This window comes from Aminobacter sp. MDW-2 (assembly GCF_014250155.1).
GTDB lineage: Bacteria > Pseudomonadota > Alphaproteobacteria > Rhizobiales > Rhizobiaceae > Aminobacter > Aminobacter ciceronei.
This window is the reverse complement of the sequence record NZ_CP060197.1, coordinates 3,418,080-4,314,052: the sequence shown is the minus strand read 5'-3', so window position 1 is coordinate 4,314,052 and position 895,973 is coordinate 3,418,080. Positions and strand designations below refer to the sequence as shown.

898 protein-coding genes, 15 tRNA genes, 6 pseudogenes and 1 riboswitch (2 of these 920 cut by a window edge) are annotated in these 895,973 nt (G+C 63.0%); of the genes and pseudogenes, 480 read left to right on the top strand and 439 right to left on the bottom strand.

Annotated elements, in window-relative coordinates; translation table 11 throughout:
* From H5P29_RS21330 to H5P29_RS21315, 4 genes are all read left to right on the top strand, one after another.
* On the top strand, positions 1-336 hold the 3' portion of the coding sequence (locus tag H5P29_RS21330) for an ABC transporter permease (RefSeq protein WP_067963092.1). 729 nt of this gene lie to the left of the window's left edge; 336 of the gene's 1,065 nt are visible here — the last part of the coding sequence; its start codon lies beyond the left edge, outside the window; it ends in the stop codon at positions 334-336.
* Positions 333-1,265, top strand: coding sequence for an ABC transporter permease (locus tag H5P29_RS21325; protein WP_154385600.1), 933 nt, complete (start codon positions 333-335; stop codon positions 1,263-1,265). Before H5P29_RS21330 ends, H5P29_RS21325 begins: the two co-directional genes overlap by 4 nt.
* A 171-nt stretch (positions 1,266-1,436) precedes the next feature.
* A complete protein-coding gene (locus H5P29_RS21320) occupies positions 1,437-2,312 on the top strand; it encodes a methylenetetrahydrofolate reductase (protein ID WP_154385599.1) in 876 nt (291 codons plus the stop codon).
* Between the two features lie 35 nt (positions 2,313-2,347).
* Positions 2,348-3,370, top strand: a complete 1,023-nt coding sequence (locus H5P29_RS21315) for a GlxA family transcriptional regulator (protein WP_067963086.1) — start codon at positions 2,348-2,350, stop codon at positions 3,368-3,370.
* A gap of 193 nt (positions 3,371-3,563) precedes the next feature.
* On the opposite strand, the gene H5P29_RS21310 is transcribed toward H5P29_RS21315, so the two are convergent.
* The gene (locus H5P29_RS21310; protein ID WP_067963084.1) at positions 3,564-4,496 is read right to left on the bottom strand and encodes a helix-turn-helix domain-containing protein; all 933 of its coding nucleotides are present in this window, start codon (positions 4,494-4,496) and stop codon (positions 3,564-3,566) included.
* 211 nt (positions 4,497-4,707) lie between these two features.
* Here H5P29_RS21310 and H5P29_RS21305 point away from each other — a divergent pair, with 211 nt between their 5' ends.
* From H5P29_RS21305 to H5P29_RS21275, 7 genes are all read left to right on the top strand, one after another.
* A complete protein-coding gene (locus H5P29_RS21305) occupies positions 4,708-5,763 on the top strand; it encodes an aromatic ring-hydroxylating dioxygenase subunit alpha (RefSeq protein WP_067963080.1) in 1,056 nt (351 codons plus the stop codon).
* Between the two features lie 147 nt (positions 5,764-5,910).
* Positions 5,911-6,903, top strand: coding sequence for a PDR/VanB family oxidoreductase (locus H5P29_RS21300; protein WP_067963077.1), 993 nt, complete (start codon positions 5,911-5,913; stop codon positions 6,901-6,903).
* Positions 6,904-6,997: 94 nt separating this feature from the next.
* Positions 6,998-8,047, top strand: a complete 1,050-nt coding sequence (gene add, locus H5P29_RS21295; protein WP_083948611.1) for an adenosine deaminase — start codon at positions 6,998-7,000, stop codon at positions 8,045-8,047.
* A 92-nt stretch (positions 8,048-8,139) separates the two neighbouring features.
* Entirely contained in the window at positions 8,140-9,171 is a 1,032-nt protein-coding gene (locus H5P29_RS21290; protein ID WP_154385597.1) for a BMP family protein, read from the top strand.
* 75 nt (positions 9,172-9,246) lie between these two features.
* Complete coding sequence (locus H5P29_RS21285) at positions 9,247-10,782, top strand: ABC transporter ATP-binding protein (protein ID WP_067963069.1); 1,536 nt, start codon at positions 9,247-9,249, stop codon at positions 10,780-10,782.
* The gene (locus tag H5P29_RS21280; RefSeq protein ID WP_154385596.1) at positions 10,779-11,849 is read left to right on the top strand and encodes an ABC transporter permease; all 1,071 of its coding nucleotides are present in this window, start codon (positions 10,779-10,781) and stop codon (positions 11,847-11,849) included. Before H5P29_RS21285 ends, H5P29_RS21280 begins: the two co-directional genes overlap by 4 nt.
* Entirely contained in the window at positions 11,846-12,778 is a 933-nt protein-coding gene (locus tag H5P29_RS21275; protein ID WP_067963064.1) for an ABC transporter permease, read from the top strand. The genes H5P29_RS21280 and H5P29_RS21275 overlap by 4 nt, the downstream gene beginning before the upstream one ends.
* 76 nt (positions 12,779-12,854) lie before the next feature.
* On the opposite strand, the gene H5P29_RS21270 is transcribed toward H5P29_RS21275, so the two are convergent.
* Positions 12,855-13,688, bottom strand: a complete 834-nt coding sequence (locus H5P29_RS21270; protein ID WP_067963062.1) for a helix-turn-helix domain-containing protein — start codon at positions 13,686-13,688, stop codon at positions 12,855-12,857.
* A gap of 163 nt (positions 13,689-13,851) precedes the next feature.
* Here H5P29_RS21270 and H5P29_RS21265 point away from each other — a divergent pair, with 163 nt between their 5' ends.
* Complete coding sequence (locus H5P29_RS21265) at positions 13,852-15,090, top strand: aminomethyltransferase family protein (protein WP_185910156.1); 1,239 nt, start codon at positions 13,852-13,854, stop codon at positions 15,088-15,090.
* Positions 15,091-15,124: 34 nt separating this feature from the next.
* Positions 15,125-16,171 (top strand): GlxA family transcriptional regulator, encoded by a 1,047-nt coding sequence (locus tag H5P29_RS21260; RefSeq protein WP_154385594.1) that lies wholly within the window; start codon positions 15,125-15,127, stop codon positions 16,169-16,171.
* Between the two features lie 151 nt (positions 16,172-16,322).
* On the opposite strand, the gene H5P29_RS21255 is transcribed toward H5P29_RS21260, so the two are convergent.
* The 3 genes from H5P29_RS21255 to H5P29_RS21245 form a co-directional block, all read right to left on the bottom strand.
* Positions 16,323-16,844: a hypothetical protein gene (locus H5P29_RS21255; RefSeq protein ID WP_154385593.1), complete on the bottom strand. Its 522-nt coding sequence runs from the start codon at positions 16,842-16,844 to the stop codon at positions 16,323-16,325.
* A 517-nt stretch (positions 16,845-17,361) separates the two neighbouring features.
* Positions 17,362-17,435 (bottom strand) — tRNA-Gln (locus H5P29_RS21250).
* A gap of 109 nt (positions 17,436-17,544) precedes the next feature.
* Positions 17,545-18,489, bottom strand: a complete 945-nt coding sequence (locus H5P29_RS21245; protein WP_154385592.1) for a YbhN family protein — start codon at positions 18,487-18,489, stop codon at positions 17,545-17,547.
* Positions 18,490-18,782: 293 nt separating this feature from the next.
* Between H5P29_RS21245 and H5P29_RS21240 the strand changes: the two genes are divergently transcribed.
* A complete protein-coding gene (locus H5P29_RS21240; protein WP_067963050.1) occupies positions 18,783-20,141 on the top strand; it encodes a Ppx/GppA phosphatase family protein in 1,359 nt (452 codons plus the stop codon).
* The gene (locus H5P29_RS21235) at positions 20,138-20,860 is read left to right on the top strand and encodes an RlmE family RNA methyltransferase (protein ID WP_154385590.1); all 723 of its coding nucleotides are present in this window, start codon (positions 20,138-20,140) and stop codon (positions 20,858-20,860) included. Before H5P29_RS21240 ends, H5P29_RS21235 begins: the two co-directional genes overlap by 4 nt.
* On the opposite strand, the gene H5P29_RS21230 is transcribed toward H5P29_RS21235, so the two are convergent.
* Positions 20,855-22,264: an MFS transporter gene (locus H5P29_RS21230; RefSeq protein ID WP_185910155.1), complete on the bottom strand. Its 1,410-nt coding sequence runs from the start codon at positions 22,262-22,264 to the stop codon at positions 20,855-20,857. The genes H5P29_RS21235 and H5P29_RS21230 overlap by 6 nt on opposite strands.
* Positions 22,265-22,667: 403 nt before the next feature.
* Between H5P29_RS21230 and guaB the strand changes: the two genes are divergently transcribed.
* The 3 genes from guaB (at position 22,668) to H5P29_RS21215 (ending at position 25,496) form a co-directional block, all read left to right on the top strand.
* The gene (gene guaB / locus H5P29_RS21225) at positions 22,668-24,170 is read left to right on the top strand and encodes an IMP dehydrogenase (protein ID WP_067963042.1); all 1,503 of its coding nucleotides are present in this window, start codon (positions 22,668-22,670) and stop codon (positions 24,168-24,170) included.
* A gap of 4 nt (positions 24,171-24,174) precedes the next feature.
* Complete coding sequence (locus H5P29_RS21220) at positions 24,175-24,750, top strand: hypothetical protein (protein WP_067966717.1); 576 nt, start codon at positions 24,175-24,177, stop codon at positions 24,748-24,750.
* A gap of 326 nt (positions 24,751-25,076) precedes the next feature.
* Positions 25,077-25,496, top strand: a complete 420-nt coding sequence (locus tag H5P29_RS21215; RefSeq protein ID WP_154385588.1) for an MAPEG family protein — start codon at positions 25,077-25,079, stop codon at positions 25,494-25,496.
* A gap of 18 nt (positions 25,497-25,514) precedes the next feature.
* On the opposite strand, the gene rnd is transcribed toward H5P29_RS21215, so the two are convergent.
* Together rnd and H5P29_RS21205 are read right to left on the bottom strand one after the other, a co-directional pair.
* On the bottom strand, positions 25,515-26,672 hold the full coding sequence (rnd, locus tag H5P29_RS21210) for a ribonuclease D (RefSeq protein WP_067963036.1): 1,158 nt from the start codon (positions 26,670-26,672) through the stop codon (positions 25,515-25,517).
* An 84-nt stretch (positions 26,673-26,756) separates the two neighbouring features.
* Positions 26,757-28,001 carry an MFS transporter gene (locus H5P29_RS21205; protein ID WP_067963033.1) on the bottom strand — a complete coding sequence of 415 codons (1,245 nt, stop codon included), beginning with the start codon at positions 27,999-28,001 and terminating at the stop codon, positions 26,757-26,759.
* A 191-nt stretch (positions 28,002-28,192) separates the two neighbouring features.
* On the opposite strand from H5P29_RS21205, the gene H5P29_RS21200 reads away from it, so the two are divergent.
* Both H5P29_RS21200 and aspS read left to right on the top strand, forming a co-directional pair.
* Positions 28,193-28,609, top strand: a complete 417-nt coding sequence (locus tag H5P29_RS21200) for an N-acetyltransferase (protein WP_067963030.1) — start codon at positions 28,193-28,195, stop codon at positions 28,607-28,609.
* Positions 28,610-28,747: 138 nt separating this feature from the next.
* Positions 28,748-30,538 (top strand): aspartate--tRNA ligase, encoded by a 1,791-nt coding sequence (gene aspS / locus H5P29_RS21195; RefSeq protein ID WP_154385587.1) that lies wholly within the window; start codon positions 28,748-28,750, stop codon positions 30,536-30,538.
* A gap of 212 nt (positions 30,539-30,750) precedes the next feature.
* Here the strand turns inward: aspS and H5P29_RS21190 are convergent, their stop codons facing one another.
* Positions 30,751-31,944 (bottom strand): hypothetical protein, encoded by a 1,194-nt coding sequence (locus H5P29_RS21190; RefSeq protein ID WP_067966715.1) that lies wholly within the window; start codon positions 31,942-31,944, stop codon positions 30,751-30,753.
* A gap of 262 nt (positions 31,945-32,206) precedes the next feature.
* Between H5P29_RS21190 and parC the strand changes: the two genes are divergently transcribed.
* Together parC and H5P29_RS21180 are read left to right on the top strand one after the other, a co-directional pair.
* A complete protein-coding gene (gene parC / locus H5P29_RS21185; RefSeq protein WP_154385585.1) occupies positions 32,207-34,513 on the top strand; it encodes a DNA topoisomerase IV subunit A in 2,307 nt (768 codons plus the stop codon).
* Positions 34,514-34,789: 276 nt separating this feature from the next.
* Complete coding sequence (locus H5P29_RS21180) at positions 34,790-35,950, top strand: AI-2E family transporter (protein WP_154385618.1); 1,161 nt, start codon at positions 34,790-34,792, stop codon at positions 35,948-35,950.
* Positions 35,951-35,993: 43 nt separating this feature from the next.
* Here H5P29_RS21180 and H5P29_RS21175 read toward each other — a convergent pair whose 3' ends face one another.
* The 4 genes from H5P29_RS21175 to hemB all read right to left on the bottom strand — a co-directional run bounded on the left by H5P29_RS21175 (position 35,994) and on the right by hemB (position 39,457).
* Entirely contained in the window at positions 35,994-36,890 is an 897-nt protein-coding gene (locus tag H5P29_RS21175; RefSeq protein ID WP_083948608.1) for a DMT family transporter, read from the bottom strand.
* 52 nt (positions 36,891-36,942) lie between these two features.
* On the bottom strand, positions 36,943-37,698 hold the full coding sequence (locus H5P29_RS21170; protein ID WP_067963014.1) for an arginyltransferase: 756 nt from the start codon (positions 37,696-37,698) through the stop codon (positions 36,943-36,945).
* A 140-nt stretch (positions 37,699-37,838) separates the two neighbouring features.
* Complete coding sequence (locus tag H5P29_RS21165; RefSeq protein ID WP_154385584.1) at positions 37,839-38,309, bottom strand: RDD family protein; 471 nt, start codon at positions 38,307-38,309, stop codon at positions 37,839-37,841.
* Positions 38,310-38,425: 116 nt separating this feature from the next.
* Positions 38,426-39,457 carry a porphobilinogen synthase gene (hemB, locus tag H5P29_RS21160; protein ID WP_154385583.1) on the bottom strand — a complete coding sequence of 344 codons (1,032 nt, stop codon included), beginning with the start codon at positions 39,455-39,457 and terminating at the stop codon, positions 38,426-38,428.
* 143 nt (positions 39,458-39,600) lie between these two features.
* On the opposite strand from hemB, the gene H5P29_RS21155 reads away from it, so the two are divergent.
* From H5P29_RS21155 to H5P29_RS21140, 4 genes are all read left to right on the top strand, one after another.
* Positions 39,601-40,638, top strand: coding sequence for an enoyl-CoA hydratase/isomerase family protein (locus H5P29_RS21155; protein ID WP_154385582.1), 1,038 nt, complete (start codon positions 39,601-39,603; stop codon positions 40,636-40,638).
* Positions 40,639-40,664: 26 nt separating this feature from the next.
* On the top strand, positions 40,665-41,057 hold the full coding sequence (locus H5P29_RS21150) for a DUF6163 family protein (RefSeq protein WP_154385617.1): 393 nt from the start codon (positions 40,665-40,667) through the stop codon (positions 41,055-41,057).
* Between the two features lie 318 nt (positions 41,058-41,375).
* Complete coding sequence (gene ldtR / locus H5P29_RS21145) at positions 41,376-41,891, top strand: transcriptional regulator LdtR (RefSeq protein WP_154385581.1); 516 nt, start codon at positions 41,376-41,378, stop codon at positions 41,889-41,891.
* Between the two features lie 313 nt (positions 41,892-42,204).
* A complete protein-coding gene (locus H5P29_RS21140; RefSeq protein ID WP_067962998.1) occupies positions 42,205-43,458 on the top strand; it encodes a murein L,D-transpeptidase in 1,254 nt (417 codons plus the stop codon).
* Here the strand turns inward: H5P29_RS21140 and H5P29_RS21135 are convergent.
* A complete protein-coding gene (locus H5P29_RS21135; RefSeq protein ID WP_154385580.1) occupies positions 43,442-44,041 on the bottom strand; it encodes a hypothetical protein in 600 nt (199 codons plus the stop codon). The genes H5P29_RS21140 and H5P29_RS21135 overlap by 17 nt on opposite strands.
* Positions 44,042-44,279: 238 nt before the next feature.
* Here H5P29_RS21135 and glyA point away from each other — a divergent pair, with 238 nt between their 5' ends.
* The 11 genes from glyA to H5P29_RS21080 all read left to right on the top strand — a co-directional run bounded on the left by glyA (position 44,280) and on the right by H5P29_RS21080 (position 54,285).
* Entirely contained in the window at positions 44,280-45,581 is a 1,302-nt protein-coding gene (glyA, locus tag H5P29_RS21130; RefSeq protein ID WP_067962994.1) for a serine hydroxymethyltransferase, read from the top strand.
* 126 nt (positions 45,582-45,707) lie between these two features.
* Entirely contained in the window at positions 45,708-46,172 is a 465-nt protein-coding gene (gene nrdR, locus H5P29_RS21125) for a transcriptional regulator NrdR (protein ID WP_067962991.1), read from the top strand.
* Between the two features lie 51 nt (positions 46,173-46,223).
* Positions 46,224-47,300 carry a bifunctional diaminohydroxyphosphoribosylaminopyrimidine deaminase/5-amino-6-(5-phosphoribosylamino)uracil reductase RibD gene (gene ribD, locus H5P29_RS21120; RefSeq protein WP_246670791.1) on the top strand — a complete coding sequence of 359 codons (1,077 nt, stop codon included), beginning with the start codon at positions 46,224-46,226 and terminating at the stop codon, positions 47,298-47,300.
* Entirely contained in the window at positions 47,300-47,917 is a 618-nt protein-coding gene (locus H5P29_RS21115; protein WP_067962983.1) for a riboflavin synthase, read from the top strand. The genes ribD and H5P29_RS21115 overlap by 1 nt, the downstream gene beginning before the upstream one ends.
* A 116-nt stretch (positions 47,918-48,033) precedes the next feature.
* Entirely contained in the window at positions 48,034-48,498 is a 465-nt protein-coding gene (gene ribH / locus H5P29_RS21110; RefSeq protein ID WP_067962980.1) for a 6,7-dimethyl-8-ribityllumazine synthase, read from the top strand.
* Positions 48,499-48,587: 89 nt separating this feature from the next.
* Positions 48,588-48,995: a transcription antitermination factor NusB gene (nusB, locus tag H5P29_RS21105; protein ID WP_331461944.1), complete on the top strand. Its 408-nt coding sequence runs from the start codon at positions 48,588-48,590 to the stop codon at positions 48,993-48,995.
* Entirely contained in the window at positions 48,992-50,194 is a 1,203-nt protein-coding gene (locus H5P29_RS21100) for an MFS transporter (protein WP_067962975.1), read from the top strand. The genes nusB and H5P29_RS21100 overlap by 4 nt, the downstream gene beginning before the upstream one ends.
* 173 nt (positions 50,195-50,367) lie before the next feature.
* Positions 50,368-51,276 (top strand): ABC transporter substrate-binding protein, encoded by a 909-nt coding sequence (locus H5P29_RS21095; protein ID WP_154385577.1) that lies wholly within the window; start codon positions 50,368-50,370, stop codon positions 51,274-51,276.
* A 116-nt stretch (positions 51,277-51,392) separates the two neighbouring features.
* A complete protein-coding gene (locus H5P29_RS21090) occupies positions 51,393-52,607 on the top strand; it encodes an ABC transporter permease (protein ID WP_154385576.1) in 1,215 nt (404 codons plus the stop codon).
* Positions 52,604-53,542 (top strand): ABC transporter ATP-binding protein, encoded by a 939-nt coding sequence (locus H5P29_RS21085; RefSeq protein WP_154385575.1) that lies wholly within the window; start codon positions 52,604-52,606, stop codon positions 53,540-53,542. Before H5P29_RS21090 ends, H5P29_RS21085 begins: the two co-directional genes overlap by 4 nt.
* On the top strand, positions 53,539-54,285 hold the full coding sequence (locus H5P29_RS21080; protein ID WP_154385574.1) for an ABC transporter permease: 747 nt from the start codon (positions 53,539-53,541) through the stop codon (positions 54,283-54,285). The genes H5P29_RS21085 and H5P29_RS21080 overlap by 4 nt, the downstream gene beginning before the upstream one ends.
* A gap of 5 nt (positions 54,286-54,290) precedes the next feature.
* On the opposite strand, the gene H5P29_RS32615 is transcribed toward H5P29_RS21080, so the two are convergent.
* Positions 54,291-54,512 carry a hypothetical protein gene (locus H5P29_RS32615; protein ID WP_246670790.1) on the bottom strand — a complete coding sequence of 74 codons (222 nt, stop codon included), beginning with the start codon at positions 54,510-54,512 and terminating at the stop codon, positions 54,291-54,293.
* Positions 54,513-54,600: 88 nt separating this feature from the next.
* Here H5P29_RS32615 and H5P29_RS21070 point away from each other — a divergent pair, with 88 nt between their 5' ends.
* Positions 54,601-55,095 carry a DUF2165 family protein gene (locus H5P29_RS21070; RefSeq protein ID WP_154385572.1) on the top strand — a complete coding sequence of 165 codons (495 nt, stop codon included), beginning with the start codon at positions 54,601-54,603 and terminating at the stop codon, positions 55,093-55,095.
* A 278-nt stretch (positions 55,096-55,373) separates the two neighbouring features.
* Positions 55,374-57,521: a sodium-translocating pyrophosphatase gene (locus H5P29_RS21065; protein WP_067962958.1), complete on the top strand. Its 2,148-nt coding sequence runs from the start codon at positions 55,374-55,376 to the stop codon at positions 57,519-57,521.
* Positions 57,522-57,680: 159 nt separating this feature from the next.
* Here H5P29_RS21065 and H5P29_RS21060 read toward each other — a convergent pair whose 3' ends face one another.
* Positions 57,681-58,211: an outer membrane protein assembly factor BamE gene (locus H5P29_RS21060; RefSeq protein WP_185910153.1), complete on the bottom strand. Its 531-nt coding sequence runs from the start codon at positions 58,209-58,211 to the stop codon at positions 57,681-57,683.
* 113 nt (positions 58,212-58,324) lie between these two features.
* Here H5P29_RS21060 and H5P29_RS21055 point away from each other — a divergent pair, with 113 nt between their 5' ends.
* The 7 genes from H5P29_RS21055 to H5P29_RS21025 all read left to right on the top strand — a co-directional run bounded on the left by H5P29_RS21055 (position 58,325) and on the right by H5P29_RS21025 (position 62,886).
* Positions 58,325-58,867 carry a ubiquinol-cytochrome C chaperone family protein gene (locus H5P29_RS21055; protein WP_067962955.1) on the top strand — a complete coding sequence of 181 codons (543 nt, stop codon included), beginning with the start codon at positions 58,325-58,327 and terminating at the stop codon, positions 58,865-58,867.
* A 13-nt stretch (positions 58,868-58,880) separates the two neighbouring features.
* Positions 58,881-59,435: a DUF177 domain-containing protein gene (locus H5P29_RS21050; protein ID WP_067962952.1), complete on the top strand. Its 555-nt coding sequence runs from the start codon at positions 58,881-58,883 to the stop codon at positions 59,433-59,435.
* Positions 59,436-59,540: 105 nt separating this feature from the next.
* Positions 59,541-60,608, top strand: coding sequence for a phosphate acyltransferase PlsX (gene plsX / locus H5P29_RS21045; protein WP_182575607.1), 1,068 nt, complete (start codon positions 59,541-59,543; stop codon positions 60,606-60,608).
* 11 nt (positions 60,609-60,619) lie between these two features.
* The gene (locus H5P29_RS21040) at positions 60,620-61,591 is read left to right on the top strand and encodes a beta-ketoacyl-ACP synthase III (protein WP_182575608.1); all 972 of its coding nucleotides are present in this window, start codon (positions 60,620-60,622) and stop codon (positions 61,589-61,591) included.
* 128 nt (positions 61,592-61,719) lie between these two features.
* On the top strand, positions 61,720-62,043 hold the full coding sequence (locus H5P29_RS21035; RefSeq protein WP_067962942.1) for an integration host factor subunit alpha: 324 nt from the start codon (positions 61,720-61,722) through the stop codon (positions 62,041-62,043).
* A gap of 117 nt (positions 62,044-62,160) precedes the next feature.
* Positions 62,161-62,700, top strand: a complete 540-nt coding sequence (locus H5P29_RS21030; RefSeq protein ID WP_067966704.1) for a MerR family transcriptional regulator — start codon at positions 62,161-62,163, stop codon at positions 62,698-62,700.
* 109 nt (positions 62,701-62,809) lie between these two features.
* Positions 62,810-62,886: transfer RNA gene (locus H5P29_RS21025), tRNA-Pro, on the top strand.
* Between the two features lie 185 nt (positions 62,887-63,071).
* Here H5P29_RS21025 and H5P29_RS21020 read toward each other — a convergent pair.
* The 9 genes from H5P29_RS21020 to H5P29_RS20980 all read right to left on the bottom strand — a co-directional run bounded on the left by H5P29_RS21020 (position 63,072) and on the right by H5P29_RS20980 (position 70,613).
* On the bottom strand, positions 63,072-63,503 hold the full coding sequence (locus H5P29_RS21020) for an HD domain-containing protein (protein ID WP_067962940.1): 432 nt from the start codon (positions 63,501-63,503) through the stop codon (positions 63,072-63,074).
* Positions 63,504-63,719: 216 nt separating this feature from the next.
* Positions 63,720-63,971, bottom strand: a complete 252-nt coding sequence (locus tag H5P29_RS21015; protein ID WP_067962937.1) for a hypothetical protein — start codon at positions 63,969-63,971, stop codon at positions 63,720-63,722.
* Positions 63,972-64,269: 298 nt separating this feature from the next.
* Positions 64,270-64,521, bottom strand: a complete 252-nt coding sequence (locus H5P29_RS21010; protein ID WP_067962934.1) for a DUF1344 domain-containing protein — start codon at positions 64,519-64,521, stop codon at positions 64,270-64,272.
* 317 nt (positions 64,522-64,838) lie between these two features.
* Positions 64,839-65,075, bottom strand: coding sequence for a DUF1344 domain-containing protein (locus H5P29_RS21005; RefSeq protein ID WP_067962929.1), 237 nt, complete (start codon positions 65,073-65,075; stop codon positions 64,839-64,841).
* 475 nt (positions 65,076-65,550) lie between these two features.
* Positions 65,551-65,787 carry a DUF1344 domain-containing protein gene (locus H5P29_RS21000; protein WP_154385570.1) on the bottom strand — a complete coding sequence of 79 codons (237 nt, stop codon included), beginning with the start codon at positions 65,785-65,787 and terminating at the stop codon, positions 65,551-65,553.
* Positions 65,788-66,020: 233 nt separating this feature from the next.
* Positions 66,021-67,259 carry an O-antigen ligase gene (locus H5P29_RS20995; RefSeq protein WP_154385569.1) on the bottom strand — a complete coding sequence of 413 codons (1,239 nt, stop codon included), beginning with the start codon at positions 67,257-67,259 and terminating at the stop codon, positions 66,021-66,023.
* A complete protein-coding gene (locus H5P29_RS20990; protein WP_067962920.1) occupies positions 67,256-68,791 on the bottom strand; it encodes an undecaprenyl-phosphate glucose phosphotransferase in 1,536 nt (511 codons plus the stop codon). Before H5P29_RS20990 ends, H5P29_RS20995 begins: the two co-directional genes overlap by 4 nt.
* Before the next feature lie 97 nt (positions 68,792-68,888).
* Positions 68,889-70,040 (bottom strand): glycosyltransferase family 4 protein, encoded by a 1,152-nt coding sequence (locus H5P29_RS20985; RefSeq protein ID WP_067962917.1) that lies wholly within the window; start codon positions 70,038-70,040, stop codon positions 68,889-68,891.
* Between the two features lie 6 nt (positions 70,041-70,046).
* On the bottom strand, positions 70,047-70,613 hold the full coding sequence (locus H5P29_RS20980) for a polysaccharide biosynthesis/export family protein (RefSeq protein ID WP_067962914.1): 567 nt from the start codon (positions 70,611-70,613) through the stop codon (positions 70,047-70,049).
* Positions 70,614-70,815: 202 nt separating this feature from the next.
* On the opposite strand from H5P29_RS20980, the gene H5P29_RS20975 reads away from it, so the two are divergent.
* The gene (locus H5P29_RS20975) at positions 70,816-73,032 is read left to right on the top strand and encodes an exopolysaccharide transport family protein (RefSeq protein WP_154385568.1); all 2,217 of its coding nucleotides are present in this window, start codon (positions 70,816-70,818) and stop codon (positions 73,030-73,032) included.
* 1 nt (position 73,033) lies between these two features.
* Here H5P29_RS20975 and H5P29_RS20970 read toward each other — a convergent pair whose 3' ends face one another.
* On the bottom strand, positions 73,034-74,245 hold the full coding sequence (locus tag H5P29_RS20970) for a GNAT family N-acetyltransferase (protein WP_154385567.1): 1,212 nt from the start codon (positions 74,243-74,245) through the stop codon (positions 73,034-73,036).
* Positions 74,246-74,335: 90 nt separating this feature from the next.
* Here H5P29_RS20970 and H5P29_RS20965 point away from each other — a divergent pair, with 90 nt between their 5' ends.
* Positions 74,336-75,385: a polysaccharide deacetylase family protein gene (locus H5P29_RS20965; protein WP_154385566.1), complete on the top strand. Its 1,050-nt coding sequence runs from the start codon at positions 74,336-74,338 to the stop codon at positions 75,383-75,385.
* 2 nt (positions 75,386-75,387) lie between these two features.
* Here the strand turns inward: H5P29_RS20965 and H5P29_RS20960 are convergent, their stop codons facing one another.
* Entirely contained in the window at positions 75,388-75,606 is a 219-nt protein-coding gene (locus H5P29_RS20960) for a DUF2842 domain-containing protein (protein WP_067962901.1), read from the bottom strand.
* Between the two features lie 184 nt (positions 75,607-75,790).
* Between H5P29_RS20960 and H5P29_RS20955 the strand changes: the two genes are divergently transcribed.
* The gene (locus tag H5P29_RS20955) at positions 75,791-76,885 is read left to right on the top strand and encodes a COX15/CtaA family protein (protein WP_154385565.1); all 1,095 of its coding nucleotides are present in this window, start codon (positions 75,791-75,793) and stop codon (positions 76,883-76,885) included.
* Here the strand turns inward: H5P29_RS20955 and H5P29_RS20950 are convergent.
* The 3 genes from H5P29_RS20950 to speB form a co-directional block, all read right to left on the bottom strand.
* Positions 76,875-77,741 (bottom strand): aminoglycoside phosphotransferase family protein, encoded by an 867-nt coding sequence (locus H5P29_RS20950; protein ID WP_154385564.1) that lies wholly within the window; start codon positions 77,739-77,741, stop codon positions 76,875-76,877. The genes H5P29_RS20955 and H5P29_RS20950 overlap by 11 nt on opposite strands.
* A gap of 2 nt (positions 77,742-77,743) precedes the next feature.
* Positions 77,744-78,682, bottom strand: coding sequence for an N-acetyl-gamma-glutamyl-phosphate reductase (argC, locus tag H5P29_RS20945; RefSeq protein WP_067962895.1), 939 nt, complete (start codon positions 78,680-78,682; stop codon positions 77,744-77,746).
* 85 nt (positions 78,683-78,767) lie between these two features.
* On the bottom strand, positions 78,768-79,724 hold the full coding sequence (gene speB / locus H5P29_RS20940) for an agmatinase (RefSeq protein WP_154385563.1): 957 nt from the start codon (positions 79,722-79,724) through the stop codon (positions 78,768-78,770).
* 204 nt (positions 79,725-79,928) lie between these two features.
* Here speB and H5P29_RS20935 point away from each other — a divergent pair, with 204 nt between their 5' ends.
* The gene (locus H5P29_RS20935) at positions 79,929-81,002 is read left to right on the top strand and encodes a glycerophosphodiester phosphodiesterase family protein (protein WP_067962889.1); all 1,074 of its coding nucleotides are present in this window, start codon (positions 79,929-79,931) and stop codon (positions 81,000-81,002) included.
* Between the two features lie 15 nt (positions 81,003-81,017).
* Here H5P29_RS20935 and H5P29_RS20930 read toward each other — a convergent pair whose 3' ends face one another.
* The 4 genes from H5P29_RS20930 to H5P29_RS20915 form a co-directional block, all read right to left on the bottom strand.
* A complete protein-coding gene (locus H5P29_RS20930; RefSeq protein WP_067962885.1) occupies positions 81,018-81,293 on the bottom strand; it encodes a hypothetical protein in 276 nt (91 codons plus the stop codon).
* Positions 81,294-81,416: 123 nt separating this feature from the next.
* Positions 81,417-81,893, bottom strand: coding sequence for a 30S ribosomal protein S9 (rpsI, locus tag H5P29_RS20925; RefSeq protein ID WP_067962883.1), 477 nt, complete (start codon positions 81,891-81,893; stop codon positions 81,417-81,419).
* A gap of 2 nt (positions 81,894-81,895) precedes the next feature.
* Complete coding sequence (gene rplM, locus H5P29_RS20920) at positions 81,896-82,360, bottom strand: 50S ribosomal protein L13 (RefSeq protein ID WP_067962880.1); 465 nt, start codon at positions 82,358-82,360, stop codon at positions 81,896-81,898.
* A 220-nt stretch (positions 82,361-82,580) separates the two neighbouring features.
* On the bottom strand, positions 82,581-83,039 hold the full coding sequence (locus H5P29_RS20915) for a PaaI family thioesterase (protein ID WP_067962876.1): 459 nt from the start codon (positions 83,037-83,039) through the stop codon (positions 82,581-82,583).
* Positions 83,040-83,220: 181 nt separating this feature from the next.
* Between H5P29_RS20915 and H5P29_RS20910 the strand changes: the two genes are divergently transcribed.
* The 5 genes from H5P29_RS20910 (at position 83,221) to H5P29_RS20890 (ending at position 86,922) form a co-directional block, all read left to right on the top strand.
* Entirely contained in the window at positions 83,221-84,042 is an 822-nt protein-coding gene (locus tag H5P29_RS20910) for an enoyl-CoA hydratase (RefSeq protein WP_154385562.1), read from the top strand.
* Between the two features lie 2 nt (positions 84,043-84,044).
* Positions 84,045-84,467 (top strand): VOC family protein, encoded by a 423-nt coding sequence (locus tag H5P29_RS20905; RefSeq protein WP_067962870.1) that lies wholly within the window; start codon positions 84,045-84,047, stop codon positions 84,465-84,467.
* 71 nt (positions 84,468-84,538) lie between these two features.
* On the top strand, positions 84,539-85,060 hold the full coding sequence (locus H5P29_RS20900) for a CoA-binding protein (protein ID WP_067962867.1): 522 nt from the start codon (positions 84,539-84,541) through the stop codon (positions 85,058-85,060).
* 145 nt (positions 85,061-85,205) lie between these two features.
* Positions 85,206-86,489 (top strand): O-acetylhomoserine aminocarboxypropyltransferase, encoded by a 1,284-nt coding sequence (locus H5P29_RS20895; protein WP_067962865.1) that lies wholly within the window; start codon positions 85,206-85,208, stop codon positions 86,487-86,489.
* Positions 86,490-86,577: 88 nt separating this feature from the next.
* Positions 86,578-86,922, top strand: a complete 345-nt coding sequence (locus tag H5P29_RS20890; RefSeq protein WP_154385561.1) for a cupin domain-containing protein — start codon at positions 86,578-86,580, stop codon at positions 86,920-86,922.
* A 3-nt stretch (positions 86,923-86,925) separates the two neighbouring features.
* Here the strand turns inward: H5P29_RS20890 and H5P29_RS20885 are convergent, their stop codons facing one another.
* Positions 86,926-87,573: a CatB-related O-acetyltransferase gene (locus H5P29_RS20885; protein ID WP_154385560.1), complete on the bottom strand. Its 648-nt coding sequence runs from the start codon at positions 87,571-87,573 to the stop codon at positions 86,926-86,928.
* Between the two features lie 32 nt (positions 87,574-87,605).
* Positions 87,606-88,256 (bottom strand): bifunctional 2-polyprenyl-6-hydroxyphenol methylase/3-demethylubiquinol 3-O-methyltransferase UbiG, encoded by a 651-nt coding sequence (locus H5P29_RS20880; RefSeq protein WP_246670793.1) that lies wholly within the window; start codon positions 88,254-88,256, stop codon positions 87,606-87,608.
* A 247-nt stretch (positions 88,257-88,503) separates the two neighbouring features.
* Between H5P29_RS20880 and H5P29_RS20875 the strand changes: the two genes are divergently transcribed.
* The 4 genes from H5P29_RS20875 to H5P29_RS20860 all read left to right on the top strand — a co-directional run bounded on the left by H5P29_RS20875 (position 88,504) and on the right by H5P29_RS20860 (position 93,918).
* Positions 88,504-89,136: an ATP-dependent Clp protease proteolytic subunit gene (locus H5P29_RS20875; RefSeq protein WP_067962859.1), complete on the top strand. Its 633-nt coding sequence runs from the start codon at positions 88,504-88,506 to the stop codon at positions 89,134-89,136.
* 300 nt (positions 89,137-89,436) lie between these two features.
* On the top strand, positions 89,437-90,711 hold the full coding sequence (clpX, locus tag H5P29_RS20870; protein WP_067966693.1) for an ATP-dependent Clp protease ATP-binding subunit ClpX: 1,275 nt from the start codon (positions 89,437-89,439) through the stop codon (positions 90,709-90,711).
* Positions 90,712-91,047: 336 nt separating this feature from the next.
* Positions 91,048-93,462, top strand: coding sequence for an endopeptidase La (gene lon / locus H5P29_RS20865; RefSeq protein ID WP_067962855.1), 2,415 nt, complete (start codon positions 91,048-91,050; stop codon positions 93,460-93,462).
* Between the two features lie 183 nt (positions 93,463-93,645).
* Complete coding sequence (locus tag H5P29_RS20860; RefSeq protein ID WP_018427423.1) at positions 93,646-93,918, top strand: HU family DNA-binding protein; 273 nt, start codon at positions 93,646-93,648, stop codon at positions 93,916-93,918.
* 91 nt (positions 93,919-94,009) lie between these two features.
* Here the strand turns inward: H5P29_RS20860 and H5P29_RS20855 are convergent, their stop codons facing one another.
* The 4 genes from H5P29_RS20855 to H5P29_RS20840 all read right to left on the bottom strand — a co-directional run bounded on the left by H5P29_RS20855 (position 94,010) and on the right by H5P29_RS20840 (position 98,011).
* Entirely contained in the window at positions 94,010-94,429 is a 420-nt protein-coding gene (locus H5P29_RS20855; RefSeq protein WP_154385559.1) for a DUF6636 domain-containing protein, read from the bottom strand.
* Between the two features lie 149 nt (positions 94,430-94,578).
* Positions 94,579-95,673 carry a Xaa-Pro peptidase family protein gene (locus H5P29_RS20850; RefSeq protein WP_154385558.1) on the bottom strand — a complete coding sequence of 365 codons (1,095 nt, stop codon included), beginning with the start codon at positions 95,671-95,673 and terminating at the stop codon, positions 94,579-94,581.
* Between the two features lie 92 nt (positions 95,674-95,765).
* Positions 95,766-97,358, bottom strand: coding sequence for an ABC transporter substrate-binding protein (locus tag H5P29_RS20845; RefSeq protein ID WP_067962847.1), 1,593 nt, complete (start codon positions 97,356-97,358; stop codon positions 95,766-95,768).
* On the bottom strand, positions 97,358-98,011 hold the full coding sequence (locus H5P29_RS20840) for a helix-turn-helix domain-containing protein (protein ID WP_067962845.1): 654 nt from the start codon (positions 98,009-98,011) through the stop codon (positions 97,358-97,360). Before H5P29_RS20840 ends, H5P29_RS20845 begins: the two co-directional genes overlap by 1 nt.
* Before the next feature lie 227 nt (positions 98,012-98,238).
* On the opposite strand from H5P29_RS20840, the gene H5P29_RS20835 reads away from it, so the two are divergent.
* The 5 genes from H5P29_RS20835 to H5P29_RS20815 are packed head-to-tail and all read left to right on the top strand — an operon-like array spanning position 98,239 to position 102,224.
* On the top strand, positions 98,239-99,231 hold the full coding sequence (locus tag H5P29_RS20835; protein WP_067966690.1) for an ABC transporter permease: 993 nt from the start codon (positions 98,239-98,241) through the stop codon (positions 99,229-99,231).
* Complete coding sequence (locus H5P29_RS20830; RefSeq protein ID WP_067962843.1) at positions 99,231-100,136, top strand: ABC transporter permease; 906 nt, start codon at positions 99,231-99,233, stop codon at positions 100,134-100,136. Before H5P29_RS20835 ends, H5P29_RS20830 begins: the two co-directional genes overlap by 1 nt.
* Positions 100,133-100,963 carry an ABC transporter ATP-binding protein gene (locus tag H5P29_RS20825; RefSeq protein ID WP_067962840.1) on the top strand — a complete coding sequence of 277 codons (831 nt, stop codon included), beginning with the start codon at positions 100,133-100,135 and terminating at the stop codon, positions 100,961-100,963. The genes H5P29_RS20830 and H5P29_RS20825 overlap by 4 nt, the downstream gene beginning before the upstream one ends.
* Positions 100,960-101,703: an ABC transporter ATP-binding protein gene (locus tag H5P29_RS20820; protein WP_067962836.1), complete on the top strand. Its 744-nt coding sequence runs from the start codon at positions 100,960-100,962 to the stop codon at positions 101,701-101,703. The genes H5P29_RS20825 and H5P29_RS20820 overlap by 4 nt, the downstream gene beginning before the upstream one ends.
* Before the next feature lie 14 nt (positions 101,704-101,717).
* The gene (locus H5P29_RS20815) at positions 101,718-102,224 is read left to right on the top strand and encodes a GAF domain-containing protein (protein WP_154385557.1); all 507 of its coding nucleotides are present in this window, start codon (positions 101,718-101,720) and stop codon (positions 102,222-102,224) included.
* 135 nt (positions 102,225-102,359) lie between these two features.
* On the opposite strand, the gene panD is transcribed toward H5P29_RS20815, so the two are convergent.
* The 12 genes from panD to H5P29_RS20755 form a co-directional block, all read right to left on the bottom strand.
* On the bottom strand, positions 102,360-102,812 hold the full coding sequence (gene panD, locus H5P29_RS20810) for an aspartate 1-decarboxylase (RefSeq protein WP_067962830.1): 453 nt from the start codon (positions 102,810-102,812) through the stop codon (positions 102,360-102,362).
* 32 nt (positions 102,813-102,844) lie between these two features.
* Positions 102,845-103,828: a beta-ketoacyl-ACP synthase III gene (locus H5P29_RS20805; RefSeq protein ID WP_067962826.1), complete on the bottom strand. Its 984-nt coding sequence runs from the start codon at positions 103,826-103,828 to the stop codon at positions 102,845-102,847.
* A complete protein-coding gene (locus tag H5P29_RS20800; protein WP_067962824.1) occupies positions 103,825-105,087 on the bottom strand; it encodes an adenosylmethionine--8-amino-7-oxononanoate transaminase in 1,263 nt (420 codons plus the stop codon). Before H5P29_RS20800 ends, H5P29_RS20805 begins: the two co-directional genes overlap by 4 nt.
* Positions 105,084-105,743, bottom strand: coding sequence for a dethiobiotin synthase (bioD, locus tag H5P29_RS20795; RefSeq protein ID WP_067962821.1), 660 nt, complete (start codon positions 105,741-105,743; stop codon positions 105,084-105,086). The genes H5P29_RS20800 and bioD overlap by 4 nt, the downstream gene beginning before the upstream one ends.
* Positions 105,740-106,876 carry an 8-amino-7-oxononanoate synthase gene (locus H5P29_RS20790; RefSeq protein WP_185910152.1) on the bottom strand — a complete coding sequence of 379 codons (1,137 nt, stop codon included), beginning with the start codon at positions 106,874-106,876 and terminating at the stop codon, positions 105,740-105,742. The genes bioD and H5P29_RS20790 overlap by 4 nt, the downstream gene beginning before the upstream one ends.
* Positions 106,873-107,871, bottom strand: coding sequence for a biotin synthase BioB (bioB, locus tag H5P29_RS20785; RefSeq protein ID WP_067962815.1), 999 nt, complete (start codon positions 107,869-107,871; stop codon positions 106,873-106,875). The genes H5P29_RS20790 and bioB overlap by 4 nt, the downstream gene beginning before the upstream one ends.
* Positions 107,872-107,933: 62 nt before the next feature.
* On the bottom strand, positions 107,934-108,785 hold the full coding sequence (gene nadC / locus H5P29_RS20780) for a carboxylating nicotinate-nucleotide diphosphorylase (protein ID WP_067962812.1): 852 nt from the start codon (positions 108,783-108,785) through the stop codon (positions 107,934-107,936).
* A 2-nt stretch (positions 108,786-108,787) separates the two neighbouring features.
* Positions 108,788-110,326 carry an L-aspartate oxidase gene (locus H5P29_RS20775; protein WP_067962809.1) on the bottom strand — a complete coding sequence of 513 codons (1,539 nt, stop codon included), beginning with the start codon at positions 110,324-110,326 and terminating at the stop codon, positions 108,788-108,790.
* Entirely contained in the window at positions 110,323-111,297 is a 975-nt protein-coding gene (nadA, locus tag H5P29_RS20770; RefSeq protein ID WP_067962805.1) for a quinolinate synthase NadA, read from the bottom strand. Before nadA ends, H5P29_RS20775 begins: the two co-directional genes overlap by 4 nt.
* Before the next feature lie 82 nt (positions 111,298-111,379).
* Positions 111,380-112,324 carry a hypothetical protein gene (locus H5P29_RS20765; RefSeq protein WP_067966686.1) on the bottom strand — a complete coding sequence of 315 codons (945 nt, stop codon included), beginning with the start codon at positions 112,322-112,324 and terminating at the stop codon, positions 111,380-111,382.
* Between the two features lie 427 nt (positions 112,325-112,751).
* Entirely contained in the window at positions 112,752-113,924 is a 1,173-nt protein-coding gene (locus H5P29_RS20760) for an ABC transporter substrate-binding protein (protein ID WP_067962802.1), read from the bottom strand.
* 299 nt (positions 113,925-114,223) lie between these two features.
* The gene (locus H5P29_RS20755; protein WP_067962799.1) at positions 114,224-115,159 is read right to left on the bottom strand and encodes a LysR family transcriptional regulator; all 936 of its coding nucleotides are present in this window, start codon (positions 115,157-115,159) and stop codon (positions 114,224-114,226) included.
* 228 nt (positions 115,160-115,387) lie between these two features.
* Between H5P29_RS20755 and H5P29_RS20750 the strand changes: the two genes are divergently transcribed.
* From H5P29_RS20750 to H5P29_RS20740, 3 genes are read left to right on the top strand one after another with little or no spacing between them, the layout of a single operon-like run.
* Complete coding sequence (locus H5P29_RS20750) at positions 115,388-116,545, top strand: NAD(P)/FAD-dependent oxidoreductase (RefSeq protein ID WP_154385556.1); 1,158 nt, start codon at positions 115,388-115,390, stop codon at positions 116,543-116,545.
* 46 nt (positions 116,546-116,591) lie between these two features.
* Positions 116,592-117,380 (top strand): alpha/beta fold hydrolase, encoded by a 789-nt coding sequence (locus H5P29_RS20745; RefSeq protein ID WP_154385555.1) that lies wholly within the window; start codon positions 116,592-116,594, stop codon positions 117,378-117,380.
* Positions 117,381-117,392: 12 nt separating this feature from the next.
* Complete coding sequence (locus H5P29_RS20740) at positions 117,393-118,262, top strand: alpha/beta hydrolase (RefSeq protein ID WP_154385554.1); 870 nt, start codon at positions 117,393-117,395, stop codon at positions 118,260-118,262.
* A 3-nt stretch (positions 118,263-118,265) separates the two neighbouring features.
* Here H5P29_RS20740 and H5P29_RS20735 read toward each other — a convergent pair whose 3' ends face one another.
* On the bottom strand, positions 118,266-119,177 hold the full coding sequence (locus H5P29_RS20735; RefSeq protein WP_067962785.1) for a LysR family transcriptional regulator: 912 nt from the start codon (positions 119,175-119,177) through the stop codon (positions 118,266-118,268).
* A gap of 186 nt (positions 119,178-119,363) precedes the next feature.
* Between H5P29_RS20735 and H5P29_RS20730 the strand changes: the two genes are divergently transcribed.
* From H5P29_RS20730 to H5P29_RS20680, 11 genes are all read left to right on the top strand, one after another.
* On the top strand, positions 119,364-120,797 hold the full coding sequence (locus tag H5P29_RS20730) for an NAD-dependent succinate-semialdehyde dehydrogenase (protein WP_154385553.1): 1,434 nt from the start codon (positions 119,364-119,366) through the stop codon (positions 120,795-120,797).
* Between the two features lie 37 nt (positions 120,798-120,834).
* Positions 120,835-121,794, top strand: a complete 960-nt coding sequence (locus H5P29_RS20725) for a dihydrodipicolinate synthase family protein (RefSeq protein WP_154385552.1) — start codon at positions 120,835-120,837, stop codon at positions 121,792-121,794.
* Positions 121,795-121,839: 45 nt separating this feature from the next.
* Positions 121,840-122,385 carry a 3-hydroxyanthranilate 3,4-dioxygenase gene (locus H5P29_RS20720; protein ID WP_067962779.1) on the top strand — a complete coding sequence of 182 codons (546 nt, stop codon included), beginning with the start codon at positions 121,840-121,842 and terminating at the stop codon, positions 122,383-122,385.
* A gap of 61 nt (positions 122,386-122,446) precedes the next feature.
* Complete coding sequence (locus H5P29_RS20715; protein WP_067962776.1) at positions 122,447-123,616, top strand: ABC transporter substrate-binding protein; 1,170 nt, start codon at positions 122,447-122,449, stop codon at positions 123,614-123,616.
* Positions 123,582-124,604 (top strand): MBL fold metallo-hydrolase, encoded by a 1,023-nt coding sequence (locus tag H5P29_RS20710; RefSeq protein ID WP_154385551.1) that lies wholly within the window; start codon positions 123,582-123,584, stop codon positions 124,602-124,604. The genes H5P29_RS20715 and H5P29_RS20710 overlap by 35 nt, the downstream gene beginning before the upstream one ends.
* 27 nt (positions 124,605-124,631) lie before the next feature.
* Complete coding sequence (locus H5P29_RS20705) at positions 124,632-125,795, top strand: ABC transporter substrate-binding protein (RefSeq protein WP_154385550.1); 1,164 nt, start codon at positions 124,632-124,634, stop codon at positions 125,793-125,795.
* A gap of 78 nt (positions 125,796-125,873) precedes the next feature.
* Positions 125,874-126,788, top strand: coding sequence for a branched-chain amino acid ABC transporter permease (locus H5P29_RS20700; RefSeq protein WP_067962766.1), 915 nt, complete (start codon positions 125,874-125,876; stop codon positions 126,786-126,788).
* 19 nt (positions 126,789-126,807) lie between these two features.
* Complete coding sequence (locus tag H5P29_RS20695) at positions 126,808-127,791, top strand: branched-chain amino acid ABC transporter permease (RefSeq protein WP_154385549.1); 984 nt, start codon at positions 126,808-126,810, stop codon at positions 127,789-127,791.
* A complete protein-coding gene (locus tag H5P29_RS20690) occupies positions 127,788-128,543 on the top strand; it encodes an ABC transporter ATP-binding protein (protein ID WP_154385548.1) in 756 nt (251 codons plus the stop codon). Before H5P29_RS20695 ends, H5P29_RS20690 begins: the two co-directional genes overlap by 4 nt.
* Positions 128,537-129,238: an ABC transporter ATP-binding protein gene (locus H5P29_RS20685; RefSeq protein ID WP_154385547.1), complete on the top strand. Its 702-nt coding sequence runs from the start codon at positions 128,537-128,539 to the stop codon at positions 129,236-129,238. Before H5P29_RS20690 ends, H5P29_RS20685 begins: the two co-directional genes overlap by 7 nt.
* On the top strand, positions 129,225-130,046 hold the full coding sequence (locus H5P29_RS20680; RefSeq protein ID WP_154385546.1) for an aspartate dehydrogenase: 822 nt from the start codon (positions 129,225-129,227) through the stop codon (positions 130,044-130,046). Before H5P29_RS20685 ends, H5P29_RS20680 begins: the two co-directional genes overlap by 14 nt.
* A gap of 59 nt (positions 130,047-130,105) precedes the next feature.
* Here the strand turns inward: H5P29_RS20680 and H5P29_RS20675 are convergent, their stop codons facing one another.
* The 5 genes from H5P29_RS20675 to H5P29_RS20655 all read right to left on the bottom strand — a co-directional run bounded on the left by H5P29_RS20675 (position 130,106) and on the right by H5P29_RS20655 (position 132,952).
* Entirely contained in the window at positions 130,106-130,987 is an 882-nt protein-coding gene (locus H5P29_RS20675) for a M23 family metallopeptidase (protein WP_185910150.1), read from the bottom strand.
* Positions 130,988-131,126: 139 nt separating this feature from the next.
* Positions 131,127-131,336 (bottom strand): alpha/beta fold hydrolase, encoded by a 210-nt coding sequence (locus H5P29_RS20670; protein ID WP_154385544.1) that lies wholly within the window; start codon positions 131,334-131,336, stop codon positions 131,127-131,129.
* A 196-nt stretch (positions 131,337-131,532) separates the two neighbouring features.
* Positions 131,533-132,018, bottom strand: a complete 486-nt coding sequence (locus H5P29_RS20665; protein WP_185910149.1) for an alpha/beta fold hydrolase — start codon at positions 132,016-132,018, stop codon at positions 131,533-131,535.
* Between the two features lie 335 nt (positions 132,019-132,353).
* The gene (locus H5P29_RS20660; RefSeq protein WP_154385542.1) at positions 132,354-132,725 is read right to left on the bottom strand and encodes a DUF3592 domain-containing protein; all 372 of its coding nucleotides are present in this window, start codon (positions 132,723-132,725) and stop codon (positions 132,354-132,356) included.
* Between the two features lie 151 nt (positions 132,726-132,876).
* Positions 132,877-132,952 (bottom strand) — tRNA-Val (locus tag H5P29_RS20655).
* Positions 132,953-133,165: 213 nt separating this feature from the next.
* Between H5P29_RS20655 and H5P29_RS20650 the strand changes: the two genes are divergently transcribed.
* A tRNA-Asp gene (locus H5P29_RS20650) sits at positions 133,166-133,242 on the top strand.
* 335 nt (positions 133,243-133,577) lie between these two features.
* Here the strand turns inward: H5P29_RS20650 and H5P29_RS20645 are convergent.
* Together H5P29_RS20645 and bcp are read right to left on the bottom strand one after the other, a co-directional pair.
* Positions 133,578-134,873, bottom strand: a complete 1,296-nt coding sequence (locus H5P29_RS20645) for a M23 family metallopeptidase (protein ID WP_185910148.1) — start codon at positions 134,871-134,873, stop codon at positions 133,578-133,580.
* 396 nt (positions 134,874-135,269) lie between these two features.
* The gene (gene bcp / locus H5P29_RS20640) at positions 135,270-135,737 is read right to left on the bottom strand and encodes a thioredoxin-dependent thiol peroxidase (protein ID WP_154385541.1); all 468 of its coding nucleotides are present in this window, start codon (positions 135,735-135,737) and stop codon (positions 135,270-135,272) included.
* A gap of 103 nt (positions 135,738-135,840) precedes the next feature.
* Between bcp and H5P29_RS20635 the strand changes: the two genes are divergently transcribed.
* Complete coding sequence (locus H5P29_RS20635; protein WP_185910147.1) at positions 135,841-139,245, top strand: DUF3971 domain-containing protein; 3,405 nt, start codon at positions 135,841-135,843, stop codon at positions 139,243-139,245.
* Positions 139,246-139,351: 106 nt separating this feature from the next.
* On the opposite strand, the gene tyrS is transcribed toward H5P29_RS20635, so the two are convergent.
* Positions 139,352-140,605, bottom strand: a complete 1,254-nt coding sequence (gene tyrS, locus H5P29_RS20630) for a tyrosine--tRNA ligase (protein WP_154385539.1) — start codon at positions 140,603-140,605, stop codon at positions 139,352-139,354.
* A 159-nt stretch (positions 140,606-140,764) separates the two neighbouring features.
* Between tyrS and H5P29_RS20625 the strand changes: the two genes are divergently transcribed.
* Together H5P29_RS20625 and H5P29_RS20620 are read left to right on the top strand one after the other, a co-directional pair.
* On the top strand, positions 140,765-141,295 hold the full coding sequence (locus H5P29_RS20625) for a GNAT family N-acetyltransferase (RefSeq protein WP_154385538.1): 531 nt from the start codon (positions 140,765-140,767) through the stop codon (positions 141,293-141,295).
* 113 nt (positions 141,296-141,408) lie between these two features.
* Complete coding sequence (locus H5P29_RS20620) at positions 141,409-142,767, top strand: esterase-like activity of phytase family protein (protein ID WP_154385537.1); 1,359 nt, start codon at positions 141,409-141,411, stop codon at positions 142,765-142,767.
* Positions 142,768-142,804: 37 nt separating this feature from the next.
* Here the strand turns inward: H5P29_RS20620 and H5P29_RS20615 are convergent, their stop codons facing one another.
* From H5P29_RS20615 to H5P29_RS20600, 4 genes are read right to left on the bottom strand one after another with little or no spacing between them, the layout of a single operon-like run.
* Positions 142,805-143,263 carry a GNAT family N-acetyltransferase gene (locus tag H5P29_RS20615; RefSeq protein WP_067962701.1) on the bottom strand — a complete coding sequence of 153 codons (459 nt, stop codon included), beginning with the start codon at positions 143,261-143,263 and terminating at the stop codon, positions 142,805-142,807.
* A 3-nt stretch (positions 143,264-143,266) separates the two neighbouring features.
* A complete protein-coding gene (locus H5P29_RS20610; protein ID WP_067966674.1) occupies positions 143,267-143,704 on the bottom strand; it encodes an acetyltransferase in 438 nt (145 codons plus the stop codon).
* 22 nt (positions 143,705-143,726) lie between these two features.
* Positions 143,727-144,377, bottom strand: coding sequence for an FMN-binding negative transcriptional regulator (locus tag H5P29_RS20605; RefSeq protein ID WP_067962699.1), 651 nt, complete (start codon positions 144,375-144,377; stop codon positions 143,727-143,729).
* Positions 144,378-144,391: 14 nt separating this feature from the next.
* Positions 144,392-145,066 (bottom strand): alpha/beta hydrolase, encoded by a 675-nt coding sequence (locus H5P29_RS20600; RefSeq protein WP_067962698.1) that lies wholly within the window; start codon positions 145,064-145,066, stop codon positions 144,392-144,394.
* A 215-nt stretch (positions 145,067-145,281) separates the two neighbouring features.
* On the opposite strand from H5P29_RS20600, the gene H5P29_RS20595 reads away from it, so the two are divergent.
* The 7 genes from H5P29_RS20595 (at position 145,282) to H5P29_RS20565 (ending at position 152,125) form a co-directional block, all read left to right on the top strand.
* Positions 145,282-146,445 carry a cysteine desulfurase family protein gene (locus tag H5P29_RS20595; protein WP_154385536.1) on the top strand — a complete coding sequence of 388 codons (1,164 nt, stop codon included), beginning with the start codon at positions 145,282-145,284 and terminating at the stop codon, positions 146,443-146,445.
* Positions 146,446-146,615: 170 nt separating this feature from the next.
* Positions 146,616-148,145, top strand: coding sequence for a Fe-S cluster assembly protein SufB (gene sufB / locus H5P29_RS20590; protein WP_154385535.1), 1,530 nt, complete (start codon positions 146,616-146,618; stop codon positions 148,143-148,145).
* Positions 148,145-148,306, top strand: coding sequence for a hypothetical protein (locus tag H5P29_RS20585; protein ID WP_154385534.1), 162 nt, complete (start codon positions 148,145-148,147; stop codon positions 148,304-148,306). The genes sufB and H5P29_RS20585 overlap by 1 nt, the downstream gene beginning before the upstream one ends.
* A 74-nt stretch (positions 148,307-148,380) precedes the next feature.
* Positions 148,381-149,136: a Fe-S cluster assembly ATPase SufC gene (sufC, locus tag H5P29_RS20580; protein ID WP_154385533.1), complete on the top strand. Its 756-nt coding sequence runs from the start codon at positions 148,381-148,383 to the stop codon at positions 149,134-149,136.
* Between the two features lie 10 nt (positions 149,137-149,146).
* Positions 149,147-150,412 carry a Fe-S cluster assembly protein SufD gene (sufD, locus tag H5P29_RS20575; protein WP_154385532.1) on the top strand — a complete coding sequence of 422 codons (1,266 nt, stop codon included), beginning with the start codon at positions 149,147-149,149 and terminating at the stop codon, positions 150,410-150,412.
* A 67-nt stretch (positions 150,413-150,479) separates the two neighbouring features.
* The gene (locus H5P29_RS20570; protein WP_154385531.1) at positions 150,480-151,721 is read left to right on the top strand and encodes a cysteine desulfurase; all 1,242 of its coding nucleotides are present in this window, start codon (positions 150,480-150,482) and stop codon (positions 151,719-151,721) included.
* A 5-nt stretch (positions 151,722-151,726) separates the two neighbouring features.
* Positions 151,727-152,125: an SUF system Fe-S cluster assembly protein gene (locus H5P29_RS20565; protein WP_154385609.1), complete on the top strand. Its 399-nt coding sequence runs from the start codon at positions 151,727-151,729 to the stop codon at positions 152,123-152,125.
* A 2-nt stretch (positions 152,126-152,127) separates the two neighbouring features.
* Here H5P29_RS20565 and H5P29_RS32965 read toward each other — a convergent pair whose 3' ends face one another.
* On the bottom strand, positions 152,128-152,664 hold the full coding sequence (locus H5P29_RS32965; protein ID WP_371818576.1) for an STM3941 family protein: 537 nt from the start codon (positions 152,662-152,664) through the stop codon (positions 152,128-152,130).
* Between the two features lie 148 nt (positions 152,665-152,812).
* Between H5P29_RS32965 and sufA the strand changes: the two genes are divergently transcribed.
* Positions 152,813-153,193: a Fe-S cluster assembly scaffold SufA gene (sufA, locus tag H5P29_RS20560; protein WP_154385530.1), complete on the top strand. Its 381-nt coding sequence runs from the start codon at positions 152,813-152,815 to the stop codon at positions 153,191-153,193.
* A gap of 56 nt (positions 153,194-153,249) precedes the next feature.
* Positions 153,250-153,564, top strand: a complete 315-nt coding sequence (locus H5P29_RS20555) for a TfoX/Sxy family protein (RefSeq protein WP_154385529.1) — start codon at positions 153,250-153,252, stop codon at positions 153,562-153,564.
* A 2-nt stretch (positions 153,565-153,566) separates the two neighbouring features.
* Here H5P29_RS20555 and H5P29_RS20550 read toward each other — a convergent pair whose 3' ends face one another.
* From H5P29_RS20550 to H5P29_RS20540, 3 genes are all read right to left on the bottom strand, one after another.
* Entirely contained in the window at positions 153,567-153,866 is a 300-nt protein-coding gene (locus tag H5P29_RS20550) for a hypothetical protein (protein WP_154385528.1), read from the bottom strand.
* Positions 153,867-154,080: 214 nt separating this feature from the next.
* Positions 154,081-155,007, bottom strand: coding sequence for a pseudouridine-5'-phosphate glycosidase (locus H5P29_RS20545; protein ID WP_154385608.1), 927 nt, complete (start codon positions 155,005-155,007; stop codon positions 154,081-154,083).
* Between the two features lie 20 nt (positions 155,008-155,027).
* Positions 155,028-155,966 carry a carbohydrate kinase family protein gene (locus tag H5P29_RS20540; protein WP_154385527.1) on the bottom strand — a complete coding sequence of 313 codons (939 nt, stop codon included), beginning with the start codon at positions 155,964-155,966 and terminating at the stop codon, positions 155,028-155,030.
* 276 nt (positions 155,967-156,242) lie between these two features.
* Here H5P29_RS20540 and recA point away from each other — a divergent pair, with 276 nt between their 5' ends.
* Both recA and alaS read left to right on the top strand, forming a co-directional pair.
* Entirely contained in the window at positions 156,243-157,331 is a 1,089-nt protein-coding gene (gene recA, locus H5P29_RS20535) for a recombinase RecA (protein ID WP_067962672.1), read from the top strand.
* Positions 157,332-157,578: 247 nt separating this feature from the next.
* Positions 157,579-160,239 (top strand): alanine--tRNA ligase, encoded by a 2,661-nt coding sequence (gene alaS / locus H5P29_RS20530; RefSeq protein ID WP_067966656.1) that lies wholly within the window; start codon positions 157,579-157,581, stop codon positions 160,237-160,239.
* Between the two features lie 108 nt (positions 160,240-160,347).
* Here alaS and H5P29_RS20525 read toward each other — a convergent pair whose 3' ends face one another.
* Positions 160,348-160,746: a VOC family protein gene (locus tag H5P29_RS20525; protein ID WP_067962669.1), complete on the bottom strand. Its 399-nt coding sequence runs from the start codon at positions 160,744-160,746 to the stop codon at positions 160,348-160,350.
* 187 nt (positions 160,747-160,933) lie between these two features.
* On the opposite strand from H5P29_RS20525, the gene H5P29_RS20520 reads away from it, so the two are divergent.
* Complete coding sequence (locus H5P29_RS20520; protein ID WP_154385526.1) at positions 160,934-161,782, top strand: GyrI-like domain-containing protein; 849 nt, start codon at positions 160,934-160,936, stop codon at positions 161,780-161,782.
* A 29-nt stretch (positions 161,783-161,811) separates the two neighbouring features.
* Here H5P29_RS20520 and H5P29_RS20515 read toward each other — a convergent pair whose 3' ends face one another.
* From H5P29_RS20515 to H5P29_RS20505, 3 genes are all read right to left on the bottom strand, one after another.
* Positions 161,812-162,579, bottom strand: coding sequence for a hypothetical protein (locus tag H5P29_RS20515; protein ID WP_169808337.1), 768 nt, complete (start codon positions 162,577-162,579; stop codon positions 161,812-161,814).
* A 41-nt stretch (positions 162,580-162,620) separates the two neighbouring features.
* Positions 162,621-163,832 carry an NADP-dependent isocitrate dehydrogenase gene (locus tag H5P29_RS20510; RefSeq protein ID WP_067962660.1) on the bottom strand — a complete coding sequence of 404 codons (1,212 nt, stop codon included), beginning with the start codon at positions 163,830-163,832 and terminating at the stop codon, positions 162,621-162,623.
* A gap of 179 nt (positions 163,833-164,011) precedes the next feature.
* Positions 164,012-164,356 (bottom strand): TfoX/Sxy family protein, encoded by a 345-nt coding sequence (locus tag H5P29_RS20505; RefSeq protein WP_154385525.1) that lies wholly within the window; start codon positions 164,354-164,356, stop codon positions 164,012-164,014.
* Positions 164,357-164,455: 99 nt separating this feature from the next.
* On the opposite strand from H5P29_RS20505, the gene H5P29_RS20500 reads away from it, so the two are divergent.
* The 3 genes from H5P29_RS20500 (at position 164,456) to H5P29_RS20490 (ending at position 166,370) form a co-directional block, all read left to right on the top strand.
* The gene (locus tag H5P29_RS20500) at positions 164,456-165,316 is read left to right on the top strand and encodes an RNA methyltransferase (RefSeq protein WP_246340630.1); all 861 of its coding nucleotides are present in this window, start codon (positions 164,456-164,458) and stop codon (positions 165,314-165,316) included.
* A complete protein-coding gene (gene murI / locus H5P29_RS20495) occupies positions 165,309-166,103 on the top strand; it encodes a glutamate racemase (protein WP_067962648.1) in 795 nt (264 codons plus the stop codon). The genes H5P29_RS20500 and murI overlap by 8 nt, the downstream gene beginning before the upstream one ends.
* Before the next feature lie 78 nt (positions 166,104-166,181).
* Positions 166,182-166,370, top strand: a complete 189-nt coding sequence (locus H5P29_RS20490; protein WP_067962645.1) for a DUF3008 family protein — start codon at positions 166,182-166,184, stop codon at positions 166,368-166,370.
* Between the two features lie 41 nt (positions 166,371-166,411).
* On the opposite strand, the gene H5P29_RS20485 is transcribed toward H5P29_RS20490, so the two are convergent.
* Positions 166,412-167,047, bottom strand: a complete 636-nt coding sequence (locus H5P29_RS20485; protein WP_154385523.1) for an NAD(P)-dependent oxidoreductase — start codon at positions 167,045-167,047, stop codon at positions 166,412-166,414.
* 147 nt (positions 167,048-167,194) lie between these two features.
* On the opposite strand from H5P29_RS20485, the gene H5P29_RS20480 reads away from it, so the two are divergent.
* The 3 genes from H5P29_RS20480 to rpsD all read left to right on the top strand — a co-directional run bounded on the left by H5P29_RS20480 (position 167,195) and on the right by rpsD (position 169,227).
* Positions 167,195-167,605 (top strand): helix-turn-helix domain-containing protein, encoded by a 411-nt coding sequence (locus H5P29_RS20480; protein WP_154385522.1) that lies wholly within the window; start codon positions 167,195-167,197, stop codon positions 167,603-167,605.
* Positions 167,606-167,679: 74 nt separating this feature from the next.
* The gene (locus H5P29_RS20475) at positions 167,680-168,387 is read left to right on the top strand and encodes a 2OG-Fe(II) oxygenase (protein WP_154385521.1); all 708 of its coding nucleotides are present in this window, start codon (positions 167,680-167,682) and stop codon (positions 168,385-168,387) included.
* Between the two features lie 222 nt (positions 168,388-168,609).
* Entirely contained in the window at positions 168,610-169,227 is a 618-nt protein-coding gene (gene rpsD, locus H5P29_RS20470; RefSeq protein WP_067962637.1) for a 30S ribosomal protein S4, read from the top strand.
* 224 nt (positions 169,228-169,451) lie between these two features.
* Here rpsD and H5P29_RS20465 read toward each other — a convergent pair whose 3' ends face one another.
* Entirely contained in the window at positions 169,452-170,822 is a 1,371-nt protein-coding gene (locus tag H5P29_RS20465) for an IS1182 family transposase (RefSeq protein ID WP_185910146.1), read from the bottom strand.
* 176 nt (positions 170,823-170,998) lie between these two features.
* On the opposite strand from H5P29_RS20465, the gene ttcA reads away from it, so the two are divergent.
* Positions 170,999-171,847 carry a tRNA 2-thiocytidine(32) synthetase TtcA gene (gene ttcA, locus H5P29_RS20460; protein ID WP_154386084.1) on the top strand — a complete coding sequence of 283 codons (849 nt, stop codon included), beginning with the start codon at positions 170,999-171,001 and terminating at the stop codon, positions 171,845-171,847.
* A gap of 88 nt (positions 171,848-171,935) precedes the next feature.
* On the opposite strand, the gene H5P29_RS20455 is transcribed toward ttcA, so the two are convergent.
* The 7 genes from H5P29_RS20455 to H5P29_RS20425 form a co-directional block, all read right to left on the bottom strand.
* Positions 171,936-173,201 carry a multidrug effflux MFS transporter gene (locus tag H5P29_RS20455; protein WP_154386083.1) on the bottom strand — a complete coding sequence of 422 codons (1,266 nt, stop codon included), beginning with the start codon at positions 173,199-173,201 and terminating at the stop codon, positions 171,936-171,938.
* A 93-nt stretch (positions 173,202-173,294) separates the two neighbouring features.
* The gene (grxD, locus tag H5P29_RS20450) at positions 173,295-173,630 is read right to left on the bottom strand and encodes a Grx4 family monothiol glutaredoxin (RefSeq protein ID WP_067962632.1); all 336 of its coding nucleotides are present in this window, start codon (positions 173,628-173,630) and stop codon (positions 173,295-173,297) included.
* 164 nt (positions 173,631-173,794) lie between these two features.
* Positions 173,795-174,019 carry a hypothetical protein gene (locus tag H5P29_RS20445; RefSeq protein ID WP_067962630.1) on the bottom strand — a complete coding sequence of 75 codons (225 nt, stop codon included), beginning with the start codon at positions 174,017-174,019 and terminating at the stop codon, positions 173,795-173,797.
* A gap of 77 nt (positions 174,020-174,096) precedes the next feature.
* Positions 174,097-174,834, bottom strand: coding sequence for a class I SAM-dependent methyltransferase (locus tag H5P29_RS20440; RefSeq protein WP_067962627.1), 738 nt, complete (start codon positions 174,832-174,834; stop codon positions 174,097-174,099).
* A gap of 14 nt (positions 174,835-174,848) precedes the next feature.
* A complete protein-coding gene (locus H5P29_RS20435) occupies positions 174,849-175,082 on the bottom strand; it encodes a BolA family protein (protein ID WP_067962623.1) in 234 nt (77 codons plus the stop codon).
* Positions 175,083-175,096: 14 nt separating this feature from the next.
* Complete coding sequence (gene purL / locus H5P29_RS20430; protein ID WP_154386082.1) at positions 175,097-177,322, bottom strand: phosphoribosylformylglycinamidine synthase subunit PurL; 2,226 nt, start codon at positions 177,320-177,322, stop codon at positions 175,097-175,099.
* Between the two features lie 131 nt (positions 177,323-177,453).
* Positions 177,454-178,869, bottom strand: a complete 1,416-nt coding sequence (locus H5P29_RS20425; RefSeq protein ID WP_067962618.1) for a PLP-dependent aminotransferase family protein — start codon at positions 178,867-178,869, stop codon at positions 177,454-177,456.
* Between the two features lie 83 nt (positions 178,870-178,952).
* Between H5P29_RS20425 and H5P29_RS20420 the strand changes: the two genes are divergently transcribed.
* Positions 178,953-179,168: a DUF1127 domain-containing protein gene (locus H5P29_RS20420; RefSeq protein ID WP_067962615.1), complete on the top strand. Its 216-nt coding sequence runs from the start codon at positions 178,953-178,955 to the stop codon at positions 179,166-179,168.
* Between the two features lie 233 nt (positions 179,169-179,401).
* Here H5P29_RS20420 and H5P29_RS20415 read toward each other — a convergent pair whose 3' ends face one another.
* From H5P29_RS20415 to purC, 4 genes are all read right to left on the bottom strand, one after another.
* The gene (locus H5P29_RS20415; RefSeq protein ID WP_154386080.1) at positions 179,402-179,809 is read right to left on the bottom strand and encodes a hypothetical protein; all 408 of its coding nucleotides are present in this window, start codon (positions 179,807-179,809) and stop codon (positions 179,402-179,404) included.
* 44 nt (positions 179,810-179,853) lie between these two features.
* Positions 179,854-180,528 carry a phosphoribosylformylglycinamidine synthase subunit PurQ gene (purQ, locus tag H5P29_RS20410; RefSeq protein WP_185910145.1) on the bottom strand — a complete coding sequence of 225 codons (675 nt, stop codon included), beginning with the start codon at positions 180,526-180,528 and terminating at the stop codon, positions 179,854-179,856.
* 1 nt (position 180,529) lies between these two features.
* Positions 180,530-180,772: a phosphoribosylformylglycinamidine synthase subunit PurS gene (purS, locus tag H5P29_RS20405; protein ID WP_067966646.1), complete on the bottom strand. Its 243-nt coding sequence runs from the start codon at positions 180,770-180,772 to the stop codon at positions 180,530-180,532.
* Between the two features lie 71 nt (positions 180,773-180,843).
* Positions 180,844-181,611, bottom strand: coding sequence for a phosphoribosylaminoimidazolesuccinocarboxamide synthase (gene purC / locus H5P29_RS20400; protein ID WP_067962607.1), 768 nt, complete (start codon positions 181,609-181,611; stop codon positions 180,844-180,846).
* A gap of 286 nt (positions 181,612-181,897) precedes the next feature.
* On the opposite strand from purC, the gene H5P29_RS20395 reads away from it, so the two are divergent.
* Positions 181,898-182,218 carry a DUF1476 domain-containing protein gene (locus tag H5P29_RS20395; protein ID WP_067962605.1) on the top strand — a complete coding sequence of 107 codons (321 nt, stop codon included), beginning with the start codon at positions 181,898-181,900 and terminating at the stop codon, positions 182,216-182,218.
* Between the two features lie 135 nt (positions 182,219-182,353).
* Positions 182,354-183,124, top strand: coding sequence for an HpcH/HpaI aldolase/citrate lyase family protein (locus H5P29_RS20390; protein WP_154386077.1), 771 nt, complete (start codon positions 182,354-182,356; stop codon positions 183,122-183,124).
* On the opposite strand, the gene H5P29_RS20385 is transcribed toward H5P29_RS20390, so the two are convergent.
* Together H5P29_RS20385 and H5P29_RS20380 are read right to left on the bottom strand one after the other, a co-directional pair.
* A complete protein-coding gene (locus tag H5P29_RS20385; RefSeq protein ID WP_067962599.1) occupies positions 183,121-183,675 on the bottom strand; it encodes an alpha/beta hydrolase in 555 nt (184 codons plus the stop codon). The genes H5P29_RS20390 and H5P29_RS20385 overlap by 4 nt on opposite strands.
* Positions 183,676-183,721: 46 nt before the next feature.
* Positions 183,722-184,129, bottom strand: a complete 408-nt coding sequence (locus H5P29_RS20380; protein ID WP_348640623.1) for a GNAT family N-acetyltransferase — start codon at positions 184,127-184,129, stop codon at positions 183,722-183,724.
* A gap of 128 nt (positions 184,130-184,257) precedes the next feature.
* On the opposite strand from H5P29_RS20380, the gene H5P29_RS20375 reads away from it, so the two are divergent.
* From H5P29_RS20375 to H5P29_RS20360, 4 genes are all read left to right on the top strand, one after another.
* Positions 184,258-184,647 (top strand): GFA family protein, encoded by a 390-nt coding sequence (locus tag H5P29_RS20375; RefSeq protein ID WP_246670813.1) that lies wholly within the window; start codon positions 184,258-184,260, stop codon positions 184,645-184,647.
* Between the two features lie 105 nt (positions 184,648-184,752).
* The gene (locus H5P29_RS20370; protein WP_067962593.1) at positions 184,753-185,550 is read left to right on the top strand and encodes a class III extradiol ring-cleavage dioxygenase; all 798 of its coding nucleotides are present in this window, start codon (positions 184,753-184,755) and stop codon (positions 185,548-185,550) included.
* A 50-nt stretch (positions 185,551-185,600) separates the two neighbouring features.
* Positions 185,601-185,960: a diacylglycerol kinase gene (locus H5P29_RS20365; protein ID WP_067962590.1), complete on the top strand. Its 360-nt coding sequence runs from the start codon at positions 185,601-185,603 to the stop codon at positions 185,958-185,960.
* Positions 185,961-186,000: 40 nt separating this feature from the next.
* Entirely contained in the window at positions 186,001-186,594 is a 594-nt protein-coding gene (locus H5P29_RS20360) for a hemerythrin domain-containing protein (protein ID WP_067962587.1), read from the top strand.
* Here the strand turns inward: H5P29_RS20360 and H5P29_RS20355 are convergent.
* Both H5P29_RS20355 and H5P29_RS20350 read right to left on the bottom strand, forming a co-directional pair.
* Positions 186,591-187,172 carry a DedA family protein gene (locus tag H5P29_RS20355; protein ID WP_067962584.1) on the bottom strand — a complete coding sequence of 194 codons (582 nt, stop codon included), beginning with the start codon at positions 187,170-187,172 and terminating at the stop codon, positions 186,591-186,593. The genes H5P29_RS20360 and H5P29_RS20355 overlap by 4 nt on opposite strands.
* A complete protein-coding gene (locus H5P29_RS20350; RefSeq protein ID WP_067962582.1) occupies positions 187,169-187,732 on the bottom strand; it encodes a DUF1003 domain-containing protein in 564 nt (187 codons plus the stop codon). Before H5P29_RS20350 ends, H5P29_RS20355 begins: the two co-directional genes overlap by 4 nt.
* 98 nt (positions 187,733-187,830) lie before the next feature.
* On the opposite strand from H5P29_RS20350, the gene H5P29_RS20345 reads away from it, so the two are divergent.
* The 4 genes from H5P29_RS20345 to H5P29_RS20330 are packed head-to-tail and all read left to right on the top strand — an operon-like array spanning position 187,831 to position 191,992.
* Complete coding sequence (locus H5P29_RS20345) at positions 187,831-188,544, top strand: DNA-3-methyladenine glycosylase I (protein ID WP_183194893.1); 714 nt, start codon at positions 187,831-187,833, stop codon at positions 188,542-188,544.
* 53 nt (positions 188,545-188,597) lie between these two features.
* A complete protein-coding gene (locus H5P29_RS20340; RefSeq protein WP_067962580.1) occupies positions 188,598-190,277 on the top strand; it encodes an NAD+ synthase in 1,680 nt (559 codons plus the stop codon).
* A gap of 44 nt (positions 190,278-190,321) precedes the next feature.
* Positions 190,322-190,741, top strand: coding sequence for a GNAT family N-acetyltransferase (locus H5P29_RS20335; RefSeq protein ID WP_067962577.1), 420 nt, complete (start codon positions 190,322-190,324; stop codon positions 190,739-190,741).
* A 9-nt stretch (positions 190,742-190,750) separates the two neighbouring features.
* Positions 190,751-191,992 carry an MFS transporter gene (locus H5P29_RS20330; RefSeq protein ID WP_067962573.1) on the top strand — a complete coding sequence of 414 codons (1,242 nt, stop codon included), beginning with the start codon at positions 190,751-190,753 and terminating at the stop codon, positions 191,990-191,992.
* Positions 191,993-191,996: 4 nt separating this feature from the next.
* On the opposite strand, the gene H5P29_RS20325 is transcribed toward H5P29_RS20330, so the two are convergent.
* Genes H5P29_RS20325 through H5P29_RS20315 form a run of 3 tightly spaced genes read right to left on the bottom strand, consistent with a single transcriptional unit; the run spans position 191,997 to position 193,349 of the window.
* The gene (locus H5P29_RS20325; protein ID WP_067962570.1) at positions 191,997-192,617 is read right to left on the bottom strand and encodes an ATP-dependent Clp protease proteolytic subunit; all 621 of its coding nucleotides are present in this window, start codon (positions 192,615-192,617) and stop codon (positions 191,997-191,999) included.
* 37 nt (positions 192,618-192,654) lie between these two features.
* Positions 192,655-193,038 carry an SRPBCC domain-containing protein gene (locus tag H5P29_RS20320; RefSeq protein ID WP_067962567.1) on the bottom strand — a complete coding sequence of 128 codons (384 nt, stop codon included), beginning with the start codon at positions 193,036-193,038 and terminating at the stop codon, positions 192,655-192,657.
* A complete protein-coding gene (locus tag H5P29_RS20315) occupies positions 193,035-193,349 on the bottom strand; it encodes a helix-turn-helix transcriptional regulator (protein WP_067962565.1) in 315 nt (104 codons plus the stop codon). Before H5P29_RS20315 ends, H5P29_RS20320 begins: the two co-directional genes overlap by 4 nt.
* Before the next feature lie 342 nt (positions 193,350-193,691).
* Between H5P29_RS20315 and H5P29_RS20310 the strand changes: the two genes are divergently transcribed.
* Together H5P29_RS20310 and gltX (H5P29_RS20305) are read left to right on the top strand one after the other, a co-directional pair.
* Positions 193,692-195,494 carry an ABC transporter ATP-binding protein gene (locus H5P29_RS20310; RefSeq protein ID WP_067962561.1) on the top strand — a complete coding sequence of 601 codons (1,803 nt, stop codon included), beginning with the start codon at positions 193,692-193,694 and terminating at the stop codon, positions 195,492-195,494.
* Between the two features lie 171 nt (positions 195,495-195,665).
* Positions 195,666-197,039, top strand: coding sequence for a glutamate--tRNA ligase (gene gltX / locus H5P29_RS20305; RefSeq protein WP_154386075.1), 1,374 nt, complete (start codon positions 195,666-195,668; stop codon positions 197,037-197,039).
* On the opposite strand, the gene H5P29_RS20300 is transcribed toward gltX (H5P29_RS20305), so the two are convergent.
* From H5P29_RS20300 to H5P29_RS20290, 3 genes are all read right to left on the bottom strand, one after another.
* A complete protein-coding gene (locus tag H5P29_RS20300; RefSeq protein ID WP_185910144.1) occupies positions 196,957-198,027 on the bottom strand; it encodes a DUF2865 domain-containing protein in 1,071 nt (356 codons plus the stop codon). The genes gltX (H5P29_RS20305) and H5P29_RS20300 overlap by 83 nt on opposite strands.
* Before the next feature lie 106 nt (positions 198,028-198,133).
* Positions 198,134-200,452: an NADP-dependent malic enzyme gene (locus H5P29_RS20295; protein WP_154386073.1), complete on the bottom strand. Its 2,319-nt coding sequence runs from the start codon at positions 200,450-200,452 to the stop codon at positions 198,134-198,136.
* A gap of 240 nt (positions 200,453-200,692) precedes the next feature.
* Positions 200,693-201,472 (bottom strand): SDR family oxidoreductase, encoded by a 780-nt coding sequence (locus H5P29_RS20290; protein WP_067962544.1) that lies wholly within the window; start codon positions 201,470-201,472, stop codon positions 200,693-200,695.
* A gap of 117 nt (positions 201,473-201,589) precedes the next feature.
* Between H5P29_RS20290 and H5P29_RS20285 the strand changes: the two genes are divergently transcribed.
* Together H5P29_RS20285 and H5P29_RS20280 are read left to right on the top strand one after the other, a co-directional pair.
* Positions 201,590-202,411, top strand: coding sequence for a UDP-2,3-diacylglucosamine diphosphatase (locus H5P29_RS20285; RefSeq protein ID WP_185910143.1), 822 nt, complete (start codon positions 201,590-201,592; stop codon positions 202,409-202,411).
* A gap of 315 nt (positions 202,412-202,726) precedes the next feature.
* Positions 202,727-203,947 (top strand): MFS transporter, encoded by a 1,221-nt coding sequence (locus H5P29_RS20280; protein ID WP_154386072.1) that lies wholly within the window; start codon positions 202,727-202,729, stop codon positions 203,945-203,947.
* On the opposite strand, the gene dgcA is transcribed toward H5P29_RS20280, so the two are convergent.
* Positions 203,909-204,892 carry an N-acetyl-D-Glu racemase DgcA gene (gene dgcA, locus H5P29_RS20275; RefSeq protein WP_154386071.1) on the bottom strand — a complete coding sequence of 328 codons (984 nt, stop codon included), beginning with the start codon at positions 204,890-204,892 and terminating at the stop codon, positions 203,909-203,911. The genes H5P29_RS20280 and dgcA overlap by 39 nt on opposite strands.
* 77 nt (positions 204,893-204,969) lie before the next feature.
* On the opposite strand from dgcA, the gene H5P29_RS20270 reads away from it, so the two are divergent.
* From H5P29_RS20270 to H5P29_RS20255, 4 genes are all read left to right on the top strand, one after another.
* Positions 204,970-206,157: an ABC transporter permease gene (locus tag H5P29_RS20270; RefSeq protein WP_154386070.1), complete on the top strand. Its 1,188-nt coding sequence runs from the start codon at positions 204,970-204,972 to the stop codon at positions 206,155-206,157.
* A gap of 1 nt (position 206,158) precedes the next feature.
* Complete coding sequence (locus tag H5P29_RS20265) at positions 206,159-206,980, top strand: ABC transporter ATP-binding protein (protein ID WP_154386069.1); 822 nt, start codon at positions 206,159-206,161, stop codon at positions 206,978-206,980.
* 14 nt (positions 206,981-206,994) lie between these two features.
* The gene (locus H5P29_RS20260) at positions 206,995-208,368 is read left to right on the top strand and encodes an MlaD family protein (RefSeq protein ID WP_154386068.1); all 1,374 of its coding nucleotides are present in this window, start codon (positions 206,995-206,997) and stop codon (positions 208,366-208,368) included.
* A gap of 101 nt (positions 208,369-208,469) precedes the next feature.
* Positions 208,470-209,048 carry an ABC-type transport auxiliary lipoprotein family protein gene (locus tag H5P29_RS20255; RefSeq protein WP_246670812.1) on the top strand — a complete coding sequence of 193 codons (579 nt, stop codon included), beginning with the start codon at positions 208,470-208,472 and terminating at the stop codon, positions 209,046-209,048.
* Between the two features lie 248 nt (positions 209,049-209,296).
* Here the strand turns inward: H5P29_RS20255 and H5P29_RS20250 are convergent, their stop codons facing one another.
* Positions 209,297-215,941, bottom strand: coding sequence for a kinesin (locus H5P29_RS20250; RefSeq protein WP_154386066.1), 6,645 nt, complete (start codon positions 215,939-215,941; stop codon positions 209,297-209,299).
* A 303-nt stretch (positions 215,942-216,244) separates the two neighbouring features.
* Here H5P29_RS20250 and H5P29_RS20245 point away from each other — a divergent pair, with 303 nt between their 5' ends.
* The 3 genes from H5P29_RS20245 (at position 216,245) to H5P29_RS20235 (ending at position 218,176) form a co-directional block, all read left to right on the top strand.
* On the top strand, positions 216,245-216,595 hold the full coding sequence (locus tag H5P29_RS20245; protein WP_246670811.1) for a histidine kinase: 351 nt from the start codon (positions 216,245-216,247) through the stop codon (positions 216,593-216,595).
* 150 nt (positions 216,596-216,745) lie between these two features.
* Positions 216,746-217,066, top strand: a complete 321-nt coding sequence (locus H5P29_RS20240) for a 2Fe-2S iron-sulfur cluster-binding protein (protein WP_067962523.1) — start codon at positions 216,746-216,748, stop codon at positions 217,064-217,066.
* Between the two features lie 81 nt (positions 217,067-217,147).
* Positions 217,148-218,176, top strand: coding sequence for an NAD(P)/FAD-dependent oxidoreductase (locus H5P29_RS20235; RefSeq protein ID WP_154386064.1), 1,029 nt, complete (start codon positions 217,148-217,150; stop codon positions 218,174-218,176).
* A gap of 19 nt (positions 218,177-218,195) precedes the next feature.
* Here the strand turns inward: H5P29_RS20235 and H5P29_RS20230 are convergent, their stop codons facing one another.
* On the bottom strand, positions 218,196-218,810 hold the full coding sequence (locus tag H5P29_RS20230) for a DUF922 domain-containing Zn-dependent protease (protein ID WP_154386063.1): 615 nt from the start codon (positions 218,808-218,810) through the stop codon (positions 218,196-218,198).
* Between the two features lie 152 nt (positions 218,811-218,962).
* On the opposite strand from H5P29_RS20230, the gene folP reads away from it, so the two are divergent.
* Genes folP through folK form a run of 3 tightly spaced genes read left to right on the top strand, consistent with a single transcriptional unit; the run spans position 218,963 to position 220,684 of the window.
* The gene (gene folP / locus H5P29_RS20225) at positions 218,963-219,811 is read left to right on the top strand and encodes a dihydropteroate synthase (RefSeq protein WP_154386062.1); all 849 of its coding nucleotides are present in this window, start codon (positions 218,963-218,965) and stop codon (positions 219,809-219,811) included.
* A gap of 5 nt (positions 219,812-219,816) precedes the next feature.
* Positions 219,817-220,176, top strand: coding sequence for a dihydroneopterin aldolase (gene folB, locus H5P29_RS20220; protein ID WP_154386061.1), 360 nt, complete (start codon positions 219,817-219,819; stop codon positions 220,174-220,176).
* Positions 220,160-220,684, top strand: a complete 525-nt coding sequence (gene folK, locus H5P29_RS20215) for a 2-amino-4-hydroxy-6-hydroxymethyldihydropteridine diphosphokinase (protein WP_154386060.1) — start codon at positions 220,160-220,162, stop codon at positions 220,682-220,684. The genes folB and folK overlap by 17 nt, the downstream gene beginning before the upstream one ends.
* A 9-nt stretch (positions 220,685-220,693) precedes the next feature.
* Here folK and H5P29_RS20210 read toward each other — a convergent pair whose 3' ends face one another.
* Positions 220,694-221,347 carry a hypothetical protein gene (locus H5P29_RS20210; RefSeq protein WP_154386059.1) on the bottom strand — a complete coding sequence of 218 codons (654 nt, stop codon included), beginning with the start codon at positions 221,345-221,347 and terminating at the stop codon, positions 220,694-220,696.
* Positions 221,344-221,643: a DUF3572 domain-containing protein gene (locus tag H5P29_RS20205; RefSeq protein WP_154386058.1), complete on the bottom strand. Its 300-nt coding sequence runs from the start codon at positions 221,641-221,643 to the stop codon at positions 221,344-221,346. The genes H5P29_RS20210 and H5P29_RS20205 overlap by 4 nt, the downstream gene beginning before the upstream one ends.
* A gap of 213 nt (positions 221,644-221,856) precedes the next feature.
* Here H5P29_RS20205 and H5P29_RS20200 point away from each other — a divergent pair, with 213 nt between their 5' ends.
* Positions 221,857-222,228, top strand: coding sequence for a response regulator (locus H5P29_RS20200; protein WP_067962504.1), 372 nt, complete (start codon positions 221,857-221,859; stop codon positions 222,226-222,228).
* 30 nt (positions 222,229-222,258) lie between these two features.
* Positions 222,259-223,632: a PleD family two-component system response regulator gene (locus H5P29_RS20195; RefSeq protein WP_154386057.1), complete on the top strand. Its 1,374-nt coding sequence runs from the start codon at positions 222,259-222,261 to the stop codon at positions 223,630-223,632.
* A 436-nt stretch (positions 223,633-224,068) separates the two neighbouring features.
* Here H5P29_RS20195 and rpmG read toward each other — a convergent pair whose 3' ends face one another.
* The 10 genes from rpmG to H5P29_RS20145 all read right to left on the bottom strand — a co-directional run bounded on the left by rpmG (position 224,069) and on the right by H5P29_RS20145 (position 236,191).
* Entirely contained in the window at positions 224,069-224,236 is a 168-nt protein-coding gene (rpmG, locus tag H5P29_RS20190; RefSeq protein WP_019173400.1) for a 50S ribosomal protein L33, read from the bottom strand.
* 117 nt (positions 224,237-224,353) lie between these two features.
* Positions 224,354-225,496 carry an MFS transporter gene (locus tag H5P29_RS20185; RefSeq protein ID WP_182573884.1) on the bottom strand — a complete coding sequence of 381 codons (1,143 nt, stop codon included), beginning with the start codon at positions 225,494-225,496 and terminating at the stop codon, positions 224,354-224,356.
* A 47-nt stretch (positions 225,497-225,543) separates the two neighbouring features.
* Positions 225,544-226,284 (bottom strand): NUDIX hydrolase, encoded by a 741-nt coding sequence (locus H5P29_RS20180; protein WP_154386056.1) that lies wholly within the window; start codon positions 226,282-226,284, stop codon positions 225,544-225,546.
* 73 nt (positions 226,285-226,357) lie between these two features.
* Positions 226,358-226,792 carry a DUF983 domain-containing protein gene (locus tag H5P29_RS20175; protein WP_154386055.1) on the bottom strand — a complete coding sequence of 145 codons (435 nt, stop codon included), beginning with the start codon at positions 226,790-226,792 and terminating at the stop codon, positions 226,358-226,360.
* A 2-nt stretch (positions 226,793-226,794) separates the two neighbouring features.
* A complete protein-coding gene (rnr, locus tag H5P29_RS20170; RefSeq protein WP_185910142.1) occupies positions 226,795-229,110 on the bottom strand; it encodes a ribonuclease R in 2,316 nt (771 codons plus the stop codon).
* A 6-nt stretch (positions 229,111-229,116) separates the two neighbouring features.
* Positions 229,117-231,729: a type I DNA topoisomerase gene (topA, locus tag H5P29_RS20165; protein WP_067962489.1), complete on the bottom strand. Its 2,613-nt coding sequence runs from the start codon at positions 231,727-231,729 to the stop codon at positions 229,117-229,119.
* Between the two features lie 443 nt (positions 231,730-232,172).
* Entirely contained in the window at positions 232,173-233,306 is a 1,134-nt protein-coding gene (gene dprA, locus H5P29_RS20160; RefSeq protein WP_154386054.1) for a DNA-processing protein DprA, read from the bottom strand.
* Positions 233,303-233,914: a glycerol-3-phosphate 1-O-acyltransferase PlsY gene (plsY, locus tag H5P29_RS20155; RefSeq protein WP_185910141.1), complete on the bottom strand. Its 612-nt coding sequence runs from the start codon at positions 233,912-233,914 to the stop codon at positions 233,303-233,305. Before plsY ends, dprA begins: the two co-directional genes overlap by 4 nt.
* A gap of 28 nt (positions 233,915-233,942) precedes the next feature.
* A complete protein-coding gene (locus H5P29_RS20150) occupies positions 233,943-235,229 on the bottom strand; it encodes a dihydroorotase (RefSeq protein WP_154386053.1) in 1,287 nt (428 codons plus the stop codon).
* Complete coding sequence (locus H5P29_RS20145) at positions 235,226-236,191, bottom strand: aspartate carbamoyltransferase catalytic subunit (protein ID WP_067962480.1); 966 nt, start codon at positions 236,189-236,191, stop codon at positions 235,226-235,228. The genes H5P29_RS20150 and H5P29_RS20145 overlap by 4 nt, the downstream gene beginning before the upstream one ends.
* A 184-nt stretch (positions 236,192-236,375) precedes the next feature.
* Between H5P29_RS20145 and H5P29_RS20140 the strand changes: the two genes are divergently transcribed.
* The gene (locus H5P29_RS20140) at positions 236,376-238,004 is read left to right on the top strand and encodes an acyl-CoA dehydrogenase family protein (protein ID WP_182573865.1); all 1,629 of its coding nucleotides are present in this window, start codon (positions 236,376-236,378) and stop codon (positions 238,002-238,004) included.
* A gap of 193 nt (positions 238,005-238,197) precedes the next feature.
* A complete protein-coding gene (locus tag H5P29_RS20135; RefSeq protein WP_154386052.1) occupies positions 238,198-238,533 on the top strand; it encodes a DUF6105 family protein in 336 nt (111 codons plus the stop codon).
* Here H5P29_RS20135 and ruvX read toward each other — a convergent pair.
* Positions 238,472-238,957, bottom strand: a complete 486-nt coding sequence (gene ruvX / locus H5P29_RS20130; RefSeq protein ID WP_154386051.1) for a Holliday junction resolvase RuvX — start codon at positions 238,955-238,957, stop codon at positions 238,472-238,474. The genes H5P29_RS20135 and ruvX overlap by 62 nt on opposite strands.
* A gap of 146 nt (positions 238,958-239,103) precedes the next feature.
* On the opposite strand from ruvX, the gene H5P29_RS20125 reads away from it, so the two are divergent.
* The 5 genes from H5P29_RS20125 to H5P29_RS20105 all read left to right on the top strand — a co-directional run bounded on the left by H5P29_RS20125 (position 239,104) and on the right by H5P29_RS20105 (position 243,196).
* A complete protein-coding gene (locus tag H5P29_RS20125) occupies positions 239,104-239,811 on the top strand; it encodes a metal-dependent hydrolase (RefSeq protein WP_154386050.1) in 708 nt (235 codons plus the stop codon).
* A gap of 32 nt (positions 239,812-239,843) precedes the next feature.
* On the top strand, positions 239,844-240,260 hold the full coding sequence (locus H5P29_RS20120) for a hypothetical protein (RefSeq protein WP_154386049.1): 417 nt from the start codon (positions 239,844-239,846) through the stop codon (positions 240,258-240,260).
* Between the two features lie 83 nt (positions 240,261-240,343).
* A complete protein-coding gene (gene gatC, locus H5P29_RS20115) occupies positions 240,344-240,631 on the top strand; it encodes an Asp-tRNA(Asn)/Glu-tRNA(Gln) amidotransferase subunit GatC (protein ID WP_067962472.1) in 288 nt (95 codons plus the stop codon).
* Between the two features lie 69 nt (positions 240,632-240,700).
* Positions 240,701-242,266, top strand: a complete 1,566-nt coding sequence (locus H5P29_RS20110; protein WP_067962469.1) for an amidase — start codon at positions 240,701-240,703, stop codon at positions 242,264-242,266.
* A 132-nt stretch (positions 242,267-242,398) separates the two neighbouring features.
* Positions 242,399-243,196, top strand: a complete 798-nt coding sequence (locus tag H5P29_RS20105) for a YdcF family protein (RefSeq protein WP_154386048.1) — start codon at positions 242,399-242,401, stop codon at positions 243,194-243,196.
* On the opposite strand, the gene H5P29_RS20100 is transcribed toward H5P29_RS20105, so the two are convergent.
* Positions 243,145-243,882, bottom strand: a complete 738-nt coding sequence (locus tag H5P29_RS20100; RefSeq protein ID WP_067966626.1) for a DUF599 domain-containing protein — start codon at positions 243,880-243,882, stop codon at positions 243,145-243,147. The two genes, H5P29_RS20105 and H5P29_RS20100, sit on opposite strands and share 52 nt — an antisense overlap.
* 305 nt (positions 243,883-244,187) lie before the next feature.
* On the opposite strand from H5P29_RS20100, the gene H5P29_RS32820 reads away from it, so the two are divergent.
* From H5P29_RS32820 to H5P29_RS20080, 5 genes are all read left to right on the top strand, one after another.
* Positions 244,188-244,316, top strand: coding sequence for a hypothetical protein (locus tag H5P29_RS32820; protein WP_256438414.1), 129 nt, complete (start codon positions 244,188-244,190; stop codon positions 244,314-244,316).
* 196 nt (positions 244,317-244,512) lie between these two features.
* Complete coding sequence (locus tag H5P29_RS20095; protein WP_154386047.1) at positions 244,513-245,916, top strand: L-serine ammonia-lyase; 1,404 nt, start codon at positions 244,513-244,515, stop codon at positions 245,914-245,916.
* 90 nt (positions 245,917-246,006) lie between these two features.
* Complete coding sequence (locus tag H5P29_RS20090) at positions 246,007-246,444, top strand: DUF1489 family protein (protein WP_154386046.1); 438 nt, start codon at positions 246,007-246,009, stop codon at positions 246,442-246,444.
* 153 nt (positions 246,445-246,597) lie between these two features.
* Positions 246,598-247,242, top strand: coding sequence for a VWA domain-containing protein (locus H5P29_RS20085; RefSeq protein WP_371818575.1), 645 nt, complete (start codon positions 246,598-246,600; stop codon positions 247,240-247,242).
* Positions 247,239-247,934 carry a DnaJ domain-containing protein gene (locus tag H5P29_RS20080; RefSeq protein WP_067962454.1) on the top strand — a complete coding sequence of 232 codons (696 nt, stop codon included), beginning with the start codon at positions 247,239-247,241 and terminating at the stop codon, positions 247,932-247,934. Before H5P29_RS20085 ends, H5P29_RS20080 begins: the two co-directional genes overlap by 4 nt.
* A gap of 41 nt (positions 247,935-247,975) precedes the next feature.
* On the opposite strand, the gene H5P29_RS20075 is transcribed toward H5P29_RS20080, so the two are convergent.
* Positions 247,976-249,472, bottom strand: coding sequence for a D-alanyl-D-alanine carboxypeptidase (locus H5P29_RS20075; RefSeq protein WP_185910140.1), 1,497 nt, complete (start codon positions 249,470-249,472; stop codon positions 247,976-247,978).
* Positions 249,473-249,744: 272 nt separating this feature from the next.
* On the opposite strand from H5P29_RS20075, the gene H5P29_RS20070 reads away from it, so the two are divergent.
* The 3 genes from H5P29_RS20070 to clpA all read left to right on the top strand — a co-directional run bounded on the left by H5P29_RS20070 (position 249,745) and on the right by clpA (position 253,157).
* The gene (locus H5P29_RS20070; RefSeq protein WP_067962446.1) at positions 249,745-250,074 is read left to right on the top strand and encodes a phasin family protein; all 330 of its coding nucleotides are present in this window, start codon (positions 249,745-249,747) and stop codon (positions 250,072-250,074) included.
* Positions 250,075-250,347: 273 nt separating this feature from the next.
* Positions 250,348-250,677 (top strand): ATP-dependent Clp protease adapter ClpS, encoded by a 330-nt coding sequence (gene clpS, locus H5P29_RS20065; RefSeq protein WP_067966623.1) that lies wholly within the window; start codon positions 250,348-250,350, stop codon positions 250,675-250,677.
* An 8-nt stretch (positions 250,678-250,685) separates the two neighbouring features.
* Positions 250,686-253,157, top strand: coding sequence for an ATP-dependent Clp protease ATP-binding subunit ClpA (gene clpA / locus H5P29_RS20060; protein WP_067962443.1), 2,472 nt, complete (start codon positions 250,686-250,688; stop codon positions 253,155-253,157).
* A gap of 70 nt (positions 253,158-253,227) precedes the next feature.
* Here the strand turns inward: clpA and H5P29_RS20055 are convergent, their stop codons facing one another.
* On the bottom strand, positions 253,228-254,478 hold the full coding sequence (locus tag H5P29_RS20055) for a diguanylate cyclase (protein WP_154386044.1): 1,251 nt from the start codon (positions 254,476-254,478) through the stop codon (positions 253,228-253,230).
* Between the two features lie 193 nt (positions 254,479-254,671).
* Between H5P29_RS20055 and H5P29_RS20050 the strand changes: the two genes are divergently transcribed.
* The 4 genes from H5P29_RS20050 (at position 254,672) to H5P29_RS20035 (ending at position 256,835) form a co-directional block, all read left to right on the top strand.
* Complete coding sequence (locus tag H5P29_RS20050) at positions 254,672-255,418, top strand: AzlC family ABC transporter permease (RefSeq protein ID WP_067962437.1); 747 nt, start codon at positions 254,672-254,674, stop codon at positions 255,416-255,418.
* Positions 255,415-255,762 (top strand): AzlD domain-containing protein, encoded by a 348-nt coding sequence (locus H5P29_RS20045; RefSeq protein WP_067966621.1) that lies wholly within the window; start codon positions 255,415-255,417, stop codon positions 255,760-255,762. The genes H5P29_RS20050 and H5P29_RS20045 overlap by 4 nt, the downstream gene beginning before the upstream one ends.
* Before the next feature lie 117 nt (positions 255,763-255,879).
* Positions 255,880-256,197 (top strand): hypothetical protein, encoded by a 318-nt coding sequence (locus tag H5P29_RS20040; protein WP_154386043.1) that lies wholly within the window; start codon positions 255,880-255,882, stop codon positions 256,195-256,197.
* Positions 256,188-256,835 carry a phosphatase PAP2 family protein gene (locus H5P29_RS20035; RefSeq protein ID WP_154386042.1) on the top strand — a complete coding sequence of 216 codons (648 nt, stop codon included), beginning with the start codon at positions 256,188-256,190 and terminating at the stop codon, positions 256,833-256,835. The genes H5P29_RS20040 and H5P29_RS20035 overlap by 10 nt, the downstream gene beginning before the upstream one ends.
* Before the next feature lie 100 nt (positions 256,836-256,935).
* Here the strand turns inward: H5P29_RS20035 and H5P29_RS20030 are convergent, their stop codons facing one another.
* A complete protein-coding gene (locus H5P29_RS20030; RefSeq protein ID WP_154386041.1) occupies positions 256,936-257,370 on the bottom strand; it encodes an HIT family protein in 435 nt (144 codons plus the stop codon).
* 88 nt (positions 257,371-257,458) lie between these two features.
* Here H5P29_RS20030 and H5P29_RS20025 point away from each other — a divergent pair, with 88 nt between their 5' ends.
* Positions 257,459-257,788 carry a multidrug efflux SMR transporter gene (locus tag H5P29_RS20025; RefSeq protein WP_067966619.1) on the top strand — a complete coding sequence of 110 codons (330 nt, stop codon included), beginning with the start codon at positions 257,459-257,461 and terminating at the stop codon, positions 257,786-257,788.
* A 3-nt stretch (positions 257,789-257,791) separates the two neighbouring features.
* On the opposite strand, the gene H5P29_RS20020 is transcribed toward H5P29_RS20025, so the two are convergent.
* The 3 genes from H5P29_RS20020 to H5P29_RS20010 are packed head-to-tail and all read right to left on the bottom strand — an operon-like array spanning position 257,792 to position 260,234.
* Positions 257,792-258,994, bottom strand: coding sequence for a GNAT family N-acetyltransferase (locus tag H5P29_RS20020; RefSeq protein ID WP_067962422.1), 1,203 nt, complete (start codon positions 258,992-258,994; stop codon positions 257,792-257,794).
* Between the two features lie 38 nt (positions 258,995-259,032).
* A complete protein-coding gene (locus H5P29_RS20015; RefSeq protein ID WP_067966615.1) occupies positions 259,033-259,761 on the bottom strand; it encodes a glycerophosphodiester phosphodiesterase in 729 nt (242 codons plus the stop codon).
* A gap of 8 nt (positions 259,762-259,769) precedes the next feature.
* The gene (locus H5P29_RS20010) at positions 259,770-260,234 is read right to left on the bottom strand and encodes a RidA family protein (RefSeq protein ID WP_067962419.1); all 465 of its coding nucleotides are present in this window, start codon (positions 260,232-260,234) and stop codon (positions 259,770-259,772) included.
* A 143-nt stretch (positions 260,235-260,377) separates the two neighbouring features.
* On the opposite strand from H5P29_RS20010, the gene H5P29_RS20005 reads away from it, so the two are divergent.
* The 15 genes and pseudogenes from H5P29_RS20005 to lpxB all read left to right on the top strand — a co-directional run bounded on the left by H5P29_RS20005 (position 260,378) and on the right by lpxB (position 274,976).
* Positions 260,378-261,205, top strand: a complete 828-nt coding sequence (locus tag H5P29_RS20005) for a cell envelope integrity EipB family protein (RefSeq protein ID WP_067962414.1) — start codon at positions 260,378-260,380, stop codon at positions 261,203-261,205.
* A gap of 9 nt (positions 261,206-261,214) precedes the next feature.
* Positions 261,215-261,487, top strand: a pseudogene (locus tag H5P29_RS20000) (DUF4031 domain-containing protein); the annotation flags it as partial.
* Positions 261,488-261,850: 363 nt separating this feature from the next.
* Positions 261,851-262,633, top strand: a complete 783-nt coding sequence (rpsB, locus tag H5P29_RS19995; protein ID WP_067962398.1) for a 30S ribosomal protein S2 — start codon at positions 261,851-261,853, stop codon at positions 262,631-262,633.
* 118 nt (positions 262,634-262,751) lie between these two features.
* Positions 262,752-263,672, top strand: a complete 921-nt coding sequence (gene tsf / locus H5P29_RS19990; protein ID WP_154386040.1) for a translation elongation factor Ts — start codon at positions 262,752-262,754, stop codon at positions 263,670-263,672.
* 107 nt (positions 263,673-263,779) lie between these two features.
* Positions 263,780-264,502: a UMP kinase gene (pyrH, locus tag H5P29_RS19985; protein ID WP_067962395.1), complete on the top strand. Its 723-nt coding sequence runs from the start codon at positions 263,780-263,782 to the stop codon at positions 264,500-264,502.
* Between the two features lie 43 nt (positions 264,503-264,545).
* Positions 264,546-265,100, top strand: coding sequence for a ribosome recycling factor (frr, locus tag H5P29_RS19980; protein WP_067962393.1), 555 nt, complete (start codon positions 264,546-264,548; stop codon positions 265,098-265,100).
* Positions 265,101-265,132: 32 nt separating this feature from the next.
* Positions 265,133-265,852 (top strand): isoprenyl transferase, encoded by a 720-nt coding sequence (locus H5P29_RS19975; protein ID WP_083948597.1) that lies wholly within the window; start codon positions 265,133-265,135, stop codon positions 265,850-265,852.
* Between the two features lie 7 nt (positions 265,853-265,859).
* On the top strand, positions 265,860-266,690 hold the full coding sequence (locus tag H5P29_RS19970) for a phosphatidate cytidylyltransferase (RefSeq protein ID WP_154386039.1): 831 nt from the start codon (positions 265,860-265,862) through the stop codon (positions 266,688-266,690).
* Between the two features lie 82 nt (positions 266,691-266,772).
* Positions 266,773-267,912 carry an RIP metalloprotease RseP gene (gene rseP / locus H5P29_RS19965; RefSeq protein ID WP_154386038.1) on the top strand — a complete coding sequence of 380 codons (1,140 nt, stop codon included), beginning with the start codon at positions 266,773-266,775 and terminating at the stop codon, positions 267,910-267,912.
* A gap of 221 nt (positions 267,913-268,133) precedes the next feature.
* Positions 268,134-270,503 carry an outer membrane protein assembly factor BamA gene (gene bamA / locus H5P29_RS19960; RefSeq protein WP_154386037.1) on the top strand — a complete coding sequence of 790 codons (2,370 nt, stop codon included), beginning with the start codon at positions 268,134-268,136 and terminating at the stop codon, positions 270,501-270,503.
* Positions 270,504-270,575: 72 nt separating this feature from the next.
* Positions 270,576-271,634 carry a UDP-3-O-(3-hydroxymyristoyl)glucosamine N-acyltransferase gene (gene lpxD / locus H5P29_RS19955; protein ID WP_154386036.1) on the top strand — a complete coding sequence of 353 codons (1,059 nt, stop codon included), beginning with the start codon at positions 270,576-270,578 and terminating at the stop codon, positions 271,632-271,634.
* Entirely contained in the window at positions 271,627-272,091 is a 465-nt protein-coding gene (gene fabZ / locus H5P29_RS19950) for a 3-hydroxyacyl-ACP dehydratase FabZ (protein ID WP_067962382.1), read from the top strand. The genes lpxD and fabZ overlap by 8 nt, the downstream gene beginning before the upstream one ends.
* Before the next feature lie 11 nt (positions 272,092-272,102).
* On the top strand, positions 272,103-272,936 hold the full coding sequence (gene lpxA / locus H5P29_RS19945) for an acyl-ACP--UDP-N-acetylglucosamine O-acyltransferase (protein ID WP_154386035.1): 834 nt from the start codon (positions 272,103-272,105) through the stop codon (positions 272,934-272,936).
* Positions 272,923-273,816, top strand: coding sequence for an LpxI family protein (locus H5P29_RS19940; protein WP_154386034.1), 894 nt, complete (start codon positions 272,923-272,925; stop codon positions 273,814-273,816). The genes lpxA and H5P29_RS19940 overlap by 14 nt, the downstream gene beginning before the upstream one ends.
* Positions 273,813-274,976, top strand: coding sequence for a lipid-A-disaccharide synthase (gene lpxB / locus H5P29_RS19935; RefSeq protein WP_154386033.1), 1,164 nt, complete (start codon positions 273,813-273,815; stop codon positions 274,974-274,976). The genes H5P29_RS19940 and lpxB overlap by 4 nt, the downstream gene beginning before the upstream one ends.
* Positions 274,977-275,079: 103 nt before the next feature.
* On the opposite strand, the gene gltA is transcribed toward lpxB, so the two are convergent.
* Complete coding sequence (gene gltA, locus H5P29_RS19930) at positions 275,080-276,369, bottom strand: citrate synthase (RefSeq protein ID WP_067962369.1); 1,290 nt, start codon at positions 276,367-276,369, stop codon at positions 275,080-275,082.
* 184 nt (positions 276,370-276,553) lie between these two features.
* Positions 276,554-277,981, bottom strand: a complete 1,428-nt coding sequence (gene gltX / locus H5P29_RS19925) for a glutamate--tRNA ligase (protein WP_185910412.1) — start codon at positions 277,979-277,981, stop codon at positions 276,554-276,556.
* Positions 277,982-278,279: 298 nt separating this feature from the next.
* Here gltX (H5P29_RS19925) and H5P29_RS19920 point away from each other — a divergent pair, with 298 nt between their 5' ends.
* Positions 278,280-280,643, top strand: a complete 2,364-nt coding sequence (locus H5P29_RS19920) for a ComEC/Rec2 family competence protein (protein WP_348640622.1) — start codon at positions 278,280-278,282, stop codon at positions 280,641-280,643.
* A 126-nt stretch (positions 280,644-280,769) separates the two neighbouring features.
* On the opposite strand, the gene lexA is transcribed toward H5P29_RS19920, so the two are convergent.
* The 6 genes from lexA to H5P29_RS19890 form a co-directional block, all read right to left on the bottom strand.
* Positions 280,770-281,486 carry a transcriptional repressor LexA gene (lexA, locus tag H5P29_RS19915; RefSeq protein WP_067962367.1) on the bottom strand — a complete coding sequence of 239 codons (717 nt, stop codon included), beginning with the start codon at positions 281,484-281,486 and terminating at the stop codon, positions 280,770-280,772.
* A gap of 105 nt (positions 281,487-281,591) precedes the next feature.
* Positions 281,592-282,797: a gephyrin-like molybdotransferase Glp gene (gene glp, locus H5P29_RS19910; RefSeq protein ID WP_154386030.1), complete on the bottom strand. Its 1,206-nt coding sequence runs from the start codon at positions 282,795-282,797 to the stop codon at positions 281,592-281,594.
* Complete coding sequence (gene moaC / locus H5P29_RS19905; RefSeq protein WP_154386029.1) at positions 282,798-283,280, bottom strand: cyclic pyranopterin monophosphate synthase MoaC; 483 nt, start codon at positions 283,278-283,280, stop codon at positions 282,798-282,800.
* Position 283,281: 1 nt separating this feature from the next.
* Positions 283,282-284,091: an indole-3-glycerol phosphate synthase TrpC gene (trpC, locus tag H5P29_RS19900; protein ID WP_154386028.1), complete on the bottom strand. Its 810-nt coding sequence runs from the start codon at positions 284,089-284,091 to the stop codon at positions 283,282-283,284.
* A gap of 4 nt (positions 284,092-284,095) precedes the next feature.
* Positions 284,096-285,106, bottom strand: a complete 1,011-nt coding sequence (gene trpD, locus H5P29_RS19895) for an anthranilate phosphoribosyltransferase (protein WP_154386027.1) — start codon at positions 285,104-285,106, stop codon at positions 284,096-284,098.
* On the bottom strand, positions 285,103-286,998 hold the full coding sequence (locus H5P29_RS19890) for a SurA N-terminal domain-containing protein (RefSeq protein WP_154386026.1): 1,896 nt from the start codon (positions 286,996-286,998) through the stop codon (positions 285,103-285,105). Before H5P29_RS19890 ends, trpD begins: the two co-directional genes overlap by 4 nt.
* Before the next feature lie 147 nt (positions 286,999-287,145).
* Between H5P29_RS19890 and tpiA the strand changes: the two genes are divergently transcribed.
* From tpiA to H5P29_RS19785, 21 genes are all read left to right on the top strand, one after another.
* Positions 287,146-287,910, top strand: coding sequence for a triose-phosphate isomerase (gene tpiA, locus H5P29_RS19885; protein ID WP_067962354.1), 765 nt, complete (start codon positions 287,146-287,148; stop codon positions 287,908-287,910).
* A gap of 155 nt (positions 287,911-288,065) precedes the next feature.
* The gene (gene secG / locus H5P29_RS19880) at positions 288,066-288,515 is read left to right on the top strand and encodes a preprotein translocase subunit SecG (RefSeq protein ID WP_154386025.1); all 450 of its coding nucleotides are present in this window, start codon (positions 288,066-288,068) and stop codon (positions 288,513-288,515) included.
* Between the two features lie 262 nt (positions 288,516-288,777).
* A complete protein-coding gene (locus H5P29_RS19875) occupies positions 288,778-289,827 on the top strand; it encodes a L,D-transpeptidase (RefSeq protein WP_312870920.1) in 1,050 nt (349 codons plus the stop codon).
* A gap of 149 nt (positions 289,828-289,976) precedes the next feature.
* The gene (locus H5P29_RS19870) at positions 289,977-291,614 is read left to right on the top strand and encodes a CTP synthase (RefSeq protein ID WP_154386024.1); all 1,638 of its coding nucleotides are present in this window, start codon (positions 289,977-289,979) and stop codon (positions 291,612-291,614) included.
* A 61-nt stretch (positions 291,615-291,675) separates the two neighbouring features.
* Positions 291,676-292,218 (top strand): DUF1697 domain-containing protein, encoded by a 543-nt coding sequence (locus H5P29_RS19865; protein ID WP_154386023.1) that lies wholly within the window; start codon positions 291,676-291,678, stop codon positions 292,216-292,218.
* Positions 292,219-292,268: 50 nt separating this feature from the next.
* Positions 292,269-293,114, top strand: coding sequence for a VOC family protein (locus H5P29_RS19860; RefSeq protein ID WP_154386022.1), 846 nt, complete (start codon positions 292,269-292,271; stop codon positions 293,112-293,114).
* The gene (gene kdsA / locus H5P29_RS19855) at positions 293,111-293,944 is read left to right on the top strand and encodes a 3-deoxy-8-phosphooctulonate synthase (protein WP_067962342.1); all 834 of its coding nucleotides are present in this window, start codon (positions 293,111-293,113) and stop codon (positions 293,942-293,944) included. The genes H5P29_RS19860 and kdsA overlap by 4 nt, the downstream gene beginning before the upstream one ends.
* A gap of 89 nt (positions 293,945-294,033) precedes the next feature.
* Positions 294,034-294,237, top strand: a complete 204-nt coding sequence (locus H5P29_RS19850; protein ID WP_067962338.1) for a dodecin family protein — start codon at positions 294,034-294,036, stop codon at positions 294,235-294,237.
* A 92-nt stretch (positions 294,238-294,329) separates the two neighbouring features.
* A complete protein-coding gene (locus H5P29_RS19845; protein WP_067962336.1) occupies positions 294,330-294,695 on the top strand; it encodes a PRC-barrel domain-containing protein in 366 nt (121 codons plus the stop codon).
* Positions 294,696-294,800: 105 nt separating this feature from the next.
* A complete protein-coding gene (locus H5P29_RS19840; protein ID WP_185910139.1) occupies positions 294,801-296,171 on the top strand; it encodes an IS1182 family transposase in 1,371 nt (456 codons plus the stop codon).
* A 504-nt stretch (positions 296,172-296,675) separates the two neighbouring features.
* Positions 296,676-297,950, top strand: coding sequence for a phosphopyruvate hydratase (gene eno / locus H5P29_RS19835; protein WP_067966597.1), 1,275 nt, complete (start codon positions 296,676-296,678; stop codon positions 297,948-297,950).
* A 133-nt stretch (positions 297,951-298,083) separates the two neighbouring features.
* Complete coding sequence (locus H5P29_RS19830; RefSeq protein ID WP_154387072.1) at positions 298,084-298,413, top strand: septum formation initiator family protein; 330 nt, start codon at positions 298,084-298,086, stop codon at positions 298,411-298,413.
* Between the two features lie 173 nt (positions 298,414-298,586).
* Positions 298,587-299,630, top strand: a complete 1,044-nt coding sequence (pdhA, locus tag H5P29_RS19825) for a pyruvate dehydrogenase (acetyl-transferring) E1 component subunit alpha (RefSeq protein ID WP_067962334.1) — start codon at positions 298,587-298,589, stop codon at positions 299,628-299,630.
* 14 nt (positions 299,631-299,644) lie between these two features.
* The gene (locus H5P29_RS19820) at positions 299,645-301,033 is read left to right on the top strand and encodes a pyruvate dehydrogenase complex E1 component subunit beta (RefSeq protein ID WP_154387071.1); all 1,389 of its coding nucleotides are present in this window, start codon (positions 299,645-299,647) and stop codon (positions 301,031-301,033) included.
* An 18-nt stretch (positions 301,034-301,051) separates the two neighbouring features.
* The gene (locus H5P29_RS19815) at positions 301,052-302,428 is read left to right on the top strand and encodes a pyruvate dehydrogenase complex dihydrolipoamide acetyltransferase (RefSeq protein WP_154387070.1); all 1,377 of its coding nucleotides are present in this window, start codon (positions 301,052-301,054) and stop codon (positions 302,426-302,428) included.
* Positions 302,429-302,478: 50 nt separating this feature from the next.
* On the top strand, positions 302,479-303,117 hold the full coding sequence (locus H5P29_RS19810; RefSeq protein ID WP_154387069.1) for an SGNH/GDSL hydrolase family protein: 639 nt from the start codon (positions 302,479-302,481) through the stop codon (positions 303,115-303,117).
* A 3-nt stretch (positions 303,118-303,120) separates the two neighbouring features.
* Positions 303,121-303,702 carry a GNAT family N-acetyltransferase gene (locus tag H5P29_RS19805; RefSeq protein ID WP_067962329.1) on the top strand — a complete coding sequence of 194 codons (582 nt, stop codon included), beginning with the start codon at positions 303,121-303,123 and terminating at the stop codon, positions 303,700-303,702.
* A 15-nt stretch (positions 303,703-303,717) separates the two neighbouring features.
* Positions 303,718-305,163, top strand: coding sequence for a dihydrolipoyl dehydrogenase (lpdA, locus tag H5P29_RS19800; RefSeq protein ID WP_067962327.1), 1,446 nt, complete (start codon positions 303,718-303,720; stop codon positions 305,161-305,163).
* A gap of 82 nt (positions 305,164-305,245) precedes the next feature.
* A complete protein-coding gene (locus H5P29_RS19795; RefSeq protein ID WP_067962325.1) occupies positions 305,246-305,527 on the top strand; it encodes a GlsB/YeaQ/YmgE family stress response membrane protein in 282 nt (93 codons plus the stop codon).
* A gap of 12 nt (positions 305,528-305,539) precedes the next feature.
* Positions 305,540-306,502 (top strand): lipoyl synthase, encoded by a 963-nt coding sequence (lipA, locus tag H5P29_RS19790; protein ID WP_067962324.1) that lies wholly within the window; start codon positions 305,540-305,542, stop codon positions 306,500-306,502.
* 10 nt (positions 306,503-306,512) lie between these two features.
* Positions 306,513-306,974: a type II toxin-antitoxin system RatA family toxin gene (locus tag H5P29_RS19785; RefSeq protein WP_067962323.1), complete on the top strand. Its 462-nt coding sequence runs from the start codon at positions 306,513-306,515 to the stop codon at positions 306,972-306,974.
* Here the strand turns inward: H5P29_RS19785 and H5P29_RS19780 are convergent.
* Together H5P29_RS19780 and H5P29_RS19775 are read right to left on the bottom strand one after the other, a co-directional pair.
* On the bottom strand, positions 306,950-307,456 hold the full coding sequence (locus H5P29_RS19780; protein ID WP_067962320.1) for a CinA family protein: 507 nt from the start codon (positions 307,454-307,456) through the stop codon (positions 306,950-306,952). The two genes, H5P29_RS19785 and H5P29_RS19780, sit on opposite strands and share 25 nt — an antisense overlap.
* A complete protein-coding gene (locus H5P29_RS19775; protein ID WP_067962318.1) occupies positions 307,453-308,676 on the bottom strand; it encodes a bifunctional 2-C-methyl-D-erythritol 4-phosphate cytidylyltransferase/2-C-methyl-D-erythritol 2,4-cyclodiphosphate synthase in 1,224 nt (407 codons plus the stop codon). The genes H5P29_RS19780 and H5P29_RS19775 overlap by 4 nt, the downstream gene beginning before the upstream one ends.
* Before the next feature lie 140 nt (positions 308,677-308,816).
* Here H5P29_RS19775 and dusB point away from each other — a divergent pair, with 140 nt between their 5' ends.
* The 9 genes from dusB (at position 308,817) to hflX (ending at position 320,359) form a co-directional block, all read left to right on the top strand.
* On the top strand, positions 308,817-309,845 hold the full coding sequence (dusB, locus tag H5P29_RS19770; RefSeq protein ID WP_154387068.1) for a tRNA dihydrouridine synthase DusB: 1,029 nt from the start codon (positions 308,817-308,819) through the stop codon (positions 309,843-309,845).
* Positions 309,842-310,978: a nitrogen regulation protein NR(II) gene (locus H5P29_RS19765; RefSeq protein WP_067962316.1), complete on the top strand. Its 1,137-nt coding sequence runs from the start codon at positions 309,842-309,844 to the stop codon at positions 310,976-310,978. Before dusB ends, H5P29_RS19765 begins: the two co-directional genes overlap by 4 nt.
* A complete protein-coding gene (ntrC, locus tag H5P29_RS19760) occupies positions 310,975-312,432 on the top strand; it encodes a nitrogen regulation protein NR(I) (RefSeq protein WP_067962314.1) in 1,458 nt (485 codons plus the stop codon). Before H5P29_RS19765 ends, ntrC begins: the two co-directional genes overlap by 4 nt.
* A 139-nt stretch (positions 312,433-312,571) precedes the next feature.
* Complete coding sequence (locus H5P29_RS19755) at positions 312,572-314,860, top strand: PAS domain-containing sensor histidine kinase (RefSeq protein ID WP_067962313.1); 2,289 nt, start codon at positions 312,572-312,574, stop codon at positions 314,858-314,860.
* Positions 314,850-316,211 (top strand): sigma-54 dependent transcriptional regulator, encoded by a 1,362-nt coding sequence (locus H5P29_RS19750; RefSeq protein WP_067962312.1) that lies wholly within the window; start codon positions 314,850-314,852, stop codon positions 316,209-316,211. Before H5P29_RS19755 ends, H5P29_RS19750 begins: the two co-directional genes overlap by 11 nt.
* Before the next feature lie 54 nt (positions 316,212-316,265).
* Positions 316,266-317,642 (top strand): Trk system potassium transporter TrkA, encoded by a 1,377-nt coding sequence (trkA, locus tag H5P29_RS19745; protein ID WP_067962310.1) that lies wholly within the window; start codon positions 316,266-316,268, stop codon positions 317,640-317,642.
* Between the two features lie 79 nt (positions 317,643-317,721).
* Positions 317,722-318,585, top strand: a complete 864-nt coding sequence (locus H5P29_RS19740; RefSeq protein WP_067962309.1) for a D-amino-acid transaminase — start codon at positions 317,722-317,724, stop codon at positions 318,583-318,585.
* A gap of 139 nt (positions 318,586-318,724) precedes the next feature.
* Entirely contained in the window at positions 318,725-318,970 is a 246-nt protein-coding gene (hfq, locus tag H5P29_RS19735) for an RNA chaperone Hfq (RefSeq protein ID WP_018428055.1), read from the top strand.
* The gene (gene hflX, locus H5P29_RS19730; RefSeq protein ID WP_067962308.1) at positions 318,971-320,359 is read left to right on the top strand and encodes a GTPase HflX; all 1,389 of its coding nucleotides are present in this window, start codon (positions 318,971-318,973) and stop codon (positions 320,357-320,359) included.
* 110 nt (positions 320,360-320,469) lie between these two features.
* On the opposite strand, the gene mazG is transcribed toward hflX, so the two are convergent.
* Entirely contained in the window at positions 320,470-321,294 is an 825-nt protein-coding gene (gene mazG / locus H5P29_RS19725; protein WP_067962306.1) for a nucleoside triphosphate pyrophosphohydrolase, read from the bottom strand.
* Between the two features lie 157 nt (positions 321,295-321,451).
* On the opposite strand from mazG, the gene crcB reads away from it, so the two are divergent.
* From crcB to H5P29_RS19695, 6 genes are all read left to right on the top strand, one after another.
* Positions 321,452-321,829 (top strand): fluoride efflux transporter CrcB, encoded by a 378-nt coding sequence (gene crcB / locus H5P29_RS19720; RefSeq protein WP_067962305.1) that lies wholly within the window; start codon positions 321,452-321,454, stop codon positions 321,827-321,829.
* 35 nt (positions 321,830-321,864) lie between these two features.
* Positions 321,865-322,848, top strand: a complete 984-nt coding sequence (locus tag H5P29_RS19715; RefSeq protein WP_067962303.1) for an RluA family pseudouridine synthase — start codon at positions 321,865-321,867, stop codon at positions 322,846-322,848.
* A gap of 35 nt (positions 322,849-322,883) precedes the next feature.
* Positions 322,884-323,534, top strand: a complete 651-nt coding sequence (locus H5P29_RS19710) for an HAD family hydrolase (RefSeq protein WP_067966594.1) — start codon at positions 322,884-322,886, stop codon at positions 323,532-323,534.
* Positions 323,535-323,680: 146 nt separating this feature from the next.
* Entirely contained in the window at positions 323,681-324,607 is a 927-nt protein-coding gene (locus H5P29_RS19705) for a DMT family transporter (protein ID WP_067962302.1), read from the top strand.
* Between the two features lie 2 nt (positions 324,608-324,609).
* Positions 324,610-325,404: an ATP12 family chaperone protein gene (locus H5P29_RS19700; RefSeq protein ID WP_067962301.1), complete on the top strand. Its 795-nt coding sequence runs from the start codon at positions 324,610-324,612 to the stop codon at positions 325,402-325,404.
* Positions 325,405-325,610: 206 nt separating this feature from the next.
* On the top strand, positions 325,611-326,651 hold the full coding sequence (locus tag H5P29_RS19695; RefSeq protein WP_067962299.1) for a glutamine synthetase beta-grasp domain-containing protein: 1,041 nt from the start codon (positions 325,611-325,613) through the stop codon (positions 326,649-326,651).
* Between the two features lie 95 nt (positions 326,652-326,746).
* On the opposite strand, the gene H5P29_RS19690 is transcribed toward H5P29_RS19695, so the two are convergent.
* Complete coding sequence (locus H5P29_RS19690) at positions 326,747-327,052, bottom strand: ribbon-helix-helix domain-containing protein (protein ID WP_067962295.1); 306 nt, start codon at positions 327,050-327,052, stop codon at positions 326,747-326,749.
* A 201-nt stretch (positions 327,053-327,253) separates the two neighbouring features.
* Between H5P29_RS19690 and H5P29_RS19685 the strand changes: the two genes are divergently transcribed.
* The 3 genes from H5P29_RS19685 (at position 327,254) to H5P29_RS19675 (ending at position 329,872) form a co-directional block, all read left to right on the top strand.
* A complete protein-coding gene (locus tag H5P29_RS19685) occupies positions 327,254-327,649 on the top strand; it encodes a VOC family protein (protein ID WP_067962290.1) in 396 nt (131 codons plus the stop codon).
* A 68-nt stretch (positions 327,650-327,717) separates the two neighbouring features.
* Positions 327,718-328,251, top strand: a complete 534-nt coding sequence (locus H5P29_RS19680) for a Twin-arginine translocation pathway signal (protein WP_067962289.1) — start codon at positions 327,718-327,720, stop codon at positions 328,249-328,251.
* Between the two features lie 49 nt (positions 328,252-328,300).
* A complete protein-coding gene (locus tag H5P29_RS19675; protein ID WP_154387066.1) occupies positions 328,301-329,872 on the top strand; it encodes a GMC family oxidoreductase in 1,572 nt (523 codons plus the stop codon).
* 108 nt (positions 329,873-329,980) lie between these two features.
* Here H5P29_RS19675 and glnA read toward each other — a convergent pair whose 3' ends face one another.
* Together glnA and H5P29_RS19665 are read right to left on the bottom strand one after the other, a co-directional pair.
* Entirely contained in the window at positions 329,981-331,390 is a 1,410-nt protein-coding gene (glnA, locus tag H5P29_RS19670) for a type I glutamate--ammonia ligase (RefSeq protein ID WP_154387065.1), read from the bottom strand.
* A 49-nt stretch (positions 331,391-331,439) separates the two neighbouring features.
* Complete coding sequence (locus H5P29_RS19665) at positions 331,440-331,778, bottom strand: P-II family nitrogen regulator (protein ID WP_055976860.1); 339 nt, start codon at positions 331,776-331,778, stop codon at positions 331,440-331,442.
* Positions 331,779-332,099: 321 nt separating this feature from the next.
* On the opposite strand from H5P29_RS19665, the gene H5P29_RS19660 reads away from it, so the two are divergent.
* Positions 332,100-333,599, top strand: coding sequence for an NAD(P)H-hydrate dehydratase (locus H5P29_RS19660; protein ID WP_154387064.1), 1,500 nt, complete (start codon positions 332,100-332,102; stop codon positions 333,597-333,599).
* 370 nt (positions 333,600-333,969) lie between these two features.
* Here the strand turns inward: H5P29_RS19660 and H5P29_RS19655 are convergent, their stop codons facing one another.
* Positions 333,970-334,716 carry an SDR family NAD(P)-dependent oxidoreductase gene (locus H5P29_RS19655; RefSeq protein ID WP_067966585.1) on the bottom strand — a complete coding sequence of 249 codons (747 nt, stop codon included), beginning with the start codon at positions 334,714-334,716 and terminating at the stop codon, positions 333,970-333,972.
* A gap of 138 nt (positions 334,717-334,854) precedes the next feature.
* On the opposite strand from H5P29_RS19655, the gene H5P29_RS19650 reads away from it, so the two are divergent.
* A complete protein-coding gene (locus H5P29_RS19650) occupies positions 334,855-335,481 on the top strand; it encodes a TetR/AcrR family transcriptional regulator (protein ID WP_154387073.1) in 627 nt (208 codons plus the stop codon).
* Between the two features lie 43 nt (positions 335,482-335,524).
* Here H5P29_RS19650 and H5P29_RS19645 read toward each other — a convergent pair whose 3' ends face one another.
* Positions 335,525-336,325 carry a DUF72 domain-containing protein gene (locus H5P29_RS19645; RefSeq protein ID WP_154387063.1) on the bottom strand — a complete coding sequence of 267 codons (801 nt, stop codon included), beginning with the start codon at positions 336,323-336,325 and terminating at the stop codon, positions 335,525-335,527.
* Between the two features lie 268 nt (positions 336,326-336,593).
* Here H5P29_RS19645 and H5P29_RS19640 point away from each other — a divergent pair, with 268 nt between their 5' ends.
* Entirely contained in the window at positions 336,594-337,088 is a 495-nt protein-coding gene (locus tag H5P29_RS19640; protein ID WP_154387062.1) for a hypothetical protein, read from the top strand.
* A gap of 298 nt (positions 337,089-337,386) precedes the next feature.
* A complete protein-coding gene (locus tag H5P29_RS19635) occupies positions 337,387-338,016 on the top strand; it encodes an MBL fold metallo-hydrolase (RefSeq protein WP_154387061.1) in 630 nt (209 codons plus the stop codon).
* 71 nt (positions 338,017-338,087) lie between these two features.
* Here H5P29_RS19635 and uvrA read toward each other — a convergent pair whose 3' ends face one another.
* The gene (uvrA, locus tag H5P29_RS19630) at positions 338,088-341,009 is read right to left on the bottom strand and encodes an excinuclease ABC subunit UvrA (RefSeq protein ID WP_067962280.1); all 2,922 of its coding nucleotides are present in this window, start codon (positions 341,007-341,009) and stop codon (positions 338,088-338,090) included.
* Positions 341,010-341,862: 853 nt separating this feature from the next.
* Between uvrA and H5P29_RS19625 the strand changes: the two genes are divergently transcribed.
* Positions 341,863-342,573, top strand: coding sequence for an aspartate/glutamate racemase family protein (locus H5P29_RS19625; RefSeq protein WP_246765287.1), 711 nt, complete (start codon positions 341,863-341,865; stop codon positions 342,571-342,573).
* 183 nt (positions 342,574-342,756) lie between these two features.
* Here H5P29_RS19625 and H5P29_RS19620 read toward each other — a convergent pair whose 3' ends face one another.
* The 3 genes from H5P29_RS19620 to H5P29_RS19610 form a co-directional block, all read right to left on the bottom strand.
* Positions 342,757-342,966 carry a hypothetical protein gene (locus H5P29_RS19620; protein WP_154387060.1) on the bottom strand — a complete coding sequence of 70 codons (210 nt, stop codon included), beginning with the start codon at positions 342,964-342,966 and terminating at the stop codon, positions 342,757-342,759.
* A 147-nt stretch (positions 342,967-343,113) separates the two neighbouring features.
* Positions 343,114-343,293 (bottom strand): hypothetical protein, encoded by a 180-nt coding sequence (locus H5P29_RS19615; protein WP_067962273.1) that lies wholly within the window; start codon positions 343,291-343,293, stop codon positions 343,114-343,116.
* 10 nt (positions 343,294-343,303) lie between these two features.
* Positions 343,304-343,498 (bottom strand): hypothetical protein, encoded by a 195-nt coding sequence (locus H5P29_RS19610; RefSeq protein ID WP_154387059.1) that lies wholly within the window; start codon positions 343,496-343,498, stop codon positions 343,304-343,306.
* A gap of 227 nt (positions 343,499-343,725) precedes the next feature.
* Here H5P29_RS19610 and H5P29_RS19605 point away from each other — a divergent pair, with 227 nt between their 5' ends.
* The 8 genes from H5P29_RS19605 (at position 343,726) to H5P29_RS19570 (ending at position 351,381) form a co-directional block, all read left to right on the top strand.
* Positions 343,726-345,012, top strand: a complete 1,287-nt coding sequence (locus H5P29_RS19605; RefSeq protein WP_154387058.1) for an extracellular solute-binding protein — start codon at positions 343,726-343,728, stop codon at positions 345,010-345,012.
* A 185-nt stretch (positions 345,013-345,197) separates the two neighbouring features.
* On the top strand, positions 345,198-346,088 hold the full coding sequence (locus H5P29_RS19600; protein ID WP_154387057.1) for a carbohydrate ABC transporter permease: 891 nt from the start codon (positions 345,198-345,200) through the stop codon (positions 346,086-346,088).
* Positions 346,085-346,966, top strand: a complete 882-nt coding sequence (locus tag H5P29_RS19595) for a carbohydrate ABC transporter permease (RefSeq protein WP_154387056.1) — start codon at positions 346,085-346,087, stop codon at positions 346,964-346,966. Before H5P29_RS19600 ends, H5P29_RS19595 begins: the two co-directional genes overlap by 4 nt.
* A complete protein-coding gene (locus H5P29_RS19590) occupies positions 346,963-347,838 on the top strand; it encodes an ROK family protein (RefSeq protein WP_067962261.1) in 876 nt (291 codons plus the stop codon). Before H5P29_RS19595 ends, H5P29_RS19590 begins: the two co-directional genes overlap by 4 nt.
* Entirely contained in the window at positions 347,835-348,575 is a 741-nt protein-coding gene (locus H5P29_RS19585) for a GntR family transcriptional regulator (RefSeq protein WP_154387055.1), read from the top strand. The genes H5P29_RS19590 and H5P29_RS19585 overlap by 4 nt, the downstream gene beginning before the upstream one ends.
* Positions 348,576-348,596: 21 nt before the next feature.
* Complete coding sequence (locus tag H5P29_RS19580) at positions 348,597-349,391, top strand: sugar isomerase domain-containing protein (RefSeq protein ID WP_154387054.1); 795 nt, start codon at positions 348,597-348,599, stop codon at positions 349,389-349,391.
* A 237-nt stretch (positions 349,392-349,628) separates the two neighbouring features.
* The gene (ssb, locus tag H5P29_RS19575; protein WP_154387053.1) at positions 349,629-350,219 is read left to right on the top strand and encodes a single-stranded DNA-binding protein; all 591 of its coding nucleotides are present in this window, start codon (positions 349,629-349,631) and stop codon (positions 350,217-350,219) included.
* Between the two features lie 262 nt (positions 350,220-350,481).
* Complete coding sequence (locus H5P29_RS19570) at positions 350,482-351,381, top strand: HNH endonuclease (protein ID WP_154387052.1); 900 nt, start codon at positions 350,482-350,484, stop codon at positions 351,379-351,381.
* Positions 351,382-351,418: 37 nt separating this feature from the next.
* Here H5P29_RS19570 and H5P29_RS19565 read toward each other — a convergent pair whose 3' ends face one another.
* Both H5P29_RS19565 and H5P29_RS19560 read right to left on the bottom strand, forming a co-directional pair.
* Positions 351,419-352,024, bottom strand: a complete 606-nt coding sequence (locus tag H5P29_RS19565) for a nucleotidyltransferase domain-containing protein (protein ID WP_154387051.1) — start codon at positions 352,022-352,024, stop codon at positions 351,419-351,421.
* Between the two features lie 163 nt (positions 352,025-352,187).
* Positions 352,188-352,817, bottom strand: coding sequence for a MarC family protein (locus tag H5P29_RS19560; protein WP_154387050.1), 630 nt, complete (start codon positions 352,815-352,817; stop codon positions 352,188-352,190).
* A 295-nt stretch (positions 352,818-353,112) separates the two neighbouring features.
* Here H5P29_RS19560 and gyrA point away from each other — a divergent pair, with 295 nt between their 5' ends.
* Positions 353,113-355,923 (top strand): DNA gyrase subunit A, encoded by a 2,811-nt coding sequence (gene gyrA / locus H5P29_RS19555; RefSeq protein ID WP_154387049.1) that lies wholly within the window; start codon positions 353,113-353,115, stop codon positions 355,921-355,923.
* A 111-nt stretch (positions 355,924-356,034) separates the two neighbouring features.
* On the opposite strand, the gene H5P29_RS19550 is transcribed toward gyrA, so the two are convergent.
* Positions 356,035-356,187, bottom strand: coding sequence for a hypothetical protein (locus H5P29_RS19550; protein WP_165915867.1), 153 nt, complete (start codon positions 356,185-356,187; stop codon positions 356,035-356,037).
* A 207-nt stretch (positions 356,188-356,394) separates the two neighbouring features.
* Between H5P29_RS19550 and coaD the strand changes: the two genes are divergently transcribed.
* The 6 genes from coaD to tgt all read left to right on the top strand — a co-directional run bounded on the left by coaD (position 356,395) and on the right by tgt (position 360,711).
* On the top strand, positions 356,395-356,895 hold the full coding sequence (gene coaD / locus H5P29_RS19545) for a pantetheine-phosphate adenylyltransferase (RefSeq protein ID WP_067962246.1): 501 nt from the start codon (positions 356,395-356,397) through the stop codon (positions 356,893-356,895).
* A gap of 113 nt (positions 356,896-357,008) precedes the next feature.
* Positions 357,009-357,503 carry a peptidylprolyl isomerase gene (locus H5P29_RS19540; RefSeq protein ID WP_246341036.1) on the top strand — a complete coding sequence of 165 codons (495 nt, stop codon included), beginning with the start codon at positions 357,009-357,011 and terminating at the stop codon, positions 357,501-357,503.
* A gap of 27 nt (positions 357,504-357,530) precedes the next feature.
* Complete coding sequence (locus H5P29_RS19535) at positions 357,531-358,046, top strand: peptidylprolyl isomerase (protein ID WP_067962242.1); 516 nt, start codon at positions 357,531-357,533, stop codon at positions 358,044-358,046.
* Positions 358,047-358,052: 6 nt separating this feature from the next.
* Entirely contained in the window at positions 358,053-358,502 is a 450-nt protein-coding gene (locus tag H5P29_RS19530) for a DMT family transporter (RefSeq protein ID WP_067962240.1), read from the top strand.
* Entirely contained in the window at positions 358,502-359,578 is a 1,077-nt protein-coding gene (gene queA, locus H5P29_RS19525; protein WP_067962238.1) for a tRNA preQ1(34) S-adenosylmethionine ribosyltransferase-isomerase QueA, read from the top strand. Before H5P29_RS19530 ends, queA begins: the two co-directional genes overlap by 1 nt.
* Positions 359,575-360,711, top strand: a complete 1,137-nt coding sequence (gene tgt, locus H5P29_RS19520; RefSeq protein WP_154387048.1) for a tRNA guanosine(34) transglycosylase Tgt — start codon at positions 359,575-359,577, stop codon at positions 360,709-360,711. The genes queA and tgt overlap by 4 nt, the downstream gene beginning before the upstream one ends.
* Positions 360,712-360,721: 10 nt before the next feature.
* Here tgt and dinB read toward each other — a convergent pair whose 3' ends face one another.
* Positions 360,722-361,969, bottom strand: coding sequence for a DNA polymerase IV (gene dinB, locus H5P29_RS19515; RefSeq protein ID WP_154387047.1), 1,248 nt, complete (start codon positions 361,967-361,969; stop codon positions 360,722-360,724).
* 144 nt (positions 361,970-362,113) lie between these two features.
* On the opposite strand from dinB, the gene H5P29_RS19510 reads away from it, so the two are divergent.
* The 3 genes from H5P29_RS19510 (at position 362,114) to H5P29_RS19500 (ending at position 365,791) form a co-directional block, all read left to right on the top strand.
* Entirely contained in the window at positions 362,114-363,088 is a 975-nt protein-coding gene (locus H5P29_RS19510; RefSeq protein ID WP_154387046.1) for a threo-3-hydroxy-L-aspartate ammonia-lyase, read from the top strand.
* A 191-nt stretch (positions 363,089-363,279) separates the two neighbouring features.
* A complete protein-coding gene (locus H5P29_RS19505; RefSeq protein ID WP_154387045.1) occupies positions 363,280-364,041 on the top strand; it encodes a bifunctional 2-polyprenyl-6-hydroxyphenol methylase/3-demethylubiquinol 3-O-methyltransferase UbiG in 762 nt (253 codons plus the stop codon).
* Positions 364,042-364,168: 127 nt separating this feature from the next.
* A complete protein-coding gene (locus tag H5P29_RS19500) occupies positions 364,169-365,791 on the top strand; it encodes an ABC-F family ATP-binding cassette domain-containing protein (RefSeq protein ID WP_154387044.1) in 1,623 nt (540 codons plus the stop codon).
* Here the strand turns inward: H5P29_RS19500 and H5P29_RS19495 are convergent, their stop codons facing one another.
* The gene (locus H5P29_RS19495; protein ID WP_154387043.1) at positions 365,792-366,202 is read right to left on the bottom strand and encodes a DUF4864 domain-containing protein; all 411 of its coding nucleotides are present in this window, start codon (positions 366,200-366,202) and stop codon (positions 365,792-365,794) included.
* Positions 366,203-366,470: 268 nt separating this feature from the next.
* Here H5P29_RS19495 and H5P29_RS19490 point away from each other — a divergent pair, with 268 nt between their 5' ends.
* The 6 genes from H5P29_RS19490 (at position 366,471) to H5P29_RS19465 (ending at position 372,264) form a co-directional block, all read left to right on the top strand.
* The gene (locus H5P29_RS19490) at positions 366,471-366,707 is read left to right on the top strand and encodes an Lrp/AsnC family transcriptional regulator (RefSeq protein ID WP_067966581.1); all 237 of its coding nucleotides are present in this window, start codon (positions 366,471-366,473) and stop codon (positions 366,705-366,707) included.
* A gap of 153 nt (positions 366,708-366,860) precedes the next feature.
* On the top strand, positions 366,861-368,273 hold the full coding sequence (locus H5P29_RS19485; RefSeq protein ID WP_182575833.1) for a circularly permuted type 2 ATP-grasp protein: 1,413 nt from the start codon (positions 366,861-366,863) through the stop codon (positions 368,271-368,273).
* Positions 368,274-368,290: 17 nt separating this feature from the next.
* Complete coding sequence (locus H5P29_RS19480; RefSeq protein ID WP_067962227.1) at positions 368,291-369,232, top strand: alpha-E domain-containing protein; 942 nt, start codon at positions 368,291-368,293, stop codon at positions 369,230-369,232.
* A 12-nt stretch (positions 369,233-369,244) separates the two neighbouring features.
* Positions 369,245-370,039: a transglutaminase family protein gene (locus H5P29_RS19475; RefSeq protein ID WP_067966579.1), complete on the top strand. Its 795-nt coding sequence runs from the start codon at positions 369,245-369,247 to the stop codon at positions 370,037-370,039.
* A gap of 34 nt (positions 370,040-370,073) precedes the next feature.
* Complete coding sequence (locus H5P29_RS19470; protein WP_067962223.1) at positions 370,074-370,805, top strand: proteasome-type protease; 732 nt, start codon at positions 370,074-370,076, stop codon at positions 370,803-370,805.
* A gap of 46 nt (positions 370,806-370,851) precedes the next feature.
* Complete coding sequence (locus tag H5P29_RS19465) at positions 370,852-372,264, top strand: pyridoxal-dependent decarboxylase (RefSeq protein WP_154387041.1); 1,413 nt, start codon at positions 370,852-370,854, stop codon at positions 372,262-372,264.
* 67 nt (positions 372,265-372,331) lie between these two features.
* Here the strand turns inward: H5P29_RS19465 and H5P29_RS19460 are convergent, their stop codons facing one another.
* Positions 372,332-372,988, bottom strand: coding sequence for a TerC family protein (locus H5P29_RS19460; protein WP_154387040.1), 657 nt, complete (start codon positions 372,986-372,988; stop codon positions 372,332-372,334).
* Between the two features lie 362 nt (positions 372,989-373,350).
* On the opposite strand from H5P29_RS19460, the gene H5P29_RS19455 reads away from it, so the two are divergent.
* Positions 373,351-374,124 carry a DeoR/GlpR family DNA-binding transcription regulator gene (locus H5P29_RS19455; RefSeq protein ID WP_067962218.1) on the top strand — a complete coding sequence of 258 codons (774 nt, stop codon included), beginning with the start codon at positions 373,351-373,353 and terminating at the stop codon, positions 374,122-374,124.
* Positions 374,125-374,163: 39 nt separating this feature from the next.
* Here the strand turns inward: H5P29_RS19455 and H5P29_RS19450 are convergent, their stop codons facing one another.
* A complete protein-coding gene (locus H5P29_RS19450) occupies positions 374,164-374,670 on the bottom strand; it encodes a BA14K family protein (protein ID WP_067966576.1) in 507 nt (168 codons plus the stop codon).
* A 186-nt stretch (positions 374,671-374,856) separates the two neighbouring features.
* On the opposite strand from H5P29_RS19450, the gene H5P29_RS19445 reads away from it, so the two are divergent.
* Together H5P29_RS19445 and H5P29_RS19440 are read left to right on the top strand one after the other, a co-directional pair.
* Complete coding sequence (locus H5P29_RS19445) at positions 374,857-375,249, top strand: hypothetical protein (RefSeq protein WP_154387039.1); 393 nt, start codon at positions 374,857-374,859, stop codon at positions 375,247-375,249.
* A gap of 189 nt (positions 375,250-375,438) precedes the next feature.
* Positions 375,439-376,626, top strand: a complete 1,188-nt coding sequence (locus tag H5P29_RS19440; RefSeq protein ID WP_185910138.1) for an integrase core domain-containing protein — start codon at positions 375,439-375,441, stop codon at positions 376,624-376,626.
* A 45-nt stretch (positions 376,627-376,671) separates the two neighbouring features.
* Here H5P29_RS19440 and H5P29_RS19435 read toward each other — a convergent pair.
* Positions 376,672-376,747 (bottom strand) — tRNA-Lys (locus tag H5P29_RS19435).
* A 261-nt stretch (positions 376,748-377,008) separates the two neighbouring features.
* Here H5P29_RS19435 and H5P29_RS19430 point away from each other — a divergent pair.
* From H5P29_RS19430 to H5P29_RS19410, 5 genes are all read left to right on the top strand, one after another.
* Entirely contained in the window at positions 377,009-377,347 is a 339-nt protein-coding gene (locus tag H5P29_RS19430; RefSeq protein ID WP_067962214.1) for a hypothetical protein, read from the top strand.
* Between the two features lie 221 nt (positions 377,348-377,568).
* Positions 377,569-378,315 carry a cytochrome c biogenesis CcdA family protein gene (locus tag H5P29_RS19425; RefSeq protein ID WP_067962212.1) on the top strand — a complete coding sequence of 249 codons (747 nt, stop codon included), beginning with the start codon at positions 377,569-377,571 and terminating at the stop codon, positions 378,313-378,315.
* A gap of 99 nt (positions 378,316-378,414) precedes the next feature.
* Positions 378,415-379,782 carry a bifunctional UDP-N-acetylglucosamine diphosphorylase/glucosamine-1-phosphate N-acetyltransferase GlmU gene (gene glmU / locus H5P29_RS19420; RefSeq protein ID WP_154387376.1) on the top strand — a complete coding sequence of 456 codons (1,368 nt, stop codon included), beginning with the start codon at positions 378,415-378,417 and terminating at the stop codon, positions 379,780-379,782.
* 146 nt (positions 379,783-379,928) lie between these two features.
* Complete coding sequence (gene glmS / locus H5P29_RS19415; protein ID WP_067962207.1) at positions 379,929-381,752, top strand: glutamine--fructose-6-phosphate transaminase (isomerizing); 1,824 nt, start codon at positions 379,929-379,931, stop codon at positions 381,750-381,752.
* An 83-nt stretch (positions 381,753-381,835) separates the two neighbouring features.
* The gene (locus H5P29_RS19410; RefSeq protein WP_067962205.1) at positions 381,836-382,591 is read left to right on the top strand and encodes a DUF502 domain-containing protein; all 756 of its coding nucleotides are present in this window, start codon (positions 381,836-381,838) and stop codon (positions 382,589-382,591) included.
* On the opposite strand, the gene recG is transcribed toward H5P29_RS19410, so the two are convergent.
* Complete coding sequence (gene recG, locus H5P29_RS19405; protein WP_154387377.1) at positions 382,543-384,651, bottom strand: ATP-dependent DNA helicase RecG; 2,109 nt, start codon at positions 384,649-384,651, stop codon at positions 382,543-382,545. The two genes, H5P29_RS19410 and recG, sit on opposite strands and share 49 nt — an antisense overlap.
* A gap of 92 nt (positions 384,652-384,743) precedes the next feature.
* On the opposite strand from recG, the gene H5P29_RS19400 reads away from it, so the two are divergent.
* Both H5P29_RS19400 and mfd read left to right on the top strand, forming a co-directional pair.
* Positions 384,744-385,031, top strand: coding sequence for a succinate dehydrogenase assembly factor 2 (locus H5P29_RS19400; RefSeq protein ID WP_067962202.1), 288 nt, complete (start codon positions 384,744-384,746; stop codon positions 385,029-385,031).
* 8 nt (positions 385,032-385,039) lie between these two features.
* Entirely contained in the window at positions 385,040-388,540 is a 3,501-nt protein-coding gene (mfd, locus tag H5P29_RS19395) for a transcription-repair coupling factor (RefSeq protein WP_067962201.1), read from the top strand.
* A 69-nt stretch (positions 388,541-388,609) separates the two neighbouring features.
* On the opposite strand, the gene H5P29_RS19390 is transcribed toward mfd, so the two are convergent.
* The 3 genes from H5P29_RS19390 to H5P29_RS19380 all read right to left on the bottom strand — a co-directional run bounded on the left by H5P29_RS19390 (position 388,610) and on the right by H5P29_RS19380 (position 391,907).
* Entirely contained in the window at positions 388,610-389,077 is a 468-nt protein-coding gene (locus H5P29_RS19390) for a GNAT family N-acetyltransferase (protein ID WP_067962200.1), read from the bottom strand.
* Positions 389,078-389,380: 303 nt separating this feature from the next.
* Entirely contained in the window at positions 389,381-390,058 is a 678-nt protein-coding gene (locus H5P29_RS19385; RefSeq protein ID WP_067962198.1) for a DsbA family oxidoreductase, read from the bottom strand.
* Between the two features lie 28 nt (positions 390,059-390,086).
* The gene (locus H5P29_RS19380) at positions 390,087-391,907 is read right to left on the bottom strand and encodes an extracellular solute-binding protein (protein WP_371818574.1); all 1,821 of its coding nucleotides are present in this window, start codon (positions 391,905-391,907) and stop codon (positions 390,087-390,089) included.
* Positions 391,908-392,141: 234 nt separating this feature from the next.
* Here H5P29_RS19380 and H5P29_RS19375 point away from each other — a divergent pair, with 234 nt between their 5' ends.
* A complete protein-coding gene (locus H5P29_RS19375) occupies positions 392,142-392,768 on the top strand; it encodes an invasion associated locus B family protein (RefSeq protein ID WP_067966575.1) in 627 nt (208 codons plus the stop codon).
* Positions 392,769-392,842: 74 nt separating this feature from the next.
* Here the strand turns inward: H5P29_RS19375 and hspQ are convergent, their stop codons facing one another.
* Positions 392,843-393,166 (bottom strand): heat shock protein HspQ, encoded by a 324-nt coding sequence (gene hspQ, locus H5P29_RS19370; RefSeq protein WP_067962194.1) that lies wholly within the window; start codon positions 393,164-393,166, stop codon positions 392,843-392,845.
* A gap of 266 nt (positions 393,167-393,432) precedes the next feature.
* On the opposite strand from hspQ, the gene H5P29_RS19365 reads away from it, so the two are divergent.
* Positions 393,433-394,395, top strand: coding sequence for an AEC family transporter (locus H5P29_RS19365; RefSeq protein ID WP_067962193.1), 963 nt, complete (start codon positions 393,433-393,435; stop codon positions 394,393-394,395).
* Between the two features lie 2 nt (positions 394,396-394,397).
* Here H5P29_RS19365 and H5P29_RS19360 read toward each other — a convergent pair whose 3' ends face one another.
* Positions 394,398-395,621 (bottom strand): UbiH/UbiF family hydroxylase, encoded by a 1,224-nt coding sequence (locus H5P29_RS19360; RefSeq protein WP_067962192.1) that lies wholly within the window; start codon positions 395,619-395,621, stop codon positions 394,398-394,400.
* A gap of 392 nt (positions 395,622-396,013) precedes the next feature.
* Here H5P29_RS19360 and pcsA point away from each other — a divergent pair, with 392 nt between their 5' ends.
* The 19 genes from pcsA to H5P29_RS19265 all read left to right on the top strand — a co-directional run bounded on the left by pcsA (position 396,014) and on the right by H5P29_RS19265 (position 416,371).
* Positions 396,014-396,754, top strand: coding sequence for a phosphatidylcholine synthase (gene pcsA, locus H5P29_RS19355; protein WP_067962191.1), 741 nt, complete (start codon positions 396,014-396,016; stop codon positions 396,752-396,754).
* Positions 396,755-396,758: 4 nt separating this feature from the next.
* On the top strand, positions 396,759-397,736 hold the full coding sequence (locus H5P29_RS19350; RefSeq protein WP_067962189.1) for a quinone oxidoreductase: 978 nt from the start codon (positions 396,759-396,761) through the stop codon (positions 397,734-397,736).
* Positions 397,737-397,837: 101 nt separating this feature from the next.
* Positions 397,838-399,415 carry an ABC transporter ATP-binding protein gene (locus H5P29_RS19345; RefSeq protein WP_067962188.1) on the top strand — a complete coding sequence of 526 codons (1,578 nt, stop codon included), beginning with the start codon at positions 397,838-397,840 and terminating at the stop codon, positions 399,413-399,415.
* Positions 399,415-400,515: an ABC transporter permease gene (locus tag H5P29_RS19340; protein ID WP_067962187.1), complete on the top strand. Its 1,101-nt coding sequence runs from the start codon at positions 399,415-399,417 to the stop codon at positions 400,513-400,515. Before H5P29_RS19345 ends, H5P29_RS19340 begins: the two co-directional genes overlap by 1 nt.
* A complete protein-coding gene (locus H5P29_RS19335) occupies positions 400,508-401,422 on the top strand; it encodes an ABC transporter permease (RefSeq protein WP_154387379.1) in 915 nt (304 codons plus the stop codon). Before H5P29_RS19340 ends, H5P29_RS19335 begins: the two co-directional genes overlap by 8 nt.
* A gap of 110 nt (positions 401,423-401,532) precedes the next feature.
* The gene (locus H5P29_RS19330; protein WP_067962182.1) at positions 401,533-402,603 is read left to right on the top strand and encodes a BMP family ABC transporter substrate-binding protein; all 1,071 of its coding nucleotides are present in this window, start codon (positions 401,533-401,535) and stop codon (positions 402,601-402,603) included.
* A 170-nt stretch (positions 402,604-402,773) separates the two neighbouring features.
* Complete coding sequence (locus H5P29_RS19325) at positions 402,774-403,610, top strand: sugar phosphate isomerase/epimerase (RefSeq protein ID WP_154387380.1); 837 nt, start codon at positions 402,774-402,776, stop codon at positions 403,608-403,610.
* Positions 403,611-403,864: 254 nt separating this feature from the next.
* Entirely contained in the window at positions 403,865-404,743 is an 879-nt protein-coding gene (locus H5P29_RS19320; RefSeq protein ID WP_067962179.1) for a branched-chain amino acid ABC transporter permease, read from the top strand.
* A gap of 41 nt (positions 404,744-404,784) precedes the next feature.
* A complete protein-coding gene (locus H5P29_RS19315) occupies positions 404,785-406,548 on the top strand; it encodes an ATP-binding cassette domain-containing protein (RefSeq protein WP_154387381.1) in 1,764 nt (587 codons plus the stop codon).
* Complete coding sequence (locus H5P29_RS19310) at positions 406,541-407,245, top strand: ABC transporter ATP-binding protein (protein WP_154387382.1); 705 nt, start codon at positions 406,541-406,543, stop codon at positions 407,243-407,245. Before H5P29_RS19315 ends, H5P29_RS19310 begins: the two co-directional genes overlap by 8 nt.
* Positions 407,246-407,251: 6 nt before the next feature.
* On the top strand, positions 407,252-407,794 hold the full coding sequence (locus H5P29_RS19305; RefSeq protein ID WP_154387383.1) for a thioesterase family protein: 543 nt from the start codon (positions 407,252-407,254) through the stop codon (positions 407,792-407,794).
* Positions 407,791-409,404: a GMC family oxidoreductase gene (locus H5P29_RS19300; RefSeq protein WP_185910137.1), complete on the top strand. Its 1,614-nt coding sequence runs from the start codon at positions 407,791-407,793 to the stop codon at positions 409,402-409,404. The genes H5P29_RS19305 and H5P29_RS19300 overlap by 4 nt, the downstream gene beginning before the upstream one ends.
* Positions 409,405-409,459: 55 nt before the next feature.
* Positions 409,460-410,404: an aldo/keto reductase gene (locus tag H5P29_RS19295; RefSeq protein WP_154387384.1), complete on the top strand. Its 945-nt coding sequence runs from the start codon at positions 409,460-409,462 to the stop codon at positions 410,402-410,404.
* A gap of 130 nt (positions 410,405-410,534) precedes the next feature.
* A complete protein-coding gene (locus H5P29_RS19290; RefSeq protein ID WP_154387385.1) occupies positions 410,535-411,431 on the top strand; it encodes an enoyl-CoA hydratase in 897 nt (298 codons plus the stop codon).
* 31 nt (positions 411,432-411,462) lie between these two features.
* The gene (locus H5P29_RS19285) at positions 411,463-412,626 is read left to right on the top strand and encodes an acyl-CoA dehydrogenase family protein (RefSeq protein WP_182574180.1); all 1,164 of its coding nucleotides are present in this window, start codon (positions 411,463-411,465) and stop codon (positions 412,624-412,626) included.
* Positions 412,627-412,640: 14 nt separating this feature from the next.
* Positions 412,641-413,696, top strand: a complete 1,056-nt coding sequence (locus H5P29_RS19280; RefSeq protein ID WP_154387386.1) for an acyl-CoA dehydrogenase family protein — start codon at positions 412,641-412,643, stop codon at positions 413,694-413,696.
* 1 nt (position 413,697) lies between these two features.
* A complete protein-coding gene (locus H5P29_RS19275) occupies positions 413,698-414,849 on the top strand; it encodes an acetyl-CoA C-acetyltransferase (RefSeq protein ID WP_154387387.1) in 1,152 nt (383 codons plus the stop codon).
* A gap of 2 nt (positions 414,850-414,851) precedes the next feature.
* The gene (locus H5P29_RS19270; RefSeq protein ID WP_154387388.1) at positions 414,852-415,454 is read left to right on the top strand and encodes a gamma carbonic anhydrase family protein; all 603 of its coding nucleotides are present in this window, start codon (positions 414,852-414,854) and stop codon (positions 415,452-415,454) included.
* Between the two features lie 11 nt (positions 415,455-415,465).
* Positions 415,466-416,371, top strand: a complete 906-nt coding sequence (locus tag H5P29_RS19265) for an SDR family oxidoreductase (protein WP_067962164.1) — start codon at positions 415,466-415,468, stop codon at positions 416,369-416,371.
* Between the two features lie 212 nt (positions 416,372-416,583).
* Here the strand turns inward: H5P29_RS19265 and H5P29_RS19260 are convergent, their stop codons facing one another.
* Positions 416,584-418,170, bottom strand: coding sequence for a FadD3 family acyl-CoA ligase (locus H5P29_RS19260; RefSeq protein ID WP_185910136.1), 1,587 nt, complete (start codon positions 418,168-418,170; stop codon positions 416,584-416,586).
* Positions 418,171-418,365: 195 nt separating this feature from the next.
* Between H5P29_RS19260 and H5P29_RS19255 the strand changes: the two genes are divergently transcribed.
* The 3 genes from H5P29_RS19255 to H5P29_RS19245 all read left to right on the top strand — a co-directional run bounded on the left by H5P29_RS19255 (position 418,366) and on the right by H5P29_RS19245 (position 420,904).
* Positions 418,366-419,169: an SDR family oxidoreductase gene (locus H5P29_RS19255; protein WP_154386537.1), complete on the top strand. Its 804-nt coding sequence runs from the start codon at positions 418,366-418,368 to the stop codon at positions 419,167-419,169.
* Positions 419,170-419,171: 2 nt separating this feature from the next.
* Entirely contained in the window at positions 419,172-420,305 is a 1,134-nt protein-coding gene (locus H5P29_RS19250) for a helix-turn-helix transcriptional regulator (protein ID WP_154386536.1), read from the top strand.
* Between the two features lie 101 nt (positions 420,306-420,406).
* Positions 420,407-420,904 (top strand): flavin reductase family protein, encoded by a 498-nt coding sequence (locus tag H5P29_RS19245; protein ID WP_154386535.1) that lies wholly within the window; start codon positions 420,407-420,409, stop codon positions 420,902-420,904.
* Positions 420,905-421,005: 101 nt separating this feature from the next.
* On the opposite strand, the gene H5P29_RS19240 is transcribed toward H5P29_RS19245, so the two are convergent.
* Entirely contained in the window at positions 421,006-422,154 is a 1,149-nt protein-coding gene (locus tag H5P29_RS19240) for an LLM class flavin-dependent oxidoreductase (protein ID WP_185910135.1), read from the bottom strand.
* A gap of 222 nt (positions 422,155-422,376) precedes the next feature.
* Here H5P29_RS19240 and H5P29_RS19235 point away from each other — a divergent pair, with 222 nt between their 5' ends.
* The 3 genes from H5P29_RS19235 to H5P29_RS19225 are packed head-to-tail and all read left to right on the top strand — an operon-like array spanning position 422,377 to position 425,123.
* Positions 422,377-423,585 (top strand): ABC transporter substrate-binding protein, encoded by a 1,209-nt coding sequence (locus H5P29_RS19235; RefSeq protein ID WP_154386534.1) that lies wholly within the window; start codon positions 422,377-422,379, stop codon positions 423,583-423,585.
* The gene (locus H5P29_RS19230) at positions 423,566-424,666 is read left to right on the top strand and encodes an alpha/beta hydrolase (RefSeq protein ID WP_154386533.1); all 1,101 of its coding nucleotides are present in this window, start codon (positions 423,566-423,568) and stop codon (positions 424,664-424,666) included. The genes H5P29_RS19235 and H5P29_RS19230 overlap by 20 nt, the downstream gene beginning before the upstream one ends.
* 1 nt (position 424,667) lies before the next feature.
* On the top strand, positions 424,668-425,123 hold the full coding sequence (locus H5P29_RS19225; RefSeq protein ID WP_182574175.1) for a nuclear transport factor 2 family protein: 456 nt from the start codon (positions 424,668-424,670) through the stop codon (positions 425,121-425,123).
* Positions 425,124-425,127: 4 nt separating this feature from the next.
* Here H5P29_RS19225 and H5P29_RS19220 read toward each other — a convergent pair whose 3' ends face one another.
* Entirely contained in the window at positions 425,128-426,732 is a 1,605-nt protein-coding gene (locus H5P29_RS19220) for a GMC family oxidoreductase (protein ID WP_067962144.1), read from the bottom strand.
* 242 nt (positions 426,733-426,974) lie between these two features.
* Here H5P29_RS19220 and H5P29_RS19215 point away from each other — a divergent pair, with 242 nt between their 5' ends.
* The 8 genes and pseudogenes from H5P29_RS19215 to H5P29_RS19185 all read left to right on the top strand — a co-directional run bounded on the left by H5P29_RS19215 (position 426,975) and on the right by H5P29_RS19185 (position 433,518).
* Positions 426,975-428,171, top strand: a complete 1,197-nt coding sequence (locus H5P29_RS19215) for an ABC transporter substrate-binding protein (protein WP_154386531.1) — start codon at positions 426,975-426,977, stop codon at positions 428,169-428,171.
* A 60-nt stretch (positions 428,172-428,231) separates the two neighbouring features.
* Positions 428,232-428,516 (top strand): DUF1330 domain-containing protein, encoded by a 285-nt coding sequence (locus tag H5P29_RS19210; protein ID WP_067962140.1) that lies wholly within the window; start codon positions 428,232-428,234, stop codon positions 428,514-428,516.
* 45 nt (positions 428,517-428,561) lie between these two features.
* Positions 428,562-429,329, top strand: coding sequence for an ABC transporter ATP-binding protein (locus tag H5P29_RS19205; RefSeq protein WP_067966563.1), 768 nt, complete (start codon positions 428,562-428,564; stop codon positions 429,327-429,329).
* Positions 429,322-430,035, top strand: coding sequence for an ABC transporter ATP-binding protein (locus H5P29_RS19200; RefSeq protein ID WP_067962138.1), 714 nt, complete (start codon positions 429,322-429,324; stop codon positions 430,033-430,035). The genes H5P29_RS19205 and H5P29_RS19200 overlap by 8 nt, the downstream gene beginning before the upstream one ends.
* A 5-nt stretch (positions 430,036-430,040) precedes the next feature.
* A pseudogene (locus H5P29_RS32960) lies at positions 430,041-430,949 on the top strand (branched-chain amino acid ABC transporter permease); the annotation flags it as partial.
* A gap of 126 nt (positions 430,950-431,075) precedes the next feature.
* The gene (locus tag H5P29_RS32955) at positions 431,076-431,984 is read left to right on the top strand and encodes a branched-chain amino acid ABC transporter permease (protein WP_348640627.1); all 909 of its coding nucleotides are present in this window, start codon (positions 431,076-431,078) and stop codon (positions 431,982-431,984) included.
* Entirely contained in the window at positions 431,981-432,736 is a 756-nt protein-coding gene (locus tag H5P29_RS19190; protein WP_246670851.1) for an SDR family oxidoreductase, read from the top strand. The genes H5P29_RS32955 and H5P29_RS19190 overlap by 4 nt, the downstream gene beginning before the upstream one ends.
* Positions 432,733-433,518, top strand: a complete 786-nt coding sequence (locus H5P29_RS19185) for an SDR family NAD(P)-dependent oxidoreductase (RefSeq protein ID WP_154386529.1) — start codon at positions 432,733-432,735, stop codon at positions 433,516-433,518. The genes H5P29_RS19190 and H5P29_RS19185 overlap by 4 nt, the downstream gene beginning before the upstream one ends.
* A 77-nt stretch (positions 433,519-433,595) precedes the next feature.
* Here H5P29_RS19185 and H5P29_RS19180 read toward each other — a convergent pair whose 3' ends face one another.
* Together H5P29_RS19180 and H5P29_RS19175 are read right to left on the bottom strand one after the other, a co-directional pair.
* On the bottom strand, positions 433,596-435,134 hold the full coding sequence (locus tag H5P29_RS19180; protein WP_067962133.1) for a class I adenylate-forming enzyme family protein: 1,539 nt from the start codon (positions 435,132-435,134) through the stop codon (positions 433,596-433,598).
* A gap of 104 nt (positions 435,135-435,238) precedes the next feature.
* Complete coding sequence (locus H5P29_RS19175; RefSeq protein WP_154386528.1) at positions 435,239-435,994, bottom strand: SDR family NAD(P)-dependent oxidoreductase; 756 nt, start codon at positions 435,992-435,994, stop codon at positions 435,239-435,241.
* Between the two features lie 226 nt (positions 435,995-436,220).
* Between H5P29_RS19175 and H5P29_RS19170 the strand changes: the two genes are divergently transcribed.
* The 9 genes from H5P29_RS19170 (at position 436,221) to H5P29_RS19130 (ending at position 446,302) form a co-directional block, all read left to right on the top strand.
* Entirely contained in the window at positions 436,221-437,231 is a 1,011-nt protein-coding gene (locus H5P29_RS19170) for an NADPH:quinone oxidoreductase family protein (RefSeq protein ID WP_154386527.1), read from the top strand.
* Complete coding sequence (locus H5P29_RS19165) at positions 437,228-439,321, top strand: 3-hydroxyacyl-CoA dehydrogenase NAD-binding domain-containing protein (RefSeq protein WP_154386526.1); 2,094 nt, start codon at positions 437,228-437,230, stop codon at positions 439,319-439,321. The genes H5P29_RS19170 and H5P29_RS19165 overlap by 4 nt, the downstream gene beginning before the upstream one ends.
* A gap of 61 nt (positions 439,322-439,382) precedes the next feature.
* On the top strand, positions 439,383-440,249 hold the full coding sequence (locus H5P29_RS19160) for a CoA transferase subunit A (RefSeq protein WP_246670850.1): 867 nt from the start codon (positions 439,383-439,385) through the stop codon (positions 440,247-440,249).
* An 11-nt stretch (positions 440,250-440,260) separates the two neighbouring features.
* Positions 440,261-441,061, top strand: coding sequence for a CoA-transferase subunit beta (locus H5P29_RS19155; RefSeq protein WP_067962124.1), 801 nt, complete (start codon positions 440,261-440,263; stop codon positions 441,059-441,061).
* 62 nt (positions 441,062-441,123) lie between these two features.
* The gene (locus H5P29_RS19150) at positions 441,124-442,326 is read left to right on the top strand and encodes an acyl-CoA dehydrogenase family protein (RefSeq protein WP_067962122.1); all 1,203 of its coding nucleotides are present in this window, start codon (positions 441,124-441,126) and stop codon (positions 442,324-442,326) included.
* 14 nt (positions 442,327-442,340) lie between these two features.
* Positions 442,341-443,411: a phosphotransferase family protein gene (locus tag H5P29_RS19145; protein WP_067962120.1), complete on the top strand. Its 1,071-nt coding sequence runs from the start codon at positions 442,341-442,343 to the stop codon at positions 443,409-443,411.
* Positions 443,412-443,423: 12 nt separating this feature from the next.
* A complete protein-coding gene (locus H5P29_RS19140) occupies positions 443,424-444,194 on the top strand; it encodes an SDR family NAD(P)-dependent oxidoreductase (protein ID WP_067962117.1) in 771 nt (256 codons plus the stop codon).
* A 232-nt stretch (positions 444,195-444,426) separates the two neighbouring features.
* Positions 444,427-445,632, top strand: coding sequence for an acetyl-CoA C-acyltransferase (locus H5P29_RS19135; protein ID WP_067962115.1), 1,206 nt, complete (start codon positions 444,427-444,429; stop codon positions 445,630-445,632).
* A gap of 70 nt (positions 445,633-445,702) precedes the next feature.
* Positions 445,703-446,302: a VOC family protein gene (locus tag H5P29_RS19130; RefSeq protein ID WP_067962113.1), complete on the top strand. Its 600-nt coding sequence runs from the start codon at positions 445,703-445,705 to the stop codon at positions 446,300-446,302.
* Positions 446,303-446,355: 53 nt separating this feature from the next.
* Here the strand turns inward: H5P29_RS19130 and H5P29_RS19125 are convergent, their stop codons facing one another.
* The 4 genes from H5P29_RS19125 to H5P29_RS19110 form a co-directional block, all read right to left on the bottom strand.
* Positions 446,356-447,093: a TetR/AcrR family transcriptional regulator gene (locus H5P29_RS19125; RefSeq protein WP_246340694.1), complete on the bottom strand. Its 738-nt coding sequence runs from the start codon at positions 447,091-447,093 to the stop codon at positions 446,356-446,358.
* Positions 447,094-447,265: 172 nt separating this feature from the next.
* On the bottom strand, positions 447,266-448,147 hold the full coding sequence (locus H5P29_RS19120) for an SDR family NAD(P)-dependent oxidoreductase (protein WP_067962109.1): 882 nt from the start codon (positions 448,145-448,147) through the stop codon (positions 447,266-447,268).
* A gap of 5 nt (positions 448,148-448,152) precedes the next feature.
* Entirely contained in the window at positions 448,153-449,031 is an 879-nt protein-coding gene (locus H5P29_RS19115; RefSeq protein ID WP_067962107.1) for an SDR family NAD(P)-dependent oxidoreductase, read from the bottom strand.
* Between the two features lie 116 nt (positions 449,032-449,147).
* Positions 449,148-449,630: a nuclear transport factor 2 family protein gene (locus H5P29_RS19110; protein ID WP_083948589.1), complete on the bottom strand. Its 483-nt coding sequence runs from the start codon at positions 449,628-449,630 to the stop codon at positions 449,148-449,150.
* A 126-nt stretch (positions 449,631-449,756) separates the two neighbouring features.
* On the opposite strand from H5P29_RS19110, the gene H5P29_RS19105 reads away from it, so the two are divergent.
* Both H5P29_RS19105 and H5P29_RS19100 read left to right on the top strand, forming a co-directional pair.
* Positions 449,757-450,170: a nuclear transport factor 2 family protein gene (locus H5P29_RS19105; protein ID WP_067962104.1), complete on the top strand. Its 414-nt coding sequence runs from the start codon at positions 449,757-449,759 to the stop codon at positions 450,168-450,170.
* Positions 450,171-450,207: 37 nt separating this feature from the next.
* Positions 450,208-451,068: an SDR family NAD(P)-dependent oxidoreductase gene (locus tag H5P29_RS19100; protein ID WP_246670849.1), complete on the top strand. Its 861-nt coding sequence runs from the start codon at positions 450,208-450,210 to the stop codon at positions 451,066-451,068.
* A gap of 41 nt (positions 451,069-451,109) precedes the next feature.
* On the opposite strand, the gene H5P29_RS19095 is transcribed toward H5P29_RS19100, so the two are convergent.
* On the bottom strand, positions 451,110-451,877 hold the full coding sequence (locus H5P29_RS19095; RefSeq protein ID WP_067962102.1) for an SDR family NAD(P)-dependent oxidoreductase: 768 nt from the start codon (positions 451,875-451,877) through the stop codon (positions 451,110-451,112).
* Between the two features lie 187 nt (positions 451,878-452,064).
* Here H5P29_RS19095 and H5P29_RS19090 point away from each other — a divergent pair, with 187 nt between their 5' ends.
* From H5P29_RS19090 to H5P29_RS19045, 10 genes are all read left to right on the top strand, one after another.
* A complete protein-coding gene (locus H5P29_RS19090) occupies positions 452,065-453,201 on the top strand; it encodes an acyl-CoA dehydrogenase family protein (RefSeq protein WP_083948771.1) in 1,137 nt (378 codons plus the stop codon).
* Complete coding sequence (locus H5P29_RS19085; RefSeq protein ID WP_067962098.1) at positions 453,198-454,373, top strand: acyl-CoA dehydrogenase family protein; 1,176 nt, start codon at positions 453,198-453,200, stop codon at positions 454,371-454,373. The genes H5P29_RS19090 and H5P29_RS19085 overlap by 4 nt, the downstream gene beginning before the upstream one ends.
* A gap of 38 nt (positions 454,374-454,411) precedes the next feature.
* Positions 454,412-454,945 (top strand): nuclear transport factor 2 family protein, encoded by a 534-nt coding sequence (locus H5P29_RS19080; RefSeq protein WP_067962096.1) that lies wholly within the window; start codon positions 454,412-454,414, stop codon positions 454,943-454,945.
* Between the two features lie 46 nt (positions 454,946-454,991).
* Positions 454,992-455,756, top strand: a complete 765-nt coding sequence (locus H5P29_RS19075; protein WP_067962093.1) for an SDR family NAD(P)-dependent oxidoreductase — start codon at positions 454,992-454,994, stop codon at positions 455,754-455,756.
* Positions 455,757-455,886: 130 nt separating this feature from the next.
* Entirely contained in the window at positions 455,887-456,954 is a 1,068-nt protein-coding gene (locus tag H5P29_RS19070; RefSeq protein WP_154386525.1) for a nitronate monooxygenase family protein, read from the top strand.
* Positions 456,955-456,968: 14 nt separating this feature from the next.
* Positions 456,969-457,727: an enoyl-CoA hydratase family protein gene (locus H5P29_RS19065; protein WP_067962089.1), complete on the top strand. Its 759-nt coding sequence runs from the start codon at positions 456,969-456,971 to the stop codon at positions 457,725-457,727.
* Positions 457,728-457,747: 20 nt separating this feature from the next.
* Complete coding sequence (locus H5P29_RS19060) at positions 457,748-458,548, top strand: SDR family oxidoreductase (RefSeq protein ID WP_067962087.1); 801 nt, start codon at positions 457,748-457,750, stop codon at positions 458,546-458,548.
* A 2-nt stretch (positions 458,549-458,550) separates the two neighbouring features.
* A complete protein-coding gene (locus H5P29_RS19055; protein WP_067962085.1) occupies positions 458,551-459,009 on the top strand; it encodes a MaoC family dehydratase in 459 nt (152 codons plus the stop codon).
* Between the two features lie 32 nt (positions 459,010-459,041).
* Positions 459,042-459,677, top strand: coding sequence for a nuclear transport factor 2 family protein (locus H5P29_RS19050; RefSeq protein ID WP_067962083.1), 636 nt, complete (start codon positions 459,042-459,044; stop codon positions 459,675-459,677).
* Positions 459,649-460,788 carry an NADH:flavin oxidoreductase gene (locus H5P29_RS19045; protein WP_067962082.1) on the top strand — a complete coding sequence of 380 codons (1,140 nt, stop codon included), beginning with the start codon at positions 459,649-459,651 and terminating at the stop codon, positions 460,786-460,788. The genes H5P29_RS19050 and H5P29_RS19045 overlap by 29 nt, the downstream gene beginning before the upstream one ends.
* Positions 460,789-460,925: 137 nt before the next feature.
* Here the strand turns inward: H5P29_RS19045 and H5P29_RS19040 are convergent, their stop codons facing one another.
* From H5P29_RS19040 to tagH (H5P29_RS18985), 12 genes are all read right to left on the bottom strand, one after another.
* Positions 460,926-461,993 carry a helix-turn-helix transcriptional regulator gene (locus H5P29_RS19040; protein ID WP_154386524.1) on the bottom strand — a complete coding sequence of 356 codons (1,068 nt, stop codon included), beginning with the start codon at positions 461,991-461,993 and terminating at the stop codon, positions 460,926-460,928.
* Between the two features lie 406 nt (positions 461,994-462,399).
* The gene (locus H5P29_RS19035; protein ID WP_246340692.1) at positions 462,400-463,617 is read right to left on the bottom strand and encodes an ABC transporter substrate-binding protein; all 1,218 of its coding nucleotides are present in this window, start codon (positions 463,615-463,617) and stop codon (positions 462,400-462,402) included.
* A gap of 128 nt (positions 463,618-463,745) precedes the next feature.
* On the bottom strand, positions 463,746-464,996 hold the full coding sequence (locus tag H5P29_RS19030) for a multidrug effflux MFS transporter (protein ID WP_067962075.1): 1,251 nt from the start codon (positions 464,994-464,996) through the stop codon (positions 463,746-463,748).
* A gap of 169 nt (positions 464,997-465,165) precedes the next feature.
* Positions 465,166-466,482 (bottom strand): 30S ribosomal protein S12 methylthiotransferase RimO, encoded by a 1,317-nt coding sequence (gene rimO, locus H5P29_RS19025; protein ID WP_154386523.1) that lies wholly within the window; start codon positions 466,480-466,482, stop codon positions 465,166-465,168.
* Between the two features lie 199 nt (positions 466,483-466,681).
* Positions 466,682-467,377 carry a TerC family protein gene (locus H5P29_RS19020; RefSeq protein WP_067962072.1) on the bottom strand — a complete coding sequence of 232 codons (696 nt, stop codon included), beginning with the start codon at positions 467,375-467,377 and terminating at the stop codon, positions 466,682-466,684.
* Positions 467,378-467,572: 195 nt separating this feature from the next.
* On the bottom strand, positions 467,573-467,911 hold the full coding sequence (locus H5P29_RS19015; RefSeq protein ID WP_154386522.1) for a hypothetical protein: 339 nt from the start codon (positions 467,909-467,911) through the stop codon (positions 467,573-467,575).
* Between the two features lie 136 nt (positions 467,912-468,047).
* Positions 468,048-470,423 (bottom strand): M23 family metallopeptidase, encoded by a 2,376-nt coding sequence (locus H5P29_RS19010; protein ID WP_154386521.1) that lies wholly within the window; start codon positions 470,421-470,423, stop codon positions 468,048-468,050.
* Positions 470,420-470,812, bottom strand: a complete 393-nt coding sequence (locus H5P29_RS19005; protein WP_154386540.1) for a DUF1036 domain-containing protein — start codon at positions 470,810-470,812, stop codon at positions 470,420-470,422. Before H5P29_RS19005 ends, H5P29_RS19010 begins: the two co-directional genes overlap by 4 nt.
* A 64-nt stretch (positions 470,813-470,876) precedes the next feature.
* Positions 470,877-471,644: a PP2C family serine/threonine-protein phosphatase gene (locus H5P29_RS19000; protein WP_154386520.1), complete on the bottom strand. Its 768-nt coding sequence runs from the start codon at positions 471,642-471,644 to the stop codon at positions 470,877-470,879.
* Positions 471,645-471,773: 129 nt separating this feature from the next.
* Positions 471,774-475,286, bottom strand: a complete 3,513-nt coding sequence (gene tssM / locus H5P29_RS18995; protein ID WP_154386519.1) for a type VI secretion system membrane subunit TssM — start codon at positions 475,284-475,286, stop codon at positions 471,774-471,776.
* Positions 475,287-475,317: 31 nt separating this feature from the next.
* Complete coding sequence (gene tssL / locus H5P29_RS18990) at positions 475,318-476,859, bottom strand: type VI secretion system protein TssL, long form (RefSeq protein WP_154386518.1); 1,542 nt, start codon at positions 476,857-476,859, stop codon at positions 475,318-475,320.
* Between the two features lie 171 nt (positions 476,860-477,030).
* Complete coding sequence (gene tagH / locus H5P29_RS18985) at positions 477,031-478,125, bottom strand: type VI secretion system-associated FHA domain protein TagH (protein ID WP_154386517.1); 1,095 nt, start codon at positions 478,123-478,125, stop codon at positions 477,031-477,033.
* Between the two features lie 202 nt (positions 478,126-478,327).
* On the opposite strand from tagH (H5P29_RS18985), the gene tssI reads away from it, so the two are divergent.
* From tssI to H5P29_RS18970, 3 genes are read left to right on the top strand one after another with little or no spacing between them, the layout of a single operon-like run.
* A complete protein-coding gene (gene tssI / locus H5P29_RS18980) occupies positions 478,328-480,652 on the top strand; it encodes a type VI secretion system tip protein TssI/VgrG (RefSeq protein WP_154386516.1) in 2,325 nt (774 codons plus the stop codon).
* Between the two features lie 11 nt (positions 480,653-480,663).
* A complete protein-coding gene (locus H5P29_RS18975; protein WP_067962059.1) occupies positions 480,664-481,089 on the top strand; it encodes a DUF6484 domain-containing protein in 426 nt (141 codons plus the stop codon).
* Positions 481,089-481,424, top strand: coding sequence for a hypothetical protein (locus H5P29_RS18970; RefSeq protein ID WP_154386515.1), 336 nt, complete (start codon positions 481,089-481,091; stop codon positions 481,422-481,424). The genes H5P29_RS18975 and H5P29_RS18970 overlap by 1 nt, the downstream gene beginning before the upstream one ends.
* 30 nt (positions 481,425-481,454) lie before the next feature.
* Here H5P29_RS18970 and H5P29_RS18965 read toward each other — a convergent pair whose 3' ends face one another.
* The 17 genes and pseudogenes from H5P29_RS18965 to tssA form a co-directional block, all read right to left on the bottom strand.
* Complete coding sequence (locus H5P29_RS18965) at positions 481,455-482,375, bottom strand: hypothetical protein (RefSeq protein WP_154386514.1); 921 nt, start codon at positions 482,373-482,375, stop codon at positions 481,455-481,457.
* A gap of 39 nt (positions 482,376-482,414) precedes the next feature.
* On the bottom strand, positions 482,415-483,497 hold the full coding sequence (locus tag H5P29_RS32610) for a PAAR-like domain-containing protein (protein WP_083948587.1): 1,083 nt from the start codon (positions 483,495-483,497) through the stop codon (positions 482,415-482,417).
* The gene (locus tag H5P29_RS18955) at positions 483,494-484,519 is read right to left on the bottom strand and encodes a beta-ketoacyl synthase N-terminal-like domain-containing protein (RefSeq protein ID WP_154386513.1); all 1,026 of its coding nucleotides are present in this window, start codon (positions 484,517-484,519) and stop codon (positions 483,494-483,496) included. Before H5P29_RS18955 ends, H5P29_RS32610 begins: the two co-directional genes overlap by 4 nt.
* Positions 484,516-485,613 carry a DUF2169 domain-containing protein gene (locus H5P29_RS18950; RefSeq protein ID WP_067962052.1) on the bottom strand — a complete coding sequence of 366 codons (1,098 nt, stop codon included), beginning with the start codon at positions 485,611-485,613 and terminating at the stop codon, positions 484,516-484,518. The genes H5P29_RS18955 and H5P29_RS18950 overlap by 4 nt, the downstream gene beginning before the upstream one ends.
* Positions 485,613-486,155, bottom strand: coding sequence for a type VI secretion system-associated protein TagF (tagF, locus tag H5P29_RS18945; RefSeq protein ID WP_067962050.1), 543 nt, complete (start codon positions 486,153-486,155; stop codon positions 485,613-485,615). The genes H5P29_RS18950 and tagF overlap by 1 nt, the downstream gene beginning before the upstream one ends.
* Positions 486,137-489,676 (bottom strand): type VI secretion system membrane subunit TssM, encoded by a 3,540-nt coding sequence (gene tssM / locus H5P29_RS18940; RefSeq protein WP_154386512.1) that lies wholly within the window; start codon positions 489,674-489,676, stop codon positions 486,137-486,139. Before tssM (H5P29_RS18940) ends, tagF begins: the two co-directional genes overlap by 19 nt.
* A 3-nt stretch (positions 489,677-489,679) precedes the next feature.
* Positions 489,680-490,999, bottom strand: coding sequence for a type IVB secretion system protein IcmH/DotU (gene icmH / locus H5P29_RS18935; RefSeq protein WP_154386511.1), 1,320 nt, complete (start codon positions 490,997-490,999; stop codon positions 489,680-489,682).
* 4 nt (positions 491,000-491,003) lie between these two features.
* A complete protein-coding gene (gene tssK, locus H5P29_RS18930; protein ID WP_154386510.1) occupies positions 491,004-492,338 on the bottom strand; it encodes a type VI secretion system baseplate subunit TssK in 1,335 nt (444 codons plus the stop codon).
* A 40-nt stretch (positions 492,339-492,378) separates the two neighbouring features.
* A complete protein-coding gene (gene tssJ / locus H5P29_RS18925; protein WP_067962042.1) occupies positions 492,379-492,831 on the bottom strand; it encodes a type VI secretion system lipoprotein TssJ in 453 nt (150 codons plus the stop codon).
* 3 nt (positions 492,832-492,834) lie between these two features.
* Positions 492,835-494,388 carry a type VI secretion system-associated FHA domain protein TagH gene (gene tagH / locus H5P29_RS18920; protein ID WP_154386509.1) on the bottom strand — a complete coding sequence of 518 codons (1,554 nt, stop codon included), beginning with the start codon at positions 494,386-494,388 and terminating at the stop codon, positions 492,835-492,837.
* Complete coding sequence (gene tssG, locus H5P29_RS18915) at positions 494,385-495,449, bottom strand: type VI secretion system baseplate subunit TssG (protein ID WP_067962038.1); 1,065 nt, start codon at positions 495,447-495,449, stop codon at positions 494,385-494,387. The genes tagH (H5P29_RS18920) and tssG overlap by 4 nt, the downstream gene beginning before the upstream one ends.
* Entirely contained in the window at positions 495,413-497,287 is a 1,875-nt protein-coding gene (gene tssF / locus H5P29_RS18910) for a type VI secretion system baseplate subunit TssF (RefSeq protein WP_154386508.1), read from the bottom strand. The genes tssG and tssF overlap by 37 nt, the downstream gene beginning before the upstream one ends.
* 1 nt (position 497,288) lies before the next feature.
* Positions 497,289-498,034 (bottom strand): annotated as a pseudogene (gene tssE / locus H5P29_RS18905) (type VI secretion system baseplate subunit TssE).
* Between the two features lies 1 nt (position 498,035).
* On the bottom strand, positions 498,036-498,515 hold the full coding sequence (locus H5P29_RS18900; protein ID WP_067962033.1) for a type VI secretion system tube protein Hcp: 480 nt from the start codon (positions 498,513-498,515) through the stop codon (positions 498,036-498,038).
* Positions 498,516-498,539: 24 nt separating this feature from the next.
* Entirely contained in the window at positions 498,540-500,042 is a 1,503-nt protein-coding gene (gene tssC, locus H5P29_RS18895) for a type VI secretion system contractile sheath large subunit (RefSeq protein WP_154386506.1), read from the bottom strand.
* Positions 500,043-500,046: 4 nt separating this feature from the next.
* A complete protein-coding gene (gene tssB / locus H5P29_RS18890) occupies positions 500,047-500,586 on the bottom strand; it encodes a type VI secretion system contractile sheath small subunit (protein WP_067962030.1) in 540 nt (179 codons plus the stop codon).
* 6 nt (positions 500,587-500,592) lie between these two features.
* On the bottom strand, positions 500,593-501,759 hold the full coding sequence (tssA, locus tag H5P29_RS18885) for a type VI secretion system protein TssA (RefSeq protein ID WP_182574157.1): 1,167 nt from the start codon (positions 501,757-501,759) through the stop codon (positions 500,593-500,595).
* Between the two features lie 270 nt (positions 501,760-502,029).
* Here tssA and tssH point away from each other — a divergent pair, with 270 nt between their 5' ends.
* Positions 502,030-504,825: a type VI secretion system ATPase TssH gene (gene tssH, locus H5P29_RS18880; RefSeq protein ID WP_154386539.1), complete on the top strand. Its 2,796-nt coding sequence runs from the start codon at positions 502,030-502,032 to the stop codon at positions 504,823-504,825.
* 29 nt (positions 504,826-504,854) lie between these two features.
* Here tssH and H5P29_RS18875 read toward each other — a convergent pair whose 3' ends face one another.
* The gene (locus H5P29_RS18875; protein WP_154386504.1) at positions 504,855-505,115 is read right to left on the bottom strand and encodes a hypothetical protein; all 261 of its coding nucleotides are present in this window, start codon (positions 505,113-505,115) and stop codon (positions 504,855-504,857) included.
* 14 nt (positions 505,116-505,129) lie between these two features.
* Positions 505,130-507,916 (bottom strand): caspase family protein, encoded by a 2,787-nt coding sequence (locus H5P29_RS18870; RefSeq protein WP_185910132.1) that lies wholly within the window; start codon positions 507,914-507,916, stop codon positions 505,130-505,132.
* Between the two features lie 275 nt (positions 507,917-508,191).
* Between H5P29_RS18870 and H5P29_RS18865 the strand changes: the two genes are divergently transcribed.
* The gene (locus H5P29_RS18865) at positions 508,192-510,228 is read left to right on the top strand and encodes a serine/threonine-protein kinase (protein ID WP_154386502.1); all 2,037 of its coding nucleotides are present in this window, start codon (positions 508,192-508,194) and stop codon (positions 510,226-510,228) included.
* Positions 510,229-510,235: 7 nt separating this feature from the next.
* Here H5P29_RS18865 and H5P29_RS18860 read toward each other — a convergent pair whose 3' ends face one another.
* From H5P29_RS18860 to H5P29_RS18830, 7 genes are all read right to left on the bottom strand, one after another.
* Positions 510,236-510,904, bottom strand: a complete 669-nt coding sequence (locus tag H5P29_RS18860; protein WP_154386501.1) for a DUF2161 domain-containing phosphodiesterase — start codon at positions 510,902-510,904, stop codon at positions 510,236-510,238.
* Positions 510,905-511,177: 273 nt separating this feature from the next.
* Complete coding sequence (locus H5P29_RS18855) at positions 511,178-513,115, bottom strand: CocE/NonD family hydrolase (RefSeq protein ID WP_154386500.1); 1,938 nt, start codon at positions 513,113-513,115, stop codon at positions 511,178-511,180.
* A gap of 7 nt (positions 513,116-513,122) precedes the next feature.
* A complete protein-coding gene (locus tag H5P29_RS18850) occupies positions 513,123-514,643 on the bottom strand; it encodes an ABC transporter substrate-binding protein (protein ID WP_246670847.1) in 1,521 nt (506 codons plus the stop codon).
* A 74-nt stretch (positions 514,644-514,717) separates the two neighbouring features.
* Entirely contained in the window at positions 514,718-515,755 is a 1,038-nt protein-coding gene (locus H5P29_RS18845; RefSeq protein ID WP_154386498.1) for an ABC transporter ATP-binding protein, read from the bottom strand.
* Positions 515,752-516,720: an ABC transporter ATP-binding protein gene (locus tag H5P29_RS18840; protein ID WP_067962012.1), complete on the bottom strand. Its 969-nt coding sequence runs from the start codon at positions 516,718-516,720 to the stop codon at positions 515,752-515,754. The genes H5P29_RS18845 and H5P29_RS18840 overlap by 4 nt, the downstream gene beginning before the upstream one ends.
* Before the next feature lies 1 nt (position 516,721).
* A complete protein-coding gene (locus tag H5P29_RS18835) occupies positions 516,722-517,627 on the bottom strand; it encodes an ABC transporter permease (protein ID WP_067962011.1) in 906 nt (301 codons plus the stop codon).
* Positions 517,624-518,598 carry an ABC transporter permease gene (locus tag H5P29_RS18830; protein ID WP_154386497.1) on the bottom strand — a complete coding sequence of 325 codons (975 nt, stop codon included), beginning with the start codon at positions 518,596-518,598 and terminating at the stop codon, positions 517,624-517,626. Before H5P29_RS18830 ends, H5P29_RS18835 begins: the two co-directional genes overlap by 4 nt.
* 199 nt (positions 518,599-518,797) lie before the next feature.
* Here H5P29_RS18830 and H5P29_RS18825 point away from each other — a divergent pair, with 199 nt between their 5' ends.
* The 7 genes from H5P29_RS18825 (at position 518,798) to xth (H5P29_RS18795) (ending at position 525,932) form a co-directional block, all read left to right on the top strand.
* Positions 518,798-519,709 carry a LysR family transcriptional regulator gene (locus H5P29_RS18825; RefSeq protein ID WP_154386496.1) on the top strand — a complete coding sequence of 304 codons (912 nt, stop codon included), beginning with the start codon at positions 518,798-518,800 and terminating at the stop codon, positions 519,707-519,709.
* A 105-nt stretch (positions 519,710-519,814) separates the two neighbouring features.
* Positions 519,815-520,051, top strand: a complete 237-nt coding sequence (locus H5P29_RS18820) for a hypothetical protein (RefSeq protein WP_154386495.1) — start codon at positions 519,815-519,817, stop codon at positions 520,049-520,051.
* Positions 520,052-520,057: 6 nt separating this feature from the next.
* On the top strand, positions 520,058-522,520 hold the full coding sequence (ligD, locus tag H5P29_RS18815; protein ID WP_154386494.1) for a DNA ligase D: 2,463 nt from the start codon (positions 520,058-520,060) through the stop codon (positions 522,518-522,520).
* Between the two features lie 40 nt (positions 522,521-522,560).
* Positions 522,561-523,433 carry a Ku protein gene (locus H5P29_RS18810; protein WP_154386493.1) on the top strand — a complete coding sequence of 291 codons (873 nt, stop codon included), beginning with the start codon at positions 522,561-522,563 and terminating at the stop codon, positions 523,431-523,433.
* Positions 523,430-524,518, top strand: a complete 1,089-nt coding sequence (locus H5P29_RS18805; protein ID WP_185910131.1) for a tetratricopeptide repeat protein — start codon at positions 523,430-523,432, stop codon at positions 524,516-524,518. Before H5P29_RS18810 ends, H5P29_RS18805 begins: the two co-directional genes overlap by 4 nt.
* Entirely contained in the window at positions 524,519-525,157 is a 639-nt protein-coding gene (locus tag H5P29_RS18800; protein WP_154386492.1) for an alpha/beta family hydrolase, read from the top strand.
* 4 nt (positions 525,158-525,161) lie between these two features.
* On the top strand, positions 525,162-525,932 hold the full coding sequence (gene xth / locus H5P29_RS18795) for an exodeoxyribonuclease III (protein WP_154386491.1): 771 nt from the start codon (positions 525,162-525,164) through the stop codon (positions 525,930-525,932).
* A 46-nt stretch (positions 525,933-525,978) separates the two neighbouring features.
* Here xth (H5P29_RS18795) and H5P29_RS18790 read toward each other — a convergent pair whose 3' ends face one another.
* Both H5P29_RS18790 and H5P29_RS18785 read right to left on the bottom strand, forming a co-directional pair.
* Complete coding sequence (locus H5P29_RS18790; RefSeq protein WP_154386490.1) at positions 525,979-526,257, bottom strand: DUF2218 domain-containing protein; 279 nt, start codon at positions 526,255-526,257, stop codon at positions 525,979-525,981.
* Between the two features lie 224 nt (positions 526,258-526,481).
* Positions 526,482-527,273, bottom strand: coding sequence for a GGDEF domain-containing protein (locus H5P29_RS18785; RefSeq protein WP_154386489.1), 792 nt, complete (start codon positions 527,271-527,273; stop codon positions 526,482-526,484).
* A 372-nt stretch (positions 527,274-527,645) separates the two neighbouring features.
* On the opposite strand from H5P29_RS18785, the gene H5P29_RS18780 reads away from it, so the two are divergent.
* From H5P29_RS18780 to H5P29_RS18770, 3 genes are all read left to right on the top strand, one after another.
* Positions 527,646-527,978 carry a helix-turn-helix transcriptional regulator gene (locus H5P29_RS18780; RefSeq protein ID WP_246786992.1) on the top strand — a complete coding sequence of 111 codons (333 nt, stop codon included), beginning with the start codon at positions 527,646-527,648 and terminating at the stop codon, positions 527,976-527,978.
* Positions 527,971-528,453 (top strand): SRPBCC domain-containing protein, encoded by a 483-nt coding sequence (locus H5P29_RS18775; protein ID WP_182574142.1) that lies wholly within the window; start codon positions 527,971-527,973, stop codon positions 528,451-528,453. Before H5P29_RS18780 ends, H5P29_RS18775 begins: the two co-directional genes overlap by 8 nt.
* A gap of 305 nt (positions 528,454-528,758) precedes the next feature.
* Positions 528,759-529,946 (top strand): IS481 family transposase, encoded by a 1,188-nt coding sequence (locus H5P29_RS18770; protein WP_067956582.1) that lies wholly within the window; start codon positions 528,759-528,761, stop codon positions 529,944-529,946.
* A gap of 43 nt (positions 529,947-529,989) precedes the next feature.
* Here H5P29_RS18770 and H5P29_RS18765 read toward each other — a convergent pair.
* A tRNA-Ser gene (locus H5P29_RS18765) sits at positions 529,990-530,079 on the bottom strand.
* 635 nt (positions 530,080-530,714) lie between these two features.
* Between H5P29_RS18765 and H5P29_RS18760 the strand changes: the two genes are divergently transcribed.
* The 8 genes and pseudogenes from H5P29_RS18760 to H5P29_RS18725 all read left to right on the top strand — a co-directional run bounded on the left by H5P29_RS18760 (position 530,715) and on the right by H5P29_RS18725 (position 539,582).
* Positions 530,715-532,010, top strand: a complete 1,296-nt coding sequence (locus H5P29_RS18760; RefSeq protein WP_154384204.1) for a septal ring lytic transglycosylase RlpA family protein — start codon at positions 530,715-530,717, stop codon at positions 532,008-532,010.
* 150 nt (positions 532,011-532,160) lie between these two features.
* A complete protein-coding gene (locus tag H5P29_RS18755; protein ID WP_154384266.1) occupies positions 532,161-533,294 on the top strand; it encodes a D-alanyl-D-alanine carboxypeptidase family protein in 1,134 nt (377 codons plus the stop codon).
* A gap of 113 nt (positions 533,295-533,407) precedes the next feature.
* A complete protein-coding gene (gene tmk / locus H5P29_RS18750; protein ID WP_067961936.1) occupies positions 533,408-534,079 on the top strand; it encodes a dTMP kinase in 672 nt (223 codons plus the stop codon).
* Positions 534,076-535,131, top strand: coding sequence for a DNA polymerase III subunit delta' (locus H5P29_RS18745; protein ID WP_154384203.1), 1,056 nt, complete (start codon positions 534,076-534,078; stop codon positions 535,129-535,131). Before tmk ends, H5P29_RS18745 begins: the two co-directional genes overlap by 4 nt.
* Positions 535,132-535,217: 86 nt before the next feature.
* The gene (gene metG, locus H5P29_RS18740) at positions 535,218-536,759 is read left to right on the top strand and encodes a methionine--tRNA ligase (protein WP_154384202.1); all 1,542 of its coding nucleotides are present in this window, start codon (positions 535,218-535,220) and stop codon (positions 536,757-536,759) included.
* A gap of 11 nt (positions 536,760-536,770) precedes the next feature.
* A complete protein-coding gene (locus H5P29_RS18735; protein WP_154384201.1) occupies positions 536,771-537,553 on the top strand; it encodes a TatD family hydrolase in 783 nt (260 codons plus the stop codon).
* Positions 537,554-537,557: 4 nt separating this feature from the next.
* Positions 537,558-538,373 carry an MBL fold metallo-hydrolase gene (locus H5P29_RS18730; RefSeq protein ID WP_067961930.1) on the top strand — a complete coding sequence of 272 codons (816 nt, stop codon included), beginning with the start codon at positions 537,558-537,560 and terminating at the stop codon, positions 538,371-538,373.
* A 261-nt stretch (positions 538,374-538,634) separates the two neighbouring features.
* Positions 538,635-539,582 (top strand): annotated as a pseudogene (locus tag H5P29_RS18725) (IS30 family transposase).
* 64 nt (positions 539,583-539,646) lie between these two features.
* Here H5P29_RS18725 and H5P29_RS18720 read toward each other — a convergent pair.
* Positions 539,647-539,880, bottom strand: a complete 234-nt coding sequence (locus H5P29_RS18720; RefSeq protein ID WP_067961928.1) for a hypothetical protein — start codon at positions 539,878-539,880, stop codon at positions 539,647-539,649.
* Between the two features lie 81 nt (positions 539,881-539,961).
* Here H5P29_RS18720 and H5P29_RS18715 point away from each other — a divergent pair, with 81 nt between their 5' ends.
* Entirely contained in the window at positions 539,962-540,588 is a 627-nt protein-coding gene (locus tag H5P29_RS18715; RefSeq protein WP_185910129.1) for a trans-aconitate 2-methyltransferase, read from the top strand.
* A 66-nt stretch (positions 540,589-540,654) separates the two neighbouring features.
* Here the strand turns inward: H5P29_RS18715 and H5P29_RS18710 are convergent, their stop codons facing one another.
* From H5P29_RS18710 to rpsL, 36 genes are all read right to left on the bottom strand, one after another.
* The gene (locus H5P29_RS18710; RefSeq protein WP_067961924.1) at positions 540,655-541,083 is read right to left on the bottom strand and encodes a DUF6691 family protein; all 429 of its coding nucleotides are present in this window, start codon (positions 541,081-541,083) and stop codon (positions 540,655-540,657) included.
* Positions 541,084-541,085: 2 nt separating this feature from the next.
* Positions 541,086-541,514, bottom strand: coding sequence for a YeeE/YedE family protein (locus H5P29_RS18705; protein WP_154384200.1), 429 nt, complete (start codon positions 541,512-541,514; stop codon positions 541,086-541,088).
* The gene (locus H5P29_RS18700; RefSeq protein ID WP_246786991.1) at positions 541,511-541,861 is read right to left on the bottom strand and encodes a helix-turn-helix transcriptional regulator; all 351 of its coding nucleotides are present in this window, start codon (positions 541,859-541,861) and stop codon (positions 541,511-541,513) included. Before H5P29_RS18700 ends, H5P29_RS18705 begins: the two co-directional genes overlap by 4 nt.
* 233 nt (positions 541,862-542,094) lie before the next feature.
* Positions 542,095-543,405, bottom strand: coding sequence for a replication-associated recombination protein A (locus H5P29_RS18695; protein ID WP_067961917.1), 1,311 nt, complete (start codon positions 543,403-543,405; stop codon positions 542,095-542,097).
* 60 nt (positions 543,406-543,465) lie between these two features.
* Entirely contained in the window at positions 543,466-544,947 is a 1,482-nt protein-coding gene (locus tag H5P29_RS18690; RefSeq protein WP_154384199.1) for a DegQ family serine endoprotease, read from the bottom strand.
* A 197-nt stretch (positions 544,948-545,144) separates the two neighbouring features.
* Complete coding sequence (gene rplQ, locus H5P29_RS18685) at positions 545,145-545,573, bottom strand: 50S ribosomal protein L17 (RefSeq protein WP_067961913.1); 429 nt, start codon at positions 545,571-545,573, stop codon at positions 545,145-545,147.
* Between the two features lie 109 nt (positions 545,574-545,682).
* Positions 545,683-546,693, bottom strand: coding sequence for a DNA-directed RNA polymerase subunit alpha (locus H5P29_RS18680; protein ID WP_055976463.1), 1,011 nt, complete (start codon positions 546,691-546,693; stop codon positions 545,683-545,685).
* Between the two features lie 94 nt (positions 546,694-546,787).
* Positions 546,788-547,177, bottom strand: a complete 390-nt coding sequence (rpsK, locus tag H5P29_RS18675; RefSeq protein WP_055976460.1) for a 30S ribosomal protein S11 — start codon at positions 547,175-547,177, stop codon at positions 546,788-546,790.
* 130 nt (positions 547,178-547,307) lie between these two features.
* Entirely contained in the window at positions 547,308-547,676 is a 369-nt protein-coding gene (gene rpsM, locus H5P29_RS18670) for a 30S ribosomal protein S13 (RefSeq protein WP_055976458.1), read from the bottom strand.
* Between the two features lie 188 nt (positions 547,677-547,864).
* The gene (locus H5P29_RS18665; protein ID WP_154384198.1) at positions 547,865-548,455 is read right to left on the bottom strand and encodes an adenylate kinase; all 591 of its coding nucleotides are present in this window, start codon (positions 548,453-548,455) and stop codon (positions 547,865-547,867) included.
* Positions 548,452-549,792 carry a preprotein translocase subunit SecY gene (secY, locus tag H5P29_RS18660; RefSeq protein WP_067961908.1) on the bottom strand — a complete coding sequence of 447 codons (1,341 nt, stop codon included), beginning with the start codon at positions 549,790-549,792 and terminating at the stop codon, positions 548,452-548,454. Before secY ends, H5P29_RS18665 begins: the two co-directional genes overlap by 4 nt.
* 133 nt (positions 549,793-549,925) lie before the next feature.
* The gene (gene rplO, locus H5P29_RS18655; protein WP_067961906.1) at positions 549,926-550,399 is read right to left on the bottom strand and encodes a 50S ribosomal protein L15; all 474 of its coding nucleotides are present in this window, start codon (positions 550,397-550,399) and stop codon (positions 549,926-549,928) included.
* Between the two features lie 21 nt (positions 550,400-550,420).
* Complete coding sequence (rpmD, locus tag H5P29_RS18650) at positions 550,421-550,618, bottom strand: 50S ribosomal protein L30 (protein WP_067961904.1); 198 nt, start codon at positions 550,616-550,618, stop codon at positions 550,421-550,423.
* Positions 550,619-550,646: 28 nt separating this feature from the next.
* Positions 550,647-551,216: a 30S ribosomal protein S5 gene (gene rpsE / locus H5P29_RS18645; protein WP_067961902.1), complete on the bottom strand. Its 570-nt coding sequence runs from the start codon at positions 551,214-551,216 to the stop codon at positions 550,647-550,649.
* Positions 551,217-551,344: 128 nt separating this feature from the next.
* Complete coding sequence (rplR, locus tag H5P29_RS18640) at positions 551,345-551,704, bottom strand: 50S ribosomal protein L18 (protein ID WP_067961899.1); 360 nt, start codon at positions 551,702-551,704, stop codon at positions 551,345-551,347.
* Between the two features lie 87 nt (positions 551,705-551,791).
* The gene (rplF, locus tag H5P29_RS18635) at positions 551,792-552,325 is read right to left on the bottom strand and encodes a 50S ribosomal protein L6 (protein ID WP_067961897.1); all 534 of its coding nucleotides are present in this window, start codon (positions 552,323-552,325) and stop codon (positions 551,792-551,794) included.
* A 35-nt stretch (positions 552,326-552,360) separates the two neighbouring features.
* Positions 552,361-552,759, bottom strand: a complete 399-nt coding sequence (gene rpsH, locus H5P29_RS18630; protein WP_067961896.1) for a 30S ribosomal protein S8 — start codon at positions 552,757-552,759, stop codon at positions 552,361-552,363.
* 12 nt (positions 552,760-552,771) lie between these two features.
* Entirely contained in the window at positions 552,772-553,077 is a 306-nt protein-coding gene (gene rpsN, locus H5P29_RS18625; protein WP_067961894.1) for a 30S ribosomal protein S14, read from the bottom strand.
* 27 nt (positions 553,078-553,104) lie between these two features.
* Positions 553,105-553,662, bottom strand: coding sequence for a 50S ribosomal protein L5 (gene rplE, locus H5P29_RS18620; protein ID WP_067961892.1), 558 nt, complete (start codon positions 553,660-553,662; stop codon positions 553,105-553,107).
* Positions 553,655-553,969 carry a 50S ribosomal protein L24 gene (rplX, locus tag H5P29_RS18615; RefSeq protein WP_154384197.1) on the bottom strand — a complete coding sequence of 105 codons (315 nt, stop codon included), beginning with the start codon at positions 553,967-553,969 and terminating at the stop codon, positions 553,655-553,657. Before rplX ends, rplE begins: the two co-directional genes overlap by 8 nt.
* 12 nt (positions 553,970-553,981) lie before the next feature.
* On the bottom strand, positions 553,982-554,350 hold the full coding sequence (gene rplN, locus H5P29_RS18610) for a 50S ribosomal protein L14 (RefSeq protein WP_006205457.1): 369 nt from the start codon (positions 554,348-554,350) through the stop codon (positions 553,982-553,984).
* A 68-nt stretch (positions 554,351-554,418) separates the two neighbouring features.
* Positions 554,419-554,658: a 30S ribosomal protein S17 gene (gene rpsQ / locus H5P29_RS18605; protein ID WP_055976426.1), complete on the bottom strand. Its 240-nt coding sequence runs from the start codon at positions 554,656-554,658 to the stop codon at positions 554,419-554,421.
* 11 nt (positions 554,659-554,669) lie between these two features.
* Entirely contained in the window at positions 554,670-554,870 is a 201-nt protein-coding gene (gene rpmC / locus H5P29_RS18600) for a 50S ribosomal protein L29 (protein WP_018427849.1), read from the bottom strand.
* 13 nt (positions 554,871-554,883) lie between these two features.
* Positions 554,884-555,297 carry a 50S ribosomal protein L16 gene (gene rplP / locus H5P29_RS18595; protein WP_055976423.1) on the bottom strand — a complete coding sequence of 138 codons (414 nt, stop codon included), beginning with the start codon at positions 555,295-555,297 and terminating at the stop codon, positions 554,884-554,886.
* Positions 555,298-555,324: 27 nt separating this feature from the next.
* Positions 555,325-556,044: a 30S ribosomal protein S3 gene (rpsC, locus tag H5P29_RS18590; RefSeq protein WP_067961888.1), complete on the bottom strand. Its 720-nt coding sequence runs from the start codon at positions 556,042-556,044 to the stop codon at positions 555,325-555,327.
* Positions 556,044-556,433, bottom strand: a complete 390-nt coding sequence (gene rplV, locus H5P29_RS18585; RefSeq protein ID WP_055976417.1) for a 50S ribosomal protein L22 — start codon at positions 556,431-556,433, stop codon at positions 556,044-556,046. Before rplV ends, rpsC begins: the two co-directional genes overlap by 1 nt.
* A gap of 1 nt (position 556,434) precedes the next feature.
* Positions 556,435-556,713 (bottom strand): 30S ribosomal protein S19, encoded by a 279-nt coding sequence (rpsS, locus tag H5P29_RS18580; RefSeq protein WP_055976414.1) that lies wholly within the window; start codon positions 556,711-556,713, stop codon positions 556,435-556,437.
* A gap of 15 nt (positions 556,714-556,728) precedes the next feature.
* Positions 556,729-557,562 carry a 50S ribosomal protein L2 gene (rplB, locus tag H5P29_RS18575; RefSeq protein WP_055976411.1) on the bottom strand — a complete coding sequence of 278 codons (834 nt, stop codon included), beginning with the start codon at positions 557,560-557,562 and terminating at the stop codon, positions 556,729-556,731.
* A gap of 22 nt (positions 557,563-557,584) precedes the next feature.
* Positions 557,585-557,878: a 50S ribosomal protein L23 gene (locus H5P29_RS18570; RefSeq protein WP_067961884.1), complete on the bottom strand. Its 294-nt coding sequence runs from the start codon at positions 557,876-557,878 to the stop codon at positions 557,585-557,587.
* Positions 557,875-558,495, bottom strand: a complete 621-nt coding sequence (gene rplD, locus H5P29_RS18565) for a 50S ribosomal protein L4 (RefSeq protein ID WP_055976408.1) — start codon at positions 558,493-558,495, stop codon at positions 557,875-557,877. Before rplD ends, H5P29_RS18570 begins: the two co-directional genes overlap by 4 nt.
* A complete protein-coding gene (gene rplC / locus H5P29_RS18560) occupies positions 558,495-559,205 on the bottom strand; it encodes a 50S ribosomal protein L3 (protein WP_067961881.1) in 711 nt (236 codons plus the stop codon). The genes rplD and rplC overlap by 1 nt, the downstream gene beginning before the upstream one ends.
* 58 nt (positions 559,206-559,263) lie before the next feature.
* Entirely contained in the window at positions 559,264-559,572 is a 309-nt protein-coding gene (rpsJ, locus tag H5P29_RS18555) for a 30S ribosomal protein S10 (RefSeq protein ID WP_006205468.1), read from the bottom strand.
* A gap of 64 nt (positions 559,573-559,636) precedes the next feature.
* Complete coding sequence (gene tuf, locus H5P29_RS18550; protein ID WP_067961853.1) at positions 559,637-560,812, bottom strand: elongation factor Tu; 1,176 nt, start codon at positions 560,810-560,812, stop codon at positions 559,637-559,639.
* Between the two features lie 67 nt (positions 560,813-560,879).
* Complete coding sequence (gene fusA, locus H5P29_RS18545) at positions 560,880-562,970, bottom strand: elongation factor G (protein WP_067961879.1); 2,091 nt, start codon at positions 562,968-562,970, stop codon at positions 560,880-560,882.
* A gap of 32 nt (positions 562,971-563,002) precedes the next feature.
* Positions 563,003-563,473 carry a 30S ribosomal protein S7 gene (gene rpsG, locus H5P29_RS18540; RefSeq protein WP_067961877.1) on the bottom strand — a complete coding sequence of 157 codons (471 nt, stop codon included), beginning with the start codon at positions 563,471-563,473 and terminating at the stop codon, positions 563,003-563,005.
* 76 nt (positions 563,474-563,549) lie between these two features.
* Positions 563,550-563,921, bottom strand: coding sequence for a 30S ribosomal protein S12 (rpsL, locus tag H5P29_RS18535; RefSeq protein WP_008837709.1), 372 nt, complete (start codon positions 563,919-563,921; stop codon positions 563,550-563,552).
* Positions 563,922-564,395: 474 nt separating this feature from the next.
* Between rpsL and H5P29_RS18530 the strand changes: the two genes are divergently transcribed.
* The gene (locus H5P29_RS18530; RefSeq protein ID WP_115732109.1) at positions 564,396-564,677 is read left to right on the top strand and encodes a transcriptional regulator; all 282 of its coding nucleotides are present in this window, start codon (positions 564,396-564,398) and stop codon (positions 564,675-564,677) included.
* Between the two features lie 25 nt (positions 564,678-564,702).
* On the opposite strand, the gene H5P29_RS18525 is transcribed toward H5P29_RS18530, so the two are convergent.
* The 17 genes from H5P29_RS18525 to H5P29_RS18445 form a co-directional block, all read right to left on the bottom strand.
* The gene (locus H5P29_RS18525; protein ID WP_154384196.1) at positions 564,703-566,118 is read right to left on the bottom strand and encodes an APC family permease; all 1,416 of its coding nucleotides are present in this window, start codon (positions 566,116-566,118) and stop codon (positions 564,703-564,705) included.
* Between the two features lie 199 nt (positions 566,119-566,317).
* The gene (locus tag H5P29_RS18520) at positions 566,318-567,412 is read right to left on the bottom strand and encodes an esterase-like activity of phytase family protein (RefSeq protein ID WP_246670691.1); all 1,095 of its coding nucleotides are present in this window, start codon (positions 567,410-567,412) and stop codon (positions 566,318-566,320) included.
* A gap of 135 nt (positions 567,413-567,547) precedes the next feature.
* On the bottom strand, positions 567,548-571,744 hold the full coding sequence (gene rpoC, locus H5P29_RS18515) for a DNA-directed RNA polymerase subunit beta' (protein WP_067966519.1): 4,197 nt from the start codon (positions 571,742-571,744) through the stop codon (positions 567,548-567,550).
* Positions 571,745-571,922: 178 nt separating this feature from the next.
* The gene (rpoB, locus tag H5P29_RS18510; RefSeq protein ID WP_067961871.1) at positions 571,923-576,056 is read right to left on the bottom strand and encodes a DNA-directed RNA polymerase subunit beta; all 4,134 of its coding nucleotides are present in this window, start codon (positions 576,054-576,056) and stop codon (positions 571,923-571,925) included.
* Between the two features lie 202 nt (positions 576,057-576,258).
* Positions 576,259-576,633, bottom strand: coding sequence for a 50S ribosomal protein L7/L12 (rplL, locus tag H5P29_RS18505; RefSeq protein ID WP_067961869.1), 375 nt, complete (start codon positions 576,631-576,633; stop codon positions 576,259-576,261).
* Positions 576,634-576,687: 54 nt separating this feature from the next.
* On the bottom strand, positions 576,688-577,206 hold the full coding sequence (gene rplJ / locus H5P29_RS18500; RefSeq protein WP_067961867.1) for a 50S ribosomal protein L10: 519 nt from the start codon (positions 577,204-577,206) through the stop codon (positions 576,688-576,690).
* Positions 577,207-577,594: 388 nt separating this feature from the next.
* Positions 577,595-578,293, bottom strand: coding sequence for a 50S ribosomal protein L1 (gene rplA / locus H5P29_RS18495; protein WP_067961865.1), 699 nt, complete (start codon positions 578,291-578,293; stop codon positions 577,595-577,597).
* Positions 578,294-578,297: 4 nt separating this feature from the next.
* Positions 578,298-578,726 carry a 50S ribosomal protein L11 gene (gene rplK, locus H5P29_RS18490; RefSeq protein ID WP_067961864.1) on the bottom strand — a complete coding sequence of 143 codons (429 nt, stop codon included), beginning with the start codon at positions 578,724-578,726 and terminating at the stop codon, positions 578,298-578,300.
* A 155-nt stretch (positions 578,727-578,881) separates the two neighbouring features.
* The gene (gene nusG / locus H5P29_RS18485; protein WP_067961861.1) at positions 578,882-579,409 is read right to left on the bottom strand and encodes a transcription termination/antitermination protein NusG; all 528 of its coding nucleotides are present in this window, start codon (positions 579,407-579,409) and stop codon (positions 578,882-578,884) included.
* A 26-nt stretch (positions 579,410-579,435) separates the two neighbouring features.
* Positions 579,436-579,636, bottom strand: a complete 201-nt coding sequence (gene secE / locus H5P29_RS18480; protein WP_067966516.1) for a preprotein translocase subunit SecE — start codon at positions 579,634-579,636, stop codon at positions 579,436-579,438.
* A 303-nt stretch (positions 579,637-579,939) separates the two neighbouring features.
* A tRNA-Trp gene (locus H5P29_RS18475) sits at positions 579,940-580,015 on the bottom strand.
* Positions 580,016-580,208: 193 nt separating this feature from the next.
* A complete protein-coding gene (locus H5P29_RS18470) occupies positions 580,209-580,715 on the bottom strand; it encodes a metal-dependent hydrolase (protein ID WP_154384194.1) in 507 nt (168 codons plus the stop codon).
* An 87-nt stretch (positions 580,716-580,802) separates the two neighbouring features.
* On the bottom strand, positions 580,803-581,282 hold the full coding sequence (locus H5P29_RS18465) for a group II truncated hemoglobin (RefSeq protein WP_154384193.1): 480 nt from the start codon (positions 581,280-581,282) through the stop codon (positions 580,803-580,805).
* Positions 581,283-581,450: 168 nt separating this feature from the next.
* Positions 581,451-583,049 (bottom strand): hypothetical protein, encoded by a 1,599-nt coding sequence (locus H5P29_RS18460; protein ID WP_185910128.1) that lies wholly within the window; start codon positions 583,047-583,049, stop codon positions 581,451-581,453.
* A gap of 125 nt (positions 583,050-583,174) precedes the next feature.
* On the bottom strand, positions 583,175-584,350 hold the full coding sequence (gene tuf, locus H5P29_RS18455; protein ID WP_154384191.1) for an elongation factor Tu: 1,176 nt from the start codon (positions 584,348-584,350) through the stop codon (positions 583,175-583,177).
* A gap of 195 nt (positions 584,351-584,545) precedes the next feature.
* Positions 584,546-584,619, bottom strand: a tRNA-Gly gene (locus H5P29_RS18450).
* Positions 584,620-584,738: 119 nt separating this feature from the next.
* Positions 584,739-584,823, bottom strand: a tRNA-Tyr gene (locus H5P29_RS18445).
* A gap of 198 nt (positions 584,824-585,021) precedes the next feature.
* Between H5P29_RS18445 and H5P29_RS18440 the strand changes: the two genes are divergently transcribed.
* Entirely contained in the window at positions 585,022-585,870 is an 849-nt protein-coding gene (locus H5P29_RS18440; protein WP_154384190.1) for an RNA methyltransferase, read from the top strand.
* A gap of 106 nt (positions 585,871-585,976) precedes the next feature.
* Entirely contained in the window at positions 585,977-586,852 is an 876-nt protein-coding gene (locus tag H5P29_RS18435; RefSeq protein WP_154384189.1) for a F510_1955 family glycosylhydrolase, read from the top strand.
* Between the two features lie 106 nt (positions 586,853-586,958).
* On the opposite strand, the gene H5P29_RS18430 is transcribed toward H5P29_RS18435, so the two are convergent.
* The 3 genes from H5P29_RS18430 to gcl are packed head-to-tail and all read right to left on the bottom strand — an operon-like array spanning position 586,959 to position 590,502.
* Positions 586,959-587,876, bottom strand: coding sequence for a 2-hydroxy-3-oxopropionate reductase (locus H5P29_RS18430; protein WP_154384188.1), 918 nt, complete (start codon positions 587,874-587,876; stop codon positions 586,959-586,961).
* Positions 587,877-587,906: 30 nt separating this feature from the next.
* Complete coding sequence (gene otnI, locus H5P29_RS18425) at positions 587,907-588,704, bottom strand: 2-oxo-tetronate isomerase (protein WP_154384187.1); 798 nt, start codon at positions 588,702-588,704, stop codon at positions 587,907-587,909.
* Positions 588,705-588,720: 16 nt separating this feature from the next.
* Positions 588,721-590,502 (bottom strand): glyoxylate carboligase, encoded by a 1,782-nt coding sequence (gene gcl / locus H5P29_RS18420; protein ID WP_154384186.1) that lies wholly within the window; start codon positions 590,500-590,502, stop codon positions 588,721-588,723.
* 193 nt (positions 590,503-590,695) lie between these two features.
* On the opposite strand from gcl, the gene bhcR reads away from it, so the two are divergent.
* A complete protein-coding gene (gene bhcR, locus H5P29_RS18415) occupies positions 590,696-591,532 on the top strand; it encodes an HTH-type transcriptional regulator BhcR (RefSeq protein WP_067961840.1) in 837 nt (278 codons plus the stop codon).
* A gap of 54 nt (positions 591,533-591,586) precedes the next feature.
* Here bhcR and H5P29_RS18410 read toward each other — a convergent pair whose 3' ends face one another.
* Positions 591,587-591,910: a BA14K family protein gene (locus H5P29_RS18410; RefSeq protein WP_067961838.1), complete on the bottom strand. Its 324-nt coding sequence runs from the start codon at positions 591,908-591,910 to the stop codon at positions 591,587-591,589.
* Between the two features lie 205 nt (positions 591,911-592,115).
* Between H5P29_RS18410 and H5P29_RS18405 the strand changes: the two genes are divergently transcribed.
* On the top strand, positions 592,116-592,610 hold the full coding sequence (locus H5P29_RS18405; RefSeq protein ID WP_067961836.1) for a YbaK/EbsC family protein: 495 nt from the start codon (positions 592,116-592,118) through the stop codon (positions 592,608-592,610).
* A gap of 7 nt (positions 592,611-592,617) precedes the next feature.
* On the opposite strand, the gene H5P29_RS18400 is transcribed toward H5P29_RS18405, so the two are convergent.
* A tRNA-Thr gene (locus H5P29_RS18400) sits at positions 592,618-592,693 on the bottom strand.
* A gap of 161 nt (positions 592,694-592,854) precedes the next feature.
* Here H5P29_RS18400 and H5P29_RS18395 point away from each other — a divergent pair.
* Positions 592,855-593,022, top strand: a complete 168-nt coding sequence (locus H5P29_RS18395) for a hypothetical protein (protein ID WP_165915959.1) — start codon at positions 592,855-592,857, stop codon at positions 593,020-593,022.
* 22 nt (positions 593,023-593,044) lie between these two features.
* On the opposite strand, the gene H5P29_RS18390 is transcribed toward H5P29_RS18395, so the two are convergent.
* On the bottom strand, positions 593,045-593,785 hold the full coding sequence (locus H5P29_RS18390; protein ID WP_185910127.1) for a GGDEF domain-containing protein: 741 nt from the start codon (positions 593,783-593,785) through the stop codon (positions 593,045-593,047).
* Positions 593,786-594,022: 237 nt separating this feature from the next.
* Between H5P29_RS18390 and H5P29_RS18385 the strand changes: the two genes are divergently transcribed.
* The 3 genes from H5P29_RS18385 (at position 594,023) to H5P29_RS18375 (ending at position 597,034) form a co-directional block, all read left to right on the top strand.
* Positions 594,023-594,439, top strand: a complete 417-nt coding sequence (locus H5P29_RS18385) for a hypothetical protein (RefSeq protein ID WP_067961833.1) — start codon at positions 594,023-594,025, stop codon at positions 594,437-594,439.
* A gap of 112 nt (positions 594,440-594,551) precedes the next feature.
* Positions 594,552-595,325 (top strand): NAD kinase, encoded by a 774-nt coding sequence (locus tag H5P29_RS18380; RefSeq protein ID WP_154384185.1) that lies wholly within the window; start codon positions 594,552-594,554, stop codon positions 595,323-595,325.
* 167 nt (positions 595,326-595,492) lie between these two features.
* Positions 595,493-597,034: a DEAD/DEAH box helicase gene (locus tag H5P29_RS18375; RefSeq protein WP_185910126.1), complete on the top strand. Its 1,542-nt coding sequence runs from the start codon at positions 595,493-595,495 to the stop codon at positions 597,032-597,034.
* A 177-nt stretch (positions 597,035-597,211) separates the two neighbouring features.
* Here the strand turns inward: H5P29_RS18375 and H5P29_RS18370 are convergent, their stop codons facing one another.
* The 7 genes from H5P29_RS18370 to H5P29_RS18340 form a co-directional block, all read right to left on the bottom strand.
* The gene (locus H5P29_RS18370; protein ID WP_067961829.1) at positions 597,212-597,859 is read right to left on the bottom strand and encodes an OmpA family protein; all 648 of its coding nucleotides are present in this window, start codon (positions 597,857-597,859) and stop codon (positions 597,212-597,214) included.
* Positions 597,860-598,009: 150 nt separating this feature from the next.
* Positions 598,010-598,378 (bottom strand): GFA family protein, encoded by a 369-nt coding sequence (locus tag H5P29_RS18365; RefSeq protein ID WP_154384184.1) that lies wholly within the window; start codon positions 598,376-598,378, stop codon positions 598,010-598,012.
* A gap of 103 nt (positions 598,379-598,481) precedes the next feature.
* Entirely contained in the window at positions 598,482-598,817 is a 336-nt protein-coding gene (locus H5P29_RS18360; RefSeq protein WP_246670690.1) for a hypothetical protein, read from the bottom strand.
* 133 nt (positions 598,818-598,950) lie between these two features.
* Positions 598,951-600,082, bottom strand: a protein-coding gene (gene prfB, locus H5P29_RS18355) for a peptide chain release factor 2 (protein WP_154384183.1) whose coding sequence is annotated in 2 segments (ribosomal slippage) — positions 598,951-600,015 and positions 600,017-600,082 — 1,131 coding nt in all. Because the reading frame shifts where the segments join, the coding sequence is not laid out codon by codon here.
* 143 nt (positions 600,083-600,225) lie between these two features.
* Positions 600,226-600,696, bottom strand: coding sequence for a VOC family protein (locus tag H5P29_RS18350; protein ID WP_067966506.1), 471 nt, complete (start codon positions 600,694-600,696; stop codon positions 600,226-600,228).
* A gap of 263 nt (positions 600,697-600,959) precedes the next feature.
* Positions 600,960-603,410 (bottom strand): penicillin-binding protein 1A, encoded by a 2,451-nt coding sequence (locus tag H5P29_RS18345; protein WP_067961823.1) that lies wholly within the window; start codon positions 603,408-603,410, stop codon positions 600,960-600,962.
* Between the two features lie 217 nt (positions 603,411-603,627).
* Positions 603,628-604,893 (bottom strand): N-acetylmuramoyl-L-alanine amidase, encoded by a 1,266-nt coding sequence (locus tag H5P29_RS18340; protein ID WP_154384182.1) that lies wholly within the window; start codon positions 604,891-604,893, stop codon positions 603,628-603,630.
* A 649-nt stretch (positions 604,894-605,542) separates the two neighbouring features.
* On the opposite strand from H5P29_RS18340, the gene H5P29_RS18335 reads away from it, so the two are divergent.
* Both H5P29_RS18335 and H5P29_RS18330 read left to right on the top strand, forming a co-directional pair.
* On the top strand, positions 605,543-608,413 hold the full coding sequence (locus H5P29_RS18335; protein WP_067961821.1) for a ribonuclease E/G: 2,871 nt from the start codon (positions 605,543-605,545) through the stop codon (positions 608,411-608,413).
* A 165-nt stretch (positions 608,414-608,578) separates the two neighbouring features.
* Entirely contained in the window at positions 608,579-609,040 is a 462-nt protein-coding gene (locus tag H5P29_RS18330; RefSeq protein WP_067961820.1) for a MucR family transcriptional regulator, read from the top strand.
* A 61-nt stretch (positions 609,041-609,101) separates the two neighbouring features.
* On the opposite strand, the gene H5P29_RS18325 is transcribed toward H5P29_RS18330, so the two are convergent.
* On the bottom strand, positions 609,102-609,389 hold the full coding sequence (locus tag H5P29_RS18325) for a Dabb family protein (RefSeq protein ID WP_154384181.1): 288 nt from the start codon (positions 609,387-609,389) through the stop codon (positions 609,102-609,104).
* 602 nt (positions 609,390-609,991) lie between these two features.
* Between H5P29_RS18325 and H5P29_RS18320 the strand changes: the two genes are divergently transcribed.
* Together H5P29_RS18320 and H5P29_RS18315 are read left to right on the top strand one after the other, a co-directional pair.
* A complete protein-coding gene (locus tag H5P29_RS18320) occupies positions 609,992-611,248 on the top strand; it encodes a cyclopropane-fatty-acyl-phospholipid synthase family protein (protein WP_067961817.1) in 1,257 nt (418 codons plus the stop codon).
* A gap of 257 nt (positions 611,249-611,505) precedes the next feature.
* A complete protein-coding gene (locus H5P29_RS18315) occupies positions 611,506-612,486 on the top strand; it encodes a glycerophosphodiester phosphodiesterase family protein (protein WP_154384180.1) in 981 nt (326 codons plus the stop codon).
* 68 nt (positions 612,487-612,554) lie between these two features.
* Here the strand turns inward: H5P29_RS18315 and H5P29_RS18310 are convergent, their stop codons facing one another.
* Together H5P29_RS18310 and H5P29_RS18305 are read right to left on the bottom strand one after the other, a co-directional pair.
* On the bottom strand, positions 612,555-614,531 hold the full coding sequence (locus H5P29_RS18310) for a bifunctional 2',3'-cyclic-nucleotide 2'-phosphodiesterase/3'-nucleotidase (protein WP_154384179.1): 1,977 nt from the start codon (positions 614,529-614,531) through the stop codon (positions 612,555-612,557).
* 170 nt (positions 614,532-614,701) lie between these two features.
* A complete protein-coding gene (locus H5P29_RS18305; protein WP_067961812.1) occupies positions 614,702-615,175 on the bottom strand; it encodes an Lrp/AsnC family transcriptional regulator in 474 nt (157 codons plus the stop codon).
* Positions 615,176-615,329: 154 nt separating this feature from the next.
* On the opposite strand from H5P29_RS18305, the gene ald reads away from it, so the two are divergent.
* Together ald and H5P29_RS18295 are read left to right on the top strand one after the other, a co-directional pair.
* Positions 615,330-616,445 carry an alanine dehydrogenase gene (gene ald / locus H5P29_RS18300; protein WP_067961809.1) on the top strand — a complete coding sequence of 372 codons (1,116 nt, stop codon included), beginning with the start codon at positions 615,330-615,332 and terminating at the stop codon, positions 616,443-616,445.
* A gap of 445 nt (positions 616,446-616,890) precedes the next feature.
* Positions 616,891-618,204, top strand: coding sequence for an outer membrane protein (locus tag H5P29_RS18295; RefSeq protein ID WP_154384178.1), 1,314 nt, complete (start codon positions 616,891-616,893; stop codon positions 618,202-618,204).
* Positions 618,205-618,271: 67 nt separating this feature from the next.
* On the opposite strand, the gene H5P29_RS18290 is transcribed toward H5P29_RS18295, so the two are convergent.
* From H5P29_RS18290 to H5P29_RS18260, 7 genes are all read right to left on the bottom strand, one after another.
* On the bottom strand, positions 618,272-618,772 hold the full coding sequence (locus H5P29_RS18290) for a DUF1203 domain-containing protein (protein WP_154384177.1): 501 nt from the start codon (positions 618,770-618,772) through the stop codon (positions 618,272-618,274).
* Positions 618,773-618,855: 83 nt separating this feature from the next.
* Positions 618,856-619,677 (bottom strand): 4-hydroxy-tetrahydrodipicolinate reductase, encoded by an 822-nt coding sequence (dapB, locus tag H5P29_RS18285; protein WP_067961805.1) that lies wholly within the window; start codon positions 619,675-619,677, stop codon positions 618,856-618,858.
* Between the two features lie 100 nt (positions 619,678-619,777).
* The gene (locus tag H5P29_RS18280; RefSeq protein ID WP_067961803.1) at positions 619,778-620,335 is read right to left on the bottom strand and encodes an OmpA family protein; all 558 of its coding nucleotides are present in this window, start codon (positions 620,333-620,335) and stop codon (positions 619,778-619,780) included.
* A 91-nt stretch (positions 620,336-620,426) separates the two neighbouring features.
* Entirely contained in the window at positions 620,427-620,990 is a 564-nt protein-coding gene (locus H5P29_RS18275) for a GNAT family N-acetyltransferase (protein WP_067961801.1), read from the bottom strand.
* Between the two features lie 2 nt (positions 620,991-620,992).
* On the bottom strand, positions 620,993-621,844 hold the full coding sequence (sseA, locus tag H5P29_RS18270) for a 3-mercaptopyruvate sulfurtransferase (RefSeq protein ID WP_067961799.1): 852 nt from the start codon (positions 621,842-621,844) through the stop codon (positions 620,993-620,995).
* Between the two features lie 16 nt (positions 621,845-621,860).
* Positions 621,861-622,604 (bottom strand): alanyl-tRNA editing protein, encoded by a 744-nt coding sequence (locus tag H5P29_RS18265; protein ID WP_067961797.1) that lies wholly within the window; start codon positions 622,602-622,604, stop codon positions 621,861-621,863.
* A complete protein-coding gene (locus H5P29_RS18260) occupies positions 622,604-623,635 on the bottom strand; it encodes a cysteine synthase A (RefSeq protein WP_154384176.1) in 1,032 nt (343 codons plus the stop codon). The genes H5P29_RS18265 and H5P29_RS18260 overlap by 1 nt, the downstream gene beginning before the upstream one ends.
* Positions 623,636-623,852: 217 nt before the next feature.
* On the opposite strand from H5P29_RS18260, the gene H5P29_RS18255 reads away from it, so the two are divergent.
* Positions 623,853-624,674 (top strand): SDR family NAD(P)-dependent oxidoreductase, encoded by an 822-nt coding sequence (locus H5P29_RS18255; protein WP_067961793.1) that lies wholly within the window; start codon positions 623,853-623,855, stop codon positions 624,672-624,674.
* Here H5P29_RS18255 and H5P29_RS18250 read toward each other — a convergent pair.
* The 5 genes from H5P29_RS18250 to cckA form a co-directional block, all read right to left on the bottom strand.
* Complete coding sequence (locus H5P29_RS18250) at positions 624,647-625,876, bottom strand: MFS transporter (protein ID WP_067961791.1); 1,230 nt, start codon at positions 625,874-625,876, stop codon at positions 624,647-624,649. The two genes, H5P29_RS18255 and H5P29_RS18250, sit on opposite strands and share 28 nt — an antisense overlap.
* 104 nt (positions 625,877-625,980) lie before the next feature.
* Positions 625,981-627,369, bottom strand: a complete 1,389-nt coding sequence (locus H5P29_RS18245; RefSeq protein ID WP_067961789.1) for a DEAD/DEAH box helicase — start codon at positions 627,367-627,369, stop codon at positions 625,981-625,983.
* Positions 627,370-627,705: 336 nt separating this feature from the next.
* Positions 627,706-627,858 carry a hypothetical protein gene (locus H5P29_RS18240; RefSeq protein WP_169808280.1) on the bottom strand — a complete coding sequence of 51 codons (153 nt, stop codon included), beginning with the start codon at positions 627,856-627,858 and terminating at the stop codon, positions 627,706-627,708.
* Between the two features lie 212 nt (positions 627,859-628,070).
* Positions 628,071-628,817, bottom strand: a complete 747-nt coding sequence (gene deoD, locus H5P29_RS18235; RefSeq protein ID WP_067961787.1) for a purine-nucleoside phosphorylase — start codon at positions 628,815-628,817, stop codon at positions 628,071-628,073.
* A 101-nt stretch (positions 628,818-628,918) separates the two neighbouring features.
* Entirely contained in the window at positions 628,919-631,519 is a 2,601-nt protein-coding gene (gene cckA / locus H5P29_RS18230) for a cell cycle histidine kinase CckA (RefSeq protein WP_067961785.1), read from the bottom strand.
* A gap of 207 nt (positions 631,520-631,726) precedes the next feature.
* On the opposite strand from cckA, the gene H5P29_RS18225 reads away from it, so the two are divergent.
* Positions 631,727-632,464 carry a flagellar biosynthetic protein FliO gene (locus H5P29_RS18225; protein ID WP_154384175.1) on the top strand — a complete coding sequence of 246 codons (738 nt, stop codon included), beginning with the start codon at positions 631,727-631,729 and terminating at the stop codon, positions 632,462-632,464.
* A gap of 77 nt (positions 632,465-632,541) precedes the next feature.
* On the opposite strand, the gene dksA is transcribed toward H5P29_RS18225, so the two are convergent.
* The gene (gene dksA / locus H5P29_RS18220) at positions 632,542-632,958 is read right to left on the bottom strand and encodes an RNA polymerase-binding protein DksA (protein ID WP_067961780.1); all 417 of its coding nucleotides are present in this window, start codon (positions 632,956-632,958) and stop codon (positions 632,542-632,544) included.
* A gap of 244 nt (positions 632,959-633,202) precedes the next feature.
* On the opposite strand from dksA, the gene H5P29_RS18215 reads away from it, so the two are divergent.
* The 4 genes from H5P29_RS18215 (at position 633,203) to H5P29_RS18200 (ending at position 636,949) form a co-directional block, all read left to right on the top strand.
* Positions 633,203-633,706, top strand: coding sequence for a histidine phosphatase family protein (locus H5P29_RS18215; RefSeq protein WP_067961778.1), 504 nt, complete (start codon positions 633,203-633,205; stop codon positions 633,704-633,706).
* A 67-nt stretch (positions 633,707-633,773) separates the two neighbouring features.
* Positions 633,774-635,246: a YcjX family protein gene (locus H5P29_RS18210; protein WP_154384173.1), complete on the top strand. Its 1,473-nt coding sequence runs from the start codon at positions 633,774-633,776 to the stop codon at positions 635,244-635,246.
* Positions 635,243-636,322 carry a YcjF family protein gene (locus H5P29_RS18205; protein WP_067961774.1) on the top strand — a complete coding sequence of 360 codons (1,080 nt, stop codon included), beginning with the start codon at positions 635,243-635,245 and terminating at the stop codon, positions 636,320-636,322. Before H5P29_RS18210 ends, H5P29_RS18205 begins: the two co-directional genes overlap by 4 nt.
* 114 nt (positions 636,323-636,436) lie before the next feature.
* Positions 636,437-636,949 carry a hypothetical protein gene (locus H5P29_RS18200; protein ID WP_246341006.1) on the top strand — a complete coding sequence of 171 codons (513 nt, stop codon included), beginning with the start codon at positions 636,437-636,439 and terminating at the stop codon, positions 636,947-636,949.
* Between the two features lie 66 nt (positions 636,950-637,015).
* On the opposite strand, the gene H5P29_RS18195 is transcribed toward H5P29_RS18200, so the two are convergent.
* Positions 637,016-637,282 carry a hypothetical protein gene (locus H5P29_RS18195; protein ID WP_067961769.1) on the bottom strand — a complete coding sequence of 89 codons (267 nt, stop codon included), beginning with the start codon at positions 637,280-637,282 and terminating at the stop codon, positions 637,016-637,018.
* Positions 637,283-637,546: 264 nt separating this feature from the next.
* On the opposite strand from H5P29_RS18195, the gene H5P29_RS18190 reads away from it, so the two are divergent.
* Together H5P29_RS18190 and H5P29_RS18185 are read left to right on the top strand one after the other, a co-directional pair.
* On the top strand, positions 637,547-639,391 hold the full coding sequence (locus tag H5P29_RS18190; RefSeq protein WP_067961768.1) for a monovalent cation:proton antiporter-2 (CPA2) family protein: 1,845 nt from the start codon (positions 637,547-637,549) through the stop codon (positions 639,389-639,391).
* 66 nt (positions 639,392-639,457) lie between these two features.
* Positions 639,458-640,003, top strand: coding sequence for a DUF924 family protein (locus H5P29_RS18185; RefSeq protein ID WP_067966504.1), 546 nt, complete (start codon positions 639,458-639,460; stop codon positions 640,001-640,003).
* 23 nt (positions 640,004-640,026) lie between these two features.
* Here the strand turns inward: H5P29_RS18185 and H5P29_RS18180 are convergent, their stop codons facing one another.
* Complete coding sequence (locus H5P29_RS18180; protein WP_067961766.1) at positions 640,027-640,602, bottom strand: GNAT family N-acetyltransferase; 576 nt, start codon at positions 640,600-640,602, stop codon at positions 640,027-640,029.
* A 67-nt stretch (positions 640,603-640,669) separates the two neighbouring features.
* Between H5P29_RS18180 and H5P29_RS18175 the strand changes: the two genes are divergently transcribed.
* The gene (locus H5P29_RS18175) at positions 640,670-641,998 is read left to right on the top strand and encodes a DNA polymerase IV (RefSeq protein ID WP_154384172.1); all 1,329 of its coding nucleotides are present in this window, start codon (positions 640,670-640,672) and stop codon (positions 641,996-641,998) included.
* Positions 641,999-642,038: 40 nt separating this feature from the next.
* Here H5P29_RS18175 and H5P29_RS18170 read toward each other — a convergent pair whose 3' ends face one another.
* On the bottom strand, positions 642,039-642,194 hold the full coding sequence (locus H5P29_RS18170) for a YadA-like family protein (RefSeq protein WP_185910125.1): 156 nt from the start codon (positions 642,192-642,194) through the stop codon (positions 642,039-642,041).
* Here H5P29_RS18170 and H5P29_RS18165 point away from each other — a divergent pair.
* Entirely contained in the window at positions 642,184-642,609 is a 426-nt protein-coding gene (locus H5P29_RS18165) for a hypothetical protein (protein ID WP_185910124.1), read from the top strand. The genes H5P29_RS18170 and H5P29_RS18165 overlap by 11 nt on opposite strands.
* Here the strand turns inward: H5P29_RS18165 and H5P29_RS18160 are convergent.
* Positions 642,581-643,553: pseudogene (locus H5P29_RS18160) on the bottom strand (methyltransferase). The gene H5P29_RS18165 and the pseudogene H5P29_RS18160 overlap by 29 nt on opposite strands.
* A gap of 218 nt (positions 643,554-643,771) precedes the next feature.
* On the opposite strand from H5P29_RS18160, the gene H5P29_RS18155 reads away from it, so the two are divergent.
* Both H5P29_RS18155 and H5P29_RS18150 read left to right on the top strand, forming a co-directional pair.
* Complete coding sequence (locus H5P29_RS18155; RefSeq protein WP_154384170.1) at positions 643,772-644,185, top strand: YciI family protein; 414 nt, start codon at positions 643,772-643,774, stop codon at positions 644,183-644,185.
* Positions 644,186-645,511 carry an RNA polymerase sigma factor gene (locus H5P29_RS18150; protein WP_246670688.1) on the top strand — a complete coding sequence of 442 codons (1,326 nt, stop codon included), beginning with the start codon at positions 644,186-644,188 and terminating at the stop codon, positions 645,509-645,511. It abuts the gene before it with no gap.
* 24 nt (positions 645,512-645,535) lie between these two features.
* Here the strand turns inward: H5P29_RS18150 and dnaE are convergent, their stop codons facing one another.
* A complete protein-coding gene (gene dnaE, locus H5P29_RS18145) occupies positions 645,536-648,985 on the bottom strand; it encodes a DNA polymerase III subunit alpha (RefSeq protein WP_185910123.1) in 3,450 nt (1,149 codons plus the stop codon).
* A 302-nt stretch (positions 648,986-649,287) separates the two neighbouring features.
* Here dnaE and H5P29_RS18140 point away from each other — a divergent pair, with 302 nt between their 5' ends.
* Together H5P29_RS18140 and H5P29_RS18135 are read left to right on the top strand one after the other, a co-directional pair.
* Complete coding sequence (locus tag H5P29_RS18140; protein ID WP_067957500.1) at positions 649,288-650,415, top strand: S-(hydroxymethyl)glutathione dehydrogenase/class III alcohol dehydrogenase; 1,128 nt, start codon at positions 649,288-649,290, stop codon at positions 650,413-650,415.
* Entirely contained in the window at positions 650,415-650,888 is a 474-nt protein-coding gene (locus H5P29_RS18135) for a GNAT family N-acetyltransferase (protein WP_154384169.1), read from the top strand. Before H5P29_RS18140 ends, H5P29_RS18135 begins: the two co-directional genes overlap by 1 nt.
* Before the next feature lie 6 nt (positions 650,889-650,894).
* Here H5P29_RS18135 and H5P29_RS18130 read toward each other — a convergent pair whose 3' ends face one another.
* Positions 650,895-651,239: a cupin domain-containing protein gene (locus H5P29_RS18130; RefSeq protein ID WP_154384168.1), complete on the bottom strand. Its 345-nt coding sequence runs from the start codon at positions 651,237-651,239 to the stop codon at positions 650,895-650,897.
* Between the two features lie 65 nt (positions 651,240-651,304).
* Between H5P29_RS18130 and H5P29_RS18125 the strand changes: the two genes are divergently transcribed.
* The 8 genes from H5P29_RS18125 (at position 651,305) to gcvP (ending at position 659,412) form a co-directional block, all read left to right on the top strand.
* A complete protein-coding gene (locus H5P29_RS18125; RefSeq protein ID WP_067961755.1) occupies positions 651,305-651,778 on the top strand; it encodes a YaiI/YqxD family protein in 474 nt (157 codons plus the stop codon).
* The gene (locus tag H5P29_RS18120; RefSeq protein WP_067961752.1) at positions 651,775-652,431 is read left to right on the top strand and encodes a DUF1345 domain-containing protein; all 657 of its coding nucleotides are present in this window, start codon (positions 651,775-651,777) and stop codon (positions 652,429-652,431) included. The genes H5P29_RS18125 and H5P29_RS18120 overlap by 4 nt, the downstream gene beginning before the upstream one ends.
* Before the next feature lie 117 nt (positions 652,432-652,548).
* Entirely contained in the window at positions 652,549-653,424 is an 876-nt protein-coding gene (locus tag H5P29_RS18115; protein WP_083948573.1) for a cytochrome b/b6 domain-containing protein, read from the top strand.
* A 1-nt stretch (position 653,425) separates the two neighbouring features.
* Positions 653,426-654,217, top strand: coding sequence for a molybdopterin-binding protein (locus H5P29_RS18110; protein WP_154384167.1), 792 nt, complete (start codon positions 653,426-653,428; stop codon positions 654,215-654,217).
* Between the two features lie 159 nt (positions 654,218-654,376).
* Positions 654,377-654,757 (top strand): helix-turn-helix domain-containing protein, encoded by a 381-nt coding sequence (locus H5P29_RS18105; RefSeq protein WP_185910122.1) that lies wholly within the window; start codon positions 654,377-654,379, stop codon positions 654,755-654,757.
* Positions 654,758-654,876: 119 nt separating this feature from the next.
* Positions 654,877-654,963, top strand: a riboswitch (glycine riboswitch).
* A gap of 149 nt (positions 654,964-655,112) precedes the next feature.
* Positions 655,113-656,213, top strand: a complete 1,101-nt coding sequence (gene gcvT, locus H5P29_RS18100; protein WP_154384165.1) for a glycine cleavage system aminomethyltransferase GcvT — start codon at positions 655,113-655,115, stop codon at positions 656,211-656,213.
* 5 nt (positions 656,214-656,218) lie between these two features.
* Positions 656,219-656,587: a glycine cleavage system protein GcvH gene (gene gcvH, locus H5P29_RS18095; protein WP_154384164.1), complete on the top strand. Its 369-nt coding sequence runs from the start codon at positions 656,219-656,221 to the stop codon at positions 656,585-656,587.
* Between the two features lie 14 nt (positions 656,588-656,601).
* Complete coding sequence (gene gcvP, locus H5P29_RS18090) at positions 656,602-659,412, top strand: aminomethyl-transferring glycine dehydrogenase (protein ID WP_154384163.1); 2,811 nt, start codon at positions 656,602-656,604, stop codon at positions 659,410-659,412.
* Positions 659,413-659,916: 504 nt separating this feature from the next.
* Here gcvP and H5P29_RS18085 read toward each other — a convergent pair.
* Positions 659,917-661,092 carry a diguanylate cyclase gene (locus H5P29_RS18085; RefSeq protein WP_185910121.1) on the bottom strand — a complete coding sequence of 392 codons (1,176 nt, stop codon included), beginning with the start codon at positions 661,090-661,092 and terminating at the stop codon, positions 659,917-659,919.
* Positions 661,093-661,348: 256 nt separating this feature from the next.
* Here H5P29_RS18085 and parE point away from each other — a divergent pair, with 256 nt between their 5' ends.
* Positions 661,349-663,409 carry a DNA topoisomerase IV subunit B gene (parE, locus tag H5P29_RS18080; RefSeq protein WP_067961737.1) on the top strand — a complete coding sequence of 687 codons (2,061 nt, stop codon included), beginning with the start codon at positions 661,349-661,351 and terminating at the stop codon, positions 663,407-663,409.
* A 31-nt stretch (positions 663,410-663,440) separates the two neighbouring features.
* On the opposite strand, the gene H5P29_RS18075 is transcribed toward parE, so the two are convergent.
* Positions 663,441-664,562: a DUF2336 domain-containing protein gene (locus tag H5P29_RS18075; RefSeq protein WP_154384161.1), complete on the bottom strand. Its 1,122-nt coding sequence runs from the start codon at positions 664,560-664,562 to the stop codon at positions 663,441-663,443.
* A 147-nt stretch (positions 664,563-664,709) separates the two neighbouring features.
* On the opposite strand from H5P29_RS18075, the gene H5P29_RS18070 reads away from it, so the two are divergent.
* Both H5P29_RS18070 and H5P29_RS18065 read left to right on the top strand, forming a co-directional pair.
* Complete coding sequence (locus H5P29_RS18070) at positions 664,710-665,165, top strand: MaoC family dehydratase (protein WP_067961733.1); 456 nt, start codon at positions 664,710-664,712, stop codon at positions 665,163-665,165.
* Positions 665,165-666,046, top strand: coding sequence for a CoA ester lyase (locus H5P29_RS18065; protein WP_154384160.1), 882 nt, complete (start codon positions 665,165-665,167; stop codon positions 666,044-666,046). Before H5P29_RS18070 ends, H5P29_RS18065 begins: the two co-directional genes overlap by 1 nt.
* Before the next feature lie 3 nt (positions 666,047-666,049).
* On the opposite strand, the gene H5P29_RS18060 is transcribed toward H5P29_RS18065, so the two are convergent.
* Complete coding sequence (locus tag H5P29_RS18060; RefSeq protein WP_067961731.1) at positions 666,050-666,655, bottom strand: flavin reductase family protein; 606 nt, start codon at positions 666,653-666,655, stop codon at positions 666,050-666,052.
* 5 nt (positions 666,656-666,660) lie between these two features.
* Positions 666,661-667,245: a nitroreductase gene (locus tag H5P29_RS18055; protein ID WP_067961729.1), complete on the bottom strand. Its 585-nt coding sequence runs from the start codon at positions 667,243-667,245 to the stop codon at positions 666,661-666,663.
* A gap of 139 nt (positions 667,246-667,384) precedes the next feature.
* On the opposite strand from H5P29_RS18055, the gene H5P29_RS18050 reads away from it, so the two are divergent.
* Entirely contained in the window at positions 667,385-668,353 is a 969-nt protein-coding gene (locus H5P29_RS18050) for a hypothetical protein (protein WP_067961726.1), read from the top strand.
* A 94-nt stretch (positions 668,354-668,447) separates the two neighbouring features.
* Here H5P29_RS18050 and thrS read toward each other — a convergent pair whose 3' ends face one another.
* The 4 genes from thrS to H5P29_RS18030 form a co-directional block, all read right to left on the bottom strand.
* Positions 668,448-670,424 carry a threonine--tRNA ligase gene (gene thrS / locus H5P29_RS18045; protein WP_067961724.1) on the bottom strand — a complete coding sequence of 659 codons (1,977 nt, stop codon included), beginning with the start codon at positions 670,422-670,424 and terminating at the stop codon, positions 668,448-668,450.
* 155 nt (positions 670,425-670,579) lie between these two features.
* Positions 670,580-671,365 carry a class D beta-lactamase gene (gene blaOXA, locus H5P29_RS18040; RefSeq protein WP_185910410.1) on the bottom strand — a complete coding sequence of 262 codons (786 nt, stop codon included), beginning with the start codon at positions 671,363-671,365 and terminating at the stop codon, positions 670,580-670,582.
* Positions 671,366-671,578: 213 nt separating this feature from the next.
* The gene (gene yidD, locus H5P29_RS18035; protein WP_154384158.1) at positions 671,579-671,941 is read right to left on the bottom strand and encodes a membrane protein insertion efficiency factor YidD; all 363 of its coding nucleotides are present in this window, start codon (positions 671,939-671,941) and stop codon (positions 671,579-671,581) included.
* A gap of 96 nt (positions 671,942-672,037) precedes the next feature.
* Complete coding sequence (locus H5P29_RS18030; RefSeq protein WP_154384157.1) at positions 672,038-672,202, bottom strand: hypothetical protein; 165 nt, start codon at positions 672,200-672,202, stop codon at positions 672,038-672,040.
* A 94-nt stretch (positions 672,203-672,296) separates the two neighbouring features.
* On the opposite strand from H5P29_RS18030, the gene H5P29_RS18025 reads away from it, so the two are divergent.
* The gene (locus H5P29_RS18025) at positions 672,297-673,238 is read left to right on the top strand and encodes a LysR substrate-binding domain-containing protein (RefSeq protein ID WP_154384156.1); all 942 of its coding nucleotides are present in this window, start codon (positions 672,297-672,299) and stop codon (positions 673,236-673,238) included.
* On the opposite strand, the gene H5P29_RS18020 is transcribed toward H5P29_RS18025, so the two are convergent.
* Positions 673,220-673,648 carry an iron-sulfur cluster assembly scaffold protein gene (locus H5P29_RS18020; RefSeq protein ID WP_067961718.1) on the bottom strand — a complete coding sequence of 143 codons (429 nt, stop codon included), beginning with the start codon at positions 673,646-673,648 and terminating at the stop codon, positions 673,220-673,222. The genes H5P29_RS18025 and H5P29_RS18020 overlap by 19 nt on opposite strands.
* 235 nt (positions 673,649-673,883) lie before the next feature.
* Here H5P29_RS18020 and folE point away from each other — a divergent pair, with 235 nt between their 5' ends.
* From folE to H5P29_RS18005, 3 genes are all read left to right on the top strand, one after another.
* A complete protein-coding gene (gene folE, locus H5P29_RS18015) occupies positions 673,884-674,525 on the top strand; it encodes a GTP cyclohydrolase I FolE (RefSeq protein WP_067961716.1) in 642 nt (213 codons plus the stop codon).
* Between the two features lie 37 nt (positions 674,526-674,562).
* Entirely contained in the window at positions 674,563-675,018 is a 456-nt protein-coding gene (hisI, locus tag H5P29_RS18010) for a phosphoribosyl-AMP cyclohydrolase (protein ID WP_154384155.1), read from the top strand.
* A gap of 84 nt (positions 675,019-675,102) precedes the next feature.
* Entirely contained in the window at positions 675,103-676,068 is a 966-nt protein-coding gene (locus H5P29_RS18005) for a patatin family protein (protein ID WP_154384154.1), read from the top strand.
* Positions 676,069-676,081: 13 nt separating this feature from the next.
* Here H5P29_RS18005 and recJ read toward each other — a convergent pair whose 3' ends face one another.
* From recJ to H5P29_RS17980, 5 genes are all read right to left on the bottom strand, one after another.
* The gene (gene recJ / locus H5P29_RS18000) at positions 676,082-677,872 is read right to left on the bottom strand and encodes a single-stranded-DNA-specific exonuclease RecJ (protein WP_067961710.1); all 1,791 of its coding nucleotides are present in this window, start codon (positions 677,870-677,872) and stop codon (positions 676,082-676,084) included.
* 56 nt (positions 677,873-677,928) lie between these two features.
* Entirely contained in the window at positions 677,929-678,903 is a 975-nt protein-coding gene (glpX, locus tag H5P29_RS17995) for a class II fructose-bisphosphatase (protein ID WP_067961708.1), read from the bottom strand.
* Between the two features lie 192 nt (positions 678,904-679,095).
* Complete coding sequence (locus tag H5P29_RS17990) at positions 679,096-680,412, bottom strand: homoserine dehydrogenase (RefSeq protein ID WP_154384153.1); 1,317 nt, start codon at positions 680,410-680,412, stop codon at positions 679,096-679,098.
* A 52-nt stretch (positions 680,413-680,464) separates the two neighbouring features.
* Entirely contained in the window at positions 680,465-681,682 is a 1,218-nt protein-coding gene (locus H5P29_RS17985) for an LL-diaminopimelate aminotransferase (RefSeq protein WP_067961704.1), read from the bottom strand.
* A 48-nt stretch (positions 681,683-681,730) separates the two neighbouring features.
* A complete protein-coding gene (locus H5P29_RS17980) occupies positions 681,731-682,075 on the bottom strand; it encodes a hypothetical protein (protein WP_246670701.1) in 345 nt (114 codons plus the stop codon).
* Between the two features lie 144 nt (positions 682,076-682,219).
* On the opposite strand from H5P29_RS17980, the gene H5P29_RS17975 reads away from it, so the two are divergent.
* The 3 genes from H5P29_RS17975 (at position 682,220) to H5P29_RS17965 (ending at position 685,623) form a co-directional block, all read left to right on the top strand.
* Positions 682,220-684,049, top strand: a complete 1,830-nt coding sequence (locus H5P29_RS17975) for an alpha/beta hydrolase (protein ID WP_154384151.1) — start codon at positions 682,220-682,222, stop codon at positions 684,047-684,049.
* Positions 684,050-684,335: 286 nt separating this feature from the next.
* Positions 684,336-685,469 (top strand): YcbK family protein, encoded by a 1,134-nt coding sequence (locus tag H5P29_RS17970; RefSeq protein ID WP_154384150.1) that lies wholly within the window; start codon positions 684,336-684,338, stop codon positions 685,467-685,469.
* A gap of 79 nt (positions 685,470-685,548) precedes the next feature.
* Positions 685,549-685,623: transfer RNA gene (locus tag H5P29_RS17965), tRNA-Glu, on the top strand.
* Positions 685,624-685,876: 253 nt separating this feature from the next.
* On the opposite strand, the gene H5P29_RS17960 is transcribed toward H5P29_RS17965, so the two are convergent.
* The 3 genes from H5P29_RS17960 to H5P29_RS17950 form a co-directional block, all read right to left on the bottom strand.
* Entirely contained in the window at positions 685,877-687,394 is a 1,518-nt protein-coding gene (locus tag H5P29_RS17960; RefSeq protein ID WP_154384149.1) for a tripartite tricarboxylate transporter permease, read from the bottom strand.
* A 21-nt stretch (positions 687,395-687,415) separates the two neighbouring features.
* Positions 687,416-687,871: a tripartite tricarboxylate transporter TctB family protein gene (locus H5P29_RS17955; RefSeq protein ID WP_154384148.1), complete on the bottom strand. Its 456-nt coding sequence runs from the start codon at positions 687,869-687,871 to the stop codon at positions 687,416-687,418.
* Positions 687,872-687,980: 109 nt separating this feature from the next.
* Positions 687,981-688,952: a tripartite tricarboxylate transporter substrate binding protein gene (locus H5P29_RS17950; RefSeq protein WP_246786990.1), complete on the bottom strand. Its 972-nt coding sequence runs from the start codon at positions 688,950-688,952 to the stop codon at positions 687,981-687,983.
* 263 nt (positions 688,953-689,215) lie between these two features.
* Between H5P29_RS17950 and H5P29_RS17945 the strand changes: the two genes are divergently transcribed.
* Genes H5P29_RS17945 through H5P29_RS17935 form a run of 3 tightly spaced genes read left to right on the top strand, consistent with a single transcriptional unit; the run spans position 689,216 to position 692,344 of the window.
* The gene (locus tag H5P29_RS17945) at positions 689,216-689,893 is read left to right on the top strand and encodes a response regulator transcription factor (RefSeq protein WP_154384147.1); all 678 of its coding nucleotides are present in this window, start codon (positions 689,216-689,218) and stop codon (positions 689,891-689,893) included.
* Positions 689,859-691,265 (top strand): sensor histidine kinase, encoded by a 1,407-nt coding sequence (locus H5P29_RS17940; RefSeq protein WP_246670687.1) that lies wholly within the window; start codon positions 689,859-689,861, stop codon positions 691,263-691,265. The genes H5P29_RS17945 and H5P29_RS17940 overlap by 35 nt, the downstream gene beginning before the upstream one ends.
* Positions 691,262-692,344: an ABC transporter substrate-binding protein gene (locus H5P29_RS17935; RefSeq protein ID WP_154384146.1), complete on the top strand. Its 1,083-nt coding sequence runs from the start codon at positions 691,262-691,264 to the stop codon at positions 692,342-692,344. The genes H5P29_RS17940 and H5P29_RS17935 overlap by 4 nt, the downstream gene beginning before the upstream one ends.
* 137 nt (positions 692,345-692,481) lie before the next feature.
* On the opposite strand, the gene H5P29_RS17930 is transcribed toward H5P29_RS17935, so the two are convergent.
* From H5P29_RS17930 to H5P29_RS32605, 4 genes are all read right to left on the bottom strand, one after another.
* Positions 692,482-693,294 (bottom strand): ABC transporter substrate-binding protein, encoded by an 813-nt coding sequence (locus H5P29_RS17930; RefSeq protein WP_210252498.1) that lies wholly within the window; start codon positions 693,292-693,294, stop codon positions 692,482-692,484.
* A 146-nt stretch (positions 693,295-693,440) separates the two neighbouring features.
* Complete coding sequence (locus H5P29_RS17925; protein WP_154384144.1) at positions 693,441-693,860, bottom strand: hypothetical protein; 420 nt, start codon at positions 693,858-693,860, stop codon at positions 693,441-693,443.
* Positions 693,861-693,916: 56 nt separating this feature from the next.
* Positions 693,917-694,216 carry a DUF982 domain-containing protein gene (locus tag H5P29_RS32950; protein ID WP_154384143.1) on the bottom strand — a complete coding sequence of 100 codons (300 nt, stop codon included), beginning with the start codon at positions 694,214-694,216 and terminating at the stop codon, positions 693,917-693,919.
* A gap of 21 nt (positions 694,217-694,237) precedes the next feature.
* On the bottom strand, positions 694,238-695,140 hold the full coding sequence (locus H5P29_RS32605; protein ID WP_154384142.1) for an MEDS domain-containing protein: 903 nt from the start codon (positions 695,138-695,140) through the stop codon (positions 694,238-694,240).
* A 330-nt stretch (positions 695,141-695,470) separates the two neighbouring features.
* Between H5P29_RS32605 and H5P29_RS17910 the strand changes: the two genes are divergently transcribed.
* On the top strand, positions 695,471-695,662 hold the full coding sequence (locus tag H5P29_RS17910; RefSeq protein WP_154384141.1) for a hypothetical protein: 192 nt from the start codon (positions 695,471-695,473) through the stop codon (positions 695,660-695,662).
* 108 nt (positions 695,663-695,770) lie between these two features.
* Here the strand turns inward: H5P29_RS17910 and H5P29_RS17905 are convergent, their stop codons facing one another.
* The 13 genes from H5P29_RS17905 to H5P29_RS17845 all read right to left on the bottom strand — a co-directional run bounded on the left by H5P29_RS17905 (position 695,771) and on the right by H5P29_RS17845 (position 708,813).
* A complete protein-coding gene (locus H5P29_RS17905; RefSeq protein ID WP_154384140.1) occupies positions 695,771-696,934 on the bottom strand; it encodes an ABC transporter substrate-binding protein in 1,164 nt (387 codons plus the stop codon).
* A 72-nt stretch (positions 696,935-697,006) separates the two neighbouring features.
* Positions 697,007-697,840, bottom strand: a complete 834-nt coding sequence (locus H5P29_RS17900; RefSeq protein WP_154384139.1) for an ABC transporter permease — start codon at positions 697,838-697,840, stop codon at positions 697,007-697,009.
* Between the two features lie 2 nt (positions 697,841-697,842).
* Positions 697,843-698,640, bottom strand: coding sequence for an ABC transporter ATP-binding protein (locus H5P29_RS17895; RefSeq protein WP_154384138.1), 798 nt, complete (start codon positions 698,638-698,640; stop codon positions 697,843-697,845).
* An 81-nt stretch (positions 698,641-698,721) separates the two neighbouring features.
* Positions 698,722-699,771, bottom strand: a complete 1,050-nt coding sequence (locus H5P29_RS17890) for an alpha/beta fold hydrolase (protein WP_154384137.1) — start codon at positions 699,769-699,771, stop codon at positions 698,722-698,724.
* Between the two features lie 10 nt (positions 699,772-699,781).
* The gene (locus tag H5P29_RS17885; RefSeq protein WP_210252497.1) at positions 699,782-700,291 is read right to left on the bottom strand and encodes a heme-binding protein; all 510 of its coding nucleotides are present in this window, start codon (positions 700,289-700,291) and stop codon (positions 699,782-699,784) included.
* Between the two features lie 219 nt (positions 700,292-700,510).
* Positions 700,511-701,407 carry a helix-turn-helix transcriptional regulator gene (locus tag H5P29_RS17880; RefSeq protein WP_154384136.1) on the bottom strand — a complete coding sequence of 299 codons (897 nt, stop codon included), beginning with the start codon at positions 701,405-701,407 and terminating at the stop codon, positions 700,511-700,513.
* 172 nt (positions 701,408-701,579) lie between these two features.
* Complete coding sequence (locus H5P29_RS17875; protein WP_154384135.1) at positions 701,580-703,199, bottom strand: dihydroxyacetone kinase subunit DhaK; 1,620 nt, start codon at positions 703,197-703,199, stop codon at positions 701,580-701,582.
* Positions 703,200-703,212: 13 nt separating this feature from the next.
* Positions 703,213-704,208 (bottom strand): ABC transporter ATP-binding protein, encoded by a 996-nt coding sequence (locus H5P29_RS17870; protein ID WP_154384134.1) that lies wholly within the window; start codon positions 704,206-704,208, stop codon positions 703,213-703,215.
* Positions 704,201-705,298 (bottom strand): ABC transporter ATP-binding protein, encoded by a 1,098-nt coding sequence (locus tag H5P29_RS17865; protein ID WP_182574075.1) that lies wholly within the window; start codon positions 705,296-705,298, stop codon positions 704,201-704,203. The genes H5P29_RS17870 and H5P29_RS17865 overlap by 8 nt, the downstream gene beginning before the upstream one ends.
* A 4-nt stretch (positions 705,299-705,302) precedes the next feature.
* Positions 705,303-705,491: a hypothetical protein gene (locus tag H5P29_RS17860; protein WP_067961671.1), complete on the bottom strand. Its 189-nt coding sequence runs from the start codon at positions 705,489-705,491 to the stop codon at positions 705,303-705,305.
* The gene (locus H5P29_RS17855; RefSeq protein WP_067961669.1) at positions 705,488-706,429 is read right to left on the bottom strand and encodes a carbohydrate ABC transporter permease; all 942 of its coding nucleotides are present in this window, start codon (positions 706,427-706,429) and stop codon (positions 705,488-705,490) included. Before H5P29_RS17855 ends, H5P29_RS17860 begins: the two co-directional genes overlap by 4 nt.
* Positions 706,426-707,373, bottom strand: coding sequence for a carbohydrate ABC transporter permease (locus H5P29_RS17850; RefSeq protein ID WP_067961667.1), 948 nt, complete (start codon positions 707,371-707,373; stop codon positions 706,426-706,428). The genes H5P29_RS17855 and H5P29_RS17850 overlap by 4 nt, the downstream gene beginning before the upstream one ends.
* Before the next feature lie 105 nt (positions 707,374-707,478).
* Positions 707,479-708,813 (bottom strand): ABC transporter substrate-binding protein, encoded by a 1,335-nt coding sequence (locus H5P29_RS17845; protein ID WP_154384133.1) that lies wholly within the window; start codon positions 708,811-708,813, stop codon positions 707,479-707,481.
* A gap of 275 nt (positions 708,814-709,088) precedes the next feature.
* On the opposite strand from H5P29_RS17845, the gene H5P29_RS17840 reads away from it, so the two are divergent.
* The 5 genes from H5P29_RS17840 (at position 709,089) to radC (ending at position 713,411) form a co-directional block, all read left to right on the top strand.
* Positions 709,089-710,120 carry a LacI family DNA-binding transcriptional regulator gene (locus tag H5P29_RS17840; protein WP_154384132.1) on the top strand — a complete coding sequence of 344 codons (1,032 nt, stop codon included), beginning with the start codon at positions 709,089-709,091 and terminating at the stop codon, positions 710,118-710,120.
* Between the two features lie 458 nt (positions 710,121-710,578).
* Positions 710,579-710,800: an alkylphosphonate utilization protein gene (locus tag H5P29_RS17835; RefSeq protein ID WP_067961661.1), complete on the top strand. Its 222-nt coding sequence runs from the start codon at positions 710,579-710,581 to the stop codon at positions 710,798-710,800.
* Positions 710,801-710,872: 72 nt separating this feature from the next.
* Positions 710,873-711,568, top strand: a complete 696-nt coding sequence (locus H5P29_RS17830; RefSeq protein WP_154384131.1) for an SH3 domain-containing protein — start codon at positions 710,873-710,875, stop codon at positions 711,566-711,568.
* Between the two features lie 140 nt (positions 711,569-711,708).
* Positions 711,709-712,536: a type I methionyl aminopeptidase gene (map, locus tag H5P29_RS17825; protein WP_067961656.1), complete on the top strand. Its 828-nt coding sequence runs from the start codon at positions 711,709-711,711 to the stop codon at positions 712,534-712,536.
* 122 nt (positions 712,537-712,658) lie between these two features.
* Positions 712,659-713,411, top strand: coding sequence for a DNA repair protein RadC (gene radC / locus H5P29_RS17820; RefSeq protein WP_182574079.1), 753 nt, complete (start codon positions 712,659-712,661; stop codon positions 713,409-713,411).
* A 106-nt stretch (positions 713,412-713,517) separates the two neighbouring features.
* On the opposite strand, the gene tig is transcribed toward radC, so the two are convergent.
* A complete protein-coding gene (gene tig, locus H5P29_RS17815; protein ID WP_154384251.1) occupies positions 713,518-714,987 on the bottom strand; it encodes a trigger factor in 1,470 nt (489 codons plus the stop codon).
* A 341-nt stretch (positions 714,988-715,328) separates the two neighbouring features.
* Between tig and H5P29_RS17810 the strand changes: the two genes are divergently transcribed.
* Positions 715,329-715,413 (top strand) — tRNA-Leu (locus tag H5P29_RS17810).
* Between the two features lie 872 nt (positions 715,414-716,285).
* On the opposite strand, the gene H5P29_RS17805 is transcribed toward H5P29_RS17810, so the two are convergent.
* Genes H5P29_RS17805 through H5P29_RS17770 form a run of 8 tightly spaced genes read right to left on the bottom strand, consistent with a single transcriptional unit; the run spans position 716,286 to position 720,739 of the window.
* Positions 716,286-717,308 carry a metallophosphoesterase gene (locus tag H5P29_RS17805; RefSeq protein ID WP_185910118.1) on the bottom strand — a complete coding sequence of 341 codons (1,023 nt, stop codon included), beginning with the start codon at positions 717,306-717,308 and terminating at the stop codon, positions 716,286-716,288.
* Between the two features lie 2 nt (positions 717,309-717,310).
* A complete protein-coding gene (locus H5P29_RS17800; protein WP_154384128.1) occupies positions 717,311-717,955 on the bottom strand; it encodes a S1C family serine protease in 645 nt (214 codons plus the stop codon).
* Positions 717,956-717,964: 9 nt separating this feature from the next.
* Positions 717,965-718,207: a hypothetical protein gene (locus H5P29_RS17795; protein ID WP_154384127.1), complete on the bottom strand. Its 243-nt coding sequence runs from the start codon at positions 718,205-718,207 to the stop codon at positions 717,965-717,967.
* A complete protein-coding gene (locus tag H5P29_RS17790; protein ID WP_154384126.1) occupies positions 718,204-718,395 on the bottom strand; it encodes a hypothetical protein in 192 nt (63 codons plus the stop codon). Before H5P29_RS17790 ends, H5P29_RS17795 begins: the two co-directional genes overlap by 4 nt.
* Entirely contained in the window at positions 718,380-718,619 is a 240-nt protein-coding gene (locus H5P29_RS17785; protein ID WP_185910117.1) for a hypothetical protein, read from the bottom strand. The genes H5P29_RS17790 and H5P29_RS17785 overlap by 16 nt, the downstream gene beginning before the upstream one ends.
* Positions 718,616-718,807 (bottom strand): hypothetical protein, encoded by a 192-nt coding sequence (locus H5P29_RS17780; RefSeq protein ID WP_154384125.1) that lies wholly within the window; start codon positions 718,805-718,807, stop codon positions 718,616-718,618. The genes H5P29_RS17785 and H5P29_RS17780 overlap by 4 nt, the downstream gene beginning before the upstream one ends.
* 4 nt (positions 718,808-718,811) lie before the next feature.
* The gene (locus H5P29_RS17775; RefSeq protein ID WP_154384124.1) at positions 718,812-719,474 is read right to left on the bottom strand and encodes a hypothetical protein; all 663 of its coding nucleotides are present in this window, start codon (positions 719,472-719,474) and stop codon (positions 718,812-718,814) included.
* Positions 719,475-719,497: 23 nt separating this feature from the next.
* Positions 719,498-720,739, bottom strand: a complete 1,242-nt coding sequence (locus H5P29_RS17770; RefSeq protein WP_154384123.1) for a hypothetical protein — start codon at positions 720,737-720,739, stop codon at positions 719,498-719,500.
* A 376-nt stretch (positions 720,740-721,115) separates the two neighbouring features.
* Here H5P29_RS17770 and H5P29_RS17765 point away from each other — a divergent pair, with 376 nt between their 5' ends.
* Positions 721,116-721,481, top strand: coding sequence for a hypothetical protein (locus tag H5P29_RS17765; protein WP_154384122.1), 366 nt, complete (start codon positions 721,116-721,118; stop codon positions 721,479-721,481).
* On the opposite strand, the gene H5P29_RS17760 is transcribed toward H5P29_RS17765, so the two are convergent.
* Genes H5P29_RS17760 through H5P29_RS17750 form a run of 3 tightly spaced genes read right to left on the bottom strand, consistent with a single transcriptional unit; the run spans position 721,478 to position 725,552 of the window.
* Positions 721,478-722,182, bottom strand: coding sequence for a hypothetical protein (locus H5P29_RS17760; protein ID WP_154384121.1), 705 nt, complete (start codon positions 722,180-722,182; stop codon positions 721,478-721,480). The two genes, H5P29_RS17765 and H5P29_RS17760, sit on opposite strands and share 4 nt — an antisense overlap.
* A complete protein-coding gene (locus H5P29_RS17755) occupies positions 722,182-723,117 on the bottom strand; it encodes a hypothetical protein (protein WP_154384120.1) in 936 nt (311 codons plus the stop codon). The genes H5P29_RS17760 and H5P29_RS17755 overlap by 1 nt, the downstream gene beginning before the upstream one ends.
* Positions 723,118-723,131: 14 nt before the next feature.
* On the bottom strand, positions 723,132-725,552 hold the full coding sequence (locus H5P29_RS17750) for a cell wall hydrolase (protein ID WP_154384119.1): 2,421 nt from the start codon (positions 725,550-725,552) through the stop codon (positions 723,132-723,134).
* Positions 725,553-725,583: 31 nt separating this feature from the next.
* Here H5P29_RS17750 and H5P29_RS17745 point away from each other — a divergent pair, with 31 nt between their 5' ends.
* Positions 725,584-725,823 (top strand): hypothetical protein, encoded by a 240-nt coding sequence (locus H5P29_RS17745; protein ID WP_154384118.1) that lies wholly within the window; start codon positions 725,584-725,586, stop codon positions 725,821-725,823.
* On the opposite strand, the gene H5P29_RS17740 is transcribed toward H5P29_RS17745, so the two are convergent.
* The 30 genes from H5P29_RS17740 to H5P29_RS17595 form a co-directional block, all read right to left on the bottom strand.
* On the bottom strand, positions 725,794-727,533 hold the full coding sequence (locus H5P29_RS17740) for a hypothetical protein (protein ID WP_154384117.1): 1,740 nt from the start codon (positions 727,531-727,533) through the stop codon (positions 725,794-725,796). The two genes, H5P29_RS17745 and H5P29_RS17740, sit on opposite strands and share 30 nt — an antisense overlap.
* Positions 727,533-728,711 (bottom strand): hypothetical protein, encoded by a 1,179-nt coding sequence (locus H5P29_RS17735; protein ID WP_185910116.1) that lies wholly within the window; start codon positions 728,709-728,711, stop codon positions 727,533-727,535. The genes H5P29_RS17740 and H5P29_RS17735 overlap by 1 nt, the downstream gene beginning before the upstream one ends.
* Positions 728,711-729,028, bottom strand: coding sequence for a hypothetical protein (locus H5P29_RS17730; RefSeq protein ID WP_154384116.1), 318 nt, complete (start codon positions 729,026-729,028; stop codon positions 728,711-728,713). The genes H5P29_RS17735 and H5P29_RS17730 overlap by 1 nt, the downstream gene beginning before the upstream one ends.
* Positions 729,028-729,885 carry a hypothetical protein gene (locus H5P29_RS17725; RefSeq protein WP_154384115.1) on the bottom strand — a complete coding sequence of 286 codons (858 nt, stop codon included), beginning with the start codon at positions 729,883-729,885 and terminating at the stop codon, positions 729,028-729,030. Before H5P29_RS17725 ends, H5P29_RS17730 begins: the two co-directional genes overlap by 1 nt.
* Positions 729,872-730,288, bottom strand: a complete 417-nt coding sequence (locus H5P29_RS32350; RefSeq protein WP_210328469.1) for a hypothetical protein — start codon at positions 730,286-730,288, stop codon at positions 729,872-729,874. The genes H5P29_RS17725 and H5P29_RS32350 overlap by 14 nt, the downstream gene beginning before the upstream one ends.
* The gene (locus H5P29_RS17715) at positions 730,285-731,643 is read right to left on the bottom strand and encodes a hypothetical protein (protein ID WP_154384113.1); all 1,359 of its coding nucleotides are present in this window, start codon (positions 731,641-731,643) and stop codon (positions 730,285-730,287) included. The genes H5P29_RS32350 and H5P29_RS17715 overlap by 4 nt, the downstream gene beginning before the upstream one ends.
* 98 nt (positions 731,644-731,741) lie before the next feature.
* A complete protein-coding gene (locus H5P29_RS17710; protein WP_154384112.1) occupies positions 731,742-732,389 on the bottom strand; it encodes a hypothetical protein in 648 nt (215 codons plus the stop codon).
* Positions 732,376-733,026 (bottom strand): hypothetical protein, encoded by a 651-nt coding sequence (locus H5P29_RS17705; RefSeq protein ID WP_154384111.1) that lies wholly within the window; start codon positions 733,024-733,026, stop codon positions 732,376-732,378. Before H5P29_RS17705 ends, H5P29_RS17710 begins: the two co-directional genes overlap by 14 nt.
* A complete protein-coding gene (locus tag H5P29_RS17700) occupies positions 733,023-733,316 on the bottom strand; it encodes a hypothetical protein (protein WP_154384110.1) in 294 nt (97 codons plus the stop codon). The genes H5P29_RS17705 and H5P29_RS17700 overlap by 4 nt, the downstream gene beginning before the upstream one ends.
* 57 nt (positions 733,317-733,373) lie before the next feature.
* The gene (locus tag H5P29_RS17695; protein WP_154384109.1) at positions 733,374-734,615 is read right to left on the bottom strand and encodes a P22 phage major capsid protein family protein; all 1,242 of its coding nucleotides are present in this window, start codon (positions 734,613-734,615) and stop codon (positions 733,374-733,376) included.
* A 74-nt stretch (positions 734,616-734,689) separates the two neighbouring features.
* Positions 734,690-735,553: a hypothetical protein gene (locus H5P29_RS17690; RefSeq protein ID WP_154384108.1), complete on the bottom strand. Its 864-nt coding sequence runs from the start codon at positions 735,551-735,553 to the stop codon at positions 734,690-734,692.
* 56 nt (positions 735,554-735,609) lie between these two features.
* Positions 735,610-737,655 (bottom strand): portal protein, encoded by a 2,046-nt coding sequence (locus tag H5P29_RS17685; RefSeq protein WP_154384107.1) that lies wholly within the window; start codon positions 737,653-737,655, stop codon positions 735,610-735,612.
* On the bottom strand, positions 737,655-739,199 hold the full coding sequence (locus H5P29_RS17680) for a hypothetical protein (RefSeq protein ID WP_154384106.1): 1,545 nt from the start codon (positions 739,197-739,199) through the stop codon (positions 737,655-737,657). The genes H5P29_RS17685 and H5P29_RS17680 overlap by 1 nt, the downstream gene beginning before the upstream one ends.
* Positions 739,183-739,656, bottom strand: coding sequence for a hypothetical protein (locus tag H5P29_RS17675; protein WP_154384105.1), 474 nt, complete (start codon positions 739,654-739,656; stop codon positions 739,183-739,185). Before H5P29_RS17675 ends, H5P29_RS17680 begins: the two co-directional genes overlap by 17 nt.
* Positions 739,657-739,683: 27 nt before the next feature.
* Positions 739,684-739,920 carry a hypothetical protein gene (locus tag H5P29_RS17670; RefSeq protein WP_154384104.1) on the bottom strand — a complete coding sequence of 79 codons (237 nt, stop codon included), beginning with the start codon at positions 739,918-739,920 and terminating at the stop codon, positions 739,684-739,686.
* Positions 739,920-740,096: a hypothetical protein gene (locus tag H5P29_RS17665; RefSeq protein WP_154384103.1), complete on the bottom strand. Its 177-nt coding sequence runs from the start codon at positions 740,094-740,096 to the stop codon at positions 739,920-739,922. The genes H5P29_RS17670 and H5P29_RS17665 overlap by 1 nt, the downstream gene beginning before the upstream one ends.
* A 2-nt stretch (positions 740,097-740,098) precedes the next feature.
* On the bottom strand, positions 740,099-740,335 hold the full coding sequence (locus H5P29_RS17660) for a hypothetical protein (protein ID WP_154384102.1): 237 nt from the start codon (positions 740,333-740,335) through the stop codon (positions 740,099-740,101).
* A 315-nt stretch (positions 740,336-740,650) separates the two neighbouring features.
* Positions 740,651-741,166: a hypothetical protein gene (locus tag H5P29_RS17655; protein ID WP_154384101.1), complete on the bottom strand. Its 516-nt coding sequence runs from the start codon at positions 741,164-741,166 to the stop codon at positions 740,651-740,653.
* A 122-nt stretch (positions 741,167-741,288) separates the two neighbouring features.
* Complete coding sequence (locus H5P29_RS17650) at positions 741,289-741,705, bottom strand: hypothetical protein (protein WP_154384100.1); 417 nt, start codon at positions 741,703-741,705, stop codon at positions 741,289-741,291.
* Positions 741,706-741,979: 274 nt separating this feature from the next.
* Positions 741,980-742,468, bottom strand: coding sequence for a hypothetical protein (locus tag H5P29_RS17645; RefSeq protein ID WP_210252496.1), 489 nt, complete (start codon positions 742,466-742,468; stop codon positions 741,980-741,982).
* The gene (locus tag H5P29_RS17640; protein ID WP_185910115.1) at positions 742,465-743,076 is read right to left on the bottom strand and encodes a helix-turn-helix domain-containing protein; all 612 of its coding nucleotides are present in this window, start codon (positions 743,074-743,076) and stop codon (positions 742,465-742,467) included. The genes H5P29_RS17645 and H5P29_RS17640 overlap by 4 nt, the downstream gene beginning before the upstream one ends.
* A 2-nt stretch (positions 743,077-743,078) precedes the next feature.
* Positions 743,079-743,492, bottom strand: coding sequence for a hypothetical protein (locus H5P29_RS17635; protein WP_185910114.1), 414 nt, complete (start codon positions 743,490-743,492; stop codon positions 743,079-743,081).
* Complete coding sequence (locus tag H5P29_RS17630) at positions 743,489-743,785, bottom strand: hypothetical protein (protein WP_154384098.1); 297 nt, start codon at positions 743,783-743,785, stop codon at positions 743,489-743,491. The genes H5P29_RS17635 and H5P29_RS17630 overlap by 4 nt, the downstream gene beginning before the upstream one ends.
* Positions 743,782-744,402, bottom strand: coding sequence for a hypothetical protein (locus H5P29_RS17625; RefSeq protein WP_246670686.1), 621 nt, complete (start codon positions 744,400-744,402; stop codon positions 743,782-743,784). Before H5P29_RS17625 ends, H5P29_RS17630 begins: the two co-directional genes overlap by 4 nt.
* 68 nt (positions 744,403-744,470) lie before the next feature.
* The gene (locus H5P29_RS17620) at positions 744,471-744,725 is read right to left on the bottom strand and encodes a hypothetical protein (protein ID WP_154384096.1); all 255 of its coding nucleotides are present in this window, start codon (positions 744,723-744,725) and stop codon (positions 744,471-744,473) included.
* 217 nt (positions 744,726-744,942) lie between these two features.
* A complete protein-coding gene (locus H5P29_RS17615) occupies positions 744,943-745,302 on the bottom strand; it encodes a hypothetical protein (protein WP_154384095.1) in 360 nt (119 codons plus the stop codon).
* Positions 745,299-745,499: a hypothetical protein gene (locus H5P29_RS17610; protein ID WP_154384094.1), complete on the bottom strand. Its 201-nt coding sequence runs from the start codon at positions 745,497-745,499 to the stop codon at positions 745,299-745,301. Before H5P29_RS17610 ends, H5P29_RS17615 begins: the two co-directional genes overlap by 4 nt.
* A gap of 18 nt (positions 745,500-745,517) precedes the next feature.
* Positions 745,518-745,904 carry a hypothetical protein gene (locus H5P29_RS17605; RefSeq protein ID WP_154384093.1) on the bottom strand — a complete coding sequence of 129 codons (387 nt, stop codon included), beginning with the start codon at positions 745,902-745,904 and terminating at the stop codon, positions 745,518-745,520.
* Between the two features lie 474 nt (positions 745,905-746,378).
* Positions 746,379-746,540, bottom strand: coding sequence for a hypothetical protein (locus H5P29_RS17600; RefSeq protein ID WP_154384092.1), 162 nt, complete (start codon positions 746,538-746,540; stop codon positions 746,379-746,381).
* The gene (locus H5P29_RS17595; RefSeq protein ID WP_154384091.1) at positions 746,541-746,876 is read right to left on the bottom strand and encodes a hypothetical protein; all 336 of its coding nucleotides are present in this window, start codon (positions 746,874-746,876) and stop codon (positions 746,541-746,543) included.
* 65 nt (positions 746,877-746,941) lie between these two features.
* Between H5P29_RS17595 and H5P29_RS17590 the strand changes: the two genes are divergently transcribed.
* Positions 746,942-747,241: a hypothetical protein gene (locus H5P29_RS17590; protein ID WP_154384090.1), complete on the top strand. Its 300-nt coding sequence runs from the start codon at positions 746,942-746,944 to the stop codon at positions 747,239-747,241.
* 187 nt (positions 747,242-747,428) lie between these two features.
* Here H5P29_RS17590 and H5P29_RS32945 read toward each other — a convergent pair whose 3' ends face one another.
* Positions 747,429-747,656, bottom strand: a complete 228-nt coding sequence (locus tag H5P29_RS32945; RefSeq protein WP_154384089.1) for a helix-turn-helix domain-containing protein — start codon at positions 747,654-747,656, stop codon at positions 747,429-747,431.
* Positions 747,657-747,747: 91 nt separating this feature from the next.
* On the opposite strand from H5P29_RS32945, the gene H5P29_RS17580 reads away from it, so the two are divergent.
* The 26 genes from H5P29_RS17580 (at position 747,748) to H5P29_RS17455 (ending at position 758,516) form a co-directional block, all read left to right on the top strand.
* On the top strand, positions 747,748-748,362 hold the full coding sequence (locus H5P29_RS17580; RefSeq protein WP_246670685.1) for an XRE family transcriptional regulator: 615 nt from the start codon (positions 747,748-747,750) through the stop codon (positions 748,360-748,362).
* Between the two features lie 854 nt (positions 748,363-749,216).
* Positions 749,217-749,402: a hypothetical protein gene (locus H5P29_RS17575; RefSeq protein WP_154384088.1), complete on the top strand. Its 186-nt coding sequence runs from the start codon at positions 749,217-749,219 to the stop codon at positions 749,400-749,402.
* Between the two features lie 25 nt (positions 749,403-749,427).
* The gene (locus H5P29_RS17570; protein WP_154384087.1) at positions 749,428-749,607 is read left to right on the top strand and encodes a hypothetical protein; all 180 of its coding nucleotides are present in this window, start codon (positions 749,428-749,430) and stop codon (positions 749,605-749,607) included.
* Between the two features lies 1 nt (position 749,608).
* A complete protein-coding gene (locus H5P29_RS17565) occupies positions 749,609-749,818 on the top strand; it encodes a hypothetical protein (protein WP_154384086.1) in 210 nt (69 codons plus the stop codon).
* Positions 749,819-749,829: 11 nt separating this feature from the next.
* Positions 749,830-750,150, top strand: a complete 321-nt coding sequence (locus H5P29_RS17560) for a hypothetical protein (RefSeq protein ID WP_154384085.1) — start codon at positions 749,830-749,832, stop codon at positions 750,148-750,150.
* Complete coding sequence (locus tag H5P29_RS17555) at positions 750,147-750,368, top strand: hypothetical protein (RefSeq protein ID WP_154384084.1); 222 nt, start codon at positions 750,147-750,149, stop codon at positions 750,366-750,368. The genes H5P29_RS17560 and H5P29_RS17555 overlap by 4 nt, the downstream gene beginning before the upstream one ends.
* 90 nt (positions 750,369-750,458) lie before the next feature.
* Entirely contained in the window at positions 750,459-750,689 is a 231-nt protein-coding gene (locus H5P29_RS17550) for a hypothetical protein (protein ID WP_154384083.1), read from the top strand.
* Positions 750,686-750,889, top strand: coding sequence for a hypothetical protein (locus tag H5P29_RS17545; RefSeq protein ID WP_154384082.1), 204 nt, complete (start codon positions 750,686-750,688; stop codon positions 750,887-750,889). The genes H5P29_RS17550 and H5P29_RS17545 overlap by 4 nt, the downstream gene beginning before the upstream one ends.
* Positions 750,886-751,095 carry a hypothetical protein gene (locus tag H5P29_RS17540; RefSeq protein WP_154384081.1) on the top strand — a complete coding sequence of 70 codons (210 nt, stop codon included), beginning with the start codon at positions 750,886-750,888 and terminating at the stop codon, positions 751,093-751,095. The genes H5P29_RS17545 and H5P29_RS17540 overlap by 4 nt, the downstream gene beginning before the upstream one ends.
* Before the next feature lie 210 nt (positions 751,096-751,305).
* Positions 751,306-751,977: a Rad52/Rad22 family DNA repair protein gene (locus H5P29_RS17535; protein WP_154384080.1), complete on the top strand. Its 672-nt coding sequence runs from the start codon at positions 751,306-751,308 to the stop codon at positions 751,975-751,977.
* A 2-nt stretch (positions 751,978-751,979) separates the two neighbouring features.
* A complete protein-coding gene (locus H5P29_RS17530) occupies positions 751,980-752,399 on the top strand; it encodes a single-stranded DNA-binding protein (protein ID WP_154384079.1) in 420 nt (139 codons plus the stop codon).
* Positions 752,399-752,797: a recombination protein NinB gene (locus H5P29_RS17525; RefSeq protein WP_154384247.1), complete on the top strand. Its 399-nt coding sequence runs from the start codon at positions 752,399-752,401 to the stop codon at positions 752,795-752,797. The genes H5P29_RS17530 and H5P29_RS17525 overlap by 1 nt, the downstream gene beginning before the upstream one ends.
* A complete protein-coding gene (locus tag H5P29_RS17520; protein WP_154384078.1) occupies positions 752,794-752,994 on the top strand; it encodes a hypothetical protein in 201 nt (66 codons plus the stop codon). Before H5P29_RS17525 ends, H5P29_RS17520 begins: the two co-directional genes overlap by 4 nt.
* Positions 752,994-753,398 (top strand): HNH endonuclease, encoded by a 405-nt coding sequence (locus H5P29_RS17515; protein ID WP_154384077.1) that lies wholly within the window; start codon positions 752,994-752,996, stop codon positions 753,396-753,398. Before H5P29_RS17520 ends, H5P29_RS17515 begins: the two co-directional genes overlap by 1 nt.
* Positions 753,395-753,952 carry a hypothetical protein gene (locus tag H5P29_RS17510; protein ID WP_185910113.1) on the top strand — a complete coding sequence of 186 codons (558 nt, stop codon included), beginning with the start codon at positions 753,395-753,397 and terminating at the stop codon, positions 753,950-753,952. The genes H5P29_RS17515 and H5P29_RS17510 overlap by 4 nt, the downstream gene beginning before the upstream one ends.
* Positions 753,953-753,954: 2 nt before the next feature.
* The gene (locus H5P29_RS17505; protein WP_154384076.1) at positions 753,955-754,308 is read left to right on the top strand and encodes a hypothetical protein; all 354 of its coding nucleotides are present in this window, start codon (positions 753,955-753,957) and stop codon (positions 754,306-754,308) included.
* The gene (locus H5P29_RS17500; protein WP_154384075.1) at positions 754,301-754,480 is read left to right on the top strand and encodes a hypothetical protein; all 180 of its coding nucleotides are present in this window, start codon (positions 754,301-754,303) and stop codon (positions 754,478-754,480) included. The genes H5P29_RS17505 and H5P29_RS17500 overlap by 8 nt, the downstream gene beginning before the upstream one ends.
* Positions 754,477-754,710, top strand: coding sequence for a hypothetical protein (locus H5P29_RS17495; RefSeq protein ID WP_154384074.1), 234 nt, complete (start codon positions 754,477-754,479; stop codon positions 754,708-754,710). Before H5P29_RS17500 ends, H5P29_RS17495 begins: the two co-directional genes overlap by 4 nt.
* Positions 754,710-755,978: a hypothetical protein gene (locus H5P29_RS17490; RefSeq protein WP_154384073.1), complete on the top strand. Its 1,269-nt coding sequence runs from the start codon at positions 754,710-754,712 to the stop codon at positions 755,976-755,978. Before H5P29_RS17495 ends, H5P29_RS17490 begins: the two co-directional genes overlap by 1 nt.
* Complete coding sequence (locus H5P29_RS17485; RefSeq protein WP_154384072.1) at positions 755,979-756,251, top strand: hypothetical protein; 273 nt, start codon at positions 755,979-755,981, stop codon at positions 756,249-756,251.
* Between the two features lie 213 nt (positions 756,252-756,464).
* Positions 756,465-756,644 carry a hypothetical protein gene (locus tag H5P29_RS17480; RefSeq protein ID WP_154384071.1) on the top strand — a complete coding sequence of 60 codons (180 nt, stop codon included), beginning with the start codon at positions 756,465-756,467 and terminating at the stop codon, positions 756,642-756,644.
* Complete coding sequence (locus tag H5P29_RS17475) at positions 756,641-757,051, top strand: hypothetical protein (RefSeq protein WP_154384070.1); 411 nt, start codon at positions 756,641-756,643, stop codon at positions 757,049-757,051. The genes H5P29_RS17480 and H5P29_RS17475 overlap by 4 nt, the downstream gene beginning before the upstream one ends.
* Positions 757,044-757,448 (top strand): hypothetical protein, encoded by a 405-nt coding sequence (locus H5P29_RS17470; protein ID WP_154384069.1) that lies wholly within the window; start codon positions 757,044-757,046, stop codon positions 757,446-757,448. Before H5P29_RS17475 ends, H5P29_RS17470 begins: the two co-directional genes overlap by 8 nt.
* Complete coding sequence (locus tag H5P29_RS17465; RefSeq protein WP_154384068.1) at positions 757,441-757,797, top strand: MazG-like family protein; 357 nt, start codon at positions 757,441-757,443, stop codon at positions 757,795-757,797. The genes H5P29_RS17470 and H5P29_RS17465 overlap by 8 nt, the downstream gene beginning before the upstream one ends.
* A gap of 52 nt (positions 757,798-757,849) precedes the next feature.
* A complete protein-coding gene (locus tag H5P29_RS17460; protein ID WP_246670684.1) occupies positions 757,850-758,227 on the top strand; it encodes a DUF4326 domain-containing protein in 378 nt (125 codons plus the stop codon).
* Entirely contained in the window at positions 758,220-758,516 is a 297-nt protein-coding gene (locus tag H5P29_RS17455; protein ID WP_154384066.1) for a hypothetical protein, read from the top strand. The genes H5P29_RS17460 and H5P29_RS17455 overlap by 8 nt, the downstream gene beginning before the upstream one ends.
* Positions 758,517-758,648: 132 nt before the next feature.
* Here the strand turns inward: H5P29_RS17455 and H5P29_RS17450 are convergent, their stop codons facing one another.
* Positions 758,649-760,073, bottom strand: a complete 1,425-nt coding sequence (locus H5P29_RS17450) for a DUF6538 domain-containing protein (RefSeq protein WP_154384065.1) — start codon at positions 760,071-760,073, stop codon at positions 758,649-758,651.
* 210 nt (positions 760,074-760,283) lie between these two features.
* Between H5P29_RS17450 and H5P29_RS17445 the strand changes: the two genes are divergently transcribed.
* Positions 760,284-761,528 (top strand): glycosyltransferase family 4 protein, encoded by a 1,245-nt coding sequence (locus tag H5P29_RS17445; RefSeq protein ID WP_154384064.1) that lies wholly within the window; start codon positions 760,284-760,286, stop codon positions 761,526-761,528.
* 93 nt (positions 761,529-761,621) lie between these two features.
* Positions 761,622-763,193: a glycosyltransferase gene (locus tag H5P29_RS17440; protein WP_154384063.1), complete on the top strand. Its 1,572-nt coding sequence runs from the start codon at positions 761,622-761,624 to the stop codon at positions 763,191-763,193.
* Between the two features lie 30 nt (positions 763,194-763,223).
* Here the strand turns inward: H5P29_RS17440 and H5P29_RS17435 are convergent, their stop codons facing one another.
* Together H5P29_RS17435 and H5P29_RS17430 are read right to left on the bottom strand one after the other, a co-directional pair.
* The gene (locus H5P29_RS17435) at positions 763,224-763,835 is read right to left on the bottom strand and encodes a GDYXXLXY domain-containing protein (RefSeq protein ID WP_182574082.1); all 612 of its coding nucleotides are present in this window, start codon (positions 763,833-763,835) and stop codon (positions 763,224-763,226) included.
* Positions 763,832-764,935, bottom strand: coding sequence for a DUF2157 domain-containing protein (locus H5P29_RS17430; protein WP_067966482.1), 1,104 nt, complete (start codon positions 764,933-764,935; stop codon positions 763,832-763,834). The genes H5P29_RS17435 and H5P29_RS17430 overlap by 4 nt, the downstream gene beginning before the upstream one ends.
* Positions 764,936-765,157: 222 nt before the next feature.
* On the opposite strand from H5P29_RS17430, the gene H5P29_RS17425 reads away from it, so the two are divergent.
* Both H5P29_RS17425 and H5P29_RS17420 read left to right on the top strand, forming a co-directional pair.
* Positions 765,158-765,298: a DUF1127 domain-containing protein gene (locus H5P29_RS17425; RefSeq protein ID WP_082496386.1), complete on the top strand. Its 141-nt coding sequence runs from the start codon at positions 765,158-765,160 to the stop codon at positions 765,296-765,298.
* Positions 765,299-765,348: 50 nt separating this feature from the next.
* Positions 765,349-765,489, top strand: a complete 141-nt coding sequence (locus H5P29_RS17420) for a DUF1127 domain-containing protein (RefSeq protein WP_018427695.1) — start codon at positions 765,349-765,351, stop codon at positions 765,487-765,489.
* A 570-nt stretch (positions 765,490-766,059) separates the two neighbouring features.
* Here the strand turns inward: H5P29_RS17420 and H5P29_RS17415 are convergent.
* A complete protein-coding gene (locus tag H5P29_RS17415; protein ID WP_154384061.1) occupies positions 766,060-766,653 on the bottom strand; it encodes a hypothetical protein in 594 nt (197 codons plus the stop codon).
* Positions 766,654-766,743: 90 nt separating this feature from the next.
* Here H5P29_RS17415 and trmFO point away from each other — a divergent pair, with 90 nt between their 5' ends.
* Positions 766,744-768,153 carry a methylenetetrahydrofolate--tRNA-(uracil(54)-C(5))-methyltransferase (FADH(2)-oxidizing) TrmFO gene (gene trmFO, locus H5P29_RS17410; RefSeq protein WP_154384060.1) on the top strand — a complete coding sequence of 470 codons (1,410 nt, stop codon included), beginning with the start codon at positions 766,744-766,746 and terminating at the stop codon, positions 768,151-768,153.
* 10 nt (positions 768,154-768,163) lie between these two features.
* Positions 768,164-768,682 (top strand): GNAT family N-acetyltransferase, encoded by a 519-nt coding sequence (locus H5P29_RS17405; RefSeq protein WP_154384059.1) that lies wholly within the window; start codon positions 768,164-768,166, stop codon positions 768,680-768,682.
* Between the two features lie 17 nt (positions 768,683-768,699).
* On the opposite strand, the gene H5P29_RS17400 is transcribed toward H5P29_RS17405, so the two are convergent.
* From H5P29_RS17400 to yajC, 6 genes are all read right to left on the bottom strand, one after another.
* A complete protein-coding gene (locus H5P29_RS17400; RefSeq protein ID WP_154384058.1) occupies positions 768,700-769,650 on the bottom strand; it encodes a sterol desaturase family protein in 951 nt (316 codons plus the stop codon).
* Positions 769,650-770,087 carry a hypothetical protein gene (locus H5P29_RS17395; protein WP_067961640.1) on the bottom strand — a complete coding sequence of 146 codons (438 nt, stop codon included), beginning with the start codon at positions 770,085-770,087 and terminating at the stop codon, positions 769,650-769,652. Before H5P29_RS17395 ends, H5P29_RS17400 begins: the two co-directional genes overlap by 1 nt.
* Before the next feature lie 82 nt (positions 770,088-770,169).
* Positions 770,170-770,970 (bottom strand): phytoene/squalene synthase family protein, encoded by an 801-nt coding sequence (locus H5P29_RS17390; RefSeq protein ID WP_067966476.1) that lies wholly within the window; start codon positions 770,968-770,970, stop codon positions 770,170-770,172.
* A 34-nt stretch (positions 770,971-771,004) separates the two neighbouring features.
* A complete protein-coding gene (locus H5P29_RS17385) occupies positions 771,005-771,391 on the bottom strand; it encodes an Mth938-like domain-containing protein (RefSeq protein WP_154384057.1) in 387 nt (128 codons plus the stop codon).
* Positions 771,392-771,394: 3 nt separating this feature from the next.
* On the bottom strand, positions 771,395-773,950 hold the full coding sequence (gene secDF, locus H5P29_RS17380; RefSeq protein WP_067961636.1) for a protein translocase subunit SecDF: 2,556 nt from the start codon (positions 773,948-773,950) through the stop codon (positions 771,395-771,397).
* A gap of 50 nt (positions 773,951-774,000) precedes the next feature.
* Positions 774,001-774,342, bottom strand: coding sequence for a preprotein translocase subunit YajC (yajC, locus tag H5P29_RS17375; protein ID WP_067961635.1), 342 nt, complete (start codon positions 774,340-774,342; stop codon positions 774,001-774,003).
* 181 nt (positions 774,343-774,523) lie between these two features.
* Here yajC and H5P29_RS17370 point away from each other — a divergent pair, with 181 nt between their 5' ends.
* Positions 774,524-775,396 (top strand): ATP-binding protein, encoded by an 873-nt coding sequence (locus H5P29_RS17370; protein ID WP_154384056.1) that lies wholly within the window; start codon positions 774,524-774,526, stop codon positions 775,394-775,396.
* Between the two features lie 136 nt (positions 775,397-775,532).
* Here the strand turns inward: H5P29_RS17370 and H5P29_RS17365 are convergent, their stop codons facing one another.
* From H5P29_RS17365 to H5P29_RS17300, 14 genes are all read right to left on the bottom strand, one after another.
* A complete protein-coding gene (locus H5P29_RS17365; protein ID WP_154384055.1) occupies positions 775,533-776,834 on the bottom strand; it encodes a M23 family metallopeptidase in 1,302 nt (433 codons plus the stop codon).
* Between the two features lie 178 nt (positions 776,835-777,012).
* Complete coding sequence (locus H5P29_RS17360) at positions 777,013-777,666, bottom strand: protein-L-isoaspartate(D-aspartate) O-methyltransferase (RefSeq protein ID WP_154384054.1); 654 nt, start codon at positions 777,664-777,666, stop codon at positions 777,013-777,015.
* Positions 777,663-778,421 (bottom strand): 5'/3'-nucleotidase SurE, encoded by a 759-nt coding sequence (gene surE, locus H5P29_RS17355; protein ID WP_154384053.1) that lies wholly within the window; start codon positions 778,419-778,421, stop codon positions 777,663-777,665. The genes H5P29_RS17360 and surE overlap by 4 nt, the downstream gene beginning before the upstream one ends.
* A gap of 1 nt (position 778,422) precedes the next feature.
* Complete coding sequence (gene serS / locus H5P29_RS17350; RefSeq protein WP_154384052.1) at positions 778,423-779,727, bottom strand: serine--tRNA ligase; 1,305 nt, start codon at positions 779,725-779,727, stop codon at positions 778,423-778,425.
* A gap of 55 nt (positions 779,728-779,782) precedes the next feature.
* Positions 779,783-780,673: a twin-arginine translocase subunit TatC gene (tatC, locus tag H5P29_RS17345; RefSeq protein WP_182574084.1), complete on the bottom strand. Its 891-nt coding sequence runs from the start codon at positions 780,671-780,673 to the stop codon at positions 779,783-779,785.
* Positions 780,670-781,374, bottom strand: a complete 705-nt coding sequence (tatB, locus tag H5P29_RS17340) for a Sec-independent protein translocase protein TatB (protein ID WP_154384051.1) — start codon at positions 781,372-781,374, stop codon at positions 780,670-780,672. Before tatB ends, tatC begins: the two co-directional genes overlap by 4 nt.
* A 32-nt stretch (positions 781,375-781,406) precedes the next feature.
* On the bottom strand, positions 781,407-781,625 hold the full coding sequence (locus tag H5P29_RS17335; RefSeq protein WP_115732237.1) for a twin-arginine translocase TatA/TatE family subunit: 219 nt from the start codon (positions 781,623-781,625) through the stop codon (positions 781,407-781,409).
* Between the two features lie 35 nt (positions 781,626-781,660).
* Positions 781,661-782,764 (bottom strand): ABC transporter ATP-binding protein, encoded by a 1,104-nt coding sequence (locus H5P29_RS17330; RefSeq protein WP_182574085.1) that lies wholly within the window; start codon positions 782,762-782,764, stop codon positions 781,661-781,663.
* 39 nt (positions 782,765-782,803) lie between these two features.
* Complete coding sequence (gene scpB / locus H5P29_RS17325; protein ID WP_067961618.1) at positions 782,804-783,538, bottom strand: SMC-Scp complex subunit ScpB; 735 nt, start codon at positions 783,536-783,538, stop codon at positions 782,804-782,806.
* Positions 783,535-784,335 carry a ScpA family protein gene (locus H5P29_RS17320; protein WP_067961616.1) on the bottom strand — a complete coding sequence of 267 codons (801 nt, stop codon included), beginning with the start codon at positions 784,333-784,335 and terminating at the stop codon, positions 783,535-783,537. The genes scpB and H5P29_RS17320 overlap by 4 nt, the downstream gene beginning before the upstream one ends.
* 65 nt (positions 784,336-784,400) lie before the next feature.
* Entirely contained in the window at positions 784,401-784,586 is a 186-nt protein-coding gene (locus H5P29_RS17315) for a hypothetical protein (protein WP_067961615.1), read from the bottom strand.
* Positions 784,587-784,698: 112 nt separating this feature from the next.
* Positions 784,699-787,944: an SPOR domain-containing protein gene (locus H5P29_RS17310; RefSeq protein ID WP_154384050.1), complete on the bottom strand. Its 3,246-nt coding sequence runs from the start codon at positions 787,942-787,944 to the stop codon at positions 784,699-784,701.
* A 106-nt stretch (positions 787,945-788,050) separates the two neighbouring features.
* Entirely contained in the window at positions 788,051-789,808 is a 1,758-nt protein-coding gene (gene argS / locus H5P29_RS17305) for an arginine--tRNA ligase (protein WP_154384049.1), read from the bottom strand.
* A 72-nt stretch (positions 789,809-789,880) separates the two neighbouring features.
* The gene (locus tag H5P29_RS17300; protein WP_154384048.1) at positions 789,881-791,101 is read right to left on the bottom strand and encodes a deoxyguanosinetriphosphate triphosphohydrolase; all 1,221 of its coding nucleotides are present in this window, start codon (positions 791,099-791,101) and stop codon (positions 789,881-789,883) included.
* 71 nt (positions 791,102-791,172) lie between these two features.
* Between H5P29_RS17300 and erpA the strand changes: the two genes are divergently transcribed.
* The 3 genes from erpA (at position 791,173) to H5P29_RS17285 (ending at position 792,473) form a co-directional block, all read left to right on the top strand.
* Positions 791,173-791,520 (top strand): iron-sulfur cluster insertion protein ErpA, encoded by a 348-nt coding sequence (erpA, locus tag H5P29_RS17295; RefSeq protein WP_115732244.1) that lies wholly within the window; start codon positions 791,173-791,175, stop codon positions 791,518-791,520.
* Between the two features lie 2 nt (positions 791,521-791,522).
* The gene (locus tag H5P29_RS17290; RefSeq protein WP_154384047.1) at positions 791,523-791,900 is read left to right on the top strand and encodes a VOC family protein; all 378 of its coding nucleotides are present in this window, start codon (positions 791,523-791,525) and stop codon (positions 791,898-791,900) included.
* An 87-nt stretch (positions 791,901-791,987) separates the two neighbouring features.
* Positions 791,988-792,473 carry a GNAT family N-acetyltransferase gene (locus H5P29_RS17285; protein ID WP_154384046.1) on the top strand — a complete coding sequence of 162 codons (486 nt, stop codon included), beginning with the start codon at positions 791,988-791,990 and terminating at the stop codon, positions 792,471-792,473.
* A gap of 51 nt (positions 792,474-792,524) precedes the next feature.
* On the opposite strand, the gene H5P29_RS17280 is transcribed toward H5P29_RS17285, so the two are convergent.
* Positions 792,525-794,009: a nucleobase:cation symporter-2 family protein gene (locus H5P29_RS17280; RefSeq protein WP_154384045.1), complete on the bottom strand. Its 1,485-nt coding sequence runs from the start codon at positions 794,007-794,009 to the stop codon at positions 792,525-792,527.
* Between the two features lie 138 nt (positions 794,010-794,147).
* On the opposite strand from H5P29_RS17280, the gene xth (H5P29_RS17270) reads away from it, so the two are divergent.
* Positions 794,148-794,939, top strand: coding sequence for an exodeoxyribonuclease III (xth, locus tag H5P29_RS17270; protein WP_154384244.1), 792 nt, complete (start codon positions 794,148-794,150; stop codon positions 794,937-794,939).
* A 125-nt stretch (positions 794,940-795,064) separates the two neighbouring features.
* On the opposite strand, the gene H5P29_RS17265 is transcribed toward xth (H5P29_RS17270), so the two are convergent.
* The 9 genes from H5P29_RS17265 to H5P29_RS17225 form a co-directional block, all read right to left on the bottom strand.
* The gene (locus H5P29_RS17265; RefSeq protein ID WP_154384044.1) at positions 795,065-795,883 is read right to left on the bottom strand and encodes a tetratricopeptide repeat protein; all 819 of its coding nucleotides are present in this window, start codon (positions 795,881-795,883) and stop codon (positions 795,065-795,067) included.
* Entirely contained in the window at positions 795,870-796,301 is a 432-nt protein-coding gene (locus H5P29_RS17260) for a hypothetical protein (protein ID WP_154384043.1), read from the bottom strand. Before H5P29_RS17260 ends, H5P29_RS17265 begins: the two co-directional genes overlap by 14 nt.
* 292 nt (positions 796,302-796,593) lie before the next feature.
* Positions 796,594-797,769, bottom strand: a complete 1,176-nt coding sequence (locus H5P29_RS17255) for an OmpP1/FadL family transporter (RefSeq protein ID WP_154384042.1) — start codon at positions 797,767-797,769, stop codon at positions 796,594-796,596.
* Between the two features lie 367 nt (positions 797,770-798,136).
* Positions 798,137-800,920, bottom strand: a complete 2,784-nt coding sequence (locus H5P29_RS17250) for a valine--tRNA ligase (protein ID WP_154384041.1) — start codon at positions 800,918-800,920, stop codon at positions 798,137-798,139.
* A gap of 140 nt (positions 800,921-801,060) precedes the next feature.
* The gene (locus tag H5P29_RS17245; protein ID WP_154384040.1) at positions 801,061-801,849 is read right to left on the bottom strand and encodes a PopZ family protein; all 789 of its coding nucleotides are present in this window, start codon (positions 801,847-801,849) and stop codon (positions 801,061-801,063) included.
* A gap of 228 nt (positions 801,850-802,077) precedes the next feature.
* Entirely contained in the window at positions 802,078-803,457 is a 1,380-nt protein-coding gene (locus H5P29_RS17240; RefSeq protein ID WP_185910112.1) for a TolC family outer membrane protein, read from the bottom strand.
* A gap of 167 nt (positions 803,458-803,624) precedes the next feature.
* Positions 803,625-804,299: a protein-L-isoaspartate O-methyltransferase gene (locus H5P29_RS17235; protein ID WP_154384242.1), complete on the bottom strand. Its 675-nt coding sequence runs from the start codon at positions 804,297-804,299 to the stop codon at positions 803,625-803,627.
* A gap of 80 nt (positions 804,300-804,379) precedes the next feature.
* Positions 804,380-804,453, bottom strand: a tRNA-Cys gene (locus H5P29_RS17230).
* Positions 804,454-804,717: 264 nt separating this feature from the next.
* The gene (locus H5P29_RS17225) at positions 804,718-804,981 is read right to left on the bottom strand and encodes a hypothetical protein (RefSeq protein ID WP_067961585.1); all 264 of its coding nucleotides are present in this window, start codon (positions 804,979-804,981) and stop codon (positions 804,718-804,720) included.
* Positions 804,982-805,183: 202 nt separating this feature from the next.
* Here H5P29_RS17225 and H5P29_RS17220 point away from each other — a divergent pair.
* The 5 genes from H5P29_RS17220 (at position 805,184) to H5P29_RS32340 (ending at position 808,115) form a co-directional block, all read left to right on the top strand.
* A tRNA-Asn gene (locus H5P29_RS17220) sits at positions 805,184-805,258 on the top strand.
* Positions 805,259-805,557: 299 nt separating this feature from the next.
* Complete coding sequence (locus tag H5P29_RS17215) at positions 805,558-806,595, top strand: hypothetical protein (protein ID WP_154384039.1); 1,038 nt, start codon at positions 805,558-805,560, stop codon at positions 806,593-806,595.
* Positions 806,592-807,353: a hypothetical protein gene (locus H5P29_RS17210; protein WP_185910111.1), complete on the top strand. Its 762-nt coding sequence runs from the start codon at positions 806,592-806,594 to the stop codon at positions 807,351-807,353. Before H5P29_RS17215 ends, H5P29_RS17210 begins: the two co-directional genes overlap by 4 nt.
* A 168-nt stretch (positions 807,354-807,521) precedes the next feature.
* Positions 807,522-807,977 (top strand): hypothetical protein, encoded by a 456-nt coding sequence (locus tag H5P29_RS32345; protein WP_210252495.1) that lies wholly within the window; start codon positions 807,522-807,524, stop codon positions 807,975-807,977.
* Positions 807,978-808,115 carry a hypothetical protein gene (locus tag H5P29_RS32340; RefSeq protein ID WP_210252494.1) on the top strand — a complete coding sequence of 46 codons (138 nt, stop codon included), beginning with the start codon at positions 807,978-807,980 and terminating at the stop codon, positions 808,113-808,115.
* Between the two features lie 39 nt (positions 808,116-808,154).
* Here H5P29_RS32340 and H5P29_RS17200 read toward each other — a convergent pair whose 3' ends face one another.
* Positions 808,155-809,087, bottom strand: a complete 933-nt coding sequence (locus H5P29_RS17200; RefSeq protein ID WP_154384037.1) for a glutaminase — start codon at positions 809,085-809,087, stop codon at positions 808,155-808,157.
* A gap of 258 nt (positions 809,088-809,345) precedes the next feature.
* On the opposite strand from H5P29_RS17200, the gene H5P29_RS17195 reads away from it, so the two are divergent.
* The 4 genes from H5P29_RS17195 (at position 809,346) to H5P29_RS17180 (ending at position 814,414) form a co-directional block, all read left to right on the top strand.
* Positions 809,346-809,540 (top strand): hypothetical protein, encoded by a 195-nt coding sequence (locus tag H5P29_RS17195; protein WP_067961573.1) that lies wholly within the window; start codon positions 809,346-809,348, stop codon positions 809,538-809,540.
* A gap of 386 nt (positions 809,541-809,926) precedes the next feature.
* Positions 809,927-811,714 carry an SARP family transcriptional regulator gene (locus H5P29_RS17190; protein ID WP_154384036.1) on the top strand — a complete coding sequence of 596 codons (1,788 nt, stop codon included), beginning with the start codon at positions 809,927-809,929 and terminating at the stop codon, positions 811,712-811,714.
* A gap of 48 nt (positions 811,715-811,762) precedes the next feature.
* Complete coding sequence (locus H5P29_RS17185; RefSeq protein ID WP_371818569.1) at positions 811,763-812,728, top strand: phospholipid phosphatase; 966 nt, start codon at positions 811,763-811,765, stop codon at positions 812,726-812,728.
* A 9-nt stretch (positions 812,729-812,737) separates the two neighbouring features.
* Positions 812,738-814,414 carry a S8 family serine peptidase gene (locus tag H5P29_RS17180; RefSeq protein ID WP_154384034.1) on the top strand — a complete coding sequence of 559 codons (1,677 nt, stop codon included), beginning with the start codon at positions 812,738-812,740 and terminating at the stop codon, positions 814,412-814,414.
* 128 nt (positions 814,415-814,542) lie between these two features.
* Here the strand turns inward: H5P29_RS17180 and H5P29_RS17175 are convergent, their stop codons facing one another.
* Complete coding sequence (locus tag H5P29_RS17175) at positions 814,543-815,691, bottom strand: pyridoxal phosphate-dependent aminotransferase (protein WP_154384033.1); 1,149 nt, start codon at positions 815,689-815,691, stop codon at positions 814,543-814,545.
* A 136-nt stretch (positions 815,692-815,827) separates the two neighbouring features.
* Between H5P29_RS17175 and H5P29_RS17170 the strand changes: the two genes are divergently transcribed.
* From H5P29_RS17170 to aat, 6 genes are all read left to right on the top strand, one after another.
* Positions 815,828-817,228 (top strand): M48 family metalloprotease, encoded by a 1,401-nt coding sequence (locus H5P29_RS17170; protein ID WP_067961565.1) that lies wholly within the window; start codon positions 815,828-815,830, stop codon positions 817,226-817,228.
* 156 nt (positions 817,229-817,384) lie between these two features.
* On the top strand, positions 817,385-818,179 hold the full coding sequence (locus H5P29_RS17165; RefSeq protein WP_067961563.1) for a DsbA family protein: 795 nt from the start codon (positions 817,385-817,387) through the stop codon (positions 818,177-818,179).
* 131 nt (positions 818,180-818,310) lie between these two features.
* The gene (gene aroQ / locus H5P29_RS17160) at positions 818,311-818,745 is read left to right on the top strand and encodes a type II 3-dehydroquinate dehydratase (RefSeq protein ID WP_067961561.1); all 435 of its coding nucleotides are present in this window, start codon (positions 818,311-818,313) and stop codon (positions 818,743-818,745) included.
* A 29-nt stretch (positions 818,746-818,774) separates the two neighbouring features.
* On the top strand, positions 818,775-819,248 hold the full coding sequence (accB, locus tag H5P29_RS17155; protein WP_067961559.1) for an acetyl-CoA carboxylase biotin carboxyl carrier protein: 474 nt from the start codon (positions 818,775-818,777) through the stop codon (positions 819,246-819,248).
* An 18-nt stretch (positions 819,249-819,266) separates the two neighbouring features.
* A complete protein-coding gene (gene accC / locus H5P29_RS17150) occupies positions 819,267-820,610 on the top strand; it encodes an acetyl-CoA carboxylase biotin carboxylase subunit (RefSeq protein ID WP_067961557.1) in 1,344 nt (447 codons plus the stop codon).
* A gap of 12 nt (positions 820,611-820,622) precedes the next feature.
* Positions 820,623-821,240, top strand: a complete 618-nt coding sequence (aat, locus tag H5P29_RS17145) for a leucyl/phenylalanyl-tRNA--protein transferase (RefSeq protein ID WP_067961555.1) — start codon at positions 820,623-820,625, stop codon at positions 821,238-821,240.
* A 7-nt stretch (positions 821,241-821,247) separates the two neighbouring features.
* Here the strand turns inward: aat and H5P29_RS17140 are convergent, their stop codons facing one another.
* The 3 genes from H5P29_RS17140 to H5P29_RS17130 form a co-directional block, all read right to left on the bottom strand.
* Positions 821,248-821,622, bottom strand: coding sequence for a hypothetical protein (locus H5P29_RS17140; RefSeq protein WP_067961552.1), 375 nt, complete (start codon positions 821,620-821,622; stop codon positions 821,248-821,250).
* A 69-nt stretch (positions 821,623-821,691) separates the two neighbouring features.
* The gene (locus H5P29_RS17135) at positions 821,692-822,123 is read right to left on the bottom strand and encodes a DUF2155 domain-containing protein (protein ID WP_154384240.1); all 432 of its coding nucleotides are present in this window, start codon (positions 822,121-822,123) and stop codon (positions 821,692-821,694) included.
* Between the two features lie 316 nt (positions 822,124-822,439).
* Positions 822,440-822,838 carry an NADH:ubiquinone oxidoreductase subunit NDUFA12 gene (locus H5P29_RS17130; RefSeq protein ID WP_067961550.1) on the bottom strand — a complete coding sequence of 133 codons (399 nt, stop codon included), beginning with the start codon at positions 822,836-822,838 and terminating at the stop codon, positions 822,440-822,442.
* A gap of 157 nt (positions 822,839-822,995) precedes the next feature.
* Between H5P29_RS17130 and H5P29_RS17125 the strand changes: the two genes are divergently transcribed.
* The 3 genes from H5P29_RS17125 to panC all read left to right on the top strand — a co-directional run bounded on the left by H5P29_RS17125 (position 822,996) and on the right by panC (position 825,291).
* Positions 822,996-823,478: a hypothetical protein gene (locus tag H5P29_RS17125; RefSeq protein ID WP_067961548.1), complete on the top strand. Its 483-nt coding sequence runs from the start codon at positions 822,996-822,998 to the stop codon at positions 823,476-823,478.
* 134 nt (positions 823,479-823,612) lie between these two features.
* Entirely contained in the window at positions 823,613-824,449 is an 837-nt protein-coding gene (gene panB / locus H5P29_RS17120) for a 3-methyl-2-oxobutanoate hydroxymethyltransferase (protein ID WP_067961546.1), read from the top strand.
* Positions 824,446-825,291 carry a pantoate--beta-alanine ligase gene (gene panC, locus H5P29_RS17115; RefSeq protein ID WP_154384032.1) on the top strand — a complete coding sequence of 282 codons (846 nt, stop codon included), beginning with the start codon at positions 824,446-824,448 and terminating at the stop codon, positions 825,289-825,291. Before panB ends, panC begins: the two co-directional genes overlap by 4 nt.
* A 12-nt stretch (positions 825,292-825,303) precedes the next feature.
* Here the strand turns inward: panC and H5P29_RS17110 are convergent, their stop codons facing one another.
* The 3 genes from H5P29_RS17110 to H5P29_RS17100 all read right to left on the bottom strand — a co-directional run bounded on the left by H5P29_RS17110 (position 825,304) and on the right by H5P29_RS17100 (position 827,723).
* Complete coding sequence (locus H5P29_RS17110) at positions 825,304-825,795, bottom strand: GNAT family N-acetyltransferase (RefSeq protein ID WP_067961543.1); 492 nt, start codon at positions 825,793-825,795, stop codon at positions 825,304-825,306.
* 2 nt (positions 825,796-825,797) lie between these two features.
* Positions 825,798-827,300, bottom strand: a complete 1,503-nt coding sequence (gene gatB, locus H5P29_RS17105) for an Asp-tRNA(Asn)/Glu-tRNA(Gln) amidotransferase subunit GatB (protein WP_067966460.1) — start codon at positions 827,298-827,300, stop codon at positions 825,798-825,800.
* A 144-nt stretch (positions 827,301-827,444) separates the two neighbouring features.
* Positions 827,445-827,723 carry a sensor histidine kinase KdpD gene (locus H5P29_RS17100; RefSeq protein ID WP_246786989.1) on the bottom strand — a complete coding sequence of 93 codons (279 nt, stop codon included), beginning with the start codon at positions 827,721-827,723 and terminating at the stop codon, positions 827,445-827,447.
* 539 nt (positions 827,724-828,262) lie between these two features.
* Here H5P29_RS17100 and H5P29_RS17095 point away from each other — a divergent pair.
* Positions 828,263-828,520 (top strand): YjhX family toxin, encoded by a 258-nt coding sequence (locus H5P29_RS17095; RefSeq protein ID WP_067961539.1) that lies wholly within the window; start codon positions 828,263-828,265, stop codon positions 828,518-828,520.
* Positions 828,521-828,580: 60 nt separating this feature from the next.
* On the opposite strand, the gene H5P29_RS17090 is transcribed toward H5P29_RS17095, so the two are convergent.
* Both H5P29_RS17090 and H5P29_RS17085 read right to left on the bottom strand, forming a co-directional pair.
* A complete protein-coding gene (locus tag H5P29_RS17090) occupies positions 828,581-829,012 on the bottom strand; it encodes a CBS domain-containing protein (RefSeq protein WP_067961538.1) in 432 nt (143 codons plus the stop codon).
* 102 nt (positions 829,013-829,114) lie between these two features.
* The gene (locus tag H5P29_RS17085) at positions 829,115-829,846 is read right to left on the bottom strand and encodes a rhomboid family intramembrane serine protease (protein ID WP_154384031.1); all 732 of its coding nucleotides are present in this window, start codon (positions 829,844-829,846) and stop codon (positions 829,115-829,117) included.
* A 381-nt stretch (positions 829,847-830,227) separates the two neighbouring features.
* Between H5P29_RS17085 and H5P29_RS17080 the strand changes: the two genes are divergently transcribed.
* The 3 genes from H5P29_RS17080 (at position 830,228) to H5P29_RS17070 (ending at position 832,721) form a co-directional block, all read left to right on the top strand.
* Complete coding sequence (locus H5P29_RS17080) at positions 830,228-830,866, top strand: PAS domain-containing protein (RefSeq protein WP_067961534.1); 639 nt, start codon at positions 830,228-830,230, stop codon at positions 830,864-830,866.
* 117 nt (positions 830,867-830,983) lie between these two features.
* Positions 830,984-831,601, top strand: coding sequence for a PilZ domain-containing protein (locus H5P29_RS17075; protein ID WP_067961533.1), 618 nt, complete (start codon positions 830,984-830,986; stop codon positions 831,599-831,601).
* 514 nt (positions 831,602-832,115) lie between these two features.
* Positions 832,116-832,721: a transglutaminase-like cysteine peptidase gene (locus H5P29_RS17070; RefSeq protein WP_067961531.1), complete on the top strand. Its 606-nt coding sequence runs from the start codon at positions 832,116-832,118 to the stop codon at positions 832,719-832,721.
* A gap of 376 nt (positions 832,722-833,097) precedes the next feature.
* Here H5P29_RS17070 and H5P29_RS17065 read toward each other — a convergent pair whose 3' ends face one another.
* A complete protein-coding gene (locus tag H5P29_RS17065; protein ID WP_067961529.1) occupies positions 833,098-833,631 on the bottom strand; it encodes a gamma carbonic anhydrase family protein in 534 nt (177 codons plus the stop codon).
* Positions 833,632-833,839: 208 nt separating this feature from the next.
* Here H5P29_RS17065 and H5P29_RS17060 point away from each other — a divergent pair, with 208 nt between their 5' ends.
* Positions 833,840-834,565 (top strand): hypothetical protein, encoded by a 726-nt coding sequence (locus tag H5P29_RS17060; RefSeq protein WP_154384030.1) that lies wholly within the window; start codon positions 833,840-833,842, stop codon positions 834,563-834,565.
* A 45-nt stretch (positions 834,566-834,610) separates the two neighbouring features.
* Here H5P29_RS17060 and H5P29_RS17055 read toward each other — a convergent pair whose 3' ends face one another.
* Both H5P29_RS17055 and cysE read right to left on the bottom strand, forming a co-directional pair.
* Positions 834,611-834,814: a DUF3126 family protein gene (locus H5P29_RS17055; protein ID WP_067961526.1), complete on the bottom strand. Its 204-nt coding sequence runs from the start codon at positions 834,812-834,814 to the stop codon at positions 834,611-834,613.
* A 127-nt stretch (positions 834,815-834,941) separates the two neighbouring features.
* Positions 834,942-835,790: a serine O-acetyltransferase gene (gene cysE, locus H5P29_RS17050; RefSeq protein WP_154384029.1), complete on the bottom strand. Its 849-nt coding sequence runs from the start codon at positions 835,788-835,790 to the stop codon at positions 834,942-834,944.
* A 130-nt stretch (positions 835,791-835,920) separates the two neighbouring features.
* Between cysE and H5P29_RS17045 the strand changes: the two genes are divergently transcribed.
* Complete coding sequence (locus H5P29_RS17045; RefSeq protein WP_154384028.1) at positions 835,921-836,703, top strand: enoyl-CoA hydratase-related protein; 783 nt, start codon at positions 835,921-835,923, stop codon at positions 836,701-836,703.
* A 1-nt stretch (position 836,704) separates the two neighbouring features.
* On the top strand, positions 836,705-837,295 hold the full coding sequence (locus tag H5P29_RS17040; protein WP_067961522.1) for a hypothetical protein: 591 nt from the start codon (positions 836,705-836,707) through the stop codon (positions 837,293-837,295).
* A 3-nt stretch (positions 837,296-837,298) separates the two neighbouring features.
* On the opposite strand, the gene H5P29_RS17035 is transcribed toward H5P29_RS17040, so the two are convergent.
* From H5P29_RS17035 to H5P29_RS17025, 3 genes are all read right to left on the bottom strand, one after another.
* A complete protein-coding gene (locus H5P29_RS17035) occupies positions 837,299-838,075 on the bottom strand; it encodes an alpha/beta fold hydrolase (protein WP_154384027.1) in 777 nt (258 codons plus the stop codon).
* Positions 838,076-838,110: 35 nt separating this feature from the next.
* Positions 838,111-838,629, bottom strand: a complete 519-nt coding sequence (locus H5P29_RS17030; protein ID WP_067966458.1) for a DUF192 domain-containing protein — start codon at positions 838,627-838,629, stop codon at positions 838,111-838,113.
* A 147-nt stretch (positions 838,630-838,776) separates the two neighbouring features.
* Positions 838,777-839,373 carry a cold-shock protein gene (locus H5P29_RS17025; protein ID WP_067961518.1) on the bottom strand — a complete coding sequence of 199 codons (597 nt, stop codon included), beginning with the start codon at positions 839,371-839,373 and terminating at the stop codon, positions 838,777-838,779.
* A gap of 219 nt (positions 839,374-839,592) precedes the next feature.
* Between H5P29_RS17025 and gloA the strand changes: the two genes are divergently transcribed.
* The gene (gloA, locus tag H5P29_RS17020; RefSeq protein WP_154384026.1) at positions 839,593-840,033 is read left to right on the top strand and encodes a lactoylglutathione lyase; all 441 of its coding nucleotides are present in this window, start codon (positions 839,593-839,595) and stop codon (positions 840,031-840,033) included.
* 51 nt (positions 840,034-840,084) lie between these two features.
* On the opposite strand, the gene H5P29_RS17015 is transcribed toward gloA, so the two are convergent.
* Entirely contained in the window at positions 840,085-840,624 is a 540-nt protein-coding gene (locus tag H5P29_RS17015) for a DUF1697 domain-containing protein (protein ID WP_067961514.1), read from the bottom strand.
* Positions 840,621-841,877: a threonine ammonia-lyase IlvA gene (gene ilvA, locus H5P29_RS17010; protein WP_154384025.1), complete on the bottom strand. Its 1,257-nt coding sequence runs from the start codon at positions 841,875-841,877 to the stop codon at positions 840,621-840,623. The genes H5P29_RS17015 and ilvA overlap by 4 nt, the downstream gene beginning before the upstream one ends.
* A 153-nt stretch (positions 841,878-842,030) precedes the next feature.
* Between ilvA and H5P29_RS17005 the strand changes: the two genes are divergently transcribed.
* On the top strand, positions 842,031-843,488 hold the full coding sequence (locus H5P29_RS17005; protein ID WP_067961509.1) for a TrkH family potassium uptake protein: 1,458 nt from the start codon (positions 842,031-842,033) through the stop codon (positions 843,486-843,488).
* Between the two features lie 144 nt (positions 843,489-843,632).
* Positions 843,633-844,745, top strand: coding sequence for an alpha/beta hydrolase (locus H5P29_RS17000; protein WP_067961506.1), 1,113 nt, complete (start codon positions 843,633-843,635; stop codon positions 844,743-844,745).
* 83 nt (positions 844,746-844,828) lie between these two features.
* Here H5P29_RS17000 and ade read toward each other — a convergent pair whose 3' ends face one another.
* The gene (ade, locus tag H5P29_RS16995) at positions 844,829-846,640 is read right to left on the bottom strand and encodes an adenine deaminase (protein WP_067961502.1); all 1,812 of its coding nucleotides are present in this window, start codon (positions 846,638-846,640) and stop codon (positions 844,829-844,831) included.
* Positions 846,641-846,762: 122 nt separating this feature from the next.
* Between ade and H5P29_RS16990 the strand changes: the two genes are divergently transcribed.
* The 10 genes from H5P29_RS16990 (at position 846,763) to H5P29_RS32600 (ending at position 856,309) form a co-directional block, all read left to right on the top strand.
* Complete coding sequence (locus tag H5P29_RS16990) at positions 846,763-848,604, top strand: sensor histidine kinase (protein WP_246670682.1); 1,842 nt, start codon at positions 846,763-846,765, stop codon at positions 848,602-848,604.
* On the top strand, positions 848,601-849,956 hold the full coding sequence (locus H5P29_RS16985; protein ID WP_067961500.1) for a sigma-54 dependent transcriptional regulator: 1,356 nt from the start codon (positions 848,601-848,603) through the stop codon (positions 849,954-849,956). Before H5P29_RS16990 ends, H5P29_RS16985 begins: the two co-directional genes overlap by 4 nt.
* A gap of 212 nt (positions 849,957-850,168) precedes the next feature.
* The gene (locus H5P29_RS16980) at positions 850,169-851,146 is read left to right on the top strand and encodes a tripartite tricarboxylate transporter substrate-binding protein (RefSeq protein ID WP_067961498.1); all 978 of its coding nucleotides are present in this window, start codon (positions 850,169-850,171) and stop codon (positions 851,144-851,146) included.
* Positions 851,147-851,367: 221 nt separating this feature from the next.
* Positions 851,368-851,829 carry a tripartite tricarboxylate transporter TctB family protein gene (locus H5P29_RS16975; RefSeq protein ID WP_067961496.1) on the top strand — a complete coding sequence of 154 codons (462 nt, stop codon included), beginning with the start codon at positions 851,368-851,370 and terminating at the stop codon, positions 851,827-851,829.
* 10 nt (positions 851,830-851,839) lie between these two features.
* The gene (locus H5P29_RS16970; protein ID WP_067961494.1) at positions 851,840-853,351 is read left to right on the top strand and encodes a tripartite tricarboxylate transporter permease; all 1,512 of its coding nucleotides are present in this window, start codon (positions 851,840-851,842) and stop codon (positions 853,349-853,351) included.
* 105 nt (positions 853,352-853,456) lie between these two features.
* On the top strand, positions 853,457-854,308 hold the full coding sequence (locus tag H5P29_RS16965) for an alpha/beta fold hydrolase (protein WP_067961492.1): 852 nt from the start codon (positions 853,457-853,459) through the stop codon (positions 854,306-854,308).
* Positions 854,309-854,491: 183 nt separating this feature from the next.
* Positions 854,492-854,701, top strand: coding sequence for a hypothetical protein (locus H5P29_RS16960; RefSeq protein WP_067961490.1), 210 nt, complete (start codon positions 854,492-854,494; stop codon positions 854,699-854,701).
* A 198-nt stretch (positions 854,702-854,899) separates the two neighbouring features.
* Positions 854,900-854,984 (top strand) — tRNA-Leu (locus H5P29_RS16955).
* A gap of 638 nt (positions 854,985-855,622) precedes the next feature.
* Complete coding sequence (locus H5P29_RS16950) at positions 855,623-855,862, top strand: DUF2188 domain-containing protein (RefSeq protein ID WP_067961488.1); 240 nt, start codon at positions 855,623-855,625, stop codon at positions 855,860-855,862.
* 315 nt (positions 855,863-856,177) lie between these two features.
* Positions 856,178-856,309 carry an SH3 domain-containing protein gene (locus H5P29_RS32600; RefSeq protein WP_246670681.1) on the top strand — a complete coding sequence of 44 codons (132 nt, stop codon included), beginning with the start codon at positions 856,178-856,180 and terminating at the stop codon, positions 856,307-856,309.
* Here H5P29_RS32600 and H5P29_RS16940 read toward each other — a convergent pair.
* Together H5P29_RS16940 and wrbA are read right to left on the bottom strand one after the other, a co-directional pair.
* Complete coding sequence (locus tag H5P29_RS16940) at positions 856,303-857,286, bottom strand: alpha/beta fold hydrolase (RefSeq protein ID WP_067961487.1); 984 nt, start codon at positions 857,284-857,286, stop codon at positions 856,303-856,305. The genes H5P29_RS32600 and H5P29_RS16940 overlap by 7 nt on opposite strands.
* A gap of 153 nt (positions 857,287-857,439) precedes the next feature.
* A complete protein-coding gene (gene wrbA, locus H5P29_RS16935; RefSeq protein WP_067961485.1) occupies positions 857,440-858,069 on the bottom strand; it encodes an NAD(P)H:quinone oxidoreductase type IV in 630 nt (209 codons plus the stop codon).
* Between the two features lie 182 nt (positions 858,070-858,251).
* On the opposite strand from wrbA, the gene H5P29_RS16930 reads away from it, so the two are divergent.
* The 5 genes from H5P29_RS16930 (at position 858,252) to H5P29_RS16910 (ending at position 865,707) form a co-directional block, all read left to right on the top strand.
* Positions 858,252-859,010, top strand: coding sequence for a competence/damage-inducible protein A (locus tag H5P29_RS16930; protein WP_067961483.1), 759 nt, complete (start codon positions 858,252-858,254; stop codon positions 859,008-859,010).
* A gap of 92 nt (positions 859,011-859,102) precedes the next feature.
* Positions 859,103-859,942 (top strand): universal stress protein, encoded by an 840-nt coding sequence (locus H5P29_RS16925; protein ID WP_067961480.1) that lies wholly within the window; start codon positions 859,103-859,105, stop codon positions 859,940-859,942.
* Positions 859,943-860,059: 117 nt separating this feature from the next.
* A complete protein-coding gene (gene gpt / locus H5P29_RS16920; RefSeq protein WP_055970685.1) occupies positions 860,060-860,557 on the top strand; it encodes a xanthine phosphoribosyltransferase in 498 nt (165 codons plus the stop codon).
* A 245-nt stretch (positions 860,558-860,802) separates the two neighbouring features.
* Complete coding sequence (locus tag H5P29_RS16915; protein ID WP_067966450.1) at positions 860,803-861,294, top strand: NUDIX hydrolase; 492 nt, start codon at positions 860,803-860,805, stop codon at positions 861,292-861,294.
* Between the two features lie 633 nt (positions 861,295-861,927).
* Positions 861,928-865,707, top strand: coding sequence for a vitamin B12-dependent ribonucleotide reductase (locus H5P29_RS16910; protein ID WP_067961478.1), 3,780 nt, complete (start codon positions 861,928-861,930; stop codon positions 865,705-865,707).
* Between the two features lie 467 nt (positions 865,708-866,174).
* Here H5P29_RS16910 and H5P29_RS16905 read toward each other — a convergent pair whose 3' ends face one another.
* Positions 866,175-866,633: a host attachment protein gene (locus H5P29_RS16905; RefSeq protein WP_185910110.1), complete on the bottom strand. Its 459-nt coding sequence runs from the start codon at positions 866,631-866,633 to the stop codon at positions 866,175-866,177.
* 182 nt (positions 866,634-866,815) lie between these two features.
* On the opposite strand from H5P29_RS16905, the gene H5P29_RS16900 reads away from it, so the two are divergent.
* The 7 genes and pseudogenes from H5P29_RS16900 (at position 866,816) to H5P29_RS16870 (ending at position 874,062) form a co-directional block, all read left to right on the top strand.
* Entirely contained in the window at positions 866,816-867,823 is a 1,008-nt protein-coding gene (locus H5P29_RS16900; RefSeq protein WP_185910109.1) for an efflux RND transporter periplasmic adaptor subunit, read from the top strand.
* A 3-nt stretch (positions 867,824-867,826) separates the two neighbouring features.
* Positions 867,827-868,975, top strand: a complete 1,149-nt coding sequence (locus H5P29_RS16895; protein WP_154384023.1) for an ABC transporter permease — start codon at positions 867,827-867,829, stop codon at positions 868,973-868,975.
* Positions 868,963-869,577: pseudogene (locus H5P29_RS16890) on the top strand (ABC transporter ATP-binding protein); the annotation flags it as partial. The gene H5P29_RS16895 and the pseudogene H5P29_RS16890, both read left to right, overlap by 13 nt.
* Positions 869,578-869,634: 57 nt before the next feature.
* Positions 869,635-870,093, top strand: a complete 459-nt coding sequence (locus tag H5P29_RS16885; protein ID WP_154384021.1) for a diacylglycerol kinase — start codon at positions 869,635-869,637, stop codon at positions 870,091-870,093.
* Between the two features lie 52 nt (positions 870,094-870,145).
* On the top strand, positions 870,146-872,539 hold the full coding sequence (locus H5P29_RS16880; RefSeq protein ID WP_154384020.1) for a phosphoketolase: 2,394 nt from the start codon (positions 870,146-870,148) through the stop codon (positions 872,537-872,539).
* A 15-nt stretch (positions 872,540-872,554) separates the two neighbouring features.
* On the top strand, positions 872,555-873,712 hold the full coding sequence (locus H5P29_RS16875; protein WP_154384019.1) for an acetate/propionate family kinase: 1,158 nt from the start codon (positions 872,555-872,557) through the stop codon (positions 873,710-873,712).
* A 140-nt stretch (positions 873,713-873,852) separates the two neighbouring features.
* The gene (locus H5P29_RS16870; protein WP_154384018.1) at positions 873,853-874,062 is read left to right on the top strand and encodes a hypothetical protein; all 210 of its coding nucleotides are present in this window, start codon (positions 873,853-873,855) and stop codon (positions 874,060-874,062) included.
* Between the two features lie 151 nt (positions 874,063-874,213).
* Here H5P29_RS16870 and H5P29_RS16865 read toward each other — a convergent pair whose 3' ends face one another.
* From H5P29_RS16865 to H5P29_RS16825, 9 genes are all read right to left on the bottom strand, one after another.
* Complete coding sequence (locus H5P29_RS16865; RefSeq protein ID WP_154384017.1) at positions 874,214-874,825, bottom strand: DedA family protein; 612 nt, start codon at positions 874,823-874,825, stop codon at positions 874,214-874,216.
* Positions 874,826-874,829: 4 nt separating this feature from the next.
* Positions 874,830-875,210 (bottom strand): hypothetical protein, encoded by a 381-nt coding sequence (locus H5P29_RS16860; protein ID WP_154384016.1) that lies wholly within the window; start codon positions 875,208-875,210, stop codon positions 874,830-874,832.
* A gap of 74 nt (positions 875,211-875,284) precedes the next feature.
* Complete coding sequence (locus tag H5P29_RS16855; protein WP_210252493.1) at positions 875,285-878,467, bottom strand: efflux RND transporter permease subunit; 3,183 nt, start codon at positions 878,465-878,467, stop codon at positions 875,285-875,287.
* An 8-nt stretch (positions 878,468-878,475) separates the two neighbouring features.
* Positions 878,476-879,438, bottom strand: coding sequence for an efflux RND transporter periplasmic adaptor subunit (locus tag H5P29_RS16850; protein WP_154384014.1), 963 nt, complete (start codon positions 879,436-879,438; stop codon positions 878,476-878,478).
* 11 nt (positions 879,439-879,449) lie between these two features.
* On the bottom strand, positions 879,450-879,650 hold the full coding sequence (locus tag H5P29_RS16845; protein ID WP_067961455.1) for a DUF2892 domain-containing protein: 201 nt from the start codon (positions 879,648-879,650) through the stop codon (positions 879,450-879,452).
* Positions 879,651-879,745: 95 nt separating this feature from the next.
* Positions 879,746-881,053, bottom strand: coding sequence for an NAD(P)/FAD-dependent oxidoreductase (locus H5P29_RS16840; protein ID WP_154384013.1), 1,308 nt, complete (start codon positions 881,051-881,053; stop codon positions 879,746-879,748).
* A gap of 304 nt (positions 881,054-881,357) precedes the next feature.
* Entirely contained in the window at positions 881,358-882,629 is a 1,272-nt protein-coding gene (locus H5P29_RS16835) for a HAMP domain-containing sensor histidine kinase (protein ID WP_185910108.1), read from the bottom strand.
* Positions 882,630-882,646: 17 nt separating this feature from the next.
* Positions 882,647-883,348 carry a response regulator gene (locus tag H5P29_RS16830; RefSeq protein WP_067961451.1) on the bottom strand — a complete coding sequence of 234 codons (702 nt, stop codon included), beginning with the start codon at positions 883,346-883,348 and terminating at the stop codon, positions 882,647-882,649.
* 39 nt (positions 883,349-883,387) lie between these two features.
* Positions 883,388-883,948 carry a Spy/CpxP family protein refolding chaperone gene (locus H5P29_RS16825; RefSeq protein WP_067961449.1) on the bottom strand — a complete coding sequence of 187 codons (561 nt, stop codon included), beginning with the start codon at positions 883,946-883,948 and terminating at the stop codon, positions 883,388-883,390.
* Positions 883,949-884,195: 247 nt separating this feature from the next.
* On the opposite strand from H5P29_RS16825, the gene H5P29_RS16820 reads away from it, so the two are divergent.
* The 7 genes from H5P29_RS16820 (at position 884,196) to H5P29_RS16790 (ending at position 889,538) form a co-directional block, all read left to right on the top strand.
* Positions 884,196-884,861 (top strand): Crp/Fnr family transcriptional regulator, encoded by a 666-nt coding sequence (locus H5P29_RS16820; protein ID WP_083948565.1) that lies wholly within the window; start codon positions 884,196-884,198, stop codon positions 884,859-884,861.
* 443 nt (positions 884,862-885,304) lie between these two features.
* Complete coding sequence (locus H5P29_RS16815) at positions 885,305-885,517, top strand: DUF2892 domain-containing protein (RefSeq protein WP_067961443.1); 213 nt, start codon at positions 885,305-885,307, stop codon at positions 885,515-885,517.
* Positions 885,505-885,954, top strand: coding sequence for a YeeE/YedE family protein (locus tag H5P29_RS16810; RefSeq protein ID WP_067961441.1), 450 nt, complete (start codon positions 885,505-885,507; stop codon positions 885,952-885,954). Before H5P29_RS16815 ends, H5P29_RS16810 begins: the two co-directional genes overlap by 13 nt.
* 3 nt (positions 885,955-885,957) lie before the next feature.
* Positions 885,958-886,407 carry a DUF6691 family protein gene (locus H5P29_RS16805; RefSeq protein WP_067961439.1) on the top strand — a complete coding sequence of 150 codons (450 nt, stop codon included), beginning with the start codon at positions 885,958-885,960 and terminating at the stop codon, positions 886,405-886,407.
* A gap of 39 nt (positions 886,408-886,446) precedes the next feature.
* Complete coding sequence (locus tag H5P29_RS16800; RefSeq protein WP_067966444.1) at positions 886,447-887,310, top strand: MBL fold metallo-hydrolase; 864 nt, start codon at positions 886,447-886,449, stop codon at positions 887,308-887,310.
* 28 nt (positions 887,311-887,338) lie between these two features.
* Positions 887,339-887,671, top strand: coding sequence for a TIGR01244 family sulfur transferase (locus H5P29_RS16795; RefSeq protein WP_067961437.1), 333 nt, complete (start codon positions 887,339-887,341; stop codon positions 887,669-887,671).
* Between the two features lie 55 nt (positions 887,672-887,726).
* Positions 887,727-889,538: a SulP family inorganic anion transporter gene (locus tag H5P29_RS16790; RefSeq protein WP_246340644.1), complete on the top strand. Its 1,812-nt coding sequence runs from the start codon at positions 887,727-887,729 to the stop codon at positions 889,536-889,538.
* 196 nt (positions 889,539-889,734) lie between these two features.
* Here H5P29_RS16790 and H5P29_RS16785 read toward each other — a convergent pair whose 3' ends face one another.
* Positions 889,735-891,327, bottom strand: a complete 1,593-nt coding sequence (locus H5P29_RS16785; RefSeq protein WP_067966436.1) for an MBL fold metallo-hydrolase — start codon at positions 891,325-891,327, stop codon at positions 889,735-889,737.
* Between the two features lie 146 nt (positions 891,328-891,473).
* Between H5P29_RS16785 and H5P29_RS16780 the strand changes: the two genes are divergently transcribed.
* Positions 891,474-891,965 carry an NUDIX domain-containing protein gene (locus H5P29_RS16780; RefSeq protein WP_154384012.1) on the top strand — a complete coding sequence of 164 codons (492 nt, stop codon included), beginning with the start codon at positions 891,474-891,476 and terminating at the stop codon, positions 891,963-891,965.
* Positions 891,966-891,985: 20 nt separating this feature from the next.
* Here H5P29_RS16780 and H5P29_RS16775 read toward each other — a convergent pair whose 3' ends face one another.
* From H5P29_RS16775 to H5P29_RS16765, 3 genes are all read right to left on the bottom strand, one after another.
* On the bottom strand, positions 891,986-892,546 hold the full coding sequence (locus H5P29_RS16775) for a helix-turn-helix domain-containing protein (protein ID WP_083948563.1): 561 nt from the start codon (positions 892,544-892,546) through the stop codon (positions 891,986-891,988).
* Between the two features lie 198 nt (positions 892,547-892,744).
* On the bottom strand, positions 892,745-893,368 hold the full coding sequence (fixJ, locus tag H5P29_RS16770; protein WP_067961431.1) for a response regulator FixJ: 624 nt from the start codon (positions 893,366-893,368) through the stop codon (positions 892,745-892,747).
* Complete coding sequence (locus H5P29_RS16765; protein ID WP_067961429.1) at positions 893,355-894,866, bottom strand: PAS domain S-box protein; 1,512 nt, start codon at positions 894,864-894,866, stop codon at positions 893,355-893,357. The genes fixJ and H5P29_RS16765 overlap by 14 nt, the downstream gene beginning before the upstream one ends.
* A 205-nt stretch (positions 894,867-895,071) precedes the next feature.
* Here H5P29_RS16765 and H5P29_RS16760 point away from each other — a divergent pair, with 205 nt between their 5' ends.
* Complete coding sequence (locus H5P29_RS16760; protein WP_067961426.1) at positions 895,072-895,719, top strand: BON domain-containing protein; 648 nt, start codon at positions 895,072-895,074, stop codon at positions 895,717-895,719.
* A gap of 23 nt (positions 895,720-895,742) precedes the next feature.
* Positions 895,743-895,973, top strand: partial view of a zinc-dependent alcohol dehydrogenase family protein gene (locus H5P29_RS16755; RefSeq protein ID WP_067961424.1) — the start only. 801 nt of this gene lie beyond the right edge of the window; only the first 231 of its 1,032 coding nucleotides appear in the window; the start codon lies at positions 895,743-895,745; its stop codon lies beyond the right edge, outside the window.

The following is an 895,973-nucleotide window of genomic DNA, read 5'->3' as shown; positions in this document are numbered from 1 at the left end:
CGCATCGTGCTGGTCACCATGCTGTTGTCCGGTGCGCTTGCCGGGCTTGCGGGTGGCGTGGAGCTGCTCGGCGTCCAGCATCGGCTGAAGGCCGACTATCTCTTCGGCCTCGGCTATGGCGGCATCATCGTTGCCATGGTCGGCGGCCTGCGGCCGGCCGGAACCGTGGCGGTCGCCATCCTGTTCGGCGGCCTGTCCTCGGGCGCCGTCGACATGCGCATCCAGAGCGGCGTCCCGGATTCCCTGATCCAGGCGATGCAGGGCACCATCCTTCTCTTCGTCCTTTGCGGCACGGCACTGGCCCGCTACCGCCTCACATGGAGCTCGGCCAAATGAGCGGACTGTTTCAGGAAGCCATCTTCGTCAGCCTGCTCGCGGCGACCATCCGCATCGCCACGCCGCTGCTGTTGTCGGCCATGGGCGAGCTGGTCACCCAGCGCGCCGGCATCTGGAACGTCGGCGTCGAGGGCACCATGCTGACCGGTGCCTTCATCGCCTACATCGCCTACGCCGTCAGCGGCGATCACCTCACCGCATTCGCATTGGCGATCTCAGCTGCCATGGTGCTGGGGGCCATCACCGCTTTCCTCAGTGTCACGCTCCGGGTCGATCATTTCATCACCGGGCTGGGCATCAACCTGCTCGCCAGCGGGCTCACCCTGTTCTGGTTCCGCAGCTTCGTGAAGGGCAAGGCGCAGCCGACCTTCGACAGCATCGGCACCGTGCCGATTCCCTATCTCTCGGATATCCCCGTCATCGGCTCCGTGCTGTTCGACCAGCGCCTTCTGACCTACGCCGCCTTCGCGCTGGTGCCCGTCGTCTGGGCATTCCTGTACCGTACCAGGACCGGGCTTGAACTCCGGGCGCTGGGCGAGAACCCGGCGGCACTCGACACGATGGGGCTCAACGTCGTGGCCCGGCAATATGCCGCGACCATCTTCGGCAGTGCCTTGACCGGCCTTGGCGGCGCATTCCTGATGCTCGGCTTTTCCGACCGTTTCGTTCCCGAGCTTTCCGCCGGCCGTGGCTGGCTCGTCGTCGTCGCGCTGATCGCCGGCAACTGGCATCCGCTTCGGGTAACATCAGCCGTGCTTGCCTTCTCCTTCCTGGAGTCCGTGGCGACCCACAGCCAGGCGATCGGTGCGGCGGTTCCCTACCAGTTGCTGCTGGCGCTGCCCTACGTCATCTCCATCGCCATCATCGTCATGGCCAGGGGAAAGAGCCGACAGCCGGCAGCACTTGGCGAAAGCTACAGCAGGTCATGAGCAACACCTCCGACATGGCCGGCGAGATGTGGACGGGCGTTGCGCCGGCCCGGCCGAAATGCGCCTACGACTTCTCCCCGCCCTGATCCCGGGCTGAACCTCCTGCGCCTTCACAGTCCCCGCCGCGGCCCCCAAGCCGGCGCTTGCTCCCTCTTTGCCCGGAGATCCGAAATGCCCGAACCCAAGCATCGCCTTTCACCCGAGAATTCGCCGAACCTTGTCGCCGAGGGCGTGTCACTCGAGCTGGCGCCGGCGCAGGCCGCGGGATTCCTGCCGCTCGAAACGGCTTTTCCCGAGGGCTCACGTGTCTTCCTGACCCATCTCGAAGGCAAGCCTCTGGCCTTGCAGGTCGAGGCGGCGAGGCAGCTCAGGCAGGCAGGTTTCGTGCCCGTGCCGCATTTCGGGGCGAGGCATTTCGCGTCACCGAAGGAGTTCGTCGACCTCGTCGGCGCCCATAGCCGCAACGGCGTCACCGAGGCCTTGTTTGTCGGCGGCAACCCGCTTGCCGCCAACGGGCCGCTTGAGGATGCTGCCGACCTGCTTGCCCATCCCGTCATCGCCGACAGCACGATCCGGACGGCCTTCATCGGCGGTTACCCTGAGGGCCATCCCGCAATCGGCCGGAGCGCGCTCGCCCATGCGCTGCTGCGCAAGATCGCCATCTGCCATGACCGCGACCTTGCTCCGCGCATCGTCTCGCAATTCGCCTTCGACGGGGCGATGATGGCGGCCTGGACAAACGATCTGCATCGCGCCTACCCGGGCATTCCGGTCCATCTCGGAGTGGCCGGCGTCACGTCGCTGACCAAGCTGATCAAGTTCGCCATGATGTGCGGTGTCGGGCCATCGCTGGCAGCTCTTCGCCGCTCCGGCGTCGGGCTGTTCAACGTACTTGCCGACAAGGACCCCGGCGACCTAATCGAGGCCATCGAGGCTGGCCTGGCATCAAACTGCGGTGCGCAGACCTTCCTGCACATCTTTCCCTTCGGCGGGTGGGAGAAATCGCTGTCGTGGCTTGAGGAGTTTCGACGCCGGCGGGCGAACTGACGAAGCAAGAGAGGGGCAGCCAGGAGGAGCAAGCGATGAACGCGCCCTGCAAGCAAACGGATTTCAGGCCGGCGAGCAGCCCACTCTCCGGTCTCGTGCCTGAGCCAGGCGATGGGGTCGACATGGAAATCCTGCTGTTGGTCGGGTTCTCGCAATTGTCGCTCGCAGCGCTGACCGAACCGCTCAATCTCGCCAACAGCTTGTCCGGCAGGTCGCCGTTCACGTGGCGGCTTACAAGTCTCGATGGCTTGCCGGTGGTGAGTGCCAGCGGCATTTCAATTGGTGTTCAAGGATGCTTCGACGGGGTCGCCGTCCAGTCTGATCGGCCGCCGGCGCTGCTGATTTGCGCCGGGCAGGAGGTGGAGGGGCAGGGCGGTCCACATCTGAGGAGCATGCTGCGCCATGCCGCCAGGCGTCGGGTGCCCGTCTATGCCATGGGCACCGCCAGTTGGCTGCTGGCCGATGCCGGGCTGCTCGGTGACAAGCGCTGTACCATCCACTGGAACAAGATGGCGGCTTTCGCCGAGCGCTTCCACGACATCGAAATCGATGACGCCCTGTTCATACGCGATCGCCAGGTCGTCACCTGTGCCGGCGATTTCGCTGCCTTCGACCTGGCGATCGATCTCATCCAGCAACATTGCGGCATCGAGATTGCCCGAACCATCTGCCAGCACCTGACCGCCGACCGCTGGCGCGACGGCGCAAGCTGTCAGTCGGCCCCGCCGGGCCTCCGCCATGGCGCCACCGGACGCAAGCTGCTCCAGATCATCCAGCTGATGGAGCGCAACATCGAGGATCCACTGCCGCTGATCGACATCGCCCGCTGGGCGTCATTGTCACGCCGCCAGGTCGAGCGCCTGTTCGAGAGACTGCTGTCGACGACGCCGCGCCAATACTACATCAAGCTGCGCCTCGGGCGGGCCCGGCAGCTGTTGGAGCTCACCGAAATGCCGGTGACCGAAATTGCCATTGCCTGTGGCTTTGCCTCGCCGTCCTACTTCTCGAAGAGCTTCAAGGAGCATTTTGGCAGCCTTCCCAGCCAACTCAGAAGCTAGCCGTTCCTATCTCGCGACCAGTCGGGCTGCCGCCAGATCCGGACTGCGGCCGGACATCGCCAGGCAGGCCCGCCTGCGCCGGCCGTGATCCGGGTCCGTCGGTCTTTCCCGCGCTCCAGATGACGTCCACCACGGGAAGTCATCGCCTGGCTGGACCTGTTTGCCCGGTGGCCGGCGCCGGCGCGGCGGTCGGTTAGACCTCCCGTGCACCCGTGGGGTCGCTCGGGTCCTCGATTGGCGTCATCGTCGCTGACGCCTCGGGCTGCAGCACCGTCTTGTCTGAAAGCGCCATGCCATAGGCCGTGTCGCCGGCGCCTTCGGCGACGTCGCTTGCCATGCGGTAGCCCTTGTTTTCGCGCACCTGGCGCGGCGACAGGCCGAACTGTTCGGATATCTGCCTGGAGAAGTGGAACGGGTTCTTGTAGCCGCACTGATAGGCGATGTCGGAGATCGGCAGGCCGGTCTGCAGCAGCAGGAAGTGGCCGCGCGAGGCCCTGACCTGCCAGAGATAGCGCACCGGCGTGACGCCGATATGCTTGCGGAACGACGAAACCAGATGCTGCGGCGTGACGCCGACGAGCGCGGCGAGGCGGTCGACCGTGATCTCCTTCTCGTAGTTCTCGTCGATATAGAAGCGGGCGCGCAGAACCGAACGCGGCGTCTGCCGCTCCTGCTCGGACATCTGCGCTTCATGGAAATAGGCAAGAAAGATCGACTCTCCCAGCGCATTGCGCAACTGGTTGAGGTTGGAGCTCGAGCCGGCACCGAGCTCCACCCCGAGCCGCTGGATGCTCTCGATGCGCTGTGGCAGGGGAATACGGGTCGGCAGCGAACGCAGCCGCGAGGCAAGCGCCTCGCTGACGTCGCCGGCATAGCCCTCGCACCAGCTCACCCTGGTGTGCCGCCCCTCGCTATATTCCATGGACAGGCCGCGTTCGTTGCGGAAGAAGCCGCAGCTTCTTGCACCCAGCACCGTCTCCTCGTCGTCGCAGATGACCTTTGCCTTGCCTTCATGGATGATCAGCAAGGTCACATAACGCTCCTTGAGCGGGCCATAGACGCCGCCTGCCGGATATATAGCCTCACCGAAGGCGAAGCCTCTTCCATTGTCGATGAATGCGCGCATAGCCAAGGCCTCGCTTGCCGTGCCATGCGTTTTCCTAACACGGCTCAATGCGTCGTCAAAGATAAGAAGAATGTGGCCTTAACGTCAGATATGTTTTCGGCCGACGCAGGCATTCCGTGAAAACAGGGGCTGCGGAATACTCCAGACATCAACGGGCGAGCCGGTCACGCCGCCTGGACATGCCAGCAAGACGCATCCTCTGGAGGAAAACGTGTTTCTGCCCGCCGACCATTCCAAGACGAGAGACGAGCTGCCGCGTGGCTGCACATTTGCCGCCAGCGACTGGCATATCCTTGCCTCGTTCTGGCATCCGATCGCCTTCGTTCACGACATCGCCGACAAGCCGGTGCGGGCAAAGCTGCTCGACGTCGACCTTGTGATCTACAAGACATCCGCCGGAATCACTGTGGCGCGCGATCTGTGCCCGCATCGCGGCACCCGCATCAGCGCCGGCTGGATGGCTGACGACCAGATCGTCTGTCCGATGCACGGGCTGCATTTCGGTCATGACGGCGCCTGTTCGAAGATCCCGTCGATCGCCAATTCCGAAGGGCGCATACCTCCCAAGCTGCGCCTCGAAACCTACGCCTCGGTCGAGCGCTACGGCATCGTCTGGACCTGCCTGAAGGGTGAGGCGATCTGGCGGCTGCCGGAGTGGGACGGCATTTCCAACCCGGCCCTGCGCAAGGTTTATGTGCCCGAAGGCACCTGGTATGCGGCAGCAAGCCGGCATGTCGAGAACTTCAACGACGTTGCCCATTTTCCCTGGGTTCACACCCAGAGCTTCGGCGGCAGCACGGCCGATCCGATCCCGCCTTACGACGTCGAGCAGACGGACTATGGCCTGCGCTTCGAGCTGCCTTATCATGAAGGCTTCAACCGCTTCGACGACGGCGTCGAAGGCGACGAGCGCGACGTGGTCTACACCTACGAGCTGACCTATCCGTTCTCCACCCTGATCAAGATCGATCCGCAGGGCTCCGACTACGTCGTCTATTTCGCCGACACCGTCTGCCCGGTCTCGGCGCGCGAGACGCGCATCTTCCAACTGATGACCGACACCTCGGGCAATCCCGACACCGACTACTGGGTCAAGGATGCGCTGCTGATCAACGACGAGGACAAGCCGATGGTCGAGGAGCAGCATCCCGAGGAGCTGCCGCTCGATCTGACCGAGGAGATCCATGTGCCGTCGGATCGCATGTCGCTCGAATATCGCCGCGGGCTGGTCCGCAGATTTGGCCTCGGTGCGCCGATCGCGAGTTGATCTCGGAACAATGTCGCAACCGCAGATATCAGGAATATCGATGCCGATCCGTCTCGCAACCCGCTTCCACCGCTACACCGGGCTTGGCACCCGGGCGGGACAGGATGACGGCCGGACAGCCCGGCAAGAGAGGAGGGCGTCTTGACCATGGCGTTTCCAAGAAACGGGCTTACATCAGCAGCGCCGGCCGACACCAGGCTGAAGCTTAAGATCGCGCGCAAGTGGACTTCTGCCGAGGGCATCGTCGCAATCGATCTCACGGCCTCCGATGGCGCGCCCCTGCCGGCCTTTACGGCAGGGTCTCACATCGATCTGTTCCTGCCCGGTGGCTTCACGCGTCAATATTCGCTTCGCAACGATCCGCGCGAGCGTCACCGCTATGCGATCGGCGTGCTGCGCGAGCCAGGTGGTCGCGGCGGTTCGGCCTATGTCCACGACAGGCTGAACGTCGGCGACCTTATCGACACGAGCAGGCCGCGCAACGCCTTCGAGCTCGATGAAACCGCGCCGTTTTCGCTGCTGCTGGCCGGCGGCATCGGCGTCACGCCGATCCTGGCCATGGCTTATCGGCTATCGTCGCTGGGGCGGGATTTCGAGTTCCATTATTGCGCCCGCAGCGCCGACCGGCTCGCCTTTCGCGATGAGATCGAGGCCTCGGCTTTTGCCGGCAAGGTCAGGTTCCATCTCGACGATGGCCCCGAGGTGCAGCGGCTGAGCCTGGACAGGTTGTTGGCCTATCGGCCTGCGGGTGCGCATCTCTACGCCTGCGGTCCATCGGGGTTTCTCGACGCCGTGGTCTCCAGGGCCAAGCCAGGCTGGCCGGCGGATGCCGTGCATCGCGAGTATTTCGCCAACGCGGCACCAAAGGCGCAATCCGACCAGCCGTTCAGGATCACGCTGGCGAGCACCGGCCGCAGCTTCGACGTCGCCTCTGGGCGCAGCATCGTCGAGGTGCTGGCCGACAACGGCATCGACATTCCGGTGTCGTGTGAACAGGGCATCTGCGGCACCTGCGTGACGCGGGTGGTGTCGGGCGAGCCCGACCATCGCGATCTCGTTCTGACCGACAGGCAGCGTGCCGACCACATGACGCTGTGCTGCTCGCGCGCCCTGAGCGCCGAGCTGATCCTCGATCTCTAGGCCGGAAGGACGTTTTCCATGCGGCACTGAATGTCGACCAGGCAGCGAAGCGCGAGGGCTGTTGGCCCGAAAAGGAAAAGCCACCGAGGAAAAGATGATGCAACTGGAACAATTCGTGCGGACCCTGCCCAAGGCGGAGCTTCATCTGCATCTTGCCGGTGCGGTCAACGCCCGGACCTTCCTCAAGCTGGCGCACAAGAACAATGTTGCGCTGCCTGATTTCGACGAGGTCGAGGACCTCTACCGCTACGACAATCTTGTCGATTTCCTCGACGTCTATGATCTCGTCGCGCGCTCCGTCGTCGACGCAGACGATTTCCACCTGATTGCCTATGAGGCGCTGGAACATGTCGCCAAAGCCGGCGGCCGCTACACCGAATTCTTCTTCAGCCCGCAGGTGCATCAGGATGCCGGCATCAGCTACCAGACCATGTTTTCCGGCATCCTCCAGGCGATGGACGACGCCGAGCGCGACTTCGGCCTGGTGTCGCGGCTCATTCCGGCGATCAATCGCGAGCTGAGCCTCGATCGCAGCCTCGAATTCCTCGAGCTGATTTTGCCGTTCCGCTCCGACAAGGTCATCGGCATCGGCCTCGACTATGACGAGGAGCCGTTTCCGCCGGCGCCGTTCAAACCGGTCTACGACAAGGCGAAGAAGGCGGGCATGCGGCTGACCGCCCATGCCGGCGAGGGCGGCCCTGCGGCCAATGTGCGTGACGCGCTCGACTTGCTCGGCGTCGAGCGCATCGACCATGGCTACCGCGTCATGGAAGATCCCGATCTCGTCGCGCGCTGCATCGCCGAGGACATCGCCTTCACCGTCTGCCCGAGCTCGACAGTCATCCTCACACATTGGCGCGACCTTACCGCCGCCGACCACCCGATCCGCACCATGCTCGATGCCGGTCTCAAGCTGGTGGTCGATACCGACGACCCGCCCATGCTGCAGACCGACCTTGCCAAGGAATACCGGCTGCTTGCCGAAACCATGTCGCTCGACCGGGCGAGCCTTGCCGCGCTGGCGCTGAATTCTCTCGATGCGGCCTGGCTCGACGACAGCACCAGGCGCGCCTGGCGGGCCGAGTGGACCAGGGATATCGACCTGTTGATGGCCGAGCCGGAGGAGGCGCACGTCACCAATTGAGACCAGGCCGGCTCGAGGAGGAGGCGGCCCAACCAACAAGAACAGACGGGATAGAACCCGGACAATAACACCAGAGGGAAAGGTACGATCCTATGTTGAAACATCTCGCGAGAAGGCTGGCGATCTTGGCGATGCTTGCCATATCAGCCATGACAGGCAGTCCCGAGCGCGCAGCGGCAGCCGACCCTGACAAGCTCAACATCGCCGTCATCCTGTCGGCCGGCATCGAGAGTGCCTGGGACGGCACGTTGATCGAGGCGCTAGAACGCGCAAAAGTGGCCAAGCCGCACGGGCTCGACATCACCTGGAAATACACCGACCCGCTGTGGGGCGACGATGCCGGCGATGCCATGCGGCTTTTTGCCGAAAGTGGCGAATATGACGTCATCTGGGCCCACAGCACCTATTCCGACCAGGTCAAGAAGCTGCGGGAAGAGTTTCCCGACATTCTCTTCGTCGTCGTCGGCTCGGGCAATGAAGGGCTCGGCGGCAATCAGTACTGGGTCTACAAGCGTGTCCACGAGCCGGCCTATCTGCTTGGATATGCCGCTGGAAAGCTGACCAAGTCGAACAGGCTGGGCGCCGTCGGAACCTTCCCGGCCGATGACGTCAACGACGAGATCAATGCCTTCTTCGCTGGTGCCAAGGCGGCAAACCCAGCCGTCGAGCGCACCGTCGCCTTCATCGAATCCTGGTACGACCCGGCCAAGGCAGGTGAATACACCAAGGCGCAGATCGCCACGGGCGCCGACCTGATCTTCCAGCTCACCGGCAATTTCAAGCCGTGCGAGGAAGCCAAGATCCTGTGCTTCGGCAATTTCCAGGACCAGAAATTGTTCTCGCCGTCGACCGTGCTGTCCAGCGCCGTGGCGCAGTGGGATCCCGATGTCAGCTGGATCGTCGACGAATGGTGGGCGCACAAGGCGGAAGGAAAGTCTTATCAGGGCAACACAGACAAGCGCTGGTTCGCCATGAAGGACGGCGGCTCGGCCGTCGTGCCCAACGCCGACTTGCAAGCCAACGTGCCCGCCGCGGTCCAGACCGACCTCGACGCGCTCAAGGCCAGGATCATGGCCGGCAGTTTCGAGGTGCCTGTCGACGTCTCCGATCCGAAGGCCAAGTAAGTCCATTGCAAGCCCGGCCGCGACGGGCGCTTCCGCCTGCCGCGGCCCTCGCTCACTCGAAATTGGGTGCCTCCCATGTCCACTGCCTTGCGTGTCGAAGGCCTGACCAAGCGGTTCGCCGGGGTCACCGCCAACGACGATGTCGACTTCGACCTGCGCCGCGGCGAGATCCATTGCCTGTTCGGCGAGAATGGCGCCGGCAAGTCGACGCTTTCGTCCTGCATCTTCGGCTTCTACCGACCTGACAAGGGCGAGATCCTGCTGCGCGATCAGCCTGTGCAGATTGCCTCGCCGATGGACGCCATCCGTCACGGCATCGGCATGGTGCACCAGCATTTCGTGCTCGTTCCCGAATTCACCGTGCTCGAAAACATCATCGTCGGCACGCAGCGCTCGGGCTGGCGGCTGAACGCCGCCGAGGCGCGCCAGAAGCTGAGGGGCATCTGCGACGGCTACGGCATCGATCTCGACCTCGACGCCTATGTCTGGGAGCTGCCTGTCGGGCGCCAGCAATGGGTCGAAATCCTGAAGGCCCTGTATCTCGATGCGCAGATCCTGATCCTCGACGAACCCACGGCGGTGCTGACGCCGGGCGAGTCGAAGGTGCTGTTCGACATCGTCCGCAAGATGTGCGCCCGCGGCATGTCGATCATCCTGATCACCCACAAGCTGGTCGAGGTGATGCAGTCGGACCGGGTCACGGTGCTGCGCAAGGGCAGGGTGGTGGCGACGCTCGACACGCCCGCCACCACGCCCGACGAGCTGGCCAGGCTGATGGTCGGCCGCGACGTCTCCTTCACTGTCACCAAGCCCGAACTGGCTCCCGGCGAAACCATCCTCGCCGTTGAGGGCCTGTCGGCGCGCGGCTTCTGGGGCGATGCGGTGCTGAAGGACGTCTCCTTCTCGGTCGCGCAGCATGAGATTCTCGGCATTGCCGGTGTTGCCGGCAACGGCCAGAAGGAACTGTTCGAGGTGCTTTGCGGCGTGCGCAGGCCCGCCGCCGGTTCGATCCGCTTCAAGGGCGAGGAGGTGGCCGGCATGTCGCCGCGGGCGATGATGGACCGCGGCGTCGGCCACATTCCCGACGACCGTTTCCGCGAAGGACTGGTTCCCGAGTTCAGCGTCGCCGAGAACGTCGTGCTCGGCTGGCAGCGCAGCCCGAAATACTGCAACGGCCCGCTGATGGACCGCGAGGCGATCACCGGCCTGGCGCGGGAGATGATCGGCGAATACCAGATCACCACGCGCGACGAGCATGTGTCGGCCGGAAAACTCTCAGGCGGCAACGCCCAGAAGATCATCATCGCCCGCGAGTTCCTGCATGCCTCGGGCCTGGTGCTCGCCAACCAGCCGACGCGCGGCCTCGACGTCGGCGTCATCGAATATGTGCAGACGCAACTCCTGAAGAAGCGCGCCGAGGGCTTTGCCATCGTGCTGGCCTCGGAGGAGCTCAGCGATCTGTTCAGCCTCGCCGACCGCATCGCGGTGATGTTCAAGGGCGAGATCATGGGCATCGTCGACCCCAGGAAGGTCACGGTCGCCGAGGTCGGCGTGATGATGGCCGGCCGCCGTGGGGACATTGCGGCCAGCAAGGAAAGGGTTTCGGCATGATCGTCTTCGAACGCAGGATGGAGGCGAATGCGCTCTGGACGCTGTCGTCCTTCATCATGGCCATTGTCGCCGGCCTGGCGGCTTCGGCCGTATTGATCGCGTCGACGGGCGCCAATGTGCCTGATGTCTTCGGCGCATTGCTGCAAGGCTCTGTCGGCTCGCCCAAGGCGCTGGCAACGACGCTGGTCAAGGCAACACCGCTGATCCTGACAGGCCTTGCGACTGTCATCGCCTTCCGCGCCCAGATCTGGAGCATTGGCCAGGAAGGGCAGGTCTTTGCCGGGGCGATGGGCGGCTATCTCGGCGCGCAATTGCTTGCCGGCCTGCCGCCGCTGCTGTTTTTCCCCGGCGTGCTCGCACTTGGCATGGCGGCCGGCATGGGGCTCGGCTGGATCGCTGCGGTGCTGCGCAACCGCTTTGCCGTCAACGAGATCATCTCGACGGTCATGCTCAATTATCTCGTCGTCTACCTGCTGTCATGGCTGCTGCAGGGCGGCCCCTGGGGCGAGACGGGCGGCACGATCTCCTACCACCAGTCGCCGATGCTGCCGGATACGGCCTTCCTGCCAGCGCTGTTCGGCAGCAGCCGACTGCATGCCGGGGTGCTTTTGCCCTTCCTCGCTGCCGCCATCTGCGCGCTGGTCATGTCGCGCACGCCTTTGGGCTATGAGATCCGCGGCCTGGGCTACAATCCCGAGGCCTTGCGCCACAAGGGCGTCAACATCGCCCGAACGGTGAGCGTGATCATGATGGCGAGTGCAGCACTTGCCGCCCTTGCCGGCGCCATCGAGCTTTTCGGCGTTTCTCACCGCCTGCGCGCCGACAATCTCATCGGCCTTGGTTATGCCGGCATCATCGTCGGCATGATCGGCGGCCTGAGCCCGATCGGAACCGTCTTTGCCGGGCTGTTCTTCGGCGGCCTGGCGAGCGGCGCCGTCTATATGCGGGTGCTCGGCGACGTGCCGGCTTCGCTGGTCCCGGCAATGCAAGGCATCACCTTGTTCTTCTTCCTCTGCGCCGGTGTGCTGGCGCGTTATCGCATCGTCATGAAGGTTGCCGTCCAATGAGCCAGCTGTTCCAGGAAGCGATCATCATCAGCATCCTCGCCTCGACCATCCGTATCATGACGCCTTTGCTGTTTTCGGCGATGGGCGAGCTGATCACCCAGCGCGCCGGCATCTGGAACATGGGCGTCGAGGGCACGATGCTGACGGGCGCCTTTGCCGCCTATCTGGTGGCCACGCTGACCGGTTCGTTATGGCTGGCGGTACTTGCGGCAATCGTTGCCGGCGCCTTGATGGGCCTCGTCATCGCCTTCATGACCGCGACCCTGCGCGTCGACCATTTCATCGCCGGTCTCGGCCTCAACCTTCTGGCCGGTGGGCTCACGCTCTACTGGTTCCAGAGTTACATCCAGGGCCGCGCCCAGCCGATCTTTTCGGGCTTCCAGGACGTCGACATCCCGCTTCTGTCCGACATTCCCGTCATCGGCCCGGTGCTGTTTTCGCAGCGGGCGCTCACCTATGTCGCCCTGCTGGTCGTACCGGTGGTCTGGTTCCTGCTCTATCGCAGCCGCTACGGCCTCGAACTGCGCTGCCTCGGCGAAAATCCCAAGGCGCTCGACGTCAAGGGCCTAAGCGTTTCGGCCCGGCAATATCTGGCCGTCATGCTGGGAAGTGCGATGACCGGGCTGGGCGGCGGCTTCCTCATGCTCGGCTTTTCCGACCGCTTCCTGGCCGATTTCACCGCCGGTCGCGGCTGGATCGTCATCGTCGCGCTCATCGCCGGCAATTGGCGGCCAAGGGGCGTTCTGATCGCGGTGACGGCTTTCGCTTTCCTGGAGTCGCTCGCCACCCACCTGCAGGTGGTCGGCGCCCAGGTTCCGCACCAGCTGCTGCTCGCGCTGCCCTATCTCGCCTCGATCGGCCTCTTGATGGGCCTGCGCTTCCGCTCGGGCCAGCCGGCGAGGCTCGGCATCCCCTACGCCAGGGAATGACCCGAGGGTTGTCGCTTCCACCGGCATCTTCAACAGGCGACATGCGGCCGGCATGTCGCCTGTTTCGTTATGATGGTCAGAACGCCGTATTGCCCGGGTTCTCCAGCACGTCGCTGGGAGCGCGATAGCCTTTGTTCGCGCGGATTTCGGTCGGCGTCATCGCAAAATTCTGCCTGATATGACGCGAGAAATGAAACGGGTTCTTGTAGCCGCACTGATAGGCGATCTCGGAAACCGACAGGCCGCTTTGCAGCAGCAGGGCCCGGCCGCGATTGGCCCGCATCTGCCAGAGATAGCGCATCGGCGTGACGCCAAGGTGCTTGCGGAACGATGAGATCAGCTGTTGCGGCGACAGGTTGGCGATGGCCGCGAGCGCGCCGCCGGTGATGTCCTTGTCTATGTTTTCATCCATGTGTCGCTTCACCCTGAGGATCTGCCTGGGAACGAAGCGGTCGCGTTCGCTGAGCCGCGCCTCATGGAAGAAGGCGGTGTAGAGCGCGTAGCCAACGGCATTGCGCACGTCGTTGAGGCCGGTGCTCGAGGAAAAGCCGAGCTCGACGCCGATGCGCAGCAAAGCGGCCAGTCTTTCGGTCAGAGCGACGACAGGCGAGGCGCCGGCGAGCGGCGAGGGCCCGCTTGCCCAGATCTTGCCGGGTACGCCTTCGCACCATCCCACCCGGTGCAGGATGTCGCGTTCCATCTCGATCAGGAACAGGCGGTCATTCTTGAAGAAGGCGGCTTGGCCACCCGCAAGGGTCGTTTTCTCGTCGTCGCAGGTGACCCTGATCAACCCCTCATGGACGAAGATCAGGCTGACATACTGCCTCGACAAAGGTCCATAGACGCCGCCGCGGGAATAGGTCGCCTCGCCGAAGGCGAAACCGTGGCCGACGTCGACGATGGAGTCCATGCCAGCACACCCTCTGCTTTGTTCAGGTAAAGCATAGTAAGATCGCTGTTGGATAAATTCCATCCCGGCTTTAATCAGGGATATGCATTGCCGTTGGCGCGGTATTCTCTCCGCGCCCCGCTGGCTGCACAGTCAAGACACTCACGTCAGGAGGAGAAAGACAGTGCAGGACAAGGCTGAACTGGCAGGCAACGGCACACCGTTCCATGCTGCGACGAGCGCCGAGATGCGGACCACCTGGTGGTATCAGTGGGACAAATACATCGTCCCCGACGTCTATACGAGCATGCCGCAGGAACTGGCGGCGATCCGCAACGCGGTAGCCATGATCGACATGTCGCCGCTGCCCAAGATGGAGCTGCGTGGCCCCGACGCGCATCGCCTCGTCGACCGGCTGATGACCCGCGACATGACGCGGCTCGCGGTCGACCACGTGATGTATGCGCCATGGTGCAACCGCGACGGCCTTCTGGTCGGCGACGGCCTGGTTTTCCGCCTCGCGGACGACTGGTTCATCGTCTCGGGTGAAACAAGCCACGCATGGTTTGCCAGTCAGGCCGGCGGCCTGCAGGTTACGATCCGCAACGCCTCCGACGACTATGGCATCCTCTCGCTGCAGGGGCCGCGCGCCTTCGACCTGATGCAGGCGGCGACCGGCCGCGACTGGTCCGGCCTCAAATTTTCGCAGATCGGGCGCGCCGCCATTGCCGGCCATGACATTCTTGTTGCCCGGCAGGGCTTCACCGGCGAACTCGGCTTCGAGCTCTGGGTGCCGAGGGCAGCGGGTGCCGCAGTCTGGCAAGAACTCCAGGCCGTCGGCCAGCCATTCGGCGTTTTGCCGGCGGGCGAATATGCCGTTGACGTCGCCCGCATCGAGGCCGGCCTGATCCTGGTCTCGGCCGATTACAACGGCGCCGGTCCCGATCCCCGCACCGCGCGCGTCGACGTCACAGACGAATTGAACATCACGCCGATCGAGGCCGGCCTTGGGCGGCTGATCGATTTCGGCAGCGATTTTGTCGGCAAGCAGGCGCTTCAGGCCGCCGCGGCCGAGCCGGGGCGGCGCTTCGTCGGGTTGCACTATGACGCCAGCGCGATCGTCACCGCGGCTGCCGAAAACAGCGCTTGCGGCACCGCACTGTCCCGGGTGTATTGGGGCTCGATGCCCATCTTCCACAAGGGTACCTCCCACGCCGGCAAACCGGTGGGCCGCGCCTCGAGCCTTGCCTTCAGCCCGACGCTGAAGCGCGCCATCAGCTTCGCTTTCCTGCCCGCCGAGCTGTCGTCACCGGGCACGGTTGTCGATGTCGAGCTGAAGGACGACGAGGGTGCGGCCATCGGGCGGGTCCCGGCCACTGTTGTCTCCTTGCCGTTCATCGAAATCCGCCGCTCGAAAGGTTGACGACGGCACATAACGACCTCGGGAGGAGAGGCACGTGAACATCGCTCACAGGCCCGCATCGTTTGATCCTGAAGCCCGGCCACGCGCCGCACGGGCTCTCTCCTCCGGCGCGTCCACGACATCCGAGGTGTCGAGCTTCCAGATCCTGCTCTTGCCCGGTTTCTCGCAGCTCTGCCTGGCATCGATGATCGAGCCGCTCAGGCTCGCCAATTCATTGTCGGGCAGGGAGCTGTTCCGCTGGCAGCTGGCAAGCCTCGACGGCTGTCAGGTGGTCTGCGCCAGCGGCATGGCGCTTGACGTGGCCGGCAATATCTTTGCCGAGGAGGCGGCGGTCACCGCGTGCCGCCACACAGCCGTGCTGGTCTGCGCCGGCGAGGGCGTCGAGCAGCACGCTACCTGCGAACTGCGCAATTTCCTGCGCCGCATCCACCGCGCCGCCGTGCCGATCTATGCCTTGGGCACCGCGACCTGGCTGCTCGCCGACGCCAGGCTGCTCGACGAGGCCCGCTGCACCATCCACTGGGGCAAGATGGCGGCGCTGTACGAGACCTTTTACGGCCTTGCCATCGACGATGCACTGTTTGTCCGCGACGGCTCCATCGTCACCTGCGCCGGCGCGTTTGCCGGCTTCGACCTGGCGATGGATCTGGTGGGGCAGCATGGCGACGTCGAGCTGGTGCGCACCATCTGCCAGCATCTCGCCGCCGACCGCTGGCGCGACGGGGCGAGCGCCCAGTCGCTGCTGCCCGGCTTGCGTTTCGGCAGCGGCGGCAAGAAGCTGTCGCGCATCCTGCAGCTGATGGAGCGGAACATCGAGGACCCGCTGTCGCTTGAGGACATCGCCCGCGAGGTGTCATTGTCCAGGCGCCAGATCGAACGCCTGTTCGAGCGCCATCTGTCGACCACGCCGCGTCAGCATTACCTCAGACTCAAGCTCCGTCGCGCCCGGCAGCTGATCGAAATGACCGACATGTCGGTCACCGACATCGCCATCGCCTGCGGCTTCGATTCGGCGTCCTACTTCTCGAAAAGCTTCAAGGAACATTTCGGCATCCTGCCGAGCGTGCTGCGCGCGCGGTGAGGTGCGGGAGCAGGACGAGGGCGGTGCGCCGGGCGTGGGGCAGGGCCAGCCAGGCGGGCAATCGCCTCTCCAATGCATTGCATCGCCTCGCTTCGGTGCCGACAGACAGCCGATCACAGCAGGGTGCATCATAGGCAACCGGCTGAACTCTTCAGGTCGCGCCTAGCCGTTGCTTGACTCCGTCGAGGAAGTATTTCCGCGTCAGATAGCTCGATATCTGCCCCTGCTCGCTCAGCTTTACACCGACGATCGCACCGGCATCCGCCATGTACTTTGATGCATGTTTCGCGATGATGACGTCGGCATCATCGTCGAAATGGTTTGATCCGTACAGGATCATCATGACCTTCTGTGCGTGGAGCACGCCCAGCTTAAAATCGTCGTCCATCTCCCTCGTCGCCGTCAGGTAATTCTGTACGACCTCCCTGCCGCGAGCTCCTGTCAGCTTCGCCAGCGTGCTCGTGATCACTCTCCCCAAATCTTCGCCGGCGAGTTTACTGTTGGAGCTGAACGCAGCCAGCACCCGGATCATCCCGCCAAAATATCCAAGTACATAGGGGTCACGCCAAAACCCCGGCGGGATGCCGCCATCCATTTCCTTCAGTCGTACCAGTTGCACGCAAGCTTCTGTCGCCACGTTGACGGCATTTGCCTTCCGAATCCAACCGAACATCGCTCCCCCAGCCCGAAACCCGGCAGCGGACGCCAGCTTAGCGTTTGAACCTGCCGACATAATCCCAGATTGCTTGATCAAAATTGTATTTGCCACGGATTGCAACTTACCAAACTTAGGCGTTCTCGGCTCTCTACATCTCCTTTGCAGTAGACATGCTGTCGCGTTCAAGGCGGGTTGGACGATGTCCACGCGGGCATAACCAGATCAGCTCGCTCAGAAGGCAATCTGCGCCACGAAGTACATGGCTGCGAAGTTGCCAGCGGCCGAGACGGCCGCCTGCTGACTATGCGGAAGGAAGGTGCCGCTCCATGGCGTGCAGGGTGAGACAAGCGCCTGGCGGGGCATTCCTCCAGCAAAGCCGTGTAAGCCTCGTGTCGCCGGGCTCAGCGGAGTGCCCCCCAAGATGCTGATGGAGATAAAGGGGGAGGATTGGTATTAGGCTTTGGTGAGCAACCCAAACGGGGTCCGGCAGTACTGGAATGAATTTAGGGATTAAAGGCTTTTAGAGAAAATTTGGCTGGGGAACCTGGATTCGAACCAGGACTAACGGAGTCAGAGTCCGTGGGTCTACCGTTAACCTATTCCCCAGCAAGGCCGATCTGGTGTCGGCCGCGACGTTTATTCAACGCCGCCGGTGCGCGCCTTTTAGCCGCCGCCGGGAAATAGTCAACCCCACAGGCGGCGGCAATTTTGGTTTTCAGCTCTTGTCCGTGTTGCCGCTGCGTCCGAACTGCGAATGCTCGAACCCAAGCACGGCGACGATGCCGAGAATGAGCGGAATGATGAGATAAAACAGGCGGAAAACCAAAAGCGCGGCAAGCACTGTCGCCGGATCCATTTCCGGCAGGCCGGTGAGGAACACCACTTCGAGCACGCCAAGGCCGCCCGGCGCATGTGATGCCTGCGCCACCGCAAACGAGACCAGGAAGATGCCGAGCACGATCAGGTAGCCGGGATTGTTCTCAGTGGGCAGGGCGAAATAGATGATCGCAGCAGCTGCCAGGATCTCCAGCGGGCCGATGATCAGCTGGCGCGCGACGATGGGCAGGGACGGGTAATAGAGGCGGAAGTTGCGGATGGCGAGCGGCTTGAGATGCAGCCAGCTGCCGAAGACGTAAGCCGCGACTGATACGAGCATGGCAATGCCGAGTGCGATCCACCAGCCTTCATGGCTGCCTTCGGTGTAGCGGTCGAGCAGGCCGGGCTCGAGCAGAATCACCACGGCGCCGACAAAGACGCTCGACAGCACGAAGGTGAACCAGCAGATGCCGACAAGGACGCCGACGTCCTGGCCGCTCAACCCCTTGCTGGCATAGGCGCGATAGCGGATGACGGCGCCCGAAAACACCGAGCCGCCGATATTGTGCGACAGCGCATAGGTGGTGAAGGAACAGACGGTGACGAAGAACCACGACACGCGTTTGCGCAGGTGCAGAAGGGCGATGTGGTCATAGCCGGCAAGCGCGGCATAAGCGACGACGGAGCTCAATGCCGACAGGATCCAGCCATGCGGCGGGATGGCGGCGAGCCCGCTCCAGACATCGTTGATGGAGATTTCGCGCCACTCATTGTAGAGCAGCCAGGCAGAAACGGCGACGGCGCCGAGCCCGATGACGGGCCAGAAAAAGTCCTTGATTCTCATGCGGCTGCGCTTGCCCACTCCTTTCGGTCTGGCGTTTCGATACCTCGTATTGTGGCTATGCGTCCGCTCGCACGACCGGGTGGGGTTCCAGCTTTGCCCCATCGAAGCCGGCTATTCAACCCGAGCTGCGGTTTTCTGTGCGCAAGCCCGGCGCGTCCGGCATGCCGGGCGGCAAATTACGACGCGGGCGGCCTTGGTGATCGGCGCGCACGCTGATACTGTGGCCGCAACACAAGATGAGATGCGCGTGCAGCGTCCGAAAGGTTCGCGCGGCGCCAGAAGGAAGTTGCAAGGTGAAGGACCGCGAGCCCGGCGCTGACGCGTCGGATGCGGGTGTCTCCCGGGATGGGTCGTCGCGTCACAGCGCCGGCCGATCTCAAAAGGGCCGTCAGGCCGCCGCACGACCGGTCAACGGTCACGGCCAAGGGGACGCTGCGCAACACAAGACAAAGACCCGGAAAAGGCGCAAGCGCCGGCGCGGGCGCAAGGTTTTTGCGCGCGATGGCGCACAACCCGTTGCCGGCGGCGGACAGGCTGAAACAGCGATCCCGCCGGCCGCACTCAAGCCGAACATGCCGCCGGCAAAACCTGGTCCCGCACCCAGGCCGGATCAGGCCGAGCTGGCACGTCGCGTGCCGACGGCCGAGCTGCCGGTCTTTGCCGCGCTCGACCTCGGCACCAACAATTGCCGCTTGCTGGTCGCCGTACCAGGCAGGCCCGGGCAGTTCCGTGTCATCGATGCCTTCTCGCGCATCGTCAGGCTGGGCGAGGGACTGTCGGCATCGGGGCGGCTGGGCCAGCCGGCGATGGACCGCGCCGTCGAGGCGCTCAAGGTCTGCAGCGACAAGCTGCGCAACCGCAAGATCCGGCAGGCGCGGCTGATCGCCACCGAAGCCTGCCGCACGGCAGCGAACGGGGCGGAGTTCATCGACCGCGTCGAACGCGAAGCGGGCCTCAAGCTCGAGATCATCGACCGTCAGACCGAGGCGCGGCTTGCCGTTTCCGGCTGCGGCTCGCTGGTCGAGCGCGACACCGACGGCGTCGTCCTGTTCGACATTGGCGGCGGCTCGTCCGAGATCGCGCTGATCGACGTCTCGCGCCATCGTTCGCCGCGCCTGGCGAATCATATCGTCTCGTGGACCTCGCTGCCTGTCGGCGTCGTCTCGCTCGCCGAGCGATTCGGCGGCCGCACGGTGACGCGCGAGATCTTTGCCGCCATGGTCGAGGATGTCGCGACGCGGCTGCGCGCCTTCGACGGGCGCGACCGCCTGAGCCACATCGTCTCCAGCCCGAAATTCCACCTCCTCGGAACGTCTGGAACGGTGACCACGCTGGCCGGCGTGCATCTCGAACTCGACCGCTACGACCGTCGCCGCGTCGACGGCCTGTGGATGGACGGCTCAAGCGTCGACCGCATGGTCGAAAAGGTGCTCGGCTGGGATTTCCAGCAGCGCGTCGCCAATCCCTGCATCGGTGCCGACCGGGCCGACCTGGTGCTCGCCGGCTGCGCCATTCTCGAGGCGATCCGCGCGGTGTGGCCGTCGGAAAGGCTGCGTGTCGCCGACAGGGGCTTGCGCGAAGGCATATTGAGCGAATTGATGGCCGATGACGGCGTGTGGCGCCGCAACTGGCGAAACGGACAAATGAGATGACCAAGAAGCCGACTAAGCCGGAGGTGGCGGCAGGCGCGACACGCGTGATGCGCACCAAGATCAAGAAGAAGCGCGGCCTCAAGGAATCGTCGCGCCGCTGGCTCGAGCGCCACATGAACGATCCTTATGTCCAGCGCTCCAAAGCCGACGGCTACCGCTCGCGCGCGGCCTACAAGCTGATCGAGATCGACGACAAGCATCATCTGCTCAAGCCCGGCATGAAGATCATCGATCTCGGTGCCGCGCCCGGCGGCTGGTGCCAGGTGGCGGCGGCCCGCACCGGCTCGACCGCCGAGAACCCGCATGTCGTCGGCATCGACTATCTCGAAATGGATGCCGTGCCCGGTGCGCCCGTGCTGCTGATGGATTTTCTGGATGACGCCGCGCCGCAGCGGCTTTCGGAAACGCTCGGCGGCGCCCCCGACGTCGTGCTCTCCGACATGGCGGCGCCGACGACGGGCCACCGCCGCACCGACCACATCCGCACCATGCATCTGTGCGAGGTCGCCGCCGATTTTGCCATTTCGGTGCTCAAGCCGGGCGGCCACTTCCTGGCCAAGACCTTCCAGGGCGGCACTGAGGCCGAGCTCTTGAACCTGCTCAAGCAGAATTTCCGCAGCGTCCATCACGTCAAGCCGCCGGCCTCGCGCGACGAATCGGCCGAGCTTTATTTGCTCGCCAAGGACTTCAAGGGTAGGGCTGCCCCCGACCCGTCATAGCTGTTGCGGCTCTTCGACTGTGGGCCTCTGCCCGCCATGACCTGAAATAGCCTTGCCGGCGTCGGGCGCCAGCCGCGAGAACAAAAGCATCGGCAGGGCCGTGATGACGGCGATGACCAGGAAGGCGAAGGTGAAGCCTGCGCCGCCGATGGCCTGGCCTGTGAACACGCTCCACAACTCCAGCGCGCCGCCGCCGACGGCAACGCCGAGCGCCACCGTGATCTGCTGGGCGGCCGCCGAAATCGCCGTTGCCTGGCCGCTCTGCGCCGGCTCGATATCGGCGAACACCAGAGCGTTGGTGGAGGTGAAGAACATCGAGCGCAGGAAGCCGGCGAGGAACAGCACCGACAGGATCAGCACGTAAGGCGTCTCGGCCGTGAAAAAGCCGTTGGCGGCGATCAGGCAAGCCGAGCAGCCCGAGGCGACCAGAAGCACGGTGCGGAAGCCGACAGTGCGCAGGATGCGCGGCGCCACGAATTTCATCGTCAGCGCGCCCGCAGCGGTTGCGAAGGTGATCATGCCGGACTGGAACGGCGTCAGCCCGAAGCCGAGCTGGAACAGCAGCGGCAAAAGGAAGGGTGTCGCGCCGACGCCGATGCGGAACAGCGATCCGCCCGCAATGGCCGTCCGGAACACCGGGTTGGAAAACAGCTTGAGCTGCAGCAGCGGGTAATCCCTGCCCCTGGCGTGCCTGACATAGAGCAGGGCGCTGATCACGCCGATGCCGATGGTCACGACGCCAACGACCGGCGGCAATGCCGGCAGGCTGACGACCGACAGGCCGAAGACGATGCCCGAGGCGGCGATGGCCGAGAGGAAGAAGCCTGTGACGTCGAGCGGGCGTGTCGGCTCGGGCGGGATTTCAGGCAGGAAACGCCCGGACAGCCAGATGCCGATCGCGCCGATCGGGATGTTGATCACGAAGATCCAATGCCAGGCAAAGAAGGTGGTGATGAAGCCGCCGACCGGCGGGCCGATCAGTGGGCCGATGAGGGCAGGGATGGTCAGCGTCGCCATGGCCGACACCAGTCCGCTCTTCTCAGTTGTGCGCACCAGCACCAGGCGCGCCACCGGCGTCATCATCGATCCGCCCATGCCCTGCAGGAAGCGCGCCAGCACGAACTCGCCTAGGGAACCAGAGACGGCGCAGGCGACCGAGCCCAGCATGAACACGCCGATGGCGACGCGGAAGACCAGCTTGGCGCCGAAGCGGTCGGCCATCCAGGCGCTGATCGGGATGAAGATGGCGAGCGAGACGAGATAGGCCGTCAGCGCCAGCTTGAGCGCGATCGGGCTCGTACCGATGTCGGTGGCGATCGCCGGCAAGGACGTTGCGATGACGGTCGAATCCATGTTCTCCATGAACAGGGCGACGGCAAGGATCAGCGGGGTGGTTCTGTTCACGCGGGGCAAGTCCGGGGGGCAGGAAGTCTGACGCAAGGCGGTCGCTGGTTCGACCGCAACCGAGCGTTATCACGGATGCCTTGATATGTCCGTAGCCAGCGCCTTTTGCAATTCAGGGCCAGATACTTCGAGGTGCCGGCCTCGCGGGCATAACGCATAGTCTCGGCGATGCATTCCGAGGTTGGCGGATGTGTCGACAGGAAGTCGTTGTCGTCCTTGCCGCCATGTTTGTCGTGCCGGGCGCAAGCCGGCCGATCTGCGCGGCGTGCAATTGGCCGTCATCATGCGCTTTTCATCGCTTCGAAGACGTGGTACCAGCCACCGCCAATCCTGAAAGGGAAAAGACGAGTCGACGCTGCATACCAATGGTTCCAGCGTCCCTTCACGCATTCCGAGGTTGGCCATGGCAAAAATCATCGAATCCTCCACCGGCGCTCTGGCGCTGACCTTTGACGACGTGCTGCTGCAGCCCGGCCATTCCGAGGTCATGCCCGGCGAGACCGACATCAGCACCCGCATTGCCGGCGACATCGACCTCAACGTGCCGATCATTTCGGCGGCCATGGACACAGTGACCGAGGCGCGGCTGGCGATTGCCATGGCCCAGGCCGGCGGCATCGGCGTCATCCACCGCAACTTCACCCCGGTCGAACAGGCCGAGCAGGTCCGCCAGGTCAAGAAGTTCGAATCCGGCATGGTGGTCAATCCCGTCACCATCGGCCCGGATGCCACGCTGGCCGACGCGCTCACCTTGATGCGCACGCATGGCATTTCAGGCATTCCGGTCGTCGAGAATGGCGGCACCGGCGGTCACCAGACCGGCCGGCTGGTCGGCATCCTGACCAACCGCGACGTGCGTTTTGCCTCCGACCCGGCGCAGAAGGTCTACGAGCTGATGACCCGCGAGAACCTGATCACCGTCAAGGAGACGGTCGAGCAGGACGAAGCCAAGCGCCTGCTGCACCAGCACCGCATCGAAAAACTGCTCGTCGTCGACAAGCATGGCAATTGCGTCGGCCTCATCACCGTCAAGGATATGGAGAAGTCGCAGCTCAACCCGAACGCTTCCAAGGATGCGCAGGGACGCCTCAGGGCGGCAGCGGCCACCAGCGTCGGCGATGACGGCTTCGAGCGCGCCGAACGGCTGATCGATGCCGGCGTCGACCTGCTCGTCATCGACACAGCGCATGGCCATTCGCAGCGCGTGCTCGACGCAGTTGCCCGCGCCAAGAAGATTTCCAACTCGGTCCGCATCATGGCCGGCAACGTCGCCACCGCCGACGGCGCCCAGGCGCTGATCGATGCAGGTGCCGACGCCGTCAAGGTCGGTATCGGACCAGGCTCGATCTGCACCACGCGCATCGTCGCAGGCGTCGGCGTGCCGCAGCTTTCGGCCATCATGTCGGCCGTCGAGGCTGCCCAGAAGTCCGGCGTCACCGTCATTGCCGACGGCGGCATCAAATATTCGGGCGATCTGGCCAAGGCGCTTGCCGCTGGCGCCGGCGCTGCGATGATCGGCTCGCTGCTTGCCGGCACCGAGGAAAGCCCGGGCGAGGTCTATCTGCACCAGGGCCGCTCGTTCAAGGCCTATCGCGGCATGGGCTCGGTGGGCGCCATGGCGCGCGGCTCGGCCGACCGCTACTTCCAGGCCGAGGTGCGCGACACGCTCAAGCTGGTGCCTGAGGGCATCGAGGGCCAGGTGCCCTACAAGGGCCCGGTCGGCGGTGTGCTGCACCAGCTCGCCGGCGGCCTCAAGGCTGCCATGGGTTATGTCGGCGGTCGCACCCTGGCCGATTTCCGCGAGCGCGCCACCTTCGTGCGGATCTCCAACGCCGGCCTGCGCGAGAGCCACGCGCATGACGTGACCATCACCCGCGAAAGCCCGAACTATCCGGGCGGCATGTGATTTGATGGTGCTGCGGCTGCGGCGCCACGCGGCCGCATTATGTGTCGCCACGGCGGCGGTCTTCGCCGCCATGACGATGCTGGAGTTCCTCTATTTCCGCAGCCTGAGCGGCGGCCTGCCGTCGCTCGACCTGCGTTTTCTCGGTTTCTCCGAGGCCGAGGGTTTTGCCTGGATCGCGGCCATGGGGCGGCCGGGTGCCGAGATCATTCTCGTCTGGCACTATCTGACCTTCGATCTGATCTTCCCGGCACTGCTGTCAGCCACTTTGGTCAGCCTGATGCTGAAATCAGGCGAGCGTCTCAAGCGTTTTTCGAGCTTGTCCGAAACCATGCGCTCGGTCACGGCTTTGACCCTGGTGCTGCCCTATATGATATCAGACTATGCCCAGAACATCGTCGTTGCGCGCATCCTGTCCGACCCGGCATCGGCCGGCTCAAGGTCGATGTCGCTGGCCTCGGCGCTTGTCGTGACCAAGTTCGCATTTCTGGCGGTGCCGGTTGTCGTCATCGCTGCCTTTGCCCTGGCGGCGAAGCGCAACCGATCAAATTCGGCCGACGTTGGAAGCCACAGGGCTGGCTGACAGGCTTAGAGCCGTATCGAGCATTTCTGTTTCTTCTCGGATTCGACCGGCTCGGAGACTCGGTAGCGGGCGAGCAAGCCGTGACGTGCCTTTGCCCCCGGCGGTTCGTGGCCGTCAATCCTCGCGTATCGTGCGTTCGTGGGGCTGGATGACCGAAAGGGCCGGCTGAAAGCGATTGGCGGTTGCGGGAAGCATCATGTTTGGCCGATCATGGGACTGTGCTTTTCGTCCCTAGTCTCGTCCGCGCCAGTGAATTCTCCGTTAATCAAGATGAAGTGTTGTGACGGATATTCTTGTGATTATCTGCTTTTATTCAGGGGATGCTTATGAACCAGGCCACGATTTTCTGGCCCATGCTTGCCCAGGTCCTGCTGGTCTACATCGTCTATGCCGTACTTTCGGCCAGGCGCAGGAATGCTGTCCGGTCCGGCGAAGCGCGGATCAATCAGTTCAAGACGCGGTCCACCGAACCTGAATCCAGCGTCACCGCCGCCAACAACATCATCAACCAGTTCGAACTGCCGGTGCTGCTCTACGCCGCCTGCCTGTCGCTCTATGTGACGTCGGGCGTTTCATATGTGGCGCTGTTGCTGGCCTGGCTGTTCGTGGCGTCGCGCTATGCGCATGCCTGGTTCCACCTGACCGCCAACAGGGTCAAGTATCGCAGCAGGGCCTTCATTCTTGGCGCGCTGCTTCTCGCGCTGATCTGGATCTGGTTTGCGCTGCACCTTGCCGGCGCGGTCTGACCGCGCCGAACAGGCCGTTCAGCTGTTGACCTCGAACACCGAGATCCGGCGCTTGTCGAAGCGGATGGCCAGTTCACCGCGCACCAGCTTCAGTGCTGCATCGCCGAACACCGAACGGCGCCAGCCCTGCAGGGCAGGGACGTCGGCAGCTTCGCCTTCTGCGGCGATACGGTCGATATCGTCGCCCGAAGCGAGCACCTTGGGGGCAACGCCTTCCTTCTCCGAGACGAGCCGCAGCAGGACCTTGAGCAGCTCGGAGGCGGCACTGGAGCCCTCCGGCGGCTGGAATGTCTTGGGCAGCTTGGGCATCTGGTCGCGCGGAATTTCGAGCGCCGCGTTGACGACGGTGAGCAGCGCCGTCGCCGACGACGAACGTTCCCAGCCCTTGGGCGTGGTGCGCAGTCGGGCAAGTGCGGTTGCATCGCGCGGCGCCTGCTGGGCGACTTCGTAGATCGCGTCGTCCTTGAGCACGCGGCCGCGCGGCACGTTGCGCTCGCGCGCCTCGCGCTCACGCCAGGCAGCCACTGCCTGCACGATGGCCAGTTCCTGCGGCTTGCGCAGCCGCATCTTAAGCCGCTTCCAGGCGTCCTCGGGATGCGGGTCGTAGGTCTCGCGTGAGGTCAGGACCTCCATCTCTTCATTGAGCCAGTGGGCGCGATTCTCGCGCTCGAGCTCGGTGACGAGATGCTTGTAGACGTCGATCAGGTGGGTGACGTCGGCCAGCGCGTAGTCGAGCTGCTTTTCCGACAGCGGGCGGTGGCGCCAGTCGGTGAAGCGCGATGACTTGTCGATGCGTCCGCCGGTGATCTTCTGCACGATCTGCTCGTAGGAGACGCTGTCGCCGAAGCCGCAGACCATGGCCGCGACCTGGGTGTCGAACACCGGGTGCGGGATCAGTGCGCCGAGATGGAAGATGATTTCGATGTCCTGGCGGGCGGCATGGAAAACCTTGGTCACCGCCTCATTGGCCATCAGCCGGAAGAATGGCTTGAGGTCGAGGTCGGGCGCCAGGGGATCGACCAGTGCGGAAACGCCGGGCGCTGCCATCTGGATCAGGCAGAGCTCGGGCCAGAAAGTGGTTTCGCGAATGAACTCGGTGTCTACCGTGACGAAGTTGGACTTTTCGAGAGCGGCTATGACGGTTTCGAGTTCGTCCTGGGTCGTTATTACATGCATAATATTGCTTTTATCAGAACGCGTTGTCTTTCCATTTCAGCCGAGCGCCCTTTCGTCAAGCACTTGCACGTCCGATCACGGAGTCTAGCCCTCATCGCTGCCGTTTGCAGCGCTGTTTCGGCCTGCAAGCCGGGCAAAGATCGGGGACGTCCTCAACAGGGCGATGAAGCGTCCGCGGTGGCCGGCCGGCACCGGCGATCGCGAGCCCATGCGGTAGATGATGACGGCGACGAACACGACATAGACGGCCGCACTGAAGCTGAACAGCGAATGCGGGCCGAACTTTTCCATCACCAGTGAGGCGACGAAGGGGCCGGCGATGGCACCGACGGAATAGAACAGCATCAGTGCCGCGTTGATCAGCACGAATTCGCCTTTTTCGGCGCGGTCGTTGGCATGTGCTGCCGACAGCGAATAGAGCGGCATGGCGAACGATCCGAAGATGAAGACGAAGACGAAGTTGGCCAGCGGCGAATTGCCGGCGAGGAAGACCAGCATCAGCGCGGAGGCCATGGCGCCGGCAGTGGTGACGAGCAGCACCTTGCGACGGTCCCACAAGTCGGACATGTAGCCGAGCGGGTACTGGACCAGCGCGCCGCCGATGATGCCGACACTGACGAAGGTGACGACGTCGGTCACCGACAGGCCGATCTGCTCGGCATAGATCGGGCTCAGCGTGCGGAAGGCGCTGTTGGTGACGCCGACGAAGATGCAGCCGATGCTGCCGAGTGGCGAAATCTGCCAGGCGCGTTTGAGGTCGAGCTTGACGTCTTCGGGCGGTGTCGGATTGGAGCGGTCGCCCAGCGAGACCGGCACCAACGACAGTGTGATCATGATCGACATGATGGCGAAGATGGTGAAGCCGCCGGCGCCGAAGACCGGGATCATGAACTGCGCGCCAGTCACCGAGCCGATGTCGATGATGCGGTAGATCGCCAGGATTCGGGCGCGGTCGTGGTTGGAGACGCCTGAATTGAGCCAGCTCTCCATGACCGTGAACAGTCCGGCGAAGCAGAAGCCGGTGGCAAAGCGGATCACTGACCACATCACCGGGTCGATGACGAGAACCAAAGTCAGCGTTGCCGAGGCGGCGATGGCGGCGAGTGCCGCGAAAGCCCGGACGTGGCCGACGGCCTTCATGATGCGTGAGATGAACAGGCAGCCGAGCAGGAACCCGACGAAATAGCAGGTCCCCATCAGGCCGATGGTCGAGGCAGTAAATCCCTCCTGTGCGCCGCGCAGCGCAATCAAGGTGCTTTGCAGGCCGTTGCCGCCCAACAGGATGCCGGCGGTGATCAGGAGCGGGATGAGGGGGCGTATGGAGGACATCAGGCAACGCAGTACAAAAGCTGAGGTGGCTACAGTTTGCCCGATCGGTCAATGCCGGACAGCCGCTGGTGCGACATATTCCGTCGACTGCGCCAACGTCGCTGCCGCGGCAGCGTCTAGCGTGCGCGCGGCCCGGTTCATCCCTGACAAGTGGACCGCTGGCTGGATTGTGAGGGACAGACGAGGCCGCGATGACGACATTGACAGTGAGCACCAGCATCGACGAGGAAACGGCCCGCTTCATCGGCGAGGGGCTGAACGCCTATAATTTCGACACCGCCGGTCCGCACAACGACCAGGATCTCTGGATCGTCTCCCATGGCAAGGATGGCTCGGTCGCCGGCGGCCTCAAAGGGTCGTCCGAATACACCTGGCTGTTCGTCGAATGGCTGTGGATCAGCAGCGCTCATCGCGGCGAGGGCCTTGGCCAGCGGCTGATTGCCCGGGCCGAGGAGGTGGCACGGCAGCGCGGCTGCATCGGCGTTCACCTCGATTCGTATACGTTCCAGGCGCCGGAGTTCTACAAGCGATTGGGATATGAAGAGTTCGGCCGCATCGACGATTACCCGGCCGGACATTCCAGGGTTTGGCTGAAGAAGCGGTTTTGACCCTGCGCCTGAGCGGTCTTAAAACCGCTTTACCTTGACAAAACCGGGCACCCATGCGCTTTTCGCGCCAAATTTTAGGCCCGGGCGCAGCTGTCGCCCCGGCGTGACGTCCAAACAGCCTGAACCGGAAAATTTGCCATGCATCGTTACCGCAGCCACACCTGCGCTCAATTGAGGAAATCCGACGTCGGCGCCGCCGTTCGCCTGTCCGGCTGGGTGCATCGCGTGCGAGATCACGGCGGCCTGCTGTTCATCGACCTGCGCGACCATTACGGCCTGACCCAGATCGTCGCCGATCCCGATTCGCCCGCCTTCAAGGCCGCCGAAACGGTGCGCGGCGAGTGGGTCATCCGCGTCGACGGCGAGGTCAAGGCGCGCATGGCGGAAGCCGTCAACGGCAACCTGCCGACCGGCGAGATCGAAGTCTTTGCCCAGGAAATCGAGGTTCTGTCGGCCTCCAAGGAATTGCCGCTGCCGGTGTTCGGCGAGCCGGACTATCCAGAAGACATTCGCTTGAAGTACCGCTTCCTCGATCTGCGCCGCGAAACGCTGCACAAGAACATCGTCGCCCGTACCAAGATCATCGCCGAAATGCGCAACCGCATGACCGGCGAGGGTTTCACTGAATATTCGACGCCGATCCTGACGGCCTCGTCGCCGGAAGGCGCGCGCGACTTCCTGGTGCCGTCGCGCATCCATCCCGGCAAGTTCTTCGCGCTGCCGCAGGCGCCGCAGCAGTACAAGCAGCTGCTGATGGTCGCCGGCTTCGACCGGTACTTCCAGATCGCGCCCTGCTTCCGCGACGAAGACCCGCGCGCTGACCGCCTGCCGGGCGAATTCTACCAGCTCGACCTCGAAATGAGCTTCGTGACCCAGGAAGACGTCTGGAACACGATGGAACCGGTGATGCGCGGCGTGTTCGAGAAGTTTGCCGACGGCAAGCCGGTCACTCAACAGTTCCGCCGCATTCCCTATGACACCGCGCTGCGCACCTACGGCACCGATAAGCCCGACCTGCGCAACCCGATCGAGATCCAGGAAGTCACCAGCCATTTCGACGGCTCCGGCTTCAAGGTGTTCGCCGGCATGATCGCCTCGAACCCGAAGGTCGAGGTCTGGGCGATCCCGGCCAGGACAGGCGGCAGCCGCGCCTTCTGCGACCGCATGAACTCGTGGGCGCAGGGCGAGGGCCAGCCGGGTCTCGGCTACATCTTCTGGCGCAAGGAAGGCGACAAGCTCGAAGGCGCCGGCCCGATCGCCAAGAACATCGGCGAGGAGCGCACCGAAGCCATCCGCCAGCAGCTTGGCCTGTCCGACGGCGATGCTGCCTTCTTCGTCGCCGGCGATCCCAAGAAGTTCGTCTCGTTTGCTGGTGCTGCCCGCACCCGCGCCGGCGAGGAGCTGAACCTCGTCGACCGCGATCGCTTCGAGCTGTGCTGGATCATCGACTTCCCGTTCTACGAATGGCTGGAAGAAGAAAAGAAGATCGATTTCGCCCATAACCCGTTCTCGATGCCGCAGGGCGGCCTGGATGCTCTGAACAACCAGGATCCGCTGACCATCAAGGCCTACCAGTACGACATGGTCTGCAACGGCTTCGAAATCGCCTCCGGTTCGATCCGCAACCAGCTGCCCGAGCTGATGGTCAAGGCGTTCGAGCTGACCGGCAAGACGCGCGAGGAGGTCGAGGAGCAGTTCGGCGGCCTCTACCGCGCCTTCCAGTACGGTGCCCCGCCGCATGGCGGCATGGCTGCCGGCGTCGACCGCGTCATCATGCTGCTCGTCGGCGCCAAGAACCTGCGTGAAGTGACTTTGTTCCCGATGAACCAGCAGGCGCAGGATCTGTTGATGAACGCGCCGTCGGAAGCCGCCCCGCAGCAGCTGCGCGAGCTGTCGCTGCGTGTCGCGGTGGCCAAGAAAGAGGCTTAGGCGATCCGCGCAAGCGACTCTTTTGACTCGACAAACAAGCCCGGCATCGCTGCCGGGCTTTTACGTTTCGAGTTGTGGCGACCGGGTCAATGCTGATTTGCTGCCGCAACCAAGAACGAAATTCAGGCGATCTGCGCAAGCGACGCTTTCGGCTCAACAAAAAAGCCCGGCATCGCTGCCGGGCTTTTGCGTTTCTGATGTCGCGGCCAGGATCAGTCCTGGTTTGCGGTCACCGTCAGGCCGAGCGTCTTGGGCAGGTCCTTGGGGTTCGACATGCCGCTTGCGGCGAGCAGGGCGAACGGGACCGGCGAGGCTGGCTTGGCGGCGATCTCGATCGACTTGGGCGCGTCGAGATAGGCGGTGACGGCCGCCGTCACCTGGGTCGACAGCTCCGGATTGTTCAGTTCCATCATCAGGAACGGCACGATCGCCTTGGCCTGGTTGGCAATGTCCTTGGCCGTCATGTTCTGCTGCTTGGCGACGTATTCGAGAACCTTGTTGGTCACCGAATCGTCGTCGAAGCGCACGGTTGCGCCATTGAAGGTCAGCTGCTGCATCAGGCCGAGCATGGCCATGCCCTGGGCCGAGTTGTCGGCGCCTTCCGGCTGGGCGGCCATCTTCTTCTGCAGTTCCTGCACCGACTTCAGGAATTCCACGGTGTAGCCGCCGAGGTCGAAGGTCATGCCGAGCGTGCCGGCATTGTCGACGGTGATGTCGTAGCTCGACAGTGCCATGCGGCCGTCTGTTGGCTGCCAGGTGCCTTCCATCTGGAAGTCGCCCGAGATGTTCTGGTAGCCGAGCGCCTCGATCGCAGCCTTCGACTGCGGGTCTTCCACCAGGGTCAGGTCGGCGGTGAACTTTTCGGCCGAACCGGTGAACTCCATGGCGTTGCCGTCGGCCGGAGGCGTCACCTCGGCTGCGAAATTGGTCATCTGGAAGGCCTGCTTGTCGCCGACCTTGACGCTGACAGTGTCGAGATTGGCGGTCTCATACATCAGGAACGAGGCCAGGATGTCGGTCGAGTCGGTGGCCGGCAGCGTGACGTTGCCGAGCGTCAGCGGGCTGACCTCGACCTTGGTCGGGCCTTCGTTGAGGCTGTAGGGCTCGGTGGTGATCGTTTCGATCTTGAAGCCGCGATTCTCCTCGGTGATGCCGCTGAGCGTGAGCTTGCCGATCGACAGCGGCTTGCCTTCGCCGTCCATGGCGATGGTCGCACCTTCGATGACCGCTTCGGACGCGTCGCCGGTGACGCTGCTCCAGCCAAGCGTCAGGCTCTGGCCGGCCAGCACCGACTTGAGCCGCTCGGCGACAGCGGTGGCATCCTGGGCCATCGCTGCATTGAGCGGAAGCGAGAACAGGAAGGTCGTGAGTGCGAGCTTGCGGAATGCAGAGCGGTGTTGCGTCATCATAGATCCCTGAGACTTTGAAATGATTCAGCCTTACGTCAGCCACGAACTGGACCGGAAGAAGGCGACGTAACGACAATGGCCGCAATTCGATCCAAAAGGCAATCACCGCAGTGCAACACGCGCAAAAATGGTGAATGACCCCCTGATCGCGTGATTGCTACTTTAGCGAGCGGGCAGATTTGTCGCACTCCGACGCCGACGGCTCTTGCATTTGGCGATAAGGCTTGTCGCGAATCGCCCGTTCCGCTAGTCCCAAACCATGGGAAAAGGGCTTGTGCCGCCCGGAAACGGTGGCGGCGACAATATTGAACCGGTCGATCTGAAGAAGGCGCTCGAAGAGCGCTATCTTGCCTATGCGCTGTCGACCATCATGCACCGGGCACTGCCTGACGTTCGCGACGGACTGAAACCGGTACATCGCCGCATCATGCACGCCATGCGGCTGCTCAGGCTCAATCCCGACCAGGGATTCGCCAAATGTGCCCGCATCGTCGGCGAGGTCATGGGCAAGTTCCACCCGCATGGCGACCAGTCGATCTATGACGCGCTGGTGCGCCTGGCACAGGATTTTTCGGTCCGCTACCCGCTCATCGACGGCCAGGGCAATTTCGGCAACATCGACGGCGATAGTGCTGCCGCGATGCGCTATACCGAAGCGCGCATGACCGATGTGTCGGTGTCGCTGCTCGAAGGCATCACCGAGGACGCCGTCGACTATCGCCTTACCTATAACGAAGAAGACGAAGAACCCGTCGTCCTGCCGGGCGCGTTTCCGAACCTTCTCGCCAACGGCTCGTCCGGCATCGCCGTCGGCATGGCGACGTCGATCCCGCCGCACAACGCAGCCGAGCTGTGCAGTGCCGCCCTTCACCTGATCGACAATCCCGATGCCTCGGTCACCGACCTGATGACCTCGCCGGGCGAGTGGGAGCGTATCAAGGACGATGCGGAGCTGCGTTTCGCCTGCAAGGTGCGTGGGCCCGATTTTCCCACCGGCGGCAGCATCGACGACGACTGGGCGGCGATCGTCAACGCCTATGAGACCGGACGCGGCGGCTTCCGCGTGCGCGCGACGTGGAAGCAGGAAGACCAGGGCAGGGGCACCTGGAACCTTGTCGTCACCGAGATCCCCTACGGCGTCCAGAAGGCGCGTCTGATCGAGAAGATCGCCGAGCTTCTGATCGCCCGCAAATTGCCACTGCTCGAAGACATCCGCGACGAGTCGGCAGAAGACATCCGTGTCGTCCTGGTGCCCAAGAGCCGCACCGTCGATCCGGGCCTGCTGATGGAATCGCTCTACAAGCTCACCGAGCTCGAAAGCCGCTTCCCGCTCAACATGAACGTGCTGTCGCGCGGCAAGGTGCCGAACGTGCTGTCGCTGAAGAGCGTCTTGCGCGAATGGCTCGACCACAGGCGCGAGGTGCTCGTCCGCCGCTCGAAGTTCCGCCTCGGCGAGATCGAAAAGCGCCTCGAGATTCTCGGCGGCTATCTGATCGCCTACCTCAACATCGACGAGGTGATCCGCATCATCCGCGAGGAGGATGAGCCGAAGCGCACGATGATGGCGCGCTGGGACCTGACCGACAATCAGGCTGAAGCCATCCTCAACATGCGCCTCAGGGCGCTGCGCAAGCTCGAGGAATTCGAGATCCGCAAGGAGCATGACGCGCTCAGCACTGAGAAGAAGCAGATCGAGGCGCTCTTGGCGTCCGATGCCAAGCAGTGGGCGACGATCAAGTGGGAAGTAGGCGAGGTCCGCAAGCATTACGGTCCCGAGACCGAGCTGGGCAAGCGCCGTACCGTTTTTGCCGAAGCGCCGGACCATGACCTGACCGACATCCACCACGCCATGATCGAGAAGGAGCCGGTAACGGTCGTCGTCTCGGAAAAGGGCTGGCTGCGCGCGATGAAGGGGCATCTGGCCGACTATTCCCAGCTCACCTTCAAGGAGGGCGACAGCCTCAAGCTGGCGTTCCCGGCCCAGACCACCGACAAGATCCTGGTCTTCACCACGGGCGGCAAGTTCTACACCATCGGCGCTGACCGTCTGCCAGGCGGGCGCGGCCATGGCGAGCCGATCCGCATCATCGTCGACATGGACAACGACCAGGACATCGTCACCGCCTTCGTCCACGAGCCCAAGCGCAAGCTCCTGCTGGTCAGCCATGAAGGCAACGGCTTCACCGTGCCCGAGGAAGAGGTCATCGCCAACACCCGCAAGGGCAAGCAGGTGATGAACGTCAAGGCGCCCGACGAAGCCAAGCGCTGCATCCCGCTGACTGGCGATCATCTCGCAATCGTCGGCGAGAACCGCAAGATGCTGGTGTTCCCGCTCGAGCAGATCCCCGAGATGACGCGTGGCAAGGGCGTCAGGCTCCAGAAGTACAAGGACGGCGGCGTGCTCGACGTGAAGACCTTCACGATGGAGGCCGGCCTGAGCTGGCTGGATTCGGCGGAGCGCACCTTCACCCGGTCGCGCGAGGAACTGCTCGAGTGGATTGGCACCCGCGCCACCTCCGGACGCATGGTCCCCAAGGGCTTTCCGCGCACCGGCCGCTTCGGCTAGCGCAAGTCCTGGGGAAACCGTGCCGCGGGTTTCCCGGGAATTGCGCAAGGACAAGAAATCCGGAATGAGGGCCGGAATGAGGGAATGAACGCGTGCGGTGCGGCAAAGTTTTCGTGCGCGGCACCGCATTAGCCTCTATGATCTCCCCACCGGCGCCGAACCGCGCGCCGGGCATCAATCGGGTCCACTTCAGGGCCGAGGAGATCCAGGCTCTTGAACGTGACCAATCCCCGTAAGCCGGAGCGAGAGCAGAGGCTGTTCGGCCCGGCCCAGCCGATGCGTGCCGCTTTGGTGCCGCCGCTTTCGGCGGCGCGCTGGCTGCTCGTGCTGATCGTCGCGGCGGGTATCTATTTCTTCCATGGCTTCCTGGTGCCGGTGCTGGCAGCGCTCGTCATTGCCTTCGCCAGCTGGCCGCTCTACCGCAGGCTGCTCGTCGCCGTCGACGGCAACAGGACCATTGGCGCCACGCTTGCGCTGCTGTTCATCATCGCCTTCCTCGTCGTGCCGATCTCATTTGCTGCGACCTACGCCGTCAACGAAATCCGCGACTGGGTTGGCTGGGCTGTCGAAACCAATCGTCACGGCGCGACGACGCCGCAATGGATCAACAACCTGCCGGTTGTCGGCGAGTGGCTGAACGAGCAATGGACGCGTTATGTCGGCCATCCCGGCGCCATCGGCGAACTGGCCCAACTGCTCAGCGGCGCCAACATCGGCAGCATCTATCGCGGCGTGCTTGCTGCCGGCGGCAGCGCCTTCGGCATCCTCTTGACGCTGCTGTTCATGCTGATCGCTTTGTTCTTCACCTATCGCGACGGTGAAACCTTCGTCGGCCAACTCGACCGGCTCGGCGAGCGCATCCTGCCGATGCGCTGGGAGCGCATTTCGCGCGTCGTGCCCAAGACCATCAGCGCCACCGTCACCGGCATGACGCTGATCGCCATCGGCGAGGGTGTGGTGCTGGGCCTTGCCTATTGGGTGGCCGGCGTGCCGTCGCCGGTGACGCTCGGCGTGCTCACCGGCTTCATGGCGCTGATCCCCGGCGGCGCGCCTTTGTCGTTCACCCTCGTCTCGGTCTATCTGGTTGCCAGCGGCTCGCCGATTGCCGGTGTCGCGCTGTTTGCCTGGGGCTCGATCGAGCTGTTCATCGTCGACAAGACGCTGCGTCCCAAGCTTGTCGGCGGGCCGATCAAGCTGCCGTTCCTGCCCACCTTTTTCGGCCTCATCGGCGGCGTCAAGACGATGGGCTTTCTCGGGCTGTTCATCGGCCCGGTGCTGATGGCGCTGCTTGTCGCGATCTGGCGCGAATGGCTGCGCGAGGTCGAGCTGACCGACGAAGCGGCGATGCTGGCCGCAGCCAACGCCTTGCCTGAGAGCGACACGCCGCGCAGCATCGAGGCGATCCGCAACGACGTGCCGACCAATCAGGCCGGCTAGGGGCGGGCAGTTCTTGCGGTCCCGGTATTGAAGGGCCGGCTGGCTACGCCAGCTGTCGTGCCAGGCTCGCCCGGCGCCTGCGCCCCTCGGACAATTGCCAGGCCGAGTGGGCGATCAGCGTGATGATCAGGATCGCCCCGCCGATCAGGCTGTTGCGGGTCGGCACCTCGGCGAAGATCATCCACACCCAGATCGGCGCCATGACCGTCTCGAGCAGGTAGAACATCGCAACCTCCGGCCCGGAAATGTATTTCGGGCCGTTGGCGAGGCAGAAGAACGAGATCGGCATGATCACCGCGCCGTTGAAGATGATCCACCACGGTGCATCGACCCTGAAGCCGGTCTTGGATACCATATAGGCCGCCACCAGCCCCGGCAGCAGCACGCCGACAAGCGCGGTAAAACCCATGTCCTTGCCGCTGGAGCGGGAGATGGTGATGGCCGAGGCGATGCAGAAGGCCGAACACACCGCCATCAGGTCGCCGAACAGGTGGCCGGTGCCGATCGAGCTGCCGACGATGATCGACACCCCGCCGACCATCGCCAGCATGGCCAGCAGCGTTGCCGGCCGCGGCCTTTCCCGCAGAAACATCCACGACAGCACGGCGGCAAATACCGTGTTGAAGGCGAGGATGAACACCAGATTGGCGGTCGAGGTGTTGTAGACGGCGGTGATGAAGGTGATCGAGCCGATGCCGTAGAGGCCGGCGACGAGGAGGCCGGCGCGGCCCGGGATGAGCTGCGGCGCCTTTGGGCTCAGCGCGCGCCAGACCAGCCAGATGATGATGGCGGCGATGAAGGTCGTGCCGCTGCGCATCAGCAGGATCGACCAGTTGTTGCCGTCGGCGAGCTTGATCAGCGGGATGTCGACGGTCAGCGCCAGTCCGCCGATGCCGGTCAGCAGCAGTCCCTTGGAGTGGTTCGATTGGGTGTCCGCCACTGTTTTCCCCTGCCAGATGGTCGACGGCAGCGTGGAAACGGGCCGGACGTGCTCAGATGTCGCCTTCGAAGCGCTCCCAGCCCTTCATGCCGAGATGCTCCTGAGGTGTGAAGCGCACCTTATAGTTCATCTTGCGCGAACCGTTGACCCAGTAGCCCAGATAGACGTGGGGCAGGCCCATGGCGCGCGCGCGGGCAATATGATCGAGGATCATGAAGGTGCCAAGCGAGCGTTCGTCCATTTCCGGATTGTAGTAGGAATAGACCATCGACAGGCCGTCCGACATCTGGTCGGTCAATGCCACTGCCATCAGCTCGCCCTGGCCCTGGCCGGTGATGAAGGTATCGGGGCCGCGGCGGCGATATTCGATCACCTTGGTGGTGACATGGGTGTCCTCGACCATCATGGCATAGTCGAGCACCGTCATGTCGGACATGCCGCCCCTGCGGTGGCGGGCATCGAGATAGGAACGGAACAGCGAATATTGCTCGGTCGAGGGTTCGGCGTCGTGCATCGCCCCGACGAGGTCGGAGTTGCGTTCGATCACCCGGCGCATGTTGCGCGTGGCCTTGAATTCCTGAGCCAGGATGCGGACCGAGACGCAGGCGCGGCAGGTCTCGCAGGCCGGGCGATAGGCGATGTTCTGCGAGCGGCGGAAGCCGCCTTGCGTCAGCAGGTCGTTCATCTCGGGCGCCTTGTCACCGACGAGATGGGTAAAGACCTTCCGCTCGAATTGCCCCTCGAGATAGGGGCAGGGGGACGGCGCCGTCAGGAAGAACTGAGGGGAATGGGTCGGATGCTGCGTCATCGAGCGTCAGGAAGACTCCCAATCAATGTTCCCTAGCTTGGCGCTGCCGGCGAAAAATTCAACATGAATGTGAAGGCAGGCCCAATCTTTGCCTTCACATTTTGGCGCAAGTGCCGGTTTTGACTCGCCGAATGGCCATTTTAGCTGTCGCTGCGGCTGACCACCGTGCCGAGCAGCAGGTCATGCAGCGTGCGCTTGCGGTCGGAAAACAGCGACACCAGGAGCACCAGCGGCGTCAGAACGACATTGCCGGCCCAGAACAGCACCGAGTGAACCACCGCCAGAAGGCCGTCGATCGGCCTGCCGTCGAGGCGGTCGAGCCGGATGCCCATCATGCGCATGCCTGTGGTGGCCTGGTTCGGGCCGCCGAGCGTCATCCAGATGTAGATGAGGGCCACAGCCGGAAACAGGATGCCGAACAGCGCCCAGCCGAGGCCGAGCGTCAGCACGCCAAGAAAGAAGATGACGATGGCAAAGGGGATCATCAGGAGACCGACGATCAGATAGTCGACCAGGAACGCCAGGATGCGGCGGGTGCGCACGCCGTCATAGGCGCGGCTGTCGTCGAGCCTGCTGTTGATGATTTCACCGTCCAGAACGCGTGCGGTCATGACTTCCTCTATCGGCGGACGAGATTGCCCGCGCCGGAAAACAAATGGGAATTGCCGCGCCGGATTCAAGAATCCCGGCGCGCGAGGGCAGAAATCCTGTCGGGGAAGCTCTCGCCTCAGCCCTTCAGCATCTCGGCCACTTCGGGCGCGAAATAGGTCAGGATGCCGTCGCAGCCGGCGCGCTTGAAGGCGAGCAGGCTTTCGAGCATCGCCTTTTCGCCGTCGATCCAGCCATTGGCGCTGGCTGCCTTGATCATCGAATATTCGCCCGACACCTGATAGGCGAAGGTCGGCACGCGGAACTCGTCCTTCAGCCGGCGGATGATGTCGAGATAAGGCAGGCCGGGCTTGACCATCAGCATGTCGGCGCCCTCGGCGAGGTCCTGCTCGGCCTCGCGCACCGCTTCGTCCGAATTGGCGTGGTCGATGTAGTAGGTCTTCTTGTCGCCCTTGAGCAGGCCCTGCGTGCCGATCGCCTCGCGATAGGGGCCATAGAAGGCAGACGCGAACTTGGTCGCATAGGACATGATCGCTACATCATGGAAACCGTTGTCGTCGAGCGCGTCGCGGATGGCGCCGATGCGGCCGTCCATCATGTCGGAAGGGGCGATGATGTCGGAGCCGGCCGCGGCCTGCAGCACGGCGGCGGCTGCCACCTGGGCGACAGTTTCGTCATTGACGATGATGCCGTCGCGCAGGATGCCGTCATGGCCGTGGCTGGTGAACGGGTCGAGCGCGACGTCGGTGATGATGCCGATCTCCGGCACCGCTGCCTTGATGGCGCGGGTGGCGCGGTTGATGATGTTGTCGGGCTCCAATATGTGCGCGCCGGTCTGGTCGCGCAGCTCCATCTCGACATTGGGGAAGGTGGCGAGTGCCGGAATGCCGAGCTTTGCCGCGCGCTCCGCTTCCTTGACGGCGAGATCGACCGACATGCGATAGACACCGGGCATGGCCGGGATCGTTTCCTTGCGATTCTCACCGTCGATGATGAAGATCGGCCAGATCAGGTCGTCGACCGTCAGGCGGTTTTCCTGGACGAGCCGGCGCGACCAGTCGGCCTTGCGCATGCGGCGCAGGCGGCGGCTGCCGGTGATCTCGTCGACGCTGCGGGCGCCCGCTGGCTTGGCTGGGGTAAACTTGTTCATCGGCATTCTCCGGCAATTGTGCAGTTTTTAGCATGCCGGTTTGCCCAAGACCAAGATGCAGGATGTGACCTGCGGCATTGACGCACCCATGCGCTGCCCATTAGCTCTGCACACTCAGCCTGATGTGAGGGATTCCAGTGGACATGGACTTTGGCGGCGACGACGAAATCCGCTTCGAGCACTCCGGAGCCGCCGGCATCGTCACCCTGACGCGGCCGCAGGCGCTGAACGCGCTGACCCACAAGATGGTCCTGGCGCTGTCGCGCGCGCTCACCGCCTGGCAAGTCGACCCCAGCGTGGCCATCGTCGTGGTCAAGGCCGAGGGCAGGGCATTTTGCGCCGGGGGGGACATTCTGCACGTCTATCACGCCGGTCTCGCCGGCAATCCGCCGGTCGACTTCTTCGCCGACGAATATCGGCTCAACACCCAGATCCAGAGCTATCCCAAGCCTTACATTTCCTTCATCGACGGCATCGTCATGGGCGGCGGGGTCGGCATCTCCTGTCACGGCTCGCACCGGGTGATGACCGAAAATGCGCAGTTCGCCATGCCCGAAGTCGGCATCGGCTTCTTCCCCGACGTCGGCGGCAGCCATCTTCTGCCCGACCTCGGCGGCCATTTCGGCATGTATCTGGCGCTGACCGGCAACAGGATCCGCTACGGCGACGCGCTGTGGTCGGGGCTGGCGACGCACACGATCTCGGCCGACGGCCAGATCGGGCTCTTGGAGCGGCTGTGCGAGACCGGCGACACGGAGGCGGTGCTGCGCAACTTCTTCCGGCCGGCCAAGCGCGAGACCGAGCGCGAGACGCTGGAAGCGATTGCCCGTCATTTCTCCGCGCCCACGCTGTCCGACGTCATCGCCAGCCTGGAGACGGATTCGAGCGAGTTCGCCAAAAAGACGCTCGCCACCATCCTGCAGCGTTCGCCCACCAGCCTGTCGGTCGCCTTCCGGCAGGTCAGGGCCGGCCTGACCATGTCGATGAAGGACTGCATGCGGATGGAGTTCCGCATCCTCAACCGCATGCTCGCCGGCCGCGACTTCTATGAAGGCATCCGCGCGGTGCTCATCGACAAGGGCTCGACGCCGCAATGGCATCCGGCCCGGCTCGAGGATGTCGACCCGCTCGACATCGACCGTTATTTCGAAACGCTCGGCGACCGGGAACTTGCCCTGTGACCGACAGTGCAAGCCGCCTGCGCGAGATGCATCCGTCGGCGATAGAAAGCGCCTTCGCCCTGTTCCTGCGTGTGGTGGCCGGCTACTGCCTGCTGTTCGGCATCCTCTACTGGGTGCGCCTGATCGGTCTCTATGACGGCCCGCTCTGGCGTTTCGACCTGATGCCGATCCACTGGCAGGTCGCGGCGGTGACGCTGTCGGTGTTTTTCCCCTTTGCCGCCATCGGCCTGTGGATGCTGTCATCCTGGGGGCCGGTCATCTGGTTCATCTGCGCTGCGACCGAAGTCGTGATGTATGCCGGTTTCCCCGAACTGTTCGGCAACAGGCCACTGATCGTCGTCTCCCACGTCGCGGTGGCATTGATCTACGCGGCCTTCCGCGTTGTCCTGCACCTGAAAAGGCGCCGCGCCGCGCATTAGGGCGTTTCCGCTTTCCTTCGGACCGCGGACGATCTCCGTCTTTTTTTGTTTCGCGCAACTCCGGGCAGAATGCCGCCTCACGGCTTTCCTGGAATTGCTCCGGCCAACGCTTTCAGTGCGTTGGCCGACACTCCGTAAAATACAAGGTTAATTATTCTTACTCGAAGTGGGTTTCGTTAACCCTCTTTCGAAACCTGTCCTCGGTAAGCCCTTGTTAAGCCTGACGTTTAAGTCGAATTTTATGGGTATTCGATAAGTTCGCGATCAAGGTGACATCAAACAAAAAAGTCACCAGGCGAAAACAGAGAGGCAAAGACAATGATCAATTCGCGTCAGGCGGCCAAGCCCGCCATGGTTTCCGAGGACCGTAACGAAGCGATCCGTTCGCTTTACATGGAATCCCTGCAGCTTGTTGAAAGACTTCATCGTCGTCTTCTTGACGTTATCAAGGATGAGTTCGATCGCAACGGCCGCAGCGACATCAATGCGATCCAGGCTCTGCTGCTCTTCAACATCGGCAATGCGGAACTGACCGCCGGCGAATTGCGCTCACGCGGCTACTATCTCGGCTCGAACGTCTCCTACAATCTCAAGAAGCTTGTCGAGCTCGGCTTCATCAATCACCAGCGCTCGCGCATCGACCGTCGCTCGGTCCGTGTCAGCCTGACGCCGAAGGGCCAGGACGTGGCCGAGGTCGTTGCCGGCCTCTATGACCGCCATGTCGGTTCGATCGAGCATGTCGGCGGTATCAACACCGACGAGTTCAAGCAGATGAACCGCGCCCTGCAGCGCCTCGACCGCTTCTGGAACGACACCATCGCTTACCGCATGTAAGCGTTTCCACCCAAAAGGAACGACCTCCAGTCGCAGGGCCGGTTGCAGAAATGCACCGGTCCTTCCTTTTTTAGCGCGCCGACATCCAATGGAAGGTGCGCCAGCCATGTTGCCGCCATATTCGAATGACTATCGGAAAAGCTGTGATGTGCCAGATCTGCCTGTTCGGCCGTCAGCAACCCGTGCGATGAAGTCGCGTTTCACGTGTCGGTGATGCCGGGTTATGGTTGGCTAATTGTTAAGTATGGCCGTCATATCGTCGTCGCGGGAGTTTTCCTGCCGGTTGTGTTGCGCGAATATGTCTGGAACGTCCATGAAAACTAGCCGCCGTTTCTTTCTCTCCGGTGCCGGCGCGATCGCCATGGCAGCCTTGTCGGGGGCAGCCAGTGCCCAGGACGTGATCGGCGAAGTTCTCGGCTCGTCGCGCCGCGGCAACTGGGACGACCAGTTCGATGCCCGCGTCAGCCAGGGCGCCAAGGTCGCCAGCACGCTGCCGGTGTTCACCGCGCAGACGGCAGCCTTTACCCAGCAGGCGATTGCCCAGTATCAGAACATCGTCGCCCAGGGCGGCTGGCCGGTCGTTCCGGCGACCAAGAAGCTCCGCCTCGGCGTCGAGGATCCCGATGTCCAGGTGTTGCGCAAGCGCCTGATGATTTCGGGCGACCTGTCGCCGCGCGCCGGCCTTTCCGATTCGTTCGACACCTATGTCGATGCCGCCCTCAAGCGCTTCCAGGCACGCCACGGCCTGCCTGACGATGGCGTCATGGGCCAGTACACCTATGCGGCGATGAACATCAGCGCCCAGATCCGCCTCGGCCAGCTCGAGACCAATCTCGGCCGCATCCAGGCCCAGGCTGGCACGCTCGGCCAGCGCTATGTCAACGTCAACATTCCGGCCGCCCAGGTCGAAGCGGTCGAGAACGACCGCGTCGTGCTGCGCCACACCGCAATCGTCGGCAAGGTCGACCGCCAGTCGCCGATCGTCAATTCGAAGATCAACGAGATCATCGTCAATCCATATTGGAATGCCCCGGTGTCGATCGTCCGCAAGGACATCATCCCGCTGATGCGCAAGAACCCGAACTATCTGACCGACAACAAGATCCGCCTGTTTGCGCCGGACGGCAGCGAGGTCGATCCGATGAATGTCGACTGGTCGACCGAAGAGGCTGCGAAGTACCGCTTCCGCCAGGATCCGGGCGCCAACAACGCCATGGCGTCGGTGAAGATCAACTTCCCGAGCCCGGATGGCGTCTACATGCACGATACGCCGCAGCAGAGCCTGTTCGGCAAGCTGATGCGCTTCGATTCCTCGGGCTGCGTCCGCGTCCAGAACGTGCGCGACCTCGTCACCTGGATCCTGCGCGACACGCCGGGCTGGAGCCGCTCGCATTTCGAGCAGGCCATCAAGTCGGGCGAAAACACCCCGGTCCCCGTCACCAACCCGGTGCCGGTCTATTTCACCTACGTCTCGGCATGGTCGACCGGCGATGGTGTCGTGCAGTTCCGCGACGACATCTATGGCCGCGACGGCGTCGACGAGCTGCAGATCACCTCGGCTCTCTGACCGGGCCGCAGCGACCTTTCGAAAGGCCGTCCCTCGGGGCGGCCTTTTTCGTATCGGTGCCGACATTGGCGAATGGATGCTGCTGCTCGTCCGCCGAGAAGAAGTGCACTTCCATCAGCACCGGCCCATCCGGACCCCGGAAGAACAACAGCTCGGCATTTGACGCTGTCCTGAACTCTTTGACAATTGCGGATGCGTCGTTGCGATCGAACTCCTGAAACTTGACGCCAAGAGAGTCCAGCAAGGTCCGGGCATCGGCAAGCGCAAGCCCGGGCTGGACGCGGCCCAGCTCCACCTTGATCCCGCGTGCGAGGCGGATGCGTGTCTTCTTGGGTGACGGTTCGCCTTCCGGCGTGTCCCAAAGTTCCACCCAGAACCTGGTCACGACAACCTGGTTGTCGCGTGCCTGAAGATTGATCTCGAAGTCAGCGTAACCAAGCTGGCACGAGAAGAAGCTTTCGTTCGCAAAGTCCCAGCGATCGGGTGTTCCGAGGAAGTACCCGATTTTCCCCAGCGTGCTGTCAGGCCAGAGCGGGCTTTGCTGCTCGCCGCGCAGCATCAATTCGAGCGACATCTTTTGCATGGCGGCATACTGCTTGGGGGGCCTTGCAGGTCACGCTCATCGCAAGGCGGTGCCGGCGTTATCCCGCGCTATCGCTCCGTGGACCCGCCCCTTTTTCGGTCGCAGTGGCCGTTTGGTCCAAATGCGACCACGAAATTTCGCACCGCACGTGGCGACGCTGGGGCAAGTATGTTAATGGCCGCCGAACTTCCCCGATGCCCCTCCGGACCAGTCCCCGGAACAGCAAGGATCAGAACCGATGGCCGCTTCGAAACACCTCGAAACCTTCTTTGGAACCCCGCTCGAGGAGGCTGATCCCGAGATCTTCGGCTCGATCCGCAACGAGCTCGGTCGCCAGCGCCACGAGATCGAGCTGATCGCCTCGGAAAACATTGTTTCCCGCGCCGTGCTCGAGGCCCAGGGCTCGATCATGACAAACAAATATGCCGAGGGTTATCCCGGCAAGCGCTATTATGGCGGCTGCCAGTTCGTCGACGTCGCCGAAGAGCTCGCCATCGAGCGCGCCAAGAAGCTGTTCGACTGCAAGTTCGCCAACGTCCAGCCGAACTCCGGCAGCCAGATGAACCAGGCGGTGTTCCTGGCGCTGCTGCAGCCGGGCGACACCTTCATGGGCCTCGACCTGAATTCGGGCGGTCACCTGACCCACGGCTCGCCGGTCAACATGTCCGGCAAGTGGTTCAAGGTCGTCTCCTATGGCGTGCGCAAGGACGACAACCTGCTCGACATGGACGAGGTCGCGCGCCTTGCCCGCGAGAACAAGCCGAAGCTGATCCTCGCCGGCGGCACCGCCTATTCCCGCATCTGGGACTGGAAGCGCTTCCGCGAGATCGCCGATGAAGTCGGCGCCTATCTGATGGTCGACATGGCCCACATCGCCGGTCTCGTCGCCGGCGGCGTGCATCCGTCGCCGCTGCCGCACGCCCATGTCGTCACCACCACCACGCACAAGTCGCTGCGCGGTCCGCGCGGCGGCATGATCCTGACCAATGACGAGGACATCGCCAAGAAGATGAACTCGGCCGTGTTCCCCGGCCTGCAGGGCGGCCCGCTGATGCATGTCATCGCCGCCAAGGCCGTTGCCTTCGGCGAAGCGCTGAAGCCCGAGTTCAAGACCTATGCCGCCAATGTCGTTGCCAACGCCAAGGCGCTGGCCGCAAGCCTCAAGGACACCGGCCTCGACATCGTTTCGGGCGGCACCGACAACCATCTGATGCTGGTCGACCTGCGCCCTAAGAACGCCACCGGCAAGCGCGCCGAGGCAGCTTTGGGCCGCGCCAACATCACCTGCAACAAGAACGGCATTCCCTTCGACCCGGAAAAGCCCTTCGTCACCTCGGGCGTGCGTCTCGGCACCCCGGCAGGCACCACGCGTGGCTTCGGCGAAGCCGAGTTCCGCGAGATCGGTCAGCTGATCACCGAAGTGCTGGACGGCCTCAAGGTCGCCAATTCGGACGAGGGCAACGCTGCCGTCGAAGCGGCGGTCAAGCAGAAGGTCGTCAGCCTGACCGAGCGCTTCCCGCTCTATCCCTATCTCGGCTGATCCGGGGCCATAAGGGCCTTCCACATTTCGAAGCCCCGTGCCGGTCATCCCGGCATGGGGCTTCTGCTTTTCCGGAGGATGCATTAAGCCTTTTCCGGTCGGGGATTCGAATGACAAGGCTGAACGATGCGCTGCCCATATTGCCAGTCTGAAGACACGCAGGTGAAGGACTCGCGTCCGGCCGAGGATGGTGCCGCGATCCGTCGCCGGCGCATCTGCCCGGTCTGCGGCGGCCGCTTCACCACCTTCGAGCGGGTCCAGCTGCGCGACCTCGTCGTGCTCAAGAAGACCGGCCGCAAGGTGCCGTTCGACCGCGACAAGCTGGCTCGCTCGGTCGAGATCGCAGTGCGCAAGCGCAATGTCGATCCCGAGCGCATCGAGCGCGCCGTGACCGGCATCGTCCGCCAGCTCGAAAGCTCCGGCGAAACCGAGATTCCGTCGGGCGAGATTGGTCGCCTGGTGATGGAGGCGCTGAAGACGCTCGACGACGTCGCCTATGTCAGGTTTGCATCCGTCTACCGCAATTTCCGCGAGGCCAAGGACTTCCATGAGGTGCTGGGCGAACTGAAGGGCGACGAGGAAGCCAGCTGAACGATGGTCGATATCAGTGCATCCGGGCAAGACAGGACAGACCGCCGTTTCATGGCAGCCGCAATCAGGCTGTCGCGCAAGCATCTCGGACTGACATCGACAAATCCGGCGGTCGGCACGCTCATCGTCCGTGATGACGGCAATGGACCCGTCATCGTCGGCCGCGGCGTCACCGCCATTGGCGGGCGGCCGCATGCGGAAGCCGAAGCACTCGCCGAGGCGGGTCAGCTGGCGCGCGGCGCCACCGCCTATGTCACGCTCGAGCCCTGTGCCCATCACGGTCGCACCCCGCCTTGCGCCAACGCGCTTGTCAACGCGGGCATTACCCGTGTCGTCGGCGCCGCCAGCGATCCCGACCCGCGTGTTTCCGGCAAGGGCTACGCGATCCTTCGCTCAGCCGGCATCGAGGTCAAAGAGGGCGTTCTGGCCCGCGAGGCCGCCGACCAGCTCGCCGGTTACATGAATCGTTCGATGAGAAAGCGCCCGGAAGTGATTCTGAAGCTTGCGCTTTCCGCCGATGGCATGATCGGCCGCCGCGGCGAGGGGCAGATCGGCATAACAGGCGAGATCGCCCGCCGCCAGGTCCATGTCATGCGCGCCGAATGCGAAGCCATCCTGATCGGCATCGGCACCGCCATCGCAGACGACCCCGAGCTCACCGTGCGCCTGCCCGGGCTGCGCAGCCGTTCGCCGGCCCGCATCGTGCTCGACCGGCTCATCCGGCTGCCCGCGACTTCGAAACTGGCGCGCTCGGCCTCCGACGTTCCGGTCATCGTCGCCGCCTGTTCCGAGAGCCACGCCGCCAACAGGGCGGAGCTGGAACGCGCCGGGGTGAAGTTCCTGGCCACCGAGACCTATGATGGCCGCGTCGCCCTTCCGGAGCTGCTCGAGGATCTCGGCAACCAGGGCATATCGCGCATCATCGTCGAAGGCGGCGCCGACACCGCGCGCGCCTTCCTCGACGAGGGGCTGGTCGACCGTATCGCACTGTTCTACGGCCCCGAGGCCATCGGCGCCGACGGTATTGCGGCCCCCATTGGCCGCGACCATATACCGGCAGAGTTCACGCTCGTGCGCGAGGCGCGCTACGGCGAGGACAGCTTCGCCGAATGGATAAGGGAAATCTGATGTTTACCGGGATCGTCACCGACGTGGCCACAGTCGCGTCCGCAGCCCAGCTCGACCAGGGCGTGCGCCTGCGTATCGACACCGCCTATGATCCGAAGACCATCGACATCGGCGCCTCGATTGCCTGCTCCGGCGTCTGCCTGACCGTGGTCGCGCTGCCCGAGGCAACCTCAAACGCCCGCTGGTTCGAGGTCGAGGCCTGGGAAGAGGCGCTGCGACTGACCACGGCGAGCGACTGGAAGGCCGGCAGCAGGATCAATCTCGAGCGGGCGCTGAAGATCGGCGACGAGCTCGGCGGCCACATCGTGTCGGGCCATGTCGACGGCATGGCCGAGATCATAGCCCGCGAGGACGAGGGCGAAGCGGTGCGCTTCCGCCTCGAGGCGCCGCGCGAGCTGGCCAGGTTCATCGCGCCCAAGGGCTCGGTTGCGCTCGACGGGACGTCGCTGACCGTCAACAAGGTCGAGGCCACCCGCTTCGACGTGCTGCTGATCCATCATTCGTTGCAGGTGACGACCTGGGGCGAGCGCAAGGTCGGCGACCGGGTCAATCTCGAGATCGACACCATGGCGCGTTATGCCGCGCGCCTGGCCGAGGCGGCAAGGGAAGGGCTCTGACGCCGGACACTGGCGCGCCGCTCGCTGGACAGCGGTTTCCTGCCACAGGCCTTAACACTTCGCTTGCGAACTCATCCGGTTCGGCCTAAGTCAGCCGCTCCTGCCGGAGATTTTACATGGCCAACGACAAGAAACTGAAGCTCCTCATCGTCGAGGCGCGCTTCTACGACGACCTTTCGGACGCGCTGCTGGACGGCGCCAAGGCCGCACTCGATGCCGCCGGCGCAGGCTATGACGTGATCACGGTTCCCGGCGCGCTTGAAATCCCGGCCGTGATCTCGTTCGCGCTCGATGCGGCCGACGACGAAGGCACCCATTATGACGGTTATGTCGCCCTCGGCACCGTCATCCGCGGCGAGACCTATCATTTCGACATCGTCGCCAACGAATCCTGCCGCGCCATCATGGATCTGTCGGTCGGCGAGTCGATTGCCATCGGCAACGGCATTCTGACGGTCGAAAACGACGACCAGGCCTGGGCGCGTGCCCGCCGCACCGAAGGCGACAAGGGTGGCTTTGCCGCGCGCGCGGCCCTGACTATGATCGCCGTGCGCGAAAAACTCGGAGCAGCCCGCTCGTGACGTCTTCCGAAGATAACGGCCAGCCGCCAGTCCGCCACGCCAACAAGCGCGGCGCTGCCCGTCTGGCCGCCGTCCAGGCGCTCTACCAGATGGACGTGGCCGGCAGCGGCCTGCTCGAAATTACCGCCGAATACGAGGCGTTCCGCCTCGGCAAGGAAGTCGACGGCGCGCTCTACCGCGAGGCCGACGCCCAGTGGTTCCGCGCCATCCTTGCCGGCGTCGTCGAAAATCAGAAGGTCGTCGATCCTGTCATCCGCCAGTCGCTGACCGAGGACTGGCCGCTGTCGCGTCTCGACTCGACACTACGCGCCATCCTGCGCGCCGGCGTCTATGAATTGATGAAGCGCCAGGACGTGCCGGTGGCGGTGATCGTGTCGGAATATGTCGACATCGCCAAGGCATTCTACATCGAAGACGAGCCCAAGCTCGTCAACGCCGTACTGGATCGTGTCTCGCGCAAGCTGCGCGGCGAAGGCAAGGGCAAGGACGCATTATGACCGGTGGCGAACGCGAAGCGCGGCGAACTGCCTATATTCTCGCCGCATCGCAAGCCATCATCGGTTCCGCCGCCCCGATCTCCTTCGCCATCGGCGGTCTCGCCGGCTACTATCTGCTCGACGCCGACAAGTCGCTGGCGACCCTTCCCATCACCGGCTTCAGCCTGGGTCTGGCGATCGGCGCCTTGCCAGCGGCGGCCATCATCCGCAGGATCGGCCAGCGCAGCGGCTTCATGTTCGGCACCGCCGTCACCGCCATCGGCGGCGCGGTCGCCACGCTCGCGCTGTTCCGTGCCGAGTTCTGGCTCTTCGTCTTCGGCCTCGTGCTGCTTGGCGCCGGCGGTGCCTTCGTCCAGCAATTCCGCTTCGCCGCCGCCGACAATGCGCCGCCCCAGTTCAAGGCCAATGCGATCTCCTTCGTGCTCGCTGGCGGCATCATCACCGCCATTATCGGGCCGCAGATCGTCATCTTCACGCGCGAGCTGTTCGCGCCTGTGATGTTTGCCGGCTCCTTCGCCTCGATCATCGGCCTGGCCGCCGTCGGCGCCATCATCCTGTCCTTCCTCAGGGTCAAGGAACCGGTTCACGATCACCAGGCGGCTTCGGAGGCCGGCGCGCGGCCGCTGAAGGAGATCGTCACCGAACCACGTTTCGCCGCTGCACTCACCTGCGCCGTCGGCAGCTACACGCTGATGAGCTTCGTCATGACCGGCGCGCCCTTGGCCATGGTCGGCTGCGGTTTCTCGCCTGACGAGGCGACGCTGGGCATTTCCTGGCACGTCATGGCGATGTTCGGTCCCAGCTTCTTCACCGGCCGCGTCATCCAGCGTTTTGGCGCCGAGCGTGTCGTTGCCTTTGGCCTTCTGCTGCTGATCGCCTGCGCCATCGTCGCCCTGTCGGGCATCGCACTGTGGCAGTTCTGGACGGCTCTGATCCTGCTCGGTCTCGGCTGGAATTTCGGTTTCATCGGTGCAACGGCCATCGTCTCGACGGCCTATCGCCCGTCCGAGAAGAGCAAGGTCCAGGGTTTCCACGACTTCGTCCTGTTCGGCGCCGTTGCCTTCGCCTCGCTGATGTCGGGCGCGGTCTACAACGCCTATGGCTGGGACACGCTCAACTGGATCGTCTTCCCGGTCAGCGCCATCTGTCTCGCGGCGCTGGCCACGCTGTCCCTGGCGCAGCGCCGGCAGCCCACCTGACAGGCTGCTCCTGACAAGACGTTGTCGGGAGGAGGTCCTCCCGATTTTCTTTGATATTCAGAAAAATATTGCGCTGCCCCTGCGCATTGTGAAACCGTATGCCCCGACGGACGCTGGGTCGCCATGCTCATATGCGGCCACCGGAATCCTGAAGTGAGAAGGGGCTTTTCATTATGTACAAGAAATCCATCGCGGCTGCGGCGATCGCGCTCGGCCTCGCCACGGGTGCCGCGAGCGCCCAGGTGGTGGTGTCTTCCAAGATCGACACCGAAGGCGGCGTGCTCGGCAACATCATCAAGGCAGTGCTCGACGCCAACAACATCGCCACCACCGACCGCATCCAGCTCGGGGCGACGCCCGTCGTGCGCAAGGCGATCACCGCAGGCGAGATCGACATCTATCCCGAATACACCGGCAATGCGGGCTTCTTCTTCGAAAAGGCCGACGATCCGCTGTGGAAGGATGCCGCCAAGGGTTTCGAGACCGCCAAGAAGCTCGACTATGACGCCAACAAAATCGTCTGGCTGTCGCCGTCGCCCGCCAACAACACCTGGGCGATCGCCCTGCGCAAGGACGTGGCCGAGGCCAACAAGCTCGCCACGCTCAGCGACTTCGGCAAATATGTCGCCGGCGGCGGCACCGTCGTGCTGGCCGCGTCGTCCGAATTCGTCAACTCGGCCGCAGCCCTTCCGGCCTTCCAGACCACCTATGGCTTCACCCTCAAGCCCGAACAGCTGATCACGCTCTCCGGCGGTGATACTGCTGCCACGATCGGTGCGGCCGCCAACCAGACCAACGGCGCCAATGCTGCCATGGTCTATGGCACCGACGGCGGCATCGCGCCGTCCGGCCTCGTCGTGCTCGACGACGACAAGGGGGTGCAGCCGGTCTACCAGCCGGCGCCGATCATCCGAGAGGCCGTGCTGAAGGAGCATCCGGAGATCGAAACGCTGCTCAAGCCGGTGTTCGAGAAGCTCGATCTGGTCACGCTGCAGGAGCTCAACGGCCGCGTCCAGGTCGGCGGTGAGCCAGCCAAGGCCGTCGCCGAAGATTTCCTGAAGAAGAACGGCTTTCTGAAGTAAGCTCTTCCGGCGCGTGCTCGCTTACGGCGCCGAGCGTCCTTTTCGGACGCACGGCACTGCAAGACAGGAACACCGTGAATGATCCCGTGCGACAATCGCCATCGATTGTCGGGGTCATGCATCGGGGTGCGCGCCAGGGGAACCGGGGACGCATCGCAGTCGTGAGCATCAGGTTCGACAAACTTGGCGTGGTGATCGCCCTGATCGCCTGTTATGGCGCCTTCTCGGCGCCATTTGCCATTTTCCGCGCCAACCGCATCGTCGCTGGCGAGCCGCGTTCGATCATCGAGGCCCTGCCGCAGCCGCTCGGCGCGGTTCTGCTTGCCGTTCTGGTTGCCGCCGGCCTCATTGCCCTGTTCAGGACGCCCCTGGTGGCACGGCTCGGCGCCGCCGCTGTGACGCTTGCGTCGCTCGCATTGCTCATAGGCGTCGCCGGCAGCCACCTGACCCCTGAAGGCAACACCTTTGCCCGGATATCGCCGGCCTCCGGCTTCTGGCTGCTGATCTTTGCCTTCACGCTTCTGCTCGCCGATGTCCTGACCCGGCTGCAACTGTCGCCGGTCGGGCGCGTTGTCGTGCTCGGCATCGGCGCCGCGGCAATCTGGCTTCTGCTCGCCTCGGGCCAATGGGACAGTCTGTCGATCCTCAAGGAATACGCCAATCGCGCTGACAGTTTCTGGAACGAGGCGCGGCGTCATGTCGAACTGGCCCTCGGCTCGCTTTTTGCCGCCACCCTTGTCGGCCTGCCGCTCGGCATCCTGTGTCACCGTGTCCAGGCGCTGCGGGACGGCGTGCTCAACGTGCTCAACATCATACAGACCATTCCGTCGATTGCGCTGTTCGGCATCCTGATCGCGCCGCTCGGCTGGGTCGCCGCCAATGTTCCCGGCGCCTCAGTGCTCGGCATTCGCGGCATAGGTGCCGCACCGGCCTTCGTCGCGCTGTTTCTCTATTCGCTGCTGCCGGTGGTCGCCAACACCGTCGTCGGTCTTGCCGGCGTGCCGCGTGCAGCCAATGACGCGGCGCGCGGCGTGGGCATGACGGGCTGGCAGCGGCTGAGCGGCGTCGAGTTCCCGCTCGCCTTTCCCGTCATCCTGACCGGCATCCGAATCGTGTTGGTCCAGAACATCGGCCTTGCCACCATCGCCGCGCTGATCGGCGGCGGCGGTTTCGGGGTCTTCGTTTTCCAGGGCGTCGGCCAGACGGCGATGGATCTCGTCCTGCTCGGCGCCGTGCCGACGGTGGCGCTGGCCTTTGCCGCCGCCATCATTCTTGACGCAGTGGTCGAAACAGTCGCGACCCGCAAATCCACCGAAGTGGCTGCCGCATGATCGAAATCGACCACATCACCAAGCGCTACGGTGAGACCACTGTCGTCGACGACGTTTCGATGGTCATCGAGCCGCGCACGGTCACCGTGATCGTCGGCACCTCCGGTTCGGGCAAGACGACGCTGTTGCGCATGATCAACCGTCTGGTCGAGCCGAGCTCCGGCACGATCAGGCTCGACGGCATCGACAACCGCTCGGTGCCGGGCCATGAGCTTCGCCGCTCCATCGGCTACGCCATCCAGGGCAATGGTCTGTTTCCGCACCGCACCGTGGCGCAGAACATCGCCACCGTTCCCGCGCTGCTCGGCTGGGACGCCGCGCGCATCAAGGCGCGGGTCGACGAGTTGCTGGCCTTGCTGCAGCTCGATCCCGCAGCCTTTGGCCCGCGTTATCCGCATGAGTTGTCGGGTGGCCAGCAGCAGCGTGTCGGCGTCGCCCGCGCGCTCGCCGCCGAGCCCAACGTGCTTCTGATGGACGAACCTTTCGGCGCGCTCGACCCGATCATCCGCACCAAGGCGCAGGAAGACCTGCTCGCGATCCAGAAGCGCTTCGGCACCACCATCATCCTCGTCACCCACGACATGGAGGAGGCGGTTCACCTCGGCGACCGCATCGCCGTCATGGATGCCGGCAAGCTCGTCCAGTATGCGACACCGGCCGATATCCTGGCCAATCCCGCCAGCGATTTCGTCGAGACGCTGATTGGCGCCTCCGACCGTCCGTTCAAGCTTCTGTCGCTCGGCACCGTCGGTGATGCCGTCGAGCCGGGACCGGCGGCAGGCGAGGGCATCCGTGCCGGGGCAAGCCAGCGCGACGCGCTCGCCGAGCTGTTGTGGTCGGGACGCCCCGCCATGCCGGTGACGGGCGAAAATGGTGCTGCCCTTGGCCGCGTGACGGTCGAAGGCCTTGTGAAACGTGCCGCGAGGCCGCAATGAGGGCCTGGCTTCCGCTGCTGCTGCGCCTGTGCCTGCTGGCGCTGCTGGTGGCGTTCCTGAGCAATCCGCTGTGGTTCGAGCCGCTGCTCAGGCCGCTGACCCAGAATGGCGCGCCGGCGGTCTACAACCAGGGCAGCCTGCTGTCTCTGGCGCTGCTGCACCTGCGCACCGTCGCCATCGCCACCGCTGCGGCGATCGTCGTTGCGGTTGCACTCGCCATCCTTGTCACCCGGCCAATCGGCGCCGAATTCCTGCCCCTGTCGCGCAGCCTGGTGAATATCGGCCAGACATTTCCGCCGGTCGCGGTGCTGGCGCTTGCCGTTCCCGCCGTCGGCTTCGGCGAGAAGCCGACGCTGATTGCGCTGTTCCTCTACGGCCTGCTGCCGATCTTCGAAAACACGCTGACCGGCCTCACCACCACGCCGCCCAGCATCGTCGAGGCGGCCCGCGGCGCCGGCATGACCGGCTGGCAGCGCCTCACCAAGGTCGAGCTGCCGCTTTGCCTGCCGGTCATGCTCGCCGGCATCCGGCTGTCGGTCGTCATCAGTCTCGCCACTGCCACCATCGGCTCGACCGTTGCCGCAAAGACCCTCGGCGAGGTCATCATCGCCGGGCTGCAATCCAACAATCTGGCCTTCGTCCTGCAGGGCGGGCTGATCGTCGCGGCCCTTGCCGTTCTGATCTATGACGCGCTGTCGGCGCTGGAGCGCATGGCGGCGCGGCGCATGGGGCAGGTGGCCTGAGCGGCCTACCGGCCACGCGCCGGATAGTCGAGCGTGATCTCGAGCCGGTTGCCCGCTGCACCAACGATCCAGCGGCGGCGCAGCACGGCAAAGTCGTGACTGGCGCCGTTTGCCGACACCGTCACCACGTCGCCCGTCTGGCACTGTGGCGAAAGCGCAAGCGTGCCGAGCACACCCTCCAACCCCGCCTTGCTGGCATGGATCCGCGCCGAGCCGGTCAACGTCACGTCGATCGTCTCGGCAGTTGCGCCGCCGCCGAGACTCGGTGATTGATCTGGCTGATGCCCCGGTCTGCCATTTGAAGGAGTTTTTGCCATGGTTTGGCGTCTCTCTAAGATCGTGATGTGTCTTTGTCTTGCAGCTTTCGCCTTTCTGGTGGCGTTCGGCAATATCACCGACTACGGCTCCAACTTCGCCTTCGTCCAGCACGTCCTGAGCATGGACACCACTTTCCCGGGCAACGCGCTGATGTATCGCTCGATCACCAGTCCGACATTGTGGACCGTCGGCTACTGGTTGATCATCTTCGGCGAGGCGCTGACCTGCGTGCTGTTCCTGATCGCCGCGCTGCAACTCTGGCAGGCACGCAAAGGTTCGGGCCGGCAGTTCGATGACGCCAAGGGCTTCGTCGTCATCGGCGCCACCATGGGGTTCCTGGTCTGGTTCCTGGGCTTCATGGTCATTGGCGGCGAATGGTTCGCCATGTGGCAGTCGAGCACATGGAACGGCCAGGACGCCGCCTTCAAATTCTACATGACCATGCTGGCGGTGCTGATCTTCGTCAATCAGCCGGATCGTGATCTGGCCTGATGCTCCGAAAATCGGAATCGATGTTCGGAAAGCATGATGCGCAGAGTTGATGAGTTGGCGCGTTGTTTGTGCGTCTATCCGGACGCACGGCGCTCCAAAGCTCTGTTGTCGGCAATAACGGGGCGGCGAAAGCCGAGAAACACCTTTTCGATATCTTGACGTGCGCTGCCCTGTTTCGGATTGTTCGCCAGGGGCCGGAAACCAATGAGAGGCTGCCGGTCTCGTTCACTAGCCCGGGGAGGGGAATTCCGGGCACAATCAGGGAAGAGAAATTGGCAATGACAATGCTTTACGTCGTCATCGCCTGCGGCCTGCTATCTGTCCTGTACGCCATCTGGGCGACTCAGTCGGTGCTTGCATCCGACCAGGGCAATGCGCGCATGCAGGAAATCTCCGCCGCCATCCGAGAAGGTGCGCAGGCATATCTGGCGCGCCAATACACCACCATCGCCATCGTCGGCGTCGTCGTGTTCCTGCTCGCATGGTGGCTGCTTTCCGCGACCGCGGCGATCGGCTTTTTGATTGGTGCAGTGCTTTCAGGTGCTGCCGGCTTCATCGGCATGCATGTTTCGGTCCGGGCCAATGTGCGCACTGCGCAGGCCGCCTCCAACAGCCTCGCCGCCGGCCTCGACATCGCCTTCAAGTCGGGTGCGATCACCGGCATGCTGGTGGCCGGCCTCGCTCTGCTTGGCGTCTCCGTCTACTATCTCGTTCTGACCGGCCCGATGGGCCATGCGCCTGCCGACCGCGTCGTCATCGATTCGCTGGTGGCGCTCGGTTTCGGCGCTTCCCTGATCTCGATCTTTGCCCGTCTCGGCGGCGGCATCTTCACCAAGGGTGCCGATGTCGGCGGCGATCTCGTCGGCAAGGTGGAAGCCGGCATCCCCGAGGATGATCCGCGCAACCCCGCAACCATCGCCGACAATGTCGGCGACAATGTCGGCGACTGCGCCGGCATGGCCGCCGATCTGTTCGAAACCTATGCCGTGACCGTCGTCGCCACCATGGTGCTCGGCGCCATCTTCTTCGGCGGAACCGAGGTTCTCTCCAACGTGATGCTCTACCCGCTCGCCATCTGCGGCGCCTGCATCATCACCTCGATCGTCGGCACGTTCTTCGTCAAGCTCGGCTCCAACGGCTCGATCATGGGCGCGCTCTACAAGGGGCTGATCGTCACCGGCCTTCTCTCGATCGTCGGCCTGGGGGCGGCGACCTCGCTGACTGTCGGCTGGGGTGAAATCGGCACCGGGGGTGGTGTCGTGATCACGGGTCAGAACCTGTTCATCTGCGGCCTGATCGGCCTGGTGGTAACAGGGCTGATCGTCGTCATCACCGAATACTACACCGGTACCAACAAGCGCCCGGTCAATTCGATCGCCCAGGCGTCGGTCACCGGTCACGGCACCAACGTGATCCAGGGCCTGGCCGTATCGCTCGAATCGACGGCGCTGCCGGCCATCGTCATCGTCGGCGGCATCATCGCCACCTTTCAGCTTGCCGGCCTGTTCGGCACGGCCATTGCCGTCACCACCATGCTCGGCCTTGCCGGCATGATCGTGGCGCTCGATGCCTTCGGCCCGGTCACCGACAATGCCGGCGGCATTGCCGAAATGGCCGGCCTGCCCAAGGAAGTGCGTCATTCGACCGACGCGCTTGATGCGGTCGGCAACACCACCAAGGCCGTCACCAAGGGCTACGCCATCGGCTCGGCCGGTCTCGGCGCTCTGGTGCTGTTTGCCGCCTACAGCTACGACCTGCAGTACTTTGCCGCCAACAGCGCGCAGTTCCCGTATTTCGCCGACATCGGCACGGTGTCGTTCGATCTGTCCAACCCCTACGTCGTCGCCGGCCTGATCTTCGGCGGCCTCATTCCTTATCTGTTCGGCGGCATCGCAATGACCGCCGTCGGCCGTGCCGCAGGCTCGATCGTCGAGGAGGTGCGCAAGCAGTTCCGCGAGGATCCGGGCATCATGAAGGGCACCTCGAAGCCCAATTACGCCCGCGCCGTCGACCTTCTGACCAAGGCGGCGATCAAGGAAATGATCATTCCGTCGCTGCTGCCGGTGCTGGCGCCGCTCGTCGTCTATTTCGGCGTGCTGCTGATCTCGGGCTCCAAGGCCTCGGCCTTTGCCGCCCTCGGTGCCTCGCTGCTCGGCGTCATCGTCAACGGCCTGTTCGTTGCGATTTCGATGACTTCAGGCGGCGGTGCCTGGGACAACGCCAAAAAGTCGTTCGAGGACGGCTTCACCGACAAGGACGGCGTCAAGCACCTGAAGGGCTCCGAGGCCCACAAGGCCTCTGTGACAGGCGATACCGTCGGCGATCCCTACAAGGACACTGCCGGCCCGGCAGTGAACCCGGCGATCAAGATCACCAACATCGTCGCCCTTCTGCTGCTTGCCGTGCTCGCGCACAGCGGCGGCTGATCCTTTCGAACTGCTTGCCTCTCTGAGGCAGAACCATTGATCCCGTCCGCAGCCTCTGCGGGCGGGGTTTTTCGTAGGCCTTGTCCAGCCCAAAGAAAAACCCGCGGAATTGCTTCCGCGGGTCCTGTTGCCTGAGATTTCTGAACCTCAGTGGGCGGATCAGTTGCCGAAGATGCTGCTGGCAGCACTCGACCCCATCTTGCCCGCGCCCGAAAGCAGCTGGCCGAGGAAGTTCTGGTCCTTGCCGCCGGTCGGCGTCGTGCGCGAGATGAAGTCGAACACCTTGCCTTCCTGCAGGCCGTAATTGGCGATGTTCGAGACGCGGCCGTCGGCGCCGAAATAGACGGCCAGCACGCGCTGTTCGATCAGCTTCGGCTTGGCGAAGGCGACGGCGCGCCGGCGCGTCTGGGAGATGTAGTAGAACACCTCATTGTCGAAGGTCGCCGTCGTCGACGGCGTGCCGAGAGCGAGCAGCACCTGCTCGCGGCTCGAGCCCACCGGCACGGAGTCGATCGACTGCTGGTCGATGACATAGCCCTGGGTCAGCGTCTCGCTGGGGGTCAGGTCACCGAACGTCTTCGAGGTGTTGCATGCCGACAGCGCGGCAGCGGCCACGATCAGCGACACGGCGCCAGCCGGACGCAACGAAAATGGCATCTTGAATTTCAGCGAGTGCAACAACAACTCCATCCTGTCGTGCCAGAGCCCCTGCTTGCGCGAAGCCGCAAAACCGGTAAACCAGCTTGCGCGCCGATGCAACAAGGCCACTAAGCGAAACGGGTCCCCGGGAGACCGCCCTCAAAATGTTTAAGCGTCTGTTTGGCCGTGAACGCCAGGCCAATCGCGCCATCACCGAGGCGCTCTATACACGAATCGTGGCAGCCGCGCGGCAGGAACCTTTTTATTCCGCATGGAATGTTCCCGACACGCCGCTTGGCCGTTTCGAGATGCTTTCGCTGCACATGTTCCTGTTTCAGCATCGTTTGCGCGGCGAGCCGGGGGCTGCGGCCGACATCGCCCAGCGCCTGATCGACGAGTTCTTCCTCGATGTCGACCATTCGCTGCGCGAGCTCGGCATCAGCGACGTCGGCGTGCCCAAGCGCATGAAGAAGCTGGCCAAGATGTTTTACGGCCGCACAGAATCCTACAAGAACGCGCTCGAAGGCGATGATCATCCGGCGCTTGCCGCAGCACTTTTGCGCAATGTCCGCCCCGAGGTGCAGGACTGGCCGGAAGCCGCAGCACTCGCCGAATATGTCTTTGCGGCGAATCGCGCTCTTGCCGAGCAGCCATCGGAAGACATATGTGCCGGCAAATTGTCATATCCGGCGCCACAGGCAGCCTGAAGGAGGCCACCCCATGATGCCTGACGAGACCCAGAGTCCGGTTTCCTTCAAGGTCAATGTCGCCAGGCTGCCGCAGAAGGGCATGGCTGTAACAGTCGATGCCGATGCCGCCCAGCGTGCCGCATTGGCTGAGGTGCATGGCCTGACGTCGGTCGAACGCTACAAGGCGGACCTGCTTGTCACCAAGTGGAAGCGCAATGGCGTCAAGGTCCGCGGTCGGGTCCAGGCAGCGATCACCCAGGCCTGCGTCGTCACGCTTGAGCCTGTCGAGGCGGTGATCGACGAGGATGTCGAGGGCGTTTTCCTGCCCGAGGACTCCAAGCTTGCCAGGCAGGGCTTCAACGCGGCCGGCGAAATCCTGCTCGACGCCGAGGGCCCCGACGCGCCCGAAACCTTCACCGGCGACACCATCGATGCGGGCGCGCTGGCCGAGGAGTTCTTCGGCCTCGCCATCGACCCTTATCCGCGCAAGACCGGCGTCGCGGTCGCCAGTACTGACGATGACGATGTCGAGCCAGTCGAGAGCGAATTCCAGAAAAAGCTCCGCCTAATATCCAAGAAGCTTTGAAAACGCCTGCCGTTTCGCGTAATCCCGGTTGTGCGGTTGCCCAAAATCGTTACTTTCGCCGGACTTTTGCGTGCCCAGCTACGCCAACAGTGAGATGACCGACGCGTGATCAAGATTTCCATTGATGCCATGGGTGGCGATCACGGCCCTTCCGTGATCATTCCTGCCCTGGCCAAGGTCGCCATCAGGCGCACCGATATTCGCTTCATCATCTATGGCCGCGAAGAAGTGGTCCGTCCCGAGCTGGCCAAGTATCCCAAGCTTGCTGCCGTCAGCGAGTTCGTGCACTGCGAGGTCGCCGTGCGCATGGACGACAAGCCGAGCCAGGCGCTGCGCCAGGGGCGCTGGAAGTCGTCGATGTGGAAGGCGATCGAAGCGGTCAAGTCGGGCACGTCGGACGCCTGCGTCTCCGCCGGCAACACCGGCGCGCTGATGGCGATGTCGAAATTCTGCCTGCGCACCATGGCGACGATCGACCGCCCGGCAATCGCCGCCCTGTGGCCGACGGCGCGCGGCGAGAGCGTCGTGCTCGACGTCGGCGCCACCATTGGCGCGGATGCGCACCAGCTCACCGATTTCGCCATTCTGGGCACCGGCATGGCGCGCGCCCTGTTCGGCATCGATCGGCCGACTGTCGGCTTGCTCAATGTCGGCGTCGAAGAGATCAAGGGCCAGGAAGAGGTCAAGGAAGCCGGGCGCATGCTGCGCGAGGCCAACATGGCCTCGATGAACTACCAGGGTTTCGTCGAAGGCGACGACATCGGCAAGGGCACCACCGACGTGGTCGTCACCGAGGGCTTTTCCGGCAACATCGCGCTCAAGACCGCCGAAGGCACGGCACGCCAGATCGCCGGCTATCTGCGCGAAGCGATGAGCCGCACGCTGATGGCCAAGATCGGCTATCTCTTTGCCAAGGGCGCTTTCGACCGGCTGCGCGAGAAGATGGACGTGCGCCGCGCCAATGGCGGCGTCTTCCTCGGCCTCAACGGTATCGTGGTGAAAAGCCATGGCGGCGCTGACGCCGACGGCTTCGCCGCTGCCATCGAAATGGCCTATGATATGGTCCGGAACCGGCTGCTCGACCGTATCGAAGCAGACCTCGACCTGTTTCATGCACGCAACCCGCATGCTGCAATGGGTCGCCCCGCGGCCGCGGTCGAAGATCAGGAATAGGATTTTTCAACGTGATCAGATCAGTTGTGCGCGGCATTGGTTCGGCGCTGCCCCGCCGCATCATGAAGAACGCCGATTTCGAAGGCATGGTCGAGACCTCGGACGAGTGGATCGCCCAGCGCACCGGCATCCGCCAGCGCCACATCGCCGCCGACGACGAGACGACGGCCTCGCTCGGTGAGGCTGCGGCCCGCGCAGCGCTCGACAATGCCGGCCTGACGCCTGACGACATCGACCTGATCGTGCTCGCCACCTCGACGCCGAACAACACCTTTCCCGCCACAGCCGTCGAGATCCAGAACCGGCTCGGCATGCGCCATGGCTTCGCCTTCGACATGCAGGCCGTGTGCAGTGGCTTCGTCTACGCCGTCACCACCGCCGACCTCTACATCAAGGGCGGCCTTGCCAGGCGCGTGCTGGTGATCGGCTCCGAGACGTTTTCGCGCATTCTCGACTGGACCGACCGCTCGACCTGCGTGCTGTTTGGCGACGGCGCCGGAGCGCTGGTGCTGGAAGCTGAAGAAAGTGCGGGCACCATCGCCGACCGCGGCGTGCTGGCCGCCAGCCTGCGCTCCGACGGAACGCACAAGGACAAGCTTTATGTCGATGGCGGTCCGTCCACCACCGGCACTGTCGGCCATCTCAAGATGGAAGGCCGCGAGGTCTTCAAGCATGCGGTGGGCATGATCACCGACGTGATCGAGGACGTCTTCGCCCAGACCGGTGTATCAGCCGACACACTTGACTGGTTCGTGCCGCACCAGGCCAACAAGCGCATCATCGATGCCTCGGCCAAGAAGCTCGGCATTGCCGAGGAAAAGGCCGTCGTGACGGTGCATCTGCACGGGAACACGTCGGCCGCCTCGGTGCCGCTGGCGCTTTCGGCTGCCGTTGCCGACGGACGCATCAAGAAGGGCGACCTTGTCATGCTTGAGGCGATGGGCGGCGGTTTCACCTGGGGCGCCGTGCTCGTGAGGTGGTGAGCGCGCAGGCTCAGGCCTCCGCGCGGTGTCTTGAAAAGGTCATCGGATCGGTCCTTGACCTTGACGGATCAATTACTTAACCTCCGGCGCGTTGCTGGATTTCAGATATTGAGGATGGGGCCCGTCGCATGGGGGGAAAGACACTGACACGTGCCGACCTCGCTGAATCCGTCTATCGGAAAGTCGGCCTGTCGCGCACGGAATCGGCGCAGCTGGTCGAAACCGTTCTCGACGAAATCTGCGAAGCAATCGTGCGTGGCGAGACGGTGAAATTGTCGTCTTTCGCCACCTTCCACGTTCGCGACAAGAACGAACGTGTCGGCCGCAACCCCAAGACGGGTGAAGAAGTGCCGATCCTGCCGCGCCGGGTGATGACCTTCAAGGCATCCAACGTGCTCAAGAGCCGCATCCTGCGGGCTCACCAGAACGGCAAGTCCAAGGCCTCGAAGTAGGCAGCCAGCTCCCGATAATCCGGTTGATAGCCTGGTGCGTGATTCGCACCGGGCTTGAATGTTGTTGCCCAAAGCGCTGAAATGGATCACGAATCGTTTTTTGCGAAAGTGGCGACCATGGACAAGAGCCCCGACGCCTTCCGCACCATCAGCGAAGTTGCCGAAGACCTTGATCTGCCGCAGCATGTGCTGCGCTTCTGGGAAACCCGTTTCACCCAGATCAAGCCGATGAAGCGCGGCGGCGGCCGGCGCTATTACCGGCCGCAGGATGTCGAGTTGATCAAGGGCATCCGCCACATGCTCTACGAACAGGGCTACACCATCAAGGGCGTGCAGAAGCTGTTGCGCGACAATGGCAACCAGTTCCTGGTCGCCATCGGCAGCGGCGACATGAAGGCCGTCGAGGCAATCGCCCAGCGCAAGCAGGCCGAGGCGCCGCTGACGCCGGCAGCGCAGCCGCGCGGCCCCGATGAGGAGATGCTGGTCGGTGAGGCTCGCGCCAAGCCGAGCCGCCGCTTCTTCGGCCTGGGCAAGGGCGACGACGAGGGACCGGTGGCAGCCGATTCCGGCAAGCTGTCGCGCGACAACCGCGCCTTGCTGCAGGAGGCGCTGTTTGATCTGCTCGAATGCAAGCGCCTGCTCGACCAGGTTCGTTGAGGCCGGTCAGGCCGACTAGAATATTCTGCTCGCGAATGAAGAAGTTGGCGGGAAAGCCGACGAATTGGGTTGACCGAAGCGGTCATATCAAGATACATCGCGACCGGTCCGGAGTGTAGCGCAGCCCGGTAGCGCACTTGACTGGGGGTCAAGGGGTCGTCGGTTCGAATCCGGCCACTCCGACCATTAGAACAAAGACTTAACCGCCATCCCCCAGGTTGCGGTTTGCCGATTTCCCCAAGGTTTACATTTACCATCTCGCTTCGATCTTTTCGGCGTCGAGAATGGTTTGTCCGAGCCGTGCTGTCAGGCGCCGGGCCGTTGCAGCGGACGGTGTTGCCGTCGACTGCGGTGGTGCAGGTGGTCGGCGATCAGGATTGGCTCTCGGCGTCTGTCAGCATTTGAAGTGCTTCGCGGTAGCGATCGAGATGTTGCTCCCCAAGCCCAGCGGCCCGCACGCGGTCGGGGTTGGTGTTATCAAGGATGTCGGCGATCTTGACGCGTCGCGCGATCTCGTTGGCGCGCGCCCGCTTGATGAAGTCGACATAGGGCTCATCATCCCGGCGTGTGAGCGCGTCGACCGCTTGGACAACCACAACACCGAACCCCTTGCTCCGCAGTTCGTCCAAAGTGACATCAGTGTCTTCGACGACGTCATGCAGGACGGCGGCTATCCGTTCTTCGTCGCTGTTGACCGCAAGCATCACCCGGAGCGGATGCAGGATATAGGGCTGCCTCGCCTTGTCGACCTGGCCATGATGCGCGTTTGCCGCAACAAGGATCGCAGTAGTCAGGTCGCTCATGGCTTCTCCTGCCGGCGGGAATGGCGGTACCTTTGACCGTATCAGAGGGCGTGTGGGATTGCAGCAGGCCCCGGACTGGGCGGTTCGAATCCAGACACCGTGCCCATTTTTCGCTGCCCTGGATGGCACCTCTTGTCGAAAGGAAGAACGCCACGGACGCTGACTGGCGTCCATGGCGTTGTCTGCTACCTGCGGGGTGGGAGGATGGGCCGGACGCTAGCTTGCCGCGTCCACCATCACGGATTCGATCTTGGCGCCGTTGTCATGCTGGTCGATGGCCACCCGCTTTCCGGGAGCCAGCTGCGGCGGGATCGCGACGTCGCGCGGGATGGTGAAGCTCTCGCCATTGGTGAGCGTGATGACGCGGACCGCCGGGTTGAACTTGGCAACGGTGCCATCGACCTCGGTGGCAAGGGCTGCGCCCGACATGAGGGCGAGGGCGGAGGCGGCAAGGATGAGCTTTCTCATTGTACTTCTCCTGTTGCTTGATGACCAAAGCTTGGATCCGGGAGGGAGACGCCAATTGCTTTGTGCAGAGAAGAAACGGCCTGCCGTTGGTTTGGTTCGGTAAACAACTAACACGAATAGCTCACGCGCTTTTGTCGCTGTCACGGTGTCGCACCGGCTTGAAGTTCCGATCGCCCGAGAACTTTCGGGCAGAGGTCGGCCGCGGCCGGGCCGGGCGCAACAGGCGTGACCGGGTGCAACAAAAAGCCATGGGCGTGGAGTGCGCCCATGGCTTCACTGTCGTCTTGCCGTGGCGGGCTCACATCATGTCAGGGCCGGCCAGCACGTTGCGGATCTGGTCGCCTTCGTCGTTGAAGAGGATCGAGATCTTGTCGCCGACCTTGACCGAGGGCAGGGCGACATCGCGCGGGATGGTGTAGCTGTCGCCGCCCTGGAGCGTGATGACGCGGGTGTCGGCGTTGAAGCGGGTGACGACGCCGCTGGCGTCGGAGGCGAGAGCCGAGCCGGAGAAGAGTGCGAATGCGGCGGCAGCCAAGATGAGCTTATTCATGATCGTTCTCCTGATGGGGTTGTGCGAGGTGCTGCTTTTGCTGCGGGGCACCTTGCTGATACCGTCAACTACGATCAGCTGGCCGTGCTTGTTACACGCTGACAGGTAAACTCGAGACACGTTTCGATCACGCGAACGTGCCGCGGGATCGTTGAAACTCCGATGGCGAACGGCCGTTCGCGCGATTGTTTTCGCCTACGGACCCCGTGTCAGGCATGTCTTGAAGCGCAAAAAAAAGCCATGGGTGGGAGGACCCATGGCTTTTTGCTGAAGTGGCCAGCTTGTGAGGCAAGTCAGGCCGTCAAGGCTGTTCCGCCTTAGCGGAGAACGGCATTGACCTTGTCGCCTTCGTCGTTGAGCTGGATCGATACCTTTTCGCCAGCCTGGATCGCCGGGATGGCGACGTCGCGCGGGACGGTGTAGCTCTGGCCGCTCTCGAGCGTAATGACGCGCGCCTGCTCGTTGAACTGAGAAACAACGCCGTTCGCGGAGGAAGCAAATGCGGCGCCTGACATCATTGCGACAGCCGAAGCGGCGAGGATGATCTTCTTCATTGTTTTAGTCCTTTCAATGTTCGGTAGCGGATCAACGGTTCGTTGTTTTGTCGTTCCGCTTACCACTGATAGATAGGCACCTAACTTTTGGATTTCCATAGCTGGAGCGGTCACTCTCGGTCACAAAGCAGTCACGCCGAGTTGAGCCGGCAAACCGGTGCCGGACCGTTCACAAATCGGCGCAGTTGTGCGCAACGACCCTGGCGCAACATCGAGTCTGGTTGCGCCGTTGTGCGGATGGCTGTGGTCGCAGCCAGGCCCTGCGTGTCCGGATTGTCGTGCGTGTGTGGATTGTGGAGGCTTGCGGAGCGAAACTGTGCGTCCGTGTATGCTGTGTGAGGCAAGGTAGCGGTCGATGGGGCGGACCTGCGCTTCGTGCCGCGAGCCAAGCGTCGCAAACGAAAAAAAGCCACGGGTGGGAGGGCCCGTGGCTTTTTCGGTGGTATCGGCAGTTCAGGGATATCGCGGTTTCCGCTTAGCGGAGCACGCCCTGTACCTTGTCGCCTTCGTCGTTGAACTGGATCGAAACCTTCTCGCCGGTCTGGATCGACGGGATAGCAACGTCACGCGGAACCGAGTAGCTCTGGCCGCTTTCGAGCGTAATGACGCGAACGGCCGGGTCGAACTTGGCAACAACACCTTCTGCGGACGAAGCAAATGCCGAACCAGACATCAGAGTGATTGCCGAAGCGGCGAGGATGATCTTCTTCATGTGGGTATTCCTTTCTTTTTCGGTAGCAAAGCGGCGGTTGTTGTTTTTGCCGTCTCGCTGACCACTGTGAGATAGGCGCCTACCTTTCCGATTGCCATAGGCTGATCGGTCACTCTGATTCACAAAGCGGTCACGCTGAGTTGAGCCGGCAAAGCGGTGCCGGACCGTTCACAAAACGCGAATCTTGTGTGCAACGGGGCCCGTCGCCGGCGAGTCAGAAACCGGGCGAGGCGTCAGTAGGCGGGCGAGGTCTGGGCACGCTGGTGGCGGGCTTCGAGCGCGATCGAGCCCCAGATCAGGCCGAGCAGCAGGTAGAAGTGGCGCCAATGGTCGGTGTCGATGACGGTGCCGAGCGCGATATGGCCGAGGAAGACGACATAGGCCGACAGCAGATAGGGCTGCCAGGGCCGGTTGCGCAGCAGGATGCGGAACCCAGCGGCGACGGTCCAGACGATCAGCGAGAGGTAACTGGCAAAGCCGAGCCAGCCATAGTCCATCAGCGTCTTGAGCCAGATGTTGTGGGTGTCCTCGCCATAGATCTGGCCGAACACCAGCGGTCCGATGCCGAAGGGTTTCTCCGTCGCCAGGAGGAAGCCTATTGCGTAGCGGGCGAAGCGGCCGAGCCGCGCGCCGTCATAATCCTGGACGAGCTGGGCGCGCGTGGTGAACAGTTCTGCGATGCTGGGGATCTGCAGCACGATCAGCAGTGCGACGGTCAGCAGCGCGATGGCGGCAATGCTCATCACCACGATCCGCAGCCGGAACCTGCCGCTGTCGCTTTGCAGGAACAGGAAGCCGGTGAGCAGGATGGCCGAGGCGCCGAACAGCCCCCAGGCGCCGCGCGAGAACGACAGGAAGATGCCGCCGGTGACGATGAGCAGCGGCACCGCATAGATCGCCATCTTGAGCGGATTGCCGGTCAGCACGCGGTAGAGCAGGTAGATGCCGGGCAAGGTGAGGAAGGGCCCGAAGACGTTCGGGTCCTGGAAGGCGCCGGCGGCGCGGCCATATTTGGTGAACATCTCCGCCCCGGGCACGGCGCCGAAATAGCCGAGCATGCCGAGCACCGAGGTAACCACTGCCGACGCCACCCAGGACAGGAAGATCACCCTGAACAGCCTCGGATCGGCTTCGGTGACCGCGGCGAAGAAGATGGCGGTGAAGCCGAGGAACAGCGACACGGCGAGATAGAGCGGCGTGTTCATCAGCTCCGCCATCTGCGTCATCGCAATCATGCCGCCGATGTTGAAGGTCACGATCAGCACCAGCAACGGGGTGATGGCACGCGAAATGCGCAGGCCAAACAGCGACCACACCGCGATCAGCCCGGCCATGTAGAGTTCGTAAGGCGCCGGCTCGCGGATGACGAAACCCGACAGCAATACGCCCAGCGCAATGGCGCCGGTGGAGATGAGCCCGATCAGCTTGGCGTTGATCGCGGCCCGCGGCAGATCATAGCTGATCGCGCTCAATAGGCGTTTTCCGTGTCGAGCAGGCGGATCGGCGTCAGGAACAGGATCTTGATGTCGAACCAGAGCGACCAGTTCTCGATGTAGTAGAGGTCGAACTCGGTGCGCTTGCGGATCTTCTCGTCGGTGTCCATCTCGCCGCGCCAGCCATTGATCTGGGCCCAGCCTGTGACGCCGGGCTTGACCTTGTGGCGGGCGAAGTAGCCGTCGACCACTTCATTGTAGAGAAGGTTGTGCGACTGCGCCGCAATCGCATGCGGGCGCGGGCCGACCAGGGACAGGCTGCCGAACAGCGAATTGAAGAACTGTGGCAGCTCGTCGATCGAGGTCTTGCGGATGATGCGGCCGACGCGGGTGACGCGCGGGTCGTTCTTGGTCACCGTCTTTTTCGCCGAGGGGTCGGACAGCTCGGTGAACATCGAGCGGAACTTGTAGACCTCGATCACCTCGTTGTTGAAGCCGTGGCGCTTCTGCTTGAACAGCACCGGGCCCTTGCTGTCGAGCTTGATGGCGATCGCGGTTGCCAGCATGACGGGCGAAAAGACGACGATGCCGAACAGGCTGAAGATGATGTCGAAGGCGCGCTTGGCGACCGAATCCCAGTCGTTGATCGGCTTGTCGAAAATGTCGAGCATCGGCACCGCGCCGATATAGGAATAGGAGCGCGGCCGGAACTGCAACTGGTTGGAGTGCGCCGACAGGCGGATGTCGACGGGCAGCACCCAGAGCTTCTTGAGCAGCTGCAGAACCCGGGTTTCGGCCGTCAGCGGCAGCGACACGATCAGCATGTCGATGCGCGCGATGCGGGCGAATTCCAACAGTTCCGAGACGGTGCCGAGCTTGGGATAGCCGGCGACGATCGGCGGCGAGCGCCGGTCGTCGCGGTCGTCGAAGATGCCGCAAATGCGGATGTCGTTGTAGGGGTGCTGCTCGATCGAGCGGATCAGCACTTCGGCTGCCTTGCCGCCGCCGACGATGACTGCCCGCCGCTCCATGCGGCCGTTGCGGGCCCAGCGCCGGATGACCCGTGCCATGATCAGGCGTTGGACGACGAGCAGCGCCAGCCCGATGACGAACCAGCTGCCGAACAGCAGGCGCGAAAACTCCGCCGAAACCTTCATGAAGAAGGCGGTGACCGCCATCAGGGCGAAGGTGGTGGCCCAGCACAGCGCCATCCGTCCCAGCGAGACGCCCGGCCGCATCAGCGACTGCAGCTGGTAGCAGTCCATGATCTCGAAAAGGACGATCGCGGCCAGCGAGGCGGCGAGGATGACCAGCGGATATTGCCAGCTCAGATGGCCGAGGAATCCGACGTGATAGGCATAGAGTGCCAAGCCCGTGACGAAAAGCATGCCGAATTCGGTCAGGCGCAGGATGCCGCTGAGCATGACCGGGGACATGGTGTCGCGACGGTACTGCGCTGCCACCTCTTGCGCGACATTGCTCAGCTTGGCCTTGTCGGTCGATTTGCCGTCGCCGTCAGCCGCCTTCACGGCTTCCGGGGTGAAGCGGCGCTTTGGGTCGAAGTTGTTCATCGTCGTCGATCTGTTGGCCGGTCGCCCGTTTGCCAGATTGACATATCAAAGATGAGCTAAGAAACCCTTGAGCAACAAAATTGTCTTGTAGCGTATTTCAGGCGCGTTTTTTCGGCAGCGCGGAGAAGTAGGCTTTCTCGACTTCGCGGGCCATCACGTCGACGCCGAAACGGGCCTTGAGCTCGGCGGTGTCGGGCATCGCGGCGGCATAGGCAGCAGGCGACCGGAAGGCCTCGATCATCTTCAGGCTGATTTCGCCAGCGTCCGGATTGACCAGCGCCGGCGACCGGGCTCCGAGAATCTCCGGAATGCCGCCCACGGCGGTCGCCACGATCGGCTTTGCGGCGGCAAGTGTCTCGAGCACGATGTAAGGCATCGCCTCGGCGCGCGACGGCACGACGACGAAGCGGGCAAGCGCAAATGCCTGGCGCGCCGGCATCGGCGCAAGGAAGCGGATCTTGCCGTCGAGCTCAAGCCTTTCGACCTGCGCGTGGTAGCGCGGCAGATCCTCGCCGTCGCCGACCATGACAGCGGTGACGTCCTTGTCGAGTTCCTGCCTTGCCGCCTTCACCGCGTCGATGAACATGTCGGGACCCTTCAGGTCGCGCATCATGCCGATGTAGAGAAAGTCGGCGGCATCGGGCTGAGCCGCTACCGGTTCGAATTCCGCGTCGCGCAGGCCGTTATAGACCAGGCTGTTGGGCACGCGCGGCTCACCGACCTTGCGGATGAAGGTGCGGCGTTCGTAGTCGGAGACGAACAGCAGATGATCGGTGAAACGCTCCATCAGGCGTTCGAGCCCGAAGAACAGCTTTCCGGTCATCGTCCTTTCGTCATAGTGCAGAGTGCCGCCATGCGGCGAATAGAGGCGGGCCACGCAATACCTTGAAACCCGCAACAGTGAGCCGAACGCACGCGCATAGGCACCACCCTTGGCGCCATGCCCGTGCAGCACGTCCGGCCGCAATTCCTTGATGATCTTGTAGGTGCGCCAGCCCGCCGCGATGTCGCCTGGCCCGATATGACGCTGCATCGACGTGCGCCTGATGCCGAGCGCCAGCATCGGCCGGATCGCCTCGAACAGGCGCTCCTCATGCTCGCCGCCGGTGGTCGAGTCGCAGATGATGCCGACCTGGTGGCCGGCGGCCACCTGGGCTTCGGTCAGATCACGCACATGCCTGAAGATGCCGCCGACCGGCGACCTGAAGCAATGGACGATCCTGAGCTGGCGGGGCGGGGTCTGCTGCACGGCGGCTTAGAACAGCCGCTCGCGCACGTAGATCGTGTCGCCGGGCAGAAGCGGGTCCGTGGTCAGCACGCGGCCGGTCATCACCTTGCCGTTGATGTCGCGGGTGATGTCGACATTGCCCTGGTTGGCGCGGGCGCTGTAGCCGCCGGCCATGGCCACGGCCTTCTGGACGGTCAGGCCGGGAACATAGGAGTACTGGCCGGCCGCACCCACTTCGCCCATGACGAAGATCGGCCGGTAGCGATCGACCTCGACGGAAACGTCGGGATCGCGCAGATAGCCCTGGCGCAGCTTGGCGGCCAGCGCCTTTTCGACCTCTTGCGCAGTATAGCCGCGCGCCGGGACGCCGCCGACGAGCGGGAAGGAGATGTAGCCCGACTGGTCGACGCTGTAGGTGTTGGTCAGGCTTTCCTGCTCGAAGACGGTGACGCGGATGCGGTCGCCGGCGCCGAGACGGTAAGGCTGGTCGAGCACTTCATGAAAGGCAGCAGGCGCGGGGCGGTAGCTCGAGCAGCCGCTGACGACCAGCATGGCTGCGAGAAGCGCATGGCAAATGGGAAGGGAGCTTTTCATTTCTGCAGACACACCTTCGACGGCTTGCCGCCATGCAGCGGAGTATTGGTTCGCGCCAGTTATCGACTTGTTAGGGTTAATGCCCGGTAAAGGACGTGGCCCATCTTGCATGGCCTGGGTTGTATATGAGGTTGCGCCGTTAACGCATGGGTTACCATGTTTGTTTACCGTGCAGTCTGCTCAGCCTCGGAGTAGGAACTGCATGTCTGGCGTCCAATCCACTGCCGGTGATGTCGATGTCGATCTGCGTCAGCTCTTCGCCAGTCTTGCGAGGAACTGGCTGCGCCTGCTGCTGTTTTCGGTTGCCGTCACTGCTCTTGCCTTCGTGCTGACTTCGCTGGCGACGCCGAAATACCGCGCCGAGACCCGACTTCTGATCGAAACGCGCGAGTCCGTCTTCACCCGGCCCGACGGCAGCGGCGACAACGAACGTCCGATCCTCGACGAGGAGGGGGTGACGAGCCAGGTCGAGGTCATCGGTTCGACCGACATCCTCAAGCAGGTTGCCAGGAAGCTCGACCTCGCCAGCCTGCCGGAGTTCGACGCCGCTTCGGAGATGTCGACGATATCGCGCCTGCTGGTCATTGCCGGGCTGAAGAGCGATCCCAGCGAGCTGCCGCCCGAAGAGCGCGTGCTCAAGGCATTCCGCGAACAGCTGACCGTCTATCGCGTCGAAAAATCGCGCGTCATCGTCATCCAGTTCTCTTCGGCCGATCCCAAGCTTGCGGCAGCGGTGCCCAATGCGATCGCAGAGGCCTATCTCGAATTCCAGCGCGGCTCGAAGCTCGAGTCGAGCACCGAGGCGACCGATTGGCTGAAGCCGGAGATCGCCGACCTCAACAAGCGCGTCAAGGATGCCGAGGCCAAGGTCGCCAGCTTCCGCTCGCAATCCGACCTGCTCGTCGGGCAGAACAATTCCGCACTTGCCACCCAGCAGCTGTCCGAACTTTCGAGCGAACTGTCGCGTGTCCGTGCCGGCCGTTCGGCCGCCGAGGCCACGGCGCAGAGCGTGCGCCAGGCCTTGAAGGGCGGCGGGTCGATCGACGCCATCCCGGAGGTGCTGTCATCTGGCCTGATCCAGCGCCTGCGCGAGCGCCAGATTCAGCTGCGCGCCGATATCGCCGATCTTTCGACATCGCTTTTGCCCAATCATCCGCGCATCCGGGCGCTGAATTCCCAGCTTTCGGACCTCGACGCGCAGATCCGCTCGCAGGCTGAAAAGGTGCTTGTCGGACTGGTCAACGAGGCCAGCAGCGCCGACCTGCGCGAAAAGCAGCTTGTCGCCGACCTCAACCGGCTGAAGGTCGAGTCGGCCCGCGTCTCCGAGGAGGAGGTCGAACTGCGCGCCTTGGAGCGCGAGGCCGCGGCCCAGCGCGCGCTGCTCGAATCCTATCTCACCCGCTATCGCGAGGCCGCATCGCGTCAGGACCGCAACTATCTGCCGGTCGACGCGCGCGTGTTTTCGACAGCGATCGTTCCGTCCGAATCCTACTTTCCCAAGGTCGTCCCGATCGTCGGCGCCGCCTTCGTCGGTTCGCTGCTGCTGATGGCGATCTTCACCCTGCTGCAGGAGTTGTTCTCCGGTCGCGCCATGCGCCCCGCCGCCGGCGCCCGCGTTACACCTGTGACGGTGGCGATGCCGGCGCGCCACGCCGCCGAGCTGCCGGAAGATGACGCGCCCAGGGCCTGGGTTGAAGCAGAAGAACCGGCGGCTGCAGCCCTGCTTGCCGACGTCGACGGCGAGCCGCAGGAGATGGTCGATACGCAGGACGATCTTGCCGTCGCCGATGAGCCCGCCGGGGAACCCATGCAAGCGCCGACCCATGGCGGCATCAGCATCGAGACGGCGGCGGAAAGGCTGATTGCCGGGGGTGCCGCGCGTGCCATCTTCGTTTCACCCGAGGGCGACGATGCGGCAGCAACGGCGGTACTGGTTGCCCGCGAAGTCGCCGATTCCGGCCTGCGCGTGCTGCTGCTCGATTTGACCGCTTCGGGTGCCGCGGCAGGGCCGATGCTCGATGGTGGCCGTTATCCCGGTATCACCAACCTGCTCGCCTCCGAAGCCCAGTTCACCGATGTCATCCGCGCCGACCATTATTCCGATTGCGATGTCATGCCGGTCGGCACAGCCGATCCGGCGCGCGCCATGCGTGCCGCCGACCGTCTGCCGATCATCATGGACTCGCTGACGACCGCCTATGACCTCGTCGTCGTCGAATGCGGCCCGGCCGACGCCGGCGAAATCACGCGGCTGGTCGGCGACGGCACCGAGGTGCTGGTCAGCTTCCTCCGCCATGACGATGAGATTGCCTATGTCGCCGACGGCCTGCGCGCCGGCGGCTACGAGGACGTCATCCTGGTGACCCCGGTCGGCCATCACTTGCCGACGACGCCGCAGCCGACGCGGACGGCTGCCTGAGCTAATCTTCTTCGGGGGGCGCCGCCGCGGCCGGCTTGCCGCGCACGCCTGAACGCAAGCGTTTGATCAGCGCCCACATCCTGTCGTTGTTCTTGACGACGCTTTTGGCGCGCGACAGCGACCTCAGGCCAAGCGCATAGACGCGGCCCTTGGCCGTCAGCGGCGCCAGCACATCGGCATGCTGGATCTCGAGGTCGCACCACTGCCGCTTGTAAGGCTCGTCGCCGACGCTGAAATCGTAGACACCGAAGCCCTGGCCGCAGGCTTCTGATATGTTGTCGAAGAACAGGTATTCGCCTGGGCTGGCATGGGCCAGTTCGTCGTCTGATATGGCGCCGAACTCGCAGATCAGTCGATTTCCGGCACGGCTCGAGCCGGTCACCGCGCGATACTTGCCGCCGACCTCGAGCCCGTGCAGGACGAAGGATGGATGTTCGCTTGCCAGCGCGTCGACGAACAGCTTGCGGAAGAATGTGCGTACGTTGGTCTCGGCAAACACGTCGGTGATGCCCATCGCGCCAAAGCGCTGCTCTTTCATGGCGAAGAACGCGTCGAGCATGGCATTGGCCTCGACGGTCGTCGTTGCCATTGTGCGCCGTGCGCCGCCGAGAGCTTCGTATTTTCGCTCCTGGCTGCGATGCCGCTTGCGCTTCTTCTTGCCGCTGGTTCGCGTCAGCACGCGCTCGAAGCCGCTGTCGAGATCGACGGCAAGTGCGAGATTCGGGCTCGGCGCCGACGGCAGCCTCAGCAATGGATTGGGCAGGCCATCGAGGTCGCTGAACAGGCGGTCGAAGGCAACGAGGTCGATATCCGGCCGGGCCGTGCCGATTGCGCGGACGAGGACGCTGATGTCATCGGCACTGGCCGCCGCAAGCCAGTTCCTGTCGGCAGCCGGAAAGTTGCCGTTGGCATGTTTGCCGCCCAGGAACCTGGCAATGCGAAACGGCCCTTCGCGGACGACTTCAAGGGCAAGCGACATGACCGGCCGGCCATTGGCGTTCAAAGTGGCCAGGATGGCGTCGGGTTTGCTGGTCTCGATCCAGGCGGCAACCCATTCCGGGCTCTGGGCCGGCGCATGGATATTGGTGAACTTGCCGTAGGCGCTCAACGCATCGCACGAAGCCGCCAGCACAACTGCCGTCGTCGCGTTGCCGGTGGCGGCAGCATGACGGAGCAAGGCATTGTTTTCGCTGGGGGCAGTAGCGTCAACCATACTTCAATCCTTGCCGGCTATTGGTCGGCATATATGGAGCATTCCTCGGTATGCTCGACGCCACCGAGCCTAGGCGCCAAAGGTGAAGGAATGATCGACATAGCCAGAAAGCTGGCTTTCCTGCTGATCGGATATGGTGGGCTTGGCGCTCTGGCCAAGCCGCTGGTGGGCGGCGTCGGCGTTATCCTCATGCTGCACCGGGTCAGTGCGCTGCTCGACCGGCCCGACGGCCCCAATCGTCATCTGACCATAACGCCCGGCTTTCTCGACGTGCTTATCGGCGAGATGAAGCGGCTCGGTTATGCCTTCGTCTCCATGGATGAGGTTGTCGGCCGCCTGAGCTCCGGCCGCACGAAGGGGCCCTTCGCAGCGCTCACTGCCGACGACGCCTATCGCGACAATCTCATCGAGGCCTTGCCGGTTCTCGAGAGCCATGGCGCGCCCATCACCATCTATGTCGCGCCGGGGCTCACCTCGGGTGCTGCCGACCTGTGGTGGGAGGTTCTCGACGACATCGTCGAAGCCGGCAAGCCGGTGACGGCCACGGTCATGGGCGAGCAACGCACATTCGAATGCACTACGCCGCGTGACCGCAAAGGCGCTTTCCTTGAACTGTCCGACTGGCTGACGTCGGAAGTGTCGGAAGAAGATCAGCGGCAGGTGCTGCGCGGCCTGGCCGAGCAGGTTGGCGTCGACGCCTCGGCGCCGAACCGCGACCTGTTGATGGATTGGACCGAGATCAGGCGAGCCGCCAGCCACAAGCTGGTCACGATCGGGGCCCACACGGTCCATCACTGCAATCTCAAGCGCCTCGAAGCCGGCAAGGCGCTGCGCGAGATGCACCGCTCGCGCAGTCTGATCGAGGCCGAATTGGGCGAGGCACCGCAGCATTTCGCCTATCCTTACGGCTATGCGGCGGCGGCTGGCATGCGCGAGACCCATCTGGCGCGCCAGGCCGGCTTCGTGTCGGCGGTCACGACCCGGCACGGCGTTCTTGTACCCGGCCATGCCGCGCATATGCATGCTTTGCCGCGGATTTCGGTCAACGGCCGCTACCAGGATCTCGCATCGATGCGCGCCATGCTGTCGGGCGCGACGACATTGATCACCAATGGCGGTCGCAAGCTCGTGACTGTGTAGGTTCAGTGACCGGCGGTCTTGGATGGCTTGACCATCCATTTGATGATCAGCATCGCAGGCAGGATCCAGAGCAGGCCGCTGAGGAAGAAGAACAGCAGGTGGGTGACAGGGCCTGATTGCGACAGCTGGGCAACAGCCACCATGGTCGCGATCAGCGCGTAGACGACGACCAGCAGCACCAGCAGCACGGTTCCGATCAGCTTCTTGACGCGCACGGGCATTTCTTCATCCTTTGTCCAGGCTTCGCATAGTCGCTCTGGCCAGCCGGTGCAACCGGGTAGGGTGGCCGGCGCGACTGCGTGTCGCGTGGGCCGAACTTGCCAGCGGGGCCATCATGGTCCACCAGTCCCGCGGTTTCGATGAGCCGGGAACGATTGCCGGGAACGATTGCCGGGAAAGATTGTAATGTCAGCCATGACCAACACTGCCGCACCGCTTGCCGAGCGCAACAGGGAGCTGCACAACCGCACGCTGGTTCGCGGCTGGCTTTATCTCGTGCTGCTGGTGCTGTTTGCGCTTGTCATGGTCGGCGGCGCCACCCGCATGACCGGCTCCGGTCTCTCCATCACCGAATGGAAGCCGATCCACGGCGTCATTCCGCCGCTCAACCAGGCCGAATGGCAGGAGGAGTTCGAGAAGTATCAGCAGATCCCGCAATATGAGCAGATCAACAAGGGCATGACCGTTGACGAGTTCAAGGGCATTTTCTGGTGGGAATGGGCCCATCGCCTGCTCGCCCGCGGCGTCGGCTTCCTCGTTGCCATTCCGCTCGCCTTCTTCTGGATCTCGGGCCGCCTCGAGCGGCGGCTGAAACCGCGCCTCGTCGGCCTGCTGGCGCTCGGCGGGTTCCAGGGGTTCATCGGCTGGTGGATGGTCGCCTCGGGGTTGTCGGAGCGTGTCTCGGTCAGCCAGTACCGGCTGGCGATCCATCTCACCTTCGCCTGCATCATCGTCACCGCTGTCGCCTACATCGCGCGCGGCCTTGCGACCTATTCGGAGGCGCCGGCGGACCGGCGCATCCAGCGCTTCGCGGGCATCATGGTGCTGCTGGTGATGTTCCAGATCTATCTCGGCGCCCTGGTTGCCGGCCTGCATGCCGGCCTTTCCTACAACACCTGGCCGCTGATGGACGGCGCCATCATCCCCGGCGACCTTTTGGTCATCGAGCCCGTCTGGCGCAACTTCTTCGAAAGCCCGAAGACCGTGCAGTTCGTCCACCGCATGTTCGCCTATACGGTGCTGGTCGTGGCGTTCTGGCATGCGTTCACGACAATGACACAGGCGCCGCGCACGACCCATTCCCGCCGGGCCTGGGTGCTGGCTTTGCTGATCGTTGCGCAGGCGGCAATCGGCGTCGGCACCTTGCTGATGCAGGCGCATATGCACTGGGCGCTGCTGCATCAGGGTTTTGCGCTGATCGTGCTGATCTTTGCCACGGCGCATTGGCGCGCGACCAAGGGGGCATATCCCCTTGAAAACGACGTCGCGGTCAGAAGCTAGCGCGAACAGCTCTGACGGCTGCGACGACGGCGAGTTCGCTCGCCTCGTCCTCGTCGTTCTTGTCCTCGGCGTGCCAGGACGACGACAGGCAGCCCCAAGCGATGGCGTGATCCAGGATCGTGTCAGGGCGCTGCCCCAGCGTCCTGGCGAAGACCTCGGCCATGTAGGCGATGCGCTGAGGATCGACGCAGAGGTCGTCGTGCCGGTCAAGCGGGTTGTAGAAGAAGTTCGCCGCGTCGAAACCCGGATCGCCAAGGATGCCCTTGGGGTCGATGACCAGCCAGCCGCGCTCGCCGAAAAGGATGTTGTCGTGATGCAGGTCGCCATGCAGCACGCGCAGCTCGTGCGGATCGGACAGCAGACGCTCGGCAATGACTGATGCGTCCCGGTAGGGGCTTGCAAGCCCGGCGTCGCGATCGAGTTCGGCCTTCTTGAACAGGCTGTCGAAGCGCTGCCGCAGCGGCTGCAGATCGGCAGGAGGCGGGACGTCGGACGGCGAAAACAGCTGCGCCATCACCTCGTTGGCGATGTCGGTGGCGTGGCGGTCGCCGTGATCGTTCAGTTCATCGACGAGCAATCGCTCGCCGGCATATTCGAGCAGCATGTCGTGCCCCTCGAAGCCGAGCAGGCGCACGGCGCCGACGCCGTCGCGCCAGCTGAGATAATGTGCGCCGCGCAATTCGTCGGCGACATCGTCGAACGGCTTGAGCGCCTTGACCACGGCCGGTTTGCCGTCGGCCAGCCGCACCTTCCAGATGCGGCTGGAAAACGTCTCGGCAATCAGCTGGGGATCGCTGACATTCCAGTTCTTTGGCCACCGTTCCGGCCCGCGATCGGAAATGCCAGCCTGATCCATTCCTAGTGCTTGAGCCCGAGCATCAGGTCCATGTTCTGGACAGCGGCACCGGAAGCGCCCTTGCCGAGATTGTCGAGCAGCGCCACGAGGTTGACCTGGCCCTGGCCTTCGGTGCCGAAGACATAGAGCTTCATGCCGTCGGTGTCGGCAAGCTCGGTCGGGTCAAGCCGGTCGAGCTTGGCGCTGACCTCAAGCGGCACGACCTCGACGATTTCCTGTCCGGCATAGTGCGCGGCAAGCGTTGCGTGGATGTCGGCGATCGAGGCCGAGCCATTGAGGTCGGCGAGGTGCAGCGGCACCTGGACGATCATGCCCTGGGCAAAGCGGCCGACCGAGGGCGCAAAGATCGGGCGGCGCTCGAGCAGGCCATGCTGCTTCATCTCGGCAACGTGTTTGTGCATCAGCGGCAGGCCGTAGAGGAAGTGCGGCGCAGCGATGTGGTCGGGGCGCGAGGCGTCCTCCATCTGGCCGATCATCTGCTTGCCGCCGCCGGTGTAGCCGGAAACGGCGTTGACGCTGACAGGGTAGTCGGCCGGCAGGGTGCCGGCCGCGACCAGCGGACGGATCAGCGAGATCGCGCCGGTCGGATAGCAGCCCGGGTTGGCGACGAGCCGTGCATCGGCGATGCGCTTGCGCTGGGCAGCGTCCATCTCGGCAAAGCCATAGGCCCAGTCGGGGTGGACGCGATGCGCCGTCGACGTATCGATGATGCGGGTCGAGTTGTTGCCTTCGAGAATGCGGACGGCTTCCTTCGAGGCATCGTCGGGCAGGCACAGGATGGCGACATCCGCCTCGTGCAGGCGCTCGGCCCTGAGGTCGACGTTGCGGCGTTCGGCTTCCGGGATCGACAGCACGGCGAGGTCGTCGCGGGCGGCGAGGCGCGTGCGTATCTGGAGGCCCGTGGTGCCGTGTTCGCCGTCGATGAAGATTTTCGGTTTCATTGTCTGCCGTCCGTCGAAAAATTCGTTATTTCAGGTGGTTATGGCCAAATTCGGACTCTCGTCCGCAAGCCGTTGATTCAATGCCTCAGGCCTTGTCGCGCGCCTTCTTCTCGGCCAACAGGCCGAGATAATGCATGGCGACCGTCGAGCCGGCGATAGCCGTAATATCGGCATGGTCATAGGCCGGTGCAACCTCGACGATGTCGGCGCCGACGATGTCGATCTGGGTCATCTGGCGCAGCACCGACAGGATCTTGGCCGACGACGGGCCGCCGGCCACCGGCGTGCCGGTTCCGGGCGCAAAGGCCGGGTCGAGGCAGTCGATGTCGAAGGTGACATAGGTCTTCTTGCCGCCGGTGCGTTCGGCGATCGCATAGGCGATGTCGGCAGCGCGCATCTCCTCGACCTCGTGGCCGTAGAGGATCTTGATGCCGCAATCGTCGGGCGCGTGCGTACGGATGCCGATCTGGATCGAGCGATCGGGGTCGATGATGCCGTCCTTGACGGCGCGCGCCACGAACGATCCGTGATCGATGCGCTTGCCGTCGTCAGGCCAGGTGTCCTGGTGGGCATCGAACTGCACCAGCGCCATCGGGCCGTGGATCGCCGCATGCGCCTTCAGCACCGGCCAGGTGACGAAATGGTCGCCGCCGAGCGTCAAAAGGAAGGCGCCCGATCTCAGGATCTTGGCTGCTTCGCGCTCGATTGCAACAGGGGTCTTCTGGTGGTTGCCGCTGTCGAGCAGGCAGTCGCCATAGTCGATGACGGCGAGGTCGTCGAACAGGTCGCGGTTGAACGGGTATTGCGGGTCGCAATCGAAGATCGCCGAGGCGCGACGGATGGCCTGCGGGCCGAAGCGTGCGCCCGGCCGATTGGTGACGGCGGCGTCGAAGGGGATGCCCCAGACCACCGCCTCGGCCCCAGTGACATTCTTCGAATACTTGCGGCGCATGAAGGACAATGCCCCTGCATAGGTCGGATCACCCGAGCGACCCTTGGGGCCGCGTGCGGTAAAGGCGTGATCGATCGACGAAGAGGGCATGGGCAGTTTCCTTATTCGGTCTTTCGGAATTCGGTCGTTCAGAATTGCGAGGCGCAAGAACTACAGAAGCCTGAACCAACATGCCAGCCCCATGGCGAATTGCGTGTGACAGCTGCATTCATCGCCCTGTCATCTGTCTTTCACGCCCATGTCATCGCCGCCTTTTAGGTCGCTCCAGGCATATCAAGCCATGGAGCGATTCCCATGCGGACAGTTCTGGCAGGCGCAGTCTCGGTCTTGCTGACCCTCGCTCTGGCGACGTCTGGCCATGCCGGTTCTCGTTCCGAAGAGATCCTCGCGCGCTTCGAAAATGCCAATCAGTGGCGTGACCATGTGATGGTCGTGGCGCACAGGGCAGGCGGCCTGCAGGACGGCAAGCGGCGCTTTGCCGAAAACTCCATCGCCGCCCTGCGCGATGCGATCTCTCTCGGCGCCGAAATGGTCGAGATCGACATCCGCCGCTCCGCCGACGGCGAACTGATCGTCATGCATGACAGCTGGCTCGACCGTACCACCGACTGCACGGGCGAGGTCGTAACCCGCGCCATGGACGAGCTCAGGACATGCCGGCTCGTCGTCGAGGGCACCGGCACTGTCACCGCCGAAACAGTGCCGACGCTGCGGGAATATCTGTCGGTCGCCAAGGGCAGGATCCTGGTCAATCTCGACAACAAGCTCGACACCGCCGACCTCATCGACATGGTTGCGCTGGCGCGCGCCATGGAGATGGAAGAGCAGGTGGTGGTCAAGGCGAACCTGTGGAATGCCGAGCGTGTCGCCGCCGTGAAGGCGGTGATGGCGCGGGTGGGGCAAGGCTTCCAGTTCATGCCGATCATGGCTGACGACGCCGTGCGCGACCCCGCTTTCGTCGAGGCATCGGGCAAGGCTTTCGCCGCAAATGCCGTGGAGATGATTGCCTGGCGCGGCGACACCGAAACCATGACCGTATCTGGCGGGCCGCTGTTTTCGGCCAGGGTCAAGGCAGCGGCCATTCGCGGCAACTGGCACATCTGGGTCGACACTCATGCCATCGTCAACAAGCCGGGTGGCTATCTCGCCGGCGGCCGCGGCGACGAACTGGCGGTGGCCGCCGGGTTTCCCAACGAAGTGTTCGGCTTCTGGGCCGAACGCGGCGCGACGATGATCCAGACCGACGAGCCGCGTGCAGCCATCAACTGGCTGGCCGCCAATGGCTATCGTGTGCCTTATGCCGAATTGGAAAAACCCGTGGCCTCTGTCGCAGGCCAGGCGGGCGCGTCCCAGCCGCCGACCAACTGATGCCGCGGGAAGGGGCTAATACGCACTCGAGCCCCGAAGCGCCTTGCGCCGGTCCTTGAGCGAATATTTCGAGCCGCCCTCCTTGAGAAGCCTCTTGCCCTTTTTCTTGCAGTGGCTGTCGGCCTTGCCGGCGGCCTTTCGCGCGTCGGCACCCTTTTCGATCGCCTTGTCATAGGCGCGCATCCAGCAACTGTCGAACGAGGTTGCCCGCTTGAGAAACTTGTTCGACGCGGCCTCTGCTGGGCCAGCGGCAAAGGCTATGGCGACTGCCAGTGCGAGCATGCGGACCATGGTGATTTCCACCGGCGGCTTGAAGTTGCGCTTCCAAGCATAAGCCAGGCCGGCCGGAACAGCATGCGGAAAAGAAAAAGGCCGCCCGAAGGCGGCCTTTCCGAAATCCGGACTGCGAAACGCTTAGCGCTTCGAGAACTGGAACGAACGGCGGGCCTTGGCCTTGCCGTACTTCTTACGCTCGACGACACGGCTGTCGCGGGTCAGGAAGCCGCCCTTCTTGAGCACGCCGCGCAGCGTCGGCTCGTAGTAGGTCAGCGCCTTGGAGACGCCGTGACGAACAGCACCGGCCTGGCCCGACAGACCGCCGCCGACGACGGTGGCGATGACGTCGTACTGGCCGACGCGAGCAGCCGCGACGATCGGCTGGTTCAGGATCATCTGCAGCACCGGACGGGCGAAATAGGTCGCGAATTCCTTGCCGTTGACGATGATCTTGCCGGTGCCCGGCTTGATCCAGACGCGAGCAATGGCGTTCTTGCGCTTGCCGGTGGCATAGGCGCGGCCGCTCTTGTCGAGCTTCTGGACGTGGACCGGAGCTGCCGGCTGTGCGGCTGCAGCGACGGTGCCGAGTTCTGCGAGCGAGCTGAGATCAGCCATGATTACGAGGCCTTCTTGTTCTTGGCGTTCAGCGCGCCGACGTCGAGCGTCACAGGCTGCTGGGCGACATGCGGATGGTCGGCGCCTGCATAGACGCGGAGATTCTTCATCTGGCGACGACCGAGCGGGCCACGCGGGATCATGCGCTCAACGGCCTTCTCGAGCACGCGCTCAGGGAAACGGCCTTCGAGCAGCTGGCGCGCGGTGCGCTCCTTGATGCCGCCGGGGTGGCCGGTGTGCCAGTAGTACACCTTGTCGGTGAACTTCTTGCCGGTGAACGCGACCTTGTCGGCGTTGATGATGATGACATTGTCACCGTCGTCGACGTGCGGGGTGAAGGTCGGCTTGTTCTTGCCGCGGAGGATGTTGGCGACGATGGTGGCGAGACGGCCGACGACGAGACCTTCGGCGTCGATCAGCACCCACTTCTTCACCACGTCCGCAGGCTTCTGCGAAAAGGTTGTCATGGTCTTATGCTTTCGGTTCGGACCTTCAAGAGAAGGCGTTTCTTGTTGCTTTCATTGGCGTTCGGCCAGGGCCTGCCGCCAATAACAAAACGGCGGCCTTTGCGGACCGCTGCTTTGGATGGGCTTATAGGCGAGGGCTGATGGCCCGTCAAGCGAGCCAAAAAAGGCAGTCGTCTTGTAATATGAAGCAAAAACAATATGTTATGAGTGTGGTAATATTTTACCGCGTAGTTTGGCGCTTCGGCGGGATCGAATAGGTGCCGGTTGCGTGCGCCACCGTCTGCCGGTCCGGGCCGGCGACGATGTCGATGTCGAACACCATCAGGCTCTTGCCGAGCTTCAGAATTCGGCAGTGGCCGTCGATCGGGCCGGCTTCGGCCTTGCGCATGAAGCTGATGTTGAGATTCGTCGTCACCGACAAGGCGTCTGGTCCGGCGTGGCTCAGCACGCAGACATAGCCGCCGATGTCGGCAAGCGTGAACAGCGACGGGCCCGAGACGGTGCCGCCGGGCCGGAGATGGCGTTCGTCGGCGTTGAGGCGCACGGTGCATCCACCCGGGAAAACCTCCGTCACCCGGTAAAAGTCGTACTGTTCGTTGAGCTGAGGGTAGACCTGCTTGAGGAGATCGTTGACCTCGTTCGCCGTCATCGTCGGCGTCAGTCCGTGCTGCTCGGGCATATAGCTCTTTCCATCGACTTTCCCACCATGCGCCCCGGCCCCATTTCTAGGCTTGCCGGATGAACCGTCGAGTTCGCCACGTTCACATGGTTGGGAACCAAGTTTGTGTGCAAACGTATATGGCTGAGGCTCGACTTTGGCGATTCGTCTTTCGCCGCACTGAACTCGCTCAGGGGACACCATGGCAGAAATCGTCGCCATCAAACGTAGCACACCGGAAGGTCCGGTTTGGGCCAGTCTGGATAAGGGCGTGCTGCGTCTGGTGCTCTCCAATCCGCCGGCTAACGTGCTCTCGGTCGCGACCATGGCAGCACTTCAGGCCCAGCTGGATGGCGCCATGGACGACAAGGCGATCCGGGTGATCGTCATCGCCGCCCAGGGCGGCGTGTTTTCAGCCGGCCATGACCTCAAGGAACTGACGGCGCACCGAAGCGATGCCGATCGCGGCCGCGCCTTCTTCGAGCTCACAATGTCGCGCTGCTCGGCGCTGATGCAGTCGATCGTGCGCCACCCCAAGCCTGTCATCGCCGAGGTCGACGGCCTCGCCACCGCGGCCGGCCTGCAGCTCGTCGCCAGTTGCGATCTCGCCATTGCCTCCGATCAGTCGACCTTCTGCACGCCCGGCGTCAATATCGGCCTGTTCTGCTCGACGCCGATGGTCGCGCTCTCGCGCAACGTCTCGCGCAAGCAGGCGATGGAGATGCTTTTGACCGGTGAGACCATCGACGCCACGACAGCGCGCGACTTCGGGCTGGTCAACCGTGTCGTGCCGCGTGAATACCTGAATCACATTGTTGGCAAATATACGCAAACCATTGTTTCGAAATCGCCTTTGACGCTGAAGATCGGCAAGGAGGCGTTCTACGCCCAGGCCGAGATGAGCCTTGCCGAAGCCTATGACCATGCAGCCAGGGTGATGGTCGACAACATGCTGGCAAAGGATGCCGAGGAGGGGATTGGCGCATTCATCGACAAGCGCCAGGCCGACTGGACAGGAGAATAGGTTTGGAACAACGCCTTTCGCTTGTAACACTTGGAGTGGACGATCTCGGCCGCGCCGTGCGCTTCTATGAAGCAATGGGGCTCAGGCGGAATCAGTCGATCACCGAGGGTGTCGCCTTCTTCCAGATGGGGGGCATCGTGCTCGGTCTCTGGAGCCGCGACCAGCTGGCTGCCGACGCCGGCGTTCCCGGCGGCAAGGGCGGTTTCTCCGGTGTGTCGATTGCCTACAACACGCGCTCCGAGGCGGAGGTCGACGAGATCCTGGCGACGGCCGAAAGGGCAGGCGGCCGCATCGTCAAGCCGGCGCAGCGCGCCTTCTGGGGCGGCTGGTACGGCTATTTCGCCGATACCGAAGGCCATTTGTGGGAAGTGGCCCACAATCCCGATTTCCCGATCGCCGAGGATGGCTCGATCTCGCTGCCGTGACGTGTGTTTGCACACGCTTTCGAAAGCCGGTATCCAGTGCCGTCGAACGACGCGGCCATGAACAACGACAGATGAACCACGACAGCTACGACAACGCCTACATCGCCGGAATTCTGAATGCGGTGAAGACGATCGCCGTCGTCGGCGCGTCGGCCAATGACGTCAGGCCGAGCTACTTCGTCACCAAATATCTGATCGACAAGGGCTACGAGGTCTTTCCGGTCAATCCCGGACATGCCGGCAAGGACATCCTTGGCCGCATGACATATGCCAGCCTTGCCGACATCCCCGCGCCGATCGACATGGTCGATGTTTTCAGGGCGTCGCCTGCCGTGCCAGGCATCGTCGACGAGGTGCTCAAGCTCGATCCGCTGCCCAAGGTGATCTGGACGCAGTTGACCGTTCGCCATGACGAGGCCGCCGCGCGCGCTGAGGCTGCGGGCATCAAGGTCGTCATGAACCGTTGCCCCAAGATCGAATATGCGCGGCTTGCCGGCGAAATCGGCTGGAACGGCGTCAATTCCGGCGTGCTCTCCTCGAAGCGCCCTGTCATGCGCGAGGGTTTCCAGAGTTTCGGCATCCGCGCAAAATAGTCCGGCATTCGTCCGGGTTTTTGCAATGCCGCGCAAATAATCTCTGCCTGCCGCGGCAGATGTGAAATTTTCGTCTTTGCTTTCCGCCGCGGCCTTGGCCAAAGATGCCAGCTGATTTGACGAACCTATTCTTTGGAGGAAAAAGATGTCCCAGCGCGCCCCTGGTTTCAACACGCTTGCCGTCCACGCCGGCGCCAAGCCCGATCCGGCAACCGGCGCACGCGCCACGCCGATCTACCAGACGACGTCCTATGTCTTCGACGATGCCGACCACGCAGCCTCGCTGTTCGGGCTCAAGGCCTTCGGCAACATCTACACCCGCATCATGAACCCGACCCAGGCCGTGCTCGAGGAGCGCATCGCAGCGCTGGAAGGCGGCACGGCGGCGCTTGCCACCGCCTCCGGTCACGCCGCCCAGCTGTTGGTGTTCCACAACCTGATGCGCCCGGGCGACAATTTTGTCGCCGCGACCCGCCTCTATGGCGGCTCGATCAACCAGTTCGGCCATGCCTTCAAGAATTTCGGCTGGGAAGCGCGCTGGGCCGACACCAACGACATCTCGAGCTTCGACAAGCAGATCGACGGCAAGACCAAGGCGATCTTCATCGAGAGCCTGGCCAATCCCGGCGGCACCTTCGTCGACATCGAGAAGATCGCCGACATCGCCCGCAAGCACGGCCTGCCCCTGATCGTCGACAACACGCTGGCAAGCCCCTACCTCATCCGCCCGATCGAGCATGGTGCCGACATCGTCGTCCATTCGCTGACCAAGTTCATCGGCGGCCATGGCAACTCGATCGGCGGCGTCATCGTCGACGGCGGCACCTTCGACTGGTCGAAGTCTGGCAAGTATCCGATGCTGTCGGAACCGCGGCCCGAATATGGCGGCGTCGTGCTGCACGAGACCTTTGGCAACTTCGCCTTCGCCATTGCCGCCCGCGTGCTCGGCCTGCGCGACCTCGGCCCCGCCATTTCGCCGTTCAACTCGTTCCTGATCCTCACCGGCCTCGAGACCCTGCCGCTGCGCATGCAGCGCCATTGCGACAATGCGCTGACCGTCGCCGGCTGGCTGTCCGACCACCCCAAGGTCGAATGGGTGGCCTATCCCGGCCTCAAGAGCGACAAGAACCATGCGTTGATGAAGAAGTATTCGCCCAATGGCGCCGGTGCGGTCTTCACCTTCGGCCTCAAGGGCGGCTACGAAGCGGGCGTCAAGTTCGTCGAGGGCCTGGAGCTGTTCTCGCACCTCGCCAATATCGGCGACACCAAGTCGCTGGTCATCCATCCCGCCTCGACAACCCATCGCCAGCTCTCCGACGAGCAGAAGATCGCCGCCGGCGCCGGACCCGACGTCGTCCGCCTCTCGGTCGGCATCGAGGATGTCAGCGACATCATCGCCGACCTCGAGCAGGCGCTGGCCAAGGCCTGACCGGCCGTGCAAGACTTGGCCCCGGCAGCGTGTGCTGCCGGGGTCTTTTGCTTTTTGCCGGGGCCCTTTGCTGTTTGGGAGTGCGATCTTGCCGCTGTTTCTGACCATCGACGTCAATGGCATCGAGCCGGAAGCAGGCGCGCCGGCAAGCGGCCGTCTGATTTCGGGAGACCCGAAATTCACCACCTGGAATGCCGAGGAGGCCGATGGCGGGCTCTATGCCGGCATCTGGCAGTCGACGCCGGGCAAATGGCGCATCGAATATGACGAATGGGAGTTCTGCCACATCCTGTCGGGTGTCTCCGTCATCTCGGAGGAGGGCGGCGAGGCCCGCACGGTGCGGGCCGGCGACAGCTTCGTCCTCAGGCCCGGCTTCAAAGGAAGCTGGGAAGTGCTTGAAACGACTCGCAAGGAGTACGTGATCCGGCTCTGAGCGTCAGCTTCGCCCCGCATCGAATTTTTCCGACGCCGATGCCAGCGCGTCGATCTCGTTGGCGCATAGCAGCGGCTTCAGCGCCTCGAACTTCTCCGCGGGCCATTCGTAGACCTTGAGCGCCAGCAATCTGTCGACAACGGCCTGCGCAAAACGCGTCTTGATCGGCACGGCCGGATTTCCGGCAACGATCGTGTAGGGCGCCACCTCCTTGGTCACGATCGCGCCCGAGGCGATGATGGCGCCTTCACCGACGGTCACGCCCGGCATGATCATGGCGCGCATGCCGATCCAGGCGCCATCGCCGATGATCGTGTCGCCCTTGCCGGCATAGGCATCCAGAATGAACTCCGGGAACGGATAGAGACTGAACCAGTCGGTGCGGTGCGTGTGGTTGCCGCCCAGCAGGATCACCGCTTCTGCGCCGATGCAGACATAGTCGCCGATGTGGAGCTGGTCGATCGGCCAGGCCGGCTGCCATGCCTTGAGGCTGTAGGCGTCGCCATAGAGATACCGCACCACGCTGTCCTCGAACGATCCCGACCAGGCATCGCTGTAGTAGCTGTGCGTGCCGCGAACATGGATGTTCGGATTGGTGACGGTCTCGTGCAGCAGTTCCACCTTGGACCAGTGCCTGGCGTCGTTTTTCATTGCTTTAGATCCTCGGGGCGCACCCCAGCCACTCAGGCTTTGATGGCGAATACATGAAGCCAGTCGGTTGGCTGGCGGTCGTAGCCGCTGCCTCTGCGGCTGGTGATTTCGATTTGCCCGTTCCAGCCGCGGTCGCCATATGCGCCTGCCAGCCATTCCGGGGAAGGGTAGTTATAGTACCTTCCGAAGCGGTCACGCCCCTCGGCCTCGCCCGCCTTGAAGCTTGCGTAAAACACCCCTCCGCGGACCAGTGCCCGCTGAACACGGGAAATGATTGCCGGTAGATGTTCGCGCGGCACATGCAGCAGGCAGGCATTGGCCCACACGCCGTCATAGGCGTCGATTTCGTCGATGTCGTCAAACAGAAGGACCTTGACGGTTCGGCCAAGGCGTCTCGCGGCCGCCGCCGCGATTGCCTCCGTACCATCTGACGGCGTTACGTCGAAGCCCTCGGCAAGCATGGCCTCGCTGTCTTGTCCCGCGCCGCATCCGAGTTCCAGCACGCGGCCGCCGGCGGGCAGGCGGGCCATGAAGTCGTGGAGACGGTGCCTGCTCGCCGGCTGGCCCCTTGCCGTGTAGGTTTCTGCCTCGTTCGAGTAGAACCGGATCGTTTCCTGGTCTTTGGCTTCCCTCACGATCGCTCCGATAGCTGGTGTCCGCAAACAGGCCATCGAGATCGTCATCAAGGCCGGATATCCGCTCAACCGACAGCCGAGCGTCATTTGAGAGGAGCCACTACCGCAGCAGGCATGGAAAGTTCCAGTGCCGAGCATTGAGCCAGCTGTCGCAGCGAAAGTTAGCAGTAGCTGAAATCACGGGTGGTCACCGGCCTTGCGCAATGGTGAGGCGGCATCCTATTTACAGGGCAAAGCCTCTGAACCGATTCTGCCCGTCCGGCGCCGGAATCCCCTCACGATAAAGGGACAGTCGATGAAGAACCCCGTCGAAACATACATGAACCTCGTTCCGATGGTGGTCGAGCAGACCAATCGCGGCGAGCGCGCCTACGATATCTTCTCGCGCCTGCTCAAGGAGCGCATCATCTTCATCACCGGTCCGGTCGAGGACGGCATGGCGACGCTTGTCTGCGCCCAGTTGCTGTTCCTCGAGGCCGAGAACCCGAAGAAAGAGATCAACCTCTACATCAACTCGCCGGGCGGCGTGGTGACCTCGGGCATGGCGATCTACGACACCATGCAGTTCATCAAGCCGGCGGTATCGACGCTGTGCATCGGCCAGGCGGCCTCGATGGGCTCGCTGCTGCTCTGCGCCGGCCACAAGGACATGCGCTTCGCAACCCCGAACGCCCGCATCATGGTGCACCAGCCCTCCGGCGGTTTCTCCGGCCAGGCTTCGGACATCGAACGCCACGCCCAGGACATCATCAAGCTCAAGCGTCGCCTCAACGAGGTCTACGTCAAGCACACCGGCAAGGACTATGACACCATTGAACGGACGCTCGACCGCGACCATTTCATGACTGCCGACGAGGCGCGTGACTTCGGTTTGATCGACAAGGTCATCGAAAGCCGCGACGTCGCTGAGGGTGCCACGGCTTCGTGATTGGACGCTGCGACCTGCCTGCAGGGCCACATCTCGCATTTTTGAGGTGCCCTGCGGCATTTCGGACACATTTTGCTGTTCCCTCGATGGAAGCGTCGGCCTACGTTAAGGTGGCGTTGAGCTTCGACGGCTTAGCGTTGTTCAAGGGTGCCGCGACTCGTTGCAGCGACTTCTGGAATGTGAGTGTACGGAAATCGTTGCGGCGGCCAGGGAATGGCGGTGGCGGCGTCCGTCGTTAGATTGCATATGCGCCCCGGAGCCAGACCTTCGGCCGGGCGGCAGTGAAAGGACTTGGACAAGATGAGCAAGGTCAGCAACGGCGGCGGCGACTCCAAGAACACGCTCTATTGCTCGTTCTGCGGCAAGAGCCAGCATGAGGTACGCAAACTCATCGCCGGCCCGACCGTCTTCATCTGCGACGAATGCGTCGAACTGTGCATGGACATCATCCGCGAGGAGAACAAGACCTCGATGGTGAAGTCGCGCGAGGGCGTGCCGACACCGCAGGAAATCCTCAAGGTTCTGGACGACTACGTCATTGGCCAGCCCCACGCCAAGCGCGTGCTGTCGGTGGCTGTCCACAATCACTACAAGCGTCTTGCGCACGCTTCGAAGAGCAACGACGTCGAGTTGGCGAAGTCCAACATCCTGCTGATCGGCCCGACCGGCTGCGGCAAGACGCTGCTGGCCCAGACGCTCGCCCGCATCATCGACGTGCCGTTCACCATGGCGGATGCGACGACGCTGACCGAAGCCGGTTATGTCGGTGAGGACGTCGAGAACATCATTCTCAAGCTGCTGCAGTCGGCCGACTACAATGTCGAGCGCGCCCAGCGCGGCATCGTCTACATCGACGAAATCGACAAGATCAGCCGCAAGTCGGACAACCCCTCGATCACCCGCGACGTCTCGGGCGAGGGCGTCCAGCAGGCACTGCTGAAGATCATGGAAGGCACAGTCGCTTCCGTGCCGCCCCAGGGTGGCCGCAAGCACCCGCAGCAGGAGTTCCTGCAGGTCGACACCGCCAACATCCTGTTCATCTGCGGCGGCGCCTTCGCCGGCCTCGACCGCATCATCTCGGATCGCGGCCGCAAGACATCGATCGGCTTCGGCGCCAATGTCGCTTCGCCTGAGGACCGCCGCACCGGCGACCTGTTCCGCCAGGTTGAACCAGAGGATCTGCTGAAGTTCGGCCTGATCCCCGAATTCGTCGGCCGTCTGCCCGTGCTGGCGACGCTCGAGGACCTCGACGAGCCGGCGCTGATCCAGATCCTGACCGAGCCGAAGAACGCCCTGGTCAAGCAGTACCAGCGCCTGTTCGAAATGGAAAATGTCGACCTGACGTTCCACGAGAACGCACTCTCGGCGATCGCCAAGCGCGCCATCGAGCGCAAGACGGGCGCCCGCGGCCTGCGTTCGATCATGGAAGCGATCCTGCTCGACACCATGTTCGAGCTTCCGGCGCTGGAAGGCGTCCAGGAAGTCGTGATATCGGAAGAGGTGGTGACCGGCAGTGCCCGGCCGCTCTACATCTACTCCGAACAGAAGGAAAAGAAGGGCAGCGTCAGCGCCTGAGGCTTGGCGACCCAAGGCTTGGCGACCCAAGGCTTGGCGAATTGCCTGCCGCATGATGCGGCGATACGAACTACCGCTCCAGCGAACGGCGCCCCAGCGGCGCCGTTCCGCATTCTGGGGCTTCATTTTGGGACTTCAGGGAAACGTGTGCCATACCTGTTGGGGATTGGCCTTGATGTTTACCCGGCGAAGCTCCAACTAACGGAAGAAGAGGCGATGGGTAGGTTTTCGTGCTGTAATGCCGCGCGGTAATCGGCGGTAGGCGGAACCGTCCATGGTCGTTAATATGAGATTCGCGGTTGGCGCTCGCGCGGCTGCGAAATGAAAGGTTGGACAATGGCCAAAATATCCCGCTCTTCCAGCGAAGGTACCTTCGCAGTCCTGCCGTTGCGCGACATCGTCGTGTTCCCGCACATGATCGTCCCGCTGTTCGTGGGCCGTGAAAAGTCGATCAAGGCCCTGGAAGAGGTGATGGGTCAGGAAAAGCAGATCCTGCTTGCGACCCAGATGAATGCCGCCGACGACGATCCCGAGCCCGATGCGATCTACGACATCGGCACGCTTGCCAATGTGTTGCAACTGCTGAAGCTGCCCGACGGCACCGTCAAGGTGCTGGTCGAAGGCACGACGCGCGCCAAGATTCAGTCCTTCACCGACAAGTCCGACTTCCACGAGGCCCACGCGCTCATCCTGAGCGAGCCGGAAGAGGAAGAGGTCGAGGTCGAGGCGCTGGCGCGTTCGGTGGTTTCCGACTTCGAAAACTACGTCAAGCTGAACAAGAAGATTTCGCCCGAAGTGGTTGGTGCTGCCAGCCAGATCGAGGACTATTCCAAGCTCGCCGACACGGTGGCCTCGCATCTCGCGATCAAGATCACCGAGAAGCAGGAGATGCTCGGCACGCTGTCCGTCAAGGAGCGGCTCGAGAAGGCGATGGGCTTCATGGAAGCCGAAATCTCCGTCCTGCAGGTGGAAAAGCGCATCCGCAGCCGCGTCAAGCGGCAGATGGAGAAGACCCAGCGCGAGTACTATCTCAACGAGCAGATGAAGGCGATCCAGAAGGAGCTCGGCGAGGGCGAGGACGGCCGCGACGAGGCTGCCGAGATCGAGGCGCGCATCAAGAAGACCAAGCTGACGAAGGAGGCCCGCGAAAAGGCGGATGCCGAGCTCAAGAAGCTGCGGTCGATGTCGCCGATGTCGGCCGAAGCCACCGTCGTGCGCAACTATCTCGACTGGATCCTGTCGATCCCGTGGGGCAAGAACTCCAAGGTCAAGCAGGACCTGCACTTTGCCCAGGAAGTGCTCGACACCGACCACTACGGCCTCGACAAGGTCAAGGACCGCATCGTCGAGTATCTCGCCGTGCAGAGCCGCCAGAAGAAGCTGAAGGGGCCGATCCTGTGCCTCGTCGGTCCTCCCGGCGTCGGCAAGACCTCGCTCGGCAAGTCGATCGCCAAGGCGACCGGCCGCGAGTTCGTGCGCATGGCGCTCGGCGGCGTGCGTGACGAGGCCGAGATCCGCGGTCACCGCCGCACCTATATCGGGTCGATGCCCGGCAAGGTCATCCAGTCGATGAAGAAGGCGAAGAAGTCCAACCCGCTCTTCCTGCTCGACGAGATCGACAAGATGGGCCAGGACTTCCGCGGCGATCCGTCGTCGGCGCTGCTCGAGGTGCTCGATCCGGAACAGAACGCAACGTTCATGGACCACTATCTCGAAGTCGAATACGACCTGTCGAGCGTGATGTTCGTGACGACGGCGAACACGCTGAACATCCCTGCGCCCTTGATGGACCGCATGGAGATCATCCGTATCGCCGGTTACACCGAGGACGAGAAGGTCGAGATCGCCAAGCGGCACCTGATGCCGAAGGTCGTCCGCGACCACGCGCTCCAGCCCAAGGAGTTCTCGGTTTCCGAAGATGCGATCCGTGCCGTGATCCAGCTCTACACCCGTGAAGCCGGCGTGCGCAGCCTCGAGCGCGAGCTGATGAAGCTCGGGCGCAAGGCCGTCACCGAGATCATCAAGACCAAGAAGAAGTCGGTGAAGGTCACCGCTGCCAACCTGGACGATTATCTCGGCGTACAGCGCTATCGCTTCGGCCAGGTCGAAGGCGAGGATCAGGTCGGCGTGGTCACCGGGCTTGCCTGGACCGAGGTCGGCGGCGAACTGCTGACGATCGAAGGCGTGATGATGCCCGGCAAGGGCAAGATGACGGTCACCGGCAACCTGCGCGACGTCATGAAGGAGTCGATCTCGGCTGCGGCATCCTATGTCCGTAGCCGTGCCCTCGACTTCGGCGTCGAGCCGCCGCTCTTCGACAAGCGCGACATCCACGTGCACCTGCCCGAGGGCGCCACGCCTAAGGACGGTCCGTCCGCAGGTGCCGCCATGGCCACCGCGATCGTTTCGATCCTGACCGGCATTCCTGTCAGGGCCGACGTCGCGATGACCGGCGAGATCACGCTGCGCGGTCGCATCCTGCCGATCGGCGGGCTGAAGGAGAAGCTGCTTGCGGCCCTGCGCGGCGGCATCAAGAAGGTGCTGATCCCGGAAGACAACGCCAAGGATCTGGCGGAGATTCCGGAAAACGTGAAGAGCGGCATGGAGATCATCCCGGTTTCGCGGGTTGGCGAAGTGTTGCGTCACGCACTCGTCAGGATGCCGGAACCGATCGAGTGGACCGAACCGGTCGATGTTCCCGCGGCCAAGTCGGATGCCGGCGAGGATGCCGGCAAGGGCTTCGCTCATTAGTTGTATCTAAAGTCGCCGTCAAAACAAAAAGCCGGGCTCGCGCCCGGCTTTTTCATGTGAAAAAACCCCGGAATTCCGGGCTTTTTGCCCCTTTTCGACTTGGTTGTGCTCGAAGTTTTTCCTAAAGTCCGTGTCCTACCGGCTGAGTCTAATGTCCCGGTTTTCTCATGGAAGGGAATTTGAATGAACAAGAACGAACTAGTGTCCGCCGTCGCCGAAGCTTCCAAGCTTTCCAAGGGCGATGCGCAGTCCGCAGTTGATGCGGTGTTCTCCGTCATCACCGGCGAACTGAAGAATGGCGGCGATGTCCGGCTTGTCGGTTTCGGAAATTTCACCGTGTCAAAACGCGCGGAGTCGACCGGCCGCAACCCGCAGACCGGCGCAGAAGTGAAGATCCCGGCTCGCACCGTGCCGAAGTTCTCGGCCGGCAAGGGCCTCAAGGACGCGGTCAACTGATCGCTTTCCAGCCAAGATACTGATCGAAAAGCCGGGCTTGCCCGGCTTTTCTTTTGCCTGAAGCCAGGCGCGCAGCGGGTGGTCTCGCGCTTCAGTAGACCTGGGTTTTCGACTGGCTGATGAAGAAGCCATGGCCGTCATTGCGGCTGCAGCGCAGCCCGGATCTGTCCGACGTGCAGCTGAAGGGGCCCTTCCTCCAGCTGTTGCCATAGTCGAGCGTGTGCGAGCCGTCGCAGCATCCGCTGTCGCCAACATTCTGATAGCGCTTGGCTTTTCCCGATTTGCCGAGGATGAACCTGAGATAGGTCGGCTCGATGCGATCGCAGCCGAGCTCCGGCCCGCCATCTTCGGGTTCGTAGACGTCCGAGCCGCCGGCCGGCGTGTACTGGCAGCCGACTTTGCCCGAGGGCATGTTGAAGTAGACAAGGCCGCCGTCGGCCGGGAAGCTCTGTTCCGCAGCCTTTGCATCGATCGAGATCAGGGCGATCACCGCCACCAGCACAGAACGCATCGCCCCTCCAGCGCAACTCCAACGTCCCAAGGCGCAAGATTGCACCGGAACGCGGCAGGTCGACAATGGGGCGTTGATGGGGGGCCCGGGTTCAAAAAAAAAGGGCCGCTGCGGCGGCCCTTTGCGAGTTTGGCTGTATTGGCAAGCGCTCAGGCCTTGACCAGGAATGCCTCGCGCGGCAGGTCCGACAGCACCTCGGCGCGGTTGCCGCGGAGGATGACGATCTCTTCCAGGCGCAGTCCGAAGCGGCCCTGCAGATAGATGCCGGGCTCGATCGAGAACACGTTGCCCTCCTGCAGGATCGTTTCCGACGTGCCGGTGATATAGGGCTGCTCGTGAATGTCGATGCCCAGGCCGTGGCCGGTGCGGTGCAGGAAGTTCGGACCGTAGCCGGCGGCGGTGATGACGTCGCGGGCGGCCTTGTCGACCTCCTTGGCGGCAACGCCGGGCTTTGCGGCGGCGATTGCTGCCTGTACGGCACGCTCAAGCACGCCGTGCACCTCGTCAAAACCTTCCGGCTTGTCGCCGAACACGCCGACGCGGGTCATGTCGGAGGGATAACCGTCCTTGCGGCCGCCGATATCGATCAGCACGGCCTCGTTCGCCTTGAGCTTGCGGTCGCCGGTGTGATGGTGCGGGAAGGCGCCGTTCTCGCCGAAGCAGACGCTGACGAATTCTCCGGTCGCACCATTGGCTGCGTAGAAGTCACGGATGGCCTTGCCGACTTCGAGTTCGGTCACGCCTTCCCTGAGCGCGGCGAAGCCTGCCTTCATGGCACCGTCATTGAGCACTGCGTTCATCTTGAGCAGCGCATATTCGGCCTCGTCCTTCTTGCCGCGCAGGAAGCTCACCGTGTCGTTCAGGAAGCTGCGCGCAGCGCCGGGCAGGGCATCGAGCGCAAGCAGCGCGAAATCGGCGCGCATGGTCTCGTCGAGGGCAACCGAGACGGTGCCGCCCCCAACGCCGCAATCGGCGAGAAGCTGCACTAGGGCCGCCTGCGGACCATCGGCATCGGCCCAGGGATAGAAGGGCAATTTGGTGAAGGGGCGCTGGCTGTCGGCATTCAGCGCCGGCATCAGGAAGCCGGCATGCGTCTGCGACACGATCAAAAGCACCGGGCGTTCGTCGCCATGCGGCGACATGCCTGCGAGCCAGACAAGGTGCGAGGAGGGGCCAACGACCACCAGGTCGGTTCCCGTCTCAGCCATGCGCTCGCGCAGCCGCGCCATCCGCTCTTCGTACATCGTCTCTGCCTTCTTCGGATTTGGGGAGGGGGAATGTGAGGTGAGGGCGATGGGACCGCCCGCAAATGGGCGGTCCCTGCCAGGCCGGCTCGTCAGTTCTTCTTGACGAGGCGGTAATAGACGAAGTCGGAGGTTGCGCCGTTGACATAGCCTTCGACGTTCTTGGCACGCGCCACCTGGGTCGCGGCCTGGAACATGACGACGATCGGCGACTTCTCCTGCACCTTCTTCTGCAGGTCGACATACATTGCGCTGCGCTTGGCCGGATCGGCCTCGGCGAGAGCTGCCTTGGTCTCGTTGTTCAGCTCTTCCGGAACCGCCCAGCTGTTACGCCAGGTGGTGGTCGACTGGTAGTTTCCGTCGGAGTTGTCGGTGTTGTAGGCAAAAGCCTTGGCGTTGGAGTGCGGGTCCATGAAATCGGGACCCCAGTACAGCAGCATCGCCTCATGCGTGCGGGCGCGGTACTTGGTGATCACCTGCGAGCCGGTGCCCGGCACGATGTCGAAGTTGATGCCGGCTTCGGCGAAGCTTGCCTGCAGCGACTGCGCCATGTCGGTGAACGGCGTCGAATTGATGACGTCGAGCGTCACCTTGATCGGCGTCTTGATGCCGGCGTCAGCCAGGATCTGCTTCGCCTTGGCCGGATCGTAGCTGTAGGGCGTCTCGTCGAGCGAACCCGGGAAGCCCTTCGGCCAGAAGGCCTGGTGCGTCTGCATCTGGCCCTTCAGGAACGTGTCGGTCATGCCCTTGTAGTTGACCAGGTAGCGGGCGGCGTCCCAGACGGCCGGCGGTGTCAGCGACTCCGTCTTCTGGTTGAACGACAGGAAGTGCACGGCCGCCTGCGGATAGGTCTCGGTGGTTACCTTGTCGCTGCCGGCAAGCGTTGCGATCTGGTCCGAGGTCAGGTTCTTGGCCATGTCGACGTCGCCCGACTGCAGCAGCAGTTGCTGGGTCGCGGCTTCGGCGACGTGGCGGATGATGACGCCCTTGATGGCTGGCGCGCCGTTGAAATAGTCGGGGTTGGCGGTCAGGTTGATCAGCTCGCCGGGGCGGAACGCCTTGAGCACGAACGGGCCGGTGCCGGCCGAGTTCGACTTCAGCCAGGCGTTGCCCATGTCGCCATTGGCCTCGTTGGCCTGCAGCGTCACCGCGTCGACGATCGAACCCGGACGGGCGGCCAGCACGTTAAGCACGAAGGCCGAAGCGAAGTCGCCGGCATATTTGATGACGACCTTGTTGCCGTCGGCCTTGACCATCGAATCGAAATTCTCGGGCGTCCAGCCGAGCTGGGTCAGGATGAAGGCCGGTGCCTTGTTCAGCACGATGACACGCTTGAACGAATAGACCACGTCCTCGGCGCGCAGCGGGTTGCCCGAGGTGAACTTGACGCCGTCGCGCAGCGTGAATGTGATGGTCTTGTTGGCGTCGTCGACGGTCCATTCCTTGGCGAGGCCGGCGGCCAGCGTCTTGGTGTCGGCGGCGTCGTACTGGACGAGGCGGTCATAGGTCTGGGAGACATATTCGCCCGACGAGAACTCGTAGGCCTCGGCCGGGTCGATGCTGACGATGTCGTCGATGTTCTGTGCCACCACGAGCACGCCTGCGGGCGTGGCTGCAAGGCTGATGGCGGGCGTCATCGGCATCGCCAGCGCCGCGGCGAGCAGCGCGGCTTTGAACAGTTTCATCATTTTCTCTCCTTTTTGGTTCCCGTTGTCTTCTCTTCGGCCCGTGAACCGCGCAGGGCCGGATGCTCCGTGCGCGACCTGAACATCGGCAAGGTGCCGGTCCACAGCATGCGCGCGAACTGTTGGGTGTCGTTCGACCAGGAATGCGGACGATTGCCGCGGAAATGCAGGCTGTCGCCGGCCGAAAGCACCATCTCTTCGTCCTCGAGGCGCTGGGTGATCGAGCCTTCGAGGATGAACAGGATTTCCTCGCCTTCATGGCTGACCGTCTCGGAGCGGTAACCCGGCGGGACATTGAGGACGAAGGACGAGAGCACGTTGCCGGTGAAGTCGGCGGCGATGCGCTCATAGACGATCGACGAGCCGTCGACCGAGAATCGGTTGCGCTCGGCCGCGCGGGTCAATCCGTCCTCGGCGCTGGGCGTGGCGATGAAATAATCCACACCCACGTCGAGGCTGCGGGCGATCTGGGCGAGGGTGCCGAGCGAGGGGGTGGCATGATCGCGTTCGACCTGGCTGAGGTAACCGACCGAAATGCCTGCGGCGTCACACAATTCCTGCAATGTCATCGACAGCTGGCGGCGGCGGGCACGGATCAGCGCGCCAACCTTGGGCTGGCTCGACGGCGTGTTTTTGCTGGCCTCCGAGGACACGCTTTTTTGCTCCCATCAAAATTTTTTTGATCTAACCAAAATTTTTTGTATAGTCCAAGCAGAATTTTGCTCGACAGAAAACATCCGTGCCGCATCCGCGACGCGGCCAATGTGGTAGGAACAAAGACCGCGTGGCATCAGAAACCTCTACCGCCGCCAAGGCGCTTCCAACAGGGCCTGGCGGCTCGTCGCCCAATGCGCGGCACGCCTGGAAAACGGTGAAGGGCCTGCTCGGCGTCATCGTCGCCGTTGCCTTCACCTTCCTCGGCCTCCTTGCCATCACCTTCTTCATCGGCCGCGTCGTGCCGATCGACCCGGTTCTCGCCGTCGTCGGCGACCGCGCCCCGCGCGCCGTCTACGAGGCTGTGCGCATCGAGATGGGGCTGGACAAGCCGCTGATCGTCCAGTTCTTCCACTATGTCGGCAATGTGCTGACGGGTGACCTCGGCATGTCGGTGTCGACGGGCCGACCGGTCGCCGAGGATCTGGCCCGCGTCTTCCCGGCAACGCTGGAGATGGCGACGATCGGCATCATCATCGGCGTGCTGATGGGCGTGCCGATGGGCGTTTATGCCGCCAGCCGCCAGGGCAGCCTGCTCGACCAGGTCATCCGTGTCGTCGGCCTGCTCGGCTATTCGGTGCCGGCGTTCTGGCTCGGCCTCGTTGGTCTCGCGCTGTTCTATGCCAAGCTGCAATGGGTCGGCGGTCCCGGCCGCATCGACATCTTCTACGATGGCCTCGTCGAGCCGGTCACCGGCCTGCTTCTGATCGACAGCCTCATTGCCGGCGACACCGAGATCTTCGTCAACGCGCTGACCCATATCGCGCTGCCGGCTGCGGTGCTCGGCTTCTTCAGCCTTGCCTACATCGCCCGTATGACGCGCTCCTTCATGCTCGACCAGCTGGCGCAGGAATATGTCACCACCGCCCGCGTCAAGGGCGTGTCGGAGAGGCTGGTGCTGTGGCGCCATGCCTTCCGGCCGATCCTTGTGCCGCTGATCACCGTCATCGGCCTGTCCTATGCCGGCCTGCTCGAAGGCTCGGTCATGATCGAGACCGTGTTCTCGTGGCCGGGCATCGGCAACTACCTGACGACAGCGCTGCTCAATGCCGACATGAACGCCGTTCTGGGCGCGACGCTGGTCATCGGCGCCGTCTTCATCGGCATCAACAAGATTTCGGACGTGCTCTACCGCGTCCTCGACCCGAGGGCACGCTGATGGCTACTGGACGTGACTGGCTTCTCGACGATTCGCCGTCCTCGCGCCTGCAGGCCCGGCTTGGCCGCAGCTACCGGCTGAGCCGCGCGCTGGCGCGCAATCCGCTCGCCATGGTCGGCGCGGTCATTGTGCTGACGCTGATCCTGGTGGCGCTGTTCGCGCCCTGGATCGCCACCCATTCGCCTGTCGGCCAGGATCTCGCCATGCGGCTCAAGCCGCCGAGCTGGGACAACTGGATGGGCACCGACGAGCTTGGCCGCGACATCTGGAGCCGTGTCGTCTACGGCGCGCGCATCACGCTGATGATCGTGGCGCTGGTGGCAGTCCTTGCCGCGCCCGTCGGCCTGATCATCGGCGCCGTCGCCGGCTATTTCGGCGGCTGGGTCGATCGCATCCTGATGGGCATCACCGACATCTTCCTGTCGATGCCGAAGCTGATCCTGGCACTGGCATTCGTGGCAGCACTTGGACCCGGCATCCAGAACGCCATCATCGCCATCGCGATTGCGACCTGGCCCGGCTATGCCCGCATCGCCCGCGCCGAAACCCTGACCATTCGCAATTCGGAGTTCGTTGCCGCCGTCGAGCTGCAGGGCGCTTCGTCGTTCCGCGTCATCGTCAACCACATCCTGCCGCTCTGCACCTCCTCGATGATCATCCGCGTCACGCTCGACATGGCCGGCATCATCCTGACCGCCGCCGGCCTCGGCTTCATCGGCCTCGGCGCCCAGCCGCCGCTGCCGGAATGGGGCGCGATGATCTCCCGCGGCCGCTCCTTCATCCTCGACCAGTGGTGGGTGGCGACGATGCCCGGCTTTGCCATCGTCATCGTCAGTCTCGGCTTCTGTTTCCTCGGCGACGGCCTGCGCGATGTGCTCGACCCCAAGCATGGAGATCGGCAATGAACGCGCTGCTTGAAATCCGCAACCTGAAGGTCACGTTCCCGACGGCGCGTGGTCCTGTCGACGTGGTCAAGGGCCTGTCGCTGACGCTCGGCCGTGAGCGCCTCGGCATCGTCGGCGAGAGCGGCTCCGGCAAGTCGATGACCGGCCGCTCGATCCTGCGGCTGATCCGCTCGCCCGGCCGGGTCACCGCAGATGAGATGACCTTCAACGGCACCGACCTCCTGTCGCTGTCGGAAAAGCAGATGCGCTCGATCCGCGGCGCGCGCATTTCTATGGTGATGCAGGACCCGAAATTCTCGCTCAACCCGGTCATGACCATCGGCGATCAGATCGCCGAGGCATTGCTGACCCACCAGAATCTGGCGCGCAGCGACATCCGCAGCCGCACGCTCGCCATGCTGGAAGCGGTGCGCATCAACGATCCGGAGCGGGTGCTCGGCCTCTACCCGCACGAGGTCTCGGGCGGCATGGGCCAGCGCGTCATGATCGCGATGATGCTCATCCCGGAGCCCGATCTTCTGATTGCCGACGAGCCGACCTCGGCGCTCGACGTCTCGGTCCAGGCCCAGGTGCTCGAAATCATCGACGACCTGGTCAAGCGCAAGGGCATGGGGCTGATCCTGATCAGCCACGACCTCGACCTCGTCTCGGCCTATTGCGACCGCATCCTGGTGATGCGGAGCGGCGAGGTGGTCGAGGAGTGCGATGCCGGCGAGCTCAGGAACGCCAGGCATCCCTATACGCAGGGCTTGCTCGCCTCGATCCCGCGCCTCGACGAGAGCCGCGACGAGCTTCCTGTCCTCGAACGTACTGGGGCTTCGACATGACGGCGCTGGCGATCGACAATCTCGACATCTCCTATGGCGATTCGAAGGTCACCCACGGCATCGGCTTCGAAGTCGCCGAGGGCGAGAGCTTTGCGCTTGTCGGCGAGAGCGGCTCGGGCAAGACCACCGTGCTCAAGGCCATTGCCGGCATGGCCAAAAGCTGGACCGGCTCGATCTCGGTCTTCGGCGAGCCGCGCACCCATGGCATCGACCGTGCTTTTGCCAGGCAATGCCAGATGGTGTTCCAGGACCCCTATGGTTCGCTGCATCCGCGCAAGACTGTCGATGCGACGCTGAGCGAGCCGCTGACCATCCACGGCATCGGCAACAGCGGCGAGCGCGTCGACGAGGTGATGCAGTCGGTCGGCCTCGACCGCCGCTTCCGCTTCCGTTTTCCGCACCAGCTCTCGGGCGGCCAGCGCCAGCGCGTGGCGATTGCCCGTGCGCTGATCCTCAAGCCGAGGATGCTGTTGCTGGACGAGCCGACCTCGGCGCTCGACGTCTCGGTGCAGGCGGAAATCCTCAATTTGCTCAAGCGCCTGCGCCGCGAGCAGGGGCTGACCTATCTGATGGTCACGCACAATCTGCCCGTCGTGTCGTTCCTGTGCGACCGCCTTGCCGTGATGCGCCATGGCCGGGTCGTCGAGGTAGCTGATGTCGACCAGCTCAAGCGCGGCGAACTCGTCGATCCCTATTCGCGCGAACTGACCAGGTTCAGCGCGTCTCTTCCCAAGACTTGAAATAGAGGTACACCATGACAGAGACCAATTTCGCCGGGGCGCTGGCCGCCTTCGATGCCGCAATTGCGACCACATCAGAGGTCGAGGGCGTGTGGGCGGCGCTGCAGGCTCTGGCCGACGTGATCGTCGGCGCCAAGCTGTTCACCGTGATGAAGCTCGACTGGGCGACCGAAGTTTCGGGCCGCACCTACACCAGCCATCCCGATGCCTATCCCGTCTCGGGCACCAAGCCGATCAACCGCACCCACTGGTTCGAGACGATCCACGTCCAGCGTAAGCCCTTCGTCGCCAACACCATCAAGGACATTGCCGACGTCTTCCCCGATCACGAGCTGATCTGGTCGCTCGGCTGCGGTTCGGTGCTCAACTGGCCGGTCTTTGTCGGCGACACCATGCTGGGCACCGTCAACATGCTGCATGAAGAGCATTATTACACGCCGGCGCGCGTCGAAGCCGCCAGGCAGCTGTCGCTGGCCGCCAAGGCTGCCTTCCTCGCCGTCGAGCATCTCGAACGCCGCTAGAACCAGATTGATGCCGGGCCGTCTGTCGGCCCGGCTCTAAGGCATGATCCCGAAGAGCGGGACCGGTTTTCGGAAAAGATCATGCGACGGCAAAAAGACAGAGCCCCGTTCCGGTTCATCGGAATGGAACAGGCTTTAATGACTGCTGACCAGTGCCGGGATCGGAAGCCTGGCACTGGCTTCGTCAAGGATCGAGAAGCTGTAGCGGCCGGCCTGGTCGCGCTCGACCGAATAGGTCAGCCGGTCGGCGATGCGGTTGTCCTTGTCGAAGGTCAGGACGCGGGGCTTGAGCGCGGTGATCTCGCTTTCGTTCAGATAGACGGAATTGCAGATGATGACCTGGTCGCCAGCCTGGCATGTGCGGGCGGCAGCGCCATTGAGGATGCAGCAGCGTGAGCCGCGCTCGCCGAGGATGACATAGGTCGAGATCCGCGCGCCGGAGCTCTTGTTCCAGATCTCGACGAACTCCATCGGCAGAATGCCGGCTTCTTCGCAATGATCGGGGTCGAGCGTGATCGAGCCGTGATAATTGAGGTTGGCTTCTGTGACATGGATGCCGTGCAGCTTGCCGGCGACGATCTTGCGCATTGTTCCTCCCTGATCCGCCAGCCGGCGCGACGCTACATTCCAACCACCAACGCACCGCCGGTCATGCCGGCGCCTGCCGCCGAGAGCAAAAGCGTCTCGCCCGGCCGGAACGGCATAGTCCGATGCGCCAGGGCCAGCGACAGCGGGATCGTCGCCGCCGACGAATTGCCGTAGTCGGCGATCGTCTTGACGATCCTGTCGTCGGCGATGCCGAGCGACTTGCCCACCGCATTGAAGATGCGGGCATTGGCCTGGTGCGGCACGAAGCGGCTGACGGCTGATGTCTCCAGGCCTGCCGCAGCAAGCGCCTCCGTGGAGCAACGGCTCATCATCTCGACCGCCTTGGCGAACACCGCGCGTCCATCTGCGATGGTCATGCGCGTCTCTGTGATGTCGAGTTCGTCCGAGAAGGGCCGGTTGCTGCCGCCGGCGGGGATCTGGATCAAGCCGTAGCCGCCGCCATCGGCGGAAACGGACGCACCCAGAATGCCGTGGCCCGCGTCGTCGGAAGGCGTCAGCACGACCGCTCCGGCAGCGTCCGCAAACAGCACGCTACTTGCCCGCTCGGCCGGATTGATGCGGCGGCTCAGGATGTTGGCGGCGATGACGATCGCCGGCTTGTTGTGCAGCCGCACGAAACCGTCGGCGAAGGTCAGCGCATAGATGAAACCGGCGCAGGCGCCGGCGAGGTCGATGCCGCCCGACCTGGCGAGGCCGAGCTTATGCGCCACCAGAGGTGCGCTCGGCGGCAACAGGTGGTCGGGCGTCGAGGTGGCGAGCAAAAGCAGGCCGACATCCTCGCGCGCGATTTCAGCCTGCTGCAGCGCCATCTCCCCGGCATGTGCCGCGAGGTCGGACAAAGTGTCCTCAGGCTCGGCCCAGTAGCGCGAGCGGATGCCGGTGCGGCCTTCGATCCAGCCGGCATCGAGGCCGAGGCTCGCCTCGATTTCGGCGTTCTCGACCTTGCGGCCCGGCACATGGTGGCCGAAGGCTGAAATGCGCGCGGTCCGGCTCATCCGCTCTTCGCCAGCTCGGCGGCCTCGTCGACGGCGTCATAGAGCCGGTCGAGCTCGGCTGCGGTGACGCAATAGGGTGGCAGTACGTAGATGACGTTGCCGAGCGGGCGGACCAGGTGGCCGCGCTCGAGGAAGAATGCGCGCAGCTTCGGCCCGACTTCGGCGAGATAACCTGCCTTGCCGACAAGCAGGTCGACGGCGGCGATGGTGCCGGCCGTCCGAACATTCTCAAAACGTGCATCGCCGTTGAAGCGCGCGATCTTCTCCGCCTGCATCTTCGACAAGGCCGCCACACGCTCAGTCACCGGCTCGTCGCGCCAGATCCCGACATTGGCGAGGGCCGCAGCGCAGGCGATGGGGTTCGCGGTGTAGGAGCTCGAATGAAAGAAGGTCTTGGCGCGATCGGTGGAGAAATGCGCCCGGAAGATCGCGTCGGTGGCGAGCGTCGCTGCCAGCGGCACCGAGCCGCCGGTCAGGCCCTTCGATGTGCAGAGAATGTCGGGCGAGATGCCAGCCTGTTCGCAGGCGAACATGGTTCCGGTGCGGCCCCATCCGGTCATCACCTCGTCGGCGATGAACAGCGTGCCGGACTTTTCGGCGATGCGCTTGAGCTCGGTCAGCACCCGGGCCGGATAGATCAGCATGCCGCCGGCGCCGAGCACCAAGGGTTCGACGATGACGGCAGCAGCCTTGCCGTCGCGGGTCAAAGCCTCGAAGCGGTCGAGCGTCTCCTGTTCGCGGCCGGCTGCGGGGAAGGGGATGGTGTCGACCTCGAACAGCAGCGGGTCGTAGGCGGCGTTGAACACGCCGCGTTCGCCGACGCTCATCGTGCCGATGGTGTCGCCATGATAGCTGTGCTCCATCACGACGAGGCGCGAGCGCGGAGAACCATTGTTGCGGTGGAAACCGAGCGCCATCTTCAGCGCCACCTCGACGCTGGTCGAGCCGCTGTCGGAAAAAAACACCCAGTCGAGGCCTGAGGGCGCCATCTCGACAAGTGCCGAGGCCAATTTTTCCGCTGGCTCGTGGGTCAGGCCGGCGAAGATGACCTGATCGAGTGTTTCGGTGGCATTTCGGATCGCCTCGACGATTTTCGGATGGCGGTGGCCATGGGTGATGACCCACCAGGAGGAGATCGCGTCGAGGATGCGCTTGCCCTCTGTCGTTTCGACATAGGCGCCCTCGGTGCGCGCGATGACGGGCGGCACGGGCTCGGCGGCGTGCTGGGTGAAGGGATGCCAGACGGCGGAACGGCTCATGGCTTTGCCTGCAAGAACTGGGCCTCCAGGAAGTCGGCCGCGTTGAAGCTCGTCCGCATGGCCTCGGCGAGCGTTTCGGGCGTCAGCGGGTCGAGCCGGGGCAGGCGGCCAAGCACACGCACATTGCCCATCTCGGCGATGGTGCGCTGGGTGTCTGCCATCTCGTCGCCGATGAAGGCGACGCCCAGCAGCGGCACCGAGCGGGCGCGCAGCGCCTCGATGGACAAAAGCGTGTGGTTGATCGTGCCGAGGCCGGTGCGGGCGCAGAGCACCACCGGTGCCGCCCAGCGCGCGAAGACGTCGATGTAGAGCGTGCGCCGGTTGACCGGCACCATCAGCCCGCCGGCGCCTTCAACGACCAGTGGCCGTGCGGTGGCGGGCAGGGCGAGCGCGTCGGTGTCGATTTCGACGCCGTCGAGTTCGGCAGCGCGGTGCGGCGACAGCGGCTCCTTCAGCCGCCACGCCTCGGGCAGCATCCGTTCAGGCGCAAGGCCGGCGAGGCGTGTCACGATCTCGCTGTCGGTCTCTTCCTTGATGCCCGACTGCACCGGCTTCCAGTAGACGCCGTCGAGCAGGGCGGTCAGGCCCGCGGCGAAGACGGTCTTGCCGATGCCGGTGTCGGTGCCGGTGACCACGATCGTGGGCTGCGCCGTCATTGCGAGCATTCCTCTTGAAGGGCTGCAAACAGCGAGGAAACATCGTCCTCGCCGATATTGAGCGTCAGCGAGATTCTCAGCCGCGCCGTGCCCTCGGGCACTGTCGGCGGGCGGATGCCGCGGACGTCGAAGCCGCGCGCCTGCAGCGCTTCGGCAAGCTGCATGGCGCGCGGATTGTCGCCGATGACGATGGGCAGGATCTGCGATCCGCTCGGCACAAAGCCAAGCGTCTCCGCCTTGTCGCCGGCGAGCTTCACCAGCCGGGCCAGCCGCTCGCGCCGCTCTGGTTCGTCGGCGACGATGTCGAGTGCCGTGGCAGACGCCACCGCCATCAACGGCGAGGGCGCCGTGGCATAGATGAAGGGCCGGCAGCGGTTGACGAGATAGTCGCACAAAACCGCCGAGGCCGTGACCAGCGCGCCCGATGCGCCCAGCGCCTTGCCGCATGTGTGCAGCACGACGACATTGTCGCGGACTTCGAGATGGTGAGCCAGCCCGCGCCCCTCGGGGCCATAGACGCCCGTCGCGTGCGCCTCGTCGACGAACAGGAAGGCCTCGTGCCGGTCGGCGACGGCGGCGAGGTCGTCGAGCGGGGCGAAATCGCCATCCATCGAATAAAGGCTTTCGGTGACGATCCAGGCACGTCCGCTGCCGCCGCCCGTGCGCCAGCTCCGGATGGCGTCGTCCACAGCGCTGGCGTCATTGTGCTTTGCTTCCACCACCTCGGCGCGGCCGGCGCGCGCGCCTTCATGGGCGCTGGCATGGATCAGCTCGTCGAGCACGATCAGATCGCCTTTTTGCGGCAAGGTGGTGAGCACGGCGAAATTGGCGACATAACCGCCGCCGAAGAACAGCGCCCGTTCGGCGCCGAAGAAGCTCGCGGCCTTCTCTTCCAGTGCCTCATGCTCGGGGTCGTTGCCGCGCAACAGCCGCGAGCCGGTGGCGCCGACCGATGTACCGTTGGCGAGGGCAGTGGCAACCGCATCGGCCATGCGCTTGCTGCGGGCCAGCCCGAGATAGTCGTTGGAAGCGAAATCGAGCCCGGCACGGCCGCTCAGCGCACGCAGCCGACTCTTGCGGGCCAGCCCGCGCAGGCTGGCCTCGTAGCGGTCGAGCAAAGCCCGCCCTGTCACCCCGCGTCGAGCTCCATCGGCTGGATGCCGAGACGACGGAACAACGCCGTGTCCTTGTCTTCGCCGGGGTTTTCGGCGGTCAAAAGCGTGTCGCCGACGAAGATCGAGTTGGCACCGGCAAAGAAACACAGCGCCTGCATCTCGTCGCTCATCGCCGTGCGGCCGGCTGACAGGCGCACATGCGACTTCGGCATCATGATGCGGGCAAGTGCGATGGTGCGGACGAATTCGATCGGCTCGATCGGATCAGCTTCGCCGAGCGGCGTGCCCTCGATCGGGATCAGCATGTTGATCGGCACCGAGTCGGGATGCTCGGGCAGGTTGGCGAGCGTCAACAGCATGTCGACGCGGTCGGCCTTCTCCTCGCCCATGCCGACGATGCCGCCGCAGCAGACCTTGATGCCGCTGTCGCGGACATTGGCCAGCGTATCCAGCCGGTCGGCGAAGGTGCGGGTGGTGATGATCTCGTTGTAGTAGCGCTCGGAGGTGTCGATGTTGTGGTTGTAATAGTCGAGTCCGGCCTGCTTCAGGCGCTGGGCCTGGCCGAGATCGAGCATGCCGAGCGTCATGCAGGTCTCCATGCCGAGTTCCTTGACGCCTTCGATCATGGCGACGACGGCATCCATGTCGCGCTCCTTGGGGCTGCGCCAGGCTGCACCCATGCAATAGCGCGTGGCGCCGCCGTCCTTGGCCTTCTTCGCCTCGGCCAAAACACGCTGCACCTCCATCAGCTTGGAGGCCTTGAGGCCGGATTCATGCCGCGACGACTGGCTGCAATAGCCGCAATCCTCGGGGCAGCCGCCTGTCTTGATCGACAGCAGGCGCGACATCTGCACCCGGTTGGGGTCGAAATTCTCGCGATGGACGGTCTGTGCCCGAAACAGCAGGTCGTTGAAGGGCGAATCGTAGATCGCCTGGGCTTCCGCGCGGCTCCACTGCGGACGCGCGGCATTGATCTCGGTTGCGGCTGCGTTCAGGTGCAAATCGGCGTTCATGCGCTCTCCATTGCCAAGACGTGTCCTTGCCATCCCCACCCGGGGCGGGACCTTTGCCCCGGTCAGGGTGCCGTGTCCAGTCCTATGTCGAGGATCGGTGCGCTGTGGGTCAGCCAACCTACGGAAATCAGGTCGACACCGCTGGCGGCGATGGCGGGGGCGGTGGCGAGGTTGACCCGGCCCGAGGCTTCGGTGATCGCCCGTCCGGCGACCATTTTGACGGCCGTGGTCAAGGTATCAGGGGACATGTTGTCGAGCAGGACGGCGTCGACACCGAGTTTCAGCACGTCGTCCAGCTGTTCCAGCGTGTCGACCTCGACCTCGATCTTCACCAGATGGCCGACATTGGCCCGGGCGCGCTCGATGGCCGGGCGAACACCGCCCGAAATGGCGATGTGGTTGTCCTTGATCAGCACCGCGTCGTCGAGGCCGAAGCGATGGTTGGAGCCGCCGCCGCAGCGCACGGCGTATTTCTCCAGCGGGCGCAGGCCGGGCGTGGTTTTCCGGGTGCAGACGATGCGCGCTCTATGGCCGGCAACCGCATCGACGATGCCTGCCGTGGCGGTGGCGATGCCGCTGAGATGGGACAGGAAGTTCAGCGCCACGCGTTCGCCGGTCAGCAAGCCACGCGCAGGCCCGCTGAGTGTGGCGATGACGTCGCCCGGAACCAGGCGGCTGCCGTCGGGTTTCTCGACCTTCATCTCGATTGCGGGCTCGATCAGGCTGAAGGCAAGCGCTGCCAGGTCGAGACCAGCCACGACGCCCTGCTGGCGCGAGGCGAGCACGACTGTCGCCCGGTGGTCCGCCGGCACGATGGCATCTGTGGTGATGTCGCCGGCGCGGCCGAGGTCTTCCAGCAGGGCGGCGCGCACCAGTGGCTCGAGCATGATCCGGGGCAGGGGGGTGAGGTGCATCGTCAGGCGCTCCGGGCAATGGGCAAGAAATCGAGCGAGGCCGCGGCCTGCTGTGCCGCGTCGAGCGTGATGCGCGATCGGCGCGCCGCGGCGCTGCGCAGGGGGAAGTCGCTGCGGCTATGGGCGCCGCGGCTTTCCTCGCGGCCGAGCGCCGAGACGGCCATCATCAGCGCCACGGCGGCGGGATCGGCTGCCGGCGAATTGCCGCTGGCAATCGGTAGCAGTGCCGCAACTGCCTCGCGCAGGCTTTCGCCGTCGCGCAAGACGCCCAGCGAGGACGAGACGATGTCGCATGCAAAAGCCGGATCGGGGCGTACAGGCACCGGCGGCAAGGCGTTTGCCACATGGTGCGTATCGGCGGAGGCGGCGACGCTGCGTGCCACCCAGCCGGCCACGACGACGGCTTCGGTCAGCGAGTTGCTGGCCAGCCGGTTGGCGCCATGCAACCCGGATGAGGCGACCTCGCCGCAGGCCCACAGGCCAGGCACGGTGCTGCGGCCTTCGCGGTCCACCGCCACGCCGCCCATGTGATAATGCGCGGCGGGACGCACCGGGATCGGCTCGCGCGCGGGGTCGATCCCGGCGTCGTTGCAGTAGCCCGCAATCGTCGGAAAGCGGTCGGCAAAACCTGCGCCGAGGCAGGCCCGGGCGTCGAGAAACACCCGGTGGCCGCGGGCGAGATGGCGATGGACGCCGCGCGCAACCGCATCGCGCGTGGCAAGCTCGGCGCCCGGCAGCTCGGCGAGGAAGCGCCGTCCGGTTTCGTCGATCAGTACAGCGCCTTCGCCGCGCACCGCCTCGCTGACCAGCCGCATCGGCCGCAGCACGCCGTCGAGCGCGGTCGGGTGGAACTGGACGAATTCGAGGTCGGCAAATGCTGCGCCTGCGCGCGCTGCGAGCGCCAGGCCCTGGCCGAAGCAGCCGAGCGGGTTCGTCGTGTCGCGAAACAATGCGCCGACCCCGCCCGTGGCGAGCACGACGCGGCCGGTGGCGAGCGCCATGCTGCCGGTGCCGCCGGCGGCGAGAACGCCTGCGATGACACCGTTTTCGACGAGCAGCCGGCGCGCCGCGAAGCCTTCCACGACTGATATCGACGCGGTGTTGCGGACAGCGGTCACAAGCGCGCGCATCAGTTCGCGTCCGGTCGCCGCCCCTGCCGCGTGCACGATGCGCCTGCGCGCATGGGCGGCTTCGAGCCCAAGCTGCAGGGTGCCGCCGGCATCGCGATCGAAGGCGACGCCCAGCGCGGCGAGCCTGTCGATGGCCCGTGGCGCCGCCTCGACGATCCTGCGGACGATTGCCTCGTCGCACAGGCCGTCGCCGGCAGCCAGCGTGTCGGCGAGATGCAGTTCCGGCGAGTCGTCGTTGCCCATTGCCGCCGCGAGCCCGCCTTGCGCGATCGCGCTCGAGGCGTCGCTGCCCAGCGGGGCTGCGGACAGCAACACGACCGGCTCCGGCGCCAGCTCGAGCGCCGTCATCAGGCCGGCGAGCCCGCCGCCGATGATGACGGGGCGTCCGGCCAGGCGGGCGACGTCGGTCATACCGCAAGCATCCGTTCGACGGCGAGGCGGGCGCGCTCGGCGACGGCCGGGTCGATGGTCACGGCGTGTTGGTTGCGTTCGAGGGCGGAGCGGATATTGCCGAGCGTGATCAGCTTCATGTGCGGGCACAGATTGCACGGCCGGATGAACTCGACGTCGGGATGGTCGACGGCGACGTTGTCGCTCATCGAGCATTCCGTCACCAGGACGACGCGGGCCGGCTTCTCACGGCCGACATAGTCGGACATCGCGGCCGTCGAGCCGGCGAAATCGGCTTCGGCAACGACCTCGGGCGGGCATTCCGGGTGGGCCAGCACGGTAACGCCGGGATGGGCGGCGCGCATCTCGCGGATGTCTTCGGGCGTGAAGCGCTCATGCACCTCGCAATGGCCTTTCCAGGCAATGATCTCGACGTCGGTCTGGGCGGCGATGTTCTGCGCCAGATATTCGTCGGGCAGCATCAGCACGCGCGGCACGCCGAGCGATTCCACTACCGCCTTGGCATTGCCCGAAGTGCAGCAGATGTCCGATTCCGCCTTCACCGCGGCCGACGTGTTGACATAGGTGACAACAGGCACGCCGGGATAACGCTGGCGCAGCAGGCGGATGTCTTCGGGCGTGATCGAATCGGCCAGCGAGCAGCCGGCGCCCATGTCGGGGATCAGCACCGTCTTGGACGGGTTCAGCAGCTTGGCGGTCTCGGCCATGAAATGCACGCCGGCGAGCACGATGACGTCGGCCTCTACCTCCATCGCTTTGCGCGCAAGCGCCAGGCTGTCGCCGACGATGTCGGCGACACAATGGAAAATTTCCGGTGTCTGGTAGTTGTGCGCCAGGATGACGGCGTTGCGCTCGCGTTTGAGGCGCAGGATGGCGTCGATGTCATCGGAAAAGACCGGCCACTCGATGGCGGGAATGACGCGCTGGACGCGGTCATAGAGCGAGGCGGCGGAAGGGGTCATGCCAGACATCGTTGCTCCTATTATGCTCGAACTGAGTATAATTGGGGCATATGCTTAGCATGAGCATAAGCTCTGTCAAGCCGCGAATTGGCTATTTGGTGCCGGCGACCAGACGTTCGTCGAGCACGGCGTGGCGGAAACGGAACAGTTTCGCCGGGCGTCCACCGGTGTCGGCGCTCATTTCGCCGGTTTCCTCGACCAGGTCCTGCTGCTCGATAAGGCGGCGGAAATTCTGCTTGTGCACGGTAACGCCTGCCAGTGCTTCGACCGCGCGCTGCAACTGCAGCAGCGTGAAGGCCGGCGGCATCAGCTCGAACACGACGGGGCGATATTTGATCTTGGTCCGGAGGCGGCCGATGCCGGTGGCGAGGATTCGCCTGTGATCGCCGGTCATGGTCCGGCCCGGCACGGCAGGGGCATTCGTGTCGCCTTTCGCGCGCACCGCCTCTTCGACCAGACCTGCCTCGAACAGCAACTCGTAGCGCTGCAGCACCAGCTCTTCGTTCCAGTGACGGTCGTCGAAGCCGAAAGCGCCGGCGGCGCGGCGCAGCCGGTTCTGCCGCTTGTCCTGTTGCTCGGCAGCATCAGCCCACTGACGCAGGCGCGGCACGATGATGTCGTCGATAATTGCGGGCGCGCCCGTACGGTGGTCTTCCCAGGGGAAGAATTCGTACCAGTTGCGCCAGCTGCCCGGCGGCGTGCGGTGCGAGGGCTCTTCGCGCGTCAGGCCGAGATAGCTGATCGAAATCACCCGACGGGTGGCTTCCTCGATGCTGCGGTCGCGGTCGGCGAAGGTGTAGAGCTGCTCGATGTATCCAAGCGGGTGGCCGGTCTGCTGCTCCACCCAGTCGCGCAGTCCCGATTGCAGCGAACGATGGCCAAGCGCGAATGGGCCCGAGGGCAGGGTGGTGCCCTCCTTGACGGTGAGCACGACAGGATTTCCGTTGGGGGCCGCGACGAGCACCGCAATCAGATCCGCGCTGATCGCACGACGCTCAGCTGCACCTTCCTTGTCCGCCCCTGGTGTCTTCAGCATCTTGCCCTTCGTCGATTTCCGGCTGCAATCGGAAAGCCAGATGGACCAAAGGTCAACACCCAATTGCCTGCCGCCGACCTTCATCACATCAAGTGTTTGATGGTTATTGGCCTGCAAAGCCAAGAAAATCCACATGCCGAAGGGGATTACCGCGTGACGATGGGTAAAGCTGTCTCGCCGGGCTGACAAGAAGCTGACGCGTGTGTGGGGAAATGCTGAACAGCCCCGAAAGCAGCATCGATACCAAGGACATCGCTTTGCTTGGCCGAGAGGTCTTCTACGTCGGCAGCCACGCTGCAACTGCCTGAGGCCAGTCGCTCAGCGGAGAGCCTGGCCACTGCTGCCGGGGCTGCAGGCCCCGTCGCGCATCTTGGTCGAGTGCGCGTCCCGGGACCACCCGCCCCGGGACGCGTGTCTCCTTTGTCGATCAGTCCGTCGGCATCTTGCAGTCGGCGGCGTAGCTGTCGCTGTGCGCCGTCAGCACCTTGCTCTCGGTCTTGAGCACCATCTTGCCGTCAGCGCCCTTTTCCGCCTTGAGCGAATACCAGTCCTGCACCGGATGCTGGTTGGGGCCGAACTTGAACGAACCGCGGACCGACGGGATTTCAGACGTCAGCAGCGCCTTGCGGAAGGCCGGCAGGTCGTCGACATCAGACTTTTCCAGGCCGGTGCCGATCAGAAGTGCCGCGTCATAGCCCTGGGCGGCGTAGTAGGTGATCGGACGGTCGCCGAACTTGGCCTTCCAGGCCGTGACGAAGTCCTTGTTCACAGGATTGTCGAAGTCGTCGTTCCAGTGGCTGGTGACCTTCACGCCGAGCGCGGCGTCGCCGACGGCACCGACGATGACCTGGTCGAGGGACGCCGGATGGACGACCATCGGGATGTCCTTGAGCAGGCCGGCCTGCTGGTACTGGCGCATGAAGGCGATGCCGAGGCCGCCCGGCTCGAACTCGTAGACGACGTCGGGTTTGGCGGCTCGGATCTGCGCCATCTCGGCGGCGAAGTCGGTCTGGTCGAGGCCGGTGTAGGTCTCGCCGACGACCTCGCCCTTGTAGAAGCGCTTGAAGGCGCCCATCGTTTCCTTGCCGGCCTGGTAGTTCGGCGCGATCAGGAAGGCCTTCTTGTAACCGAGCGACTGGGCAAGGGCGCCGGCGCTTTCGCCCTGGCTGTCGTCCTGCCACGAACTGACGAAATAGTTCGGGTGGCATTCCTTGCCGGCGAAGGTGGCGGATGCGGTGTTGGCGCTGACATAGATCGCGTCGCCGTCGAGAATGTCGGGCAGGGCGGCGAAGGCGACGTTGGCGAACACCATGCCGGTGAACAGCTTGATGCCCTGCTCGGACAGCATCTTGTCGGCGATCTGCTTGGCATTGCCCGGCTTCAGGCTGTCGTCCTCGACCACCAGTTCGACCGCCTTGCCGCCGAGCTGGCCCTGGTTGGCATCGATGGCGAGCTGGAAGCCGTCGCGGATGTCCTGGCCGAGATAGCCGGCGGGACCCGAAAGCGTCGTGATCATGCCGATCTTGAGCGGGTCCTCGGCATAGGCCGCACTGACCGACAAAGCCAGGACGGCGGCCGACAAGATTCCCTTGAAATGCATCAGATTATTCCTCTTCCCCAAAATTCCCGACCGCTCGGGCAAAGCCTCCGCAATCCTCGATCGCGGGCTGTGCCGGCCGTCGCAGTGGACGCTTCAAAGGGAGGGGCAGCAGGGCAGGCGGACGCTGCCCGTCGCCGGCGCATCAGCTCGCCGGTCGTCGTCGGGCAGAAACCGCAGGCAACAGCTGCTCCTCCGCAGTGTTGTCCAATCGCCCAAGCTTGGCCCAACCAGCATTCCGGTAAATGGAAAACTCGTCATCCAGCCATGACGTCTGGGAATATCAATCGTCCAGCGATTACTTATACGTCATGGCGCGCCAGGTCGGCGGCGGTGCGGCGCAGCGTCTCCACCAGCACTTCGGCCGCCGGCGACAGCCGCGCATTGGTCCGGGTGGTGATGCCCATCGGCATGGCCGTGGCGCGCAAGGTCACCGGCAGGATGACGATGGCGCCGGCGGCAGCCTCGCGGCGCGCCACCTGGGCGGGGAACACGCCGAGATAGTCGGCATCGATCAAAAGCGCCCGATTGGTCAGAAGCGAAACGGAATCCACCGCATGCGACGGCGGCTCGAGGCCTTCCTCGCGAAAGGCGATGTCGATCTGGCGGCGCAGGCTGGTTTCCTGTGGCGGCAGGATCCACTCCCAGCCAATCAGGTCGGCGAGGCTGAGCGCGCTGCGCTCGGCCAGCGGATGACCGCGGCGCGCGACGACACAGGCAATGTCGTCCATCAGCGTCTCCTGCACGACATTCAGCCGGTCGCGCTGCTCGGACAGGCGCCCGACCACCATGTCCAGCTCGCCGGCGCGCAAGGCCGGGATCAGCACGTCGTTGGTGCCCTCGACGATCTTGACCACCAGCTTGGGCCGTTCCTTGCGCAGCCGGGCGATGGCCGTCGGCAGCAATTCGGCCGAGGCCGACAGCAAGGTGCCGATGGCGACGCGGCCGCCGGTGCCGTCGCGCAGGTCGGCGAGATGCTCTTCGGCATGCGCCAACTGGGTGATGACGAGGCGCGCGTGCTCGGCCAGCGTGTCGCCGAACATCGTTGGCACGACGCCGCGATTGGTGCGGTCGAACAGCCTCGCCTTGGTCAGCGCCTCGATTTCCTGCAGCGCCTTGGTCACCGCCGACTGGGTCATGTTCAGCCGCTTGGCGGCGCGCACCAGATTGCCCTCTTCGACGATCGCCACGACCATGCGCAAATGGCGGATGGTGAGACGGCTGGTGACGAGTTTCATCGGAGCCTCACTTTCAAGTCGTTATGCCAGATTGATATTCCAAATCCTCATAGGAATTTCCAGAGAATTCACTTGTCTGAATGTCCAATCGCTGGAAACTTGGCTGGAGGAGGCGTTGGCGGCGCAAGGCGTTGCCAGCGCGCGGAGGCATTTTCGGCCTGAGGCGCCCCATTGCGGCCAGGCCCCAGACGTCGGCAGGATCTGCCGCACGGGGAGGACAATCCAGACATGACCGACAAAACCGGAACCAGGCGCCATGCGGAGATCGCAGGCGCTGGAATTGGCGGGCTCACCACGGCTGCCGCACTCGCCCAGCGCGGCTGGTCGGTGACGGTGCACGAGCGCGCGCCGAACCTGCGCACCTTTGGCGCCGGCATCTACATCTGGAGCAACGGCCTGCGCGTGTTGAAGGCCATCGGCGCTTATGACCAGGCCGTCGTCGGCGCCCATATCGGCCCGCAGTTCCACACCCGTGACCATGACAACACGACGATGGAGGAAATCCCCATCAACGGCCAGGGCGACGCCAGGCTGATCACCATCCTGCGCGAGCAGCTCATCAATTCACTGGTCGATACCTGCCGCCGCAGCGGCGTCGAGATCCTGACCAATTCGGAAGCGGTCGGCGCGACGCCGGAGGGCGAGCTGCTGCTCGCCGACGGCACGCGACGCAAGGCCGACCTCGTCGTCGGCGCCGACGGCATCAACTCGAAGCTGCGCGACTCGCTCGACCTGATGATGTACCGCAAGCATCTCGGCTATGGCGCCATCCGCATGCTGATCGGCCGCGACGACGCCGACGTGCCGGCAGAGGACCGCGACCGCTACATCGAATATTTCACCGGCACCCGCCGCATACTCTACACGCCGGCCAGCGCCACCGATCTCTATGTCGCGCTGTGCTGCGCCGCCGACGATGCGGCAGCGCTCAAGGTTCCGGCCGACCGCGCGCTGTGGACCCAATCCTTCCCGCATCTCGCCCATCTGGTCTCGCGCTTCGGCGATGCCGGCCGCTGGGACGCCTTCGAGGTGGTCAAGCTCAAGAAGTGGAGCAAGGGCCGCACGGCGATCCTGGGTGACGCAGCACACGCCATGCCGCCATATCTCGGCCAGGGCGGCGGTTGCGCCCTGATGAACGGCCTCGGGCTTGCCGCCGCCGTGGCCGATGCGCCCGACATCGAGCAGGCGCTTGCTGCCTGGGAAGAGCGCGAACGCCCGATCACCGAACATACGCAAGACACCGCCGAGCGGCTCGGCGACATGAATTTCTGGCCCGACGAATTGCGCTCCGAGGTGATGAAGATCACCGGCAAGAGCCGCGAACTCGGCGCCGAGCGCATGAAGACGGCGCGTTATCAGCCGACCGCCACCGAGCCGCTCGCCTGACCAGCAAACATCGGGTGCTGTGCGCCCCAGACTTCGGAGACTTCAGATGAAATCCATCCAGATCGGCGCCAACACGCTGTCCTACGACGAGGCAGGCGAGGGCGAGGTTCTCTTGTTGCTGTCGGGCTGGTGCCAGGACCACCGCCTGTTCAAGACGCTGGCGCCCGAACTCGCCAAGGCCCATCGCGTCATCCGCCTGGACTGGCGCGGCCATGGCGAGCATCGCGAGCATGACGGCGACTTCACCGTCGACGACCAGGCGTCCGACGTCGCAGCCTTCCTCGACAAGATGAACATCGACAGGCTGGTGCCGGTGTCGACCTCGCATGGCGGCTGGGCCAATATCGAGGTGACCGATCGTCTTGATGTGGCGCGCATCCCGCGCACCGTCGTCATCGACTGGATCCAGACCACGCCGAACGAAGACTTCTTCCGTATGATCGACCACATCCAGGATCGCACCAACTGGGAAAACGGCCGCGGCGATTTCTTCAACTACTGGATCGGCGACACCGAGAACCAGGACATCGTCAATCACGTCAACAACGAGATGGCCAAATATAGCTTCGAAATGTGGGCGCGGTCCGGCCGCGAGATCGGCAAGGCCTACCGCAAATGGGGCAACCCGATGCAGCGCATGGCGGCACTGAAGGACAAGCGTCCGATCACCCACATCTATTCGCAGCCTTTCGAGCCGGAATATGCTGAGGCGCAGCTCGATTTCGCTGCCGGCAACGACTGGTACAAGCCCAACAAGCTGCCCGGGAGAACGCACTTCCCTACGCTCGAGCAGCCCAAGGTGGTGGCCGACACCATCCGTGCCTTCGTCGCCTGACAGGAGGTGTGCATGAGCGTGCTTGCCGAAGAAGCCAACTGGCCGCGTGACGTCCTCGACCGCGACTATGGCGCGCGGGCGTCCGTGACGCCCGAGGTCTTCGAGGCGGCAATGCGTGACTACCGAAGCCGTTCCGAGGAGATGCGGGACCATGCCACGCATCTCGACGTCGTCTACGACGAAGAGAGCGGCCAGACGATCGACATCTACGGCACCTCAGGCGAGGCGCGGCCGGTGTTCGTGTTCATCCATGGCGGCTACTGGCGCATGCTCTCCAAGCACGATTCCGCCTTCATGGCTGATATGCTGGCGACGAACGGCATCGCCACCGCCGTGGTCGATTACCGGCTGGCGCCCGAGGCGTCGCTCGACGAGATCGTGCGCGAGGTCAGGGCGGCGATCAGCTTCCTGTGGAAGAATGGCCGTGCGTTCGGCATCGATCCTGCACGCATCCATGTCGGCGGCAGCTCGGCCGGCGGACATCTGACCGGAGCGGTGCTCTCGCGCGGCTGGCATGACGAGGCAGGTGTGCCGGAGAACGTCATCAAGGGCGCGCTGCCGATCAGCGGCCTGTTCCAGCTCGCGCCGATCTCGAGATCCTTCGTGCAGGACTGGATCAAGCTGGACGACGCGGCGGTGAAACGGCTGAGCCCCGCCGCCAACCTGCCCAGGGTCGGCTGCCCGATCGTCGTTGCCTATGCCGATGGCGAGCCCGACGGCTTCCGGCGGCAATCGACCGCATATGACCAGATGTGGCGCGAGGCTGGTTTTGCCTCCGAGCTGATGGAAATCCCCGGCCGAAATCATTTCGATGTCCTGCTCGACCTTGCCTCGGAGGACACGGTCCTGTCTCAGGCCTTGCTCCGCCTGATCAAGGGCTGAGCCTTAGCTGGCGTCGCGCGGCGTCAATTGCTGCGCGTAGCGGCGCACGACACTGGCAAAGGCCGAGACGGCAGGCGACACCGAGCGCCCGGTGGCGTGGATCAGCGACACCTCGCGCGAGATGGTCGGTTCGGCCAAGGGCTTGCCGGCGACCTTCCTGAACCGCGCCGCCGCCAGCGCATAGGTGGGCAGAACGGCGATGCCGAGGCCGGCTTCGACAAGCGCGATGGCCGTCGTCACCTGCGTCACCTCGAAGGCCGGCTTGAACGGCATCTGCGCCATCTCGAAGCCGACCTCGACCAAGAGCCGGATGCCGCTGTCGCGCGTCAGCGTGATCAGCGGCTGGTCCGCCAGGGCCGCCCATCTGACCGTCTCCGCGCCAAAGAACGGACTGCGGTGGTCGCAGAACAGCATCAGGCTGTCGCGCACCAAAGACAGCCTTTCTATGCCGTCCTCGGCCGGAGAAAAGGTGCCGAGGCCGCAATCGGCCTGGCCGCTGCGCACGCTGTCGACAATCTGCTCGGTGCCGACGTCGGCAAGTTGCACCGATATGCCGGGATAGCTCTTCTGGAACTCGGCAATCGCCTGCGGCAGCACCACCGAGGCGAGCAGCGGCGGCGCGGCAATGCGCAGGCGTCCGCGCCGGCGTTCGGCCAGCATGTGCACGCCTTCCACCGCATGCTCCAGTTCCTCGATCACCTTGGTTGCAGAGTTCTGGAACTCGCGGCCGGCATCGGTCAGCTCGACCCGCCGCGTGGTGCGGTCGAACAGGCGCACCGACAGTTCCGCCTCGAGATCGCGGATTGCCTGCGACAGCGCCGGCTGCGCCGTGCCCAGCCGCTTCGAGGCGCGCGAAAAGCTGCCGAGCTCGGCGACCGCCAGGAACTGCTGGATCTGCTTGATGGTGATCTTCACTGATGTCTCCGCGCACGGCTCCGGCGGCCGGCCTCTTGCGTCGCAAACTTATACAGAAAACAGTCTTAATTTATCAGATAAATCCATCTTGTCGATATAATGGTTTCCGTCGATGTTGGCACCAAGACGCACGGGCCGCTGCCCGGAACCGTCGAACTGATGCCAATTGCGAAGCCGAGGCGCCCGATGTCCAACTACCCCGATCTCCAGCTTTACATCGGCGGCGCCTGGCGGCGGACGGCGGAAACGCTGCCTGTCATCAACCCGGCTGACGAGAGCGTGATCGGCGCTGTTCCCGTCGCATCCACCGGAGATCTCGACGCTGCGCTCGAAGCCGCCGAGCGCGGTTTTGCCGTCTGGCGCAAGACCTCGCCCGCCCGCCGCGCCGAGGTGCTGCGCAAGGCGGCTGCACTTCTGCGCGAGCGCATCAACGAGGTTGCCACCGACATCACCCGCGAGCACGGCAAGCCGTTCCAGCAGGCGCGCCTCGAAGTCATTCGCGGCGCCGAGTTCTTCGAATGGGATGCCGGCGAAGCGCAGCGCACCTATGGTCGCGTTATCCCGAGCGAACCGGGCATCCGCTACATCGTCCATCACCAGCCGATCGGCACTGTGGCGGCGTTCTCGCCATGGAATTTCCCGATGAGCCAGCCGGCGCGCAAGATCGCCGGCGCCCTGGCCGCCGGCTGCTCGATCATCATCAAGGCCGCCGAGGAGACCCCGGCAGGCTGCCTGCACATCGCACGCGCCTTCCATGATGCTGGCCTGCCGGCTGGCGTGCTCAACCTCGTCTTCGGCATTCCGGCGCAGATTTCCGAATATCTCATCCCGCAGGAGCAGGTGCGCCTGATTGCCTTCACCGGCTCGACCGCCGTCGGCAGGACGCTGACCGGCCTTGCGTCCCGTTATGTCAAGCCGACGCTGATGGAGCTCGGCGGCCACGCCCCTGTCATCGTCTGCGACGACGCCGATCCGGTGAAGGCCGGCATTGCCTCGGCCATCCGAAAGGTGCGCAATTCCGGCCAGGTCTGCACCTCGCCGACGCGGTTCTTCGTCCATGAGAGCGTCTACAAGCCGTTCACCGAGGCCTTCATCGAGCGCGCCCGCGCCGTCAAGGTCGGCAACGGACTGGAAGAGGGTGTCGAAATGGGCCCGGTGGCCAACCATCGCCGCGTCGAGGCGATGGAAATGCTGGTCGCCGACGCCGTCTCGAAGGGCGCCAAGCTTCTGCTCGGCGGCGAGCGGCCGCGCAACAGCGGTTATTTCTATCCGCCGACGGTCCTCGCCGATCTGCCCGGCGATGCCCGTGTCATGCGCGAGGAGCCGTTCGGCCCGCTGGCGGTGATCAATCCCGTCTCCTCGCTCGAAGAGGCGATCGAGAAGGCCAATGGCGTGCCTTTCGGCCTCGCCGCCTACGCCTTCACCAATTCGGCCGCCAATGTCGACCAGATCACCGACGATCTGGAAGCCGGCAACGTCTCGATCAACACGCTGGAGGCCTCGGTCGCCGAGACGCCGTTCGGCGGTGTCAAGGAGAGCGGTTTCGGTCGCGAAGGCGGCGCCGAAGGCATCCTGCACTACACCGTGATCAAGAACGTTTCGCACCGCATGGCAATCTAGCCGAAGCCCGCAATCGCCTCGTAAAGGTTCGCATTCGATGAAGTACGACAAGAAGACCGCCAAGGCCCATTCGAGGGCGACGATGAAGGGCATCTGGGCTGCCGCCCTGATGCCGTTCAAGGACGACCTCTCGATCGACGAGGACGGTTTCCGCAGCAATGTCGATCACTGGATCGGCGACCTCGGTATTGACGGCTTCTTCATTGCCGGCAAGCAGGGCGAGTTCTTCTCGATGTCGCTCGACGAGCGCAAGCGTTGCTTCGACCTCGCCGTCGACGCCTGCGCCGGCCGCGCCCAGACCATCATGTCCTGCTCCGACCAGAACATGGACGTCGTCATCGACCTCGCCAAGCACGCCCAGAAATGCGGCGCCGACTACATCGTCGTGCACGCGCCGATCCTGCATTTCTTCAAGGAGCAGGACGAGACGCTGCTCAACTACTATCGCACCATCGCCGACAAGGTGGACATCGGCATAGCCCTCTGGAGCCATCCCGACAGCGGCTATCTGATGAGCCCCGAACTGTGCAACAAGCTCGCCGACATCGAGAACGTGGTCGCCATCAAGTATTCGGTGCCGCGGCCGATGTATTCCGAACTGACCCGGCTTGCCGGCGACCGCATCCTCGTCAGCACCGCCTCAGAGGAGGAGTGGCTGGACAACATCCTCGAGCTCAACTGGCAGCTCTATCTCTGCTCGTCGCCGCCTTATCTGATCCAGACCAAGCACGACAGGCGCATGCGCGAATACACCGACCTTGCCTTGTCAGGCAAAGCCGAGGAAGCACGCCGCATCCGCGACAGCCTCGACCCGGTGCGCGCAGCACTCAAGAACACGCGCCCGGCCGAGAAGCCGCATTCGCACCAGAAGTACTGGCAGGAGCTTCTGGGGCAGGCAGGTGGACGCGTGCGTCCGCCGCTGCTCGAACTGACCGAGGACGAAAAGCGCGCCACCCGCGCCGCCTTCGAGGCATGTGGGCTGAAGACTTCAGCCTGACCGATCAATCCGACGCTCGCGCGCCGACCCAAAGGAGGAACGACAATGACCAGACGCCTTTCGGCCTTCAGCTTCTCGAAGTGGATCGACGAGCACGCCCACCTGCTCAAGCCGCCGGTCGGCAACCAGCAGATCTGGGAAGACGCCGACCTGATGGTGACTGTCGTCGGCGGCCCCAACAAGCGCACCGACTATCACGACGATCCGGTCGAGGAGTTCTTCTACCAGCTCAAGGGCGACATGATGCTCAAGGTGGTGGACAACGGCAATTTCTACGACGTGCCGATCCGCGAGGGCGAGATTTTCCTGCTGCCGCCGCATGTGCGCCACTCGCCGCAGCGTCCGCAGGAAGGCTCCATAGGCCTGGTCGTCGAGCCCAAGCGCAATGACGGCCTGCTCGACGCCTTCGAATGGTACTGCTTCGAGTGCAACGGGCTGGTCAAGCGCGTCGAGGTCACGCTGAAGAGCATCGTCCGCGACCTGCCGCCGATCTATCAGGCGTTCTACGCCGACGAGAAGGCGCGCACCTGCCCGCAATGCGGCGCGCTGCATCCGGGCAAGACCCCGCCGGAAGGCTGGGTGAAGCTCTAATCCGACCGCATTGTCACAACGGTTCGCCCAGGAGTGGGCCGCTCCAGCTCAGGATCCAGGCATGAAACTGAAGTCTTCGCTCATGGCCTTCGCGGCTGCGTCGCTTTTCGCCCCGGGGGCACTTGCACAAGACCCGGTCAAGATCGGTATGATCACGACGCTTTCCGGACCGGCTGGCTATCTCGGCCAGGACGTGCGCGACGGTTTTCAGCTGGCGATCGACATGGAAGGCGGCAAGCTTGGTGGTGTGCCTGTCACCGTGCTGGTGGAGGACGATGGCCTCAAGCCAGGAAATGGCCGGCAGATCGCCGACAAGTTTCTGAACGACGAGGGCGTGAAGCTGTTCACCGGCATCGTCTTCTCGAACGTAGCTGGTGCGACGGTGCCCGAGATCGTCGACGCTGACGCGATCTTCGTCAGCCCCAATGCGGGCCCGTCCGAATTCGCCGGCAAGGGATGCCACCCCAACTACTTCGTTCTCTCGTGGCTGACCGACACGATGCAGGGCAGTGCAGGCCAGAATGCCACCGATCTCGGCTACACCAAGGCCTTCGTGCTGGCACCCAACTATCAGGCCGGCAAGGACGCCATCGCCGGTTTCAAGCGCTACTTCAAGGGCGAGATTTCGGGTGAGATCTATACGCGTCTCGACCAGACTGACTTTGCCGCCGAGATGGCGCAGATCAAGGCGGTTAATCCGGACGTTGTGTTCCAGTTCCAGCCTGGCGGCCTGGGTATCGCCTTCCTGCGTCAATACCAGCAGTCGGGTTTGCTCGGTGCCGTGCCAATGGTCATTGCCGAGCCGTCGATGGACCACGCCATCCTCAAGGCCGTGGGTGAGGCGGCTGCAGGTTTGAACGTATCGGGTTCATGGAACACCGACTTGGACAACGAGACCAATCGCGAGTTCGTCGCCAAGTTCGCAGACACCTACAAGCGCACGCCGACCATGTATGCGGCGCAGGGCTATGATACGGCGCTCGCCATCGCCTCGGCGCTCAAGCAGACGGAAGGCGATGTCGAGGACATCGAGGCCTTCCGTGCGGCGCTGCTCAAGACCGAGTTCAAAACTACACGCGGCAGCTTCAGCTTCGGCAAGAACCAGCATCCGGTTCAGGACTGGTACGCCATGCAGGTGGTCAAGGACGCCGCCGGCGAGATGACTCTCAAGACCCGCAAGAAGCTGATGAGCGCGCATGGCGATCCGTTCGCCGGCGAATGCGACCTTTGAGGCGGCTTGCGGCATGAAGGTCACGCGTCAGCGCATAGGTGAACTTGGCATCGAACTGGAACAGCTTCACGCTGGTCCAGTCACGGTGACCTGCATTCCCGACATGGCCAATGTCGCCTGGCCGGCAAAGGCGATCTTCGCGGGGCTTTCCCGCGAGGATCTGGAAGCCGCTGCCAGGCGCTCGCCCGCAGGCACTGTCGATCCGGAAGCCGAGACAGTGGCGCTCAGCTTCAACTGCTATGTCGTCGAGACGTCTGATTACGTCGCGCTGATCGACGGCGGCATCGGTGACGGCAAGGAGCGGCCGCACCGGCCGGCCTGGCATCGCCGCGAAACCCAGTTCCTCCAGACCTTGTCTGCGCTCGGCATTTCGCCCGAGCGCGTCGACATCGTCATCAACACGCATCTGCACGCCGACCATGTCGGCTGGAACACGAGGCGGGAAGGCGAAACCTGGCGGCCGACCTTTCCAAATGCGCGCTACGTCGTCGCCCAGACCGAACTAACCCACTGGACCAAGGTCCACGAGGCCTCGGTCGACGGCAATACGCTGCATGGCGCCTTCGCGGATAGCGTGTTGCCCATCATCCGGTCGGTCGGCTTCGAGGCGGTGGCTTCGGACGCCGAGGTGGCGGCAGGCCTGCGGCTGAAGCCGGCGCCGGGACATTCGCCCGGCATGGTGGTGGTCGCGCTCGACACTGAAGAGTGCGAGGTGCTGTTCCTGGCCGACGCCGTGCATCATCCGTTGCAGCTCGGTGACGACGGCATCGTCTGCAACTTCTGTGAGGATCCGGTCGAGGCGCGGACGACGCGGATCGGCCTGCTCACCGAGGCCGCCGCCAACGCGACCGTGCTTGCGCCCTACCACTTTCCCGCCCCTGTCTTCGGCCGGCTCAAGGCAGAGGCGGCTTCGTTCCTGTTCGTGCCTCTCGACATCGAGGCAACCGACCGGCTTGCGACCGACCTGGCAATCAACAATGCGCGCTGAAATGCGCCGATCAGAGGAGAACTGAGGATGAACGTGAGGACAACACTTCTTGCCGCATCGATCGCAGCCTTTGCGACGTTTCCGGCAATGGCTGCCGATCCCGTCAAGATTGGCATGATCACCACGCTGTCAGGCCCTGCCGGTTATCTCGGCCAGGACATCCGCGACGGCTTCATGCTGGCGCTGGAGGAGGGCAAGCTTGGTGGCGTGCCGGTCGAGCTGGTTGTCGAGGATGACGGGCTGAAGCCCGGCCAGGGCAAGCAGATCGCCGAGCGCTTCATGGGCGAGCAAGGCATCAAGCTGTTCACCGGCATCGTCTTCTCCAATGTCGCCGGCGCCACCGTTCCCGACATCGTCGACAACGACGCCTTCTATGTCAGCCCCAACGCCGCGCCGTCGAACATGGCCGGCAAGGAGTGCAACCCGAACTATTTCGTCGTCTCCTGGCAGAACGACAGCCTGCATGAGAGCGCCGGCCAGAACGCCACCAATCTCGGCTACAAGAAGGCCTTCGTGCTGGCCCCGAACTACCAGGCCGGCAAGGATGCCATCGCCGGCTTCAAGCGTTACTTCAAGGGCGAGATCGCGGGCGAAATCTACACCCGCCTCGACCAGACCGATTTCGCCGCTGAACTCGCGCAGGTTCGCGCCGCCAAGCCGGACGTGGTGTTCCAGTTCCACCCCGGCGGCCTCGGCATCACCTTCCTGCGCCAGTACGAGCAGTCGGGCCTGATGAAGGAAATCCCGATGGTCGTGGCCGAGCCGTCGATGGATGGCGTCACTCTTGCCGCCGTTGGCGATGCCGCCATCGGCCTCAACGTGACCAGCCACTGGAACGCGGACTTCGACAACGCCGCCAACAAGAAGTTCATGGACGCCTGGAACAAGGCCTACGACCGTCCCGTCACCTATTACGCATCGCAAGGCTACGATGCCGCCCTGGCTTACGCCTCGGCGCTGAAGGCCACCGGCGGCAGCCTCGATGATGCCGACGCCTTCCGCGATGCCCTGCGCAAGGCCGACTTCGAATCCGTGCGCGGCAAGTTCGCCTTCGGCCCCAACCAGCACCCGGTGCAGAACTGGTACGCGCTGAAGGTCGAGAAGGGCGATGACGGCAAGCCGATGCTGAAGACCGTCGGCGAGGTCCTCAAGGACCATGGCGACGCCTATGCCGCCGAGTGCAAGTTGTAACCTCTATCGGCTCGCGACGGCGGGCGGCAGCAGTGCCGTCCGCCAGTTTCCCCGTTTTTCCAATCGAAGCGACAGGCGATGACGCTCTTCCTCGAACAAATGCTGAATGGCGTGCAATTCGGCGTCATGCTTTTCCTGCTGGCAGCCGGCCTGACGCTGATCTTCGGCATCATGGGCGTGATCAATCTGGCGCATGGCTCGATCTACATGATCGGCGCCTATGCCGGCACATGGGCGGCCGCAGAGACCGGCTCATTCTGGCTCGGCATTCCGGCAGCGCTTGCGGCCGCAGCCGTCACCGGTGCCGCGATCGAATTCCTCGTCGTGCGCAGGCTTTACCAGCGCGACCATCTCGACCAGGTGCTGGCGACCTTCGGCCTGATCCTGATCTTCAACCAGACCATCACCATCCTGTTCGGGCGCCAGCCGCTGTTCGTGTCGATGCCCGAAATGCTCGGCGGGTCGGTCGAGCTTCTGCCCGGGCTGGTCTATCCGGTGTACCGCCTGGCGATCATCGCCGTCGGCCTGCTGGTGGCGCTCGGGCTCTATCTGCTGATCAACAAGACCCGCATCGGCATGCTGGTCCGCGCCGGCTCGACCAATCGCGAGATGGTGCGCGCGCTCGGCGTCGACATCCGTCTGCTCTACACGCTGGTCTTTGGCCTTGGCGCGCTTCTGGCCGGTCTCGCCGGCTTCATGGCCGGTCCGATCCTCGCCGTCCAGGTCGGCATGGGTGAGCAGATACTGATCACCACCTTCGTCGTCGTCGTCATCGGCGGTGTCGGCTCGATCCGCGGCGCCTTTTTCGCCAGCCTCATCCTCGGCGTCGTCGACACCGGCCTGCGCGCCTATCTGCCGGGCCTTTTGCGCCAGGTCATGGTCGGCCCGGAAGCCGATGCGCTCGGCGCCGGCATCTCGTCGATGGGCATCTATCTCTTGATGGCGATCGTCCTCCTCATCAGGCCGAAGGGCCTGTTCATCCGAAATTCCTGAACCAGGCGCCGACATGCCCATGGAAAAGTCACTCAAGCGACCCGCCTTGCTTGCCGGCGTGCTGATCGCACTGATCGCACTGCCCGCGGTCGCCGACGCAACCGGCTATGCCGCGCTGACGTCGCTCGCAACCCGCGTGCTGATCTACGGCATTGCCGCCGCCAGCCTCAATTTCGTGCTCGGCTATGGCGGTATGGTCAGCTTCGGCCACGCCGCGTTCTTCGGCATCGGCGGCTATGTCGTCGGCATCCTCTACCAGCATTATTCGCTGGGCGAGCCGCTGTTCGGCTTCATCCCCGGCACCAACCAGCTGTTGATCACCATTCCGGTCGCGCTGGTGATATCAGGCCTGATGGCAGCGCTCATCGGCGCACTTTCTCTGCGCACCGGCGGCGTGCAGTTCATCATGATCACGCTCGCCTTCGCGCAGATGCTGTTCTTCCTGTTCGTCTCGCTGAAAACCTATGGCGGCGACGACGGCCTGATCATCCGCCGGGCCAACGAACTGCCGGGCCTCAACATGCGCGACAAGCAGACCGTCTATTATGTCTGCCTTACGGTCACGGTGGCGTTCTTCTTCGTCCTGTGGCGCATCGTCAATTCGCGCTTCGGCAACGTCATCGTCGGCCTGCGCCAGAGCGAAAAGCGCATGGCCGCGACCGGCCTGCCGGCCTACCGCTACAAGCTGATGGCCTTCGTCATCTCGGGCATGGGCTGCGGCCTTGCCGGCGCGCTGATGGCCAATTTCCTGCGTTATGCCAGCCCCGACATGATTCACTGGACCAAGTCGGGCGAGCTGATGGTGATGGTCATCCTCGGCGGCGTCGGCACGCTGTTCGGCCCGCTGCTCGGCGCCGCCGTGTTCATCGTGCTCGAATCGATCCTCGCCTCATGGACGGAGAACTGGCAGCTCGGCCTCGGCCTGATCCTGTTGTTCGTCGTGCTCTACACACAAGGCGGCGTCCAGGGGCTGGGCACCAGGCTTTTCGGGAGGCGCGCATGACTCCGGTCCTCAACGTCCAGGGCATGGTCAAGCGTTTCGGCGGCCTGCTTGCCACCGATCACGTCGACCTGACCGTCAAGCCGGGCGAGATCCACGCCCTGATCGGCCCCAATGGCGCCGGCAAGACGACGCTGATCTCGCAGCTGATGGGCGAGCTCAGGCAGAACGAGGGCACGATCGAGCTCGATGGTGTGCCGATCACCACGCTGCCGACTGCCAGGCGCGTGTCGATGGGCCTGGCGCGCACCTTCCAGATCACCTGCCTGCTGCCCGACTACACCGTGCTCGACAATGTCGCCATTGCCGTCCAGGTGCGGCAGGGCCACAGCTTCCGCTTCTGGGGCAACGTCCGCCACGAGCACCAGCTCGGTGAAAGCGCCCGCGGCTTCCTCGATGCTGCCGGTCTTGGCGACCGGGCCGGCGAACTTGTCGCAAACCTGTCGCATGGAGAGCAGAAGCAGCTCGAGCTTGCCGTGGCGCTGGCCACAAAGCCGCGCCTGTTGCTGCTCGACGAGCCGATGGCAGGCCTTGGCCATGTCGAGAGCCAGCAGATGATCGAGATGCTGCGGGGTCTCAGGAGCCAGGTCTCGATGCTGCTCGTCGAGCATGACATGGAGGCGGTGTTCGCGCTGGCCGACCGCATCTCGGTGCTGGTCTATGGCCGCATCATCGCCACCGGCACCGTCGACGAAATCAGGGACAATCCCGAGGTTCGCACTGCCTATCTGGGGGAGGGAGACGAGTTATGCTGAGCGTCGCCGGACTGCAGTCGGCCTATGGCCGCAGCCAGGTGCTTTTCGACGTCGCGCTCGAGATCGGCGATGGCGAGGTGGTGACGCTGCTCGGCCGCAACGGCATGGGCAAGACCACCACCGTCAAGTCGATCATGGGGCTGCTCAAGCCGCTGTCGGGCGAAGTACGATTCACCGGTCGCGACGTCTGCGGCGCCACGCCCGAGACGGTCGCCCGGCTCGGCGTCGGCCTGGTGCCCGAGGGGCGACAGACCTTCTCGACACTGACGGTCCGTGAAAATCTCGTTGCCACCGCCGCCAATCGTCTCGGCCGCAAGGACCCGTGGACGCTGGAACGCGTCTATGCGCTGTTTCCAAGGCTGAAGGAGCGCGCCGGGCAGGCTGCCGGAACCCTGTCGGGTGGCGAGCAGCAGATGCTTGTCGTCGGCCGCGCGCTGATGACCAATCCCAAGCTGCTCATCCTCGACGAGGCGACCGAGGGCCTGGCGCCGGTCATCCGTGCCGAAATCTGGGGCTGCATCGAGGCGCTCAAGGCGGAAGGGCAGTCGATCCTTTTGATCGACAAGAACCTCAACGTGCTGAAGCGCCTGGCCGACCGCCACTATATCCTCGAAAAGGGCCGCACCGTCTGGTCCGGCACCGGCGAGGACCTGACCAACAATGCCGAGCTGGTGCAGAGCTATGTCGGTCTCTGAGTCTCGCCGGTTGCGGCTGTGCTTCGTCGGTTGGGGGGCGATCGCCTCGCGGGTGGGCGAGCTGCTCGCCGAGCGGCAGCCGGCGGGCGTGGAGATCGTGGCGGTTGCCGTGCGCGATCCCCAGCGCCAGCGCACCGCGCTGCCGCAAGGTGCGCGCCTGATCGGCGGGCCGGACGAGCTCGCCGGGCTCGACGTCGACATGGTGATCGAGGTGGCCGGCCGCCCGGCGGTCGCCATCTGGGGCGAGGCGGCCTTGCGCCATGCGTCAAGTTTCGTCGTGTCCTCGGCAAGCGCATTCACCGATGACGCGCTGCTTGGCCTTCTCCTGGCTGTCGCCGAGAAAACGGGCAGCCGCATCGTCGTTCCCTCGGGCGCGCTCGGCGAACTTGGCGCGCTCGCTGCTGCCTCGGCGCTGCCGCTGGACGAGGTCAGGCACACGATCGTCAAGCCGCCGCTTGCCTGGAAGGGCACCCGGGCCGCCGAGATGATCGACCTGGACAGGCTGGCCAGACGCACCGAGTTCTTTGCCGGCACGGCGCGCCAGGCTGCGGAGGCATTTCCGCAGAATGCAAACGTCGCCGTCATCTCGGCCTTGTCGGGCATCGGCCTGGACCGTACGCGCGTCGTGCTGGTCGCCGATCCCTCGGCCGCGCGCAACATCCACGAGATCAGTGCCGCCGGCGCCTTCGGCAAGCTCGATCTGAGACTGGAGAACGAGCCGCTGAGGACCAATCCGAAGTCCTCCGAGATGACTGCGCTCAGCCTTGTGCGCCTGATCGAAAACGCGGTTGCGCCGTTGGTGCGCTGAGCGCCAAGCCAGGGTTCTGCCCGCGCGCCGAGGCGACGATTTCCTCTGCTGGTTGCCTTCTACCTGATGATGAGCGTGTTGCGCACCGGGATGGTGTCATCGAACGACATCTGGACGCCGGTGCCGGAGCCCGCATCGACGGCGTGGACGTGCAGATGCGGTTCGGTGCTGTTGCCGGAATTTCCGACCTGGCCGATCGGAGCGCCGGCAACGACCCTGTCGCCGGCCGCGACCGCAACGCTGCCCTTGCGCAGATGGGCAAGCTCGACATTGAGATCGCCGCAGGACACCACGACATGGTTGCCGGCGGCATTGTCGCGGTCGGCCGCCGGTGGTGCAAGGTCGGGTAGCCTGTCCACCGCGGCAAGGATCGTGCCTTCGCACGGGCTGACCACCGTCTTGCCGAAGACGACATAACGCGCGGGATCGTCCGGCAGCAGCCCCGACGCCCGGAACCCCAGTGCGTTGACGGCGGTGATGTCGAGGGCATGCCGTTGTGCGGCGTGATCGCTGTGATGGTTGAGCACGCCGATCGTGCCGCCGTGCGCGACCACGAAGTGCCCGCCCTCGAGCGGAAAAGTGAAGTCGCGCGGATCGTGCTGGTCGAAAACACCGATCATGACATAGGCGAGTGCGGTGCCGAAAACCACCACTGAGGCCAATGCCGGGATATGCCTGCTGGAGATCGGGGAGCCGTCCGCGGGCAGCCAGGGCTTGCGCAGGTGTCGCCAGGCCGAGACCGCAGCCACTGTCGCGAACAGGCCGACCAGCGCGATGCGGCTCCACATCCCGGCAATGTCCCATCGCGCCACGATGACGACCAAGGTCACCAGCACAGCACTTTCAACCAGCACCAGCAGCCAGCCCAGTCGGCTGGGCTCGTCGAGCCGCCACAATCGCCAGCAAAAGGCGAGCGGCACGGCGAGGGAGACGAAGGACATCACGGCGACGACAGCAAACATCGCCTAGAGATAGGAAGCGGGGGCAGCGTTGCGAGGGTGAATTGTGGGCGCGCGATCACGGCTATATGCGCGCTGGTTCCTGGGTCGCAGCAGTCATCAGGGCTCTGATGTCGCCTTGCTACAGGGCAACTGGTGCTGAAGTTCTAGCAAAGAACGCAACCAGCAGATCGCTGACCTCGCGAGGCTTGTCCACTGTCAGCGTATGTCCGGCCTGTGCCAGCAGCGAAACTTTGCAGGCTGGAGCATTGGCGCGGATACGCGCCGCTGCTTTGTTGACGTCGTAGAGCGCATCATCTTGCCCCAGCAGGAACAGGGTTCGCGCCGGCAAACGTTGCAGATCCTCTGCTGACAGCCTTGGCGGCGGCGGTGGGCTCTGCCGCTGCGACTGCCAGCGCGTGACGCGAAATCCTGCATGACCAGCCCAGTCGGTTGCGGCGCGTGCGGCGATGAGATCAGGCGATAAAAGCTGCGAATCCTGGAGTCTGTTGGAGCAATGGTCGCCACAACCGCCCTCAGCATGAAGCTCAAACGCAGCGGCTCGATATGGGGCGGCGCGAGCAATGCCAGTCCTGACACGCGTTCGGGGTGTGTTTGAGCGCAAAATCGGCGGCCAACCATGAGCCGAAAGACGCACCCGCCAGCGCCGTTTGTCCAAGACCGATGCCGTCGAGCACTTGCGCCAGCCAGCGGACATGGCCGCCCGATGCATAGGCTGGTCGCGCGCCTGTGCTCCTGCCGACGTCGCCGATGATGTCGAGAGCATAGACGCGGAACGTCGCAGCGAGCGCAGTGATGTTGTGAAACCACATCGTCGCGTTGCCACCCCCGCCATGCAGCAGCACCAGCGGAGACGCCGTCGGATTGCCGGAAGCGATGAGATGGGCCTTGCCGAATTCGGTATCGATGAAACGGCTTTCATAAGATACCGGCCATCGCGCCAGCAGTGCATCATAGTCGTCAAGAACCCTGTCCCTGGCCGCGTCGGATTTGAAGGGCGACTGAACTGGCATCAGAAATTCTCCCAAAGCTTGCGGCGGCAGCCAAAGCTGCTTCATGCTGTCGAGTTGTTCGAGGGTGCAAAACAGCGTCAATTTGCTCATATGGCGCCATCAACATTGCGAGTTCATTGCGGTTCTTGCCTTGCCAACTGCCGATGCACACACCGTGGATTGTGAAATGCACCGTTCCGCGGACGAGGCGAATGCGCCCGGCCAAAATCAAGGATCTGCAGGGGCTATTGCGAAAGGCTGATCAATCAGACAGGCAGTCGCTTGGCAGACAAAGCCGCATTTCGAAGAGACGCGGCCTGCCTTTCCAATGTCGCGTCAACGGCTTTCGCTTCCGGCTATGACGTTGCCTTGCGCAAGGCCTTGCGTGCGTCCTCGACCAGCCAGGCCGGGGCGCTGACGCCGGGCTTTGCGGGCAGGTAGACAAGCTGGATCGGCCCACCTTCCTCAAGCTCTGCCCATTTGCTGCTGGCCACCGTGGCCGCCCGGCGATGCTCGACCCCGTCGGCTCCGACATAGGAAAAGGCGATCCGCCGCCCCATTGATCCGGCCTTGCCCGTCCCGGTGCGGAATTTCCTGACCACAATGCCTGTCACCGGCAGGCCATGACGCGCCAGCTCGCCAAACTGCATGCCGCGCCACACCAGCGCGCCGACAATGGCAAGCGTGATGATGATGACCGGCAGGAAGGCATAGAGTAGAAAGCCCATGGCGGCAGTCTAGCGCCGAGTTTGGGGGAGGCAACGTGGAGATGCCGATGTCGCCTGGGCGATGCCATGCCGGCAGTTGCCGCCTAGTCAGGTCCGGCACTTCGCACATTCAGCCGCGAGGCCAGAAATCATCGCAATATCAGAAGGAGAATGGTGGGCGATGACGGGCTCGAACCGCCGACATCTTCGGTGTAAACGAAGCGCTCTACCAACTGAGCTAATCGCCCCAACCGGGCGGACCAATAAGCGGTTCGCCTGTGATCCGCAAGTTCAAATGCATGCCGTTGCGGCAGGTCGAGGCGTCGGAAAGCCCGGCTTTGTGGACATCGAAAAATAGACGACAAAGTTTGTCGATTATCTCTTCGATGTCGCTTGACACTCCCCATCGAACCCCGTAATTCACCGCCAACGACGCGGCGCCCAGCGCCAACGTCCAGAGCGCGGGTGTAGCTCAGTCGGTTAGAGTGCCGGCCTGTCACGCCGGAGGTCGCGGGTTCGAGCCCCGTCACTCGCGCCAGTTTTTCAAAGGCTTAGCCTTTGCCGACTGATCCTCTAGATCAAGGTTTCAATGCCTTCCCTGAAGGTGCCGGGAACCGAGGATCCATCCCAATCTCCACACATATCCGCGCAGCCGCATGTCGTCGATATGCAGCTGCGAATCGCGTCGATGGAACGGTCCATCGCCGGCGATTCGTGCCGGCAGGAGAATCACCCTGTGGGCTGTTTTTTCGCTCGCGCCTTTTTGGGGAATGATTCTCTGCTTCGGGCAGATTCGCCGAGCACACCGCACGGGATGCACGAAGCGCGACAGGGGGATGCCTGAGCCTGTGGATGACCGGCGGCTGCCTCGGCTCAGAGATACTGGCCGAGCTTCTTGCCGATCTTGATGAAGCGCAGCGGGTCGACCGCCTCGCCGTCGCGCCGCACTTCGTAGTGCAGATGCGGGCCTGTCGAGCGGCCGCTGCTGCCGACCTCACCGATTTCGTCGCCAACCGCGATCTTTTGGTCGGGGGCGACGAGGATCTTGCTGAGATGGGCGTAGCGTGTGGTGAAGCCGCCGCCATGGTCGATCTCGACCATGCGGCCGTAGCCGCCGTTCCAGCCCGCCTTGGTGACGATACCTGCGGCCGTGGCGCGCGCGGGCGAGCCGTAGGGGGCGCGGAAGTCCATGCCGGAATGGAGGGCGGGCGTGCCGATCAGCGGGTCGGTGCGGACCCCGAAGGTGCTCGAGATCGAGCGGCCGGCGGCCGGATTGGCGAGCGGCAGCTTGCGTGCTTCCGTCTTGAGGCGGTCCAGCATGTCGAGCGCTGCGTCGAGCTCCTTGACCTTGCTTTCGAAGGCGATTGGGCTGTCGAAGGCCATCGGATTGTCGAGTGGCACCAGCGGGCCACCCACGCCCGTTTTGCCGAGTTCCCCCGATTTTTCCGTGGAGACGGGCAGGCCGGCATTCTCCAGTGCGTCGGTGATCGCACCTGCGGTCTGGTAGGCGTTATCGGCAAGTGCGCCGATGCGCTTTGCCTGATCGTCCTCGATGCTGCGCAGCGACTTGTTGATGGCGACGAACAATTTGTCGGCCCGGTCGGCCCGGCTTTCGCCATCGGGCTCGGCGGTCCGTGTCGACCAGAACGAGAACGGGCGCACCGCAGCAGTGTCGGCCGCCGCGTAGGCGAGGGGGTGATCGATCGTGGGCGTGATGTCGGCGCGTTCGTCTGTCTTGCCGGCGGGCGCGGCGTCGGTCACCTCTGAGGCTGCCGCCTTGTCGAGGACCGGCCCAAGCCTGACATCGCGCTGGCTGAGCTGCGATTGTCGTTCGAGCAGCTCGCTGACCTTGGTTTCCATCAATTGCTGGTCGAGCAACTGGCGGCTGGTGATGCGGTCGACCTGGGCGCGCAGGGCCGAGATACGGTCTTCGTAAGCGTGCTGCATGCGCGCCTGGCGGGCGGTCGCGGCACCGATCAGGTCGTCGCGCAGCACGAGATAGGACGTGGCCGTGAGGTAGCCGATGGCGATCGCGGCGAGTGCCGAACCGGCTGCTGCGGCCACCCATGGGCGTATTGTGAAGTGCCGGATCTCGTTGCCGCGTGCAATGATGACGGTATGGGGCTCTTTGCGCCTGCCGAAAACGGCGGCCTGATTTGCTGCTTTCACCGGACCGAACTCTCATCACGAACAGCGACGATCCGATTACACATTATTAGGGTTAACAAAGCTTTGCCCGCATCGGCCCGGCGGCCTGCTTTCCGGATGGGCAAAGACAAGAAAAACCCGCCACAACAAGATATGGCGGGTTCCTGTCTGTCCAAGTCATGCGATGATAATCTTGCGCCGGATTTGATAAGGCGAGACTATACGCGACCGGACTTTATTCTGATATTGTCGACTGGCCCCGATCTAACGTAGGAAAAGCCAGAGCAGGATGATGATGGGGATGGGAATGCCAAGCATCCAGAGGATGACGCTGCGGAACATCTTTCTTCTCCCGTTGATGGTCGTCTGGATGAGAACGTCGGGAGCGGGCATCGGTTCCGCAGCGCGCGATTTTCGCTAGAGCGCCTTCACCGCCTCCAGCACTTCGGCGGCATGGCCTGATACCTTCACCTTGCGCCAGATCCTCGCGATCTTGCCGTCGGCACCGATCAGGAAGGTTGAGCGTTCGACGCCCATATACTTTCGGCCATACATGGATTTTTCGGTCCACACGCCATAGGCCTCGAGCGCCTTTCGCTCTTCGTCGGCAACCAGATCGATGCCAATTTGGTGCTTGGCCTTGAATTTGTCGTGTTTCTTGGCGCTGTCGGGCGAAACACCGATGACCACCGCTCCAGCCTTTTCGAACTGAGGCTTGAGTTGGGTGAAGTCGATCGCCTGGGCGGTGCAGCCCGAGGTATCGTCCTTGGGATAGAAATAGAGGACAACAGGTTTGCCGCCGAAGTCGGAAAGCGTCAGAATGCCCCCGCCGTCGCGCGGCAGCGTGAATTGCGGGGCGGTTAGGCCTGTCTCGAGTTCAGACATATCGATACCCTTGTTTGAAGTTACGGGGTGAGCCGGCAAGGATGTCAGGTTAAGAATGCCGGACTTGGATTCGTCCACGACCGAAACGACTACGGGACATAGCGTGGATCAGGAAGTGCCCCGGCACGAGAAAATCCGGTTCAGGCGCGATGAGATTACCGATCTCGGCGCCATGCCGTCGGCTGCGGGCCAGGAACCGCCGCGTCCACGTATCTCCGTGCGGCGGCGTGCCGGCCATTGCGTGCTTGCCGCGGTGGCTGTCCTTGGCTCGCTTGTGCTTCTGGCAATCATCGCCATCGAAGCGCTCGGCTACTCCGGTTTCGGCCAGGACAGGCTGCGTGCAGAGGCTGAACATGCCATCGAGGGCCTTGCCGGCGTCGATGTTGACGTCTCGATGGGGCAGGCGCGGCTGACGCTCGATGGCCTCAGGCTGATCGCGGTCGAGGTTCCCGACGTCAGGCTCACCCGCGCGGATGGCTCGCCCATGGCCGAAGCCGGCCTGATGCGCTTCGGCATCCGGCTCGTGCCGTTGCTCACCGGCAATGTCCGCCTCGGCAATGCCAGCATTTCCGATGCAAGGATCGTCGTCGATGCGATGCCGGCCGCCGGCGGTTCGGACTGGAGTTCCGTGCTGCGCAACGAACAGGGCCTCGTCGATCCGCAGAAGCTGCTGGACGAGACGTTCCGGGGCATTCGCCGCGGCTTTGACGCGGTCCAGTTCGATGCGATGCGCGAAATCGCGCTCGGCAATGTCGATTTCGTCCTGCCTTCCGGCGGTGAGGTCAAGGTCGTGCGCGTCATCGACGCTTCGCTCGCCAAGACCCGCTCTGGCGAGCTGCGTATCGCTGCCAATTTCGACGTCGATGGCCGCGATGTCGAATTGACCGCCGCGGCCCGGCGCGACAGCGCCGCCAATCGGGTCGCAGCCCTCGATGCGACCGTGTCGATGAGCGACCCCTTCGCCGGCAAGGCCGACATTCCGGCAGCCAAGGCAAGCCGCATCGGCTCTGCCGAACTGACGATCACCGGACAGGAGGGCATCGGCGGCGACGGTTCCGAACTGATCGCCAAAGGTTCGATCGGCAAATCCACATTGGATCTGCACGAACGCGGCCAGCTTGTCGGCGACGTCACCGTCGACCTTCGCCTTGCCGGTGGCGAAAACAAGCTCGACATCCGCAAGCTGCTGGTCTCGACCGGCCGCTCGACATTCGATTTCACCGGCGGCTTCGGCCCGCGCCCGGCGACCGGCAATGCTTCCGACAATCCAGCCTATCGCTTCGAGCTGATCAGCCGCGACTCGCGCCTGGCGCCTGATGAATCGCCCGAGCCTGCGCTCAGTTTCCTGGCGCGGATCGCCGGCACCTACGACGTGGTCACCAACACGCTCGCTGCCGAGCAGATCGGCCTGAAATCAGGACCGGGCGGCGAGGCGCTCGGCAAGGCGTCGGTGCAGTTCGTCGACGGCAAGGCGCCCGGCATCTTTGTCGCCTTCACCATCCATGACATGTCGGTCGCGCATGTGAAGCAGCTGTGGCCGTGGTTTTCGGCCCGCAATGCCCGGCTCTGGGTGCTGCACAATCTCTATGGCGGCCGTGTCGTCGACGGCAACGTGCAGTTCGACGTCAGGCCCGACCGTCTCGGCAACGGCGTGCCGCTCAACGCCCAGGAAGTGTTCGGTCGTTTCGAGATCGACGGCTCGCGCTTCGACGTCGCCGGCCGCATTCCGCCCATTCGCGATGCCAGGGGCATCGTCGAATTCCACGGCAACGACGTCGACGTGTCCTTGTCCCAGGGCACCGTCTTCATGCCCAGCGGCCGCACCGTCGCCGCCAGCAACGGCACGCTGAAGGTCGTCAAGGCCAATGTCATGCCGGTCATCGGCTCGCTCGATATCGATGTCGATGGCAGCGCCGATGCAATCGCGGAACTCGCTTCCTATGAGCCGATCAATGCCATGCGCCACGTCGGCATCCTGCCGGAGGAGCTGACGGGCGACGTCACCGGCAACGTCAAGGCCGACATTCCGCTCACCAGCGGCATCGACACCGACAAGCTCGATTGGAAGGTGGCGCTCGATTATGACGGCCTGGCTGTGGCCAAGGAGTTCGACGGCCAGAAGCTGTCCGACGCCGACGGCAACATCACCGTCACACCAGACAAGGCCGTCATCGTTGCCAAGGGCAAGCTCAATGGTGTTCCGGCGGAACTCGACCTTGTCGAGCCGCTGCGCGACAATGGCATCGATAAGCAACGCAATGTCCAGTTCGTGCTCGACGACAAGGCACGCAACGCGCTTGTTCCCGGCCTGTCCGACATGCTCTCGGGAACCATCAAGGTCGATGTCGAACAGCCCGAACCCGGCAAGCGCCACATCGTGGCCGACCTGACCGCGGCCAGGCTCGATCTGCCATGGGTCGGCTGGAGCAAGGGGCCGGGCATATCAGCCGAGGTGTCGTTCACCATGACGTCGGATGGCGACAGGTCGACGCTGTCCGACTTCAACCTCGACGGAAAGACATTCACCATCACGGGCGACGTCGCGCTCGCCAATGGCAGCCTGTCTTCGGCGCGCTTCAACAAGGTGCAGCTCAACCGCGGCGACGACGTCGCGGTCAACATCAAGCGCTCGGGCAAGGGTTTTGCGGTCCAGGTCAAGGGCAACTCGCTCGATGCGCGCGCGCTGATCAAGCAGTTCATGTCCGACGTCGACAGTGCGACGAAATCAGCCGGTTCAAACTCCATTTCGGTCACTGCCAATGTCGACACTCTGGTCGGCTTCAGCGGCGAGAAGCTTTCGGGCGTTACGCTCGAGTATTCGGGCTCCGGCTCAAAGGTCGGCGGGCTCAAGGTCGACGCGACAGCCAGTTCCGGTGGCCAGATCACCGTCAGCAACGTGCTTCAGGGCGGTGGCCGCCGCCTCGACGTGCGATCCGCTGACGCCGGCGCCATCCTGCGCTTCCTTGACGTCTATGCCCGCATGCAGGGCGGATCGCTGGCGCTCGCGCTGGAATCCTCAGGCGACGGGCCACTCAAGGGCCAGGTCGATGTGCGCGAATTCGTCGTCGTCGATGAACCGAGGCTGGCCTCGATCGTCGCCAGCAAGCCGGCCGGCGACAATCGCAGCCTTAACCAGGCGATGCGTAAGGACATCGACGTCTCCAAGGTGAGGTTCGAACGCGGTTTCGCCCAGATCGACAAGCGCTCGAAGTACCTGGCATTGGACAAAGGCGTCCTGCGCGGGCCGCTGATCGGGACGACGTTCCAGGGCACGCTCTACGACCAGCAGGGCCAGATGAACATGACCGGCACCTTCATGCCGGCCTATGGCCTCAACCGCATCTTTGGCGAGCTGCCGCTTGTCGGGGTCATTTTGGGCAACGGACGCGACGGCGGCCTGATTGGCGTTACCTACAAACTCTCGGGCGATGCCAACGCGCCCAAGCTGCACGTCAATCCGCTGTCCGCGATCGCGCCCGGTATCTTCCGGTCGATCTTCGAATACTGAGCACGCAGGCGGCACCTGTCCCCAGACATGAAAATGGCCGGCATTGCCGGCCATCTCGGTTCCTGCGGGGGGCGTTACGCCGGGCGTTGATTACGCCAGGCGTTGATTACGCCGGGCGCACCAGAATGTGCTTCTTCTTGCCGAGCGACAGCTTGACCACGCCTTCCGGCGTCAGGTCGGCGGTCGTCACCGCGCGACGCTCGTCGCTGACCGACTGGTCGTTGATGCGCACAGCACCGCCCTGGACGTGACGGCGTGCTTCGCCGTTCGAAGCGGCCAACCCGGCGCGAACGACAAGCGACAGCAGCCCGATGCCGGCCTTCAGCTCGTCGCCTGGCACCTCGACCGTCGGCAGCGTATCGGCGAGCGCGCCTTCCTCGAAGGTCTTCCGCGCCGTCTCGGCCGACTGTTCGGCTGCCGCGCGGCCGTGCAGCATCGCGGTCACCTCGGTCGCCAGCACCTTCTTGGCGTCGTTGATCTCCGAGCCGCCAAGGGCTGCCAGGCGCGCGATCTCGTCGAGCGGCATCGCCGTGTATAGCTTCAGGAAGCGCTCGACATCGGCGTCCTCGGTGTTGCGCCAGTACTGCCAGAAATCATAAGGCGACAGCATGTCGGCATTGAGCCAGACGGCTCCGTTCATCGACTTGCCCATCTTGGCGCCGGACGAGGTCGTCAAGAGCGGCGAGGTCAGCGCGTAGAGCTGCGGCGTACCGAGGCGGTGGCCCAGGTCGATGCCGTTGACGATGTTGCCCCACTGGTCGGAGCCGCCCATCTGCAGGCGCAGGCCGTAGCGCTTGTTGAGCTCGACGAAGTCGTAAGCCTGCAGGATCATGTAGTTGAATTCGAGGAACGACAGCGACTGCTCGCGGTCGAGGCGCTGCTTGACGGAATCGAAGCTCAGCATGCGGTTGACCGAGAAATGCTGGCCGACATCGCGCAGGAATTCGAGATAGTTGAGCGGCAGCAGCCACTCGGCGTTGTTGACCATCATCGCATCGCGCGGACCGTCGCCGAAGGTCAGGTAGTTCGAAAACACCTGCTTGATGCCGTCGATGTTGGACTGGATCAATTCGGGCGTCATCAGCTTGCGCGCCTCGTCCTTGAAGGACGGGTCGCCGACCATGCCGGTGCCGCCGCCCATCAGCGGCACGGGGCGATGGCCGGTCTTCTGCATCCAGTACAGCATCATGATCTGGATCAGGCCGCCGGCATGCAGGCTCGACGCCGTCGGATCGAAGCCGATATAGGCCGACACGGTTTCCTTGCGGAACAGATCGTCGAGGCCGGCGTCATCCGAGGTCTGGTGGATGAAGCCGCGCTCGGAAAGGGTGCGCAGGAAATCGGACTTGAAGGCGGACATGGTTTCTCTCTCGGCGGACGATTGGTACGGCAGATCCGGCTTTGGATCGGCGACGCCAGCGCTTTAGCATCTGAAGTGCCAGAATCACAAGGATTGCCAACCGTCAGCGGCGTCCCTTGTGGTGCCGGAAACGACTGCGGTGCATGGATGGACGCCAACATGACGGATGAAACGGTTCTCGAGACACCACGGCTGTTGCTCCGGACGTGGCGCGACACCGACCTGGACGATCTCGTCTGGCTGCATTCGCAGGTGCAGGCGTCGCGCTATCTGTCGATCACCGGCCAGCCCTGGACACGCGACGAGGCTGCCGGCCGCATGAGGGGCTGGGCCGAGGAATACCGGCTGCACGGCATCACCAAACTCAAGCTGCAGCGGCGCGAGGACGCGCGCTTCGTCGGTCGCGCCGGTTTCTCCATGTTCGCCGCTACCGGCCAGTTCGAACTCGGTTATGCCATTGCCCCGCAATTCTGGGGCAATGGCTACGCCACCGAGATAGCCGCAGCCCTGGCCAACTTCTTCTTCGACCGCAGGATAGGCGATCACTTCATCGCCTTTGCCCATGTCGACAACGCGACGTCGCTGAACGTGCTGGAAAAGATCGGCATGCGCTTCCAGCACACCGGACCGATGAACGGGCTTGAGGCCCACGTCTACACCATGAGCAGCACCGACCCGCGGAAGCGCTAGGCGGTCCTGCCGCCAGCGTCAGGGGACTTCATCAAAGTTTCACCGAGGCGTCACCTGCCCGACATGGCCCGGACCTAGCTGGAGGGCGTTCCTTCAACCAATCGGGGTCCAACATGCGACGCTCTCTCTATCTGGCTGCGGCTGTTCTCGCGCTTACCACCGCCTCCGCCTTCGCGGAGGAGACGGAATTCAAGGCAACGCTTGCCGGTCACGCCATCCTGCCGGCGAACACGATCATTGCTTCACCCGAAAACGCGCCGGAGCACCTGCGCAGCTCGGGCAAGTTCACCACGCCCGACCGCAAGCGCGCCGAAGGCCTCGGCACTGTGCCGGGCAAGGACGGCGTGCGCCCGACCGGCTTGTCGCTGCCTTTCGACGGCCAGCCCGTCCAGGGCTTCTCCGGCATCAAGGCCGTCGGCGACGGCACGTTCTGGTCGCTGTCGGACAACGGCTTCGGCAACAAGCTGAACTCCACCGACGCTGCTCTGATGCTGCACCACGTCTCATTCGATTGGGACAAGGGCACGATGAACCGCATCAAGACCCTGTTCCTGACCGATCCCGACCGCAAGGCGCCGTTCCCGATCGTGCTCGAAGGCTCCGACACCCGCTTCCTCACCGGTGGTGATTTCGACGTCGAATCGATCCAGCCGGTCGCTGATGGCTTCTGGGTCGGCGAGGAGTTCGGCCCGTATCTGCTGAAGTTCGATCTCGACGGCAAGCTGACCGACGTCATCGACACCGTTGCCGAAGGCGAGCCCGTCCGTTCGCCCGACCATCCGACGCTGACCCTGCCGGGCAATCCGGTCGCCAAGAATCCGGTCTTCAACCTCAAGCGTTCGGGTGGTTATGAAGGCCTTGCCATGTCCAAGGACGGCTCCAGGCTTTTCGGCATGCTCGAAGGGCCGCGCTACATGGCCGACGGCGAAGTCGAGAAGGTCGACGGCAAGACGGCGCTGCGCGTCATCGAGTTCGATGCCGCCAAGAAGGAATGGACCGGCCGTAGCTGGCTCTATCCGCTGGCCGACGGCGGCGAGGCGATCGGCGATTTCAACATGATCAGCGCCACCGACGCACTCGTCATCGAGCGCGACAACGGCGCCGGCACCGCCGACAAGGCCTGCGCAGACGCCAACGCCCCTAAGCCCGACTGCTTCGCTCGCGCGGCCAAGGTCAAGCGCATCTACAAGATCGAGATGACTGACGACAATGTCGGCAAGGCCGTGCGCAAGGTCGGCTACATCGACCTCATGAAGATTGCCGACCCCGACAACAAGAAGCGCCAGGGCGGCGGCGAGGGCTTTTATGATATGCCCTTCGTCACCATCGAGAATGTCGATCTCGTCGACGAGAGCCACATCGTCGTCGGCAACGACAACAACCTGCCGTTCTCGGCCGGCCGCTCGCTCGACAAGGCTGACGACAACGAATTCGTCCTGCTTGAAGTTGGCGACTTCCTGAAGGCCAAGTAAGGCAACATCCGGGCCGCCTTGGCGGCCCGGATTCATTCTATGAGATTCCGACCCCAAGTGGCTTTCGGTACAACAGGAATCCGTCGTCCGGCTTCTCGGCCTGACGGACAAAGCCGCAGCTTTCGACGCAGGCGATGGAGGCGAGATTGTCGTTTTCGATTTGGCCGTCGATATGGGTGTAACGGCCGCTGACATGCGCGACCAAGGCCGCCAGCACACGTTTGCCAAGCCCTCGGCCGCGTTGGCTGGGGTCGAGCACGATCAGCAGGCTGATGCCGCCGTCGTCCTGCTCGTCATATTGCAACACGGCAAGCGGAGTGTCGCTCGCACCATGCGTGGCCACGACAAGATGGGCCGGACTTGCCGGATCCGTGACATAGGCGAACCAGTCCGTGCCGGGGAAGTCGACGCGCCGTGCCACCTCGGCATCATCGAACCACGCCACATAAGCTGCTAGCTCGTAGCTGCGAAACGGCCGGAAGCTGATCCCGTTCATGCCTCAGGACGCCTGCGCCAGGTGCAGCAGAGGAAATGGCTTTCCCTGGCCGTCGCGTTCGGAGCGCCCGACCTGCCTGAAGCCGCATTTCAGATAGAAGGCGACGCCACCCGGGTTCTGCTCGTTCACGTCGACCGCAAGCGGCCCCTTCAGCCGGCCGACATGCTCGATCAGCGCCTTGCCGATGCCTTTGCCATGCTGGCTGGTGCTGACGAACAGCATTTCGACCTTTGGGCCGTCCAGGCCGATGAAGCCGACGGGCTTGCCATCGCTGTCCTCCGCCACCAGCACCTCGACGGCGGGCAGATAGTCGTCGCGGACGAGCGGACGGAAGAACTGAATGTCGTCTTCGCCGAGGAAGTGATGTGTGGCACGCACGGCATCCTCCCAGATGGCGACGAGCACGGCATTGTCGGCCGCGACGCGGGGACGGATGTTCATGAGAGGCTCCAGGTCGAAAGGGCTATTCGCCCGCGAGCCCGCCATACTGGCGGACCAGTTGCGCCATGCCGCCGGCCGGCTTCTGCTCGGCCTCTATGCCTTCAGCGACGCCGATGCGGTCGCCGACGGGCCGGTTCTGGCTGACCTTCCATTTGCCGTCGATGGCGGTGATGTCGATTTCGAGCCCGATGATGCCCTTCAGTTGGGCTGCGATGTAGGCATCAGGCGCGTCGGAGACCTGCCAGGGCTCGGTCCGCCCGGCTTCCTGGCTGGCGGTGAGCGCGGCGATCTGCCCGGCAAGCCAGTCCTTGTCGTCGATGACACGCGCCATGCCGCGCACCTGCACGGTCGCATAGTTCCAGGTCGGAACGACCTTGCCGGTTTCGCGCTTGGTTTCGTACCAGGATGGGGTGACGTATGCGTCCTCGCCCTGGAACACCACCAGCACCGGCATGTCAGGCGTTTCAGCCAACAACTGCCATTGCGGGTTGGCGCGGGCGAGATGCGCTCGCAGCCGTCCATTCGGGCCGATGTCGGCGTCGAGCAGAAATGGCAGCGGATTTGCCACCGGGCCTTCCGATCCGTTGCAGATCAGAAGGCCGAGCGGATGGTTGCGGATCAGCGCATGCAAAACGTCCAGCCTGGTCTCGCGAAACAGCGGCGGCTGGTACATGCGCGGAACTCCTCTTAGCGCAGGCGCTTCGGACGCGGGTCCGAAAGCTCGCCGGCGAGACGGCGGTCGAGATACTCGGCGCACTCGTCGATCACCAGTTCCGGGTCGTTGCCGAAGAAGTGGTTGGCGCCGGGGAGCGTCTTCTGGGTGATGGTGATGCCCTTCTGCGTGTGCAGCTTGTCGACAAGGCCCTGCACGTCCTTCGGCGGCGCCACCTTGTCGGCGTCGCCATGGATGATCAGGCCCGACGATGGGCAGGGTGCCAGGAACGAGAAATCATAGGTGTTGGGCTGCGGCGCCACCGAGATGAAACCTTCGATCTCCGGGCGGCGCATCAGAAGCTGCATGCCGATCCAGGCGCCGAAAGAATAACCGGCGACCCAGCAGCTCTTCGAGTCAGGATGCAGCGACTGCACCCAATCGAGTGCGGCAGCCGCATCCGACAGTTCGCCGGTGCCGTGGTCGAATTCGCCCTGGCTGCGGCCGATGCCGCGGAAGTTGAAGCGCAGCGTGGTGAAATCGCGCTTCTGGAACATGTAGAAGAGGTCGTACACGATCTTGTTGTTCATCGTGCCGCCAAACTGCGGGTGCGGATGCAGTATGATGGCAATCGGCGCGTTCTTTTCCTTGGACGGCTGATAACGACCTTCCAGGCGACCCGCCGGACCGGTAAAAATGACCTCTGGCATAAACTACTCCACTTGACGCAAGGCCGATGAAACAATCCTGTGCCCAGCCTTGACGCGAGGGGCGCGTCTTCTTAGAAGCTAGTTTAGAACTGTTCAAAACTGGGTGGCGAAACCCATTTGGCAAAGCGGGTAGATAGGACGGCTGGCCTTGGAATTTCAAGGAAATTGCGCGTCCTCCCATCCGAACATGATTTGACAGGGCAAAAACCAGGAAAATGGCCGGACCGCGAGCCTATCTCGACTACAATGCCAGTGCGCCGCTGCTGCCCGCAGCGCGTGCCGCCGTGGTCGCGGCGCTCGAAGTCGAGGCCAACCCGTCGTCGGTTCACAGCGAGGGCAGGGCCGCCCGCAAGATCATCGAGGATGCCAGGCGCGATGTCGCCGCCCTCGTCGGCGCCAGGCCTGAACATGTCGTCTTTACCTCCGGTGCCACCGAAGCCGCGACAACGCTTTTGTCGCCCGACTGGCGCATGGGGCGCGGCGCGGTGCGCATGTCGCGCCTTCATGTCACCGAGGCCGATCATCCTTGCGTGCTGAATGGCGGCCGTTTCCCGGTGGAGCGGGTTGCCCGTCTTGGCGTCGATGGCAACGGCATCGTCGACCTTGCTGCCCTGGAAGCCGCACTCGCCGCCCACGACAAGTCGGAAGGCCTGCCGCTGGTGGCGATCCACGCCGCCAACAACGAGACCGGCGTCATTCAGCCCATCCGCGCCATTGCTGAACTGGTGAAGGTGGCCGGTGGGGTGCTGGTGCTCGACGCCGTCCAGGCTGCGGGCCGCATTCCTCTCGATATGTCAGAGGGTTATGCCGACTATCTGATTCTTTCCTCGCACAAGATCGGCGGCCCCAAGGGTGCCGGCGCGATCGTCGCCCAAGCCGACCTGATGATGCCGGCACCTCTGGTGACGGGCGGCGGTCAGGAAAAGGGCCATCGCGGCGGCACCGAGAACCTGCCGGCGATATCTGGATTTGGCGCTGCCGCGCGCACCGCTCTGGACGGGCTGGCCGGGATCGGCGAGGTCCGGGCCCTGCGCGATCGCCTCGAAGAGACGGTTCTGCGGCTTGTTTCCGATGCGGAAATCTTCGGAAAGGCAGTCGAACGGCTTGCCAACACGACATTCTTCGCTATTCCGGGCGTCAAGGCTGAGACGGCACAGATCGCCTTCGATCTCGCAGGCGTTGCGCTCTCGGCAGGTTCCGCGTGCTCGTCGGGCAAGGTCGGCCCCAGCCATGTGCTGAAGGCGATGGGCTTTGCCGACAATCTGGGTGCGCTGCGCGTGTCGATTGGCCGGCAGACGTCCGAGGCGGACGTGGAGAAATTCGAAACGGCCCTGGCGGCGCTTCTTTCGCGCCGCACGGACCGTACCAAGGCCGCCTGATCGGCGGAAATTTGGCCCAACGGCCAGTGAACGGGTGTGTCAGGGACGCCAAAGGCATCCTTCCGGGTGAATTCCGGGCAAAAACACACTATATGGAACTTACGCCGCTCCAGCGGTGCCATAGTTTGAAAACTGTCGGGCCTTGACCCCGGCGTGGATGGAGAACGCCTATGCCTGCTGTGCAGGAAACGATCGAGCAGGTCCGCAAGATCGACGTCGACCAATACAAATACGGCTTCGAATCGTTCATCGAGATGGACAAGGCCCCCAAGGGCCTGAGCGAAGACATTGTCCGCTTCATCTCGGCCAAGAAGGGCGAACCGGAATGGATGCTCGAATGGCGCCTCGGTGCCTATCGCCGCTGGCTGACGCTTGAAGAGCCGAACTGGGCGCGCGTCGACTATCCCAAGATCGACTTCCAGGACATCTACTTCTATGCCGCTCCCAAGAGCACGCCCGGACCGACCTCGCTGGACGAAGTCGATCCCGAGATTCTGAAGGTCTACGAAAAGCTCGGCATTCCGCTCCGCGAGCAGGAAATCCTCGCCGGCGTTCAGAAGCAATCGGCCCCGCTCGACGGACTGGCGGATGAAGAGGCTGGCGACAACGTCTACAAATCGGGCCGCGTCGCCGTCGACGCCGTGTTCGATTCGGTTTCCGTCGTCACCACCTTCAAGGACGAGCTGGCCAAGGCCGGCGTCATCTTCTGCTCGATCTCGGAAGCCATCCGCGAGCACCCGGAACTGGTGAAGAAGTATCTCGGTTCGGTCGTTCCGACCTCCGACAACTATTATGCGACGCTGAATTCGGCCGTCTTCACCGACGGATCGTTCGTGTTCGTGCCCAAGGGCGTGCGTTGCCCGATGGAGCTGTCGACCTATTTCCGCATCAACGAGAAGAACACCGGCCAGTTCGAGCGCACGCTGATCATTGCCGAGGAAGGGGCTTATGTCTCCTATCTCGAGGGCTGCACCGCACCCCAGCGCGACGAGAACCAGCTTCACGCCGCCGTGGTCGAACTGGTTGCGCTCGACGATGCCGAGATCAAATATTCGACCGTGCAGAACTGGTACCCGGGCGACGCCCAGGGCAAGGGCGGCATCTACAACTTCGTCACCAAGCGCGGCGACTGCCGTGGCGACCGTTCGAAGATCTCGTGGACCCAGGTCGAAACCGGTTCGGCCATCACCTGGAAGTACCCGTCCTGCATCCTGCGCGGCGATGACTCCCGCGGCGAGTTCTATTCGATCGCGGTGTCGAACGGCTACCAGCAGGTCGACAGCGGCACCAAGATGATTCATCTCGGCAAGAACACGTCGAGCCGCATCATCTCCAAGGGCATTGCCGCCGGTTTCTCGCAGAATACCTATCGCGGCCAGGTTTCGGCCCACCGCAAGGCGACCAACGCGCGCAACTTCACCCAGTGCGACAGCTTGCTGATCGGCAATCAGTGCGGCGCGCATACCGTGCCCTATATCGAGGCGAAGAACTCGTCGGCGCAGTTCGAGCACGAAGCGACCACCTCGAAGATTTCCGACGACCAGAAGTTCTACGTCATGCAGCGCGGCATTCCCGAGGAGGAGGCCATCGCGCTGATCGTCAACGGCTTCGTCAAGGAAGTCATCCAGGAACTGCCGATGGAATTCGCCGTCGAGGCGCAGAAGCTCATCGGCATCAGCCTGGAAGGAAGCGTCGGCTGATGGATCCGGTGTCGACGGTCTTCTACGCAGTTGTTTGCGGCGGGCTCGCCGCAATGGCACCGTCGTTCCAGTCGCGCGCCGCGCGGCTGGTCGTAGGCACCGTCACCGGCATCATCGCTGCAACTCTCTTGCCGTTGCTGCGGCGCGCATTCGGAATCTGACCGGCGCGCCGGCAACGTCTTTGACAGGAATTGCGCCGCCCGCCCGGCGCCTGAAGTGAAGAAAGCTGAACGAAATGCTTGAGATCAAGAACCTGCATGCCCGTATCGCCGACAGCGGCATCGAGATCATCCGCGGCCTGAACCTGACGGTGAAGGCAGGCGAAGTCGCAGCCATAATGGGCCCCAATGGCTCGGGCAAGTCGACACTGTCCTACATCCTCGCCGGCCGCGAGGACTATGAGGTGACCGAGGGCGAGATCCTCTACAACGGCGAGTCGATCCTGGAGATGGACCCGGCCGAGCGCGCCGCCAAGGGCATCTTCCTGGCCTTCCAGTATCCGATGGAGATACCGGGCGTTGCCACGATGGAGTTCCTCAAGGTGGCGATGAACTCGCAGCGCAAGGCGCGTGGCGAAGAGCCGCTGAAGATCCCGGACTTTCTCAAGCGCGTGAAGGAAGCCGCTGCCTCGCTCGACATGGACATCAACATGCTCAAGCGTCCGGTCAATGTCGGCTTCTCCGGCGGTGAGAAGAAGCGCGCCGAGATTCTGCAGATGAAGTTGCTCGAGCCGCAGCTCTGCGTGCTCGACGAGACCGACTCCGGGCTCGACATCGATGCGCTGAAGATCGTCTCCGACGGCGTCAACGCACTGCGTTCGCCCGACCGCGCGGTGGTCGTCATAACCCACTACCAGCGCCTGCTCGACCACATCGTTCCCGATACCGTCCATGTGCTCTACAAGGGCCAGGTCATCAAGTCGGGCGACAAGTCGCTGGCGCTCGAACTCGAAGAGAACGGCTACGCCGGGATCATCGAAGAGGCGGCTTGAGGTGTCGACCATGAACATGCGTGCTGAAATCCAGCGCACCCCCGCGGAGGCGGCGCTTGTCGACGCCTTCGGCGAGCGGCTGTCGCTGCTTCCCGGCGATGGCGCCATTATGGTCAAGCGCGACGACGCCATCGAGCAGGTCAAGGCCGGCCTGCCGACGCGCCGCGTCGAATCCTGGCACTACACCGATCTGCGCCGCCTTCTGGCTACCGTTCCCGCCTTCGACGCCAGCGTCAAGGCCAAGTCGGTCGCCCCGCTGATCGAAGGTTCGACCGTGCTGTCGCTTGCCAATGGCGTGTCGCAGGCGGTGTCGAGCATCGAGGGCGTTACCCTCCAGCGTCTTGCCGACAAGCTCACCGACGGCAGCTATGCCGCGGCGCTCGTCACCTACGGTACCGATGACGCCATCGGCGCCATCAACACCGCCTTTGTCGCTGACGGCTATTTCGTCGACATCGAAGCAGGCGTCCAGCTGGACAAGCCGGTCGAACTGCAGAACCTCCAGGCCGGCGGCCAGAGCCATGTGCGTCTACCGGTGCGTGTCGGTGCCGGCGCCAAGGCGACCATCGTCGAGCGCCAGACGGGCGAGGGCGCTGGCCTCGTCAGCTCCGTCAGCCAGCTTCTGGTCGGCGACGATGCCGAGGTGCTGTGGCTGATCGTCCAGGACCAGCCGGAGACGGCGACCCATCTCGCCCAGTTCAAGGCCGAACTCGGCAAGAACGCCAAGCTGACCCTGTTCGTGATGAATGCCGGCGGCAAGCTCGTCCGCCAGGAGGTCATCGTCAAGGCGTCAGGTGAAGGCGCCGACTTCAAGCTGCGCGGCGTCAACCTGCTCGCCGGCGACAGCCATGTCGACGTCACCATGGTGCTCGACCACGCCGTGCCGCACACCTCCTCGACCGAAGTGGTGCGCAATGTCGTCACCGGCCGCGCCAAGGGCGTGTTCCAGGGCCGTATCAACGTGCACCAGATCGCCCAGAAGACCGACGCCCGCATGGCCTGCAACACGCTGTTGTTGTCCGACGACGGCGAGTTTTCGACCAAGCCGGAGCTGGAGATCTTCGCCGACGACGTCGCCTGCGGTCATGGCGCCACCGTCACCGAGATCGACCACAACCATCTGTTCTATCTGATGGCGCGCGGCATCGACGAGAAGTCGGCCCGGGGCCTGCTGATCCGCGCCTTCCTGGCCGAGGTCATCGAGGAACTCGAGGACGAAAGCGTCGTCGATCCGCTGGAAGAGCTGCTGAGCAACTGGTTTGCGACGCATGGCTGAGGCCTGATCCTTCTCCCCTTGCCAGGGGAGAAGGTCCGGCACAGCTGATGACGGCAAGGGCATGAAGATGGACAACAAAGTCGAAGCCAGCACCTATGACGTAGAGGCGATCCGCCGGGACTTCCCGATCCTGTCGCGCGAAGTCTATGGCAAGCCGCTCGTCTATCTCGACAATGGTGCTTCGGCCCAGAAGCCGCAGGTCGTCATCGACGCCATCACCCACGCCTATTCCAACGAATACGCCAACGTCCATCGCGGCCTGCATTTCCTCTCCAATGCCGCGACCGATGCCTATGAGAAGGCGCGCGAGAGCGTGCGCCGCTTCCTCAACGCGCCTGATGTCAATCAGATCGTCTTCACCTCCAACGCCACCTCGGCGATCAACACCGTTGCCTATGGCTACGGCATGCCCAATATCGGTGAGGGCGACGATGTCGTTCTGTCGATCATGGAGCACCACTCCAACATCGTGCCCTGGCATTTCATCAGGGAACGCCAGGGCGCCAAGCTCGTTTGGGTGCCGGTCGACGACCTCGGCGCCTTCCATGTCGAGGAATTCGAGAAGCGCCTGACCGACCGGACCAAGCTGGTTGCGATCACCCATATGTCGAACGCGCTCGGCACGGTGACGCCGATCAAGGAGATCTGCCGCATCGCGCATGCGCGCGGCATCCCGGTTCTTGTCGACGGCAGCCAGAGTGCCGTCCACATGCCGATCGACGTGCAGGATCTCGACTGCGACTTCTTCGTCATGACTGGCCACAAGCTCTACGGCCCCTCTGGCATTGGCGTGCTCTACGGCAAGCGCGAGCTGCTCGAGCGCATGCGCCCGTTCCATGGCGGCGGCGAAATGATCGTCGAAGTCACTGAAGACATCGTCACCTATAACGAACCGCCGCACCGTTTCGAGGCCGGCACGCCGCCGATCGTCCAGGCGATCGGCCTGGGTGCTGCGCTCGACTACATCGATGGCATCGGCCGCGAGCGCATCGCAGCACACGAGGCGATGCTGCGCGATTACGCCCATGAGCGGCTGCGCTCGATCAACTCGCTGCGCATCTTCGGCGATGCACCCGGCAAGGGCTCCATCGTCTCGTTCGAGCTGCAGGGCATCCACGCCCACGACGTGTCGATGGTCATCGACCGCCAGGGTGTCGCCGTGCGCGCCGGCACCCACTGCGCCCAGCCGCTGTTGAAACGCTTCGGCGTCACCTCCACATGCAGGGCATCCTTTGGCATGTACAACACCAAGGCCGAGATAGACGTCCTGGCCGAGGCGCTTGAAAAAGCACGGAAATTCTTCGGATGAGCACCATGGAAGACGTTATCGCAGCGACCACCGACGAGACCGCTCCCGAAACCGGCGGCAACGGCGTCCTGTCGGCCTCGGCCATTCCGGCGGACGAGCTGGCGCGGCTGACCGACGACATCGTCTCGGCGCTGAAGACGGTCTACGATCCGGAAATTCCGGCCGACATCTACGAGCTCGGCCTCGTCTACAAGATCGACATCGAGGACGACCGCACCGTCAAGATCGACATGACGCTGACCGCCCCGGGCTGCCCGGTGGCAGGCGAGATGCCCGGCTGGGTGCAGAATGCCGTCGGCGCCGTCGAAGGCGTGTCGGGCGTCGAGGTCAACATGACCTTCGACCCGCCATGGACGCCCGACCGCATGTCGGAAGAAGCCCAGGTCGCAGTGGGCTGGTACTGAGGTCAGTCAACTTTGACGCCGCGGGCGCGCGCGAACGATGTCACGGTGGAGTGGAACTCGTCGAATTTGACTGGAAGCTCTACGGTTCCTATGTGGACGCAGTCCATTCCGTAGGCCTGATTGGAACGGCTGGTTATCCTGGTTAGTGAAGACAGTTGCAGGTTTGCATAAGCAGGCGCACTCAGATTCAGCACTATGAATCTTACGTCTCTGACCTGTATGGTCGAAACCGATTCGACAGCTGTCCAGGGAATGAATTGTGGTGAGATGCGCGTGTCTTGTATGCCATCTGGCGACACGATTACGACTGGCCGGTTAAACGATCGAAGAACGGAGATTATGGCGCACAACAGAAAGAAGGGTGCCCCTAGCCAGCCAACAAGCCTTCTGAATGGATCGATCTCCGCATTTCGGGCCATCCAAACGGCCAAAGCTGCCAGCACAAGCGATCCGAGGAATATTAGCGCCAACCGTACCACCGAAGCTCGAAACTCGACCGAGTCATTAGGTGCCTGTCTGATGCGTCCAGCCTCTGACATTGCACCAATACAGCGTGCGGTTGTGCGTTGGTCAAGCTAGCGAATGCAACTGATTCAGGGAGTGTCTTGCGCGAGGCAAGGGACTTCCCCATGTTAACAGGAAGACTCATTCCGCAGGCCTTGAACCCGCGCGAAAGTGGAGAATGAAATGGGACGCTTCGCCGTCATCACAATGACCGACAGGGCCGCTGAGCGGGTGCGCGAGATCATGGCCACCCGTGACAATGCCAAGGGCATCCGCCTCGGCATCAAGAAGGGCGGCTGCGCCGGCATGGAATATACGGTCGACCTGGTGACCGAGCCGAACCCCAAGGACGACCACATCGAGCGCGACGGCGCCCATGTCTATGTCGCTCCTGAAGCCGCGCTCTTCCTGTTCGGCACGCAGATGGACTTCGAGGTCACGACCTTGCGTACCGGCTTCACCTTCAACAATCCGAACCAGAGCTCGGCCTGCGGCTGCGGTGAGTCGGTCGAGCTGAAGCCCGCCGACCTCAAGGCGCTCGCCGAAGCGCGCGCGCAGGCCTGATCCGGGAGGTCTGCCGCCAATCCGAGAGGGCTGCGCCCAATCCGAGAGGTTTGCCAATGAGCGACGAAGCCATCCGCGAGACCTTCTCCGGCCTTGGCGATGTCACCATCCGCAAGATGTTCGGCGGCAAGGGCATCTATCACGACGGCCTGATCGTCGGCGTCGAGGTGCGTGGCGAAATCCTGCTCAAGGCCGATGCGGTGAGCGCGCCCGATTTCGAGGCGGCGGGGGCAACGCGCTGGACCGATGCCGGCGGGCGACCGGTCAACATGCCCTACTGGACAATCCCCGAAAGCGCTGTCGACGATCCTGATGAAATGACCGTGTGGGCGCGCAAGGCGTTCGAGGCGGCACTGCGCAGCAAGAAATAACTTCACATCTCGCCGGGCGGCACGAAGAAGCAGTTCTCGTGCTCTTCGGTCGGATGCAGGCAGATGTGATAGTTGCCGTCGCCCGAGGGGATTTCCGAGCCATAGGGTACGAAATAGCGGTTGTGGTGCGTCACCTTGCGGTGATCGCCGGGCTCCAGCACGATCGACCAGCCGCCGCCATTCTCCTTGACTGACTTCTCGGGAATGGCCTGGCACTCGCCATGTTCGATGTCGCCATGGCAGCAGGCCGGCGGATAGTTCCAGCCTGAAGCCGCCCGATGCGCCGAAGCCGGGGCGGTCATGACAGACAATGCCAGCAACGCAAACGCTACGGCAGCGCAGCAGCGCGCGAATGCCTGCATGCTGAGAAGTCGGCAACGCCCGCCACTGTCGGACATCACGCAAACCCCGATGATGCCGCCGGGCAATCCCGGACGGCAGGCTGGCCGCGCCGCAGCTTAAGCCTGCTTGTTCGGAATGTATATGATGAAGCGCTAATATTGACGTGGATGCGGTTCACGCCTTGGCCAGCGCGATCGCCACCTTGGCCGCCAGCCGCGCATTGTTCTCGACCAAGGCGATGTTGGTCTTCAAGCTGGCGCCGTTGGTCAGTTCGAGAATCTTGGCCAGCAGGAACGGCGTCACCGCCTTGCCCGAGATGTTTTGCGCCTCGGCCGCCTTCTGGGCCGCTTCGATGTAGCTGGCCATCGTTTCAGTCGGGATCTCGTCGCTCTCCGGCACCGGGTTGGCGACCAAAAGGCCGCCGTCGAGGCCGAGTGCTGCGCGCGTCGCATGCAGGCGGGCGATCTTGTCAGCTGTGTCGAGGCGCAGCGGTGCCGCATAGGGCGACTTGCGCGACCAGAAGGCCGGCACGATGTCGGAGCCGTAGGCGACAACAGGCACGCCGCGCGTCTCCAGCACTTCCAACGTCTTTTCGATGTCGAGGATCGCCTTGGCGCCGGCCGAGACCACGATGACAGGCGTGCGCGCCAGCTCGTCGAGGTCGGCCGAGATGTCAAAGCTCTTCTCGGCGCCCTTGTGCACGCCGCCGATGCCGCCGGTCGCGAACACCTTGATGCCGGCGAGATGGGCCGCGATCATCGTCGCCGCCACGGTCGTGCCGCCGGTGCGGCCTTCGGCAACCGCATAGGCGATGTCGGCGCGCGACAGCTTCATTGCGCCGCCGGTCATGGCCAGCGATTCGCGCTCGCCGTCCGACAGGCCGATCTTGATGCGGCCGCCGATGACGGCGATCGTTGCGGGCACCGCACCTTCGTCCGAGATGATCTTCTCGACATTGGCCGCCATAGCCGAATTGTCGGGATAGGGCATGCCGTGGGTGATGATGGTGCTTTCGAGCGCGACAACCGGCTTGCCGGCGGCAAGAGCTGCGGCGACGGGCGCGTGGATGTCGATGAAGGGGCGGGCGGTTTCAGGCGTCATGTTGGTCTCCTTGGTCCGCGTCATGCCATTTCCCGGGCTTGCGGCACAAGGGCCAGCGCCGCGTCAAAGTCTGCCTGGGCGAGATCGGGCACCGCCGAGGCACTTTCTATGGCCAGCACGGCTGCGGCAATGCCCTCGCGCAGCGCCCGCTCGAGCGGCAGCCCGCGCAGAAGCGCCACCGTCGTTGCCCCCGCCAGCGCGTCGCCGGCGCCGGTCACGTCGACGATCCAGCGTGGGGCAGGCGGTGTGATCTCCATCAGGCCGGCGGCGTCATAGGCAAAGACCGAGCTTCCGCCTGCCGTGACGACCCCGCGCTTGAGCCCCGTGGCGCGCAGGCCGCGGGCGAAGGCGTCGGGCGTGGAATCGGCAGCGACATCAGCCAGCACCGCCGCCTCGCGCCGGTTCATGTAGAGGCAGGAGAGCTTGCCGAGGATCGGCGCCAGCCGCACCGCCTTGGCGGGCGAAATCGCAATGGCAAACAGCGGCTTGTCGGCAATCTCGCCGAGCCTGGTCAGCGCTGCTTCGGGCAGGTTGGCGTCGCACAGCACGGCATCCGTGCCTGCGATCGCCTCACGCGTCTTGGCGCGCCTGAGCTGCTTGGCGAAGGCAAGTTCGTAGAGGCTCATGTCTGCCAGTGCCGCGACCACGTCGCCGTCGCGGTCGAGCAGGGCGGTGTAGCTCGGCGTCGCCCGGTCGAGGAAGATGGCCGACAGGTCCTCGATGCCGTTGGTCGCGATCTCCGACGCCACGGCGTCGCCGGCCGCGTCGCCGCCGCGCACCGACATCAAGGCGCCGGTCGCCCCGCGACGCACTGCACCCCGCAACGCATTGAAAGCGCCGCCGCCAACCTCCTCGCTCATCGAGCCGGGGATCGAGGCGCCCGCCACGAACGGTGCCGTCATGCGGCCGCGCCGGTCGACATGTGCGCCTCCGATGGCAAGGATCTTGGGTGACGTCATGATGCAGGTGTCCGGCAGAGGTTTCGGGCGTGGAACTTAGTGTCTGGCGAGGCGGGCGGCAACCGAATCGCGGCGCGGGCGGATTTTCACGGCGGCGTGTCGCGCCATATGCGACATCGCATCACGTGCAGCTTTAAAACAAAAAAAGAACACGCATGTGATTAAACATAAATATCAGTAAGTTGACTGCTCTTGCCAAATGAGAACAAAACAGATACAAAATTATATCGGTACCGGATCTGCCGGCCTTCATTGACGACCACGGGGTGATGTATCATGGCTCAGAATTCATTGCGGCTTGTAGAGGATAATTCGGTGGACAAATCCAAGGCTCTGGACGCGGCGCTGTCGCAGATCGAACGCGCCTTCGGCAAGGGCTCGATCATGCGCCTGGGCGCCAATGAGCAGGTTGTCGAGATCGGAACGGTCTCCACCGGCTCGCTCGGCCTCGACATCGCTCTTGGCGTCGGTGGCCTGCCGCGCGGACGCATCATCGAAATCTACGGGCCGGAAAGCTCGGGCAAGACGACGCTCGCTTTGCACACCGTGGCCGAAGCCCAGAAGAAGGGCGGCATCTGCGCCTTCGTCGACGCCGAACACGCGCTCGACCCGGTCTATGCCCGCAAGCTCGGCGTCGATCTCGAGAACCTGCTGATCTCGCAGCCCGACACGGGCGAGCAGGCGCTGGAGATCTGCGATACGCTGGTGCGTTCCGGCGCCATCGACGTGCTGGTCGTCGACTCGGTTGCAGCGCTGACGCCGCGCGCCGAGATCGAGGGTGAAATGGGCGAGTCGCTGCCCGGCCTGCAGGCCCGCCTGATGAGCCAGGCGCTGCGCAAGCTGACGGCCTCGATCTCGCGCTCCAACACCATGGTCATCTTCATCAACCAGATCCGCATGAAGATCGGCGTCATGTATGGCTCGCCGGAGACCACCACCGGCGGCAACGCGCTCAAGTTCTATGCTTCGGTCCGCCTCGACATCCGCCGCATCGGCTCGGTCAAGGACCGCGACGAGGTCGTCGGCAACCAGACCCGCGTCAAGGTGGTCAAGAACAAGCTGGCCCCGCCCTTCAAGCAGGTCGAGTTTGACATCATGTATGGCGAAGGCGTGTCCAAGACCGGCGAGCTCGTCGATCTCGGCGTCAAGGCCGGCGTTGTCGAGAAGTCGGGCGCCTGGTTCTCCTACAATTCGCAGCGGCTCGGCCAGGGACGCGAGAACGCCAAGCTGTTCCTGCGCAACAATCCCGACGCGGCGCGTGAGATCGAACAGCTGCTCAGGCAGAATGCCGGTCTGATCGCCGAGAAGTTCCTCGAGAACGGCTCGCGCGAGGAAGACGACGGCGACGAAGCTGGCGCGATGTAGGCGCATTCGGGGCCGGTCCGGCGAACGTCGGACCAGACCCAAGACAGACGATCTGAGCGACCGCCGGCCATTGTGCCGGCGGTTTGCGTTTGTGAAGACTGCTTCGCTGATCGGGCGGCGGATTGCGGGCTATTGCCGGTCCGGTGTTTCTGGACAGGGTTAAGGTGGGCGGCTAAAAGGCCAGTTCCAATTTCCGCCTGCAAAGGGCGGGGTGCATCTGTTCAGGGCGGCGATCAAAGGCGGCAATATGAGTGGCGTGAACGAGATCAGGTCGACATTTCTCGACTACTTCAAGAAGAACGGACACGAGGTCGTAGCCTCCAGTCCGCTCGTCCCGCGCAATGACCCGACCTTGATGTTCACCAATGCCGGCATGGTGCAGTTCAAGAATGTCTTCACCGGGCTCGAGACGCGCTCCTATTCGCGCGCCGCAACCGCGCAGAAGAGCGTGCGCGCCGGCGGCAAGCACAACGACCTCGACAATGTCGGCTACACCGCGCGCCATCTCACCTTCTTCGAGATGCTCGGCAACTTCTCCTTTGGCGACTATTTCAAGGAGCAGGCGATCGAGCTTGCCTGGAACCTGATCACCAAGGAGTACGGGCTCAAGAAGGACAAGCTGCTCGTCACCGTCTATCACACCGACGACGAGGCGGCCGACCACTGGAAGAAGATCGCCGGCTTCACCGACGACCGCATCATTCGCATCGCCACCTCGGACAATTTCTGGGCGATGGGCGATACCGGCCCGTGCGGCCCGTGCTCGGAAATCTTCATCGACCGCGGCGAGCACATCTGGGGCGGCCCTCCCGGCAGCCCCGAGGAGGATGGCGACCGCTTCCTCGAATTCTGGAACCTCGTCTTCATGCAATATGAGCAGGTGACGAAGGAAGAGCGCATCTCGCTGCCGCGCCCGTCCATCGACACCGGCATGGGCCTCGAGCGCATGGCCTCGATCCTGCAGGGCGTCGAGACCGTGTTCGAGACAGACCTGTTCCGCACCTTGATCGATGCCGCGTCCTCGGCGATCGGCCGTGGCCCGGATGACAGCAATGTCGCCTCCTACCGCGTTATGGCCGATCACCTGCGTTCGTCCTGCTTCCTCGTCGCCGATGGCGTGCTGCCCTCGAATGAGGGCCGTGGCTATGTGCTGCGCCGCATCATGCGCCGCGCCATGCGTCATGCGCAGCTTCTCGGCGCGCAGGAGCCGATGATGTGGAAACTGGTGCCCGCACTCATCCGCGAGATGGGGCAGGCCTATCCCGAGCTCGTCCGTGGCGAAGCACTCATCACCGAGACGCTCAAGCTCGAAGAGACCCGCTTCCGCAAGACGCTCGCCCGCGGCCTGGGCCTGCTGGCGGACGCCACCGAGACGCTGGGCTCGGGCGACATGCTCGACGGCGAAACCGCCTTCAAGCTTTACGACACCTACGGCTTCCCGCTCGACCTGACGCAGGACGCATTGCGCCAGCGCAGCATTTCGGTGGATCTCGCCGGCTTCACCGATGCGATGGAGCGGCAGAAGGCCGAGGCGCGCGCCAACTGGGCGGGCTCCGGCGAGGCTGCGACCGAGGTCGTCTGGTTCTCCGTCCGCGAAAAGACCGGCGCCACCGAATTCCTCGGCTACGAGACCGAGCAGGCCGAAGGCGTGATCCTGTCGCTGCTCAAGGACGGCGCCGTTGTCGATGCCGTGAACGAGGGCGACATCGTCGCCATCGTCGTCAACCAGACGCCGTTCTACGGCGAGTCGGGCGGCCAGATGGGCGACACCGGCACCATTTCAGGCGAAGGCTTCGCCGTCGAGGTGACCGACACCCAGAAGAAGGCCGACGGCCTGTTCGTTCATTACGGCAAGGTCACCAAGGGCAAGCTCAAGACGGGCGCTGCCGTCGAGCTCAAGGTCGACCACAACAGGCGGACGCGTTTGCGGTCGAACCACTCGGCAACCCACTTGATCCACGAGGCGCTGCGCGAGGTGCTCGGCACTCATGTCGCGCAGAAGGGCTCGCTGGTTGCGCCTGAGCGCCTGCGCTTCGACATCTCGCACAACAAGCCGATCTCGGCCGAGGAGCTCGAGGAAGTCGAGCGCATGTCGAACGAGATCGTGGTCCAGAACAGCCCCGTCACCACGCGCCTGATGAGCGTCGACGATGCCATTGCCGAGGGCGCGATGGCGCTGTTCGGCGAAAAATATGGCGACGAGGTTCGGGTCGTCTCGATGGGCACCGGCCTGCATGGTGCCAAGGCCAACCGTCCCTATTCGGTCGAGCTGTGCGGCGGCACCCATGTCCGCTCCACCGGCGACATCGGCCTGGTGCGCATCGTCTCCGACAGCGCCGTCGCTGCCGGCGTGCGTCGCATCGAGGCGCTGACCGGCGAGGCGGCGCGTCGTCACCTCGACGAGCAGGACCGCCGCCTGAAGACGGTCGCAGCAGCACTGAAGGTGTCGCCCGCCGACGTGCTGACGCGTGTCGAAGCCCTGGTCGATGAACGCAAGAAGCTTGAACGCGAGCTGACCGAAGCGCGCAAGCGGCTCGCCATGGGTGGCGGGCAGGGCGGTTCCGCCGATGCGGTGCGCGAGATATCTGGCGTGAAGTATCTCGGCAAAGTTGTGTCAGGCGTCGACCCCAAGGACCTCAAGGGCTTGGCCGACGAAAGCAAGGCCGGCCTCGGTTCGGGCGTGGTGACGCTGATCGGCGTGTCGGAAGATGGCAAGGCCAGCGCTGTCGTGGCTGTCACGGCCGATCTCGTCGACCGCCTCAGTGCCGTCGACCTGGTTCGCGTCGCATCCGCAGCCCTTGGCGGCAAGGGCGGCGGCGGCCGTCCGGACATGGCCCAGGCCGGTGGCCCCGACGCCACCAAGGCCGACGAGGCTGTCGAGGCTGTCGCCCAGGCAATGGCCGGCTGATCCTGGATCAGGCTGAGGAATCGACAGGGCGGGAGCTTCGGCACCCGCCCTTTTCATTTGGCCGTCTCGACGTCCAGGTCGCTGGCCGGCGGATCAGTCTTCAGCGGATCAGTCTTCAAAAGCAGCGACAAATTCGACCTTGATCCGGTCGGGGTCCTCGATGAACAGTGCGTAATAGTCGCTGCCGCCATTGGCGAAGGGATAACGCTCGTCATAGAGGCAGGGAATGCCGTTGTCCCGGCAGACCTGCCTGAGCCTGTCGACGGTCGTCCTGTCTTCCACGCGAAAGGCCAGATGATTGAGGCCAACGCCGGACCGGTGATAGGGCCGATGGGCGTGCTTCTCGGCCACCTGGACGAAGGTCAAATAGGCATGGTTGCCGTGGGCGAGCGTGAAGCCATCGTTCCAGCGCCCGGTTTCCTCATAGCCGATCTGCGCGAGAAGAGACGCCCAGAAGGCATGCGATCTCTCCAGGTTCGACACATAGATTTCGACGTGATGCAGCATCGGCTTGGCCCCTGAACGCTGTTTGCCTGCAATCTCAAGCTGTATCGCTTCCAGTCCTCATCCGCTATCCCACTGGCCTGGGGGATTGTCATGCGGCAGGCGTGCGGGACCTCCGGTTTGAACTCAGCAGGATTTGTCAAATCAGGCTATGTTTCTGTCCGGCCGATCGATTTGCAAAGGGTTTGGCATGAACGGTGAAACGGCATGGGCAGTCTATGAAACCCGCCTGAGAAGGGTTTCGGCTCACATCCACGCGCATCTCGACGAGGAGCTGGATATGGACTGCCTGGCCGACATCGCCTGCATGTCGAGCTACCACTGGCAAAGGATCTACCGCGCCATCTACGGTGAAACGGCTGCCGCCACGGTCAAGCGCCTCAGGCTGCACCGCGCCGCCGGCGACATCGTGGGGACGGATCTGACTGTCCTGGAGATTGCGAAACGGTCCGGCTATCCCAACGTCCAGTCGTTCAACCGCATCTTCAAGGCCGTCTACGGCATGCCGCCGGCGCGCTACCGGAGGGAGGGAAGCCACAAGCTCTTCGAAACCCACAGAGGAAAGGCTTCCCACATGTTCGACGTTCAGATCCGCACCATATCCGACACCAGCCTCGTCGGCGTTCCCCATCAGGGCTCCTACATGCAGATCGGCAAGGCCTTCGAGCAGCTGTTCGGCACGCTCTACGCCCGCGGCCAGGCGCGGCCCGACATGCGCATGATCGGTATCTATCTCGACGACCCCGATCTCGTTGCCGAGGACAGACTGCGCTCGGTCGCCTGCGTCAGCGCCGATGCGTCGGCACCTGCCGCCGCACCGCTCGAGCGCCGCGCCATCCAGGGCGGCGAATACGCCGTGCTGCGCCACAAGGGGCCGTATGCCGAGATGCACATGGCCTACAAATGGCTCTATGCCGAATGGTTGCCGAAATCGGGTCGCCAACTGCGCGACGCGCTGATGTTCGAGGAATACCTCAACAACCCGCGCGACGTGGCGCCATCAGAGCTCCTGACCGACATCCACCTGCCGTTGGCCTGAGTTGGGGGCGCAGGGAAATCCGGCGGTCGTCAGATAAACTCGCGGCCACCGGTATATTGACGGCGAAGCCGCCGGATCACCCACTTGTGGAGCGGCTGGTTCCGCCGGCGATGGAGAAAGACTGTCTCGCCGAATGGCTGTTCGCCTGGCTCGTTCTGCCATGGACCAAACTGCGACGGATCGGGAAACAGCGCTGCGTTGTGTCTCTTCGCAAGGATCGTCAGCACCGACTGGTCATGTCGATGGTCGACGAAGCCAGGCAGGTTCGGAAGCCCGTGTATGTTCGGGGCATCAGTGAGACATGCCTCGCTTGTCATGGCTTCGGAAAGGCGTGACACAAACTGCCTTGCTTCCGGCCCAGCCCGGTAAAGCTGAATGCCGCCTACGAGTTGCGGCAGCGACCAGAACTCATCGGTGTCGGCGTTCAGCTCGACAAAGCAATCGCGCTTTGTCCATGTCGACTGCAGCATCGCGCTGCCCATCTGGAAGAGACAAACAGGGTGTTTTTCAGCCAGCGCGATGAGCGGCGCGGGGTCGGCGATGAATGTCATGGCGATGTCGGTGTAGAGAACCAGCGTGCCATCCGGCACGCTGTTCAGTACATCCATGATGACAAATGGCTTCCAGAGCCAATAGCCCGCACCGCGTCGTGCGCTCATTATGGCCGGGTAACGTTGCGCCAAATCGCGCAGCACAGGATGGTCCGGTGTGTAGACAACGGTATCAAGGCCGAACCGGCATGCCGTCTTTGCTAGCAATTTGCTGGCCTGTGAATAGTTCGCGGTCGCAAACGTCACATGAACGGCATGCACTGGGTTCGGCCTTGTCTTTTTGCAGATCAGCCCATCGCCTTCTGCAGGTTCTCGTCGATCTTGTCGAGGAAACCGGTGGTCGACAGCCAGGGCTGGTCGGGGCCAATCAGCAGCGACAGGTCCTTGGTCATGAAGCCGCTTTCAACCGTCTGGATGCAGACGCGTTCCAGCGTCTCGGAGAAACGCTTCAGATCGGCGTTGTCGTCGAGCTTGGCGCGGTGGGCGAGGCCACGGGTCCAGGCGAAGATCGAGGCGATCGAGTTGGTCGAGGTTTCCTCGCCCTTCTGGTGCTGACGGTAGTGGCGGGTGACGGTGCCGTGGGCAGCTTCAGCTTCCACCGTCTTGCCATCCGGGGTCATCAGCACCGAAGTCATCAGGCCGAGCGAGCCGAAGCCCTGGGCCACGGTGTCGGACTGCACGTCGCCGTCATAGTTCTTGCACGCCCAGACATAACCGCCCGACCACTTCAGGCTCGAAGCCACCATGTCGTCGATGAGGCGGTGTTCGTACCAGAGCTTGCGCGCCTTGAACTCGGCCTCGAATTCCTTCTCGTAGACCTCCTGGAAGATGTCCTTGAAGCGGCCGTCATAGGCCTTGAGAATGGTGTTCTTGGTCGACAGATAGACCGGATAGTTGCGCAGCAGGCCGTAGTTCAGCGAGGCGCGGGCGAATTCGCGGATCGACTCGTCGAGGTTGTACATGGCCATCGCCACGCCGGCGCCCGGGGCGTCGAACACGTCGTGCTCGATCACCTGGCCGTCGTCGCCGACGAACTTGATCGACAGCTTGCCCTTGCCCGGGAACTTGAAGTCGGTTGCCTTGTACTGGTCGCCGAAGGCATGACGGCCGACGATGATCGGCTTGGTCCAGCCCGGAACCAGGCGCGGCACGTTCTTCATGATGATCGGCTCGCGGAAGATCGTGCCGCCGAGGATGTTGCGGATCGTGCCGTTGGGCGACTTCCACATCTTCTTGAGCTTGAACTCCTCGACGCGCTGCTCGTCAGGCGTGATGGTGGCGCACTTCACGCCGACGCCGTGCTTGTTGATGGCGTTGGCAGCGTCGATGGTCACCTGGTCGTTGGTGGCGTCGCGGTGTTCGATGCCGAGGTCGTAATATTCGAGGTCGATGTCGAGATAGGGGTGGATCAGCTTGTCCTTGATGAACTGCCAGATGATGCGGGTCATCTCGTCGCCGTCGAGTTCGACGACGGGCTTGGCCACCTTGATCTTCGCCATAGGAAATTGCCTCTTTTTGCCTGGAACCAGCCGGTCCCGGAGGGTTCACGATTGGGAGTGCGGCCCCTATACCAAAGCGAATCGGACGGCGCAAATGATTGCGATTGCGACCTTCGGCCTGTTTGCTGACATTGTATGAAATGCCTGGCTGCGACGTTGGCCGTCGCTGGTGCCGCAGGTCATTTTTGCCTGGCTGAGCCCGTCTTCGGCGGCATCGGCCCGACGAAGCGCGACGCCATGGCGATCCAGCTCTCGATCGCCCGGTCGTCCAGCTTATCAGGCGCCACCATGATGAAGCCTTTCATCTCGCGGCCGGTGAAGTCCATTCGCCTGGCGCCCGGCAAGGCGAGAGCCGCGGGCTCCTGTTCCTCACCGACGCGCACCAGCAAGGCGCCGTCCTTCAGCGTGCCGACCATCATGTTGCCGTTGAGCGTGAAGCAGGTGCCGCCGAACATACGGATTTCGCCGACATTGGGATCGTCGCCGACAAAGGCCAGGATCTGTTCCGCGAGATCGTCCGCCATGGCTCGCCCTTACCGGAACTTCATTTTCGCGCGCGAATATGTCAGGGACGCGCAAAAGGCGCAATTCTCGGTTCAATCGCAACAATGTCAGAAAACCCCATGCCAACAGCGGCCCCCGTGATCATCCTCGTCGAGCCGCAGCTCGGCGAGAACATCGGCATGGTGGCGCGCGCCATGGCCAATTTCAGCCTCGGCGAACTGCGCCTGGTCAATCCACGCGACGGCTGGCCGAACGAGAAGGCGCGCTCCGCTGCCAGCAACGCCGATCACGTCATCGACGCCGTCGTGGTCTTCCCCGACCTCGCATCGGCGGTTGCCGACCTCAACTTCGTCTTCGCCACCACCGCGCGCGAGCGTGACGGCTTCAAGGAAGTGCGCGGTCCCGTCGAGGCCGGCCGCATGCTGCGCGGCCGCGCCGCGTCAGGTCTTCGCACCGGCATACTGTTCGGGCGCGAGCGTTTCGGTCTCTACAACGAGGAAGTGAGCCTGGCCGACGAGATCGTCACCTTCCCGGTCGATCCCAGATTTGCCTCGCTCAACATCGCCCAGGCGGTGCTGTTGATGTCCTATGAGTGGATGAAATCAGGTCTGGAAGATGAGACCCAGACCAATTTCTCTGGCCCGGAAATGAAGCCGGCGACCAAGGACGAGTTGCACGGCCTGTTCAATCACCTCGAATCCGCCCTCGAGGCGCGCGGCTATTTCCGCCCGGCGACCAAGAAGCCGAAGATGGTCGACAATCTGCGCTCGGTGCTGACCCGGGCCGGCTTCTTCTCCCCCGAGCTCAAGGTGCTGCGCGGCGTCGTTGCCTCGCTCGACTATTTCTCGCCCAAGGAGCCGCGCGGCAAGGGTTATCCCGAACGCAAGGCCAGGGTTGACCTCGCCGCCCATTCGGGTGGCGCCGGCAGCGACGAGGACGACACGCCGCCGGTCGGCGGCAGAGGGCTCGACAATGACTGACCGCCCGATCCTGATGTTCGATTCCGGCATTGGCGGGCTGACCGTGCTGCGCGAGGCGCGTGTGCTGATGCCCGACCGCCGCTTTGTCTATGTCGCCGATGATGCGGCATTTCCTTATGGCAACTGGGAGGAGCCGGCGCTCAAGCAGCGCATCCTTGGCCTGTTCGACGAATTGCTCGAGCGCTTCAAGCCCGAGCTGTCGGTCATTCCCTGCAATACCGCCTCGACGCTGGTCATCGAGGCGATCCGCGAGCGTTTTCCCGACCACCCATTCGTCGGCACAGTGCCGGCCATCAAGCCGGCGGCCGAGCGCACCTGTTCGGGCCTGGTTTCGGTGCTGGCCACGCCGGGCACGGTGAAGCGCCAGTACACGCGCGACCTCATTACCCAATGGGCGTCGAAGTGCCATGTCCGCCTCGTCGGCAGCCACAGGCTGGCAGCCTTGGCCGAGACCTACATGCGCGAGGGTTTCGTCGATGAACAGGCGGTAGCCGAGGAAATCGCCCCGTGCTTCGTCGAGCAGGACGGCCGCCGCACCGACATCGTCGTGCTTGCCTGCACGCATTATCCTTTCCTGGTCAACCGCATGCGCAAGACAGCGCCCTGGCCGGTCGACTGGATCGATCCGGCCGAGGCGATCGCGCGCCGCGCGCTGTCCTTGCTCGACGGTTCGCGCGAGTGGCGCGACGACGCCGGCCGCGACATCGCCGTCTTCACCTCGAAGCGCACCGATTTTGCGACGCGCCGGCTGATGCAGGGCTTTGGACTGACGGTCGAAGGAACATGACGGCCCGGCAGGCGTTTTCCAAACCCGAGAGGTCCAAAGGCCCAGAGGTCCAAAGGCCCAGAGGTAAGGAGAAACGCCATGCCAGCCGTATCCAAAGCCCAGCAGAAAGCCGCTGGAGCAGCCCTCGCCGCCAAGCGCGGCGAGATCAAGAAGAGCGAACTCGTCGGCGCATCGAAGGAAATGTACGAATCGATGACCGAAAAGGAACTCGAGGAGTTCGCCGAGACCAGCCACAAGGGTTTGCCGGAGCACAGGACAAAGCACTGAGGTCCGGCAAACCCGTCGGGCACTGAGCCTCGGCGAGCCGATCAGTAGCCGACGGTGAAGCGCTTGCCCGTATGCTCAGGCGTTTCGGCCTCGTTGACGATGGCGACGGCCAGGTCTTCCACCGAGATGTGGCTTTCGCCATTGGCATCGAACACCGGCTGGTCGCCACCTGTGCGGAATTTTGCGGTGCGTGCGCCCGGGGCCATCATGATTGCCGGCGACAGGAAAGACCATTCCAGACCGGTCTCGCCGCGCAGGGCCGCAAGGGCGTCGCGCGCGGCGCGTGCACCGTCCTTGTAGGCTTCGGGGAAGTGCGGGCCGTCGACCAGCTGTTTGCCGTCGATTTCGAGGCTGCCAGCGCCACCGACGACGATGACGCGCTTGCCGGCGGCCTTTGCGGCTGCGACGATCGCCTTCGAGCCGGCGAGATGCTTGGCATAGATCTCCGGATCGCCCCAGCCGCCATTGAAGGCGGAGACGACGACGTCGCTGCCCGAGATCGCGGCCTTCAGCGCGTCGATGTCGTTGACGTCGGCTTTGACAGCGGTGACGCCGTCGAGGGCGGCGACCTTGGACGGGGTGCGCACGATGGCCGTGACCTCGTGGTCACGCGAAGCGGCTTCCTTGAGCACCGCGTTGCCGACGAAGCCGGATGCGCCGATGAGAGCGAGTTTCATGATCTTCTCCTTGTTCGCCTGCTTTGCCATTTCAGGCGAATGCAGGTATGATTTGTAATCAGGTTACCAACGATAACTATATAGATCGAACCGAAGAGGGCGAAAAGAACGCATGATTTCGTGCCCAGGTTACGTCAGAGGAACCACATGAACGCCCCGACAAAACCCACAACCGCGGTGCCGCTGCTTCACACCACCCCCGGCTTCGAAACCGATGGCCGCAGCACATGCCCGATCCGCGAGGTGCTCGACCGTGTCGGCGACACCTGGAGCATCCTCGTCATCATCAATCTCCAGGAGCAGCCGGTGCGCTTCAACGCGCTCAAGCGCGCGATCGAAGGCATCTCGCAGCGCATGCTGACGGTCACCCTGCGTTCGCTGGAGCGTGACGGGCTGGTCACCCGGACGGTGCGGCCGACAACCCCGCCAGAGGTGGAATACGGGCTGACCGAGCTCGGCCAGTCGCTTGCCGTGCCGATCGCGTCGCTCGGCGGCTGGGCCGCAAGCAATCGTGACAACATGCGCCAGGCGCGGGAGGCGTTCGATCTCGATACCTGAGCCGCGCAGGAATCGGAATGCGGCGCCCGGATTGGGCGCATAGCGTCGGCCTCCAACAACAACGGAGCGCCGCCATGAAGCCAAACCCTATCGTTTCGCGCCTGGACTGGACGCGAATCCTCAGTGAACTCGACGAGTTTGGTGTCGCGCCGACCGGTCCGCTGCTCGACAACGAGACCTGCCAGGCCTTGCGCGCGCTCTATGATCGCGACGCGCTATTCCGCAGCCGCATCGTCATGCAGCGTCATGGTTTTGGGGCGGGGGAGTACAAATACTTCGCCAACCCGCTTCCTGAAGTGATCTCGGGCCTGCGCCACGGCTTCTATGAGCACCTTGCGCCCTTCGCCAATGGCTGGAACGAGCGCATGGGGCTCGCAAGGCGTTATCCCTGCGAACTCGACGCTTTCCTTGCCGAATGCCACGCCGACGGCCAGACCAGGCCGACACCGCTTCTCCTGAAATACGGTGCCGGCGACTACAACTGCCTGCACCAGGACGTCTATGGCGAGCACCTGTTTCCGGTCCAGCTGGTGATTCTGCTCTCCGACCCGCAATCCGAATTCGCAGGCGGCGAAATCGTCATGACCGAGCAGCGTCCGCGCATGCAGTCGCGCGCCGAGGTGGTTCCGCTCGGCATCGGTCATGGCGCGCTGTTTGCCGTCAACGACCGGCCCAAGGCTGGTTCGCGCGGCGACTATCGGGTAAAGATGCGCCACGGCGTCAGCCGCATCCGCTCTGGCGAGCGCTTCACGCTCGGCATCATCTTCCATGATGCGAAGTGAGCCGGCTGCCTTGGAAGCGTTGACATTGCAGCCGGTTTCGCCTAGTTAGCCGCCAACGCCGGGCCGAAACGCCCGGTGTTTCATTTGACGTGTCCCGTGGACCTTTTCCGCAATGCGTGCGTGGAAGATCCTGTCAGGCTCCGAAAACGGGGGCCAGAGGAGGGCGCGTTTTCCTCGCCTGGAACGTGAAGTTCCGGGTGCAACGTTTTGAAGGGAAATGCGATGAGCAAGCGCGAATCCGCTAAGTACAAAATCGATCGCCGTCTTGGCGAGAACATCTGGGGCCGTCCGAAGTCCCCGGTCAACAAGCGTGAATACGGCCCCGGCCAGCACGGCCAGCGCCGCAAGGGCAAGCTCTCGGACTTCGGTCTGCAGCTGCGCGCCAAGCAGAAGCTGAAGGGTCACTACGGCGACGTTTCGGAAAAGCAGTTCCGCAAGACCTATGAAGAGGCAAACCGCCGCAAGGGCGACACCTCCGAGAACCTGATCGGCCTGCTCGAGTCGCGTCTGGATGCGGTCGTCTACCGCGCCAAGTTCGTGCCGACCATTTTCGCTGCCCGTCAGTTCGTCAACCACGGCCACGTCAACGTCAACGGCAAGCGCACCAACATCTCGTCCTACCGCTGCAAAGCTGGCGACGTGATCGAAGTCCGCGAGAAGTCGAAGCAGCTGGTCATCGTTCTCGAGTCGGTTGGTCTCGCCGAGCGTGACGTTCCTGACTACATCGAAGTCGATCACAACAAGATGGTCGCGACCTTCGCTCGCGTTCCCGGCCTGTCGGACGTTCCGTACGCAGTCCAGATGGAACCGAACCTCGTCGTCGAATTCTATTCGCGCTAATCCCCAGAGCGCGGTGCTTCGCGCCGCGTTCAATCTCGCTGCCTTGGGCGCATCTTGGCGATGCGCCGGGATAGCACCGAATTTCAAAGGGCGGCCGGCAACGGCCGCTCAGACTGCTGACAAACCCCGTCGAATTTCGGCGGGGTTTTGTTTTGTGGGTTGATTGAGCTTTTGGATTGATGTCGGGGGGCAGATGCCAGTGCCGTTGCGAGCCGGCTTTGGCCTCATGCGAGGCTTGGTTCTGGCTTTGGCCAGAGGCTGATTGCGATCTTTTTCATGTTCTGGGCGGCGGCTGCGATCAGGCACTGGCAGGCGACGCGTGTTCGCCCTCGGAAGCGGGCATAACGATGGCCGAAGAGCTGCTTGGCATCGGCGAAGGATCGCTCGACCGTCTCCTTGCGGCGTCGATAGATCGCCTTGCCCCATGCGGTTAAGCGGTTGGCATCGACCCGCTCGCGGACATCCTGCCAGACATGGCGCGTGATGGTGCGCTCGGCCTTGGCGTTTGATGTGCAAGACGCCAGCAGCGGACAGTTGCGGCAGATCGTCGGGTCGCTCCTGTAGTGGCGATAACCGCCGCGATCGGTGGTGGCGTAAGTGAGCAACTGGCCCTGCGGGCAACGATAGCCGTCAAGGTCCGGCTCATGGACGAAAGCGCCCTTCCTCATCTTGCCAGGCTTTGGCCGGGTCGGGTTGCGATAGCCGACGACACCGTGGATGTTCCTGTCCTCCAGGCCCTTGGCGATGCCTGGCGTGGCATAGCCGGCATCCAGCCCCGCCGCCGTGACGTCGAAGCCGAAACGCTCCACCTGGCGGTCGAGCCGGTCGAGATAGACGATCGAGTCATGCACGTTGGCCGGCGTGGCAAACGTGTCGGTGATGATGCCGAAGCCGCCATCCACCGTGCGGTGATCGAGATAAAAGAAGCCCTTCGGCTTGCCCTCGCGCACCATATAGCCAGCCTCAGGATCGGTGCGCGAGACCTTCGTCTCTTTCACCGCAGGCTGCCGCTCCTGCTCCTTCAGCGCCTTCTGGCCGTGCAACGCCCGTTCGGCATCGATCGCCCGGTCGAGCTCGCCCCAGTAGTCGGCACGCGACTTGGCGACCATGGCAAGGTCGTACTTGCCGTTGTTGGCATTGGCCTTCAGGTGCGTGCTGTCGGTGTAGAGCACCGTGCCGTCGACCAAGCCTGCCCCGATCGCCTGCTCGACAATGCGGTCGAAGATCGCCTGCGCGATCGTCTCGTCCTGGTAGCGCCGGCGTCGGTTCTGCGACAATGTCGAGGCGTCGAACACCTTGTCCGTCAGCTTCAGCCGCAGGAACCACCGGTAGGCGACATTGACCTCGATCTCTCGCACCAATTGCCGCTCCGAGCGCACCCCGAACAGGTAGCCGATGAACAGCGCCTTGAACATCAAGGTCGGATCGAGTGGCGGGCGACCATTGTCGGCGCAGTAAAGCGGCGCTGTCAGATCGTGGATGAACGAGAAATCGATAACACCATCGATCTTGCGCAGAAGGTGATCAACTGGAACCAGTTGATCGAGCGTGACGATCTCAAGTGCGGTTTGTTCAGGGCCGGCTCGCTTCAACATCACCCACTGAATCACAAACCCCCAACTCTCGCCAGGGGTTTGTCAGCAGTCTGGGCGGCCGGCAACGGCCGCTCTTTTCGTTTGGGGCGCATGTCTTGCGCGCCGCCTGAATTTGCGGAATACCGCTGGCGGCAGCGCTGTCCCGTATGCGCGCCGTGGATTGAAGGACCAGACCGATGGGCATTCACGAACAGGACGCGCTGGCCGAGCCTGCGGAGGGTGCATTCCCGCTCTATCGCGATGCCCCGTCCTCGGTCGAGTTCAACAAGCTGCGCAAGCGACTGCTGCGCCAGACGCGCCAGGCGATCGAAGACTATGCCATGGCCAGGTCAGGCGAGCGCTGGCTGGTGGCGCTGTCGGGCGGCAAGGATTCCTATGGCCTGCTCGCGGTCCTGATGGATCTCAAATGGCGCGGCCTGCTGTCGGTCGATCTGCTCGCCTGCAATCTCGACCAGGGCCAGCCCAACTTCCCCAAGAACGTGCTGCCCGATTATCTCAATGCCAATGGCATCGCCCATCGCATCGAATATCGCGACACCTATTCGGTCGTTACCGAGAAACTGCCGGAGGGCAGCACCTATTGTTCACTGTGCTCGCGGCTCAGGCGAGGGCACCTCTACCGCATCGCGCGTGAGGAGGGCTGTTCCTCGCTGGTGCTCGGCCACCATCGCGAGGACATTCTCGAGACCTTCTTCATGAATCTGTTCCATGGCGGACGCCTCGCCGCCATGCCGCCCAAGCTGCTCAATGACGAGGGCGACGTTATGGTTCTGAGGCCTCTGGCCTTCTGCGCCGAGGCCGACATGGCCAAATTCGCCGAGGGCATGAAGTTTCCGATCATCCCCTGCGACCTCTGCGGCAGCCAGGAAGGCCTGCAGCGCAACGCCATGAAGGCGATGCTGGACGATATCGAAAAGCGCATGCCGGGCCGCAAGGACACCATGCTGCGGGCGCTGTCCAACACCCGTCCGTCGCATCTGCTCGATCGCAAGCTGTTCGATTTCACCAGCCTGATGGCTGGCTGAGGTCGACAGGGTCACCAAAACGAACAGCCCGAAAACCTTGAGGTTTTCGGGCTGTTTCTATTTCAGAGGCTGTACGTCGTCGACGCTGTCAGTGGACCTCGGCAACTGCCGGCTTCGGATCGTGCTGGCCGCGGAACAGCTTGCCCTTCTCGGCAATCAGCACCATCACCAGGCCAATCGAGGCGACGCTGCAGAAACCGATCGCCAGCGGCACCGTCGTGCCATCGAAGGATTGGCCAATGGCCGCACCGATCATGCCACCGCCCAGGGTCTGCATGAAACCCTGCACCGAGGATGCCGTGCCGGCGATATGGCCGAGCGGCTCCATCGAGATCGAGTTGAAGTTGGAGCCGATCCAGCCGAACTGGAACATCGCCAGAGCAAACAGCACGATGAAGGCTGGAAACGGCACCGGCCCGGTCAGCGACCAGACGAGCCAGATCGCACTCACCAGCAGGAAGCCGATCAGGGCGCCGTGCGACAGCTTGCGCATGCCGAATTTGACGACGAGACGCGAGTTGAGGAACGACGACACCGACATCATGCCGGCAATGGCCGCAAACACCGCCGGGAACCACACGCCGAGCCCGTAGAGGCCGACATAGACCTGCTGCGCCGAGTTGATGAAGCCGAACAGTGCGCCGAAGATGGTCATCGAGGCCAGCGTGTACCACAGCGACATGCGCGTGGTGAGCACGGTGCGGAAGCCCCGGGCGATCGACATCACCGACAGCGGCCGCCGGTCCTCGGGATGCATCGTCTCAGGCAGGCGGATCGCCGCCCACAGCGTGATCGCCAGCGCCGACACCGCCATGACGATGAAAATCATGTGCCATTCCGAAAACAGCATGACGATCTGCCCCATGGCGGGCGCCACCACCGGCACGACCATGAACACCATGAAGATCAGCGACATGATCTCGGCCATCTGCCGCCCGCCGAAGCGATCGCGCACCACCGACACCGCAATGACGCGCGTCGACGCAGCACCTATGCCCTGGACGAAGCGCAGCAAAAGCAGCGTTTCGAAGCTTGGCGCGAATGCCGCCGCGAAGGCCGCAAGCACATAGATGCCGAGGCCGAACAGCAGCGGCTTGCGCCGGCCGAACTGGTCGGAGATCGGGCCATAGGCCAGCAGCGCCAGTGCGAGGCCGGCGAAATAGGCGGTAATCACATATTGCCGGTGGTTCTCGCTCTCGACGTTGAGGGCAGCACCGATCTGCTGCAGCGCCGGCAGCATGATGTCGACGGCAAGCGCGTTGACGGCCATCAATGCGGCGGCCAGCGCGATGAATTCCCAACGCGGAATCGGGAATGCGTCCTGACGGACGCTGGGAGCGACTTTCTGTTCCATTCGGAATCCAATTCAAACGGAAATGCGCCGGGCAAGCCGGCGCATTTGCCACAAACGGGACCCCGGAACAGGCCGGAGCCGGTAATTCTTAGGTCAGGCGGCGCCCTTGACGCTCACGCCCTTCTCTTCCAGGAACGACTGCAGTTCGCCGGCCTGGAACATCTCGCGGATGATGTCGCAACCGCCGACGAACTCACCCTTGACGTAGAGCTGGGGGATGGTCGGCCAGTTGGAATAGTCCTTGATGCCCTGGCGAAGCTCGTTCGAGGTCAGGACGTTGACGCCCTTGTAGTCGACCCCGAGGTAGTCGAGGATCTGGACGACCTGGCCGGAAAAGCCGCACTGCGGGAAGCCGGGCGTGCCCTTCATGAAAACCACGACATCCTGGCTCTTCACTTCGCTATCGATGTATTCGTTGATTCCGCTCATGGCGCACCTAAACCTCAGATCTGGCCGGCGGACCGGCAATGTTCGTTAGACTGCTAGCATCTGCCACTATGTGGTTGCAACAGTCGAGCATTCCAAGCGTCGGGTCGACCCGAAATCCGGAAATGTGACCTTTTTGCCGTGCAGCACCTGCGTTGCGGCGTCAGTCAGCTGCTGCGGCGTGCCTTCGAGCGCGAGCGGACCGTGCGCTTGCGGCTGGTCTGCTTCTTGGCTGGCCTCAAAAGCTTCTCGATCTGGCGCAGCGTGGCCGAACTTGTCGACGTCGTCCGCTTGCGGCGGCGGGCGCGCTTCGAGGTGCTCGACGGCTTCTTCAGAATGTCCTTCAGCACGCCGTCGACGACGCCTTGGACCAGGTCGTTGATCAATGACATCAGCGCGCGCCCCTGTTCTGTGGAATGTCCCGGATAAAAGATCGGGCGATCGATGTCGAGGGCCTCGGCCTTCTGGCCTACTTGATCGCCCGCACGCAGATGAACCCAGGCGAATGGCTGAGCTCGGCAAAGTGTTCGGGGTCGACGGCGGCCATCTCGGCCACCGGCAGCGGTTCGACAAAACGGTCGAGACGCCAGCCGGCATCGCTCAGGCCGTTCAAAATGTCCTGCAGCGGGCGACGGTAGGATTCGACGTAAGGCCTGGGCTCGCCAAAGCCGCCCCAATGCAGGCCCCAGCGGTTGGTCGTGAAGTAGTTGGCATCGCGGCGTGCGCGGGGATCGGCCCAGTCACGCATCGGGTGGCCCATCGAGAACACCAGACGGCCTCCGCTGCGCGTAATGCGATGAAACTCGGCGAAGACAGGCTTGAGGTCTTCGACATAGTCGAGCGCCAGCGAACACAGGATCGCGTCGGTGCTGCCGCTCGCCAGCCAATCCAGGGGCCTGGCCAGATCGCCTTGGTGGAACGCGACGTCGAGACCGGCGCAGCGCTTGCGCGCCAGTTCCAGCATTTCGGGCGTGATGTCGAAGCCGCGGACTCGGGCGCCGCCGCGCGCCAGCTTTTCCGAGCAGATGCCGGAGCCGCAGCCGGCATCGACCACGTCGAGTCCGGCGACATCGCCGAGCAGGGCCAGCGACGCCGGCCGCTCGTACAGTGCGTTGTGGGGCTTGGTGGGGGCTGCCGCGTCGTAGCGCTCGGCAAAAGTCGAGTAGGCGCGGCGCCCTACGTGATTGTCATCCGGGCGCCGCGTCATGGGAGCGCAGACCCTTATTCGGGAATGCTGGTCTGTAGGGCGAGTGCGTGCAGCACGCCGCCCATATTGCCCTTCAGCGCGTCGTAGACCATCTGGTGCTGCTGCACGCGGGTCTTGCCGCGGAAGCTTTCCGAGACGACCTCGGCGGCGTAGTGGTCGCCATCGCCGGCGAGATCGCGGATGGTCACCCGGGCATCCGGAATGCCGTCCTTGATCATCCGCTCGATGTCGTGTGCGTCCATTGCCATGTTGTCGTTCCCGCTCAGTTGTCCATGAAGCGAGGGAACCAGGATTCGTGAGCCGAGGTCAACTCGTCGACGCTCACCGCCCGTGCCTCGCCCAGCTTCAGTTCCTTGCCGCCGGTCGTTCCGATCCACGGCGCGTGGATGCCGAGCGCCTTGGCTTCGTTCCACAATTCCTGCATCTCGGCCGACTGCGGGTCAAGCTTGACGGTGACCAGGTAACGGCCCTGGTCCTCGCCGAAGAACACCGGGATCGGGTTGGTGCCGCTGAGGCCCGGAACAGTCGCCCCGATGCCGGACGCCATCGCCATTTCGGCAAGGGCTACGGCAAGGCCGCCGTCCGACAGATCATGCACGGCAGTGGCCATGCCGCCGCGGATCAGCTTGCGCACGAAGTCGCCGACCTTCTTCTCATGTTCGAGGTCGACCGACGGCGGCGGGCCGTCGGTGCGGCCGTGCAGGTCGCGCATGTAGATCGACTGTGCCAGGTGGCTGCCCCATTGGGCCGGGCCGCCGACCAGCAGGATCACTTCGCCTTCCCGAGCGAAGCAGGCCTTGGCCATCTTCGACCAGTCGTCGATCAGGCCGACGCCGCCGATGGTCGGTGTGGGCAGGATGCCCTGGCCGTTGGTCTCGTTGTAGAGCGAGACATTGCCGGAGACGATCGGGAAGCCGAGCGCGCGGCAGGCATCGCCGATGCCGGTCACTGCGCGCACGAACTGGCCCATGATCTCGGGGCGTTCGGGATTGCCGAAATTGAGGTTGTCGGTAGCGGCGAGCGGTACGGCGCCGGTCGCGGTCAGGTTGCGCCAGCATTCGGCGACCGCCTGCTTGCCGCCCTCATAGGGGTCGGCCTCGCAATAGCGCGGCGTCACGTCTGACGAGAACGCCAGCGCCTTGGTGGCGTGGCCCTCGACACGCACCACGCCTGCGTCGCCGCCGGGGCGCTGCAGCGTGTTGCCCTGGATCATCGTGTCATACTGCTCGTAGACCCAGCGGCGCGACGAAAGATCTGGACCGCCGAGCATCTTGAGCAGTGCGTCGGCGACATCGGCTTGTGGTATGTCGTCGTCAGCCAGCGGCGCGCGCTTGGCCGGCTCGACCCACGGGCGATCATATTCGGGCGCCTCGTCACCGAGCTCCTTGATCGGCAAATTGGCGACTTCGACTCCCTGGTGGATGACGCGGAAACGCAAATCGTCAGTGGTCTTGCCGACGATGGCGAAATCGAGGCCCCACTTGACGAAAATCGCCTCGGCTTCCTTCTCCTTCTCGGGACGCAGCACCATGAGCATGCGCTCCTGGCTTTCCGACAGCATCATCTCGTAGGCGCTCATGCGCTCTTCGCGCACCGGAACCTTGTCGAGGTCGAGCTCGATGCCGAGGTCACCCTTGGCGCCCATCTCGACGGCCGAGCAGGTCAGGCCGGCGGCACCCATGTCCTGGATGGCGATGACGGCGCCTGAAGCCATCAGCTCGAGGCAGGCCTCGAGCAGGCATTTTTCGGTGAATGGATCGCCGACCTGCACGGTCGGGCGCTTCTCGTCGATCTTGTCGTCAAACTCGGCCGAGGCCATGGTCGCACCACCGACGCCGTCACGGCCGGTCTTGGCGCCGAGATAGACGACCGGCAGGCCGACACCCTTGGCCTGCGACAGGAATATGCCGTCGGTCCTGGCGAGGCCGGCGGCAAAGGCGTTTACCAGGATGTTGCCATTGTAGCGGGCATCGAAATTGACTTCGCCGCCGACGGTCGGCACGCCGAAGGCGTTGCCATAACCGCCGACGCCGGCAACCACGCCCGAGACCAGGTGGCGGGTCTTGGGGTGGTCGGGCGCACCGAAGCGCAGGGCGTTCATCGAGGCAACCGGGCGGGCGCCCATGGTGAAGACGTCACGCAGGATGCCGCCGACACCGGTCGCAGCCCCCTGATAGGGCTCTATGTAGGAGGGGTGGTTGTGGCTCTCCATCTTGAAGACCACGCAGTCGCCGTCGCCGATGTCGACGACGCCGGCGTTTTCGCCGGGGCCCTGGATGACGACGTCACCCTTGGTCGGCAGCGTGCGCAGCCACTTCTTCGACGACTTGTAGGAGCAGTGCTCGTTCCACATCGCCGAGAAGATGCCGAGTTCGGTAAAGCTCGGCTCGCGCCCGACAAGGTCGAGGATGCGCTGGTATTCGTCCGGCTTGAGCCCGTGCGCGGCGATGAGTTCGCCGGTGATCTTCACGTCATTCTGAATGGTCATCGTAGATCGCAGAATCCGTTGGGGTGCGTTGGTGGCTCCATAGCGCATGATTGCGCCGGGATATACCGCCAATGGCCAGAAAGTCACCCTTTATGGCACGGAAACGGCCATCCGCCCGAGATCTCAGGGTTTCAGCCGAAGCTGTCGTAGCCGGCGTCACCCTCGTCGAGCAGGCGGCGCAGCTTGATCAGCCCGCCCTCGACCTCGCTGCGCGTGCGCGGTGCCGAAATGCCGATCCGGACGCGGTGGAAAACCTGGTCGGAGCGGCCGGCCTTGAACTCGTCCTCGTCGTCGACCAGCACGCCCTGGCCATAGGCGGCATTCTTGAATGTCCCTGAATTCCAAGGCTCCGGCAGGGCCAGCCAGACGAAGGGGATGTTGGCGGCGATGTTGAAGTCGCTGCCGTCGAGCGTCTTGCGCACGATGTCGAGGCGCGCATTGATCTCGGCGATGGAGCGGGCGCGAATGGCGGCGGCTTCGCCTGACAGCACCAGTTGCGCGCACAGTTCCGCCAGAAGGTACGGCATGCCGCCGGTGACCATCTTGTGGGCGACGCGGATACTGTGCCGGAAATGCGCCGGGCAGGACAACCAGCCGCCGCGTACGCCGGCGGCGACAGATTTCGACAGACCGCCGACGACGAAGACCCGCTCGGGTGCAAATTCCGCCAGCAGCGGCGTGCGATCATCGGTCAGGGCGCCATACAGATCGTCCTCGATCAGCAGCACATTGTACCTGCGCGCGACGTCGGCGATCGCGGCGCGACGCTCGGCCGGCATGGTCGCGCCGGTCGGGTTCTGCACTGTCGGCATCAGGAAGGCGACCTTCGGATGCTTCTGTGCGCAGACGGCCTCGAAATCAGCGGGGTCGATGCCGTGTGCGTCCGACCGGACAAGCGCCATGCGGCGCCCGATCAGTCCGGCGCTGCGCGCCACCTGCGTATAGGTCAGGTGCTCGAACACGATGAAGTCGCCCGGCTGCGTCACCGCCGCGATGATCGAAACGATCGCCGCATGCGCGCCGAGCGTCGGCACGATCGTGTCGGGCGAAGGAGCAAAGCCATTGCGGCCCAGCCAGGCGCTGCCGGCCCTGAACCAGTGCTCGGGGAAGTTCCGGGCATAGCTCGCGACGTCGTCGGGAAAGTCGCGGCAGATCGCCGAGGTGATTGTCTCGATTGTACTGTTCTGCCCGACATTGGGCGCAGCCGTGCTGTCGAAATGCAGCTTGCCCGCCGGCGCCTCGACTGGCCGCGATCCCTCATGGGGCAGGGGCGCGGGCTCGATGATGGAGGGCTGGATGCCGTTGCGCTCCAGCACATAGGTACCGCGGCCGACCTCGCCGCTGACCAGCCCGCGTTCGCGCAGCAGCGCGTAGGCGCGACCGACAGTACCGATGGTCACTCCGATGTCGTAGGCCAAGTCGCGCTGCGGCGGCAGCTTGGCACCGGAAGCGAGTATGCCGTTGTCGATATCGTGCTCGATCCGCTCGGCCAGCCTGAGATAGAGCGGGCCGGAGCCGGAGGAGAGGTCGGGAAGCCAAATTGTCATGGTGACAATTCCTAAATTGCTATCGTCGTTGAGTCAATTCATAGCATTGATCGTCACAAGTAGACACAATGTGGACAGCAAAAATGAGTACAATCGATGCAATTGGCGGAGTTGCCACGGCTGCATCTCCGCACGGGAAGCGCAGCGGTATACGCGGCTTCGTGCGCTGGCTGGCGTTTTGCATGGAGCGCCGGCGCACCAGGCTGGCGCTGCTGGAGCTGACCGACGACCAGCTCGCCGATATCGGAATTTCGCGCTGCGACGCCTATCGCGAAGGGCTACGCCCCTTCTACGACTAGAGCGCCGTGCGTCCGTGAGGACGCATAAGTGGGCGCTCTCGATCCTTGCGTTTTCGCATCGGACTTTTCGAAAGCCGGGTTCGGCTTTCGGGCCGATGCGGCCCACTCCCATGGTCACGGGCCGTCACGACCCACTGACGGTTCGGTTCAGGTGGAGGCGCGCCCCTGGTGCCTCCACCTCTTTTGCCCCGAGGCGGGCACGAGAGGCGGGTAATTGACGATTTGTCGGTCCGTCAGGCGGCCGAGCCGCAGGACGCGTCGCCGCTGCGCCAGCGATTGATGTCAGATGTGATCCGGCTGCCGAGCGCTTCGCTCATCAGCGGGCCGAACACCTGGACCTGGCTGGAATTGCCCTGTGCCTGCACGACCAGCAGCGGGCGCGCGCCATACTGCTTGGCCGGCACGAGCAGGAACCGCGGCGTGCCGCCGAAATTGTTCAGCTCATTGGCCATCTGGTACTTCTTGAAGGCCGGATCCTTGCTGGCGAACCAGCATTTGTGCGCAGCGATCGCCACCTGTTCCATCGAACGCAGCGAAGCGCTCTTGCCGGATGACGAGGGCGGCGGCGTCTTCGGGCCGGAATTGCAGGCGGCGAGGCCGATGACCACGGCCGTTGCCGCCAGAATCCGCAGAGTCTTCATGCGCCGATACCAGCCTTTTCAGAGGGTGAGGGGAGGAGGTTCGCTCAGGCTGCCTTGGGCAGCCCGAGTGCGCTCTCGAACAACGCGCGGCCATCGTCGCCGCCATGCGCTGCCTCGATCAGGTTTTCCGGATGCGGCATCAGTCCGAGCACGTTGCCCTTGTCATTGATGATGCCGGCAATGTCGTTGATCGAGCCGTTCGGGTTGGTGCCCTCGGCGTAGCGGACCACGACCTGGCCTTCGCCCTCGATGCGCGCCAGCGTCTCGGGATCGGCAAAATAGTTGCCGTCGTGATGCGCCACCGGGCAGCGGATGATCTGGCCGGCCGCGTAGTTGCGCGTAAAGGCGGTGTTGGCGTTGGCGATCTCGAGCTTTACTTCGCGGCAGACGAACTTCAACGAAGCGTTGCGCATCAGGGCGCCCGGCAGCAGGCCGGCCTCGACCAGGATCTGGAAGCCGTTGCAGACGCCGACGACCTGCACGCCCTTGGCGGCCTTCTCGGCCACCGCGCGCATCACCGGCATGCGGGCTGCGATCGCGCCGCAACGCAGGTAGTCGCCGAAGGAGAAGCCGCCGGGAATGGCGATCAGGTCGACATCGGGGATTTCGGTGTCGGTCTGCCAGACGGTAACGGGCGCCTTGCCCGAAATCTTGGTCAGCGCCGCGATCATGTCGCGGTCGCGGTTCAGGCCGGGGAGGAGAACGACCGCTGATTTCACTTCAGGCAATCTCCACTGCGTAATTCTCGATCACCGTGTTCGCCAGAAGCTTCTCGCACATGGCGTTGAGGTCGGCTTCCGCCTTGGCCTTGTCGGCGCCGTCGATTTCGACGTCGAAGACCTTGCCCTGGCGTACCGAACCGACGCCGCCGAAGCCGAGGCCGTCGAGCGCATGTTCGATAGCCTTGCCTTGGGGGTCGAGCACGCCGTTCTTGAGGGTGACGGTGACGCGGGCCTTGATCACGGGCATTTCACTCCGGAGCAGAAATGGAAAACAGTCGGGCGCGAAGTTACTCGCGCCCGTGCTTGGATTTGTCAGTGCTTGACGAGGACCGGCCCGGTCGGACGGGGCGTCTCGTTCTCGTTCATGATGCCGAGACGGCGCGCCACTTCCTGATAGGCTTCGACCAGCCCGCCCATGTCGCGGCGGAAGCGGTCCTTGTCGAGCTTGTCCTGGGTGGCGACGTCCCACAGGCGGCAGCTGTCGGGCGAAATCTCGTCGGCGACCACGATGCGCATCATGTCGCCCTCGAACAGGCGGCCGCATTCGATCTTGAAGTCGACCAACTGGATACCGACGCCCATGAACAGGCCGGAGAGGAAGTCGTTGACGCGAATGGCCAGCGCCATGATGTCGTCGATTTCCTGCGGGCTCGCCCAGCCGAAGGCCGTGACATGCTCTTCGGAGACCATCGGGTCGTCGAGCGCGTCGGCCTTGTAGTAGAACTCGATGATCGAGCGCGGCAGCACGGTACCTTCCTCGATGCCGAGGCGCTTGGCCAGCGAGCCGGCGGCGACGTTGCGGACAACGACCTCGAGCGGGATGATCTCGACTTCCTTGATCAGCTGCTCGCGCATGTTGAGCCGACGGATGAAGTGGGTCGGAATGCCCATGCGGTTCAGGTGGTTGAATATGTGCTCGGAAATGCGGTTGTTGAGCACGCCCTTGCCGTCGACGACTTCATGCTTCTTCTTGTTGAAAGCGGTGGCGTCGTCCTTGAAAAACTGGATCAGGGTACCCGGCTCGGGGCCTTCATAAAGGATCTTGGCCTTGCCTTCGTAGATGCGGCGGCGACTCTTCATTTGATTGTTTCTCTGGTTGGAAGGGTGGACGGCAAGCTACCGGTCCCTTTCTCACGCCGCAAAGCCGCGGCGGCTGTGGGTTTCAAGGCCGGTCTCTATCTTAATCGGGCCAATTGCTCAATCATCATTTCCTGCCAATTAACGCCTTTTGCTGCGGAAATGCCGCACCGCACAGGCAAACAGCTCAAAAGAGACGTATTGACCGGGCGGCGGGCTTTTGGTTTGAGGAAGTCGATATCATATGCACCGGAAGTCGAATCGATTTCCCACTCCCTGGAGGATTGCCATGAGCAACATGAAGGACCGCGAAGAAGGTTTTGAGCGCAAGTTCGTCTTCGACGAAGAACTGCGCTTCAAGGCAAATGCGCGGCGCAACAAGGCGCTCGGCCTCTGGGCTGCCGAAAAGCTTGGCAAGTCGGGTGCCGACGCCGAGGCCTACGCCAAGGAAGTCGTGGTTTCCGACATCGAGGAAGCCGGCGACCATGACGTCTTCCGCAAGATCCGCGCTGATTTCGACGCCGCCGGCGTCGACCAGTCCGATCATCAGATCCGCCGCACCATGGACGAGCTGATGGCGCAGGCGATCGACCAGATCAAGAACACCTGATCAAGACCAAATGCTGGATGCCGGGGCGCGAGTTTCTGCAGCCCTGGACCAACGAACCGCCCGCATCCCGGGCGGTTTTTGTTTGCGCCGACGCCAGCTTCCGGTTGAAATGGCTACGACCTGAGGGAGAGAAAGATGTCGCTTGCCGAGAGACTGCACGCCAACGAGACCATCATCACCGCCTGGTCCGGCGTGCCGGATGCGCTGACGGTCGAAATCCTTGCCGGGCAAGGCTTCGATGCCGTCACCCTCGACATGCAGCATGGCGGCCACAATGAAGACAGCGTGCTGCGCTCGATCGCGCCGGTGCTCCGGGCGGGCAAGCATTCGATCGTCCGGGTTCCGGTTGGCCGATTCGACATGGCGAGCCGCGCGCTCGACTTTGGTGCCGAGGCGGTCATCGCGCCGATGGTCAATTCGGTCGAGGATGCCCGGCGCTTTGCCGCCGCGATGAAATATCCGCCGCTCGGCGAACGCTCCTGGGGCCCAACCTTCGCAGCACCGCGTCACGGCAGCAAGGATTCGGTCAAGTGGCTGAAGGAAAGCAATGCCCGCACCGTTTCCTTTGCCATGGTCGAGACCCATGGGGCGGTTGCCGTGCTCGACGGCATCCTGGAAACGCCCGGCATCGACGGTATCTTCCTTGGGCCGGGTGATTTCTCCATCGCCTGGACGAAGGGCGAGACGATCAACTCGACACTCGAAGCGATGATGGAAACGGTCGCCGATGTCGGCAGGCGGACCCGTGCCGCCGGCAAGCATGCCGGCATCTACGTCACCGATCCCAGGATCGCGGGGCGTTTCGTCGACATGGGTTACCAGGTGCTGGCGACAGGCTCCGAGCACCAGCTGATCGCGGCCGGCGCCGCGGGTCTTCTGGCGGACCTCAAGAAGTCTTTGGGCTAGCTTTCCAGCCGCGACAGGAACTGCGCGAATACCATCGATCCCTCCGGCCACGGCCCATGGCCGGAATCGGCGTTGATGTGGCCTGAATCGCCGGCATCTATGAAAAGCGATCCCCAGGCCGCGGCGATGTCCTCGGCGACGTCGAGCGCGCAATAGGGGTCGTTGCGGCTGGCGACGACGACCGACGGAAACGGCAGCGGATCACGCGGGTAGGGGCCGAAGGTCATCAGGTGCTTCGGCTTGATCGCCGGGTTGGACACATCAGGCGGCGCCACGAAGAACGCGCCGGCGACGGGTTTCCTGAATTCGGGAATGGCGTGAATGACCGTCGGGATGCCGAGCGAGTGGGCAACGAGCACCACCGGCCGCTCCGCCGCGTTCACTGCCTTGACGACCTTGTCCGTCCAGTCCCCGCGGACCGGCTTCGACCACTCGTCCTGCTCGACGCGGCGTGCGGTCGACAGCTTTTCTTCCCAGCGGCTCTGCCAGTGGGCGGGCCCCGAATTGGTGTATCCGGGCACGATGATGATATCGGCGTCTTTTACCTTCATGTCGCGGATGTAGCGATCCGACCTTGCTGGTGCAAGACGGTGCAGCTCACAGTTCCATGTGCACGATCTCGATCGGGTCGCCACCGACACCGTGGGAGAAATAGCCTCGCTCGACCGTGCGAAAGCCGTGGTGGAGATAGAAGCCCTCGGCATTGACGGTCGATTCTATCCGGACCGGCCCTTCATGGTTCCTTCGTGCATTCCGGATGCCGATTTCGAGCAGTTTTTTGCCGAGACCTGATCCTGCCGCGTCGGCAACAAGGAACAGCCGTGTCACCTCACCTGGCTCGGAATCGACGAAGCCGACGATCCTGTCGCCTCGCTCGGCAACAACCATCAGCCCTTTGGCAATGAGGGCTTCGTAAGTGTCCGGCGTCCGATCGCCCATCCATCCGGCAATCTGTTCGGCGGAATAGTGCTCCTTCGCCAGCTCACGCACGGAATGTCGCGTCACGTCAAACACCGCTCGTCCGTCCCCGCTCCGTGCCGGCCTGAGCGTTGTTGTATGTTCATTGTCGTTCATGACGTGCACCAGGATCGCATTTATGAGTAGCCGGCCTGGGATGGGATTGTCTCCGATGTTTGCCGACTGGCACAACGGAACTGTTGCCGACGATCCAGAGCCGCTCGCGCAATTTTTGCAACATGTGCCGGAAGCAGAGCGGCCACTACTACGCTGCAACCAATATCAATGACGACATGGTCGATATCGAAGGCGGTGAGACCGTGACGTGGTTTGCCGCGTCAAGCTTCGCCCGGCGCGGCTTCTGCAGTCGTTGCGGCTCGGTGATGCTCTGGAAGCCGAACGACGAAGGCTACGTTTCGATCATGGCCGGTTCGTTCGAGGAGCCGTCGTCGCTGGTTGGCGGCTATCACATCTTCATCGCCGACAAAGGCTCATATTACGAGATCGATGACGACTTGCCGCGATACGAACGGTCGTCGCCTTCGTTCAAAGTGCTGGAGGATTGAACGGGAGACTGTCGATCGTTCTCGATTGTTGAACGCTTCGTCGTGGTTCGGCGCTCTGCTCGAAACAGTGAGGAGCGCGTATATTTCAGGGCAAGGAGACATGACATGACCTCGTTGCCCACACTTTTCATTTCGCATGGCGGCCCCGACATCGTTTTGGCCGACACGCCGGCGCGCCATTATCTCGAAGGCCTCTCGGGTCTCGTCGAGAAGCCCAAAGCCATTGTGATCGTCTCGGCGCATTTCGAGACCGACGGCGTCGCCGTCGTGACGGACCCCAAGCCGGGCATGATATACGATTTCGGCGGCTTCGCGCCCGAGCTCTACAAGATGATCTATCCGGCCGTCGGCGAACCTGCCCTGGCCGAAAGAGTGTTCGGCATGCTCGATCAAGCCGGCCTGAAGCCGCATACGTTCGAGAAGCGCGGCTATGACCACGGCACATGGACGCCGCTCAAGCTGGCGTTCCCCGACGCCGACATTCCCGTGGTTCAGGTGTCGATCGACCCCAGTCGCGATGCCGCTTGGCATCATGCCATCGGCAAGGCGCTGGCGTCATTGCGCCACGAAGGCGTACTGCTGATCGGCTCAGGCCACATCACCCACAATCTGCGCGCCTATTTCAGTCGGCTTCGGCGCGGAGCCGAACCCGATCCCGCGCTGGCCGGCAAGGTGCATGCGTTCACCGAATGGTTCGCCGACAGGCTGGCGCTCGGCGATACCGAAGCGCTGCTGCACTGGAAGGACAAGGCGCCTTTCCCTGGGGAGAACCACCCGACCGACGAACATCTGATGCCGATCTTCTTCGCTTACGGTGCGGCAGGTGAGGGTGCGAAGGGCCGTCGCGTGCACGATTCGGTCGATCACGGCTTCTTTGCCAACGATTCATATCTGTTCGACTGAGCGTCGAGCCGCTAAATGATGCCGCTTCGATCGAATTGAAAGGGCATTCCATGGAGCGGCTGGTCAAGGCTTTCCAGAACTCGGTGCGGGCATTCTCGCGACTGATCCGCTCCGAGGCGGCATTCCAGCAGGAAATCATGCTGCTCGTCGCAGCCCTGCCGATCGGCTGGTTCGTGGCAGGCACCTGGGGCGGCTACGCGCTGCTGATCGGATCGATCCTGTTCCTGATCACAGTCGAGGTGCTGAACACCGGCATCGAGGCGGCGTGCGACGCCGTCAGCCGCGAATTCAACATCGACATCCAACTTGCCAAGGACTGCGGCTCGCTCGCCGTGCTGATCTCGATCGTCATCGTGCTGGGCGTCTGGGTCTACGCCATCGCCGAGCGCCTGGCCGGGCTTCCGATCTGAAGGTCGCGTACCTACATGTCGGTTACCAAAGGAGACCGACATGGCTGACAAGGCCGATATCCACCACCTCGAGACGCGCGCCGGCCTGCCGGAGGACCTGCGTTGGCTCGTCGCCAAGTATCCGCGCGAGGACTGGCGCGCCCACGACAACGTCCATGGCATGGCCTCGATGTGGCTGCAGCGTCACGACATGTTCCGCGAGCTGGGCGGCATGCTGACCGCAGGCATTGGCGATTATCGCGAGGGCCGCATGGACGCGCAGCAATTCGCCCGCTGGTTCGCGCCGCGGCTGAACCATTTCCTCGGCAATCTCGATGGCCACCACAATGTCGAGGACCATCACTATTTTCCTGTCTTCGCCAAGGCTGAAAGCCGGCTGAAGCGAGGCTTCGAGATCCTCGACGCCGACCATCACCTGATCCATGAGGCGCTGGAGCGCAATGCAGACTCGGCCAACGCGTTCATCCAGGCGCTGCAGGAAAATGAGGACAAGCAACGCTTTGCCGCCGACGCCTATGCCGACGAGAATGCGCGGCTTGTCGCCATGCTGACGCGGCATCTGGATGACGAGGAAGACCTGATCATCCCGCTCATTCTCGATCGCGGCGACCGGGAACTGGTGGGCTCGGACTAATCCTTCGGCTGCCTGCGGGCGATGTGGCGGGCCAGGAGCCAGGTTCCCAGCGCCACGGCGATGCCGATGCCAAGTCCGAGAAACAGCCGGTGGTGCGCCTTCAGCGTGTCGCCGAGGATGTGCTCGGCGCCGAGGCCGAATACATAGCCGAGGCTGACGAAGATGCCGGCCCAGACGAGCGCCGACAGGCCGTTGAGGGCCAGAAACAGCGAGACCGGGATGCGCGACAGGCCTGCGGCGATACCGCCGGCCAGTCGCATGCCGTAGACGTAGCGGTTGCCGAGCACGAACAGGTTGGGATGCGCCTGCACCAGGCGGAAGGCATGGCTGAAGCCAGGCCTGCGGCGCAGCAATCGCACCCATTTGTGGTTGGAGAACCGCCGTCCAAGGATGAAGAACAGCGTGTCGCCGAGAAAGGCGCCTGTCGCGGCCACGGCAAAGGCGCTCCACGGTTCGAAAAACCGCTGATGGGCGAAGAAGCCGCCGAGGATGGCAAAGCTCTCGCCTTCGGCCATGCAGCCGATGAAGACGGCGAGAAGCCCGAAGCGCTCGACGAGGTGGTGAAGGGTTTCGATCATCGAGCGGGCGACTGAGGTGCGGAGGAGTCGGCAATGCGCTGGACCTGGACAGTCAGCTGCTGCACCTGCTCGCGCAGCAGAATGATCTCCTGGAAGCGGATCTCATCAAGTTTCTCGTGCAGCGCCATGATCTCGATCTCGGCCTTCAGGTTGACGGCATAGTCGTGCGAGGCATCGATGCGGTCGCGCTCGGCCTGCCGGTTCTGCGACATCATGATGATCGGTGCCTGGATCGCCGCCAACATCGACAGCACAAGATTGAGGAAGATGAATGGGTAGGGATCGAACGAGCCGGATCCCAGCAGCCAGGCATTGAGCATCGTCCAGACGACCAGGAAACCCAGGAAGCCGAGGATGAAGCTCCAGGAGCCGCCGACGCGGGCGATGCCGTCCGCCAGTCGTTCGCCCCGGCTTTCGCTGTGAGCGACGCTGTCATTGACGTTGAGGGAAACCGGTTTGCGATCAATCGCGCTCTGCAGGACCTTGTGCTCGAGTTCGCTCAAATGCTCCGGTGCGCGCTTCAGCCATCTTCCGGCAAGGTCAGCCACAGTCTTGTTCATTTGCACGCCCCCGCTTTCCAACCGGCTGCTTGGCAGCCACGAATCCTTATATGAAGATGGCTGGCGATGTCGCCAAGATGAGGTTGCAGGGGAATGGAATGATGGACTTCGCCAGGATCAGGGCGCGCGCTGAGGAGCGCAAGGGCGGCGATGCGGTGCTGAAGTCGCTGCTGGGGCCGGCGTTCGACAATACGACGCTTGCCAAGGTCCCTGACGACCGGATCCTGTCGACGATGGCGGAGCGTGTTTTTGCCGCCGGTTTCGTCTGGCGTGTCATCGAGCAGAAATGGCCCGGCTTCGAGGAGGCGTTCCTTCATTTCGAGCCGAAACGGCTTCTGTTCCAGCCTGACGACTTCTGGCACGACCTCGCCTCCGACAAGCGCATCGTGCGCAATCCACAAAAGATCCGCTCGGTTCGCGACAACGCCGCCTTTGTCGAGCGCGTCTCGCAGGAGCATGGCAGCTTCGGCAGGTTCCTTGCGGCATGGCCGGCCGACGACCAGGTCGGGCTGACGGGCTATCTGGGCAAGCACGGCAGCAGACTCGGCGGCAACACCGGCCAATATCTGTTGCGCTGGCTGGGCTGGGACACGTTCATCCTGTCACAAGACATGATCCTGGCCCTGCGCGACGCGGGTCTCGACATCGGCGAGGCAGCGTCCTCCAAGAAGGATCAGGCCAAGGTGCAGGCTCAGATCAACGAATGGGCAAAGGCGACCAAGCTGCCGCGGGCGCATATCTCGCGCATCCTCTCCATGTCGATCGGCGTCAACCGTCCGGCCGAGGAACTGGCGAGCTACATGGGCGAATGATGGCCCAACCGAACTCGATTGCCCGACTTCACAACGCAGGCTAAACCGCTGACATGACGAAAAAATCTCCCGACATCCTGCGCATCGCCGTTGCCCAGCTCAACCCGACGGTCGGCGACATCAACGGCAATCTCGCCAAGGCGCGCGAGGCGAGGGCGGACGCGGCGCGACAGGGTGCCGATCTGGTGTTGTTCACCGAACTTTTCCTCGCCGGTTATCCGCCGGAGGACCTGGTGCTCAAGCCGGCCTTCCTGGCTGCCTGCGAGCGTGCGGCGGAAGATTTCGCCAAGGACACATCGGACAATGGCCCCGGCGTCATCATCGGCGTGCCGCTCAAGCGCAAGAGCGGCGTGCACAACGCGGTCGTCGTTGCCGATGGCGGCAAGATCGTTGCCGAGCGCTTCAAGGTCGACCTGCCCAACTATGGCGAGTTTGACGAAAAGCGTGTGTTCCAGCCCGGTCCCGACATGCCGGGTCCGATCAATTTCCGTGGCGTTCGCATCGGTATCCCGATCTGCGAGGACATCTGGGGTGAGCTCGGCGTCTGCGAGACGCTGGCCGAGAGTGGTGCTGAAATCCTGCTCGTGCCCAACGGCTCACCCTATTATCGCGCCAAGATGGACGTGCGCCATCAGGTGGCGATCCGTCAGGTGATCGAGAGCGGCCTGCCGCTGCTCTATGCCAATCAGCTCGGCGGGCAGGACGAACTCGTCTTCGACGGCGCCTCCTTCGCCATCAACGCCGACCATTCGCTGGCGTTCCAGATGAGCCAGTTCGAAGAGACGGTGGCGATGACAACCTGGAAGCGCGGCGACGAAGGGTGGGCCTGCGTCGAAGGGCCAATGTCGAAAATCCCCGAGCGCGAGGAGGCCGATTATCGCGCCTGCCTGCTGGGCCTGCGCGACTACGTCAACAAGAACGGCTTCAAGAACGTCGTGCTTGGCCTTTCCGGCGGCATCGATTCGGCGATCTGCGCGGCACTCGCCGTCGACGCGCTCGGCGAGGAGCGGCTCAGGGCGATCATGATGCCTTATCGCTATACCTCGAAGGATTCGCTCAAGGACGCCGAGGATTGCGCCCGGGCGCTCGGCTGCCGTTACGACATCGTGCCCATCCATGAGCCGGTCGACGGTTTCTCGCATGCGCTGACGCAGCTGTTCGAGGGCACCAAGGAAGGCATCACCGAAGAGAACCTGCAGAGCCGCGCCCGCGGCACGATCCTGATGGCGGTGTCCAACAAGTTCGGCTCGATGGTGGTGACGACCGGCAACAAGAGCGAGATGTCGGTCGGCTATGCCACGCTCTATGGCGACATGAATGGCGGCTTCAATCCGATCAAGGACCTCTACAAGATGCAGGTCTATGCGCTGTCGCGCTGGCGCAACACGCATGTGCCGCCGGGGGCGCTCGGCCCCTCGGGCGAGGTCATTCCGAAAAACATCATCGACAAGGCGCCGTCTGCGGAACTCAGGCCCAACCAGACCGACCAGGATTCGCTGCCGCCCTATCCGGTGCTCGACGACATCCTCGAATGCCTGGTCGAGAACGAGATGGGCGTCGATGACATCGTCTCCCGCGGTCATGATCGCGATACGGTCCACAAGATAGAGCACCTGCTCTACATCGCCGAATACAAGCGCCGGCAGGCGGCACCGGGCGTGAAGATCACCAGGAAGAATTTCGGTCGCGACCGCCGCTACCCGATCACGAACAGATTCAGGGATCGTGGCTAAGTCGCTGGAACTGAAATGAAAACCGCCAGCAGACCGGAGGGTTCATGACCGAGGTCGAGATCAGTTTCGACGTGTCGCGCATCGACTTCGACAAGACGTCGGACGTCATCAAGGCGAGCTATTGGGGCGAGGGCCGGACCGACGACATCCATCGCCGGGCCTTCGCCAATTCGCTGTGCCTGGGCGCTTATATCGACGGCGAGCAGGTCGGTTTCGCCCGCGCCATCACCGACTATGCCTGCTTTGCCTATGTCGCCGACGTCATCGTCTGGCCTGAGCGGCGCGGCCTCGGCATCGGTAAGAAGCTGATCCAAGCGCTCATCGACCATCCTGAGCTTGCGAGCGTGACCGGCTTCTCGCTCAGAACCTCGGACGCGCACAGCCTCTATGAACAATTCGGCTTCGTGACCTCGACTGACGGCATGTACATGCGCCTGTCGAGGCAGCCGGCAGCCCAAGGATAGACCAGAGGCGTGTCCTACATCTCCTTCGTTCGGGACAATCCGCGCTGGCTGGCCGGCGGGTTCCTGCTCACCTTCTTTTCGACCTTCGGCATGACCTCGTTCATCGCGCTGTCGGCCGGTGACATCCGTCGCGATTATGGGCTGTCCCATGGCGAGTTCGGCACGCTTTACATGGTCGCCACGCTGGCCAGCGCCTTGAGCCTGCCGCGGCTCGGCCAGATCGTCGATCGCTACAGCGCACAGAAGGTGACGTTGTTCATCGTGCCGATGCTGGCGCTGGCGAGTGCATCGATGGCACTGTCGCAACACCTCGTCATCCTGTTCGTCGCCATCTATCTGCTGCGGCTGTTTGGCCAGGGCATGATGGTGCACACCGCCTACACCGCAACCGCGCGCTGGTTTTCGGCGCAAAGGGGGCGCGCGCTGTCGACCGTCATCCTCGGCCACAACGCCGGCGACGCTATCATCCCGATGGGTTTCGTGCTGATCGCCGCCTCCGTTGGCTGGCGCAACGGCTGGCTGCTTGCGGCAGCAATGATTGCCTTCATCGCCCTGCCGGCGATCGTGCTGCTTGTCGCCGTGGACCGTAAGCCGCGCTCGTCCGATCCCGTGGCACGCCAGATCGACGCGCGCGACTGGACGCGCGCCGAGGTGGTTCGCGATCCGATCTTCTACGTGCTGCTGCTCGGCGTCATGGCGCCGGGGCTGATCGTGACGACCTTGTTCTTCCACCAGGTCTATCTGGTGGAATTGCGTGGCTGGTCGCTCGAGGTCTTTGCCTCATCCTTTCTGGTGACGGCGGTGGTCAACGCCGCCTTCACGCTTGTCGTCGGCCAGCTCATCGACCGCTTTTCCGGCGTCTCGCTGCTGCCCTTCGTGCTCTTGCCTCTGGGGCTGGCCTGCCTGGTGCTGGGCCTTGTCGACGCGCAGTGGAGCGCCTTCGGCTTCATGGCGCTGCTCGGCATCTCGAATGGCCTGTCGACGACGCTGTTCGGTGCCATATGGCCCGAAGTCTATGGCCTCAGGCACCTTGGCTCGATCAGGGCGCTGATCGTTTCTGCCGGCGTGTTCGCCTCGGCAATCGGGCCGGGCCTGACCGGGTTCCTGATCGACGGCGGCGTCAGCTACCCCGGCCAGATCGTGGCGATGGCGGTCTACTGCTTGGCCATTTCCTTTGTTCTGCTGTTGGCTTCGCGGCGGATCCGCGCGCGAAGCCATGTTCAGCCGGCACCAGCCGTGGTTGGCGTTTAGCCGACTACTTCCCGGATATGCTCTCCACGGTCTCGCGGCGGTCATAGACGTGGTCGACGATACCCCAATCCCTGGCTTCCTCCGCCGTGAAGAAGTAATCGCGGTCGAGCACGCGCGCCACTTCTTCCTCGGTGCGCCCGCAATGCTCGGCATAGAGCCTGGTCATGCGCCGCTTGAGCTTGATGATGTCTTCGGCATGGCGCTCGATGTCGGAGGCTTGGCCACGGAAGCCGCCGGAGGGCTGGTGCAGGATTACGCTCGCATTGGGCAGGGCGATGCGCCTGCCGGGTGCGCCGGCCATCAGCAGGAACGAGCCCATCGAGCCCGCCGTGCCCATGCACAAAGTCGATACGGGGCAGCGGATGAACTGCATCGTGTCATAGATGGCAAAGCCGCTGGTGACCACGCCGCCCGGGGAGTTGATGTAGAACGAGATTTCGCGGGTAGGGTTTTCCGACTCAAGGAACAGCAGCTGCGCGCAGATCAGCGAGGCCGAATTGTCGTCGACCTCGCCATTGAGGAAGACGATCCGCTCGCGCAGCAGCCGGGAAAAAATGTCGAAGGAGCGTTCGCCGCGCGGCGATTGTTCCACCACCATAGGGACGAGTTGCATCGTGTCGCGCATGCGCGAAATTCCTTTTATCAATGGAGACTGTTTGGGCTTAGGCGGCGGCGCGCATCAGCGGCGGGCTGTTCGAATTCGCCGGCGAAGCAATGGTCCTGGCCGTCTCGACGCTATGGGTCAGGCGGAACCACGTGCCGCCGTCCGGCTGCGCTTCGAGGTCGAAAGTCACGACCGTTTCGGGTTCGCTCACCGTTGCGTCGTTCCAGGCGTAGCGAACGCGCGAGAACGGCAGAGCCTCGATGATGCGGTAGGCCGGGCCGGTCGTATCAGCGGTGACCTTGTCGGCCGCCGGCACATCGAGCCAGGTTGCGACGAACTCCGGTACCGTCAGCGCGCGCCAGACCTTTTCGGGCGTCGCTTCCAGTTCGCATTCGACGACGATGGTGTCGTCTGTCTCTTCCTGCCTTTGGGCGTCCGTCATTGGTCCATCTCCTTGAGCAGTGTCTTCAGCCTCTCGACACGTTCCGGCCAGAAGCTGCGATAGCGGGTGAGCCAGTCGAAAAGCGGCCGCAGCCCGTCGGGGTTGACGCTGTAGTTCACATGCCGGCCGGCACGCGCTTCCTTGATCAAGCCTGCGCCGCGCAGCACGGCGATGTGCTGTGAGATCGCTGGCTGTGAAATCTCCAGCCCCTGGCGTAGTTCCGTCGCGTTTTTCTCGCCTGCTGTCAGTCGGTCCAGTACGGCACGGCGGGTGGGATCGGACAGGGCGCGGAATATCTCGGATTCGTTCATGGAAATGAGATAAGCATGGACTTATCTGTTGCGCAAGTGCCACCCAATGATGCCTGCGAAACTGGCACAACAGGCTTCGGTCCAGCGCGGGGGTTGGCTAAGCAAAAATGCTTCGATATAAGCAAATTCTTCGCGGCCACAAACAGGGAGGTCTGAATGCCAGAATATGACATGTCCTCCCGGGGTTCACGCCGAGGTCGTTGACCTCGCGAACCACCTTCGGCGTCCCTTTTATCTGACGCTGCCGTACCGCGACTTCCTGATTCAGCAAGAATTATTCGTCGCGCCTTTGAACATCTTTTTTTCTAGGGGTGGCGTCGGGTTTCGGCGCCTCAACGCATCATGGCTCGTTTTCGTATCGACCTGCGCGGCGGCGCTTTCCGCAGCGTTCTGGGTTTCACTTTCAGGCACTGGCAACGCCAACCGGCCCGGCTCGTCGTTATCTCGGCGGCCGTGCTCATTTCGACGATGGCCGACGTGTTGACGCCGCTCTATTCGGGCCGGCTGATCGACGCCGTCGCCAGTAGCGCGGCGACTGACGAGGTGGCATGGAATGCGGCGCTCGCCGCGTTCTTCACCTTGCTGGCACTTGCCACTGGCTCGCTGGTGTTCCGCCACATCGCCTTTGCCGGCATCATCGAGTTGACGCTCAAGATGATGTCCGACATCGCCCAGGATGCGTTCCACCGCGTCCAGCGCTTCTCGACCGACTGGCACGCCAACAGCTTCGCCGGCTCGACGGTGCGCAAGGTGACGCGCGGCATGTGGGCGCTCGACCTGCTCAACGACACGCTGCTGGTGGCGCTGCTGCCGTCCTTCGTGATGCTTGTCGGCTCGACCATCCTGCTGGGATGGCACTGGCCGATGATGGGCCTGATCATTGCCGTGGGCTCGCTGATCTTCATTACCCAGACGGTGGTGATGTCGCTCGGTTTCGTCGCCCCGGCGGCCAGCCTTGCCAACAGCTGGGACACGCGTCTCGGCGGCTCCTTGGCCGACGCCGTCAGCTGCAATTCGGTGGTCAAGGCCTTTGGCGCCGAGGAGCGTGAGGAAGGGCGTCTCGCCAAGGTGATCGCCAAGTGGCGTCACCGCACGGGGCGCACCTGGATGCGCGGAACGATCAACGGTACGTCGCAGAACATCACGCTGGTTCTGCTGCGCGCCGCGATCATCGGCTTCGCCCTTTTCCTGTGGTCAAGCGGGCAGGCCAGCGCAGGCGATATCGCCTTCGTGCTGACCTCGTTCTTCCTGCTCCAAGGCTATCTGCGCGATGTCGGCATGCACATCCGCAACCTGCAGCGTTCGGTCAATGACATGGAGGAACTCGTCGACATCCAGGGCCAGCCTCTCGGTGTGGCCGATCGGCCTGGCGCCAAGCCGATCCAGATCGGCGACGGCGGCATCGAGTTCAAGCATGTGACGTTCCACTACGGCACGCATGCGAACCCGCTCTACCGGGACTTCTCGGTGTCGATCAAACCAGGCGAGCGCGTCGGTCTCGTCGGCCATTCCGGTTCGGGCAAGACGACCTTCGTCAAGCTGATCCAGCGGCTGTACGATGTCGGCGGCGGCAAGATCACCATCGACGGGCAGGACATCGCCAAGGCGACACAGTCGTCGCTGCGTTCGCAGATCGCGATCGTGCAGCAGGAGCCGATCCTGTTCCACCGCTCGCTGGCCGAGAACATCGCCTACAGCAGGCCGGGCGCGACGCAGGCCGATATCGAGCGCGCGGCAAAGCTCGCCAGCGCGCACGAATTCATCCAGCGTCTGCCCAAGGGTTATGGCACGCTGGTCGGTGAGCGTGGCGTCAAGCTGTCGGGCGGCGAGCGCCAGCGCGTGGCGATTGCCCGTGCCTTCCTGGCCGATGCGCCGATCCTGATTCTCGACGAGGCGACATCCAGCCTCGATTCGGAATCGGAGGTGCTGATCCAGCAGGCGATGGAGCGCCTGATGGTCGGGCGCACGACGCTGATCATCGCGCACCGGTTGTCGACGGTGAGGGCGCTCGATCGGCTGCTCGTCTTCGATCGCGGAGAGATCGTCGAGGAGGGCCGGCACGAGGCGCTGGTACGCCGCGAAGGCGGCATCTACCGCCGCCTGTTCGAACGCCAGGCGCTGGAGCTCACCAAAGGGCTCGTCTAGATCTGGAGCGGGCCGCGAGAGATCGCGGCCCGTTCGTCATGCTGAAGCGGCCCGCAAGAAGATGTAGCCCCATTGGTCGGCTTCCATTCGCGCTCTGGTTGCTTTATTTCTGGTGCAGAGGTGCGGGGGCGCCGCCTTGTCAACGCAAAAGCCATCCGCTACGCCCCGATCATGACAGTTACAGTTCGCTTCGCCCCTTCGCCCACCGGCCGCATCCACATCGGCAATGCGCGCACCGCCTTGTTCAATTGGCTCTTCGCCCTCAAGCACAAGGGGCGGTTTGTCCAGCGCTTCGACGACACCGATGTCGAGCGCTCGCGCCAGGAATTCGCAGACTCCATTCTCTACGACCTGCACTGGCTCGGCATCTTTCCCGACCAGACCGAATACCAGTCGCGCCGCTTTGCCAGCTACGACGCCGCCGTCGACAAGCTCAAGGCATCAGGCGTGCTCTATCCCTGCTATGAGACGCCCGAGGAGCTCGACCTGCGCCGCAAGGTGCGGCGGACGCGCGGCCTGCCGCCGGTCTATGGCCGCGAGGCGCTGAAGCTCACCGATGCCGAGCGCCTGTCCTACGAACATGACGGGCGCAGACCGCACTGGCGTTTCCTGCTGCCCAATTTCGTCTCCGATCCGTTCGAGACCCAGCGCACCGACGTCCATTGGACCGACATCGTGCGCGGCGAGGAGACTGTCGATCTGGCGTCGCTGTCCGATCCGGTGCTGGTGCGCGAGGACGGAACCTATCTCTACACGCTGCCATCGGTTGTCGACGATATCGAGATGGAGATCACCCACGTCATTCGTGGCGACGACCATGTCACCAACACCGGTGTTCAGATCGCGCTGTTCCGCGCGCTCGGCGCCGAGCCTCCTGTTTTCGGTCACCACAATCTGCTGACGACGGCTTCCGGCGAGGGCCTGTCCAAGCGCACGGGTGCGCTGTCGATCGAGAGCCTGCGCGACGGCGGCATCGAACCGATGTCGGTTGCCTCGCTCGCCGTGCTTGTCGGCACGTCGGAGAATGTCACCGCGGTGCCCAACCTTCGCGACCTTGCCGAAAAGTTCGATCCGGCCGCGACCTCGAAATCGGCGGCGAAGTTCGATCCTGAGGAACTGGTGGTGCTCAATCGGGCGCTGCTGCACCACATGTCCTTTGACGAGGTGCGTGATCGCCTGATGGTGCTCGGTGTCAGCGGCAACCATGCCGAAGCGTTCTGGATGGCAGTGCGTGGCAATCTCGACAGGCTGTCGGACGCCGTGGCCTGGTGGCGCATCCTGCGTGAAGGGCCGCAGCCGGCTGCCGACATCGCCGATGAGGACCGCGAATTCGTCGGCCAGGCGCTCGACCTTCTGCCTGAAGAGCCGTGGGACGGCAATGTCTGGAAGGACTGGACGGCCAAGGTGAAGAAAGCGACCGGCCGCAAGGGCAAGGCGCTGTTCATGCCGCTCAGGCTGGCGCTCACCGGTCTTGAGTCGGGCCCGGAACTCGCAGATCTGTTGCCGCTTGTGGGTCGGGAAGGAACGTTGGCCCGACGGCCCTGACCTTGCGGTTGGGATCTGGTGCCGGACGTGGCGCCACCGGTGCCTGCGGTTGCTCCACCGGCTTTACCTGCGGGGTGCTCGGTACCGGGCGTCCTTCGCCGGCGATGACCGAAAAATTCCTGTTCAGGCTGATATTGCAGCCGCAGGCGGGCACGCGCGGCAGGTCGAGGCGCTTGTAGCGATAGGCGGTCGCGAGATTGCGGTAGGGCTGGCCGGAGCGGGCTGAAACCATGCTCTCCTGGGGCTGGCCGACATTGAGGTGATAAAACAGCTCGATCTCAGTTCCAGGGCAGCTGGCTTCGCAATTCTTCTCGTCGCGCTGGAAATCCGAGACATCGGCTGCATTCGACATCGGGAAGAAGTATCCGTCGCAGGTGCGCACGCACAAGGTACGGTATTCGCCCAAGCCTTGTTGCTGGCTGCGGCCGATGACGATGTGCTGCGGATAGCTTTCATTGAAGCTCAGGCTGGTCGCCTCGCCGCCGCGGATGACGATCGCGCCGGCTTGCTCCGTCGCGGGATCGTTGCCTGCGCCTTCTTCCGTCTTCTCGCCCTGGTCGTTGCAACCCGCGAATTGCATCGCATCAAGGATGCGGATGCGCTCGCGCCGGACGTTCCTGTTCGGTTGCGCGGTCTGGCTGTCGAGCTTGCCGAGATTGTCCTGCATCTCAGCGATCTTGGCATTCAGCGCGGCGCACTGAGCGATGACGTCGCCCGAGATCGCCCTGTCGCAGCCAAGGTCGGAAGCCCTGATGCGGGCGAGGTCGATCTGGTCTTGCTGGGTGGTGGCAGCGGCGGCGAATTCATCCGGCTGGATGAAGCTCCCGCTCTCCCGCGTCGGCAAGTTGGCCAACTGGACCTCGAGTTCCAGGCATTCCGCCGACACGGCGAATGCAGATCCGGTCGTCAGCAACGACGCAGTGAATGCGGCCAGCAATGCGATGGCCGGCCGCTTTACCGGGAATTTGCTTCTGCCGCGCCCGAACATCCCGCTTTCCATCGACCTGCCGCGCGACGCGCGGAACATGCCTCGGCTCGAACCCTAGCGCCGACGAGGTTAACCGTTTCTTTGGAAACGGCTAACCCGTGCCCGATCAGCACGCAGCACTTGCGCGCTGCGACGCTTCGACGACGGCGAGTGCCGTCATGTTGACGATGCCGCGCGAGGTAACAGAAGGCGTCAGGATGTGTGCCGGCTGGGCGGTGCCGAGCAGGATCGGCCCGACATGCAGCGCGTCCATCATCGTCTTGACTGTGGTCAGCGCGATGTTTGCGGCGTCGAGATTGGGGAAGACCAGCAGGTTGGCTTCGCCCTTCAGCGTCGAGTGCGGATAGACGCGCTGGCGCAGCACTTCCGACAGCGCGGAATCGCCATGCATTTCGCCGTCGCTGGCGAGTTCCGGCGCGATGCGCTTCAGGATGGCGGCCGCGGCGCGCATCTTCTGGGCGCTTTGCGAGTCGCGGGAGCCGAAATTCGAGTGCGACAGCAAGGCCGCCTTGGGCTCGATGCCGAAACGACGGATCTCGTCGGCCGCCAGCATCGTCATCTCGGCGATCTCTTCGGCAGTCGGGTCGACGGTCACGTAGGTGTCGGTGAAGAACAGCACGCCGCGCTGCGAGATCAGCATCGACAGCGCCGACAGATCGCGATCCTTGACGCCGTCGCGGGCGCCGACGATCAGCGTGACGTTGCGCAGGTGCCGCTCAAAACGGCCTTCCAGGCCGCAGATCATGGCATCGGCATCGCCGCGCTTCAGCGCGATCGCCGCAATCACCGTGTTGTTCGTACGCACCATGGTGCGCGCCGCCTCGGGCGTGATGCCCTGGCGGCCGCCGAGGTCGATCAGGTGGTCGACATAGTGACGGTAGCGTGGATCATCCTCGGGATTGATGATGTCGAAATCGGTACCCGGCCGGATGCGCAGACCGTAGCGCTTGATGCGGACCTCGATGACATGCGGACGCCCGATCAGGATCGGCTTGGCCAGCCCTTCCTCGAGCACCACCTGGGCGGCGCGCAGCACGCGCTCGTCCTCGCCGTCGGCGTAGATGACACGCTTGGATGTTGCCTGCTTGGCGTTGGAGAAGACCGGCTTCATCACCAGGCCGGAGCGGAAGACGAAGCGGCTGAGCTTGTCGACATAGGCGTTGAAGTCGGCGATCGGGCGGGTCGCCACTCCGGTTTCGCAGGCTGCCTTGGCGACTGCGGGTGCGATCCTGAGGATCAGCCTGGGGTCGAAGGGCGAGGGGATCAGGAAGTCGGGGCCGAAGGTCGGCGTCTCGCCGGAATAGGCGCGCGCCGCGACGTCGGAAGGTTCTTCGCGGGCGAGTGCAGCAATCGCACGCACGGCGGCCATCTTCATCTCTTCATTGATGGCACGCGCGCCGCAATCGAGCGCGCCGCGGAAGATGTAGGGGAAGCACAGGACGTTGTTGACCTGGTTCGGGAAATCAGAGCGTCCGGTGCAGATCATCGCGTCGGGACGGGCGGCACGCGCCACTTCCGGCATGATCTCGGGATTGGGGTTGGCCAGCGCCAGGATCAGAGGCTTTCCGGCCATCTCGGACAGCAGCTCCGGCTTCAGCACACCGGCTGCCGACAGGCCGAGGAAGACGTCTGCGCCGCCGATGACATCAGCCAGGACGCGCGCGTTGGTGTCCTTGACGTATGGGTCCTTCCAGCGGTCCATCTCCTCGACGCGGCCCTTGTGGGCGACGCCGAAACGGTCGGTGACCCAGATGTTCTCGACCTTGGCGCCGAGCGACACCAGCAGGTTGAGGCAGGCGAGTGCCGCGGCACCTGCGCCCGAGGTGACGATCTTGACGTCCTCGATTTTCTTGCCGGCGAGTTCCAGGCCGTTGAGAACGGCGGCCGCGACGATGATCGCGGTGCCGTGCTGGTCGTCATGGAAGACCGGGATGCGCATCTTGGCCTTGAGCTGCTCCTCGACTTCGAAGCACTCTGGGGCCTTGATGTCCTCGAGGTTGATGCCGCCGAAGGTCGGTTCGAGTGCCGCGATCGTGCTCACCATCTGCCCGATCTCGGGCGCGTCGATCTCGATGTCGAAAACGTCGATGCCGGCGAATTTCTTGAACAGAACGGCCTTGCCTTCCATCACCGGCTTGGATGCCAGCGGGCCGATATTGCCGAGACCGAGCACGGCTGTGCCATTGGAAATGACGGCGACCAGATTAGCGCGGCCGGTATAGTCGGCGGCGGTCTCGGGATCATCCTTGATGGCGAGGCAAGGGGCGGCGACGCCGGGCGAATAGGCCAGCGCCAGGTCGCGCTGGTTGCCGAGCGGCTTGGTCGCCTGGATCTCGAGCTTGCCGGGAATGGGGTGCTTGTGGAAGAAGAGCGCGGCCTGATCCAGATCGGACAGTGCTTCCTTCTTCTTGTCTTCCCCAGCCATGTCCCGCTCCTTCAGAATCCAACAGCAAAGGCCGTTATTAGCACGGCCAGCACGATTTTCGAGGCTTCAACGGCCAAATGGACGTTGAATCACTTTCAAGCGCCGGAACTGCAATCATTCCAGCGACTTGCGGGTGGCGGTTGAGAGATTGATTCGGTCTTTTGTGAGGCTTGGCTGAAACAGCGCGTCCTTGCGACGCGCTGTTGGCTGCCTTTGGGATAGGTTCGTGCCGCCGAGAGCCTAGAATGAGCTCACGTAAAGCCCGCCGTCGACAGGAATGTTCTGGCCGGTCATGTAGCCTGCATGGGTCGAGCACAGGAAGGCGCAGATCTGGCCGAATTCTTCCGGCGTACCGAGGCGGCCGGCTGGTATGCCGGCGCTGAGGCGGGCGCGGCGCGCATCACCTTCCGCCGGATCCTCGATGCTGCCGGGCTCGTGCGGGCCGCGCAGGCGGTCGGTGTCGAGCTTGCCGGGCAGCATGTTGTTGATGGTGACGTTGCGGTCGGCGACAGTGCGCGCAACGCCTGCCAGGAAGGCTGTCAGGCCGGCGCGGGCGCCGGAGGACAGGTCGAGGCCGGGGATGGGCGTGTAGACCGACAACGAGGTGATGTTGACGATGCGGCCGAAGCCACGCGCCGCCATGCCGTCGATGACAGCTTTGATCAACTCGATGGGCGTGACCATGTTGTTGGTGACGCCGGCAAGGATCTTCTCGCGGTCGAGCTCTCGGAAGTCACGGTAGGGCGGACCGCCATTGTTGTTGACCAGAATGTCGGGGTCAGGGCAGGCGGCGAGCAGGGTCTTCTGGATCGCCGGATCGGAGATGTCGCCGACGATTTCGGTGACCGGCACGCCGTAGCGTTGACGAATTTCGGTTGCCGTGCGGTTCAGGATGCCGGCGTCGCGGCCGTTGAGGAACAGCTCACAGCCGGCTTCGGCCAGCGCCATCGCGCAGCCCTTGCCAAGGCCCTTGCTCGAGGCGCAGACGATTGCCTTCTTCCCGCTGATGCCGAGATCCATGATCGTTCTCCTGTCGGTGATGACCCAGCCTAGAACTGCCCGGCCAAAGCCGCAACCGTCATACGGCTGTTGCATGAATCTGGGCATAGCCACGGCAAAAGCAACGGGTCGATTGCCATGTCCGGCACGAGCACACGCAATTTTCGCACGCTGTTCATCTCAGATGTGCATCTGGGATCGAAGGGAGCGAAGGCCGATTTCCTGATCGACTTCCTGCGTCACCACGAGGCCGAGAAGATTTTCCTCGTCGGCGATATTGTCGATGGTTGGCGCCTGCGCCGGTCCTGGCATTGGCCGCAGACGCACAACGACGTCGTCCAGAAATTGCTGCGGCAGGCGCGCAAGGGCACCGAGATCACCTACATAGCCGGCAATCACGATGAGTTCGCCCGCAATTTCCAGGGCGTGCATTTCGGCGGCATCGTCGTTGCCGATCGGGCCATCCACGAGGCGGCCGACGGCAAGCGTTTCCTGGTCATCCATGGCGATCAGTTCGACGCGGTGGTGCAGAACGCCCGCTGGCTCGCCTATCTCGGCGATTTTGCCTATGACGCGGCGATGGCGATGAACCGGCTGGTGGCGCGCTTCCGCCGCACCTTCGGCATGCCATACTGGTCGTTTTCGTCCTGGGCCAAGGTCCGGGTCAAGAAGGCCGTCAACTTCATCGGCGCCTTTCAGGACGTGCTGACCGAGGAAGCGCGGCGTTCGGACGTGGACGGCGTCATCTGCGGCCACATCCACCATCCGACGATCGAGAATTTCGACGGCATCCAGTACATCAACACCGGCGACTGGGTCGAAAACTGCACGGCGGTTGCCGAGGATTTCGAAGGCAATTTTGTCATCCTGTCCTGGCCGCATGTGCTGGCGGGCAAGCTGGTCAACGAACCCTTCGTGCCGATGGTCGTCGATCAGCGCGCCGACAAGGCAGCTGCCTGAACGGAACGACATCGATGTGCTGCTCGAGATATGCCTCGCGCCCCTGGCGGGATGGACCAGGCCATGCGGCGATATCAGTGCCTCGTGCCGCCGAGGCGCTGCACAGGCGCGCGCGCCGGCTCGGCGCGCATCACTTGCCCATGGAAACACAGGCAACGCCGCGACTTGGCCGATAAGCCTATGCAAGGCTGGTCCAAGCTTTGGGGCGTTGCGCTGGTCCAGTTGGCTTTCGTGACGTGGCCGCCCATGGTAAGGGATCAGGCAAATCGGTGAGGCTTGGTTGGTTCGGGTCGCGCCCGGACACACTTACCCACCATGACATTACCGCCACTCACGCCAGAGCAGCAGGTCAAGCCACGACGCTTTGAACTGCGAATCTCCCTGCTTTTCGCAGCGCTTTTCGTGCCGATGGGCGTGCATCTGCCGTATTTTCCGCTGTGGCTCGAAGCCAAGGGGTTCGATCCCGAGCAGATCGCTATCGTGCTGTCGGCACCGATGTTCCTGCGCGTCATCACCACGCCGCTGATCGCCGCCATGGCAGATCGTGCCAAGGACCGCGCCAACGTCTTCATCTTCCTGGCGGCATCGTCCCTGCTTCTGTCGCTCGGCTATTTCCTCGAGCCGACCTACCTCATCGTTCTGGCCGTCTCGTTGGCGCTGGCCGTGGTGTGGACGCCGCACTCGCCGATAGCGGACTCCTTGGCATTGTCCGGCGTCCGCCGCTTCGGCTCGGATTATGCGGCGATGCGCATCTGGGGCTCGATCGCCTTCCTCGCCGGCAGCCTCGGGGCAGGCTTCATCCTGTCGCTGACAGGGGCTGCCGCCGTGCCGGCCATCATCTCGATCGGCCTGCTCGGCTGCTTCCTGATGTCGTTCATTGCACCGCGCCTTGGCCGACCGCGCAAGGCCTCACCGCTCTCGGCGACGGACATGCAGGCAGCGCCGAAACTGTTCAACCGCTATTTCCTGCTGATGGCCGGCGGCACCGGCGTCATCATCGGCAGCCACGGCTTTCTCTATGGCTTCGTGTCGATCTACTGGAAGTCGCTCGGCATCAACGAGACGATCGTCGGGTTGCTGTGGAGCTGGGGCGTGGCGGCCGAAATCGTCATGTTCATGTTCTTCACACGGCTGTTCGGCAACAGGTCGACGGCACTGGTGCTCGTTCTGGCGGGCGCAGGCGCTATCGTCCGCTGGGTAGCATACCCGTTGATCTGGCCGCTCGGGCTGGGTGTTCCGGGCTTCTTCGCCGTTCAGAGCCTGCACGCTGTGTCCACAGCCCTTGTGCTGATCGGCGTCCAGAAGCTGATCGCCGAGTCTGTACCGGAAGAGCGCACTGGCGCTGCCCAGGGCGTTGCCTATTTCGCCAACGGCATGTCGATGGCCATCGTGACGCTGCTGTCCGGCCCGCTCTACCAGCGTTTCGGCGTCGACGGCTTCTATTTCATGGCAGCCGTTGCTGCCTGCGCCATCGTGCTCGTTGTGCTGGCGTCCCGCTCAGCCCCAAAGTTCGGGCAGGGGCGGCGACACCATTGAACCCTCGTAGACAAGCCCCGGCGAACGGTCGCGCGCCAGGAGCAGCGGGCCGTCGAGGTCGACGAACTCGGCGCCTTGGGCGAGCAGCACCGCAGGCGCCATGGCGAGCGAAGTGCCGACCATGCAGCCGACCATCACCTGGAACCCGAGCGCGCGGGCCTGGTCGCGCAGTTCGCGTGCTGCCGTCAGCCCACCCGACTTGTCGAGCTTGATGTTGACGGCGTCGTAGCGGCCCTTGAGCTCGGCGAGATCGGCGGCGATGTGGACGCTCTCGTCGGCGCAGATCTGCACCGGATGCGCGATGCGTCCCAGAATCTCGTCGGCGCCGGCGGGCAGCGGCTGTTCGATAAGCGCGATGCCGAGCTGGGCGGCAGCGGCAAGGTTCTCGGCGATGTTGGCATCGGTCCAGCCTTCATTGGCGTCGAGGATGATGCGGCTGTCGGGGGCGGCTTCGGTGACCGCGCGGATGCGGGCGATGTCGTTGTCGCCGCCGATCTTGACCTTGAGCAACGGCCGCGCCGCGTTGGCGCGGGCCTGGGCTGCCATAGTCTCGGGTTCGCCGAGCGACAGCGTGTAGGCGGTCTCGAGCGCCAGCGGCGCAGCAATGCCGAGCCTGTCTTTGACCGGCACGCCGCTGATCTTCGCTTCCAGGTCCCAGAGCGCGCAATCGACGGCATTGCGCGCCGCGCCTGCCGACATCAGCGACAGCAGCTCGGTCCGCGAGGCACCGTCCTCAACCGCGCGGCGCACTTGCTCGATCGCTTCAGCTACGGACGCCATGGTCTCGCCGTAGCGCTTGTAGGGCACGCATTCGCCGCGCCCGAAGACGCCTGATTCGGCGATTTCGCAGGTGATGACTTCGGCTTCGGTCTTGGAACCGCGTGAGATGGTGAACGTTCCGGCGATGGGAAAACGCTCGTCAACGACCGAAAGGACACGCGGCATGAAAATCTGCTCCGTTCAACTGCTTGGCGCGGCTGCGAAAATCGACATGCCGCAGCCGACGCGTTAAGTAGGATGCCATGTTGACCATCGGCAAACGGGAAGCAAGCGGCGGGGCAGCCGACGGCCGAGATCACCGACCGCAGGTTGCTGTGGCGGAGCGCGAAGGTGTGCTCGCCTGTGTCTTTACCGGTATCTGGACCACCCGCACCGTCGCCTTTATCGACGCCGAAATGCGCAAGATCGAGGCCCGCAAAGGCTTCAAGACCCTGGCGCTCGACCTCGGCGGCATCGAGAAGATCGACACCGCCGGCGCCTGGGTCATCGACAGGCTCGTCAGCGCCAATGAGAAGAAGGGCGTCGAGATCAGGATGGAAGGCCGCAGCGAGGTGGCCAAGATCCTGCTCGGCGCCGTCGGCGAGGCCGTAAGGCGCGAAGGCGAATCTGCGCCGGCCGGCCCGCCCAACATCGTCATGCGCATGCTCGAGGCTGTCGGCCGCCGCGTCTATGAGATGCGTGACGACTTCCTGTCGTCGATGAACATCCTTGGCGCAACAATTCGCGGCGCCCAGATGAAGCTCGGCCGTGGCCATGCGGTCAATCCGACCGCCATCTTCAACCAGATCGACCGCATGGGCGTCGGCGCCATTCCCGTCGTCGTACTGATGTCGGCAATCGTCGGCGCCATCGTCGCCCAGCAGGGCGCCTACCAGCTTGCCTATTTCGGCGCCGATATCTTCGTCGTCGACCTGGTCGGTGTGCTGGTGTTGCGCGAACTCGGCGTGCTGATGACCGCGATCATGATCGCAGGCCGCTCGGGCAGCGCCATCACCGCCGAGATCGGCTCGATGAAGATGCGCGAAGAGGTCGACGCGCTGACGGTCATCGGGCTCAATCCCATCGGCGTGCTCGTGTTCCCGCGCCTCGTGGCCCTGGTCATTGCGTTGCCATGTCTGACCATCATCGCCAATTTTGCGGCGCTTGGCGGCGGCATGCTGGCGGCATGGCTCTATTCGGACATTCCGATTGCCGCCTTCATCGACCGCCTGCGCCTGGCAATCGACCTCAGCACCATCTTCGCCGGGCTGATCAAGGCGCCGTTCATGGCGCTCATCATCGGCACCATCGCTTCCGTCGAGGGCATGAAGGTCGGCGGCAGCGCTGAATCGCTTGGCCGCCACGTCACCGCGTCGGTGGTCAAGGCCATCTTCGTCGTCATCATCCTCGATGGCCTGTTTGCCATGTTCTACGCAGCGATCAACTTCTGACATGGCAAACCGGACACAGACTATCGAGGCGGAGAGCCAAAGCCAGGACGCCAGGGGCGAGGTGTTGCTGTCGGTGCGCGACCTGACGGTGGCCTTTGGCGACAAGGTCATTCTCGAGGATCTCGATCTCGACATCCGGCGCGGCGAAATTCTCGGCTTCGTCGGTGCTTCGGGGTCGGGCAAGTCGGTGCTGTTGCGCACCGTGCTTGGCCTGATCCGCAAGCGATCCGGCACGATCAAGCTGTTCGGCGTCGATCTCGAGCAGGCCAACGAGGAGGAGCGGCTCAGGATCGACATGCGGGTCGGTATGCTGTTCCAGCATGGCGCGCTGTTTTCGGCGCTGACCGTGCTGGAGAACGTCCAGGTGCCGATGCGCGAATATCTCGACCTGCCGAAAAAGCTGATGGACGAGCTCGCCATGCTCAAGATCGAGCTCGTCGGCCTGCCGCCTGACGCGGCCCGCAAGTTTCCGTCCGAGCTTTCCGGCGGCATGATCAAGCGTGCGGCACTGGCGCGTGCGCTGGCGCTCGACCCTGACATCGTCTTCCTCGACGAGCCGACGTCGGGTCTCGACCCCATCGGTGCTGCCGAGTTCGACGAACTGGTCGGCAAGATGCGCGATACGATGGGGCTCACCGTCTACATGGTCACCCACGATCTCGACAGCCTGTTTTCGGTCTGCGACCGAGTCGCGGTGCTGGGCAACAAGAAGGTGCTCGTCGAAGGCACGATCGAAGACATGCTGAAGAGCGAAGAACCGTGGGTAAGGTCGTATTTCCGCGGAAAACGCGCGCGGCAGCTTGATCTTGCCGCAAGGGCATAGAATGGAATGATGTGATGGAGACCAGGGCAAACTACGTCATTGTCGGTATCTTCACGCTGTTTGCCGTTCTGGCCGCCTTTGCGTTCGTCTACTGGACGGCGGCAATCGGTGAACGTGGCGAGACGGCAACGTTGCGTGTCCGTATTCCCGGTTCCGCATCGGGCTTGGCCAGGGGCAGCTTCGTGCTGTTCAACGGCGTCAAGGTCGGCGACGTCCGGCGCGTCTATCTCGACATTTCCAATCCCCAGGTGGCGATCGCCGACGCCGAGATCGACAAGCTGACGCCGATCACCCAGTCGACACAGGCGGATATCGGCCTCGCCGGCCTGACGGGACAGGCCAATATCGAGCTCAAGGGCGCCAACATCAAGGAGCCCAACCTGCTCGACCAGGCCGAGGCGGAGGGCAAGATCGCCGAGATCGTTGCCAATCCGTCCGCCGTGACCAATCTGCTGCAGACAGCGCAGGACATCTTCAAGCGCGCCGACACCGTGTTGACCAACCTCGAAGGCTTCACCAATGACGTCCGCGGGCCGTTGACCGAGACCGTCAGCAATGCCCAGAAATTCTCGGAGTCCTTGGCGCGCAATGCCGATGGCGTTGACAAGTTCCTGGCGAGCGTCAGTGCGCTGTCGGAGCAATTGTCTGCGGTCTCGGGCAAGCTCGATGGCACCATCGAGGCGGCGGAAGGCCTGCTCAAGTCGGTTGACCGTGACAAGGTCAAGAACATCGTTGCCAGTGTCGACACCTTCACCAAGAACCTGAGCGCTCAGAGCGACCAGCTCGACGGCATCGTCAAGGGCGTCAACACTGCGGTCGCCTCGATTAACGACTTCGCCCAGAAGACCCAGCAGACGCTGACCAAGGTTGACGGCGTGCTCGACGGCGTCGATGCGGCCAGTGTGCGCGAATCGCTCGACAACATCCGTAAGGCCAGCGAAAGCGCCAACCAGGCTGCGGCCGACGTCGCCAAGGTCACCGAAAAGTTCGGCGACCGCGCCGACGACATCGACCAGATCATTACGGACGCCAAGCAACTGGCGTCGCGCCTTAACGCTGCTTCGGTGCGCGTCGACGGCGTCATGGCCAAGGTCGACAAGCTGCTCGGTTCGGGCGAGGCGGAAGGTGTCATGTCGGACGCCAGCGCCACCTTGAAGTCGTTCAAGCAGGTGGCTGACACGCTGAATTCGCGGCTCGCCACGATCATGGACGGCCTGTCGCGCTTCTCCGGCCAGGGGCTGCGCGACGTCGATGCGCTGGTGCAGGATTCCCGGCGTTCGATCAGCCGCATAGAACAGGCCATTTCCGACCTGGAGCGCAATCCGCAACGCATCATCACCGGCGGCGAGGGCTCGGTGCGCGAGTTTGACGGCCGGGTGCGTCGTTGACATCGCCGGCATGCAATCGCATGAAGGCAAATGAGGGGTGTTCGCGCGCGGCGCGGGTGAGTCTGTTTCGGGGACAGCACGTGAAGGCTGCTAGATCAACTTTGCTGCTGAGCGCAGTCACGCTTGCGCTGTCCGGCTGCACCTCGTTGTTCGTCAGTACGCCGCCGCCGCTCGACACCTACGAACTGACTGCGCCCGCTGTCGACGGCCGCAACGGCCCGAGCCGCCGCCAGATCCTGATTGCCGAACCGTCGGCGCTCAAATCTCTCGACGGCCAGAGCATCGTCATCAAGCCATCGCCCGGGTCGATACAGTTCCTCAAGGGCGCGCAGTGGTCGGACAGGCTGCCGCGCATCGTCCAGGCACGGCTTGCCGAAACCTTCCAGCGCGCCGGCGGCTATATCGGGGTCGGCAAGCCGGGCGAGGGCCTGGCCATCGACTACCAGGTGATCGTCGAGTTGCGCAGCTTCGAGATCAAGGTCGGCGGCGGCGAACGCGCCGAGGTCGAGCTGTTCGTCAGGCTGCTCAACGACCGCAACGGTCAGGTGCGCGCGTCGCGCGTCTTCACGTCCAGTGCCCCAGTTTCCGGCAGCGGCAACGATGCCTATGCGGCGGCGCTCGACAGCGCATTCGGCCAGGCCGCGACCGAAATCGTCAAATGGACCGAGACGCTGATCTGAACAGGTCAGTAGGGCAATGAGGCAGTAGTAGATGCCCAAACTCTTCTATTCCGCTCGCCTGGATCATTGCCGCCACGTAGGGCGGCTTTCCGTTTCCATCACCCGGCTGCCTATGGACGGAGGTCTCGGCGTTTGGCGCGTGACCCTAGGCAGAACTACGCCGCAAGTCGAGGAAGCAAACAGCAAAAAGGGCAGCAGGTGGATACCTACTGCCCTATTTCCTTAATGCCGTACTGCCTTCCCGCGGCCTACTTCAGGCGGCCGGCCGCATGTGCGAGCATGGTGTAGACCTTGCCGGTGTCCGACGTCAGGTAGGTCTTGGTCATGATGCTGTCGCGGTCGTTGCGCGAGACGTCCTTCAGCAGCTTCTCGAAGTCGTCGCAATAGCGGTCGACGGCCGAGCGGAACTCGCTGTCGCCCTGATATTTGCGGCGGATCTCGTCGAAGGTCTGCTGACCTTTCAGCGTGTAGAGGCGGCGGGTGAAGACGTCGCGCTCGCCGCGGCGATAGCGGTCCCAAAGCTCGATCGAGGCGTCGTGGTCGATGGCACGCGCAATGTCGACCGACAGCGAGTTGAGCGACTCGACGACGTGCAGCGGCGAACGCTGGGCAGGCACGGCGCGTGGTTCTGCCTGGGCGGCGCCACGGGTCAGCTGCTCTTCGCGTGAAGCACCGGTCAACAGATCGCGGACCCAACCGCCCTGCTGCTGGCCGCCACGGCTGGCGGCCGGTTCACGTGCCGGCTGCTGCTGCGGGGCAGGAGCGGCCGGGCGCTCGATGTCGAGCGTGCCACGCAGGCCGGCGCCGCCGAGCGGCACCTGGGGTGCCGGCGGTTTGCGGCGCTGCTCGGGCTGAGGCGCTGGGCGACGCGGCGCCGGCTGCTGCGCAGGGCGCAGCGAGGCATCGGAGACATCGACGCCGCGGCCGGACTTGGCGACGATCGCCGACAGTTCCTTGAGCGCGTTGATCTGCTCGGAAACCGCGCGGCGGATGGCCGTCGTCGATTCCTTGGCTTCCTCAGGCATGTCGAGCACGCCCTTCTTGAGCTCGGCGCGGGTGCTTTCGAGCTCGGTCTTGATCGAGCCTGCGGTGCGGCGCATGTCCTCGGTGGCGTCGGCGAAACGCTTGGTCGCTGTCTCGACGACGTCGGAGATCGCCGCGCGGATCTTGTCCGCCGACTCCATCGTCTTGCCTTCGGCGTTCTCCAGCGTCTGGCCAACCAGGCGCTCGAACGACTGCATGACGCGCTCGAGGTCTTCCGACTTCTTGACCAGGCCGACAGCCAAGTCTTCCAGCGACGACTGGCGTTCGAGCGTGTGCTCGAGGTTGCTCTGCGCCGAGGACAAGAGGTTGGAAGCGCTCGACAGCAGGCGGCTGTGCTCGTCGAACTTGGTGGCGATGGACGCCACCTCGCGCAATGTGCTGGACGACAGGTCGGTCAGGCGATTGGTGTTCGAGTCGACCAGGCGGGCGGCGCTCGAGAAGGTCTGAGCGGCCTTTTCGGTGGTGTTGGCGAAGTTCGAGGTGCTGCTGGTCAGGCGCTCGTCGACATTGGCGAGGTTTGCCGTCGCCTGGTCGATGAGGTTGCCCAGCTGCGCGCTCGACGTCGTCATGCGGCCGATCAGGTCGGCGACGCTTTCGGCGAGCGTCGAACGTGCACCCTCGACAGCCGACAGCGTCTCGGCCGTGCGGTTGGCGAGCGCGTCGACGAGGGCTGCGTTTTCCGAACGCAGCTTTTCGGTGGCACGTGCGGTCGCTTCTTCCATCGAGCGGTGAAGCTCGCTGCCGCTTTCGGCGAAGCGGTCGACCAGCGGGCGCGCCGTCTCGTCGAGGATCTTGGCGATCTCGTTCGAGCGTTCGGTCAGCATCGCGTTGAGTTCACGCGTGTTGGTGCCAATGGTGCGTGCAGCTTCGTTGGTGCTCTGGCCGATATGCTGGCCGACGGCGGTGAAGGTCTCGGCGATGACGTTGGCACGGGCGACAAGCTGTGCCTCGGCCTGGGTGACCTGTTCGTTGAGCTTCTGGCCCATCGATTCGGCACCATAGGCGAGGCGGTTTTCGGCGCTCGACAGGTGTTCGCCGATACGGGCAGCGACGTTTTCGGCGCCGGCGGCCAGGCGCTCATCGACATTGGCGAGCGTCTCTTCGATCGCCTTGGCGCGGGCATCGAGGTCGGCCGAGGTGCGGTGGGCGCGGGCAACGACACGCTGTTCGGTTTCGTTGAAGGCGCTGGCGATCAGTGCCGCGTGCTCGCCGATGCCCGAAGTGCTCTCGGTGACGCGGGCGGCAAGCTGGCGACCTGCCTCGTCGAAGGCCTGGCCGATTTCCGACGCGCGGCCGAGCAGGGCCTCGGACGTCTGGTTGACGCGTGCTGCGATGCGGCCGTCGGCTTCGTCGAAGGCGCGGCTGATTTCGGCAGCGCGGCCAAGCAGCGTCTCCGCGGTGCTGTCGACGCGTGCTGCGATACGGCCGTCGGCCTCTTCGAAGGTACGGCCGATTTCTGCGGCGCGGCCGGCAAGCGTGTCGGCGGTCTGGGCCGCACGCGCCGCGAGCCTTTCGTCGGCCTCCTCGAAGTTGCGCACGATTTCGCCGGCACGGCTGCCGAGCGTCGCCGAGCTGTCGGCGACGCGGGCGGCGATACGTTCGTCGGCTGCATCGAAGATGCGGCTGAGTTCGCCGGCGCGGCTGCCCAGCGAATCCGCGCCTTCGGCGATGCGGGCGGCGAGCTTCTCGTCGGCAGTGTCGAAGATGCGGCCGAGCTCGGAGGCGCGGGCGGCAAGCGCGTCAGCGGATTCGCCGATGCGCATGCCAAGGCGTTCGTCCGCGGTGTCGAAGTTGCGCAGGATGTCGCCGGCACGAGCCGACAGGGCATCCGCGGTTTCGATGGCGCGGGCGATCAGCGAGCGGTCGGCTGCGTCGAAGGTGCTGGCGATCTCGCCTGCCTTGGCCGACAGCGTGTCGGCAGTCTCTTCGGCACGCGCCAGCAGCGCGTTCGACGTTTCGTCGGCGCGGGCGGCAAGGCGACGGTCGGCGTCGTCGAAGGCACGGGCGATGTCTTCGGCCCGCGCGAGCAGGGCGCTCGATGTCTGCTCGGCACGCTCGGCAATGACGCGGTCGGCGTCGCTGAAGGCCTTGCCTGCCTCTTCGTTGAGAGCTGCGGTCACTTCCATGACCTTTTCGCGCAGGGCGCCGGCAACGAAGACGGCGCTCTTTTCGAGCACGCCGCGGACATTGTCGACACCCAGCGACAGGGCGCGTTCCATGGTGGAGGTGCGCTCTTCGATGACGCCGGTCTGGCGGCGGAAGCTCTCTTCGATCTTCTCGATATCGCCGGCAATCGCGTCGGAGATGTCGACGCGGCGGGCGGCGATCTGGTCGATGTGGCCCGATATGGCCAGGTCGATGTCACGGCGGGCTTCGCCGAGCTTGCCGAGATCCTCGTCCAGAGCGCGAGCCATGGTGTCGCGGCCTTCGGCCAACTTGCCGACATGGCCGGCGACGAGGCTGTCGATGGTGGCGCGGCTGTCGTTCAGCATGGCCAGGTCTGCTTCGAGGGCCTTGGTCAGGGTGTCGCGACCGGCGGCTAGCTTGTCGACCTGGCCCAGCATCATGCCGTCGATCTTGGCAAGGTCCGCTTCAAGCGCGCGGCGCAGGATGTCGCGGCCTTCGGCCAGCTTCTCGACCTGTCCGGCAACGAGGCCGTCAATGCCGGAGCGGCTTTCGGCAAGCTTCGCGAGGTCGTCTTCGAGCGCCATGGACAAGGTGCTGCGTTCGGCAACCAGGCGCTCGGCATGGCTGGAAACGAGGCTCTTGACGCTGTCGAGATCGGCTTCGAGCGAGCGGGTGAGCATCGCCCGGTCCTCGGCGAGCTTTTCCGACTGGGAAGCGACGGTGTTGCGGATGGCGTTGAGATCGGCTTCGAGAGCCCGCTTGAGGATGTCGCGGCCTTCGGCCAGCTTCTCGACCTGTCCGGCAACGAGGCCGTCAATGCCCGAGCGGCTTTCAGCCAGCTTGGCGAGATCGTCTTCAAGTGCCTTGGACAGGGTGCCGCGCTCGGCGGCCAGCCGTTCGGCGTGGCTCGACACCAGGCCCTTGACGTTGTCGAGGTCGGCCTCGAGCGAACGGGACAGCATGGCGCGGTCCTCGGCGAGCTTTTCCGACTGCGAGGTGATGGTGCTGTGGATCGCGTTGAGATCGGATTCGAGGGCGCGCTTGAGGATGTCGCGGCCTTCGGCCAGCTTCTCGACCTGGCCGGCGACAAGACCGTCGATGCCTGAGCGGCTTTCGGCCAGCTTGGCGAGGTCGTCTTCCAGTGCCTTGGACAGGGTGCTGCGCTCGGTAACCAGGCGCTCGGCGTGGCTCGACACCAGGCCTCTGACGTTGTCGAGGTCGGTTTCCAGCGAACGGGCCAGCAGCGCACGGTCTTCGGCGAGCTTCTGCGATTGCGAGGTGATCGTGTTGTGGATGGCGTTGAGGTCGGTTTCGAGGGCGCGCTTGAGGATGTCGCGGCCTTCGGCCAGCTTCTCGACCTGGCCGGCGACGAGGCCGTCGATGCCAGCGCGGCTGTCGGCCAGTTTGGCGAGATCGGTTTCCAGCGTCTTGGAGAGCAGGGTGCGCTCGTCGGCAAGCTTCTCGGCATGGCCTTCGATCAGGCCGTGGACGTTGGCGATGTCGGCTTCCAGGCTGCGCGACAGTTCGGCGCGGTCGGCCACGATCTTGGAGGAGTGGCCGTCGACCAGCGCCTTGATGCCGGCGAGGTCGGTTTCGAGCGCATTGGCCAGGATGGCGCGGCCTTCGGCGATCTTCTCGACCTGACCGGCGACGAGACCGTCAATGCTCGTGCGGCTGTCGGCGAGCTTGCCGAGATCGGCTTCGAGCGCACGCGACAGGATGTTGCGGCCCTCGGCCAGCTTGCCGACGTGGCCAGCAACCATTTCATCAATGTTCGTGCGGGCTTGGACAAGTTTCTCGGAGTCTTCGACGAGTGCCTGGGCAAGCTGTTCGCGGCCCTGGGCGAGCTGCCTGAACTGGCTGCTGAGCGTGTCGTCGATGGCTTGGCGCGACTGCTCCAGCTTGCGCATGTCGTCGTCGAGGGCGCGTGTGATCAGGCTGCGGCCTTCGGCGAGCTTCTGCACTTGGAAGCCGACGGCGGCCTCGATGCTGGCGCGGCCCTCAGCAAACTTGCTGAGGTCGTCGCGCAGCGCTGCGGCCATACGGTCGCGTGCCTCGGAGAGCTTGGTGGTGTGGTCTTCCACGGCCTGCTCGATGCCTACGCGGGCCTCGGACAGGCGCTGGATGTCGCCGTCGAAGGCACGCGACACCTGATGGCGGGCGGCTTCCATGCGGCCGGCGAAGTCGCTGGCGCGGGCTTCGAGCATGGTCGAGGTCGAGGTGATGATGTCGGCGAGGTCGGTGCCGATCTGGGTCTTGCCCTGGTCGATCATCGCCGACAGCGAGTCGCGGCCCTGGACGAAGGTGGTGGCGATTTCGCGCGCACGCTCGACCAGCGTCTCGTTGATCTGGCGGGCGCGGGCTTCGAGAGCCGCATTGAGCTTGGCGGTGCCGGTGTCGAGCGCTTCGGCGCGGGTCTGGAATTCGCCGATCAGCGCCTGGCCGCGCTCGGCCAGTGTGCGCTCGATGCCGTGCAGGCTCGCCTCGAACTCGGAGTTGATCGTCTTGGCAGCGCCGCCGAGCAGCGAAACCATGCCTGAGGTGCGGTTGTCGAGAAGGTCGGTCAGTGAGCGGGTCACCTCGTCGGTGCTCTGCGTCAGCTTGGCGATGCGGGTGTCGAGCAGGCTGGCGAAGGCTTCGCCTGAAGTCGACAGGCGGTCGCTGAGCGAATCCATGCGGTTGTCGATCGCCTCGAACAGGCCCATGCCGCCTTCGTTGATGCGGTCGATGAGCGTGTCACCGGAATTGGTGATCGTCATCGACAGCTTGGTCGAGGCGTTCAGGATGCTGTCGCGGATGATGTCGCTGGCCGAGCCGAGCTCGTCGCGCAGCGTCTCATGGGCGCCCGAGATAGAGGCGCGGACGCGTTCGGCGTGGGAGACGACAGCCTCGCGCTCGCTGCCGAGGCCGTCGACGAGCGAGCGGATGCGGGCGGCGTTTTCCGAATAGGAACGCTCGATCTGGTTGACTTCCGTGTGGACGAGCGTTTCGAGCTCGACGGCGCGCGCCAGCGTGCGCTCGATGCCTTCGCCCATGGCAGCCACTTCGCGTCGCACGGCCTGACCGACCATCATGACACGGTCCTGCGCCATGTTTTCGGGCTCGGCGAGGCGGAAGGCGACTTCGGTCATCGACTGCGCGGCAATGCGCATTTCCTGGGCGCGGCGGATCATCGCGGCAAAAGCCCAGAACAGCGCGATCGGCACGATGGTGGCGACGAGCAGCATCAGCAGGCCCGGGCGCGCCAGCGCGTCGTCGAACGAGCGGATGGTCCAGATGCTCGGGGTGACGATGCGGTCGGCCAGCGCGACGGCGCCGGCAACCCAGGCAACCGAAACAAGGCCGACCATCCAATAGATGGTGCTGGACGCCCGGCGGTTGAGGCTATGCAGCAGCGACTTGTAGTCCTTGGCGCGATCGTCGTTTGCGGGCTTGAAGCCTTCCGGCTGCAGCGGGCGGGTTTCGACGGGGCGCAACTGGGTCGGCGGCTCGGCCGCGCGTGCTACGGGGGCGGGCTCGGCCGTCGGCGCAGCAGCCTTCTGCTTGCGGCCTTCGCGTGCCAATTCTTCAGCTGCCTGCGAAATCTGTGCTTCGAGATCGTCCATCGACGCGGCCATGTCGAGGCCGCCTTCGTCGCCGCTCAGGTCGAGGTCGAGCGCCTGCTCGAGCTCCTTGGCTACGTCGAGATCGAGGTTCTTTGTCGGAGTGGATTTCTTCGCCATGCCTTCGCTACCCTGTACTAAAGACGCGGATTTGCTGGACTTTTTGTCCTATTTTTGTCCGCGGCCGAGGCTCAATATGGACCGCCCGTATCGTAGTGACACAATCGGGTAAAGAAAACATGCATTCGCCCCGATACGTAAAAGTTTAAATATAAGGTTAACACTGCAGTGATTGTTGGCCCCAATCCCTTGGGGTTCCGGGCTTTGTCAGGTTAACGGGTTATCCACATGGACGCCCTAGCTTACCAACCCAAGGGCGAGTGGCGGGGCACGGGTTGAATGGTAACGCGCGAGACGGCTTCGATGGCTTTTGGCATGCCGGGAGGCGAATCCTCGGCATCCGTTCATGGCCGTCCGATCGACCTCGAGCATCTTTCCCGGCAGACGATCGGCGACCGCGATGTCGAGCGCGAGGTGCTCGACATGTTCGTTCACCAGGCGCTGTCGGTTCGCGATGCGATCGTCAAAGCCGACCTCGCCGAGCGGCTGATGCTGTGCCACGCCCTGAAAGGTTCGGCGCGTGGCGTCGGCGCATTCCCTATTGCCGATTGCGTCGCTGCCATTGAAATGGACCCTGACAATGCCGGACTGATCAGCCGACTTACTTGCCTGATCGACGAGGCGCGCGACTTCATCGCCTCGTTCGGCCGCTGACACGCCGCCGCCTTTGCAGGGGCGTGCAAAGGCCGCAGTAACATTTGTGGACCAGTCAGTGTAATTCCGACAGCCGGCGGCGCTATCGCACGGCAGTTGACACACACGGCGGAGTGATTATCTGCCGTGTGACCTATTTCGGGAACGAGCATGACCAAGCTGACTTACATCGCCCATGATGGCACGCGTTTCGAAGTCGAGGCCGAGAACGGCTCGACCGTGATGGAAAATGCGATCCGCAATGCCGTGCCGGGCATCGAGGCGGAATGTGGCGGCGCTTGCGCCTGTGCCACCTGCCATGTCTATGTCGATGACGCATGGACGGCGATCGTCGGCGAGCCCGAGGCAATGGAAGAAGACATGCTCGACTTCGCCTACGAGGTCCGGCCGTCGTCGCGCCTTTCCTGCCAGATCAAGGTTCGCGACGAACTCGACGGCCTGGTTGTCTCCATTCCCGAGCGCCAGGGCTGACGTTCCCAACTTGGCCTTGCTTGGCATGACAGCTGTTGTCATGCACATTCTCGAAATGCGTGCGTCAGCGGCGAGGTGGCCTTGAGCGACATCACCACAACCGACGTCCTGATCATCGGAGCCGGGCCGATCGGCCTGTTTGCGGTGTTCGAGCTCGGTCTCTTCGACATGCGCTGCCACCTTATCGACATTCTCGACCGCCCCGGCGGGCAATGCGCCGAGCTTTATCCGGAAAAGCCGATCTACGACATTCCCGGCTATCCGGTGATCGGCGCCCAGGAGTTGGTCGACAAGCTTCTGGAACAGATCGCGCCATTCAAGCCCGGTTTCACCTTCAACCGGATGGTGACTGCGCTGGAGCGGCTCGAGCATGGCAGCTTCCGCGTCACGACCGACGAGAATGAGGTCTTCGACGCCAAGGTCGTGGTGATTGCCGCCGGCGGCGGCTCGTTCCAGCCCAAGCGCCCGCCGATCCCTGGCATCGAGGCTTATGAGCAGGCCAGCGTCCGCTATGCGGTTCGGCGCATCGAGGATTTCCGCGATCAGGAGGTGGTCGTCGTTGGCGGCGGGGATTCCGCGCTCGACTGGACGCTCAACCTGCAGCCGGTGGCCAGACGCGTCACGCTGGTCCATCGGCGTCCGGAATTCCGTGCCGCGCCCGACAATGTCGGCAAGATGCATGCGCTGCGCGATGCGGGCGCCATCGACCTTGTGATCGGCCAGGTTTCAGGCCTGTCAGGCGAGGACGGCATTTTGCGCTCCGTCACCGTCAAGGGAGCGGATGCCGATACCGAGGTTGCCTGCACGCGGCTGCTGCCGTTCTTCGGCCTGACCATGAAGTTGGGGCCGGTGGCAGAATGGGGCCTCCATCTTCACGAGAACCAGATCCTGGTCGACACCGAAAAATTCGAAACGTCGGAGCCGGGAATCTTCGCCATCGGCGACATCAACTGGTACCCGGGCAAGCTCAAGCTGATCCTGTCGGGCTTTCATGAAGCCGCGCTGATGACGCAGGCTGCCAAACACATCATCAGCCCCAAGGAACGCGTCGTGTTTCAATACACGACGTCGTCGACGAGCCTGCACAAGAAGCTCGGCGTTCCTGACTGATTTTGCAGAGGCCTGGCCCTCAGTTCTTGAGCTTGCCGGCGTCGATGCGCTCCAGCCGGTAGCGCAGCAGCCTGACGATCCGGCTTTCGAAATTGATGCCTTCGATGCGGTCGAATTCCTCCTGTGCCCGGTCATGAGCATTGAGGATGCGGTTGCTCGTCGCCTTTGCCTTGGTGGCGGCGATGTCGCAGCTCTTCTGCTTGCCGATCGCCCTCAGCGCCTGTTCCAGTTCACGGGCGTGGTTCTTGGCAATGACGACGTGGCTTTCCTCGTGGCGCTTGATGTCGGAAGACAGCGTGTTCCAGATCAGCTTGACGTCCTGGGCTGCCTTGCCGTTCTGGCGCCAGCGCGGCAGGATCACCTTGGCCTTGACGGTGACCTGGGCCGAGACGATGGCGCAGCCGCCCTTGACCTCGGCGTAGCCGATGCGGCTGGTGAATTCCATCTGGGTTGCGCCCGGGTGCCTGCCGCCGGTGCTCTTGACCTCGGGCCCGCGCGTCATCAGCTGCTGCTCGATCTCGTCGAGCGTTTTGCCGGTGATGGTGAAATAGCTGTAGGATTTGGACACAGTTGCCGCCTGAACGGGTAGGCAAATGCCTCCAGCGAGTAGGGCGGCCAGGAAGAGTTGCTTCATTAGTTGCCTCTTGGCCTACCTTGCGTTAGGGGCGATGGCGGCGCAACGGAAATCGGATCGTGCCGCTGATGTGACCGTGCAGCGAGTTGAAGCTGCAAGCGTTGATATTTCGTGACGTGGTCTGTGCTCTGGAATTGTTTTGTGGCGACGGCATGACCGGCAAACGATGGCAACTGGCGCATGGGCGCCAACTCGACCTCGGCGACAGGGCGCTTGTGATGGGCATCCTCAACGTCACGCCCGACAGTTTTTCCGACGGCGGCGCGTTCGATGCGCCCGAGCGCGCGCTCGAACAGGCGCGCCGCATGGTCGCCGAAGGGGCCGTGATCATCGATGTCGGCGGTGAATCCACCCGCCCGGGCGCAGCACCTGTTTCTTCAGCCGAAGAGCAGGATCGCGTGCTGCCGATCATCGCCGCACTCGCCCGATCTGGCGATACACTGATCTCCGTCGACACCTACCGCGAGGAGACAGCGCGGCTCGCCGTTGCCGCCGGCGCGCACATCGTCAACGATGTCTGGGGCGCCCAGCGCGAGCCAGGTATTGCCCGGGTCGCAGCCGACACCGGGGCAGGGCTGGTGCTCATGCATACCGGACGCGAGCGCGACAAGCTGCCCGACGTGATCGACGACCAGTTGCTGTTCCTGCGCCGTTCGCTGGAGATCGCCCGGGAGGCCGGTGTCCAGGACGCTCAGATCGTGCTCGATCCGGGCTTCGGCTTCGCCAAGGATGCGGACGAAAATCTCGACCTGATGGCGCGTTTTTCGGAGCTGAAAGGGCTCGGTTATCCGCTGCTCGCCGGCACCTCGCGCAAGCGCTTCGTCGGCCATGTTACCGGGCGCGAAGCAGCCGACCGTGACGCGGGGACGGCGGCGACGAGCGTCATACTCCGCCTGCAGGGCGCGGATATATTTCGCGTCCATGATGTCGCAATCAACGTGGACGCGCTGGCATTCGCAGATGCTATGCTGGCGCGACAGACCAACCTGCCGGGACGCTGACCCAGATGTACCTTATCCGTATGAAAAACTGCGCCTTCTTCGCCCGGCACGGCCTGTTCGACGAAGAAGAGGCACTTGGCCAGCGCTTCTATGTCGATGCCGAGCTGACGGTCGATCCGTCGCGTCCGCTGGAGGACGATTCGATGGACAGCACCGTTGACTACGGCGTTGCCTTCCAGGTCATCGAAAAGATCATTACCGGCCAGCGGCGCTTCCTGATCGAGGCGCTGGCGCAGGAGTGCGGTCGCGCGCTCGCAGCGCGTTTCCCGCAGATCAAGCGGGCCGAAATTACGGTCCGCAAGCCGAATGCGCCCGTGCCCGGCGTCCTCGATTACGTAGAGGTGACCGTTGTCTGGCCAGGTTGAGGAGCGCGGCTTTCTCAGCCTCGGCGGCAACCTGGGCGACCCAGCGAAGTCGATGGCGTCGGCGCTTCACATGCTCGACAGTTCCGGCGGCACGCGCGTTGTGGAAGTCTCGTCTCTGCACCGCACGCCGCCTTGGGGCAAGGTCGATCAGCCCGATTTCCTGAACGTCACCGCCGAAGTCGCTACCACGCTCGCGCCGCTCGAACTGCTGAAGCTCTGCCTCGAGCTCGAGCGGCGGCTGAAGCGCGTGCGCATCGAGCGCTGGGGCCCGCGCCTCATCGACATCGACGTGCTCCTGCTGGGCAACAGCAATGTCAGCGATGTCGGACTTGAGATACCGCATCCGCGCATGCTCGACCGTGCGTTCGTCATGGTCCCGCTGGCTGAAATCGCGCCGAATCTCATGCTGGCAGGCAAGTCGGCGGCCGAATGGGCCGCCAGGCTCGACAGCGAAGGCATCGAGAGGCTCGACACCGGCCGCAACTGGTGGCGCAATCTCGGCGAATAGTCAGTGAGACTAGAGACCCAAGGCCGTGGCGATCTTCGGCGCGGCCTGGGACCAATCGTCCTCGATGACGATTCCGTCCGGCAGCGGCGGCAGAAATGCACGCATTTCACGATAGGACATCAGGTTGAACAGATGCGCGTCGGCGACGGCGTCGCGCACCGAGACCAGATTGTGCGGAATGTCGTCGACGAAGGCGACCCTGCGGCTGGTTTCGCCCCGCAACAGCCGCAGCGCGGGGCCCTTGGCCCTTTCAGTGGTCAGAAGCGGGTAGGGGAAACCCAACGCATCGAGATGCCGGCGCCTGATGTCGCGGTGGCGATGCGGCATCGCGGTCAACAGTACCACTTCCGCGCCTGCCGCGAGCCCCGCCACCGCATCGGCAGCGCCAAGTGCCGCCGTCTGCCATTCGCTCTGGGCATGAAAGAAACCGTCGAGCTGCGCCGACACCGCTTCCTGGTCCAGCGGGATCTGTGTCTTCACGTTGATGATGTTGCCGGTCAGCTTGAACGACCTGGCCGAGAAGGCCAGCCCCTGCGCATCGAGGAAGCGCATGAAGGGCACCATGAATTCGAGCAGCACCTCGTCGACGTCGAGCACCAGCAGCGGCCTGGTGTCGCGGGCCAGTTCGGCGATCTGCCGTGCTGTTTCGGGATCTTCGCTCATGCGGAACGCTCGTGATCGTCATTGCCAAGGGGAAGGGCACGCAGGGCGCTGCCTATTTCGCCCGGCGCGATGCCCACTTCCTGCGAGAAGCGCAGCAGCGTCGGCTCATGGGCGAGAATGAAGTTCAGGACGCCGGCCAGGAAGCCGGGCTCCTGCGCAGCTCGGCGGATCTGGTGCGCCTCGATGCCTGATATGGCCAGGAAGCGCGGCAGGAGTTCCGCGTCGGAGGCGACGAAGCCAAGTGCCTGGACTGCCAGCGCTTCGGCGCTTTCCTGCGATTGTTGGTTCTTCTGCATCTGGTGTTCGCCCCGATCGACCTCTGTCGGGAGTAACCGCAAGCAGCCATCGCGGCAACCGCTAAAGCGGTCGCGCAACCATCCGTGATTTGGCTTCGGTGTTTTACGTTTCGTAATGTTCTTGAGTTACGGTCGGATTCGGGGTTGGTGTGCGCATCCGGCGCGCAACAGGATTGCCGCGGGCCTGTGGCGAGCAATCGGGACGGAATTTCTATGGTCAAGAAGGTGATGATCGTCGAGGACAACGAGCTCAATATGAAGCTCTTTCGCGACCTCATCGAGGCAAGCGGCTACGAGACCGTGCGCACGCGCAACGGGCTCGAAGCGCTCGATCTTGCACGGAAGCATCGGCCGGACCTCATCCTGATGGATATCCAATTGCCCGAGGTCTCGGGCCTCGAGGTCACCAAATGGCTGAAGGAGGATGACGACCTCCACACCATCCCCGTCATTGCCGTCACCGCATTCGCCATGAAGGGCGACGAGGAGCGGATCAGGCAGGGCGGTTGCGAAGCCTACATTTCCAAGCCGATCTCGGTGCCGCGCTTTATCGAGACGATCAAATCCTATCTGGGCGATGCCTGATGTGCTCGCCGGCTCGCTCGAGGGACTAGCATGACAGCGCGCATCCTCGTCGTTGACGACATACCGGCCAATGTGAAGCTGCTCGAAGTCCGGCTTCTCGCCGAGTATTTCGAGGTGCTGACCGCCTTCAATGGACCTGATGCCATCGCCGCCTGCGAGGACGGCAAGGTCGATGTCGTGCTGCTCGACGTGATGATGCCCGGCATGGACGGTTTCGAGGTATGCCGCCGCCTGAAGGCCGATCCGGCGACCGCCCACATTCCCGTCGTCATGGTCACTGCGCTCGACCATGTCACCGACCGCGTGCGCGGCCTTGACGTCGGCGCCGACGATTTCCTGACCAAGCCTGTCAACGACCTGCAACTGATCACCCGCGTCAAGAGTCTCGTCCGTCTCAAGGTGCTGACCGACGAGCTCAGGCTGCGCGCCTCGACCACCCACAGCATCGGCATGGACGAGCTTCTGGCCCGATCCGACCTGGTCCGGGGGGAACTGCCGAAGGTCCTGCTCATCGATGAGCAAACGTCTTCCGCTGCTCATATCTGCGCGCTGCTGGATGGCGCCGCCGACGTGCAGTTGGCTGCCGATCCGCAGTCGGGGCTCTTCAACGCGGCCGAAGGTGCCTATGAGTGCATCATCGTGTCGTCAGGGTTTTCCGCGTTCGATCCGCTCAGACTGTGCTCGCAGCTCAGGTCGCTCGACCGCACGCGCTCGCTGCCGATCGTACTGCTGGTCAACAAGGAAGAGGACGACCTTACCGTTCGCGGACTCGAACTCGGCATCAACGACTATCTCGTGCGGCCGCTGGACAGGCAGGAGCTGATCGCGCGCCTGCGCACCCAGGTGCGGCGCAAGCGCTACAATGACGAGCTCAGGCAAAGCGTCAGCCAGACCATTGAGATGGCGGTGACGGATGGCCTGACCGGTCTGCATAACCGCCGCTACCTCGACAGCCACCTGCCGCGGCTGGTCGAACGTGCGGCTGCCCGTCGTCGACCGCTGTCGCTGATGATCACGGACCTCGACCGCTTCAAGCGCATCAACGACACGTTCGGCCATGACGGCGGCGACGAGGTCCTGCGTGAATTTGCACGGCGCGTGAAGAAGAGCGTGCGCGGCATTGATCTCGCTTGCCGATTCGGCGGCGAGGAATTCGTCATCGTGATGCCGGATACCGAAGGCGCGCTGGCCGAGATCGTTGCCGAACGCATCCGCTCCGAAATCGCCAGGACGCCGTTCAAGGTCGGCGGAACCGAGCAGGGCGTGTCGGTGACGGTCAGCGTCGGCGTCTCGGCGCTGGTCATGGAAGGTGACACGGTTGCCGGGCTGATGAAGCGCGCGGATCTGGCGCTTTACGACGCCAAGACACGTGGTCGCAATCGCGTGGTGGCGAGAGCGGCCTGAGCCGCAGTACGGCTTCACGGTCAAGCGCGTTAAGCTCAATCGTTTACCTTAACCCGAGCGATTCGCGAGCCGTGGTTAAGAAAGTGTTGATTTTCAAGCGATCTTGCGCGACTGTGAGATCGAGAAGAAGGACGGGCGCCGGCACGAGGAGCACAGGCCGGATGCCCTATCGATACCCCATGATGCTCAGGTCCGCCGCATCTCCTGGGTCCGTGGGGTCGGCCGGCCGGCACTGGCACATAGTGGCCTCCTCGTACCGCTGCCAGACGCCGACCGGCCCCCTATCTCGAAATCATCCCGTTTTGACTGAGTATGGGGCAGGCGGCTTTCCGTGTGTCCTTCGATGCGTTGGCGCAAGCCGCCGTGCGGTAGACAGTCCTGAAAACGAAAACGCCACCCGATGGGCGGCGTTTTGGAATTCCTGGAGGCAACAAGATTACTTGATCTTGGTTTCCTTGAATTCGACGTGCTTCTTCGCAACCGGGTCGTACTTGCGGAACGACAGCTTTTCCGTCTTCGTGCGGCTGTTCTTGCTCGTCACGTAGAAGAAACCGGTGTCGGCGGTCGACAGAAGCTTGATCTTGATGTTTGCAGCCTTGGCCATGATTCTCGTCCGTTAATCGTCTGGAGTTGCACCCGCCTCAGGACGGGAAAACAACCCGGACGCGGAAAACCTGCGGGACACATAAAGAACGCGCCCGGAAAGTCAAGCCTTGGAGCGCTATCGGCTCGCTTTCGCGGCAATTCGGCCCAGTCCGATGGCGATGTAGCCGCCGAAGAACACCGCCAGCGCCCAGCCGAATCCGTTCGGGCCGAAGACGTCCATGAAGATGCCGATCACCTGCGGTCCAAGGATCATGCCGAGGCCGTAGCAGAAGATGAAGGCTGCGTTGGCCGAGGCCAAGTCGCGGCCTGATAGCTGTGCGCCGAGATGCGCGAGGCCGACGGTGTAGAGTGCCGCCACCACGCCGCCCCAGACAAACAGCATGCCCGCCATCAGGTGCCAGTTGATGGTCAACAACGGCATCGCCAGCGTTCCGCCCAGACCGACGAGGGCGCAGATGAGCAGCAGGATGCGGCGATCGCCGATGCGGTCGCTCAGCATGCCGATCGGAATCTGCAGCAGGAAATTGCCGAGCCCGATCATGGTCAGCAGCATCGCTGCCTCGCCCTCGCTGTAGCCGATGCGCTGGCCGTAGATCGGGAAGAGGGCGAAGCCGCCTGTTTCCACCGCACCGAAGACGAGAACGGCGGCGGTCGCTGTCGGCACGATCCAGATGTAGCGGAAGAAGCCACCCTTGCCGCCTTCGGAGACGATCCTGGGGCTTTCGCTGCGCGCCAGCAAGACGGGGATCGCGGCGATCATGACGAAGGCGAAGGTCAGGCCGAACGGCAGGAAGCCGCTGCTGCCGATCTGCGAGAACAGCCATGGGCCGGCGGCGAAGCCGAGCGAAAGCACGGTGGCATAGATGCCGAGCACCAGGCCGCGCCGATGTGGCGGAGCACAGGTGCTGATCCAGAATTCCGACAGGATGAACAGCACTGTCAGCGCGAAATGCAGCACGGCCCGCAACGGAAACCACATCCAGAAGGACTGGGCGAAATAGAAGCCGACGAAGGCCACGGCGCCGGCGAGAATCATCGCCAGCATCGTCCAGACGACGCCGAAGCGCATGGCGATCGGCGTCGCCAGCGGGGCGGCGGCAATCGAGGCGATGCCGGCGACTGCCGTGTTGAGGCCGATCATCGAGGAGGAATAGCCGCGCGATTCGAGAATCACGCTCAACAGCGGTATGCCCAGCCCAATGGCGATGCCGACGACGCTGATCGAGGCAATGGCCGCTGAAATCGCGCGCCAGTGCACGCGTTCGACGTTTTCAGCCTCCTGAACGGTATCGGTCATGCAAAGCCCTACAGGATGTCGCGGCGGAAGTGTTGGGCGAGCATGCGGTAGAATGGCACCTCGCCACCCGGCTGGAGTCCGGGATCGACAGCTAGCCGCTGCCTCAGGTCGCCAAGCACCGACTGGGTGATCGCCGGAATGTCGGCCTGCATGGCATCTGCCAAGGGCAACCAGATCAGTTCCTCGAGCTCGTTTGTCGGTCCGCCCTGAGGCAACTCGACCGCGACGTCGCTGCGCCAGGCGGAGAGGAAGCGTGTGTCGAAACGCCTGACCCGGCCGGGAGGGGTCACCGCGCGCGCGATGAAGCGCAGGCAGCCGAGCGCAGGCGCGACGCCATGCTCGGCAAAGCCTTGCCAGTCGGCCTTGGTGGTCGAGAACGGGCCGCGCCGGCCGATCAGAAGCCCTGCTTCTTCGTAGGTTTCGCGAACGGCCGAAAGCGCAATCGCCCGGGCGCGCGCGACGCTGACCCGGCCGGTGCCGGCGCGCAGCTTGTCCTGCTCGTCGGGATGGAGCTCTTCGGCCACCTTGATGCGGCTGTCTGTCGGGTCGGTGCGGCCACCGGGAAAGACGAACTTTCCGGGCATGAAGGCATGCTTCATGTGGCGCCGGCCCATCAGCACCAGCACGTCGTCGCCCTTGCGGTCGAGCAGGATCAACGTCGCCGCGTCGCGCGGACGCAAGGGGGCTGGTCCTTTGGCCATTTCCCTGGCTTCGAGCCTGTCGAGGTCTGCTTTGCTAATGCCATCCATCGCGGCTGTCCTAACGGAATGTCGGGTTGGACGGAAGCACTTGCTTGCTCTTGGGCATTGCGCCAGCGCGGGTTCAAGCCTCGGGATGCGTTTCGATCACGTCTTCTTCGCCGCCGAAGCCGTGCATGTAGAGCGCCCATTGCATGCCGACCACGGCGCTCTTCATCGGGCGCAGCAGCGCGAGCGCGGAAACGATGGTCAGCGGTACCCAGATCAGCAGATGCTGCCATAGGGCCAGCTTGCTGGTCGCCTCGACGCCCATGAAGGCGCCGACGACGATGTGGCCGACGATGACAACCACGAGATAGGCGGGCAGGTCGTCGGCGCGATGATGGAAAATCTCCTCGTGGCAGACTTCGCATCTGTCGACAGTCTTGACGAACGACGCAAACAGCCGGCCCTGGCCGCAGTTCGGGCACTTGCAGAGCAGGCCCCGCTTGATCGCTTGCCAGACCGGCCGAGGTTCACGCGCCTTGTGGTGGTTGCCGCCGAATACCTGCTCTTCCATCGTCATCTCCTGCCGCGAGGTCCTCGCCGTGGCTGGGAGGCGCGGGCACGCGTTCGTTGCCCCTTGGTCTTGTGGAAGGACCGCTTGGAACCGGGCAGGGGCTTCGGTTCGGTCAGCATCTCGAAGCGCATGGCACCCGCCAGCGGCGCGATCTCGACCAGCTTGACCTCGACGCGATCGGCGAGCTGATAGCCCTTGCCGGAGCGTTCGCCGAACAGGGCGCGGGCTGCTTCGTCGAAATGGTAATAGTCGTCACCTAGCGATGACACCGGGATGAAACCATCCGCGCCATATTGCGGCAATTGGACAAATAGTCCCGCCTTGACGACGCCGGAAATGCGCGCCTCGAATGTCTCGTCGACGCGCTCGGCCAGGAAACCCGCGACCAGCCTGTCGACGGTCTCGCGCTCTGCCGCCATGGCGCGGCGTTCCGTCTGCGAGATCAGCCCGGCGGTCTCTTCCAGCCGCGCTTCCTCCTGGGGCGTCAGGCCGCCGGCACCGAGGCCGAGCGACCCAATCAGCGCGCGATGCACGATGAGGTCGGCATAACGGCGGATCGGCGAGGTGAAATGCGCGTAGCGGCGCAAATTGAGGCCGAAGTGACCGATATTGTCGGGATTGTATTCGGCCTGGCTCTGCGAACGCAGCACCACCTCGTTGACGAGCTGCTCATTGTCGCCGCCGCGCACCTGCTCGAGGATGCCGTTGAACTGGCTTGGACGCATCGCGGCCCCACGCGCCAGCGACAGGCCGATCGTCTGCAGGAACTCGCGCAGCGATTCCTGCTTGGCCAGCGAAGGGCCGTCATGGATGCGGTAGACGAGCTTCTGCTTCTTGTTCTCCAGCGTCTCGGCAGCCGCGACGTTCGCCTGGATCATGAACTCTTCGATCAGCTTGTGGGCGTCGAGGCGATCGGGAACGATGACGCGGTCCACCGTGCCGTCCGGCTTGAGCAGGATCTTGCGTTCGGGCAGGTCGAGTTCGAGCGGCTGGCGACTGTCGCGGCCGCGCTTGAGCACGTCATAGGCGGCCCATAACGGCTTGAGGACGGTCTCCAGGATCGGCCCGGTCTTCTCATCCGGGATGCCATCGATGGCGGCTTGCGCCTGCGGATAGGCGAGGCGGGCCGAAGACCGCATCATGATGCGGTGGAAGGCGTGCCTGATCTTGCGGCCCTCGGCCGAAAACGTCATGCGCACGGCCAGCGCCGGGCGGTCGACACCTTCGCGCAGCGAGCACAGATCGTTGGAGATGCGCTCGGGCAGCATCGGCACGACGCGGTCGGGGAAGTAGACCGAGTTGCCGCGCTTCAGTGCCTCGTTGTCGAGCGCCGTGCCCGGACGTACATAGGCTGCCACGTCGGCGATAGCGACGGTGACGATGAAGCCGCCGGGGTTCTTCTCGTCGCTGTCGGCGACGGCATAGACGGCGTCGTCGTGATCCTTGGCGTCGGCGGGGTCGATGGTGACCAACTGCAGCTCGCGCCAGTCCTCGCGCTTGCCGTCTAGCGTCGCCGGTTTCACGGCCTCGGCTTCGGCGATCACGTCGGCGGGGAATATGTGGGGAATGTCGTGGGCATGGATGGCGATCATCGAGACCGCCTTCTCATTGGTCAACGAACCCAGTACCGAGACCACCTTGGCGCGCGGCAGGCCGTAACGGCTGGCCCGTTCCGGCACCACTTCGACCAGATCGCCGTCCTTGGCGCCGTTGTGGTGGTCCTTGTCGATCACCAGCTCGGGCTGGCGGCGTTCAACCGGCTCGATGCGGAAGCTGCCGTCCTTGAGGATGCGGAAAATGCCGAGCGCCGTGTCGGCGCGCTTCTCGAACATCTTCATCACGCGGGCGGTGTAGGCCGGCTCGTTGTCGTCGATATGATCGTCGACGGGGAAGGTCTTGGCCAGCACGCGGTCGCCGACGCCGGGCACAGGTCCATTGCCGCTGCGCGACAGCTTGATGGCCACGATCGGGCCGTCAGGCTGTTCGGAGGGGCGGGCCAAAAGCGTGCCTTCGGCGTCGCGGCCAAAAATGTCGAGCACGGCGACATGCGGCAACGCGCCGGCGCGGGTCAGGCGCTTGCGGCTCTTTTCCAGCAGACCTTCGTCCTGCAACTCGCGCAGCAGGTGCTTCAGCCAGATGCGGTCGTCGTTCTTGAGCGCAAAGGCCTTGGCGATGTCGCGCTTGCCGCTGCGGTCAGGATTCTCGGCGATGTAGCGCAGAATCTCGTCCCGCGACGGCCGGTAGACGTCCTTGCCACGGACCTCGTCGCTTGCGGCGCGTCTGGTGCCGGCATTTCGTCCGGAAATCTTTCGCGCCACGGTCGCCTAGTCCTTCTTCTTGGCCTTGCTGGCGGCCGCTTTCTTGGTTGTGCTGGCCGCCGGCTTCTTGGCGGCTCGGGCAGGCTTCTTGGCGCCACCGCCTTTCGCCTCTTTTTCGGCTATCAGCGCGAGTGCCGTTTCCATCGTCACGGTGGCCGGATCGGTGTTCTTCGGCAAGGTAGCATTGACCTTGCCGAAATTGACATAGGCGCCGTACTTGCCGTCGCGCACGGTGACGTTGCCGCCCCCGGCGGGGTGTTCGCCGAGATCCTTCAACGCCGCCGGCGTACCGCCGCCGCGTCCGCCCTTGCCCTTGGCCTGCTTTTCGGCAAGCACCGTGACCGCGCGGTTGAGGCCGATCGAGAACACGTCCTCGATGCTTTCGAGATTGGCATAAGCACCGTCATGCAGCACGAACGGGCCGTAGCGGCCAAGCCCGGCCGAGATCATCTTGCCCGTCTCTGGGTGCTGGCCGACATCGCGTGGCAGTGCCAGCAAGGCGAGCGCCTTTTCGTGATCGATGGACGCAGCCGCCCAGCCCTTGGGCAGGCTGGAGCGCTTGGCGTCCTTGCCGTCACCGCGCTGGATGTAGGGGCCGAAGCGGCCGCTGCGCAGCGTGATCTCTTCATTGGTGTAGGGATCGCTGCCCAGAACCTTGGTGCCGTCTTCGAGGCCGCCATTGTCGCCGTTGCCGCCGGGGCCGTCGAGCTGGCGGGTGAAGCCGCATTCGGGATAGTTGGAGCAGCCGACGAAGGCGCCGTACTTGCCGAGCTTGAGCGACAGGTTGCCGGTGCCGCATTTCGGGCAGATACGCGGGTTCGATCCGTCCTCGCGTTCCGGGAAGACCAGTGGCGCGAGTTCCTCGTTCAGCGCGTCGAGCACGTTGGTGACGCGCAGTTCCTTGATCTCGTCGACCGCACCCGAGAAGTCCTTCCAGAAATCGGCCAACACGTCGCGCCAGGCGAGCTTGCCGTCCGAGACTTCATCGAGCTTTTCCTCGAGCGAGGCGGTGAAGTCGTACTCGACATAGTGCCGGAAGAAACTCTCCATGAAGGCCGTGACCAGCCGGCCCTTGGCCTGGGGCACGAGCTTGCGGTTCTCGATCTTCACATAGTCGCGGTCCTCAAGCGTCTTGAGCGTGGCGACATAGGTCGAGGGCCGGCCGATGCCGAGCTCTTCCATCTTCTTGATGAAGCTGGCTTCGGAGTAGCGGGGCGGCGGCTCAGTGGTGTGATGGCTGGCGTCGACGCTCTCGCGCTTCAGCGTTTCGTCGGCGCGGATCTCGGGCAGGCGACGGCTTTCCTCGTCTTCCGAATCCTCGTCCTTCTGCTCGGTATAAGCGGCGATGAAGCCGTCGAAGCGGGTGACCGAACCGACGGCGCGCAGGCCGGCGATTCTTGACCCGTTGCGCGCCTCGATCTCGACCGTGGTGCGCTCGATCTCGGCCGGCTGCATCTGGCTGGCAATGGCGCGCTTCCAGATCATCTCATAGAGCCGGGCCTGGTCGGCATCGAGGAATTTGCGCATCTCTGCCGGCGTGCGATTGAAGTCGGTCGGCCGAATGGCTTCGTGCGCTTCCTGGGCGTTCTTGGCCTTGGTGGTGTACTGGCGCGCCTTTTCGGGCAGGTACTTTGTGCCGAATTCCTTGGCGATGGCATTGCGTGCGGCTTCGATCGCCTCCGGCGCCATCTGGACGCCGTCGGTACGCATATAGGTGATCAGGCCGGCGGTCTCGCCACCGATCTCCATGCCTTCATAGAGGCGCTGGGCGACCTGCATGGTGCGGCTTGCCGAGAAGCCGAGGCGCGACGACGCAGCCTGCTGCAAGGTCGAGGTGGTGAAGGGCGCGCTCGGGTTGCGCCGGGTCGGCTTGGCCTCGACCGACAGCGTCTTGAAGCTTGCGCCATCGAGCATCGCCTTGATGTCATCGGCCATGGCCTGCGACGAGATGTCGAGCTTCTGCAGCTTCTTGCCGTCGAAGGCGGTCAGCCTGGCTTCAAAGTTTTCGGCACGCGGCGTGCCGAGGATGGCGGCGATCTGCCAGTATTCCTCACGCACGAAACGTTCGATCTCGGCTTCGCGGTCGCAGACGAAGCGCAAGGCCACCGACTGCACGCGGCCAGCCGAACGGGCGCCGGGCAGTTTGCGCCACAGCACAGGCGACAGGGTGAAGCCGACAAGATAGTCGAGCGCGCGGCGCGCCAGATAGGCATCGACCAGCGGCGGGTCGATCTCGCGCGGGTTGGAGATGGCTTCGAGCACGGCCTGCTTGGTGATCGAGTTGAAGGCGACGCGCTTGATCGTCTTGTCCTTCAGCACGCGCTTCTGCTTCAGCACCTCGAGTACGTGCCAGGCGATGGCTTCACCTTCGCGATCCGGATCGGTTGCGAGGATCAGGCCGTCGGCTTCCTTGACCGCCTTGGCGATATCGCTGAGCCGCTTGGCCGATGCGGTGTCGACCGACCAGGACATGGCAAAATCGTCTTCCGGCTTCACCGAGCCGTCCTTGGCCGGCAAATCGCGGACATGGCCGAACGAGGCGAGAACCTTGTAGTTCCGGCCCAGGTACTTGTTGATGCTTTTCACCTTGTTCGGTGACTCGACGACAACGACGTCCATATGTGGCTGATTTTCCAGTGAAGCGCCCAAACAACGGCAAACGGCGCGTGGCGAAGATTTTCAATTCGCTCGTCACATGGCCGCGCTTTTCGGTCCGGTCAAGGGGAAGGGGGCAAAAACGACGGTGAAGAACCGGATTGCAATCCTGGGTATATTAATTCGTCCTATTGCAATCTCTGCTAGATTTGCTGAATGTCCACCATCGCCGGTTGAGCCGGCCATTGGCGTTGAAATCAGCCTTGGTCACGCGACTCACGCGGGGCGGCAGAGGGCCCGCTTCCTGACAAGCAGGCACCTGCGCAAAGGCGGGCCAAAACTCTTGATTCCATACTGTCGATGCCCGGCCAGCTCGGCATCCTGGTCGACGCCTCGCGGCATACCCGCCTGTCTGATCGACATGGCCTATGTCGGAAGCCGCCGGTGTCGCCCCCGGCGAGCGCCCGTCACATGTCGGGCTCAACGAGCGAAACACGCCCGCCTGAATGGCGCTCGAGCCGACCGGCGAGGTCGAGCTCCAGAAGGATCATGAAGATCTGCGCCGGATGAAGCCCGGTGTGGCGGATCAATTCATCGACCTCGACGGGAACCGGGCCGAGCGCCTCGATCACCCGGGCGCGGTCACCGTCGACGGGTGGCGGCGTCGCGGTGAAATCAGGCGGTTCCTCGAGTCTGGCCGGTGCAAAAGGCTGGCGTCCGACCAGCGGCGCCAGAGCTTCCAGCACGTCGGCAGCCTCTGTCACCAGCATCGCGCCATCCTTGAGCAGGCCGTTGCTGCCGGTGGCGCGCGGGTCGAGCGGCGAGCCGGGCACGGCGAAGACCAGGCGTCCCATCTCGCCGGCAAGCCGCGCGCTGATCAGCGAACCCGAACGTTGAGCCGCCTCGACGACGACAAGTCCGAGCGAAAGGCCGGCGACGATGCGATTGCGGCGCGGAAAGTCCTGGGCGCGTGGGTCCCAGCCGAACGGCATTTCGGAGACGATGGCGCCGCGTTCGGCGATCTCGTCGCAGAGGCCGACATTCTCGGGCGGGTAGGGGCGATCGATGCCGCCGGCCAGGACACCGACCGTGCCCGTGTCGAGGCTGCCCTGATGGGCCGCGGTGTCGATGCCGCGGGCCAGTCCCGAGATCACGCCATAGCCGTTGCGACCAAGCTCCGAGGCAAGCATGCGCGCCATCTTGATGCCGGCGAGCGAGGCGTTGCGCGCGCCGACGATGGCCACCGGCGGCAAGCCGAAGACGGCAGCGGTGCCCTTGACGGCGAGCAGCGGCGGTGGGTTGTCCATGCGCGTGAGCGTCTGCGGGTAGTCGTGCTCGCCAAGCGCAACGAAGCGCGCGCCGCATCTGCGCGCCAGCTGCATCTCCACCTCTGCCTCGGCCATCGAGGGAACCCGAACCGGGCGGTTTGCGCCGCCGGCCATCATGATTTCGGGCAGCATCTCAATTGCCGTTTCGGCGGATCCGAAGCGGTTGATCAGGTCGCGAAAACTTGCGGGGCCGACATTTGGCGTACGGATCAGGCGCAGCCAATGAAGCCGCTGCCGGTCGCTGAGATGCGGCCCGGCGGCGGCGCGGGTCATCCCTTGGACCCGATCCGCGATTCAGTGCCAGCAAGCAGACGCGAGATGTTGGCGCGGTGGCGGATGAAGACGATCAGGCTCATCAGGGCCAGCAGGCCGGCGGCCTTGGGCATGTCGATCATATAAAGAGCAATCGGCACGACGATGGCGGCGGTGAGTGCTGCGAGCGACGAGTAGCGGCTGACAAAGGCGACGAGCAGCCAGGTGACGGCGAAGGCCAGCGCGCCGAGACCCGACAGGCCGAACAGCACGCCGAGATAGGTGGCGACGCCCTTGCCGCCCTTGAAGCCGAGCCAGATCGGATAGAGATGGCCGATGAAGGCGCCGAGGCCAGCGGCAAGGGCCGCGTCGTGGCTCCAACGCGCGGCGATGATCACCGCGACCGTGCCCTTGAGCGCGTCGAGCAGCAGCGTTGCGGCCGCCAGCTTCTTGTTGCCGGTGCGCAGCACGTTGGTGGCGCCGATATTGCCGGAGCCGATCTTGCGCACGTCGCCGAGGCCGGCCGCGCGGGTCAGCAGCAGGCCGAACGGAATCGAGCCGAGGGCATAGCCGAATACGGCGGCCGCGATGAGCACGTGCATGGCCGTCGGAAAAATGTCATCCGGCATCAAGGTCTGTGGTCTCCCCCGTGGCCTATCAGGCCGAAAACACTGTGCGTCCGCCGACCAAGGTTTTCAAGACCTTGCCTTGCAGCCTCGCGCCTTCGAAGCAAGTGTTCTTGGAGCGCGAGCGGATGTCGGCCTCGCGCACCAGCCACGGCTCGCCAAGATCGACAAGCGCCAAATCTGCAATCGAACCGGGCTTCAGCGTGCCGCCCGGCAGGCCGAACAGCTTTGCCGGGGCGGTCGAAAGTGCATCGATGATGCGCAGCAGCGGCACTTCGCCATTGTGGTGCAGGCGCAAGGCCACGGCCAGCAGCGTCTCCAGGCCGATCGCGCCGACGGCGGCGTCGGCAAAGGGCAGACGCTTGGTGTCGACGTCCTGAGGGTCGTGCGAAGAAACGATCAGGTCGATTGTGCCGTCCTTCAACGCCTCGATCATGGCGATGCGGTCTTCCTCGGCGCGCAAGGGCGGCGCCAGCCGGAAGAAAGTGCGGTATTCGCCGACGTCGTTTTCGTTGAGCGACAGACTGTTGATCGAGACGCCTGCTGTGACCCTGGCGCCGTCGGCCTTGGCGCGCGACACGGCACTTGCCGCCATCGCGGTCGAGATCTTTGCCGCGTGATAGTTTCCGCGGGTCAGCCGGGCGAGCGCCAGGTCGCGCTGGAGCGGGATGGTCTCGGCCTCGCGCGGAATGCCCGAAAGACCGAGCCAGCTGGCGTAGAGGCCTTCGTTCATCACGCCTGTCGAGGCGAGATCGGCGTCCTGCGTCTCGTGGGCGATCACCGCGTCGAAGTCGCGGGCATAGGTCAGCGCCCGGCGCATCATCAGTGAGCTGGCGATGGTGTGGCGGCCGTCGGTGAAGGCGACAGCACCAGCTTCGCGCAGCAGGCCGAACTCGGTCATCTCATGGCCGTCAAGGCCCTTGGTGACGGCAGCGGCGGGAAAGACGTTGACCGAGGCTGTTTCCTTGGCCGTGCGCAGGACGAACTCGACCAGCGCGACATTGTCGATGACAGGATCGGTGTCGGGCATCATCACGATCGAGGTTACGCCGCCGGCGGCCGCCGCGATGCTGGCCGAGGCAATCGTCTCGCGATGTTCGCCGCCGGGTTCACCGATGAAGACGCGGCCGTCGATCAGGCCGGGAATGATCGCCTTGCCGGCGCAGTCGATGACCTCGGCGCCGCCTGGTATGCCCTGGTTGAGCGCGTCTGCGCCTGCGGCGACGATCTTCTTGCCGTCGACGATGACGGTTGCGGTCTCATCTATGCCGCGCGAGGGGTCAATGAGGCGGGCGCGCTGGAAAACCGTGATGCTCATGCGTTCTTTCCGTCGCGATTGCGGCGCGGGTCGAGCAGCGCTTCCATCACCGCCATGCGCACGGCGACGCCCATTTCCACTTGTTCCTGGATGACGCTCTGCGGGCCGTCGGCGATCTCCGAGGCGATTTCCACGCCGCGGTTCATCGGGCCGGGGTGCATCACCAGCGCGTCGGGCTTGGCCGCCTTCAGCTTTTCGGCGTCGAGGCCGTAATAGCGGAAATACTCGCGTACCGAAGGGACGAATGCGCCGGCCATGCGTTCGCGCTGCAGGCGCAGCATCATGACTACGTCGGCGTCCTTCAGGCCCTCGGCCATCGATTGCGTCACCTCGACGCCCATCTGGGCGATGCCGGAAGGCAGCAACGTCGAAGGAGCCACGACCTTGATGCGGGCGCCGAGCGCATTGAGCAGCAGGATGTTGGAGCGGGCGACGCGCGAATGCAGGATGTCGCCGCAGATCGCCACCGTAAGATGAGCAATGCGGCCCTTGGCGCGGCGGATGGTCAGTGCGTCGAGCAACGCCTGCGTCGGGTGCTCATGCGCGCCGTCGCCGGCATTGACCACCGAGCAGCCAACCTTTTGCGCCAACAGTGCGGCGGCACCCGCCGACTGGTGGCGAATGATCAGGATGTCGGGCCGCATCGCGTTCAGCGTCATCGCCGTGTCGATCAGCGTTTCGCCCTTCTTCACCGAAGAGCTCGCCACGGACATGTTCATCACGTCGGCGCCGAGGCGTTTTCCGGCGAGCTCGAACGACGATTGCGTGCGCGTCGAGGCTTCATAGAACAGATTGATCTGGGTTCTGCCCCGCAACGTCGAAGTCTTCTTCTCCGACTGACGCGAAATGGAGACGGCCGCGTCGGCGCGGTCGAGCAATATTTCGATGTCGAATGGAGAAAGGTCGCGGATGCCAAGAAGATGGCGGTGCGGGTAGGGCGGCAGGGACGATAGGTCTGTCATCTCAAGGCGCTGCTATAGGCTGTGCTTAGGTGACCCGCAAGCCGGCATTTCATCGATGAAAGTTCTCCCACGGGATTTTCGTCGCTTCCAAGCTGGGCCATAAGCTATCGATAAGCATTTCGGCTATAAAGCCGGCCATGGCTGCGGATTCGTGCCCGTCGCCCACACCGATGAAGGACAAGGCGTGACGCAGGACGTGCCGAACCAGCCCCCTCCGTTGACGGGCAGCAATGCCTGGCGCGGTGACCCGCTGCTGATCCAGATCGCGGAAGGCTTCTCCGATCCCGTGCGCCGTGACCTCGACGGGCTCGGCCGCTTCGTGCTGACTCATGAAGCGCAGGACCTGGCGCGGCTCGCCAACAGCGAAGTGCCGAAGCTCAGGACCCATGACCGCCAGGGCCGCCGTATCGATCAGGTCGAGTTCCATCCCGCCTATCACGCGCTGATGCGCCGCTCGATCGCGGGCGGCCTGCATTCCTCCGTCTGGGAGAATGGCGGCACCGAGACCGGCCGCCGCCACCAGGTGCGCGCGGCGCGCTTTTATCTGACAGCACAACTCGAATGCGGGCATCTGTGCCCGATCACCATGACCAATGCCTCGCTTGCTGCCTTGATGGCGAGCCCGAAGCTGTTTCGCGAATGGGCGCCGCGTGTCACCACGCGCAAATATGACCAGGCGCAGAAGCCGCCGGTCGAAAAGACCGGCCTGACGCTCGGCATGGGAATGACCGAGAAGCAGGGCGGCACCGACGTGCGCGCCAACACCACCAAGGCCGAGCGTGCCGGCGGCAGTTTCTACCGGCTCACCGGTCACAAATGGTTCATGTCGGCGCCGATGTCGGATGCCTTCCTGATGTTGGCGCAGGCGCCCGAAGGGCTGTCATGCTTCCTCGTTCCGCGCATATTGAGCGACGGCTCGGCCAACGGGCTGCAGTTCCAGCGCCTGAAGGACAAGCTCGGCAACCGCTCGAATGCCTCGTCGGAAGTCGAAATCCAGGGCGCCATCGGTGACCTCGTCGGCGAACCGGGCGGCGGCATCAAGACGATCATGGACATGGTGACGCTGACGCGACTCGACTGCGCCGTCGCCTCCTCGGCGATCATGCGGGCAGGGCTTGCGGAAGCCGTCCATCATACCCGTCACCGCCAGGTGTTCGGTGCCAATCTTGTCGATCAGCCCCTGATGCAGCGCGTGCTGGCCGACATGGCGCTTGATGTCGCCGGCGCGACCGCGCTCGCCTTCCGCCTGGCACGTTCCTTTGACGAAGCGGCATCGGATCGCGGCGAGGCGGCCTTTGCCCGCGCCATGACGCCCGTCGTCAAATACTGGGTCTGCAAGATCGCGCCGGCGCTGCTCTACGAGGCGATGGAGTGCCTCGGCGGCAACGGCTATGTCGAGGAAGCGCCGCTGGCCCGCTATTATCGTGAGGCGCCGGTCAACGCGATCTGGGAGGGCTCGGGCAATGTCATGGCGCTCGACGTGCTGCGCGTTCTGCAGCGCGCGCCCGGCCTGTTCGAGGATGTACTGGCTACACTTGAGCGCGACCTTGGGCCCGGCGGACGCAGTGTGCTCGGCGTGCTCCGCGCAGCCATGCAGGTGGCATCGTCGGACGAGGGCTCGGCACGCATCCTGACCGAACAACTGGCGATCTCGGCGGCCGCGGCCGAACTGCGCCGCATGGGGGCAGGGCGGATCGCCGACGCCTTCATCGAGACCCGTCTCGCCGGCCAGTGGCGCGGCACCTACGGCATGCTCGACGCGCGCCACGATTCGCGCCTGATCATCGATACGCTCTATCCACAGGTGGGCTGACACGTTCCGGGTCACAGGCCGTCCCATTTTCGGACGGCTGCGGCCAAATTAACCTTAACAAATGGTTTACGTTGCACGTCGCAGGCGCAGGGCCCACTGTCTTTTGCAAAGAAGCAGGAATCCCGATGCCGGTCCTTTCGAAACAGTTCCAGGGCGATGAAGCCGCCAGACCGCCGGCCAGAGGTAGCGTCTGATGCGCTATGTCTTCGCCGTTTGGGCTGCGCCGCTGGTCCTGTTCTGGGGCTGGTACTTCCTGTCGATCAACGACCTCCATTTCGGTTACCCGATCCTGAGCCGCGCCCTGAACCTGGCGATCTTCGACCTCTATGGCGAATTGCTCGGCGTCGAAGCGGCCAAGATTCCGTGGATGATCGGCAAGGCCTGCATCATCGACACATTCATCCTTTTGGGAATCTGGGCGTTCCGCCGCCGCAAGCTGATTGCCGAGAAGGTGAGGGGCTGGCGCTCTAATCCCCGGCCGGAGATGCGTCGAGTGTCTGAAGCCGGTCGAGTACACCCTGCAGAATAAAGGCGGCGGCGGCCGAATCGATGCGGCCGTCACGCTTCTTGCGCGAGACGTCCATCTCGATCAGCGCGCGTTCGGCGGCGACCGTCGACAGCCGCTCATCCCAGAACAGGAACGGCAGGTCGGTCAGATTGGCTGCGTTGCGCACGAAGGCGCGCGACTTCTGGGCGCGTGGCCCCTCGGAGCCATCCATGTTGATCGGCAGGCCGATGACGATCGCACCGGTGTTCTCCTTCGCCAGCATGGCAAGCAAGGCGGCCACGTCGAGCGTGAATTTCTTGCGGATGATGACTTGGCGCGGATGCGAGAAGGCGAGGCCGCGATCGGAGACAGCAACGCCGATCGTCTTGTCGCCGAGGTCGAGCCCGGCTAGCGTCTTTCCGCCGGCCAGCAGCCCGGGCAGTTGTTCAATCGTAACGATGGCCAAGCGGCTTTCCTCTATGAATTGCCGGATGCGTGCGCCCGGACGGGCAGCGCAGGTCCTAACACCTTGAATTTACGTATCGGCCTCTTTGAAAGGGGCTTCGTGCGTTCTATCCTTTGGCCGACGAAATGACGAGGAGTGCCGAAACGATGAAGCTGACCTGGTATGGACATTCGGCATTCCGTGTTGAAGTCGCTGGCGCCACCATTCTGATCGACCCGTTCCTGACCGGCAATCCGTCATGGGGACAGTCCTGGGAGCAGGCCGCCGAGGGCGTCACCCATGTGCTTCTGACGCACGGCCATGACGACCATATCGGCGATGCCGCAGCGATCCTGAAGAAGACCGGCGCCATGCTCGTCGCCAATTTCGAGATCTGCATGTATCTCGTCGGCCAGGGTGTCGGCGACAAGCAGATCAATCCCGGCAACATCGGCGGCACCGTCGATTGCGGCAGCTTCACTACCACCTTCGTTGCGGCGCTGCATTCGTCGTCGGTCAGCGGGCCGAATGGCGGCAACGTCTATCTCGGCAATCCCGGCGGCCTGGTGCTGCATTTCGCCGAGGAGCGCACGCTTTATCACATGGGCGATACCGACATCTTCTCCGACATGGCGCTGATCAACGAACTGCACGAGCCGGCCATCGGCCTCGTGCCGATCGGCGACCGCTTCACCATGGGCGGTGCTGTTGCAGCCCTTGCCTGCCGGCGCTTCTTCAAGTTCGAAACCGTGCTGCCATGCCACTTCGCCAGCTTCCCGATCATCGACCAGACGGCGGAACAGTTCGTCGCCGGTCTCGAAGGCTCAGGCATCGAGGTCGTGCTGCCCAGGGTTGGCGTGGCGACCGACATTTGAGCTGGCGGCTGTGCCGCGAAGTGGGGTTTGACATGAAGTTCTTGTGCATTCTTTCGGTGTGCTCGCTGGTAGTGTTCGGCACGTCGGCCCATGCCGCCGACTTCATCAAGGGTGTCTATCTCCAGTCCGAGGAGCTCTGCGCCCAGGCGAAGAAGGATACGCTGCAGTCGGTCATCGACGCCGGCAGCCTGATCCTGTCGTCGAACGGCCTCGAAAGCGTCGAGTACAATTGCGAGTTCCTCAACGTCACGCGCGCGACGCGGGCGCCTGCATGGGCGGTGACCGCCGTGTGCCAGGAGCCCGGGCATCTGTTCCCAGACACGCTCTCCATCCTCGAACTCAGCCCGACGCAACTCGAGCTCGTTTCGGTGCGCCAGGTCGATCCCGAGGGCGGCCAGACCGACAATGGCGGCACCTACGTGCTGTGCGATGGCGTGACCATGCCATGAGCATGATCATCGATGTTGCACCGCGCGCGCCGCGCCGTTATAGCCCGACCTGACCAAATTTACCGGCTTTCCGGAGTTTTTCGATGTCCGTTGATCTCAAGACCGTCAAGCGCGTCGCGCATCTCGCCCGTATCGCCGTGAGCGAGGACGATGCCCAGCGCATGACCGGCGAATTGAACGCTATCCTCGGCTTCGTCGAGCAGCTCAACGAGGTCGACGTCACGGGCGTCGAGCCGATGACGTCGGTCACGCCGATGGAGATGAAGAAGCGCGTCGATGCCGTCACCGACGGCAACAAGGCGGCCGACATCGTCGCCAACGCGCCTGCCACCGACGAGAATTTCTTCCTTGTGCCGAAAGTGGTGGAATAGGCCCTGCCGGCCAGTCCGTCGTCTCATCAAAAGCAGCTTTCGGCTGCGTGACCCCGAAGTGAATTCGCCATGACCGACCTGACCAGACTGACGATTGCCGAAGCGCGCGAGAAGCTGCGCGGCAAGGAGATCACCGCCACGGAGCTGACCGACGCCTACGTCAAGGCGATCGATCAGGCCAACGCGACCTTCAACGCCTATGTCGCCACCACGCCTGACAAGGCGCGCGAGATGGCCAAGGCGTCCGACGCCAGGCTCGCCAGGGGCGACGGCGGTGCGCTCGAGGGCATTCCGCTCGGCATCAAGGATCTGTTCGCCACCGAAGGCGTGCATACCCAGGCCTGCAGCCATGTGCTGGACGGTTTCGAGCCGCGCTACGAATCGACGGTGACGGCCAATCTGTGGGCCGACGGTGCTGTCATGCTCGGCAAGCTCAACATGGACGAGTTCGCCATGGGCTCGTCCAACGAGACCTCCTATTACGGTCCAGTGATCAACCCGTGGCGGCGGTCGCGCACCGAGACGGTGGTGATGCCGACAACCCATCAAGGCGATGGCGGCTTCGTTGCATCAGGTGGCGCAAAGACCGCGCGCAGCTATGACAACATGCAACTTGTGCCAGGCGGCTCTTCGGGTGGCTCTGCGGCAGCCGTTTCGGCCTTCCTCTGCGCCGGTGCGACGGCCACCGACACGGGCGGCTCGATCCGCCAGCCGGCGGCCTTTACCGGCACTGTCGGCATCAAGCCGACCTATGGCCGTGTGTCGCGCTGGGGCACCGTTGCCTTCGCCTCGTCGCTCGACCAGGCCGGTCCGATCGCCCGCGACGTGCGCGACGCTGCGATCCTGCTCAAGTCGATGGCCTCCGTCGATGCCAAGGACACCACTTCGGTCGACCTGCCGGTGCCGGACTACGAAGCGGCGATCGGCAAATCGGTCAAGGGCATGAAGATCGGCATTCCCAAGGAATACCGCGTCGACGGCATGCCCGAGGACATCGAGGCACTTTGGCAGAAGGGCATTGCCTGGCTCAGGGATGCCGGCGCCGAGATCGTCGATATCTCGCTGCCGCATACCAAATACGCGCTGCCGGCCTATTACATCGTGGCGCCTGCCGAAGCGTCGTCGAACCTCGCTCGCTATGACGGCGTCCGCTACGGCCTGCGCGTGCCGGGCAAGGACATCATAGAGATGTACGAGAACACTCGCGCCGCCGGCTTCGGCCGCGAGGTCAAGCGCCGCATCATGATCGGCACCTATGTGCTGTCGGCCGGCTATTACGACGCCTACTACCTCCAGGCGCAGAAGGTGCGCACGCTGATCAAGCGCGACTTCGAACTGGCGTTTGCCGCCGGCGTCGATGTCATCCTGACGCCGGCAACGCCTTCGGCCGCGTTCGGCGTCGCCGACGAGGACATGGCCGCCGATCCGGTCAAGATGTATCTCAACGACATCTTCACGGTGACGGTGAACATGGCCGGCCTGCCTGGCATCGCCGTCCCCGCCGGCCTCGACGGCCACGGCCTGCCGCTCGGCCTACAACTGATCGGGCGCCCGTTTGACGAAGAGACGCTGTTCCAGACCGCTCATGTCATCGAGCAGGCCGCTGGCCGTTTCCAGCCGGACAAATGGTGGTAGGCGTATAGCGCCTATCAGCCGAAGCCGGGCACGTGTCAGCTGTCCAGTCGAGCAAGTCCGGGGTCGTACTTTGCGGGCTGACATAGTAGTGGATTGGAGGGGGCTCCATTCCACTACGGACGGCATATCGGTTTGTTCTTCTATCTCTCCAAGATCTTCTGGTTCTTCGCCCAGCCGCTCAATTTCGCAATCTTCCTGCTTGCGGCCGGGCTCGTTGCCAGCTTCTTCGGGCGCCGGCGCCTCTTCCGCATTGCGACTTTCGCCTCGCTGATGATTCTGGCCCTCGCGACCTGGACCTCGCTTGGCTCGCTGATGCTCAATCCGTTGGAAGAGCGGTTCCAGCGACCAGCCCAGCCGGCCAGGGTCGACGGCATCATCGTGCTCGGTGGCGGCTTCGAGGGCGCGATCAATCTGGTGCGGGGCGGCTATGAGCTCAACAGCGGTGGCGACCGCATGGTCGAGACGGCGATCCTTGCCAGGCGCTATCCCGATGCGAAGGTCGTCATTTCAGGCGGCACAGGAACGCTGGTACTCGAAGGCGAAGGCGATGCCGACACGGCGCCGCGCCTGCTCGAAGCGCTCGGGGTGGCGCGCGACAGGCTGATTCTCGAAAACCGTTCGCGGAACACTTACGAAAATGCGCTGTTCTCCAAGGAGATGGTGACGCCAAAGCCTGGCGAGACGTGGCTGCTGGTCACCTCGGCCTTCCACATGCCGCGTTCGATGGCGCTGTTTGCCAAGGCCGGTTTCGATGTCACCGCCTGGCCTGTCGACTACCGGACATCGGGCGAAGAGGGCGTCGGCCTGTTCACCGACAACCCCGCCGATTCGCTGCAGAACACGACGATGGCGATGCGCGAATGGATCGGCCTTCTCGCCTACTGGCTGTCGGGTCGAATCGACGATCCGTTTCCAGGCCCGAAATCCTGAACCAGCACCGCCTTGCGAGCCTCGGAAAAGAACTGGCGTCTGATCAGCACCGCGAGCAGCACCACTGTGGTGACGAAGAAGACGCGCGCGTCGACGAACCAGCCGAGATAGCCGATCGAGAAAAACACGCCGCGCAGGCCGGCGTTGAAATGCTTGCCGGCCAGCTGGTTCATCCGGGTCGCCCGCATGACTGCGACGTCGATCGCCGCGTTGGGCTCGCTGCCGGGGCTGAGCTGGGGAACGGCGCCGATCAGGATCGAGCAGTAGTTGAACAGCCGGTAGGCCCAGCCGAACTTGAAGAACGAATAGGCCAGGATGACGATCAGGCCGATGACCTTGATCTCGAACAGTGGCCGTGCGGTGGCGCCTGCAAGCGGCACGTCGCTCAAGATGGCCAGAACGCGATCGGAGGCGCCAAGCAGGGCAAAGCAGCCGCCGACGGCAATCAGCGAGCTGGAGGCGAAGAAGGCGGTGCCTTGCTGCAGCCCGTTCATGATCGAGGTGTCGACGATCCTGACCTCGCGCCGAGCCATCGTCGCCATCCAGGCGGCACGTTGGGCGTTCATCGCCCGCGTCAGCGACATGCGCGTGACAATATGGCCTTCGGCGCCAAGGGCATGAAATACCCAGCCGGCGAGGAAGAACGCCAGTGCCGCGATGTCGAGAGCGCCCAATGGGCCGGTCATGGAAACGGAATCGTTGATCATCCAGTGCAGGCTAGCATGTGCGCCGCACCTATTTCGAGATCATCTGCCTGCCACGGCAGTGTCACAGGTGTTTAGAAAGCGTGAATCGTGAATTCGGCATAAGTGCCTGATTTGATTAAAAATGGATTGATGGCCGCATGGCTGCCATGCAGATTTCGCCATGCTTTGGCCATTTTTTGCAATTGCGAAGGCGCGCGCAAAGGCGTATCCAGCAGGCAACTCGGCCGCGTGCTGAGGCGGACCCACCGCCCGCTGACCGAACCACAAGGATCTTGCTAAACATCATGGATGACGGCGTTCAGAAATCCTGCTGGGGCCTTACGGCCAAGGCAGTGATTGGCTTTGCAGGTTTTCTTCTTATTGCCTGGCTGGTGAGCGGTGCCGAAACGGCAGCTGTCGTGGCCGCCGGCTGATCGAACATCGCCAGGATTGGATACAAAAAGCGCGGCTGGGCCGCGCTTTTTTGCTATATGGCCTTGCGTTGTCAGGCGGTTTTTTCAAATGTCGCGCGCTGAGCAAACCACGTCGGATCGCGCCTAGCCACAGACGTGAAAAGGGCGGAATGATCGTATACGCGACATGAGCCGCCGACGTCGCAGGGAGTGAGATTTGTTTCTTTCGGTATTCGACCTGTTCAAGATCGGCATAGGTCCGTCGAGCTCGCACACGATGGGGCCGATGACGGCGGCCGCGCGTTTTCTTGACGAGATCCTCACCGGCGACTGGCCGCGCCCGGCCGGCGCCAAGGTCGACCGCGTCGGCGCCAGCCTTCACGGTTCGCTCGCCTATACCGGCGTCGGCCACGGAACCGACCGCGCCGTCATGCTCGGCCTCTACGGGCTGACCCCTGTCACCGTCGACCCGGACCAGACGGACGGCATCGTCGAGCAGATCTCGCGCGACAAGCGTGTGTCGCCGGAGGGCCATCCGTCCTATCGCTTCGATCCGGGCATCGATCTTGTGCTCGACAAGAAGACGCCACTGCTCGGCCACGCCAACGGCATGGCGTTTTACGCTTATGACGCGAGCGACCGCCTGCTGCTCAAGCGCATCTATTACTCCATCGGCGGCGGCTTCGTCGTTTCAGAGGAAGAGCTGCAGCGCATGAAGGCCAAGACCGCGGCTCCGGCGGCGGGCAAGCGTGTGCCCTATCCGTTTGCGAATGCCGTCGAGATGCTGGCTATGGCGTCGCGGAGCGGGCTCTCCATTGCCGAGATGAAGCGCGCCAATGAAGAAATCCACATGCAGCGCGCTGATCTCGATGCCGGTCTTGATGCCGTCTGGGACGCAATGAGCCGCTGTATCGACCGTGGCCTGTCGCAGGACGGTATCATGCCGGGCGGCCTCAAGGTTCGTCGTCGCGCCCGCCAGCTGCACGACAAGCTGCAGGAGCAGTGGAGCCAGAACCGGCCCAACCCGCTGCTTGCCAATGACTGGCTGTCGATCTACGCCATGGCCGTCAACGAAGAGAATGCCGCCGGCGGCCGTGTCGTCACGGCGCCCACCAACGGTGCTGCCGGCACGCTGCCGGCCGTCCTGCGCTACTGGCTGCATTTCCATGTCGAGGCGGACAAGGACAGCATCCGCGACTTCCTGCTGACTGCAGCCGCCGTGGGCGGCATCATCAAGACCAACGCCTCCATTTCCGGCGCCGAGGTCGGCTGCCAGGGCGAGGTCGGCTCGGCGTCGGCGATGGCGGCGGCCGGGCTGTGCGCCGTCATGGGCGGTACACCCGAGCAGGTCGAGAACGCCGCCGAGATCGCGCTCGAACACCATCTCGGCATGACCTGCGATCCCGTCGGCGGCCTTGTCCAGGTGCCGTGCATCGAGCGCAACGCGCTCGGCGCGGTCAAGGCGGTCACCGCGGCCTCGCTCGCCATCAAAGGCGACGGCAAGCATTTCGTGCCGCTCGACGCCGCCATCGAGACGATGCGCCAGACCGGCATGGACATGAGCGAGAAGTACAAGGAAACCAGCCTTGGCGGTCTCGCGGTCAACGTCGTCGAGTGCTGAGGGTGTCCGACGGGCTGGCCCAACGGGCCAGCCTGTGCAAAACCACTGGCGGCGTTGAATGCGTCTGACGGAGACGCTAGTTTTCAGCCCATGTCACTGAACATGCTAAAGCTCTGCGTCGGCTGCGACAGCGTCGAGGATCTCGAGGAATGGATCGCCTTCCGCTTGGACGAGCGCAGGCGCAATGGCGAGCCTGTGGAGCAGTTCCACACCACGCGCATGGTGCCGACCCGCGGTGCCGAACTGACGTCGGGTGGCTCGCTCTACTGGGTTATCAAGGGCAACGTTCAGTGCCGCCAGCGCTTGCTGGAAATCCGGCCCTTCACCGATGCAGAAGGCATTGGCCGTTGCCATCTCATTCTCGAGCCGACCGTTGTGCGCACCGACTGGCAGCCGCGCCGCGCCTTCCAGGGCTGGCGCTACCTCAAGCCGGTAGATGCGCCGGCCGATCTCGGCCAGGGCAATGCAGCGCTGGCCGAAATGCCGCCAAAGCTGCGGCTCGAACTTGCCGAACTCGGGCTACTCTAGCTCGGGTGCCGAAGCCCGCAACGACGGGCTTGCAAGCTATCGCGCGCCGCCACATCTTCTTTGGTGATGAGCGACCAAAGCAAACCTCCGGCTACGTCAGCCAATCACCCGCCGGTCGAGCGCCGTTCGGATTCCGCGGCGATAGACGCATTCGTGCGCCAGGCTCGCGCGCTGGCCACCGGCAAGGCCAATGGTCGACTGGTGCTGGCGCTCGACGCCACGATGAGCCGGCAGCCGACCTGGGATCTCGCCTGTGAATTGCAGGGCCAGATGTTCGACGCCGTCGGCAACACCGGCAGGTTGAACGTGCAGCTTGTCTATTTCCGCGGGCTTGGCGAATGCCGGGCGTCCAAATTTGTTGCCGAGACGGCGTCACTCAAGCAGCTGATGACGTCCATCCAGTGCCGCAGCGGTCAGACGCAGGTCGGCAAGGTGCTGGCGCATGCGCTCAAGGAGACGTCGTCCGCCAAGGTCGATGCGCTGGTCTACATCGGCGATGCGATGGAAGAGAACATCGACGAACTGGCCGAAAAGGCCGGCAAACTTGGCTTGTTAGGCGTTCCGGCCTTCGTCTTCCAGGAAGGCCATGACGCAGACGCCGAGCGCGCCTTCAAGGAGATCGCGCGGCTCAGCAAGGGCGCCTGGTTCCGCTTTGACCGCAAGGCCGCGGCGACCTTGTCGAAGCTTTTGTCCGCGGTCGCCGTCTTTGCCACGGGCGGCATCAAGGCGCTGGAGGCGAGGGGCCGTCCCGAGGACATTCTGATGATCGAGCATTTGAGGAGCGGCAAGGCGCCATGACAGTTCTCGCCGTCCTCGCCGCTGTCCTGGTATTTTCGACGCTGGCCGTCACCATCTTCTTGCGCGCAGATGCGACCCAGCTCGCCAGGGCGCTGAAGATGGCAGGGCCATTGGCGCTGGGGCTGGTTGGCGTGGTTCTGTTGCTGTTGGGTCGGGCAGCCGTCGGCGGCGGCCTGATCTCCGCGGCCCTGGCCTGGTATGCGGCCGGAAGGAGGGGGGCTTCTACCAGTCGTACGCCGGGGCGGCGTTCGACCGTAAGGACCGCAGCGCTCGAAATGGAGCTTGATCACGACACAGGTGGCCTGCAGGGGTTCGTCCTGGCCGGCCACCAGGAAGGCAAGTCACTCGCCTCACTCGGCCTTACTGAACTCAAGGCACTCTACAAGGAGCTGTCCGGCGATCCGGAAAGCCTACAGCTACTTGAGACCTATCTTGACGGCCGCTTTCCCGTTTGGCGAGAAGACGCGCAACCTGACCGAGACGACGGGCAGCGTGTTGCGCCAAGTTCTGGCGCCATGACTAAGGAGGAGGCCTACAAGGTCCTTGGTCTTGAAGCGGGGGCCGCCGCGGCGGATGTCCGCAAGGCGCATCGACGACTGATTCAGCGCCTGCATCCCGATCTCGGAGGCTCGTCTTTCCTCGCGGCGAGGATCAACGAAGCCAAGGACGTCCTTCTCTCCGATCATCACTAGACTCTCCTTCGACACAGAACTTTCCAGGAGGTTGGGGGCGCCTACTGCGCGATGGCGTAGCAGGCGATCTTCTTCTTCTTCAGTGCGTTGCAGGCATTCCAGGCGGAGTCCTTGGATTCAAAGCCGGCAAAGCGGGCACGGAAGTAGGTCACGCCGCCCTTTTCGAAGGGCACGGTGAAGGGCGAAGCCTTGGCAAGTGCTGCTCCAGCCTGCTTTGCCGTCTTGTCGAGGATGGCACGCGCCTCGCCGTCGCTCGGCGACGACGCGACCTGGATCGCCCAGCCCGATGGGACTGACGCGGTTTTCATCTGGTCGAGGGCCTGGACGGCCGGAGCGCGCTCTTCTGCGTAGGCCTGCTCGACGCCCTCAGCGGGAGCGCGATCCTTGGCCTTGCGGATCTGGAACGGAATCTTGCCGCCGAAACGTTCGGTCGAAGCCATGGCGATCTTCGGCTCGCTGGTGCGTGCGATGACCGGCTTCGGAGCGGGCACGGCAGCAGCCACGACAACTTCGTCGCTCTCGACGGCCTCATCGGCGGAAGCGTCGGCGACGACGATCTCCTCGGCTTCCGGGCGCATGTCGGGCGTCGGCGCATTGCGCTTGGGCAGCTGAGCCTTGGCGACCGCGACGGCCGGCATCGGCGTATCGGTCTTGGCGATCAGGTCGCCACCGCCGCGCTTCGAGGCCTGCGGCATGTAGGTCTTGATCAGTTCAGCCATCTTGTTGTCACGGCTGGCGCCGCTGGTGCCGCCGAGAACCACGGCGACGATGCGGCGGTTGCCGTCCTGCACCGACGAGACCAGGTTGAAGCCCGAGGCGCGGGTGTAGCCGGTCTTGATGCCGTCGACGCCCTTGATGCGGCCGAGCAGGCGATTGTGATTGGCAATGCGCTGGCGGCCGAAAGCAAACGAGCGCGTCGAGAAATAGCTGTAATACTGCGGAAAATGCTCACGTAGCGCGATGCCGAGCTTGGCCATGTCGCGCGCGGTGGTGAACTGGGCGGTGTTGGGCAGGCCGTTGGCATTGCGGAACACGGTGCCCTTCATGCCTAGGCTGCGTGCCTTGGCGGTCATCATGCGGGCGAAGTTTTCTTCCGAGCCGCCGATCATTTCGCCGAGCGCGGTGGAGGCATCGTTGGCCGAGCGCGTGATGAGCGAGAGAATCGCTGCTTCGACGCTGATCGAACCGCCTGCCTTGACGCCGATCTTGGTCGGCGGCTCGGCGGCTGCGTTCTTGGAAAACACGACCTTGGAATCTTTCTGGATTCGACCCTTCGAAAGCGCCTCGAAGGTCAGATAGAGCGTCATCATCTTGGTCAGCGACGCCGGATAGCGCCGGGAATCGGCACTCGAGGAGTGAAGGGTTTCACCGGTGTTCGCATCGACGACGATCGCTGCGTAGCGACTGTCCCTGGTCGCCTTGGCTGCAGAAACAGGAGCCACCGACGCCATCCCTATGGCTGCGGCGAGGGTGAAAACCATGAACGATTTGATGGAGATGGCCGACTTGAGCACTTTACCCGGCAACGCTTGACGCACTGTTACACCCTTGAATTATTGTTGCATGTGGGGCGGCAAAGGTTCCTGCCCCGTATCGATGCACAGTAGGGTCACAGCGTTACCAATCCGTTTATGGTAACCGGCTCGTTCACACTTTTGCTTGGGCTTTAGTCTAACTTTACCGAACGGGATCGTCGCTTCGGGCGGTATGGAATGACGCGGGGTCAGTTGACATTTTGTGCGCTGCACAATATCTAGGCTGCATCGCACAATCACATAGCGCAGCGCGCGGAACCCGAAAGGATGCAGCGATGACCCAGACCTATGAAGATTTCAGCAAATACGGCAAGGACTTCGTCGACACCGGCCTGAAGAGCTTCGCTTCGCTCTCCAAGGGCGCGCAGGCGATCGCCACCGAGACGACCGACTACACCAAGAAGAGCTTCGAGGCAGGTGCTGCCACCTTCGAGAAGCTGCTCGGCGTCAAGTCGCTCGAGAAGGCCGTCGAAATCCAGACCGACTATGCCAAGCAGGCTTATGAAGGTTTTGTCGCCGAGGCGACCAAGCTCGGCGAACTTTATGCCGAACTCGCCAAGGATGCCTACAAGCCGTTTGAGTCGCTCGTCGCCAAGGCGAAGTGATCGACTGATCCCCGATTTCAGGGGGCTGGATCGAAAGATCCGGCAGATACGACCCGGTTGCGCCCGCGCAGCCGGGTTTTTTGTTTTTCTTTTGCACAAGTGCTTCACGTTTATGGCAATTCGGGCCATGCCGCCCCCGTCACCATATTGTCAGCACGTCAGAAGGGCTTAAAATCCCCCTAATGACACCTACATGACGAAGTGTCGGAATTGATGAAGGGCAGGACCAGATTGACGACCGGCTTGGAAGCCACGAACTTCGACGTGGCGCGGATGCAGAGCGGTGACGAGGGAGGCAACGGCCCAGGCCGCGGCACCGCAGTCATTACCCGTACGAAGACCAAGACCAAGCGGCCGAGCCTCTACCGGGTGCTCATCCTCAACGACGACTACACCCCGATGGAGTTCGTCGTGCATGTGCTCGAACGCTTCTTCCAGAAGGACAGGGAGGCCGCTACCCGCATCATGCTGCATGTCCACAACCATGGCGTCGGCGAATGCGGGATCTACACGTTCGAAGTGGCCGAGACAAAGGTGTCCCAGGTCATGGATTTCGCCAGACAAAATCAGCATCCGCTGCAATGCGTGATGGAGAAGAAGTGAGGTATTGAATGCCGGCTTTCTCCCAGGGCCTCGAAAAAGCGCTGCATCAGGCGTTGACGCTCGCCAACGAGCGTCACCATGAATATGCGACGCTCGAACATCTGCTGCTCGCTCTCATCGACGACAATGAGGCAGCAGCGGTCATGCGCGCCTGCAACGTCGATCTCGACGAACTCAAGCAGACAGTGCTGACCTATATCGACACCGAGCTCGACAATCTCGTCACCGGCTATGACGAGGATTCGAAGCCGACCGCCGGTTTCCAGCGCGTCATCCAGCGCGCCGTCATCCACGTCCAGTCGTCCGGCCGCGAGGAAGTGTCCGGCGCCAACGTGCTCGTTGCGATCTTCGCCGAGCGCGAGAGCCATGCCGCCTATTTCCTGCAGGAACAGCAGATGACCCGCTACGACGCGGTCAACTACATCTCGCACGGCATCGCCAAGCGTCCCGGCGCCACCGAAACGCGCAGCCCGCGCGGCGCCGATGAGGAGCAGGGCAGCTCGAACAATGAGGCAAACGAAGAGACAGGCAAGGGCAAGAAGCAGCAGGATGCGCTGACGGCCTATTGCGTCAATCTCAACGTCAAGGCGCGGGCCGGCAAGATCGATCCGCTGATCGGCCGCGAGTCCGAGATCAACCGCACCATCCAGGTGCTGTGCCGCCGCTCCAAGAACAACCCGCTCTACGTCGGCGACCCCGGCGTGGGTAAGACTGCGATCGCCGAGGGCCTCGCCAAGCGCATCGTCGAGGGCGATGTTCCCGAAGTGCTCGAGGATGCCACCATCTTCGCGCTCGACATGGGCACGCTGCTTGCCGGCACGCGCTATCGCGGCGATTTCGAGGAACGGCTGAAGCAGGTGGTCAAGGAGCTCGAGGAGTATCCGGGCGCTGTGCTGTTCATCGACGAGATCCACACCGTCATCGGTGCGGGTGCGACATCGGGCGGCGCGATGGATGCCTCCAACCTGCTCAAGCCGGCGCTGTCGTCGGGTGCCATCCGCTGCATCGGCTCGACCACCTACAAGGAGTTCCGCCAGTTCTTCGAGAAGGACAGGGCGCTTGTCCGTCGTTTCCAGAAAATCGACGTCAACGAGCCGACCGTCGACGACGCCATCGAGATCATGAAGGGCCTCAAGCCCTATTATGAGGACTTCCACAAGGTGAAGTTCACCAACGAGGCGATCAAGGCGGCCGTCGAGCTTTCGGCACGCTACATCAACGACCGCAAGCTGCCCGACAAGGCGATCGACGTGATCGACGAGACGGGCGCGTCGCAGATGCTTTTGCCGGAAGGCAAGCGCAAGAAGACGATCGGCATCAAGGAGATCGAGGCGACGATCGCCACGATGGCGCGTATTCCGCCGAAGACCGTCTCGGCCGACGACGAAAAGGTGCTGGCCGGCCTCGAGGTCGAGCTGCAGCGCGTCGTCTATGGTCAGGACACGGCGATCACCGCGCTTACCTCGGCCATCAAGCTGGCACGTGCCGGCCTGCGCGAACCGGAGAAGCCGATCGGCTCCTACCTGTTCTCGGGCCCGACCGGTGTCGGCAAGACCGAAGTGGCAAAGCAACTCGCTCTGTCGCTCGGCGTCGAGCTGATCCGCTTCGACATGTCGGAGTATATGGAGCGCCATACCGTCAGCCGCCTGATCGGCGCGCCGCCCGGCTATGTCGGCTTCGACCAGGGTGGTCTTCTGACCGACGGCGTCGACCAGCATCCGCATTGCGTGTTGCTGCTCGACGAAGTGGAAAAGGCCCATCCCGATCTGTTCAACATCCTGTTGCAGGTCATGGACCACGGCAAGCTGACCGACCACAACGGCAAGCAGATCGACTTCCGCAATGTCATCCTGATCATGACCACCAATGCGGGCGCGTCCGACGCGCAGCGCGCGGCGATCGGTTTCGGGTCGACAAAACGCGAAGGCGACGATGTCGAGGCGATCAACAGGCTGTTCACGCCCGAGTTCCGCAACCGCCTCGATGCCATCATCCCGTTCGGCTCGCTGCCGGTGCCGGTGGTGCATCAGGTCGTACAGAAGTTCGTCATGCAGCTGGAAGCCCAGCTTTCCGAGCGGGGCGTCACCTTCGACCTGTCGCCGGATGCCATCGCCTGGCTGGCCGAGAAGGGCTACGACGAGCGCATGGGCGCGCGTCCGCTCGGCCGCGTCATCCAGGAGCACATCAAGAAGCCGCTGGCCGACGAGGTGCTGTTCGGCAAGCTCAAGAAGGGCGGCACGGTGCGTGTCACCGTCGAGAAGAAGGAAACCGGCGAATCCGGCCTGAAACTCGAGACGGTTGCCGACGAAGTGCCGGTGAAGCCGAAGAAGGAAGATCCGGCCGATCGTCCGAAGCCCAAGAAAGCTGCTGCCAAGAAGCCGGTCGCCAAGAAGGTCGTGTCGGCGAAGCCGAAGTCCGAGCCGAAGGGCAAGGATGGCGGCAAGCGCAGCCTCGTTCCCCAATTGCCTCGAAAGGGCTGATTGGAAAAACAAGGAAGCCCCGGCAACGGGGCTTCCTTTTTGGCTGATCGAAACTGCCCGGCGGCTTGCTTCAGGCGATGACGGGGCTCTCGACGCGGTTCCGGCCGAGCCGTTTGGCACGATACAGCCAGGTGTCGGCATCCCTGATCATCTGCTCGACCGAAACTGGACCGCTTCTGGCGGTCGTCACCCCGATGCTGACGGTGGTGCTCAGGCCGGGCTCAGCCAGGGTCATGCTCGCTACCGCAGCGCGCAGGCGCTCGGCGAGGATCGTCGCGTCGCCGGCGTTCAAGTCCTGGCAGATGGCGACGAACTCTTCGCCACCATAACGGAACAGGCGGTCGCCGCTGCGCAAAGCGCCGTCCAGCGCGCGTGCAACATCCTTGAGCACCTTGTCACCGGTGACATGGCCATACTGGTCGTTGATGCTCTTGAAGTGGTCGATGTCGATCATCAGCATGCTCACCGGCTTGCGGTCGGCCAGTGGCCGGTCGATCAGCGACTGTGCCACCGCTTCGAAATGGCCACGGTCACTGGTGCCGGTCAGCGTGTCCTTGCCGGTCTTTTCCAGCAGGTCCTCGTAGCGATGGCGGAACGTCAGCCGGTCGAAGACCTTGAGCAGCGGCTCGGGGCCGGCCAGTGCCGGACGTGTCTCGACATATCTGAGGTAGATGACGAGCATTGCGCTGTAGAGGGCCGCTGCCGCCATCTTGGCGATCCAGCCGCCGTAAAGCGCGCTGATCGGCACACCCGACACGAGATGCAGGCCAAGGAAGAACATCAACTGGTCGAAGGTGAGGACCAGAGCGGCGCTGAGGAAAATGCGCTTGAACAGGGTGTTGGCGATGCGCTGTCCGAGCTTCTCGTAGATCAGGATCAAGGCGATGCTGTCGAGGAACAGCAGGGCCGTGCCCCAGACCATCAGTACGCCCATGTCGTCAAGGAACGTCAGGTCGGGTTGATAACCCGGCATTTCCGCGACATCGCCGTAGAGGCGCAGGATCAGGGCCAGCGCCACCATCAGGCAGTTGCCGATCAGAAGCCCGTAGATCGGCTGGCGCACTGTCTCGGCATCCTCCTTGATGTAGAGCAGAAGGAACATCAGCAGCTTGCCGGAAAACATCACCGTAGAGCCGGGGGATATCAGGCCAAAGGGCAGCTGAACGAAGAAGACGGCGGCAAGATAGGTCTCGAGGAAGTGCATGACCCCAAGCACGCAAACAAAGATTCCGATGCCGAATCTGTGCCGTGAATGGAAAACCGCGGCCATGGTCACGAAGTAGATCAGCGCTTGCAGGACCAGCAGCAATGCACCTGTCATGACCTGGCTGTTCCTCGCTTCCCACCCAAAGGCCTATCTACACATTCGCGGTAGGTAAACCGTTAATATGCCGTCTCTTTCGCTGGTTGGCGCGATATGGCGCGGTCGGATCGGTGGTCACGAGGTGCAGTTGATTGCGCCAGGCGGATCGAAGCGCTGACTTGGCAGGGAGGCCATGCTATGCGCGGTTTCAATGCCTGCTGACCACGCATCTCCAACGCCGAGCCTATCGACACGCCGCCTCTGGTATCTGCGCGGCGTTCGCGCTGCCTTCTCGATCCCCGGCCTGATCCTCGCCAGCGCCTTTATCGGCTTTGCCGGGCTTGCCAAAGAGGCCGGGCTGACGCTTGCGCAGACCGTCTTCATGGTCGGCATGGTCTGGGCTCTTCCGGCCAAGGTGGTGCTGATCGGTGCCATTCTGTCAGGCGCTTCGCTGCCGGCGGCGGCCTTTGCGGTGGCGTTGTCATCGATACGTCTGACCCCGATGGTGGTGGCATTGGTGCCGGAGCTGCGTGGGCCGAGGACGCCGCGCTGGGTGCTCTATGTCCTGTCGCACTTCGTCGCCGTCACCTCCTGGGTACTGGCGATGGAGCGGCTGCGCGGCATCCCGCGGGAGCTTCGCACCACCTACTATGCCGGGCTCGGCTCGACGCTCGTGCTGTTCAACATGGTGGTCACGGCCATCGTCTATCTCGTCGCCGACAGCCTGCCGCCTATCGTCTCGGCGGCATTGTTCCTGCTCACGCCGATGTACTTCCTGACCTCGCTCTGGGGCTCGGCGCGCGAGCGGGCAGGGCACGTTGCCATGATCCTCGGCCTCATTCTCGGCCCGCTTCTCCACCTCGTCGTGCCCGGCTTCGACCTGCTCGGCGCCGGCTTGATCGGCGGCGGTATCGCATTTGCCTTCCACAAGCGGGCGTGGCGGAGGACATCGGCATGACCTTCGCCGCTTTCGACAACTGGTGGTGGCCGTTCCTGTTCATCCTCGTCGGCGGCTGGCTCGCCACTGACGCCTGGCGCTTCCTTGGCGTCTATCTCGGCGACCGCCTGTCGGAGGACTCGGACCTGCTTGTCCTGGTCCGCGCACTCGCCACCGCACTCGTCGCCGCGGTCATCGGCAATCTGATCGTCTTTCCCAGCGGAGCGCTTGTCGACACCGCGCTTGCCCTCCGCATCGGTGCCGCCTGCGCTGGGTTCGTTGCCTATATCTGCCTCGGGCGAAAAATTTTGGTCGGCATCGTTGCGGCCGAAGTGATCCTGCTGGTAGGGATGTGGACATCCTGAGCCGCTGGGACATTGCCCGCATTCCAGAGCCACAGCGCTGGTTCCGCTGTGTCTCGGTACATTCGCGACAGCTTAATTTCTGATGCCTAATATCCCCCAAGGGTTGGGGGATCCACAATGACTGAACTGGACGTGACGGCGCCTGAACTCAGGCAGCGGACTGATGCCCTGCTGTCCGTCAAAATGGCGCTCGTTGGTTTGCTGATTGCGATCGATGCGCAGTGGATAGGGGCGACGGACTTCGTTTTTGACCCTGTCAGCGCGGTCAAAGTAGTTGCCGTGGTATCCGGATTGGCGTCCATATCCTGGTTCTATGCCGTAATGCGCCCGGTCGAACGCTTCCAGGTCCTGTGTGCCGAAACAGCTGTGCTGTTAGCATTCTCTGCGGCCGCGGCCGTGCTCAGCGTTCTGGTGATTCCAACGACATGCCGCTGATCGACGACCGGTTGATCACATTCGACGCTGCGTTGGGTTTCGATTGGCGTGCCTATGTCGATTTCGTCAATGCGAGACCCTGGCTCGGCCAACCGTCGTCAATGGTCTTTGTCACATCACTGTCGCAGGTTGCATTGACAATACTTGCGACCAGTTTGCTGGGACGAACCCGGCGCGTTCAGCAGGTCGTGACTGCGGTTATGCTGGGTGCGCTGGTGTGCGTCTTGGTTTCAGCCCTCTTGTCGGCAGCCGGAGCTCTCGGGACCGTCCGTCCATCCGCCGACTTCATGGCTATGAACAAGCCAATCGTCGATCTCGCATACAAGCAGGCGTTTTTTGACATTCGCGCCGGCACATCACGCTTGATCTCACTTGACCACCCCCAAGGGCTCATTGCGTTCCCGTCCTATCACTGGACGCTGTCTGTGTTGACCGTGATTGCTTTCTGGAGGGTCAGGATCTGGTTCTGGCCTGTGTTGGCGCTGAACCTTGCCGTCATTTTGTCTTCCCCAGTTGACGGCGGCCATCATCTTGCCGACGCGTTGGCCGGCGTTCTTGTGGCGTTTTTGGCCTGGGGGATGGCTGAGAAGCTCTCAACGGTTGTTGAAGGCCGGCTGGCCGTGGAAGCCATCGCGTGATCTGGAGCAGGGGCTCTGAAGTAGCGGTTGAGACTACGGCGCATTCGACAGGCCGGCCGCCGAGGCAGCGCTCTCGCTGGCCTGAAACGCGCTGCGTCTGTCATGCTCCCGCCAGCGCAGCCCTGATCTTCTCTGCGTTTGCCGCCAGCACTTCAGGCTTTTCCATCACCGCCGCGTGACCCTTGGGTGCGACGCCTTCGAAGCGAGGCACGATGTGGACGTGGAGATGGAACACCGTCTGGCCGGCCGGAGCTTCGTTGAACTGCGAGATCACGATGCCGTCGGCGTCGAAAGCCTGCTGGGCGGCCCTTGCCACCTTCTGGACTGCTGCGAACAGCCGGCCGAATGTCTCGGGTTCGGCGTCGAGAAAGTTGCGCGACGGCGTCTTGGGCACCACGAGCGTATGCCCGGTGCTCTGCGGCATGACATCCATGAACGCCACCACGGCATCGTCTTCGTAGACACGATGCGAGGGGATCTCGCCGCGCAGGATCTTGGCGAAGATGTTGTTTGGATCGTAACCGGCGCTCGACATGGCCTATCCCGTTTGCTGCGATTTCGTGGTGGATGTTTCGGCGCTGGCAGGCGGAACGTCAAGCCGCGGAAGGCTGCAAGGAGCTGAGTTGAACTACATCTATCTGATCGTGGCGGTGGCCTTCGAGGTCGTTGCAACCTCCGCCCTCAAGGAAACCAACGGTTTCACGCGGCTGTGGCCATCCGTCGTAGCACTGGCCGGCTATGCCTGCGCCTTCTATTTCCTTTCCCTTGTGCTGCGCCAGGTGCCGGTCGGCATCGTCTATGCGATGTGGTGCGGTGCCGGTATCGTCTTCATCACGGCGATTGCCTGGATCTGGTTCCGCCAGACGCTCGACCTGCCGGCACTTCTCGGCATCGGGCTGATCATGGCGGGCGTCATCGTGATCAACCTCTTCTCGAAGTCGATAGCCCACTGAACCTCAGCCGCGCCGGAACGGCCCGTGATCATCGAGATACTCGCCGATCTGGGCGACCTCCCGGCGTTCGCGCTCGAGATATTCAGCGACGGCGCGGCGAAGGCCGGGGTGGACGATGTAATGCGCCGACTGCGTCGTGACGGGGCGATAGCCGCGCGCCAGCTTGTGTTCACCTTGGGCGCCGGCCTCGACGATGCGCAGCTTGCGTTCTATGGCGAAGTCGATGGCCTGGTGATAGCAGACCTCGAAATGCAGGAAGGGGTGGTCCTCGATACAGCCCCAGTTGCGGCCGTAGAGCGTGTCGGAGCCGATGAAGTTGATCGCGCCGGCGATGTAGCGGCCGCCGCGCCTGGCCATGACCAGCAGCACGTCGTCGGCCATGCGTTCGCCGATCAGCGAGAAGAATGTCCGGTTGAGGTAAGGCCGACCCCATTTGCGGCCGCCGGTGTCCATGTAGAAGGCGAAGAAGTCGTCCCAGTGCGCTTCGGTGATGTCCTTGCCGGTCAGTCGTTCGATCGAAATGCCTTCGGTCAGCGCCTCGCGCCGCTCCTTCTTCAGCGCCTTGCGCTTGCGCGAGGCCAGCGTGGCGAGAAAGTCGTCATAGGTGCCGAAGCCTTCGTTGAAGAAATGGAACTGCTGGTCGGTGCGGCGAAGGAAGCCGGTGTCGGCGAGGATGTCGACTTCGTCCGGCTCGGCGAAGGTGACATGTGCCGACGACACCCCGACGCCCTCGGCGACACTGCGCAGCGCCGTTGCCAGCGCCGCCTTGGTTACGGTTGCCGTGTTGCCGGGAACAGCCAGAAGGCGAGGGCCGGTCGCCGGCGTGAACGGTATCGAAGCCTGGAGCTTGGGATAATATCGCCCGCCTGCGCGCTCGAAAGCGTCGGCCCAGCCATGGTCGAAGACATATTCGCCCTGGCTGTGTGATTTGGCGTAGCAGGCAAGGGCACCGAGAAAGCTGCCGTCGGCCTTTTCCAGCCGGAGATGGTGGCCTTGCCAACCGGTCTTGCGTACGGCGCAGCCGGATTCCTCGAGGATGCTCAGAAAATCAAATGAAACAAACGGGTTATAGGCCGATCCTGAAGCCTTTGACGTGCCTGAGAGGCTGTTCCAGTCGTCGCGTCCGAATTCGCTGATGCTTGAGACGACGCGGACGGCGTAGCCGCCATCCGCATTCGTCGCCCCGACATCGCTCGCATTGCTCATGCGTAGTTACTTACGCTCGATAACAGCCGTTGCAAGGGTCAGGCCACCGCCAGCGCATCCGGATCAAAACCCTCGAAGGTCATCTGGTCGGCCTGCGCGAAGGTCGTCCGCACGGCGTCTTCGTCGCGCACTGTCCAGGTGATGACCGGCATGGCGAGCTTGTCGCGCACAAAGCTGACGAACCTGTTCGGCAGGTGCGTCACGGAGTAGGAAACAAACGAAATGCCGTGTGCCAGCATCGAAAAATGTGCTTCGAGCTCGTGATCCAGATCGCCCCAGGCGGTCAGTCCGGCCGGAATGCCCGGCGCGTGACGGGAGAAGTCGCGGATCAGCCAATGATCGAAGGACATGATCGCGGCCTTGCCCTTGTAGTTGCGCAAGGCCGCCGCCACGCGTTCGACGAGTTCGCCGTCATGCCCGGGAATGCCCTTGAGTTCGATGACCAGGGGTACGCGCCCGTCGACCAGTTTGAGCATTTCGGCAAGCGTCGGCACATGATCGGCGGTGCCGCCGACGCGAAGTGCCGCAAGCTCGCGTGTCGTACGTTGCCAGATGAAGCCATCCGTACCCGTCAGCCGGTTGAGCACGTCGTCATGAAACACGGCAACGTCGCCGTTGGCGGTCAGATGGACATCGCACTCGATGGCAAAGCCGCGCGCCGCTGCGCGCTCAAAGGCGGACAGCGTGTTTTCCCAGCAGGTCTTGTTGAGGTCGTGCAGGCCGCGATGAGCAATCGGGCGGGCGGTCAGCCAGGATAGGTCGGTCATGAGGCCGCTCATTCGTGCTCGATGATGGCTTCGATCTCGACGGCGGCATTCAGCGGCAGCGAGGCGACGCCGACGGCCGAACGCGCATGCTTGCCGCGGTCGCCAAGTGCCGCGACCAGGAAGTCGGACGCACCATTGGCGACGAGATGCTGCTCGGTGAAGTCGGAGGACGAAGCGACAAAGACGCTGATCTTGACAATGCGACGGATCTTTTCGAGATCGCCAAGAGCTGCCTTTGCCTGGGCGAGGATGTTAACGGCGCACTGCTTGGCCGCCTCCTTGCCGCCTGCAACGTCGACATCGCGGCCAAGCAGGCCGGTGACGGTGAGCTTGCCGTCCTTGAGCGGCAGCTGACCGGCGGTGAAGACGAGATTGCCCGAGCCCATGAAGGGCACGTAGTTGGCGGCGGGGGCTGCGGCTTCGGGCAAGGTGATGCCAAGATCGCTTAGCCGCTTTTCGATTGTTTCGCCCATCGTCTTTCCTTATCTCTGAGTCTCGTGTGGCGGGTGAGGCTGCGCCGAAACTGCTATGTTTGCCTCGCTTCCGCCACGACTTTTTTTAAGGTGGACCATCATTCAAGGCGGCTTGTCATGGCCGCGCCGATCGGAGCCAGTGTATGCGCGCAAAGCGCCTTGTTCTTCTTGCCACCCTGTCCACCTCGCTGCTGTCCCTGACGCCAGCTCTTGCGGCTCCCGTGCTTGCGCCCCATCGCGCCGTCTATGATCTGGTGCTCGACCAGGCCTCCGACCGGTCAGGGATAACAGGCCTTTCCGGGCGCATGGTCTATGAGTTCAATGGCTCCGCTTGCGAAGGCTACACGGTCAAGTTCCGCTTCGTGACCCAGATCGCGACCAGCGAGAACACGCGGCTGACCGATCAGCAGACGACCACCTTCGAGGACGGCGAGGGCAAGACCTTCTCGTTCGTCACCAAATCCTTCGTCGATCAGAACCTCGACCGCGAGGTCAAGGGCACGGCGACGCGCGAAGCCAACGGGCTCAAGGTCGCTTTGGAAAAACCGTCGGCGGGTTCCGTCGACCTCGCGAAGACGCAGTTCCCGACCCAGCATCTCGTCGAGCTGATCGACAAGGCCGAGAAGGGCGAGACCTTTTATGAAACGAGCCTGTTCGACGGCTCCGAGGACGCCGACAAGGTGATGACCACCACCGTCATCGTCGGCAAGAAGAGCGAGGCGCCGGAGGCCGATCCGGAGCGCCCTGCGCTTGCGGCACTCGCCAAGGACAAGTTCTGGCCGGTCGACATCGCCTATTTCGACGAAAGCAAGGGCGGCGGTGAGGAAGTGCCGGAGTATCGCATCAGCTTCAAGCTGCATGAGAACGGCCTGACGCGCGACTTGGTGATGGATTACGGCGATTTCTCGATGACCGGCAAGCTGGTCAATCTATCGTTGTTTCCTGTGCCGCAAGGCGACTGCAAGCATTAGGCCGCTGTCGTGGCGGTCTATGTCGACGCGGCAATCTGGAAGTGGGTGGGCCATCGCTGGTGCCACCTGCTCGCCGACGACACCGACGAGTTGCATCGTTTCGCCGCCCAGCTCGGCCTGAAGCGTTCGTCCTATCAGGGCCCGCCTAAGACCTCGGCGCCGCATTACGACATTACAGGCTTCGAGCGTGATCGTGCCGTGCGTCTTGGCGCGATCGAATGCAGCCGCGACGAGATCGTGGCGGTGTTTCGCCGCGTGCGCGTGCGCAACTTCAAGCGCCGCGAACCCAAGGTGGTGCAGGAACCGGTGGAACAGGAGCCCGGCATGTCGCGCTGGGCGGCCGGCAGCTGATCTTCTGTTCCGAAGGGAATCGCTGCCAAGGAATCCTCTGCCTGACCAGTGGCGATCGTGCGCTTCGGGAGGCTTTGGTTGAGGCCCACAAGCACGGAAAGCCTCGATTTCCCGGGCAATCGGGCCGGTCCCGGGGTTGCGCTCACCAGCCAATACGTCTATATGCCGCCGCATTCCACACACGGACTTCGGTTTCTGTCCGGGAGAAATCCGGCTGAGACCCCCCGGTGGCGTTTCGAGCATCCAGCGAAAAGCGTCATTGTCCGTGGAGGCCAACCGGATAAGGAAATAACGATGGCACTGCCTGATTTCAGCATGCGCCAGCTTCTTGAAGCTGGTTCTCACTTCGGCCACCAGACCCACCGCTGGAACCCGAAGATGGCGCCCTACATCTATGGCGCCCGCAACAACATCCACATCATCGACCTGTCGCAGACTGTTCCGCTTCTGCACCAGGCTCTCAAGCAGGTTTCGGACGTCGTTTCGCGCGGCGGCCGCGTGCTGTTCGTCGGCACCAAGCGTCAGGCTTCGGACATCGTTGCTGACGCTGCTCAGCGTTCGGCCCAGTACTATGTCAACTCGCGTTGGCTCGGCGGCATGCTGACCAACTGGAAGACGATCTCGAACTCCATCCAGCGCCTGCGCAAGCTCGACGAGCTGCTCGCTGGCGAAGCCCACGGCTTCACCAAGAAGGAGCGCCTGAACCTTGAGCGCGAGCGCGAAAAGCTGGACAAGGCCCTCGGCGGCATCAAGGACATGGGCTCGACGCCAGACCTGATGTTCGTGATCGACACCAACAAGGAAGCCATCGCCATCCAGGAAGCCAAGCGTCTCGGCATTCCGGTTGTCGCGATCATCGATTCGAACTGCGATCCGGATAAGATCGATTTCCCGATCCCCGGCAACGACGACGCTGCCCGCGCCATCCAGCTCTACTGCGATCTGGTTGCCAAGGCTGCGATCGACGGTATCGCTCGCCAGCAAGGCGCGCTCGGTGTCGACATCGGCGCATCGGCCGAAGCCCCGGTTGAGCCTGCGCTCGACGAGACTCCGTCGACTGAAGCGCCCCAGGCGTAATCACGAAGGCCGGGAGACCGGCCTTCCTTTTCAGGATTGGGCGCAACCAGCGCCGGCGTTCGGCGCATCATCGAACCCTCGGTGGTGCGCTCGCGCATTTTGAAGCAAAGAGGCCACAATGAGCATTTCGGCAGCACAGGTTAAAGAACTCCGCGAACTCTCGGGCGCGGGTATGATGGATTGCAAGGCGGCTCTCACCGAGACCGGCGGCGACATGGAAGCCGCGGTCGACTGGCTGCGCAAGAAGGGTATCTCCAAGGCCGACAAGAAGGCCAGCCGTACCGCGGCCGAGGGCCTGGTCGGCGTCGATGCCGGCATGCGCGAAGCCGTCGTCGTCGAAGTCAACTCGGAGACCGACTTCGTTGCCCGCAACGCCGCCTTCCAGGAAATCGTCGCCAACGTGTCGAAGGTCGCTCTCGCTTATGGCGACACCGACGCTGTTGCCGCTGCGAAATATCCGGGTTCGGACAAGTCCGTTGCCGACACTATCAAGGACGCTGTCGGCACCATTGGCGAGAACATGAGCTTCCGCCGTTCGGTCAAGCTGTCGGTTTCTGAAGGCGTGGTTGCGACCTATGTCCACAACGCGGTTGCCGACAACCTCGGCAAGCTCGGCGTGCTGGTCGCTATCGAGACCGCCGGCAATCATGACGCGGCCCGCGCCTTCGCGCGTCAGGTCGCCATGCACGTTGCTGCGACCAACCCGCTGGCCCTGACGCCCGACGAAGTCGACGCTTCTGCCGTCGAGCGCGAAAAGTCGATCTTCGCCGATCAGGCCCGCCAGTCGGGCAAGCCGGAGAACATCATCGAGAAGATGGTCGAAGGCCGCATGCGCAAGTTCTACGAGGAAGTCGTGCTGTTGAAGCAGGCTTTCGTGCTCAACCCCGACCTGACGGTCGAGGCGGCACTGAAGGACGCTGAAAAGCAGATCGGCGCGCCGGCAAAGATCACCGGCTACGTTCGCTTCGCGCTCGGTGAAGGCATTGAGAAGGAAGAGAGCGACTTCGCCGCTGAGGTCGCTGCGGCCGTCAAGGGCTAAAAAGCAGCGCTGCATCAAGCGCTTCCTGAGGATAGCCGAAGGGCGCCGCGTGACATCGCGGCGCCCTTCGTGTATCGGAACCCAAATTCAACAGCCGCGAGGAACCCATGACCGACAAGCCGCTCTACCGGCGCGTACTGCTTAAGGCGTCGGGTGAAGCCCTGATGGGCGAGCAGCATTTCGGCATCGATGTTTCCGTTGTCGACCGTATTGCCAGCGACATCGCCGAGGCGAGGGCGCTCGGCGTCGAGGTCGGCGTAGTCATTGGCGGCGGCAACATCTTCCGCGGCGTGGCAGTGGCATCCAAGGGTGGCGATCGCGTCACTGGCGACCACATGGGCATGCTTGCCACCATCATCAATTCGCTGGCTCTGCGCACCTCGCTGCACAAGCTTGGCGTTGATGCCGTGGTGCTTTCGGCGATCGCCATGCCCGAACTGTGCGAGAGCTTCTCGCAGCGCCAGGCAACCGCTTACATGGATGCCGGCAAGGTCGTGATTTTTGCCGGTGGCACGGGCAACCCATTCTTCACCACCGATTCGGCAGCGGCCCTGCGTGCCGCCGAGATTGGCGCTGACGCGCTGTTCAAGGGCACCCAGGTCGATGGTGTCTATTCGGCCGATCCCAAGAAGGACCCAGCTGCGACGCGCTTCGAACGCATCACGCACGCCGAAGTCATCACAAAAGGCCTGTCCATCATGGATACGGCCGCGATTGCTCTTGCGCGCGAAAACAACATCCCGATAATCGTCTATTCGATCCATGAAAAAGGCGGGTTCGGCGAAATATTGAAAGGTGGCGGCCGCTGCACGATTGTTGCGGACGCCTGACGATTGGAACGATGGCCCCGAAATCGGGACCAAGGAGACTGCAATGAGCACGGATTACAGCGATCTTCAGCGCCGCATGGAAGGCGCCATCAACGCCTTCAAGCACGACCTCGCCTCGCTGCGCACGGGCCGTGCCTCGAGCAACCTGCTCGATCCGATCCACGTCCAGGCCTATGGCTCGTCGATGCCGCTCAACCAGGTGGCCACAGTGTCCGTGCCTGAGCCGCGCATGATCTCGGTCTCGGTCTGGGACAAGTCTATGGTCGGTGCTGTCGATCGCGCCATCCGCGAATCCAACCTTGGCTTCAACCCGATCGTCGACGGCACCAACCTGCGCATTCCGCTGCCGGAGCTCAACGAGCAGCGCCGCAAGGAACTGGTCAAGATCGCCCACACCTACGCCGAGAACGCCAAGGTCGCCACCCGCCATGTGCGCCGCGACGGCATGGACGCACTCAAGAAGGCCGAGAAGGATGGCGACATCAGCCAGGACGACCAGCGCGTCCAGTCCGACAAGGTCCAGAAGCTGACCGACGATACGATCAGCCAGATCGACAGCCTGCTCGCAGGCAAAGAAGCCGAGATCATGCAAGTCTGAGGCAGGCATACGGCCGGCCCGAAAGCGAACGGATGACTACGCCCGCGCATGTCGCGATTATCATGGACGGCAACGGTCGCTGGGCAAAAGCCCGCGGCCTGCCGCGCGTTGCGGGCCACCGGGCCGGAGTCGAGGCGTTGCGCCGCACCGTTCGTGCCGCTGCAGACCTCGGTATTTCCTGGCTGACCGTCTACGCCTTCTCCTCGGAGAACTGGTCGCGGCCCAAGTCCGAGGTCACCGACCTCATGGGGTTGCTCAAGATCTTCATTCGGCGCGATCTTGCCGAACTCCACAACAGCGGTGTACGCGTCCAGATCATCGGCGACAGGGCCACACTGCAGCCCGATATCCGCAGCCTGCTCGAGGAAGCCGAAACGCTGACATCGGGCAATGATGCGCTGACACTGGTCATCGCGTTCAACTATGGGGGGCGCGACGAGATCGCGCGCGCCGCGCGCCGGCTGGCGGAAGCGGTCAAGCGTGGCGACATTTCAAGCGAGCAGATCACGCCGGAGCTGTTTGCCGAGGAACTCGACACATCGGGCATTCCTGATCCCGATCTGGTCATTCGCACCAGCGGCGAAATCCGGCTCTCCAATTTCCTGCCCTGGCAGTCGGCCTACAGCGAGCTGATCTTCCAGCCTTGCTACTGGCCGGATTTCACCCGCGAGCATCTGTCGGAGGCCTTGCGCGAATATACCGGCCGCGAACGCCGTTTTGGCGGGCTTGCAGCGCGCGACGTCGCTTCGTGACCTTGCCATGAGCAATCTCCAGCTCCGGACAATTTCAGCGATCGTGCTGGCAGCTGCTGTGCTGTTGCTGACATGGCTGGGCGGGCTGCCGTTCAGGATGCTGACCGCGGCGATAGCGCTTGCCATCTTCTACGAATGGTCGCGCATGTCGCGGCCGAACAGCGAAACAGGGTGGGCCGGCGGCAACCTCAACATGCTGCCGGAAGTGTTCATCCTGATGTTCGCCGGCGCCCTGGTCGCGGGCATTCCGGCACTTGCGCTGATCATCCTGGCCGCTGTCTTCACGTTCATCCTGTGGGGGCTGGGCAAGCTGCGCAGGGCAGGGGCGTGGGAAGCTGCCGGCTTTGGCTATTCTGCGCTCTCCGGCCTGTCCCTTGCCCTGTTGCGCGGCGACGACGCGTCGGGCCTCGTCGCCATCCTGTTTCTGTTCGCGGTTGTCTGGGCGACGGACATTTTTGCCTATTTTGTCGGCCGCAAGGTCGGCGGGCCCAAGCTGGCACCGGCCATTTCGCCCGGCAAGACGCGCAGCGGCGCGGTTGGCGGCGCTGTCGGTGGTGTGGTTGCCGGACTGCTGCTCGCCAACTTTGCCGGTACCGGCAACTTGTTCCTCCTTGCCGTGATAGGCCTACTGCTTTCGGTGATCTCGCAGGCCGGCGATCTGTTCGAATCGTGGGTCAAGCGTCGGCATGGCTACAAGGATTCGGGGGCGCTGATACCCGGCCATGGCGGCGTGATGGACCGCGTCGATGGGCTTGTCGCGGCTGCATTTGCCCTATACGTCATCGGCTGGATGTCCGGTTCCGCCGACCATCCGGCTCAGGGATTGTTTCCGGCCTGAGCGACCAAGTTCAGGGGCGCAAGCCTCGGGCAAGGCGCGGTGCTGCACTTGAAGCGCCAAGGTATCTGGTTGAGGGCTTGAATTGAGCGAGTATCTTCCCGCGTTCCTGACTACGGATGGTCTCCTGATCGGTACCATCGTGCCGTTCCTGTTCGTGCTCACCATCGTCGTGTTCGTGCACGAGATGGGCCATTATCTGGTCGGCCGCTGGTGCGGTATCGGTGTAAAGGCCTTTTCGATCGGCTTCGGCCCCGAACTGCTCGGCTTCAACGATCGTCGCGGTACGCGTTGGAAGCTTTGCGCCATTCCCTTGGGCGGCTACGTCAAGTTCGTCGGCGACATGAGCGTCACCAGCAAGCCGGAGGGCGGCGGGGACGACAATCTCAGTGCCGCCGAACGTAAGATCGCGTTCCATACGCAACCAGTGTGGAAGCGCGCGGCGACCGTGTTCGCCGGACCGCTGTTCAACTTCCTGCTGACGATTGCCGTCTTCACTGTGCTGTTTTCGGCTTATGGCCGCTACGTCATGGAGCCGACGGTTGCCGAGGTGCGCGCCGCCAGCCCGGCGGCGAATGCCGGTATCCAGCCGGGCGACCGATTCGTCAGTGTCGACGGCCAGCCGGTGGAAACCTTCTCCGACGTCCAGCGCATCGTCTCGGGACGCGGTGGCGATCCGCTTACCTTCGTGATGATGCGCGACGGCAAGGAAGTCTCTGTTACGGCGACGCCCGAAATGATGGAGCAGAAGGACGCGCTCGGCAATTCGGTCAAGGTTGCAGTCATTGGCGTCGTCAACAATGAGGAGCTGGGGCAGCCCAGGCTGATCAGCTACAGCCCAGGCGGCGCATTTGTGCAGGCGGTTTCCGAAACCGGGCACATCATCGAGCGTACCGGTCAGTTCCTGAAGCGATTCGTCGTTGGCCGGGAGGACAAGTGTCAGCTCGGTGGACCGGTCAAGATTGCCGACATGGCCGGCAAGGCGGCCCAGCTGGGCTTCGTCTGGCTGGTGCAATTGGTGGCTCTTTTGTCGGTCGGCATCGGTTTTCTGAACCTTCTGCCGATTCCTCCACTCGACGGCGGCCACTTGGCGTTCTATGCAGTTGAAGCTGTCATCAGGCGCCCTGTTTCCGAGCGGGCGATGGAGGCTGTATATCGAGTGGGGATGATTCTCGTGCTGGCGTTTATGGGCTTCGTTTTCTGGAACGACCTGTTTGGCTGCTGAAATCATGAAGAAATTTGGGGCCGGCAAGGGGTCCGTTGAGAGGGCGTTTACCATCCGGGGCGGTATGCGTGACGCGAAAGTCACGCTCGCTGAGGAAGTAAGCGCAAATTAACCAGAAGCCTTGCGTGTAGGGAAAATCCAGTTATTACGGTACGGGAAATTACCGCGACGTCCGGTTTTCTCGCCGTGGGGACTTCGAGAAAAGGTTGTAAAGGCCGACTATGAAGGCAGCACTTAAGTTTGCGAGCGCCGCGTCCGCGGTTGCTCTTTCCGCCGCTCTAGCCATTCCAGGCGCAGTGGCGGTCCAGTTTGTTGCCGTGTCAGCCGCGCAAGCGGCGGTGGTCAACCGGGTCGAAGTGCGCGGCAATCAGCGCGTCGATGCGGATACCGTCCGCAACTACATCTCCATCAAGCCCGGCAAGTCGTTCTCGAACACCGATATCGACGACGCGGTGAAGGCGCTGTTCGGCAGCGGCCTGTTCTCCGACGTCCGCATCAACCAGGTCGGCTCGACGCTCGTCGTTCAGGTTTCCGAATATCAGGTCGTCAACAACGTGCTGTTCCAGGGCAACAAGAAGCTCAAGGACGCGGCACTCGGCGGCGCCATCCAACTCAAACCGCGCGGCGCATTTTCGCAGGCAGCGCTTGAGGCTGACACCCAGGCGATCAAGGAAGCCTACAAGCGCGTCGGCCGTGACGACGTCACCGTCGGCACCCAGATCATGGATCTCGGCGAAAACCGCGTGAACGTGGTGTTCGAGATCAATGAAGGCGGCCGCACGAAGATCGCCGCGATCAATTTCGTCGGTAACGACGCCTATGGCGATCGCCGCCTCGCAGATGTCATCTCGACCAAGCGCTCGTCGTTCCTGTCGTTCATGTTGCGTGACGACATCTATGACGAAGACCGCCTGCGCGCCGACGAGGAAGCGCTGCGTCGCTTCTATTTCAATCACGGCTACGCCGACTTCCAGGTTGTCTCCGCCTTCGGCGAACTCGACGAGGCGACCAACCAGTACACCATCACGATCACCGTTGACGAAGGCCAGCGCTACACGTTCGGCGATGTGTCGGTCGAAAGCAGCATCCCCGAGGTCGACGGCGCGAGCCTGCAGCGTCTCGTCGAGACGCGCAAGGGCGATGTTTACAACGCCAAGGACGTCGAAGATTCGATCATCGCGATCACCGAGAACGTTGCCGGCGCTGGCTATGCCTTCGCCAAGGTAACGCCGCGCGGTGACCGCAACTTCGAAAGCCGCACGATCTCGGTTGTCTACACCGTCGACCAGGGCGCCAAGGCCTATGTCGAGCGCATCGAAATCCGCGGCAACGAACGCACCCGCGACTTCGTGATCCGTCGCGAATTCGACGTCTCTGAAGGCGATGCCTTCAACCAGGTGCTGATCCAGCGCGCCAAGAAGCGCCTCGAGGCGCTAAACTTCTTCGAGCGTGTCGAAGTTTCGACCGCTCCCGGATCGCAGCCTGACCAGGTTGTGCTGGTTGTCGATCTGGTCGAGAAGTCGACCGGCGAGTTCTCGATTGGCGCCGGCTATTCGACCGGCGGCGACAATGCCGGTCCGTCGGTGGAAGGCTCGATCACCGAGCGCAACTTCCTCGGCCGTGGTCAGTTCATTAAGTTCTCGGCCGGTGGCGGCAAAAACTCGCGTGACTACAGCTTCTCGTTCACCGAGCCGTATTTCCTCGGCCGCCGTATTGCTGCTGGTTTCGACATCTATCGCCAGACCCGCAAGTATGACGACAAGTACCAGAGCGACATTACGGGTGGCACCATCCGTTTCGGCCTGCCGATCACCAACAACATCTCGACGCAACTTGCCTACAACATCGCGCAAGAGAAGTATGAGTATGATGAGGACTGTCTGAGCGGCGGTGTTCTTGACCCTGCGAAGTGCACGATCTCGCCGGCGATCAAGGATGGCATCGCCAACAGTCCGTGGATCAAGTCGTCGGTCAGCGGTACGCTGGTCTACAACACCATCGACGACATGAAAAACCCGCGTAACGGCATCTACGCCAACTTCACGACCGAAGTGGCTGGTCTTGGCGGCGACGCGAAGTTCGTCAAGTTCACGGGCCGTGCGAGCTACTATCAGACGCTGTCGGAAGAGCTTGATATCGTTGGCCTCGTATCGGCTGGCGCCGGTCACATCCAGGGCTTCGGCGACGACGGCCTGCGCGTCTTCGATCACTTCAAGAGCAATGATCGGATGATCCGCGGCTTCGAGTACAACGGCATCGGACCGTACGACAAGAACGGTGGCGACCATCTCGGCGGCACGACCTACTTCAATGCGTCTGCCGAAGCACAGTTCCCGATCCCGGTCGTGCCGGAGAGCTTCGGCCTGCGTGGCGCCGTCTTTGCGGATGCAGCGACGCTTTATGGTAGCAAGGTTAATGTCGCGGGCACCAACATCGTCTCGACTGACATGGAATTGCGTGCCTCGGTCGGTGTCGGTCTGCTCTGGGCTTCGCCCTTCGGTCCGCTGCGCATCGACTATGCGGTACCGGTCAAGAAGCTGGACACCGACAATACGCAGGAATTCAACTTCGGCATTTCGACCCGCTTCTAATTGCGTGGTACAACGTTTCCGGGCCGTCACGGCCCGGAAACTCTTTACCCGGCTTGGCTGGAACAGCATTTCATGACGGATCCGGTATTTTTTGTGCCGTCACGCCGCTACACGGTGGGCGAGGTGGCCGGCCTTACCGGCGCGACGCTCGTCGACCCCAAACATTCCGAAATCGCCATCTCGACCATCGCAGCGGCAAGCAGTGGTGGCGATGGCGCTTTGGTGTTTGTCGACGGCAAGCGCAACGCAGCACCGCTCAAGTCGCTGCATGCGGCCGCTGTCCTGTGTACGGCCGATGTCGCCGACCTTGTCCCTGATGGCATTGCCATTCTCGTTTCGCCGCGTCCGCAGCAGGCCTTTGCCCGCATCGGCAGGCTAATTTATCCGGATGCCGAGCGCCCGGTAGGTGTGAGCGGTGAAGCAGGCATTTCGCCATTCGCCCACATTGATCCGACCGCTCATGTCGAGCCAGGCGCCGTCATTGAGGCTGGTGTGGTGATCGGCCCGAACGCGGCAGTCGGCAGCGGGACTGTGGTATCCGCTCATGCGGTCATCGGTCGTTCGACCCAGATCGGCCGCGATTGTTATGTCGGTCCGCACAGTTCGATCCAATATGCGTTGATCGGCAATGGCGTGATCATCCACGCCGGCGCCCGCATCGGCCAGGATGGCTTTGGTTTCGCCGGCGGTGCGCGCGGTCCTGAACGCATCCCGCAGATCGGCCGCGTCATCATCCAGGACAATGTCGAGATCGGCGCCAATGCGACGGTCGATCGTGGCGCGATGTCGGACACGATCATCGGCGAAAACTCCAAGATCGACAATCTCGTCCAGATCGCCCACAACGTGCGCATTGGCCGCAATTGCGTTATTGCGGGGCTGACGGGTATTTCGGGCTCGGTTGTCGTCGGCGACAACGTGATGATGGGCGGCGGCGTCGGCCTGGCCGATCACCTGACCATCGGATCGGGGGCGCAGCTGGCAGCGCGCAGCGGCCTGATGCACGACGTGCCGGCAGGCGAAGTTTGGGCAGGATTTCCTGCAAAACCGATGAAATTGGCAATGCGCGAGTTCGCGTTGATCAGAAAAATGGCCATGGGAAAACCAAAGGGGGGTGGGAGCAGTGACTGACCAGGCGACCAGGACACTCGAAGCCGTCGATATCCTCGGCCTGCACAAGCTGCTGCCGCATCGTTACCCGTTCCTGCTGATCGATCGCATCGTCGACATCGACGGCGACGATTCCGCTGTCGGCATCAAGAACGTCACCTTCAACGAACCGCACTTCCAAGGGCATTTCCCGGGCCATCCGGTCATGCCCGGCGTGCTGATCATCGAGGCCATGGCACAGACGGCGGGCGCCATCTGCCTGCGGCTGGTCGTCGACGAAACACCGTCGCTTGTGTACCTGATGACGGTCGACGGCGCCAAGTTCCGCAAGCCGGTCGTGCCGGGAGACCAGCTCCGCATTCACGTCAAGAAGATCAAGAAGCGCGGCAACATCCTGAAGTTCGCCTGCGACGCGCAGGTCAATGGTGCGACCGTAGCCGAAGCAGAGGTGGCCGCGATGATGGTGCCCAAGGAATAAGCAACAACTCCATGACTGAAACCTTTATCCATCCTGCCGCTGTCGTCGAAGCCGGTGCACAACTGGGTGCAGGCGTCCGCATTGGTCCTTTCTGCCATGTCAGCGCTGATGCCGTCATCGGTGACCGCGTCGAACTGATGAGCCATGTCGCGATCCTGGGTGCAACGACGCTTGGCGAAGGCTGCACGGTGTTTCCGCAGGCAACGCTTGGCGCTGCTCCGCAGAACAACAAGCACAAGGGTGGCCGGACGACGCTCACTGTCGGCAAGAATTGCACGATGCGTGAAGGCGTGACCATGCATGTCGGCACCGACACCAGTCGAGGTGCCACGACCGTCGGCGACAACGGGCTGTTTCTCGCCTATGCGCATATTGCGCATGACTGCATCGTCGGCGACAACGTCACCATGGCCAATGTCGCGACCCTCGGCGGGCACGTCGAAGTCGGCAACAACGTCACGCTTGGTGGCCTGTGTGCCGTCCATCAGATGACGCGTATCGGTCACCATGCCTTTGCCGGCGGTGGCGCGATCATTGATGGCGACATCATCCCCTATGGCATGGTGATGGGCAATCGCGCCCGCCTGCGTGGGCTCAACGTCATCGGCATGCGCCGCTCCGGCCTGCCGCGCGCCGAGATCTTCGCCTTGCGCAAGGCCTACAAGATGATCTTCGACCCAACCCGTTCGGTGGCCGAGAGCATCCCGCTAGTCGAACGCGAATTCGCCGGCTCGCCCATCGTGCGTGACGTCCTGGATTTCATCCAGGCGCGCGGCAAGCGCCACTTCACCGTGCCGCCGCTCAGAAACGCCGTCGCCGAAGACGCCGCCGATGACGAAGGCTGACGGCGGAAAGAGGATCAACCTTTCCGCGACCGACCGGATTGCTGTCGTTGCCGGCAGCGGTCGGCTCCCGGTCAATGTCGCCGACAGTCTCGCCGAGGCCGGGCACAAGCCTTTCATCGTTCTGATTGACGGTGAGACCGATCCCGGCACCAGCCTCTGGAGCTATGCCGGCGAGCGGCTTGCCATCGAGCAGTTCGCCTCGCTGGTGCCTTTGCTCAAGCGCCACGACATCACCCATTGCGTGCTTGCCGGTGGCATCAGCCGTCGCCCGGTGTGGCGGGCCATTCGCCCCAGCATCGCCCTGCTGCGTGTCCTGCCGCGCGCGCTTGCAGCGCTTGCCCGCGGCGACGACGGCCTGCTGCGCATCCTGGTCAAGACGATCGAAGACAACGGTATCAAGGTCGTCGGCGCACATCAGGTCGTTCCGGAGCTGCTGGCCGTGGCCGGCAGCATGGGGGCGCTGGCGCCTCAGCAGAGTGACTGGGACGACCTTCGGGCAGGCCAGGAGGCCGCACGCACGATCGGTGCGCTTGATATCGGCCAGGCGGCGGTTGCCATCGGCGGGCGCGCCATCGCACTCGAAGGCATCGAGGGCACAGACCTGTTGCTCGAACGCGTGCGCGAGCTACGCGACAATGGCCGCATTGCCGGGCGAAAGCGCGGCGTTCTGGTGAAATGCGCCAAGCCGAACCAGGAACTGCGTGCGGACTTGCCGACAATCGGCCCAGCAACGGTCGATGCTGCGCATGCAGCGGGGCTTGCCGGGATCGGCATTGAGGCCGGACGCTCACTGGTGCTCGACTATGGCGAGGTGGTCGAACGCGCCGACAGGCTCGGCTTGTTCGTCATCGGCCTGTCCGGCGAGGGAAATGAGCGATGACCCAGCCACCGCTCAAGATTGCCATCGTCGCGGGCGAGGAGTCGGGCGACCTGCTCGGCACCGATCTGGTGCAGGCGCTGCAGCGCTTGAGCGGGCGCGAGGTCAGGCTTGTCGGCACTGGCGGCCGGCATCTGCAGGAGCTTGGCCTTTCGCCGCTGTTCAATGCCAGCGAGATCGCATTGATGGGACTGACGGCGGTCATTCGCGACCTGCCGCGCCTGATCAGGCGGATTGGCCAGACCGCCCGTTTCGTCGCGGCCGAAAAGCCGGATTGCCTTGTGACCATCGACAGCCCGGATTTTTCGCTGCGCGTTGCCAGGAAGGTGCGGGCGCTCGATCCCACCATTCCTATCATCCATTACATCTGCCCGAGCGTCTGGGCCTGGCGACCGGGGCGGGCCAAGGCGATGAAGCCGCATGTCGACGAGGTGCTGTGCATCCTGCCGTTCGAGCCGGCCGAACTGGAGCGCCTGGGCGGCCCACATGGTACATTTGTCGGCCATCGCCTGGCGACCGATCCGGGCATCGCCATTGCCGCGGCGATGCAGGAGGGAAAGGCCAATCCGGCGCCTGACCGCGAGAAGACGCTTCTACTTTTGCCGGGATCGCGCCGCAGCGAAGTGCGCAGCCTGATCGGTCCATTTGGTGAGACCGTTTCGATCCTGCGCGCACGCGGCCATCGTATGCGGCTGCTCTTGCCGACGGTGCCGCATGTCACCGGCCTCGTCGAAGAGGCTGTCTCCACCTGGCAGCAAAAGCCGGAGATTATCCTCGATCCGCAGCACAAGTGGCAGGCCTTTGGCGAAGCCGACGCAGCCCTGATCGCATCGGGCACGGTGTCGCTGGAACTCGCGCTTGCGGGTGTGCCGATGTTGTCGTCCTACAAACTCGACACGCTGGCGCGGATGATCCAGAGCATGGTCACGGTGTGGAGTGCTGCACTGCCCAACTTGATTGCCGACAGGCCGGTCGTGCAGGAAAACTACAACGAATATGTGCGCCCGCAATGGATGGCGCGCTATGTCGAAGGCCTGTTCGAGGATGGCGCCCTTCGACGCTGGCAGAAAGACGGTTTTGCCGAAATTGCCAGGCGCATGGCGACCGAACGGTCGTCGGGCGAGATCGCTGCAGAAACGGTTCTCAAACACATCACGAAATGAAAAACACCCGCCGAGGCAATGGCCTGGCGGGTGTTTTTCAAGTCGTTCGCAGCTTCGAGCTGCGACGGCGCCGCGCGCCTGAACGAACGCGGCGCTGAAAGGCTCAGCGCTTGGCGATCGGCACGTAGTCGCGTTCGGTGGCGCCGGTGTAGAGCTGGCGCGGACGGCCGATCTTCTGGCGCGGATCCTCGATCATTTCCTTCCACTGCGCGATCCAGCCAACGGTGCGGGCAAGCGCGAACAGCACGGTGAACATGGTGGTGGGGAAGCCCAGCGCCTTCAGCGTGATGCCTGAATAGAAGTCGATGTTCGGATACAGCTTCTTCTCGATGAAATACTCGTCGGTCAGCGCGATGCGCTCGAGTTCCATTGCCACGTCGAGCATCGGATCGTCCTTGATGCCGAGCTCGCCCAGCACTTCATGCGTGGTCTTCTGCATGATCTTGGCGCGCGGATCGTAGTTTTTGTAGACGCGGTGGCCGAAACCCATCAGGCGGAACGGATCGTTCTTGTCCTTGGCGCGGGCGACGAACTCGGGAATTCGGTCGACGTGGCCGATCTCGCTGAGCATGTTGAGCGCTGCTTCATTGGCGCCGCCATGTGCGGGGCCCCACAGGCAGGCGATTCCGGCGGCGATGCAGGCGAACGGATTGGCACCCGACGAGCCGGCGAGGCGCACGGTCGAGGTCGAGGCGTTCTGTTCGTGGTCGGCGTGCAGGATGAAGATGCGCTCCATGGCGCGGGCCAGCACCGGGTTGACCTTGTACTCCTCGCACGGCACGGCAAAGCACATGTGCAGGAAGTTGGCGGCAAAGTTCAGCTCGTTCTTGGGGTAAATGAACGGCTGGCCGATGTGGTACTTGTAGGCCATCGCGGCGATCGTCGGCATCTTTGCGATCAGGCGGATCGAGGCGACCATGCGCTGGTGCGGATCGGAGATGTCGGTCGAGTCGTGATAGAAGGCCGACAGCGCGCCGACCACGCCGCACATCACCGCCATCGGGTGTGCGTCGCGGCGGAAGCCGGTGAAGAAGCGCGACATCTGCTCGTGCACCATGGTGTGGCGCGTGACGCGGTAGTCGAAGTCGTCCTTCTGCGCCTTGGTCGGCAGTTCGCCGTAGAGCAGGAGGTAGCAAACTTCGAGAAAGTCGCCGTGCTCGGCGAGCTGGTCGATCGGATAGCCGCGGTGCAGCAGGACACCGGCGTCGCCGTCGATGAAGGTGATTTCCGATTCGCAACTTGCGGTGGAGGTGAAGCCCGGGTCGTAGGTGAATGCGCCGGTCGTTGCGTAGAGCGATGCGATGTCGATCACATCTGGTCCGACCGTTCCGCCGCGGACCTTGAACTCGTGGGTCTGGCCGCGGAACTCCAGTTTGGCGGTCGAATCAGTCATCGCATACTCCTTAGTGCTGAGTTGCCGCCTTGCGCGGCGCAATCGTCATAACAAGGCAACCCATTAGGCCCGGAACGCTTGAACTCGCTTCCCAGCTTTCCCGCTGCTTTCAAATTGACCTGTTGCCGCAATGTTGCACCGCAACAGCCTCATTTCAATGCAAAACTAGGAAAGCACTGCTGACCTAATCGATTTGATCAAAAATGCGGGCTAGACTTTCGTCGCGCCCTAGAACGGCGAGCACATCGAACACTCCGGGGGAAGTGCTCTTGCCCGTCAGGGCGGCCCGCAAAGGCTGCGCCACGCCGCCCAATTTCAGATTTTCGCGGCCGGCAAACTCGCGGATCGCGGCCTCTGCATTGGCCGCCGTCCAGTCGGCGGCAGCGACCGTCGCGAGCGCCGCATGCGCGCCCTTGAGGATATCCTTGGCTGGGCCGGCGAGCAGGCCGGCGGCCTTCTCATCGAGCGGCAGCGGACGCTGGGCAAACAGGAAGCCTGCGCCGTCAGCCAGTTCGATCAGCGTCTTGGCACGCTCCTTGAGGCCCGGCATGGCGGCAAGCAGCTGTGCCTTGCGCGTGTCGTCGAGCCCGCCGAGGATGGCATCGCCGCCGGGCAGATAGGGCAAGGTGACAACGAAGATGTCGAACAGCTTCTTGTCGTCCATCTGGCGCATATGAACGCCGTTTAGCGCCTCGAGCTTGGCAAAGTCGAAGCGTGCCGCACCCTTGTTGACGTCCTCGATCTCGAACCAGCTGATCATGTTCTCGATGCTCATCACCTCGTCGTCGCCATGGCTCCAGCCGAGGCGGGCGAGGTAGTTGAGCAGGGCCTCAGGCAAATAGCCCATGGCGCGATAAGCATCGACGCCGAGCGCGCCATGGCGCTTGGACAGTTTTGCGCCGTCCGCACCATGGATCAGCGGGATATGCGCCATCACCGGCACGTCCCAGCCCATGGCGTTGTAGATGACGGTCTGGCGCGCGGCGTTGGTCAGGTGGTCGTCGCCACGGATGATGTGGGTGACGCCCATGTCGTGATCGTCGACGACGACAGCATGCATGTAGGTCGGTACGCCGTCCGAACGCAGGATGATGAAATCGTCGAGATCCTTGTTGGGAAAGCGCACATCACCCTGCACGCGGTCGAGCACCAGCGTCTCGCCGTCCTGCGGCGCCTTGATGCGAATGACCGGCTTGACGCCAGCCGGCGCCTCGGACGGGTCGCGGTCGCGCCAGCGGCCGTCATAGCGTGGCGGCTTGCCCTCGGCGCGCGCCTTCTCGCGCATCTCGGTCAGCTCTTCCTGCGAGGCGTAGCAATAATAGGCTTTGCCCATGCGCACGAGTTCTTCGGCCACCTCGCGATGGCGCGGCGCACGCTCGAACTGCGAAATCGGCTCACCCTCCCAGGTCAGGCCGAGCCAGGTCAGGCCCTCGAGGATCGCGGCAGTTGCGGCGTCGGTCGAGCGCTCGCGGTCGGTGTCCTCGATACGCAGCAGCATGGTGCCGCCGGTGTGGCGGGAATAAAGCCAGTTGAAGAGAGCGGTACGCGCGCCACCAATGTGCAGATAGCCGGTGGGCGAGGGGGCGAAGCGGGTGACGACAGGCATAGCGATTTCCAAGGGAAGCAGGGCGCTTGGCCGAAAACCGGCGGCGCATGGCGTTTGTGTGCGGTTGATGTAGCATAGAAGGTCTGGGGCGCAAGAGGCAGGCCCGATGGGCGACCGCATGCGGGAGGGGCAAGCCGGTAACAATCCGGTGGTAGAAGCCAGCGAGCGCGACTTGCTGACCTCTCCGGCTGTGCCTGCCGTTGCGTGGACACCACCAGCTCTGCCCGAGAGAGATGCTGCTCCTGACGCCGATGCATCGCCGTTTCAGCGAGGACACAAGTCCTGGCTACGGCAAGGATCGCAATTGCTGGTCGGTCACCGGATCACCGCACGATCCACCCTGGCCGCGATCGAAACGGAACTCGACCGCGGTGCGGCGTTCCTGCTTCTTCCGGTCTTTCTGGCCGCTGGTGCCCTGGTGTATTTCGCGCTTCCGAACGAGCCGGATCTCGCGCCGCTCGTCATTGTGTCAGCGACACCGGCCGTCCTCGCCTTCCTAACGCGCGCACGGCCGCCTGTTCACTACGCGCTCGCCGCACTCGCCGCCTCAATGCTCGGCATGGCGGGTGCAAAGTTCGAGACCGAACGCATGGCAACGAAGATGCTGGGCGCCGAGATCTCGACTGCCATCACCGGGCGCGTCGTCGAAATCGACAATCTGGACAAGGGCAGGGTGCGGCTGACGCTCGACGTTCTGGCGACTGCGCGCCCGGTCTTGCGTTATACGCCCGATCGGGTGCGGCTCGTTGCCCGCAAGCTTCCTGAGGGCGTCATGGCGGGGGCCGAGGTGACGGGTTATGTCAGGCTGATGCCGCCGTCCGGGCCTGTGCGGCCGGGCAGCTATGATTTTTCCTTCGAAAGCTATTTCGATGGCATCGGCGCCAGCGGCTTTTTCATGAAAGGCCCAGAGTTTGCTGCAACCACCCAGCCGCTGTCGGCCAGTGATCGTGCATTCGCGTCGATCGAGAATGTGCGCCAGAAGATTGCCCAGCGCATTCGCGACCGCATTGGCGGTCCGGAGGGCGAAATCGCGGCTGCCCTGGTCGTCGGCGTGAGCGGCGGCATTCCCGAGGATGTCAACGAGGCGCTGCGGCGTACCGGGCTCTACCACATCATCTCGATCTCGGGTCTGCACATGGCGATGGTCGCAGGCACGGTCATGCTTTTGATGCGGCTAGGCTTCGCCGCCTTTCCCGGCTTCACCTCGCACCGGCCGGTCAAGAAGTACGCGGCAGGCGCGGCACTGCTCGCCACCGGTGGCTATCTGTTCATTTCAGGCGCCGAGGTCGCGGCGCAACGCAGCTTCATCATGCTGGCGGTGATGCTGACGGCCGTGCTGCTCGACCGCGCAGCACTCACCATGCGCAACCTGGCGATCTCGGCCGTTGTCGTGATCATGATCTCGCCCCACGAAGTCGTCGGGCCGAGCTTCCAGATGTCGTTCGCCGCAACGGCAGCCCTCGTTGGCGCATATGCCTGGTGGTCGGACCGGCGGGAGGAGCAGGCGCTGCCGGTCGGTCAGAGATCGCTGCCGTCCAAAATCTGGCGCTGGCTTGCGACAGTTGCGATAGGTCTCGCCGCGACGTCGGTGATTGCCGGGCTCGCGACCAGCGTTTTTGGTGCATGGCATTTCCAACGTGTCTCGCCCCTCAGCCTGTTCGCCAATCTGGCAGTCAGCCCGTTTGTGTCTGTCCTGGTCATGCCCTTTGCCGTCATGGCTGGCATCTTCATGCCGCTTGGACTCGACGGCCCCTTCCTCGACACGATGGGCTTCGGCCTGAAGGCAATGATTGGCATCGCCACCTGGTTCTCCGAGCGCTCGCCGGTCGATGCGGTCGGCCTTGTCTCGTCACATGCGGTATTGTTGCTCACTGCAGCACTCGTCATCGCGTCGACGGCAACGACCTGGCTGCGCGCCGCCGCACTGCCATTCGCGGCCCTTGGGCTGCTGACGGTCGTGGAAACGGAAACGCCCACGGTTCTCGTTTCGGAAGATGGCCGCCTCGTCGGCGTCCCGGTCGACGATGGCAAGCTGGCCGTCAATCGCGTCCGGCCGAACCAGTTCACCGTCGACAACTGGCAGCGCGCGCTGGCGTCGGAAACACTCGTCACCCCGGCCCGTTCGGCCGCGAATGCAACGAACGGGACTGTCCGTTTGCCCAGCGAGACCGGCTCACAGCCAACAGCCGAGGCAGATGTCGCCGGTACGATACCCGGCAATCCAGTATCTGGAGAACTAAACGCTGCCGGCGCGGACGCCTTCGTCTGTGACAGCGAGCTGTGCACGGTTCAACAACCGGAGGGGGCACGGATCGTCCATGCGGCGAATGCGAGCGCCGCTGCACGAGCCTGCGACAACGCGGATCTCATCGTCGTCGACGATGCCACGGCAAGCGACGTCTGCCCCGGCGTGGCCGTGCTCACCAAACGCGAGCTGGCGCGCCTTGGCAGTGCGTCGATATTCATCACAGCCGCGGCGGCTGGCGTAGATCGGGCGGTCGAGATACGCCACGCCGTGGCGGAACCGTACCGCCCGTGGCATGCGCAGCGCCAATTTTCGCGCGAGGCGAGGGGCCTGCCACCCTACAAGCGAGTGGAGATGCCCCCAAAGACATCTGCCGGGGCAACCAAGGCGCACCCGAAAGCGCCGACTGCGACCACACGGTGAGTCCGAATCTGTACCCGCCGTCGCAGAGCCGTCAGATACGGCACGATAGCAACAGTGCAGATCAGTCCGGCTTACAGATTGCAGCAGGATGGACAGGCCGAGCTGGCGGAAACGCAGCCCCGGCAATCAATAGCGGCGGATCAGGCCGACAAGCTTGCCCTGCACCTTGACCCTGTCCGGTCCGAAGATGCGGGTTTCATAGGCCGGATTGGCGGCCTCAAGAGCGATCGAGGCACCCTTGCGGCGGAAACGCTTGAGCGTCGCTTCTTCGTCGTCGACGAGGGCGACGATGATCTCACCGGGATTGGCCGTGGTCGAGCTGCGGATGACCACAGTGTCGCCGTCGAAGATGCCGGCCTCGATCATCGAGTCGCCCTTGACCTCGAGCGCGTAATGCTCGCCGCCCATGATCATGTCTGGCGGCACCGAAATCGAATGCGTCTTGTGCTGGATGGCGTCGATAGGCACACCGGCAGCGATGCGTCCCATGACGGGAATGGCAACCGCCGAAGCAACATCGTCGTCATTGCCGGCCGACATGCTGCGTGACGGCTCGGGTTTGCGGCCGAGGCTACCCTCGATGACGCTGGGCGAGAACTTCTTCGCCGCGTTGAGGCCAGGCGCGATCGAATCGGGCAGGCGCAGCACTTCAAGCGCGCGCGCCCGGTTGGGCAGGCGTCTGATGAAGCCGCGTTCTTCGAGCGCCGTGATCAGGCGATGGATGCCGGACTTGGAGGCGAGGTCGAGTGCTTCCTTCATCTCGTCGAAGGACGGCGGAATACCCGCTTCCTTCAGCCGCTCGTGGATGAATAGCAAAAGCTCGTGTTGTTTGCGCGTCAGCATCGCCACCCCCGAGGAATCAGAAGAAAAACAAACCCAGAACAAACACTATCTGTTCCAGTTGTGTTCCGCAACTGTTGATATTTCGTGAAGGGTGGAAGGTGCTGCTCAGCGCAACATCATCACCTGGCAGGCGCTGCCGGCTTCGACTGCAGGCGCGAAGGGCACCCGCACGATGGCGCAATTGGCGTCGGCCAGCGTGCGCAGCATCGAAGAGTCCTGGATCAGGTAGGGTGTGACGACGAGACCCTCAGCGGTCTCGCGCGCAATCGCGCGGACAAAGTCCTGGCGCAGGTCGTTGGCCGCCATTGCCGTGTCGAGAATGCCGTTGCGCATGTCGGGCGAATAAGGGCGGCCGCCAAGCTTCGCCAGCAGAGGTTTCAGGAAAATCTGCGAGCAGATCAGGCTGGCGACCGGATTGCCCGGCAAGCCGACGCAGCGGCTGTTGCCGAGCCGGCCGAACATCAGCGGCTTGCCCGGGCGCATCGCGATCTTCCAGAAGTTGAGATCCATGCCGAGATCGGTCAGGACACGGTGAACGAGGTCGTGGTCGCCGACCGAAGCGCCGCCCAGCGTGACGATCACATCGGCGTCGGCGGCGAGCGCCTTGGCGACCAGTGCGGAGATTGCCTCGGTGCGGTCGGCGGCGATGCCGAGATCGAGTACGCGCGCGCCAACCGACTGAACGATCGCCGCGACGCCGTAGGCGTTGGAGGCGATGATCTGGTCGGGCCCTGGATTGCTGCCCGGCGGCAATAGCTCGTCGCCGGTGGCGATGATGGCGACCAGAGGCGCCCGCAGCACTTCGACGCTGGGATGATTGGCAGCTGCGATCAGCGAGAGCCCTGCCGGGTCGAGCACACGTCCTGCATCAAGGATGAGGTCGCCCTGCTTGAAGTCGAGGCCCCTGGCGCGGATGTTACGGCCAGCAAGCGTTGGCTCGAGCACCGCGATCTCGCCATTGCCGAGATCGCGAACGTTCTCCTGAATGACGACGGTATCAGTGCCTTGTGGCACCGGTGCGCCGGTGAAGATGCGGACGCACTCGCCTGGTCCGACGGTGCCCGTGAACTGCTTGCCGGCGGGTGCCTGGCCGATAACCTTGAGCTGCGCCGGCAGTGAAGCGATGTCGGCGGCCTGGACGGCGTAGCCATCCATGGCGGAGGCGTCAAAGGGCGGCTGGGTGCGCAGGGCGTGTAGTGGAGCCGACAGCACGCGGCCTGATGCCTGGGCAAGGCCGACAGTTTCCGTGCCGCGCGGTTCGGCAGCGTCGAGCAGGCGCGCCAGGGCGTCGGCGACGGGCAGCAGCGCCATCTATTCGGCAGCCTTGTAGTCGCCCGACTTGCCGCCGGTCTTCTCGACCAGCCGGATGCCGGAGATCACCATGCCGCGGTCGGCGGCCTTGGCCATGTCGTAGATGGTAAGGCAGGCGACCGAGGCAGCCGTCAGCGCTTCCATCTCGACGCCGGTCTTGCCGGTGACGCGGGCAAGCGCCGTGACGCGCAGGCCGGGCAGCGCCTCATCTGGCTCGATCTCGACCGAAACCTTGGTCAAAAGGATGGGATGGCAGAGCGGCACGAGTTCATGCGTGCGCTTGGCGGCCATGATGCCGGCAATGCGGGCGGTGCCGAGCACGTCGCCCTTCTTGGCGTTGCCCGACAGGATCAACGCCAGTGTCGCAGGACGCATGACGACATGGCCTTCGGCGATTGCCGTGCGTGTCGTCTCGGCCTTGTCGCCGACGTCGACCATGTTAGCCTCGCCGGTGGCGCCGATATGGGTGAGGGTGGTTGCCATGTCAGGCGCTTGCCAGGGCTGCGCCATCGAGCAGCGCACGCGTCGCCGAGGTCACGTCGGCCTGCCGCATCAGGCTTTCGCCGACGAGGAAACTGGAGATGCCGGATTTCCGCAGACGCAGGCAATCGGCATGCGTAAAGATGCCGCTTTCGCCGACCAGCAGCCGGTCTGCCGGCACCATCGGCGCCAGGCGCTCCGACGTGTCGAGGCTGACCTCGAATGTGCGCAGGTTGCGGTTGTTGATGCCGAGCAGGCGCGACTGAAGCTTCAGCGCGCGTTCTGTCTCTTCTTCGTCATGGACCTCGACGAGCACGTCCATGCCGATTTCGAACGCCTCATCCTCGATACGCCTGGCATCTTCGTCGCTCAGGCTCGCCATGATGATCAGGATCGCGTCCGCGCCCCAGGCACGTGCTTCGTGCACCTGGTAGGGCTCGAACATGAAGTCCTTGCGCAATGCCGGCAAGGCGCAGGCGTCGCGCGCGGCGGTCAGGAACTCCGGTGCGCCCTGGAAGGATGGCGTGTCCGTCAGCACCGACAGGCAGGCAGCGCCGCCGTCGGCATAGGCCCTGGCGAGCGCCGGCGGATCGAAGTCGGGACGGATCAGGCCTTTGGACGGGCTCGCCTTCTTGATCTCGGCGATCAGGCCAAAGCGGCTTTCACTGTGCCTGGTTTCGAGTGCCGCGAGAAAGCCGCGCGGCTTGGTGACGTCGCGGGCGCGCGCCTTGAGCTCGGCGAGCGGCAGCAGCGCCTTCGCTGCGGCGATCTCGTCGCGCTTGTAGGCTTCGATGCGGCGCAGGATATTGGCCATGTCTCTATCCGTTCGAAACGGCGACCAGTCGGTCGAGCACTGCCTTGGCGCGGCCGCTGTCGATTGCCTCGGCGGCAAGCGGCACGCCTTCGCCGATCGTTGCAGCCTTGCCGGCAACGACGAGGCCGGCACCGGCATTCATCAGCACCGTGTCGCGATAGGCACCCTTGGCACCTTCGAGAACCCCGCGCAGGGCAGCGGCATTGTAGGCGGAATCGCCGCCGCGCAGCTCTTCGCGCGTATGCTTGCTCAAGCCGACCTGTTCGGGCGCCAGCGTAAACGTGGTGATCACACTGTCCTTGAGGGCTGCGACATGGGTCTCACCCGTCGTGGTGATCTCGTCATAACCGTCGCCGTGGACCACCCAGACGTGCTGGGCGCCAAGTTCCTTCAGCGTCTCGGCCACCGGACGCACCCATTCGGGCGAGAACACGCCGACCAGCTGGCGGTTGACGCCGGCGGGATTGGAGAGCGGGCCGAGCAGGTTGAAGATGGTGCGGGTGCCAAGTTCGACGCGGGTCGCGCCGACATGCTTCATCGCCGGGTGATGCGCCGGCGCGAACATGAAGCCGACGCCGGCGTCATGGATGCAGCGGCCGATCGCCTCGGGCGTGAGGTCGATGTTGACGCCAAGGGCGGTCAGAACGTCGGCGGCGCCGGTCAGCGAGGACAGGCCGCGATTGCCGTGCTTGGCGACAGGCACACCTGCGCCCGCGATGACGAAGGCCGAGGCAGTCGAGATGTTGACGCTGTGCGAACCGTCACCGCCGGTGCCGACGATGTCGATGGCATCGGCAGGGGCTTCGACGCGCAGCATCTTGTCGCGCATGGTGGCAACGGCGCCCGATATCTCGCTTACGGTCTCGCCGCGCACCCGCAGCGCCATGAGAAAGCCACCGATCTGGCCGGGCGTGGCTTCGCCCGACATGATGATGTCAAAGGCCTCGCGTGCCTCCTCGAAGGTGAGAGGGGTGCCCGCGGCGACCTTGGCGATATGCGGCTTGAGTGCGCTCATGGCGTTCCCACCGCAAGTGCGCGGGTGATCGCCGCCTGGTTGATCGTTGCTTGATACTCGCCCTGGAGCTGGGCGACGATCTGGTCGAGCAGGTCGTCCGACATGCCCGAGGCAAACTGCTTCTGCGCGTCCTCTGGCACCGCGCTCTTGTCCGCACCGGCCGGCTCGAACACTTCGGCGACCTTGAACAGAATCTGCGCATCGCCGGCGGGGGCGGGGACGATGCCAGTGCCGCCCTGGCCCATTGCAAACATCGCGGAGGCACCCTCGCGGCCAAAATCGGCATCGTCGGCCTCGCGCTTGAGGCCGCGCTTGGTCTGCTTTTCGAGCTTGAGTTCGCCTGCGATCACGTCGAGCGAGGCACCGTCCTTGAGGCGCTTCTCCAACTCGTCGGCTTTTGCCTTGAGACGCTTCGTCGCTTCGGCAGCGGTCCAGTCGGCGACGACCTTCTCGCGGACCTCGTCGAGCGTGCGGTCGCGGGCAGGCGTGATCTCGTCGACCTCGTAGAAGACGAAACCATTGGTGCCGACATTGAGCGGCGGGTTTTCGGTGCCGGATTCGGCGGTGAAGGCCGCCTGGATCAGGTTGCGCGAGTCCGGCAGGTCGTTGACGATGGTGCCGTCTGGCTGCTGGCCGGCGCGGTCGATGGCATCGATCGTCACCATCTTGAGCTTCAGCTTGTCGGCGGCAGCCTTCATCGACTCACCTGCGGCGCGGGCGTCCTCGTAGGAGTCGTGCACGTCGAGCAGGATGCGGTTGGCTTCGGCCAGCGCCAACTCCTTGCGGATCTGGTCCTTGACCTCGTCGAAGGTCTTGACGGTTTCCGGCGTGATCTCGCTGACGCGGACCAGCACTGGGCCGAAAGCGCCCTGGACGACGTCGCTGACCTGATTGGCCTGCAGCGCGAAGGCGGCGTCGGCGACCGCCTTGTCGGCGATCCTGTCCTTGGTCAGCGAGCCGAGGGCCACGTCAGCCGCGGTCTTGCCCTGGTCGGCGACTACCTTGTCGAAGGTCGCACCACCCTTGATCGCATCGGAAGCAGCCTTGGCCGCATGGGCGCTCAACACAAGCTGGTCGATCTTGCGCGTCTCGGCGGTGGTGAAGTGCGACTTGTTCTTGTCGTAGTCCTGGCGCGCCTGTTCTTCGGTCACGGCTGCGGCATCCATGATGTCTTCCGGCTCGAGCTTGACGTAGCTCAGCTTGCGGAATTCAGGGGCGGCGTAGTTCTTCTTGTTTTCCTCGAACCAGGCCTTGAGCACGTCGTCGCCCGGTGCCGCGATCGGCTCGACGAGCGACTTGGGCAGCGGCAGGTAGTCGATGGTGCGATCTTCGCCGCGGTAAAGTGCGACGGCGCGCAGGAAGGTATCAGGAGCCTCGAGGCCGTCGGAAACGGCTTCGACGATTTGCTGGCGGACCGCAACCTGGGCGCGGTTCTTCAGATAGTCTTCGGGGCGCATGCCGATCTGGCGCAGGATGTATTCAAAAGCCTGGCGGTCGAACTTGCCGTCGGCGCCGCGGAAGGTCGGGTCGTCCCAGGTGAGTTCGGCGAGGCGGTCCTTGGAGAGGCCGAGGCCGAGCTTGCGTGCCTGTTCGTCGAGCACCGCACCGGCGACGAGCTGCGAAAGCACCTGGTTGTCGATGCCGAGCGCGTTGGCCTGGTCGCGGGTCAGGCGCTGGCCGAACTGCTGCGACATGACGTTCATCTGGCGGTCATAGGCGAGGCGGTATTCGACACCTGTAACATGCGTGCCGCCGGCCGTGACCACCTGGTCGCCGCCGAACTGGCTCATCATCTGACCCGAGATGCCCCAGATCGCGAAGCTGACGACGAGGAGCAGAAGCAACAGCTTCGCAACCCAGGTTCCAGCAGCACTTCGCATCGATTCGAGCATGTAACAGATCCCGTATACGCGCATTGTCGCATGCGCCTGCATGAACGAAGCGCAATAGCGCCCTTCGCCGCCAGTGTCGATTGCTTTGTGGCTTGTTTTTGGTAGTGAGGTTGCCCGAGCGAACATCGATTTCGAGGGAAGAGCACTATGACGCCAGGAATCCGCCCACTCGTTGCCGGCAACTGGAAAATGAACGGCACCAGCAACTCGCTCAACGAATTGCGCAACATTGCCGGCGGTTTCATGAGCGGCCTCGATGCCGAGACCGACGCGCTTCTGTGCGTGCCGGCGACGCTGCTTTCGCGTGCTGCCGAGATCCTGCACCGAACCCCGGTCAAGATGGGTGGCCAGGACTGCCATGCCAAGGAGAGCGGCGCCCATACCGGCGACGTTTCCGCCGAGATGCTCAAGGACGCCGGTGCCAGCCACGTTATCGTCGGTCACTCGGAGCGCCGCACCGACCATGGCGAAACCGACGAGATCGTGCGTGCCAAGGCGGAAGCGGCTTGGCGCGCAGGGCTGGTTGCCGTCATCTGTGTCGGCGAAACCCATGCCGAGCGGGAAGGCGGAACGACGCTGCAGGTATTGTCGCGCCAGATCGAAGGCTCGGTGCCGACGACGGCAACGCCTGCCAATGCTGTCATCGCCTATGAGCCGGTCTGGGCGATCGGCACCGGCTTAACGCCCACGGCTGCCGATGTCGCCGAGGCGCATGCCCATATCCGCGAACGCCTTGCCGCGAAGCTGGGGGCGTCGGCTGCCAAGATGCGCATTCTCTATGGCGGTTCGGTCAAGCCGTCCAATGCCAACGAATTGCTGGCTGTCGCCAACGTCGATGGCGCATTGGTCGGCGGCGCCAGCCTCAAGGCGGCAGATTTCCTCGGCATTGCCGACGCCTATCGCAAGCTCTGATTCACCACACGTGACCGTTGCAAAGGCAACATGTCACCCCATATTCGGCCGGCGGGCTTGGAAATGCCTAGAAAGCATTGTATTGAGCCGCCTCCGGAGTGCCGGGCGCTTTTGTGCGCGGCCCTCCCACGTCAGGAAAGATCCCAGGAAGCGCAATGGAAACCGTCCTCATCGTCATCCACTTGATGGTCGTGCTCGCCCTTGTCGGCGTTGTGCTCCTGCAGCGCTCTGAAGGCGGCGGCCTCGGTATCGGTGGCGGATCGGGCTTTATGACGGCGCGCGGCGCTGCCAACGCGCTGACTCGCGCCACCGCCATCCTCGCGACGGTGTTTTTCGTCACGTCGCTGACGCTGTCGATCGTTGCCCGTTACGGCGCCAAGCCGACCGACATCCTCGACCGCGTACCGACTACCCAGAGTGGAACCACCGGCGGCAACGGCGTTCTCGACCAGCTCGGCGGGTCGACCGCTCCGGCTGCTCCGGCATCAGACGCCACGGCACCCGCGGCTCCCGCGACTCAGCCCGCCGCGCCTGCCGCTTCGGGCACCGAGCAGCCAGCTCCGGCCACGCCGGCAGCCCCTGCGACGCCGCAGGTTCCTAACTAACTATTTACCCTTTGCCGCAACCTGTTGTTGTTTGAACACAGTTGCGGCAAATGCCGCGTCAATCACGACAATTCGATTGGTCAGCCGGTGGTGCCTCCCTTGAGGCGCCTCCGGCTAATCTATTATAGCAGGGTTGCGGCATTCGGCGGGGGAGCCTTGGGGGCACCGCGTTTGGTCGCAAGAAAATTTCGCGTTGAACGTTCGGGATCCCTTCGCCATGCAGCTCCGCCGCATCCTTCTTGCTGGCCTTTGCGCCACTTTCATGAGCTCGACAGCCTTTGCCGCCACCTCGGCCGGCACCGTTGCGGCGCCGCAGCCTGCCGCAAGCGACGTCATCACTGTCGCCGCCAAGAGCGATGCTGCTGAACTCAAGCTGCTCAAGAAAAAGAAGAAGCCGACCGACGAGGACTTGTCGCGAATCAAGGACCTCGAAGCCAAGATCAAGGCCGATAAGGAAGTCGCCCGGCTGAAGATGCTCGAGGCCAAGAAGATGGCGATGCGGGCCGCAGCCAAGGCGAAGGCCGAACAGGCCCGCGAACTTGCCCGCCTGAAGAAGTCTGAAAAGGCTACCGCCCAGGTTGCCACCGCCTCAGCTCCGGCTCCCAAGCGCGATCTCCAGCCGCTCGCTGTGATGAAGCCGATCGAGCCACTGGCGCCCGATGTCGCGGAAGTGGCTTCTGCCGGCAACAATGGCGAGCTGCGCAGCGAGAGCCAGGATCGTCCGCGCCAGACCGGCCTGCTCGCCGGCATCTTCGGCGGCAGCGCGCCGCAGCAGTCGATGCTGCCGCAGACACGTGCGCTCGACGCCGTGCTGCAAGCCAAGCAGGCCAAGAAGCAGTTCAAGGTGAAGTCCGACTTCGAGCCGCAGGAAGTCTCGTTCTCCGGCTACGAGCGCGGCCAGATCGTCGTCGATACCGGCGCGCGCTATCTCTATCTGATCGAATCGTCGTCGACGGCGCGCCGCTATGCGATTGCGGTCGGCCGCGAAGGCCTGGAGTTCAAGGGCAAGGCCACCATCGGCGACAAGCAGGAATGGCCGCGCTGGATCCCGACCAAGGAAATGCAGGAACGCGAGCCCAAGAAGTACGGCCAGTACAAGGACGGCATGAACGGCGGGCCGGAAAACCCGCTGGGAGCGCGTGCCATCTACCTTTACCAGGGCAAGAAGGATACCCATATCCGTATCCATGGTACCAACCAGCCGCAGACGATCGGCACAAACTCTTCGAACGGTTGCTTCCGTATGGTCAACGACCACGTCATGGATCTCTACAACCGCGTGAGGATGGGCTCTGAAGTCATCGTCATGTAAGGCGTTTTCATAACGCTGATAGCGGGCCGGCGGTCACGCCGGCCTTTTTGTTTGCATGGCCTACAGGCAGCAACACTGAACAGCCAGATAGGGAAAAGTCCGACGCGGCGGATTTTTCTCTGGCGGAATCGATTTGGCCGCGTTAAGCGATGAATCCCATGGCGCGATATGTTTTTATTACCGGCGGCGTGGTCTCTTCCCTTGGAAAAGGCATAGCCGCAGCGGCCCTCGGGGCTCTTCTGCAGGCACGCGGATATCGCGTGCGCATCCGAAAACTCGATCCGTATCTCAATGTCGATCCGGGAACGATGTCGCCTTACCAGCATGGTGAGGTGTTCGTGACCGACGACGGCGCGGAAACCGATCTCGATCTGGGTCACTATGAGCGCTTCACCGGGCGTTCGGCGAACCAGAGCGACAACATCACCACCGGCCGCATCTACAAGAACATCATCGAACGCGAGCGGCGCGGCGACTATCTCGGCGCAACCGTCCAGGTCATCCCGCACGTCACGGACGAGATCAAGAACTTCATCCTCGACGGCAATGACGAGTACGACTTCGTGCTCTGCGAGATCGGCGGTACGGTGGGCGACATCGAGGCGATGCCGTTCCTCGAGGCGATCCGCCAGCTCGGCAACGACCTGCCGCGCAACAACGCTGTCTATGTCCATCTGACTTTGATGCCGTACATCCCCACCGCTGGCGAGCTCAAGACCAAGCCGACCCAGCATTCGGTCAAGGAATTGCGCTCGATCGGCATTGCGCCCGACATCCTCCTGGTGCGCGCCGACCGCGACATCCCGAAGGAAGAACGCCGCAAGCTGTCGCTGTTCTGCAATGTGCGCGAATCCGCCGTCATCCAGGCGCTCGACGTCGGCCACATCTACGACGTGCCGCTGGCCTACCATAAGGAAGGTCTGGACTCGGAAGTCCTGGCCGCCTTCGGCATCGATCCGGCACCCAAGCCGCGTCTCGACCCTTGGCAGAATGTGTCGCAGCTGATCCACAACCCGGAAGGCGAAGTTACCATCGCCGTGGTCGGCAAGTACACGGGCCTCAAGGACGCATACAAGTCGCTGATCGAGGCGCTGTCGCATGGCGGTCTCGCCAACAACGTCAAGGTCAAGCTCGACTGGATCGAAAGCGAAGTCTTCGAGAAGGAAGATCCGGCTCCATTCCTCGAAAAGGTCCACGGTATTCTGGTTCCCGGCGGCTTCGGCGAGCGAGGCTCGGAAGGCAAGATCCTGGCGGCCAAGTTCGCCCGCGAACGCAAGGTGCCGTATTTCGGCATCTGCTTCGGCATGCAGATGGCGTGCATCGAGGCTGCCCGTTCGCTGGCCGGCATCGAGGCTGCTTCGTCGACCGAGTTCGGTTCGACCAAGGAGCCGGTCGTCGGCCTGATGACCGAATGGCTCAAGGGCAACATGCTCGAGAAGCGCAAGGCTTCGGGCGATCTCGGCGGCACGATGCGTCTCGGCGCGTTTGACGCCAAGCTTACCGAAGGCTCGAAGATCGCCGAGATCTATGGCGACACCGACATCTCCGAGCGTCACCGCCACCGCTACGAGGTCAACATCGACTACAAGGACCGCCTCGAAGAGTGCGGCCTGGTCTTTGCCGGCATGTCGCCCGACGGCGTGCTGCCCGAGACCGTCGAGTATCCCGACCATCCCTGGTTCATCGGCGTGCAATACCATCCGGAGCTGAAGAGCCGTCCGCTGGAGCCGCACCCGCTGTTTGCGAGCTTCATCGAAGCCGCTGTCGAACAGAGCCGGCTGGTCTGATATCCATGCGCGCCGACGTGAACTCGCCGGCGCGCATTTCTTTCCCCGGGTGGCCGGCCGCATGACCACCTATGTCGCGCTGCTCTACAGCGTCGTTCTCGGACCCGGCCGTCGCCTCGTCATGTCCGACTTGCGTGACATGACGACGGATCTCGGCCTCGAAAATCCGCGTACGCTGGTTGCAACCGGAAACCTCGTCTTCGAGGCAGAAGGCAAGACGGTTTCGGCACTGGAGCGCGAACTCGAAGCGGCGTTCGCGCCAAAATTCGGCAAGCATGTCGATATCATCGTCCGCGATGCCGCCGCCTGGCTGAAGCTCGTCGCTGCCAACCCTTTTCTCGCGGAATCCGAACTGCACGCCGATCAGGTCGGTGTCCGTGTGATGCGCGAGCCGGTGACTTCGGAAGTGATCGAGCGGCTTCGCCCCTATGCCGCCGCCGACGAAAAGCTCACATCTGTCGACGGCGACATCTGGCTCTATTTTTCCCGCAATATGGCGTCGTCGCGGCTGCTTGGCGCTCTGACGCCCAAGCGCGCCGGTGGTGTCGGCACGTCGCGCAATTGGAACACGGTCCGCCGGCTGGGCGACATGGTGGCGTCGTAGCGCGAGCGGGCAGTCTTGCTTCACATCGGGATTTCGGGCACAGCGCAGCCATGACGAAAACCAACAGCCCGCGGCCGCTCGACCACGTGGTCCTGCCGACCGGTGACCTGACGCTGGCGCGCGACCGGCTTGCCGCACTTGGCTTCAGCGTCTCGCCGCAAGGCACGCACCCGTTCGGAACCATCAATTGCTGCGTCTATCTCAGCGACGGCACCTTCCTGGAGCCGCTTGCCGTCGGTGACCGGGTCGCGGCCGACAAGGCGGTTCGTGAAGGCAACGCGTTTGTTGCGCGCGATCGTGTCTTCCGCGACGCGCATGGCGAGGAGGGCTTTTCGGCCGTTGTGTTCGGATCCGATGACGCCGACGCCGACCATACCGCGTTCGTGGCTGCAGGCGTATCCGCAGGCAGCCGGCTCGATTTTTCGCGTCCTTTCGTCGACGCCTCGGGCAGGTCCGACGTAGCATCGTTTCGGCTGGCTTTCGCTGCCCAGCCGAATGCCGATGCTGACGCCTTCTTTTTCACCTGCGAGCGTGCCAACGTACCTGCCGTCGACCGGTCGGCGCTCCAGGCACATGCCAATGGCGCCAGACGCGTCTTGGCGATCGAGCTTGCTGCCGGAAACATCGCGGCGGCGGCCAAGTTGCTTGCGACAATCGCACGGAGTGCGGCCGACGATGCCGGCGTGGCACTCGCAAATGCGCGGCTAAGCATCCGCGACGAGCCATATGCGCCGGGCATTCGACTTGAAGCCATCGTCTTTGTCGTCGACGACCTTGCCGCGACAAGGGCGCTTCTTGTCGAACGCGCCGTCGCGCACGATCTAGACGGCCAGCGCCTTGTGGTTCCGGCTGCGCCGGGGCAGGGCGCAATCTTCATTTTCGAGGAGCACAAATGACCAAGCCGAATGCAAATGTGACGGTCGGCAAGACCCTCTTCGCCAATGATGCGCCACTGTCGCTGATCGCCGGCCCGTGCCAGTTCGAATCGCGCCAGCATGCCTTCGACATGGCCGGCAAGCTCAAGGAACTTACCCAGAAGCTCGGCATCGGCTTCGTCTACAAGTCGAGCTTCGACAAGGCCAACCGCAGCTCGCTGTCGAGCACGCGCGGCGCGGGCCTTGAAGCTGCGCTGCCCGCCTTCGCCGACCTGCGTAAGGAACTCGGTGTCACCGTCGTCACCGACGTCCACACCGAGGAGCAGTGCGCCATCGTCGCCGAAGTTGTCGACGTGCTGCAGATTCCGGCTTTCCTTAGCCGCCAGACCGACTTGCTGATTGCTGCCGCAAAAACCGGCAAGGTGGTCAACGTCAAGAAGGGCCAGTTCCTGGCGCCTTGGGACATGAAGAACGTGGTGGCAAAGGTGACCGGCTCGGGCAATCCGAACGTGCTGGTGACCGAGCGCGGCACGTCGTTCGGCTACAACACGCTGGTCTCCGACATGCGCGGCCTGCCTGTCATGGCCGACATAGGCGCCCCCGTGATCTTCGACGCCACCCATTCGGTGCAGCAGCCGGGCGGGCAGGGCGCCACCTCGGGCGGCGAGCGCCGCTTCGTCGAGACGCTGGCGCGGGCGGCCGTTGCCGTCGGCGTTGCCGGCGTGTTCATCGAAACACATGAAGACCCCGACAATTCGACCTCTTCGGACGGTCCCAATATGGTGCCGTTCAAGGACATGCCGGCCTTGCTCGAACGCCTGATGGCCTTCGACCGTATCGCCAAGGGCTGAGGCAGGCTGTCTGCAACTCCAGCTTGAGCCCGGCTTGCGCCGGGCGTAGGCTCGCTTCCGTGACTGAGCGTATCAGCCGGAGAGCCTCCATGTCTGTTGCCCGCGTTACCGAAATCACCTCGTCGTCGACCAAGAGCTTCAAGGACGCCATCGAAGAGGGCATCGCGCGCGCCTCGAAGACGCTCAAGAATGTCGAGGGCGCCTGGATTCAGGACCAGAAGGTCGTCGTCGAGGATGGCAAGATCGTCGCCTACCGGGTCAACATGAAAGTGACCTTCATCCTCAACGACTGAACCGCCGGCATTCCTGTCGCCGGGAAAATCGGGGAACCTCCACGCCGGGGGATCGTTAGTCCTGCATCCACAAACCAACGAGGAGCAGGATCATGACGACAGTCACTGGTCACACCAAAGCCATTCCCGCATCCAGGGTCATCGGCACCAACGTTTACAACACGTCGGGCGAGACCATCGGAACGATCGAGGACGTGATGCTCGACAAGCTGTCGAACGGCATCATGTTTGCCGTCATCGGTTTCGGCGGATTCCTGGGCATTGGCGAGCGCTACCACGCCATACCGTGGTCGACGCTGGACTTCGACAAGGGTCGCGGCGGCTATGTCGTCCCGTTTTCCAAGGAGCAGCTCAAGGCGGCACCCTCCTACTCGGTGAACGAACTGACCGAGGACGATGGCCGTCTGGCGCGCGATGCATCCTATGAACACTATCGCGTCGAGCCTTACTGGCACTAGGCGTGCTGGTGGCGAATGCCTGACAAGCAAAAAGCCCCGCCGAAGCGGGGCTCAGACTGCTGACAAACCCCTGGCGAGAGTTGGGGGTTTGTGATTCAGTGGGTGATGTTGAAGCGAGCCGGCCCTGAACAAACCGCACTTGAGATCGTCACGCTCGATCAACTGGTTCCAGTTGATCACCTTCTGCGCAAGATCGATGGTGTTATCGATTTCTCGTTCATCCACGATCTGACAGCACCGCTTTACTGCGCCGACAATGGTCGCCCGCCACTTGATCCGACCTTGATGTTCAAGGCGCTGTTCATCGGCTACCTGTTCGGGGTGCGCTCGGAGCGGCAATTGGTGCGAGAGATCGAGGTCAATGTCGCCTACCGGTGGTTCCTGCGGCTGAAGCTGACGGACAAGGTGTTCGACGCCTCGACATTGTCGCAGAACCGACGCCGGCGCTACCAGGACGAGACGATCGCGCAGGCGATCTTCGACCGCATTGTCGAGCAGGCGATCGGGGCAGGCTTGGTCGACGGCACGGTGCTCTACACCGACAGCACGCACCTGAAGGCCAATGCCAACAAGGGCAAGTACGACCTTGCCATGGTCGCCAAGTCGCGTGCCGACTACTGGGGCGAGCTCGACCGGGCGATCGATGCCGAACGGGCGTTGCACGGCCAGAAGGCGCTGAAGGAGCAGGAGCGGCAGCCTGCGGTGAAAGAGACGAAGGTCTCGCGCACCGATCCTGAGGCAGGCTATATGGTGCGCGAGGGCAAGCCGAAGGGCTTCTTTTATCTCGATCACCGCACGGTGGATGGCGGCTTCGGCATCATCACCGACACGTTTGCCACGCCGGCCAACGTGCATGACTCGATCGTCTATCTCGACCGGCTCGACCGCCAGGTGGAGCGTTTCGGCTTCGATGTCACGGCGGCGGGGCTGGATGCCGGCTATGCCACGCCAGGCATCGCCAAGGGCCTGGAGGACAGGAACATCCACGGTGTCGTCGGCTATCGCAACCCGCCCCGGCCAAAGCCTGGCAAGATGAGGAAGGGCGCTTTCGTCCATGAGCCGGACCTTGACGGCTATCGTTGCCCGCAGGGCCAGTTGCTCACTTACGCCACCACCGATCGCGGCGGTTATCGCCACTACAGGAGCGACCCGACGATCTGCCGCAACTGTCCGCTGCTGGCGTCTTGCACATCAAACGCCAAGGCCGAGCGCACCATCACGCGCCATGTCTGGCAGGATGTCCGCGAGCGGGTCGATGCCAACCGCTTAACCGCATGGGGCAAGGCGATCTATCGACGCCGCAAGGAGACGGTCGAGCGATCCTTCGCCGATGCCAAGCAGCTCTTCGGCCATCGCTATGCCCGCTTCCGAGGGCGAACACGCGTCGCCTGCCAGTGCCTGATCGCAGCCGCCGCCCAGAACATGAAAAAGATCGCAATCAGCCTCTGGCCAAAGCCAAAACCAAGCCTCGCATGAGGCCAAAGCCGGCTCGCAACGGCACTAGCATCTGCTCCCCGAAATCAATCCAAAAGCTCAATCAACCCACAAAACAAAACCCCGCCGAAATTCGACGGGGTTTGTCAGCAGTCTGGGCCCCGCATTGCGGGGCTTTTCTTTTGTGCCGGCGACTTACCTTGGTGTCGGTAGTATCCGCACCTGCGACACGCCTTGCGGGGGCGGTTGACTGTCGCATGAGGTCAGAAACGCCGCGGCGATAAAGAACAAACTCAAGATACCACTCAACTCGGACATGGCGAAACTCCCTCTGTTTCGCCCCGCGCGCCCGCAGTTTACCCGAAAGTTTGGCCGATGCCTGCCTGTTCGGATGAATTATGATGACAGCGTTTTGTCTAAAGTGAATCCCGCGGCTGACGCAGCGTGATATTTGGCCGCCCGCGATTGCGTTTTCCTGATCTTTGGCTAAGACGGGCGCGGAAATCCAACCGATCCATCTGCGATCAGCTCCCGGGGATGCCTCACATGACAGCAATCATCGATATCGTCGGCCGCGAGATTCTCGACAGCCGCGGCAATCCCACCGTCGAGGTGGACGTGGTTCTCGAGGACGGCTCGATGGGCCGCGCCGCCGTTCCGTCTGGCGCCTCGACCGGCGCCCATGAGGCGATGGAACTGCGCGACGGTGGCCCGCGCTATCTCGGCAAGGGCGTCGAGCGCGCCGTCGAAGCCGTCAATGGCGAGCTGTTCGAGGCAATCGGCGGCATGGAAGCCGAGAACCAGATCCACATCGACCAGACGATGATCGAGCTCGACGGCACGCCCAACAAGAGCCGCCTCGGCGCCAACGCCATCCTTGGCGTGTCGCTCGCCGTTGCCAAGGCCGCTGCCGAATCGTCGGGCCTGCCGCTCTACCGCTATGTTGGCGGCCCGAACGCCCGCGTCCTGCCGGTGCCGATGATGAACATCATCAATGGCGGCGCGCATGCCGACAATCCGATCGACTTCCAGGAGTTCATGATCATGCCGATCGGCGCGCCTTCGCTGCGCGACGCCGTGCGCTGGGGTTCGGAAATCTTCCACACCCTGAAGAAGGGGCTGAAGGACGCTGGCCACAACACCAATGTCGGCGACGAAGGCGGCTTCGCGCCGAACCTCAAGAGCGCGCAGGCTGCGCTCGACTTCGTCATGGCATCGATCGAGAAGGCCGGCTTCAAGCCGGGCGAGGACGTGGCACTCGCGCTCGATTGCGCTGCGACCGAGTTCTTCAAGGGCGGCAACTATGTCTATGAAGGCGAGAAGAAGACCCGCGATCCCAAGGCCCAGGCCAAGTACCTGGCCAAGCTCGCCGCCGACTACCCGATCATCTCGATCGAGGACGGCATGGCCGAGGACGACTGGGAAGGCTGGAAGTACCTGACCGATCTGTGCGGCGACAAGGTGCAGCTGGTCGGCGACGATCTGTTCGTTACCAATTCGGCCCGCCTGCGCGACGGCATCAAGATGGGCGTTGCCAACTCGATCCTGGTCAAGGTCAACCAGATCGGCTCGCTGACCGAGACGCTTGACGCCGTCGAGACCGCGCACAAGGCAAGCTACACCGCCGTCATGTCGCACCGTTCGGGTGAGACAGAGGATTCGACCATTGCCGATCTCGCCGTTGCCACCAACTGCGGACAGATCAAGACCGGCTCGCTCGCCCGTTCGGATCGCACCGCCAAGTACAACCAGCTCATCCGCATCGAGGAAGAGCTCGGCAAGCAGGCGCGCTTCGCCGGCAGGTCGATCCTGCGCGGCTGATCGCTTGTTGCATAGATGATTGAAAAAGGCGGGATGTTTCCCGCCTTTTTTGGTTCTGGAAGCGGGTGAGCACCAGACCGTAACGCTCCATTAAGCACAATGGAGCGACAAGAGCCTGAAAGAGGTTCTGACCATGTGGACACGCCAGCATAAGCAGACAAACACCGGGCGCCTGATCGTGCCGGCGCTGGCGGTGATGTTCCTGTCCTATTTCGGCTTCCACGCCTATCATGGCGAATTCGGTATCTATTCCAAGTACAGGCTCGAGGCGCGCGCCATCGAACTCCAGGCCCGGCTGGACACGGTCAGGGCGCAACGCCTCGATGTCGAGCGCCGCGTCCACATGCTCCACGACGGCTCGCTGGAGAAGGACATGCTTGACGAACAGGCGCGCAACGCCTTGAATATGTCCCATGCTGATGAACTGACCATAATGCGGCCATCCGGGCGCCGTATTAACTGACTTCCAGTTAATCAACAAGAAATCCAACGTTTTTAGGCGCTTAACCGCATGCCTGCTATGCATTTTTCCGCATGGCGCAGCGTCACTCACCATGCTAGCGTTTGGACATGGAGAGGAGAGATTATGCATGATCTCCTCATTGTCCGCAAAGAGACGCCACTAGGGAGTGATGCATGGCCACCGCAGCCAAAAAAGCGCCTGCCAAATCTAGATCCGATTCAAAATCCCTTTCAGCGCCGGTAACACCCAAGCCGGTCGATTTCACCAAGGAACAGGACCTCGCGGCATATCGCGAGATGCTTCTGATCCGCCGCTTCGAGGAAAAGGCCGGCCAGCTCTACGGCATGGGCTTCATCGGCGGCTTCTGCCACCTCTATATCGGTCAGGAAGCTGTCGTCACCGGCTTGCAGATGTCGCTGATCGAAGGCGACCAGATGATCACTGCCTATCGCGATCACGGCCACATGCTTGCCATGGGCCTGTCGGCGCGCGGCGTCATGGCGGAACTGACCGGGCGTCGGGGCGGCTTGTCGAAAGGCAAGGGCGGCTCCATGCACATGTTCTCCAAGGAAAAGCATTTTTACGGCGGCCATGGCATTGTCGGCGCCCAGGTGTCGCTCGGCACCGGCCTGGCCTTCGCCAACCGCTATCGCGAAAATCCGAATGTTTCGGTGACCTATTTCGGCGACGGCGCTGCCAACCAGGGCCAGGTCTATGAGAGCTTCAACATGGCCGCGCTGTGGAAGCTGCCGGTGATCTACGTCATCGAAAACAACCGCTACGCCATGGGCACCGCCGTTACGCGTGCTTCGGCCGAGACGGATTTCTCGCAGCGCGGCGTGTCCTTCAAGATTCCGGGCATCAAGGTCGACGGCATGGACGTGCGCGCGGTCAAGGCCGCTGGCGATCTCGCCACCGAATGGTGCCGTTCGGGCAACGGTCCGATGATCCTCGAGATGGAAACCTACCGCTATCGCGGTCACTCGATGTCTGATCCGGCCAAGTACCGCTCCAAGGACGAAGTGCAGAAGATGCGCTCCGAGCACGACCCGATCGAACAGGTCAAGGCGCGCCTCATCGCCAAGAAGTGGGCCAGCGAAGACGACCTCAAGGCGGTCGACAAGGATGTTCGCGACATCGTGGCTGACGCCGCAGACTTTGCTCAGACCGATCCCGAGCCGGATGCTTCCGAGCTCTGGACCGACATCTTGATCTAAGGGAGGGCGCGAACATGCCGATCGAAATTCTCATGCCTGCGCTCTCGCCGACGATGGAAGAGGGCAATCTTTCCAAGTGGTTGAAGAACGAAGGCGACAAGATCGTCGCCGGCGACGTCATCGCCGAAATCGAAACCGACAAGGCGACCATGGAAGTGGAAGCTGTTGACGAGGGCACCCTCGGTAAGGTCCTGATCGCCGCCGGCACTGAAGGTGTCAAGGTCAACACGCCGATCGCTGTGCTTTTGCAGGACGGCGAAAGTGCTGCCGACATCGGTAAGGGTGCTGCGCCTGCCAAGGCCGAGGCACCCGCTGCCGCGGCAGCACCGGCCGCTGCCGCTGGTCCGGTTGCCGCCACCCCTGTCGCTGCCGCGCCCAAGACTGAAGTCGCTGCCGACCCCGACATTCCCGCCGGCACTGAGATGGTGTCGACGACGGTGCGTGAAGCGCTGCGCGATGCCATGGCCGAAGAAATGCGCCGCGACGGTGACGTCTTCATCATGGGCGAGGAGGTCGCCGAGTACCAGGGCGCCTACAAGATCACCCAGGGCCTGCTGCAGGAGTTCGGCCCGCGCCGCGTCGTCGATACCCCTATCACCGAGCACGGCTTCGCCGGCGTCGGCGTCGGTGCTGCGATGACCGGCCTCAAGCCGATCGTCGAGTTCATGACCTTCAACTTCGCCATGCAGGCGATCGACCAGATCGTCAACTCGGCTGCCAAGACGCTCTACATGTCGGGTGGCCAGATGGGCGCGCCGATCGTCTTCCGTGGACCGAGCGGTGCGGCTGCCCGCGTCGCGGCCCAGCACTCGCAGTGCTATGCCGCATGGTACAGCCACATTCCGGGGCTCAAGGTGGTGATGCCGTACTCGGCAGCCGACGCCAAGGGCCTGCTCAAGGCTGCCATCCGCGATCCGAACCCGGTCATCTTCCTCGAGAACGAAATCCTCTACGGCCATTCCTTCGACGTGCCGAAGCTCGATGATTTCGTTCTGCCGATCGGCAAGGCGCGCATGCACAAGACCGGCAAGGACGTCACCATCGTGTCGTTCGGCATCGGCATGACCTATGCGATCAAGGCCGAGGCAGAACTTCGCGGCATGGGCATAGATGCTGAAATCATCGATCTCCGCACCATCCGTCCGCTCGACTTCGACACCATCATTGCCTCGGTGAAGAAGACCAACAGGCTGATCGTGGTGGAAGAGGGCTTCCCGCAGTCGTCGGTCGGCGACCACATTGCCAACCAGGTGTCGCAGCGCGCCTTTGATCACCTCGACGCGCCTGTCATCACCATCGCTGGCAAGGACGTGCCGATGCCCTACGCCGCCAATCTCGAGAAGCTCGCTCTGCCGAATGTCGGCGAAGTGATCGAGGCGGTCAAAGCAGTCACGTATCGCTGACACGGGCGGGAGGTCATCATGCCGATCAATATCACCATGCCTGCCCTTTCGCCGACCATGGAAGAGGGCAATCTGGCCAAGTGGCTGGTCAAGGAAGGCGACAAGGTTTCGCCTGGCGACGTGATCGCCGAGATCGAGACCGACAAGGCAACGATGGAAGTCGAGGCCGTCGATGAGGGCACTGTCGCCAGACTGCTGGTTCCGGCCGGCACCGAAGGCGTCAAGGTCAATGCGCTGATCGCCATTCTCGCCGGCGACGGCGAAGATGTCGCGGCTGCAGCCAAGGGCGGCGATGCCGCTCCTGCCAAGGCAGACGCGCCGAAGGCGGAAGCACCTGTTGCCGCGGCACCTGCGGCGCCCGCTGCTGCTCCGGTCGCTGCCGCGCCCGTTGCTGCCTCGGCAGCCAAGCCAGCTGCGACCAACGGCGCTGCACCCTCCGGCGACGGCCGGACCTTTGCATCGCCGCTCGCCCGCCGCATCGCCAAGGATTCGGGCATCGACCTTTCGGCTGTCACCGGCACCGGCCCACATGGCCGTGTCGTCAAAGCCGACGTCGAGGCTGCGATCTCGGGTGGCGGCGCCAAGGCTGCTCCTGCTGCCAAGGCTCCTGCCGGTGCTCCGGCTGCAGCACCCGCTGCCAAGGGCATGTCGGACGAACAGGTGCTCAAGCTGTTCGAAGAAGGCAGCTACGAACTCATCCCGCACGACAACATGCGCAAGACCATCGCGCGCCGTCTTGTCGAGGCCAAGAGCACCATCCCGCACTTCTATCTGACGCTCGACTGCGAGATCGACGCGCTGCTGGCGCTCCGCGCCCAGCTCAACGCGGCGGCGCCGGTGCGCAAGACTGAAAAGGGCGACGTGCCGGCCTACAAGCTGTCGGTCAACGACATGATCATCAAGGCGATGGCGCTGGCCCTGACGGCCGTTCCCGACGCCAATGTGTCATGGACCGACCAGGCCATGGTCAAGCACAAGCACGCCGATGTCGGTGTTGCCGTGTCGATCCCGGGTGGCCTGATCACCCCGATCATCCGCCAGGCCGACATCAAGACGCTGTCTGTCATTTCCAATGAAATGAAGGACCTTGCCGGCCGGGCCCGCAACCGCAAGCTCAAGCCTGAGGAATATCAGGGCGGCACCAGTGCCGTCTCCAACCTCGGCATGTTCGGCATCAAGGACTTCTCGGCCGTCATCAACCCGCCGCACGCCACCATCCTGGCGGTCGGCGCGGGCGAGGAACGGGCGGTCGTCAAGAATGGCGAGATCAAGATCGCCAATGTGATGTCGGTGACGCTGTCGACCGACCACCGTGCCGTCGACGGTGCGCTTGGCGCCGAACTGCTCTCGGCCTTCAAGCGCTTCATCGAAAACCCGATGGGCATGCTGGTGTAGTTTCCCCATTTCCCCTCCCTGCCAAGGGAGGGGATTCGAGGACTTCAATCATGAAGACTGTGCTTTGTTACGGCGACTCGCTGACCTGGGGCTACGATGCCGCGGGGCCGGGCCGTCACGCGCTTGAAGACCGCTGGCCAAGCGTGCTGCAGGCCGAACTGGGCGAGGGCGTCGAAGTTATCGCGGAAGGGCTGAACGGCCGCACGACTGCCTTCGATGACAACCTTGCCGCTGCCGACCGTAATGGTGCGCGGCTTCTGCCGACCATCCTCGGCACTCATGCGCCGATCGATGTGGTCGTCATCATGCTCGGCGCCAACGACATGAAGCCTTGGATCCACGGCAACCCGCTGGCCGCGAGGCAGGGCATGGCGCGCCTCGTCTCCATCGTGCGCTCCTACGACCACGGCATGGGCCATGCCGCGCCAGAAATCCTGCTGGTTTCGCCGCCAGCTGTTAGTCGCACCGAAAATGCCGAATACAAGGACATGTTCGCCGGCGGCGACGCAGCTTCGAAGCAGCTGGCCCCGCTTTATGCAGCGCTAGCCGACGAGGTCGGCTGCGGTTTCTTCGACGCCGGCTCCATCGCCGAGACGACACCGCTCGACGGCGTGCATCTCGATGCTCAGAACACGCGGGCGATCGGCACGGCACTCGCGCCGATCGTGCGCGTCATGCTGGAGCTCTAGAGCTTGGCTGGCGCTATCACCATCCGCAGGGCCGAGCGGCGCGATGCCGCCGAACTCGCCATCCTCGTCGACCTGTCATCGCACGGGCTGGCGTCATGGCTATGGTATGGCGCGGTGCTGGAAGGCACGACGCAGACGGCTCTCGAGCATGGCCGCAACCAGCTGCGTTGCGACGACGACCGTGCCGGCTGGAAAAATGCCAGCCTGGCCGAGGTCGATGGCGAGATCGCCGGTCTGGTGATCGGCCATGTCGTCGAACCGTCCTTTGCCGAAGAGGAAGCGCCTCACCCGGTGTTCGAGCCGATCCTCGTGCTTCAGCAACAGACCATCGGCCACTGGTTCATCGACAGCGTCGGTGTCTACCAGCACCATCGCGGACATGGCATCGGCAGAAAGCTCGTCGATCATGAGCTCGAGCGTGCCGGCGCCCGGCCGGTCAGCCTGATCACCGAAAGCGACAATGACGTGGCGCTTGGCCTCTACAAATCCTGCGGGTTTGAGGAAATCGCGCGCCAGCCATCCGTATCGACCGACACCTACAGCAAACAACACGACTGGGTGCTGCTCACCCGCAGCGCGACCTGAACAAGAGGCACACTCATGGCTGACAATTACGACGTCATCGTTATCGGCTCCGGCCCCGGCGGCTATATCGCTGCGATCCGCGCTGCCCAGCTCGGTCTCAAGACTGCAGTCGTCGAGCGCGAGCACCTCGCCGGCATCTGCTCCAACTGGGGCTGCATCCCGACCAAGGCGCTGCTGCGCTCGGCCGAAGTGCTGCATCTCGCCGAGCACGCCAAGAATTACGGCCTGAAGCTCGAAGGCTCGATCTCGCCCGACCTCAAGGCCATCGTCGACCGGTCGCGCGGCATCGCCCAGCGCATGAATGGCGGTGTCGGCTTCCTGATGAAGAAGAACAAGGTCGACGTCATCTGGGGCGAGGCCAAGCTTACCAAGCCCGGCCAGATCGTCGTGTCGAAATCGTCGAAAAAGCCGATGGAGCCGCAGGCGCCGTTGCCCAAGAACACGCTGGGTGAGGGCACCTACAGCGCCAAGCACATCATCGTTGCTACCGGTGCCCGTCCGCGCGCGCTGCCCGGCATCGAGCCGGATGGCAAGCTGATCTGGACCTATTTCGAGGCGATGGTGCCGCCGGAGATGCCGAAGTCGCTGCTGGTCATGGGGTCCGGCGCCATCGGCATCGAATTCGCCTCGTTCTACCGTACGATGGGCGTCGAGGTGACCGTCGTCGAAGTGATGCCAGCCGTCATGCCGGTGGAAGACGCCGAGATCTCGGCCTTCGCCAAGAAGCAGTTCGAAAAGCAGGGCATGAAGATCCATCTCGAAGCCAAGGTTACCAAGGTCGAGAAGGGCGCCAATTCGGTTACCGCCCATGTCGAGATGAAGGACGGCAAGATAGAGAAGATCACCGCCGACCGCATGATCTCGGCCGTCGGCGTGCAGGGCAACATCGAAAACATCGGCCTCGAAGCGCTCGGCGTGAAGACTGACCGCGGCTGCATCGTCATTGACGGCTACGGCAAGACCAATGTGCCTGGCATCTATGCCATCGGCGACGTCGCAGGTCCGCCCATGCTGGCGCACAAGGCCGAGCACGAGGCCGTCATCTGCGTCGAGAAGATCGCCGGCCTGCCCAACGTGCATCCGATGGACAAGCTCAAGATCCCAGGTTGCACCTACTGCAACCCACAGGTCGCGTCCGTTGGCCTGACCGAAGCCAAGGCCAAGGAAGCCGGCCACGACATCCGCGTCGGCCGCTTCCCCTTCGTCGCCAACGGCAAGGCAATCGCGCTTGGCGAGGATCAGGGCATGGTCAAGACCATCTTCGACAAGAAGACCGGCCAGTTGCTCGGCGCGCACCTCGTCGGCGCCGAAGTGACCGAGCTGATCCAGGGTTTTGTCGTGGCGATGAACCTCGAAACGACGGAAGAAGAGCTGATGCACACCATCTTCCCGCATCCGACGATCTCGGAAACGATGAAGGAAAGCGTGCTCGACGCCTATGGGCGTGCGCTCAACGCATGACCGATACCCATCGGCGCGTCTGTTGCGGCGCGCCTGATGGAACTATATCAGCAGAACGTCCGCGAGTGGCCGGAGACGACTGATGGAACAGAGTTACGGAATCATGGGCATGCCGGGCGTCGGTTTCTTCGGCATGCTGCTCATCGGCTTCCTTGCCGGCTACGTCGCCGAGCGCACGATGAACCGCGACCACGGCTTCCTGACCAACATCCTCGTCGGCATCGCCGGATCGTTTGTCGGCGGCACTCTGGCGGGGCTGCTCGGTATCAATTATTACGGCTTCATGGGCAATCTGATCGTCGCCATCGCAGGCGCGGTCATCGTGCTCTGGATTTTCGGCCGCTCGCAAGCGCGTCGGCCTTGATAGGATAGACTGATGGTCACTGTGCTTGATCTCAAAGACCGTCCGCGCGCGCGGCACCCGGAAAAGGCCCACCGGCCCGATCAGGAGGTTCTGCGCAAGCCAGACTGGATCCGCGTCAAGGCGCCGGTGTCGCGCGGCTATCAGGAAACGCGCGAGATCGTGAAGTCGCACAAGCTGGTCACCGTCTGTGAGGAGGCCGGCTGCCCCAACATTGGCGAGTGCTGGGAAAAGAAGCACGCTACCTTCATGATCATGGGCGAGATCTGCACCCGCGCCTGCGCATTCTGCAATGTCGCCACCGGCATCCCGACGGCGCTCGACCCGAACGAGCCGGAGAGCGTGGCCAAGGCCGTCGCCCAGATGGGCCTGACTCACGTCGTCATCACTTCGGTCGACCGCGACGATCTTGCCGACGGCGGTGCCCAGCATTTTGCCGACGTGATCCACGCCATCCGCCGGCTGACGCCGACCACGACCATCGAGATCCTGACGCCAGACTTCCTGCGCAAGGAAGGGGCGCTGGAGATCGTGGTTGCCGCGCGCCCCGACGTCTTCAACCACAATCTTGAAACCGTGCCGTCGAACTATCTGACCGTTCGCCCCGGCGCGCGCTACTTCCATTCGATCCGCCTGCTGCAGCGGGTCAAGGAGCTCGATCCCTCTATCTTCACCAAGTCCGGCATCATGGTCGGGCTCGGCGAGGAGCGCAATGAAGTGCTTCAGCTGATGGACGACCTGCGCAGCGCCAATGTCGACTTCATGACCATCGGCCAGTACCTGCAGCCGTCGAAGAAGCACCACCCGGTCAAGAAGTTCGTGACGCCTGATGAATTCCAGTCCTACGCGACCGTCGGCAAGTCCAAGGGCTTCCTGCTCGTTGCCTCAAGCCCGCTAACGCGCTCGTCGCACCATGCCGGCGATGATTTCGCCAAGCTGCGCGCCGCGCGCGAAGCGCTGCTCACGAAAAAGGCCTGATCAGCGCCGGATGCCGAAATTCGAAACCACCCGTCACGTCGGCCACCCGCCGGACAAGATGTTCGCCCTGGTTGCCGACGTGGAGAAATACCCCGAATTCCTGCCGCTGTGCGAAGCACTCAACGTCCGCTCGCGGCGTGAGCGCGATGGACGTGAGATTCTCGTGGCCGACATGACCGTCGGCTACAAGGCATTCCGCGAGACCTTCACCACCCAGGTGCTGCTCACCCCTGACGAAAATACCATCGACGTCAAATATCTCGATGGCCCGTTCCGCTATCTCACCAATGAATGGAAATTCGTCCCAGCGCCCGACGGTGGCTCCGGCGTCGAGTTCTTCATCGACTACGAGTTCAAGAACCGCATCCTCGGCGCCCTGATGGGCACCATGTTCGACCGCGCCTTCCGCATGTTCGCCGAAGCTTTCGAGAAGCGCGCCGACGCGATCTACGGTCCGGCGAAGCCGGCCTGACCGACGGCCCGCAGGCCCAGTCCCAGCGCTGTCCTGACCGTCTCACGGCGGATGAAGTCGCGGCCCTTGTCTTCGAAGATGCGGAACTCCGCTTCCACTGGCGCGCCTTTGCGCGCGACGCCGAACCAGACCAGGCCGACTGGCTTTTCGGCCGAGCCGCCGCCGGGGCCGGCGACGCCTGTTACCGCAAGCGCCAGGCTGGCACGCGAATGGGCAAGCGCACCCGCTGACATTTCAAGCGCAGTTTCGCGCGACACCGCGCCGTGGACCTTGAGCGTCGCCTCGGAGACGCCGAGCATCTCCATCTTCGCTTCGTTGGAATAGGTGATGAAGCCGCGGTCGACGACGGCCGACGAGCCGGCAATATCAGTCAGGGCAGCGATGATCATGCCGCCCGTGCAGCTTTCGGCCGTTGCGATCATGATGCCCTGGGCAAGGCAGGCGTCGAGCAGGGCCGAGGCGAGGGCGGTGACGTCGCTCATTCCGGCAGTTCCCCGGGATAGACCACGCTTGCGGTTGCGATCGCGGCGATGCCCTCTTCACGCCCGATGAAGCCGAGCTTCTCGTTGGTCGTTGCCTTGATCGAGATGCGCTCGGGCGCGATGCGCAGCATGTCTGCGAGTTCCGCCGTCATTGCCGCACGATGGGGACCGACCTTTGGCGCCTCGCAGATCAGCGTGACGTCGGCATTGGCGATGCGGCCACCGCGCGAGCGCACGATCGCCGCCGCATGTTCGACGAACTGGCGTGACGCGGCACCCTTCCACTGCGGGTCGGATGGCGGGAAATGGGTGCCGATGTCGCCGGCGCCGCAGGTGGCCAGCAATGCGTCGGTCAGCGCATGCAGTCCCACATCGGCATCGGAATGTCCGTTCAGCTTCTTCGAATGCGCGATCTTCACGCCGCACAGCCAGACATGGTCGCCTGCTTCGAATGAGTGCACGTCGTAACCGTTGCCGGTACGGACGTCGGGAAAGCTGATTGCTTGGCCGGAAAGGCGCTGATCGGCCATGGCGATGTCCTTAGCCCAGGTGAGTTTGACGTTGTCGGGCGAGCCGAGCACGAGGCGAACCGGGATGCCTGCCCATTCTGCGATGGCGGAATCGTCTGTGAAATCGCTGCGGCCGGCCTCGAAGGCGCGCTGGTGCGCGGAAAAGATCGGATCGAAGGGAAAGCCTTGCGGCGTCTGCGCCGAATGCAGGCCCGCGCGCGGCACTGTTTCGGCCACGGTACGGTCGAAGGCTTCTTTCTTGAGGGTGTCGGAAACTGGCAGCGACGGCAGTGAGCCGTGACTGGCGTCGATGCCCGAAATGGCGCGATCGATGACTTCAGGGCTGATGAACGGCCTGACGCCATCATGGATCAGCACGGCCTGTGGCCTGGATTGCTGCAAGGCAATGAGCGCAAAGCGCGTCGAATCCTGGCGCGTTGCGCCGCCGACGACAGTGGTGACGCGCGCGGCCAATTCGCCGGCAGCTGAGGCAAAAAGCTCGCTGTCGTCGGCGTGGATGGCAACCGCGATCGGGCCAACCTTGGGGTGGTCGAGAAATGCCTTCAGCGTGTGCCAGATCACCGCCTTGCCGCCGATCCGGCGATATTGCTTCGGTCCGTCAGCCTGGCCGGCGCGTTCACCGCGCCCGGCCGCCACGACCACGACGGCGACGTTCGAATTCTGCTGGTTCGGCAACGGCTTCGGATTCATGTGCAGAGGCTTAGCCGCGAGCCCTCAGGAAGGCCAGAGGAATCCAGAAAGCGCCGCATTCGGCTGTCATTTCGCAGTTGCACAATGACCCGACAGTGGCTACTCATTGTGCAGCAGTGAATGGTGCTTTGTTTTTGTGCATGACTGATCTGGAAAAACTCGGCGAGCCGCTTTCGATCGGCGATGTGACAATCCGCAATCGGGTGTTCCTGGCGCCGATGTCGGGTGTCACCGACGAAGCCTTCCGCACGCGCGCTTATGCCCATGGGGCCGGCCTTGTCGTGTCGGAGATGGTGGCGAGCGGCGAATTGGCAAAGGGGCGCGGCTCCAGCGGCTTCCGCATCCGCCACTCTGGCCTGCCCGTGCACATGGTGCAGTTGGCCGGCCGCGAGGCAGCGCATATGGCCGAGGCCGCCCGCATCGCCGTCGGCGAAGGCGCCGATGTAATCGATATCAACATGGGCTGCCCGGCCAAGAAGGTGACGGGCGGTTATGCCGGCTCGGCGCTGATGCGCGACCTCGACTACGCGCTGACCTTGATCGATGCCGTCGTTGGCGCAGTCGACGTGCCCGTGACGCTCAAGATGCGGCTGGGCTGGGACGACCACGTGCTCAATGCCCCCGAACTGGCCCTCCGTGCTGAGCAGGCGGGCGTCCGGATGGTCACCGTGCATGGCCGCACGCGCTGCCAGTTCTATCAGGGCAAAGCCGACTGGCGCGCCATCGCGCGCGTCAAGCAGGCAGTCAGCATTCCCGTCGTCGCAAATGGCGATGTGGCGACACCGGGAGATGCGATGGGCATTCTCGAGCAGTCGGGTGCCGATGCCGTCATGGCGGGGCGTTCGCATTATGGTGCGCCATGGACTGCTGGCGTGATCGCCGCTGCCGCAGGCAGGAGCGGTGCAACTGATGTGCCCAGGTCGTCGTCCGACCTGGTCGACTATGTCGTTGCCCATTACGAGGACATGCTGGCGCTCTATGGCATCGCGAGTGGCCTGCGCCAGGCGCGCAAGCATCTCGGCTGGTATCTCGATCGCCACACCGCTTCACTGCCTGACGAGCTGCGCCGCCGGGTGCTGACATCGTTCGAGCCGCAGCAGGTGATTTCATCGCTGCGTGAAGCACTTGCGGCTTTCGGCGAATGCATGTTCGAAAGGAATGCGGCATGAGTTTCGACCGGGCGCCTCAGTCGGTTGATGCCGCGCAGATCGTGCTGAACACGATCCGTCGCCCGGTCATCATGATCGGGCCGGACAATTTCATCACTTTCGCCAATGCCGATGCCGAGGACTTCTTCCGTTCCAGTGCTGCCATGCTGTCGCGCAGCGAGCTGTCGCGCTTCGTGCCTTTCGGCAGCCCCATCCTGACGCTGGTCGAGCAGGTGCGCGAGCGCAACACGCCCGTCAACGAGTACCGCGTCGATGTTTCGTCGCCCCGGCTGGGCATCGAGAAGATGGTCGATCTCTACGTCGCACCTGCATCCGAGTTGCCGGGATCGGTGGTGGTGATGTTCCAGGAGCGCTCGATGGCCGACAAGATCGACCGTCAGATGACGCATCGCGGTGCCGCGCGCTCCGTCACCGGCCTGGCCGCGATGCTGGCGCATGAGATCAAGAACCCGCTCTCCGGCATTAGGGGGGCCGCGCAGCTTTTGGAGCTCTCCGCTTCCGACGAAGACCGCGCGCTGACGCGGCTGATCGTCGATGAAACCGATCGTATTGTTTCGCTCGTCGACCGCATGGAGGTGTTTTCGGATGAGCGACCTGTTGACCGCTATCCGGTAAACATCCACGTCGTGCTCGACCATGTGAAGGCGCTGGCCAGGAACGGCTTTGCCAATGGAATCAAGATCCTGGAGGATTACGATCCGTCGCTGCCGCCGGTTTATGCCAACCGTGACCAGCTGATCCAGGTGTTTCTCAACCTGGTCAAGAACGCCGCCGAGGCGATCGGCCACGACCCGCATGGCGAAATCACGCTGTCGACCGCCTTCAAGCCCGGCATCCGCATGTCGATCCCTGGCACACAGGATCGTGTCTCGTTGCCGCTGGAATTCTGCGTCCACGACAACGGATCGGGCGTGTCAGAGGACATCCTGCCGATCCTGTTCGACCCTTTCATCACCACCAAGCCCAATGGCTCGGGTCTCGGTCTGGCGCTTGTCGCCAAGATCGTCGGTGACCATGGCGGCGTGATCGAGTGCGATTCGACCCCGCGCGGCACCACCTTCCGCATCCTGATGCCTGCCTGGAAGGAACTGCCCGTGCATCTCGACGACGACAGCGAAGGAGCCCATCGATGAGCGTGCGCGGAAACATTCTTGTCGCCGACGACGATGCGGCGATCCGCACGGTGCTCAACCAGGCGCTGTCGCGCATGGGTCATGAGGTTCGCGTCACCTCCAACGCCGCGACGCTGTGGCGCTGGGTGGCGGCCGGCGAGGGCGATCTTGTCATTACCGACGTGGTGATGCCCGACGAGAACGCCTTCGACATGCTGCCACGCATCAAGAAGGCGCGCCCGGAGCTGCCGGTTATCGTGATGAGCGCGCAGAACACATTCATGACCGCCATCCGCGCGTCGGAGACCGGTGCCTACGAGTATCTGCCCAAACCCTTCGATCTCACCGAGCTGCTAAGCATCGTCAATCGTGCGCTGTCCGAGCCACGGCGGCCGAAGAGCGACCAGCGCCATGACGAGCAGCCCGACGCCATGCCACTTGTCGGCCGTTCGGCGGCGATGCAGGACATCTACCGGATGCTCGCCCGCATGATGCAGACGGACCTGACCGTCATGATCTCGGGCGAATCGGGCACCGGCAAGGAGCTGGTGGCGCGCGCGCTCCATGAATATGGGCGTCGCCGCAACGGACCGTTCGTTGCCATCAACATGGCCGCCATCCCGCGCGACCTGATCGAATCCGAGCTGTTCGGTCACGAGAAGGGCGCTTTTACCGGGGCGCAGAACCGCTCCACCGGCCGGTTCGAGCAGGCCGACGGCGGCACTTTGTTCCTTGACGAGATTGGCGACATGCCGATGGAGGCGCAGACCAGGCTGCTGCGCGTGCTGCAGCAGGGCGAATACACCACCGTTGGCGGCCGCACCCCGATCAAGACCGATGTGCGTATCGTCGCAGCCACCAACAAGGATCTGCGCACGCTCATCAACCAGGGCCTGTTCCGCGAAGATTTGTTCTATCGTCTCAATGTCGTGCCGCTTCGCCTTCCAGCGCTGCGCGAACGTTCGGAAGATGTCCCCGACCTCGTCCGCCACTTCTTCAAGCTCGGCGTCAGCGAAGGGCTTCAGGCCAAGCGTATCTCGGCCGGCGGCGTCGAGTTGATGAAGCGCTATCCTTGGCCGGGCAATGTGCGCGAGCTGGAAAATCTGGTGCGCCGGCTGGCTGCACTCTATCCGCAGGACGAGATTTCGGCCGAAATCATCGAATCCGAACTCAAGACCGGCGAGCAGCCGGTTGTCCCAGGTGGCAATCTCATCCCCGACGATCTGTCGGTCGGCCAAGCGGTCGAACATTTCCTGCAGCGCTATTTCGCGATGTTCGCCGGCGACCTGCCGCCGCCCGGGCTCTACCAGCGCATCCTTGCCGAGGTCGAATACCCGCTGGTGCTCGCTTCGATGACGGCGACGCGCGGCAACCAGATCAAGGCCGCAGAACTTCTGGGCCTCAACCGCAACACGCTGCGCAAGAAGATCCGCGAACTCGGCGTCAACGTCTACAAATCGTCGCGGCCGGCCTGACGCGCGAACATCGCGTCGGGACTGAACACGCTTATCTGTCGATAGCCCGTCTAAACATTTTTGCTTCGGGCGAAAATGTTGCATAATCGCCACAATGCGTTGCATAGATGCGCCGCAATCAATGTCTCTACACGGCAGCATGGCGAGCCAGGCAAAACCTCTAAACGACAAGACGCCCGTACACCCTCGGCAGGAAGGTCGCCGCCTTCTCGCGCTTCCGGGCGTGCTGGCTATCGCCGCCGCGCTGGTTTCGGCAGCGGTGTCGTTCGCTATTCTGATCGGCGTCACCCCGATCACGCCTGATTCGACGACGACGCTGGCGCTGATCGCCATCAATGCCGTGCTGGTGCTGATCCTCGTCGGACTGATCGCCTTCGAGATCCAGCGCATCGTCATGGCCCGCAAGCGCGGCAAGGCCGCGTCGCGGCTGCATGTGCGCATTGTCACGATGTTCGCGCTGGTGGCAGCCTTGCCGGCGCTGCTTGTCGCCGTCGTCGCCTCGATCACGCTCGACATCGGCCTCGACCGCTGGTTCCAGATCCGCACCACGACGATCGTCAATTCATCGCTGTCGATCGCCGAAGCCTATGTCCAGGAAAACGCCCGCAACCTGCAGAGCACGACGCTGTCGATGGCCAACGACCTCGACAACAACCGTCCGCTCTACGGTCTCGACCGCAGCGGCTTCCTCGACTTCATGGGCCGGCAAGCGCAATTGCGGGCGCTGGCCCACGCGGCCCTGATCAGCGCCGACGGCTCCTTCGTCATGAGCGCCAAGACCGGCGCCGATTTCGCCATGCCCGAGCCTCCGGCCGTTGCGGTCCAGACCGCCGCCGACGGCAAGCCGGTGCTGATCGAGCCGAAGACGCGCAACATCGTCGGCGCCATCATCAAGCTGCGCGAGATCGAAGGGCTCTACCTCTACACGATCCGGCTGGTCGATCCGGAGGTGATCAAGGCGCGCCAGATCGTCACCGCCAACACCGAGGAATATCGCGACCTCGGCGCCAACCGGCGTACCACGCAGATCGCCTTTGCGCTGCTCTATCTCGGCCTGACGCTGATCGTCGTGCTGTCGGCGATCTGGACCGGTATTGCGGTCGCTGACCGCATCGTCCGGCCGATCCGCCAGCTGATCGGCGCCGCCGACGAGGTTGCCACAGGCAATCTCGACGTCTCGGTGCCGGTGCGGCAGTCGGATGGCGACGTCGGCGCGCTGAGTGACACGTTCAACAACATGCTGCTCGAGCTCAAGTCGCAACGCAACGAGATCCTGACCGCCAAGGACGTCATCGACGAGCGCCGTCGTTTCTCGGAAGCCGTGCTGTCGGGCGTTACCGCCGGCGTCATCGGCGTCGACCCTTATGGCAGCATCACCATCGTCAATCCGTCGGCGGAGGCGATGCTGGCAATCTCGGCTTCCGAGTCGCTTGGCCAGAACCTGTCGATCCTGTTGCCGCATGTCGGTCGCGTCTTCGAGATCGGCCGCAAGTCAGGCCGCGCCGTCTACCGCGAGCAGGTCACCTTCTACCGCGCCGGCGCCGAGCGCACCTTCAACGTGCAGGTGACGGTCGAGGAGGGCGAGAGCGAGGTCGGCGACAAGTCCTATGTCGTCACGATCGACGATATCACCGACCTAGTGACCGCGCAGCGCACCTCCGCCTGGGCCGACGTTGCGCGCCGCATCGCCCACGAGATCAAGAACCCGCTGACGCCGATCCAGCTGTCGGCGGAACGTATCCGTCGGCGCTACGGCAAGGTCATCACCGAGGACCGCGAGGTCTTCGACCAGTGCACAGAAACGATCATCCGCCAGGTCGGCGACATAGGCCGTATGGTCGATGAATTCTCGGCCTTTGCGCGTATGCCGAAGCCCGAGATGAAGGTGATCGACATCCGCGAACCGCTGCGCGAGGCGTCGTTCCTCGTCGAGGTCAGCCGCGCCGACATCGCCTTCGAGCGCGAGATCACGCCGGGACCGCTCAAGGGAACGTTTGACAGCCGCCTGATGGCCCAGGCTTTCGGCAATGTCATCAAGAATGCCGCCGAGGCGATCGAGGCGGCGGAACGCCAGACCGGTGAGGCCGGGTTCATCAAAATCCGGGCGCGGCGGGACGGCAACTCGATCCGCATCGATGTGATCGACAATGGCAAGGGATTGCCACGCGAGAATCGCCAGCGGCTGCTCGAGCCCTATATGACGACACGCGAGAAAGGCACGGGGCTCGGCCTCGCTATCGTCAAGAAGATTGTCGAGGACCACGGCGGAAGATTGGAACTTCACGACGCACCAGCCGATTTCCATGGCGGGCGCGGCGCGATGATCAGCATGATCCTGCCTGCGGCGGCCGAAGAGGCCGCGGCACCCAAGGGTGCCGACGACGCAGTACAGGGCAGAGAAACCGAAAAGGTCGGAAATGGCGTCTGATATTCTTATCGTTGACGACGAGGAAGACATCCGCGAACTGGTCGCGGGCATCCTGAGCGACGAAGGCCACGAAACCCGTACGGCGTTCGACGCCGACAGCGCGCTTGCCGCGATAGCGGATCGTGCGCCGCGTCTTGTCTTTCTCGACATCTGGTTGCAGGGGTCGCGGCTCGACGGCCTGGCGCTGCTCGACGAAATCAAGACGCTGCACCCCAATCTGCCTGTCGTGATGATCTCCGGCCACGGCAACATCGAAACGGCCGTTTCGGCGATACGCCGCGGCGCCTACGACTTCATCGAGAAGCCGTTCAAGGCCGACCGGCTGATCCTGATCGCCGAGCGCGCGCTCGAAACCTCGAAGCTTAGGCGCGAGGTTTCCGACCTCAAGATGCGTAGTGGCGAAACCCACGACCTGATCGGCATGTCGTCGGCGATGAGCCAGTTGCGCCAGACCATCGACCGTGTTGCGCCGACCAATAGCCGCATCATGATCATCGGCCCGTCGGGTTCGGGCAAGGAAATGGCCGCGCGCGCCATCCATGCGCTGTCGTCACGCAAGAACGGCCCGTTCGTCGCGCTCAATGCCGCGACGATCACGCCGGAGCGCATGGAGATCGAGCTGTTCGGCACCGAATCGAACGGCGGCGAACGCAAGGTGGGAGCACTCGAAGAGGCGCATCAGGGTATCCTCTACCTCGATGAAATCGCCGACATGCCGCGTGAGACGCAAAACAAGATCCTGCGCGTGCTCGTCGAGCAGCAGTTCGAGCGCGTCGGCGGCACCAAGCGGGTCAAGGTCGACGTGCGCATCATCTCGTCGACGGCGCAGAATCTCGAGGCGATGATCGCCGAGGGGCGTTTCCGCGAGGATCTCTATCACCGCCTGGCGGTCGTGCCGGTCATGGTTCCGGGGCTTGCCGAGCGCCGCGAGGACATTCCTTACCTCGTCGACAACTTCATGAAGCAGATGGCCAAGCAGGCCGGCATCAAGCCGCGCCGCATCGGCGACGACGCGCTCGCCGTGCTCCAAGCCCACAACTGGCCGGGCAACGTCCGCCAGCTGCGCAACAATGTCGAGCGCCTGCTGATCCTTGCCCGCAGCGACAACCCCGAAGCGCCGATCACGGCCGACTTGCTGCCGTCTGAAATCGGCGACGTCATGCCGCGCGCGCCCAACCAGTCGGACCAACACATCATGGCGCTGCCACTGCGCGAGGCGCGCGAGATGTTTGAGAAGGAGTATCTGATCGCCCAGATCAACCGCTTCGGCGGCAACATCTCGAAGACGGCCGAATTCATCGGCATGGAGCGCTCCGCACTTCATCGCAAGCTCAAATCGCTTGGCGTCTAGCATGCTCGATGCGGTTTCAGCTGAGACGGTGGACAGGCAGGATCGGTCGATGACATGCGCGTAATCATCTGTGGGGCGGGGCAGGTCGGTTACGGCATTGCGGAGCGGCTGGCGGCTGAAAAGAACGATGTCTCGATCATCGACACCGCGCCGGAGCTGATCCAGGCGGTGCGTGACCAGCTCGACGTGCGCGGCTTCGTCGGCCACGGCTCGCATCCAGAGGTGCTCGAAGCCGCCGGTGCGCAGAACGCCGACATGATCATCGCGGTGACGCTGTTCGACGAGGTCAATATCGTCGCCTGTGAGGTGGCGCACGCGCTGTTCAACGTGCCGATGAAGGTCGCGCGCATCCGCTCGCAATCCTATCTGCAGCCGCACTACCAGGACCTGTTCTCGCGCGAACACCTGCCGATAGACGTTATCATCTCGCCGGAGCTGGAAGTCGGCGAAATGGTGCTCAGGCGCATCACGCTGCCCGGCGCCGTCGATGTCGTCCGCTTCGCCGAAAACCACATCATCATGGTGGCGATCGAGTGCCTGGAGGATTGCCCCGTCATCAACACGCCGCTGGCGCAGTTGAGCGAGCTGTTCCCCGATCTGCCTTCAACCGTTGTCGGCGTGACCCGCAACGGCCGCCTGTTCATCCCCCATTCGGCCGACCAGCTTGTGGCGGGCGACCTTGCTTATGTGGTGACCACCAAGGAGCAGGTCCGGCGCACGCTCGGCCTGTTCGGCCATGACGAACAGGAGGCGACACGCATCGTCATCGCTGGCGGCGGCAATATCGGCCTGTTTGTTGCCCGCACGCTCGAACAGCGCCAGAGCCGCACCAAGATCAAGATCATCGAGGCCAACAAGGAGAGGGCGGTCAAGGTCGCCGACGTGCTCCGCCGCACGGTCGTTCTCAACGGCAGCGCGCTCGACCAGAAGCTTTTGATGGAAGCCGACATCCAGGATGCTGACCTGATGGTGGCGCTGACCAACAACGACCAGGTCAACATACTGTCCTCGGTCATGGCCAAGCGCCTGGGCTGCAAGGGCAACCTGGCGCTGATCAACAACCCGGCCTATCACGACCTGACCAAGCCGCTCGGCATCGATGCGCACGTCAATCCGAGTGCAGTGACCATTTCGCGCGTATTGCAGCACGTCCGGCGCGGCCGCATCCGGCAGGTGCACTCGATCCAGCGCGGTGCCGCCGAGATCATCGAGGCGGAGGCGCTCGAAACCTCGCCGCTGGTCGGCACGCTGCTGCGCGACCTGGAACTTCCCGATGGCATGCGCATCGGTGCCATCTACAGGGATGGCCATGTCGTCAAGCCAAGCGGATCGGTGAAGATCAAGCCTCGGGATCGTGTCGTCATCTTCGCGCTTGATAAGGCGGTCAAACAGGTCGAGCAGATGTTCCGTGTCAGCCTCGAATTCTTCTGACCTGGACCAGCCTTTTGCGGATTGCCGCGTGGCACAAATCGACTAGAACTCCGTTTGAATTTTCGGGGACACGAAAACCATGCCGCGCATAGCCTACGTCAATGGCCGCTATCTCCCTCATGCCCAGGCAGGTGTGCATATCGAGGACCGGGGCTATCAGTTCGCTGACGGCGTCTATGAGGTCTGCGAAGTGGCGCGCAGCTTCATCGTCGACAGCGTCGGCCACCTCAACCGCCTCGATCGCTCGCTTTCGGAACTCAGGATCGCCTGGCCGGTCAATCGCGCCGCGCTGGTCCACATCATGCGCGAAGTCATCGCCCGCAATCGTGTCCACAACGGCATGGTCTATCTCCAGGTGACGCGTGGTGTTGCGCCGCGCGACCACGTCTTCCCGGCTGGCACAACACTTTCTTCGCTTGTCGTGACAGCCAAGCGCACCGACCCGGTGGCATCGGCCAAACGCGCGGCGGCCGGCATCAAGGTGATCACTGTGCCGGAGAATCGCTGGGAGCGTGTCGACATCAAGTCGGTCGGTTTGCTGCCCAACGTGCTGGCGCGTCAGCAGGCCAAGGAGGCCGGCGCCCAGGAAGCCTGGTTCGTCGACCCGGACGGAACCGTCAAAGAAGGGGCGGCGACAAACGCCTGGATCGTCACCAAGGACGGCCATCTCGTCACCAGGCCCGCCGACAGCGGCATCCTGCGCGGCATCACCCGCACGACGCTGATGGATGTCGCCAAGAAGCTCGGCCTGAAGGTCGAGGAGCGTGGTTTTACCGTCGAGGAAGCCAAGTCGGCGCGCGAAGCGTTCATGACGGCTGCGACCACGGTGATCATGCCGATCGTCGCCATTGACGGCCAGCCGGTCGCCAACGGGCATCCGGGATCGGTCGCGCTTTCGCTGCGTGAGGCATTTTTTGACGTTGCGGAAAAAATCCAAGCCTGATAACCGCTTGGGCGTAAATGGTTAAATTCATCTCGTTCAGCTTGCCACGCGTTGTGGCAAGGGGGTGTTTGCTGGCTTGACATGGGCCCGGTAATTTGGCGCATTGGCAGCACACAGGGATCGGCGAAAGAAAAAAACAATGGCGGAACGATCGCAGAATCTTCAGGATCTTTTCCTGAATTCAGTTCGCAAGAGCAAAAACCCACTCACCATTTTCCTGATTAACGGCGTGAAGTTGACCGGAGTAGTGACCTCCTTCGACAATTTCTGTGTTTTGTTGCGCCGTGACGGGCACTCCCAGCTCGTCTACAAGCATGCCATCTCCACGATCATGCCGAGCCAGCCGGTTCAGATGTTCGATGGCGAGGAAAGCCAGGGCGGCTGATTGGCACGCGACAGGACTGCCGGCGCCAAGGCCGGCGACAGCAATGGACCCGAATCGGTAGGGGGCGATAAGGCCCCCACGCGTGCGGTCGTCATCGTGCCGGTGCTGACGCGCCAGCCTAAGAATGACGACGACAGCGCGCGCCCGCGGTTGCAGCGTTCGGCCGAGGCGCGCCACGACGAGGCGGTCGGGCTTACCCGCGCCATTGATCTCGAACCCGTTCACACCGCGATCGTGACCCTCAACGATCCGCGTCCGGCGACGTTGCTGGGCAGCGGCAAGGTTGAGGAGTTCGCGGCGATCGTGAAGGAGCGCGGGGCGGAACTGGTGATCGTCGACCATCCGCTGACGCCGGTGCAGCAGCGCAACCTCGAAAAAGAGATGCACGCCAAGGTGCTCGACCGCACCGGGCTGATCCTCGAAATCTTCGGCCGGCGCGCCCGTACCAAGGAAGGCACGCTGCAGGTCGAGCTTGCCCACCTCAACTACCAGAAGGGCCGGCTGGTTCGCAGCTGGACCCACCTCGAGCGCCAGCGTGGCGGTGCCGGGTTCCTCGGCGGCCCCGGCGAAACCCAGATCGAATCCGACCGGCGCGCGCTGCAGGAAAAGATCATCAAGCTCAAGCGCGAGCTCGAAACCGTCGTCCGCACCCGCGACCTGCACCGCTCCAAGCGGCGCAAGGTGCCGTTCCCCGTGGTTGCCATCGTCGGTTATACCAATGCCGGCAAGTCGACGCTGTTCAACCGGCTGACCGGTGCCAGCGTGCTGGCCGAGAACATGCTGTTTGCGACGCTGGATCCGACCTTGCGCCGGGTACGGTTACCGCATGGCACGCCGATCATCCTGTCCGACACCGTCGGCTTCATCTCCGACCTGCCGACACACCTGATCGCAGCCTTCCGGGCGACGCTGGAAGAGGTGGTCGAAGCCGATCTCGTCATCCATCTGCGCGACATTTCCGATCCCGATACCGCGGCTCAGGCCGACGACGTCGAGCGTATCCTCTCCGATCTCGGCGTCGATGCGGCCGACACCGACCGGGTCGTCGAGGTCTGGAACAAGATCGACCAGCTCGACGAAGGCAATCGCGAGCGCCTGCTTGCCGACAGCAGTGACGGCCGCAAGACGCCGCCGATTGCCATTTCAGCTGCTACGGGCGAGGGCCTTTCCGCGCTCACCGGCCTGATCGAGCAGCGGGTTTCGGGTGAGCTCGAATCCATCGACGTCACGCTGGAACCGAGCCAGCTCGGCCAGATCGACTGGCTCTATCGCAATGGCGATGTGGTGAAGCGCAAGGACAATGACGACGGCAGCGTGTCGATGACGCTCAAAGCGACCGCCTCGGCGCGCGACGAGATCGCGGCCAAGATTCTCAGGAACAAGCGCTAAGCCTGGCGTGCTCGGGTTTCCTCGCCCCCGTGAAGCGGGGGGAGAGATGGTTCGCGCAGCGAACCAGGGGGCGGCCACGCTGAGCTTGGCCGCAATCCTGTCTAAGCCGGCTACTTCGCCGTCTTGGCCTGCTGCCAGAGCGCTTCCATCTCATCGAGCGTCGCCGCTTCCAGGCTGTGCCCCGCGTCGTCGAGCGCCTTTTCGACATAGTGGAAACGTGTGCGGAACTTGTCATTGGTGCCGCCCAGCGCCGCCTCCGAGTCCAGTTCCAGGTGGCGACCGAGATTGACCAAAGCAAACAGCATATCGCCGAACTCGTCCTTGACCGCTGATTGATCGCCCTTGGCCATGGCCTCGCGCAGCTCGCCGATCTCTTCCTCGATCTTATCGAGGATCGGTGCTGCCTCGCCCCAGTCGAAACCGACGCGTGCCGCTTTTTCCTGCAGCTTCAATGCCCGTGTCAGCGCCGGCAGCGCCACCGGTACACTGTCGAGAAAACCCTTGCCATGATCTTCGGGGTCGAGGCCGCGGGCGATGCGCGCGGCGCGTTTTTCCGCCTTTTCCTCAGCCTTGATCTTTTCCCACATGCCCTTGGCCGAACGGGCTTCCCGCGCCTTGGCGTCGCCGAAGACATGCGGATGCCGGCGGATCATCTTGGTCGTGATGCCTTGCACCACATCGCCGAAGGTGAACTCGCCGGCTTCTTCCGCCATTTGGGCGTGGTAGACGACCTGCAGCAATAGGTCGCCGAGCTCTTCCTTGAGATGGTCGATGTCGTTGCGCGCAATCGCGTCGGCGACCTCATAGGCCTCTTCGATCGTATAGGGTGCGATCGTCGCGAAATTCTGCTCGATGTCCCAGGGGCAGCCGGTTTCCGGCTCGCGCAGGGCGGCCATGATCTCGATCAGGCGGGTGATGTCTTTGGAAGGTTGCATGGGGCGATGCTATAGCCCGGTTGTCGCCCTCCCAACAACGCCCTGTTGCCCGCAGCCCTTGTCCACAAGCAATTCGGCGGCAGGGGCAGGCCGCCGGGCTGCCTGCGAGCCGTTCCGTGCTATTGACCTGACACCAGCGCGCAGGCAGGACAGGCTCATGCTAAACCTATCTCTCGTTGCACTCGGCGGCGCCATCGGGGCCGCACTGCGCCATCTCGCCAACCTTCTGGCGCTCAGGCTGGTCGGGCCGAACTTTCCCTGGGGCACGCTTGCGATCAACGTTGTCGGCTCACTGGCGATGGGGCTGTTCGTCGGTCTGCTGGCCCGCCGCTTCGGCGGCTCGACCGAACTCCGGCTGTTCGTCGCCACGGGCATTCTTGGCGGCTTCACCACCTTTTCAGCCTTTTCGCTCGATTTTGCCACGCTGTGGGAGCGTGGAGCGACGTTTTCGGCCTTCGGTTATGCCTTTGCCAGCGTCATAACAGCCATTCTGGCGCTGTTCCTGGGAATGTGGCTCGCAAGAAGCATCGGCTGATGCTATTGGGCCGCTTCGAAAAGGACGATTGAATTATGGCAGGCGTTGAACAGATCACGGTGGAAGCCGGCGAAACGGGCATGAGGCTCGACCGCTGGTTCAAGGCCCATTATCCGGGGCTCGGCTTCGGCCATCTGCAGAAGCTGCTGCGTTCGGGCCAGATCCGCGTCGATGGCGGCCGCGCCAAGGCTGACACGCGCGTCGAGCCAGGCCAGGTCATCCGCATTCCGCCGCTGGAAGTCGACAAGAAGAGCGACGGCCCGCTGACGGCGCGCACCATGCGCAATCAGGACGATGGCGACGTGCTGGCGCAGATGCTGCTTTACGAAGATCCCAAGGTCTTCGTCTTCAACAAGCCGGCCGGCCTTGCCGTGCAGGGCGGATCGGGCGTCGCCCGCCACGTCGACGACATGCTTGAGGCATGGCGCAACAAGAAGGGCGAGAAGCCGCGCCTGGTCCACCGCCTCGACCGCGACACGTCAGGCGTGCTGGTCGTCGCCCGCACGCGTCTTGCCGCGATGAAGCTTGCAGAGTCCTTCCGCGCCCGCGAAACACAGAAGACCTACTGGGCGCTGGTCAAGGGTGTGCCGCCCAAGCGCGAAGACAAGATCTCGACCTGGCTGATCAAGGAAATGACACCGGACGGCGACCGCATGCGCATCGCCAAGCACGGCGAAAAGGGCGCCGACCATGCCGTTTCTTATTACCGGGTGCTCGAACAGGCGGCGCAGGCGCTTACCTGGCTCGAAATGGAGCCCTATACCGGCCGCACGCACCAGTTGCGCGTGCATGCCGCCCATATCGGCTGCCCGATCATCGGCGATCCCAAATATTTCGAGCACGACACCAATTGGGAATTCCCTGGTGGCATCCAGAACCGTCTGCATCTTCATGCCCGCCGCATCGTCATTCCGCATCCCGACCAGGGCGTGATCGACGTCACAGCGCCGATGCCGCCGCACATGCGCCAGAGCTGGAACCTGATCGGCTTCGACGACGAGAGCGGGGAGCCGGCGTGACGTCTGTTACATCGCCGGAGCGCGACGCAGGCGTCTTGAAGCTCGTCCTGTTCGATTGCGACGGCACGCTGGTCGACAGCGCCGACATCATCCATGCCTCGATGCTGGCCACGTTCCGCGAGGCCGGACTTCCGGAACCCGACAAGGCCGCGACCAAGGGCATCATCGGGCTCACCCTCGACATTGCGATCGCGACCTTGCTTAAGCGCGCACCGGATGCCGAAAGCACAAGGCTTGCAGCGCGTTACAAGGAACACTTCATCGCCTCGCGCCACCTGCCGAGTTTCAAGGAGCCGCTCTATGACGGCATTGGCGAACTGATCGAAGCGCTCGCACGCCGTGATGATGTACTGATCGGCATGGTCACCGGCAAGTCGCGCCGCGGCGTCGAGCGGGTCATGGAAACGCATGGCTTCGGCCGCCATTTCGTGACCATCCGGACCGCCGACGACTGCCCGTCCAAGCCGCATCCGGCGATGGTGCTGGAATGCTGCGCCGAGATGGGTGTCGATCCGGCGTCGACCTTGGTCATTGGTGACGCTGTCTACGACATGCAGATGGCCCGCAATGCCGGTGCCCGCGCCATCGGCGTTGCCTGGGGTTACCACAACCGTGAAGGCCTGTTTGCCACTGGCGCGCACGCCGTCATCGACAGACCTGGGGAACTGCTACCCCTTATCGGCTAGCTGGACCAATTTGCGGTAGCTGCCGTGCGTTAAGGTGCGGCCCGCCGCGCAGTTGGACCCGAGTCCGCTGCGGCCAGCCTGCCTCGCAATGCGGCCCGGCCAGCCCTTGTCCATCAGCATCGCGCTCGGTGAGCGTGGAGGAATTCATGACAGCCGTCACACAGCCATTGGAACGTCGCGACGCGATCGATACGGCAGCCGTCGTGTTCATGCTCATGCTGACCATGTCTTGGGGCATGAACGGTGTGGCGGCCAAGCTGGCGACGTCGGGCTACAACCCGATCTTCCTCAATGTCGCGCGCTCGGGCATAGCCTGCGTGCTGGTCTATCTCTGGTGCCTCTACCGCCGTGTTCCGCTGTTTGCCCGCGACGGCACCTTGTGGGCCGGCATCCTGGCCGGGCTGCTGTTCGGCACCGAGTTCATTCTGGTTTTCGTCAGCCTTGAACACACGACGGTTGCGCGCAACTCGCTCCTGGTCAACACGATGCCGTTCTGGGTTCTGATCGGCGCGCATTTCTGGCTTGGCGAGCGTATGTCGCTGCAAAAGCTGTTCGGCCTGATCCTGGCTTTCGGCGGCGTCGCGGTGGTCTTTGCCGACAAGCTCGGCGATGCCGGCGGTCCGACGCTGTTCGGCGATCTTCTCGCACTCGTCGCCGGACTGCTCTGGGCGCTGACCACGTTGGCAATCAAGGGCACCAAGCTTGCCAGCGCCGGGGCCGAGAAGGTGCTGCTCTACCAGCTTGTCGTCTCAGCGCTCATGGCGATCCCGCTCGTCTCGCTCGCCGGTCCGGCATTCCGCGACGTATCGACGGTCGCCACCGGAGCGTTGCTGTTTCAGGCTGTATATGTCGTCGCCTTCACCTATATTCTGTGGTTCTGGCTGATGCGGCGCTATCCTGCGGCGGGCCTCTCCAGCTTTGCCTTCCTGTCGCCGGCATTCAGCGTGATATGCGGCTGGCTGGTGCTTGGCGAAGCCCTGACCTGGAACATTTTTCTGGCGCTCGGTCTCATCGCGACCGGGCTGATCATTGTAAACCGGCCATCGCGCAGACGTGCGGCCGGAGCGGAGTAAAGATGCGAGAAATCCTGAGCGACCTCGAAACCAGCGACGGCCTGTCCGATCCCGATCCCATCCGCCGCGCCCAGAGCACGTTGCGCAAGCAGCTGCCCAAGCGCTTCTACGAAGCAGCCAGCGTCGCTGCGTTTGAAGAAGGCTATGCCGTCCTGCTCGACGGCAAGTCGGTGCGGACGCCGGGCAGGGCGCTGCTCGCGCTGCCGACGGCGGCTGCGGCACAGCTGGTTGCCGACGAGTTCGTCGCCCAGGTCGAGGTCATCGATCCTTTCACCATGCCGGTGCTGCGCCTGGTCAACACGGCGATCGACGGCGTCGCCACCGATCCGCAGGCGGTGCTCGAGGATATCCTGCGCTTCTCGTCAAGCGACCTGTTGTGCTACCGCGCCGACAGCCCGGAAAAGCTCGTCGAGCGCCAGGCAGAGGCCTGGGATCCGGTCCTGGACTGGGCGCGTGCGTCGCTCGGCGCACGCTTTGTACTGGCCGAGGGCGTCATGCATGTCGAGCAGCCGCGCGAGGCCATCGCAGCGCTTGGCGTGCACCTGTCGCAGCGCACCGAGCCGATGAAGCTCGCGGCCCTGCATGTCATGACCACCCTGACCGGTTCGGCGCTTCTCGCCCTTGCCGTCGAGACCGGCGAATTGACGGTCGAGGAAGCCTGGGCAGCGGCCCATGTCGACGAAGACTGGCAGATCGAGCATTGGGGCCAGGACTCGGAGGCTGTCGCGCGCCGTGCCACCCGCAAGCGCGATATGCTCGCTGCTGTCGCCCTGCTTGAGGCGCTCAAGGCAGCTTAGCCAGCCGGCAAGGCAGATCAGCCCGAGTCTTGGGCAAAATGTCAGCCATGCTGCCGTAGTCTGCCTATTTCTTGAGCAGTTGCTTTTCCGTGCAACCGCCTTCCCTGCTAAGAATCTGGGATTTTCGAGTTGGCACGGGGCTTGCTTTCTCTCTTGTGACACGCCGGCCATCCCAGGGCCGGCAGGCACGACACTGAGAGGATAGCATGACGAAGTACAAGCTCGAGTACATCTGGCTGGACGGTTACGCCCCGGCAGCCAATCTCCGCGGCAAGACCCAGATCAAGGAATTCGCGGAGTTCCCGAAGCTCGAGCAGCTTCCGCTCTGGGGTTTTGACGGCAGCTCGACCCGCCAGGCCGAAGGCAAGAGCTCGGATTGCGTGCTGAAGCCCGTCGCTGTGTATCCCGATCCCGCCCGCAAGAACGGCGTGCTGGTGATGTGCGAAGTGATGATGCCCGATGGCGTCACCCCGCATCCGTCCAATACCCGCGCCACCGTCCTCGACGACGAGGGTGCCTGGTTTGGCTTCGAGCAGGAATATTTCTTCTACAAGGACGGCCGCCCGCTCGGCTTCCCGGAAAACGGTTTCCCGGCGCCGCAGGGTGAGTACTACACTGGCGTCGGTTACAAGAACGTCGGCAGCATTGCCCGCCAGATCGTCGAAGAGCATCTCGACCTCTGCCTCGAGGCCGGCATCAACCATGAAGGCATCAATGCCGAAGTGGCCAAGGGCCAGTGGGAATTCCAGATTTTCGGCAAGGGCTCGAAGAAGGCTGCCGACGAGATGTGGCTTGCCCGTTACCTGCTGCAGCGCCTGACCGAGAAGTACGAAATCGACATCGAGTATCACTGCAAGCCGCTTGGTGACACCGACTGGAACGGCTCGGGCATGCACGCCAACTTCTCGACCGACTACTTGCGCGACGTCGGCGGCAAGGCGTACTTCGAAGCGCTCATGGAGGCCTTCGGCGATGCCCGCGAAGAGCACATTGCCGTCTACGGTCCCGACAACCACCTGCGCCTGACCGGTAAGCACGAGACGGCTTCCATCGACGTCTTCACCTGGGGCGTTGCCGACCGTGGCGCTTCGGTGCGCGTGCCGCACAGCTTCGTGCGCAACGATTATCGTGGTTATCTCGAAGATCGCCGCCCGAACTCGCAGGGCGACCCCTACCAGATCGCCTCGCAGATTCTGAAGACCATCAACTCGGTGCCGACCAGCGTCGAGACCAGGGCTGCTGCCTAATTTCTAGGCAACATATGGGTCGCAAATCAAAAACCCGGGGGCGACCCCGGGTTTTTTGTTCGTGTTTTCTAAGCGTTATCGATGGAAGCTGAAGGTCACGCTGCGTAGCGCTTCAGCGCGTCGACTTCGTCAGCGGCCGGCTTGTGGCCGCGCAGGTAGAGCGCGCAGGTGGTGCGCAGCATCGAGGCAAAGTTCGGAATCTCGCCGTTGATCTCGATCGCCTCGTCATAAAGCTTCGAAATGAATTTCGGCGTCGTCAGCTCCTGGGAGGCGGCTATCTCGTCGAGCAGGTCCCAGAAGGTCGCTTCCAGCTGAATGCTGGTCGAATGTCCGGCGATCCGGATCGACCGGTTGATCTGGCGATAGCCCTTCGGATCCTGTCCGGCAAATACCTTGCACATGTCATTTCTCCCGCTGGCTTGCCCGGGCTGACAGCGCCGGTGCTGGCTCTTGAGCGCCATCATCGACCCAACGGCACGCCATCGCAACCATGCTTTCGTTGCTGACTAGCAAACTATGCTCCTGAAAGCGTGGTAACGGGCTGCCACCACTTGGCTTTGCAGCGATTCATAATCCTCCCGTTCCAACTGCCAGGAGGGCGAATGGCCAAGGCAATCCATTCCATGGTGCGTGTGCTCGACGAAGCGCGCTCGCTGTCATTCTATCACACGGCTTTCGGCCTCGAAATCGCCGACAGGCTCGACTTCGAGACCTTCACGCTGATCTATCTCAGCAATCCCGAGACCGAGTTCGAAGTCGAGCTGACGGTCAACAAGGGCAGGGCCGAGCCCTATGCTCTCGGCGACGGCTACGGCCATCTCGCCGTGTCGGTGGCCGATCTCGACGGCGAGCGCGCCCGCATGCTTGCCGCCGGGCTCAGCCCCAGGGACATCGTCGAGTTTGCGCCGGGCGGTACGCCATTGGCCCGCTTCTTCTTTATCGAGGATCCCGACGGCTACAAGATCGAGGTTTTGCAGAGGGGCGGCCGCTTCAAGTGACATGTCGCGGCGGAGGAGCGCCGTGCCAGCCAAGCGCCGAACGCGCATAGCAAGCAAGGGAGGAAATCATGGTGACGATCTATCAAGGCAGGGCCGGCCTTTCGCGGCGTGAGCTGCTCAAGCGCGGCACAGCCACCGGCGCGCTACTCATCATCAGTGGCTCTGCCGTACTCAGCACCGGCGAGGCCTGGGGGCTCGAAAGCACGGCGCTGAAACCCGAAACCGTGGCGACGCTGATCCAGATGGCGCGCGATGTCTATCCGCACGACCAGGTGCCGGACAAGTTCTACGCCATTGCCATCAAGAGCCATGACGAGCTCGCGGGCAAGGATCCGGCCCACAAGGAGCTGATCGAGAAGGGCATCGCCGATCTCGACCAGAAGGCCGGCGCCGGCGGTTACACCGGCCTTGGATGGGAAGACCAGCGTGTCGCCGTACTCCGGCAGATCGAAAGCACCCCGTTCTTCCAGGCAATCCGCGGCGGACTCGTCGTCGGCCTCTACAACCAGAAGGAGCTGTGGCCGATCTTTGGCTATGAAGGCGAGTCCTACTCCAAGGGCGGATACATCGCGCGCGGCTTCGACGACATCGAGTGGCTCTGATCGGCCCCAGTCGCGAACCCAGCCTTTTCAGCATTCCCGGGAGGAAAACATGCCTGCACCATATGGTCTTAACGACGATAGCGTCGTCGTCATCATCGGCTCCGGCGCCGGTGGCGGCACGCTCGGCAACGAACTCGCCCAGAAGGGTATCGACGTCGTCATTCTCGAAGCCGGCCCGCGCATCGAATATGAGGACTTCATCAACGACGAATGGGATTCTTTCAGCCAGCTCGCCTGGCTCGACAACCGCACGACAGGCGGTGGCTGGCGCGTGCACAAGGATTTTCCCAACCTTCCGGCCTGGATCGTCAAGGCGGTCGGCGGCACCACCACGCACTGGGCCGGCGCCTCGCTGCGCTTCCAGGAGCATGAGTTCAAGACGCTGACCAACTACGGCAAGGTCGAAGGCGCAAACCTGCTCGACTGGCCGATCACGCTCGCCGACCTGGACCCCTATTACGCCAAAGCCGAGGACAAGATGGGCGTCACCCGCACCAACGGCATCGAAGGACTGCCCGGCAACAACAACTTCAAGGTGTTCAAGGCAGGCGCCGATAAGCTCGGCTACAAGGAGTGCCACACCGGTCGCATGGCAATCAACTCCGCCGACCGCGATGGCCGCATGGGATGCCAGCAGACCGGCTTCTGTTTCCAGGGCTGCAAATGGGGCGCCAAGTGGTCGACGCTCTATACCGAAATCCCCAAGGGCGAGGCGACCGGCAAGCTGGAGGTCAGGCCCAACAGCCACGTGCTCAAGATCGAGCACGACGACAGCGGCAAGGTGACTTCGGTCGTCTATGCCGACAAGGACGGCAAGCTGCAGAGCCAGAAGGCGCGCATCGTCTGCGTCGCCGGCAATTCCATCGAAAGCCCACGGATCCTGCTCAACTCGGCATCGTCGAAATTCCCTGACGGCTTGGCCAACTCGTCAGGGCAGGTGGGCAAGAACTACATGCGCCACACCACCGGCTCGGTCTATGCGGTGTTCGACAAGCCGGTGCATTTTTGGCGGGGCACGACCATGGCCGGCATCGTCAGGGACGAGGCGAAGCACGATCCGTCACGCGGTTTCGTCGGTGGCTACGAGCTCGAAACGCTGGCGCTGGGCCTGCCGTTTATGGCGGCATTCCTCGATCCCGGCGGCTGGGGCCGTTCGTTCACCACCGCACTCGACCACTACGACAAGATGGCCGGCATGTGGATCGTCGGCGAGGACATGCCGCAGGAGCAGAATGCGGTGAAGTTGCATGGCGAGCTCAAGGACAAATACGGCATGCCGATCCCCGACGTCTGGTTCACCGACCATCCCAACGACGTCGCCATGCGCAACCATGCCTACAAGCAGGGCATGGCGATGTATGACGCGGTCGGCGCAACCAGAACCTTCCCGACGCCGCCTTATCCCTCGACCCACAATCTCGGCACCAACCGGATGAGCGAGAAGGCGTCCGACGGCGTGGTCAACAAATGGGGCCAGGCGCACGACATCAAGAACCTGTTCGTCTCCGACGGTAGCCAGTTCACCACGGGTGCCGCCGAAAACCCGACGCTGACCATCGTGACCTTGGCGATCCGCCAGGCCGACTACATCGCCGAGCAGATGGGCGCCAAGAGTATCTGATCGTCTGGCGGCGCATCCTCCGCAGTCGCCGAACCTTGCCGGTGACTGCCTCGCCAAACAAAAAAGCCCCGGAGCGATCCGGGGCTTTTTCTCATTGTTTTCCGATGATTACACCGAATAGTACATGTCGTATTCGACCGGGTGCGGGGTCATTTCGAAGCGCATGACCTCGGCCATCTTGAGCTCGATGAACGAGTCGATCTGGTCGTCGTCGAAGACGCCGCCGGCCTTCAGGAAGCCGCGGTCCTTGTCGAGGTTCTGGAGAGCTTCGCGCAGCGAGCCGCAGACGGTCGGGATCTTCTTCAGCTCCTTGGCCGGCAGGTCGTAAAGATCCTTGTCCATCGGCTGGCCGGGATGGATCTTGTTCTTGATGCCGTCGAGGCCGGCCATCAAGAGGGCAGCGAAAGCGAGGTAGGGGTTCGCGCCCGGGTCTGGGAAGCGGACTTCGACGCGCTTGGACTTCGGCGAATTGCCGAACGGAATGCGGCAGGAGGCCGAACGGTTGCGCGCGGAATAGGCGAGCAGGACGGGGGCTTCATAGCCGGGGACCAGGCGCTTGTAGGAGTTGGTGAGCGGGTTGGTGAAGGCATTGATCGCCTTGGCGTGCTTGATGACGCCGCCGATGAAATAGAGGCAGCTTTCCGACAGGCCGGCATATTCGTTGCCGGCGAAGGTCGGCTTGCCATTCTTCCAGATCGACAGGTGGACGTGCATGCCCGAGCCGTTGTCGCCGAAGATCGGCTTCGGCATGAAGGTTGCCGTCTTGCCATAGGCGTTGGCGACCTGGTGCACGACATACTTGTAGATCAGCATCTTGTCGGCGTTGCGGACCAGCGTGTCGAACTTGACGCCGAGCTCATGCTGGGCGGCAGCGACTTCGTGGTGGTGCTTTTCGACGCGCACGCCCATCTCTGTCAGCACCGTCAGCATTTCCGAACGCATGTCCTGGCAGCTGTCGATCGGCGGGACCGGGAAGTAGCCGCCCTTGATGCGCGGACGGTGACCGAGGTTGCCGGTCTCGTAGTCGGTGTCGTCGTTGGACGGCAGTTCGGTCGAGTCGAGCTTGAAGCCGGTGTTGTAGGGATCGGCCTTGTACTTGACGTCGTCGAAGACGAAGAATTCGGCTTCCGGGCCGACATAGACGGTGTCGCCGATGCCTTCGGCCTTGAGGTAGGCCTCAGCCTTCTTGGCGATGCCGCGCGGGTCGCGGTTGTAGGCTTCGCCCGAAACCGGATCGAGAATGTCGCACAGGATGACCATGGTCGACTGGGCGAAGAACGGGTCCATGTGGACCGTATCCAGGTCGGGCATCAGCACCATGTCGGACTCGTTGATGGCCTTCCAGCCGGCGATCGACGAGCCGTCGAACATGACGCCGTCGGCGAACATCTCTTCCTCGACCTCGGCGATGTCCATGGTGACGTGCTGGAGCTTGCCCTTGGGGTCGGTGAAGCGCAGGTCAACGAACTTAACGTCGTTGTCCTTGATCTGCTTCATTACGTCTTTGGCTGTCGTCATGTGGGGTTTTCCTGTCTTGATGACGTTGAAACGAGAATTCTTTGCGAGGTCAGATGGCGTCGACGCCGGTCTCGCCGGTGCGGATGCGAACGACTTCCTCGATGTTGGAGACAAAGATCTTGCCGTCGCCGATGCGGCCGGTCTGGGCCGCCTTGCGGATCGCCTCGATGGCCGCCTCGACCGACTCGTCGCCGAGAACGACTTCGATCTTCACCTTGGGCAGGAAGTCGACGACATATTCGGCGCCGCGATAGAGTTCGGTGTGACCCTTCTGGCGGCCAAAACCCTTGGCTTCGGTGACCGTGATGCCCTGCAGCCCGGCTTCCTGGAGCGCTTCCTTCACTTCGTCGAGCTTGAACGGCTTGATGATCGCTTCGATTTTTTTCATGCGGATATGGCCTCCACTGCCGTAACTCAGGGGTGATGCACCCACTCGCGCAACTTCAAGCACGAAGCGTGCCAAGTCGAGTGGGTGCGGCAACTTTGTTCGGTTTGCCCAGGAGGCAGCCGAAGACGTGGGCGATTGGAGCCGATTTCCAGCGTCGGGTCGAGATGCGCACAAAAATTCATCGTTTTCGCAACGCTGGTGGTGCACAAAAATGCGGCAACATGCCTTCGATTTGTGCGTGGTTGAATTGAGGCATGGCCGTTTGGGCCGAGTGGCTGCGGCGTGCTAACTCGGTAGCAGGATTCATCCGGGATGACTGCCATGGCATTTGAACTGCTGACCCCCAGCGAGATGGCTGAGGCCGACAGGCTGACGATCGCCGCCGGGCCCGTCGACGGCATCGGCCTGATGCGGCGGGCGGGCTGCAGCGTTGCCGATGTGGTGCTCCAGCGGTTTCCCGGTGCGAAGGCCGTCCATGTGCTGTGTGGGCCGGGCAATAATGGCGGCGACGGTTATGTCGCGGCGCGCCTGCTTGCCGAAAGCGGCGTTGCCGTCAGGCTCTTCGCGACCGCTGCGCCGCGCAGCGGCGGCGATGCGGCGCTGGCCGCTGCCGAATGTTCGGTCAAGGTGGAGCCGTTGGCTGCCTTCGCTCCCGAGTCGGGCGCGATCGTCGTCGATGCGCTTTATGGCGCCGGTCTTTCCAAGCCGCTCGACAGTGCGGTGGTCGAGACGATAACACGGACGAATTCGGCCGTTGTTCCGGTGATTTCGGTCGATCTACCCTCCGGCGTGTCGGGTGCTTCCGGCGAGATTTTGGGCAGTGCCTTCCAGGCGACGGTGACCGTGACTTTTGCCCGCAAGAAGCCGGGGCACCTGCTCTATCCCGGGCGTGCGCAGTGCGGCGAGGTGGTGGTTGCCGATATCGGTATTGCCGCGGCCATAGTTGGCGCTACGTCCGTGCGCTGCTTCGAAAACGATCCGGTATGGTGGCGGCGGCATTTTCCGTCGCCGGCGAATGACGCCCACAAATATAGCCGCGGCCATGTCGGCGTCTTTTCCGGTGGTCCGTCGGCCACGGGTGCTGCGCGACTGTCGGCGATGGCGGCAGCACGGGCAGGGGCGGGTGCGGTGACGGTGTTGTCACCTGGAGCGGCACTGGCTGCCAATGCGGCGCACCTGACCTCAATCATCCTGAGGCGTTCCGATACGCTTCAAGATGTGCTGGCCTTCCTCGGCGCACGCAAGCCCGAGGTGCTGGTTTATGGCCCAGGCCTTGGCTCCGAGCCTGAAATCGGGCGTTTTGCGCTGGAGCTGATGTCTGTCGCCGAGGGCCGCTTCGCAGCACTTGTGCTCGATGCCGACGGCATCACCTCGCTTTCGCATCGCCGCGCCGCCTTCTTCGAGGCACGAAAACGCCCGAATGCGCCAGCGCTTGTGTTGACACCGCATCATGGCGAGTTCGGCCGACTGTTTCCCGAGATCGCCGCCGATGCGTCGCTGTCCAAGCTCGAGCGGGCGCGGGTGGCGGCGGCCAAGGCCAATGCCATCATCATATACAAGGGCCCCGACACGGTGATAGCTGTGCCCGACGGGCGTGCTGCGATCAATGCCAATGGCACGCCGCTGCTGGCGACCGCAGGGTCGGGTGACGTGCTGTCCGGCATCGTTGCCGCCCTTCTGGCGCAACGGGTGCCGGCTTTCGAGGCGGCCTGCGCCGCCGTCTGGATTCACGCCGAGGCGGCACGGCGTTTCGGGCCCGGCCTGATCGCTGAGGACCTGCCGCTGGCATTGCGGGAGGTGGTGGCTGCGTTGAGCGGGTGAGGGCGCGCGCTTTCTCCGCGTCGGGCGTGGGCAACCGGGCCGGACTATCCACGCGGATTGGGTGACGGATGGTGACTACGGACTTGGTCAGTTTGGCAGGTGTCGTGCGAAGCAATCCTTTGCTTCGCGTTCCTTCCCCCCTCTGGCCTGCCGGCCATCTCCCCTGCAAGGGTGGAGATCAGTCGCGTCGCCGGCGGCGCCTATGCTGTGATGTCCCAATGTGCAACCATGGCGATTGACTGCGAGGTCAATGACGGCTTGATATCCCCTTTTGCGTGGGAGATGGCCGGCAGGCCAGAGGGGGGGAAGGATCGCGACAAAGGTGAAATGCGCTCAACGCTCCGTAGGCAGGGTGGTGGAGAGGACGTGATCAGGCGTTGGTGCCGCCGTCGATCGTCAGCGCTGCACCCGTGACGAAGCGGGATTGCGGGCCGGCCAGCCAGGTTACAAGGCCGGCGATGTCGTCGGGCAAGCCGAATTGCGGGATTGCCATCAGGCTGCGCTGGTAGTCGGCGACGTCGCCCTCGGCGGGGTTCATATCGGTTTCGGTCGAGCCGGGATGCACGACATTGACGGTGATGCCGCGCGGGCCGAGGTCGCGCGCGAGGCCCTTGGTCAGGCCGACAAGCGCTGCCTTGCTGGCCGAATAGAGCGCGATGCCCTCGAAGGGAACACGGTCAGCCAGGTTGCTGCCGATCGAGATGATCCGACCGCCGTCATGCATGACGCCGGCCGCTGCCTTCGAGGCGATGAAGGGGGCGCGGAAATTGACCGACATCACTTCGTCGAGCTGTTCCAGCGAAACCGTGTCGATGGGGCCGTGGTGCCAGATGCCGGCGCTGTTGACCAGGATGTCGAGACGGCCGAACGCCGCGATGGTGGCAGTCACCGCCGCTTCGACGGCTGCGGCATCGGCATTGTCGGCCTGGATCGCCAGGCCACGCCGCCCAAGGGCTTCGACCTGCCCGACGACGGCCTCGGCCTTTTCCGCAGAGCGGACATAGGTCAGGGCGACGTCGGCGCCTGATGTGGCGAGCTGGACGGCAATGGCAGCACCGATGCCACGGCTGCCGCCGGTCACCAGGGCGACCTTGCCGGCCAGTTCCAGACCGGACAGTTTGAGCCCGGAGTGTTGTTTCGTATCGCTGAGGGAGGACATGATTTATCTTTCTGTATTGAACGATACAAAATAGATGGCAGCCTTGCGCAAGGGCGTCAAGAACATTATGTATCGTTCATAACAGAAAGGTTTGAGATGTCTCGGAAGGGTCGTCCACGCAGCTTCGACCGCGATGCAGCGTTGCGGCAGGCAATGCGCGTGTTCTGGAAAAAGGGCTATGACGGGGCGTCGCTGGCGGAGCTGACGACGGCAATGGGCATCAATTCGCCCAGCCTTTACGCGGCTTTCGGCAGCAAGGAAGCGTTGTTTCGCGAGGCTGTCGATCTCTATGGGGCTACCGAAGGTGTTGATATCTGGGGCGCCTTCGAGCGCCCCGGCAGTGCCAGGGAGGCGATCAGCGATTTTCTGCGTGCGTCGGCGCGGGCGTTCAGCGAACCTGGCGATCCCAGGGGGTGCCTTATCGTGCTGGGCGCACTCAATGTCAGCGAAACCAATGCCGAGGTGTTCCGCGATCTCAGCGAACGCCGCATGTCGAGCGCGCGCGACTTGGCCGGCCGCCTGAAACAGGCCGTGGCTGCGGGCGAACTGCCCGAGTCCGCCGATTGTGACGCGATTTCGGCGTTTTACCTTGCCGTGCAGCAAGGCATGTCGGTGCAGGCCCGCGATGGCGCCTCACGTGCGGCGCTGCTGGCCATTGCCGATGGGGCGATGGCCGCCTGGGATGCGCTGACGGCTGGTTCCGGACGCAACGCCGGAGCTTGATCAAAGCCTTTCTGGAAAACTGCGGCGGCTCTCCTGGAGTGCGCTAGCCGTTGATCCTGTTCATGAACGCCATGGCGCCGAAGGGCGCGCGGACCTTGCCCTCGGTGATGAAGTAGACGAACACGTCGCGCGGCTTGACCGGCGCCTCGGTGCCTGGATCGGCACGGGGCAGGTCGGCAGGTGTGCCGCCGTCAGCCCAGACCTTGGCGCGTTCGGCCCACACATCAAGTGCCTCCGACGTGTAGCAATCGTGATTGTCGTCGCTGCCGGTCTGCAGCCGCGCATAGACAAAATCGCCGGTGATGTCGGCAATTGCCGGATATTTGGCGTGGTCGGCATACACGATGGCGACGTCATGCTTCCGGGCCAGCGCGGCGAACTCGGGCACGATGAAGGAATCATGGCGCACCTCGACCGCATGGCGCAGTTTCACGCCATCTTGCTTTTCAGGCAAAAGCTTGAGGAAGGCGCCGAAGTCGGCTTCGTCGAATTTCTTGGTCGGCGCAAACTGCCACAGGATCGGGCCGAGCTTGTCGCCAAGTGCGGCAACGCCGGAGCCGAGAAACCGCGTCATTGATTCGCCAGCCTCACCAAGTACGCGGCGGTTGGTGACGAAGCGGTTGCCCTTGAGCGCGTAGACGAAACCATCAGGGGCCTCGCTGGCCCATTTCAGGAAGGTCGGTTCGTTGAAGGATGAATAATAGGTACCGTTGACCTCGATCGTCGGCACGTGGCTGCTGGCGAATTGTAGCTGCTTGGCCTTGGACAACTTTTCCGGGTAGAACGTGCCCTCCCAGGGCTCAAACGTCCAGCCGCCCATGCCTGCCCGGATGTTTCCAGTCATCGATCTATCCCTTCTCAGTCGCTGCGGTCTCTTCTAGCGGAAGGCAGAGGAGCGTCAAAGCCGCGAACGATGTCTTGGGCAAGCATCCTGACAGCAACTTGCGCGAAGGCCGAGGCCGGCAGGCAATATATCGCGCGGAACCGGTGTGAGATTTACTGTTTGTCGGAGGGTAGCCGGCTAGCGAAGCTCATACAAACACAAACATGTCTGAGCCTTCATGTCGACGATTCCAGGGACGCGGGCCGCTTCGCCCTACGGGGTGGTGCGGATGGGCATGATCGCCCTGGCCGGGGCAACCATCGTGTCGCTGATAGCCTGCGATTTCGCGGTCAACGACCGTGACCTGCTGGCCAAGGACCGTCTCGACTGGACGATGTTCGGGCTGATCAGGCCATTCGTCGCCCTGGTCTCTGCCTGCCTGCTGGTCGCGGCGCTGTATCAGCCTGATCATGCGCGATCGCCTTTGGATGACGGCCAGGCGCTGCTGCTGCTCGGTGCATCCTACCTGATGGCCGGTGCACTGCTGGCCGCGGCGATTGCGGTTGCCGCTGTGCCGCCGGTTCTCAACGAGACGGTGCGGGAAGGGCAGGTGCTGAGCATCCTGATTGAGGTGGTTTTCATCGGCGCATTGGTTGCGCTCGGGGCCGCAGCCTGGCGCGACCGCCGCAACCGCGCCAGGGTGCTGCGGCGCATGACCTTTTCCACGCCCAGGCCGCCTTCTCGGCCTCGGTCAGGACGGCATCGAAGCTGCGGTCGTTCTTGAGTCATCGCTCCCTCCCAGGTCGAAAAGATGGCGACCAACAGGCGTATCGTAGATGGCTGAGCCCTGGCCTTAGAACACAGCAAAAACCGATTGCAAAACAAGATCGGTCAAATTATCTTCGAACCGGTTGCATAATGCAATCGGAGTGATGGGGTGGGAGTGGCATGGCCGCGTTCGCGATGAGGAGGGCCGCGTCGACCACGCGGCGTTTCAGCCAAGCCATGCGCCCGCGCGCGACATCATTGGGGGGCATGCACGACCTGAACGGCTGCCTGGAACATGTCGAAGGAGAAGAAGGATGACCGCCCACGCCTCGATCACCATCACGCCAATCCTCGTTGCCGAGTTGAGCGTCGAGGGCGAGTGGATGCCAGTCTATGTACATGTCATCGACCATCCCGAAGCGCGCATTCTGGTCGACACCGGCATGACGGACCTGCACCCGACCTTGGTGGCGGCCTTCAATCCCCGTCTCCATCCGCTGGACAAGCAGGACTTCGACACCGCCGGCATCGATATCGTCGTCAATACACACCTGCACGCCGACCATTGCGGCGGAAACCACCTCTTCGCCGGCAAGCCGATCTATGTCCAGCGTCGCGAGCTCGACGACGCGCGTAGCGACGAGAACGAATACCCAATGCGCGAGTGGGTCGACGCGCCCGGCGTGCAGTATGTACAGATCGACGGCGAATTCGAGCTGCTTGCCGGGCTCCGGCTCGTCCCGGCGCCGGGCCACACAGCCGGCATGCAGGTCGTCGTCATTGAGACTGGTGGGCGCCCGATCGTCGTTGGCGGCGACGTAGCGGTCTGGTTCGGCGAGCTGGATGAGCCGTACAGCGAAGGTCAGTTGCGGGTGCTCGCGCTCGACCCCGAACTGGTTTGGCTCACGCACGAACACGAGCCGTGGCGCCCACGCATCGCATAGACCCTCCGGCATCCTGCTGCCGGGCTGCGTCAACTTGACTGAGCAAGCGCCTCCCTGGCGCCTGCCAATCGCTACTCCGCCGCCTCCTGCTTGCCGCGCGGGCGGCGTTCCAGCAGTTCCTTGAGGAACTGGCCGGTGTAGCTGCGCGGTTCGGCGACGATGTCTTCGGGCCTGCCCGAAGCGACGAGTTCGCCGCCGCCGTCGCCGCCTTCGGGGCCGAGGTCGAGCACCCAGTCGGCGGTCTTGATCACCTCGAGGTTGTGCTCGATGACGATCACCGTGTTGCCCTGGTCGACGAGCTCGTGCAGCACCTCGAGCAGCTTGGCGACATCGTGGAAGTGCAGGCCTGTGGTCGGTTCGTCCAGGATGTAGAGCGTTTTGCCGGTGGCCTTGCGCGACAGCTCCTTGGCCAGCTTGATGCGCTGGGCTTCGCCGCCGGACAGCGTGTTGGCCTGCTGGCCGATGTGGATGTAGCCGAGGCCGACCTGGTTGAGCGTCATCAGCTTGTCACGCACCACGGGAACGGCAGCGAAGAATTCGACACCTTCCTCGACCGTCATGTCGAGCACGTCGGCGATCGACTTGCCCTTGAACAACACGTCGAGCGTTTCGCGATTGTAGCGCTTGCCGTGGCAGACGTCGCAGGTGACATAGACGTCGGGCAGGAAGTGCATCTCGATCTTGATGACGCCGTCGCCTTGGCAGGCTTCGCAGCGGCCACCCTTGACGTTGAACGAAAACCGGCCGGGCTGGTATCCGCGCGCCTTGGCTTCCGGCAGGCCGGCGAACCAGTCGCGGATCGGCGTGAAGGCTCCGGTGTAGGTGGCCGGGTTGGAGCGTGGCGTGCGGCCGATGGGCGACTGGTCGATGTCGATGACCTTGTCGAGGAATTCGAGGCCCTCGATGCGGTCGTGCTCGGCTGGATGCTCGCGCGAGCCCATGATGCGGCGCGACGCTGCCTTGAACAGGGTCTCGATGAGGAAGGTCGACTTGCCGCCGCCCGACACGCCGGTCACGGCGGTGAAGGTGCCCAGCGGGATCTCGGCGCTGACATTCTTGAGATTGTTGCCACGCGCGCCGACGACCTTGATGCGCCTGTTTTTCTTCAATTCGCGGCGCTGGGCCGGAACCGCGATCTCGAGTTCGCCCGACAGATACTTGCCGGTGATCGAGTTGGGGTTGGCCATGACCTGCTGCGGCGTGCCTTCGGCGATGATCTGGCCGCCATGGATGCCGGCGGCCGGGCCCATGTCGACGACATAGTCGGCGGTCAGCACCGCGTCCTCGTCATGCTCGACGACGATGACGGTGTTGCCGATGTCCCTGAGGTGACGCAGCGTGTCGAGCAGGCGGGCATTGTCGCGCTGGTGCAGGCCGATGGACGGCTCGTCGAGCACGTAGAGCACGCCGGTCAGCCCCGAGCCGATCTGCGAGGCCAGCCTGATGCGCTGGCTTTCGCCGCCCGACAGCGTGCCGGAATTGCGCGACAGCGTCAGATATTCGAGGCCGACGTCGTTGAGGAAGCGCAGGCGTTCGCGGATTTCCTTGAGCACGCGGACGGCGATCTCGTTCTGCTTGTCGTTGAGCAGGGCCGGCAATTCCTCGAACCAGGCATTGGCCTTGCGGATCGACTGCTCGGTGACTTCGCCGATGTGCTTGCCGCCGACCTTGACCGCCAATGCTTCCGGTTTGAGGCGGTAGCCGGCGCAGGTCGGGCAGGGCGTGGCCGACATGAAGCGCTCGATCTCCTCGCGCATCCAGGCGGATTCGGTTTCCTTCCAGCGGCGCTCGAGATTGGGGATCACGCCCTCGAAGGTCTTGGTCGTCTTGTAGGAGCGCAGGCCGTCGTCATAATTGAAGGTGATTTCCTTCGAGCCCGTGCCGCGCAGGATGGCCTCCTGCGCCTCAGTCGAAAGGTCGCGCCAGCGGTCGCCGATCTTGAAGCCATAGACCTTGCCGAGCGCTTCCAGTGTCTGGGTGTAGTAGGGCGAGGTCGACTTGGCCCAGGGCGCAACCGCACCCTCGCGCAGTGAAACATGCTCTTCCGGCACGACGAGCGCCGGGTCGATGGCGCGCTGGTTGCCGAGGCCGTCGCAGGCCGGGCAGGCGCCGAACGGGTTGTTGAAGGAGAACAGACGCGGCTCGATCTCCGGGATGGTGAAGCCCGAGACCGGACAGGCGAATTTCTCCGAGAACAGAATGCGTTCGTGGGTTTCGTTGGCGGACTTGTTGATCGCGTCGGCGCCGGTCTGGCTGGCATCGAGCGGCTTGTCGGCGAATTCGGCGACCGCCAGGCCCTCGGCCAGCTTGAGCGCGGTTTCGATCGAGTCGGCCAGACGCGTGGCGAGGTCGGGGCGGACGACGATGCGGTCGACGACGACATCGATGTCGTGCTTGTACTTCTTGTCGAGAACGGGCGCTTCGGCGATCTCGTAGAAGGCGCCGTCGATCTTGACGCGCTGGAAACCCTTCTTCTGGAGCTCGGCGAGCTCCTTCTTGTACTCACCCTTGCGGCCGCGGACGATGGGCGCCAGGATGAACAGTCGGGTGCCTTCGTCGACCGCCAGCACGCGGTCGACCATCTGGCTGACAGTCTGGCTCTCGATCGGCAGGCCGGTCGCCGGCGAATAGGGCACGCCGACGCGCGCGAACAAGAGGCGCATGTAGTCGTAGATCTCGGTGACCGTGCCGACCGTCGAACGCGGATTCTTCGACGTCGTCTTCTGCTCGATCGAGATCGCCGGTGACAGGCCGTCGATCTGGTCGACGTCGGGCTTCTGCATCATCTCGAGGAACTGGCGGGCATAGGCCGACAGGCTCTCGACATAGCGGCGCTGGCCCTCGGCATAGATGGTGTCGAAGGCGAGGGAGGATTTGCCCGAGCCGGACAGGCCGGTCATGACAATCAGCTTGTCGCGCGGCAGGTCGAGATCGACGTTCTTGAGATTGTGTTCGCGCGCACCGCGAATGGAAATGTACTTGTGATCGGCCATTGCCGCGCCGCCGCCTCAAATCTGGAATTGCTTGGAGTGGCGGGCGAGCCCAACCATCCCCCTCATGTAGGTAATTTCGCCGCCCGGTCGAGAGGGGCGGCAACCAAACGCGTTTAAGCGCCTTTGGCGCGCAGGGGCAAGTGGAAAGAACAAAGGCCGAACGCGCTCCTGACAACGTTATGGCAGGAGCATCACGCGAATCCGAGGCCGCGAAAGCCGACTTCGATCACATTTTTCCCGACTAACAATGTTGTGGTTGACGTGAGGGAATCAGGGATGCAGAGTGCCTGTGTCGCCTGAGGCCGAGCCTCCTTGAGGGCTCCTCACCATGCTACGGTCGGTCTGCGAGACGCCGCAGACACGCGAGTTGAGCAGCGGGCGAACACATGGCGCAACTGACGTAGGAGCAGAGCATGACTCCACCGGACAGTCCCAAAGGGTTCCGCTAGCAGGACGGAACCACAGCAGGCGCAGGTGCCTGGCTTTCCCTAGCGAAAAGCCTCACGCAAACCCCGACCTGTTGTTCCCTCAGACAATTTGAAACCATGGTCGGATCGTTGGCTGTGAGCCACGAAGCATCCGAGAGAGCAAAGCCGGTAAACCGTTCCCGGCAGGCAAGGGTATAACCCGACAACAGGCCCCGTGCGCTCCTGGTAGCGGCGGGGCCAACTTTTTTGGGCCCGCCTGTCCCTGGGCTGCGCCTGTCCCTGGTCTGTTTGTCGCTGCCGATTCCGGGCTCGATTTTCCAAAGCATGCGAGGTGCTGAAACTCCGCTTGTACAACCCTTGCACAATCGCCTGATCGTTCCGACCTAGCATTGAGGCCGCCAGCACGGCCGAGCGGGGGAACAATCGTGACTGTTGACCGGACCAGGCTGATCGGACTTTTGGGCGGGATGAGTTGGGAGTCCAGCGCGCTCTATTACCGGCTGATAAATCAGGCGGCACATGCCAGGATGGGCGGGCATCACAATGCTCGCTCGCTGATGTTCACGCTCGATTTCGACGAACTCAATCGGCTGGCAGCCGAAGGCGACTGGATGCGGGTTGCAGCGGTGATCTCGGAGGCGGCGCGCAGCCTTGAAAAGGCGGGAGCCGCCTTCGCCATGCTGACAGCGGTGACGCCGCACACGGTTGCCGATCAGGTGGCCGGCGCGATCGGCATTCCGCTGCTGCACATCGCCGACCCAACCGGCGAAGCGATCCGTGCCGCCGGCATCAAGCGCGTCGGGCTGCTCGGAACGCGCTACACGATGGAACTCGGGTTCTTCGCCGAGCGGCTGCAGCAGCGTTTTGGCATCGAGGTGATCGTGCCATCGGAGGAACAGCGCACGGCACTGCATCGCATCATCATCGACGAACTGACGCTCGGCTTGGTGAAGCCGGTGTCGGCCGCGGTGCTGCAGCAACTGGCCGGCGATCTCGGCGCGCGCGGGGCAGAAGCCGCCGTCGTCGCCTGCACCGAACTGCCGCTGCTGCTCGGTATGGATGCCTATCCGATGCCGGCATTCGACGTGGTCAAGCTGCATGCCGAGGCGGCGGTGGAGCTGGCACTGGCGGGGTGAGGGAGCGTCTGGGCGCTTGGCAACCGACAGCGAGGAGTGGTCGGAGGCGATCTGCCAGGCGTGGTACGGCAATGTGCTGTGGGAGGCATTCCTGGCGGGCAGCAGGAGTATTAGGCGAGCGCCGCAGCGCACCGCCATGCCTGCTGGGCAGGGCGTGGAGTTCCGACTGTACCGCCGCTGCTGTTACGATCCGGCCGCGATAAGGGCCATCACCTCGTCGGGCGTCTCCATGACCTGCCAGGGGTAGGGCCTGTCGCCGCCGGAGCGGACCTGCACCACTGCCTTGCCGGTGTTCGGACTGCTCGTGCCGGCGGCCACGCCGACGATGTCGGCGATGCGGATGTAGGATGTTGCCCCCGAGGGCGAAACCGCCGTGACCTTGATGAAACCCATGCCCTGCCTCTCTCCGTTTTCCGCTGCAAATAAGAGCAGGCGGGCGCGGCGGCGGCAAGCCGGAGGTGCGCGATCACGGCACGCCGAGCTTTGCCTTGAACAGCGCGGGTTGCTGCGTTGGCCTCGAAGCCGATGCCTGTTCGCGGATCAGTCCGCCTTGGGAGAAGCGTCCAACTGAGCGTAACCCCAGTCGATAACCGGCCTGCCGGCGCGCAGAACATCGGTGACGACTGCGACGATGCTTGTTGTCAGGCCGCCGGACGCAATCGCCGGGTCGGCGTAGCGCGAAATGGGGATTGTGGCCTCCCCGATTTCAGTAATGCGCATCGCGCGCTCGTCAGGACGGAGCAGCGATACCGAGGATGACGGCGATCAGCATCAGGAGCGGGCCCATCCACTTGAACTGGCGTACGAGGTTGGCGAGCCAGGGCTGGTTGGGAGACGTCGTCAGATCGATATAACCGAAGCCGACGGCCGTCATCCAGGTGCCGGCGCAGAGCATGATGAACTCGTCGATATAGGCGGCAATCAACGGATCCTCCCGAGGCGTGAGTCGTTGCCGAGTTCAGTTGTCGTGGACCGTGTCTGGCACTGCAAGACAAGGGCGGTCGGTCTCCTGACAAAGTGCGGACCTGAAATTGCGGCTGTGCGAAACGCGCCGGAAATCGAAACCTGCTGTCTTGACAGGTCAGTATGACGTTATAACCTCCTGGCGCGGGTCAAGCTGGGAACGTGGCCCCGCATGTGGAGGACGATTTTATGAAACTCGCGTGGATCAAGGGCGCGCTGGCCGCCGGCGTCGCCCTGTTGCCGAGCGCCGTATGGGCGCAGTCAGTCAATGTTTCCTACCTGACCCACTGGTCGCCGGAGACGGTGGCGCTGCTGGAACAGGCGGCCAAGGATTTTGCCAAGGACCATCCCGACGTGGCGGTAACAGTGCGCGCCGTGCCGTTCGGCGACCTTTTGACGACGCTGCGCTCTCAGGGTGGCGGGCAGGCTGCCACCATCGCCGGCATCTACGATCTGTGGCTGCCGGAACTGGCGCGCGACAAGCTCGTTGCCCCTGCACCCGAGACGGTTGCCGGCGAGGTCAAGGGTGCCTGGCCGGCAGGCGTGGTGACGGCGGCGAGCGTCGGTGGGGTGCTCTACGGCGTGCCCAACGAGATCGATGTTTATGCGCTGAACTACAACAAGGCGCTGTTCAAGGAGGCGGGCATCGAAGCGGCGCCCAAAACCTGGGACGAGCTGAAGGACGCCGCCGCCAAGCTGACCAAGAAGGATGCGGGACAGCAGGGGTTTGGCATGATCAACAGCTGGGCGGCGGGCGTGGTGCATCCGTTTTCGTCGCTGCTGGTGTCCAATGGCGGCGAACTGGTGACCGGCGGCAAGCCGGTGTTGGACAGCAAGAACGCCGGCGAGACCTTCCAGCTCTATGAGGAGCTGATCAAGTCGGGCTCCAGCGACCCGGCCATGGGCACGGCCGACGCCAACACGACAGGGCCGTTCCTCGACAATTTCGTCTCCGGCAAGACCGGCATGATCATCATGGCCAACTGGTGGGAGAGTGCGCTTAAGACAGGCATGGGCGACAAGTTCGCCGATATCGCCACGGCGCCGATCCCTGTCGGGCCCTCAGGCGACAAGCCGCGCTCGATCTCCTATTCGTGGATGACCGTGGTGAATGCGGGCGCGGCGGAGGCCGAGCAGAAGGCGGCGTGGGATTTCCTCGCCTGGCTGAACAGCCCGAAGTCGGGCCCGAACGGCGCTTCGGCCATGGCCAACATCCTGATGTCGATGGGCATCCTGCCGTCGCGCAGTTCCGACGTCGATGCCTTCAAGGACAAGCTTGGTTCGGAATTCCTGTCTGGTTATGTCAGCGTGCTGGGCGATGCAAAACCATTCCCGGTCGTTCTCGGCGGCCAGGAGTTTTCGGAGTCGCTGCAGCAGACCATCGAGGCGCTGCAATATGGCAAGGTTTCAGCCACCGAGGCGCAGACCAATGCGCAGGCCGACGCGGCTGCGATCCTGGAGAAAGCTGCGAAGTAGGCGCTCACTTCCTTCTCCCCGTTCACGGGGAGAAGGTGGTCCGAAGGGCCGGATGAGGGGCGGCTCCATGTTCGGAGAGGTAAGCTCTGCCCCTCATCTGCCTGCCGGCATCTTCTCCCCGTGAACGGGGAGAAGCACGCAGTGTCACCGTCTCGCGCACCCCTCGACTGCAACTGATCCATCTCATGACCAGAACCCACCAACATTCCGTCTGGATGATGCTGGCGCCGGCCGTCTCGCTGATCGGCGCCTTCATCGTCGTACCGATGGTGCTGACGGTGTGGCTGTCGCTGCAGCACTGGTCGACGCAGACCGGTTTCCAGACGGCCGAATTCGTCGGGCTCGACAATTTCCGCGAGATTTTTGGCGCAACCTCGGTGGGGCGCGACTTCAAGGGCGCGTTGGTCAACACGGCGCTCTACACGCTGATGTCGGTGGCGCTTATCTTGCCTGTTTCGGTTGGCCTCGGGCTGCTCGTCTACCAGCGTAATGTCGCCGGCGGCAACGCGCTCAGGACCATCCTGTTTTCGACCTACATGGTGCCGATGATCGCAGTGGCGCTGGTGTGGTCGAAACTCTATTCGCCGAGTGAGGGACCGATCAACCAGATGCTCGGCTGGCTGGGTATCGGCCCGCAGCCTTGGCTGTCGTCGCCCAGCACCGCGCTCGTATCAATCGTTGTTCTCAATGTCTGGCAGCAGGTCGGCTATTTCACCGTGCTTGTCGTGGCCGGGCTGACCCAGATCCCGACCAGCCTCTACGAGGCCGCGACCATCGACGGTGCGGACGGGCGCCAGCAGTTCACGGCGATCACCCTGCCGCTGCTCAAGCGGACGCTGCTGTTCAGCGCCGTCATTGCCATCATCAATGCCGTGCAGGTGTTCGAGCCGGTGGCGCTGATTACGCAGGGCGGGCCGGTGGGCTCGACCAACGTGTTGACCTATCACATAAGGCGTGTCGGCATCGAACGCGCCCAGGGTGGCCTGGGCTCCGCCATGGCGGTGACGCTGATGTTGTCGCTGATCGTCGTGATCTTCGCTTTGTTCGCTTTCGCTCGGAAGGTGGACGACGAATGAGCGCGGCTGGCGAATGGCGGCCGCGCCGCGGCTTGTTTTTCTTCAGGTCACGCCCAACCAGCGGCGACTATATCGTGGCAACGCTGATGCTTGTGGTCGCCGTGGCCTCGGCCTTTCCGCTGGTGTGGATGGTACTGTCGAGCCTGAAGACGCCGGCCGAAACCATGCAGGTGCCGCCGGTGTGGCTACCCGAGAGCCCGAGCCTGGAGGCCTTCGGCAAGGTGTCTGGCGTCATCAATGTCGGCCGCTCGATGCTGAATTCGGCCGTCATCGCCGCCATCACCACGGCCGGCATCATCGTCACCAGCCTGATGGCAGGTTACGCCTTTGCCAAGCATCGCTTCCATGGTCGCAATGCACTGTTTGCGCTGCTGATCGCGACCATGTTCCTACCGCCGATCGTGACGTTGATCCCGCTCTACCGGATGATCGGCACCATCGGGCTCGACGGCAGCCTGGCAGGCGTGGTCCTGCCCAACCTGGCCAATGCCTTCGGCATCTTCCTGATGCGGCAGTTCATTGCCGGCGTGCCCGACGACTTGATCGATGCGGCGCGCATGGACGGCGCCTCGGAGATGCGCATCCTGTTCGTCATCGTGGCTCCGCTGGTGACGCCGGCGGTGGCAGCTCTCGCGCTGTTTGCCTTCGTCTATCACTGGAACAGCTATCTCTGGCCGCTGACGGTGCTGCAGGGTAACGCCGACCAGTACCCGATCGTCATCAGCCTCAGCCGGCTGTTGAGCTACAACAGGGGTGCGATGAACACCAACCTGGTCATGGCGGGTGCGACGCTGGCCGTTTTGCCGCCGCTGGTGCTGTTCGTGTTCCTGCAGCGCTTCTTCGTCGACTCCATCGTAAGCTCCGGAGTGAAGGGATGAGCAAGGTTCTGGCCGTCGACCTTGGCGGCACGCAGCTCAGGGCAGGGCTTTGCGCCGCCGCCGCGCCTGCCGCCGTCGAGCACATTGGCGCCTGGCCGGCGCCCAAGGGGCTCGACGGTTTCCGCGAGGCGATCGCCCGGATGGCGCACGACCATGGTGCCGAGCGGTTCGGTGTGTCGGTGCCAGGCACGGCACGCGGAACGCGCTGCCTGTGGATCCCCAATCTGCCCTGGCTCGACGGCGTCGATCTCGCCGGGCTGTTCCCCAATCTCTCGATCGGACTCGGCCAGGATGCGCAGCTGGCGCTGCTGGCTGAGGTGTCAGCTGGTGCGGCCAAGGGGCTGTCGGACGCGATGCTGGTGGCGATCGGTACCGGCATCGGTTCCGCCGTGCTGTCGGGTTCGCGTATCATGCGTGGCGGGCAGGGAGCTGCCTGTTCCTTCGGCTGGGCCTGCGCCGACCTGGACGATGAAGGCCACGACCGCGACGGCTGGTTGGAGCGGCAGGCATCGGGTCGGGCGTTCGATGCTATCGGGCGGCAGGCCGGCTTCAGTGACGGTCGCGGGCTGGTGGCGGCGGCGCGTGCGGGCAATGCGACTGCGATTGATGCATTGGCGCGGCCGGCGAAGGCGCTGGGCGTGAGCCTGGCAACCGCCGTGGCGCTGCTCGACCCGCAAACAGTGATCCTGGCCGGCGGCGTGGCCGAGGCGGCCGACGTGCTGGTGCCGATGGTGCGAGCCGCGATGGAAAAGCAACTGCCGCCGCATCTGAGACGCGTGCGCATCGAGGCCGGCAGCTTCGGCAAGGACGCCAGCCTTGTGGGGGCAGCATTCGCCGGCGCGCGCGGCCAACAATGGGACGAAATCCGATGAGCGGAATCTTTGCAAAACCCAACCGCAACCGGCCGGAGCCGCTGTGGCACCAGGCCGAGCAGGCGATGCGGACGCTGATTTCGTCCGGCGAGTGGGCGACGGGCGCGCAGATCCCCAATGAGGAGCGCCTGTGCGACCTATTGGGAGTGAGCCGCATCACCGTGCGCCATGCCCTGCGCAACCTCGAGGATTCCGGCCTGCTCAGCCGCGAACATGGGCGCGGCACCTTCGTGCGCAGCCCGACCGTCATTGCCGGCGTGCGCGGCCTGACCAGCTTCACCCAGGAGATGGCCAATCTCGGGCTCAATCTGGGAACCAGGCTGCTCGACGCCCGGATCATTGCCGCCGACGCTCAGGTGGCCGGCGCGCTCGAGATCGAGGAAGGCACGCCGGTACTCCAGTTGCGCCGCCTTCGGCTTGGCAACGACCAGCCGATCGGTATCCAGACCGCGCATCTGCCAGCGGCGCTCGTGCCTGGCCTGCTGGAAACGGCGGCAAGCGTCTCCTCGCTCTATGAGACGCTGAAGGCGAGCTACGGCATCGTGCCCCAGGAGGCACGCGAAATCTACCGCATCGGCGAGGTCAAGCCGGAGGATGCCGAGCTGATCCAGCTAAAGGCCGGCAGCTCCGCCTTCATGGTCGAACGCATCGCCTTCGACCGCTCCGGCCCGTTTGAATTCACGGTCTCGACCATGCGCGGCGACCGCTACGAAATCCGTTCCGTTCTCCATCTCTGACCATCTGAAAGGTTCTTTCCCATGACGACTTCCTACATCAGCCGGCTGGCCAAGCTCATCGACGGGGCCGCAAGCGCCAACGAGGCCGCGTTCGAGGCCGTTTCGGCACGGCTGGCCGAGACTCTTGCCAACAAGGGGCTGGTGCATCTTTACGGCTCCGGCCATTCGGTGCTGCCGTGCCAGGAGGCGTTTCCGCGCTACGGCTCCTATGTCGGCTTCAATCCGCTGACCGACCCGCGTGTGATGTGGCACAACGTGCTGGGTTCGGGCGGCGTGCGCGAACTCCTGTGGCTCGAACGCACGGAGAACTACGCGGAAAAATTCCTCGACCACCAGCCGCTCAACCCTGGAGATGCCATCATCATCTATGGCCATAGCGGCCGCAACGCGTCGGGCATCGACACCGCGCTCTACGCCAAGAAGCGCGGGCTGTTCGTCGTCGCCATCACCAGCAAGAACAATTTGGACAAGCCGGCGAGCCATTCCTCCGGCAAGCGCCTGGCCGATGCCGCCGACGTCGTCATCGACACGACTTCACCGATCGAGGACGCCATCGTGCCGGTGAAGGGCTGGAGCCGCCCTGTGGCCGGCTCGTCGACGGTGCTCGCTATGATCATGACGCATGAGCTGATCGCGCGCACGGCGCAAAGGCTTGCCGACCGCGGCATCGAGCTGCCGACCTTTGCCTCGCCGACAATCGAAGGCGTGACGTTGCACGATACCGACGTGATCTACGGCCTCTACCGCGAAAAGATGATCGAGGCGCAGCGCAAGCATCTCGACTTCTTCAAGGAACGGATGCAGGGCGAAGCGTAATCCTGTTCCTGACACCGATAAGCTGGCGAGCCGTCCGGAAGGGCGGCCTGCTCGCATTCGGGACGATGCCTCTTGCCATTTTCAATTGTTGGCGATAGAACAAAATAAGAACAAAAATGACTTGTGGACGGCACGAGCTTTTCCGCTGCCAGGGGGCGCGGGCGGAGGGTGCAATGGGCTAGTGTGCGCCCTCACATTTTCTTGGAATTTGGTTTCGGACGAGCGCGGAGCAGTGTCATGGCAGGTAGCGTCAATAAGGTCATTCTGGTCGGCAATCTGGGCGCTGACCCTGAGATCCGCCGGCTCAATTCGGGCGAGCCAGTCGTCAACCTGAGGATCGCGACTTCGGAAAGCTGGCGCGACAAGAATTCGGGCGAGCGCAAGGAAAAGACCGAGTGGCATCAGGTCGTCATCTTCAATGACAACCTCGCCAAGGTTGCCGAGCAGTACCTGAAGAAGGGTATGAAGGTTTACATCGAGGGCCAGCTCCAGACCCGCAAATGGGAGAAGGATGGCATCGAGCGTTACACCACCGAAATCGTGCTGCAGAAGTTCCGCGGCGAACTGCAGATGCTCGACGCGCGCGGCCAGGGCGGTGACGCAGGCTATAGCGGCGGTGGCGGCCAGGTCGGTTACGGCGGTGGTCAGGGTGGCGGCTATGGCGGCGGCGGCCGTTCTGACTTCGGTCAGTCGAGCCCGACTGACAGCTATGGCGGCGGCAACCGCGGCGGCTTTGGCGGCGGCGGTGGCAATCGCGGCGGCCAGGGCGGCGGTGGGGGCATGGGCGGTGGCGGTTCGCGCGACCTCGACGACGAAATCCCGTTCTGAGTGTAGCCAAGGAGGCGAGCGATCGAGGTCGTTGATCGTCTGCCTGGGCGACGCGGGCCGGTGAAAGCCTTTCTGCGTCAAGGCCATTACAAAACTGCTGTGCCAACGCCGTTGCGAAAGCGATGCGCGGCGTCGGCAGGACTACATGGGCAGGCTGGCTTTGCAGTTGCACGCTGACGGCCTGCGACAAGGCAAGAGTTGGTTGCTGGATTTCGTGAATGGCTGTTCTCGCAAATCTTTCTGCTTCGCGTTACTAAGGTGAATGGGGTACGGGGTCTTCATTCACCGATCGGATTCGATCTACGACGACAGTCCTGCCGAACGGTATCAGTTCCCGCCGCAATATTTCGGCCGGGTGCAGGCCTGTGTCGGCGATTGGATCGTCTACTACGAGCCACGTAAGGTAGCCGACACCAAGGGATACTTCGCAGTCGCCAAGGTGCAGCAGGTCATCCCGGATCCCAGCGCGAAGGGCATGTTTCTCGCGCTTATCGAACCAGGCAGCTATCTCGATTTTGCCAATCCAGTTCCCTTCAGTGATGCTGACGGTGTGATCGAGCGCGGGCTTCTCAACGACGACGGGCGAATTTCCGGGCGCGCCCAGGCGGCGGTAAGACCGCTTTCTCCAACCGATTTCAGTCGCATCGTAACGTTGGGGCTGGATCAGGCAGAATCCACGCTTCCGAGGGTCGATCTGGTGGCGCCAGCCGGCGGCTTCTTCGAAGACCAGGCGCCTTTTGTGTTTGAGGAGAGCCGAGAGCGTGCGCAGTTCCTGACATCCCGCATCGTGCGTGACCGCGTCTTCCGAAAGATCGTCCTGCGTGCCTATGACGAGCGCTGTGCGATCACAGGATTGAAGCTCATCAATGGTGGCGGAAGGGCGGAAGTTGCGGCGGCACATATTCGCCCTGTCGAGGCCGACGGGCCGGACGTCGTCAGCAACGGCATCGCGTTATCCGGAACAGCCCACTGGATGTTTGATCGCGGCCTTATCAGCCTATCGGATGATCTTGAGATCCTGATTTCCCGCCAGGCAAACGATCCCGATGGCATCAAGGGCATCGTCAATCGCAGCGGCCGAGCAATCGGCCCCCAGCGTCTATCCGATCGTCCTCATCCACACTTCCTGCACTGGCATCGCGAGCATTGCTTCAAGCAATAGGTCGGGCGTGCTGGCACGAAATTCGAGATGGACGAGGTTACAGCCTTTCCGCCCATCGATGTCCCTGGTGGCATAGGTCGAGGCAGTGCTTCAGCCAGCTGCGTTCCGACTGCTGCAGCTTCGGCAGGGCGTTGGCGAAATCTACTTCGTCCTTGGGGCGCCCGTGTTTCGCCTTGAACAGCAGGATGGCTGCCGGCTTGAGGTAGGAGATGCCGGCCGGTGTCGTGGCGACAATGTCGGCGCGCGGCACTGATATGGCGGGGTTTCGCTTGTAAACCCACAGATCCGGCGAACCCTCCTCGATCATCATGTCGACCCGCCAGCAATGTTGCACAACGTCCAGGCACCAGACCTGGGAGATTTCAGCAGGCGGAGCACTCTGCGCGGGCAGGTGTCTAACGATGCCGTCTCCAGCAGTGTGGAATTCCATGTCGGCCAGTGCGCGGCGGAAGACGGGTACGTCGCTGAGCAGGACCGTGAATTCGAGGTCTTCATGCTCGCGTGTCTGATGGCCGTGCCAGAGGTCGAGCGCCCATCCGCCGGCGACGCACCATGGCACGGAGACGCCGGTGAGGCGACGTGCCAACTCGGTTGGATGCCAGGCGCACCACCCGTCATGGTCCGGCGCATCGGGCTGTTTCATGCGGGGCTTTCCTTTTGCGCTGCCTTAGCCATATCGAGGCCCGGGTCAAGGCTGCTTCGTGCGACGAACGGCTGACTTCAGGCCCCTGCAGCCGGTTGCGCAGGTGACGAAGGCCGGTGGTCTGGATCGACGGGGTCAGAGCGGCCTGGTGGGCTGTCGCGCCTTAAGCCGCCATCAGTGCCTTGATACCGTCGGCGACGAATTGCACGGCGAGGGCTGCCAGGATCACACCGAGGAGGCGAGTCAGGATCGAGCGGCCGGTTTGGCCTAGGAACTGGTCGATGCGTTCGGCGAGCACGAAGACCAGATAGGTGGCGGCGAGGCAGGCGAGGATGATCAGGACCAGCGCCAGCTGGCCGGCCCAGCCCTGAAATGAGCCGGAGAGCAGCACCGTCGCCGAGATCGCGCCGGGACCGGCGATCAGTGGAATGGCGAGCGGGAAGGCGGCGATGTTGTGGATGTGGTCGCGGGTGATCGCGACATCCGAAATCTTCTCCTTGCGGTCCTGGCGCTTCTCGAAAACCATCTCGAAGGCGATGAAGAACAGCAGGAAGCCGCCGGCGACGCGGAAGGCGGGCAGCGTGATGCCGAAGACTGTGAGGATGGCCGCACCGGCAACGGCGAAGACCGCCAGCACGACAAAGGCTATGACGCTGGCGCGCACCGACACTTGCAGGCGCTGTTCGCGGTTCATGCCGCGTGTCACCGCAAGGAACAGCGGCGCCAGGCCCGGCGGGTCTATGGTTACGAGGATGGTGACGAAGGCATTGAAAACAGTGTCGAAAAGCGGCATCAGGCATCTCCCCGGCGAATGCAGGCTAACCTGACGACAGTTGCCGCGCCAGTGGCAAAATCAGATCGAGCGGCCGTCATTTGGCCATGGCCGGCAGTTGCCGCTGCCGGATCGTGGAGTCGTCGGGTGCAAGGGTGGCAAGAACAGGCAGGACATCTCGCCGCAATGTTGGAAGGATAAGCTATCCTTTTGAAATCGCGTCCCAAATCAGCATTGGAAAAGCGAGGCCGAAATTGGTCATTCGACGACCGTTCCTATATATAAGGTAAATGATTCCCAACATGCGTGATCCGAGTTGACCGACCAGAAATCACCGCGTGGACCTGACGGTCCCTCCGGCATCGAGCCGATTTCCATCATCGAGGAGATGCAGCGCTCCTACCTCGATTACGCGATGAGCGTGATCGTGAGCCGCGCGCTGCCAGACGTGCGCGACGGCATGAAGCCGGTGCATCGCCGCATTCTCTTCGCCTCGCATGAGAGCGGCTACCACTGGAACCGCAAATATGTGAAGTCGGCGCGTCCGGTCGCCGACGTGATGGGTAAATATCACCCGCACGGCGACGCCTCGATCTATGACGCCTTGGTGCGTATGGCGCAGGACTGGTCGATGAGCGTGCCGCTGATCGATGGGCAAGGCAATTTCGGTTCGATCGACGGGGATCCGCCCGCGGCGATGCGCTACACCGAAGCGCGCCTGACCAAGGTCGCGCATGAGCTGCTTGAGGATATCGACAAGGACACTGTCGACTTCCAGGATACCTACGACGCGTCGGGCCAGGAGCCGCGTGTGCTGCCGGCGCGTTTCCCGGCGCTGCTGGTCAATGGCGCCGGCGGCATCGCCGTCGGCATGGCGACCAACATTCCGCCGCACAATCTCGTCGAAGTCTGCAACGGCGCCATCGCCGTCATGGAAAACCCTGCGATCGACCTGCCTGACCTGATGGAGATCATTCCCGGCCCGGATTTCCCGACCGGCGGCCTGATCCTCGGGCGTTCGGGCATCTACAACGCCTATTCGACCGGCCGTGGCTCGGTCATGATGCGCGGCAGGGTCAATATCGAGCAGAGCCGCGGCGACCGCGAGGCGATCATCATCACCGAAGTTCCCTTCCAGGTGAACAAGGCGACGATGATCGAGAAGATGGCCGAACTGGTGCGCGACAAGCGCATCGAGGGCATCTCCGACATCCGCGACGAATCCGACCGCCAGGGCTACCGCGTTGTCATCGAGCTCAAGCGCGATGCCAATGCCGAGGTCATCCTCAACCAGCTCTACCGTTTCACGCCGCTGCAGACGTCGTTCGGCGCCAACATGGTGGCGCTCAACGGCGGCAAGCCCGAGGTGCTGACGCTGCTCGACATGCTGAAGGCGTTCGTCGCTTTCCGTGAAGAGGTGATCAGCCGTCGCACCAAGTACCTGCTCAAGAAGGTGCGCGACCGAGCCCACATCTTGGTCGGCCTGGCGATCGCGGTTGCCAATATCGACGAGGTCATCAAGCTGATCCGTACCGCGCCCGATCCGCAGACGGCACGTGACCAGTTGATGACGCGACGCTGGCCGGCGTCCGACGTCGAGTCACTGATCCGCCTGATCGACGATCCGCGCCACCGCATCAACGATGACGGCACCTACAACCTGTCGGAAGAGCAGGCCCGCGCCATTCTCGAACTGCGCCTGCAGCGCCTGACGGCACTTGGCCGCGACGAAATCGCCGACGAACTGAACAAGATCGGCGCCGAGATCACTGACTATCTCGACATCCTGTCGTCGCGGGCTCGCATTCAGCAGATCGTCAAGGACGAGCTGGTTGCCGTGCGTGACGAGTTTGGCGTGCCGCGCCGCACCGAGATCACCGACGCCGGCTCCGACATGGAAGACGAGGACCTTATCCCGCGCGAGGACATGGTCGTCACCGTCAGCCACTCCGGCTACATCAAGCGCGTGCCGCTGTCGCTCTACCGGGCACAGCGTCGCGGCGGCAAGGGCCGCTCCGGCATGTCGACGAAGGACGAGGATTTCGTCACCCGCCTGTTCGTCGTCAACACGCACACGCCGGTGCTGTTCTTCTCGTCGCGTGGCATCGTCTACAAGGAAAAGGTCTGGCGCCTGCCGATCGGCAATCCTCAGTCGCGTGGCAAGGCTCTGATCAACCTGTTGCCGCTGCAGCAGGGCGAGCGCATCACCACGATCATGCCGTTGCCGGAGGACGAGGCAAGCTGGAGCGAACTCGACGTGATGTTCGCCACCACGCGCGGCACCGTGCGCCGCAACAAGCTGAGCGACTTCGTCGACGTCAAGCGCAATGGCAAGATCGCCATGAAGCTGGAGGAGGAAGGCGACGAGATCCTCGGCGTCGAGACCTGCACCGACAATGACGACGTGCTGCTGACCGCCGATTCCGGCCAGTGCATCCGCTTCCGCGTCGACGACGTGCGTGTGTTCCAGAGCCGCAACTCTGTCGGCGTGCGCGGCATCAGCATGGCCGACGGCGACCGCGTCATCTCGATGGCGATCATCGAGCATGTTGAGGCAAGCCCGGCCGAACGTGCCGCCTATCTCAAGCGCTCGGTCGCCGAGCGGCGACTGGCCGCCGGAGTCGCCGCCGGCGAGGACGAGGATATCGCGTTGACCAACGAGGATGTCGGCGAGGAAGCCGACATCACCGAGGAGCGCTACCAGTTCCTTGGCGAGCATGAGCAGTTCGTGTTGACGGTCACCGAATATGGTTATGGCAAGCGTTCGTCGTCCTATGATTTCCGCCTGACAAACCGCGGCGGCAAGGGTATCCGCGCCACCGACGTGTCGAAGGTGGCGGAGATCGGCAAGCTGGTGGCGACCTTCCCGGTCGGCAATGACGACCAGATCATGCTCGTCTCCGACGGCGGCCAGGTCATCCGCGTGCCTGTCGACGGCATCCGCACGGCCAGCCGCGCCACCAAGGGCGTGACGATCTTCAACACCGCCGACGGCGAGAAGGTGGTGTCGGTCGAGCGGATTTCCGAGCCGCAGGGCGAGGATGAGGCCGACGAGGTGGTCAATGGCGACGGCGCTGCCGGCGAAGCACTGAGCGCAGACCCTGCACCCGAGGGGGAACAGGGCTGATCTTTACGGGCGCCTGAAAATAGCGTCCGTTCAAGAGCTTGAGATCAGACAATCAGGAAGAGAAAGAAGCGGCGCCGTGGCGCCGCTTTTGCCTGGAGGGGCAGAAACTGTTCAGCGCGGGGCGCGCGGATTGCGCCAGCCCGGAAGCTGCACGCGGGCGGTCTGCACCTTGGTGCGGACGCGGTGAGCCTCCTGGTGGAGGCTGAAGGCGGTGGCGACAAGCATGGCCAGAGTCATGGCCGCGGCGAGCATGTAGATCATCATGGCGCTGTTCTCCTGCTGGAAACAACGGACGAGACGCTGTTTGGTTTCACCCACTATAATGACGTTCTATTCACATCCGCTTGAACTGATCCTGAGATTGCCGTTCATCTCGCATTCATCTCGTAAACCAATTTTCCGGTCGGAGACCGAGCAGGTTGGCGGCAATGCGCGCTTCCACCTTTGGCGCCGATGTTCTAGAAGCAGCCCATGACTGATCGCATCGCCATCTATGCCGGGTCGTTCGACCCGCTCACAAACGGCCATCTCGACGTGCTCAAGGCGTCGCTGGCCGTTGCCGACGTCGTCTATGCCGCTATCGGCATTCATCCCGGCAAGAAGCCTCTGTTTTCCTTCGAAGAGCGTGTGACGCTTATCGAGGAAGCGACGACGGCGGAATTCGGCGCCGATGGCGGACGCATCAAGGTGGTGGCCTTTGACGGGCTGGTGATCGACGCGGCGCGCAAGGAAGGCGCCTCGATCATGATCCGCGGCCTGCGCGACGGCACCGACCTCGACTATGAGATGCAGATGGCCGGCATGAACGAGACCATGGCACCGGAATTGCAGACCGTTTTCCTGCCGGCGAGCCCTTCGGTTCGCACCATTACCGCCACACTTGTCCGTCAGATAGCCTCGATGGGCGGCGACATACGTCCGTTCGTGCCGGCGGCGGTTGCCGGCGCGCTCAACGCCAAATTCGCGAAATAATTTTTCCGGAGTATCGAAACATGCAGCTTAGGAAGCTTGCCTCGTCCGTCGTCGTCCTCGCCGGCCTTTTGGCCGGATCGGCTGCAGCCATTGCTGCCGAGCCCGAGAACACCATGGTCATCACGCTGAAGGGCGGCGACGTGACCATCGCGCTGCGTCCCGACCTCGCGCCCAAGCATGTCGCGCAGATCAAGACGCTGGTGCGCGAAGGCGCCTATGACAACGTCGCGTTCCATCGCGTCATCGGCGGCTTCATGGCCCAGACCGGCGACGTCGAGTTCGGCGACATGAAGGATGGCTTTGATCCCAACCGCGCCGGCATGGGCGGCTCGAAGCTGCCGGACATCCAGGCGGAGTTCTCGCAGGAAAACTTCAAGCGCGGCGTCGTCGGCATGGCACGCTCGCAGGACCCGAATTCGGCGAATTCGCAGTTCTTCATCATGTTCGACACCGCGTCCTCACTCGACGGCCAGTACACCATCGTCGGCGACGTCGAGAGCGGCATGGATCTGGTCGACGCCATCAAGAAGGGTGACGCGGCCAATAACGGGTCGGTCAGCGACCCCGACCGCATGATCAAGGTCCGCATCGCCGCGGACGCCAAGTAAACGAAAACGAAGAGAAGGAATTTCATCATGGCCGAGATCAAGGATCGCGAGAACGCGCTGATCATGGAAACGACCAAGGGCAATGTGGTCATCGAGCTGTTCCCGGACCTGGCGCCCGGCCATGTCGGCCGCATCAAGGAACTGGCGCGCGAAGGCGCCTATGACGGCGTGGTGTTCCACCGCGTCATCGACGGCTTCATGGCCCAGACCGGCGACGTCAAGTTCGGCAAGTCGGGCGGCAAGGACTTCAACCCGTCGCGTGCCGGCATGGGCGGTTCGGACAAGCCGGACCTGAAGGCCGAGTTCAACAACATGAACCACGCCCGCGGCACCTGCTCGATGGCGCGTGCCCAGAACCCGAATTCGGCCAACTCGCAGTTCTTCATCTGCTTCGAGGATGCCGGCTTCCTGAACCGCCAGTACACGGTCTGGGGCCAGGTCATCGAAGGCATGGACAATGTCGACAAGATCAAGCGCGGCGAGCCGGTGCAGGATCCCGACAAGATCGTGTCGCTGAAGGTTGCGGCCGACGTCGCGGAATAACTGACAATGGCTGGCGCTCTCTGGTCGCTTCTCGGCGTTCTGGCGGGCGCCTTCATTGCCATTCAGGCACCGATTAATGCGCAGCTGGCGCGCGGCCTCGGCGTGCCCGTCGCGGCGGCTGCGATCTCTTTCCTCGCTGGTGCTGTCGTGCTCGGCGTGGTCACCTTGCTCACCACGCGCATGCCAGGCGCAGCTATCGACTGGAGAGCGCCGGCACCTTGGCTGTTCGTGACTGGCGGTGTGCTCGGCGCGGCCTACGTCACCTCGACCGTGCTGCTGACCCCACGCATCGGTGCGGCGGCATTGATGGCTTTCCTGGTGACGGGGCAGCTCTTGGCCGGCATGCTGGTCGACAAGGCCGGCATTTTGGGTGTTGCCGTGCGTGAGATTTCCATGGGCCGCATCGTCGGTGCCGTGCTTCTGCTCACCGGCGCGCTGATGATCCGTATCTACTGATGCGCGTTGATCTTTTCGATTTCGAGCTGCCGGAGGCGAACATTGCGCTGCGCCCGGCCGAACCGCGCGACATGGCGCGGCTTTTGTGCGTGCGGCCGGACGAAGCGCTGGCCGATCTGTCGGTGCGCGACCTGCCGTCGCTGCTGAACCCTGGCGATGTGCTGGTGCTCAACGACACGCGCGTCATTCCGGCTCAGCTCAAGGGTGTTCGGGTGCGTGGCGAGGCCGTGGCGCATGTCGATGCGACACTGCACATGCGCACCGCACCCGACCGCTGGCTTGCCTTCATGCGGCCAGGCAAGCGGGTTGCCATAGGCGACCGCATCCGGTTCGGCCACGATGCCGAGGCCTGCATGCTCGGCCAGCTCGACGCCACGGTGTTGGAAAAAGGCGAGGGTGGTGAGGCGCTTCTGGCCTTCGACCTCTCTGGACCGGGGCTTGATGAGGCGTTGCATGCCGTCGGCCACATTCCGCTGCCGCCCTATATCGCTTCGAAGCGCCCGGATGATGAGCGCGACCGCAAGGACTACCAGACCGTTTATGCCCGCGAAGAGGGGGCTGTTGCTGCGCCCACCGCCGGCCTGCATTTCACGCCGGAATTGTTTGCGGCGCTCGAGGCGCGCGGCATCGAAAAGCAGTTCGTGACGCTGCATGTCGGCGCCGGCACTTTTTTGCCCGTAAAGGCCGATGACACCGCCGACCACAAGATGCATTCGGAGGTCGGGTACGTTTCGGCCGAGACTGCAACCGTGCTGAATGCGGCGCGGGCGCGGGGCAACAAGGTGGTTGCCGTCGGCACCACGTCGCTGCGCCTGATGGAGAGTGCCGCGCGCGAAGACGGTACCTTGGCCGCCTGGTCAGGCCCGACCGACATCTTCATCACACCCGGCTACCGATTCAAATTCGTCGATGCGCTGATGACCAACTTCCACCTGCCGCGCTCGACGCTGTTCATGCTGGTTTCGGCCTTTGCCGGACTGGAGCGCATGCGCGATGTCTATGCGCATGCCATTTCGAGCGGCTACCGCTTCTATTCCTACGGCGATTCAAGCCTGCTGTTCAGGGACGACCGATGAGTTCTGAGTTCACCTTCAAGCTGCTCGCGACCGACGGCAAGGCGCGGCGCGGTGAAATCACCATGCCACGCGGCATCATCCGTACGCCGGCCTTCATGCCTGTCGGCACAGGCGGCACTGTCAAGGCGATGTATATGGATCAGGTGCGCGGCGTCGGCGCCGACATCATCCTCGGCAACACTTATCATCTGATGCTGCGTCCCGGCGCGGAACGGGTGGCCAAGCTCGGCGGCCTGCACGACTTTGCTCGTTGGCCGCATCCGATCCTGACCGATTCCGGCGGCTTCCAGGTGATGTCGCTGTCGAAGCTGCGCAAGATCAGCGAAAAGGGCGTGACCTTCCGCTCGCATATCGATGGCGCGCCCTACGAGATGTCGCCGGAGCGTTCGATCGAGATCCAGGGGCTGCTCGATTCCGACATACAGATGCAGCTCGACGAATGCACGGCGCTGCCGTCGACGCCGAAGGAAATCCAGCGCGCCATGGAAATGTCGCTGCGCTGGGCCGAGCGCTGCAAGACCGCCTTCGGCGACCAGCCGGGCAAGGCAATGTTCGGCATCGTGCAGGGCGGCGATATCCCTGACATGCGCGTGCGCTCGGCGCAGGCGCTGACGGGGCTGGAGCTCAAGGGTTATGCCGTCGGCGGCCTCGCCGTCGGTGAGCCGCAGGAGGTGATGCTCGACATGCTCGACATCACCTGTCCGGAACTGCCGCAGGAGAAGCCGCGCTATCTGATGGGCGTCGGTACGCCCGACGACATCATCAAGTCGGTGGCGCGTGGCATCGACATGTTCGATTGCGTGATGCCGACGCGGGCTGGCCGCCACGGCCTTGCCTATACACGCCGCGGCAAGGTGAACCTGCGCAATGCGCGCCACGCTGACGATCCGCGGCCGCTGGACGAGGAAAGCGATTGCCCGGCGGCGCGCGACTATTCGCGCGCCTACCTGCATCATCTGGTGCGGTCGGGCGAGGCACTGGGCGCGATGCTGCTGACCTGGAACAACCTGTCCTATTACCAGCACCTGATGAGCGAGATCCGTGCCTCGATCGAGGCCGGGCGTTTTGCCGACCGTACCACGGAGATCAGCGAAGGATGGGCGCGCGGCGACATCCCGCTGCACAAGGGCTGAGGTCAGCCGCTCACAGCTCTTTCTCGGCCAGTTCGCGGAAGGCATCGGGCACGGACCCCGCGTGCCCGAGCGCGACCGAGGCGTAGCCGACCGCTTCCCAGCCGAAACGTTCGCGGATCGCGTCCATGGCACGGTCAGCGCCCCAGCGCGCCTGGCCTTTTCGCGTGCCTGGTCGGTGTTTTTCGTCGGCGAGCCCAAGCGGCAGTTCGAGCTGCAGGCCGGAATGTTCCTCGAGATGCGAGACAGAGATTGCCAGAAGCGATATGGCGCGTTCGCTCGGGTACTGGGCGAGCACGCCGCGCACCAGTTCTTCGGCGACTTCCGTGATCATTGCGGTGGCCGAGATCGGCGCGTCGAGCGTGATTGACCGCGTCACCGAACGCAGGTCGGCAAAGCGGACGCGGGCGGTGATGGTGCGACCGGGGCGTGATTTGGCCCGGAGGCGCGAAGCGACGCGGTCGGCGAGGTGGCGCAGGGCAGGCACGTAGATATCGGGCCGCGCCGGTTTCATACCGAGCGCCGACTGCGCGCCGGCGGAATGGGCGCGGCGATGCGGCTGGAGGCGGCGTGGATCGCGGTTCCAGGCAAGTGCCGCCAGCTTTTCGCCTGATGCGTGACCGAGCAGGCGTTCGAGCACATGCCGGTTGGCGTTGGCCAGTTGGCCGATGGTGGTGATGCCGGCGTCCGCCAGGCGCGTTTCGGTCGCTGGGCCTACACCCCACATCAGGCCGACAGGCAAGCCGTGCAGGAATGCGATTTCCGCACTGCCATCGACCACGACGATGCCGTCGGGCTTGGCGACCTGCGAGGCGATCTTGGCGAGGTGCTTGGTGCGGGCGACGCCGACTGACATCGGCAGGCCGAGTTCGGTCCGGACCCTGTTCCTGATCTTCTGCGCGATCTCCTCGGGCGAACCGAACAGGTGGGTGCAGCCGGCGACGTCGGCGAAGGCCTCATCGATGGAGATGCGCTCGACCAGCGGCGTGAAATCGCCGAGCACCGCGATCGCTGCGTCGCCCAGACGCTGGTACTCCCTGAAATTGCCGCCGACGAAGATGAGGCCGGGGCACAGTTCGCGGGCGCGCCGGCCCGGCATGCCGCCATGGACGCCGAACGCCTTGGCTTCGTAGGACGCGGCGAGCACCACCCCGCCGCCGACGGCGATGGGCTGCCCGCGCAGGCTCGGGTCGAGCAACTGTTCGACCGACGCATAGAAGGCGTCGAGGTCGGCATGCAGGATGGTGGCTGCGCTTTCCATAGAGGCGATCTGTCGAGAGTGTTCGGAACATAAAGAGAACATACATGCGAAAAGTCAAGCGCGCTGGCGCAAGCGGTGGCGTCCGGTGCGGGCTTATGGAAATCGCTGGCGTCGACTATGGTGCCGCAATCCAAGGAGAATCCCATGACTGTTTCGCTGCGCGTTCCAACATTTGAAGACGTCAGGGTTGCGGCTTCGCGCATCGCTGGCGAGGCGCATCGGACCCCGGTGCTGACCTCGCGCGCTGCCAATGCCAAGATTGGCGGCGAGCTGTTCTTCAAGGCCGAGAATTTGCAGCGCGCCGGTGCTTTCAAGTTCCGCGGTGCCTACAACGCCGTTTCGGCGCTGTCGCCGGAAGCCAGGCAGAAGGGCGTCGTCGCTTTTTCCTCTGGCAACCACGCTCAGGCGCTCGCCTATGCGGCGACGCTGCTCGACGCGCCGTCTGTCATCGTGATGCCCAAGGACGCCCCCGAGATCAAAGTTGCGGCGACCCGGGGCTATGGCGCTGAGGTGGTGTTCTTCGACCGCTACAAGGATGATCGCGAGGCGATGGCGCGCGGGATTTCCGAGGAACGCGGCATGACCGTCATCCCGCCCTTTGATCACCCCGACATCATTGCCGGCCAGGGCACGGCGGCACTTGAACTGATCGACGAGGTTGGACAGCTCGACATCCTCATCGCGCCGCTCGGAGGCGGCGGCCTGCTTGCCGGCTGTGCGCTGAGCGCCAAGGCACTGGCGCCTGGCTGTCGCGTCATCGGCGTTGAGCCGGAGGCCGGCAATGACGGGCAGCAGTCGCTGCAGAAGGGTGAGGTGGTTCGCATCGCGCCGCCGAAGTCGATCGCCGATGGGGCGCTGACCACCTATGTCGGCGACCACAATTTTCCGATCCTGCAGGCCAAGGTCGACGGCATCGTCACGGTCAGCGATGCGCAACTGGTGTCGACGATGCGCTTCTTTGCCGAACGCATGAAGCTGATTGTCGAACCGACCGGCTGTCTGGCGGCGGCGGCAGCGCTCAACGGCGTCGTCGACTGTGCGGGCAAACGCGTCGGTATCGTGCTCAGCGGCGGCAATGTCGACCTGAAGGCATTGAGTGGGTTCTTCGCCGACGCCTGACGTCTGACCTGAGCCTGTGGCGCGCAACTCTCCGCCTGAAGGCGTTGTGTCCGCGCCACAGCGACCACGCAACGCTCGTTCCCGAAGATTTGGTGGCTGGACGTGGCAAGCAAGTCCGTCGTATGGCGCGGACATGCTTGGCCGCGCGAAGGTCAGCGGAAATTGCTGTAGATCAGACGGGGCAGGCGCGCATGAACAACAGATACGGAACGCTCGCCTCCTGGGTCTACAATCTCGACAAGCCGGTTGGGCGCTCTTTCGGAGACATCGAATATTATCGTGGGCGTCTTGCGGATTGTGCCGGCTCCATCCTGGAGCCTGCTGTCGGCAATGGTCGCTTTTTCGTGCCGATGCTGGAAGCCGGTTTCGACATCAGCGGCTTCGACCCCTCGAACGAGATGCTTGGCTATTGTCGGAGGGCCTGTGCGGAGCGCTCGCTCGACGAGGGGCGGATCAGCCATGGGACGTTCGAGACCTTTGCCTACGATCGCCGCTTTGCGGCAATCGTCGTGCCGCTTGGCTCGTTCCAGCTGATCACCGACATGGCTGCGGCGAAGGCCGTTTTGCGGCGGTTCTTCGATCATCTGGCGCCGGGCGGGCGGCTGATGATCGACCTGGACGCCATCGGCGGCTTCCTGGGCGAGGGCGGCCGGGTGCGGAGTTGGGCCACCTGGGACGGCGATCTGATGACGCTGACCGATGCGCGCGTTTCAACCGACTATGTCGCGCAGACCACCGTGACGCATCTGCGCTACGAACTGTGGAAGGACACCAAGCTCGTCGATTCCGAACTGGAGCTGTTCAGCCTGCGTTGGTGGGGCGTCGAGGAATTTGCCATGGCGCTGCGTGAAACGGGTTTCGTCGACGTCGTCGCCTCTGGTGACTATCGTTACGGCCAGGCGCCGGCCACTGGCTGCGAGACGATCAGCGTCGAGGCGCGCCGGCCGGAATGAAATCAATGGCTTGAACCAAGGCGGCAGCTCGACTATCTAGCAGCCATCAGTAATTTCAACAGGATGTGTGCCTCAATGGATTTTTGCCCGACAGCAACGCCGAACCGCATTGCCATTGGGGAATTCCATGCCTGCATCAATCTCTCTGTCGAATATTGCCTGGTCCACGCCTGACGGCCGGACGCTCTTTTCCAATCTATCGCTGAACTTCGAAGCAGGCCGTTCGGGGCTTGTCGGACGCAATGGCGTTGGCAAGTCGACGCTTCTGCATCTGATATCGCGCTCCTTGCTACCGGAGACCGGCAATGTATCCGTCGCTGGCACGCTAGGGCTGCTGCGCCAGGCGGCGCAGATCTCGCCAGGCGAAACCGTGGCCGACCTGTTCGGGGCATCTGAGGGGCTCGACCTGCTGCGGCGTGCTGGGGCCGGACTTGCCAGTGTCGAGGAATTGACCAATGCCGACTGGACGCTGGAGGCACGTATCGAGGCTGCACTCGCCCGCGTCGGGTTGAGCGCGGAGCCTGCCACGGCGCTCGATGCCCTGTCGGGCGGCCAGCGTACGCGTGCGGGGCTCGCCGCGCTGGTCTTTGGCGAGCCCGACTTCATCCTGCTCGACGAGCCGACCAACAATCTCGATCGTGACGGCCGGAAGGCGGTGATCGACCTGCTGGCCGGCTGGCGCACCGGGGCTATCGTCGTCAGCCACGACCGCGAGCTGCTCGACACCATGGACGCCATAGTCGAGCTGACGTCGCTGGGCGCGACGCGTCATGGCGGCAACTGGAGCCATTATCGCGAGCGCAAGGCGATCGAACTGGCCGCGGCCGAGCACGATCTGCTCGACGCTGAACGACGTGTGTCGGAGGTTGCCGTGAAAGGCCAGGCGACGGCCGAGCGCAAGGCACGCAAGGACGGTGCCGGCAAACGCAAAGCGGCCAAGGGTGACATGCCACGCATCCTGATGAACGGGCTGAAAAACCGCGCCGAGAACACATCAGGCGAAAACATCCGCCTGGCCGAGCGCCGGCGCGCCCAGGCGGAAGCAGATGCCGCCGCCGCCCGCGAGCGGATCGAGGTGCTGCAGCCCATCTTGCTGAAATTGCCGTCGACGGGCCTGCCGCCCACGAAGTCGGTGCTGCGCGTTGATCGGCTGACGGCTGGCTACGAGCCGGGAAGGTCGGTCATTTCGGACTTTTCCCTCGCTGTGACCGGGCCGGAGCGTGTCGCGCTGGTGGGCGGCAACGGCAGCGGCAAGACAACGCTGCTCAAGGCGATCTCGGGCGAACTCGAGCCATGGGCGGGCAGTGTCTCCATACTGACCGCCTATGCCATGCTCGACCAGCAGGTCGGCTTGCTCGACGCCAAGGCTTCGATCCGCGACAACTTCCGCCGCATCAATCCCGAGGCGGACGAAAATGCCTGCCGTGCGGCGCTGGCGCGCTTCATGTTCCGTGCAGATGCGGCGTTGCAGGTCGCGAGCAGCCTGAGCGGCGGCCAGTTGCTGCGGGCTGGACTGGCCTGCGTGCTCGGCGGCAAGGCGCCGCCAGCGTTGCTGATCCTCGACGAGCCGACCAATCATCTCGACATCGACGCCATCGAGGCCGTGGAAGCCGGATTGCGCGGCTATGACGGGGCGCTGCTGGTGGTCAGCCACGACCAGGCATTCCTCGAGGCGATCGGGATCACCAGGCGGGTCGACTTGGCTGACAGGAGCCGGATGCGTTCGGGCGATCGTCGGTCGCGGCTCTGATCAGGTGCTGAGCGAGTTTGAGGCACGCAGGCTGACGCCGGTGATGCGCCAGACGCCGTCGGGCTGGAGTTCGAGCGTGTAGACGGCTTCGTAGTCCTTTCCGTCGGCACCGACGATGATCACCTGCTGGACGATCGATGTCGGGCTCGTTTCCTGGAATTTTCCAAAGGAGAAGCTCTGCGGCTTGTGCACTGGCTTGTACGCGCCCGTGACCATGTTCATGAAAGTGTCGAGGGTCGGGAAAATGCGCTTCACATTGGGGGCGGCGTAGCTGTAGGCAGTGGCGTCGTTGCCCGAGCGGAAGGCATGGAGCTGGCCCGAAATGCTGTCTTGTGCTGCCTTGATTTCGGCCTCACCGGCATAGGCCGGGAGGGAAATGAGCAGGCAGGCAAAAAGGGCGGCGCGGCGCATGAGGTTCTCCGGTCGCCAACCATGGGCGATGCCAGCAGACACGCTGGACCGCGCAAAATGGTTGCATCGGCAAGGAGTTTATCAGATCAGCCGGTTGCGCATCAGGCATTCCCGTGCTGTTGGGAGGACAGGCTGCAGCTCCGTTCGCAGGTTCGGGAAAGTCGTCGCACCGTAATCAAATCTCTTTGCCGTGGTCACAACGCAGCTGTCGCTTGAAAGGCATGGTCCGTTCTGCGACAAGACGGGCAACGATGGAACGGACCAAGCGATGAAGACCTTTTTCGTGCAGATCAAATGTGAGCTCGGCAAGGCCTATGAGGTGGCGAGCGCATTGGCGGACGCCGAAATCGCCTCGGAGATCTATTCGACTGCCGGCAACTACGACCTGCTGGTCAAATTCTACGTCGATGACGAAGAGGACATCGGCCACTTCGTCAACGAACGAGTCCATGCCATCGGCAACATCAAGGATACCTTCACCACGGTGACGTTCCGCGCGTTCTGAGCGGGACAAGGGCAGGGATCTGCTCATATCGCCTGCATACTGCCGAAAATACGGGCAATTTTCCGATAAATAAGCCGGCTGTCGCCAAAACCGGCGATTGCGCTTGATTTTCTCTCCCGAGGTCATTTCACTGGCCAAGAGGGGAGTTTGCCATTGGTTGCGTTCGACGAAATGCTGCCGGCAGAAGCCGGTTTGAGAAGACCCTATGAGGCCTATGACGGCTGGCTGAAAAACCAGGACCCCGCCCGACTTACTGAAAAAATGCGCGATGCCGAGCGCGTTTTTCGCAAGACCGGCATCACCTTTGCCGTCTATGGCGAGCAGGAAGCATCGGAACGGCTGATCCCGTTCGACATCGTCCCCCGCATCATTTCAGGCAATGAATGGCGCCGGCTGACGCAGGGCATCGAGCAGCGCGTTCAGGCGCTCAACGCTTTTCTCGACGACATCTATCATCGCCAGGAGATCCTCAGGGCAGGGCGCGTGCCACGCGAGCTGATCGCCACCAATGAGGCCTTCCTGCCGGAGATGATCGGGGTTCGGCCGCCGGCGGGCGTCTACACCCACATCATCGGCGTCGACATTGTACGCATCGCCGAAAACGAGTTCTACGTGCTCGAGGACAATGCGCGCACGCCCTCGGGCGTATCCTACATGCTGGAGAACCGCGAGACGATGCTCCAGCTCTTTCCCGAGCTGTTCCAGCGCATCAAGGTGCATCCGGTCGAGAACTATCCGCAACTGCTCAGGCAGTCGCTGGCGGCGGTGAAGCCGAACGGTGTGAACGGTGCGCCGACTATTGCCGTGCTGACGCCGGGCAGCTTCAACTCGGCCTATTTCGAGCATGCGTTTTTGGCCGACCAGATGGGCGTGCAGCTTGTCGAGGGACAGGATCTGCGCGTCGTCGACGGCCATGTCGCGATGCGCACGACCGAAGGCTACAAGCAGATCGACGTGCTCTACCGCCGCGTCGACGACGCCTATCTCGACCCGCTGACCTTCAAGCCGGATTCGGCACTCGGCGTGCCCGGCATCATGGACGTCTACCGCGCCGGCAACATCACGATTGCCAATGCGCCAGGCACCGGTATCGCCGACGACAAGGCGATCTATTCCTACATGCCCGAGATCATCGAGTTCTACACCGGCCGCAAGCCGATCCTCGGCAACATCCCGACGTGGCGCTGCTCGGAAGCAAACAGCCTGAAATATGTCCAGGAGCATCTGGCCGAGCTGGTGGTCAAGGAAGTGCACGGCTCGGGCGGCTACGGCATGCTGGTCGGCCCTGCGGCTACTAGGAAGGAGCGCGAGGAGTTTTCCAAGAAGCTCGCGGCCCGGCCGTCGAACTACATCGCCCAACCGACGCTATCGCTATCGACCTGCCCGATCCTGACCGAGAAGGGGCTTGCCCCCAGGCATGTCGACCTCAGGCCGTTCGTGCTGGTCTCCGACCGTATCCGCATTGTGCCGGGCGGGTTGACGCGTGTGGCCCTCAAGGAGGGGTCGTTGGTGGTGAATTCATCGCAAGGTGGCGGGACCAAGGATACCTGGGTTCTGGACGACTAGGGGGACGTTGATTTTTCATGCTTCTGGGACGCACCGCCAACGGCCTCTACTGGATGAACCGCTATATCGAGCGGACCGAGAACATGGCGAGGCTGATCGATGCCGGCCTGCGCATCGCGCTGACCCGCAGCCAGGATGCCTCCGAGGAATGGAAATCGGTGCTGCTCTCCGCCGGTGCTGCCAGCTCTTTTGCCGGGAAACACTCAGACTACACGGCGGAAAACGTTGCCGATTTCCTGTTGCGCGACATGTCGAACCCGTCGAGTGCCGTGGCGGCGATGGAGACCGCGCGCAACAATGCGCGCATGGTGCGCACGGCCTTGACGCGGGAGACCTGGGAGAGCATCAACGAAGCGTGGATGGCGCTGAAGCGCATGCTGGCGTCTCCGATCGATCAGCGCGAATTGCCCGGCGTGCTCGACGCCATCAAGCGTGAAACCGCGCTGATCCGCGGTTCGTTCTATGGAACGATGCTACGCAACGAGATCTTCGATTTCGCTCAGCTCGGCACCTACATGGAACGCGCCGACAACACCGCGCGTATCCTCGATGTCAAATATTACGTGCTTTTGCCCTCGGTCTCCTGGGTTGGCTCGTCGCTCGACAACTACCAGTGGGAATCAATCTTGCGGTCGGTTGCGGCGCACCGGTCCTATCGCTGGGTCTACGAGGCCGAATACAAGCCAACCAACATCGCCGAGTATCTGATCCTCAATGCGCGCATGCCGCGTTCGCTGTCGTTCAGCTATCGCTTCCTTGCCGAGCATCTGAAGTTCCTCGGCGAGGACTATGGCGCCCGGCATCCGGCGCAGGAGATCGCCGAGCGGATCTATGCCCGTCTGCGTGGCACCGAAATCAAGGATATCTTCGAAACCGGTCTGCACGAGTTCCTGGCCGACTTCATCAGGGACAATAACCGGCTGGGCGATCAGGTCGCCCAGGATTTCGGCTTTTATTGATCGGATAGGATGATGCGGCTCAAGGTCAGCCACCGCACCGAATACAGCTATGACGAGCCGATCCGCTACGGCTTGCAGCGGCTCAGGCTGTGGCCCGCGAGCGGTCCGGCGCAGACGATGCTGACCTGGGCGCTGCACATCGAAGGCGCGCGGGAGGAGGTGCGTTTCCTCGATCAGTTCGGCAACGACACGCGGCTTCTGTCCATCGATGGAGATCCGCATACGATCAGCGTGGTGGCTGAAGGCGAGATAGAGACCAACGATACGGCTGGTGTTTCGGGACCACATCGCGGTTTTGCGCCGCTCTGGCTGTTCGAACACCAGACGCCGCTGACGGCGCCCGGCACAGCGATCCGCGATCTGGCGGCAAGCGTCGGCGATGGAGGCGATCTGCAGCGGCTGCACGGGTTGATGGCGCTCATCCAGCAGCGGATAGCTTATGTCACCGGCACGACGGACTCGCGCACGACCGCCGAGGAAGCACTGGTGAAAGGGACCGGCGTCTGCCAGGACCACTCACATGTATTTGCCGCTTCGGCCCGGCTGCTTGGTTTTCCCGCGCGCTATGTCAGCGGCTACCTGATGATGAACGACCGGGTCGACCAGGTTGCCACGCACGCCTGGGCGGAGGCCTATGTCAGCGACCTCGGCTGGGTCGGCTTCGATGCAGCCAACGGCATGTCGCCCGACGAACGCTATGTGCGCGTGGCTGTCGGCCGCGACTATCGCGAGGCGATGCCGATAGCCGGCATTCTGATCGGGCATGCGCAGGAACGGCTTGCAGTCCACATCACGGTAGAGCAGTAATCCGGCATAAGAACATTCGCCGGAACTGGAATCGATGACCTATTGCGTCGGCATGAAAATTGACCGTGGCCTGGTGTTCATGTCGGACACGCGGACCAATGCCGGGGTCGACAATATCTCTACCTTTCGCAAGATGCGCATCTGGGAGCAACCGGGCGAGCGCGCGGTCGTCTTGATGTCGGCCGGTAATCTGGCCACCACGCAGGCCGTGGTCAGCCTGCTCGACGAGCGCACCAAGGCTGCCGCCGAGCGTGCGCCGACGCTGCTCGAAGCGCCTTCGATGTTCCAGATCGCACGCATCGTCGGCGACACGGTCAAGGAAGTGATCGCCCAATCGGCCCCGGCCGGCCAGACAGCGGATGCTGCCTTCAACGCCTCCTTCATTCTCGGCGGCCAGGTCAAAGGCAGCGAACCCCGACTGTTCATGATCTATCCCGAAGGCAATTTCGTCGAATGCAGCGACGACACGCCGTTCTTCCAGATCGGCGAGACCAAATATGGCAAGCCGATCATCGTGCGCGCCTATGACCGCGCAATGAGCTTTGCTGAAACGGTGAAGCTTTTGATGGTGTCGTTCGATTCGACGCTGAAATCGAACCTGTCGGTCGGCCTGCCGCTCGATCTGGCGTTCTACGAGAAGGACAGTTTCAAGATCGGGCTGAAGAGGCGCATCGGCCCCGACGATCCCTATTACCGGAGTGTGTCCGAAGGCTGGTCGGATGCCTTGAAGGCCGCGTTCCAGAGCTTGCCCGATTTCATCGAATAATCGAATGCCTGGCCGGTCCTGAGGCTGATGGGGAGGGAGAATTGCCATGCATAGCGAGGCGTTTCGCCATTGGTCGCAGAAGGCCGCCGAATGGGGCGCCGACTATCGTGACGGCCTGCGCGACCTGCCGGTGCGACCGCGCCTCGAGCCGGGCCAGGTGCTGAACTCGATTGCCGCCAGCCCGCCTGAGGCCGCCGAGCCGATGGACGAGATCTTCGCCGACTTCGAGGCCAAGATCGTGCCGGGCATGACGCATTGGCAGCATCCGCGCTTTTTCGCCTATTTCCCGGCCAATGCGGCACCGGTGTCTGTGGTGGCGGAGTATCTGGTGAGCGCAATGGCGGCGCAATGCATGCTGTGGCAGACCTCGCCCGCAGCGACCGAACTCGAGACCCGCGTCGTCGACTGGATGCGCCAGGCCCTCGGTCTGCCTGAAAGCTTTACCGGTGTGATCCAGGATTCGGCCTCGTCGGCGACGCTTGCCGCCGTGCTGACGATGCGCGAACGCGCACTCGACTGGCAGGGCAACAAGTCGGGCCTGTCGGCTGCGCCCCGGATCCGCGTCTACTGCTCGGAGCACGTGCACACGTCGATCGATCGCGCCATCTGGATATCAGGCATTGGCGATGACAATCTGGTGCGCATTCCGAGCGAGGGGCGCTTTCGTGCCTTGTCGCCCGAGGGACTGGATGCGGCAATCGTCGAGGACCGCAACAATGGCCTGCTGCCGGCTGGCATCATTGCCTGTGTCGGCGGCACCAGCGTGGGCGGCACTGACGACGTGGCGGCGGTCGTGGAGGTGGCCAGGCGCCACGGCCTCTACGTTCATGTCGACGCCGCCTGGGCTGGCTCGGCGATGATCTGCCCGGAGTTCCGCCATTTCTGGGCAGGTGTCGAGGGCGTGGATTCCATTGTCTTCAATCCGCATAAGTGGCTGGGGGCGCAGTTCGACTGTTCGATCCAGTTCATCCGCGATCCCGAAAGCCTCGTACGCACGCTGGCGATCCGGCCGGAGTTCCTGAAGACGCATGGCCGCGACGGGATCACCAATTATTCGGAATGGTCGGTGCCGCTCGGCCGACGCTTCCGGGCGCTGAAATTGTGGTTTCTGCTGCGTGCGCATGGGCTGGATGGCTTGCGCGGGATGATCCGCAATCATGTCAGATGGAGCGAGGGGCTGGCGCAGCGGCTGGGTCGTGAGGTCGATTTCGAGATCACCAGCGAGCCGATGCTGTCGCTGTTTTCGTTCCGCCATACGCCGCCGGGCGTTGACGATCTCGACGACCACAATCTGGTGCTGGTCGAGGCGATCAATCGCGACGGACGCATTTATCTGACGCAGACGCGGCTCGACGGGCGCGCCGTAATCCGCTTCCAGGCCGGGCAGTTCGAGGCGACGGAAGCCGATGTCGACACGGCTTTCGAGGTGATCGTCGAGATCGCACGGGCTGCGGGATAGGCGTCAATCGTAGCAAAGACCAGCCGGAACAGGACGTTCCGGCTGGCTTCATTGTTCAGGCAATGTGTCAGGCGCTCTGGATGTAGGGCAGCACCTCGATCGTGCCGCGATAGATCATCTCGCCGGCGACATAGAGGATGATGACCAGGCCGACATAGGCGATCCAGCGGTGCTTCTGCAGCAGGTTGGCGATGAAGCTCGCGGCAACGCCCATCAGCGCGATCGACAGCACCAGGCCGAAGATCAGAACGTTGGGATGGTCGCGCGCGGCACCGGCGACGGCCAGCACATTGTCGAGAGACATCGAGACGTCGGCGATGAGGATCTGCCAGGCGGCCTGGGCAAAGGTCTTGCGCGGCGCGGTACCCGCGACCTTGCCGTCCTTGTCGATATCCTGGTCGGACAAGGCTTCGACGGCCTGGGTTTCCTCGGCATGGCTGTGGCGGAGTTCACGCCACATCTTCCAGCACACCCACAGAAGCAGCACGCCACCGGCGAGCAGCAGGCCGACGATCTGGAGAAGCTGGGTCGTTGCAGCGGCAAAGCCGATACGGAGCACCGTTGCGGCGATGATACCGACCAAGATCGCCTTGGCGCGCTGGTCCTTGGGCAGGCCCGCGGCGGCGAGGCCGATGACGATGGCATTGTCACCGGCCAGAACCAGATCGATCATGATGACCTGGAAGAGGGCGGTCAGGGCCTCGGGGGTAAAGAATTCTGTCATATGGCACCCTTTGCTTTCAGCAAGGGCGGCGTGGCTTGCAGACATGATATGCCGCACCGGGATGGCTCCGGTCGAGCAAGAATCAGGACGTGCTGAGTGGTGAATGCATGTTGAGCCAGGCCGCCGGATTGGAAACTCCAGTCCGACATCGCAGCCATGGTGACTGCCAGAGGGGCCCGGCCTGGGTGGCAGGTTGGTAATCGATCGCTGCACGGATTTCAAGGCCGAAACCGCATTTGTTCCACATCCCGCGGAGGCCGGATATTCGACCAATGCGGCTTCGATGTGACTTTCGAAGTGCCTTTTCACTGCTTTCGTTCTGGCCTATCGTTGCTCAAAACGAAATTCAGGGAACGCTCATCATGTATCTGTCGCCGCGCCAGTCCGAGATCATCCAACTGGCCAAGGACAACGGACGCGTGCTGGTCGACGACCTGGCGAGCCATTTCCAGGTGACGCCGCAGACGATCCGCAAGGATCTCAACGATCTCTGCGACCAGCGGCTGTTGAGCCGCATCCATGGCGGGGCGCTATTCCCCTCTGGCATCGAGAACCTCGAATATGAGGCGCGGCGCAAGATTGCCGCCGACGAGAAGGACGCGATCGGCCAGGCGGCGGCGCGCATCATTCCCGACAACGCCTCTTTGTTCGTCAATATCGGCACCACCACGGAGGCCGTCGGCAAGGCGCTGCTCGACCATAAGGGGCTGATGGTCATCACCAACAACATCAACGTCGCCAACAGGATGCGGGTCTACCCTGACATGGAGGTGGTGATCGCCGGTGGTGTGGTGCGCGGCTCGGACGGTGGCATCGTCGGCGAGGCGGCGGTCGACTTCATCCGCCAGTTCAAGGTCGATTATGCGGTGATCGGCGCCTCGGCGATCGACCATGATGGCGCTTTGCTCGACTTCGACTTCCGCGAAGTCAAGGTGGCGCAGGCAATCATCGCCAACGCACGCCACGTCATCCTTGTCTCCGACCAGACCAAGTTCGAGCGCACCGCACCGGTGCGCATCGCGCATCTGTCGCAAATGGACACCTTCATCACCGACCATTGCGACATTCCCAGCATCCGCAAGATCTGTGCGGAATCGGACGTGCAACTCGTCGAAACGAAAAGACCCGCGCCGTGAGCGCGGGTCCTGAGTGAGCGCGCCTGAGCGTCAGCGTGCCTAGTAAGGCGAATAACACTGCTGGCGCGGCCCGTTATAGGGCTGGAAGGTGTTGTCATAGGCCCGGTAGGACCGGTAGCGGTCATAACACCATTGGACATGCGCATTGCCGTAGCGGCTCGGCTGGACGTAGCGGGGCTGGGGCTGGTTGGCGATGGCGCCGCCGATGATCGCACCCGCTATGAAGGCGCCTGCCGGGAACCAGAAATTGTTGTGGCGACGATAGCCGGGTCGGTAGTCGCGATAACCGCGATGACCATTGAAATACACCACGTCGCCACGTTCGCGATAGAAACCGCTGCGCGGTGCGCGGAAATGGCTGGCGCTGTCGCTGCGCATCACACGGCGCTTTTTCCAGTAGCCGTCATACTGGACCTGTTGGATAGCCGTGTCGGCCTGGGGAGCTTTGGGCACGAAGGCCGGCGCCGCCATCGCCTCGGCCACAGGCAGCACCGCAAATGAAGCCGCGATGGCCGTTGCCATGACGCTTGAGATGAATTTGTTCATGATCGTTTCCTCGTAAAGCGGATGTTCCTTCACGGGCATAACGGCGGGAGACGACAATTGTTCCTGGGGCGGCGAGACGGAATCAGCAGATCCAAGGTTCGAATCCCTGGGCGCTCACCTTTCTGCGTCACAGCATTTTCCGCATCGAACTGCCAATGCCACCTGCGGCCGCAGGCATGTTTCGCCTTGTCGTGGCGCAAGCGTGATCGGTTTCAAGGAAATCCGGTACGCAGTCATGGAACACGAGGCATTCCGGCGAACGATCGATTTTGCTCGCCGATTTTTCGTCATCCGGCGTTCATCGTGAACATGAGAAGTTTGGACAACACGATAGCCAGCGCTACCCGCACTGGCATGGGCATGGCGTCCGAACAGTTCACCGATGCTGACGTCATGTTGCGGGAGTTTGTGTCGGAAGGTGCTTCTGACGTCTTCCACGTTCACTACGATGACTACGCCCGTAACGCGTCAGCACTGCGCGGTCTTTTCGACTTCCTCGGCGCCTCGTTCAACGAGGCTAGCATCCGGGACGTACTCAACAAGAAGCACTCAACATTCGCTGAACCCGTTTCCGCATGAACAAGCCGGAAACGCCGTGCGAGAAAAGTTTCTCCACACTTCTCCCTTTTATCCCTCGTTCCGTTTCCGTTCACGGAAGCCGACAACGCTGAAGACCTTGATCTGTAAGGGTTTGAGCGACCCGAGACATAGGTGACGTTTCGTACCGGACACATGGGTAACACTTTTGGCTTTTGGCCGGAGGTGTTGATGCCGTGGAAGGAGAGTTCGGTGATGGAGGAACGTCTTCGTTTTGTTGCGCGGCTTCTGGATGGCGAGGGCATGAGTGATGTGTGCCGAGAGTTCGGGATTTCCCGCAAGACCGGCTACAAGATCCTCAACCGCTACAAGGACGACGGCCTGGAGGCGCTGACCGACCGGTCACGGCGGCCGGTCCGCTATGCCAACCAACTGCCCTGTCAGATCGAGCAGGCGATTGTGAAGGCCAAGAAGGACAAGCCGCACCGGGGCGCCAGGAAGATCCGTGAGCTTCTGGTGCGCAAGCTGGCCGGCGACGTTCGGCTGCCGTCGACGAGCACGGTCCATGCCGTGCTCGACCGCCACGGCCTTGTCACGCGCGCCCGTCAGAGGCGGCGCTGCAAGGCCGAGGGCACGCCGCTGTCGGCGGCATGCTGCCCCAACGATCTGTGGTGTGTCGATTTCAAGGGCGAGTTCAGGCTCGGCAATCGCCAGTACTGTTACCCTTTGACGGTGACTGACCAGGCCTCGCGCATGATCCTTCTGTGCGAAGCCCTCGAATCAACGCGGGAGGTGCCCGTCGTCGAAGCCTTCGTGAGGTTGTTCAAGCAGCGCGGTCTGCCGGCGGCGATCAGAAGCGACAACGGGCTGCCCTTCGCCTCTCCCAACGGGCTCTACAATCTGTCCAGGCTCTCGGTCTTCTGGCTGCGGCTGGGCATCGACATCGAGCGCATCAAACCCGGCAACCCGCAGCAGAACGGCAGGCATGAGCGTATGCACCGGACCCTCAAGCAGGAGACGACCCGGCCGCCGGGCATGAACATTCTACAGCAGCAGGCCAGGTTCGATGCATTCGTCAGCGAATTCAATGCCGAACGACCGCACCAAGCGATCGGCATGAAGGTGCCGGACGAACTCTATAAGCCCTCTTCAAGAGCCTATGAGGGGCTGCCAGACCTGCATTACCCCTTCCATGACCGCGACATCCTCGTCACCGCCTGTGGCCGCATCTGCATGCACCGCAAGAAGATCAATATCTCGACCGTGCTCGCCGGCCAGAGGCTCGGAATCACTGAAGTCGACGACGCCATTTGGCTCGTCTCCTTCATGCACTATGATCTTGGCTATATCGACCTCGAACAGAGGACCCTGCAGACCATCGACAACCCGTTCGGCACGAGGTTGTCACCCATGTCTTAGGTACAAACTGTTACCTATGTCTTCGGGCTGTACACAGTTTGAAGGTGGTGAGCGCGCAGGGATTCGAACCCTGGACCTACTGATTAAAAGTCAGTTGCTCTACCGGCTGAGCTACGCGCTCCCGGGGGCGTATGGCGACCCCGAAATTGCGGCGGAACATAGGGAGAGTGTCCCGGCGGGTCAACCGGAAAAACATCATTGCAAACAGGCTGTCGAATGGCCACCGGCAATTGGCTCTCGACCCTGCAACTCAACTCGCTCGGCATTTCCTGGCAACCCCTCACGCGCGTAATATTACCTCTTGGTGATATTGCTGGCATCCGGCAGCGCTGCTAGACATCGGGGGCCCAATATCGGGCTTATCGTTTTGGACATTTGATAGATGCGTATTCTTTTGAAACTCGCCGTTGCTTCCGTTTTCGCAACTTCCGTCATTCCCGCCGTCGCACAGGCAGAAGATCTTGTTTTCACGCTCAAGAACGGCACGAAATCGGTGCTGACGAATTTCTACGCCTCGCCGGTTGGCGTTGACCAGTGGGAAGACGACATCTTCGGCCGCGACACGCTGGGCGCAGGCGAAAGCATGCAGATCACCATCGCCGATGGCCGCAGCGTCTGCGAATACGACATGCGCTTCGAATTCGAGGAAGGCTCAGACCTCGACACCACCGAGGACAAGCAGAACCTCTGCGAACTCGGCGAATACACGATCCACGAATAGGGCTGGCTTCGAGCAAGCCCCGGGCTGGTCACGCCGCGAATAGATTCGGCACCTTTTGCGCCGAACCCCGAATAGAGTGGCTATCGGCAATGCACGCCGCAGGAACGCCGAAGAAAACTGCACCGGGCCGGAAGCAACCGGCCCGTCTGCCACAAAATGGTGATTGGTACCTGATTGCCGCTGCCGCTATAGCGGCCCTGCACATTGTGGAGCGGCATTGAATGGCATTGGACGTCGGTTATCTCAGCGCATTGGGGGCGGGCGCCCTGTCGTTCCTGTCGCCTTGCGTGCTGCCGCTGGTGCCGCCTTACCTCTGCTACATGGCGGGCGTTTCGGTCGACGACTTCCGGGCCGAGGGCGGGGCCGCAACCGTTTCCCGCGCCCGCGGCGCGCTTTTGACCGCGTCGGCCTGCTTCGTGCTCGGTTTTTCCACCGTCTTCGTGGCGCTGGGTGCTGGCGCCTCGACGATCGGGCAGCTGTTGCGAACCTGGCAGGAACCGCTGGCGATGGCGGCTGGCGTGCTGATCATCCTGATGGGCCTCAATTTCCTCGGCATCCTGCGCATTCCGCTGTTTTCGCGCGAGGCGCGCTTCCAGTCGCAAGGCAAGCCGGCGAGCAATCTCGCCGCCTATCTGATGGGCCTAGCCTTTGCCTTTGGCTGGACGCCGTGCATCGGACCGGTGCTGGGGCCGATCCTGACGCTGGCCGGCGGCCGCGAGACGGTGGGAGAGGGCGCTGCCCTGCTGGCTGTCTATTCGCTCGGCCTTGGCATTCCGTTCCTGATCGCGGCGCTGTTTTCGGGCGCTTTCATGCGGTTCCTGCAGAAGTTCCGCGTCCATCTCGGCAAGGTCGAAAAGGCCATCGGTGCGCTTCTGGTGGTTGCAGGCGTGCTGTTCCTGACCGGTGGCGTGCAGACCGCATCCTACTGGTTGCTGGAGCGCTTTCCGGTGCTCGGCCAGCTCGGCTAGCTCCAAAAACGTCCAGATAGCCTGTGCATTGGAGGCGATTGCCAGCAATGCTAGAAAGGCGGGCGAATCCCGCCTCTTCTTGCCAATCCGGACGACGCCATGACCTCGAGAACCTGCCTGTCGATCATCCTTGCCGCCGGCGAGGGCACTCGGATGAAGAGCGCGACACCCAAGGTTCTGCACCAGATTGCCAATCTGCCGATGGTGGCGCATGTCGCCAGGGCCGCCGAGGGCGCAGGCGCCGACGCAGTCGCGCTGGTGGTGGGGCATGGCGGCGACGCGGTGAAGAAGGCAGCGGAGGCGTTCGCGCCGAAGGCGGATGCATTCGTCCAGGCTGAGCGGTTGGGTACGGCTCATGCGGTGCTGGCGGCACGGGCGGCGATCGCCAAGGGCCATGACGACATTCTGGTAATGTTCGGCGACACGCCGCTGGTCGAGGCCGATTCGCTTGCCTTGGCGCGTCAGAAGCTTGCCGAGGGGGCTGCCGTGGTCGTCATCGGCTTCCGGCCGCCGAACCCGGCAGGTTATGGCCGCCTTTTGGAGAAGGATGGGCGCCTAGTCGCCATTCGCGAGGACAAGGATTGCACCGACGAAGAACGCAAGATCGCATTCTGCAATGCCGGGCTGATGGCAATTGCGGGCAAGGATGCGCTGAGGCTGCTCGATCAAGTCGGCAATTCAAACGCCAAGGGCGAGTTCTACCTTACCGACATCGTCGAGATCGCCGACAAGGCCAGTCTCATGGTTGTTGCCACCGAGGCGAGCTTCGAAAGCGTGCTTGGCATCAACAACCGGGCGGAACTCGCCGAAGCCGAGGCGATCTGGCAAAAGCGCCGCCGCCGGCAGGCCATGCTCGACGGTGCGACGCTGATTGCGCCCGAAACCGTCTATTTTTCGCATGATACGGAGATCGGCGCCGACGTGCTGGTCGAGCCGAACGTCTGGTTCGGTCCTGATGTGAAGGTTGCCGACGGCGCCGTCATCCATGCGTTCAGCCATCTCGAAGGCGCCGATGTCGGCCCCCGTGCCGAGGTCGGGCCATATGCCCGGCTGCGCCCGGGTGCGGAGCTGCATGAGAAAGCCAAGGTCGGCAATTTCTGCGAGGTCAAGAAGGCGACGGTCGAGAAGGGCGCCAAGATCAACCACCTGACCTATATCGGCGATGCGCGCGTCGGCGTCGGCGCCAACATCGGCGCGGGCACGATCACCTGCAACTATGACGGCTACTCGAAATTCTTCACCGATATCGGCGAGGGCGCATTCATCGGCTCGAACTCGTCGCTGGTTGCGCCGATTGTCATCGGGGCCGGCGCCTATGTCGCCTCGGGCAGCGTCATAACAGAGGAAGTGCCCGGGGATGCACTGGCCTTTGGTCGGGCGCGCCAGAAGACCTTGCCGGGCAAGGGCAAGGAATTGCGCGAACGCTTCGCCTCTGCCGCCGCTGCGAAAAAGGCGGGTGCAAAGTAACGGCATTTCAATCCTGCCGTGCCATGGATGGTCCTTCTTGCCCGGTCGGGCGGCTGATACGTTGCGAAACGGAATGTGACTTCCGCTTGGCTGCTGTGCTGCCTAAAAGGCCGACAGGGTTTTGAGGGATTGGACGGGGCAAAATCATGTGCGGAATCGTTGGTATCGTCGGCCAGACGCCGGTTGCGCCGCTGATCGTGGATGCGCTGAAGCGGCTGGAATACCGCGGTTATGATTCCGCCGGTGTCGCCACGATTGAGAATGGCGAACTGGCGCGCCGCCGCGCCGAGGGCAAGCTTGTCAATCTCGAGCGCCGGCTCAAGGCCGAGCCGCTGGATGGCAATATCGGCATCGGCCATACGCGCTGGGCAACGCACGGCGTGCCGAACGAGACCAATGCGCACCCGCATTTTTCCAACGGCGTGGCGATCGTCCACAATGGCATCATCGAGAATTTTGCCGAGCTGCGTCAGGAACTCATGGCCGATGGCTATGAGTTCACGTCGCAGACCGACACGGAGGTCGTGGCGCATCTGATTGCGCGTGAACTGGCGCGTGGCACCAAGCCTATCGATGCAGCGCATGCGGCGCTGAAGCGCCTCAACGGCGCCTTCGCGCTCGCCATCATGTTCAAGGGCGACGAGGACCTGATCGTCGGCGCCCGCAATGGGCCACCGCTGGCTGTCGGCCATGGCGAGGGCGAGATGTTCTTGGGCTCGGATGCGATTGCGCTTGCGCCCTTCACCAACTCGGTCACTTACCTTGAAGACGGCGACTGGGCGGTGGTGCGCCGCAACGAATTCCAGATCTACACGATGGATCGTGTGCCGGTGGAGCGCCAGCGGCGCCAGTCGGTCGGCACAAGCTATCTCGTCGACAAGGGCAATCACCGCCATTTCATGGAAAAGGAAATCCATGAGCAGCCGGAGGTGATCTCGCACACGCTGGCGCACTATCTCGACTTCACGCAAGGGACGTCTAAGCCGCTCGACTTGCCGTTCAACTTCGCCGACATCGACCGCCTCGCGGTTTCGGCCTGCGGTACGGCCTATCTTGCCGGGCTCGTCGGCAAATACTGGTTCGAGCGCCACGCACGGCTGCCGGTCGACATCGATGTCGCCTCGGAGTTCCGCTACCGCGAGATGCCGATCTCTAGGAAGAGTGCTGCGTTCTTCGTCTCGCAGTCGGGTGAAACCGCCGACACGCTGGCGTCGCTGCGCTACTGCCGTAAGGAAGGCGTGCCGATCGGCGCGATCGTCAATGTACGCGAATCGACGATGGCGCGCGAATCCGACGTCGTGATGCCGACGCTTGCCGGCCCCGAGATCGGTGTTGCCTCGACCAAGGCCTTCACCTGCCAACTTTCGGTGCTGGCGGCGTTGACCATACGGGCCGCCTCGCAACGCGGGACGATTACGGCGGAAGAAGAAAAGGCGCTGGTGCGCAGCCTGTCGGAGACGCCGCGCTATGCTGCCCAGGTGCTCAAGCTCGACAAGCAGATAGAGAAGGTTTCGCGTGAGCTGGCTTCCTACAAGCACGTGCTCTATCTCGGCCGCGACACCAATTTCCCGCTCGCCATGGAAGGCGCGCTCAAGCTCAAGGAAATCTCCTACATTCATGCCGAGGGTTATGCCGCCGGCGAGCTCAAGCACGGCCCGATCGCACTGATCGATGAGAACATGCCTGTCATCGTCATCGCTCCACATGACCGCATCTTTGAAAAGACCGTGTCGAACATGCAGGAAGTGGCGGCCCGCGGCGGCAAGATCATCCTGATCACCGACCAGAAGGGTGCCGCGCAGGCGACGGTGAAGACACTCGAGACCATCGTGTTGCCCGACGTGCCGGAGTTCATCGCGCCGATCATCTATGCCTTGCCGATCCAGATGCTGGCCTATTTCACGGCCGTGTTCATGGGCACCGACGTCGACCAGCCGCGCAACCTGGCAAAGTCGGTGACAGTGGAGTAGGGCCGACACCCCTACCAAGATCTGTGTTCCAAAGCGTCGCGCGCTTGACTAATGTTGCGCTGCAAACGGTGCGGCGGTGAACGATGTCGGATGGCCACAAGACTTCTGGGATGACGCGGCTGAGGAACTATTTCCTCACCGGTTTCATCGTCTGCGCGCCGCTGGTGCTGACCATCTATATCGTCTGGTCGTTCATCGGCTGGGCCGACTCCTGGGTAAAGCCGTATATTCCGGCGAGCTACAATCCCGATACCTATCTGTCGATTCGGGTGCCGGGTTTCGGCCTGATCGTCGCCCTGGTGATGATCACGCTGATCGGTTTCCTGACGGCCAACTTCATCGGACGCGCCATCGTCGGATTCGGCGAGCGGCTCCTGAACAGGACCCCGCTGGTGCGCGGCCTGTACAAGACGCTGAAGCAGCTGTTCGAGACCGCGCTGTCGAATAAGAGCGACATGTTCCGGACCGTCGGCATGGTCGAATATCCGCGCAAGGGTGTCTGGTCGATCGTTTTTGTCGGCAATGAAAAGCGGACGGAGATCAATGACAAGCTCGACAAGGAAGGCGACCCGCTGATTGCGGTGTTCATGCCGTGCACGCCCAATCCGACCACGGGATTCCTGATGTATGTGCATCGCTCCGAGGTCGTGCTGCTCGACATGAGCATCGAGGACGGCGCCAAGCTGATCGTCTCGGCTGGCCTTGTGGTGCCAGAACCGGCGCCGGGCGCAGCAGCCAAGAGCAAGGCGATCGAAGGGCCCATCGGCAACCCTCCTGCCGGCGCGCTGCCTCAGCCGGCCCTCAGCAAGCGCACGGCCTCGTCCCTGCCGAACACGTAAAGCAGCAGGCGCAACGCTTCCCCGCGTGGCGACACGAGCTCTGGATCACGAGCAAGGATCAGGCGCGCGTCGTCGCGGGCGATTTCCAGGAGGTCGGCGTGCGCTTCGATGCGCGCGATCTGGAAGCCCGGCGTGCCGGACTGGCGCGTGCCCAGCAACTCGCCTTCGCCGCGCAGTTTGAGGTCTTCCTCTGCGATGAGGAAGCCGTCCTCGGTTTCACGCATGACCGACAGCCGGCGCTTGGCGGTTTCGCCAAGCGGATCCTTGTAGAGCAGCACGCAGGAAGATGGTTTCAAACCGCGGCCGACGCGACCGCGCAGCTGGTGCAACTGGGCGAGGCCGAAGCGCTCGGCGTGCTCGATGACGATGATGGTGGCGTCGGGCACGTCGACGCCGACTTCGATGACGGTGGTGGCGATCAGCACACGCGTTTCGCCCTCCTTGAAGGCGCGCATGGCCTCGTCCTTCTCCGCGCCCTTCATCCGGCCATGAACGAGGCCGATACGTTGGCCGAAGACCGGCTGCAGCGAGGCGAAACGATCCTCGGCAGACATCAGCTTGATCTCTTCGGATTCCTCGACCAGCGGGCAGATCCAATAGACCTTCTGGCCTTCGGCGACGGCGTCGCGCATGCGGCCGACGAGTTCCTCCAAGCGCTCGAGCGGCATGGTGACAGTGCGGATCGGCTGTCGGCCGGCCGGCTTTTCGGTCAGGCGCGACACATCCATGTCGCCGAAGGCGGTGAGCACCAGCGTGCGTGGGATCGGCGTCGCGGTCATGACCAGCATGTCGGGCGCCTGGCCCTTGGCGTTCATGGCAAGGCGCTGGTGCACGCCGAAGCGGTGCTGCTCATCGATGACGGCCAGCGCCATGTCGCGGAAGGTGACTGTATCCTGGAACAAGGCGTGGGTGCCGATTACGATGTCGATCTCGCCGCTTTCGAGCCCCGCCAGCGTCTGGGCGCGGTCGCGGCCCTTTTCGCGGCCGGTCAGGATCGCCACGCGCATGCCGACTCGTTCGGCCAAGGGCGCGATTGTCGCCAGATGCTGGCGGGCAAGGATTTCCGTCGGCGCCATCAGTGCCGCCTGGCCTCCCGCCTCGACGGCTCGAGCCATGGCCAGAAGTGCGACCACCGTCTTGCCCGAGCCGACGTCGCCCTGAAGCAGGCGCAGCATGCGTTCGGGTTTGGCGAGGTCGGCATCGATCTCTTCCAGGGCGGCCTGCTGCGAGCCGGTCAGTTGATAAGGCAGTGCCGCGCGGAGTGCGTTGACGAGGCGGCCGTCGCCAGTCAGTGGCCGACCATGCAGCTTGCGCACGCGGGCGCGGACGAGGGCGAGCGACACCTGGCCGGCAAGCAACTCGTCATAGGCGAGGCGGCGCCAGGCGGCATTTTCGGGCGAGGCGTCGATCGGATCAGCAGGATTGTGGACGCGTTGCAGCGACGCCGCGAAAGCGGGAAAACTCTGCCGGCGTATGACATCGCCGTCGAGCCACTCAGGCATCTCAGGCACCCGTTCGAGCGACTGGCCGATGGCGCGGCGCAGCACCTTGGCCGACAGGCCCGCCGTCAGCGGATAGACAGGTTCGACCAGCGGCAGCTTGTCGGCCTCGCTGGCAAGCGCGATGTGGTCAGGATGAACCATCGAGGGGCGGCCGTTGAACCACTCCATGCGGCCCGAGACGATGACTTTCTCGCCCTCGGGCATCGCCTTTTCGAGATAGGCGGCATGCGCATGGAAGAAGGTCAGCGTGATCTCACCTGTGTCGTCATGCGCAAAGACGCGGTAGGGCGCCGAGCGGTTGCCGCGCGGCGCCGGCTGGTGGCGGTCGATGCGGACCTCCAGCGTGACGATGGCACCTTCCGCGGCGAGCGCGATACCAGGTCGGTTGCGGCGGTCGATGACGCTGTTGGGCAATATGAAAGCGAGGTCGCCGACGCGGGCGGACCGGTCGCCGAGATCGGCAGGCACGACCTTTTCGATCAGCACGGCAACCTTAGGTCCGATGCCGGTGAGCGAAGTGATGGGGGAGAACAGGGGATCGAGAAGGGATGGACGCATCGTGTCAGCTTATGCGCTGCTGCAGCCCGGGCAAAGGCTGACATGGCCGGCTATCCACGCTATATGCGCCTCGACATCAGAGGATTGCTGACATGACCGGATCGACACGCTCGAGCGAAGGGCTTGATATGCGCAGGCGCAAGCTTTTGTTCCGCTCCTGGCATCGCGGTATGCGCGAGATGGACCTGATCCTCGGCAGTTTCGCCGACGCCAATATCGACAGGCTGAGCGATGCGGAGCTCGACCTCTACGAGGTGCTGCTCGACATCACCGACAAGGAGCTGCTGTCCTGGATCATCGGCGAGCACCCGGTGCCTGAAGCTGTCGACCATGACGTCTATCGCCAGATCGTGGCGTCGCGCGGCGCGTTCACAGCCTGAGTGAAATCATGAGCCTGACCAAAGCAATCGGCCTGCCCAAGGGTCGCGCCGGACAGTTCATCGTCGACGGCGTCGCCGACGGCTATGAGGCCTTCGCGCTCGCCATCGCCGCCGCCGAGACGGCGCCTGACAAGCCGCTGCTGTTTGTCGCGCGCGACGGACAGCGGCTGCCGCAGATCGTCGAAGCGCTGGCTTTCGTCGCGCCCGACCTGCCGGTGCTCGAACTGCCGGCCTGGGACTGCCTGCCCTACGACCGCGTGTCGCCGGGGTCGGATACGGCAGCGCGCCGGCTCGATGCGCTGGCGGCGATAATCGCATTGAGGAAAGAGCCGCATCGGGCGATCGTGCTGACGACGGCCAATGCGCTTCTGCAGCGCATGCCGCCGTCGGCTGCGCTCGAAGCGCAGGAATTCCGCGCCAAGCCGGGCAACCAGGTCGAGATGAACCAACTGGTGGCGCGGCTCGAACGGGCTGGCTTCGAGCGCGTGCCGACGGTGCGCGGCGTCGGTGAATTCGCCGTGCGTGGCGGCATCCTCGACCTATATGCGCCGGGTGCTGCGGATGCGCTGCGCCTCGACTTCTTCGGTGACACGCTGGAGACGATCCGTGCCTTCGACGTCGCCAGCCAGCGCACGACGGGCAGCCGCAATCAGGTGGTACTCCAGGCGATGAGCGAGGTGGCGCTGACGCCGGAGACGATCAGCAAGTTCCGCCGCAGTTACATCGAAGCCTTTGGCGCGCCGTCGCGCGACGATGCTCTGTACGCCGCGGTCAGCGAAGGCAGGCGCTTTGCCGGCATGGAGCACTGGCTGCCGTTCTATTATTCGCATCTCGAAACGATCTTTGACTACCTGCCCGACGCGCCTGTGGTGTTCGACCATCTGGCGCGCGAGGCTTTGGGCGAGCGCCATGCGCTGATCCTTGATCACTACGAGGCCCGCCGCAAGCAGGGCGAGGGCAAGGGGCTCAAAGATGCCGTGCCCTACAAGCCTGTGGCGCCAGATCAGATGTATCTGTCGCCCGAAGAGGTGTTCACCGCGCTCGCCGACCAGGTCAATGCTGAGCTTACGCCGTTCGACACGCCGTTTTCGAGCGGACGCAAGGTGCTGCATGCCGGTTCGCATGCCGGCCGCAGCTTTGCCGAGGAGCGCGCCGACCCGAACGCCAACGTCTTCGACGTGGTGGCCCGGCACATCGCCGACCAGCGGGCGGCCAAGCGCCGCGTCGTTGTCGCCGGCTGGACCGAAGGCTCGCTCGACCGGCTGACGCAGATCCTCGACGAGCACGAGCTCGGCAACCTCAAGCGTGTGGCGAACATGGCCGAGGTCGAGGCGCTGAAGCCGGGCGAAGCGGGCCTCGCGGTGCTGCCGATCGAGGCCGGCTTCGAGTCAGGTGACCTCGTCGTCGTTGCCGAGCAAGACATTCTCGGCGACCGGCTGATCCGGCGCTCGAAGAAGCGCAAGCGCGCTGCCGACTTCATCGCCGAGGCAGCGTCGCTGTCGTCGGGCGACATCGTCGTCCACGCCGACCACGGCATCGGCCGCTTTGTCGGCCTCAAGACAATCGAGGCGGCCGGTGCGCCGCATGACTGCCTCGAAATCCACTACGCCTCGGACGGCCGGCTGTTCCTGCCGGTCGAAAACATCGAGCTTCTGTCGCGCTATGGCTCGGACTCAGCCGAGGCCCAGCTCGACAAGCTCGGCGGCGGCGCCTGGCAGTCGCGCAAGGCCAAGCTCAAGCGGCGCCTGCTGGAGATGGCCGGGCAACTTATCAAGCTTGCCGCCGAACGGCATATGCGCGAAGCACCCGCGATGAACCCGCCTGATGGCGTCTATGGCGAATTCGCGGCGCGGTTCCCCTATGAGGAGACCGACGACCAGCAGAGCGCCATCGATTCAGTGATGGAGGACCTGGGTGCCGGCAAGCCGATGGACCGCCTGATCTGCGGCGACGTCGGCTTTGGAAAAACCGAGGTTGCCCTCCGCGCGGCCTTTATTGCCGCCATGGAAGGTTTCCAGGTGGCGGTCGTGGTGCCGACGACCTTGTTGTCGCGCCAACATTTCAAGACCTTCTCGCAGCGTTTCGCCGGCCTGCCGGTCAAGGTGCGGCAGGCCTCCAGGCTCGTCGGCAGCAAGGAACTTGCCGAGACCAAGCAAGGCATATCAGACGGTACTGTCGACATCGTCGTCGGCACACATGCACTGCTCGGCTCGTCGATACAGTTCAAGAACCTCGGCCTGCTGATCATCGACGAGGAGCAGCATTTCGGCGTCAAGCACAAGGAGCGGCTCAAGGAGCTGAAGAGCGACGTGCACGTGCTGACGCTGTCGGCGACGCCGATCCCGCGCACGCTGCAGCTGGCGCTGACCGGTGTGCGCGAGTTGTCGCTGATCGCCACGCCGCCGGTCGACCGCATGGCGGTGCGCAGCTTCATCTCGCCCTTCGACCCATTGGTCATCCGCGAGACGCTGCTGCGCGAGCGCTATCGCGGCGGCCACAGCTTCTATGTCGTGCCGCGCATCGCCGATCTCGCCGAAATTCATCAGTTCCTGCAGGAATCGGTGCCTGAATTGAAGGTGGCGGTGGCGCATGGCCAGATGCCGCCAGGCGAGCTCGACGACATCATGAACGCCTTCTATGACGGCCAGTACGACGTGCTGCTGTCGACGACCATCGTCGAATCGGGCCTAGACATTCCGACCGCAAACACGCTGATCGTGCACCGCGCCGACATGTTCGGCTTGGCGCAGCTCTATCAGCTGCGTGGGCGCGTCGGGCGCTCTAAGGTGCGCGCCTATGCGTTGTTCACGCTGCCCGCCAACCGGACGCTGACTGCCACCGCCGACCGCAGGCTCAAGGTGCTGCAGTCGCTCGATACTCTGGGCGCCGGCTTCCAGCTCGCCAGCCACGACCTCGACATCCGTGGCGCCGGCAACCTCCTCGGCGAGGAGCAGTCGGGCCACATCAAGGAAGTCGGCTTCGAGCTCTACCAGCAGATGCTGGAAGAGGCAGTGGCCGAGCTGCGCGGCAGCGGTGAGGCGATCGACACCGGCTGGTCGCCGCTGATCGCTGTCGGCACGGCTGTCATGATCCCGGAAGGCTATGTGCCCGACCTGCAGCTCAGACTGGCGCTCTACCGTCGACTTGGCGATCTCGAAAACACCGAGGAGATCGACGGTTTTGGCGCCGAGCTCATCGACCGCTTCGGGCCGTTGCCGGAGGAGGTCAAGCACCTGCTCAAGATCGTCTTCATCAAGGCTTTGTGCCGCAAGGCCAATGTTGAAAAGCTGGATGCCGGGCCGAAGGGCGTGGTGGTGCAGTTCCGCAAGAAGGAGTTTGCCAATCCGGCGGGTCTGGTGCGCTACATCGCCGAGCAGGGTTCGCTGGCCAAGATCAGGCCGGATCACTCGGTGGTGTTCGCCCGCGACTGGCCGAACCCTGAAAAGCGCCTGGCCGGCTCGGCCGTCATCATGACGCAACTGGCGAAGTTGGCCGAACAGGCGGCTTGAGATGCCGTGCGCATGGGATAGGGACCGGCATCGCCAGGGGCGCGATGCCGGAGCAGCCGCTGGATTGGATCAGGTGTCCGTAAGGCGCAACGTCATGTTCCAGCGGTCCAACCCTGGCGCGAAACCATCGGGCGTGACTCTCGAGGCGGTGAAGCCGAACTTCTCATAGAAGCCATGGGTGTGTTGGCTGGTTTCCAGGATCAGTTCTGCGATGCCAGGGATAGCGCGTGCCTGCGCCAATCTGGCCTGCGTCAATCTGGTCCCCAGACCCTGTCCGTGAAACACCCTGTCGACCATTCCCCATGCCAAGCTGGCGCGCTTGCGTTCTGGCTCGACTGCCAGCCCGCCACAGGCGATGACCGACCCATTGCGTGTGAGCACCAGATAGGGCCAACCTTCGGTATCGATGCTTTCCAGAAATTGGCAAAAGTCCGCGCGCTCTTCCGGAGCAAAGAAGGTCGGCACGTTGCTGTCGAATATCGCCAGACAGGCGGCAAAGTCTTCGGCCACGTAGGGCCGGGACGCTATGTCTTTCATTGCGGAAATTGCCTCGAACGATCGCGGTTACTTGCGTAGCCCAAATTGCTGTTTCTGGCCAAGAGTGGCCTGAGCAGGCGAGGGGTGTCACGCTCACGCGTCGTCGCGAATTCACACAAGGCCCTTGGCCGCTCCATGCCGTGGCGTCCATGAAGCCATTAATCCCCGATGTCGGCCCCAATGGGCACTGACGCTCCATCGCCGGCACTGCTTATCGCCAACACCAAAAAAGCCCCGATCGCCGAAGCGAAGGGGGCTTTGGATACATTGTATCACACCGACCGGCGCAGCGGCCGGGCGGGCTTAGTTGAGCGTCGGCTCGCCGGCAGCCTTTTCGGCTGCCACTTGCCGAATGGCATCGGCAAGGGTGGCCGAGTCCTGGGCGCCCATGACCGCGTATTTGCCGTCGAGCAGGAAGCAGGGCACGCCTGTGATCCCCATGCGCGAGGCGGTGACGATCTCGTTGGTGACGTCGTCGCGGTCGGCGTCGGTGGCGAGCAGCGATTCGACGACCGCCGTATCCATGCCGGCTTCGCGCGCTGCTTCGACCAGCACGGCGTGGTCACCGATGTTCTTGCCCTGCTCGAAATAGAGGCTGAACAGCAAACGCGCGAGCTTGTCCTGCACGCCGTCTCCCGAAGCCGCTGCCCAGCGGATGAGGCGGTGGGCATCGAGCGTGTTCGGCGCAACCGTGATGGCGTCGAAGTCGAACGAGATGCCTTCGACAGCACCCAGCGAGACCAGATTGGCGTGGACCTGTTTCAGCCGGTTCTCGTCCGAGAATTTCGCCAGCATGTAGGCCTTGCGTTCCTTGCCCTCGGGCGGGATCGTCGGGTCGAGCTGGAACGGGCGCCAATGCACCTCGGCCTTGATGTCGGGCAGGCTGGCAAGGGCGTTTTCGAGGCGCTTCATGCCAAGAAAACACCACGGGCAGACAACATCCGAGACGACGTCGATGGTGATCCGGTTCTGTTCAGACATGGAAAAGTCCTTAGCTCAAGCAGTTCGATTAACCGCCCTGACTCCACCAGACCGGCAACTGATAGCCAAATATGGGTGTTTTTTCCGGATGTTTTAGTCTCTTCGCAAATGCGATCCACTGCTCGGAGTTGTGTTGGAACGGCACCATATAGTTGCCGGAGATCAAGAGACGGTCGAGGGCACGCACCGCAGCCACGAAATCTTCCTTCTCGCGCGCCTTGAGCATGGCGTCGATCATTGCGTCGACGGCGGGGCTGGAAACGCCGGCAAGATTGAATGAGCCAGGCTTCTGGGCCGACGACGAGCCCCAGCGCCCGATCTGTTCGATGCCCGGCGACAGGGTCCCGGTGAAGCCTGTGACGCCGATCAGCGCGTCGAATTCGAAAGCCTGCTTGCGTGACTGAATCTGGTCGGCTTCGAGCGCGCGGATGGTGACCGCGATACCGAGCTTTTCCAGCGTGCGCTGGTAAAGCGCGGCAAGCCGCTGCTCGGCCTCGGACGAAGTCAGGATCTCGAAGGCGAAGGGCGCGCCTTGTGCATCGAGCATCTTGCCGCCCTGCAAGGTGTAGCCGGCGGCCTTGAACAGCTCGAATGCCTGTTTCATCACCTTGCGGTCCTGACCGGAGCCGTCGGTGACAGGTGGGCGCCATGTGCCGTCCATGATGTCGGGGCGCACCGCATCGGGGAAGGGCGCCAGCAGCGCCTTTTCCTTGTCGTTGGCCGGCACGCCAAAGGCGGAAAGCTCCGAACCCTGCCAATAGCTGACGGTGCGCTCATACTTGCCGGCGAACAGGTTTCGGTTGGCCCATTCGAAGTCGTAAAGCATGCCGAGCGCCTGGCGAACCTCAGGGTTGGCGAATTTCGCCAGCCGGGTGTTGAACATGAAGCCGGTGACGACAGGCGGAAGGCCGCTCTTGAAGGTCTCGGCGACGATGTCGCCGTTCTTGAAGGCAGGGAAATCGAAGCCACGTGCGCGCTTGACCGGATCGGCCTCGGTGAAGGTGTCGCAGATGCCCTTCTTGAACGCCTCGAACTGGGCAGCGGCGTTGAGGAAATACTCGATGGTGATCTGGTCGTAATTGTCGAAGCCGCGCTTGGACGGGATGTCGCGTGCCCAATATTCGGGATTGCGCTTGAAGACGATGCGCTCGCCGGGCTTCACTTCGGCAACCGTATAAGGGCCGCTGCCGACGAGCGGTTTCAGTGTGGTCTGGTCGAACGTGTCCTTGGAGAAGGCGTGTTTGGGCACGATCGGCGTCAGCGCGATGATCAGTGGGAATTCGCGGTCGGCCTTGTCATTGAAGTTGAAGCGGACGCTGTTGTCCCCGGTCTTTTCGATCTTCTCGATCTTGGCCATGCGGTCGCTGTAGGGCGGGCGTCCCTTTTCGGTGAAGACCTCATAGGTGAAGATGACATCGTCGGGCGTGATCTGCTGGCCGTCCGACCACTTGGCGTTGGGGTCGAGGTGGAACTCGATCCATTTGCGCTCGGGGTCGATGTCGACCGACTTGGCAGTCAGGCCATAGATGCTGAAGGCCTCGTCGGCACTGCGCTGCATCAGCGATTCGAAGACGAGATTGCCGTAGATCGTATCTATCATGCCGCGCGCGGTGGTGCGCAGGCTCTTGATGATGAACGGGTTGAGATTGTCGAAGCTGCCGATGACGCAGTAGGTGATCTTGCCGCCCTTGGGGGCGTCGGGATTGGCGTAGGGAAAGTTCTTGAAATCGGCGGGCAGGGCAGGGGTGCCATGCATGGAAAGGCCATGAACGGGCTCGGCCAGAGCGGCGCGCGGCGCCAGAGTTGTGATGGCGGCGGTGGCAACCAGCAGCGAAAGAGTGCGTCTCACGACGATTCTCCACGAATTCGGGGAAGCTTTGCTGATTCGAAGCGTAGCGCAGGCGTATGTGGCCCGTCCATTGCTGGCGCAAGGCACAAGAAATGCATGGAAACAGGCTGGATTCGCGGCTCGCGGCAGTGTAACACGCGCGGCGAAGTCATGCTGTTGCCTCATTTGCCCAACAGGTAGCGTCGACACACGGCTAGGGCCGGTTCCGGGATTGTTTGAGAGGAATTCATGAAGATGACGAGCCAGAAATTCGACGGTCTCCGCCTGTCGGCCTTGGCGGCTGGCGTTGCCGGTCTGCTGGCGTCGGGCCTCGCGCCGGCCGCTGCGCAGCAGCAGCAGGTGCCGCAGGGCTGGTTCAAGGCCTGTTCCAAGCAGGCTGACGTCGATATCTGCAACGTGCAGAACATCCTGACCGCGAGCAACGGCCAGCTGGTCACCGGCATCTCGATGATCGAGCTCAAGGGCAAGGTCAACCGCAAGGTGTTCCAGGTCACCGTGCCGAGCGGCCGCCTCATCCCTCCGGGAATCGGCCTGCAGGTCGATGGCGCCAAGGCCCAGAAGCTGGAATACGTGATCTGCTTCCCGGACCGCTGCGTGGCCGAGATCGCCCTGACCGACGCGCTCGTCGGCTCGTTCAAGAAGGGCACCGACCTGACCCTGACCTCGATCAACTTCCAGAACCAGCCGAACCCGATCAAGGTTTCGCTGTCGGGATTCACCGGCGCCTTCGATGGCGAGCCGCTGAAGCAGTCGGACCTGGAAGACCGCCAGAAGAAGCTCCAGGAGTTCGTGTCGAAGAACAACGAGGACTTCGCCAAGAAGCTCAAGGAAGAACAGGACAAGGCCAAGACGGCCAACTGATCGACCTGACCGTACTGAACTAAAAAAAGCGGGGTTTAGGCCCCGCTTTTTTGTTGCATATCAACTGGTTGCGTCTAGTGGCTGCTACGCGCCTTGGGGGCGTAGTGACCGTCCGCTGTCTTGTCGAAAAACTCACCGACCTGCGGATGCCGCACCGGCTCGCCGGAGCTGTCCTCGAGCAGGTTTTGCTCGGAGACATAGGCGACGTATTCGGTCTCCGCATTCTCTGCGAGGAGGTGATAGAAGGGCTGGTCACGCCGCGGGCGCACGGCGGCGGGGATCGCGTCGTACCACTCCTCGGTGTTGGCGAATTCGGGGTCGACATCGAAGATCACGCCCCGGAACGGGAAGACCCGGTGGCGCACCACCTGTCCGATCGAGAATTTTGCCGTCTTCATGGATCACCTGCACCGCGTGAGAGTTGCCAATTCACACGCGCTTTCAATCGCTTAGGACACGTTCGAGGTCGATAAGACCTACTGGCCCTGCCAATCGCGCCCTTCCAAGTTCCTATTTGGCGCAGCAAGGCAGCCATTTCAATGGCATAGCGGCTTGACGGCCGGTCCGGCGGCACGATACCGGCTGGTAGCAATGCTCCATCGCGCATCCGTTGCCGTTTGGCGGCGAACGCGCCTTTTCCAGCACGAGAAGCGGGAAAGCGCCGATGTCTGAGGTGATCGGTCTGGTCTTGCCCTTTTTCGGGCTGATCTTCATGGGTTTCGTCGTTGCCCGGATCACCCGGCAGCCGCTGGAAGCGCTCGGCTGGATGACGACCTTCATCGTTTATGTCGCCCTGCCGGCGCTGTTTTTCCAGCTGCTGGCCAAGACGCCGTTCGAGCGGCTGACCGAATGGGGCTACATATCAGGCGCGGTGTTCTCGACCTTCGTCATCTTCATGCTGATGTTTACGGCCTCCTGCATCCGAGGGCGCGGCGAGATCGCCGAATCGACGATCAAGGGGCTGGCGTCGGCCTATGGCAATATCGGCTACATGGGCCCAGGTCTGGCGCTGCTGGCCTTCGGCGAGGAGGCGGCGGTTCCAGTCGCACTGATCTTCTGTTTCGAAAACATCATGCATTTCACCGTAGCACCAATGATGATGGCGCTGGCCGGCGACGAGCCGCGCTCGCCGATGAGCGTTGCTCTGGACGTGGTCAAGAAGATCGCCTTTCATCCGTTCATCGTTGCAACGGCGATCGGCGTGCTCGCGGCCTATGTCGAATTCCGGCCGCCCCTGCCTGTCGAACGCTTCCTTGAATATCTGTCGCGGGCGGCAGCACCCTGCGCATTGTTTGCCATGGGCGTGACGCTGGCCTTGCGGCCGTTGAAGCGGGTGCCGCATGAGATGGTGCCGATCGCGCTGCTCAAGCTGATCCTGCATCCGCTGCTGTGCTACGTCGTGCTGAGCTGGGTTGGCAATTTCGAGCCGGTCTGGCTGTTCTCGGCCATGCTCATGGCGGCATTGCCGACGGCGACCAATGTCTTCGTCATCGCCCAGCAATATGGCGTCTGGGTTGAGCGGGCTTCGGCCAGCGTGCTGGTCACCACCTGTCTGTCTGTCTTGACGGTGACCGGGCTGCTTTACGCGATCCAGCACGGCATTTTGCCGCCGGATCTCTTTCCTTAAGCTCAGTCGGTGGCGGCATCGCCGCCGCGGCGCGGCGAACGAAGCCCGGCGACGGCCGAGGAAAAGCCGCTACCCGGGCGCAGGCCTTCGCGCATGAAGAAGGCACGGAGTGGCGAGAAGACGCCGAGAACGTTGAGGCCGGCGCTGCGCGCCAGCTGCGCCGGCAGCATGTCGGACAACAGCGACCTGTTGAGCAGGTTCACCGCGCTGGTGCGGGCAACAATGTCGGGACGCCGTGCGGCATCATAGGCTGCCAGCGCTTCTGGAGCCCCGGAATCGTCGCGATGTTTGGCTGCCGTTTCAACGAGTTGGTCGATATCCCTGATGCCGAGATTGAGCCCTTGCGCGCCGATCGGCGGAAACACATGCGCTGCTTCGCCGACCAGGGCGATGCGGTTCTGGGCGAAGCGCCGCGGCAAGGATGTCGACAAAGGGTATATCTGGCGTCCGCCCTCGATCGTGACGCGGCCGAGCATCGACTGCATCTGCTGCTCGACACGTTGCGACAGCGCATCGTCGCCGACGCTGGCGAATTCCTTGGCGGTTTCGGGTCTGAGCACCCAGACGAGGCTTGAGCGGCGGCCGGGTAGCGGCACTTGGGTGAATGGCCCGGTTTCGGTGTGGAATTCGGTCGAGGTGAAGGCGTGGTCACGACTGTGGACGAAATTCAGCACCAGAGCGGCCTGTGGCAGCGACTGCGCTGAGGCCGAAATGCCGGCGGCCTGGCGGGCCGGTGAATTCCTGCCATCGGCGGCAACCGCCAATGGCGCTTCAACCAACGTGCCGTCCGATAGTGTGGCAATCACCTTGCCGGGCTCAAGGGTCCAGTTGTCGACCATGGCGCGGCGCCACTCGATTCCCGAATGGGCTTCGACCGCCTTTTCCAGGACTGCATTGAAGACGCGGTTCTGGAAGTTCAGCCCAAAATGCTCTTCGCCGATCTCGCCGGCGCGGAAGGTGACCATCGGACTGCGGATCAGCCGCGACGTGCCGTCGATGATGCGCATCACCTTGAGGGGAGCAGCATCTGGCTCGAGCGAATCGAGCATGCCGAGCGTGGCCAGGAACTTCAGCGCCGGGACCATCAGAGCTGTGGTGCGGCCATCGTCGGTCCGGGCCGGCGGTCCGGCAAGCACGACGCTGAAGCCGGCCTTGGCAAAGGCGAGGGCTGATATCAACCCCACGGGCCCGGTGCCTGCCACCAGAATTCTCGTGTCGACGCTCATCGGCAGCCCATGCTGTTCCAGTGCTGTCTCAGCACCTTGGTTTTCCCGGTATATTGCAGGCCTAAGCCATTGATCAACGCGGCGATTCATCCCATTCGGTCGCAACAGTCGATCCCGGCGCAATTTCAGCCAGCCTGATAACTTGCCGGCTCATCACGCCGAAGTGGATGAAGCAGTGTTGGCGCCGTGACAAGGCATTTTCGGTTTGGCTTTCGTCTTGTCTGGAAAGCGACGCTGCTATTAAGTGCCGGAATGGCAAGGGAGACTACCGGTGGCAAACAGGAGGCACGATGACTAGAGAATTCGTGCAATCATGCCGCAACAGATTTGCTCCATATGCTCGGTCATGTTCATCCACTCGGCTCAATTCTGCACAATGATTGGCGGGAAACGTGAAGCCTAAGAAAGTCACATGGCCGCAGGCGCGGGCCTTTTCGGTCCATCTTCTCACCGCATCGGGTTCGTTCCTTGCCTTCCTGTCGCTGGTTGCGGCGAGTGAGGAGCGCTGGACGGCGATGTTCTGGTGGCTGGGGCTCGCTCTTTTCGTCGACGGTATCGACGGGCCGATCGCGCGCAAGCTCGAGGTCAAGGAGATCCTGCCGACATGGTCGGGCGAACTGCTCGACAACATCATTGATTACGTCACCTACGTCCTGATCCCTGCCTTCGCGCTCTACCAGAGCGGCTTCATGGGAGAGGGGCTGTCGTTTCTGTCGGGCGCGATCATCGTGGTGTCGAGCGCGATCTATTATGCCGACACCGGGATGAAGACGAAGGAGAACTTCTTCAAGGGCTTCCCGGTGGTGTGGAACATGGTGGTGTTCACGCTGTTCGTCATCGAGCCGGGGCAATGGGTGTCGTTCGCAGTGGTGGTCATCGCCGGCATACTGACCTTCGTTCCGATGAACTTCCTGCATCCGGTGCGGGTCGTCAGGCTTCGCAACATCAACCTGCCGATGACGCTGATCTGGTGCGCGTTTGGCGGTGTCGCGCTGTGGCAGGCCATGGATGCCAGCGAATGGGTCAAGATCGGCATCGCCATCAGCGGCATCTACCTGTTCTTCATCGGTGGCGTTATGCAATTTTTCCCCAAACTCGGCGGCGAGCCGGCAATCGAGACAGAGAAAGACTGACGACGTGCCCAAAGCCATACGCGTTCACGCCCACGGCGGCCCCGAAGCGCTTGTCTATGAAGAGGTAGAGGTCGCCCGACCGGGGCCCGGCCAAGCGCTCATCCGCCATACCGCGATCGGCCTGAACTTCATCGACGTCTATTTCCGCACGGGGCTTTATCCTGCGCCCGCTGGCATGCCGGTGACGCCTGGCGGCGAAGCGGCCGGCGTGGTGCTCGAACTCGGCGAGGGCGTGAACTGGCTTTCTGTCGGCGACCGCGTCGCCTATTCCATTCCGACGGGCGCCTATTGCGAGCAGCGCGTGATTGCCGCCGACAAGCTGGTCAAGCTGCCCGACGGCATCAGCGACGAGCAGGCGGCGGCGATGATGCTGAAAGGCATGACCGCCGAATACCTGCTGCTGCGTACCTTCAAAGTGAAGGCCGGCGATACGGTTCTTTACCACGCGGCCGCTGGCGGCGTCGGCCTGATCCTCGGCCAGTGGGCAAAGCACCTCGGTGCGACAGTCATCGGCACTGTAGGCTCGGACGACAAGGGCGAGCTTGCCATGGCGCATGGCTTCGACCACGTCATCAACTATCGCAGCCAGGATTTCGTCGCCGAGGTGGCTGCCATCACCGGCGGCAAGAAATGCGACGTCGTTTACGATTCCGTCGGCAACGACACCTTTCCCGGTTCGCTCGACTGCCTCAGGCCGCTCGGCACATTCGTCAGCTTCGGCCAGTCCTCGGGACCGATCCCGCCGTTCAGCATTTCGCTCCTGGCCCAGAAGGGCTCGCTGTTTGCCACCCGGCCGACGCTGTTTGTCTACAATGCGCTGCGCGAAGATATGGTAAGGTCGGCTGACGCATTGTTCGATGTGGTGCTGAGCGGCGCCGTCGAGATCAGGATCAACCAGCGTTATGCGCTACGCGACGTGGCACAGGCTCATGCCGATTTGGAAGGCCGCAAGACGACGGGGACGACGGTTCTTATCCCTTGAGTTTTCGCTGGAATTCTTGAAGCTCTTTCAACTTCTGACATGCTTTGCGCCGGGAGCAGGACGCGCCTACCATGCTCCCGGGAACATAAAAAAGAACTGACATGGGAGGCGTTGTGGACACAACCCCTTTAGCCAATGGTCGGAACCTGCTTGAGGTTCGCGGCCTGACGAAGATATTCGGCACGTTGAAGGCGTGCGACCAGGTCGACTTGACCATCGCCAAGGGCGAAATCCATGCTCTGCTCGGTGAAAACGGCGCCGGCAAGTCGACACTGGTAAAGATGCTGTTCGGCTCGCTCGAGCCCAATGCCGGCGAAATTGCCTGGAACGGACAGCCTGTCAGGATCACCAGCCCAGGCGTCGCCAAGAAACTCGGCATAGGCATGGTTTTCCAGCATTTTTCGCTGTTCGAGGCGCTGACGGCCGCCGAGAACATCGCGCTGTCGCTGGCCGACGACACGCCGATCAGCACCATTGCTGCCAAAGCGCGTGCGCTGTCCTACAGCTACGGCCTGCCGCTTGATCCGGACTCGCTTGTCGGTGATCTCTCGGTCGGTGAGCGCCAGCGCATCGAGATCATCCGCTGCCTGCTGCAGACACCCGACCTGATCATTCTCGACGAGCCGACTTCGGTGCTGACGCCACAGGAAGCCGACAAGCTGTTCGAGACGCTGGAGCGCCTGCGCGCCGAGGGCAAGTCGATCCTCTACATCTCACACCGGCTCGATGAAGTCCGCCGGCTTTGCGACAGCGCCACGATCATGCGGCACGGCAAGGTTGTGGGCCACTGCAATCCCCGGGTCGAAACACCGTCCTCGCTGGCTCGCATGATGGTCGGCACCGAGGTCAAGAACGCCGAGCGCACCACGGCATCGGTGCGTGGCGAGGAACTGCTCAGCATCTGCGGCATGAGCCGCAAGCCAGCCGGGCCGTTCTCGATGCCGCTCAAGAACATCTGGCTGAGCGTCGCCGGCGGTGAGGTCATCGGCATTGCCGGTGTCGCGGGCAACGGCCAGGGAGAACTGTTCGAGGCGATTTCGGGCGAGGCGCTGCAGGAAAGCGCAGACGCCGTCCGCATTCGCGGCAAGTCGGCCGGGCGCATGGGCATTTCGGCGCGGCGTCTGCTGGGGGCGGCTTTTGTCCCGGAGGAGCGCCTCGGTCATGGTGCCGCGCCGCGCCTGCGGCTGTCTGACAATCTCTTGCTGTCGCGCCACAGCACGGACGGCAAGGCGTTTGTCGGTACCGGCGGAATGGTCAAGTCTGGTGCTATCCAGAAGGCGGCACAGCGCATAATCGAGGTGATGGACGTGCGCAAGAGCGCGCCCGATCCGGAGGCCGCAGCCCTTTCAGGCGGCAACCTGCAGAAATTCATCATCGGCCGCGAGCTCGATCGCAATCCGTCGGTGATGGTGGTCAACCAGCCGACCTGGGGCGTCGATGCCGGTGCTGCGGCGCGCATCCGCCAGGCACTGATCGAACTCGCCCGCAATGGTTCGGCGGTGCTGGTGATCAGCCAGGATCTCGACGAGCTGTTTGAAATCTCCGATGCCATCGCTGTCATGCACAATGGCGAGCTGTCCAAGCCGATCCCGATCGCGGAGGCCACGCTAGAACGTATCGGGCTGTTGATGGGCGGCGCCGAACCAGGTCACCTCGACCCTGCGAAGGAGGTGGCGTGATGCGTATCGAACTCGTCAAGCGTCCCGAACGCTCCAAGCTGTTTGCGGCACTTTCACCCTTCATCGCGCTCGGGCTGACGCTTATTGCGGGCGCGATCATGTTCAGCCTGCTCGGCAAGAACCCGGTCGAGGCACTTTATTATTATTTCATCGACCCGCTGCGCGAGGTCTGGTCGCTGCATGAGCTGGCGGTCAAGGCAGCGCCGCTGATCCTGATCGCGGTCGGCCTGTCGATCTGCTACCTCTCCAACAACTGGAACATCGGCGCCGAGGGCCAGTTCATCGTCGGCGCCATCACAGGCTCGATACTGCCGGTCATGTTCCCCGACTTCCAATCGTGGATCGTTCTGCCGTTGATGCTCTTGATGGGTATCGCCGGCGGAGCCGCCTATGGCGCCATCCCCGCCTATCTCAAGGTGCGCTTCAACACCAACGAGATCCTGACCAGCCTGATGCTCGTCTATGTCGCGCAGCTTTTCCTCGACTGGATGGTGCGCGGTCCCTGGCGCAACCCGGCCGGCATGAACTTCCCGGAGACGCGCACCTTCAGCCCAAGTGCCGTGCTGCCCGAGATCTGGTCAGCATCGGGCCGTGCCAACTGGGGTTTTGTCTTTGCCATCGTCGCGGCGGTTGCGCTCTGGTTCATGCTGTCGCGTACCTTGAAAGGCTTTGAGGTGCTGGTGCTGGGGCAGAGCCCTCGTGCAGGGCGTTTTGCCGGATTCTCGCAGTCGCGCATGGTGTTCTTCGCTTTCCTGGTGTCGGGCGGTCTTGCAGGCCTTGCCGGCATCTCGGAAGTCTCAGGTGCCATCGGCCAGCTCCGGCCGACGATTTCACCCGGCTACGGCTTTGCCGCGATCATTGTTGCCTTCCTCGGACGCCTGAACCCGCTCGGCATCATTGCCGCGGGCCTGGTACTGGCGCTGTCTTATCTCGGCGGCGAGGCGGCGCAGATATCGATCGGCGTGTCGGACAAGGTGGTCCGCGCCTTTCAGGGCATGCTGCTGTTCTTCGTGCTCGCTTGCGACACGCTCATTCTCTATCGCATCCGCTTTGTCGGCGCCTCCGCTGCAAAGACCGTGGAGGCCACGCAAAATGTTTGAAGATATCCTGATAACGATTGCAACGGCGGCAACACCGCTGCTGATCGCGGCTGTCGGCGAACTCGTCGTCGAGCGCTCGGGCGTGCTCAATCTCGGGGTCGAAGGCATGATGGTGATGGGCGCGGTGACCGGTTTCGGCGTTGCGCTGACGACCGGCTCTCCCTGGCTTGGCGTTGTTGCCGCGATCATCGTCGGCATGCTGTTTTCACTGCTGTTCGGTTTCCTGACATTGACACTGGTGACCAACCAGGTGGCGACCGGCCTGGCCCTGACGCTGCTCGGGCTCGGTCTCTCAGGTATGCTCGGCGAAGGTTTCGTCGGCCTGCCGGGCATCAAGATGAGCTATCTCTACATCCCCTATCTCACCGATGTTCCCTATATCGGCAGGCTGTTCTTCGGTCAGGATCCGCTCTTTTACGTGTCGATTCTGCTGACGGCGGGCGTCGCCTGGTTCCTGTTTCGCTCGCGCGCCGGCCTGACGCTGCGGTCGATCGGCGACAACCACACCTCGGCGCACGCGCTTGGCATCAAGGTCATCGGCATCCGCTATCTCGCGGTCATGTTCGGCGGCGCCTGTGCGGGACTCGCCGGCGCCTACCTGTCCCTCGTCTACACGCCGCAGTGGATCGAAAACATGACCGCCGGCCGGGGCTGGATTGCCTTGGCGCTGGTGGTGTTCGCGTCCTGGCGGCCGTGGCGCGTGCTTGCGGGCGCCTATCTCTTCGGAGCGGTCTCGATCGGCCAGTTGCATGCCCAGGCCCTGGGTGTCGGCGTGCCGTCGCAACTGCTCTCTTCGCTACCCTATCTGGCAACCGTCGTGGTGCTTGTGCTCATTTCGCGCAACAGGCGGCTCACGATGGTGAACACTCCGGCTTCATTGGGGCGGCCGTTTGTGCCAGATCGCTAAGATCATGGCGACGATTCGGAAGTCGTTCCGGTGACTTCCGGTCCGAACCATGTACAGGGACTATAAAAGGATGGGATAGTGCCCCGGGCAACCACTAGAGGAACAAGAGTATGAAGAAGACAATATTGTCGTTCGCCGCGGCGGCTGCCGTGATGTCTTTCGGAACCATGGCTGCGCAAGCAGCAACCAAGGCCTGCTTTATCTATGTCGGCCCGATCGGCGATTTCGGCTGGTCGTACCAGCACCACCAGGGCCTGGAGGAGATGAAGAAGGCGCTCGGCGACCAGGTCGAGACTGCCTATCTCGAAAGCGTGCCGGAAGGTGCCGACGCTGAGCGCGCCATTGAGCGCTTCGCGCGCTCGGGTTGCAACATCGTCTTCACGACGTCGTTCGGCTATATGGATCCGACCAACAAGGTTGCCGGCAAGTTCCCGGATGTGAAATTCGAGCACGCCACCGGCTACAAGCGCGAGCATCCCAACGTCGCGACCTACAACTCGCGCTTCTATGAAGGCCGCTATGTGCAGGGTGTGATCGCCGCCAAGCTGTCGAAGGCAGGCGTTGCCGGCTACATCGCGTCCTTCCCGATCCCGGAAGTGGTGATGGGCATCAACGCTTTCGTGCTCGGTGCGCAGTCGGTCAACCCCGACTTCAAGGTCAAGGTGGTGTGGGCCAACACCTGGTTCGACCCGGGCAAGGAAGCCGACGCCGCCAAGGCGCTGATCGACCAGGGCGTCGACATCATCACCCAGCACACCGACTCGACCGCCCCGATGCAGGTTGCGACCGAGCGCGGCATCAAGGCCTTCGGCCAGGCTTCGGACATGATCAAGTTCGGCGAAAAGACCCAGCTGACCTCGATCGTCGATGACTGGGGCCCATACTACATCGAGCGGGTCAAGGCCGTGATCGACGGCAGCTGGAAGCAGCAGGACGTCTGGGGCGGCATGAAGGAAGGCCACGTCGTGATGGCGCCCTTCACCAACATGCCCGACGACGTGAAGGCGCTGGCCGAAGAGACCACCGCCAAGATCAAGTCCGGCTCGTTCAACCCCTTCACGGGCCCGATCGCCAAACAGGACGGTTCGGAATGGTTGAAGGCTGGCGAAGTGGCCGAGGACGGCGTGCTGCTCGGCATGAACTTCTACGTCAAGGGCGTGGACGACAAGCTGCCGCAGTAAGCGGATCGATATCGGCTGCGAGACGCCTCGCGGTTCAAGGAAACCCCCGGTTATGCCGGGGGTTTTTCGTTTCAGGCGTCGCATGCAGCTGGCGCCTAGTCCGAATGGACCTGTATGCCTGATGCCGCGAGGACATTTTGGGCCGATTGCAGCCAGCCCCGGGATGACCAATGAAGACGCGCGAATATGTCTGCAGCTCGCACACGATAAGCGGCGTCATGCCAGGCAACCCAGTTGCCTCGCGCCATGGCTTTGCCGAGCGTGTGGAGGCGTGTGCTGCGGCCGGCTACACCGGCATGTGCCTGCATTTCCGCGACTATGCCGAGCAGCGGGCGCGTGGGTTTGGCGATGGCGAGCTTCGCGCCATTCTGGATGCACATGGCATGAAGCATGTGTCGGTCGAGTTCCTGACCGACTGGTTCATGGACGGCGAGGCGGGCCTCATCTCCCGCCGCAACGAAGAGACGGCGTTCCGGGCGGCGGCCGCGTTCGGCGCCAAGGTCATCAATGTCGGACCCGATCTTGGCGAACGTGGCATATCGCTTGAGACGATGCAGCGGAAATTCCGCGACCTCTGCGGCCGGGCGGTCGAACATGGGCTTTCGATCGCGCTGGAACTGGTGGCCTGGGGCAATGTGCGGGACGTAGACACGGCGCTGGCGATCATCGGCGACATTCCCAATGCCGGGCTGGTCATCGATTCGTGGCATGTTTTCCGCGCCGGCGTGCCGTTGGCGGATCTCAAGCGGATTGCCGCGAACAGGATCCTGTGCGTGCAGGTGAACGATGCCGGCAAGGTGCCGGTCGGCCAGCGCTCGGCCGAGACCATGAACCGCAGCCTGTGCGGGCAGGGCGCATTCGATCTTTCCGCCTTCGCTGCGACGCTGGATGACATGGGCGTTGCCGCGCCGTTCAGCGTCGAGGTGATTTCGCCCGAACTCGCAGCTCTCGGCCGGAATGAGGCGGCGAAGATTTCGTTCGACACGGCACGGGACTGCTTTTCCTGACCATTAGCGCCCAAGGGGGGTGCGGCCATGGATGACGACGACAAAGTCGGCGTCCGAACAACCGCGTCCGAACCTTGCACGGGGCGACCGACCGCTCCGTTTTCCTGCAATTGTCGTTAGTCCGTTCGAACGATGTTGCGGGCGTCGCTGGCACGCATAAGCTGACCTCAAAATACGCCTTCCTCGTCAGCGTTCCGGGCTTGCCCGCGGTGCAGGCAGGGCGGGTTCATAAGTGAGGTCAGGGAGGCGAGCTTATGCTCAGCGAAATACTGATCATCGTGATACGCGGGATCGCCATCGGGTCGATCTTTGCCACCATCGCGATGAGCTTCAATATCGTCCATGGCGCGACCAACATCTTCAACTTCGCCCAAGGCAACATGTTCATCCTCGGCGGCTTCGCCGCCTATTTCCTGGCCAACCAGGTCGGGCTTGGCCAGTGGAGTCTGATGCTGCTGCTGACTGGCTTGGGCATCGCCGCCGTCGTCGCCGTCCAGGGCTACATCACGCTTTTGCCGCTGCGCTCCTCGGTCGAGCAGGACAGCTGGCTGATTTCGACGGTGTCGGTCTCGGTGATCGTGGCGGCGTTGCTGATGATCACACAGGGGCCGTTCGCCTATTCCGTCCAGAGCGTCGTGCCGAGCTTCCGCATCTTCGGGACCCGCACGCCGGGTGCCTATGCCTTGGCGATCGCTGCGATGATCTTCTGGTTTTTCGCGTTGCGCTACTTCCTGCGCCGCACTTTCATCGGTCTCGCCATCAGCGCGCTGTCGCAGGATTTCGACGCCGCGCGTGCTGCCGGCCTGCCGGTGCGCCGGCTGCAGCTCATCTCCTTTGCAATCAGCGGCCTGATGGTCGGTACCGTCGGCTTCCTCGTTGCTCCTGTGATCTCGGTCAGCCCTGACGCCGGCCTGAAATATGTGCTCAACGGCTTCGTCGCCGCCGTCGTCGGCGGCATCGGTTCCAACGCCGGCACGCTGATCGGTGGACCTCTGGTGGGCGTGGTGGCGATGCTGACCGCCTACAAGGTCGGTGGTGCCTATCAGGACCTCGCATCGTTGCTGGTTCTGGTGCTGATCCTGATGTTCCGGCCGCAAGGCCTGTTCGGGCGCGTCGGCGCAAGGCGGGTGTGATCATGCAGGCGACCGCGAACGTACAAACCGGACCCGTTTCCATGGCTGAAACCAAGCCGAAAGGCCGCTTCAACTCCGACCTGACGCAGGTCTGGATCGGCGTGGCGCTGATCGCGATCACCGGCTTCGGCCCGGTGATCGCCGGCAACTCCTACTGGATTCACACGTTCCAGCTGGTGAACATCTATATCGCAGCAGCCATCTTCCAGAACATGCTGTTCGTCGATGCTGGCCAGAAGTCGTTCGGCCAGGGCGCCATCCTCGGACTTGCCGCCTATGTCGCTGCGATCCTGTTCGGCCTGCATGGCTGGTCGTTTGCAGCCGCCGCGATGGGTGGCATCGTCGCTGCCATGCTTGGCGGCCTGCTGTTTGCCCTGCCGGCGTTGCGTGTACAAGGCTTCCACCTCGGCTTCGTAACCATGAGTGCCGCGATCGTTTTCCCGCAGCTTCTGGTGACGCTCGACAAGTGGACCAACGGCATCAACGGTATCAGCGTCACCGTACCGGCGCTGACCAATCCGATCGTGGGTAGCATGTCGCTGCTGGCGATCGCGGTTGCGGTATTCCCGATGATCGCGCTGTTCGTCCATTACGGCATTCGGCGCTCGAAGCTCGGCCGTATGATGTTCGTGGCGGCGCTGAGCCCGGAAGCGGCGCGTTCCCTGGGCATCAAGCCGGGAGTGATGCGCTTCACCGCCTTCATCGTCGCGTCGATCGGGACCGGTATCTGCGGTATCCTCTACTTGCCGACGGTAGCTTTCGTCAGCCCGCAGGGCTTCAACATCGAGCTGTCTTTCGTGTTCTTCTTCGCGGTCGTTGTCGGCGGTCGCGGACAGATGCTCGGTCCGATCATCGGCATCTGGATCGTCTACATCCTGCCGAACATCCTCTTGGCCGGTTTCGTCGAGTATCGCCTCTTGATGTATGGCTGCCTGACGCTTGTTGCGGTCATGGCTTTCCCCGATGGCATCGTCGGCTCGGTCGAGCGCCTGCGCGCCAAGCGCAAGCAGAGCGGCGGCGGCGAGCAGGCCTTCCGCATCGACGGTTTTCTCGCCGACCTGCAGGCCGGCAAGACGGTCCGCGAGCCGAGCGAGGAGATCGCCGTCGAGGTGCGCAACGGCACCAAGAAGTTCGGCGAGGTGGTGGCTGTCAGTGCTGTCGACCTCAAGGTTCGCAAGGGTGAGGTGCACGGACTGATCGGCGCCAACGGCTCGGGCAAAACCAGCCTGCTCAACGTGCTGAGCGGTCTGTCGCGCCTGAACACCGGCTCCTTCATGATCAACGGGGTAGACGCGACCAACATGGCGGCCGACCGCATCGCCAATATGAGCCTCGGCCGCACCTTCCAGGCGCCGCGCATCTTCAGCCAGATGTCGCTGTGGGACAACTTGAAGATCGGCATCGATGCCCGCGTCGGCCCTGCCAGCGCTGACATCACCGCGCTCGCCAAGGCGATGGAGAAGAGCTTTGGCCAGGACAGCGCGACGCTGCTGTCGCACGGCCAACGTCGTCTGGTCGAAGTGATGCGCACGGTGCTCAAGGAGGCAACCATCGTCTTGTTCGACGAGCCGGCTGCCGGGCTGTCGCAGAGCGAGCGCACCAACTTCGCCAATCTCGTCAAGTTCCTGAGCCGCCAGATGGGCAAGACAGTCATCCTGGTCGAGCACGATCTTGACCTGGTGTGGGGCATTGCCGACACCATCACTGTGCTGGAACAGGGCCGAGTGGTTTCTTCAGGCAAGCCGGACGTAGTCGCCAAGGACCCGGCTGTGCAGCATATGTTCGTGGGGTCGCGCCATGCTTGAGGTCAAGAATCTGGTTGCAGGCTATGGCACCATCCCGGTGCTGCGCGATGTGTCGCTGACCGCAAAGGCGGGCGAGATCCTGCTCATCGGCGGCGAGAATGGCGCCGGCAAGTCGACGCTGATGCGGGCGATCGCCGGCTTCAACAAACCCGACAGCGGCGAGATCCAGCTCGACGGCAAGGCGATCGGCGGGGTCGCGCCGGAGAAGGTGGCGCAGTCGGGCTTGCGCCTTGTGCTTGACGGGCACCGTGTGTTTCCCGAGCTCAGCGTGTTCGACAATCTGCGCATGGGCGCCGCCGCCCGGCGTGGCGACCGTGCCGGCTTCAACAACGCGGTCGAGGAAATCTACTCGGTCTTCCCGATCCTGAAGGAAAAGCAGAAACTCTACGCTCGCGATCTCTCAGGCGGTCAGCAGCAGATGCTGGCGCTCGGCCAAGCCTTCATCGCCCAGCCCAAGGTGCTGCTCTGCGACGAGCCGTCGATGGGCCTCGCCCAGGCGCTGCTGCCACCGATCCTCGCCTTCCTGCGTCGCTGGGCGCAGACCGGCACGGCGGTTGTCATCGTCGAGCAGCATCTGGCTGTTACCGCCCCATATGCCGACCGCGCCATGATCATCGAGCGCGGCCAGGTGAAGTTTTCGTGTCTCGCCTCAGAACTGGACGAGAAGCTGAACGCTCCGGCTGTCGCGGCGGAGTAAGGGCTGATGAATGACGAGGGCGCGGTCGGGGACCAAGTTTCGGGCGCGAATGCCGGAGACCCTGAAGACGGGCCGCGCGCCTATATCAGTTTCCGGGGGCAGGTCGAGCCGCGCTGGCTCGACGTCAACCGGCACATGAACGTGTCCTGGTACGATCATGTGTTCGATATCGCCGAAAGCGATCTGTTCGAGGTCTTTGGTATCCATGACGACTACATCAGGCGTACCAGCTACAGCTTCTTTCGGCTGGAAAAAAGCGTTCGCTACGAACGGGAACTGATGCCGGATGCAAAGCTGGAAGCCCGCAGCGTCGTGCTGTGGACCGACCTGAAGCGCGTCCACCACTTCCACGAATTGTGGAATGTCGACCAGAATTACCGCGCCGCGACGGTCGAAGGCCTGTCGATCCATGTCGACCTGCGTCTGCGCAAGGCAGCCAGGATCGTCGAGGCTGCCGTGGCCGAGCCGCTGACAAGGCTTGCCCAGGAGCACGCGCGCCTGCCGTGGCCCAGGGGCGTGGCGCGGCGAGACCTCAGGGCAAGGACGTGACGTTCAGCGACCTCGAATTCGACTATGTCGTCGTCGGCGCAGGTGCGGCCGGCTGCGTGCTCGCCGCACGCCTGTCCGAGAACCCCAATGTGCGGGTTGCCGTCATAGAGGCCGGCGGGCTGGACAAGGACATGTTGATCCGTATTCCGGGCGCCAATGTCGTGACCGGCACGCATCCGGCCTACAACTGGAACTACGAGAGCGAACCGGTGCAAGCGCTGGGCGGCCGCAAGCTCTATTGGGCCCAGGGCAAGCTCGTCGGCGGCTCCAGCTCGATCAACGGCATGATGTACATGCGCGGCCACCGGCGCGACTACGACAACTGGAAGGCGCTGGGCAATGACGGCTGGGGGTATGACGATGTTCTGCCCTATTTCAAGAAATCCGAGACCAACGAGCGCGGCGCCAACGACATTCATGGCGGCAGCGGGCCGATGCAGGTGTCGAAGGGGCAGGGCACTGCCCCCGTCTGCGACATGTTCCTCGATGCGGCGGCCGACGAAGGCTTGCCGCTGACCGACGACCTCAACAAGGACGCGGCCCAAGCCTTCGGTCATGTCGACCTGACCATTGGCAAGGGCAAGCGTTCAAGCACGGCTGCGGCCTTCCTGCACCCGGCGCTGAAGCGGCCGAACCTGACGCTGATCGTCAACGCCCCGGTCAAGCGGGTGGTGATCGAGGCGGGGATCGCCACCGGTGTGGTGTTTGCCCATGAGGGCCGGCCACGCGTGGCGCGCGCGGTCAAGGAAGTGATACTCAGCGGTGGCGCAGTCAACTCGCCGCAATTGTTGATGCTGTCGGGCGTGGGCGACGCGAGCAGCCTGCAGCGTCTCGGCATCAAGGTAAACGCAGACAGCCCCGAGGTCGGACAGAACCTGCAGAACCACCCGATGTACCGGCTGATGTACACGACGACAAAGCCGGTCAGCGCATACAGTCACGTCAAGCCGTGGGGCGCTTTGAAGGCCGGCGCGCAATATGTGTTCCAGCGTCGTGGCGTGCTGAGCCGCGGGCTGTTTCCAACATCAGGCTATTTCCACGCCGTCGAGGGCGATCCCGGCAGCGAAATCCAGGTCTGCATGGCACCGGCAACAGTGATCCGCCGTGGTCCCGGGGTGCTTGGTATCCTGCCGCGGGAACATGGCTTCACGCTGTTGCTCAACCATGGCTCGCCCTACAGCCGGGGCCAAGTCACACTCAAGTCGGCCGATGCGATGGCGCATGCCGCGATCTCGCCGAACTATTTCTCTGATCCGCGCGATCTCAAGATACTGACGGAGGGAGCCGCCCGGACGCGTGCGATTGTCAATCAGCCGGCTTTGCGCAATGTGCTTGCCAAGGAACTGTTGCCGGCGCGGTCGATCCGTTCGCTCGACGACATCGCCGAGGACATTTTGGCGACGGCCGTGACGCACTACCACGCTGCCGGCACCTGCCGGATGGGTGCGGACACAGACTCGGTGGTCGATCCGCAACTACGGGTGCGTGGTGTCGAAAGGCTGCGTGTCGCCGACGCGTCGATCATGCCGGTGCTGGTCAACGGCAACACCTATGCCGCGACAGTCATGATCGCGGAGAAGGCTGCCGATATTATCAAGGCGGCCGCATAGGCTGTTTGCCTTTGAAATAAGATAGTTAGCGAACGAAGATGATGGAGTAGACGAGATGGAAAAGCGCGTTCTCGGCCGCACGGGCCTTGAGGTTTCGGTTGTCGGTCTCGGCTGCAACAATTTTGGCGGCATGATCAGGAGTCTCGACATCGAGGGCGCCCGCAAAGTGGTGCATGCCGCGCTCGATGCCGGCATCACGCTGCTCGACACCTCGGATTCCTACGGCGTCAATGGTGGGTCGGAGATCACTTTGGGCGAGGTGCTCGGCGACCGGCGCAAGGATGTGGTGTTGGCGACCAAGTTCGCCTCGCCGCTCAACCGCGAGAAGAGCAATCGCTACAACGGATCGCGCGGCTACATCATGAATGCTGTCGAAGACAGCCTGCGCCGGCTCAAGACTGACTACATCGACCTCTACCAGTACCATTTCCCCGATCCGCAGACGCCAGTCGAGGAGACGCTGCGGGCGCTCGACGATCTCGTGAAGCAGGGCAAGGTCCGCTATCTCGGCTGCTCGAACCTGCCGGCATGGATGCTGGTCGATGCCAGCTGGACTTCGCGCCATCACAATCTGCACAGCCTGCAATCCACCCAGGCCGAATACAATCTGATCTCGCGCACGGCCGAGACCGAGCTGTTCCCGGCGATGCACCGCACCGGCATGACGCTTTTGCCCTATTTCCCGCTGGCGAGCGGCCTCCTGACCGGCAAATACCGCAAGGGTCAGGCGCTGCCGGAGGACACGCGCATGAACATGGCCTATTTCAAATCCGGCCTGACCGACGCCAATCTCGACAAGGTCGAGAAGCTGATCGGCTTCAGTGAAGCGCGCGGACGCACCATCCTCGAGCTGGCGTTTTCCTGGCTGGCCTGCCAGCCGATCGTTTCCAGCGTAATTGCGGGTGCCACCCGTCCCGAGCAGGTGGTGGCCAATGCCGCGGCTGCCTCGTGGAATCTGACGGCAGCGGAGCTCGCCGAGATCGACACGATCTGCAAATGATCGTGCGGCAAGTGATTGTGCGGCGCACAAAGTTGCCGGCGCTTTAGTCCCTTTGGACGATTGCACCCCTTGGCGGGGAACGTAGTTTCTCCGGAGCTACCAAGTTGAATTGTCAGCGGAAACCCTTGATATGAGCGATCTGGTTGAGCCGCGTACGGCAGACATCACCTATGAGACGGGCGAGCCGGTCCTCTACGAAACCGAGGGACCGATCGCCTGGGTGACGATGAATCGCCCGACGTTCAACAACGCCCAGAACTCCCAGATGACCTATGCGCTCGACGATGCCTTCAAGCGCGCAGTCGACGACGACACGGTGAAGGTCATCATCCTGCGCGGCGCGGGGAAGCATTTTTCTGCCGGCCACGACATCGGCACGCCGGGTCGCGACGTCAACAAGACCTTCGACCGTCGCCTGATGTGGTCCGACCACACCAATAAGCCGGCTGCCGAAATGCTCTACACCAGGGAGCACGAGGTCTATCTCGGCATGTGCCGACGCTGGCGCGACATCCCCAAGCCGACGATCGCACTTGTGCAGGGCGCCTGCGTCGCCGGCGGGTTGATGCTTGCCTGGGTCTGCGACTTCATCGTCGCCACCGACGATGCCTTCTTCCAGGATCCGGTGGTGCGCATGGGCATTCCAGGCGTCGAGTATTTCGCACATGCCTTCGAGCTGCCGCCGCGCGTCGCCAAGGAATTCCTGATGACGGGTGAACGCATGCCGGCGTCACGCGCCGAGCAGTTCGGCATGGTCAACAAGGTGGTTGCCCGCGACGAACTGGAAGGCGCCGGTCGGGCCATGGCCGAAAAGCTGGCGCAGTATCCGCGCCTCGGCCTCTGGCTGTCCAAGCAGGCGATCAATCATGTCGAGGACCTGCGCGGAAAGCGCACCGCCATGGACGCGCATTATCACATGCATCATTTCGCTCATGCCCAGAACGACCTGACCACCGGCAACACGCTGGGCGGACAAGACGCCAAGAGCATGGCCGCCGCCAACAAGAAGCAGGCCGGCGAGGCTTGAGCCCGCCGCCGACCAACGGGAATTTCCAAGCGTGGATCTTGATTACACCGACGAGCAGCAGGCCTTCCGCCAGGAAGTGCGCTCCTGGCTCGAAAAGCATGTGCCCAGCAAGCCGCTGCCGTCCTTCGATGCCAGCCGCGAGGGTTTTGAGGCGCATCGCGCATGGGAGCGCGTGCTGGCCGAGGGCCGCTGGGGCATGGTGACCTGGCCGGAAAGCTATGGCGGGCGCGGGCTCGACCTGATCCAGTGGCTGATCTTCGAAGAAGAATATTACCGTGCCGGCGCGCCGCTGCGCGTCAACCAGAACGGCATCTTCCTGCTCGGGCCGACGCTGATGGAATATGGCACCGAGGAGCAGAAGGCGCGCTTCCTGACCTCCATGGCCTCAGGCGACGAGATCTGGGCGCAAGCCTGGTCCGAGCCTCAAGCCGGTTCCGACCTGGCCTCGGTGCGCGCGACCGCCGTGCTTGAAGGCGACGAATATGTGCTCAAGGGCCACAAGATCTGGTCGTCGCGCGCGGTCTTCGCCGACTGGGCCTTTGGGCTGTTCCGCACCGATCCGGCGTCGCAGCGCCATAAGGGCTTGTCCCTGATCTTTTTCCCGCTCAACGCCCCCGGCGTGCGGGTGCAGGCGATCCCGCAGATCGACGGCGAGACCGGCTTTGCCGAAATCTTCCTCGACGATGTCCGCGTGTCCGCCTTCAACCGCCTCGGCGGCGAGGGCGAGGGCTGGAACATCTGTATGGCAACTGCCGGCTTCGAGCGCGGCCTGATGCTGCGCAGCCCGGCGCGCTTCCAGGTGGCGGCGCGCAAGCTGGTCGAGCTCTACAAGGCGCATGAGGCCGAGGTCGAGCCAACGGTGCGCACGGCGGTGCTGCAGTCCTGGATGGACGCCGAGGCCTATGCGCTGTCGATCTACGCCACCGCATCGCGGCTTGCCGCAGGCGGCCATATCGGCGCCGAGGCCAGCACCAACAAGATCTTCTGGTCGGAAATGGACATCGCCATGCACAAGGCGGCATTGTCGATCCTGGGCGCCCGTGCGGAACTGCTGCGCACGGCGCCCGAGGCGGGCGACATCGGCCGCTGGCTGGACGGCTACTTCTTCTCGCTGGCCGGACCGATCTATGCCGGCTCGAACGAGATCCAGCGCAACATCATCGCCGAGCGTATGCTCGGGCTGCCGCGCGCATAAGGGGAGGCGAAAAGATGGATTTCCGTTTCTCCGAAGAACAGACGATGACGGCTAACGTCGTCCGTGAGTTGCTCGCTGACGTCTGCCAGCCCGCCGACCTGCGCCGATTGATGGGCGAGGGCGCTGCCCGCGACGAGGCCCGCTGGGCCAAGATTTTGGAGATGGGCCTCGCCGGTGCCCTGGTGGCTGAAGACAGTGGCGGCCTCGGACTGTCGGCCATCGACTTCGTGCAGATCGCCGAGGCCTGCGGCTACGCCGGGCTGCCGGAGCCGCTGGTCGAGAATGCAGGCGTGGCGCTGCCGCTGCTTGCTGCCTTCTCCGACAATGCCCGGGCGGCCGCGCTGCTCGAGCGTGCGCTCGCCGGCGATGTAACCGTCACGGTGGCACATCCGGCCAATTCGTTCGTCGCCGATGCCGATACGGCCGAGGCGGTACTCGTCGTCCGCGACGGTGCTGTCCATCTCGTCGAAACCGCCAAGGCAAGGATCGTGGCGCAGCCGAGTGTCGACCCGTTCCGCCGGCTGTTCACGGTTGAATTCGAGCCGAGCGACGCGACGCTGGTTGCCGGCGCCAGTGAGGCCGCAGTCCCTCTGGCTGCCGCTCTCGACCGCGGTGCGCTGTTTGCTGCTGCCCAGATGCAGGGCATTTCCCAGCGCTGCGTCGATCTCGGTGTCGCCTATGCCAAGGAACGCCAGCAGTTCGGCAAGCCGATCGGCTCCTACCAGGCGGTCAAGCATCACCTCGCGACCGCCCAGGTCAAGATCGAGTTCGCTCGTCCGGTGCTGCATGCGGCAGCCGCCCAGCTGGAGCAGGGCGATCTCTACAGCCGCGCTCGCATCTCGCAGGCCAAGCTTGCCTGCACTGATGCCGCAGATGTCGCGGCTCGCACTTCGATCCAGGTGCATGGCGCCATGGGTTATTCCTGGGAGGTGGACGTCCACTTCTTCCTCAAGCGTGGCATCGCGTTGACCAGTTGGTGGGGCGGCACCGCCTTCCATCGCGAGCGCGTCGCAGCCCGCGTCTTTGCGCGTCCGCTCGGACCCGAACACACCTTTGCCGGAGAGGCCTGATATGCCTGAAGCCTATATCGTCGACGCCGTCCGCACGCCGGTCGGCCGCAAGAAGGGCTCGCTTGCCGCCCTGCATTCGGCAGACCTTGGTGCCCAGCCGATCAAGGCGCTGATCGCCCGCACCGGCATCGACCCGAACGCGGTCGATGACGTCATCTATGGCTGCACCGACACGATCGGCTCGCAGGCCGGCGACATCGCCCGCACCTGCTGGCTGGTGGCGGGTCTGCCCGACCATGTGCCTGGTGTAACCGTCGACCGCCAGTGCGGTTCGGCACAGCAGGCGGTGCACTTCGCCGCGCAGGCGGTGATGAGCGGTACGCAGGAGCTGGTGATTGCCGGCGGCGTGCAGAACATGAACATGATCCCGATGGCGTCGGCCATGCTGGTCGGGCCGCAATTCGGTTTTCCCGATCCGTTCAGCACCTCGCCGGGTTGGCGCGCCCGCTACGGCGACCAGGAGGTCAGCCAGTTCCGCTCGGCCGAAATGATCGCCGAGAAGTGGCAGTGCAGCCGCGACGAGATGGAGCAGTTCGCGCTGGAGAGCCACCAGCGCGCCATTGCCGCCATCGACGCGGGACGGTTCACCAATGAGATCGTGCCGGTCGGCGACTTCGCCGTGGACGAGACGCCGCGCCGCGACACATCGCTCGACAGGATGGCGACGCTGAAGACGCTGGTCGAAGGAGGCCGCGTGCATGCCGGCGTCGCCAGCCAGAACGCCGATGCGTCGGCCGCACTGCTGATCGCCTCGGAACAGGCGGTGAAGGACCACAACCTCAAGCCGCGCGCCCGCATCCACCACATCAGCGTGCGCGGCGACGACCCGGTCTGGATGCTGACAGCGCCGATCCCGGCGACGCGCCATGCGCTTATGAAGACCGGCCTGAAGATCGAGGACATCGACCTGTTCGAGTGCAACGAGGCCTTTGCCTCGGTCCCGCTCGCCTGGATCAAGGACCTTGGCATTCCGCGGGACAAGGTCAACGTCAATGGCGGCGCGATCGCACTCGGCCATCCGCTCGGCGCCACCGGCGCGCGCATCATGACCACGATGCTGAACGAACTCGAGCGCCGCAACGGCCGCTATGCGCTGCAGACCATGTGCGAAGGCGGCGGCCAGGCCAACGTGACGATCATCGAGAGGCTCTGACCATGCCGTGCTATGCCTTTGAAGGCATCGTGCCGGTGGTCGACCCCACTGCTTACCTGCATCCGACGGCGATGCTGATCGGTGACGTGACCATCGGGCCGCGCTGCTACATCGGCCCCGGGGCGTCGCTGCGGGGCGATTTCGGCCGCATCACAGTCATCGGCGATGCCAGCGTGCAGGACAATTGCACCTTGCACACCGGCTCGGGCTCGGACTGCATCGTCGGCCGCGGCGCGACCGTAGGCCACGGCGCCATCCTGCATGGCTGCACGGTGGGCGAGAATGCACTTATCGGCATGAATGCCGTGGTGCTCGACGGCGCCGTTATCGGCGACGACAGCCTGGTGGCAGCGCTCAGCCTGGTGAAGAACGAGGTGGTGACGCCTCAACGTAGCCTGATCGCCGGCAATCCAGCCAAGGTGATCAAGGAAATGCCGGAAGCCGCTATCATCTGGCGCAACAATGGCGACGGTGAGTATCAGCGGCTGGCCGACCGGTCGCTTGCCGATCTCGTGGAATGCGAACCGCTCCGCGTCGCGGAACCTGGCCGCAAACGCAACACCGGCAAGGCGCGCGCTGTGCGCCTGTCGACCAAGACAAAGTGAGAAGGACTGACATGGCAGCGATCTGCGAAAACAGGGTTGTGATCGTCACCGGCGCCGGCCGCGGCCTCGGTCGCGCCTATGCGCTGGGCCTCGCGGCCGAAGGCGCGAAGGTCGTGGTCAACGATCTCGGCGTCGGCACTCATGGCGACGCGACGGCGGAGACGCCGGCGCAGCAGGTGGTCGACGAGATCAAGGCCATGGGCGGCCAGGCCGTCGCCAACTATGATGACGTCACCGATTTCGAGGCCGGCGGCCGCATCGTCAAGGCCGCACTCGACGCCTTTGGTGACCTGCATGCCGTGGTCAACAATGCCGGCTTCGTGCGCGACCGCATGTTCGTGTCATGCACGCCCGATGAATGGGACGCGGTGCTGCGCGTGCATCTGCGCGGCCATTTCTGCGTCAGCAGACACGCCGTCGACTATTGGCGCGCCCAGCAGAAGGCCGGCAAGACGGTCGACGCCCGCATCATCAACACCTCTTCGGGCGCCGGCCTGCAGGGTAGCGTCGGCCAGAGCGCCTATTCGGCGGCCAAGGGCGGCATCGCATCGCTGACACTGGTCCAGGCAGCCGAGCTCCGCCGCTACGGCATCACCGCCAATGGTCTTGCGCCGAATGCCCGCACGCGCATGACAGAGACCGCCTTTGCCGAGGCCATGCAGGCCAAGGACGGCGAGTTCGATATCTTCGCGCCTGAGAACACCGCACCCCTGGTTGCCTGGCTGTGCAGTTCGGCGTCGGCTGAAGTGACCGGCCAGATCTTCGAGCTGATCGGCGGCAAGATCCGCATCTGCCTCGGCTGGAACGACGGCCCTGAATTCGACAAGGGCAGCCGATGGGACGCAGCCGAGCTCGGCGACCGGATCAAGGAACTGGTGGCCACGCGTCCGGCACCGAAGGCGGTCTACGGGGCGTAGCCGAGCCACTGCGTCAGGAAGAACTGAAGGGCGTCGGGCAACCGGCGCCCTTTTCTTTGGTCAATGCAGCATCCCCGGGGATGCCGCATCCCGGGGGACGCGCAGTCTGGGCAACGCGGCCAAGAAAGAAGGGCGGCGCTTGCGCACCGGCCCTTGGGGAAAAGTCTGCACCTGCCGCTCCGGACCCCGCATCGGAGGGCAGGCGCACGCGATCAGGCGTCTTGGGGGACCTCTTCGCGCAGAATGTTCTTGAGCACCTTGCCTTGCGGGCTGGTGGGCAGGGACGGACGGATCTCGACGCTGCGCGGGCATTTGTAGTTGGCCATGTTGGCGCGCGACCAGTCGATGATGTCCTTCTCGGTGGCGCTGGTGCCCGGGCGCAGCACCACATAGGCCTTGCCGACCTCGCCGAGACGCTCGTCTGCCACACCGATCACGGCAACGATGCCGATGGCCGGGTGCTGACTCAGGATGCGCTCGATCTCGGCCGGATAGCAGTTGAAGCCACCGGTGATGTACATGTCCTTGAGACGGTCCTCGATGCGCAGGTTGCCGTCGCTGTCGAAGTAACCGATATCACCGGTGTGCAGCCAGCCCTCGGGGTCGATGGTCTTGGCCGTCGATTTTGGATCGTTGAAGTAGCCCTTCATGACGATGTAGCCGCGGATCACCACTTCGCCGGGCTTGCCGTCGGGCAGGAAATGGCCGTCGTCGCCCATGATACGCACTTCCACGCCGGGAGCTGCCTTGCCGGCAGTGTTGGCAATCACCTCATCCGGGTCCGACGCCAGGCACATGGTGCCGTAGCCGCCGCACTCGGTCAGCCCATAGCCGTTTACAACGCCGGCGAAGCCGAGTTCCTCGCGCATACGCCGGATGAGGATCGACGGCACGACCGCGCCGCCGGTGACCCCGAGGCGCAGGCTGGAGGTGTCGAATTTTGCCAGGTCCGGATGCTGGAGCATGCCCTGGAAGATGGCAGGCGGACCGGGGATGACGCTGATCTTCTCTTCGGCGACGCGCTTGAGGATTTCGCCGGCATCATAGGTGAGATGCGGCATCAGAACCGCGCCACGCATCAGCGAAACGATGGCGCCGGAGCGATAGCCGAAGGCGTGGAAGAAAGGGGGGATGACCAGGATGCGGTCATGCTCGCGGATACCGACACGCGTTGCCCAGGCATCGATCGCCTGAAGGCACTGCTGGTGACCGTACATGACGCCCTTGGGATAACCCGTGGTGCCCGAGGTGAAGAGCATGTCGCAGAGATCATCGGGACCGACAGTGGCCTCGCGTGCGGCAAGCTCGGCATCGCTGATGCTGTCGCCCGATGCAACGAAGCTCTGCCAGTCGCGATCGCCTTTGCTGCCGTCGCCGATGACGACAACTTCGCGCAGCAGGTCGCGCGTCTCGGCACGGAGCTGGTCAGGGTAATAGGTGCCCAGGAAGTCGCCGACCGAAAACAGAACCGAGGTGCCGCTGCGCTTGACCAGTTCGGCGATCTCCGCGCCCTTGAAGCGGGTGGAGGCGGGAATGAGCACGGCGCCTGCGGTGACGAGGCCAAGGGCTGTGGCGAACCATTTCCAGGTGTTGGGCGCCCAGACCATGATGCGGTCGCCCTTCTCGACACCGGCTGCGATCATCGCCTTGGCGACGCGCTTGCGCATCGCGTCGAGCTCGACGAAGTTCAGCACGACGCCATTGTCCTCAACGGCCGTGCGTGTGCCATAGAGCTCGGCGGCGCGCGCGCAGAGGGCAGGAATGGTGGTGAACTTCCAGTCGGCGTCTTCTGAGATCATCTGTATACCTGGAGGCACTGGGCCTGTTCGACGGTATGGCGGCCGCGGACGGTCACCGGGCTAGTTTGGCGGGAACATAGGCGTCGGCGGGCGGCCAGCATCGTCCGAAGAGACGAATAAACCTTACGGCGACCGACATAAAGGCTGTAGGACTGCGTACAGACGCGCGCGACGGACCATGCCTGGAGTTATGACATGAGCAATGCCCCGCAACCTGTTGGCTCGACCTTCGAGGGCAGGGTCGTCATCGTGACCGGCGGCACCAAGGGCATTGGCCGGGCGATCGCCGAGGGTTTTCTCGGCGCGGGCGCAACCGTCGTCGTCTGCGCACGCACCGAGCCGGACAGCCTGCCGCATTCTAACGGCAACAGGGCGATCTTCATGCAATGCGACGTGCGCACGGCCCAGGCCTGCAAGGAGCTGGTCGACCGTGTCGGCGAGGAGCATGGCCGTATCGACGTGCTGGTCAACAACGCCGGCGGCTCGCCCCATGTCGACGCAGCGACGGTATCGCCGCGCTTCTCCGACGCCATCGTCAATCTCAACCTGATGGCGCCCGTCTACATGTCGCAGGCCGTTTACCACTGGATGGCGAGGCTGCCGGAAGGCGGCAACATCATCAACATCGCCAGCGTGTCCGGCCGCCGGCCGTCGCCAGGCACCTCGGTCTACGGCGCGGCCAAGGCCGGCCTGCTCAGCCTGACCACCAGCCTTGCGCAGGAATGGGCGCCCAAGGTGCGCGTCAACGCCATCATCGTCGGCCTCGTCGAGACCGAAAAAGCCGATGAGACCTATGGCTCATGCGAGGCACAGCAGGCGATTGCCGCCTCGGTGCCGATGAAGCGCATGGGGCGTGGAGACGACATCGCCCGCGCCGCCCTCTACCTCGCCAGTCCGACGGCGACCTTCGTCACCGGTGCGCAGCTCGAGGTGCATGGCGGCGGCGAGACACCGCTGTTCCTCGACCTGATCAAGCGTTACGCGCCGGACGCGAACTGACCGTGGCCGATCGCGCGGAAGTATCTGGTGCCGCGCCCGATCACGACCGGCTGGTCGAACTGCTCTATGCCGGTATCGGCGAAGCAAAGCCCTTCGACAGTTTTCTCAAGGGGTTGCGGGCATCGGTTGATGCTGAAAGCAGTACGCTGATCATCGAGCGCCAGCGCCGCGACCGACCGGGTGCGATCTATTCCGGGGCGGCGTCGGAAGAGCGCATCGCGCGCTACAACGACCTCTACACGCAAGACCCGTTCATCGACCTGCCGCTCGGCAAGGTGACGACGCTTGCCGAGCTTGTCGGCGAGGGAGGATTCTCCCGCTCGGAATTCATGACGAGTTTCATGACCGGCTCGGGCTGGATGCATGTCGTGGGTGCCGATATCGTCGAGCCCTCCGGGGCGCGGGTGCGGATGCGTGCGACACGTGTGCTGGGTCGGGACAATTTCGGTACGGCCGAACGAGAGTCGTTCCGACGGCTGTTGCCGCATCTGACGCAGGCGATGGGGCTATTCCTCAGGCTGAACGGGCTCGAGGCCGAGCGCGAGCTGTTCGCCGGTGCGCTGGGGCGGTTGGCGGTGGGCGCCATCATCGTCGACCGTGACTGCCGCATTCTGCAGGCAACGCCACAGGCCGAAGCGATCCTGGCCGAAAAGGACGTGCTAAAGAACGATCGCGGCAGGCTGCGCCTGCTCGACGAGGCCGGACCGAGCGGTGCGTTCACCGCGGCGGTGGCCGAGATTGCCGAGACGAGCGACGCCTCCTTTGCCGGCTCGCGCGCGTTTTCGATTCATCGTTCCTGCGGCGAGGCGCTCGGGCTCGTCGTCAGGCCGGCACCGCATTCGGCCAAGCTGCATGCGCCGCTGCGCGGCGCGGCACTCGTCATCATCGCCGACGCCGGCAGCAACGTTGCGCCGCAGCCTGCGGTGCTTGTCAGGCTGTTTGGCCTGACGCCGGCAGAAGCCGAGCTTGCGGCGCTGATGGGGCAGGGTCTCGACCTCGACGATGCCAGTGCCGCGCTCAGCATCACCAAGAACACCGCCAAGGCGCATTTGCGCATGGTGTTTTCCAAGACTGGAGTGAGCAGGCAGAGTGAGCTCGTGCGGCTGCTGCTGCGCTCGGTCGACGAGCTGAGCTAACGGCCGATTGACCGCAATTGCTGGGCTCGCCCGTTCGAACGATGCTTTGAGGCTCTGCCTGCGCGATGCTGCGATCGTTGCAGGACGTGGAGGAGCGCGGAATGTCCCTTGAGGTCAACGAGCTGGTGGCTGACACGCGAGCGGCGATGCGCCGACTGGCGAAGTCGGTGGTGATCCTGACCACGAGCCATCAAGGCCAGCGGCTGGCCATGGCCGCGACCGCTGTCGACAGCCTGAGCATGGAGCCGCCGTCACTGCTCGCCTGCGTCAACCGGAGCGCCTCGATCTTTGCCGCGTTCCAGGCGAAATTGCCATTCTGTGTCAACATATTGGCACGAAATCATGAAGTATTGGCGCAACGTTGTGGCGGCCAGGTGAAGGGCGAGGCGCGCTTCGCCGAGGGTGACTGGCGCGAGCGCCAGGGCATTCCTTATCTTGGCGACGCCCAAGCCAACATCTTCTGCGCCAATGACGGAGAATTCTATTATGGTACCCATGGTGTGTTCGTGGGGCGGGTTACCGACGTCGCACTGTTCGGCAGCATCGAGCCGCTGATCTATGCCGACGCCCGCTACGTCGGCGCGCATCTGGCAATGTGATACGAACGCAGGCAGCGGAAAGGCCCGCATGGTGGTGCCGGCCTTTGTCATTTTCGGTGCGGGAAAAGGCGGCCGGCACCTGGGTGCCGACCGCTGGTAACCTATTCGGCGGCAGCGACGCGCAGCTTCTTGCCGCGGAAATGCGGGATCACCTCGCTGCCAATCAGCTCGATCGTCTCCATGATCGCTTCATGCGGCACGGTGCCCATCTGCGACAGGAACATGATCTCGTCGGCACCGGCCTCGAAGAGGCGCTCGACATAGCGGATACAGTCCTCTGGCGTGCCATAGGCGTCGTTGATGTCGTCGAGATAACCATAGGCCTGCGGATTGTAGGCGATCTTGTCTTCGCCGAGCTTGGCGAACTTGTGCTCGCGCACCTTGTCGAGCGCCGCCAGATGCTCTTCCGGGCTCATGTCGTCGACCTCAGGCTTGGGACCGCCCTGATACCAGTGCGACAGCGCCTCGGCGAAGAAGCGCTGGCCACGCAAGCCGATGCGGCGGGCCTTGTCCCGGTCGCGCAGGACGATGGCCGGGCACAGGGCGGAGAGGTGCTCGGTCGGGCGGAATCCGACCTGGTCCTCTGGTTTGCGCTCGGCAAAGGCCTTCCGATAGGCATCGCTCTTGGTCTTGATCTCGTCGGGGCCGCCGAAACCCATGACCAGCGCACCGAGGCCACGCGAGCCGGCTGTCACCACCGCCTCCCAGCGTGTGCAGGCCATGTACATGCGCGGGTGCGGTTGCTGCAGCGGCTTGGGATGGACGGGGCGGGCTGGAAAACTGATGTACTGGCCGTCATGCTCGACCACTTCTTCGGTGAAGAGGCGCGGGATCAGATACATGCTCTCGTCGATCAGCGGCTGCAACTCGGCCAACTGGTAGCCGAAGGCACCGGCCTCCTGCTGGCTGCCGCCCTTGCCGACACCGAAATTGACGCGGCCATTCGACAGGATGTCGAGCATGGCGACACGTTCGGCGACCTTGATGGGATGGTTCATCGCCGGCGGCAGGCAGACGACGCCATGGCCGATCTCGAGCCTCTTCGTCTGGCCGGCGACAAAGGCGAGGAAGGTTTCCGGTGCCGACATGTGCGAATATTGCGTCAGGCCATGGTGCTCGACGCACCAGACCCCGTCGAAGCCGCTCCTGTCGAGCTGCACGCACTGTTCCACCATCTCGCGGAAAACCTGCTGCTCGGCCTCCCGATGGGTTTCGGCGATCTGCGCCTCGTAGATCATGGAAAATTTCACTGGCAGGATCCTCCGCTTGAGACAATTGCCCTTTCGGCATGAGCTGGAGTGTCCGGCTGGCAATCACGAAATTCATCGTTCGATCGGGTGAGGGCCGTTTTGCTGCTGATGGCATTGGGCCAGGCGAGGCAGCTGCTGGCTCAATTCAATGGTCCTTATGGACGATGCCTGCCAATCACGTTAGGCCGAAACGGCGGCATCGATTTCCGTGGAGACCAGACTATGACTTCCAGCATTCGCAGCCGGCGCGCCATTGTCGCCGCCCTGATGTCGTTCACCGCCCTGGCAGCTGCCGGCACGGCCAGGGCCGAAGAGACGATCAAGATCGGCGGCATCATGTCGCTGACCGGCGCGGGCGCCTCGATCGGCAAGAATGCCGAGGTCGCCTGGAAGCGTGCTGTCGACGACATCAACGCCGCCGGTGGCATTCTCGGCAAGAAGGTCGAGCTGGTGCTGGCCGACACGATGACCGACCCGACGCATGGCGTCAGCGAGATGCGCCGCCTCATCGAAAGCGAGAAGGTTGCGGCGGTAGTTGGCCCGGCAACCAGCCAGGAAACGACGCCGCTGATGCCGATCGGCACCGAAGCCAATATCGCCCAGGTTTCAAGCGCCGCCTCGACGCAGCTGACCCCGCAGGTCGGCCCGTACCACTTCTCCACCTCGCCGATCGGTGAGAACCAGATGATCCCCAACATCGCCTATGCGCTCGATACGCTGAAGCTGACCAAGCTGGCGCTGATCTCGGACAATGGCGGCATGTCGAAGGCGGCGGTGTCCGACATCGTCAACTACATGAAGGGCAAGGGCGTGGAGCCGGTCGCCATCCAGGAATTCGCCTTCCGCACCGAGGACATGACCCCGCAGCTGTTTTCGCTGCGAAACTCCGAGGCCGAAGCGGTGCTGCTGATCAACTCGATCGGCGACGACGCCCGCAAGATGCTGGAAAATCGCTATGACATCGGCTGGGACGTTCCCGTGCTGGCGAGCCTGACCATGACCAACTACGCCGTCGGCAACGCCGCCACAATCGGCACCGAGCCGTTCGAGGGCGTGTATTCGGTGCAGTTCGAGGGCATGACCTTCTGCCCGGGCGACGCGCTCGGCGAGAAGCCGTTCGCCAAGTTCGCCGAGAAGGCCAAGGCCGATATTGCCGATCTCGACCGCATGGGCGGACCCTCGGCGCTGGTGCCCTATTACATCCAACCCTTCATCCTGGCTGCCGCCATGAACGGTTCGGGCAAGACCGACGGCAAGTCGGTTGCGGCCTGGATCGAGGCCAACGCCGGCGAGATCAAGACGCTGACGGGCAAACTGGCGGCCAGCGCCGACAACCACTTCCTGCCGTCGGTCGAGAGCCTCAAGGTCGTCAAGAACCCATACCAGCTGCGCGAGGACGGTCTCGTCGAACGTGCCGACTGCGCCCAGTAAGCAGCAGAACGGTTTCAACTTGCGAAAGGCGTCGCCGGTTTCCGGCGGCGCCTTTTTCATTGGCTCACCCGATCGAACGATGCGGCGAGTCTTGGGGCTGGCTTTCACTCCAGCCGAAGAAATGCCGCGGAGGTTGGTTATGGAATTGGCGCTCGATGCAGATATTGCCGCGATGGCGGAGGTCGTCGCCAGGCGGCCGCCGCTCGACCTCGTCAATGTCGACATCCCGGCGTTGCGCGTTGCCGTGAACGCGGCGGGATGGCCGACGGAGCGCACCGAGATGGCCGCGGTCGAGAACATCACCGTTGCCGGCGGTGCCGGAGACATCCCGGCGCGACTCTACAAGCCACGTCAGGGCAAGGCATTGCCGCTGCTGGTCTTCCTGCATGGCGGCGGCTTCGTGCTGTGTTCGCTGGATACGCATGACAATTTCTGCCGGGCGCTGGCCAAGGCGGGCGATTGCGCGGTGCTGTCGATCGACTACCGGCTGGCGCCGGAACACAGGTTCCCGGCAGCCTACGAGGATGCTTTGGCGGCTCTGGAGTGGGCGGCGGCCAACGCTATCACGCTCGGCTGCGACGGCAGGAGGCTGGCGCTTGCCGGAGATAGTGCCGGGGGCAATCTGGCGGCAGCTGCCGCACTCCATGCCTCATCGGAGGTCCGCCTGAAACTGCGACACCTGTTGCTTTTCTATCCTGCTTCGGATCCCACGGCTTCCGGCACGAGTTACGACACTTTCCCGCAGACTCCATTCCTTAGCGCGGGAATGATGCGCTGGTACTGGCGGCAATATGTGGGTGAGCCGGCTGGCTTGGCAGATCCCCGTGTCGCGCTGCTTCGGTCCGTCGATCTTGCCGGGCTGCCGCAGACGACGATCGCCATTGCCGAATTCGATCCCTTGCGCAGTGAGGTCGAGGCCCTTTACACAGCGCTGGCCGAGTCCGGTGTTGATGTGGAAGCCAGGCGCTACGACGGTGTCTCGCACGGCTTTGCCAGCATGGTCGGATTGATCGGCAAAGCGCGGCTGGCGATCGACCACGGTGGCGCCAGGCTGCGCGATGCATTTGCCAGGAACGCCTGAGATGCTGGAGGCAAGGCTGGCGCGCGCCGAGGCAATGCTCGACATCATCGCGCTCGAGGCGCGCTATGCGCGCGCCTGGGACTGCTGCAATGGCAAGGCATGGGCCGATGTGTTCACTGCGGACGGCGTGTTCGAAATCGCGGCCGTCGGCGACCGCTCGGCGCTCAAGGTTGAGGGCAGGGAGCAACTGTCGGCTTTCTGCTTCGATTTCACGGCGAAATTCTCCGGCGTTCATGTGCCCGGTCTGCCGTTGCTCGACATCGACGGGGACGAGGCGACCGGTCACCTGCATTTCCAGTTCGTCGCCATCGGCCGGTTAACACCGAACCACACGATGAGCCGCACAGCTTGCGGCCAATATGATGTGCGTTATCGCAGGACCGAAAAGGGCTGGCGCATGGTCCATCGATTGGAAAAGGCGTTCAGCAGCGCACGAAGCGAATTCTTCGATTTCTGAGCGTTCAGCGCCTTTCCTCAAGTACCAGGTCAGCAGCGCGCCAGGCCAGCGCCATCACAGGGCCGTTGGTGTTACCCGATATCGGTGCCGGGATGACCGAGGCATCGATCACACGGAGGCCATCGACGCCATGGACGCGCAATCGCTCGTCGACGACGGCGTCGGCGTCATTGCCCATCCGGCAAGTGCCGACCGCATGCAGCCCCGACACGAAGGTCGCGCGGAAGGCAGCGAGCATGTCGTCGTCCGATTGCACTGCTGGGCCAGGCCAAAGCTCCTGCTTCACGAAGGGCTGCAATGCAGGCTGGGCGACGAAGTCGCGCATTATGCGCATCATCGAAATGGCGGTGCGCCGGTCGTTTTCCGTCGCCAGCCAGTTCGGCCGGATCGGCGGCATGTCGCGCATGTCGGCCGAGCGGATGGTAATCTCGCCGCGGCTTTCCGGCCGCAGGGCATAGCCGATGATGGTGATGCCGGGCTCGGCCTCTAGCTTCAGGCGGCCTTGCAGCAGCCCACGGGCGAAGGTGTAGGGTGACAGCGATAGCTGCAGATCCGGATAGGTGACGTCTGACGAGGAGCGGACGAACGCGCCGATTTCGGACGCACCGAAGCTCATCAGCCCCGTGCCGGCGAGATAATAGCGCAGCACCTCGCCGACGAGGCGCAGGCCACTGAAGCTGCGGTTGTGGCCATGCATTCCGGCAAGGCGATAGGGCAGCGCCACAACGAGGTGTTCGGCAAAGTTGCGGCCGACGCCGGGCAATTCGGTCACAGTCTGGACGCCAGCCGCCGAAAGCACATCATGGCGGCCGACGCCTGACACCTGCAGCAGTTGCGGTGACTGGATCGCGCCGCAGGCAACGATGACCTCGCTTGCCGACCGGGCGGTGCGTTGGCGACCGCCCACGAGATATTCGACGCCGACTGCCCGACGACCGTCGAACAGGATACGCAGAACCTGCGCGCCGGTTTGGACGACGAGGTTCTTGCGCCGCATCGCCGGTCGGAGGAAGGCGCGGGCCGCGCTCATGCGCCGCCCCATGTGGTCGACCGTATGCGTGTAGGTACCGACGCCATCGCGTCTGGCGCCGTTGAGGTCGTCGAGATGGTCGAGGCTGAGCGAAGCACCTGCATCGAGGATCGCCTGGCCGAGAGGGTCGGCGAGAGGACGAACACTGACCTGCAAGGGACCATTGCCGCCCCTGATGACATCGCCACCAAGCTGATGGTTCTCGATCTTGCGGAAGACTGGCGCCATCTCGGTCCAGCTCCAGCCCGTGACGCCGAAGTCGGCCCAGCCGTCGTAGTCCTCGGGGGCGCCCCGGCAATAGAGCATTCCGTTGATCGAGCTCGATCCGCCAAGCCCGCGGCCGCGCGCCCATGTCTCGGCTTCCGGCCGACCTTCTTCATGCTCGACAGGAAAGTTCCATGAGCGTTTCGGATGCTTCGTCAGCTTGACCCATCCCCGGGGCATCCGGACCAAGGGATGAAGGTCCGATGGTCCGGCCTCGAGGACAAGCACCCTATGTCCCGGGTCTTCGCTTAGCCTGTTGGCCACCACACAGCCGGCCGAGCCGGCGCCAACGATGATCGTGTCGAATTCTCTCATGCCGCGATGTCTTGCGCGTGCGCGTCGGCTCGCATCCTGCAAACGAACTAGCCCAGGCAAGCGTTGTTCAGGCCCAGGCCGACATATGCGGTAGTCCGCATGGACGATGTTCGGCTCGCCTGCATCCTGTGATTTCTCCTTGAGGAGTCGTCACGCCATGCCGCGTGGCGGCCTTGCGCGCACATCAATGCCGGCGCGCATCCAGACCGGCACCAAAGCCTACGTTCCTGGGGAGGAATGACATGAAGAAATCCATTCTCGCGGCAGCTTTGCTGCTGTCGACCGCGCTGACTGCCGCAGCACAGGACACCAGCGTCAAGCTCGGCGTGCTCAACGACCAGAGCTCTTCCTTCTCCGCGCTCGGCGGCACCGAGGTGACCGAGGCAGTCAAGCTGGCAATCTCCGACTTTGGCGGTCAGGTGCTGGGCAAGCCGATCGAACTGGTCTCGGCCGATCATCAGAACAAGCCCGAGATCGCACTGTCCATCGCCCGCGAATGGCTGGAGCGCGACAATGTCGACGCGCTGTTCGATGTCGCCAATTCGGCAATCGCGCTTTCGGTCAACAACCTTTTGGGCGAACAGAAGAAGCTCGGCTTCTTCGTCTCGCCGATGACCGACAAGATGACCGAGGCCGACTGCAACGGCTACGGCATGGCCTGGGCATACGACGCCTATTCGCAGGTGCGTTCGTCGGTCAGCGCCCAGCTCAAGGCCGGTGGCGAGACCTGGTTCATCCTGTCGCCCGACTATGAAGCCGGCAAGGTGCTGGAAGCCGGCGTGAAGACCGCCGTCGAGGAAGAAGGCGGCAAGATACTGGGTTCGGTGCGGGCGCCGCTCGGCACCACCGACTTCTCGTCCTACATCCTGCAGGCCCAGGCCTCGGGCGCCAAGGTTCTGGCGCTGACGGTCAATGGTCCTGAACTGGTCAATGCGCTCAAGCAGGTCCAGGAGTTCGGCCTGATCGACCAGGGCATGCGCGTGGCGCTGACCGTGCTGCACCAGTCGGATGCGCGCGCCATCGGCCTTGAAGCGCTGAAGGGCATCCAGTTTGCCGCCGCCTGGTATTGGAACACCGATGACGCTTCCAAGCACTTCAAGGAAGAGATGCAGAAGAAGACCGGCAATGCTCCGGGCTGGGTTGCGGCCGGTGCCTATTCCGCAGCGACCAATTATCTGAACGCCGTCAAGGCCGCCGGTACCGACGAGCCGACCGCGGTGCTCGCCAAGCTGCGCGAAGGCAAGATCAACGACCTGTTCGCAAAGAATGCGACGCTGCTGCCCAACGGCCGCCTCGTGCATGACATGCAGCTGCTTGAGGTGCGTGCGCCCGGCGAGGCATCCGATGCGCAGGACGTGTTCAAGGTCGTGACCACCGTTCCTGCCGACATCGCCTTCCGCTCGATCGACAAGAGCGCCTGCAAGCTGGCCAAAGGCTGATCCGACAGCGCCGGACGGCACGCTCGCCGTCCGGCGCGTCCACCCGATGGGAGTGACGACTTGCCCGGCTATCTGATCTTCGAGATCGAAATTACCGACGAGGCCGCCTGGCAGCACTATCGCGAGGTCGCCGGGCCGATCATGGCCGCCGGCGGCGGGCGTTTCGTCTTGTCGGGCGATCGAATCGAAAGCCTCGAAGGCGGCTGGCAGCCGGCGACGATCTCGGTGGTCGAGTTCCCGAGCGCTGACGCGGCGCGCCAATTCTACCATTCTGACGACTACCAGAAGGTGGTGGCACTCAGGCAGCTGGCATCACGCGGCAAGGGCATTCTCGTCGACGTATGACGGGCGCCCTGTGCCGCATATTTCCTAGAGTACGTGGAGGACAAGGTGCAGCAAGGCACTGCGGACGACTACATCATCGAGGCGTCCGGGCTGAGCCGGTATTTCTATGGCTTCGCCGCCGTAAAAGACGTCGACCTCAAGGTCCGGCGCAATACCATCCACGCCCTGATCGGCCCCAACGGCGCCGGCAAGACGACGACCTTCAACCTGATCACCAAGTTCCTGCAGCCCAGCGAAGGTACGATCCGATACAACGGCGAGGACATCACCGCGCTGAAGCCGGAAGAGGTGGCGCGCAAGGGCATCGTTCGATCGTTCCAGATTTCGGCGGTGTTTCCGCGCATGAGCGTGCGTGAAAACGTGCGCATGGCACTCCAGCGGCCGACGGGGACCTCCTATCGCTTCTGGCAAAGCGAACGCACGCTCGGCGTGCTCAACGATCGCATCGATGAACTGCTCGACGCTGTCGGCATGCTTTCCTATCGCAACCATGTCGCGGTCAATCTGCCTTACGGTCGCAAGCGCGCGCTGGAGATTGCCACGACGCTGGCGCTGGATCCCGAGATGCTGCTGCTCGACGAGCCGACCTCGGGCATGGGCCACGAGGACGTCGACCGCATCGCCGAACTGATCCGCAAGGTAGCAAGCGACCGCACTGTCCTGATGGTCGAGCACAATCTGTCGGTGGTTTCAGCCCTTTCCGACACCATCACCGTGCTGGCGCAGGGACGGGTGCTGGCCGAAGGCAACTACGAAACCGTGTCGCGCGATCCGCGCGTTGTCGAAGCCTATATCGGTGGCGCAGATGACTGAGACTTCCCAGGTGGTGCTCGACATCGCCGACCTGCATGCCTGGTACGGCGAGAGCAAGGCGCTCCACGGCATGAATTTCGACATCCGCGAGGGTGAACTCGTCACGCTGCTGGGCCGCAACGGCGCCGGCAAGACGACAGCGCTGCGCTGTATCATGGGCCTGGTGCGCAAGAAGACCGGTGTTATCACCTATCGCGGTGAGAACGTTGCGAAGCGGGCGCCCGAGATCATCGCCCGGCGCGGCATCGCCTACTGCCCGGAGGAGCGCGGCATCTTCTCGAGCCTGTCGGTGGCCGAGAATCTGGAGCTGCCGCCGGTCATCGCCAAGGGCGGCATGACCGTGGACGAGATCCTCGAGCTGTTCCCGAACCTCAAGGCGCGCTGGCAGAGCCCCGGCACCAAGCTGTCAGGCGGGGAGCAGCAGATGCTGGCCATCGGCCGCATCCTGCGCACGGGCGCCAAGCTTTTGATCTTCGACGAGCCGACCGAAGGCCTTGCGCCGGTCATCGTCAAGCAGATCGCCGTCGTGCTCGAGAAGCTGAAGGCGAGGGGCTTCACCATCCTTCTGGTCGAGCAGAACTTCCGCTTCGCTTCCAAGCTCGCCGACCGGCATTTCGTCGTCGACCACGGCAAGGTGGTCGAGCGCTTCAGCCGCGACGAACTCGCCGGCAATGAAGCCAAAATCCAAGCTTATCTCGGGGTGTGATGGCCATGATGGACCTGATTGGCGTTCCGCCAACCCTTCTTTTCGGCCAGCTGCTCGTCGGCCTCATCAACGGTTCGTTCTACGCCATGATGAGCCTGGGCGTGGCGATCATCTTCGGCATGTTGCGCATCGGCAACTTCGTCCATGGCGCGCAATACATGCTGGGTGCGTTCGGCGCCTGGTATCTCATGCGCTTGCCTGAACTGTTCCCGGGTCTTGGTCTGCCGTCGATCGGCTACTGGTGGGCGCTGGTCATCGTTCCGCTGGTGGTGGCTGTCATCGGCGCGCTGATGGAGCGCATCTTCATCCGCCGCGTCTACGATCTCGACCATGCCTACGGCCTGCTTTTGACCGTCGGCCTCGCCATGGCGATCGAGGGTGCCTTCAACGTCTACTACGGTGCCGCCGGCCAGATGTATGGCGTGCCGGAGTCTCTGAAAGGCGGCATCAATCTCGGATTCATGTTCCTGCCGATCTACCGCGCCTGGGTGATCGCTGCGGCAATCGTCGTCTGCTTCGGCACCTGGTACATGGTCGAGCGAACCAAGCTCGGCTCTTACCTCCGGGCCGCGACCGAAAATCCCGATCTCGTCCGTGCTTTCGGCATCAACGTGCCGCGCTTGTTGATGCTGACCTACGCGTTCGGTGTCGGTCTTGCCGGTTTCGCCGGCGTCATGGCAGCCCCGATCTACCAGGTCAGCCCGCAGATGGGGCAGGGCATGATCATCACCATCTTCGCCGTCGTGGTCATCGGCGGCATGGGCTCGATCTTCGGCGCCATCGTTTCCGGCCTGATGCTCGGCGTGATCGAGGGCCTGACCAAGGTCTTCTATCCGCAGGCCTCGGCAACCGTGATCTTCATCATCATGGCGCTGGTGCTGATCTTCCGCCCGGCTGGCCTGTTCGGCAAGGAGACGACGAGCCACTCGGTCGCCGACGTCTCGTCGGGCCGCTCCGGCAGCTTCCTCGAGAACGGTCGCCTGTGGCTCGCGATCTTCACGGTCGGCGGCGTGGCGTTGCCGTTCCTCGTCTATCCCGTCATGGGCATGAAGATCCTGGTGCTGGCACTGTTCGCACTCGCCTACAATCTGATCTTCGGTTACGTCGGCCTCCTCGCCTTCGGCCATGCCGCCTTCTACGGGGCATCGGCTTATGTGACTGCGCATGCCGCTGCCGCCTGGGGCCTGCCGACCGAGCTCTGCATCCTTCTGGGCGTCATGGTGGCGACGGCGATCGGCGCGTTGTTCGGCTGGTTGGCGATCCGCCGGCAGGGGCTCTACTTCGCCATGATCACGCTGGCGCTGGCGCAGATCATCTATTTCTACGGAGTGCAGGCGCCATGGACCCATGGCGAGGACGGGATCCAGTCGGTGCCGCGCGGCATGCTGTTCGGCGTCATCGATCTCTCCAACACGCTGAACATGTACTACGTGACCCTCGCCGTGTTCCTGGCCGGCTTCGCCTTCATCTACCGCATCATTCACTCGCCGTTCGGCCAGACGTTGAAGTCGATCCGCGAGAACGAGCCGCGCGCCATTTCGCTCGGCTATTCGACCGACCGGTTCAAGCTGATCGCATTCACGCTTTCGGCGATGCTGTCGGGCGTAGCAGGCGGCCTCAAGGCGATCATCTTCCAGCTGGCGTCGCTGGCCGACGTCTTCTTCATGACCTCGGCCGACGTGCTGCTGATGACGCTGATCGGCGGCGTCGGCACGCTGCTTGGACCGGTGGTCGGTGCGGCAGTGCTGGTGACGCTGCAACGCGAGTTGGCCACCCTCGGTGCCTGGGTCGTGGTGGTGCAGGGCATCATATTCGTTCTCTGCGTGCTGTTCCTGCGCAAGGGCATCATCGGCACGCTGGAGGAATTCCTGGCGAACCGCGCCGAGCGCAAGGCCCAGCAGACGGCCGACCACACCGAGGCCACCACCAAAATCACGGCAGCACCATGAGCGCGCCGTCGACTCTGGTCATCGGCATGGGGCCTGGGCTTGGCCAGGCTTTGGTGAAGAAGTTCGCGCGTGAAGGACATCGTGTTGCCTTTGTCGGCCGCCGCGCAGAAGCGATTGCACGCTACGAGCAGGAGCTGCGGGCCGAGGGCCTCGACGTTGCCGGATTTGTCGGCGACGCCGGCAAGCCCGAAGAGATGGACCATGTCCATGCGGCGATCCGCGAGCGGCATGGCGATGCCGAGGCGCTGATCTACAATGCCGCCATCATCGAGCCGGCGCGGTTCGTCACGCCGTCGCGGCTGGGCGAGGTGAAATACGGCACCGCCGACGGCTGGAAGTCGCATGGTGAGGCGGCCAGCGTCGACTACGTCGTCGACGCCTTCAGGACCAACGTGGCTGGTGCGCTGCATGCGGCCCAGGCCGTTGCGCCAGGAATGATCGACCGCGGCCGCGGTACGATCCTGCTCACCGGTGGTGTGCTTGCCTTTGGCCCGTGGATCGAATGGGGCGTGACCTCGCTCGGCAAGGCTGCGCTGCGCAGCCTTGGACACTCGCTGGAGAAGGAACTCACCCCTGCGGGTATTCATGTGTCGACTGTCGCCATCCATGGCACGATGCAGGCCGGAACGCCTTACGATCACGATCTGGTCGCCGCAGCCTACTGGAGGCTGCATGTCCAGCCGCGCGCAGAATGGCAGCCGGACTTCCACGTCAAGCAGGACGCCGAAGACGGCGGGGATCCCGACGTATGAGCGCGCCCGCGATCAGGTTCGACGGCAAGCGGGTGCTGGTGACTGGCGGCGCCAGCGGCATTGGCGAAACGGTGGCAAGGCTGCTCTCGGATCTCGGCGCACGCGTGGTCATTGCCGACCTGAACCGCGAACAACTCGATCCGGCGGCACAGCGCACCGCAGCAGCCGATGTCACCCAGGGCGACGTCGCAAGTGAGGACGATGCCGAGCGCATGGTCAGGGAAGCGATCACGGCTCTCGGCGGCCTCGATCTCGTTTTCAACTCTGCCGGCATCGGCGACGACCTCGTGCCGGTGCACGACCAGTCGGTGGAACGCTGGCAGCGCGTCATCGACGTCAACCTCAAGGGCACCTACCTGATGTGCCGCGCCGCATCGCGACCGATGCTCCGGCAGAGATGCGGCGCCATCGTGAATGTGTCGTCCATCGTCGGGCTCGGCGGCTTCCCGCGTCGCTCGGCCTATGCCGCGGCCAAGGCCGGGATCAATCACCTGACGCACACGCTGGCCTGCGAATGGGGTCCCTCGGGCATTCGCGTCAATGCGATCGCGCCGGCTTATACGCGCACGCCGATGGTTCAGGCTTTGCTCGAGCGCAAGGCATTCGACCCGACGATCCTGGAACGGCGTACGCCGCTTGGCCGACTGGCGCTGCCGGAAGAAATGGCGCGAGCCGCCGTGTTCCTGCTGTCGGACTGGGCGTCCTACATCACAGGCACGGTTCTGCCGGTCGATGGCGGCTGGAGCGCATTCGGTGGCGCGGGTGATGTGGTGTCCGCTTAGGGACAATGGCCAGGTGTAAGCTGCAATGCAAAAGGCCGCGCATTTGACGCGGCCTTTTGCGTTCTGGTAGCCCGCGTTCACTTGTTCCTGAAATCGTCCAGTCGGTTTTCGCGCAGCGCCAGCACCAGCTCGCGTTTGCGGATCTTGGCGGCCTCGACCGGCATGGTGTCGATGAAGTGGACGGCGCGCGGGGCCTTGTAGGCGGCAAGGCTCTCGCGGCAGTGGCGGATCAGCTCATCCGCGGTCGCGTCCTGTCCCTCTGCCTTCACGATGACCGCGACCGGGATTTCGCCCTTGCTCTCGTCGGGCGCGCCGACCACCGCGCACATGGCGACCGCCGGATGCTTGTAGAGCAGGGCCTCGATTTCCAGCGGATAGACATTGTGGCCGCCGGCGATGATGACGTCCTTCTTGCGGTCGACGATGAACAGGTAGCCGTCCTCGTCGACGTAACCGAGGTCGCCCGACTTCCAGCCGCCATTGCCGAAGGCCTCGGCAGACGCCTTTTCGTCCATCCAGTAGCCTTGGGCGACGCAATCGCCCGAGATGATGACCTCGCCGATCTGACCCTGTGGGACGGCGTTGCCTTCGTCGTCGACGATCGAGATACGCGAGCTGCCGACGGGCAGGCCGGCGGAGCCTGGCTTCCGGATGCCTGCCGTCGGCTCCATGACGTTCTGGCCGCTGGTCTCGGTCGAGCCGTAAACTTGCGTGACGCGGGCGCCCGACAACTCCTCGAAGCGTCGGATGACCGGCTGAGGTACAGGTGAGCCGCCCGTCGTGCAGATGCGCAGCGACGACAGATCGTGCTTGGCCGGATCGACCTCGTTGACCATGTAGACATACATGGTCGGCGTGCCGCCGAAATAGGTAGCCTTGTATTCGCCGATTTCGGAAAGCACACGCTGGGTATCCCAGCGCTCGTGCAGGACGATGGTGCCACCGGTGTACAGGCAGAGGTTGAGCGTCACGGTCAGGCCGAAATTGGTGAACAGCGGCACGGCGCAGAGATAGACTTCCTCGGCAAAGCGCGTGCGGTGCGAGACCATCATGTCGCGCAGTGTCGAGCACTGGTTGAACTGCGATTGCGCGGCGCCCTTGGGCGCGCCGGTCGTGCCGGAGGTGAAGAACAGGGCGCAGATGTCGTCCATGTGGCAAGCGACGTCTTCGAATGTCGCGGGTGCCGTGGCCATCAGCGAGGTGAGGTCGTCGGTGCTGCCGTCGCCCGAAACGACCAGGCAATGGGCGAGATCGGCGAACTCGGCCCTGATCTCGGAAAAATAGGACCAGGTCGAGCTGTCAGCGACGAGCGCCTTCATGCCGGTCTGGGCAACGATCTTGCGCAGCTCGGCGTGGCGGAACATGGCGCTGAGCGGGGCCGGGATCGCGCCGAGGCGCTGACAGGCCCAGAAGCCGATCGCCATCATCGGCGTGCTCGGCAGATAGAGCCCGACGCGGTCACCCTTGGCCACGCCGCGCGCCTTGAGCACATTTGCCAGCTGTGCCGTCAGTTCGGCGAAGCGGGCATAGGTGATCGTCTCCTTGTCGGAGATGATGAAGTTGCGCTCGCCGATCAGCCGTGCGTTCCGCGCCAGCACCTGGCTCAGGATTTCCATGCTCGTATTTCCTGCAGTCGAAATTGGGATTTTGTGGCGACTAGAGAACTTGCCCGCATGAGCAGGCATCGTCTGCACAGACTAAGCCAGTCCGGGCGCGCCGGTCATGAAATCAGGATGCCGCCATCGATGGGCAACTGGTGACCGGTCATTTTCCGTGACTCGTCCGAGGCTAGATAAAGTGCTGCGTTGGCGACATCGACCGGTTCGGCGATGCCGAGCAGATAGGCGTCGAACTGTGCCTTGAGATGCGGCTCGCGCTCGAAGAAGCCGAGGACTCGGTCGGTGGCGACCGCGCCCGGCACCAGCACGTTGACGCGAATATTGTCCTTGGCGAATTCCACTGCCATCGAGCGGGTGAGCGAGATGACGCCACCCTTGGCCGCCGAGTAGGCGTCGCGGTTGGGGATGCCCATGGCCCCGACGATCGACGAGCAATTGATGATCGAGCCGCCGCCAGACCGCTGCATCAGGGGAATCGCGTTGCGGCAGCAGACCCAGGTGCCGAACAGGTCGAGCTTGATGCAGCGCCAGAACTCCTCGAACGGCGCAACCGTCACCGGGCCGTCGGCTGAACTCGAGCCGCCGGCGTTGTTGTAGAGCACGTCGAGCCGACCCCAGGCGTTCATCACCAGCTTGAACGCCGCCTCGACGCTGTCAGGCTCGGTGACGTCTGTCTCGACATAGAGTGCTGTGCCTCCCGATGTATTAATGGAGGAGGCGATGGCCTCGCCCTTGTCGCGGCTGCGGCCGGCCACCGCCACCTTGGCGCCTTCACGTGCAAAGAGCCGCGCCGCAGCCTCGCCAATGCCGCCGGTCGCGCCTGAAATGAATGCCACTTTGCCTGCCAGACGGGCCATGATGATCTCCTCGAAACGTTATCCGCGAACCTGCGCGCCCGGGCGCCTTCAACATCGTCCGAAGGGACTAAGATTGCCGGACATTTCAGCGGCTTGGCGGCCAAAATGCGTGCAGCCTTGTGACTAGTCCCATCAGACGATGTTAGCGGTCTGCCCCTGTCCCATTCCTTGCTTCGATTGAAGAAATTGGCAGTGCCGAAATGGCAGCAACAAGCGGCGTAGGAAAATGAAGGCAGTGATCTGCAAGGAGTTCGCCCCAAGGGCGCAGCTCAGGATCGAAGAGGTCCCTGAACCGTTGGTGAAACCGGGCCAGGTGGTCATCCGCATCGAGGCATGCGGCATCAACTTCTTCGACGGACTGATGGTCGAGGGCAAGTATCAAACCAAGCCCGAGCGACCCTTCACGCCGGGCAGCGAAGCCGCCGGCACGATCATCGCGGTCGGCGATGGTGTCGAGCGTCTGAAGGTCGGCGCGCGCGTGTTGGCCTTTGCCGGCATCGGTGGTTATGGCGAGCAGGTCGCGGTCGATGCCTGGAAGGTGTTTCCGATCCCCGCCGAGATGAGCTTCGTCGAAGCCGCCGGCTTCCTGATCACCTATGCGACATCGCACCATGCCCTCAAGGATCGTGCGCAGATCAGGCCGGGCGAAACGATGTTGGTTCTCGGCGCTGCCGGCGGCGTCGGGCTGACAGCGGTCGAGCTCGGCAAGCAGATGGGTGCGCGCGTCATTGCTGCCGCCTCCAGCGACGAGAAGTTGGCGCTATGCCGCGAATACGGGGCCGACGAGACGATCAACTATTCGACCGAGGACCTGCGCCAGCGGCTCAAGGAACTGACGGACGGGCAGGGCGTCGACGTGGTCTATGATCCCGTCGGTGGCAACATGACGGAAACGGCGGTGCGCGGTCTGGCACTTTTCGGCCGGCTGCTGGTGATCGGCTTTGCCGCCGGCGACATCCCCAAGATCGCGCTCAACCTTTTGCTGCTCAAGCAGTCGGCTTTGATCGGTGTGTTCTGGGGCGCCTATGCACGCTCGGCGCCGGAGAAGAATGCCGAGAATATCGCCGAGCTGATGGACTGGTTCGCCAAGGGCAAGCTCAGGCCGCATATCTCGGCCGCATATCCGCTCGACCGCTTTGCCGAAGCGCTCGACGTCGTCATGGAGCGCGCCGTCAAAGGCAAGGTCGTGCTGGTGACGGGCAATTCAGGACATAGCAAGGAAGGAGTGCCGGCATGACCGAGCTGCTCGCAAGGACCGTTTCGGTCGCAAAGCAAGGCAACATTCTGGTCGCGACCGTCGACAACCCTCCCGTCAACGCGCTGTCGCATTCGGTCCGGTCCGGGCTGATCAAGGCCGTGAAGGCGCTCGAAAGCGATGCCGGGGCGCGCGCCATGGTCATTTTGTGCGAAGGCCGCACCTTCATCGCCGGCGCTGATATCACCGAATTCAAGAAGCCGATGGTGGCGCCGCTGCTCGGCGAAGTGATCGACACGCTGGATGCTGCAACGAAGCCGATCGTGGCTGCGATCCACGGCACCGCACTTGGCGGCGGCCTCGAAGTGGCGCTTGCCTGCAGCTACCGCATCGCGGTGGAGAGCGCCAAGGTCGGCCTGCCCGAAGTCAAGCTCGGCATCCTGCCGGGGTCGGGCGGCACGGTGCGCCTGCCGCGTCTTGCCGGCGTCGAGCAGGCACTGGCGATGATCAGCGAAGGCGGTCAGATTACGGCACGCGATGCTCTGGAAAAAGGCATCGTCGACGAGGTCGTTTCGAGCGAGCTCAAGGCGGCGGCCGTAACCTTCGCCGAGAAGGTGATTGCTGGCGGCGCCAAGCTGCGCCGCACCAGCGACCTGCCGGTGCCGGCGTTCGACCCAGCCGTGCTCGAGACCAGCCGTGCGACATTGGCCAAGAAATACAAAGGTTTCAACGCACCTCTTGCTGCGGTGGATCTGGTCAAGATGGTCACCGAGACGCCGGTCGCCGAGGCGATCGCGTTGGAATACCAGACCTGCAAGGAGTTGCTCGTTTCGCCGCAGTCGAAGGCGCTGCGCCACATCTTCGCGGCCGAGCGCGAGGCGCTCAAGATCGACGGCGTCGAGGCCGAGGTGAAGCCGCGCGACGTCAAGAAGGTCGCCATCGTCGGTCCGGGCACCATGGGCCGCGGTATCGCCGCCTGCTTCCTCAACATCGGCATTCCGGTGACGCTGATCGGCCTGACGGACGATGGCCTGGCTTCCGCGGTCAGGGCCATCGGCAATATCTATGAAGGCAGCGTCAAGCGCGGCAGCCTGTCGTCCGAAGAGATGGAGCGCCGCATGGCGCTGCTGACACCAGCGACCTCCTATGACGGCGTCGGTGACGTCGATCTTGTGATCGAGGCGGTGACCGAAGACATGATGGTCAAGAAGGACGTCTTCGCCAGGCTCGATGCCGTCCTGCGCGACGATGCGATCATCGCCACCAACACCTCGTTCCTCGACATCGAGGAACTCGCCGGCTCGTCGAAGAACCCGGCGCGTGTCGCCGGCATGCATTTCTTCAACCCGGCCAATGTCATGAAGCTGCTTGAGAATGTGCGTGCAGCGAAGACCGCCCCCGACGTTCTGGCGACCACCACGGCGCTGGGCAAGCGGCTGGGCAAGGTGCCCGTCATGGTCGGGCGCTCCGAAGGTTTCGTTGCCAACCGCATGCTGTCCAAGCGCACGCGCGAGGCTCAATTCCTGCTCGAGGACGGTGCGACGCCGCAACAGGTCGACCGCGTGCTAACCGCCTTCGGCTTCCCGATCGGCCCGTTCGCGCTAGCCGATCTCGCCGGCATGGACATCATGGCCGCAGCGCGGGCGGCACGTGTCGCCCGTATGTCGCCGCGCGAGCAGCAGTGCAACATCGTCGACAAGCTGGTCGCAGCCGGCCGGCTCGGCCAGAAGTCGGGTGCGGGCTACTACGTCTATGACGAGAACCGCAAGGCTTCGCACGATCCAGCTGTCGATGAACTGCTGGAGGCTCACCGCAAGGAGCGAGGCTTCGCCGCGCGTCCCATAACCGACGAGGAAATCCTCGAACGCTGCCTGTTTGCCATGGTGAACGAGGCAGCCAAGATCCTCGACGAGGGTGCGGCGGCGCGGCCCGGCGACATCGACGTCATCTGGACCAACGGCTTCGGCTTCCCGACCTATCTGGGTGGTCCGATGTTTTATGCCGACCAGGTCGGCCTGCCGAAGGTCAAGGCGGCGCTCGACACATACGCGGGCCTCGTGGGTGACCAATATTTCAAGCCGGCCGCGCTGATCGAGCGGCTGGTTGCCGAGGGCAGGGGCTTCTACGGCTGAGGCCGTATCCCTGCCGAAACAGAATGAAGAACAGACGGACTAGGATGCTATGAACAAGGAAATGGACCTGAAAGCGGTCGTCGCCCAGCTGCGCGACGGCATGACGATCGGCTTCGGCGGCTGGGGTCCGCGGCGCAAGCCGATGGCGCTGGTGCGCGAGATCCTGCGCTCGGACCTCAAGGACCTGACGCTGGTGGCTTATGGTGGGCCGGAAATCGGCATGCTTTGTGCTGCGGGCAAGGTCAAGAAGCTGATCTACGGCTTCGTGTCGCTCGACGCGATGCCGATCGAACCCTACTTCCGCAAGGCGCGCGAAGCCGGAGCGGTCGAGGTGTCGGAGCTGGACGAGGGCCTGCTGCTGCTCGGCCTGCAGGCAGCCGGCCACAACCTGCCGTTTGCGGCGACCCGCGTCGGCCTCGGCTCCGACGTCATGAAGTACAACCCGCACTTCAAGACGGTGAAGTCGCCCTATGACGACGGCGAAGTGCTGTTGGCGATGCCGGCGATCAAGCTCGACGTGGCGCTGATCCATGCGAGCCGCGCCGACCGGCTGGGCAACACCCAGACCGACGGTCCGGATCCGTTCTTCGATGGCCTGTTCGCTCGTGCCGCCGACAAGGTGTTCGTTACCACCGAGGTGCTGGTCGACCGCATCGGGGATGAACACTCCGACAAGGCCAAGAGCCAGCTGTTCGAACGCTGCCTGGTGACTGGCGTGGTGTCGGCACCGCTCGGTGCGCATCCGACGGCTGCGCATGAGGCCTATGGTTGGGACATGGGCCACCTCAAGGACTACGCCGCGTCAGCTGGTGAAGAGGGCGGCTGGCAGCGCTATTTCGACCAATATGTGAAGGGCGGCGATGCCAGCTACGCCTCGAGCGTTGGCGGCGAAGCCAAGATCCGCGCCCTGCCGCTCCCCATTTTCTGATCGGACACGACATGACGACTGCAAAAGAATTCACGCTTGCCGAACTGATCGTAGCTGTCGGTGCACAGGCCTGGGCCTCCGATGGTGAGGTTCTCGCCACCGGCATCGGCCCGCTGCCGCGTCTTGCGGCCGGTCTTGCCAAGCTCACCTGCGCGCCCGGCATCATGATGACCGACGGCGAGGCCTATCTTGTCGAGGACCCGATCCCGCTCGGGCCGCGCGGCGACTACAAGCCGAAGTTTTCCGGCTGGATGCCTTACGGCAGGGTCTTCGACAGCGTCTGGAGCGGGCGCCGCCACGCCATGGTGACGCCAGTGCAGGTCGACCGCTACGGTCAGGGCAACATCTCCGCACTTGGCGGAGAGTTCCAGAAGCCTAAGGTCGCCATGCTTGGCGTCCGCGGCTTCCCCGGCAACTCGATCTGCCACAAGAATTCGATGTTCCTGCCCAGCCACTCGAAGCGCACCTTCGTCGAGGGTGAGGTCGATGTGGTGGCGAGCGTAGGCTACAACGCCAAGAACTGGCCGGAAGGCGCCAAGCCCGCCGACGTCAAGCTCGGCGTAGTCATCACCGACCTCTGCGTGTTCGATTTCAACGGTCCTGATCATGCGGCGCAGGTGCTGTCGCTGCATCCTGGCGTCACCTTCGAGCAGGTGCAGGACGCGACCGGCTTCCCGCTGCTGCGCGCCGAAGGCATGACCACCACCGCGGCGCCGACCGAGGAGCAGATGGCGATCATCGCCAGGCTCGACCCGCACAATGTCCGTGCCACCGTCCTGAAGGGCAATCCTCCCGGCGTCCGCGCCGCCTGACGAACCCGCCGCCGGCACTCGCTGCCGGCGGCTCTTCCTGGAATGGCAGTGACGGACGCAAGATGGACTTCGAATACAGCGACAAGACAAAAAGCCTGCTCGAACGGCTTAATGCCTTCATGGATGAGCATGTCTATCCCAACGAGCGCCGCTATCACCAAGAGGTCGAAGCCGACCGCTGGGGCCATCCGCCTGTCTTGGAGGAACTCAAGGCCAAGGCCAAGGCGGCCAAGCTGTGGAACCTGTTCCTGCCGGATTCTTCGCATGGCGCGGGCCTGACCAACACCGAATATGCACCGCTCTGCGAAGTCATGGGCCGGGTGCATTTCTCGTCGCAGATATTCAACTGCTCGGCACCTGACACCGGCAACATCGAAACCATAGAGCGCTATGGCACCGAGGCGCAGAAGGCGCGCTGGTTGCCTGCCATGCTCGACGGGTCGATCCGCTCGGCCTTCGCCATGACCGAGCCTGACGTCGCTTCCAGTGACGCGACCAACATCCAGAGTTCGATCGTCCGCGACGGCGACGACTACGTCATCAATGGTCGCAAGTGGTGGATATCAGGTGTCGGCGACCGCCACTGCGAATTGCTGATCTTCATGGGCAAGACCGACCCGGGTGCTGCCAAGCACCAGCAGCAGTCGATGATCCTGGTGCCGATGGACACGCCAGGCATCAAGGTGCTGAGGCCGATGACGGTGTTCGGTTATGACGATGCACCGCACGGCCACATGGACATGCTGTTCGAGAACGTGCGGGTGCCGGCATCCAACATCCTGCTCGGCGAAGGCCGGGGCTTTGAGATCGCGCAAGGCCGCCTCGGACCCGGCCGCATCCATCATTGCATGCGCCTGATTGGCCTTGCCGAACGCTGCCTGGAGCTGATGTGCCGCCGGGTGAAGAGCCGCGTCGCCTTCGGCCGGCCGATCGGCGAACAGTCGGTGACGCTCGAGCGCATCGCCGAGTCCCGCATCCTGATCGACCAGGCTCGCCTGCTGACGCTGAAGGCCGCCTATATGATGGACACCGTCGGCAACAAGGCGGCGCGCGCCGAAATCGGCATGATCAAGGTGGCCGCCCCCAACATGGCCTGCAAGGTCATCGACTGGGCGATCCAGGCGCATGGCGCTGCCGGGGTTTCGCAGGACTTCGTGCTGGCCAATTATTATGCGCATGCCCGCAAGCTGCGCTTCGCCGACGGGCCAGACGAGGTACACCGCAACCAGATCGGGCGCATCGAACTCGCCAAATACGTGGACTGAGCGGGAGGCGCGCCATGGATGCCAGCCGTTTCGTCGGAACCGAGCCGCTCGCCGCCGACAGCAAGATCGACGTCGCGCGGCTGCACGCCTACCTCAAGGCCAACATTGACGGCTGCGAGGGCAAGCTCTCGGTCGAGCGCTTCCGCGGCGGCCAGTCCAACCCGACCATGCTGTTGTCATTCGACGGCAAGCGCAAGCTGGTGCTGCGCAAGAAGCCCGACGGCAAGCTGTTGCCCTCGGCGCATGCCGTCGACCGTGAATTCCGCGTCATCAGTGCCTTGCGCGACAGCGACGTGCCTGTGGCCGGCGCGCGGCTGCTCTGCGACGACGACAGCATCGTTGGTGCAATGTTCTACGTCATGGATTTTGTCGAGGGACGCTCGTTCTGGGCGCCTGCCTTGCCAGAGCAATCGCCTGCGGAGCGCAAGGCCATCTATATCGAGATGAACCGCGTTGCAGCGGCGCTGCACACCACCGACTACAAGGCGGCCGGGCTCGAGGATTTCGGCAGGCCGGGAGACTATGTCGCCCGCCAGGTGGCACGATGGTCCAAGCAGTATCGGGCGTCCGAGACCGAGACGATCGAGGCGATGGACCGGTTGATCGACTGGTTGCCCGACAATATCCCGCCTGAAACACGGACGTCGCTGATCCATGGTGACTTCCGCATCGACAACATGATCTTCCACGCGACCGAAGCGCGGGTGCTGGCAGTCGTCGACTGGGAGCTGTCGACGCTGGGCGAGCCGATGGCGGATTTCGCCTATCACATGCTGACCTGGCGCCTGCCCAATCAACCCTATCGCGGCCTGGGTGACCTCGACATCGGCGTACTCGGCATTCCCGACGAGCGCAGTTATCGCGACGCCTATCTCAAGGCGACGGGGCAGGACGGCGTTTCCGACCGGCATTGGTACGCCTATCTCGCCTACAGCCTGTTTCGCGTCTCCGGCATCCGCCAGGGCATCATGAAGCGCGTGGTCGACGGCAATGCGGCGAGCGCGCACGCTCGCGAGGCCGGCGCCTTGGCGCGGCCGGTGGCCGAATTCGGCTGGCATTATGCCGAACTGGCGATGAAATCATAAGGGAGGATCGACATGAGCGGACTGTATCCGGCCGAAGGAGCGGCCATCGTCATCGGTGGCAGCGGCGGCGTCGGCGCCGAGATTTGCCGGGTGCTGGCGCGCGACGGTTGCGACGTGGCGTTGACCTATCACAGCAACCAGGCCAAGGCGGAAGCTGCAGCCGAAGCGGTCCGCGGCGAGGGGCGCAATGCCTCCATCTACAAACTCAACATCGAGGATGTTGAGGCGACCCGCGCCTTCATCGACGGTGTGGCGGAAGCCAATGGCGGCATCCATACGGTGGTCTATGCCGCCGGGCCGCTCGTACCGCTGATCCATCTCAGCAAGATTGAGCCCGAGCAGATGCGCAAGCACCTGATGCAGGACGCCTTCGGCTTCTTTAATGTGGTCCATTATGCCATTCCGCATCTGCGCAAGGCACGCGGTTCCATCGTCGCTTGCCAGAGCTCGGCGCAATATCGCTTTGCCGCAGCCGACGGCCTCTCGGTGGTGCCGAAATCGGCGGTGCATGCCCTGATGAAGGGCGTCGCAAAGGAAGAGGGGCGCTACGGCATCCGCTCCAATGGCGTAGCGCTCGGCATCATCGAGACCGGCCAGCACACGGAACTCAGCAAGCTCGGCTATATCGACGACAAGTACATGCAGGCGGCGGCCATGAACACACCGCTGCGCCGCAACGGCAAGGCCATGGACATCGCGGAAGCGGTGTCGTTCCTGGCCTCCAGCCGCGCCGGTTTCATCTCCGGTGAGGTCATCAATGTCGACGGCGGCTATCACGTCTGATCGCATCTGTGGCGCGGGTTCGGTTGCCCGCGCCGTTGCCTCTTCCGCATCGGCCGTTCGCAATCGATGCGTGTCATGGACCCGCCGTTAGTCTTTTCAGACGATGTTCGGCCGCCCCGTCGCTCCTAGCAAGTAGTTGGAAAACTTCGGTTCCGGGCGCTTCGCAGCAGAAAATATCCTCTGCGTTGCCTGCCTGGTTCCCTGCCGACAACAACTGTTCTGGAGCAATCCTTTGCGCGAAGCCGTCATCGTTTCCGTCGCCCGCACCCCCATCGGCAAGGCCTTCCGTGGCGCCTTCAACGACACTGAAGCACCGGCGCTGTCGGGCCACGCGGTGCGCGAGGCCGTCATTCGTGCCGGCATCGCCCCCGACGCCGTCGAGGACGTCATTATGGGCTGCTCGGCCCAGCAGGGCACGCAGGGCTACAATATCGGCCGCCTGACCGCAGCGGCCGCGGGACTGCCTGACAGCGTGCCCGGCATGTCGATCGACCGCATGTGCTCGTCGGGCCTGATGGCAGTGTCGATCGCGGCCAAGCAGATCATCGTCGACGGCATGGAAACCATCGTTGCCGGCGGCGTCGAATCGATCAGCCTGACGCAGAACAAGCATAAGAACAGTTATCGCTCGCGCTCGCAGGCCGTGACCTCGCAGTGGCCGCATATGTACATGACAATGATCGAGACCGCCGAGATCGTCGCCAGGAAATACGGCATCAGCCGCGAGGCCCAGGACGAGTTCTCTCTCGCCAGCCAGTTGCGCACGGCTGCCGCCCATCAGGCCGGCCGCTTCGACGACGAGATCGTGCCGATGGCCTCTCGCAAGATGGTGGTCAACAAGGACACCAACGAGACCAGCTTCCAGGACGTGACGCTGGCGCAGGACGAGGGTTTCCGCGCCGACACCAATCTCGAGGGCCTGGCCAAGCTGAAGCCGGTTTTCGCCGACGGCGAAGTGATCAAGCTGGGCGAATATGTGACTGCCGGCAATTCGTCGCAGCTGTCGGACGGTGCTGCCGCTCTGGTGGTCATGGAGGCAAAGCGCGCCGAACAACTCGGCCTCAAGCCACTGGGCGCCTATCGCGGCATGGCGGTCGCCGGATGCGCGCCAGAGGAAATGGGCATCGGGCCGATCTTCGCGGTGCCGAAGCTGTTGCAGAAGCACGGCCTCAAGGTCGACGACATCGGCCTTTGGGAACTCAACGAAGCCTTCGCCAGCCAGGCGGTCTACTGCCGCGATACGCTCGGCATCGACCCGGAAAAACTCAACGTCAACGGCGGCGCCATCGCCGTCGGCCACCCGTTCGGCATGACCGGCGCGCGCACGGCCGGCCATGTGCTGATCGAGGGCCGGCGCCGCGGTGTGAAATACGGCGTCGTTACCATGTGCGTCGGCGGCGGCATGGGGGCTGCCGGCCTGTTTGAAATCTTCAACTGATCGCACAGAGTAGGGATATAGGAGCGCCCTTCGTCCCAATGGACGCACGGCGCTCCTTTGGGAAGGGACGATGACCGATCTCGGAATTGCACAGGGGCTCAAACCCATTCTGGGGCCTGCAACCCAGCTCGGCTTTGTCGTCCGCGACATCGAAAAGGCGATGCGCCACTGGATCGATGTTTTCGGCGTCGGTCCATTCATCTTCATGGAGCGCGGCGTCAGCCAGCCCGTCAGCACCACCTGGCATCGCGGCCAGCCGGTCGAGGTCGAGCTCAAGCTCGCCTTCGGCTACATGGGTGATGTGCAGATCGAGCTGATCGAGCAGACCAACAACGCCTCGTCACCCTACACGGACTTCCTGGCGGCCGGACGTGAGGGCCTGCAGCATCTGGGTTTCTGGGTGCATGACCATGCCGAGGCGACGGCTCGCGTCGAGGCTGCCGGCTATGAGCGCGACTACGAAATCCGCGTCGCCGGCCAGGACCAGTCGATCCTCTATTACCGCTCGCCTGACCTCTACGGACCGATGCTGGAGATCGTGCCGCCGATGTGGCGCCGATCGCGCCAGGCGGTGCTGGACCATATCCGCGCCTACGCCGGCACGCATCCGATCATCCGCTTCGACACCTACAGCGCCTTCATCCAGCATGCCGGCGTGACGTTCGACTGATTTCGCTGAAATTGCTGTCAGCCGCGGCCGTCGGAACAACCGGCGGCCCTTTGCTATTTGACCAGCTTTTCCAGCTCGTCGATCTGCTGGCGCAGTCCCGAGATGGTCTGGCGCACGGCTTCGGCATCGCGCGGCTGGTCGTGATGGGCACGCAGGCCGGCCAGAGCCATGTCGGCAATGATCTCGCCGATCTCCTGCGGTGTCTTGGCGCCTGATGGCGAGTACCAGCGCGATGTCCAGTTGGCCATGCCGATCACCGCAAAGGCGGTAACCTTGGGATCGACAGTGCGAAACTCGCCTGACGTGATACCGTCGGAGATGCAGCGGACGTAGAAATCATAGATGTGGCGACGGCCCTGGTTGTAGAGCGGACCGAGCGCCTCGGGGATCTGGGTTTCGAGCCGCGACAACAGGATGAAGCGCGAGCCGGAAGACAGGCGGCGGACGATGCCGTCGACGATGGCGCGGCGCAGTCGCTCGGTTGGCGACAGGCCGGGCTCGGCCATCAGTTCCTGCAGCCGGTGTGACGGCGTCAGCGCTTCCGACTCGACGAGTGCTGCCAGCATTTCTTCCTTGTTGCGGAAGTAGTGGTAGACGGCCGAGCGGCCGAGGCCGAGCGCCTGGGCGATGTCGTTGATGCTGGTCTGGACGTAGCCCTTGCTGTCGAACAGCTCCGCGGCGATGTCGATCAGCTGTTCGCGCACCAGCTCCTTGCGCGGATTGGTCGACGCGCGGACCGAGCCGTCGCGATCGAGATATTCTGCGCCTGCGCTGCCATCCATCTGTGCCATACGCGCCATCCTGCTCAAATCAGCAACTCCACGCTTTGGATGTTCGACGCTGCGTTCGACAACCGGGGGTCGAATCGCCCAAAGCCCAGGCTACTGGCCGGATCGAATATAATACGCTTCGCGTTTCTGTAAGCCTGCCGCGATGCAGGATTTTCGTCGTCAGGCGTCAGTGTCATGATCTGGCTTCACCGGCCTCACCGGAGATCGGCCGATAGAGCGGAGCACCGAACAGCGGGCGGCGCGATTGAGGCAGGCGTCCATCGGCATCGATGACGCCATAGCGGCTAGCCAGTTCGGTCGAATAGAAGGTGCCGCCGCTGAGCGTCATGGCGTCGCCGGCGGCATGGATCGCCGCCAGCACACGGCCGATGAAGAACGGCGTCTCGATATGCGGCAGGTTGCCGGCAGTGTCACCGACGACGCCACCTGCGGCGATGCCGGCAAGCGTGCGCTCGGTGCCGATCAGGCCCGGCCACAGTGAAATCGCTGCGACGTCGAAGGGGCGCAATTCGTGCGCCATGTCGTGGGCCAGCTTGTCCTGGCCGGCCTTGCCGACGCCGTAGGGCAGGCTGTGACGGTAGATCTTGCCGCCGGGGCCGGAGGTGTTGGCGATCAGGCCGGAGCGCTGGCGGACCATGATCGGGGCGGCGAAGTGGCTTGCCGCATAGCTCGATCGCAGCCCGACATCGATCATGTCGCGCCAGAGCGACAGTGGGCGCTCCCAGAAATTGCCGTCCGGTACGGCCCAATCAGGCATGGCGAAGGCATTGTTGACGAGCAGGTCGAGACGTCCTTGTTCTGCGTCGACGCGTTTGAACAGGGCCTCGGTCTGGCTGTCGTCAAGGTGATCGCAAATGGCAACGATGCCCTTGCCGCCGGCCTGGTCGATCGCCTCGGCAGTGTCGCGGACGGTTCCGCCCCATGGGCCGATGGCCTTACGATCGCTGCGGCCGGTGCAATAGACGATGAAGCCCGCTTCGCCGAGCGCAATCGCGATGCCGCGGCCGAGACCGCGGCTGGCGCCGGTGACGACGGCGACCGGCCTGTGTTCCATGCCGCTCAATTGGGTTTCCTCTGGTAGCCGAGACCAAGCGGCTGCTGGTTGCCCGCCAGAGCCCCGGCGAAAGCCTCGGCAACCGCCCCGTAGCTCCAGTCGCCTTCCAGGACCGGATCGGCGATCAGTGGATGGGTGACCAAGGACAACTGTTTGCCGGCGATGCGGACGACCTGACCGTTGATCTTCTCGGCGGCGTCGGAAAGCAGAAAGCTGACGACCGGCGCGTTGACGTCGGCGTCGGGCAGGGCGGCGTAGTGCACCTCGCGGCTCGCTGCCTGCTCGGCCATCAGCGCCTTGTTCTGGGCGGCCATTGCGGTTTCCGCCAGAGGCGACAGCGCGTTGACACGCACGCCGGTGCCACGCAGTTCCATGGCCCAGCTGTAGGTAAGGGATGCCACCCCGCCCTTGGTGGCGCCATATCCGCCAAGGGCGACGTCACCGGCCTGGGAGCCAGAGGCGACATTGATGATCGAGCCGCCCGTGCCTGCGGCGAGCATACGCCGGGCTGCATGGCTGGCACAGGCGGCGGTGCCGATGAGATTGATCTCGACCATGCGGCGCATGTCCGTCTCGGTGAGGTCGAGAATCTTGCCGATGCGGAGAATGCCGGCATTGTTGACGACGCCTGTGATGGCGCCGAAAGCATCGATGCAGGCGTCGACCAGCTCTTGGGCATAACTCCAGGACGAGATGTCGCCGGTATGTGCAACGGCCTTGCCGCCCGATGCCACGATCGATTCGACCGTCGACCGCGCGGCGTCGACGCTGATGTCGTTGACGACAATCGCTGCGCCAAGGCTTGCGGCATGGCGCGCATAGGCGGCGCCCAGCCCGGATCCGGCACCGGTGATGACCACCGACTTGCCCTGAAGTGTATTCATTTCGTGTCCTCCCAGCCGGCCACCCTGAACGGACAAGCTCAGGCGGACATCCCACGTTCGGACGATGCCAGCGCAGGCGCCTGCTTGGGCCTGAGGACTGCCGTAAGCCGGTCAGCTCAGCTTTTCACGCTGCTCGACAAAAGGTCGCGCGCTTCGGGCTGGCCGTTGAGCAGACGGTTGATGCGATTCTGGACACGCCAACCTTCTGACGTGCGGACGAGTTCCCAGCGATTGGCACTGGCGCGTTCGACGCGCCAGTGGTCGCCCTGGTTGAGGTACACACGAGAGTAGCCGGTGGCCACGGCCGTGTCTCCGTTGACGGTGACGTGGGGCATGCTCAGCACGTGGGCGCAACCATCGGCGACGTAGTGGATATGCGGTTCGATGTTGACAAGCGAACCGACATTGTCGGCACCGACGAGCGGATCTCCACCGAAATCATATGCACCAGCTTCGGCCCAGAGCGAAGCGGTGGCACTGGCGGTGCGGCTGTCGACCGACGGGCCATAGGTGGCGATCAGCTGATAGATGGCCAACTGGTCTTCCAGTCCTTTGATGCGCGCTTCCAATGCCGCAAATCGCGCTTCGATATCAGACATTTCCCGTCCTCCGCTGCCGTTTGTCGGCTCATAGCTGACCCACTCGACGCGTCCGCCATCGTTCGTTTGGAGGATGAAGGCATTTTCGTCTGACGCGACGGTGGCCGGACATCAGGGGAGGATGGGATGGATCTTGCAGAGCGGATCGCCGCCGAACACGAATGCGCCAAGCTGGTGCAGCGTTATTGCGTGCTTGTCGACGACTACAGGCACGAGGAGCTCGTCGCGCTGTGGGCGCCTGACGGCTTGTGGGAGACCTGGAAAGGGCCACTCAGAGGCCATGCCGAAATGAGCGCCTATCTTGACGCCAAGGCGCAGACCGACACCACGATCCACATGGCGCACAACATCGTCATCGATGTGATCGATGAAGACAATGCGAGCGGCGTTGCGATCTTCACCTATCACGGCACCAGCCGCAACGATCCGAAGGCGACACTGCCGCGCGTGGTCGGGCGCTATTTCGACCGCTTCGTCCGCACCACTGATGGCTGGAAGTTCGCCCACCGGCGCACCGACATGACTTTTCGCGCCGGCTGAAGAAAGCCGCCACTCCATTTGAAATGAAGAGACTGACATGACAGACACCTCACTCGCCGGCATGGCCAACTCCCTTCTCGGCAAGGTCACTCTGATCAGCGGCGCCGGCGCCGGAATTGGACGCGCCATCGCGCTGGCCTTCGGCCGCTGCGGAGCAATCGTGGTCGTCGCCGAGAAGGACCAGGGTCGCGCCGACAAGGTGCGGGCCGAACTCGATGCCGCCGGCGTCTGCAACATCGTCCTCTGCGCCGACGTCACTGACGCGGCTGCCGTTGACAAGGTGATCGCACGGGTCAGGGACGGCTTCGGCCGGCTCGACGTGCTGGTCAACAATGTCGGTGACTTCCTCGGCGTCCATAAGCCGTTCGCTGAGACGACGCGCGAGGAGTGGAACGCGCTCTACGGTGTCAACCTCGAGCACATCTTCCTGATGACGCATGCCGCACTGCCACTGCTGCGCCGGGGTGAGAGCGCCAGCATCATCAACATCTCGACCATCGAGGCCTTCCGCGGCATTCCCAACTTTGCCGTCTACAGCGCATTCAAGACCGCGATCACCGGCTTCACCAAGAGCCTGGCGCTCGAACTCGCGCCTGAGAATATCAGGGTCAACGCGATCGCGCCGGAGACGACCGAGACAGAGCAGATCCAGATCCTGAAATGGATCCCGGAAGAGCACCAGCACATGATCAAGCGCTGGATGCCGCTGGGACGCTATGGACAGCCTGACGATACGGCGGGCGCCGCACTGTTCCTGGCGTCGCCGCTGTCGAGCTGGATCACCGGTACGACCATCAACCTCGACGGCGGCGCGCTTGCCGCCGGCGGATGGCGTCAGACGGCCGACGGCACGTGGACGAACAGGCCAGTCATCACCGCGCACGCCCACAAGGGCTGACATCAGGCGCCGGCGTCAGGCCCGGCGCGCCTTCTTGGCGTTCAACCCACGGTCTGGGCGCCATCGACGACCAGCAAGGCGCCGGTGACGAAACAGGACTCCTCGGAGGCCAGATAAGCGAAAGCGCTGGCGATGTCCTCGGGCTCGCCGCTTTCCTTGCCGGCAAGCTTGGGCGGCTTGACCATGATGTCGGGGTCCTGGTTCTCGATCGGCTGCAGCCCGGTGCCGATCTCGGTACGGACGCGGCCGGGGCAGATGGCGTTGAAGCGTACGCCCTTGGGGGCGTACTCCGTCGCCAGCGATTTGGTCATGGCGATGATGCCGGCCTTGGATGCGGCATAGGCTGCGGCATAGGCGATGCCCTGCACGCCGGCGGTGGACGCCGTTGAGACGACATTGCCGCGCGAGGCGACGAGTGCCGGCAACGCCTGATGTACGATGTGGAAAACGCTCTCGAGGTTGATGCCGAACACCAGCGACCAGTCTTCGCCGGTCTGGTTGGCGAAATGATCGCGCCGGTAGATGCCGGCATTGTTGATGAGACAATCGAGGCGGCCGTGCAGCGCCAGCGCGTCATCGACCATACGGCGCGCCGAGGCGGTGTCGGCTGCGTCATAGGCGATGGCGTCGGCGCGGACACCGTATTGCGCGGCCGCGGTGGCGCAGACCTGTCTTGCGCCTTCGACGTTGCGGTCGGCGAGGATCAGTGTTGCCCCCTCGGAGCCCAGGCGGAGGGCGGTCGCGCGGCCGATGCCGGATGCGGCGCCGGTGATCAGCACCACCTTGTTGTCGAAACGCTTGAGCGCCATAGTCTCCTCCAGTGCAATGCGCGACCGCTTCGCGCCGGCCGTCTGAGGCGAGTAGACTAGGGCGGGCCAAGCACCAGCATCCCACATTTGGACGATGTTGCTGGCGCTGGCCGGTGGCATCCGGCATGAAGCGCTTTGCCACTTCAGGCGCAGCGGCGCCGCTCCAATCCGTGCCCGACAGGACCGCATGCTCGAATTCACACCAGACCAGCAGATGATCCGCGAGGAAGCCCAGCGCTTCCTGCGTGAACAGTCTTCCTCCGAGGCGATCCGGCTGATCGTCGACACTGGCGCGAGCCATGACGCCGGGCTGTGGGCCAGCATTTCGCGTGAGCTCGGCTGGTGCGCGATGGCTGTCCCGGAAGAATTCGGCGGACTGGGGCTCGGCGCCACCGAGGTGGCAATCCTGATGGAACTCACAGGTGCACGCCTTGCCTGCGTGCCATTCTGGTCGACGGTGTGCCTGGCGGCACCACTCCTGCAGTCGGCCGGAAGCGAGCCCGCCAAGGCGAAGTATCTTGGCGCCATAGCCGCGGGCGAAATGGCCGTGACCGTCGCCTATGCCGATCTTTCAGTGGCCGATCCGGCGGCGACGGTTGCGGTCAAAGCTCTCAGGACCGACGGTGGCTACAGGCTGGACGGCAAGGTCGCGCAGGTCATCGACCTCGAGGCGGCCGATATCGTGCTTGTACCGGCAGCGCTGGAAGACGGAGCGACGGCGCTGTTTGCGCTGGCGCGCGACGCAGGACAGTCAGTTGCGCCACTCGAGGTACTTGATCGGACGCGTCCGGTTGCTGCACTCGAACTGGCCATGGAGGTTTCCGCCGAGAGCCGTATCGATGAAGGGTGCGTCAGCGCCGGCCAGTTCCGCGAGGCACTCGCTTTTGCCAATCTCGGACTTGCCGCCGAACAACTGGGCGCGGCGCAAGGCGCGCATGAGGTGACGCTTGCCTACATCGCCGAGCGTGTTCAGTTCGGCCGCACCATTGCCTCGTTCCAGGCGATCAAGCACCGCTGCGCCAAGCTGGTGGTCGAAATTGCCGAGGCGCGGTCGCTGATCTTCGGAGCCGCTCAAGGTCTGGGCATTTCCGACGCAGCAGAAAGCGCGCTGGAGATCGCTGGGGCGCGCGTGCTCGCCTCCGACCTGCAGTTCCGAGCCGCCGAGGAGGCGATCCAGCTGCATGGCGGCGTCGGCTTCACCTGGGAATACGACCCTCATCTCTATTTCAAGCGGGCGCAAGCGAATGCCGCGCTGCTTGGCGCGCGTGAGGCGCAACTCGACCGCATTGCCGCATCTGTCTTCGGTGACGGAGGTGTGAAATGAGCGACCTGAACGCCTTCCGCACAGAGGTGCGCGACTGGATGGCAAGCCATCTCAGCGGCACGTTTGCCGAACTGAAATATCGCGGCGGTTCGGGCGAGGGCGACGTCCTGCCGGAACTGCGCAAGGAATGGGAGCGCGAACTCGCCGCCGGCCGCTGGACCTGCCCGGGCTGGCCTCAAGAACATGGCGGGCGTGGCCTGTCGGTCGCCGAACAGGTCGCGTTCCAGGAAGAATACAGCCGCGCCGGCGGTCCCGGTCGGATAGGCCATATCGGCGAGGGCTTGATGGGGCCGACGCTGATCGCTTTTGGCACGGAGGAGCAGAAGAAGCGCTTTTTGCCAGGCATCCGGAGCGGCACAGAGTTCTGGGCCCAGGGTTATTCCGAGCCGAGCGCCGGTTCGGATTTCGGCAATATCAAGACCCGGGCCAGGCTCGACCCTGTAACAGGCGATTGGGTCGTGTCGGGCCAGAAAGTGTGGACCTCGCTGGCGCATCTGTCCGATTGGATCTTTGTCGTGGCGCGCTGCGAGGAAGGCTCGGTCGGCCGAAATGGCCTGATCTTTCTGCTCATGCCGCTCGCCCAGCCGGGCGTCGAAATCCATCCGATCAAGCAGATCGGTGGCGGCGCCGAGTTCAATTCGGTGTTCTTCGATGGCGCGCGTGCCAAGGCTGATGATGTTCTGGGACAGCCCGGCGACGGCTGGAAGATCGCGATGGCGCTGCTCGGTTTCGAGCGTGGCATTTCGACGCTCGGCCAGCAGATGAGCTTCCAGCAGGAACTCGACCTGATCGTCGAGATATCAAAGGAGAACGGCTCCGACCGCTCGCCTGCCATCCGCCAACGCGTCGCCTATGCCTGGACCGGCCTGCGCGCCATGCGTTACCTAGCCATGCGCGTACTGAGTGACGACCAGTCGCCGGAAACGCGGCGCGAGGCGCTGACCTACAAGTACCAGTGGTCGAACTGGCACCGCGACCTTGGCCGGCTCGCAATGGACGTGCTGAAGATGGATGCCAACGTCGTTTCAGACGATCCGCGCCGCGAACGCCTGCAGCAGATGTTCCTTTTTGCGCGCGCCGACACGATCTACGGCGGCACCAACGAAATCCAGCTCAACATCATCGCCGAGCAAGGGCTCGGCATGCCCAGGGAGCCGCGCGGCAAGCTGTAACAGGCAAGGACGCGCCTGGGCCAGGGAGGAAATTTGGCATGGGCATCAGGGAGGCGGGTCTTCAGGAGATCGCGGCGCGCGAGGCGCTGCGGCGACTGGTGACGGCCTATTCGCGCGCCGTCGACCGGCGCGACTTCAAGCTGTTGCGCAGCCTCTATCACGACGAAGCCTACGAGGAGCATGGCGACATGTTCGTGGGCGGGCCGGACGACTATATGGCCTTCGTCGAGAAGGCGCTGTCGAACTATGCCGCGACCGCGCATTACGTGGTCAACACCAGCTTCGAGGTCGATGGCGACCGCGCCGAGGGCGAGGTCTACAAGATCAACTATCACCGCACCCATGGCCCCGACGCTCATGAAGTGATCACCGGCAGCCGCAGCCTCGACCGCTACCGGAGGGATGGCGGCGAGTGGCGATTTCTCGGTCGCTCGATCACGCTCGACTGGTCGACCAGGCGAGTCGTTGACGCCGATGCCTACAAGGATTTCGCTGCCGGCAGCCCGCCTGGCCAGCCGGGACCCGACGACCTGTCCTACCGGGCCCTGACGCTTTTCGGTCGTCATGGCTGACATCCAAACCAGTTCACAGACCAGGACTTCCTGAGGGAGCGAAAGCATGACTGACCAGAGACAATTCGCCGGCAAGATTGCCGTGGTGACCGGTGCCGGCAACGGCATCGGCCGCGCCGCGGCAATTGCCTATGCCCAGGAAGGTGCCGATGTCGCGATCCTCGACCGCGAAGCCGCGGCGCTGGCCGAAACCGCCGAACTGGTGCGCGCCCACAAGGTCAAAGCGCTGCCCCTGGTCGGCGACATGATGGATCAGGAGGTCGTCGCCGAGAGCTTTGTCCGCATCAAGCGCGACCTCGGGCCGGTCGACATGCTGCTCAACAACATCGGCCAGACCGCGCGGGAAAACTATTCCGAGTTCTGGCAGGCCAAACCCGAGACGCTGCAGTTCGTGATCGGCGTGTCGCTGATGACGACGCTGACCTGCACACGCCAGGTGGTCGAGGACATGCGTGAGCGCCGCTCGGGCAAGATCGTCTCGATCTCGTCGGACTCGGCGATGAATGGCGATATCGGCACTGTCGACTACGCCTCGGCCAAGGCCGGCGTGCTCGGTTTCACCCGCGCGCTTGCCCGCGAACTCGGGCCGTTCAAGGTCAACGTCAATGCCGTCTGCCCCGGCCCGACCAATACGCGCGCCATGCAGCGCATCCCCAAGGATGCCTATGAGCGGGCCAGGAACATGATCCCGCTCGGTGAACTCAGCGAGCCGGAAGACATTGCAAATGCTGTGATTTTCCTGTCGAGCGAAAAGTCGCGCTTCATCACCGGCCAGACCTTGATGGTCAACGGCGGACGCGTCTTCTACTGATCGTTTTCGTTAGTTCATTCAGACGATGTTCGGCTTTGTGCGGCGCATCATTTGAAACGAGACAGTGCGATCGCCCTTCTGCCATCGGCCGATGGGCGGTCGCCGGAACTTCCAGCGAGAGAGAATGTCCATGAACCTGCATACCGTCTTGTGCGAACGCCTCGGCAGCCGCTATCCGGTGGTGCAGACGGCCATGGGCTGGGTGGCCGACGCAAACCTCACCGCCGCGACCTGCAATGCCGGTGGCTTCGGTTTCTTCGCGGGTGCGACCACCGAGCCGGGCGATGTCGAAAACCAGATCCTCGCCATCAAGTCGAAGACGGACCGTCCGTTCGGCGTCAATTTCCACATGTTCCAGCCCAACGCCGAAGAAGTCATCTCGGTGGTCATCAAGCACAAGGTGCGCGCCGTGAGTTACGGCCGCGGCCCCGATGCCAAGACGATCAAGCGGCTCAAGGATGCCGGCGTGGTGTGCATGCCCACCGTCGGTGCGGTCAAGCACGCGATCAAGGCTGTCGAGCTCGGTGCCGACATCATCACCGTCCAGGGCGGTGAGGGGGGTGGCCATACCGGTGCTGTGCCGACGACCATCCTTTTGCCCCAGGTGCTCGACGCCGTGAAGGTTCCGGTGGTTGCCGCCGGCGGCTTCTTCGACGGGCGCGGCCTTGCTGCAGCTCTCGGCTATGGCGCCGCCGGAATCGCCATGGGCACGCGCTTCCTGATGACCAACGAATCGCCGGTGCCGCGCTCGGCGCTGGATCGCTATCTCGCGACCAAGGACCCGACACTCATCCGCACGACCACCGCCGTCGACGGCCTGCCGCAGCGCTTCATCGAGAATGCCGAGATCAGGCGCCTCGAAAACATGAGCCTGCCGGCGCGCCTCGCCATGAGCATGAAGTACGCACGCCAGTGGGGCAAGGAGAGCGGGCTTGGCCCGATCGCCATGGCCAAGCTCGGCCTCAAGGTGCTGTCGAGCGGCGAGAACAGCTTCGCCCAGACCGTGATGGCGCCGAACCTGCCGACGCTGGTGCAACGCGGCGTGGTCGAAGGCAACACAGAAACCGGCCTGCTGCCTTCCGGCCAGGCCGCAGCCATGATCGACAGGCTCGAAAGCTGCGAAGAGCTGATCGCCCGCATCGTCAGCGAGGCGGAAGCGCGGCTCAAGGCCATCTCGGCGCTCGTCGCCGCCAATTGAGTGGAGAGAATTCGATGAGCGACCAATTCTGGACCAAAATCGAGGACGGCATTGCCGAACTGGTGATCGAGAACGCGCCGGTGAATGCGCTCGACAGTATCGGCTGGCGCAGGCTTTCGCAGGAGATCGACGCGCTCAACGCCAATGCCGATGTCCGCGTAATCGTGATCCGTGCCGAGGGGCGGGGCTTTTGCGCCGGCGTCGACATCAAGGAACTTCAGAAGCACCCGGAGCGCATTCCCGAAGTGAATGCCGGCAACTGGGAAACCTTCCGCGCCATCCATCGCGGCCTGAAGCCGGTGATCGTGGCTGCCCATGGCTACATCCTCGGCGGCGGCATCGGCATTTGCGGCTCGGCCGACATCGTCCTGTGCTCGCCTGACGCGACCTTCGGCGTGCCAGAGGTCGACCGCGGCGCGCTCGGCGCCGGCGCGCATCTGCAGCGCCTGTTTCCGGTGCAGAAGGTGCGCCAGATGTATTTCACCGGCGAGCCGATCGACGCTGCGGAAGCCTATCGCCTCGGCGCGGTCGAGAAGGTGGTGCCGCGCGAGGAGCTCCGAGATGCCGCCCTCAAGCTCGCCAAGACCATCGCCGCCAAGAGCGCGATCATGATCCGTCTCGCCAAAGAGGCGCTGAACGGCATCGAGGATGGCGATCTCGAGAAGAAATACCGCTGGGAGCAGGGGTTCACGGCCCAGGCCTATCTCACCCAGGAATCGCAGGAAGCGCGCGACGCCTTCGTCGGCAAACGCGACGCCGACTTCAAGAAGTAACCAGATCAGGACGCCCGGACATGACCGCCACCAAGATCCTTCCCGCCCCGCCCTATGTCGAAGGCCATGGCCTGCTCAAGGGCCGTTCGGTGCTCATTACCGCGGCTGCCGGCGTCGGCATCGGCTTCGCTGCAGCCCGCAAGGCGATCGAGGAAGGTTGCCGCGCCATCATGATCTCCGACGTCCACGAACGGCGCCTGGCGGAAGCGGCCGACAAGCTGCGCGAACTCTCGCCGACCGTCGAGATCTACAGTCAGCTCTGCAACGTCACCGACGAGGAGCAGGTGCAGTCGCTTGTCGATGCGGCTGAAGACAAGCTCGGCGGCATCGACGTGTTGATCAACAACGCCGGTCTCGGCGGCCTCAAGTCCGTCGTGGAAATGACCGACGCCGAATGGAACCTGGTGCTCGACGTCACCCTGACCGGTACGATGCGCATGACGCGCGCCGCACTCAAGAAGATGCAGCCGCGCGGCAAGGGTGCCATCGTCAACAACGCCTCCGTGCTCGGCTGGCGCGCTCAGAAAGGCCAGTCGCACTATGCCGCGGCCAAGGCCGGAGTCATGGCCTTCACCCGCTGCTCGGCGGTGGAAGCAGCCGAATACGGCATCCGCATCAATGCTGTGTCTCCGTCGATTGCCATGCACGAATTCCTCAAGAAGTCGGCGCCACAGGAACAGCTTGACGCGCTGACCAGCCTCGAAGCCTTTGGCCGCGCAGCGGAAGTGTGGGAAATCGCCAATGTCATGATGTTCCTCGCCAGTGACTATGCCGGCTACATGGTCGGCGAGATCGTCTCCGTCTCCAGCCAGAGGGCCTGATCATGGGCCTCGTCTTCTCCTCGCCCAACGAGGCAGTGGATGCCATCGGCCAGAACCTCGGATCGACCGATTGGCTCACCATCGACCAGGCGCGCATCGACATGTTCGCCGAGGCGACCGGTGATCACCAGTGGATCCATGTCGATCCGGTGCGCGCCAAGGACGGCCCGTTCGGCGGAACGGTTGCGCATGGCTGCCTGACGTTTTCGTTGATCAACGGCTTCCTGCCCGACCTGTTCAAGGCGGAGGACATGAAGATGGGCATCAACTATGGCTGCGACCGGCTGCGCTTTCCGGCGCCGGTGCCCGTCAATTCCAAGGTGCGGGCGACGGGCGAACTGGTCAACGCCGAGTTTCTGCCGGGGAACGCCGTGCAGACGACGGTGCGGGTGACCATTGAGATCGAAGGCTCGGCCAAGCCGGCCTGCGTCGCCGACATGGTCGGCCGCTACTACTTCTGAGGCGCACGGCGCTTCGGCCACCGGAGGTGACAATGGACAAGACTGGTGACGCGCAGGCGGAGATCCTGGCGCGACTGGACAGGCTCGAGTCGCGCGACGAGATTCGCCAGCTGATTTCCAAATATTCGCTGGCGCTCGACATGCGCGACATGAATGCGATGGCCTCGCTGTTTGCGCCCGACGTCAAGGTCGGCGGCGGCAGATCGGGCAGGGCGGCCCTGCGCGACTGGCTCGACGAGACGATGCGCAAGCAGTTCGACGGCACCTCGCATCATGTCGGCTCGACCATTATCGAGTTCGTCGACGCGGACAATGCAGTGGGCGTCGTCTATTCCAAGAACGAGCACGAATGCGGCGCCGAGTGGGTCATCATGCAGATGATGTATTACGACCGCTATGAGCGCATCGACGGCCGCTGGTTCTTCCGCCGCCGCCAGCCGCTTTACTGGTATGCCACCGACCTCAACAAGCCGCCGGTCGGCTCGCGCAAGATGCGCTGGCCGGGCCGCGAGCCCTATGAAGGCTCGTTCCATGAGCTGTTTCCGTCGTGGAAAGAGTTCTGGACGCGTTCGGGCCCTGATGAGGCCCTGCCGGAACCGGCGCCACTCGAAACCTTCATTGAAACCATGCGAAGAGGCAATGAAATCCGTGGCAACCGTGTGCGCTGAGAAGACTTCGGATCGGCTGATCGCGGACAAGCTGTTCCAGCCAATCAAGATCGGCCCCCTGGAGCTTGCCAATCGCATCGCGATGGCGCCGATGTCGCGCTATTTCTGCGCCGACGGCGTGCCGCATGAGAAGGTGTCCGCCTACTACTCGCGAAGGGCGCTGAACCAGGTCGGCCTCATCATCACCGAGGCGACCTATATCGGCCACCCCACGGCGCCGAGCTATGAGGGGGTGCCTTTTTTCGCCGGCGAAGCGGCACTGGCCGGCTGGGCCAAAGTGCGCACTGCAGTGCATGCCGCCGGCGGCAAGATATTCCCTCAACTCTGGCACACCGGCAGCTTCCGAAACTCGGCCATGGCGCCGCAGCCGGGTGTTCCGGGCGTCGGTCCATCGGAGAACACCAACGCCTTCACCGGCCATCCGGAAGCCACCAGGGCGATGACCGAGACGGAAATCCTCGAGGTGATCGAGTCCTATGCCGAGGCGGCGGATGCGGCGCAGCGGCTTGGCTTCGACGGCGTCGAGATCCACGGCGCGCATGGCTATCTGATCGACGAGTTCTTCTGGGCGACGTCCAACCGCCGAACCGACCGCTACGGCGGTAGCCGGCGCGAGCGCACGCGCTTTGCGGTGGAAGTGATCGAGGCGATGCGCAGCCGCGTCGGCCCCGACTTCCCGATCTCCTTCCGCTATTCGCAGTGGAAACAGCAGGACTACAAGGCCGTGCTTGGCGAAACGCCTGGCGAACTGGCAGAGGTGCTGGAGCCGCTGGTCGACGCGGGTGTGAGCATCATGCACTGCTCGACACGCCGCATATGGGAGCCGGGTTTTGCGGCAGAGGGTGACGTGACGCTCGCCGGCTGGACGAAGAAGATCACCGGCTTGCCGGTCATCGCAGTCGGCGGCGTCGGCCTCGACCGGCCGGGGCTCAATGCGGCGGAGGCGGCTTCGCTCGACGTGATCCAGAAGCCGCTTGAACGCAACGAGTTCGACATCCTGGCTGTCGGGCGGGCGCTATTGGCCGATCCGGCCTGGGCGCTTAAAGTCCGGCAAGGCCGGGCCCACGAAGGGGTGGGCTACGCCAAGGAACAGCTGAAATCGTTGTTCTGACCAGAAAGGCGCCGTTCGCGGCGCCTTTCTTGTCGAGGGGACAAGCTTTCTATCTGCTCAGACGAAAAAGAAGCACCGGCGACTGTGTCCGCCGGCGCTTTCAGTTTGGGTCGACAGGGAGTTGGGAGGATGTCCTGTCAGGCCGCCTGGCGCGGTCCGTGGCCGAGGATGACGGCGCTGTTCAGCACCAGCCGTACCAGTTCCGTCTGGCGCGTGATGCCGCTCTTGGAGAAGATCGAGCGCAGATGGGCACGTGCAGTGTTGCGGGAGATGTCGAGCGAGGTGGCGGCATCTTCCAGCGACAGGCCGGCGGTCAGTCGGCGGGCGACCGCGGCTTCCGCAGGCGTCAGATCGAACAGCTGGCGCACGAGCTCGCCCTCGACCTCCGGGTTCGCTTCAGGATCGCGGATGTAGACAGCGACCGCCGAGTTGGCAGCGGCGGCGTTATCCTTGCTGCCGCGGATCGGGCGGACGATGACGCCGAGATTGCGCGAGCCTGACTGCTTGGTCAGCGACAGGCCCCGCGAAGTCGTGCCGGCGTCGTCGGCTGCCATCTGCAAGGCCGCCTTGACCGCAGTCTGGAAGTCGCGGTCCTCCTTGGCCGAGGTGGCGCGCAGCTTGTTGCCCTGGATCTGCAGGCCGTCGCGGGCTTCGAGCAGGCGCGTCGCCGCGTCTGAGGCGCGGACGATCTTGCCGGAATGGTCGAGGATGACGACACCGACGTAGAGCTTGTCCATGACGTCGGAGTAGAGACGGCGCTCGACCTCGGTGGCGCCCATGCGCCAGGACGTCTCGACGCCACGTGCCAACTGCGAAACAAGAATTTCGCAGACCGAGGCTGCATCGTCATCGAACTTGGTGTCCGACCGGTCGCGGAAAACCCAGAGCGTGTAGCGGGCGGTGTCGTCGGTAGGCACATAGGTGGCCGACATCGGCTGGCAGCGTTCGGAGAGATAAGCGAGCTGCGCCGGGCGAGTGAGGGCCGCGCCTGCCGTGTCGGTCATCATCTCGTCGATCTCGGTAAAGGCGTAGTAGGTCTCGCCGGTGCGCAGGCGGTCCTCGATCACCAGCACCGCGGCATAGGCGTCGAACTGCTCGCGGATCAGCTCGAGCGGGGTGCGCAGCGGCTTGCCGTTCATCAGGCTGTCAGAGACGCGGTTGAGGAAATGGCCGAATTCGACGATCGATCTGGCGTGAAAAGTCATTGCAGGAGCTCCCAAAATCCGCCGCACGGGGGCGTGCGGGACCGGTTCCCGGCTGCGCGGTGCATGCCAGGAGGTCATGAGTTCGATTGTATTGGCGAGGGCCTGGTATCGGCCCGGCGTCAGCCGATCAGGACGGCGGGAGGAAACCTCGTCGGGCAAGATGCCGGACGGACGACGATCCAGTTGTCATGCTGCGTAGGCTCGAACCGGTCATCGCGCTTCCTCCCGAATGCGAAATGATCAATGTCGACAGTTATGTCATTAAATTGACACGTCGTCAAATTCGAAATGCGTTGCGTAGAATTTTTGACATGGTGTCAGTGGTGGACAAGTCTTGGGCAGAGTGCAAACGAAACGGGCCGGATCTTGCGACCCGGCCCGCACGTTCAGCAGATGAAGAAGGAAATCAGGCGCCGCAGTCGGCGCGCTCGACCAGACCGTCTTCGCGCGGCTTGTAGGGGTTCTTGACCACCTTGATCGACTCGGGCGCCGGCAGGAAGTGGCTTTTGCCGCTCGCCTGGATCGGGCCGGTGAGCATCTGGACGGACGCGGCATTGGCCTGCAGCCAGGCAGCGACCGACTCGCCGTCGGTCTTGCCCGAACCGTTGATGGCAGCCGCCAGCACGATCGGCTGGATGTAGTACGGGATCAGCGCCGAGGCACCGCCCATGCGGTCGACGTCGGCGACCTGTTCCTTTGCGCGCTTGGCGAACTTGGCGAAGGCGTTTTCGCCGACTGGGTCGCTCGGGCAATAGGTCATGCCGACGAACTGCACGCTGTAGACGTCCTTGAAGGCGTCTTCGCCGACCACTGCGACGTTGCCGACGGCGTAGTTGGTCATCGTCTGGTTGGCCAGAACCGGCACGTCCCAGCCGATGTCGGCGCGGTTTTCGAGCAGCTTGCGCGAGTCGTCGCCGATCGAGTTGATCAGAAGGATCGCTTCGGCGCCCGAGCTGCGCATCTGGAACAGCTGCGGGGTCATGTCTTCGGTGCGGAAGGCGAACTCCTGCACCGCGGTCGGCTCGACGCCCTTCGACTTGAGGTAGTCGACGATCTCGACCACGGCAGCCTTGGACATGCCGCCATTGTCCGAAATCAGCGCCAGCTTCTTGAGCTTCAGCACGTCGATGGCGAAGTCGATGTTCGGCTTCATCTGATTGAGACCAGTGACCGAGCCCGAGAAGTGGAACGGACCAGCTTCGGGCGTCAGCTGAGTCGAGGCAGCAGAAGAAACCTGGGCGATCTTCTTTTCGCTCGCCACAGGAACGACCGGAATGGTTTCCTGGCTGGTTGCCGGGCCGACGAGCGCCTCGACCTTTTCGTTCTCGATCAGGCGACGCACTTCGGCAACGGCATGGGTCGGGTCAGTCATGGTGTCGCCGAGAACCAGCTCGGCCTTCTTGCCGAGAATGCCGCCGGCGGCATTGATGTCTTCGATGGCCAGCTTCCAGCCCACTTCGGCGGTCTTGCCGATCGAGGCGCCGCCGCCGGTCATCGACATGATGCCGCCGATCTTGACGACCTCCTGTGCCTGCGAAATACCTGCCGACAAGGCAAGGGCTGCCACCGACACCATTCCGATGGCAGTGCGACGCGTAATGGAACCATTCCATTGGAAGTTCATGCGTTTCTCCTCCGCTTACTTCGACCGACAAACAGTCACGGCCATGTGTCCGAAACATCGTCCGCTTGGACGATGGAGGGGGAGGAGCTTCCGAATTCGTTAGCGAGAGCTAACAAAAGACGCATGCTTCAGCGCGGCGGTGCCTTCCTGGTGACGACGGCCCGCGCAAGGGCAGGCTCCGGCAGCTTGCGCCAGGCCAGCCAAGCGAGCACGGCCCCCAGTGCCATCAACGGCACGACGACGGACATGCCCAGCATCGCATCGCCGAGGATACCGGCGACGACAGTGCCCAGGAGGCCACTGCCCATCTGCAGGAACCCGCTCAGCGAGGAGGCGGCCCCGGCACTGTCGGGGAAGGCGGCGACAGTCGCGGCAGACATTGCCGGCATGACGAATGAATTGCCTAGAACGAACATGGCCATGGGCAGCGCGACCGACAGGAAGGTTGGCTCGTACAGTCCGAGCAAGACCGCCATGGCAGCAGCCCCGAGGCTGCTGATCCCCAGGCCGACGGGCACCATACGATAGGCACCATAACGTGGGATGAGACTGCGCATGACAAGTGAGCCGGAAATGAAGCTGGCCGACTGGAACAGCATCGCGAGGCCGAACTGCGCCGGCGTCAGCCCCAGCCGATCCATCAGGATGAAGGGCAGGACGGTCGCCTGGGTGTAGTAGGCGCCCAGGGTGCCGGCGATGACGAGGCTGGAGAACAGGAAATAGCCGCTGCCGAGCAAATTGCGATAGGTTTTCATGACGGCGCCCAGCCGCACCCGGCTCGGGTCGCGCTCGACGGTTTCGACCAGCGCGAAACGGACCGTCAGCAACGACGCCACGCCCATCAGGAACATGATCGAGAAGATGGCATGCCAGCCGGCGACTTCCATGACCAGACCGCCGACTGTCGGCGCGATGGCCGGCGCCAGCGCCAGGATCAGCGTGATCAGGTTGAGGATGCGTGCTGATTGCTCGTGGGCAAAGAGGTCGCGCACGATCGCGCGCGACAAAGACAGCCCGACTGCCGCGCCCGCGCCCTGCAACAGCCGCGACAGGATCAGCACGTCGATGGAGGGCGCGACCAGCGCGCCCAGGCTGCCGAGAAGGTAGATGCCGAGAAAGGCCAACGTCACCGGCTTGCGGCCATATCCGTCGGAGAGAGGACCACACACCAGCTGGGTGAGGGCGAAGCCGGCGAAATACAGCCCGAGCGTCATCTTCACCGCCTCTTCGGTGGTGCCGAAGGCATGAACGATTTCGGGCATGGCCGGCGTGAACAGCGACAGCGAGGCGGGACCGAGACCGGCTAGCACCGCACCGACGATGGTCACGCGCCGCTCGCTCATGAGGCCGGGCTGCTGGTCTTCTCGGTCTGATGTCATGATGCTGGCCCCGGCTCGATCGATGGCAGGCGCCTGAGCGGCAGAGTGCCTGTCACCAGATCGAACCGGTGCCGGGAAAGATCATCCGTCATACGGACTAGCGCGGGGATAATTCGGCTGCGTGTCGGCCAAAAGAAAGGGGCCGCATGCTGCGGCCCCTGGAGAGGTGTCAGACAGCGGTGCCGTAGAGATCGTATGGATCGGAGCGATCGACCTTGACGGTGACGATGTCGCCGACGCGCAGCGGACGGCGCGACTGGATATGGACCGAACCGTCGATCTCGGGCGCGTCGTACTTGGTGCGGCCCTTGGCCGACGTGCCGTTGGCCTCGTCGATGATGACGGGCAGGCGCTTGCCCACTTTCCGTGCCTGCGCGGCGGCCGAAATCTTCTGCTGGCGCTGCATGAAGCGATGCCAACGGGCTTCCTTGACCTCCTCGGGGATCTGTTCGAGGCCGAGGTCGTTGGAACGCGCGCCCTTGACCGGCTCGTATTTGAAGCAGCCGGCGCGGTCGATCTTGGCCTCGTCGATCCAGTCGAGCAGCATTTCGAAGTCTTCCTCTGTTTCACCGGGGAAGCCGACGATGAAAGTCGAGCGGATGGCGAGGTCAGGGCAGACGTCACGCCAGCCGCGGATGCGCTCGAGCGCCTTTTCGCCATGGGCCGGACGGCGCATGTTTTTCAGAACCCGCGGCGAGGCGTGCTGGAAGGGGATGTCGAGATAAGGAAGGATTTTGCCCTCGGCCATCAGCGGGATGACGTCGGCGACATGCGGGTAGGGATAGACATAATGCATGCGCACCCAGATGCCGAGTTCGCCCAGTTCCTGCGACAGGTCGAGGAACTTGGCGCGGACCTCGCGCTCCTTCCAGACGCTGGTCGCATATTTCACGTCGATGCCGTAGGCGCTGGTATCCTGGGAGATGACGAGCAGTTCCTTGACGCCGGCATTGGCCAGCTTTTCGGCTTCGCGCAGCACGTCGGCGGCAGGGCGCGAGACAAGGTCGCCACGCAGGTCGGGGATGATGCAGAACGTGCAGCGGTTGTTGCAGCCCTCGGAAATCTTGAGATAGGCGTAGTGGCGCGGGGTCAGCTTGACGCCCTGAGGCGGCACAAGGTCGGTGAACGGGTCGTGCGCCGGCGGAGCAGCCTCGTGCACGGCGGCCATGACGCTTTCATAGGCCTGTGGGCCGGTGATGGCGAAGACGTTGGGGTGCTTCTCTCGGATCAGTTCGGGCGTGGCGCCCATGCAGCCGGTTACGATGACCTTGCCGTTCTCCTTCATTGCCGTGCCGATGGCGTCCAGCGACTCGGTGCGGGCGGAATCGAGGAAGCCGCAGGTGTTGACCACGACCAGGTCGGCGCCGTCGTGCTTGCGGGCGATCTCATAACCTTCGGCGCGGAGCTGGGTGAGGATGCGTTCGGAATCGACAAGCGCCTTCGGGCATCCGAGGCTGACGAAGCTGACGCGGGGTGCTGCTGACATAGGCAGGTTTCCAATGGACGCGGGCCGGTAACCCATGAGGTCCGGCCCGGAAATCTGTTGATGTGTCGATCTGTCGGCTCTGAAAAGAGCTCAATTCGGGCGGCGCAATAGCACAGATCGGGGCCCAAGCAAACCGGCTGATCGCCACATGCAAAAAGGGCCGGAAAAACTCCGGCCCTTTTTGGTCTGTTGCTGCGGCTCAGTGGGCCGGCGCGCTGTGGCCGCCAAACCACTCGCTGAGGAACCCAAACTGTTCCGGGAACTGATCTACTGCGCCGTCGAGCAGCATCTTCACCGCGACATAGAGGATGATCAAAAGGCCGATATAGGCGATCCAGCGGTAACGATGCAGCAGGCGCGCGACGAAGGAGGCGGCAAAGCCCATCAGCGCGATCGACAGCGCCAGACCGATGATCAGCACCGTGGGATGATCCATGGCGGCACCGGCAACGGCGAGCACGTTGTCGAGCGACATTGACACGTCGGCGATGACGATCTGCCAGGCGGCCTGGGCGAAGGTCTTGCGCGGGCCCTTGGCGGCGATCTTGCCGTCCTTGTCATAGTCGGCGTCGGCAAGCGCCTCGGTCGCTTCATGTTCCTGCTCGTGGCTGACGCTCAGTTCGCGCCACATCTTCCAGCACACCCACAGAAGCAGCAGGCCGCCGGCGATGAGAAGCATCGGCCCGATGGCCAAAAGCCATTGGGTGATCAGTGCGAAACCGATACGGAGAACGGTCGCCGCGGCGATGCCGACGAGGATGGCCTTCTTGCGCTGATCGGCCGGAAGGCCTGCCGCGGCAAGGCCGATGACGATGGCGTTGTCGCCGGCAAGCACGAGGTCGATAGCTATGACCTGCAGAAGGGCTGTGAAGCCTGCAGCAGTGAATATCTCCATCGGACGGGACCCTCTCCGTTCAGTTCCAATGTCTTGATGTCGGCTATAACGCCCGACGCGCGTGCGTCAACAGACAAGCAACGCGTTTATTCGAAACGGCTTAAATCGGCGCGTTCCCTGACGTGAAGCTGACGAAACCTGGTGACAAACGCGGTTGGGCGTTCGTATTTGGAGCTCGACCGGCCGCTCCAGCAATCACTCGCAGACGTATCTGACGCGACCCGTAGAGCCGCTTACGGCGCGGCAGGATATCGGCTTGGAATTGCCGGTGCTCGCCGCACCGCTTGGCGCGCGCGTCACCGGGCGAGGGCCAGGCTGCTCGGTGGCAAAGCGGATATCGGGCCCGGTTGGAAAGGCGGCAGCCTGCTGGCGCTCGGCCGCGGCACGCTTGGCTTCGTCGTCCTGCCAGAAGCGCCGGGAGTCCATTTGTTTCGGAATGACGACGGTGCCATCGGACGAGCGACTGCACCCGCCAAGCAGCGTGGCGGAGAAACCCAGGGTCAGCGCAAGCGTCAATGTCGAACCGAAACTCATGCGAATGCTATATCGCGGCCGAAGGCGTCGATAAAGTCCCAGAGTGCAAGCAGTTGGGATAAATGAGAAAATTCGTCCAGGACAGATCGACGCTGCCAGGCAAGGCCGCTCGGTCCGAACCTGAGCGGTTGTATGCTCAAAGCGTGTTTGCAACCGAACTCAGAGTTGTCGCGATTGCCTGTTTGTATCTCTCGAATTCCGGCGACGTCTGCCTGACCACCTGTGGTGGCGGCGACGTCGGGGTTGAACTGGGAAGCGAGGTTGCTGCAGGAGCACGTCCGGTCATCTTTTTCTCCGCCCAGGCAACGACATAGGTGGCGTTCTTGCCGGTGAGGAAGGGATTGGCCTTGATCACGACGGCGCCCAGGACGTCGGCGATCATGGCATCGCCGGAGGCGGTCAGGATCTGGTGGGCGCCTTCCATGCCGAGGAAGTGGCAGAGATAGAGCCGCCCGGCGGTGATCTGGTGGCCGCGCTGCTTGAGATAGGCTTCGCCCTCGCGAGCCAGGTTGCGCACCATTTCGCGCGAGATGGTCGGATCGAAGCGCAATTCGAGCAGTTCGGCCGTCGACAGCGAACGCGCGAGATCGGGCCTGTAGGTGTTCATCATCCGGATCCAGGTGCTGCTGATGAACTGCCCCAGGCCTGTCGCCGACGACAGCGGGTTCTTGGCACGCGCGCTGCCGCCGCTTTCGACATGGATGATGCGGTTGGTCAGGATCTCGATGGCCTGATCGTCCGAGGAGGTGGTGGCGACAGTGGTCGTGGTTGTGGTCGTTGCCACGGCAACGGAGACAGTGCCGAGCGGATCGATGGCCTGGCCGTCCTGGTAGAGCTCGAAATGCAGATGCGGGCCGGTCGACAAGCCGGTGGTGCCAATATAGCCGATGATGTCGCCGGCCTTGACCGCGGTTCCGACGCTGATGCCATCGGCGAAACGCTGCATGTGGGCATAGCGGGTCTCACGGTTGTTGGCATGCGAGATACGGATGAGGTTGCCGTAACCCTTGCCATCACCCTCGAACACGACCTGGCCGTCAAAAGCGGCGGCGATCGGGGTGCCGATGGGGGCCGCCCAGTCGACGCCCTTGTGGATTCGGACAGTCTTCAGGATCGGATGCTTACGCGGTCCGAAGGTCGAGGTCATGACGCCGTTGACCGGCGTGAACATACCGTTCGTCGTCGCCAGCGATCGAACCTGGTCGTCGCCGCCGACACAGGAGAACTGGCCGTCAGTCTGCTGGAAGACGAAACATTCGAGCTTCTTGTCGGTGCCGTGGACGCCGACATAGAGCACGCGGCCGGCGACGCCATCCTTGCCGCGCGCCGTCTCCGAATAGAGCAGGACCAGGCGCTGGTCCTCGGTGGCAAAGGCGTTCAGGTCCTGGCCGCGCGACAGGTACATGATGGCCTCGCCCAGCACGCCGGTGGGCACGTTGTTGCGAGCAGCGGTCGAATAGATCGCGTCGAGCAGCCGGTACTGGCGCTTCTGGGCGCCGGCTTGCGGTGCGCCTGAATAGTTGAACAGGTCGTCGCGCACCCACGGGTCGACGCCTTCGACGAACTGGCCGGCCGAATTGCGGGCAAGCGTGCCGATGAACCTGTTCATGGCGTAGACCGAAACCTGCATCAACGCCATTGCCGGGGCGCCGCGGCGCGGCCGAAAGCCGCGCAGGGCGACGACATAGCCGGGCTCGAGGGTCTCCAGCTTGAAGACCGCCTTGAGTGCGTCGCTGACCAGCTTGGCTTCGTCGGTGGAAAAATGCGCCTCGAGCGCAACGCTTTCGAGCGAGCGGCTAGTGAGGATTTTGATGAAAACGTCTTCGGTCGCCTCGAACCGCTCGGGCTCCGGGGTCACGGTCGCGACGCTGGTGTTGTTTTCGACGGCGGTTTTTTCGAAGGCGGGCAGAGCGGCTTCGCCTTGGTCGATGGTTTCGCCCCAGCCCGCGCCAACATCGGACGTGTCGTCGCCCTCGGCTTCGTCGAGGTCGGTTGCGATCGGCGGCGTCGGCTGGATGTTGGTTTGTTGCCCTGGCTGAGGCTCGGCGACAGCGCGCTGCGCCTGAAAGAAGGCAAAGTCGTCCTGCGTCGACGGGATGGCGGTCATGAAGCGTTCGCTGGAGCTCAGCATCGTGTCGGAGAGGTATTCGATGCTTGGCGAGATGCCGTCTTCGATAAGATCGGCCGGGCGGGAAAGCTGGCGTCGCTTGGTCTCTGTGCCTGCTTCATGCGCGAGGTTGATCCACATCGGGTCGCCGGCGAGGTCGACGATGGCCGGGACGTAGACAGCGGCATCGGCCGGCACGATGTCGCTTTCCTCGGTCGGCTGCAGGTCGCCCTCATATTCGCCCGATGGCCAGTAGTCCGCGCCGAAATAGACGGCGGCAGCGACGATACCGGTGAGGGCAAGCATGCCGGCAATGATCATGGCCTTGAGCTGCCGTTCGCGCGAGCGCCTGGCCATACGCTGCTGCTTTTGCTGCTTGAAGCTCGCGTCAATGCCATGCGTCATGGCGAAGACCCGGTCAGGAAGAAGGTCCAGCGCGACTGTTCCAGCGTGTCGACTTCGTAGAAGCGGGCGGCGATGTGGCCACGCTGCCAGCATTCGTCGATGCCACGCACGGTGAAACGCTTGCTCTCGACGCACATGTCGGTCGAACCGCTGAGGATGGCATTGCCGAAGACGTCGGTCGCGTAGATGTAGATGTAGCGGTTGGTCAGCTCTTCGCGGATGACGTTGACGCACTGATTGGCGCCGATTGTCCACCAGCCATCGGTCTGGAATGCGGCTTCGACTTCCTGGCCGACGGCGAGATTGACGACGTCGAGCGTCTGGTTACAGACGGTAAACTCCGCGCGAGCCAGACTGGGGGCGCAAAGCAATGACAGCAATGTCAGCAGGGCAAAGGTGGCTCCTCGTGCACCGGTTCGGTGTCCGATCCCGCCCGCATCGTCTTGCCGGCCGCTATCGGCCTCCCGCCAAAGCTTGAGAAGCTGCACCGTCGGTCTCGCCCCGAATCCGCACCAGTACAATGGTGACGTTGTCCGTTCCGCCGCGCTCGAGGACCTTTGCCAGCAGATCTTCGCAAGCCGCCTGCGGTGTCGTCGAAACCACCGCGGCCTCGATCTCCTCGTCGGAAACATGGGCGGTCAGGCCGTCGGTACCGAGTATGAAGACGTCGCCGGGCAAGAGATCGCCCTGGCGGAAGTCGACGTCGATGTCGTCGCTGACGCCTATGGCGCGGGTGATGACATTGCGGCGCGGCCAGGTCTGCGCCTCCTCGGCGGTGATCGCACCGCGATCAAGCAACTCCTGAACCTCAGTGTGATCGTGCGAGACCTGGGAGATCGAACCGTCACGCACTAGGTAGACGCGGCTGTCGCCGAGCCACAGGCAGGCGAACTTGCCGTCCATGGCAAGCAGTGCTGCAACCGTCGAACCCATCGTCGCGCCACGCGAATCCGATATCTCTCGGATGTCGGAATGAGCCAGCCTCAGCCTGTCGACGAAGCGTGCGCGCAGATCCGGCGCCGATTCAGGAATGCCGATCGTCGACAAGTGTTCGACGATGCTGGCGGAGGCGACCTCGCCGGCATCGTGGCCGCCCATGCCGTCGGCGACGACCCACAGGCCGCTGCGGGGCTCGATCAGGTAGCTGTCTTCATTGACCTGACGGACGCAGCCCTTGTGGCTGACGCCATAGCTTTCGAAGGGGAGGACGACATCGTTCAATGGCCTCAAGCGCTCTCGGGCGCCCCTCTGCGTTGCGTATTGACGCGCGCACCTTTCAGTCTGCCACAGGCCCGTGCGTTAGAGTACAGAAATTAACACGTGCCGGACTGACTGTGCCTGCACACCGTTTCAAAGCCCCTTCGGACAGGTAAAACCGGAGAATGCGGCCAGCGAAAAGGGATTGCCCGGCGGGTTGATCTGGACGGTGTAGGCGACATCGCGGCCGCCGATGACGTAGCGCAGTTGCAGCTTGTCGCCATTGACTGTCGAGGTGCCTGCGTCGAGCAGGCGCTTCAAGGCCCACGGCCCTTCGAACCTGATGGCGGATTCGCGCCCGGGAAGCTCCGGCGTAAGGCTGAGATTGGCCGACCCGGCGGAGGCACTGCCGGGCCATGTGACGATGCCCGGGCTGCTGCCGTTCTGATAGCTCTGGACGACCTGTCCGTTGACGTCGAGCAAGGCCATGTCGGCGTCGCCATGCAGCGAAAACGGCGTGAAAGTGATGTTGACCGCAGGCGTGGACCCGCCAAGCGGAAAGAACGCGTCGCGGATTTCGGCGGCCAGCTGGAACTGCTTCAGCGTCGACCTGGAGAGCCCACGGCCCAGGCGCGACTCCTGCTTCCATTGCCATTCGGTCCCCGACATGTCTGCGAAAGAGGCCAAGTTTTGTGCGAAAAACCTGTCGATGATGCCGCTGGGCGCGAAAAGCCGGGCGAAATCGCCGATCGGCACATCCTGGCTGGCGCCGGTGCCGAAGGGATAGCGGTTGGCGATAACTTCCTCGCAGGGGCCGCTGACGGTCTCCTGCAGCGACTGGTTGAGTTGCGCTACGGAGGTCTCGGCCACGTCGCCCTCGAAATCGTCGGCGGCAGCGTGGACCATGCGCGACAGTGTCTTGGGCAGGCGCGAGGCGTTGGCGCGGAGATTGGATATCTGCAGCTGAAGATTGGCATTGACGCGACCTACCTGCGACGGGGCGGCGGCCGAGATCGTCAGGCTCTGATAGACGGCATGGAAATTCTGGATCAGGGCATCGATCGGGCGCTGGCCGGGACGGCCATCGACAAGAAGCTGGAACGGCCGGAATTGCGCCTCGATGTTGGCGCCGGGCACGATGGTCGGCGCATTGGCGAATGCCGCACCGGCGCGACTGGCGGATTTGCGGCCCGGCAACTCGATGCCGATGCGGGCGAGGCCATCGGCACGCGCATCGGCGTCGGCAGACGGGCCTGAGCCACGTGTCAGCGCCGTCTCGCGGGCAATCGCCTCGAACAACTGCGCCAGTGGCGAGCTGGGCGAGCCGGCGGCTGACAGCGCGAGATATTCCGGCTTGTCCGCCGCCATCGGCCGGAATTTGAGCTTGTCGAGAACACCGTTCCATACGGCTGAAAAGTCGCTGCTGTAGCGGTCGAGCAACTCTGGGCCGAGCCGCAACAGTTCCTGCTCGACGCCGCCTTGCTCGCCGCCGGCGCCGACGACCCATTGCTCGTCTATGAGTTTCTGGGCGATTCCGGAAAGCTGTGTCAGGTAAAAATCGTTGAAGCCGGCATAGGTATAGAGGCCGCGAACACGCAGCGCAGACAGGTCGCTGCCATCGACGGTCTCAAACACCAGCTTCGCTTCCTGGCCGCCCTTCGTGGTGACGGCGAAGTCGTCGAGCGTGGCCGCGGTCAGCGCCGAGGCGATCAAGGCGGAAGCCTGATCGGCGACCGTCATGCGGCCCAGCGCGCGCTGTGCCGACTCGACCGCGGGGCGATTGAGCTCGAATGCCGGATCGAACTCATCGTCGAGCGTAAGCATCGCCCTCAGGTGCTTTTCTAGGATGAGACGGCCTTCGCGATTTTGCGGACCGGGATAGCGGTTCTGCTCCCAGTCCTTCTTCATCCACGAGACGATCTGTTCGTCATCGACCTTCGGCGCTTCGCCTGCGAGCATCAGGTAAATCCTGAGAGCTTCGTAGAGAGCCGCAGGATCGCTCATCTTCGCTTGGATGGTGCGTTCAAGGTGCAGCAACAGGCGAGGGCGAAGCATCCGCTCCAGCGCCAGCCGGTAGGTCGTCTCCGATGCCGACAACAACCGCGCGCGCTGGCTGAGCCCGAGCGTTTCGCGCGCCGGCGTCGGCTGGTCGCGATGCTCGTAGCCGGTCGGCAGGCCGCTGATGCTCTCCAGCGCATCGATGACATTCTCAAGGTCAACGTCGGATACGGTTTCCGCCTGGAGCAGTGCGGCGGCGGACGACGTGTAGCTTTCCGCAGCCTGGCTGGTGGCCGCGATCAGGGCCTTGTTTGCGGCATAACTGACCGCCAGAACGCCTAGGGCGGCAGCGGCGATCAAGCTGATGGCGCCGGTTCCGGCGAAGCGGGCAAATCTGGCGCGCCGGTCGGCGGCATCGTCATAGGAGACCCAGCCGGCCTCAGCAAAGATGACATTGGCCAAAAGGTCGTGCAGGAAGAAGCTCTTGCCGGTCCCGGACAGCTGTGCTTGGGATCCGTTGCCGAAACCACGGCCGATGGCGCCGAGTACGCGGTCGATCGGCGTGCCTTCCTGCGTGCCGGAGGAGAAGTAGAAGCCGCGCAGGATAGCGCTTGCCGGCTTCTTCGTCGGTTCGAAGACACGGCCGAGAAAGGTCGCACAGCGTTCCTTAAGCGAAGCAAACTGCGCGGCGAAGCTGAAGATAGCGATGCGCGCGACCGGATCCGGCTCGCCCTGCATACGGTCGGGCACGTCCTCGGACAGGCGGCGGACGAGCGCATCGAATTCAGCCGGAACCTCGCTGACCATGTTCGCCTTTCGGTCGGCGCCCTGGAATGTCGTACCCCACACCATGCGCCGGTCGGTTTCGTCCAGACTGCCGAAACTCTCCATGAAGCCGGCGATCAGGTCGGCCTTGGTGAACAGCACATAGACGGGAAAGCCGATGTTCAGCGTCTCGTGGATTTCCTGCAGGCGATTGCGGATGACGACGGCGTGGGCGTCGAGCTCCTGGTCGCTTGAAGACATCACATCGGCTAGGCTGATGGCGACAATTACGCCATTGATCGGCTGCCTGGCGCGGTGTTTCCTGAGCAGCGACAGGAAGGCGAGCCATCCTTTGCGGTCGCTTTCGGTGTCGGAATCCTGGTTGGTGTAGCGGCCGGCGGTGTCGATCAGCACCGCTTCATCGGTGAACCACCAGTCGCAGTTCCGGGTTCCGCCGACGCCGGGCACCGGCTGGGCCGTGCCGGACACGGTGATCGGAAACGTGAGGCCCGAATTCACCAACGCCGTGGTCTTGCCGGCGCCGGGCGGGCCGATGATCAGGTACCAGGGCACCTCGTAGAGGAAATTGCGCCTGCCGCTGGCGCGCTTGAGCGCCGCGAGGGCCTTGGTCATGCCCGTTTCGAGCAATTGGCCGTCGCCGTCATAGGCACTCTCGCTGGCGATGGCGGCAGCGAGCGCCTTTTGAGCACGGCGCGCAAACCAGAAGCGGAACAGGGCGATGCCTGCGGCCAATGCAAGGATGAGGGCGATGATGGCGACGCGCGCGCCAGTAGATTCGAGCGGCCGGCTGCCGACCACGACGATCAGCGGGCCGGCAAACCACACGGCTGCGGCAAGGCCGGCCAGTGCCATGACGCTCAAAGTTCTGAGCAGCCACGTCATCACGACCACCACAGCATGCGGCGGGGCGCGCTCATGGTGCGTCCTCGCGCCGGATCATGACGTCGACACGGCGGTTCAAGGCGCGGCCGTCGGCGGTTGCGTTGTCGGCGATCGGCACGTCCTCGCCCTTGCCTTCGACAGCTATTCGCGAGGCATCGCCGATCCCCTGAACAAGTGCCTTTGCCACAGCCTCCGCCCGGGCAACGGATAGATCGTAGTTCGACTTGTAGGCACTGGACTGGCGCGGCTTCACATTGTCGGTGTGGCCGACGATTCTGATCGGTCCCGGTTCGCCTGCGAGTGCAGCCGCAATGCGCGCCGCCACGGGCGTGAATTCAGGCTTGGTCTCGGCCTTGCCCGGCTCGAACAGCAGCTCGTTGTTGAGCTCGATGATGATGAACTCGCCCTTGGAGGCGACGGTCAATGCGCCGGCGCCGATGTCCTGGGTGAGGGCCGCGCGGATGCGGTAAATCTGCGCCATGGTCGGGGCTGTTGCTGCCGGTTTGGCATCCTCGACCGGCGAAGCCGGCTCATCCGGCGCTGCCTGCTCGATCGGCGGGGCGAAGTCGCTGCGTTCGATGGCGACCGGCTTCGATGGTGTGAGTGCAAGCAATGTCGCGGCGAGCGCGTCGCCCTCTCTGGTGACGTCGCCGCGCATCCAGAAGAAGGCGGTGGTGACGAAGGCGAGGGCGAGGGCGGCCATCGCCCAGAGCGGTAGCCTGTAGGGGCGTCGGCCCACGGTGGCCGCGAGGCCCTGCCAGTGCGGAGAAATACCGTCGTCGGTGAGCGGCCGGAAGTAGCGCAGCGCGGCGTACAGGTCCTGGCGCACGAGCTCAAGGCTCTGATTGCCGCCGGCGACGCCACGATATTGTCCGGCGAAGCCGAGCGACATGCAGGCATGCATCAGTTCGAGCAGGTCGCCACGCTCCGCCGGATCGGCCAGCACCGAGTTCAGTGCCTCGAAGAAGCCGTTTCCTGACGCATCGATCCCGTAGAAGCGCGACAGCATGCCGTGCTGCGCCCAGTTGTCGGAGCCGATGCCCGGTAGGTTGGCGATGATGTCGTCGGCTGTCTCGCAAAGGGCATATTTCGCGACATGCGCGTCGTCTTGGTTCACGCCGGCTTCGGCGGCTTTCCATTCGAATTCTTCGATGCATTCGGCGACGTGCTGGGCCAATACGGACACGTCGGCTTCGACCGTCACCGTCCTGAGATGGCCAAACAAGATGAGAAGCGGCGTTGCCGCTGATATCAGCGGGTTGGCCCCGGAAACCTGGACACGTTCGGCCGCATCGAACAGGGCCTCCAGCGACGTGCCTGCTGCCGTTGCTGCGTGCTTACGCTGCTTGTGGCTGTTGCGGGGCGCGTCGCCAGGGGCGTCGCCGAAGGGACTGGCCTGATAGATCACCGTGCCCGAACTTGGCGCCTGCTGTTCAGGGCCGCCGGTGTAGATGATGGTCGGATCGGACGCCGGCCGTGGTGGCGAGGGCTGGTCCGGACGCGGCGCGCGGCGCGGCGATCCGCGAATGACGGTTCTGCCGTCGGAGCCGGAAGGATCGTCCTTCGAACTCATCGCCGATTATCCGCTTTCGCGCGACGGCTGCCATGCCCTGACAATGCCGCGGATGCCTCCGGTCACGTGCCAACAACGCATCGTAATGCATGGAAATGCCGATGGGAACCGGGGCTGAACCGCCCGCCGAAACGGCGGGGCCGACCGAGGGATCAAATGCGTCCAGCAACGTTACTTCTTGTTCGCCGACCTCGCGTAGGCCTCGCTGAAATAGGCGAGAAAGACGTCGAGCATGCCATTTTCATGCGCGGCCTCCTTGGCTTCCCATGTCGCTACGAACATGTCCCAGGCCCGGCCCTTCTTGGAGACGAAGGCAGAGGCGGGGAGCTTTCGCTCGATGGCATCGGGTGACAATTCCGAAAGCAGCCGCGACAAGGCCGCCTGCATTGCCGCATAGGTCGCGAGCTCATGCGTCTTGAGATCGCGGAATGCCTCCTCGACGCTGTGCCGGGCGTCGAGATAGCCCGAGCGGCGCTGGGCAAACATGATCTCGAGGATTTCTTCCGAGCGCGGAATGAACTTCAGCGGGTTGTTGTCGACACCGCCGATCATGGTGCGCTGGCTGCTCTTGGCGAGTGCCTTGGCGGCAGCGCGCGCCTTGAGCAGCAAGGCAAGCTCGTCGACGACCGCGCGCAGCACTGCGCCCACTTCAGCGGCTACATCTTTCGGGTCGCGCTGCAGGAACACGTCAGGAGAAACGCCGGCGCCCGCAGCGATGAGCCGGAGCAGTTCGGTCGCCTCCGGTCTTTGCGGCGGGGGAGGCGCCGGTTGCACGGGCAAGGGCTGCGGCGCGCGAGCATGCTGGACTGGCTGACGCGCAACGACACCCGCCGCCAACTGGCCGTTGTTCACGCCGCCGAAGAAGGGATCCGCCAGTTGCGGCGGCGGCTGGCCGATATCAGCGGCATGGCGGGCCGGGATCGGATTGCCCCAGTCGTTGCCCGATATGCGGTCGTCCTCAAGCGCAACCGAGACGATGTAGCTGCCAATCGAAAGCTGGTCGCCATGGCCGAGCGGATGCGGGTCGGTGACGCGTTGGCTCGAGCCGTTGATAAATGTGCCGTTGCGCGAGACGTCATAGAGCCAGAACGTGCCCCTGTCGTAACGCACCTCGCAATGCAGGCCGGAGATGAACAGGTTGGGGTCGGGCAGGTTCCAGTCGCGATTTTCGCGCCCGATGGTGAAGCTGCGACCATTCGAACTGTAGAACAGCGGTCCGCCTGTGGGCAGCCTGTCGACATTCTCGATGGTCAAAGTGATGAGCATCCGAATTCGCCCGCCAAATCTCTGTTTCCGGCAGCCTCGTCCAAATTCCTTATTTTATTCTAGCAGTTTGCTGCGACCGCAGCACAGGGGCATTTGGGCGCGCACGGTTCGGCGCTTGTGCCGCGCCGGCTTTGGCCGGTTGAAAAACTTGTGCTAAGCTCAACTCAGATGTCCGGCCGTCCCCGCGGAGAGGCACGACGCCATGGCTAACGATCGCGCGACTGTGGCCCGGACACCGCTCGGCGACACGTTGACATTCACCCATCTGGCCGGTCGCGACGAGATCAGCCGCTGTTTCGCCTACACCGTCGGCTTTGTCAGCAGCGACCCTGATATCGACCCGTTGAAGATGCTGGGCGGCGGCGTTTCGGTCGAAGGAGAGTCCGACCCGAAACGCTGGTTCAGCGGCTTGGTGTCGGATTTCCGCCTGACCCGCATGGAGGACCGGCAAGTTTATTATGAAGCGGTCCTCCGGCCGTGGCTGTGGTTTCTCGGCACGGCCACGGACTGCCGCATCTTCCAGAATATGAGCGTCGTCGAAATCGTCGAAAAGATCTTCTCGAAATATGGCTCGGCGAAGTTCGAGAAACGGCTGCAAGGCTCCTATCCGCCGCGCGACTATTGCGTCCAGTATGACGAAAGCGACCTGGATTTCGTCCAGCGCCTGCTCGAGCACGAAGGCATCATGTATTTCTTCGAGCATGGCGACGGCGAGCACACGCTGATCCTTGCCGACGCGATGAACAAGCTCAAGCCGGCACCGGGCTACGAGAAGGTGCCGTATCATTTCGAAGGGCAGGGCGCGCGCCGCGACGTCGAGTACATCACCGAGTGGATCCCCGGCAGCTCGGTCAGGCCCGGCGCCTACACCCATACCGACTACGATTTCAAGAAGCCGGATGCCAGCCTGATGGCCAAGTCCGACCAGGCATTTGGCCACAAGCTGGCATCGGGGGAAAACTATCGCCAGCCCGGCGCCCATCTGGATGTCGGCCGTGGCGACAAGATCGCCGGCATCCGCCGCGAGGAGCTGCAGGCGGTACACCAGCGCATCGCCGCTGCCGGCACCGTGCGCGGGCTGTTTTCCGGCTGCACCTTCAAGCTGGACGGCTTTCCGCGCGATGACCAGAACCAGGAATATCTCGTCGTCAGCGTCGAATACCGCATATTCGACCCCAGCTATCGCAGCGGCATCGACACTGAGGGCGAGAGTTTCACCGTGGTCCTCGGCGTCGCGCCGACTAGTCTGCCATACCGCCCGCCGCGGATCACGCCGCGTCCGATCATGCGCGGGCCGCAGACGGCGCGTGTCGTCGGCCCATCCGGCGAAGAGATATTCACCGACGAGTATGCCCGGGTGAAGGTGCAGTTCCATTGGGACCGCATGGGAAAGAAGGATCAGGACAGTTCGTGTTTCGTGCGCGTGTCGCAGACCTGGGCCGGCAGCGGCTGGGGCTTCATCCAGATCCCGCGCATCGGCCAGGAGGTCATCGTCGATTTCATCGAAGGCGATCCGGACCAGCCGATCATCACCGGCCGCGTCTACAACGCCGCCCAGATGCCGCCCTACGGCTTGCCCGGCAACGCCACGCAGTCGGGCTGGAAGTCGAACTCGTCGAAAGGAGGCGGCGGCTATAACGAACTGATGTTCGAAGACAAGGCAGGCTCCGAACTGGTCAATTTCCAGGCCCAGAAGGACCATAACCTGCTGATCAAGAATGACCGCACCAAGCTGGTGCAGCACGACCAGTCCGACCGCATCGACCACGACGCCAAGCATTCCGTCGGCCACGACCTCGACGAGGACGTCGGCAACAACAAGACCGTGAAGGTCGGCGTCGACCAGAAGACCGACATCGGATCCAACGATACGGAAACGGTGGGCAAGAACCGCTCGTTGACCGTCGGCTCCAACGAGACCATCAGCATCGGCTCCAACTCGACCGAGACGATCGGCGCCAACCACGCCCAGACAGTCGCCATCGCCCAGGCGATCACGGTCGGCGCCGCGCGGGTGGACACGGTGGGTGCGACCGAGACGCGTACGGTCGGATCGGCGCAGACCAACACGATCGGGTCGACGCGCGCGGTCACAGTGGGTGCCGCCCAGACCCACCAGATCGGTGCTGATGACAGCTGGAACGTCGCATCGAACCAGGAGGTGACGATTGGCGCCGACCAGACGTTCAACATTGCCGGCAACCAGAAATCGAAGATCGGCAAGGGAAGGCGAACCGAAATCGCCACCGACGACGGGACCAAGGTAGGCGGCGCCTACGAGTTGCGGATCGCCAAGGCGAGTATGGTTCAGATCGGTGAAGACGGGAAGATGAATGTCGGCAAGACATTCCTGATCGAAGCCGGCGACGCCATTGCGCTGAAATGCGGCTCAGCCAGCATCTCCATGAAGAAGGATGGTACGATCACCATCGAGGGCAAGGACATCAGCATCAAGGGATCGGGCAAGATCAACATCAAGGCTTCCAGCGACATCGTCATGAAGGGCTCGGAGATCAAGCAGAACTGAGGGCGCAGGGGATGACCAGAACCATCAAACGGATCGAGGGTGTAGTCATCGGGGTCTTTCTCGGCTTCGACGGTGCTGCACCGCTCGTCGTGTTTCCCGGCAATCCCAGGGACACTGCGCTTGCCGCGCGCAGCCTGGCCGAACTCAGCGCCGACATGGTCGGAGCAGAGGTGGCGCTGCTGTTCGAGGGCGGCGACCCCGGCCGGCCGCTGATCGTCGGGCGCATCGTCGAGCCCGTGCGCAAGGCACAGACGCCGCAGGTCGTTCGAGACGGCGAGCAGGTCAAGATCGTGGCCGGGGAACGTCTCGAACTGCGCTGCGGCAAGGCCACAATCATCATGGAGAAGGATGGGCATATCACCATTCGCGGCACATACGTCACCAGCCATGCCAGCGCGGCCAACCGCATCCGTGGCGGCTCTGTAAACCTAAACTGATGCCGAAGATCGTCCTGCGCGAGATCGTGCGGCAGCATGCGGAAATGGCGGCATTTCTGTGGACCGTTTACGACCATCACCTGCTCCATCCGGATGAGAACCCCGACATGGACGAGGAGCGTCTTGCGCGGCTGGTCGAGCGGCTGGATGCTCATCTCGACGGCCTTCGCGTTGCAGGAGATGCCGGACGCGAGATAGCCCAGGAAGTCTACGCCGAATATCCTGAGGTCGGTGAGCTCTTCGTGCTTAGGATGCTCATGGAGGGCGCGCCGCAGCGCATAGCTGAGCTAGACCTGGAAAAGGTCCGGGCCTATCTCAGCGTCAACGGTGGCTGATCCTCGTGGGCAAGCGCGCCCGGTCTACAATCAGGTGAGCTTGAAGCCGTCGTCGTATTCGAGCGACAGCGATTTCCATTTCTTGCCGTCGAAGCGCCAGGCACTGTCGGTGCCCGCGACATAGAGATAATCGCCATCGGTACGGATATCGGAGGCGGTGCCGGTTTCCACCTCCAAGGGCACGATGGCGTTGCCCTTCTCCACGCCGATTCCGCCCTCATCGCCCCAATAGGCCTTGCCGCTATAGGTGCGCACGGCAAGATGGGTGGTGGTATCAGCCGGTTCGAGCTCGACCGCTTCTTCGTTGGCGATGCGCAGGCACGTTCCGTCTTCGCCGGCGACCCTGATCGTGCCGTCCGCGGCAACGTCGATGCCATAGAACACTTCTTGGCGATGCAGTTCCAGCGGCTGCCACGTCGAGCCCGCGAGCTTGTGCACCGATCCTGATTTTCCGCAGACCCAGATGCCATGCTTCGCGTCACCGTGAATATCCATGTATTCAGCTTGGGTTATCGGCGTGATCGGACGCCAGTCGTCTCCGACCAGCCTGGCGGCGCCGCCTGAAGAGCCGACCATCATGGCGCCACCTGGGTCGGCGGCCCAAACCTGGCGAAAGCTCTCCGTGCCGACCTGATCGCGGGTCCATTGCTTGCCGCCGTAGCGCCAGATCCAGATCGTTGCCTCGAGCGCAAAAAGTTCGCCTGAGGGCGACGCCGATAGCGACGTCAGCCATTCTGACGTGAACAGAACGCCCTTCGCGGTCTTTGGATTGAAGTCGTCGACCACAAAAATGACCGACACCGTGGTATCGTAGTCGGAATCCGCGAGCAGGAACAGAATGGCCACCTTGCCATTGCCCATCGGCGCGACCTGAAGGCATTCGATCGAGGTGTCCTCATCTTCGACGAAGTCTTCCAGCTCTTCCTTGTCCATCTTCAGCTTACCGATCATGGCTAACGCCTCCCTGGCGGTTGGCTAGGCAGAGATCATTCACGGGCAGTCCTTCTTGGACTTGGCGACGTCGGACGCCCTGACGACGACTTTCTTCGGGTCCTTTCCGAGGCTCACGGCCTCCTTCTTCAGTCGCTTCTTGGCAACTCCGGCAAGTCGGCCCTGGTCAATTGCCTTCGGGCAGGTGTCGACACAGCGCTTCGTGTCCTTCACCTCCTGCGCGTCCTTGCCCATGCTCTTTTTCTGATAGTCCTGGTTCGCTTTCCTGAGGCACTCCGCAGCAGCATCCTTCACTTCGTCAGGAATTTTCGGGTCATCCATGTTGTCGACCGTTGCCCTGGCGCATTTCTCGTTGAAATCGCCGAGCTTGCCCTCCTGGTTGAGCTTGATCCACTTGGCCGCTTCCTGGGTCTTGAGGTTGTGGGGCGTCTTCGACCCCTTGCCGATGACTTTGCCGGTGGCGCCAGCCTTCTTTGCCTTGGCAGCTTCGCCCGGAACCCATTTTGCCTTCATGCAGATGCAGGGGGCCTTGCTTTCATCATAGGCCTGACAGCAGTCGAGGGTCAGGTCACGCACGCCCTTGGCGGTGAAGAAGCGCACTTCCGTGGTGTGCTCCTTCTCATACCCCTCCGGACACGTCAGCTTGTTGTAAGGCTTGATCTCCAGCATGCTGCAATTGAAGGTCGCCACCGTCGCGGTGGAAATGTTCGGCATCGGCGGCCCGCCGGCGGTCGGCGAGGCGTGGTCGTTTGAGCCGATATCGGAGAAGCGGCTGATCGGCTCGCCGTCCATCTTCACATTGCCTGACCAGGCGTGGGCATATTCCTTGCCCGTGTTCACCGAGGTGATGATGTTCTTCTTCGGCGCGCAGCCGGCTTCGTTGCCCGAACATTTCGTATAGTAGGACTTGTTCTTCTGCGTGATCGTCTTGCCCCCGATCTTGACCGTACTTGTGCCGCTGTCGGTGTCGTCGTCCATGCTGAAGGTGGGATAGGGGATCGGTACGCCGGGGGGCGTCGCGGGCGTCTGCGGTGGCGTGAAGCAGACATAGGGGAAGGCGGCGATGATCTTGTTGGCCTGCGCCTTGCAGGCGATCTCCAGACCGTTGGCATAGACGGTCATGCGGCTCTCCTCGATGCAAAGACTGCAGCGCCGCACGCGCCGTCATCCGACGACGCTTCGATGAGCACCGGATTGCCGGCCGCGTAACCTTTTGCCGCCGCGGTCCAGGCCATGCCCACCATCACGGGAACGGCTGCGGCACCGATGTTGCCAAGCGATTCCGCAGGCGACCACAAATCCTGGAATTCGTGTCGGCCGCGCAGCAGCCGGATCGAAGCGAGTGCGGTCTGCTTGAACCAGTATTGTTCGCCGATGAGGTCCGAGATGCGGTAGCCCAGCCGGTTCATCTCGATGCCGGTTTCGCCAAACGCCGCATCATAGGCCGCTGTCATGCCATCGGCTCGCAACGGCAGATCGTCCTTGTTGTAGATCGAGGCTGTTTCGCGCGACAGGCCAAGGCCGAATAGCTGGAAGTTTCCGCCATTCGGCCGGGTGCACAACACCGCCGCCGCTGCCTCTCCCGGAATGAAGCCGTTCGAGTTGTCGGCGGTCAGCAGGCGGCGTCCCTTGAGGTAATGGGCAATCGTCGGCGCGGTCAGATAGCTGTCCACGCCAGCGATCATCACATAGGGCACGTCGCCGGATGCCAGCAGCCTGCGGGCATGATCGAATGCCACGTGCCCGGCAGGGCGCCCATGCGCCACGGTGCGGGAGCGGCTGTGAGGTTCGACCTTGACGATTTCGCCGATCCGCCGGAGCAGGCCGGAGTTGTCGCGCACCGGCCTGCCCGGTCGACCTTCCTCGGGAAGGCAGAGAATAAGTGCCGTCTGGCCGCGCGCTTCCGGCGCGCGCTCGAATGCCTCGGTAATGGCCCCTGCGGCCAGATGCGCCATGCGCTTCTCGCCGATCCAATTGCGCGGCAGCGGGACGGGCGCGCCGGTCAGCCACCCCTCCGGCGAGCCGAGGAAACGCGTCTCCTGGAAGCCGTCGAGGCGCGCGCGCATGGCTGCGCATGCTGAAGGCGCATCGAGTCCGACGGCCGTGGCCATCCCGACCGAAATGATGGCGACGCCGGCGGTCATGCCTCTTCCTCCTCAGGTGCTACCCCATCGGCACGGACGAAGGTGCGGCCGGCTGCCCGCGCCCTCAGCATGGATTCGGTGGGGGGACCTACCCAGCATTCGGTAAAATCCAGAATCGTGCGCTCGATCCGCTGCGCTACCCGCCAGACCAGGTGGTAGCGGCGGTTCTCCGGGTCGAACAGGATAGTGTCGGGGTACAGCTCACCCTCGAAACTCTTGGCGCCATCCTTGAACAGGGTCATCTCAAGCCCGGTTGGCGGCAGCCGGAAGCTCACCCGACCTTCCGGCGTCAGGTTCACCAGCTGTACCTCTTCACCACCCTTGGGATGATCGATCTGCTGGTCTGGCGGAGCCATCTGGAAATAGCGCTCGTCGAAGTCGGACGGCAGGAAGGGAAAGATGTTTTTCGTCCAGTTGTCATCGTAGGTACCGCCATGTTCGATGCGGCCGGGCCAGCCGCGGCCCATCGGTCCGAAGCTCATCGGCGTGTAGTCGCCGAAGGGCGAGCGGACTTCCTCGCCGACCTTCTGGGTGTTGGGCAGCCGCAGGCCCGGAATGAGGTGCTGGTTCCTGGTGCGCGACCAGCCGGTGCCGACCGGATTGGCGCCGTAGACGCCAGGCATCTTGTCCTCGGGATCCAGCTTGTCGACGCCACCCCAGGCGACGTCATAGCTGATCGGCAGTTTCAGGAAGGGCTGCGGTGCGGTCGCGGTGAAGACCGGGCCGATGGCGCGCCACTCGCGATGGCCGACCACCTCGAACAGTTTCGACCAGTTGCCGACCTTGATGCCGACCGGCACACGTTCCGCCGGCCGGCCGCCGGGCGCATAGGCGCAGCCATTGGCAATCACGTCGCAGCGCGGCTTGCGGAAGGCAAAATCGGTTTCCCACAGCGTGGCGGAATAGCCGGGCTCGCCCGTCTGCGTGTCGGCAAAGACCAGCGGCGCCTGCTCGGCCGACTTGCGCACCAATCCGCCCGGTGCGTCGGGAAGGTCGAACGTGCCCTTGACCACGACGACGATGTAGTCGTGGCCAGCCTTGTCCATGGCTACGGTGAATTGATGGACGTAGCCGGTCTGGTTCCAGATCTGCATCAACTGGTCTCCCAGCTCGCGGTGAGCAGCCGGTCGAGGACCGCTTGTGGGGCCGCCGGATCGACGTCCACCGGCACCCATGGGCCGGCCCACAAGACCATGCTGAGCACAGGCTCTCCCGTCATGTCGGCGATCGGAAACGGCAGCTCGGCAAGGCTGGCGGCGAATTCGTCTGCGCTGACATAACCATAGCGCGCCGCGTCGGCCGCCATCTCAATGTCGTCGAACCATTTCGCCGCCATGTCGGCCAATCCTGAATTGGCGGCGGAGAGGGGGGCTGCGACCGTCAGCGGAAAACGGCGGCCGGCGCGGTCGTTGCTCGTCACGACGATGCCCGCCATCGGGCCGTTGGCATCGGGACCGAGCAGGAAACGCAGTGCCACGTCCTCTGGCCAGGCGCCCGAACTCTGCAATGGCGCGAGGTGGCTTGCCACCCAACGGTCCCATGCGCGCACGAAGTCGCCGGGAAGCCCGCGGCCGACGAAGTCTCCGGTCGCCGGAATCTTGCCGTAGAAGCCGGTGGCTAGATGTTCTGCGGGCACGTGAACCTCTTGAACATCTGCAGGTTGTAGGGGTTCTCGACACTTGCCGCCTTGAGCTCGAAGTCGGCGTAAAAACTCTTGGCGCCGAGGCGCAGGTTGTAGACGTCGGACAGCGATGTCGCCGTGAAGCGACCCTTGGTGAGCAGCCGCAGCCAGGCCCAGCTCCCGGTTTCGTTGACGATGACTTCAGGCGACCCATCGATGGGCTGGAAGGCCAACGAGATGGTGCCGGTGCCGTCCTTGCCCGGCCAGGTCATCGGCTGAGGGCGGGTGGCGTTGTTGTAGTAGACGAGGCTTTGGCCATCGAGGTTGAGCGTCACCCGCGTGACTGTCGGCGACAGATCCTTGGGCTCGAGCGTGAAGCTCATCAGGGGGCCGGTGCCACCGGGGAACAGGTCGTCGCGAATACGGCGCGCCTGCTCGAAGGCGGCAAGGGCAGACGAATCCAGCCCCATGTCGGCACGCCAGGTCCATGGTTGTTTGGCCGTGTCGACATAGCTGATCAGGTGGTCGTTGGTGAAAGCGTCGATCAGTCCGCCTGGGCCGAACAGGCGGGCGAAATCGCGGACGTTGACGTCAACGGCACTTTCCGGGCTGAACGGATATCGGTTGGTCAAGGCAGCCTGGCAGAACGGCAGGATGTCGGCGCGCCAGATGGCATTGAGTTCGGAGGTGACGGCCTTTTCGGTCAGGCCGCTGGTGTCGCCGGCGATGCCGCCGAGCCAGTCGTCGATCGGATCGGGCAGGATCTGCGCCTGGCGCGCGACGGCACCGGTGAGTTCCGCGAGCCCGCCCTGCTTCTTGATGGCATCCTGCGGGTCGGGATTGGCGGTGACTGTCTGCAGCACATTCGATAGTGCCGTCAAGGCGACGACCGCGGCATCGAGCATGGGAGGCTGGCCGTCGACTTCGGCGACCGCACCTTTCAGCGGCTTGAAATGCTCGGCGACGAGCGTGCCGGTCATGTCGACTTCTGCTGCCGACCCGGCACGTGGCAACAGCTTGGCGCCGGCTTTGGCCAGTTTGCCGACCTTGCCGAGCTTGCCCAACAGCTTGGAGGCGCCTTTCGATGCGGCCTTGTTGTCGCCGGCCGGCTCCTCGTCCGAGCGGATGAGATCGGTCTCGTGAACGACTGCCGTGACCAGGCGCTTGAGCGCGGAATCGGCGCTCGACAGGTCCTTCAAATTTTCGCTGGCGACGTTGAGGTCGGTCAGCGGTGCCAGCCTTATGTCGCGCAGCAGGCTGTCCCACTGGGCGATGAAATCCTCGTAGTAGAGCTTCAGGATGTCTTCCGACAGCGCCGACACCGAGGTCTCGGAATTCTCCTCGCAGCCGCCGGCAAAGACGGCGCGGTCGAGGGCCGCCTGGGCGGCGACATCCTCCAGCCGATCGAGGATGACGTCGTGGAAGCCGGCATAGGTGAATGCGCCGGGCAGGCCGACACGCAGTGTTTTGTCGGAGCGGCGGGCAAAGACCTTGGAGCCGTTCGGGCCGGCGAAATTCGCCGGGATCCACTCCTTCAGTTCGGAGACGGCGGGATCGGCCAGCAGCTGCTTGTAGGCGCGTGCTGGCAGCGAAATGGTGCAGACGCTTTTCAGGGCCTCGGCGACCAGCGCCGGATCGGGCGCGACATAACTCGCGTCGATCGTCATGCGGCGGATGGCGGCAAGCTGGTGCTCTTCTGCGTTGGGCGTCGGGAAGGGCGCAACGGGTGCGAATTCGGGCAGGTCGTTGACCCACCAGTTTTGAGCGAAATCCGCGTCCATCTGGGAGAGGCCGGTCATCATGCGATAGGTCTTGAGCGCCCCCAGCATGAATTCCGGATCGCGGACCTGGCGCCACATCGTCGTTTCGAGCAGGGCGACCATGCGGGGTTCGAGGATGTTGCGCAAAGCGTGGTTGTAGCTGTCGGCCTGGGCCCGCAGCAGCTCCGGAGAGGCCGTCGGGCCGACCAGGTCACGAAAACCGCTGGGCGGCGGCGTGCGCGCATTGGTGACCTCATCCATCGCAGCCAGCGCAACGTCGATGTCGGGCGCATCGACAGGAGCCGGGGCCGCCGCGAATGGCGCCAACGGCGCCTGCAGTGCCTCCAACTGGCCGGCTTGGGCCGCGATGGCATTGCGGTTGTCGTAATAGGACAGTCCAAACAGCGCTCCGGCAAGCAGGACAGCTGCTCCGCAGGCAGCGGCGGCACCGCGCCAGATCCAGGTCCGGCGGCGTTGCGCCAGGGGGTCGAACATGCCCAGCCCGGCTTCCTTGAAGATCACTTCGGTGAGCAGGTTTTTGAGGAAGAAGCTGCGCTTTTCGACGCGTGGCGACGACATGGCGCGGCGCGGCGGCAGGCCGAACGAGGAAGAGAGTGCAGCGGTAAGCCGGTCGATGGGCGCGCCTTCCTGTGTGGCCGAAGTCAGATAGACGCCGCGCAACCAGGCGCTGTCTTCGTAGCGGCTTTCGCCGAAAATCTGTTCGACAAGAAGACGGATCGGTTCGGACAGGCTTTCGACCTGGGCCGGGAACCTGAAGATCTCGGCGCGGGCGGCGAGGCTGTCTTCGTCCTCGAGGCGGGGGACGAGGCGGCGCTCGAGCTCGGTCGCCAGCAACGAGATCTCGCTTGCGACCATCTTGCCGTCGACGCGTGCATCAGGCGCGAAGGTCGTGCCCCAGACCTGTTCGCGGGCCGAGGTCGAGAGGCCGCCGAAGAAGGGCTCGAAGCCTTTGATGAGGTCCGCCTTGGTCAGCATCAGATAGACCGGGAGCCGGATTTCGAGACGTTCGTTCAGCTCGGCGAGGCGGCGGCGGATCTTGCGGCCATGCGCCTTGATGGCTTCATCGCCCTCCGAGAACGCATCGATCGACAGGGCAACGATGACACCGTTCAGGGCGCGCCGGCCGCGATGTTTCTTCAACAGGTCGAGAAAGCCCAGCCATTCCACGGCATCGACATCTGGCTGGCTCTCCTGCTGGACGTAGCGGCCGGCGGTGTCGATCAGCACCGCGTGTTCGGCGAAGAACCAGTCGCAGTTGCGGGTGCCGCCGACACCCTGGATGTCGTCGGTGAGGTCGATCGGGAAATTCAGCCCGGACTGGCGCAAAGCCGTGGTCTTGCCGGTGGCCGGCGGTCCGACGATGACATACCACGGCATGTCGCGCAGCAACTTGCGGCCGCCGAGCTTGCGCCGCTTCATCTCGTCCATCAGCCCCTGGAACTTGGCGCCGACCGCGGCAACGCTCTGTTCGCCTGCCGTCAGCGGCTTCTCGACCGGCGGCGCGGCAATCTCGGCGACGAACATGCGATTGGCTCGGATGGCGCGGCGCTGCGCCAAAATCAGCCAGATCAGCCACAGGATGACCAGGCCTGCGATCAGCGCCATACGCACGGTTTCGGACGCAAACGGCGTGCTCTGGCCGACCGCGACGATGGGGCCGAAGATCCAGATGATCAGGGAAAGCAGCGTCAGGCCGATCAGCGTCCAGAGCCACCGCGATGTCAGTACCGACCAGAGGAAGCGCAGGATGAACATCTGTCACAACCTCTTTTCGACCAGCACTTCGACGCGGCGATTGAGCGCCCGGCCTTCACGCGTGGCGTCGTCGGCAACGGGGTCGGTGGCGGCGCGCCCCTCGGAGCGCACGCGCTCGCGCGGCACGCCGTTCTGGACGAGCATGTCGGCAATTGTCGCGGCGCGGGCCTCCGACAGGCGCTGGTTGGTGGAAAGCGGGTTGGTTCTTTGCAGCGGGATGCCGTCGGTATGGCCGACGATGGTGACGTTGCCGATCAGCTCCTGGTTCTCGACGATGACCTTGGCGATTGCTTCGATGAGCGGCTGGAATCCGTCGGTTAGTTCAGCTCTGGAGGACTGGAACAGCTCAGGGTTGGAGGCCTGGACGACGAGGCGGGCCAGCGACACGCTTTCGGCGCCCTTGAGCGCTGGGCGCAGGCCCTCGGGCGTGGCTGCCGCGAACTCCGGCAACAGCGCGAAGTCGACGGTTTCGACCGGCGGTGCTTCCGCCTTGGGTGTGGCGCGCAACACCTCGGCGCGGTCGGCCGGTGGAAGCGCACGCACAAGGGCCGAGAGCTGGACGGCCTGGTTGCTCAGCCCCAGCGAGAAGGCGATGTAGATCGCGGTGGCGAGCACGGCAGCGATGACGCCCATCACCCAGATCGGCACGGTGAAGCGCGGCGCCTCGTCGGCGGCAACGACGCCGCGCCAGTTGGGCGACAGCGGCGCGTCTTCGGCATCGGCGTCGCGCAGGAAGCGGGCGGCGGCGACACGCACGGCATTCAGCGACCGGTCGCCCGAGCGGCCGGGTACCCGGTATTTGCCGCGGAAGCCCAGCGCCATGCAGTGATACTGCAGCTCCAGCATTTCCCTATCGCGGTTTGGGTGGCGCTCGAGCTCCTCCAGGCGCGAGAAGAACTGGGCACCTGCATCGACGTCGCCGCGCAGCATGACAACCAGAGGTTGCCGAGGCCAGGCGCTCGAGCCGCCCCACGGCGTGTTCAACGCGAGGTCATCAAGCAGTGCGGCCACCGCCCATGCAGCCTGATCGGCCCGTTCGACCGACGATCCGGCGGCAACGGCGGCGTCGCGACCGCGCACCAGTTCTTCCTGCAGGCGGGTGCGAAGGTGTTCGGGATTCTCGGGCGGCAATGCGTTTTCGAGTTCGGGCGCGAATTCCAGCAAGGCGGAAAACGCATTGACCAATGTGTTCGGATGGGTGCGCGAGCGCTTCAGCGGCGCAGACGAAAACGGCATCGGCATGCGCGGCTGCGGCGTACCCACCATGCGTATCCGGGTACGCTCACGATCCTCCGACAAGCCGAAAGGATCGTCCTGGCTCATCGCGTCACCTGTTCACCGAATAGCAGTCGACCTGCGGCTCGCTCGGCAATACGCCGGAAACGCCGATGACGAATCCGGGTGAGTCGAGGAGGGAGGCCCAGTGCTCGCTTCTCTGATCGAGTTCAAGGCAAAGGCGGTCGCCGTCATAGGGGATTTCGCGCGGCTGCGAATGCAGCGGCTTCAGCGGTATGCCCGGCAGGCGCGACTTCCACAGGCCTTCGAATTCGCTGGCGGCCCCCACCGTCGCCTGGTTGACGAAGATCTTGCGCAGCGCGTCCTCGGACAGCTCGGAGCCGACGCGGATGACGATGCGACTGGCGACGAGCAGCTTGGGGTTGTCGATGCGCACCTTCCAGACATTGGTGGAGTGGCGCATGACCGGCAGCGCCCGCGATTTCGGCTCGACATAACGCAGGCTGAGGATCAGCGAACGCAATGTGTCGGCGAGCGCCGAATAGGCAGGACCTGGGGCCATGTGGTCATAAACAGGCAGTTCGGCGAGACGGCGCGAATTCGAGCCGTAGGTCGCCATCGATCCGGCGAGGCCGGCAAGTTCGAGATAGAGTTCGGCCGGATGGAAGATGTCCTGCGCCAGCATATGCGCCAGGCGTGGTCGCGCCGAATTGGCAAGGTTGAGCATCAGCAGATCTTCGACGCTGCGGCCGGGGCCGCCAAGCACCATCTTGGCATGCGCCTCGGCGATCTGGTCGAGCCCGGTGATGACCTCCTGCAGAAGCTGGGCGTACCAATGGACTGCACCTGTGGCGAGCGTCGGCGGCAGGAAGTTGGCGTCGACGGCAACACCGCCATCGGCGCGCAGGCCGGTGATTTCGGTAATCGGCAATGCCGTGTAGCCGCCGACCGATTTTCCCGGAGCAAGCAACAAGGCCTGCGGACGGGCGATCTCGATCTCTTCGGGGTCCGATCCGCCTTGCACGGCATCGCGAACGGTGACGATGCGGCCGCGGTAGCGCGCACCGCTGGTCTCGGCATGCGCCGGATCGAAGCCGACGCCACCGGGCTGTTCCAATGGTACCGCGATCAACACCGGACCGCCGCCCATGTCGGCGGTGATGGCGAGCGGCTTTGGCGCGTCCATGGTGTCGGGAATGGCAAAGGGCGTGCCGTCGGGAAAGATGCCGCGCGCCGAAAGCACGGCGACCTGTCCGGCTTCCAGCTGGACCGGGTCGAGGGTGAGCGTGCGGAAGCCATAGGTGTGAAGTTGCCCGGCCTGCAGCGCGCCGCGCACCGTCGCCTCGAAGAAGCGGTCCTGTTGCTGGAAGTGCTGGGTCCGAAGGAAAAGCCCTTCGGACCAGAGCACCCTGTTTGCGTCGGTCATGCGGCAACTCTCTGCATCGACAACTCCTGATATGGCCCGGTCAGGCCGAAATGCCTCCGCTGCCGAGCGTCACGGTGATCGTCACCGTCGAACCCGGTGAAACCGACTTCGTCGTCCGCCAGGTGCGACCGGTTGGTTCGCGAACAAGCGCGACGAAACCGAGCGCGGTCGCCTCCGGCTCGACAGTGATCGTCTTCGATGCCGCCGCACCCGGGCCGACCGAAAGCTGGTCGGAGCCGATGAGATCGCCGGCAAGTGCCGAGCCGGCGTCGCCCTGCAGGGCGAAATAGTCGGCCGAGTTGAACTTGCCGGTGCTCTTCAATCGCATGACCAGAACCGTCACCGGCCTGTCGCCGCCGTCAGGTCCGGGATTCATGCCGGCTTGACCGCTCACATTGACGGTGACGGTGGACGGTTTCGGTGGCCCGCTTTGGCAGGCGGCCACCAGTCCTGTAGCGCCGAGAGCAATAATGAAGTCGCGCCGGTCGATCATGCGTCACTCCTCTTCATATGCGTTGCGGAAGTCGGCTCCTATTTCGCCCATGAAGCGCGTCTCGGCACTCAGGGCGATCTCACGATGGCGTTTCTTGTAGAGGTCCCAAAGCTTGGCGCTGCGGCCGCCGGCGAGCAGTTTCTCGATCGACGAGCTCGACTTCAGCTCCTCTTCGAGCGCGACGGGATCGAAGCGGTCGATCATGTGGCGCAGCGCGCCTTGCAGGCCGCGCCAGGCGCGAACATGGTGGTGGGCGAGGTCGCGGATCGCATCCGATATGGCCGGCTCTCCGGCGAGAAAACCCGGACTGCGCTCGGCCAGGATGGTTGCCAGCGCATCGTCGACCGTGGGCAGGAACTTGAGCGGATTGACCTCCGAGGAGCCGACGATCGTCTGCTCGATGCGAGCGTTGCCCTTTTCCTCGGCGCGCTTGCGCAACAGCTGCATCAGGCCTTCGAGCATCAGGCGATACTCACGGCCGAATTTTTCCATCTCGGCCAGCGGGTCGCGGTTGGAAGAGGCGTTTTCGCCAAGGCCCATGCCGCGCAGGAAGGCGGCGCGCAGCGCGCTGTCGGACGGTGCGGGCGTAGGAGTTGGCGCGGGGATTGGCGCGGCTGCAGGTGCTGCCACCGCATTTTCCGCGGCCTTCTCCCGCGCACGCAGCGACATCGGCGGCGGGGGCGGTGTGTCCGCTCGGCGGGCAGGCGCGTCCCAGGGCGCAACCGATGCCGGCTGTGCCGGAGCCGGAACTGGGGGCGGAGCGAGAGCGGTTTCGCGCGGGTTTGCATCGACCGCCGGCGGAAGCGGCGTCATAGGCGGAAGGTCGAAACCGTCATCGAATGACGGCGATTGTGTCACGACCGGTTCCGCCTTTGACTTCGGCGTCTCGGCCGAAGCGAGGCCGAAAGGATCGGCAAAGGCTGCAGTGCCGTTCTGGCTGTCGTCGGCATGGCCGTTCACAACGGGTGTCGCCACCGGATCGAGGCTGAACGGATCGTCGAAGGCAGGAGAATTGCGCTCGGAGCCGCCGGCGCGCTCATAGGCGCGGAACGCGCCGGGCTCGGGATGCTCGAAAGGGTTGGGCAGATCGGCGGGCCGGGGGCGTTGCGGCTCCTCGTCCGTCTTGATCGAGAAGAAATCGTCGCCGCCGAGACCGACCGGGGCGCGAGATGCGGCAGGCGCCGGTTGCGGCACCGATGTCCTGGACGATGCTGGCTTGAAATGCTGCAGGTGGGCTTCCGTCGGCTGCAGCTCCACCGACACGACATAGTCGCCAAGACGGAGCCGCATGCCATGACGCAGTTGCGCCGAGTTGCCCGAGCCAAGGGCGCTGCCGGCGTCATCGATGAACAGGCCGCTGCTCGACGTGTCGACGACGACGTAGCCGTCCTGTCCTGATGTGATCTTGCAGTGGGCGCGCGAGACGAACATGTCGGGGTCGTCGATCTGCCAGTCCGCATCGGGACTGCGACCGATCACGAGTTCACCCTGATCCAGCCGGGTCTGGCGCACTGCCTGTGCGCGCGGTCCCTGCTCAAGCGTGAGGAGCAAGCTCATGCCCCGACTCCCGCCATTTCGGGCCGCCAGCCGACGATCGTCCGCAGGCGCATATCCTCAGCATCGCCCCTTTCGGCAGGGGGCGCAAGCCACGCCGTTCGGCCGAGCTGCGCCGCCCCGATGCGGGCCGGCGGCACCTCGTCGCTGGCCAGCACAAGCCTGAGGTCGACGTCGAGCAATTCACCGAGGAGGTCGCTTATGGCGCGCTTGAGGACAGCCAGTCGCCGGCTGCCGGGAAGGAAGGATGAGTAGGTGTTCAAATCGAGCGGGCCGAGGCGCAGCTCGACGCGGTTCTGGCGGCTGAAGCTGCGCGGCCCGATGGTCGCACTTCTGCCCAGGGAGGCGCTGGCCATGCCGAGCCTCGTCTGCAGCGCGGCTGGAACGTCCAGCCATGACGCCACGAACTCCTTGAGCTGGACCTTCACATTGAACACTTCGGCGACGAACAAGGTCAGCCGCTCGGGCCCGTCGACCTGTCCGGCAAGTGCTGCTGCCTGGCGCAACTTGACCGAATCCATGTCCGGGTCCTGGGCGTTGCCGGTTTCGGGCAATCCGATGCCGGCCATTGCCTCCAGCATCGCGCGGATACGCCCGCCGACGGCACGCTCGACCTGCACGCCGGGATGCGCGTCCGCCCAGGCGCGGTAGAACAGGGCGATCATGCGGTGCTGAAGGATATTGACGAACTCGACGAAGGTCGTGTCGCTGGTCTGATGGGCATCCGCACCGGCAAACCAGCGTTGCGACATGCGGTCGAGCACCCACCGCGTGACATGCAGCGGCAGCGGGCCTTCGGGGCCAAGCAGGCCAAGATTGGCGACGGTGACCCGCGCGGCACCCTTGTCGGTGGCGGGCGAAAAATTGACGACGTCCTGGGTCGCAAAGCCCAGACGCACATGCTGGCCGAGGCGTGCAGGCTCACGATCCGGCCGGCCGGAGTGACCGAACAGGCGGCCGTCCCGGTTTTCAAGCTGGCGCAGCAGCTCGAAGAAGTCATAGCCCTCGGACAGCGTGTCGGCAGCCGCTAGATCAGGAAGCGGTTGCCGGGCGTCATCGGCCATGGCACGTCCTCCTGCTTCTGGAGCAGCCGCGTGCGGGTGCGCACGAAGCCGTTGATACCGGCGTGGCGGGCGAACAGCCGCGCCAGAAGCGCGGAAAGCAGCAGCGAGCTTTGGCCTGACAGAACCGACTGGTCGATGTGGAGCAGGATCTCGATGCCGCGGCCGAAACACATCGGCCCCGGTATCGCCAGGCGCTCGATCACCGGCTGGGAATCGATGCGGACGATCGAGCGGACATGGCGCGCCAGCCCCGGATCGCCGCGATCGGCATAGAGGTCGAGCAGTGCGTGCAGCGGATCGACGCCACGCCCTTCCTTGGCAAGGCTGAGGAAGTTGAGCGCGAGTTGCGCCACCAGCCGCCAGGCGAGATCGTCGGCCCGCGATTCAGCGTCGGCCCCGGCAGGCAGGGCGGCGGGAATGGAGGGCTGTGGCGCACGCAACGCACCAAGCAGGCGGACCGCCTCGACCGGGTCGCCGCTCTCCAGCGTCAGCGTCGGATTGTCGTCGAGGATCGGCAGGTCGCGATTGGTGCAGAGAGCGGTGATCTCGATGCGTTTGAGCGGCCGCCCGGCCGGGATGCCTGCCGGGCGGGAGATCGCCAGGAAAACGTCGTCGCCGGTGTAGGAGGTGCGCGTCATGCCCTCGCGCCGCTCGTCTTCGGTGGCGCGGCGTGGACGGCGCTCGATCGAATAGACCCAGCCGCTGCCCCGGTTCTGACCCAGACTGAACAATGCCGGTATCTCGGCGTCGGGGCCCTGGGCGTCCGCATCCTCGACATGGGTGACGCGGAAGATTTCGAAATCCCGTGGCCGGGTCCGGTCGGCATAAAGCACCTGCCGGGTCTTGCGGGCATCGAGCTCGATGACGTTGCATTCGCGCTCGAACAGATTGATCACCGGTGTGGCAAAAAGCTCGAAGTCGGCTGGCGCGAGGTCGGCGAGTTCAGGTGCTGCCCGCCGCAGCAGGAAGAAGATTTCGAGCCCCGCATCGGAGCTGCGCACGACCGGCAGCAGACCCTGCACGCGGACATAATGGAAGCGCTCCGGCATCATGAAATATTCGCGCAGCAGCCGGTAGCCTTCGAAGGTCGGACGCGTGCGCGGCATCAAAGCTTCACTGTCGTTGATGCCGATCATCTCGGGCTGGGGCAGCACCGTGAGCTTGCCTGACTTGCCGTTGGGGCGGGCGCCAATTGCCGTGCAGACGCCAAAGATCGTGTCGAACAGCAGCGACGCCTTGGTGCGCCCGGCAAAATGCAGGTCGAGCCGATCGAGCGCCAGTTCGTTGAGCTTGCCCTTGCCGGATCTGGCGATGGTGATGCGCAGCGCCGCCTCGCACACAACACCACTGATCGGCGAGATGCCGGCTGCGGCGAGCGCGCTGCGATCCTGATAGTAGCCGACCGACGCAATCTCGATCGGCCACAAGGTGACGTCCTGGGCGGTCGTGAAGGTGGAGCGCGTCGAAAGGTTGGGCTGCAGGTTGGCGACAAGCCGGGTGCTGCGCTTGACGACGTGGCCCATGTTCATCGTCTGAACCTGCTGGCCCGGCTTCAGCACCGCCATGGTCACCGCGGGCGCCTGCGTCAGCAGGTCGGGATAAAGCACTTCGAGGACGCTGCGCGCGAACCTCGAGCGTTCGGCATCGACCTTGAGCCGGGTGCGTGCGGCGAGGAAGGCGACGCCGTCGAGCAGGCGCTCGACATAAGGGTCGGGGCAGGGCGCGGTGTCGAGCGAGAGGTTGCGTGCGACCGCCGGGTGCATGTCGGCGAATTCCGCAGCAAGCGTGCGGATGTGGGTCAGCTCCTCCTCGTAATACTCCAGGAAGATCCGATCCATTCTATGCCTCGCCGTATTCGGTCCGCGCCAAGCCGTTGTCGAGGTTGATCGTGGTCCGCAGCCGGAGCCGTTCCGGCGTCGGCGTCATGATCAGCACCCCGTCGATTTCGATCTTGATGCCCATGCTCTTGTCGTTGAGGGTGACCGTGACCTTGGTCGCGCTCTCCTTGAGGCGCGGCTCGAAATTGGCCAGGACCGTCTTGATTTCACGGGCCAGTGCGTCCTTGTCGAAGTCGCGGGACGAGCGGCCGGAGAATGAAGGCACGCCGAAGTTGACCACGCTGCGGCGTACTTCCGGGAAGTCGTCGAGTTTCAGCCGGCTTTCGGCAGCCTGCTCATCCTCGACGTCGGACAGCAACGGGACGGCATCGAAACGCTCGGTGTTGAACAGCGCCTCGATGTCGCGGCGAACCGCCTCGCGCAGCACGCGCGCCGACACCACGATGCCCCGGTTTTCGAGTTCGACGCGGTTACGGTTGAGGAAGACCAGCCGGTGCAGACGCTGCTTGTGGTCGGGCGTGAGATCGAGATCGGAATCGATCACACGCGCACTGCCGGTGGCGAGCGCTTCGACACGCTCGCTGCCAAGTTCATTGTCCAGTGCCCGCTGCAGGGCCTCGATTTCAGAGCTTAGTCCAGGCAGGTCGTTCACCAGCCGGTCCCATAGCGATGGCTGTGACGCCTCTCGCCTTGCTTGCTGAACTCCACTGGCCTTCATCATGCAGCACCAGGGCGTCTATGCGGCACGTCACAAGCCGGTTGCAACGCTCATCTCTTGCGTATGGTCGGTGTCGTAGACCAGCTCGATCGTCTTGTAGGCGAACTGCACGAAGTCCTCGAGCGTGTCGCTGTTGGTCGTGCTGGCACCGAAGCCATAAGAAACGACGGATGCTTCCTTCATGGTGATGACGAAGTAGTCGCTCGTCTCGCCGTCGATCGTGCGGCGGCAGGAAACCACCACTTCGTCGAACTGCTTGTTCTCGTGGCAGGCCTTGGCAAGGTAGGGTGACGACATGTCGACATCCTTGGAACAACTCACCGTGCCCAGCGCGACACGACCCTTGCGGGAAAGCGAATTGGGATCGAATGGGGCCACCATGTTGAAGGCGACGTTGAATATCTCGATCTCTTCGTCATGACCATCGCGGGTGCTCGGACCCTTGATGTCGGGAACCTTCAGGAAGCCGTCGATCTTGGTAGCTTTTCTCAGATCGTCATCCGATGCCATTGTCTCTCTCCGTTACTGGACAGTTCAGGACTTGACCGAAGGCAGCTCCGACACCAGCCGGAGCGAAGCGTTAATTCCTTCCAACTGGTAGTGCGGGCGAAGGTAGAAGCGCGCGTTGTAGTAGCCGGGACGTCCCTCGACGCTGTCGACCTGGACCTCGGCCGCAGCGAGCGGGCGTTTGGCACGGGCCTTGTCGTCGGCGAAGGCCGGATTGGCGAGCACGTAGCGGTTGATCCACTCCGTCAGCCATATCTGCATGTCGGCACGTTCCTTGAACGAGCCGACCTTGTCGCGCGCGATCGCCTTGAGATAGTGGGCAAAACGCGAGACCGGGAACAGATAGGGCAGGTTGGCGCTGAGGCGCTCGTTGGACTGCGCGTCGGGATCGACGAGCCGTCCCGCACGGGTTTCATCGTCCTGCAGCGAATGGGCGCCGATGAAGGCGGCAAGATCCGTGTTCTTGCGATGCAGGATCGGCATCAGTCCGAGCTTGGCCAGTTCCGCCTCGCGACGGTCGTCGATGGCGACTTCGGTCGGGCACTTCATCGCGATCGAGCCGTCGTCGGTCGGGAAGCTGTGCACCGGCAGGTTGATCACCGTGCCGCCGTTCTCGACGCCCCGGATCTGGGTGCCCCAGCCGAACAGCTTGTGGCTGCGGTTGATGTTGACGCCCATCGGGAAGGCGGCGTTCATCCAGACATATTTGTGGTGGTCGCCCTGGACCTCCTCCTCGAAGGCAAAACCCTTCACCGGCACGGTGTCGGCACCATAAGGCAGCCGGGCCAGGACGCGCGGCATGGCAAGGCCGATGTAGCGGGCATCCTCGCTCTCGCGCAGCGACTGCCACGAGGCATAGGCCGGATTGGAGACGATCTGCTGCAGGTCCTGCGGATTGGGCAGTTCCTGCCAGCTGTCCATGCGGAACAGGCGCGGCGAGGCGGCGGCGATGAACGGCGTATGCGCCGAGGCGCAGACGCCCGAAATGTTGCGCAGGAGGCCGACGTCGCGCGGGTGGTTGGAGAACTCGTAGGCGCCGATCAGGCAGCCGAAGGGTTCGCCGCCGAACATCGAATATTCGTCGGTATAGACCTTCTTGAACACCGGGCTCTGGTCCCACATCTGGCCTTCATAGTCTTCCAGCGTGTCGGCCAGCTGCTCCTTGGAGATGTTCATCACCCGGATCTTCAGCTTCTGGTCGGTCTCGGTGTTGTTGACGAGATACCAGAGGCCGCGCCATGTGCCCTCCATCTCGCGCACTTCCGGTGCGTGCAGGATCTCGTTGAGCTGGACCGTCAGCATCTTGTCGATGCCAGCGATCAGCGACTTGATCGACTTGATCGCGTTCGACGAGATGGTGGTCGTCTCGGAGCGCGACTGGGCGGCGAGCGCGAGATTGCGCACGAGCTGCTGCAGCTTCTCGCTGTCGTCTTTCTTGACCTTGAAATCCTTTTCCAGCAGGTCGCTGAATTCTCCGAGGTCGATGGCCTCCGCCTCGGCGACCGTTGGGCTCTTCTGCTGCTCGGCCATGGCTCTACTCCTCGACCTTGTCGCTGTCGGAGAGCGCCTGGCTGGCGATCTGGCCGAGCAGAGGCTCGTTGTTCAGCAGTTGCGCGATGCGCTTCTCGGCATCGGCGCGACCGTCCATGAAGCCCAGAAGCTCTTCCAGCTGACGGCGCATCTTGAGGATCTCGGCGAGCTGCGGCACCTGCTCGGCTATCTTGTCGGGAGCGAAATCGCCCATCTTGGAGAAGGTCAGGTCGATTGCCAGCTCTTCTTCCCGTTCGGCACCCTCGGCCTGGGGCAAAGTGTTCTTCACACGCGCCTTCACCCGCGGTCCAAGCGCTTCCATGAAGCGCGGGAACCTGTTGGCGTCGGTCTCGACGAAGGTGCGGTCGAGCACCGTCTTCTGCGCCTCCTTGGTTTGCGACGACCCTGCGAGATCGGCCATCACGCCCATCACGAAAGGCAATTCAATCGTCGTCGGGCTGCCGTAGGTCTCGACGTCATAGGCGATCTGCACGCGCGGCGCGCGATTTCGCTCGATGACCTTTGCTTTGCTTTCGGCTGGCATGCTTGGCTACCTTTCATCCTTCTGAGGCGTCTTCTTGTCAGTCACGCCGGCGAGGAGCCGGAACTCCTTGAGCCCCGAGGGGGCGAGATCTTCCATCAGCTCGACGAAATCCATGTGCACCATGCGGCGCACGCGCCGGGCGAGGTGCGGGATCGGGCTCGACGGTTCGGTGCGGTCGTAGAAGGCGACGACGAGATCGAGGCATTTGACGACGTCGTCACGCGAAGTCAGGCGTTCGGGGAGGGCCATTGTCGGTCCAGCATGGTTGGCCACCGGCTCTGGCGCGTGGCCGTTGGGCTGTGCGGCCGCCGGTGCCGAGGCCGCCATCTCGGGCACTGTTGCCGCGTTGGGCGCCGGCCGCGCGGCGGCGCCGCGCTCGATCGTGGTCAGCATCCGGTCGAGAAACTTCCTGAGCTCCGGGACAGCCGGTCCGGTGCTTTCCAGGCGCTTGTTGAGCGCGCTGTCGAGGGCAGCAAGGGCTGCGCCCGCCGCGCGCGCATCGGCAACCAATTGCTCCAGGGCAGCGGCAGCCTGATCGGCCTGGGCCGCGCAGGCGCTGCGCAGGCGGGCCAACAGTTGCTCGTGCTTGGTCGACAGGGCCGCACGTTCGGCGGCGTTCAGCCCCTGTGCCGCTTCCTGCAGCATGACACGATCGTCGAGCGCACCTTGTTCGAGCTCGCGCCCGGTAACCGGGCCGAAGCCGCGCGGCGCGAAGAACACCATCTTCCTGAGGTCGTGGAGCAGACCAGGCTCCTGGCCGTTCTGCAGGTCGAGGACGGCGTTGACGCGGCGCAGTGCTGCATCGCGCGGTGGCGCGTTGGGCCGCAAAGCGGGGTGCATCGTGTCCCAATGCGCGTCGAAGGTCCGCGCGATCAGCATCAGCCCTTCGGCAAGGCCGGCCAGTCCGCGGGAATTGGCCAAGGCGCGGGTGACCAGCGTCAGCAGGCGCAGGTCGCGACCGTGGGTGCGCAGTTCGTCGGCTTTTTCGAGGACGTCATCCCAGTCGACCGGAATGCTCACTTCGGCCGAGGGCCGGTTGCGCTCGTCATGGACGACATCGGATTGCGGGACGGCGAGGCGCTCGAGATCATGGAAGCGCGGATCATTGCGCAAATCTTCCCCCGACGGGTTTTCACCGTTCAAAGGGTTGAGCCAAAGAGCAAGATCAACCACGCACCCCCCCACGCCATACTCAGGTCGGAAGTAGCCGGTATTCCACTCGATTTCAGTTTTAGCACAGTTCAGGCGCCGCTCAAAGTTGGACGCGTCTAGCCCTTAAGCGTTAGTCACCACGGCCGCGCGAATTGTTATAGTCGTTCGGTGGCGGGTGCGCGGATACAGTCCGCCCCCGCTCGTGGGCCGGCTTTGTAAAGTCGCGGTTTGTGTGGCAAATTGCAGTGATCGCAGTCCGGCCATTGGAGAAATTCCATGGAACAGAAGGGCATGCAGCAGCGCAGGTCGTCCCAGGGCTTCAAGCGCAAGGAACTGGTCGGTAAGCTCAATCCCACCTGCTTGCGCGCCTTCAAGGCGGCGGCCGACGCAGCAAAGCTGCGTGGCAACCCTTACGTGGAACTCGTTCATTTTATTGAGCAACTTGTTCTTTCGGATCGCTCTGACGTGCAGATGATCCTGGCTGACGCCGGTGTCGATGCGGCACGCGTCGCCGGCGACATGACACGCGCCGTCGACAAGCTGCCTTATGGCGCGACCTCGATCGAGGAGTTCTCCGACCACATCTTTCACGCCATCCAGGAGGCCTGGAACCTGGCGACGCTGGAGTTCGGCTCGGACGAGGTGCGCAGCGCCCATGTGATCCTGGCCTGCCTGAAGGTGCCGGTGCTGGAAGGGCTCGTGTCGAAGATCAGCACCGAGTTTGACAAGATCGACGCTGACGGCGTGATTGCGCGTTTCGCCGACGTCGTCGACGGTTCGCTGGAAGGCTCTACGACCAGTGCCGCCCCGACTTCGGACGAGGCGCCGCGGCGCCTGTCACCTGGCGGGGAGTCGGCGCTGGCGAAATACGCCACCGACCTGACCCAGCGGGCACGCGACGGCAAGATCGACGCCGTCGTCGGCCGCGATCCGGAAATCCGCCAGATCGTCGATATCCTGATGCGCCGGCGCCAGAACAACCCGATCCTGACCGGCGAGGCCGGCGTCGGCAAGACAGCCGTAGTCGAAGGCTTTGCGCTGCGCATCGCCGAAGGCGACGTGCCGCCGATGCTGCAAGGGGTCAGCCTGCGCATGCTCGATGTCGGCCTGATGCAGGCCGGCGCCAGCGTCAAGGGCGAGTTCGAGAAGCGGCTGAAGGCCGTCATCGACGAGGTGCAATCCTCCGAAACGCCCGTGATCCTGTTCATCGACGAGGCGCATACGCTGATTGGCGCCGGCGGTGCTGCCGGCACCGGGGACGCCGCCAACCTGCTGAAGCCGGCGCTGGCACGCGGCGAGTTGCGCACCATCGCTGCCACCACCTGGGCCGAATACAAGCAGCATATCGAAAAGGACCCGGCGCTGACCCGGCGTTTCCAGGTGGTCAAGATCGAGGAACCCGACGAGGCCGCCGCCATATTGATGCTGCGCGGCGTCGCCGGCGTGCTCGAAAAGCACCATGAGGTGCAGATCCTCGACGAGGCCATCGAGACGGCGGTCAAGCTGTCGCACCGCTACATCCCGGCGCGGCAACTGCCCGACAAGGCCGTCAGCCTGCTCGATACGGCTTGTGCCCGCGTCGCCATTTCACAGCACTCCAGGCCCGGCGAGGTCGAGGATCTGATGCGCCGCAGGCAGGCGCTCGAGGTCGAGCAAGGCATCATTGGCCGCGAGGCGGCGATCGGCATCGAAGTGGACGAGCGCAAGGCACGCGTCGAGGCCGGGCTGGTCGAGACGGACGCCGCACTGGCTGCGGCCCAGGAGCGCTGGGACAAGGAAAAGGCCGCCGTCGCCGAAATTCTCGACCTGCGCGCCAGGCTGCGCGGGCAGGGCGTGGCGCTCGATCCCGTCGTTGCGGAGGCGCAGGCGGCCGAAGAAGCCGGCGAGGAACCGGTCGCTGCCAATGACGATGATGCCGTCGATCAAGATGTCGCCGCTGGCAGCGTGCCCCAGGTTGAGCAGGCCGAAACCGCTCAACAAACAGAGGCAGTCTCCGATCCCGGGGCCGACCTTGTGCGGCTCAGGGAGCTGATGGCGGTGCTGGCTGAGGCGCAGGGCGAAACGCCGTTGATCCTGCTTTCCGTCGACCGCAATGCGGTGGCCTCAGTGGTGCAGGACTGGACCGGCATCCCCACGGGACGGATGCTGACCAGCCAGACCGAAAAGGCGCTGCGGCTGGCGCAGACCTTGTCCGAGCGCGTCGTCGGCCAGGATCATGCGATGGAAATGATCGCCAAACGCGTCCAGACCAGCCGCGCCGGGCTCGGCGCGCCGGAAAAGCCGGTTGGCGTGTTCCTGCTCTGCGGCCCCTCGGGCGTCGGCAAGACCGAGACGGCGCTGGCGCTGGCCGAGACACTGTACGGTGGTGAGCAGAACCTGATCTCGATCAACATGTCGGAATTCCAGGAAGCGCACACCGTGTCGACGCTGAAGGGCGCGCCCCCTGGATATGTCGGTTACGGCAAGGGCGGCATCCTGACCGAGGCTGTCAGGCGCCGGCCCTATTCGGTGATCCTGCTCGACGAGGTCGAGAAGGCGCATCCCGACGTGCACGAGATCTTCTTCCAGGTCTTCGACAAGGGCATGATGGACGACAGTGAGGGCCGCCGGATCGACTTCAAGAACACGCTGATCCTGCTCACGTCCAATGTCGGTTCCGAGGTCATCATGACCAAGACCAAGGGCGGCGAGCTGCGCGAGAATGTCGAGAACCTCGACGCTGCGTTGCGTGCGCCTTTGCTCAAGGTGTTCCCGGCGGCCTTCATCGGCCGTGTCGTGACGATCCCCTATTATCCGCTGTCGGGTGAGATGATCGAGGCGATCACCCGCCACCAGTTCGGCAAGATCGCGCGCCGGCTGCAGGTCAGCCATGGCGCGGAACTGGTGATCGGCGATGGCGTGATGGAACTGATCAAGGCGCGCTGCACCGAGATCGAATCCGGCGGCCGCATGATCGATGCGATCCTGACCAACACGCTTTTGCCGGAACTGAGCCGCGGCGTGCTTAACCGTTCGCTCGATGGGGAAAAGCTGACGCGCGTGACAGTCGGCGCGTCAGGCGAGGGGTTCAGCTACGAGTTTGGGTAATTCACCTGCGGGGTAGGTGCTGCAACGCCCTACCAAGGGCTTCCACCGTCGCCACCACCACCACTATCGCTTCTTTCGCTGCGTTCAACGCTCGGCGTCGCCGGAACGATCGGCTTCTTGACGACCCTTGGCTGAACCGGAGCCGCGACAGCGACCTTCTTCGCAGGCGCCACTTTCTGGACCTGTACCGGCTGAACAGCTGCCTGCTCTTCGACCTTCATCAAGGAACCACAACCGCCCAGCGGCGTAAGCACGGTCGCCATTAGAAGACTGATGGTATGCGATCGCATGTAACGTCTCCCCTTCATGAGCCCAGCATGTCCAAACGTGGTCGTGTTTCGATCCATTCCTTGTGCAGGAGGTCGCTCAGTAGCTCCCCGGAATTACGCGGTGCGGCCGTTCCAAGAACGGTGCTTGCGGCTTGGCGGGTTCGCGGTCCAAGCCTGCCATCAATTTCGCCGACATCTTGGCCGGCACGTTTGAGCGCAAGTTGCACTTCCTTGCCGATTGTCAGAGCGTCGACGCCTCCCAATGCCTTCTTTGCCTGATCGGAAGCGTCCTTGAAGTTGAATGAGGCGGACAAGGCGTAAAGGCGGGCGATCTCACCGTTGTCTTTCTGCAGTGTCGGATTGTCCTTCAGTAACTCGGCAGCGTAGAAGGCACCCCATGCGTCGCCCCTCTCGGCGCTTTCGCGGTACCAGGTTGAGATTGTTGCCGCATCAGCTGTGTTCTCTCGCTCGGCAAGGCGCGCTAGCAACCGACCGGCATATGGATGCCCCATTGCGCGGGCCTTCTCAAACAATTCGGCGGCGTGCTTGGTGTCCTTCTGTACGCCTGCTCCATCGCGATAGAGGATACCGAGCAAGACCATGCCGTAGACGTCGTTGCGATCCGAGGATTCCGTGATGAACTTGAGGGCGCGGGCCTCGTCTTTAGCGACATGTTGTCCCGACAGGTACTCGGTGCCCAGCATGTTCATCGCATATGTGTGGCCGGACTCGGCCGCACTCGCGACCATTGCCATGCCGCGGTCGATGTCGGGCTTGGTGCCGAGCCCCGTGACGAGCGCACGGCCCAGCGCATATTGCGAATAAGGATCGCCGCGTTTCGCGCCGGATTCGAACAACGGGATTGCCTTGGCCGGGTCTCGCTCGACGGCTGCGCCGAACTGATAGAGCCTGCCGAGCAAATAGCTGGCGCGGACGTGGCCGGCGTCGCTGGCGGCGTTGAGTTCGGTGAGGGCCTCCTTGAAATTGCCTTCGGCATAAAGCGCCCGCGCGTACTGGTACTTGAACCGCGCCACCTCGGGATGCTGCTCGGCGGCTGCCTTGCAGGCGGTGAGCGCCCTGGGCACGTCGATGTCGTTGGGCAGCTTGCCGTCGGCAACTGCCTGGACGTCGAGCGGTTCGGCGGCGAGCGTGTCGCATTCATTGACCGAGACGGCGACGTTGATGGTGATCGGGGCGGGTGCTGCGGTCTTGACCGCCGGCATCAGCACCACGGTCCGCAGCGGCTCCTTGGCGGGCGCTTTGTCGGCGGGCAGGGGGAGCGGCTTGACCTCCATGCTGTCGGTGCTGGTGTCGACCTTGCCGGTGCTGCCGCTGGTGTTCATCGCCACCGTCTCCGTCACCGGCGTGGCATCGTCCTCGGCGGCGACGAGTTTGAGCGACGGGCGGATGCGCAGCTTGGTGATGTCTTCGGCCTTGATCAGGTCGCCCTCGGAAACGATCTTGCCGTCGACCGCCACTTGCGTCTCCGGATCGCGCTTTTCGAGCCGCAGCCAGCCGGTGGGGGCGGCACTCGTCGAGCGCACCACTTCTTCGGGCATGGCGGCGAAGCCGGTGCCGATGTCGGATGCCATGGCGACGAGGATCGGCTTTGCCTGTTCGGGCGCTGCCGGCTTCGGCTCGTCGCCCTGCTGGATGTTGAGCGCCGGCTTGACCTGCACCTCGGCGACGGCCTTGCTATCGACGACGACGCGGACGATGCCGCTGGCGCTGCGGCCGCCATCGGTGGTGACGGTGTAGCGCACCTCGTCGGCGGTCATGTCGGCGGAAGCCGGCTTGAACATGACCTCTTCGATGCGATCGGCCGCAATCTTGCTGTCGAGGCTGAGCTGCTGGTCGCCGAGCCAGAGCGTGCCCTGGTCGGGCAGCTTGGTGAAATTGACCGTCAGCTCGGCGTTGCCGCTGGTGATCGGCGGCGAGATGCGCAGCGCCACCTCCTTGGTTTCAGGCGGAACACGAACCTCGCGCATATCCTCTATAATCAACAGGTTCTGGCGGGTTACGAAGAAGAAAGATGAGGTGAGGCTCGACGCATCCCACGGCGTCTGGCGCCCGTCTGTGCGCTTGATCACCTCGGCGCGGATGTCGCTGAGCAGCTTCCTGACCTCGACATTCGGCTTCAGCGCATATTCGGCGAAGGTGCCGGTGAACGGGCTCAAGCCATCATTGCCGTCGAGCGCGACACGGTCGGGCGCGGTCGAATAGACGATCAGCGTGCCGTCCTGCGGCGCGACCGAGGCCAGGCCTTTTTTTCCCTCGACCGCGACCTTGGCCTGGCCGACATAATAGGAATTGTTGGCGAAGGGATTGTCGCGGCAGGCGTCGAGGATCGCGATCTGCAGCGAGGAGGTTTCGCGCATATATTCGAGCAGGCTCGACATGTTGTAGGCTTGGACCTCAAGATCGTAGGAGGTCGCCAGGGTCGCATCGACAGGGATCATGAAGTTGTGGCCGCCGACCTGCACGGCATGGCCACTGTAGTAGAACAGCGCTACGTCGCCATCGTTGAGCGTCCTGAGGAAGCCGAGAATGGTTTCCTCCAGGCCCTTCTTGTCGAGATCCTTGCCGAGCGTGACCTCGAAATTGGCGCGTTCCAGCACCTCGCGGATTCGGTCGGCGTCGTTGGCGGGGTTGGGCAGCGGGGCCAGATGCTGGTAGGCGGTGTTGCCGATGACCAGTGCAGCGCGGCGGCCTGACACGCCGTCAGCCGCCAAGGCTGTGCTCAGGGCTAGGAGCAGGATGAGACCGCAGGCGGCGAGAGCGCCGCTCAGGCGCGCGAGAATGCCAGCATTGCGAGCAGGCAAGCAGCCTTCGCATACCATGAACTGCTCCTTCCGGACATGCAGTCTTTACAGGCTTGGCACGGCTTGCATCTATTAGCGGTGAAGCATCCTCCTGACATGGACCTGTGTCAACGCAGTCGACATAGATCAAACGGCCTATTGCCCGGCGCGCGCAACGGCCTCCGCGAGCAAAAGTCCCCATCGCGAAAATCCGTGTTATTGTCAGTCCGGTGATCGAAAAATCGCAGGTGTGAAGCAATGGCCGAACGGCGCTCACGCATGGATGGAACCAGGTCATGACGCCGGAGGACAAGACACGTATCGCGCCCGATACCGGTGTTCATCAGGGCGTGCAGCTCAACGGCATCTATGAGATCGACGAGCACATCGCCACCGGCGGCATGGGCGAGGTCTATCGCGGCCACAACATCCAGACCGGCGACCCGGTGGCGATCAAGGTCGTGCTGCGCGAATTCGCGCGCGACCAGGGCATCCTGGCGCTGTTCCGCAAGGAGGCGTCGATCCTCAATCACCTCTCCAACGACGCCATCGTGCGCTATCACGTCTTCACCATCGATCCGACCATCGGCCGGCCCTATCTCGCCATGGAGTTCGTCGACGGCCAGTCGCTCGGCGAGCGCATCCGCAACGGCCCGCTCGACACGCGCGAGGCGCGCAAGATGCTGGCTCGCGTGGCCTCCGGCCTGTCGGTGGCGCATGAGGCAGGTGTCATCCACCGCGATCTGTCGCCCGACAATATCGTCCTGCCAGGCGGCAAGGTCGAGAAGACCAAGATCATCGATTTCGGCATCGCGCGCTCGGCCAATGTCGGCGGCGGCACTTTGCTCGGCGGCAGCTTCGCCGGCAAATACAGCTTTGTGTCGCCCGAGCAGCTCGGGCTGTATGGCGGTGAAATTACCGACCAGTCCGACATCTACAGCCTCGGCCTGGTGCTGGCCGCCGCCTTGCGCGGCAAGCAGCTCGACATGGGCGGATCGCCGGTCGAGGTGATAGAAAAGCGGCGGACGGTACCGGACCTCACCGGCATCGACCCCGATCTTCTGCCGTTGCTGCAATCGATGCTGCAGCCCGACCCCAGGGATCGCCCGGAAAGTGCGGCGGCGATCGTCGAATGGCTGCGCGAGACGAGCGGTGCAACGGCGCCGCCCGTCACGCTGCCCGGCATGCCGCTGCATGACCAGGAACAGCGCAAGCCTGCCGAAGCCTGGCGGCCGCCGGGATCGGCATCGAGCGGGCAGAAGCCGATGCCGGCTGAGGCGGTGCTGCCGCGCGATGCGCCGTGGCGCACCGCCGGTACGACGGGCAGGCCAATGCCCGACCCACGGCAAAGAGCAGCCCCCAAACCTGCACCCGCCGCGAGCGCAACCAAGTCACCACGCGGTGCGCTGGTAGGTACAGTCTTGCTGGCCGCCGTGGCCGCCCTGGGCGCCGGCGCCTATCTCTCCGGGTTGATGGACGGGCTCCTGCCGGGAGAAACTGATGTGACATCGGGGCAGGAAGCCGCTGGCGGCAAACTCACGCCGGCGCCGCCCGTACCCAAGGAGACGGTGCAGGTTCCGGCCAAGCCTTTGCCAGAGCCCGCGCCTGTAACCGAGGCAAAGGCGCCGGCACCGACTGACATCGCCAAGCCGAAGCCCGCCGTGCCGGTCAAGCCAATTGCCTTGCCCGAGCCCCCGAAGGCTGCGATGAGCGCCGCCGACTGGTTCAAGGCCTTTGACGGCGGTCCCTGCTTCTATGCCTCGGTGGCCAACGCATCGGCGCCCAGCCCCGAGGTCGAGGGGCTGGCGACCTCGAAGGCGCCGTTCGACAAGCTGAGCCGCGACTTTGCCTCGGCCTTCGGCAACGGCCCAAAGGTCAATCCGCGCATGATCGAGCGCGAGCAGTGCCCAGTCGCCGATTTCCTCGAGGCGGTGCATCCGGACACCGGCCAGGGCCCGACCCTGCAGTTGAACAAGGACAACCTCAAGGTCGGAGACTCGCTGCAAGGCACGCTGAGCCGGACCGGCAGCCGCAATGTCAATCTGCTGCTGATCGGCAAGGACGGCGTCGTCTACAACTTCGCCAGCCTGCTCAAGAAATCCGGGCCCGACGCGGCGAGCTTCAGCATGAAGCTGTTCCCGCTCAACGACCAGGAGGCCACGGCGCCCGAACCGCATCTGATCGTGGCGCTGGCGAGCGACAGCGGCATCAAGGCTGCCGACATCAAGGACCCCGAGCTCGCTTCCGACCTGTTCCCGAAAATCCGCACGGAGATCGAAGCACAGCCGAACGCCGCCGGTATCGCCTTTGCCTATTTCCTGTTCGACCGTTGAGTTTCGTTCAGATCACGGCGGGCGGCTGCTGAGGCCAGCGCTGCAGCGCTGCACGACCCGTATCCGTCAATTCGTAGATGCCGCGATCAACGCGTATGAACCAGCCATAAACATTGTCCTGCAGGATTTTGGGCGCGCGCGACACTGACTGGCTGAGGTCGCGCGGCCGCCTGGGGCCGTCGACAAGGGCCACGGCGCATTTCAGCGCGTCCTGGCGATAGGCGGTCATGATCGGCGCGCGCGAGCCACCGCCGACGACTGGGTCTCCCTGCCTCCGGCGATGTTCTGATACGAGGCGCGAGCGCCGTTTCGGATCGCGGCGCGGCGCCGGTGCCTCCGGGCTGAGCAGGACTTCGACCCGTTCGTCGTCGAATATGCCGAGCAGGCCGAAACCCAGGCGACGGCAGAGATTGCGGAAGCGTTTGTCGCCCTCACGGCCCTTGCCGCGCGGCGACATGCGGGCGGCAAGCCAGATCTCGTCGGCGGCGGCAGCACGATCGACACCTTGCAGGATGAGCTCGAGATTGAACTGCAGCTTCAGCTCGCAGACGACGACGATGGGCGGCGCATCGCTGCTCAGCGCCAGCAGGTCGCAGCCGCCGATCTCGCCCTTGACCTCGAAGCCGAGGCCTTCGAGGAAGTGTTTTACCGGGCTGTAGAGGGCCGTCTCGAGCAACAGGTTTTCTCACCGCATGAACGCTGGGCCAAGGCTTTGCCTCGTCGCTGGCGCTGGCCAAGTCTGCGTCGAATCATTCAGAATATCATGCCGATGCCACCGCCATAGTCGAGCGGTGACATCCGGCATCGGGGCATTCGACCCGGTTGGCGGCCAATTCGCCAGGACAGCGCCTGGAGCAATTCCAGGAAAAGTGTGCATCGGTTTTCTGTCCGGAATTGCGCAGAAACAAGTAGATGGAGAGTTTCCGCGATCCGAACAAAAGCGGAAACGCTAGTCCGAAATCCGGGGAATACCCTGCAATGCAGCCGCCGAGAGTGTCCTCAATCTGATGCGGGAGGCGCGTTCCTGGTCGCAATAGACCATGTTGCGGGCGACACGCTTGGCGCGGCCGCGGCCTTCCGGTGCGCCGGTGTTGGGATTGACGTCGAACTTGGGAAAATTGCTCGAGGATATATCGAGCCGAAGCCGATGGCCCTTCTTGAACAGATTGGCCGTGGCAAAGGGTTCGATGGTGATGCTCATCACCTCGCCCGGGACGCAGGGTTTCGGCGCATCGAAGCCATCGCGGTATCGGCAGCGGAATATGCCGTCCGTCAGGATCATGGCGAAGCCGGTGGGATAGTCCTCGCTCGGTGGATAAACGTCGATCAGCTTTGCGGTGAAGTCGGTATCGGGGCCGTCAGTGGAAGCAAAAAGCTCAACGGTCACCGGACCGACGACGGCAATGTCTTCGGCAAATGGCTCGGTTTCGAAGGAGAGAACGTCCAGCCGAGCCGAAAGCGGCAGATTGGTGTTGTCACAGCCGAAGAACCGCGCCTGTTCGCGCTGATCGAAGCCGCCGCCCTCGAACACCGGTTGGCCGCTGGTCAACGCGCCGCCGATGGTCGGCACGGGGTGCTTCGGATCGAAGTCGTAGACGAATGGAGCTGCCGTTCGGGCAGGGGCCTCGGTCGACAGGCGGCCGTCCTCGTGGAGGTGCAGCACCGTTTCCTCGGAGGTCGGTACCGGCCAATCGGGTGCGGCGATCCAGCGCCCACCATGGTCGAGGCGGCCTTGCGGAGTCTTGCGGCCCGACCCACCGCCCATGACGAACAGGCGCGCGCGCGGTTCTCTGTCGACGCCATTGTCTGCGTCCTTCATCCAGCGGTCGAACCAGCGGCGGCGAAACTCCAGCCAGCTTTCGCTAACATTGCCGCCCAAGGGGGCGGTCGCGCCGAACTCGACATCGCCGGCGAAGGTGGCGTTGCGGTTGCCGTGCAGATTGGGGCCCATGATGAGCGCCATCGGACGATCCCGGTCACGCGCCAGTCCTTCGTAGTTCTCGAAGGTGGTTTTCACATAGGCATCGTACCAGCTCGACAACAGCGCGACCGGCACATTCGGGAAAGTATCGTAGCTTTCGGCAGCATAGATGCCGGGCTGCTTCCAGTAGTCGTCGAAGGTGCCGTGACGCCACTGTTCGAGCAGATAGTCCTCGTATTCGGGGACCCAACGCACCGGTGAGCGCCGCTCGGACCAGGGCATGGCGTTGAACCAGCTTCTGACATCCTCCGCTTCCAGTGCGCGCAGCAGGTTGGGGTCGTGTTTGGCCGCGGTGCTCTCGCGGGCATTGTTGTACGCCCAGGTTGCCTGCTTCAATTCAAACGCGCCGCCCTGGCGAATGCCGCAGGTAAATGCGTTGGAGAACCCACCGGAGTCCATGACCATCGCAGCAAGGCCGGGCGGGTTTAGGCAGGCCAGAGCCATCTGGGTGTGCGCGGCATATGACAGCCCCATCGTGCCGATCTTGCCATTCGACCAGGGTTGCTCGACGATCCAGGCAAGCGTGTCGTAACCGTCAGGACCTTCGGCGAGGTACTTGGTGAACGCGCCTTCCGAACCATGTCGGCCGCGGCAATCCTGATAGATCACGACATAGCCGTGGCGGACGAAGTGGCTTGCGACTTCGGCCCGCGTCATCGGCCTTGCCATGCCGAGTTCGATTTCCGAGCGCGAGCGCTCATCCTTGCCGTAGGCGGTACGTTCCAGGATGACGGGCAGGGCGTCTTCCAACACCCTGCCGTCATCTGCCGGACGATAGATGTCGGCCGCGAGCCGGACACCGTCGCGCATCGCCACCATCACATCGCGATGGACCACGACGCCGGGGCTCACCGGCTCGAGCGCAGGCAAGGACGCGACGCCCATCGTTTCGGCTGCTGCTTTCATGACTGCCTTACTTCGTCGTGTGGGCAAAGGTGGCGAGCGTGTCTTCGCCCTTGGAAGGGGTGAAGGCGATGCTGTCCCGGCTCGCCCAGGTGACCACCGGCCAGTAGAGCGGCATGATGGCGACGTCGCCGAAGGCGACCTCGGCAGCTTCGGCCAACAGCGCGTTGCGCTTGTCGACGTCGAATTCGGCCAGCGCCTCCTTCATCTTGGCATCGTAGGCGGGATTGGAATAACGCGCCCGGTTGAAGGAGCCGGTGCCAGCTTCCTTGTCGAACGTCATCAGCACGTTGGTCATGCCGGGCGCCGCAGACGGGGTGGTTGTGCCGAAGGAGAATACGAAGGCCGAGAATTCCTGCTTGCCGGCCGCCGCGACATAGACGCTGTAGGGCTGGGTGACGACGCCGTTGACCTTGAGTCCACCACGCGCAAACAGCTGGCCCAATGCCTGGCCGACATCGGCGTCGCCGGCAAAACGGTCGTTGGACGAATGCACAGTAATGCCGAAACCGTCGGGATAACCCGCCTCGGTAAGCAAAGCCTTGGCGCCGGCGAGATCGATCGCGTCCGGCTTGAGATTGGCCGAGTGGCCGCCGATGCCTTCAGGCACGAGCTGGCCGGCGGCGGCACCTGCACCCGACAGGATGCGGTCGATCAGAAGCTGGCGGTCGACCATCTTCGACATCGCCTGGCGCACGCGAACATCCTTCAGCGGGCTCGGCGCCAGCTTGGCGCCCGCCTTGTCGGTGACGAACGGGCTCTGGTCGCGTGCGCTGTCGAGTGCCAGATAGATGATCCGTGCCGAGGGCGTGGAATGCAGTGCGATGCCCTCGACGCTCTTCAGCGTTGCGACATCCGCCGGCGGCACGGCGTCGATCAGATCGACAGCGCCGGAACGAAGCGCCGCAACGCGTGCGGCGTTGTTGGAGATCGTGCGGAAAGTGACCTTTTCGAATTCCGGCTTGTCGCCCCAGAAATCGTCGTAGCGCTGAAGCACAAGGCGGTCGCCCGGCACCCATTCGACGAATTTGTAGGGGCCGGTGCCGATGGTCGCAGCGCCACTGTTGAAATCCGCGATGCCTTTGCCTTCGGAGGCCTTCCTGGAAACGATGTAGACCATGCCGGCCAGTTCCATGAATTGCGGCGTCGGCTTCTTGGTGGTGAAGCGGATGGTGGTCGGATCGACGATCTCCATCTTTGCGATGGAGCCGACATTGGCAGTGAACGGTGCCGGGCTGTTTTCGATCGTCGACACGCGTTCGAGCGAATAGACGACGTCCTCAGCGCTCAGCGGTGAGCCGTCGTGGAACTTGACGCCCTGACGCAGCTTCACTTCCCAGGTGAGCGGATCGGTATTCTTCCAGGATTCGGCCAGGTTCGGCTTGATCTGAAGGTTTTCGTCCTGTTCGACCAGCCGCCCGAAAATATGCTGGGCGGCATTCTGGTTGTTGCCGGTGCGCGAGAATTGCGGGTCGATCGCCGAAGGCTCGGCGGAAATGCCCACTGTAAGGTCGGCGGCAGATGCGGCCATGGAAAAGCTGCTGGCGAAAAGCAAAGCTGCGAAAGACGAACGGATGATCTGCATGGTCGTGTTCCCTTTTCTGTTCATGCAATTGCGGTTGTCGGGATGGCGGGCGAGGCCGCCTTGCCCGGCAGCTCGTTGAGATGGCAGGCGCTGACGTGGCCCGCCGCGATCTCACGCAAGATCGGCCGCTCGATGCGGCAACGGTCGAAGGCGTGCGGGCAGCGTGGATGGAAATGGCAGCCCGAAGGCGGATGAAGCGGCGAGGGGATCTCGCCTTTCACCGGATTGAACTGGCGTTTGCGCTGCTTGATCGTCGGCACTTCGGAAAGGAGTGCGATCGTGTAGGGATGATTGGGCGCGGCGAAGAAGGCGTCCGCCGGGGCGCTTTCGACGATGCGGCCGAGATACATGATCGCAACGCGGTCGGAGATATGCTTGACCACGCCAAGGTCGTGGCTGATGAACAGGTAGGTCAGACCGAGTTCCTGCCTGAGCTCCATGAACAGATTGAGGATCTGCGCCTGGATCGAGACGTCGAGTGCCGACACCGATTCATCGCAGATGATGAAGCGTGGATTCACCGCCAGGGCACGCGCGATGCCGATGCGCTGGCGCTGGCCACCAGAGAACTGATGCGGGTAACGGTTGAGATAGGACGGGTCGAGGCCGACACGCTGCATCAGCGCGGTCACCATTTCGGCGGCATCACGGCGCGCCACCATGCCATGGGCGATTGGCGCTTCGCCGATGATGTCGCGTATCGTCTTGCGCGGATTGAGCGAAGACATCGGGTCCTGGAAGATCATCTGCGAGGCAAGCCGCGCAGCCTTTGCCTCGGCACGCGGCAGCGCCGACATATCCTTGCCCTGCCAGTTCATCACGCCATCGGACTGGGGCAGGATGCCAGCCATGATGCGACCGAGTGTGGATTTGCCGCAGCCGGACTCGCCGACGAGCCCGACGACTTCGCCGGGGTTGATCGTCAGCGAGACGCCGTCGACGGCATGAACGACACGCTCCTCTATATCGGCGCCAAGAAAGCGCGCCAGCCGCTCGGCGTAATCCAACCCGCGCGTGAACCGTCGAGAAATCGAAGTGGCTTCGACAAGAGGCGTCATGCTGCCCTCGCGATCTGCGGGTGGAAGCAGCGCCAGCGGTGGCCGTCGGCTGTGGCTTCTTCTTCTGGTTCGGTTTCGCAGGCTGCTGTGGCCGCAAAGCAGCGCAGGCGGAATGGACAGCCCGCAGGTCGCCCAAGCGGTGGCGGCGCCATGCCGGGAATGGGCGTCAGCGGTTCGCCCCGTTCGAGATTGGCTGGAACCGAACGCATCAGGCCGATCGTGTAGGGGTGGACCGGACTGTCGAGCACGGTGTCGGTTTCGCCGGTCTCGACGATCCTGCCGGCATACATCACCGCTATCCGGTGGGCGAGGCCGGCGACGACGCCGAGATCATGGCTGATCCAGATCAGCGACATGCCGAAGTCCCGGCTCAGCCCCTGGATTACCGCCAGGATCTGCGACTGGATGGTGACGTCGAGCGCTGTCGTTGGCTCATCGGCGATGATGAGCTCCGGCCGGTGTAGCAGTGCCATGGCGATTGCGACACGCTGGCGCATGCCGCCGGAAAACTGATGTGGATAGGCGGCCAGCCGTTCGTCGGGCGAGGGGATGCCGACCAGACCGAGCGCTTCGACGGCGCGAGCCCGCGCCTCGGCCCTGGAGACGCGGTCATGGGCGCGCACCGTCTCGACCATCTGGGTCTCGATCGACAACACCGGGTTGAGCGTCATCATCGGGTCCTGGAAGATCATGGCGATCTTCTTGCCCCTGAGTGTCCGCATCTCGCCCTGCGAGCGGCCGACAAGGTCTTCGCCATGAAACAGGATCCTGCCGCCGGCGATACGTCCCGGCGGATCGACAAGGCCCAGAACTGAAAAGCCGGTGATCGACTTGCCGGAACCGGACTCGCCGACCAGGCCGAGGATTTCACCCCGGCCAACCTCGAACGACACGCCGTCCACCGCCTTGGCCACGCCGGCTCGGGTGAAGAAATAGGTGCAGAGATTTTCGACCTTCAGCGTCATCTCATCGCTCCGAAAGTCGGGGGTTGAGCACTTCACGGAGACGGTCGCCGACGATGTTGATGCTGAAGACCAGCGCCAGCAGCAGAAGGCCGGGATAGACCGATATCCAGTATTGGCCCGACAACAGCGTCTGGTAACCATTGGCGATCAACAGGCCGAGCGACGGCTCGGTGATCGGCAGCCCGATGCCAAGGAAGGACAGCGTTGCTTCGGCTGAAATGGCGTTGGCCACCTGAAGCGTTCCGATGACGATGATCGGCGGCAGGCAGTTGGGCAGCATGTGGCCGAACAGGATGCGCGGCTTGGAAAGCCCCAGCGATGCGGCGGCTTCGACATATTCCTTGCCGCGCTCGATCAGCGCTGCTGCGCGCACCGCCCGGGCGAACTGCGCCCACTGGACGATGACCAATGCCAGCACCACCTTCCACACGCCCTGGCCAAGCAACGCCAGCAGCATCAATGCCACCAGGATGGTGGGGAAGCCGAGCATCAGGTCGACAAGGCGCATGATCAGCGTGTCGATGCGGCCGCCATAATAGGCTGCGGTGAGGCCAAGTGCCGTGCCGACCGCAAGAGCGATGACTCCGGAGAACAGGCCGACGCCCATCGACGTCCGCAGGCCGTAGACCATCGCCGAGAACATGTCGCGGCCCTGGCCGTCGGTTCCGAGCCAATAGGTCGTGCCCGACATGCTGTTGGACATCGGTGGCAGGCGCGCGTCGAAGAAGTCGATCGCTGCGAGATCATACGGGTTCTGCGGCACCAGCGCGGGGCCGAAAATGGCCGTGGCGATCAAGATCAGGCAGATCGCGAGCGCGATCGTCGCCTTGGGGCTGCCGAGAATTCCACGCAGCGAGCGCGCCCAGAACGACTGGCTTTCCTGGAAACGGTGGGTGAGCGCTGTCATTGCGTTTCACTCAGCCGGATGCGCGGATCGAGCATCGAATAGACGATGTCGACGGCAAGATTGATGAAGATGAACATGGTGACGACGACCAGCAGGTAGGCAACGACCACGGGCCGGTCGAGCACGGTGATGGAATCGATCAGGAGCTTGCCGATGCCGGGCCACGCGAAGATGGTCTCGGTCACCACCGCGAAGGCGATCAGCGAACCGAATTCCATGCCGACCACGGTGACGATCGGGATCAGGATGTTCTTCATCACATGGACGGAAATGATACGGCGTTCGGACAGGCCCTTGGCACGGGCGAACTTGATGAAGTCGAGCGGCATCGTTTCGCGCACGCCGGTGCGGGTCAGCCGGATGACAAGCGACAGCTGGAACAAGGCGAGGTTGGTCGCCGGCAAGATGAGATGAGCGAGCCCGTCCCAGGTAGCCAGGGATGTCGTGATGCCGAAGATCTCGCCGGTTTCGCCGCGCCCGGATGACGGCAGCCAACCGAGCCAGACCGAAAAAATCATGATCAGCATCATGCCCTGCCAGAAATTTGGCAGGCTGAAACCGAGAATCGAACCGGTCATGATGGTTTCGTCCGTCACCGAACGCGGCTTGAGCCCCGCAATCAGGCCGAGGGGAATGCCGAGCACGAGCGCGATGGCGAGTGCGACGAAAGCGAGTTCGAGTGTGGCCGGCAGCCGCTGAAAGATGAGGCTGATGGCCGGCTGGTTGAAGACGAAGGAGCGGCCGAAATCACCGTGCAGCGCGTTGACGAGGAAGGTGCCGTATTGCGCGACCAGCGAGCGGTCGAGCCCGAGCGCGCGGATCGCCGCCTCGCGCTCGGCGAAGCTGGCGTCGGCGGGGATCAGGATGTCGACTGGATTGCCGATGGCGTAGACGCCGACAAAAACCAGAAGCGACGTCAGGAATACGACAAACAGGCTCTGGCTGAAGCGGCGGATGATGAAAATCGTCATCGCGGTTGCGCTCCTTGCATGACTTGCCTGAATGGGCTGCGCCCGGTCATCACGTGAATGCTCTCCTCCCGGCGCCGGTTGCCGACTGCCTGTTGTCGTGCGACGTAACAGCGAGGGCGGCAGGCGCGCAATCTTATGAGTTTTGTGCATTACTCGATGCGAAAAGGGCCGTGCAGCAGCGTGGGGAACTGAAAGCTGAATGAACCTGAAGCAGTTGGACGTGTTTCGCGCGGTGATGCAGACCGGTTCGACGATCGGCGCGTCGGGCGTGCTCGCCTTGTCACAGTCGGCAATCAGCCGCCAGCTCACGAGCCTGGAGGAGGAAATTGGTTTTGAGCTGTTTCGCCGTGAAAAGGGCAGGCTGGTTCCAAAGCCTGAGGCAACCGCACTGCTCCAGGAGGTCGGCGAACTTTCGGACGTCTTGGCACGGCTGAAGCGTCGGACCGACGAACTCAGTGCCGGGCGCTCGGGCCGGACGCTGATCAAGATGGGGTTTCCGCACTCGCTGACGACGACGCTGTTGCCGAAGCTGGTCGCCGACTTTCTGGCAACGCAGGATCAGGTCAGTATCGAGCTGGTGGCCGGCCCCTACGATATGATCGAACGCGCGGTCATGGGCCGCAGCGTCGATTTCGGCTTTGTCCGGTTGCCGACCGAAGATCGTGGCCTGGTGACGATGCCGCTGGTGTCGAGCGGGCAGCTATGTGTTTTGCCGGCCGGTCATCCGCTGGCAGCGCGCGAGACCATCAGTGCCGACGATCTTGCAGGCTCCGATCTGGTGCTGCTCGGGCGGCTGAGATCGAGCCGCGAAGACATCGAAGAGCGGCTGCGGCGTGCCCAGGGTGCGGTCCGTTGCCGGGTCGAAGCGCATTCGGTGGAGGCAAGCGTCGCGTTGGTCGCCGAGGGCATAGGCGTTTCGATCATCCCGGCGCTGATCGGCAGCCTGCTGAAGTCCGAACGCGTTGTCATGCGGCCATTCGCGCCGCCGCTGTGGAGCGACTACGGTATCGCCACGCTGCGCGAAGCGCCACTTTCCAGGTCGATGTTGATGTTCATCGCCATGTTGAAAGAGCGACTTGTCGGTGACGGCGTGCTGACCAAGCCGATCTGAGCTGGGCCATGACACCATGCCTCGTGATGGACCAACAACGCCTGCATTGATCAAGGATCGACTTTGGGAGATAGTCGGCGCCATTGGTTCAGGAGCCTTGGGCGTATGCGTACACCGGTTGCCAACCAGATCAGGAAGCGCAGGGCCGTCTCCGACGCGCTCGGCCGCCATAAGGTATTCGTCAGTTCCAGGCTGTTTCGAGGCGATGGCCAGACCATTTCGCGGGTGCTGGTCTCGGGCCAGTATTACGACGTCAGCGACGCCTTGCTCGACAGGCTGATGGCGGGTGCGACCCCCAGGGAGCTTGAACTGGAGCCCGCGCCCGAAGACGCGGCGCGCTAGGCCGGGATGGCAGCGGAAAAGCTTCGCACCTACCGGCAAAAGCGCGATTTCACCAGGACGCGCGAGCCACGCGGCGTCGAACAGGCGGGCGAGGGCAACCGCTTCGTCGTGCACAAGCACCATGCCACCGCCGACCACTACGATCTGCGCCTCGAACTCGACGGCGTGCTCAAGTGCTGGGCGGTGCCGCGCGGGCCGTCGCTCAATCCGGCCGACAAGAGGCTTGCCGTCGAGACCGAGGACCATCCGCTCGAATATATCGACTTCGAAGGCCTGATCCCTGAAGGTGAATATGGCGGCGGGCCGATGATCGTCTGGGACGGCGGCGTCTGGGCGCCGATGGAGGACGCCCGGGCGTCGCTCGACAAAGGCGCGTTCAAGTTCCGGCTCTGGGGCGAAAAGCTCAAGGGCGGCTGGATGCTGGCGCGGCTGAAGCCGAAGCCGGGCGAAGACAAGCGCAACTGGCTGCTGTTCAAGGAACATGACCCGGCGGCCGACGAGACGACGGACATTCTCGAAACGCGGCCAGAAAGCGTAAAGTCCGGGCGGCGCATCGAGGAGCTGGTCGTGGTTCCGAGGAAGCCGCCGCCACCGAAGCCCGGCGACCTCAAGCCCGACAAGCTCGCGGGGGCGGTGCGGGCGCCGATGCCGGCGCGGATCGAACCGCAGCTGGCCACAGCAGCACCCAAGCCGCCGTCGGGCGAGGGTTGGCTGCACGAGATCAAGTTCGATGGTTATCGCACCATGGTGCATCTGGAAGGCGGAACAGCCCGGCTGATCACCCGCAGCGGCATCGACTGGACAAAACGTTACCGCAAGCTTTCGGCGGCGTTTCGCGACCTGCCATGCAGCGACGCGGTCATCGATGGCGAGATCGTCGTTCTTGACGACAAGGGCATCAGCCGGTTTGCCGCCTTGCAGGACGCGCTGGCCAGCGGGCACGACGAGCTCCTGGTGTTCTACGCCTTCGATCTTCTGCATCTCAACGGCTGGGGCCTGACGGGCGTAGAGCTTGGCAAACGCAAGGACTTGCTGGAGACTCTTCTTGCCGGCCATGTCCACGCGCAGTCGGCGCTGCAGGTCAGCGGGCATGTCGAGGGCGACGGCCAGGCATTGTACGACCAAGCAACCGAGATGGGGCTCGAGGGCGTCGTGTCGAAGCGCAGCTCTGCGCACTACACCCCCGGCCGCTCGCACAGCTGGACCAAGACCAAGGCGCCGATACCGGGCGACTTCGTCATTGCCGGCTATACGACATCGCAAGCAGCCGAGGGGCTCGCTGCCCTTGCGCTCGGCGAATGGGTCGACGGCGAGCTACAGTATCGCGGCAAGGTTGGAACCGGCTTCGACGCCGAGACGTTGCAGTCATTGCTGCACCGGCTGGAGGGGCTGCGCGAAGGTGCGGCGAAGCTCGATGGCGCGCCGAAGGAGGTCATCCCTGTGCGACCCGTGCTCAATGCCCGCATCCACTACGCCAACCGCACCGCCGACAATGCGTTGCGGCATGCGGTGTTCAAGGGGCTGCGCGAGGCCGAGCTGTCGGAGGCGCCCCTGGCCCCGCGCAAGCGGCTGATCACCGACGCCGACCTTGCCGCCGTCACCATCACCAATCCGGAGCGCCGGATGCTCGGCAAGTCAGGGCCGACCAAGCTCGACATTGCCGTCTATTACGCCGCCGTCGGCGATTTCATGCTGCCGCACATCATGGGGCGGCCAGTGTCGCTGTTCAGGTGCCCGACCGGCCAGCACAAGGACTGTTTCTTCCAGCGCCACGCCTTCACCGGCATGCCGGCAACCATCGCGCGGTTCGAGACCAAGAACTCCGAGGACGAGACAAAAACCTACATTTCGGTCGAGGACGCCAAGGGCTACCTCGCGCTGGCGCAGTTCGGCGTCGTCGAGTTTCATGTCTGGGGTGCATTGCGCAAGCGCCTGGACAAGCCCGATCGGGTCGTCTTCGATCTCGATCCGGGCGAGGGGATCGGCTGGCGCGAGGTGGTCGAGGCGGCCGTGCATGTCCGCGACGAGCTGACGAAGATAGGGCTGGTGCCGTTCGTGAAGACCTCGGGCGGCAGCGGCATCCACGTCGTCGTGCCGACGACAGGCAAGCTCGGCTGGAAGCAGTTCCATCAGGCAAGCAGCGAAATCTCGTCGCGGATCGCCAGGACCGCGCCCGACACTTTCACCACCGTGATGGGCAAGGACAACCGCAAGAAGCGCATCTTCATCGACTTCCACCGCAACGCGCGCAGCGCGACCGCCGCTGCGCCCTACAGTCTTCGCGCCCGCACCAACATGCCGGCGTCGACTCCATTGAGCTGGGCCGATCTCGAGTCCATCGACGCTCCAGCGGATTTGAACTATTCTTCGCTTCCCGGACTTGTGGCTAGGTCGGGCGATCCTTGGGCAGACATATCAGATCATGCCAAGGACTTGCCGGTCGAGGTCACTGCCAAGAGTAAGTCTTGACCACGAGTATGTCTTGAGTTGTGTCGCGTAGGAGACAAGCATGGCACCAAGGGCAAGTTGGAAGGGGTATCTGAAACTCAGTCTGGTCAGCTGCCCGGTGCGGCTGTACCCGGCGACCAGCACGAGCGAGCGCATCAGCTTCAATCAGCTGCACAAAGACACGCACAACCGCATCAACATGAAGCCTGTCGATCCGGAACTCGGTCTCGTCGAACGCTCCGACCTCGTCAAAGGCTACGAATACGAAGACAAGAAATACATTATCATCGACGAAGCTGACATCGACAGCGTCAAGATCGAATCCAATCACACGATGAACATCGAAGCCTTCGTCGATGAAGACTCCGTCGACGTGATCTATCAGGACGCGCCCTATTATCTTGCCCCTGACGGCGCGATGGCCGAGGAGACCTTCGCCGTGCTGCGCGAGGCCTTGCGCAAATCGGGCAAGCTCGCCATCGCCCGCCTGGTCCTGTCCAGCCGTGAGCGCGTGGTGACGATCGGCGCACGTGAGAACGGCATGTTCGTCTGCACCTTGCGCAATCCGAGCGAAGTGCGTGGCACGTCTGAATATTTCGGCAACATTCCCGCTGGCAAGCCGGACCCGGAAATGTTGGAGCTGGCCGAAGCGCTGATCAAGCAGAAGCTGACGACATTCGATCCGAAAAACTACGAGGACCGCTACGAGATCGCCTTGATGAAGATGATCAAGGAGAAGCTGAAGGGGCACAAGCCGATCATCGCGGCGGCTCCAGAGCGTGGCAACGTCATCAACCTGATGGATGCGCTGAAAGCCAGCCTCGGCCAGGCCAAACCGCCGGCCAAGAGCAAGACCAAGGCCGAACCGGCAGAGAAGCCCGCAGCCAAACTTTCGGCCGCTGGCAGCGGCAAGGCAGCGAAAGGCAAGAAGTGACGGCACTTTCGGGCAGGATCTTTGGCCTGGTCGGTGCGCTTGCCGCCTTTCCCAGGCGGCTTGCCGTGCGCGAGGTCGCTCGACAGGGCGGTGAACTGCAGCATGGCGTGACGCGGCGGACGACGCATGTCGTGGTCGGACGTATGTTGCTCGCCAAGCTTGACGAGGCGCAATTGGAGGCGCGGCTCGACGCCGCGCTTGCCTCCGGTCGACCGGTGCTCAGCGAAAATGGCTTCCTCCGCGCGCTTGACCTGCTCGATCGGGCAGATGGCGCGGAGATGACCCGACAGTCGCTGATCGAGCAGTCGCGCATCGAGCCGCACGCCTTCGACTTCCTGTCGCTGTTCGACGCCTTCGAAGGCGACAGCGAGCCCTATGCGTTTCGCGACCTGATCCTGGCCCGGAAATATGCCGGGCTTTTGGCCAGCGGTGCAACCTGGAGCGCCATTGCCAGGTCGGTCCGCCGTTCGGGTGCCGTCGCGTCGCTCAGCGCGTTGTCGTTGCATGCCGACGGCAAGGACTCGATCTATGCCCGTCTTGGTGAAGACCTGGCCGAACTGGACGGCCAGCGGCTGTTGCCGTTGGGACGCCCAGGCGATGCCGAACTCGAGGATATGTTCGCGCTCGCCGAACAGGCGGAGGAGGGTGGTTCTTATGCCGAGGCGGCGGCGCTCTACGCACGCTGCCTTGCCGCCGATCCGAGCGACAGCGTCGCGGCATTCAACCGCGCCAACTGCCTGCGCGCGGCCGGCAACAGCCAGGAGGCGATGCAGACCTATCTCAGGGCGATCAAGCTCGACCCGAAATTCGTCGAAGCCTGGTTCAACCTCGGCGGGCTGTTTGCCACCGAAGGCAAGGTGCACACCGCACGGCGCCACCTCAAAAAGGCGGTGGCGCTCGACCCGACCTACGCCGATGCGATGTTCAACCTCGCCAACCTCGAATATGAGGCCGGCGACCTGGCCGAAGCCAGGCGCTGGTGGTCGCTTTATCTTGAGCTCGACGGCACGTCGGAATGGGCCAAGACCGCCGCCAAGGGCATCCAGTATGCCGATCTGCATCTCAGGGAACGGACGGCAAGCTAGATGGCATTGCATTTTCTTTTCGACGGGCCGGAAGACGCTGCCGTCACCGTGCTTCTGGCTCACGGCGCGGGCGCGCCGATGGACTCGGCGTCGATGACGGCCGCTACCAGCGCGCTTGCCAAGGTCGGCTTTCGCGTGGCGCGCTTCGAATTCGGCTACATGGCGGCGCGGCGGAGCGAAGGCGCACGAAAGCCACCGCCAAGGGCGGAAACGCTGAACCCCGAATACAAGGCAGCCGTTGACCAACTTGCCGCCAAGGGTCCGCTTGTCATCGGCGGCAAGTCGATGGGCGGGCGTGTCGCCAGCATGGTCGCCGACGAATTGTTTGCGTCGGGCAAGATCGTCGGGCTCCTGTGCCTTGGCTATCCGTTCCACCCTCCGGCCAAGCCGACGCAGTTGCGCACCAGACATCTTGCGGCACTGAAGACGCCGACGCTGATCGTTCAGGGCACACGCGACGAGTTCGGAACGGTCGAGGAAGTTCCCGGCTATGAGCTGTCTGAGCGCATCGAGCTGCTGTGGCTTGAGGATGGCGACCACGATCTCAAACCGCGCAAGAGCATTTCCGGCTTTTCCGCCGCGGATCACCTGAAAACGCTGGGCGAAGCGGTCGCCGGCTGGTCGGCCCGGCTGACCTGACCGAATGAAGATCGCCACCTTCAACGTCAACAACGTCAACCGCAGGCTCGAAAACCTGCTGGCTTGGTTGAAGGAAGCAAAACCCGATATCGTATGCCTGCAGGAGCTGAAGGCGGCGGACACACAGCTGCCGCGTTCGGCCATCGAGGCGGCGGGTTATGGCGCGGTCTGGCGGGGACAGTCGACCTGGAACGGCGTGGCGATCCTCGCCCGCGATGCGGAGCCGGTCGTGACACGCTGGGAGCTGCCCGGCGACCCCGACGACCGCCAGGCCCGCTATATCGAGGCTGCGGTCAACGGCGTGCTGATCGCTTCGCTCTATGCGCCGAACGGCAATCCACAACCGGGGCCCAAATTCGATTACAAGCTGGCCTGGCACAGCAGGCTCAACGCCCATGCGGCAACGCTGCTTGCGGCCGATGTTCCGGCGGTGCTTGCGGGCGACTTCAACGTCGCGCCCGAGCCCCGCGACGTCTACGCAACCAAATCTTACGACGACAACGCTCTCGTCCAGCCCGAGAGCCGTACCGCCTTCAGGCAATTGCTCGATCAGGGCTGGACCGATGCCATTCGCAAGGCCTTTCCCGCCGAGGTGGTCTACACCTTCTGGGACTACAGGCGAAACCGTTGGCCGCGCGACGCCGGCCTGCGGCTCGATCATCTGCTGCTCAGCAAGAAGATGGCCAGGCGCCTGACTGGGACTGGCGTCGATCGCGATATACGCGGCCGCGAAGACGCGAGCGACCATGCCCCGGTTTGGATCAGCACGAGGTAGCCGGCTTGCGGCTACCTCGTGACCGGTGGATGGATTGCTCGATCGCTCAGGCCGGGCGCCACTCGAATTTCAGTTCCTCGCGGAAGGCGAAACGCACGATATGGTCGACAACGACCTGTTCCATGCGGGGCAGGTCTTCGGCCTCGACATTGACCGTCAGCATATGGTCGTCGGCGCGCAGGTCGACAACACGTCCTTCGCCAAGGTCGATGCGGCCTTCAACAGGTGAAAAGTCGACTGAAAACTTGTGGCTCCAGTGCTTGCAGAGCTGCTGCAAATAGCGGCTGGCGTGTTCGGTGGCGACTGATGCAGTCGATCTGGGCATGATTGTCCTCGGAATGATTGTCACCCTGGGCGCCGACAGGGCGGATGTAGTCTCGCGATTTCGTCAGAAATGCGAGGCCGGGGCGCTGTGCATGGCAAGGTGGCTCTGCGCGATACGCCTTGCACTGTCGCAGAACGAAGGGAAATCCGGCAGAACGAGTTGATGTTTAGAGCCAGCGCCTGTTCCGAAGGGCTGGCGGTCGCCTTATGAGAGACCGTACCGCTTCAGTGGAGCGAAGGGCGGGAAGGCGAGGAGCCTTGCCGGAGGTGGGCATATTCGATGCGGTTGCGTCCCTTCTCCTTCGCCGCCTGCATCTGGCGATCGGCAGTGAGCAGCAGCTCGTCGGCGGTCGCGTCGGTTTCAAACAGCACGGCGCCGACACTGACGGTCAAGGGCCAGGTCAAACCGCCGGCAACGGGTTCGAAACTCGCCTCGGCAACCGCATTGCGGATACGCTCGGCAACTTTCTCGGCATTCGCCTTGGTCGCTCCGGGCAGGTAGACGGAGAACTCGTCACCGCCGATGCGCCCGACAAGATCGCCGCTTCGCACCGAAGCACGGATGATTGCGGCGATCGCGCTGAGCGCCTGGTTGCCGGCGGCATAGCCGATCTGCTCGTTGAGGCGTCTGAGATGATCCATGTCGATCACCAGCAGCGCGCCCGGCCGCCGCTCTGTCGCAGAGCTCGTTGCAATGACGTCGATTGCCGCGGTGAACAACGGGCCGGTAAGGCATGACGTTAGGCTGTCATGCGCCAGCTCCTGGGCGTATTTTTGCTTCAGCGAGGCGTTTTCGGTCAGGCTCAGGCCCAGCAGCACAAGCAGGGGGGCGATGAACAGCAGTGGCAAGACAAAAGCGTTGACCGCGTCACGCCAGAGAATTTCAGCATCCACGCCGGCAAAGACAAGGACACGGAAGCCCAGTCCGACGATTACGAACAAAAGCGCACCAGCCAGGGTCAGAAGCGCGACCTGGCCCCACCGGCGCTGTGTTATTGCATTCAGTCTGTCTAGCATGCGTACCCAGCCGAAAGTCTTTCCAAGGATTTGAACCTTACTGCCATATCTACGTAATACGCGCGGCGAGGGGGCACTTTGACCGAGAGGCCACAGTTACGAAGTGTTATGGCTAAGGGAGGGTTAAGGACCACTTCGGAAACTGACCGGCGTGCCTTGCTGGCATCTAGCCTAACAATAGCGATGTTTCGGGATAAGCCCCGTGGCGGACCGTAGCCGATGAAGCAGAGAACTACGTTCCTCCACTCGGCACGAGCGCCGCTTGGTTAGGCGCTCCGCGCGCTTGACAAGCGGGACAGCGTCCGCATAATTCACCCAAAAGGATGAATTATGCGCTACGAAGGACCATCGGCTTACCTGGACAGGACGCTAATGGCGCTCGCCGATCCTGTTCGGCGGCGCATATTGCAGCGATTGGGGGCCTCAGAATCCCGCGTCACCGATGTTGCCGCCGAGTTTTCAATCTCGCTGAACTCGGTGAGCAAGCACATCCGTCTCTTGGAGCGAGCGAGGCTCATCGAGCGGAATGTGTCCGGGCGTGAGCACATACTTCGCTTCCGCCCCGAGCCGCTCTCTGAGGTTCAACAATGGATCGCGGCTCAGCAAGCCTTCTGGGCGAGCCGGCTTCAAGCCATCGACGATCTTTTGACGGCCGAAGATACGGCGAGTGAGATACCACCTCGCAAGGAGAAGAAGCGTGTCTAGAACCATTGAAGCGAAGACGCGCCATGAGTTCAAGGCGTCTGCCGAGCGCGTATTCGATGCATGGCTTGATCCGGTAAAAATGCGGTCCTGGGCGGCGCAACCTGTTCCGGGAATGCCCTCATTCGATATTCGTAGGGTCGAGATCGACGCGCGAGTCGGCGGCAAGTTCACCTTTTCAGATATGCGGGAAGACGGCGAGGCAGTCCATTGGGGCTACTACCTCGAAATCGATCGCCCCCGGAAGCTTGTCTTCACATGGTTCACCTCGGAGGAGGAAGAACAGGAGAACAACTCCCTCGTCACCCTGACAATCGAACCTCTCGACAACGGATGCCGAGCGACCATCGTGCACAGTATGGACGAGCGCTGGGCCGAATGGGCGAAGCAGACAGCGGCTGGCTGGGCCTTCATGCTGCGCCAGATCGACTTGTATTTCGGGGCGGAAGCAAACTGCGACCAGAGCAGCGTCCAGTAGGCGGGTATGCATTGCGAGGCGCCCCGCAACGGGTCACAATCCTGCGATGCCCGCCCGGATCAAGCCCGCACGACCTCGTGCAGCTATCCTCTATGAATAGGGGGTATCTCGCGCACCTACCGTTAACGGCCTAGCGTCGCGAAGACATTTCGAACCCGCGGGGTTCGCGAGCCCGAGCTGGCATCGCGCCCCATCGGAGCCGTTAGCGAAGCAAACCGGCGTGAGACAATGAGCGACCCGAGACATAGGTGACGTTTCGTACCGGACACATGGGTAACACTTTTGGCTTTTGGCCGGAGGTGTTGATGCCGTGGAAGGAGAGTTCGGTGATGGAGGAACGTCTTCGTTTTGTTGCGCGGCTTCTGGATGGCGAGGGCATGAGTGATGTGTGCCGAGAGTTCGGGATTTCCCGCAAGACCGGCTACAAGATCCTCAACCGCTACAAGGACGACGGCCTGGAGGCGCTGACCGACCGGTCACGGCGGCCGGTCCGCTATGCCAACCAACTGCCCTGTCAGATCGAGCAGGCGATTGTGAAGGCCAAGAAGGACAAGCCGCACTGGGGCGCCAGGAAGATCCGTGAGCTTCTGGTGCGCAAGCTGGCCGGCGACGTTCGGCTGCCGTCGACGAGCACGGTCCATGCCGTGCTCGACCGCCACGGCCTTGTCACGCGCGCCCGTCAGAGGCGGCGCTGCAAGGCCGAGGGCACGCCGCTGTCGGCGGCATGCTGCCCCAACGATCTGTGGTGTGTCGATTTCAAGGGCGAGTTCAGGCTCGGCAATCGCCAGTACTGTTACCCTTTGACGGTGACTGACCAGGCCTCGCGCATGATCCTTCTGTGCGAAGCCCTCGAATCAACGCGGGAGGTGCCCGTCGTCGAAGCCTTCGTGAGGTTGTTCAAGCAGCGCGGTCTGCCGGCGGCGATCAGAAGCGACAACGGGCTGCCCTTCGCCTCTCCCAACGGGCTCTACAATCTGTCCAGGCTCTCGGTCTTCTGGCTGCGGCTGGGCATCGACATCGAGCGCATCAAACCCGGCAACCCGCAGCAGAACGGCAGGCATGAGCGTATGCACCGGACCCTCAAGCAGGAGACGACCCGGCCGCCGGGCATGAACATTCTACAGCAGCAGGCCAGGTTCGATGCATTCGTCAGCGAATTCAATGCCGAACGACCGCACCAAGCGATCGGCATGAAGGTGCCGGACGAACTCTATAAGCCCTCTTCAAGAGCCTATGAGGGGCTGCCAGACCTGCATTACCCCTTCCATGACCGCGACATCCTCGTCACCGCCTGTGGCCGCATCTGCATGCACCGCAAGAAGATCAATATCTCGACCGTGCTCGCCGGCCAGAGGCTCGGAATCACTGAAGTCGACGACGCCATTTGGCTCGTCTCCTTCATGCACTATGATCTTGGCTATATCGACCTCGAACAGAGGACCCTGCAGACCATCGACAACCCGTTCGGCACGAGGTTGTCACCCATGTCTTAGGTACAAACTGTTACCTATGTCTTCGGGCTGTACACAAAGGAACTGGCGGAGAGAGTGGGATTCGAACCCACGGAGAACTTGCGCCCTCGACGGTTTTCAAGACCGTTGCCTTAAACCACTCGGCCATCTCTCCAAACCATTGCAGCCGCTGTGCTATTTGCCTGGTCCGATACGGTCGGATCGGCTGGTGCGCAGGGCTTGCAACCATCTGGTCACGAGTGCCGCGTTTATAGCTTTCCCTAGCTCGCCGTCAACGCCGCGAATCTTAAACAAGATGAGAAACGCCCAACATCGTCATTGGGCGGCAAGTGGCGCATCCGGCTTCGGCGAACCGGTTGGCAACACTGCGCCGCAACCCTGGCGCACGCAATCGCCGATCTGCACGGCGCTTCGACAACGCTGGAAGACAACAAACCCGGCTCCTGCCATCGGAACCCAAACAGCCAATGAGGCCGCTTCAGCTGTCGAAGTGGATTATCTTCTTGTTATGTTTTTTGTCATAATGACCTGAAAATAATAGCTTTCTTACGCTGCGACGCTGCGCTTGTTCTGCCACGACGAACTTGGTTGAAGTCAAGTTACTCGAGGGCAAGCGCCGTAATTGTGCCACAATCTCGCCCGTTTCGGACCACAGTCGATTAATAGGCTGGCAAGCATTACCTGCGCACATAGGGGACTGGGGATACGTGCGCGAGCTGACTCCACATAAGCGTAACGGCGCTGCGCCTTTGGCGGCGCCGGAGTAGACTGGCAGGGGACTTCACGACAATGCAGAACTCGACGCGGACGCGCCTTGGGCGCGCAGCCACGATCAGCATTCTCGCAGCGACCGCTGTGTTCATTGCCGGCTGCGCCTCCCAGAAGCCGACTTCCGTCGCCAGCAAGAAGCGCTCCAAGGAATATTTCGCCGAGTCCGAATATGGCGTGAAGGCAAGTCCGCGCGTGACGACGGCGATGTCGAACCTGCCGCGCGGCGGCGGCCGCGACCAGACCGGCAAGCCCTACAAGGTGCGCGGCAAGTGGTACTATCCCAAGGAAGACAAGAACTACGCCGCAATGGGTCGAGCCTCATGGTACGGCGACGCCTTCCATGGCCGGCTGACCGCCAATGGCGAAATCTACGACATGACGCATCTGACCGCGGCGCACCCGACGATGCCGCTGCCGAGCTATGCCCGCGTCACCAACACCAAGAACGGCAGTTCGGTGATCGTGCGCATCAACGATCGCGGGCCTTATTCGAACGACCGTGTCATCGACCTCTCCAAGCGCGCCGCCGAGATGCTCGACTATGCCCACAGCGGCACGGCCAAGGTGAAGGTCGAATATGTCGGCCGTGCACCGCTCGACGGCCGCGACGACCAGTACCTGCTTGCATCCTACCGCCCGGGCAAGGGCATGGCCGATCCGAGCAATGACGGCCTGCCAGCAGGCGTGATGATTGCCATGAACGGACCGACGCCGAACATTGGTGTCGGGCAGGCGGCGGCGTTTCCAGGCACGATGACCAATACAGCACCGGCCGCTGTCCAACTGGCCAGTGCTCCGGCCAACAGCCTTGCGGCTCAGGCGGTCCAGTTCGAGCAGCCAGCCATGGCGGCACAGGGACAGGGAATGATCGACGTGGTGCTGCCGGATTTCGGGCCGATCGCGCCGGAACGTCCTGACGGCATGATGGTGCCGCAGACCCGCGTGGCGCTTGCCACCATGGGTTACGCCAGCGAGACCGCAAGCGGAGCGACCAGGGCTTTCGCCGCACTGGAACGCAAGGCGATGACGTCAAGCGACATCGTCGATTCCTGGAAGCGCCTCAATCCGGGCCCGCGCGCCGAACAGAAGCTCGACACCTATGTCGCCGCCGGCACTTTCGAGGACGGCGCGGAAGCCCAGCGCGTCGCCAAGGCGCTTTCTGCCTATGGCCGCACCCTGGTCGAGCAGTCCGATTTCGAAGGCAAGACCTGGTATTCGGTCGACCTTTATCCCGATGGCAAGACCTCGATCGACGCCATGCTGAAGGCGGCCTGGTCGCATGGCGCACCCGACGCGTTTGCGGTTCACGATTAAGGCATTCGCGCCTGCGGAGCTGTGGCTATCTGCCCCGCCACGGTTGATCCCATCGATCGAAGACTGATAGGTTCACGACGCTCGACCGGAACGGGGCCGAACGGGGCAGTATCTCTCATGAATTTCAGACTATCCGCGCCGCTCAGCTTGATGATCGGCTTGCTTGCAGCGCTTGCCTTCACAGGACAGGCTGAGGCTCAGTTGTTCGAAACGAAGGCCACCCAAGCCTACATGATCGATGCCGAAACCGGCACCGTGCTGTTTTCGAAGGATCCCGACAAGCCGATGGCTCCGGCCTCGCTGGCCAAGCTGATGACCATGGAGGTGGTGTTCAACGCCATCAAGTCGGGCCGCTACAAGCTCGACGACACCTTTGCAGTGAGCGAAAACGCCTGGCGCACCGGTGGCGCCGCATCGCGCGCCTCGACGATGTTTGCCGCGGTCAAGTCGCAGATCCGCATCGAGGACCTGATCCAGGGCGTTACTGTACAACTCGCCAATGACGGTTGCATCGTGCTTGCCGAAGGCATGGCCGGCTCCGAGGCCAATTTCGCCCTGCAGATGACCGAACGCGCCCGCGAGATCGGCCTGGAGAAGTCGACATTCGTCAATTCGACCGGTTTGCCGGCGCCTGGCCAGACCACCACTGTGCGTGAGCTCGCCACGCTCGGCCTGCACATCTGGCGCACCTATCCCGAGTTCTACCGCTACTACAGCCTGCCGGAGTTCAACTGGAACAAGATCCTGCAGCGCAACCGCAACCCGCTGATCACCATGGACATCGGCGCCGACGGCATGGCGGCCGGATTCACCGAAGGCGAGGGTTTTGCCATCGTCGGCTCGGTCAACCGAGAGGGCAGGCGGCTGTTTGCCGCCATGGCCGGCCTTGCCAGCGACCGCGAGCGCTCGGAGGAAGCACGCAAGCTGCTCGACTGGGGCATGCGATCCTTCGAGAAGTCGGAGATCTTTGCCGCCAACGAGACAGTCGGCGAAGCGCAGGTGTTTGGCGGCACCAGATCGCATGTCGCGCTGGTGGCCCAGAAGCCGATCTCGCTGTTTTTACCGATTACCAATCGCGAGCGGCTCGTGGCACGCATCGTCTATGACGGCCCGGTGGCAGCTCCGATTGCACAGGGAACGCCGATCGGCTCGCTCAAGGTCTGGATCGGCGACACGCTGAGCCAGGAAACCCCGCTCTATGCCGCAGAGGCTGTCGAAGTAGGTTCACTGCAAAGCCGCGCCCTCGACGCGGTCAAGGAACTCGCGGTCGGCTGGCTCAGATAGTTCGGGTGGACCTTTGCGGCTCTCGACGCTAGAGCTTCGGCACCTACATAAGATATGCCGTGAGGCCGTTCGTGCGGCATGACGTGCGGTGCAACGGACAGAAAGGCATTGGATTGGCGCGCGGCTTCTTCATCACATTCGAAGGCGGCGAGGGCGCAGGCAAGTCGACCCAGATCGAACGCCTGGCCAGCAAGCTTCGCGACAAGCGCTATGACATTCTGGTTACGCGTGAGCCCGGCGGCTCGCCCGGAGCCGAAGCGGTGCGCCATGTGCTGCTGTCGGGTGCCGCCGAGCCATTCGGGCCGGAAATGGAAGCGCTGCTGTTTGCTGCCGCGCGCTCCGACCATGTCGAGCAAGTGATCCGACCGGCTGTCGAGCGTGGTGCCATCGTGCTGTGCGACCGCTTTCTCGATTCGTCGCGTGTCTACCAAGGGGTTACGGGCGACCTCGATCCCGACTTCATGGCGGCTGTCGAGCGCGTGGCAATCAATGGCATGATGCCCGACATGACGCTGATCCTCGATCTCGACCCAACCGAAGGCCTTCGGCGCGCCACTGCCAGGCGCGGACAGGATGTGGCCGACCGTTTCGAGAAGGAGACCGTAGAGATCCACCAGCGCCGGCGCGAAGCCTATCTGGCGATTGCCGAGAACGAACCTGAGCGATGCATCCTGATCGACGCATCGAGGGATCAGGAAGAGGTCGAGCACCAGATAACCGACGCCGTCTTCGCCGCCCTTGAAGCGCGCGCCACGGCGGGCAGCCGGGCGAGGGCCGACGCCTGATGTTCGAACGCCTCGCCCCCGAACAGCACGATACGCTCGACGGCATTGCCGAGCCGGCCGAAAACCCGCGCCTGTTCGGCCATGAACAGGCGGCCGCGATGCTGACCGCGGCCTATCGCTCGGGCAAGCTGCCGCATGCCCTTATCCTCGCCGGCCCGATAGGCATCGGCAAGGCGACACTGGCCTTTCACCTCGCCAATCATCTGCTGCGTCATCCCGACTATCGCAGCGCGCCCGAAGAGCTCGCGCATCCAGACCCGAAGTCGGGACTGTTCCGCCAGGTTGCCACCGGCGCGCATCCTTCGGTGCTGCACCTGACGCGGCCGCAGAACGACAAGACCAAGGGTTTCAAGTCGGTCGTGACAGTCGACGAGATCCGAAAAGTGTCGCGTTTCCTGTCGATGACCTCGCATGATGGCGCCTACCGTGTCGTCATCGTCGATCCGGCCGACGACATGAACACCAATGCCGCCAATGCGCTGCTCAAAAACCTTGAAGAGCCGCCGGCGCGTACACTGTTCGTCCTGATCGTCCATGCGCCCGGCAGTCTGCTGCCGACGATCCGTTCGCGCTGCCAGACCATCCGCCTGACCCCGCTCGACGACAATGCGCTGCTGGCAGCCCTTGCCGGCACCGATCAGCCGGCGCCTGACGAGCCGGAGGCGCGCGCGGCACTGGTGCAGCGGGCAGGGGGCAGCGTGCGCGCTGCCATCCTGCTCACCCAGTATGGCGGGCTGGAGATCGCCGAAGCGCTTGACAGGATCGTGCGGTCCGGACGCAACGACATCGGCGCCGCGCACAAGCTCGCCGATGCGGTGGCGGGCAGGGACAGCGCGATCCAGTTCGACGTCTTCAATCGCCGCGCGCTCGACCTGCTGGCGGATACGGCGACGCAAGCTGCCTACAACTCCGACCTTTCACGGGCCAACACCTTGTCCGATGCTTGGCACGACGCGCAAAACGCGATATCCGAGACCGAGACCTACAATCTCGACAAGAAACAACACGTCCTGGCCATGATCGACCGCTTGAATGCCGCATTGCGAATGTGACGCTCGTCCGAGCCGGATGGCAAACGCCATGCCGATGCGTTGTCTGACCGCGACCCTTTCAATCCGACATTCATGACGGCCCACCCATGTCCCGCGAAAAATTCTACATCACGACCGCGATCTCCTATCCCAACGGCAAGCCGCATATCGGCCACGCCTACGAGCTGATCGCAACCGACGCTCTTGCCCGCTTCCAGCGCCATGACGGCAAGGATGTCTTCTTCCTCACCGGCACCGACGAGCACGGCATCAAGATGCTGCAGACGGCCAACCGCGAAGGCATCACCGCGCGTGAACTGGCAGACCGCAATTCGAACGAATTCAAGAAGATGGCAATACTTCTGAATGCGTCGAACGACGATTTCATCCGCACCACCGAAGAGCGTCACTATGCTGCCTCCCAGGCGATCTGGAAGGCGATGGCTGACAAGGGCGACATCTACAAGAGCAGCTATGCCGGCTGGTATTCGGTGCGCGACGAAGCCTATTACGGCGAGGAAGAGACCGAAGTCCGTCCCGACAATGTGCGCTATGGCCCGCAGGGCACGCCGGTTGAATGGGTCGAGGAGGAGAGCTACTTCTTCCGCCTGTCGGCCTATCAGGACAAGCTGCTGGCGCTCTATGACAGCAAGCCCGACTTCATCGGCCCCAACGAGCGCCGCAACGAAGTTGCGAGCTTCGTCCGTTCGGGTCTGAAGGACCTGTCGATCTCGCGCACGACATTCGACTGGGGCGTGCCGGTGCCCGGCGACGACAAGCACGTGATGTATGTCTGGGTCGACGCGCTGACCAACTACATCACGGCGCTCGGCTATCCGGACACCAGCGCCGAGAAGTGGGCTTACTGGCCTGCCGTTCATATCATCGGCAAGGACATCGTCCGCTTCCATGCCGTCTACTGGCCGGCTTTCCTGATGTCCGCCGGCATCGAGTTGCCGAAGAGGGTGTTCGGCCACGGCTTCCTGTTCAACCGCGGCGAGAAGATGTCGAAGTCGCTCGGCAACGTCGTCGATCCGTTCACCATGGTCGAGCATTATGGCCTCGACCAGGTACGCTACTTCCTGCTGCGTGAGGTTCCGTTCGGCCAGGACGGCAGCTACAGCCACGAGGCAATCGTCAACCGCACCAATGCGGATCTCGCCAACGACCTCGGCAATCTTGCGCAGCGCTCGCTGTCGATGATCGCTAAGAACTGCAATGGCGTGGTGCCGCAGCGCGGCGAATTGGCGGAGGCCGACAAGGCGATCCTCGACCAGGCCGTGGCGGCGCTGGCGACGGCGCGCAAGGCAATGGCGGAGCAGGGCATCCACCACGCCCTCGCCGCGATCTTCGCCGTCGTTGCCGAGGCCAACCGCTACTTCGCGGCACAGGAGCCCTGGGCACTGAAGAAGACGGACCCGGCGCGCATGGAAACGGTGCTGTGGACCACGGCCGAGGTGATCCGTCGCGTCGGAATCATGTGCCAGCCGTTCATTCCGGCCTCGGCAACCAAGCTGCTCGACCTGCTTGCAGTCACCGACCGGGACTTCGTCCATGTCGACGCCGCGCATGCGCTGGTCTCGGGTGCGGCTCTGCCGGCTCCCCAGCCGGTGTTCCCGCGCTATGTCGAACAGGCGACAGAAAGCTGAGGCCGGCAGAAATGTTGGTCGACAGTCATTGCCATCTCGACTTTCCTGACTTCACTGAGGAGCGCGCTGATATCATTGCGCGCGCCAAGGCGGCGGGCGTCGAGCGGATGGTCACGATCTCGACGCGCGTGAAGCGATTCGAGCAAATCCTTGCGATTGCTGAGGAATACGACGAAGTCTATTGTTCCGTTGGCACGCATCCGCACAACGCCGCCGAAGAACTGGACGTCACCACGGCGGATCTGGTCAAGCTGTCAGCGCATCCGAAAGTGGTGGCGATCGGCGAGGCCGGCCTCGATTATTTCTACGACAAGGCGCCGCGTGACGCACAGGCGCAGGGCCTGCGCGTCCATATCGCAGCGTCGCGTGAAACCGGATTGCCGCTGGTCATCCACGCCCGCAACGCCGACGATGACATGGCTGCTATCCTCAGGGATGAAATGGGGAAGGGCGCATTCCCCTTCATCCTGCACTGCTTCTCGTCAGGGGCCGAGCTGGCGCGCATCGGCGTCGCGCTTGGCGGCTATGTCTCGTTCTCCGGCATCCTGACGTTCAAGAACTCGGCCGAGCTGCGCGAAATCGCCAAGGACGTGCCGCGCGACCGGCTGCTGGTCGAAACCGATGCGCCATACCTTGCGCCGCCGCCGCATCGCGGCAAACGCAACGAGCCGGCATTCGTGGCGCAGACGGCTGCAGTGCTGGCCGAAACCATCGGTGTCAGCGCAGCTGAAATCGCCGACATCACCACAGCCAACTTCTTCCGGCTGTTCACCAAGATGCCGAGGCCAGCCTGACGCCATGGCCGACGTGCTGCGCCTTACCATTCTGGGTTGCGGCTCGTCGCCAGGGACGCCGCGCATCACCGGCGACTGGGGCGCCTGTGACCCGACAAACCCGAAGAACAGGCGCACCCGCGCGGCCGCCATGGTCGAGCGCATTTCCGACACCGGCGTCACGCGCGTCGTCATCGACACGGGGCCGGATTTCCGCGCCCAGATGCTGGCCGCCGGCGTTCGCCACATCGACGGTGCGGTCTACACGCACCCGCATGCCGACCATATCCACGGCATTGACGACCTCCGGGGCTATGTGCTCGAGCGCGGTAGCCTCGTTGATATCTGGGCCGACGTTTTCACGCTCGACAGGCTGAAACAGGCATTTGGCTACTGCATCGAAACGCCGCCGGGCAGCTCATACCCACCAATCGTGCGGCCGCATGCGATCGCGCACGACCAACCATTCGTCATAACGGGAGAGGGGGGTGCCCTCACCTTTCTGCCGCTGCCGCAGATCCATGGCGACATCATCTCGCTCGGCTTCCGTGTCGGGCCTCTGGCCTATTGTTCCGACGTCAGTGACTTCCCTGATGCGACGGTCACATTGATGATGGGCCTGGAACTGCTCGTCGTCGACGCCTTGCAGCATAGGCCGCATGTCAGCCATCTGTCGCTCTCGGAGGCGTTGGAGTGGATCGGGAAGCTCAAACCAAGCAAGGCCGTGCTGACCCATATGCACGTGCCGCTGGACTACGCCGCCGTCATGGACGCCACGCCGGCACATGTCGAACCGGCCTATGACGGCATGACGATCGAAATGCCATTTTCGACAGAGTGATAAGCTGACAGTTTGACGCGCGCCTGAGTGGCATCGCAGCCGGCCAATAACGCGCATTGCGGCGAATGCGTCCAAGCCGATCGTCAGCCAAGCTTGCAGAGACGACCGGGAACAGCAAAAACCCAGCTAATCGGCGTTTCTGAAAGGTAGAATTGTTCCATAATCTATCTTATGCGACTTAAATTTGTAGCCGGGTGGGTTCTACCTTGAAGTGCGACTTTGCTGCGATACCAATGGGTTATCGCACGCAAGGAACCGCAGATGAGACGCACCTACTCCCAGATCGATTTGGATGAACGCCGTAAGATCGAGCGCTGGCGCCAAGCCGGAGTAAGTGTCGACGCGATCGCTGAGAAGCGCGGACGCCATCGCTCGACGATCTTCCGCGAGATCGCGCGGAACAAGTTCGAGGATCGGGAGATGCCCGATCTGACCGGCTACTTCTGCGATATCGCAAGCTTGTTCGACATCCGCAGCTCCAGGCCGCAATCATCGAGCGGATCAAACATGGTTGGTCGCCGGCGCAGATAGCCGGCCGGTGGCTTGCGAGCGCAGCAGCGTCCGCGTCTGCCACGAGACGATCTACCGCTTTGCCTATTCCAGTGACGGCCGCGACATGAAGCTCTGGCGCCACCTGCCGGAAGCGCGTGCCAGGCGCCGGCCGCGCTATGCGCGGCGTCGCCATGGCCGACGGTTCAGCCCGGAATTGAGTATTTTGCACCGTCCTGACATCGTCCGGGACAGAAAACAGCTGGGGAACTGGGAATGCAACCTGCTGCAATTCCGCAAGAAGTTCGGCAAGATCAATGTGACGTCACTGGTTGAACGGGTCAGTCGCTTCACGGTCTTCCTGCGCAACAACGACCGTCAGTCAAACCGATCATGGATGGATTGATCGAGGCGCTGGCGCCCCTGCCCGCTGCAGCACGTCGTTCCATCACCTTCGACCGCGGCACGGAATTCACCGACTGGCCCTACCTGCAGGCCGGCCTCGGTGTTCAGCGACCCACAGTCTCGATGGCAGAAAGGTACCGTCGAGAACACCAACCGGCGCGCTCGCAAATGGCTGTCGCGTGACACCGACTGCCCTTCGATGACCGCCACCTCAAGCAAGCGGGTGCTCATCTCAACGCGACACCACGTAAATGTCTTGGCTTCAGAACGCCAGCGGAAGTGTTCAGGCACAAGCTTCTGGCTGCCCGGCGATGAACCAGCTACCTTGCCTTGGCTCAAAGTCGCACTTTGCCCAGAACTCACAATGCGAACGTCACGATCAAAAGTCGATTGATCCGATCATCCGCGTTGCCTCGGCCAGCTCTTGCGCTATTTCCGGATCGTCAACCCGCATAGCAATGTGTACGTTGCCAGCACGATGTTTGCCGCTGTGGTAGCGGGCGATCGAAAACTGGAGCGCTCCGACGCCCGAGTTGCGCGCAAGCGTCGGCGGTGCGTCGCGCGGCAAATCGTCGGTTACATCGAACCAATCCGCTGGCAGGTCGAGCAGCAATCCGTATCACAACGAGTGACTGTATGCGGCAGCGGAAGCGCTTTAGCCTTGTTGTTGCTATGATGGCCATGGAGACAGGACGTGACGTCGGACAGGCAACGCAAAACCCATTGGGACGGCATCTACGGTACCAAGGCCGAAGACGCAGTCAGCTGGTATCAGCAGTCGCCGGAGCAGTCGCTGACGCTGCTTGAGCTCGTCGGCGCCTCACCGGCATCAGCCGTCATCGACATCGGCGGCGGCGTCTCGCATCTGGTCGACGTGTTGCTCGGACGAGGCTTTGACGAAGTCACCGTGCTGGACATCTCGCAGGCAGCACTTGATGCGGACCGCGCGCGCCTTGGACCGGACGCAAGCCGCGTGACCTGGATCCGCAGCGACGTAACCGCATGGCGGCCGGACCGCGGCTACGACATCTGGCATGACCGCGCCGCGTTTCATTTCCTTACCGAGGCCAGCGATCAGGAAACCTACGCCACGGTATTGGACAGCGCGCTGAAGCCCGGCGGCCATGCGATCATCGGCACTTTCGCACCCGACGGTCCTGAGAAATGCAGCGGGCTGCCGATCGTCAGGCACGATGCCGGCAGTATCGGCACATTGCTGGGCGACGGCTACGAGCTCGTCGACACGCGCCGCCACGAACACAGGACGCCATGGGACAGCGTGCAGCTATTCCAGTTCAGCACGTTCCGCAAACGGGGCTGACGACCACCCTGCCCGTATATTAGTCGTTACTGGATCGCCGCAAGGTCGCGGCGGCACAGCAACAGGTCATGCCGGTGCCGCGACACGCCTAGATGCAAACGCCCTGGCCAGCCACATGCCGACAAACATCATTGGCAGGAAGGCATATGTGCCGGCAGCTCCGAGCGTGGTTGCCGTCAGTGCTGGCCCCGGGCAAAAGCCGCCAAGTCCCCAGCCGATGCCGAAAATGGCCGAGCCCAACAGAAGCGGCCAGTCGATCTCCGTCTTGGCCGGAAGCTGGAACGCGGCAGCGGCCAACGGCTTTGAGCGTTTCAATACAAGGCGATAGCCGACGAATGCGGTGATGACGGCGCCACCCATGACGAAGGCCAGCGACGGATCCCAGGTGCCAGTCACGTCAAGGAAATTCAACACCTTGGCCGGGTCGGACATGCCTGAAACAACGAGGCCTATGCCGAACAGCAGGCCAAGCGCGAGATTGACAAGAAACGACATGGTCAGTCTCCTAAGACGTGCCGGACGATGAAAACCGTGACGAAGGCCGTGGTCATGAAGGTGACGGTGGCAAGCAGCGACCGCATCGACAGCCGCGACAGCCCGCAGACACCGTGTCCACTGGTGCAGCCGCTGCCATAGACCGAACCAAAACCGACCAGCAGACCGGCGATGGCCATCAGCGACAGGTTCGATGAAACGGTCTGGAGCACCTCGTTTCCGGATGCCATCAGATAGATCAGGGGTGCGGCGACCACGCCGAGAACGAAGCCGAGGTGCGACGGGAAAGCACCGTCGGCATAGGGCGGCAAAAGGCGGCTGGCGATGCCGCTGATGCCCGCTATGCGCCCTTCCCAGGCTATCAGCAGCACGGCCGCCAGGCCGATCAGGATGCCGCCTATTGTCGACGCGATGGGGGTAAATTCAGTCATTGTTCCTGCTTTTCGTTCGAAATTGGCGCGGTCGCCGGCGCACAGAACATGCGGTAGAGCAAGGCAACCATTTCCGCGACGCGCTCGTCGGCCAGACGATAGAAGACCGACTTCGATTCCTTGCGGCCGGCAATCATTCCGGCGTCGCGCAGCTCGGCGAGCTGTTGCGACAGGCCCGGTTGTCGGATGTCGAGGCGATCTTCGAGGGCGCGCACCGAACGCTCGCCGTCGACGAGGGCACAAACGATCATCAGGCGATTGGGATTGGCGAGCTTCTTCAGAAATTCTGAAGCCTCCCCCGCCCGTTCAAGCAGTTCAGATATCGCCTTGTTGGCTTCGGGATTCACGGCATTGACCTCGGTTTGGATGTGCGCATGTCCGGATCGCCCTAGCGTCCGTTTGACGGCGCCCGCATTGGTTCGCTTTCATAAATTACGTATATATGATTGCATTTTTTTGCAATCGATACTCTGCATATGTCAAGGCGCGAAACGAAGCGTGCGGATTGGCAAACGGCAGAAATTGGTCATAGACCGAGCTCGCGTCCGGGCAAATGTGCAACGGACGACATCGCCGGCGACTAGTCGTCGGAGTGGCTGCGGTTGGCCTTGTTGCGTGCCCAAAATTCGAGGCGTTTTTTGATGTCGCGTTCAAAGCCGCGTTCATTGGGCGCGTAGAATTCCGGACGGTTGGCGCCGGCAAGCTCATCTGGCATGAATTCCTGGCCCGAAAACGCGTCGGGATAATCGTGGTCGTACTTGTAGCCCTCGTGGTAGCCGAGTTCCTTCATCAGCTTGGTCGGGGCGTTGAGGATGTGCTTTGGTGGCGCCAGAGAACCGGTCTGCTGGGCCATGGCAATCGCCTGGTTGAAACCCATATAGGACGCGTTCGACTTGGGCGCCGTTGCTACATAGGTGATCGCCTGGGCCATGAACAGGCGCCCTTCCGGCCACCCTACCCGCTCGAACGCCGTCCAGGCAGCGATGACCTGCGGCATCGCCTGCGGGTCGGCCATGCCGACGTCTTCGGATGCGGCGCAAGCCAGGCGGCGGAAAATCGTCGCCGGAGATTCGCCGCCAACAACCATGCGCGCTGCCCAGTAGAGCGACGCCTGCACGTCGCTACCGCGCAGGCTTTTATGGAAGCAGCTGAGCATGTTGTAGTGCTCTTCCTGCCCCTTGTCGTAGACCGGAGCACGCTTCTGCACCGTCTCGGCGAGGCCGCCGACGTCGAGCACCACGCCAGAAGGCAGCGCGAGCAGCTCCTCGCAGAGCCCGATCAGGTAGCGCCCATCGCCATCCGCCATGGTCAGAAGTGTATCACGCGCGTCAGCGTCCAGCGGCAGCTTCCTGCCGGCATGCGCCTCGGCCCGCTCGGCCAGGATGGCAAGGTCAGGCTTCTCGAAACGCTTGAGCGTGTAGACCTTGGCACGCGACAGCAGAGCCGCAACAAGGCTGAAGCTCGGGTTCTCCGTCGTCGCACCGATCAGCACGATGGTGCCGTCCTCGACATGCGGCAGCAGCGCGTCCTGGGTGGTTCTGTTGAAGCGGTGGAGCTCATCAACGAACACCACCGTCTGGCGCCCTGCCCCGCTGCGCAGCTGCCTGGCAGCGTCCACGACCTTCCTGAGGTCGGCGACACCAGAGAGAACCGCCGAGAGCTGAACAAAATCGAGACCGATTTCCTTGGCGACCAGCCGGGCAATCGTCGTCTTGCCTACGCCTGGCGGCCCCCAGAGGATGAAGGACGATGCCTTTTTCGACTTGACCATGCGGCCGATCGGACCGTCAGGACCGAGGATATGGTCCTGACCGATGACCTCGCTGAGGCTTTGCGGACGCAATGTCTCGGCAAGCGGGCGCGGCACGACCTCGTCGAAGAGAGAGCTCATGCGGTGGCCCTCCCCCCGATCCATTTATGTGCCACGTCCAGTTCGAGCATGGTCAAACGCTCAGTAGCGCAGCATCTGCCGCATGATGCGGCCGTCGCGCTCGACGGTGAAGCGCCACCAGCGTGTGTCCTCTTCGGAAAGCAGCTTGAGCTTCTCTGCGGTGTCGATCGTTTCACCGTTGAGCTCGCGCACGATGTCGCCGGCCTGGAAGCCGAAACCGGCGGCCGCCGAGCCGCCGTCAACGCCGACAATCACGACGCCTTTGGTGTCGGTCGCAACGCGCAGGCGCTGAGCCAGGCGCGGCGACAGCACGGCGACCTTGGCGCCGGCAAACGGGCTGCGGCCGCCCAGCAACACCTCGTTCGTGCTGGCGCCTTCCGGCGCGCGCTCAAGCGCCACTTCAACGGCCTTTTCCTCGCCCTTGGTCAGAACCGACAGCGTCGCCTTGCCGCCGATCGGCTGGGTCGCCAGGCGATAGTCGAGCGCTTCCATATGCTCGATGGCGGCTCCGTTGAACGACAGAACGACATCGCCGGGCTTGAGGCCGGCGCGTGCCGCCGGACCGTTTTCGTCGACGGACGAAATCAGCGCGCCGGCAGGATGGTCCATGCCGAACGATTCTGCGATCTGTGGCGTCACCGGCTCGAACGAGGCACCAATGAACGGCCGTTCGAAGAACTCCGCGCCGCCCTTGGCCGCCTCGGTGAAGGCGCGCACCATATTGGAGGGAATGGCGAAGCCGATGCCGATCGAGCCGCCGGTGCGGCTGAAGATCGCCGTGTTGATGCCGATCAACTGGCCGCCCATATTGATCAGCGCGCCACCGGAATTGCCCGGATTGATGGCGGCGTCGGTCTGGATGAAGAAGCCGGAGTCGGAGACGCCGATATGCGTGCGGGCCAGTGCCGAGACGATGCCGCTGGTCGTGGTCTGGCCAACGCCGAAGGGATTGCCGATGGCAAGAACGAGATCGCCAACCTGTAGCGCGTCGGAATCGCCGATGGCGATCGTCGGAAACGGCTTGTCGGAATCGATCTTCAGCACGGCAAGGTCGAGCGAGTCGTCCTTGAGCAGAACTTTTGAGGTGAATTCACGGCCATCCGACAGAGCGACCTTCACCTGGTCGGCGTCCTGGACGACGTGATTGTTGGTGACGACGATGCCGCTCGCATCGACCAGTACCCCGGAACCGAGCGAGGAGCGATTGCGCGGCGCGCCACGGCCGAAGAATTGCTCGAAGAATGGATCGCCCTCAAAGGGCGAGCGTGCCTTCACCTGCTTGGAAGCATAGACGTTGACCACTGCGGCAGACGTATCCTTGACCAGCGGCGCGAAGGAAAGCTGCATCTCCTCGCGGCCGAAGGGCACGCGACGGTCGGGGCCGGGCGTGGCCGTGCCATCCTTGCCGCCGTTCAAAAGGTCCGTCAGCACATCCGACAGGCCGGGATCCTCGGCGGGCTTGGTGGCCTCCTGGGCCGATACACCACCTGCAACGGCCATCCAGGCACACAGCGCAAGCAGCAAATAATGTTTCGCACGCATTGCGAATCCTCCAACGTCTAGTCGGCGCCATTGTCGCGACGATTGTGCAAATTGAAAGGCTGTATGCGCGCGAAAGCGCCTATTTCCGCATAGTTGGCGCGGGATGCAGAACAACCGCTGCAGCCTTTTCTGGCGGGTCGCCCAAAACAAAAGGGGCCGCGAGGGCCCCTTCGGTTCAAAACAACGATGCGGGCTGTTTATGCAGCTTCAGCTTCGTTGGCAGCTTCGGCTTCGAGGCGAACGCGGTCGCCGGCGCCCTTGGCGGAGGTGTCGCGATCGACGAACTCGATGACTGCCATGGCGGCGTTGTCACCGCGGCGGAAGCCAGCCTTCATGATGCGCAGGTAGCCGCCGTTGCGGGTGGCGTAACGCGGCGCGACGACGTCGAACAGACGCTTCACGACGTTTTCGTTGCCGATCTGGGCGATCACCTGGCGGCGGGCATGCAGGTCGCCGCGCTTGCCGAGCGTCACCAGCTTCTCGACGATCGGACGCAGGTCCTTCGCCTTTTCGAGCGTGGTCACGATCTGCTCGTGCTCGATCAGCGAGACCGAGAGGTTGGCGAACATGGACTTGCGGTGGCTTACGCTGCGGGCGAAGCGACGGCCTTTGAAACCGTGGCGCATGGCTCTTTTCCTTCTTCAGTTGTTCAAGAGGCCACGGCCTCTGATGGTTTTCCGCAAGGCCGTCGGACCGGAATATCCGGTCCTAGGAACCTTGCTCGACTAAGTCGTCTTAGTACTGGTCTTCGTATCGCTTGGCGAGGTCTTCGATGTTTTCCGGCGGCCAGTCCTGCACTTCCATACCGAGGTGCAGGCCCATCGCGGCCAGAACTTCCTTGATCTCGTTGAGCGACTTGCGGCCGAAATTCGGAGTACGCAGCATTTCTGCTTCCGTCTTCTGGATCAGGTCGCCGATGTAAACGATGTTGTCGTTCTTCAGACAGTTGGCCGAACGGACCGAAAGCTCCAGTTCGTCGACCTTCTTGAGCAGCGCCGGATTGAAGGCAAGCTCGGTAACGGCCTCGGCTGCAACTTCCTTCTGCGGCTCGTCGAAGTTGACGAACAGGGCGAGCTGGTCCTGCAGGATGCGAGCAGCGAAAGCCACCGCGTCCTCACCGGTGATCGAACCGTCGGTCTCAATGGTCATGGTCAGCTTGTCGTAGTCCAGAACCTGGCCCTCGCGGGTGTTCTCGACCTTGTAAGAAACCTTCTTGACCGGCGAGTAGAGGCTGTCGACCGGGATGAGGCCGATCGGAGCATCTTCTGCGCGGTTGCGTTCAGCCGGGACGTAGCCCTTGCCGGTGTCGACGGTGAACTCCATACGGATCTCCGCACCCTCGTCGAGCGTGCAGATGACGTGGTCGGGGTTCAGGATCTCGACGTCGCCGACCGTCTGGATGTCGCCGGCGAGCACGGCACCGGGGCCCTGCTTGCGAACGACCATGCGCTTCGGGCCGTCGCCTTCCATGCGGATGGCGATTTCCTTGATGTTGAGCACGATATCGGTGACGTCCTCACGAACGCCGCCGATGGACGAGAACTCATGCAGCACGCCGTCGATCTGGACGGCAGTGACGGCAGCGCCGCGAAGCGACGACAACAGCACGCGACGGAGCGCGTTGCCCAGCGTCAGGCCGAAGCCACGCTCAAGCGGTTCGGCGACGAGCGTGGTCAGCGTCTTCTTCTTGGACGAGAACTCGATCTTGTTTGGCTTGATCAGTTCCTGCCAGTTTTTCTGGATCATATTCGCTTCCTTCCGTTGCCCCGCCACCATCCAATCGTGGCGGGCGACCTGGAAACCGTAACGAGCGCCCAAGGCGCTCGCACGGGGTGAAATATTAGACGCGACGCTTCTTGCGCGGGCGGCAGCCGTTGTGCGGGATCGGCGTCACGTCGCGGATCGACGTGATGGTGAAACCCGCAGCCTGGAGCGCGCGCAGCGCCGATTCACGACCCGAACCCGGACCGCAGACTTCGACCTCGAGCATACGCATGCCATGTTCCTGGGCCTTCTTGGCGCAGTCTTCGGCAGCCATCTGGGCAGCGAACGGGGTCGACTTGCGCGAACCCTTGAAACCCTGTGCACCGGCCGACGACCAGGCAATCGTGTTGCCCTGCGCATCGGAGATGGTGATCATGGTGTTGTTGAAGGTCGAATTCACGTGGGCGACGCCCGACGAGATGTTCTTGCGTTCGCGACGACGAACGCGAGCGGCTTCCTTAGCCATGGTAGTCCTTTCAGTTGATCTCTTCACCGCCGTAATACCAGCGGCTACACCAGCCTGCTTTTAAGGTGTCAGGCCGAACACCCGCCCATAAAAGGCGAAACCGGCGGGCCGAAACCCGCCGGGAACGAAATTACTTCTTCTTACCGGCAATTGCCTTGGCCGGGCCCTTGCGGGTGCGCGCATTGGTATGCGTGCGCTGGCCGCGGACCGGAAGCGACCGGCGGTGACGCAGGCCGCGGTAGCAGCCGAGGTCCATCAGGCGCTTGATGTTGATCGAAACTTCGCGGCGCAGATCGCCTTCGACCTGGTAGTCGCGATCGATGGTCTCGCGGATCGACAGGACTTCAGCATCGGTCAGCTGGTTGACGCGGCGCTCAGCCGGGATGCCGACCTTCTCGACGATCTCCTGGGCGAACTTCTTGCCAATGCCGTGAATGTACTGAAGCGCAATCACAACGCGCTTGTTGGTCGGGATATTAACGCCGGCTATACGAGCCATTTTCTCACTCCATTTGGGCCGGACTGTGCCGGCGCTTCAAGTTGCCCCGCGTCCGGTGGAGGCCGGCCCATGCGGGTTTTCCGTATCAATATGACTATGCACCCTAACGGGCAAACACCGTCATGCCTGAATGGAAGACGGGCCGCCATACGCCAGTACAGCCCGTCAGTCAAGCACGACGGCTGTTTTTAGTGCGTGACCGCTGCGATGACGGCTTCAATCTGCGCGGTAACGTCGTCCATGTCGGCCATTCCGTCGACCTGCTTGAGCAGGTCGTTGGCGTAGTAGTAGCCGATCAACGGCGCCGTCTTCTTGTAGTACTCGCGCAAGCGTTCTTCGAACACCTTGGCATTGTCGTCCTTGCGAACCGGTTGGCCAGCAGCCTGTGCTTCCTCGGCGCGCTTCAGAATCCGGCCAACGAGTGCCTTGTCGTCGACGACGAGCTCGATCACCACGTCGAGATGCAGGCCGCGTTCGGCCAGCATGTCAGCGACTGCATCGGCCTGCGCCAGCGTGCGCGGGTAACCGTCGAGGATGAAACCCTTGGCGCAGTCGTCCTGGTCGATTCGCTCGGCGACGATGGCATTGACGATCTCGTCCGAAACCAGCTCGCCGGCGTCCATGACAGCCTTTGCGCGCTTGCCAACTTCCGTCTCGGCCTTCACTGCGGCCCGCAACATGTCACCAGTGGAAAGCTGCGGGATACCGTGCTTTTCAACCAGCCTCTGCGCCTGAGTGCCCTTCCCCGCCCCGGGCGGTCCCAGCAAAATAAGCTTCATCTTCCCCTCTTACCTCCACGGAGCTTCGACTTCTTGATCAGCCCCTCGTACTGGTGGGCGATCAGGTGACCCTGAATCTGCGCCACGGTATCAAGGGTTACATTGACCACGATCAGAAGCGAAGTACCACCAAGGTAGAACGGAACGCCGGTTGCCGAAATCAGGAACTCGGGCATCAAGCAGATGACGACCAGGTAGGCAGCGCCGATGACGGTGACGCGGGTCAGCACGTAGTCGATATATTCCGCCGTGCGTTCGCCGGGGCGATAGCCGGGGATGAAGCCCGAATGCTTCTTCAGCTGGTCGGCAGTGTCCTTCGGATTAAAGACGATTGCCGTGTAGAAGAAGGCAAAAAAGACGATCATCGCGGCGTAGAGCAGCATGTAGAGCGGCTGACCATGGCCGAGAGCGGCCATGACAGTGCTCACCCAGCCGGGCAGCGTTGCGGTGTTCGAGAAGCCCGCGACGGTCGCCGGCAACAGCAGCAGCGACGAGGCGAAGATCGGAGGAATAACGCCTGCGGTGTTCAGCTTCAGCGGCAGGTGCGACGTATCGCCCTGGAACATCCGATTGCCGACCTGGCGCTTCGGATACTGGATCAAAAGGCGACGCTGGGCACGCTCGAAGAAGACGATCAGGGCAATGACGACGATCGCCAGAACGATGATCGCGAGAATCAGGCCGGTCGACAGAGCACCGGTGCGGCCGAGTTCCAGCGTGCCGCTGATGGCGCTCGGAAGGCCTGCGACGATGCCGGCGAAGATGATCAGTGAAATGCCGTTGCCGATGCCGCGCGCGGTGATCTGCTCGCCGAGCCACATCAGGAACATTGTGCCGCCGACAAGCGTGATGACCGTCGAGGCACGGAAGAACATGCCCGGATCGGTAACGATGCCGTTGCCGCCCTCGAGGCCGGCGGAAATGCCATAAGCCTGGACGACCGCCAGCAGCACGGTGCCGTAGCGGGTGTACTGGTTGATGATCTTGCGGCCCTGCTCGCCTTCCTTCTTCAGCGCTTCAAGCGACGGCACGACCGACGTCATGAGCTGCATGATGATGGAGGCGGAGATGTAGGGCATGATGCCGAGCGCAAAGAGCGCCATGCGCTCGACAGCACCACCGGCAAACATGTTGAAGATGCCGAGCACGCCGCGGCTCTGCTGGGTGAAAGCCTGCGCGAATGCGTCGGGGTTGATTCCCGGAAGCGGAATGTAGGTACCGAGGCGGTAGACCAAAAGCGCGCCAAGCGTGAACCAGATGCGCTTCTTGAGGTCTTCGGCCTTGGCGAAGGCTGCGAAATTCAGATTGGATGCTAGTTGTTCAGCAGCCGATGCCATTCAGGGTACTCCGCTTGGTCACGCCGAAATGCCGCGATGGGCGCGGCGCGTGTCACCGAAGCCACGAGATAGGCTCCGGGAGGCAAACATGCAAGCGGCGGTATCTCTACCGCCGCTTACTTTGCAAAGCCTTTTACTCGGCGGCTGCCACTTCAGGCAGCTTCACCGATCCTCCAGCCTTTTCGATCTTCTCGATCGCCGGCTTGGAAGCGCCGGCAACATCAAAGGCCACCTTGGCCTTGAGTTCGCCGTCGCCGAGGATGCGGACGCCGTCCTTGACGCGGCGAATCACGCCGGCCTTGACGAGCGCCTCACCGGTCACGGTCTCCTTTGCGTCGAGCTTCTTGGCATCGATCGCGGCCTGGATGCGGGCCAGCGAAACGGTGACGAAGCTCTTTGCAAAGATGTTGGTGAAGCCGCGCTTCGGCAGGCGACGGTAGAGCGGCATCTGGCCACCCTCGAAGCCGTTGATCGCGACGCCCGAACGAGCCTTCTGGCCCTTCACGCCGCGGCCGCCGGTCTTGCCGGAGCCGGAGCCGATACCACGGCCAAGACGCTTCTTGGAGTGGGTCGCGCCGGCGTTGTCACGCAGATCGTTGAGTTTCATCTTCTATCTCCTGCGCTCGGCTTACGCCTCGTCCACAACGCGGACGAGGTGCTGGACAGCTGCGATCATGCCACGCACCGAAGGAGTATCCTCCAGCGTGCGCTTGCGATGCATCTTGTTGAGGCCGAGGCCGACCAGCGTTGCGCGCTGTTCCTTCGGACGACGGATCGGGCTGCCGATCTGCTCGACGGTGATGGTCTTGGTTGCTTTCTTGGCCATGGTCATTGTCCCTGGTCAGCTCGAGCGACTATTCTTCAGCCGCTACGGCGGTGCCGCGGCGGGCCTGAAGCGTCGAGTACTTGATGCCGCGCTGTGCAGCCACATCCTTCGGATGCATCTGGCTCTTCAGCGCATCGAAGGTCGCACGAACCATGTTGTACGGGTTCGACGAACCCATCGACTTGGCGACGACGTCGTGCATGCCGAGCGTCTCGAAGACAGCGCGCATCGGACCGCCGGCGATGATGCCGGTACCCTGCTTGGCAGAGCGCAGCAGAACGCGACCAGCGCCCCAACGGCCTTCAACATCGTGGTGCAGCGTACGGCCCGAGCGGAGCGGCACGAAGATCATGTCGCGCTTTGCCGATTCGGTTGCCTTGCGGATCGCTTCCGGCACTTCGCGCGCCTTGCCGTGACCAAAGCCAACACGGCCCTTCTGGTCTCCGACGACGACGAGTGCCGCAAAACCGAAACGCCGGCCGCCCTTGACGACCTTGGCAACGCGGTTGATGTGGACGAGCTTATCGACGAACTCGCTGTCGCGCTCTTCGCGGTCACGGCTACGGTCGCGACCACCTTCCCTACGTTCTTGTGCCATATTCCTATCCTTATTTTTTTCCGGAAGCACGGGGGTTAAAAACCAAATCCGGCGTCTATAGCGTCGCCGGATTTATTGCAACTGCTCAGAAATGCGGCACAGCGCCACGCGCTACGCCGTAGACTGCATCAGAAGTTGAGGCCACCTTCACGTGCGGCTTCGGCAAGTGCCTTGACGCGGCCGTGATAGATGTAGGCGCCACGATCGAAAACGACGTCCTTGACGCCAGCCTTCGAAGCACGCTCGGCGATCAGCTTGCCAACCGCGGTCGCGGCAGCAGTGTCGGCGCCGGTCTTCAGCGAGCCCTTGAGATCCTTCTCGAGGGTCGAAGCGGCAGCGAGCGTACGGCCGTTGGCGTCGTCGATGACCTGGACGTAGATATTCTTCGACGTGCGGTGAACCGACAGGCGCGGACGGCCGTTGGCGACCTTCTTGATCTGGCGGCGGATACGCGCCGAACGGCGCAGGGTGGTTTCTTTCGAAGCCATAGTAGCAGTTCCTTGCCTTCTGAAACGGGCGCGGCCATCTGCGGTAAGCCCAATTGCTTCCCGCGACCGCGCACCGCGGCGTTGTTGTTACTTCTTCTTGCCTTCTTTGCGGACGATCTTCTCGCCTGCATAGCGCACGCCCTTGCCCTTGTAAGGCTCGGGACCGCGGTATTCGCGGATCTCGGCAGCGACCTGGCCGACTTGCTGCTTGTTGATGCCGTTGACCACGATTTCGGTCGGCTTCGGCACCGTGATGGTGATGCCTTCCGGCGTCTGATAGACGACGTCATGCGAGAAGCCAAGTGCCAGCTGCAGGTTCTTGCCCTGGAGCGCTGCACGGTAACCGACGCCGGTGATCTCGAGCTTCTTTTCGAAGCCGTCCTTAACACCCGTCAGGATGTTGACGATCTGCGTCCGCGACATGCCCCACTTGGAGCGCGCGTCCTTCGACTGATCGCGCGGCTGAACAGCGATTTCGCCGTTTTCCATCGTGACCAGAACTTCGTTGTTGACCACGAACTTCAGCTCGCCCTTGGGCCCCTTGGCCGTGACGGTCTGGCCGTCGACGGAAGCGGTAACGCCCTGCGGAAGCTGAACGGGTTTCTTGCCAATACGAGACATAGTCCTCGTGCCTTTCTTGTTTCAGCCTACGCAGATCAGAAGATCTGGCAGAGGATTTCCCCGCCGACGTTCTGTTCGCGCGCTTCGTGGTCGGCCATCACGCCCTTCGGGGTCGAAAGGATCGAGATGCCGAGGCCATTGGCAACAGGCGGAATCGACTTGGACGAGACGTAGACGCGGCGGCCCGGCTTGGAGACGCGGGCGATTTCGCGGATAACCGGCTGGCCGTCGAAGTACTTCAGCTCGATTTCGATCTCGGACTTGCCGTTTTCGAAGTCGGTCTGGCTGTAGTCGCGGATGTAGCCTTCCGCCTTCAGCACGTCGAGAACACGGGCGCGCAGCCTGGACGCAGGCGTCGACACGGTCGACTTCTTGCGGCCATAGGCGTTGCGGATGCGGGTCAGCATATCGCCGAGAGGATCACTCAAAGACATGTCAAATGCTCCTTACCAGCTCGACTTGACCAGACCGGGGATCGCCCCGATCGAGCCCAGGTCGCGAAGCGCGATACGCGACATCTTAAGCTTGCGATAGTAGGCGCGCGGGCGGCCGGTCACTTCGCAGCGATTACGAATACGGATCTTTGCCGAGTTGCGCGGCAGCGCGGCGAGCTTGAGCTGCGCGCGGAAGCGTTCCTCGATCGGCTTGGCCTGATCCATGACGACGTCCTTGAGGGCCTTACGCTTGGCAGCGTACTGGTCCACAAGCTTGCGGCGCCGATTGTTCTTCTCGACTGAGCTGGTCTTTGCCATTTCAGATTTTTCCTTTTCTCGCTGCCGTTACTGCCGGAAGGGGAAGTTGAAGGCCTTGAGCAGAGCCCGGGCTTCTTCGTCCGTCTTGGCGGTCGTGCAAACGATGATGTCCATACCCCACATCTGATCAACCTTGTCGTAGTTGATCTCAGGGAACACGATATGCTCCTTCAGGCCCATAGCGTAATTTCCGCGGCCGTCAAAGCTTTTCGGGTTCAGACCGCGAAAGTCGCGAACGCGCGGCAGTGCGATGTTCACGAGGCGGTCCAGAAACTCGTACATGCGCTCCTGGCGGAGCGTCACCTTGGCGCCGATCGGCATCTGCTCACGCACCTTGAAGCCAGCGATCGACTTGCGAGCGCGGGTGATGACCGGCTTCTGGCCGGCGATCATGGCCAGGTCTTCAGCGGCAACCGACGGCTTCTTCGAATCCGCGGTGGCTTCGCCAACACCCATGTTGAGCACGATCTTGTCGATGCGCGGAATCTGCATGACGTTGTCGTACTTGAACTGTTCCTGCATCGCCTGGCGGATGGTCTCGTTGTAGACCTTCTTCAGACGCGGCTCGTTGGTTGCCTTAGCCATTGATGACTTCTCCCGAGCGCTTGGCGACACGCACCTTCGTGCCGTCCTTCTGGACCTGGAAGCCGACGCGGGTCGGCTTGCCATCCTTGGGGTCGACGAGCGCGAGGTTCGACAGGTGGATCGGCGCTTCCTTGGTAATGATCCCGCCCTCTTGGGTCTGGGACTGCTTCTGGTGGCGGCGGATCATGTTCACGCCGCGGACAACTGCCTTGTCTTCCTTCGGCTGGACAGACAGCACCTCGCCGGTGCGGCCCCTGTCCTTGCCGGCCAGAACGACAACCTTGTCGCCTTTACGGATCTTCTGCATTGTTCCGGCTCCTTACAGCACTTCGGGCGCGAGCGAGATGATCTTCATGTGGTTCTTGGCGCGGAGTTCGCGCGGAACCGGCCCGAAGATACGCGTGCCGATAGGTTCTTTCTTGTTATCGACAAGAACGGCCGCGTTCTTGTCGAAACGGATCACGCTGCCGTCCGGACGACGAATGTCCTTGGCCGTGCGAACCACGACCGCCTTCATCACGTCACCCTTCTTAACGCGGCCGCGCGGAATGGCTTCCTTGATCGACACCACGATGATGTCGCCAACAGAAGCATACTTCCGCTTCGAGCCGCCCAGCACCTTGATGCACATGACACGACGGGCGCCGGAATTATCCGCGACGTCGAGGTTTGTTTGCATCTGAATCATGACTGGCCGCCTTCTTCTTCTCTAACGGGATGGGCTACCGCCCTCCCCGGCTTGTCCAAAATTCGTTGTTACGCCTGGTCCGGGGTGATGACGACCCAGCGCTTATCCTTGGAAATCGGCTTCGATTCCTGGATAGACACCTGATCCCCCACCTTGTGGGCGTTGTTTTCGTCGTGCGCCTTGTAGTTCTTCGACATACGCACGGTCTTCTTCATCACCGGGTGCGTGAAGCGACGCTCGACCTTGACGACGACCGTCTTCTCGTTCTTGTCGCTGACGACCGTACCCTGCAGGATGCGCTTTGGCATGGTTTTCGTCCTTAAGCCTTCTTGCCGGCCGACTTCTCGGCGGCGATGGTCTTGATACGCGCGATGTCCTTACGAACTTGTTTCACGCGCGCCGTCTTTTCCAGCTGACCGGTCGCCTTCTGGAAGCGCAGGTTGAACTGCTCCTTCTTGAGGCTGGCGAGCTCGTCAGTGAGCTGGTCCTGGGTCTTCGTCCTGATGTCCGAGGCTTTCATGATCAGCCCTTCCTTATTCTGCGATGCGCTGAACGAAGCGCGTCCTGACCGAGAGCTTGGCGGCGCCGAGACGCAGCGCTTCACGCGCCACTTCCTCAGAGACACCATCGATCTCGAACATCACGCGACCTGGCTTGATGCGGCATGCCCAGTAGTCGACGGCGCCCTTGCCCTTACCCATGCGGACTTCGGTCGGCTTCGACGTGACGGGGACGTCCGGGAAAATACGGATCCAGACGCGGCCCTGACGTTTCATTTCGCGGGTGATCGCGCGGCGAGCCGCCTCGATCTCACGCGCGGTGACGCGGTTCGGCTCAAGCGCCTTCAGTCCGAAGCCGCCGAAATCCAGGTTGGTGCCACCCTTCGCGGTACCGTGGATGCGGCCCTTGAACTGCTTACGGAACTTTGTGCGCTTTGGCTGCAGCATCGTTCTAACTCCAAATTCCTATGCGTATCAGGCGTTTTCGCGACGGCGGCGCTCAGGGCGCTCGCCAGCATGCGAATGCTCGCCTTCGGTTGCGCGACGCTCGGAAGCCATCGGATCGTGCTCGAGGATCTCGCCCTTGAACACCCACACCTTGACGCCGCAGATGCCGTAGGCGGTCTTTGCCTCGGCAGTGCCGTAGTCGACGTCGGCGCGCAGCGTGTGCAGCGGAACGCGACCTTCGCGGTACCACTCCATACGTGCGATTTCAGCGCCGCCGAGACGGCCCGAGCAGTTGATGCGGATGCCCTCTGCGCCGAGACGCATGGCCGACTGCACCGCGCGCTTCATGGCGCGACGGAAGGCGATGCGGCGCTCGAGCTGCTGTGCGATCGACTGTGCGACCAGCGTAGCGTCGGTCTCCGGCTTGCGAACCTCGACGATGTTGAGGTGCGTCTCGGACTTCGTCATCTCCATCAGCTTCTTGCGAAGCTTTTCGATGTCGGCGCCCTTCTTGCCAATGATCAGGCCCGGACGTGCTGCGTGAATGGTCACGCGGCACTTCTTGTGCGGACGCTCGATCACGACCTTGGAGATCGCGGCCTGCTTCAACTCGGCCTCAAGATACTTGCGGATCTTGATGTCTTCGTGGAGCAGCTGGCCGTACTCACCGGTGTTTGCGTACCAACGCGAGTCCCAGGTGCGGTTGATGCCGAGGCGGAGACCAATTGGATTGATTTTCTGGCCCATTATGCGGCCTCCCCTTTCTCTTCGACTTCACGAACGACGATCGTGAGGTGCGAAAACGGCTTCTCAATGCGGCTGGCGCGACCACGGCCACGAGCGTGGAAACGCTTCATGACGATCGACTTACCGACAAAGGCTTCCGCCACCACCAGTGCATCGACATCGAGGTCGTGATTGTTTTCCGCGTTGGCGATAGCCGATTCGAGGGTCTTCTTAACCGTTCCGGCGATGCGCTTGCGCGAAAATTCCAGATCCGAAAGCGCGGTCGCTACCTTCTTGCCGCGGATAAGCGCGGCAACGAGGTTGAGCTTCTGCGGGCTGACCCGGATCGTGCGGAGGACCGCACGTGCCTCGTTGTCAGCAAGCCTGCGCGGAGCTTTGGCCTTGCCCATGTTACTTCCTCTTTGCCTTCTTGTCCGCGCCGTGACCGTAGTAGGTCCTGGTGGGAGCGAACTCACCGAACTTGTGGCCGACCATGTCCTCGTTCACCGAGACCGGGACGTGCTTCTGGCCGTTGTAGACACCGAAGGTGAGGCCGACGAACTGCGGCAGGACGGTGGAGCGACGGCTCCACATCTTGATCACCTCATTGCGACCGCCTTCACGAACCTTCTCTGCCTTCTTGAGCAGATAGCCGTCAATGAACGGGCCTTTCCAGACTGAACGAGTCACTGGCGTTACCTCTTCTTAGCTCTTGCGCTGATGGCGCGAGCGCAGGATGAACTTGTCGGTCGCCTTGTTGGACCGCGTCTTCTTGCCCTTGGTGGGCTTGCCCCACGGGGTCACCGGATGGCGTCCGCCCGAGGTGCGGCCTTCACCACCGCCGTGCGGATGGTCGACCGGGTTCATGGTCACGCCGCGGTTGTGCGGACGCTTGCCACGCCAGACCGTACGACCGGCCTTGCCGTCGTTGATGTTGCCGTGGTCCGGGTTGGACACGGCGCCGACGGTGGCGATGCAGAGACCGCTGACGACGCGCTGTTCACCCGAGTTGAGGCGAAGGATCGCCATGCCCTGGTCGCGGCCGACGAGCTGGGCGTAAGCACCAGCCGAACGAGCGACCTGACCGCCCTTGCCGGGCTTCAGCTCGATGTTGTGGACGATCGTGCCGACCGGCATCGAAGCGAGCGGCATTGCATTGCCCGGCTTCACGTCGACCTGCTCACCAGCGATGATCTTGTCGCCGGCCTGCAGACGCTGCGGAGCAATGATGTAGCTCAGCTCACCATCGTCGTACTTGATCAGTGCGATGAAGGCGGTGCGGTTCGGATCGTACTCGAGACGCTCGACCGTGCCGACGACGTCGAACTTGCGACGCTTGAAGTCGATGATACGGTACGAACGCTTGTGACCGCCGCCGATGAAGCGAGCCGTGATGCGGCCGTAGTTGTTACGACCGCCCGACTTGGTCAGGCCTTCGGTCAGACCCTTGACGGGCTTGCCCTTGTGCAGACCCGAGCGGTCGACGATGACCAGCTGGCGCGTGCTCGGCGTTACTGGCTTGAATTTCTTAAGTGCCATTGTCCTGTCCTCTCAGCCCAGCTCAGAGACCCGTCGCGACGTCGATCGACTGGCCATCGGCCAGCGTCACTACCGCCTTCTTGACGTCGCTCTGGCGGCCGATCGTGCCGCGGAAGCGCTTCACCTTGCCCTTGCGGACCAGGGTGTTCACAGCAGTCACCTTCACGCCGAACAGCGCTTCGACGGCAGCCTTGATCTCGGGCTTGCTCGCCTTCTTGGCGACATTGAAGACGACCTGGTTGTTTTCCGAAGCCATGGTCGACTTTTCAGTGATCGCCGGCGAGACGATCACGTCATAGTGGCGGAGATCCGTCATTTGAAGCGCTCCTCGAGAGCCTCGACGGCGGCCTTCGAAAGGACCAGCGTGCCGCGGCGCAGAATGTCGTAAACGTTGATGCCCTGGATCGGCAGGACATCGATGTTCGGGATGTTGGTCGCTGCGCGCTTGAAGTTGAGGTCAAGCTCAGCACCACCGATCACCAGGGCATTGGTCAGGCCCAGCGTCGCGAAGTTCGCGATCAGCGCCTTGGTCTTGCCCTCGGCGAGCGTCAGCTCGTCGACGATGATCAGGTTCGATGCCTTGGCCTTGGCCGACAGGGCGTGCTTCAGGCCGAGAGCGCGGACCTTCTTGGGAAGGTCATGCTCGTGGCTGCGAACGACCGGGCCGTGGGCCTTGCCGCCGCCGCGGAACTGCGGAGCGCGTGCCGAATGGTGACGAGCGCGGCCCGTACCCTTCTGCTTGTACATCTTGGCGCCGGTGCGCGCGATTTCCGCGCGGCCCTTGGCCTTGTGCGTGCCCTGCTGCTTCTTGGCGAGCTGCCAGCGCACGACGCGCTGGAGAACGTCTTCGCGCGGGTCGAGGCCGAAGATCTCTTCCGAGAGCTCAACCTTGCCGGCATCCTTGCCTGCGAGGGTTGTAATCTTGAGGTCCATTATTCCGCTCCCTCGTTGGCCGGAGCCTTGTTGCTGGCAGCGCGGATCGCAGCCGGCTTCGGCGCGTTCTCAGGAAGCGCAACCTTTGCGGCGTCGCGAACCAGGATCCATGCACCCTTAGAACCCGGAACCGCGCCGCGGATCAGGATGAGACCGCGATCGGTGTCGGTCGAGACGACCTCCACGTTCTGGGTGGTGACGCGAACGTCGCCCATGTGGCCGGCCATCTTCTTGCCCTTGAACACCTTGCCCGGGTCCTGGCGCTGACCGGTCGAACCGTGAACGCGGTGCGACAGCGAGTTGCCGTGGGTGGCACGGCCGCCGCCGAAGTGGTGGCGCTTGATGACGCCCTGGAAGCCTTTACCGATCGTCGTGCCCGTCACGTCGACCTTCTGGCCAACGACGAAATGCTCGACGGTGATCTCGGCGCCAACGTCCAGCATGTTGTCTGCGGAGACGCGGAACTCGGCAACCTTCGACTTCGGCTCGACGGAAGCGGCAGCGAAGTGACCGCGCAACGCCTTCGTCGTATTCTTGACCTTGGCCAGGCCAACGCCGAGCTGAACGGCAGTGTAGCCATTCTTCTCTTTGGTCAGCTGCGCCACGACCTGGCAGTTCTCCATGCGGAGAACGGTGACGGGAACGTGTTCGCCAGCGTCATTATAGACGCGGGTCATTCCCACCTTCTGTGCAATTACACCTGAACGCATCGGTTCGTTTTCCTTCAGAGGAGCCGTTTGGATCTGTTCGCGCGGCTCATGTTAGCTCTTAGAGCTTGATTTCGACGTCCACACCTGCCGCGAGGTCGAGCTTCATCAGAGCATCGACGGTCTGCGGGGTCGGGTCGACGATGTCCAGCAGACGCTTGTGCGTGCGCATTTCGAACTGCTCGCGGCTCTTCTTGTCGACGTGAGGCGAGCGGTTCACCGTGAACTTCTCGATCCGCGTCGGCAGCGGGATCGGGCCGCGAACATTGGCGCCGGTGCGCTTCGCGGTCGACACGATCTCACGCGTCGAAGCGTCGAGAACCCGGTGGTCAAACGCCTTGAGGCGGATGCGGATATTCTGTCCGTTCATGGTCACTTCCTTGTTCTGGCGCGGCGCGGGCGTATTCCCGCCCGCGACAGATCGTTAATTCGGATTATTCTTTGATCGAAGCGACGATGCCGGCGCCGACGGTGCGGCCACCTTCACGGATAGCGAAGCGGAGCTTCTCTTCCATGGCGATCGGCACGATGAGCTCGACGTCGACGGTGATGTTGTCGCCGGGCATGACCATCTCGGTGCCTTCCGGCAGCGACACGATGCCGGTCACGTCCGTCGTGCGGAAGTAGAACTGCGGACGGTAGTTGGTGAAGAACGGCGTGTGACGGCCACCCTCTTCCTTGGTCAGGATGTAGGCTTCAGCCACGAACTTCTTGTGCGGCTTCACCGAACCCGGCTTGCACAGCACCTGGCCGCGCTCGACGTCTTCACGGCCAACGCCGCGGATCAGCGCGCCGATGTTGTCGCCAGCCTGGCCCTGATCGAGTAGCTTGCGGAACATTTCAACGCCGGTAACCGTCGTCTTCGAGGTTGCCTTGATGCCGACGATCTCGACTTCTTCGCCAACCTTGACGATGCCGCGCTCGACGCGACCGGTGACCACAGTGCCACGGCCCGAGATCGAGAACACGTCTTCGATCGGCATCAGGAACGGACGGTCGATCGGACGCTCCGGCGTCGGGATGTAGGCGTCGACGGCTTCCATCAGCGCGCGGATCGCGTCTTCACCGATCTTCTTGTCCGAATCGTTGAGCGCAGCAACAGCCGAACCCTTGATCATCGGAATGTCGTCGCCCGGATATTCGTACTTCGACAGCAGCTCGCGAACCTCGAGCTCGACCAGTTCGAGCAGCTCGGCGTCGTCGACAAGGTCGACCTTGTTCAGGAACACCACCAGGGCGGGAACGCCAACCTGACGGGCGAGCAGGATGTGCTCGCGGGTCTGCGGCATCGGGCCGTCAGCAGCCGACACGACCAGGATCGCGCCGTCCATCTGGGCAGCACCGGTGATCATGTTCTTGACGTAGTCGGCGTGGCCGGGGCAGTCGACGTGGGCGTAGTGACGGGCCGGCGTCTCATACTCGACGTGCGCCGTCGAGATCGTGATGCCGCGGGCCTTCTCTTCCGGCGCTGCGTCGATCTGGTCGTAGGCCTTGAACTCGCCGAAATACTTCGTGATCGCAGCAGTCAGCGACGTCTTGCCGTGGTCAACGTGACCAATCGTGCCGATGTTCACATGAGGCTTATTACGCTCGAATTTACCTTTTGCCATGTGAGGTCTCCATTCTTGCTAGCCCAGTAAGGGCGTTGAATTAATAAAACGCTGCAATTCCTTGGAATTACGCGTATTTCTTTTGAACTTCCTGAGCGACCGCGGTCGGAACCGGCTCGTAGTGGTCGAACTGCATCGAGTACTGGGCGCGGCCCTGCGACATCGAACGCAAGCTGTCCACGTACTTGAACATGTTTGCCAGCGGCACCATCGCGTTGACGACGACGGCGATACCACGGCTTTCCTGGCCCTGGATCTGGCCACGACGGCTGTTCAAGTCGCCGATGACGTTGCCGACATAGTCTTCCGGCGTGACGACTTCGACCTTCATGATCGGCTCGAGCAGCTGGACGCCCAGCTTCGGAGCAGCTTCGCGAAGGCAGGCGCGGCCGGCGATTTCGAAGGCGAGAACCGACGAGTCGACATCGTGGTAGGCACCGTCGATGAGCGTCGCCTTGACGCCGATCATCGGGAAGCCAGCGAACGGACCCGACGACAGGACGCTGCGGAGGCCCTTGTCGACGCCCGGGATGTATTCCTTCGGAACAGCACCGCCGACGATCTTCGATTCGAAGACGAAGTCTTCGCCCTCGGGGTTCGGCTCGAACACCAGCTTGACGCGAGCGAACTGACCGGTACCACCCGACTGTTTCTTGTGGGTGTAGTCCTGCTCGTGGGTGCGGGTGATCGTCTCACGATATGCAACCTGCGGAGCGCCGACATTCGCCTCGACCTTGAACTCGCGGCGCATGCGGTCGACGATGATGTCGAGGTGCAGCTCGCCCATGCCGGCGATGATGGTCTGGCCCGACTCTTCGTCCGACTTGACGCGGAACGACGGATCTTCAGCAGCCAGGCGGTTGAGCGCGAGGCCCATCTTTTCCTGGTCGCCCTTGGTCTTCGGCTCGATCGCGATCTGGATGACCGGCTCGGGGAATTCCATGCGCTCGAGGATGACCTGGTGCAGCGGATCGCAGAGCGTGTCGCCGGTGGTCGTTTCCTTGAGGCCGGCCAGAGCAACGATGTCGCCGGCATATGCCTCTTCGATGTCCGAACGCGAGTTCGAATGCATCTGCAGCATACGGCCGAGACGCTCCTTCTTGCCCTTGACGGTGTTTTCGAGCGAAGCGCCCTTGACCACCTTGCCCGAGTAGATGCGGCAGAAGGTCAGCGAACCGACGAACGGATCGTTCATGATCTTGAAGGCCAGCATCGACAGCGGCTCGCTGTCGTCGGCGTGACGCTCGATCTCGGCTTCGGTCTTGGCATCGATGCCCTTGATGGCCGGGACGTCGAGCGGGGACGGCAGGAAGTCGACGACGCCGTCGAGCAGCGGCTGCACGCCCTTGTTCTTGAAGGCCGAACCGCAGAACATCGGGAAGAACTTGACGGCGATGGTGCCCTTGCGGATCAGCGCGCGCAGTTCGTCGTTGGTCGGCATCTTGCCTTCGAGGTAGTTCTCGAGAGCCGTCTCGTCCATTTCGACGGCGGTCTCGATCATCTTCTCGCGGAACTCTTCAGCCTTGGCCTTGAGGTCTTCCGGGATCTCGACGACGTCCCAGGCAGCGCCCAGGCTCTCGTCGCGCCAGACGAGCGCATTCATCTCGATCAGGTCGACGACGCCCTTGAATTCCGACTCGGCGCCGATCGGCAGCTGAACGGCAACGGCGGTCGCACCGAGGCGCGACTTGATCATCTCGTACGAGCGATAGAAGTCGGCGCCGATCTTGTCCATCTTGTTGCAGAAGATCATGCGCGGGACGTGGTACTTGTCCGCCTGACGCCACACGGTCTCGGTCTGCGGCTCAACACCGGCGTTGGCATCGAGCAGCGCAATGGCGCCGTCGAGAACGCGCAGCGAACGCTCGACTTCGATGGTGAAGTCGACGTGGCCGGGGGTGTCGATGATGTTGAAGCGGCGCTGCTGGCCGTCACGGCCCTTCCAGAAGGTCGTGGTGGCAGCGGACGTGATGGTGATGCCGCGCTCCTGCTCCTGCTCCATCCAATCCATGGTGGCAGCGCCGTCATGGACTTCGCCGATCTTGTGCGACTTGCCCGTGTAATAAAGGATGCGCTCGGTGGTCGTGGTCTTGCCGGCGTCGATATGCGCCATGATACCGAAATTGCGGTAGTCTTCGATCTTGTATTCGCGGGCCATGGGAGGTGCCTCTCAGTCGTTCGGACGCGCTATTACCAGCGGTAGTGCGCGAAGGCGCGGTTGGCTTCCGCCATCTTGTGGGTGTCTTCACGCTTCTTGACGGCGGTGCCGCGGTTGTTCGCCGCGTCCATCAGCTCGCCCGAGAGGCGGTCGACCATGGTGGTCTCGTTGCGGTTGCGGGCAGCAGTGATCAGCCAGCGAATGGCGAGTGCCTGACGGCGCTCGGGGCGCACATCGACCGGAACCTGGTAGGTGGCGCCGCCGACGCGACGCGAACGCACTTCCACGTGCGGCGCGACATTGTCGAGCGCCTGATGGAAGACAGTGACCGGCTCCTGCTTGGTCTTGGCCTGAACCTGGTCAAGCGCACCGTAGACGATCGTTTCGGCGATCGACTTCTTGCCGTCATACATGACGGCGTTCATGAACTTGGTGACGACGAGATCGCCGAACTTGGGATCCGGGTTGATTTCGCGCTTATCTGCACTGTGACGACGGGACATAGCTTTTGTCTCTCAAACTTGACTGGCGCTATATGACGCGGAGAACCTCGCGCAGCGCCTAATTGCAGAAGCCGAATTACTTCGGACGCTTTGCACCGTACTTCGAACGGCGCTGCTTGCGGTTCTTCACGCCCTGCGTGTCGAGCACGCCGCGGATGATGTGATAGCGAACGCCCGGAAGGTCCTTCACGCGACCGCCGCGGATCATGACCACGGAGTGCTCCTGAAGGTTATGGCCTTCGCCCGGGATGTAGCCGATCACTTCAAAGCCATTGGTCAGGCGAATCTTCGCGACCTTACGCAGAGCGGAGTTCGGCTTCTTCGGCGTCGTCGTATAGACGCGCGTGCAGACGCCACGCTTCTGCGGGTTGGCCTGCATGGCCGGAACCTTGTTGCGCTTCACCGGCGCAATGCGCGGCTTGCGGATCAGCTGGTTGACGGTAGGCATTAAACCCTCTTGTCTCTCAATTCCGTGTCTTAAGCCCGTTCGGGGCGGCTTCAAGCGCGAAATCCATACGCGAATTCGGGCCACAAACCGCGATCTGCGGTCTTGCCCGAACAAAGGCAGAGGAAGCGAATCCGCTTCATGCACGCCGGAAATGTCTTCTCGCTCGTAAAAAACGAACCCTGTTTGAGGTGAACTCCAAAGCACGTCGCTTCGGAAAAGCCAACCTCACATCGGCTCAGACGACGCGGTATCTACTCGCATGACCGCGAACCGTCAAGCCCATCCCCCCAAAAACCTTAACGAAACCGGGGCTTCGGGCGGGTTGGCGGGCTTGCGGCAACTATATTGCGCTGCAACATGGGCTGTAAGTCAGTTTATAAGGCTGTTTGTCCTGTCTTGCACCCCGCCTTCGTGCGAAAATCGGGGAAACCGGGGCGAATCCCCCGCAAACGAATCCAGATCCAGGGAATCACCATGAACGACAACGACGAACGGCCCGTGACGATCATCACCGGTCGGGTCTGGCGCAAGAAGGGCGGCAAGCCCGAAGGCGTCCACATCATGCTGGTGGCGCCCGACGACGACAGCGCCGTGCGCTCGGCGCTGGACGCGCTGGCAAAGGAGGGTTACGCCGAAGCAGAACTCGATCAGATCGGCGACATGCAGGGCGAACCTGACGACGAGCCGCACATCTCCGCCTATCAGGGGGCCCTCGAAGGCGAAGTCTCGATCGTCACCTTCAACGAGCCGTTCTGAGTCAGCGCATGTATATATAGAGAGGTCAGTTGACTGGCCCTGCCCCGCCGATGTCGGCCATTTCAGGTTCGGCAGGCTTTTGGCCAGTGGCGCGATTGACCAGCACGGTGACGAACCACAACACGACACCAATGCCGATCAGGATACCGGCGATCTTGTATTGAACAGGGTCGCGCCCAGTCCAGGGGCCGGCGAAGAAAGCGCAAGCCACGGCTCCCAGGATCGGCAACAGCGTCGGGGTGCGGAAGTGATCATGCCCAACCCTGTCCTTGCGCAGCACCAGCACCGCGATGTTGACCACCGTGAAGACGCATAGCAGCAGCAGTGCGGTTGTTCCGCCCAGCGCCGGCACCTCGCCGACGAATGTGATCAGCGCGAAAGCGAGCAAGGTGGTGAAGCCGATCGCGATGTAGGGCGTGCGACGCGAGGCGTGAACCTTGCCTAGCACTTTCGGCAAGACGTGTTCGCGGCTCATGCCATAGACCAGACGGCTCGCCATCAGCATGTTGATCAAGGCGCTGTTGGCGACGGCAAACATGGTGATGAAGCCGAAGATCTCAACCGGGAAGTTCGGCGCGCCGGCCTGGACGACCTTGAGCAGCGGCGTCTCGCCCTCGCCCAGTTGTTCCGGCGGCACGAGCGTGATCGCCGAGATCGACACGAGCACGTAGATCACGCCGGTGATCAGCAAACCGGTCAGCAGCACCTTCGGGAAGATGCGCGTCGGATCCTTGCACTCCTCGGCCATGTTGACCGAGTCCTCGAAGCCGACCATGGCGAAGAAAGCGAGCGTCGTCGCCGCGATCACCGACCAGAAGGCGCTGCGGTCGGGCGCCGAGTGGAACTGAGTGATACGGGAGACGTCGCCCTCACCGGCGCCGATCGCCCAGAGGCCGATGACGATGATGATCATCAGGCCGGTGAACTCGACGCAGGTCAGCACGACATTGGCTTTGACACTTTCGCCGACGCCGCGGAAATTCACGGCTGCGACGATCGCCATGAATGCCAGACCGATGAGCGTGATGCCATAGGTGCCGGACAGGCCGAGATCGAAAGCCCCAGACATGTTGGCAGCGAAGGCGCGCGAGGCCGTCGACGCCGAGGTGATGCCCGAGCACATGACGGCGAAAGCGACGATGAAGGTGATGAAATGGATGCCGAATGCCTTGTGGGCGTAGAGAGCGGCACCGGCCGCCTTCGGGTATTTTGTGACCAGTTCGAGATAGCTGAAGGCAGTGATGACCGCGACGACGAAGGCAATCAGGAACGGCAGCCAGACCACGCCGCCAACCTGCTTGGCCACCTGCCCGGTCAGCGCATAGATGCCGGTGCCCAATATGTCGCCGACGATGAACAGCAACAGAAGCCACGGGCCCATGACGCGATGGAGGCTCGGCTCGACCGCCTGTCCTTTCGCATTGGAGGGGACATCGGTCATCGGGCACTCCTTTCAGGGCTGATGCACTTCAAGGAGGAGGCTATTTTCGCAACCTCGGGATGTCAAACGCCGCCAATACGTTAGAACAGACGCAGATGCGGCTGAAAGCTCGTCAACCGGTGCCATCCATGCGAGATCTCGGGAAAAGCCGCCAGATTGCGCCGGCGGCCCTTTCACCGAAGGATCTGCAGCGCTCAGATCAGTTCGTCGCGGCATCCAGTTTGAGCACGACGAACTGGGTGAACTGCTCCGGGTTGAAGTTGCTGTCGGAGGCAATGACCAAAGTGCGCTGGCCGTCGATCTCCGGTCCCCATGTCACCGACTCGATATTGTCGATGTCGAGACCAAAGTCACCCTCACCCAGCTTAAGAACCTTGCGCTTGGGCATCGCGGTTGCCGCGACGCCCTTGATCGAGGCCGCCCCCTTCACGTCAGTCGCGCCGGAGAAACTCGCCAGGTAGAAATTGATCTCGCTGCCGATGCCGAGCGCGAAAGAGCGTTCGATCGCAAACAGTTGGTCCGGTCCGAAGAACATGAACTCGGAGAGACCGTTGTCGTTGTAGAACGGGTCCTGGGTCGCCTTGGTGAAGATCGGCCCGTTGTCATAGACATACTCGGCCGTGACTGCACCGCTGGCAATGTCGAAGCCGATGACGCGCGACGGGCTGCCGGCTTCCAGCGTCGCCTTCTCGCCGTCCTGTGCCAATGCGTTCTCGGTCCCCGCCCAAAGGGTCTTGCCGTCGGGCGAAATGGCAAGACTTTCGAAAGCCAGGTTGCCGCGAACACCCCGTGTCCTGTCGGCATCGGGCAGATAGGCTTCGGGAATGGCAAAGCTCCTGACATGGGTGCCGTCGGGTTTTGCCTCATAGATTGCGGGTCGGCCGGCGGCATCACCCTCGCTCGACCAGAAGAGACGGTTGGCCGCCGCATCAAAGCGGATCGCCTCGGGGTCGACGTCCTTCTTGGCGAAGGCAGCACCTTCGGCGTTGCGTAGCTCCGCGCTCGACACGATGTCGATGCCGTGAACGCCCTTGCCGTCGATGGCAAGCTTCAGCGTGTAGAGCCGCGCCGGCGCGCGCTCAGAGCGGTCGTCAGAAATGGCGTAGAACAGCCCGCTCGCAGCGTCGTAGTCGAGACCGGAAATCCCGCCGAACTCGGCGCCCGCGATCTTCAGTCCGGTCGGCAGCACGACCTGGCCGAGCAACGATGCCTTGAATGGCGTGGCCTCCTCGGCCTGGGCTGGCAAGGCAGCCGACGCCAACAGGGCAGCGAGGGTGGAAAAGACGGTTTTCATGATGACGGCCACCTGGCATGTGCGTTGAAGCAGCATGATTAGCGGCGGCATTTGACAGCGGCATGAAGCCCTGTTGTCACCGAAATGAAAAAAGGGGGCCGAGGCCCCCTTTTCCAGTTCCTTGCGACGACACTCCTACTGAGCGGCGTTGACCATGTCGGTCAGGATCGGCTCGGCCACTTCCGCACCCGAGAGCTTGCGGCGCTCGTCGAGGATCAGCTCGTCGCGCGAGGTGGCGATGCGCCGGATCTGGCTCATCATGCCGCCCGTGCCGGCCGGGATCAGGCGGCCGACGATGACGTTTTCCTTCAGGCCCTGCAGCATGTCGGTCTTGCCGGCGACAGCTGCTTCGGTGAGCACGCGGGTCGTTTCCTGGAAGGAAGCGGCCGAGATGAAGGACGGCGTCTGCAGCGATGCCTTGGTGATACCGAGCAGAACCGGCTGACCTTCGGCAGGCTTCTTGCCTTCCTCGATCAGGCGCTCGTTGATCTCGTCGAACTCGATGACATCGACGTGATCGCCCGGGATATAGATAGAGTCGCCCTGTGCGGTGATCTCGACCTTCTGCAGCATCTGCCGGACAATGACCTCGATGTGCTTGTCGTTGATCGACACGCCCTGCAGTCGGTAGACTTCCTGGATTTCATTGACGAGGTAGGAAGCGAGAGCTTCCACGCCCTTGATGGCCAGGATGTCGTGCGGCGCCGGGTTGCCGTCGAGGATGTAGTCGCCCTTTTCGATGGCGTCGCCGTCCTGGAGATGGAACGGCTTGCCCTTCGGGATCAGGTATTCGACCGGTTCAAGCGTCGAGTCATGCGGCTCGATGATGATGCGGCGCTTGTTCTTATAGTCGCGACCGAAGCGGACCGTACCATCGATCTCGGCGATGATGGCGTGATCCTTTGGACGACGGGCTTCGAAGAGCTCGGCAACACGCGGCAGACCGCCGGTGATGTCCTTGGTCTTCGCGCTTTCCATCGGGATACGCGCCAGAACGTCGCCAGGGCGAACCTGGGCACCCGGCTCGACCGAGAGAATGGCCTCGACCGAGAGCAGGAAGCGGGCATCGCCGCCCTTCGACAGCTTGCCAACCTTGCCCTTGGAGTCCTGAACCACGATCGCCGGCTTCAGGTCGTTGCCGCGCGGGGTCGAACGCCAGTCGATGACCTCACGCTTGGTGATGCCGGTCGACTCGTCGGCCGTTTCCTGGACGGAAATGCCGTCGACCAGATCCTCGAACGCCACACGGCCTTCGATTTCGGTGAGGATCGGACGGGTGTAGGGATCCCACTCGGCGATACGCTGGCCGCGCTTCACCTTGTCGCCATCGTCCACGAAGATACGCGAACCATAAGTGACGCGGTGGGTCGCACGCTCCTTGCCGGTCTCGTCGAGGATCAGGATCGCCATGTTGCGGCCCATCACGACGAGGTTGCCGTCGGAGTTGCGAACCACGTTGCGGTTGCGGATCTCGACCTTGCCCTCATACGAGGCTTCAAGGAACGAGCTGTCCACCACCTGCGCGGTACCGCCCATGTGGAAGGTACGCATGGTGAGCTGCGTGCCCGGCTCGCCGATCGACTGAGCGGCGATGACACCGACAGCTTCGCCCTGGTTGACAGGGGTACCGCGTGCCAGGTCGCGACCGTAGCAGACCGCGCAGACACCGACCTTGACTTCGCAGGTCAGGGCCGAACGGATACGAACCGACTGGACGCCAGCCTTCTCGATGACCTCGATGTCACGCTCGTCCATGAGCGTGCCGCCCTTGACCAGCAGATCGCCAGTGACCGGGTGGTTGATGTCGTCGAGCGCGGTGCGGCCGAGAATGCGCAGGCCGAGCGAAGCGACAACCTGGCCGGCATCGACGATCGGCTGCATGGTGAGGCCCTTGTCGGTGCCGCAATCAACCGAGTTGACGATGCAGTCCTGCGCCACGTCGACGAGACGACGGGTCAGGTAGCCGGAGTTTGCCGTCTTCAGAGCGGTATCCGCGAGACCCTTGCGGGCGCCGTGGGTCGAGTTGAAGTACTCGAGAACCGTCAGACCTTCCTTGAAGTTGGAAATGATCGGCGTCTCGATGATTTCACCCGACGGCTTGGCCATCAGGCCGCGCATGCCGGCAAGCTGGCGCATCTGGGTGGGCGAACCACGCGCACCGGAGTGCGACATCATGTAGATCGAGTTCATCGGCTTCTGACGACCGCTGTCCTCGAACTCGACCGCCTTGATGCGGGCCATCATTTCGTCGGCGACCTTTTCCGAGCACTTGGCCCAGGCGTCGACGACCTTGTTGTACTTCTCGCCCTGGGTGATCAGGCCGTCATTGTACTGCTGCTCGTATTCCTTGGCCAAAGCCTCGGTGTCGGCGACCAGCTTCTCCTTGGTATCCGGGATCAGCATGTCGTCCTTGCCGAACGAAATGCCGGCGCGGCAGGCATGAGCGAAGCCGAGAGCCATGATGCGATCGCAGAAGATGACCGTCTCTTTCTGACCGCAGTGGCGGTAGACGGTGTCGATCATCTTGGAGATGTTCTTCTTGGTCATCTCCTGGTTCGCGGTGTCGTACGGCACGTTGACGTTCTTCGGCAGCAGTTCGCCGATGATCATGCGGCCAGGGGTCGTGTCGTGGATCTTGGACACGACATTGCCTTCGGCGTCGACCGTGCGGAAGCGACCCTTGATCTTGGCGTGCAGCGTGACAGCCTTGGTCTCAAGCGCGTGCTGGAGTTCGCCCATGTCGGCAAACACCATGCCCTCGCCCGGCTCGTTCTGGTTGACGATCGAGAGGTAGTAGAGACCGAGAACCATGTCCTGCGACGGCACGATGATCGGCGCGCCGGAAGCCGGGTGCAGGATGTTGTTGGTCGACATCATCAGCACGCGTGCTTCGAGCTGAGCCTCGAGCGACAGCGGAACGTGGACAGCCATCTGGTCGCCGTCGAAGTCGGCGTTGAAGGCCGTGCAGACGAGCGGGTGCAGCTGGATCGCCTTGCCTTCGATCAGCGTGGGTTCAAAGGCCTGGATGCCCAAGCGGTGCAGCGTCGGTGCGCGGTTGAGCAGAACCGGATGCTCGCGGATGACCTCGTCGAGGATATCCCAAACCTCAGGCTTTTCCTTCTCGACCAGCTTCTTGGCCTGCTTGACGGTCGAGGAGTAACCCTTGGCGTCGAGACGAGCGTAGATGAACGGCTTGAACAGCTCGAGCGCCATCTTCTTCGGCAGGCCGCACTGGTGCAGCTTGAGCTCCGGACCGGTCACGATGACCGAACGGCCGGAATAGTCGACGCGCTTGCCGAGCAGGTTCTGACGGAAGCGGCCCTGCTTGCCCTTGAGCATGTCGGACAGCGACTTCAGCGGACGCTTGTTGGCGCCGGTGATGACGCGGCCACGGCGGCCGTTGTCGAACAGAGCGTCGACGGCCTCCTGCAGCATGCGCTTCTCGTTGCGGATGATGATCCCCGGCGCACGGAGCTCGATCAGGCGCTTCAGGCGGTTGTTGCGGTTGATGACGCGGCGATAGAGATCGTTCAGGTCGGACGTCGCAAAGCGACCGCCGTCCAGCGGGACCAGCGGACGCAGGTCTGGCGGGATCACCGGCACGACCTTCATGATCATCCACTCGGGGCGGTTGCCCGACTCCATGAAGTTCTCAACCACCTTGAGGCGCTTGAGATACTTCTTCTGCTTCAGTTCCGACGTCGTCGTCGCAAGCTCGGAGCGCAGGTCGCCGGCGATCTTCTCGAGATCCATCGAGGCGAGCAGGTCGTGAATGGCTTCAGCGCCGATCATGGCGGTGAAGCTGTCCTCGCCATACTCGTCGACAGCGATCTGGTACTCTTCCTCGCCGAGGAGCTGGTGCTCCTTGAGTGCGGTAAGGCCCGGCTCGGTAACGATGTAGTTCTCGAAATACAGGACGCGCTCGATATCCTTGAGCGTCATGTCGAGCAGCGTGCCGATGCGGCTCGGCAGCGACTTCAGGAACCAGATGTGGGCGACGGGCGCTGCGAGCTCGATGTGGCCCATGCGCTCGCGGCGAACGCGCGACAGGGTGACTTCCACGCCGCACTTTTCGCAGATGACGCCCTTGTACTTCATGCGCTTGTACTTGCCGCACAGGCACTCGTAGTCCTTGATCGGGCCAAAGATGCGGGCGCAGAACAGCCCGTCACGCTCCGGTTTGAAGGTGCGGTAGTTGATCGTCTCCGGCTTTTTGATTTCGCCGAACGACCAGGACAGAATCTTCTCAGGGCTGGCGAGCGAAATCCGGATGGAATCGAACACCTGCGCAGGCGCCTGGGGGTTGAAGAGATTCATGACCTCTTGGTTCATGCCGTTCTCCTTTTCGGGGCCCACGAAAGCCCCTTTTCATCTTGTGCGGGCCAGAGCGCCCGCCAGCTTTCGGCCTTCGCCGAAGAATTCTCGTCGATGAACACGATCAGTACCCAACCATGGGGATCGCGTTCAGGCGGCTACGCCGCGGGCAAATCCCGCGGCGCGCCTTTGGTGCTTACTCGGCGGCGTTCGGCAGCCGATGGTTTTCGTCGACCTTGGTGTTCTCAAGCTCGACGTTGAGGCCCAGCGAACGCATTTCCTTGACAAGAACGTTGAAGCTCTCGGGGATGCCCGCTTCGAACGTGTCGTCGCCGCGCACGATCGCCTCGTAGACCTTGGTGCGGCCGGCCACGTCGTCCGACTTCACGGTCAGCATTTCCTGCAGCGTGTAGGCGGCGCCGTAAGCCTCGAGCGCCCAGACCTCCATTTCGCCGAAGCGCTGGCCACCGAACTGCGCCTTGCCGCCCAGCGGCTGCTGGGTCACGAGCGAGTACGGTCCGATCGAACGGGCGTGGATCTTGTCGTCGACCAGATGGTGAAGCTTGAGCATATAGATGTAGCCCATGGTCACCTTGCGGTCGAACGGCTCACCCGTACGGCCATCGTACAACTGCGACTGGCCAGAGGTGTGAAGACCCGCCTGCTCCAACATGATGTTGATGTCGGCTTCATGCGCGCCGTCGAACACCGGGGTCGCAATCGAGACGCCACGCTTCATCTGCTCGCTGAGGCGAACGATGCTTTCGTCGTCGTAATCGCGGACCGGCTCGTTGCGGTCGTTGGCCGGAATGAAGCTCTCAAGCGTCTCGCGCAGCGGCTTGATATCGCCACCAGACTTGTACGCCTCGATCAGCTCACCGATCTTCTTGCCCATGCCTGCGCATGCCCAGCCCAGATGCGTTTCCAGAATCTGGCCGACATTCATGCGCGAAGGCACGCCGAGCGGGTTGAGCACGATGTCCGCATGCGTGCCGTCTTCGAGGAACGGCATGTCCTCGACCGGAACGATACGCGACACGACACCCTTGTTGCCGTGACGGCCGGCCATCTTGTCGCCGGGCTGCATCTTGCGCTTCACCGCAACGAAGACCTTGACCATCTTCATGACGCCGGGCGGCATCTCGTCGCCGCGCTGCACCTTCTCGACCTTGTCCATGAAGCGCTGCTCGAGCTGCTTCTTGGAGTCGTCGTACTGGCCGCGCAGAGCTTCAAGCTCACCCTGCATCTTCTCGTCTTCGACGGCGAACTGCCACCACTGCGAACGCGGATAGTCGTCCAGCGTCTCCTTGGCGACGGTCGAGCCCTTCTTGAAGCCCTTCGGTCCGGCAATCGCGTCCTTGCCGATGAGCATGTCGCTCAGACGGCTGTAGACGTTGCGATCGAGGATCGCCTGCTCGTCGTCACGGTCCTTGGCGAGACGCTCGATTTCCTCGCGCTCGATTGCCATGGCGCGTTCGTCCTTCTCCACGCCGTGGCGGTTGAAGACGCGCACTTCGACGACGGTGCCGAAGGTTCCGGGCGGCATGCGCATGGAGGTGTCACGGACGTCGGACGCCTTTTCACCGAAGATGGCACGCAGAAGCTTCTCTTCCGGCGTCATCGGGCTTTCGCCCTTCGGTGTGATCTTGCCGACCAGGATGTCACCCGGTGCAACTTCCGCACCGATGTAGACGATACCGGCTTCGTCGAGGTTCTTCAGAGCCTCTTCCGAAACGTTCGGAATGTCGCGCGTGATCTCCTCTGGCCCGAGCTTGGTGTCGCGCGCCATGACCTCGAACTCCTCGATGTGGATCGAGGTGAAGACGTCGTCGGCCACGATGCGCTCGGAGAGCAGGATCGAGTCCTCGTAGTTGTAGCCGTTCCACGGCATGAACGCGACGAGCACGTTGCGGCCGAGAGCCAGATCGCCGAGCTCGGTCGACGGACCGTCAGCGATGATGTCGCCCTTGTTGACCCGGTCACCCATGCGCACCAGCGGGCGCTGGTTGATGCAGGTGTTCTGGTTCGAACGCTGGAACTTCATCAGACGGTAGATGTCGACGCCGGATTTACCCGGATCGAGGTCTTCGGTCGCACGGATAACGATACGGGTCGCGTCGACCTGGTCGACGATACCGCCGCGGCGAGCGCCGATGGCAGCGCCAGAGTCACGGGCAACGATCGGCTCCATGCCGGTACCGACGAACGGAGCCTCGGCGCGCACCAGCGGCACGGCCTGACGCTGCATGTTCGAGCCCATCAGAGCGCGGTTGGCGTCGTCGTTTTCCAGGAACGGGATCAGCGCAGCTGCGACCGACACCATCTGCTTCGGCGAAACGTCCATAAGGTCGACGTTTTCGCGCGGCGCCATCATCACTTCGCCAGCGTTGCGGCAAATGACGAACTCGTCGACGAAGTGGCCGTCCTTGTCGAGCGCGGCGTTGGCCTGGGCAACGAAGTGCTTGGCCTCTTCCATCGCCGAGAGATAGACAACCTCATTGGTCAGCGTGCCGTCGACGATCTTGCGGTACGGGCTCTCGATGAAGCCGTACTTGTTGACGCGTGCGAAGGTAGCCAGCGAGTTGATCAGACCGATATTCGGGCCTTCCGGCGTCTCAATCGGGCAGATACGGCCGTAATGCGTCGGGTGCACGTCGCGGACTTCGAAGCCAGCGCGCTCGCGGGTCAGACCACCAGGTCCAAGCGCCGAAAGACGACGCTTGTGGGTGATCTCCGACAGCGGGTTGGTCTGATCCATGAACTGTGACAGCTGCGAAGAACCGAAGAACTCGCGCACGGCGGCGGCCGCCGGCTTCGCGTTGATCAGGTCCTGCGGCATGACCGTGTCGATCTCGATCGAGGACATGCGTTCCTTGATCGCGCGCTCCATGCGAAGCAGACCGACGCGGTACTGATTTTCCATCAGCTCGCCGACCGAACGGACACGGCGGTTGCCGAGGTTGTCGATGTCGTCGATTTCGCCCTTGCCGTCGCGCAGTTCGACAAGCGTCTTGACCACGGCAAGGATGTCATCCTTGCGCAGGACACGGACGGTGTCTTCAGCGTCAAGCTCGAGGCGCATGTTCATCTTGACGCGGCCGACTGCCGACAGGTCGTAGCGCTCGCTGTCGAAGAACAGCGAGTTGAACATGGCTTCAGCGGTTTCGAGCGTGGGCGGCTCACCCGGGCGCATGACGCGGTAGATGTCGAACAGAGCATCCTGGCGGCTCTCGTTCTTGTCGACGGTCAGCGTGTTGCGGATATAGCCACCGACGTTGATGTGGTCGATGTCGAGGATGTTGATCTCTTCCTCGCCAGCCGCCAGCAGCGTCTTCAGCGTCTTTTCGTCGATCTCGTCGCCGGCTTCGAGGAAGATTTCGCCGGTGGCGTAGTTGACGATGTCCTCGGCGAGATAGCTGCCGAAGAGGTCATCTTCGGTCGCCTTGATCGCCTTGAGGCCCTTCTCGGCGAGCTGCTTGGCCTGACGCGCGGTGATCTTCTTGCCGGCTTCGACAACGATCTCGCCGGTGTCGGCGTCAACCAGGTCGCCAACGGCCTTGAGGCCGCGGAAACGCTCGACCGAGAACGGAATGCGCCAGTGGTCGCCCGACTTCTTGTAGGTGATCTTGTTGTAGAAGGTCGACAGGATCTCTTCGCCGTCCATGCCGAGCGCCATCAGCAGCGACGTCACCGGAATCTTGCGGCGACGGTCGATGCGGGCATGGACGATGTCCTTGCTGTCGAACTCGATGTCGAGCCACGAGCCACGGTAAGGGATGACACGCGCGGCAAACAAAAGCTTGCCCGACGAGTGCGACTTGCCCTTGTCGTGATCGAAAAACACGCCCGGCGAACGGTGCATCTGCGAGACGATGACGCGCTCGGTGCCGTTGACGATGAAGGTGCCGTTGGACGTCATGAGCGGCATGTCGCCCATATAGACGTCCTGCTCCTTGATGTCCTTGATCGACTTCGCGCCGGTGTCCTCGTCAATATCGAACACGATAAGGCGCAGCGTCACCTTGAGCGGCGCAGCGAATGTCAGATCGCGCTGACGGCACTCGTCGACGTCGAACTTGGGCGCTTCGAACTCGTACTTGACGAATTCAAGCATCGACGCGCCGGAAAAATCAGAAATAGGGAAGACCGACTTGAAAACGGCCTGCAGTCCCTCGTCCGGACGGCCACCCTTGGGCTCGTCCACCATGAGGAACTGATCGTATGATGCCTTCTGAACCTCGATAAGGTTCGGCATCTCCGCAACTTCCGGGATCTTTCCGAAGAATTTGCGTACGCGTCTGCGGCCATTGAAAGTCTGGACCTGGGCCATCGTCGCTCCTTGCTGCCTCTTGGGGTGAGCGTCGCTAATGCTCACCTTGCATGCGCGCCGCCTCAGCGGCGGCCTATCCAAAACGGGCGAAAACCCGTTTCCTGAAAGCCGCATTGCGGCCCTCAGGAAATAGGTTCCCCTCAATCCCCCGGGTCACGGGAGCCGGTGGGCGGCAACTGTGCCGCCCACCGAAACCGTGAGCTTACTTGAGCTCGATCTTGGCGCCAGCTGCTTCCAGCTGAGCCTTGAGCTTCTCGGCGTCGGCCTTCGAAACGCCTTCCTTGACGGGCTTCGGAGCGCCTTCGACGAGGTCCTTGGCTTCCTTGAGGCCCAGGCCGGTGATGGCGCGGACTTCCTTGATGACTTCGATCTTCTTGTCGCCGGCAGCTGCCAGGATGACATCGAACTCGGTCTTCTCTTCGACCGGTGCAGCAGCAGCGCCGCCGCCAGCAGCAGCAACAGCCACGGGAGCTGCAGCCGAAACGCCCCACTTCTCTTCGAGGAGCTTCGACAGCTCAGCCGCCTCGAGGACGGTCAGGGCCGACAGGTCGTCAACGATCTTTGCGAGATCAGCCATTTTTCTATTCCTTCAATCAGTTCGAACGTGAGTTGATGATAGCGAGGAACGGCCTCATGCCGCCTCGTCCTTCCGGGCATAAGCGCCAATGACGCGCGCGACCGAAGCCGCCGGCGCATTGACGATCTGGGCGATCCGGGTAGCCGGGGTGGCGATCATGCCAACCAGCTTTGCACGCAGCTCGTCGAGCGACGGGAGCGAGGCGAGAGCCTTCACACCATCGGCGTTGAGCAAGGTCGTGCCCATCGAACCACCAAGGATGACAAGCTTGTCATTGGTCTTGGCGAATTCGGACGCGACCTTCGGCGCTGCAATCGGATCTTCCGAATAAGCGACCAGCGTCTGTCCCTTGAACAGATCGATGATGTTTTCGGATTCCGTGCCCTGAAGAGCGATTTTGGCGAGACGGTTCTTCGCGACTTTGACGGTGCCGCCGGCCTGACGCATCTTCACGCGAAGATCGTTCATTTGCGCGACGGTGATACCGGCATAGTGGGCCACGACCACTGAACCTGCGTTCGAGAACGCGTCATTCAGGCCCGTGACGAGTTCGCGTTTTTCCGCTCTGTCCACTGCCTATCTCCAGTTGACCGCCTCCCATTTGCGGGGTGAGCGGTCGGGTTGCCTTTTGCCGGGCGGCCAATCCAGAAATTCCAGATCACCCGAACGGCGCTCGAGGATCCTGCCCCCTTTCGCCACACCTGACGGGCTTGCGGCCCGGCGCGATGCGCAGACAAAAGGCAAACACGGTTCGAACCTTTCATTGGAGCAGAGGCTCCGTTGTCTGGTCTTCACCCGTCTCATGCAGGCCCATTCGAATTAAGGACCAAGGGTCGCCTGGACCGCCTGCAATCTCGGACAGGATTTTCGAAAGCTGTTGCCAGCTTCCGAAAATCCGGGCCCGGAGGCCCGGAATACTATTCAGGATCCAGCCGTTGCCGGCTGACCCCGCTTCAAATCATCAGGACGCTGCGAGCGTGCCGAGGTCGACCTTGAGGCCTGGTCCCATCGTCGAGGTGACGGAGACCTTCTTGACGTAGACGCCCTTGGCGCCTGCCGGCTTGGCCTTGTTGACCGCGTCAGCGAAAGCGCGGACGTTTTCTTCCAGCGCCTTGACGTCGAACGAGACCTTGCCGACGCCAGCGTGGATGATGCCGGCCTTCTCGACGCGGAACTCGACGGCGCCGCCCTTCGAAGCCTTGACGGCTGCTGCGACGTCGGTGGTGACGGTGCCGACCTTCGGGTTGGGCATCATGCCGCGCGGGCCGAGCACCTTACCGAGACGGCCGACCAGCGGCATCATGTCGGGGGTGGCAATGCAGCGGTCGAAGTCGATCTGGCCCTTCTGGACGATATCGACGAGATCTTCCGCACCAACGACGTCGGCGCCGGCGGCGCGGGCTTCGTCAGCCTTGGCATCACGTGCGAACACGGCGACGCGGACGGTACGGCCCGTGCCGTTCGGCAGGTTGACCACGCCGCGGACCATCTGGTCAGCGTGGCGCGGGTCGACGCCGAGGTTCATGGCGACTTCGATGGTCTCGTCGAACTTGACCGACGAGCGAGCCTTCAAAAGCTCGATGGCTTCACCAAGGCCATAAGCCTTGTTCACATCGATGCCTTCGCGGGACTTGGAAACGCGCTTTGCAATCTTAGCCATGATCTCAGCCCACCACTTCCAGGCCCATGGAACGAGCCGAGCCTTCAACCATCTTGATGGCGGCTTCGATGTCGTTCGCGTTCAGATCCTTCATCTTGGTCTCAGCGATCTCACGCACCTTGGCGCTGCTGATCTCACCAGCCTTGACCTTGCCCGGCTCCTTCGAGCCCGACTTCAGGTTGGCAGCCTTCTTCAGGAAGTAGGACACCGGCGGCGTCTTCATGACGAAGGTGAACGACTTGTCCTGGTAATAGGTGATCACGACCGGGATCGGCGATCCCTTCTCGAGCTCCTGCGTCTGCGCGTTGAACGCCTTGCAGAACTCCATGATGTTGATGCCACGCTGACCAAGCGCCGGACCGATCGGGGGCGACGGCGTCGCCGAACCCGCGGAAACCTGGAGCTTGAGCTGGCCCGCTATTTTCTTAGCCATCTCTTTCCTGCTTTCGTCTTATGCCGGATGACCCGGCGGTTGCAGTTCGGTGGTGCGAAAAAGACAACCGGCTAAGCTGCCTCATCTCCCACCATGCTTGCGCCAGGCCTGCGCCCGACACTGCCTTCCACCGAAACCGGTGACAGGCGCTTCGATCAGCCCTTTTCGACCTGACCGAATTCGAGATCGACAGGCACGGCGCGCCCGAAGATCGAAACTTCCACCTTTAGGCGCGCGCGCTCCTCGTCCACTTCCTGGACGAAACCGTTGAACGACGCGAACGGACCGTCGGAAACGCGAACCGCTTCGCCGATCTCGAAGGTGACCGACGGCTTCGGGCGCTCGACGCCTTCCTGAACCTGGTTCAGGATGCGCTGGGCCTCGGATTCCGTGATCGGCACGGGCTTCGAATCGCCAAGGAAACCAGTGACCTTCGGCGTGTTCTTAACGAGCGAGAACACGGCATCGGTCAGATGGGCCTTCAAAAGCACATAGCCGGGGAAGAACTTGCGTTCGGCATCAACCTTGCGGCCGCGGCGAACCTCAACAACCTTCTCGGTCGGAACGACGATCTGCTCGATCTGCTCGCTCAGGCCCTTCTGCTTGGCCTTGTGCTCGATGTCCTCGGCGACCTTCTTTTCGAAGTTCGAATAGGCGTGGACGATGTACCAGCGCGCAGTCATCTCAGGAATTCTCCGTATTCGCGACCTTAACGGCCCATGCCCAAGATCTGCTCGACGGCGAATGCCATCAGCTGGTCAGCGGCAAAAAAGAAAATCATCGCAATAATTGCAAAGCCGAGAACCATGACCGTGGAAATCATCGTCTCGCGCCGCGATGGCCACGTCACCTTCGCCGTTTCCGACCTTACCTGCTGCAGAAAGGTGAAGGGGTTCGTGGTTTTCGCCATGTGCCGCTCTGCTCTCAACGTCCGTTGACCGGACTTCTGGATGATCCCGTGACCGGGAGATGCCATCACATGGCCGATATCCACGCCGAATCAGCGCAACATTTCGCCCATGCAATTCGGACGCGTAAAGCCGGATCCCCAGCTCCACGCGCCGCGTGTCTGTTTCGCTTACATAAAACCGATTCTCTCTCCACGCAAGTGGCAGGAACAAGCTTTACGTTTGTACGCCGCGTCGGAACCATCCAGTCGTTCCGTTCCGGCTGTTGCAGTCCTTATGCCTGAATTAGCGAAGTCTGGCAAGACTGGCACGGGCAGCAGGGCTCGAACCTACGACCTGCGGTTTTGGAGACCGCCGCTCTACCAACTGAGCTATGCCCGTGCATCTCGCCGCGCATCATCTGCGCAGCACGGGCTTCCTAAGGATTTCCACCGCATCTGTAAAGAGCGCAATGCGTGATGTCGCAAACATTCACAGGCGGAATTTTGTCAGCCGCTGGGTAGACACTCTCTCCTCCCCGACGACCGGCCATTGGCGACTGCTGCGAACGAAACGATCGGCACCGTAGAAGGCGTCAAGCGCGGCTTTCGTGGAGTTTGCGCTGCCTCGACTGCTTGATGCCCAGGAATCCCTCCCAAGCACAGATGGTGATCTCGAGGGCAAAAGTCCAATGCAGGACAAAGCTCAGTACCCAGTGCGAGTATCTGGCCGGAATGGTGACGAGCTCGACCGCAACATCGCTGAACGGCATCAGCCAGTGCATCGGAGCCGCGATCGAATCGAGCACCATGTGGAACATGACCGCGATGAAGAAGACTACGGCCGCGGATACGAACCGTGGCCACAGCCACCTGACCAGCGGCAACACGACACTTCCGAGCGCGAGCCAGAAGAGCGGCCAGTGCGTGAAATAGCCATGGTGATGCGTCTGCTGGCCGTCGACCAGATAGAAATAGAACATGTCGAGATCGGGCGCGACGCTGCCAAGAAGCGCGGCCGGCATGATCGCGCGGGCATTGCCGGTCCAATGCCGAGCCAGCGTCCCCAAGATGAAACCGGCCGGCAGATGCGCGATCAGCATGAAATTCGTTCCCCGCTCCGCCGACAGGTCTCGCGAGATTGCGGCGGTCTTGGGGCCGGGCATGGCCCGGGAGACCCGAGATTCAGGTCACGATTTGGCTGGCGGCACGTAAGGACCGCCTGGAACGCCCCAGCCCCAACGCGGCATCGGCTCGTGCAGTGCGGGAGCGGCACCGTCCTGCGAATTCAGCTTGGCCAGCCGCGTGCCCCATTCGATATAGGCGACGAGTGCCGAACGAAACTCGGGATCGTCGGGCAGTTCCGCCTCGTCGGCGGCGTCGAGTAGCAACGCAATCCACTGCCGCCGCTGTTCCTCGGTCAGGTGCCGGTTGAGATGATGGCTGATCATCGCGGCATGGCCGCCATGGGCCTCGCTGTAATCCTTCGGCCCACCGAAAACCTCACCGATGAAGGCAGCGACATGCGCAGGATGGTCGCCGGACATGTGCCGGAACACCGGTTCAAGCACCGGATCGGCAAGCACCTTGTCGTAGAACAGGCTAGTCAGCCGATTGAGCGCGGACGCCCCGCCAGCCCAGTCGAACAGTGTCGGCACGTCTTTTTGCATCGTCTTCCTCCATATGTGTGGAAGGGCATATGGGGAGCGGGACGGCGGGAAGGAAGTCCACGAAGAAAAGCACCTCCGTCTCCGCGAGAGACAGCCCAGGAGCGTTCCAGCCACTTCCAGCCATGGCAGCTTCGACAATCTGGCAGGCGCAGCTGCGCCACTTACCGACTAGTGCAGTGTCCGGCAGTTCACCGGCCGAGGTGAGGTTCGGCAAAGGCCGCTGTCTATCAGAAGTTGGACAGAACCCGACCTTGTCGTCAGGTAGCCCTCCCGGAGAAGCGCCAGCGCAACTTCATCCACCTTGCCAAAACGGGGTGCCGCGTCGCCTACCTTAGGTCCACCCCCCATCTGCACGAGGTAATGATTGCGTATTGGAGCGTCCAGTGCCGGACTGGGACCCCAGCCTACAGCAACTCCCTCGCCGATCAGCCGGGTCTTTCCTGCCGAGAGCACCAAAAGGCAACTTTCGCCACATTCCGCCCCACCCGATCCCGCTATGCCCAGATATGGCCGTCCGTCACCTTGCCAGCCGGTGCAGCCCCTGCCGTTCGGCTGACAGCCGGCGAAGAACGTGTGCCCAACTGCCACATCAAGGCCGTTTGCACGGACAACGCGCCCCATCAGCATCGCGGCAATCGGATCTCCTCCGGTTGAGGAAATTACCAATGGCAGCTTTATGTCACCTAGTTCCTTGAGCAGAGTTTCCAGCCGCTGCGGTGCACCTTCGTCGATCTCCCCTTCGGCGGAGATCCATTCCGGGCAGTCAGGTTCACAGGCCCCGACCGAACGAACGACTGCCAGCCACATGCCGCGATCTTTGAGCAAGCGAGGCTTGGGGTAGGAATTGAACGCAAGCTTTTGTCCTGGTGCCAGAATGCAGTTCGCTGCCGGGGTCGCGATCCTGCAGTTCTCGATGCTCACCAGCGCGTCAGTCGCATCCAAGCTGGTTATCAGGTTCATGTCGAGCATCTCGACGGGAGTGAGCTGGCGCATCTCGGCGGCAGGCGTGCTCTGTCCGATCTCGTACATGACCCGTTTGACCCCCATCTCCTTGAGATAGGCCAGCATCCTGGTGTTGAACGCCTTACCCATCTTGGTTGTGGTGTAGCTACCAACGGTCTTGCGGCGGACAACCTTGCGGCTGACGGTCTTCCTCTTGCCTTTCACGACCTTGTAGGTCTCGCGATAAGTAATCTTCTGCTGCGTAACATGGGACGTCACCTGATGTACGCCCATATAGGCCCACTGGCCGACATGTCGGCGCACGCCGCCAGCGAACATCATCGAACAGGCGGAGGCACAGTAGGCGCCTGCCGAGTACAGGGCGCCCTGATAGATGCCTTTCCGAGTTGAATCGAGCTTGCAGCCCTTCTGCTCGGGGGTGCATTCGACGAAACGCGTCAGCCCAACGCCGATGTCCAGCTTGCTGGCGCGCAGCATTCGGCCCAACTCCAAAGCTGCCTCGACCCGGCCGCCCGGCGAGGTCACGATCACCGGCAGCCGCTTGTCGCCGAGCTTCTTGAGAAAGGTCTTGAAGGCTGCAGGTGTCGCTGGGGTGATTGCGCCTTCGGCCGAAATCCATTCCGGGCAAAAGGGTTCACAGCCTGGCGAAGAACTGCGCACGACAACAAGCCGCATCGGCGGTCCATCGTCATCCGCCGGCTTACTCTTGGCTGCCTCGGCCGACGAGAGCGACAACAGGGCAATTGCGGCTATGACAAGTGGCAGGAAAACTCCCCGCCACACCGCGCGCTTTCCCTCCCCCATGGCAGATCCCCAACCGCCCCGTCTACCGAGATAGTAATGCGGGAACGGTGACGTGCAATGCGTCGCCACAAACAAAAAGGGCGACCCGAAGGCCGCCCTTTATGCATTCGACGAAAGGACGTCGATTATTCTTTGATCGAAGCGACGATGCCGGCGCCGACGGTGCGGCCACCTTCACGGATAGCGAAGCGGAGCTTCTCTTCCATGGCGATCGGAACGATCAGCTCGACGTCGACGGTGATGTTGTCGCCGGGCATGACCATCTCGGTGCCTTCCGGCAGCGACACGATGCCGGTCACGTCGGTCGTGCGGAAGTAGAACTGCGGACGGTAGTTGGTGAAGAACGGCGTGTGACGGCCACCCTCTTCCTTGGTCAGGATGTAGGCTTCAGCAACGAACTTCTTGTGCGGCTTCACCGAACCCGGCTTGCACAGCACCTGGCCGCGCTCGACGTCTTCACGACCAACGCCACGGATCAGCGCGCCGATGTTGTCGCCAGCCTGGCCCTGGTCGAGCAGCTTGCGGAACATTTCAACGCCGGTGACGGTGGTCTTACCGGTCGGACGGATGCCGACGATCTCGACTTCTTCGCCAACCTTGACGATGCCGCGCTCGACACGACCGGTGACCACGGTGCCGCGGCCCGAGATCGAGAACACGTCTTCGATCGGCATCAGGAACGGACGGTCGATCGGACGCTCCGGCGTCGGGATGTAGGCGTCGACGGCTTCCATCAGCGCGCGGATCGCGTCTTCACCGATCTTCTTGTCCGAATCGTTGAGCGCAGCAACAGCCGAACCCTTGATCATCGGAATGTCGTCGCCCGGATATTCGTACTTCGACAGCAGCTCGCGAACCTCGAGCTCGACCAGTTCGAGCAGCTCGGCATCGTCGACCAGGTCGACCTTGTTCAGGAACACCACCAGGGCGGGAACACCGACCTGACGGGCGAGCAGGATGTGCTCGCGGGTCTGCGGCATCGGGCCGTCGGCAGCCGACACGACCAGGATCGCGCCGTCCATCTGGGCAGCACCGGTGATCATGTTCTTGACGTAGTCGGCGTGGCCGGGGCAGTCGACGTGGGCGTAGTGGCGGTTCGGCGTCTCGTACTCGACGTGCGCCGTCGAGATCGTGATGCCGCGGGCCTTCTCTTCCGGCGCTGCGTCGATCTGATCGTAGGCCTTGAACTCGCCGAAATACTTCGTGATCGCCGCCGTCAGCGACGTCTTGCCGTGGTCAACGTGACCAATCGTGCCGATGTTCACGTGAGGCTTATTACGCTCGAATTTACCTTTTGCCATTGTCTCTTTCCTTGAGCATCGGGACCTTGGTTCCGGTCGGATGCGGGGCGATTACCGATAAAGGCCGAAAAAGACAAGCGCCTTTTGGCCAAACGACCACGTCGAGGCCAAAAGCTGGGCTGCTCTTTCAGTGCTGGACACACATATGGGGACAAGCGAATGCAAATAAAAGGCTTCTTGCCTCGGCGAAAAGACTGGAGCGGGTAGCGGGAATCGAACCCGCGTATTCAGCTTGGAAGGCTGCTGCTCTACCATTGAGCTATACCCGCGCCCCTGAGCGCCACGCGCCTGTTCAGGAGCGAAGCACGCCCTGGTATTCCTTGCCGCGTGCTCGCTTCGAAAGATCAAATCACCTTTCGAAGGCAACGTATGGCTTCCGGGCCGGCAGTGGTGGAGGAGGTTGGATTCGAACCAACGTAGACTGAGTCAACGGATTTACAGTCCGTCCCCTTTAACCACTCGGGCACTCCTCCAACTGCTTTGCCGGAGCCATGCTACGAGGCATTTCCGATCTCGGTTGGTGGCGAAGCGCCCTGCCCCGAAATCTGGGTGGGCTTATGGCGACAAGGTTTTGGCCTGTCAACCGGACATGGTGCGTTTTCACGCGGATTATTCAAAGCGCCGACTAACGGGCCGTATCCAAAGCCAGGCGTGGCGGCTATAGCAGGCGCATGAGCGATACGAAAAAGCCCGGAACACCCAAGGACAGCCACTACGCCAAGCTGCGTCGCACATTTCGCGACCAGAAAGCAGGCGGCGCGCCCGCCTTCAGGCCGAAGCGCCCGCTGCCTCCGGGCGAGAACGCGCCGGACGGCCTGGTGCGACTTTATGGCCTGCATACGGTGCGCGCGGCACTCGACAATCCGCGCCGCAAGATCAGGCGCATGCTGGTGACACGCAACGCCGCCGAACGGCTGGAAATTGCCGACATAGTCGCCCTGCCCTTTGCCGCAGAACTGGTCGAGCCGAAGGATATCGACAAGGTCACCGGCACCGACGCCGTCCACCAGGGCGTATTGATCGAAGCCGAGCCGCTGAAGGCCAAGGCGCTGTCGGCACTGGGCGATTCGCCGCTGATTCTGGTGCTCGACCAGGTGACCGACCCGCACAATGTCGGGGCAATCATTCGTTCGGCCGTGGCCTTCGGCGCTGGCGCGCTCATCACCACGCAGCGCCACAGTCCGCACGAAAGCGGCGTGCTGGCAAAATCGGCCTCTGGCGCGCTCGAGCACATCGACATGATCGAAGTGCGCAATCTCGCCGACGCGCTCGGCGTGCTGCACGAGGCCGGCTTCCAGACGATCGGACTTGATTCGGAAGGCCCCGCGGAACTTGAAAAGACATTTGCCGGTGACAAGGTCGCGCTGGTGCTCGGCGCCGAGGGCAAGGGCCTGCGCCAGAAGACCCGCGAAACCGTAACCGCACTGGCCCGCCTCGACATGCCGGGCGCGATCCATTCGCTCAACGTGTCGAATGCGGCGGCTGTATCGCTTTACGCGGCAAGGAAGTTCCTGCGCTGACCTCGCCTGAAACGAGGTAACGGCTCAGCTACGCCGTACGTTTTGCAGCCCCTTGACCTTCCACTTGGCGGAAGCCGTAGTTTCCATGGCGCAACGGAGTTTCGCCATGGCCTGCCGCCCCCACTTTCTTGCCTTCCTGTCAGTCATTCTTGCGCTCGGCACCGCCCTGCCCGCGACAGCACAGGGTGTGAGCGTGACAGATCTCGCCGGCAAAACGCATATCCACGGCCTCGCCTTCGACCGCGCCGATTCGTCGAGCGTTCTGGTTGCCACCCATCACGGGCTGATGAAGGCGGCGCCCGACGGCACGGTGACGCCGGTGTCGGACAGCCAGGACGACTTCATGGGCTTTACGCCACACCCGGCCGACGCGACGATCCTGTTTGCCAGCGGGCATCCAAAGGGCGGCGGCAATCTCGGCTTCATCAGGTCAGACGATTCGGGAAAAAGTTGGCAGCAGATCGCGCCCGGTGTCGACGGCCCCGTCGATTTCCATCAGTTGGCCGTCAGCCCATCTAATCCGGATGTGCTGTACGGTTCATATGGGGCGATCCAGGCCAGCCATGACGGCGGAAAGAGCTGGACGATCGCAGGCGACGCGCCGGCAAAGCTGATCGATCTCGCGGTCTCGCCAACAAACCCTGATATCGTCTACGCCGCAACCGAAGACGGGCTGATGGTGAGCCGTGACGGCGCGAGAAACTGGCAACAGCTCGCCCTCGGCGGCGCGCCGGTAACCACGGTGGAGCTGGCCGCCGACGGCACGATCTACGCGTTCGCGCCGGGGCGTGGCCTGCTACGTGCCACCGAGGCAGCGCCGGATTTCATGACGGTGGCAGAAGGCCCCGATCCTGCCGGCTACATCCTTCACTTGGCGCTGGATGCACCGGCATCCAACCGTATGGTCGCCGTCACCGGCACCAGCGCCATCGTCGTTTCAAGCGACGCCGGCGCGACATGGTCGGTTCTCGGGAGTAAGTGAAGCGCCCTTGGGAAACGCGGAACGGGCACCAGCGTCGCCGCTGGAGCCCGGTCCTCGACAGTGCTGGGACGATCACGGCGTGGGAACGTTGCGCCGTGGCTCCCCCCTATGCCGCTTTGCCTTTGGTGTCGGCCGCTTCCGAGCCGACCTCGAAATTGGCCATGCGCTCGAGCGCGCGCACCAGCGCCGAATGGTCATCCTTTGCCCCGCCATTGGCAGCGCAGGAGTTGAACAGCTCCTGCGTCATCGAAGTGTTGGGCAGCGAGACGCCAAGCGCCTTGGCGCCCTGAAGCGCCAGGTTGAGGTCCTTCTGGTGCAGTTCGATGCGGAAGCCCGGCGCAAAGGTGCGCTTGACCATGCGGTCACCGTGAACCTCGAGGATGCGCGAGGCGGCCAGGCCGCCCATCAGCGCCTGTCGGACTTTTGCCGGGTCGGCACCCGCCTTGGAGGCGAACACCAGTGCCTCGGCCACCGCTTCGATGGTCAGCGCCACGACGATCTGGTTCGCAACCTTGGTGGTCTGGCCGACACCGTTGGGTCCGACGAGCGTGATGTTCTTGCCCATCTTCTCGAACACCGGGCGGGCGCGCTCGAACGGCTTGTCCTCGCCGCCGACCATGATCGTCAGCGATGCCGCCTTGGCGCCGACCTCGCCGCCCGACACTGGCGCGTCGAGATAGTCGCAGCCGAGCGCGTTGATCTTTTTGGCGAATTCCTTGGTCTCGATCGGCGAGATCGAGCTCATGTCGACCACCAGCTTGCCTTTGGCAAGGCCTGAAGCGACGCCGTTCTCACCGAACAGAACATCAGCCACCTGCGGCGTATCCGGCACCATCAGGATGACGATGTCGGCAGCCTTGGCCAAGGCCTGGTGCCCGGTCACCGCTTTCAGCCCCTTGCCGACCAGTTCGGCCGGCAGCGCGCCACGATGATCGCTGGCGACGACCTCATAGCCGGCGTCGAGCAGGTGACCCGCCATCGGCGCGCCCATGATGCCCAGGCCGACAAATCCGATTTTTTCCATTTCCGTATTCCTTTATTCCAATGGCCGCGCTCAGGCCGCGGCGCTGCCCTTGTCGGCAAATCCGGCAAACCAGCCCAGGCCTTCGACCGTTCCGGCCTTGGGTTTGTATTCGGCGCCGACCCAGCCGGTGTAACCGATGCGGTCGAGGTGCTCGTAGAGGAACGGGTAGTTGATCTCGCCCGTGCCCGGCTCGTGACGTCCCGGATTGTCCGCCAGTTGCACATGCGCGATGCGCGGCAGATTGGCCTCGATGGTGCGGGCGAGATCACCCTCCATGATCTGCATGTGGTAGATGTCGTATTGCAGGAAGAGATTGTCCGAGCCGACCCTGTCGATGATGCCGAGCGCCTGCTTCGTGGTGTTCAGGAAGAAGCCCGGGATGTCCCTGGTGTTGATCGGTTCGATCAGCAGGCGAATACCCGCCGTCTTCAGCTTCTCCGCCGCAAAGGCGAGGTTTTCGACAAAGACGTTTTCCAGCACGTCACGGGCATTGCCCGCCGGCGCGATACCGGCCAGACAGTTCACCTGCTCGCAACCGAGCGCATGCGCATAGCTGATCGCCTTGGCGACGCCCTGGCGGAACTCGTGGATGCGGTCAGGCAGCACGGCGATACCGCGCTCGCCAGCCGCCCAGTCACCGGGCGGCAGGTTAAACAGCGCTTGGGTCAGGCCGTTTTTCTTGAGGCGCGCGGCAACCACGTCGGGCGCATGATCATAAGGCGCGATATATTCGACGGCCTTGAAGCCGGCGCGGGCCGCGGCGTCGAAGCGGTCGAGAAAGTCATGCTCGCCAAAGAGCATCGACAGGTTGGCTGAAAACTTAGGCATTGGTGTTTCCTCAAAATCAGTCGAGCAGGACGATGGCGGTCGGTGCGTCTTCGTTGCTCTCGGCAAGCTCTTCGAACTCGACGACGTTGTCGATCTCGATGCCCATCGAGATGTTGGTGACGCGTTCGAGGATGAACTCGAGGACGACCGGCACCTGGTGCTCCTTCATGAGCTGCTTGGCCTGCTTGAAGGCAGCGGCGAACTCCTCCGGCTTGCGGACGCGGACCGCCTTGCAGCCCATGGCCTCGGCAACCGCGACGTGGTCGACACCATAACCCGCCTCCGGATCGTCGGCGCGGTTGATGTTTTCGAAGGCCAGGCTGACCTCGAAATCCATCTGGAAGCCGCGCTGCGCCTGGCGGATCAGGCCGAGATAGGCGTTGTTCACGACGACATGGATATAGGGCAGCTTGTGCTGGGCGCCGACGGCCAGTTCCTCGATCATGAACTGGAAGTCGTAGTCACCCGACAAGGCAACGATATCGCGGTCCGGATCGGCGGCACGGACGCCGAGTGCTGCCGGCAAGGTCCAGCCGAGCGGGCCGGCCTGGCCGCAATTGATCCAGTTGCGCGGCTTGTAGACGTGCAGGAATTGCGCACCGGCGATCTGCGACAGGCCAATGGTGGTGACATAGGTTGTGTCGCGACCGAACGCCCGGTTCATTTCCTCATAGACGCGCTGCGGCTTGAGCGGCACCTGATCGAAATGGCTCTTGCGCTTCATCGTCTTCCGGCGCGCCTGGCATTCCTCAGCCCAGCCGGACCAGTCGCGCAGCTTACCCGCCGTCTTCCACTCGGTGGCGACATCAAGCAGCATCTTCAGGGCCGCGCCGGCATCCGACGTCACGCCGAGATCTGGCGCAAAGACGCGGCCGATCTGGGTCGGTTCGATGTCGATGTGGACGAACTTGCGGCCGGCCGTGTACTTTTCGACCGAGCCGGTGTGGCGGTTGGCCCAGCGGTTGCCGACGCCAAGAACGAAATCCGAGGCGAGCATGGTCGCATTGCCATAGCGGTGCGAGGTCTGCAGGCCGCACATGCCGGCCATCAGGCGATGATCGTCGGGGATCGAGCCCCAGCCCATCAGGGTGGGAACGACCGGAACCCCGGTGATTTCGGCGAATTCGATGAGCAGGTCCGAGGCATCGGCATTGATGACACCGCCGCCGGCAACGATCAGCGGCTTCTCCGCCTGGTTGAGCATCGACAGCGCCTTCTCGGCCTGGGCCCGCGTCATCGCCGGCTTGTGGATGGCGAGAGGCTCATAGGCGTCGATGTCGAACTCGATCTCGGCGAGCTGGACGTCGACCGGCAGGTCGACCAGAACCGGGCCCGGGCGACCCGAACGCATGAGATAGAAGGCCTTCTGCAGCGCCATCGGAACCAGGTACGGCTCCATGACGGTGACTGCCCACTTGGTCACCGGGGCGGCGATCGCGGCGATGTCGACGGCCTGGAAGTCTTCCTTGTTCAGCCGCGCACGCGGCGCCTGGCCGGTGATGCAGAGTATCGGGATCGAGTCGGCGGATGCCGAATACAGGCCGGTGATCATGTCGGTGCCGGCCGGACCCGACGTACCGATGCACAGGCCGATGTTGCCGGCCTTGGCGCGGGTATAGCCTTCGGCCATGTGCGAGGCGCCCTCGACGTGGCGGGCCAGGACGTGCCGGACGGTACCGCGCGCCTTCAGCGCTGAATAGAACGGGTTGATGGCCGCACCCGGCACACCGAAGGCACACGAGATGCCTTCCTTCTCAAGAACGAGGACCGCTGCATCGACAGCGCGCATCCTGGCCATGGTCTTACCTCCAACTGAAAACTGATGTTGGCTGATCGTGTCATCGACGACCGCATTTTGCAATTTTTTCAAAATATTTTTTCATTAATTGAGATCGACGCTTACCACATGATTTTGCTTCGATTTTCATTTTTCGTTGCATCACTCGCCAATCTGGATGAAAAAGTTTTTTAAAAGGAACTGGAGTGACGCAATGGCAACGATGGAAAAACGACAGCGCGGACGGCCCCGCGCATTCCAACCGGCATCGGACGCAGGATCAGTGCAGTCGCTCGACCGGGCGTTGCGCATCCTCGCCATCGTCGCACACGGTGACGGCCTGTCGCTGAGCGAGATTTCGGCTGCGTCCGACCTTGCCGCCGCGACCGCCTATCGCATGCTGACCACCTTGCAGAACCATGGCATGGTCGAATTCGACAGCGACGGCCAGTTGTGGTCGATCGGGGTCGAGACCTATCGTATGGGGGCAGCCTTCCTGCGCCGGCGCAAGCTCGTAGACCGCGCACGCGCGGTGATGCAGGAGCTCATGGAAAAAACCGGGGAAACCGCCAATCTCGGCGTCGCCGAAGACGATTGCGTGGTCTTCGTCAGCCAGGTCGAGACACATCAGGCGATCCGCGCCTTCTTCCGGCCGGGCACGCGCAGCCCCTTCCATGCCTCGGGCATCGGCAAGGCAGTGCTTGCCCATCTCGACCGCGAGCGGGTCAATGCCATCGTGCGCAAGGCCGGGCTCGACGCCTATACGGAAAGGACACTGTCTGAACCGGCGCTGCTTGCCCGCGATCTCGAGAAGATCCGCAGCCGCGGCTGGTCTGTCGACGACGAAGAACGTTATCCCGGCATGCGCTGCATCGCTGCCGCGGTGTTCAACGAATTCGGCGAACCCATTGGCGGCGTTTCGGTTTCCGGGCCGACGGTGCGCGTGACCTCGGAACGTCTCGGCGAAATCGGCCCGATCGTCCGCGACGCAGCAGCAGAACTGACCAGGATGATCGGCGGCTCGCCCGAAGGCACGGTGCCGGGTCTCTGAAAGCGCCTGGTGGGAGAAGGGTTGCCCCTCTCCCACAATGCAATCTGGTTCCGACTACAGGCGGCAGTAGCGCAGGCGGCCGTCATAGCCGACATAGGTGTCGGTGCGCGGATCGTAGCTGCGGTAGCGCGCGAAGCAGCGTTGGACGTGGCTGTCGTAAGGGTCGACCGGGTAATAGGCGTCGTAATAGGGTCCAGGCGCCGGGCGGTGGCCGCCGGCAATGATCGCCCCGGCGATGAAACCGCCGGCGCCGGCAAGGGCTGCAGCCTCGGCGCGGGTCAGGCCACCGGCAGACGACTGCTGGACGGTGCCGATGAGGCCGGTTGCGACGACGGTGGCTGCGATAAGGCCCGAAATCATCTTGCTCTTGAAAGACATGGTGCTCTCCTTCGGTTGATCTGGGAGGCGTTTCTCCGCCTCATGCCAGTCAGTCGTGGCCAGCACCCAAAAGGTTCACGACCCCCGAGAATCTTTTTTGCGGATAGTTCAAAACGCCGATCCGCGTCAGCCATCGCCTTAACTTGACAGCGGCGTGACAACGGCTGAAGTCACCTCATTCGCAATGACCAGCGCTGGAACGATCATGAGCCTGCAATCCGTGAAAGCCTTCTTCGCCGAAAACGCCCCTGACATCGACGTCATCGAGACACAGACAAGCTCGGCAACCGTGGCGCTGGCGGCCGAGGCGCACGGCGTCGAGCCCGCCCAGATTGCCAAGACCATCTGCATGCGCGTCGGCGAGCGGGTGGTCCTTGTCGTCGCGCGCGGCGATGCACGCATCGACAACCGCAAATGCCGCGACGCCTTTGGCGCCAAGCCGCGCATGCTGGACGTCGAGCAGGTGGCGGAATTGACCGGACATCCCGTCGGAGGCGTCTGCCCGTTCGGCCTGGCAACACCGCTCAAGATCTATTGCGACGTATCGCTGCGTGCCTATGACGAAGTCGTGCCGGCGGCCGGCGCCACCAACGCCGCAGTGCGAATCGGCGTCGAGCGCATGGCAACGCTCGTCAGCGCCGAATGGTGCGACATCTGCCAGGACGCCGTCGCCAAGACGGATGCGGAAGCTGCTGAGTAAGAAGAACTGGTGCCCCCGGCAGGAATCGAACCCGCGACCTTCGGTTTACAAAACCGCTGCTCTACCAGCTGAGCTACAAGGGCAATTCGCCCCGGTTAGCATATTTTGCGGTCCAGTAAAGACAATTTCGGGCGAGCCGCGCGGCATCCCCAGATGCGCACAGGCCCCGCGCCCTAAAACTGAAGCCTCGCGCCCACTATATCCAGATCGCAGGCAGCATGAACGCCGGCGCTGGAGGTGATGGATGATCAGGTTCGTGATTATTGCCGTGGTGGTGATTGTCGCGTGGCTGCTTTTGCTCAAGCTTTTCCGCCAGATGAAAGAGGCGCGGGTCGACTGGACCGGAATCGCCACGATTATCGGCTTTATCGTGCTCGCCATCTACCTGCACTATGTCACCGGCATCGGCTGACCCTGGCCCCCGCAAGACGGCCTCAGACAACCGGCACCACCGGACTGGCAAACACCACACGATTGCGCCCCTGTTCCTTGGCCTCATAGAGGCAGCGGTCGGCAAGGCGCATGAGCTGCGATGTTGGTTGCTGCCCAGCGGATACGACCGCACCGATGCTGACCGTCAGGCGATGCGGGCGGCCTTCCACCGGATAGAATGCAAGCCGCTCGACCTCGACGCGGATCCGCTCGGCGACAGCGGCCGCCTCATCCGGACCTGTGGTTGGCAGGAAGGCGCAGAACTCCTCACCGCCGACACGCCCGACCAGGTCGTTTTCGCGGATCGCCGAACGTAGCGCCTTCGAGATCAGCTTGAGCGCCTCGTCGCCGACGAGGTGGCCAAAGGTGTCGTTGATGCTCTTGAAATTGTCGGCGTCGATCAGAAGCAGCGCGCCGGAATCGCATTTGCGCCTGGCTTGTTTCGATTTCTCGAAAAATGCCTCGCGCTTCAGCAGCCCGGTCATGTGGTCGTGCGTTGCTTTTGCCTTCAACTGCATGTGGGCTTGCGACAGTTCGGCAAGCGCACGGCTGAGTTTCTCGTTCTGCCAGAAGATCAGGAATGCCGCAGGAAACGCCGTCAGCACCGGCAGGATCGAATTCATAGCAAAGACGAACGCCGTGAAGGACTGGCCGGCTGAATGACGGATCGAAAACGAAACGACCTGGGTCACGAGGATGACTGCGATGGTGACCAGGCTGGCCTTGAACGTGATCTTCCACACGACGATCCCCTTCCATGTCCGGGTCCGAATGCAGAGCTGGATAGCGAGCGAAGCTTAACGCTTTGCGATCCGGCCATGGATGTATCTCGCTGACGGAATGCGTAAGTGGTGTGAGCCCCGTGGAAATGTACGCCTGCCTCCGGCACAGTCTTTGTCGAGGCGGATACTTGACCTTCCCGAGGCCGAAGGCGGAATGTAGGCCCGAACGACATCGAATCCCCGTCCATGGAGTAGCAAATGCTAAAGCAAGTCTTGGTCGCCTCTGCCCTGGCGGCGATCACCGTTTCCGTAGCTCAGGCACAGACATGCGAAAAGAACTTCAAGGTCAGCGGCATTCCGCTGGTTACGGCGGTTTCCTTCAAAAGCTCGCAGTCGTTTCCCAAGGTCAAACAGGCGCAGGCCCTGAAGCGCCTCGCCCAGGCAATCGCCGCCGAGGGCTTCTCCGGCATCACGGTCAACAAGGAACTCGGGGCGATCGACGCCTATCAAGACACTTCGGGCAGCGGCCGGCTGCAGACATTGCGTGTTGTGGCTCGAAGCCAGGGCGGCGGCACCCTGGTCAACGCCGTGTTCGACATCCAGCCGGGCCAGGTGACCACCAACGACGTTGTCCGCACCGGCATGTGCTCGATCATCCGCTCGGCCGGCGGTTGAGCTCCGGCTCGAGGCGAGCGCAGGTCGGCTGGCTCCCTTTGCTTTGGCAAATCAGCGTGCTACCCCGTTGCCGGCGGCCGGCATCGGCGTTCGGACCGCCGGCAGGGAGCACATGGACGCCAAGTCGCTGACATTTTCGTTCGCATCGTCAGGCACGGCGGAGGCGGATGCCGCAGCCAAGCGGCTTGCCCAGCGCTATGGCCAGATTCCTCATGAACAGGCCGACATTGTCGTCGCGCTGGGCGGCGACGGTTTTCTGCTCCAGACGCTGCGTGAGACGATGAGCACCGGCAAGCGGGTCTACGGCATGAACCGTGGCACCGTCGGTTTCCTGATGAACGAATACCGCGAAGGCGCCCTGCCCGAGCGCCTTGCGGCTGCGGTGCCCGAAACCATCCGGCCGCTGGAAATGATGACCGTCGACGACACCGGCACGTCAAGGGAAGCGCTGGCGATCAACGAGGTTTCGCTGCTGCGCCAATCCTACCAGGCAGCCCGGCTGCGCATTTCGGTCGACGGCAAGGTCAGGCTGGACGAGTTGATTTGCGACGGCGTCATGGTGGCGACGCCGGCAGGGTCCACTGCCTACAATCTGTCGGCCCACGGCCCTATCCTGCCGCTCGATGCGCCGCTGCTGGCCCTGACCCCGGTCAGCCCGTTCCGACCCAGACGCTGGCGCGGTGCGTTGCTGCCCAAGACGGCGGTTGTTCGCTTCGACATTCTGGAAGAGCAAAAGCGGCCGGTGAACGCAGTTGCCGACCATACCGAGGTCAAGTCTGTGGTTTCAGTGGAAGTTCGGGAATCCGCTGTGCACACCGCGACGCTGCTGTTCGACCCGGGCCATTCCTGGAGCGAACGCATCCTGGCCGAGCAATTCAAATACTGACCATTGGGCCACAGCTGGAAGTATTCAGCTGCAATCGCCACGTGTGTGCCAGTTTGAGTTGACAAATCGCGCACTTACGCCTATCGCGTTGCGGCATATTGCAGGCGGTTTGCGCCTGTCGTGGCCAGCGTGCCGCGCCCTTGAACGAGCAAAGACAGCCAACACACTTGTCCGAAGACACTCAGACCGCTCCAGAAGCGTTGACCTTCGCAGACCTCGGCCTTTCGCCGAAGGTCCTTTCCGCAGTCACCGACGCGGGCTACACTCAGCCCACGCCGATCCAGGCAGGCGCGATTCCGCACGCGCTGCAGGGCAAGGACGTTCTCGGCATCGCCCAGACAGGCACCGGCAAGACGGCTTCGTTCGTGCTGCCGATGCTGACGCGCCTCGAAAAGGGCCGCGCCCGTGCGCGCATGCCACGCACTCTGATCCTTGAGCCGACGCGTGAACTCGCGGCGCAGGTCGAGGAGAACTTCGTCAAGTACGGCAAGAACCACCGGCTGAACATCGCGCTGCTGATCGGCGGCGTGTCGTTCGACGAGCAGGAAAAGAAGCTCGAGCGCGGCGCCGACGTCCTGATCGCCACGCCCGGCCGCATGCTCGACCATTTCGAGCGCGGCAAGCTGCTGCTGACCGGCGTCGAGATTCTCGTCATCGACGAGGCCGACCGCATGCTCGACATGGGCTTCATCCCCGACATCGAGCGCATCTGCAAGCTGATCCCGTTCACGCGCCAGACGCTGTTCTTCTCGGCGACGATGCCGCCTGAAATCACCAAGCTCACCGAGCAGTTCCTGCATGCGCCGGTGCGTGTCGAGGTTGCCAAGGCGGCCTCTACCGCCGTCAACATCACCCAGCGCCTTGCCAAATCCGGCCCCAAGCCCTGGGACAAGCGCGAGACCCTGCGCCGCCTGATCAAGGCGGAAGGCGACGAGATCAAGAACGCGATCATCTTCTGCAACCGCAAGGTCGATGTCTCGGAATTGTTCCGCTCGCTGGTCAAGCACGACTTCGATGCCGGCGCGCTGCATGGCGACATGGACCAGCGAGCGCGCATGACCATGCTGTCCAATTTCCGCGACGGCAAACTGCGCCTTCTCGTAGCGTCGGACGTTGCCGCGCGCGGCCTCGACATCCCTGATGTCAGCCACGTCTTCAATTACGACGTGCCGATCCATGCAGAGGACTATGTCCACCGCATCGGCCGTACCGGTCGCGCCGGACGCTCGGGCAAGTCGTTCACCATCGCGACGCGTTCCGACACCAAATATGTCGACGCCATCGAAAAACTGATCGGCAACAAGATCGAATGGCACGACGGTGACCTGTCGACTGTCGTTGCCAGCGAAGGCGACGACGAGGCTCCGCGCCGCGGCCGTGGCGCGCCACGTCGCGCCGGCGGCAAGGACAAGCCAGGCCGCGAGCGCGACCGCAGGCCGCGTGACGAGTCACCGGTTGTCGAGGCTGCCGCCATCGTGGCAGCCGAAGCGCCTGCAGACAACGTCGTTGCCGACATCAACGAGCGCCGTGAACGCAAGGAAGCGATCAGGAACGGCAATGCCGATCGCAAACACCGCGAGCACGAGGACCGGCCGCGACGCGACGATCATCGTGGCAATCGCCGCCATCAGCGCGAGGAAGAAGACGACCGCACTGTCGGCTTCGGCGACGACATGCCAGCCTTCATGCTCATCGCGACAAACATCTGAGCGACATGACGCTCCAGAAAATGGCCCCAAACGGGGCCATTTTCTTTTGCTGCTACACCCATCCTGATGTCGTTCAGTCGAGACGGTTTCGTCAGCGCGCCATGTTTTTCGCACCGGCGCTCAATGAAAAACGGCCCCGTAAGGGGCCGTCTCTTTCATGAGTTGTCCGGTCGCAGCTCAGGTGAGCGGCGACAACTGAATCTCGACGCGGCGGTTTTGCGCGCGGCCTTCCGAAGTCGCGTTGGACGCAATCGGGCGAGTCGCACCAAAACCGGTAACGGCAAAGCGCCTGGAATCGACGCCCTGGGCACCAAGGTAGTTGGCGACCGACAACGCGCGACGCTGTGACAGGTCGAAATTGTGCTGGTCGCCGCCGGTCGAATCGGTATGACCGAACACGTCGACGGTGGTCTGGTTGAACTTCTTGAGCACCAGCGCCACCGAGTTCAGCGTGTTGTAGAAGCCGGCCTTCACCGCGTCCTGGTCGGTGGCAAAGGTGATGTTCGACGGCATGTTCAGGATGATCTGGTCGCCGGCGCGGGTGACGCTGACGCCGCTGCCCTGCAGCTGGGCACGCAGCTCGGATTCTTGCCGGTCCATGTAGCCGCCGGCGAGACCACCGGCGAGAGCGCCGACACCAGCACCGATCAGCGCATTGCGGCGGTCATTGCCGCCGGCGAGCAGACCAAGGCCGGCGCCGGCGAGTGCGCCGATACCAGCGCCTGCAGCGGCGTTCGAAACCTTCTGCTGACCGGTATAAGGATCGGTCGTGCACGCACCGACAAGCATACTGCCAGCCAGCGCGAAAATCACTGTCTTCTTCATCAGGATGTGTCCCTCTCCGTACCGCGAAACGCGTCGGGCGTTCCGCGCAAAGCCCTTCACCGGCCTTGTAGCATGAAATACGGCGAAAAACGGAACGGAAGCAGTGGCAAATGGGCAAACTCGGACCTGACTGCAGGACAAATTGGTCGGCTACCAGAGGTTCTTGCCGTCGAGCACGACGACTTCGATCCGATCGAGGTCGAAATCATCGAAAAGGCGCGCATTGACGCTGACCTTGGGATTGTCGAAGTCGGCTTCGCCGGTCGACCAGTCAGGCGTCTCGGTGAAGGTACCGCAGCCGCAGCTGGCGCAGAAACCATGCTTCACCACACTCGAATCGCGCGCGTAGATCGAGACGTTTTCGGGCGGACTGGTCAGCTTGAACTTGGCAGGCACGTAATAGGCCCAAAGCGCACCACGCTTGGAGCAGAACGTGCAGGTGCAGAAGGTCACCGTCTCTGGCACCTCCGTTACCTCAAACATGGTCGCCTTGCAGTGACAGCTGCCCTTGATCACCATCCTGGTCTTCCTCGCATGTCGTTTTGAGTCGCTTTCCTGCGACGGCGCACCATAGCGAGACGCTGCTGACACGCTGGTGTCAGCAGAACGGCTGTCAGGATTGTCAGTAGGACTTCGGCGGCACGAACAGGCAGATGGTTTTGCTGTCATTGGCACCCGCGACGGAGCACCAATGATATTGGCCATCAGGCGATTCGTGGATCCGTGCATCCTGGTAGGTCACCACCTCGCCAGTGCCCTCGATGACATAGCCTTGTGGCCGCTCGCTTATCGCCTGCTTCGGCACCTCACGGCAGTCGTAGCCGGAACAGCAAGCGAAGGGATAAGTCCAGCCTTTCGGCGCGTCGTGGGATAGAGCGAGCGGCGTGCTGAGCGAAATCAGCGCGAGCGTGGACAGTGCAAGGATGTATCGGCGCAAACGGAGGTTTTCTGGACGCATAGCGTCATCCCCTGAGATTACCTCCCAAGCGAATCCTGCTCCCGCACGCTTAACGAAATCCTACCTGAAATGTTCCGTCGAGGGGCAACCCGGTCATCACGCTTTAGCGATGACAGGGTGATGCCGGAAAGGGCTAGTCCAGATCGGCAACCGCCTGCCCTGCCCCGCCTTCGATGCGCTGCGACAGCGACGCTTCCATGAAGTCGTCGAGGTCGCCGTCGAGGACGTCGGACGGGCTGGTGCTTTCGACGCCGGTGCGCAGATCCTTCACCAGCTGATAAGGCTGGAGCACGTAGGAGCGGATCTGGTGACCCCAGCCGATGTCGGTCTTGGCCGATTCCGTTGCGTTGGCGATGGCTTCGCGCTTCTTCAGCTCTTCCTCATAGAGGCGCGAGCGCAACATTTCCCAGGCCTTGGCCTTGTTCTTGTGCTGCGAACGTTCGGCCTGGCAGGCAACAGCGATGCCGGTGGCGATGTGTGTGATGCGCACCGCCGAGTCGGTGGTGTTGACGTGCTGGCCGCCGGCGCCCGACGAACGGTAGGTGTCGATGCGCACATCCGATTCCGAGACGTCGATCTCGATCGAATCGTCGACCACCGGGTAGACCCAGATGCTCGAGAACGAAGTGTGGCGGCGCGCATTGCTGTCATAGGGCGAAATGCGGACCAGGCGGTGGACGCCCGATTCCGTCTTCAGCCAGCCATAGGCGTTGTGGCCCTTGATCAGCAGCGTGGCAGACTTGATGCCGGCCTCTTCGCCGTCATGGACTTCCAGTACCTCGACCTTGAACCGGCGACGTTCTGCCCAGCGCGTGTACATGCGCAAGAGCATGTTGGCCCAGTCCTGGCTCTCGGTGCCGCCGGCACCAGCGTGCACTTCGAGATAGGTGTCGTTCTGGTCAGCTTCGCCCGACAGCAGCGACTCGATCTGGCGCGCCCGGATCTCGCCGGCCAGCGAACGGATGGCGGTTTCCGCTTCGCTGATGATGTCAGCGTCGCCTTCTTCCTCGCCCATCTCGATCAGGCCGATATTGTCGTCCAGCGCCTGGCTCAGGCCCTTGATGGCCTTGATGTTGTCGTCGAGCGACTGGCGCTCGCGCATCAGCTTCTGGGCTTCCTGCGGGTCGTTCCAGAGGTTGCCGTCCTCTGCCCGCATGTTCAGGTAATCAAGTCGTTTTACCGCTTGATCCCAGTCAAAGATGCCTCCTCAGCAGGGTTATCGCCTGCCTGATTTCGTCGACAATGTTCTGCGTTTCCGCGCGCATGGAGATTGCTTCTTTTTGCTTGTTTCGCGCCCGAAGGCGGCTGTTGAATCCGCGCGGAACATAGGGATGAGGTCGTCCCCTGTAAAGCAAAATGGGCAGGCGCCTTCAGCTCTGCCCATCCGCCATGTCACTGCGTCGATCACCTAGCCGGCATAGGCCGCTTCAAGCCTGGCGACGTCGATCTTGGTCATTTGCAGCATCGCCTGCATGACCCTGGCAGCCCTGGCGCCATCGGGGTCGCCCAGCAAGCGCGGCAATGCCTCGGGGATGACCTGCCACGAAAGCCCGAATTTGTCCTTCAACCAGCCACACTGACCCGGCTGGCCGCCCTCGGACAGCTTGTGCCAGAAATGGTCGACCTCGGCCTGGTCCTTGCAGTCGATGCTCATCGAGATCGCTTCGGTGAACTTGAACATCGGACCGCCGTTCAGCGCGGTGAACTGCAGTCCTTCGAGCTCGAACTCGGCCACCATGACACTGCCGGCAGGCCCGGGACCAGCCTCGCCATAGCGGGTCATCTTGCCGACCTTGGAGTTGCGGAAAACCGACGTGTAGAACGTCACCGCCTCTTCAGCCTGGTTGTCGAACCACAGGAAAGGGCTGATCTTCTGCATCATCTTCTCCTCACTGAATTTGCAATTGTCTCGCCGTTTCCGGCCGGCTGTCGCGTCCGACACCTCGACAGAGCAGGTTCCGGCAGGGCTTCGGACCGCTCGCGTTCCCGCATGACGTCAGGCTCGAACAGCATTCTATAACTAAAAGGATATATAACTATTTGGATATTATCAAGCGAGGCTACAAACAAAATGCGCGCGGCCAAGCCACGCGCATTTGTCGGTTCCCTTCGATGTGCCAGCTGATGTCGGCCGATCGGTGCCTAATAGAGGCCGCCGCCGCCTTCGCTGATGGCCTTGCTGGCCTGCGGCGACAGCGCTTCGCCGTAGCCATTGGTGCCGTCTTCGCCCATGCCGATGACCCAGTAGCTGTCGGCAGGTCCGGTGCCCGGCTTGAAGGCCTCCATGATGGTGCCCGGCGCGCCCTCGGCTGCCTGCATGCCGGTCTTGCGATCGATCGAGATCAGCTTCATGCCGGCTGGAACGACGAAGTCGCTCTTGGGCGTGCCGTCGAGTGCCGTCGTCATGAAATCCTTGAACACCGGCGCGGCAAGGCCGCCACCCGTGGTGCCCTTGCCGAGCCCCTGCGGCTTGTCATAGCCCATATACAGTCCGACAACGAGGTTCGGCGTATAGCCGACGAACCAGGCGTCCTTCTCGTCGTTGGTCGTTCCGGTCTTGCCGGCGATCGGACGATTGAGCGACAGCAGCGTCGTTGCGGTACCACGCAGGACAACGCCCTCCAGCATCGAGGTGATCTGGTAGGCGGTCATCGGGTCGAGCACCTGTTCGGAATTGTCGACAAGTTCCGGCTCGGGCTGATTGGCCCATTCCGTGGCGACGCATCCCTCGCAGCCGCGCTCATCATGCTTGAACACGGTCTTGCCGTAGCGGTCCTGAATGCGGTCGATCAGCGACGGCTTGATCTGGCGGCCGCCATTGGCCATCACGGCATAGGCCGAAACCATGCGCATGACGGTGGTTTCGCCCGCACCCAGCGCCATCGGCAGATAGGGCGCCAGCTTGTCGTAGACACCGAAGCGCTCGGCGTATTCGGCAACCGTCTTCATACCCATGTCATTGGCGAGGCGCACCGTCATCAGGTTGCGCGAGCGCTCGATGCCGGCGCGCAGGGTCGACGGGCCAGCCGCCTTGCCGTCATAGTTCTTCGGCGACCAGCTGGTATTGCCCGACTGGATGGTGATCGGGCCGTCCATGATCACCGAGGCCGGCGTGTAACCGTTGTCGAGTGCTGCCGCGTAGACGAACGGCTTGAAGGCCGAACCTGGCTGGCGCATCGCCTGGGTCGCGCGGTTGAACTCGGACTGCGAATAGGAGAAGCCGCCGACCATGGCGAGCACGCGGCCGGTGTGCGGGTCCATGGCGACGAGGCCGCCCGACACCTCCGGCACCTGGCGCAACGCGTAGCTGTCGCCTTCGTTCTTCTCGACATAGATGACGTCGCCGGCCTTCAGCACTTCGGAGGGCGAGTTGGCCTTCACGCGCTTTCCGTCGGCGACGTAGCGCATGGCAAAGCTCATGTCGTCTTTCGAAACGGTGCTCGTCTCGCGCTCCTTGGACAGCGCGCCTGATATCTCGCGCTTGGGCTGCAAGCCGATATCGAGGCCCGTCTTCGTGGCGTCGAGCACCACGGCGAGACGCCATTCCGGAATGTCGTCCAGCGCCTTTACCTCGCCGAGCGCCGTGCCCCAGTCAGCAGATATGTCGATGCTCTTGACCGGGCCGCGATAGCCGCGCAGGCGATCATATTTCTCCAGGCCCGACTGCATGGCCTTGCGTGCCATGGCCTGCAGTTTCGGATCAAGCGTGGTGCGGACAGACAGGCCGCCTTCATAGAGCGCGTCCTGGCCGTAGCGCGCGATCAGCTCGCGGCGCACTTCCTCGGTGAAGTATTCGCCGGCGAAGACATAGGTGCCGGTCCGGCGCGGCGTCACGCCAAGCGGCGAGGCCTTGGCCTTGTCGCCTTCTTCGCGCGACACGTAGCCGTTGGCGACCATCTGGTCGACCACCCAGTTGCGGCGCTCGATGGCACGGTCGGCATATTTGAACGGGTGATAGTTCGACGGGCCCTTCGGCAGCGCGGCGAGATAGGCGGCTTCAGCGACGGTCAGCTCGTTGACCGACTTGTCGAAATAGGTCAGCGCGGCACCCGCGATGCCGTAGGCACCGAGCCCGAAGAATATCTCGTTGACGTAAAGTTCGAGGATGCGGTCCTTCGAGTAGGCCTGCTCGATGCGGAAGGCCAGCACCATTTCCTTGATCTTGCGCTCGTAGGTCTGGTCCGAGCTCAGGAGGAAGTTCTTGGCGACCTGCTGGGTGATGGTCGACGCACCGACCTGGCGGCGGCCGGAACCGAAATTCTGGAAGTTGGTCAGCACGGCGCGGCCAAGGCCGGTCACGTCAATGCCGGGGTGATTGTAGAAGTTCTTGTCCTCGGCCGACAGGAACGCCGCCTTGACGCGATCAGGCACGGCCTGGATCGGCAGGTAGAGCCGGCGCTCACGCGCGAATTCGCCCATCAGCGCGCCGTCCGAAGCGTGCACACGCGTCGTCACCGGCGGCTCGTATTTGGCGAGCACCTCGTAGTCGGGAAGCTCCTTGGTCAGCTGGCCGAGATAGATCGCCACGCCAGCTGCGACGACGAGCGCAAGCGTCGTGCCGATGCCGAAGAAATAGCCGATAAGACGAATCATGCCCGCTCCAGTACAAGGTCCGGGGATTCCCTAAACCAACCCGCCATCATCGCAAGCCGCAGGTACTGTCCCGATCCGCTAACGGCCACCCATGTCGCGCGGTTGTGGACAAAATACGGCAACAGCCCGCAAGCGCCAAATATTCTGGCCGAAAACACTAGAAATGCCCGTTCCGCCGCTTGCCGGCAATGCCAGCAAGCATGCCAGGCAAGTCGACTCAGCCGCCGGTTGCGCCGCGCTCGGCAACAAAGGCTGCCACCGCCTTGGAAATGCTCGTCGCGGCCTTCTCGCGCCAGTCGGCGCTGCGCAACTGCTCTTCGTCCTGCGGATTGGAGAGATAGCCGAGCTCGACGAGGACCGACGGCACATCAGGCGCCTTCAGCACCCGGAAGCCGGCCGAACGATGCGGGTTGTTGATCATGCCGACCGTCGGCGACAGCTCACCGACCAACGAGCGCGCGAAACGCGTCGAAAAGCCATGCGTCTCGCGCCGGATCAGATCGACAAGAATGTCGGATACCGCGTGGTCTTCTTCGGCGACATCGACGCCAGCCAGTTGGTCGGAGAGGTTTTCGCGATCAGCCAGTGCCTGCGCGTCGGCGTCGGAGGCCTTGTCCGAGACGGTGTAGACGGTGGCACCTCGGATACCCTTGAGCCGGATCGTGTCGGCATGGATCGAAATGAACAGGTCGGCTTCCTGCTGACGCGCGATGCGAACACGGTCGTCGAGGCGGAGAAACTCGTCACCCTCGCGGGTCAGGACGACCTTGTAGGCCTTGTTGGCGGCGAGCTTGGCCTGCAGCTCCTTGGCGAAGGCGAGCGTGACCGTCTTCTCGACAGTGCCATTCAGGCCTTCGGCGCCACCGTCGATGCCGCCGTGGCCAGGATCGAGCACGATGGTGAACGGGCGGTCGCCGCGATGCGCGATCTTGCCGAGCCTGTCGGTCTTGGGTGTCGTCGAACCTGTCGTTTCAGCCTGGATGGCCAGCGCGGCATCGAACTCGCGCTCCGAGGCGGCGGCGATGTCGGCAACCAGGCGATAACCCGATCCGTCTTCATTCTTGAGAATGTCGACCTTCTCGACGTTGAACGGCCCCTTCGAGGTCACGATCAACCGCGAGGCGCCCTCGCCCGCGGCGCCATAACGCACGCTTTTGATGAGACCGCGCGGCTTCAAGTCCCTGGCGTCGATCGCGAGCGTCGCACCAGGAAGATCAACGACAAGTCGATGCGGGCTACGCAGCAAGAACCACTTCGGTTCGGGTTCCTTGTCGAAATTCATGACGATGCGCATATGAGTCGCGTCACCCGCCATCTTGTAGTCGAGCGTCCTGATCGTGTCGGCGGCGATTACCGGCTGGCAAAAGATGCCGGCAAAGATGGTGAGGAACGCCAAAGCCGCGAACACGATGCGGCGAACCGCGCCGCCGAGCTGAGTGCCCCCGAACGGGAAGCTCTTGCCAGTCAATGCCGCAGGCCCCATCTCAGTCTTGCCGCTCCAAAAGCAGGCGTGCAGTCATTGCACGCCGTTACCATTCGCAGGCCGAACAGGCGGCCCCTCGATTAACGAGTGGTAACCAGAGAAGGTTAACCGAGTCTTTGTCGGAATGCTCCCCCCGACGTCGCCGCATCCGCCTTTGCCGGCATCGGAAATCAGGGTTGCGCTCAGTCTCGCCAAATCATAAAAGCGACATTGGATCACTGCAATCCAGGGCCCGCGCCCCCAGCGCCTTCCGCTAGGGAACCACGCGACGAGCGATGGCCCGGCTCGCAACAGAGACAGTTTCAGTGATCGCGACGAGATTCGCAGGCGCGGCCCGTGGCGGGGTAGCGACTGCGTTGGAAAAACGGCCCGGGCACCGTTCCGCGCCGGCTCTGTAAGAGCAAAGTAGCTGGTCCGGATTCCCGGGCTTCGATTTGAAACAAGGTTCCGCAAGGTCACGCATTGGCCACAGACGCAATCATGGACTGGTCCGCAGGTAACCGCGCCATCACGGCAGCGGGCGGCACCGCCATGGCGTTTTGGCTGCGACCGGCGGGCGCAAAATCATCCGGCACCCCCATTTCAGCGACCCCACGGCGGCGGACGAGTTCCCGCAGGCCGCAGCTGACGGCTGCCGGGAGGACAAATAATGCCCAACAAGATGCTGATAGACGCCTCCCACCCGGAGGAAACACGGGTTGTCGTAGTTCGCGGTAACCGTATTGAAGAATTTGATTTCGAATCACAGGACAAGAAGCAGCTCAAAGGAAACATCTACCTCGCCCGTGTAACGCGGGTTGAGCCGTCTCTCCAGGCTGCCTTTGTCGAGTATGGCGGAAACCGTCACGGCTTCCTCGCCTTCAGCGAAATCCATCCCGACTATTACCAGATCCCGGTTGCCGATCGGCAGGCGCTGCTGCGCGCCGAGGCAGAAGAAGCCGAGGACGAGGACGACGAAAACAACGACGGCGACGAGAGCAAGAGCCAGGATCGTAACCGTGGCCGCCGCAGGCGCCGCGGCGGCAAGAACCGTGACCGCAACGACGAGAACAAGCCGGAGGGTTCGGGCGACGACGACAGCGCGTCTTCCGAGGACGATGGCGATTCGATCGCCGCAAGCGATGCTTCGGACGCCAATGGTGACGAGCACGCCACAGAGACGTCCAGCGATGAAGGCAATGGCGGTTCCGACGAGCGCGAACCGACGTCGATCGCCGCATCGGTCGATGCCGACGTCGTGTCCGAGCGGGCTCCTGAGCCGACGGTCACCGAAAACGAAAACGGCGGCGTGATCGAGGAAGTGCATTCGACCCATCACGACGATCACGAGATCGAATCGGTCGGCGCCGAAGACGCACTCGAAGAGGTGCGCAACCGCCGCAAGCCGGTTCGCCGTCACTACAAAATCCAGGAAGTCATCAAGCGCCGCCAGATCCTGCTGGTCCAGGTGGTCAAGGAAGAGCGCGGCAACAAGGGCGCTGCTCTCACGACCTACCTGTCGCTCGCCGGCCGCTACTCGGTGCTGATGCCCAACACGGCACGCGGCGGCGGCATTTCGCGCAAGATCACCAACGCCCAGGACCGCAAGCGTCTGAAGGAGGTCGTTGCCGATCTCGAAGTGCCGAAGGGCATGGGCGTCATCCTGCGCACCGCAGGTGAAAGCCGCACCAAGGCCGAGATCAAGCGCGACTACGAGTACCTGATGCGCCTGTGGGAGAACGTCCGCAGCCTGACGCTGCAGTCGACGGCCCCGGCACTGGTCTATGAGGAGGGCAGCCTGATCAAGCGATCGGTGCGCGACCTCTACAACAAGGACATCGACGAGGTTCTGGTCGCCGGCGAAGACGGCTATCGAGAGGCCAAGGACTTCATGCGCATGCTGATGCCCAGCCATGCCAAGGTCGTCCAGCCTTACCGCGACATTACGCCGATCTTCGTACGCAGCGGCATCGAATCGCAGCTCGAACGTATGGTCCAGCCGCAGGTGACGCTGAAGTCGGGCGGCTACATCATCATCAACCAGACCGAAGCGCTGGTTGCCATCGACGTCAACTCCGGGCGCTCCACCAAGGAGCACTCGATCGAGGAAACCGCCCTTCACACCAACCTTGAAGCCGCCGAGGAAGTCGCGCGCCAGCTCAGGCTGCGCGATCTCGCCGGCCTGATCGTCATCGACTTCATCGACATGGAGGAGAACCGCAACAACCGTGCGGTCGAAAAGAAGCTCAAGGACTGCCTGAAGAACGACCGCGCCCGCATCCAGGTCGGCCGCATCTCGCATTTCGGCCTGATGGAGATGTCGCGCCAGCGCATCCGCGCCAGCGTGCTGGAATCGACGATGAAGCCCTGCCCGCATTGCGGCGGAACCGGTCATGTCCGTTCGGACTCGTCGGTGGCACTCCAGGTTGTGCGCGCGATCGAAGAGTTCCTGCTCAAGGACTCGCGCAGCCACATCACGGTCAAGACGCCGGTTGCGACCGCGCTCTACGTGCTCAACCACAAGCGCTCGACGCTGGTCGATCTCGAAAACCGCTTCGGTGTGACCGTCACACTCGAGGCCGATGACAGCGTCGGTTCGCAGAACCACGCCATCTTCCGCGGTGCCATTGCCGAGAAGCCGGCAAACTTCGCCCTGCCCGTCGCAGCTCCGGCCTATGAAGAGCCAGAGGAAATCGAAGACGAGATCGTCGAAGAGGAAGCAGAGACCGTCGTCGTCGAGGCGCAGCCCGCCCGCGCGCCGCAGCCGGCTGCGGCCGAAGGCGGCGAGCAGCACGACCGCAAGCGGCGCAAGCGCCGGCGTCGCCGTGGCGGCCGCGACCGTGACCGCGAGCATGGCGCTCCTCAGGAAGGTGCCGTCGTCGCTGGCGAGGCCAACGAAGCCGAAGATGGCGAAGAGGACGTCGCCGCTGAAGCCGTTGTGTCCGAGGAAGCCAGTGAAATCGCCGCTGTCGACGCAACCGCTGCCGAAGATGCCGCCGCCAAGAAGCGCCGTCGCGGCAAGCGTGGCGGTAAGCGTAACCGCAAGGAAGACGACGAGCAGTCGGCGGAAGGCAGCGAACAGGTCGCAGGCGACGAAGGCGCCGCTGCCGAAACCGTTGCCAGCGAAGTCGTGACGGCGGAAGTGGCGGTGGTCGAGGTTGCCGCTGAAGAGCCGGAGGCCGTCATCGAAGCCAAGCCGAAGAAGGCGCCGCGCCGCTCGGCAAAGGCCAAGAAGGCTGAGGCCGAAGCAGCAGCCGCTGAAGCGCCCGCCGCCGAAGTCGTTGCCGAGGCTGCAGCGCCGGAAGCTGAAACGAAGCCCGGAAAGAAGGCGGCAAAGCCGCGTGCGCCACGTCGCAAGGCTGCCGCAGCCCCAGCCGAGGATGAGGTCGTCTCCGAAGCCCCCAGCACTGAACCCCCTGCCGCGGCTGCAATCGCGCCTGCGACGCCTGTCGTCACCTCGGTCGTCGAGACCGAAGAAGCTGCCGCTGGCGAAGCCAAGCCGAAAAAAGGCGGCTGGTGGCAGCGCAAGGGCTTTTTCTAATCTTCGATTTTTCCGACATTAAAGACCCCGGCCAGCATTCGCTGGCCGGGGTCTTCAATTTGTGAGATTATTTTGCTTGCCGTCCGACACCATTTGCACCGATATACGGCTCAGCAAATGGTTAGACTCATATTTTGCTTTTAATACTGCCCGGAGAGACGGCCGATGACGAGTGATAGCAAGATCGACATCCTAGGACTGACTGCCCATATCGTCAGCGCCTATGTAGAGAACAACAAGGTTCCTGCAACTGGCCTGCCAGAGTTGATCGCCAGCATCAACGCCTCGATCCTGTCGCTCGATCAGCCCGCCGAAGAACCTGTCGAAGCCCAGCAGCCGGCGGTGAACCCGAAGCGCTCGGTTCACCCCGACTACATCGTCTGCCTGGAGGACGGAAAGAAGTTCAAGTCGCTCAAGCGCCATCTCTCGGTTCATTTCGGGCTGACACCCGAAGAATATCGCGCCAAGTGGGGCCTGCCGGCCGATTATCCGATGGTCGCGCCGAACTATGCCGCCGCGCGCTCTCAGCTCGCAAGGTCGCTGGGCCTCGGACGAAAGGCAGCTGCCGCGTCCTCGAAGGCAGCGGCAGCACCTGCCAAGACACGCGGCCGCGCCAAAAAGGCATAATTTCCTGAGATTCAGTTACGCGCTTCGGGCTTCCCGGAGCGCGTTTTTTGTTGCGCGGCTTTTATGCGGCGACCACGTCCGCCGAAAAACGCAGTTCGCGCATCGGACGCACGCGCTGCGTCGTCCGGTCATAGATCGGATCTGCCTTGTACGCGTCCAGCGCTGCCTGGTCGGCAAACTCGGCATAGACGACGATGTCGATCTCGTCGGAATACCAGTCGACCTTGGTGTTGACCGTCACTTCGAAGACCGTCGAGTGCGGAATGCTGCCAAGCGCCGACAATTCCTCGCGGATCATCTCGACGTCCTGTTTCTGCCGCGCACTGAAAAACACGATGTGCCGGATCAAGCCGCGACTCCTTCTGCTGCTTTCGCTGGCGCCTTTTGGGTCGGCTTTCGGCCCGCGTCAATCGGGCAAAAGGCAGCAGCAGAGATCGGGCAGCAGATCCGTCAGTCCGTGACCATCCTGACGATGCGATGCACTTCGCGCACGGCTTTGGCGGTCGCGTCGCCATGGTTGTAGAGCATGTCCCAGATCAGGAACAAGGCGACGCACATGATCGCGATGACGTAGCGAATTTGATGTCCTCCCCTGAGCGGCGCAGCAGCCTGGGAAACGATATGCGCCGTCGGCTCACCTTAGAGCATTAGCGCACTCTAATAACAAAGGAAATCGACGCTGCACGGGATTGCATCAGGGCAATCCCGGAGGGCTCCCCTCTGGCATATCAGCGCTTGCCAGATGTCACTTGAAGTTGGAGATTTTGACGGTGAAGATCACGACAGATTCACCGCAGCGCGCAGAAGTCTTGGCGGGTCCACGCCAAGTCGATCGCGAGCTGACCGGAGATGCGTCCGGCGGCGCGTCCCCGATCAGATGAGTGAGCGGTGCACTGGCTTGGAGCAACGCGCCCGACACGCCGAACCGGGCAGCAACATTGGGACGTCGAGATGGCCCAGCGGAACTCGGACGGTTTCACGAATCAGGGCGTGACAAAGCTTCACGAGGGCAATGTCGCGGACTTTGCCAGAGGTTTGCCGGCGCGCGTGCGCATGACGCTGTCTGCAGCACTGCACCTGCCGCGCGGTTCGCTCAAGGTGAAGATGCCTGACGGACGCAGCATCCTGGTCGGCGGCAAGGCACCCGGACCCGAGGCGGAGATTGTCCTGCACAATTGGAAGCTGCCATCGCGCGCCTTCAGCGGCGGCACGATCGGGGTCGCGGAATCCTACATCGACGGCGACTGGGACAGCCCCGACGTGACCAGCTTCCTAGAGCTGTTCGTGATCAACAGCGAAGCCGGCGAAGGTGTCGCCGGCGGCGCCAACTGGCTGCTGACCACCATCCAGCGCATTCGTCACTGGTTGAACGACAACACCCGCACCGGCTCGAAGAAGAACATTTCCGCGCACTACGACCTCGGCAACGCCTTTTACAGCCAGTGGCTCGACCCGAGCATGACATACTCGTCGGGGCTTTTTGCCACCGGCGCCAATGATCTTGCCGGCGCGCAGACCGAAAAGTACCGGGCGCTGGCGCGCGACACCGGTATCGGCCCGAATGACCATGTGCTGGAGATCGGCTGCGGCTGGGGCGGCTTCGCCGAGTTTGCGGCGCGCGAGATCGGCTGCAAGGTGACCGGGCTCACGATCAGCCGCGAGCAGTTCGACTTTGCCCAGAAGCGCATCCACAATGCCGGGCTTGCCGACAAGGTCGAGCTCAAGCTGCAGGATTATCGCGACGAGACCGGCCGCTACGACCGCATCGCATCGATCGAGATGTTCGAGGCCGTCGGCGAAAAATACTGGCCGGCCTTCTTTGCCAAGATGAAGCAGTGCCTGCCCTCGGGCGGCACGGCGGGCCTGCAGATCATCACCATCAATGAGGCGGCCTATCCCGTGTACCGGAAGCGGCCGGATTTCATCCAGCGCTACGTCTTTCCCGGCGGCATGCTGCCGACGCCGACGCTGCTCAAGTCGCTCGGCACCGAGCACGGCCTCGACTATCTGCGCGAGCGCGTCTTTCCGCAGGATTATGCCCGTACCCTCGCCGAATGGCGCACCCGCTTCTGGTCGTCCTGGGAGCGCATCGTGCCGCTCGGCTTCGACGATCGCTTCAAGAAGCTCTGGGAGTTTTATCTCCATTATTGCGAGGCAGGCTTCCGCGCCGAGTATATCGACGTCAGGCAAGTGGTCTACAAGGCCTAGGCGCGTTAAGCTGAACAGGACAAGGGGCGGAGACCGGTGCTCTTCGCCCCCGCCCCCGTCTCGATTTGACTAGGCCTGACCTGCGCAAGAATCAGCGACATTCTTCCTGCTTGTAATCTTCGATCTCGGCACATCCAAGGCCGCAACTCCCGATGAATTCTTGAAATAGTCTTCAATTTGCGCATTTCCGCCGTGAAAATGCCTGCTCGCTCCTCTGTATCATTGTCTCGGTCGGGGCAACGGAGGGACAACCTGGCATGCGCAAGCGCAATATTATCTTGCTTCTGGTCGTTACGGCCGCTGGAGCCGTCTATCTCAACAACACGTCGCTGCTCTCGGACCGAGCCGCCGGAAAGCCCGTGGTGCTGGCCCATCGCGGGCTGGCGCAGGAATATGATCGTACCGGACTGACCAAGGACACCTGCACTGCCGAGCGCATGCTTCCGCCTCGGCACGACTATCTCGAAAACACCGTACGTTCGATGGACGCAGCCTTCAGGCGTGGCGCCGACGTGCTGGAACTCGACGTGCACCCCACCACCGACGGCAAGTTCGCGGTCTTCCACGACTGGACCGTAGATTGCCGCACCGAAGGCAACGGCGAGACGCGCAGCCATTCGATGGCGGATCTCAAGAAGCTCGATGTCGGCTATGGCTACACCGCCGACGGTGGCAAGACGTATCCCTTTCGTGGCCAGGGTGTCGGCCTGATGCCATCGCTCGACGAAGTGATGGAGCGGTTCCCCGATCGGCGCTTCCACCTCAACGTCAAAAGCAACGACGCCAAGGAGGGTGAGGCATTGGCGGCCTTCCTGTCGGCCCTGCCCAGGGAACGCCAGGCCGCCCTGACCATCGTTGGTGGCGACAGGCCGTTGCAGGCGGTCAAGGCCGCCCTGCCCGACATGCGGACCCTCAGCAAAAACTCGCTGACCCGCTGCCTGCTACGCTACGCGGGGCTCGGCTGGAGCGGCTACGTGCCGGAAGACTGCCGCGGCACGACACTTGGCGTACCGATCAACTTCGCACCGTGGCTGTGGGGCTGGCCGGACCGCTTCCTCGACCGGATGGAAAGTGCCGGCACCAACGTCTACCTGTTCGGCCCTTATCACGGCGGCGGCTTCTCCGATGGCATCGATGATCCCGCCATCATCGAAACGCTACCAGCCGGCTATTCGGGCGGCATTTCGACCGACGCACTCGAGCTGGTCATGCCGGCACTCGAACGCCGGAGCAACTGACCAACCTTTGCGCAGATGAAAGGGCGGCCGGATTGCTCCAGCCGCCCTCCCCAATCAGGTTCCTAATCTCAGAGCGTGATGCGGTATTTGGCAAAACCCTCTGCGCCGTCGCCCGCCGGCTCGATCTTGACCGCCTTGACCTCTGATATGTGGTCCTTGGCCTTGGGGCCGGTCTCGAAGATTACCGAGGCCCCCGCAACCGGCGCGAACGACCAGTTGGAGTCGGCAGACGGATTGATCGTGCCCTGGTCGACGATGTAGCGCACGATCACGTCGCGGTTGGTGTCGGGTGCCTCGAAGACAAGCTTCGACGCGTTGATCTCGGGGAAGTTGCCGCCGCCGCCGGCGCGATAGTTGTTCGACGCCACAACGAATTTCGCTGCGGGATCGATCGGCTTGCCCTCGAACATCAGATCGACGATGCGATTGGAGTTCGCATCCAGGACCACACCCTTCGGATCGTATTTCGGCGGCTGCGCCAGGTCGATTCTGTAGGTCACGCCGTCAATGACGTCGAAATTGTAGGACGGGAAGTCTGGATTGATCAGCACCTGGTCGGCCTTGCCAGGCTCGATCCTGTTGAAGATGCCGGCCGACATTTCCAGCCACTCCTTGACCTGGGCGCCGGTCACCGCAACCGCCTGCACCGTGTTGGGATAGAGGTAGAGGTCGGCGACGTTCTTGATCGCGACGGCGCCGGCCGGGACATCGGTGTAATACTCCGGCCCGCCACGTCCGCCCGACTTGAAGGGTGCCGCGGCCGAGAGCACCGGCAGGTCCTTGTGCTCGGTGTCCTTGAGCATGTCCTTGATGTACCAGATCTGCGCCTGGCTCACGATCTGGACCGAAGGATCGTCGGCAACCAGGGCGAAATAGGAATAGAGCGGCGCCGACGTCTTGCCCACGGGCGTGCGCACATAGGCGAGTGTCGCCTCATGCTCCTCCTTCGCGGCAGCCTCGACCGCGGCCTTGCTCTCGACCGTCGGCACCACCTTCTTGTCGACACGCTTGGAGATCGGACGCGCCTCGCTGGTCGAGCTGACCACCTTCCAGCTGTTGCTGTCGCGTTCCAGCAAAAGGTCGATCAGGCCAAGATGCGAGCCCCAGAAGCCGCCCATCACGCCCGGCTTGCCGTTGATCGTGCCCTTGGCGTTATCGAGCCCCTCGACCTTGTCGAATTTTGGTCCGGGGAAATCGAGATGGCTGTGGCCGGTGACGATCGCATCTATGCCATCGACGCCGGCCAGCAGGATGGAGGCGTTTTCGAGATTTTCGGCTGCCTGCGGCGTGCCCATGCCGGAGTGCGAGAGCGCGATGACGATGTCGGCGCCCTGCTCGCGGATCTCGGGCACCCAGGCCTGGGCTGCCTTGACGATATCGCGGGTCATCGCCTTGCCGTGCAAATGGCGCGAATCCCAGGTCATCACCTGGGGCGGCACGAAGCCGATCAGGCCGATGCGGATCGGATGCTCCGCACCCGAGCCATCCTTCACCTTTTTGTCGAGGATCACATAGGGCTTGAGGAACAACTCGTCCTTGGTCGCGTCTGCGGCGAGCGCGCCCTTTGTCAGGTTGGAGCAGACGACGGGGAAGTTCGCGCCGGCGAGCACCTTGAACATGTAGTCGAGGCCGTAGTTGAACTCGTGGTTGCCCAGCGTCGAGCAATCATAGCCCAGCGTGTTCATCGCCTTGATGATCGGATGGACGTCGCCATCCTTCATGCCGCGCTGATAAGCCATGTAGTCGCCCATCGGGTTGCCCTGCAGGAAATCGCCATTGTCGACCAGGATCGAGTTGGCGGCTTCAGCGCGGATGGCGTCGATGATCGAAGCGGTGCGGGCAACGCCCATCGTGTCGTTCGGCTTGTCGGCATAGTAGTCATAGGGAAACACGTGGACATGCAGATCGGTGGTTTCCATGATGCGGAGATGCGCCTGATTTGCCTGGGCGCGTGCCGAAAAGGGATGGAGCATCACAAGTGCACCCGCTGCAGCCGATCCCGCCAGGAAAGAACGACGAGATACAGGTTGATTCACGTTGGACATTTTCATTCTCCAGGAAATGAACTGACAGTATTTAGCCGGCGTCCCAAAGATCAAATGTCGCGCCAAAATTCACGCGAGTCCAGCCGACTCGTATGACACCCTCGCGACATTACTCGGGGAATGGATTGGTCCAGCGCGATGCCGCCCATTTCGGCCTGGTTTGTTTCTGCTCAGAGCAGATCCGGCCTTATTCCCATAACGGTGCGATCGACGATCTCGCGCAGGGCGAAGGATGAATTGATCTTGGTGACGTGCGGCATCGCCGACAGCCATTCCTTGTGGATGCGCTCGTAGTCGGGCAGATCACGGGCGGCAATGCGCAGGATGTAGTCGTATTCGCCCGACATGAGATGGCAGGACAGGACGTTGGGGCAGCGCTTCACCGCGACCTCGAAGTCCGAAAGCGTCTTCTCGAACTGGCCCGACAGCGAGATATGCACGATGACGGTCATCTGGTGACCCAGCGCGACATTCGAAAGCCGGGCGTGGTAGCCGCTGATGATGCCCGATTTCTCCAGGTTGTCGAGCCGGCGCGAGCAGGCCGATTGCGACAGCCCGATCTTTTCGGCCAATGCCGCATTGGGCATCCGCCCATCCTTCTGCAGCGCGTCCAGAATGGCGATATCGATCCTGTCCAACGGCATTCTTCGAATTTCCTTCGATAATACAGAGGATATGCGCAAAAATTACCGAACGCCCCATGGTAGCGCAACCGTTTTCGCAAACATATTCGAAACGATTCGTGATTGACTTCGTCATCGGGAGAGAAGGCCAAAATGGCTGCGGAGGAGCAGGAAGATGCGCGTAGGTTGTCCCAAGGAAATCAAGAATCATGAGTACCGTGTCGGGCTGACGCCCGGTTCGGTTCGCGAATATGTCGCCCACGGCCACGAGGTTCTGGTCGAGACCGGCGCCGGCTCAGGCATCGGCGCCGACGACAATGCGTACCGCGCGGCCGGCGCCCAGATCGCCAAGACCGCCGAGGAGGTGTTCACCCGCTCCGACATGATCGTGAAAGTCAAGGAGCCGCAGCCCAAGGAATGGGCGCAACTGCGAGACGGCCAGATTCTCTATACCTACCTGCATCTTGCGCCCGATCCCGAACAGACAAAGGGGCTCGTCGCCTCGGGCGTGACTGCCGTCGCCTATGAGACGGTGACCGACGATCGCGGCGGCCTGCCGCTGCTGGCGCCGATGTCCGAAGTTGCCGGTCGCCTGGCGATCCAGGCGGGGGCCACCGCGCTACAGAAGGCCCATGGCGGCCGTGGCGTTTTGCTCGGCGGTGTGCCGGGTGTGCTGCCTGGCAAGGTCGCAGTCATCGGCGGCGGCGTCGTCGGCCTGCATGCGGCGCGCATGGCCGCCGGGCTCGGCGCCGACGTCAGCATCATCGACCGCTCGATCCCGCGCCTTCGGCAGCTCGACGACCTGTTCGCCGGCCGTGTACACACGCGCTACTCGACAGTCGAGGCGCTCGAGGAAGAGTGTTTCTCGGCAGATCTCATCATCGGCGCTGTGCTTATCCCCGGCGCTGCCGCGCCCAAGCTGGTCAGCCGTGAAATGCTGTCGGGCATGAAGAAGGGTGCGGTGCTCGTTGATGTCGCCATCGACCAGGGCGGCTGCTTCGAGACTTCGCACGCCACCACCCATGCCGACCCGACCTACGAAGTCGATGGCATCATCCACTATTGCGTCGCCAACATGCCGGGTGCTGTGCCGGTCACCTCGGCGCATGCGCTCAACAACGCAACGCTGCATTACGGCCTAGCGCTCGCCGACCGCGGCCTGAAAGCGCTCGCCGACGAGCCGCATTTGCGCAACGGCCTCAATGTCCACCGCGGTCGGATCACCAATCGCGCGGTCGCCGAAGCGCTCGGCTATGAGATGACGGAAGCAAAGTCGGCACTGGCCGCCTGATTCTCTTTGGAGTTGCGATCAAGCGCCCGCCGCAGCGATGCGGCGGGCATTTTCTTGTCTGTCGATCCCTCGCCGGCTCGGCTTCGGCAAGATACTACCAAAAATAGTTTGCGCTTCGGCACGGATTTGCCCACCCGTGACATCTTAGCTGCATCAAACGCAACGCAGGCGTGCCATGACTGCATGGGGTTGCGACATTGGGCGTGGGCAAGACCTTCGAAATGCTTCCCCCCCGGGCAATCGGGGCAGTTGCGATGGCACGTCGGCAGATTCCGCTGAAGAGCAGCAGGATTTGCCGCCAAGCCATTGGTGCTTGAGGATATTTCGTGGTCCAGACGTTCATGCCGGGAAGCTAAATTGCCTGCGAGTGTGACATTTTAGTTGCACCGTAAGCAACCTAGGCGTGCTAGCAAGGCGACATTGGGTAAGGTTGGGGTAGTAAATTATGAAATTTGGCAAGACTTTGCAGGCGCTGTTGCTTGGCGCTGTGTCGGCTGTTGCGATCAACTCGGCAGCCCTTGCGGCTGATTCAGTCGCGGAAGCGCCAGCGGCAGGCTTCAACTGGAGCGGTCTCTATGTCGGCTTCGGTGGTGGCGTCGGTGCGGTCAAGCACGGCCTGGAAATTGCAAATCCGAACGGTCCGGAAACCATGGGCCTGCCTGACCTCGGTGGCGGCGGCGTCTTTGGCGAAGTGACCGTCGGCTATGACTACATGGTGTCGGACCGGTTCCTGCTCGGCGCATTTGCCGATGGCCATTTCGGCAATATCGGCCTTTCGCTCGAGGCTGCCGGCGGCTTTGCCGACGCAACACTCAACAACACCTACGGCTTCGATGTCGCAGCTCGCGCAGGCTATCTTCTGACGCCGACGACGCTCGGCTATGTCCTCGGCGGATACAGCTGGCAGCAGTTCAAGCTCGACGGCACGATCGTCGGCACGCCTTTCGAGTTCGACGAAAGCCGAAGCGGCTATGTGCTCGGCGTCGGCCTCGAAACAGTGGTCAGCGGCAACTGGACCCTCAAGTCAGAATATCGCTACGCCAACTATGGCAATGACACCGTCGTCGACCTGGGCGGCACCGGCCTGCTCAACGTCGCACCGACCACCCACACGTTCCATGTCGGCGCCAACTACCGCTTCGGCGGTCAGAATGGCGGCGGCACGTCCTTTGCAGCGCCCGCCTATAGCTGGACCGGCTTTTACGTCGGCGGCGCGCTCGGCGCAGGCGCCATTACCGATGAGATCAACCTTGGCGGCGGTGCGGCCTCGTTCAATGGCATCGGCGGCGAAGGCGCCTTCGGCGAGCTGAGCGTCGGTTACGACCACGAACTGAACGGCAACTGGGTTGTCGGCATCATGGTCGACGGTCGTTATTCAGGGATGAGCACGCAACTGTTTGATGCTTCGGCATTGGGCGGCCCGAAGCTCGAAGGCAAAGCCGACTACGGTTTCGACATATTGGCCCGAGTTGGCGCCAAGGTGAACGAATCGACCCTGGCATATGTGATCGGTGGCTATAGTTGGCAGCACGTCACAGAAGACAGGCTTGATGGCGCCGATGTCACCGAGTTTGATTGGAGCGTTGGCGGCTTCTCGGTCGGTGGCGGCCTCGAAACGGCTGTGACCAACAACATGTCCGTCAACCTCGAGTATCGCTACTCGAAGTTTGAAGGCCAGGACTACGACAGCGGCGGCATGTGGGAAACGGTTCCCGCCTTCCACACCGTCCGCGTCGGTGCGAAGTACAAGTTCAACTGAGACCGTTTCAGGCAAACGGCCCCAACCCGCCGCAGCGATGCGGCGGGTTTTTTTGTTTGCGGTTCAGTTAGATAGCAACGCCGTTTGATTTGCCTTCTTGGTCCAGTTCGATCCGGCACTGGTAGCAATTGTTCTTTGCCGAGCGCATGTGCACGTAGGCCACTTCGGGTCGCTGGAGCAGCATTTCGGCGCGCTCACGGATTTCGGGCGTCGGCGTCACCGCCCCCGTGCCATAGACGATACGATCGTCGGCGCTGTAACCGCGCAGAATGTAGTCCTTGGTTCGGGTAAACAGTTCAGGCAATTCTGCCGCTTCTGGCGCGCGCGGGCATTCATCGGCATGCAGAAAGATCGGCCCGGTTTCGGCATAAGGCTGAACTGCCGGAAACGGCCTGTAGGCAAGAATGAGATAACCCTCGCCGGCACCGACATTGGTCAGGCAATGGCGGCACGGCACGCCGTCGCCATCGGAGACCCTGCGCTCCGGTGTCATGCCATAGGCGTCAGGCCCGCCCTGCTGGAGTGCCCGCACCGCCTCTGTGGGCAGGCCATGGAAAATGATGCTCATAACGACAATCCTCGTTGATCGATTGTCGCAAGCTATGGCGAGCGCAGGCATGCGCCCACCCGATTTCCTGCACCACCTGTTTCCTAAACAGACAGCGTTTCGTCCATCAGCGCGTCGAGCACCCTGACCAGGCCGGTGAATTCGCGCACCCGACGAACGGCAAGCAGGGTGCCGGCGACGTATGGCACTGCCGAGGTGCCGGCATCGTGGCGAATGGTCAGTCGCTCCTCAGGCAGACCGAAAACGGCTTCGCAGGACAGCTGATAGGATGGCAGGCGCAGTGAATGGACCTGTACCGCCGTACCCTCGCCCAGCTTGGCGCCACGGGCTTCCGGATGCCCGTAAACTTCCGAGGTCGGCAAGGCCGTCGGCGCACCGCGAATCTCGGACAGCGTCTCGGCCAGCTCGAGCGCGGTGCCAGAGGGGGCGTCGGCCTTTCTTGCGCTGGCATAGTCGATGATTTCGACGTCGGGCACATATTGCGCCGCCATCAGCGCAAACTTCTTCATCAGGGTCGCGGTGATCGAATAGTTGCCGGCGGCAACGACACCGACGTTGTTGGCGCGGGCCGCCGCGTTGATCTCGCGGTAATCAGCAGCCCTCAGTCCTGATGTGCCGATGACGACATGGCAGCCGCGCGAAATGGCGAGCATGGCATGGTCGCGCACGGCAACCGGCTTGGTGTAGTCGACGACGACATCGCAGGGCGCGGCCAGGGCCTCGGCAAGCGTGGCACTGATCCTCTGGCCGCTCGGCTGACCACCTGTCGCCACGCCAACGTCGTGGCCGGCAGCCCTGCGTGCAACTGCGCCGACAAGCCGCATGTCGCCTTGCCCCTCTATTGCCGGGACAAGCGCCTTGCCAACCCAGCCGGTGGCACCGGCCATCACCACTCTGATCGTCATCTTTTACCTCCAATTTGGTATACTGTATACTACGATGGAGGACGCAAATAAAGCCCGGCTCTCGCAAGCCGGGCTTGTTAGCGCTGGAAATCGCTCGATTCTAGCGGATGAACGCGTCGTAGCGGCGCAGCGTGACGCGGCGGTTGCGCCAGTTCTCGTTCTGGGTCGGCACCAGCAGGAACTCCTCGCCATAACCCACGGTTTCCAGCGCATAGCGAGGGATGCCGAACTCGCGCACAAGGGTCTGCTTCAGCGAGGCGGCACGGCGCTCCGACAAGGCCTGGTTCGACGAAAACGAGCCGACGGCATCGGTATGGCCTTCGATCAGCACACGCGCATCCGGGTCGCGGCGCAGGATGCGGTCCAGAGCGTTGGCGATGTTCTCGACCTTGCCATATTGCGAATAGGGCACCTCGGCCGAGCCGAAGGCGAAATTGATCGACTGGATGTCGATCGACGGCGCCATGCGGCGCAGGTCGGGCCGGCGCTTGAATTCACGAACGGTGACGCGCTGGTTGGGCCTGAGCTTCATTGTAGGTGCGGCCTGAAGCTGGCGCTCGATCTGCGACGCCGAAGGCGTCGTCGCCTGCGCGGCAGCGAGCGAAGGCGCGGCAAGCACGGCGATCAGCGCTGCGGCAAGCGTACGGCGGTTCAACATCCTCATTCTCCTTGCATATTTGTTGCGTGGAAAATGCCAGAACCGACATGAAGCAGCGATGAACGGGCGGTTCAGGCTGGGTTGTGCGCCATTACGGCCGCATCACGCTTGCCGAACGTTCGGCAAAGCTCATGGTGCGAACCGTTTCGGTTTTCTGAGCAACTGGCGAAAAACCCATCTTCTGGTAGAGCGGCAAGGCCGCGGGATGGTCGAGGGTGCAGGTCTGAACCGTCACCTTGTGCGGCCTGTAGGTCCACGCCGCTGCGATCGCAGCCCCCAGGAACCAGCGGCCGATACCCTGCCCGGTGGCGTGTTCCATCATGCCGAAATAGGCGAGTTCAACCTCTTCGGGCAGATGCGGCTTGATGTCCATGAAGCCCGCCGGCGCGCCATCGAGATAAAGCACCCTGATGTCGCGGTCCTCGCGATGCAGACCGGCGGCAAGTTCTTCGTCATTGAGCCTCAGGCTGTTGACCCAATGCCATTTGCGGCCGACGCGGTCGGCGAGATAGCGGTAGTAGTGCAGCGGAATGTCACGCGTCCTCAGAAGCGCGATCTGGCGATTGACCGGCAGCGGCGGCGTGTAAACAGGTGGCGTGTGCATTTCCAGAAAGGTGACCGTCACCTCGATGTTCTCGCTGCGGTCGACGGCCATGCTCATGCTTTCCCCGTCACGACAGGCGTGTCGGACATGCCGCCCCATTCGGTCCAGGAACCATCGTAAAGCCTGACGTCGCCGTGCCCGAGCGACTGAAGCGCAAGCGTGATGACGGCAGCGGTAACGCCCGAACCACAGGAGGTGACGACAGGCTTCGTGAGATCGAGCCCCGCCGCCTCGAGCGTTGCCTTCAGCCGGTCGAGCGGCAGAAGCTCGCCATTCTCCGACAACGTCACCGACGGCACGCTGTGCGCACCCGGCATGTGGCCGGAGCGCAGGCCAGGACGCGGTTCTGGATCGGTGCCCTCGAAGCGTCCGGCAGAACGCGCGTCGGCGATCTGGGCACTGCCCGTGTCGACGATCTTGCGCATCTCGGCCAGCGAAACGACCTTCGAAGCGTCATAGTCGACGTGGAACACGCCGGGCGCGGTCTTGGTCGGCTCGGCGGTCACCGGTCTACCAGCCGCCTTCCAGCGGTCGAAGCCACCGTCGAGAATGTAGACCTGGAACACGCCCATGATCCGGAACATCCACCAGACCCGCGGTGCCGTCTGGAACCCCGGGCCGTCATAGATGACGATGGTGTCGTCCGCTGAAATCCCCATCGAGCCTGCGAAACGTGCAAACAGAGAGGGTGACGGCAGCGTGTGCGGCAGTGCAGAATCCGGATCGACGATCAGGTCCTGGTCAAAGAACACCGCACCCGGGATGTGGGCGGCGTCATATTCGGCGCGCGGGTCGCGTTTCTGCGCCGGCATGTACCAGGAAGCGTCGACGATCGACAGGCCGGGCGTACCTAGCCGCATTTCCAGCCAGTCCGCATCGATGACGAAGGCGCTCTTGTCACTCATGGCAACGTCTCCAGGTTCAATTGGCAGGCATCGCGCCGAAGCGGATGCGGAAGCGGCGGTTTTCCCGCCCCTTCTTTTCGATCTTGCCGATATGGATCTCGCCGATTTCGGCAGTGCTGGCGACATGGGTTCCGCCGCAGGGCTGGCTGTCGACCGAGGCATTGTCGCCGATGCAGACGAGCCTGATCTTGCCGGTGCCGGATGGCGGGCGCACATTCTTGGACTTTACCAACGTCGGATTGGCGGCAAGCTCGGCGTCGGAAATCCAGCTGGTGTAGATCGGATGGTTGGCGCGGACGAGCTCCATCAACCTGGCGGTCACATCTTCCCTCGTGAAGCCGGCGTCGGGGATGTCGAAATCGACGCGCGAATCCTCCTCGCTGACCGACGCTCCGGTGATCGGGTACGGACAGACCACCGTCAACAGATGGCAGGCCGCGTGCATGCGCATCAACAGAAGCCGCCGCGGCCAGTCGATCGCCAGTCTCAACCGCTCGCCAACCTCGGGTACTCCCTGTTCCAGAGCGGGCACATGGATGATCTCGTCCTTGCTTTCACCCGTGATCGTGGCCTCCACAGCGATCCGGCTGCCGTCCTCGCGCACCAGGATGCCGGTGTCGCCGGGCTGGCCGCCCGAGGTCGCATAGAAGATCGTCCGGTCGAGGATAATGCCGCCGCGCTCATTGACGCCGACGACACTGGCCTCGGTCTCGCGGAGATAAGAATCCTCGCGAAACACCGCCTCGGTCGAAAATGCCATCACGCCACCTGCTCGAACGGCACCGAAATGCTGGGCTCGGTCTCCATCCAATCGGGCACAGGCAGGCTCTTGCTACGCAGGAAATCAGGGTTGAACAGCTTGGACTGGTAGCGCGTGCCGAAATCGGCAAGGACCGTCACGATGGTGTGCCCAGGGCCGAGCTGTCTTGCCAGCCGGATCGCGCCGGCAATGTTGATGCCGGTCGAGCCGCCAACGCAGATACCCTCTTCCTGGATCAGCTCGAAGACGATCGGCAATGCTTCCTCATCGGGGATTTGGTACGAAAAATCCGGTGTAAAATCTTCCAGATTGGCGGTGATCCGGCCCTGGCCGATGCCTTCGGTGATCGAACTGCCTTCGGCTTTCAATTCGCCCGAAGTGTAGTAGCTGTAGAGCGCAGCACCCAAGGGATCGGCGATGGCGATCTTCACGGCAGCACTCTTTGCCTTCAGCCCGATCGCTACGCCCGCAAGCGTGCCGCCGGTGCCGACGGCCGAAACGAAACCGTCAACCTTGCCGCCGGTCTGCTGCCAGATTTCCTCGGCCGTGGTGCGGATATGGCCTTCGCGGTTGGCGACGTTATCGAACTGATTGGCCCAGATGGCGCCGTTCGGCTCGGTTTTCGCCAGTTGCTCGGCCAGGCGACCGGAAACCTTCACGTAGTTGTTCGGGTTCTTGTAGGGAACGGCCGGAACCTCGATCAGCTCGGCACCGAGCAGGCGAAGCGCATCCTTCTTTTCCTGGCTCTGCGTGTCGGGAATGACGATCACAGTGCGGTAGCCGAGCGCCTTGGCAACGACGGTCAGGCCGATGCCGGTATTGCCGGCCGTGCCTTCGACGATGACACCGCCGGGCCGCAGCAGCCCGCGTTTTTCGGCGTCGCGGATGATGAACAGGCCGGCGCGATCCTTGACCGATTGCCCCGGGTTCATGAACTCGGCCTTGCCGAGTATCTCGCAGCCGGTTTCCTCCGAGGCCCGCTTGAGCCGGATGAGAGGCGTATTGCCGATGGCATCGATCACCGAGCGCATGAAGATTCCTTCCTAATTCGCCTGAGAACCCTAGAAATGTGAGCTCGCGCTTTCAAGGGATGAAATTCTCTGGACCAGTCGCATCCCGACGTCAACGCGCGCAAGCCCCCTCCCTGACCAGTCAAGGCACCATCATCACGGTGCTTCCTAAAACAGCCTTTCCATATGCATGCCGCCCGGCTAGAGCTACGCAATAGCTACTGCCCAGAGGTTAGAAGTGAGCACATACCGGGCCGACCCGGAACACGGGGTCGCGTGGATTACCGGCGGCAGCACCGGTATTGGCCGCAGCGTGGCCCGCTTGTTGGCAAAACAAGGCTACACGGTTGCCGTCACCGTCCGGGCCAACGACCCGCTCGATACTCTGATCGAGGAAACACGCGGCATGGCCGGAAAGGTGCTGGCCTTTCCCTCCGACGTCACCGACGAGGCTGGAATGGCTGCCGCCGTCGCCGCCATCGAAGCGCAGGCCGGGCCGATCGTGCTCGCGATCTTCAATGCCGGGTCCTACATGCCGGTAACCGGCGAAAACCTGCGCATGGAAGCCTTCCGCCAGAGTTTCGCCGTCAACGTCTTCGGCGTCATCAACGGCCTGGTTCCTGTGATCGAGCGGATGCGCAATCGTGGCCGCGGACATATCGTCTTCATGGGCTCGATCAGTTGTTATTTCGGCTGGCCGACGACGGCCGCCTACGGCGCCACAAAGGCAGCCGTCAACATCATCGCCGAAGCGCTGAAGTTCGACTTCGACAAGATGAACATCCGCACCCAGGTGATGAACCCCGGTTTCATCGACACGCCGCTGACCGAAAAGAGCGCCTATTACATGCCTGCGATGATGCCGGTCGAGGCGGCCGCCGAACGGGTCTGCAAGGCGATACGCAAGAGCGGTTTCGAGGTCACCTTCCCACGCCGCCTGACATGGGCAATGAAGCTGTTGTTCCTGCTGCCGCGACCATTGCGCGAAATGGCGCTGCGCGTTGCCACCCGCTGGAAGATGGAGCCCTTGATCTATCTCAGGCGCTCGAGCTTCGACTGATCCTCGACCACGACCTCGGGCTTTGCGTCACGTGCCCAGAGGTAGATGACGATCGCCGCCCCCAACATCAGCACATAGAACCAGAACAGCGCCGAATAGGCTGCCGTCGGCTGACCCGGCAGCAGATTGGCGGTGACCACTGCGCCTGTCGCGAATTGCATCAGTCCCACGCCGCCGATGGAGAAGAAGTTCATCAGCGTTACGCCCCGCCCGATCAGGTGCGGCGGCAGGAATGCGCGCGCATGCGCCATCAGCAGGCCGTAGGCACCACCAGACACGCCGATGATCACGAAGATGAGCGTGACGGTGGTGACGTCGGTGACGACGTTCAGCGCGAGATAGAGGATCGCCATGAGGCCGATGGTGTTGCCGATGACAGCCACCCACTTGCGGGTGCGGAACATCGTGTCGAGCGGGCCATAGACAAAGGCGCCGGCGACCATGGCGAGCGCCATGAAGAACGTCACCTGCCCGATCAGCAGCGCGTCGGCGCCGTAGACATCGACGAGATAGGGACCGGACCAGAGCCCCCTGATGCCGGTCGTCGGCGCATAATTGATCGCGGTTAGTGGGATGATCGGCCAAAGGACACGCATTCGCAGCAGTTCGAGATAACCGCCGAAACCGATATTGCCCTCTTTCATGTCCTCCGGCGATTTCGGATCACGCACGGCGACCAGCACGGCAAGTGCCGCGGCAATGGTAATGACACCCAGCCCGGCCATAACCGGTCGCCAGCCGAACGCCTCCGCAGCCTGCGCCAGCGGGGCGGCGCCAATGACGTTTCCGGCGGTGCCAAAAGCGACCATCCACGAGGCGAGCACGGCAAAGCGGGCAGTGGAGAAAGTGCGCGCAAATATGAACAGCGATGACATGAGCACCGGCGCGCAACCGATGCCGATCAGCGCCATGGCCGCCGTGACCAACCAGGGAGCAGTTGCCAAGGCAAAGACAAAGGCGCCACCCCCGCCGCCGAGCAAGAGCAGTGTCGAAGCGGTGCGGCGCGGGCCAAACCGGTCGAGTGACACCCCGATGAAAAATTGCGCCAGGGCAAAGGTGATGAAGAAGGCGCCGGAGGCGACGGAGAGTTGCGCCTTGGTGGCACCGAGCTCGGCGGTGAGTGCCGGGGTCAGCACCGCCAGGAAGGAGCGATAGAACTGGGACAGCACATAAGCGATTGCGAGCGTCGCTATTCCGGCCATTCCGTCCCCTCAAACGAAAGGGCGGCCGAAGCACCGCCCCGACCGCCCTAACCTATTCATACAATGCAGCAAATGGACCAGTCAGGCCCGATCTGCTGCACAGATCACGCTGCGCGCGTGTTCGGCTTGCGCGCACCGAAGCGGCGCTTGCCGCCCTTGGGCGCAGCACCCTTCGGAGCGCCGCCAGGCTTGCGGTCGCCGCCGCCATGGCCGCCCTTGGGCTTGCCGCCATTGTTGCCACGCGGGCGCTGACCGCTGGGTCGACGCTCGTCGCGCTCGCCGCGGTCGTTGGCCGGCGTGAAGCCGCGCGGTTCGCCAGCCGGACGCACCGGATCAGGTTCGCCGAGGTGATCGGCGTCGATGGTCAGCTTCATGCGGATGATGCGCTCGACCTGACGCAGCTTGGAGTTTTCCGAAGGATCAACCAGCGTGACCGCGATGCCATTGGCACCGTTGCGGCCAGTACGACCGATACGGTGGACGTAGCTTTCGGCTTCATCAGGCAGATCGAAGTTCACGACGTGGCTGATACCCGGCACGTCGATACCGCGTGCCGCGATATCGGTGGCGACCAGAATGCGAACCTTGCCGGCGCGGAAACCGTTCAGTGCAGCCTGACGTGCGTTCTGCGACTTGTTGCCGTGGATGACGGCGGCGGGGAAACCGTCGCGGTCCAGATCCTTCACGACGCGGTCGGCGCCATGCTTGGTGCGGGCAAAGACCAGAACCGAAGTCATGGCCTCGTCGGCGAGCATCTTTGCCAGGATCTGGCGCTTCTGCTTGGTGCGGGCGAGGATGATGCTCTGGCGGATCTCGGCGGCGGTGGTGCTCTGCGGGGCAACCTCGACGCGGATCGGATCCTTGAGCAGGCCCTGGGCGAGTTCGGCGATCTCCTGAGGCATGGTTGCCGAAAACAGGGCTGTCTGACGGTTGCGCGACGTTGCCTTGGCGATGCGCTTGACGTCATTGATGAAGCCCATGTCGAGCATGCGGTCGGCCTCGTCGAGGACAAGCCATTCGGTGTCGGCCAGAACGAGGTCGCCTTCGCGGACGAGGTCGGTCAGGCGGCCCGGCGTGGCAATCAGCACGTCGACGCCCGGCGCGATCTTCTTGACCTGCGAGAAACGCGACACGCCGCCGAGGACCAGCGCGGTCGAGACGTGCGCGCCCTTGGCGAGCACCTTGATGGTGTCTTCGATCTGCACGGCGAGTTCACGCGTCGGCGCAAGGATCAGCGCACGCGCCGTCTTGGGTCGACGCTTGGTGCCGAGCGCCATGATCTTGGACAGGATCGGCAGCGAGAAGGCCGCAGTCTTGCCTGAACCAGTCTGGGCGATGCCGAGGATGTCGCGGCCAGCCAGCTGCGCCGGGATCGACTCGATCTGGATCGGCTTCGGCTCGTTGAACCCGGCCAACTGGGTCGCCTTGAGCAGCGCGCCGGTAATGCCGAGTTTGGCGAAGCCGTTCAGCTCCGCATTGTTTTCATTCGTCAATATCTTCTTCTTTCGTGCGACGGCTATTCCGCCACAAACAACAATGGCGGCAGGGCGCAACCTGCCGGCCTAAATCTCTCGTGAAACGACAAGGCGGCGGACGACTGTCCGCTCGGCTGCGCTGTCGTGCCCGCTGGCCTCATGCCGCGGGTCTATTCCGCCGCCTGCCGTTACCGGCAAGGGTGAAAACAGACGCAACCAGTCTCTCTAGTGAGAAAGCCGTAAGCCCGGCCCAAGCGCCTATGACGCCGCATATGGATGATTTGGGAGGAAAATGCAAGCCGCCAATGCTGCATCGCAACATTCCAGCTTGGCAGCGTAATGCCGGCTCCGGCCTCACGCGTTGGCGACAACTTCGTTGAGCGCGTCCAGATCGACGTAGAAAATCCGGGTAATGGCGATGATCAGCTCGTCCCCCAGATATCCATATGACTTCAGGATGCTGACCGCGGTGAGTATGTCGACCGGCTCGGTCAGACGCCTCTTCATGCTTTCCTCGACAAACTGTTCCAACTGGCTGTTCCCTTGTCGATTGCCCAGACGCAACGAACACAGACCAGAACGCTCGATAAGAGGTATGGATCGCAGCTTGCGCGGAACTTGCCGGCACCGCCGGACAACCACTCATCGATCGGGAACGCGGGAAACGGTCGACTCACAAGGCCATCATCAGGTTAGCACAGCCGCATATCCATGCTACCTCAGGGACGATCAGGCTCCGCCTCGACCCTTGATGTGCCGATCGCAACGTCGAGGGCAAGCCGGACCATGTCGGAGAACAGCTCCTGGCGCTCGGACGCATCCGTATCCTCGCCATTGACGAGGCTGTCGACAACCGTGCAGATCGACAGCGCCTTGGCTCTGAAGCGCGCGGCGATCGTGTACAGCGCGTTTGTCTCCATATCGACCGCCAGCGCGCCATGGGCACGCACTCCGGCAAAACGCCCGAGCACATCGGGATGATAAAACACGTCGCTCGAGGCCGTCTGGCCGACATAATGGATGATGCCCATTTCGACTGCCCGCCGGGCAGCCCGGCACAACAGCTCGAAGTCGGCGCTCGGCGCGTAGTCGTAGACACCGAAAAGCTGGCGATTGATGGCGCTGTCGCTGCTCGACGATTGTGAAATGACCAGACTGCGCAGCTTGACGTGGTCGGCTAGGCTGCCGCAGGTGCCGACGCGGATCAGTGTCCGTGCGCCATAGGTTTCAAGCAGTTCATGAGCATAGATGGCGAGCGAAGGCGCACCCATACCTGTCGTGTGCAGGCTGATTGGACTGCCGCGATAGCGGCCGGTATAGGCGAGTGCGCCACGCACCCGGTTTATGCAGCGGACATCCTCAAGGAAGGTGGCAGCGATCCATTCGGTACGCTGGGGATCGCCCGGCAGTAGAACGGTTTCGGCGTAGTCGCCTCGTTTCGCCTCATTATGCGGCGTAGTCTGCATCTGTCACCCCCGACGACGCTTCCCCGCATGATGGCATGATCAGCACATACGGGAAAGCTAATAGAAAGTCGGGCAGGACTGACACTGGCTGTACACGATGCCTAGCCTTCTAGCACCTCTTTGACGACGGTCGCCAGTTGCTTGAGAGAGAACGGCTTGGGCAGGAAGCCGAACTGCGCATCCGCCGGCAGGTTCTTGGCAAAGGCGTCTTCGGCATAACCTGATACAAATACGAAGCGGATGTCGGGCTGACGCTTGCGCAGTTCGCCAAGCAGTGTCGGCCCGTCCATCTCGGGCATCACCACGTCCGAGACGACGATGTCGATCTGGCCCTTGAGCTCGTCGAAAATCTCGAGCGCCTCGACGCCCGACGACGCCTCATGCACGGTGTAGCCGCGCGACGTCAGCGCCCTCACCCCGCCCATGCGCACGGCATCCTCGTCCTCGACCAGAAGAACGGTTGCCGAACCGGAAAGGTCCTTGGCGCCATTGGCCTGTGCTGCTTCCGGCTGTTTCGGGGCCGCAGTCACGGCAATCTCGCCGTCCGCCTTTGGCTCCTCGACCGGCATTGGCTTGGCGACATGGCGCGGCAGGAAGATGCGGAACACGGTTCCCTTGCCGACCTCGGAATCGCAGTAGATGAAACCGCCGGTCTGCTTGATGATGCCGTAGACCATCGACAGGCCCAGGCCGGTGCCCTTGCCGACTTCCTTGGTGGTGAAGAACGGCTCGAAAATCTTCTTCAGAACCTCGGGCGCGATGCCGCTGCCGGTGTCCTCGACCTCGACCACGACATAGTCGGCAGGCACCATCTCACGATAGCCATAGGCCTTGCACTCGTCGGCAGGCACGTTCTTGGTGCGGATCATCAGGTCGCCGCCGTCGGGCATCGCGTCGCGCGCATTGACGGCGAGGTTAACCACCACCTGCTCGAACTGGCCGATATCGGCGCGGACCGGCCACAGATCGCGGCCATGATCGATCTTGAGTTTGATGCTGTTGCCGACCAGGCGCGCCACCAGCGTGCGCAGGTCGGCGAGCACGTCGGTAAGGCTCAGCACTTCGGGGCGCAGCGTCTGCTTGCGCGAGAACGCCAGCAGTTGCCTGACCAGAGAAGCGGCGCGGTTGGCATTCTGCTTGATGTTCATGATGTCGGGGAAAGACGGATCCGACGGACGATGGTTGGTCAGCAACAGGTCCGACGCCATGATGATGGCGGTAAGCACGTTGTTGAAGTCATGCGCAATGCCGCCGGCGAGTTGTCCCACCGCCTGCATCTTCTGGCTCTGCGCCATCTGGTTTTCGAGCGCTTTCTGCTCGGTGGTCTCGACCGCATAGACGATCGCCGCCTCTTCGGCGCCCTCGGCATCCGATCCGTCGGCAACCGCATTGACGTAGAAGCGCATATGGCGCTCCTCATTGTCGGGCATCACGGTGTCGATGGGCGCAATATCGGCCTGCCGCTGATGAGCCTTCTCGAGAGCGGCCGCGAAAGCCGCTCGGTCGCGATCGTGGATGACGGTGTCGAGACGGACCTTGCGGTCGACGGCATCCCGATCGACGACAGACGAAAACAGCGACAGGAACGGTGCATTGGTGCGCAGAATGCGGCCATTGTGATCAACGCCGGCGATCGCCATCGGCGTCGAATTGAAGAAGCGCGTGAAGCGCACCTCCGAAGCACGCAATTGTGCGGAAGAGTCCTCGCCCTGGGTGCGATTAAGCACAATCGTGCGCGTCGGCCCGTTGACGCCTTCGCGGCTTGCCGAGACGCGGTGCATGAATCGCACCGGCAAGGCCTCGCCCGCGATGGTCGCAAGATCGAGATCGATGACGGCGTTGCGCGTGGTTCCCGGATCGGCCTTGACCGAGCGGACTAGCGCCATGCCGTCGCCGGCGACGACCTCGTCGAGCGTGACGGCGCCGGGCGTGAAGCTTGCCAGGTCGATGCCCAGCCATTCGGCCAGCGTCGCGTTGACATAGGTGATGCGGCCGTCCTGGTCGGCCGAGAAGAACCCTGCCGGGGCATGGTCGAGGTGATCGATGGCCTGCTGCAGATCGAGAAAGAAGCGCTCCTGCTCGGCTCTTTCTGGAGAAATATCGGCCAGTTGCCAGGCGTTTAGCGGCTGGCGCTGGCTGGGTACCGTGAAAGCGCGTGCCCGCACGCGGTACCAGCGCGCGCCGGGAGCTGCACCTGGGCGAATGGATTGTGCGAGGCGGAACTCGCCATCGTTGGCCTCGCCGTCACGCAGGCCGGACGCGAGCTGCGAGATCGTCGATGACGCTTCGGGCACGTCCGACAGCAGGCCCTCGACAGTCTTCAGGTCCGTGGCGGTCGTAGCCCCGGTCATATCGGCATAAGCGCGGTTGGCGTAGACGACGCGGCCCTTGGCGTCGGTAAGCACCAGGCCTTGCGACATCGAGTCGACAAATGCCTTGGAAAGCCCGTCGGCCGGCGAACGCGGTGCGATCTGGACGAAGCCGATGGCGGTCGCGAAGAGGTAGCCGACGCCGACCATCGCAAGCACGCCGAGCATGCCCATCAGGAACGGGTCGCCGAGCCTCTCGCGAAAGATGCCGAAGACGATTGCCGCCACCGTCAACACGACGATAAAGATGATCAGCCGGGTGATGGCATCGGGGCGCGCTGCCTGATCCACAATCGGAACCGGATAGAAGTCGTTGCGCGTTTCCTTGGCCATGCCCCTGCGAGTCTCTCCGGCTCCTTCGTACTGGAGCGGTTGAATCACATTCTCCTTACCGGGAAAAGGCCTAGCCACAAAAAGGCGGTGCAAGCCCGGGGCAAGATCATGCGCTTAGCGTCAATCGTGCCTGTAATGCGTGATGGCAACTTGCCGGGCGCGACAGCTAAGGTTTAGTGTCGCGCGGGGCGGCGACGGGGGTAAGACATGTTTGAATGGCTCGATAGCGTAGCAGGACCTGGATACACGGCGGCGGTGCTGTGGACCTTCGCCGCCCTCGTGCTGCTGGTCATCGTGCTCGTCATCGTCAAGCTGGTCCGCAGCCTGACTTTCGGCACCTTCGTTGCCGGCGGCAGGAACAGGAAGACGCGCCTCGCCGTCATGGACGCGACCGCCATCGACAGCCAGCGGCGGCTCGTTCTGGTGCGCCGCGACGACATCGAACACCTGCTGCTGATCGGCGGGCCGACCGACGTGGTGGTCGAAACCGATATCCGCATGACCGCGCCGCGGCGCCCGGCACTGACCGGCACCGAAGGTGCGCAACAAGCGCCCCAGGCGCCTCGTCCCCAGCAGAGCCCGCAGCAGCCAGCCCCTCGCCCGGCAACGCCGGCGACTGCCAGGCCGCAACAGCAGCAGCAGGCACCAGCGCCGGTCCAGTCACGCCCGGCACCGCCCAAGATGCCCTTGGCTTCGGCACCGCTGGTCACGAACAGCCCGGATCCCAAAACCTATGTTGCGCCAACCTACTCGGCTCCGGCGCGACCTGCACCTGCGCCCGTGGCGGCACCATCGCCGCGCGACCTCATCGACGACACGCTGATGAAGGAGCTCGAAGTGTCGCTCGACGACAAGCCGCAAGCCAAACCGGCAAAGCTTGTGGATCCATCGCTCGATGACGAAATGGCCAAGCTGCTTGGCGAACTTACCAGTCACAAGCGGTAAGCTTGACCGACGATCTTGTAATGCGGACAAGAAAAAAGGCGGCCGAAGCCGCCTTTTTCGTTTTTGCCATTCCGCGATCAGTCGTCTCGATAGACTTTTTCGCGGCGCTCGTGACGCTCCTGAGCCTCAATCGACAGCGTAGCGATCGGACGTGCGTCCAGTCGCTTCAGCGAAATCGGTTCACCTGTCTCCTCGCAATAGCCGTAGGTACCCTCGTCAATCCTCTGCAGGGCAGAGTCGATCTTGGAGATCAACTTGCGTTGCCGGTCGCGTGCCCTGAGTTCAATGGCACGGTCGGTCTCGGACGATGCGCGGTCGGCAAGATCCGGATGGTTGGCATTTTCCTGCTGAAGTATTTCGAGGGTTTCGCGAGCTTCGCGGAGGATGTCGTTCTTCCAGGCAACCAACTTAGCTCTGAAGTAAGACTTTTGCCGTTCGTTCATGAACGGCTCCTCATCGGAGGGCACGTAGCCAAGAGTAACGGTATCGTTCATTCGACTCACCCGACAACCCCGTTTTGGCGCCTATATATTCGCGGGCCAAGCCCCACACAAGCGTATTCATCGAAAAGTTTGCGCCGCCCACAATGTCGTGATTCGGACGTGGCAAGCGCGCAACTCTCACCTCAAGAAACGCGCAATGGCATCGTCCGGTTGCAAGCGGCCTGACGCTTGGCTACATCCAGAGATGACAAGTTGGCGCAGGCTCGTCGCGAGATCGGGCTTCCAGGAGCAACATTTGGGAAAGCTCTACCTTCTCCGACACGCCAAGGCCGGCTGGGCCCTGCCCGGCGTCAGGGATTTCGACCGGCCGCTCGACGCCACCGGCATCGCGGACGCCGAAGCCACCGGCACGGCAATGCGCGCCAACGGCTATGTGCCGGAACTCACACTCTGCTCCAACGCCCGGCGCGCCCGCGAAACCCTGGAGGGCCTCGCCGGCCACGCGGACACCGGCCGGGTCGTCTTCACCGACGACCTCTACAGCGCCGACGCCGCGGGCTATTTCGACAAGATCCGCGAAAATGGCAGGCACGGCTCGATCCTGGTCATCGGCCACAACCCGATGATGGAAGACCTCGCCATGGCTGTTTCAGGCGATGGCGACCAAGCGGCGCTGCATACGCTGCAGACCGGTTTCCCGACCTCGGGCCTGGCCGTGATCCGCTTCGAAGGCGAGCTTTCCGGAGCCGAACTCGGCAATGGCTATCTCGAGGCGTTTCTGACGCCTGCCGATCTTTGAAACCGGCCGCCATTTCAAATCCCTGCAGCGGCACCTATATCCGGCGCGACCGCATGGGGATCGACGATTGGCGTCTCTGACCACCTTCACCGATGAGGCGCGCATTGCGCTCGACACGTTTTCCGGCCGTGCCGCGGGACTTTTCTCGCCGTCTCTCCGGCTCGGAGTGACCGGGTTGTCGCGGGCCGGCAAGACCGTTTTCATCACGTCCTTCGTCCACAATCTGATCCATGGCGGCCGGCTGCCGCTGTTCGAGGCACAGAAATCGGGGCGCATTTCACGCGCTTTCCTCGAAGAACAGCCTGACGACGCCGTGCCTCGCTTCCAGTATGAGGATCATGTTTCGGCCCTCGTCGACCAGCGCATCTGGCCGGATTCGACCCGCGCGATTTCGGAACTCAGGCTGACCATAGAATTCGAGTCGGCCTCCGGCTGGAACCGCATGTTTTCAGCTGGAAAACTGTCGGTGGACCTCGTCGACTATCCGGGCGAATGGCTGCTCGACCTGCCGCTGCTCGGCAAGAGCTACGACGATTTCTCCCGGGAGGCGTTCGAGCTCGCACGCCTGCCGGTTCGTGCCGACCTGTCGGAAGCCTGGCGTGAGCTTGCCGCCACGGTCAAGCCCGAGGCGGATGCCGACGAGATGACGGCCCGGCGGCTGTTCGAGAGTTTTGCCGCCTATCTCAAGGCCTGCAAGGACGACGAGCGCGCGCTGTCGACGCTGCCGCCCGGCCGGTTCCTGATGCCCGGCGACCTCGAGGGATCACCAGCGCTAACCTTCGCCCCGCTTCCCGGCCTCAGCCAGCGGGCGCGGCCCGGCTCGCTGCACGCGATGATGGAAAGGCGCTACGAGGCCTACAAGACGCATGTGGTGAAGCCGTTCTTCCGCGAACATATCGCGCGGCTCGACCGCCAGATCGTGCTGATCGACGCGATGCAGGCACTGAACGCCGGCCCCGGCGCCATCGCCGACCTCGAGCGCGCGGTGACCGAAATCCTCGCCTGCTTCCGGCCGGGCCGGGGCAATATCCTGACCGACCTGTTCTCGCGACGCATCGACCGCATCCTGGTTGCAGCGACCAAGGCGGATCACCTGCATCACGAGAGCCACGACCGGCTGCAGTCGATCGTGCGCCGGCTCACCGACCGCGCCGTGGCACGCGCCAACCTCTCCGGTGCCGAGGTCGACGTGCTGGCGCTTGCCGCCGTCCGCGCCACCCGCGAAGGCACCGTCAAGCAAGGTCGCGAGACACTGCCCGTCATCATCGGGACCCCGATCGAAGGCGAGACGATCGGCAAGGAACGCTTCGACGGCAACAGTGAAACTGCCATATTTCCCGGGGACTTACCTGACAAGGCTGATGTCGTGTTCCAGGATTTCGGCACCAATCACCGCCAGGATGCGAATGATCCGACGATCCGTTTCGTGCGCTTCCGCCCGCCCCGGCTGGAGCGCACGGCCGAAGGCGTGACGCTGTCGCTGCCGCACATCCGGCTCGACCGCGCGCTGCAATTCCTCATCGGAGACCATCTCGCATGAGCGCTCCCCGAAAACCCGCGGCCTTTCGCATCGAGCCGGAACCGGTAACGGAAGAGACAGCCGTCCGTGCGCCGTCGGCGGCGGCACCGCGCAAGCCGCGCGCGCTGGCAGCCGAAGCCGCTGTGGTGACGCCAGCCGAGTTCGATGTCTTCGACGAGGCGGACATTGCTGCGGCCGAACCACCGCCCGCAACCGCCCAAAGGCGCAGGTCCCGCATCGGCGCGATCTTCCTTACCGCCTTCGGCATCCTGATCTCGCTCGGCGTCGGGCTCTGGACCGACAGGCTGATCCGCGACCTGTTCTCGCGCGCCGACTGGCTCGGCTGGCTGGCGGTGGCCGCCGCAGGCATCGCGGCATCGGCACTTGTGGTGATCCTCGCCCGCGAGCTTCTGGCAGTGTTCCGGCTGGCCTCTGTCGAGCGCCTGCGCAACCGGGCGACTGACGCCATTGCGCGCAACGATCCGGCCGCAGCTCGCAACGTCGTCGACGAATTGTCGAACCTTTTGTCGTCGAAGCCTGAAACGGCGGCGGGCCGGCGCGCGCTCGCCGACCTGCGCGGCGAAGTGATCGACGGCGCCGATCTCGTGCGGCTCGCCGAAGCCGAGATACTGACACCGCTCGACGCGCAAGCGAAGATTCTCATCCTCGACGCCGCCAAGCGTGTGTCGCTGGTAACCGCGGTCAGCCCGCGTGCGCTGGTCGATATCGCCTATGTCGTGTTCGAGGCCGGACGTCTGATCCGGCGCCTGTCTGAACTCTATGGCGGCAGGCCCGGCACGCTCGGCTTCTTCCGGCTTGCCCGTTCGGCCATTGCCCATCTCGCCGTCACCGGCTCGATTGCCGTCGGCGACAGTTTCGTCCAGCAGCTTGTCGGCCACGGCCTTGCCGCCAAGGTGTCGGCCAAGCTCGGCGAAGGCGTGGTCAACGGCATGATGACGGCCCGCATCGGCATCGCCGCGATGGAAACGGCACGGCCCCTGCCCTTTGCCGCGGTCAAGCGCCCCGGCATAGGCGATTTCCTGGCTGCGCTGACCACCTTCGCGACCAAGGACAAGGGCGCCGAAAAGGTCAAATAGACGAAGCATTAACCATTCTTGGTCATGGTCCTCAAAGCTAATCGTTCCAGTTTCCTGCTGTCGGGTGTGCCCATGAAGCGCTTGTTGTTGTCCGCTGTCCTGCCTGCCGTGGCTATGGCGCTGCCGTCCGTCGCGCATGCCGACACGGTCAAGGGCGCCGAGCGCGACAAGAAGTTCTTCAAGACAGTGGAAGGCGAATGGGTCGGGCCGGGCGAGATCGTCGCCGGCAAATACAAGGGTACCAAATTCACCTGCAACTTCACCGGTTCGACCCCTGACGGCACAGTCGGCATGTCTCTCGACGGCGGATGCCGCGTCGGCGTGTTCACGCAGAAGATGTCGGCAACCATCGAACAGAAGGGCCGCAGCGGCTATCGCGGCAAGTTCCTGGACGGCTCCGAAGGCAAGGGCCTCGACATCATCTCCGGCAGTGTTGTCGACGGCCGGAAGGTGATCCTGTCGCTCAACCGCAACCAGCTCAACGGCGTCATGCAGGCACGCATGCCCGACGACAACCTGATGCATGTCACCGTCTCGGTACGCGTCGACAAGCAACTGGTGCCGGTGATCGGCATGAAGCTGTCGCGCGTCGACGGAACCGCCGTCGGAGCCATCGCCAAGAACTGATTCTTCAAATCGCAAAGAAAAAGGGCGGCACCCGTGGTACCGCCCTTTTCGTTTCAGGCCGAAGAATCAGCCCTTGATGGCGGTCAGCAGGTCGTCATAGGCCTTGCAGGCCTCTTCCGACGTCGTCGCACCGGTGTACTTCGTGGCAACTTCCTGCACCTTGGCGGACAGCTCGGCAGCCTTGGCCGGGTCCTTGGTGATGGCTTCCTGAAGCGCGGTCGCCACTTCCTGGCCCTTCTTGGTCAGAACCTCGGCGGTGCATTCGGGCGCCTTCGAGCAGGCCGAAAGGCCAAGCGCGGCAACGCCGAGCACGGCAAACAGCATATTTCTCATGTCAGTCCTCTCCTCGTAGCCGGCAACAAACGCCGGCGGCAGTTCAACCCCACACTGGTCGAAACCGAGCCCGCCTTAGCGTCAAGCCATGTCACACGCAATGGCAGGTTGTGGGGCCAGAGCCATGCCACAGCGATTCGGCGACAATGTTGTGGCGGGACAATTCGATAGGCTGGCCGGGCTGTTCTGAAGCGCCCGAAGCACCTATCTTGGCGCTTTCCCACCAAGCGGTATCAGCCGCACAGCCAAGGATCGAAAAGGCGCATGGCAGCAGAGACAGCGGGTGTCGATCTGGTTCCGGTGGTGGCGCTGCTGGCTGCAGGCGTCGTGGCCGTCCCCATCTTCAAGCGACTCGGCCTCGGCTCCATCCTCGGCTACCTCAGCGCCGGTGTGGTCATTGGCCCATTCGGCATCGGCATCTTCACCGAATCCTCCACCATCCTGCATGTCGCCGAACTCGGCGTGGTGATGTTCCTGTTCATCATCGGCCTCGAAATGCAGCCGTCGCGGCTGTGGGGTCTGCGGCGCGAAATCTTCGGGCTGGGCGCACTGCAGGTCGGCATCTGCGCGGCTCTGTTGACCATGGTTGGCCTCGCCGGAGGTTTCCTGGTCTCCCAATCCTTTGTCGCCGGTGCCGGCTTTGTGCTGACGTCCACCGCAATCGTCATGCAGTTGCTCGACGAGCGTGGCGAGATGTCGACGCCAAAGGGGCAGCGCATGGTTTCGATCCTGCTGCTCGAGGACCTCGCCATCGTGCCTTTGCTGGCTCTGGTGGCCTTCCTGGCGCCGGCAGCCTCCGACACTGGTACGGGCTGGGCCGGGCGGCTGACCGACATCGGCATCGGCGTCGCGTCGATCACCGGACTGGTCATCGCCGGCCGCTATCTGCTCAATCCGTTGTTCCGGGTCCTTGCCGACTCGCGCGCTCGCGAAGTGATGACCGCAGCTGCCTTGCTCGTTGTGCTGGGTGCAGCACTCGCCATGCAACTTGGCGGTCTTTCCATGGCGATGGGTGCGTTTCTCGCCGGCGTGCTGCTGTCCGAATCGACCTTCCGCCATCAGCTCGAAGCCGACGTTGAACCCTTCCGCGGTATCCTGCTCGGCATGTTCTTCATCGCGGTCGGCATGTCACTCGACCTGACGGTCGTGCTGGCCAACTGGCAGATGATCGCCTTCTACGTCGTCGTCTACATGCTGATGAAAGGCATCGGCATCTATGGGGTTGCGCGCTTCCGGAAGTCGGGTCATCGCGAGGCGCTGGAACGTGCCGTCATCATGGCGCAAGGCGGCGAATTCGCCTTCGTGCTCTACTCCTCGGCGCTGGCCGTCGGCATCATCGACGGCGAGGCCAATGCGATCCTGACTGCCATCATCATCATCTCGATGGTGCTGACCCCGTTGGCGATCATGGTGCTGCGCCGCTTCACGCCGCAGGTCGAACAATCGCTCGAAGACGTTGATGTCGCAGCGGAACTCAGTGGCACGGTGCTCGTGATCGGCTTCGGTCGCTTCGGACAGATCGCCAGCCAGCCTTTGCTGCTGCGCGGCGTCGACGTGTCGATCATCGACAACGACGTCGAGATGATCCAGGCGGCCGCCGATTTCGGCTTCAAGATCTATTATGGCGACGGCACCCGGCTCGATATCCTGCATGCGGCAGGCGCCGGACGGGCACGCGCCGTGCTGATCTGCGTCGACAAGGAAGACGTTGCTGTCCGCATCGCACAAAACCTCGCCGCCGAGTTCCCGTTGGTGCCGGTTCTGGCGCGTGCCTATGACCGCGGCACGGCGATGAAGCTCATTCGCGCCGGCGTCGACTATCAACTGCGCGAGACATTCGAATCGGCGATCGTCTTTGGCGGCGCCACGCTCGAAAAGCTCGGCGAGGATCGGGACGACGTCGCCGAGGTGATCGAGGAAGTGCGCCGCCGTGACGCCGCACGGCTGGAGATGCAGTTCGCCGGCGACATCCACGCCGGCGGCGACTTCCTGCAAGGCAATATCGCCGGGCCGGTGCCGACACCGCTGACACCGCCGCGCCGTACCGCCAAGGCCCTTAACGAGGAAGCAGCGGACGCGATCGCCAAGAGGGTCGTGCCTGGCGAATGATGGATTTGCCGTCGCGCGTCGATGGGCTACGCGCGATGCCACAGTGAAAGCAACGAGGAGCCGAAGATGATCGACAGGCAGCGTGCAACCGAAGTGGTCGCCTTTTGGCGCGAATCCGGGCCGGAAAGCTGGTTCCGCAAGGACGAGATGTTCGACGACAGCTTCCGCAGCCGCTTCGGCGACCTGCACATGGCCGCCGCCAAGCGCCAGTGCGACCACTGGGCAGACGATGCCGAGGGGGCGCTGGCGCTGATGATCCTGCTCGACCAGTTTCCGCGCAATTGCTTCCGTGGCAGCGGCCACATGTATGCCACCGATCCGCTCGCCCGCCATTTCGCGCGCCGGGCGGTGGCCGACGGCCACGACATGGCGACGGATGGGCCAATCCGGGTGTTTTTCTATCTGCCGTTCTCGCATTCCGAGACGCTGGCCGATCACGACACCCCGCTCGAACGCTCGACGGCGCTTGGCGGCGACTACCTCAAGCACGCCATCGGTCATCGCGACATCGTCGCCCGTTTTGGCCGCTTCCCGCACCGCAACTTCATCCTCGGCCGCGAATCGACCGAGCAGGAGCTGGCGTTTCTCGAAGCCGGCGGCTTTTCAGGTTAAGTTGCTTCCGCCGTAGCCACGCCTCACAGTTCAAGACGCATCAGCGGCCGGCCCGGCTTCCGCTCGATTGCGCGCGTAAACCCCGCCTTTTCGAACACCCGCGTCGAGCCGACAAACAGGCTGACCGGGTGTTTGCCGTTCGATTGGTCGATTGGGCAGGCTTCAAGCACGCGGGCACCCGCCTGGCGCGCGAATGCGACACCGGCGTCGACAAGCCGGTGCGTCACACCCTGGCCGCGTGCCTTGCCGCGGATGAAGAAGCAGGAAATGGCCCAGACGGCTGGATCGCCGGCATCCTCTGGTGACAACGGCGCGGAGCCCCTGCCCTTGTTGTTGAATTCGGGCACGTCGGCGCGCGGGCCGATCTGCATCCAGCCGACCGCTTCGCCATCCGAGAATGCCAGCAGGCCCGGCGGCGGGCCGGCCGCGATTCGCGTCTTGATGTGATCCTTGTTGCTCTCGCGTTTGCTGTTCCGCCTGACCGCCGGCGGCAGCCTGAAATAGGTGCACCAGCAGCCATAGCAGGCGCCCTGCTTGCCGAACAAATCCTCAAAATGTGGCCACAGATCCGGTGTCAGCGGCGAAATGGCATCAGTCATGGCATGGCTCCAGAGCGCAGCCTTGTCCCGACGGGGCAGCTGACATAAAATCGCGCTTGTTCTCTTTATGTTCGCAGCGAAGGCGATGCCTGTCAACGATCCCAGCCACGGTTTTTGCCGCGACTGCCTTGCCCTTCAGCGTGGGTCGGGACCGCGCTGCCACGGCTGCGGCAGCCCGCGCCTGTTGCGCCATCCCGAGCTTTACAAGCTGCACCTCGCCCATATCGACTGCGATGCCTTCTATGCGGCAGTCGAAAAGCGCGACAATCCCGAGCTCAAGGACAAGCCGGTCATCATCGGCGGCGGCAAGCGCGGCGTGGTCTCCACGGCCTGCTACATCGCCCGTATCCATGGCGTGCGCTCGGCAATGCCGATGTTCAAGGCGCTGGAGGCCTGTCCAGAGGCGGTCGTGATCAGCCCCGACATGGAAAAATACGTCCGCGTCGGGCGCGAGGTGCGCTCGATGATGCAGGCGCTGACGCCGCTGGTGGAGCCGCTGTCGATCGACGAGGCCTTTCTCGACCTTGACGGCACCGAGCGCCTGCATGGCCTGCCGCCGGCCCTTGTGCTCGCCCGCTTTGCGGTTGCCGTCGAGAAGGAGATCGGCATCACCGTCTCCGCCGGCCTGTCCTACTGCAAGTTCCTCGCCAAGGTCGCTTCCGACCTGCGCAAGCCGCGCGGCTTTGCCGTCATCGGCGAGGCCGAGGCGCTCGCCTTCCTCGCGCCACAGCCGGTGACGATGATCTGGGGCGTCGGAAAAGCCTTTGCCGCGACGCTCGAAAGCGACGGCATCCGCAGCATCGGCCAGTTGCAGCGCATGGACCGCGGCGACCTGATGCGGCGCTACGGCACGATGGGGAGCCGGCTCTATCACCTGTCGCGCGGCCAGGACGATCGCCAGGTGTCGCCCGACCAGGAAGCCAAGAGCGTTTCGGCGGAAACCACCTTCGATACCGATCTCGCGTCGTCGGCGGAGCTGGTGCCTGTGCTGCGTGCGCTGTCGGAAAAGGTCTCGGCGCGGCTGAAGAAGGCAAACATTGCCGGCCGCACCGTCGTGCTCAAGCTCAAGAGCCAGGACTTCAAGCTCCGGACGCGCAACCGCCAGCTGACCGACCCGACACGGCTTGCCGACCGCATCTTCCAGACCGGCATGCAGCTTTTGTCGAAGGAAACCGACGGCACAAAGTACCGCCTGCTCGGCATCGGTGTCAGCGACCTCTCCGATGACGAACGCGCCGACCCGCCCGATCTCGTCGACGTCCAGTCGCGCAAGCGGGCGCTGGCCGAAGGCGCCATCGACGTGCTGCGCGGCAAGTTCGGCAAGAACGCCGTCGAGACCGGCTACACCTTCGGCAAAGGCCGCAATGCGCATCCGCCCGAGGCGCTGGACGACTGAAACGCACGCGGCAAGCACGTCTGCTGGAACCAGCGTCTCGCTACCAGGCGAATGTCAGGCCGGCGCGGCTGCCCACCGTGCCGTGGCGCGCGCCGACACCGATGCCGCCATGCAGGTGCAGATTGTCGTTGAAGCGCATGGCTGCGGTTCCGGCAAAGCCGTTCTCGCCCTCGAAGTTGACCCAGTTGATCGACATCGCGAAGTCCTTGTCGGAAGGCAACGTGCCGCCCGCCATCGCCAAGGCAATGGCGCTGCTGGCCTTTGCCGATGCTGCCGGAGAAGCTGTCCTCCAGCGCGGCGACGCGGCCGTCGAGCGAAGCGATCGTGTCCGGCCCGAAGTTCGACATCGCCAGATTGCCGCCGACCCCCATTTTGCTGCTGCCGTGCTGATCTTCCCCAAGAGCGCGCACAGGTGGGGCAAATCAAACACAGTCTGGGAGTTGCGCATCCGGCAGATGCCGGATGAAATCTGCTTCGCAGCAGATTCAGCGGGTGCTCGAGCCGAGTGTTTTTGGAGTTTTCACCGGCGCCATCGCCGATGCCAGTCAGAGGCGCTCCCGCAGTTGCTTCAGCGGATACAGGTCACGCCGGCTCGCCTTCGACAATGCTGATACGCGGCCCGGCGTCGATCACCTTGGTCAGCCGGAAGCCGGATGCTGCGAACAGCGCCGCGAAGTCGTCCCTGGTTCTTTCCTGTCCGCCGGGTACCGCCAGCATGTTGAGGTCGGCGAATTTGGCGCGCGCCTTCGTTCGGTGGCGCGAGAACAGCTTCGAGTACGACCAGCGTCCCATCCGGCCGGATTGCCCGCCGGCAGCTTTTCAGCACGGCGATCGAGCGCTCGTCGTCCCAGTCGTGCAATATCCATTTCATGACATGCGCATCGGCACCCTCCGGCACGGCAGCGAAGAAGTCGCCGCCGACCACCTCGCAGCGATCGGCGACCGACGCCGCACTGAGAACGGCACCGGCACCCTCGACCACCATCGGCTGGTCAAACAGGATGCGGCGCTGCGACGGATTGCGGGCAAGGATCGCCGCCAGCAAGGCACCCTGGCCGCCGCCGACATCCATGACGACGTCGAAGCTGCCGAAGTCGTAGGCCGCAAGCACCGCCGCAGCGACTGCCGGCACGAAGGACGACATTGCCCGGTCGAAGATCAGCGACTCCTCTGGATGATCGATGCGGTACTGCCAGACACCGATGCCATGCGCATGCGCGAACGCGTTCTCGCCGGTGTGTACGCTGTGCAACAGCTCACCCCAGGCGTCGCGGTAGTAGGCTCGGCCAACCATGCGCGCCCAGGGTGCGACGGATTGCTCGGCATCCGAACGCAGCCCCGACCCAAGCATCGTCAGGGAAAACTGCCTCGTCGCCCCTTCATGGAGCACACCGACCGAAGCAAGCGCACGCAACAGGCGGTAGAGCGCCTGCGGGTGAGACCCGGTCGCAGCGGCGAGATCGTCGCTGGAACGCGGTCCGTTCGTCAGTTCATCGGCAATGCCAAGGGTTGCGGCGACGCAGATCGCCTGGGACACCTGATACCCATTCACCATCTGCATGAGATCTGCTGCGGCGGCTTTCTCGTCCATGACGGCGCCCTCTCACTGGCCGAGGCAAAGTACCAGCAGTGATGAAGCGCCGCAACGAAGCAAAGTGTTGCACGCGGCAAGAAATCGCCAACGGCTTTGTCGATCCTGCTGCCTTCTGCTCGTCGTGTTGGCAGACTAGGCTCAGACAATGGTGTCGGGCCTCATTATGCGGGAGCAAACCAATGCGTTTCATGTTCGTGATCAAGGCCAGCAAGGACTCCGAAGCGGGCGTCATGCCCCCGGCGGAAATGATCTCAGCCATGGCCGACTATCACGGAGAACTGGCCAAGGCCGGTGTGCTGCTCGACGGCAGCGGCCTGCAGCCGAGCTCCAAGGGTTGGCGCATCACATGGTCTGGCGGCAAGAAGACCATCACTGATGGCCCCTTTGCCGAGACCAAGGAACTGATCGCCGGCTACACGATCATCCAGGTGAAGACGCGCGAGGAAGCGATGGAATGGGCCAACCGCTTTCCCAACCCGCAGATCGAGAACGGCCAGATCGAGGTGCGCCAGATGTTCGATCTCGAGGATTTCGAGCCCAGCGAAGGCATCGATCGCTTTCGCGAAATGGGCATCGCGCAAGACAGGTCATAGATGGCCGCATACGATATCGATCCGCAGCCAACGATGCCGACCGACATTGTCTCTGATGACAGCGTCGCCAGAAGCCGCGCGACGCACAGGGCCATCGAGACAGTGTTCCGCATGGAGCGGGCGCGGATCGTGGCGGCACTCACCCGGTTCACCCGCAGCGTCGACCTGGCGGAAGAGTTGGCCCAGGATGCCCTTATCGCGGCACTGCGCAATTGGCCCGTTTCAGGCATCCCGGACAAGCCTGGCGCCTGGCTGATCACTTCGGCCAGGCGCCGGGCCATCGACCATTTTCGGCGTGCCAAGATGGCAAACGGCAAACTCGCACTGCTGGGTATCGATGCCGACGTCGAGGCAATGGCCGAGCCAGAGGACGGGATGGGCGACGACATGCTCGGACTGATGTTCGTGTCCTGCCATCCGGTGCTTTCGGCCGACGCACGGGCGGCACTCACCTTGCGGTTGGTCGGTGGCCTGACCACGGAAGAGATCGCCCGCGCCTACCTGGTTTCCGAAGCAGCGATGGCGCAGCGCATCATCAGGGCCAAGCGCACTCTGTCGGACGCTTGCGTGCCGTTCGAGGTGCCTGCCGGCCAGGATCGCGCCGACCGGCTGAGCTCGGTGCTCGAAGTGCTCTATCTCGTCTTCAACGAAGGCTATTCCGCCACCCGCGGCGACGATTGGATGCGGCCACAACTCTGTCAGGAGGCGATGCGGCTGGGGCGGATGCTGGCGCTGCTTGCACCCAATGACACTGAAGTTCACGGCCTGGTCGCGTTGATGGAAATCCAGGCATCGCGCTTGCCGGCCCGCACCGATGCCGACGGCAAGCCGATCCTGCTGCTCGACCAGATCAGATCCCGTTGGGACCATCTGCTAATCAATCGCGGCCTTGCGGCACTCGCCAAGGCCGAAGCCATGCAGCAACCAGGCCCATACACGCTGCAGGCGGCGATCGCGGCCTGCCACGCCCGGGCGCACGCGGCCGAACAGACCAACTGGCCGCGCATCGCCGCTCTCTACGCGGCGCTGGCCGCGCTTGCGCCCTCGCCCGTGATCGAGCTGAACCGGGCCATGGCACTGGCGATGGCATTCGGTCCGGCAGCCGGACTGGAGCTCGCCGACCAGCTGATGCTGGAGCCGGCGCTGCGCAACTATCACCTGCTGCCAAGCGTGCGCGCAGACCTTTTGATGAAGCTCGGTCGCCTTGGTGAGGCGCTTGGCGAGTTCGAACGGGCGGCTGCACTAACCCAAAACGAGCGCGAGCGGGCCATGCTTGTGGAACGGGCGCAGGCCTGCCGGGCCGAGCTGGCCGGCAAGGCGAAGTGACGTCGCCGGAGACAACCTAACCGGCTAGACCAGCTCGACCTCGACAACTCCCGGCACGGCGCGCATCGCCGAAGCGATCGACGGCGTGATGCGGTAGCGTTCGCGTAGCTCGATTTCGATCTCGCCCTCGGCCTCGCCCTTGAGCACGATGAAGCTTACCTCGCCTTCGCCGCGCACCGTCAGCTGGTTGGACAGCATGTTGAGCGGAGCCGCATCGCGCACGAAGATGCGCAGCGTCTTCTGCACCCGGCTCGCTTCGTCCTCGAGCGACTGCACAGTCTGGATGCGCAGGTTGACGCCTTCGGGGCGATCCTCGGCGGCAACGGTGACGACCACCGATTTGCCGGGTTCACACAGGTCGCGATACTGCGCCAGCGTCTCCGAGAACATCACCGCTTCATACTGACCCGAGACATCCGAGAACTGGACGATGCCCATCTTGTTGCCGGTCTTGGTCTTGCGTTCCTGCTTGGTGGTGACGGTACCGGCCAGACGCCCTGCAGTCGCACCACGCTTCACGGCAGCGGCAAAGTCGGCCCAGTTCTGGACGCGCATCTTCTCAAGTGCGGCCTTGTATTCGTCGAGCGGATGCGCCGAGAGGTAGAAGCCGACGACCTGGAATTCGCGATGCAGGCGATCGGCGGCAAGCCAGGCGTCGGCGACCGGCAGGTGCAGCGACGGCGCCTGCCCTGAGGCAGCACTGCCGAAGATGTCGGACTGGCCAAGGGTGGCATTTTCGTGGGCGCGGGAGGCAAGGCCCATCATGCGCTCGATGCCCGCCATCATCGCCGCGCGCTCGTGGCCGAAACAGTCGAGCGCGCCGGCCATGATCAGGCTTTCAAAGACACGCTTGCCGACCAGCTTGGGGTCGATGCGCTCGCAGAAGTCGGCGAGGCTGGCGAAAGGCTTTTCCTGGCGCTTGGCAACGATGTGGTGCACCGCCGCCTCACCCACGCCTTTGATCGCGGCGAGCGAGTAGAAGATCTTCTTCTCGCCGACCTCGAAGTCGCGGAAGCTGGTCATAACCGATGGCGGCACGACGTCGATGCCGAGCCGCATCGCATCCTGGCGGAAGTCGTTCAGCTTGTCCGTGTTGGACATATCGTAGGTCATCGAGGCCGCGAGGAACTCGACCGGATAGTGTGCTTTCAGATACGCCGTCTGGTAGGAGACGATGGCGTAGGCTGCGGCGTGCGACTTGTTGAAGCCGTAGTCGGCAAACTTGGCGAGCAGGTCGAAGATGGCGTTGGCCTGCGGTTTGCTGACCTTCTTGTCCATGGCACCGGTGACGAAGCGCTCGCGCTGCTTGTCCATCTCGGCGCGGATCTTCTTGCCCATGGCGCGGCGCAGCAGATCGGCTTCGCCGAGCGAATAGCCCGACAGCACCTGCGCGATCTGCATGACCTGCTCCTGGTAAACGATGACGCCTTGCGTCTCCTTCACCAGATAGTCGATCATCGGATGGATCGAGGCGATCTCCTCGTCACCATGCTTGCGGGCGTTGTAGGTCGGGATGTTCTCCATCGGGCCGGGGCGGTAGAGTGCCACCAGCGCGATGATGTCCTCGACCTGGTCGGGCTTCATGCCGATCAGCGCCTTGCGCATGCCGGCACTTTCAACCTGAAAGATGCCGACGGTCTCGCCGCGCGACAGCATGGCGTAGGTCAGCGGATCGTCGAGCGGGATCAGCGCGAGGTCGATGTCGACGCCCTTGCGGCTGATGAAATGCACCGCCTTTTGCAGCACCGTCAGCGTCTTCAGGCCGAGGAAGTCGAACTTCACCAGTCCGGCCTGCTCGACATATTTCATGTTGAACTGGGTGACCGGCATGTCCGAGCGCGGGTCTCGATACATCGGCACCAGTTCGGACAACGGGCGGTCACCGATGACAATGCCGGCGGCGTGCGTCGAGGCGTGGCGGTAGAGGCCCTCGAGCTTCTGTGCCATGTCGAGCAGCGTCTGCACGATCGGCTCGCGTTCTGCCTCCTCGGCAAAGCGCGGCTCGCCCTCGATCGCCTGGGCCAGCGTCACCGGATTGGCCGGGTTCTGCGGCACCATCTTGGTGAGCTTGTCGACCTGGCCATAAGGCATCTGCAGAACGCGGCCAACGTCGCGCAGCACGGCGCGCGCCTGCAGCGTACCGAAGGTGATGATCTGACCGACCTGGTCGCGACCATACTTGCCGACCACATAACGGATCACCTCTTCGCGGCGGTCCTGGCAGAAGTCGATGTCGAAGTCGGGCATCGAGACGCGGTCGGGGTTGAGGAAGCGCTCGAACAGCAGCGAGAAACGCAGCGGATCGACATCGGTGATGGTCAGCGCATAGGCAACCAGCGAGCCTGCACCTGAACCACGGCCGGGGCCGACCGGGATGCCCTGTTGCTTGCCCCATTTGATGAAGTCGGCAACGATCAGGAAGTAGCCCGGGAATTTCATTCGCTCGATGATGCCAAGCTCATATTCGAGCCGTTCCTGGTACTGTTCGGGCGTGTAGCCGGTCGACAGGCCACGCGTTTCCAGGCGCATCGCAAGACCTTCGCGAGCCTGGCGGGACAGTTCCGCCGCTTCGGCGGCAACCGCCGCGTCAGCATCGGCGATGTCGCCACCGGTGAATCGCGGCAGGATCGGATTGCGGTTCTTGGGATAGTAGGAACAGCGCCTGGCGATCTCGACGGTGTTGTCGATCGCCTCAGGCAGATCGGCAAAAAGCTCTGCCATCTCCTTCTGCGACTTGAGGAAATTGTCCGGCGTCAGCCTGCGGCGATTGTCCTCGGCGACGACCGAACCCTCGGCGATGGCAATGAGCGCGTCATGGGCCTCGAAGTCGGCACGCTTGGCGAAGAACGCCTCATTGGTGGCGACCAGCGGCAGATAGTGGCGATAGGCGAGTTCGATCGTTGCCGCCTCGATCATGCGGTCATAGCCGGCCAGACGCTCGAGTTCGACGTAAAGCCGATCGCCGAACATCTGCTTCAGGGTCAGCAGGCGGCTTTCGGCAATTGCCGTATGGTCGCTCTTGATCGCGGCACCGACCGGCCCGCGTGGGCCACCGGTCAGGCAGATAATACCGTCCGCTGCGGTGGCGAGCCAATCGAGCTTGGCGTGCACCGGTTCGCCGTTCGGGGTTTCGAGATAGAGCCGGCTGACCAGCCTGACAAGGTTGGCGTAGCCGGTCTCGGTCGCGGCAATCAGAACCACCGGAAACAGATCGAGTGCCTGCTTCCAGCCCTGGCCGCGTTGGGTGCTGTCGCCACCGTCTGCAAAGTCAACGTCGACCTGGCAAGCGATCAATGGCTGCACACCATCCTTGGTGGCCTTCTGGGCAAACTCCAGCGCGCCGAACAGGTTGTTGGTGTCGGCAACCGCGATGGCGGGCGCCTCGTCCTTGGCAGCGTGTCCGACGACCTTGTCGAGCTTCAGGGCACCTTCGAGCAGCGAATAGGCAGAGTGAACGCGCAGATGAATGAACATCCGGTCGGAAGTCTCTGGTTTTTCTGCCCTTATGAGCGCTTCACGCTTCAGGGGATCGCGTGGGAGCCTGTCACTCGACATCGAATCGTCTGCCATTTACCTGGAAATTCCGTGGCCATGTTCGGCCACGCCAGCCACCATGTCCATCCCGCAAGGGGTCGCGTCGGAAACCGCTTGTGGAGTATCATGCCAACCGTCGTCCTGCGACGTTCAGGTGTCGCCTTGCCGGTTGCCTGCGGCGGCAAAACCTGAAACCTTGCCGACAACAATTTTTCCTCTGAGTAGATATAAGGACGATCGCCATGAAAACCCGCGCCGCCGTTGCTGTTGGAGCCGGAAAGCCGCTCGAGATCATGGAGGTGGACCTCGAGGGGCCGCGCGAGGGCGAGGTGCTGGTCGAGATCAAGGCGACTGGCATCTGCCACACCGACGAGTTCACGCTGTCAGGCGCCGATCCCGAAGGCATCTTCCCGGCCATTCTCGGCCATGAGGGTGCCGGCGTCGTCGTCGATGTCGGCAAGGGTGTCACCTCGCTCAAGAAGGGCGACCACGTCATTCCGCTCTACACGCCGGAATGCCGCTCCTGCCCGTCCTGCCTCAGCCGCAAGACCAACCTCTGCACCGCGATCCGCTCGACGCAAGGCCAGGGGCTGATGCCTGACGGCACCTCGCGCTTCTCGATCGGCAAGGACAAGATTTTTCATTATATGGGCTGCTCGACCTTCTCGAACTTCACCGTGCTGCCCGAGATTGCGCTCGCCAAGGTCAATCCGGACGCGCCCTTCGACAAGATCTGCTATATCGGCTGTGGCGTGACGACAGGCATCGGCGCTGTCATCAACACCGCGCGCGTCGAGATCGGTTCGACGGCCATCGTCTTCGGCCTCGGCGGCATCGGCCTCAACGTGCTGCAGGGCCTCAGGCTTGCCGGCGCCGACATGATCATCGGCGTCGACATCAACAATGAGCGCAAGGCCTGGGGCGAGAAGTTCGGCATGACGCATTTCGTCAATCCGAAGGAGGTCGAGGGCGACATCGTTCCTTATCTGGTCAACATGACCAAGCGTGGTGCCGACCAGATCGGCGGTGCCGACTACACCTTCGACTGCACCGGCAACGTCAAGGTGATGCGCCAGGCACTCGAAGCATCACATCGCGGCTGGGGCGAGTCGATCGTCATCGGTGTCGCCGGCGCCGGCCAGGAGATTGCGACGCGTCCGTTCCAGCTGGTCACGGGCCGGACCTGGAAAGGCACCGCCTTTGGCGGCGCACGCGGCCGCACCGACGTGCCGAAGATCGTCGACTGGTACATGGAGGGCAAGATCCAGATCGACCCGATGATCACCCATACGCTGAAGCTCGAAGACATCAACAAGGGCTTCGACCTGATGCATGCAGGCGAAAGCATCCGCAGCGTGGTCGTCTACTGATGAGCGGCATCGCATATGAGGTCGACGTAAGATCGCTCGACGAGCTGTCGCCGCGCGACCTCTATGCGATGCTGAAGATGCGTCTCGATGTCTTTGTCGTCGAGCAGAAATGCGCCTTTCCCGAGATGGACGGCAAGGATCCCGAGGCGCTGCACCTCAGGCTGCTTGCCGGCAAGGAATTGCTGGCCAGCACGCGCATCCTCGCCCCATCGGGCCATGACGATCCGGCCTATATCGGCCGGGTGGTGGTCTCTCCTGATCATCGCGGCAAGCGCCTCGGCGACAAGCTGATGGCCGAATCCATAGCCGCCTGCGAAAGGCTCTTTCCGGACCGGCCAATTGCGCTTTCGGCCCAAAGCCATCTCGAGAAATTCTACGCGTCCTTCGGCTTCGACACAGTGTCGGACGAATATCTCGAGGACGACATCCCGCATGTCGACATGCTCAGGCCTGTCCCGCGCGCAAGCGCCTGACGGGGCTTACTCCAGCCAGGTCGTGTCGAAGGCACCGGCTACATGCAGGTCGGTCGTCTCCAGCCGTCCAGGCCCGAGATTGGCGAATTTGTGCGGCGTGTTCGCCGGCGCCACCAGGATCTGCCCGGCCTCCGCTTCGATCGTCTCGTCGCCGACGGTAAACAACGCCCGGCCGACACGGACGATGAACACCTCCGGATAAGGATGCGTGTGCAGCTTCGGCCCGCCGCCGACCTTGTCGCTGCTGAAGAACACCACCGAGACATCGGCGCCGAAAGCGCCGCCCTGGAACTCGCCGTGCCAGGTATCGGGCTTTTCGGCCCATTGTTCGCGATTGATCAGATGTGCCATGCTCGGTCTCCGTTCGACGCGCCAGACCATAATCAAAGAACTGCCTTCCCGGAACCGTGCCTGAAATGACTGAAAATGCCCCTGTGATCTATGTCGATGCCGACGCCTGCCCGGTGAAGGACGAGGTGGTGAAGGTCGCCGAACGGCTGGACCTCGTCGTCACCTTCGTGTCAAACGGCGGCTTGCGCCCGTCGCGCGATCCGATGATCCGCAACGTCGTGGTCTCAAAGGGCGCCGACGCCGCCGACGACTGGATCGTCGAAAACGCGCGCGCCAACGACATCGTCATCACCGCCGACATCCCGCTCGCCGCGCGCACCGTGGCGCTTGGCGCCCATGTGCTCGGCCCGACCGGCAAGCCGTTCACGCCGGAGACCATCGGCATGGCGGTCGCCATGCGTGATCTGAAACAGCACCTGCGCGAAACCGGTGAAAGCAAGGGCTACAATGCCTCCTTCTCCGCCCAGGACCGCTCGCGCTTTCTCGGCGCGCTCGACCAGATGGCGCGAAGGGCTGTGAAGTCGGTGCAGGCACAATGAAGCCGTTCGGCCGCCATTTCATTTTCCTGGCAAGCGCCGGCATCGGGGTGGCGGCGCTCGCCGTGGCAATGCTGCTCCAGCATCCGCTCAGCTACAGCATCGCCGCCAATACGTTTTTCGCCACTTACATACTGCTTGTCCTGCGTGAAATGCCGCGACTGACGGCGGACTTCCTCAGCCGGCGCGCCCAGCAGGCCGACGAGCCGATCTGGATCATCTTCTTGGTGACCATCGGTATCGTCGTGGTCGCCGTCGGCTCGCTATTCGTGCTGATGAATGCCAAGCAGGTTCCGCATCCCTCCTGGCTGGCGTTTTCGCTGCTGTCGCTGCCGCTCGGCTGGCTGACCATCCACGCCATGGCGGCCCTGCACTACGCCCGCCTCTACTGGAAAGGCGACACCAAGGCCGATGCCGCGTCGACACGCAGCCGCAAGCCGGTCGGCGGCCTGATCTTTCCCGGCACAGAACGCCCCTGTGGCTGGGATTTTCTCTACTTCGCCGTGGTCATCGGCATGACGGCGCAGACCGCCGACACCAACATTTCGTCGACGCACATGCGCCAGGCAGCGCTTGTCCATTCGGTCCTGTCGTTCTTCTTCAACACCATCATCGTCGCCGCGGCCGTCAACCTGGTGGTCTCACTCGCAAGCTGATTTCACGCCGAAGTCACCGCCGCAGCGAAACAATTCCCGACGCCAAAGCGTAATCCTCTGCGAAAGGGCGTAAGATGACGCCCCCGCAATCGCCGATGCCACGGGAGATCGGGTGTTATGGAAAGCCAGGCGCACATGCTGCAGCAGGCGAATGACGCGAAAGCGTCAGGCACCCGCGGCGAACTCGTCTATCGGCAGACACGCTGGACACGCCTCACCCATTGGATCTGGGCAGTGTCGCTGTTTTTCCTGCTGCTGAGTGGTCTGCAGATCTTCAACGCCCACCCCGCGCTCTACATCGGCAAGCAGTCAGGCTTTGCTTTCAGCAACGACGTGCTGGTCATCGGTGCTGAAAATAGCCCAACGGGACCAGTCGGTTACACGACGATCCTGGGAAACAGATTCAACACGACGGGTGTGCTTGGCCTGTCGGGATCGGCCGCCAATCCAAACGGGCGCGCGTTTCCGGCATGGGCGACGATTCCGTCCGGCCAGGATCTCGCCACCGGCCGCGTCGTGCATTTCTTCTTCGCCTGGGTGCTCTCAGGCACGTTGCTCGTCTGGCTCGTCGCCAGCGCCATCAACGGCCATCTGCGTCGCGATCTTGCGCCAAGCGTCAACGATCTGCGCAACCTGCCGAAGGACGTCGCCGACCACGCCAGGCTGAGGTTCCACCATAGCCGCAACTACAACACCTTGCAGAAGCTCGCCTATGGTGGCGTGCTGTTCGTGCTTCTGCCGCTGATGATCGTCACCGGGCTTGCCATGTCGCCGAGCATGAATGCAGCCGTGCCGTTCCTCGCCGACCTGTTGGGCGGACGCCAGACCGCGCGCACCATCCACTTCGTCACCATGGCGCTGCTCGTCGGCTTCTTCGTTGTCCACATGCTGATGATCCTGGCGGCGGGACCGATCAACGAACTGCGCTCGATCGTCACCGGCTGGTATCGCACCGACCCACCGCAACGCGACCGTCGCGAAGGGAGCGCCTGAGATGCCCAAGTTCCAGCTCAACCGCCGGCGCTTCCTCACAACAGCTACGCTCGGTGCATCGACACTTGCACTCTCCGGTTGCGACGCCTTCGATTTTCTCGCCGATCGCGACAACGGCGTGCGCAATGTCCTCGAGGGTGCCAACGACCTGACATACCGCGTCCAGCGGCTGCTCGCCGGCCGCGAGTCGCTGGCCCAGGAGTTCACCGAGGCCGACATTCGGCAGCCGCAACGCCCCAACGGCATCACTGCACCCGACGACAGTGTCTACAAATCCCTTCAGTCGGGCGACTTCGCCGACTGGCGGCTGGAGGTGACGGGCCTGGTCGAAAAGCCGCTATCGCTTACGCGCCAGCAACTGATGAACATGCCCTCGCGTACCCAGATCACCAGGCATGACTGCGTCGAGGGATGGAGCTGTATTGCCAAATGGACAGGCGTGCCGATGGCGCTCGTACTCGATGCCGCCGCGGTCAAGCCCAATGCCCGCTACGTCGTCTTCCACTGCCTCGACACCATCGAACGAAGCCTCTCGGGCGAAGTCAAATATTACGGCTCGATCGATCTGGTCGACGCGCGGCACCCGCAGACAATCCTCGCCTATGGCATGAACGGCATGCCGCTGCCGGTCGAAAACGGCGCACCGCTTAGGGTGCGTGTCGAACGACAGCTCGGCTACAAGATGCCGAAATACATCCACAAGATCGAGCTGGTCGACGGCTTCGGCGCCATGGGCCTTGGTAAGGGGGGCTATTGGGAAGACCGTGGCTACGACTGGTACGGCGGCATCTGACGGACGATCGCAAGCGCCATTGATAGTCACGCTTATTCAATAGCTTGACCGATTTTTCGTATCTTGCGGTTGCGCATCCGGGCTCGCTGGCCGATGCTCGCGGCATGCCGCCCAGACATTCGGCGGTCCAAATCCAACATACGACAGGAGGCCCTTCTGGTGTCCGACACCACGAACATCTATGAGCAGACACCCGATCTCGACACCATTGGCGGACGCCTGTCGCGTGCGCGCGAAGCAAGCGGCCTGAGTGCTTCGGAACTTGCCTGGCGCCTCGGGGTCAAGACCGCCACCATCAATGCCTGGGAGCGCGACCGCTCGCAGCCCGGGGCCCATCGCATCGCCAAGCTGGCCGGCCTGCTCGGCACCAGCATTTCCTGGATCCTGCACGGCATCGGTCCTGCGCCGCGCGAAGACGACCTGTCCGCCGCCTCGGTTTCGTTGCAGATGGAACGGCTGCTACGACTGCACCGCCAGACCGGCAACCTGATTGGCCAGCTCGAGCGCGACCTGCGCAAGCTGGAATGTGCCGGGACCTGACCCGGACCACCCGGAAGTATTGGTTGGGACTATCCATCCGGTGAATAAGCACTGCGCGGACAGGTGACAAAGTGTCGTCGGTGGGATATTGACGACTCGTCTGGAGCCTTTGCGGGCTCCACCTGTTTGCGGGAGAGAGCAGCGAAAGCTGACGCCGAAGGGGAAATCGCCCGAAATCTCTCAGGCAAAAGAACCGTAAACAGGAAGGACACTCTGGAAAGTCGGGACCTTGGTCCCGCGCCGAAGGTGTAAGCGCTGCCGACAGAGTTCCGGAGCGCGAGTCTCTCAGGCTTCAGACAGAGGGGCACGGAATGGCTGCCACAAGCGGCTGGACACGTGCGACTCTGGAGAAGACATGACAGGCGAAGCCACCAACCAACTCCCACTTGCAGATCTGCATGCAGCCGCCGGTGCGCGCTTTGGCGCCTTTGCCGGCTGGAACATGCCGCTGACCTATCCTGCCGGCGTGATGAAGGAACACCTTCACACCCGGGAGCATGTCGGCCTGTTCGACATCTCCCACATGAAGCTGTTCCTGGTCACCGGCCCGGGGGCCGCCGACCTCATCAACCGCGCCTGCCCGCTCGATGCGCGCGCGCTTGAGACCAGGCAGTCGAAATACACCTTCTTCCTGACCGAGACCGCCGGCATCATCGACGACCTGATCATCACCCGTCTCGGCGACGAGCGTTTCATGGTGGTGGCCAATGCCGGCAACGCAGCGACCGACGAAGCGCATCTGCGTGCGCTGGCCAAAGACTTCGACGCCACGATCGAGCCGCTCGACCGCGTCTTCATCGCGATCCAGGGCCCCGAGGCGGCCACAGTGCTCGGCAAGGCCGGCATTGCCACCGACGCGCTGTTCTTCATGCAGGGCTTCGAGCCGCGCGCCAACTGGTTCATGAGCCGCTCCGGCTATACCGGCGAGGATGGTTTCGAGATCGGCCTGCCGGAGGCAGACGCGCGCGAATTGCTTGCCAAGCTTCTGGCCGACGAGCGCGCCATGTGGATCGGCCTTGCCGCACGCGACAGCCTGCGCCTCGAAGCCGGGCTCTGCCTGCATGGCAACGACATCACCCCCGACAACGACCCTGCAAGTGCCGGCCTGATGTGGGCGATCCCCAAGGACCTGCGTGCAGACGGCGGCTTTATCGGCCGCGCGGCACTTGCTGCGATCCTCGCCGACGGCGCCAAGGAAAAGCGCGTCGGCCTGAAGCCTGAAGGCCGCCAGCCGGTGCGCGCCGGCGCCGAGCTGTTCGATGCCGACGGCAAGCTGATCGGCCGCGTCACCTCGGGCGGCTTTGGCCCGTCGGCCGGATTCCCGGTCGCCATGGGCTATGTCTCCGCGTCGCTGGCCAAGGCCGGCACCCGTGTCTTCGCCGACGTCCGCGGTACCAAGGTGCCCGTCGACGTTCATTCTCTTCCCTTCACGCAGCATCGCTACCGCAAAGGATAATTTCCATGACCAAGACCTATTTCACCGAAGACCACGAGTGGATCCGCGTTGAAGGCGACATCGCTACCGTCGGCATTACCGACTACGCCCAGGAACAGCTTGGCGACCTGGTCTTCGTCGACCTGCCGGAAGCCGGCCGCAAGCTCGCCAAGGGCGACGTCGCCGTGGTCGTCGAGTCGGTCAAGGCCGCCTCGGACGTCTATGCGCCGATCGACGGCGACATCACCGAAAGCAACGCAACGCTCTCTTCCGACCCGGCGCTCGTCAATTCGGCTGCCACCGGCGACGGCTGGCTGTGGAAGATGAAGATCGCCAATGCGGGCCAGCTCGACGGCCTGATGGATGAAGCGGGCTACAAAGCCCATATCGGTTGACAGGATCGCCTGAGATGACCACCGCACCCTATCCCTTTTCGGCCCGCCACATCGGGCCTGGTCCCAAACAAACCCGCGCCATGCTGGCCGCCATCGGCGTAACCTCCGTGGAAACGCTGATTTCGCAGGCTGTGCCGAAGTCGATCCGGCTCGACCGCGCGCTCAACCTGCCGGCCCCGGCGAGCGAACATGAGGCGCTTGCCGAGCTCGGCGAGAAGATGGGCCGCAACAAGGTGCTGAAGAGCTTCATTGGTGCCGGCTATCACGGCGTCAACGTGCCTCCGGTCATCCAGCGCAACCTGTTCGAGAACCCGGCCTGGTACACCGCCTACACGCCTTACCAGGCCGAAATCAGCCAGGGCCGCCTGGAGCTCCTGTTCCACTTCCAGACGCTGGTCGCCGAACTGACCGGCCTGCCGGTCGCCTCCGCCTCGCTGCTCGACGAAGCAACCGCCGTTGCCGAAGCGGTCGGCATCGCGCTGCGCCATCACCGCGACAAGCGCAGCCGCGTCGCCATTGCCGGTGCAGCGCACCCGCAGGTCCTCGACGTCGTTCGTACCCGCGCCGAGCCGCTGGGCACCGAGATCGACGGCGAGACCATCGACGACAACACGGCAGCGCTGATCGTTTCCTGGCCCGACACCAACGGCGTCTATGGCGACCACAAGGCGGCGATCGAGAAGGCCAAGGCCGTCGGTGCGATCGTCATCTTCGTCTCGGATCCGCTCAGCCTGACCGTTACCGACACGCCTGCCAGCCTCGGCGCCGACATCGCCGCAGGGTCGATGCAGCGCTTTGGCGTGCCGATGGGCTTTGGCGGTCCGCACGCAGCATACTGCGCCGTCTCCGACAAGCTGACCCGCCTGATGCCTGGCCGCCTCGTTGGCCAGTCGGTCGACAGCAAGGGCCGCCCCGGTTACCGCCTCGCACTGCAGACCCGCGAACAGCACATCCGCCGCGACAAGGCGACGTCGAACATCTGCACCGCACAGGCCTTGCTCGCCAACATGGCGGCATCTTATGCCATCTGGCACGGCTCGGTCGGCCTGCAGGCGATCGCCGAGCGGGTCCACGCGCTGGCCAGCCGTCTCGCCGAGAGCCTGAAAGCTGCCGGCCTGCCGGTGCTTGGCGACAAACGTTTCGACACCGTCACCATCGAGGCCAAGGGCAAGGCCGAGGCTATTGCCGCCGAGGCCGAGAAGACCGGCCGCCTGCTGCGTGTCATCGACGCCGACCATGTCTCGGTCGCCTTCGACGAGACCTCGACAGCTGCCGATCTCGAAGCGATCGCTGCCCTGTTTGGCGCAAAGGTCGTGGCCGAAGCCAAGCGTTCGCTGCCGGGCCAGCCGCGCGGCAAGGAGTTCCTGACCCAGTCGGTGTTCCACCAGAACCGCTCGGAAACCGACATGATGCGCTTCCTGCGCAGGCTGGCCGACAAGGACCTGGCGCTCGACCGCGCCATGATCCCGCTCGGCTCCTGCACCATGAAGCTCAATGCCGCCGCCGAGATGATGCCGGTCAGCTGGCCGTCGGTCGCCAACCTGCATCCATTCGCGCCGACCAGCCATTCGCTCGGTTATCGCGCGATGACCGACGACCTCGAAGCATGGCTGTGCGAAATCACCGGCTTCGACGCCGTCAGCCTTCAGCCGAATGCCGGCAGCCAGGGTGAATATGCCGGCCTTCTGGCCATCCGCCGCTATCACCATTCGCGTGGCGAGACGCAGCGCAACATCTGCCTCATCCCGTCCTCGGCGCATGGCACCAACCCGGCCAGTGCTGCCATGGCCGGCATGGACGTTGTTGTCGTGCACTGCCTCGAAGATGGCGACATCGACGTCACCGACCTCAAGGTGAAGGCCGAGCAGCACGCCGACAAGCTCGCGGCGCTGATGTTCACCTACCCCTCGACGCATGGCGTGTTCGAGGAAGGTGCGCGCGACATCTGCGAGATCGTCCATGCCCATGGTGGCCAGGTCTATTTCGACGGTGCCAACCTGAACGCGATGGTTGCGCTTTCGCGGCCCGCCGACATCGGTGCCGACGTGTGCCACATGAACCTGCACAAGACGTTCTGCATTCCGCATGGCGGCGGCGGCCCCGGCATCGGCCCGATCGGCGTCAAGTCGCACCTGGCGCCGTTCCTGCCAGGCCATGTCGAAATCGGCAGCGCGCATGCGGTCTCGGCGGCTCCCTTCGGCAGCGCCTCGATCCTGCCGATCACCTGGATGTACATCCGGATGATGGGCGCTTCGGGTCTCAAGCACGCGACGGAGACGGCGATCCTCAATGCCAACTACATCGTCAGCAAGCTCGAGGCGCACTATCCCGTGCTGTTCAAGGGCCGCAACGGTCGTGTCGCGCATGAGTGCATCCTCGACACCCGCGTGCTCAAGGAGCGTGCGGGCATCTCGGTCGAGGACATCGCCAAGCGCCTGATCGACTACGGCTTCCATGCGCCCACCATGTCGTGGCCGGTTGCCGGGACGCTGATGGTCGAGCCGACCGAGTCCGAGCCGAAGCACGAGATCGACCGTTTCTGCGAAGCGATGATCGCCATCGCCAACGAAGCGGCAAAGGTCGAAAAAGGCGAATGGCCTAGGGATGACAATCCGCTGGTCAACGCGCCACACACGGCGACCGAGACGCTGGCCGGCGAGTGGAAGCACCCCTACTCGCGCCTCGAAGCGGCCTATCCCGGCGGCGATCCCGACACTGTCGCCAAGTACTGGCCGCCGGTGTCGCGCATCGACAACGTCGCCGGCGACCGCAACCTGGTCTGCGCCTGCCCGCCGCTGAGCGAGTACCTCGGCGCAGCCGAGTAACCTGACCCGGCGAACACCTTCATCGGCGGCGCACCTCACGGGCGCCGCCGATTTGATTCATAGCCTGTCGGCTTAAACCGCAGCGTACGCCGAAATGGCCGTTCGTCAGAGATCGAACGGGTGGCCCAACGGGGTCGGGCTACGCAACTTTGATGCAGTGTTCAGTTCGGGAAACTCATTCAGTATCGGTACAACAGTCTCGACAAACATGTTTCCCATGGCGATTCCCACCGCCGTCCTCAACTCAACAAAGTCTTTGTCGGAGATTTTGCCTTGGCAATCCAAAAGAAGGTCGTTTAGTAGAACTCTACTTTCTACCGCTATATCAAGAAGGCGTTCGAATGCCTCTCGCCTCTCCATCGCACTCTCCGACTCTTTGCTTTACTTTGTAAATCAAGCTCTCGCATCGCGACATCAAAGGCAACCATCACCCGCCTGCCTGTGCAGCCAATCCGGAGTGAGCCCTGCAGCTAGGTCGGACAATCGTCGGGTTCGCCGATGCTATCAAGCAAACAGCAGTTCCGGCTCGCGATAAGCCTTGCTGCCCGCATTTCCAGCCGTCGCGACGCGGTTGCGGCCGGCGCGCTTGGCGGCGTAGAGCGCAGCATCGGCTCCAAGCAGCATCTGTTCGACCGTGCGCGGCTCATCATCGCCGAAACACACGCCAACGCTGACCGTGCTCCGGAGCGGGCCGAGCTTGGTGCCGACGACCTCGGCGCCGAAAGACGCGCCAATCTTGCGCAGGACGTCATAGACCTCCAGCGTGCTCATTCCCGCGATGACGATGGCAAATTCCTCGCCACCGAGCCGGAATACCTCGACGCCGTCGCGCGATTGTCTTCTGACAACATCGGCAAAACGCTGGAGCACCCGGTCGCCCACGGCATGGCCGAAGACATCGTTGGTCCGCTTGAAGTGGTCGAGATCGGCCATGGCGAGAGCCCGGCGTTCACCGAACTGCGTGTCGCCATGCAGCGACGTAAGCGCCCGGCGGTTCATCAGCCCCGTCAGCGGATCGGTCAGCGTTTCCTCGGTCAGCCGGCTCTGGGTGCGCAGATGGTGGAACGAGATGGTGAGTGCCCCAAGTGCGGTCATGCAGGCAACGACCACGACAGTATTGACGTCCTCGGCCCAGTTCCTGGGCACGCTGCCGAGCACCCACTGCTTCTGCTGCACGATGACGAAGGCGCATAGCGCGAAGGATATGGCGCTGCTGCCGGTAAGCAGCGAGACCGGGGCCAGCACGCGGCGGTCGACCTCCTTGCTCGTCCAGAATGCGGTCGCGGTCATGACGAGGATGCCTGTTACCGCCGAATAGGCGATGACAAAGCCGAGGCCGTCGAAGCCCGCCGCGGTGACCACGACTGTCAGGACGATGATCGCGGCGACCGGAAAGGCTGCGGGTTTCGACCAGCCGCGCTCGATATACTGGTCGGCGGAGGTGAAGACGACGAAGAAGCCGGCGACGAGCAGCGCCAACATGCCCTGCCCGAGCCATGAGGAGGCATGGCGACCATAAAGCCAAAAGGCGATGACATGGGTGACAAGAAGTAGTATTCCCACCGCCATCGTGAGAACGAAACGGGACTGACGCGCCGTCAGCCAGATCGCGACGAGTGTTCCGCTCAGACACGCACCCGACAGGGCCGTGGCGAGCAACAGGGAACCAAAGTCAAGCACGGGGGCGCGGCCTTCCTGATGTCCGAATGTTCGGGCAGCAGTTATTGGACATTCCGGGTCAGCCGCAACCTTACATTGCCGCGCCATCGTCAGCTGAGTGCTGCGACTTCGGTTAGCGTTTACGAAAGGTTGCGCCGGCCCTGCCAATTCCGGCATATCGAACGGGCGGGGGACGAACAGATCAGGAACTGTTGCCGGACCGGCAAAACTGGCAAACTCGACAAGTGATTCGCAGCGCGGAACAACCGTATTGAGCATGGACGACAACAGCGACCTTTTCGGCAATCTCGGCAACCAGCCTGCACGCCCCGTTTCCCGTCCGGTTGACCCGCTGGTCGCGGCGGCCGCGGCGGCGAAGCGCCCTGCTCCGGCAAAGGACGCCAGCGACAGCTACAGTGCTGCCGATATCGAAGTTCTCGAAGGCCTGGAGCCCGTCCGCCGTCGCCCCGGTATGTATATCGGCGGCACCGACGAAAAGGCGCTGCACCATCTCTTTGCCGAAGTCATCGACAACTCGATGGACGAGGCGGTGGCTGGCCATGCGACCTTCATCGAGGTCGAACTCGACGCCGAGGGGTTCCTCACCGTCACCGATAACGGTCGCGGCATCCCGGTCGATCCGCACCCCAAGTTCAAGAACAAGTCGGCGCTCGAGGTCATCATGACCACGCTGCATGCCGGTGGTAAGTTCGACTCCAAGGTTTATGAGACCTCGGGCGGCCTGCACGGTGTCGGCGTTTCGGTCGTCAACGCGCTCTCCGACCAGCTTGAAGTCGAGGTGGCGCGCAACCGCAAACTGTTCCGTCAGCGTTTTTCGCGCGGCGTCCCGCAGGGCGGGCTGGAAAGCCTTGGCGACGTCCAGAACAGGCGCGGCACCAAGGTGCGCTTCCACCCCGACCCGGACATCTTCGGCAAGGGCGCGCATTTCGAACCGGCACGCATCTACAAGATGGCGCGCTCCAAGGCCTATCTGTTCGGCGGCGTCGAAATCCGCTGGAGCTGCGATCCCACGCTGATCAAGGAAAAGGACGAGACGCCTGCCAAGGCCGTGTTCCACTTCCCCGGCGGTCTCGGCGACTATCTCAAGGCCTCGCTCGGCAGTGAGATGCAGGTCACCCGTGAAATCTTCTCGGGCAAGAGCGAGAAGCAGAGCGGCCACGGCTCGGTCGAATGGGCCGTCACCTGGTTCGGCGGCGACGGCTTCATCAATTCCTATTGCAACACCATCCCGACCGGCGACGGCGGTACCCACGAAATGGGCTTCCGCAACATTCTGACGCGCGGCCTGCGCGCTTATGCCGACCTTGTCGGCAACAAGCGCGCCTCGATCGTCACCAGCGAAGACGTGATGATTTCGGCCGCCGGCATGCTGTCGGTGTTCATCCGGGAACCGGAGTTCGTCGGCCAGACCAAAGACAAGCTGGCCACCGTCGAAGCGATGCGCATCGTCGAGACGGCGATCCGCGACCCGTTCGACCACTGGCTCGCCGACAATCCGCAGGAAGCGTCGAAATTGCTCGACTGGGTGATTGCGCGCGCCGACGAACGCGTGCGCCGCCGCCAGGAAAAAGAAGTGTCGCGCAAGAGCGCAGTGCGCAAGCTGCGCCTGCCCGGCAAGCTGGCCGACTGCACGCAGAATGCCGCCGCCGGCGCCGAATTGTTCATCGTCGAGGGCGACTCGGCAGGCGGCTCGGCCAAGCAGGCACGCGACCGCTCGATGCAGGCGATCCTGCCGCTGCGCGGCAAGATCCTCAACGTCGCCAGCGCCGGCAACGACAAGCTGGCATCGAACCAGTTGATCGGCGACCTGATCCAGGCGCTCGGCTGCGGCACGCGCTCGAAATACCGCGAAGAGGACCTGCGCTACGACCGCGTCATCATCATGACCGACGCCGACGTCGACGGCGCGCACATCGCCTCGCTTTTGATCACCTTCTTCTACCAGGAGATGCCAGAGCTCGTCCGCGGTGGGCACCTCTACATGGCGGTGCCGCCACTCTACTCGATCCGTCAGGGCGGCAAGGTCGCCTATGCCCGCGACGACGCCCACAAGGAGGAGTTGCTGAAGACCGAGTTCACCGGGCGCGGCAAGATCGAGATCGGTCGATTCAAGGGCCTCGGCGAGATGATGGCCTCGCAGCTCAAGGAAACGACGATGGACCCGAAGAAGCGCACGCTGCTGCGTGTCGAGGTCAATGAGAGCGAAGACGACACCAAGAGCGCCGTCGACGCGCTGATGGGCACCAAGCCGGAGCTGCGTTTCCGCTTTATCCAGGAACGCGCCGAGTTCGCCGCAGCGGACGCGCTGGATATCTGATCCGGATTTGAATGAAGAAAGCGGCCCGCCGTCAGGCGGCCGCTATCGCCAGAGCGTGGCCGCGGGCGTTTTCACGCAGGGCTTCGAGGTGGATCGACTTCACCAAAGAGGCCAATTCGCCTTCGGCTGCCTGGCCACCCAGTTCCTTGAGCATCAGCCAGCTGACTTCCTGGGCACCGGCGACACGACGGCCATTGGCAACTTCGCGCCAGATCTTCAGCGCCCGCAGGATGATCGCGTGTGACGCATCGGCGAGGCCGGCGGAGCGCAACAGCGCTGTCAGAGCGACGTCTTGCCCAGCAGAAAGCAGCGCCCTCACCCGTGGTTCGTCGCGACCGGTCAGGACGACAAGGGCAGCGCCGAAGAAATCGACCTTGCCATGGGCAAGGATGCGGATGATGAAGCTTGCGGTCAGGTCGCCGCGCAACCTGAGATGTTCGACAAGCGCCATGTGTTCGTTGGCGCGGGTGCCCTCGATCAACGTCAGCGAAGACTTGACGCAGGCATCGCGCGTCACCTTTTCGGCGCGCGCGGCGCCCATCAATGCCATGACGAAGGGCGAGGCCTTCAAGGCCTCGCCAAGCTTGACCAGCAGCAGGTGCCGGCAATCGGACGGCAGGCGCGGATCGGCGGCAAGTGCCTCGCGCACGTGCGCATCATGGCCAAAGCGCTCAGCCATGCGGCGGAAGCTCAGCGAGGCGATGTCGGCGCCATAATTCCGCAGCAGGACGACGCAGGCTTCGGCCTCACCGACTTCAGCGATCGCAGCCGAAAGCGACATCGACACGACCGGCCGGTCGGCAACGAGCTTCTGGATGGCAATCGAGCCCGATGCGACGCGGTCGATAAGGTCGGCGTCGGTCAGCAAGGGAGAACGCGCCAGCACCATCGCCGCAACGTCGGGCTGGTCGGCGGCAAGGGCTGCGATGATCTGGAGCGGTGCGTGGACGCTCATCGAAAGCGCCTCGGCCAGCGCCTGGCGCACTTTCGAAGACGGGTCGTCGAGCAGCAGCGTGAGCGCCGCTTCAGCTGCGCAGCGATCCTCGAACGGCATCTCGCGGTTGACATAGGCGCTCGCTAGAGCGGCAGCCGCGGCCGCCCGCTCACCCACCTTGGCTGTGTCTATCCATTTCAGGAAATGCGAAACGACCATCCGCTTTTCTTCGCCCCTGGCAGCAAGCGCCCAAACCCAATGACGACCCTAGGAAGAAAAGGTTTACGAACGGTTCACCATATCCGTTAACCCTTGCCGGGCCGCGAGGCAGCGCCTATCAAATCCGCACAACGGGAGGAGTTGCCGATGGCTGGACTGTATCTTGAGGAATTCGTCGTCGGCCAGGTGATCCGGCATCAGCTCACCAAGACCGTAACCGAGAGCGACAACATGTTCTTCTCGACGATGACGCTCAACCCCCAGCCGCTGCACATCGACTTCGACTTTGCCGCCAGGAGCGAATGGGGCAAGCCGCTGGTCAATTCATTGTTCACGCTCGGGCTGATGATCGGCATTTCAGTGCACGACACGACGCTCGGCACCACCATCGGCAATCTCGGCATGACCGAGACCACCTTCCCGCATCCGGTCTTTCACGGCGACACGATTCGTGTCGAGACGGAGGTTCTTTCGGTGCGCGAATCGAAATCGAAAACCGATCGCGGCATCGTCGAGTTCCTGCATTGCGCCTATAATCAGGACGGCGCGCTCGTTGCCAAATGCCAGCGCCAGGCGATGATGATGAAGAAGAAGGCGGCCTGATGCGCTCGCTGCTGTTCGTTCCAGGCGATTCCGAAAAGAAGCTCGAACGCGGTTTTTCGTCCGGCGCCGACGTCGTCATCGTCGATCTCGAGGATTCGGTCTCACCCGACAACAAGGCGCATGCGCGCGGCGTCGCCGCCGACTTCATCGCCAGCAAGCGCAACGACACCCGCGCGTCGATCTATGTGCGCGTCAATGACCTTTCGACCGGACTCACCGACGACGACCTCAGGGCGATCGTGCCGATCGCGCCAGACGGCATTATGCTGCCCAAGTCGAATTCCGGCGCCGACGTCCAGCATCTCTCTGCCAAGCTGCGTGTGCATGAGGCGGAAAACGGCCTGCCGGACGGCGCCATCCGCATCATCCCGATCATCACGGAAACCCCGGCCGGCGTGCTGGCGACCGGCAGCTATGCCGGCGCAAGTGCCCGGCTTGCCGGGCTGACATGGGGGGCGGAAGACCTTTCGGCGGCCATCGGCGCACGCGTCGCACGCGACAGTGACGGCCGCTACACCGACGTGTTCCGCCTGGCGCGGGCAATGACGGTGCTGGGTGCAGCGGCAGCCGACGTTGCCGCTGTGGACACCGTCTTCGTCAACTTCCGGGATGGCGAGGGCCTGCGCGCCGAGTGCCTCGAAGCCGAGCGTGACGGCTTCACCGCCAAGATGGCGATTCATCCGGACCAGGTCGCCATCATCAACGAGGCGTTCACACCGACCACTGATGCGGTGGCACACGCGGCCTCCATCGTCGCCGCCTTCGAGGAGGCGGGCAATCCGGGTGTGGTCGGCATCAACGGCAAGATGTATGACCGGCCGCATCTGAGGCTCGCCCAGCGCCTGCTGGCCCGGGCGCGTGCTGCCGGCGTCGCCGGCTGAGGTTCAGTCCTCCCAGCGCGGCCGCCGCATCGAGAAGATGGCATCGATCGTCGAATAATCCATGTAGCCGAGGCGCGAGACGTTGCCGGCCTTGACGACGTCGAACAACCCATCGGTCAGATAGGCCTCGTCGATGTGGATGCCGACGACCTCGCCGATGACGACGATGGCGCCGGTCTCCTGCCCGCTCAGACCTCTGGGGCGGAAGATCTCGGTGACCTTGCATTCCAGCGCAGCGGGTGCCTCGGCGACGCGTGGCGGCGCCACCAGCCGCGAAGGCACCGGCGTCAGCCCGGCATAGGCGAACTCGCTGACACCGCGCGGCGCATTGACCGAACTCTTGTTCATCTTCTCGGCCAGGTCGCGCCCGACGAGATTGGCAACGAACTCCCTGGTTTCGCTGGCGAAGGTGGCGCTGTCCTTCTGACCCTCGGAGGAAAACCAAACCAGCGGCGGCTTGCCGGACAGCGCGTTGAAGAACGAATAAGGCGCGAGATTGACCGCCCCATCCTTGCCGACGGACGAAATCCAGCCGATCGGCCGCGGCGACACCAGCGACTTGAATGGGTCATGCGGTAGTCCGTGGCCTTTCGACGGCTCGTAGAACACCTGTGCTAGCCCTCCCAAGGCCCGGCATAGTCAGCATAGAGCTTTGCCACGTCTGGACGCTGGCGCTCCTGTCCGGCGCCATCATAGGAGCCGATATGGACGAAGCCGACAACACGTTCATGCGGCGCAAGGCCAAGCAGTGCGCGGCCCTCTTCGCAATCCGAGTACCAGTTGGTGATCATGTTGGTGCCGTAACCGAGCGCATTGGCTGCGGTAATCAGGTTCATCGCCGCCATGCCGCCCGACAGGAACATTTCCCATTCGGGGATCTTGGGATGGTCCTTGGGGCTGGACACCACGCCGATGACCAGCGGCGCGCGCGAGAATCGGGCAAGCTCCTGGTTGCGTCGGCCTTCCGGCAGCGGTCCTTCCCGGCGTTCAGCCAAGTCAGCCAGCTTCTGGCCGATCTCGACACGCACGTCGCCGCGATAGAGGATGAAGCGCCAGGGCTCCAGCCGGCCGTGATCAGGCACGCGGCTTGCCGCCGCCAGAATGGTGGCGATCTCGGCGTCGGACGGTGCCGGCGCCCGGAGTTCGGGGATCGGCGCGGAGTTGCGGGTCAGCAGGAAGTCGATAATCGGCGATGTCACGGCGCGGGCACTCCTTGGATGTTGGGCTGAAGCGCCTGTCCGTAAATGGTGGCTGCTCTGGCATCGGCGCAGTGCGGTTGAGAATCCATCGCGCCGGAATAGCCTTGAAATTGCCACCGCCTTGCGCTTCAAACAAGGGATGCTGAGGGGATCCTTCCGACTTTTCGCGCCGATTCTGGCTGTCGCGCTGTTCGCCGTGCAGCCTGCGGCCGTTTTCGCGCAGGACGGTGCCGCGGCAATCGACGGGTTGAGCCTTCCCGGCATTTCTAGTTTTGCCTCGCCGCGCGGCGACGAACCGCTGGCGACGGGCGCCCTTGGCGAGATCACGCTGACCGCGCAGCTGACCGACAAGGGCAGCGACATCGGCCGCGGCCTGGTCTGGCGCGTCTTCCGCCCCGAGGCCGGACCCGACGGCAAGCTACCGCTGGTCGCCTCGGCCCAGGGCGGCACCAGCATGTTCCAGCTGCCGCCCGGCAGCTACCTCGTCCATGCCTCCTATGGCCGCGCCGGCGCCACCAAGCGCATCACCGTTGGCAAGCAGGGCAAGCGTGAGAGCCTGGTGCTCGACGCCGGTGGCCTGAAGCTCGACGCCGTGCTTTCCGGCGGCGTCCGCATCCCGCCGGCCAAGCTCAAATTCTCGATCTTCGAAGGTGATTCCACCAGCGACGGCGAACGGGCGCTGATCATCCCCAACGTCGCGCCCAATTCGGTGGTGCGGCTCAATTCGGGCACCTATCACGTCGTCTCGACCTATGGCAGCGTCAACGCCGTCATCCGCTCAGACATCCGCGTCGAAGCCGGCAAGCTGACCGAGGCAACCGTCGAGCACCGCGCCGCAGACGTCACCTTCAAGTTGGTGCGCGAAGCCGGCGGCGAAGCCATCGCCGACACGTCCTGGTCGGTGCTGACGGAGTCAGGCGACCCGCTGCGCGAGGCCGTCGGTGCCTTCGCCTCGATGGTGCTGTCGGAAGGCGACTACACAATCATCGCCAAGAACCGCGATCGCATCTACCAGCGCGACTTCACCGTCGTTGCCGGCCGCAACCAGGACGTCGAAGTCGTCGCCTCGGAAGACGCCGCCATCGACCCCAACGAAGGCGCGGACTAGGCTTCAGCAAGTCGCCTGACTTCCGGACCTCTGAACTGAAAAGGGCGGCATCGAGCCGCCCTTCTTGTTTGTCTCAGGCGTAGGCCTGTTTGTCTCAAGCGGTCAGCGCGCGGCGCCTGTCCGGCGTCATCGCCTCGTCACGCAAAGCAGCGATTGCCTCGTCGAGGCCCATCGACACCTGGTCGCGCGAACCGAGACGGCGGACATTGACGGTCGCCTCTTCCGCCTCGCGCTTGCCACAGACGAGAATGACCGGAACCTTGGCCAGCGAGTGCTCGCGGACCTTGTAGTTGATCTTTTCGTTGCGCAGGTCGACTTCGGCCGACAGGCCGGCGGCCTTGAGCTTGGCAGCGACCGAACGCGCATAGTCGTCGGCGTCCGAGGTGATCGTGGTCACCACCACTTGCTGCGGCGCGAACCACAGCGGGAAGTGGCCCGAATAGTTCTCGATCAGGATGCCGAGGAAACGTTCCATCGAACCACAGATGGCGCGGTGGACCATGACCGGCTGCTTCTTCTCGGAATCCGAGCCGATGTAGAAGGCGCCGAAGCGTTCGGGCAGGTTGAAATCGACCTGGGTCGTTCCGCACTGCCATTCGCGGCCGATCGCATCACGCAGGACGTATTCGAACTTGGGGCCGTAGAAGGCACCCTCGCCCGGATTGATCGACGTCTTGATGCGGTTGCCGGACTGCGCCTCGATGGTCTTGAGCACATTGCCCATGATCTCTTCGGCGTGATCCCATGCCTCGTCGGAGCCGACGCGTTTGTCGGGCCTCGTCGACAGCTTCACCGAAATCTCGTTGAAACCGAAGTCGGCATAGGTCGACAGGATCAGGTCGTTGATGCGCAGGCACTCGGCGGCGAGTTGTTCTTCGGTGCAGAAGATATGCGCATCGTCCTGGGTGAAGCCGCGCACGCGCATCAGCCCGTGCAGCGCGCCCGACGGCTCGTAGCGGTGGACGTTGCCGAACTCGGCGAGCTTCACCGGCAGGTCGCGATACGACTTCAGGCCGTGCTTGAAGATCTGCACGTGGCCCGGGCAGTTCATCGGCTTCAGCGCAAAGACGCGGTCGTCGTCGGTGTCGTCACCAGCAACCGTCACCTTGAACATCGCGTCGCGATACCAGCCCCAGTGGCCCGAGGTCTCCCACAGGCTCTTGTCGAGCACCTGGGGCGCGTTGACTTCCTGGTAGCCCTGCTGGTCGAGGCGGCGGCGCATGTAGCTGACCAGGTTCTGGAACATCTTCCAGCCCTTGGCATGCCAGAACACGACGCCCGGACCTTCCTCCTGGAAGTGGAACAGATCCATCTCGCGGCCGAGGCGGCGGTGGTCGCGCTTCTCTGCCTCTTCCAGCATGTGCAGATACTGGTCGAGCTGGGCCTGGTCAGCCCAAGCCGTGCCATAGATGCGCGTTAGCATCGGGTTGTTGCTGTCGCCACGCCAATAGGCACCGGCGACCTTCATCAGCTTGAAGGCACTGCCGATCTGGCCGGTCGAGGCCATGTGCGGACCACGGCACAGGTCGAACCACTCGCCCTGGGCGTAGATGTTGAGGTTCTGGTCCTCGGGGATCGCGTCGATCAGCTCGAGCTTGTAGGCCTCGCCCTTGTCGCGGAACACCTGCTTGGCCTTGTCGCGCGACCAGACCTGCTTGGTGAACGGCTTGTTGCGGCCGATGATCTCGCGCATCTTCTTTTCGATCGCCGGGAAATCCTCGGGCGTGAAAGGCTCGTTGCGGGCGAAATCATAATAGAAGCCGTTGTCGATGACAGGGCCGATGGTGACCTGGGTTCCGGGCCACAGTTCCTGCACGGCTTCCGCCAGCACATGCGCGGTGTCGTGGCGGATCAGCTCGAGCGCGCGCGGGTCGTCGCGGGTGACGATCTCGACCTTGCCGGACTTGCCGAGCGGATCGGAAAGATCGCGCACGGTGCCGTCGACGGCATAGGCCACCGCCTTCTTGGCCAGCGACTTCGAGATCGACTCGGCCAATGCGGCACCAGTCATTGCCGCGTCGTAGTCGCGGACGGAACCATCGGGGAATGTCAGGGAAACGGAATTCGACAAAGCTCTTCTCCTATCCAGTCCCGCAAACGAGCGCGGGTGGTAAAAAAAACCGGATGCGTCCGGCAGCGAGGGGTCTTTTAGGGGGAGTTTTCTGGCTCGTAAAGCCAAACAGCGACGCTTCGAGCGCCGCTGCGTCATTTCGGAGGAGCCTGGAACTAGTTGGCCGACTTGATCAACCCTGGCAGGTCGGTGAGGAAGTCGGCGCGCACCTTTGGTCCCATGAGTACCGGGCTCTTGCCTTCGTTGACGAACAGCCTGGCAAAGACGACCTTCCGGCCGTCCTTTTCGGCCCAACCGACGAACCAGCCAAACGGCCTGCTGCGATTTTGGGCGCCTGCCTTGTTGGTCAGCCAGCCGGTGCCGGTCTTGCCCTGGACCTTCCAGTCGCCGGCGTCGAAGGCAGGCAGGATCTGGCCGGTCATGTCGTATGCCTTGGCCGAGACCGAAAGCTTACGATCGAGAATACGCCTGATGAATGCCGCCTGCTCATCTGGCGAAATCTGCAGCGACGAGCTCAGCCACGAGTGGGTCAGGCCATCCTTTTTGCCTGGATTGCCCGTGATGTCGCCATTGCCATAGCTGAAGCCTTGGACATAGCCGGCAAACCGCTTATGGCCGAGCTTGCGGGTGATCTGCTGCGAGTACCAGACGACCGAGTCCTTCTCCCAGATCGTCGGATCGACTGGCCTGTGGTCGCGCTTGATGGCGTTGAACTCAGGCTTGTAGTCCCAGCGCGGCGTATGCGCGTCGCTGAGGATGCCGGCATCGTAGCCCATCAGTGCCAATGGCACCTTGAATGTCGATGCCGGGCTCACGCGCCGGTCGCAAGTGCCGTCACGGCGCAGCGTGGCGCCGCTCTGGGCATCGACGATCAGCGTGCATTCGAACACTGGCTTGAGCGCCGGATCATTGGCAGCCGCCTGCGCCTGAGCAAGAGGCACCGCAAGAAGGGAGAAAAAAACGAAGATCGAAGATCGACGAAATGAAGCAAGCACTGTCGTGACATCCTCTGTCGGTTGGGCGCCAAAGGACTATGGACGGCTATTGTCTCGAATATGGCTCAATTTGGACTGAACCATCTTAGCCTGACCAAACGGTAAACCGAAAAATATCGGCATTAACTGATATGCCACGCGGTGCGCGGCGCATGCGCCTCAATGCTCCGATGGCCGTCGACCAATCAGCCAATAGCGCCACGGCAGGTACCAGGCATAGGGCGCGCCGAGGCTCTCCGGCACCCGGTCGATGCCATGGGTGCCCCAGGGGCCGCAACGCAGCACGCGAAACAGGCCCATCCAGCCGCCGGCCCACAAGCCGTGGCGCGCAATCGCCTCATGCGCATATTCCGAACAGGTCGGCAGATGCCGGCATGAATTGCCGATAAAGCCTGAGAGCGTCAGCTGGTAAAGCCGGACCAACGAGGTGCCAAGCACGCGGCCTGGCGTCCTGCGCCACGGCCCGGCCCAGTTGCGGCCGCGCGCGGCGGTGCCGCGTGATTGGTCATGTCCGTGGTCCATCGTCTCCGCCGGATCGGAATCTATTCGCTATAGATGTCCATTCCGCCATGCAGACGCAATGTTCGACATCTACCACCTCGCCGCTGCGGCGCCGTGTCACGCATTCCAGCCAAGCTTCGCCCCGCGGTGGGGGCACCGCCGTTGCGGAGCGTCGAGTTGAAGCCGGTCGGCGTCGCAGCACTTGGTTCTCCGGGTGGCGTGGTCGACCTGGAAGGTCGCGATGCGGAACATTTCGGCGTAGGCGTTGAAGAGCGTTGGCATTGTCTTGCCTCCTTGGATGGAAGGATTAGACGGCCTCTAGCCGTGCTCTTCAAACGAGTATAACGTCAAGCTTGGATAACTTGAGATTATGCGAATGAACCGCGGGCGGCTTCCGCTGACGGCATTGAGAAGTTTCGAGGCGGCCGGACGGCACCTGAGTTTCAGCCGCGCGGCAGACGAATTGTTCGTCACCCAGGCCGCCATCAGCCGCCAGATTCGCGAGCTGGAAAGCTTCCTGCGCCAGCCCCTGTTCGTACGCTACCACCGCCGTGTCGAACTGACGGAACCCGGTCAGAAACTGCTGCAGCAGCTGGTCAAAAGTTTTGACGACATCGACCGCCGCCTTTCGGAATTGGCGACGAGGCCCTCGCTTTCGGTAGTCAGCGTCAGTGCCGAGCCGGCGCTGGCTGCCAGCTGGCTCCTGCCGCGCCTCAACAAATTTCGCGAGATGCGCCCCGACATCGAGATCGCGCTCGATGTCGACCCACGCCTGATCGATTTCCGCAGCGACCAGGCCGAGCTCGCCTTGCGCTTCAGCGCGCACAACAGCTCGTGGCCGCGCAGCGAGTCGGAACTTTTGGGGATGGTCGTCGATTCGCCAATCCTGTCGCCGGCGCTGCTGGCGTCCGGCCCGCCACTGGCCTCCCCTGCCGACTTGCGCCGCTACACGCTGTTGCATGAGGAAAACCGCCAGGGCTGGGCACGCTGGTTCGAGGCGGCGGGTGCCGACGAGGCATCCGTACCGGAGCGCGGGCCGTTGCTGGCCGACGCGGCACTGTCGAAACAGGCGGCGATGCTCGGCCACGGTGTCGCCCTTGGCGACCTTTTGCTGGTCTACGAGGAGCTTCAGGCAGGAACGCTGGTCAAGCCGTTCGAGACCAACGTCGTCTGCGGCGGCTACTGGCTGGTGGCGAAGAACCTGGCCAAGCTGTCCGAGCCGGCACAGTGCTTCGCCGAGTGGATCAAGGCCGAGTTCGCCAAAAGCCTCGAGATTCTCGACAACTGCCTGGCGTCAGCCTACCTGCGCTCGATCTGACCGATGGCGTCGACCACGGCGTCGAAGGTCAGCATCGTCGAGGCGTGCCGCGCCTTATAGTCGCGCACCGGCTCGAGATATTTCAGGTCGCCGAATCTGCCCTCCGGCGGCGTGCCGCCTTCCTTGAGCATGCGCAGCATCGTGTCGCGCACGGCGCGCAATTCATCGGCGCTGGCGCCGACGACATGCTCGGCCATGATCGATGACGACGCCTGGCCCAGAGCGCAGGCTTTCACCTCATGCGCAAAGTCGGTGACGATACCGTCCTTCATCGCCAGATCGATCGTGACCGTCGACCCGCACAGCTTGGAATGTGCTGTCGCCGTCGCATCGGGGTGATCGAGCCGGCCGAGCCGGCCGATATTGCCGGCGAAACCGAGAATTTTCGTGTTATAGATGTCGTCGATCAACTTTTTTCACTCTGAGTGCGTGTGATGAACAACTCTTGTCGCTGACGCATCTTCCAATCGTCGTCTTCACCCATATATAATGGTGGCGCTCGCCTCCCGACAAGGAGCTGAAAAGGCATCGGGATTTGAGCAAGATAAGCAGCTTTGGGTACGGCACTCGTTCCGGTGGTCCCTAAAGTGGCTGTGTCCGTTCAACTCGTCCCTGCTCTGACAGGGACTACTGGAGACGCCTGATATGGATGCCGTAGCGAAGAAGCTGATGCCGCAATCAGCCTATATGGACAAGCCTGCAACCGACCGCCCGACCGAGGCGGAGGTCGAAGCCGCTGTGAAGGTGCTCCTGCGCTGGACCGGCGACGATCCACAGCGCGAAGGCCTGATCGACACGCCCAAGCGCGTGACCAAGGCTTTCCGTGAAATGTTCAATGGCTACGACATGTGCCCGGCCGACGAGCTTGGCCGCACATTCGAGGAAGTCGCCGGCTACGACGACCTGGTCATCGTTCGTGACATCAAGTTCCATTCGCATTGCGAGCACCATATGGTGCCGATCATCGGCAAGGCTCATGTCGGCTATCTGCCGGATGGCAAGGTCGTCGGTCTCTCCAAGATCGCCCGCGTCGTCGATATCTTCGCCCACCGCCTGCAGACGCAGGAAGCGATGACGGCGCAGATTGCCGGTGTCATCCAGGACGTGCTAAACCCGCGCGGCGTCGCCGTGATGATCGAGGCCGAGCATATGTGCATGGCCATGCGCGGCATCCGCAAGCAGGGTTCGACGACCCTGACCTCCACATTCACCGGCGTTTTCCGGGATACCCCCGAAGAACAGGTCCGGTTCGTGACCATGGTACGAGCCGGCGGCGGCGGGATCTGATCCCGCTTCGCCGGAGCCCCGACTTAGGACCCCGGCGATGACCTTGCAGTTTCCCGAAGTTTCCAACGACAAGCGCGCCCTCGAAGAGGGCGAGCTGTTCTCGCCACGTTTCGACGTCAACGGTCTGGTCACCGCCGTGGTGACCGACGCCGCCGACGGCATGCTCTTGATGGTCGCGCACATGAATGCCGAAGCGCTGGCTCTGACGATCGAGACCGGCATCGCCCACTATTGGTCGCGCTCGCGCAACGCGCTTTGGAAGAAGGGCGAAACCTCGGGCAATTTCCAGCACGTCCAGGAGATTCGCACCGACTGCGACCAGGACTCGGTGTGGCTCAAGGTAAAAGTGAGCGGCCACGACGCAACCTGTCACACCGGCCGGCGTTCTTGTTTCTATCGGACGGTAGGACGACAAGGCAGTGTCGCGACGCTCAGCGCGGACGGCAGCGATCCGCTGTTCGATGTCGACGAGACCTACCGCAAGAAAACGTGAACCGGCTACCTGTTCCAGAACACAGAGATTCACGATTTTAATACGGGTCGGGAGTAGTCTGTATTTGGGAACAAGGAGTGTGCGATGCTCGAATGGGCGTCATTCTATGCGCGCCAGAACGTCCGGGAAGCCAATGGCTTTTCTTCCGGCACAAGTTCGAACGTTCCCGAAACAGCAAGACAGAACGGCATTTCACTGGCGCTCGGCGGCGGTGCTGCACGCGGCTGGGCCCATATCGGCGTGCTGCGCGCGCTTGATGAAGCCGGCATCCGCATCAACATGATCGCCGGCACTTCGATCGGTGCCCTCGTCGGTGGCTGCTATCTCGCCGGAAAGCTCGATCAGCTCGAGGAATTCGCCCGTAGCCTGACCAAGCGCCGTATCTTCGGCCTGTTCGACTTCAAGCTCGGCGGCAGCGGACTGTTCGGCGGCATGAAGCTCGATTCTCGCATGCAGCAGCACATGGGCAGCATCACCTTCGAGGATCTGCCGAAACCCTTCGTCTGCGTTGCGACCGAAATCCGCACCGGCCACGAGATCTGGCTGTCGAGCGGTTCGCTGATCAAGGCGATGCGGGCGTCCTACGCCCTGCCCGGCGTGTTCGAGCCGGTCACCTGCAACGGCCGCGTGCTGGTCGACGGCGCGCTCGTCAATCCGGTGCCGGTTTCGGTCTGCCGCGCCAACGAGCAGCCCTTGGTCGTTGCGGTCAACCTGCACTACGACCTGTTCGGCCGCGCGGCAGTGATCAAGCATAGCGCTGGCGAACTGGTGGTCGAGCGTCCGGCTGCACCGGGAGAGAACTCCGCTCAAAGCGAGCGCGAGGCGCGACTCGGCATCACGGGTGTCATGGTCGAAGCGTTCAACATCATCCAGGATCGCATTTCCCGCGCGCGGCTGGCCGGCGATCCGCCAGATCTGTCGATCCAGCCCAAGCTCGGCCTGATCGGCCTGTCCGAATTCCACCGCGCCGACGAGGCCATCCGGCTCGGCTACGAGGCGACAAAGGCGCAGATGGAAGAGATCCTGAGGCTTCAGGCGGTTCTCGGCTAAGACCAATTCTCGGTCAAGGACCGGCCAGCGACGCGTCGACGATCCTGAACTGGGCCGTGCGGCTGCCATTCCAATGATTGACCGAAATCGAGCCGGCGACGTGTATTGCACGGTCGCGGTTCCGGAACAGGAAATCGCCAAGTGGCGTCTCTGCCGCCCTGAACGCCATCGCCTGGACCTTGCCGCCGCTTTCCGAACGCAGGTCGATGCGTATATGTGCGGAGCCGACCAGCCTGGCATCGGCGATGCGATGCCTTGGCAGGACGAAAACGGGCGGCACATGCCCTGCCCCGAACGGTCCTGCTTTCTCCAGCGCGTCGACGAGGTTCAGCGTCGCGCCTTCCGCGGCCAGCGCACCGTCAATCTTCAGGCTTTCCTCATCCTGCAGGCGGAACACGTCGGCTGCGGCGCGCTGTTCGAAGAAGGCGCGCAACTCGCCCAGCTTGGCGCGCTCAACGGTGATGCCGGCCGCCATGGCGTGCCCGCCACCCTTGACCAGCAGTCCGGCTTCGACCGCCTCGCGCACCAGCCGGCCAAGGTCGAAACCGGACACGGAACGGCCTGACCCTGTGCCAACGCCATTCGGGTTGAAGGCAATCGCAAAAGCCGGGCGGCGCGCGTGATCCTTGAGACGCGATGCCAGCAAGCCAACGATGCCGGGGTGCCATGTGGTGCTCGCGGTGACCAACACGGCCGGGCCCGGTCCGGCGCCGATTTCGGCATCGGCCTCGGCGCGTGCCTCGGCCAGCATCTCCGTTTCCATCGCCTGGCGCTCCTGGTTCAGGCGGTCGAGCGTTTCGGCGATGGTTCCGGCTTCGACCGGATCGTCGGTGGCAAGCAGCTTGCTGCCGAGCGCCGCGTCGCCGATGCGCCCGCCGGCATTGATGCGCGGGCCGAGCAGGAACGACAGGTGGAAGGTGTTGAGCGGCTCGCCTATGCGCGCAACGCGGGCGAGTGCCGTTAGCCCGACATTGTTCTGCTGGCGCATGGCCTGCAGCCCCTTGACGACGAAGGCCCTGTTCACGCCGGTCAACGGCACGACGTCGGCGACCGTCGCAAGTGCCACAAGGTCGAGCAGCTTGAGCAGATCGGGACGCGGCGCGTCAGGCAGTCGCGCGCGCATCACCTTTGCCGTCTGCACCAAGGCCAGGAAGGTGACGCCGGCAGCGCAGAGATGGCCTTGGCCGGAGAGATCGTCGTCGCGGTTCGGATTGACCACGGCCACGGCATTCGGCATCGCGCCGCCGACCTGGTGATGATCGAGCACCACCACATCGGCGCCGGCCTCGTTGGCCGCGTCGATGGAGGCGGCGCTGTTGGTACCACAGTCGACGGTGACGATCAGGCTCGCGCCGCGCCCGATGAGCTCACGCATCGCATCCGGGTTCGGGCCGTAACCTTCGAAGATGCGGTCGGGAATGTAGATCTCGGACTCGATGCCGAAATGGGTGAGAAATCGCTTCACCAGCGCCGACGAACAGGCACCGTCGACGTCATAGTCGCCGAAGATCGCGACCTTTTCGCTGCGCAGCACCGCGTCGGCAAGGCGCGATGCCGCCTTGTCCATGTCGGTCAGCGAGGCCGGATCGGGCAACAGGTCGCGGATGGTGGGATCGAGGAACCGCTCGGTGTCCTCGGGCAGCACGCCGCGGCCGGCAAGCACACGGGCGACGATGTCGGGCACGCCATGCCCCTGGGCGATGGCGAGCGCCAGCATGTCCTGGCGTTCGGTCAGGCGATGTTCCCAGGAAACACCGGTGGCCGAACGCCTTACGCCGAGAAAGTTACGCTTTTCAGTCGCCATTCAGTTGAGGTCCACCCGCTTCGGATCGACCATAGGCGACCGCAACAGGCGCGTAATCAGAATTTTTCCAGATCCTGGTGGCGTGCCTTGATCTCACGCACGGTCTTGGACGACGAGCGCAGCACAATCGTGTGGGTGGTGATCGAGTCACGACCGAACTTGACGCCGGCAAGCATGTTGCCGTCGGTGACGCCGGTGGCAGCGAACAGCACGTCGCCACGCGCCATCTCCTCGACGCGGTAGACCTTTTTGGGGTCGGTGATGCCCATGGTGGCGGCGCGCGCAACTTTCTCAGGGGTGTCGAGCATCAGGCGTCCAAGCATCTGCCCGCCGGTGCAGCGCAGCGCAGCAGCAGCCAGCACGCCCTCGGGCGCACCGCCGGTGCCGAGATAGATGTCGATGCCGGTTTCCTCGGGATCGGTGGTGTGGATGACACCGGCCACGTCGCCGTCGCCGATCAGGCGGATGGCAGCACCGGTCTCGCGCACGGCTTCGATCAGCTTGGAATGGCGCGGACGGTCGAGGATGCAGGCGGTGATTTCTTCGACCGGCACGCCCTTGGCCTTGGCAACGCTGGCGATGTTGTCGGCCGGCGAGGCGTCGATGTCGATGACACCCTCGGGATAACCCGGGCCGACGGCGATCTTGTCCATATAGACGTCAGGCGCAAACAGCAGGCTGCCCTTTTCGGCAATGGCGATGACGGCAAGGGCGTTGGGCAGGTTCTTGGCGCAGATGGTGGTGCCTTCGAGCGGATCGAGCGCGATGTCCACGTCGGGGCCGCCGGAGCCTACTTCCTCGCCGATGTAGAGCATCGGAGCTTCGTCGCGTTCGCCTTCGCCGATGACGACCGTGCCGTTGATGGCAAGGCGGTTCAGTTCCTGGCGCATGGCGTCGACGGCAACCTGGTCGGCGGCCTTCTCGTCGCCGCGTCCGCGCAGCCTGGCTGCAGCCACGGCGGCCCGCTCGGTGACGCGCACGAGTTCCATGGTGAGAATCCGGTCGAGGCCGGCTACAACGCTTTTCGCCATAATACTGGGTCCTGAAGTCGATGAGTTCGGAGCGCCCAAACCGGGCCGGCTCTTATTGTCAAACCCGCATGACAACGGCAAGACCTGTTGCCCGCTTTATCGAAAGCGAAACAATATCAATCGATTGAAAGGTAATGGCGCTTGACTGCCTGGGAGGGGGGCACATTTGCACCCCCTAGAACAGGCGCCAGCTTAACCGGCGCGCTCGATGCGGATGACCTGCGGCTTGTCTGTCAGGTGACCGTCCTTGGTCACGCCGTCGACAGCCTTGCGCACGGCAGCTTCCGTGGTCTCGTGGGTCACCAGGATGACAGTCTTCTGGGCGATGCCGCCTTCGGTGCCATTGGCGTGCTGGACGATCGATTCCAGCGAAATGTCGTTGTCGGCCATGCGCTTGGCGATCGCTGCAAAGACGCCGATGCGATCATGCACAGTCAGGCGGATGAAGTAGCCGCCGGCATGGCTGCGCATCTGCGCCTTTTTGTACGGCTTCAGTTCCTTGGCCGGACGGCCGAACACCGGGCCATGCTGGAAGCCGGGCCGGCTCTTGGCGATGTCGGCGATGTCGCCGACGACGGCCGACGCCGTGGCGTTGCCGCCGGCGCCGGGGCCGGATAGAAGCAACTCGCCCAAAATGTCGGTTTCGATCGCCACCGCATTGGTGACGCCGTGGACCTGGGCGATGACGGATGCCGTCGGCACCATTGTCGGGTGCACGCGCTGCTCGATGCCGCTATCGGTGCGCTGGGCAACGCCAAGCAGCTTGATGCGGTAGCCGAGTTCAGCCGCTGCGCGAATGTCGGCCTGGGTGATGTTGGAGATGCCTTCGAGATAGATGTCGTCGGCAGCGATTTTCGAGCCGAATGCCAGGCTGGTCAGGATGGCGAGCTTGTGGGCGGTGTCGTTGCCCTCGATGTCGAAGGTCGGGTCGGCCTCGGCATAGCCCAGGCGCTGGGCGTCGGCGAGGCATGCCTCGAAGGTCAGGCCTTCGGCTTCCATGCGCGTCAGGATGTAGTTGCAAGTGCCATTGAGGATTCCGAACACGCGATTGACGCTGTTGCCCGCCATCGCCTCGCGCATGGTCTTGATGACAGGGATGCCGCCGGCAACGGCCGCTTCGTAGTTGAGCAGTACGCCTTTCTTCTCGGCGACCTCGGCCAGTGCCACGCCATGCTTGGCGAGTAGCGCCTTGTTGGCGGTCACGACATGGCGGCCGGCATCGAGCGCGGCACGCACACAGGCGCGCGCAGCACCTTCGTCGCCGCCGATCAATTCAATGAAGACGTCGATGTCGGCCTTCTCGGCCAGCTCGATCGGATCATCGAACCATTGCGCGCCGCTCAGGTCGACACCGCGATCACGGCTGCGGTCGCGGGCGGAAACGGCGGTCACGACGATTTCGCGACCGCATTGCCGGGTGAGCTCGGCGCCCTTGTCGCGCAGCACACGCGCCACCGAAGCACCGACCGTGCCGAGACCGGCAATTCCAACACGCAATGCTTCAGCCATGGTCGCGGCGCCTCTTTATTTCAATCGTTCTGGGAATGTGGCGCGGTGCCGCTCAGCGATGGGCTGCGAGCGGAACCACGTTGTTGGGGTGTTTGGCTGTGGTCTGCAGGAAGCGCTTGATGCTTCGTGCTGCCTGGCGGATGCGGTGCTCGTTTTCGACCAGCGCCAGACGCACATAGTCGTCGCCGTGCTCGCCGAAGCCGACGCCGGGAGCGACAGCCACGTCCGCATGTTCGATCAGCAGCTTGGAGAATTCGAGCGAACCAAGATGCTTGAACGGCTCCGGGATCGGTGCCCAGGCAAACATCGTCGCCGCCGGCGCCGGGATTTCCCAGCCGGCACGGGTGAACGAGTCGACCATCACGTCGCGGCGCTTGTGATAGACTTCGCGCACCTCGGCTATGTCGGCACCGTCGCCATTGAGCGCGGCAGTTGCCGCCACCTGGATCGGCGTGAACGCGCCATAATCGAGGTAAGACTTCACGCGGGTCAATGCGGCGATCAGGCGCTCGTTGCCGACGGCAAAGCCCATGCGCCAGCCCGGCATCGAAAACGTTTTCGACATCGAGGTGAACTCGACGGTGACGTCGATCGCGCCCGGCACCTGCAGCACCGAGGGCGGCGGATTGCCATCGAAATAAATCTCCGAATAGGCAAGATCCGACAGGATGATGATGTCGTGCTTCTTCGCAAACGCCACGACGTCTTTGTAGAAGTCGAGCGAGGCGACGAAGGCCGTAGGGTTCGACGGATAATTGAGGATCAGCGCCAGCGGCTTGGGGATCGAGTGGCGGACGCCGCGCTCGAGCGCCGGAATGAAGCCGTCATCCGGCTTGGCCTGGAGTGAGCGGATGACGCCGCCCGACATGATGAAACCGAAAGCGTGGATCGGATAGGTCGGATCCGGACACAGCACGACGTCGCCAGGCGCGGTGATCGCCTGCGCCATGTTGGCGAAGCCTTCCTTCGAGCCCAGCGTCGCAACGACCTGGGTATCGGGATTGAGCTTCACGCCAAAGCGGCGGGCATAATAATTGGCCTGGGCGCGGCGCAGGCCGGGAATGCCGCGCGACGACGAATAGCGGTGGGTGCGCGGGTCGCGCACCACTTCGCACAGCTTGTCGACGATGGCGGTCGGCGTCGGCAGGTCCGGATTGCCCATGCCAAGATCGATGATGTCGGCGCCCCGCGAACGGGCGCTGGCCTTCAGCCGGTTGACCTGCTCGAAGACATAGGGCGGAAGGCGGCGGACCTTGTGAAATTCTTCCATGTCAGTTCCAGGTAAACGGGGGCTCGGCGATGCGTGCGCGATATACACTCAATTGCAGGCGGGGTCGATAGTCTCGCACTTGCCTTCGATGGCCTTCAGCGTGTCGTCGCCGTGCTTTCTGGCAAGCGTGGTCATCGCCGCCGAATTGCCACCGCCTGCGCCGGCCTTGGCGCCCTGGCGCTGTCTGGCAGCCTGGAGTTCGGCCAGCTTGGCGGCCTTCTGGTCCTCGGTGAACTGGGCGGCGGCCACCTCAGGCGCAATGTTGAGATTGGGGTAGGTGCCGGTATCCTGCGCGCCACGTCCGGTTGCCGGTGCAGCGCTGCTGTCGGCGCTGGTCGTGCTGGTGCAGCCGGCAGCGGCAATGGCCAATGCCAGCACGCCCGCGGACAACATCACGCGGGAGCAGAAAAAAACATTCCGACCAACACTATATGTCATAAAGTTTCCCCGACAGGCGCGGTAGAGCGCGTTGGACCCGGTAAGACGTCACATGATACTATGTCAACAATGGGCGCTTTGGGAGGACCTGCAAGAACCATGGCGAAGGTAGACGATTCGGACAAGCAGAGTGGCGATACCCCCTCCTCCGTCGAGCAATACCTCGTCAAAGATCCGGAACGTTTTGCGCTCAACATGGCCCGCATGATCGAGCAGGCCGGGAAGGCAGCCTCCGCCTGGGCCGAACCGCGCGAGAAGGGCGAGGTGCGCGACACCGTCGCCGAGCCGATGGCCGACATGGTCAAGACCTTCTCCAAGCTTAGCGAATACTGGCTGTCCGACCCCCAACGCGCGCTGGAAGCGCAGACCCGATTGTTCTCCGGCTATCTTGACGTGTGGAGCAAGTCGATCCAGCGCATGGGCGGCGACGAGGTCGACGACGCCGTCAAGCCAGAACGCGGCGACAAGCGCTTCCTCGATCCCGAATGGGGCCGCAACGCCTTCTTCGATTTCCTCAAGCAGGCCTATTTGGTGACTGCGCGCTGGGCCGGCGACCTCGTCGACCATGCCGACGGTCTCGACGAGCACACCCGCCACAAGGCCGGCTTCTACGTCAAGCAGGTTGCCAACGCGATTTCGCCGTCCAATTTCATCCTCACAAATCCGGAGCTGTTTCGCGAAACCGTCGCCAGCAACGGCGAGAACCTAGTGCGCGGCATGAAGATGTTTGCCGAGGACATTTCGGCCGGCAAGGGCGACCTCAAGCTCCGGCAGGCCGACTACAGCGGCTTCGAGATCGGCAAGAACATCGCCACCACGCCGGGCAAGGTCGTCGGCCGCAGCGACGTCGCGGAAATCATCCAGTACACGCCGACCACCGACAAGGTGCTGAAGCGCCCGCTGCTGATCTGCCCGCCATGGATCAACAAGTTCTACATCCTCGACCTCAACCCGCAGAAATCCTTCATCCGGTGGGCGGTCGAGCAGGGCCACACGGTCTTTGTCATCTCCTGGATCAATCCAGACCAGCGCCACGGCCTGAAGGATTGGGAAGCCTATATCCGCGAAGGCCTGCAATATGGACTCGACATCGTCGAGCAGGCGACGGGAGAAACCAAGGTCAACGCCATCGGCTACTGCGTCGGCGGCACGTTGCTGGCGGCAGCATTGGCGCTGCTGGCACAGGAAGGTGACCACCGCATCCAATCGGTCACCTTCTTCACGACGCAGGTCGATTTCACCTATGCCGGTGACCTCAAGGTGTTCGTCGACGAGGATCAGATCAAGGCTCTCGAAGGAGCGATGAAGGACAAGGGCTATCTCGACGGCACCAAGATGGCGACGGCCTTCAACATGCTGCGCTCGGGCGACCTGATCTGGCCCTATGTCATCAACAACTACATGCGCGGCAAGGAGCCGACGCCGTTCGACCTGCTCTACTGGAATGCCGATTCGACGCGCATGGCAGCGGCCAATCACTCCTTCTACCTGCGCAACTGCTATCTCGAGAACAACCTGTCGCAAGGCAGGATGGAGCTGGCCGGCCGAACCATCTCGCTCGCCGACGTCACCATTCCGGTCTACAACCTCGCTGCGCGCGAGGATCACATCGCCCCTGCCCGCTCGGTCTTCCTCGGCTGCCAGTATTTCGGTGGCGATGTCGACTATGTCGTCGGCGGCTCTGGGCACATCGCCGGCGTGGTCAATCCGCCCGCCGCCGGCAAGTACCAGTTTTGGTCGGGAGGCAAGCCATCAGGCGATTTCGACGAATGGCTGAAGGGCGCTCTGGAGACGCCTGGCTCGTGGTGGCCGCACTGGCAGCGCTGGATCGAAGCCCAGGACGACACCCGCGTTGCGGCACGCAAGCCTGGCATAAGCGGGCGGGTGCTAGAGGACGCGCCGGGCAGCTATGTGAAGGTACGCGTGTAACCAGCTGTCACAGGCAGTGAATTGACGCCCTTTACCAAGAGGGCGAAAACATGGCGCCTATCATGATCTCGCCTTAATTGGCGCCTAGCCCGCTCACTGGGGGATCATTGCCACAAGTTTGAGTGCCGCTTCCCCTGTGGAAGCGTGGTTGCGTAGATGTTCGATTTCAATCGCCAAGCGTAATCGTTGGCCTGCAGTGCATGAGAGGGGATCCGGTTTGACGTCAGGACGACTGCGATTCGCAGACCGGCGCTGCGGCGTTGCGCTGACCGTGCTGGTGTCGCTCATGAGCGTGTCCTGCTCCTCGACGGGCGAGCCGAATTTCGACCTGACAAATCCTGCGGCCAGCGCCGCAACGGCCACCGAAACCACCACAACCCAATCCGCGACCGCCGCCGGCGCACCCACGGTTGCCCAGGCGACGATAAGCCCGGCGGGCGACACCGCCCTGCCCGACCAGGTCGGTTATGTCCCACTGATCAAGCCGGGAAGCGAAAACGCAGCGGAAGTCGCCATCGCCGGTGCCGAACAGCCGCAGCAGGTCGCGACGGCAGCCACAGCGGAGCAGCCGAAGACAGCAGCTGTCGCTTCCCAGGCTGCGGATGCAAAACCGGCCAATCAACCGGCGCAGCAGGATACCGGCTTCATCCTGACCAATGGTCCGGCAGCCGAACCAGAGGCGCCCAAGAAGAAGGGGCTGTTTGCCTCGTTGTTCGGCTCGTCATCCGCCAAGGCAGCACCTGCGCCGGCCGAGCAGAAGGCAAAGCCGCTGATCGAAATGGGCGACGAATCGTCCGAAACCAAGCCGAAGGCGGCCGAAGAAAAGGCCAAGCCGATCATCACGCTGGCCTCAGCGAAAGCCGAAGCGAAGCCGGTGGAGCTTGCGTCGCTGGGCGGCTCGTCGGGCGGCGATTCGAACTGGGCGCTGCCCGGCGTGCGCACCACCGACCTGTTCGAAATCAAGCGCAAGTCCGGCCTCAACGACGACAGCGACGTCGACCTGCACGAGGATGAGGACCCCGAACTGTACCAGACGGCGTCGGCCGCCGGCATGGCGCGCCTCGCGCCGAACGGGCTGCTCAAGCAGCATGAAAGCGTCGATGTCGCCTGCCTGAAGCCGTCGCTTGTGCGCATCCTCAAGGCGGCCGAGCAGCACTACGGCAAGAAGATGATCGTGACATCGGGCTATCGCAACCCGGAACGCAACCGTCGCGCCCGCGGCGCCAAGAATTCGCAGCACATGTATTGCGCGGCAGCCGACATCCAGATTCCCGGCGTCGGCAAGTGGGAACTGGCGACGTATCTGCGCGCCATGCCTGGCCGCGGCGGCGTCGGCACCTATTGCCATACCAATTCGGTCCACATCGACGTCGGCCCGGAGCGCGACTGGAACTGGCGTTGCGGCCGTCGCCGTGGATAAGTCGAAAAAATTTCGCGGCGCAGCAAAAAGACGGGTTGCCTGTCGCGAACAAGCCAACTATACACCGCCTCACCTGAGCGCGCCCATCGTCTAGCGGTTAGGACACCGCCCTTTCACGGCGGTAACAGGGGTTCGATTCCCCTTGGGCGTACCAGGTTTTTCATACATTTAGCTCTGAGTTTGTCGACACCGTCGCACGACGGTTGAGCAAGCATTTCTTGGGCCGGAAGCCTGTATTCTCTGCCGATTATCGGACCTCCCATTCGATTGGCGCTTGCCCTGGGCTGCTGCAGCAAGACAGCGCCTGAGGAGCTGCGTTTCTGGACATCCGGAAAAGAAAACGTCCGACTCGCAAGCCGGACGTTGCATGGCAAGGGTGTAGCGCGCCGCCTGGCGCCTCGACCTGGTCAGGCTGACGTTTCGGCCTCGTTGGCGACGGCCCGCTGCCGTGCCCTTCTGGCAAGGAACAGGGGCAGAACGGCAACGACAGCGGCGAGGACCCAGAGCACGATCGAAATCGTGCTGTGGAACAGGATCGAGATGTCGCCGCCGCTGATGGCAAGTGCGTTGCGCAGGTTTACCTCCATGACGTGCCCGAGGACGAAGCCGAGGATGATCGGCGCCATGTCGAAACCGGCCTTGCGGAGCAGCCAGCCACACATGCCGATCCCCAGCATCAGCAGAATCGAAAACACCGACGAGTGCGTGGAATAGACGCCGACGATCGACAGCACGAGGATGCCGGGCACAAGCAGCCAGTTCGGCACGGTCAGAACGCGGGCGAAAATGTTGACCAGCGGCAGGTTGAGCAGCAGCAGCAGGAAGTTGCCGACGAACAGCGAAGCAACCAGGCCGCCGACGACCTCGGGCCTTTCGGCGATCAGCATCGGACCCGGCTGGATGTTGTACAGCATCAACGCGCCCAGCATCACCGCCGTCGTGCCGGAGCCCGGCACGCCAAGCGTCAGCATCGGCACGAACGCGCCGCAGGCGGTGGCGTTGTTGGCGGCTTCGGGGGCGGCCAAGCCGCGCACGTCGCCCTTGCCAAAGGTGCCCTCGGTGTCCGAGATTCGCTTCTCGGTGGTGTAACTGACGGCGCTAGACACCGACGCTCCGGTGCCCGGCAGCACACCGACGACGAAACCGATGGCAGAGCCGCGCAGCGTGGCACCTATCGACTTCACCATGTCGCTCATCCTGGCCGTCATGCGCCCCAGCTTGCGGATGACGGTCACGCCGGTCGACTGGTGCTCGAGGATCAACAGCGCTTCCGACACAGAGAACAGGCCGATGACGAGCACCACGAATTCGATTCCGTCACCGAGTTCCGGCTCGTTGAAGGTGAAGCGATAGGCGCCCGACGTCGCATCGAGGCCGACGGTTGCCAGCATCAGGCCAAGTGTGCAGCCGATCAGCGTCTTGACCGGCTGGCTGCCGACCATCGAGCCGAGCGTGGCGAAGGCAAACACCATCAGCACGAAATATTCAGCCGGGCCGAAGCCGATGGCAAGGCCAGCGAGCACCGGGGCGAACAAGGCCAGTCCCGTCGCGCCGATCATGCCGCCGACGAAGGAAGCGACGCCAGAGAGCATGAGGGCTTCGCCGGCACGCCCCTGGCGCGCCATCGGGTAGCCGTCGAGCGCGGTCATCACGGCACCCGCGTCGCCCGGCACGTTGAGCAGTATCGACGAGATCCGTCCGCCATATTCGGCACCGCAATAGACCGCGGCCAAAAGGATCATGGTGCTCTCGGCCGGCAGGCCCATGGTGTAGGCGATAGGCAAAAGCAGCGCGATGCCATTGATCGGGCCGATTGCTGGAAGTGCCCCGACAAGCGTGCCGATGAAGCAGCCGCCGAGGCCGATGATGAGGTTCTGGAACGTGAGGGCGATGCCGAAGCCGGCCCAGAGATATTCGAGATTCATTGTTGTCTCCTTTGCCGCCGCTCAGCCGAACAGGCCCGAGGGCAGATAGACGTCGAGGAGGTAGGCGAAGACGAACCACCACAGCAGCGCCTGACACACGCCACCGATTACGGCGAGGCGCAGCGGCGCGCCGAATATCCAGCCGACGCCAGTGGTCAGCAAAAGGATGGAGGCGGCAAAGCCGAGCGGCTCCATCAACAGCACCGAGACCAGCATGAGCGCGGGAACCGCAAGAATCCGGAGCAGCAGCTGTCCCGACGGAAAGCCTTCGGACTTGCCGGGGTTGCGCAGATAGATGAGGCAAAGCAGGGCGAGGATGACTGCCAGCATCACCGGCACCACACGTGGGCCGAGCGGATCTGACGAGAAGGCGTATTCGATCCGGCTGCCGCCGATGCCGAAAACGATTGCGAGCGCCAGCAGGGCCAGCCCGCCAAACCTGCCTATGCGCTGGGATGTGTCGTTGTTGTCGGTCATGACGACCTCCGTGGTCTGCGCCACTGAGCGTGGCGCGCAATGGAAGGTGGTGGCCGGCAGGAACGCCGGCCATCGTCTGATGCGGATTGGAAAACCGGCTGGAACGGGCTTACATGCCCGCTTCCTTGGCCATCACCTTGAAGCGGGCCACATCGGCCTTCACCTGGGCATCGAAGTCGGCGCCGATGAGAGTGTATTCATAGAGCCCGCGCGCTTCGCGCTCCTTGACGAATTCAGGGGTGGCAGAGAGTTTCTTGAGAGCGTCGGCCCACCACTGGTAGTCGGCGTCGGAAACGTCCTTGCCGACATAGTAGCCACGCCAGACCGGCCACTCGATGTCGATGCCCTGCTCTTTCGCGGTAGGCACCTCGGAGAGGTCGCCCGGCAGCCGCTCGGGCGCCATGACGGCGAGCACCCTGACCTTGCCGGCGGCATGATGCTTGGCCATTTCGGCCGCATCACCGGCGCCCACCTTCACGTGCCCACCTTCAAGTGCAGTCAGCACGGCGCCGCCGCCTTCGAGCGCGACATAGCGCATCTGCTTGGCGTCCTGGTCTGCCGACTTGGCCAGCAGCGAGCCCTTCATCCAGTCCTGCGAGCCGACGGCGCCGCCACCGGCGATGGAGAACTCGGAGGGATTGGCTTTGTAGGCCTCGATCAGTTCGCCGAGCGTTTTGTAAGGCGAGTCCGCCGCGACCACGAGCACGCCAAAATCGGCGCCCAGTGCGCCGAGCCAGCGCACAGCGCTCTCGTCATACTGGCCGAACTTGCCCTGCGCGATCAGCAGCGCCGAGCCCGTCGAGGCGGCAGTGATCAGGCTCGAATCCGAGCCGCGCTTGCCGATGACGTGGTTGTAGGCGACGGCGCCGACGCCGCCTTCCATATAGGTGACGGCCATAGGTGCCTTGATCAGCTTTGCTTCCAAAAGCGCGTTGGCGGCAAGGCGACAGGTCAGGTCGAAGCCGCCGCCGGGCTTGGCGCCGGCAAGGCATTCGGGCTTGGCCGGTTCGGCTGCCGCAGGCAGGCAAAGGGCACCCAGCAGGCCGAGTGCGGCGATGGTTTTCAGAGTGGCGTTGTTCACGGTTTCGCTCCCATGTCAGTTGTTGGCGCGACGCCCGCCGGGGCATCCGCAGCGATGTTCAACAGCTGGGAAAAGACAAAGCTGCGCGTATGCGCCGTGACAGCTAAGTCACGGTACAGAAAAGCGAAATCCTCCCAGCGCGCGGCATCCACCTCCCGGTGCCGAGCCCCTTCTGGTTCCGACGCCAAGCTGTCACCATCCTGTCACGGCAATCGGATTCGAACGGATTGATCGGCCCGACATTCCGTGCAACAGCTTTGCGCATGCGCATCCTTTTGGTCGAAGACACGAGGGATGTCGGGGAGGCCATCAGCCGTCGGCTGGAGAAGATCGGACACACCGTCGACTGGCAGTCGAACGGCCAGGCAGCCGCCGACATCCTCGAATTTACCGATTATGCCCTGGTCATCCTCGACGTCATGCTGCCGGGGCTGGACGGGTTCGAGATTCTGCGCCGGCTGCGCCAGCACCGGAAGTCCACGCCGGTGCTGATACTCACGGCGCGTTCCGAGATCGAGGATCGCGTCGGCGCGCTCGACCTCGGCGCCGACGACTACCTGGTAAAGCCGTTCGACTTCCGCGAACTCGAGGCGCGGGTGCGGGTGCTTCTGCGCCGACGCGCCGGTGACGCGACGAACCTCATCGAATGCGGCAACCTCGTGCTCGATCGCAACAGCCGCTCGGTCCGCGTCGGCAATCGCGAGGTGCAGCTCAAGCGCCGCGAGATCGCGCTGCTCGAAGTGCTGGCCAATCGTCCCGGCCGCGTCTTTGGCAAGGACGAACTGCTCGATCACCTGTTCGGCTTCGACGAGGCCCCACCGGGACAGAACGCCATCGAGCTTTATGTCGGCCGCCTGCGCAAGAAGATCGAAGGCTCCTCGGTGCGGATCGTCACCATCCGGGGCCTTGGCTACCAGCTGCTGGTCGACGATGCTGCGTGAAGGCTCGCTCTTTTCGCGCCTCGTCCTGCGCGTCGCGCTGGTGCTGGTCTGCGGCGCCGCGCTGCTCGCCACCGCCGCCTGGTATTATGCGCGCGCCGCCGCCGACAATGCCTATGACCGGCTGCTGCTCGGCGCGGCGTTCCAGATCACCGCCAACATGACCGTCGATTCCGGCCGTCTTGCCGTAACCATGCCGACGTCGGCCTTCGAATTGCTCGGGCTCGCCGAGCGCGACCGCATCTTCTACCGGGTGATCGGCCCTGATGGTCGGACCCTGACGGGCTATGACGACCTGCGCCAGCCCGAAGATCTCATGCCGGCACGCGCCGCGCCCATCTTCCTGTCCACCACCTACCGCGGCGTGCCGGTGCGCGTGGCAGCGGTGTCACGCGTCCTGTCCGATCCGTCATTGTCGGGCTGGGCCTATGTCGTGATCGCCCAGACCACCGAGGCGCGCCGCACGCTTGCTGGAGAGCTGACCGGCCGGGCCATGCTGATCGTCGGCATCATGAGCCTTCTGGCGCTGGCCGGTACAGTGCTCGCCGTACGCTACTCGCTGCGCCCGGTGGGTGAACTCGGCGCAGCACTTCGCCTGCGCGATCCGCAGGACCTGACGCCGATCGCGGTTCCCGTGCCGCGCGAGCTCCGACCGTTCGTCGGCTCGATCAACCATTTCATGGGCCGGCTCAACGAGCGCGTCGGCGTACTTCAGCGCTTCATTGCCGACGCCGCCCATCAGATCCGCACCCCGCTTGCAGCGCTCTCAGCGCAGGTCTCGCTGCTTGAGGATGTCGAAATGGACGAGAGCGGCCGGCGCCACCTGGAGCGCGTCAGCGACAGGGTCGGGCAGCTGTCAAGACTGACGAACCAGTTGCTCAGCCGCGCCATGGTGATCCATCGTTCCGACGCGGTCCGCTTTGACGTGGTCGACCTGGCCGATGTGGCCCGCAAGGCCTTTCGCAGCGCGATTCCGATAACGGTCGATCCCGACATGGTGGTGTCGTTCGAAGTCGGAACCGACGCGGTATCGGTGCTCGGCGATGCGGTCAGCCTGCGCGAAGCGATTGCCAACATCGTCGACAATTCGCTACGTCACGGCGCGGTCGCGCATCTCGCCGTCAGCGTGACGGCCGAAGGCGGGCGCGCGTTCGTCGTAGTCGAGGACGACGGCCCTGGCATTCCCGAAACAGACTGGGAACGCATCACGGCGCGCTTCGTCAGCACCAAGTCGGAGGAAGGCAGCATGGGCCTCGGCTTTGCCATCGCCGCCGAAGTAGCGGCCACCCATCGTGGTATCATTCGTTTCCGCACCAAAGGCGATCGCAACTTCGCTGTAATCCTCGACCTGCCCCTGCATGGAGCAGTTGCATGACCTTCGTGACGCGCAATCTGCTTTCGGCGTTGGCCCTGTGCGGCTGGGTCGTCGGTGCACAGGCAGTCGAGGGCACCCGGACGTTTTTCCCCGCACTCGACAAGGAGGCCGATCGCCTCGTGGTCCATGGCGCGACCGACATCGAGGCCATGGAGCCGCTGATCCGTGACTTCCAGGCCACCGCCCGCGGCATTGCGGTCGACTATTCCGACTTCGTCACCAACGACCTCTACCGAGATGCCGACGCCGCCTGCCGGACCGGCACATCGGCGGCGGACGTGCTGCTGTCCTCGTCGGTCGACCAACTGGTCAAGCTGGCCAATGACGGCTGCGCACTGTCTCATGTATCGGCGGAAACGGCTGCGGTGCCCGATTGGGCCAACTGGCGCAACGAGGTTTTTGGCTTCACCTTCGAGCCCTCCGTCATCATCTACAACAGGGACTTCGTACCTCTTGAGGATGTGCCGCGCGGCCATGCCGAACTTGCCGATCTGCTGCGCTTCAGGCTTGATTACTACCGGGGCCGGGTCGGCACCTACGACCTCAGGCAATCAGGCATCGGTTATCTCCTGGCCTTCCTCGACGCGCAGCAGGCCTCGACCACCTATGGTCGCCTGCTTGAGAGCCTGAGCCGCGCTGCACCCGTTCTGCGTTGCTGCAACAACGCTGTGCTATCGGAGTTGGCCAGCGGCAATGTCTATATCGGCTACAACATCCTCGGCTCCTATGCCTATGCCGCAGCGCGCCGCAATCCAAAGCTCGGCATCGTGCTGCCGCGAGACTACACGCTGATCCTGAGCCGCGGCGCTATGGTGCCGATGGGTGCCAGGCAAAAGCGCCTTGCGGAAAGCTTCATCGACTACCTGCTGTCCGACAGAGGGCAACAGGTGGCCGAGCGCGAGGCCTTCTTCTTTTCCCGCAAGGGAACGATTCCGCCGAATGTCGATGGTCCCCAGAGCCTCGTCTCGTCAGGCATCGGCAGGCCGATTCACATAGGGCCTGCGCTGCTTGCCGCTCAGGACCAACTCCAGCGGGCGCGATTTATCGACGACTGGATCCGGCTGATCGGCGGAAAGTAGACTGCCTTGCACGGGGCGCGCCGTCACCTCGCCAGATTTTCAAACAGCCGCGCACGGTCTCCGTGCCGCGGGACGACGGTGAACGCGGCGCGGCGGTCCTCGAACGGATCAAGGCCGCCGAGGGCGTTCCGTCGGGATCAGTTGATGACGTTGCCGTAGAAGCCGGCTTCGACCTCGGCCATGTCGATAGAAGCCAGATCCTCAGGCAGGGCATAATTGTCGGCATCGGCATGCACCGCCGCGACGTCGAACTTGTTGGCATCGGCGATGAAGGCGTTGGTCACGAACCGCTCCGTGTCGATGTCGATCGACGACTGTCCGATCTTCTTCAGGATCTTGAAGAAGCTGTCCCAGCCCCGGATGTCGTGCTCGCCCCAGCCTTTCCGCTTCGCCAGGTCGCCCTTGAACGTGCGATGGATCTGCATGAGGCTCTCGGTGCCATAACGCGGGCCGTAATTCGCCTTGGTGGTCGGCAGTGCCTTGAAGACGATGTCTGCTGCCGCCCGCGGATTACGGTCGGCAAACGTGCTGCCCATTGCCCAGCCCTTGAGATATTGGGCGAGGAAGTGGCGGCGGTCCTGGTCCTCGATGTCGGCACGTCGTACGACCAGCGAATTGGACGGCAGCGGCGAGCCGCGCATGCCGAGCCAGTAGTCGAAGTCGAGCCCCTTGGCCGAGAGGTCGGCGCGCAACCCTTCCCAGGCCAGGCAGGCATCGCCCTGCCCGCTCGCCAGCGCCGTGGTCCAGGTCGGCCAGCCCGCCTCGACATATTTGATCGAGTTCGGATCAACGCCGACAGCCGCAAACATCGGGTCGCAGATCGATTGCCAGGCGGCCGACCCGAGCAGCACCGTCTTGCCCTCGAGCTTGGCAAGATCCTGCACGCCCTCTCCTTTGCGGAAGGCAAAGTTGAAGAGGTCGATATGGTAAGCATAGCGCGTTGAGTGCACCTTCTTGTGGCGCCGCCTAATGTCAGATGACCCGGACCGCAGGAGCCGCGCTACGATTCCTGCCACCTTATTCACTCGACTTGGGCGGGAGCTCAACACAACTCGGGCAGGAACTTCGAATGCTCACCGAATGCGGTTGATGGTGACTAATACAGCTTGTCAAAAAGTTGCAAGACGTCGACCGGCAAGTCTTCTTTCTGCGTCTGATCACCATTGTCCCCCGACAATGAGCCAAGAACGGAAATGAACTCTCCCTCAGCTATGATGCGGTCGACCTCGCTTCGAGTCTTTTCGCGAAAGAATTCACAGTGGATGGTATCGATAGACCTTCCGACCATGTGGCAGCCAGAGGTCCCCTCATCATTATTGAATCTCAGGTAGAAGAAATCGGGGATGGTTCTCATGCCGCCGACACGAACTGATGCACCCCCTTCAGAGAGTCGTATAAGTCGAAACTTCGCTCCGTGTATTTCGCGCACGCCACGCGCTGGGAAAAGCAACTCTACCTCGAAATTGACTTCTCTCCACACCCAACTTTGGCCTTTATTCACATCTTTTGAATGCATGTAAGCCATTCCAAAAATTTACAAGACAATCACGAGCGAACGAGTAGAATTTCTCACTACATCTTGCTGACGATCAGAATGCCAACTTCTCTTGCAGCCTCCTCGAATGCGGACTTGGCATGGGACGTCTCTTTGGTGCCTCGCAGGACAGCCAGACAAGCCTCGGTCGCGGTGACGAAATTAGGTCCAGTTGCTCGTGGCCACCGGAAGAGCAGGCACTCGGCTGCTTCTTGGGTGGAGGCCACAGAGCGTATCTCGTCCACGGCGCCAAGCTGAACCAAGACCGGAGTATCGAACGGTTCATCCTCCAACTCACAACCTCGCCTTCTGTGGAGCCCGCAGACTCCAGTTCCCATTATGATCAAAGCTGGAATGCGCTATTCCCCGAGGACAATCCGGACGAGGTCAATTGTACTCCTCGCACCTACCTTCTTGAGCAGATTGGCTCGATGGAACTCAACGGTGCGAGGAACGATACCTAGCTGGCGAGCAATTTCCTTGCTGGAGCACCCCCTCACGAGTTCGCCCAAGACGTTTCGCTCCCTCGATGTGAGCGTGTCGTGCCCCGGAAAGGACTTGGAGCAGATATCGCCATTGACCTCCGCTACTTCCTGTTTTGTTTGCCTGGTGAACTTGCGTCCAGGAGTCTCCAGGAACTCCCATTCGCCACACCTCCTGGCGATGGTAAACTGATGGGCGCGGGCTACATCAAGCAGGTCGACGATCCGACTTTCCGAAAGGGAATACGTGCAGAGAACAACCATCTTCTGGCCAGCGAGCGATCGGTCCAGTTCGCGCTCGTACTCCGTGAATTCCTGAAAATGGTTGGTGCCAATCCAGAATGCGTTGCCACTCACACGCATCCCCTCGTAGCCCTTGGCCAATGCGAGCCGCAGCTTGTTGTGCCACCCCCCGGTAATCCGCTGCAAATCGAACTCGCCGCCGCGCAGATACCAGTCCGTGCCTGCAATAAACTCGATTTGTCCCGCATCGAGGCGCTCATCAAGGTCGGGGACTGACCGGCGCAGCGCACTCCTTGCGTCCGCCTCCGTGATCGGATCAGAGATCGCCCAAACGCAGAACTCGTTGCCTTCCAAACCTGCCTTTAGATACAGGAAATTGGCGTCCAGAAGGTCCTGCTTTGTCTCGTAAAAAACACATATGTGCGTGCCCCAAGCGATTTCGCTTATGGAGCTGATGCCGGAATTGCGTGGCGCTTGGGCCGGACCAGCAGTGTCTTTCAGATCGTCTTGAACCCTGCGCGCAGCAGAAGATTTCATATGGCTCACCAGTGGGTCCGGCCGAGATTGGGGACCCCCACGTAAACGACCATTTCCAGACGCGTAAACCTGACAATATCAACAGTACAATATTCGCCGACCGCTTATCGTTCGTACTCCTAGGCCATAAATAGGCGGCTGCATTTAAAGGCCATTTCAACTAATTGTTGTGCGCAAGGCGCGGGTTCATAGCACTCACTAGGAGCCGCTCGAACTGTAACGCACGTCGGCGAAGAGGGTTCCCCGCTAACTCCTCGGCCATTGCTGACAAGCCTCCCCAAGAACTGCGATGAACAACCGTATGGCTCGCGGATTCCGACCGGAAGCCAGATGGCCGCCGCGATCTCGAGGATTTTGCAAAGGCGTATCCGGCTCCATGGGTGCAGCAGGAAAATCCGGGCACACACAAGACCGGAACAGGAAGCGAGTGGCCATAGCATCGTGATCGTCATCGGGACGCGGATAGCGCATCTCAATGGTGCAGAGGCGGCGGCGCTGCTGCTCGAGGATCTGGCGCGCTGACGGCGCCGAGCGCATCAACGCCGGGATCGATGTGGACTTCGAATCGCTTGGCGGCGCGGCGGGCCCTGCCTTGGACGGGTCGGGGCCCACCGCGGTACTCAGTCGAGATCAGTTGATGACGTTACCGTAGAAGCCGGCCTCGACCTTGGCCATGTCGATAGAGGCAAGAGCCTCAGGCAGGGCATAATTGTCGGCATCGGCATGCACCGCCGCGACATCGAATTTGTTCGCATCGGCGATGAAGGCGTTGGTCACGAACCGCTCCGTGTCGATGTCGATCGACGACTGGCCGATCTTCTTCAGGATCTTGAAGAAGCTGTCCCAGCCCCGGATGTCGTGCTCGCCCCAGCCTTTCCGCTTCGCCATGTCGCCCTTGAAGGTGCGATGGATCTGCATGAGGCTCTCCGTGCCATAGCGCGGGCCGTAATTCGCTTTCGTCGTCGGCAGTGCCTTGAAGACGATGTCGGCCGCGGCCCGTGGATTGCGGTCGGCAAATGCGCTGCCCATGGCCCAACCCTTGAGATATTGGGCGAGGAAGTGGCGGCGGTCCTGGTCCTCGATGTCGGCACGTCGTACGACCAGCGAATTGGACGGCAGCGGCGAGCCGCGCATGCCGAGCCAGTAGTCGAAGTCGAGCCCCTTGGCCGAGAGGTCGGCGCGCAACCCTTCCCAGGCCAGGCAGGCATCTCCCTGTCCGCTCGCCAGCGCCGTGGTCCAGGTCGGCCAGCCGGCTTCGACATATTTGATCGACTTCGGGTCAACGCCGGCAGCTGCAAACATCGGATCGCAGATCGACTGCCAGGCGGCCGACCCGAGCAGCACAGTCTTGCCCTCGAGCTTGGCAAGATCCTGCACGCCCTCGCCTTTGCGGAAGGCAAAGTTGAAGAGGTCGAGATTGCCGCTGCCGAAGACCGAAACCAGATCCATCCCGCTGTTGACGGCATAAGACAGCACGCCTGGTGATGGGAAGCCAATGTCGGCCTGTTCGACGGCCAGGAATTTGACCACGGCAGTGCCATCCGACGGCCCCGGCTGCATCGCGGTCTCGACACTCAGATCGCCGAAATAGCCCATCTCCTTCGCCACCCAATAGGGATAGTCGTCCATCACCTCGATGGTGCCGCGCGGCGAGATCCAGTTGAATGGCGAGGCGTAGGGCTTGGCGAATGCGATGCCTGGCTTGAACAGGCTGCCTCCGAGTACCGTGCTCGTCACCAGACCGCCCGCTCCCACCTGGAGCAGCCTGCGCCGCGAAATGTTGGTCGTTGTCATTGAATGTCCTCCCGATACCGAAGACCGCTGTCAGGTGGCGCTGGCGGGCGCGGTCGTTCTCCGCCCGGCCGGTCAGCTCTCCCAGCCGGCGAGTTTCTTGCCGAGCCAGAAGAAGAAGGCGTAGATCGCGATGCCCGTGACCGCGAGGATCAGGATGCAGGCGAAGAACTCGGGCATGCGCAGCGTCGAGGAATAGGTCGTCAGGCGGCTGCCTATGCCGAACCCGCCTCCCGACATCTCGGCGCCAACCGCGGTGATCATTCCGAAGATCGCGCCGATCATCAGCCCGACGATGACCATCGGCATCGCCATGGGGATGCGGATCTTGGTGAATATCTGCAAGGTGCTGGCGCCATATGACCGCGCAAGCGCGATCTTGCCGGCATCGACGCGCCTGAAGCCGGTCGCCGAGTTGATCATCACCATCGGGCCGGAAGCCAGGGCGACGGCAATGACACGCGGCGTGTAGCCGAAGCCGAAATTCAGGATCAGCAACGGCACCAGCGCCAACATCGGCGTGGTCACCAGAAGCAGGATGTATGGCGTGATCACCTTCTCGACGAAGGGGAACTGGGTGATAACGGCCGCCAGCACCAGCCCAATCGAGGCGCCGATGGCGTAACCGGCAAACAGCTCGAACAGCGTGTAGCCATAGTGCTGCGAGATTGTCGTAATCTCCGGCGAGGCGAAGACGGCGGCAATGGTCGACGGTGCCGGCAGTATGAACTGAGGGACATCGAAGAAGCGCAGCAGGAATTCACCGCCGCCGATGACGAGGACGGCAACGGCAAGGATCGCAATGATCTCACGCGCACCCTGGCCGCCCATGCCGCTGACGATTCCCGTGGCACTGGCAAGGCCAGAGCCTCCGGTCGGCAGGTCTGAATTGTGGGTCATGTCGGTCATGGTTACCTCGCGGAGGTCGTGCGCCCTGCCGGCGGCACCTGATGCTTGATGTCGGATTTGATGTCGTTGACGAGGTCGAAGAACTCACGGGTTTCCATGAGTTCCAGCGGACGCGGCCGTTCGAACGGCACGTCGACGACCCTGGAGATGCGGCCCGGACGGGCGCTCATCACGTAGACCTTGTCGGAGAGAAAGACGGCCTCGGCGATGGAGTGGGTGATCAGGATCACTGTCTTGCGCGCCTCGAGCCAGATCTCCTCGACAAGCTTGTTCATCTCATCGCGTGTGAAGGCATCCAGCGCGCCGAAAGGCTCGTCCATCAAGAGGACGTCAGGGTTACTGGCGAGTGCGCGCACGATCGAGGCGCGCTGTTGCATGCCGCCGGAGAGCTCGCGCGGCATCTTCTCGCCGAAGCCGCCAAGGCCAACACGTTCGAGCAAGGCCTCGACCCTGTCCCTATCCGGCCTGATCCGGCGCAATTCGGACGGCAACGAGATGTTTTGCTCGATGGTGCGCCAGGGCAGCAGGTTCGCTTCCTGGAACATCATGCCGATGCTGGGATGCGGCTGCTTGATCTCATCCTCGCCCAGGTGGATCCGGCCGCCGCTCAGCTGGTGGAGGCCAGCAATGGACCAGAGCAAGGTGGTCTTGCCGCAGCCGGATGGTCCGACGACAGAGATGAACTCGCCAGCCTCGACGATCATGTCCACGTCCTGCAGCGCGTGGACCACGCCTGAGTGCGCTGCATATGTCTTGGTTGCGCCGCTTATGCGCAGCGCCTCGTGGGTATGGCCTCCCATCCCATCCTCCCTGTCCGGGACATGCTTCTCCCGTTCCAGCGCCATCGGCGCCGACCAAGAGTTGCGTCCCTGTTGTTGGTCTCAGTTGTTGAGAAGAGCCCTCAAATGCTCATCCACCTGGCTGATGTAGCCGGGTTCAAATCCGTTGAGGCCCATATGGCCTTCCGGGGTGTGGATGAGCTTCAGTTCCGCACGCTCGATCAAGGCACAGTCCGCTTCGCATTCGTGCGGCGGGAAAAACATGTCGTGACTGATCGGCATGACATAGGTTTTGGCGGTGATCCGTTTCAGTGCCGTCGGGAGGTCTCCGCCCGTGTGGCGGGAAACATCGGCCCGCTGCCACTTCCACATTTCGCAGAGCAGCACGTTGGGATCCATGGGTTCGAAGTAGGCTTTCATCACCCCGTTGATGAAGTCGTCGGGCGACGACATGCCGAGCACGTTCCGCCAGCGTTCCTCCTGGTAGAACTGCGGCGACCACCCCAGGGTTGCCACGATCCTCGCCAGGCGGTCCATACCGTCGCGCACGTCATGGCCGCTATTGTACCAGCCGCCATTCCAGCCGGGATCGGACATCAGCGCGTCGGCGCAAACATCGACGAAGATGGCCTGGTGATGCGAGATGCGGGCAGTTGCCGCGATCGGTGCTGCGCGCACGACCATGTCGGGATAGCGCACAGCCCACTCATAGACCTGCTGCCCGCCCATCGACCCGCCGACGACCAGTGCCAGCCGTTCGATGCCGAAATGCTCTGTCACGAACCTGTGTTGGGCCCTGACATCGTCCCCAATGCGCAGCTTCGGAAACTTGGCCATGGATTGCGGTGCCGGCGAGTTCTGCGGCGACGACGACACCCCGCTGCCGATCTGGTCGACGACAATGATGAAGTACTCGTCGGGGTTCAGCGCGTGATCGCGGCCGACATAGACATCCGCCATCACCTTGCCCGTCCCGGAGAACCAGGTTGTCACCAGGATGGCGTTGGACTTCTCGGCGTTGAGGCGACCGAAGGTGCGATAGGCGAGTTTTGCGCCACGCAGCGTTTCACCATCTTCAAGGACCAGGTTTCCGAGATCGTAGAGCTTGAACTCGCCCTGCGTTTCACGACCGTAATACGGATTGTCGATCATCGTGAGGCCCTCAGTCGAGGCTTTTCGCGACAGCGTCGAGGCCCACCTGCGCGCAGCTTTCGTCCTGGTCTTCGCTGGCGCCGCTGACACCGATCCCGCCAGTGACGTCACCAGAGGCTGACTTGACGGGCAGACCGCCGGCAAAGGCGACAAGGCCCGGGACAAAAGCCGCACCCGGCAATCCCGCGCCCACGCCATCGCGCTTCACGCCAAAGGACAGGTCAGCCATGGCCCGGGTCGGAGCGGCGTAGAGCGCGGATGTGGTTGCCTTGTTCTCCGCGATGTCGGTGCAGGCCTTGCAGGCCCCGTCCTGTCGCGCGGCGGCAATGAGCCGTCCGCCATCGTCGACCACGACGACATTGACCTGGGCGTGTCCTGCGGCTGCCTGTGCCGCGAAGCAGGCTGCGATCATCCGTCCAGCCGCCTCATAACCAAGTACGGGCTTGGCCAGCCCCTCGGCCGCACTGAGCGTCGGCAGCCATGCCACCAGCGCCGTTGCCACAAGCAATCGTTTGCTCATCTCGTCTCCTCCCTCGGCCAAGCCATCTGTCTGGGGGCTTCAGCGTCGAAGGAGCTTACGAAGAATGCTTGGTGGCCATCTATCGCGAACATTCGCGATGCCGACCAGAGTTCGCCGAAACTTCAGTTCATCGGCATATCATATTGATAATGCTTACTTTACGATGGCCGGCGTAAGAATGGCGAGAACGGATGACCGCGCGTGCGGCAGTGCTCCCGGCTAGGACAAGTCAGACCGGGCAAGCAGGCTGACCAAAGCCGATGTACTGGAGGCACCGGTCTTCTGCCGGATGCTCCTGAGCTGATGGTCGATCGTGGAAAGTGAGCGGTCGCGAACCCGCGCGATCTCCTTGTAGCTCATCCCCTTCGCAACCAGCCGTGCAATCTCCAGTTCGGACGCCGTCAGTGTCGCAAGTGAGGCAGTGTCCGAAACGCCCGCATATGCGGCCAGGGATCCCTGTGGTTTTCCAACCTCACCACGAGAGCCTTGGTCGGCAATCTGCTTGGATACGGCGATGATCGGGCTCAGGACATCCGTCACGGTCTGCTCGAAGCAATCGTAGAGACCGGATTCCCAGGGCACCAGGTGTTCGGTCCAGTCGGCACAGATCAGGCCGTAGCCACCGCGCTCGGTGCGAAGCGCCCAGGCGAGTTTCGATTTCGTCCGCGCCCCGGACATCCTTTGCCGCAGCCGCATGGTGACGCGGCGGTCCTGCTTGATGTCGGCAAAGATCAGCGGACGAGGGTCCAGCCACATCGCCTGCATGGCGACGTCGCGGTTGTCGACAGCCTTGCCGCATCCGAACGAAGGAACGTCAAAGCTCGCGTCCTTTGCTTCCGCAAAACCCGGGAAATAGTCCTTCGCCTCACGCATCCCGAAACCGGTATCGACCCGCTGGCATCCGAGCTCGGCCCGCAGCCAATTGGTGGCGACCGACCAGCACCCCGGCAAATCGTCGAGACGAAGCAGCATATGCGCGGCCAGGTCGCGCGCATGGCGATAGCGAATGGTGCTGCGATCGAGGAGGCGGTTTCGCAGCTGTCGCTGCGCGGCAAGGATGCCCCCGCGGAAGTCTTCCGCAAAGGCTGGATACGTGTCCTGGTTTCGCCCGTCCACCAACCCTTCCCCTCTGACGCGCTGTGTCTGGCCAAAAGTTCGGCTGAAGGACAGGGCGACACGACGTTCATTCAGACTCTATGCCGCCCCATCAATGAGTCAAATCCTGGATGGCCTGATCGGCAAGCGCAGACACCTCTCCGCGCCAACCCACCAAACCAGCCAACGCTCTTTAGGTTGCCAGATGTTCAAACAGCCGTGCCACAGCCTCCGCGCCGGGATCGATGTGGCCCTCGAGCTGCCTGGCGTTGATGTAGGCGGCGCGACCGGCTTTGGCGCGGGTGAGTGTGGCAGTGTAGTTGGCACCCTTGCGGGCGGCCGTGGCAGCGGCGGACAGGCTGTCGCCAAGGGCGTCGAGGGCGGGTGCCAGGGCGTCGACCATTGTGCGATCGCCGATCTTCGCGCCGCCGATCTCCTGCATGCGCGCCAGCCCGGCCCGCAGCGCCTCACGCATCGGCAGGCCGCTGGAGGCGCCGTCGCCGGCTGCGGCGAAGAAGATGGCGAGCAGCACGCCAGATGAGCCGCCCATGGTCTGGCTCAGTTCCTGGCCGATAGCGCGCAGAAGCTGTGTGTGGTCGGACAAAGGCAGCCGGTCGATGGCGCTGATCAGGGCGCGGGCGGCCCCGGCCAGCGTCGACCCTGTGTCACCGTCGCCCGACTTGGCATCGAGCGCGTTGAGGTCCTGCTCGGCCGCGATCAGCACGTTGCAGCAATTGACCAGGAAGGCGCGCGTGCCCGCGTGGTTGGACGGCATCGGCGTGATCGGCGTCAGCCCGTCGGGCATGGGCGCGACCACGAGCGACCTGACCTGCGAGACGCCGGGCCATGCCGGGATCGCGACGGGCGCCTTCAGCAGTTCCAGTTCCGTCGCGTCGGCGGGAAATACCGAAATGGAAATACCCTGCATGTCGAGCGAAGTCATCAGCGGCGACGGCCCGATGGCATGAGTGATCCTGTCACCGATGGACGACTGCAGCAGGTCATGCGCCAGCACCGACATTTCGAGCACCGAGGTACCGCCGAGATTGTTGACGAGCACGACATGTGGTCCCTCGCCCATAAGTGCCGCCAGCCGCTCGACCATTGTGGCGACGGAGGCGCGCGCGCCGGCGAAGTCGATCTGCTCAACGCCGGCCTCGCCGTGGATGCCGAGGCCGAGTTCGGCCTTGCCGAGCGGAATGCGATCCTCCTTGGGCGAGCCAGGAACGCTGCAGGTGTCGAGCGACATGCCGATCGAGCGGGTGCCCGCAATCACATGTTTCGCCGCCGCCGTCACCGTCTCCAGGTCAGCGCCACGTTCGGCGAGCGCACCGGCAATCTTGTGCACGAACAGCGTGCCGGCGACGCCGCGCGCCTGCGGCAGGTCAGGCAAGGCGATGTCGTCGCCGACGATGACCATCGAAACGTTGAGGCCGAAGGCCCGTGCGCGCTCGGCAGCGAGGCCGAAATTCAGCCTGTCGCCGGTGTAGTTCTTGACGATCAAAAGGCACCCAGCCGGACCGGTTACCGCCAGGATGCCGGCGAGCACGGCGTCGACGCTGGGCGAGGCAAAGACGTCGCCGCAGACCGCGGCCGTCAGCATGCCCTTGCCGACGAAGCCGACATGGGCCGGCTCATGGCCGGAGCCGCCGCCGGAGACGATCGCCACCTTGGACCTGTCCCAGTCGCTGCGCAGCACGACGCGGATATGCGGATAGCCATCGAGGCGGGTCAGCGCGCCGCCCGACAGCGCCAGCACCCCATCGATGGCCTCGGTGACGACGTCTTCGCGCCTGTTTATGAATTGCGCCATGAAATCTTGCTCCTCAAGCTAAACGCATGCCCGCCGCATCGAAGTAGAGCGGCCGCGACGGCTGGATCCGGATTGTTTCGCCGCCCTTGAGCGGCGTGTGGGCATCGGTGACGGTGACGAGGTCGTGCCGCTTCAGGTTGAGATGCAGCCGCGTCTGGTCGCCGAGATGCTCGACGCGCTTGACCAATACCTCCTCGCCCTCGCCCTGAACGATGTGCTCGGGGCGCAGGCCAATGCTTTTCGCCCCCGACGGCGCTCCGGCAAAGATGTCGGCCGGCAGGACGTTGATGCGCGGCTGGCCGAGCCGGGTTGCGGCATAGACACTGACCGGCTGCTCATAGACCTCGCGCGGCGAGCCGAACTGCACAAGTTTGCCTTCGTTCAGCACGCCGACATGGGTCGCCATCGTCATCGCCTCGATCTGGTCGTGGGTGACATAGAGCAGCGTCGCCCCCAGCTTGGCCTGGATGCGCTTCAGTTCGATGCGCAGGTCGGCGCGCAGCTTGGCGTCGAGCGAACTCAGCGGCTCGTCCATCAGGAAGATCTGCGGATTGCGCACCAGCGCACGGCCTATGGAGACGCGCTGCATCTCGCCGCCCGACAATGCGGTCGCCTTGTTGTCGAGCTTGTGGCCGATCTGCAGAACCTCGGCGACCTCCCTCACGGTCCGGTCGATGAGATCGCGTGGCGTGTTGAGCAGCGGTGATTTCAGCGGAAACTCAAGGTTCTGCCGCACCGTCAGATGCGGATAGAGCGAATATTGCTGGAACACCATCGCCACGTTGCGCTCCGCCGGCGACAGCCCCTTCATCAGGCGTCCGCCGATATGGACCTCGCCGCTGTCGGGCACATCGAGCCCCGAAACCATGCGCAAAGTCGTCGTCTTGCCGGCGCCCGTCGGGCCGAGCAGCACGACGAAGGAGCCGTCGGGGATGGTCAGTGACACATTGTCGAGCGCGACCGTGCCACCGAAGCTCTTGGTCACGTTTTCAAGGACCACTTCAGCCATGTCCCAGCACTCCGTCATTGGCGTCCGATCGCAGCGCCTTGCCGGTTTCGGCGTCGAACAGTGACAACGTCCTTGCGTCGAAGGCGAGGCCGACCAGCTCGCCCTCGCGGACCGGCCGGTCCGAGGGAATACGCGCCTTGAGGTCGCCGTGGCTCGATCGCAGCGTCACGATCTGGGTGGTGCCTAGATATTCGACCGCTGTGACTCGCCCCCTGTATGCCGACTCGGTGGCGAACCTGACATGCTCGGGCCGAACGCCGAGCGTCAGCTTGCCGGCCCGCCCCTCCCGCGCGGCCGGCACTTCGATCTTCGCCTCGCCGAGATCGACCGACTTGCCGCCAATGCCGATCATGCCTTCGAAATCGAGGAAGTTCATGGATGGCGAGCCGATGAACTGGGCGACGAACTTGGTCGCCGGCCAGTCGTAGATCTGCTGCGGCTTGCCGAACTGCTCGACGACGCCATGGTTCATGACGACGATCTTGTCGCCCATCTGCATGGCCTCCAGCTGGTCATGCGTGACATAGACCGTCGTTGCGCCCATGCGGTCGTGCAGCGCGCGCAGCTCCTCAGCCATGTGCTCGCGAAATTCGGCATCGAGCGCGCCGAGCGGCTCATCCATGAAAAAGGCTTTTGGCTGCCTCACGATAGCCCGGCCAAGCGCCACTCGCTGACGGTCGCCGCCCGACAGCCCGCCGACCGGCCGATCGAGGATGTTCTCGATCTTGAGGATGCGGGCGACCTCCTGAACACGCGTCTTCACTTCCTCGCGCTTCATGCCCTGGCTGACCAGCGGATAGGAGATGTTCTTGCGCACGTTCATGTGCGGGTAGAGCGCGAACATCTGGAAGACGAACGCGATGTCGCGCTTGCTGGCCGGCTTCATGCCGACCTCTTCGCCATCGATGAAGATCTCGCCCGAGGTCGGCAGCTCGAGGCCCGCCATCATCCTGAGCGTCGTCGTCTTGCCGCAGCCGGAGGGGCCGAGCAGCATGAAGAACTCGCCGTCCTCGATGGTGAAGGTCGATGAGCGCACGGCGGTGAAGGCGCCGAACTCCTTGCGCACATTCTGGATTCTGATCTGTGCCACGGGCCTACTCCGGGAAATGGCTGACGATGATGAACATCACTGTGCCCAGCAGGGTTACGAGGAAGGACCAGGAATAGAGGACCAGGGCGAATGGCTGCATGAGCATGACGACGCCGGCGGCAATCAGCACCGAGGCCAGCATCTCCCAGGCGCCGCGCCGGAAATGAAGCAATCCGTCGAGGAACCTGGTCATTTGCGTACCGCTCCGAAGGTGATGCCGCGCAACAGGTGCTTGCGCAGGAGAATGGTGAAGACCATGACCGGCACGAGGAACAGCGTCGCGCCCGCGGCGACCGCCGGCCAATCCTGGCCGCTGACGCCGATGATGGTCGGAATGAAGGGCGGCGCGGTCTGGGCATTGCCCGAGGTCAGCAGCACGGCAAAGGCGTATTCGTTCCAGGCGAAGATCAGGCAGAAGATCGCGGTCGAGGCGATGCCGGTCGCCGCCTGCGGCAGCACGACCTTGTAGAAAGCCTGGAAGCGCGTGTAGCCGTCGATCAGCGCCGCCTCCTCATATTCGACCGGGATCTCGTCGATGAAACCCTTGAGCAGCCAGACCGACAGCGACAGGTTGACCGCCGTGTAGAGCAGGATCATGCCGGCATGGGTGTCGCTCAGCCCGAGAGAGCGGAACATCAGGAAGATCGGGATGGCGACCGCGATCGGCGGCATCATCCGCGTCGACAGGATGAAGAACAAAAGGTCGTCCTTCAGCGGCACCTTGAAGCGCGAAAAGGCGTAGGCGGCTGCTGTCCCCAGCACGATGCAGAGCACGGTCGAGCCGAAGCCGATGATGACGGAATTGGTGAAGCGTTCGGCAAAGCGCGACGGTCCCGAGATGACCAGCCCGTCCTTGCGCACAAGCCTGTCGTACCAGGTCTGGGGCTCGCCGACCGCCTGCAACTGTTCCTCGGTCAACCGGGTGCGGGTGGTGAAGACATTGACATAGCCTTCAACCGTCGGCGTGAAGAAGGTTTTGGGCGGATAGGCGATGGCATCCGACGGGGTCTTGAAGCTGGTACCGATGATCCAGACCAGCGGCAAGATGGTGATCAGCGCATAAAGGACGACAAGTACCCCGGCGAACCACTTCTGCCGGCGCGACGGCTCGGTGATGGAATAGCTGCTCATCGCTCTTTCACCTTGTTCAGGGCTTTGACGTAGATCGAAGCCAGACCGAAGACGGTCACGAAAAGGATGACGGCATAGGCCGAGGCATAACCGGTGCGCCACTTCTCGAAGGCTTCGCGCTTGAGGTTGATCGAGGTGAGCTCGGTGATCGAACCCGGACCGCCGCCGGTGAGCTGGACGACGAGGTCGAACATCTTGAAATTCTCGATGCCGCGGAACAGAACGGCGAGCATCAGGAACGGCAGCACCAGCGGGATGGTGATGGTCCAGAACTGCCGCCATTTGCTGGCGCGGTCGCATTCGGCGGCTTCATAGATGCTGTCGGGAATGGAACGCAGCCCCGCCAGGCAGATCAGCATGACGAAGGGCGTCCACATCCAGGTGTCGACGATGACGATCGCCCAGGGCGCCAGCGCCACGTCGCCGATCATCGAGAAGCTGGAGGGATCGGCACCCGTCAGGAAGCCTATGGCATAATTGAACAGGCCGATCTGCGGCTGGTAGAGGAAGGTCCAGAAATTTCCGACGACCGCCGGGCTCAGCATCATCGGCAGCACGATGATCGTCGTCCAGAGATCATTGCCGCGGAACTTCTTGTTGATCAGATAGGCGAGCGAGAAGCCGATCAGCACCTGCAGCACCAGCGTCCAGATCAGGAAGTGGGCCGTTGCCTGCATGGTCAGCCAGATGTCCTTGTCGGACAGGATGCTGATGTAGTTCTTCAGGCCGACGAACTCGACCTCGGCATTGGGTCGATTGACGCGGAAATTGGTGAAGCTCAGCCGGATCGTCCAGATCAGCGGAAAGATGTTGACCGCGAGCAGGAGCACGATTGAGGGAGCAACGAAGAGCCAGGCGAGCGAACGGTCAGACAGACCCCGGAAACGCTTGGCAATGGCGTGCGGCGTCGCTTCGGCGACGCGATCCACCGGTGAATGCAGCATTGATATTCCCCTGATTATCAACTGTGCGGCGACGGAGCCGGCAAGCGCCGGCCCCGCACCGTAGCATGGCCCGCTGGGAGGATGCGGGACAGGGCTTTACAGCGATCAGTACTTGCCTTCGTCGTCGAAGATCTGCGTCCAGTCCTTGGCGAGACCGTCGAGCGCATCCTGGGCGGAGCCCTGGCCGGCAACGACATAATCGTGGAAGCGCTTCTGCGTCGCCTGCAGCAGCGAGGCGTAGGCCGGCTCCGCCCAGAAATCCTTCACGATGGCCATCGAGTCGAGGAAGGTCTGGGCATAGGGCTGGCTGGTGGCGAAGCCCGGATCCTCGACGACCTTGCGCAGTGCCGAATAGCCGCCCATCTGCCACCATTTCTGCTGGACCTCGGGCTGGGCGAACCACTTGATGTAGGCGAGCGCGTCGTCCTTCTTCTCCGAAGCCGAGACCACCGAGATGCCCTGGCCGCCGAGCTGGGCGAAGGCCACCCCGTCCGGACCCGCCGGGTTCGGGAAATAGCCCGACTTGTCGCCACCGACATTGGCATCGGCATTGATGCCGGGCCAGGTGAAGGCGAAGTTCATGTGCAGCGCCACCTGGCCCGACTTGTAGGCGTCAATGTCCTCGGACATGTAGGCGTCGGAATGGCCGGGAGGCGTACAGCAATCATAGAGCTGCTTGTAGAATTCCAGCCCCTGCACCGCCTTGGCCGAATTGACGAACCCATCGAGCTCGTAAGGCTTGTCGGGGTTCTCGTACTGGAAGCCGAAGCTGTAGAGCACGTCCATCGCGCCCATGGTGATGCCTTCGGACCCGCGCTCGGTGTAGATCGCAGCACCATAGACAGTCTTGCCGTCGATCTCGCGCTTCTGGAAGAACTCGGCGATGTCCTTGAGCTCGGCGAAGGTTTTTGGCACGGCGAGGTCACGGCCGTATTTCTTCTTGAACTCGGTCTGCAGCTCGGGCCGCGCGAACCAGTCCTTGCGATAGCTCCAGCCGATGACATCGCCGAAGGCCGGCAGCGCCCAGTAGTTCGGCGAATTCTTCGGCCATTCGGCATAACCGACGACGGTCGCCGGAATGAAGTCGTCCATCTTGATTCCTTCCTTGTCGAAGAAATCGTTGAGCTTCACATATTGGCCGTTCTCTGCCGCGCCACCGATCCACTGGCTGTCGCCGATCATCAGGTCGCAGAGCTTGCCGCCCGAGTTCAGCTCGTTGAGCATGCGGTCAGCGAAGTTCGGCCACGGCACGAACTCGAACTTCATCTTGACGCCGCTCTTGGCCTCGAAATCCTTGCTCAGCTCGACCAGCGCGTTGGCCGGGTCCCAGGCGGCCCAGCACAGCGTCAGGTCCTTTGCGCTGGCCTGGCTTGTTCCCGCCACGCCGGCAGCCAAAACGGCGCCGAAAGCGGCCAATGATCTCACATGGCGAATTGTCATGGCTGGGACCTCCCTCCCATCCTTCCGACCTCCATCGGAAGGTGAAAACGCCCGCTTGGGGCACCTGACGCGGAAACGATCTTCCTGGCGGGCCAGTCTCCTCCGCGCCGCCTGCGTGGCTCGCTCAGTCCTCCCGGCGACCACCATGAGAGTCTTAATTGAGGTGCGCACCTCAATGCAAGCAAATTTTGAGGCACGCACCTCAAAACTTGATTTTCATCTGGTTTTGTTGGAGAAATCGCCCGAAGACGACATGATCGGGAAGAGAGTCGAGGATGCGGCCAACCGCGAGAGACCTGGCAGAAGCCGCGGGCGTCAGCCTCGCGACCGTCGACCGCGTCCTCAATGAGCGACCGAATGTCAGCCCAAAGGCGGCGAGGAGCGTGGCCGAGGCGATCGAGCGCATCGGCTTCATGCGCAACCCCGCCGCCGTGGCGTTGGCCCGCAACAAGACATACCGCTTCCGCTTCGTCCTGCCGACGTCAGGTGACCAGTATCTTGCCGAACTCATCGCCCGCGCCGGCGAAGCGACGGAGGCACTCCGCGCCGATTCGACCGACGTGGAAGCCGTGCAGATCGCCATGAGCGACCCACACCATGTCGCCAAATACCTCACGGCCATTGACCACGACACGGTCGACGGCGTTGCCGTCATGGCGCCCGAGTCACCGCAAGTGCGCGACGCGATGCTGCGGCTGGTCGAGCGCGGTGTTCGGGTGGTGCAGTTCCTGTCGGGCCAGGAGCGACTTGAGAGCGCCGACTATGTCGGCGTCGACAATTTTGCCGCTGGCGCCACCGCCGGCAAGATCACCGGCCGTTTCCTCTGCGAACGTCCGGGCAAGATCATGGTCGTTGCCGAAACCATGATGGCCCTCGACAGCATCCAGCGCCGCCTCGGCTTCGACAGCATCATCAACGCCCAGTTCCCGCATCTCGAAAGCCTGCCGTCGCTGGAGACTTATGGCGACGAAAAGCGCGCCGAACTGATCATCCGGCGCACCTTGGAGCACAACCCCGACACGGTCGCCGTCTATGTCCTGAGCTCCGAGGCCCGCATCCCGCTGACGGCGGTGTGGAACACGCAAGGCGCCCGCGCGCTCACCGTCGTCGCCCATGAGCGAACCCCGTTCAGCGAGCAGGCGCTGATGGACGAACGCATCGACGCCGTCATCGCCCAGGACCCCGGCCACGCCGTCCGCAGCGCGCTGCGCATCCTGCGCGCCCGTTCCGACCACCGCGAACCTCTCGCCTCCCAGGAGCGCATCCGCATCGAAGTGCTGCTCAAGGAGAATCTGCAGTTCGATTGACCGGGAGAGCACAGCGCGTACCCCAACTGTCGAAGGTAAAGGCGGCTCATCTCCGGCGCTGAGGCGCATCCTGTCAGGTGCCTCCAATCACTTACAGTTCAACTGCAAGTCGCGCATGTGGCGACGGCAAAGGCTTTGCCATATCTTGACGCCGTCCAGCCGCGACCTGCGATTCACCTGACCGCCAAACCGGAAGAAGCGCGATGCATGCCACAAGAATAACGGTCGCCCTGCTCGCCTGCCTGACCCTGTCGGCCTGCGGCATGGCGAAAGCGGCGAGGACCGGCGGCCAGACATTCGACAAATACGGCTGCATGGCGCGCGACTTCAAAGGTCAGCCGCCTTGCGAACCGGCTGAAGCTCCCGCGCCTGGTCCATAACAGGCGTGCCCCCTTTACGTCACCGCTTTGACGACCTACTGCAGACGGACATATCGAGCTGCAGCGGAAGGAAAAGACATGTCCGAGATCATCGTCAAAGACAGCAACGGCACTCAGCTGAATGAAGGCGATTCCGTTACGCTGATCAAGGACCTTAAGGTCAAGGGGACCTCCGAGACGATCAAGCGCGGCACGCTCGTCAAGAACATTCGCTTGAACGGCAATCACGGCGAGATCGAATGCAACACCAAGCAGGTCAAGGGGCTGGTGCTGAAAACCGAGTTTGTGAAGAAGGCCTGAGCCGCCAACGCTGCGCCGCGCCGATAGACCAGCGTCAACGCGGTTTTAAGCTCTGAAGTCCAGACTCAGCGCATGTCTGGATTCGCCCTTCCCAAGTTGAGATGGTTGGTGCTCGGCGCACTTGCTGCCGGCGGCTGGGCGATGACACAGGACTTGCCCAGCAAGGCGCGCTTCGACGATCGCCCGGCCAGGGCAGCCAACAAGTCCAGGGCGGAAACCACCGAGCGCAAGGACGTCACCGTCACCAGGCCGAAGGTCAATGTCGCGCCACGGCCACAAGCTGACGTGGCGCGCCCCAAGGTGGATGTCGAACTGCGCAAGCTGGCTGCCGCGCCGAAGCCCAAGGCAGAGGTTCCAACTAAGAAGGCGGCAGCCACGGCGCCTGCGGCCAGAGAAAGGACGCCACGCAAGCCTGCCGCCGACATCGAGACGGCCTCGATCACACGCCCGCCATTGCCGCGGCCGAAATCGACAGCAAAGGAGCCGGCGCCGAAATCGACGAGCACCGGCGCTGCCGCGCTCAACGTGCTCTATACCAGCACCACGGTCTATCTGCGCCAGCGCCCAAGCGTTTCCGCCCCCGTCACGTCAAGTCTCAAGCAGGGCGAGAGTGTCAGGGTGTTCGCCCGTGACGGCAAATGGACGCTTGTGTCGGCCTCGGGACGCAAGGGTTGGTTGCATGGCGACCTGCTGCGACCGGCGGATCCTGCCGCCCCTCGCCCGAAACAGACGCTCGGCCACGCCGCCAACACCGCCACGCCGGGCTGAGCCGCCTAAATTCGCCTCTGAAACAGCCGATATCATGCCTGATCGGGCATTGCGGGTTGAAACCGGACGCATCCGGTGCCAAATCTGCGGCTCGTCTCGCAGGTGCTGCGAGCACCCAAAAGGTTACCCGGTAGAGGTCAATGGTCAGCTATCTCGACGCCGCCACGGCGCCCCTCAGGAACACCGGCCAGATCCGCCTTTACGGCGCCGAGGCTTTTGAAGGCATGCGCAAGGCGTGCCAGCTCACCGCCAGCTGCCTCGATGAGCTGGTCGACCGCGTTGCTCCAGGGGTTACAACCGACGCCATCGACCGTTTCGTCTTCGAATACGGCATGGATCACGGCGCGCTCCCGGCGACGCTGAACTATCGCGGCTACACCAAGTCGTCTTGCACCTCGATCAATCATGTCGTCTGCCACGGCATCCCCGACAACAAACCGCTCAAGGACGGCGACGTCGTCAACATCGACGTCACCTACATCCTCGACGGCTGGCACGGCGATTCGAGCCGGATGTACCCGGTCGGCACCATCAAGCGCGCCGCCGAGCGGCTGCTCGAAGTCACCCACGAATGCCTGATGCGCGGCATCGCGGCTGTCCGTCCAGGTGTCCGTACCGGCGCGATCGGTGCTGCCATCCAGACCTATGCCGAAGCTGAGCGCTGCTCGGTGGTGCGCGATTTCTGCGGCCATGGCGTCGGCGCGTTGTTCCACGACGCACCGAACATCCTGCACTACGGCAATGCCAATGAAGGCGTCGAGATGCGCCAGGGCATGATCTTCACCATCGAGCCGATGATCAATCTCGGCCGGCCGCATGTGAAGGTGTTGTCGGACGGCTGGACGGCGGTCACCCGCGACCGCTCGCTTTCGGCCCAGTACGAGCATACGGTCGGCGTTACGGCCACAGGCTGCGAGATTTTCACACTCTCGCCCAAAGGGCTCGACCGACCGGGCCTGCCCGCATAAGATCACCTCGCCGGCAAGCGCATCGGCCCGCACAAGCACGATGTGTCAACTTGGGGAGAGCGTCCTAGCTGCGTTCGTTCGAACGCACAGGCGATCGCGCCGGCGGGGGCGACATACTGGGCATGGCGAGCGACGATCACGACGAGCGCGGTTTCTTTGGCGAGCGGTCGCTGCCGCAGCCCAAGCGCGACACTGAGCCGGAGAAACCCCACTATCTCGGCCATCGCGAGCGTCTGCGCGCGCGTTTCTCGGCAAGCGGCGGCGACGCCCTCGCCGACTATGAACTGCTCGAACTCTTGCTGTTCAGGCTGATCCCGCGCGCCGACACCAAGCCTGTCGCCAAAGCCCTGCTCGCCCGCTTCGGCACACTCGCCGAAATGCTGGGCGCACCAGTCAACCTGCTGCAGGAGGTCAAGGGCGTCGGGCCGGCAGTGGCTCTCGACCTCAAGATCATCGCCGCCTCGGCCACGCGCATGGCGCGCGGCGAAATCAGCGGCCGCGAGGTGTTGTCGTCGTGGAACCAGGTGCTCGACTATTGCCGGGCAGCGATGGCGTTCGAAGAGCGCGAGCAGTTCCGCATCCTGTTCCTCGACAAGAAAAACGTGCTGATCGCCGACGAGGTGCAACAAACGGGCACCGTCGACCATACGCCGGTTTATCCCCGCGAGGTCATCAAGCGCGCGCTTGAGCTGTCGGCCACTGCTGTCATCCTCGTGCACAACCACCCGTCCGGCGACCCGACACCTTCACGCGCCGACATCGACATGACCAAGACCATCATCGACATCGCCAGGCCGCTCGGCATCGCCGTGCACGACCACATCATTATCGGCAAGAAGGGCTTTGCCAGCATGAAGGGGCTGCTGCTGATCTAGACGTGCGCAGCAGGCATTGGCCGGAACAGCTTTCGACGAAGACAGAATCAAAAAAGGCCGCCGGATTGCTCCAGCGGCCTTTCCTGTTTCACTCAGGAGCGTCGCCCTATTCGGCGTCGGCTTCCTTGGCCTTCTTCTTCGGAGCGGCCTTCTTCTTAGGCTCTTCGCCCTCGGCCTTATCGGCCTTGTCTGCCTTCTTGGCCGAAGCCTTCTTGGCCGGCTTTGCCGAAGCCTCGTCCTCGTCGTCGGCGAGCAGCTCTTCCTTGGTCACCTTCTTGTCGGTGACGGAGATCTGCGACAGCAGGTGATCGACGACCTTCTCCTCGAACAGCGGCGCGCGCAGGTTGACCAGCGCCGACGGGTTGTTGCGGTAGAAATCGAACACTTCCTGCTGCTGGCTGGCCGGGTAGCGGCGAACGGTGTCGAACAGACCGCGCTGCAACTCTTCGTCGGAAACCGTCACGCCGGACTTCTCGCCGATCTCGGCGAGGACCAGACCGAGGCGCACGCGGCGCTCGGCAAGGCGCTGGTACTCGGCACGGGCTTCTTCTTCCGTCGTCTCTTCGTCGGCAAAGGTGCGGCCGGCGATCTCGAGATCGCGGGTCACCTGGCTCCAGATGTTGCCGAATTCGGCTTCGACGAGCTTGGAAGGCGCCTCGAACTGGTAGGCACCGTCGAGCTGGTCGAGCAGCTGGCGCTTGACCTTCTGGCGCGTCATGGCGCCGAACTGGTTCTCGATCTGGCCGCGAACAATGTCACGCAGCTTCTCGAGCGACTCGAGGCCGAGGTTCTTGGCGGTCTCGTCGTTGACTTCCAGCTTGCCGGGGGCAGCGACTTCCTTGACGGTGACGTCGAAGGTGGCTTCCTTGCCGGCCAGATGCGCGGCCTGGTAGTTCTCCGGGAAAGTCACGGTGACGAGCTTCTCGTCGCCTGCCTTGGCGCCGATCAACTGGTCCTCGAAGCCGGGAATGAACTCCTTCGAGCCGAGCACCAGCGGCTGGTCGCCGCCCGTGCCGCCGTCAAAGGCAACGCCGTCGATCTTGCCGACATAGTCGATGGTGACGCGGTCGCCTTCGGCGGCCTTGCCGGTCTTCGGCTCGTAGGAGCGCGCCGATTCGGCAACGCGGTTGACCTGCTCGTCGATCTCGCTTTCCGGAACGTCGTAGACCGGGCGTGACACCTTGATGTCGGTGAAGTCCTTGATCTCGATCGCGGGAATGACTTCATAGCTCAGCGAGAACTCGAAATCGACGCCGCCGGCCAGGATCTTCTCGGCTTCCTTCTCGTCCTCGGTCATCACGACGTCGGGCTGCATCGCAGCCTTTTCGCCGCGCTCGGCGATGATCGTGCGCGTCGAGTCGGTCAGGATCTCGTTGACCACTTCGGCCATGAAGGACTTGCCGTACATCTTGCGGATGTGCTGCATCGGCACCTTGCCCGGACGGAAGCCGTTGATGCGGACCTTGTCCTTGGCAGCCGAAAGCCGCTTCTCGAGACGGGCTTCCATATCGCCGGCAGGAACCGAGACCTTGATCTCGCGCTTGAGGCCGGAGTTGAGCGTTTCGGTGACCTGCATCATCAAACCTTTGTTTTACGTATGGCGCGGCTTGAACGGCGTCCTGCCGTTCAGCCTGCCGGAATTCGTTTGCCGGGGGTGGCTTCAAGTTCGCAAATCGTCATCCTGGCCCGCCATCGCGGCCCGTTTGGCTCCGCCATCTTCCGAAAATCCGATAAGTTATTGTTTTTCCGACTTCTTATCGTATCTTTCAGAGACGGTCCTTTGCGTCCCATCCTATTTGACAGGCCTTTTGTCACAGGCGAAGCCAATTTTCAACTATCTTCGCGGTTTCTCCCGGCCCGGGTCATTTCGGCTCCGAGATTGACAGAATGATGGCGGCATGTGATTGGCGGTCGCATGCGGATGTGGCGGAACTGGTAGACGCCCTGGATTTAGGTTCCAGTGCCGAGAGGCGTGTAGGTTCGACTCCTATCATCCGCACCACTTCTACCTAGCTAAGCTGTTTTTATTACATAATTTTTCGGGTCTGTGGCACCATTTGGGGCGCAATTTGTGGCACAAAGCGCGCACTAAATAACAACCCAACCAGAACGCAAAAAGCCCGCCCCGGCTTTTCACCGGAGCGGGCCATATGATCAGGACGGGCGGGCGGTGCACTAGGCCAACCACCGCGATCCGCGCTTATTTGACGTTAGCCCCAAGGGCCGTCCTGAACTGCTTGCGGGGCGAGCGCCGGACCGGTCCCGACTGTCAGGCCGCTGCGCAGCCCTTCCTACCCCGCAACTCATACCCGCTCTCGCGGGAAACTCTGGGCCGGTATTTGGCAGCGCTCTGTCCGACTGAGCTAAGGTCACGTCTATCTCTAGCGCCACCTGCGGGGCTCGAACCCGCGACCTCTACCTACTGACCGGTTTCGCGTCCCTCCGGCATCTAGCCGGCCATCACGACCGTCACTCTGCCAGCGCGGCTGCGAGAATCCTTGGGGCCTCGGTCGCAGCACTGTACCCAACTAGAAAACACTAGCAGATTCAACGGGATTCGTCTATAATCTTCTGATGAAAGACCGCTAGAAACCGCTATCTGTACCTTGCTTCTCAAGCCATTCGCGAGACGCACGAAGATGCTTCGCCTTCCTTGCCTCGTTGAGCAGATCCAGGGCGAAGTTCTCGGCCTCCTCGGGCGTCATCTCGGTTTCGAAATACGTGTCCGGGTCTGAGGTTGGTGTACGCGTAACGACGCTTTCTACCCTACTCGTAGCAATAACGTAGGGTATGAATAGACAGCGCGGCTTCATCGCCGCCTCCGCTGATCGTAGCGATGCAGGTTCCAGCGGATGAGCATCGACAGAATCCAGTTCATGCGTACCGGCTTTCGAGATCGAGCATTGAGATGAAGTTGGCGCCCTCGACGCGACCACCCCTCAAGCGCAGATCGGCAATGCCGTAAGTGTAGCCAGTCGTCGCCCCGTCCGTGTACTTCGGCAGGTAGCCATGAGGCATTGCACAGCCAACGTTGGTCACGGTGATCGCGTTATTGATGCCGATCTTCGGAACGGTCACATGGTTCCAGCGGTGGGTATGGCCAAAGACAACGGAGTGGGTCGACTGGTTGCCGATGGTGTTTTCGGGATATCGCCCGCCAATAGGCTTCTGCATGATGGAATGAGGGACGTGCGTGAACCCGACGCCCTCGAAGAACAGCCAATGGCGATATGGCGTGGTCTTCCATCGATATCGGGCAAAGAGCTGATCACGCTGAAGGGTAAGAGTGCCAGCGAGATTGGGCGCCAGCTCCTCCAGCCGCTCGACGCGGTATTCATGGTTCCCGTAGATCACATCGTGCGGGACTTCGCCCAAGCCGATCTCGGAATGGTAGGCTTCAAGCGCATCCTCGCCGGCTGAAATCTCGTCCTGAAACGAGGGGCGGTTCATCTGGGAGGCAGATCCAGCTGCGCTGTGGAACTCGCAGCTTTCCATATCAAGCGCATCGCCGATGTGGACCACGTTGTCGGGGCGGTTCTCGGCCACATAGCGGCCGATCAGGCGCATATGCTCAACGCCCTGCCCCGGCTTCCAATGCGTGTCACCGATGGCAAGGACGCGTCGGACAGGCAGGTCTCTGGTGACGGACACGTTGTAGGCGCGGACACGAACGCGAGGCTTGGCAACCTCGATCATATCGATGTCAGGCGTGTACTCGGTCTGGGCCGCCTGCTGAGCCTCGCGGATATGCCCCTCCCGGCGAAGGCGCTTAACGCGGTCATAGGTCGCCCCTCGGGATAGATCGAGATCAGCGGCCATATATGTGATGTTGCCACTATGGGCGAAATACGCGGCAAGCGTCCGCTGCATTTCCTCGTCTGAGACGGGAGGCGTCATGCTCAGACACGCCCCATCAGGCCGCAGATCGTGGTGCCAGGCACCGCGAAGCCAATGCGGGTCCATGACGGCATGAAGCCAAGCGGCACAATCGCCGTCATGACGTTGATGCCGATCACATAGCCCGCAGCGTCGTACAGGGCACCGCCAGACATGCCAGGAATGATAGTGAGATCGGTCGGAATCAGGCCCTTGTTCTGGCCAACAGTGGTGGCTTTCCCATTGACGAAGCCACGAAAGACCAAGTTCTCGAAGGCTACCGGGTTGCCAAAGGCTGTGACTGCCTCCCCGACTTCGGGGGTGCGGCAGGAAAGCATTGCTGAGCGGGTATGCCCATCATCCTTGAACCGAAGCAGGGCGACATCTGCACCCTTGTTCACCCAGAGCGTTTCGGCCTTGGATGTCGTGCCGTCCTCAAACTTGATGTCGAGCGAGGTATTATCCTCAACCACATGGGCGGCGGTGACAATGTAGCCGTTGCCGATGTTGATGCCAGAGCCATGACCGGATTTCAGCACGATCTTGACGTTCGGGCCGGGAAGATCGGGGCGGCCTATACTGTGATGAACCGCCATGACAGCGGCCAGCGCGCATGCGATGACAAGGGTGGAGAAAGCCACCCAGAAGCGTCTGCTTTCACCAAACATGTCAGGCTCCTATGCCTTGAAAAAACCGAGGAACTTCAAGACGGCTTCCCAAAGCATCACGACGCCAAGGAATAGGCCGATCACGCCAAGGATGAGCCAACGGGCCACCCTGCCGAATGTCATGGTTGTCTTGACCATCTCGATTGCCTGCCCGAGCGTGGCGATGTCGTCCGCGTCGAGATTGGCAATGAATCTGCGAGTGCCTTCTGGTAGGTCCGCGAACTTCTCTGCGGCGTCCTGATCGTCAGTCATGGGCGCCACCCACACAGGCGTTGGCCTCTAGTATTGTGCCCGAGGAGTTCGGCAACCTGCGTATCCGTCAGTTGGTCGATCTGCTCAGGAGCGAGCCGGATCGGCTTGGCGATGTCGCAGAATGTGCCTTTGGCGGTCTGGCAGCCGGCGAGAGCAACAAGCGCGGCAAGTGTCAGGGCTTTGACCATGACTTGAGCCTTTCCCGTGCTTCGCTGGTTGGGAGAGCCCCGATGTCGTTGTCGACTTGATCGGCGATGGTGCGGGCCTTGTGTTCGGCTTCGGCCTGCTTGGCGCGCTCCAGGCGAGCACCACGGCTGTTGCCCTTGAAGAAGGCCACGAGGACGGCCAGCAAGCCGCCCATGATTGCCAGCATCGTCGGGTTGCTCAGGAAAGAGAGCAGCAGCGCTGTCACTTCGACCACCCGAACTTGCGGGCGAGGAAATACCAGCCCTCAGTGACAGCACCCACGGCCACACCGACGATCATCTGCACGTCTTGATCTGTGGCGAGTGTGGATGCGTCTTCGGGTGACAGAAGGCCCTTGAGGACGAGATAGCCAGCGCCATAGCGCAGGGCGATGCGAATGATGACGCTGGTCATATGGTCAGCCTTTCGAGAAGTAGCGGAGGATTGCGGTGATGAGCTGAGCCCAGAAGCTGGCGCCCTTGGCGGGCTCTGACGGGATGGTGGCGTTGCCCTTATCGCCGCCCGTAGCAGGTATCGTCACTTTGACTGACGAAGGCGCAGAGCCAGGCATAGTCGTCTTGAATTTGGTCGCCCCGTCTTCGCCATAACCGTCCTGCTTCAGAAGCGCGTCGTAGCGAATGGCGATGTCAGCGATGAGTTTCGCACGGTCGGTGCCGTTGATGATCTTGCGGGCGCCCGTGAAGTCCGAACGGCTGATCGTGATGTAGTCGGCCAGCTTCTTGCCGGTGAACCAGCCGTCACGCGAGCCAATGACGAGGATCTGCGCGGCATACTCAGCCTTGAGCAGCAGGCGCGGGTTCTTGACGAAATCTACCCCGAGCTTCTTCGACGCTTTCTGGTAGTTGGCCAACCAGGTTAGCTGCACGTAGCCCATACCCACGTAGGGGTAGTAGGGCTTCTTCTTCAGATACGTCTCGCCGCCATACTCCCGCACCGGCTTCATGGTGTGGGCTGTCTCGTGGTAAGCAGTGGCGAGTACATAGGCCGCTTGGTTGCGCAGCAAGCCCTCTTTCTTGCACGCAGCTATGATCAGCCGCGTGTCGCCAAGCGTCAGGTTCATGGGATTTCCTCAGATGTGTGGAGTTAGCGCTTGGAGGCTTCCAGAGCCGCAAGCCGCGCATCGTGCTCGTTGAGCTTCAGCCACATGGCATTCGAAACAATCGCCAGCATTTCCATGGCCAGCCACTTGCGGGAGAACATTTCGCCCATGCACAGGCCGTTCTGCTCCCAATCTGCCTGCGTCGGCATGCCCGGAAGCGCCTCGTCGTTTCGCATCTTGGCGAAATACTGCTCAGGGTCGCGGGGGTCGAAGCCTGCGTCACACATGGCCTTGAAGACGCGGGCCGTGCCGTGAATGCGCTGGATGGTTTCGGCGGGGATGATGATTTCTTCCGTCACCAAATGCTCGACGGCATCGACGCCGTTACCACCCTCGTCCCAGACGGGCTCCAGCTCGATCTGCGTTGCCTGTTCCGTCACGATGATCGTCTTGCGGACGAGGGACCCATCTTCGGAGCGCTCGTCCACGACGCGCTCGACCTCGACATCGGCCATGACCGGGACGGTTTCGATGCGCTCGGGGATTTCGATGTTGGGAACCAATGCGTCCCACTTGTCGAGATCGATCACGCCCTTGGTGCGGAACTCCTCGGCCATCGCCATGCAGGTCAGAAGCGTGTTGTCGTCGTAGACCGCGCCGAAGTTGATGGTGTTGTTGCCCTTGTCGCCGCCTGTGGCGGACGAGTGATAAATGCCGCCGCCAACCTGCATACGGTTCGCGAGTGTGCCCGCCTGGAAGGTGGCAAACCTGTAATCAGCGGATTCCGCTCCGTTCGCATCTTGAAGGCAAACAACTGTCATTTCTCCAAAGGCTTGATTGTTTGCCGCATCATCCGTCCCTCGGAAGACCACACGACCGACAACAGCGTTATCGCCATGTGCATCAGCCCTCCTAATTTGGACATCGCCAAACGTTCCTGTAGCTTGGATAGCCAACGTGCCGCCGCTGAATGTGGGCGACGTGTTAAGTAGTGGCACAGTGCTGCCGGATGTACCGGTGTTCTGGGTTGCTGCGGTGCCGAGGCCGATAGTGGTTCGAACCGCTGCCGCGTCGGCGTCGTCAAGGATCGTTTTGACAAACGTCGAAATGCCAAGGTGCGTCTGTGCGGCTGAGGCATCAGCCTGCGTGAGGAATGCCCGCCCGTAGGTGGTTGTTGCCAGTGCTGATATTTCTGTCAGATCATCGTCGAGCGGCTGGAACCCGAACGCATCGCCAAGCTCAATAGCCGGAACGCCATAGACCTGATTGCCGATGACAATGGCCATGCTGGTCTGCGTCAGATCGCTAGGCGCCCTGACGCGGGGTATAACGGGTTGCTGCATTAGGGATACCTGCAAGTAGATCGGGCGGCTTATTTGTAAGAGGCCGCTCGAAGTGCTACATTTCCGGCATGCATTAGGCGCGACGAATAGGGGGAGCCCCCATGCGCATGTTGGCCTTGACGTGCATACCTATCATTGGATTGAGTGGCTGCGGGATGCTGCCGAAGGTCGAGCCCGTCGCGTATCAAGCGCCGGCTGCTGTGGCTAAGCCTGCACCGGTGGTGAAGAAGGCCGTTGCGCCGAAACCAGCGGTGAGAAAGCCGGTGGTGAAGCCCACACCGCCGCCAAGTGAGCGAAACGGGGATAACGACACGCCATCATGGTAGTACGGCTTCTGATTTTTTGCTTGTTGCTTTTGGGGCTGGCTGACATCGCCATGGCTGGGAAAAATGACGCCGAGTGGAACCCGCCTGCGCGCTACGACCATCCTTACACGGGAAATCTGAAGGTTCGATACCTACCGCCCAAGGACGTCTACCGCCTCTGCGCCAAGATGCTTAAGGACGCAAACGGCTCGGAAAAGGGCACCTACCCTGGAATGCGCGGCTGTTCCGTTCTTAAGAAGGGCGGCAAGCGATGTAACGTTGTTGTAGTCGACCGAACTTGGAAAAAGGCCACACCCGAGGCCGTGCTCCGTCATGAAATCGGTCATTGCAACGGCTGGCCGTTTGAACACCCCGATTAGGCGAATGACGCCGCTCGCATGCCGAAGATGACGTTTCCAGTACTGGTGGATAAACCAACCGTGCGGTTCGTTTCTTGTGGCAGACGGAAGGAATAACCGCCCGCGATCCTGTGCGACCCGTCCAATGTCAGGTCATAAGCCTGCGTCATACCCACGAGGGTAATGGCGGCGGTGTTATTTGCGCGGGTGGCAGAACCGAAAATAACCGCACTGCCACCGCTTGGAACGTTCAACGTTCCATTCATACTGGCGGGATAAGTCGGGTCGCTCGTGATACCACCAGACCCACCAGCCCCCACTGAGAAAGCGTGAGGTGTAGCTGACGCGATGTCAGTGACTGCGAAAAGATAAACCGCGCAAGCACTCGCAGAGCCGCCACTGAAATTGACGACAACACTACCGGATGTGCCGGACGGCTTCGCTGCCCATACGCCTCCACCCGCTGCGCCAACAGGGGTGCCACCCTGCCCGAGGTCGCCCGCATCGCCCCCAGATGTTGTTGTACCACCTATTGTCGCAGGTGTTTGGTCAAGCGTAACGTTGCCGCCCGCCGCCAGATGGACGAGGGCCACCAGCGTCCGGTTGCTGAAGTCGTCCCCAAAATTCAACCCGGCGAAGGTGTAGGAGCCAGAGCGGTCAACTGTGTCGACTGCCGAGGCAACCAGTTGGACCGGCGCGCGATCATCAATGAACAGCAGCATCAGAACGACTTCGTCACTTTGATGGTGAAGGCCATGTCAAGGCACGACGAGTTCGAAGAGATCGTGACCTCGATGTCATCGCCGGCAACAAACGTGTTGGCCGATGCCTGGGCTTGGGTCTGCTCCGAGGATGAGACGCTGTTGGCCGTGCCGCCAAGGGGCGTGCCGTTGATCTTGAACGTCGCCGTGCAGGTGCCCGATGCGGATTTGGTCACGGTCTCGTTGATGGTGCCGCCATACGGGCACTTGAGGACCAGGGTATAGGTCTTGTTGGCTGGGGCGCCGATGAAGCCGGAGATGGTGTCGGTGGCTACGGATTTGTTGTTGATGAGCAGATCGGTGGCGTTGATCTTACCGGCGCCAGGGTCGCCACCTGTAGCCCCCTCCATGTAGAAGCCAGCGGCCATATGTGCGCGGAAGGCCAGAGTGCCCGACCGGATTGTGACAAAGCGCAGAGTAGCACTTTCAGCGGTGTCTGTCGGGCTGTTCAGCACAGCATCGATTGTCGCATACCGCGTGTCGTTGCCACCGGAATCGCGGGCGCGCCAATTGATCATGCTCAGGACTGCGGGAGAGGCAGAGTCGCGGAAAAGAACAATATCCGGACCAGAGGCTGAGCCCGCTTCCGTGCTGGTAATGGTGAGCAGCGTCCCCGCCGACGTACTCGTGATGGTCATGGCATTGGTATCGGCAATGGTCACGCCTGATGTTTGCAGCGCGCCGGCAACGCCATCAAACCTTGGTACGGTGTTATCGACCGTTACACCGACCGTGAGCGTGACCGACGTCGAGAATGTCTTGATCTGGGCCATCATCTCGCGGACGATGTTGTCGACCTGAGACGGGGTCGTAACAGCACCATCAATCGGTATTGAATTGATGTCGGTGTTGTTTGCCGCAACAGTGTCCCATTGCGATACGGCAGTTTTAGCCATGTGAATTCCTCGCCTTAGAAGAGGCCAGCCGTGCCCGACCTGATGTCGCGGGCGGCATTGGGGGAAATGTCCCGCATTGAGCGGTCAGAACGGTTGGAGAAGGTCGGATCGCGGAAGCCGCCGCTTGGTGCGTTCGGGAACGCCCCGCCAGACTGAGGACGGGCAAACTGCATCGGTTGGCCGTTGATGTTCATGGTGCGGACGCCGTTGAGGAGATCGCCGACACGACCGGCACCGGGCTTTGCGAGCTCACCAGCAAGTGCCGCACCGAGCAGCGAGCCAATGGGCCCAAGAAGCCCGCCAACAGCCGAGCCAGCCATGCTTGCGCCTACCTGACGGGCAGTGTTGCCGAACTTGCTGCGTCCGTTCAGATCGGGCTGGGCATCGAAGACTGAGCCAATTCCACCCGAGCCAAGCGGGCCGCCGATGCCGGGACCAGACGAGGCCATCTGTTGCCCATTGGCGTTCGTCGTGGTCGTGACACCGTATTTGTTCGTGACTGACGTGTTGCCGTACTGATCACGGCTGACCATGTTGCCGCCCGTTGCAACGCCAGAATTGGCCCGGCCTGCGTAGACATCGGCGGCGGTGTATTGGGGCTGGGCCGGTGGCGCAGACGGGAATTGCTGACGCGGCGCTGCCCTCACCTGCTGGACGGGCATAGGCGCGGGTGGCGGGGTCGGAGTGATCGGCATTGCTGGCACGAATTGAGGCTGCGGAGCCACAGGGGCGAAGCTCTGCGCAACCGTGGCGACCGGTGACATCATCGCATTGAGGGCCGGCGTCGGATTGGGCACCCTGCCCGCGCCATAGCTGGCATACTGGTCAGCCAGGGACATGTTGGCGTTGGGTGCCGGAGGTTCGACAGGAGCCATGCGGCTTTGCGCGTATTGGTTATAAGCCGCTGCCTGCTGTGTCGGGGTTGCTGGCCGCTCAAACCGCTGCGTCGGCACAGATGTTTGCGGGGCCACCATCCGAGCGGAAGAAAAGGACGGCGCGGTGACACTCCCCCGCCCCAATGCAGCCGGCGACAGTGACGGGTTGTTGGGGCGTGGCGCAGCCTGCGCGTCCGAGGAAACAAGGCCATAGGCTTTTGAGGCCAGATTGGCGATTGGGTTGCGCCTCGCCGCCTCGGGAACGCCCTCGTAAGTGTATGCGGTCGGGCCGACACCGGGCAGGGACGAGCCACGCGCCACTGTGCTTGCCGGCAACCGAGAGGTCTTGGCCGTGGTCGAGGGCGCGCGCGGTCCAAAGCGCTCTGGGTTGGGCACGTCATATGCGAACCGGGCCGCGTCTGGCATGCGTAGTGCGGCTGCTTGGAGTGGGGCGCGCTCCACCCTGCCCACAGGTGCAGCCATCATCATTTCAGGCGGAGACGGGCGCGGAGAAGGCGTCGGAGCGTTCGTGTAGGGTGTGGGGCCTATTCCGGTCGCCCGTGCGAAGTCGAGGTTGTTGGCCCACGATTTGGCCGTATTGCCCCACTGCGCACCGCCGGGAAACTGATCCAGCGGCATCGTGTCGATGTGCATGCGGCCCGGCCCCATATAGCCGGTCTGCCCGTAGCCGATGTTGGCGTTATGCTGCGCCGCCATCGACATGGCGATGTCCTGAAGCGCCACAGGATCGGTAATCTTCTGCCCGTTCGGGGCGGTGAAGTGGAAATCACCGGCGAAGCCTAGCGGGTGCCTGTTCTTGGCTCCAATCGCGCCTAAGCCCCTCGGCTCCATGCCCGAATAGAGCGTCGTCGTAGTGCCTGGAATGACGCTGTTGGCCGCTGCGGAGACTTTCTGGCCGATGCCGCTGGTCGGGATCTGGTTTCGCTTGGCACCGGCAAGGTCATAGGCGAGCATGCCCGGCACATCGACGGATGGACGCGGCGGGGGAGACATCGACGGGAATGCTGCCGTGCGGAGGGCCGAAGCGATATTTCCGGCACCGACCGCTGCTTGCCTGACAGGAGCCGTGACAGCATTGGCAGCATCACCAAGCGCGTTGACGGTCTGCTTCGCCACCTGCTGGACAGCGTTCGCTACCGGCTTGACGAACCCGACCGCCGTGCGGATTGCGCGGTTTTGCGGGTCGGTGAAATACACATGCCCCGAGGTAGACGCGACCTGCTTCAGTCCCTTGGGCAGGTTCTTGGCGGCCTTGGGCGTGGCGTAGAAGGTGGCGTTATGCTTCGGGCCGTTCGCCAGCACGTCATCGAGCGCCTGCTGCGCCAGGCTGCGGTATTTTTCCACCCCAGACGGAAGCGGCTTGCCGTATGCATTGAACTCCGAACGCACGGAAACGACCTGCTGCGGCGTGGTGCGCGTCTGAGCCGCCCGGTTTGCGATCACCGAGGCAATATTGACCATGTCGGCGTAACGCTGTTGGGGGGTGCCATAGGTGGCTTCGCCCAATATCGTATCGACGACGGATTTGACTTTTGCCAAAGCGCCTCACCGTATGGTAATGATTGTTGGAATGAGCGAACCGCCCCTAATCGAGCACAATCCGCACGAAAAACGCCCCACCAACGCTATTTGGTGGTTCATGTGGCCCGCCATCGCCCTACTCTGGGCTTGGTATCTCTACTTTTACGAGTTTGACTGGCCGTCCGTAGCCATTGGTGGGCTTACGATGGGCGTCCTCGTCATTTGGGGAACGGAGATCACCGGCAACAAGGTGCCCGAGTCATGGCGCAAGGCGGCTGGTGGCCGCTGAGCCGCCATAGGTCAGCACCGCATTGATTAGCGCCCGCTTCTGAGGCGTCATTGCGCCGCTTTTCAGTAGCTGGTTTGCAAGATAGCGCTGCCCCTGCTTGGACATCATCATTTTACCGATGACGCGCGGGGCAACGAAGCCTGCCAGGGCACCCGTAAGCGCGCCTTGAAGCCCGCCGCCATCCTGTGCCCCATATGCGCCGCCAGCCCCCGCGCCAACGATTGACGGTGCCATGGCCCCGAGATTACGGACAGCCAAGCGGCTCGCCGTGCCCGAGTTTGGCAGAGGCGTCATGACCGCCTGCCCTGCTTTCGCAAGCTTGGTGAAATCACTCTTGCCGGTGGCAAAGCCAGACTGGTTGCCAGACGATGCAGCCATGCGAAGGCGAGCCGGGGAAATGATACCAAGCGCGGCATCCTCGCCGCCCCCATTCGCGGCTTTCTCCAGCACCTTGTAGTTGCCGTAGCGCTGACGCAGCCCCGACCACGCACCCTTGTCGGCGGGCGCGATTGACCGCTCCATACCGTTGTCGAGCGCATCGCGAAGGCCTCGGATAGCGTCGGCAAACTCGCCGTCGCTGTTGCGATAGTTCTTGGCCATGCGGGTCAGGCGGGACCGGATCGTCTGGTAGTCCTTGCCTGACATCGTGTTCTTGCCAGCCTTGAAGCGCCCGATGATATCGTCGCCAAGGTTTTGGAATATCGCCTTCTTGTCGGCAGGCAGTACGCGAGCGTATTCCTGCGCGGCCCTATTCATGTCGTCCACAATTCCCTGGTCAATGCGAAGGGTATTGCGCGCCGACAGGTCTTCAAACCCCTTACCAAGTCTGCCCTTGAGCGCGGCAAGAGTGTCGGGGTCGGCGAGCCCACTGCCGCCCGCCTTACGCATTGCCGCATCCGTAAAGGCTCGCCCCTGCTCTTCCATGATGTTGGCTGCTGCATCGCCGCCGATCTCGCTCTCGGCGTAACGCAGCGCCTTGCTGCCCGTCTTTTGGCCAGCAGTGAGCGGTACGCCTTCGCTACCAAGAAACTTGGCGGCTGCGGTGCGGTCTGCGGAGGTAGAGAAAGGTGAAACCGCCTTCTGTGTGGCCTTCGACACGCCAGCGACGATGTATGGGGCCGCCAGGCCAGTCACGCCGCCTGTGACGGCGCCCCAACTGGCCCCCTTTGCCCTGCTTTCCAAATCGGTGCCGCCGCCCGCACCCTGCAAGCCGCCATAGATCAGGCCGTCTGCCGCGCTACCAAGTGCAACGCGGCCCAAGCCAGCACCAGTCTTGGCTGCGTTGGCACCAAAGCCAGCGCCCCCCGTCGCGAGCCCTTGAGCCACACCGCCAGCAACCTGACCTGTGAGGTAAGAGCCGGGGTTTTGAGCCTGTGCTGCTTCGGCATTCCCTCGCATTTCCGCCAGAACTTGCTGACGAGGAACGCCTGTCAGACCGCTACCGACAAATGATGCCAGTTCGTCACCAAAGCCAAAGGTTGCGGTGTCAGCAGCGCCCATGGCAGCCGAACCGGCCCTACCATACTGCGGCTCAACCATACCCGTTTCGGGGTTGTAGCCTTCGACGCCCGGTGGAACGTACTCGGGCACGTTGTGGCCCCTTGGTGCGGCGTCGGGGAATTTGGTCGCAATTAGACTGCGGATCTGCTCTTTCGGCATGTCGTCTGGAAAGCTGACGACTGCGCCGTCTGGCATGCGGACCTGCGGCATTACTGCCCCCTGAAGTATTCGGTGTAATCGACTACACCACCGCCCTGTGGCAGGCCGCCTTGTGGGTTGTAGCCAGGAGTAACTGAGGCCTGAGCCGCAAGCGCCTCAACATCACGGCGCTTCTGCTCAATGAACGCCCTGAGAACAACCTGCTTTTCCTGTGGAGTCTTGTTGGGATCACCCAAGGTCGCGCGGAGGGTTTCACCTTCCTTCACTGTGAAGGCAGCGCCGAACGTGTCGCGCAGAAGCGGAAGCACCTGATTGTCAACCGTGGCGATGTATTCAGATCGAGCAACGGCAGCTTCGCGCGGGTCCATGCCAAGCTGCCTCATACCAGCGTCGAGGCCCTGCCCAGCCACCGTGTAGGTCGCCTTCTCAGAGAGGCCGTCGAGTTTGGTAATCACCTGCTCAAGCCCAGGCATCTTGCTGGACATGCTCTGATAGGTCGCCAGCGCTTCGCCTTGTGCTTTGCCCGCCGCCGCCCCGCTTCCGGTGGCCAGCGCCTTTGAATATGGGTCATAAGGTTCAAAGCCTTCCGGCACCTGCGAGGCAAGCAGCCTTCCATCCTTTGTTGGTTGGGCGTAAATCGTCACACCATCCTTATTGCGGAGCATTACCGGGTTGAGGCCGGTTTCTGGTGCCCCGCTGCCCGCCGGGGGCGAAAGGAACGACTTGTCGCGGGTGTCAAATATCTGACCGTCAACGACCTTGTATGGGTCCGCCGGGTTCTGCGCTTTCCGATCCTGAAGGTACAGTTCATACACTTCCTTGGGCTGGAAACCGTTGTCCAGCATCTCGGCGTAGCGCGGATCCTGCTTGCGGAGGAAATTGCCGGTCTTGTTGCTCTGTGCCGTGAGCTTCTGCTGAGCTATAGCCGGGCCGGCAGCCGATAGCGCATTGCCGAAGTTGGCCGAGTTGCCCTGATTGCCGAGCAATGCACCCGCCATGGGCAGCGCCACAGCCGGGTCGAGCAACTGGCCGAAAAGACCCTGTTTCGGCTCCATGTTCGTGGGTATCCAGCCAAAATCACCCGTCGCGCCCGCCATGCCGCGCGTCTCCGCGTACTGATAGGCCCTGCCATCGGGGCCGCGCTGGATCGCGCCCGGGGTAGCGGTGGCAGGCAACTGCGCCTGCTGGCCGTTGTTCTGCTGGCCAAAGAGAGCGTCGAGAATACTCATCAGGAACCTCCCCCGCGCTGACGGTTAAGGAAATCGCGGACCTGCTGCGCCGTGTTCATGGGTGTCGATGCGGCAGGTGTTGGCGCCGGGTTCGGCGTTGTCGCTGGCTGGGCCGAATAATCCGGTACCTGCATCGGCTTATAGAACTGCTGGAGATAAGACATCATGTCGGGTGCGGGCTGGCCGAAGCCAGCGCCAAGCTGCTGTGCGATTGCCTCCAACTGGCCGGGCATTGACGGCTGGAGCGTCTGCATGGGCTGGGTCGGGGTCGTGGTGGCCGGCGTTTCGTTGGTGGCCTTCTTGGACTTGCCGCCCATCAGAGTTTCCCTCCGCCCGACTTGAGCAGGCTGCCGCCCGCGAGGGCGCCGCCCGCGATGTTCGAAAGCGTGTTCGACGGCCCCTGCGCCGTTGCTGTCGACGAGCCGAGATTGCCAGCGCCCGAGGCAACGCCCTGCAATGCCTGGATATTGGCGAGGGGAGCATTCTGTCGCTCCTGCGCAATGCGGAGCTGGTCGTTGAGGGTGCGGCCATACAGGTCTTCGTTCATCGCGCCGACCTGAAGCAGCGGGCTATAGGCGTCCTGCATGCCCTGATAGGCGTTGCCCATGTTGGACTGGCCTTGCTGGCCCGCATTGAATAGCTGCGTGTTGGCGGCGTCCTTGCGGCCCTGCCAATTGCGGTATTCGCCCATGTCCATGTCAGCTGCTACGTTGCCAACGGCAGTTGCGGCCGCGTTCGTGTGGGTGCCAGAGCCATAGCGCCCCGCACCCGAGGCATTAAGGGCCGCTGCATTGGATGCGGCATCCATGGCACGCTGACGCACCTGCGAATAAGCTGGGTTGGAATTGATATCGAACGCGCCAGTAGCAGCATCCTTGATGCCGCCAAGCGCGGTCATCTGGTTGTCGTTGTAGCCGCCGCTATCGATGATGCCCTGAAGCTGTCCAGAAAGCCCCTGCCCGCCCGTATTGGCCTGCCCGAGCGACTGCAACCCGCCCATGGCCTGCGTGGTCTGCTGGGCATACGGGACAACCGTATTCATGGTGTTCGGCTTCACCAGCCCGCCATCTTTGTACAGCTTCAGCGCATCGCCCATACCCTGATTGAGCAGGGGTTTGGCAGCCGAATACGGCTCATTCGATGTGGTCTGGGTAGTCTTGTTACTGCCGCCCATCGATAGGCTCCTCGTAAAGCGTGCGTATCTTGCGGGTGTGCGGGAATATCTTGCGCCAGCCCTCGCGGCCCTCGGCAACAAGCGACGAGGCCCCGCAATCGCGGGCAACCTTCTTCACCATCTCATGCAGTTCGGGCATCCAGTCGGCCATGCCTTGGCCGTAGAGAGCCATGCAGCGGAATTTGGTCCCCGACTGCCAGGTTTCCGGCTTCCAGACTGTCGCGGCCTTCACGTCGTCGCCCTCATGGACGATGAACAGAAAGCAGTGACCCGACCGGCATCCAACCCACAGATCACCGACCGTCAGATCACCGCCCGACCGCCGTGAGGCCTTCTGAAAGCCCGCAACCACGTTTGGCCAAATGCCGTCGATCATGTGAGTGGGAACAAGGACGGTTCTCACCCTGCCCCCGATTCCTGAAACTCAGGACTGACGCCGTGGAGATGATCCCATTCGGAACCAGCCGCGATGTTCACCCGGAAGCGATGGAACTTTGCGTCCGAACGGAACGGAACAAGCCCGGTCCTGCTATTGCGTGTATTGGCCGAGGACCACGTAAGCGAGCCATCGGCAACCTGTGCCGCGCCCACCTGCATGGTGTAATCGCTGGCATCGCTCTTGAGCCTTGCACCCGAGACGAAAGACCCGGTGTCAGGCGTCAATTCCGTCGATGATGTCTCCACCGTGGCCGCAGCAGGGGCACCAGCAAACAACGCCAGCTTGTTAGCTGCGGTGAACGCCCCGAAGGTAATGCGCCCACCCTTGAACTGACGACTGTCCAGCGGAATATCGATGGCATCAAGCGTGCCGTAGCTGTCCAGATCGTCCAAAACAGCACCAATCGACACAGCCGAGACAAGCAGGATCGGAGCGGCATCAGACGGCGGGACAAAGCGGTCCAACACCCATTGCCAGCCGAACATCTTCTTCTGGCCACTCTGGTCAGTGAACAAAATCCAGACGATTTTCTGGGCCGGATCGGCAATACCCTGGACTTCGCCAAGCTTGTCGAGGTCGATTTGCTGGAAGAACCACTTATCCACACGCTCTGCACCGATAGAGCGGTGCTCGTCGCCTACGTAAATGCCGGTTTCGTTGACGTACAGGTAAGCCTCTCCGCCGAAGGGCACGACACACAGCGGAGCCACAGCACCGCGGGCGCCGTCAATGTCCTGCATCTGGAACGAATAGGTATTGCCCGGTGTGAAGATCAGCCGGCGCTTGCAACGGCGCTGGATAATGCGCGCACCGCCCGTATTCGACATGATCGAGACAATTTCATCCCCATCCGGGATTTGCTGCCTGTCCGAATCCCCTGCAAGGCCCGTCACCGTCCAATTAGTCGGGTCGTTGATCTTGCAGTGTTGCCAGTCCTGCGGGAACACATCGGCCCCAACCTTGAGATAGGCCAGAAACAGGAAATCCCCGACTGTCTCGATGAACTTGGCACGAGGCGGTGAGCCCGGCGCATCCGCCATGATCGTCCCGGTATCCAGATCCATGACCTGGAGCGCGTCGTTGAGGTTGGTTACGTAGAAATCAGCGCCAAACCGCTCAGCCTGCCACAGATCGCCGGCATCCGGCCCGGTATAGCCGCCTACCTTGGAAATATCCGTCCACGAACCATCCGACTGAAGCCGGTAGATTGCCGTTTGAGTGGCCGCGATGAAGCCGAATGACCCCGTTGTGTTGCGATACCACCATCCGCCATAGCACTGCGCACCAAGCGCATCTGACAGGTCGGACAGTTGCGACATTGGCCCCCAGCCAACCGCTGTTGGGAGAACGTTGGTTGCCGTGTCGGTCGAGACTGCGGAGAATGGGCCTTTGTCTGGCTCCCACGGCGGGAAAGCAATCACTGGAACTGCCCGTCATAGACCGGGCGCCTGCCAATTGCTGACAACGCCGGATCAACTGTCAGGACGCCGCGCTTGGACTGTGCGATAGCGCTCTTGATGGAGGGGATGACGCGCTCAAGAATGGCGCTAAAGTTCGAAGCAAACGGGGAGTTGCGTGTGAAAACCCCACCCCACATGAGCACGGCTGCAAGATACACGTCAGGATGGTTTGTCAGCAGCCAGTTGGTTGGCGCGCTATCAGACAGGCTGAATTTCTGGCGAAACCGGAAGCGGAACGAATAAGCCTGATCCAGGGGGCAATCGAAGTCGATGTTTGTGCCATCGATCGCCCACAGGCTGGGGCAACTGGACGTAGCCGCGTATGGGAATGTGCCGTCCGTCTTCTGGGTGAGCATGACTTCATCGCCCGAGCTTGGGTCAATGAGAAACAGCGCAATGGGCCGCTCCATGCTCTGCGCTGCGATATCAATACGGCGCGAGTCGACTACACCCGCAAGCGTGGCGTCCATCTCAACAGCAGGGATTTCCCGGTTGAGATGCGCCTCGCCCAACGTGATGAAATCGACGGCCTCGCCCGTGAGGTCACTACGGGCCATCCAGTTGGCAACTTGGGTCTGAAGGTCGGAATAGTTAGTGAGCGCCATTTCTCAGCCACTTTCCGATGTTGCCGGTGAAGTCGGGATTGCCGCCCGTGTGGGTCAGGGTAAGCTCAGGATCGAGCCAGACAGCCCCGCCGACCGCCCGCCATTCGGTGCAGAACGCCCCGTCCTCACCACCACCCGGAGGCGCATGGAAGAAGCCATGCATTTCCTTGTCGAAGTGCTTGTAGGCGCGGTTCGGGAAGGCCTCTTTCAGGCGCTCGAACACGGATCTGGAAACAGCTAGGAAGCCGGCAGGGAGTGCGACCACCTCAAGCAGTCCAGTTGCCGGATCAGCCCATAATTCAGGCTTATCAAGGAACTGGACAGGATAGCCTTCCGGCTCTTGCTTGTAGCGGTAGCAGCCGCCGACAAAATCAACCGGATGCCGCGCGAGTTTCAGCAGATCACCGAGCTCCCAACTCACATCAGAGTCGATGAAAACTAGCCTATCGGCATCGCTGGCCAGAAAATCGCACGCTATCCGGTCCCTGACGGTCGTAACGAGCGAGCCGCCAGGGATGAACTGGATAGACATGTCCACACCGGACAACGCGGCCATGACCTGCTCATTGCAGAGTGACCGCGCCGTCTCGATGGTGATCCGACCATCATAGGCCGGAACAGCGACAAGCAGCTTCAAGCGCTGCCCTTCATGAGGCCGACACTGACAAGGACAGCCTGCATTGCGTTCGTCTGCGCTGCGATGGTCGCAATCGCGTTGGCAATGATGGTCGAATTGTAGGTGCCGGTGATGGTGAGAATGCCGTTCGTCGGAGCGGCCACGCCGCCAGATGCATCGGTTACTGCCGCCTGAGCAGCCGCTGCCTTCTGCGCAATGGGGGTCTTGCCGTAGAACGACACAAGATCAGTGATGGACTGGCCAAGGCAGGCGCCTGCCGAGCCGCCATCCGAAAGCTGCTTAACAGCCATGGAGGTATTCCTTCTGGGTTGAACGGGGGAACGGAAGAGGGGCCGAAGCCCCTAATCTCAGGTTGAGCCGCTGATGCGGTGTGCCAGACGGTTGTCGATGGTCTTGACACCGTAGAGAACGTCCAGGCGCCATGCGCTTTCGTCGTTGATGCCGTCATAGACGGGGATCACGCGAACGTTGGTGCCCTTGTAGCTCTGGCGTGCCACGTCGATGGCGCCGGGAGGCGACACAAGCGGGACAGTGACCAGCGCGAAGGCGTTCTTGTGGAACATCAGGTTCTGACGATAGCCAGTGCCACCTGTGCCGACCTTGGTGATGGCCTTGCCATCGGTCGGGGCCGCGCTGACGTTCTGGAAGGCGCCGGTCGGGATGATCGGAGGCGCGATCTTGATCGCCGTATCACCCGCAGCCGTCACGGTGTCCTCAAGGACAACGAACTGCTTCTTGAACGCCAGGGTTGCCTTGGTAACCGGATTGACCGCGTACACGTCGGCAATCTCCAGCACGTCGCCCTTCTTCAGCGTCGAGGCATCCCAGCCATCCGTGGACAGGTACATGTAACCCGTGTCCTTGGTGGCCTCGTAGGTCGTGGACAGAACACCATCGCCGGCAGCGGTATCAGTCACAGCCGAAGCAGTAGCAGCCGAGCCGACAGTATGGGTCGGAACGTTCTGCGACATGTAGGTGTCAACGCCGCCGATCTCACCCAGCGAACCCTTGCGATAGGCGCCCCTGGCCACATCCTGCATGTAGAGAGCAGTCTGCGAGCCAAGCAGGCCCCAATGGTCAGCCGGCGACAGAACCGCACAGCGGCCATCGGTCGGGTTGGCATACTCGTCCATGCGCTCCGGGCCTTTTGCGAAATCGGCGTAGGAGTTGATGGGCGGGGTGGGCGTGCCGACCCAAGACGGGATGTCCTTGTACAGTGCCATCAGGTCGGTATCGATCTGGTTGGCAAGCTGGATCATCGCCGGCTTGATGACGCGCTCGGAGAGCTCGCCGATCTTCAGGGTCAGATCCTGGGACGTGAACTTGAAGTCGACGCCCTTGCGCTTGTCCACGGTGATCGTGGTCTTGCCTTCGACGACTTCCTGCGTCTGCATGACAGCGCCGTCACGGACGGTGAAGTCGGTCGGCTTGCGGATCGAGATGGTTTCACCCACCTTGAAGCCGTTCACCTTCTTGTCGAACTCATTTTCGTAGCCGCGAAAGACCTTCTTGGCCATGACGAGTTCGTTGTCGAGGATCATCACCGCTTCCTTGGCGATGATGTCCGCAGTAAGCACGGTCTGTGCCATGATAGTGCTCCATCGGGCGGCTCGTGGCCGCGCTGGGACTGGACGTCATCCGACGTTCAATCGGGGGGTGAGGCTTAGCCTCCGCGCCCTGCCTGGCGGGCAGCGGCGTACTCCTCCATCGACATCTCGGAGAGTGACTTGCGGGAAGGCGGGTTTGCCTTGGCCGCAACGACCCTCAGGGGTGCCGGCTGCTGGGTGGGAGCTGGTTTGGAGGCTGGTTTGTTAAGGGCTTGTGCCCCGATCCGAGCGAGGTAGATCATCTCGTAAACCAGAGGGCTCATGAGGTTCGTGATGTCCTTGGGCGTGGCGCCCTTGGACAGCGCGAAGTCGATCACCTGCTTGTCGGTTTCGGGGGTCCAACCCTTGATGTTGGTCTGCGCGAACTGCTGCGTTTCGTTCATGCGCTTGGCAATCTCTTGCTGCGCCTCAGAACTCCGCTGGTTGTCGTGCTGTGAAAGGGTGGCCGTCAGTTGGTTCTTCTGGCTCTGGAGGTGCTGAACGTAGTTCCAGGCTTCGTCGGCAGAGAGAATGTCCTGCTGGCGAAGGGCCTGATATTCATTCCAACCAAAGTCCTTGAACCGCTCCAGTTCCTTCGTGACAGCGCGAAGGTCGGCGCGGGCGTCAAGATATTCCTCGCTCGCCTGGAATTGCTGGTCGAGACGCGATGCGCGCTCCTCCAGTTCCTTCTTGAACGCGGAAGTTTCCTGCGTCTTGCGGGTGTAGTCGGCATGCATAAGCACACCGTCCTTGAGCCCCTTGGGACCGCGAATTTTCTGACCGTTCCAGTCAAATTCCTCGCTGTCGTCTTCCTCAGGGGCAGCCTCGACTTCAGGCTCTTCGCCCTCATCGAGGTTTACGGGCTCTTCAGCCTCTATTTCCGGTTCGATTGCTGGGGTTTCCAGTTCTACTTCGGCAATAGATTCCTGTTCGCCGTCCATATGGCGCACTCCTCATCGGTTGGTGCTGTTGGTGCGCCGTTACGTGGCGCGGACGATCAGGCTTGCGGCCTGGATTCCTGCTTGGCCTTGTTGGCCTCAGCGGCGTTCTGTGCGGACAGACGCGTTTTCATCTGAGCGATTTCGTAATCGGCGGCGATCTTCTCGCGGGCGATTTCTCTGTCGCTGGCAATCTTCATCATCTCGATTTCGCGCTGGCCTTGGATCTTGACCATGTCGAGTTGCTTCTGGGCTTCGACCTTCGCCATTTCTGCGGACTGGTCCGTCTTCAGGCTCTGGTTTTCCTCGGTCAGCTTGGCAATCTGCTGTTTGCCGTCTTCGATAGCCTTCTGAAGCTCAGGCGGGATCTGCCCGGAGGTCATCGCCTCCATCTTCTCGGCAATCTCATCAGCGCCAGGCCAATCGAGATTCTTGGCAAGCTCAGGGCCGACAATCGGTGCGGCCTGCGGGAATGCCCTGATCATCTCGGTCATCTGGGCCGCAGCTTCCTCGCGGCGCGTCGTGAAGCTCGGGCCCGTAGAGACAGTCAGGTCGTATTTGCCGGCAGTCAGATCATGCATGGCCATGATTGGGTTGCCCTGCTCATCAGCGAGCGGGTTGCCCTTTTTGTCGGTGGCTGGCGCTTCCTTGTTGATCTGCTTGGGTGCCTGCGAGCCGTCCTCACCGATGATGCGAACAATGCGCGGTCCCGTGTAGACCTTGGGGATCAGGTCGATCAGAATGCGCCCGGTGTGGCGAATGGCGCGGCTCATGTTGTCGATGAAGTGGAACGTCGAAACGTCCCCTTCCCGCTGACGGGCCATGATTGCCCTGCCCGACGTCTCATTCGAACGGGCGCCGAGCGATGCATCGTAAATGCCGATGATCGCCTTCATGTCGTCCGAGGCGTTTAGGGCCTCTTGGAGCGAGCCGGCGGCAGCACCAGTGTCGAGCGGTTGGCGCTGGGGAGGCTGCTGGCCGTCATACTCAAGGAATGGGTGACTCTTGGTGTTCGCCGTGTTCCAGCGATCGATATCCGTGTCGAATGCGCCCTTTGGCCCGATGTACGGCACCTTGGGAGCCAGCGCGACCAACTCAGTCGCAGCCGTGCGCCAGTAGTTGAACGCCCGCTGGCTGTCGATTGCGTTGTGGATCATCGAGCGGAAGTAGCGCTTCCCCTCAATATCGAACTCATCGCCATAGACCGGGATGATCGGGATATAGCGACCCACCCAATTATTGGTTTCAAGGACATCCGCCCCGGAGATGATGCGTTGCGTGACCTTATGCGTCTTGGTGGTGCGTTCCCGATGGATCTTTAGCACGCCAGCTTGTAGCAGCGCCTGAAGGTCGGGGTCGCTCTCAAGCTCGTCTTTGCCGAACACCATGCCGTCTTCGGTTAGGACGATAACACGGTCTTTCTCCTCACGCTGCCACCACTCGGCAACGAGAACACCATCATCATTCAGCCAATCGGTGCCCTTGAGACCAGTCCAGGCTGTGCTATCCCAATCAACCTTGGCCTTACCCTTGTACTGAGCTTCGAACTGCGACTTGCTCAGCCGGTCGACAACGAATGCCGTGTCCCAATCCGAGCTATCAGCCGCGGTTGAATTCGGGTCGCCATAGACCGAGAACGGGTTGCTGACCCGCTTGATCTGGATATCCATGTCAAACGAGTCATCGAAGGCATGGTCAATACCCACTCGGATGTAGCCGAAGCCACCCGTTACCGCGCATTCCGTAGCCGTGTCATAGGCAATGTCGGCGTTCGACGTGTATTCGATGTTGCGGATGAGGCCGTTGATGACCTCTGCCGTCTCTGGGTCTGCCCCACTATCGGCGGGGTGAACCTTGATCGATGGCTTGTTCTGCCGGGCATCGTTGACCACCTGGCGAATGAACGCCGGCAGTTTGTTGATGGTCAGGCAAGGACGACCGTCGATCTGGCGCTGCTTGACGATGTCCGCCGGCCACTGCTCGCCAGCACGCGCAAAGCGAATGTCTTCCAACGCTGTCTGGCGATTGTCGTTCTCGACATCGGACGCCCGCTGGAAAGCCTCTCGGGCCTCTCGCAGCAGGTCGTCTGTTTCGCTATCGCTCATCAGCCCATCCATCCGCCCGCGCCGTGGTGAACGGGCTTGGGCCTTGGTTTCCGCTCAACGACGGGTTCGGCAAACGTCAGCGCGACTGCATCCCACTCATCCGGGGACCGCAGACCGCGCTTGCGAATGTCTTCTTTGCTTTCGAGGACCAGCCGGGTCAGGCTGTCGTATTTGTAGCCAGGAGCGCAGGCATCGGCCTGGAGAGCGTCAGTATCGGGCACATCGACACCGCCCGGCTCTTCAAGCCATTCCTTGGACTTGCCCCACATTTCAGCGCGGCGGTTGAGGTAGCCGCCCTTGGGCTTCTTGTTCTCGTCGAGCGGTTGCGGCTCAAGCGGCGCGGAACCGAAGTTGATGGCAGTGACAATGTCGCCGTAGCCCATCTCTAGGAGGCGGTCGTAAACACCAGCACCAACCCCGCCCACATCGATGAACATGCGGGCTGGCTTCTCAGTGTCGATTACCTGCTTTGCCCAGCCAGCGCCCTGCATCGTGTCGAGCTTGGAGCGGCTTTCGATCTTGTGAACCTGACGCCCCTTGCGAAAGGCCATCGAATGGCGGTCCGACCCCTTCCACGCCGGGTCGTAGCCGATAACCAGCGGGCCAATGCCCTCGCAGCTATGTTTACGTGCCCTCAGGATCAGTTCAGCCGGGATATAACTATCGTGCCCCGACATCTGGAAAGCCTCGGCTGCCGTTGCGGGGTACTCCTGCTTGAACAGCAGCGGGTCTTTCAACTCGGCAATCTTGTTCCGGCGCCAAACCATCTGTTCGAGGTCGAGGCCGTAGGCGGCCTGATACTGGCGCTCCTCGTCATCCAGCTCGAAGTCTGCCGGCACCGCACGCCGGTATTCAGCCTGCCAGAACCACGGAATGAAGATGGCTTCGTAGTCGCCTATCCCGGCCTCTGCCTGCTGCCAGCGCTCGTGGAACTCCCCGCCCATGCCGTTGGCGGTGGATTCCAGAATGATCTCGGTTCCGGGCAGATCAGGGATTGCCTGGACAACGCCTGCAAAGTGTGTGGCCGCGTTGGGCCAGAATGCCACCTCTGAGCCGTGGAAGAGCTGCACAGTCTGCGAGCGGCCAACTGCCTTTGCGCCAGCCGTCCCAACCGCGTAGCCGCTTTCGAGGCGGTCGAAATACAACTCCTTGGCGTTCGCAGCCCCAGTGCTTGGCTTTACAAGTGCCGGGCAATGCTGGTGATATCGATCCACCATGCCGAACAGGTTGTTTGTCGCATCCTGCTCATGAGTGAGAATGAAACAGCGAAGGCCCCTGCCGTGTGTGACACGATGATAGAAGCGCCCACCCACATAGGTAGAGATGCCCTGCTGTCTGCCCTTGAGGACCAAAGCACGCACCTTGCCGGTCTTTGCCCTCTGAGCTTCGAGCCTGGAGTGCAGATACCGCTGGGCCTCGTTGAGTTCGAGCGGGACGATTGCCGCTGCCTTGGATCTGATGCGCAGGCATCTGTCAGCGTAGTGTGGGAAGTCGTCCTTGAGCCTTTGGAAAACCGCTAGGTTCTCGTCACTTAAGGTGATCAAGGATATCTTCGTGGTTTACGGTCACGTCGAGCGACTGCTTGTCGCGCCACTTGTCGCCCTTACGGTTCTTGAGCCAGTTTAGTGCGGCCCCAGCATCACCGGGAATGAACGTTTTGATCTTGATGATGTCGACTTCGCCTGTCGTCTTGTTGCGATAGGCTTTTTCAATCTCGACGTGCTCGCCAGTTGCCCGCTTGTAAAGGCTGTCAGCAACGTTGGCGTCGGCAACAATCTTGCCCTCACATACTGACGCAAAAAAAGCGGGGAATTCCGATTTCCAGTTGTCGAATGTCTGGCGGCTCACACCGAAGAATTCGGCCATTTCCTCGTCTGTCAGACCAAGGAGTGCAAGCTTTCGCACTTGGTCGTTCATCTCTGGGTCGTATAAGCTATCCCGCCCCGGCCCTGGAATTGAATGCTCGGGGAGAAACCGCCCGCTTTCATCGCGGTCGGACATGGGCAGTTCCTTTCGGATTGTTGCCGGTTATTCTGATTTCCAGCCGCGGACACGCCGCGCGATTTCGTCGTGATGAACCTCGGACCACTTGCCCTTGATTGGGAAGTTCGTATCGAGGAACGACATCATCGAATCGTAGCCGTCACGCAGATTGAGCAGGATTGCGAAGTCGGTCACCTTGCTCGCGTCATGTTTGCGGATGGCATCTCGGACTTCCTTGAACCAAGCTACGATGCTTGTGCTCTGCATTGGGTAGCCGGACATCAGCCGAACTCTTTCAGGATCTCAGCATGGTCCTCAAGCAATCGAATGACTGCCGGGATGCTCATGCTGGTTGCGCAAAGATTGATCGCGCAGTCGAGGAACTTGCGTGCCTGCTCTGCCTGGAATGCAGCAGCTGCTTGTTCTGCTAGTTCAGTGATGGAACGAGGTTCAGGCATTGCTACCAATCTGTGTCGTTCAGCACAAATTCTCGGGGCAGCGCTTTACCGCCGCGCCTTTGGCGCCAGTAGAGGCTGGTGAACAGTTGTTGCGCCTTGCCTTCGTGTGGGTCGGCAACACCAGCGCAAATTCTGTCTATCGTTTCCCACCGCATCTTTAGCTTGCGGGAGATCGCTTGTTTGGACATACCGCCACGGAATAGCGCACGGATATTGTCCGCCTTCTCTTGGGAAACCATGAGGGGCCTCTAAACGCAAAAACCCGCCGCGATTTCTCGGGCGGGCTCTGTTGGTGCGCAAAGCGCTACCTTATTCGCCATGACACTATTTCGGTTCCGTAACGATGTCAAGCGGCATTTTCGCTTCCCATAGAACACAGCCAAATTCTGGGCCAATGATCATGCCCCATCCCTCATCGCTCTCCACTTGGCACTCATTTGGGGCAAGCTCGACGTCACGGTACGTTACGTGCCAGCGGGCGCAAGAGCCAAACGGCGCCTTGTGGGGCCAGCCAGTAAACACCTTGAAATGCGTGCAGTCTTTGCATAGGCCCATCACCTCACCTCGTAGAACTTGGCCAAGGCATTCAGCCCCCGCACCAGCCATGCCTTCATCGGCGCGTTGAGCGTGCGCAGATGGTCGATGTCCTCGACGCACACCATGCGAACCGTGTGATCGATGCGCCGGCCTGTGTCGATGTCGCCAGTGCCGAGGAGCACCTCACGCAGCTTGACCATCTTGTGACGCGCTGTGCGGGCGGCATCGGCCTTGCTCTGGCTATCCTCGCCCCCTGTTGAGCGCACCGCGAACAGGTCTTGAGCGCGGGCGCTTGGGAATGCCACGCCTGTCAGGCCGAAATATCGGGCCATATCCTCAGCGTATTTCATGCCGGCCTCATGCTGGCCGGCGTTGATAGTGCCATCCATGAGCATACGCCCCAAGAGATAGCCATGGCGTGGGTCTGCGGCCTGTTCTGCTGCTGTCGTCATCTTGCCTTCTATCTTCTTGTCCACCAAGCCGAGGTGCCGGATGCGGCGGGACACTGCGACGTGCTTGATCTGCTGTTCCAATTCTGATGCCCTTGCTTTCCGGCGTGATGGACGCCCGTTTGGTTCCCTGGTGGATAGTTCAGCCGGGAGGATGGGACGCCCTCGCTTCTGTGCTCGCTTGGCTGCTTTGGAATAGGCGGTCATCACTGCCCTTTCGGCTCAAAGCGCTTGAGAAGGTCGCATTGGCTGGTCACGAAGAAATCAATGATGGGCTTCACTTCGCCGTCGATGCGATCAAATATCAGCGCCTTGGGGTGACCGCAGCGTTGAGTCCATTCAGCCTCTCCTTTGAGAGCGGCGTCGATGGAGAACAGGGGCTCTAGAACCACATCGGCCATGAACTCCCTGTGCCACGACGGCTTGTTCTTTTGGACGGTCCACTTGCCGCCGTCGAAGCGATAGCGCCAAGCATCGGGCGCGGTCTGCGAAATTGCCTCTATGGCTTCGCGTGCCTTGTCCAACTCGAATTCGCGCCATGGTCCATCGACGCTCAACTCAGCGTCCCGCCGAGTTTCAAAGCGCTTGATCGCCCGCGCTACTCTCTCCACCATGTCGCTCATCGTGTCTGGCCCTCCGCAAAGCGTGGATCGACATAGGTCACGATAGGGAGAGGTTGCTGGCACCACATCTCGATGAGGCCCCGGCCCATTGGGGTTGTGCAGAACGGCGTCTCATGGGCCGCGCATTCCTTGGCGCACTCAGGTCGCCATTCCAGCACGCCAAGGTCCACCAAGCGTGCGACGGTTTCGGCATAGATTGGCGCCCTCGAACTCTCGCAAGCGGCGGTGCTGCTGTAGTGGTGTAGGACGATCCTGATCTGGAACGGGGTCCACATCATCGCGCTGCCTCAGGGTCGGGCATGCCGATCGACATCATCGCGGCTTGCGAGGTTTCACGCAGTTTCTTGAGGTAAGGGATATCGTCGCTGCGAACCCGAACATTGCCGCACCGGAGGCAGACGATGCGCGGATGCACGATCAGCACGGTTAGCGTGTCGCCGTTCCAGCCTTCGGGCCAACCGTCTTCTTCGTCTGGTTGATAATCTTCGCCGTACTTGGCGAAGCCTTCTTCGATTTCCTCAATCGTGGTGTAGCAGCCGTGGACGCCAGATGTGCTGAACAGCACGAAATTCATTTCGTTGCATTCGCCGCTGGGGAACATCTGCCGTAGGCTCTGCATGCCGACCTCGGCACTTTGCCGGCCATTGTCGCTATCGAGATGCCAGACGCTGTAATGAGCGCCTGAGTCATGATTGCCGACGATCTTTTCCATGCCGCTGTGTTTTGCTGGCTCGAACATTGGGCCTGAGGTGATGGTGCTCATCGGGGCTGGCCCTCCTGCTTGGGAGACGAGGCAGCAACGCGGAGAAACCGGCCCTTGGCATTCGCCTTCTCATCCTCGACAACGGACTGGATGAGGCTACGAACAAGCGTTGCGACGGGCATGCCGCTTTCCTCCGCCATCTCGCGCAGATAATCTCGGTGGTCGTCAGGGAGCCGAATAGTGAAGCGCTTCGTTATTTCCTTGACAGGCGCCACATAAGAGCCATAGCGCCTCAAGATATACAGGACGGTGCTGTGATCGCGGTTGAACGCCCTGCCCATCAAGGGCAGAGAGACGCGGGGTAATTCCTGCTTCACGCGCAATACAGCGTCTACACGAGCATCGAAGACTTTTTTCGCGCGGGTGTATGCCAAAATTGCAGATGAACTCACGCCATGCTCTGCGGCCACTGCCTCGATAATTTCCGCGATCCGTCCAAGCGTCCCAGACCGCGCTGACATGATACTTTCATTGCGCTCGGCGCAGATCTCGGCAAGCCGCCTGACCCGCTCTTCCTCCCTCGCCTTGCGAGCGGCCTCCAACCGCTCCCGCTTCCGCCGTGCCTGAACACGACGAACAAACTCGGGGTTGTAGATGACATTCGACATGATCAGCCCTCCAGCCTGCGGAGGTTGTTTCTGACAACCTGCTCTCGTCTCTGCCTCTCTTCTTCGGACATGGGCTCGGGACGGCGCATCTGGATCACGTCTGCCGGCTGCTGCTTGCGTGCCTGGATCTCTGCCAGACGGCGTTGATAGCTGCGCTCGTCCTCTGCCCAATCGGCATAGGCTTCCTTGTTCAGCCATGAGGCCGCGAGCGGGATGTAGGGGCGCTCTGCGTCGGTCAGGCTGCGCAGGAAGCCGCGGGCGCCGTCGAGGATGTCCTGCGGGTCAACGCCATCAAGGATGTGCTTGCGGTAGGCTGTGCGGGCATCTCCACGACCGTCTGTGCGGCGGCGGTGCGGCATCCAGCAGGCCCAAAATTCTTCGAAGCCCTCGGGCTCAGGTGTGGCTACTTTTCTCATGCTGTCTCCACTGAAACTTGAACGGCCCAATCCATTGCGTCTTGGGCGCTGCGAAGGATGACGATGTCTGGCCCCCGCCATGTCTCTGCAAACTTCTTCTGGTTGTCGTTGAGGCTCTTGCCGTAGCCCTTGTGGCCGGATTTGACCTCCACCAGCCACATGCGACGCCGGAACCCGACAAGCAGGTCCGTGGGCTTGTCCGTTCTCACCACGCTAAACCCGCACTGGGTCAGCGTCGAAACCACCTCGGGTTCGGCCATGTCCCGTTTGGTGGCATAGCGGTTGAGGCTCATGCAGGCCCCCCGAAAAGCTCAGTTTGGCGCGCGTCCTTGCGGTCGAGCATGCGAAGAACTGTCTCGCCTTGGTGTTTCTTGTCCCAGACAAACCAAGCGTTGAGCATTGGCGGCGCGCCCTGCCCGGTGAAGTCGATCTTCCACCGCATGAGGTAGATTCTGGCGCACGGATGCCCAGCCCAGAACCCCGCAAGGCCGCCGGCCCCTGGCCACGTCCAGTTGAGCAGAAGCGCCATGTAATCGACGTCGAGCACGTCGAGCGCGTGCTTCAGCCACCGCGCCTTGCCATTGCCCCAGCCACACTCTTGGAAAGGCGGGTTGGTCACGATGGCAGAGCCACCGCCGCAGACGTCGAAACGGTTGAAGCTGTAGAAGTCACGGATTATTGCACCGCAGCCACGATCAACCATGTCAGATGCGAGGACGGTGAGCCCTAGCGATTCCATCTCGCGGACCATTGCGCCGTCGCCGGCTGCCGGTTCCCAGATGAGGCCGAAGTCGCGCAGCCGATCGATCTCAGCATGGAGGAAGGCGCGCGTCGGCTCAGGCGGCGTGGGGTAGAAGTCGTCCTTCTCACGCACCAGCCCGTCGACAAGCTCATAGCTGCCGTCGAGCATCTGGCGTGGCACTGGCTTAGATTTCTTGCCAGTTGCCCGGAACAATCCGCGCGCAGATGCCGCCTTGCTCATGCCCTGACATCCTCGAGGCGGCGCAGGACCATCAGAACGCCGGTCGAGCCCTGGCTACCGCACGCAATGCGCCTGATCAGGCCGTGCGAAATCAGCTGCCTGATGTACTTGTAGTAGACCCATTCGCCGCCAAGACGGAGGTCGTCTCGGGCCTGAGCGATTGGCACCTCAATCGTGCTGCCGACTGGTGCTAGTCCTGTGAAATAGGACAAAAGCTCTTCGGCACGGAGGGAGAGACGGGGGCGGGTCATTTCACTGCCCGCTGGAATTGTGGGCATTGCCGCCACTCGTCACGACGATTGATGCTCCCGCCGTGCGGTGTTGGCCCTCTCAAAAAATACATGCTCACCGGTAGCCGTATTTCAGGCATAACCCATCGGCACCGGCCATCGCCCGAGGGATGGAGTTTCCCAGCCGCGGTCCTCTGCCAATCTGCCAGTTTGCAATCCATGCATTGGGGCGGGCGGGTCACTTGCCCAACTCCTCAGCCAGCCTCTTCTTGATGATGGCCTTGAGGTCGCCCATCATCTCAATGGCTTCGGGAGATGTAACAACCGTCTCGCCGGCTTCGGATGCGGCGATCATGTAGATCGTCTTGGCCGAGGGTGTGAACACCAAAACCAGCGCACCGGCAAATGCCACAACCATCCAGAGCGTCGTGGTAACTACAGCGGGAGTTTTGGGCTTCTCCTCGAACAAGGTGAAGGCCCACAAAACCGCCAACCCAACAAGACCCGGAACACACATCAGAAACATCACGCCGCCAACCACAGAACGCAAATTCCGCGACACGTCTGCGGCATACAGCAGCCAAGAAAGCGTGTTCATTGTGCCGCCCCCTCATCAGCCGTGAATTCGGCGGTCGCCTTTTCCACGAGCAGGCGAATTTCCTTGCCTAGCATCCAGCTTGGGTAGACGTTGCTACCGAGCTGCGTGGCGAGCTTGCGCCAGTCACCGAGCGGCATCGTCACCGACATGGTGAAGTCGATATCGTTGGGGCTAGTGGCCTTGAGGACAGTCTTCATAGTAGGTCGCGCCTCTTCTTAAGCTCGGGGGCGATGAGAAGAGCCAGCCAACGCGCGGAGTAGAGTAACCGCAGCGCTGCGGAGATCCTCCTTTCCGCCAGCCAGGAGACTTTCGGCGGCTGCGATGAGTTCGTCGTATTCTCGGAGTTGTTCTTGTCCGTATTTGACACCGGTCAGTACCTCGATCTCGCGCAATTCGCGCGGTTTGACTGATACGCGCTCATCCGCATACCAAACGGAATGAGTGCGCCAGTAGCTCCACCTCAATTTTCGGGCTGCGTTGCGAATGCGTTCGCCCTTTCCAGCCGCCGAGCCGGGTGGGGCGATGTAATTCTGCAACTGATCTGACGCCCAAGTCAGCTCAGACATTTGGGAATTCTCCAAAGGCTTTTGTGATTTTTCCATCGTTCCTTGCCTCATGTTTCTGCACATGGACCACGGGACACGAAAGGACTTTGAATCTCTCGAAGAGGCCGCGCGCCGATTGCTTGCCGGCTTGAGCGCGCGAAAATACCGAGCGGCGGGTAATGGGCAGGCCGCACCAATTCTTAGCCTGAGCAAGAGCCAGGCCATGCGGAGGCTGGGACTGTCGGAGGAGAAGAACCGACGCCAGTCTCCGCAACGTGTTGCCGATAACGACAACGGAAGAAAAGGGCCGCGAGAGAAGCTGGAGGAGCCTCGATCTCGCGACCAGTGGCCGTGCCAAGGGGAGTGGGAGGAATGGCACGGATGCGAAAAGAGCGGGCGCGTGGACTTTGTTCTGAGGTGTCTTCGTGCAGGTGGAGAGACGGCCACGAGCCCTTACCGGGACGACGTCTCCAATACAGATCGCGCTGATCTCGAAAGATCCACGCTCCCGGAATATGCGAAATGACGCGCTCATTTGCCGAGCGCCTTGAGAATGGCGGAAGTGGCAAGCGCGATTGCTGTGATGATGTGCAGGGACGCAATCTTGACGTCCGCCGACCTGAGATGGATCGCGATCGTGGAGATCAAGAAAATACTCCACCCTGCCATCTGCCACTTGGTGCTGTCGCGCATCTACGCCCTCACCTTTCCAGCCTTTGCAGGCTTGGGAGAGAGCATGGAGGTAAACACGGAAATGTCGGTTTTGCGGGTTTGGACAGGGCGGAAGCGGGCGGCACAGAATCCGGGCGTCTCCATCGGGAAAAAAGCGTCGTCTGGGTTATCTACTTCCGCAAGGACGACAACAACGTGGGTTGTATAGCGCCCCTTGTAAGCACCCATCCCCATGCCGATCGATTTGATTGTGTAGATGTCATCGACATTGAGCCAGCATTCGAAATCGCGGTTGTCTCGGCACACGACGCGCATACCAACATGCCAGGAGGTGTAGTTCTGGTCTGGGGAGGTCATGCCGACACCTCGACTCCGGCGTTCTTTGCCTGCACCATCCGATGATCAGATAGGGGAGCTACGAAATGGCCGATGAGATCGTGATCAAGAGCGGGAACCAGATCGCGGTTGGCGATAAGTTCTGGGAGATTAGGGACGCCGGAACGCGCGTTGAATACGTCGATATCCTGACAGAAGCCCGCAACAACAATGGCGTGGTCTATCTGTCCCTTGGTGCTGGCGTTCTGGACGCGAACAACGAGGGGTTCGTGAACATCTCCGCACGACTGCGCATGCACCTCGGGTCGGCCCAATTTCTGCACAAGATGCTTGGAGATCTGATCTCGGAGGCTCTCAAGCCTATTGATAAGTCGCAGGCGAATTGAGGTCATTTCGCCACCTTCTGAAACCAGCGCTTTGTGATGAGGTCAAAGCCCCATTCACCAGTCTCCGAAAGAGGGCGGGGATACGGCTCTGCTTCCCACAGCGCCCACCCTCGGGCCATCTGGGCGAACTCTTCTTCGGTGGGTGTAGTGTCCATCGATTCAACGGGTTTTGGCTTCCGAGGACGGCTCATGCGCTTGCCCTCTCGTTAGCCTTCGGGGCCTCGAAGAACAGCTTGTCGGACCATTTGATTTTGCGCTTTGCCGCTGCGTCCCTGATGCGCTGCATCTCTTCGAGAGTGGGCGACCCGCCCTTCTCCCAACGAGATATGGTTGCCTGCGTAACGCCCGCCACGACGGCGAACTCTGCCTGGTTCAGGCGGAACACGGTTTTGCGGATATGCCTAATTGCGCTCATAACGCATTTATACGCATACGCATACTATTTTGCAAGAGGTTATGCGTTGGTGTATTTTATTTCTATGCTGCCCCTTGATATGCGCTGGCGTATGGAGTTGAAGACAGCCATTCGCCGCCTGCGCACCGTCGCCAATTTGAACCAGGGCGAGTTTGCCGAAGTCCTCGGTGTAACTCAGCCTACGGTCTCAAGGTGGGAACGTGGGTCTAAACCCGAATTCGAGCACATCGCGAAGCTAAAAGCCTTCGCTGATGAGCATGGTATTGACTTTGACCTATCAGAGACAGGCTGGGAAACCGGCTGGACGCAGACAGTGAGTATTTTCGGATATGTTGGCGCGGGAGCTGAGGTTACACCAATACTCCATGATGATAACCACGGGATCGACGTTGCCGAGGTCGATTTCCCAATCCCTGATGGCACGGGTGCCGTAATTGTCCGGGGCGATTCCCAAATGCCTGTATTTGAGGACGGGGACCTGGTCGGATACCACAAAGAGGGAAGACCCCCGCAGGATCTTATCGGTCGGACATGCATACTGCGCCTGGCAGACGGGCGCATGTTTATCAAAAAACTACGGCGAGGGTCTCTTGACGGCCTATTCACACTCGTAAGTTCCAATGCCGCTGACATTGAGGATGTGGTAGTTGAGTGGGCCGCCCCCTTCCGCTTTCGAATCCCGCGTGAAGAATGGGTTAGGCTTTAAGCTTCGGAGGGGTGCCGGATGGCTTGGGTTGTTGGGATAGGAATAGCCCTTTTTCTTTTGTTGGCCTTCCCGCGCCAAGTCTTGTCGCTCGCAGCGATATTGGTTGTAGCTGCCTGCGCCATCGGCGCCTACTATTGGGCCGCAGACAAGTATGAAACGGCAAAACGTGATAAAATAATCGCTGGCGCCCTATATGACCTTGAGCGCTGTTCCCAGATGCACCCCATCTACATAGTTTTCAAGAATAACACCTCAGATACTATTACTCGGCTATCCTTCTCTCTGGAGGGGTATAGAGAGGGATATAGTGACCCGGTTTCAGACGATTATTTGTCCACCGACAAAATCATCAAACCCCAAAATGTATTTGGGTCGTGCTGGAGGTTTGACCAACCCACTTACAAGGCTCCAATCAATGGGCCCTCGCTGGAATGGCGTGTGAAGATAACTTCTGTTCGGTGGCAGTAGAGCTTTATCCTTACCTTACCTTCTCTTAAGGGGCTTGAACCCGAGCTGAGGGAGCGAGCAGGCAAAGACCCCCTACCCCTACTGGCCGAAGCCAATAAGGAAGGGAGATCGTTTGCCGCGAGTTGAACCGTCACGTCGGTCGCTTCGCTTGTGCAGGGCCGCCTCTCAGCTAGCCCATCCTCTGTTTCCGGTAGCACCGTAGGACTTTCGACCCCCGCGCCTGCGGCCTGACCGGCCCGGAGTTGCACCGGGTCACCGCATCCAACAAATCGCATAAGGGTTCGCCCTTGTCAAAAAAAATATGCGTCGGCGTATTTTTGTGCTTGTGCATTATGCGTATGCGTATATATTCGTCTCCATAGGCACACAGCCAACGGAGACAGCAGATGGGCAAGCTGGCAATCATGAAACTGATCACCGAGGCCGATGGCCGCGTTTCCAAGCTAGAACTGGCCAGTTTCAAGCGCGAGTTCCGCGAGCTTCTCGTTGCCGCCTACGGATGCCGCCATGCGGGCGATGTTCCGTCCTTTCAGCCCCTTGCTGAACGCATCATCGCAGCGACATCCGCCTAACCAACACAGCCAACGGAGCGAGCAGATGACATACGTTCTCGACATTGTCGCAAAGCGGGACGGCCACACGTTCGGCTTTCACCGCGAAGTCGAGGCCGAGACCTATTCGGACGCTCACAAGACCACGCGTGAAAGCCTCATCCGAGACGGATGGGTGGTTGTGAAGGTCCGTCGCGATGTGACCTCGATGACTGAAGTCCGCTGACATGAACGCCCTCACTCACATATCCCAAGACGCAAAGCCCATCCCGGCTCCCGGCACCTCTTATCAGGTGGTGTCGACCTTCTGCGGAGCGCCCGGTGGTCCTCGCTACACGGTGCTGTTTGGTGGCCGGTACTTCGTCGTCAACGAGGGCCTGCTTGACCTGATCAAGAGTGGCCAGACGCCAGACGAGCTTGAGCTTGAAGAAGCTTAGGGAGACGAGTGATGACCCATTCCCCTACGCCATGGACGATCACCGAAGATAAGACTTCATCGTTTGGTCCCAGCTACACGGTTCGGGACGCTAAGGGTAAATGGCTGTTGAACGACACGCTCTACTACCCGAGCGCTTTCAGCCGCGAAGACGCAGATTTCATCGTCCGAGCAGTCAACGCCCATGATGATCTGGTGAAGGCGCTTGGTGATCTTTACGCGGTTGTCTGGGGCGAGTGCCCGTCCCTTTTGAACGAGGATTCGGGCGGAGACGCATCCCTAGACATGCGCATCTGTGAACTCCTCTCCAAAGCCAAAGAGGCCCAATCATGACCCCGCGAGAAGCAGGCATCCAAGCCTTCTACGCAGATGAAAGCACCACCAACACCCTACAGGGTCTGAACGCGGCGTTTGATGCGTATGAGGCGGCGATAACCCCAGTTGGGGAAGCTGTCGAATTCGCAGGCTCTCTACACGACCTCACTGTCATCAAGTGGGCCAGCGGATACCAGCCCGCACCCGGCACCAAGCTCTACGCCAAGGAGGCATAACCCATGCCTTGGCTCCATCTCATCACCCTTTTCATCGGATCAGCAATCCCCGCTGGCTTCCTCATCGAAGCGCTTAGAAGGACGTGAGCCATGCTTGCCGTCACACCATCTCATGAACTGAAAGCACAGGCCGCAGCCCTCCAGAGCAAGGCTGAAAAGCACAGCCGCTGGGGCCTGATCCTCGCCAATGCCGGTGAGGTCGATCTGGCAAGCGAGCATTTCTCCCGAGCCGAAACCGAAGAACACACCGCTTCGATGCTCTACCACGCCGCCCATACGGTTGAAGAGATCGAGCGCGAACGCACAACGAGGGCAGCATGAACATTCAGACCATCCGTGGTGCCTCGCTGAGCACCGAAGACCGCGAGACCGTGAGCTTGGCCGATCAGGTCCAGGCAGCCCGCGAATACGTCAAGCACCACCCTGCCCTGACACCCGTCGACCTGGCCGAGTTCGAAACCTTCATGCGGTTTCCCAAGGCCTTCACCAAGCTCGTCGGCCATTCGGAGGAAGCGCAATGACACGCGCCGATCTGTCAGTGATCCCCGACTTGCACGCCCGCATCGTTGCGGATGATGATTTCTGGAAAGCCGTAACGGCTCGCAAGAGCGCGCATCAGGCACTCCGCTATCGGCTGCCCGGCTGGCGGCTGGACCACATGCTGGAAATGCGTCGGGCGCTTCGGGCTTGGAAGCACTACGCCGAAGCCGTGAGGGCAGCCAAGTGAGCCGTCAGTACACCTTTTGCGAGGACTGCGACAACGTTGAGCAGGCTTCACGGAAGCGCTCGCCGTCCTCCTGGGTGTGTTTGAAATTTCCCCGTGTCGAGGGCGGCGGCTTCGTAGCTCCGACCGTCTGGTCTGACATGGATCCATTCATGAGATGCACCGGCATCAACGGTGGTCTCTGCCCCATGTGGGCGCCGAGGAGAGAAACAGATGATCGTGCTTGAGGGTTTGACCGCAGAGTTCCCACGCGAGGCCATTAGCTGGCGCGCGCAGTCTGTTACCAAGGACGGTACCAAGGCGATGGCCTTGGCCTACATCGACGCCCGCGACGTGATGGACCGCCTCGACACGGTCTGCGGCCCTATCAATTGGCAGGACCGTTACGAGTTCCACGGCGCCCGCACAATTTGCTACCTGTCAATCCGCATCGGCGACGAATGGATCACAAAGGCGGACGGTGCCGGCGACAGTGATGTCGAGGCCGAGAAAGGGGCTATTTCGGACGCTCTCAAGCGCGCCGCAGTCAAATGGGGTGTCGGTCGCTACCTCTATGCGCTTGAGACGCCTTGGGTTCCCTGCGAGGCCTACGAGACCGAGTACCAGGGCAAGAAGAAATGGAACTGGAAGCGCTGGACGGCTGACCCGTGGTCGTTCGTTAAGGGAGCCCCGCGCGCCAGCTCAGCCCAACAGAAGCAGGGTTTAGCCGACATCGATACCGATCTGCTCGACTGCAACAGCATCGCCGAGGTCGATAAGTGCGCCAAGATTTGGGCTGCGATCATGGACCGTGACGGCTGGTCGCCCGACTTCCGAGACATCGCCAAGCCCAAGTTCGCCAAGCGTCGCGAGGCCATCACCAATCCAGAAAAGAAGGTTGCCTGACCATGAAGACCATCACAATTGCAGGCCGGCTGACCAGGGATGCCGAGTTTCGCAGAACTCCGAATGGCGAGCCCGTTCTTGGCTTCTCTGTCGCTGTCGATGACGGCTATGGCGAACGGAAAAGCACCCTGTTCTTTGATTGCTCGCTCTGGGGCAAGCGCGGCGAAGCTCTGACGCCACACCTCAGGAAGGGCGGTTCCGTCACCGTGTCCGGCGACTTCGGCAAGCGCGAGCATGACGGGAAAACATACCTGACGGTCCGCGCGAACGAGATCACCTTGCAGGGCAGCAAGCAGGAAGCGCGGAAGGCCGAGCAGGGCATGTATGAGCGCGAGCCTGATGACGGCGACGTGCCGTCTGGCGGTGGACGCCCCGGTCGTGAGTTGGACGACGAAATTCCCTTCGCCCCGGAGTGGCGGTGATGACCCGAGCATTACTGGTCTTGAACACCGATGCAGACCGCAAGAAGGCCACCGCTTGGGCCTGGGATGCGCCTGTCGGCACACGGATCGAATGGAAGGCTCCCAAGCGCTCGCTCGACCAGAACGCTCGTATGTGGGCCGCCCTCACCGACATAGCCACACAGGTCAAGTATCGCGGCCTCAAGCTCACGCCCGATGATTGGAAGCTGGTCTTTCTCGACGCCCTCAAGCGCGAAGTTCGCATTGTTCCCAATCTGGACGGCACCGGCTTCGTCAGCCTGACCAAATCATCGTCAGACCTGTCCAAGCAGGAGATGAGCGATTTGCTGGAGATCATCACCGCTTGGGGCGTGCAAAACGGCGTCGTTTTCCACGATGAGCAGGAGCAGGCAGCATGACCGCCCTCTCCCACGCCAAACGCAACCCGCACGCAAGAGCCTCAACGCTCGCTTATCTGATCGTGCAGGACCGCAAAACAGAACAGCTCATGGCCGAGGTCGACGCGCGGGTGAATGCCGCGCTTGTCTCGCATCTCGCGGAAATCCTGCCTGAGTTCGGCAGGGCAGACCGCGAGCGGATCGAGGAGACGTATTGATGGCCAATCGCCACGAGTTTTCTACCTCCACCCGCAAGCAGGCTCTTCTGCGCTCAACCAAGCGCTGTGAGGCTGTGGGCTCATGGTACGGCCTGCCCGAAGGCTTGCGCTGTTCAAACGACCTGAGCCTAGGCGTCCAGTACGATCACCTCATTCTCGATGCCAATTCCAAGGACAACAGTCTGGATAACTGCCGGGCTGTCTGCCCGAAATGCCACGGCTGGAAAACACGGAATCGCGACACGCCACTGGCAGCCAAGACGGTTCGCCAGTCATTCCTCGGCATGAAGACGCGGGTCAAAGCGAAAATCCCGTCTGCGCCGAAATCACCGAAACCCAAAGCGGACAAGCTGCCGGTGCCTTCTGCCCGCCCCTTGTTCGCGCAAGCGAGGACAGAGGCATGAGCATCAAAGCAGCCACTCACATTTTGGCCGAAACAGGCGTGCGCTACTGGGAAGACGCCTACGTCAACGACATTGAGGACACAGACGGCACGCTCATTCCCGGCCGCGACGGAGACGTATGGCGCGTCAAGATCGAACTGGCGACCGGCAAGATTGAGGGTTGGCCCGAAGGGACCGCCGCTGACATTCACTACAAGGTCTGTGACGCAGGCCAATATTGGCTGCTCGACGCAGAGGGCCGCAAGGTCGCGTACCGTGATGGCTATGTGCCGGGTAGCTTTCTTTGCCACGGCTACGAAGGCTACGGCGACTACATCATCATGACAATCGGCCCTGACGGTCAGATTGCAGATTACACCCAGCCAGAGATTATCTGCGCTGAGTGGAAAGCCGCCCATTTCAGTTCGCAGACCCCTGCCGGTGAGAAAATCCGGTCGGATCAGGGTGACGCGAAGGGGCCAGTGTCAGCGACCGGAAGTCCGCCGGTAGATACTGGCCCCACCAATCCCGCCGACGCCATGCTCGCCGCCCGTTCCCCATCCAGGAGCGCTTAGCTATGGCTGGAACAAAGCATACGCCTGCCCCTTGGCGGCGCGGACAAGAGGGTAATACCCGCATCTACGGTCCCGATTGGGCAAGTGAGCATTCCGGGCTCATCGCGACCGTGCACCGGGCTGTGGACATACCCCTGATCACCGCCGCGCCATCAATGGCTGATGCCATCAAGGGGCTCATCGGTCTTTGCCAGTTGCTGCGCAATCGCGATGATTGCCCTTCGGAAATCCGTCAGGCACTCACCTACAATCACCGGATTGTCGCCGGATACGAAGCGCTTTCCGCTGCGGGCATCGACGGTTTCCAACCATCTGATTTCGACCGCTCCAAAGCGGAGGGCTCCTCCCATGCATGAACTCGACAAGACGAAAGTGGCCCTGCGCAAACTCGTGAATGAGGTTGCCGGATTGGGAATGTTCGGCCCTGAGGTCAAAGCCCTCATCGGGAACACCAATTGGGAGGTGCTGGCCCTGCGCGTTCAGGAAGCGCATGCAGTCCTCGCCGAAGTTGAGGAGAGCCGCTCATGAAAATCCCCGGTTACGACGCATGGAAACTGGCTTCGCCCGAAGACGACCGCGGCGACACGCTTTGCCCGTTCTGTGGCGCTTATTCACGCCGCAGTTGCGAGCTTGAGGAAGAGAGCGGCGGCGTCTGCCCTTGGGAAGAGAGCCAGCCCGATCCAGACGACCAGCGCGATCAGCGCGACGAAGACCGCCGCTTTGACCGCGACAACCCCCGCAACGGAGACGACTTCTGATGGCCGTCCTCAATGATTGCGTTTGTCAGCATGTCGGCTATTGCGACGGTTCGTGCCAGCATCCCGAGCCTCTGGCCGCTCGCCTGTCCGCCGCATACGAAAAGGTTGCTGCTTGGCCAGAAAACCGCATGACGCCAAACGCTGTTGAAGAACTCGGCGAAGGCTTCACTGACCTCCTCAAATTGCGCAACATTGTGCCCGACGTTCTCACCTACCTCTCCACCACTTCAGCAGGAGTGACGGAGGAGCAGACTGCGGCCAAGGCCATATTCGAAAGCCTTTATGCGGATCGTTTGAAACACGGGGAAGTGACGCCCTGGGACGAGATGTACGATCTCGATCCCTTCAAGGCCAGCTTCGTCACCGCCGCTCGTGCCGCCCTCGAAGCCTCTCGGTCGCCTGTCAGCCAGAAAGAGGCGGTCGACGAGTTGTGCAGCGACTGCCCGCCAATTGGCTACCCAACCAACAAAACACGCTGCGTACCTTGCCTACGCCGCTCCCCAGCACCTGCAGGACAGGCGGCGGCATGGCAGCAGTACATCAACGGAAGGTGGTGCAACCTTCCAGAAGATTGGTCGGCAGAAGAATGTGCCAGAATGCCAGAGGGGAAAATTTTTCGCCCACTCTACGCCTCCCCAGCACCTGCCGTAGAGCCGGTGGGGATCAAGGCGCTGCACGTCCTGTTCCAGAACATGCAGTCGGCCTGCGCGAACTATCTTGAGCCGACAACGTACATTCGTCGATTCCCTTCGGAGCAGATGAAGTTTGCGACTGAGTTCAAACAGCCGGACCCGCTGCACAGCGACACCCAGAAAAGCATCATGGTCGAGCGGCGAAACGTGGCATTCATCCTCGACATCATTCGGATGTTGGACGGACCCGAACAACGGGCCGCCGAGGCTGCGCTCCACCCCACTCCTACGCCAGCGGGCATAGGGCGCATTCAATCTTCGCTCCACCCGTCTTTTTCACGATCTGGGATAGAGCCATGCGGCGGGTGTGGTCAATCCGATCCCAGTAAACGGTGCTTAGGTTGCCTTCATTCGTTCCCCTTCACTCCTACGCAAGTCTCAGCGCCTGTGGGGGTGGTGGAGCTTCACATCGTTTTCCAGGATGACGGCGGCGCCGCAAATCTCCGGTTTGTCGAAGTCGAAACGCTCGACAGAAAGTCGGTTTGCGCCGGGACGTGGCTGAAGCGAGATGACGGTTACGATGTTCTCGCTCTGTCGGTCCACCCTTCTGACATTAAGACAGTGGAGGCCAAATAAATGGCTGACGTAGACATCACCCCGAAAATCCGTTGCGACAACTGCGGCAAGATCGAAGAGAAGACCGTATCTGGCTCGCACACCTCGCGAAGCTTCTCCAAGCCCAAGGCATGGGGTTCCGCCCGGATGGAAGGTGCGCGTTCCGCTGACAGCTACGGCGGCAAGAGCCGCCTCGATTTCACCGACCTATGCCCGCGATGCGCCGATGCCGCGCTGGATGCAGCCTCCGAAGTCCTCGCCGCCCTCCGCTCCCCGGCTGTGGAGGGCAAGTAGCATGGCTTGGGATCATCGCTACAGGATGCTCGAAGAAGGCGAAACCATCCAGATTGGGGACGAGGTTCTTACCGATAGTCATCTCGGCTGGCAGGCAGCAAAGCACGCGATAGGTCAGCCTGCGCCTAACCCGTACTACACGGCACACCGCATGTATCGCCGCGCCCGTGCCGCTCTCGTCGCCCCTAGTGCCAGCGCGCAAGGGGGTGGGCTGTGAGCGAGAAGCTGTACACACTTCGACTGACCAAGGATGAGCTTTACGCCCTCAAAGAGGCATACCACGCCAACTGGACCGCACCAGAAGAGCGCTCGGAGCTTGAGCTTCGCGTCGCCGACCGACTTGACGACCTCTATCACCGCGCGTGGAAAGAACAGCGGAGATCCGCAGCATGACCGACAACCTGCGCGGGCTTATCGAGCGGCTGGAGAAGCTGGAAGGGCCGGACCGGGAGGTTGAAGCCGAGATCGATGTCACGCTCTTTGGCGGCGAGACGATTTGGAAAACGGCCAACTACACCATGGAGTCCTACCCGGCTTCGCGCCGCCCCAGCGCAACTCACATAGGCGGCTTTGCGAATGAGCATGTGCCGTCATACACCGCCTCCCTCGACGCAGCCGTTGGACTGGTAGAGCGCGTGCTGCCGGGGTGGGATGGCTTCGTGCCCATCAACGCCAAAGGCGAGGCATGGGTCTGGCCGGCGGGCGGAATGGGCAAAGGTCATCGCGTCAGTGCCGCCACCCCCGCCATTGCCCTCCTGATCGCCACCCTGAAAGCCCTCCAGGAGAATAGCAATGGCTGAGATCGCAGACGAACTGCGCAAGGCGTGCAGCGGCCACCCGCACGCGAAAATCGCATGGCCCCACCGCCTGCTGCATCGTGCGGCCGACGAACTCGACGCCAAGGATAAGCGAATAGCTGAACTGGAGGCGGGCCGCTGGCAGCCTATCGAGACGGCGCCGAAGGACCGAACGGCCATCATCATCGCAGTGCCTACAAAAGATCAAGACGACTTCCACGTCGGTGAGGCCTACTTCGACCCAGAAAACTACGACAACGGCGACTGGTGGTGGGCCAACACGAGCTATGGCGACTACCACGCCGGCCCGGTGAGCGAGATCAATTGGCACGGCCCGACCCACTGGCAGCCTCTCCCCGCTCCTCCTTCCCTCCCCAATAAGGAAGATCGAAATGGCTGAGACCACCCACACCACACTGCGCGCCGCGAACATCGCTCGTCAGGCCGAATGGGACAGCGCTAACGCCATATCGTTGACTTACCGGGCAACTGAACTTGCCGGCGAAGTAGGCGAAGCGTGCAACATCATCAAGAAGATCGAGCGCGAGCGCCTAGGCATTCGTGGCAGCCGCGCCACCCTTGAGCAGCTTGCGGAAGAGCTGGCAGACGTCATCATCTGCGCCGACCTCATCGCCATGCACGAGGGCATTGATCTTGTGGCCGCCGTGGCCGCCAAATTCAATGCCACGTCGGAAAAGGTCGGCCTCGCCACTCGACTCGCCCCACCCGAGGGAGAAGCAAATGGGTAGAAGGGTGGAGACGCCAGTCCGCGTCCAGCTTTCGCGCAAGAAGGGCTGGAAGATGCCCGAGAACACCGTGAATGTCGCGCGGCCCAACCGTTGGGGGAACGACTGGAAGGTCGGCAGCACCATGTTCGACCCGGCGACGAGCCAGTTTCGAACCTGCGAAACCGTCGAGGATGCCATTCAGGCGTTCCGCAATTCGGTCGACTGGGACCCAGATGCCAAGACCACGTTGCCAACGACGGAAGGCGGCACTTTGGAAATCTGGGGCGGCTTCGGTCCGTACCACCGCAACCGGAAGACGATCCGCGCCGAGTTGGCTGGCAAGAACCTTGCCTGTTGGTGCCGGCTCGATCAGCCATGCCACGCGGATGTTCTGCTCGAACTCGCGAATTCCCCCGCCCCTGTTACACAGAAGGATAAGGCGGATGGCTGAGAGGGTGGAGACGGACGAACTGTTCGACGCCGTTTTCCGGCATCTGCCGACGAAGCCTGTTGCGCTGGCAGAAATCCGCGTCGACGCATTTGCCACCCTGCTTAGCGCAATAGAGCGCAGCGGCACACCGGTACTCGTAAACGACCCGCACGCCACAGGGCACACGTTCGCGGGCGTCCCTGTCATAGCCGATCCAAGGATGCCGACGGGCTTTGCGGCAATCGTCGTCAACAAGGAGGTCGTGCAGATCATCGATCTTCGCCCCGCACGGAAGGATAAGGCGGAATGACGCGGGCGCGGGTCGCAAAATCGCGTCCCGACGACGCCCCAATCACGCTCGATCGCATCGAGAAGTGCCTCGATCGCTTGGCCGTGATCATGATGCAGGACCGCGAGCACGCGCCCCGCATGCTTCCGATATTCAGGAGGCTTGAGAGGGAGGCTGACGCGCTTCGTCGGTCTCACGACGATTTGGACGACGTGTTTGAGCGTGCTCGACGATCCCTGGATCAAAAGGCAGAGCAATCTTATTGAGCTCGTCTCGCTGCCAGGCTAGCGCGCCGCCGCTACCATATTTCGGCCGCTGAATAGTATGGCCCATGAGGCCCCGGCGTAGCTCCTCGTCGAGCCCGCCCTCTTTCATCCGATCTTCGAAGGAATGCCGAAGGCTGTAGAAGGTGTGCTTGTCTGAGGGCAGCAACTCGCTTTCGCGCAGGTATTTGTTGATCGCCGTCGTGAGGCTGTTCTCTTTGTCGCGATAGCGCGGGAAGCCATTCGGGAAAGCGCGGAACACCGCCAGCGCCACTCCTACCAGCGGGATCGATCTCACGGACGACTCTGTCTTAATCTCGCGGGGATTGTCGTGGCCCTCCCGCGGCTCGATGCGAATGTATGGGACTTTGACATCGAGGAAGATTTCAGTCTTCTGCAGGTTGCACAACTCGCTTGGTCGGGCGCCGGTCTCGATCATGGCCAGAAGCACGCCGCGCGCCTGTGGGTTCAGGCCAGTGAGGCTATCGCCGGCCAGCAACTTGGCCTTGATCCACTCGGTTGGGATAGGTGGCCGCGACCGTTTCGTCTTCTCGGCGAAGCCAAGGCCGTCGAACGGGTTCTGTTTGACCTCCACCCCCATGTGCTTGTGGTAGCTCTCGTAAAGCCCTCGCAGGTTGCCAAGATCACGGTTGCCTGACGTAGGCTTGTGTGTCGGCTTCCCCTTCTTTGGCGCAATTCGTTCCAGCCAATAGGTGTAGACCTTGAGGCCGTCAGCGCGCGTGATGTCCGGCATGGCCTTGTCACCAGCGAGATCGACGAAGTTGTTCACGGCCCGCTGCTTGACCTTCTTCCAGGAGCGCTTTTGGCTCTCGCTCTTGCCCTGCAGCTCGTCGTGGACAATCTCGTCAGTGTAGACCTTGAACGCAGCTGTCAGGGTCACAGGCGGAACGTTTTCGGTCCCCAGAACGGCCCGGTTGGTCGCAACCGGCGTCCGCTCGTCCATGACCGCCTCTAGGCGAGACACCACGTCCCGCAGATCCGCAGTGGCGATCTCACTGGCTGGCTGATAGCTGAAGCCCATAGCCTCGACGCGCTTCACCGCGGCCTTGTATCTGGCTTGAGCCGCGACGCGGGGCTCGTCGGCTATCATGGCCGCCCATAGCTGGTCATCCGCCGCTTCGAGCGCATCGCGCTTGCTGCGCGCCAGAGCCAGATCCGCAGTCTTTAGGGAGGTCCGAACATGAGGCGAGCGCGCATCCATGTCGACCACGACAGCCGGCACCCGACGCTTGTAATGATAAATTCCCCGCCTCAGGATCAGGTGACGATCCTGTTCGTTTCTGCTATTCCGCATTTATGGGCGCCTAAGGTGTGGCACAATTTGTGGCACAATCTGTGGCACCAAAATATAGACTGATGCAATACGAGAAATACAACCCACGAAAAGATATTGGATTTTCAATATCTTACGGAGAACCACGCCCGCTAAGTAGGGGGCGTATCATCCGCACCATAGACGCTCTGCCCGGCGGACCTGAAACCTCTGATCGCGAGTGATCGAGCCGTGCACGCAACGACAAATCCCCCAGCTACCACCTCCACTGCCGACAACAATCGCCCGGTCCGACCGCGACGCAGCCTGCTCATTGCCTCCGATGCGGTGTGGCCGCCCGTTTCGGGTGGGGATCTACGCAACTGGCAGAATGTCCAGGCCCTTGCGGGGCTGGGTGATGTGCTGGCGACCTCGGTCCACGCACCAGCTGCACCTACGACGCTCGACGACGACAGGATCACGACACTCGCCCTTGCCAACGCAGCCGAGGCCGCAACCTCGCCGCGCCTCGCCAAACGCCGGACCCCGATCGACACGCGCATCCCGCAAGTCGCGCTTACGCGCCTGCTGGCGGCGGCACGCGACTTCAAGCCCGATGCCATCGTCGTCGAGGGTATTCCACTGTTTCCTCTCCTCGAGCATCTGCGCCCACTGGCGTCGACGATCGTGCTCGACATGCACAACATAGAGTCCGACCTTTTCAGGCAGATGATGCCGAAAACCGGCTGGCTGGGAGGGCTGTTCTCAAAGAAGGCCCGCCATGTCAGGCGCATGCGCGACATCGAGTTGCAGTCGCTGCGCATGGTGGACAAGGTCTGGGTCTGCTCGGAGCAGGATCGCGACAGACTACGCGACCTGTCCGGCGGGCGTGCCCTTGCCGATGTCGTTCCGAATGGCGTTCCCCGGTTTGATCTCATCCCGGAACAATTGGCCGACCAGCCCGCAATGGCCACGGGCCAGCCGACGCTGCTGTTCATCGGCCACCTCAACTACCCGCCGAATCTCGAAGCGGCGCGGCGGTTGGCAACGCAAATCCTGCCGCGGCTGCACGCCGCGATCGGCGGCGCAAGGCTCGTCATTGCCGGGCGCAACCCGCACCGCAGCCTTGGCGACGTGGCTGCCTTGCCCAATGTCGAACTGATAGCCAATCCAGACGATCTTGCGGAGCTTTATCGCCGAGCGCATCTTGCCGTCGTACCGCTGGTCAGCGGCGGCGGCACGCGGCTGAAAATACTGGAAGCGATGGCCTGGGGCCTCCCGGTCGTGGCCACCCGGCTGGCTGCGGAAGGCCTCGGCCTTGTCGACGGTGTCGACATCGACTTTGCCGAGACCGACGACGACCTCGCCGCGCGCGCGGCGGCGCTGTGCACGGACACCGACTGGCTTCAGGCGCGGCGGCTCCGTGCCCGTGAAACAGTCACGCAGCGCTTCGGTCCGAAAGCCATCGCGGCGGCCGTCAGATCCAGCCTCGCGTGATATCCGAGAAACTCTCGATATCAGCTTGATAAGCCTTGTCTAATAATGCCATGACATGCAGGATGACTGAAAGACGAAGTTGATCGGCTTTGCATGACAATTCCAAAAATTCTTCACCAGACCTGGAAGACGGACAGAATTCCCGACAAATTCCTCAGCTGGTCGACGAGTTGGGAGAAACACAATCCGGGCTGGCGGCACATCTTGTGGAGCGACAGGATGCTGCTCGACTTTGTCGCCGAACACTATCCTGATTATCTTGAGACCTACTGCAGCTACAAGGTCGGCGTCCAGCGTGCGGACGCTGCGCGTTACATGCTGCTGCACCATTTCGGTGGCGTCTATGCCGACATCGACTGCGAATGCGTGGCGCCCTTCGACGGGCTTTTGGACGAGAACCGCGTCGTCCTGTGCAAGGAACCCCAAAGTCAGTCGGATGCGCAGACGCGCATGCGCAACCTGCCTCACCTTCTCTTCAACGGGACGATGGCGAGCCCGAAAGGACACCCGTTCTGGCCCCACCTGCTTGCCTATCTGCCTTTGGTCAAGGATGCGCGGGACGTTCTCGATGCCACGGGCCCATGCCTTCTGACGGCGGCGCAGCTGAGTTTCCCCGATCAGTCGGCCTTTGCGATCCACCCGAACGAACTTTTCAGCCCGGCTGGCAGCAGCGGCAATTCGGCCGACGCCGCCACGACCGCGACCCTGTCCATTCATCACTGGGCCGGCACCTGGTGGATCAAACCCAAACCACCGTCTTTGCTGGCACGGTTGCGGCAAAGCTACTATCAGGCGCGGCATGCCTTGACCAAAGGCGAGCAGCTCGACCTGGCCGCAGCACAGGCGGCAGTCGACCCGGCTGCCCTCAACCGCCTACCGCCCTCGGGCAACAACATCGCGATACTTGTGCCATTGCGCGATGCCGCCGACCACATTGAACCCTTCCTCGCAGCGCTCGCCCGGCTCGGCCACCCCAAGGAGTGCATAAAGCTGGTGTTCTGCGAAGGCGACAGCAGCGACGGCAGTTGGGAAAGGCTGACCGAAGCGACCGCTGCACTCAAGGGAAACTACCGCGACATCGTGCTGCTCAAGAAGGACCTTGGCATCAAGATGGAACGAGCGAAGCGCTGGAAGCCGAGCCTTCAACGCAAGCGCCGCTCGGCCATTGCCGCCGTCCGCAATCATCTCATCAGCCACGGGCTCGATGCCAGTGACGACTGGGCTCTGTGGATCGATATCGACGTCTGGCGTTATCCCTCGGACGCCATATCGCGCCTGATCGCTTCGGGCGGCAGGATCGTCGTTCCCAACTGCGCGGTGGCGCCGGGTGGTGGCAGCTTCGACATGAACAGCTTTGCCACTCTCCGAAAGCCAAGGGATTACCGATACTACCGCGCGCTGCGCGGCGGCCTCTACCAGCCTCCAGCCAAGGAAAACACCAGGCTTTACCTTAGCGACCTGCGCCATCTCGACAGCGTAAACCTCGACGGCGTCGGTGGCACGATGCTGCTCGTCGACGCAGCGCTGCATCGCGGCGGCCTCAACTTTCCCGAGATCCCCTACAGGTTCCTGCTCGAGACAGAAGGCTTTGCTGCCCTTGCCAATGATCTCGGCTTCGTGCCGCTCGGGCTGCCTAAAATAGAAGTACTGCACGTCCCCTGGTGAACGCCAGCGGACTTGCCCTGTCTTGATGCCTTAATAGAGCGGTTCCTCAAACAGCATTGTGTCGCCGTCCATCAGTGCCTTGATCTGGCCGGTGCCGTCGCTGCCGACCGCCACCTTGATGCCGAAGCTGCGCAATTCGGGCTCCGCGCCGGAGTTGCGCTTGCGCATCTCCTCCTCGATGGCCAACCCTTCGCCCTCCGGCACATAGAAGCGCTCGATGCCGTAGTCGACGCTAATGGTCGAACCCGGCGTCAGGCTCCAGGCATTGGTGACCTGGCCGCTAAGATCGACCTCATCCGGGCTTGCGATCGTCGAGTCAGTAGTGAGCATGGCGGATTTGGCGCGCCAGTACCCATCAGCGTCCTTCTTCAAGCGGACGACGATCGGCCATCCTTCCACGGCCGCCGCTTCACCCTGTGGTAGGTTTTCGACGATTTCGACAGGAATGCGCGAGATGTCGTAGCCAAGCCTGACATAGTCGCCGCGCAACAGGTCGCGCGGGTCGACGGGCTCGACCTTGAGCAGGATTTCCTTGCCGTCGCGCAGGATCGCCGCGCGCCCGACGATCATCCAGCCGAGGAAACCGATTTGCGCCAGGGCCACGACAATGGCGGCGACAACGAGCTTGTAGCGGGTCATCACGCGGCTCCCTGGGCTGGCTGTGATTTCATGCGCCGTTCGATGCGGATGATCGCATAAGCTAGGCCGGCGAGGATTATTGCAGCTGCGAAGAAGAAGCCTGCCGTGCCCAACATGGAGCCGACCGTCACCATGTAGACGATCGCCAATTCGAAGGCGAAGCCGATATAGGCGATCCAGCGCAAGCCTCGACTCTCGCGACCGAGGAAGACGATCACGGCCGCGATGACCGCCAGCGCCACGGCAGCGGCGATGACAAAGCCTGCATCATCCATCTGGTCGAGCTGGACCATGCCCATACCGGAGAGGAAGCCGATCAGCGCGTGCAGCGGCAGCCGCCCGCCAAGCTGGGCAATGCGCTCCGAAGCCGCAGGTGCCAGCGCTGCAGCGGCGAGAAGCGCTGCCGAGACCAGCGCAAGCACCAGCCCGACCTCCAGCGACTCGTAGTGAAAGCCGAGCAGCACCGCATAGAGAATGACCGACAGCGCGATCAGGTGGCGCGCAGCGCGGCTCTGCGTCCAGAACGACAGCGCCCAGTATGCGGCCATGAACACAATGAAGAGATGCGGAAACTCCGCGCGGCGGAACAGCTCAAATCCCTTCGTCACCAGCCATGCGTCGGCGATGCCGATGGCGGCGACAGTCAGGGCATTCGAACGCAGTGCGGCCGCGGCTATGGCCGTGCCTATCGACCAGGTGACGATCGCCGCCGCCTCGTCGCCGGAGAAATGGTACATCTGGCCGATCAGCGCGATCGAACCGCCAAAGGCCGCGGCAGCGATCAACCACAATGCTTCGGCGAAGCCGCCATGGTCCCGCTGCTTGAGCACGGCTCCGCCGACATAACCCGCGAAGATCACGGCAAACAGCGAGGCCACTCGCGCCGGGCGCGGTATTGCTTCCCAGTTGGCCGCGACAAGGATCAGGATCGCTGCCGCAAACAGCAGAGCCGCCATCATGGCGAGGATCGAACCGAAATTGAGCCCGTTGCGCTCATTGGTCTCGACATCGCGGATCAGCGCGTCACCGGTCGCGCGGTCGACGAGCCCGCTGTCGACCCAACGGCCGATGTCGTTCTTCACCTTGGTGGCATAGCTCGCCATATGTCGCTTCCCCTGCCCGACGGCCCACACCAGGGCCAAGCCGTTGTCATCATGGCGAATTTCAGATTCGGTCACAATTATGACCGAAGCCTTAATGCCCATTAATGTTGCAATGCACAAAACGCATTGCTGCCATGCGAGCATAGCGCTTCAATTTTAGGCAAGGGCATCCTATCTACGCCCCGTACACAGAAGAGAAAAGAAGACGAACGGAAAACGAAGATGAACCTGATCCGCAATTACCGCAACTGGCGCCGCTACCGTGACACTGTCTCCGAGCTGAGCCGCCTGTCGAACCGTGAACTGACCGACCTCGGCATTACCCGCAGCGACATCCACTTCGTCGCTCGCAAGGCGATCTAACCGAAGCCGATCTACCCAAACTACCTGTCCGAACCGAAAAGAGAACTGAAATGAACTTGCTCCGCACTTACCGCAACTGGCGTGCATATCGCGAGACGGTGAACGAGCTTGGCCGTCTGTCGAACCGCCAGCTTGCCGATCTCGGCATCAATCGTGGCGAGATCCAGTCGATCGCCCGCCGCGCAATCTAATTCAAGCTTTCCGTCCGGGTCGACCTCCTCCCCGACCCCGATGGATCCGGTCAGCTTTCTCCTCCCATTGAGCTGACCACCTTAACACACCCGCCGGATCCTCCTCCCCCGGCGGGTGTCGTTAGCCCGAGAGCCTCGCCCTCTTCGATTGGCGAACAGAATTCAGCCTGCGCCGACCTCCTCCCCGGCAAAGGCGAATAGGTCAGCTTTCTTCTCCCATTGAGCTGACCACCAATAACGACACCTGCCGGACCTCCTCCCCCGGCAGGTGTTGTTACCCGGTGCATGATCCCGAATATCGAAATCGATTTTCGGAAAGGATCATGCACCCACCATAAGTTCTACAGCGTCCTTTGCGCGTCCAAATGGACGCGCTGCGCTGTAGAGAGCGTCGCCCTCTTCGATTGGCGAACAGAATTCAGCCTGCGCCGACCTCCTCCCCGGCAAAGGCGAATAGGTCAGCTTCCTCCTCCTCCCAGAGGCTGACCACCAAAACCAATACCCGCCGGTCCTCCCCCGGCGGGTGTTGTCGTTTTGGCGCCGCGCCTTCGATCTCGGGAGATAACTGCCCTAGTTCAGCGCGCCGCTATCCAGCACACCACGCTGCTTCCAGTCGTTGAGCCGGATGATGTCGGGCGCGCCACCCATCGGCGCATACCAGGAATCGACAACCCATTTGACGCCGTCGGGGGCCCGGATCACCGCCGTCCAGTGCGGATAGCGGCCATCGAGCAGGAAGCCCCTGGAATCGCGTGCCTCCACCTTGTGGTGGCGGAGCAGGCCGCGACGCGCGAGGTAGCGCAGCAATGCATCGGTATTGGTCGACTCATCGACGCAATCCATCTGTCCGCGTATTTTCGAGGCGCCGAACTCCGAGCGTGGCTGATCGCGCACGCCTGTCACCTGCTGCGCCCGCTTTTCGAAATAGCTGACTGCCCGGGCGATCGCCTTGCGCTCGGCCTCCGGCGTGGCACGGCCGGCAGCCATGATCGATGCCAACTTGCGGTCATCACCGAGGCCAAGATCGAGGCGCGAACGAAAGGCGCAGCCATAACCATGGCAGATGTCGATGGTTCTTGCTGGCGCGGCCACGGCCTCCGTGACCGGACCGCCGGCCATGATCGATATGAGGCCAGCAAAAAGGATGATCGCACGTCTCGTCATGGCGATATCCTAGTGACTGTCCCGCATCGGGCGCAACTCGCAAGCCGCCCAATCGTTGCATTCCCCCGTCCAAGGGATTATTCCGGCGCCATGAGCACAAAACCCATTCACATCATCGGCGGCGGTCTCGCCGGATCGGAAGCGGCATGGCAGGTGGCTTCGGCCGGCGTGCCTGTCATCCTGCATGAAATGCGCGGCGTGCGCGGCACCGACGCGCACAAGACCGACGGCCTGGCTGAGCTTGTCTGTTCCAATTCGTTCCGCTCGGATGACGCCGAAACCAACGCCGTCGGCCTGCTGCACGCCGAGATGCGGCTTGCCGGCTCGCTGATCATGAGCGCCGGCGACGCCAACCAGGTTCCCGCCGGCGGCGCGCTCGCCGTCGACCGCGACGGTTTCTCCAATGCCGTCACCGCACGGCTCGAAGCGCATCCGTTGATATCAATCGTGCGCGAGGAAATCACCGGCCTCCCGCCCGAGGACTGGGACCAGACGATCATCGCAACTGGCCCGCTCACCGCACCTTCGCTGGCCGAGGCGATCGCCGCCAGCACCGGTGCCGACGCGCTCGCCTTTTTCGACGCGATTGCGCCGATCATCCATTTCGACAGCATCGACATGAATGTCTGCTGGTTCCAGTCGCGCTACGACAAGGTCGGCCCCGGCGGTACCGGCAAGGACTACATCAACTGCCCGATGGACAAGGAGCAGTACGACGCCTTCGTCCAGGCGCTGCTCGATGGACAGAAGACCGAGTTCAAGGAGTGGGAAGGCACGCCCTATTTCGACGGCTGCCTGCCGATCGAGGTGATGGCCGAGCGTGGTCGCGAGACCCTGCGCCACGGGCCGATGAAGCCGATGGGCCTGACCAATGCGCACAACCCGACTGTGAAAGCCTATGCAGTTGTGCAGCTGCGCCAGGACAATGCGCTCGGCACGCTGTACAACATGGTCGGTTTTCAGACCAAGCTGAAGCATGGCGAGCAGGTCAATGTGCTGCGCATGATTCCGGGGCTGGAAAACGCCGAATTTGCGCGTCTCGGTGGCCTGCACCGCAACACCTATCTCAATTCGCCGACCCTGCTCGACCCGACGCTGCAGCTCACGTCGCGACCGGGCCTGCGTTTTGCCGGCCAGATCACCGGTTGCGAGGGTTATGTCGAAAGTGCTGCCATCGGGCTTTTGGCCGGCCGCTTCGCCGCCGCCCAGCGCTTGGGGCAACAGATCAGCACGCCACCCGTGACCACCGCCTTCGGTGCGCTGCTCAACCACATCACCGGCGGGCACATCGTCTCGGACGACGAGCCTGGCAAGCGCTCGTTCCAGCCGATGAACGTCAATTTCGGCCTGTTTCCGGTCATGGAAGCGCCGAAAGTCGAAGGCAAGCGCCTGCGCGGCAAGGAAAAGACCGTTGCCAAGAAGAAGGCGATGACGGCGCGCGCGCTCGTCGACTGCCGCGCCTGGCTCGGCCTTGCCCCAGCGGCACAGGCCGCGGAGTAGGCATCAGGCCATGGCGCTTGCGGAAACGCAACGGCTGACGCTCAGGGAAATGGAACGCGGCGACGCCGTCGCGATCCAGTCCGTCTTCAATGACGATTATGCCCATCGTTTCTATCCGGAGATGACGAACGAGGCCGCGGCGATCGAGTGGATCGACCGCAACCGCGAACGCTACCAGCGCGACGGTTTTGGCCTGTGGGCAATCATCGACAAGACCAGTGGTGCGCTGATCGGAGACTGCGGCCCGACCTGGCAGGATGCCGGCGGCACCCGCGTGCTGGAAATCGGCTATCACATAGCGTCGCAATGGCGCGGACGCGGCTACGCGCTCGAAGCCGCCCGCGCCGCCATGGCTTTCGGTTTCGCCAGGACCACCGAGCCCCTGATCGGCTCGATTGTCGCCACCGACAATGCGTCATCGGCCAGCGTCGCCCGGCGCATGCACCATGACGTCCGCTCCTACGTCAACGCCCGCGGGCTTGATCGATTCCTGTTCTTCACGCGGCGCGAGCGGTACGTCTCGTCCTAGCGCTCACGCGCGCGAGGTCACTCGCCAGGTATCGGCCCCGCTTCAGGCAGCCCCGGCTTGCCCGCTTCGCCGGGATTGCGCCTGACATAGGCGGCTTTCAGGCTTTCCGAGGTCTCGCGCGAGCCGTCATGGCTCCAGCCCGGCGGCATGAACAGGTAACCGAGGCGCTGGCGCAGGCTGAGCCCGGGCGCGAATGCGTCCTTGAACATGCCAATCCATTCATGGAAGGCGACGCGGACCGGATTGAAGGTGCCGATGTTGTGGACGATACCGTAGCGCGGCAGGTCCTCTTCCCGTTCCTCGACGAAAGTGCTGAACATGCGATCCCAGATGATCAGCGTGCCGGCAAAATTGGCGTCAAGGTAACGCGGGTTGGTGGCGTGGTGCACCCGATGATGTGACGGCGTGTTGAAGATGAACTCGAACCACGCCCACATCCTGCCGATGGCCTCGGTGTGGATCCAGAACTGCCAGACCAGGTTGAAGCCGAAGACGAAGGCGATAACCGCCGGGTGGAAGCCGAGCAGCACCAATGGCATCTGCAGGATGAACATGCCGGTGAACAGGCCGGTCCAGCTTTGCCTGAGCGCGGTCGACAGATTGTAGTGCTGGCTCGAATGGTGGTTCACATGCTCGGCCCAGACCCAGCGCACGCGGTGGGCGATGCGATGGTACCAGTAGTAGCGCAGGTCATCGAGCAGGAAGGCTGTGATGAACACCCAGAGCGACAGGCCAAGGTCGAAGACGCTGAATTGCCAGACCCAGAGCAGAGCCCAGTAGGACACGACGCCGAGCAAAAGGCCGGCAACCACGTTTCCTGTGCCCATCATCAGGCTCGTCAGCGTGTCACGCGTTTCGAAAGCGCCCTTCGCCCGGCCTGTGCGAACAAGCCAAAGCTCTATCAGGATCGCGATCACGAAGAACGGAATCGCAAGCTCCGTGACCTTGGGAAAATCGTAGTTCTCCATCACGCCTTATCCCCTTCGCCGCTTGCGCCTGATCTGCCCGAAAGCGCGGCGACCACAGCGCCGGCAGCCTCGGCATCCGTGAAGCGGAAGTCTCCGCCCTTCCAGGTGAAGTCGAGCAAGCTCAGCGCTACGGTCCTGTCATCGCGGACAGTTACGGCCGCCACATCGGCCCCGGTCACGATACGCGTTAGAAACTTGTCACCGATGCCGCGGACGATACCGACGGAGCCGTTGTCGAGCTGCAGGAACGCCGTGCCGCCGTCCTCGGTCAGCAGCACCGCGCGAGACGCGACATCAGGAAAGTCAGTGGCAAACCGCTGCAGCGCATGGTCCGTGCCCGCCAGCTGCGCCTTTGCACTGCCGCCACTAAGATGCACGGCAGCCACTACCGCTGATATGCCGACGACGACCATCGCCACCAGAATTGGCAAGCTCATGATAACAGATGTCCTCCCGAAACCGCTCTCCAGGCGATTTCAGCGGCAGACTAGCATGGTTGACGTTTACGTCAACGATAGTCTAGCGCCACCCACGGGAAGCTGTCGCGACCATGGCGAAATGCTTGCGCAGCACAGACATGCCATCTTTGCCGCGCTCGACGCGGTCGAGATAGGCAGGCGTCAGCGCAATCGGCAGGAAGGCTGGCCGCAATGACTGCGGCAGCGCCTTGGCGCCGCGTTCGAAGGCACGGAGATGCTCGCGCGCCAAGGCAATCATCGCCTGGACGGCGACAGTCGATCTCTGGTCGTCGATGCCAGCGACGAACTCTTCCGGCGTCAGGCCGGCCGCAGCAAGGATGTCCCGTGGCACATAACATTGGCCGCGCGCCCGGTGCATCGGCAGCAGGCGCAGCAACCCTGCGATCGCCTGGGCGCAACCAGCATGGCCCGCAAGCTCCGCATGCTTCGGCGCGCCGTCGGCATCGAGCACCAGCGAAGCCAGTTGGATCAGCGCCGAGGCAGTCTCGCCGCAATAGCCCTCGAGGTCGGTTCGCGACGGCATCGGGTCGTCATAGAGATCGAAGATCCGGGCTTCGAGGTAGTTGTCGAAAGCCGCGACAGGCAGACGATAGGATTCGATCGCCGCCATCAAGGCTGAGGCGAGCGGATGTCCGGCGCCGGCTTCCCGACTGCCCGAGGCAATGACGTCGCGCCACCATTGCAGCCTGATCTCACCGGGCATCGGCTCGCTGACGCGGTCGCGGATGGCTGCAATCTCGGCGTTGAACGCATAGAGCGCCAGAAGCGCCGGCCGCTTGTCCTCGGGGGCGTAGAGCGCGGCAAGATAGCGGTCGCGATCGGCAACGCGCACCGTATCCATCAGGGCTTTCGCCGGGTCGTTTGCGCCGTGCACGTCAGTCGACAGCAATGAAGGCCGCGGCGGCGGCGCGATCTTCGGCAAGCAGCACGTTGTAGGTGCGCACCGCTGCCCCCGTCGACATCGGGTCGGCCGAGATTCCGGCGGCCTTCAGCGCGGCGCGCAACGCTTCCGGCAGGCGGCGCAACTCCTTACCCATTCCGACGAGCAGGATCTCCACAGCCCCTGCCTCGGCGAACAGCTTGTCGAAATCGGACGGCTGCAGCGCCTGCGCATCGGCCGGCTGCCAGCCATAGATGCCTGACGGCAGGCACAGGATCGATCCGCGATGCGACATGTCGGCGAAACGGAAGCCACCGTCGCCATAAGCGTCGACGGGCGCCCGTCCCGGGAAATGCGCCTCGCGGATGATCATTCCCGCCATGGCTTACGACTTGGTCGGCTGGGCACCGGCCGGCACGGCCGGCTTGCCCATGTCGTCCGCGCCTTCAGGCCGCAGCCTGAACAGGATGAGCAGCGGACCAGCGACGAAGATCGACGAGTAGGTGCCGACCAGGATGCCGAAGATCATCGCCAGCGTGAACGACTGAATGACCTCGCCACCGAACAGGTAGAGCGAAACCAGGGCCAACAGCGTCGTCACGCCGGTCAGCACGGTACGCGACAGCGTCTGGTTCATCGACAGGTCGAGCAGCTGCTCGATCGGCATCTTCTTGTACTTGCGCAGGTTTTCTCGGACGCGGTCATACACGACGACGGTATCGTTGATCGAATAGCCGACGATCGTCAGGATGGCCGCGATACTGGTCAGATTGAACTCGATGCCGGTTATGACATAGAGCCCGACCATCATCGTCACGTCGTGCACAGTCGCGATGATCGCACCGAGCGCGAACTGCCATTCGAAGCGGAACCAGATATAGATCAGCATCGCCAGCATGGCGGCGAGCACGCCGATCGTTCCCGACCAGGCCAGTTCGCTCGACACCGTCGGTCCAACCGATTCGACGCGCCGGAAATCGTACTCGGCGGAAAGCTCGCCGCGCACCTTCTCGACCACGCTCTGCTCGGCATTGTCGCCGGCATTCTGCCCCTCGACGCGGATCAGTAGCGTGTTGTTGGCGCCGAACTCCTGCACCTGAACGTCGCCGAGGTTGAGCTCGCTCAGCCTGGCGCGGACGGCGGCCGAGTCAGCGGTACCGCTCTTGGACTGCACCTCGATGCTGGTGCCGCCGCGGAAGTCGATGCCGTAATTCATCTCGATCGAGAAGAACAGCACGGCCGCCAGGATCGACGCCGCTGCGGACAGGGTGAAGGCATGGCGCCGCCAAGACATGAACGGATAGCTGGTGTTGTCGGGCACGAAGCGCACCAGGCCCTTGGGCAGTTCCTTGGGCTTGGCGCGGCGCAGCCAGATCGAAACCAGCCAGCGGGTCAGGGTGAAGGCGGTGAAAACGGTCGTCAAGATGCCGATGGCGAGCGTGACAGCGAAGCCGCGAACAGGACCCGAACCGAGATAGAACAGGATCAGGGCGGCGATGAAGGTGGTGAAGTTGGCGTCGACGATAGTCGCCAGCGCGCGGGCAAAACCCGAGTCCAGCGACTGTACCAGGGATCGGCCGAGTTGCCGCTCTTCGCGCACGCGTTCGTAGATGATGACGTTGGAGTCGACCGCCATGCCGACGGTCAGCACGATGCCGGCAATGCCGGGCATGGTCAGCGTGGCACCCAGGATGGACAGGATCGCGATGATGAGCGCCACGTTGGCGGCAAGCGCAATGTTGGCGATGATGCCGAGCGTGCCATAGGCGACCAGCATGAAGCCGACGACGAGGATGCCTGCGATGACCGAGGCGAACTTGCCGGCGGCGATCGAGTCGGCGCCAAGGCTCGGACCGACGGTGCGTTCCTCGACGATGGTGAGGTCGGCGGGCAGCGCACCGGCGCGCAGCAGCACTGCCAGATCATTGGCGCTTTCAGCGGTGAAGCTGCCGGAAATCTGACCCGAACCGCCGAGGATCGGCTCGTTGATGCGCGGTGCCGAGATCACCTGGTTGTCGAGGATGATGGCAAACAGGCGACCGACATTCTGCTGGGTGGCCTGGCCGAAGCGCGATGCGCCCTTGCCGTCGAAGCGGAAGGAAACGACGGCTTCCGAGGTGCGCTGGTCGAAGGTCGCCTGCGCGTCGGTCAGGTTTTCACCCGACACGATGACGCGGTTTTCGATCAGATAGGGAACGGGCGGATCGTCCTGCGAATACATGACCGTCGAGCCTGCCGGCGGGCGGCCCTGCAGGGCCTCCTGCGGCGACATCGACTGGTCGACCATCTGGAAGGTCAGCTTGGCGGTCTTGCCGAGGATTTCCTTGAGACGGGTCGGATCCTGAAGGCCCGGAACCTGGACCAGGATGCGGTCGGCGCCGGCGCGCTGGATGATCGGCTCGGTGGTGCCGAGCTCGTTGACGCGGCGGCCGATGACCTCGATCGACTGGGTCACGGCATTGTTGACGCGGTAGTCGATGCCGCCTTCGGTCAGCGTGTAGCGCAGAAGCCCGGCCTCGGGCTCCTCGAGCGACAGCTCGCTCACGGTACCGGTGCCGAACATGCTCGACGACAACGGCGCAACCAACGGCGCGAGCGCCGTCTTGGCCGCATCGATCTCGTTCACATCGCTGATGCGCACCTGCACCGTGGTGCCGGTGCCGGTCAGGCCGGTGTAGCCGATCTTAGCGTCGCGCAGCAGCGTGCGGATGTCGTCGCGGGTCGCCTGCAGGCGTTCATCGACCAGGTCCTGCCGGTCGATGGACAGCAGGATGTGCGAACCGCCCTGCAGGTCGAGGCCAAGCGTCAGTGCGCGCTTGGGAAACCACCCCGGAAGGGAATCGAGCTGAGACTGGGTCAGCATGTTCGGGATGGTGAAGAGCACCCCGAGGAGCACGACGGCCCAGATCGAGATTGTCTTCCAGCGCGAGAAATAGAGCATTTGGCCTCGTCCGATAAGGCGTGATCGCGGTGCTTATCGCCCGCCTACGATTACTTCTTGGCGTTCTGGTTGGCGATCGGCTCGCCCTTGACCCGAACGTCGGAAATCGTCGCACGCAGCGCCGTCACCTTGAGACCATTGCCCAGATCGATCTCGAGCTCGTGGTCGTCGATGACCTTGCTCACCTTGCCGACGAAGCCACCACCGGTGACGACCGTATCGCCGCGGCGGATCGCCGTAAGCATCTCGCCGCGCTTCTTCAACTGGGTGCGCTGCGGGCGGATGATCAGAAAATACATGACCACGAAGATCAGCACAAACGGCAAGATGCTGATGAGAACGTCGGGCGCTCCCGCGGTGGCGGCCTGTGCGTATGCCGGCGTGACGAACATGAATGTCTCCTGAGAAAGTATCGGGATACCGCACATCGGGACCCCGGAAATGTGCGCGGAATATAGTCGCTCATGCCACCAATGCAACTACGCTTGGCCCAAGCCGTGGCGCTTTTCCGCGCAATTTGAGCGTGTTACAGCGTCGCGCACAGGTAATGTCTAGAGACTAACGGGATCGGCCATGGAAAAGACCATCGAAGCGCTCAACTCCAAGCTGGATCTTCTGATCGCTGCGGTAACCAGGCTTGCGCCTCCGTCCGTCCCCGAAACCGACATCGCCACCGCCGACTGCTATGTCTGGGCGGCCGATCCGGGCTTTCTCGAACCCGTATTGCGGGTCAACCGCGTCGACATCGGCCTGATCAAGGGCGTCGACCGCGTCCGCGACATCCTCGTCGACAACACCGAGCGCTTCGCCGCCGGCCTGCCTGCCAACAACGTGCTTTTGTGGGGTGCGCGCGGCATGGGCAAGTCGTCGCTGGTCAAAGCAGCACATGCCACGATCAACGCCTCGGGCAAGACGGCAACGCCGCTCAAGCTGATCGAGATCCACCGCGAGGACATCGACACCCTGCCCAAGCTGATGAACCTTCTCAAGGCGGCGCCCTTTCGCTTCATCCTGTTCTGCGACGACCTGTCGTTCGACCATGACGACACCTCGTACAAGTCGCTCAAGGCGGCCCTCGAAGGCGGCGTCGAGGGCAGGCCCGCCAACGTCATCTTCTATGCAACGTCGAACCGCAGGCATCTCCTGCCGCGCGACATGATCGACAATGAGCGCTCGACGGCGATCAACCCGTCGGAGGCTGTCGAGGAAAAGGTCTCGCTCTCCGATCGCTTCGGCCTGTGGCTCGGCTTCCACAAATGCTCGCAGGACGAATATCTCGAGATGGTCAACGGCTATGCCCGTTACCACGGCTTCGACAATGATCCGGAGACCCTGCGCGCCGAGGCGCTGGAGTGGGCGACGACGCGCGGCAGCCGCTCGGGCCGCGTTGCCTGGCAGTTCATCCAGGACCTCGCCGGCCGCCTGGGCCAGCCGCTGAAAGACTGAACCCTCCAAACGAAAAATGCCCGGCCCTGGTCGGGACGGGCTGATATGGCGGGACTGATGGAGGTCACGCGACCCGCGCCGGCATCGATCCGAAAACCCCTTACGATTTTCGGAAAGCGATGCGTGGCTCCAGTGCCTATTCGAGGTAGCCGCTCGGATCGACCGGCGTGGAGTTCTTGCGCACTTCGAAATGCAGCTTCGGGGCATCGGTCGAACCGCTCATGCCTGACAGCGCGATCTCGTCCCCACGTTTGACCTTCTGGCCGCGCTGGACCTTGAGCGAGCTTGCGTGACCATAGACGGTGACGAGGCCGTTCTCATGGCGCACCAGCACCGTGTTGCCGAATTCCTTGAGCCCGTCGCCGGCATAGATGACGACACCGTTTTCGGCAGCCTTCACCGGCGTGCCTTCGGGCACCGAGATGTCGATGCCGTCATTCGACTTGCCGCCGCCCTTGCCGTAGTTGGAAACGACGCGGCCACGCACCGGCCAGCGCATGCGGTCGATACCGGTGGCATTTGGCGCTGCCTCGGCCGATTCCTCGGCCTGCTGCACCAGCTTGTCCTTCTTCGGCGGCGTGTAGGCCGCAACGGCGGGAGCTTCGGCCGCAGGCTTGGCCGCGGCAACGGCCGGCTTCGGAGCGGCTGTGGCAGCGGTTGCGGTAACGACCGGGTCGACGGCGGGTGCAGCCTTGGCAACAGTCGAGGTCGCGCCGCCAGCCGGCACCTTCAGCGTCTGGCCGATCCGGATGCGGCCGTCCTGCAGGCTGTTGGCCTCCTTGAGTGCCGCCGTCGACACGCCGAGCTTCTTGGCGATACGGTTGAGCGTATCGCCTTCGACGACCTTGTAGCCGCCGCCGGCACCTGCCGGCTTGGCATTGCTGTCGGTCGGCGAGCCGAGCTGCGCGGTTGCGGTTTCCTTGGTCTTGGGCTGCTGCGGCAGCACCGCAACCTTGTTGCTCGGCAAGGTGGCCGGCTGCGGATTTTTGCCCGGAACCTTGAGCGTATTGTCCTGCGCCGTCTGCGGCTGGGCTATCGCGCCGGTCGACCTATTGTCCAGCGCAGGTGCCAATGCCGGGGCTTGAGCCGGAGCCTGGGCGGTACGAACTGGAGCCGGAGCAAGCGCTGGCGCCTGGGCGACTGGTGCCGGCAGAGGCTGCGACGACACCGGCTGCAGACTGCCGCGACTGACCGAACCGGCACTGGCCGAGGCAACCGGCGTCGCCATCTGGGCATCGCCAGGGAATGGCTGCTGCTGCGGCTGCTGGTTGATGATCGAACGCTGGTTCGGCGTCGATGCGGTGAAGATGTCATCGACACCACCGCCGCCAAATCGCGACACTCCGGAACTGCACCCTGCGGCCATGCCGGCAACCAGCAGAACGGCGCCGCCGCGCGCCAGAGAGCGTCTATTCGCCTTCAAAATACTGAAACGCATCGCACTGACCCGCGCTTTACCCGATACCAACTAGGCTTGATTAAAGCGCGTTAATGTTACTGGCCGGTTAAGAGGATCAAATAAATCAAAAGCTTCGCCAGCTCGCGACAAGACGCTTTCCGAGGCGGGCTGAAGGCCCCGGCTGCGCGCAGATAGCAGCGATGTGGGTGGTGCCGACTTAGATGACGGCAGCGACGCCGCGGGCCAGCGGCTGCAGGCGGACGACGCCGAGGTCTTCGCGCTCGAAGCGGCTTCCGATCTTGGTCAGCTTGCACAACACCTGCTCGCCCTCTTCCGGGCCGATCGGCGCGATCATGGTGCCGCCGCTCGACAGCTGGTCGACGAACATGCGCGGATGGCTGTCGAAGGCAGCCCATACGACGATGCGGTCGAACGGCCCCTCGCCCGGCAGGCCGTTCGAACCGTCGGCCTGGCGGACCAGCGCATTGCCAAGGCCGAGCATCTCGAAGCGCTGGCGCGCCAGATCGGTCAGGGTTTTGAAACGCTCGACGGTGACGACCCGGCCGGCAAGCCGCGCCATGACCGCGGCTGTGTAGCCGGAACCCGTACCGACTTCGAGCACACGGTTTCCCTGTTCGATGTTGAGCGCTGATATGACCGCCGCCTGGAGATCGGCGCCTTCGATCGCCTCGCCACATTCGATCGGCAGCATGCGGTCCGACCAGGCGATGGAATGGAACTGGCCAGCGAGGAAGTCGCGACGGGGCGTTGCCTCGAAGGCGGCGATCAGATTTTTCGGAACGATGCCGCGCCCGCGCAGGCGAAGAAGAAAGGCGGCGAAGCCCTCACGGTCGTCCGGCATCATATTCATGCAATAGCCTTGGCCAATTGATCGCGCAGTTCATGCGCCGTCATGTCGAGCTTGAGCGGCGTGACCGAAATCTGCTTGTTGCGCACGGCGTGCAGATCCGTGCCCGGCTTCACCTCCGGCTCATCGCGGCCGAAACGCAGCCAGTAATATGGCAGGCTGCGGCCGTCGCGGCGCTCCTCAACCCAGATGCCGTAGGCAAGCTTGCCCTGGCTGGCGACCACAGGTCCGGTGACCTCTTCGGGCGGGCAATTCGGGAAATTGACGTTGAGCAGCACGCCGATCGGCAGTTCCGTGGCGATCAGCTTGCGCAGCAAGGCCGGGGCCAGCGCTTCGGCCGTCTCGTAAGGCACGATGCGTTCGTCGTTTTCATAGATAAAGGCCTGGCTCAGCGCAATCGAGCGGATGCCGATCAGAGCACCTTCCATGGCACCCGCCACCGTGCCCGAATAGGTCACGTCATCAGCAACGTTGAGACCCGAATTGATGCCCGAAAGGATCAGGTCCGGCGGCTTTGGCAGGATCTTGCGGGCGCCCATGATGACGCAGTCGGTTGGCGTGCCGTTCACGGCATAATGCTTGTCGCTGATCTTGCGCAGCCTGAGCGGCTCCGAGATCGACAGCGAATGCGCATAACCCGACTGGTCGGTTTCCGGTGCCACCACCCAGACATCGTCCGACAGCTGGTTGGCGATCCGCTCCAGGACAGCCAGGCCTTCGGCGTGGATGCCGTCGTCGTTGGTCAGCAGAATGCGCATGTCACTTCGCTTCGATCTTGGTCAGGCCACCCATGTAAGGCAGCAGCGCTTCAGGAATCGTTACGCTGCCATCCTCGTTCTGGTAATTCTCGATGACGGCGATCAGCGCGCGGCCGACGGCAACGCCCGAACCATTGAGCGTGTGCACGAAACGCGTGCCCTTCTCTTCCTTCGGACGGTAGCGGGCATCCATGCGGCGCGCCTGGAAGTCGCCGCAGACCGAGCAGGACGAGATTTCACGATAGGTGTTCTGGCCGGGAAGCCAGACCTCGATGTCGTGTGTCTTGCGCGCGCCGAAGCCCATGTCACCGGTGCACAGAACCATGGTGCGGAACGGCAGGCCGAGGCGCTTCAGCACCTCTTCAGCGCATTCGGTCATGCGGTCGTGTTCGGCCAGCGCACTGTCGGCGTCCGTGATCGAGACCAGCTCGACCTTGTAGAACTGGTGCTGGCGCAGCATGCCACGCGTGTCGCGACCGGCAGAGCCTGCTTCCGAACGGAAGCACGGTGTCAACGCCGTCATGCGCAGCGGCAGCTGCTCGTTGGCCAGGATTTCCTCGCGCACCAGATTGGTCAGCGGCACCTCGGCGGTCGGGATCAGGCCGAGCCGGCTCTCGCCATGCGGCACGAAGAACAGGTCTTCCTCGAACTTGGGCAGCTGGTTGGTGCCGAACAGCACCTCGTCACGCACCAGAAGCGGCGGCTGCACTTCGGTGTAGCCGTGTTCCGACGTGTGCAGGTCGAGCATGAACTGACCGAGGGCGCGTTCGAGCCGGGCCAGCTGGCCCTTGAGCACGGTGAAGCGCGCCCCGGACAGCTTCGCGGCGCGCTCGAAATCCATCAGGCCGAGCGCCTCGCCGATCTCGAAATGCTCCTTCACCCAGTTCGGGCGCGGCAACACCTTGCCGACGGTGCGCAGCACGACATTGCCGGTTTCGTCCTTGCCGACGGGCACGTCTTCGAGCGGCACGTTGGGGATCACGGCCAGGGCTGCGTCGAGCGCCTTGTCGAGCTCGCGCTCGCGGCCTTCGCCATCCTGGATGAAGCCCTTGATCTCGGCGACTTCGGCTTTCAGCTTCTCGGCAAGGGCGGAATCACCATTGCGCATGGCGTTGCCGATCTCTTTCGAGGCGGCGTTGCGGCGCTCCTGCGCCTCCTGCAACTTCGAGACATGGGCGCGCCGCGCCTCGTCCTTGGCGATCAGGTCCTCGACCGCCGACTTTGCCGCATCCGCCGACTGACTGCGCTTCATCAGCGCTTCGATCAGATCTTCAGGGTTCTCGCGAATCCATTTGATATCAAGCATTTATAAGGTTCCGGTCGCGGCAGTTGTCGAACGACCGCGCCGGCGGATCGGGCTGTCAGCCGGCCTTGTCGGCGCTGCCTGTGCCTTCGAGCGAAGTGGATGCTGCTTGCGATTGCGGGGCCGCGGCACTGTCGTCCGCATCCTGCTTTTCGCGCGCCACACGTTCCTGTTCGCGCTTCTTTTCGATCATCCGGGCGGTCCAGATGGAAATCTCGTAAAGAAGGATCGTGGGAAGGGCAAGGCCGATCTGGCTTACCGGATCGGGTGGGGTGAGCACTGCCGCAACCACGAAAGCGATGACGATCGCCCATTTGCGCTTGTCGGCCAACCCTTGCGAACTGACCATTCCGACCCGCGCCATCAGCGTCGTCACGACGGGCAGCTGAAACACCAGGCCGAAGGAGAAGATCAGCGTCATGATCAGGCTGAGATATTCCGACACCTTGGGCAGCAGAGAAATCTGCACCTGGTCGTCGGTGCCGGCCTGCTGCATGGCGAGGAAGAACCACATCACCATCGGCGTGAAGAAGAAATAGACCAGCGACGCGCCCATCAGGAACAGCACCGGCGAAGCGATCAGGAACGGCAGGAAGGCCGCGCGCTCGTTCTTGTAGAGACCGGGTGCAACGAACTTGTAGATCTGCGAGGCAATGACAGGGAATGCAATCACCAGGCCGCCGAACATGGCGAGCTTGATCTGCGTGAAGAAGAATTCCTGCGGCGCGGTGTAGATCAGCTCGACCTTGTGCGGATCGAGCCCGGCCCAGTTGGTCGCCCATTTGAACGGGATGACCAGCAGGTTGAACAGCTGCTTGGCAAAGAAGAAGCAGACAAGGAAGGCGATGAAGAAACCGCCGATGGACCACATCAGCCGGGTGCGCAATTCGACCAGATGTTCGATCAGCGGCGCCGAGGACTTCTCGATTTCGTCGTCTTCGGCGCTCACGAGGCTTTTCCTGCTTTGGTCGTCTTGGCGGTCTTTTTGGGCGCAACAGCCTTGGCCGATGCAGCCTTGGCTACCGGCGCCTTAGCCGGAGCGGACTTGGCCACGGGTGCCTTGGTCGTTGCTACCGAAGCCTGGGCTTTTGCGGCAAGCTTGGGCGCGGCAACAGCTTTAGCCGCGGCCTTGGGCTTGGTCGCTGCCTTCGGCTCTTCGGCTTTGGCTGCAACCGCTGGCGCAGGAACAGGCGTGGCCTTGACCTCGGCGGCCGGAAACACCGGTGATGTGGCAGGCATCGCGTCCGGCCCGGCAACGTCTGGCATGACGGTTGCGCCGTTCTTCAGCGGTTCGGCCCGATGCGTTGCGTCCACGGCAGGATCAGCCGACGGCGCCGGCTGTGACGGCTTCATCGCCGCGTCGAGGCCGGCACGCACATCGGAAGCCGCCTGCTCGAAAGGATTGAGCTGCTTCCTGATCTGCTGCGCGGGGTTGAGACCGCGCAGTTCGTCGACCGACTTCTTGACGTCGTCGAGCTCGGCTTCCTTCAGCGCCTCATTGAACTGGCGCTGAAAATCGCCCGCCATGGAACGAGCCTTGGCCGTCATCCGCCCCATTGTGCGGAGCATCTTAGGCAAATCCTTGGGGCCGACGACCACGATCATGACGACCGCGATCACCAGCATTTCGGTCCAGCCGATTTCAAACATGTCGGTGCGATCCGGCTAGCAAGAGACGATGGTCAGCTCTTGCTGGCCTTTTCCTTGGTCGAGTTCACGGTCTCATCATTGCGGTGCTCGACCGTCTTGGAGTCATCGGCTTCGTCGTCCGACATACCCTTCTTGAAGCTCTTGATGCCCTTGGCCATGTCGCCCATCAGTTCCGGGATCTTGCCACGACCAAACAGCAGCAGCACGACGACCAGAACGATCAGCCAGTGCCAGATTGAAAACGAACCCATTGAACTCTCTCTTGAACAGTTTCCCTGCGATTGATCTAGGCTCTTTCGCTTCCGGATTCAAACACTAGAACATCCGCTTTCCGAAGCGACAGCCATATATCACGTGCTTTTGCGGACAAAGCGCCGCAGCGTATGCGCGCCCGCACCGGCGTCTCGGCGCCCGGCACCGCGAGTTCAAGCAGTTCGACGACGCCTAGATAGCGCCTGGAAATGATGCGGGCCTGCGTTTCGCCGGTGTCCTCGCTGACGTCGATGCCGGTCAGGCGCACGGCGACAAGCACGTCCGCGCCGTCTGAAACGGCTGTTTCGACCTCGCCCACCGGGGTCGCGGCATAACCGTCCAGAACAGTGGCTGGAAAGACGTTGAGCTCGGAAAAGAAGCCGGCGACGAACAGATTTGCCGGCTTGAGGTAGAGGTCTTCCGCCCTGCCCGTCTGTACCAGCTTGCCGTCCTTCAACAGCGCGATGCGGTCGCCCATGCGCATCGCTTCTTCGGCATCGTGCGTAACGACGATGGCAGTCGCCCGGCTTTCGCGCAGGATTGCCAGGGTTTCGGCGCGCACCGAATCCTTGAGGCGCGAATCAAGCCCGGAGAACGGCTCGTCCATCAACAGGACCGCCGGTCGCGGCGCCAACGCGCGAGCTAGAGCCACGCGCTGCTGTTCGCCGCCCGACAAGGCATGCGGATAGTTGTCGGCGTAATGTTCGAGCCCGACGCGGGCGAGCGCGATCAGCGCTTCCTTCCTGGCCTCCTCGCGCGACAGCGCGGTCAGCCCGAAGCGGACGTTGTCGAGGATGGTCAGATGCGGAAACAGCGCAAAATCCTGGAACACCAGGCCGATAGAGCGCTGTTCCGGCGGCAGGAACACCTGAGGACCAGCGATTTCCTTGCCGTTCAGCAGTACGCGCCCGGAGGTCTGCGCCTCGATGCCGGCGGCAATCCGGAGCAGCGTCGTCTTGCCTGAGCCCGACGGCCCTAGAAGGCACAGCACCTCGCCCGGCTCGGCGGCAAGACTGACCTCGCGTAGCGTCTCCGAGCCATTGCCGAAGGAATGGCGAATGTCCTCAAAAGCCAACCGCGCGGCGAAGGTCACGCCCGCAGTGACACGCGCTGCCGTCTGGGTTTGATTTGTCGTCACAGGATCGACCTCCTGCTGCCGGTTCCACACCGGCGCGGGTCAATCATCTGTGGCGCGGGGTGTCAACAGGCCGAGCTCTTCCAGGTCGATGTCGGTGAGCGGGTCCTCGTCGTCGGTGAGCAGGTCAGGATCGGACGGCGGCAGCGGCACCGAGAAGCCGGGCGGCATGCGCGACGACAACAGCCCTGCCCCCTTCAGCTCTTCCATGCCGGGCAGATCGCGGATCTCCTCCAGGCCGAAATGGTCGAGGAACTTGTCGGTCGTGCCATAGGTCACCGGCCGGCCCGGCGTCTTGCGCCGGCCGCGCATGCGCACCCATTCGGTTTCCATCAGGGTGTCGAGTGTGCCCTTCGAGGTCTCGACGCCGCGGATATCCTCGATCTCGGCGCGGGTCACAGGCTGATGGTAGGCGATGACCGACAGCACTTCGAGGGCGGCGCGCGACAGCTTCTTCTGCTGGATGGTGTCGCGGCTCATCAGGAAGGCAAGATCGCCGGCAGTACGGAACGCCCAGGAATCGGCAACCTTGACCAGATTGACGCCGCGCCGCTCGTAGATGCGCTGCAACTCGGCCATGGCGGCGGGAACGTCGATGCCTTCCGGCAAGCGCGCGACAAGCTGCCGTTCGCTCACCGGCTCGGCGCTGGCGAAAACGATGGCTTCCGCCATACGCACAGCCTCGGCCAGATGCAGCCGTGCCGCCGGGTTGCGCTCGACAGTCTCCTCGTCCTCGTCGTCGAGGGCAAACGGGACGACATTTGATCCTTCGGTCATGACGCACCTTCGGTCTGCGGGGCCGCGGCCTGGCGTTCACGCAGGTAGATCGGCGCAAACGGCTCGTGCTGACGGATTTCGACGGTCCCGTCGCGGACCATTTCCAGGCTGGCGGCAAACGAGCTGGCGATCGCCGTTGCACGCTCTTCGGGGCTGGTCATGTAGCGGATCAGGAAATGATCGAGCGCAGTCCAGTCCTTCAGTTCGCCGACCATGCGGGTCAGGATCTCGCGTGCTGCCTTCAGCGACCAGACACCGCGCTTGGCGATCTGCACATTGGTAATCGCCTGCCTTTGGCGCTGGCCGGCATAGGCGCTCAAGAGATCGAACAACGAGGCCGAGTACTCGTTGCGCTTGTCGATAATGACCAGTTCGGGGGCCCCGCGCTGAAAGACATCGCGACCGAGCCGGTTGCGGTTGACCAGCCGAGAGGCGGCATCGCGCATCGCTTCCAGGCGCTTCAGGCGGAATTGCAGCACGGCGGCCAGCTCTTCACCACTCTCGCCCTCGTCGCCCGGCAACTTGGGGATCAAAAGCTTGGACTTGAGGAAGGCGAGCCATGCCGCCATGACCAGATAGTCGGCGGCGAGCTCCAACCTCAGGGCCCGCGCCTGCGAGACGAAGGTCAGGTACTGCTCGACGAGGGCCAGGATGGAAATGCGGGACAGATCGACACGCTGGCTGCGCGCCAGGTGCAGCAGAAGATCGAGCGGGCCTTCGAAGCCGGCGACATCAACGACCAGCGACGGATCGTCAGTCATGCGGTCGTCAGCGTTCTCCGCCCACAGACGGTCCATCGGTGCTGGCTTTTGCGCCTTGCTTTCCAATGCTTCCGCCAATTCCGTGCCTTCTCCTTGAGAGGCTATGCAACTGCCTCGAAAGTGTGTCCGAATTCCGCCTGCTGCACGGTTTCAGCGCGGGCATGCAACTTGCCGGCGATTTTGCAGTGAAGGACAAGATCGGCATCCGCCGCAAGGATTGCCGCGGTCTTTGCCCGGTAATCCCCAGAAAGCCGCGTCCCCAACGTGTCAGGCGGTGATTCGGTCATGCCAAGAGCTTAGCGCCTTTTGACCTGACATAGAATCGTGCGCATCGTCAGGGCCTGAAAACGAAAACGGCGCAGCCAGGCTGCGCCGTTTTCCGATTTGGGTGTGGCTCGCTTACTTCGAGACGAAGCAGTTGCCGCCGGCGGCCTTGTAGCTTTCGCACAGGCTGACCGCATCGTTGCGGGTGCCGGCAGGTACGCGAACACGCCAGAACGTGCCCTTGCCGGCGATGTCGGCCTTGACGATGCTGACTTCGCGGCCGTTCAGCACGCTGCCGTAGCGGCGGGCGAGATCGGCATAGGTCGACTTCGCGGCGGCTTCGCTCGGCTGCGAGGCGATCTGCATGGCCCAGGCGCCGGATTCTGCAGCCGTCGTCGGGGCCGACGGCGCGATAGCTGCCACCTGGTCAGGCTTGACCTCGCCAACGACATCGACCGGCTGCTCGGACGGGCGCTGTGGCGCGATCGGAGCGGTTGACGGAGTGTTGGCCGACTGCGCAGGCTTGGCGACAGGCGCCAGCGCCGGCTGTGCCGGGACGGTGCCGGTGGCTTCGCTTGCCGGCTCGGCAACGCGCTGCGGTGCCGGATCGGTCGGCTCGGTTGCGGCAACAACGGCCGGGGCCGGTTCTTCGCGCGGCACCAGCGTGCCATCAGGCCTCACCACCATGGTGCGGACCTTGCGCGGAGCAACAGCAGCCGTCTCGGTGCTGGCGTCGGGCTGATCGGCCTGTGGCACTTGCGCGACACGCTCTTCCGACTTCGCGGTCGGTTCAGCGGCGACATCGTCTCCGTTGAGCGGCAGGTTTTCGGGCATGTTCGCCTCGGCTTCCTGTGCCGCGAGATCGACCGGCTCTTCAGCGTTGGTAACAAGCTTGTCCTGGGCCGGAGCACCATTGGTCGAGCCGCCTGCGACGCGGTCATAAACCTTGCTGTCCTGGTTCGGCACGGTTGCGCCGCCCGGATTTTCCGGCTTGATCTTGATCGGGCTCTCGTCGGCCTTGACGATGACGGGGGCGCCTGCCCCCTCGCCGCCGCCGAATGACAGGGCGAAGGCGCCAATGCCGCCGACAACCGCGACCGCACCGACGATTGCGGCGATCATCATGCCGCGACGTGCCGGACGGGCTGCCGGCGAACCGGGCAGCGTTTCCATCGCTTCGTCGAAATCAGGATCGTAGTCGAACTCGTCGGCCTGGGCCTGCTGGCGCGGCGCGTTGGGCTGGCTCTGCTGCATGCCGCCGAGGTCGAAGCCACCCAGGCGGTCATCGGCCTGCTGGCGGCCGGCATACATCGCTGCGGCACCGGCTGCGGCCGCACCTGCCAGTTCGATCGGCTGCGATGCATCGCCATCGCGCAGCGTCTTGCGATCGAAGCCGTCGGCATAGGGATTCGATGCATAGTTCGACGACGCGGCAGGCTTGGTAACCTCCGGTGCATTCATCTCGTTCATCAGGTTCGAGAATTCACCGTCGAGATCGTCATAGGCAGGAGCCGGGGGGGCGTCATCCTCGAACGACAATTCAGGGATGTCGAGGTCGTCGGCGAGCGCGACGGCCTTTTCCGGCACATCGACGGTCTCGATATCGGGCGCATCATCGAAGGACGAAACGGCGGCGAAAAGCTCGGCTTCCAGATCATCGACCTCGGGCTCAGCTGGCGCATATGCCTCTGGTTCGGCCTGCGGTGCATAAGCTTCGGGCGCATAGGCAACGGGTTCAGCCTGCGGCTCATAGGTCGGCGCGACCGGCACATAGGCATCCGGCTGCTGGATTGCTTCCGGCTGGTAGCTCGACTGGGCTGCTACAACAGGAGCTGCTGCGCGCGGGGCAACCGGCGTGCCGAGGCCCCAGCTGCGGGCCTGCTCGTAGCGCGAGGCCGCAAGCGGACGCATCGGCGCTGCGGCAGCAGCGGCTGCTGATACGGCAACTGCCGGCGCTGCAACTTCCGCCACCTCGGCCACGGCACTGCGCTCGAGCGCCATGTCGAAGGCGTCGTCATCAAAGCTGACGTCGATGTCGGCCTGGTGATCGTAGCTCGGCTCGGAATAGCCGGCATCGGCCTGGACGGGAGCCGCTTCCTCGGCGGCCACGAATTCCTCGACCGGCGCGTCGTAGGACGGCGCATAGTCGGTGTCGTCATAAGCCTGCGCCGGCTCTTCGGCAGGCTGCTCGGGCGCCCACAGCGAGCTTGCGAAGGTCGGCTCGGGCTCAACAGCAACCGGTTCGACGACGCGAAGCGGCGTCGGCTCGGACAGCGCCTTGGCCTGGCTGCTCATATTGCCAAGCAGTGCGTTCAGCTCGTCTTCGAGGCTGGTGTCTTCGACAGATGCCACCGGAGCCGCGACCTGGGCGACCTCGATCTCCTGGACCGGCGCTTCGACCACCGACTCGACGGCTGGCGCTTCATAAGCGACCGCAGGCTCATAGGCGGGCTTTTCGTCACGCAGCGCCTCCTGCAGGCGGCGTTCGAACTCGTCATAGTCCTCGGCCTGCGCGACAGGTGCTGCAACCGCCTGCGGCTCCTCGACCAGATCGGCATGCGAGAACGCGATTTCCGGCTCGGCCGGCTGGTATTCGCCCAGCGTCAGCTGATCGTCAGCGACAGCTTCAACAGCATAGTTGTCATCGTCAACAGCCGCGAAATCCATGTCGACATCGGCAAGGGCGACGTCAAACTCGGCATCGAGATCGACTTCGGTCGAAGTCGAATAAGAAACCGGCGCAGCGACCTGCTCGGCAGGCTCATCGGCCACCAGCAGTTCGTCCTCCATCGAGAATTCCTGTTCGAAGGACGCAGCAACCGCGTCGTCAAAATCGGGCTCAGGCGTGAAGGACGGTTCGGGCGTGAAAGCGGGCTCAGGAGCGAAAACGGGTTCCGGAGCGAAACTGACTTCAGGCGCCGGCTCATAGGCAGGTGCGGCAGCATAAGCCCGCTCTCCGGGATGAAGCAGCTCATCCTCGAGCGAGAAATCCTCGAAGCTCGCGGAAACGGCATCGTCGAACGACGCGTCGGAGGCGAATTCCGGCTCACGAGCGCGCTCTTCGGTCAGCGCGTAAGGAACCGACGATTCGACGGGCGTGTAGGACGAGGGTTCGTTTGCCTGAACATACGCCGTGGGGGCAACGTGCTCGGGCGCCGCGACGAGATCGTCGCCGGCCAGCTCGCCGAGCAGTTCCTTCTCCAGATCAATGCCGAAGTCGTCGTCGACAGCCGGTTCGATGCGCTCAGCGGCCTCACCAACATCCTGGCGCACCACTGGCTGGCGCGGGTCGAAACCCATGATCCTCGTCAATTCGGCGAAGGGATCTTCGTCGGCGAAGTCATTCTTGTCTGCGATCTTCAGCTGGGTTCTGTCTGCCATTCTTTTTCCCGAACTCTCGCACTTTTTTCGGACGCAGTGAACGTCGCGTAAGGTTGGCCCTTACCAGCGCAATGTGGGCAAAAGGTGACACTCAGCTCCGGAAAACCTAGCGCATTTCGGTCGGCGCATCCGCTCCGATCAACGCCAGGCCTGACGTCAAAACGTCCGAAACAGCCTGCACCAGCCCGAGTCTGGCATAGGTCAATTCTGGATCGTTAACCTTAACAAACCGTAAGTCATGGTTGTCCGTGCCACGATTCCAGTGTCCGTGGAAGGTGCTTGCGAGGTCGTAAAGATAGAATGCCAGCCTGTGCGGCTCCATCGACTGTGCGGCCGACTCGATCAGGCGCGGATACTCGGCAAGCTTTTTGATGAGTGCGATTTCGCCTTCGTCCGTCAGCCTTTCGACAGCCCCGATCAGGCCGGCGCGCGCGAACTCTCCTTGGCCGAGCTGCTCCTTTGCCTGCCTGAACACCGAGTGGCAGCGCGCTGATGCGTACTGCACGTAGAACACCGGGTTGTCCTTGGACTGCTCTGTGACTTTGGCAAAATCGAAGTCGAGCGGCGCATCGCTCTTGCGGTAGAGCATCATGAAGCGAATCGCGTCGCGACCAACTTCCTCGACGACCTCGCGCAGAGTGATGAACTCCCCTGCCCGCTTGGACATGCGTACCGGCTCGCCGTCGCGGAACAGCTTGACCAGTTGGCACAGCAGCACGTCGAGCTTGACCGCACCGTCGGTGACGGCACGCGCCAGCGCTTCCATGCGCTTGACGTAGCCGCCATGGTCGGCGCCAAGCACAAACACCAGCTCCTCGAAGCCGCGGTCGACCTTGTCCTTGAGATAGGCGACGTCGGCGGCGAAATAGGTGAAGGCGCCGTCCGACTTGACCAGGGCGCGATCCATGTCGTCACCGACCTCGGTCGAGCGGAACAAAGTCTGCTCGCGGTCTTCCCAGTCGTCAGGCTTCTCGCCCTTGGGCGGCGGCAGCTTGCCCTTGTAGACATGGCCCTTCAGCGTCAGGTCGCTGATCGCGGAGCGGATCGCCTTGGCGTTGTCGGCATGCAGCGTGCGCTCGGAGAAGAACACCTCGTGGCGCACGTTGATCAGCGCCAGATCCTCGCGGATCATCACCATCATCGCATCGATGGTGCGATCCTTGATCAGCGCCAGCGCCTCCTCCTCGGGCTTCTGCAGCAGGTCGCGGCCGAATTCCTTGGCCAGCGCTTGGCCGACCGGCACAAGGTAGTCGCCCGGGTAGAGGCCGGCAGGGATCTCGCCGATCTGCTCGCCGAGCGCCTCGCGATAGCGCAGCATTACCGAGCGGCCGAGCACGTCGATCTGCACGCCGGCGTCGTTGATGTAATATTCCTTGGTCACGTCGTAGCCGGCAAAGCCGAGGATGTTGGCCAGCGCATCACCGACAACCGCGCCACGGCAATGGCCGACATGCATCGGCCCGGTCGGATTGGCCGAGACGTATTCGACGTTGACGCGCTTCTTCTTGCCGAAGCCGGAGCGGCCGTAGTCGGTGCCGCGCGAAAGCAGGTCAGCCAGGTGCTTCTGCCAGAAGCTGTCGTGGAGCTTGAGATTGACGAAGCCCGGGCCGGCAACCTCTGCCTTGGCGACGTCGGCATCCTTGGACAGCTCCGCCACAAGGCGTTCAGCCAGCGCGCGCGGGTTCTGCCCGGTCGGCTTGGCCAGCACCATCGCCGCATTCGTCGCCAGATCGCCATGGGTCGCATCGCGCGGCGGCTCGACGGCAATGCGCGTCAGGTCGAGCGCGCCGCCCTCTTTCGGAGTCAAATCAAGCGCTTCGACGGCTTTGGTAATCCGCTCGCTGAAATCGGCGAAAATGTTCATTTCTGGGCTTTCGTAGGACGCTTCGACGTCACTTTTGACGTGACATTCCACTGAATGATGATTTCGCCCGGCCTAAACCAAATCGGGCGTATGGTCAAACAAGCGTCGGTGCTCCTTGACCGCATAGGTGTCGGTCATGCCGGCCAGGAAATCGGCGACTGCGCGTGCCTTAATGCGATCCTCGGCCCTGTCGAGCCCCTCACGCCAGCCCTCGGGCATGGCGCGGGGATCAGCGTAATAGGCGTCGAACAGGTCGCGCACGATGCGGTCGGCGTTGGCGCGCACCCGCATCACCTCGGAGTGCCGGTACATGTTGCGGTAGAGAAAAGCCTTCAGCTCCTTCTCCGAAGCCGTCATCTCGCCCGAAAAGGTCACCATGACATCGCCCGCGTTCCTCACCTCATCGGCGCTTTGCGGTGCCAGGCGCGCGATCCTTGCGGTCGCGGTGGAGATGACGTCCTCGACGAACATGGTGATCTGGCGCCGCATCAGTTCGTGACCGGTGCGCATTGGGTCGAGCGCGGGATAACGCTCGCGCACGCCGCGCAGGATCGCGGCCGGCAGTGGCACGTCGTCAAGCATTTCGAGGGTCAGCAGCCCTGCCCTCAGCCCGTCATCGATGTCATGGGTGTTGTAGGCGATGTCGTCGGCGATCGCGGCACACTGCGCCTCCAGGCTGGCAAAGCGGTCGAGCTCGAGGTCATGCAACTCGGAATAGTCGCGGATCGCCTGCGGCACGGGGCCCATCAGCCCCTTGCCGGTGGCGTCGGTCAGCGGGCCGTTGTGCTTGACCAGCCCCTCCAGCGTCTCCCAGGTCAGGTTGAGACCGTCGAACTCGGCGTAACGGCTCTCCAGCCGCGTCACCACGCGTAGCGACTGGGCGTTGTGGTCAAAGCCACCCCAGGCCGCCATCTTATCGTTCAGCGCGTCCTCGCCGGTGTGGCCGAACGGCGTGTGGCCGAAGTCGTGCACCAGCGCGATCGCTTCGGCGAGATCCTCGTCGCAGCGCAGCGCGCGCGCCAGAGCGCGGGCGATCTGCGCCACCTCAATGGTGTGCGTCAGTCGGGTGCGGAAATGATCGCCCTCATGCGCCACGAACACCTGCGTCTTGTGCTTGAGGCGGCGAAAGGCTGTCGAATGGATGATGCGGTCGCGGTCGCGCTGGAACGGCGTGCGCGTCGGGCTCTCGACCTCGTCGAACAGGCGGCCACGCGAATGCGCGGGATCGCAGGCATAGGCGGCGCGCGGCCGGTAGCCGAAGCCGATATCGCCAAGTTGCCGTTCGCCTGCCATACTCCCCACCTGTTGACTTGCCCCAGGTGGCTTCATACCTATCATAAGAAACCGAAAGCAAGGTGACGCCGATGGGCGCTGATGCCAAGACTGCCATGAAGCTCGACATGACCGAAGCCGCTGCGAAGCGGATAGCCAAGATCGTCGCCGGCGATCCGGGCAAGATCGCGCTGCGCATTTCCGTCGAAGGCGGCGGCTGCTCGGGCTTTTCCTACAAGTTCGACCTCGTCGAAGGCCGCAATGACGATGACGTCGCCATCGAGCGGGACGGCGCGACCTTGCTCGTCGACGATCTGTCGCTCGTCTACATGGGCGGATCGGTCGTCGATTTCGTCGACGACCTGATGGGCCAGTCGTTCCAGATCAAGAACCCCAACGCGGTCGCCGGCTGCGGCTGCGGTACCAGTTTCTCCATCTAGCCATGCGCCGGCCGCAAGCGCTCCGTCAGGTGGCGCTTTCGGCCGGTCGCGACATCGATGCGACGCTTGCCTTCTGGCTCGATGTCTTCGGCCTCCCCGTACACGCCCGCTACGACCCGCCCGGCATCGCCTTCATCATCGTCGACGGCATCAGGCTGTTTTTCACCGGCGGCATACCGCAGGCGACCGTCTATCTCGACATAGACGACCTCGACTCCTTTTACGAAACCGCATCCGACAATGGCGTGGCGTTCACCACGGCACCCACGCTCGTCCACCGCGATGCGGCGGGCGAATTCGGCCCTGCCGGCGAGAGCGAGTGGATGGCTTTCCTGAAGGACCCCGCCGGCAACATGATCGCGCTGGTCGAACGCAAATAGGCTTGCGCATTACTCTGAACCACTCCATCTCGTCGCGATGCGCCGCTGCCCCCGGGCGTTCTACGATTCCGAGCATAAGGGAACAGCATGCATATCCGTCGTTTTGAACCGCGTGACTACGATGCCGTCGTGAACGTCATCCTGCCCATCCAGCGAGACGAATTCGGCTTTGACGTTACCGTCGACCACCAGCCGGACCTCCGGATCATTCCAGAATTCTATCAGCGCGACCTTGGCGATTTCTGGGTCGCCGAGGCAGATGGCAAGATCGTCGGGACGATCGGCCTGGTCGACATTGGCGAAGGGCTCGCCGCCTTGCGCAAGATGTTCGTCGCCGCCGAGTGGCGTGGCCGCGAACATGGAATCGCCGCAAAGCTGCTGGGGCTCTTGCTTGCCACGGCCCGCGAACGCGGCATCCGTGCAGTCTATCTCGGCACGACCGACAGGTTTCTTGCCGCCCATCGCTTCTACGAGAAGAATGGCTTTGCCGAGGTCGCCGGATCCGACCTGCCGGCGAGCTTCCCGGTCGTGTTCATCGACACCAAGTTCTACGTGCACCGGCTGGATGCCTGAAAAGCAGAGGGCCCCACGCAGGAGCCCTCGTCTCTTGTCAATCGTCCTTGATCAAGCTTCCGACGCCATCGCAGCTTCGCGGATCTCGGCCTCATTGACCTTGGTGCCGTTGAAGAACGCATTCAGCACCACCGCCGACACCGATGCCAGGAGAATGCCCGACTCGATCAGCGGGTGGATGTCGTGCGGCATCCACATCTTGAAGTCGGGGGCGACGAGCGGGATCATGCCGAAGCCGATGGAGACCGCGACCACGAACAGGTTGTTGCGGTTGGTCTTGAAGTCGACATTGGACAGGATGCGGATGCCGGTCGCCGCCACCATGCCGAACATCACCAGCCCCGCACCACCGAGCACCACGGTGGGCAGCGCCTCGACCAGCGCGCCCATCTTGGGCACCAGCCCCAGGATCAGCAGGATCACGCCGCCGGCCACGCAGACAAAGCGGCTCTTGACGCCGGTGACGCCGACGAGGCCGACATTCTGCGAGAAGGAGGTGTACGGAAAGGTGTTGAACAGGCCGCCGATAATGGTGCCAAGACCATCGGTGCGCAGGCCCGCCGACAGCATCGGCTGGGTCACCTTGCGTCCGGTCATGTCGCCGAGCGCCAGGAACATGCCTGTCGATTCGATCATCACGACGATCATCACCAGCACCATCGTGATGATCAGTATCGGGTCGAAGATCGGCATGCCGAAGCGCAGTGGCGTGATGAGCTCGAACCATTCCGCCGAAGCGACCTTGTCGAAATGCATCATGCCGAGCGACGCGGTAAGCACGCCGCCGATGAGGATGCCGAGCAGAACGGCGATGTTGGCGACAAACCCCTTGCCGAACTTGGCGATGACCAGGATCGACAGCAGCACGACCGCCGAGATGCCGACATTGACCAGCGGCGCATAGGCGGCGTTCGGCGCGGTTGCGGCGAGCGCCAGCTTGGCCGGGATCGGCGGGATGGTCGAGCCGGTGGCAGCCGCCATCTCGGTCACGGTCTTCAGCCATTCGGCATGCTCTGATGCCACCAGCCGGGGCGCGGTCGGACCGACCGGGTTGCCGAAGATCCAGTTGATGCCGATACGCATCAGCGAGGCGCCGATGACGACGATGATGGTGCCGGTGACAACAGGCGGAAAAAACCTGAGCATGCGGCTTACAAGCGGCGCGATCAGGAAGGCCACGATGCCGGCGCCGATGATGGCGCCGAAGATCATGCGGGCGCCGTCGGGGCCTTGGTGGGCGTTGGCCATGGCGACCATCGGGCCGACCGCGGCGAAGGTCACGCCCATCATGACCGGCAGCTTGATGCCGAACCACTGGGTCGCGCCGAAGGACTGGATGATTGTGACGAGGCCGCAGACGAAAAGATCGGCGGAGATCAGGAAAGCGACCTGCTCCGGATCGAGCTTGAGCGCCCGTCCGATGATGAGAGGCACCGCAATTGCACCGGCATACATGACCAGCACGTGCTGGATGCCGAGCGCAGCTAGGCGAGGCGCTGGAAGCACCTCGTCCACAGGATGAGTACTGTTGGACATGGCATTTGTTCCCCTTTTGCCAGCCGGTCCGAAGAATGCCGAAGAGGACCGGTTCCCTTCTCCCAAGGGATGGTGCAGGATCGTCTGGAACCGCCGTGCAGGCTATCAAGAATTGTTTGAAATCATCGCGTGAAATTCATGAAGATCGTCACCTGGAACATCAACGGTGTCCGCGCCCGTATCGAGAACCTTGTGCATTGGCTCAAGGAAAGCGATCCGGACATTGTCTGCCTGCAGGAAATCAAGACGGTCGACGAAGGCTTCCCGCGCTTCGAGATCGAGGCGCTCGGCTACAATGTCGAAACCCACGGCCAGAAGGGCTTTAACGGCGTCGCCATCCTCTCCAAGCTGCGCTTCGATGAGGTCAATCGCGGTCTGCCGGGTGATGATGCCGACGAGCAGGCGCGCTTCATCGAGGGCGTGTTCTCGACCGACAAGGGTGTGCTGCGCGTGGTGTCGCTCTATCTGCCCAACGGCAATCCCGTCGGCACCGAGAAGTTCCCTTACAAGCTGGCCTGGATGGCGCGGCTGGAGCGCTGGGCGACGGAGCGGCTGGCACTCGAAGAGGCGCTGGTGCTCGCCGGCGACTACAACGTCATCCCCGAGGCCATAGACGCCCGCAACATCGAGCTGTGGCTGGGCGATGCACTGTATCAGCCCGAGACGCGGCAGGCGTTCCGCCGGCTGGTCAACCTCGGCTTTACCGAGGCCGTGCGCGCGGTCACCGACCAGCCCGACGTCTATACCTTCTGGGATTACCAGGCCGGCGCCTGGCAGAAGAACAACGGCATCCGCATCGACCACCTGCTGTTGTCGCCGGAAGCCGCGAACCGCTTCGCCTCGGCCTCGATCGAAAGGCACGTGCGCGCCTGGGAAAAGCCGTCCGACCACGTGCCCGTGGCGATTGACCTCACCCTTCAGGCGGCGTGAGGCACTGCCAGAGCTCCGGCTCTGGCGCACCTATTGCAATTCACAATCTTGGGGAAACTGGTTGGCGACCGCTAATGGCGGTCTCGCCGATAAGTGCTGCAAGCCGGCCGCAACCGCTGTGCCGCCTACTGGTTGCCTTTGGTCAGGATGTCTTCGGCAAGCGAGATCGCCGTGCGGCGATCGGATTCGTCGGCCAGCGCAAATGCCTCTTCCTGCATGCCGCGGATCCAGGGCTGGTCGGAGGGCTGAGCCCGTTCGAGGGCCGCGGTCATCATGGCAAGGCCGCGCACCACCTTGCCGCTCTGGAACAAGAGATTGCCAAGCGTCGCCTGCGCGCCGGCATGGCCCTTTTCCGCCGCCAGCTGCAGCCAGCGGCCGGCCTGCTTGACGGACGCCTTCACGCCACCGTCGCCCTTGAGGAACATCTTGCCCATCTCGTACTGGGCATTGGCATTGCGGTAGTTGGCGGCGGCGCGCATGTAATATTCCTGCGCGGCGACCGGATTGGCCGAGACCGGGCTTCCCGGGATGCCTTCCTTCATGTAGCCACCGAGTGCCACGAGCGCATCGGAGACATAGCTCTCCTCAGGCGAGCCGGGCTCGACATCCTGCTCGGCGATCTCGGTGAAGAACTTGAAGGCCTCGTAGTCGTCCTGGGCGACGCCGTCGCCTTCAGCATACATGCGCGCGAGCTTCCAGGTGGCGCCGATCTGGCCATTTTCAGCGGCGTAACGATAGGCCTCGACGGCCTGGTCCTTGTGACCGCTCTTGTAGGCGGAGAAGCCGAACTGGAACACAGCCCACGGGTTCGATTCCGGCTTCACGCCGGTCTTGTCGTCGAACACCTTGTCGTCGAACGCCAGCGCCTCGCCTGCGGCGCCCAACAGGGAGACCGCGACAAGCGCCGAAAAGGCTGATTTTCTTACCAACTCAGATATGCGCATGGCAGTACGTTTCTTCCGCCCACCTCGGTGGGTGACCTTGGCCTCGCCCTGCGGCTCGGACACAATTCCAGATCGTGTCCGGCTTTTCGGCCGGACCCGGATTCCACTCTTTCGCCCTCTCCACGCTTTCGCAGTCGGACCGCGCCAGGCCAGCCTCTGTGGCCGTCTGCGCCAGGTCCACGACATCGATCACATCAAGATGCGCGTTGTTTTCGACCAAACTACGGCCAAGGCCTTGCAAGAAATCGTGATCGGCGGCCGACTGCGCAGCCACGCCAGCGGAGTGTTTGGCAGCGCCAATACTTCCGACGATAGCGCGAACACTCGGTGCCAGGCAGGAAAAGCGACGTCCAAAGGCCGGTGCGGCCGTCTTTCGACGGCTGGGCAGCTTGGCCATGAAGGTCGCCTTGGCGTTCATTTCTGTTCCTGCCGCGACATGGCGGCCTTGCTGTTGGTTTCCATTGCCAACGTCCCGCAACCGGGCGCTGGTCCGAAGACCTATTCGAGGTGCGCCGGGTTTATGGCGGGAAATTGGCAATGTCCCCGTCATGTTCCTTAGCCGATAGCTTGATTAAAAAGTGTTGCCGAATCGTCACAACTGTTGCCGACTTGCCGCGCCATGGTTTCCAAATAGGAAACGCGCTGCATCGGCGACAGGCCACAAAAAAGCCGGGCACAAGGCCCGGCTTCTTCGGATCAGATTGTGGAGCTTACCACTTCACGGCAAGCGAAAGCGAGCCCGCGTATCCTATGTCGCTTTCCGCGGTATAGATGCCAGGAGACGGAACGTCCGTCCCGGGACCAACTTGACGGAAATCTTGCGATCCGGCGGCGATGTACAACAGGCCGAGGCCGCCACGGATCTCAACGTTGCTGTTCGGCTTGTAGGAACCTCCAATGCCGAACGTCCACGTATCAGTCGAGATATCGTGCCCGGTGCCAACGCCGCGATCCCAAGTCACGCTAGCCGTACCAGCAAAGCTCTCTGTGAAGGCGTGCGCCACCCCCCCGGTGACGGTCCAACCGTCTTGCCAGAAGAAATTCAGCGTCTGATTGGCTGGGCTAAGTGGCGTCTTGTAGTTGATGACGTCCATTACGCTCCAATCGGTCCACTTTACGGAGCCGTAGGCCAGCCACCCGGGCGCTATACCTGATTGCACCTTTGCCTCGAAGCTCTGCGGGAACTTTCCCCAGCCCGTTGCCGGTCCGAGAACCGCTCCATTGGAAGTGAAGCTAAGATCGCCAGTCGCATCGATATCGGTCGCCGAGCGATACATCACCTGAGCACGGAGTGCGATCTCCTTGATCTCATATGCTGCGCCCACACGATAGCCAACCTGGCCATCTTGCAAGCTGAACTTGAGCGGTCGCGTAGGACCGCCGACCCACTGCTCAAAATCAAGCGACTGATAGAAAAGGCCACCGAGCAGGCTGAAGCGCCCTTTACCCACATCGACGCCGTACGAGCAAGTCCCACCAAATTCGTGGGTCAGAAACTCCTGCTCGGAAGAACCCGTCAATGAGGTCGGATCAAACCCGACCAACGCCCCATTTATCCTCAGACCGGTATAATCTGAATGCCCGCCGAAAGGCGTTGTATAGGTCAGCGCGCATGCGAACGCATCGTTGACCTTATATTTCGCCGCTACCGATGGGATGACATAAGTTGGGTTTTCGAACCCAGACGCGGGAATGCCGCCGCTGTAAGAATCGCGTGTTCGATTTGGTGCGACAACAGTCACGCCAGCCCTAGCCGCATTCCCTTCTTCAAACAGGATGTCCGTATCGGCCGTGCCCCGCGAAAAGCCGCCGGCCTGGGCTGCGCCTGCCGCAACGATCGTCAGCGCCGTTGCCCCCAGCAGCGCTTTGAGACGCGAAATGTTCATGGTGGTCCTCTCCCGAATGCCTCGTGACGAGAATTGAACGAATTCAGCCTGCTCACGCAACATTGATTTTTTGCAAACAATGGTGCCCCCGCGGAGCCGGTGCGGCGGAGGCCACCCCCTTCCGCTTACGCAAACGTCAATTTTAGCCAAATCCGCATCATTCGATCCTGAATCTCCAAGGAAATCCGGAACCGGAATGCAAAAACAGCCCGAAATCGGGCTATTTTGGAGGCTTGTTACATTATGGCAACAATCGGGCGCAAAATAGTTACATTGGCCACAATTTACGCAGCGACATGCCTTTTCTGACGGCACAAGCAAAACCTGCCGCAACGTCATCGTGCGGCAGGTTTTGAGCTTCGAATCGTCAGCCGGCGTCGCGAACGCGCGAGAGTGCCGTGTCGAGTTTTTCCTGCGTCCGGCGGTAGTCTTCGAGCTTCTCGCGCTCGGCCGCGACGATCTCTTCCGGGGCGGAAGCGACGAACTTCTCGTTCGACAGCTTCTTGTGCAGCCGGGCGATCTCCTCGGTCGTCTTGGCGAGCTCCTTCTGCAGGCGCGCCGCCTCGGCGGACAGGTCGATCAGGCTGCCGAGCGGCAGGCAGGCAGTGGCTTCACCGGCAACGATCTGGGCCGCACCTTTGGGGGCTGCCGTGTCATGGGTGATCTCGCCGACACGGGCCAGGCGCGCGATCGCCGACTGGTGGCGCTTCAGGCGCTCCAGCGTCTCGGCATTGGCACCGACGAAGACCAGCGGCGCGATCGCCGCCGGCGGCACGTTCATTTCGGACCGAACCGAGCGGATGCCGCTGACGAGATCGACGAGCCAGTTGATCTCGGCAGCAGAGCCCACATCCTCGAAATCGGGCGCCGGCCATGCAGCGTGGCACAGAAGCGACGTGCGCTCCTTGCCCTCGCCCGCGGTGTGCGCCCACAGCTCCTCGGTCATGAACGGCATCATCGGATGCAAGAGCTTGTAGATCTCGTCGAGCACGAAAGCCGCGACCGCCTGGCTTTCGGTCTTGGCGGCCTCGTCGTCGCCCATGAAAATCGCCTTGAGCAGCTCGAGATACCAGTCGCAGAAAGTGTTCCAGACGAAACGATAGGCGGCACCCGCTGCCTCGTTGAAGCGGTAGGTGGTGATCGCTGCCGTCACCTCGCGCGTCGCGCGGGTCAGCTCGGTCAGGATCCAGCGGTTGACGGTCAGCTTGGCGTCGTTGAGCCAGAAGGCGTCATTGCGCGCGACACCGTTCATCTCGGCAAAGCGCGTGGCGTTCCACAGCTTGGTGCCGAAGTTGCGGTAGCCGGCGATACGCGCCGGATCGAGTTTCACGTCGCGGCCCTGCGCGGCCATGATCGCCAGGGTGAAGCGCAGTGCGTCGGCGCCGTACTCGTCGATGAGTTCCAGCGGGTCGATGACGTTGCCCTTGGACTTCGACATCTTCTGGCCGTTCTTGTCGCGAACCAGCGCATGGACATAGACCGTGTGGAACGGCTCCTCTTCCATAAAATGCAGGCCCATCATCATCATGCGGGCGACCCAGAAGAAGATGATGTCGAAGCCGGTCACCAGCACGTCGGTCTGGTAATAGGTGTCGAGCTCGGGCGTCTTGTCCGGCCAGCCGAGCGTCGAGAACGGCCACAGCGCCGACGAGAACCAGGTGTCGAGCACGTCCTCATCGCGGGTCAGGATCTTGCCTGGTTCGAAATTCTCGAGGCGCTCCTCGACCCAGGCCTTCCACGGCCCTTCAAGCGCGAGATAGTGCTGGATCGCTGAATCGAGGGCTTCTTCCTCGCTGCGCTCGACGAAGACCTGGCCGTCCGGGCCATACCAGGCCGGAATCTGGTGACCCCACCACAGCTGACGCGACACGCACCAGGGCTGGATGTTCTCCATCCAGTCGAAATAGGTCTTTTCCCAGTTCTTGGGCACGAAGTTGGTGCGGCCCTCGCGCACCGAGCGCAAGGCAGGCTTGGCCATCTCGGCGGCGTTGACGTACCACTGGTCGGTCAGGAACGGCTCGATCGGCACGCCGCCACGGTCGCCATGCGGCACCATGTGCTTGTGGGGCTCGATCTTGTCGAGGAAACCGCCCTCTTCCATGATCTGGACGATCAGCTTGCGCGCCGCGAAGCGGTCGAGGCCGTGCAGTTGCGCCCACACGCCGTCGCGCATCTCGGTGCGCTCGACGCCTTCGAGGAACTCGTCGTTGTCGACGATGTTGATGTTGGCCTCGACGGTCAGGATGTTGATCTGCGGCAGGTTGTGGCGCTTGCCGACCTCGAAGTCGTTGAAGTCGTGTGCCGGCGTGATCTTGACCGCGCCCGAACCTTTTTCCGGATCGGAATATTCGTCGGCGACGATGGGGATCCTGCGGCCGACGATCGGCAGCACGACGTGTCTGCCGACGAGGGCCGCGTAGCGCTCGTCTTCGGGATGGACGGCAACGGCGGTATCGCCGAGCATCGTCTCAGGTCGCGTGGTCGCAACCGTGATGTAGGTCGCCGGGTTCTCCGGATCGTAGACCTCACCTTCGACAGGATAGCGGAAGTGCCAGAGATTGCCGTTGATCTCGTGCTGCTCGACCTCGAGATCGGAGATCGCGGTCAGGAGCTTCGGATCCCAGTTCACAAGGCGCTTGTCCTTGTAGATCAGGCCCTGCTTGTGCAGCGTCACAAACACCTCGATGACGGCCTTGGACAGACCCTCGTCCATGGTGAAGCGCTCACGCGACCAGTCGCAGGAGGCACCCAGCCGCTTCAGCTGGTTGAAGATCATGCCGCCGGACTCGTCCTTCCACTCCCAGACCTTGTCGACGAACTGCTCGCGGGTCAGGTCGCGGCGATGGATCTGCTTTTCCATCAGCTTGCGCTCGACCACCATCTGGGTGGCGATGCCGGCATGGTCCATGCCGGGCTGCCACAGCACGTTCTTGCCACGCATGCGCTCGAAGCGGACCAGAATGTCCTGCAGCGTGTTGTTCAGCGCATGGCCCATATGCAGCGAGCCGGTGACATTGGGCGGCGGGATGACGATGGTGAACGGGTCGGCACCCTCGGGCGCGCCGGCGCCTGCCTTGAAGGCGTCGGCATCTTCCCAGGCCTTGGCAATCCTGGGTTCGACTGTTTTGGCGTCGTAGGTCTTCTCAAGCATCGGAATTGGTTCCGTTTTGGTCCGGATCTGTTGGTCCGGTGTAAATCGGATGGGTGCAACCAAGTCAACAGCGCGGCAAGCACCAGCCGGAAACGAAAACGCCGCCCGAAGGCGGCGCTTTCATGTCGGCAGAGCCGAAATCACTGTGCGCCGCGTGCCACGCGTTCGATCTCTTCGCGTACCAGCCGTTCGACCAGCGTCGGCAGGTTGTTGTCCAGCCAGTCCTGCAGCATCGGCCGCAGCATCTCGGTGGCGATGTCGTCGAAGGACTTGCGGCTGCGCGCCGCGTACGCGTCGTTGAGCTCGCCGAAAGCCGCTGAGATCTGGCGACCCGCCTGTTCCGAGATGATCGCAGGCTTCGGCGCGGCCAGCTCTTCGGCCATGGCAGGCTCCGGCGTTGCCACTACGGTCTGGGCAACGACCTGAGGTGTCTGCTTCTCCGCTTCGCGCGGACCAGCCAGGCGCTCCATCTGCTCGACGGCGATCGTCGACTGCGGCGCCCAGCTTGCGGCAGCCGGACGGGTTGCTGCGGGCATCTCCACGATGGGCGCCGGTGTCTCGACGACGGGCGCTGGCGCCTCGGCGACGGTTGAGCGCATGGGCATTGCGGTGGCCGCCGCGACCTTCGGCTCTGCCGACGGCCACTTCGCGGGCTCGTCGCGCCGCGGCACTTCCTGCTTCGCGGCCATCGGTACGGCCTCTGCCGGCTTCACATCGACCGGCGCGGCCTTGGGCGCCTGGAACTCGGCCCGGAATGCCTCGACTTCGATGATGTTGCGGTCGCTGCGGTCGTCTTCGGGCTCCGGCCGCATCTGTTCGAAATCAACCGCCGGACGGCGTCCGGTATCGTTGTCTTCGATGATCCTGCGGATGGAAGCGAGAATCTCTTCCATCGAGGGTTCGCGCTGAGCGCTGCTAGCCTGAGCCATCGTCACATCCGCCGCCTTTGTGACAGGATACAAAATGCGCCCGCCGAAACGGGCGTCGAATCAGAGCCCAAGCGTAGCCGACTGATTCCCCTTCGAGAATCCCCAATCGGACACCCCTGGCGATTTCAACAGAATACAGTGTCCCGGCCGCTCGTCGGCAAAACGAAAACGGGCGCCTGCTCCGTAGGAGCAGACGCCCGCCTGATCAGGTAGCCGGCTCGCTGAAGCTCAGCGGCCGTCCGGCGTGCGGAGACCGATCCACTTGTCCTTGACGGCGTTGTAGTGCTCTTCCGGCTTGTACTTGGTCACCTGCAAATTGAGCCGCTCGACCGACAGATTGCCGGCGGCCGACAGGATGGCATAGCTCGCCACCACGACATCGCGCTCGGCGGTCGCCAGGTTGATCTGGGCGTCGATGACGTCCCTCTGCGAGTTGAGCACGTCGAGCGTCGTGCGCTGGCCGACATTGCGCTCCTCGATAACGCCATTAAGCGCCAGCTGTGCTGCCGAGATCACTTCGCGGTTCGCCGCCACCGCCTCACGCGCCGCCGCGTACTGCGTCCAGGCGGACGTCACCGCCTGACGAACCTGGTCGCGGCTGACATCGACTTCGATGCGAGCCTGGCCAAGCGATTCCTTGGACTGGCGCACGGTCGCCGAGGCACGGCCACCCTGATAGATCGGCACAACGAGCGATGCGCCGATATTGGCCGAGGTCGTCCAACCGTCCGGCGAGGTGATGCTGTTCGGTGAATTGTCGCGATGGACCTGCGAAATGCCGGCCGATGCCGACAGTTGCGGCAACAGCGCGCCTTCGGCCGATTTCACCGAGAAGCCCGCCGCGTCGACGAGATATTCGGTCGCCTGGATCGCCGGATGTTGATCGGCCGCCAGTGCTACAGCGCTGTCGAGGCTCTTGGGCAGAAGCTTGGACAGCGGCGCTGCCCCCTTCAGGTTCTTCGGGTCTTCGCCGACGAGTCGGCGATAGGTCGCAGCACTTGCCAGTGCCTGGGCGCGGGCAGCGGCCAATTGCGCAAGCGCCGACGACCGCGAGGCATCGGCCTGCGCCACGTCGGTACGGGTGCCCTCGCCCACGTCGAAACGCGAACGGGCAGCGCGAACCTGTTCGCCGAGGAACTGCAAATTGCGTTCCCTGAGCGCCGCGATCTGGCGGTCGCGGATCACATCCATATAGGCGCTCGCCGCATCGAACAGGATGTTCTGCTCGGTATTGCGCAAGCTCTGGTTCTGCGCGCGCACACGCGCCTCGGCAGCTGCGACGTTGTTCTTGGTCTGGAAACCGTCGAACAGCGACTGCTTGATCTCGATGCCGAACGAGCCGGTCGTCAGGTGGCTCGTCGAGTCCCGCCGCGTCGTCGAATAATCGATACTGGCGGAGCCATTGATCGTCGGCCGATAGCCCGACTTGGCGATCGCCACGCTTTCATCGATGACACGCACCCCGGCGCGGGCCGAATTGAGCTGGGAGTTGTTCTGATATGCCTTGGCCAAGGCCCCGAGGATCGTTTCCGCGGAGGCCGACAGCGGCGAAAGCGCCGTCGCGGAAACCAAAGCTACGGCAAACACACTTTTACGGAAAAACGACACGCGCGTCCCTCATTCATTCTGCGGCGAGCTGCCCGAAGACAGCTACTAATGCCCCTCGCCGAATCCGACAACAAGCGACCAATCTGGACTAGCACAGTCCAGAATCAATCACCCTCGTCCGCTCCTTAGATCATCACGACGCATTGCCCGCCGCAAGAAAAAGGAGATCAGAACTCAAATTCGTGTGTGCGATTGAAGCCGGGTAGTGGCTTAACTGCCGCATTGAAAGCACGACGCGCCGTCACTACGGCACCATCCTTGAGGAAGACGCTGGCGACGCCGGCGTTGCCGCGACCCTCTACGACGACCAGACGACCGCCGTCCTTGAGCTGGGCAAGCAGTGCCTCGGGGACCTGCTCGACACTGCCGCCGACGAAGATCACGTCATATGGCGCCTGCGACGGATAGCCGGCAGCGAGAGGTGCCGTTACCACGACGACATTATCATGGCCGAGCGACGAAAGCGTCGATGTCGCCTTTGCGGCAAGCGTGGCATCGCTTTCGAGCGCGATCACCGAGCTGGCGATGCGCGACAGCACCGCCGAGGAATAACCCGTGCCGCAACCGACATCGAGAACGAAGTCGCTCGGCGCAATTTCTGCCAGCTGTGCCAGCTTGGCGAAGGGCGACGGCTCCATCAGATAGCGCGGCTGATCAGCATCGGCGGTCGCGCCGTAGCGCATGTCTTCGTCGATATAGGCAAGCTCGCGATGGCCGCTGTCGACGAATTCTTCGCGCGGCACGGACAGCATGGCGGAGAGAATGGCTGCGTCGGTCACGTCGGTGGTGCGGACCTGGCCGTCCACCATCTTCACGCGACGTTCGGAAAAATCAGCGTTCATGTTCAACTGGTCCGCCTTCGGCGCGTGATGCGCAACTATAACTGCCCGAATGGGTCCTCGGCGGCGGTTGCCGAGGAAGCTGGAGGCCTCGCCCGGAATCGAACCGGGGTGCAAGGATTTGCAGTCCTCTGCGTAACCACTCCGCCACGAGGCCTCGCCGCTTCGGGCGTCTACAGCGCTCCAATAGGTTGCCAGGATTCCGCCGTCAAGCGGGAGACGACTCTTTCTCCGTGGGTTTTGGCTGCCGCCACGGCAAAGGACCTGGGAAAGGCTCAGCAAAGGATTTGATCATGCACCGCAGCAGCAAGAATCGCAGCAACGCCCTTGTTTTCCCTCCAGACGCGGCTCGGCCAACGCCTTCGCAACGTGCCCGGGCGGTGCAAGGGCGATGTCGGGCGATTCCCTGGCGTCGCCTGCGCTAGTTCGCTGGCCGCTTGCGCCGCTCCCACCAGATGATCAGCCTGCGGCGTACGCGGCGGACGACATGGAATTCGTGCGACAGGACCAGAAGTCCGAGCGGAATCATCCAGAAGCCAAGCACCGGCAGGAAGCCCAGCAGGCCAAAGAAGCAGAGGGCGACGCCGATGCCGATGCGCACCCCGCGCGAACGCGGCATGGCGAATTCGCGGCCGAAGATCGAAATCTTGCGTCTGGGTGGCTGCTGGGGGCTGGCGCTGGTCATTATCCCTGCATTTGCTCGATGAAGCCTGTGCGCCCGAATGACGCGCCAAGCCGGCAAGAGGCTTGGTAAAGCGGACATATGAGGCCGTCCCGGGGTGATTACCAGAAAGCTGTCTGGGAAAAACTCGCAAAAAGGTTCGATTACCGCTTTGCAAATCGAATTCCCGTTGCTATACGCCGCCTCGTTCACACCAGAGCGCTGTTCCCCGGTAGCTCAGTGGTAGAGCAACCGGCTGTTAACCGGTTGGTCGCTGGTTCGAATCCGGCCCGGGGAGCCACTTCATTCTCAAAGCATTGAAGTTTTCAGATCCGCCCTCGCCTTGGCGGGTCTTCGGTTATTGTCCGCTTACCGCGCAAACTGTCCTTGCAGGCCTGTCAGGCCTTTAGAGCGCAGATCACCTGATATCGGCCGCCGGCAGCGCCCATGTCAGTATTGATCGGCCTTTCACACCATCGCCGCTCAAGCGATTCGTCGGAATCAGACATCGCAACGAATTGCGCATTCAGCCTTAAGCAACCTGCAATATGTCCACTCTAGATATGCAACCGTATCTTAAGGTCATTTGTCGGGCGCAGGATGATACGTTTCCTCTCACTGGGCATTCTAACGCTGCTGCTGACCGGATGTTCGGACAGCGATTCGCCACCGCAAGGTAATCCTGCCGATTCCCTGAGAACGGACCGCTTCGGCTATCAGGTCGATTCGAACGTCATTGTCGGCAAGGACAATTCTCTCAGCTGGCTCAAATCGGTCGTCACGGGCTATGCACCCGTCGAAGGCGAGCGCCCGGCCAAGATCGGCTGGCTCGAGACGACCCAAAGCTGCAAGTTTCCGCTTCCGTCCGTCGGCGACAAGCTCGTCCAGATTCACACCAACGAGACCAATCAGGTTTCCGATGTCTTCGCCCTGTCGCAGGCGGAAGTGCTGGAGCGGGCGCAAGCCTATGTCTCGCAATGGCAGAATGACGGAAAGGACCCAGGCGTCAATTCGAACCGCTCCGGCGATCGGCTGAGGGTGGTCAATGTGGTCGTCACCGAAACGGCGGCGCCGGTCTATCTGGTGCTTGCCGGCGGTTTCGACACGCTCTGGAACATCCAGAAATCGCCCAATGCCCGCCTCTCGCGCGTTGCCATCATCGGCACGCGCAACGCCGGTATCGTCAATCTCGAGCCCGGCACGCCGGTCACCGTGCTGGCCGGCAACGCCGCCAAGGATTGCAAGATATCGATATCCCGCCGCCCACAACCGTTCTGGAGGGTCGTCGAGGCTGCCAAGGGCGGCGACCAGATCTCCAAGGAGGCGGTAGCCAGCCGCAATGCGATCTACAACAGATATGACCGCTGGTTCCGCGCCAGTTTCGGCAAGGCCAGCGAAGAGGTCACCATCGGCATCGACCAGATGAACCACGCCATCGTCGGGCCGCTGCCGGCATCACTCGAAGAGCGCTTGCCTTACCGTGGCATCACCGACGCCACCGTGCAACTCGCCCGCACCGACTACGCCTTCGTTGCCGCCTCCCGCGACGACTATGATTCGAAGCATTCCGATCTCGTCACCAAGAAGGCACAACAGCTCGCCGGAGGCGACCTCACAACTCTCAATCGGAAGCAATGACGGCCATGCAGGGCAGTTTTCTCAAGATCGTGGTCGTCGTGCTGCTGCTGTTGGTCGGCGCGCCGCTCATCGGCAGCCTGATCTTCAACGTCGCCGCCGCAGCCTACATCATGCAGATGATGGGCATGGTGAGCGACAGCCAGGAAAAGGCGGCTGAACGGCGGGCATCGGATTTCCAGGGCGTCAAGGTCGTGCCCGAGGGCGCGCCGGGTCTGGTGGCGCTGCGCAACTTCGACGACTTCGAGCAGACACGCACTGTTTCCCTCAACATGCATATGCGGCTGACGGACATCCGGCGCGGCGACCAGAACGCTTTCGACGCCAACGACGTCGAGGCGTATCTCGCGTCTCGCCTGCCCGTCCTGGCGCGCGCCGAATGCGACCTGATCGTCAAGGCCTTCGCCAGCAAATGCGCGGTCAACAGGGTTTCGGCCCGGCCGACGGAAGATCTGTACCAGGTCAGCATGCGCCTGACCTTCGTCCAGCGCGAGCCATTCGGCGAGGTCGCCAAGGCGCCCGAACTCAACTACGTAGAAATCCCGCTCAACCTGAATGACGGCGACGACAAGTCGATCATGACCGACAGCTGGGTTTCACAACGGACGAGGTATTACGACGCCGTTGCCAAGGGCTGCGCCAAGATCCGCGCCCAGAACAAGAATTGCGCCATCATGACGCTGACAATCGCCTCGACCCCGCAACGCGGCAGCTCGGCCATCAAGGTCAATGCCGGCGCCCGCTACGCGATCCTGCAGTGACGGGGTGATCCTGCCGGGACGGCTTGCGGCACGGCGTTGCCCTGCCCGCACGACCGCTCTCCGCTTAATGCCGAGGCCCGCCGGACAATCGCCCGCGCAGCCATTCGCCCTCGCGCAGATTCGCGAACGACCAGCAGCAGTGCTGATTGCCAGATCAGCGCGGAAACCATGACAGCGACCAGCCCAACTTCCGGAACGCCCGTCATCGCCTCGCCTCATGACATCCTCGCGGCACTCCCGGTGCCAGCGGGCTACGTCAATGTCGAAAAGGGCAAGATCGAGGTCGACGGCGAAGGCGCCGTGCTCATCCGCATGGAACGTGCGGACAAACGCCATGCTGGCCTGGGCGGCGAGCATTTCAGCACCGTGGGCGCCACCTCCGGCAGGCTCAAGGGCTTCGTGCGCATGCATCTCGCGCTGCGCGACGGCGCCCCGCCCAGCCAGGACGAAGCGCATGACATCGCCATGCGGTTCCTGTCCGACCATGCCGCCGACCTTCTGTCACGCCGCGAGGTCAGCTTCATTGCTCCGCATGACGAGACGATCCGCGCTGACGGCAAGAGCACAACGTTGACGGGCATGAAGGTGAAAATGCGCAATCTTGTCGACGGCCGCTGGTTCTAGGTGATCGTCGGCGCCGACCGCGAGGTGATGGTGTTCGAGCGCGACATCGTCTGGGCCAACCTCAAAGGCCGCCGCCAGAGCGAAAAATGGCTGCATGACAGCTGGCTGGCAGAGCAACGCAAAACCGGCGGTGCCTGAGCCCGGGCCGGCCTGCAGCATCGTCCAGCGCGGAATGCCTCAGCGCGAGGCGAAAATCGACCAGTTCATCCTTTTGGTCAGCCGTTCCAGCGCGATCGAGCCCAGCATCGAGTTGCCGCGCGCATTGAGCCCCGGCGACCACACGGCGATCGATGCCACACCAGGCACGATCGCCAGGATGCCGCCGCCGACGCCGCTTTTTCCGGGAATGCCGACGCGGAAGGCAAACTCGCCCGAACCGTCATAGTGTCCGCAGGTCAGCATCAGCGCGTTGATGCGGCGGGCGCGCTCGCTCGAGACGATCGAGTGACCCGTCTCCTCGATGCGCCCGGCATTGGCCAGGAACCGCCCCGCATTGGCCAGTTGCAGGCAGCTCATGGCGACGGCGCAATGGTGGAAATAGACGCCCAGCGTCATCTCGGGCGCGTGGTTCAGATTGCCGAACCCCTTGAGATAGTTGGCCAGTGCGAAATTGCGGAAGCCGGTGGCGCGCTCGGAATTGGCCACGTCGCGGTCGATGATGACAGAATCGTCGTCGGCCACAGTGCGCATGAAGCTCAGCACCTCGCCGATCGCTTCGCGCGGCTGGTGGCCCGACAGCAGCACGTCGGAGACGACGATGGCCCCGGCATTGATGAAAGGATTGCGCGGAATGCCGTGTTCGAGTTCGAGCTGGACGATGGAGTTGAAGGCCGTGCCTGAAGGTTCGCGCCCGACGCGGTTCCACAGCTGGTCGCCGACGCGACCAAGCGCCAGCGCCAGGGTGAACACCTTCGATATGCTCTGGATCGAAAACGGCTCGTCGGCGTCACCGGCCGCCGCCACTTCGCCGTCGTTCTTGACCACTGCGATGGCGAATTTGGCCGGATCGACCTTGCCCAGTTCTGGAATGTAGGAGGCAACCTCGCCGCGCTCCGTCTGCGCTGCCATCTCGGCGACGATCTCGTTCAGCGTATCCTGGAGGCTGGGCATGACACTTCCTGCTTCGACCGGCTCGAACCGGCAGGCCGTTCTACATCAAGTCGCGCGCGACGCCACCCATCCCCTGGTCATCACAGAGCGGCACAACCCTGACGCTTTGTGGGCTGGCGGCCGCCGAATCGTCGAAAGATGTGCCGAAAGCGAAACTTTTGTAGCGGCGATTCACGTATCCCTCACGTTGCGTCAACACGGCACTGTTACAAGCAACCTCTAATGTTCGTTCAACCCACCAAACGGAGACGTTGCGATATGCGTTTTTCTGATGTGCGTGAGAGCCTGCGGAGCATCGGCGTGGTCATGAGCAAGCGTGGTGAAACCATCCGGCTCAATTATTTCGGCGGCCTCGAAGATACGGCCAAATACGCAACCGACCTGCAGGAAGCGCTGGCGCTTGGCAGGGAACTCGCCGGCCCCCGCCGCAGCAACGGCTCGTCGGGACGCTGACCTTTCACGACTGGCGACGCGACGGCGCACGATCTGCGCGTCGCGGTCACCGAGGCGATTGCCGAAACGCTTGGCGCGTGAGGAACATGGACCCCATCTGATGGGCCGTCAAATCTGCATTTCACGGCTGTTTTGACGTTTCACTCACGCCGCAATCACCCCGCCTCCCCTAACGTCCTTCCGAAATCAGGCCGGAATCAGCTCCGGCAAGAGTGGTGAGGAACGCTGGAATGCTGCAGGTTTTGCCCGGTGCCAGAAGCATACAAGCACGCGCACTTGCCGGAATGTCGTTGTATGCTCCCGATGCAAGTTGCGAGGACCACAGGCGATTCGACCTGTGGTACGCTCTTCAGGGGCATGGACGACCTGCAGCGAAGGTCCGCACGATGGCTGGTGAAGACGCCAGTACGCTTTGCAATATCTACCTCTTCGGGGCGCTGGCCGTCACCGACGCAGCCGGCGCGTCGTGCACGCCCAAGGCGCAAAAGTCGCGCGCGCTGGTGGCCATGCTGGCACTTGCTCCACGCGGTGCCCGCTCGCGTATCTGGCTGCGCGACAAGCTATGGAGCGACCGCGGCGAGGAGCAGGCCGCAGCCAGCCTGAGACAGGCCCTCGTCGACGTCCGCAAATCGCTCGGCCCGATCGCCGACAGCATCATCATTTCCGACAACCACACCATCTCGCTCGACCTCAACCGTGTGTCGGTCGACGCGCTGCAGTTGCTCGACCCGTCGCGCCAATCCGTGCCCAGCGAAGTCGAGCTCGAATCCTGGCCGGAGCTGCTCGAAGGCCTCGACATCGGCGACCCCGAATTCGAGGAATGGCTGATGCTCGAGCGGCAGGTCTGGCAGGGCCGGCTCGAAAATGCGCTCGGCCAGCGCGACGTCAGCCCCAAGGACAGGCGCAGCAACGGCCTCATCCCGGCCCAGGGACAGAAATCGGGACCGAATTCCTCCGACGGCGGCAACCGCAAGTCGCGGCCGCTGACCGGGAGCCGGACCGGCTGGTCGGTGGCGCTGCTGCCGCCGGCGATCTCAGGCGATGCCTTCGGGGCAGAATCGCTGCCCGACATGTTTTCCGAACTCTTGGTGCGGTCGCTGCTCGAAGGCGGCGAACTGACCGTCTCCGACCTGTCGCGGCCGGATCTGTCGCCGACGCAGGAGCCGGAAACGGCGTTCGATTCGGTGGCGCTGGCGATTCAGGTCCGCTACCGTTTTTCGGCCCACCAGGCCTATATCAGCGTCAGTGTCCATCGCACCGCCGACCGCAGCCTGCTGTGGATGGGCGGCGCCACGCTTGAACGGCGCGCGATCGAGGCAGGCGAAACCTCGGCGGCGCACCAGCTCATCAACGAGGCGATGGACGAGTTGCGCAAATATTTCATTGCGCGCTCCGAACAGACCGACGACGCCGTCGAGGCCGAGAGCCTCTATGCCGCCGTCAACGCCATGTTCCGGCTGTCGCGCAACGACCTGGTCATGTCCGAGGCGTCGCTCCGGCGCATCATCGCCCAGCGGCCGTCGTCGCAGGCCTATGCCTGGCTCGCCTTCCTGATGACTTTCCAGGTCGGCCAGCGTTTCTCCGATTCTGCCGTGGCCATCGAGCAGGCTCAGCATTACGCCCGCAAGGCGCTGGAACTCGATTCCAGCAATTCGGTCACCCTGGCGCTCGTCGGCCATGTGCATTCGTTCCTGTTCGGCGAGTACGACTACGCATCGGGCCTGTTCGAGCGCGCCATCCGCGCCAACCCGACCCAGGTGCTCGGCTGGGACCTCTATTCGATGCTGCATGCCTATGCCGGCCAGCCGGACAAAGGGCTCAGCCTCGCCAACTGGGCGCGCCATCTCGGAGCCTACAGCCCCTATCGCTACTATTTCGACACCTCGCGGCTGATCAACGCCACGCTCGCCGGCAATCATCGCGTCGCCATCGAAGCCGGCGAGCAGGCGCTACGCGAGCGGCCCGATTTCAATTCGCTGCTGCGTTATCTCGTGGCGAGCCACGCCCAGCTCGGCGACATCCGCGCCGCCCGCTCGCTGCTCGACCGGCTGAACGTCGTCGAACCCAATTTCTCGATCAGCTCGCTGATCGACGCCCGCTATCCAATCATGCGCACCGAGGGCGGCGCCAATCTGATCTCCGGTCTGATCAAGGCCGGTGTCAAAAAAACATGACGGACGCGCCGAGCACCGCACATTTCGATCAATTCAATGGGGAATTCAGTGTCTGGCAACGACAGCTCCGCGCCTGCTGAGGGCGGCTTTTCGCACTTTCTCGATCAGTACCGCTTCAAGATCGCCGGCGACGACGTGCTGCCTTGCGCGGCCACGGATCGGCCTCCGATCGTGTTGGAAACCACACTCGCCTCCGGCGCCGAGGCGATGGTGATGTCGGCCGGAGTCGCCAGTGCCGCCATGAGCGCCGGCGTGCTCAACAAGGCCTCGCTCAACAAGAACAAGAATAAAAACAAGAACAAAAACAAGAACAAGGGCAGCGCTCTTCAATCGGGATCAGGCACTGGATCGCAGGCAAGCCTGATCCCGGCCTTCGAGCTCAGGCGTCTGCACACGTCGCCCTCGCCACATGCGTTCACGGCAGCGCGCAAATTCACCTGGGAGCAGCTCGACATTCCGCTGCCGCCCGGCCCCGACGTCACCCGTCTCGAAACGACAGTCATGCTTTCGCTGCAGGCCCGTGACCGCGAACGCTCGCGTCGCAAGGACGACATCGAGCGCGAGGCGACGCTTGACGTCTCCGACTTCACCAAGCCGCTGGGCATCGACGGCATCAGCGGCTTCGACCAGACCGAGGGCCTGTTCCAGTCGATCCTGACGGCCTGCGAATATGTCGGGCTGATCTACAAGGCAAAATTCAACCGCACCCGACCCAACCAGGTCGAGCCACGCCTGCGGCTCATGCTGCCCAATCCAGCGCACCAGGCCTATCCGAGCAACCACTCGTTCCAGTGCCACTCGATTGCCTTTGCCTTCAACGCCATCCTGCCGGAGCACCCGGCGACGGAGGAGCTGTCGCGCATTGCCCGCAAAGTCGCGGAAAACCGCGAATGGGCAGGCCTGCACTATCCCAGCGACACCAATGGCGGCCGGGCGCTGGCACAGCGCTTCCAGCCATATCTGCGTGACGCCTTCATGGCGAACTATCTCGCCGCACAGCGCGAATGGATCTGAGGGGCGATCATGGCAAACGGCAACACACAGTTCTCCTTCCAGCACCCTCAGTCCTACTACTACCTCTGGCACCTTGCGGCACTCGGCGTGATCGATGCCACCTTCGGGCCGCTGACCCCGGGTGGCGGGGTCGACTACTCCTCGCCCACAATCAACGGCACCGTCTGGGATACGATATCAGAGGCGTTCCCGGCAGCGACGGCTCCTGCGACAGTCGCGCTGATCGACGTCGGCGTCAGCCGCAGCCACCCCAACCTCAAGAGCCGGCTGGACGCGGTGAAGTCGATCGACCTGGTGAGCCACCCCTATGGCGCCAAATATGTCGCCGCCCCTGCCGCCAGCCCCTATGACCCCGAGGTCAAGGCCGCCTTCTTCGCCGGCATCTCCACCGCAGGGCTGGGCACGCTCAACCTGACGGGCCCGGAGACCGCCTATCTCGGCAGCCTGATCGCCGAGCTCGCAGCTTCGGAAGGCGTGCTGCACACGCTGATCGAGGGTGACGAGACCTTTGGCAGCCACGGCACCGCTGTTGCTGGCCTCGTCGTCGGCGAACCGGCGGCAACCGTCGCGCCCAATCCGGCGATCGCCCTGCCCGATGTGCTGATATCAGACGACGGCACTGCCGTGCCGAACCCGAACCGCAACATGCTGCCTTATTTCGGCGTCGACCCGCTGTCGCGGCTGATCTCGATCCGGACCGGCTTCGAGCAGCAGCCCGACCAGTTCATAGCAGCCTTCCTCTATGCCTTTGCCAACGGCGCCGACGTCATCCTGTTGCCGCGCGGCATCCCCGATCCGGTGCGCAGCGTTTTGAATGCCAAGCCGGAGCTCTCTCAGGACCTCGACGACCGTGCCAACTGGGAGCGTGCCGATCTGTTCGCCCGTCTTGAGGAGGCGACGCCGCCGGCAAGCGAGATCAGGCCGCATGCGGTCGGCAAGACCGGCAACCGCGAGATCGCCTGGAACACGCTCGCCAAGCTCATCGTTGCCATCAGCCGCAAGGTGCCCGTGGTCTGCGCGGCCGGCAATGACGGCGAGAGCCAGCTGATCTACCCGGCCAATCTCGCCGCCGCCAACAACGGCATCATCGCCGTCGGCGCGGTGACGCCGCATGGCTACCGCTCCGGCTACAGCAACTATGGCGCCAAGCTGACGCTCGTCGCGCCGTCGGACGATTTCGAGATCTATACCAGACACCAGTTGCGCGTCGACCGGACCAACCCGATGGTCGACCAGCACTACTACCATCCGGGCAAGGGCAAGGTCATTCCGCACAGCCATTTCTCGCTGCTGACCACCGACCTGCCCGGCACCTTCGGTTATGCCGGTGGCTCCGACCCCTATTCGTCGATCCTGCCGCCGCTCGACAACCAGGGCATCGGCGGCGGTTACTACACCACCTTCGGCGGGACCTCCGGCGCGGCGGCTCTCGTCGCCGGTGTGGCTGCCCTCACGGCCCGTGCCCACAAGGCAAAGCATGGCGCCGCGGCGAAACTGGACGGCCTGACATCCAAAGCCAACCTCATTGCCGCCTGCGATCAGAATGCTTCTGTCAAGCCGGGCACGACCCCGCTGACGCAGGATCCGATGAACGCCGACAACGAACCGGCGAAGGGCAAGACGTATTTCTTCGGCGCTGGCCTGCTCGATGCCGGCAAGGCGGTCGCGGCAATACTCGCGCCCTGACCGATCGCGTAACTCATGTCGGAATGCATGCTGGGGGGCATGGGCATTCCGGCGCTCAGGCGGCAAAGCCCATCCTCCCCTTTGCCCCTGTCCGCTCCGTCGGTACGGCCGACGGGGCGGTTGCGCTTTCAACGCAGCCAGCGTTCCAGGCGATCCATCGACTCGATCATGTCGTCATGGCTGCCCGCATAGGAAAACCGCATGAAACGGTGCCCTGCGAGCGGGTCAAAATCCCGGCCCGGCGTGGCCGCGACATGCGCTTCGGCCAGCATGCGGCTGGCGAATTCCATGCTGTCATTGGTCAGCCGCGAGACGTCGCAGAAGGCGTAGAACGCACCGTCCATGGGTGCGGCGAAGCTGAAGCCCAGTTCCGGCAGTCTTTTGGCCAGCAGTTCGCGGTTCCAGGCGTAGCGCGCCTTGATCACTTCGAGTTCGTCGGTGACGTTGAACGCCTCGATGGCCGCCACTTGCGACAGCTCAGGCGCCGAGATGTAAAGCGATTGCGCGATGCGCTCGACTGGCCGCACCAGCCGGTCCGGTAGCACCATCCAGCCGATGCGCCAGCCGGTCATGCAGTAATATTTGGAGAACGAGTTGATGACGGTCACGTCACTGTCATAGGTGAGTGCGGTCACATCTGGCGCGCCATAGGCGAGCCTATGGTAGATTTCGTCCGAAATCACCGCGATCCCGAGTTCGCGCGCGGTATCGACAAGCGCCTTGAGGTCGCCGGCCGGCACGACGGCACCGGTCGGGTTGGCGGGGCTTGCAAACAAGACGCCTTTCAGCGGCTTCTGCGCATGTGCTGTGCGCAGGTGCTCGGCATGGAGGTAGGCCGCGCCCTCCAGCTCGATCTCGACCACGTCGAGCCCAAGAGCGCCCATGATGTTGCGATAGGCAGGATAGCCGGGCGCCGCGATCGCCACCCGGTCGCCGGCATCGAACATTGCCAGGAATGCGAGATTGAAGGCCGCGGACGAGCCGGTGGTGACGGCGATTCGCGAAACCGGCACATCGATGCGGTAATGCTCGGCATAATGTGCCGAGATCGCCTTGCGCAGATCGGAAAGCCCGAGCGCGTCGGTGTAGCCGATACGGCCGAGTTTGAGCGCGGCTGCCGCGGCGTCACGCACCCGCTGCGGCGCCGGATCGGAGGGTTGGCCGACAGCCATCGAAATGACCGGCGCGCCCAACGCCCTGAGCCTGTTGGCCTCGGCCAGAATGTCCATCGCATGGAAGGGCTCGACTTCGCCGCGCCGTGAAATCGCAACCGCCATTTTCGTTCACTTTCTACTGTCGCCCGCCAGGCAATGTGCCGCACAAATGCCTGATTGATATGGGGATCACAAGTTGATGAGTTTCTTGAACCAGCCTTTTCACAGCCCGACGGCTCGTTTACGAGTGTTTCCCGCTATGCAGAGCATCACAAGTCTTTCGCGTTTCGTCGCAAGATCAACGCGCGCAGTCACTGCGCTTGCGCTGTCGGCCGGGCTTGCTCTCGGCACAATGGGAACTGCCCATGCACAGGGTGTTCCGATCGTCCGCGACGCCGAGATCGAAGCCCTGGTGCGCGACTATGCCCGGCCGATTCTCAAGGCGGCGGGGCTTGCCAATTCGAACATCAACATCGTGCTCGTCAACGACCCGGCCTTCAACGCCTTCGTTGCCGGCCGGCGCATGTTCATCAACACCGGCGCACTGATGACGGCCGAGACGCCGAACGAGATCATCGGCGTCATCGCCCATGAAGCCGGCCACATCGCCGGCGGCCACCAGGAGCGCCTGCGCGACCAGTTGGCGCGTGCCCAGACGATGGCGATCGTCGCCGCCCTGCTTGGCGCCGGTGCCATGGTCGCAGGTGCAGCGAGTGACGCAAAGGGCCTTGGTGCTGCGGGCGCCGGCGTCGTCGCCGGCGGCTCGGAAATGGCACGGCGCAGCCTGCTCGGCTACCAGCGCACGGAAGAAGTCACCGCCGATCGTTCGGCGATCACCTATCTCAATGCCACCGGCCAGTCGGCGCAGGGCATGCTGAAGACATTCCAGCGCTTCCAGAACGCACTGTCGCTGTCGGGCGCGCGCGTCGATCCATACCAGGTCAGCCACCCGATGCCGCGCGAGCGCATCGCCAATCTCGAGACGCTGGCGCGCGAAAGCCCCTATTTCGACAAGAAGGATTCCGAGGCGCTGCAGCAGCGGCACGACATGATGCGTGTCAAGATCGCCGCCTACACCCAAGGGCAGGCCGCCACTTCACGACTGCTGCGCGGCACCGACGGTCTCGCCTCGCGCTATGGCGACGCCCAGTCGACCTATCTTTTCGGCGATCTGCGTTCGGCGCTGAGCAAGACAGATGCGCTGATCAAGTCGCAGCCGAAAAACGCCTACTTCCACGAGCTGCGCGGCGACATCCTGATGAAGTCGAACAAGCCCGCGGCCGCAGCCGAGGCCTATACCAACGCTGTCCGCCTCGACACGGCGAAATCAGGTATCCTGCCGATCCAACTCGGCCAGACCTATCTCGCCATGGGCACGCCCGACGCGCTGAAGAAGGCTGTCGTCGAAATCCGCAAGGGCCTCGACCGCGACCGCGAGAACGCCTCGGGCTATCGCTACCTCGCTCAAGCCTACGGCATGCTCGGCGACGTCGCCGACGCCGACCTTGCCACCGCCGACGGTCACTACTACAGCGGCGCCTATCAGGACGCGAAAATCTTTGCGATGCGAGCCCAGCAGAAGCTCAAGCCAGGCTCGCCGGGCTGGGTCCGCGCGCAGGACATCATCAACTACAAAGCGCCGAGCAAGAAAAAGAAGTGAACTTTCTTTCGGCGGACAGCGACACACAGCGCCGCGCGTCATCCGGACGCGCAAAGGACGCTGTAGAACTTTAAACCTGATGCATGCCCCTTGCCAAAAATCGTTTCAGATTTTCGGAGGCATGCATAAGCCGAAACGGCTGGAGACCAAGGGACCATGAAAAAAGCACTTCTTCTCGGCACGACCGGCATCGCCGTCGCCCTCGCCATGCTGGCCTTCGGCCTCGCCGGTTCGCCAAATGCCGCACATGCGGAAACAGCGGCTACCACGGCCCTCGACAAGAAGCAGGTCGAGACGATCGTGCGCGACTACCTGCTCAACAACCCTGAACTGCTGCTCGAAATGCAGGGCGCTCTCGAAGCCAAGCAGAAGGAAGAGCAGCGCATCGCCAGCCTGAGCGTGATCAAGGAGAGCAAGGACGAAATCTTCAACTCGAAGTTCGACGGCATCGTCGGCAATCCCGACGGCAAGATCACTATCGTCGAGTTCTACGACTACAATTGCGGATACTGCAAACGCGCCCAGGCCGACATGAACGCGCTGGTCAAGACCAACCCCGACCTGCGCTTCGTGCTCAAGGAGTTCCCGATCCTCGGCCCGGACTCTCAGAAGGCCCATGTCGTGTCGATGGCCTTCCGCAAGTTGATGCCCGGGAAGTACGGCGAGTTCCACGACAAGCTGCTCGGCGGCGAAGGCCGCGCCGGCGAGGACAGCGCCATCAAGCTGGCGCTCGAGCTCGGCGCCGACGAGGCCAAGCTGCGCGAGGCGATGAAGGACCCCACGATCGGCGAAGCCTTCAACCGCACCTACGATCTCGCCAACAAGCTGCAGATCAGCGGCACGCCGTCCTATGTCGTCGGCAACGAGGTCGTCTTCGGCGCACTCGGCCAGGATGTGCTGGCGGAAAAGATCGCCGCGGCAGCCGCCTGCCAGGCAAATTCCACCTGCTGAGCAAGCTTTGTTCAGCGCGAGCCGTTGTGGACAGCGCAAGAAGTCGCTTGCGCTCTTTCCGCGACGGCTTATGCCGATTATAGAGGGTCCGCCGCGCCAGAGAGGATCTGGCGGGTGGAAAGGTCTTTAATTTGAAAACGGTTTACGTCCTCAACGGTCCGAACCTTAACATGCTGGGCAAACGCGAGCCCGGGATTTATGGCGGCAAGACCCTGGCCGACATCGAAGCCGACTGCCAGGCGGCAGCCGCCTCGCTCGGCCTTGCGATCGAATTCCGCCAATCGAACCACGAGGGCGTCCTGGTCGACTGGATCCACGAGGCCGGCGAAAAAGCTTTCGGCATCGTGCTCAATGCAGGCGCCTACACCCACACCTCGATCGCGCTGCAGGACGCCATTCGTGCCGTCTCGCCCTTGCCGGTCGCCGAGGTGCACCTTTCCAACATCCACGCACGCGAGCCGTTCCGCCACAAATCGATGGTGGCACCGGTGGCCGTGGGCATGATCTGCGGCTTCGGACCGCTCGGATACACGCTGGCGCTGCAGGCGCTGGCCGCCCGGCTCTGACCGGAAACAGGAAGAGAAAAGGCTAGAACATGGCGACGAAGAAGACCGATGGTGTTGATCAGCAGCTGGTCCGCGACCTCGCAGGGATCCTGAACGATACCAACCTGACCGAGATCGAAGTCGAACTCGGCGATCTCAAGGTGCGCGTGTCGCGCCAGGCAGCGGCTGCCGTCCAGGCTTACGCCGCGCCGGCGCCTCTCCCGCTTGCAGCCGCCGCACCGGTGGCCGCAGCGGCTGCCGCTGCCCCGGCTGCTGCCGTCGACAGCTCGAAGAACGCAGTGCCCTCGCCGATGGTCGGCACCGCCTATCTCGCGCCGTCGCCGGATGCCAAGCCGTTTATCGAGATCGGTTCGGTGGTCAAGGAAGGCCAGACGCTGCTGATCATCGAAGCGATGAAGACGATGAACCAGATTCCGTCACCGCGCTCCGGCACGGTCAAGGCGATCCTCATCGAAGACGCGCAGCCTGTCGAATACGGCATGCCGCTCGTCGTCGTCGAGTAAGCCGGAAGGCTGCGCGCAATGTTTCAGAAAATCCTGATCGCCAATCGCGGCGAAATCGCCCTCAGAGTGCTGCGCGCGGCCAAGGAGCTCGGCATCCAGACGGTTGCCGTGCACTCCACCGCCGACGCCGACGCCATGCATGTGCGCCTCGCCGACGAAAGCGTCTGCATCGGACCGCCGCCGTCGCGCGACAGCTATCTCAACATCCATCAGATCGTCGCGGCCTGCGAGATAACAGGCGCCGACGCCGTGCATCCGGGCTATGGCTTCCTGTCGGAGAACGCCAAGTTCGCCGACATCCTGGCTGCGCACAACATCACCTTCATCGGTCCCTCGGGCGACCACATCCGCATCATGGGCGACAAGATCGAAGCCAAGCGCACCGCAAAGCGCCTCGGCATCCCGGTCGTGCCCGGCTCGGAAGGTGCCGTCAGCGACGAGAAAGAAGCCAAGCGCGTCGCTGCCGAGATCGGCTATCCCGTCATCATCAAGGCATCCGCCGGCGGCGGTGGCCGCGGCATGAAAGTGGCGCTGACCGAAGCCGACCTCGAGATGGCGCTCGCCACGGCGCGCTCGGAAGCCGGTGCCGCCTTCGGCGACGACGCCGTCTACATCGAAAAGTACCTGCAGAAGCCGCGCCACATCGAAGTGCAGATTTTCGGCGACGGCGCCGGCAAGGGCGTCCATCTCGGCGAACGCGATTGTTCTTTGCAGCGCCGCCATCAAAAGGTCTGGGAAGAGGCCAATTCGCCCGCCCTCAACAGCGAAGAGCGCTCGCGCATCGGCGACATCTGCGCCAACGCGGTGGCCAATCTCGGCTATTCCGGCGCCGGTACGATCGAGTTCCTCTACGAGAACGGCGAGTTCTACTTCATCGAGATGAACACCCGCCTTCAGGTCGAGCACACGATCACCGAAGCGATCACCGGCATCGACCTCGTGCACGAGCAGATTCGCGTCGCCTCGGGCGGCGGCCTGTCGGTCACCCAGAACGACATCCGCTTCCACGGCCATGCCATCGAGTGCCGCATCAACGCCGAGGATCCACGCACCTTCGTGCCCTCGCCCGGCACGATTACGCATTTCCACACGCCGGGCGGCCTCGGCATCCGTGTCGATTCAGGCGTCTATTCCGGCTACCGGATCCCGCCATACTACGACAGCCTGATCGGCAAGCTGATCGTGCACGGCCGCAATCGCGTCGAATGCATGATGCGTCTCCGGCGCGCGCTCGATGAATTCGTGGTAGATGGTATCAAGACGACGTTGCCGCTGTTCCGCGAGCTTGTCGGTAACCCCGACATCGCAAATGGCGACTACGACATCCACTGGCTGGAAAAACATCTCGCGAAAGGCGAGTAGAATGAGGGTCGCATGACCCGACCTTATGCGCCCGGCTACGGCATACCCACGGACCTTCTTCTGAAGGCCTATGCGTCGGGCGTCTTTCCCATGGCAGAAAGCGCGTCGGATCCGGAAGTGTTCTGGGTCCGGCCCGAGACACGCGGCATCATCCCCTTCGACGGCTTCCATGTGCCGCACAGCCTCGCCAAGACGATCCGGCAGGGCCATTTCGAGATCCGCTTCGACAGCGACTTCGAAGGCGTCATCGACGCCTGCGCCGAACGGCGCGCAGGCCGCCTGTCGACATGGATCAACGCGCCGATCCGCGAGGCCTACACCCACCTTCACCGGATCGGCAACGCCCACTCCGTCGAGGCCTGGCGCGACGGCGAGTTGGTCGGCGGGCTCTACGGTGTCTCCCTGGGCCGCGCCTTCTTCGGCGAAAGCATGTTCTCACGCGAGACAGATGCGTCCAAGGTGTGCCTCGTCCACCTGGTGCAGCGGCTCAGAGAACGCGGCTTCCTGCTGCTCGATACGCAGTTCACAACCGATCACCTGAAGCGCTTCGGTGCGGTCGACGTGCCACGCGACAAATACGAGAAGTTGCTCGCCAAGGCGCTCCTCGGCGAAGCCACCTTCACGCCCTGAGGGCAAGCTAGCTCTTCGTCTGAGCCGCTTGCGTTATCGGCGTCTGGGCGTGAAACATCATCTTCCAGCCCTGCAGGCGATGGACGTAGCCCGTGCTCACCAGCGCCTGGTACGGCTCGCCATCTTCACGGATTGCCTTGGCCTCGTATGTCAGCATGACGATGTCGCTGCCCGGTTCGACGATTCCTTGCACCTTCATCTCGAGATTGCGCCAGCGGCGCGGCTTGGTCGCGGTGGCGGCAAGCTCGGCATTGCTCATGACGCCCGCCATCTCGGGAAAAGCGACAAGGCACTCCCTGTCGGCGTTTTCGGCAAAAAACTCCTGGTTCCCGGTCCAGAATTCCCGTTCGAGCTCAAGCAGTTCGTCACGGTTGACGGTCACGGCACGATCCTCCGCTGGCGTTGCTCACGACGCCAAACGTCAGGGGCCCCAAGCGGTTCCGAAAAAGGCTCAGTTGGTCTTGGCGGCTTCCGGAGCGGGAACGTCCGACTTCTGCTTGCAGGCCTTCAGCCAGACGTCATAGACGGCGTGCTCGACGGCGTTGAGGCCCGGGCTTTCGGCAAACATCCAGCCGGTGAAGATGCGCCTGATCTTGCGGTCGAGGGTGATCTCGTCGACTTCGACGAAGGAATCGGTCTTCGGCTCTTCGTTCTCGGGCCTGGAATAGCAGACGCGCGGCGTCACCTGCAGCGCGCCGAACTGCACGGTCTCGTCGACATAGACGTCGAAGGTGATGATGCGGCCGGTGATCTTGTCGATGCCGGCAAACTCGGCAACCGCGTTCTTGATCCGCTGCGGCGGGGCCGCGACCTTGGGTGCTGCCTGTGTCTCTGCAGGAGCAGGCTGGGCCTGATCGGGAGCAGGCTGCCCCTCACCCGGCAAGGGTGGGACGTCGATGGCAGGCAGATCGTCACCTTGCTCGACCTGCTGATCGAGCGGCAGCCGCTCGATGCTGTCCTGGGCCGTTGCCTGGCCAAGCGCTGCGCACAGCGTTGCCGCCACAAGCAGGGTTTTTGCCTTCGATCGTCCGCTCGACGGAATCCGGCCAGGAAAAATCATTCAGTCGTTACCGCCGTTGCGCCCGGAGTGTGTCCCACTCGCTGATTCCCACGCGCCAAGGCTAATCGCCTGACGCCAATGGGCAAGGAGTTAGCCGCCAATTGTGGCGACAAATGTCCGCGCCGTTAAGCTGTCTGTCTTAAGCGCCGGGCGTCCAGGCGTCGTAGTCGCCGGTGACCTGCGGGCGATGCGTATTGCCCAGCACCGAACCCTTCGGGCGGTAGGCGCCGCCGGTGCCGGTCAGATTCGGCTGATGTGGCTTCTGCCAGTCGCGCGGAATGTAGTTGTCGCTCGGCGGCGCCACGTCGACGCGATGGTGCATCCAGCCGTGCCAGCCGGGCGGAATCATCGAGGCTTCGGCATAACCGTTGTAGATCACCCAGCGGCGCGTGCGGCCTTCGGAATCCTTGCCGCCTTCATAGTAGACGTTGCCGAACTCGTCCTGGCCCACCTTGGTGCCTTTGCGCCAGGTGTGGAAACGCGTGCCAAGGGTCTGGCCGTTCCACCAGGTGAAAAACTGGACAAGGAATTTCTTCATCGGATCCTCGCGGCAGGCGCGTCGAAAGTCTCCTGCTTATGGCGTCACGCCGGCACGAAGGCAAGAGTTTAGAAGCTGCAACTTGCCGCCTGCGACGATTGGCAGACGATCCATCAACACCTACTGTTCGCGCTGAGCAGCAGAATGGACGTAATCCATGCCCTTCATGCAGATCCTCGAAATGCTGAGCATGCTGGTGACGATCTTCGGCCTGCCGCTGGCGATCTTCATCTTCGTCTTCGAACAGCGCAAGGCGCGGGTCAACGAAGAGGAAGAAATCTACCAGATGCTCTCCGACGGCTACACCAACTTCCTGACGCTGTCGCTCGACCATTCCGACCTCTACCTGCAATCGCAGACCGCAACGAAGGACCTGACGGCCGAACAAAAGGACCGGCTGCTCGCCATGTTCGCCATCCTGATCTCCCTGTTCGAACGTGCCTATCTCGTCGCCTACGAACCCGGCATGTCCGATCGCAAGCGCCGCCGCTGGGCATCCTGGGAGGATTTCATGCGCGAATGGTGCCGGCGCGAGGATTTTCGCAACGCCCTGCCCCAGCTCCTGCCAGGCGAAGACCCCGCGTTCGCCGTCTACATCAGGCGCCTTGCGCAGGAAGAGGCAGAGCCGCGCTCGTCCTGATGGACGATGCCATTTCGCACTTGCTCACGTTTTCATCTCGCACTTGCAAAGTAATTAGCCGGTCCTTAAAGGACTCTCGCCCTGACAGGGCTCACGGACCGGCCTTGGCCGGAAACGTCGAGGGAGGAAAAGACATGGCTTCCGACGCGCCTGCGGCTGCCGGCCGCATCACGCCCGCCGCTCTGCTGGCCCGCAAGGGCAAGGAGCCCATCGTCTGTCTCACCGCTTACACCTATCCGATCGCCCGGCTGCTCGATCCGCATGTCGATCTGCTGCTCGTTGGTGACAGTGTTGCGATGGTGCTGCATGGCCATCCCAACACGCTGGGCGCGACGATGGACATGATGGTCGCCCACGGCCAGGCGGTGATGCGCGGCGCGTCCCGCGCCTGCGTCGTCGTCGACATGCCCGCCGGCAGCTACGAGGACAGCGTCGAAAACGCCGTCACTTCCGCCGGCCGCATCATGCGCGAAACCGGCTGCGATGCCGTCAAGCTCGAAGGCGGCGTGGCAATTGCCGCGCAGATCGCAGCCATCGTCGCATCAGGCATTCCCGTCATGGGCCATATCGGGCTGTTGCCGCAGTCGGTCGAAAAGGAAGGCGGCTACAAGATCAAGGGCCGCTCCGAGGCCAATGCCGAGGCGCTTTATGCCGATGCCAGGGCGGTCGAGGCGGCGGGCGCCTTTTCGGTCGTCATCGAAGGCACCGTCGAGCCGGTTGCGGCCGAGATCACCCGGCGCATCACTATTCCCACCGTCGGCATCGGCGCCAGCCCCGCTTGCGACGGCCAAGTGCTGGTCATCGATGACGCCATTGGCCTGACCGTCGACCGGGTGCCCAAATTCGTCAAGGAATACGCGCATTTGCGCGATGTCGTCGCTGACGCCGCCGCGTCCTACGCTCGCGACGTCCGCAGCCGCGCCTTTCCCGGCCCCGAGCACCTGTTTTCGCTGAACAAGGACAAGGCATGACCATTGTCGTCGAAACCATCGCCGCCCTCCGCGCCCAGGTGCGGGCATGGCGTGCCGAAGGACTGAAGGTCGCGCTGGTGCCGACAATGGGCGCGCTGCATGACGGCCATGTCTCGCTGATGCGTGCCGCCCTTGAGCGCGCCGACCGTTGCGTCGTCTCGATCTTCGTCAATCCGCGCCAGTTTGCGCCGACCGAAGACCTCGACAAATATCCGCGCCAGTTGGCGCTCGACCTCGACAGGCTGGAAAAGGCGGGCGTCCACCTCGCCTTCACGCCCGGTGTCGAGGAGGTCTACCCGCAAGGCTTTGCCACCTCGATCTCGGTCGGCGGCCCGTCGGCCGGGCTCGAGACCGATTTCCGGCCGGCTTTCTTCGACGGCGTCGCCACCGTCGTCGGCAAGCTGTTCATCCAGTCGGAGCCCGACCTCGCCGTGTTCGGCGAGAAGGACTACCAGCAGCTCTGCGTGGTGAAGAAGCTTGTGCAGGACCTGAACCTGCCGCTGGAGATCGTGGGCTCGCCGACGATCCGCGACAGCGAGGGCCTCGCCATGTCGTCGCGCAACGCCTATCTCAGCGCCCAGGAACTCGAGATCGCGCGCCGATTGAACAAGATCCTGCGCAAGGCAGCGTCCGCCCTTGAAGGCGGTGCCGACGAGGCGGTGACGATGGCCGCCGCGCGGCAGGACGTGCTGGAAGCCGGATTCGATGCCGTCGACTATGTCGCCGCGCGCCAAAGCGACACGCTCGCGCCATGGCAACGCGACACGGACGGTCGAGTGCTGGTTGCGGCCCGCCTCGGCAAGACGCGTCTCATCGACAATGTCGAGATTTCGGCCAGCTAAGTCCGGCCTGTATCAGCCCAGCTTCTTCTCGAAGATCAGCGCCGGAATGCCGGACTGGTCGGCGCCGCAATTGGCAGTCGCACCGGCATGGGCGAAACCATTTGCTTCGTAGAAGGCAATGGCGCCTGCATTTGCCTCTTCCACTTCGAGCCGCAACATGCGCGCCTCGGGAAAGCACTGTTCGATCTCGTCGAGCAGCAGCCGACCGACGCCGGCCCGCTGGTGGCGCGGCAGCACATAAAGTTGGTGCAGCATGACTGTCTTGGCGTCACCGGATGCCGCCGCAAAGGCCATGCCGGCGATGGTCTTGCCGTCGTCGGCAACAAGAAACTCGGAATTCGGCCGCGTCAGCCGCGCCTTGAGCGACGCCAGCGAATGCCACTCTGCCGTGATTTCATCGACCCGCTCGACGCCATAGATGGCGTCGTAGGTCGCGTGCCACGTGTCGGCGAGCAGCGCCTTGATCGTCTCAAGGTCGCGCTCGCTCGCCGTGCGTACGAACATCGCTATTCCTCGATGCCGAGCTTGGCCTTGACCAGGTCGTTGACCGCCTGCGGATTGGCCTTGCCGCCGGTCGCCTTCATCACCTGGCCGACGAACCAGCCGGCCATTGTCGGCTTGGCGCGGGCCTGGTCGGCCTTGTCGGGGTTGGCGGCGATGACGTCGTCGACGGCCTTTTCGATGGCGCCGGTGTCGGTCACCTGCTTCATGCCGCGGCTCTCGACCAGCTCCTTGGGGTCGCCGCCCTCGTTCCAGACGATCTCGAACAGGTCCTTGGCGATCTTGCCGGAGATCGTGCCTTCCTTGATCAGGTCAATGATGGCACCGAGCTGATCCGGAGAAACAGGTGCGTTTTCGATATCCTTGCCGGCCTTGTTGAGCGCGCCGAGCAGATCGTTGATGACCCAGTTGGCGGCCGCCTTGCCGTCGCGGCCGCTTGCCACCTTCTCAAAATAGTCGGCGATCGACTTTTCGGAAACCAGAATCGAGGCGTCATAGACCGACAGGCCGAGCGAGGTGACCAGGCGATCCTTCTTGTCGTCGGGCAGCTCGACGAGGTCCTTGGCGAGCGCGTCGACATAGGCCTGGTCGAATTCCAGCGGCAGAAGGTCCGGATCGGGGAAATAGCGGTAGTCGTGCGCCTCTTCCTTCGAGCGCATCGAACGCGTCTCGCCCTTGTTCGGATCGAACAGGCGGGTTTCCTGGTCGATCTTGCCGCCATCCTCGAGAATGGCGATCTGGCGACGTGCCTCATATTCGATAGCCTGGCCGACGAAACGGATCGAGTTGACGTTCTTGATCTCGCAGCGCGTACCGAACTCGCCACCCGGACGACGCACCGAAACGTTGACGTCGGCGCGCATCGAGCCCTCGTCCATGTTGCCGTCGCAGGTGCCGAGATAACGCACGATGGTGCGCAGCTTGGTGACATAGGCCTTTGCCTCGTCCGACGAGCGCATGTCCGGCTTGGAGACGATCTCCATCAGCGCCACGCCCGAACGGTTGAGGTCGACGTAAGACATTGTCGGATGCTGGTCGTGGATCGACTTGCCGGCGTCCTGTTCGAGATGCAGGCGCTCGATGCCAATCTCGATGTCCTCGAACTCGCCCTTGCGGTCAGGGCCGACGGAGATGGTGATCTTGCCCTCGCCGACGATCGGCTGCTTGAACTGTGAGATCTGATAGCCCTGCGGCAGATCGGGATAGAAGTAGTTCTTGCGGTCGAACACCGACTTCAGGTTGATCTGCGCCTTGAGGCCGAGGCCGGTGCGGATCGCCTGCTTGACGCATTCCTCGTTGATGACGGGCAGCATGCCGGGCATTGCCGCGTCGACCAGGCTGACATTGGCGTTGGGCTCGGCGCCGAACGCGGTCGACGCACCGGAGAACAGCTTGGCTTCCGAAGTGACCTGGGCATGGACCTCCAGGCCGATGATGACCTCCCAGTCACCGGTGGCACCGGAAATGAAGCGCTTGGCGTCGGGCGTGCGGGTATCGATGAGGGACATGGCGGCCTGCGTCATTGGATCGAGAAGATGCGGATCGAGAAGTACGAAACGCATAGTTTAGTGTGCGCCTTCGCTAGTGCAAACAGCCAATGGAGGCAAGCGCTGCCTGCGCGGCAAGGCTGCGGCTTGCGTTCTCATCTCGCTTCAGGACATCGCTTCGGCGGCGACAAGGCCTCTTGGCAGGTCGACCTTGACCACAAGCCCGGTCGGCCTGTTGTCGTCGAGCGCTATCCTGCCGCCATGGCCGTGCACGATGTCGGCGACGATCGACAAGCCCAGGCCGAAGCCGCGCCTGGCGCTCGCGCCGCGTGAGGCGTCGACCTTGTAGAAGGGTTCGAATACACGCGCCCGCACCGTTTCGGGGATTCCGGGGCCGTTGTCGCTGACCTCGATCAGCACCGCGTCGTCGGTGGCGGTCAGCACCACCTCGACATTGGGCGCGAACTTGACGCTGTTGTCGCAGAGATTTGTTCGTCATTGGCTGTGGCGCGATCTGCTGCCCAAGCCGTATCCGGGGCGAGAATCCCGATGACCATGACCGCCAGCGACATGCGGAAAGCAACCGGTGCAGTATCTATATTTGCGGACATGCGTACTCCGAAGCCTGAGATGGGCGCCCCGCCCCACCGGGCGTTGCACCCGACGCGACCAGTCATCCCAATTCGGAACCCGTGCCGGTATGAAGTAATGTCAAGTCTTGTTGCAGCGATGCCGGCATCGGCAACAGATCCGCCAGCCAGCAACCCGACCGCGCGGGTCGGTGGGCTGGCATTTCGCCTGCTTCGTTGCTATATCCTGGCCATCCCTATGGAGTGTGGATGTTCTATTCGTCTGAGCCCTGCTGAGGCTCCAGCCTTCTCCTGAAGGCGGGGCATGAAAACCTGAAACCCCGTGCCGTGAGTTCTCGCGGCGGCGGCATTTTTCTTTGGCCCATCGGCCAGGTTTTCCAGGACTCATCAAGAATGGACATCTCGCGCACGGAACAGCGCATCCTCCACCTGCTCGCCCAGGGCGGACGTATCGAAATCGAGAAGAACGACAAGAGCAAGATCGAGGCAGCCATCTGCCTCACCCGCGATGGCTGGCGCTATCCGGGCTTCGATCTCGACCTTTTCAGGAAACTGAAGCGAAAGAAGGCTGTTTCTTCTTCCGATGGCGGCCCCTATCGCATCACACGGCGCGGACTCGAACTCGTCCGCTCCGAACTCGACAACAGGTAAAAGGCGGCATCGCCGGCCGGGATCAGTCCTGGCCGGCGCAAGCCCTGCGTGCTCCTGAGCTCAGGCGGTGGCGATGTAGGCCTTGATTTCCTCTGCCTCCCGCTCGACATCCTCGATGCGGCGCTTGACCACGTCGCCGATCGACACGATGCCGTAGAGATAACCGTCGCGCTCGACAGGTAGGTGGCGGAATCGGCCGACCGTCATGATCTCCATGACCTGGTTAACCGTGTGGTTCTCGTTGCAGATCTTGACCTTGGGGGTCATCACGTCGCGCACCGCCTTTTCAAGGGCGGCACCACCTTCCTTGCCGATGATACGGACGACGTCGCGCTCGGACAGGATGCCGACGATCTTGCGGTCGCCATTGGTCACGACCAGGGCACCGATACGGTGTTCGGCAAGAATGCGAACCGCTTCCGACAGCTGTACATTGGGCCCAATGGTAAAAACGTCGTGGCCCTTCTTCTCGAGAATTGCCTTCACAGTCATCGTGGCCTCCTGCTGCTGTCGATCAGTCAAAACACTCCATGCCGGCCCACCGGGCCAACTGCATCGTGCGCTGCATTGGGTCGCATTTCAAGTAAAACGCGCTCAGGCAAACTCGCGCCTGCGGTCGAAAAACCTGATGCCCAGAAAGCCCGCCAGGAAGCCGCCTATATGGGCTTCCCAAGCGATCTGATTGTCGACGCCAGGGGTGAAACCGACGATCCCGGTGACTAGGTTGATGACCATCCACACGCCCAAGAAGGTCATTGCCGTCCGTGAGCGGAAGACATCGCGGATCGGCAGCGGCGCGCCTGCAAAAGCCGGCTTGCCTTGCGAACGGTCGACCTGGAAGCTGAAACGCGCGGCAGCCCCCATCATGCCTGAAATCGCGCCCGAGGCGCCGACGAGCGGCGAGGCATCGGTCGAATGCAGCACATAGTGCAGCGCCACCGCCGCAAGCGTCGTGACGGCGAAGAACGCCGAGAACCGAGCGACCCCGAGTCGGTTGGCAAGCGGCGAGCCGAACGCTGCCAACCACACCATGTTGATGATCAGGTGGGCGAAGCCGCCATGCAGGAAGGCATAGGTCAGCGGGCTGGTGAAAGCCCAGATTTCGAGATCATATTGGCCCGAATAGCGGATCGGAATGAAAGCCGCCCGTACCACCAGGGCAAAATCCTGGTCGGAGCTGAGGACATAGACACGGATCAGATGGATCGCCACGCAGGCGCCGATGATCGCAATGACGATGGCTGGCAGGTTGAACACCGGTTCGCGGCGCTGCGGCTCGGCCTCGATGATCTCAGGCGCGTCGTTCTGTCTTGCTGGTTCGCTCATGCACTTCCGATTCGTTTGTGGTCCGGCGTGCGCCAGCCTCGTTCCATCTAGTGCAGGCCGGCCGAAAGCGCAAAAAAAGAAGCCGCCCAGGGTTGCCCCTGGACGGCTGGTCGAGCCCCCCTGCCCGTCCCCAAAAGTAACTCTTGACTGAAGTGCTGCCGACCGCGCCTGCGCGGCCACTTCATGGAGTGAATGGAACGTGCCACGTAAGCCTGGGCACAGCAACGTAAACCCTTTGTTAACCTTAACGATCCCGACCCGTTAACAACTGTTACCAAGACTGGCACGCGTCCTGCTCCGCGCCTCATGTAGTCCTCAAGAATGAAGCGATTCTGTCCAGAGATGGCACATCAGGCACAGAAACGCTCGGAGCGGAGCAATATGAAACAGAAAGGATCGCTGGCACTGTTCCAATATTGGAACCGCCTTCGCGACGGCCGACCCGCACCTAAACGGACGGAAGTCGAGCCGGCCGAGATCAAGGCCCTGCTTGCAGACACTTTCATCCTCGAGCGCGACACCCGCGGCGAAGCGGTCTTCCGCCTCGCCGGCACCCGGCTGTGCGCCACCTTCGGCCGCGAGCTCAAGGGCTTTTCGTTCCCCTCGCTGTGGCGTCAAAAGGACCAAAGGCTGATGGCACGCCTTGCCTATGGTGTGTTCCAGCAGAAGTCCGTGGTGGTAATCAACTTCGAAGGCTTCACCTCCAGCCTGCGCGCAACGAGCTTCGAAATGCTTCTGCTGCCGCTCGATGGCGGCATCGAAAACCCGCGCAGCCTGGGCGTCCTGTCGAGCGTCGACCGGCCGTTCTGGCTCGGCTCCGATCCGCTCACCGACGCCTCCATCGAAAGCGTGCGCGTCGTCGATCCGGACCTGGAACCGATGTTCCTCAAGAACCGTCCGGCGGTCACCGTGCCATCGCTCGCACCGAGCGATAGCGCCCTTTCCGGCGAGCCGAGCCCGCTCGATGGCGCGCGCCGGATACGCCACCTGTTCGTTCTCGAAGGCGGACGCGAAGAATAGCGCAAGCGGGCGACCCCAGAGGCCCGCTGCTAGGCGTTTTGTTAACCTCTTTGGCGCTAGTTTCGCCCAATAGCTCCCCGATGCGGTTCGGCGGGAGTTTGCAGATATGAGGGTAACATGAGGCCAGCGGCGATTGACTACGCGCCGTCACGGGCGGAACGACGCAACTTCCAGCGCGTCCGCGTGAAGATCTATGGTCGCTTCATGCTCGAGGATCGAACCGAGCATGCCGGCCAGGTCGTCGACATGTCGCCCGGCAACGTCGCCTTCCGCACCGACCGCTCAGGCGCCGCAGGCGAAAAAGTCATTGCCTATATCGACCATATCGGCCGCGTCGAGGGCGTCATCACCCGCACGCTATCGGACGGCTTCGCCATGACCGTCATCGCCTCCGAGCGCAAGAAGGACAAGCTGGCGGCCCAGTTGACCTGGCTTGCCAACAAGCACGAACTCGACCTGCCGGAAGACCGCCGCCACGAGCGCGTCGCCCCGCGCAATCCGATCAGCGCGCTGCAGCTCATGGATGGCCGGCAATATCCCTGCCGCATCATCGACCTGTCGCTTTCAGGTGCTGCCATCGAGATCGAGGTTAAGCCGGCGATCGGCGTCCAGGTCACGCTCGGCACCATGCGGGGCCAGATCGTCCGCCACTTCGAAGACGGCGTCGCCATCGAATTCGCCGTCATCCAGCGCCCCGAATCGCTCGACACCGAGTTCAACCGCCCGCGCACCTGACTGCGCCCAGTTTTCATAAAAAGGCACAGCCTGACCTTCCGCCGAAGGTCAGGCTGTTCGTATTTTGACGCAGGCACATCCGAAAGCGCACAAGCGTAGCGTTCCAGAACAACGGCAGCGGCTCGACTGCTGTTTCATTCCAGCACAGACAAGCCCGCGACTGCCTCTCCGGCGTCACCTCCCCGGCATCACGCTCCTCACCATCACAGCATGGATCCTCGGGGCAGGCCTCTGGGATGACGAAGCGGAGAGGCAGCTCCGGACAAACCGGGCTTACCACCCAAGCCCGCGAAACAGGTCATGCCACTCGGACCTGATTTGCCCGATCCCTGCGGCACGCAGCGTCGTCATGCCAAATTCGATAAAAATGTAATCAAATTTTCCGCAAGTTTTATTATTGTTCTATTCTTTGTTTCCGCAATTTCTTTTTTGTTTTTACTCAACATCTACTTCGCAGTTTTGCGTCAAATAAATCCGGACCTGTCATTGTCACCTCAAACGGGGAGACAACAAAATGAACATGCGTCGGGGATGGCTTCTGCTTCTGGCCACGACAATTCAGGCCGGTGCCGTCAGCGCCGCCATGGCGACACCGGCAGTCATGCAGACCAACGGCCGCACCACCCAGCCGGTCGGCCACTATGAGCTGTGCAAGCGCTCGCCGATCGAGTGCAATGAAAAGACCGCAAGCAGCAAGCCGGTCGAGCTGACCCGCAGCCTGTGGAAGGCGATGATTGCCATCAACGACAAGGTCAACACCGACGTCGCGCCGCGCACCGACATGGAAATGTGGGGCCAGGAAGAAGTCTGGTCCTATCCCGACAACGGCGCCGGCGACTGCGAGGACTATGTTCTGGAAAAGCGCCGCAACCTGATGGAGCTGGGCGTCCCCGCCGGCAATCTGCTGATCACCGTCGTGCGCCAGCCCAATGGCGACGGCCATGCAGTCCTGACGGTGCGAACCAGCCTCGGCGAATACATCCTCGACAACCTCGACACGCGGGTCCTGGCCTGGGACGAGACCGAATACACCTATCTCAAGCGCCAGTCGGAGCGGAATTCGGGCGTCTGGATTGCGATCAACGACGGCCGCGCCGACGCGGTGGCGTCGGTTCGCTAAGCGCAGCAGCCCCGGGCGCGCCCTATGAGAGGCGCGCCAAGGCAGCTGCAGCCCTATGAATCGGTGCATGGCATTCCGAAAATCGGCCCCGGTTTTCGGGGGCATGCGCTGGTGAGAAAACCCGGTCGCGTCCCCACCCTCCCCGTCCCCAACGACCGGGTCTAGGAGCCGGCCCATCCCCGGGCCGGCTCCGCCTTTTCAGGCAAGCCAGGGTGCAAACGAAATGCCGCCGGGCAAGGTGGTCAGGCTCAAGATAAGCCCGCGGTCGCGGGGATGAGTTTCCCTGGCTGCGAAAATGCCGAAACGCAGCGGCTGTGTTCAGAAGCCTGGCGTCGCTGCGCCGCGCGGCGCAGCCTTCGCGAGTCGGCCGTCTCGCCTAGTCCTCGCGCTTCTTCAGCCCGCCGGAAAACCGGCGCTGGTTGGCGACGTAATCGTCCGCGGACTTGCGCAGCCGGTCGGCGGCTGCGTCATCGAGTGTGCGGATCACCTTGGCGGGGGAGCCGACAATCAGCGAATTGTCGGGAAATTCCTTGCCTTCTGTCACCAGTGCACCGGCACCGACAAGGCAGTTCCTGCCGATCCTGGCGCCATTGAGCACGATCGCGCCCATGCCGATCAGCGAATTGTCGCCGACCGTGCAGCCATGCAGGATAGCCCTGTGGCCGATGGTGCAGCCCTCGCCGATTGTGAGCGGAAAGCCCGGATCGGTGTGCATTACCGTATGTTCCTGGACATTGCTGCGGGCGCCGATGGTGATCGGCTCGCGGTCGCCGCGGATGGCTGTCCCGAACCAGATGCCGACGTCGCGCCCGATCCTGACATCGCCAACCACCGCCGCATCGGGCGCGATCCAGCTGGTGGCGCGGTCCTCGAACTGCGGCTCGACCCCGTCGATTGCGTAAAGCGGCATCGTCAATTCCTTTTGTTTGGCGCGCGCAACCTATGGAGCGCATCGCCACAAGGCAAGCGTGCAACACAGCCTTAACGCGCCATTAACCATGCGCACGCAATGTCGAACAGATATCGGGCTCCCGAACGAACGGGAGCTGGGGTTACCGGCCCGGCAAGGCGCATGACGCGAAGGCAAATGCCAGCCGTGGCCGCTCTGGAGACATCAGATGAAGCAAGAGACGGCCGACAATTCCGGTTTCGACGTCGTCGATTCGGCGCTGATGATGAAGGTCTTCTACGGCTTTGCCGTGCTCGCCATACTTTCGGTGGCGATCAGTCTGGGCGGCCGCTGGTTCGGCCAGACCATCGCCATGGCCGGCTACACAGATGAGGTCGCACCGCGCGAAATCGTCATCGGCAACGACGTCATTTCAGCCCCCGCCAACATGATCCGCTTCGAGAAGGCCCGCCGCGACGGCATTGCCGGGCGCCTCGATCTCTATCTGCGCTGGCCCGAAATGGACGGCTACAGCGAGGCGGCACGGCCGGCGTTCAACAATGTCGACGGCCACAAGCGCATCGTCTTTCTCAGCCTCGAACCGCGCATGATGACCCGCGACATGAGCGGCCGGCTCGCGCCAATCTACAGCGAACTGACCGTCAAGCCGGGCGTACCGGGCCCCGAAGGCATGACGCTGTTCGGCTTCACCGAGAACTCAGGCTATCTCAACGAGGTGCTTGCGGTTGCCGCGCGCAACGGCGAACCACCCTTCGTCGCTCGCTGCCTCAGCGGCACGGAGGCTGAGGAATCGCTCGCGCCTTGCGAGCGCGACGTCTTCGTCGGCAGGGATCTGAGCCTGACCTACAGATTTCCGAGGGAGCTTCTGGGAGAGTGGCGTGCGCTGGACCGGGCGGTGATCGCCAAGGCGAATGCCATGCTGCACGTGAAGTAGCTGCCGCGCGAACGTCGCCGCGCGGCGCAGGGGCCGAGCGATTGGTCAGCCCAGATCGACGTCGAGGATCGCCATCGAGAAATTGTAGTCGCCGTCGTCCTCGTCCTTGAAAACGATGCCGAGGAATTCGTCGCCGATATAGACCTCAGCCGAGTCGTCCTTGCGCGGACGTGCCTTGACCTGAAGGTTGGGGTTCTGGAACTGACGCTTGAAATAGGCGTCGAGTTTTCGGATTTCTTCCGGCTTCAACTGGCTTCTCCGGCTTGTCGTTAAGAGACGCGCTTCTGACACGCCAACCATGGCGCTGTAAAGGCAAGGCTTGGCTTACCCCCGCGCAAATCGCGCCAGCGCCCGTCACGGGCGCCGGCACGCAATCTCAGATATCGAAGCTGACGACGTGATCCATGGTCTGCGACGGCAGCAGCTGGTCCATCTGGCTCGACGGTCGGTCGCAGCCGGTTTCGCCGACGACGCGCGCCGGAACACCTGCCACCGTCTTGTTGTGCGGCACCGGCGACAGCACCACCGAACCCGCGGCGATCTTGGAGCAGTGGCCGACCTCGATGTTGCCGAGGATCTTGGCGCCGGCGCCGATCAGCACGCCGTAGCGAATCTTTGGGTGGCGGTCGCCCCCGGCCTTGCCGGTGCCGCCCAGCGTCACGCCATGCAGGATCGAGACGTCGTCCTCGACGACGGCGGTTTCACCGACGACGAGACCGGTGGCATGATCGATGAAGATGCCCTTGCCCATGCGCGCGGCCGGGTTGATGTCGGTCTGGAACACCGAGGACGAGCGGCTCTGCAGATAGAGCGCGAAATCCTTGCGGCCGCGGTTCCACAGCCAGTGCGCCAGGCGATGCGTCTGGATGGCGTGGAAGCCCTTGAAGTAGAGCACGGGCATCAGATAGCGGTCGCAGGCAGGATCGCGATCGTAATAGGCCTGGATGTCGGTGCGCACCGTGTCGCTCCACTCCGGCCGATCTTCCAGCATGGCATAGAAGGTCTGGCGGATCAGGTCGGCGCCGAGATCCTGATGCGCCAGGCGCTCGGCCAGACGGTGGATCACCGCTTCCTCGAGCGTGTCCTGGTTCAGGATCGTGGCATAAAGAAATGCCGCCAGCAGCGGGTCGCCCGCAACCGCATCGGTCGCTTCGTCACGCACCGATCGCCAGATCGGATCGACCGGCTTCACCGCGCTTGGGCGCGCTGCGGATATGGTGTTCATCGACGGTCTCCGTTCACTGCCGGCTTGTGCATTCCCGCGCGGGACATATAAGCCAGATGTTAGCACGATTGAACTCAATTTTCCTTAGTGCTCGATCAAGTGGATTTGGTTCGCGGATATTCAAGGCGCCATGGAAACTGAACCCTTGCTGGTCATGACGGCCGGTGGCGTTGCCACGATCGTCATCAACCGCCCGTCGCGCAAGAACGCCGTCACCCAGGCGATGTGGGTCGACCTGGCCCGTCATGTCCTCCTGTTGTCGTCCAATCCCGACATCCGTGTCATCGTCCTCAGCGGCGCGGGCCAGGACTTTTCCGCCGGCGCCGACATCTCCGAATTCGATACATTGCGCGGCGATGCCGACAGTGCACGCGCCTATGAGGCGACAAATTCGGCGGCCTTCGCCGCCCTGCGCAACAGCGCCATTCCCGTCATCGCGGCGATCCGCGGCATCTGCTTCGGCGGCGGCTTCGGCCTGGCGGCGGCCTGCGACCTGCGCATCGCCACGCCGGACGCCCTGTTTGCCGTGCCCGCGGCACGCCTTGGCCTCGCCTACCCGCAGGACGCGATGGGCGACATCGTCTGGGCCGCCGGACCGCAGATGGCGAGATATCTCATCTACACCGCCGGCCGCATCGATGCGCAGGCAGCCCTCTCTGCAGGGTTCCTGCTCGAAACCGTCGAACCCGAGCGTTTCGATGCCCGCGTCGCCGAGATCAGCAGGACAATTGCCGAGAATGCGCCCCTGTCGGTGCGCGCCTCCAAGGCGGCAATCCGCGCGGTGTTGAGCCGTGACGCAGGCGACACAGCCCTTGCCCGGGCCGCCGGCGACGCCACCTTTCTCAGCGACGACTATGCCGAGGGCCGCGCCGCCTTTGCCGGCCGGCGCACACCCGTGTTCAAGGGGCGGTGACATGTCTTTGATCGACGACGCCACCAAGGCGGAACTGACCGCCCTCTATCAGGCCGACGACCGCCATTACCACGGCATCCGCCACATCGAGGCTTTGCTGGGGCTGCTGACGGAGTACCGCGCCCAGTTCGCCGATGCCGAGGCGGTCGAGGCGGCGATCTGGTTCCATGACGCGATCTATGACAGCCGCGCCAAGGACAATGAGGCGCAAAGTGCAGCGCTGGCCGCCGACAGGCTCAATGGGCGGGTCGACGCCGCTCGCCTCGCCGGCATCGTCAGGATGATCGAGGCCACCGCCAGCCACGAGGTGCCTGCCTTCGAAGATGCGGCAGCCAAGGTCGACGCAGCCCTTTTGCTCGACATGGATCTGTCGATCCTCGGTGCCCCGGCTGACATCTTCGACGCCTATGAAGACGCCGTCAGGCGCGAATATGACTGGGTCAGCGACACCGACTGGTGCGCCGGTCGCGGTGCGGTGCTGCGCAATTTCCTGGCGCGGCCTCGTATTTTCCATACCGACATCTTCGTGACGCGGTTCGAAGCCGAAGCACGAGCCAACATGGAGCGCTCGCTGACAAGGCTGGGCGGCTGACGCTCAGAGCGGGTGCTCGGCATAAAACTCCAGAACGCGCTTCTTGAACGTCCTGTCGCCGACGGCCAACATGTGGTCGCGGCCTTCAATATCGAAGCTTTCGCCATGCGGCATCAGGCGTGCCAGTTCCTCGGGAGAGCCGGCGATATCGTCCTTGGTGCCGACGGCGACCAAGGTCGGCTGCATGATCCGCCTGATGTCGTTGTCGGTCACCAGTTCGCGTGAGGTCGAAATGCAGGCGGCAAGTGCCTTTTTGTCGCTGCGCGTCTGGTCGGCGAAGGCGCGGAACATCCTGGCCCGCGGCTGTGTGATCGCAGCAGGGTCCTCGGCCAGCAGTGCGGCGGCGATCGGGTCCCAGTCGCCGACACCGTCGACCATGCCGATGCCGAGCCCGCCGAACACCAGCGTCGCCACCCGGTCGGGCGCCTCCAGCGCCATGAACGCCGAGACGCGCGCGCCCATCGAATAGCCCATGACATGGGCACGCTCGATGCCGAGATGGTCGAGCAGGGCCACCGCATCGCTGGCCATCTTGCTCGGCGTGTAGTCGGCCTCGTTGTAACTCTTGGTCGAGCCGCCATGGCCGCGATGATCGAAGGCGACGGCGCGGTATCCGGCTTCGGTCAGCGTCTTGAACCAGCCCGGCGACACCCAGTTCACGAAGTGGCTGGAGGCAAAGCCATGGATCATCAGCACCGGCTCGCCGCTGCCGGCGCCCGCCGGCGGCAGGTCGAGAAACGCCAGGTCGAAACCTTCATGGAAAAAATGATCGATAGCCATCGTTGCTCCGAATGGTCTTTGGCCCAGGTCTGGCGTCAGCCCGGATTGCCGGCGGCAGCCGTGATTGCGCGATGCCTGAGCCTGACGCCGTCGGCAATGCCTGACCTGGCTGCCGTGCCGGCCTTGAGTTCGAGCACGAAGCGCGCCGGCTCGTCGGGTGCAATGACCGCTTCCGAAAATGGCGTGCCCGGCAGGACGTCGAGCACCTTGCCGTCGGGACCGACAAAGACCAGGTCAAGCGGCAATGGCGTGTTCTTCATCCAGAAGCCGACCGGCTGGGTCTGCTCGAACACGAACAGCATGCCCTGGTCGTCGGCAAGGTCCTTGCGGAACATCAGTCCCATCGAGCGTTCGCCCGGCTCGTCGGCAATCTCGATACGGAACGGCACGTCGCCCTTGGCGGTGGCAGCGATCAGTGGCTCGGCATCGACCGGCAGCTTCATCGCCTCCTGGGCAATGCTGGCCCCGGTGGCAACCAATGAAACGACAAAGGCCGGCGCCGCAAACAATGCAGCGCCGAGGGCTCCGGCCAGCAGCGATTTGCGTGTGATCATTATATCCATCTTCGGGGCGCGTTCGCGTTTCTGGTCAGGCCGATCCGAAAATGGTGGATTTCGAGAACCGGAGCAGAGCTGACATTCAGGTCCGTGAGCGCCGGAAGCGCAGAAAGCCGCCATTTGCAGGCCGGCTTCACCTGAAACCTAGTGCGAAACCGGCAAGGTCCCTAGATCGGGGTGAATTTCGGCAGCCATAAGGCCTTTGTCGCCCTTGCCGAAACGAACCAGCACCACCTGCCCCGGCCGAAGCTCGGTGACGCCGAAGCGACGCAGCGTTTCCATGTGGACGAAGATGTCCTCGGTGCCTTCACCGCGCGTCAGGAAGCCAAAACCCTTGGTACGGTTGAACCACTTGACCAGCGCGCGCTCGAGCCCGCTTTCCGGCGTGACCGAGACATGAGTGCGCTGTTCCTGCATTTCGGCGGGGTGCACGGCGGTCGAATTGTCGATGGAGAGCACGCGGAAGGCCTGCAGGCCGCGGTCGCCCTGCTTGACCAGGCAAACGACGCGGGCGCCTTCGAGCGCCGTCTGGAAGCCGTCGCGGCGCAGGCAGGTGACATGCAGCAGCACGTCGCTGCCAATTCCGTTGTCGGGAAGAATGAAGCCGTAGCCCTTGGCCACGTCAAACCATTTGATGGCGCCCGAAAGCTCGACCAGACCGACACCGTCGTGGCTGTCGTCGAGCTCGAAAGCGTCCCGGCCAGTGCCGTTCTGCACCACGAGAGAGGCCTTTTCCCCCATCAGAACGCCCCCTTTCCTTGCAAACGCCATTACTGATTCTTGAGATAAGATTAACACTTCCGTTTTGGTCTTACGCAAGGGCCGACCGGCCATTTTTCGACTTGCCCCCCGGATAGCCACAAGCTTCGCGCCAGTTCCGCAGAAAACGCACGGCCATGGTTGCCGAGCGTGCGGGCCCCGCCCTATGTATCGCCCCGAACCCCAACCCAAGGAACAGCGATGCGCTATCTGCACACCATGGTCCGCGTCAAAGACGTCGACGCCTCACTGGACTTCTACTGCAACAAGTTCGGCATGAAGGAGATCCGTCGCTCCACCAACGAAAAGGGTCGCTACACGCTGATCTTCCTCGCCGCCGACGAAGACGTCGGCGCCGGCAGCGAGCGCCAGACGCCGCTGCTCGAACTGACCTTCAACTGGGACACGGAAGACTATCAGGGCGGCCGCAATTTCGGCCACCTCGCTTATGAGGTCGACGACATCTACGCCACCTGCCAAGACCTGATGAACAAGGGTGTCACCATCAATCGCCCGCCCCGCGACGGCAACATGGCCTTCATCAAGTCGCCCGACGGCATCTCGATCGAACTGCTGCAGAAGGGTGAGCGCCAGGCCCCGGCGGAACCCTGGCTGTCGATGCCCAATATCGGCAGCTGGTAACAGCGCCAGCCCGAAACCGGGACCGGTTTCGACGGCACACGCCGGGGAGGCTCAGGCCTTCCGGGCCATGTCGAGCAAGGTCAGCACGGTGCGCCAGTTGCGCATCGTGCCCGGCACCTTCAGGGTGCGCGGCAGCATCTCGGCGAACTTTGACTTGCCGAGACCATCGGGGGCGTGAAGGTAGAGAACGTCGCCCTTGACCGCGAAGCTTTCAGGACCGGTGCAGCGCTCCGCCAGCCGCGCGATCTCTTCGGCGGTCGGCTCACGCTCCAGCGCGCTCGCATGCAGCCTGGTCGGATCATCTGCCACTTCGGGATAAGGATTGTTTGCCACCAGCGCCTCGAGCCAGCCGAGGTCGCGCACCATGATCCGCGAGCGAAAGCCCCAGCGCTTTTCGAACGCCGCCTCGATGCGCTCGGTCAGTGGACCGGCTTCGGAAGCCTCGGCTCCGAACACCACGTTGCCGCTCTGGATGTAGGTCGCAACGTCGGCAAAGCCGAGCTCTTCGAAGAATGTCCTGAGTTCAGCCATCCTGACTAGGCGGTTGCCGCCGACATTGATGCCGGAAAACAGCGCGACGAACACGCTCATATGATGAAGCCGCCCAGCGTCTCATTGTCGGTGATGTCCTGATACTGCACGCCCTCGACATCGAAACGCGCCTTGAGCAGGTCGAAGTTGCGCCGGTCCTTGGTTTCGATGCCGATCAGCACCGAGCCGAAATTGCGTGCCGACTTCTTGAGATATTCGAAACGCGTGATGTCGTCGTCCGGGCCCATGAGCTCGAGGAAATCACGCAGCGCGCCGGGCCGCTGGGGGAAGCGGATGATGAAGTATTTCTTCAACCCCTCGAAGCGCAGCGCCCGCTCCTTGACGTCGGGCAGGCGCTCGAAGTCGAAATTGCCGCCCGACACCACCGCCACCACGGTCTTGCCCTTGAGCTCTTTCTTCGAGAAGTCCTTGAGAGTGTCGATCGCCAAGGCACCGGCAGGTTCCAGCACCACGCCCTCGATATTGAGCATCTCGATCATCGTGGCGCAGAGGCGGTTCTCCGGAACCAGATGGACGCTGTCGGCCGGAAAATCCTTGAGCAGGCGCAGCGGCTCGCGACCGAGCTCGCCGACGGCCGCACCGTCGACGAAATTGTCGACCTTGGCGAGCTTGACCCGTTTGCCGGTGGCGAGGCTGTCGCGCAGGCTGGGCGCACCCGCCGGCTCGCAGAAGACGAAGCGTGGTGCAGCACCCGTCTCGGCGAAATAGCGCGTCACGCCGGCCGACAATCCGCCGCCGCCGACCGGCAGCAGCACCATGTCGGGTGCACGCCCATTCGGCATCTGGGCGGCGATCTCGAGCGCCACTGTCGCCTGGCCTTCGATGATGTCCTTGTGGTCGAAAGGCGGCACCATGTGGCCGCCCGAGCTTTCGCAAAACTCCAGGGCGGCGCGATAGCAGTCGTCGAAGAAGTCGCCGACGAGCTTGATCTCGACGAACTCGCCACCGAACAGCCGCGTCTTGTCGATCTTCTGCTGTGGCGTCGTCACCGGCATGAACACCACGCCCCGCTTGGCGAAATGCCGGCAGACGAAGGCAAAACCCTGGGCGTGATTGCCGGCCGACGCACAGACGAACAGCTCGGCCTCATTGCCGGCGGCAAGCGTCTTGCGGAAGAAGTTCAACGCGCCGCGGATCTTGTAAGAGCGCACCGGCGTAAGGTCTTCGCGCTTCAACAGCACGCGTGCGCCAGTCTTGCGCGAGAGATAGTCGTTCTCCTGCAGCGGCGTCTCGGGAAACAGCTGCCTGACTGCCCCGGCTGCCAGCGAAACCCTTTCGGCAAAACTGGTCATGGCGAAGGCACTCCTGAAATCGACCGGGCAAATGCTGTGGCCCGCGTCCCTGCGCTATTGCATATTCGGCGCCGTGAAGCCACTGTCCGGCTCCCGCCACCAGGTCCAGGCCGACAGATTGGCTCGCCGCGATACATTTGGGGATACGTCTCGGTGAACAGAATTGCCGTCCGCGCCGCGATCCACATCGCAGCCGTCTTTGCCATCTACCTGTCCGTTGCAATGCTCCTACCGGCGGCCGTCGACCTCTATTACGGCAATGACGACTGGCGCTCCTTCGCCTTCACCGCCTTGTTCATGGGCGGCCTGTCGCTGGCCATAGCGCTGGCGACACAGGGGCGCACGCCTCCCGCCAACACCCGCTTCGGCTTCCTGCTGGTCAATTTCCTCTGGCTCACGCTGGCGATCGCGGGGGCCGTGCCGTTCATGACGTCGTCACTGCAGCTCAGCGTCACAGATGCCTTTTTTGAATCGGTCTCGGGCATCACCACGACAGGCTCGACCGTCATCAGCGGGCTCGACACCGCGCCTCCAGGCGTTCTGATCTGGCGCTCGCTGCTCAACTACATGGGCGGCCTCGGCGTCATTGCGCTCGGCCTGTTCCTGCTGCCGTTCCTCAATATCGGCGGCGTTTCCTACTTCAAGATCGAATCCTCCGACATTGAAGACCGCCCCTTCGAGCGTTTCCAGACCTTCACGGTCAGCCTGATCGGCATCTACACCACGCTCGTCGTCACCTGCGCTTTCGCCTACGCTGCCGCAGGCATGACTGGCTTCGATGCAGTCAATCACGCCATGGCAACGCTCGCCACGGGCGGCATGTCGACCAGCGACACGTCCTTCATGCGTTATGCAGGCGAGCCTGCGATCCTGTGGATCGGAACCACCTTCATGTTCATCGGCTCGCTGCCGTTTTCGATCATGATCCTGTTTGCCGTTCGCGGCCGGCTCGACGCGCTGCGCGACCCGCAGATCCGGATCTTTGCCGGCTACTACGTCGTCTTTGCGGTGGCGGTCGCAGTCTATCTCAGCGTCCGCACCGGCATGCCGTTCTTCATGACCCTCAGCCACACCGCCTTCAACTTCATGTCGATCATCTCGACGACCGGTTTCGCTTCCGACGACTACACGCTCTGGGGGCCGTTTGCCGTCGCCTGCATTTTCGTCGCCACCTTTCTCGGCGGCTGCTCCGGCTCCACCACCGGCGGTATCAAGGCCTACCGTTTCCTGATCCTCTTCGAACTTCTGGCCAACGGCTTGCGCCGCCTGATCTATCCCAACACGGTGACGCCGGTGCGCTATGGCGACCGCTCCGTGCCACCTGAAATGCAAAGCGCGGTGGTCCTGTTCATCGCGTCCTTCTTCGTCATCTGGGGCATCGGGACGATCCTGATGGCAGCCACCGGCCTCGATCTCGTGACGTCGATGACGGGCGTGCTTACCGCCCTCACCAATGTCGGCCCCGGTCTCGGCCCGATCATCGGCCCCGTCGGCAACTTCGCCTCGCTGCCCGATGCCGCCAAGTGGATCTGCTCGGCCGCAATGCTGCTCGGCCGCCTTGAAATCCTCGCCGTGCTCGTGATCTTCACGCCAACTTTCTGGGGTCGCTAACTCTGTGAACTCCGGTGCGGAAGCCCTTGTTTCCGCCACAATTTCGGCAATCCGGCAACACTCCTCCACCGACTTCCGCCGAAGCTGTTACTTTCGGCTGGACCCGACTTACTTCCGCCACTATGAGCCGGTCGGGAGGAAGGCATGCTGAATGCACTGCCCGTCAGAGAGATCGCCAAAGTGTCGCCGTCGAAATACTGCCTTGTCATTGTCGCCCTCCTGTTGTCCGGTTGCATCGGGCAGCCGTCCGGCGCGCTTTTGACGGGTGCCGTGGTCAATGTCCCGGTCCAGGAGATCGCCGGCAACCATGCGATCTTCGTCGCCTCGACGCGCCAGTACGCCGCCGACAACAAGGAGGTCTTCGACCGCGACCGTTCGGCGACGCTGAACTTCGCCCGCGTCGACGTGACCGTTCCCAAGGTCCACAAAACCGGCCAGATCGAACTGCGCGGCCGCAAGGACCCGGATCCGACCAAATTCTTCACCGCCACCAACGCGGTCGGCTACCAGACGCAGCCCGAGTTCTCCAAGGCGCTCAGCGCCGACATCGCCGCACGTGGCGGCCGCGCAATGCTGTTCGTACACGGCTACAACACCTCCTTCGACGCCGGCGTCTACCGCGCTACCCAGATCGCGCATGACTCGGGCTATACCGGCACGCCGGTATTGTTTTCATGGGCGTCCGGCGGCAGCACGACCGACTATGTCTATGACAGGGAAAGTGCTGCGGCCGCACGTGACCAGCTCGAGGTGACGCTGCGCATGCTCGCCCAGTCGGGTGCGCGCCGCATCGACATCGTCGCGCATTCGATGGGCACTTGGGTAACCATGGAAGCGCTGCGCCAGCTGGCGCTGACCGGCGACCGTGACCTTGGCGGCAAGCTCGGCGACGTGGTTCTCGCCTCACCCGACATCGACGTCGACGTATTCAAGAGCCAGATGCGCCGGTACGGCAAGCCGACCAAGCCGTTCTTCCTGATGACCTCGGGCGACGACCGCGCACTCAAGCTGTCGGGCATCCTGGCCGGCTCCAAGCCGCGCCTCGGCGATTACAAGAACGCCGCCGACCTCGCCGAATACGGCGTCATCGTCGTCGACCTGTCGGATGCAAGGGGTGCGGACAGCTTCAACCACACCAAATTCGCCGACAACCCGCAGATGGTGAAGCTGCTCGGCCAGCGCCTGCGCGCCGACGACGGCTTTGCCAGCGACCGCGAGGTCACTGACCGCATCAACATGCTCGGCGGGCTGCAGTAGGGCCGCCGCTACAGGAATGAAAAAAGGGCGCCTTGGGCGCCCTTCTTGGGCGCCCTTTTTTGTCCCTGCCCTTGGCTTCCGCCTCAGACGAACAAATCGACCTTCTCGAAGGTCCTGACATCGACCAGACCGACATCCGAGATGCGCAGTTCGGGGATCACCACCAGCGCCAGCAGCGAGTGCTGCATGTAAGCGTTGTTGAGGCTGCAGCCCATGTCGCGCATTGCCTGCACAAGCTTGTCGGCTTTGGCGGCGACGATCTCGGCGCGCTCGTCCGACATCAGGCCGGCGATCGGCATCTCGACCAGCGCCAGCTCCTTGCCCTGGGAGAACAGCACGACTCCGCCGCCGACCTGCCCGAGCCGGTTTGCGGCCAGCGCCATGTCCGCCTTGTTGGTGCCGACGACGATCATGTGGTGGCTGTCATGGGCGACCGTCGACGCCAGCGCGCAGTCCTTCACGTAGCCGAAGCCCGAGACGAAGGCGTTGGTCACCTGCCCCGTGGACCGGTGGCGCTCGACAAGCGCGATCTGGCAGACGTCGTTGCGGCGGTCCATGCCGACCAGCCCATCCTCGACCGGCAGGTCGGCCTCCAGCGCGCGCGTCGGTGCCTGGTTCTCGATGACGCCGATGACACGAACGCGCACCTCGTTGGCGCCCTCGGGTGCCTTGATGTCGAAATCGAGCGCGCCGAGCTGCTTGCCAAGCTTGACCGTGTTCTTGGCCTCAGTGGGATAGGCATAGGCCGGAATGTCGATGTCGAGCCTGCCAGCCTTGGCGACGCGCACACCGCGGGCATAAACCTCGTCGATCTTCATTTCGGCCAGATCCGAGACGATCAGCACGTCGGCCAGCCTGCCCGGCGCGATCGAACCGATCTCGCGCTCGAGGCGGAAATGCTGGGCGGTGTTGATCGTCGCCATCTGGATCGCGGTCACCGGCTTCAACCCCTGCTGGATGGCGTGGCGAACGACGCGGTCCATGTGCCCGTCATGAACGAGCGTGCCGGAATGGCTGTCGTCAGTGCAGAGGATGAAGTTGCGCGGGTCGATGCCCATCTCGGTCACAGCCTTGATCTGGCTGGCAACGTCGTACCAGGCAGAGCCGAGACGGAGCATCGCCTTCATGCCCTGACGGACGCGGGCGATAGCGTCCTCGGCGCGGGTGCCCTCATGGTCGTCCTCTGGCCCGCCGGCGACATAGCCGTGAAACGGCAGGCCGAGGTCGGGCGAAGCATAGTGGCCGCCGACGGTTTTGCCGGCCTTCACCGTCTCGGCGATCTCGCCTGTCATAACCGGGTTGTTGGCGGCGACACCGGGGAAGTTCATCACTTCGCCCAGGCCGACGATGTTCTCCCAGCTCATCGCCTCGGCAACGTCCTCGACGGTCAGCACCGCACCGGCATTTTCCAGCCCCGGCGCCGACGGCACGCAGGACGGCATCTGCACATGGACGTTGATCGGCATGGCCAGCGCCTCGTCATGCATCAGCCTGACGCCCTTGAGGCCGAGCACATTGGCGATCTCGTGCGGGTCGATGAACATCGAGGTGGTGCCGTGCGGAATGACGGCGCGGGAAAACTCGGTGACGGTGACCATGCCGCTCTCGACATGCATATGCGCGTCGCACAGGCCCGGCACGAGATAGCGCCCGCCGGCGTCAACGACCTTGGTGCCCTGGCCGATGGCGTGGCTGGCGTCCGGCCCGCAATATGCGAAGCGGCCGGCTGATATGGCCAGGTCGGTGCCGGGGATGATCTCGCCCGAATGCACGTTCACCCAGCGACCGTTGCGGATGACGAGGTCGGCCGGCTTGCGGCCCATCGCGACGTCGACCAGTGCAGGTGCGGTCTCGGTCCAGGGGCGCGGCTTGGCGAAGGCGGTCGTGTTGGGCATTGCAAGGAATCCTGTGTTCTTTCGCAACGACTGTAGCGAAAGCCGCGACGGAAAACAGAGCCTTGGTTGTGCGGCATCACCGCCCCGCTATACTTGGCGGCAGAAACGGTTCGGGCCGCGTCATGCAGCATTTTCTTAACGGTCGCCGCTTGTTGTGGCCGGGGCTTGCCCTGGCAGCGCTGGCGCTTGCGATCGTGGTGCTGGGCGGCCGGCTCGCCACGCGCGCCTACATGGATGAAGCCGAGGCGCGTGGACAGACGACGCTCCGGCTTGCCGTCTCGGCTCTCACCGGCCAGATCAGCCGCTACAAGTCGCTGCCACAGCTGATCGCCGACAATGACGACATCCAGCTGCTGCTCGCCTCGCCCGACGACCAGGCGCTGCGCGACGTGGCCAACCGCTACCTCAAGTCGATCAACGGTCTGCTCGAATCGTCTGATATCTATCTGATCAAGCCGGGCGGCGACACGATCTCGGCCAGCAATTACGACCTGCCCACCACCTTCGTCGGCGAGAACTATTCCTACCGCCCCTACTACCAGGATGCCATCCGCGGCGGCATCGGCCGCTTCTTTGCGCTCGGTGTCATGTCCAATATGCGCGGCTACTACTTCTCGGCGCCGGTAATACTCGGCGAGCGCGTCGCCGGCGTCGTCGTGCTCAAGGTCCATATCGAGGAGATCGAGGCCTCCTGGCGCGGCGGCGACTTCGAGCTGACGGTTACAGACCCCGAAGGCATCATCTTCATGAGCAGCCGCCCGCTCTGGCTCTATTCGAGCATGAAGCCGCTGACTTCAGAGATGCTGGCGCGCACCACCGCCTCGCGTCGCTATTCCGATGCGATCCTGCGCAACCTGCCCGTGTCGCGCTTCATGGCCGACGGCCGCGAATTGCTGGCGATAAGCGAACGCGGCAACACCCGCGAGTTCCTCGAGGTTGCAGAGGAGATGCCCGAGGCTGGCTGGACGGTGCATGTGCTGGCCGACACGGGTTCCGCCCGCGCCCAGTCGCTGACGGCTGTCGTGCTTGCCCTGCTGGCGCTCGGCCTAGCGGCACTCGCCGGTGCCATCGTCCTGCAGCGCCGTGCTCGGCTCGCAGAACGCATGCAGATGCAGCAGTCGGCGCAACAGGAGCTCGAACGCCGCGTCGAGGAGCGCACAGCCGACCTGGCACTGGTCAACACACGGCTGGAAACCGAGGTCGCCGAGCGCCGCGCCACCGAGCAACAGTTGCGCCAGACCCAGGCCGACCTCATCCAGGCAGGCAAGCTCGCGGCCCTCGGCCAGATGTCGGCGGCACTGTCGCACGAGTTCAACCAGCCGTTGGCTGCGGTGAAGACCTATGCCGACAATGCCGCGATCCTGATCGACCGCGAGCGCGTCGCCGAGGCCCGCGACAACGTCTCGCGTATTTCGAGCCTCACCGACCGCATGGCCTCGATCAGCAGGCATCTGCGCAATTTCGCCCGCAAGCCGAACCAGAAGCTCGGCCCGGTGTCGCTGCAGGAGGTCGTCCACGACACCCAGGAAATCGTCGGCTGGCGTCTCAAGGCAGCGGATGCGACACTGTCCGTCGACCTCGGGCCGAGCCCGTTGACGATCAAGGCAGGCTCGGTGCGCCTGCAGCAGGTACTGGTCAACATCGTCACCAATGCCGCCGACGCCGTCGAAGGCCTGCCCGACCGCCGCATCGAACTGATGGCCAGGCGCAAGGCCGGCAAGGTCACCATCACTGTACGCGACCATGGACCCGGCGTGCCCAAGGCCATCGCCGAACGCATCTTCGACCCGTTCTTCTCGACCAAGGGCGTAGGCAAGGGCCTTGGTCTCGGGCTCTCGATTTCATACAATATCATCAAAGACTTCGGTGGGAGTCTTGGTGTCATGAATCATGCTGAGGGCGGGGCCTTGTTCACGATCGAGCTCGATGCGATGCGCTCCGCCATGCGCGAGGCCGCGGAATGAAGCCGCCGGTCGTGCTTCTGGTCGACGACGAGGACGAGCTGCGCCGATCGACCGCGCAGTCGCTCGACCTCGCCGGCCTCGCCGTCCAGGACAGCCCCAGCGGCGAGCGCGCCCTCGACTTCATCACCCAGGGCTTCAACGGCGTCGTCGTCTCGGACATCCGCATGCCCGGAATGGACGGCATGACGCTGATGGGACGCATCCACGAGGTCGACCCCGACATTCCCGTCATCCTGGTCACCGGCCATGGCGATGTCCAGCTTGCCGTGCGCGCCATGCGCGAGGGCGCCTACGACTTCATCGAGAAACCCTTCACCTCCCAGCACATTGCCGAAATGGCTGCGCGCGCCATCGACCGGCGCAAGCTCGTACTCGAGAACCGGGAACTGCGCGCCGCAGCTGGCAAGAACGACGACCTCGAGGCCCGCCTGCCCGGGCGCAGCAACATCATGGTCGAGTTGCGCTACAAGCTGCGCGCCATTGCCGGAACCGATGCCGACGCGCTGATCATCGGCGACACCGGCACCGGCAAGGAAGTGGCGGCTCGTGCGCTGCACGACATCAGCAGCCGCGCCACCAAACCCTTCGTCGCCATCAATTGTGCCGCCCTGCCCGAAACCCTGATCGAGAGCGAGCTGTTCGGTCACGAGGCCGGCGCCTTCCCCGGCGCGCTGCGCCCACGCTACGGCAAGTTCGAGCATGCCCGTGGCGGCACGGTGCTTCTCGACGAGATCGGCTCGATGCCGGCAGACCTGCAGGCCAAGCTGTTGCGCGTCATCCAGGACCGCATCATCTTTCGCCTCGGCTCCAACGAGCCGATACCGCTCGACGTACGCTTCATCGCCACCAGCAAGGCCGACCTCGACGCCGAGGTTGCTGCCGGACGCTTCCGCGCCGACCTGCTCTACCGGCTCAACGTCGTGACCTTGCGCATGCCCGCGCTCACGGCGCGCCGCGAGGACGTGCCGCTGCTTTTCCTGCAGCTGGTGCGCGAAGCAACCGGGCGCTACCGCCGCGAGGCGATGGAGGTGCCGCCCCGCATCGTCGCCGACATCGCCCGGCGCGACTGGCCCGGCAATGTGCGCGAATTGCGCAACGCCGCTGACCGTTTCGTGCTCGGCCTCGGGCTGCAGTCCACCGAAGAGGGCTCCAGCGACGGCGACGAGCGCCTGGCCGAGCGCGTCGCCGGCTTCGAGAAGAACGTCATCCAGGCAGCCCTCGTCGCTCATGGCGGCAGCCTCAAGCCGGTCTACGAGCAGCTCGGCATCTCGCGCAAGACGCTCTACGAGAAGATGCAGCGCTATGGTCTCGACAAGAATCAGGTCGGCATGGCGGATGCCTCCGAGCAGTAGCGGCCGCTTGGTGTGTGGAATTCCACACACCGGGAAAGGCCGATGTTACCTTTTCCACCCACCATCGAGGTCGACATGGCATTTTATGCGTCAACAGTGGCTGCGTGACATTGCGGAACGGCTCCGGCTGCCGCCCAATCGGCCATCCGACGCCGGCCCCGGAGGAGCTGTGGTCAAGGCGGAGGTCGAGTTCCGATATCTGGGAGGATTCCGTGAAGAAACTTATCGCCTCGCTGGCGACGGCAGCCGCCGTTGCCATTTTCCCGCTTGCTGCCAATGCCGCGGGCTATCCCGAACGCACCATCACCGTCGTCGTGCCCTTCGCCGCCGGCGGCCCGACCGACACCGTCACCCGTCTCGTCGCTGAATCGATGTCCAAGGATCTCGGCCAGCAGGTCATCGTCGAAAACGTCGGCGGTGCCGGCGGCACGCTCGGCGCCGGCCGCGTCGCCTCCGCCGATCCGGACGGTTACACGCTGTTGCTGCACCACATCGGCATGGCCACCAGTGCAACGCTGTACCGCAAGCTCGCCTATGACACGCTGAACGCCTTCGAATATGTCGGCCTGGTCACCGAAGTGCCGATGACCATCGTCGCCAAGAAGGACCTCGCGCCGACCGACCTCAAGGGTCTCGTCGAATACGCCAAGGCCAACAAGGACACCGTCACCGTCGCCAACGCCGGCATCGGTGCAGCATCCCATCTGTGCGGCATGCTGTTCATGAGCGCCATCGGCACGCCACTGGTCACCGTGCCCTACAAGGGTACCGGCCCTGCCATGACCGATCTGCTCGGCGGCCAGGTCGACATCATGTGCGACCAGACCACCAACACCACCAAGCAGATCCAGGCCGGCACGATCAAGGCCTATGCCGTCACCTCGCCTGCCCGCCTCGACGTGCTGAAGGACGTGCCGACCACCAAGGAAGGCGGTCTTGAGGGCATGGAAGTCGGCATCTGGCACGGCGTCTACGCGCCCAAGGGCACACCTGCCGAGGTGACCGAACGCCTGTCGAAGTCGCTGCAGGTGGCCCTGAAGGACCCCAACGTCGTTGCCCGCTTCGCCGAGCTCGGCACCATCCCGTCATCCGAGGCGGACGCGACCCCGGCAGCACTGAAGGCCAAGCTCGAAGACGAAATCGCGCGCTGGAAGCCGATCATCGAGGCTGCCGGCCAGTTCGCCGACTAAGCCACGACCCGGGCCGCGCTCCGGCGCGGCCCTTCTCCGGCTGCCCCTTCTCCCGACGGAGAAGCCCATTCGCTGCACCCCCTTGCCAATTGCCGACGCCGCGCGATCATGCGCGCGTTCGATGCTCCCTAGTCGCCCTCAGGCGCGACCAGGCCAAGGCAGGCGGACGGGGAACAGAACAAGGCAGCCACAGAACGTCAGGCGCCAGCAGAGGGCCTCGCATGAAAAACCTCGCCATCGACCCAACCAATGGAGCCTGCGGCGCGATCTTCGTCGCAACCGGCGCCTTCTTCGCCATCCAGTCGCTCGGCCTCGACCTCGGCACCACTTTCCGCATGGGACCGGGTTACTTCCCGCTCGTGCTTGCTCTGGTACTGATCCTGCTCGGGGGCATCGTCATCGTCCAGGCCACCCGCATAGCCGGCGAGCCGATCGGCCCGATCGCCTGGCGCGGCTTGGCCTTCATCCTGCCTGCGCCGATATTCTTCGGCCTCACCGTGCGCGGCCTCGGCTTCGTGCCGTCGATCTTCATCACCTGCCTGATCGCTGCCTTCGCCTCGACCCGGATGAAGCCGCTGGCTGCTGTCTTGCTCGCCGCCGGCGTGACTCTGTTTTCGGTCGTCGTGTTCAGCTACGCACTCGGCCTGCCATTCCAGCGCTTCGGCCCCTGGCTGCCGTTCTGAGGGGTATGAGATGGAACTCTTCGACAATCTCGCGCTTGGCTTCTCCACCGCCTCGACGCTCTACAATCTCGGCTTCTGCCTGATCGGCGTGCTGCTCGGCACGCTCATCGGCGTGCTGCCCGGCATCGGCGCCACCGCAACGATCGCCATGCTGTTGCCGATCACCTTCCAGATCGGCGACCCCGTCTCCTCGCTGATCATGCTCGCCGGCATCTATTACGGCGCGCAATATGGCGGCTCGACCACGGCTATCCTGATCAACATGCCGGGCGAATCCTCTTCCGCCGTCACCGCGATCGACGGCTACCAGATGGCCCGGCGTGGACGTGCGGGTGCGGCGCTGGCGATCGCCGCCATCGGCTCGTTCTTCGCCGGCACGGTGTCGACCTTCCTGGTTGCCATCTTCGCGCCGCCACTGACGGCGATCGCGCTGCAGTTCGGTGCCTCAGAATACTTCTCGCTGATGGTCGTCGGCCTGGTCTCATCCATCGCCCTTGCCCATGGCTCGATCGTCAAGGCACTGGCGATGGTCGTTCTCGGCCTGCTGCTCGGCCTCGTCGGCACCGACATCTACACCGGAACGCCACGCTTCACGCTGGGCATCCGCGAATATGCCGACGGGCTCAACTTCGTCGCGGTCGCCGTCGGCGTTTTCGGCATCGCCGAGATCCTGCGCAACCTCGAAAGCGAAAAGACCCGCGAAGTGCTGATGGCCAAGGTGTCAGGCCTGATGCCGACACGCGAGGATTTCAAGGCGATGGCAGCACCTATCCTGCGCGGCACGGCAATCGGCTCCGCACTCGGCATCCTGCCCGGCGGCGGCGCGATCCTTGCGGCGTTTGCCTCCTACACGGTGGAGAAGCGCGTCTCCAAGAACCCGGAAGAGTTCGGAAAGGGTGCGGTCGCCGGCGTCGCCGGTCCGGAATCGGCCAACAATGCCGGTGCCCAGACCTCGTTCATCCCGATGCTGACGCTCGGTATCCCGGCCAACCCCGTCATGGCGCTGATGATCGGTGCGATGATCATCCAGGGCATCGTGCCCGGCCCCAATGTGGCTACCGAGCAGCCGGCGCTGTTCTGGGGCATCATCGCCTCGATGTGGATCGGCAATTTGATGCTGATCATCCTCAACCTGCCGCTGATCGGCCTGTGGGTGAAGCTACTGACAGTGCCTTACTACGTGCTGTTCCCGATCATCATGGCGTTCTGTGCAATCGGCGTCTACAGCGTCAACTCCAACGTCTTCGATCTCTATGCCGTCGCCTTCTTCGGCTTCATTGGCTACGTGCTGGTCAAGCTGCGCTGCGAGCCGGCGCCGCTGCTGCTCGGCTTCGTGCTCGGACCTCTGCTCGAGGAAAACCTGCGCCGCGCCATGATCCTGTCGCGCGGCGACCCGACGACCTTCTTCACCCGCCCGATCAGCGCCCTGCTGCTGGCGATAGCCGCGGGCGTGTTGATCGTCGTGCTGCTGCCGGCAGTTCGCAAGAAGCGCGACGAGGTCTTCGTCGAGGAAGAAGGCTGATCAAAAACCAGCAACTTGCAGCAAAACCAACGGGCGGATCTTCCGCCCGTTGACTTTTCCAGCGCATTGGCAGTCACTTGCCGCACAAGATGGGCGGAGGCGGGCATGCGTTCTTTCTGGACTGCCGTTGTTGTTGCTTTTGTTTCACTGTTTTCCATTGCTGCAGTGGGCGCTGAAGAGCGCTGGCTGACCTTGCCGGAACCGGCCGCCATGCCGGCCTCCACCGAAACCGGCTATGCCAAGGTCAACGGCATCGACATGTATTATGCCGTGTACGGCTCGGGCGACCCGGTGCTGCTGATCCATGGCGGCCTCGGCCATGCCGACATCTGGGCAGGCCAGGTGGCCGAGTTCTCCAAGACCCACAAGGTGATCGTCGCCGACAGCCGCGGCCATGGCCGCTCGACACGCACCACCGAGCCCTTCGGCTATGAGTTGATGGCCTCAGATTATCTTGCGCTGCTCGACCATCTCAAGATCGACAAGACCGCGATCGTCGGGTGGAGCGACGGCGGCATCATTGGTATCGACATCGCCATGAAGCACCCGGAGCGCCTGACGCGGCTCTACGCACATGCTGCCAACGTCACCACCGATGGTGTCGATCCCGGTGTCGAGAGCAACAAGACCTTCGGCGCCTATATCGAGCGCTCCGGCAGGGACTATGCCAGGATGTCCAAGACGCCGACCGAATACGACGCCTTCGTCGGCCAGATCAGCGAGATGTGGAAGACGCAGCCGAATTGGACCAAGGAACAGCTGGCGACGATAACGGCGCCGACGGCCATCGTTCTCGGCGACCATGACGAGGCGGTGACGCGCAAGCACACCGAATACATGGCCTCGATCATTCCCGGCGCCGAGCTGATCATCCTGCCCAACGCCAGCCACTTCGCCATGCTGCAGGCACCGGACGAGTACAACAGATCGGTGCTGGAGTTCATCGACGGGAAGTAGACTTTCAACCGCAGCGCCCGTTCTGCCTTTGCAGGCGACCGCAACAAGCGATCGCCATCGGCCGCTGCGCCGGCTCGCCGCCGTTCGTCGCATCGACCATGCCCTTCATTGCCCCCAAGCGGAACAAATCGTGTATGGAAGGCCAAGGCCGCTGACTCGCGGCGCGATGAAATGGCGGACAGCATGGCAATCAAGTTCACAGAAAAGGCGGCCCCGGCCGCAGCAAAACCCACGCCTGCAAAGGCGGCCTTGCCGGCCGCAGTACCGCAGGAAGCGGCAAATGTCGCGACGAAGGAGGCGGGCAAGAAGCCAGCCAGAAAGACGCCCCGCAAGTCGGTGAAAAAGGATGCTGCAGCGGTGTCCCCGCTGCTCGATTTCAACGGAACGAAGTAGCCACAAGCGCTTCCCGGAACACCGGACGCATAAGGCAAGCACCTGCTGGAGTTGATCGTTCCCACGCGGCGGGACGCGATCCAGACCCAAGCTGGATGGCGCGGCAGCCCCCATTCAGGACACCAATTGCCCGTCACGGTCCGGTGGCGGCACAAGGCCAGTTGACGGAATCGCCTGCGCAGTTGAAATGCGAGCCAAGCGGACGTGGCGAAACTGGTAGACGCAAGAGACTTAAAATCTCTCAGCCTCGGCTATGCGGGTTCGATCCCCGCCGTCCGCACCAAACATCGCTCCATTGCCCAGCGCACGCGAATCGAGCCTCGATCGCGAGGCATATCCGCCCACATATTAGCGTGACATAATTGCCACGCTCACACTCTTTCGTCACCGCACAACCACACCGGAAAATTGCGGATTGTTTCAGAGTGAAATACAACTTCACCGCGTGGGGGCGTTGTGAGTGGGGAGCCGAGTACATGCACTACAATTGGGAACGTGCGCCATACTTCTGGGAAAAACACCGTAGCGCCTGCCTTGGACTTGCCGCCGCCGTTTGCGGCGCCTGGGTCGTGTTTTCCATCGTCCCTCTCTGAACCGGACCAGATAGCACCGTCCAAAACGCCGTTTGACGGCATGCAACCATTTGCGCCCGGCAACGTTTGAGCGGGCATGGTCGCATATGAATCCATTGCGCGCTGTGTATCTGTTGCGCCTCCGCGCCAGACGACCGGCCGTTGTCGCCTGACAGCAAGCACCGTTGCGCCCGGCACTGGGTCGCCTACCGCTCACCGTATTTGCCATGCCCACCGGATAGGCCGGGACGGTCGTGAGGCTCTTCTCACTGTCGCGCGCGGACACTCGCGGCAGCACGGCCCCTTGAGGCGCTGATGCACAACGACAACCCACCCAACGAGGAAACCCATGGCCAAGCTCGTCTATGAGATCGTCCAGCACGATGGTGGCTGGGCCTACAAGGTCAACGACACCTTTTCCGAGACCTTCCCCACCCACAATCACGCCCTGCAGGCCGCCGAGACTGCGGCAGCCGAACAGCGCGTCGCCGGCTCGACCGACGGCATCCAGTACGAGGATGCGGAGGGCCGCTGGCACGACGAACTCGCCAAAGGCGACGACAGGCCGGACACCGAAGTCTCCGACTAGCCGTTTGCAACGAACTGCCTGAACCTTTTGCCATGTCAGCGATACTCACCGGCATCCGGCGAGACGCCGGTTGCTCGGCGGAGGCCGAACAGTGTCGCTCATGTCAGTATTTGCAGGCAAACCAGCATTTTCAACCAAGGCGGCGCTCTCGGCCGCAGTGCTTGCCACCGTTGCGGCAACGCTATCCATCGGCGTCGCGACACCGGCGCAGGCGCAATATGCGAAGGCACCGTTCACGGCCTGTCGCGTACCTACAGCCTGGCCCGCGGCACCGGCTTCGTTGCCGTGCGCGCCGGCCCGAGCGCCACGGCGCCCATGATCCATCAGTTGTTCAACGGCGACACCGTCGAGATCACTGACAGGCGCGGCAGCTGGTACTTCGTCGGCGTCGACGGTTTTGAAGGCTGGGCCCACCGCAGATGGATGAGCAATTCCTGCGGCTACTGACCTTCGGCCCGTTCCGAGGCGAATGCCTTGGCAGCAATGCGCCGGATCATCGCCGCCACCCGTTGCGGCACGACGAATTGCGGCATGTGGCCGAGGCCTTCGACCAGGTCGAGCTCCAAGCCCTTGATCCTGCCGATCAGGGGTTCACCGTGCAGCCGGTAGTCGAGCACACGGTCGGCGGTGCCGAACATCACCGCGACCGGCAGGTCGAGCTCGCCATAACGCGCCTCGATGGCGCCGAGATTAAGCTCGATCGCCACCATGTCGGCTGAGGACGCGTAGAAATGGCTCGGCCGCAGCCCGGCAAAACCGCCGCCTGACGTGCCATAATCCTTCGGTGCCGCCTGCGGCGAAAACAGGAAGGCCAAGGTCTGCGGCGCGTATTTCAGGCTCGTCGGTATGGCAATCGTCTCCGCCACCAGACGGCGCTTCAGCCGCGACTTGATGTAGAGCGAGCGGAATTCCGGCCGCAGTTCGTTCTCCAGATGTGTCAGCGGCGACAGCAGCACCAGACCCGACACCGCCTGCGGATGGTTTTGCGCCAGCGTGAATGCGACCGCACCGCCAAGCGAATGGCCGACGACAAGCGGCCGCTCCAGCCCAAGTCTTTCGATGAAGCGCGCGACCAGTTCGGCCTGCTCGACCAGGCTGCCGGAAAAGCCGGCCGGCCGGATGGAATAGCCCGAGCCCGGCCGATCGAGTGCGATGCATCTGAATTCGGCGAGTTCGGGAAACAGCGGATGGCGGAAATGGTGCAGTTGCGCGCCGAGGCCGTGGATGAACAGGATCGGCCGGCCCTGCCCTTCGTCGGCATAATGAATGTTGTGGCGGCCCAGTTGCAGGAACTTGCCGCTGGCCGGCACGGCGCGTTCTGCCTGTGCCGATATCCTGCGTGTCGCCAGCACGAAATAGCCGCCGACAAGGGCAATGGCTAGGAAGGCGATGCTGGCCACCCAGCCGAGAATCGTCGTCGCCATCGAACCTCCTGGAAGCAATGCCGGCAGTCTAGCCGCTCAGGAGCGCGGGCTCAAACACACCAATGCAAAACGGGCGGCCCAGCGGCCGCCCGTTCACAAAAATCATAACGATCCGAAGCTGTTAAGCAAGTTCGTTGTTAAGCAACGTCCCTGTTATGCAACTTCCTTCACGGCGTTCGAACCCTTGCCATGCAGGCGGATGGCGATCTCGGCCACGCGCTTGCCCTGGAAGTGGGCGCCTTCGAGTTCCTGTGCCGAAGGCTGGCGCGAACCGTCGCCGTCCGAGGTGGTGGTCATGCCGTAAGGTGCGCCGCCACGGACGACGTCATTGCCCATCTGGCCCTGGTAGGCATAGGACAGCGGAACGATGACCATGCCGTGGTGCTGCAGGTGGATCTGGGCGTTGATGAGCGCCAGTTCGGCGCCGCCATGCTGGGTCGCGGTCGACACCATCACCGAGCCGACCTTGTCGAGCAGCGCGCCCTTGGCCCAGAGCGGGCCGGTCTGGTCGAGGAAGTTCTTCATCTGCGAGGCCATTGTGCCGTAGCGGGTGGCGGTGCCGATGATGATGCCGTCATAGTCGGCCAGTTCAAGCGGGTCGGCGATCGGCGCTTCCTGATCGAGCTTGTAGTAGGCGGCCTTGGCGACTGCCTCGGGCACAAGCTCGGGAACACGCTTGATGGTCACGTCGGCGCCGGCGGCGCGGGCTCCTTCGGCAGCGGCCTTGGCCATCTGCTCCATGTGGCCCCAGCTCGAATAGTAGAGAACAAGAATCTTAGCCATTTCAAACTCCAGCGGGAAAATCTCGTTGCGCCGTCTTGGGTCGGCGTCTGGGGAGAGATGTAATCCAATGCGCGTTCAATGAAAGCGTGCCAATACGTGACGCATCGTTCACCAAACAGCGACCATTGCCCGCTTGTGCTCTCGGCTGTATCTCACTGTTGCCTTTGAACGGAGCATTCGACATGGCCGACATCGTCACCGCAGCAATGGTCGTCATCGGCGACGAGATCCTGTCCGGCCGCACCAAGGACAAGAATATCGGCCACCTCGCCGACATGATGACCGCCGCCGGCATCGACCTCCGGGAAGTGCGCGTTGTAGCCGACGACGAGGACGAGATCGTCGCCGCGGTCAATGCGGTGCGCGCCCGCTACGACTACGTCTTCACCACGGGCGGCATCGGACCGACGCATGACGACATCACCGCCGACTCGATCTCCAAGGCATTCGGCGTGCCCTGCGAATACGAGCCGCGCGCCTATGCCATGCTGGAGGCCAACTACGCCTCGCGCGGCCTCGAATTCTCCGAAGCGCGCAAGCGCATGGCGCGCACCCCGCGCGGCGCCGAGCTGATCGAGAACCCGGTCTCGGTGGCGCCCGGCTTCCGCATCGGCAACGTCCACGTCATGGCCGGCGTACCGTCGATTTTCCAGGCGATGCTTGACAATGTCATGCCCACCCTCAGGACCGGCGCCAAGCTGCTGTCGACGACGGTGCAGTGTCCCTATGGCGAAGGCACCATAGGCGGCCCGCTCGGCGAGATCCAGAAGGCGCATCCCGACACCATTATCGGCTCCTACCCGAAATATCTTGACGGCAGCTTCTGGACCGAACTCGTCGTGCGCTCCCGCTCCGAGCAGGCCATGGACGCCGCCCGTATCGCCATCGAGGCCATGCTCGCCGACATCGCAGCTGCTGCCAAAGCCGCCACAACGACTTGATCCCAAACACTTGATCCAGGTCACATGGGAACAAGTAGCCCCATGATAGTGTTTCTTTGCTGAGCAGATTTCTGCGCACAAAGGAGGGTTCCATGCCGTTCAAGACAATCGTTGCCATCATCCAGAGCGAACGCGACGTTAGCCGCGTTCTCGACGTGGCGATCCCGTTTGCCGACCGGCACGAAAGCCACCTGATCGGCGTCCACGCCGAGGCGCTGGCCATGCCCTACACGACGGCTGTCGGATTTCCCGACACCGAATTCATCCAGGCCAATGCCGACCTGTGCAAGGAGCGCGCCGAAAAGGTGCAGAAGGCATTCCTGTCGCGCATCGAGACGTCGGGCGTGTCGTTCGAATGGCGCAGTTTCGAGAGCTTTTCCGGCGACAGCGCGCTGTCGGGGGTCGAAAGCGCACGTTGCGCCGACATCGTCATCGTCGCCCAGGCATCTCCGGATGCGAAGGACTCTGTTGCCGCCGATATAGACTCTTTGATCTACGAGGCAGGCCGGCCGGTGCTTGTCGTGCCGCATGCCGCGCCGCTGATCTCGACATTCCGCCGCATTCTGATCGCTTGGAACGGCAGCCGCGAAGCCACCCGCGCTGCCTTTGACGCCCTGCCCTTCATCATCGAGGCCGACGCCACCGAAATCCTGGTCATCGATCCGGTCGAAACAGCAGCCCAGAGCATGGACGCGGCAGGTGCGGAGATCGCCTCCGCCTTTGCCCGCCATGGCGCCAAAGTGTCGGTCAGTGTTCAGGAATCGCGCGGCCACACGGTCGATGCCGTCATCCACAACAAGGTTGTCGAAACCGGCGCGGACCTCCTGGTGATGGGCGCCTACAGCCATTCCTGGATCCGCGAATTCCTGTTCGGCGGCGTCACCCGCAACGTCCTGCAGGCCGGCGACACGGCTATCCTGCTGTCGCGGTAAGATTACCGCACAACTCCTGCCGCCCCGCCCTTGCCAAGGACGGGGCTTTCCGGCTAATTCCGCCTGCATTCCCATATTTCCGCGCCATATGGCGCGCCGAGCCGGAGTGCGCGTCAAATGTCCCTTCCCGAAAAAGCCTTTCCCGTATCCTGGGACCAGTTCCATCGCGACGCGCGTGCGCTCGCGTGGCGTCTCGCCGGCGTCAACCCGCAGTGGAAGGCGATCGTCTGCATCACCCGCGGCGGCCTGGTGCCCGCGGCCATCATCTCACGCGAACTCGGCATCCGCCTGATCGAGACGATCTGCATCGCCTCCTATCACGACTACACCTCGCAGGGTCAGCTGCAGGTGCTGAAGGAGATCACGCCCTCGCTGCTCGAAGGCGAAGGCGAGAACGTGCTGATCGTCGACGACCTGACCGACACCGGCAAGACCGCCGCGATCGTGCGCGCGATGATGCCCAAGGCGCATTTCGCCACCGTCTACGCCAAGCCCAAAGGCCGGCCGCTGGTCGACACCTTCGTGACCGAGGTGTCGCAGGACACCTGGATCTATTTCCCCTGGGATCTCGGCTTCACCTACCAGAAGCCCATCGCCGAAGACCACATGGGCTGAGCCGCGACGCCTGTCTCCGAAGTCTCGAGCGGCCCGGCCGTTAGAGCGCCGCGCGTCCTGTTCGGACGCGCAAAGGACGCTCTGACTATCCAGGGTTCGCATCGTGTTTTCCGAAAATCGATTGCGATTTTCGGGCCGATGCGTGCCGGGCGCCTTCATTATCAATCTATTTACTTTTGTTACGGAGGATTAACCGTACAATTCGTTACGCGGCATATGAGTCTTCTGGCTGGGTGGGACTGCCGATGCTTATGAAGCCAAGCTACCACAATCACCTTCTTGAGCGGATTCGCCGCCTGTTCGGCGCGACGCCGTGCCGAATGCAGGTCGCCGCCCTGCCCTGGCACCGCACTGCAACCGGCATCGAGGTCATGCTCATCACCAGCCGCGACACCGGACGCTGGGTGCTGCCCAAGGGCTGGCCGGAACCGTCCGAACGGCTGTGCGAGACCGCAGCGCGCGAGGCGAGCGAAGAAGCCGGCCTCAGCGGATCGGTCGACACCCACGAAGCCGGCCGCTATTTCTATCTCAAGGAGCTTTCCAACGGCGAGCAGGTCGCCTGCGAGGTGCTCGTCTATCCGCTCGAGGTGCGCAAGGTCGCCGAGAAGTGGAAGGAGCGGCGCCAGCGCACGCGCAAGTGGGTCTCGCCCAGTGAAGCCGCGCGCATGGTGAACGAACCCGATCTTTGCCGGCTGATCTCGTCCTTCGGTGCCGCGCACGGAAAATTCGCCGCCTGAAACGGGCTTGCGCCCGCGCAGTCCAGGGTTCGCGGCCCGCCCTGACCGCCCTTTCGCCGGCTTCGTTCACGCGGCCGGTTCTCCCCGTTATCCACACAAGTGACACACAAGATGTTGGGGTCACAAAAACTGCACAAACGACTTCTTGACGTTAACGGCCGAGTCGCTTTTTATGACTCAAGCGCGCTTGTTGAGCACGTGACCGGAAAGTTCTGAGGCCGGTCCTTTTCTCCAGATTTAGTGAGTTCCCGCTCGCATTTGCACCCCCACAGACGGGGTGGTTTCGCGCGCGGTTCCGGGGTGTCCAAGAGGTTTGCGGGTAAAAATTGGGGACTGGCGGAAATCTTCTGTTAACACTATATTTAGTGTTTGCAGGCAGTCTGAACGCTAGATAGTGTGAGTTGTCCCTCCATGAGGGAATCGCAATCAAAGTTTCAGTTCGACGGGCCCGGTGCGGGCCGCAGGCTTGAGGAAAGCAGTCTCCGCAAGGAGATTCTCCAGCCAGGCGGCGGCTAGTCCGGGAAAAGGCAACCGGCTGTCCAGGCAGCCGGATCAACGGGCTTGCGTCTTTCGCATCAGCAACGGGAAATCTCCCGCGAAAGACGCTATATATAGACAAAAGGAAATCGACCGATGCGCATCGAGCGGCGTTTCACCAAGGATGGACAATCGGCCTATGCGGAGATCGAATTCCGCAAGGCCCTATCCGAGATCAAGAACCCCGACGGTTCGGTGGTGTTCCGCCTCGACAACATCGACGTGCCGGCGCAGTTCAGCCAGGTCGCTGCCGACATCCTGGCGCAGAAATATTTCCGCAAGGCCGGGGTGCCCGCCCGCCTGAAGAAGGTCGAGGAGAACGACGTCCCCTCCTTCCTGTGGCGCTCGATCCCCGACGAAGCCGAACTGGAAAAGCTGCCCGAGAACGAACGCTATGGCTCCGAGACCGACGCCCGTCAGGTCTTTGACCGCCTCGCCGGCACCTGGACCTACTGGGGCTGGAAGGGTGGCTATTTCAAGTCCGAAGGCGACGCCCGCGCCTTCAAGGACGAACTGGCCTACATGCTCGCCACCCAGCGCGTCGCACCGAACTCGCCGCAGTGGTTCAACACCGGCCTGCACTGGGCCTATGGCATTGACGGTCCCGGCCAGGGCCACTTCTATGTCGACCCCTTCACCGGCAAGCTGACCAAGTCGAAGTCGTCCTACGAACATCCGCAGCCGCATGCCTGCTTCATCCAGGGCGTCCAGGACGACCTCGTCAACGAGGGTGGCATCATGGACCTGTGGGTGCGTGAGGCACGGCTGTTCAAATATGGCTCGGGCACCGGCTCCAACTTCTCGATGCTGCGCGGCGAAGGCGAAAAGCTGTCCGGTGGCGGCCGTTCGTCGGGCCTGATGAGCTTCCTTAAGATCGGCGATCGTGCCGCCGGCGCCATCAAGTCAGGCGGCACCACCCGCCGCGCCGCCAAGATGGTCGTCGTCGACGCCGACCACCCCGACATCGAGGCCTATATCGACTGGAAGGTGAAGGAAGAGCAGAAGGTCGCAGCACTCGTCACCGGCTCCAAGATCGTCAAGCAGCACCTCGCCAAGATCATGGCTGCCTGCGTCAACTGCGAAGGCCAGGATGACGATTGCTTCGATCCGGCGATCAACACCGCGCTCAAGCGCGAGATCAAGGCCGCCAAGAAGAACGCGGTGCCGGAAAACTACATCTACCGCGTCATCCAGTTCGCCAAGCAGGGCTACACCTCGATCGAGTTCAAGACCTACGACACCGACTGGGATTCGGAAGCCTACCTCACCGTTTCGGGCCAGAACTCCAACAACTCGGTCTCGCTCAAGGACGACTTCCTGCGCGCCGTGGAAACCGATGGCGACTGGCACCTGACCGCCCGCAAGGACGGCAAGGTGATGAAGACGCTCAAGGCGCGCGACCTGTGGGAAAAGATCGGCTACGCCGCCTGGGCTTCGGCCGATCCGGGCCTGCACTTCAACACCACGATGAACGACTGGCACACCAGCCCGGCTGCCGGCCCGATCCGCGGCTCCAATCCGTGCTCGGAATACATGTTCCTCGACGATACCGCCTGCAACCTGGCGTCGATCAACCTTTTGCCCTACCGCAACGCCGACGGCAGCATCGACATCGCCGCCTACGAGCACACCGTGCGGCTGTGGACCATGGTGCTCGAAATCTCGGTCATGATGGCGCAGTTCCCGTCCAAGGAAATCGCCAAGCTGTCCTACGAGTACCGTACGCTTGGTCTGGGCTATGCCAATATCGGCGGCCTGCTGATGACCTCGGGCATTCCGTATGACAGCGACGAAGGCCGCGCCATCGGCGCAGCTCTGACCGCGATCATGACCGGCATTGCCTATGCCACCTCGGCCGAGATGGCCTCCGAGCTCGGCGCCTTTGCCGATTACGACCGCAACGCCGACAACATGCTGCGTGTCATGCGCAACCACCGCCGCGCCGCCTATGGCGACAAGGACGGCTACGAGAAGCTGTCGGTCAATCCGGTGCCGCTGGTGGCAAGCGACGTCAAGCAGCAGGAGCTGGTCAGCCACGCCCGCGCTGCCTGGGACCTCGCCATCGAGCTGGGCGAAAAGCACGGCTACCGCAACGCCCAGGCAACCGTGATCGCGCCGACCGGCACGATCGGCCTTGTCATGGATTGCGACACCACAGGCATCGAACCTGACTTCGCACTGGTCAAGTTCAAGAAGCTCGCCGGCGGCGGCTACTTCAAGATCATCAACCGTGCAGTACCCGAGGCGCTGCGCACGCTCGGCTACACCGAGGCCCAGATCGCCGAGATCGAGGCCTATGCCGTCGGCCACGGCAATCTCAACCAGGCACCCGGCATCAACCCCGGCTCGTTGAAGGCCAAGGGCTTCACCGACGAGAAGATCGAAGCGCTGAATGCGGCGCTGAAGAGCGCCTTCGACATCAAGTTCGTGTTCAACCAGTGGACGCTGGGTGCCGACTGGGTGAAGGAGACTTTTGGCTTCACCGACGCGCAGCTCAACGATTTCTCGTTCGAAATCCTGCCGGCCATCGGCTTCTCCAGGAAGGACATCGAAGCCGCCAACATCCATGTCTGCGGTGCGATGACCCTCGAGGGAGCGCCCTTCCTGAAAGAAGAGCACCTTGCCGTGTTCGACTGCGCCAATCCCTGCGGCAAGATCGGCAAGCGTTATCTCTCGGTCGACAGCCACATCCGCATGATGGCGGCAGCCCAGCCCTTCATCTCGGGCGCCATCTCCAAGACCATCAACATGCCCAACGAGGCGACGGTCGAGGACTGCAAGAGCGCCTACATGCTGTCATGGAAGCTGGCGCTGAAGGCCAACGCGCTCTACCGCGACGGCTCGAAGCTGTCGCAGCCGCTAAATGCCTCGCTGATCGCTGACGAGGACGAGGATGAAGACGAGGTCGTCGAGGCGCTGATCGCAGCACCTGCCGCCGCCAAGGCGGTACAGGTCACCGAAAAGATCGTCGAGCGCGTCATCGAGCGTCTCTACCGCGACCGCGAGAAGCTGCCGAACCGCCGCAAGGGCTACACCCAGAAGGCTGTCGTCGGCGGCCACAAGGTCTATCTGCGCACCGGCGAGTTCGACGACGGCCGCTTGGGCGAAATCTTCATCGACATGCACAAGGAAGGCGCTGCCTTCCGTGCGATGATGAACAACTTCGCCATCGCGATCTCGCTCGGCCTGCAGTACGGCGTGCCGCTCGATGAATATGTCGAAGCCTTCACCTTTACCAAGTTCGAGCCGGCCGGCATGGTCATCGGCAACGATGCCATCAAGAACGCCACCTCTATCCTCGACTACGTCTTCCGCGAGCTCGCCGTCAGCTACCTCGGCCGCCACGACCTCGCCCATGTCGACCAGTCGGACTTCGACAAGACCGCACTTGGCAAGGGCATCACCGAAGGCAAGGCCCTGCCCTTCTCCAAGGGCCTGACCCGCGGTGCCTCGCCGCTCAAGGTCGTCTCGGCCGGCGCCGGCAACGACCCCAAGGGTTCGGCCACCACCGCCCCGGCGCGCGCGACACCGGTGACCGCCTTCTCCGGCTCCAACGTGCTGTCGCTGTCGCCAAAGGCTGCGATCTCGGCTGAGGAATCGACCGCCTACAAGCGCGACTATGAGGAGCGCGCCAAGGAACTGGCCGAGGAAATCACCGTTGAGGAGACGGAGGAAACGGTGACGACGTCGCTGTTCACCGACGCCGCCGCCCAGGAAGCCTCCGACGCCAAGAAAGTCGCCGCCGACCGCCGCGCCAAGTCGATGCTGCAGGGCTACACCGGCAACTCCTGCTCCGAGTGCCAGAACTTCACCATGGTCCGAAACGGCACCTGCGAAAAGTGCGATACCTGCGGCGCGACATCAGGGTGCAGCTGAGGCTGGCCAGCAGTGGGCGGACACCCAAAGTTGTGTGCCTGAAAGCCAATGTTGTGTTCCTGGAGCGGCGAAACGGCCGCTCCTCGATGAGAAGTGAGGGAAGCAGCGAAGAGTGCGCAGCTTGAGGATGCACGGAGAGCTGCCTCTTGGGCGGCCACCCAAAGTTGAAAATACCCTGACGCGTCACCGTATCTTGCTCAGCGTCAAGATAGATGGCTCATCCGACACTCAAAGTTGGCTCGCCTAGATCGATAGGGAAAAAAGCCCGGACATATAGATATCCGGGCTTTCGCTTTCTGGCTCTCTGTCCCTGGTTAAGGGCGTGAAGGCAAAATCTCGCGGGCACTCGCGCCCCCACGGAACGGTACATGTGATTGCCTCTGTGATCGGCATTCGCTCGATTGGTCCAGCATGTCACATGCTGTCTGACGCATCTCCTCGCTTGTTTGTTCGCATGGATCCGCATTTCAACAAACCTGGATATCGAGCTTGTTCAGGGCTTGCATAAGCTGGAGCTTCGGCAGTTTGGTGAGATCTTTTGCGACCTCTTTCACCAGTGTGGAAACCAGAACTCCGGGTAGGTTCTGACGCAGTGTCCCGAGCATGCGTGGCTCGGCGACGATCGCAAGATGATCGAATTCATGGTCGGCGTAGCGCCGTCCCAATTCTTCAATGAGCGTAATCGCGAACTGCACCTCTTGCTCTTGGACTGGGTCAGACGCGTACTCCATCGCGGAGCGCCGTCTTCCCTTGGACGCAAAGCTGCGTCCGGGTCTGTCCGACATGATCTCGCGCAGTGTTTTGTGATTCACCTCGAAAACCAGATCGTCCAACAAGGCTGCGTCCTCGTTGTCGCCCTCCATTTGACGAATGATGCGAGCACGAGCACCATCCGCTACCAAAATCCACGTTTTCTTGCGTTTCATGGCGCATTCCTTTCGAAGTGGTTCTTGATGGTCGCAAGAGAATAAGTCGGTGCTCGCCACCTCGCTTTGACCGGGGTCAAGGCGCGCATGGAACAAAGTCCGTTTTCTGAAGGCGGGCGAAGCAACCGGGCGAGCGAACCTCCCTTCTGGCAGCGGCATAAGACCTAGCAGGAGCAAATGCTGTGCGGCTGGCACGATACATATACAGCCTTGTTGCTATCGGTGCGGTGGCAGGAGCTGCCGCCTGGTATTTCTGGAGCCCCCCAAGCGTGTCGGTTGCGACGATGTCGCGCGGAGACGCGGCCGAAATCGTCTATGCAAGCGGTACAGTCGAACCACGGACCTGGGCGAAAGTGGCCCCGGTGGTTCGCGAACGTATCGTCGAACAATGCAACTGCGAAGGGTCCCGGGTCTCACAAGGCGACGTTCTGGCTCGTCTGGATGATAGCGAAGAGCGCGCGGCACTGGCCGAACTTGAGGCACGACGCTCGCTGGCCCAAGAGGATTTTCGGCGCTTGTCCGTACTTGCCGAACGGAACGCGGCCAGCCGACAAGCGCTCGATCGCTCCCAAAGCGAGCTTCTGCAAATTGAAGCCCTGGTCGCTGGGCGGAAAGCCCGGCTCGAGACTTATGTTCTGCGAGCGCCCAGTCCGGGGATCGTTCTCAGGCAAGATGGTGAAGTGGGCGAGGTCGCCGAGCTAGGTACGGTTTTGTTTTGGGTCGGGGAGCCAAAACCACTGCTCGTGGTCGCAGATGTCAACGAAGAGGACATTCCCCGCGTCGAAGTTGGTCAACGCGCCCTTCTTAGAGCCGATGCCTTTCCGAAGCAAAAACTCGAGGCTCAAGTCGACAGCATTACGCCAAAAGGCGATCCGGCGACGAAGACCTATCGCGTCCGCTTTCGGCTGCCCGATGAAACACCGCTGCGCATCGGGATGTCGACAGACATCAACATCGTCGTCCAAGTCTCGAAGAATGCCCTGCTCATTCCCTCTGCTGCGGTTGACCAGAACCATGTCTTCGTTGTCGAGGACGGCAGGTCGCGACGGCGCGATATTCGTATCGGCATCCGCGGCACGGGCAGCACCGAGGTTCTGGCTGGCCTCGACGAAAAGGCCCTCGTCGTCACTCCCTATCCTGCCGACCTCGCCGACGGTAGCCGTGTGATCATCTCAGGCCCAGAGGAGTAGATCATGCCCCTCATTCTCGACATTGCGGTCACGCATATCGCCGGACGCGGGCGACAGACAGTTGTGGCCATCCTGGGTGTTGCTGTTGGCGTGGGCTTCTCAATTGCCATGGCCGCATTGATGCAGGGTGGGCAGGACGATTTCGTTAGGCAGCTCATCAACACCATGCCTCACGTTGCCATCACCGACGAAATGCGCACAGCACCCCGGCAGCCTGCGGAGGACGTTTTTGCCACTGCCGCCATTTCCGGGCTGAGGCCACGTGATGATCGGCGTGGGATCATCAATCCGACGGCTGCAGCAGCCTGGCTCGACACCTGGGTTCCCGGTCGCTTCTCAACGAGCCTGAAGACACAAGGTGTTATCCGCTATTCCAATCGAGAAGCTGGCGCGGCGGTCATCGGGATCGATCCGATGCGAGAATCCGCTGTTTCGCCGATCATCGAGGAGTTCGTTGAAGGCAGCTTCGCAGCGCTCGCGGCGGGCGGCAACAACGTGGTGATCGGAGACACCATGGCTTCCCGGCTAGGTGCCAGCTTTGGAGACACGATAACGGCCGTTTCCTCAGACGGGCTTACCCGCGCGTTCAGAATTGTGGGCCTGTTCCATACCGGGACAACGATTCGTGACGAAGGCGAGGCCTACGTTCTGCTGAAGAATGCTCAAATCCTGTCAGCGCGCCCGAACGCCATCAACGAGATACGAATTAAGCTCGACAATCCGGACAGCGCACCTGCGGTGGCGCACCGGGCTGAGACTGAGCTTGGCTACAAGGCTGTTGCTTGGCAGGAAGCGAACGAATCCATCCTCGAGGCCCTCGTTGTCCGCAACGTCATCATGTACACGGTGGTAGGTGCGATCATGCTGGTCGCCGGATTCGGCATCTACAACATCATCTCCACCATCACGCATGAGAAGGCGCGTGACATCGCCATCATGAAGTCGCTCGGCTTCCCCGAAGCCGACATGCGTCGCATGTTCCTGATGGAAGGCTTGGCAATCGGCGCTGCCGGCTGCGCGTTCGGTTGGCTCCTCGGCCTTGCAATGACCTACGCTCTATCGCAGGTTCGCTTCGAAATCGCCGCGACCGGTCAGGAAATGACCCGGCTGCCAATCACTTGGAGCATTCTGCACTATTTGATGTCACGCTGAGCATTGGCGAAAAGGAATTCGTGGCCGTTACTGGACCGTCTGGGTCCGGTAAGTCTTCTCTGCTCTACTTGCTCGGGCTCCTTGACAGCCCCACCAGTGGCACACTGAAGATCGGTGGACGCGACACCGGACCCATGGACGAGAAGGAGCGCTCCCGGACACGGCTTTCGATGATGGGTATCGTCTTCCAGTTCCATTTTCTCCTGCCAGAGTTCACCGCGCGAGAGAACGTGGAGATTCCAATGCGCAAGCTGCGCCGCCTCGAACGAAGCCAGATACGCGAGCGGGCCAGCGAGTTGCTCATATCCCTGGGGCTTGCCGAGCATCTCGACAAACGGCCTGACCAACTGTCGGGCGGCCAGCGACAACGGGTCGCCGTGGCGCGATCGCTCGCAAACGACCCGCCGATCATCCTTGCCGATGAACCGACGGGAAGCCTGGATAGCAAAAGCTCCGAGCAAGTTTTCGAGATACTCCAAAACCTCGTGCGCGAACGCGGCAAGTCCATCGTGGCGGTTACGCACGACCTCGAAATGGCAGCCCGCATGGATCGCCGCATCCATCTTGTCGACGGCAAGATCGCTGAAGTGGTCCCAGGCTAGCTTGGCTTATCGTGGCGATGCGCCCGCCCCGGGACGATTGCCTCCAAGGACACGACAATGAAGAACAAGGCATTTCTCCATCGTTTTGGTTTTGCCATTCAGGGACTGCAAGACGGCTGGCGACGTGAGCGCAGTTTCCGCACTCAAGCGCTGATTGGCCTGATCGTTGTCCTGGGCGCTGCCCTGCTCGGCATTTCTGGTATCTGGCTGGCCGTCATTGGGCTGGCGATTGCCGTTGTGCTGGCCGCGGAACTGTTCAACTCGGCTCTTGAGGCCCTCGTCGATCATCTGCATCCGGAAGTACATCCGGAGATTCGCGTTGTTAAGGACATGGCGGCTGCCGGGCGTGTTGCTCGTCTGCCTTGGCGCGCTGACGGTCGGTTTGCTGTTCTTGGCGGCACACAGCTAAGCCATCCAGGCGTAACCAATAGCAGGCGGTCACGCAGTCTCCCCTCTCCCAACCGGAAGAGTGCACTCCAACTCGACATACAATTGACATGGCTCAACGCATGCTGAGTCACATTGACTACGCTCTCGAAGACATTTCCACCTTGGAAAGGAACGCGGAATGCAGAGCGCCAAGAAATCACTCGCCGAAATCGACGACGCATTCGTCGATTCCGAAGAACTCCATCTGCTCCATCGGTATTGGCAGGCGGCGAACTATCTGTCGGTCGGGCAGATTTATCTGCTGGACAACCCTCTGCTGCGGGAACCGCTGAAGCCCGAGCACATCAAGCCACGCCTGCTTGGCCACTGGGGCACCACACCCGGACTCAACTTCATCTACGCACATCTGAACCGCCTCATCAGGAACCGCGACCTCGACATGATCTATGTCTGCGGGCCAGGCCATGGCGGACCGGGAATGGTGGCCAATACATATCTCGAGGGCAGCTATTCCGAGATTTACCCCGAGATCGGCCGCGACACCGACGGCATGCGCGCGCTCTTCCGGCAGTTTTCCTTCCCCGGCGGCATCCCCAGCCACGCCGCGCCTGAAACCCCCGGCTCCATCCACGAAGGCGGAGAGCTGGGCTATGCACTGGTTCATGCGTATGGGGCCGCCTTCGACAATCCCGATCTAGTCGTAGCCTGCGTGATAGGCGACGGCGAAGCTGAGACTGGCACGCTTGCAGCCTCATGGCACTCGAACAAGTTCTTGAGCCCTGTCCATGACGGCGCCGTCCTGCCGATCCTGCACCTCAATGGCTACAAGATCGCCAATCCGACGGTGCTTGCCCGCATCGACAAGTCCGAGCTGCATGACCTTCTGACAGGTTACGGGCACGAACCCATCTTCGTCGAGGGTGAGGACCCTGTCGAAATGCATGGAAAGATGGCCATGGCGCTCGACACTGCATGTGATCGCATCGAGGCGATCCAGACGGCAGCAAGGCGGGAGGGTCGCGCCGAACGCCCCCGCTGGCCGATGATCGTATTGCGCAGTCCCAAGGGCTGGACTGGTCCCAAAGAGATAGACGGCAAGAAGACCGAAGGGTTCTGGCGGTCTCATCAGGTCCCGATCACTGATCCACGCCAAAACGAGGAGCATCTTCACATCCTGGAACAATGGATGCGGAGCTATGACCCCGACAATCTATTCGACGATCAGGGAAGGCTGCGCGCGGAGCTGGCGGCGTTGGCTCCTAAGGGGATCAGAAGGATGGGAGCCAATCCGCACGCCAACGGCGGTGGCCTGAAGCGCGACCTGGCTATGCCCGACTTCAGGTCATTTGCAATCGATGTGCCATCACCCGGCTCCGTCAACGGGGAAGCGACGCGGACGATGGGTCGGATGCTCAGGGAAATCGTTGAGCTGAACGCTGGGGCCCGGAACTTTCGGATCATGGGGCCTGACGAGACTGCTTCCAATCGGCTTGATCCGGTGTTCGCATCCACCGACCGGGTGTGGATGGCCGACATCGAGCCTTATGACGAGCACCTTGCTCGCGACGGGCGCGTCATGGAGGTCTTGAGCGAAAATCTCTGCCAGGGCTGGCTGGAGGGCTATCTGCTCACAGGACGACATGGGTTGTTCTCCTGTTACGAAGCCTTCATCCACATCGTCGATTCCATGTTCAACCAGCACGCCAAATGGCTCAAGGTTTCGAGGGAACTGCCTTGGCGGCAACCGATCGCTTCACTGAACTATCTTCTGACGTCGCACGTCTGGCGACAGGATCACAACGGCTTCAGCCATCAGGATCCGGGCTTCGTTGACCTCGTTGCCAACAAGAAGGCGGACATAGTGCGTATCTATCTGCCGCCCGATGCCAACACCCTGCTCTGGGCAACTGACCATTGCCTGCGCACTTTTAACCGGATCAATGTGATCGTGGCTGGAAAGCAGCCCCAGCAACAATGGCTGAACATGGCCGACGCGATCGCCCACTGCCAAGCTGGAGCAGGCATCTGGCATTGGGCCGGCTCCGAAGACGACAGCGGCCCCGATGTTGTGATGGCCTGCGCCGGCGATGTACCCACGCTAGAGACACTTGCCGCGGTGGGCCTGCTGCGGGAAGCCCTGCCAGACCTGAAGATTCGTGTCGTCAACGTCGTGGATCTCATGACGTTGCAGTCGGCTAGCCAGCATCCCCACGGCCTCACAGATGCAGCTTTTGACGCATTGTTCACTGCGGACCGACCGGTCGTCTTCGCCTATCACGGCTACCCTTATCTGATCCATCGGTTGACCTATCGCCGCAACAACCACGAGAACATCCACGTTCGCGGCTTCCAAGAAGAAGGTACCACCACTACGCCTTTCGACATGACCGTGCTCAACAAGATGGACCGCTATCATCTCGCCATCGAAGCTATCGACCGCGTCCGCAACCTTGGGCCCAAGGCTGCAGAAGCGCGGGCCTATTTCGAGAACTGTCTCTCACAACACTGGCATTACGTCCGAGATCATGGAGAAGACATGCCCGAGGTGCGCAACTGGTCATGGCGGGGCTGAGAAAGGAAGAACCACATGGCTCTTCTGGCGCTGAACGCAGGATCTTCCAGCTTGAAATTCGGGCTGTTCACGCAGTCGCCTGCTGGCCCGGAGCAGTTGTTACGCGGCGTGTTCGATGGCCTTGGCGGATCTCCCCGTTTTTCGGCAAAGCACTCGTCGGGCCAAATTCTCGCCGACGGCCGACCTGTTGCCGCGAGATCAACGGTGTTGTTGCTGGAGGGACTTATCGAGTTTCTCCAGCCGTTCTTGGACGGCCGGCCGCTGGAGCTGGTCGGCCACCGCATAGTTCATGGCGGAAGCCGCTTTGTGACACCAACTCGCCTGTCGACGGACGTTATCGCCGCACTTGACGAACTCACCCCCATCGCCCCGTTGCACCAGCCCGCGAGCCTCGCGCCCGTCAGGGCGTTGGCTGAGCTACAGCCGGGCCTCGTGCAGATTGGCTGTTTCGACACGGCTTTTCATTCCTCGATGCGGCCGCCCGCCAGCCGATATGCGCTTCCCCGTCAGTTAGAAAGCGATGGCGTGCGTCGCTACGGCTTTCACGGCTTGTCCTATGAATATGTTTCCCACCATCTGGGCGAGATCTCACCTCGGCTTTTGCAGCAGAGGACTATTGTTGCCCATCTGGGCAGCGGCTGCAGTCTTTGCGCCATGGTCGACGGGAAGAGCCAGGACACGACCATGGGTTTCACCGCACTGGATGGGGTGATGATGGCCACACGCTGTGGTTCGATTGATCCCGGCATCCTGCTCTATCTGCAAAAAGCGCAAGGGCTGGGGGTCACCGAGGTCGAGGACCTGCTGTATCGTCGATCGGGCCTACTCGGCGTGTCGGGCATATCGGGCGACATGCGCGCCCTGCTTTCCAGCAGCGATCCACGGGCGACCGAGGCCATCGACTTGTTCGTGTTCAGCATTTCACGGGCCATTGCGGCTCTTGCCAGTTCGATCGAAGGCATCGAGCTTCTGGTTTTCACTGGAGGGGTCGGCGAACACGCAACAGAAATACGGCAGGCGATTTGCCGGCGACTCCAGTGGTTGGGGGTCAAACTCGATCCATCGCGCGACGGCGACGTGATCAGCCATCCCGACAGCAAGGTGGAGGTTCGTGTGATTGCCACGAACGAGGAACTGTCCATTGCCAGACAGATGTCCAAGTTTCAGTCCTGAAAGGTCGGTGCCCCGCGCAACCCTGCAGATCATTTGGCTTCCCACCCTGTTGACCCAAGTCAAAGCGTTGCCGTTGATGCGTTTCTAGGATTGAAGCGAACCGCTGCTGCGGCTCCGGGACATTCGGGCGGGGACAGCCAATGAAGTATCGCGAAGTTCAGGAACGCCTGCGTGCGGTGGGCGTAGCAATCAGCAAGCGAGGCGGCGTCATCCGGGTCAATTATTTCGGTGGCTTCGAAGGAAGCGCGAAATACACAACTGACCTGCAAGAGGCGCTGGCCCTCGGACTTGCGATGGCCAGGCCGGAGCATCTGCCCAAGATTTGGCTGTCAGTTCGACCAACCAACTAGTCCCGCAGCCGAGCGTTCCAGACCGTCTCGCTCGATGCCTCACGATCGTTCGGTTGTCAGGGCTCGGCGCAACCGACGAATGACAGCAGACCGTTGGGGGCCACCGGTAATCCGACAGGCTCCGGCCGGCGAGGATAACCTCGCCAAGAGCCTAATGCGACTGCAACGAAGCCGAGCCAATCCGCCTTTCATATAGAATCTTCAGGCCAAGCAAACCGGCAACTACGGCAAACACAAGGAACCACGCCAAATCGCCGAGGATGTCGGCAACAGCCAGAATGCTGCGACTGAAAAGTATTCCCAACCCAACATACTGGAACACCCAGACAGCTTCGCCGAAGACACCCCAGACGGTAAAGCGTGACCAAGGATAGGCCATCATACCGGCAACAATGTTGACTCCCGGACCGAGCGGGCTAAGCAGCCACCTGGTAAGGAAGACACTGATTGCACCCCATCGGACAGTTACTGTCCGCGCATGGCTAAGAGTGTCGGCCATATGCAGCCTGTCGGCTAGCCTTTCGGCCAGCCCCTCGCTTCCCAGGCGGCCAATCAGGTAGCCCACCTGATCACCCAACACAGCGCCGGCAATCCCCCACGCGAAGATGGAGACCAAATCCAACTGGTCGCGCGCCACCAGCGAACCGGCCACGAGCAGGGCGAGCGACGAAGGAAGCGGTACGCCGAGGCTACCGAGAGCAAGGATGGCGAACAACGCAAAGGCACCATAGTCCGCGAGAAAAGCCATCGCCGCATCGCTCATGGGCCTAGCTGCCGCTCATTCTATCGGACAGACCGCCGTTCGATTGCTGCCGGCTCCTGCCTATGCTCGCTTCGATGGTGGATTTGAGCGCCTCAAACGAAACGCCCTTGGCCGATGCTATGTCGCCAAGGGTCCGCCTGTCCGAAACACCTGTCGGAAGATCAAGCGCACTGAACAGCGCTTTCGGCTCCAGATTGTAGGAGTGGGCCACATAGCCCACTGTCATCCATGGTTCGATCGGCTCGTCGCGGTGCGATGACCAATAGACCGCATGGACGGTCAGGCGAATCGCGAAGAACCCACTGGCAACAAGTGCGGTGACGAACGCAGCCAGCAGGATCAGATTTGCCAGGCGGCCCGGTATCTTGTTCGAGCGGATGCGCATTACCCTGCCCGACCTTGCATGTCTGTTGGAGTTCTTTCAGCGGGACTTGCCAGGGTCATTTGTTCATTTCTCATCTACGTCCTCAGCACCCTGTAGATCGCCGGGATGACGAGCACCGTGAGCAATGTCGACGAAGCAAGACCGAACAGCAGAGAGATGGCGAGCCCTTGGAAGATCGGATCCGACAGAATTACCGCCGCGCCAATCATGGCTGCGAGCGCGGTGAGTAGGATCGGTTTGAAACGAATTGAACCAGCTTCAATCAGTATCTCGGTCAGAGGCAGTTCGCCGGTGTTGGCATGACGGATAAAATCGACAAGCAAGATTGAGTTACGCACGATGATGCCGGCGAGCGCGATGAACCCGATCATAGAGGGCGCCGAGAACGGCGCGGAAAGCAGCCAATGGCCACCCAGTATGCCGATGAAGGTCAGCGGTATCGGTGTCAGGATCACAAGCGGCAGCTTGAAGGAGCCGAACTGCGCAACGACCAAAATGTATATGGCAAGCAGCGCGACCACAAATGCTGCGCCCATGTCGCGGAAGGTCACCCAGGTAACCTCCCATTCGCCATCCCAAAGGAGCGTCGAGGAACCCTCATCCTGCGGTTGGCCATGCAGCGAGATGACGGGCTTCGGAAGCCCCGTCCAGTCCTGCACATCGATGGCCTCCCGCACCGCAAGCATGCCGTAAAGGGGGGCTTCGAACGTTCCAGCGAGTTCAGCCGTTACCATTTCGGCAGCGCGGCCATTGTGCCTGAATACCGGAAACGACGCACGCTCTTCGGCGACCCGCACAACGTCGCCGAGTTCGACAACGCCGCGATCGCCCGGCAGTACGTTGGCTGGAAGCGGCGTCGCCAAGAACTGCTCGTCGACAACCCTATCGCCCTTCGGCCGTTCGATGCGGATGGGGATTGGTTGCCGGCCGCCTCCGCGATGGGAATAGCCGACCGTCGTGCCGCCGTTAAGGATTGCGATCGTGTCGAAGACGTCGCTCTCTTCGACATGGAAGAACTCTGCGTCGTCGGTTGAAATCCGCATACGCAGGCGACGCGCGGGCTGCCCATAGGAATTGTCGATGTCGACGATGAATGGAACCGACCGAAAGGCCATCTCGACCTTCTCCGCGACTTTTCGCCGGGTCTCGCCATCGGGTCCGTAGACTTCTGCCAGAAGCGTTGCCATGACGGGTGGCCCAGGCGGCGGTTCGACGACCTTTAGGCTGGTGCCCGACGGCATGGACACGGCCTTGATGCGCTCTCGAATCTCGAGCGCCATCTGATGGCTGGAGCGGATGCGCTCCGCTTTGGGCAGAAGGTTTATGGCGACATCGCCCTGTTGCGGCTCCGTCCGATAGAAGGAATGGCGCACCAGGCCGTTGAAATTGAAAGGTGCCGCAGCCCCGGCATGCGTCTGGACCGACATCACCTCCTCCAGAGCCAGAACTATGCGCGCGACCTCCTGCGCAACCCCGTCGGTTGCTTCGACGGAGGAGCCCTCGGGCAGGTCGATCGTGACCGATAGCTCTGACTTGTTGTCGAAGGGAAGCAGCTTGACGGTCACATCCCTGGTGTAGAACAACGCAAGGGAACCGAGGGTAAGAATGCCGACTGCAAGCAGAAACGACCAACTTGCGATTTTCGACGACAGGATCGGACGCGCCACGGCGGCATAGGTGCGGCCGAGCAGCCCGCCATGCCCCTGGTGGTGACTGATCGGGGTTGCCCTACCGGCGATCCTGAGCATCAACCAAGGTGTTACCGTGACAGCGACGAAGAACGAAAAGATCATCGCTGCCGACGCATTTGCAGGAATCGGGCTCATATAGGGTCCCATCATCCCCGACACGAAAAGCATCGGCAGAAGCGCAGCGACGACGGTAAGTGTCGCAACGATGGTCGGATTGCCGACCTCCGCAACCGCCTCAATTGCAGCATCCTTGCGTTCGCGGCCGTCGCCCATGCCCCAGTGGCGCGCGATGTTTTCGATGACGACGATTGCGTCGTCGACGAGAATGCCGATCGAGAAGATGAGGGCAAAAAGCGATATGCGGTTGAGCGTATAGCCCATCCACCACGAAGCGAAGAGGGTAAGCAGGATCGTTACGGGAATAACGACAGCGACGACTACGGCTTCACGCCACCCGATGGCCAGCCAGACAAGAAGGATGATCGAGACCGTGGCGAGCCCGAGATGATAAAGCAGCTCGTTCGCCTTTTCGTTGGCGGTCTCGCCATAATTGCGCGTGACTCCGACCGACACCTCGCCCGAAATGAGGCTTCCTTTGAGCATTTCGACACGGTGCAGGATCGATTCCGCAACTGTCACCGCATTCGAACCCGCACGTTTGGCAATGGCCAGCGTGACCGAAGGAACGCGCGAAACTCCATTTTTCGATCGTAGGACCGTCGATACCAGAATTTCCCCCGTGTCGGTTGCGAAGGCAACGTCGGCCACGTCACGGACATAGACTGGACGGTTATCACGCGTCGTCACCAACAGATTGCCGATCTGGTTTGGTGAACTCAGCGTCTCGCCCGCAATGACGGCGATCTGCTCACCATCATCCCTGGCCCCGCCAGCAGGAAAAGCCTTGTTGGCTCCGGAAACCTTGGCGGCAAGCTGCTGCAGCGTGACGCCGTAGAGAGCGAGCTTTTCGGGACGCGGCGCCACCCGTATGATCTCTGCCGTTTCGCCGACGAGATAAGTCAGGCCGACATCGTCGATCTTGGCAATCTCGGTGCGCAATTCGCGTGCGATGCGCGTCAAATCATTCGCCGTTATGCGATCGGCCATATTTGGGTTGGGCGAAAGCGTCAGCGTGACGATCGCAACATCGTCAATGCCGCGGCCGACGATGCGCGGTTCGGGGACGCCGAACGGGATGCGGTCCAAGTTCGCGCGGACCTTGTCATGGACACGCAAGACCGCGGCGTCGGATGACGTTCCGACGATGAAGCGTGCGGTTACCATCACTTGATCGTCGCCAGTTTGCGAATAGACGTGCTCCACGCCATCTATTCCTTTGACGATCATTTCCAACGGTTCGGTGACCAGCTTGACGGCATCATCGGCCTTCAGGCCGTCAGCGCGCACAAGGATATCAACCATCGGAACCGAAATCTGCGGCTCTTCCTCACGTGGCAATGTCAACAGAGCTATGAGTCCGAAGGCGAAGGCAGCGACCAGGAACAGCGGCGTCAGTGGCGAGGCGATGAAAGCTCGCGTCAAGCCCCCGGCAATACCAAAACTCATCGGGAGCTTCATGGCGTGATCACGACATCGCCGACGGCGAGTCCAGTCAGGACCTCGATATAGTCCCCGTCAGAACGTGCGATCCGCTCGCCCAGCACAAGCGCCCGATCAATCTCGACGCCACCAACCATGACACGGACAAAATCGATGCCCGACCGGGCTTCAACGGATGCGACCGGTACGAGCAGCGCTGAGCGCTCGCCAACCGGAACCTCGACGAGCACACGGGCACCGATAAAAGCCGTTTCCAGCTTTTCGACCTCGACGTCGGCGAGAACGCGGCCATTCTCGATCTGCGGGTAAATTTTTGCGAGACGGCCGGTCGAGTCCGCGCCGTTCGCATTGATACGGATCGAGGCCCCCTCTTTCAGCAGCGGAGCATGGCGTTCAGGCATCGCCAGGCGCAGGAAAACGCCGCCACCGCCTATCGTGGCCACCACTTCGCTGGCCATGATGACGGCGCCCCGCGTCACAGGCACGGTGAGCACGCGGCCAGCGCCGGGCGCGAATACTTCTCCCTCAGCGCCTTGCTGAACGATGACCGATCGTTGCGCCTCGCTCGCAGCCAGTTGGTTTTGTGTAACATCCGCATCGGTCCGAAGCTGGTCGAGACGCTGCGCGGTCATCACGCCCCTTTCGACCAGGGTCTGGCCGCGGGCAAACTCGGATCTTGCCGTGACAAGTTGCGCCTCAAGCGCGCGAATTTGCGCGTCGATCGCGGCGATCTGGAAAGCGATCTTGTCATCGCGAACGGTAGCGATTTTCTGCCCGGCCTTGATATCATCGCCCTCGCTCACATTGAGCTCGACGATTACCCCACCAATGCGGGCACGCGCAGGGATCGTGTCGCGTGCCTCGACCCGACCATAGACCGCCTTCCACTCGATCACCGGGGTGGGGGCGAGCGTCACGGTTCCAGCCAATGCCGGGCCACACGCGAGCAGCCCGGCAAACAGTGTGAGGGTTCGCATTTCGGCGAACCTTAAAAGGCGCGGCCCGGCTTGACGCCGAGCATCTTGAAGACGGCCGCTGCCGGGCAAAATCCGGTAAACGCGGATTGCACCAGATTCAGGCCAACAAAGACCGTGAGCCAAACGAACAAGGGCGAAACCCAAATCGTCAGCACCACCGAAAGCAGCACCATGATGCCGGCAAATGCGAGAACGGAACGGTCAAGCGTCATTGGTAATCTCCGTCTGTCTGGGAAGGCCTTCGTAACTTTTGGATAGGGAGTCGGAACGTCCCGCCGCATGTCCTGCTCGGCAATGCATCAAGCACTTAGACATGCGGCGTAGCCACGCCGTCATCGATCTTGATTTCCTTCAGCTTGTCGACGCCCATCACCTGCAAGGCGAGACGCTCGTAAAACGGCTCGGCCTTGCCTGTCCGGACCTTGTGCAGGAAATGCCTCTCGAAGCCGACCTTCGCCGTGTGAACCCATTTGCCGGAGGACGACCAATTGACATTGCGCGGCGGGATTTGCGGCTGGGCGACGAAAGCGACGCCGGAATCGCCCAGGTCGGCCAGGCAAACCGCGTTCCATGTTGCTTGGGCGTCCGGCTCGGCGCCTGTAACCAGACGGCCAATGTTCCGGGCTGCAGCAGTGACCATGGATTCGATCATGAAGCCCGTTTTAGGAACGCCGATCGGGACCGGCGTCTTTCCGAGTGGCGCTATGGCAACGCACACACCGATTGCAAAAATATCCGGGTAGGCGATGCTGCGCTGATGCTTGTCGACGACAATGAAGCCGCGAGCATTGGTTAAGGCTTCGATGCCATATACGGCCGCAACACCGCGAAACGCCGGAAGCATCATTGAAAATACTTGCGGGAGTTCATGGGCCGTCTTCAAGGACCCGTCGTCGGCGATTTCCGAGACGAACATCTTTCCCGGCTCGACTCGGTCAACCTTGGCATTGCAGATCCACTTGATGTGATGCTGGCGCAACTCGCTTTCGAGAAGCCCTTTGGTGTCGCCGACACCGTCCAGGCCAAGGTGACCAATATATGGCTCCGAGGTGACGAAAGTCATCGGCACCCGATCGCGAACCTTGGCCTTGCGCAGCGCCTTTTCGAGGATGAATGCAAATTCGTAGGCGGGACCGAAGCACGAAGCGCCCTGCACTGCGCCGACGACCACTGGACCTGGATTGTCGACCAACGCATCGAACGCCTTCTTTGTCTTGAGGGCATGGTCGATGTGACAGATGGACTGGGAGTTGTGGTCAGGTCCAAGCCCGTCGATCTCATCGAAAGCCAGTTCGGGACCCGTGGCAATCACCAGATAGTCATAGGTAACAGAAGATCCGTCGTTGAGTTCGATGCGACGCTCTTGCGGTTTCAGGCGCTTGGCGCCTTGTGGATGCAGCGCGATGTCATGGCGTGCAAACACCGGTGCAAGGTCGACTTCGATGGCTTCCCTATCGCGCCAGCCGACCGCAACCCAAGGGTTGGAAGGCACGAACGAATAGCGGTCTCCATTGGAAACAACCGAAACCTTGTGTTCTTTCCCAAGACCTTTGCGAAGCTCATAGGCCATGATCGTGCCGCCAAGCCCGGCACCGAGAACGACAACATGCGCCATGCATTCCTCCCGCTGTGATGCCCTCGCGCACGCTACAAACCGTTGCTTCAGCGCCGCCGAACGCCTGTGATATACGGCCCCCTCACCAGTTCGACATTGATCCTTGTCAAGCGACCGACCGATACCGCCACAAGTGCCCCTGCCAGCAGTGAACGCCGTCTTGCCAGTCGACGCATCCTGGGAAACGCAATGAGTGAGCGTGTCTTACGGACACGGGACCGCACCTGTTTCGACGCACACAAGCGCGGCAAAGACATCCCGGTTGATGCGCTAAGCACTGGAAGTTCGGGGCTGACGGGACAGATCAACCGCTCGTCGGCGCTGGTCTTGCGACTGGCTGCGCCACACTCGACGCAGGGAATTCCACGATGAAACAGGCCCCACCCTCCGGCACCCTTTCATAGCGTACGGACCCTCGGTGGTGAGTGGCGATCTGGCGGACCAAGGATAGTCCAAGCCCCCAACCGCCCTTGCTCTCGCTTCGTCCCGTCGGACGGTAGAACGGTTCGAAGACCCGTGTGCCCTCGCCGTCCGGAATGCCCTCGCCGTGGTCTTTGACGCACAGGCGCACGATTGCCCCATCGGTCTCGACCTCGGCGATCACCGGCGGAGCCCCATGGCACAACGCATTCTGCATCAAATTTCGAACCAGGCGTCTCAACAACCGCACATCGCCCGAGATCATGGCGGTCGAGCCGGAGACCGCAACGTCGTTGCGCGCACCTTCTTCGGCTGCAAGTGCAAGCATGTCGACGGCTTCCACATGGTCCAGTTTTTGGACATGGTCGAGCCGGCTGGCCAACAGGATTTCCTCGACCAGGCTGTCGAGTTCCGAGAGGCTTTGCACGATCTCTCGCTTCGTTGCCTGATCGGCCGAACGCTCGTAGAGATCTATGGCCATGCGAAGCCTTGCCAACGGCGAACGCAGTTCATGGCTGGCATTGGCGAGCAGGGACCGGTGCGCGTCGACCAGACGTTCGATGCGATCGGCCGCAATGTTGAAACTCCGTGCGACTGCTGCGACTTCATCGCTGCCACTCGCCGCAACCCGGGTTCCAAGCTCGCCTGCCCCCCAAATTTCCACGCCGCGGCGCAGACGCTCCAACCGCCGCGTCAGATGACGAACCACAGGATAGGCTGCAAGGCCGATGACACCGGCGATGACTGCCAGATAGCCAAGGGGATTTCGTCCACCCGGCCCCAGGGGCATGCGGGCCTGTATGACCCGTCCATCCGCCAGTCGAATTGCAAACGGCCGTTTGCCATCGTGCGACTGACGCGAGCCGGGCGCATCGAATTTGAACGGTTCTCCAGCACTGGCAATCAATTGTTCATGCGGGTTGTATAGCGCCAAGTCGGCTGCGAAGGCGTCCGCAAGCCGTTCAAGCGTGATCTTGAGCATAGCCGGATCGTCGGTCACCGGTAACATTGTGGCGATGAATTTGTCACGCCGGCCGCCCCATCCCCGGTCCAGCTCGTCCTGCCCCAGCCGGACAAAGAACGCACTCGTGAATGCGACTACGGCCAAACTGGCCAGCAGCGTGAGGTAGACCTTGAGGAAGAGGCTGTTGCGCACCACAGTTTCGCCCCGACTTATTTCTGATCGTCCTGAAAGCGAGCGAAAACATAGCCGGCGCCGCGCACGGTTACGATGCGACGCGGGTGTTTGGGACTATCCTCGATTGCCGCCCTGATCCGAGAAATATGCACATCGATCGACCGATCGAACGCTTCGAGTTCCTCGCCTTTGACAAGGTCCATCAGTTGCTCGCGCGACAGCACACGTCCGGCATTCTCCGCCAATGCAACGAGAAGGTCGAATTGATAGCTGGTCATCGGACAATCGCGGCCATCGATACGGACTGAACGAGAACCGGGATCTATCTCGAGCCGCCCGGACCGAAGGATGCGTGATGCGGTCAGATCGCCGCCACGGCGCCGCCGCAGTATAGCCTTGAGACGCGCCAGCAGTTCGCGCGGATTAAACGGCTTTGGCAAGTAGTCGTCTGCGCCCAACTCCAGCCCGATAATCCGGTCCGTCTCATCCCCTTTCGCCGTGAGCATAAGAATGGCCACGTCAGATACGGCGCGCATGCGGCGGCAGGCCTCGAAGCCGTCCAGGTCGGGCAGCATGACGTCGAGAATTACCGCGTCTGGCGAACGCCGTTGCACATCAGCGAGGCCGGCATGCCCGGTTGCCGCAGTGTGGACGATGTAGCCATTTCCCGAGAGATAGTCCGCGATCATGGCGGACAGGCGTGTGTCGTCATCGATGATCAGCACCTGTTCCGCCATGGCCGGGACTCTCCGGATTTCAACCTTGCAGTTGAAATCCTACCACCGGCCGTGGCCTCCGCGCGCGTTGAAACGCTCCAGAATCTTTGCCCTTTGTTCTGGCGTCAGGATTTCTGCCGCATCGACAAGAGTGGCCGTCATTTTCCGCGAGGCGGCATCGATCGCGGCAACGCGCTCACTGCGCAACTTTTCGATTGCAGACCGGTCGATAGTCGGCGCGCCCAGAATGTCGGCTGCGGCGTTGCGCGTGTCCCTGAAGTCGTCGAGCATCGGAGCGATCTCATCTCGGGCAGAACCGAAGAGCTCCTTCAGCTTCTTCGACTGTTCCGGTGTGGCATCGATATCTTCCATCATATGCTCCATCCGGCGCTCCGAGAAGCCACCGCGGCCCATAGAAGCATCCATCATCTGGTGTCCCTTGCCAAAATGCAGCATTCCGTGCCCATCTCCGAACTCGCCACTGTTGGCCACAGCAAGTCCAATGCCAGCGACTGCTGCGGCAGCAAGGCCGCCGATAACGATGCGCCGTCCCCAGCTACGCGACCCAGTTGCGGTGTTCGGAGCCAATGGGGCCTGCATATCCTGCTTGTCGTTGTCCATGATCGCTTCCTTGGTTAGGCGGCACTTGCTGCCGCGATAACGCCAGACTGGAGGGTCAACGTTTCTCGAGTGACGGGGAAGTGTGAAGAAATGTGAAGGTGCCTCCCTGTCGACCAGGTTTCCAAGGACGCTCTTTGACTTGGCTCAAGGCGGTGAGCGATGGCGACTGGCAGATATATGTCGCTGCATCCGGTGAGCGGGTTTCAGTCTGCCCTGCGGAATACCGCAATAATGGAGTGCGATCGTTTTGACTGACTGGATCAAGCAGTTTCCGGGCTTGTCCCGTATCGAGCCGGCCGTACGCGACGCGCTGACCCGAAAGAGCGCCATAATTGCGGTCCCGCAAGGCACTGTGATCTTCGGTCCTGGCAAGTCACCCGAGAACCTGCTTCTGCTGCTGGAAGGCAGGGTGCGGGTGCAGCAGGTCTCGGAAGGTGGCCGCGAGATCGTCCTTTATCGGGTCGAGGCTGGACAAAGCTGCGTACTGACGACCGCCTGCCTGTTGGCCCACGAAGACTATTCCGCCCAGGGCATCGCCGAAACCGACGTGCGCGCCGTGGCCATCCCGCGCGCGGTCTTCGATGACCTGGTCTCCCAGTCGGTCGCTTTCCGCAGTTTCATATTCACCGCCTATTCCAAAAGGATCACCGATCTGTTTCAGGTCATCGAAGACATCGCGTTCCAGCGCGTCGATATCCGGCTGGCGCAGAAGCTGATCGATCTGGAACGTGGCGCAAGACAGATCAAAGCCACGCATCAGCAGATGGCAGCCGAACTGGGCACCGCGCGCGAGGTTGTCTCGCGCCAGTTAGGCGAGTTTCAGCGACGGGGATGGATTCGGCAGTCGCGCGGGACGATCGATCTGGTGGATATTGCCGGGTTAGAAAGACTAGCCGCCCTGGATGCGGGATAGATCTCATGGTTTCTCGTGAACAGTAGCTATCGCTGATGCTCAGGGCTCCAACGCTAGAACTCAAAAAGGCCAGAGAGGGCTAGGCGCACACCGGTGAAGAACACGGGCTGCCTGAGGGTCAAAATGGCCTCCGGACGACTTGGAAGCAGTACCCGCGCGGGCGCCAGCCGGGCTCTCCCACGCCCGAGTTCGCACCCAATCTGATCGCCCGGCAAGGCCCGCGAGCCGACCACCACGCCAAGCCGCGACCAATGCTCCGCCAAGATTACCAAGGAACTTGATACCAGCACAGCGGAGACAGGCAAGCACAGCCTCGGTATCGCCCCTTTCGCCGCCCCGTCAGCCTGCAAGTCCCGCCATTCACTTCCGCTTGGTGACATCGTCACTGAACGGCGGATCGAAAGGGCATAGACAGGTCCCGTATTCAACAGGAGATCAGGACAATGATTGCCAATGTAGGAACCATAGACCGGGCTCTTCGTCTTGTCCTCGGCGTGGGGCTGATCGCTGCGGCGTTGTTCAGCAGTTGGGACGTCGTTGACAGCGTTGCACTAGAATATGGCGCTGTGGTCGTGGGCATTGTGATGCTGGCGACTGCCATGTTCCGCTTCTGCCCACTCTACGCGGTGCTGGGGGCCACGACGTGCCGGAACTGACCACCATCGAAACCCTTTTCACCCCGTGGCAATCCCTCTCAGGCGGCATTCTGATCGGGCTGGCCTCGGTGCTGCTGATGCTGACCCTTGGCCGGATCATGGGAGCCACCGGCGTCCTGGCAGGTGTTCTGACGCCGTCCGCGCATCCAGATACCGGTTGGCGGCTTGCATTGCTGGCCGGGATGATCAGCGGGCCGCTTGTTACGCTGGCTGTGACCGGGCAGATGCCCGCAGTCGAGGTAACCGTGTCCATGCCGATGCTTCTGGTGGGCGGCGTGCTGGTCGGGATCGGCGTAACCTACGGATCCGGCTGCACCTCGGGACACGGGGTTTGCGGGGTGGCGCGCCTGTCGCGCCGGTCCATTGCGGCAACATTGACCTTCATGCTGACCACCGGGGTGACCGTCTATCTCATCCGTCATGTTCTGGGGGCCTGACACATGCGACTTCTGACGTCCTATCTCATCGGCCTTGTCTTTGGCGTGGGCATTTCGATTTCGGGCATGGCCAACCCAGCCAAGGTGCTCAACTTCTTCGATGTGACAGGCAACTGGGACCCAAGCCTCATCTTCGTCATGGGAGGGGCGGTTATCATCGCCTTCCTTGGTTATCGCATTGTCTTGCGCAGGACCTCGCCGATCATCGACGCGAAATTCCACTTGCCCGACAATCTGCGCATCGACGCCCGTCTGCTCGCCGGCTCGGCCGTGTTCGGCGTGGGCTGGGGCATCGCCGGGTTCTGCCCGGGGGCTGCGCTCCCCGCCTTGGGAACTGGCCGGATCGAGGTCGTCGCCTTCGTGGCGGCGCTGATCGCCGGCATCTTTGGCGCCAAGGGCCTAATGGCCCTGAGCGGTGCGCGCACAGCCCGCGTGCTGCGCCGCGAAACCTGAACCAGAAAGGAGACTGCCGTGACAGATTATCCGATCAACATGTCCGTCAAACCACAGGTCGAGGCATTCTTCGACCCGGCAACCAATACCATCAGCTATGTGGTGAAAGACCCGTCCTCGAACGCCTGTGCCGTGATCGATTCCGTCATGGACATCGACTATGCGGCGGGCCGGATCACCTATGACCATGCCGACGCCATCATCGACCATATCCGCAAGCACGGCCTGAAGCTGGAGTGGATCATCGAGACCCACGTGCATGCCGACCACCTTTCCGCCGCGCCCTACATTCAGAGCGCTCTCGGCGGCAAGATTGGCATCGGCGACAAGATCATGGTCGTTCAGGACACGTTCGGCAAGATTTTCAACGAAGGCACCGAGTTCCAGCGCGACGGCAGCCAGTTCGACGCCCTATTCGAGGATGGCGACACCTACAAGATCGGCAACATGCAGGCGGTGGCAATCTACACCCCCGGCCATACGCCGGCCTGCATGGTTCATGTCATGGGTGACGCGGCTTTCGTGGGAGATACACTGTTCATGCCCGATGGCGGATCGGCGCGCGCCGATTTCCCTGGCGGCGATGCCGCCACACTTTACGACAGCATCCAGAAGGTGCTGGCTTTGCCAAACGAGATGCGCCTGTTCATGTGCCACGACTACGGTCCCAATGGCCGCGACATCCAGTGGCAAACCACGGTGGCCGCGGAAAAAGAACACAACATCCATGTCGGCAAAGGAGCCACCAAGGAGCAGTTCGTGAATTTGCGCACCGAACGCGACGCAACGCTGGCGATGCCAAAACTCATCATCCCGTCGCTCCAGGTGAACATGCGCGCAGGCGAGGTGCCGACCGACAAGGACGGCCGGCCAATGCTCAAAGTACCCATCAACGCGCTTTGACCTCTGACCTCCATTCAAGGACAAGAAAATGCAGGACATCAAACACATCACGCCGGATTTCGCGGTCAGCCCGCAGATTGCGCCTGTACAACTCGCCGACCTGAAGGCCGCGGGCTTTACAACAGTGATCTGCAACCGCCCCGATCACGAGGATGCAGGCCAGCCAAGCTTTGCCGAGATCAAAGCCGCCGCCCTGGTCGCAGGGCTTGAGGCGTTCCACATTCCGGTCACGCCAGGTCAAGCAACCAGGGTTGACGTTGTCGCTTTCGACACCGCCGTGGCCACGGCTCAAGGCAAGGTTCTGGCCTATTGCCGTACGGGCGCCCGGGCGCAGAGCCTCTTTGCCGCGATCCAGGGATGAACCCGGCACAGTCTGCCCCTTTCTGCAGACGCATTGAAGCCGCCTCTCTTGGACCATGAAGAACCCAGAAAAGTCTCGTCCCATGTCCGCCATATCGCTCGCCCGCTATCTTCCGATCCTGCAATGGGGCCGGACCTATGACCGTCACGCCCTGACGGGCGACCTGCTGGCGGCAGTGATCGTGACGATCATGCTGATCCCTCAGTCGCTGGCCTATGCGCTTCTGGCGGGATTGCCGCCGGAAGCCGGGCTCTATGCCTCGATCGCGCCAGTCATCCTTTACGCGATCTTCGGTACCAGCAGGGCGTTGGCCGTGGGACCAGTGGCGGTGGTGTCACTGATGACGGCCGCTGCCATCGACAACATCGTCGAACAGGGGACCATGGGCTATGCCGTGGCCGCCCTCACCCTTGCAGGATTGTCTGGGGCAATCCTGCTGGCGATGGGGCTCCTTAAGCTGGGATTTCTCGCCAACTTCCTGTCACATCCCGTCATCGCAGGCTTTATCACAGCATCCGGCATCCTCATTGCGACCAGCCAGATCAAACATATTCTGGGCGTAAGAGCAGGTGGCGACACTCTGCCTGCAATGGTCGTATCACTGGCCGACAACCTCATTGCGACCAACTGGATCACCCTGGTGATCGGGATCGGTGCCACCGGGTTTCTGTTCTGGGTCCGCAAGGGTTTGAAACCGATGCTGCGCCAACTCGGCCTTGGCCCGCGCCTGGCGGATGTGGTGACCAAGGCCGGTCCGGTGCTTGCCGTGGCCGTGACGACGGTCGCAGTCTGGGGCCTCGGACTGGATGCAAAGGGAGTGCAAATCGTTGGTGACGTGCCACAGGGCCTGCCGCCGCTAACGCTGCCCTCATTTTCCACCAATCTGATCGGGCTTCTGCTGCTTCCCGCATTGTTGATTTCGGTCATCGGGTTCGTGGAATCCGTCTCGGTCGCGCAGACGCTCGCCGCCAAGAAACGACAGCGGATAGACCCCGACCAGGAACTGATCGGACTGGGCGCCGCCAACATCGGGGCGGCTTTCACGGGAGGATACCCGGTGACGGGTGGCTTCGCTCGATCGGTGGTAAACTTCGATGCAGGGGCCGAGACGCCTGCCGCCGGCGCCTTTACCGCAATAGGGTTGGCCGTCGCAGCCATAGCGCTAACCCCGCTGATATACTTCCTCCCCACGGCCGCCTTGGCCGCGACGATCATCGTGGCGGTGCTTTCGTTGGTCGATTTCTCGATCTTGAAGCGCAGTTGGACCTACTCGAAGGCAGATTTCGTCGCCGTGGCCTCGACGATCGCTCTGACCCTCGCGATGGGCGTAGAGACCGGCGTATCAACGGGAGTGGTGCTATCCATCGTACTACATCTCTACAGATCCTCGCGTCCACATATTGCAGAGGTTGGCCTTGTTCCAGGCACCCAGCATTTCCGCAATATCCGACGCCACACCGTCCTCACCGACCCTACCCTTCTCACCATCCGCATCGACGAGAGCCTCTACTTCGCCAACGCTCGTTTTCTCGAGGATTACGTCGCCGATCGCGTCGCCTCCGATTGCCCGATCAGAAACGTGGTGGTGATGTGCTCTGCCATCAACGAGATCGATCTCAGCGCACTGGAAAGCCTGGAGGCGATCAACCATCGCCTGGGGATGATGGAAGTGAAGATGCACCTGTCGGAAGTGAAAGGCCCGGTGATGGACCGGTTGAAAAGATCCCATTTCCTCGATGCGCTGACGGGGCAGGTGTTTCTGTCGCAATACGACGCGATGCAGACCCTTGCCCCCAAACAGGGCCTGAACCACCCGGACAACCCAAGTCATGCCGCGAGCACCTGTTCAAGGTCAGATCCGGGGTAAGCCGTGACATCACCTCTCGCCTTGACCGATGCGGGTGCGTCCCCCATCGTCGAATTGGCTCCTGGGCAGCGTCCGCTTTTGGATGGCTCGAAACAGGCGTTCGACACGGCCCGCAAGCGGCTGGGGGATCCGCGTCGAGATGATGGCTCGGACATCCGCTCCTGGGCGGCATGCAGAGAGAACTGGTCGGCACGGCTCAAGGTCGGCCCTCAGTGGTGAGGGCTCGGCGCAGCCGACGAATGACAGCAGACCGTCCGCGTTCGTCCGCCTGCTGACTGACGGCCTGGCTTACATCGAGCAGCAATTCCGATAACTCGTTGTGCCAATCAAGGCGGGCGACCTTGCCCGGCAACAGACGCTTCGGTTCGTTGAAATCAACCCTTTGCGCGCCGGCCCTACCGAGATCGAAGGCTTCGTCGAGTTGCGGCGCAATGATACGTTCCGGAGAGACGAATGCCGCCAAGCGTGCCTTCAGTCCGGACAGGCCAGTTTCTTCGCCATGGGTCAGGAATACCCCTTTATGGATAGGCAGGCGCGCCCTTACCCAATCCTCGAGCTCGCTGGCATCGGCGTGGCCCGAATACAGGTCGAGCAGTCTGATCCGAGCCTTGACTTGAAACTCCTCTCCCTGAATTCGTACCCGTTCGGCCCCGTCGAGGAGTATGCGTCCCAGCGTTCCCTGTGCCTGAAATCCGGCAAGCATCACTGTTGCGTTCCTTCGCCACAGATTCGCCTTCAGATGGTGTCGGATGCGACCTGCATCGCACATGCCGCTTGCTGCGATCACGACGTAGAACCCGCTAAGGCGATTGATCGCCTTGCTTTGCTCAACCGTTTCCGTGAAGCGAATTTCACGAGAACTGAGGGCCTGCCTGAGCGCATCGCCTTCCTGGATTTCGTCGGCATGTCGCTCGAAGATTGTGCTGGCGCGAGTGGCTAGCGGCGAATCCACGAAGACATCGGCCTTGGGAATCTGCCCTTCGCGCATCAACCAGAACAGGTCGACAAGCAACTCCTGCGTTCGTTCGACGGCAAACGATGGGATGATAAGCGGACCACTTGCGGCGAGCGCGCCTTGCACTTCTTGCAAGAGCAGGGACCTACGTCGCTGAGGGGTGATTTCTCCTCGCTCCCGATCTCCGTAGGTCGATTCGCAAATCAGATAGTCGACATCCGTCGGCGCTTCCGGATCCGGCTGCAGAAGTTTGTGGGCCGGACCGACATCTCCGGAAAACAATAGTCTGAGCGGCTTGTCCGAAAAATTGATCTCAATTTCGACTGAAGCGGACCCCAACAGATGCCCGGCGTTCCAGAACCTAACCCGCACACCAGCTACGACTTCGAACCATTCTTTATATTGCCTGGCATGGAAGAGCGTCATGCACTTTGCCGCGTCTTCCGCCGTGTATATGGCGGCTACTGCCATACGACCCCGTTGGGCGTTGCGGCGATTGAGGTGCTCAACTTCCATTTCCTGGATGTGAGCGCAATCGGGCAGCATGACCGAGCAGAGATCGATCGTGGCTCGGGTAGCATGTATGGGGCCGGAGAACCCATGCTTCATCAGCTTGGGAAGCAACCCACTGTGATCGATGTGGGCATGGGTCAGCACGACCGCGTCAATCCTGCTCGGATCGAATGGAAAGTCTCCGTAGTTGAGCTCCCGTTCGGATTTCGACCCTTGGAAGAGACCACAGTCGATCAGGATGCGCTCGTTCCCGACTTCAAGCTCGTAACAAGAGCCTGTCACCGCATGAGCCGCGCCATGAAAACGTAGACGTGGCACCATTTCTTGACGCTCCGCGAAGGTTCCCGTTTTGGCGTGGTCCGCCAACCTAGACGCAATTCTGCCAGGTTTCACTTTGCAAACCTTGACTGGGGTCAATTTTCGGCCTGCTGTTTTTAACCCATCCGGAAGCGGGGTGCAGGCTTGTCATGGCAAGGAAGAGCGCAGGCATACTAGCGTTCAGGCGAACGCAAGGGTTCGTGGAAGTCCTGCTTGCACATCCGGGCGGGCCGTTCTGGAGCAAACGCGATCTTGGCGCCTGGTCCATGCCCAAAGGCGAGTATGCCGACGACGAGGAATCGGAGGCAGCGGCCAGGCGAGAGTTCCAGGAAGAGACAGGCATCGAAGTGACGGGCAAGCTCATTCCGCTCGGAACCGTCCGCCAGCATAGTGGGAAGCTGGTCACCGCCTTTGCCGTGGAAGCCGACATCGAGACGACCGATTTCAAAAGCAACCTGTTTGCCATGGAGTGGCCGCCCCACAGCGGCCAAGACAAGCTCTTCCCGGAGGTGGACCGAATTGAGTGGTTCTCGTTGGCCGACGCGAGCAACAAGCTCGTCGCCGGACAGCGTCCATTGTTGGATTTACTGAGCCAAGCAACTGCGAGCGCAGCCTCTGCGGAAAGATGCTCGGGCCAGTGACTGGGACAATGCCCAGCCATCTATTCGCACATAACCGATAGCGCCTGCATCTTGACGATTTCAACCGTTCTCAAGGACACCAGCCGCATGATGCCTTGTCCGCGCAGTCGGGTGAAAACGCGTGACACGGTTTCAAGCGACAGGCCTAGATAATCGGCAATGTCTGTCCGTGACATCGGCAGTTCAAAGCGCTCGAGCCCACCCTGACGCTCGAACATGTCCAGCAAAAAGGCGGCAACTCGCTCAGGAGCATTCTGACGGCCGAGAACGAGGAGATGCTCCTGGGCGCGCACCAGGCCGCGCAGCGCCAGAGGCAGCAGCGTTGCCGACAAATCAGCGGTTGCCGACACTCTCATGGAAAGCGTCGAGGTGGCACCGACCGCCTCGGCGAAGAAATGATGGCGACTATCTGCCTCAAATCCGAACACTTCGCCGGGCAGGTGAAATGCAGAGATTTGCCTGCGGCCATCAGCCAGCAGCCTGTAAACCCGAACGCAACCGAATTTCACCACATAGAAGCAGTTCGCGTCGCTGCCTGGGGAGAAAATCTCGGAGCCAGCCGGATGGAATGACGCCGGCATTGGAACTCCGAATGCCGGAAGAGGCATCTGGCCTAAAAGCACGTCCCAATTGGACCCCGTGGTATTGTCGACATTGCCCTGAGAATGCATTGCTCTCTCCCGCGGTAACCGGGAGATTCATCGCGCATGAGCCGCTGCGGAGAAATTCGGTTATGTCACTAGGGGATAATACGTAGTCACGTGATGGTTTGGGGGCTGTTAATGCTGCCTGGCACCAAGTCCCGCTTCGATGGCCATTCTCACCAGTTCGGGAAGGCTTCGCGCTTCCATTTTGGACATCACGCTTGCCCGGTGAACCTCGACGGTTCGAGGACTGATATCGAGATCGTAGGCGATCGTTTTGTTGGGGAGGCCCGCAACAACGGCGGCGAAGACCTCGCGCTCGCGTTCGCTCAACAGCGCCACGCGTGAACGAATGGCAGATATGTCCTCGTGAACGGCCTGCCTTCCGAGGCTGGCGATGGCCCGGTCTACGGCCGAGATCAGGACATCGTCCTTGAACGGCTTTTCGATGAAATCGAAAGCTCCTGCTTTCATGGCTTCGACGGCAAGTGGAACGTCGCCATGTCCCGTGATGACGATCGCGGGAATGGCGCAGGATAGCTGGCGGAGCCGCTGAAGCAATTCGATCCCATCTACGTCAGGCATGCGAAGGTCCGTCACCAGGCAGCCATTGCGGATGGTTGGTGCCGCAGACAGGAACGCCAAGGCAGACTCGTGCTGGCGCACAGTGTATCCGGACATGGTAAGCAGGAATGCCAGAGACCTTCTGACCGGTTCCTCGTCGTCGACGATGTGGACGACGCTCTCACCCTTGTCCATCGATCGTCTCCTGTTCAAAAGCAGGCAAGGTGAAGCGGAAAGTGACCCCGCCATGGGCGTTCATCCGCATGCTCAGCTCGCCACCGTGGGCCTCAACGATGCGTTTGGCAATGGAGAGGCCAATGCCCATGCCGCTGGCCTTGGTGGTGACGAAGGGCTGGAAAAGGCGTGCAGCGATTTCATCGGGGATGCCAGGCCCAGTGTCGGAAACTTCGACGGCCACTTCGCCCGGGTTCCCAGAAGCTGTCCGCACGGTGAGCAGCCGTGTGTCGCTATCGCGCATGGCTTCAATGCCGTTGCGCATGAGATTTGTGAGCACCTGCTGGATCTGCACTCTGTCAACCATCACCATCCCTGTTCCGGGCCCGAAATCAAAGACTGAGCGAACGCCTCGCTCTCTTGACCCCATCAGGGCCAGAGCGCCTGCCTCTTCGACAAGCTTATGAATGTCCTCGGGCGCTTTCTCGGTCTCCCCGCGCATCACGAATTCGCGCAGATGGCGAATGATCTCTCCCGCTCGTAGCGATTGCGTCGCAATCTCTTGCAACGCCTCTGGAAGCTGGGAAGCCGCTTGCTCTGGGCGTTCGCGCAGCATGCGGATTGACCCTTGCGTGTAGTTTGCAATTGTCGACAGCGGCTGATTGAGTTCGTGTGCAAGCGTGGAAGCCATTTCGCCCAGCTCGTTGAGGCGGGCAAGCCTGGCAAGTTCGCCTTGAATCTCCTGGAGGCGAGCTGCAGATTCCTCTCGTTCGGTCAGATCCCTGATGAAGCCGGTGAAATAGATCTTGTCGCCGGATTTCATCTCGCCCACCGCAAGCGTCATCGGAAACGTGGAGCCATCCTTCCTGCGGCCGACCACCACCCGGTCGACCCCGATGATGCGCTTCTCGCCAGTGGTCAGGTACCTGCGGATGAAGCCATCGTGACCGCTTCGATACGGCTCCGGCATGAGGATTCGAACATTTTTGCCCCTGACTTCCTCTTCCAGGTAGCCGAACTGCCTGACTGCTGCCGTGTTGAAGGAAACGATGGTTCCATCTCTTTCGATGACAACCGAAGCGTCGAGGACGGTGTCCAGTATCGACTTGAGATGGGCCTCGCGCTCAACGAGCCTGTGCTTCGTTTCCTCATTAGCGGTCCAGGCTCGGTGCAGGAGTTCACCCATTGCCGCCAGCGCGAACCCAACGAGGGTGAAAACCAGCAGCGCACCGACACCAGTGTTGCCCTCCAGCTTGAGCCCACCAATGTAGAAAGCGCCAACAACGGACAGGACGACGGAAACTAGCCCGGGGCCTGCGCCACCTATCATCGCAGCCATGAGAATTGCCGGGACGAAGAGTATGAAAGTGGCGCTGTCAGCCAGAAAGCCATGGAGGAGAATACGTGCCAAGAATGCGAATGCCACGATTGAACAGGCAAAAAGGTATGCTTTTCCCCCACTGTAAATAAAAGGGAACCTTACTTTGTGGAACGCTTTGGAAATGGCATCCTCGGCCATGACCACTTCCCGATGTTGCCTCACCCGGACCCGCTGGAAAGCGGTCCTTCACCCTGGTTTTCTTATACATCCATCGATCGCGAAGGGCTACGGGTTGCACCCGTGACATGGTTGCTCGCCTAAATTTGACAAGGATCAATGCGGCAGAAGAGCTCTGGCAGAGACTGGTTTCCTGCATTTGCTGCGACAACAAGGAGTTCGATCGATGTCCGATATCGTACTCAGACAAGATGTCCTCGACGAACTGGATTTCGAACCCAGCATCAATGCAGCCCATATCGGAGTGGCTGTTGATCACCGTGTCGTCACTCTGACTGGGCATGTTTCGACCTATGCTCAGAAGGCTGCGGCAGAGGGAGCTGTTCGACGTGTAAAGGGGGTCAGGGGGGTCGCTCAGGAGATTGAAGTCCGGCCTTTCGGTGCCCACGCCACTGCTGACGACGAGATCGCGAGGCGAGCGGTTACTATCCTTGCATGGAACACGACAATTCCTGAGAACGCAGTCCAGGTCATGGTTCAGCGTGGCTGGGTAACCCTTACTGGCACCGTCGCTTGGCAGTATCAGAAGACCGCGGCAACTGACGTGGTGCAACGCTTGGGCGGCGTGGTCGGCATCTCCAACAACATTGAAATCAAGCCGCACCTGACATCGGCCGATGTCAGCAAGAAGATCAAGTCGGCCTTGGTACGCAGCGCTGAAATCGAAGCTCAAGCGATCCAGGTCTCGGTGTCCGATGGAACCGTCCGGCTTGAGGGTCACGTCCGCACATGGTCGGAGCGCATGGCGGCCGAACGCGCAGCATGGTCTATCCCCGGAGTTACCCAGGTCGACGACCGAATTTCAGTGAGCTGAGGTCGTATCGGGAGGCTGCAGTAATGAAGGCAATGTTGCTTGAACATGCGGGCCAGCCGCTTCGGCTTGTCGAAAGGACGCCCCCTGCCCCCGGGCCCAGGCAGATTCGACTGCGTGTCGAAGCCTGCGCCGTATGCCGAACCGATCTCCATGTTATCGACGGAGACCTGCCAAATCCGAAGCTGCCGTTGATCCCGGGGCACGAGATCGTCGGCATTGCCGACCTAGTCGGATCGGATGTCGACAGTTCTATG

Coding starts and splice junctions, on each gene's coding strand:
- H5P29_RS20040 (WP_154386043.1), top strand. CDS start 255,880: ATGACTGAACTGGACGTGACGGCGCCTGAACTCAGGCAGCGGACTGAT.
- H5P29_RS17450 (WP_154384065.1), bottom strand. CDS start 760,073: ATGCGGAATAGCAGAAACGAACAGGATCGTCACCTGATCCTGAGGCGG.
- H5P29_RS19580 (WP_154387054.1), top strand. CDS start 348,597: ATGACGACTTCCTACATCAGCCGGCTGGCCAAGCTCATCGACGGGGCC.
- H5P29_RS20310 (WP_067962561.1), top strand. CDS start 193,692: ATGGCTCGTTTTCGTATCGACCTGCGCGGCGGCGCTTTCCGCAGCGTT.
- H5P29_RS19665 (WP_055976860.1), bottom strand. CDS start 331,778: ATGAAAAAAATCGAAGCGATCATCAAGCCGTTCAAGCTCGACGAAGTG.
- H5P29_RS18825 (WP_154386496.1), top strand. CDS start 518,798: ATGAACCTGAAGCAGTTGGACGTGTTTCGCGCGGTGATGCAGACCGGT.
- dapB (WP_067961805.1), bottom strand. CDS start 619,677: ATGACGATCAGAGTGGTGATGGCCGGTGCCACCGGCTGGGTTGGCAAG.
- H5P29_RS20385 (WP_067962599.1), bottom strand. CDS start 183,675: ATGAAGGTAAAAGACGCCGATATCATCATCGTGCCCGGATACACCAAT.
- grxD (WP_067962632.1), bottom strand. CDS start 173,630: ATGAGCGGAATCAACGAATACATCGATAGCGAAGTGAAGAGCCAGGAT.
- accC (WP_067961557.1), top strand. CDS start 819,267: ATGTTTCAGAAAATCCTGATCGCCAATCGCGGCGAAATCGCCCTCAGA.
- H5P29_RS16840 (WP_154384013.1), bottom strand. CDS start 881,053: ATGGCGCATGTTGTCGTTCTCGGTGCCGGGCTTGGCGGCACGATCATG.
- H5P29_RS17755 (WP_154384120.1), bottom strand. CDS start 723,117: ATGGCTAAAACTGCCGTATCGCAATGGGACACTGTTGCGGCAAACAAC.
- rpsM (WP_055976458.1), bottom strand. CDS start 547,676: ATGGCTCGTATAGCCGGCGTTAATATCCCGACCAACAAGCGCGTTGTG.
- H5P29_RS17795 (WP_154384127.1), bottom strand. CDS start 718,207: ATGACTGACGATCAGGACGCCGCAGAGAAGTTCGCGGACCTACCAGAA.
- gpt (WP_055970685.1), top strand. CDS start 860,060: ATGTCCCTTCCCGAAAAAGCCTTTCCCGTATCCTGGGACCAGTTCCAT.
- H5P29_RS17640 (WP_185910115.1), bottom strand. CDS start 743,076: ATGTCGAATGTCATCTACAACCCCGAGTTTGTTCGTCGTGTTCAGGCA.
- H5P29_RS21165 (WP_154385584.1), bottom strand. CDS start 38,309: ATGACCGCACGCGTTCTGGACGGTGAAATCATCAACAGCAGGCTCGAC.
- tuf (WP_154384191.1), bottom strand. CDS start 584,350: ATGGCAAAAGGTAAATTCGAGCGTAATAAGCCTCACGTGAACATCGGC.
- clpA (WP_067962443.1), top strand. CDS start 250,686: ATGCCGGCTTTCTCCCAGGGCCTCGAAAAAGCGCTGCATCAGGCGTTG.
- folP (WP_154386062.1), top strand. CDS start 218,963: ATGACCGGCAAACGATGGCAACTGGCGCATGGGCGCCAACTCGACCTC.
- H5P29_RS17735 (WP_185910116.1), bottom strand. CDS start 728,711: ATGAGTATTCTCGACGCTCTCTTTGGCCAGCAGAACAACGGCCAGCAG.
- H5P29_RS19075 (WP_067962093.1), top strand. CDS start 454,992: ATGACTGACCAGAGACAATTCGCCGGCAAGATTGCCGTGGTGACCGGT.
- rpsK (WP_055976460.1), bottom strand. CDS start 547,177: ATGGCTAAGGAAGCCGCTCGCGTTCGTCGTCGCGAACGCAAGAACATC.
- rpsG (WP_067961877.1), bottom strand. CDS start 563,473: ATGTCCCGTCGTCACAGTGCAGATAAGCGCGAAATCAACCCGGATCCC.
- H5P29_RS18150 (WP_246670688.1), top strand. CDS start 644,186: ATGGCCGCATACGATATCGATCCGCAGCCAACGATGCCGACCGACATT.
- H5P29_RS18695 (WP_067961917.1), bottom strand. CDS start 543,405: ATGAGCTCTCTCTTCGACGAGGTCGTGCCGCGCCCGCTTGCCGAGACA.
- gcvH (WP_154384164.1), top strand. CDS start 656,219: ATGACCAAGACCTATTTCACCGAAGACCACGAGTGGATCCGCGTTGAA.
- H5P29_RS17670 (WP_154384104.1), bottom strand. CDS start 739,920: ATGTCCGGCTACCCAATGCAGAGCACAAGCATCGTAGCTTGGTTCAAG.
- H5P29_RS20425 (WP_067962618.1), bottom strand. CDS start 178,869: ATGACAATTTGGCTTCCCGACCTCTCCTCCGGCTCCGGCCCGCTCTAT.
- H5P29_RS17910 (WP_154384141.1), top strand. CDS start 695,471: ATGGCCGCCGCGATCTCGAGGATTTTGCAAAGGCGTATCCGGCTCCAT.
- rimO (WP_154386523.1), bottom strand. CDS start 466,482: ATGTCAGCAGCACCCCGCGTCAGCTTCGTCAGCCTCGGATGCCCGAAG.
- H5P29_RS17385 (WP_154384057.1), bottom strand. CDS start 771,391: ATGGCGGGAATGATCATCCGCGAGGCGCATTTCCCGGGACGGGCGCCC.
- H5P29_RS20175 (WP_154386055.1), bottom strand. CDS start 226,792: ATGGAAGAGCAGGTATTCGGCGGCAACCACCACAAGGCGCGTGAACCT.
- H5P29_RS20480 (WP_154385522.1), top strand. CDS start 167,195: ATGAACGCCCCGACAAAACCCACAACCGCGGTGCCGCTGCTTCACACC.
- H5P29_RS21325 (WP_154385600.1), top strand. CDS start 333: ATGAGCGGACTGTTTCAGGAAGCCATCTTCGTCAGCCTGCTCGCGGCG.
- H5P29_RS18395 (WP_165915959.1), top strand. CDS start 592,855: ATGATCAGGTTCGTGATTATTGCCGTGGTGGTGATTGTCGCGTGGCTG.
- H5P29_RS20660 (WP_154385542.1), bottom strand. CDS start 132,725: ATGGGCTTTCTACTCTATGCCTTCCTGCCGGTCATCATCATCACGCTT.
- H5P29_RS21170 (WP_067963014.1), bottom strand. CDS start 37,698: ATGACGCAGCATCCGACCCATTCCCCTCAGTTCTTCCTGACGGCGCCG.
- H5P29_RS16940 (WP_067961487.1), bottom strand. CDS start 857,286: ATGGCGACGACGATTCTCGGCTGGGTGGCCAGCATCGCCTTCCTAGCC.
- H5P29_RS19890 (WP_154386026.1), bottom strand. CDS start 286,998: ATGCTCGAATCGATGCGAAGTGCTGCTGGAACCTGGGTTGCGAAGCTG.
- rpoC (WP_067966519.1), bottom strand. CDS start 571,744: ATGAACCAAGAGGTCATGAATCTCTTCAACCCCCAGGCGCCTGCGCAG.
- H5P29_RS17860 (WP_067961671.1), bottom strand. CDS start 705,491: ATGACCAGGTTCCTCGACGGATTGCTTCATTTCCGGCGCGGCGCCTGG.
- H5P29_RS19310 (WP_154387382.1), top strand. CDS start 406,541: ATGCTTGAGGTCAAGAATCTGGTTGCAGGCTATGGCACCATCCCGGTG.
- H5P29_RS19645 (WP_154387063.1), bottom strand. CDS start 336,325: ATGACTGGAAACATCCGGGCAGGCATGGGCGGCTGGACGTTTGAGCCC.
- H5P29_RS19820 (WP_154387071.1), top strand. CDS start 299,645: ATGCCGATCGAAATTCTCATGCCTGCGCTCTCGCCGACGATGGAAGAG.
- H5P29_RS19775 (WP_067962318.1), bottom strand. CDS start 308,676: ATGAATCCGAAGCCGTTGCCGAACCAGCAGAATTCGAACGTCGCCGTC.
- H5P29_RS19590 (WP_067962261.1), top strand. CDS start 346,963: ATGAGCAAGGTTCTGGCCGTCGACCTTGGCGGCACGCAGCTCAGGGCA.
- H5P29_RS17225 (WP_067961585.1), bottom strand. CDS start 804,981: ATGACCAGCGCCAGCCCCCAGCAGCCACCCAGACGCAAGATTTCGATC.
- H5P29_RS32610 (WP_083948587.1), bottom strand. CDS start 483,497: ATGACCGTCTATGCCAACGGTCTGGAGATCGCCTGCAAGGCGCAGGCC.
- H5P29_RS19565 (WP_154387051.1), bottom strand. CDS start 352,024: ATGAAACAGCCCGATGCGCCGGACCATGACGGGTGGTGCGCCTGGCAT.
- H5P29_RS19550 (WP_165915867.1), bottom strand. CDS start 356,187: ATGATGATCTACATGCTCGCCGCGGCCATGACTCTGGCCATGCTTGTC.
- bioB (WP_067962815.1), bottom strand. CDS start 107,871: ATGAACGCCGATTTGCACCTGAACGCAGCCGCAACCGAGATCAATGCC.
- H5P29_RS17085 (WP_154384031.1), bottom strand. CDS start 829,846: ATGAGCGAACCAGCAAGACAGAACGACGCGCCTGAGATCATCGAGGCC.
- H5P29_RS19755 (WP_067962313.1), top strand. CDS start 312,572: ATGGCGAGCCAGGCAAAACCTCTAAACGACAAGACGCCCGTACACCCT.
- H5P29_RS21010 (WP_067962934.1), bottom strand. CDS start 64,521: ATGAATAAGCTCATCTTGGCTGCCGCCGCATTCGCACTCTTCTCCGGC.
- H5P29_RS17260 (WP_154384043.1), bottom strand. CDS start 796,301: ATGAACGCCAAGGCGACCTTCATGGCCAAGCTGCCCAGCCGTCGAAAG.
- H5P29_RS16825 (WP_067961449.1), bottom strand. CDS start 883,948: ATGGACAACGACAAGCAGGATATGCAGGCCCCATTGGCTCCGAACACC.
- H5P29_RS18965 (WP_154386514.1), bottom strand. CDS start 482,375: ATGATCGGTAAGCTGAAGATGGACAAGGAAGAGCTGGAAGACTTCGTC.
- H5P29_RS19600 (WP_154387057.1), top strand. CDS start 345,198: ATGACCAGAACCCACCAACATTCCGTCTGGATGATGCTGGCGCCGGCC.
- rpsH (WP_067961896.1), bottom strand. CDS start 552,759: ATGTCTTTGAGTGATCCTCTCGGCGATATGCTGACCCGCATCCGCAAC.
- H5P29_RS19620 (WP_154387060.1), bottom strand. CDS start 342,966: ATGGGTTTCATCAAGGTCACGGCGGTTTCGCCCTCGGGGGCAACATCC.
- H5P29_RS32820 (WP_256438414.1), top strand. CDS start 244,188: ATGGATGACGGCGTTCAGAAATCCTGCTGGGGCCTTACGGCCAAGGCA.
- H5P29_RS21275 (WP_067963064.1), top strand. CDS start 11,846: ATGAGCCAGCTGTTCCAGGAAGCGATCATCATCAGCATCCTCGCCTCG.
- scpB (WP_067961618.1), bottom strand. CDS start 783,538: ATGACCGAAGGATCAAATGTCGTCCCGTTTGCCCTCGACGACGAGGAC.
- H5P29_RS18430 (WP_154384188.1), bottom strand. CDS start 587,876: ATGGAAAAAATCGGATTTGTCGGCCTGGGCATCATGGGCGCGCCGATG.
- alaS (WP_067966656.1), top strand. CDS start 157,579: ATGAGTGGCGTGAACGAGATCAGGTCGACATTTCTCGACTACTTCAAG.
- H5P29_RS17405 (WP_154384059.1), top strand. CDS start 768,164: ATGGCGCTTGCGGAAACGCAACGGCTGACGCTCAGGGAAATGGAACGC.
- nrdR (WP_067962991.1), top strand. CDS start 45,708: ATGCGCTGCCCATATTGCCAGTCTGAAGACACGCAGGTGAAGGACTCG.
- eno (WP_067966597.1), top strand. CDS start 296,676: ATGACAGCAATCATCGATATCGTCGGCCGCGAGATTCTCGACAGCCGC.
- H5P29_RS17365 (WP_154384055.1), bottom strand. CDS start 776,834: ATGCGTTTCAGTATTTTGAAGGCGAATAGACGCTCTCTGGCGCGCGGC.
- H5P29_RS17575 (WP_154384088.1), top strand. CDS start 749,217: ATGGGCAAGCTGGCAATCATGAAACTGATCACCGAGGCCGATGGCCGC.
- H5P29_RS18070 (WP_067961733.1), top strand. CDS start 664,710: ATGGCTGGACTGTATCTTGAGGAATTCGTCGTCGGCCAGGTGATCCGG.
- rplC (WP_067961881.1), bottom strand. CDS start 559,205: ATGCGTTCAGGTGTAATTGCACAGAAGGTGGGAATGACCCGCGTCTAT.
- H5P29_RS21115 (WP_067962983.1), top strand. CDS start 47,300: ATGTTTACCGGGATCGTCACCGACGTGGCCACAGTCGCGTCCGCAGCC.
- xth (WP_154386491.1), top strand. CDS start 525,162: ATGAAGATCGCCACCTTCAACGTCAACAACGTCAACCGCAGGCTCGAA.
- mfd (WP_067962201.1), top strand. CDS start 385,040: ATGAGCCTGACCAAAGCAATCGGCCTGCCCAAGGGTCGCGCCGGACAG.
- H5P29_RS17510 (WP_185910113.1), top strand. CDS start 753,395: ATGAGCATCAAAGCAGCCACTCACATTTTGGCCGAAACAGGCGTGCGC.
- H5P29_RS17855 (WP_067961669.1), bottom strand. CDS start 706,429: ATGAGCAGCTATTCCATCACCGAGCCGTCGCGCCGGCAGAAGTGGTTC.
- H5P29_RS21150 (WP_154385617.1), top strand. CDS start 40,665: ATGCATCCGTCGGCGATAGAAAGCGCCTTCGCCCTGTTCCTGCGTGTG.
- H5P29_RS20490 (WP_067962645.1), top strand. CDS start 166,182: ATGCCAGCCGTATCCAAAGCCCAGCAGAAAGCCGCTGGAGCAGCCCTC.
- H5P29_RS19325 (WP_154387380.1), top strand. CDS start 402,774: ATGAAGACGCGCGAATATGTCTGCAGCTCGCACACGATAAGCGGCGTC.
- H5P29_RS17605 (WP_154384093.1), bottom strand. CDS start 745,904: ATGGAAAAATCACAAAAGCCTTTGGAGAATTCCCAAATGTCTGAGCTG.
- H5P29_RS18130 (WP_154384168.1), bottom strand. CDS start 651,239: ATGGCACATCTGATCAATCGCGAACAATGGGCCGAAAAGCCCGATACC.
- H5P29_RS19785 (WP_067962323.1), top strand. CDS start 306,513: ATGCCGAAATTCGAAACCACCCGTCACGTCGGCCACCCGCCGGACAAG.
- H5P29_RS20500 (WP_246340630.1), top strand. CDS start 164,456: ATGCCAACAGCGGCCCCCGTGATCATCCTCGTCGAGCCGCAGCTCGGC.
- H5P29_RS18665 (WP_154384198.1), bottom strand. CDS start 548,455: ATGAAGCTTATTTTGCTGGGACCGCCCGGGGCGGGGAAGGGCACTCAG.
- ribH (WP_067962980.1), top strand. CDS start 48,034: ATGGCCAACGACAAGAAACTGAAGCTCCTCATCGTCGAGGCGCGCTTC.
- H5P29_RS17550 (WP_154384083.1), top strand. CDS start 750,459: ATGCTTGCCGTCACACCATCTCATGAACTGAAAGCACAGGCCGCAGCC.
- H5P29_RS17900 (WP_154384139.1), bottom strand. CDS start 697,840: ATGACCGACATGACCCACAATTCAGACCTGCCGACCGGAGGCTCTGGC.
- bcp (WP_154385541.1), bottom strand. CDS start 135,737: ATGTCTGAACTCGAGACAGGCCTAACCGCCCCGCAATTCACGCTGCCG.
- H5P29_RS17485 (WP_154384072.1), top strand. CDS start 755,979: ATGGCTGACGTAGACATCACCCCGAAAATCCGTTGCGACAACTGCGGC.
- glyA (WP_067962994.1), top strand. CDS start 44,280: ATGGCCGCTTCGAAACACCTCGAAACCTTCTTTGGAACCCCGCTCGAG.
- dksA (WP_067961780.1), bottom strand. CDS start 632,958: ATGAACGATACCGTTACTCTTGGCTACGTGCCCTCCGATGAGGAGCCG.
- H5P29_RS19175 (WP_154386528.1), bottom strand. CDS start 435,994: ATGGCCCGTCTGGCAGGCAAAGTGGCATTCATTTCAGGCGCGACCGGC.
- H5P29_RS18440 (WP_154384190.1), top strand. CDS start 585,022: ATGAGCGATACGAAAAAGCCCGGAACACCCAAGGACAGCCACTACGCC.
- H5P29_RS19875 (WP_312870920.1), top strand. CDS start 288,778: ATGAGCTCGACAGCCTTTGCCGCCACCTCGGCCGGCACCGTTGCGGCG.
- H5P29_RS17170 (WP_067961565.1), top strand. CDS start 815,828: ATGCAGAGCATCACAAGTCTTTCGCGTTTCGTCGCAAGATCAACGCGC.
- H5P29_RS19100 (WP_246670849.1), top strand. CDS start 450,208: ATGACAGACACCTCACTCGCCGGCATGGCCAACTCCCTTCTCGGCAAG.
- H5P29_RS19125 (WP_246340694.1), bottom strand. CDS start 447,093: ATGGCACAGATGGATGGCAGCGCAGGCGCAGAATATCTCGATCGCGAC.
- H5P29_RS20880 (WP_246670793.1), bottom strand. CDS start 88,256: ATGACGATCTCGATGGCCTGTTTGCGGACACCAGCTATCGGAGCGATC.
- H5P29_RS20395 (WP_067962605.1), top strand. CDS start 181,898: ATGAGCAACATGAAGGACCGCGAAGAAGGTTTTGAGCGCAAGTTCGTC.
- H5P29_RS16950 (WP_067961488.1), top strand. CDS start 855,623: ATGGCCAAGCTCGTCTATGAGATCGTCCAGCACGATGGTGGCTGGGCC.
- trmFO (WP_154384060.1), top strand. CDS start 766,744: ATGAGCACAAAACCCATTCACATCATCGGCGGCGGTCTCGCCGGATCG.
- H5P29_RS19605 (WP_154387058.1), top strand. CDS start 343,726: ATGAAACTCGCGTGGATCAAGGGCGCGCTGGCCGCCGGCGTCGCCCTG.
- H5P29_RS17615 (WP_154384095.1), bottom strand. CDS start 745,302: ATGAACACGCTTTCTTGGCTGCTGTATGCCGCAGACGTGTCGCGGAAT.
- H5P29_RS32950 (WP_154384143.1), bottom strand. CDS start 694,216: ATGGGAACTGGAGTCTGCGGGCTCCACAGAAGGCGAGGTTGTGAGTTG.
- H5P29_RS18900 (WP_067962033.1), bottom strand. CDS start 498,515: ATGGCATCGGATGACGATCTGAGAAAAGCTACCAAGATCGACGGCTTC.
- H5P29_RS20465 (WP_185910146.1), bottom strand. CDS start 170,822: ATGTTGAAGCGAGCCGGCCCTGAACAAACCGCACTTGAGATCGTCACG.
- H5P29_RS18050 (WP_067961726.1), top strand. CDS start 667,385: ATGCTGAGGGGATCCTTCCGACTTTTCGCGCCGATTCTGGCTGTCGCG.
- H5P29_RS18315 (WP_154384180.1), top strand. CDS start 611,506: ATGCGCAAGCGCAATATTATCTTGCTTCTGGTCGTTACGGCCGCTGGA.
- H5P29_RS20935 (WP_067962889.1), top strand. CDS start 79,929: ATGCGGACAGTTCTGGCAGGCGCAGTCTCGGTCTTGCTGACCCTCGCT.
- lon (WP_067962855.1), top strand. CDS start 91,048: ATGGCCAAAATATCCCGCTCTTCCAGCGAAGGTACCTTCGCAGTCCTG.
- H5P29_RS17555 (WP_154384084.1), top strand. CDS start 750,147: ATGACCCCGCGAGAAGCAGGCATCCAAGCCTTCTACGCAGATGAAAGC.
- tssK (WP_154386510.1), bottom strand. CDS start 492,338: ATGACCGACGCAAACAGGGTGCTCTGGTCCGAAGGGCTTTTCCTTCGG.
- H5P29_RS19065 (WP_067962089.1), top strand. CDS start 456,969: ATGAGCGACCAATTCTGGACCAAAATCGAGGACGGCATTGCCGAACTG.
- H5P29_RS19040 (WP_154386524.1), bottom strand. CDS start 461,993: ATGACTTTTCACGCCAGATCGATCGTCGAATTCGGCCATTTCCTCAAC.
- H5P29_RS19425 (WP_067962212.1), top strand. CDS start 377,569: ATGGCATTGGACGTCGGTTATCTCAGCGCATTGGGGGCGGGCGCCCTG.
- secY (WP_067961908.1), bottom strand. CDS start 549,792: ATGGCATCGGCTGCTGAACAACTAGCATCCAATCTGAATTTCGCAGCC.
- H5P29_RS18875 (WP_154386504.1), bottom strand. CDS start 505,115: ATGCGATCGCATACCATCAGTCTTCTAATGGCGACCGTGCTTACGCCG.
- H5P29_RS17790 (WP_154384126.1), bottom strand. CDS start 718,395: ATGGTCAAAGCCCTGACACTTGCCGCGCTTGTTGCTCTCGCCGGCTGC.
- H5P29_RS21090 (WP_154385576.1), top strand. CDS start 51,393: ATGCATCGGGGTGCGCGCCAGGGGAACCGGGGACGCATCGCAGTCGTG.
- tsf (WP_154386040.1), top strand. CDS start 262,752: ATGAGCATTTCGGCAGCACAGGTTAAAGAACTCCGCGAACTCTCGGGC.
- H5P29_RS17805 (WP_185910118.1), bottom strand. CDS start 717,308: ATGACGCCTCCCGTCTCAGACGAGGAAATGCAGCGGACGCTTGCCGCG.
- H5P29_RS19810 (WP_154387069.1), top strand. CDS start 302,479: ATGAAGACTGTGCTTTGTTACGGCGACTCGCTGACCTGGGGCTACGAT.
- H5P29_RS20360 (WP_067962587.1), top strand. CDS start 186,001: ATGGCTGACAAGGCCGATATCCACCACCTCGAGACGCGCGCCGGCCTG.
- H5P29_RS18065 (WP_154384160.1), top strand. CDS start 665,165: ATGCGCTCGCTGCTGTTCGTTCCAGGCGATTCCGAAAAGAAGCTCGAA.
- H5P29_RS19305 (WP_154387383.1), top strand. CDS start 407,252: ATGAATGACGAGGGCGCGGTCGGGGACCAAGTTTCGGGCGCGAATGCC.
- H5P29_RS17255 (WP_154384042.1), bottom strand. CDS start 797,769: ATGAACATTTCGCGTCTCAAAGCGCTGCTGGGGGCAACGGCGCTGACG.
- rplO (WP_067961906.1), bottom strand. CDS start 550,399: ATGAAACTCAACGATCTGCGTGACAACGCCGGCGCGACCCACTCCAAG.
- H5P29_RS20820 (WP_067962836.1), top strand. CDS start 100,960: ATGACGGCGCTGGCGATCGACAATCTCGACATCTCCTATGGCGATTCG.
- purC (WP_067962607.1), bottom strand. CDS start 181,611: ATGAAGAGTCGCCGCCGCATCTACGAAGGCAAGGCCAAGATCCTTTAT.
- H5P29_RS17850 (WP_067961667.1), bottom strand. CDS start 707,373: ATGCTGCATTCACCGGTGGATCGCGTCGCCGAAGCGACGCCGCACGCC.
- H5P29_RS18335 (WP_067961821.1), top strand. CDS start 605,543: ATGCCCAACAAGATGCTGATAGACGCCTCCCACCCGGAGGAAACACGG.
- H5P29_RS20760 (WP_067962802.1), bottom strand. CDS start 113,924: ATGCATTTCAAGGGAATCTTGTCGGCCGCCGTCCTGGCTTTGTCGGTC.
- H5P29_RS21320 (WP_154385599.1), top strand. CDS start 1,437: ATGCCCGAACCCAAGCATCGCCTTTCACCCGAGAATTCGCCGAACCTT.
- H5P29_RS19675 (WP_154387066.1), top strand. CDS start 328,301: ATGCCTGCACCATATGGTCTTAACGACGATAGCGTCGTCGTCATCATC.
- secDF (WP_067961636.1), bottom strand. CDS start 773,950: ATGCTCTATTTCTCGCGCTGGAAGACAATCTCGATCTGGGCCGTCGTG.
- dnaE (WP_185910123.1), bottom strand. CDS start 648,985: ATGTTCATTCATCTGCGCGTTCACTCTGCCTATTCGCTGCTCGAAGGT.
- H5P29_RS18460 (WP_185910128.1), bottom strand. CDS start 583,049: ATGGGGGAGGGAAAGCGCGCGGTGTGGCGGGGAGTTTTCCTGCCACTT.
- H5P29_RS20295 (WP_154386073.1), bottom strand. CDS start 200,452: ATGGCTGGGGAAGACAAGAAGAAGGAAGCACTGTCCGATCTGGATCAG.
- H5P29_RS17000 (WP_067961506.1), top strand. CDS start 843,633: ATGCTGAATGCACTGCCCGTCAGAGAGATCGCCAAAGTGTCGCCGTCG.
- H5P29_RS18840 (WP_067962012.1), bottom strand. CDS start 516,720: ATGACGCTGAAGGTCGAAAATCTCTGCACCTATTTCTTCACCCGAGCC.
- H5P29_RS20335 (WP_067962577.1), top strand. CDS start 190,322: ATGACCGAGGTCGAGATCAGTTTCGACGTGTCGCGCATCGACTTCGAC.
- H5P29_RS17715 (WP_154384113.1), bottom strand. CDS start 731,643: ATGTCGCAACTGTCCGACCTGTCAGATGCGCTTGGTGCGCAGTGCTAT.
- H5P29_RS17530 (WP_154384079.1), top strand. CDS start 751,980: ATGAAGACCATCACAATTGCAGGCCGGCTGACCAGGGATGCCGAGTTT.
- H5P29_RS17675 (WP_154384105.1), bottom strand. CDS start 739,656: ATGTCCGACCGCGATGAAAGCGGGCGGTTTCTCCCCGAGCATTCAATT.
- H5P29_RS19110 (WP_083948589.1), bottom strand. CDS start 449,630: ATGTCTGATATCGAAGCGCGATTTGCGGCATTGGAAGCGCGCATCAAA.
- H5P29_RS20055 (WP_154386044.1), bottom strand. CDS start 254,478: ATGACAGGTGCATTGCTGCTGGTCCTGCAAGCGCTGATCTACTTCGTG.
- H5P29_RS17985 (WP_067961704.1), bottom strand. CDS start 681,682: ATGGAAGAATTTCACAAGGTCCGCCGCCTTCCGCCCTATGTCTTCGAG.
- rpoB (WP_067961871.1), bottom strand. CDS start 576,056: ATGGCCCAGGTCCAGACTTTCAATGGCCGCAGACGCGTACGCAAATTC.
- H5P29_RS20720 (WP_067962779.1), top strand. CDS start 121,840: ATGACCAGACGCCTTTCGGCCTTCAGCTTCTCGAAGTGGATCGACGAG.
- H5P29_RS19120 (WP_067962109.1), bottom strand. CDS start 448,147: ATGGAACACAGGCCGGTCGCCGTCGTCACCGGCGCCAGCCGCGGTCTC.
- H5P29_RS20200 (WP_067962504.1), top strand. CDS start 221,857: ATGGTCAAGAAGGTGATGATCGTCGAGGACAACGAGCTCAATATGAAG.
- H5P29_RS20610 (WP_067966674.1), bottom strand. CDS start 143,704: ATGAACATCCGTCCCCGCGTCGCGGCCGACAATGCCGTGCTCGTCGCC.
- glp (WP_154386030.1), bottom strand. CDS start 282,797: ATGGCGCTGCTGCCCGTCGCCGACGCCCTGGCGCGCCTGCTCGACGCT.
- H5P29_RS20340 (WP_067962580.1), top strand. CDS start 188,598: ATGACGAAAAAATCTCCCGACATCCTGCGCATCGCCGTTGCCCAGCTC.
- H5P29_RS17390 (WP_067966476.1), bottom strand. CDS start 770,970: ATGGATACGGTGCGCGTTGCCGATCGCGACCGCTATCTTGCCGCGCTC.
- radC (WP_182574079.1), top strand. CDS start 712,659: ATGGCGAGCGACGATCACGACGAGCGCGGTTTCTTTGGCGAGCGGTCG.
- add (WP_083948611.1), top strand. CDS start 6,998: ATGATGCAACTGGAACAATTCGTGCGGACCCTGCCCAAGGCGGAGCTT.
- rplN (WP_006205457.1), bottom strand. CDS start 554,350: ATGATTCAGATGCAAACAAACCTCGACGTCGCGGATAATTCCGGCGCC.
- gltA (WP_067962369.1), bottom strand. CDS start 276,369: ATGACTGATTCGACCGCCAAACTGGAGTTCCGCGGCCAGACCCACGAG.
- H5P29_RS16925 (WP_067961480.1), top strand. CDS start 859,103: ATGCCGTTCAAGACAATCGTTGCCATCATCCAGAGCGAACGCGACGTT.
- H5P29_RS20325 (WP_067962570.1), bottom strand. CDS start 192,617: ATGCGCGACACGATGCAACTCGTCCCTATGGTGGTGGAACAATCGCCG.
- rpsL (WP_008837709.1), bottom strand. CDS start 563,921: ATGCCTACCGTCAACCAGCTGATCCGCAAGCCGCGCATTGCGCCGGTG.
- H5P29_RS20705 (WP_154385550.1), top strand. CDS start 124,632: ATGAACGTGAGGACAACACTTCTTGCCGCATCGATCGCAGCCTTTGCG.
- trpC (WP_154386028.1), bottom strand. CDS start 284,091: ATGGCCAATATCCTGCGCCGCATCGAAGCCTACAAGCGCGACGAGATC.
- secG (WP_154386025.1), top strand. CDS start 288,066: ATGGAAACCGTCCTCATCGTCATCCACTTGATGGTCGTGCTCGCCCTT.
- H5P29_RS16905 (WP_185910110.1), bottom strand. CDS start 866,633: ATGAAACGCAAGAAAACGTGGATTTTGGTAGCGGATGGTGCTCGTGCT.
- H5P29_RS20390 (WP_154386077.1), top strand. CDS start 182,354: ATGTCGCTTGCCGAGAGACTGCACGCCAACGAGACCATCATCACCGCC.
- parE (WP_067961737.1), top strand. CDS start 661,349: ATGGACGACAACAGCGACCTTTTCGGCAATCTCGGCAACCAGCCTGCA.
- H5P29_RS19830 (WP_154387072.1), top strand. CDS start 298,084: ATGTGGACACGCCAGCATAAGCAGACAAACACCGGGCGCCTGATCGTG.
- H5P29_RS20120 (WP_154386049.1), top strand. CDS start 239,844: ATGAAGTTCTTGTGCATTCTTTCGGTGTGCTCGCTGGTAGTGTTCGGC.
- aspS (WP_154385587.1), top strand. CDS start 28,748: ATGCATCGTTACCGCAGCCACACCTGCGCTCAATTGAGGAAATCCGAC.
- H5P29_RS20970 (WP_154385567.1), bottom strand. CDS start 74,245: ATGGTTGACGCTACTGCCCCCAGCGAAAACAATGCCTTGCTCCGTCAT.
- tssF (WP_154386508.1), bottom strand. CDS start 497,287: ATGGATCGGATCTTCCTGGAGTATTACGAGGAGGAGCTGACCCACATC.
- H5P29_RS20320 (WP_067962567.1), bottom strand. CDS start 193,038: ATGACGGACGCCCAAAGGCAGGAAGAGACAGACGACACCATCGTCGTC.
- H5P29_RS21200 (WP_067963030.1), top strand. CDS start 28,193: ATGACGACATTGACAGTGAGCACCAGCATCGACGAGGAAACGGCCCGC.
- H5P29_RS19090 (WP_083948771.1), top strand. CDS start 452,065: ATGCTCGAATTCACACCAGACCAGCAGATGATCCGCGAGGAAGCCCAG.
- H5P29_RS17645 (WP_210252496.1), bottom strand. CDS start 742,468: ATGAGCACCATCACCTCAGGCCCAATGTTCGAGCCAGCAAAACACAGC.
- H5P29_RS17030 (WP_067966458.1), bottom strand. CDS start 838,629: ATGATCACACGCAAATCGCTGCTGGCCGGAGCCCTCGGCGCTGCATTG.
- H5P29_RS16800 (WP_067966444.1), top strand. CDS start 886,447: ATGTCCGTCAAACCACAGGTCGAGGCATTCTTCGACCCGGCAACCAAT.
- guaB (WP_067963042.1), top strand. CDS start 22,668: ATGGCAAAAATCATCGAATCCTCCACCGGCGCTCTGGCGCTGACCTTT.
- pyrH (WP_067962395.1), top strand. CDS start 263,780: ATGACCGACAAGCCGCTCTACCGGCGCGTACTGCTTAAGGCGTCGGGT.
- H5P29_RS16865 (WP_154384017.1), bottom strand. CDS start 874,825: ATGAGCGATGCGGCGATGGCTTTTCTCGCGGACTATGGTGCCTTTGCG.
- H5P29_RS18360 (WP_246670690.1), bottom strand. CDS start 598,817: ATGCGTCCAGAAAACCTCCGTTTGCGCCGATACATCCTTGCACTGTCC.
- H5P29_RS20145 (WP_067962480.1), bottom strand. CDS start 236,191: ATGACAGACCTATCGTCCCTGCCGCCCTACCCGCACCGCCATCTTCTT.
- H5P29_RS21135 (WP_154385580.1), bottom strand. CDS start 44,041: ATGCAAAAGATGTCGCTCGAATTGATGCTGCGCGGCGAGCAGCAAAGC.
- H5P29_RS18690 (WP_154384199.1), bottom strand. CDS start 544,947: ATGCGTGCGAAACATTATTTGCTGCTTGCGCTGTGTGCCTGGATGGCC.
- H5P29_RS20850 (WP_154385558.1), bottom strand. CDS start 95,673: ATGTACGAAGAGCGGATGGCGCGGCTGCGCGAGCGCATGGCTGAGACG.
- H5P29_RS20595 (WP_154385536.1), top strand. CDS start 145,282: ATGGCCGGACCGCGAGCCTATCTCGACTACAATGCCAGTGCGCCGCTG.
- H5P29_RS17695 (WP_154384109.1), bottom strand. CDS start 734,615: ATGGCACAGACCGTGCTTACTGCGGACATCATCGCCAAGGAAGCGGTG.
- clpX (WP_067966693.1), top strand. CDS start 89,437: ATGAGCAAGGTCAGCAACGGCGGCGGCGACTCCAAGAACACGCTCTAT.
- H5P29_RS17165 (WP_067961563.1), top strand. CDS start 817,385: ATGAAAAAAGCACTTCTTCTCGGCACGACCGGCATCGCCGTCGCCCTC.
- H5P29_RS18115 (WP_083948573.1), top strand. CDS start 652,549: ATGGAAAGCCAGGCGCACATGCTGCAGCAGGCGAATGACGCGAAAGCG.
- H5P29_RS17190 (WP_154384036.1), top strand. CDS start 809,927: ATGGCTGGTGAAGACGCCAGTACGCTTTGCAATATCTACCTCTTCGGG.
- H5P29_RS19780 (WP_067962320.1), bottom strand. CDS start 307,456: ATGAGCGACGTCACCGCCCTCGCCTCGGCCCTGCTCGACGCCTGCCTT.
- H5P29_RS21205 (WP_067963033.1), bottom strand. CDS start 28,001: ATGTCCTCCATACGCCCCCTCATCCCGCTCCTGATCACCGCCGGCATC.
- dprA (WP_154386054.1), bottom strand. CDS start 233,306: ATGACCCGCGCCGCCGCCGGGCCGCATCTCAGCGACCGGCAGCGGCTT.
- H5P29_RS19450 (WP_067966576.1), bottom strand. CDS start 374,670: ATGAACAAATTCATCTCAAGCGTCATGGCAACGGCCATCGCGGCTTCA.
- H5P29_RS20150 (WP_154386053.1), bottom strand. CDS start 235,229: ATGAGCATCACGGTTTTCCAGCGCGCCCGCCTCATTGACCCCTCGCGC.
- nadC (WP_067962812.1), bottom strand. CDS start 108,785: ATGCACCTCACCCCCCTGCCCCGGATCATGCTCGAGCCACTGGTGCGC.
- H5P29_RS19475 (WP_067966579.1), top strand. CDS start 369,245: ATGCGGCTCAAGGTCAGCCACCGCACCGAATACAGCTATGACGAGCCG.
- H5P29_RS19740 (WP_067962309.1), top strand. CDS start 317,722: ATGCCGCGCATAGCCTACGTCAATGGCCGCTATCTCCCTCATGCCCAG.
- H5P29_RS20710 (WP_154385551.1), top strand. CDS start 123,582: ATGGCGATCCGTTCGCCGGCGAATGCGACCTTTGAGGCGGCTTGCGGC.
- H5P29_RS19840 (WP_185910139.1), top strand. CDS start 294,801: ATGTTGAAGCGAGCCGGCCCTGAACAAACCGCACTTGAGATCGTCACG.
- H5P29_RS16790 (WP_246340644.1), top strand. CDS start 887,727: ATGAAGAACCCAGAAAAGTCTCGTCCCATGTCCGCCATATCGCTCGCC.
- H5P29_RS18800 (WP_154386492.1), top strand. CDS start 524,519: ATGGCATTGCATTTTCTTTTCGACGGGCCGGAAGACGCTGCCGTCACC.
- ribD (WP_246670791.1), top strand. CDS start 46,224: ATGGCAGCCGCAATCAGGCTGTCGCGCAAGCATCTCGGACTGACATCG.
- trpD (WP_154386027.1), bottom strand. CDS start 285,106: ATGAGCGCACTCAAGCCGCATATCGCCAAGGTCGCCGCGGGCACCCCT.
- H5P29_RS17315 (WP_067961615.1), bottom strand. CDS start 784,586: ATGACCGAATCACCGCCTGACACGTTGGGGACGCGGCTTTCTGGGGAT.
- H5P29_RS17935 (WP_154384146.1), top strand. CDS start 691,262: ATGACCTTCGTGACGCGCAATCTGCTTTCGGCGTTGGCCCTGTGCGGC.
- H5P29_RS19115 (WP_067962107.1), bottom strand. CDS start 449,031: ATGAATACACTTCAGGGCAAGTCGGTGGTCATCACCGGTGCCGGATCC.
- H5P29_RS20290 (WP_067962544.1), bottom strand. CDS start 201,472: ATGGATCTCGGCATCAGCGGGAAGAAGGCAATCGTCTGCGCCTCGAGC.
- H5P29_RS17580 (WP_246670685.1), top strand. CDS start 747,748: ATGGAGTTGAAGACAGCCATTCGCCGCCTGCGCACCGTCGCCAATTTG.
- H5P29_RS17700 (WP_154384110.1), bottom strand. CDS start 733,316: ATGGCTGTTAAGCAGCTTTCGGATGGCGGCTCGGCAGGCGCCTGCCTT.
- rplQ (WP_067961913.1), bottom strand. CDS start 545,573: ATGCGCCACGGTTTCAAAGGCCGTCGCTTCGCCCGCAGCGTAAGCCAC.
- moaC (WP_154386029.1), bottom strand. CDS start 283,280: ATGGCAACCACCCTCACCCATATCGGCGCCACCGGCGAGGCTAACATG.
- ttcA (WP_154386084.1), top strand. CDS start 170,999: ATGGGCATTCACGAACAGGACGCGCTGGCCGAGCCTGCGGAGGGTGCA.
- H5P29_RS17685 (WP_154384107.1), bottom strand. CDS start 737,655: ATGAGCGATAGCGAAACAGACGACCTGCTGCGAGAGGCCCGAGAGGCT.
- tssC (WP_154386506.1), bottom strand. CDS start 500,042: ATGGCCGAGCAGCAGAAGAGCCCAACGGTCGCCGAGGCGGAGGCCATC.
- H5P29_RS16845 (WP_067961455.1), bottom strand. CDS start 879,650: ATGACGCTTGACCGTTCCGTTCTCGCATTTGCCGGCATCATGGTGCTG.
- H5P29_RS17475 (WP_154384070.1), top strand. CDS start 756,641: ATGACCGACAACCTGCGCGGGCTTATCGAGCGGCTGGAGAAGCTGGAA.
- H5P29_RS20755 (WP_067962799.1), bottom strand. CDS start 115,159: ATGAAACTCGTCACCAGCCGTCTCACCATCCGCCATTTGCGCATGGTC.
- H5P29_RS17925 (WP_154384144.1), bottom strand. CDS start 693,860: ATGCATTCAAAAGATGTGAATAAAGGCCAAAGTTGGGTGTGGAGAGAA.
- H5P29_RS18340 (WP_154384182.1), bottom strand. CDS start 604,893: ATGGGGCCTGCGGCATTGACTGGCAAGAGCTTCCCGTTCGGGGGCACT.
- H5P29_RS19470 (WP_067962223.1), top strand. CDS start 370,074: ATGACCTATTGCGTCGGCATGAAAATTGACCGTGGCCTGGTGTTCATG.
- gatC (WP_067962472.1), top strand. CDS start 240,344: ATGTCCGTTGATCTCAAGACCGTCAAGCGCGTCGCGCATCTCGCCCGT.
- H5P29_RS20700 (WP_067962766.1), top strand. CDS start 125,874: ATGACGCTCTTCCTCGAACAAATGCTGAATGGCGTGCAATTCGGCGTC.
- H5P29_RS20365 (WP_067962590.1), top strand. CDS start 185,601: ATGGAGCGGCTGGTCAAGGCTTTCCAGAACTCGGTGCGGGCATTCTCG.
- H5P29_RS17430 (WP_067966482.1), bottom strand. CDS start 764,935: ATGGCGAGCTATGCCACCAAGGTGAAGAACGACATCGGCCGTTGGGTC.
- gatB (WP_067966460.1), bottom strand. CDS start 827,300: ATGTCCCTCATCGATACCCGCACGCCCGACGCCAAGCGCTTCATTTCC.
- H5P29_RS19490 (WP_067966581.1), top strand. CDS start 366,471: ATGAAGACCTTTTTCGTGCAGATCAAATGTGAGCTCGGCAAGGCCTAT.
- H5P29_RS20980 (WP_067962914.1), bottom strand. CDS start 70,613: ATGAAAAGCTCCCTTCCCATTTGCCATGCGCTTCTCGCAGCCATGCTG.
- H5P29_RS16850 (WP_154384014.1), bottom strand. CDS start 879,438: ATGCGAACCCTCACACTGTTTGCCGGGCTGCTCGCGTGTGGCCCGGCA.
- rplX (WP_154384197.1), bottom strand. CDS start 553,969: ATGCAGAAGATCCGTAAAGGCGACAAGGTTGTCGTTCTGGCCGGCAAG.
- purL (WP_154386082.1), bottom strand. CDS start 177,322: ATGACCATTCAGAATGACGTGAAGATCACCGGCGAACTCATCGCCGCG.
- glmU (WP_154387376.1), top strand. CDS start 378,415: ATGACCTCGAGAACCTGCCTGTCGATCATCCTTGCCGCCGGCGAGGGC.
- H5P29_RS18705 (WP_154384200.1), bottom strand. CDS start 541,514: ATGACTGAATTTACCCCCATCGCGTCGACAATAGGCGGCATCCTGATC.
- H5P29_RS18030 (WP_154384157.1), bottom strand. CDS start 672,202: ATGCCAACGCTCTTCAACGCCTACGCCGAAATGTTCCGCATCGCGACC.
- H5P29_RS17690 (WP_154384108.1), bottom strand. CDS start 735,553: ATGGACGGCGAACAGGAATCTATTGCCGAAGTAGAACTGGAAACCCCA.
- argS (WP_154384049.1), bottom strand. CDS start 789,808: ATGAACATTTTCGCCGATTTCAGCGAGCGGATTACCAAAGCCGTCGAA.
- H5P29_RS19615 (WP_067962273.1), bottom strand. CDS start 343,293: ATGCGCATTACTGAAATCGGGGAGGCCACAATCCCCATTTCGCGCTAC.
- H5P29_RS17895 (WP_154384138.1), bottom strand. CDS start 698,640: ATGGGAGGCCATACCCACGAGGCGCTGCGCATAAGCGGCGCAACCAAG.
- H5P29_RS21060 (WP_185910153.1), bottom strand. CDS start 58,211: ATGGAGTTGTTGTTGCACTCGCTGAAATTCAAGATGCCATTTTCGTTG.
- serS (WP_154384052.1), bottom strand. CDS start 779,727: ATGCTTGATATCAAATGGATTCGCGAGAACCCTGAAGATCTGATCGAA.
- H5P29_RS16930 (WP_067961483.1), top strand. CDS start 858,252: ATGGCCGACATCGTCACCGCAGCAATGGTCGTCATCGGCGACGAGATC.
- mazG (WP_067962306.1), bottom strand. CDS start 321,294: ATGCAACCTTCCAAAGACATCACCCGCCTGATCGAGATCATGGCCGCC.
- H5P29_RS19290 (WP_154387385.1), top strand. CDS start 410,535: ATGAGCGATCTGGTTGAGCCGCGTACGGCAGACATCACCTATGAGACG.
- H5P29_RS20355 (WP_067962584.1), bottom strand. CDS start 187,172: ATGATCGAAACCCTTCACCACCTCGTCGAGCGCTTCGGGCTTCTCGCC.
- H5P29_RS20815 (WP_154385557.1), top strand. CDS start 101,718: ATGACAGAGACCAATTTCGCCGGGGCGCTGGCCGCCTTCGATGCCGCA.
- H5P29_RS20205 (WP_154386058.1), bottom strand. CDS start 221,643: ATGCAGAAGAACCAACAATCGCAGGAAAGCGCCGAAGCGCTGGCAGTC.
- H5P29_RS17460 (WP_246670684.1), top strand. CDS start 757,850: ATGCCCGAGAACACCGTGAATGTCGCGCGGCCCAACCGTTGGGGGAAC.
- H5P29_RS18195 (WP_067961769.1), bottom strand. CDS start 637,282: ATGAGAAATATGCTGTTTGCCGTGCTCGGCGTTGCCGCGCTTGGCCTT.
- H5P29_RS17665 (WP_154384103.1), bottom strand. CDS start 740,096: ATGCCTGAACCTCGTTCCATCACTGAACTAGCAGAACAAGCAGCTGCT.
- H5P29_RS20915 (WP_067962876.1), bottom strand. CDS start 83,039: ATGCCCGAGCAGCACGGACTGACGCCGACGATGACGGCGAACGAGGTC.
- H5P29_RS20370 (WP_067962593.1), top strand. CDS start 184,753: ATGACCTCGTTGCCCACACTTTTCATTTCGCATGGCGGCCCCGACATC.
- H5P29_RS32955 (WP_348640627.1), top strand. CDS start 431,076: ATGGGCATGAAGATCCTGGTGCTGGCACTGTTCGCACTCGCCTACAAT.
- H5P29_RS18135 (WP_154384169.1), top strand. CDS start 650,415: ATGAGCGGCATCGCATATGAGGTCGACGTAAGATCGCTCGACGAGCTG.
- H5P29_RS19315 (WP_154387381.1), top strand. CDS start 404,785: ATGGCTGAAACCAAGCCGAAAGGCCGCTTCAACTCCGACCTGACGCAG.
- rpsE (WP_067961902.1), bottom strand. CDS start 551,216: ATGGCACAAGAACGTAGGGAAGGTGGTCGCGACCGTAGCCGTGACCGC.
- nusG (WP_067961861.1), bottom strand. CDS start 579,409: ATGACTGCGCGCTGGTACATCGTCCACGCCTATTCGAACTTCGAAAAG.
- H5P29_RS17440 (WP_154384063.1), top strand. CDS start 761,622: ATGACAATTCCAAAAATTCTTCACCAGACCTGGAAGACGGACAGAATT.
- H5P29_RS17745 (WP_154384118.1), top strand. CDS start 725,584: ATGAGCGAACCGCCCCTAATCGAGCACAATCCGCACGAAAAACGCCCC.
- otnI (WP_154384187.1), bottom strand. CDS start 588,704: ATGCCTAAGTTTTCAGCCAACCTGTCGATGCTCTTTGGCGAGCATGAC.
- recJ (WP_067961710.1), bottom strand. CDS start 677,872: ATGGCGACTGAAAAGCGTAACTTTCTCGGCGTAAGGCGTTCGGCCACC.
- H5P29_RS18830 (WP_154386497.1), bottom strand. CDS start 518,598: ATGACGATTTTCATCATCCGCCGCTTCAGCCAGAGCCTGTTTGTCGTA.
- metG (WP_154384202.1), top strand. CDS start 535,218: ATGTCCCGCGAAAAATTCTACATCACGACCGCGATCTCCTATCCCAAC.
- sufB (WP_154385535.1), top strand. CDS start 146,616: ATGCCTGCTGTGCAGGAAACGATCGAGCAGGTCCGCAAGATCGACGTC.
- H5P29_RS20825 (WP_067962840.1), top strand. CDS start 100,133: ATGAACGCGCTGCTTGAAATCCGCAACCTGAAGGTCACGTTCCCGACG.
- H5P29_RS16975 (WP_067961496.1), top strand. CDS start 851,368: ATGAAAAACCTCGCCATCGACCCAACCAATGGAGCCTGCGGCGCGATC.
- H5P29_RS18175 (WP_154384172.1), top strand. CDS start 640,670: ATGTTCGCAGCGAAGGCGATGCCTGTCAACGATCCCAGCCACGGTTTT.
- H5P29_RS21290 (WP_154385597.1), top strand. CDS start 8,140: ATGTTGAAACATCTCGCGAGAAGGCTGGCGATCTTGGCGATGCTTGCC.
- H5P29_RS19070 (WP_154386525.1), top strand. CDS start 455,887: ATGAACCTGCATACCGTCTTGTGCGAACGCCTCGGCAGCCGCTATCCG.
- H5P29_RS20765 (WP_067966686.1), bottom strand. CDS start 112,324: ATGCTGAAGACACCAGGGGCGGACAAGGAAGGTGCAGCTGAGCGTCGT.
- hisI (WP_154384155.1), top strand. CDS start 674,563: ATGACCTTGCAGTTTCCCGAAGTTTCCAACGACAAGCGCGCCCTCGAA.
- H5P29_RS20615 (WP_067962701.1), bottom strand. CDS start 143,263: ATGAACGGGATCAGCTTCCGGCCGTTTCGCAGCTACGAGCTAGCAGCT.
- H5P29_RS18525 (WP_154384196.1), bottom strand. CDS start 566,118: ATGACCGATGTCCCCTCCAATGCGAAAGGACAGGCGGTCGAGCCGAGC.
- H5P29_RS20570 (WP_154385531.1), top strand. CDS start 150,480: ATGGACAACAAAGTCGAAGCCAGCACCTATGACGTAGAGGCGATCCGC.
- H5P29_RS17540 (WP_154384081.1), top strand. CDS start 750,886: ATGACACGCGCCGATCTGTCAGTGATCCCCGACTTGCACGCCCGCATC.
- H5P29_RS20070 (WP_067962446.1), top strand. CDS start 249,745: ATGACCCAGACCTATGAAGATTTCAGCAAATACGGCAAGGACTTCGTC.
- H5P29_RS19245 (WP_154386535.1), top strand. CDS start 420,407: ATGTCCCTTGAGGTCAACGAGCTGGTGGCTGACACGCGAGCGGCGATG.
- H5P29_RS20010 (WP_067962419.1), bottom strand. CDS start 260,234: ATGGGCGAAACAATCGAAAAGCGGCTAAGCGATCTTGGCATCACCTTG.
- cysE (WP_154384029.1), bottom strand. CDS start 835,790: ATGAACACCATATCCGCAGCGCGCCCAAGCGCGGTGAAGCCGGTCGAT.
- H5P29_RS16965 (WP_067961492.1), top strand. CDS start 853,457: ATGCGTTCTTTCTGGACTGCCGTTGTTGTTGCTTTTGTTTCACTGTTT.
- H5P29_RS19510 (WP_154387046.1), top strand. CDS start 362,114: ATGACTGTTTCGCTGCGCGTTCCAACATTTGAAGACGTCAGGGTTGCG.
- H5P29_RS21315 (WP_067963086.1), top strand. CDS start 2,348: ATGAACGCGCCCTGCAAGCAAACGGATTTCAGGCCGGCGAGCAGCCCA.
- H5P29_RS20210 (WP_154386059.1), bottom strand. CDS start 221,347: ATGAGCGAAGATCCCGAAACAGCACGGCAGATCGCCGAACTGGCCCGC.
- hemB (WP_154385583.1), bottom strand. CDS start 39,457: ATGAACAAGTTTACCCCAGCCAAGCCAGCGGGCGCCCGCAGCGTCGAC.
- yajC (WP_067961635.1), bottom strand. CDS start 774,342: ATGTTCGTCACGCCGGCATACGCACAGGCCGCCACCGCGGGAGCGCCC.
- H5P29_RS19165 (WP_154386526.1), top strand. CDS start 437,228: ATGACCGAGCTGCTCGCAAGGACCGTTTCGGTCGCAAAGCAAGGCAAC.
- H5P29_RS20775 (WP_067962809.1), bottom strand. CDS start 110,326: ATGACCGACGTCGCCCGCCTGGCCGGACGCCCCGTCATCATCGGCGGC.
- coaD (WP_067962246.1), top strand. CDS start 356,395: ATGACTGATCGCATCGCCATCTATGCCGGGTCGTTCGACCCGCTCACA.
- H5P29_RS19870 (WP_154386024.1), top strand. CDS start 289,977: ATGAATCCCATGGCGCGATATGTTTTTATTACCGGCGGCGTGGTCTCT.
- H5P29_RS21015 (WP_067962937.1), bottom strand. CDS start 63,971: ATGAGAAAGCTCATCCTTGCCGCCTCCGCCCTCGCCCTCATGTCGGGC.
- H5P29_RS21070 (WP_154385572.1), top strand. CDS start 54,601: ATGGTTTGGCGTCTCTCTAAGATCGTGATGTGTCTTTGTCTTGCAGCT.
- H5P29_RS20550 (WP_154385528.1), bottom strand. CDS start 153,866: ATGACCGCCCCGGCTTCGGCGCATCGGGCGGCTTCAGGCTGGAACTAT.
- H5P29_RS21245 (WP_154385592.1), bottom strand. CDS start 18,489: ATGAGAATCAAGGACTTTTTCTGGCCCGTCATCGGGCTCGGCGCCGTC.
- H5P29_RS18380 (WP_154384185.1), top strand. CDS start 594,552: ATGGACGCCAAGTCGCTGACATTTTCGTTCGCATCGTCAGGCACGGCG.
- H5P29_RS18810 (WP_154386493.1), top strand. CDS start 522,561: ATGGCACCAAGGGCAAGTTGGAAGGGGTATCTGAAACTCAGTCTGGTC.
- H5P29_RS19500 (WP_154387044.1), top strand. CDS start 364,169: ATGCCTGCATCAATCTCTCTGTCGAATATTGCCTGGTCCACGCCTGAC.
- H5P29_RS19540 (WP_246341036.1), top strand. CDS start 357,009: ATGGTCATCACGCTGAAGGGCGGCGACGTGACCATCGCGCTGCGTCCC.
- H5P29_RS19460 (WP_154387040.1), bottom strand. CDS start 372,988: ATGACAGAATTCTTTACCCCCGAGGCCCTGACCGCCCTCTTCCAGGTC.
- H5P29_RS18350 (WP_067966506.1), bottom strand. CDS start 600,696: ATGCAGAAGATCAGCCCTTTCCTGTGGTTCGACAACCAGGCTGAAGAG.
- H5P29_RS17175 (WP_154384033.1), bottom strand. CDS start 815,691: ATGGCGGTTGCGATTTCACGGCGCGGCGAAGTCGAGCCCTTCCATGCG.
- H5P29_RS19095 (WP_067962102.1), bottom strand. CDS start 451,877: ATGGCGCTCAAGCGTTTCGACAACAAGGTGGTGCTGATCACCGGCGCC.
- H5P29_RS19455 (WP_067962218.1), top strand. CDS start 373,351: ATGTATCTGTCGCCGCGCCAGTCCGAGATCATCCAACTGGCCAAGGAC.
- H5P29_RS21270 (WP_067963062.1), bottom strand. CDS start 13,688: ATGGACTCCATCGTCGACGTCGGCCACGGTTTCGCCTTCGGCGAGGCG.
- H5P29_RS17215 (WP_154384039.1), top strand. CDS start 805,558: ATGATACGTTTCCTCTCACTGGGCATTCTAACGCTGCTGCTGACCGGA.
- H5P29_RS18290 (WP_154384177.1), bottom strand. CDS start 618,772: ATGAGCATCATTTTCCATGGCCTGCCCACAGAGGCGGTGCGGGCACTC.
- rplL (WP_067961869.1), bottom strand. CDS start 576,633: ATGGCTGATCTCGCAAAGATCGTTGACGACCTGTCGGCCCTGACCGTC.
- tagH (WP_154386509.1), bottom strand. CDS start 494,388: ATGAGCTTGCTCCTCACGCTTGAGCAGGGACCGCGCGCACAGGCAGTG.
- H5P29_RS21055 (WP_067962955.1), top strand. CDS start 58,325: ATGTTTAAGCGTCTGTTTGGCCGTGAACGCCAGGCCAATCGCGCCATC.
- H5P29_RS20505 (WP_154385525.1), bottom strand. CDS start 164,356: ATGGCGGACGATCTCGCGGAACAGATCCTGGCCTTTGTCGGCGACGAT.
- fusA (WP_067961879.1), bottom strand. CDS start 562,970: ATGGCCCGCGAATACAAGATCGAAGACTACCGCAATTTCGGTATCATG.
- nusB (WP_331461944.1), top strand. CDS start 48,588: ATGGACGTGGCCGGCAGCGGCCTGCTCGAAATTACCGCCGAATACGAG.
- H5P29_RS19680 (WP_067962289.1), top strand. CDS start 327,718: ATGGTGACGATCTATCAAGGCAGGGCCGGCCTTTCGCGGCGTGAGCTG.
- H5P29_RS20485 (WP_154385523.1), bottom strand. CDS start 167,047: ATGAAACTCGCTCTCATCGGCGCATCCGGCTTCGTCGGCAACGCGGTG.
- H5P29_RS20860 (WP_018427423.1), top strand. CDS start 93,646: ATGAACAAGAACGAACTAGTGTCCGCCGTCGCCGAAGCTTCCAAGCTT.
- H5P29_RS18780 (WP_246786992.1), top strand. CDS start 527,646: ATGGCGCTCGCCGATCCTGTTCGGCGGCGCATATTGCAGCGATTGGGG.
- H5P29_RS19535 (WP_067962242.1), top strand. CDS start 357,531: ATGGCCGAGATCAAGGATCGCGAGAACGCGCTGATCATGGAAACGACC.
- H5P29_RS17840 (WP_154384132.1), top strand. CDS start 709,089: ATGCGGCCAACCGCGAGAGACCTGGCAGAAGCCGCGGGCGTCAGCCTC.
- H5P29_RS16990 (WP_246670682.1), top strand. CDS start 846,763: ATGCAGCATTTTCTTAACGGTCGCCGCTTGTTGTGGCCGGGGCTTGCC.
- H5P29_RS17420 (WP_018427695.1), top strand. CDS start 765,349: ATGAACTTGCTCCGCACTTACCGCAACTGGCGTGCATATCGCGAGACG.
- H5P29_RS18410 (WP_067961838.1), bottom strand. CDS start 591,910: ATGTCTTTCAAGAGCAAGATGATTTCGGGCCTTATCGCAGCCACCGTC.
- ade (WP_067961502.1), bottom strand. CDS start 846,640: ATGCCCAACACGACCGCCTTCGCCAAGCCGCGCCCCTGGACCGAGACC.
- gcvT (WP_154384165.1), top strand. CDS start 655,113: ATGACAGGCGAAGCCACCAACCAACTCCCACTTGCAGATCTGCATGCA.
- H5P29_RS18330 (WP_067961820.1), top strand. CDS start 608,579: ATGACGAGTGATAGCAAGATCGACATCCTAGGACTGACTGCCCATATC.
- H5P29_RS19050 (WP_067962083.1), top strand. CDS start 459,042: ATGGACAAGACTGGTGACGCGCAGGCGGAGATCCTGGCGCGACTGGAC.
- rpsJ (WP_006205468.1), bottom strand. CDS start 559,572: ATGAACGGACAGAATATCCGCATCCGCCTCAAGGCGTTTGACCACCGG.
- tagH (WP_154386517.1), bottom strand. CDS start 478,125: ATGCTCATCACTTTGACCATCGAGAATGTCGACAGGCTGCCCACAGGC.
- H5P29_RS20845 (WP_067962847.1), bottom strand. CDS start 97,358: ATGAAACTGTTCAAAGCCGCGCTGCTCGCCGCGGCGCTGGCGATGCCG.
- rpmG (WP_019173400.1), bottom strand. CDS start 224,236: ATGGCCAAGGCTGCAAACATCAAGATCAAGCTTCTGTCGACCGCCGAC.
- H5P29_RS16910 (WP_067961478.1), top strand. CDS start 861,928: ATGCGCATCGAGCGGCGTTTCACCAAGGATGGACAATCGGCCTATGCG.
- H5P29_RS17265 (WP_154384044.1), bottom strand. CDS start 795,883: ATGCGCATATCTGAGTTGGTAAGAAAATCAGCCTTTTCGGCGCTTGTC.
- H5P29_RS21050 (WP_067962952.1), top strand. CDS start 58,881: ATGATGCCTGACGAGACCCAGAGTCCGGTTTCCTTCAAGGTCAATGTC.
- H5P29_RS19650 (WP_154387073.1), top strand. CDS start 334,855: ATGTCTCGGAAGGGTCGTCCACGCAGCTTCGACCGCGATGCAGCGTTG.
- H5P29_RS16970 (WP_067961494.1), top strand. CDS start 851,840: ATGGAACTCTTCGACAATCTCGCGCTTGGCTTCTCCACCGCCTCGACG.
- H5P29_RS32345 (WP_210252495.1), top strand. CDS start 807,522: ATGACAGCGACCAGCCCAACTTCCGGAACGCCCGTCATCGCCTCGCCT.
- H5P29_RS17740 (WP_154384117.1), bottom strand. CDS start 727,533: ATGCCGCAGGTCCGCATGCCAGACGGCGCAGTCGTCAGCTTTCCAGAC.
- H5P29_RS19390 (WP_067962200.1), bottom strand. CDS start 389,077: ATGAAAGACATAGCGTCCCGGCCCTACGTGGCCGAAGACTTTGCCGCC.
- rpsD (WP_067962637.1), top strand. CDS start 168,610: ATGAGCAAGCGCGAATCCGCTAAGTACAAAATCGATCGCCGTCTTGGC.
- H5P29_RS20675 (WP_185910150.1), bottom strand. CDS start 130,987: ATGTCCTTCGTCTCCCTCGCCGTGCCGCTCGCCTTTTGCTGGCGATTG.
- H5P29_RS17280 (WP_154384045.1), bottom strand. CDS start 794,009: ATGTCCAACAGTACTCATCCTGTGGACGAGGTGCTTCCAGCGCCTCGC.
- H5P29_RS18185 (WP_067966504.1), top strand. CDS start 639,458: ATGATCGACAGGCAGCGTGCAACCGAAGTGGTCGCCTTTTGGCGCGAA.
- H5P29_RS17125 (WP_067961548.1), top strand. CDS start 822,996: ATGCCCTTCATGCAGATCCTCGAAATGCTGAGCATGCTGGTGACGATC.
- H5P29_RS18180 (WP_067961766.1), bottom strand. CDS start 640,602: ATGACTGATGCCATTTCGCCGCTGACACCGGATCTGTGGCCACATTTT.
- H5P29_RS17335 (WP_115732237.1), bottom strand. CDS start 781,625: ATGGGTTCGTTTTCAATCTGGCACTGGCTGATCGTTCTGGTCGTCGTG.
- H5P29_RS21085 (WP_154385575.1), top strand. CDS start 52,604: ATGATCGAAATCGACCACATCACCAAGCGCTACGGTGAGACCACTGTC.
- H5P29_RS17870 (WP_154384134.1), bottom strand. CDS start 704,208: ATGGCTGAAGTGGTCCTTGAAAACGTGACCAAGAGCTTCGGTGGCACG.
- H5P29_RS20030 (WP_154386041.1), bottom strand. CDS start 257,370: ATGTCGAGCGCCGGTTACGATCCAAACAACATCTTCGCCAAGATCCTG.
- rplA (WP_067961865.1), bottom strand. CDS start 578,293: ATGGCTAAGATTGCAAAGCGCGTTTCCAAGTCCCGCGAAGGCATCGAT.
- rpmC (WP_018427849.1), bottom strand. CDS start 554,870: ATGAAAGCCTCGGACATCAGGACGAAGACCCAGGACCAGCTCACTGAC.
- lpxD (WP_154386036.1), top strand. CDS start 270,576: ATGACGGATCCGGTATTTTTTGTGCCGTCACGCCGCTACACGGTGGGC.
- H5P29_RS18770 (WP_067956582.1), top strand. CDS start 528,759: ATGCCGTGGAAGGAGAGTTCGGTGATGGAGGAACGTCTTCGTTTTGTT.
- H5P29_RS20005 (WP_067962414.1), top strand. CDS start 260,378: ATGCGCGCAAAGCGCCTTGTTCTTCTTGCCACCCTGTCCACCTCGCTG.
- H5P29_RS20600 (WP_067962698.1), bottom strand. CDS start 145,066: ATGCCAGAGGTCATTTTTACCGGTCCGGCGGGTCGCCTGGAAGGTCGT.
- H5P29_RS18955 (WP_154386513.1), bottom strand. CDS start 484,519: ATGACCGCCGGCGTCGCCATCATTTCGGTCGGGATGGCCACGGCCGTC.
- H5P29_RS17490 (WP_154384073.1), top strand. CDS start 754,710: ATGGCCGTCCTCAATGATTGCGTTTGTCAGCATGTCGGCTATTGCGAC.
- H5P29_RS19225 (WP_182574175.1), top strand. CDS start 424,668: ATGCTGGAGGCAAGGCTGGCGCGCGCCGAGGCAATGCTCGACATCATC.
- sufC (WP_154385533.1), top strand. CDS start 148,381: ATGCTTGAGATCAAGAACCTGCATGCCCGTATCGCCGACAGCGGCATC.
- H5P29_RS21280 (WP_154385596.1), top strand. CDS start 10,779: ATGATCGTCTTCGAACGCAGGATGGAGGCGAATGCGCTCTGGACGCTG.
- H5P29_RS18240 (WP_169808280.1), bottom strand. CDS start 627,858: ATGAAGAGGCGTCTGACCGAGCCGGTCGACATACTCACCGCGGTCAGC.
- H5P29_RS20350 (WP_067962582.1), bottom strand. CDS start 187,732: ATGAACAAGACTGTGGCTGACCTTGCCGGAAGATGGCTGAAGCGCGCA.
- H5P29_RS17060 (WP_154384030.1), top strand. CDS start 833,840: ATGAAGCAAGAGACGGCCGACAATTCCGGTTTCGACGTCGTCGATTCG.
- erpA (WP_115732244.1), top strand. CDS start 791,173: ATGGGCGCTGATGCCAAGACTGCCATGAAGCTCGACATGACCGAAGCC.
- H5P29_RS19015 (WP_154386522.1), bottom strand. CDS start 467,911: ATGAGTTTCGGTTCGACATTGACGCTTGCGCTGACCCTGGGTTTCTCC.
- sufA (WP_154385530.1), top strand. CDS start 152,813: ATGGGACGCTTCGCCGTCATCACAATGACCGACAGGGCCGCTGAGCGG.
- H5P29_RS17035 (WP_154384027.1), bottom strand. CDS start 838,075: ATGGCTATCGATCATTTTTTCCATGAAGGTTTCGACCTGGCGTTTCTC.
- H5P29_RS21235 (WP_154385590.1), top strand. CDS start 20,138: ATGACCAAGAAGCCGACTAAGCCGGAGGTGGCGGCAGGCGCGACACGC.
- H5P29_RS19105 (WP_067962104.1), top strand. CDS start 449,757: ATGGATCTTGCAGAGCGGATCGCCGCCGAACACGAATGCGCCAAGCTG.
- clpS (WP_067966623.1), top strand. CDS start 250,348: ATGCAGAGCGGTGACGAGGGAGGCAACGGCCCAGGCCGCGGCACCGCA.
- H5P29_RS17630 (WP_154384098.1), bottom strand. CDS start 743,785: ATGAGCCTCAACCGCTATGCCACCAAACGGGACATGGCCGAACCCGAG.
- plsY (WP_185910141.1), bottom strand. CDS start 233,914: ATGCCGGATGACATTTTTCCGACGGCCATGCACGTGCTCATCGCGGCC.
- H5P29_RS19190 (WP_246670851.1), top strand. CDS start 431,981: ATGAGCGCGCCGTCGACTCTGGTCATCGGCATGGGGCCTGGGCTTGGC.
- H5P29_RS18320 (WP_067961817.1), top strand. CDS start 609,992: ATGGCCCAGCGGAACTCGGACGGTTTCACGAATCAGGGCGTGACAAAG.
- H5P29_RS19640 (WP_154387062.1), top strand. CDS start 336,594: ATGGGCATGATCGCCCTGGCCGGGGCAACCATCGTGTCGCTGATAGCC.
- H5P29_RS17300 (WP_154384048.1), bottom strand. CDS start 791,101: ATGGCAGGCGAACGGCAACTTGGCGATATCGGCTTCGGCTACCGGCCG.
- H5P29_RS18835 (WP_067962011.1), bottom strand. CDS start 517,627: ATGACAGCGCTCACCCACCGTTTCCAGGAAAGCCAGTCGTTCTGGGCG.
- rplD (WP_055976408.1), bottom strand. CDS start 558,495: ATGGACCTCAAGATTACAACCCTCGCAGGCAAGGATGCCGGCAAGGTT.
- H5P29_RS18785 (WP_154386489.1), bottom strand. CDS start 527,273: ATGCTAGACAGACTGAATGCAATAACACAGCGCCGGTGGGGCCAGGTC.
- rpsQ (WP_055976426.1), bottom strand. CDS start 554,658: ATGCCAAAGCGCATCCTGCAGGGTACGGTCGTCAGCGACAAGAACGAG.
- H5P29_RS17660 (WP_154384102.1), bottom strand. CDS start 740,335: ATGGTTTCCCAAGAGAAGGCGGACAATATCCGTGCGCTATTCCGTGGC.
- H5P29_RS17590 (WP_154384090.1), top strand. CDS start 746,942: ATGGCCGATGAGATCGTGATCAAGAGCGGGAACCAGATCGCGGTTGGC.
- H5P29_RS19345 (WP_067962188.1), top strand. CDS start 397,838: ATGGGAGGCGTTGTGGACACAACCCCTTTAGCCAATGGTCGGAACCTG.
- H5P29_RS20475 (WP_154385521.1), top strand. CDS start 167,680: ATGAAGCCAAACCCTATCGTTTCGCGCCTGGACTGGACGCGAATCCTC.
- H5P29_RS17130 (WP_067961550.1), bottom strand. CDS start 822,838: ATGAAGAAATTCCTTGTCCAGTTTTTCACCTGGTGGAACGGCCAGACC.
- H5P29_RS17945 (WP_154384147.1), top strand. CDS start 689,216: ATGCGCATCCTTTTGGTCGAAGACACGAGGGATGTCGGGGAGGCCATC.
- H5P29_RS19480 (WP_067962227.1), top strand. CDS start 368,291: ATGCTTCTGGGACGCACCGCCAACGGCCTCTACTGGATGAACCGCTAT.
- H5P29_RS20680 (WP_154385546.1), top strand. CDS start 129,225: ATGTCGGTCTCTGAGTCTCGCCGGTTGCGGCTGTGCTTCGTCGGTTGG.
- H5P29_RS20895 (WP_067962865.1), top strand. CDS start 85,206: ATGTCCCAGCGCGCCCCTGGTTTCAACACGCTTGCCGTCCACGCCGGC.
- H5P29_RS17075 (WP_067961533.1), top strand. CDS start 830,984: ATGAGGCCAGCGGCGATTGACTACGCGCCGTCACGGGCGGAACGACGC.
- H5P29_RS16795 (WP_067961437.1), top strand. CDS start 887,339: ATGCAGGACATCAAACACATCACGCCGGATTTCGCGGTCAGCCCGCAG.
- H5P29_RS21020 (WP_067962940.1), bottom strand. CDS start 63,503: ATGAGCGACCTGACTACTGCGATCCTTGTTGCGGCAAACGCGCATCAT.
- H5P29_RS19045 (WP_067962082.1), top strand. CDS start 459,649: ATGAAATCCGTGGCAACCGTGTGCGCTGAGAAGACTTCGGATCGGCTG.
- panD (WP_067962830.1), bottom strand. CDS start 102,812: ATGCGCAAGATCGTCGCCGGCAAGCTGCACGGCATCCATGTCACAGAA.
- H5P29_RS16960 (WP_067961490.1), top strand. CDS start 854,492: ATGGCAATCAAGTTCACAGAAAAGGCGGCCCCGGCCGCAGCAAAACCC.
- H5P29_RS20975 (WP_154385568.1), top strand. CDS start 70,816: ATGTCTGGCGTCCAATCCACTGCCGGTGATGTCGATGTCGATCTGCGT.
- H5P29_RS17015 (WP_067961514.1), bottom strand. CDS start 840,624: ATGAGCGTGTTCGTCGCGCTGTTTTCCGGCATCAATGTCGGCGGCAAC.
- H5P29_RS17455 (WP_154384066.1), top strand. CDS start 758,220: ATGGCTGAGAGGGTGGAGACGGACGAACTGTTCGACGCCGTTTTCCGG.
- H5P29_RS18820 (WP_154386495.1), top strand. CDS start 519,815: ATGCGTACACCGGTTGCCAACCAGATCAGGAAGCGCAGGGCCGTCTCC.
- icmH (WP_154386511.1), bottom strand. CDS start 490,999: ATGAGCCAGGACGATCCTTTCGGCTTGTCGGAGGATCGTGAGCGTACC.
- H5P29_RS18570 (WP_067961884.1), bottom strand. CDS start 557,878: ATGACGGATCTCCGCCACTATGACGTGATCGTCTCGCCGGCGATCACT.
- map (WP_067961656.1), top strand. CDS start 711,709: ATGGTCAGCTATCTCGACGCCGCCACGGCGCCCCTCAGGAACACCGGC.
- rpmD (WP_067961904.1), bottom strand. CDS start 550,618: ATGGCCAAGAAAGCAACCAAGACCATCACCGTCGAGCAGATCGGCAGC.
- H5P29_RS19340 (WP_067962187.1), top strand. CDS start 399,415: ATGCGTATCGAACTCGTCAAGCGTCCCGAACGCTCCAAGCTGTTTGCG.
- H5P29_RS19795 (WP_067962325.1), top strand. CDS start 305,246: ATGGAACAGAGTTACGGAATCATGGGCATGCCGGGCGTCGGTTTCTTC.
- ssb (WP_154387053.1), top strand. CDS start 349,629: ATGGCAGGTAGCGTCAATAAGGTCATTCTGGTCGGCAATCTGGGCGCT.
- H5P29_RS19530 (WP_067962240.1), top strand. CDS start 358,053: ATGGCTGGCGCTCTCTGGTCGCTTCTCGGCGTTCTGGCGGGCGCCTTC.
- kdsA (WP_067962342.1), top strand. CDS start 293,111: ATGACCAAGCCGAATGCAAATGTGACGGTCGGCAAGACCCTCTTCGCC.
- H5P29_RS20080 (WP_067962454.1), top strand. CDS start 247,239: ATGACAGTTCTCGCCGTCCTCGCCGCTGTCCTGGTATTTTCGACGCTG.
- H5P29_RS16775 (WP_083948563.1), bottom strand. CDS start 892,546: ATGCCGGCGTCATTCCATCCGGCTGGCTCCGAGATTTTCTCCCCAGGC.
- H5P29_RS21005 (WP_067962929.1), bottom strand. CDS start 65,075: ATGAAGAAGATCATCCTCGCCGCTTCGGCTGTCGCAATGATGTCAGGC.
- H5P29_RS18200 (WP_246341006.1), top strand. CDS start 636,437: ATGGCGCTGCCGTCCGTCGCGCATGCCGACACGGTCAAGGGCGCCGAG.
- wrbA (WP_067961485.1), bottom strand. CDS start 858,069: ATGGCTAAGATTCTTGTTCTCTACTATTCGAGCTGGGGCCACATGGAG.
- H5P29_RS18435 (WP_154384189.1), top strand. CDS start 585,977: ATGGCCTGCCGCCCCCACTTTCTTGCCTTCCTGTCAGTCATTCTTGCG.
- H5P29_RS19975 (WP_083948597.1), top strand. CDS start 265,133: ATGACTACGCCCGCGCATGTCGCGATTATCATGGACGGCAACGGTCGC.
- H5P29_RS17415 (WP_154384061.1), bottom strand. CDS start 766,653: ATGACGAGACGTGCGATCATCCTTTTTGCTGGCCTCATATCGATCATG.
- H5P29_RS20035 (WP_154386042.1), top strand. CDS start 256,188: ATGCCGCTGATCGACGACCGGTTGATCACATTCGACGCTGCGTTGGGT.
- H5P29_RS18345 (WP_067961823.1), bottom strand. CDS start 603,410: ATGATTCGTCTTATCGGCTATTTCTTCGGCATCGGCACGACGCTTGCG.
- tssM (WP_154386512.1), bottom strand. CDS start 489,676: ATGTTCATCCTGCGCTTCCTCTGGTCGGTACTGACATCGCGGTGGCTC.
- H5P29_RS18520 (WP_246670691.1), bottom strand. CDS start 567,412: ATGAAAACCGTCTTTTCCACCCTCGCTGCCCTGTTGGCGTCGGCTGCC.
- H5P29_RS17765 (WP_154384122.1), top strand. CDS start 721,116: ATGGTAGTACGGCTTCTGATTTTTTGCTTGTTGCTTTTGGGGCTGGCT.
- H5P29_RS18760 (WP_154384204.1), top strand. CDS start 530,715: ATGCAGAACTCGACGCGGACGCGCCTTGGGCGCGCAGCCACGATCAGC.
- H5P29_RS20110 (WP_067962469.1), top strand. CDS start 240,701: ATGACCGACCTGACCAGACTGACGATTGCCGAAGCGCGCGAGAAGCTG.
- bioD (WP_067962821.1), bottom strand. CDS start 105,743: ATGACGGCGCAGCCCACGATCGTGGTCACCGGCACCGACACCGGCATC.
- H5P29_RS21080 (WP_154385574.1), top strand. CDS start 53,539: ATGAGGGCCTGGCTTCCGCTGCTGCTGCGCCTGTGCCTGCTGGCGCTG.
- H5P29_RS18735 (WP_154384201.1), top strand. CDS start 536,771: ATGTTGGTCGACAGTCATTGCCATCTCGACTTTCCTGACTTCACTGAG.
- H5P29_RS16780 (WP_154384012.1), top strand. CDS start 891,474: ATGGCAAGGAAGAGCGCAGGCATACTAGCGTTCAGGCGAACGCAAGGG.
- H5P29_RS20875 (WP_067962859.1), top strand. CDS start 88,504: ATGAAGAACCCCGTCGAAACATACATGAACCTCGTTCCGATGGTGGTC.
- H5P29_RS16895 (WP_154384023.1), top strand. CDS start 867,827: ATGCCCCTCATTCTCGACATTGCGGTCACGCATATCGCCGGACGCGGG.
- gloA (WP_154384026.1), top strand. CDS start 839,593: ATGCGCTATCTGCACACCATGGTCCGCGTCAAAGACGTCGACGCCTCA.
- H5P29_RS19765 (WP_067962316.1), top strand. CDS start 309,842: ATGAGTTTCGACCGGGCGCCTCAGTCGGTTGATGCCGCGCAGATCGTG.
- lpxB (WP_154386033.1), top strand. CDS start 273,813: ATGACCCAGCCACCGCTCAAGATTGCCATCGTCGCGGGCGAGGAGTCG.
- H5P29_RS20125 (WP_154386050.1), top strand. CDS start 239,104: ATGAAGCTGACCTGGTATGGACATTCGGCATTCCGTGTTGAAGTCGCT.
- H5P29_RS17520 (WP_154384078.1), top strand. CDS start 752,794: ATGACCGCCCTCTCCCACGCCAAACGCAACCCGCACGCAAGAGCCTCA.
- H5P29_RS18005 (WP_154384154.1), top strand. CDS start 675,103: ATGCTCGAATGGGCGTCATTCTATGCGCGCCAGAACGTCCGGGAAGCC.
- panB (WP_067961546.1), top strand. CDS start 823,613: ATGGCTTCCGACGCGCCTGCGGCTGCCGGCCGCATCACGCCCGCCGCT.
- H5P29_RS17770 (WP_154384123.1), bottom strand. CDS start 720,739: ATGGCCATTGTCATCGGCAATCAGGTCTATGGCGTTCCGGCTATTGAG.
- H5P29_RS17025 (WP_067961518.1), bottom strand. CDS start 839,373: ATGGGGGAAAAGGCCTCTCTCGTGGTGCAGAACGGCACTGGCCGGGAC.
- H5P29_RS20955 (WP_154385565.1), top strand. CDS start 75,791: ATGTCAGCCATGACCAACACTGCCGCACCGCTTGCCGAGCGCAACAGG.
- H5P29_RS20665 (WP_185910149.1), bottom strand. CDS start 132,018: ATGCCAGTTCAGTCGCCCTTCAAATCCGACGCGGCCAGGGACAGGGTT.
- H5P29_RS17835 (WP_067961661.1), top strand. CDS start 710,579: ATGTCCGAGATCATCGTCAAAGACAGCAACGGCACTCAGCTGAATGAA.
- H5P29_RS17725 (WP_154384115.1), bottom strand. CDS start 729,885: ATGGGCGGCAGTAACAAGACTACCCAGACCACATCGAATGAGCCGTAT.
- H5P29_RS19430 (WP_067962214.1), top strand. CDS start 377,009: ATGCGTATTCTTTTGAAACTCGCCGTTGCTTCCGTTTTCGCAACTTCC.
- H5P29_RS18865 (WP_154386502.1), top strand. CDS start 508,192: ATGACGCCGGAGGACAAGACACGTATCGCGCCCGATACCGGTGTTCAT.
- H5P29_RS20260 (WP_154386068.1), top strand. CDS start 206,995: ATGGAGACCAGGGCAAACTACGTCATTGTCGGTATCTTCACGCTGTTT.
- H5P29_RS20950 (WP_154385564.1), bottom strand. CDS start 77,741: ATGGATCAGGCTGGCATTTCCGATCGCGGGCCGGAACGGTGGCCAAAG.
- pdhA (WP_067962334.1), top strand. CDS start 298,587: ATGGCCACCGCAGCCAAAAAAGCGCCTGCCAAATCTAGATCCGATTCA.
- H5P29_RS17875 (WP_154384135.1), bottom strand. CDS start 703,199: ATGGCGCAATTCATAAACAGGCGCGAAGACGTCGTCACCGAGGCCATC.
- H5P29_RS17250 (WP_154384041.1), bottom strand. CDS start 800,920: ATGCTTGAGAAGACCTACGACGCCAAAACAGTCGAACCCAGGATTGCC.
- H5P29_RS20525 (WP_067962669.1), bottom strand. CDS start 160,746: ATGCTGCATCACGTCGAAATCTATGTGTCGAACCTGGAGAGATCGCAT.
- fixJ (WP_067961431.1), bottom strand. CDS start 893,368: ATGGACAAGGGTGAGAGCGTCGTCCACATCGTCGACGACGAGGAACCG.
- tyrS (WP_154385539.1), bottom strand. CDS start 140,605: ATGTCCGCCTTCAAGTCCGATTTCCTGCGCACCCTTTCCGAGCGCGGC.
- H5P29_RS16815 (WP_067961443.1), top strand. CDS start 885,305: ATGATTGCCAATGTAGGAACCATAGACCGGGCTCTTCGTCTTGTCCTC.
- H5P29_RS19085 (WP_067962098.1), top strand. CDS start 453,198: ATGAGCGACCTGAACGCCTTCCGCACAGAGGTGCGCGACTGGATGGCA.
- murI (WP_067962648.1), top strand. CDS start 165,309: ATGACTGACCGCCCGATCCTGATGTTCGATTCCGGCATTGGCGGGCTG.
- glpX (WP_067961708.1), bottom strand. CDS start 678,903: ATGGCGAAAAGCGTTGTAGCCGGCCTCGACCGGATTCTCACCATGGAA.
- H5P29_RS18855 (WP_154386500.1), bottom strand. CDS start 513,115: ATGAAAGCAGCAGCCGAAACGATGGGCGTCGCGTCCTTGCCTGCGCTC.
- H5P29_RS17465 (WP_154384068.1), top strand. CDS start 757,441: ATGGCTGAGACCACCCACACCACACTGCGCGCCGCGAACATCGCTCGT.
- H5P29_RS17760 (WP_154384121.1), bottom strand. CDS start 722,182: ATGCTGCTGTTCATTGATGATCGCGCGCCGGTCCAACTGGTTGCCTCG.
- glmS (WP_067962207.1), top strand. CDS start 379,929: ATGTGCGGAATCGTTGGTATCGTCGGCCAGACGCCGGTTGCGCCGCTG.
- H5P29_RS32945 (WP_154384089.1), bottom strand. CDS start 747,656: ATGAGCGCAATTAGGCATATCCGCAAAACCGTGTTCCGCCTGAACCAG.
- H5P29_RS20250 (WP_154386066.1), bottom strand. CDS start 215,941: ATGGCGAAGAAATCCACTCCGACAAAGAACCTCGATCTCGACGTAGCC.
- H5P29_RS19400 (WP_067962202.1), top strand. CDS start 384,744: ATGACCGGATCGACACGCTCGAGCGAAGGGCTTGATATGCGCAGGCGC.
- H5P29_RS16870 (WP_154384018.1), top strand. CDS start 873,853: ATGAAGTATCGCGAAGTTCAGGAACGCCTGCGTGCGGTGGGCGTAGCA.
- rnd (WP_067963036.1), bottom strand. CDS start 26,672: ATGCATGTAATAACGACCCAGGACGAACTCGAAACCGTCATAGCCGCT.
- H5P29_RS18470 (WP_154384194.1), bottom strand. CDS start 580,715: ATGCTGATCGCGCATCTGCCGGCCGGTTTCATCTTGGGGACGCTGGCT.
- H5P29_RS17310 (WP_154384050.1), bottom strand. CDS start 787,944: ATGGCAGACAGAACCCAGCTGAAGATCGCAGACAAGAATGACTTCGCC.
- H5P29_RS19495 (WP_154387043.1), bottom strand. CDS start 366,202: ATGCGCCGCGCCGCCCTTTTTGCCTGCCTGCTCATTTCCCTCCCGGCC.
- gltX (WP_154386075.1), top strand. CDS start 195,666: ATGACAGTTACAGTTCGCTTCGCCCCTTCGCCCACCGGCCGCATCCAC.
- H5P29_RS18295 (WP_154384178.1), top strand. CDS start 616,891: ATGAAATTTGGCAAGACTTTGCAGGCGCTGTTGCTTGGCGCTGTGTCG.
- H5P29_RS21035 (WP_067962942.1), top strand. CDS start 61,720: ATGGGGGGAAAGACACTGACACGTGCCGACCTCGCTGAATCCGTCTAT.
- H5P29_RS19215 (WP_154386531.1), top strand. CDS start 426,975: ATGAAGAAATCCATTCTCGCGGCAGCTTTGCTGCTGTCGACCGCGCTG.
- H5P29_RS18680 (WP_055976463.1), bottom strand. CDS start 546,693: ATGATCCAGAAAAACTGGCAGGAACTGATCAAGCCAAACAAGATCGAG.
- H5P29_RS20445 (WP_067962630.1), bottom strand. CDS start 174,019: ATGTCATTGATCAACGACCTGGTCCAAGGCGTCGTCGACGGCGTGCTG.
- H5P29_RS21220 (WP_067966717.1), top strand. CDS start 24,175: ATGGTGCTGCGGCTGCGGCGCCACGCGGCCGCATTATGTGTCGCCACG.
- H5P29_RS20745 (WP_154385555.1), top strand. CDS start 116,592: ATGAAATCCATCCAGATCGGCGCCAACACGCTGTCCTACGACGAGGCA.
- H5P29_RS17625 (WP_246670686.1), bottom strand. CDS start 744,402: ATGCTCGACGGCAGCTATGAGCTTGTCGACGGGCTGGTGCGTGAGAAG.
- sufD (WP_154385532.1), top strand. CDS start 149,147: ATGAACATGCGTGCTGAAATCCAGCGCACCCCCGCGGAGGCGGCGCTT.
- H5P29_RS20455 (WP_154386083.1), bottom strand. CDS start 173,201: ATGGAACAGAAAGTCGCTCCCAGCGTCCGTCAGGACGCATTCCCGATT.
- H5P29_RS19715 (WP_067962303.1), top strand. CDS start 321,865: ATGGCAGGCGTTGAACAGATCACGGTGGAAGCCGGCGAAACGGGCATG.
- H5P29_RS17570 (WP_154384087.1), top strand. CDS start 749,428: ATGACATACGTTCTCGACATTGTCGCAAAGCGGGACGGCCACACGTTC.
- rplE (WP_067961892.1), bottom strand. CDS start 553,662: ATGGCTAAGGCAACCAACGAGCCGCGTCTGAAGAAGGTCTACAACGAG.
- H5P29_RS17360 (WP_154384054.1), bottom strand. CDS start 777,666: ATGAATATGATGCCGGACGACCGTGAGGGCTTCGCCGCCTTTCTTCTT.
- H5P29_RS17045 (WP_154384028.1), top strand. CDS start 835,921: ATGGAAACTGAACCCTTGCTGGTCATGACGGCCGGTGGCGTTGCCACG.
- tssJ (WP_067962042.1), bottom strand. CDS start 492,831: ATGATCGACCGGCGCGACTTCATTATTGCTCTCGGCGCTACAGGACTG.
- parC (WP_154385585.1), top strand. CDS start 32,207: ATGGGAAAAGGGCTTGTGCCGCCCGGAAACGGTGGCGGCGACAATATT.
- folE (WP_067961716.1), top strand. CDS start 673,884: ATGGATGCCGTAGCGAAGAAGCTGATGCCGCAATCAGCCTATATGGAC.
- tssI (WP_154386516.1), top strand. CDS start 478,328: ATGGCTAACGATCGCGCGACTGTGGCCCGGACACCGCTCGGCGACACG.
- H5P29_RS20555 (WP_154385529.1), top strand. CDS start 153,250: ATGAGCGACGAAGCCATCCGCGAGACCTTCTCCGGCCTTGGCGATGTC.
- H5P29_RS19260 (WP_185910136.1), bottom strand. CDS start 418,170: ATGATCTCAGAAGACGCCGACTGGAAGTTCACCACCATTCCTGCCCTC.
- H5P29_RS17425 (WP_082496386.1), top strand. CDS start 765,158: ATGAACCTGATCCGCAATTACCGCAACTGGCGCCGCTACCGTGACACT.
- H5P29_RS18790 (WP_154386490.1), bottom strand. CDS start 526,257: ATGCCCAGATCGACTGCATCAGTCGCCACCGAACACGCCAGCCGCTAT.
- H5P29_RS19295 (WP_154387384.1), top strand. CDS start 409,460: ATGGAAAAGCGCGTTCTCGGCCGCACGGGCCTTGAGGTTTCGGTTGTC.
- H5P29_RS21155 (WP_154385582.1), top strand. CDS start 39,601: ATGGACTTTGGCGGCGACGACGAAATCCGCTTCGAGCACTCCGGAGCC.
- tssH (WP_154386539.1), top strand. CDS start 502,030: ATGCAGCAGCGCAGGTCGTCCCAGGGCTTCAAGCGCAAGGAACTGGTC.
- H5P29_RS17070 (WP_067961531.1), top strand. CDS start 832,116: ATGAACATGCGTCGGGGATGGCTTCTGCTTCTGGCCACGACAATTCAG.
- H5P29_RS17800 (WP_154384128.1), bottom strand. CDS start 717,955: ATGTTTGGTGAAAGCAGACGCTTCTGGGTGGCTTTCTCCACCCTTGTC.
- H5P29_RS20715 (WP_067962776.1), top strand. CDS start 122,447: ATGAAACTGAAGTCTTCGCTCATGGCCTTCGCGGCTGCGTCGCTTTTC.
- H5P29_RS19150 (WP_067962122.1), top strand. CDS start 441,124: ATGGACTTCGAATACAGCGACAAGACAAAAAGCCTGCTCGAACGGCTT.
- H5P29_RS20965 (WP_154385566.1), top strand. CDS start 74,336: ATGATCGACATAGCCAGAAAGCTGGCTTTCCTGCTGATCGGATATGGT.
- H5P29_RS20910 (WP_154385562.1), top strand. CDS start 83,221: ATGGCAGAAATCGTCGCCATCAAACGTAGCACACCGGAAGGTCCGGTT.
- H5P29_RS20695 (WP_154385549.1), top strand. CDS start 126,808: ATGGAAAAGTCACTCAAGCGACCCGCCTTGCTTGCCGGCGTGCTGATC.
- H5P29_RS20195 (WP_154386057.1), top strand. CDS start 222,259: ATGACAGCGCGCATCCTCGTCGTTGACGACATACCGGCCAATGTGAAG.
- H5P29_RS16830 (WP_067961451.1), bottom strand. CDS start 883,348: ATGGCGGAACAGGTGCTGATCATCGATGACGACACACGCCTGTCCGCC.
- H5P29_RS18845 (WP_154386498.1), bottom strand. CDS start 515,755: ATGACGCCTCTTGTCGAAGCCACTTCGATTTCTCGACGGTTCACGCGC.
- H5P29_RS21140 (WP_067962998.1), top strand. CDS start 42,205: ATGAAAACTAGCCGCCGTTTCTTTCTCTCCGGTGCCGGCGCGATCGCC.
- panC (WP_154384032.1), top strand. CDS start 824,446: ATGACCATTGTCGTCGAAACCATCGCCGCCCTCCGCGCCCAGGTGCGG.
- xth (WP_154384244.1), top strand. CDS start 794,148: ATGAAGATCGTCACCTGGAACATCAACGGTGTCCGCGCCCGTATCGAG.
- H5P29_RS19030 (WP_067962075.1), bottom strand. CDS start 464,996: ATGACATCAGACCGAGAAGACCAGCAGCCCGGCCTCATGAGCGAGCGG.
- H5P29_RS17500 (WP_154384075.1), top strand. CDS start 754,301: ATGCATGAACTCGACAAGACGAAAGTGGCCCTGCGCAAACTCGTGAAT.
- H5P29_RS18075 (WP_154384161.1), bottom strand. CDS start 664,562: ATGGTCGTTTCGCATTTCCTGAAATGGATAGACACAGCCAAGGTGGGT.
- H5P29_RS18950 (WP_067962052.1), bottom strand. CDS start 485,613: ATGCAGATCTGGAACCAGACCGGCTACGTCCATCAATTCACCGTAGCC.
- folB (WP_154386061.1), top strand. CDS start 219,817: ATGTACCTTATCCGTATGAAAAACTGCGCCTTCTTCGCCCGGCACGGC.
- H5P29_RS18710 (WP_067961924.1), bottom strand. CDS start 541,083: ATGTCGTTTCTTGTCAATCTCGCGCTTGGCCTGCTGTTCGGCATAGGC.
- trkA (WP_067962310.1), top strand. CDS start 316,266: ATGCGCGTAATCATCTGTGGGGCGGGGCAGGTCGGTTACGGCATTGCG.
- H5P29_RS17065 (WP_067961529.1), bottom strand. CDS start 833,631: ATGCCGCTTTACGCAATCGACGGGGTCGAGCCGCAGTTCGAGGACCGC.
- H5P29_RS17595 (WP_154384091.1), bottom strand. CDS start 746,876: ATGACCTCCCCAGACCAGAACTACACCTCCTGGCATGTTGGTATGCGC.
- H5P29_RS16765 (WP_067961429.1), bottom strand. CDS start 894,866: ATGGCCGAGGATGCCATTTCCAAAGCGTTCCACAAAGTAAGGTTCCCT.
- rplV (WP_055976417.1), bottom strand. CDS start 556,433: ATGGGCAAGGCCAAAGCTCCGCGCAGGCTTGCTGACAACGAGGCACGT.
- H5P29_RS17040 (WP_067961522.1), top strand. CDS start 836,705: ATGTCTTTGATCGACGACGCCACCAAGGCGGAACTGACCGCCCTCTAT.
- H5P29_RS18280 (WP_067961803.1), bottom strand. CDS start 620,335: ATGTTGAACCGCCGTACGCTTGCCGCAGCGCTGATCGCCGTGCTTGCC.
- H5P29_RS20440 (WP_067962627.1), bottom strand. CDS start 174,834: ATGACGCGGCGCCCGGATGACAATCACGTAGGGCGCCGCGCCTACTCG.
- H5P29_RS18970 (WP_154386515.1), top strand. CDS start 481,089: ATGCCGAAGATCGTCCTGCGCGAGATCGTGCGGCAGCATGCGGAAATG.
- H5P29_RS19010 (WP_154386521.1), bottom strand. CDS start 470,423: ATGACGCATGGCATTGACGCGAGCTTCAAGCAGCAAAAGCAGCAGCGT.
- H5P29_RS16785 (WP_067966436.1), bottom strand. CDS start 891,327: ATGGTGCCACGTCTACGTTTTCATGGCGCGGCTCATGCGGTGACAGGC.
- lpdA (WP_067962327.1), top strand. CDS start 303,718: ATGGCTGACAATTACGACGTCATCGTTATCGGCTCCGGCCCCGGCGGC.
- H5P29_RS20520 (WP_154385526.1), top strand. CDS start 160,934: ATGAACGGTGAAACGGCATGGGCAGTCTATGAAACCCGCCTGAGAAGG.
- H5P29_RS17505 (WP_154384076.1), top strand. CDS start 753,955: ATGGCTGGAACAAAGCATACGCCTGCCCCTTGGCGGCGCGGACAAGAG.
- rplP (WP_055976423.1), bottom strand. CDS start 555,297: ATGCTGCAGCCAAAGCGCACAAAGTTCCGTAAGCAGTTCAAGGGCCGC.
- H5P29_RS20930 (WP_067962885.1), bottom strand. CDS start 81,293: ATGGTCCGCATGCTCGCACTGGCAGTCGCCATAGCCTTTGCCGCTGGC.
- H5P29_RS17960 (WP_154384149.1), bottom strand. CDS start 687,394: ATGAATCTCGAATATCTCTGGGCCGGCTTCGGCATCGCCCTCACGTTC.
- H5P29_RS17560 (WP_154384085.1), top strand. CDS start 749,830: ATGACCCATTCCCCTACGCCATGGACGATCACCGAAGATAAGACTTCA.
- H5P29_RS17975 (WP_154384151.1), top strand. CDS start 682,220: ATGGCGAAGGTAGACGATTCGGACAAGCAGAGTGGCGATACCCCCTCC.
- H5P29_RS20740 (WP_154385554.1), top strand. CDS start 117,393: ATGAGCGTGCTTGCCGAAGAAGCCAACTGGCCGCGTGACGTCCTCGAC.
- H5P29_RS17090 (WP_067961538.1), bottom strand. CDS start 829,012: ATGACTGTGAAGGCAATTCTCGAGAAGAAGGGCCACGACGTTTTTACC.
- H5P29_RS19700 (WP_067962301.1), top strand. CDS start 324,610: ATGCGAGAAATCCTGAGCGACCTCGAAACCAGCGACGGCCTGTCCGAT.
- H5P29_RS20855 (WP_154385559.1), bottom strand. CDS start 94,429: ATGCGTTCTGTGCTGGTGGCGGTGATCGCCCTGATCTCGATCGATGCA.
- dinB (WP_154387047.1), bottom strand. CDS start 361,969: ATGGAAAGCGCAGCCACCATCCTGCATGCCGACCTCGACGCCTTCTAT.
- H5P29_RS17535 (WP_154384080.1), top strand. CDS start 751,306: ATGATCGTGCTTGAGGGTTTGACCGCAGAGTTCCCACGCGAGGCCATT.
- H5P29_RS21000 (WP_154385570.1), bottom strand. CDS start 65,787: ATGAAGAAGATCATCCTCGCCGCTTCGGCAATCACTCTGATGTCTGGT.
- H5P29_RS19440 (WP_185910138.1), top strand. CDS start 375,439: ATGCCGTGGAAGGAGAGTTCGGTGATGGAGGAACGTCTTCGTTTTGTT.
- H5P29_RS20135 (WP_154386052.1), top strand. CDS start 238,198: ATGCGCTATGTCTTCGCCGTTTGGGCTGCGCCGCTGGTCCTGTTCTGG.
- H5P29_RS19860 (WP_154386022.1), top strand. CDS start 292,269: ATGACGAAAACCAACAGCCCGCGGCCGCTCGACCACGTGGTCCTGCCG.
- H5P29_RS16805 (WP_067961439.1), top strand. CDS start 885,958: ATGCGACTTCTGACGTCCTATCTCATCGGCCTTGTCTTTGGCGTGGGC.
- H5P29_RS21190 (WP_067966715.1), bottom strand. CDS start 31,944: ATGACGCAACACCGCTCTGCATTCCGCAAGCTCGCACTCACGACCTTC.
- H5P29_RS20285 (WP_185910143.1), top strand. CDS start 201,590: ATGTCCGGCACGAGCACACGCAATTTTCGCACGCTGTTCATCTCAGAT.
- H5P29_RS19815 (WP_154387070.1), top strand. CDS start 301,052: ATGCCGATCAATATCACCATGCCTGCCCTTTCGCCGACCATGGAAGAG.
- H5P29_RS20730 (WP_154385553.1), top strand. CDS start 119,364: ATGTCCAACTACCCCGATCTCCAGCTTTACATCGGCGGCGCCTGGCGG.
- H5P29_RS17080 (WP_067961534.1), top strand. CDS start 830,228: ATGAAACAGAAAGGATCGCTGGCACTGTTCCAATATTGGAACCGCCTT.
- H5P29_RS19330 (WP_067962182.1), top strand. CDS start 401,533: ATGAAGAAGACAATATTGTCGTTCGCCGCGGCGGCTGCCGTGATGTCT.
- H5P29_RS20345 (WP_183194893.1), top strand. CDS start 187,831: ATGATGGACTTCGCCAGGATCAGGGCGCGCGCTGAGGAGCGCAAGGGC.
- H5P29_RS20585 (WP_154385534.1), top strand. CDS start 148,145: ATGGATCCGGTGTCGACGGTCTTCTACGCAGTTGTTTGCGGCGGGCTC.
- H5P29_RS32600 (WP_246670681.1), top strand. CDS start 856,178: ATGATCCATCAGTTGTTCAACGGCGACACCGTCGAGATCACTGACAGG.
- dgcA (WP_154386071.1), bottom strand. CDS start 204,892: ATGCCGCGTGTCCTTTCGGTCGTTGACGAGCGTTTTCCCATCGCCGGA.
- H5P29_RS20620 (WP_154385537.1), top strand. CDS start 141,409: ATGCGACGCTCTCTCTATCTGGCTGCGGCTGTTCTCGCGCTTACCACC.
- H5P29_RS18755 (WP_154384266.1), top strand. CDS start 532,161: ATGATCGGCTTGCTTGCAGCGCTTGCCTTCACAGGACAGGCTGAGGCT.
- H5P29_RS17710 (WP_154384112.1), bottom strand. CDS start 732,389: ATGGCGCTCACTAACTATTCCGACCTTCAGACCCAAGTTGCCAACTGG.
- H5P29_RS20020 (WP_067962422.1), bottom strand. CDS start 258,994: ATGAGCAATGCGAGCGATGTCGGGGCGACGAATGCGGATGGCGGCTAC.
- H5P29_RS19375 (WP_067966575.1), top strand. CDS start 392,142: ATGACGAGCCAGAAATTCGACGGTCTCCGCCTGTCGGCCTTGGCGGCT.
- H5P29_RS19850 (WP_067962338.1), top strand. CDS start 294,034: ATGTCTGTTGCCCGCGTTACCGAAATCACCTCGTCGTCGACCAAGAGC.
- H5P29_RS16885 (WP_154384021.1), top strand. CDS start 869,635: ATGAAGAACAAGGCATTTCTCCATCGTTTTGGTTTTGCCATTCAGGGA.
- H5P29_RS19365 (WP_067962193.1), top strand. CDS start 393,433: ATGTCTGAGGTGATCGGTCTGGTCTTGCCCTTTTTCGGGCTGATCTTC.
- H5P29_RS20100 (WP_067966626.1), bottom strand. CDS start 243,882: ATGACCGGCCCATTGGGCGCTCTCGACATCGCGGCACTGGCGTTCTTC.
- rpsB (WP_067962398.1), top strand. CDS start 261,851: ATGGCACTGCCTGATTTCAGCATGCGCCAGCTTCTTGAAGCTGGTTCT.
- H5P29_RS19750 (WP_067962312.1), top strand. CDS start 314,850: ATGGCGTCTGATATTCTTATCGTTGACGACGAGGAAGACATCCGCGAA.
- H5P29_RS18365 (WP_154384184.1), bottom strand. CDS start 598,378: ATGGTGATCAAGGGCAGCTGTCACTGCAAGGCGACCATGTTTGAGGTA.
- H5P29_RS19265 (WP_067962164.1), top strand. CDS start 415,466: ATGGCAGCGATCTGCGAAAACAGGGTTGTGATCGTCACCGGCGCCGGC.
- rpsI (WP_067962883.1), bottom strand. CDS start 81,893: ATGGCTGATCTCAGCTCGCTCGCAGAACTCGGCACCGTCGCTGCAGCC.
- H5P29_RS17545 (WP_154384082.1), top strand. CDS start 750,686: ATGAACATTCAGACCATCCGTGGTGCCTCGCTGAGCACCGAAGACCGC.
- H5P29_RS20690 (WP_154385548.1), top strand. CDS start 127,788: ATGACTCCGGTCCTCAACGTCCAGGGCATGGTCAAGCGTTTCGGCGGC.
- H5P29_RS19505 (WP_154387045.1), top strand. CDS start 363,280: ATGAACAACAGATACGGAACGCTCGCCTCCTGGGTCTACAATCTCGAC.
- H5P29_RS17400 (WP_154384058.1), bottom strand. CDS start 769,650: ATGGAGAACTACGATTTTCCCAAGGTCACGGAGCTTGCGATTCCGTTC.
- tssM (WP_154386519.1), bottom strand. CDS start 475,286: ATGACGTGGCTGCTCAGAACTTTGAGCGTCATGGCACTGGCCGGCCTT.
- H5P29_RS17885 (WP_210252497.1), bottom strand. CDS start 700,291: ATGAGCAAACGATTGCTTGTGGCAACGGCGCTGGTGGCATGGCTGCCG.
- H5P29_RS17635 (WP_185910114.1), bottom strand. CDS start 743,492: ATGAGAAAAGTAGCCACACCTGAGCCCGAGGGCTTCGAAGAATTTTGG.
- topA (WP_067962489.1), bottom strand. CDS start 231,729: ATGGACGTCGTTGTCGTCGAGTCACCGAACAAGGTGAAAAGCATCAAC.
- rpsN (WP_067961894.1), bottom strand. CDS start 553,077: ATGGCAAAGACCAGCTCAGTCGAGAAGAACAATCGGCGCCGCAAGCTT.
- H5P29_RS17290 (WP_154384047.1), top strand. CDS start 791,523: ATGCGCCGGCCGCAAGCGCTCCGTCAGGTGGCGCTTTCGGCCGGTCGC.
- H5P29_RS19690 (WP_067962295.1), bottom strand. CDS start 327,052: ATGTGCAAGGTATTTGCCGGACAGGATCCGAAGGGCTATCGCCAGATC.
- H5P29_RS17470 (WP_154384069.1), top strand. CDS start 757,044: ATGGCTGAGATCGCAGACGAACTGCGCAAGGCGTGCAGCGGCCACCCG.
- H5P29_RS17565 (WP_154384086.1), top strand. CDS start 749,609: ATGAACGCCCTCACTCACATATCCCAAGACGCAAAGCCCATCCCGGCT.
- H5P29_RS18265 (WP_067961797.1), bottom strand. CDS start 622,604: ATGGCATTTTCGACCGAGGCGGTGTTTCGCGAGGATTCTTATCTCCGC.
- H5P29_RS19360 (WP_067962192.1), bottom strand. CDS start 395,621: ATGAGCGTCGACACGAGAATTCTGGTGGCAGGCACCGGGCCCGTGGGG.
- H5P29_RS20545 (WP_154385608.1), bottom strand. CDS start 155,007: ATGACGCCTGAAACCGCCCGCCCCTTCATCGACATCCACGCGCCCGTC.
- H5P29_RS32605 (WP_154384142.1), bottom strand. CDS start 695,140: ATGAAATCTTCTGCTGCGCGCAGGGTTCAAGACGATCTGAAAGACACT.
- H5P29_RS19275 (WP_154387387.1), top strand. CDS start 413,698: ATGCCTGAAGCCTATATCGTCGACGCCGTCCGCACGCCGGTCGGCCGC.
- H5P29_RS18155 (WP_154384170.1), top strand. CDS start 643,772: ATGCGTTTCATGTTCGTGATCAAGGCCAGCAAGGACTCCGAAGCGGGC.
- H5P29_RS17095 (WP_067961539.1), top strand. CDS start 828,263: ATGGACATCTCGCGCACGGAACAGCGCATCCTCCACCTGCTCGCCCAG.
- H5P29_RS20510 (WP_067962660.1), bottom strand. CDS start 163,832: ATGGCGAAGATCAAGGTGGCCAAGCCCGTCGTCGAACTCGACGGCGAC.
- H5P29_RS17370 (WP_154384056.1), top strand. CDS start 774,524: ATGGAAAAGACCATCGAAGCGCTCAACTCCAAGCTGGATCTTCTGATC.
- H5P29_RS16915 (WP_067966450.1), top strand. CDS start 860,803: ATGCTTATGAAGCCAAGCTACCACAATCACCTTCTTGAGCGGATTCGC.
- H5P29_RS20885 (WP_154385560.1), bottom strand. CDS start 87,573: ATGAAAAACGACGCCAGGCACTGGTCCAAGGTGGAACTGCTGCACGAG.
- H5P29_RS19865 (WP_154386023.1), top strand. CDS start 291,676: ATGACCACCTATGTCGCGCTGCTCTACAGCGTCGTTCTCGGACCCGGC.
- rpsC (WP_067961888.1), bottom strand. CDS start 556,044: ATGGGCCAGAAAATCAATCCAATTGGTCTCCGCCTCGGCATCAACCGC.
- H5P29_RS20415 (WP_154386080.1), bottom strand. CDS start 179,809: ATGAAGACTCTGCGGATTCTGGCGGCAACGGCCGTGGTCATCGGCCTC.
- H5P29_RS17210 (WP_185910111.1), top strand. CDS start 806,592: ATGACGGCCATGCAGGGCAGTTTTCTCAAGATCGTGGTCGTCGTGCTG.
- H5P29_RS19970 (WP_154386039.1), top strand. CDS start 265,860: ATGAGCAATCTCCAGCTCCGGACAATTTCAGCGATCGTGCTGGCAGCT.
- H5P29_RS19020 (WP_067962072.1), bottom strand. CDS start 467,377: ATGGAGATATTCACTGCTGCAGGCTTCACAGCCCTTCTGCAGGTCATA.
- H5P29_RS21215 (WP_154385588.1), top strand. CDS start 25,077: ATGAACCAGGCCACGATTTTCTGGCCCATGCTTGCCCAGGTCCTGCTG.
- H5P29_RS18170 (WP_185910125.1), bottom strand. CDS start 642,194: ATGTCGATCAACTGGGTCAACTTCGAGGGCGAGAACGGCTTTGCCGGA.
- H5P29_RS20050 (WP_067962437.1), top strand. CDS start 254,672: ATGCCTGCTGACCACGCATCTCCAACGCCGAGCCTATCGACACGCCGC.
- H5P29_RS18250 (WP_067961791.1), bottom strand. CDS start 625,876: ATGGCCGGAATAGCGACGCTCGCAATCGCTTATGTGCTGTCCCAGTTC.
- H5P29_RS17195 (WP_067961573.1), top strand. CDS start 809,346: ATGCGTTTTTCTGATGTGCGTGAGAGCCTGCGGAGCATCGGCGTGGTC.
- tatB (WP_154384051.1), bottom strand. CDS start 781,374: ATGTTTGAAATCGGCTGGACCGAAATGCTGGTGATCGCGGTCGTCATG.
- H5P29_RS17600 (WP_154384092.1), bottom strand. CDS start 746,540: ATGCGCGACAGCACCAAGTGGCAGATGGCAGGGTGGAGTATTTTCTTG.
- H5P29_RS19570 (WP_154387052.1), top strand. CDS start 350,482: ATGGGGTACGGGGTCTTCATTCACCGATCGGATTCGATCTACGACGAC.
- cckA (WP_067961785.1), bottom strand. CDS start 631,519: ATGGCCAAGGAAACGCGCAACGACTTCTATCCGGTTCCGATTGTGGAT.
- H5P29_RS20830 (WP_067962843.1), top strand. CDS start 99,231: ATGGCTACTGGACGTGACTGGCTTCTCGACGATTCGCCGTCCTCGCGC.
- H5P29_RS18850 (WP_246670847.1), bottom strand. CDS start 514,643: ATGGCCGCATCTGCCGCCGACCTTACAGTGGGCATTTCCGCCGAGCCT.
- H5P29_RS17955 (WP_154384148.1), bottom strand. CDS start 687,871: ATGACCGACAACAACGACACATCCCAGCGCATAGGCAGGTTTGGCGGG.
- H5P29_RS19140 (WP_067962117.1), top strand. CDS start 443,424: ATGAGCGGACTGTATCCGGCCGAAGGAGCGGCCATCGTCATCGGTGGC.
- H5P29_RS19280 (WP_154387386.1), top strand. CDS start 412,641: ATGGATTTCCGTTTCTCCGAAGAACAGACGATGACGGCTAACGTCGTC.
- H5P29_RS17775 (WP_154384124.1), bottom strand. CDS start 719,474: ATGAACCTGACGCTTGGCGACACGCGGCTGATCATAGCTGCGTGCAAG.
- H5P29_RS21255 (WP_154385593.1), bottom strand. CDS start 16,844: ATGTTCGGTTGGATTCGGAAGGCAAATGCCGTCAACGTGGCGACAGAA.
- yidD (WP_154384158.1), bottom strand. CDS start 671,941: ATGGACCACGGACATGACCAATCACGCGGCACCGCCGCGCGCGGCCGC.
- H5P29_RS17620 (WP_154384096.1), bottom strand. CDS start 744,725: ATGACCCGCCCCCGTCTCTCCCTCCGTGCCGAAGAGCTTTTGTCCTAT.
- H5P29_RS17515 (WP_154384077.1), top strand. CDS start 752,994: ATGGCCAATCGCCACGAGTTTTCTACCTCCACCCGCAAGCAGGCTCTT.
- tig (WP_154384251.1), bottom strand. CDS start 714,987: ATGCAGGTCACCGAAACGCTCAACTCCGGCCTCAAGCGCGAGATCAAG.
- rplR (WP_067961899.1), bottom strand. CDS start 551,704: ATGGCTTCGAAAGAAACCACCCTGCGCCGTTCGGCGCGTATCCGCCGC.
- H5P29_RS20540 (WP_154385527.1), bottom strand. CDS start 155,966: ATGACGTCACCCAAGATCCTTGCCATCGGAGGCGCACATGTCGACCGG.
- ldtR (WP_154385581.1), top strand. CDS start 41,376: ATGATCAATTCGCGTCAGGCGGCCAAGCCCGCCATGGTTTCCGAGGAC.
- H5P29_RS19155 (WP_067962124.1), top strand. CDS start 440,261: ATGACGACTGCAAAAGAATTCACGCTTGCCGAACTGATCGTAGCTGTC.
- dusB (WP_154387068.1), top strand. CDS start 308,817: ATGACTGATCTGGAAAAACTCGGCGAGCCGCTTTCGATCGGCGATGTG.
- H5P29_RS17980 (WP_246670701.1), bottom strand. CDS start 682,075: ATGTTGTCCGCGGGCGTGCTGGCATTGGCCATTGCCGCTGCCGGCTGC.
- H5P29_RS19705 (WP_067962302.1), top strand. CDS start 323,681: ATGACAGCCGTCACACAGCCATTGGAACGTCGCGACGCGATCGATACG.
- gcl (WP_154384186.1), bottom strand. CDS start 590,502: ATGGCCAGGATGCGCGCTGTCGATGCAGCGGTCCTCGTTCTTGAGAAG.
- queA (WP_067962238.1), top strand. CDS start 358,502: ATGCGCGTTGATCTTTTCGATTTCGAGCTGCCGGAGGCGAACATTGCG.
- H5P29_RS21285 (WP_067963069.1), top strand. CDS start 9,247: ATGTCCACTGCCTTGCGTGTCGAAGGCCTGACCAAGCGGTTCGCCGGG.
- H5P29_RS19560 (WP_154387050.1), bottom strand. CDS start 352,817: ATGCCGCTTTTCGACACTGTTTTCAATGCCTTCGTCACCATCCTCGTA.
- H5P29_RS19145 (WP_067962120.1), top strand. CDS start 442,341: ATGGATGCCAGCCGTTTCGTCGGAACCGAGCCGCTCGCCGCCGACAGC.
- H5P29_RS19080 (WP_067962096.1), top strand. CDS start 454,412: ATGGGCATCAGGGAGGCGGGTCTTCAGGAGATCGCGGCGCGCGAGGCG.
- H5P29_RS16860 (WP_154384016.1), bottom strand. CDS start 875,210: ATGCGCATCCGCTCGAACAAGATACCGGGCCGCCTGGCAAATCTGATC.
- H5P29_RS21180 (WP_154385618.1), top strand. CDS start 34,790: ATGCGTGCCGCTTTGGTGCCGCCGCTTTCGGCGGCGCGCTGGCTGCTC.
- crcB (WP_067962305.1), top strand. CDS start 321,452: ATGCTAAACCTATCTCTCGTTGCACTCGGCGGCGCCATCGGGGCCGCA.
- H5P29_RS19235 (WP_154386534.1), top strand. CDS start 422,377: ATGACTTCCAGCATTCGCAGCCGGCGCGCCATTGTCGCCGCCCTGATG.
- glnA (WP_154387065.1), bottom strand. CDS start 331,390: ATGACGACAGCCAAAGACGTAATGAAGCAGATCAAGGACAACGACGTT.
- H5P29_RS17245 (WP_154384040.1), bottom strand. CDS start 801,849: ATGGCTCAGGCTAGCAGCGCTCAGCGCGAACCCTCGATGGAAGAGATT.
- H5P29_RS19585 (WP_154387055.1), top strand. CDS start 347,835: ATGAGCGGAATCTTTGCAAAACCCAACCGCAACCGGCCGGAGCCGCTG.
- H5P29_RS18120 (WP_067961752.1), top strand. CDS start 651,775: ATGAAGCCGTTCGGCCGCCATTTCATTTTCCTGGCAAGCGCCGGCATC.
- tuf (WP_067961853.1), bottom strand. CDS start 560,812: ATGGCAAAAGGTAAATTCGAGCGTAATAAGCCTCATGTGAACATCGGC.
- H5P29_RS32965 (WP_371818576.1), bottom strand. CDS start 152,664: ATGTCAGAGGCTGGACGCATCAGACAGGCACCTAATGACTCGGTCGAG.
- H5P29_RS19180 (WP_067962133.1), bottom strand. CDS start 435,134: ATGGAAATCCTGAGCCAGGTGCTGGCGCGGAACGCACGGCTGATCGGC.
- lpxA (WP_154386035.1), top strand. CDS start 272,103: ATGACTGAAACCTTTATCCATCCTGCCGCTGTCGTCGAAGCCGGTGCA.
- H5P29_RS20605 (WP_067962699.1), bottom strand. CDS start 144,377: ATGTACCAGCCGCCGCTGTTTCGCGAGACCAGGCTGGACGTTTTGCAT.
- sseA (WP_067961799.1), bottom strand. CDS start 621,844: ATGAGTGACAAGAGCGCCTTCGTCATCGATGCGGACTGGCTGGAAATG.
- H5P29_RS18370 (WP_067961829.1), bottom strand. CDS start 597,859: ATGAAGAAGACAGTGATTTTCGCGCTGGCTGGCAGTATGCTTGTCGGT.
- H5P29_RS20900 (WP_067962867.1), top strand. CDS start 84,539: ATGAACCACGACAGCTACGACAACGCCTACATCGCCGGAATTCTGAAT.
- H5P29_RS19035 (WP_246340692.1), bottom strand. CDS start 463,617: ATGAACTTCCAATGGAATGGTTCCATTACGCGTCGCACTGCCATCGGA.
- deoD (WP_067961787.1), bottom strand. CDS start 628,817: ATGCAGACTACGCCGCATAATGAGGCGAAACGAGGCGACTACGCCGAA.
- H5P29_RS19695 (WP_067962299.1), top strand. CDS start 325,611: ATGACGAAGTACAAGCTCGAGTACATCTGGCTGGACGGTTACGCCCCG.
- rplK (WP_067961864.1), bottom strand. CDS start 578,726: ATGGCTAAGAAAATAGCGGGCCAGCTCAAGCTCCAGGTTTCCGCGGGT.
- H5P29_RS20265 (WP_154386069.1), top strand. CDS start 206,159: ATGGCAAACCGGACACAGACTATCGAGGCGGAGAGCCAAAGCCAGGAC.
- recA (WP_067962672.1), top strand. CDS start 156,243: ATGGCTCAGAATTCATTGCGGCTTGTAGAGGATAATTCGGTGGACAAA.
- H5P29_RS17180 (WP_154384034.1), top strand. CDS start 812,738: ATGGCAAACGGCAACACACAGTTCTCCTTCCAGCACCCTCAGTCCTAC.
- H5P29_RS19170 (WP_154386527.1), top strand. CDS start 436,221: ATGAAGGCAGTGATCTGCAAGGAGTTCGCCCCAAGGGCGCAGCTCAGG.
- H5P29_RS20805 (WP_067962826.1), bottom strand. CDS start 103,828: ATGAGCCGGACCGCGCGCATTTCAGCCTTCGGCCACCATGTGCCGGGC.
- H5P29_RS21300 (WP_067963077.1), top strand. CDS start 5,911: ATGGCGTTTCCAAGAAACGGGCTTACATCAGCAGCGCCGGCCGACACC.
- H5P29_RS17320 (WP_067961616.1), bottom strand. CDS start 784,335: ATGGACCGTCTGTGGGCGGAGAACGCTGACGACCGCATGACTGACGAT.
- accB (WP_067961559.1), top strand. CDS start 818,775: ATGGCGACGAAGAAGACCGATGGTGTTGATCAGCAGCTGGTCCGCGAC.
- hfq (WP_018428055.1), top strand. CDS start 318,725: ATGGCGGAACGATCGCAGAATCTTCAGGATCTTTTCCTGAATTCAGTT.
- tgt (WP_154387048.1), top strand. CDS start 359,575: ATGAGTTCTGAGTTCACCTTCAAGCTGCTCGCGACCGACGGCAAGGCG.
- H5P29_RS19845 (WP_067962336.1), top strand. CDS start 294,330: ATGACGACAGTCACTGGTCACACCAAAGCCATTCCCGCATCCAGGGTC.
- H5P29_RS21310 (WP_067963084.1), bottom strand. CDS start 4,496: ATGCGCGCATTCATCGACAATGGAAGAGGCTTCGCCTTCGGTGAGGCT.
- frr (WP_067962393.1), top strand. CDS start 264,546: ATGAGCACGGATTACAGCGATCTTCAGCGCCGCATGGAAGGCGCCATC.
- H5P29_RS20750 (WP_154385556.1), top strand. CDS start 115,388: ATGACCGACAAAACCGGAACCAGGCGCCATGCGGAGATCGCAGGCGCT.
- H5P29_RS18730 (WP_067961930.1), top strand. CDS start 537,558: ATGGCCGACGTGCTGCGCCTTACCATTCTGGGTTGCGGCTCGTCGCCA.
- recG (WP_154387377.1), bottom strand. CDS start 384,651: ATGCGTCCATCCCTTCTCGATCCCCTGTTCTCCCCCATCACTTCGCTC.
- H5P29_RS19685 (WP_067962290.1), top strand. CDS start 327,254: ATGGCCAAGGCAATCCATTCCATGGTGCGTGTGCTCGACGAAGCGCGC.
- H5P29_RS17110 (WP_067961543.1), bottom strand. CDS start 825,795: ATGTTCGTACGCACGGCGAGCGAGCGCGACCTTGAGACGATCAAGGCG.
- tssL (WP_154386518.1), bottom strand. CDS start 476,859: ATGAGTTCGAAGGACGATCCTTCCGGCTCCGACGGCAGAACCGTCATT.
- H5P29_RS20245 (WP_246670811.1), top strand. CDS start 216,245: ATGGCTTTTGGCATGCCGGGAGGCGAATCCTCGGCATCCGTTCATGGC.
- rplF (WP_067961897.1), bottom strand. CDS start 552,325: ATGTCTCGTATTGGCAAGAAACCCGTTCAGCTTCCGCAGGGCGTTACC.
- H5P29_RS21065 (WP_067962958.1), top strand. CDS start 55,374: ATGACAATGCTTTACGTCGTCATCGCCTGCGGCCTGCTATCTGTCCTG.
- H5P29_RS20230 (WP_154386063.1), bottom strand. CDS start 218,810: ATGAAGCAACTCTTCCTGGCCGCCCTACTCGCTGGAGGCATTTGCCTA.
- H5P29_RS16855 (WP_210252493.1), bottom strand. CDS start 878,467: ATGAGTTTTGGTATTGCCGGGGGCTTGACGCGAGCTTTCATCGCCTCG.
- H5P29_RS18205 (WP_067961774.1), top strand. CDS start 635,243: ATGAGCGCTCCCCGAAAACCCGCGGCCTTTCGCATCGAGCCGGAACCG.
- H5P29_RS17970 (WP_154384150.1), top strand. CDS start 684,336: ATGAGCGTGTCCTGCTCCTCGACGGGCGAGCCGAATTTCGACCTGACA.
- H5P29_RS19465 (WP_154387041.1), top strand. CDS start 370,852: ATGCATAGCGAGGCGTTTCGCCATTGGTCGCAGAAGGCCGCCGAATGG.
- bamA (WP_154386037.1), top strand. CDS start 268,134: ATGAAGGCAGCACTTAAGTTTGCGAGCGCCGCGTCCGCGGTTGCTCTT.
- H5P29_RS17235 (WP_154384242.1), bottom strand. CDS start 804,299: ATGAACGCTGATTTTTCCGAACGTCGCGTGAAGATGGTGGACGGCCAG.
- H5P29_RS17285 (WP_154384046.1), top strand. CDS start 791,988: ATGCATATCCGTCGTTTTGAACCGCGTGACTACGATGCCGTCGTGAAC.
- H5P29_RS18310 (WP_154384179.1), bottom strand. CDS start 614,531: ATGTCCAACGTGAATCAACCTGTATCTCGTCGTTCTTTCCTGGCGGGA.
- H5P29_RS18190 (WP_067961768.1), top strand. CDS start 637,547: ATGGCAGCAGAGACAGCGGGTGTCGATCTGGTTCCGGTGGTGGCGCTG.
- H5P29_RS17610 (WP_154384094.1), bottom strand. CDS start 745,499: ATGAAGACTGTCCTCAAGGCCACTAGCCCCAACGATATCGACTTCACC.
- ald (WP_067961809.1), top strand. CDS start 615,330: ATGCGCGTAGGTTGTCCCAAGGAAATCAAGAATCATGAGTACCGTGTC.
- H5P29_RS19160 (WP_246670850.1), top strand. CDS start 439,383: ATGGACCTGAAAGCGGTCGTCGCCCAGCTGCGCGACGGCATGACGATC.
- H5P29_RS18385 (WP_067961833.1), top strand. CDS start 594,023: ATGCTAAAGCAAGTCTTGGTCGCCTCTGCCCTGGCGGCGATCACCGTT.
- H5P29_RS18260 (WP_154384176.1), bottom strand. CDS start 623,635: ATGCGCTCGGTGATCGATGCCATCGGCAATACGCCTCTCATCCGGCTC.
- H5P29_RS17845 (WP_154384133.1), bottom strand. CDS start 708,813: ATGACAATTCGCCATGTGAGATCATTGGCCGCTTTCGGCGCCGTTTTG.
- H5P29_RS20315 (WP_067962565.1), bottom strand. CDS start 193,349: ATGAACGAATCCGAGATATTCCGCGCCCTGTCCGATCCCACCCGCCGT.
- H5P29_RS18530 (WP_115732109.1), top strand. CDS start 564,396: ATGAACGACAACGACGAACGGCCCGTGACGATCATCACCGGTCGGGTC.
- H5P29_RS20270 (WP_154386070.1), top strand. CDS start 204,970: ATGTTGACCATCGGCAAACGGGAAGCAAGCGGCGGGGCAGCCGACGGC.
- H5P29_RS21030 (WP_067966704.1), top strand. CDS start 62,161: ATGGACAAGAGCCCCGACGCCTTCCGCACCATCAGCGAAGTTGCCGAA.
- H5P29_RS20800 (WP_067962824.1), bottom strand. CDS start 105,087: ATGAGCCGTTCCGCCGTCTGGCATCCCTTCACCCAGCACGCCGCCGAG.
- ligD (WP_154386494.1), top strand. CDS start 520,058: ATGGCAGCGGAAAAGCTTCGCACCTACCGGCAAAAGCGCGATTTCACC.
- lipA (WP_067962324.1), top strand. CDS start 305,540: ATGGTCACTGTGCTTGATCTCAAAGACCGTCCGCGCGCGCGGCACCCG.
- rplB (WP_055976411.1), bottom strand. CDS start 557,562: ATGGCACTTAAGAAATTCAAGCCAGTAACGCCGAGCACGCGCCAGCTG.
- H5P29_RS19220 (WP_067962144.1), bottom strand. CDS start 426,732: ATGAGAGAATTCGACACGATCATCGTTGGCGCCGGCTCGGCCGGCTGT.
- H5P29_RS20015 (WP_067966615.1), bottom strand. CDS start 259,761: ATGACCGACCTATCCTGGCTGACCGCCCGCCCGATTGCTCATCGCGGC.
- H5P29_RS17905 (WP_154384140.1), bottom strand. CDS start 696,934: ATGACAACGACCAACATTTCGCGGCGCAGGCTGCTCCAGGTGGGAGCG.
- H5P29_RS20300 (WP_185910144.1), bottom strand. CDS start 198,027: ATGTTCGGGCGCGGCAGAAGCAAATTCCCGGTAAAGCGGCCGGCCATC.
- H5P29_RS18465 (WP_154384193.1), bottom strand. CDS start 581,282: ATGCAAAAAGACGTGCCGACACTGTTCGACTGGGCTGGCGGGGCGTCC.
- H5P29_RS17780 (WP_154384125.1), bottom strand. CDS start 718,807: ATGACCAGCGTCATCATTCGCATCGCCCTGCGCTATGGCGCTGGCTAT.
- H5P29_RS21095 (WP_154385577.1), top strand. CDS start 50,368: ATGTACAAGAAATCCATCGCGGCTGCGGCGATCGCGCTCGGCCTCGCC.
- H5P29_RS21100 (WP_067962975.1), top strand. CDS start 48,992: ATGACCGGTGGCGAACGCGAAGCGCGGCGAACTGCCTATATTCTCGCC.
- H5P29_RS20990 (WP_067962920.1), bottom strand. CDS start 68,791: ATGAACAACTTCGACCCAAAGCGCCGCTTCACCCCGGAAGCCGTGAAG.
- uvrA (WP_067962280.1), bottom strand. CDS start 341,009: ATGGCCGATCACAAGTACATTTCCATTCGCGGTGCGCGCGAACACAAT.
- secE (WP_067966516.1), bottom strand. CDS start 579,636: ATGGCGAAAACCACGAACCCCTTCACCTTTCTGCAGCAGGTAAGGTCG.
- H5P29_RS17830 (WP_154384131.1), top strand. CDS start 710,873: ATGTCTGGATTCGCCCTTCCCAAGTTGAGATGGTTGGTGCTCGGCGCA.
- H5P29_RS17990 (WP_154384153.1), bottom strand. CDS start 680,412: ATGGCTGAAGCATTGCGTGTTGGAATTGCCGGTCTCGGCACGGTCGGT.
- rplM (WP_067962880.1), bottom strand. CDS start 82,360: ATGACAACCTTTTCGCAGAAGCCTGCGGACGTGGTGAAGAAGTGGGTG.
- gcvP (WP_154384163.1), top strand. CDS start 656,602: ATGACCACCGCACCCTATCCCTTTTCGGCCCGCCACATCGGGCCTGGT.
- H5P29_RS16875 (WP_154384019.1), top strand. CDS start 872,555: ATGGCTCTTCTGGCGCTGAACGCAGGATCTTCCAGCTTGAAATTCGGG.
- H5P29_RS19635 (WP_154387061.1), top strand. CDS start 337,387: ATGACCGCCCACGCCTCGATCACCATCACGCCAATCCTCGTTGCCGAG.
- H5P29_RS18125 (WP_067961755.1), top strand. CDS start 651,305: ATGACTGAAAATGCCCCTGTGATCTATGTCGATGCCGACGCCTGCCCG.
- argC (WP_067962895.1), bottom strand. CDS start 78,682: ATGAAACCGAAAATCTTCATCGACGGCGAACACGGCACCACGGGCCTC.
- H5P29_RS17200 (WP_154384037.1), bottom strand. CDS start 809,087: ATGCCCAGCCTCCAGGATACGCTGAACGAGATCGTCGCCGAGATGGCA.
- H5P29_RS19595 (WP_154387056.1), top strand. CDS start 346,085: ATGAGCGCGGCTGGCGAATGGCGGCCGCGCCGCGGCTTGTTTTTCTTC.
- H5P29_RS19055 (WP_067962085.1), top strand. CDS start 458,551: ATGGGCCTCGTCTTCTCCTCGCCCAACGAGGCAGTGGATGCCATCGGC.
- H5P29_RS19940 (WP_154386034.1), top strand. CDS start 272,923: ATGACGAAGGCTGACGGCGGAAAGAGGATCAACCTTTCCGCGACCGAC.
- H5P29_RS19255 (WP_154386537.1), top strand. CDS start 418,366: ATGAGCAATGCCCCGCAACCTGTTGGCTCGACCTTCGAGGGCAGGGTC.
- H5P29_RS19130 (WP_067962113.1), top strand. CDS start 445,703: ATGACCGATCTCGGAATTGCACAGGGGCTCAAACCCATTCTGGGGCCT.
- H5P29_RS16985 (WP_067961500.1), top strand. CDS start 848,601: ATGAAGCCGCCGGTCGTGCTTCTGGTCGACGACGAGGACGAGCTGCGC.
- H5P29_RS16760 (WP_067961426.1), top strand. CDS start 895,072: ATGTCCGATATCGTACTCAGACAAGATGTCCTCGACGAACTGGATTTC.
- H5P29_RS17525 (WP_154384247.1), top strand. CDS start 752,399: ATGACCCGAGCATTACTGGTCTTGAACACCGATGCAGACCGCAAGAAG.
- H5P29_RS20625 (WP_154385538.1), top strand. CDS start 140,765: ATGACGGATGAAACGGTTCTCGAGACACCACGGCTGTTGCTCCGGACG.
- H5P29_RS20960 (WP_067962901.1), bottom strand. CDS start 75,606: ATGCCCGTGCGCGTCAAGAAGCTGATCGGAACCGTGCTGCTGGTGCTG.
- H5P29_RS16880 (WP_154384020.1), top strand. CDS start 870,146: ATGCAGAGCGCCAAGAAATCACTCGCCGAAATCGACGACGCATTCGTC.
- H5P29_RS19410 (WP_067962205.1), top strand. CDS start 381,836: ATGTCGGATGGCCACAAGACTTCTGGGATGACGCGGCTGAGGAACTAT.
- H5P29_RS18110 (WP_154384167.1), top strand. CDS start 653,426: ATGCCCAAGTTCCAGCTCAACCGCCGGCGCTTCCTCACAACAGCTACG.
- H5P29_RS19060 (WP_067962087.1), top strand. CDS start 457,748: ATGACCGCCACCAAGATCCTTCCCGCCCCGCCCTATGTCGAAGGCCAT.
- tssG (WP_067962038.1), bottom strand. CDS start 495,449: ATGGCCGATGACGCCCGGCAACCGCTTCCTGATCTAGCGGCTGCCGAC.
- H5P29_RS18975 (WP_067962059.1), top strand. CDS start 480,664: ATGACCAGAACCATCAAACGGATCGAGGGTGTAGTCATCGGGGTCTTT.
- H5P29_RS19335 (WP_154387379.1), top strand. CDS start 400,508: ATGTTTGAAGATATCCTGATAACGATTGCAACGGCGGCAACACCGCTG.
- nadA (WP_067962805.1), bottom strand. CDS start 111,297: ATGTCTGGCATGACCCCTTCCGCCGCCTCGCTCTATGACCGCGTCCAG.
- H5P29_RS18405 (WP_067961836.1), top strand. CDS start 592,116: ATGAGCCTGCAATCCGTGAAAGCCTTCTTCGCCGAAAACGCCCCTGAC.
- ilvA (WP_154384025.1), bottom strand. CDS start 841,877: ATGACCAGTTTTGCCGAAAGGGTTTCGCTGGCAGCCGGGGCAGTCAGG.
- tpiA (WP_067962354.1), top strand. CDS start 287,146: ATGACGCCAGGAATCCGCCCACTCGTTGCCGGCAACTGGAAAATGAAC.
- ntrC (WP_067962314.1), top strand. CDS start 310,975: ATGAGCGTGCGCGGAAACATTCTTGTCGCCGACGACGATGCGGCGATC.
- H5P29_RS17890 (WP_154384137.1), bottom strand. CDS start 699,771: ATGATCGACAATCCGTATTACGGTCGTGAAACGCAGGGCGAGTTCAAG.
- H5P29_RS17730 (WP_154384116.1), bottom strand. CDS start 729,028: ATGGGCGGCAAGTCCAAGAAGGCCACCAACGAAACGCCGGCCACCACG.
- H5P29_RS20180 (WP_154386056.1), bottom strand. CDS start 226,284: ATGGATGGCATTAGCAAAGCAGACCTCGACAGGCTCGAAGCCAGGGAA.
- hspQ (WP_067962194.1), bottom strand. CDS start 393,166: ATGAAGACGGCAAAATTCTCGATCGGACAGGTGGTGCGCCACCGGGTC.
- H5P29_RS20280 (WP_154386072.1), top strand. CDS start 202,727: ATGACATTACCGCCACTCACGCCAGAGCAGCAGGTCAAGCCACGACGC.
- H5P29_RS20565 (WP_154385609.1), top strand. CDS start 151,727: ATGGAAGACGTTATCGCAGCGACCACCGACGAGACCGCTCCCGAAACC.
- H5P29_RS19320 (WP_067962179.1), top strand. CDS start 403,865: ATGCTCAGCGAAATACTGATCATCGTGATACGCGGGATCGCCATCGGG.
- H5P29_RS20435 (WP_067962623.1), bottom strand. CDS start 175,082: ATGGCAATGGACGCACACGACATCGAGCGGATGATCAAGGACGGCATT.
- H5P29_RS20045 (WP_067966621.1), top strand. CDS start 255,415: ATGACCTTCGCCGCTTTCGACAACTGGTGGTGGCCGTTCCTGTTCATC.
- bhcR (WP_067961840.1), top strand. CDS start 590,696: ATGGCAACGATGGAAAAACGACAGCGCGGACGGCCCCGCGCATTCCAA.
- H5P29_RS20685 (WP_154385547.1), top strand. CDS start 128,537: ATGCTGAGCGTCGCCGGACTGCAGTCGGCCTATGGCCGCAGCCAGGTG.
- H5P29_RS18305 (WP_067961812.1), bottom strand. CDS start 615,175: ATGCCGTTGGACAGGATCGATATCGCCATTCTGGACGCGCTGCAGAAG.
- H5P29_RS19185 (WP_154386529.1), top strand. CDS start 432,733: ATGAGCGCGCCCGCGATCAGGTTCGACGGCAAGCGGGTGCTGGTGACT.
- aat (WP_067961555.1), top strand. CDS start 820,623: ATGACCCGACCTTATGCGCCCGGCTACGGCATACCCACGGACCTTCTT.
- H5P29_RS19200 (WP_067962138.1), top strand. CDS start 429,322: ATGACTGAGACTTCCCAGGTGGTGCTCGACATCGCCGACCTGCATGCC.
- lexA (WP_067962367.1), bottom strand. CDS start 281,486: ATGCTGACGCGCAAACAACACGAGCTTTTGCTATTCATCCACGAGCGG.
- H5P29_RS17650 (WP_154384100.1), bottom strand. CDS start 741,705: ATGAGCGACATGGTGGAGAGAGTAGCGCGGGCGATCAAGCGCTTTGAA.
- H5P29_RS20420 (WP_067962615.1), top strand. CDS start 178,953: ATGAGTACAATCGATGCAATTGGCGGAGTTGCCACGGCTGCATCTCCG.
- H5P29_RS19385 (WP_067962198.1), bottom strand. CDS start 390,058: ATGTCTGAACAGAACCGGATCACCATCGACGTCGTCTCGGATGTTGTC.
- H5P29_RS17395 (WP_067961640.1), bottom strand. CDS start 770,087: ATGAGCTTGCCAATTCTGGTGGCGATGGTCGTCGTCGGCATATCAGCG.
- tssB (WP_067962030.1), bottom strand. CDS start 500,586: ATGCCAGCCGAAAGCAAAGCAAAGGTCATCGAGCGAAATCGCGCGCCG.
- H5P29_RS18275 (WP_067961801.1), bottom strand. CDS start 620,990: ATGGCCGTCGACCGCAGCGAGAACATCGAGGTGACGGTCACCTTTCTG.
- H5P29_RS20725 (WP_154385552.1), top strand. CDS start 120,835: ATGAAGTACGACAAGAAGACCGCCAAGGCCCATTCGAGGGCGACGATG.
- H5P29_RS20240 (WP_067962523.1), top strand. CDS start 216,746: ATGACCAAGCTGACTTACATCGCCCATGATGGCACGCGTTTCGAAGTC.
- H5P29_RS20090 (WP_154386046.1), top strand. CDS start 246,007: ATGTCACTGAACATGCTAAAGCTCTGCGTCGGCTGCGACAGCGTCGAG.
- surE (WP_154384053.1), bottom strand. CDS start 778,421: ATGCGCATTCTGCTGACCAACGACGACGGCATCCACGCCGAAGGCCTG.
- H5P29_RS18140 (WP_067957500.1), top strand. CDS start 649,288: ATGAAAACCCGCGCCGCCGTTGCTGTTGGAGCCGGAAAGCCGCTCGAG.
- speB (WP_154385563.1), bottom strand. CDS start 79,724: ATGCCCTCTTCGTCGATCGATCACGCCTTTACCGCACGCGGCCCCAAG.
- H5P29_RS19660 (WP_154387064.1), top strand. CDS start 332,100: ATGGCATTTGAACTGCTGACCCCCAGCGAGATGGCTGAGGCCGACAGG.
- H5P29_RS18025 (WP_154384156.1), top strand. CDS start 672,297: ATGAACCGCGGGCGGCTTCCGCTGACGGCATTGAGAAGTTTCGAGGCG.
- H5P29_RS19270 (WP_154387388.1), top strand. CDS start 414,852: ATGCCGTGCTATGCCTTTGAAGGCATCGTGCCGGTGGTCGACCCCACT.
- H5P29_RS18225 (WP_154384175.1), top strand. CDS start 631,727: ATGTTTGAATGGCTCGATAGCGTAGCAGGACCTGGATACACGGCGGCG.
- H5P29_RS17495 (WP_154384074.1), top strand. CDS start 754,477: ATGAAAATCCCCGGTTACGACGCATGGAAACTGGCTTCGCCCGAAGAC.